At 66.3% G+C, this 922,746-nt stretch carries 749 protein-coding genes, 5 tRNA genes, 3 rRNA genes, 4 other RNA genes, 7 pseudogenes and 3 riboswitches (1 of these 771 running past the window's edge); of the genes and pseudogenes, 347 read left to right on the forward strand and 421 right to left on the reverse strand.

Annotated elements, in window-relative coordinates; all coding sequences use genetic code 11:
- The 8 genes from rph to H7A86_RS16120 form a co-directional block, all read left to right on the forward strand.
- On the forward strand, positions 1 to 592 hold the 3' portion of the coding sequence (gene rph / locus H7A86_RS16085) for a ribonuclease PH (RefSeq protein WP_024938119.1). Its footprint begins 134 nt before the window's first position; 592 of the gene's 726 nt are visible here — the last part of the coding sequence; its start codon lies off the left edge, out of view; it ends in the stop codon at positions 590 to 592.
- Positions 589 to 981, forward strand: a complete 393-nt coding sequence (locus tag H7A86_RS16090) for a VOC family protein (protein WP_119131012.1) — start codon at positions 589 to 591, stop codon at positions 979 to 981. The genes rph and H7A86_RS16090 overlap by 4 nt, the downstream gene beginning before the upstream one ends.
- Positions 978 to 1,577 carry an RdgB/HAM1 family non-canonical purine NTP pyrophosphatase gene (gene rdgB, locus H7A86_RS16095; protein ID WP_180707918.1) on the forward strand — a complete coding sequence of 200 codons (600 nt, stop codon included), beginning with the start codon at positions 978 to 980 and terminating at the stop codon, positions 1,575 to 1,577. The genes H7A86_RS16090 and rdgB overlap by 4 nt, the downstream gene beginning before the upstream one ends.
- Positions 1,578 to 1,593: 16 nt before the next feature.
- Complete coding sequence (gene hemW, locus H7A86_RS16100; protein WP_119131010.1) at positions 1,594 to 2,751, forward strand: radical SAM family heme chaperone HemW; 1,158 nt, start codon at positions 1,594 to 1,596, stop codon at positions 2,749 to 2,751.
- Positions 2,752 to 2,972: 221 nt separating this feature from the next.
- Positions 2,973 to 5,405 (forward strand): DUF1631 domain-containing protein, encoded by a 2,433-nt coding sequence (locus tag H7A86_RS16105; protein WP_119131009.1) that lies wholly within the window; start codon positions 2,973 to 2,975, stop codon positions 5,403 to 5,405.
- Positions 5,402 to 5,749: a PilZ domain-containing protein gene (locus tag H7A86_RS16110; protein ID WP_104584744.1), complete on the forward strand. Its 348-nt coding sequence runs from the start codon at positions 5,402 to 5,404 to the stop codon at positions 5,747 to 5,749. Before H7A86_RS16105 ends, H7A86_RS16110 begins: the two co-directional genes overlap by 4 nt.
- Positions 5,750 to 5,814: 65 nt before the next feature.
- Positions 5,815 to 7,140, forward strand: a complete 1,326-nt coding sequence (gene pepQ / locus H7A86_RS16115) for a Xaa-Pro dipeptidase (protein WP_119131008.1) — start codon at positions 5,815 to 5,817, stop codon at positions 7,138 to 7,140.
- A gap of 28 nt (positions 7,141 to 7,168) precedes the next feature.
- Entirely contained in the window at positions 7,169 to 7,567 is a 399-nt protein-coding gene (locus H7A86_RS16120) for an XVIPCD domain-containing protein (protein ID WP_115677336.1), read from the forward strand.
- A 156-nt stretch (positions 7,568 to 7,723) separates the two neighbouring features.
- Here H7A86_RS16120 and H7A86_RS16125 read toward each other — a convergent pair whose 3' ends face one another.
- Positions 7,724 to 9,094 carry an aminopeptidase P N-terminal domain-containing protein gene (locus tag H7A86_RS16125; RefSeq protein ID WP_119131007.1) on the reverse strand — a complete coding sequence of 457 codons (1,371 nt, stop codon included), beginning with the start codon at positions 9,092 to 9,094 and terminating at the stop codon, positions 7,724 to 7,726.
- Between the two features lie 13 nt (positions 9,095 to 9,107).
- A complete protein-coding gene (locus tag H7A86_RS16130) occupies positions 9,108 to 9,650 on the reverse strand; it encodes a YecA/YgfB family protein (protein ID WP_024938111.1) in 543 nt (180 codons plus the stop codon).
- Positions 9,651 to 9,887: 237 nt separating this feature from the next.
- Here H7A86_RS16130 and H7A86_RS16135 point away from each other — a divergent pair, with 237 nt between their 5' ends.
- The 8 genes from H7A86_RS16135 to H7A86_RS16170 all read left to right on the forward strand — a co-directional run bounded on the left by H7A86_RS16135 (position 9,888) and on the right by H7A86_RS16170 (position 14,293).
- Positions 9,888 to 10,109, forward strand: coding sequence for a TIGR02449 family protein (locus H7A86_RS16135; RefSeq protein ID WP_024938110.1), 222 nt, complete (start codon positions 9,888 to 9,890; stop codon positions 10,107 to 10,109).
- A complete protein-coding gene (locus tag H7A86_RS16140; protein WP_104584736.1) occupies positions 10,106 to 10,405 on the forward strand; it encodes a cell division protein ZapA in 300 nt (99 codons plus the stop codon). The genes H7A86_RS16135 and H7A86_RS16140 overlap by 4 nt, the downstream gene beginning before the upstream one ends.
- A gap of 96 nt (positions 10,406 to 10,501) precedes the next feature.
- A non-coding RNA gene (gene ssrS, locus H7A86_RS16145) (6S RNA) lies at positions 10,502 to 10,686 on the forward strand.
- Between the two features lie 270 nt (positions 10,687 to 10,956).
- Positions 10,957 to 11,547: a 5-formyltetrahydrofolate cyclo-ligase gene (locus tag H7A86_RS16150; RefSeq protein WP_104648849.1), complete on the forward strand. Its 591-nt coding sequence runs from the start codon at positions 10,957 to 10,959 to the stop codon at positions 11,545 to 11,547.
- Positions 11,544 to 12,014, forward strand: coding sequence for an EVE domain-containing protein (locus tag H7A86_RS16155; RefSeq protein ID WP_180707919.1), 471 nt, complete (start codon positions 11,544 to 11,546; stop codon positions 12,012 to 12,014). The genes H7A86_RS16150 and H7A86_RS16155 overlap by 4 nt, the downstream gene beginning before the upstream one ends.
- A 96-nt stretch (positions 12,015 to 12,110) precedes the next feature.
- Entirely contained in the window at positions 12,111 to 12,758 is a 648-nt protein-coding gene (gene rpiA, locus H7A86_RS16160) for a ribose-5-phosphate isomerase RpiA (protein ID WP_104648848.1), read from the forward strand.
- A 163-nt stretch (positions 12,759 to 12,921) separates the two neighbouring features.
- Complete coding sequence (locus H7A86_RS16165; protein ID WP_104584730.1) at positions 12,922 to 13,371, forward strand: DUF192 domain-containing protein; 450 nt, start codon at positions 12,922 to 12,924, stop codon at positions 13,369 to 13,371.
- 40 nt (positions 13,372 to 13,411) lie between these two features.
- Positions 13,412 to 14,293, forward strand: coding sequence for a SirB1 family protein (locus H7A86_RS16170; RefSeq protein ID WP_104584728.1), 882 nt, complete (start codon positions 13,412 to 13,414; stop codon positions 14,291 to 14,293).
- A gap of 98 nt (positions 14,294 to 14,391) precedes the next feature.
- Here H7A86_RS16170 and H7A86_RS16175 read toward each other — a convergent pair whose 3' ends face one another.
- A complete protein-coding gene (locus tag H7A86_RS16175; RefSeq protein WP_047124717.1) occupies positions 14,392 to 14,631 on the reverse strand; it encodes a rubredoxin in 240 nt (79 codons plus the stop codon).
- A gap of 23 nt (positions 14,632 to 14,654) precedes the next feature.
- Here H7A86_RS16175 and thiE point away from each other — a divergent pair, with 23 nt between their 5' ends.
- A complete protein-coding gene (thiE, locus tag H7A86_RS16180) occupies positions 14,655 to 15,278 on the forward strand; it encodes a thiamine phosphate synthase (RefSeq protein WP_119131006.1) in 624 nt (207 codons plus the stop codon).
- A 1,059-nt stretch (positions 15,279 to 16,337) separates the two neighbouring features.
- On the opposite strand, the gene H7A86_RS16185 is transcribed toward thiE, so the two are convergent.
- Positions 16,338 to 19,517: a TonB-dependent receptor domain-containing protein gene (locus tag H7A86_RS16185; RefSeq protein ID WP_180707920.1), complete on the reverse strand. Its 3,180-nt coding sequence runs from the start codon at positions 19,515 to 19,517 to the stop codon at positions 16,338 to 16,340.
- Between the two features lie 307 nt (positions 19,518 to 19,824).
- Between H7A86_RS16185 and hemL the strand changes: the two genes are divergently transcribed.
- Together hemL and H7A86_RS16195 are read left to right on the forward strand one after the other, a co-directional pair.
- Positions 19,825 to 21,114, forward strand: coding sequence for a glutamate-1-semialdehyde 2,1-aminomutase (gene hemL / locus H7A86_RS16190; protein WP_104584063.1), 1,290 nt, complete (start codon positions 19,825 to 19,827; stop codon positions 21,112 to 21,114).
- Positions 21,115 to 21,601: 487 nt separating this feature from the next.
- Entirely contained in the window at positions 21,602 to 24,370 is a 2,769-nt protein-coding gene (locus H7A86_RS16195) for a winged helix-turn-helix domain-containing protein (protein WP_119131004.1), read from the forward strand.
- Between the two features lie 306 nt (positions 24,371 to 24,676).
- Here the strand turns inward: H7A86_RS16195 and azu are convergent, their stop codons facing one another.
- The 6 genes from azu to H7A86_RS16225 form a co-directional block, all read right to left on the reverse strand.
- Positions 24,677 to 25,126, reverse strand: a complete 450-nt coding sequence (azu, locus tag H7A86_RS16200; RefSeq protein WP_119131003.1) for an azurin — start codon at positions 25,124 to 25,126, stop codon at positions 24,677 to 24,679.
- A 91-nt stretch (positions 25,127 to 25,217) separates the two neighbouring features.
- Positions 25,218 to 26,420: a pyridoxal phosphate-dependent aminotransferase gene (locus H7A86_RS16205; RefSeq protein ID WP_119131002.1), complete on the reverse strand. Its 1,203-nt coding sequence runs from the start codon at positions 26,418 to 26,420 to the stop codon at positions 25,218 to 25,220.
- A gap of 30 nt (positions 26,421 to 26,450) precedes the next feature.
- The gene (locus H7A86_RS16210; RefSeq protein ID WP_119131001.1) at positions 26,451 to 26,954 is read right to left on the reverse strand and encodes a RidA family protein; all 504 of its coding nucleotides are present in this window, start codon (positions 26,952 to 26,954) and stop codon (positions 26,451 to 26,453) included.
- 32 nt (positions 26,955 to 26,986) lie between these two features.
- On the reverse strand, positions 26,987 to 27,412 hold the full coding sequence (locus H7A86_RS16215) for a c-type cytochrome (RefSeq protein WP_119131000.1): 426 nt from the start codon (positions 27,410 to 27,412) through the stop codon (positions 26,987 to 26,989).
- The gene (locus H7A86_RS16220) at positions 27,409 to 29,016 is read right to left on the reverse strand and encodes a flavin monoamine oxidase family protein (protein WP_180496753.1); all 1,608 of its coding nucleotides are present in this window, start codon (positions 29,014 to 29,016) and stop codon (positions 27,409 to 27,411) included. Before H7A86_RS16220 ends, H7A86_RS16215 begins: the two co-directional genes overlap by 4 nt.
- Before the next feature lie 87 nt (positions 29,017 to 29,103).
- A complete protein-coding gene (locus H7A86_RS16225; RefSeq protein WP_180708165.1) occupies positions 29,104 to 31,386 on the reverse strand; it encodes a TonB-dependent receptor in 2,283 nt (760 codons plus the stop codon).
- A gap of 297 nt (positions 31,387 to 31,683) precedes the next feature.
- Here H7A86_RS16225 and H7A86_RS16230 point away from each other — a divergent pair, with 297 nt between their 5' ends.
- Positions 31,684 to 32,301 (forward strand): HAD-IA family hydrolase, encoded by a 618-nt coding sequence (locus H7A86_RS16230; RefSeq protein WP_119130998.1) that lies wholly within the window; start codon positions 31,684 to 31,686, stop codon positions 32,299 to 32,301.
- A gap of 507 nt (positions 32,302 to 32,808) precedes the next feature.
- On the opposite strand, the gene H7A86_RS16235 is transcribed toward H7A86_RS16230, so the two are convergent.
- On the reverse strand, positions 32,809 to 34,035 hold the full coding sequence (locus tag H7A86_RS16235) for an acetylornithine transaminase (protein WP_119131477.1): 1,227 nt from the start codon (positions 34,033 to 34,035) through the stop codon (positions 32,809 to 32,811).
- Positions 34,036 to 34,107: 72 nt separating this feature from the next.
- On the opposite strand from H7A86_RS16235, the gene H7A86_RS16240 reads away from it, so the two are divergent.
- Entirely contained in the window at positions 34,108 to 34,980 is an 873-nt protein-coding gene (locus tag H7A86_RS16240; protein ID WP_104584053.1) for an ion transporter, read from the forward strand.
- A gap of 587 nt (positions 34,981 to 35,567) precedes the next feature.
- Here the strand turns inward: H7A86_RS16240 and H7A86_RS16245 are convergent.
- From H7A86_RS16245 to H7A86_RS16260, 4 genes are all read right to left on the reverse strand, one after another.
- Entirely contained in the window at positions 35,568 to 36,509 is a 942-nt protein-coding gene (locus tag H7A86_RS16245) for a YiiG family protein (protein WP_232099115.1), read from the reverse strand.
- Between the two features lie 109 nt (positions 36,510 to 36,618).
- Entirely contained in the window at positions 36,619 to 37,608 is a 990-nt protein-coding gene (locus tag H7A86_RS16250; protein ID WP_119130996.1) for a YiiG family protein, read from the reverse strand.
- A 218-nt stretch (positions 37,609 to 37,826) separates the two neighbouring features.
- Positions 37,827 to 38,642 (reverse strand): SDR family oxidoreductase, encoded by an 816-nt coding sequence (locus H7A86_RS16255; protein WP_119130995.1) that lies wholly within the window; start codon positions 38,640 to 38,642, stop codon positions 37,827 to 37,829.
- A 128-nt stretch (positions 38,643 to 38,770) separates the two neighbouring features.
- Positions 38,771 to 39,430: a serine/threonine-protein kinase gene (locus H7A86_RS16260; RefSeq protein ID WP_119130994.1), complete on the reverse strand. Its 660-nt coding sequence runs from the start codon at positions 39,428 to 39,430 to the stop codon at positions 38,771 to 38,773.
- Between the two features lie 143 nt (positions 39,431 to 39,573).
- Here H7A86_RS16260 and H7A86_RS16265 point away from each other — a divergent pair, with 143 nt between their 5' ends.
- The gene (locus H7A86_RS16265) at positions 39,574 to 41,661 is read left to right on the forward strand and encodes a bifunctional DedA family/phosphatase PAP2 family protein (RefSeq protein ID WP_119130993.1); all 2,088 of its coding nucleotides are present in this window, start codon (positions 39,574 to 39,576) and stop codon (positions 41,659 to 41,661) included.
- Positions 41,662 to 41,887: 226 nt separating this feature from the next.
- Here H7A86_RS16265 and H7A86_RS16270 read toward each other — a convergent pair whose 3' ends face one another.
- The 4 genes from H7A86_RS16270 to H7A86_RS16285 all read right to left on the reverse strand — a co-directional run bounded on the left by H7A86_RS16270 (position 41,888) and on the right by H7A86_RS16285 (position 45,793).
- Positions 41,888 to 42,772 (reverse strand): bestrophin family protein, encoded by an 885-nt coding sequence (locus H7A86_RS16270; RefSeq protein ID WP_119130992.1) that lies wholly within the window; start codon positions 42,770 to 42,772, stop codon positions 41,888 to 41,890.
- Between the two features lie 144 nt (positions 42,773 to 42,916).
- Positions 42,917 to 43,513, reverse strand: coding sequence for an LON peptidase substrate-binding domain-containing protein (locus tag H7A86_RS16275; protein WP_180707921.1), 597 nt, complete (start codon positions 43,511 to 43,513; stop codon positions 42,917 to 42,919).
- Positions 43,510 to 44,880, reverse strand: a complete 1,371-nt coding sequence (mpl, locus tag H7A86_RS16280; RefSeq protein ID WP_180707922.1) for a UDP-N-acetylmuramate:L-alanyl-gamma-D-glutamyl-meso-diaminopimelate ligase — start codon at positions 44,878 to 44,880, stop codon at positions 43,510 to 43,512. Before mpl ends, H7A86_RS16275 begins: the two co-directional genes overlap by 4 nt.
- Positions 44,881 to 45,229: 349 nt before the next feature.
- Positions 45,230 to 45,793 (reverse strand): adenylate kinase, encoded by a 564-nt coding sequence (locus H7A86_RS16285; protein ID WP_104648828.1) that lies wholly within the window; start codon positions 45,791 to 45,793, stop codon positions 45,230 to 45,232.
- A gap of 157 nt (positions 45,794 to 45,950) precedes the next feature.
- Between H7A86_RS16285 and H7A86_RS16290 the strand changes: the two genes are divergently transcribed.
- On the forward strand, positions 45,951 to 47,207 hold the full coding sequence (locus tag H7A86_RS16290) for a 6-phosphofructokinase (protein WP_119130990.1): 1,257 nt from the start codon (positions 45,951 to 45,953) through the stop codon (positions 47,205 to 47,207).
- Positions 47,208 to 47,370: 163 nt separating this feature from the next.
- Here the strand turns inward: H7A86_RS16290 and H7A86_RS16295 are convergent, their stop codons facing one another.
- Together H7A86_RS16295 and H7A86_RS16300 are read right to left on the reverse strand one after the other, a co-directional pair.
- Positions 47,371 to 48,042 carry a hypothetical protein gene (locus tag H7A86_RS16295; protein ID WP_104648826.1) on the reverse strand — a complete coding sequence of 224 codons (672 nt, stop codon included), beginning with the start codon at positions 48,040 to 48,042 and terminating at the stop codon, positions 47,371 to 47,373.
- 444 nt (positions 48,043 to 48,486) lie between these two features.
- Entirely contained in the window at positions 48,487 to 49,008 is a 522-nt protein-coding gene (locus H7A86_RS16300) for a hypothetical protein (protein WP_119130989.1), read from the reverse strand.
- A 249-nt stretch (positions 49,009 to 49,257) separates the two neighbouring features.
- Between H7A86_RS16300 and H7A86_RS16305 the strand changes: the two genes are divergently transcribed.
- The gene (locus H7A86_RS16305) at positions 49,258 to 51,285 is read left to right on the forward strand and encodes a sodium-translocating pyrophosphatase (protein WP_104648824.1); all 2,028 of its coding nucleotides are present in this window, start codon (positions 49,258 to 49,260) and stop codon (positions 51,283 to 51,285) included.
- Positions 51,286 to 51,557: 272 nt separating this feature from the next.
- Here H7A86_RS16305 and H7A86_RS16310 read toward each other — a convergent pair whose 3' ends face one another.
- Complete coding sequence (locus H7A86_RS16310; protein ID WP_104584040.1) at positions 51,558 to 52,046, reverse strand: hypothetical protein; 489 nt, start codon at positions 52,044 to 52,046, stop codon at positions 51,558 to 51,560.
- 198 nt (positions 52,047 to 52,244) lie between these two features.
- On the opposite strand from H7A86_RS16310, the gene ppa reads away from it, so the two are divergent.
- Both ppa and H7A86_RS16320 read left to right on the forward strand, forming a co-directional pair.
- Positions 52,245 to 52,781, forward strand: coding sequence for an inorganic diphosphatase (gene ppa / locus H7A86_RS16315; RefSeq protein ID WP_002804918.1), 537 nt, complete (start codon positions 52,245 to 52,247; stop codon positions 52,779 to 52,781).
- 113 nt (positions 52,782 to 52,894) lie between these two features.
- Positions 52,895 to 54,043 carry an HDOD domain-containing protein gene (locus tag H7A86_RS16320; protein WP_164739760.1) on the forward strand — a complete coding sequence of 383 codons (1,149 nt, stop codon included), beginning with the start codon at positions 52,895 to 52,897 and terminating at the stop codon, positions 54,041 to 54,043.
- Positions 54,044 to 54,599: 556 nt separating this feature from the next.
- Here the strand turns inward: H7A86_RS16320 and H7A86_RS16325 are convergent.
- The 4 genes from H7A86_RS16325 to thiC all read right to left on the reverse strand — a co-directional run bounded on the left by H7A86_RS16325 (position 54,600) and on the right by thiC (position 63,161).
- On the reverse strand, positions 54,600 to 57,476 hold the full coding sequence (locus tag H7A86_RS16325) for a TonB-dependent receptor plug domain-containing protein (protein ID WP_180707923.1): 2,877 nt from the start codon (positions 57,474 to 57,476) through the stop codon (positions 54,600 to 54,602).
- Positions 57,477 to 57,524: 48 nt separating this feature from the next.
- Complete coding sequence (locus H7A86_RS16330) at positions 57,525 to 58,418, reverse strand: helix-turn-helix domain-containing protein (protein ID WP_119130987.1); 894 nt, start codon at positions 58,416 to 58,418, stop codon at positions 57,525 to 57,527.
- 110 nt (positions 58,419 to 58,528) lie between these two features.
- A complete protein-coding gene (locus tag H7A86_RS16335) occupies positions 58,529 to 60,862 on the reverse strand; it encodes a winged helix-turn-helix transcriptional regulator (RefSeq protein ID WP_119130986.1) in 2,334 nt (777 codons plus the stop codon).
- Between the two features lie 421 nt (positions 60,863 to 61,283).
- A complete protein-coding gene (gene thiC / locus H7A86_RS16340; protein WP_119130985.1) occupies positions 61,284 to 63,161 on the reverse strand; it encodes a phosphomethylpyrimidine synthase ThiC in 1,878 nt (625 codons plus the stop codon).
- A 115-nt stretch (positions 63,162 to 63,276) separates the two neighbouring features.
- A riboswitch (TPP riboswitch) is annotated at positions 63,277 to 63,374 on the reverse strand.
- A gap of 668 nt (positions 63,375 to 64,042) precedes the next feature.
- On the opposite strand from thiC, the gene H7A86_RS16345 reads away from it, so the two are divergent.
- Entirely contained in the window at positions 64,043 to 65,983 is a 1,941-nt protein-coding gene (locus H7A86_RS16345; protein ID WP_232099344.1) for a S9 family peptidase, read from the forward strand.
- A gap of 9 nt (positions 65,984 to 65,992) precedes the next feature.
- Here the strand turns inward: H7A86_RS16345 and H7A86_RS16350 are convergent, their stop codons facing one another.
- Positions 65,993 to 67,831, reverse strand: a complete 1,839-nt coding sequence (locus tag H7A86_RS16350; protein ID WP_180707924.1) for a methyl-accepting chemotaxis protein — start codon at positions 67,829 to 67,831, stop codon at positions 65,993 to 65,995.
- An 80-nt stretch (positions 67,832 to 67,911) separates the two neighbouring features.
- Complete coding sequence (gene ggt / locus H7A86_RS16355) at positions 67,912 to 69,621, reverse strand: gamma-glutamyltransferase (RefSeq protein ID WP_119130984.1); 1,710 nt, start codon at positions 69,619 to 69,621, stop codon at positions 67,912 to 67,914.
- Positions 69,622 to 70,265: 644 nt separating this feature from the next.
- Here ggt and ilvC point away from each other — a divergent pair.
- From ilvC to H7A86_RS16380, 5 genes are all read left to right on the forward strand, one after another.
- Entirely contained in the window at positions 70,266 to 71,267 is a 1,002-nt protein-coding gene (gene ilvC / locus H7A86_RS16360) for a ketol-acid reductoisomerase (protein WP_024940100.1), read from the forward strand.
- 42 nt (positions 71,268 to 71,309) lie between these two features.
- Positions 71,310 to 73,031, forward strand: coding sequence for an acetolactate synthase 2 catalytic subunit (gene ilvG / locus H7A86_RS16365; RefSeq protein ID WP_104584031.1), 1,722 nt, complete (start codon positions 71,310 to 71,312; stop codon positions 73,029 to 73,031).
- Positions 73,015 to 73,272, forward strand: a complete 258-nt coding sequence (locus H7A86_RS16370) for an ACT domain-containing protein (protein ID WP_104584030.1) — start codon at positions 73,015 to 73,017, stop codon at positions 73,270 to 73,272. Before ilvG ends, H7A86_RS16370 begins: the two co-directional genes overlap by 17 nt.
- A gap of 123 nt (positions 73,273 to 73,395) precedes the next feature.
- Entirely contained in the window at positions 73,396 to 74,466 is a 1,071-nt protein-coding gene (locus tag H7A86_RS16375; RefSeq protein WP_232099345.1) for a threonine dehydratase, read from the forward strand.
- On the forward strand, positions 74,463 to 76,025 hold the full coding sequence (locus H7A86_RS16380; RefSeq protein WP_104584028.1) for a 2-isopropylmalate synthase: 1,563 nt from the start codon (positions 74,463 to 74,465) through the stop codon (positions 76,023 to 76,025). Before H7A86_RS16375 ends, H7A86_RS16380 begins: the two co-directional genes overlap by 4 nt.
- Positions 76,026 to 77,133: 1,108 nt before the next feature.
- Here H7A86_RS16380 and leuB read toward each other — a convergent pair.
- From leuB to leuC, 3 genes are all read right to left on the reverse strand, one after another.
- On the reverse strand, positions 77,134 to 78,207 hold the full coding sequence (gene leuB, locus H7A86_RS16385; protein ID WP_119130983.1) for a 3-isopropylmalate dehydrogenase: 1,074 nt from the start codon (positions 78,205 to 78,207) through the stop codon (positions 77,134 to 77,136).
- A 75-nt stretch (positions 78,208 to 78,282) separates the two neighbouring features.
- A complete protein-coding gene (gene leuD / locus H7A86_RS16390) occupies positions 78,283 to 78,930 on the reverse strand; it encodes a 3-isopropylmalate dehydratase small subunit (RefSeq protein ID WP_104584025.1) in 648 nt (215 codons plus the stop codon).
- 71 nt (positions 78,931 to 79,001) lie between these two features.
- Positions 79,002 to 80,441: a 3-isopropylmalate dehydratase large subunit gene (leuC, locus tag H7A86_RS16395; RefSeq protein WP_115677369.1), complete on the reverse strand. Its 1,440-nt coding sequence runs from the start codon at positions 80,439 to 80,441 to the stop codon at positions 79,002 to 79,004.
- A 120-nt stretch (positions 80,442 to 80,561) separates the two neighbouring features.
- Here leuC and H7A86_RS16400 point away from each other — a divergent pair, with 120 nt between their 5' ends.
- Positions 80,562 to 81,446, forward strand: a complete 885-nt coding sequence (locus tag H7A86_RS16400) for a LysR family transcriptional regulator (protein ID WP_119130982.1) — start codon at positions 80,562 to 80,564, stop codon at positions 81,444 to 81,446.
- A gap of 36 nt (positions 81,447 to 81,482) precedes the next feature.
- Here the strand turns inward: H7A86_RS16400 and H7A86_RS16405 are convergent, their stop codons facing one another.
- Positions 81,483 to 84,494 (reverse strand): ligand-binding sensor domain-containing diguanylate cyclase, encoded by a 3,012-nt coding sequence (locus tag H7A86_RS16405; protein WP_164740173.1) that lies wholly within the window; start codon positions 84,492 to 84,494, stop codon positions 81,483 to 81,485.
- Between the two features lie 267 nt (positions 84,495 to 84,761).
- On the opposite strand from H7A86_RS16405, the gene H7A86_RS16410 reads away from it, so the two are divergent.
- The 3 genes from H7A86_RS16410 (at position 84,762) to H7A86_RS16420 (ending at position 87,621) form a co-directional block, all read left to right on the forward strand.
- The gene (locus H7A86_RS16410; RefSeq protein WP_104584022.1) at positions 84,762 to 85,415 is read left to right on the forward strand and encodes a TetR/AcrR family transcriptional regulator; all 654 of its coding nucleotides are present in this window, start codon (positions 84,762 to 84,764) and stop codon (positions 85,413 to 85,415) included.
- Between the two features lie 128 nt (positions 85,416 to 85,543).
- A complete protein-coding gene (locus H7A86_RS16415; RefSeq protein WP_104648815.1) occupies positions 85,544 to 86,200 on the forward strand; it encodes a protein-L-isoaspartate O-methyltransferase family protein in 657 nt (218 codons plus the stop codon).
- Positions 86,201 to 86,226: 26 nt separating this feature from the next.
- Positions 86,227 to 87,621, forward strand: a complete 1,395-nt coding sequence (locus tag H7A86_RS16420; protein ID WP_119130981.1) for a TolC family outer membrane protein — start codon at positions 86,227 to 86,229, stop codon at positions 87,619 to 87,621.
- A gap of 266 nt (positions 87,622 to 87,887) precedes the next feature.
- On the opposite strand, the gene waaA is transcribed toward H7A86_RS16420, so the two are convergent.
- A complete protein-coding gene (gene waaA / locus H7A86_RS16425) occupies positions 87,888 to 89,204 on the reverse strand; it encodes a lipid IV(A) 3-deoxy-D-manno-octulosonic acid transferase (RefSeq protein ID WP_119131472.1) in 1,317 nt (438 codons plus the stop codon).
- 76 nt (positions 89,205 to 89,280) lie between these two features.
- On the opposite strand from waaA, the gene H7A86_RS16430 reads away from it, so the two are divergent.
- Positions 89,281 to 90,201 (forward strand): LpxL/LpxP family Kdo(2)-lipid IV(A) lauroyl/palmitoleoyl acyltransferase, encoded by a 921-nt coding sequence (locus tag H7A86_RS16430; protein ID WP_119130980.1) that lies wholly within the window; start codon positions 89,281 to 89,283, stop codon positions 90,199 to 90,201.
- Positions 90,202 to 90,255: 54 nt separating this feature from the next.
- Here H7A86_RS16430 and H7A86_RS16435 read toward each other — a convergent pair whose 3' ends face one another.
- The 3 genes from H7A86_RS16435 to H7A86_RS16445 are packed head-to-tail and all read right to left on the reverse strand — an operon-like array spanning position 90,256 to position 92,891.
- A complete protein-coding gene (locus H7A86_RS16435; protein WP_104648811.1) occupies positions 90,256 to 91,590 on the reverse strand; it encodes an O-antigen ligase family protein in 1,335 nt (444 codons plus the stop codon).
- The gene (locus H7A86_RS16440) at positions 91,571 to 92,683 is read right to left on the reverse strand and encodes a glycosyltransferase (RefSeq protein ID WP_119130979.1); all 1,113 of its coding nucleotides are present in this window, start codon (positions 92,681 to 92,683) and stop codon (positions 91,571 to 91,573) included. Before H7A86_RS16440 ends, H7A86_RS16435 begins: the two co-directional genes overlap by 20 nt.
- A 10-nt stretch (positions 92,684 to 92,693) precedes the next feature.
- Complete coding sequence (locus tag H7A86_RS16445; RefSeq protein WP_006451050.1) at positions 92,694 to 92,891, reverse strand: zinc-finger domain-containing protein; 198 nt, start codon at positions 92,889 to 92,891, stop codon at positions 92,694 to 92,696.
- 314 nt (positions 92,892 to 93,205) lie between these two features.
- Here H7A86_RS16445 and H7A86_RS16450 point away from each other — a divergent pair, with 314 nt between their 5' ends.
- Positions 93,206 to 96,568, forward strand: a complete 3,363-nt coding sequence (locus H7A86_RS16450; protein WP_119130978.1) for a GH92 family glycosyl hydrolase — start codon at positions 93,206 to 93,208, stop codon at positions 96,566 to 96,568.
- Positions 96,569 to 96,890: 322 nt separating this feature from the next.
- Here the strand turns inward: H7A86_RS16450 and H7A86_RS16455 are convergent, their stop codons facing one another.
- Entirely contained in the window at positions 96,891 to 99,200 is a 2,310-nt protein-coding gene (locus H7A86_RS16455; protein WP_119130976.1) for an NADP-dependent malic enzyme, read from the reverse strand.
- A gap of 198 nt (positions 99,201 to 99,398) precedes the next feature.
- Complete coding sequence (locus tag H7A86_RS16460) at positions 99,399 to 100,745, reverse strand: dicarboxylate/amino acid:cation symporter (protein WP_104584014.1); 1,347 nt, start codon at positions 100,743 to 100,745, stop codon at positions 99,399 to 99,401.
- Positions 100,746 to 101,031: 286 nt separating this feature from the next.
- On the opposite strand from H7A86_RS16460, the gene H7A86_RS16465 reads away from it, so the two are divergent.
- The 5 genes from H7A86_RS16465 (at position 101,032) to H7A86_RS16485 (ending at position 110,725) form a co-directional block, all read left to right on the forward strand.
- Positions 101,032 to 102,204: an OprO/OprP family phosphate-selective porin gene (locus tag H7A86_RS16465; protein WP_119130975.1), complete on the forward strand. Its 1,173-nt coding sequence runs from the start codon at positions 101,032 to 101,034 to the stop codon at positions 102,202 to 102,204.
- 217 nt (positions 102,205 to 102,421) lie between these two features.
- Positions 102,422 to 105,067, forward strand: a complete 2,646-nt coding sequence (locus H7A86_RS16470) for a hybrid sensor histidine kinase/response regulator (protein ID WP_119130974.1) — start codon at positions 102,422 to 102,424, stop codon at positions 105,065 to 105,067.
- A gap of 221 nt (positions 105,068 to 105,288) precedes the next feature.
- Positions 105,289 to 106,209, forward strand: a complete 921-nt coding sequence (locus H7A86_RS16475) for a DUF1460 domain-containing protein (RefSeq protein WP_232099116.1) — start codon at positions 105,289 to 105,291, stop codon at positions 106,207 to 106,209.
- Positions 106,210 to 106,552: 343 nt separating this feature from the next.
- The gene (locus H7A86_RS16480; protein ID WP_232099117.1) at positions 106,553 to 108,673 is read left to right on the forward strand and encodes a TonB-dependent receptor; all 2,121 of its coding nucleotides are present in this window, start codon (positions 106,553 to 106,555) and stop codon (positions 108,671 to 108,673) included.
- A gap of 981 nt (positions 108,674 to 109,654) precedes the next feature.
- Complete coding sequence (locus H7A86_RS16485) at positions 109,655 to 110,725, forward strand: aldo/keto reductase (protein WP_119130972.1); 1,071 nt, start codon at positions 109,655 to 109,657, stop codon at positions 110,723 to 110,725.
- A 106-nt stretch (positions 110,726 to 110,831) separates the two neighbouring features.
- Here the strand turns inward: H7A86_RS16485 and H7A86_RS16490 are convergent, their stop codons facing one another.
- From H7A86_RS16490 to H7A86_RS16505, 4 genes are all read right to left on the reverse strand, one after another.
- Positions 110,832 to 111,470 (reverse strand): response regulator, encoded by a 639-nt coding sequence (locus H7A86_RS16490; RefSeq protein WP_024938967.1) that lies wholly within the window; start codon positions 111,468 to 111,470, stop codon positions 110,832 to 110,834.
- A gap of 182 nt (positions 111,471 to 111,652) precedes the next feature.
- The gene (locus tag H7A86_RS16495; protein WP_119130971.1) at positions 111,653 to 112,714 is read right to left on the reverse strand and encodes an ABC transporter substrate-binding protein; all 1,062 of its coding nucleotides are present in this window, start codon (positions 112,712 to 112,714) and stop codon (positions 111,653 to 111,655) included.
- Positions 112,714 to 114,099 carry a sensor histidine kinase gene (locus H7A86_RS16500; RefSeq protein WP_119130970.1) on the reverse strand — a complete coding sequence of 462 codons (1,386 nt, stop codon included), beginning with the start codon at positions 114,097 to 114,099 and terminating at the stop codon, positions 112,714 to 112,716. The genes H7A86_RS16495 and H7A86_RS16500 overlap by 1 nt, the downstream gene beginning before the upstream one ends.
- Positions 114,092 to 114,793 carry a response regulator gene (locus tag H7A86_RS16505; protein ID WP_119127367.1) on the reverse strand — a complete coding sequence of 234 codons (702 nt, stop codon included), beginning with the start codon at positions 114,791 to 114,793 and terminating at the stop codon, positions 114,092 to 114,094. The genes H7A86_RS16500 and H7A86_RS16505 overlap by 8 nt, the downstream gene beginning before the upstream one ends.
- 244 nt (positions 114,794 to 115,037) lie before the next feature.
- Between H7A86_RS16505 and H7A86_RS16510 the strand changes: the two genes are divergently transcribed.
- From H7A86_RS16510 to H7A86_RS16525, 4 genes are all read left to right on the forward strand, one after another.
- On the forward strand, positions 115,038 to 116,231 hold the full coding sequence (locus H7A86_RS16510; protein ID WP_104584006.1) for an OprO/OprP family phosphate-selective porin: 1,194 nt from the start codon (positions 115,038 to 115,040) through the stop codon (positions 116,229 to 116,231).
- Between the two features lie 238 nt (positions 116,232 to 116,469).
- On the forward strand, positions 116,470 to 117,798 hold the full coding sequence (locus H7A86_RS16515) for a CitMHS family transporter (RefSeq protein WP_104584005.1): 1,329 nt from the start codon (positions 116,470 to 116,472) through the stop codon (positions 117,796 to 117,798).
- Positions 117,799 to 117,967: 169 nt separating this feature from the next.
- Positions 117,968 to 118,708, forward strand: a complete 741-nt coding sequence (gene phbB / locus H7A86_RS16520) for an acetoacetyl-CoA reductase (RefSeq protein WP_016904744.1) — start codon at positions 117,968 to 117,970, stop codon at positions 118,706 to 118,708.
- Positions 118,709 to 119,074: 366 nt separating this feature from the next.
- Entirely contained in the window at positions 119,075 to 120,106 is a 1,032-nt protein-coding gene (locus tag H7A86_RS16525; RefSeq protein WP_104648800.1) for a LacI family DNA-binding transcriptional regulator, read from the forward strand.
- Positions 120,107 to 120,264: 158 nt separating this feature from the next.
- On the opposite strand, the gene H7A86_RS16530 is transcribed toward H7A86_RS16525, so the two are convergent.
- Entirely contained in the window at positions 120,265 to 121,584 is a 1,320-nt protein-coding gene (locus H7A86_RS16530; protein WP_119130969.1) for an MFS transporter, read from the reverse strand.
- Positions 121,585 to 121,851: 267 nt separating this feature from the next.
- On the opposite strand from H7A86_RS16530, the gene H7A86_RS16535 reads away from it, so the two are divergent.
- From H7A86_RS16535 to H7A86_RS16545, 3 genes are all read left to right on the forward strand, one after another.
- Positions 121,852 to 124,308, forward strand: a complete 2,457-nt coding sequence (locus H7A86_RS16535; RefSeq protein WP_180707925.1) for a TonB-dependent receptor domain-containing protein — start codon at positions 121,852 to 121,854, stop codon at positions 124,306 to 124,308.
- 34 nt (positions 124,309 to 124,342) lie between these two features.
- A complete protein-coding gene (locus tag H7A86_RS16540) occupies positions 124,343 to 126,262 on the forward strand; it encodes an alpha-amylase family protein (RefSeq protein ID WP_119130967.1) in 1,920 nt (639 codons plus the stop codon).
- Between the two features lie 348 nt (positions 126,263 to 126,610).
- A non-coding RNA gene (locus tag H7A86_RS16545) (sX9 sRNA) lies at positions 126,611 to 126,686 on the forward strand.
- 68 nt (positions 126,687 to 126,754) lie between these two features.
- Here H7A86_RS16545 and H7A86_RS16550 read toward each other — a convergent pair.
- The 3 genes from H7A86_RS16550 to rsgA all read right to left on the reverse strand — a co-directional run bounded on the left by H7A86_RS16550 (position 126,755) and on the right by rsgA (position 130,030).
- Positions 126,755 to 127,435, reverse strand: coding sequence for a type 1 glutamine amidotransferase domain-containing protein (locus H7A86_RS16550; protein ID WP_119130966.1), 681 nt, complete (start codon positions 127,433 to 127,435; stop codon positions 126,755 to 126,757).
- Positions 127,436 to 127,673: 238 nt separating this feature from the next.
- Positions 127,674 to 128,936: a flavohemoglobin expression-modulating QEGLA motif protein gene (locus H7A86_RS16555; protein ID WP_119130965.1), complete on the reverse strand. Its 1,263-nt coding sequence runs from the start codon at positions 128,934 to 128,936 to the stop codon at positions 127,674 to 127,676.
- Positions 128,937 to 128,938: 2 nt separating this feature from the next.
- On the reverse strand, positions 128,939 to 130,030 hold the full coding sequence (rsgA, locus tag H7A86_RS16560; RefSeq protein WP_119130964.1) for a ribosome small subunit-dependent GTPase A: 1,092 nt from the start codon (positions 130,028 to 130,030) through the stop codon (positions 128,939 to 128,941).
- Positions 130,031 to 130,182: 152 nt separating this feature from the next.
- Between rsgA and H7A86_RS16565 the strand changes: the two genes are divergently transcribed.
- Genes H7A86_RS16565 through H7A86_RS16575 form a run of 3 tightly spaced genes read left to right on the forward strand, consistent with a single transcriptional unit; the run spans position 130,183 to position 132,806 of the window.
- A complete protein-coding gene (locus H7A86_RS16565; protein ID WP_119130963.1) occupies positions 130,183 to 131,454 on the forward strand; it encodes a pyridoxal phosphate-dependent aminotransferase in 1,272 nt (423 codons plus the stop codon).
- A 2-nt stretch (positions 131,455 to 131,456) separates the two neighbouring features.
- Positions 131,457 to 132,077, forward strand: a complete 621-nt coding sequence (locus H7A86_RS16570; protein WP_119131470.1) for an SGNH/GDSL hydrolase family protein — start codon at positions 131,457 to 131,459, stop codon at positions 132,075 to 132,077.
- A 57-nt stretch (positions 132,078 to 132,134) separates the two neighbouring features.
- Positions 132,135 to 132,806 carry a methyltransferase gene (locus tag H7A86_RS16575; RefSeq protein ID WP_119130962.1) on the forward strand — a complete coding sequence of 224 codons (672 nt, stop codon included), beginning with the start codon at positions 132,135 to 132,137 and terminating at the stop codon, positions 132,804 to 132,806.
- A gap of 585 nt (positions 132,807 to 133,391) precedes the next feature.
- Here H7A86_RS16575 and H7A86_RS16580 read toward each other — a convergent pair.
- Both H7A86_RS16580 and H7A86_RS16585 read right to left on the reverse strand, forming a co-directional pair.
- Positions 133,392 to 135,587 (reverse strand): TonB-dependent siderophore receptor, encoded by a 2,196-nt coding sequence (locus H7A86_RS16580; protein ID WP_119130961.1) that lies wholly within the window; start codon positions 135,585 to 135,587, stop codon positions 133,392 to 133,394.
- Between the two features lie 286 nt (positions 135,588 to 135,873).
- On the reverse strand, positions 135,874 to 136,665 hold the full coding sequence (locus H7A86_RS16585) for a polysaccharide deacetylase family protein (RefSeq protein WP_180707926.1): 792 nt from the start codon (positions 136,663 to 136,665) through the stop codon (positions 135,874 to 135,876).
- 45 nt (positions 136,666 to 136,710) lie between these two features.
- Between H7A86_RS16585 and grxD the strand changes: the two genes are divergently transcribed.
- The 3 genes from grxD (at position 136,711) to H7A86_RS21150 (ending at position 138,855) form a co-directional block, all read left to right on the forward strand.
- On the forward strand, positions 136,711 to 137,637 hold the full coding sequence (grxD, locus tag H7A86_RS16590; RefSeq protein ID WP_115677945.1) for a Grx4 family monothiol glutaredoxin: 927 nt from the start codon (positions 136,711 to 136,713) through the stop codon (positions 137,635 to 137,637).
- Between the two features lie 220 nt (positions 137,638 to 137,857).
- Entirely contained in the window at positions 137,858 to 138,727 is an 870-nt protein-coding gene (locus tag H7A86_RS16595; RefSeq protein ID WP_119130960.1) for a hypothetical protein, read from the forward strand.
- Complete coding sequence (locus H7A86_RS21150; RefSeq protein ID WP_269472873.1) at positions 138,724 to 138,855, forward strand: hypothetical protein; 132 nt, start codon at positions 138,724 to 138,726, stop codon at positions 138,853 to 138,855. The genes H7A86_RS16595 and H7A86_RS21150 overlap by 4 nt, the downstream gene beginning before the upstream one ends.
- A 167-nt stretch (positions 138,856 to 139,022) precedes the next feature.
- On the opposite strand, the gene H7A86_RS16600 is transcribed toward H7A86_RS21150, so the two are convergent.
- Positions 139,023 to 139,583 (reverse strand): DUF924 family protein, encoded by a 561-nt coding sequence (locus H7A86_RS16600; protein ID WP_119130959.1) that lies wholly within the window; start codon positions 139,581 to 139,583, stop codon positions 139,023 to 139,025.
- 140 nt (positions 139,584 to 139,723) lie between these two features.
- Here H7A86_RS16600 and H7A86_RS16605 point away from each other — a divergent pair, with 140 nt between their 5' ends.
- From H7A86_RS16605 to H7A86_RS16625, 5 genes are all read left to right on the forward strand, one after another.
- Entirely contained in the window at positions 139,724 to 141,124 is a 1,401-nt protein-coding gene (locus H7A86_RS16605) for an amidohydrolase (RefSeq protein WP_104583988.1), read from the forward strand.
- Positions 141,121 to 142,401 (forward strand): amidohydrolase family protein, encoded by a 1,281-nt coding sequence (locus H7A86_RS16610; protein WP_104648787.1) that lies wholly within the window; start codon positions 141,121 to 141,123, stop codon positions 142,399 to 142,401. The genes H7A86_RS16605 and H7A86_RS16610 overlap by 4 nt, the downstream gene beginning before the upstream one ends.
- 140 nt (positions 142,402 to 142,541) lie before the next feature.
- The gene (locus tag H7A86_RS16615) at positions 142,542 to 142,799 is read left to right on the forward strand and encodes a hypothetical protein (protein WP_119130958.1); all 258 of its coding nucleotides are present in this window, start codon (positions 142,542 to 142,544) and stop codon (positions 142,797 to 142,799) included.
- Complete coding sequence (locus H7A86_RS16620; RefSeq protein WP_104583985.1) at positions 142,796 to 143,212, forward strand: ribosomal maturation YjgA family protein; 417 nt, start codon at positions 142,796 to 142,798, stop codon at positions 143,210 to 143,212. The genes H7A86_RS16615 and H7A86_RS16620 overlap by 4 nt, the downstream gene beginning before the upstream one ends.
- Before the next feature lie 144 nt (positions 143,213 to 143,356).
- Positions 143,357 to 143,683 carry a hypothetical protein gene (locus H7A86_RS16625; protein WP_180708166.1) on the forward strand — a complete coding sequence of 109 codons (327 nt, stop codon included), beginning with the start codon at positions 143,357 to 143,359 and terminating at the stop codon, positions 143,681 to 143,683.
- A 516-nt stretch (positions 143,684 to 144,199) separates the two neighbouring features.
- On the opposite strand, the gene H7A86_RS16630 is transcribed toward H7A86_RS16625, so the two are convergent.
- The gene (locus H7A86_RS16630) at positions 144,200 to 145,015 is read right to left on the reverse strand and encodes a GH12 family glycosyl hydrolase domain-containing protein (protein WP_119130957.1); all 816 of its coding nucleotides are present in this window, start codon (positions 145,013 to 145,015) and stop codon (positions 144,200 to 144,202) included.
- A gap of 469 nt (positions 145,016 to 145,484) precedes the next feature.
- On the opposite strand from H7A86_RS16630, the gene H7A86_RS16635 reads away from it, so the two are divergent.
- A complete protein-coding gene (locus H7A86_RS16635; RefSeq protein ID WP_119130956.1) occupies positions 145,485 to 146,429 on the forward strand; it encodes a DegV family protein in 945 nt (314 codons plus the stop codon).
- A gap of 1,078 nt (positions 146,430 to 147,507) precedes the next feature.
- Here H7A86_RS16635 and H7A86_RS16640 read toward each other — a convergent pair.
- From H7A86_RS16640 to H7A86_RS16665, 6 genes are all read right to left on the reverse strand, one after another.
- A complete protein-coding gene (locus H7A86_RS16640; RefSeq protein ID WP_119131834.1) occupies positions 147,508 to 149,088 on the reverse strand; it encodes a CocE/NonD family hydrolase in 1,581 nt (526 codons plus the stop codon).
- Positions 149,089 to 149,424: 336 nt separating this feature from the next.
- Entirely contained in the window at positions 149,425 to 150,399 is a 975-nt protein-coding gene (gene thiL / locus H7A86_RS16645; protein WP_119131832.1) for a thiamine-phosphate kinase, read from the reverse strand.
- Positions 150,400 to 150,510: 111 nt separating this feature from the next.
- Entirely contained in the window at positions 150,511 to 150,999 is a 489-nt protein-coding gene (gene nusB / locus H7A86_RS16650; RefSeq protein ID WP_119131831.1) for a transcription antitermination factor NusB, read from the reverse strand.
- A complete protein-coding gene (gene ribH, locus H7A86_RS16655) occupies positions 150,996 to 151,460 on the reverse strand; it encodes a 6,7-dimethyl-8-ribityllumazine synthase (protein ID WP_039423375.1) in 465 nt (154 codons plus the stop codon). The genes nusB and ribH overlap by 4 nt, the downstream gene beginning before the upstream one ends.
- A 255-nt stretch (positions 151,461 to 151,715) precedes the next feature.
- The gene (gene ribB / locus H7A86_RS16660; protein ID WP_104585536.1) at positions 151,716 to 152,855 is read right to left on the reverse strand and encodes a 3,4-dihydroxy-2-butanone-4-phosphate synthase; all 1,140 of its coding nucleotides are present in this window, start codon (positions 152,853 to 152,855) and stop codon (positions 151,716 to 151,718) included.
- Positions 152,852 to 153,454, reverse strand: coding sequence for a riboflavin synthase (locus H7A86_RS16665; protein ID WP_104585583.1), 603 nt, complete (start codon positions 153,452 to 153,454; stop codon positions 152,852 to 152,854). The genes ribB and H7A86_RS16665 overlap by 4 nt, the downstream gene beginning before the upstream one ends.
- A gap of 162 nt (positions 153,455 to 153,616) precedes the next feature.
- Positions 153,617 to 153,794: riboswitch (FMN riboswitch) on the reverse strand.
- A gap of 218 nt (positions 153,795 to 154,012) precedes the next feature.
- Here H7A86_RS16665 and H7A86_RS16670 point away from each other — a divergent pair.
- The gene (locus tag H7A86_RS16670) at positions 154,013 to 154,636 is read left to right on the forward strand and encodes a hypothetical protein (protein ID WP_119131829.1); all 624 of its coding nucleotides are present in this window, start codon (positions 154,013 to 154,015) and stop codon (positions 154,634 to 154,636) included.
- 95 nt (positions 154,637 to 154,731) lie between these two features.
- On the opposite strand, the gene ribD is transcribed toward H7A86_RS16670, so the two are convergent.
- The 5 genes from ribD to H7A86_RS16695 all read right to left on the reverse strand — a co-directional run bounded on the left by ribD (position 154,732) and on the right by H7A86_RS16695 (position 158,902).
- A complete protein-coding gene (ribD, locus tag H7A86_RS16675) occupies positions 154,732 to 155,796 on the reverse strand; it encodes a bifunctional diaminohydroxyphosphoribosylaminopyrimidine deaminase/5-amino-6-(5-phosphoribosylamino)uracil reductase RibD (protein ID WP_180708167.1) in 1,065 nt (354 codons plus the stop codon).
- Positions 155,797 to 155,816: 20 nt separating this feature from the next.
- Positions 155,817 to 156,302 (reverse strand): GNAT family N-acetyltransferase, encoded by a 486-nt coding sequence (locus H7A86_RS16680; RefSeq protein WP_164739254.1) that lies wholly within the window; start codon positions 156,300 to 156,302, stop codon positions 155,817 to 155,819.
- The gene (gene nrdR / locus H7A86_RS16685; protein ID WP_006453216.1) at positions 156,299 to 156,823 is read right to left on the reverse strand and encodes a transcriptional regulator NrdR; all 525 of its coding nucleotides are present in this window, start codon (positions 156,821 to 156,823) and stop codon (positions 156,299 to 156,301) included. The genes H7A86_RS16680 and nrdR overlap by 4 nt, the downstream gene beginning before the upstream one ends.
- Positions 156,824 to 156,924: 101 nt before the next feature.
- The gene (gene glyA, locus H7A86_RS16690) at positions 156,925 to 158,178 is read right to left on the reverse strand and encodes a serine hydroxymethyltransferase (RefSeq protein WP_104649428.1); all 1,254 of its coding nucleotides are present in this window, start codon (positions 158,176 to 158,178) and stop codon (positions 156,925 to 156,927) included.
- A gap of 199 nt (positions 158,179 to 158,377) precedes the next feature.
- Complete coding sequence (locus H7A86_RS16695) at positions 158,378 to 158,902, reverse strand: RcnB family protein (protein ID WP_104585544.1); 525 nt, start codon at positions 158,900 to 158,902, stop codon at positions 158,378 to 158,380.
- A gap of 226 nt (positions 158,903 to 159,128) precedes the next feature.
- On the opposite strand from H7A86_RS16695, the gene ettA reads away from it, so the two are divergent.
- Positions 159,129 to 160,790, forward strand: a complete 1,662-nt coding sequence (gene ettA / locus H7A86_RS16700; protein WP_016904669.1) for an energy-dependent translational throttle protein EttA — start codon at positions 159,129 to 159,131, stop codon at positions 160,788 to 160,790.
- A gap of 53 nt (positions 160,791 to 160,843) precedes the next feature.
- Here ettA and def (H7A86_RS16705) read toward each other — a convergent pair whose 3' ends face one another.
- Both def (H7A86_RS16705) and arsC read right to left on the reverse strand, forming a co-directional pair.
- Positions 160,844 to 161,359, reverse strand: a complete 516-nt coding sequence (def, locus tag H7A86_RS16705) for a peptide deformylase (RefSeq protein WP_016904668.1) — start codon at positions 161,357 to 161,359, stop codon at positions 160,844 to 160,846.
- A gap of 274 nt (positions 161,360 to 161,633) precedes the next feature.
- The gene (gene arsC, locus H7A86_RS16710) at positions 161,634 to 162,056 is read right to left on the reverse strand and encodes an arsenate reductase (glutaredoxin) (RefSeq protein ID WP_104585587.1); all 423 of its coding nucleotides are present in this window, start codon (positions 162,054 to 162,056) and stop codon (positions 161,634 to 161,636) included.
- Positions 162,057 to 162,696: 640 nt separating this feature from the next.
- Here arsC and H7A86_RS16715 point away from each other — a divergent pair.
- Both H7A86_RS16715 and H7A86_RS16720 read left to right on the forward strand, forming a co-directional pair.
- Positions 162,697 to 163,110 (forward strand): post-PEP-CTERM-1 domain-containing protein, encoded by a 414-nt coding sequence (locus H7A86_RS16715; RefSeq protein ID WP_164739838.1) that lies wholly within the window; start codon positions 162,697 to 162,699, stop codon positions 163,108 to 163,110.
- Positions 163,103 to 164,761: a PA domain-containing protein gene (locus H7A86_RS16720; protein ID WP_104649427.1), complete on the forward strand. Its 1,659-nt coding sequence runs from the start codon at positions 163,103 to 163,105 to the stop codon at positions 164,759 to 164,761. The genes H7A86_RS16715 and H7A86_RS16720 overlap by 8 nt, the downstream gene beginning before the upstream one ends.
- A 239-nt stretch (positions 164,762 to 165,000) precedes the next feature.
- Here H7A86_RS16720 and pncB read toward each other — a convergent pair whose 3' ends face one another.
- The 6 genes from pncB to H7A86_RS16750 all read right to left on the reverse strand — a co-directional run bounded on the left by pncB (position 165,001) and on the right by H7A86_RS16750 (position 172,576).
- Positions 165,001 to 166,197, reverse strand: coding sequence for a nicotinate phosphoribosyltransferase (pncB, locus tag H7A86_RS16725; RefSeq protein ID WP_115677932.1), 1,197 nt, complete (start codon positions 166,195 to 166,197; stop codon positions 165,001 to 165,003).
- Between the two features lie 161 nt (positions 166,198 to 166,358).
- Complete coding sequence (locus H7A86_RS16730; protein WP_119131826.1) at positions 166,359 to 167,327, reverse strand: glycoside hydrolase family 113; 969 nt, start codon at positions 167,325 to 167,327, stop codon at positions 166,359 to 166,361.
- Complete coding sequence (locus tag H7A86_RS16735) at positions 167,309 to 168,604, reverse strand: hypothetical protein (protein ID WP_180708168.1); 1,296 nt, start codon at positions 168,602 to 168,604, stop codon at positions 167,309 to 167,311. The genes H7A86_RS16730 and H7A86_RS16735 overlap by 19 nt, the downstream gene beginning before the upstream one ends.
- Positions 168,605 to 168,653: 49 nt before the next feature.
- A complete protein-coding gene (locus H7A86_RS16740) occupies positions 168,654 to 170,561 on the reverse strand; it encodes a glycosyltransferase family 2 protein (RefSeq protein ID WP_104585558.1) in 1,908 nt (635 codons plus the stop codon).
- Positions 170,562 to 170,574: 13 nt separating this feature from the next.
- The gene (locus H7A86_RS16745) at positions 170,575 to 171,606 is read right to left on the reverse strand and encodes a hypothetical protein (RefSeq protein WP_180707927.1); all 1,032 of its coding nucleotides are present in this window, start codon (positions 171,604 to 171,606) and stop codon (positions 170,575 to 170,577) included.
- 130 nt (positions 171,607 to 171,736) lie between these two features.
- On the reverse strand, positions 171,737 to 172,576 hold the full coding sequence (locus H7A86_RS16750; protein ID WP_104649423.1) for a glycosyltransferase family 2 protein: 840 nt from the start codon (positions 172,574 to 172,576) through the stop codon (positions 171,737 to 171,739).
- A 353-nt stretch (positions 172,577 to 172,929) separates the two neighbouring features.
- On the opposite strand from H7A86_RS16750, the gene H7A86_RS16755 reads away from it, so the two are divergent.
- The 4 genes from H7A86_RS16755 to H7A86_RS16770 all read left to right on the forward strand — a co-directional run bounded on the left by H7A86_RS16755 (position 172,930) and on the right by H7A86_RS16770 (position 177,965).
- Positions 172,930 to 174,090, forward strand: a complete 1,161-nt coding sequence (locus H7A86_RS16755) for a phosphotransferase enzyme family protein (protein ID WP_119131823.1) — start codon at positions 172,930 to 172,932, stop codon at positions 174,088 to 174,090.
- A gap of 32 nt (positions 174,091 to 174,122) precedes the next feature.
- Entirely contained in the window at positions 174,123 to 176,288 is a 2,166-nt protein-coding gene (locus H7A86_RS16760; protein ID WP_119131822.1) for a TonB-dependent receptor, read from the forward strand.
- 267 nt (positions 176,289 to 176,555) lie between these two features.
- Positions 176,556 to 177,131 carry a nicotinamide riboside transporter PnuC gene (gene pnuC, locus H7A86_RS16765; RefSeq protein ID WP_104598297.1) on the forward strand — a complete coding sequence of 192 codons (576 nt, stop codon included), beginning with the start codon at positions 176,556 to 176,558 and terminating at the stop codon, positions 177,129 to 177,131.
- Between the two features lie 105 nt (positions 177,132 to 177,236).
- Entirely contained in the window at positions 177,237 to 177,965 is a 729-nt protein-coding gene (locus H7A86_RS16770; protein WP_119131821.1) for a UTRA domain-containing protein, read from the forward strand.
- 512 nt (positions 177,966 to 178,477) lie between these two features.
- Here H7A86_RS16770 and H7A86_RS16775 read toward each other — a convergent pair.
- The 19 genes from H7A86_RS16775 to xerD all read right to left on the reverse strand — a co-directional run bounded on the left by H7A86_RS16775 (position 178,478) and on the right by xerD (position 212,327).
- A complete protein-coding gene (locus tag H7A86_RS16775; RefSeq protein ID WP_119131820.1) occupies positions 178,478 to 179,317 on the reverse strand; it encodes a glycosyltransferase family 2 protein in 840 nt (279 codons plus the stop codon).
- Positions 179,314 to 181,635 carry a type II secretion system secretin GspD gene (gene gspD / locus H7A86_RS16780; RefSeq protein WP_119131819.1) on the reverse strand — a complete coding sequence of 774 codons (2,322 nt, stop codon included), beginning with the start codon at positions 181,633 to 181,635 and terminating at the stop codon, positions 179,314 to 179,316. The genes H7A86_RS16775 and gspD overlap by 4 nt, the downstream gene beginning before the upstream one ends.
- The gene (xpsN, locus tag H7A86_RS16785; RefSeq protein WP_119131818.1) at positions 181,632 to 182,423 is read right to left on the reverse strand and encodes a type II secretion system protein XpsN; all 792 of its coding nucleotides are present in this window, start codon (positions 182,421 to 182,423) and stop codon (positions 181,632 to 181,634) included. Before xpsN ends, gspD begins: the two co-directional genes overlap by 4 nt.
- Positions 182,413 to 183,066, reverse strand: a complete 654-nt coding sequence (gspM, locus tag H7A86_RS16790; protein WP_119131817.1) for a type II secretion system protein GspM — start codon at positions 183,064 to 183,066, stop codon at positions 182,413 to 182,415. The genes xpsN and gspM overlap by 11 nt, the downstream gene beginning before the upstream one ends.
- Positions 183,050 to 184,171: a PilN domain-containing protein gene (locus H7A86_RS16795; protein ID WP_115677920.1), complete on the reverse strand. Its 1,122-nt coding sequence runs from the start codon at positions 184,169 to 184,171 to the stop codon at positions 183,050 to 183,052. Before H7A86_RS16795 ends, gspM begins: the two co-directional genes overlap by 17 nt.
- The gene (locus H7A86_RS16800; RefSeq protein ID WP_119131816.1) at positions 184,168 to 185,019 is read right to left on the reverse strand and encodes a type II secretion system minor pseudopilin; all 852 of its coding nucleotides are present in this window, start codon (positions 185,017 to 185,019) and stop codon (positions 184,168 to 184,170) included. The genes H7A86_RS16795 and H7A86_RS16800 overlap by 4 nt, the downstream gene beginning before the upstream one ends.
- Positions 185,016 to 185,651 carry a type II secretion system protein J gene (locus H7A86_RS16805; protein WP_104585580.1) on the reverse strand — a complete coding sequence of 212 codons (636 nt, stop codon included), beginning with the start codon at positions 185,649 to 185,651 and terminating at the stop codon, positions 185,016 to 185,018. The genes H7A86_RS16800 and H7A86_RS16805 overlap by 4 nt, the downstream gene beginning before the upstream one ends.
- Entirely contained in the window at positions 185,648 to 186,064 is a 417-nt protein-coding gene (gene xpsI / locus H7A86_RS16810) for a type II secretion system protein XpsI (RefSeq protein WP_115050127.1), read from the reverse strand. The genes H7A86_RS16805 and xpsI overlap by 4 nt, the downstream gene beginning before the upstream one ends.
- On the reverse strand, positions 186,061 to 186,570 hold the full coding sequence (gene xpsH, locus H7A86_RS16815) for a type II secretion system protein XpsH (RefSeq protein WP_119131815.1): 510 nt from the start codon (positions 186,568 to 186,570) through the stop codon (positions 186,061 to 186,063). The genes xpsI and xpsH overlap by 4 nt, the downstream gene beginning before the upstream one ends.
- A gap of 10 nt (positions 186,571 to 186,580) precedes the next feature.
- Entirely contained in the window at positions 186,581 to 187,012 is a 432-nt protein-coding gene (gene gspG, locus H7A86_RS16820; protein ID WP_024939118.1) for a type II secretion system major pseudopilin GspG, read from the reverse strand.
- 123 nt (positions 187,013 to 187,135) lie between these two features.
- Positions 187,136 to 188,353 (reverse strand): type II secretion system protein XpsF, encoded by a 1,218-nt coding sequence (gene xpsF / locus H7A86_RS16825; protein WP_104585582.1) that lies wholly within the window; start codon positions 188,351 to 188,353, stop codon positions 187,136 to 187,138.
- Positions 188,354 to 188,528: 175 nt separating this feature from the next.
- Positions 188,529 to 190,256 (reverse strand): type II secretion system ATPase GspE, encoded by a 1,728-nt coding sequence (gspE, locus tag H7A86_RS16830; protein ID WP_164741093.1) that lies wholly within the window; start codon positions 190,254 to 190,256, stop codon positions 188,529 to 188,531.
- A 129-nt stretch (positions 190,257 to 190,385) separates the two neighbouring features.
- A complete protein-coding gene (locus H7A86_RS16835) occupies positions 190,386 to 192,269 on the reverse strand; it encodes a diffusible signal factor-reguated S8 family serine peptidase (protein WP_119131876.1) in 1,884 nt (627 codons plus the stop codon).
- Between the two features lie 223 nt (positions 192,270 to 192,492).
- Complete coding sequence (locus H7A86_RS16840) at positions 192,493 to 199,053, reverse strand: ESPR-type extended signal peptide-containing protein (protein WP_180707928.1); 6,561 nt, start codon at positions 199,051 to 199,053, stop codon at positions 192,493 to 192,495.
- Between the two features lie 542 nt (positions 199,054 to 199,595).
- Positions 199,596 to 201,353, reverse strand: coding sequence for a S8 family peptidase (locus H7A86_RS16845; protein WP_425509759.1), 1,758 nt, complete (start codon positions 201,351 to 201,353; stop codon positions 199,596 to 199,598).
- Positions 201,354 to 201,566: 213 nt separating this feature from the next.
- Positions 201,567 to 205,532: a YadA-like family protein gene (locus H7A86_RS16850; protein ID WP_119131813.1), complete on the reverse strand. Its 3,966-nt coding sequence runs from the start codon at positions 205,530 to 205,532 to the stop codon at positions 201,567 to 201,569.
- A 431-nt stretch (positions 205,533 to 205,963) separates the two neighbouring features.
- Positions 205,964 to 210,010, reverse strand: a complete 4,047-nt coding sequence (purL, locus tag H7A86_RS16855) for a phosphoribosylformylglycinamidine synthase (protein ID WP_119131812.1) — start codon at positions 210,008 to 210,010, stop codon at positions 205,964 to 205,966.
- A gap of 423 nt (positions 210,011 to 210,433) precedes the next feature.
- Entirely contained in the window at positions 210,434 to 211,237 is an 804-nt protein-coding gene (locus tag H7A86_RS16860) for a DsbC family protein (protein ID WP_104585968.1), read from the reverse strand.
- Positions 211,238 to 211,355: 118 nt separating this feature from the next.
- The gene (gene xerD, locus H7A86_RS16865) at positions 211,356 to 212,327 is read right to left on the reverse strand and encodes a site-specific tyrosine recombinase XerD (RefSeq protein WP_104585982.1); all 972 of its coding nucleotides are present in this window, start codon (positions 212,325 to 212,327) and stop codon (positions 211,356 to 211,358) included.
- Positions 212,328 to 212,514: 187 nt separating this feature from the next.
- Here xerD and H7A86_RS16870 point away from each other — a divergent pair, with 187 nt between their 5' ends.
- The gene (locus H7A86_RS16870; RefSeq protein ID WP_104649405.1) at positions 212,515 to 212,976 is read left to right on the forward strand and encodes an RDD family protein; all 462 of its coding nucleotides are present in this window, start codon (positions 212,515 to 212,517) and stop codon (positions 212,974 to 212,976) included.
- 152 nt (positions 212,977 to 213,128) lie between these two features.
- Here H7A86_RS16870 and lptG read toward each other — a convergent pair whose 3' ends face one another.
- On the reverse strand, positions 213,129 to 214,235 hold the full coding sequence (lptG, locus tag H7A86_RS16875) for an LPS export ABC transporter permease LptG (protein ID WP_119131811.1): 1,107 nt from the start codon (positions 214,233 to 214,235) through the stop codon (positions 213,129 to 213,131).
- A complete protein-coding gene (gene lptF, locus H7A86_RS16880) occupies positions 214,232 to 215,314 on the reverse strand; it encodes an LPS export ABC transporter permease LptF (protein ID WP_104585974.1) in 1,083 nt (360 codons plus the stop codon). The genes lptG and lptF overlap by 4 nt, the downstream gene beginning before the upstream one ends.
- Positions 215,315 to 215,421: 107 nt before the next feature.
- On the opposite strand from lptF, the gene H7A86_RS16885 reads away from it, so the two are divergent.
- The 3 genes from H7A86_RS16885 (at position 215,422) to H7A86_RS16895 (ending at position 220,485) form a co-directional block, all read left to right on the forward strand.
- Positions 215,422 to 216,903, forward strand: coding sequence for a leucyl aminopeptidase (locus H7A86_RS16885; protein ID WP_104649404.1), 1,482 nt, complete (start codon positions 215,422 to 215,424; stop codon positions 216,901 to 216,903).
- A gap of 114 nt (positions 216,904 to 217,017) precedes the next feature.
- Entirely contained in the window at positions 217,018 to 217,443 is a 426-nt protein-coding gene (locus H7A86_RS16890; protein WP_104535058.1) for a DNA polymerase III subunit chi, read from the forward strand.
- Between the two features lie 207 nt (positions 217,444 to 217,650).
- A complete protein-coding gene (locus tag H7A86_RS16895; protein WP_119131810.1) occupies positions 217,651 to 220,485 on the forward strand; it encodes a valine--tRNA ligase in 2,835 nt (944 codons plus the stop codon).
- A 1,519-nt stretch (positions 220,486 to 222,004) separates the two neighbouring features.
- On the opposite strand, the pseudogene H7A86_RS16900 reads toward H7A86_RS16895, so the two are convergent.
- The 5 genes and pseudogenes from H7A86_RS16900 to pssA all read right to left on the reverse strand — a co-directional run.
- Positions 222,005 to 222,223: pseudogene (locus tag H7A86_RS16900) on the reverse strand (pectate lyase family protein); the annotation flags it as partial.
- A gap of 50 nt (positions 222,224 to 222,273) precedes the next feature.
- Entirely contained in the window at positions 222,274 to 223,407 is a 1,134-nt protein-coding gene (locus tag H7A86_RS16905; RefSeq protein ID WP_104583309.1) for a pectate lyase family protein, read from the reverse strand.
- 798 nt (positions 223,408 to 224,205) lie between these two features.
- Entirely contained in the window at positions 224,206 to 224,688 is a 483-nt protein-coding gene (gene rimI / locus H7A86_RS16910; protein WP_164739833.1) for a ribosomal protein S18-alanine N-acetyltransferase, read from the reverse strand.
- Positions 224,685 to 225,140 (reverse strand): alanine acetyltransferase, encoded by a 456-nt coding sequence (locus H7A86_RS16915; RefSeq protein ID WP_119131808.1) that lies wholly within the window; start codon positions 225,138 to 225,140, stop codon positions 224,685 to 224,687. The genes rimI and H7A86_RS16915 overlap by 4 nt, the downstream gene beginning before the upstream one ends.
- A gap of 10 nt (positions 225,141 to 225,150) precedes the next feature.
- Positions 225,151 to 225,924 (reverse strand): CDP-diacylglycerol--serine O-phosphatidyltransferase, encoded by a 774-nt coding sequence (gene pssA, locus H7A86_RS16920; protein ID WP_104583307.1) that lies wholly within the window; start codon positions 225,922 to 225,924, stop codon positions 225,151 to 225,153.
- Positions 225,925 to 226,043: 119 nt separating this feature from the next.
- On the opposite strand from pssA, the gene H7A86_RS16925 reads away from it, so the two are divergent.
- The 3 genes from H7A86_RS16925 to H7A86_RS16935 all read left to right on the forward strand — a co-directional run bounded on the left by H7A86_RS16925 (position 226,044) and on the right by H7A86_RS16935 (position 228,851).
- Positions 226,044 to 226,445, forward strand: coding sequence for a DUF4124 domain-containing protein (locus H7A86_RS16925; protein WP_104583306.1), 402 nt, complete (start codon positions 226,044 to 226,046; stop codon positions 226,443 to 226,445).
- Positions 226,446 to 226,559: 114 nt separating this feature from the next.
- Positions 226,560 to 228,254, forward strand: a complete 1,695-nt coding sequence (locus H7A86_RS16930) for a proline--tRNA ligase (protein ID WP_104583305.1) — start codon at positions 226,560 to 226,562, stop codon at positions 228,252 to 228,254.
- A 144-nt stretch (positions 228,255 to 228,398) separates the two neighbouring features.
- Entirely contained in the window at positions 228,399 to 228,851 is a 453-nt protein-coding gene (locus H7A86_RS16935) for an H-NS histone family protein (RefSeq protein WP_119131806.1), read from the forward strand.
- Positions 228,852 to 228,907: 56 nt separating this feature from the next.
- Here H7A86_RS16935 and H7A86_RS16940 read toward each other — a convergent pair whose 3' ends face one another.
- Positions 228,908 to 230,167 carry a threonine/serine exporter family protein gene (locus H7A86_RS16940; RefSeq protein ID WP_119131805.1) on the reverse strand — a complete coding sequence of 420 codons (1,260 nt, stop codon included), beginning with the start codon at positions 230,165 to 230,167 and terminating at the stop codon, positions 228,908 to 228,910.
- 49 nt (positions 230,168 to 230,216) lie between these two features.
- On the opposite strand from H7A86_RS16940, the gene H7A86_RS16945 reads away from it, so the two are divergent.
- From H7A86_RS16945 to H7A86_RS16960, 4 genes are all read left to right on the forward strand, one after another.
- On the forward strand, positions 230,217 to 231,446 hold the full coding sequence (locus H7A86_RS16945; RefSeq protein WP_180708169.1) for an ABC transporter permease: 1,230 nt from the start codon (positions 230,217 to 230,219) through the stop codon (positions 231,444 to 231,446).
- Between the two features lie 85 nt (positions 231,447 to 231,531).
- Entirely contained in the window at positions 231,532 to 232,374 is an 843-nt protein-coding gene (locus tag H7A86_RS16950; RefSeq protein WP_104649397.1) for an ABC transporter ATP-binding protein, read from the forward strand.
- A gap of 2 nt (positions 232,375 to 232,376) precedes the next feature.
- Positions 232,377 to 233,303: an MlaD family protein gene (locus H7A86_RS16955; protein ID WP_011035876.1), complete on the forward strand. Its 927-nt coding sequence runs from the start codon at positions 232,377 to 232,379 to the stop codon at positions 233,301 to 233,303.
- Positions 233,300 to 233,962 carry an ABC-type transport auxiliary lipoprotein family protein gene (locus H7A86_RS16960; protein WP_104583300.1) on the forward strand — a complete coding sequence of 221 codons (663 nt, stop codon included), beginning with the start codon at positions 233,300 to 233,302 and terminating at the stop codon, positions 233,960 to 233,962. Before H7A86_RS16955 ends, H7A86_RS16960 begins: the two co-directional genes overlap by 4 nt.
- On the opposite strand, the gene H7A86_RS16965 is transcribed toward H7A86_RS16960, so the two are convergent.
- A complete protein-coding gene (locus tag H7A86_RS16965) occupies positions 233,959 to 234,558 on the reverse strand; it encodes an alpha-ketoglutarate-dependent dioxygenase AlkB family protein (protein ID WP_119131804.1) in 600 nt (199 codons plus the stop codon). The genes H7A86_RS16960 and H7A86_RS16965 overlap by 4 nt on opposite strands.
- A gap of 127 nt (positions 234,559 to 234,685) precedes the next feature.
- On the opposite strand from H7A86_RS16965, the gene H7A86_RS16970 reads away from it, so the two are divergent.
- Positions 234,686 to 236,335, forward strand: coding sequence for an electron transfer flavoprotein-ubiquinone oxidoreductase (locus H7A86_RS16970; RefSeq protein WP_119131803.1), 1,650 nt, complete (start codon positions 234,686 to 234,688; stop codon positions 236,333 to 236,335).
- Complete coding sequence (locus H7A86_RS16975; RefSeq protein ID WP_119131802.1) at positions 236,332 to 238,419, forward strand: glycoside hydrolase family 99-like domain-containing protein; 2,088 nt, start codon at positions 236,332 to 236,334, stop codon at positions 238,417 to 238,419. The genes H7A86_RS16970 and H7A86_RS16975 overlap by 4 nt, the downstream gene beginning before the upstream one ends.
- Positions 238,420 to 238,444: 25 nt before the next feature.
- Here the strand turns inward: H7A86_RS16975 and H7A86_RS16980 are convergent, their stop codons facing one another.
- Positions 238,445 to 239,086, reverse strand: coding sequence for a CoA transferase subunit B (locus H7A86_RS16980; RefSeq protein ID WP_119131801.1), 642 nt, complete (start codon positions 239,084 to 239,086; stop codon positions 238,445 to 238,447).
- On the reverse strand, positions 239,086 to 239,817 hold the full coding sequence (locus H7A86_RS16985; RefSeq protein ID WP_104583296.1) for a CoA transferase subunit A: 732 nt from the start codon (positions 239,815 to 239,817) through the stop codon (positions 239,086 to 239,088). The genes H7A86_RS16980 and H7A86_RS16985 overlap by 1 nt, the downstream gene beginning before the upstream one ends.
- A 135-nt stretch (positions 239,818 to 239,952) precedes the next feature.
- Between H7A86_RS16985 and H7A86_RS16990 the strand changes: the two genes are divergently transcribed.
- Together H7A86_RS16990 and H7A86_RS16995 are read left to right on the forward strand one after the other, a co-directional pair.
- Positions 239,953 to 241,299: a phosphohexomutase domain-containing protein gene (locus tag H7A86_RS16990; protein ID WP_119131800.1), complete on the forward strand. Its 1,347-nt coding sequence runs from the start codon at positions 239,953 to 239,955 to the stop codon at positions 241,297 to 241,299.
- A 47-nt stretch (positions 241,300 to 241,346) separates the two neighbouring features.
- On the forward strand, positions 241,347 to 242,750 hold the full coding sequence (locus H7A86_RS16995; RefSeq protein ID WP_119131799.1) for a mannose-1-phosphate guanylyltransferase/mannose-6-phosphate isomerase: 1,404 nt from the start codon (positions 241,347 to 241,349) through the stop codon (positions 242,748 to 242,750).
- 115 nt (positions 242,751 to 242,865) lie between these two features.
- Here H7A86_RS16995 and rfbD read toward each other — a convergent pair whose 3' ends face one another.
- The 4 genes from rfbD to rfbB form a co-directional block, all read right to left on the reverse strand.
- Positions 242,866 to 243,774, reverse strand: coding sequence for a dTDP-4-dehydrorhamnose reductase (gene rfbD, locus H7A86_RS17000; RefSeq protein ID WP_119131798.1), 909 nt, complete (start codon positions 243,772 to 243,774; stop codon positions 242,866 to 242,868).
- Positions 243,771 to 244,328, reverse strand: a complete 558-nt coding sequence (gene rfbC, locus H7A86_RS17005; RefSeq protein ID WP_016903935.1) for a dTDP-4-dehydrorhamnose 3,5-epimerase — start codon at positions 244,326 to 244,328, stop codon at positions 243,771 to 243,773. The genes rfbD and rfbC overlap by 4 nt, the downstream gene beginning before the upstream one ends.
- Positions 244,325 to 245,212, reverse strand: a complete 888-nt coding sequence (gene rfbA / locus H7A86_RS17010) for a glucose-1-phosphate thymidylyltransferase RfbA (protein WP_119131797.1) — start codon at positions 245,210 to 245,212, stop codon at positions 244,325 to 244,327. Before rfbA ends, rfbC begins: the two co-directional genes overlap by 4 nt.
- Before the next feature lie 61 nt (positions 245,213 to 245,273).
- The gene (rfbB, locus tag H7A86_RS17015; protein ID WP_119131796.1) at positions 245,274 to 246,329 is read right to left on the reverse strand and encodes a dTDP-glucose 4,6-dehydratase; all 1,056 of its coding nucleotides are present in this window, start codon (positions 246,327 to 246,329) and stop codon (positions 245,274 to 245,276) included.
- A 230-nt stretch (positions 246,330 to 246,559) separates the two neighbouring features.
- Here rfbB and H7A86_RS17020 point away from each other — a divergent pair, with 230 nt between their 5' ends.
- Complete coding sequence (locus H7A86_RS17020) at positions 246,560 to 247,306, forward strand: electron transfer flavoprotein subunit beta/FixA family protein (RefSeq protein ID WP_119131795.1); 747 nt, start codon at positions 246,560 to 246,562, stop codon at positions 247,304 to 247,306.
- Positions 247,306 to 248,250, forward strand: coding sequence for an electron transfer flavoprotein subunit alpha/FixB family protein (locus H7A86_RS17025; RefSeq protein ID WP_119131794.1), 945 nt, complete (start codon positions 247,306 to 247,308; stop codon positions 248,248 to 248,250). Before H7A86_RS17020 ends, H7A86_RS17025 begins: the two co-directional genes overlap by 1 nt.
- Positions 248,251 to 249,363: 1,113 nt before the next feature.
- Here H7A86_RS17025 and H7A86_RS21090 read toward each other — a convergent pair.
- A complete protein-coding gene (locus H7A86_RS21090) occupies positions 249,364 to 249,564 on the reverse strand; it encodes a hypothetical protein (protein ID WP_232099120.1) in 201 nt (66 codons plus the stop codon).
- A gap of 262 nt (positions 249,565 to 249,826) precedes the next feature.
- On the opposite strand from H7A86_RS21090, the gene H7A86_RS17030 reads away from it, so the two are divergent.
- The 4 genes from H7A86_RS17030 to H7A86_RS17045 all read left to right on the forward strand — a co-directional run bounded on the left by H7A86_RS17030 (position 249,827) and on the right by H7A86_RS17045 (position 255,924).
- On the forward strand, positions 249,827 to 250,990 hold the full coding sequence (locus H7A86_RS17030; protein ID WP_119131793.1) for a trans-sulfuration enzyme family protein: 1,164 nt from the start codon (positions 249,827 to 249,829) through the stop codon (positions 250,988 to 250,990).
- A 62-nt stretch (positions 250,991 to 251,052) separates the two neighbouring features.
- Entirely contained in the window at positions 251,053 to 251,832 is a 780-nt protein-coding gene (locus H7A86_RS17035) for an ABC transporter permease (protein WP_197944233.1), read from the forward strand.
- Between the two features lie 9 nt (positions 251,833 to 251,841).
- Entirely contained in the window at positions 251,842 to 252,597 is a 756-nt protein-coding gene (locus tag H7A86_RS17040) for an ABC transporter ATP-binding protein (RefSeq protein ID WP_119131791.1), read from the forward strand.
- 45 nt (positions 252,598 to 252,642) lie between these two features.
- Positions 252,643 to 255,924 carry a glycosyltransferase gene (locus H7A86_RS17045; RefSeq protein WP_119131790.1) on the forward strand — a complete coding sequence of 1,094 codons (3,282 nt, stop codon included), beginning with the start codon at positions 252,643 to 252,645 and terminating at the stop codon, positions 255,922 to 255,924.
- A 73-nt stretch (positions 255,925 to 255,997) separates the two neighbouring features.
- Here H7A86_RS17045 and H7A86_RS17050 read toward each other — a convergent pair whose 3' ends face one another.
- The 7 genes from H7A86_RS17050 to H7A86_RS17080 all read right to left on the reverse strand — a co-directional run bounded on the left by H7A86_RS17050 (position 255,998) and on the right by H7A86_RS17080 (position 263,650).
- Entirely contained in the window at positions 255,998 to 257,167 is a 1,170-nt protein-coding gene (locus H7A86_RS17050; protein ID WP_119131789.1) for an acyltransferase family protein, read from the reverse strand.
- Between the two features lie 101 nt (positions 257,168 to 257,268).
- Positions 257,269 to 259,065, reverse strand: a complete 1,797-nt coding sequence (locus tag H7A86_RS17055; protein WP_119131788.1) for a DUF2142 domain-containing protein — start codon at positions 259,063 to 259,065, stop codon at positions 257,269 to 257,271.
- On the reverse strand, positions 259,062 to 260,045 hold the full coding sequence (locus H7A86_RS17060; protein WP_119131787.1) for a glycosyltransferase family 2 protein: 984 nt from the start codon (positions 260,043 to 260,045) through the stop codon (positions 259,062 to 259,064). Before H7A86_RS17060 ends, H7A86_RS17055 begins: the two co-directional genes overlap by 4 nt.
- Positions 260,046 to 260,164: 119 nt before the next feature.
- Positions 260,165 to 261,535 carry a pyridoxal-phosphate dependent enzyme gene (locus tag H7A86_RS17065; RefSeq protein ID WP_104583283.1) on the reverse strand — a complete coding sequence of 457 codons (1,371 nt, stop codon included), beginning with the start codon at positions 261,533 to 261,535 and terminating at the stop codon, positions 260,165 to 260,167.
- Positions 261,536 to 261,815: 280 nt separating this feature from the next.
- Positions 261,816 to 262,034: an HP1242/YdcH family protein gene (locus tag H7A86_RS17070; RefSeq protein WP_002814034.1), complete on the reverse strand. Its 219-nt coding sequence runs from the start codon at positions 262,032 to 262,034 to the stop codon at positions 261,816 to 261,818.
- Positions 262,035 to 262,379: 345 nt separating this feature from the next.
- Positions 262,380 to 263,270: a hypothetical protein gene (locus H7A86_RS17075; protein WP_119131786.1), complete on the reverse strand. Its 891-nt coding sequence runs from the start codon at positions 263,268 to 263,270 to the stop codon at positions 262,380 to 262,382.
- On the reverse strand, positions 263,267 to 263,650 hold the full coding sequence (locus H7A86_RS17080) for a DUF4398 domain-containing protein (protein ID WP_039525328.1): 384 nt from the start codon (positions 263,648 to 263,650) through the stop codon (positions 263,267 to 263,269). Before H7A86_RS17080 ends, H7A86_RS17075 begins: the two co-directional genes overlap by 4 nt.
- Before the next feature lie 98 nt (positions 263,651 to 263,748).
- On the opposite strand from H7A86_RS17080, the gene H7A86_RS17085 reads away from it, so the two are divergent.
- Entirely contained in the window at positions 263,749 to 264,882 is a 1,134-nt protein-coding gene (locus H7A86_RS17085; protein WP_104583280.1) for a PilT/PilU family type 4a pilus ATPase, read from the forward strand.
- Positions 264,883 to 265,554: 672 nt separating this feature from the next.
- Here H7A86_RS17085 and maiA read toward each other — a convergent pair.
- Together maiA and H7A86_RS17095 are read right to left on the reverse strand one after the other, a co-directional pair.
- Positions 265,555 to 266,217 (reverse strand): maleylacetoacetate isomerase, encoded by a 663-nt coding sequence (maiA, locus tag H7A86_RS17090; protein WP_119131785.1) that lies wholly within the window; start codon positions 266,215 to 266,217, stop codon positions 265,555 to 265,557.
- A gap of 43 nt (positions 266,218 to 266,260) precedes the next feature.
- Complete coding sequence (locus tag H7A86_RS17095) at positions 266,261 to 267,319, reverse strand: fumarylacetoacetate hydrolase family protein (protein WP_180708170.1); 1,059 nt, start codon at positions 267,317 to 267,319, stop codon at positions 266,261 to 266,263.
- A gap of 309 nt (positions 267,320 to 267,628) precedes the next feature.
- Between H7A86_RS17095 and H7A86_RS17100 the strand changes: the two genes are divergently transcribed.
- Positions 267,629 to 269,017: a DEAD/DEAH box helicase gene (locus H7A86_RS17100; protein WP_104649381.1), complete on the forward strand. Its 1,389-nt coding sequence runs from the start codon at positions 267,629 to 267,631 to the stop codon at positions 269,015 to 269,017.
- A gap of 147 nt (positions 269,018 to 269,164) precedes the next feature.
- Here the strand turns inward: H7A86_RS17100 and H7A86_RS17105 are convergent, their stop codons facing one another.
- Both H7A86_RS17105 and H7A86_RS17110 read right to left on the reverse strand, forming a co-directional pair.
- Entirely contained in the window at positions 269,165 to 271,450 is a 2,286-nt protein-coding gene (locus H7A86_RS17105) for a transferrin receptor-like dimerization domain-containing protein (RefSeq protein ID WP_119131783.1), read from the reverse strand.
- Positions 271,451 to 271,554: 104 nt separating this feature from the next.
- Positions 271,555 to 274,176, reverse strand: a complete 2,622-nt coding sequence (locus H7A86_RS17110; protein WP_119131782.1) for a TonB-dependent receptor plug domain-containing protein — start codon at positions 274,174 to 274,176, stop codon at positions 271,555 to 271,557.
- 287 nt (positions 274,177 to 274,463) lie between these two features.
- Here H7A86_RS17110 and queD point away from each other — a divergent pair, with 287 nt between their 5' ends.
- Together queD and H7A86_RS17120 are read left to right on the forward strand one after the other, a co-directional pair.
- Positions 274,464 to 274,817, forward strand: coding sequence for a 6-carboxytetrahydropterin synthase QueD (gene queD, locus H7A86_RS17115; RefSeq protein WP_039529685.1), 354 nt, complete (start codon positions 274,464 to 274,466; stop codon positions 274,815 to 274,817).
- A gap of 192 nt (positions 274,818 to 275,009) precedes the next feature.
- Positions 275,010 to 275,345: a phasin family protein gene (locus H7A86_RS17120; protein ID WP_119131781.1), complete on the forward strand. Its 336-nt coding sequence runs from the start codon at positions 275,010 to 275,012 to the stop codon at positions 275,343 to 275,345.
- A gap of 301 nt (positions 275,346 to 275,646) precedes the next feature.
- Here H7A86_RS17120 and bioD read toward each other — a convergent pair whose 3' ends face one another.
- Positions 275,647 to 276,321, reverse strand: a complete 675-nt coding sequence (gene bioD / locus H7A86_RS17125) for a dethiobiotin synthase (RefSeq protein WP_119131780.1) — start codon at positions 276,319 to 276,321, stop codon at positions 275,647 to 275,649.
- Positions 276,322 to 276,438: 117 nt separating this feature from the next.
- Between bioD and H7A86_RS17130 the strand changes: the two genes are divergently transcribed.
- Entirely contained in the window at positions 276,439 to 276,921 is a 483-nt protein-coding gene (locus tag H7A86_RS17130; RefSeq protein WP_119131779.1) for a GAF domain-containing protein, read from the forward strand.
- Entirely contained in the window at positions 276,918 to 277,310 is a 393-nt protein-coding gene (locus tag H7A86_RS17135) for a TfoX/Sxy family protein (protein WP_119128309.1), read from the forward strand. Before H7A86_RS17130 ends, H7A86_RS17135 begins: the two co-directional genes overlap by 4 nt.
- Before the next feature lie 115 nt (positions 277,311 to 277,425).
- Here H7A86_RS17135 and H7A86_RS17140 read toward each other — a convergent pair whose 3' ends face one another.
- The 4 genes from H7A86_RS17140 to dinB form a co-directional block, all read right to left on the reverse strand.
- Positions 277,426 to 278,334, reverse strand: a complete 909-nt coding sequence (locus H7A86_RS17140; RefSeq protein WP_119131778.1) for an alpha/beta hydrolase — start codon at positions 278,332 to 278,334, stop codon at positions 277,426 to 277,428.
- 97 nt (positions 278,335 to 278,431) lie between these two features.
- Positions 278,432 to 280,648: a TonB-dependent siderophore receptor gene (locus H7A86_RS17145; protein ID WP_484607055.1), complete on the reverse strand. Its 2,217-nt coding sequence runs from the start codon at positions 280,646 to 280,648 to the stop codon at positions 278,432 to 278,434.
- A gap of 396 nt (positions 280,649 to 281,044) precedes the next feature.
- Entirely contained in the window at positions 281,045 to 281,725 is a 681-nt protein-coding gene (locus H7A86_RS17150) for a phosphoglycolate phosphatase (protein WP_119131875.1), read from the reverse strand.
- 182 nt (positions 281,726 to 281,907) lie between these two features.
- On the reverse strand, positions 281,908 to 282,987 hold the full coding sequence (gene dinB, locus H7A86_RS17155; RefSeq protein WP_104583272.1) for a DNA polymerase IV: 1,080 nt from the start codon (positions 282,985 to 282,987) through the stop codon (positions 281,908 to 281,910).
- Between the two features lie 341 nt (positions 282,988 to 283,328).
- Between dinB and fabA the strand changes: the two genes are divergently transcribed.
- Both fabA and fabB read left to right on the forward strand, forming a co-directional pair.
- Entirely contained in the window at positions 283,329 to 283,844 is a 516-nt protein-coding gene (gene fabA / locus H7A86_RS17160; protein ID WP_104649437.1) for a 3-hydroxyacyl-[acyl-carrier-protein] dehydratase FabA, read from the forward strand.
- Positions 283,844 to 285,052, forward strand: a complete 1,209-nt coding sequence (fabB, locus tag H7A86_RS17165; RefSeq protein WP_104649373.1) for a beta-ketoacyl-ACP synthase I — start codon at positions 283,844 to 283,846, stop codon at positions 285,050 to 285,052. The genes fabA and fabB overlap by 1 nt, the downstream gene beginning before the upstream one ends.
- A 98-nt stretch (positions 285,053 to 285,150) precedes the next feature.
- Here fabB and H7A86_RS17170 read toward each other — a convergent pair whose 3' ends face one another.
- Both H7A86_RS17170 and H7A86_RS17175 read right to left on the reverse strand, forming a co-directional pair.
- A complete protein-coding gene (locus H7A86_RS17170) occupies positions 285,151 to 287,175 on the reverse strand; it encodes a M3 family metallopeptidase (protein WP_119131775.1) in 2,025 nt (674 codons plus the stop codon).
- A gap of 99 nt (positions 287,176 to 287,274) precedes the next feature.
- Positions 287,275 to 288,378 carry a PLP-dependent cysteine synthase family protein gene (locus H7A86_RS17175; protein ID WP_119131774.1) on the reverse strand — a complete coding sequence of 368 codons (1,104 nt, stop codon included), beginning with the start codon at positions 288,376 to 288,378 and terminating at the stop codon, positions 287,275 to 287,277.
- Between the two features lie 132 nt (positions 288,379 to 288,510).
- On the opposite strand from H7A86_RS17175, the gene H7A86_RS17180 reads away from it, so the two are divergent.
- The 4 genes from H7A86_RS17180 to gloA all read left to right on the forward strand — a co-directional run bounded on the left by H7A86_RS17180 (position 288,511) and on the right by gloA (position 292,856).
- Positions 288,511 to 288,912, forward strand: a complete 402-nt coding sequence (locus tag H7A86_RS17180) for a CopL family metal-binding regulatory protein (protein WP_119131773.1) — start codon at positions 288,511 to 288,513, stop codon at positions 288,910 to 288,912.
- Between the two features lie 80 nt (positions 288,913 to 288,992).
- Positions 288,993 to 290,801: a copper resistance system multicopper oxidase gene (locus tag H7A86_RS17185; protein ID WP_180708171.1), complete on the forward strand. Its 1,809-nt coding sequence runs from the start codon at positions 288,993 to 288,995 to the stop codon at positions 290,799 to 290,801.
- Between the two features lie 218 nt (positions 290,802 to 291,019).
- Entirely contained in the window at positions 291,020 to 292,114 is a 1,095-nt protein-coding gene (locus tag H7A86_RS17190; protein WP_232099123.1) for a copper resistance protein B, read from the forward strand.
- Between the two features lie 217 nt (positions 292,115 to 292,331).
- Positions 292,332 to 292,856 (forward strand): lactoylglutathione lyase, encoded by a 525-nt coding sequence (gene gloA, locus H7A86_RS17195; RefSeq protein ID WP_104583264.1) that lies wholly within the window; start codon positions 292,332 to 292,334, stop codon positions 292,854 to 292,856.
- A gap of 482 nt (positions 292,857 to 293,338) precedes the next feature.
- Here gloA and H7A86_RS17200 read toward each other — a convergent pair whose 3' ends face one another.
- Positions 293,339 to 293,812, reverse strand: coding sequence for a hypothetical protein (locus H7A86_RS17200; protein ID WP_104649366.1), 474 nt, complete (start codon positions 293,810 to 293,812; stop codon positions 293,339 to 293,341).
- Positions 293,813 to 294,157: 345 nt separating this feature from the next.
- Positions 294,158 to 295,987, reverse strand: a complete 1,830-nt coding sequence (glmS, locus tag H7A86_RS17205) for a glutamine--fructose-6-phosphate transaminase (isomerizing) (protein ID WP_119131770.1) — start codon at positions 295,985 to 295,987, stop codon at positions 294,158 to 294,160.
- Between the two features lie 213 nt (positions 295,988 to 296,200).
- Here glmS and H7A86_RS17210 point away from each other — a divergent pair, with 213 nt between their 5' ends.
- The 8 genes from H7A86_RS17210 (at position 296,201) to H7A86_RS17245 (ending at position 306,324) form a co-directional block, all read left to right on the forward strand.
- Positions 296,201 to 297,472, forward strand: coding sequence for an efflux RND transporter periplasmic adaptor subunit (locus H7A86_RS17210; protein WP_104583260.1), 1,272 nt, complete (start codon positions 296,201 to 296,203; stop codon positions 297,470 to 297,472).
- A 106-nt stretch (positions 297,473 to 297,578) separates the two neighbouring features.
- On the forward strand, positions 297,579 to 298,298 hold the full coding sequence (locus tag H7A86_RS17215; protein ID WP_104583259.1) for an ABC transporter ATP-binding protein: 720 nt from the start codon (positions 297,579 to 297,581) through the stop codon (positions 298,296 to 298,298).
- A gap of 12 nt (positions 298,299 to 298,310) precedes the next feature.
- Positions 298,311 to 299,612 (forward strand): ABC transporter permease, encoded by a 1,302-nt coding sequence (locus tag H7A86_RS17220; RefSeq protein ID WP_119131769.1) that lies wholly within the window; start codon positions 298,311 to 298,313, stop codon positions 299,610 to 299,612.
- 55 nt (positions 299,613 to 299,667) lie between these two features.
- Complete coding sequence (locus H7A86_RS17225) at positions 299,668 to 300,900, forward strand: ABC transporter permease (RefSeq protein ID WP_104583257.1); 1,233 nt, start codon at positions 299,668 to 299,670, stop codon at positions 300,898 to 300,900.
- Between the two features lie 42 nt (positions 300,901 to 300,942).
- On the forward strand, positions 300,943 to 302,271 hold the full coding sequence (locus H7A86_RS17230; protein ID WP_119131768.1) for an ABC transporter permease: 1,329 nt from the start codon (positions 300,943 to 300,945) through the stop codon (positions 302,269 to 302,271).
- Position 302,272: 1 nt separating this feature from the next.
- Positions 302,273 to 303,508, forward strand: coding sequence for an ABC transporter permease (locus tag H7A86_RS17235; protein ID WP_119131767.1), 1,236 nt, complete (start codon positions 302,273 to 302,275; stop codon positions 303,506 to 303,508).
- Positions 303,509 to 303,616: 108 nt separating this feature from the next.
- Positions 303,617 to 304,960, forward strand: a complete 1,344-nt coding sequence (locus H7A86_RS17240) for a sigma-54-dependent transcriptional regulator (RefSeq protein ID WP_119131766.1) — start codon at positions 303,617 to 303,619, stop codon at positions 304,958 to 304,960.
- Between the two features lie 8 nt (positions 304,961 to 304,968).
- Positions 304,969 to 306,324, forward strand: a complete 1,356-nt coding sequence (locus H7A86_RS17245; protein WP_104649359.1) for a sensor histidine kinase — start codon at positions 304,969 to 304,971, stop codon at positions 306,322 to 306,324.
- A gap of 23 nt (positions 306,325 to 306,347) precedes the next feature.
- On the opposite strand, the gene H7A86_RS17250 is transcribed toward H7A86_RS17245, so the two are convergent.
- Positions 306,348 to 307,256 (reverse strand): NosD domain-containing protein, encoded by a 909-nt coding sequence (locus H7A86_RS17250; protein WP_425509725.1) that lies wholly within the window; start codon positions 307,254 to 307,256, stop codon positions 306,348 to 306,350.
- 175 nt (positions 307,257 to 307,431) lie between these two features.
- Positions 307,432 to 308,796: a bifunctional UDP-N-acetylglucosamine diphosphorylase/glucosamine-1-phosphate N-acetyltransferase GlmU gene (glmU, locus tag H7A86_RS17255; protein ID WP_119131873.1), complete on the reverse strand. Its 1,365-nt coding sequence runs from the start codon at positions 308,794 to 308,796 to the stop codon at positions 307,432 to 307,434.
- A 145-nt stretch (positions 308,797 to 308,941) separates the two neighbouring features.
- Between glmU and H7A86_RS17260 the strand changes: the two genes are divergently transcribed.
- Positions 308,942 to 309,325: a GtrA family protein gene (locus H7A86_RS17260; protein ID WP_119131764.1), complete on the forward strand. Its 384-nt coding sequence runs from the start codon at positions 308,942 to 308,944 to the stop codon at positions 309,323 to 309,325.
- Between the two features lie 132 nt (positions 309,326 to 309,457).
- On the opposite strand, the gene H7A86_RS17265 is transcribed toward H7A86_RS17260, so the two are convergent.
- The 10 genes from H7A86_RS17265 to H7A86_RS17310 all read right to left on the reverse strand — a co-directional run bounded on the left by H7A86_RS17265 (position 309,458) and on the right by H7A86_RS17310 (position 317,619).
- Complete coding sequence (locus H7A86_RS17265) at positions 309,458 to 310,027, reverse strand: chorismate mutase (protein WP_104649357.1); 570 nt, start codon at positions 310,025 to 310,027, stop codon at positions 309,458 to 309,460.
- A 217-nt stretch (positions 310,028 to 310,244) separates the two neighbouring features.
- Positions 310,245 to 310,667 carry a F0F1 ATP synthase subunit epsilon gene (locus H7A86_RS17270; protein WP_104583248.1) on the reverse strand — a complete coding sequence of 141 codons (423 nt, stop codon included), beginning with the start codon at positions 310,665 to 310,667 and terminating at the stop codon, positions 310,245 to 310,247.
- A 167-nt stretch (positions 310,668 to 310,834) separates the two neighbouring features.
- The gene (gene atpD, locus H7A86_RS17275) at positions 310,835 to 312,241 is read right to left on the reverse strand and encodes a F0F1 ATP synthase subunit beta (protein ID WP_104583247.1); all 1,407 of its coding nucleotides are present in this window, start codon (positions 312,239 to 312,241) and stop codon (positions 310,835 to 310,837) included.
- Positions 312,242 to 312,366: 125 nt separating this feature from the next.
- Positions 312,367 to 313,230 (reverse strand): F0F1 ATP synthase subunit gamma, encoded by an 864-nt coding sequence (atpG, locus tag H7A86_RS17280; RefSeq protein WP_065032896.1) that lies wholly within the window; start codon positions 313,228 to 313,230, stop codon positions 312,367 to 312,369.
- Positions 313,231 to 313,342: 112 nt separating this feature from the next.
- A complete protein-coding gene (gene atpA / locus H7A86_RS17285; protein WP_104535126.1) occupies positions 313,343 to 314,890 on the reverse strand; it encodes a F0F1 ATP synthase subunit alpha in 1,548 nt (515 codons plus the stop codon).
- Positions 314,891 to 314,937: 47 nt separating this feature from the next.
- Positions 314,938 to 315,465 (reverse strand): F0F1 ATP synthase subunit delta, encoded by a 528-nt coding sequence (locus H7A86_RS17290; protein WP_104583245.1) that lies wholly within the window; start codon positions 315,463 to 315,465, stop codon positions 314,938 to 314,940.
- Between the two features lie 3 nt (positions 315,466 to 315,468).
- Positions 315,469 to 315,939 (reverse strand): F0F1 ATP synthase subunit B, encoded by a 471-nt coding sequence (locus H7A86_RS17295; RefSeq protein ID WP_016901014.1) that lies wholly within the window; start codon positions 315,937 to 315,939, stop codon positions 315,469 to 315,471.
- Between the two features lie 113 nt (positions 315,940 to 316,052).
- Positions 316,053 to 316,355 carry a F0F1 ATP synthase subunit C gene (gene atpE, locus H7A86_RS17300; RefSeq protein WP_002814105.1) on the reverse strand — a complete coding sequence of 101 codons (303 nt, stop codon included), beginning with the start codon at positions 316,353 to 316,355 and terminating at the stop codon, positions 316,053 to 316,055.
- A 72-nt stretch (positions 316,356 to 316,427) separates the two neighbouring features.
- The gene (gene atpB / locus H7A86_RS17305) at positions 316,428 to 317,228 is read right to left on the reverse strand and encodes a F0F1 ATP synthase subunit A (RefSeq protein ID WP_039421795.1); all 801 of its coding nucleotides are present in this window, start codon (positions 317,226 to 317,228) and stop codon (positions 316,428 to 316,430) included.
- Positions 317,229 to 317,253: 25 nt separating this feature from the next.
- Positions 317,254 to 317,619, reverse strand: coding sequence for a hypothetical protein (locus tag H7A86_RS17310; RefSeq protein ID WP_016901016.1), 366 nt, complete (start codon positions 317,617 to 317,619; stop codon positions 317,254 to 317,256).
- Between the two features lie 529 nt (positions 317,620 to 318,148).
- Here H7A86_RS17310 and H7A86_RS17315 point away from each other — a divergent pair.
- Positions 318,149 to 318,961, forward strand: coding sequence for a hypothetical protein (locus H7A86_RS17315; RefSeq protein WP_042594608.1), 813 nt, complete (start codon positions 318,149 to 318,151; stop codon positions 318,959 to 318,961).
- A 137-nt stretch (positions 318,962 to 319,098) separates the two neighbouring features.
- Here the strand turns inward: H7A86_RS17315 and H7A86_RS17320 are convergent, their stop codons facing one another.
- The 6 genes from H7A86_RS17320 to H7A86_RS17345 all read right to left on the reverse strand — a co-directional run bounded on the left by H7A86_RS17320 (position 319,099) and on the right by H7A86_RS17345 (position 325,374).
- Entirely contained in the window at positions 319,099 to 319,386 is a 288-nt protein-coding gene (locus tag H7A86_RS17320) for a hypothetical protein (RefSeq protein ID WP_119131763.1), read from the reverse strand.
- Between the two features lie 52 nt (positions 319,387 to 319,438).
- Positions 319,439 to 321,274 (reverse strand): dihydrolipoyl dehydrogenase, encoded by a 1,836-nt coding sequence (gene lpdA, locus H7A86_RS17325; RefSeq protein WP_119131762.1) that lies wholly within the window; start codon positions 321,272 to 321,274, stop codon positions 319,439 to 319,441.
- A gap of 16 nt (positions 321,275 to 321,290) precedes the next feature.
- Positions 321,291 to 321,938 (reverse strand): hypothetical protein, encoded by a 648-nt coding sequence (locus H7A86_RS17330; RefSeq protein ID WP_119131761.1) that lies wholly within the window; start codon positions 321,936 to 321,938, stop codon positions 321,291 to 321,293.
- On the reverse strand, positions 321,935 to 323,707 hold the full coding sequence (locus H7A86_RS17335) for a dihydrolipoyllysine-residue acetyltransferase (RefSeq protein WP_119131760.1): 1,773 nt from the start codon (positions 323,705 to 323,707) through the stop codon (positions 321,935 to 321,937). The genes H7A86_RS17330 and H7A86_RS17335 overlap by 4 nt, the downstream gene beginning before the upstream one ends.
- A gap of 128 nt (positions 323,708 to 323,835) precedes the next feature.
- Positions 323,836 to 324,621 (reverse strand): DUF2884 family protein, encoded by a 786-nt coding sequence (locus tag H7A86_RS17340; RefSeq protein WP_119131759.1) that lies wholly within the window; start codon positions 324,619 to 324,621, stop codon positions 323,836 to 323,838.
- A 234-nt stretch (positions 324,622 to 324,855) separates the two neighbouring features.
- A complete protein-coding gene (locus H7A86_RS17345) occupies positions 324,856 to 325,374 on the reverse strand; it encodes a DNA-deoxyinosine glycosylase (RefSeq protein WP_119131758.1) in 519 nt (172 codons plus the stop codon).
- A 184-nt stretch (positions 325,375 to 325,558) separates the two neighbouring features.
- Between H7A86_RS17345 and H7A86_RS17350 the strand changes: the two genes are divergently transcribed.
- Positions 325,559 to 326,230 (forward strand): OmpW/AlkL family protein, encoded by a 672-nt coding sequence (locus H7A86_RS17350; RefSeq protein WP_016901022.1) that lies wholly within the window; start codon positions 325,559 to 325,561, stop codon positions 326,228 to 326,230.
- Between the two features lie 261 nt (positions 326,231 to 326,491).
- Here the strand turns inward: H7A86_RS17350 and H7A86_RS17355 are convergent, their stop codons facing one another.
- From H7A86_RS17355 to H7A86_RS17380, 6 genes are all read right to left on the reverse strand, one after another.
- On the reverse strand, positions 326,492 to 327,049 hold the full coding sequence (locus H7A86_RS17355) for a CcdC protein domain-containing protein (protein ID WP_104583237.1): 558 nt from the start codon (positions 327,047 to 327,049) through the stop codon (positions 326,492 to 326,494).
- A 25-nt stretch (positions 327,050 to 327,074) separates the two neighbouring features.
- Positions 327,075 to 327,151, reverse strand: a non-coding RNA gene (locus tag H7A86_RS17360) — sX9 sRNA.
- A 62-nt stretch (positions 327,152 to 327,213) separates the two neighbouring features.
- Positions 327,214 to 328,017 (reverse strand): MetQ/NlpA family ABC transporter substrate-binding protein, encoded by an 804-nt coding sequence (locus tag H7A86_RS17365; RefSeq protein WP_024940265.1) that lies wholly within the window; start codon positions 328,015 to 328,017, stop codon positions 327,214 to 327,216.
- A gap of 136 nt (positions 328,018 to 328,153) precedes the next feature.
- On the reverse strand, positions 328,154 to 328,849 hold the full coding sequence (locus H7A86_RS17370; protein ID WP_119131757.1) for a methionine ABC transporter permease: 696 nt from the start codon (positions 328,847 to 328,849) through the stop codon (positions 328,154 to 328,156).
- The gene (locus H7A86_RS17375) at positions 328,846 to 329,853 is read right to left on the reverse strand and encodes a methionine ABC transporter ATP-binding protein (protein ID WP_104583235.1); all 1,008 of its coding nucleotides are present in this window, start codon (positions 329,851 to 329,853) and stop codon (positions 328,846 to 328,848) included. The genes H7A86_RS17370 and H7A86_RS17375 overlap by 4 nt, the downstream gene beginning before the upstream one ends.
- A gap of 176 nt (positions 329,854 to 330,029) precedes the next feature.
- Positions 330,030 to 330,926: a DMT family transporter gene (locus H7A86_RS17380; protein ID WP_119131756.1), complete on the reverse strand. Its 897-nt coding sequence runs from the start codon at positions 330,924 to 330,926 to the stop codon at positions 330,030 to 330,032.
- A 106-nt stretch (positions 330,927 to 331,032) separates the two neighbouring features.
- On the opposite strand from H7A86_RS17380, the gene H7A86_RS17385 reads away from it, so the two are divergent.
- The 6 genes from H7A86_RS17385 (at position 331,033) to H7A86_RS17410 (ending at position 336,393) form a co-directional block, all read left to right on the forward strand.
- On the forward strand, positions 331,033 to 331,518 hold the full coding sequence (locus H7A86_RS17385; protein ID WP_016903460.1) for a YajQ family cyclic di-GMP-binding protein: 486 nt from the start codon (positions 331,033 to 331,035) through the stop codon (positions 331,516 to 331,518).
- 133 nt (positions 331,519 to 331,651) lie between these two features.
- Positions 331,652 to 332,116, forward strand: coding sequence for a hypothetical protein (locus H7A86_RS17390; RefSeq protein ID WP_119131755.1), 465 nt, complete (start codon positions 331,652 to 331,654; stop codon positions 332,114 to 332,116).
- A complete protein-coding gene (locus H7A86_RS17395; protein ID WP_119131754.1) occupies positions 332,109 to 333,848 on the forward strand; it encodes an ATP-binding response regulator in 1,740 nt (579 codons plus the stop codon). Before H7A86_RS17390 ends, H7A86_RS17395 begins: the two co-directional genes overlap by 8 nt.
- The gene (locus tag H7A86_RS17400) at positions 333,835 to 334,656 is read left to right on the forward strand and encodes an alpha/beta hydrolase (RefSeq protein WP_119131753.1); all 822 of its coding nucleotides are present in this window, start codon (positions 333,835 to 333,837) and stop codon (positions 334,654 to 334,656) included. Before H7A86_RS17395 ends, H7A86_RS17400 begins: the two co-directional genes overlap by 14 nt.
- Before the next feature lie 154 nt (positions 334,657 to 334,810).
- Positions 334,811 to 335,371: a DUF1415 domain-containing protein gene (locus H7A86_RS17405; protein ID WP_104583230.1), complete on the forward strand. Its 561-nt coding sequence runs from the start codon at positions 334,811 to 334,813 to the stop codon at positions 335,369 to 335,371.
- Positions 335,372 to 335,586: 215 nt separating this feature from the next.
- Positions 335,587 to 336,393 (forward strand): SDR family oxidoreductase, encoded by an 807-nt coding sequence (locus H7A86_RS17410; protein ID WP_119131872.1) that lies wholly within the window; start codon positions 335,587 to 335,589, stop codon positions 336,391 to 336,393.
- 52 nt (positions 336,394 to 336,445) lie between these two features.
- On the opposite strand, the gene H7A86_RS17415 is transcribed toward H7A86_RS17410, so the two are convergent.
- Positions 336,446 to 337,159, reverse strand: a complete 714-nt coding sequence (locus H7A86_RS17415) for a pseudouridine synthase (RefSeq protein ID WP_119131752.1) — start codon at positions 337,157 to 337,159, stop codon at positions 336,446 to 336,448.
- Positions 337,156 to 338,223, reverse strand: a complete 1,068-nt coding sequence (locus H7A86_RS17420) for a class I SAM-dependent methyltransferase (RefSeq protein WP_119131751.1) — start codon at positions 338,221 to 338,223, stop codon at positions 337,156 to 337,158. Before H7A86_RS17420 ends, H7A86_RS17415 begins: the two co-directional genes overlap by 4 nt.
- Before the next feature lie 193 nt (positions 338,224 to 338,416).
- Between H7A86_RS17420 and H7A86_RS17425 the strand changes: the two genes are divergently transcribed.
- Positions 338,417 to 338,677 (forward strand): hypothetical protein, encoded by a 261-nt coding sequence (locus H7A86_RS17425; protein WP_104583227.1) that lies wholly within the window; start codon positions 338,417 to 338,419, stop codon positions 338,675 to 338,677.
- Between the two features lie 87 nt (positions 338,678 to 338,764).
- Here H7A86_RS17425 and H7A86_RS17430 read toward each other — a convergent pair whose 3' ends face one another.
- From H7A86_RS17430 to H7A86_RS17450, 5 genes are all read right to left on the reverse strand, one after another.
- Complete coding sequence (locus H7A86_RS17430) at positions 338,765 to 340,099, reverse strand: PQQ-dependent sugar dehydrogenase (protein ID WP_104649342.1); 1,335 nt, start codon at positions 340,097 to 340,099, stop codon at positions 338,765 to 338,767.
- An 87-nt stretch (positions 340,100 to 340,186) separates the two neighbouring features.
- Complete coding sequence (locus H7A86_RS17435) at positions 340,187 to 340,495, reverse strand: DUF3247 family protein (protein WP_016903450.1); 309 nt, start codon at positions 340,493 to 340,495, stop codon at positions 340,187 to 340,189.
- 127 nt (positions 340,496 to 340,622) lie between these two features.
- On the reverse strand, positions 340,623 to 342,656 hold the full coding sequence (locus H7A86_RS17440) for a hybrid sensor histidine kinase/response regulator (protein ID WP_104583321.1): 2,034 nt from the start codon (positions 342,654 to 342,656) through the stop codon (positions 340,623 to 340,625).
- A gap of 107 nt (positions 342,657 to 342,763) precedes the next feature.
- A complete protein-coding gene (locus H7A86_RS17445) occupies positions 342,764 to 343,054 on the reverse strand; it encodes a hypothetical protein (RefSeq protein ID WP_104583224.1) in 291 nt (96 codons plus the stop codon).
- Positions 343,041 to 343,487 (reverse strand): hypothetical protein, encoded by a 447-nt coding sequence (locus H7A86_RS17450; protein WP_164739102.1) that lies wholly within the window; start codon positions 343,485 to 343,487, stop codon positions 343,041 to 343,043. Before H7A86_RS17450 ends, H7A86_RS17445 begins: the two co-directional genes overlap by 14 nt.
- Before the next feature lie 249 nt (positions 343,488 to 343,736).
- Between H7A86_RS17450 and H7A86_RS17455 the strand changes: the two genes are divergently transcribed.
- Entirely contained in the window at positions 343,737 to 344,312 is a 576-nt protein-coding gene (locus H7A86_RS17455; RefSeq protein ID WP_104649341.1) for a DUF3016 domain-containing protein, read from the forward strand.
- 149 nt (positions 344,313 to 344,461) lie between these two features.
- Here H7A86_RS17455 and alr read toward each other — a convergent pair whose 3' ends face one another.
- Together alr and H7A86_RS17465 are read right to left on the reverse strand one after the other, a co-directional pair.
- Entirely contained in the window at positions 344,462 to 345,562 is a 1,101-nt protein-coding gene (alr, locus tag H7A86_RS17460) for an alanine racemase (protein ID WP_119131750.1), read from the reverse strand.
- A complete protein-coding gene (locus H7A86_RS17465; RefSeq protein ID WP_119131749.1) occupies positions 345,562 to 346,851 on the reverse strand; it encodes a D-amino acid dehydrogenase in 1,290 nt (429 codons plus the stop codon). Before H7A86_RS17465 ends, alr begins: the two co-directional genes overlap by 1 nt.
- A gap of 148 nt (positions 346,852 to 346,999) precedes the next feature.
- Here H7A86_RS17465 and H7A86_RS17470 point away from each other — a divergent pair, with 148 nt between their 5' ends.
- Positions 347,000 to 347,479 (forward strand): Lrp/AsnC ligand binding domain-containing protein, encoded by a 480-nt coding sequence (locus H7A86_RS17470; RefSeq protein ID WP_024940284.1) that lies wholly within the window; start codon positions 347,000 to 347,002, stop codon positions 347,477 to 347,479.
- A 39-nt stretch (positions 347,480 to 347,518) separates the two neighbouring features.
- On the opposite strand, the gene H7A86_RS17475 is transcribed toward H7A86_RS17470, so the two are convergent.
- Positions 347,519 to 347,950, reverse strand: coding sequence for a hypothetical protein (locus tag H7A86_RS17475; RefSeq protein ID WP_104649338.1), 432 nt, complete (start codon positions 347,948 to 347,950; stop codon positions 347,519 to 347,521).
- A gap of 418 nt (positions 347,951 to 348,368) precedes the next feature.
- Here H7A86_RS17475 and msrB point away from each other — a divergent pair, with 418 nt between their 5' ends.
- From msrB to H7A86_RS17500, 5 genes are all read left to right on the forward strand, one after another.
- Positions 348,369 to 348,833 carry a peptide-methionine (R)-S-oxide reductase MsrB gene (msrB, locus tag H7A86_RS17480; RefSeq protein WP_104649337.1) on the forward strand — a complete coding sequence of 155 codons (465 nt, stop codon included), beginning with the start codon at positions 348,369 to 348,371 and terminating at the stop codon, positions 348,831 to 348,833.
- A gap of 413 nt (positions 348,834 to 349,246) precedes the next feature.
- Positions 349,247 to 350,101 carry a flagellar motor stator protein MotA gene (motA, locus tag H7A86_RS17485; protein ID WP_104583217.1) on the forward strand — a complete coding sequence of 285 codons (855 nt, stop codon included), beginning with the start codon at positions 349,247 to 349,249 and terminating at the stop codon, positions 350,099 to 350,101.
- 10 nt (positions 350,102 to 350,111) lie between these two features.
- On the forward strand, positions 350,112 to 351,305 hold the full coding sequence (gene motB, locus H7A86_RS17490; RefSeq protein ID WP_119131747.1) for a flagellar motor protein MotB: 1,194 nt from the start codon (positions 350,112 to 350,114) through the stop codon (positions 351,303 to 351,305).
- Positions 351,306 to 351,684: 379 nt separating this feature from the next.
- A complete protein-coding gene (locus H7A86_RS17495; protein ID WP_115677848.1) occupies positions 351,685 to 352,251 on the forward strand; it encodes a hypothetical protein in 567 nt (188 codons plus the stop codon).
- 10 nt (positions 352,252 to 352,261) lie between these two features.
- The gene (locus H7A86_RS17500; protein WP_104583214.1) at positions 352,262 to 352,546 is read left to right on the forward strand and encodes a DUF4031 domain-containing protein; all 285 of its coding nucleotides are present in this window, start codon (positions 352,262 to 352,264) and stop codon (positions 352,544 to 352,546) included.
- A gap of 680 nt (positions 352,547 to 353,226) precedes the next feature.
- Here H7A86_RS17500 and H7A86_RS17505 read toward each other — a convergent pair.
- Positions 353,227 to 353,778: a DUF6630 family protein gene (locus tag H7A86_RS17505; RefSeq protein ID WP_104583213.1), complete on the reverse strand. Its 552-nt coding sequence runs from the start codon at positions 353,776 to 353,778 to the stop codon at positions 353,227 to 353,229.
- A 166-nt stretch (positions 353,779 to 353,944) separates the two neighbouring features.
- Between H7A86_RS17505 and H7A86_RS17510 the strand changes: the two genes are divergently transcribed.
- Positions 353,945 to 354,211, forward strand: coding sequence for a DUF3297 family protein (locus H7A86_RS17510; protein ID WP_119131745.1), 267 nt, complete (start codon positions 353,945 to 353,947; stop codon positions 354,209 to 354,211).
- A 527-nt stretch (positions 354,212 to 354,738) separates the two neighbouring features.
- Here H7A86_RS17510 and H7A86_RS17515 read toward each other — a convergent pair.
- The 4 genes from H7A86_RS17515 to H7A86_RS17530 all read right to left on the reverse strand — a co-directional run bounded on the left by H7A86_RS17515 (position 354,739) and on the right by H7A86_RS17530 (position 359,261).
- Positions 354,739 to 355,500, reverse strand: a complete 762-nt coding sequence (locus H7A86_RS17515) for an ABC transporter permease (RefSeq protein WP_119131744.1) — start codon at positions 355,498 to 355,500, stop codon at positions 354,739 to 354,741.
- Positions 355,497 to 356,441, reverse strand: a complete 945-nt coding sequence (locus H7A86_RS17520) for an ABC transporter ATP-binding protein (protein WP_119131743.1) — start codon at positions 356,439 to 356,441, stop codon at positions 355,497 to 355,499. The genes H7A86_RS17515 and H7A86_RS17520 overlap by 4 nt, the downstream gene beginning before the upstream one ends.
- 433 nt (positions 356,442 to 356,874) lie before the next feature.
- On the reverse strand, positions 356,875 to 358,512 hold the full coding sequence (locus tag H7A86_RS17525) for a Na+/H+ antiporter (protein WP_104583208.1): 1,638 nt from the start codon (positions 358,510 to 358,512) through the stop codon (positions 356,875 to 356,877).
- 386 nt (positions 358,513 to 358,898) lie between these two features.
- Positions 358,899 to 359,261, reverse strand: coding sequence for a hypothetical protein (locus H7A86_RS17530; RefSeq protein ID WP_180707929.1), 363 nt, complete (start codon positions 359,259 to 359,261; stop codon positions 358,899 to 358,901).
- 282 nt (positions 359,262 to 359,543) lie between these two features.
- Between H7A86_RS17530 and H7A86_RS17535 the strand changes: the two genes are divergently transcribed.
- Positions 359,544 to 360,101, forward strand: a complete 558-nt coding sequence (locus H7A86_RS17535; protein ID WP_164739931.1) for a fasciclin domain-containing protein — start codon at positions 359,544 to 359,546, stop codon at positions 360,099 to 360,101.
- Positions 360,102 to 360,574: 473 nt separating this feature from the next.
- Here H7A86_RS17535 and H7A86_RS17540 read toward each other — a convergent pair whose 3' ends face one another.
- From H7A86_RS17540 to H7A86_RS17555, 4 genes are all read right to left on the reverse strand, one after another.
- Positions 360,575 to 362,002 carry a UdgX family uracil-DNA binding protein gene (locus H7A86_RS17540; RefSeq protein ID WP_119131742.1) on the reverse strand — a complete coding sequence of 476 codons (1,428 nt, stop codon included), beginning with the start codon at positions 362,000 to 362,002 and terminating at the stop codon, positions 360,575 to 360,577.
- 192 nt (positions 362,003 to 362,194) lie between these two features.
- Entirely contained in the window at positions 362,195 to 363,439 is a 1,245-nt protein-coding gene (locus tag H7A86_RS17545; RefSeq protein WP_104650190.1) for a putative DNA modification/repair radical SAM protein, read from the reverse strand.
- Between the two features lie 416 nt (positions 363,440 to 363,855).
- A complete protein-coding gene (locus H7A86_RS17550; protein ID WP_119131741.1) occupies positions 363,856 to 364,653 on the reverse strand; it encodes a dioxygenase family protein in 798 nt (265 codons plus the stop codon).
- A gap of 25 nt (positions 364,654 to 364,678) precedes the next feature.
- A complete protein-coding gene (locus H7A86_RS17555) occupies positions 364,679 to 365,095 on the reverse strand; it encodes a DoxX family protein (protein WP_119128269.1) in 417 nt (138 codons plus the stop codon).
- Between the two features lie 105 nt (positions 365,096 to 365,200).
- Between H7A86_RS17555 and H7A86_RS17560 the strand changes: the two genes are divergently transcribed.
- The 5 genes from H7A86_RS17560 (at position 365,201) to H7A86_RS17580 (ending at position 371,004) form a co-directional block, all read left to right on the forward strand.
- The gene (locus H7A86_RS17560; protein ID WP_119131740.1) at positions 365,201 to 366,097 is read left to right on the forward strand and encodes a LysR family transcriptional regulator; all 897 of its coding nucleotides are present in this window, start codon (positions 365,201 to 365,203) and stop codon (positions 366,095 to 366,097) included.
- A 91-nt stretch (positions 366,098 to 366,188) separates the two neighbouring features.
- Positions 366,189 to 366,758 (forward strand): flavodoxin family protein, encoded by a 570-nt coding sequence (locus H7A86_RS17565; protein ID WP_104583203.1) that lies wholly within the window; start codon positions 366,189 to 366,191, stop codon positions 366,756 to 366,758.
- 217 nt (positions 366,759 to 366,975) lie between these two features.
- A complete protein-coding gene (locus H7A86_RS17570; protein WP_119131871.1) occupies positions 366,976 to 367,971 on the forward strand; it encodes an aldo/keto reductase in 996 nt (331 codons plus the stop codon).
- Positions 367,972 to 368,089: 118 nt separating this feature from the next.
- Positions 368,090 to 368,785 carry a glycosyltransferase gene (locus H7A86_RS17575; protein WP_119131739.1) on the forward strand — a complete coding sequence of 232 codons (696 nt, stop codon included), beginning with the start codon at positions 368,090 to 368,092 and terminating at the stop codon, positions 368,783 to 368,785.
- A 149-nt stretch (positions 368,786 to 368,934) separates the two neighbouring features.
- Positions 368,935 to 371,004: a M13 family metallopeptidase gene (locus H7A86_RS17580; RefSeq protein ID WP_180708172.1), complete on the forward strand. Its 2,070-nt coding sequence runs from the start codon at positions 368,935 to 368,937 to the stop codon at positions 371,002 to 371,004.
- 108 nt (positions 371,005 to 371,112) lie between these two features.
- Here the strand turns inward: H7A86_RS17580 and H7A86_RS17585 are convergent, their stop codons facing one another.
- On the reverse strand, positions 371,113 to 372,039 hold the full coding sequence (locus H7A86_RS17585; RefSeq protein ID WP_104583318.1) for an oxygenase MpaB family protein: 927 nt from the start codon (positions 372,037 to 372,039) through the stop codon (positions 371,113 to 371,115).
- Between the two features lie 454 nt (positions 372,040 to 372,493).
- Between H7A86_RS17585 and H7A86_RS17590 the strand changes: the two are divergent.
- Positions 372,494 to 373,212: pseudogene (locus H7A86_RS17590) on the forward strand (hypothetical protein).
- Between the two features lie 245 nt (positions 373,213 to 373,457).
- On the opposite strand, the gene H7A86_RS17595 reads toward H7A86_RS17590, so the two are convergent.
- The 4 genes from H7A86_RS17595 to H7A86_RS17610 all read right to left on the reverse strand — a co-directional run bounded on the left by H7A86_RS17595 (position 373,458) and on the right by H7A86_RS17610 (position 377,679).
- The gene (locus H7A86_RS17595; RefSeq protein ID WP_104583200.1) at positions 373,458 to 375,053 is read right to left on the reverse strand and encodes an APC family permease; all 1,596 of its coding nucleotides are present in this window, start codon (positions 375,051 to 375,053) and stop codon (positions 373,458 to 373,460) included.
- A gap of 162 nt (positions 375,054 to 375,215) precedes the next feature.
- Positions 375,216 to 375,587, reverse strand: coding sequence for a hypothetical protein (locus tag H7A86_RS17600; RefSeq protein WP_119131737.1), 372 nt, complete (start codon positions 375,585 to 375,587; stop codon positions 375,216 to 375,218).
- A gap of 35 nt (positions 375,588 to 375,622) precedes the next feature.
- Entirely contained in the window at positions 375,623 to 376,399 is a 777-nt protein-coding gene (locus tag H7A86_RS17605; protein ID WP_119131736.1) for a LytR/AlgR family response regulator transcription factor, read from the reverse strand.
- A complete protein-coding gene (locus H7A86_RS17610) occupies positions 376,396 to 377,679 on the reverse strand; it encodes a sensor histidine kinase (RefSeq protein ID WP_119128354.1) in 1,284 nt (427 codons plus the stop codon). The genes H7A86_RS17605 and H7A86_RS17610 overlap by 4 nt, the downstream gene beginning before the upstream one ends.
- 308 nt (positions 377,680 to 377,987) lie before the next feature.
- Between H7A86_RS17610 and H7A86_RS17615 the strand changes: the two genes are divergently transcribed.
- Positions 377,988 to 379,202 (forward strand): FAD-dependent oxidoreductase, encoded by a 1,215-nt coding sequence (locus H7A86_RS17615; protein WP_119131735.1) that lies wholly within the window; start codon positions 377,988 to 377,990, stop codon positions 379,200 to 379,202.
- Between the two features lie 23 nt (positions 379,203 to 379,225).
- On the opposite strand, the gene H7A86_RS17620 is transcribed toward H7A86_RS17615, so the two are convergent.
- Entirely contained in the window at positions 379,226 to 379,420 is a 195-nt protein-coding gene (locus H7A86_RS17620; RefSeq protein WP_119131869.1) for a hypothetical protein, read from the reverse strand.
- 524 nt (positions 379,421 to 379,944) lie between these two features.
- Here H7A86_RS17620 and H7A86_RS17625 point away from each other — a divergent pair.
- Entirely contained in the window at positions 379,945 to 380,451 is a 507-nt protein-coding gene (locus H7A86_RS17625; protein WP_104583195.1) for a YciE/YciF ferroxidase family protein, read from the forward strand.
- Positions 380,452 to 380,585: 134 nt separating this feature from the next.
- Entirely contained in the window at positions 380,586 to 381,485 is a 900-nt protein-coding gene (locus tag H7A86_RS17630; protein WP_104583194.1) for a manganese catalase family protein, read from the forward strand.
- Between the two features lie 242 nt (positions 381,486 to 381,727).
- Here H7A86_RS17630 and H7A86_RS17635 read toward each other — a convergent pair whose 3' ends face one another.
- Positions 381,728 to 382,300 (reverse strand): hypothetical protein, encoded by a 573-nt coding sequence (locus H7A86_RS17635; protein WP_119131734.1) that lies wholly within the window; start codon positions 382,298 to 382,300, stop codon positions 381,728 to 381,730.
- 262 nt (positions 382,301 to 382,562) lie between these two features.
- A complete protein-coding gene (locus H7A86_RS17640; protein WP_180707930.1) occupies positions 382,563 to 386,117 on the reverse strand; it encodes a CheR family methyltransferase in 3,555 nt (1,184 codons plus the stop codon).
- A 205-nt stretch (positions 386,118 to 386,322) separates the two neighbouring features.
- On the opposite strand from H7A86_RS17640, the gene H7A86_RS17645 reads away from it, so the two are divergent.
- Positions 386,323 to 386,706, forward strand: a complete 384-nt coding sequence (locus H7A86_RS17645; RefSeq protein ID WP_104583192.1) for a response regulator — start codon at positions 386,323 to 386,325, stop codon at positions 386,704 to 386,706.
- Here the strand turns inward: H7A86_RS17645 and H7A86_RS17650 are convergent.
- The 3 genes from H7A86_RS17650 to H7A86_RS17660 all read right to left on the reverse strand — a co-directional run bounded on the left by H7A86_RS17650 (position 386,700) and on the right by H7A86_RS17660 (position 388,967).
- Complete coding sequence (locus tag H7A86_RS17650) at positions 386,700 to 386,927, reverse strand: hypothetical protein (protein WP_180707931.1); 228 nt, start codon at positions 386,925 to 386,927, stop codon at positions 386,700 to 386,702. The two genes, H7A86_RS17645 and H7A86_RS17650, sit on opposite strands and share 7 nt — an antisense overlap.
- A complete protein-coding gene (locus tag H7A86_RS17655; protein WP_104583191.1) occupies positions 386,928 to 388,208 on the reverse strand; it encodes a sigma-54-dependent transcriptional regulator in 1,281 nt (426 codons plus the stop codon). It abuts the gene before it with no gap.
- A gap of 573 nt (positions 388,209 to 388,781) precedes the next feature.
- On the reverse strand, positions 388,782 to 388,967 hold the full coding sequence (locus tag H7A86_RS17660; protein ID WP_104535190.1) for a hypothetical protein: 186 nt from the start codon (positions 388,965 to 388,967) through the stop codon (positions 388,782 to 388,784).
- 213 nt (positions 388,968 to 389,180) lie between these two features.
- Here H7A86_RS17660 and H7A86_RS17665 point away from each other — a divergent pair, with 213 nt between their 5' ends.
- The gene (locus H7A86_RS17665; RefSeq protein ID WP_119131733.1) at positions 389,181 to 390,047 is read left to right on the forward strand and encodes a glucose 1-dehydrogenase; all 867 of its coding nucleotides are present in this window, start codon (positions 389,181 to 389,183) and stop codon (positions 390,045 to 390,047) included.
- Between the two features lie 513 nt (positions 390,048 to 390,560).
- Here the strand turns inward: H7A86_RS17665 and H7A86_RS17670 are convergent.
- The gene (locus tag H7A86_RS17670) at positions 390,561 to 391,205 is read right to left on the reverse strand and encodes a DUF4142 domain-containing protein (protein WP_119131731.1); all 645 of its coding nucleotides are present in this window, start codon (positions 391,203 to 391,205) and stop codon (positions 390,561 to 390,563) included.
- Between the two features lie 263 nt (positions 391,206 to 391,468).
- Here H7A86_RS17670 and H7A86_RS17675 point away from each other — a divergent pair, with 263 nt between their 5' ends.
- Entirely contained in the window at positions 391,469 to 392,632 is a 1,164-nt protein-coding gene (locus H7A86_RS17675; RefSeq protein ID WP_104583183.1) for a zinc-dependent alcohol dehydrogenase, read from the forward strand.
- A gap of 85 nt (positions 392,633 to 392,717) precedes the next feature.
- Here the strand turns inward: H7A86_RS17675 and H7A86_RS17680 are convergent, their stop codons facing one another.
- Positions 392,718 to 392,885, reverse strand: a complete 168-nt coding sequence (locus H7A86_RS17680) for a hypothetical protein (RefSeq protein ID WP_164739097.1) — start codon at positions 392,883 to 392,885, stop codon at positions 392,718 to 392,720.
- A 480-nt stretch (positions 392,886 to 393,365) separates the two neighbouring features.
- Between H7A86_RS17680 and H7A86_RS17685 the strand changes: the two genes are divergently transcribed.
- Positions 393,366 to 393,782, forward strand: a complete 417-nt coding sequence (locus H7A86_RS17685) for a YkgJ family cysteine cluster protein (RefSeq protein ID WP_119131866.1) — start codon at positions 393,366 to 393,368, stop codon at positions 393,780 to 393,782.
- A gap of 10 nt (positions 393,783 to 393,792) precedes the next feature.
- On the forward strand, positions 393,793 to 394,011 hold the full coding sequence (locus H7A86_RS17690) for a hypothetical protein (RefSeq protein WP_119131730.1): 219 nt from the start codon (positions 393,793 to 393,795) through the stop codon (positions 394,009 to 394,011).
- A 55-nt stretch (positions 394,012 to 394,066) separates the two neighbouring features.
- On the opposite strand, the gene H7A86_RS17695 is transcribed toward H7A86_RS17690, so the two are convergent.
- Complete coding sequence (locus H7A86_RS17695) at positions 394,067 to 394,279, reverse strand: hypothetical protein (protein WP_104583180.1); 213 nt, start codon at positions 394,277 to 394,279, stop codon at positions 394,067 to 394,069.
- A gap of 346 nt (positions 394,280 to 394,625) precedes the next feature.
- Here H7A86_RS17695 and H7A86_RS17700 point away from each other — a divergent pair, with 346 nt between their 5' ends.
- Genes H7A86_RS17700 through H7A86_RS17715 form a run of 4 tightly spaced genes read left to right on the forward strand, consistent with a single transcriptional unit; the run spans position 394,626 to position 399,376 of the window.
- Positions 394,626 to 395,375 carry a DUF3348 domain-containing protein gene (locus H7A86_RS17700; protein WP_180707932.1) on the forward strand — a complete coding sequence of 250 codons (750 nt, stop codon included), beginning with the start codon at positions 394,626 to 394,628 and terminating at the stop codon, positions 395,373 to 395,375.
- Positions 395,376 to 395,385: 10 nt separating this feature from the next.
- Positions 395,386 to 398,058 (forward strand): DUF802 domain-containing protein, encoded by a 2,673-nt coding sequence (locus H7A86_RS17705; protein WP_180707933.1) that lies wholly within the window; start codon positions 395,386 to 395,388, stop codon positions 398,056 to 398,058.
- Complete coding sequence (locus H7A86_RS17710) at positions 398,055 to 398,729, forward strand: OmpA family protein (protein WP_119131727.1); 675 nt, start codon at positions 398,055 to 398,057, stop codon at positions 398,727 to 398,729. The genes H7A86_RS17705 and H7A86_RS17710 overlap by 4 nt, the downstream gene beginning before the upstream one ends.
- Entirely contained in the window at positions 398,726 to 399,376 is a 651-nt protein-coding gene (locus H7A86_RS17715; protein WP_119131726.1) for a DUF2894 domain-containing protein, read from the forward strand. Before H7A86_RS17710 ends, H7A86_RS17715 begins: the two co-directional genes overlap by 4 nt.
- A gap of 185 nt (positions 399,377 to 399,561) precedes the next feature.
- On the opposite strand, the gene H7A86_RS17720 is transcribed toward H7A86_RS17715, so the two are convergent.
- The 4 genes from H7A86_RS17720 to H7A86_RS17735 form a co-directional block, all read right to left on the reverse strand.
- Positions 399,562 to 401,700 (reverse strand): TonB-dependent siderophore receptor, encoded by a 2,139-nt coding sequence (locus tag H7A86_RS17720; RefSeq protein WP_119131725.1) that lies wholly within the window; start codon positions 401,698 to 401,700, stop codon positions 399,562 to 399,564.
- 83 nt (positions 401,701 to 401,783) lie between these two features.
- Positions 401,784 to 403,052: a DUF3526 domain-containing protein gene (locus tag H7A86_RS17725; RefSeq protein WP_119131724.1), complete on the reverse strand. Its 1,269-nt coding sequence runs from the start codon at positions 403,050 to 403,052 to the stop codon at positions 401,784 to 401,786.
- On the reverse strand, positions 403,052 to 404,488 hold the full coding sequence (locus H7A86_RS17730; protein WP_119131723.1) for an ABC transporter permease: 1,437 nt from the start codon (positions 404,486 to 404,488) through the stop codon (positions 403,052 to 403,054). Before H7A86_RS17730 ends, H7A86_RS17725 begins: the two co-directional genes overlap by 1 nt.
- Positions 404,485 to 405,225 (reverse strand): ABC transporter ATP-binding protein, encoded by a 741-nt coding sequence (locus H7A86_RS17735; RefSeq protein WP_119131722.1) that lies wholly within the window; start codon positions 405,223 to 405,225, stop codon positions 404,485 to 404,487. Before H7A86_RS17735 ends, H7A86_RS17730 begins: the two co-directional genes overlap by 4 nt.
- A gap of 349 nt (positions 405,226 to 405,574) precedes the next feature.
- On the opposite strand from H7A86_RS17735, the gene H7A86_RS17740 reads away from it, so the two are divergent.
- From H7A86_RS17740 to H7A86_RS17760, 5 genes are all read left to right on the forward strand, one after another.
- Entirely contained in the window at positions 405,575 to 407,431 is a 1,857-nt protein-coding gene (locus H7A86_RS17740; protein WP_425509726.1) for a M14 family metallopeptidase, read from the forward strand.
- A gap of 542 nt (positions 407,432 to 407,973) precedes the next feature.
- On the forward strand, positions 407,974 to 409,143 hold the full coding sequence (locus tag H7A86_RS17745; protein WP_104583172.1) for a hypothetical protein: 1,170 nt from the start codon (positions 407,974 to 407,976) through the stop codon (positions 409,141 to 409,143).
- Positions 409,144 to 409,153: 10 nt separating this feature from the next.
- Positions 409,154 to 409,582: a type 2 periplasmic-binding domain-containing protein gene (locus tag H7A86_RS17750; RefSeq protein ID WP_104583171.1), complete on the forward strand. Its 429-nt coding sequence runs from the start codon at positions 409,154 to 409,156 to the stop codon at positions 409,580 to 409,582.
- 26 nt (positions 409,583 to 409,608) lie between these two features.
- Positions 409,609 to 411,711, forward strand: coding sequence for a methyl-accepting chemotaxis protein (locus tag H7A86_RS17755; RefSeq protein ID WP_425509727.1), 2,103 nt, complete (start codon positions 409,609 to 409,611; stop codon positions 411,709 to 411,711).
- Between the two features lie 585 nt (positions 411,712 to 412,296).
- A complete protein-coding gene (locus H7A86_RS17760) occupies positions 412,297 to 413,034 on the forward strand; it encodes a DNA/RNA non-specific endonuclease (RefSeq protein ID WP_104650158.1) in 738 nt (245 codons plus the stop codon).
- Between the two features lie 40 nt (positions 413,035 to 413,074).
- On the opposite strand, the gene H7A86_RS17765 is transcribed toward H7A86_RS17760, so the two are convergent.
- The 4 genes from H7A86_RS17765 to H7A86_RS17780 form a co-directional block, all read right to left on the reverse strand.
- Positions 413,075 to 413,149, reverse strand: a non-coding RNA gene (locus H7A86_RS17765) — sX9 sRNA.
- Positions 413,150 to 413,305: 156 nt separating this feature from the next.
- Positions 413,306 to 413,644: a hypothetical protein gene (locus H7A86_RS17770; RefSeq protein WP_119131720.1), complete on the reverse strand. Its 339-nt coding sequence runs from the start codon at positions 413,642 to 413,644 to the stop codon at positions 413,306 to 413,308.
- A 51-nt stretch (positions 413,645 to 413,695) separates the two neighbouring features.
- Positions 413,696 to 413,929, reverse strand: coding sequence for a DUF1653 domain-containing protein (locus H7A86_RS17775; protein WP_104650156.1), 234 nt, complete (start codon positions 413,927 to 413,929; stop codon positions 413,696 to 413,698).
- Positions 413,930 to 414,052: 123 nt separating this feature from the next.
- A complete protein-coding gene (locus H7A86_RS17780) occupies positions 414,053 to 414,262 on the reverse strand; it encodes a hypothetical protein (protein WP_119128246.1) in 210 nt (69 codons plus the stop codon).
- 178 nt (positions 414,263 to 414,440) lie between these two features.
- Here H7A86_RS17780 and H7A86_RS17785 point away from each other — a divergent pair, with 178 nt between their 5' ends.
- Complete coding sequence (locus tag H7A86_RS17785) at positions 414,441 to 414,686, forward strand: hypothetical protein (RefSeq protein WP_104583165.1); 246 nt, start codon at positions 414,441 to 414,443, stop codon at positions 414,684 to 414,686.
- On the opposite strand, the gene H7A86_RS17790 is transcribed toward H7A86_RS17785, so the two are convergent.
- The 5 genes from H7A86_RS17790 to H7A86_RS17810 form a co-directional block, all read right to left on the reverse strand.
- On the reverse strand, positions 414,639 to 416,117 hold the full coding sequence (locus H7A86_RS17790) for a SulP family inorganic anion transporter (protein ID WP_220453014.1): 1,479 nt from the start codon (positions 416,115 to 416,117) through the stop codon (positions 414,639 to 414,641). The two genes, H7A86_RS17785 and H7A86_RS17790, sit on opposite strands and share 48 nt — an antisense overlap.
- A 416-nt stretch (positions 416,118 to 416,533) precedes the next feature.
- On the reverse strand, positions 416,534 to 418,333 hold the full coding sequence (locus tag H7A86_RS17795; protein WP_119131718.1) for a chloride channel protein: 1,800 nt from the start codon (positions 418,331 to 418,333) through the stop codon (positions 416,534 to 416,536).
- A 167-nt stretch (positions 418,334 to 418,500) separates the two neighbouring features.
- Positions 418,501 to 419,277 (reverse strand): type I methionyl aminopeptidase, encoded by a 777-nt coding sequence (gene map / locus H7A86_RS17800; protein WP_119131717.1) that lies wholly within the window; start codon positions 419,275 to 419,277, stop codon positions 418,501 to 418,503.
- The gene (locus H7A86_RS17805; protein WP_024938505.1) at positions 419,274 to 419,486 is read right to left on the reverse strand and encodes a ParD-like family protein; all 213 of its coding nucleotides are present in this window, start codon (positions 419,484 to 419,486) and stop codon (positions 419,274 to 419,276) included. Before H7A86_RS17805 ends, map begins: the two co-directional genes overlap by 4 nt.
- Before the next feature lie 132 nt (positions 419,487 to 419,618).
- Positions 419,619 to 420,830 carry an MFS transporter gene (locus tag H7A86_RS17810; RefSeq protein ID WP_321186577.1) on the reverse strand — a complete coding sequence of 404 codons (1,212 nt, stop codon included), beginning with the start codon at positions 420,828 to 420,830 and terminating at the stop codon, positions 419,619 to 419,621.
- 219 nt (positions 420,831 to 421,049) lie between these two features.
- Here H7A86_RS17810 and H7A86_RS17815 point away from each other — a divergent pair, with 219 nt between their 5' ends.
- Positions 421,050 to 421,661, forward strand: coding sequence for a TetR/AcrR family transcriptional regulator (locus H7A86_RS17815; protein WP_104583160.1), 612 nt, complete (start codon positions 421,050 to 421,052; stop codon positions 421,659 to 421,661).
- Positions 421,662 to 421,727: 66 nt separating this feature from the next.
- On the opposite strand, the gene H7A86_RS17820 is transcribed toward H7A86_RS17815, so the two are convergent.
- On the reverse strand, positions 421,728 to 422,636 hold the full coding sequence (locus tag H7A86_RS17820; RefSeq protein ID WP_104583159.1) for a LysR family transcriptional regulator: 909 nt from the start codon (positions 422,634 to 422,636) through the stop codon (positions 421,728 to 421,730).
- 110 nt (positions 422,637 to 422,746) lie between these two features.
- Here H7A86_RS17820 and H7A86_RS17825 point away from each other — a divergent pair, with 110 nt between their 5' ends.
- Positions 422,747 to 423,850 carry an alkene reductase gene (locus H7A86_RS17825; RefSeq protein ID WP_119131716.1) on the forward strand — a complete coding sequence of 368 codons (1,104 nt, stop codon included), beginning with the start codon at positions 422,747 to 422,749 and terminating at the stop codon, positions 423,848 to 423,850.
- A 397-nt stretch (positions 423,851 to 424,247) separates the two neighbouring features.
- On the opposite strand, the gene H7A86_RS17830 is transcribed toward H7A86_RS17825, so the two are convergent.
- Positions 424,248 to 424,895: a TetR/AcrR family transcriptional regulator gene (locus H7A86_RS17830; RefSeq protein ID WP_119131715.1), complete on the reverse strand. Its 648-nt coding sequence runs from the start codon at positions 424,893 to 424,895 to the stop codon at positions 424,248 to 424,250.
- Positions 424,896 to 425,044: 149 nt separating this feature from the next.
- Between H7A86_RS17830 and H7A86_RS17835 the strand changes: the two genes are divergently transcribed.
- Positions 425,045 to 425,938 (forward strand): NAD(P)/FAD-dependent oxidoreductase, encoded by an 894-nt coding sequence (locus H7A86_RS17835; protein WP_119131714.1) that lies wholly within the window; start codon positions 425,045 to 425,047, stop codon positions 425,936 to 425,938.
- A 100-nt stretch (positions 425,939 to 426,038) separates the two neighbouring features.
- Here the strand turns inward: H7A86_RS17835 and H7A86_RS17840 are convergent, their stop codons facing one another.
- Together H7A86_RS17840 and H7A86_RS17845 are read right to left on the reverse strand one after the other, a co-directional pair.
- On the reverse strand, positions 426,039 to 426,527 hold the full coding sequence (locus tag H7A86_RS17840; protein ID WP_119131713.1) for a GNAT family N-acetyltransferase: 489 nt from the start codon (positions 426,525 to 426,527) through the stop codon (positions 426,039 to 426,041).
- Positions 426,528 to 426,531: 4 nt separating this feature from the next.
- Positions 426,532 to 426,795: a type II toxin-antitoxin system TacA family antitoxin gene (locus H7A86_RS17845; protein WP_104583154.1), complete on the reverse strand. Its 264-nt coding sequence runs from the start codon at positions 426,793 to 426,795 to the stop codon at positions 426,532 to 426,534.
- Between the two features lie 614 nt (positions 426,796 to 427,409).
- Here H7A86_RS17845 and H7A86_RS17850 point away from each other — a divergent pair.
- The 6 genes from H7A86_RS17850 to H7A86_RS17875 all read left to right on the forward strand — a co-directional run bounded on the left by H7A86_RS17850 (position 427,410) and on the right by H7A86_RS17875 (position 431,241).
- Positions 427,410 to 427,628: a hypothetical protein gene (locus tag H7A86_RS17850; RefSeq protein ID WP_119131863.1), complete on the forward strand. Its 219-nt coding sequence runs from the start codon at positions 427,410 to 427,412 to the stop codon at positions 427,626 to 427,628.
- Positions 427,625 to 427,903: a hypothetical protein gene (locus H7A86_RS17855; RefSeq protein ID WP_164740253.1), complete on the forward strand. Its 279-nt coding sequence runs from the start codon at positions 427,625 to 427,627 to the stop codon at positions 427,901 to 427,903. Before H7A86_RS17850 ends, H7A86_RS17855 begins: the two co-directional genes overlap by 4 nt.
- A gap of 350 nt (positions 427,904 to 428,253) precedes the next feature.
- Positions 428,254 to 428,685 (forward strand): MarR family winged helix-turn-helix transcriptional regulator, encoded by a 432-nt coding sequence (locus H7A86_RS17860; RefSeq protein ID WP_119128236.1) that lies wholly within the window; start codon positions 428,254 to 428,256, stop codon positions 428,683 to 428,685.
- A gap of 42 nt (positions 428,686 to 428,727) precedes the next feature.
- Positions 428,728 to 429,471 (forward strand): NADPH-dependent F420 reductase, encoded by a 744-nt coding sequence (locus tag H7A86_RS17865; protein ID WP_119131712.1) that lies wholly within the window; start codon positions 428,728 to 428,730, stop codon positions 429,469 to 429,471.
- Positions 429,432 to 430,238, forward strand: coding sequence for an NADPH-dependent F420 reductase (locus H7A86_RS17870; protein WP_232099347.1), 807 nt, complete (start codon positions 429,432 to 429,434; stop codon positions 430,236 to 430,238). The genes H7A86_RS17865 and H7A86_RS17870 overlap by 40 nt, the downstream gene beginning before the upstream one ends.
- 16 nt (positions 430,239 to 430,254) lie before the next feature.
- A complete protein-coding gene (locus H7A86_RS17875; protein ID WP_119131861.1) occupies positions 430,255 to 431,241 on the forward strand; it encodes an NADPH:quinone oxidoreductase family protein in 987 nt (328 codons plus the stop codon).
- A gap of 441 nt (positions 431,242 to 431,682) precedes the next feature.
- Here H7A86_RS17875 and H7A86_RS17880 read toward each other — a convergent pair whose 3' ends face one another.
- Positions 431,683 to 432,384, reverse strand: a complete 702-nt coding sequence (locus tag H7A86_RS17880) for an SDR family NAD(P)-dependent oxidoreductase (RefSeq protein ID WP_104650141.1) — start codon at positions 432,382 to 432,384, stop codon at positions 431,683 to 431,685.
- A gap of 238 nt (positions 432,385 to 432,622) precedes the next feature.
- Here H7A86_RS17880 and H7A86_RS17885 point away from each other — a divergent pair.
- A pseudogene (locus H7A86_RS17885) lies at positions 432,623 to 433,323 on the forward strand (BCCT family transporter).
- On the opposite strand, the gene H7A86_RS21200 reads toward H7A86_RS17885, so the two are convergent.
- The 5 genes and pseudogenes from H7A86_RS21200 to dtd form a co-directional block, all read right to left on the reverse strand.
- Positions 433,215 to 433,487, reverse strand: coding sequence for an Arm DNA-binding domain-containing protein (locus H7A86_RS21200; RefSeq protein ID WP_321186575.1), 273 nt, complete (start codon positions 433,485 to 433,487; stop codon positions 433,215 to 433,217). The pseudogene H7A86_RS17885 and the gene H7A86_RS21200 overlap by 109 nt on opposite strands.
- 131 nt (positions 433,488 to 433,618) lie before the next feature.
- Positions 433,619 to 433,694: transfer RNA gene (locus tag H7A86_RS17895), tRNA-Ile, on the reverse strand.
- A 285-nt stretch (positions 433,695 to 433,979) separates the two neighbouring features.
- Positions 433,980 to 434,293: pseudogene (locus H7A86_RS17900) on the reverse strand (hypothetical protein).
- Between the two features lie 185 nt (positions 434,294 to 434,478).
- Positions 434,479 to 436,353, reverse strand: a complete 1,875-nt coding sequence (gene rpoD / locus H7A86_RS17905; RefSeq protein WP_016902493.1) for an RNA polymerase sigma factor RpoD — start codon at positions 436,351 to 436,353, stop codon at positions 434,479 to 434,481.
- A 107-nt stretch (positions 436,354 to 436,460) separates the two neighbouring features.
- Positions 436,461 to 436,901, reverse strand: coding sequence for a D-aminoacyl-tRNA deacylase (dtd, locus tag H7A86_RS17910; RefSeq protein ID WP_119131710.1), 441 nt, complete (start codon positions 436,899 to 436,901; stop codon positions 436,461 to 436,463).
- On the opposite strand from dtd, the gene H7A86_RS17915 reads away from it, so the two are divergent.
- On the forward strand, positions 436,900 to 437,916 hold the full coding sequence (locus tag H7A86_RS17915) for a lauroyl acyltransferase (RefSeq protein ID WP_180707934.1): 1,017 nt from the start codon (positions 436,900 to 436,902) through the stop codon (positions 437,914 to 437,916). The genes dtd and H7A86_RS17915 overlap by 2 nt on opposite strands.
- A gap of 76 nt (positions 437,917 to 437,992) precedes the next feature.
- On the opposite strand, the gene H7A86_RS17920 is transcribed toward H7A86_RS17915, so the two are convergent.
- Positions 437,993 to 438,514: a GNAT family N-acetyltransferase gene (locus tag H7A86_RS17920; RefSeq protein WP_119131708.1), complete on the reverse strand. Its 522-nt coding sequence runs from the start codon at positions 438,512 to 438,514 to the stop codon at positions 437,993 to 437,995.
- A 244-nt stretch (positions 438,515 to 438,758) separates the two neighbouring features.
- Between H7A86_RS17920 and ribA the strand changes: the two genes are divergently transcribed.
- From ribA to H7A86_RS17935, 3 genes are all read left to right on the forward strand, one after another.
- The gene (gene ribA / locus H7A86_RS17925) at positions 438,759 to 439,892 is read left to right on the forward strand and encodes a GTP cyclohydrolase II RibA (RefSeq protein ID WP_119131707.1); all 1,134 of its coding nucleotides are present in this window, start codon (positions 438,759 to 438,761) and stop codon (positions 439,890 to 439,892) included.
- A 139-nt stretch (positions 439,893 to 440,031) separates the two neighbouring features.
- The gene (locus tag H7A86_RS17930; RefSeq protein ID WP_104650080.1) at positions 440,032 to 440,508 is read left to right on the forward strand and encodes a PH domain-containing protein; all 477 of its coding nucleotides are present in this window, start codon (positions 440,032 to 440,034) and stop codon (positions 440,506 to 440,508) included.
- A complete protein-coding gene (locus H7A86_RS17935) occupies positions 440,505 to 442,010 on the forward strand; it encodes a PH domain-containing protein (protein ID WP_119131706.1) in 1,506 nt (501 codons plus the stop codon). The genes H7A86_RS17930 and H7A86_RS17935 overlap by 4 nt, the downstream gene beginning before the upstream one ends.
- A 146-nt stretch (positions 442,011 to 442,156) precedes the next feature.
- On the opposite strand, the gene H7A86_RS17940 is transcribed toward H7A86_RS17935, so the two are convergent.
- On the reverse strand, positions 442,157 to 443,215 hold the full coding sequence (locus tag H7A86_RS17940) for a CDP-glycerol glycerophosphotransferase family protein (protein WP_119131705.1): 1,059 nt from the start codon (positions 443,213 to 443,215) through the stop codon (positions 442,157 to 442,159).
- Between H7A86_RS17940 and H7A86_RS17945 the strand changes: the two genes are divergently transcribed.
- On the forward strand, positions 443,216 to 444,040 hold the full coding sequence (locus H7A86_RS17945; RefSeq protein ID WP_119131704.1) for a glycosyltransferase family 2 protein: 825 nt from the start codon (positions 443,216 to 443,218) through the stop codon (positions 444,038 to 444,040).
- A 120-nt stretch (positions 444,041 to 444,160) separates the two neighbouring features.
- Here the strand turns inward: H7A86_RS17945 and H7A86_RS17950 are convergent, their stop codons facing one another.
- The 5 genes from H7A86_RS17950 to def (H7A86_RS17970) form a co-directional block, all read right to left on the reverse strand.
- Entirely contained in the window at positions 444,161 to 445,438 is a 1,278-nt protein-coding gene (locus tag H7A86_RS17950; protein ID WP_119131703.1) for an O-antigen ligase family protein, read from the reverse strand.
- Positions 445,439 to 445,590: 152 nt separating this feature from the next.
- Positions 445,591 to 447,312 carry an ArnT family glycosyltransferase gene (locus tag H7A86_RS17955; RefSeq protein ID WP_119131702.1) on the reverse strand — a complete coding sequence of 574 codons (1,722 nt, stop codon included), beginning with the start codon at positions 447,310 to 447,312 and terminating at the stop codon, positions 445,591 to 445,593.
- Between the two features lie 47 nt (positions 447,313 to 447,359).
- On the reverse strand, positions 447,360 to 448,670 hold the full coding sequence (gene rsmB / locus H7A86_RS17960; RefSeq protein ID WP_104584072.1) for a 16S rRNA (cytosine(967)-C(5))-methyltransferase RsmB: 1,311 nt from the start codon (positions 448,668 to 448,670) through the stop codon (positions 447,360 to 447,362).
- Positions 448,670 to 449,593 (reverse strand): methionyl-tRNA formyltransferase, encoded by a 924-nt coding sequence (gene fmt / locus H7A86_RS17965; RefSeq protein WP_115050834.1) that lies wholly within the window; start codon positions 449,591 to 449,593, stop codon positions 448,670 to 448,672. The genes rsmB and fmt overlap by 1 nt, the downstream gene beginning before the upstream one ends.
- Before the next feature lie 108 nt (positions 449,594 to 449,701).
- A complete protein-coding gene (def, locus tag H7A86_RS17970) occupies positions 449,702 to 450,214 on the reverse strand; it encodes a peptide deformylase (RefSeq protein ID WP_119128109.1) in 513 nt (170 codons plus the stop codon).
- A 131-nt stretch (positions 450,215 to 450,345) separates the two neighbouring features.
- Between def (H7A86_RS17970) and H7A86_RS17975 the strand changes: the two genes are divergently transcribed.
- The 9 genes from H7A86_RS17975 (at position 450,346) to H7A86_RS18015 (ending at position 460,017) form a co-directional block, all read left to right on the forward strand.
- Entirely contained in the window at positions 450,346 to 451,482 is a 1,137-nt protein-coding gene (locus tag H7A86_RS17975; RefSeq protein ID WP_104584069.1) for a LysM peptidoglycan-binding domain-containing protein, read from the forward strand.
- Positions 451,483 to 451,553: 71 nt separating this feature from the next.
- Positions 451,554 to 452,690: a DNA-processing protein DprA gene (dprA, locus tag H7A86_RS17980; RefSeq protein ID WP_119131701.1), complete on the forward strand. Its 1,137-nt coding sequence runs from the start codon at positions 451,554 to 451,556 to the stop codon at positions 452,688 to 452,690.
- A 43-nt stretch (positions 452,691 to 452,733) separates the two neighbouring features.
- The gene (locus H7A86_RS17985) at positions 452,734 to 453,207 is read left to right on the forward strand and encodes a DUF494 family protein (protein WP_003484452.1); all 474 of its coding nucleotides are present in this window, start codon (positions 452,734 to 452,736) and stop codon (positions 453,205 to 453,207) included.
- Between the two features lie 37 nt (positions 453,208 to 453,244).
- Positions 453,245 to 453,979, forward strand: a complete 735-nt coding sequence (locus H7A86_RS17990) for a pilin (protein WP_119131700.1) — start codon at positions 453,245 to 453,247, stop codon at positions 453,977 to 453,979.
- A 27-nt stretch (positions 453,980 to 454,006) separates the two neighbouring features.
- Positions 454,007 to 455,248: an RDD family protein gene (locus H7A86_RS17995; RefSeq protein WP_119131699.1), complete on the forward strand. Its 1,242-nt coding sequence runs from the start codon at positions 454,007 to 454,009 to the stop codon at positions 455,246 to 455,248.
- Between the two features lie 182 nt (positions 455,249 to 455,430).
- Positions 455,431 to 457,926, forward strand: coding sequence for a DNA topoisomerase I (locus tag H7A86_RS18000; RefSeq protein ID WP_104584082.1), 2,496 nt, complete (start codon positions 455,431 to 455,433; stop codon positions 457,924 to 457,926).
- Positions 457,927 to 457,935: 9 nt separating this feature from the next.
- Positions 457,936 to 458,499, forward strand: coding sequence for an L-threonylcarbamoyladenylate synthase type 1 TsaC (gene tsaC / locus H7A86_RS18005; protein WP_119131698.1), 564 nt, complete (start codon positions 457,936 to 457,938; stop codon positions 458,497 to 458,499).
- An 88-nt stretch (positions 458,500 to 458,587) separates the two neighbouring features.
- Positions 458,588 to 459,352, forward strand: a complete 765-nt coding sequence (locus tag H7A86_RS18010; RefSeq protein WP_119131697.1) for a DUF4124 domain-containing protein — start codon at positions 458,588 to 458,590, stop codon at positions 459,350 to 459,352.
- Positions 459,349 to 460,017 carry a DUF4124 domain-containing protein gene (locus tag H7A86_RS18015; RefSeq protein WP_119128098.1) on the forward strand — a complete coding sequence of 223 codons (669 nt, stop codon included), beginning with the start codon at positions 459,349 to 459,351 and terminating at the stop codon, positions 460,015 to 460,017. Before H7A86_RS18010 ends, H7A86_RS18015 begins: the two co-directional genes overlap by 4 nt.
- Positions 460,018 to 460,290: 273 nt before the next feature.
- Here H7A86_RS18015 and H7A86_RS18020 read toward each other — a convergent pair whose 3' ends face one another.
- Positions 460,291 to 461,067: an SDR family oxidoreductase gene (locus H7A86_RS18020; RefSeq protein WP_104650048.1), complete on the reverse strand. Its 777-nt coding sequence runs from the start codon at positions 461,065 to 461,067 to the stop codon at positions 460,291 to 460,293.
- A 106-nt stretch (positions 461,068 to 461,173) separates the two neighbouring features.
- Here H7A86_RS18020 and H7A86_RS18025 point away from each other — a divergent pair, with 106 nt between their 5' ends.
- The gene (locus H7A86_RS18025) at positions 461,174 to 461,389 is read left to right on the forward strand and encodes a hypothetical protein (protein WP_047127474.1); all 216 of its coding nucleotides are present in this window, start codon (positions 461,174 to 461,176) and stop codon (positions 461,387 to 461,389) included.
- 259 nt (positions 461,390 to 461,648) lie between these two features.
- Here the strand turns inward: H7A86_RS18025 and sppA are convergent, their stop codons facing one another.
- From sppA to H7A86_RS18045, 4 genes are all read right to left on the reverse strand, one after another.
- Complete coding sequence (gene sppA, locus H7A86_RS18030) at positions 461,649 to 463,550, reverse strand: signal peptide peptidase SppA (RefSeq protein WP_104650047.1); 1,902 nt, start codon at positions 463,548 to 463,550, stop codon at positions 461,649 to 461,651.
- 84 nt (positions 463,551 to 463,634) lie between these two features.
- The gene (locus tag H7A86_RS18035; RefSeq protein ID WP_119131696.1) at positions 463,635 to 465,011 is read right to left on the reverse strand and encodes an MATE family efflux transporter; all 1,377 of its coding nucleotides are present in this window, start codon (positions 465,009 to 465,011) and stop codon (positions 463,635 to 463,637) included.
- 388 nt (positions 465,012 to 465,399) lie between these two features.
- Complete coding sequence (locus H7A86_RS18040) at positions 465,400 to 465,990, reverse strand: DUF3106 domain-containing protein (RefSeq protein ID WP_180707935.1); 591 nt, start codon at positions 465,988 to 465,990, stop codon at positions 465,400 to 465,402.
- The gene (locus H7A86_RS18045; RefSeq protein ID WP_119131695.1) at positions 465,977 to 467,020 is read right to left on the reverse strand and encodes a hypothetical protein; all 1,044 of its coding nucleotides are present in this window, start codon (positions 467,018 to 467,020) and stop codon (positions 465,977 to 465,979) included. The genes H7A86_RS18040 and H7A86_RS18045 overlap by 14 nt, the downstream gene beginning before the upstream one ends.
- A gap of 469 nt (positions 467,021 to 467,489) precedes the next feature.
- On the opposite strand from H7A86_RS18045, the gene H7A86_RS18050 reads away from it, so the two are divergent.
- Positions 467,490 to 469,712 carry a primosomal protein N' gene (locus tag H7A86_RS18050; RefSeq protein ID WP_119131694.1) on the forward strand — a complete coding sequence of 741 codons (2,223 nt, stop codon included), beginning with the start codon at positions 467,490 to 467,492 and terminating at the stop codon, positions 469,710 to 469,712.
- A 360-nt stretch (positions 469,713 to 470,072) separates the two neighbouring features.
- On the opposite strand, the gene H7A86_RS18055 is transcribed toward H7A86_RS18050, so the two are convergent.
- The 3 genes from H7A86_RS18055 to H7A86_RS18065 are packed head-to-tail and all read right to left on the reverse strand — an operon-like array spanning position 470,073 to position 472,086.
- A complete protein-coding gene (locus tag H7A86_RS18055; RefSeq protein WP_119131693.1) occupies positions 470,073 to 470,735 on the reverse strand; it encodes a glutathione S-transferase family protein in 663 nt (220 codons plus the stop codon).
- Entirely contained in the window at positions 470,732 to 471,562 is an 831-nt protein-coding gene (locus H7A86_RS18060; RefSeq protein WP_180707936.1) for an NYN domain-containing protein, read from the reverse strand. Before H7A86_RS18060 ends, H7A86_RS18055 begins: the two co-directional genes overlap by 4 nt.
- A complete protein-coding gene (locus H7A86_RS18065) occupies positions 471,559 to 472,086 on the reverse strand; it encodes a hypothetical protein (RefSeq protein ID WP_119128093.1) in 528 nt (175 codons plus the stop codon). The genes H7A86_RS18060 and H7A86_RS18065 overlap by 4 nt, the downstream gene beginning before the upstream one ends.
- 118 nt (positions 472,087 to 472,204) lie before the next feature.
- Here H7A86_RS18065 and H7A86_RS18070 point away from each other — a divergent pair, with 118 nt between their 5' ends.
- Both H7A86_RS18070 and H7A86_RS18075 read left to right on the forward strand, forming a co-directional pair.
- Positions 472,205 to 473,497 (forward strand): NAD(P)/FAD-dependent oxidoreductase, encoded by a 1,293-nt coding sequence (locus H7A86_RS18070; RefSeq protein WP_115677795.1) that lies wholly within the window; start codon positions 472,205 to 472,207, stop codon positions 473,495 to 473,497.
- Between the two features lie 52 nt (positions 473,498 to 473,549).
- Positions 473,550 to 474,164 (forward strand): trimeric intracellular cation channel family protein, encoded by a 615-nt coding sequence (locus H7A86_RS18075; RefSeq protein ID WP_104598890.1) that lies wholly within the window; start codon positions 473,550 to 473,552, stop codon positions 474,162 to 474,164.
- 137 nt (positions 474,165 to 474,301) lie between these two features.
- Here the strand turns inward: H7A86_RS18075 and rpoH are convergent, their stop codons facing one another.
- The 6 genes from rpoH to rhlB all read right to left on the reverse strand — a co-directional run bounded on the left by rpoH (position 474,302) and on the right by rhlB (position 480,386).
- Entirely contained in the window at positions 474,302 to 475,177 is an 876-nt protein-coding gene (gene rpoH, locus H7A86_RS18080; protein ID WP_024938885.1) for an RNA polymerase sigma factor RpoH, read from the reverse strand.
- 199 nt (positions 475,178 to 475,376) lie between these two features.
- The gene (gene ung / locus H7A86_RS18085) at positions 475,377 to 476,102 is read right to left on the reverse strand and encodes a uracil-DNA glycosylase (protein WP_115677953.1); all 726 of its coding nucleotides are present in this window, start codon (positions 476,100 to 476,102) and stop codon (positions 475,377 to 475,379) included.
- A gap of 5 nt (positions 476,103 to 476,107) precedes the next feature.
- Entirely contained in the window at positions 476,108 to 476,950 is an 843-nt protein-coding gene (locus H7A86_RS18090; protein ID WP_164739090.1) for a response regulator, read from the reverse strand.
- Between the two features lie 8 nt (positions 476,951 to 476,958).
- Positions 476,959 to 477,909, reverse strand: coding sequence for a permease-like cell division protein FtsX (ftsX, locus tag H7A86_RS18095; protein WP_104584095.1), 951 nt, complete (start codon positions 477,907 to 477,909; stop codon positions 476,959 to 476,961).
- Positions 477,906 to 478,592: a cell division ATP-binding protein FtsE gene (gene ftsE / locus H7A86_RS18100; RefSeq protein WP_104584147.1), complete on the reverse strand. Its 687-nt coding sequence runs from the start codon at positions 478,590 to 478,592 to the stop codon at positions 477,906 to 477,908. Before ftsE ends, ftsX begins: the two co-directional genes overlap by 4 nt.
- 75 nt (positions 478,593 to 478,667) lie before the next feature.
- Entirely contained in the window at positions 478,668 to 480,386 is a 1,719-nt protein-coding gene (gene rhlB, locus H7A86_RS18105; RefSeq protein ID WP_119131692.1) for an ATP-dependent RNA helicase RhlB, read from the reverse strand.
- Between the two features lie 198 nt (positions 480,387 to 480,584).
- Between rhlB and trxA the strand changes: the two genes are divergently transcribed.
- Together trxA and rho are read left to right on the forward strand one after the other, a co-directional pair.
- Positions 480,585 to 480,926, forward strand: a complete 342-nt coding sequence (trxA, locus tag H7A86_RS18110; RefSeq protein WP_005923050.1) for a thioredoxin TrxA — start codon at positions 480,585 to 480,587, stop codon at positions 480,924 to 480,926.
- A 217-nt stretch (positions 480,927 to 481,143) separates the two neighbouring features.
- The gene (gene rho, locus H7A86_RS18115) at positions 481,144 to 483,054 is read left to right on the forward strand and encodes a transcription termination factor Rho (protein ID WP_180707937.1); all 1,911 of its coding nucleotides are present in this window, start codon (positions 481,144 to 481,146) and stop codon (positions 483,052 to 483,054) included.
- 117 nt (positions 483,055 to 483,171) lie between these two features.
- Here the strand turns inward: rho and aceK are convergent, their stop codons facing one another.
- The 6 genes from aceK to H7A86_RS18145 form a co-directional block, all read right to left on the reverse strand.
- Complete coding sequence (aceK, locus tag H7A86_RS18120; RefSeq protein ID WP_119131691.1) at positions 483,172 to 484,911, reverse strand: bifunctional isocitrate dehydrogenase kinase/phosphatase; 1,740 nt, start codon at positions 484,909 to 484,911, stop codon at positions 483,172 to 483,174.
- 269 nt (positions 484,912 to 485,180) lie between these two features.
- A complete protein-coding gene (locus tag H7A86_RS18125; protein ID WP_119131690.1) occupies positions 485,181 to 487,412 on the reverse strand; it encodes an NADP-dependent isocitrate dehydrogenase in 2,232 nt (743 codons plus the stop codon).
- Between the two features lie 388 nt (positions 487,413 to 487,800).
- The gene (locus tag H7A86_RS18130) at positions 487,801 to 488,358 is read right to left on the reverse strand and encodes a hypothetical protein (protein ID WP_119131689.1); all 558 of its coding nucleotides are present in this window, start codon (positions 488,356 to 488,358) and stop codon (positions 487,801 to 487,803) included.
- 73 nt (positions 488,359 to 488,431) lie between these two features.
- Positions 488,432 to 488,725: a LysM peptidoglycan-binding domain-containing protein gene (locus H7A86_RS18135; protein ID WP_104650036.1), complete on the reverse strand. Its 294-nt coding sequence runs from the start codon at positions 488,723 to 488,725 to the stop codon at positions 488,432 to 488,434.
- 102 nt (positions 488,726 to 488,827) lie between these two features.
- Positions 488,828 to 489,643: an NADPH-dependent 7-cyano-7-deazaguanine reductase QueF gene (gene queF / locus H7A86_RS18140; RefSeq protein WP_119131688.1), complete on the reverse strand. Its 816-nt coding sequence runs from the start codon at positions 489,641 to 489,643 to the stop codon at positions 488,828 to 488,830.
- A gap of 184 nt (positions 489,644 to 489,827) precedes the next feature.
- Entirely contained in the window at positions 489,828 to 491,144 is a 1,317-nt protein-coding gene (locus tag H7A86_RS18145) for a M20 family metallopeptidase (RefSeq protein ID WP_119131687.1), read from the reverse strand.
- 256 nt (positions 491,145 to 491,400) lie between these two features.
- On the opposite strand from H7A86_RS18145, the gene H7A86_RS18150 reads away from it, so the two are divergent.
- From H7A86_RS18150 to H7A86_RS18160, 3 genes are all read left to right on the forward strand, one after another.
- The gene (locus H7A86_RS18150) at positions 491,401 to 492,642 is read left to right on the forward strand and encodes an efflux RND transporter periplasmic adaptor subunit (protein ID WP_119131686.1); all 1,242 of its coding nucleotides are present in this window, start codon (positions 491,401 to 491,403) and stop codon (positions 492,640 to 492,642) included.
- 93 nt (positions 492,643 to 492,735) lie between these two features.
- Positions 492,736 to 495,984, forward strand: coding sequence for an efflux RND transporter permease subunit (locus H7A86_RS18155; protein ID WP_119131685.1), 3,249 nt, complete (start codon positions 492,736 to 492,738; stop codon positions 495,982 to 495,984).
- 133 nt (positions 495,985 to 496,117) lie between these two features.
- Positions 496,118 to 499,258, forward strand: a complete 3,141-nt coding sequence (locus H7A86_RS18160; protein WP_119131684.1) for an efflux RND transporter permease subunit — start codon at positions 496,118 to 496,120, stop codon at positions 499,256 to 499,258.
- Between the two features lie 783 nt (positions 499,259 to 500,041).
- Here the strand turns inward: H7A86_RS18160 and hglS are convergent.
- The 12 genes and pseudogenes from hglS to H7A86_RS18220 all read right to left on the reverse strand — a co-directional run bounded on the left by hglS (position 500,042) and on the right by H7A86_RS18220 (position 509,205).
- Positions 500,042 to 501,409, reverse strand: a complete 1,368-nt coding sequence (gene hglS / locus H7A86_RS18165) for a 2-oxoadipate dioxygenase/decarboxylase HglS (protein WP_119131683.1) — start codon at positions 501,407 to 501,409, stop codon at positions 500,042 to 500,044.
- A gap of 157 nt (positions 501,410 to 501,566) precedes the next feature.
- Positions 501,567 to 502,184, reverse strand: coding sequence for a hypothetical protein (locus H7A86_RS18170; RefSeq protein WP_119131857.1), 618 nt, complete (start codon positions 502,182 to 502,184; stop codon positions 501,567 to 501,569).
- Positions 502,185 to 502,213: 29 nt separating this feature from the next.
- Positions 502,214 to 502,789: a hypothetical protein gene (locus H7A86_RS18175; protein ID WP_119131682.1), complete on the reverse strand. Its 576-nt coding sequence runs from the start codon at positions 502,787 to 502,789 to the stop codon at positions 502,214 to 502,216.
- A 257-nt stretch (positions 502,790 to 503,046) separates the two neighbouring features.
- Complete coding sequence (locus H7A86_RS18180) at positions 503,047 to 503,805, reverse strand: HAD family hydrolase (RefSeq protein ID WP_104584110.1); 759 nt, start codon at positions 503,803 to 503,805, stop codon at positions 503,047 to 503,049.
- A gap of 37 nt (positions 503,806 to 503,842) precedes the next feature.
- Positions 503,843 to 504,250: an EF-hand domain-containing protein gene (locus tag H7A86_RS18185; protein WP_180708173.1), complete on the reverse strand. Its 408-nt coding sequence runs from the start codon at positions 504,248 to 504,250 to the stop codon at positions 503,843 to 503,845.
- 300 nt (positions 504,251 to 504,550) lie between these two features.
- Positions 504,551 to 504,913, reverse strand: coding sequence for an EF-hand domain-containing protein (locus H7A86_RS18190; RefSeq protein ID WP_104584111.1), 363 nt, complete (start codon positions 504,911 to 504,913; stop codon positions 504,551 to 504,553).
- Positions 504,914 to 505,137: 224 nt separating this feature from the next.
- Positions 505,138 to 505,515: a hypothetical protein gene (locus H7A86_RS18195; RefSeq protein ID WP_119131680.1), complete on the reverse strand. Its 378-nt coding sequence runs from the start codon at positions 505,513 to 505,515 to the stop codon at positions 505,138 to 505,140.
- 137 nt (positions 505,516 to 505,652) lie between these two features.
- Positions 505,653 to 505,850: a CPXCG motif-containing cysteine-rich protein gene (locus H7A86_RS18200; RefSeq protein ID WP_104584113.1), complete on the reverse strand. Its 198-nt coding sequence runs from the start codon at positions 505,848 to 505,850 to the stop codon at positions 505,653 to 505,655.
- A gap of 77 nt (positions 505,851 to 505,927) precedes the next feature.
- Complete coding sequence (locus H7A86_RS18205; protein ID WP_425509729.1) at positions 505,928 to 506,578, reverse strand: M15 family metallopeptidase; 651 nt, start codon at positions 506,576 to 506,578, stop codon at positions 505,928 to 505,930.
- Positions 506,579 to 506,911: 333 nt separating this feature from the next.
- Positions 506,912 to 507,238 (reverse strand): annotated as a pseudogene (locus tag H7A86_RS18210) (XVIPCD domain-containing protein); the annotation flags it as partial.
- 145 nt (positions 507,239 to 507,383) lie between these two features.
- Positions 507,384 to 508,292: a hypothetical protein gene (locus tag H7A86_RS18215; RefSeq protein WP_119131679.1), complete on the reverse strand. Its 909-nt coding sequence runs from the start codon at positions 508,290 to 508,292 to the stop codon at positions 507,384 to 507,386.
- 109 nt (positions 508,293 to 508,401) lie between these two features.
- Positions 508,402 to 509,205, reverse strand: coding sequence for an N-acetylmuramoyl-L-alanine amidase (locus H7A86_RS18220; RefSeq protein ID WP_119131855.1), 804 nt, complete (start codon positions 509,203 to 509,205; stop codon positions 508,402 to 508,404).
- Positions 509,206 to 509,516: 311 nt separating this feature from the next.
- Between H7A86_RS18220 and H7A86_RS18225 the strand changes: the two genes are divergently transcribed.
- From H7A86_RS18225 to H7A86_RS18255, 7 genes are all read left to right on the forward strand, one after another.
- Positions 509,517 to 510,929 (forward strand): SH3 domain-containing protein, encoded by a 1,413-nt coding sequence (locus H7A86_RS18225; protein ID WP_147421329.1) that lies wholly within the window; start codon positions 509,517 to 509,519, stop codon positions 510,927 to 510,929.
- Entirely contained in the window at positions 510,926 to 512,023 is a 1,098-nt protein-coding gene (locus tag H7A86_RS18230; RefSeq protein ID WP_119128059.1) for a dipeptide epimerase, read from the forward strand. Before H7A86_RS18225 ends, H7A86_RS18230 begins: the two co-directional genes overlap by 4 nt.
- 400 nt (positions 512,024 to 512,423) lie before the next feature.
- The gene (locus H7A86_RS18235; protein ID WP_119131678.1) at positions 512,424 to 513,200 is read left to right on the forward strand and encodes a L,D-transpeptidase family protein; all 777 of its coding nucleotides are present in this window, start codon (positions 512,424 to 512,426) and stop codon (positions 513,198 to 513,200) included.
- Positions 513,197 to 514,504, forward strand: coding sequence for an APC family permease (locus H7A86_RS18240; RefSeq protein WP_119131677.1), 1,308 nt, complete (start codon positions 513,197 to 513,199; stop codon positions 514,502 to 514,504). The genes H7A86_RS18235 and H7A86_RS18240 overlap by 4 nt, the downstream gene beginning before the upstream one ends.
- A gap of 88 nt (positions 514,505 to 514,592) precedes the next feature.
- A complete protein-coding gene (locus H7A86_RS18245; protein WP_119131676.1) occupies positions 514,593 to 515,090 on the forward strand; it encodes a hypothetical protein in 498 nt (165 codons plus the stop codon).
- Positions 515,091 to 515,277: 187 nt separating this feature from the next.
- Positions 515,278 to 515,610, forward strand: a complete 333-nt coding sequence (locus H7A86_RS18250; protein WP_119131675.1) for a hypothetical protein — start codon at positions 515,278 to 515,280, stop codon at positions 515,608 to 515,610.
- A 346-nt stretch (positions 515,611 to 515,956) separates the two neighbouring features.
- Complete coding sequence (locus tag H7A86_RS18255; protein WP_119131674.1) at positions 515,957 to 517,135, forward strand: PQQ-dependent sugar dehydrogenase; 1,179 nt, start codon at positions 515,957 to 515,959, stop codon at positions 517,133 to 517,135.
- Between the two features lie 280 nt (positions 517,136 to 517,415).
- On the opposite strand, the gene H7A86_RS18260 is transcribed toward H7A86_RS18255, so the two are convergent.
- The 3 genes from H7A86_RS18260 to tsaD form a co-directional block, all read right to left on the reverse strand.
- Positions 517,416 to 519,587 (reverse strand): glycoside hydrolase family 3 N-terminal domain-containing protein, encoded by a 2,172-nt coding sequence (locus H7A86_RS18260; RefSeq protein WP_119131673.1) that lies wholly within the window; start codon positions 519,585 to 519,587, stop codon positions 517,416 to 517,418.
- 231 nt (positions 519,588 to 519,818) lie between these two features.
- Positions 519,819 to 520,175, reverse strand: a complete 357-nt coding sequence (gene folB, locus H7A86_RS18265; RefSeq protein ID WP_119131672.1) for a dihydroneopterin aldolase — start codon at positions 520,173 to 520,175, stop codon at positions 519,819 to 519,821.
- 89 nt (positions 520,176 to 520,264) lie between these two features.
- Positions 520,265 to 521,323 carry a tRNA (adenosine(37)-N6)-threonylcarbamoyltransferase complex transferase subunit TsaD gene (gene tsaD, locus H7A86_RS18270; RefSeq protein WP_119131671.1) on the reverse strand — a complete coding sequence of 353 codons (1,059 nt, stop codon included), beginning with the start codon at positions 521,321 to 521,323 and terminating at the stop codon, positions 520,265 to 520,267.
- 279 nt (positions 521,324 to 521,602) lie between these two features.
- On the opposite strand from tsaD, the gene rpsU reads away from it, so the two are divergent.
- The 6 genes from rpsU to H7A86_RS18300 all read left to right on the forward strand — a co-directional run bounded on the left by rpsU (position 521,603) and on the right by H7A86_RS18300 (position 528,656).
- The gene (rpsU, locus tag H7A86_RS18275; RefSeq protein ID WP_002808376.1) at positions 521,603 to 521,818 is read left to right on the forward strand and encodes a 30S ribosomal protein S21; all 216 of its coding nucleotides are present in this window, start codon (positions 521,603 to 521,605) and stop codon (positions 521,816 to 521,818) included.
- Positions 521,819 to 522,068: 250 nt separating this feature from the next.
- Positions 522,069 to 522,515 carry a GatB/YqeY domain-containing protein gene (locus H7A86_RS18280; protein WP_119128052.1) on the forward strand — a complete coding sequence of 149 codons (447 nt, stop codon included), beginning with the start codon at positions 522,069 to 522,071 and terminating at the stop codon, positions 522,513 to 522,515.
- A 248-nt stretch (positions 522,516 to 522,763) separates the two neighbouring features.
- Positions 522,764 to 523,714, forward strand: coding sequence for a YihY/virulence factor BrkB family protein (locus H7A86_RS18285; RefSeq protein ID WP_119131670.1), 951 nt, complete (start codon positions 522,764 to 522,766; stop codon positions 523,712 to 523,714).
- Between the two features lie 111 nt (positions 523,715 to 523,825).
- Positions 523,826 to 525,574 carry a DNA primase gene (dnaG, locus tag H7A86_RS18290; protein ID WP_104650013.1) on the forward strand — a complete coding sequence of 583 codons (1,749 nt, stop codon included), beginning with the start codon at positions 523,826 to 523,828 and terminating at the stop codon, positions 525,572 to 525,574.
- A 227-nt stretch (positions 525,575 to 525,801) separates the two neighbouring features.
- Complete coding sequence (locus H7A86_RS18295; protein WP_180707938.1) at positions 525,802 to 526,806, forward strand: bile acid:sodium symporter family protein; 1,005 nt, start codon at positions 525,802 to 525,804, stop codon at positions 526,804 to 526,806.
- A 269-nt stretch (positions 526,807 to 527,075) separates the two neighbouring features.
- On the forward strand, positions 527,076 to 528,656 hold the full coding sequence (locus H7A86_RS18300; protein ID WP_119131669.1) for a thioredoxin family protein: 1,581 nt from the start codon (positions 527,076 to 527,078) through the stop codon (positions 528,654 to 528,656).
- A gap of 216 nt (positions 528,657 to 528,872) precedes the next feature.
- On the opposite strand, the gene cyoE is transcribed toward H7A86_RS18300, so the two are convergent.
- From cyoE to H7A86_RS18320, 4 genes are read right to left on the reverse strand one after another with little or no spacing between them, the layout of a single operon-like run.
- On the reverse strand, positions 528,873 to 529,769 hold the full coding sequence (gene cyoE / locus H7A86_RS18305; protein ID WP_104650010.1) for a heme o synthase: 897 nt from the start codon (positions 529,767 to 529,769) through the stop codon (positions 528,873 to 528,875).
- A 2-nt stretch (positions 529,770 to 529,771) separates the two neighbouring features.
- Entirely contained in the window at positions 529,772 to 530,935 is a 1,164-nt protein-coding gene (locus tag H7A86_RS18310) for a COX15/CtaA family protein (protein ID WP_119131668.1), read from the reverse strand.
- Positions 530,936 to 530,945: 10 nt separating this feature from the next.
- Positions 530,946 to 531,521 carry a hypothetical protein gene (locus H7A86_RS18315; RefSeq protein WP_119131667.1) on the reverse strand — a complete coding sequence of 192 codons (576 nt, stop codon included), beginning with the start codon at positions 531,519 to 531,521 and terminating at the stop codon, positions 530,946 to 530,948.
- Positions 531,522 to 531,548: 27 nt separating this feature from the next.
- The gene (locus H7A86_RS18320) at positions 531,549 to 532,274 is read right to left on the reverse strand and encodes an SURF1 family protein (RefSeq protein WP_119131666.1); all 726 of its coding nucleotides are present in this window, start codon (positions 532,272 to 532,274) and stop codon (positions 531,549 to 531,551) included.
- A gap of 60 nt (positions 532,275 to 532,334) precedes the next feature.
- Between H7A86_RS18320 and H7A86_RS18325 the strand changes: the two genes are divergently transcribed.
- A complete protein-coding gene (locus H7A86_RS18325) occupies positions 532,335 to 532,553 on the forward strand; it encodes a twin transmembrane helix small protein (protein WP_006449736.1) in 219 nt (72 codons plus the stop codon).
- A gap of 125 nt (positions 532,554 to 532,678) precedes the next feature.
- Here the strand turns inward: H7A86_RS18325 and H7A86_RS18330 are convergent, their stop codons facing one another.
- The 6 genes from H7A86_RS18330 to H7A86_RS18355 are packed head-to-tail and all read right to left on the reverse strand — an operon-like array spanning position 532,679 to position 537,416.
- On the reverse strand, positions 532,679 to 533,554 hold the full coding sequence (locus tag H7A86_RS18330; RefSeq protein WP_104535425.1) for a cytochrome c oxidase subunit 3: 876 nt from the start codon (positions 533,552 to 533,554) through the stop codon (positions 532,679 to 532,681).
- Between the two features lie 39 nt (positions 533,555 to 533,593).
- Complete coding sequence (locus H7A86_RS18335) at positions 533,594 to 534,190, reverse strand: cytochrome c oxidase assembly protein (RefSeq protein ID WP_104584136.1); 597 nt, start codon at positions 534,188 to 534,190, stop codon at positions 533,594 to 533,596.
- Entirely contained in the window at positions 534,187 to 534,357 is a 171-nt protein-coding gene (locus tag H7A86_RS18340; RefSeq protein WP_104584137.1) for a hypothetical protein, read from the reverse strand. Before H7A86_RS18340 ends, H7A86_RS18335 begins: the two co-directional genes overlap by 4 nt.
- Positions 534,338 to 535,942, reverse strand: coding sequence for a cytochrome c oxidase subunit I (gene ctaD, locus H7A86_RS18345; RefSeq protein ID WP_119131665.1), 1,605 nt, complete (start codon positions 535,940 to 535,942; stop codon positions 534,338 to 534,340). Before ctaD ends, H7A86_RS18340 begins: the two co-directional genes overlap by 20 nt.
- Before the next feature lie 39 nt (positions 535,943 to 535,981).
- Positions 535,982 to 536,923 carry a cytochrome c oxidase subunit II gene (coxB, locus tag H7A86_RS18350; RefSeq protein ID WP_104584138.1) on the reverse strand — a complete coding sequence of 314 codons (942 nt, stop codon included), beginning with the start codon at positions 536,921 to 536,923 and terminating at the stop codon, positions 535,982 to 535,984.
- Positions 536,924 to 536,939: 16 nt separating this feature from the next.
- Positions 536,940 to 537,416 (reverse strand): DUF2244 domain-containing protein, encoded by a 477-nt coding sequence (locus H7A86_RS18355; RefSeq protein ID WP_104584139.1) that lies wholly within the window; start codon positions 537,414 to 537,416, stop codon positions 536,940 to 536,942.
- A 289-nt stretch (positions 537,417 to 537,705) separates the two neighbouring features.
- Between H7A86_RS18355 and putA the strand changes: the two genes are divergently transcribed.
- Positions 537,706 to 540,906 carry a bifunctional proline dehydrogenase/L-glutamate gamma-semialdehyde dehydrogenase PutA gene (gene putA, locus H7A86_RS18360; protein ID WP_119131664.1) on the forward strand — a complete coding sequence of 1,067 codons (3,201 nt, stop codon included), beginning with the start codon at positions 537,706 to 537,708 and terminating at the stop codon, positions 540,904 to 540,906.
- A gap of 886 nt (positions 540,907 to 541,792) precedes the next feature.
- Here putA and rrf read toward each other — a convergent pair.
- The 6 genes from rrf to tyrS all read right to left on the reverse strand — a co-directional run bounded on the left by rrf (position 541,793) and on the right by tyrS (position 548,874).
- Positions 541,793 to 541,907 (reverse strand): 5S ribosomal RNA (rrf, locus tag H7A86_RS18365).
- A gap of 112 nt (positions 541,908 to 542,019) precedes the next feature.
- Positions 542,020 to 544,900: ribosomal RNA gene (locus tag H7A86_RS18370) — 23S ribosomal RNA — on the reverse strand.
- A gap of 227 nt (positions 544,901 to 545,127) precedes the next feature.
- Positions 545,128 to 545,204 (reverse strand) — tRNA-Ile (locus H7A86_RS18375).
- A 19-nt stretch (positions 545,205 to 545,223) separates the two neighbouring features.
- Positions 545,224 to 545,299 (reverse strand) — tRNA-Ala (locus H7A86_RS18380).
- A gap of 94 nt (positions 545,300 to 545,393) precedes the next feature.
- Positions 545,394 to 546,940, reverse strand: a 16S ribosomal RNA gene (locus tag H7A86_RS18385).
- Together the 16S, 23S and 5S rRNA genes with 2 tRNA genes alongside form the textbook arrangement of a ribosomal RNA operon.
- 722 nt (positions 546,941 to 547,662) lie before the next feature.
- On the reverse strand, positions 547,663 to 548,874 hold the full coding sequence (gene tyrS, locus H7A86_RS18390; RefSeq protein WP_104584950.1) for a tyrosine--tRNA ligase: 1,212 nt from the start codon (positions 548,872 to 548,874) through the stop codon (positions 547,663 to 547,665).
- A 170-nt stretch (positions 548,875 to 549,044) separates the two neighbouring features.
- On the opposite strand from tyrS, the gene H7A86_RS18395 reads away from it, so the two are divergent.
- Both H7A86_RS18395 and H7A86_RS18400 read left to right on the forward strand, forming a co-directional pair.
- A complete protein-coding gene (locus H7A86_RS18395; protein ID WP_104649990.1) occupies positions 549,045 to 550,463 on the forward strand; it encodes a M23 family metallopeptidase in 1,419 nt (472 codons plus the stop codon).
- 278 nt (positions 550,464 to 550,741) lie between these two features.
- Positions 550,742 to 551,884, forward strand: a complete 1,143-nt coding sequence (locus tag H7A86_RS18400) for an anhydro-N-acetylmuramic acid kinase (RefSeq protein ID WP_119131663.1) — start codon at positions 550,742 to 550,744, stop codon at positions 551,882 to 551,884.
- Between the two features lie 306 nt (positions 551,885 to 552,190).
- Here the strand turns inward: H7A86_RS18400 and H7A86_RS18405 are convergent, their stop codons facing one another.
- The 3 genes from H7A86_RS18405 to H7A86_RS18415 all read right to left on the reverse strand — a co-directional run bounded on the left by H7A86_RS18405 (position 552,191) and on the right by H7A86_RS18415 (position 554,814).
- A complete protein-coding gene (locus tag H7A86_RS18405) occupies positions 552,191 to 552,418 on the reverse strand; it encodes a hypothetical protein (RefSeq protein WP_104584944.1) in 228 nt (75 codons plus the stop codon).
- 58 nt (positions 552,419 to 552,476) lie between these two features.
- Positions 552,477 to 553,772, reverse strand: coding sequence for an AmpG family muropeptide MFS transporter (locus H7A86_RS18410; RefSeq protein WP_164739889.1), 1,296 nt, complete (start codon positions 553,770 to 553,772; stop codon positions 552,477 to 552,479).
- Positions 553,773 to 554,013: 241 nt separating this feature from the next.
- Complete coding sequence (locus H7A86_RS18415; protein ID WP_119131662.1) at positions 554,014 to 554,814, reverse strand: exodeoxyribonuclease III; 801 nt, start codon at positions 554,812 to 554,814, stop codon at positions 554,014 to 554,016.
- Between the two features lie 121 nt (positions 554,815 to 554,935).
- Between H7A86_RS18415 and pyrE the strand changes: the two genes are divergently transcribed.
- The 10 genes from pyrE (at position 554,936) to H7A86_RS18465 (ending at position 562,446) form a co-directional block, all read left to right on the forward strand.
- Positions 554,936 to 555,595 carry an orotate phosphoribosyltransferase gene (gene pyrE, locus H7A86_RS18420; protein WP_119131661.1) on the forward strand — a complete coding sequence of 220 codons (660 nt, stop codon included), beginning with the start codon at positions 554,936 to 554,938 and terminating at the stop codon, positions 555,593 to 555,595.
- Between the two features lie 43 nt (positions 555,596 to 555,638).
- On the forward strand, positions 555,639 to 556,283 hold the full coding sequence (locus tag H7A86_RS18425) for a hypothetical protein (protein ID WP_180707939.1): 645 nt from the start codon (positions 555,639 to 555,641) through the stop codon (positions 556,281 to 556,283).
- Positions 556,284 to 556,397: 114 nt separating this feature from the next.
- Positions 556,398 to 557,195: a ParA family protein gene (locus tag H7A86_RS18430; protein ID WP_104584936.1), complete on the forward strand. Its 798-nt coding sequence runs from the start codon at positions 556,398 to 556,400 to the stop codon at positions 557,193 to 557,195.
- On the forward strand, positions 557,195 to 558,124 hold the full coding sequence (locus tag H7A86_RS18435; RefSeq protein WP_104649987.1) for a ParB/RepB/Spo0J family partition protein: 930 nt from the start codon (positions 557,195 to 557,197) through the stop codon (positions 558,122 to 558,124). The genes H7A86_RS18430 and H7A86_RS18435 overlap by 1 nt, the downstream gene beginning before the upstream one ends.
- A gap of 34 nt (positions 558,125 to 558,158) precedes the next feature.
- Positions 558,159 to 558,467 carry a helix-hairpin-helix domain-containing protein gene (locus H7A86_RS18440; RefSeq protein WP_119131660.1) on the forward strand — a complete coding sequence of 103 codons (309 nt, stop codon included), beginning with the start codon at positions 558,159 to 558,161 and terminating at the stop codon, positions 558,465 to 558,467.
- A 44-nt stretch (positions 558,468 to 558,511) separates the two neighbouring features.
- On the forward strand, positions 558,512 to 559,237 hold the full coding sequence (locus tag H7A86_RS18445) for a suppressor of fused domain protein (protein WP_119131659.1): 726 nt from the start codon (positions 558,512 to 558,514) through the stop codon (positions 559,235 to 559,237).
- A 46-nt stretch (positions 559,238 to 559,283) separates the two neighbouring features.
- Positions 559,284 to 560,249: an SDR family NAD(P)-dependent oxidoreductase gene (locus H7A86_RS18450; protein ID WP_104584928.1), complete on the forward strand. Its 966-nt coding sequence runs from the start codon at positions 559,284 to 559,286 to the stop codon at positions 560,247 to 560,249.
- Positions 560,250 to 560,585: 336 nt separating this feature from the next.
- Complete coding sequence (locus H7A86_RS18455) at positions 560,586 to 561,308, forward strand: glycosyltransferase family 2 protein (RefSeq protein WP_119131658.1); 723 nt, start codon at positions 560,586 to 560,588, stop codon at positions 561,306 to 561,308.
- Positions 561,308 to 561,649 carry a lipid-A-disaccharide synthase N-terminal domain-containing protein gene (locus H7A86_RS18460; protein ID WP_039816706.1) on the forward strand — a complete coding sequence of 114 codons (342 nt, stop codon included), beginning with the start codon at positions 561,308 to 561,310 and terminating at the stop codon, positions 561,647 to 561,649. The genes H7A86_RS18455 and H7A86_RS18460 overlap by 1 nt, the downstream gene beginning before the upstream one ends.
- Before the next feature lie 275 nt (positions 561,650 to 561,924).
- A complete protein-coding gene (locus H7A86_RS18465; protein ID WP_425509730.1) occupies positions 561,925 to 562,446 on the forward strand; it encodes a hypothetical protein in 522 nt (173 codons plus the stop codon).
- A 300-nt stretch (positions 562,447 to 562,746) separates the two neighbouring features.
- On the opposite strand, the gene H7A86_RS18470 is transcribed toward H7A86_RS18465, so the two are convergent.
- The 3 genes from H7A86_RS18470 to coaBC are packed head-to-tail and all read right to left on the reverse strand — an operon-like array spanning position 562,747 to position 566,844.
- Entirely contained in the window at positions 562,747 to 565,092 is a 2,346-nt protein-coding gene (locus H7A86_RS18470; RefSeq protein WP_180707940.1) for a phosphomannomutase/phosphoglucomutase, read from the reverse strand.
- A 13-nt stretch (positions 565,093 to 565,105) separates the two neighbouring features.
- Positions 565,106 to 565,573, reverse strand: coding sequence for a dUTP diphosphatase (dut, locus tag H7A86_RS18475; RefSeq protein WP_104535010.1), 468 nt, complete (start codon positions 565,571 to 565,573; stop codon positions 565,106 to 565,108).
- The gene (coaBC, locus tag H7A86_RS18480) at positions 565,570 to 566,844 is read right to left on the reverse strand and encodes a bifunctional phosphopantothenoylcysteine decarboxylase/phosphopantothenate--cysteine ligase CoaBC (protein WP_119131656.1); all 1,275 of its coding nucleotides are present in this window, start codon (positions 566,842 to 566,844) and stop codon (positions 565,570 to 565,572) included. The genes dut and coaBC overlap by 4 nt, the downstream gene beginning before the upstream one ends.
- Positions 566,845 to 566,940: 96 nt before the next feature.
- On the opposite strand from coaBC, the gene radC reads away from it, so the two are divergent.
- From radC to H7A86_RS18505, 5 genes are all read left to right on the forward strand, one after another.
- Positions 566,941 to 567,618: a RadC family protein gene (gene radC / locus H7A86_RS18485; RefSeq protein WP_104584918.1), complete on the forward strand. Its 678-nt coding sequence runs from the start codon at positions 566,941 to 566,943 to the stop codon at positions 567,616 to 567,618.
- A gap of 86 nt (positions 567,619 to 567,704) precedes the next feature.
- The gene (gene argS / locus H7A86_RS18490; RefSeq protein ID WP_119131655.1) at positions 567,705 to 569,393 is read left to right on the forward strand and encodes an arginine--tRNA ligase; all 1,689 of its coding nucleotides are present in this window, start codon (positions 567,705 to 567,707) and stop codon (positions 569,391 to 569,393) included.
- Between the two features lie 45 nt (positions 569,394 to 569,438).
- Positions 569,439 to 570,311 carry an SPOR domain-containing protein gene (locus H7A86_RS18495; RefSeq protein ID WP_115677990.1) on the forward strand — a complete coding sequence of 291 codons (873 nt, stop codon included), beginning with the start codon at positions 569,439 to 569,441 and terminating at the stop codon, positions 570,309 to 570,311.
- Between the two features lie 5 nt (positions 570,312 to 570,316).
- Complete coding sequence (locus H7A86_RS18500; RefSeq protein WP_119131654.1) at positions 570,317 to 570,865, forward strand: hypothetical protein; 549 nt, start codon at positions 570,317 to 570,319, stop codon at positions 570,863 to 570,865.
- Between the two features lie 40 nt (positions 570,866 to 570,905).
- Complete coding sequence (locus H7A86_RS18505; RefSeq protein WP_104584909.1) at positions 570,906 to 571,661, forward strand: SDR family NAD(P)-dependent oxidoreductase; 756 nt, start codon at positions 570,906 to 570,908, stop codon at positions 571,659 to 571,661.
- Positions 571,662 to 571,792: 131 nt separating this feature from the next.
- Here H7A86_RS18505 and H7A86_RS18510 read toward each other — a convergent pair whose 3' ends face one another.
- The 5 genes from H7A86_RS18510 to speA form a co-directional block, all read right to left on the reverse strand.
- Positions 571,793 to 572,920, reverse strand: a complete 1,128-nt coding sequence (locus H7A86_RS18510; protein ID WP_119131653.1) for an acyltransferase family protein — start codon at positions 572,918 to 572,920, stop codon at positions 571,793 to 571,795.
- 281 nt (positions 572,921 to 573,201) lie between these two features.
- Positions 573,202 to 574,536, reverse strand: coding sequence for a glycosyltransferase (locus H7A86_RS18515; RefSeq protein ID WP_119131652.1), 1,335 nt, complete (start codon positions 574,534 to 574,536; stop codon positions 573,202 to 573,204).
- Positions 574,529 to 578,512 carry a non-ribosomal peptide synthetase gene (locus tag H7A86_RS18520; RefSeq protein ID WP_119131851.1) on the reverse strand — a complete coding sequence of 1,328 codons (3,984 nt, stop codon included), beginning with the start codon at positions 578,510 to 578,512 and terminating at the stop codon, positions 574,529 to 574,531. The genes H7A86_RS18515 and H7A86_RS18520 overlap by 8 nt, the downstream gene beginning before the upstream one ends.
- A gap of 250 nt (positions 578,513 to 578,762) precedes the next feature.
- On the reverse strand, positions 578,763 to 579,029 hold the full coding sequence (locus H7A86_RS18525; RefSeq protein WP_126943164.1) for a hypothetical protein: 267 nt from the start codon (positions 579,027 to 579,029) through the stop codon (positions 578,763 to 578,765).
- A gap of 375 nt (positions 579,030 to 579,404) precedes the next feature.
- Positions 579,405 to 581,291 (reverse strand): arginine decarboxylase, encoded by a 1,887-nt coding sequence (speA, locus tag H7A86_RS18530; protein WP_119131651.1) that lies wholly within the window; start codon positions 581,289 to 581,291, stop codon positions 579,405 to 579,407.
- A gap of 233 nt (positions 581,292 to 581,524) precedes the next feature.
- On the opposite strand from speA, the gene speE reads away from it, so the two are divergent.
- On the forward strand, positions 581,525 to 582,382 hold the full coding sequence (gene speE / locus H7A86_RS18535) for a polyamine aminopropyltransferase (protein ID WP_024939717.1): 858 nt from the start codon (positions 581,525 to 581,527) through the stop codon (positions 582,380 to 582,382).
- A gap of 166 nt (positions 582,383 to 582,548) precedes the next feature.
- Here speE and H7A86_RS18540 read toward each other — a convergent pair whose 3' ends face one another.
- On the reverse strand, positions 582,549 to 583,160 hold the full coding sequence (locus H7A86_RS18540) for a PH domain-containing protein (protein ID WP_104584958.1): 612 nt from the start codon (positions 583,158 to 583,160) through the stop codon (positions 582,549 to 582,551).
- Positions 583,161 to 583,793: 633 nt separating this feature from the next.
- Between H7A86_RS18540 and H7A86_RS18545 the strand changes: the two genes are divergently transcribed.
- Positions 583,794 to 584,450, forward strand: coding sequence for an RIO1 family regulatory kinase/ATPase domain-containing protein (locus H7A86_RS18545; protein WP_164739214.1), 657 nt, complete (start codon positions 583,794 to 583,796; stop codon positions 584,448 to 584,450).
- 158 nt (positions 584,451 to 584,608) lie between these two features.
- On the opposite strand, the gene H7A86_RS18550 is transcribed toward H7A86_RS18545, so the two are convergent.
- Both H7A86_RS18550 and H7A86_RS18555 read right to left on the reverse strand, forming a co-directional pair.
- Positions 584,609 to 586,588, reverse strand: coding sequence for a glycoside hydrolase family 84 protein (locus tag H7A86_RS18550; protein WP_119131649.1), 1,980 nt, complete (start codon positions 586,586 to 586,588; stop codon positions 584,609 to 584,611).
- Between the two features lie 468 nt (positions 586,589 to 587,056).
- Complete coding sequence (locus H7A86_RS18555) at positions 587,057 to 587,395, reverse strand: P-II family nitrogen regulator (RefSeq protein WP_016904463.1); 339 nt, start codon at positions 587,393 to 587,395, stop codon at positions 587,057 to 587,059.
- Between the two features lie 191 nt (positions 587,396 to 587,586).
- Between H7A86_RS18555 and ubiK the strand changes: the two genes are divergently transcribed.
- From ubiK to H7A86_RS18570, 3 genes are all read left to right on the forward strand, one after another.
- Positions 587,587 to 587,865: a ubiquinone biosynthesis accessory factor UbiK gene (gene ubiK, locus H7A86_RS18560; RefSeq protein ID WP_104584893.1), complete on the forward strand. Its 279-nt coding sequence runs from the start codon at positions 587,587 to 587,589 to the stop codon at positions 587,863 to 587,865.
- A gap of 15 nt (positions 587,866 to 587,880) precedes the next feature.
- Positions 587,881 to 589,401, forward strand: coding sequence for a YifB family Mg chelatase-like AAA ATPase (locus H7A86_RS18565; RefSeq protein ID WP_119131648.1), 1,521 nt, complete (start codon positions 587,881 to 587,883; stop codon positions 589,399 to 589,401).
- Between the two features lie 274 nt (positions 589,402 to 589,675).
- Positions 589,676 to 590,185, forward strand: a complete 510-nt coding sequence (locus H7A86_RS18570; RefSeq protein ID WP_180707941.1) for a lipocalin family protein — start codon at positions 589,676 to 589,678, stop codon at positions 590,183 to 590,185.
- Between the two features lie 630 nt (positions 590,186 to 590,815).
- Here the strand turns inward: H7A86_RS18570 and H7A86_RS18575 are convergent.
- Positions 590,816 to 590,992 carry a hypothetical protein gene (locus H7A86_RS18575; RefSeq protein WP_010374782.1) on the reverse strand — a complete coding sequence of 59 codons (177 nt, stop codon included), beginning with the start codon at positions 590,990 to 590,992 and terminating at the stop codon, positions 590,816 to 590,818.
- A gap of 383 nt (positions 590,993 to 591,375) precedes the next feature.
- Between H7A86_RS18575 and H7A86_RS18580 the strand changes: the two genes are divergently transcribed.
- On the forward strand, positions 591,376 to 592,935 hold the full coding sequence (locus H7A86_RS18580; protein WP_119131646.1) for an EAL domain-containing protein: 1,560 nt from the start codon (positions 591,376 to 591,378) through the stop codon (positions 592,933 to 592,935).
- A 234-nt stretch (positions 592,936 to 593,169) separates the two neighbouring features.
- Here the strand turns inward: H7A86_RS18580 and H7A86_RS18585 are convergent, their stop codons facing one another.
- Together H7A86_RS18585 and H7A86_RS18590 are read right to left on the reverse strand one after the other, a co-directional pair.
- Positions 593,170 to 594,294, reverse strand: coding sequence for a fatty acid desaturase family protein (locus H7A86_RS18585; protein WP_104584885.1), 1,125 nt, complete (start codon positions 594,292 to 594,294; stop codon positions 593,170 to 593,172).
- A 9-nt stretch (positions 594,295 to 594,303) separates the two neighbouring features.
- Positions 594,304 to 595,380 carry a ferredoxin reductase gene (locus H7A86_RS18590; protein WP_119131645.1) on the reverse strand — a complete coding sequence of 359 codons (1,077 nt, stop codon included), beginning with the start codon at positions 595,378 to 595,380 and terminating at the stop codon, positions 594,304 to 594,306.
- A 93-nt stretch (positions 595,381 to 595,473) separates the two neighbouring features.
- Between H7A86_RS18590 and fabR the strand changes: the two genes are divergently transcribed.
- Both fabR and H7A86_RS18600 read left to right on the forward strand, forming a co-directional pair.
- Positions 595,474 to 596,121, forward strand: a complete 648-nt coding sequence (fabR, locus tag H7A86_RS18595; RefSeq protein ID WP_104584881.1) for an HTH-type transcriptional repressor FabR — start codon at positions 595,474 to 595,476, stop codon at positions 596,119 to 596,121.
- A 480-nt stretch (positions 596,122 to 596,601) separates the two neighbouring features.
- Positions 596,602 to 597,414 (forward strand): hypothetical protein, encoded by an 813-nt coding sequence (locus H7A86_RS18600; protein WP_104584879.1) that lies wholly within the window; start codon positions 596,602 to 596,604, stop codon positions 597,412 to 597,414.
- 115 nt (positions 597,415 to 597,529) lie between these two features.
- Here H7A86_RS18600 and H7A86_RS18605 read toward each other — a convergent pair whose 3' ends face one another.
- The 3 genes from H7A86_RS18605 to H7A86_RS18615 form a co-directional block, all read right to left on the reverse strand.
- Positions 597,530 to 598,399 carry an alpha/beta hydrolase family protein gene (locus H7A86_RS18605; RefSeq protein WP_119131644.1) on the reverse strand — a complete coding sequence of 290 codons (870 nt, stop codon included), beginning with the start codon at positions 598,397 to 598,399 and terminating at the stop codon, positions 597,530 to 597,532.
- Positions 598,399 to 599,499: a DUF3182 family protein gene (locus H7A86_RS18610; RefSeq protein ID WP_119131643.1), complete on the reverse strand. Its 1,101-nt coding sequence runs from the start codon at positions 599,497 to 599,499 to the stop codon at positions 598,399 to 598,401. The genes H7A86_RS18605 and H7A86_RS18610 overlap by 1 nt, the downstream gene beginning before the upstream one ends.
- 108 nt (positions 599,500 to 599,607) lie before the next feature.
- The gene (locus tag H7A86_RS18615; RefSeq protein WP_164739817.1) at positions 599,608 to 599,784 is read right to left on the reverse strand and encodes a hypothetical protein; all 177 of its coding nucleotides are present in this window, start codon (positions 599,782 to 599,784) and stop codon (positions 599,608 to 599,610) included.
- 397 nt (positions 599,785 to 600,181) lie between these two features.
- Between H7A86_RS18615 and H7A86_RS18620 the strand changes: the two genes are divergently transcribed.
- From H7A86_RS18620 to H7A86_RS18655, 8 genes are all read left to right on the forward strand, one after another.
- A complete protein-coding gene (locus tag H7A86_RS18620; RefSeq protein WP_104584871.1) occupies positions 600,182 to 600,463 on the forward strand; it encodes a hypothetical protein in 282 nt (93 codons plus the stop codon).
- A gap of 28 nt (positions 600,464 to 600,491) precedes the next feature.
- A complete protein-coding gene (locus H7A86_RS18625) occupies positions 600,492 to 600,758 on the forward strand; it encodes a hypothetical protein (RefSeq protein ID WP_164739212.1) in 267 nt (88 codons plus the stop codon).
- Between the two features lie 94 nt (positions 600,759 to 600,852).
- Entirely contained in the window at positions 600,853 to 601,446 is a 594-nt protein-coding gene (locus H7A86_RS18630; protein ID WP_104584867.1) for a DUF4142 domain-containing protein, read from the forward strand.
- Positions 601,447 to 601,647: 201 nt separating this feature from the next.
- Complete coding sequence (locus H7A86_RS18635) at positions 601,648 to 602,535, forward strand: TIGR01777 family oxidoreductase (RefSeq protein ID WP_119131850.1); 888 nt, start codon at positions 601,648 to 601,650, stop codon at positions 602,533 to 602,535.
- 148 nt (positions 602,536 to 602,683) lie between these two features.
- Positions 602,684 to 603,349 carry a response regulator transcription factor gene (locus tag H7A86_RS18640; RefSeq protein ID WP_104584865.1) on the forward strand — a complete coding sequence of 222 codons (666 nt, stop codon included), beginning with the start codon at positions 602,684 to 602,686 and terminating at the stop codon, positions 603,347 to 603,349.
- The gene (locus H7A86_RS18645) at positions 603,346 to 604,530 is read left to right on the forward strand and encodes an ATP-binding protein (RefSeq protein WP_119131642.1); all 1,185 of its coding nucleotides are present in this window, start codon (positions 603,346 to 603,348) and stop codon (positions 604,528 to 604,530) included. The genes H7A86_RS18640 and H7A86_RS18645 overlap by 4 nt, the downstream gene beginning before the upstream one ends.
- A gap of 120 nt (positions 604,531 to 604,650) precedes the next feature.
- A complete protein-coding gene (locus H7A86_RS18650) occupies positions 604,651 to 604,941 on the forward strand; it encodes a hypothetical protein (RefSeq protein WP_119131641.1) in 291 nt (96 codons plus the stop codon).
- Positions 604,942 to 605,000: 59 nt separating this feature from the next.
- Positions 605,001 to 605,663 carry a DUF3313 domain-containing protein gene (locus H7A86_RS18655; RefSeq protein WP_119131640.1) on the forward strand — a complete coding sequence of 221 codons (663 nt, stop codon included), beginning with the start codon at positions 605,001 to 605,003 and terminating at the stop codon, positions 605,661 to 605,663.
- Between the two features lie 331 nt (positions 605,664 to 605,994).
- Here the strand turns inward: H7A86_RS18655 and H7A86_RS18660 are convergent, their stop codons facing one another.
- Positions 605,995 to 606,813: a histidine biosynthesis protein HisIE gene (locus H7A86_RS18660; RefSeq protein ID WP_119131639.1), complete on the reverse strand. Its 819-nt coding sequence runs from the start codon at positions 606,811 to 606,813 to the stop codon at positions 605,995 to 605,997.
- Positions 606,814 to 607,055: 242 nt separating this feature from the next.
- On the opposite strand from H7A86_RS18660, the gene H7A86_RS18665 reads away from it, so the two are divergent.
- From H7A86_RS18665 to H7A86_RS18705, 9 genes are all read left to right on the forward strand, one after another.
- Positions 607,056 to 608,492: a Do family serine endopeptidase gene (locus H7A86_RS18665; protein WP_119131638.1), complete on the forward strand. Its 1,437-nt coding sequence runs from the start codon at positions 607,056 to 607,058 to the stop codon at positions 608,490 to 608,492.
- Positions 608,493 to 608,608: 116 nt separating this feature from the next.
- A complete protein-coding gene (locus H7A86_RS18670; protein ID WP_006450942.1) occupies positions 608,609 to 608,971 on the forward strand; it encodes a hypothetical protein in 363 nt (120 codons plus the stop codon).
- Between the two features lie 3 nt (positions 608,972 to 608,974).
- Positions 608,975 to 609,463, forward strand: a complete 489-nt coding sequence (locus tag H7A86_RS18675; RefSeq protein WP_104584855.1) for a hypothetical protein — start codon at positions 608,975 to 608,977, stop codon at positions 609,461 to 609,463.
- Complete coding sequence (locus H7A86_RS18680; protein WP_119129794.1) at positions 609,460 to 609,843, forward strand: hypothetical protein; 384 nt, start codon at positions 609,460 to 609,462, stop codon at positions 609,841 to 609,843. Before H7A86_RS18675 ends, H7A86_RS18680 begins: the two co-directional genes overlap by 4 nt.
- Positions 609,844 to 610,030: 187 nt before the next feature.
- A complete protein-coding gene (locus H7A86_RS18685) occupies positions 610,031 to 611,137 on the forward strand; it encodes an AI-2E family transporter (RefSeq protein WP_104584851.1) in 1,107 nt (368 codons plus the stop codon).
- A 115-nt stretch (positions 611,138 to 611,252) separates the two neighbouring features.
- Positions 611,253 to 611,990 (forward strand): HAD family hydrolase, encoded by a 738-nt coding sequence (locus H7A86_RS18690; RefSeq protein WP_104584849.1) that lies wholly within the window; start codon positions 611,253 to 611,255, stop codon positions 611,988 to 611,990.
- 42 nt (positions 611,991 to 612,032) lie between these two features.
- Positions 612,033 to 613,403 (forward strand): leucyl aminopeptidase family protein, encoded by a 1,371-nt coding sequence (locus tag H7A86_RS18695; protein WP_104649957.1) that lies wholly within the window; start codon positions 612,033 to 612,035, stop codon positions 613,401 to 613,403.
- A gap of 591 nt (positions 613,404 to 613,994) precedes the next feature.
- The gene (locus tag H7A86_RS18700; protein WP_119131637.1) at positions 613,995 to 615,089 is read left to right on the forward strand and encodes a catalase family peroxidase; all 1,095 of its coding nucleotides are present in this window, start codon (positions 613,995 to 613,997) and stop codon (positions 615,087 to 615,089) included.
- A complete protein-coding gene (locus H7A86_RS18705) occupies positions 615,086 to 615,628 on the forward strand; it encodes a cytochrome b (RefSeq protein WP_104649955.1) in 543 nt (180 codons plus the stop codon). The genes H7A86_RS18700 and H7A86_RS18705 overlap by 4 nt, the downstream gene beginning before the upstream one ends.
- A 104-nt stretch (positions 615,629 to 615,732) precedes the next feature.
- Here H7A86_RS18705 and H7A86_RS18710 read toward each other — a convergent pair whose 3' ends face one another.
- From H7A86_RS18710 to H7A86_RS18720, 3 genes are all read right to left on the reverse strand, one after another.
- A complete protein-coding gene (locus tag H7A86_RS18710; RefSeq protein WP_119131636.1) occupies positions 615,733 to 616,521 on the reverse strand; it encodes a ThuA domain-containing protein in 789 nt (262 codons plus the stop codon).
- A gap of 172 nt (positions 616,522 to 616,693) precedes the next feature.
- Positions 616,694 to 617,296, reverse strand: a complete 603-nt coding sequence (locus H7A86_RS18715; RefSeq protein ID WP_119131635.1) for a response regulator transcription factor — start codon at positions 617,294 to 617,296, stop codon at positions 616,694 to 616,696.
- Between the two features lie 91 nt (positions 617,297 to 617,387).
- The gene (locus tag H7A86_RS18720) at positions 617,388 to 618,575 is read right to left on the reverse strand and encodes a sensor histidine kinase (protein ID WP_119131634.1); all 1,188 of its coding nucleotides are present in this window, start codon (positions 618,573 to 618,575) and stop codon (positions 617,388 to 617,390) included.
- 431 nt (positions 618,576 to 619,006) lie between these two features.
- Here H7A86_RS18720 and H7A86_RS18725 point away from each other — a divergent pair, with 431 nt between their 5' ends.
- From H7A86_RS18725 to H7A86_RS18745, 5 genes are all read left to right on the forward strand, one after another.
- On the forward strand, positions 619,007 to 620,251 hold the full coding sequence (locus tag H7A86_RS18725; protein WP_180707942.1) for an efflux RND transporter periplasmic adaptor subunit: 1,245 nt from the start codon (positions 619,007 to 619,009) through the stop codon (positions 620,249 to 620,251).
- Positions 620,252 to 620,655: 404 nt separating this feature from the next.
- Complete coding sequence (locus H7A86_RS18730) at positions 620,656 to 621,345, forward strand: ABC transporter ATP-binding protein (RefSeq protein WP_119131633.1); 690 nt, start codon at positions 620,656 to 620,658, stop codon at positions 621,343 to 621,345.
- Positions 621,346 to 621,357: 12 nt separating this feature from the next.
- Positions 621,358 to 622,518: an ABC transporter permease gene (locus H7A86_RS18735; RefSeq protein WP_119131632.1), complete on the forward strand. Its 1,161-nt coding sequence runs from the start codon at positions 621,358 to 621,360 to the stop codon at positions 622,516 to 622,518.
- A 7-nt stretch (positions 622,519 to 622,525) separates the two neighbouring features.
- Positions 622,526 to 623,851, forward strand: a complete 1,326-nt coding sequence (locus H7A86_RS18740; protein ID WP_180707943.1) for an ABC transporter permease — start codon at positions 622,526 to 622,528, stop codon at positions 623,849 to 623,851.
- 185 nt (positions 623,852 to 624,036) lie between these two features.
- Positions 624,037 to 625,152 (forward strand): alpha/beta fold hydrolase, encoded by a 1,116-nt coding sequence (locus H7A86_RS18745; protein WP_119131631.1) that lies wholly within the window; start codon positions 624,037 to 624,039, stop codon positions 625,150 to 625,152.
- Between the two features lie 252 nt (positions 625,153 to 625,404).
- Here the strand turns inward: H7A86_RS18745 and rarD are convergent, their stop codons facing one another.
- Both rarD and yedA read right to left on the reverse strand, forming a co-directional pair.
- On the reverse strand, positions 625,405 to 626,316 hold the full coding sequence (rarD, locus tag H7A86_RS18750) for an EamA family transporter RarD (RefSeq protein ID WP_104584258.1): 912 nt from the start codon (positions 626,314 to 626,316) through the stop codon (positions 625,405 to 625,407).
- Positions 626,313 to 627,209, reverse strand: a complete 897-nt coding sequence (yedA, locus tag H7A86_RS18755) for a drug/metabolite exporter YedA (protein ID WP_119131630.1) — start codon at positions 627,207 to 627,209, stop codon at positions 626,313 to 626,315. The genes rarD and yedA overlap by 4 nt, the downstream gene beginning before the upstream one ends.
- A gap of 85 nt (positions 627,210 to 627,294) precedes the next feature.
- Between yedA and H7A86_RS18760 the strand changes: the two genes are divergently transcribed.
- Positions 627,295 to 627,711 carry a Rap1a/Tai family immunity protein gene (locus H7A86_RS18760; protein WP_104584254.1) on the forward strand — a complete coding sequence of 139 codons (417 nt, stop codon included), beginning with the start codon at positions 627,295 to 627,297 and terminating at the stop codon, positions 627,709 to 627,711.
- A 123-nt stretch (positions 627,712 to 627,834) separates the two neighbouring features.
- Here the strand turns inward: H7A86_RS18760 and H7A86_RS18765 are convergent, their stop codons facing one another.
- From H7A86_RS18765 to rocF, 7 genes are all read right to left on the reverse strand, one after another.
- A complete protein-coding gene (locus tag H7A86_RS18765) occupies positions 627,835 to 629,487 on the reverse strand; it encodes a M28 family metallopeptidase (protein ID WP_425509760.1) in 1,653 nt (550 codons plus the stop codon).
- A 358-nt stretch (positions 629,488 to 629,845) separates the two neighbouring features.
- On the reverse strand, positions 629,846 to 630,790 hold the full coding sequence (locus H7A86_RS18770; RefSeq protein WP_119131628.1) for an MBL fold metallo-hydrolase: 945 nt from the start codon (positions 630,788 to 630,790) through the stop codon (positions 629,846 to 629,848).
- 57 nt (positions 630,791 to 630,847) lie between these two features.
- Positions 630,848 to 632,137 carry a tryptophan--tRNA ligase gene (locus H7A86_RS18775; RefSeq protein WP_119131627.1) on the reverse strand — a complete coding sequence of 430 codons (1,290 nt, stop codon included), beginning with the start codon at positions 632,135 to 632,137 and terminating at the stop codon, positions 630,848 to 630,850.
- A 193-nt stretch (positions 632,138 to 632,330) separates the two neighbouring features.
- Complete coding sequence (locus tag H7A86_RS18780; protein ID WP_016904514.1) at positions 632,331 to 632,540, reverse strand: CsbD family protein; 210 nt, start codon at positions 632,538 to 632,540, stop codon at positions 632,331 to 632,333.
- Positions 632,541 to 632,780: 240 nt separating this feature from the next.
- The gene (locus H7A86_RS18785; RefSeq protein WP_016904515.1) at positions 632,781 to 632,915 is read right to left on the reverse strand and encodes an entericidin A/B family lipoprotein; all 135 of its coding nucleotides are present in this window, start codon (positions 632,913 to 632,915) and stop codon (positions 632,781 to 632,783) included.
- Between the two features lie 78 nt (positions 632,916 to 632,993).
- Positions 632,994 to 633,146 (reverse strand): entericidin A/B family lipoprotein, encoded by a 153-nt coding sequence (locus H7A86_RS18790; RefSeq protein ID WP_006451340.1) that lies wholly within the window; start codon positions 633,144 to 633,146, stop codon positions 632,994 to 632,996.
- A gap of 109 nt (positions 633,147 to 633,255) precedes the next feature.
- Complete coding sequence (rocF, locus tag H7A86_RS18795; protein WP_115678049.1) at positions 633,256 to 634,179, reverse strand: arginase; 924 nt, start codon at positions 634,177 to 634,179, stop codon at positions 633,256 to 633,258.
- 469 nt (positions 634,180 to 634,648) lie between these two features.
- Between rocF and H7A86_RS18800 the strand changes: the two genes are divergently transcribed.
- The 5 genes from H7A86_RS18800 (at position 634,649) to tmk (ending at position 638,293) form a co-directional block, all read left to right on the forward strand.
- Positions 634,649 to 635,101, forward strand: a complete 453-nt coding sequence (locus tag H7A86_RS18800) for a roadblock/LC7 domain-containing protein (RefSeq protein WP_104584246.1) — start codon at positions 634,649 to 634,651, stop codon at positions 635,099 to 635,101.
- Positions 635,102 to 635,164: 63 nt separating this feature from the next.
- Positions 635,165 to 635,524, forward strand: coding sequence for a roadblock/LC7 domain-containing protein (locus tag H7A86_RS18805; protein ID WP_016904518.1), 360 nt, complete (start codon positions 635,165 to 635,167; stop codon positions 635,522 to 635,524).
- 94 nt (positions 635,525 to 635,618) lie between these two features.
- The gene (locus H7A86_RS18810; protein WP_119131626.1) at positions 635,619 to 636,536 is read left to right on the forward strand and encodes a hypothetical protein; all 918 of its coding nucleotides are present in this window, start codon (positions 635,619 to 635,621) and stop codon (positions 636,534 to 636,536) included.
- Positions 636,533 to 637,075: a GTP-binding protein gene (locus H7A86_RS18815; RefSeq protein WP_016904520.1), complete on the forward strand. Its 543-nt coding sequence runs from the start codon at positions 636,533 to 636,535 to the stop codon at positions 637,073 to 637,075. The genes H7A86_RS18810 and H7A86_RS18815 overlap by 4 nt, the downstream gene beginning before the upstream one ends.
- 534 nt (positions 637,076 to 637,609) lie before the next feature.
- Complete coding sequence (gene tmk / locus H7A86_RS18820; protein WP_119131625.1) at positions 637,610 to 638,293, forward strand: dTMP kinase; 684 nt, start codon at positions 637,610 to 637,612, stop codon at positions 638,291 to 638,293.
- 170 nt (positions 638,294 to 638,463) lie between these two features.
- Here tmk and H7A86_RS18825 read toward each other — a convergent pair.
- The 4 genes from H7A86_RS18825 to birA all read right to left on the reverse strand — a co-directional run bounded on the left by H7A86_RS18825 (position 638,464) and on the right by birA (position 641,358).
- Positions 638,464 to 638,539: transfer RNA gene (locus tag H7A86_RS18825), tRNA-Thr, on the reverse strand.
- Positions 638,540 to 638,572: 33 nt separating this feature from the next.
- Entirely contained in the window at positions 638,573 to 639,472 is a 900-nt protein-coding gene (locus H7A86_RS18830) for an SPOR domain-containing protein (RefSeq protein ID WP_119131624.1), read from the reverse strand.
- Between the two features lie 156 nt (positions 639,473 to 639,628).
- Positions 639,629 to 640,357 carry a type III pantothenate kinase gene (locus H7A86_RS18835; RefSeq protein ID WP_119131623.1) on the reverse strand — a complete coding sequence of 243 codons (729 nt, stop codon included), beginning with the start codon at positions 640,355 to 640,357 and terminating at the stop codon, positions 639,629 to 639,631.
- Positions 640,354 to 641,358: a bifunctional biotin--[acetyl-CoA-carboxylase] ligase/biotin operon repressor BirA gene (gene birA, locus H7A86_RS18840; protein ID WP_321186574.1), complete on the reverse strand. Its 1,005-nt coding sequence runs from the start codon at positions 641,356 to 641,358 to the stop codon at positions 640,354 to 640,356. The genes H7A86_RS18835 and birA overlap by 4 nt, the downstream gene beginning before the upstream one ends.
- Positions 641,359 to 641,408: 50 nt before the next feature.
- Between birA and H7A86_RS18845 the strand changes: the two genes are divergently transcribed.
- Together H7A86_RS18845 and H7A86_RS18850 are read left to right on the forward strand one after the other, a co-directional pair.
- Positions 641,409 to 641,723 carry a hypothetical protein gene (locus H7A86_RS18845; protein ID WP_119131621.1) on the forward strand — a complete coding sequence of 105 codons (315 nt, stop codon included), beginning with the start codon at positions 641,409 to 641,411 and terminating at the stop codon, positions 641,721 to 641,723.
- An 8-nt stretch (positions 641,724 to 641,731) separates the two neighbouring features.
- Positions 641,732 to 642,487, forward strand: a complete 756-nt coding sequence (locus H7A86_RS18850; protein ID WP_119131620.1) for a M90 family metallopeptidase — start codon at positions 641,732 to 641,734, stop codon at positions 642,485 to 642,487.
- Positions 642,488 to 642,632: 145 nt separating this feature from the next.
- On the opposite strand, the gene H7A86_RS18855 is transcribed toward H7A86_RS18850, so the two are convergent.
- From H7A86_RS18855 to aroE, 14 genes are all read right to left on the reverse strand, one after another.
- Complete coding sequence (locus H7A86_RS18855; RefSeq protein WP_119131619.1) at positions 642,633 to 643,820, reverse strand: DUF1501 domain-containing protein; 1,188 nt, start codon at positions 643,818 to 643,820, stop codon at positions 642,633 to 642,635.
- An 84-nt stretch (positions 643,821 to 643,904) separates the two neighbouring features.
- Complete coding sequence (locus H7A86_RS18860; RefSeq protein ID WP_425509731.1) at positions 643,905 to 645,494, reverse strand: DUF1800 domain-containing protein; 1,590 nt, start codon at positions 645,492 to 645,494, stop codon at positions 643,905 to 643,907.
- Between the two features lie 123 nt (positions 645,495 to 645,617).
- Positions 645,618 to 646,988: an ATP-binding protein gene (locus H7A86_RS18865; protein ID WP_024939071.1), complete on the reverse strand. Its 1,371-nt coding sequence runs from the start codon at positions 646,986 to 646,988 to the stop codon at positions 645,618 to 645,620.
- Positions 646,989 to 647,062: 74 nt separating this feature from the next.
- On the reverse strand, positions 647,063 to 647,746 hold the full coding sequence (locus tag H7A86_RS18870; RefSeq protein WP_002808458.1) for a response regulator transcription factor: 684 nt from the start codon (positions 647,744 to 647,746) through the stop codon (positions 647,063 to 647,065).
- Positions 647,747 to 647,817: 71 nt separating this feature from the next.
- Positions 647,818 to 648,207 carry a hypothetical protein gene (locus H7A86_RS18875; RefSeq protein WP_180707944.1) on the reverse strand — a complete coding sequence of 130 codons (390 nt, stop codon included), beginning with the start codon at positions 648,205 to 648,207 and terminating at the stop codon, positions 647,818 to 647,820.
- A 250-nt stretch (positions 648,208 to 648,457) separates the two neighbouring features.
- The gene (dusA, locus tag H7A86_RS18880; RefSeq protein ID WP_119131847.1) at positions 648,458 to 649,462 is read right to left on the reverse strand and encodes a tRNA dihydrouridine(20/20a) synthase DusA; all 1,005 of its coding nucleotides are present in this window, start codon (positions 649,460 to 649,462) and stop codon (positions 648,458 to 648,460) included.
- Positions 649,463 to 649,925: 463 nt separating this feature from the next.
- A complete protein-coding gene (locus H7A86_RS18885) occupies positions 649,926 to 650,150 on the reverse strand; it encodes a hypothetical protein (protein ID WP_016902784.1) in 225 nt (74 codons plus the stop codon).
- An 863-nt stretch (positions 650,151 to 651,013) separates the two neighbouring features.
- Entirely contained in the window at positions 651,014 to 651,589 is a 576-nt protein-coding gene (locus H7A86_RS18890) for an ankyrin repeat domain-containing protein (RefSeq protein ID WP_119131617.1), read from the reverse strand.
- 57 nt (positions 651,590 to 651,646) lie between these two features.
- Entirely contained in the window at positions 651,647 to 653,152 is a 1,506-nt protein-coding gene (katB, locus tag H7A86_RS18895; protein WP_180707945.1) for a catalase KatB, read from the reverse strand.
- A 439-nt stretch (positions 653,153 to 653,591) separates the two neighbouring features.
- Positions 653,592 to 654,200 carry a DUF6624 domain-containing protein gene (locus H7A86_RS18900; protein WP_104649929.1) on the reverse strand — a complete coding sequence of 203 codons (609 nt, stop codon included), beginning with the start codon at positions 654,198 to 654,200 and terminating at the stop codon, positions 653,592 to 653,594.
- Positions 654,201 to 654,388: 188 nt separating this feature from the next.
- Positions 654,389 to 656,521, reverse strand: a complete 2,133-nt coding sequence (gene dinG, locus H7A86_RS18905; RefSeq protein ID WP_119129818.1) for an ATP-dependent DNA helicase DinG — start codon at positions 656,519 to 656,521, stop codon at positions 654,389 to 654,391.
- A gap of 250 nt (positions 656,522 to 656,771) precedes the next feature.
- Entirely contained in the window at positions 656,772 to 657,008 is a 237-nt protein-coding gene (locus H7A86_RS18910; RefSeq protein WP_119131615.1) for a hypothetical protein, read from the reverse strand.
- Complete coding sequence (locus tag H7A86_RS18915; RefSeq protein ID WP_180707946.1) at positions 657,005 to 657,379, reverse strand: hypothetical protein; 375 nt, start codon at positions 657,377 to 657,379, stop codon at positions 657,005 to 657,007. Before H7A86_RS18915 ends, H7A86_RS18910 begins: the two co-directional genes overlap by 4 nt.
- A complete protein-coding gene (gene aroE, locus H7A86_RS18920) occupies positions 657,369 to 658,220 on the reverse strand; it encodes a shikimate dehydrogenase (RefSeq protein ID WP_104584212.1) in 852 nt (283 codons plus the stop codon). The genes H7A86_RS18915 and aroE overlap by 11 nt, the downstream gene beginning before the upstream one ends.
- 52 nt (positions 658,221 to 658,272) lie before the next feature.
- Here aroE and H7A86_RS18925 point away from each other — a divergent pair, with 52 nt between their 5' ends.
- Complete coding sequence (locus H7A86_RS18925; RefSeq protein WP_119131613.1) at positions 658,273 to 659,154, forward strand: TolB family protein; 882 nt, start codon at positions 658,273 to 658,275, stop codon at positions 659,152 to 659,154.
- 712 nt (positions 659,155 to 659,866) lie between these two features.
- On the opposite strand, the gene H7A86_RS18930 is transcribed toward H7A86_RS18925, so the two are convergent.
- The 3 genes from H7A86_RS18930 to H7A86_RS18940 form a co-directional block, all read right to left on the reverse strand.
- Entirely contained in the window at positions 659,867 to 662,386 is a 2,520-nt protein-coding gene (locus tag H7A86_RS18930; RefSeq protein ID WP_119131612.1) for a PepSY domain-containing protein, read from the reverse strand.
- Between the two features lie 344 nt (positions 662,387 to 662,730).
- On the reverse strand, positions 662,731 to 663,720 hold the full coding sequence (hemB, locus tag H7A86_RS18935) for a porphobilinogen synthase (protein WP_104584204.1): 990 nt from the start codon (positions 663,718 to 663,720) through the stop codon (positions 662,731 to 662,733).
- A gap of 252 nt (positions 663,721 to 663,972) precedes the next feature.
- A complete protein-coding gene (locus H7A86_RS18940) occupies positions 663,973 to 664,215 on the reverse strand; it encodes a hypothetical protein (protein ID WP_005989387.1) in 243 nt (80 codons plus the stop codon).
- 202 nt (positions 664,216 to 664,417) lie between these two features.
- On the opposite strand from H7A86_RS18940, the gene H7A86_RS18945 reads away from it, so the two are divergent.
- The 7 genes and pseudogenes from H7A86_RS18945 to H7A86_RS18980 form a co-directional block, all read left to right on the forward strand.
- On the forward strand, positions 664,418 to 664,858 hold the full coding sequence (locus tag H7A86_RS18945; RefSeq protein WP_119131611.1) for a hypothetical protein: 441 nt from the start codon (positions 664,418 to 664,420) through the stop codon (positions 664,856 to 664,858).
- Positions 664,859 to 665,054: 196 nt separating this feature from the next.
- Entirely contained in the window at positions 665,055 to 666,008 is a 954-nt protein-coding gene (locus tag H7A86_RS18950; protein ID WP_425509732.1) for a hypothetical protein, read from the forward strand.
- A 50-nt stretch (positions 666,009 to 666,058) separates the two neighbouring features.
- Entirely contained in the window at positions 666,059 to 667,207 is a 1,149-nt protein-coding gene (locus tag H7A86_RS18955; protein ID WP_119131609.1) for a TrbL/VirB6 family protein, read from the forward strand.
- 213 nt (positions 667,208 to 667,420) lie between these two features.
- Entirely contained in the window at positions 667,421 to 667,753 is a 333-nt protein-coding gene (locus tag H7A86_RS21095) for a DUF4189 domain-containing protein (RefSeq protein WP_232099350.1), read from the forward strand.
- Positions 667,754 to 668,002: 249 nt separating this feature from the next.
- Positions 668,003 to 668,518 carry a hypothetical protein gene (locus H7A86_RS18965; RefSeq protein ID WP_146096059.1) on the forward strand — a complete coding sequence of 172 codons (516 nt, stop codon included), beginning with the start codon at positions 668,003 to 668,005 and terminating at the stop codon, positions 668,516 to 668,518.
- A 40-nt stretch (positions 668,519 to 668,558) separates the two neighbouring features.
- Positions 668,559 to 670,034 (forward strand): T6SS phospholipase effector Tle1-like catalytic domain-containing protein, encoded by a 1,476-nt coding sequence (locus tag H7A86_RS21100; RefSeq protein WP_232099131.1) that lies wholly within the window; start codon positions 668,559 to 668,561, stop codon positions 670,032 to 670,034.
- Between the two features lie 130 nt (positions 670,035 to 670,164).
- Positions 670,165 to 670,827: pseudogene (locus tag H7A86_RS18980) on the forward strand (type IV secretion system protein); the annotation flags it as partial.
- 46 nt (positions 670,828 to 670,873) lie between these two features.
- Here the strand turns inward: H7A86_RS18980 and H7A86_RS18985 are convergent.
- From H7A86_RS18985 to H7A86_RS18995, 3 genes are all read right to left on the reverse strand, one after another.
- A complete protein-coding gene (locus H7A86_RS18985) occupies positions 670,874 to 672,664 on the reverse strand; it encodes a DUF885 domain-containing protein (protein WP_180707947.1) in 1,791 nt (596 codons plus the stop codon).
- 330 nt (positions 672,665 to 672,994) lie between these two features.
- Entirely contained in the window at positions 672,995 to 675,223 is a 2,229-nt protein-coding gene (locus H7A86_RS18990) for a S9 family peptidase (protein ID WP_180707948.1), read from the reverse strand.
- A 459-nt stretch (positions 675,224 to 675,682) separates the two neighbouring features.
- Positions 675,683 to 676,372, reverse strand: coding sequence for a glutathione binding-like protein (locus tag H7A86_RS18995; protein ID WP_119131604.1), 690 nt, complete (start codon positions 676,370 to 676,372; stop codon positions 675,683 to 675,685).
- Positions 676,373 to 676,625: 253 nt separating this feature from the next.
- Between H7A86_RS18995 and H7A86_RS19000 the strand changes: the two genes are divergently transcribed.
- The 5 genes from H7A86_RS19000 to H7A86_RS19020 all read left to right on the forward strand — a co-directional run bounded on the left by H7A86_RS19000 (position 676,626) and on the right by H7A86_RS19020 (position 684,230).
- Entirely contained in the window at positions 676,626 to 679,640 is a 3,015-nt protein-coding gene (locus H7A86_RS19000; protein ID WP_119131603.1) for a TonB-dependent receptor, read from the forward strand.
- A 156-nt stretch (positions 679,641 to 679,796) separates the two neighbouring features.
- Entirely contained in the window at positions 679,797 to 680,498 is a 702-nt protein-coding gene (locus tag H7A86_RS19005; protein WP_180707949.1) for a SapC family protein, read from the forward strand.
- Positions 680,488 to 681,501 carry a cupin-like domain-containing protein gene (locus H7A86_RS19010; protein ID WP_119131602.1) on the forward strand — a complete coding sequence of 338 codons (1,014 nt, stop codon included), beginning with the start codon at positions 680,488 to 680,490 and terminating at the stop codon, positions 681,499 to 681,501. Before H7A86_RS19005 ends, H7A86_RS19010 begins: the two co-directional genes overlap by 11 nt.
- Positions 681,502 to 681,513: 12 nt before the next feature.
- Positions 681,514 to 683,076, forward strand: coding sequence for a tryptophan halogenase family protein (locus H7A86_RS19015; protein ID WP_119131601.1), 1,563 nt, complete (start codon positions 681,514 to 681,516; stop codon positions 683,074 to 683,076).
- Positions 683,077 to 683,210: 134 nt separating this feature from the next.
- Positions 683,211 to 684,230, forward strand: coding sequence for an energy transducer TonB (locus H7A86_RS19020; protein WP_119131600.1), 1,020 nt, complete (start codon positions 683,211 to 683,213; stop codon positions 684,228 to 684,230).
- 463 nt (positions 684,231 to 684,693) lie between these two features.
- Here H7A86_RS19020 and H7A86_RS19025 read toward each other — a convergent pair whose 3' ends face one another.
- The 6 genes from H7A86_RS19025 to H7A86_RS19050 all read right to left on the reverse strand — a co-directional run bounded on the left by H7A86_RS19025 (position 684,694) and on the right by H7A86_RS19050 (position 690,107).
- Positions 684,694 to 685,887 carry an ABC transporter permease gene (locus tag H7A86_RS19025; protein ID WP_119131599.1) on the reverse strand — a complete coding sequence of 398 codons (1,194 nt, stop codon included), beginning with the start codon at positions 685,885 to 685,887 and terminating at the stop codon, positions 684,694 to 684,696.
- Positions 685,884 to 686,630 (reverse strand): ABC transporter ATP-binding protein, encoded by a 747-nt coding sequence (locus tag H7A86_RS19030; RefSeq protein WP_119131598.1) that lies wholly within the window; start codon positions 686,628 to 686,630, stop codon positions 685,884 to 685,886. Before H7A86_RS19030 ends, H7A86_RS19025 begins: the two co-directional genes overlap by 4 nt.
- 31 nt (positions 686,631 to 686,661) lie before the next feature.
- Positions 686,662 to 688,260, reverse strand: coding sequence for an alpha/beta hydrolase (locus tag H7A86_RS19035; RefSeq protein WP_180707950.1), 1,599 nt, complete (start codon positions 688,258 to 688,260; stop codon positions 686,662 to 686,664).
- Between the two features lie 59 nt (positions 688,261 to 688,319).
- Complete coding sequence (locus H7A86_RS19040) at positions 688,320 to 688,520, reverse strand: helix-turn-helix transcriptional regulator (RefSeq protein ID WP_016903655.1); 201 nt, start codon at positions 688,518 to 688,520, stop codon at positions 688,320 to 688,322.
- Positions 688,517 to 689,104 carry a hypothetical protein gene (locus H7A86_RS19045; RefSeq protein ID WP_115678035.1) on the reverse strand — a complete coding sequence of 196 codons (588 nt, stop codon included), beginning with the start codon at positions 689,102 to 689,104 and terminating at the stop codon, positions 688,517 to 688,519. Before H7A86_RS19045 ends, H7A86_RS19040 begins: the two co-directional genes overlap by 4 nt.
- Positions 689,105 to 689,564: 460 nt before the next feature.
- Entirely contained in the window at positions 689,565 to 690,107 is a 543-nt protein-coding gene (locus tag H7A86_RS19050) for a hypothetical protein (protein ID WP_119131596.1), read from the reverse strand.
- A 271-nt stretch (positions 690,108 to 690,378) separates the two neighbouring features.
- Here H7A86_RS19050 and H7A86_RS19055 point away from each other — a divergent pair, with 271 nt between their 5' ends.
- The gene (locus H7A86_RS19055) at positions 690,379 to 694,437 is read left to right on the forward strand and encodes a helix-turn-helix domain-containing protein (RefSeq protein ID WP_119131595.1); all 4,059 of its coding nucleotides are present in this window, start codon (positions 690,379 to 690,381) and stop codon (positions 694,435 to 694,437) included.
- A gap of 292 nt (positions 694,438 to 694,729) precedes the next feature.
- Positions 694,730 to 694,822 (forward strand) — tRNA-Ile (locus H7A86_RS19060).
- Positions 694,823 to 695,604: 782 nt separating this feature from the next.
- Here the strand turns inward: H7A86_RS19060 and H7A86_RS19065 are convergent.
- From H7A86_RS19065 to avs3a, 4 genes are all read right to left on the reverse strand, one after another.
- Entirely contained in the window at positions 695,605 to 698,085 is a 2,481-nt protein-coding gene (locus H7A86_RS19065; protein ID WP_119131594.1) for a phospholipase D-like domain-containing protein, read from the reverse strand.
- Entirely contained in the window at positions 698,082 to 699,575 is a 1,494-nt protein-coding gene (locus H7A86_RS19070) for a hypothetical protein (protein WP_119131593.1), read from the reverse strand. The genes H7A86_RS19065 and H7A86_RS19070 overlap by 4 nt, the downstream gene beginning before the upstream one ends.
- 324 nt (positions 699,576 to 699,899) lie before the next feature.
- Positions 699,900 to 700,652 carry an AVAST type 3 anti-phage protein Avs3b gene (gene avs3b / locus H7A86_RS19075; RefSeq protein WP_147421327.1) on the reverse strand — a complete coding sequence of 251 codons (753 nt, stop codon included), beginning with the start codon at positions 700,650 to 700,652 and terminating at the stop codon, positions 699,900 to 699,902.
- Positions 700,534 to 706,806 (reverse strand): AVAST type 3 anti-phage nuclease/ATPase Avs3a, encoded by a 6,273-nt coding sequence (gene avs3a, locus H7A86_RS19080; protein ID WP_119131591.1) that lies wholly within the window; start codon positions 706,804 to 706,806, stop codon positions 700,534 to 700,536. The genes avs3b and avs3a overlap by 119 nt, the downstream gene beginning before the upstream one ends.
- Before the next feature lie 560 nt (positions 706,807 to 707,366).
- Here avs3a and H7A86_RS19085 point away from each other — a divergent pair.
- The 7 genes from H7A86_RS19085 (at position 707,367) to H7A86_RS19115 (ending at position 716,756) form a co-directional block, all read left to right on the forward strand.
- Positions 707,367 to 707,639: a hypothetical protein gene (locus tag H7A86_RS19085; RefSeq protein ID WP_126943003.1), complete on the forward strand. Its 273-nt coding sequence runs from the start codon at positions 707,367 to 707,369 to the stop codon at positions 707,637 to 707,639.
- 209 nt (positions 707,640 to 707,848) lie between these two features.
- Positions 707,849 to 708,709, forward strand: coding sequence for a TnsA endonuclease N-terminal domain-containing protein (locus H7A86_RS19090; protein WP_147421326.1), 861 nt, complete (start codon positions 707,849 to 707,851; stop codon positions 708,707 to 708,709).
- Between the two features lie 56 nt (positions 708,710 to 708,765).
- On the forward strand, positions 708,766 to 710,259 hold the full coding sequence (locus H7A86_RS19095; RefSeq protein ID WP_180707951.1) for a DDE-type integrase/transposase/recombinase: 1,494 nt from the start codon (positions 708,766 to 708,768) through the stop codon (positions 710,257 to 710,259).
- A 77-nt stretch (positions 710,260 to 710,336) separates the two neighbouring features.
- Positions 710,337 to 711,848 (forward strand): hypothetical protein, encoded by a 1,512-nt coding sequence (locus tag H7A86_RS19100; protein WP_147421325.1) that lies wholly within the window; start codon positions 710,337 to 710,339, stop codon positions 711,846 to 711,848.
- Positions 711,849 to 711,997: 149 nt separating this feature from the next.
- Positions 711,998 to 713,170, forward strand: a complete 1,173-nt coding sequence (locus tag H7A86_RS19105; protein WP_119131588.1) for a hypothetical protein — start codon at positions 711,998 to 712,000, stop codon at positions 713,168 to 713,170.
- A 611-nt stretch (positions 713,171 to 713,781) separates the two neighbouring features.
- A complete protein-coding gene (locus H7A86_RS19110) occupies positions 713,782 to 714,468 on the forward strand; it encodes a YozE family protein (protein ID WP_119131587.1) in 687 nt (228 codons plus the stop codon).
- A gap of 722 nt (positions 714,469 to 715,190) precedes the next feature.
- On the forward strand, positions 715,191 to 716,756 hold the full coding sequence (locus tag H7A86_RS19115) for a GH39 family glycosyl hydrolase (protein ID WP_104649915.1): 1,566 nt from the start codon (positions 715,191 to 715,193) through the stop codon (positions 716,754 to 716,756).
- Between the two features lie 141 nt (positions 716,757 to 716,897).
- Here the strand turns inward: H7A86_RS19115 and H7A86_RS19120 are convergent, their stop codons facing one another.
- On the reverse strand, positions 716,898 to 717,170 hold the full coding sequence (locus H7A86_RS19120) for a metal/formaldehyde-sensitive transcriptional repressor (RefSeq protein WP_104584178.1): 273 nt from the start codon (positions 717,168 to 717,170) through the stop codon (positions 716,898 to 716,900).
- 66 nt (positions 717,171 to 717,236) lie between these two features.
- Here H7A86_RS19120 and dmeF point away from each other — a divergent pair, with 66 nt between their 5' ends.
- Positions 717,237 to 718,205, forward strand: a complete 969-nt coding sequence (gene dmeF, locus H7A86_RS19125) for a CDF family Co(II)/Ni(II) efflux transporter DmeF (RefSeq protein ID WP_119131586.1) — start codon at positions 717,237 to 717,239, stop codon at positions 718,203 to 718,205.
- A 79-nt stretch (positions 718,206 to 718,284) separates the two neighbouring features.
- Here the strand turns inward: dmeF and H7A86_RS19130 are convergent, their stop codons facing one another.
- A complete protein-coding gene (locus tag H7A86_RS19130) occupies positions 718,285 to 719,007 on the reverse strand; it encodes a ferredoxin--NADP reductase (protein WP_232099132.1) in 723 nt (240 codons plus the stop codon).
- A gap of 140 nt (positions 719,008 to 719,147) precedes the next feature.
- Here H7A86_RS19130 and H7A86_RS19135 point away from each other — a divergent pair, with 140 nt between their 5' ends.
- From H7A86_RS19135 to H7A86_RS19150, 4 genes are all read left to right on the forward strand, one after another.
- Positions 719,148 to 720,176 (forward strand): ABC transporter ATP-binding protein, encoded by a 1,029-nt coding sequence (locus H7A86_RS19135; protein WP_209271788.1) that lies wholly within the window; start codon positions 719,148 to 719,150, stop codon positions 720,174 to 720,176.
- A complete protein-coding gene (locus H7A86_RS19140; RefSeq protein ID WP_104584169.1) occupies positions 720,173 to 720,976 on the forward strand; it encodes an ABC transporter permease in 804 nt (267 codons plus the stop codon). The genes H7A86_RS19135 and H7A86_RS19140 overlap by 4 nt, the downstream gene beginning before the upstream one ends.
- Positions 720,977 to 720,981: 5 nt before the next feature.
- The gene (gene panE, locus H7A86_RS19145; RefSeq protein WP_180707952.1) at positions 720,982 to 721,926 is read left to right on the forward strand and encodes a 2-dehydropantoate 2-reductase; all 945 of its coding nucleotides are present in this window, start codon (positions 720,982 to 720,984) and stop codon (positions 721,924 to 721,926) included.
- A gap of 625 nt (positions 721,927 to 722,551) precedes the next feature.
- Positions 722,552 to 723,067, forward strand: a complete 516-nt coding sequence (locus tag H7A86_RS19150) for a hypothetical protein (protein ID WP_104584167.1) — start codon at positions 722,552 to 722,554, stop codon at positions 723,065 to 723,067.
- 134 nt (positions 723,068 to 723,201) lie between these two features.
- Here H7A86_RS19150 and H7A86_RS19155 read toward each other — a convergent pair whose 3' ends face one another.
- The 7 genes from H7A86_RS19155 to H7A86_RS19185 all read right to left on the reverse strand — a co-directional run bounded on the left by H7A86_RS19155 (position 723,202) and on the right by H7A86_RS19185 (position 733,514).
- On the reverse strand, positions 723,202 to 723,612 hold the full coding sequence (locus tag H7A86_RS19155; protein ID WP_104650303.1) for an acyl-CoA thioesterase: 411 nt from the start codon (positions 723,610 to 723,612) through the stop codon (positions 723,202 to 723,204).
- A 384-nt stretch (positions 723,613 to 723,996) separates the two neighbouring features.
- Entirely contained in the window at positions 723,997 to 724,323 is a 327-nt protein-coding gene (locus H7A86_RS19160; protein ID WP_104650304.1) for a thioredoxin family protein, read from the reverse strand.
- Complete coding sequence (locus tag H7A86_RS19165; RefSeq protein ID WP_104584160.1) at positions 724,295 to 724,780, reverse strand: flavodoxin; 486 nt, start codon at positions 724,778 to 724,780, stop codon at positions 724,295 to 724,297. The genes H7A86_RS19160 and H7A86_RS19165 overlap by 29 nt, the downstream gene beginning before the upstream one ends.
- A gap of 89 nt (positions 724,781 to 724,869) precedes the next feature.
- Positions 724,870 to 725,913, reverse strand: a complete 1,044-nt coding sequence (locus H7A86_RS19170; RefSeq protein ID WP_024940691.1) for a ribonucleotide-diphosphate reductase subunit beta — start codon at positions 725,911 to 725,913, stop codon at positions 724,870 to 724,872.
- A 195-nt stretch (positions 725,914 to 726,108) separates the two neighbouring features.
- On the reverse strand, positions 726,109 to 728,607 hold the full coding sequence (locus H7A86_RS19175) for a ribonucleoside-diphosphate reductase subunit alpha (RefSeq protein WP_119131583.1): 2,499 nt from the start codon (positions 728,605 to 728,607) through the stop codon (positions 726,109 to 726,111).
- 1,052 nt (positions 728,608 to 729,659) lie between these two features.
- Positions 729,660 to 730,700, reverse strand: coding sequence for a DUF475 domain-containing protein (locus H7A86_RS19180; protein ID WP_104534912.1), 1,041 nt, complete (start codon positions 730,698 to 730,700; stop codon positions 729,660 to 729,662).
- Between the two features lie 105 nt (positions 730,701 to 730,805).
- Positions 730,806 to 733,514: a bifunctional acetate--CoA ligase family protein/GNAT family N-acetyltransferase gene (locus H7A86_RS19185; protein WP_104584156.1), complete on the reverse strand. Its 2,709-nt coding sequence runs from the start codon at positions 733,512 to 733,514 to the stop codon at positions 730,806 to 730,808.
- Positions 733,515 to 733,712: 198 nt separating this feature from the next.
- Between H7A86_RS19185 and H7A86_RS19190 the strand changes: the two genes are divergently transcribed.
- From H7A86_RS19190 to H7A86_RS19200, 3 genes are all read left to right on the forward strand, one after another.
- Positions 733,713 to 734,498: a DUF4198 domain-containing protein gene (locus H7A86_RS19190; protein WP_115678061.1), complete on the forward strand. Its 786-nt coding sequence runs from the start codon at positions 733,713 to 733,715 to the stop codon at positions 734,496 to 734,498.
- A gap of 141 nt (positions 734,499 to 734,639) precedes the next feature.
- Complete coding sequence (locus H7A86_RS19195; protein ID WP_119131582.1) at positions 734,640 to 735,539, forward strand: EF-hand domain-containing protein; 900 nt, start codon at positions 734,640 to 734,642, stop codon at positions 735,537 to 735,539.
- Between the two features lie 140 nt (positions 735,540 to 735,679).
- On the forward strand, positions 735,680 to 738,019 hold the full coding sequence (locus H7A86_RS19200; protein ID WP_119131581.1) for a TonB-dependent hemoglobin/transferrin/lactoferrin family receptor: 2,340 nt from the start codon (positions 735,680 to 735,682) through the stop codon (positions 738,017 to 738,019).
- Between the two features lie 210 nt (positions 738,020 to 738,229).
- Here H7A86_RS19200 and mgtE read toward each other — a convergent pair whose 3' ends face one another.
- On the reverse strand, positions 738,230 to 739,597 hold the full coding sequence (mgtE, locus tag H7A86_RS19205; RefSeq protein ID WP_119131580.1) for a magnesium transporter: 1,368 nt from the start codon (positions 739,595 to 739,597) through the stop codon (positions 738,230 to 738,232).
- Positions 739,598 to 740,096: 499 nt separating this feature from the next.
- Between mgtE and H7A86_RS19210 the strand changes: the two genes are divergently transcribed.
- The gene (locus tag H7A86_RS19210; protein WP_104650313.1) at positions 740,097 to 741,908 is read left to right on the forward strand and encodes a monovalent cation:proton antiporter-2 (CPA2) family protein; all 1,812 of its coding nucleotides are present in this window, start codon (positions 740,097 to 740,099) and stop codon (positions 741,906 to 741,908) included.
- A 322-nt stretch (positions 741,909 to 742,230) separates the two neighbouring features.
- On the opposite strand, the gene zwf is transcribed toward H7A86_RS19210, so the two are convergent.
- The 5 genes from zwf to H7A86_RS19235 form a co-directional block, all read right to left on the reverse strand.
- Positions 742,231 to 744,093, reverse strand: coding sequence for a glucose-6-phosphate dehydrogenase (zwf, locus tag H7A86_RS19215; protein WP_119131579.1), 1,863 nt, complete (start codon positions 744,091 to 744,093; stop codon positions 742,231 to 742,233).
- The gene (locus tag H7A86_RS19220) at positions 744,090 to 745,889 is read right to left on the reverse strand and encodes a glycoside hydrolase family 15 protein (RefSeq protein WP_119131578.1); all 1,800 of its coding nucleotides are present in this window, start codon (positions 745,887 to 745,889) and stop codon (positions 744,090 to 744,092) included. The genes zwf and H7A86_RS19220 overlap by 4 nt, the downstream gene beginning before the upstream one ends.
- Before the next feature lie 63 nt (positions 745,890 to 745,952).
- The gene (locus H7A86_RS19225; RefSeq protein ID WP_119131577.1) at positions 745,953 to 746,282 is read right to left on the reverse strand and encodes a low molecular weight protein tyrosine phosphatase family protein; all 330 of its coding nucleotides are present in this window, start codon (positions 746,280 to 746,282) and stop codon (positions 745,953 to 745,955) included.
- 26 nt (positions 746,283 to 746,308) lie between these two features.
- The gene (locus H7A86_RS19230) at positions 746,309 to 749,629 is read right to left on the reverse strand and encodes an ankyrin repeat domain-containing protein (protein WP_119131576.1); all 3,321 of its coding nucleotides are present in this window, start codon (positions 749,627 to 749,629) and stop codon (positions 746,309 to 746,311) included.
- Positions 749,622 to 749,882 carry a YcgL domain-containing protein gene (locus H7A86_RS19235; RefSeq protein WP_104585241.1) on the reverse strand — a complete coding sequence of 87 codons (261 nt, stop codon included), beginning with the start codon at positions 749,880 to 749,882 and terminating at the stop codon, positions 749,622 to 749,624. The genes H7A86_RS19230 and H7A86_RS19235 overlap by 8 nt, the downstream gene beginning before the upstream one ends.
- Before the next feature lie 217 nt (positions 749,883 to 750,099).
- Here H7A86_RS19235 and H7A86_RS19240 point away from each other — a divergent pair, with 217 nt between their 5' ends.
- The 5 genes from H7A86_RS19240 to H7A86_RS19260 are packed head-to-tail and all read left to right on the forward strand — an operon-like array spanning position 750,100 to position 754,709.
- Positions 750,100 to 751,296: a beta-ketoacyl-[acyl-carrier-protein] synthase family protein gene (locus H7A86_RS19240; protein ID WP_119131843.1), complete on the forward strand. Its 1,197-nt coding sequence runs from the start codon at positions 750,100 to 750,102 to the stop codon at positions 751,294 to 751,296.
- Complete coding sequence (locus tag H7A86_RS19245; RefSeq protein WP_119131575.1) at positions 751,296 to 752,069, forward strand: beta-ketoacyl synthase chain length factor; 774 nt, start codon at positions 751,296 to 751,298, stop codon at positions 752,067 to 752,069. Before H7A86_RS19240 ends, H7A86_RS19245 begins: the two co-directional genes overlap by 1 nt.
- Positions 752,066 to 752,887: a glycosyltransferase family 2 protein gene (locus H7A86_RS19250; RefSeq protein WP_104585211.1), complete on the forward strand. Its 822-nt coding sequence runs from the start codon at positions 752,066 to 752,068 to the stop codon at positions 752,885 to 752,887. The genes H7A86_RS19245 and H7A86_RS19250 overlap by 4 nt, the downstream gene beginning before the upstream one ends.
- On the forward strand, positions 752,884 to 754,506 hold the full coding sequence (locus H7A86_RS19255) for an NAD(P)/FAD-dependent oxidoreductase (RefSeq protein ID WP_119131574.1): 1,623 nt from the start codon (positions 752,884 to 752,886) through the stop codon (positions 754,504 to 754,506). The genes H7A86_RS19250 and H7A86_RS19255 overlap by 4 nt, the downstream gene beginning before the upstream one ends.
- Before the next feature lie 2 nt (positions 754,507 to 754,508).
- Positions 754,509 to 754,709 (forward strand): hypothetical protein, encoded by a 201-nt coding sequence (locus H7A86_RS19260; protein WP_180707953.1) that lies wholly within the window; start codon positions 754,509 to 754,511, stop codon positions 754,707 to 754,709.
- A gap of 168 nt (positions 754,710 to 754,877) precedes the next feature.
- Here the strand turns inward: H7A86_RS19260 and fabG are convergent, their stop codons facing one another.
- The 10 genes from fabG to xanC form a co-directional block, all read right to left on the reverse strand.
- Entirely contained in the window at positions 754,878 to 755,615 is a 738-nt protein-coding gene (fabG, locus tag H7A86_RS19265; RefSeq protein WP_119131572.1) for a 3-oxoacyl-ACP reductase FabG, read from the reverse strand.
- Positions 755,616 to 755,783: 168 nt separating this feature from the next.
- A complete protein-coding gene (locus H7A86_RS19270) occupies positions 755,784 to 756,224 on the reverse strand; it encodes a hotdog family protein (protein ID WP_115678219.1) in 441 nt (146 codons plus the stop codon).
- A complete protein-coding gene (locus H7A86_RS19275; RefSeq protein WP_119131571.1) occupies positions 756,211 to 758,577 on the reverse strand; it encodes an MMPL family transporter in 2,367 nt (788 codons plus the stop codon). Before H7A86_RS19275 ends, H7A86_RS19270 begins: the two co-directional genes overlap by 14 nt.
- Positions 758,567 to 758,791, reverse strand: coding sequence for a hypothetical protein (locus tag H7A86_RS19280; RefSeq protein WP_119131842.1), 225 nt, complete (start codon positions 758,789 to 758,791; stop codon positions 758,567 to 758,569). Before H7A86_RS19280 ends, H7A86_RS19275 begins: the two co-directional genes overlap by 11 nt.
- A gap of 92 nt (positions 758,792 to 758,883) precedes the next feature.
- Positions 758,884 to 759,531, reverse strand: a complete 648-nt coding sequence (locus H7A86_RS19285) for a LolA-related protein (RefSeq protein WP_119131841.1) — start codon at positions 759,529 to 759,531, stop codon at positions 758,884 to 758,886.
- The gene (locus tag H7A86_RS19290) at positions 759,455 to 760,429 is read right to left on the reverse strand and encodes a lysophospholipid acyltransferase family protein (RefSeq protein WP_104585201.1); all 975 of its coding nucleotides are present in this window, start codon (positions 760,427 to 760,429) and stop codon (positions 759,455 to 759,457) included. Before H7A86_RS19290 ends, H7A86_RS19285 begins: the two co-directional genes overlap by 77 nt.
- Positions 760,426 to 760,653, reverse strand: a complete 228-nt coding sequence (locus tag H7A86_RS19295) for an ApeI family dehydratase (RefSeq protein ID WP_232087889.1) — start codon at positions 760,651 to 760,653, stop codon at positions 760,426 to 760,428. Before H7A86_RS19295 ends, H7A86_RS19290 begins: the two co-directional genes overlap by 4 nt.
- 71 nt (positions 760,654 to 760,724) lie before the next feature.
- The gene (locus tag H7A86_RS19300; RefSeq protein ID WP_104585197.1) at positions 760,725 to 761,474 is read right to left on the reverse strand and encodes a lysophospholipid acyltransferase family protein; all 750 of its coding nucleotides are present in this window, start codon (positions 761,472 to 761,474) and stop codon (positions 760,725 to 760,727) included.
- A gap of 52 nt (positions 761,475 to 761,526) precedes the next feature.
- Positions 761,527 to 762,210, reverse strand: a complete 684-nt coding sequence (locus H7A86_RS19305) for a COG4648 family protein (protein ID WP_164740922.1) — start codon at positions 762,208 to 762,210, stop codon at positions 761,527 to 761,529.
- A 37-nt stretch (positions 762,211 to 762,247) separates the two neighbouring features.
- On the reverse strand, positions 762,248 to 762,517 hold the full coding sequence (gene xanC, locus H7A86_RS19310) for a xanthomonadin biosynthesis acyl carrier protein XanC (protein WP_005914783.1): 270 nt from the start codon (positions 762,515 to 762,517) through the stop codon (positions 762,248 to 762,250).
- A gap of 323 nt (positions 762,518 to 762,840) precedes the next feature.
- Between xanC and H7A86_RS19315 the strand changes: the two genes are divergently transcribed.
- Both H7A86_RS19315 and H7A86_RS19320 read left to right on the forward strand, forming a co-directional pair.
- Entirely contained in the window at positions 762,841 to 764,187 is a 1,347-nt protein-coding gene (locus tag H7A86_RS19315; protein ID WP_119129851.1) for an NAD(P)/FAD-dependent oxidoreductase, read from the forward strand.
- Entirely contained in the window at positions 764,184 to 765,191 is a 1,008-nt protein-coding gene (locus H7A86_RS19320; RefSeq protein WP_164740909.1) for a chorismate transformation FkbO/Hyg5 family protein, read from the forward strand. Before H7A86_RS19315 ends, H7A86_RS19320 begins: the two co-directional genes overlap by 4 nt.
- A 71-nt stretch (positions 765,192 to 765,262) precedes the next feature.
- On the opposite strand, the gene H7A86_RS19325 is transcribed toward H7A86_RS19320, so the two are convergent.
- Positions 765,263 to 766,606, reverse strand: a complete 1,344-nt coding sequence (locus tag H7A86_RS19325; RefSeq protein ID WP_180707955.1) for an AMP-binding protein — start codon at positions 766,604 to 766,606, stop codon at positions 765,263 to 765,265.
- Between H7A86_RS19325 and H7A86_RS21105 the strand changes: the two genes are divergently transcribed.
- From H7A86_RS21105 to hemF, 5 genes are all read left to right on the forward strand, one after another.
- Positions 766,605 to 766,919 carry a hypothetical protein gene (locus tag H7A86_RS21105; RefSeq protein ID WP_232099133.1) on the forward strand — a complete coding sequence of 105 codons (315 nt, stop codon included), beginning with the start codon at positions 766,605 to 766,607 and terminating at the stop codon, positions 766,917 to 766,919. The genes H7A86_RS19325 and H7A86_RS21105 overlap by 2 nt on opposite strands.
- Positions 766,920 to 766,963: 44 nt before the next feature.
- Positions 766,964 to 769,324 (forward strand): S9 family peptidase, encoded by a 2,361-nt coding sequence (locus H7A86_RS19330; protein WP_180708176.1) that lies wholly within the window; start codon positions 766,964 to 766,966, stop codon positions 769,322 to 769,324.
- Between the two features lie 306 nt (positions 769,325 to 769,630).
- Positions 769,631 to 770,347 carry a hypothetical protein gene (locus H7A86_RS19335; RefSeq protein ID WP_104585184.1) on the forward strand — a complete coding sequence of 239 codons (717 nt, stop codon included), beginning with the start codon at positions 769,631 to 769,633 and terminating at the stop codon, positions 770,345 to 770,347.
- A complete protein-coding gene (locus H7A86_RS19340) occupies positions 770,344 to 770,916 on the forward strand; it encodes a hypothetical protein (protein ID WP_104585181.1) in 573 nt (190 codons plus the stop codon). The genes H7A86_RS19335 and H7A86_RS19340 overlap by 4 nt, the downstream gene beginning before the upstream one ends.
- A gap of 573 nt (positions 770,917 to 771,489) precedes the next feature.
- Positions 771,490 to 772,389 (forward strand): oxygen-dependent coproporphyrinogen oxidase, encoded by a 900-nt coding sequence (gene hemF, locus H7A86_RS19345; RefSeq protein WP_119131565.1) that lies wholly within the window; start codon positions 771,490 to 771,492, stop codon positions 772,387 to 772,389.
- A gap of 424 nt (positions 772,390 to 772,813) precedes the next feature.
- Here the strand turns inward: hemF and polA are convergent, their stop codons facing one another.
- Entirely contained in the window at positions 772,814 to 775,615 is a 2,802-nt protein-coding gene (gene polA / locus H7A86_RS19350; RefSeq protein ID WP_119131564.1) for a DNA polymerase I, read from the reverse strand.
- A gap of 77 nt (positions 775,616 to 775,692) precedes the next feature.
- Between polA and H7A86_RS19355 the strand changes: the two genes are divergently transcribed.
- The gene (locus H7A86_RS19355; protein ID WP_104585172.1) at positions 775,693 to 775,974 is read left to right on the forward strand and encodes a DUF2782 domain-containing protein; all 282 of its coding nucleotides are present in this window, start codon (positions 775,693 to 775,695) and stop codon (positions 775,972 to 775,974) included.
- 633 nt (positions 775,975 to 776,607) lie between these two features.
- On the opposite strand, the gene H7A86_RS19360 is transcribed toward H7A86_RS19355, so the two are convergent.
- The gene (locus H7A86_RS19360) at positions 776,608 to 779,136 is read right to left on the reverse strand and encodes a serine/threonine-protein kinase (RefSeq protein ID WP_119131563.1); all 2,529 of its coding nucleotides are present in this window, start codon (positions 779,134 to 779,136) and stop codon (positions 776,608 to 776,610) included.
- Positions 779,115 to 779,654: an ECF-type sigma factor EcfK gene (gene ecfK, locus H7A86_RS19365; RefSeq protein ID WP_104650338.1), complete on the reverse strand. Its 540-nt coding sequence runs from the start codon at positions 779,652 to 779,654 to the stop codon at positions 779,115 to 779,117. The genes H7A86_RS19360 and ecfK overlap by 22 nt, the downstream gene beginning before the upstream one ends.
- A gap of 353 nt (positions 779,655 to 780,007) precedes the next feature.
- Here ecfK and tagK point away from each other — a divergent pair, with 353 nt between their 5' ends.
- Positions 780,008 to 780,682 (forward strand): transcriptional regulator TagK, encoded by a 675-nt coding sequence (gene tagK, locus H7A86_RS19370; protein ID WP_119131562.1) that lies wholly within the window; start codon positions 780,008 to 780,010, stop codon positions 780,680 to 780,682.
- A 160-nt stretch (positions 780,683 to 780,842) separates the two neighbouring features.
- Here tagK and H7A86_RS19375 read toward each other — a convergent pair whose 3' ends face one another.
- From H7A86_RS19375 to H7A86_RS19400, 6 genes are all read right to left on the reverse strand, one after another.
- Positions 780,843 to 781,289 (reverse strand): universal stress protein, encoded by a 447-nt coding sequence (locus H7A86_RS19375; protein WP_104585166.1) that lies wholly within the window; start codon positions 781,287 to 781,289, stop codon positions 780,843 to 780,845.
- 109 nt (positions 781,290 to 781,398) lie between these two features.
- A complete protein-coding gene (locus H7A86_RS19380) occupies positions 781,399 to 781,980 on the reverse strand; it encodes a sugar O-acetyltransferase (protein ID WP_119131561.1) in 582 nt (193 codons plus the stop codon).
- Between the two features lie 185 nt (positions 781,981 to 782,165).
- Positions 782,166 to 784,352, reverse strand: coding sequence for a DNA helicase II (gene uvrD, locus H7A86_RS19385; RefSeq protein ID WP_104585164.1), 2,187 nt, complete (start codon positions 784,350 to 784,352; stop codon positions 782,166 to 782,168).
- Between the two features lie 410 nt (positions 784,353 to 784,762).
- Entirely contained in the window at positions 784,763 to 786,154 is a 1,392-nt protein-coding gene (locus tag H7A86_RS19390; protein WP_119131839.1) for an FAD/NAD(P)-binding protein, read from the reverse strand.
- A gap of 275 nt (positions 786,155 to 786,429) precedes the next feature.
- On the reverse strand, positions 786,430 to 787,848 hold the full coding sequence (cls, locus tag H7A86_RS19395; protein ID WP_104650350.1) for a cardiolipin synthase: 1,419 nt from the start codon (positions 787,846 to 787,848) through the stop codon (positions 786,430 to 786,432).
- Positions 787,849 to 787,861: 13 nt separating this feature from the next.
- Positions 787,862 to 789,172 carry a LysR family transcriptional regulator gene (locus H7A86_RS19400; RefSeq protein ID WP_119131560.1) on the reverse strand — a complete coding sequence of 437 codons (1,311 nt, stop codon included), beginning with the start codon at positions 789,170 to 789,172 and terminating at the stop codon, positions 787,862 to 787,864.
- Between the two features lie 101 nt (positions 789,173 to 789,273).
- On the opposite strand from H7A86_RS19400, the gene H7A86_RS19405 reads away from it, so the two are divergent.
- The 3 genes from H7A86_RS19405 to H7A86_RS19415 all read left to right on the forward strand — a co-directional run bounded on the left by H7A86_RS19405 (position 789,274) and on the right by H7A86_RS19415 (position 792,250).
- On the forward strand, positions 789,274 to 789,945 hold the full coding sequence (locus H7A86_RS19405; RefSeq protein WP_104585158.1) for a 4-carboxy-4-hydroxy-2-oxoadipate aldolase/oxaloacetate decarboxylase: 672 nt from the start codon (positions 789,274 to 789,276) through the stop codon (positions 789,943 to 789,945).
- The gene (locus H7A86_RS19410) at positions 789,938 to 790,993 is read left to right on the forward strand and encodes a 4-oxalomesaconate tautomerase (protein WP_119131559.1); all 1,056 of its coding nucleotides are present in this window, start codon (positions 789,938 to 789,940) and stop codon (positions 790,991 to 790,993) included. The genes H7A86_RS19405 and H7A86_RS19410 overlap by 8 nt, the downstream gene beginning before the upstream one ends.
- A gap of 234 nt (positions 790,994 to 791,227) precedes the next feature.
- A complete protein-coding gene (locus tag H7A86_RS19415) occupies positions 791,228 to 792,250 on the forward strand; it encodes an amidohydrolase family protein (protein ID WP_119131558.1) in 1,023 nt (340 codons plus the stop codon).
- Between the two features lie 455 nt (positions 792,251 to 792,705).
- Here the strand turns inward: H7A86_RS19415 and rpmG are convergent, their stop codons facing one another.
- The 9 genes from rpmG to H7A86_RS19465 all read right to left on the reverse strand — a co-directional run bounded on the left by rpmG (position 792,706) and on the right by H7A86_RS19465 (position 803,463).
- Complete coding sequence (rpmG, locus tag H7A86_RS19420; RefSeq protein ID WP_002809462.1) at positions 792,706 to 792,873, reverse strand: 50S ribosomal protein L33; 168 nt, start codon at positions 792,871 to 792,873, stop codon at positions 792,706 to 792,708.
- Positions 792,874 to 792,886: 13 nt separating this feature from the next.
- Positions 792,887 to 793,123 carry a 50S ribosomal protein L28 gene (gene rpmB, locus H7A86_RS19425; protein ID WP_002809459.1) on the reverse strand — a complete coding sequence of 79 codons (237 nt, stop codon included), beginning with the start codon at positions 793,121 to 793,123 and terminating at the stop codon, positions 792,887 to 792,889.
- A 312-nt stretch (positions 793,124 to 793,435) separates the two neighbouring features.
- Complete coding sequence (locus H7A86_RS19430) at positions 793,436 to 796,630, reverse strand: efflux RND transporter permease subunit (RefSeq protein WP_119131838.1); 3,195 nt, start codon at positions 796,628 to 796,630, stop codon at positions 793,436 to 793,438.
- Between the two features lie 314 nt (positions 796,631 to 796,944).
- Positions 796,945 to 798,207 (reverse strand): efflux RND transporter periplasmic adaptor subunit, encoded by a 1,263-nt coding sequence (locus tag H7A86_RS19435; protein WP_119131557.1) that lies wholly within the window; start codon positions 798,205 to 798,207, stop codon positions 796,945 to 796,947.
- A 209-nt stretch (positions 798,208 to 798,416) separates the two neighbouring features.
- Positions 798,417 to 799,688, reverse strand: coding sequence for a TolC family protein (locus H7A86_RS19440; RefSeq protein ID WP_119131556.1), 1,272 nt, complete (start codon positions 799,686 to 799,688; stop codon positions 798,417 to 798,419).
- A 55-nt stretch (positions 799,689 to 799,743) separates the two neighbouring features.
- On the reverse strand, positions 799,744 to 800,127 hold the full coding sequence (locus tag H7A86_RS19445; protein WP_180707956.1) for a hypothetical protein: 384 nt from the start codon (positions 800,125 to 800,127) through the stop codon (positions 799,744 to 799,746).
- Between the two features lie 308 nt (positions 800,128 to 800,435).
- Complete coding sequence (locus H7A86_RS19455; RefSeq protein ID WP_119131555.1) at positions 800,436 to 802,256, reverse strand: DUF885 domain-containing protein; 1,821 nt, start codon at positions 802,254 to 802,256, stop codon at positions 800,436 to 800,438.
- A 132-nt stretch (positions 802,257 to 802,388) separates the two neighbouring features.
- A complete protein-coding gene (gene rsmG / locus H7A86_RS19460; RefSeq protein ID WP_104585644.1) occupies positions 802,389 to 803,030 on the reverse strand; it encodes a 16S rRNA (guanine(527)-N(7))-methyltransferase RsmG in 642 nt (213 codons plus the stop codon).
- A 7-nt stretch (positions 803,031 to 803,037) separates the two neighbouring features.
- The gene (locus H7A86_RS19465) at positions 803,038 to 803,463 is read right to left on the reverse strand and encodes a hypothetical protein (RefSeq protein WP_147421323.1); all 426 of its coding nucleotides are present in this window, start codon (positions 803,461 to 803,463) and stop codon (positions 803,038 to 803,040) included.
- Between H7A86_RS19465 and H7A86_RS19470 the strand changes: the two genes are divergently transcribed.
- Both H7A86_RS19470 and H7A86_RS19475 read left to right on the forward strand, forming a co-directional pair.
- On the forward strand, positions 803,462 to 805,090 hold the full coding sequence (locus H7A86_RS19470) for an alkaline phosphatase D family protein (RefSeq protein ID WP_119131553.1): 1,629 nt from the start codon (positions 803,462 to 803,464) through the stop codon (positions 805,088 to 805,090). The two genes, H7A86_RS19465 and H7A86_RS19470, sit on opposite strands and share 2 nt — an antisense overlap.
- A 264-nt stretch (positions 805,091 to 805,354) precedes the next feature.
- Positions 805,355 to 806,941 carry an alkaline phosphatase D family protein gene (locus H7A86_RS19475; protein ID WP_119131837.1) on the forward strand — a complete coding sequence of 529 codons (1,587 nt, stop codon included), beginning with the start codon at positions 805,355 to 805,357 and terminating at the stop codon, positions 806,939 to 806,941.
- A gap of 111 nt (positions 806,942 to 807,052) precedes the next feature.
- On the opposite strand, the gene H7A86_RS19480 is transcribed toward H7A86_RS19475, so the two are convergent.
- Positions 807,053 to 807,649 (reverse strand): 4'-phosphopantetheinyl transferase family protein, encoded by a 597-nt coding sequence (locus H7A86_RS19480; protein ID WP_119131552.1) that lies wholly within the window; start codon positions 807,647 to 807,649, stop codon positions 807,053 to 807,055.
- Positions 807,650 to 807,775: 126 nt separating this feature from the next.
- Here H7A86_RS19480 and H7A86_RS19485 point away from each other — a divergent pair, with 126 nt between their 5' ends.
- Positions 807,776 to 808,027: a GlsB/YeaQ/YmgE family stress response membrane protein gene (locus tag H7A86_RS19485; protein WP_016901812.1), complete on the forward strand. Its 252-nt coding sequence runs from the start codon at positions 807,776 to 807,778 to the stop codon at positions 808,025 to 808,027.
- A gap of 58 nt (positions 808,028 to 808,085) precedes the next feature.
- Here the strand turns inward: H7A86_RS19485 and H7A86_RS19490 are convergent, their stop codons facing one another.
- The 4 genes from H7A86_RS19490 to H7A86_RS19505 are packed head-to-tail and all read right to left on the reverse strand — an operon-like array spanning position 808,086 to position 813,200.
- Positions 808,086 to 808,523 (reverse strand): GFA family protein, encoded by a 438-nt coding sequence (locus H7A86_RS19490; protein WP_119131551.1) that lies wholly within the window; start codon positions 808,521 to 808,523, stop codon positions 808,086 to 808,088.
- Positions 808,520 to 809,299: an exodeoxyribonuclease III gene (gene xth / locus H7A86_RS19495; RefSeq protein WP_104649893.1), complete on the reverse strand. Its 780-nt coding sequence runs from the start codon at positions 809,297 to 809,299 to the stop codon at positions 808,520 to 808,522. Before xth ends, H7A86_RS19490 begins: the two co-directional genes overlap by 4 nt.
- Positions 809,300 to 809,350: 51 nt before the next feature.
- Complete coding sequence (locus H7A86_RS19500) at positions 809,351 to 810,607, reverse strand: phosphodiester glycosidase family protein (protein WP_119131550.1); 1,257 nt, start codon at positions 810,605 to 810,607, stop codon at positions 809,351 to 809,353.
- Positions 810,597 to 813,200: a TonB-dependent receptor gene (locus tag H7A86_RS19505; protein WP_232099134.1), complete on the reverse strand. Its 2,604-nt coding sequence runs from the start codon at positions 813,198 to 813,200 to the stop codon at positions 810,597 to 810,599. Before H7A86_RS19505 ends, H7A86_RS19500 begins: the two co-directional genes overlap by 11 nt.
- A 159-nt stretch (positions 813,201 to 813,359) precedes the next feature.
- Here H7A86_RS19505 and H7A86_RS19510 point away from each other — a divergent pair, with 159 nt between their 5' ends.
- Entirely contained in the window at positions 813,360 to 814,508 is a 1,149-nt protein-coding gene (locus H7A86_RS19510; protein ID WP_166767142.1) for an ROK family protein, read from the forward strand.
- A 94-nt stretch (positions 814,509 to 814,602) separates the two neighbouring features.
- On the opposite strand, the gene H7A86_RS19515 is transcribed toward H7A86_RS19510, so the two are convergent.
- The 6 genes from H7A86_RS19515 to H7A86_RS19540 form a co-directional block, all read right to left on the reverse strand.
- A complete protein-coding gene (locus H7A86_RS19515) occupies positions 814,603 to 815,394 on the reverse strand; it encodes a hypothetical protein (RefSeq protein WP_119131547.1) in 792 nt (263 codons plus the stop codon).
- Positions 815,391 to 816,188 (reverse strand): peptidylprolyl isomerase, encoded by a 798-nt coding sequence (locus H7A86_RS19520; protein WP_180707958.1) that lies wholly within the window; start codon positions 816,186 to 816,188, stop codon positions 815,391 to 815,393. Before H7A86_RS19520 ends, H7A86_RS19515 begins: the two co-directional genes overlap by 4 nt.
- A gap of 160 nt (positions 816,189 to 816,348) precedes the next feature.
- Positions 816,349 to 817,383, reverse strand: a complete 1,035-nt coding sequence (locus tag H7A86_RS19525; protein ID WP_232087986.1) for a glycerophosphodiester phosphodiesterase family protein — start codon at positions 817,381 to 817,383, stop codon at positions 816,349 to 816,351.
- A 615-nt stretch (positions 817,384 to 817,998) separates the two neighbouring features.
- Positions 817,999 to 819,726 (reverse strand): cation acetate symporter, encoded by a 1,728-nt coding sequence (locus tag H7A86_RS19530; protein WP_104585622.1) that lies wholly within the window; start codon positions 819,724 to 819,726, stop codon positions 817,999 to 818,001.
- A complete protein-coding gene (locus H7A86_RS19535) occupies positions 819,723 to 820,040 on the reverse strand; it encodes a DUF485 domain-containing protein (RefSeq protein ID WP_104585619.1) in 318 nt (105 codons plus the stop codon). Before H7A86_RS19535 ends, H7A86_RS19530 begins: the two co-directional genes overlap by 4 nt.
- A gap of 84 nt (positions 820,041 to 820,124) precedes the next feature.
- On the reverse strand, positions 820,125 to 821,507 hold the full coding sequence (locus tag H7A86_RS19540) for a DcaP family trimeric outer membrane transporter (protein WP_164739709.1): 1,383 nt from the start codon (positions 821,505 to 821,507) through the stop codon (positions 820,125 to 820,127).
- 293 nt (positions 821,508 to 821,800) lie between these two features.
- On the opposite strand from H7A86_RS19540, the gene acs reads away from it, so the two are divergent.
- Positions 821,801 to 823,744, forward strand: a complete 1,944-nt coding sequence (gene acs / locus H7A86_RS19545) for an acetate--CoA ligase (protein ID WP_119131545.1) — start codon at positions 821,801 to 821,803, stop codon at positions 823,742 to 823,744.
- Between the two features lie 285 nt (positions 823,745 to 824,029).
- Positions 824,030 to 824,698, forward strand: a complete 669-nt coding sequence (locus tag H7A86_RS19550) for a response regulator transcription factor (RefSeq protein WP_010374372.1) — start codon at positions 824,030 to 824,032, stop codon at positions 824,696 to 824,698.
- A gap of 89 nt (positions 824,699 to 824,787) precedes the next feature.
- Here the strand turns inward: H7A86_RS19550 and H7A86_RS19555 are convergent, their stop codons facing one another.
- A complete protein-coding gene (locus tag H7A86_RS19555; RefSeq protein WP_232099135.1) occupies positions 824,788 to 825,351 on the reverse strand; it encodes a hypothetical protein in 564 nt (187 codons plus the stop codon).
- Between the two features lie 327 nt (positions 825,352 to 825,678).
- On the opposite strand from H7A86_RS19555, the gene H7A86_RS19560 reads away from it, so the two are divergent.
- Together H7A86_RS19560 and H7A86_RS19565 are read left to right on the forward strand one after the other, a co-directional pair.
- Positions 825,679 to 826,242, forward strand: coding sequence for a peroxiredoxin family protein (locus H7A86_RS19560; protein WP_180708177.1), 564 nt, complete (start codon positions 825,679 to 825,681; stop codon positions 826,240 to 826,242).
- Positions 826,243 to 826,245: 3 nt separating this feature from the next.
- Positions 826,246 to 826,449, forward strand: a complete 204-nt coding sequence (locus H7A86_RS19565) for a hypothetical protein (protein WP_119131543.1) — start codon at positions 826,246 to 826,248, stop codon at positions 826,447 to 826,449.
- A gap of 114 nt (positions 826,450 to 826,563) precedes the next feature.
- On the opposite strand, the gene H7A86_RS19570 is transcribed toward H7A86_RS19565, so the two are convergent.
- Together H7A86_RS19570 and H7A86_RS21110 are read right to left on the reverse strand one after the other, a co-directional pair.
- Complete coding sequence (locus tag H7A86_RS19570) at positions 826,564 to 828,192, reverse strand: family 43 glycosylhydrolase (protein WP_119131542.1); 1,629 nt, start codon at positions 828,190 to 828,192, stop codon at positions 826,564 to 826,566.
- Between the two features lie 71 nt (positions 828,193 to 828,263).
- Positions 828,264 to 828,524 carry a hypothetical protein gene (locus H7A86_RS21110; protein WP_232099353.1) on the reverse strand — a complete coding sequence of 87 codons (261 nt, stop codon included), beginning with the start codon at positions 828,522 to 828,524 and terminating at the stop codon, positions 828,264 to 828,266.
- Here H7A86_RS21110 and H7A86_RS19580 point away from each other — a divergent pair, their 5' ends adjacent.
- The 5 genes from H7A86_RS19580 (at position 828,525) to H7A86_RS19600 (ending at position 833,719) form a co-directional block, all read left to right on the forward strand.
- Complete coding sequence (locus H7A86_RS19580; protein WP_321186578.1) at positions 828,525 to 829,568, forward strand: aldo/keto reductase; 1,044 nt, start codon at positions 828,525 to 828,527, stop codon at positions 829,566 to 829,568.
- Entirely contained in the window at positions 829,565 to 830,437 is an 873-nt protein-coding gene (locus H7A86_RS19585) for an amidohydrolase family protein (RefSeq protein ID WP_119131541.1), read from the forward strand. Before H7A86_RS19580 ends, H7A86_RS19585 begins: the two co-directional genes overlap by 4 nt.
- The gene (locus H7A86_RS19590; RefSeq protein WP_104649882.1) at positions 830,434 to 831,204 is read left to right on the forward strand and encodes an SDR family oxidoreductase; all 771 of its coding nucleotides are present in this window, start codon (positions 830,434 to 830,436) and stop codon (positions 831,202 to 831,204) included. The genes H7A86_RS19585 and H7A86_RS19590 overlap by 4 nt, the downstream gene beginning before the upstream one ends.
- 151 nt (positions 831,205 to 831,355) lie before the next feature.
- The gene (locus H7A86_RS19595) at positions 831,356 to 832,213 is read left to right on the forward strand and encodes a fumarylacetoacetate hydrolase family protein (RefSeq protein ID WP_104649881.1); all 858 of its coding nucleotides are present in this window, start codon (positions 831,356 to 831,358) and stop codon (positions 832,211 to 832,213) included.
- A 183-nt stretch (positions 832,214 to 832,396) separates the two neighbouring features.
- Positions 832,397 to 833,719 (forward strand): L-fuconate dehydratase, encoded by a 1,323-nt coding sequence (locus H7A86_RS19600; RefSeq protein WP_119131540.1) that lies wholly within the window; start codon positions 832,397 to 832,399, stop codon positions 833,717 to 833,719.
- A gap of 945 nt (positions 833,720 to 834,664) precedes the next feature.
- On the opposite strand, the gene H7A86_RS19605 is transcribed toward H7A86_RS19600, so the two are convergent.
- Both H7A86_RS19605 and fucP read right to left on the reverse strand, forming a co-directional pair.
- Positions 834,665 to 835,030, reverse strand: coding sequence for an L-fucose mutarotase (locus H7A86_RS19605; RefSeq protein ID WP_104585593.1), 366 nt, complete (start codon positions 835,028 to 835,030; stop codon positions 834,665 to 834,667).
- A complete protein-coding gene (gene fucP / locus H7A86_RS19610; protein WP_119132459.1) occupies positions 835,027 to 836,331 on the reverse strand; it encodes an L-fucose:H+ symporter permease in 1,305 nt (434 codons plus the stop codon). The genes H7A86_RS19605 and fucP overlap by 4 nt, the downstream gene beginning before the upstream one ends.
- A gap of 180 nt (positions 836,332 to 836,511) precedes the next feature.
- Between fucP and H7A86_RS19615 the strand changes: the two genes are divergently transcribed.
- The 3 genes and pseudogenes from H7A86_RS19615 to H7A86_RS19625 all read left to right on the forward strand — a co-directional run.
- Entirely contained in the window at positions 836,512 to 837,261 is a 750-nt protein-coding gene (locus tag H7A86_RS19615) for an IclR family transcriptional regulator (RefSeq protein ID WP_115051111.1), read from the forward strand.
- A gap of 627 nt (positions 837,262 to 837,888) precedes the next feature.
- Positions 837,889 to 838,051, forward strand: a riboswitch (yybP-ykoY riboswitch).
- A 12-nt stretch (positions 838,052 to 838,063) separates the two neighbouring features.
- Complete coding sequence (locus H7A86_RS19620; RefSeq protein ID WP_115678224.1) at positions 838,064 to 838,648, forward strand: manganese efflux pump MntP; 585 nt, start codon at positions 838,064 to 838,066, stop codon at positions 838,646 to 838,648.
- Positions 838,649 to 838,737: 89 nt separating this feature from the next.
- Positions 838,738 to 838,914: pseudogene (locus H7A86_RS19625) on the forward strand (manganese efflux pump); the annotation flags it as partial.
- Positions 838,915 to 839,096: 182 nt separating this feature from the next.
- Here the strand turns inward: H7A86_RS19625 and H7A86_RS19630 are convergent.
- The 3 genes from H7A86_RS19630 to H7A86_RS19640 form a co-directional block, all read right to left on the reverse strand.
- Positions 839,097 to 842,546, reverse strand: a complete 3,450-nt coding sequence (locus H7A86_RS19630) for a hybrid sensor histidine kinase/response regulator (protein ID WP_119132460.1) — start codon at positions 842,544 to 842,546, stop codon at positions 839,097 to 839,099.
- 562 nt (positions 842,547 to 843,108) lie between these two features.
- Positions 843,109 to 845,463 (reverse strand): GH36-type glycosyl hydrolase domain-containing protein, encoded by a 2,355-nt coding sequence (locus tag H7A86_RS19635; protein ID WP_180708178.1) that lies wholly within the window; start codon positions 845,461 to 845,463, stop codon positions 843,109 to 843,111.
- A 62-nt stretch (positions 845,464 to 845,525) separates the two neighbouring features.
- On the reverse strand, positions 845,526 to 846,908 hold the full coding sequence (locus H7A86_RS19640; protein ID WP_119129889.1) for an MFS transporter: 1,383 nt from the start codon (positions 846,906 to 846,908) through the stop codon (positions 845,526 to 845,528).
- A 158-nt stretch (positions 846,909 to 847,066) separates the two neighbouring features.
- Between H7A86_RS19640 and H7A86_RS19645 the strand changes: the two genes are divergently transcribed.
- A complete protein-coding gene (locus H7A86_RS19645; protein ID WP_115678117.1) occupies positions 847,067 to 847,651 on the forward strand; it encodes a gluconokinase in 585 nt (194 codons plus the stop codon).
- 570 nt (positions 847,652 to 848,221) lie between these two features.
- Positions 848,222 to 849,952, forward strand: coding sequence for an outer membrane protein assembly factor BamB family protein (locus H7A86_RS19650; RefSeq protein WP_180707959.1), 1,731 nt, complete (start codon positions 848,222 to 848,224; stop codon positions 849,950 to 849,952).
- Between the two features lie 190 nt (positions 849,953 to 850,142).
- On the opposite strand, the gene H7A86_RS19655 is transcribed toward H7A86_RS19650, so the two are convergent.
- From H7A86_RS19655 to H7A86_RS19675, 5 genes are all read right to left on the reverse strand, one after another.
- Positions 850,143 to 850,370, reverse strand: a complete 228-nt coding sequence (locus tag H7A86_RS19655; protein WP_119132462.1) for a hypothetical protein — start codon at positions 850,368 to 850,370, stop codon at positions 850,143 to 850,145.
- Positions 850,351 to 850,800: a 3-dehydroquinate dehydratase gene (locus H7A86_RS19660; RefSeq protein ID WP_164739707.1), complete on the reverse strand. Its 450-nt coding sequence runs from the start codon at positions 850,798 to 850,800 to the stop codon at positions 850,351 to 850,353. The genes H7A86_RS19655 and H7A86_RS19660 overlap by 20 nt, the downstream gene beginning before the upstream one ends.
- Before the next feature lie 10 nt (positions 850,801 to 850,810).
- Complete coding sequence (locus H7A86_RS19665; protein ID WP_119129893.1) at positions 850,811 to 851,245, reverse strand: hypothetical protein; 435 nt, start codon at positions 851,243 to 851,245, stop codon at positions 850,811 to 850,813.
- A gap of 290 nt (positions 851,246 to 851,535) precedes the next feature.
- Positions 851,536 to 855,390, reverse strand: coding sequence for a translocation/assembly module TamB domain-containing protein (locus H7A86_RS19670; protein ID WP_119132463.1), 3,855 nt, complete (start codon positions 855,388 to 855,390; stop codon positions 851,536 to 851,538).
- Positions 855,387 to 857,168 carry an autotransporter assembly complex protein TamA gene (locus H7A86_RS19675; RefSeq protein ID WP_119132464.1) on the reverse strand — a complete coding sequence of 594 codons (1,782 nt, stop codon included), beginning with the start codon at positions 857,166 to 857,168 and terminating at the stop codon, positions 855,387 to 855,389. Before H7A86_RS19675 ends, H7A86_RS19670 begins: the two co-directional genes overlap by 4 nt.
- A gap of 236 nt (positions 857,169 to 857,404) precedes the next feature.
- On the opposite strand from H7A86_RS19675, the gene H7A86_RS19680 reads away from it, so the two are divergent.
- Positions 857,405 to 860,095 carry a TonB-dependent receptor domain-containing protein gene (locus tag H7A86_RS19680; RefSeq protein WP_180708179.1) on the forward strand — a complete coding sequence of 897 codons (2,691 nt, stop codon included), beginning with the start codon at positions 857,405 to 857,407 and terminating at the stop codon, positions 860,093 to 860,095.
- A 237-nt stretch (positions 860,096 to 860,332) separates the two neighbouring features.
- Here H7A86_RS19680 and H7A86_RS19685 read toward each other — a convergent pair whose 3' ends face one another.
- The 3 genes from H7A86_RS19685 to glyQ form a co-directional block, all read right to left on the reverse strand.
- Entirely contained in the window at positions 860,333 to 861,922 is a 1,590-nt protein-coding gene (locus tag H7A86_RS19685; protein WP_119132466.1) for a tetratricopeptide repeat-containing sulfotransferase family protein, read from the reverse strand.
- Positions 861,922 to 864,162, reverse strand: a complete 2,241-nt coding sequence (gene glyS / locus H7A86_RS19690) for a glycine--tRNA ligase subunit beta (RefSeq protein WP_119132467.1) — start codon at positions 864,160 to 864,162, stop codon at positions 861,922 to 861,924. The genes H7A86_RS19685 and glyS overlap by 1 nt, the downstream gene beginning before the upstream one ends.
- Before the next feature lie 188 nt (positions 864,163 to 864,350).
- On the reverse strand, positions 864,351 to 865,259 hold the full coding sequence (gene glyQ, locus H7A86_RS19695) for a glycine--tRNA ligase subunit alpha (protein WP_104584364.1): 909 nt from the start codon (positions 865,257 to 865,259) through the stop codon (positions 864,351 to 864,353).
- A gap of 90 nt (positions 865,260 to 865,349) precedes the next feature.
- On the opposite strand from glyQ, the gene H7A86_RS19700 reads away from it, so the two are divergent.
- The 3 genes from H7A86_RS19700 (at position 865,350) to H7A86_RS19710 (ending at position 869,410) form a co-directional block, all read left to right on the forward strand.
- Positions 865,350 to 867,164, forward strand: a complete 1,815-nt coding sequence (locus tag H7A86_RS19700; RefSeq protein WP_119132468.1) for a GspE/PulE family protein — start codon at positions 865,350 to 865,352, stop codon at positions 867,162 to 867,164.
- Positions 867,165 to 867,700: 536 nt separating this feature from the next.
- On the forward strand, positions 867,701 to 868,465 hold the full coding sequence (locus tag H7A86_RS19705) for a glutamine amidotransferase (RefSeq protein WP_119132469.1): 765 nt from the start codon (positions 867,701 to 867,703) through the stop codon (positions 868,463 to 868,465).
- 45 nt (positions 868,466 to 868,510) lie between these two features.
- Positions 868,511 to 869,410, forward strand: coding sequence for a BPSS1780 family membrane protein (locus tag H7A86_RS19710; protein ID WP_104649864.1), 900 nt, complete (start codon positions 868,511 to 868,513; stop codon positions 869,408 to 869,410).
- 123 nt (positions 869,411 to 869,533) lie between these two features.
- Here H7A86_RS19710 and tatC read toward each other — a convergent pair whose 3' ends face one another.
- From tatC to H7A86_RS19730, 4 genes are all read right to left on the reverse strand, one after another.
- Complete coding sequence (tatC, locus tag H7A86_RS19715; RefSeq protein ID WP_104584358.1) at positions 869,534 to 870,271, reverse strand: twin-arginine translocase subunit TatC; 738 nt, start codon at positions 870,269 to 870,271, stop codon at positions 869,534 to 869,536.
- Positions 870,268 to 870,900: a Sec-independent protein translocase protein TatB gene (tatB, locus tag H7A86_RS19720; protein WP_119132470.1), complete on the reverse strand. Its 633-nt coding sequence runs from the start codon at positions 870,898 to 870,900 to the stop codon at positions 870,268 to 870,270. Before tatB ends, tatC begins: the two co-directional genes overlap by 4 nt.
- Before the next feature lie 15 nt (positions 870,901 to 870,915).
- The gene (tatA, locus tag H7A86_RS19725; protein ID WP_104584354.1) at positions 870,916 to 871,143 is read right to left on the reverse strand and encodes a Sec-independent protein translocase subunit TatA; all 228 of its coding nucleotides are present in this window, start codon (positions 871,141 to 871,143) and stop codon (positions 870,916 to 870,918) included.
- 73 nt (positions 871,144 to 871,216) lie between these two features.
- A complete protein-coding gene (locus H7A86_RS19730; RefSeq protein WP_164740925.1) occupies positions 871,217 to 872,119 on the reverse strand; it encodes a lipid-binding SYLF domain-containing protein in 903 nt (300 codons plus the stop codon).
- Positions 872,120 to 872,271: 152 nt separating this feature from the next.
- Between H7A86_RS19730 and hemH the strand changes: the two genes are divergently transcribed.
- Together hemH and H7A86_RS19740 are read left to right on the forward strand one after the other, a co-directional pair.
- The gene (gene hemH / locus H7A86_RS19735) at positions 872,272 to 873,237 is read left to right on the forward strand and encodes a ferrochelatase (protein WP_119132471.1); all 966 of its coding nucleotides are present in this window, start codon (positions 872,272 to 872,274) and stop codon (positions 873,235 to 873,237) included.
- A gap of 2 nt (positions 873,238 to 873,239) precedes the next feature.
- Positions 873,240 to 874,106, forward strand: coding sequence for an alpha/beta fold hydrolase (locus H7A86_RS19740; protein ID WP_164740281.1), 867 nt, complete (start codon positions 873,240 to 873,242; stop codon positions 874,104 to 874,106).
- A 141-nt stretch (positions 874,107 to 874,247) separates the two neighbouring features.
- On the opposite strand, the gene H7A86_RS19745 is transcribed toward H7A86_RS19740, so the two are convergent.
- The 3 genes from H7A86_RS19745 to ttcA form a co-directional block, all read right to left on the reverse strand.
- A complete protein-coding gene (locus H7A86_RS19745; RefSeq protein ID WP_164739706.1) occupies positions 874,248 to 875,033 on the reverse strand; it encodes a YgjP family zinc-dependent metalloprotease in 786 nt (261 codons plus the stop codon).
- Positions 875,034 to 875,658: 625 nt separating this feature from the next.
- Positions 875,659 to 876,564, reverse strand: a complete 906-nt coding sequence (locus tag H7A86_RS19750; protein WP_119132474.1) for a recombination-associated protein RdgC — start codon at positions 876,562 to 876,564, stop codon at positions 875,659 to 875,661.
- 66 nt (positions 876,565 to 876,630) lie between these two features.
- A complete protein-coding gene (gene ttcA / locus H7A86_RS19755; RefSeq protein ID WP_119132475.1) occupies positions 876,631 to 877,551 on the reverse strand; it encodes a tRNA 2-thiocytidine(32) synthetase TtcA in 921 nt (306 codons plus the stop codon).
- Positions 877,552 to 878,029: 478 nt separating this feature from the next.
- Between ttcA and xylA the strand changes: the two genes are divergently transcribed.
- The gene (xylA, locus tag H7A86_RS19760; protein ID WP_180707960.1) at positions 878,030 to 879,367 is read left to right on the forward strand and encodes a xylose isomerase; all 1,338 of its coding nucleotides are present in this window, start codon (positions 878,030 to 878,032) and stop codon (positions 879,365 to 879,367) included.
- 69 nt (positions 879,368 to 879,436) lie between these two features.
- Here xylA and H7A86_RS19765 read toward each other — a convergent pair whose 3' ends face one another.
- Entirely contained in the window at positions 879,437 to 880,510 is a 1,074-nt protein-coding gene (locus tag H7A86_RS19765; RefSeq protein ID WP_161960193.1) for a LacI family DNA-binding transcriptional regulator, read from the reverse strand.
- Between the two features lie 167 nt (positions 880,511 to 880,677).
- Between H7A86_RS19765 and H7A86_RS19770 the strand changes: the two genes are divergently transcribed.
- The 6 genes from H7A86_RS19770 (at position 880,678) to H7A86_RS19795 (ending at position 890,764) form a co-directional block, all read left to right on the forward strand.
- On the forward strand, positions 880,678 to 882,888 hold the full coding sequence (locus H7A86_RS19770; protein ID WP_119132136.1) for an alpha-glucuronidase family glycosyl hydrolase: 2,211 nt from the start codon (positions 880,678 to 880,680) through the stop codon (positions 882,886 to 882,888).
- The gene (locus H7A86_RS19775; protein WP_119132135.1) at positions 882,885 to 884,837 is read left to right on the forward strand and encodes a sialate O-acetylesterase; all 1,953 of its coding nucleotides are present in this window, start codon (positions 882,885 to 882,887) and stop codon (positions 884,835 to 884,837) included. Before H7A86_RS19770 ends, H7A86_RS19775 begins: the two co-directional genes overlap by 4 nt.
- A gap of 11 nt (positions 884,838 to 884,848) precedes the next feature.
- Positions 884,849 to 886,108 (forward strand): D-mannonate dehydratase ManD, encoded by a 1,260-nt coding sequence (gene manD / locus H7A86_RS19780; protein ID WP_119132134.1) that lies wholly within the window; start codon positions 884,849 to 884,851, stop codon positions 886,106 to 886,108.
- 146 nt (positions 886,109 to 886,254) lie between these two features.
- Positions 886,255 to 886,461: a hypothetical protein gene (locus H7A86_RS19785; protein WP_119132133.1), complete on the forward strand. Its 207-nt coding sequence runs from the start codon at positions 886,255 to 886,257 to the stop codon at positions 886,459 to 886,461.
- A gap of 2 nt (positions 886,462 to 886,463) precedes the next feature.
- Positions 886,464 to 889,151: a glycoside hydrolase family 3 protein gene (locus H7A86_RS19790; protein WP_119132132.1), complete on the forward strand. Its 2,688-nt coding sequence runs from the start codon at positions 886,464 to 886,466 to the stop codon at positions 889,149 to 889,151.
- Between the two features lie 149 nt (positions 889,152 to 889,300).
- On the forward strand, positions 889,301 to 890,764 hold the full coding sequence (locus tag H7A86_RS19795; protein ID WP_119132131.1) for a mannitol dehydrogenase family protein: 1,464 nt from the start codon (positions 889,301 to 889,303) through the stop codon (positions 890,762 to 890,764).
- 160 nt (positions 890,765 to 890,924) lie between these two features.
- Here the strand turns inward: H7A86_RS19795 and H7A86_RS19800 are convergent, their stop codons facing one another.
- Positions 890,925 to 891,311, reverse strand: coding sequence for a bleomycin resistance protein (locus H7A86_RS19800; protein ID WP_119132130.1), 387 nt, complete (start codon positions 891,309 to 891,311; stop codon positions 890,925 to 890,927).
- Between the two features lie 463 nt (positions 891,312 to 891,774).
- Between H7A86_RS19800 and H7A86_RS19805 the strand changes: the two genes are divergently transcribed.
- The 4 genes from H7A86_RS19805 to H7A86_RS19820 all read left to right on the forward strand — a co-directional run bounded on the left by H7A86_RS19805 (position 891,775) and on the right by H7A86_RS19820 (position 895,461).
- Complete coding sequence (locus tag H7A86_RS19805; protein ID WP_232099136.1) at positions 891,775 to 892,074, forward strand: SymE family type I addiction module toxin; 300 nt, start codon at positions 891,775 to 891,777, stop codon at positions 892,072 to 892,074.
- Between the two features lie 326 nt (positions 892,075 to 892,400).
- A complete protein-coding gene (locus H7A86_RS19810; RefSeq protein ID WP_119132129.1) occupies positions 892,401 to 892,559 on the forward strand; it encodes a DUF2256 domain-containing protein in 159 nt (52 codons plus the stop codon).
- Between the two features lie 235 nt (positions 892,560 to 892,794).
- Positions 892,795 to 893,799, forward strand: coding sequence for a 2-hydroxyacid dehydrogenase (locus H7A86_RS19815; protein ID WP_119132128.1), 1,005 nt, complete (start codon positions 892,795 to 892,797; stop codon positions 893,797 to 893,799).
- 39 nt (positions 893,800 to 893,838) lie between these two features.
- Positions 893,839 to 895,461: an L-lactate permease gene (locus H7A86_RS19820; protein WP_119132127.1), complete on the forward strand. Its 1,623-nt coding sequence runs from the start codon at positions 893,839 to 893,841 to the stop codon at positions 895,459 to 895,461.
- 67 nt (positions 895,462 to 895,528) lie between these two features.
- Here the strand turns inward: H7A86_RS19820 and H7A86_RS19825 are convergent, their stop codons facing one another.
- Together H7A86_RS19825 and H7A86_RS21295 are read right to left on the reverse strand one after the other, a co-directional pair.
- The gene (locus tag H7A86_RS19825) at positions 895,529 to 895,951 is read right to left on the reverse strand and encodes a hypothetical protein (protein ID WP_115678142.1); all 423 of its coding nucleotides are present in this window, start codon (positions 895,949 to 895,951) and stop codon (positions 895,529 to 895,531) included.
- Positions 895,952 to 896,109: 158 nt separating this feature from the next.
- Positions 896,110 to 897,162 carry a DNA-binding protein gene (locus tag H7A86_RS21295; RefSeq protein WP_232099137.1) on the reverse strand — a complete coding sequence of 351 codons (1,053 nt, stop codon included), beginning with the start codon at positions 897,160 to 897,162 and terminating at the stop codon, positions 896,110 to 896,112.
- Positions 897,163 to 897,413: 251 nt separating this feature from the next.
- Between H7A86_RS21295 and H7A86_RS19835 the strand changes: the two genes are divergently transcribed.
- Positions 897,414 to 898,466 (forward strand): Kelch repeat-containing protein, encoded by a 1,053-nt coding sequence (locus tag H7A86_RS19835; protein ID WP_119132126.1) that lies wholly within the window; start codon positions 897,414 to 897,416, stop codon positions 898,464 to 898,466.
- Positions 898,467 to 898,573: 107 nt separating this feature from the next.
- Entirely contained in the window at positions 898,574 to 899,470 is an 897-nt protein-coding gene (locus H7A86_RS19840; protein ID WP_232099138.1) for a DUF3800 domain-containing protein, read from the forward strand.
- Between the two features lie 204 nt (positions 899,471 to 899,674).
- Here H7A86_RS19840 and H7A86_RS19845 read toward each other — a convergent pair whose 3' ends face one another.
- The 6 genes from H7A86_RS19845 to H7A86_RS19870 form a co-directional block, all read right to left on the reverse strand.
- Positions 899,675 to 900,721 (reverse strand): SMP-30/gluconolactonase/LRE family protein, encoded by a 1,047-nt coding sequence (locus H7A86_RS19845; RefSeq protein ID WP_119132124.1) that lies wholly within the window; start codon positions 900,719 to 900,721, stop codon positions 899,675 to 899,677.
- Between the two features lie 76 nt (positions 900,722 to 900,797).
- A complete protein-coding gene (locus tag H7A86_RS19850) occupies positions 900,798 to 901,982 on the reverse strand; it encodes an endo-1,4-beta-xylanase (RefSeq protein WP_180707961.1) in 1,185 nt (394 codons plus the stop codon).
- Positions 901,983 to 902,221: 239 nt separating this feature from the next.
- Complete coding sequence (galB, locus tag H7A86_RS19855) at positions 902,222 to 904,900, reverse strand: beta-galactosidase GalB (RefSeq protein WP_119132412.1); 2,679 nt, start codon at positions 904,898 to 904,900, stop codon at positions 902,222 to 902,224.
- A gap of 184 nt (positions 904,901 to 905,084) precedes the next feature.
- Entirely contained in the window at positions 905,085 to 906,506 is a 1,422-nt protein-coding gene (gene uxaC / locus H7A86_RS19860) for a glucuronate isomerase (RefSeq protein ID WP_119132123.1), read from the reverse strand.
- Positions 906,507 to 906,557: 51 nt separating this feature from the next.
- Positions 906,558 to 907,550 (reverse strand): endo-1,4-beta-xylanase, encoded by a 993-nt coding sequence (locus H7A86_RS19865; RefSeq protein ID WP_119132122.1) that lies wholly within the window; start codon positions 907,548 to 907,550, stop codon positions 906,558 to 906,560.
- Between the two features lie 10 nt (positions 907,551 to 907,560).
- On the reverse strand, positions 907,561 to 908,886 hold the full coding sequence (locus tag H7A86_RS19870) for an MFS transporter (protein WP_119132121.1): 1,326 nt from the start codon (positions 908,884 to 908,886) through the stop codon (positions 907,561 to 907,563).
- Between the two features lie 466 nt (positions 908,887 to 909,352).
- Here H7A86_RS19870 and H7A86_RS19875 point away from each other — a divergent pair, with 466 nt between their 5' ends.
- From H7A86_RS19875 to H7A86_RS19890, 4 genes are all read left to right on the forward strand, one after another.
- A complete protein-coding gene (locus tag H7A86_RS19875) occupies positions 909,353 to 912,295 on the forward strand; it encodes a TonB-dependent receptor (RefSeq protein WP_180707962.1) in 2,943 nt (980 codons plus the stop codon).
- A 235-nt stretch (positions 912,296 to 912,530) separates the two neighbouring features.
- A complete protein-coding gene (locus H7A86_RS19880) occupies positions 912,531 to 914,018 on the forward strand; it encodes an MFS transporter (RefSeq protein ID WP_127168213.1) in 1,488 nt (495 codons plus the stop codon).
- Between the two features lie 33 nt (positions 914,019 to 914,051).
- Positions 914,052 to 915,086: a glycoside hydrolase family 43 protein gene (locus tag H7A86_RS19885; RefSeq protein WP_180707963.1), complete on the forward strand. Its 1,035-nt coding sequence runs from the start codon at positions 914,052 to 914,054 to the stop codon at positions 915,084 to 915,086.
- A gap of 347 nt (positions 915,087 to 915,433) precedes the next feature.
- Positions 915,434 to 915,967 carry a lipocalin family protein gene (locus H7A86_RS19890; RefSeq protein ID WP_119132120.1) on the forward strand — a complete coding sequence of 178 codons (534 nt, stop codon included), beginning with the start codon at positions 915,434 to 915,436 and terminating at the stop codon, positions 915,965 to 915,967.
- A gap of 86 nt (positions 915,968 to 916,053) precedes the next feature.
- On the opposite strand, the gene H7A86_RS19895 is transcribed toward H7A86_RS19890, so the two are convergent.
- Complete coding sequence (locus tag H7A86_RS19895; RefSeq protein ID WP_119132119.1) at positions 916,054 to 916,407, reverse strand: ribonuclease E inhibitor RraB; 354 nt, start codon at positions 916,405 to 916,407, stop codon at positions 916,054 to 916,056.
- Between the two features lie 736 nt (positions 916,408 to 917,143).
- On the opposite strand from H7A86_RS19895, the gene H7A86_RS19900 reads away from it, so the two are divergent.
- On the forward strand, positions 917,144 to 917,347 hold the full coding sequence (locus H7A86_RS19900; protein ID WP_164738977.1) for a YdcH family protein: 204 nt from the start codon (positions 917,144 to 917,146) through the stop codon (positions 917,345 to 917,347).
- A 405-nt stretch (positions 917,348 to 917,752) separates the two neighbouring features.
- Here H7A86_RS19900 and H7A86_RS19905 read toward each other — a convergent pair whose 3' ends face one another.
- The 3 genes from H7A86_RS19905 to H7A86_RS19915 all read right to left on the reverse strand — a co-directional run bounded on the left by H7A86_RS19905 (position 917,753) and on the right by H7A86_RS19915 (position 922,704).
- Positions 917,753 to 918,733 (reverse strand): zinc-binding dehydrogenase, encoded by a 981-nt coding sequence (locus H7A86_RS19905; protein ID WP_180707964.1) that lies wholly within the window; start codon positions 918,731 to 918,733, stop codon positions 917,753 to 917,755.
- Between the two features lie 324 nt (positions 918,734 to 919,057).
- Positions 919,058 to 921,727: a glycerol-3-phosphate 1-O-acyltransferase PlsB gene (gene plsB / locus H7A86_RS19910; RefSeq protein ID WP_115678152.1), complete on the reverse strand. Its 2,670-nt coding sequence runs from the start codon at positions 921,725 to 921,727 to the stop codon at positions 919,058 to 919,060.
- Complete coding sequence (locus tag H7A86_RS19915) at positions 921,727 to 922,704, reverse strand: hypothetical protein (RefSeq protein ID WP_180707965.1); 978 nt, start codon at positions 922,702 to 922,704, stop codon at positions 921,727 to 921,729. The genes plsB and H7A86_RS19915 overlap by 1 nt, the downstream gene beginning before the upstream one ends.
- Positions 922,705 to 922,746 lie beyond the last annotated feature (42 nt).

Genomic DNA, 922,746 nt, shown 5'->3' on the forward strand with positions numbered 1-922,746 from the left:
CGTGGAAAACCGCGTGCCCGGGTTCCTGCGCGGCAAGGGCGAAGGCTGGGTGACCGCCGAATACGGCATGCTGCCGCGCTCCACCCATACCCGGTCCGATCGCGAAGCCGCGCGCGGCAAGCAGGGCGGGCGCACGCTGGAAATCCAGCGCCTGATCGGCCGCGCACTGCGCGCCTGCGTGGATCGCAATGCCCTGGGCGAACGCACCATCACCCTGGACTGCGACGTGCTGCAGGCCGATGGCGGCACCCGCACCGCCGCGATCACCGGCGCCTACGTGGCGCTGGCCGATGCGGTGAACCTGCTGCTCAAGCGCGGCGACATCAAGAAGCATCCGCTGATCGGCGCCGTGGCCGCGGTGTCGGTGGGCATCTATCGCGGCGAGCCGGTGCTGGATCTGGACTACCCCGAAGACAGCGACTGCGACACCGACATGAATGTGGTGATGAACGACGGCGGCGGCTTCATCGAGCTGCAGGGCACCGCCGAAGGCCACGCCTTCCGCCGCGACGAACTCAACGCGCTGCTCGCCCTCGCCGAACAAGGCATGAGCGAATTGTTCGCCCTGCAACGCGCTGCGCTGGCCGGATGAGCCGACGCATTGCCCTGACCACCTTGCTGGTCGCCGACTACGATGCGGCGATCGCCTGGTACACCGGCGCGCTGGGGTTCCAGGTGCTGCAGGACCGCCCGCTGGACGATGGCAAGCGCTGGGTGGTGATCGGCCCGGGCGGCGCACAGGAGGCCGCGCTGCTGCTCGCGCAGCCGGGCGACGACGCCCAGCGCGCGCGTATCGGCGACCAGACCGGTGGGCGGGTGGATCATTTTCTCTACACCGACGACTTCTGGCGCGACCACGCGGCAATGCAGGCGTTCGGCGTGCAATTCCTGGAAACCCCGCGCGAGGAACCGTACGGCACGGTCGTGGTGTTCCGCGACCTGTACGGTACCAAGTGGGACCTGCTGGAGCCCAAGCAATGAAACACCTGGTCCTGGCCAGCGGCAACGCCGGCAAGCTGGAAGAACTGCGCGCCATGCTCGCCGACCTGCCGCTGCGCATCGTGGCGCAAGGCGAGCTCGGTGTGGAGGACGTGCCGGAAACCGGCCTGACCTTCGTCGAGAACGCCTTGATCAAGGCGCGCCATGCCAGCGCGGTCACCGGCCTGCCCGCCCTGGCCGACGACTCCGGCCTGATCGTCGATGCCCTCGGCGGCGCACCCGGCCTGTACAGCGCGCGCTACGCCGGCAGCCCGACCGATGCACAGGCCAACAACGCCAAGTTGCTCGATGCCCTGCGTGAGGTGCCGGCCGAGCGCCGCAGCGCGCGGTTCTACGCGGTGATCGTGCTGCTGCGTCACCCGGAAGATCCGCAACCGCTGATCGCCGAAGGCAGCTGGGAAGGGGTAATCACTACCGAACCGCGCGGCACGGGCGGCTTCGGCTACAACCCGGTGTTTCTGGACCCGGTGCATGGCCTGACCGCTGCGGAAATGGATGCCGCGTTGAAGAACCGGCTGAGTCACCGTGCGGTGGCATTGGCCACGTTGCAGCACAAGCTGCACGCCCTGTCGCTGTGAACCATGGCCTGATGCAGTGCCCGACCTGATTCCACCGCCGCTGTCGCTGTACGTGCACCTGCCCTGGTGCGTGCGCAAGTGCCCGTACTGCGACTTCAATTCGCATGCGGCCAAGGGCGTGCTGCCATTCGAAGACTATGTGGATGCGTTGATCCGCGACCTGGATGCGGACCTGCCGCTGGTGTGGGGTCGCGTGGTGCATTCGGTGTTCTTCGGCGGCGGCACCCCGAGCCTGTTCCCGCCCGAGGCGATCGACCGCTTCCTGCAGGCCGCCGCCGCGCGGCTGCGCTTTGCGCCGAATCTGGAAATCACCCTGGAAACCAATCCAGGCACCGCCGAGCATGGCCGCTTCGATGGCTATCGCGCCGCCGGGGTGAACCGGCTGAGCTTCGGTGTGCAGACCTTCGACGATGTGGCGCTGCAGCGGCTCGGTCGCATCCACGACAGTGCCCAGGCCGAGCGTGCAATCACGCTGGCGCAGGATGCCGGCTACGACAATTTCAATATCGACCTGATGTACGCGCTGCCCGAGCAGACCCTGGCGCAGGCCGAGCACGATCTCGAGCGCGCGTTCGCGTTGCAGCCCACCCATCTGTCGCATTACCAGCTCACGCTGGAGCCGAACACGGTGTTCTTCGCGCGGCCGCCCAAGGGCATTCCCGACGACGATGCGGCCTGGGATATCCAGGAACATTGCCAGCGCCTGCTGGCCGAGGCCGGCTATGCGCAGTATGAGGTGAGCGCCTACGCCAGGCCCGGGCGGCAGTGCGCGCACAACCTCAATTACTGGCGCTTCGGCGATTATCTGGGCATCGGCGCCGGCGCGCACGGCAAGATCAGCTCCGGTGCCGAACAGCATGTGTTGCGACGCTGGAAGCACAAGCACCCGCAGAGTTACCTGGCCAGCGCCGGCAGCACGGCATCGATTGGCGGCGACGAGATCGTGCCGCGCGAGCGGCTGCCGTTCGAATACATGCTCAACCTGCTGCGCCTGCACGAGGGCTTCGCGCTGCGCGACTTCGAAGTCTCCACCGGCCTTGCCGCGTCGGTCATCGAGCTGCCGGTGGCGCGCGCGATTGCGCAAGGCTGGATGACCGCGCAGGACGGACGCGTGGTGCCGACCGAACTGGGCCGCCGCTTCACCAATGACGTGGTCGAGCTGTTCCTGGCCTAATCGCGGCGATCGCGGCGCGGCACAGCAGCCAGCACGCCGCGCCATGATCGGTAGCGCACGCGGCAGCACTGGCGCGCAGATCCAGCGAGTCGTGCCATGCGCGCCGTCCGCGTCAGAGTGGCGACCGGATCTTGCCAGGCACGTCTCGCAGCCGCGCGGTCGCTGACCGATGGGAAAACATGCTACATAACGCACGCCTCGCACCGAGCCCGCCTTCACGGATGTCCACTCCCGCCTTTTCCCTGCAGCACACGCCCAGCGGTCCGATCGCCGATGCGCCGGTTTCCGTGCGCGGGCGGCACCTGCTTGCCGCGCTGCACGCCCATTGCGTGCAGGCGCTCAGCGGGCCGCTGCGGCTGACCGTCGTGGAGCTGGAACGTGAGCTGCTGCATCAGGCCGAGCATGCACGCAGCAGCCAGATCCAGGCCGAAGCCTATGCACAGATGCGCGGCCTACGCGATCACATCGATCTGTTTCCGCAGGCGTTCCTGCAGCAGCTGGCGCAGGACCTGGCCACGCTGCGCGATCGCCCGTCGCTGACGCCGGCAGCCGACGCATCAGCGCAAGCGCATCCGCAGATGCTCACCCTGGTGGAAGACACCGATATCGACCGCGATATCGTGCTCAGCGAGATTGCCCGCCGCGAGACCTCCCGTCGCGCCGATGCGCTGCAATTGCTGGCGCAGCGATTGGCGGTGATCGGCGCGGTGCCCGAATTCGAACTGGAAGCCGTGCCGCTGGGCCCGTATGCCGTATGCCGCGTGCTGCGCCAGTGCGGCCAAACGCTGGGACTGAGCCTGGATGGGCAGCTGACGCTCTACCGCGTGTTCGAGCGTCAGGTGATCGAGCGTTTGAACGATCTGTACGAGCGTGCCAACGGCGCACTCGCGCAGGAAGGCATCCTGCCGGGACTGATCTATCACCCGTATCTGGTCAAACCCACCCAGGTGCAGACCCGGCGCGCCACGCCTGCATCAGCCACCGCAGCGATGGATGCTGCGGCCACCAGTGGGCGCGCGATGCTGCCGCGCAGCGGGCGACCTGCAACCGGCTGGAGCGGGCAATCCGCACCGACACCATGGCAGAGCGCCTTGCTGGATCCGCCCGCTGTTCCGATGACACTGGCAACGGCCACCTACGGTGAGCAGGCGACACCTGCACTGGGCGATGCAGTGCTGGCGCTGGGCGGCCTGATGGCGTCGGCGCGGCAGTCGCAGGCGGCCGGCGAGGTCGGCGCAGCGGCGACTCAAGACGCTGCACAGCACGGCACAGCGCCTGCGACAGGCGCGCAGGCAACACCTGAGAAAGCATCGTCCCAGCGTGCCTCCACGGCCGTGCCCAAAGCCGCCCTCAGCGACGCACTGGCCAGCCTGCAGGGCGCGCTGGCGGCGCAGGCGGCGGCATCGCCGCAGCCTGCCGGCATCGATGCGGTGCAGCGCCAGGTGCTGGCGTTGCTGCGGGCCCAACACGGCCCCGAGGCTGCGCTGTCGCCGCAGGACACCGACACCTTCGATCTGCTCGGCCTGCTCTACGCGCAGATGCAACGCGAGGTCCGCCCGCAGACCCCGGCGCAGGCCCTGCTCGCCAAATTGCAGGTCCCGGTGGTGCGCGCGGCGTTGGCCGATACGCATTTCTTCGTGCGCGACCAGCACCCGGTGCGCGAATTGCTCAACACCGTGGCCGAGTCCGGCGCGGTCTGGCTGGGCGAGGACGATGTCGACCCGCAGCTGCTGCACAAGCTGGACAGTGCGGTGGACAGGATCGTCACCGACTATCAGGGCGACGAGGCCGTGTTCGCCGCGGCCAACGACGAGATCCAGACGCATCTGCGCACGCTGGCCCGCAAGGCCGAGGTCGCCGAGCGGCGCCATGTGGATGCGGCGCGCGGCAAGGAGCGGCTGGAGTCGGCCAAGCAGCAGGCCGAGGCGCGCATCGAGCAACTGTGCGAGCAGAGCGCCCCGCCGCGCTTCGTGCAGGCGCTGCTGCGTCAGGCCTGGTCGGACGTGCTGACGCTGACGCTGCTGCGCCAGGGCGAGCAGTCGCCCGAATGGGACGAGCGTCAGGCGCTGACCACGCGCATTGCCGAAGTCACCTGCCGCAGCAAGGGGCAACCCGCCGACATCGCGCTCGGCACCGAGATCGACACCGCGCTGCTGCAGGTTGGCTACCACCACGATGAAGCGGCGGCGATCGCGCGGCGCCTGTCCACGCCCGGTGGCGAGGACGAGATGACCTCGCGCACCGAACTCACCGCCAGGCTCAAGACGCGCACGCGGCTGGGTGACCAGGGCGACAGCGCGCCGCGCAGGGATATCGCCACCGCGCGTTCGCCAGCCGAGGAGGCGTGCTACGTGCAGCTGCGCAGCCTGCCGTTCGGCAGCTGGTTCGAATTCGTCATCAACCAGCAGGGCGACCTGCGCCGGCAACGGCTGTCCTGGTATAGCCCGATGACCGACAACGCGTTGTTCGTCAATCAGCGCGGACAGAAGGTCGGCGAGCACTCGCTTGATGGCCTGTCGCGGCTGATGGCTGGTGGCCAGGCACGCCTGCTGGTCGAAGAGAAATCGCGCCTGATCGACCGCGCCTGGCATGCCACCGTGCGCACGCTGCGCAGCCTGGCCGGCCAGTCGCCCGCTGCCGAGGCCACCCGATGATCCAGGACACCCGCCGCGCACCGCGCCGCCAGCCGTCGGACCTGGTACCGGTGACCGACATGCTCAGCGAGGCGCAGATCGGCCGGGTGGGCAATGTCTCGGAAACCGGCATGCTGCTGCTGGCCTCGGTTCCGCTGCAGGACGATGCCCTGTATCAGTTGCGCTTCAGCCTGCCCGAGCGCATCGGCCGCGCCACCGAGATCGACGTCGGCGTGCATCTGTTGTGGACCGAAGCCGCGCACGCACCCGGACAGGCCTGGGCCGGCTTCCGCTTCCTGACCATGTCCGAGCCGCATCGCCAACGCCTGCGCGCCTGGATCGCCGAAGAACACATGCTGGGCTGAAGGACAGCATCACCACGATTACGGCAAAATCGCGCCCTGTCTTTGCATTGCCGATCGAGTCCCGCATGCCCCAGCCGTCCTTGAGCCACCTGTATTCCGACCACCTGCGCACGCTGACCGCGCGCGCCGACGAGGCGCTGCAACGCGGCGGCTTCGACCACCTGGTCGTGCCCAGCGGCAGCCTGCATTACCAGGTGTTCGACGACCGCGATTACCCGTACGCGGTCAATCCGCAGTTCAAGGCCTGGGTGCCGCTGACGCGGGTGCCCGACAGCTGGCTGATCTACACCCCGGGCAAGCGCCCGACGCTGATCTTTTGCCAGCCATTGGACTATTGGCATGTGGTGCCCGACGCCCCCAGTGGCTGGTGGGTCGAACACTGCGACATCCACATCATCCGCACCCCGGACCAGGCAGTGGCGCTGCTGCCCAGGCAGATCGAACGTTGCGCCATCCTGGGCGAGGCGCAGAGCGCGCTCGGTGCCTATGTGCCGAACAATCCGCAGCCGGTACTCGATTACCTGGAGTATCAGCGCGCCTTCAAGACGCCCTACGAACTGGCGTTGCTGCGCATCGCCCAGCAACTGGCGGTACGCGGCCATCGTGCGGCCGAAGCGGCCTTCCGCGCCGGCCAAAGCGAATTCGGCATCCACATGGCCTATTGTGCCGCCGTCGGCCAGGACGCCACCGAGCTGCCGTACGGCAACATCATCGCGCTCAACGAACACGGTGCAGTGCTGCACTACACCGAGCTCGGCCAGCAGCCGCCGCAGCCGCTGCGCAGCTTCCTGATCGATGCCGGCGCGTCGGCCTACGGCTATGCCAGCGACATCACCCGCACCTATGCCGCCGACCCCGGCAGCGAATTCCAGGCGCTGATCGATGCGGTCGATGCCGCGCAGATCCGTATGGGCCAGAACGTGCGCGCCGGGGTGGATTACAAGCAACTGCATGTGGATGCGCACCTGGCTTTGATGGGCATCCTCAAGGACTTCGGCATCCTCACCGTGTCGCCGGAAGCTGCGCTCGCCACCGGCGTCAGCGCCGCGTTCTTCCCGCACGGCCTGGGCCATCTGATCGGCCTGCAGGTGCACGACGTGGCTGGTTTTGCGGCCAGTGACCGCGGCGGGCGCATCGAACGCCCGGACGGCCACCCGTATCTGCGCCTGACCCGCGTGCTGGAACCGGGCATGGTGGTCACCATCGAACCGGGCGTGTACTTCATCGACATGTTGCTGGACGAAGTGAAGAAAAACGGCCACGCCGCCAGCATCGACTGGGCGCGCGTTGCGCAGTTCACACCCTACGGCGGCATCCGCATCGAAGACGAGGTGGTATGCACCGATGGCGCCGCTGAAAACCTGACCCGCCCGGTGTTTGCCGCCCCCTGAGTCATTTTGCACAGCACGGAGCATTGCCATGCACGATCCACGTCAACCCTCGCATCCCGACCACCCGATGTACCAGCAGATCCAGCGCGGCGTGCATGCAATCGATGCGGCACATGGACGCGCACCCGACCAGACCAGTGACCGGCTCAGCGCAGCGCTGCTGCCACTGGCCAAGGAAGGCGGCCTGTCGCGCGTGGACCACGTGCTGATGAGCGAGGCCAACCATCGCGGCGTGCACGGCGGCGAAAACGTCTTCGTGGTGCAGGGCGATCCGGCCAACCCGGCGCATCTGCGCGCGCATATGAAGACCGAGCAGGCATTGCGCACGCCGGAAGAGCAGTCGTTCGCGCGCGCGCAGCAGCTTTCCGCATCGAGCGAGCAGGTCCAGCAGCCCGAGCGCACCCAGACACCGCAGCTCAGTCAATAGCACGGCCTCGCAACAGACGGCCCGGCGCGGCATGCCTGTGCGGCGCCGGGCAGAGCGTGTCTTGAGTAACAACGCCGGCGCAATCGCACGCGCCGGGCAATCGGAACACCATCTGCAGCGCGCGCGTTGCATTGCAGCGCAATGCAACGATCCGCGTCAGGTCCGCTCACCGTCGGCGTTGCCGCGCTCTGCACCCAACGCGTCGCGATCTGCTATCTCCGCTTCGATCTCCTCGGCGCTGCGCGCCAAGGCATCGGTCAGCACCCGATGGCCGTCGGCGGTGATCAGCACATTGTCTTCGGTGCGGATGCCGATGCCGCGCCACCTGGCCTCCACCGTGGTGTCGTCGGCGGAGATATAGAGCCCCGGCTCGATGGTGAACACCATGCCGGGCTCGAGCAGACGCGAGTCGCCAGCCAGCCGGTAGTCACCCACATCGTGCACATCCAGCCCCAGCCAGTGGCCGGTCTTGTGGCGATAGAAGCGTTTGTAATGGCCATCGGCGATGTTGCGCTCCAGCTTGCCCTTGAGCAGGCCCAGCTGCAGCAGCCCTTCGGTCAGGGTCTGCACCGCGGCCAGATGCCCGGCTTCGTAGGCCACGCCGGGGCGCGCCTGTGCAAGTGCGGCAGCCTGCGCCGCGCCGACCAGATCATGCAGCGCGCGTTGCGCGGGGGTGAAACGGCCGTTGACCGGGAAGGTGCGGGTGATATCGGCCGCGTAGCCGCGGTATTCGGCACCGGCATCGATCAGCACCAGCTCGCCATCGCGGCTGCGCGCATTGTTGGCGCGGTAATGCAGCACGCAGGCATTGCTGCCGGTGCCGACGATGCTGCCATACGCCGGCCATGCATCGGCGGCGCGAAACGCGCGCTCCACCTCGGCCTGCAGTTCGTACTCATGCATGCCCGGCCGCGCCATCCGCATGGCGGCGCGATGGGCGCGCACGCTGATGTCGGCAGCGTGTTGCATCAACGCGATCTCGTCGCGCGATTTGAACAGCCGCTGCTCGTGCAGCAGATGCCCGAGCTCGAGGAATTCGTGCGGCGGCTGCGCGCCGTGGCGCACCTGCTCGCGCACGCGCTTGAGCCAGCCGATCAGCTTGAGATCGAAATCCACGTCGCGCCCGAAGTGGTAATAGACGCGGCTGCGCCCCTCCAGCAGGCCCGGCAGGATCTCGTCGACATCGTCGATGGGATACGCATCGTCCATGCCGTAGCGCTCCACCGCGCCTTCCTGGCCCTCGCGCGGGCCATCCCAGGCTTCGCGCTCGGCATCACGCTCGCGGCAGAACAGGATCGCCTCGCCATGCTTGCGGCCCGGCACCAGCACCAGCACCGCCTCCGGCTCGGGAAAGCCGCTCAGGTACCAGAAATCCGAATCCTGCCGGTACGGGTAGTGGGTGTCGTGGCTGCGCACCCGCTCGGGTGCGGCCGGCAGGATCAGGATGGCCTGATCGCCGGCCATCTGCATCAGTTGCTTGCGCCGACGCGCGTACTCGGCCGCGCCGATCCCGGTGAGCTTCTTCATGGCGCAGACGCGGTCAGTTCAACCGTTGGCGGAAGCGCGGCCCCATCACGCAGTCGCCATGCAGCAGCAGCACCGCCACGCGCACGAACTCTTCGATCTCGGCCAGGGCGGTGTCGTCCTCATCGGCGGCATCGAAATCGTCGCTGGACGCCTGCGCCAGCCGCGCCAGGTCCTGCAGCGCCTCCTCGCCCTCTTCGGTCAGTGCCGGGCGCTGCTGCGCCGCCAGGCCGAAGCCGCCCAGAAAGGCGCGACACCAGTCGAACAAGGCATCGGTGCGCGCCGCCAGCGGTGCACCGTCGTCGATCAACAGCAGCTCGAAGGCGAAATCGCGGTCTTCCAGCTGCGCCACCGTGGCCTGACGCATCTGGTCCAGCGCCCCTCCCTGCCTGGGCGCCACCTGCGCGGTGTCGGCCAGGATGCGCGCCAGCCAGTCGCCGCTGTCGGCACCCCCGCCGGAAAGCCACCCGCACAATCCACCATGCAACTCCGCTGCGGAGGAAGCCAGCTCCAGCTGGCGACTTTCGTTTTGCACGGCGGTTACATCGGGCAGATCCATCGGGTCATCCAGGCTGAGAACGGAAGGTACCGGCACGGGCGCCGGCGATGTGACTCCACAGTGTATCAAGGCACCCTGCATCGGCCGCCAGCGGTACGTTCCATGCAGCGTTCCACGCACATGACGCCGGCTGGGGCGAGGCCCGTGGCAGCCCTTGTCGGGATTGGCCCGACGGCAGGTGAGCGGGCGGCAACCGGGCGCTTGACCGGCGCGCGCGCGCGCCCCTATCGTGAGCAGATGGACAACGCCGCTGCCCTCGCCCAGATCCGCGCACTTGCCGCCCGTGTGGAGGCCCTGGTCGAGCGTAGCCAGCGGTTGACTGACGAGAACCGCAGCCTGCGCCATCAGCAGGAACAGCTGATCGGCGAGCGCGCGCAGCTGCTGACCAAGAACGAGCAGGCGCGCTCGCGCGTGGAAGCGATGATCGTCCGCCTGAAATCCCTGGAGCAGCACACGTGAGCACCAACGAGCCGGTCAGCGTGCGCATCCTGGATCGTGAATACACGGTTGGCGTCACTGCCGAGGAACGCGAGAGCCTCACCGCCGCGGCGCGCCTGCTGGATCTGCGCATGCGCGAGATTCGCGGCAGCAATCGCATGGCGGCGGTAGATCGCGTGGCGGTGTTGGCCGCACTCAATCTGGCGCACGAATTGCAACAGCTGCGCGAGCAGCAAGCGCTCTACGACCGTGAATTGGCCAATACGCTGGACAGCTTGAATCGTCGCCTGGACAGCGTCTCCGACACACCGCGTTGAGGTGCGGTTCGCACTGTCGTCGCAAATATGAACTTTCAATTGCGCCGGCCGACGAATGGGCTAGCCATCGCGCAGCAGAGGTCTATACTTCACCTGCGTTCTCTGCTGTAAACGACAGCGTGCAAAACATTCGCCTTGTCCCTTAATTACGACCACGGGGGCGCGACGAAGCCGGGAGTGCAAGTCCGCCTTGTAGCGGGAAGCCCGATGGCCTCACAACGTCCCCACTTGAACCCCGGGTTCAAGGTCGTTTCGCCCGCATCGTTCACGGCGGAGAATGCAAATCTGAAACGGCGCCTTCGGGCGCCGTTTCTTTTTGTGTGCCTGAAACATCCGGCATGTGCACGCAGCGTGGCCACGCCACTGCGGCGATCACTGCGCCCGGACATGATGCGCGCATGCGCGACGCGCAACCCAGCCACCGCTTCACGCGCATGCGCTCAGCGACAGGCCAGAGCCGTGCAGGAGCTGGAAATCCGTCGACACACACGCACTAGGCAGGCGCATCCACGCCATCGACAATACCGGCCCGCCTATCGCTGCGAGACACCATGACCGACGACCGAGACGCCTTGCGCCAGCAGTTGCGCGCGCTGCGCCGCAGCCTGCCGGCGACGCAGCGACTGGCAGCCGCCGATGCGCTGGCCGAGCGCCTGCTGGCGCTGCCGTTTGCGCCGCAGACCGGTGCGGTGGCCGGGTACTGGGCGATGGATGGCGAAATCGCGCTGCACCGTTGGCAACTGAGTCTGCCGGCCGGCGTGCGTTACTGCCTGCCTGTGCTGGACGGGCGCGTGTTGCGCTTTGCGCCGTGGCGGCCGGGCCAGGGCCTGGTCAGCAATCGCTACGGCATCCCCGAGCCGGACGTGGAACGCGCCGACCTGCTGGCAGCCGAGGAGATGGCGCTGGTGGTCACGCCGCTGACCGGTTTCGATGCGCAGTGCCGGCGGCTGGGCATGGGGGGCGGCTGGTATGATCGCAGCTTCGCGTTCCGGCATCGCCAGACGCCGCCGCCCTGGCTGGTCGGCGCCGGCTTCGCCGCGCAGCAGTTGCCCACCTTGCCCACCGAATCCTGGGACGTGGCAGTGGATGCGATCTGCACCGAACACGCCACCTTCCTGAAGGACGACGCCGTTTCCGTATGACTGCCCGCAAGCGCTACTGGTTGATGAAGTCCGAGCCGGACACGTTTTCCATCGATGATCTGGAGCGTGTCGGCACCGAGCCGTGGAACGGCGTGCGCAATTACCAGGCACGCAACTTCATGCGCGACGGCATGCATGTCGGCGACGGAGTGTTCTTCTACCACTCCAACTGCAAGGTGCCGGGCATCGTGGGCATCGCCAAGGTCGCCAGCGACGCGTATCCGGACAACACCCAGTTCGATCCCAAGTCCGACTACCACGACCCCAAGGCCACGCGCGAAGATCCGCGCTGGATGCTGGTGGACGTGGCCTTCGAACGCAAACTCAAGCGCACGATCGCACTGGACGAGATCAAGCAGCAGGCCGATGCGCTGGGTGAAGGCTTCCCGCTGATCGCCCGCGGCAACCGCCTGTCGATCCTGCCGGTGACCGCCGCGCAGTGGAAATTGCTGCTGGCGATGGAATAGCCGGGATTGGGGATTGGGGATTGGCCCATTGCCCGCCCGCGTTGCACCGCTTTGACGAATCCCGAATCCCCAATCACTAATCCCGAGCTCTTACCCATGTCCGAAGCAAAACGCCTGGCCGCCGAAAAAGCGATCGATTACGTGGAAGACGGCATGATCGTCGGCGTCGGTACCGGCTCGACGGTGGCCTACTTCATCGATGCCCTGGGCCGCATCAGCCATCGCATCAAGGGCGCGGTGTCCAGCTCCGAGCAGAGCAGCGCGCAACTCCGGCGCCATGGCATCGAGGTGCTGGACCTCAACCACACCGGCAATCTGTCGCTGTATGTGGATGGCGCCGACGAGTGCGACCCGAACCGCTGCCTGATCAAGGGCGGCGGCGCTGCGTTGACGCGCGAGAAGATCATCGCCGAGGCCAGCGAACGCTTCATCTGCATCGTCGACCCGAGCAAGCAGGTGCCGGTGCTGGGCAAGTTCCCGCTGCCGGTGGAAGTGATTCCGATGGCACGCAGCCTGGTGGCCCGGCAGATCCTGGCGCTCACCGGCGGCCAGCCGGTATGGCGCGATGGCGTGGTCACCGATAACGGCAACGTGGTGCTGGACGTGCACAACCTGCAGATCACCGACCCGGTGGCGCTGGAGCGCAGCGTGAACCAGATCCCCGGCGTGGTCTGCGTGGGCCTGTTCGCGCGGCGCCCGGCCGATGTGGTGATCGTCGGCGGCGAGCCGCCGCGGGTGATCTGAGCGATCGCACACGGGCACGCGCACACGCATTTCCGGCCCGCATTGCGAAGTAATGGCGAGCGGGCCCTGATTGCACGCAATGATCCGCTCAACACGCCACAGCCGCTTGACGCACGCGGCCGCTTGGCAGATGGTGCGGCATCCCCGCCCGCTGGTATGCCGTATGCGCCGTCTTCGCCTCCTCGCCCTTGCGTCCTTGATCCTGCTCGGCGGCTGCGCCAGCAGCGGCGGCAGCTGGGTGGAATTGGCCGGTACCCGCTACCAGGTGGAGCTGGCGCAGAACGATGCCGATCGCGCCAAGGGCCTGATGTTTCGCGATGCGATGGCGGACGATCACGGCATGCTGTTCGTCCACGACCGCCAGGAACCGCTGGCGTACTGGATGAAGAACACCAAGATCGCGCTGGACATCCTGTATTTCGACAATGAGCGCCGGCTGGTCTCGCAGCAGCGCGACGTGCCCCCCTGCTCGGCCGGCGATGCCTGCCCGCCCTACCCCAGCAAGCGCCCGGCACGTTACGTGCTGGAACTCAACGCCGGCCAGGCCGCCAGGATCAACCTGCAGGACGGCGCCACATTGACCCTGAGCCCGGACATCCCAAAGCTCAAGTAAATCTCACACCGCAGGCCCTTGCTGTCAGGAAGTACCGGACTTGAACCACGCGCCAGTTGCCGACACTCTTGGCAGCATGGTCGACATGCTCCCACTTCCCCATTGGACCGCACTCGCCAGCCTGGACGACGACGCCGTGCCGTTGATGTCCACCGCGCTGCTGATCGCGCGCGACGAGTATCCGCAGCTGGACGCCGAGCTGTACGACACGCTGGTGCAAAGCCACGTCGAGCATCTGCGCCGCGAGGTGGAGGCGATCGACCTGTGGCCGCTGAAGATGGCCGCGGTCAATCGTTATCTGTTCGACGAGCTGGGCTATTCGGGCAATCACGACGAGTACTACGACCCGCGCAACAGCTACCTCAACCAGGTCTTCGAGCGCCGCCTGGGCAACCCGATCTCGCTGGCGATGGTGCAGATCGAAGTCGCGCGCCGGCTGGGCATTCCGCTGGCGGGCGTGTCGTTTCCCGGGCATTTCCTGGTGCGTTTGCCGGTGGACGACGGCGTGCTGGTCATGGACCCGTTCAACGGCGGCCGCCCGCTGGGCGTGGACGAGCTGCGCGAGCGTGCGCGCCCACATCTGGGGGGCGAGATTCCCGACGACCGCGCCCTGGCGCAGATCCTCGACCCCGCGCCGCACCGCGCGATCCTGATCCGTATCCTGCGCAATCTGCACGGCGTCTACGCCGATGCCGAGCACTGGGACCGCGCCGCGCGCAGCGCCGACCGCATCCTGAAGCTGGTGCCGGACCAGCCCGAGGCGTTACGCGATCGCGGCATGGCCTATCTGCATCTGGGCCACCGCAACGGCGCACGCCACGATCTGTCGCGCTACCTGCAGCTCAATCCCGGCGCGCAGGATGCGACCAATCTGCATGAGCACCTGGTCGAGCTGAGCAGTCAGCGCGCGCGCGCGCACTGAAACCACAGCTTGCCGCGTCGTCATCAGCGCCCGCCCGAATGGAGGCAGGCGATGTTGTGGCGCGCAAAACGCACCAATCCAGCTGAACGGGCAGCGCCTCAGTCGATCTCGACCATCTCGAAATCGTCCTTGGTCACGCCGCAATCGGGGCAGGTCCAGGTGTCGGGAACGTCCTGCCAGGCGGTGCCCGGGGCGATGCCTTCTTCGGGGATGCCGTCGGCCTCGTGGTAGAGAAACCCGCAGACGACGCACATCCAGGTGCGGTAGGTGGTCGTGGATGTCTCGCTCATCGGATAATCGCGGTCACGCAACGGTGGGACTGCATTGTCCCATCCCACCCACCGCTTCCGGAAGCGCTGCCATGCCCGACCTGCACAACGCCCGCGGCGTCTACCTCATCACACCCGACGAACCCGACACTGCGCGCCTGCTCGCGCGCACCTTGCCGCTGCTGCCCGCTGTCGCCTGGCTGCAGTACCGCAACAAGCAGGCCAGCGCGACGCTGCGACTGGAGCAGGCCAGTGCGCTGCACGAGGCCTGCGCCGCGCACGCCGTGCCGTTGATCATCAACGACGATGCGCAGCTGGCACTGCAGGTGGGCGCGCAGGGCGTGCACCTGGGCGAAGACGATGGCGAGGTGGCGGCCGCGCGTGCGCTGTTGGGCGAACAGGCCATCATCGGAGTGTCGTGCTATGACGAGATCGCGCGTGCGGACGCTGCGGTCGCGGCCGGTGCCAGCTACGTGGCCTTCGGTGCGTTCTTCCCCACCACCACCAAGGTGACGACACGTCGCGCAACGCCTGCGTTGCTACAGCAAGCTGGAGCGCTGGGAGTACCACGGGTGGCGATTGGCGGCATCGCGGCTGCGCAGGTGCCCGCGTTGGTGGCTGCGGGCGCCGAGTTGATTGCGGTGGTCAGCGGCGTCTATGCCGCGCCGGATCCGCTCGCGGCAGTACAGGCCTATCGGGCCGGGTTTGCACGGTAGCGTGGCTTGCAGGTAACAGACAACAGATAACAGAAGTTACCGGCGACACGCGCATGCGAAGACACAAGAAACCGGGATTCGAGTCGAAGCGTCGTTTATCAGATGCAGTCACAAGCCGAGTGCGTCGAGTGCGCGGCGCCCTCACCGCTCGCGGGACACGCCGTGCATCCGTCCCTGGAGGCTCCATGGCGGCATCCATGCCGCCAAGAGTCCCGCAATCGGTGAGGACACCGCACCAGACAGTTGGTCGGCGCTCTTGTGAAAAGCTGTCTCTCGTGCGGTATGCATTAAGACGTGAAGCCGTTGCTCCACGATCCAACGAGGCGCATCCAGCACCGCTCTTACCGTGCACACCGACCATCTCGATTGGTCCTTGCCCGCTCACCGTCGCGGGACCCTGAGCGGCATGGATGCCGCGCCGGAGCCTACATGGACGTACTTGCGGCGCGTCCCGCGATGGTGGGCGGGCAAGGGCCGTGCAGCCAACTCGCAGCGTCGTGTTCGCGGTGCCCTCACCGCTCGCGGGACGCGCCGTGCATCCGTCCCTGGAGGCTGCGTGGCGGCATCCAGGCCGCCAGGAGTCCCGCAATCGGCGAGGACACCGCACCAGGCAATTGGTCGGTGGTCAGGCAAACCCTGGGTGTTGCGAGACCTGCGTTGAGTGAGAAACTCGGAGTGCGCTTGTGGAAAGCCTGCATGCCGCTGGAACTGCGATGCGGGATTTCCTGAGGCAACGTGATACGACCAGCGCACGTCATGCTCCGCTCTTGACCACGCACACCGACCATCTCGACAGGTCCTTGCCCGCCCACCGTCGCGGGACCTTACGCGGCATGGATGCCGCGTAAGAGCCTACACGGACGTACTTGCGGCGTGTCCCGCGACGGTGGGCGGGCAAGGGCCCTGCAGCCAAGCCGCAGATCAACCGCTCTACACCTGCCGCGCGTCGTACGTCAGATGACTGAGCGGCTTGAGCGCCAGCACCCAAACGCCAAAAACAAGGCAGCGACGCGTGCCATCACGCGTCGCTGCCGGCGCTAACCTTATTACCTGCCTCGATCAGAAGTCGTAGCTCAATGTCACCCGGCCCGAGCGCGGCGCCTGATAGGCCACGACCTGGTCCCAGAGCGGATTGGTGGTGTTGTCGGGCAGCTGCGAGAACGGATAGATGTTGGTTGCAGTCTGCTCGTTGGTGATGTTGAACACGTCGAAACGCAGTGCCAGCTTGCCGGCGGCGAATGCCGGCTTGTAGGTCACGCCCATGTCGAGTTGCGCGATCCAGCCCAGCCGCCCCTGCGAGCCGGGAGGCGATGCCACGCCGGTGCCGGTTTCCGGGTTGTAGCAGTAGTGGTAAGGACCGCCGGTGATCGCGCTGCCGCCGTAGCCGGCCGGATCGGTGCCGGTGTAGTTGTCGCCGTAGTAGTTGCCCAGGCAATTGTGCGGCGCGCCCGAGATCAGGCTGAAGTTGGCCGACGCCCCCCATTGCGGAGTGAACTGGTAGAAGCCGAACAACTTGAGCTGATGGCGGTGATCGTTGGATTGATCGCCGTTGAAGTGTTCCATCAGCGCCGCGTGGTCCCAGCTCTGCGTGGTGGAGACCGAGGCCTGGCCCTGATAGCTGCCCAAGGCGCCACCGGTGCGCCACAGGTCCGAACGCACCTGGCCCTCGGTGGTGCCGTAGCTATGCGACCAGACGTAGTTGACCTTGGCGTACCACTTGCCGTCGAACGGACGTTCCAGGTTGAACTCGACTGCCGAGTAGTTGCGCTTGAACTTTGGGAAACCCGCCGCTTCGCGGCTCACCGATACTTCATGGAACTGGCCATCGGTGCCGATCACGCCCCAGGTATTGGTCTGGCCGGGATTGATCAGCGATGCACCGGCAACCTGCGAGAAATCGATGGTCACGCCCTGCGCGGCCGCAGCGGCGATCAATGCGGTATTGGAGACGTCGTAGTTCTGATCGTCGATACCCGCATTGAGGCGCCGATGCGTGCCGCGCACGCCCAGCACCCAGCCGGTCTCCAGCTGCTTGGTGAAACCGAGGATGACTTCGTCCTGGTTCTCGCCCTCGATGTCCTTGACCACTGCAGTGCGCACATCGGCGATGCGGCCGAAGCGCGAGTTGGCCGACACCGCCGACCCCAGCTGCTGCGCCAGAACCGGCGTGCCATCGGCATTGATGCCGCTATAGGTGAAGTAGGTATCGGTCGTGGTGGCCGGGGTGAACAGGCTCACTGCCGACAGCGGCAGGCCAAGGTAGTAGCGACCGACGTTGCCAAACACCTTCAGGCTGGAATCGCCGTTGACGTCCCAGCTGAAGCCCAGGCGCGGCGCCCAGGCGTTATCCACTTCGATGTACGGGTCGCCGAACGGGGTGTAGTTGGTGAATTCGTCCTTGCGCAGGCCGATGCTCAACAACAGGTTGTCGGTGACCTGCCACTTGTCTTCGATGTAGTAGGCACGCTGCTTGGCCTCGTAGGAGTACAGGCTGGTGTTGATGTTGCGCACCACGTAGTAGCCGCTGGACCCATTGACCGGATCGACCAGGCCCGGGCTCGGCGCGCCGATGCCGCCGGCTTCGTTGGCCGACTGGCTAATCAATCCACCATTCTCTAGGCCATAGGGATCGTTCGTCTGACCATATGTCCACGAATACCCGGGACCGCGTAATTGCGAGCCAACGTCGATGCCTTCGGATTTCTGGTTGTCGATACCGAAGTTGAGCGTGTGGTGGCCAATCCGCCACTCAAGGTTCAGACGCTGATTGTCCTTCTTGTAGGCACGGTCAGGCGAAGTGATCGCGGTATTTACCGGCTGCCGTCCTTCTATCGGCGTACCGCCCGTGTAGGCAGGATTTTGCAATGCGGTGCTGTCGATGAACGGGCCATCCTCAGCGTTGTAGTTGTACTGAGTCAGCTCATCAGGTGTTTTCATCTTGCCGTACAGTGCGGTCACGGTGAGGTTGTCGCTGAGGTAGCCGGTGTACTTGCCGGTGAACAGCGTCGGGCCGGTCTTCCAGGTCGCATCGTTGGTGATATAGCTGCCACGCTCACGCGCCAGGTAGTCGTAGCGGTAGATCGACCCGTTGGTCTCCGCCTCGTCGCTGGCGCCGGTCACCTCGATCAGGTGGTTGTCGGTGATGTTCCAATCCACCTTGGCGTACCAGCGTTTCTGCTTGTAGTCGTAATCGGTGAGGCCGCCGGTGCGTCCGTTGTCGGTGTCGCGATTGGTGCCGACGCGTACGCCGTCCGAATCCACCTGCTCGGCAGCCAGGAAGAAGAACAGCTTGTCCTGGATGATCGGCCCGCCGACATAGGCGCTGTAGGTGGTCTGATTGGCTTCGGCCTCGCTGGCCGGCTGGTACAGGCCATTGGCCGCGCGCGCATAGCGGTAGGCGGCGTTGTTGATCGCGCTGCCCTGGCTGTCCGGGCGCCAGTAGATATCGCGCTGATTGGCACGCAGGCCATTGGGTTCCCAGATGACGGCGGCGCCGAACTTCCACTCGTTGGTGCCGCGCTTGCCGATCTGGTTGATCACGCCGCCATTGGCGCGGCCGTACTGCGCGCCATAGCCGCCGGTGAAGATTTCCTGCTGGTCGATGGCGCCGTACGGCAGGGTCAGACCACCCAGGTTGTTGCTGATGGTGGTGGTATTGAACCCATTGAGGTAATAGGCGTTTTCGCTGGCGGCCGAGCCGCCGAAGCTGGGCAGCGAGCCACCGAGCGGGCCATTGTCGAAGCCGCCGCTGTTGACCACCACGCCCGGTGCCAGCAGCGCGATTGCCTCGGCAGTGCGGCCCAGCGGCAGCTGCTGCAGCTGCTCGGCGGTGACCACGGTGCGGGTGTCCACGCTGCTGACGTCGATGGTGGTCAGGCCCGCGGCGGTGACGGTGACGCTGTCCAGGGTCTGCATGCCGCTCCCCGAAGCGGCAGCGAACGAGACGTCGGTGTTGGCGCCGACGGTGATCGCGACGTTTTCGCGGGTTTCCACCACCGCGCCATCGCGCTTGACCGTGACCTTGTAGGTGCCCAGCGGCAGATTGCCGGCGGTGTACCGGCCGCGTGCATCCACCGGCACTTCGCGGCTGAAACCGCTGTTGTTTTCCACCAGCACGCTGGTGCCGCTGCTCTGTCCCACGCTGCCGACGATGCTGCCGCTGGTGGACTGCGCGTGGACGCTCCCCATGGCCACGACCAGTGCCAACGCCAAGGCACGCTTCTGGATACTACGGTTCATGTTTTCTCCCCAAGTCTGGAACTGTCGGCAACGCGACAAAAATGAACGGCGCCAATGGCTACCGGAATCACACTCTCTGAACATCTGCCGCAGCAGACCAATGACCACCGGTCATTTGCTCATGCCAAACCGTCGATACCCTTACGTTCGATCATAGGCAGCCGGATCGCCCTACCCGTGCGCTCCGACGGGTAGGCAGGCATCTGGTGGGTAGGCGGACGGGGGCCGCAAGCCTGACAATGGCGGGTGCGCCGCCCGCAGTCGGGCAGCGCCGCCCCCAATCGGTACCACTCAAGGATCTGCGCGCATGAACCACACCCGCTCCCACGCCCTGTTCGCCCAGGCGCAGACGCTGCTGCCCGGCGGCGTCAACTCACCGGTGCGTGCATTCAAGTCGGTCGGCGGCGAGCCGTTCTTCGTGGCACGCGCCGATGGCCCGTATCTGTATGACGTGGACGACAACCGCTACATCGATTACGTGGGCTCGTGGGGGCCGATGATTGCCGGCCACAATCACCCCGCGGTACGCGAAGCGGTGGAGCGCGCGATCCGCGATGGCCTGTCGTTCGGCGCGCCATGTGCGGCCGAGGTCACCATGGCCGAGACGATCCATCGGCTGGTGCCGTCCTGCGAGATGGTGCGCATGGTCAATTCCGGTACCGAAGCCACGCTGTCGGCGGTGCGCCTGGCCCGCGGCGCCACCGGGCGCAGCCGCATCATCAAGTTCGAGGGCTGTTATCACGGCCATGGCGACTCGTTCCTGGTCAAGGCCGGCAGCGGCATGCTGACCCTGGGCGTACCGACCTCGCCGGGCGTGCCACCCGGCCTGAGCGAGCTGACCGCCACCCTCTCCTTCAACGACTTCGAAGGCGCCACCGCCATGTTCGACGAGATCGGCGCCGACGTGGCCGCGGTGATCATCGAGCCGGTGGTCGGCAACGCCAACTGCATTCCGCCGCAGGCCGGTTACCTGCAGCACCTGCGCACGCTGTGCACGCGGCACGGCGCGCTGCTGATCTTCGACGAGGTGATGACCGGTTTCCGCGTCGCGCTGGGCGGTGCGCAGGCGCACTACGGAGTGACCCCGGACCTGAGCACCTTCGGCAAGATCATCGGCGGCGGCATGCCGGTGGGCGCCTACGGTGGCCGGCGCGACTTGATGGAGCAGATCGCGCCGGCCGGCCCGATCTACCAGGCCGGCACCTTGTCGGGTAACCCGGTGGCGATGGCGGCCGGCCTGGCAATGCTGGAGCTGGTGCAGGAGCCGGGCTTCCACGCCCGCCTGAGCGAGGCCACCAGCGTGTTGTGCGAGGGACTGGAAGATGCCGCGCGCGCCGCCGGCGTTGCCGTCACCACCAACCAGGTCGGCGGCATGTTCGGCTTGTTCTTCACCGACGACATCGTGGAGAGCTACGCGCAAGCCACCGCCTGCGACATCACCACCTTCAACCGTTTCTTCCACGCGATGCTGCAGCGGGGCGTGTATCTGGCGCCGTCGGCGTACGAGGCCGGCTTCATGTCCAGCGCGCACGATGCGGCGGTGATCGATGCCACGCTGGCCGCCGCGCGCGAGGCGTTTGCGGAAGTGGCGCACTGAGGCATCCAGGCGTTGCGTTGCCGGCGACGGGCCCGGCAACGCTGACCTTTGTGGTGCGTTGAAAGTGAGGTGTCATCGCCTGCGTCGCGGTGGCCGCTGGTGACGCTGGCCGCGCAAGACGCCCGGCATCGGTGCGGGCCTGAGACGCCTGTTTAGGCCCGCGCCGACGCTGAACAGGCGCGGCGCCGGCGCTGCAGCCGGTTCCATGACGTCCAGACGGGCCCGGCCGTTCCTAGCGGTGCCGCGTACCCTGCGCCACCGCAGGCTCCATTCAGGCGGCGGCGTAGCGACAGGCTTTGCTTTTGTCTTGTGGCTGTCATACCTTTCTGAAAGGTGTCCATGGACGGGCATGGGTGGGGACCCTCGAAGCAGCCGATGGACGTTGTCGCCGGTCACGGTGACGCCTGTGCATCGCCGCTGTTTCATCACGATCTGCAGCGTGTCGAGCCGGCGCGCTGCCGACGCTTGCCAGGGCCGCCCTCGCCTCATGCTCAAGCCTGTTGCGTTGCTCACGCCGCGCCCCTCACCGCCGCGCGATTCCGCTGTTCCCGATTGGCTGCTCGCCAGCAAGCTGGAGCCGCCGCTGCCGCGTCCCGGAGCGGTGGTGCGCAGCACCTTGCTGGCGGCGCTGGATCAGGCGCAAGCCCGGCCGCTCACCCTGCTGCTGGCACCGCCCGGATTCGGCAAGACCACACTGCTGGCGCAGTGGCATGCGCAGCTGCGCGCGCGCGACCACGCCGTGGCCTGGCTGTCGCTGGACGAAGAGGACACCGATGCCGCGCGCTTCCTTGGCCACCTGGCGTTGGCGCTCCAGCACGCAGGCGCCGATCCGGCACTGTGTGCGGCGGTGCTGCACAACCGCGACCAGGATCCGCGCGAGGCGGTGACGGTGCTGCTCCGCGCGCTACGCACGGCGCCCCGGCGCATCAGCATGATCCTCGACGATTACGACCGGCTCGGCAGCGGCATCGTCGACGAGCTGGTGCTGCGCCTGGTCGAACACGGCGGCGGACGTCTGCACCTGTTGCTGGCGACCCGGCGCGTACCGGCACTGCCGCTGGCGCGGCTGGACCTGCAGGCGCAGCTCAGCCGTCTCGGCAGCGCGCAGCTGGCACTGGATGAACCCGAAGCGCAGGCGTTGCTGGGCCCCCAGGTGCCGGCGCCGGTCGTGGACGAATTGCTGCGCTACACCGAAGGCTGGCCGGTGGCGCTGCATCTGGCGCGCTTGTGGCTGGAAGGCGGCGCGCAGCGTCAACAGGAGGTGGCCGCGCGCTTCTCCGGCCGCAGCGCGCAGATTGCCGCGTATCTGGCCGAGCAGGTGGTCAACGACCTGGATGCCGACACGCGCGACCTGCTGTTGCGGACCAGCCCCCTGGAGCGCGTCAACGCAGCGCTGGCCGATGCGGTGCGTCAGTGCGACGACAGCGGCCGGCTGCTGGCGCGGCTGGAACATTTCCACGGCCTGCTGGTGCCCATGGATGGCGAGCGCGAGTGGTTCCGCTATCACCCCTTGTTTGCCGACTTCCTGCAGCAACTGCTCGATCGCGAACATCCCGGCCAGGCCACGCAACTGCATCAACGGGCCGCACGCTGGTTTGGCGATCATCGGTACCTGGCCGACGCGGTGCGGCACGCATCGCGTGCCGATTGCGGCGACCTGGCCGCCAGCTACATCGCGCGCGCCGGTACCTGGCAACTAGTGCTGACCCACGGCACGCACGCGGTACGCGCACTGCTGCGGCATTTCGAACACCGCACCATCCGCGACACCCCGGCGCTGAATCTCACCCAGGCACATCTGCACGCGAAGCTCGGCGAATTCAGCCATGCGCGCCTGCTGCTGGAACGCTTCCGCGACTTTCCGGCTGCGCTGCGCGAGCCCTTGCAACGCGACTACACGGTGGTGGTGGCGCTGTTGCGCGATCGCCTCGACGAGATCTGCGGCAATCCGCATGGCCTGACCCAGATCGCCGCGCAAGCCTCCGCGCTGGACGAGGACGACCACCTGGGCCGCGGCATGCTGCTGTGCATCTGTGCCACCACCGCCATTGCGCAGGGTGCCTTTGCAACTGCCGAACGCTACGCACTGAACGCACGCGATGCGATGCAGCGCGGCGGCAGCGAACCAGGCGCGGGCCAGGCGCTGCTGGCGCTGGGCCAGAGTTTTTTCTATCGCGGACAGCTCGGTGACGCCGAAGCCTGTTACCGGCAGGCCCTGCACTGGTGCGCCCGCTCCCCGCAGCTGGATCGCGTGCTGGAGGCCGCCGGCCAGTGCCTGCTCGCACAACTGCACTACGAACGCGGCCACCACGACGACGCGGCCGACCTGCTGCATCCGGCACTGGAATTGCTGGAACAGCACGATGGCGGCATGGACGTGCTGGCCGCCGCCTACGACACCGCGCTGGGATTGGAGCGTGTGCGCGACCACAGCGGGCGTAGTGCCTTGGCGCTGCTCGAACACGTCGAGCAGATCGCGCACGGGCGCAAGCTGACGCGCCTGTCGGAACTGGCTGCAGCATGGCGTTTGATGCTGTTGCTGGAGCATCCGGGCAATGCCGCCATCGATGTGCTGATCGCACGCACCGGCGGCGAATCCGGATTGGCGCATACGCTGCGCTCGCCCCACCGCTGGCGCGATCGCGCGGCGATGGGCTTTGCGCTGGCACGCTGGCATCGGCTGGCCGGACGCAGCAGCGCCGCGCTGACCATCCTGGGCCAGATCGAACAGGCCTGCCTGGCCAACGACAACCTGTGCCACCTTGCGCGCACCCGCGCGCGCATCGCCCTGGTGCTGCAGCAACGCGGCGAACTGGTCGCGGCGCTACCGCACCTGTATAGCGCGCTCGACCATGTGGCATTGACGCAAAGCTGGCAGGCGATCGTCGAACTCGGGCTGCCGGCCAAGGCGATGCTGCGCTCGCTGCGTCAGCACGACCCGCATACCGTCGGCGGCACCACCCGCGCACTCACCATCCAGGCCCTGCTCGAACGCCTCAGCGGCGACGAAGACCCGGCCGGCGACATCTTCAGCGAACGCGAGCTGGAAGTGCTCGCGCAACTGGCACGTGGGTATTCCAACAAGCAGATCGCACGCTGTTTGCATCTGTCGGAAAACACGGTCAAGTTCCATTTGAAGAATCTCTATCGCAAGCTGGATGCACGCAGCCGCGAAAGCGCGTTGGCGCAGGCCTTGCAACGCGGGTTGTTGCGCGCAGCCGATCCACCAGGCAATTCGGAAACGGTGCCGGGCTGACCTCCAGCTACGGCGCTAACGCGCGGCAAGACGCCACTTCGGGCGGCCGGAGGCGGTGATGACACCTGCACGCGGCGGCAAGCTGGTCTATCTCGGCATCCAGAAGCGGCCCGGTCACGACAACACATGGAGCCTGCCACAACAGCGCGCCTTCCTTTAAGCGCAGTTCTCCGCGCACCGTCTACGACGGTCGCTGGCGCTGCCGTCCGCTCCGCTCACGATTGCTTGGAGCACGCGGCGTGACCGCGTGCCAGCTCCCTCGCCTATCGCTCCTGCCGCGGCCACGCGCCTGCGGCAGCTGATACCTCATCCAAAACTCAGCGTGCCCTTCATCATCGCCCAGTGGCCGGGGAACGAACAGAAGAAGGTGTAATCGCCGCCCTTGCTCAACTTGCTGGTGGGAAAGCTCACCGTGGTGCTCTCGCCGCCGCCGATGACCTTGGTGTGTGCGATCACGCGCGCGTCGGACTTGGGCAGATAACTGTCGGCGATGGTGGAGCGTACGCCGGCATTGGCCACTGCCTGGAAGTCGGCGGATTTGGTCAGCACCCAGTTGTGGCCCATCACCGTGGCGGCCATCTTGCCGGAGTGCTTGAGCGTCAGGTCCACCTGCGTGCAGTCGGGTGCCAGCCTGATCGCGCTCTGGTCGAACTTCATCTGGTCGTTGCCGGTGATGGTCACCGCGCAGGTGCGCGCCCATGCCGACGGCGCCAGCAGCACCAATCCAATCACGGCAACTGTCGAAAACACTTTCAAAGGAACACTCCTGCAATAAGGGATGCGCGACGCCCAGCGCGCCTGGTCACACCAGCGCATCTGCATGCGCCGATGTTGCCAGAGTAACGCCTCATGCGTAGCGGAAAAAAGCATCCATCGGATCATGCACATCGGCCGTGGCCTCCGGCAGCGGCAGTGGGCCGCGCTTGCCGGCAATCACCTGCACGAAGGCCTGCTTGAAGCGCGCCATCTCCGCATCGGTGCCGACGGTGATCCGCGACCAGGTCGGCCACACCGGCCAGCTGCGTCCGATGAACACGCCATGGGTGGCCATGTCGTCCTTGAAGCCGGCGGCCGGCCGCTTCACGTCGACCATGAAGCAGTTGCTCTCGGAGGTGGTGCAGGCATAGCCCTGCTTGGCGAGAAACGCCATCACGTCCTTGCGTGTGGCCGCGGTGCGTGCGCGCCGCTGCGGCACCAGTGCGGGATCGCGCAGGCTGGCCAGGCCTGCGGCAGCCGCGGTCACCGGCAGGCTGTTGACGCTGTAGAACATCAGCTTGGCCAGCAGGTCCGGGCGTGCGGCCGCGTAGCCCAGGCGGATGCCGGCCATGCCGTAGAGTTTGGAGAAGGTGCGCAGCACCACCACGTCCTCGCCCGCGGCAACCATGTCGACCACGCTGCTGGTGCTCTGCGCAAAGTGGATATAGGCCTCGTCGACCACCAGCACGCTGCCCTTGGGCTTGTGCGCCAGTGCATAGTCCAGGTCCTTGCGCGCGGTGACCGAGCCGGTGGGGTTGTTGGGATTGCAGATGTAGATCACGCCGGGGCTGGCGTCGGCGGCGCACATCGCCTGCACATCGTGCGAGAAGTCCTTGCGCAACGGCACCTTGATCAGTCTTGCGCCGTTGCGGGTAGCGGCACGCCAACCGGATTCGTAGGTGGGATCGGCGGTGACGAGCGCGGCGCTGGGCGAGGTGAACGCCAGCATCGTGTAGTCCAGCGGTTCGGTGGAACCGGCGTAGGCCATCAGGTGGTTGACCGGCAGCTTGAGCTCGGCGGCCAGGGTATCCATCAATTCCATCTGCACATCGCGCAGGTAGCGTCCACCTTGCGGCGCGATCTGCGCGATGGCCTTGACCGCAGCAGCCGACGGGCCATCGGGAAACTCGTTGGAGCCGATCATCACCGGCGACAACGCACCGGCCGCTGTCGGCGCGATCGCGGCGGAGCGTTCGGCGGCACCGGCCAGCAGCGGCAGCGCACTCGCACCGGCGGCGCCGGCAAACAGCGCGGAGTCGCGGAGAAACATGCGACGCGAAAGAGCAGTTTTCATGACAACCTCCAGCAGGACGACAGCACGGATTCAAGGACGAACGGCGACCACTTCGATTTCCACCCGATACAACGGATTGCCGAGCGCGGCGATCTGGAAGGCCGAGCGCGCCGGCAGATTGGGCTGCTCCTTGGTGCCGAAGAACTGGCGGTAACCGTCCATGAAACCGTTGAAATCCATCTTGCCGCCCATGGCCGGATCACCGACCAGAAACACCTGCATCTTCACCACATCGCCCATGCCCAGGCCGAGCGCCGCGAGTTGCTGCTTGATCTGGTTCAACACGCTTACCGTCTGCGCCTTGGTGTCGCCATAGGCGGCGATCGAGTCCTTGGGCGCACTGGCATCCACCACCGCCGGCACCTTGCCACTGACGTAGACGGTGGCCTTGCCGGCGGGAATCTCCACGGCAGCAGCAATGGGGAAATCGCTGTTGGGTATCTTGTGGCGGACCACGTCGGCCGCATGCGCAGCGGCAAGGCCTGCAGACCACAGCAGGGCAGCAGTGAGAACGGTGGTCACTGGACGGAACATGGCAACTCCTTGCATGAGAGAGAAAGGGAGAATCAGTGGCGCAGCAATTTGACGTCGTCGACGGTGACGCGCTCGGCGTGATCGTTGCCGAAGTGCGTGCGCACATAACTCACCACCTCGGCCACCTGGCGGTCGTTGAGCATGGCGCCGAAGCCGGGCATGCCCGCATGGCCGTCGAGCACCATCATGGTGACGTAGGGGCCGGCGGCCAGCTTCGGGTTGCCGGCAAGTGCGGGATATTCGCCCGCGCCCTGCGCACCGCGCCCGCCCGGCATGTGGCAGCCCTGGCAGATCGCCTGGTAGACCTCCTGGCCGGATGCCTTGGCAAAGCCCTGCTGCGGAAACAGCTGGGTGGCATCGGAGCTCTGCGCCCGCGCGTCGTATGTGCCTGGCGGCACCAGCAACGCAGCCATCGCAACGACAAAGCTGGCCGCGGCCAACCGTGATAACAGGCTCATGCGCGACCTCCTCCGGCCAGCACTTTGCGATGCAGACGGCCCACGACGTCGTGCGCGGACAAGATCGCGCCTTCCTGCCAGGCCGGGATATAGGAGACGTGTTCACCGGCCAGCGCCAGGCGCCCGTCGATCTGGCACAGCGGCGTGTAGTGTTCGGCACGCGCCTGCTCGCTCCACATGCCGAAGCAGCCGTGCGTGAACGGCACGCGGTGCCAGCCGACCGAAATGCCGTTCTCGAACTCGCGCGGATACTGCGGATGCAGCTGCGTGCCGTATTCGACCGTCTTGCGCACGCGCTGCTCCGGGGACATCGAGGTGAACTGGTAGGCATCCAGTCCCCACACATACGCACCGAGCAGCACGCCCTTGCCGGGGCTGTGATAGTTGGTGCTGGGATAGCTGATCAAGGTGATCGGCAGATCGGTGTAGCTGATGCCGCCGTAGATGGCTTCGTCCTCTTCCCAGAAGCGGCGCTTGAATTGCAGGCCCACTTTCACCGATGCCGCATACGGCACCTGGCCGATCGCGGTGGTCATCGCGTCACTGGCGGTGACCGGAATGCGGCTGAGCACCGACAACGGAATCGTGCAGATACACCAATCGGCGCTGGCGATGCGTTCTTCGCCGCCGTGCGCGGCGTCCTGCCAGGACACGCGCACACCGTTGCCATCCTGATCGATCCTGGTGACCTTGGCGTTGTAGGTGATGGCATCGCCGAGCCGGGACGCAAATGCCTTGCCGATCTGGTCCATGCCGCCCACCGGCTGGAACATGGTGGTCTGCATTTCGTAGTTGTTGCCGGCCGCCAGCGTGGTCCACAGACGCGAGTGCAGCACGTCCTGCACGCTGAAGGGATCGGAGAACTCCGGCTTGCCCGACAGGCCGCCGCCGGGATACCGCGCGAAACCGCGCCGCTCGCTGCTGTCCTTGCCCTTGACGTAGCCGAACTTGTGGTCGAGCGCGCCCCAGGTACGCAGGGATTCCAGCAGCACTTCCTGGTCTTCGCGGCTCACGGTGGTGTCCAGCGCCTGCTGCTGGGTGCACTTGGCCAGCAACTCGGACACGTGCCCCTTGTAATCGGCATCGATAGCGCGAAAGCGCTGCGGTTTGCCGCCGAAGCCATGCTGGCTGTGCAACAGCGCGTTGTAGTTGACCTGGTTGAATGCCTCCAGGGCCACACCGAATTGCTTGCAGTAACCCAGCACCGCCTTGTGGTGATGCGGAATGCGCCACGGCCCCGGATTGAGGTACAGCCCGTCGTCGAACTGGCAATGTTGCATCGCCCCGCCGAGTTCGGTGTAGCGGTCGCCGCCGCGCAGCGTCCAGTTACGCCCGCCGGGGCGGTCGTTGTATTCCAGCAACTGCACGCGGTACCCCGCCTTGCGCAGTTCGAAGGCCGCCGCCATGCCGGCCAGCCCCGCCCCCAGGATCAGCACCGAGGCGCCCTTCGGGTCGCCATCCAGCTGCAACGGTCCCTTGAAATCGGATTCGGCCGCCATGCCCAGGCTGCTCATCGCCTGATACATCATCGCGCCGCCAGCGGTCATGCCGATGCGCGCCAGCAGTTGCCGCCGTGTCATCGCCCCAGAGTGATTGCCTTGCATCAACGCTTAGTCCTTGCATGTCATGGATCGAGTCCGACGGACACCACCGATGGCGCGGCCGGCAACGCTGCCGGCCACATCACTGCCTCAGAACTTGTAGGCCAGGCTGGCGAACAGCTGGCGCGGTGCGATCAACTGGTACGAACCGGAACTTTCGTTCGGGAACACCGCGCCGATCGCATCGTCCTTGTCGAACAGGTTGTAGACCGACAACTGCAGCCGCCCACCGGCCAGAAACCCGGCATCCTCGCCCTGATAGCCGACACTGCCGTTGACGATGAAGGTGGCATCGACCTGGTCGGTATTGAGCGTGTCGCCGTAGCGCTTGCCGGTGTATTTGGTGTCGAGGTTGGCGAAGAAATGCTCGCCGTCCCAACCGCCGTTGAGGCTGAACATCACCTTGGGCGAGTCCGGCACGTCGTTGCCTTCCACCTGCACCAGGCTGCCGCTGACCGGGCCGAAATAGTTATCCTGGAACTCGGACTTGTTCCAGGTCAGCGATGCCCCCAGCCGCCAGCCCGGTGCCGGCTTCCACATGCCGGACACTTCCGCCCCGTAGGTCTGCACGTCGCCGACGTTGGCGTAGACGGTGGGCGCAACCACCAGCGGGTCCGGGTCGGTCAGCGCGATGATGCGGTTCTCGTAATCGATCTTGTAGGCAGCGATGTAGCCGCTCCACTGGCTGGATTCGGCGCGGATGCCGATATCGATATTGGTGGATTCCTCCGGCGCGATATCCGGATTGAATGCCCCCGAGGTCAGCGCCAGCCGTGGTGCCGAGCTGAAGTTTTCCGCGTAGTTGGCGAACACCTGCACGCCCTCGGCAAGCTGGAAGCTGGCGCCGACCTGGGGCTGGAACCAGTCGCTGTTCTTGATGGTGACGTCGCGGCGCACGCCGACATTGAAATCATCGAGATTGGCGATGCCGTTGTAATCGCGTTTGACATCCAGCCCCTTGGCGCCGAATTCCATGGTGAGCCGGTCATCGAGCAGGCGCAGCGTGTCCTTGATGTAAAGCTGCTTCACCTCGGTGGAGAAGTGATTGTCGTAATAGACCACGATCGGCAGCGAGCCCTTCAGCAGCGCGCCGGTGGCCGGGTCCAGGTTGTACAGCGGGCGCACCTGATCGAAGTCGTAGTTTTCGTACCACGCGCCGACTTCGAGCTTGTTGTGCTCGGTCTCCCATGACACTGCACTGGTTACGCCGTAGCGATCGCCGCCCATGATTTCCTCGCGCCGGGTCATCGCACCGACGCGGATGACATTGCCGTTGGCATCGACGATCTGCGGGTCGTTGATGGCGATATCGGTGCGACCCGGCGTGCCGGCGATGGCGTCGTTGTACAGGCCGGTGGCGGTGCTCGGTGGCGTGCCGCCGACGCCATAACCATGCTTGTTTTCGTAGTAGCCGGTGAAGGTGACACCGATCGCATCGTTGAACAGGAAATCGCCGTGCAGGCTGAGCAGCGAATCGCGGCGGCCGTTCTGCCATTCACTGTAATGCTCGGCATCCACTTCCGGATTGCCGGTGATGCGTTCATGCAGATCCCACGACACCGACCCGTCGGAGTTGTACGACTGCACGTCGTAGTCCTTGCGGTTGTTGTAGATCCAGCCCAGGGTCAGGCTGCCCACGTCCCAGGCCTGGCGGATCTTGGCTTCGAAGTGATCGCTTTTCTGCGTGGCCGGCTCCATGTCCCACACCCCGCCCTGCGTGCGCGAGGCAGACAGATACGCGCTGGGGCCGCCGTCCCACCAGTCCGGCGTATCCAGGCGCATGAAGCTGCGCACCAGATCGTCCGAGCCGATGGTCTGGGTGAGGTTGCCGCTCCAGCTGTCGCCGCCCTTCGGTGGCAGGCTGGTGTAACGGATCGCGCCGCCCAGTGCGTGGTACGAAGGCTGGGTGACATCGCCGGAGCCGGCCGACACGGTGACGTCGAGCAGGTTCTCGCTGGACACGTAACGGGTGATCGGGCCGCCTTCGCGGGTGTCGAAGGTTTCGATCGGGATGCCGTCCAGGGTCACGCCGATCTGGTTGGCGGAAAAGCCGCGGATGGTCATCGAGTCGCCGAACTCGTACAGCCCGAACGGATCGGTGGTCTGGACATTCACGCCCGGCAGGCTCGCCAGCAGCTGCTGCGGTGCCACGCCGGGCACCTGTGCCTGGATGTCGTCGACGGAGATGGAGGCGGTGGTGCGCGTGGAGCCGGTGCCGACCACGCTGACCGCGTCCAGCGTGCGTGCTTCCTGTGCCAGGACCGGCAGGCTGTGGGCGCCAGCCAGCACCAAGGTCATCGAAGCCAGCGTGCGACCACGCGTGGCGGTGGTGAGAATGGCGGCAACCGACGCCGCCAGTTGATCGGTGTTCAAGCGCTTGCGCATGCAATCGACCCCCTGGATGGTGTGACGTGCTGAGTGACCGGGCCCGCTCCCCAAGACCGGCTGACACCGCGGATGCGGCATGCATCGACCATACCCAGCACAGTTCCGCTGCACGCGCCGCGCGGAGGGTAGGGGCGGCGCGGGTGGGTAGGTAGCGACCGGATTCAACGATCTGAATAGGGACTGTCCCCACCCACCTGCCGGCATCCGGACATACCAGGTCTTGCGCACTTGCCATGCCGCGCCGAATCGACAACGCTGCGCAGCCGCATCCCGAGTCCACCCATGCCGCCTGCCGCACCGTCCCTGTTACTGCTCGATTTCGACGGCGTGCTGGCCAGCTATTCGCGGCCGCGTCGTCTGGCTGCGCTTGCCAGTGCGGCGGGATGCACGCCGCAACGTGTGCAACAGGTCTTGTTCGAGCAGGGCCTGGAGCGCGCCTACGATGCCGGCGTGATCGACACGTCGGCCTATCTGGCGCAGCTCGGCGAGGGGCTTGGCTGCGTGATCGATCGCGCCACCTGGATCGATGCGCGCGTGGCGGCATGCCGCGCCGAGCCGGCCGTAGTGGCGCAGGTACTGGCGGTGTCGACAACGACCGCGGTGGCGGTGCTCACCAACAACGGGCCGTTGATGGCGGAAGCGATCGAGCGGATCGTGCCAGCGCTGTTTCCGCTATTGCAGGGCCGCGTGCTGTGCAGCGGCGCCCTCGGCGGCCGCAAGCCGGAGCTGCCGGTATACCAGCGCGCGCTCGCCCGGCTCGATGCGGCCGCGTCACGCACGTTGTTTATCGACGACCTGTTCGTCAACGTGCGCGGCGCACGTGCCGCCGGCCTGCATGCGGACACGGTGCGCGATGCGCGCGGCTTGCGGCGGGTGTTGAAGCGGTATGGGCTGGGGTGAAGGGCCGGGATTGGGGATTGGGGATTGGGGATTGGGGAATCGGGAATCGGGAATCGGGAATCGTTGAGCATCGCGGAACACCGATCACCCTCACGGATTACGCAAGACGCTGCTCGCAGCATTGAACGCGTCGGCGTCCACGATCAGGGACAGCGTTGGCGCCTTGAGTCGGTGTTGGGTTAACGGCGAACGCAGAAGCGAGCCCGTCGGGAGAGGGGTTGGGGTGAGGGTACGGTAGAGCGATAAAACTCAAACCTCCATGCCCCCCGCCGTTATCCAATCGCTGCCGCAAGAGGGCTGCACCGCGCGATACGCAATCCGCATCAGCTACGCACCGCTGTCTTCATGCAGATCCTGCAACAGCCGCGCAGGTACCTGCGGCAACAACGCCACGTGCCCTGACAGGGCCTGGCGCAAATCGGGAAACACAACGACCTGCGCCTCCTCCCCAACCGCGCTCGCCGGCACAGCGCCGGCCGCGATGGCGCGAGGAAGCGCAGAGGTCGATCACTTCTGCGCGGCGTACTCGGCAACGGCCAGGCGCAGGCGCGCCAGGCCATCGGCCAACTCGGCATCGGTCAGATTCAGTGCCGGCACGAAGCGCAGCACATCCGGCCCCGCCTGCAACAGCAACACGCCATGGTTGGCGGCGAAATCCAGGATCGCGCCGGCCTGCCCGGCATGCGCCGGCGCCAGTACCGCGCCCAGCATCAGGCCGCGTCCGCGGATCTGTGCGAACAGGCCGAACTCGGCGTTGAGCGCCTCCAGGCCGGCACGCAGCGCCGCCGACTGACGCTCCACATTCTCGGCGATCTGCGGCGAAGCCAGCTTGCGCAGCGCCACCCGCGCCACCGCCGCGGCCAGCGGATTACCGCCGAAGGTGGTGCCATGCGCGCCGAACTGCATGGTTTCGGCCACCTTGGGGCCGGCCAGCATTGCGCCGATCGGGAAGCCGCCACCCAGCGCCTTGGCCAGCGTCACGATGTCCGGCGTCACCTGCTCCTGCCAATGCGCGAACAGCGTGCCGGTACGGCCCATGCCGCACTGGATCTCGTCCAGCACCAGCAGCGCATCGTGCTGGTCGCACAGCGCGCGCACGCGGCTCAGGAAACCCGGCGCGGCTGGCATCACCCCACCCTCGCCCTGGATCGGCTCGACCATCACCGCGGCCACGTCGCCCGAGGCCATGGCCGCCTCCAGCGCCGCCACGTCGTTGAAGTCCACATAGCGAAACCCGCCGGGCAGCGGCTCGTAGCCTTCCTGGTACTTGGGCTGCGCGGTCGCGGTGACCGCAGCCAGGGTGCGCCCGTGGAAGCTGCCGCGGAAGGTCACGATGACGCGCTTGTCGGCCGCGCGGCCGTGACTGCTGGCCCACTTGCGTACCAGCTTGATCGCCGCCTCGTTGGCCTCGGTCCCCGAGTTGCACAGGAACACCTTGTGCGCGAAGCGCGAAGCGGTCACCAGCTCTTCGGCCAGCTGCAGCGGCGGTGCGCTGAAGAACACGTTGCTGGTGTGCCACAGCTTGCCGGCCTGTTCGGTCAGCGCGGCCATCAGATCCGGATCGTTGTGCCCCAGCCCGTTGACCGCGATGCCGGCGGACAGATCCACATACTCGCGGCCCTGGTCGTCCCACACGCGACTGCCCTGGCCACGCTCCAGCACCACCCGGCGCGGGCGGTACACCGGCAGGTAGTAATGCGCGAGGGACAGGGGCGAATCGGCAGCGGTGCTCATGATGGTGGGTCGCAGAAGCGGAGGGAGAACGCGCATTCTCGCGCATTCGCCGGCCTGCGGCACAATGCGCGGATGCGCCCTTTCTCCGATCCCCAGCTCACTCCCGCCACCGACCACGGCTGGCGCCGGCAATGGTTCGACATCATCTACCGGCACGACACCCGTCCGTCGCGCAATTTCGACCTGATGCTGGTGGTGGCGATCCTCACCAGCGTGATGGTGATCATGATCGACAGCGTGCCGCGCATCCACTCGCATTCGGCGCACTGGCTGGTGCCGCTGGAATGGGCGTTCACGGTCCTGTTCACGGTCGAATACGGGTTGCGCCTGGCGGTGGTGCGGCGCCCGCTGCATTACGCCCTCAGCGTGTGGGGCGTGATCGATCTGCTGTCGATCCTGCCCAGCTATCTGTCGTTCTTCGTGCCAGGTGCCCAGACGCTGCTGGTGGTACGCGTGCTGCGCATCCTGCGCCTGTTCCGCATCCTCAAGCTCACCCGCTACATCGAGGAAAGCGGGCAACTGGTGGACGCGCTCTGGCGCAGCCGGCGCAAGGTGCTGGTGTTCCTGTTCAGCGTGCTCACCATCACCGTGATTGCCGGCGCCACGATGTATGTGATCGAAGGCCCGCAACACGGGTTCACCAGCATCCCGACCAGCATGTACTGGGCCATCGTGACCATGGCCACGGTGGGCTTCGGCGACCTGGTGCCGCAGACCACGCTGGGCCGCTTCGTCACCTCGGCCCTGATCCTGATCGGCTACAGCATCATCGCCGTGCCCACCGGCATCTACACCGCCGAACTGGCCAGCACACTGCGCGAAGGCGGCCACGCCGGCAAGCGCGATACCCGCAACTGCCCGCGGTGCGGGCTGGAAGGCCACGCGCCGGATGCGCGTTATTGCCGGCAATGTGCCGAGCCGCTGCCGGAGAGTTCCAACGGCTGACGCGGTGCTGCGGACTTGACGCGACCCCTGCGGCCACCGAGCAGTGGCCGCAGATAGAGCAGCTGATAGACAGCCTTGTAGATCAGCTGTAGCGCCGATGATCTGCGACTTTGCTGCAGGTCCTTGCCCGCCCACCATCGCGGGACACGCCGCAAGTACGTCCATGTAGGCTTTGGCGCGGCATCCCTGCCGCTCAGGGTCCCGCGACGGTGAGCGGGCAAGGACCGGTCGAGACGATCGGTGTGCGGGTGCAAGCAGAGCATGACGTGCGCGCTTCCATAAGAGCACGCCTAATTAGTAATCCAAGACAAGCCGAGCAATGAGCAGGCTTTCAATGAAGCAACCTTGAAACTTCCAGGTGCAGTGTCCTCGCCGGTTGCGGGACCGTGTGGCGGCATGGATGCCGCCACCGAGCCCCAGGGACGGGTTCACGGCGTGTCCCGCAGGCGGTGAGGGCACCGCGCCCTCGACCATTTTTGCTTGAGACCATCTAACAACGCTGAAGGTCAGGATTTCAGCATCTTTGAGGCTTGCACAATCATCTGTTCGATGCGCTTACGCAATGCGACACAGATGCGTGCGCAGCATCAATGCGACATGCGATTGCTCATGTCGATCAGATCGTTGTAGCTGGCCAGCACGGCCTGGCGCGTGCCGCCCGGGGGGAGTGAGCCACTTTCCAGCAGCATCTGCTCGCTCTTGTTCAATGGTGTCTTGGTGCGGATACGCTCGACCAGCCGTCCCGACTCGCGCGCCAGCTTGTCGGCAGAACGTTCCATGTGGCCCCACATCGCATCGCCCTGGCCGACCTTGGCCTTCTGTGCCTCTTCCAGAATGCCCTGGTAGCGTGCGAGCTGGGATTGCGCTGCAGCAAGATCCGGCGTGTCGCTGTCGAGCACCTGCACCAGCTGCTTGCCTTCGCCGATGATCTTCAGGTGATACCAGGAGGCACTGCGGCCCTCTTCCTTTTCGATCGCATCGATCTGCGCCTGGCGACGCATGTCTTCGTTGCGTTCGAGTGCGGCATTCATGGCTTCGCCGGCCTCGAAGAACGCGTGATAGGCCTGCATCAACGGCGCGTGCAGCGCCTTCATGCCCTTGCCGTCATCGCGCAGATAATCCTCGCGGTCGTAGTAGCGCACCGCTTCGCCGATACGCTCGTTGAGCGTGGTGAAGCGTTCCTGATAGGTCTTGGCCACCGGATCGAGCTGGGGGTTGGCGGGCGTTTGCGCCAGTGCCGCGGTCATCGGCGCCCCGCATTCGTCCACGTGATGCGACAGCACCGTGCCCGGTGCATGGATACCGCTCTCCTTGCCGGTCGGGCCGGCCTCGGGGTCCTGCATCCAGCCGATGTATTGCTGGTAGCTCTCATGGATCGGCTGCTCGACACCGTTGAAGCACGTGATGTAGGCATTGATCTTGTCGGCGCCTTCCACTGCGGCGGCGGGCGCGTCTTTCTGGCAGCCGGCAAGCAGTGCGGCGAACGCGATCGCCGCGGCGAGCGGCGCATAACGAAGTTGATGGGTCATCTTGCGTTCCATTGATAGGTTGAAGAAGGTGGCGCCGCAGCGTGCGGCCGAAAGGCATCCGGCGCAGTCGGTCGCCCGGCACGCGCGCGATGGCTGGAAACAGCAGTGATTACTGACGATTGCTTTGGAACACCAGCGCGTTGTAGGTGTTGAGTAACTTGCGCGGCGAGCCTTCGGGCGCCAGCGAGGGGCTATCCAGCCAGCCCTGCTCCATCTTGCTGTAGGGCGTTTTTTCGACCACGCGCTTCACCCGCGCCTTGGCTTGTCTGCGGAAGGTTTCTGCAGCGGTCTCGAAACTGTTCCAGTCCAGCTTGCCCGGCTCCTGGTCGGCCACCTTGGCGTGCGCTTCATCGGAGAGACGGTTGAAGCCGTCCAGCAGCGCGTTGGCACGCGGCACGTCGAACTGCTCCTCTTCCAGCGTATCGGCGATCTGCTTGGCGTCGAGCATCATCGCCAGCCGGTAGTACTCGCGCGTGCGGCCTTCGCCCTGCTCCAGCGTCTTGAGCTTTTCGCGTTGCGCCGCGTCGTTTTGCAGGTCCAGTTCGGCGCTGAAGGCGGTGCTGGCATCGGCGTAGGTGGACAGTGCCTCCATCAGCTGCGGGTGCAGCTGCTTGCCCTTGGCAAACTGGTCGTCCTCGTAATCCTGGCGGGTGTAGTAATCGGCCACTGCGTGACTGATCGGCTGCAGTGCCTTCAATGCCGCGCGATAGTCGCCTGCTGCCTTGTCCAGCGCCGGCAGCGCTGGCTTCGCCGCAGCGGCCGCGCTGACCGGTGCGTCGCACTGCTGCATGTCGCCATCGTCGATATCGTACGGGCCGGTCATGCCGGACTCGTCACCGGTCGGGCCGGCGAACGGGTCCTGCATCCAGCCGGTGTAGTACTTGGCGCCGGCGTGCACCTTCGCGTTGACGCGGTTGAAGCAGTCGATATAGGCGCCGAGCTTGGCGGTCACGCCTTGCAGGGAATCCAGCTGTCCTCCGGTCGTTTTGGTATCGGCACCGTCGGCACCGGTTGCAGGCTGCTGCGACTTGCCGCCACAGGCGGCCACCAGGGCGGACACGCAGACCGCCAGAACAAGCACACGAAACTTCGGAGACACGCGCGGTACATCCTTGTTGGAAACGTTTTCAGCTACACACGATAGCAAACCCGACTGTGAACTGGGTGTGCTCGCCCCAGGTCCGGCCGCAGCCGGGCCTCAACGGCGCGACTGCTGGCGGGGCGCACCTACGCCTTGAAGCACGGCAGCTGCGCGCGCCGAGGCTCGGTCGCGCTCCGTCTCCCGCCCACGAGCGCGGGCCGCGATGTTGGCCGCGCTTAGTCGAGAAACAGATCCGGCAACAGCGCACGCGACGGGTCGACCGCATAACCACTCAGGTCGGTGATGCCGGCCTGGGCCAGGACGGCGTCGTCGATCAGGAACTGGCCATGGAATCCAGCCGCCTTGCGCGTCAGCACTGCATGCGCCGCGTCGGCCATGATCTCCGGCCGGCGACACGCGGCCGCGTCCACGCCGTCGATCATGTTGATCGCATCGGTGGCGATCACGGTGCGCGGCCACAGCGCATTGATCGCCACGCCTTGCGGGCCGAACTCGGCTGCCAGCCCCAGGGTCACCAGGCTCATGCCCATCTTTGCCAGGGTGTAGCCGGTATGCGCGCCCCACCACGCCGGGTTCAAGGACGGTGGCGGCGCCAGCGTGAGGATGTGCGGATTGGGCGCCTGCAACAGATGCGGCAGGCACGCCTGTGCGCACAGAAAACTGCCGCGTGCGTTGACCTGCTGCATCAGATCGAAGCGCTTCATCGGCGTGTCCAACGCACCACGCAACCAGATCGCACTGGCATTGTTGACCAGGATATCGATACCGCCGAAGGCATCGACCGTGGCGGCCACGGCCGCACGCACCTGGTCGTCGTCGCGGATATCGCATTTGAGTGCCAGCGCCTGCCCACCGGCCGCCGTCACCGCCGCGGCCGCGCTATGGATGGTGCCGGGCAACTTGGGATTGGCCACCGCCGATTTGGCCGCAATCGCCACATTGGCCCCATCCCGCGCCGCCCGCAACGCAATCGCCAAGCCAATCCCGCGCGAGGCACCGGTGATGAAGAGGGTTTTGCCGTTTAAGGTCATGGGAATCGGGAGTCGAGAATGGGGAATCGCAAAAGCTTAGCGCCTTGTACGTCCAGCAGCCGACGCACGATCAGCTGCCGCGATGCGCCCTACCGATTCCCTACTCCCGATTCCCGAGTCCCGGCACTTCAGGGCTTCGGCCCCTGCCCCTCGTTGTCTTCCCAGTGCAGCACGCGGCGGGTCACGAAGCGGTAGACCGGTTTGCCGGTGGCGAACCACAGCTTGCGTACCCAGGAGGTGCGCTTGAGCACGCGGCGTTCCACCGGGGTGATCGCGGCCGGGCAATACATGCGCTTGTGCTTGAGCAGGTGGCGCAGGTCTTCGCGGGCAAGCAGGCGCATCCAGCGCGCACGGGGATTGCCGCGTACCGCCAGCTGGAAATCGATCACCGCCGGGCTGCCGTCGTCCTGCACCAGCCAGTTGGCCTCCTTGGCCAGATCGTTATGCGCCACGCCGCGCCGATGCAACTGCTGCAACAACCTGCGCGCGCAGCGGAAGTAGGCAAGATCGCCACGCGGCGGGCGCCGGTACATCGCATCGCCGGCCAGATAGCTGCGATCCAGATGGCACCCGTCCCAGCGCAACAGCCGCGGCGTGCGTGGCAAGCCATCCAGCTGGCGCAGGGCCAACACTTCGCGCCGCGCCAGCCACCAGGCCACTCCGCGCAACAGCCACGGCGCCACGCTCAGGTCGCGCCGCACGAACAGGCGGTCGGCCTCGCGGATCAACAGGATGCGCCCGAAGGTATCGGACTTCAGCGGCAGATTGGCGGCGGGATCGTCACTCATCCCCCATTGTAGGCGGGGCGCCCGCATCGCCACAGCGCGCGTTGCCCCTGCGGTCTTGCCCGCTCGCAACCTGAGGTGAAGCGGCCGGGCCGATGTGATGACGGCGAAGTCACCTCGTCGCCATGCCCACCTATAATCGTGGGATGAATTCATGGATCGACGCCACGCTGGAGTGGATCGGACACCACCCCACCCTGGCTGGCGTGGCGATCTTTGCCATCGCATTTTCCGATGCGGTGATCGTGCTCGGCGCCATCGTACCGGCGCTGCCGTTGCTGTTCGCCATCGGCGTGCTGATCGGGCTGGGCCAGATCAACGGGCCGTATGCGGTGGCCTGCGCCGCCCTGGGCGCCTTCGCCGGCGATACGCTGAGCTTCTGGGTCGGCCACCGGTGGGGTCACCAGTTGCACACCTACTGGCCGTTCCGCCGTTACCCGCAGTTGCTGGAGCGTGGCGAGCTGCTGTTTCGACGCAATGCCTTCAAGAGCATCCTGATCGCCCGTTACGTGGGCGCGGTGCGGCCGTTCGTGCCGGCCATCGCCGGCATGTCGCACATGCCGTTCAAGCGCTATCTGGTCGCCAGCGGCCTGGCCTGCATCTCGTGGGCGCTGCTGTTCCTGGTGCCCGGCTGGGTGCTGGGCACCGCCTACGACGCGGTGGCCGCGGTGGCCGGCCGCCTGTTCGTGGTGGTCACCTTGCTGGCTGCAGTGATCGGCCTGGCCTGGGCGATGGTGCTGTACTCCTACCGCTGGTCGGCCGGCCATCTGGATGCCCTGCTGGCGCGGCTGCTGGAGTGGTCGCATCGGCATCCGGTCCTGGGCAACTGGTCGGTGAGCGTGTTCGACCCGCGCCGCCGCGAGTCGGTGCCACTGGCGATGATGGCGTTGATGCTGTTGCTGCTGGGCTGGGGCTGGTTCGTGTTGCTGATGGTGGTGCTGGCGCATGGCGAGCCGCTGCGCGTGGACCTGGCCGTGCACGACCTGATGCTGGCACTGCGCAACCCGCTGGCCGACTACCCGATGGTGGCGCTGGCCTCGCTGGGCGACTGGCAGGTGCTGCTGCCGGCGATCGCGGCGGCCATGGGCTACCTGGCCTGGCGGCGCCGCTGGATGGCGGTGACGCACTGGGTGATCGCGCTGGCCTTCGGCCTGGCGTTGACCCAGTTGCTGGGCGCCACCGTGCAGGTGGTGCGCCCGCCGGCGGCCAGCAGCGGTTTCGGGTTTCCGTCGGTGGCGGTCACCATGGCCACGATCGGCTTTGGTTTCTTCGCGCTGCTGATCGCGCGCGAGCTGCCGGGCCGGCGCCGGGTGTGGCCGTATCTGGTCAGTGGCGCGATGGTGTCGCTGATCGGCTTTGCGCGCCTGTACCTGGGCGCACACTGGCTCAGCGACGTGGTCGGCGGCATGCTGTTCGGCATCTTCTGGCTGCTGGTGCTGGGCATCGCCTATCGCCGTCGGGCCACCCGCGCGTTCTGGGTCAAGCCGGTCTCGTGGATCTTCTACGGTGTGTTCCTGACCTGCGCGATCGTATTCGCGCCGCGCAATCTGGACACCAAACTGGCCAAGTTCGAACCGCCGCCGCCGTTGCTGATGGAATTGCCCGCCGATGACTGGTGGAACGGCCAGTGGCGCCTGCTGCCCGCACGCCGCAATGAATTCGACGACGACCAGCGCTGGCCGCTGGACGTGCAGCTAGCCGGCCCGCTGGCACCGCTGCAGCGCCAGCTGGAAGCACGCGGCTGGCGGGTGCAACCGCAGGCCGGCTGGGAACAGGCCCTGCACCTGCTGGATGTCAGCGGCCGCCCGGACGAGGTGCCGATTCTGCCGGCCACGCTGGACACGCAGGTCGAAGCCCTGCTGATGGTGCGTCACGCGGCGCCCGGCCATGTGCATGTGTTGCGCCTGTGGCCGGCGGCCGCGCGCCTGCAGCCCGGCGCCCAACCGCTATGGGTGGGCAGCACCCAGACCCTGCGCTACAGCCGGCACTTCAGCCTGATCGGCCTGTGGTACCCGCTGCGCGGGGTCGACCCGGCACTGAGCGCGTTGCGCCAGGCACTGGACCCCCTGCCGCATCGCCTGGAACAGCGTCGACGCTCGCAGGTGCCCGTGATCCTGATCGACAGCAGGTCGGGAAATGCGTTGCGGCCGGAGGACAAGGACAACGCTGCACCGCAGGCGGAAACCACCGCATCCCACCCGGCGGCATCGGCGTCGTCACACCAGCGCCGTTGATCGATCGGGCTACAGCGGCGATCGGCCAGCGACCGCGCGCGCAGTACTGGAGATAAGAGCTACTTGCAGGGTGTCCCGCGCTGGTAGGCGGGCAGAGGGGCCCTGCAGCCAAGCCGCAGGTCAGCCGCTCTACAACCGACGCATCTGCACCGTTCGATTACCTGAAAGCGTGCGCTTCAGCGCCGTTTGGATGCGCACAAGCCGCATTGGTCGAGGCGCGATGCACTCACCACAACACGCCATCCACCGGCTGCATCGGTTCCGGCGCCTGTTCGCCGATTGCCTGCAACGCGTCGATTTCCACCGTGCGGCACATGCTGTCCAGCGGCAGATCGTGGATGGTATTGGCGAACGGGTCGACCAGTTCGTCGCCGATCTTGAGCACCGCCAGGAACATCAGGCCAGCCACGGTCGACCCCACCGGCGTTGCGTATTGCAGCGTCTCCACCAGGCCGATCGGCAGCAGGACGCAGAACAGCCGCGTAAACAGGTTCGGATAGAACCGGTACTGATACGGTAACGGCGTATTCTTCAGCCGCTCCATGCCGCCCTGCGCGTTGGCGATATCCACCAGGATGCGCTCGACACTGGCTTGTTGAATGCTGTCGATCCAGCCATCGCGACGTGCCTGCTCGACGTTGCGTCCGGTGGCGTCGAGCAGGCCGTTGGCGACATTGGTGCGCGTGATCACCGCGGCCACTTCGTCGGCGTGCAGGCGCGGCTCCAGCGCCATCGCCACCGGGAGCCGCCGTAGCTGGCACCGCAACGCATTGACGTAGGCGATCTGGCGCAACGCAATGCTGCGGCCCAGCGTGGCCGCTTCCGGCGCGGACAGGATGCTGATGCTCAAACGCACCAGATTGCGCGATGCATTGATCATCTGGCCCCACAGCACCCGCCCTTCCCACCAGCGCTGGTAGGTCGAGTTGGCACGAAAGCCCAGGAACAACGCCAGGGCCGAACCGAAGATGGTCAACGGCAATGCAGGCGCGCGGAACGGCAGCACGTAGTAGATGATCGTGATCAACACGTCCCATACGAACAACACCGCCAGGGTCCGCCAGACCTGACTGAACACATCCGCCACACGCGGTTTGACATCGATGATCAAGGCACACTCCGTGGATCGATAACGAGTGACGCCAATGCGCGCATCCACTGCAGGGATGCCATCGGGAGCGCACTCAAGCGTGGCGAGTGTGCCGTTGCAAGGGTGCAAGCGCGGTGATGGGTCACGCGCGCCGTTGTCTTAGTGTCACGGCATCCAGGCGAGCAACTGGTCCAGGCGCCGGTGCGGATCGTCCTGCTGCAACAGCGACAGACGCTGCTGCTCGGTCAATGGCAGCAGTTCGGCCAGCCGCCAGCCGACCCATGCCGCCTGGTCCAGCAGCTCAGGCCCGGCGGAGGCAAATTCGCCACCGACCTGTTCGAGCAGGCGCTCGAGCACGGTTGCCAGCAGGCCATGCTCGGGGCGCAATTCGTCGTCGCTGTCGGGTTCGCACCAGCTCACCTCGCCGACCACCAGCCCGTTGTCACGAATGCGCGAACGCCGTACATGAAAGCGACGCGTGCCGCGCAGGCGCAACACCAGCACGCCGTCGGCGCCGACATCGAAATCCTCGATACGCACTTCGGTGCCGAATGCAGCCGGCGTTGCCGGCACGCCGACCTCGGTGCCATCCAGGATCAGGCACACACCGAAGCTGCTGCCCGTGCGGCCGCTCTCGCGCACCAGATCCAGGTAGCGGCGCTCGAACACGCGCAAGCCCATCGCCGCACCCGGCAACAGCACGCTGTGCAACGGAAACAGCGGCAGGGCGCTGGTGTCGGCGGTGATCGTATGGTCGGTCATCGGGACAATTGCGCCAGAAAGCGACGCGGCGCGCCATCGAAACCGCCATTGGACATGAACACCACATGGTCGCCCGGCTGCGCAATCTCGCCCAGGGTCTGCAGCAGTGCTTCCACGTCATGCGCCACATGCGCATCACCGCGCACCTGCGCGATGATCGGTGCGGCATCCCAGGCCAGTTCGGGCCGATGCAGGAACACCACCGCATCGGCATCGCGCAACGATGGCGCCAACGCCTGCGCATGCGCGCCCGCCCGCATCGAATTGCTGCGCGGCTCCATCGCCACCAGCACGCGCGCCGCGCCGACCTTCGCACGCAGGCCCTGCAAGGTGGTCGCGATCGCGGTGGGGTGATGGGCGAAGTCGTCGTATACGGTGATGTCGCCTGCCTGCCCCAGCAGCTCCAACCGCCGCTTGACGCTCTGAAAGCGCGCCAGCGCCGGCATCACCGTCGCCGGATCCACGCCCACCGCATGCACGGCCGCCAGTGCCGCCAACCCATTGAGCACGTTATGCCGCCCGACCAGCGGCCACTGCACCTGGCCGATCTCCACCCCACGCTGCAGCACCGCGAACGCGCTGCCGTCTGCGGCGATCAAGCGTGCGCTCCAGTCGAGCGCCGCATCGAAACCGAAGCGCTCCACCGGCGTCCAGCAGCCCATCGCCAGCACCTCGGCCAGGCGCGCATCCTCGCCGTTGACGATCAGCCGCCCGCGCGCCGGCACCGTGCGCACCAGATGGTGGAACTGGCGCTGGATCGCGGCCACGTCCGGAAAGATATCGGCGTGGTCGTACTCGAGGTTGTTGAGGATCGCCACCAGCGGCCGGTAGTGCACGAACTTGCTGCGCTTGTCGAAGAAGGCGGTGTCGTATTCGTCGGCTTCCACCACGAACTCGCGCCCCTGGCCCAGCCGGGCCGACACGCCGAAGTCTTCGGCCACGCCACCGATCAGAAAACCCGGTGCGCGCCCGGCGGCGTCCAGCAGATAGCTCAGGATGGTGGTGGTGGTGGTCTTGCCGTGGGTGCCGGCCACCGCCAACGTGTCGCGACCCGGCAACACCTGCTCGGCCAGCCACTGCGCACCGGAGCTATAGCGACGGCCCGCGTCGAGCACCGCTTCCACTGCCGGGTTGCCGCGCGACAAGGCATTGCCGATGACGACATCGCTGGTATCTGCCGAGATATTGGACGGCGCGTAGCCTTGTGCCAGCGCGATGCCAAGGGTTTCCAGCTGGGTGGACATCGGCGGATAGATGGCCTGGTCACTGCCCTCTACCTGCCAGCCAAGTTCGCGCGCAAGGGCGGCGACACCGCCCATGAAGGTCCCGGCAATGCCGAGGATGTGGAGTTTGGTCATGGGCCGCATTGTCGCCGATCGCCGGAGTTGCGGGCCATTCCACGCAACCGCCGACCGTGTTGTCAGGAAACCCCTACCGCATTGTCAGGAATTTCCCGATATGAGAACTGCGTCACATCCATCACTATGCTGAACGCCAGTCGCAGCACCCCTTTGGTCCTACTCCCCAAGAGGCCAAATCCCCAGGGAGCTCATGCTGTGGGGCTCTGAGCAAGCTCATTACTGGCGTTATTCTGCCCCGGTCGTCTTGTACGCCCGGGGTTTTTCTTTTGCGCAATCAATGGGTTGTGACGCCACGCCGGCCGCCGGCGCGCATCTGTGCGGGCCAGGCGTACTGCCCGGCCCACCCCACCCCGGCTCAGCGACCGAGCGCGGTGCCGATACGCTCCAGCACTTCATCCAGCGTGCCCACCCCGTCCACGCGTGCCAGCTTGCCGCGCTGTTCGTAGAAACCGATCACCGGCGCCGTGGAGTCGGTATAGACCTGCAGGCGCTTGCGCACCGACTCGGGATTGTCGTCCTCGCGGCCCTCGGCCTTGGCGCGGCCGGCAATGCGCTCGACCAGCAATTCGCTGGCCACATCCAGCTGCACCACCGCATCCAGCGGCTGACCGATCTTGCCGAGCAGGTCGTCCAGCGCATTGGCCTGCGCCACGTTGCGCGGATAGCCGTCGAGAATGAAGCCCTTGGCGACATCGGCCTGACCAAGCCGCGCCTCCAGCATGCCGAGCAGGATCTCGTCGGAAACCAGATCGCCGCGTGCCATCACTTCCTTGGCCTTCAGGCCCAGCGGTGAGCCGGCGGCCACTTCGGCACGCAGCAGATCGCCGGTGGAAATATGCGGGATCCCAAACTTGTCTTTGAGACGTGTCGCCTGGGTGCCCTTGCCCGAACCGGGCGGTCCCAACAGAACCAATCGCATCAGTGGACTCCACTTTCGAATAAAAACGCGTTGCGGTTGGCGGCGTTAGACTCAGGTCTTCGCCAGCGCTGACCGTATGGTCGTGCAGCTTACCGCATCCGGGGAATGTCCCGGCACTGTCCCCTGCGCCATCGCCCATGTAAGGAGCCCGTCCCCTATGTCCACTGGCAACTTGCTGTACGCCCAATCCGGCGGCGTCACTGCCGTCATCAACGCCACCGCCGCCGGTGTGATCACCGAGGCGCGCGCACGCAAGGTCAAGGTACTGGCCGCACGCAACGGCATCCTGGGCGCCTTGCGCGAGGAGCTGATCGACACCTCGAAGGAGTCCGCCGCCACGATCGCCGCACTGGCGCAGACTCCGGGCGGCGCGTTCGGCTCCTGCCGCTACAAGCTCAAGTCGCTGGAAGAAGACAGTGCCAAATACGAGCGCCTGCTCGAGGTGCTGCGCGCGCACGACGTGCGCTGGTTCCTCTACAACGGCGGCAACGACTCGGCCGACACCGCTTGGAAGGTCTCGCAGCTGGCCAAGGCCTATGGTTACCCGCTGCACTGCATCGGCGTGCCCAAGACCATCGACAACGATCTGGCGGTGACCGACACCTGCCCCGGCTTCGGCTCGGCGGCCAAGTACACCGCGGTGTCGGTCCGCGAGGCCGCACTGGATGTCGCCGCCATGGCCGACACCTCCACCAAGGTCTTCATCTATGAGGCGATGGGCCGCCACGCCGGCTGGCTCGCCGCCGCCGCAGGCCTGGCCGGCCAGGGCCCGGACGATGCACCGCAGGTCATCCTGCTGCCCGAGCGCGCCTACGACCAGGCGGTGTTTCTGGCCAAGGTCAAGCAGGTAGTGGAAAAAGTCGGCTGGTGCGTGGTCGTGGCCAGCGAAGGCATCCAGGACGCGCAGGGCCGTTTCGTCGCCGATGCCGGCGGCGCGACCGACTCGTTCGGCCATGCGCAACTCGGCGGCGTGGCCTCGTTCCTGGCAGCGCAGGTCAAGCAGGAACTCGGCTACAAGGTGCACTGGACGCTGCCCGATTACCTGCAGCGTTCCGCACGCCACCTGGCGTCAAAGACCGACTGGGAACAGGCCCAGGCCGTGGGCAAGGCGGCGGTGCAATACGCCCTCAAGGGCATGAACGCGGTGATCCCGGTGATCGAACGCGTCAGCGACGCACCGTACCGCTGGAAGATCGTGCCGGCCCCGCTGCACAAGGTGGCCAACCACGAAAAGAAGATGCCACCCAGCTTCCTGCGCAAGGACGGCTTCGGCATCACCGAGCGCGCCCGCCGCTATTTCGCCCCGCTGATCAAGGGCGAGGCGCCGCTGGCCTACGGCAGCGACGGCCTGCCGAAGTATGTGACGCTGAAGAATGTGGCGGTGGCGAAGAAATTGCCTGCGTGGGAGGGGTGAGCCACCCAAGTGCAGGCGCCCTCGCTGGCGCGTCTATGCCAGGACACCCACGCTAACCGGCGCTGGGCTATCTGCGGAATCTCCGAATGCACTCTTTAACGAGCCGGCACAGCACGTGCGGATGGACGCCAGGCGCTACTGCCTTGCGCTGAGATAAGAAAGATCACGGCGACATTGCCAGATTGACCCCCAGCGTGATCCATCCACGTGGCGCTACCGCGTGGTCGCGCCCGACAACTAGGTCGACGCTGGACGCCTTTCCCATCAGCCGGCGCATGCCAACTTGTGCGCCCTGCCCGTTGTGATCGTCTCCGGAGGCTTCGGCCAAGAGTGTCCATTTGGGCGTGAGTGCCCGCTCCAGCCCCACTCCCGCAGTGGTGGCATCGGACCCGGCATGCAGCGCGACGAAACCAAGGTTGACGTGAATCCGCGTGGCCGCATCTGCTCCAAGCGACCACGTCAGCGGAACGGTGAGATAGCGCGCGCGTTGCTGCGGTTCTTGCCAAGTACGCTGCAGCCCGACCGCTACTGCCAGCCCCCAGGCATGCTGCTCTGGATCGCGCAGCGTGTGTTTGGCCCCTATATCGAACGCGGTAGATCCATGCCGGACATCGGTCACTCCTAAGGAAAATTCCGTACCCAGGACATTGCAGGCAGGTACCGCCGTGGCCGATGCACCACCTGGCGTTGCACGCCACCAGGCTTCCAGCTGGCATTGGCCACGCGGTGTCACCCCGGCATCGTCGACCACCATGCTCGCCGCCGCGCGCACGGGTACTGGATGCCACAATGCGAAGAAGGCAAGCAGGCTTGGGGAGTATCGCAATACCTTCATAGACGTTCTCAAGACATCAGCGGAGTTGCTGCGCGACTCGGTATCGCGCCGAGCGCAGCGACAAATCGTTGCCAGCGCGTATCGGATGCGGGCAATTGGCGTGCCGGGTCCGGAGTATATGCGTGGCACAAGCCGATGCCGACCACCGGCGCCGCGAACCTGCGGCACGCAGTTGCTTCGCAGTGACGGTGGTCGCTCCCAATGCACGGGGCGGTAACCGTGCGCAACATGCAAGCTGGCGCGACTGTGTTTCTTAAAGCTTGAGCAATGGTTGGATCACTGCTTCGATGTGGATGCCACACAAGCCCGCGGCATCGATAGCAACACCGGCATCGCTCTATTGTCGATGCGCGTCACCCGCATGGCATGCCGCTACGGAGCGTCATGCCACGCGGACCTCTGCACCTCAAACAGCAGCAACGCACCCGCATCATGCCGCACCTGTCACTGACAGGCCTTGCCTTCCATGGTCTGCTGCGCCGCGAACATTGGCACCTGCGCAATCTTGCCGGCGGCAGCCTGTTGCTTCGCATCTTCCAAGTAGATGCGCGACTGGCCTTGGCCATCGAGCTGCGGCTTGGCCTCCACCGGCTTGCGCCAGACGCGCACCACCGCCTGCTGCGCGTGGCAGGCTGCGCTGGGGACGCGGATCACATCGTTGAAGATCCAGCCAGACGCGACGCTGGGCGCGGCCTTGGCGAAATCCACGAAGCGTGCACGCGGCTGGCAGGTGGGACTGCTGCGCACCACCGACAACGTATACGGCTGCGCGGCATTGCCAGTGAACACGCCTTCCAGGCGCGCGCAGGCCTCGGGAATCTGGCGCAGGGTGTGCACGGCGCCGACCGCTTGCGCGGTGCCGGCTGGACGCTGCTTCAATTCCGGCGTCGGTTCGGCAGCGAGCGCTTGGGCGCTGAGCAAGACTGCAGCGATCGTCACGGCATATTTTGCGGCATGGTTCGACATCGTCACTCCTTGGATCGGCTCGATCACGTTGGCCGCAGGCTGTCATGCCGCAACTGAACGACGCGCCAAAGCCGCAGTGGTGGCAGCGGCGCAAGCCGCGGCGCATACTCGCCCGCAATCCGGCCACCTGAACATCGCGACGCGCATTACGGTCCCCATGGCCGTCGAGTCCGTATTCGCCACTCCACTCGCTGCGTGCATCGCCCTTGGTTCGTCCGACCGGACGACATCCATTCTCTGGGAGGGGTCATGCTGGAACACTACGGGTTACTACTTGCGCTGGGCTGTGCAGTCCTGGCAATCGTCTATGGCGGTGTGTCGGCACGCTGGGTGATCGCGCAGCCGAGCGGCAATGCACGCATGCAGGAAATCGCCGCCGCAATCCAGGAAGGCGCACGCGCGTATCTCAACCGGCAATACCTCACCATTTCGATTGCCGGCGGCGTGCTGTTCGTCCTGGTCGGGTTGTTCCTGAGTTGGTACACCGCCGTCGGGTTTGCGATCGGCGCGGTGCTGTCGGGGTTGGCCGGCTATATCGGCATGAACGTGTCGGTCCGTGCCAACGTCCGTACGGCCGAGGCCGCGCGGCATGGCATCGGCCCTGCGATGGATGTGGCGTTCCGTGGCGGTGCCATCACCGGCATGCTGGTGGTCGGCCTGGGACTGCTCGGTGTCGCCGGTTACTACGCGCTGTTGCAAGCGGTGGGACTGCCGCTGGAGCGCAACCTGCATGCACTGGTGGGGCTGGCATTCGGCTCGTCGCTGATTTCGATCTTCGCGCGCCTGGGTGGCGGTATTTTCACCAAGGGTGCGGACGTGGGCGCGGACCTGGTCGGCAAGGTGGAAGCCGGTATCCCCGAGGACGATCCACGCAACCCGGCGGTGATCGCCGACAACGTGGGCGACAATGTCGGCGACTGCGCCGGCATGGCGGCGGATCTGTTTGAAACCTATGCAGTCACCGTGATCGCCACCATGCTGCTGGGCAGCCTGACGCTGGCCGAAACCGGGCCGCAGGCGGTGCTGTACCCGCTGGTGCTGGGTGGTGTCTCCATCATCGCTTCAATCGTGGGCGCCTCGTTCGTCAAGGTCAAAGCAGGCGGCTCGATCATGGGCGCGCTCTACAAGGGCGTGATCGTCTCCGGCGTGCTGGCCGCACTGGCCTACTGGCCGATCACCCAGTCGCTGATGCGCGACAACACGCATGGCGCCACCGCGTTGTATGCGTGCGCCTTGATCGGCCTGGTGCTCACCGGCCTGATCGTCTGGATCACCGAGTACTACACCGGCACCCAGTACAAGCCGGTGCAGCACGTTGCCGCCGCAAGCACCACCGGCCACGGCACCAACATCATTGCCGGGCTTGGCGTCTCGATGAAATCCACTGCGCTGCCGGTCATTGCGGTGTGCGCGGCAATCTGGGGCGCGTTTCATTTTGGCGGCTTGTACGGCATCGCGACCGCAGCGACTGCAATGCTGTCGATGGCCGGCATGATCGTGGCGCTGGATGCGTACGGGCCGATTACCGACAACGCCGGCGGCATCGCCGAAATGGCCGAGTTGCCGCCGGAAGTACGCAACATCACCGATCCGCTGGATGCGGTGGGAAACACCACCAAGGCGGTCACCAAGGGCTATGCGATCGGCTCGGCCGCGCTGGCTGCGCTGGTGCTGTTTGCCGACTACACGCATAACCTGCAGGCGGCCAATCCCGGCCAGGTATTCGCCTTCGACCTGTCCGACCACACCGTGATCATCGGTTTGTTGATCGGCGGCTTGATCCCGTATCTGTTCGGTGCGATGGCGATGGAAGCGGTGGGACGCGCGGCAGGCGCGGTGGTGGAAGAAGTGCGTCGCCAGTTCCGCGAGATCCCCGGGATCATGGCCGGCACCGCCAGGCCCCAGTACGACCGCGCGGTCGACATGCTGACCCGCTCGGCGATCCGCGAAATGATCCTGCCCTCGCTACTGCCGGTGGTGGTGCCGGTGGTGGTCGGGCTGCTGCTGGGGCCGCGGGCACTGGGCGGATTGTTGATCGGCACGATCGTGACCGGCCTGTTCCTGGCGATTTCGATGACCACCGGTGGCGGGGCCTGGGACAACGCCAAAAAGTACATCGAAGACGGCCACTTCGGCGGCAAGGGCAGCGAAGCGCACAAGGCCGCCATCACCGGCGACACGGTAGGCGACCCGTACAAGGACACCGCCGGGCCGGCGATCAATCCGCTGATCAAGATCATCAACATCGTGGCCCTACTGCTGGTACCGCTGCTTTGAGGGCGACGTGCCGCAGGCCGCGGGCTGACCGAAGGTGACGAGGCGTGACCCGGAACGTGCCAACGCACGCCCCGGGTCCCTACGCCACGCCAGGCCCGACGACTGCCTGCGGTGCTTACCTGACCACCGCGGATAAGCCCATTGGCCTGCCGCGTGCGATGCTGGCGTGCTGCATAGCTCGATCGCCCAAGCCGCGCCTGCCCCGCTGCTGCCCGGATGCAGTCACTGCACCAGGCAGCCCGCAGCGCAGCAACCTGCGGTGCGGCATGTACTCAAAGGCAACCGATCAGGCCGTCATAGATCGGCGGCGCGCCACCGGGCAGTGGCTCGAACAGCGGATTGTTCACCGACAGGGTGCGATACATCTCGTCCAGGCGCGTCCCGGCCTTCAGTGGCGCCGTGCAGCGCCAGACCCGGCTGTCCGAGCGCAGGTACCCGCTTTGGGGGTCGACGCTGACCTCGCTGGCGCCGAAGGTCCAGATGCAGCTGCGCACCACCCCGCTCACCCGATGCACCGAGCAGCGGAAGCGCAGCGGCTGGTAGTCGCTGAATTCGCCGCCGCAAAAGGTATCGCCGCAGATCTGGTCGAAGTCGTGCTCCAGGCGCTGTTCCAGATCGACAAAGGCCTCCCAGCCCTCGCCGTTGGCGGGCCAGTCCACCGCGTCGACGAAGACCGGCGGTGACGCAGGCGTCGCCGCACCAGCGAGCTGGGCGGCACCGCAGAGCAGCAGCACAACAAGCAAACGCACAGGCTTGAACATGGCAGTTCCCGAGCAGTGGAGGAGCCTGCAGCGTGCGCCGCGCTGCGTGCCGCGTGGATCGGAGAGCTCCCCGGGATGAATGCGGGCTATGCCGCATATGGCAGTCAGAACATTGCCCATTCAGTGTCGCTGCACCGCAACAGCCGAACGCGTAGAATCGCGCTCCACACACTAGATGACGTCTCGGGAGTTACGCGCATGGGTCTTGAACTGGTCACCTCCGGCAAGAATCTGCCGGAAGAAATCAACGTCGTCATCGAAATTCCAAAGGATTCGGAGCCGGTCAAGTACGAAGTGGACAAGGCCAGCGGCGCGATCTTCGTCGACCGCATCCTGTCCACTCCGATGCGTTACCCCTGCAACTACGGCTATGTGCCCAACACCCTATGTGGCGACGGCGACCCGGCCGACGTGCTGGTGGTGCTGCCGCTGCCGTTGGTGCCCGGCTCGGTGGTGCGTTGCCGTCCGGTCGGCGTGCTGCGCATGAGCGATGAGGCCGGTAGCGACGAGAAGATCCTGGCGGTGCCGATCGAGAAGATCTTCTCCGGCTACGCGCATATCGAGGATATCGACCAGGTGTCCAGCCACTGGATGGAGCGCATCGGTCATTTCTTCGAGCATTACAAGGACTTGGAGAAGGGCAAGTGGGTCAAGCTGGATGGTTGGGGCGGCGCGGCCGAGGCCAAGCGCATCCTGGTGGAGTCGGTGGAACGCTATAATTCCGACGCACCCTGATTCAACGACCGTGATGCAGCCCCGCAGCCGCGGGGCGATCGGGATCACGCTTTTGGCGTGATCCCGGTGACCGCCAGCGGCAGATTGGGTACATTGCCGACAGCGTTTGGCCGGTGTCTGCCACCGGTGACTCTTGGGGAAGTGTCTTGCGTATTCTGTTTGTTGGGGACGAAGCCAGTCTTCCGTCCGAACTGAGCGACTACGTCGCTGATCTGGGTGATCAATGGCAGGTGCAGCAGGTGGCCGATGGTAATTCGGCCATTGAAGCGGCTGCGTTGTCGCCGTTCGATGCGGTCATCGTCGCCCCCGTCTTGCCCGATCTTACTTCCGCCACGCTGCTGGGGCAGATCCGTACACTGCGCCCGGACACCATCCGCATCGCCTTGATCGATGCCCGGGATGGCCAACGCACGCCGCCGGCGCGCATCATTGGCGTGGCGCACCGCTTCCTGCCGATGCCGCTGGCCCCGGAAGTCCTGCTCGAAGCCATCACCAGCCTGGAAGAACTGCGCGATCTGCTCAGCAATCCGCGTCTGCGCGCTGCGATCGGCCGGATCGAAAAACTGCCGTCGCCACCGCACCTGTATCTGAGCCTGATGCATGCCCTGGAAGAGGACGAAGGCACCGATGCGGCCGATATCGCCAAGCTGATCGCTGGCGATCCGGCGATTGCGGCCAAGGTACTGCAGCTGTGCAATTCGGCGTTCTTCTCCGGCGGCCGCAGCATCACCGATCTGCGCACGGCAGTGACCCGCCTGGGCGTGGCCACGCTGCGCGACCTGGTCCTGGCCAGCGAAGTGTTCTCGGTACAGACCCTGACCCCGGCCGAACGCAATGCGATGCAGCGCCGCGCCCTGCTCTCTTCGCGCCTGGCGGCGAAGGTATTGCCGCCGACCAGCGCAGAACTCGGCTCCACCGCCGCGCTGCTGGCCGACATCGGGCTGCTGCTGCCCGGTGTGCGCGACGAGCGCGAACCGGCGCTGGAAGGCGGTGACGATCGCCTGGGCCACACCGAGGCCGGCGCGTACCTGCTCGGCCTGTGGGGCCTGCCGATGCCGATCATCGAAGCGGTGGCCTTCCATCGCCACCCGCAGCGCTCCAGCCTGCGCAGTTTCTGGGTGACCGGCGCGGTGCATGTGGCGACCGCATTGGCCAGCGGCGAAACCGTGGACGAAGAGTACCTGTCCAAGGTCGGCGTGCTCACCCGCCTGCCGGCCTGGCGCGAACAGGCCGATACCTTGCTGGGGCTTGCCGAGGCGTGAGTCAGCAGGTCGCCTAATGTCCCTACTCTCATTCAGGGTGTGAAAGTAGATAGTCAATGAATCGGAGGGGCATTCACGCGACCAGTACTCCTGCCACTACTGCATCAGCGCATATACATGCTCTCTCCGGAGGCTACATACCTAACAGGAAACTCGCGTCCGGCGAGGCCTCGTAAGTGCATCCGCTCGGCAAGCGGCTCGGCTTCATGTAACGATCGCTAGACGGTCTAGCGCGTAATCGATACTGTTCTCAACAAGATGCCTGCTGCCATTTCATCTATTGAAGCACCAGACATCAAGACCCACGCAGTCCTCGCTTGCGACGAGCAATGGGGGCAAATACTGCATAGCAGCGCTTGCCCCTCAAATGGGTGCTAAGGATAGCGGCGCGTCAGGTGGTTTATCCGGCGAGATGTAGGTCAACGACAACTTAGCGTTTCCGCTTCAACTCAATGAGCAGGCTGCCTGTCTCGCAGGCGATAGCCTAGTAGCTTAACCAAAGAAGGCGAACCTTGCGGTCCGCCTTCTTTAATTTTGTCGAACGCAGGCTTCGCTATCAGAAGCGCTGGGTGTAACGCATGTACAGGAACCGACCGATATCGAAGCTACCGTTGTACGAGAAGCTTGAGTTTGGTTGGCTGTACATTACCGGCCCCTCATGATCGAACACGTTGTTGGCACCGACAGCGATCGTGGCGTCCCACGGAGCGTCATAACGCACCTGCAGATCGTGGAAGGTGTTCGAGCCGACGTTGCGGGTGGGCTGCTCTTGCGTGTACGCGGACGTGAAACCAGGCATATCGCACTCGGGGCCACCATTTAGATCGTACGCACATGCTTCTTTGACACCAGAGTAGTAACGCACCATCCAGTTGACGCCGAAGCTGCCGTATGTCCAGCCCAGATTCAAGTTGGAACGTACGCGGAAGTTAGAGCCCCAATCCGCGCTCGCCCAGCCGTTGCGGCGCTCGACCGGGGTCTCTGCTTCGTTGTCACGCTTGTAGTCCTGGTAGTCGACATAGGTTGTCTTCCAATCGACCACTAATTGGCCAAAGGCCATTTCCGGCAGACGATAGCGAACTGCGAAGTCGTAGCCAGCAGTCTCCTGGTAACCACCATTGATCAGCGTCCGCGTCACGTCGACCACCTGGCCGCTATCGGCATCACGCACGAAGCGATCGCAAGCACCTGTTATGTTCTGCACGTAGCACTGATTGAGGATCGAGGTAACTGATTCGGCGGCGATGACGTCATCAATACGGATCTTCCACCAGTCCAGGCTGAGGTCCAGACCCTGCACGTAGCTTGGACTGTAGACCAGGCCGATCGTGTGTGTCTTGGAGGTCTCCGGCAGCAGCGCCGGGTTGGAACCGCTCAGGTATGCATAGTTGGACTGCGACCCGGGACCAGTGGCGTCGACGCCGCCAGACGCTTCTTGGCGGAAGTTTGCGGGCACCACCGCACCACAGCGTGCTGACACACCTGCGTTGCGTGAGGCTGTACCGAACGAGGTGTCGCATGGATCTGTGTAGCTGTCGAAGGTCTGGCTTGTGCCGCCATACAGATCAGCAACTGTCGGCGCACGGAAGCCCGTAGCATAAGTGCCACGCACCAACAGGTCGTCAATCGGCTTCCACTTCAGGCCGAACTTACTGTTAGTCGTATCACCGAAGGTGTTGTAGTCCGAGTAGCGACCGGCCATATCGAGCGACAGTTCCTTGGCAAACGGAACTTCCGACAGAATCGGCACGTTCAATTCGAGGTAGACCTCGTCGAGCTTGTAGCCGCCCTTGGTGGAAGCACCCGCTAGATCGGTGCTTAGACCGGACTGCAGCAGGGCATCGGGGTTGTACTCAGCATCTTCTTCGCGGTGCTCGACGCCCACCGCCATCGCTAGGTCGCCAGCAGGCAGCGTGAACAGCGAGCCACCGATATTGGCGCTGTAGACCTTGGTTGTGGTCAAGGAGGTATCGTGGGTCGGCAGGAACAGGTAAGCCTGGACCGCTGGATCGGCCAACGAACCTGTGCCAGCTTGGCCGTACGGCAGCAGTGGGTTCCACGGAGTGCAGCCAGAAATCGGTGCAACCGCAGTGCCGCAACGTGCGACGCCGCCAGCGTCGACAAACGACGGCCCAACTGCGTTACGCACGTTCGGCAGAAACAGATTGCCGGTGCCAGTCTTGGTGCCCTTGTTACGGTTGTAGACGTAGCTGACGTCCCAATCCCAATAGTTTTCGCCAAATTGGAACGAGCCTTCCAAGCCCGCGCCGAAGCGGAAAGTGTTCAGCTCAGACCGGGTCTGACGCGGCACTTCCCAGGTACGACGCATGAAATCTGCATCACTGCCCAGCGGATTGAACGCGCTGTCAGCCGACAACGGGGTGTCGAATGCGACCGAACGGTACGGATAGCCCGCGATCTGCTGAAGCGCTTCGCGCTCGGTGTACAACACGTTGGCCGTACCGCGAATGTTCTCAGTGAAGTCAAATACTCCATTGGCGAAGATCGAGCGGCGCTCCAAACCGGTCTGCAGGAACATCTGCTGACTCGGATTGGCCAGATCGGCGTTGGTCGACGGGTGATAGTCAGAAAAGTTGGCTGTATTGCCGCCCGGATTCAGGGTAAACATGTTGCCGTCGGCATCGAGGAGGGTACCGCGATCGGAGATGGCACTCCAGCCGTTGGTCAGCGTGTCGGTCGGCGCGGGATGCCACTGACCGTTGGGCGAAGCACTATAGCGACGATCGCGCGCGTACACCGGATCTTCCTTACTGTACTCGGCGCCCAACGTCAGCGAACCACGGTCGGTAGTAGTGCCATAGACGAAGTTGTACTGCTCCTTCTCACCATCACCCTGACCGTACTGGCCAACGTAGGCAGTAGCTTCCAGGCCATCGAAGTTCTTGCGGGTGATGATGTTGATCACACCGGCAATCGCGTCCGAGCCATAAATGGCCGATGCGCCGTCTGTCAGAACTTCGACGCGCTCAACGATGGAGGTCGGAATCGACGCCAAATCAGTGTAACCGCCAGAGCTGACACCCATCCGCTTGCCGTCCAGCAACACGAGTGTGCGCTGCGGCCCAAGGTTACGTAGGTCCACATATTGGCCCCCAACTTCCTCCCCTGAAGACAGCGCGTCGGCGCGACTGATGGCCGGCGAGCCAGTTGCGGACAGGTTTTGAACAATGTCCGCAACATTGGTGAATCCCTGGCGCTCGATGTCAGCGCGCTGCAAAGCGATGACCGGCTGCGCGGTCTCCATGCTGGCCTGACGAATACGCGAGCCAGTGATTTCGATACGGTCAAGCGTTGTGGTGCCCGACTGCTGATTGGCAGGCTGGTCTTGCGCGACGGCAAAAGCCGGCGTCAACGCGATCGCAATACCGGCGGGCAACAGGCCCAGCCGCACTGCGGAGGTGCGAAGGTTCATCAATCTCTCCAGGGTTCGTTAGTGGCGCGTTAAGCGCCCCTGTGCAAATTACGATTGCGTGAACATCGTCGCTTTGCGCGTCACGTTCCGTGGCTTTGCCGAATCTGGCGGATTTGTCGTTTGGTCCCGGTAATGCGATGCGGAGACTCCGAAACGCGCACGAAACGCACGCGCGAAGCTGCAGCAATTGTCGAAGCCGCTTGCGGCCGCAACCTCACCAATCATCATCGAGGTATCGCGCAGCAGATTGGAGGCGCGCTCCAGGCGCAGACGTGCCGACAGGGCCTGCGGGCTTTCCTCGTACAGGCTCTGGAACGTCTTGGACACATACCAGCTGGAGAAGTTGGTCAGCTGCGCCAGCTCGGCGATGCGCACCACGCGGTCACTGTTGCCTTCCAGATACAGCCGGGCGCGTTGCATGCGACCGAACACCTGACGGCGACGGCTGCGCGAACGGCCCGGGCAGCGCTGCTCCTGCGCGATGAAGTCGCGCTGCATCGCGGCCAGATGCAGCAACAGGGGGCGTGCCGACGCACTGCCGCTCTGTGCGGCCGCGTTGCGCCACAAGCGCAGTGCAATCCGCAGATCGCCACGCGACAGCTGGCTGCGCCCCGGATACAACGTGGCGTCGGTCAGTTCGGCCAGGGATTGCAGGCTCTCGCCATCGAGGCTGACGCCGACACAGAGCGCACTGCGGTCGGCCTGCACGGTGGGATGCGATTCCTTGTCGAAGGCGATCCAGTCGCCGGCGCGCAGACGGAAACGCCCTTCCTTGGACTCCACCCAGGCGCGGCCGCGCAACTGCACCCACAGCGTGAAGGTGGCGGCGGCAGTACGGATACTGCCCAGGCGCGAGACGGCCAGACAGGTCGTCGACGTCGGCTCGCTGGTGCCGTCCAGTGAGAGTGCGAGCCCGCGATCTGCGGTGATGACCTGTTGCATGGTGGCAGCCCCCTGTACAAAAGAGGGCGTAGTGTTTTGCCGAATCTGGTGTGAGTCAGGAAGTTCCGACGAAGGTCTGCCGAAATTGCGACGAAGTCTTTCCGAAGAACTTACGAGGCGATTTTTCTCAGCACGATCAACAGGTTGGATACCACACCCAGGGGCGTCGCCAGGCGTTCCGGCAACGGCATGAAGGCGATCGAACTGCCATCTTCTTCCGCCAATGCCACATACAGCGCGCCGCTGCGCTGATCCACGCTGAAGCCGTTGATGGTGGTGTACTTGGCCGCATCCAGGCACCGCCCGGCACCGGCGCGCAGGTCGCTGTCGTGGGTGGCACAGGTGTCGGTGGACGACAGGTAATGCAACTGGCCTCGCGCACCGGGCGCCCAGCTGCGATAACGCCAGCGCGATGGCTGCTGCGGATCGACTTGCTGCAAGGTGTCGGCCGCCAGCGACGGGGCGACCTGCCATAACCCGCCGCCGGTCAGGCGCGTCAGCAATACCTGGCCACTGATGCGATCCAGCCGCAGCTGCGAGACGTCCTGCAGCGACGCCAGCGCGCGCCAGGGAGAGCTGCGTCTGTCGTAGAGCGTGGCAAAGGTGCGCCCGTCATCCGCTGCGGCCAGGACCAGCAACCGGTCGGGATCGGGAAGATGGATCGCCTGCAACGGTCGCGCCTGCGGCACCGGCAGCCGCAGCACCCTGCCCGTGCCTGGGGTCACTTCGAACAAGGCCGCATGCCCTTGCGCATCGCTGCCGCTGACCAGTACGCGTTGCGAATCAGCCGACCAGTCGGCGGCTTGGCGCGCATCCGGCCGCAGGCCTTCGATCAGGCGCACCGAGCCAGGTTTGCCGACATCGCCCCACCACAGGCCGTACGCACCGGAGCGGTTGGAGGCAAAGATCAGCTGGTGCCCGTCCGGCGCGATCATCGGCTGGTCGTCGCGCCCGCTGGAGGGAAACAGCCGGCGGCGGATGTAGCCGCCATTCATGGGGTCGTGAATCACCTGATACACGCCAAATTGCGGTTTACGCTGCACGAACACCAGATGGCCCTGCGCCACATCCGGCGCCTGCGCATCGTCCACACCAAGGTCATGCAGGCTGCGGTCGACCAGATCGAGCCGGTAGAGCCGCGCCTCGCTGTCCACACGACGCCCGAAGATCAGGCCGCTGCCGTCGGGCAACCAGCTCCAGCCGCGGACATCCGCGTTGTCATGGGTCAGCCGTTCGGCGGTTCCGCCGCTTGCCGGAATGCGCCACAGGTCGCCAAGCTGCGGATTGCGCAGAAACACGATCCAGTGGCCGTCCGGCGAATAGCGCGGCGTGTAGTCGAAGTCGCTCGGCTGCGCGCTGTAGCTCAGCGGCTGCCATTGACCGGTTTCCAGATCCAGCCGCCGCATGTGCGGCGCCCCGTGCGCGCCGGTCATGCTGCCGAACAGCAACGCACGGCCGTCTGGCGACCAACTGAAACTCAGCATGTCCGCGCCGTCGCAGCGCGCCACCTCGCGTGCGGCAGCCGGGCCGCTGGCGGCGGCAATCATGACGCGGCAGCCGCCATCGGGCGCCTGCCGTGAGAAGGCGATCTCGCGCCCGTCCGGCGACCAGGCCGGCAGCCGATCGGAGATGCCGGCCGCCGGCGTATCGAGCACGCGCGGATAGGCGTTGTTGGTGGTCTTGACCAGGATCGAGGTGCCTGCGCGATCGCTGGTCAGCGAGGCGTAGGCCACCATCGCCCCATCCGGCGACAGGCTGGGCGTGAGATCGAAACCGCCGCCTGCAGTGATGATCTGATACGGGCGCTTGGGGCTGCCCAGCACTGCCGAGGCCGCAGCGGTATCGCTGGCTGGCGCACGCATCCACAGCGTCCGTGCCGCCAGCCCCAGCACCACCAGCAAGGTCACGCCGGCCACCGCCAGTGCCATCCAGCGGCGCCGCTGCGCGGCCGCCGGTGCGGACCGAACCAACGGCAGCGGCTGCCGGGCTGCCGCGTCACGCTCCAGGGCGGCAGCGGCCGCGATGCCCGCCGTGGGATCGCGATCCTCAAGTGCCGTGCTCGATACCGTTGCCACCGATGGGCCCGCGACGGCATCGGCGGAGCTGTCCGAGCGCTGCTCCCACGCCACCGGCGCCAGCAGGCGATAGCCGGTCTTGGCGATGGTCTCGATATGCTCGAAGCGCTGGCTGCCATTGCTGGCCAACGCCTTGCGCAGTTGCGTGACCGCCTGGGTCACCACGTCGTTGGTCGGCAAGGTGTCGGGCCAGACCTCGGCCAGCAGCTGCTCGCGGCTCACCACCTGGCCCGGCTGCCGCGCCAGCGTCAGCAACACCGCCAGGGATTTCGGTGCCAGACGCGCGGCGCGCCGGGCGCCGGGCGCATGCACTTCGCGCGAGGCAACATCGACCACGCACTGGCCGACACGCAACCGGCCCGATGGCATCGCATTAGCGGGAGGAACACTCATCGGCAAGAACACGCACCGGCATGCAAGGACTACAAGAACGCATCGCGCACTTCGCGCGAAGCGCCAAATTCAGCAAAGGACCACAACCAACTGTGTCATGCATCCATTTGGTGCAAATTTTACTCTATGCCCCGTTGCTTCCTACGACAGGTGGCGACGTCAGGCTCTCTCTCTCTCGCCGACGAATTCAAATAATTACGATGTCCCCTTCGCGCCTCTGGCGCGATTTTTTTATCTGCGATTCAGAAAAATGCGCTGAAATGCTTGCCAGCTGTAACCGCTTGCAGCGCAGTCGCAGCGCGGCACTTGCGCACCACGCTGCGATCTGCCTAAGCCGAAGCTGAATTTTTCTTAAGCGAACTATCGGCCCGCTGCAACGCAACATCGCCGGCACGTGTCAGGTGGCGCGATACACCTGCGCACCCTGCGCCAGGAACTGCGCCGACTTTTCCTCCATTCCCGCCGACAAGGCATGCGCTTCGCCCATACCGTGCTCGGCTGCGTAATCGCGCACGTCCTGGGTGATCTTCATCGAGCAGAAATGCGGCCCGCACATCGAGCAGAAGTGCGCCAGCTTGTGCGCGTCCTTGGGCAGGGTTTCGTCGTGGAACTCCTTGGCCTTTTCCGGATCCAGCCCGAGATGGAACTGGTCATCCCAACGGAATTCGAAACGCGCCTTGCTCAAGGCGTTGTCGCGCACCTGCGCACCGGGATGACCCTTGGCCAGGTCCGCGGCATGCGCGGCGATCTTGTAGGCCATGATGCCGTCGCGTACGTCCTGCCGGTTGGGCAGGCCCAGGTGCTCCTTGGGCGTGACATAGCAAAGCATCGCGGTGCCGAACCAGCCGATCATCGCCGCGCCGATCGCGCTGGTGATGTGGTCGTAGCCGGGCGCGATATCGGTGGTCAGCGGCCCCAGCGTGTAGAACGGCGCCTCGCCGCATTCGCGCAGCTGCTTGTCCATGTTTTCCTTGATCAACTGCATCGGCACATGCCCCGGGCCTTCGATCATGGTCTGCACATCGTGCTTCCAGGCGATCCTGGTCAGCTCGCCCAGCGTTTCCAGCTCGCCGAACTGCGCTGCGTCGTTGGCATCGGCAATGCAGCCCGGGCGTAAGCCATCGCCCAGCGAAAACGCCACGTCATAGGCCTTCATGATCTGGCAGATGTCTTCGAAGTGCGTGTAGAGAAAGTTTTCCTTGTGGTGGGCCAGGCACCACTTGGCCAGGATCGACCCGCCGCGCGAGACGATGCCGGTAACCCGTTTGGCAGTCAGCGGCACATAGCGCAGCAGCACACCGGCATGAATGGTGAAGTAGTCCACGCCCTGCTCGGCCTGCTCGATCAAGGTGTCGCGGAAGATCTCCCAGGTCAGCTCTTCTGCGCGCCCGTCGACCTTTTCCAGCGCCTGATAGATCGGCACCGTGCCGATCGGCACCGGCGAGTTGCGGATGATCCATTCGCGGGTCTCGTGGATGTGCTTGCCGGTGGACAGGTCCATCACCGTGTCGCCGCCCCAGCGGATCGACCACACCAGCTTTTCGACCTCTTCTGCAATACCGGACGACACCGCGCTGTTGCCGATGTTGGCGTTGATCTTGGTCAGGAAATTGCGACCGATGATCATCGGCTCGCTTTCCGGGTGATTGATGTTATTGGGCAGGATCGCGCGGCCGCGGGCGATTTCCTCGCGGACGAATTCCGGCGTGATGCGGTGCTGGATCGCAGCGCCGAAGGCCTCGCCCGGATGCTGCTTGCACAGGATCGCGTCGGTCACCGCCTCCAGGCGCTGGTTTTCGCGGATCGCCACGAACTCCATTTCCGGGGTGATGATGCCGCGCCGCGCGTAATGCATCTGGGTGACATTGGCACCGTCGCGTGCCACGCGCGGCAGGCGCCGCGCAGGAAAACGCACGGCATCCAGGCGCGCATCGTGCTCGCGGCCGCGGCCGAAGCTGGAACTCAGGCCGTCCAGCGCCACGGTGTCGTCGCGCTCGGCAATCCAGCGCGCGCGCAGCGGCGCCAGACCGGCGGCAAGATCGATCGCCGCGCGCGGGTCGGTATATGGCCCGGAGGTGTCATAGACACTGAGCGGTGCATTGTCCTCACCGCCGAACAAGGTGGGGGTGCGGGTCAATGCGATCTCGCGCATCGGCACCTGCAGGTCGGCGCGCGAGCCCTGCACGAAGATCTTGCGGGACCCTGGAATCGGCTGGGTCACAGCCTCGGACAGCGACTGGGCTTGTTGCTGCAAAACGGTAGGCGCGGCATTCATGGCGTTCGTCCTGTGTGCTGGAAAACCAGCACCCACGGCGCTGGCTCTGCGAAGGAGTCGCAGGCGGACGAAGCGGCGGCGCTCAATGGCGATGCGCCCGTGCACGGCACGGACCATCGCATCTAACGAAGCTTCCCTACGCCGGTATCAGCCGGATCAGGTTCGAAGGGACTATCTCAACCGCAGCGCACTGCGGTACCCCCACTTCGGCGGCGATTAAACCACATCGCACCCTGCGCGGCTAAAAAATGTCGCCAGCTGTCGGCACCGCGCTCGACGATGAGATGCACGTTTGGTGCATGCCGCTGCGTGCAGCGGCCGCGCTCGCCTGGCGATGACCAACGCTGCGTTGTCACCTTCGGCAGCGACCGTTGTCCGTGTATGGCAGCGCAGGTCGGCAGCACACGCGCAGCGTCGCTGCGGCACTACAGGAGCGCCCTCGCACTGCAACAGGACGCGCATTCGCGAACAGCGCGTCTGCCAACGCGTTCGATTGGGCCTGGGCCATCCCGGGACGCTGCAGCCACACGTAGACGCCCAGCGCTTCTGATCGCACCCATGAGCCGCCGGTCCGCTGCCTGGACACGCCGGTTGTCACAACGACCACTTTGGGGAAGTCGTTGTCCACGTGCCAGGACTGCCACGTCACCGGCCGCCTGGCACGCAGCAGCGCGGTGGTGCCATGCACGGACATTTCCACGGCACATCACACCGCTAGCCTGCAGTCACCACAACAAGAAACTGCTCTCTCTCCCTGCCGCCGATCTTCGGCGGCTTTTTTTGATCCACTTGCCACAGCTATCGCCGGTTCGTTATCTTTCTGTGAAACAGGGGAATGGATGACGCAGATGCAAGGGATGCACCGGTTTGGCTGGGCAGCGATGCTGCTGATGGGGTTTTTTTCAGGGACTGCGCAGGCCGCGTCCCCGCCGCCTGTAGAGGCCTTCGTCGAATCCGGCCCGATCTCCTCGCCGGCGATGTCGCCCGATGGGAAGCATCTGGCGGTCAGCGCGGACCTGGGCGATGGCAACTACGCGCTGGTGGTCTACCGCATTGCCGGCATGCATTCCACCACGATGCTGCGCCTGCCGCGCTATGAATTGCCGGTGCGCATTGCCTGGGTCAGCGACCGCCGGCTGGTGATCGGCAAGGGGCGCAAACTCGGCTCGCTGGAAGAGCCCATGCCGATGGGCGAGATCATCGCCACCGATCTGGATGGCAGCAATCAGCGCTATGTGTACGGCTACCTGCAAAGCACCCGCAACGCGGGGCTGGAGCGCGGATTCGGCTATATCGAGAGCCTGCCGAGTCGCCGCAACGGGCACTTCTACATGCGACGCCTGTCGCTGGACTCGCGCCACTCGATGCTCTATGACGTCGACGCCAGCACCACTACCCATCGCCTGATGGCAGACGTCGACGTCCCCGATCTGCGCTTCGTGCTCGACCACGATGGTGTGGCGCAATACGCGTACGGCACCGACGACAACGATAACCCGTTGCTGTTCCGCCGATCGGGCAATGGCTGGTCGCCGATGTCCCAGGTCCAGGCCAACTGGCGACCGATCGCATTTGCACGACAGCCGGGCCGCGTCTACGGCTGGTATAACGAGGCCGGTGGCCCTACAGTCCTGGTGGCCAGCGATCCCGACGGCCAGCAGCGCAGCGTGCTCGGGTCGGACCCGTTCTACAGCGTGGACGATCTGCAGTGGGGTCCGGCACCGCAGACGCCATTTGCTGCACGACTTGGACCAGGGCGGCCGACGCTGCGCTATTTCGAGCAGGACACTGCCGAAGCGCAACTGCACCGGAGCCTGAGCCAGACCCTGGCCGGCCAGTACGTGGACTTCGTCAATTTCACCGAGGACGGCAGCGGCCTGCTGCTACGGGCCTATAGCGACCGCGATGCAGGGGCCTGGTACATCTTCGACCGGCCGAGCAACACGCTGAAACTTGTCATCAAGGCACGCAGTGCATTGCCGGCGGCGCAGATGAACGAGCGGCGCATGGTGACGTTTCAGGCCAGCGACGGGTTGATCCTGGACGGCGTGCTCACCGTCCCCGGCACCGCCGCACGCGGTGAACGGCTGCCGATGATCCTGCTGCCGCACGGTGGCCCGCATGCAGATGGCGATGGCTGGGCCTTCGATACCGATGCCCAGTTCCTGGCCAGCCGCGGCTATCTGGTGCTGCAGGTCAATTACCGCGGCGGCCTGGGGCGTGGCAACCGGTTCGAGCGCGCCGGGTATCGCCAATGGGGCGAGCGTATCCAGGACGATCTGGTCGACGGCGTTCGCTGGGCAGTGGGCCAGGGACTCGCGGATCAGACGCGCATCTGCAGCTATGGCGCCAGCTTCGGCGCGTATGCCGCCATGATGGTGCAGGTCAAGGCGCCGGAGTTGTTCCGCTGCGCGGTGGGCGTGGCCGGCATCTACGACCTGCAGATGATGTACAGCAAGGGCGACATCAATCGCAGCGACTACGGGCTGAATTATCTGGAGCGCGCCATTGGCCGTGATACGGCCGAACTGGCGGCGCACTCCCCGGTGATGCTGGCTGATCGCATCAAGGTGCCGGTGCTGCTCGTGCACGGCGAAGAGGACGAGCGAGCTCCCTTCGCACAGGCCAAGAGCCTGCGCGCGGCATTGACGCGCAGCGGCAACGCGCCGCAATGGATGTCCGTTCCCAAGGAGGGACACGGTTTCTACAAGGAGGCCAACCAGATCACGTTCTATCGCACCCTGGAACGTTTTCTTGCCGAGCAGTTGGGTGGCAACACTGCGACGGCGACGTCCAGTGCGGTATCCGCCGTGCCGCAATGACGCGGCGCGCTAGTCCAGCGTATAGCCCACCCGCAAACCGCCCCAGTGCCTGCGGCCGACGTAGATCGGCACCGACAGGTCGAACATGATCTGGCCGGTGTCGCGGCGGTAGACCTGCAGGCGGTACGGGTCGGTGTGCGCGCCCACGCTGCGGCCGACACGGTCGGTGAACTTGCGTTTGGTGCGGTTGCCGACCAGATCGCGCTTGGGATCGCCGGTCAGCGGCTGGGTGAAGCGCAGGTTGTGCGTGGGCACATAGCCGTCGGGATTGGCGCAGATCGCGAACACGATCCAGGGATGCGTATCCAGCAGCGGCTCCTGCAAGGCGGGTAACACCTCGTCGCAAAGCGCATCGAAGTCGGTGCTGAACTTGGCGGGCTCCACGCCGGCAATCGGCGTGTAGGTGCGTGCGAACAGCGCCGCTTCGTCGATCTGGCCGCGTGCGATGGCCTGCGCCAGGGCGGTGCCGATGCGAGCGGCGGCGGCCACGGCGAGTTCCTTGACGCGCGCGTGGCGGGGAACTGCCAGCGGATCGGCCGGCAGACGGAACAGGCCCACGCAGTCGCGCAGCGTCTCGGTACCGCGCTCCAGCGCCTCGCTGCGTTCGGCCACATGCGCGGCATGCTGCAGGTTGCTGCGCCCCAGCGCCACCACGCCATCGACGGCACGTTCGATGCCGCGAATCTCGCCGTCCTGCGCCTGGATCCGCCCGGCCACCGTGGTCATCGCGCTGCTGGCCTGGCCGAGCACGCGGGTGATGCCATCGAGCACCGCTTCGGTGCCGCGCGCCGAGGCCGCGCCCTCGCCCACCGCGGCGCTGGTTTCGGCCAGGATCGCGCGCACGTCGCGCGCTGCCGCTGCGGCCCGTTCGGCCAGGCGGCGGATCTCGGTGGCGACCACCGCAAAGCCGCGCCCGGCATCGCCGGCATGCGCCGCTTCGATGCTGGCGTTGATCGACAGGATATTGGTCTGGAACGCCACCGAGTCGATGACTTCGATGACCTCGCCTGCACGCGCCGCGCGACGTTCCACCTCGTGCATGGCCTGGCCCAGCGCATGTGCGGCAGCGACGCCCTGACGTGCGCTTTCGTCGGCGCTGGCGGCCAGCGCAATCACCTGCGCCAGATCGGCGTTGACGTCCTGCAGGCTCGCAGCAAGGCGCTCCACCGCGGTGCGCGCGCCATCCAGCGCGTCGGTCTGTGCCTGCGACTGACGCACCATCTCGTCGTTTTCGGCCACCAGCGGCGGCACTTCGGCAGCGATCTGCACCGACAACGCCACTGCCTGGCGGATCGCTTCGGCCAGATTGCCGAAGCCGGCCTGCAGCCGGCGCCCCATGTCGGTCTCAGACAGACCGGGCGGCAACAACAGCTCCAGCTCGCAGCCGGCCAGTGCCTGGGCGGTGCGTTCGAGTACGGTGCGGTCTTCATGCTCGGCCTGCAGGCGCGCCACCAATGGCTGCAGCAGCGGCGAGATCGGCACCGGCCGGCTGTCTTCGGCCAGGCGGGTGGCTTCGCGCAGCAGGATCGCGGTTTCCACATGCGGCAGCGACAGCATCCAGCCACCGTGCTCGCGGTCGCGCACATAGCGCACGCGCCGGGCCGGGTCGTCGCCGGGGGCGGCCCATACGCCGTCTTCGCCGGCCAGATCGGCTGCACTCAATCCCCACACCACCGACACCGGCGCGCCCTGCAGCTCGCTGGCGGTCTTGCCCAGGACGTCCAGGCCTGCGCGGTTGCAGGCCACCACGCAGGCCTCGGCCGATAGCCGCAGCAGCGCGACCGGTGCATCAGGGAGCAGCGCCGCCTGCGTTTGCGACGGCGGACCGGGCTGGTGCATCGAGCTCATGGGCGTTCCTAATCCATCACCATCATTAGCGGCGCGTCGCAGCTGCAATTGAGCAGCGCCATGCATCCGCAGGCGCCTGCTCAGTAACCGGCGGCCTGCCCGTCCTTGCGGCTTTCCGAGGCGCCGTAATACACCCCGCTGGCCGGGTCACGCGCGATCGCCTGATATCCGCCATACGGGCCATCGGCAAAGATCACCCGGTGGCCCTTGCGCATCAGCGCGCGAATGGTGTCGTAGGAGAAGCCGGTTTCCAGATTGACCTCGCCGCCATCGCTCATCGCGGTGGCCTGGCCGGTCGGCTCGGTGGAGCCTTCGTGCTGGATGCGCGGCGCGTCACCGGCTTCCTGCAGATTCATGTGGAAGTCCACCAGGTTCATCACGATCTGCACGTGGCCCTGCGGCTGCATCGCCCCGCCCATCACCCCGAAGCTCAGCCACGGCTTGCCGTCCCTGGTGACGAAGGCGGGAATGATGGTCTGGAACGGCCGCTTGCCCGGCGCGTAGCCGTTGGGGTGATCCTTCTTCAGCACGAACATCTCGCCACGGTCCTGCAGGATGAAGCCCAGCCCCGGCGGGGCCATGCCGCTGCCCATGCCGCGGTAATTGGACTGGATCAACGACACCATCATGCCGTCGGCATCGGCCACGGTCATGTAGATCGTGTCGCCCTCTTCCAGCTGCTTGGGCGTGCCCGGCTGCACCTCCTTGAGCGCCTTGTCCATGGAGATCAGCGCGCGACGCTGCGCGGCGTAGTCCTTGGAAATCAGCCTGGCCAGCGGTGCCGGCTGGAACGCCGGGTCGGCATAGAAACGCGCGCGGTCGGCGAAGGCCAGCTTCTTGGCTTCGGTGAACAGGTGCACGTGCTCGGCCGAGCCGTACGGGATCTTGGAGAAGTCGTAGCCCTCCAGGATGTTGAGCATCTGCAGCGCGGCAATGCCCTGGCTGTTGGGCGGCAACTCCCAGACATCAACGCCACGGTAGTTGGTGGACACCGGCTCCACCCACTCGCCGGTGTGGCTGGCCAGATCCTCGTAGCTCAGGTAGCCGCCATTGGCCTTGAAATAGGCGCCGATGGTGCGGGCGATATCGCCTTTGTAGAACGCGTCGCGGCCGCCGTCGGCGATCTGCTGCAAGGTGTTGGCCAGGTTGGGGTTCTTCCACAGCTCGCCCTTGCGCGGGGCATGGCCGTCAATGGTGAACTGCTCCTTGAAGCCGGGGTATTGCGACAGGCGCGGCACCGAGCGGTCCCAGTAATAGGCGATGGTTTCGGCCACCGGATGGCCTTCGCGGGCATAACGGATGGCCGGGGCCAGGTTCTGCGCGATCGGCTTGCGCCCGAAGCGCTCATGCAACGCGAACCAGCCATCCACCGCGCCCGGCACCGACACCGGCAACGGGCCGGTCGGCGGAATGTCCTTCAACCCACGGCGTTGGAACTCGGCCAGGGTCAGCGACTTCGGCGAGCGGCCCGAGCCGTTGTAGCCGTAGAGCTTGCTGGTCCGGGGGTCCCAGACGATGGCGAACAGATCCCCGCCCACGCCGTTGCCGGTCGGCTCCATCAGCCCCAGCGCGGCATTGGCGGCGATCGCCGCATCCACCGCCGAGCCGCCGCCCTTCATCACATCCAGCGCGATCTGGGTGGCCAACGGCTGCGAGGTCGCCGCCATTGCGTGTGGGGCGATGACTTCCGAGCGGGTGGCAAACGGCTGCCCGGTGATCCGGTCGGCAGCACTCAGAGGTGGCGCAAGCAGCGCCAAGGCAGACACCAACAACACAGGTACGCGACGCATGACAGACGATCCCCGAAACACCACATGTGAGTGGTCAACCATACCAGCGGGTCGGGCCACATCGTTCGGCACGCACTGCCTGTCAGCACAAATGCCGCGCATTTAGTGACGCGTAGCGCCTGCCGCTGGCCCGTACCGATCCGGTTTCAACAGCAACCATGCTGCTGCCACGCGGTTTTGCGCGACACAGCGCCCATTGACGCGGCCGTTTCACGCGCAAGGGTTGACACCCCACCAGCAGCGATGGTTATCTCGGTCTCATGCCGCACCGCCACACCACCTCGAACGCCCCAGTGTCCGCGCCCATCGGCGCGTCGGCAGCGTCGCTTCTCGTGCTCGTACTTATTACCTCGCCAACCGGTGCGGGACGGGACTTCGTGTAGGCAACAGACACACAAGGCTTCGATCAGACCCCGCACCGGCAACGGCGCGGGGTTTCGCGTTTCAGGGACCTCCAAAAGTTTCGAATGACATGAACGACATCACTGACATCGCCGCAATGCCCATCACGCGTGCCCACCGGCGCGCTGGTGATTGCGCGTGCATGCGCAGTGCCATCGTCCATCCCCGCTTTGCCTGGCCGGCCAGTGTCTGCACTGCCGGCTGACTTCTTTCCCACTGCCAAACCCCGCAAGGACTACTCCATGAGCAACGACACCCAACCGAAAATCGCGATCATCGGCTACGGCAGCCAGGGCCGCGCGCATGCGCTGAACCTGCGCGATTCCGGCTTCGACGTCACTGTCGGCCTGCGTGCCGGTGGGCCGACCGAATCCAAGGCCCAGGCCGACGGCTTCACCGTGGTGGCGCCGGCCGAGGCGGTGAAGAGTGCCGACCTGGTCGCGATCCTGACCCCGGACATGGTGCAGAAGAAGCTCTACGAAGAGGTCATCGCCCCGAACATGAAACAGGGCGCCTGCCTGCTGTTCGCGCATGGCCTGAACGTGCACTTCGACATGATCACCCCGCGCGCCGACCTGGACGTGGTGCTGGTCGCACCGAAGGGCCCGGGCGCGCTGGTACGTCGCGAGTATGAAATCGGTCGCGGCGTGCCGTGCATCTACGCGGTTTACCAGGACACCAGCGGCAAGGCCGAGCAGTTCGCGCTGACCTATGCCGGCGGCCTAGGCGGGGCGCGTGCCAACATCATCAAGACCACCTTCAAGGAAGAGACCGAGACCGATCTGTTCGGCGAGCAGGCGGTGCTGTGCGGCGGCGCCTCCTCGCTGGTGCAGGCCGGTTTCGAAGTATTGGTGGAAGCCGGTTACCAGCCGGAGATCGCGTATTACGAAGTGCTGCACGAACTGAAGTTGATCGTGGACCTGTTTTACGAAGGCGGCATCACCCGCATGCTGGAATTCGTGTCCGAAACCGCGCAATACGGCGACTATGTCAGCGGCCCGCGCGTGATCGACGCCAGCACCAAGGCGCGCATGAAGGACGTGCTGACCGACATCCAGAACGGCACCTTCACCAAGAACTGGGTGGCCGAATACGAAGCGGGCCTGCCGAACTACACCAAGTTCAAGCAGGCCGATCTGGAGCACCCGATCGAGGAAGTGGGCAAGAAGCTCCGCGCCAAGATGGTGTGGCTCAACGGGCAGCAACAAGCCGCCGCCGCACCCGCGAATCAACAAGCGGCGTAATGCCGCCGCACCCCCACCGCTAACACCGAAGGTCCGCAACGCATGAACACCTCCGCACACAGCACGCCCCGCAACGGCGCGCGCTGGCTGACGCAGGCCCTGGAAGCTGAAGGCGTGGAAACGCTGTTCGGTTATCCGGGCGGCACCATCATGCCGTTCTACGACGCCCTGGTGGATTCCAGGCTCAAGCACATCCTGGTCCGTCACGAACAGGGCGCCGCCCTGGCCGCCAACGGCTACGCCCGTGCCAGCGGCCGGGTTGGCGTGTGCGTGGCCACCTCCGGCCCGGGCGCGTCCAATCTGGTCACCGGCATCGCCGATGCGATGCTCGATTCGGTCCCGATGGTGTGCCTGACCGGCCAGGTCGCCACGCCGCTGCTGGGCACCGATGCGTTCCAGGAACTGGATGTGTTCGGCATGACCATGCCGATCGTCAAGCACAGCTTCCTGGTGCGGCGCGTGGAGGATCTTCCGGGCATGGTGCGCGAAGCGTTCCGCATCGCGCGCGAGGGGCGTCCCGGGCCGGTGCTGATCGACCTGCCCAAGGACGTGCAGATCGCCGATGCATCGCATCTGCCCGATCATGTGCCGGCGGCAGTGCTGCCGCCTCCGGCCCCGGAAGATGCGAAATTGGCCGAAGCGCTGGCGGCCATCGCCAGTGCCGAACGCCCGGTGGTGTACGGCGGTGGCGGGATCGCGCTGGCCGGTGCGGTGGAGGCATTCCGGCGCTTTGTCGAAGCCACCGGCATCCCCACCGCGCTGACCTTGCGCGGCCTGGGCGCGTTGCCGCATGCGCATCCGGACTATCTGGGCATGCTGGGCATGCATGGCACGCGTGCGGCCAACATGGCGATCCAGGAATGCGATCTGCTGGTCGTCGTCGGCGCGCGCTTCGACGACCGTGCCACCGGCAAGCTGAGCGAATTCGCACCCTTCGCACGCGTCATCCACCTGGATGCCGACGCCTATGAAATTTCCAAGCTGCGCACGGCCGACATCGCCGTGCCCGGCGATGTGGCGGCCAGCCTGAAAGCGCTGAGCGCGGCACGCGGCAATTGCCAGGCGTGGCGCACGCGCTGCTTTGCCAACCGCGAGAAATTCGGCGCGCGCTACGACGCGCCCGGTACCGATATCTACGCGCCGGCGTTGCTCAAGCGCCTGAGCGAAGTGGCCCCGGCCGACACCATCATCGCCTGCGACGTGGGCCAGCATCAGATGTGGGTGGCCCAGCATTGCCGCTTCAACGATCCGCGCAACCACCTCACCAGCGGCGCGCTCGGCACGATGGGCTTCGGCCTGCCGGCGGCGATGGGCGCGCAGTTCGCCTGCCCCGACCGCACCGTGGTGCTGGTGTCCGGCGACGGCAGCTTCATGATGAACGTGCAGGAGCTGGTGACGATTGCACGCTGCAAGCTGCCGGTGAAGATCGTGCTGCTGGACAACAGTTCGCTGGGGATGGTGCGGCAGTGGCAGGAACTGTTCTTTGCCGAGCGTTACAGCGAAATCGACCTGTCCGACAACCCGGATTTTGCGGCGTTGGCGCAGGTCTTCGGCATCCCCGCCAAGCGCATCATCGCGCGCGGCGACGTGGACGCGGCGCTGGCCGAGCTGCTGGCACAACCCGGCCCCGGCCTGCTGCACGTGGCCATCGACGCCCGCGCCAACGTGTGGCCACTGGTGCCGCCCAACAACGCCAACAGCACCATGCTGGACAGCAATCCCGCACACGCGGCCAAGGAGACATCGCATGCGTTACCGGCTTGATCTGGTGCTGACGCCGGCCGAAGGCGCACTGGTGCGCGTGCTCGGCATGACCGAGCGACGCGGCTTTCGCCCCTGCGCCATCCAGGGCGCCTGCGCACCGGACGATGCCGGCCGCTGGCATCTGCAACTGGACGTGGACAGCACGCGCCCGCCGGAGACGCTGCGCCTGCAGCTGGAAAAAGTGTACGACTGCGAGTCGGTGGTGATCACCGCGCTGGACTCGGTCGAGGTTGCGGCATGAACGCCCAGACCTCGCGCGACCAGCAAATCGCCATCCGGAGGTATCTTCTTCCGGATCGGCCGTGCGCGTGCCGCAATGCCTGATTCCGGCCGCCCCTCCCCGCAGGAGCCAGACGTAGGCGACGTGGCCGTCAGCGTGGCCGACGTGTTGGCCGCACAGGCACGTCTGCGCAAGTACCTGTCGCCCACGCCGCTGCATTACGCCGAGCGCTTCGGTGTGTGGTTGAAGCTGGAAAACCTGCAGCGCACCGGCTCCTACAAGGTGCGCGGCGCATTGAACGCGTTGCTGGCGGGCCTGGAACGCGGCGACGAGCGCCCGGTGATCTGCGCCTCGGCCGGCAACCATGCGCAGGGTGTGGCGTGGTCGGCATATCGGTTGGGCGTGCAGGCCATCACGGTGATGCCCTACGGCGCGCCGCAGACCAAGATCGCCGGCGTCGCGCACTGGGGTGCCACCGTCCGCCAGCATGGCAACAGCTACGACGAAGCGTTTGCGTTCGCGCGTGAGCTGGCCGAGCAGAACGGCTATCGCTTTCTGTCCGCCTTCGACGACCCGGACGTGATCGCCGGGCAAGGCACGGTCGGCATCGAACTGGCTGCGCATGCCCCTGACGTGGTGATCGTGCCGATTGGCGGCGGCGGGCTGGCCTCCGGGGTGGCGCTGGCGCTCAAATCACAAGGCGTGCGCATCGTCGGCGCGCAGGTGGAGGGCGTCGATTCGATGGCCCGTGCCGTGCGCGGCGACTTCCGCGAAATCACTCCGGTCCCCACGCTGGCCGATGGCGTGAAGGTCAAGATTCCCGGCTTTCTGACCCGCCGCCTGTGCTCGAGCCTGCTTGACGATGTGGTGATCGTGCGCGAGGCCGAATTGCGCGAGACCCTGGTGCGCCTGGCGCTGGAGGAACACGTCATCGCCGAGGGCGCTGGCGCGCTGGCACTGGCTGCCGGTCGTCGCGTTTCAGGCAAACGCAAGTGCGCGGTGGTCTCTGGCGGTAATATCGACGCAACTGTTCTGGCCACACTCTTGTCCGAGGTGCGGCCGCGGCCGCCACGCAAGCCGCGTCGTCGCAATACCGAGCGGCTGCGCAACGAACGCAGCGCCAAGTCACTTCCCGAAACACCCGTCCTTTCCCGCCCATCCGCAGTCGCTTCAACGCCTGTCACCGCCATCGCCGTAGAGGAGTCATCCTGGTGAACACGACCGTATCCAACCAGACCCCGCGTATCCGAATTTTCGACACCACCCTGCGCGACGGCGAGCAATCCCCCGGTTGCAGCATGACGCCCCAGCAAAAGCTGGTGATGGCGCGCGCGCTGGACGAGCTCGGCGTGGACATCATCGAAACCGGTTTCCCGGCCAGTTCGCATTCCGACCGCGAGGCGGTGGCGATGATCGGCCGCGAGTTGCGTCGCCCCACGCTGGCGGTGCTGTCGCGCTGCCTGCAGGCCGATATCGAAACTTCCGCACGTGCACTGGAAGCGGCTGCCAATCCGCGCCTGCATGTCTTCCTGTCCACCAGCCCGCTGCATCGCGAGCACAAGCTGCGCATGAGTCGCGAGCAGGTGCTGGAATCGGTGCACAGGCATGTGACGCTGGCGCGAGGCTATATCGACGATGTCGAGTTCTCCGCCGAGGACGCCACCCGCACCGAAGAGGATTTCCTGGCCGAGGTCGCGCGCGTGGCGATCGCCGCCGGTGCCACCACGATCAATCTGCCGGACACGGTGGGCTTCACCACGCCGGAAGAAATCCGCGGCATGTTCTCGCGCCTGATCGCCAGCGTGGAAGGTGCCGACAGCGTCATCTTCAGTGCGCACTGCCACAACGATCTGGGCCTGGCGGTGGCCAATTCGCTGGCGGCGATCGAAGGCGGTGCACGCCAGGTCGAATGCACCATCAACGGCATCGGCGAGCGCGCCGGCAATTGTGCGCTGGAAGAAATCACCATGGCACTGAAGGTGCGCGGTGCGTTCTACAACATCGATACCGACATCAATACCCCACGCATCGTATCCACCTCGCAGTTGCTGCAGCGCCTGGTCGGCATGCCGGTGCAGCGCAACAAGGCGGTGGTGGGCGGCAATGCGTTCGCGCACGAGTCGGGCATCCACCAGCACGGCATGCTGCGCCATCGCGGCACCTACGAAATCATGCGTCCGGAAGACGTGGGCTGGGAGTCCTCGCAGATGGTGCTGGGCCGCCACAGCGGCCGCGCGGCAGTGGAGCAGCGCCTGCGTGCCTTGGGATATCTGCTGGAGGAAGAAGAGGTCAAACTGGTCTTCGAACAGTTCAAGGCATTGTGCGAAAAGCAGCGCGTGGTCACCGACGCGGACCTGCAGGCATTGATGCAGGACGCCACCGTGCAGGAAGGCTACCGCCTGGCGTCGATGACCATCAGCGATGTCGGCAGCCGTGCCAATGCGCTGGTGGAATTGTCCGATCCGGAAGGCAATCGCGTGGCCGAAACCGCGCAGGGCAATGGTCCGGTGGACGCGCTATTCGGCGCGTTGGCCTCGGCCACCGGTGTGAAGCTGGAGCTGGACAGCTACCAGGTGCACAGCGTGGGCATCGGCGCGGACGCACGTGGCGAAGCCAGCCTGAGCGTGCGCCACGACGGCGTGGAATACGAAGGCACCGGCACCAGCAAGGACATCATCGAAGCCAGCGCACTGGCCTGGCTGGATGTGGCCAACCGCCTGTTGCGTCAGCGCGAGCGCGGCGTGGTTGCCGGCAAGACGGCTGCGGTGGCGTAACACCGCTCATTCGCTGGACGATGCAAACCTGACGGCCGGCAGTGTGATCTGCTGGCCGTTTTGGTGTTTGGTGTTCCAACTTTCTTGCAAGTGCGTCGGGCTGCTGCGGGCGCGTGCACTCGTACCGACACAGAACAACCTCGCACACGAGATCTGCCGGTTTTGTGCGAATGCTTCGGTCTGCTGCGGGCGCTTGCACGTGTACCGGTGTGGGACACGCCGCAAGTACGTCCATGTAGGCTCTGGCGCGGCATCCATGCCGCTCAAGGTCCCACACCGGCACCCGCGCAAGCACCACCGGTTGCTATCGGTTCCGGAATGAAATGCAGAGGGCATGCTGGGCTGGAGTTCCTTCGGACTGGGCTGGAGATCCTTTGGAGCATCCATCCTGGCGCCATGAGAGCAGATAGATGGCGTGCCGATTACATCGGCCACGAAGTCCACAGGCATCAACACGTGCTTGAAGCATTGCTTGCCGATCAGCGGCGGCAATATTGGGAGCGTGGTGTTGCGTCCGGGGGCGGGACCGTGTGGCGGCATGGATGCCGCCACCGAGCCTCCAGGGACGGATTCACGGCGTGTCCCGACACCGGATGCGGCACCGCGCTGCCGACCAGCTCCGCTTACCGATCAATCTTGCGCACGACATCTGGCGTTCCACGCGAACTTAAAAGCATTGCTTGCCGATCAGAGGCGGCAATATTGGGAGCGTGGTGTCGCGTCCGGGGGCGGGACCGTGTGGCGGCATGGATGCCGCCACCGAGCCTCCAGGGACGGATTCACGGCGTGTCCCGACACCGGATGCGGCGCCGCGCCGCCGACCAACTCCGCACACCGACCGGCCTTGTGTACGACATCTGGCGTTCCATGCGAATGCTCCGGTTTGCTGCGGGCGCTTGCACGCGTGCCGGCGTGGGACACGCCGCAAGTACGTCCATGTAGGCGCTGGCGCGGCGTCCATGCCGCTCAAGGTCCCACGCCAGCACGCGCGCAAGCACCACCAGTTGCTGTCGCCAGCTGAGGACAGGGATGCGGCATCGCGCTACCGACCAACACCCGCATGCCGGCCACTCCTGCGCACCACAACACTTCAGGAATGCGGGCGCTGTTACAGCGCGGCCACCACTGCATCGCCCATTGCCACGGTGCCGACCTTGGTCGTGCCTTCCGACCAGATGTCGGCGGTGCGCAGGCCCTGGTCGAGCACCTTGCCGACAGCCTGCTCGATGGTGTCCGCTGCAGCCGATTGCGCGAAGGTGTAGCGCAACATCATTGCCACCGACAGGATGGTGGCCAACGGATTGGCAATCCCCTTTCCTGCGATGTCCGGCGCGGAGCCATGACATGGCTCGTACATGCCCTTGTTGTTGGCATCCAGCGAGGCCGAAGGCAGCATGCCGATCGAGCCGGTGAGCATCGACGCCTGGTCGGACAGGATGTCGCCGAACATGTTGTCGGTCACGATCACATCGAACTGCTTGGGCGCACGCACCAACTGCATCGCCGCGTTGTCCACGTACATGTGCGACAGCGCAATGTCCGGATAGTCCTTGGCCACCTCTTCGACGACCGCGCGCCACAGCTGGCTCGATGCCAGGACGTTGGCCTTGTCGACCGAGCACAGCTTCTTGCCGCGCAGGCGTGCCATCTCGAAGCCGGCCTTGGCGATGCGGCGGATCTCGCTTTCGCTGTAGGGCAGCGTGTCGTAGGCCTGACGCTCGCCATTTTCCAGCGTGCGCGTGCCACGCGGCTGACCGAAATAGATGCCGCCGGTGAGCTCGCGCAGGATCAACAGATCCAGCCCCGACACTACCTCAGGCTTGAGCGTGGAGGCATCGGCCAGCTGCGGATACAGCAGCGCCGGACGCAGGTTGGCGAACAACCCGAGCTGCGAGCGGATCTTGAGCAGGCCGCGCTCCGGGCGCAGCGATGGATCGATGGTGTCCCATTGCGGGCCACCCACCGCACCCAGCAGCACCGCGTCGGCGGCGCGTGCGCGCTCCAGCGTTTCGTCGCCCAGCGGGCTGCCGTACTTGTCGTAGGCCGCACCGCCCAGTTCGTCATATACCAGGCTGACACCCAGCCCATGCTGCGCATCGATGCGCGTCAGCACCTTGACCGCTTCGGCCATGATCTCCGGGCCAATGCCATCGCCGGGGAGAATCAGAATCTGCTTGCTCATGCAATCCTCGTCAGTGAAATCAACACAGCGCAGCACGTACTGACGCAACCGGGTCGTTGGTACGTGCCGGCGGAATTACTGCAGCGCGCCGAACAGCCACGGTTGACGCGCGCGATGCCCTTGCTCGAAGCGGCCGATCGCATCGGCGTCCTGCAGGGTCAGACCGATGTCGTCCAGCCCGTTGAGCAGGCAGTGCTTGCGGAACGCATCGATCTCGAAGCCGTATTCCACGCCATCGGGGCGGCGCACGCGCTGTGCAGCCAGATCCACGGTGAGTCGGTAGCCCTCGGTGGCCAGGCATTGCGCGAACAGGGCGTCCACTTCTGCTTCGGCCAGCACGATCGGCAGCAGGCCGTTCTTGAAACTGTTGTTGAAGAAGATGTCGGCAAAGCTGGGCGCGATCACCGCGCGGAAGCCGTATTCGTCCAGCGCCCACGGCGCGTGTTCGCGCGAGGAACCGCAGCCGAAGTTCTCGCGTGCCAGCAGGACGCTGGCGCCCTGGTAGCGCGGGAAATTGAGTACGAACTCCGGGTTGAGCGGGCGCTGGCTGTTGTCGCGGCCAGGCTCGCCGACGTCCAGGTAGCGCCATTCGTCGAACAGGTTCGGCCCGAAGCCGGTGCGCTTGATCGACTTGAGGAATTGCTTGGGAATGATCTGGTCGGTATCGACATTGGCGCGATCCAGCGGCGCCACCAGTCCGGTGTGTTGGGTGAAAGGGGTCATTGAAAGGCCGGGAATTGGGAGTAGAGAATGGGGAATTGGCAGAGCGGAGACGGGACGGACGTTGCGATTCTCTATTCCCGATTCTCGATTCCCTGCAACGCACGCACATCAACAAAATGCCCGCTGACCGCCGCTGCTGCGGCCATGGCCGGGCTGACCAGGTGGGTGCGGCCACCGGCGCCCTGGCGGCCTTCGAAGTTGCGGTTGGAGGTGGAGGCGCAATGTTCGCCGCTGCCCAACTTGTCCGGGTTCATGGCCAGGCACATCGAGCACCCCGGCTCGCGCCATTCGAACCCGGCGTCCAGGAACACCTTGTCCAGGCCTTCGGCTTCGGCCTGTGCCTTGACCAGGCCCGAGCCCGGGACCACCAGCGCCTGCTTGATGGTGGCAGCGACCTTGCGCCCCCGGGCCACCGCAGCGGCCGCGCGCAGATCCTCGATGCGCGAGTTGGTGCACGAGCCGATGAACACGCGATCCAGGCGGATCTCGGTGATCGGCTGGTTTGCCCGCAAACCCATGTATTTCAGCGCGCGCTCGATCGAGTCGCGCCGGGTCGGATCCTGTTCGGTTGCCGGGTCCGGCACCTGCTGGTCGACCGCCAGCACCATTTCCGGCGAGGTGCCCCAGCTGACCTGCGGCTTGATGTCTTCGGCACGCAGCTCCACCACCGTGTCGAAGTGCGCGTCGGCATCGGAGACCAGCGTGCGCCACAGCGCGACCGCCGCCTCCCAGTCGGCGCCCCTTGGCGCGAACGGGCGGCCCTGCACGTAGGCAATGGTCTTTTCGTCCACCGCGACCATGCCCACGCGCGCACCGGCTTCGATGGACATGTTGCAGATGGTCATGCGCCCTTCCATCGACAGGGCGCGGATCGCGCTGCCGGCAAATTCCAGCGCATGGCCATTGCCGCCGGCGGTGCCGATCCTGCCGATCACCGCCAGCACGATGTCCTTGGCAGTCACCCCGAACGGCAGCGTGCCCTCCACCCGCACCTGCATGTTCTTCATCTTCTTGGCGATCAGGCATTGCGTGGCCAGCACATGCTCGACCTCGGAAGTGCCGATGCCGTGCGCCAGCGCGCCGAACGCGCCATGCGTGGAGGTGTGCGAATCGCCGCAGACCACGGTCATGCCAGGCAGGGTGGCGCCCTGCTCGGGGCCGACCACATGCACGATGCCCTGGCGCGCATCGTTCATCTTGAACTCGAGGATGCCGAAATCGTCGCAGTTCTCGTCCAGCGTCTGCACCTGCAGGCGCGAGACTTCATCGGAGATCGACTCCAGCCCGCCCTGGCGCTCGGCCCGCGTGGTCGGCACGTTGTGATCGGGCGTGGCGATGTTGGCATCGATGCGCCACGGCTTGCGCCCGGCCAGGCGCAGGCCTTCGAACGCCTGCGGCGAGGTCACTTCATGCAGGATGTGGCGATCGATGTAGATCAGCGACGAACCATCGTCGCGGCGCGTGACCTCGTGCAGGTCCCACAGCTTGTCGTACAGCGTCTTGGCAGTCATTGCGGCGATCCGGTTGGCGGATGGTGGGAGTGCCCACCTGGCTGCGTTCGATGCTAGGAGCTTGCCTTGGATAACGCAAATTCATATTGTTTATTCAACAAATGAAATTTGGGAATGGCAATGGACCTGGCAAGCCTCAGCGCCTTCGTGGCGATTGCCGAAAGCGGCAGCTTTTCGGCCGCCGGCGAGGCCCTGCACCTTACCCAGCCGGCGGTGAGCAAACGCATCGCCTTGCTGGAAGGGCAGTTGTCGGCGCGATTGTTCGACCGCCTGGGCCGCCAGGTGGTGCTGACCGAGGCCGGCCAGGCCTTGCTGCCGCGCGCGCAACGCATCCTGGCCGAGCTGCAGGACACCCGCCGCGTGCTGGAGCATCTTGGCGCGGCGGTCGGCGGGCGGCTGAGCCTGGCCACCAGCCATCATGTCGGCCTGCATCGCCTGCCCGCCCTGCTGCGCCGTTTCGCCGCGGAGCATCCTCACGCAGCGCTGGACATCCAGTTCCTGGATTCGGAGCTGGCCTATGCCGCGGTGCTGCGCGGCGAGGTGGAGCTGGCGGTCACCACGCTGGCACCGGACACGAGTGCGCCGCTGCGCGCGCAACCGATCTGGCATGACCGCCTGCAGTTCGTGGTGGCGCCCGATCACCCGCTTGCCGCATTGCGCGCGGTGTCGCTGGAGGATGTGGTGGCGCATCCGGCGGTGCTGCCGGATCCGGGCACGTTCACCCATCGCATCGTCGCCGGTCTGTTCGCCGGGCATGGGCTGGTGCCGAGCCTGCGCATGACCACCAACTATCTGGAGACGATCAAGATGCTGGTGTCGGTCGGCCTTGCGTGGAGCGTATTGCCGGAACGCATGATCGATCACCAGATCGTGGCGCTGCCGCTGGCCGATGTGACGCTGTCGCGCGAGCTGGGCTGCGTGACCCATGGCGGGCGCACCTTGTCGCGCGCCGCGCAGGCGTTTGTCGCCTTGTTGAACGCGCAGGCGGACCAGTTGCAGGAGTAAGCGCGGCAGCGCCATGCCCCTGGCAACGCGACAGGCTTACTGATCCACCAAGCGGTCGCGCCCCAGCCGCTTGGCCTGGTACAGGCGGCGGTCTGCCAGTGCCAGCAGTTCGCGGCGGCTCGGTGCTTCATCGCTCATCGCCATGCCCATGCTGGCGGTGCAGCGCACCGTCGTGCCCTGCGTCTCGATGCCGATCGCCGCCAGCCGCTGGCGCATGCGCTCGAACAGCGCGCGTGCCTGTGCAACGTCCACCCCCACTGCCGCGAGCAGAAACTCTTCGCCACCGTGGCGCGCGGCGAAGCACTGCGCCTGATCCTGCTCGTTGAATGCTTCACCGATCGCGCGCAGCACCGCATCGCCGACCTCATGGCCGTACTCGTCGTTGATGCGCTTGAAATGGTCGATATCCATCAGCACCAAAGCCAATGAAGGGCCACCGGCGCGCGCATCATCGAACCATTGCTGCAGGACGCGCTCGGCCTCGCGCCGATTCGGCAAGGCGGTCAGCACGTCGTGGCTGGCGCGGTATTCGAGCTGGCGCATCAGGGCTTCGCGCTCCTGGCTGGCCTGCTGCAGCGCGAGGTTCTTGTCGCTCAACTCACGGGTGCGTGCGTCGATCACCGTATTGAGTTGGCGCTGACGACGGCGGTAGCTGGCGGTGCGCCACAGATAGAGCCCGTAGATCAGGCTGCCCAGCCCGAGGATGCCCAGGGCGATCACTTCGCCACGCCGCCACCACGGCGGCGCCAGTGCGATCACCAGGCTGGATTCGCCCACCAGCGCGGTCTGCCGCCAGTCCACCGGCAGCGACATCGCCTGGACGCGGAAACGGAAACGGCCCGGCGGCAGATTGGTGTAGACCGCTTCGCTGGCGCTGTCGGCGTCCACCCAGTCCGGGTCGAAGCCTTCCAGCCGGTAGCGGTAGCGCACCTTGTCCGGGCCACGATAATTCAGCCCTGCATAGACAATGGCGATGCGCCGGGTCTCCGCGCCGAAGCGATGCAAGCCATTGAGCGGCTGCACCGTGCCGTCGACCAGCAGCCGCTCGAACACGATCGGCACGCGATGGCCTTGCAGGGTGCCCACGCGCGCCGGATCGATCACGCCCAGGCCCGCAGCGGTAGGAAACAGCAACTGCCCGGACTGGGTCATCCAGCCGGCCGGCGCGCTGCTGCCATTGCCCTGATTGCCGGGCATGCCGTCGCTGCGATCCACCACCTCCACACTCAACTGCTCGCGCGTGCCGGCATCGAGCTGGTCGAAGTCGCTGCGCGCGATGCGGAACACACCGTGGTTGCTCGACAACCAGAAATAACCCCGGCCGTCGTCGATCACCCGGAACACCTTGTCGCGCGGCAGCCCGACCCGGTGGTCGTAGACGCGGAAGGTCTCTCCACTCAGGCGCAGCAGGCCGCGATCGCTGGCGATCCACAGGTCGCCATTGGTATCGCGCAGGAAGTCGAACGCGTTCTGCCCGGGGAAATCCTGCTCGCCCAGCCATGCGCGTGTACTGCCATTTGCCGACAGCGCAGTCATGCCACGATCGGTGCCGATCCACACATTGCCCTGCGTATCGCGATACAGCACCTGCACCGAGCCATCGGGTACGCCGTCGGCGGCGGTGAAGCGGCGTGCCTTGCCATCGCGCCAGCGCACCAGCCCGGCGGTGGTGCCGATCCACAGCGTCTGGCCATCGGGCAACACCGCGCGTACCGACAGCGACGGCAGGCCGTCGGCCGCACCAATGCGTGCCAGCACGCGCCCTTGCGCATCCAGGCGCACCACACCCTGGCTGTACGTGCCGGCCCAGACGCCGCCATCGCCGGCATCGGCCAGGGCCAGCACCGATTGCTCCAGCACGCGGCCGCCCTCGTTCGGCACCACCGACACGCGGCTGATCCGGTCGTTGTGCCAGCGGTCCAGGCCCACCGCGCTGCCCACCCACACGGTGCCGTTGCCGGTCTGCAGCACCGTGCGCACGTAGTCCGAGGCCAGGCCGTCTTCGTGGGTGACGCCATGCGCGGCGCCTTCGGCAATGCGGAACAGGCCGTGCGTGCTGCCGACCCAGATCAGGCCCTCGGCGTCTTCCAGCAACGCCGGGCTGGCGACGCCCGAAATGGCGATCTGTTCATCCGGCGTACCCGCGCCGCCATGCACCACCAGCGTGCCCGACGGCAGGCTCATCCACAGATGTCCGCGCCGATCCAGCAGCAATGCATCCACCCGCTGGCCTTGCCGGAAACGCTGCAGTCCGCCACCGCGGCTCCACCACCACACGCCGTCGTCGCCAGCGACCAGCAGGCCGCCCTGACGATCGCTGGCCAGCCGTCGCACCGGTGCGGCGCGCATGCCATGTGCCTTGCCCCAGGCCTCGGCCACAATGCCATCGCGGGGCAGACGATAGAGCCCGACTTCGGTGCCCACCCATAAATCGCCATCGGCATCGGCCGCCAGCGCGGTGATGCGCGCGCGCGGCAGGCCGGCCTGGCGCCCGACGTCCACCACCCGCCCGTCCGGCTCGATGCGGTACAGCGTCTGCGGCGTGCCCACCCACAATGCGCCATCGGCGCAGCGCAGCAGTGCACTGACTGCCAGGTGCCGCGCCGAAGCATCGCCCAGCTGCTGCCAATGGCCATCCTGGTAGTGGTAGACCCCATCGAAGGCGGTGCCGAACAACATCCCGCCGGCGCTGTCGCGTGTCACCACGAACACGCCCCCCAGCTCGACGCCCGGTGTGTTCTGACGGTCATACACGGTGAAGTCACGGCCATTGAAGCGCGCCACACCTTCCCAGGTGCCCAGCCAGATCAGGCCATCGGCGCCCTGTGCCACCGCATGCACCAGATTGTGCGGCAGGCCGTCGTCCATGCTCCAGCGCGTGACGGTGTGGTACGCGGTATGGGTCGGCGGCTGGGCGCCGGCCGGCCAGACGCCGAACAGCACGCAGGCCAGCAATGCCCATCGCCACAGCAGCCCGGTCCGCCGCACGCATGTGCTGCGGACGCAGCCCGTCTGCGCATGCGCCCCGACCCTGTCCACGCTCCCCATCCCCTCGTTGTGCTGGCCAAAGGGGCTGCCGACGTGCGCCGACAGACCGTTAGCCAATCTATCACCGGGGGTTTTTCAACGCGCTAGGTGGATTCCCCACACCGATGGGATGCACAATGACACCGGGAGGCATTCAGCCGAAACAATTACCGGCCATAACCAAGCTGGTGCGCAGCTAACGCCTGGGCGCGGCCATTCCTGAGCGCTCGCCTGCATTCCACCGGCGGCGAGTATAAATATAGAACCCGATGGTCTAGTATTGGCAGCATGTCCAGCTCGCCCCCCCTCAAGTCCAAGGCCAGGAGCAACGGCCCCGGACGGCCCAAGGATCTTGGGAAACGCGCCGCCATTCTTGGCGCTGCCCGCACCATGTTCATGGAGCAGGGGTATGCCGGGGTCAGCATGGATGGCATCGCCGCCCAGGCGGGCGTGTCCAAGCTCACCGTCTATAGCCATTTTGGCGACAAGGAGAGCCTGTTTTCCGAGGCGATCCGTGCGCAATGCCAGCACATGATGCCGGACGACCTGTTCGACCACGCCCCCGAGGGCGCGCTGCGCGATCAGCTGATCGAAATCGCCGATGCCTTCTTCGCCATGGTCAGCACCGAGTCGGCCATTGCCACCCACCGCATGATGATGGCGCCCGGTACCGGCGACGTGCATGTGCGCGAGATGTTCTGGGATGCCGGCCCCAAGCGAACCCAACGGGCGCTGGCCGATTTCCTATCCGCACGCGTGGCCGATGGGCAGCTGAAGATCGACGATGTGGCACGCGCCGCGTCCCAGTTCTTCTGCCTGCTCAAGGGCGAGCTGTATGCGCTGATGATGTGCGGCCTGCACGGCCAGCCCACCCGCGCGCAGGTGGACGAGCACTTGCAGGCCAGCGTTGATTTCTTCTTGAGGGCGTATGCGCCGCGCTGACCGCCCCCGGCCTTTGGTGGCGATGACTTCCGGCACTGCGTCGTTTGCCGGCGCGCAGCGATGCTAGATGCGCCAGTTGCCCCGTGCACCGGTAAAATGCCTGCCCCACCGCGTTGGATAACCGCACCATGACGATCGATTTCTCCCAGGCCCGCGAAAAGATGGTCGAACAGCAGATCCGGCCGTGGGACGTGCTGGACCTGCGTGTGCTCGACGTGCTGGCGCGCCTGCCGCGCGAGGCCTTCGTGCCCGAGGCCTACAAGACCCTGGCCTATGTCGATGTGGAAATTCCGCTGTCGGCCGGCCACAAGATGATGAAGCCGGTGGTGGAAGGCCGCATGTTGCAGGCACTGGACCTGCAGCCGGGCGAAGACGTGCTGGAAATCGGCACCGGCAGTGGGTTTTCCACCGCCTGCCTGGCCGCGCTGGCCCGCGAAGTGCTGAGCCTGGAGATCGATCCGGCCCTGGCCGCCGCTGCCCGCGCCAATCTGGACAGCAGCGGCCTGGGCAGCAACGTGCGGATCGAAACCGCCGACGTGTTCGGCTGGCAGAGCGAGCGCCGCTTCGATGCCATCTGCGTGACCGGCGCGGTCGATACGCTGCCGACGCAATGGCTGCAATGGCTGCGGCCGAACGGGCGCCTGTTCGTGGTCCGCGGTCACGAACCGGTGATGGAAGCGGTCCTGGTCCGTGGCGACGTCAACGCTCCGCGCATCGAATCGTTGTTCGAAACCGACCTCGCCTATCTCCAGGGCGCCGCACCGACGCCCCGATTCCAATTCTGATTCTGATTCCCAAGGAAGCTTCCCCGATGATCCGCCGATCCCTCGTCCTGGCGCTGGCCGCCGCCCTGTCTCCGATGGCCGCCAACGCCACCGATCTGCTGCAGGTCTACGAAATGGCCCGCAACGGCGATCCGCAGCTGGCAGTGGCCGAGTCCACCCGGCTAGTCAATCGGGAGGGCGAAGTGCAGGCGCGTGCGGCGTTGTTGCCGCAGTTGGACGGCACCGCCGGGTACACCCAGGCACATCGCAAGCTGGATACCATCGACAACCTCGACGAGGGGCGCTCGACCACCAAGCAGCGCCAGTATTCGATCCAGGGCAGCCAGACCATCTTCAACTGGGCGCAGTTCGCCAACCTGCGTGCGCAGCGCGAAGTGGCAAAGGCAGCCGACTTCACATTGGAATCGGCCAACAACGACCTGATCACCCGCACCTCGGCGGCATATTTCCAGGTCCTGGTCGGCATCGAATCGCTGGCGGCGGCAGAGACCAACGAAGCGGCCGCCAAGAAGCAGTTCGATTACGCCGACAAGCGTCTGGAAGTGGGCTTGGCCCCGATCACCGACGTGCATGAAGCGCGCGCCCAGTACGACCAGGCGCGTGCCGACACGATCAATGCGCGCAACACCTTGAAGGATTACTACCAGGCCTTGACCGAACTCACCGGCCAGCCGGTCACGTCCTTGCGCGCACTTCCCGAAGACTTCCGCCCCGAAGTCCCGGCGGCGTACAGCAATGTCGATCAGTTGGTGGCCACTGCCATCGCCGACAACCCGGCGCTGAAGTCGCAGCAGTTGCAGGTCAGCGCGGCCGAGGCGCAGGTCAATGCCGCACGTGCGGGCCATTACCCGACCTTGAACCTCGGCGCCAATGTCGGCCGCAGCAATAGCTGGGGCGGCCAGGCGGCGGCTGACCAGGCCGCGGGCAACTTCACCACGCAGGGTCGCGATATCGACACCGATTCGATCGGCCTTACGCTGTCGATTCCGATCTTTGCCGGCGGTGCCACCCAGTCGGCCGTGCGCCAGGCGTTGTCACGCCGCGATATCCAGCAGGACACCTACGAGCAGCAGAAGCGCGCGCTGGATCGCAACACGCGCAATGCCTACCAGACCGTGGTCGCCGGCATCAGCGAAGTGGAAGCCCGTCGCCTGGCCGTGGTCTCCGCGCAGGCCGCATACGACGCCTCGCAGGTCGGCCTGGAAGTCGGCACGCGCACCGTGCTGGACGTGGTACAGAACCAGCGCACCCTGTTCCAGGCGCAGCTGAACTATGCACAGTCGCGCTACACCTTCCTGCAGAACCGCCTGCTGCTGGGCCAGGCGATCGGCAAGCTCAACATCACCGACCTGCAGGATGTGAACCGGCTGCTGTCGCAGGATGCCGAGTCCAAGCTGCAGGGCAGTGGCTCGCTGCAATAAGAAGATCTCAGCATGATTGAAGAGGCGGGCACAGGCCCGCCTTTTTTGTGCGTGATGCGATGTGAAGCGATCGCATGTCGGCCGATCATCCGCGGCTTGGCTGCGGAGCCGCCTTGCCCGCCCATCATCACGGAACAGGCCGGGAGTCCGTGGCGGCATCCATGCCGCACAAGGCCTTGCGACGCTGGCTGACAAGGATCATCAAGGAGGGTCGGCGTGCCTGCTCCAGGGGCCCTGCACACTGCGACGCAGCCGCAGTGACATCCTCAGGACGCGGCACCCTCGCTCACCACCGGCGGCAGGTGCGGCGCGATCTGCACCAGCGTCCTCGCCACCGTGCCCTTGCCGTTGGCGACCAGTGCCAGCCCTGCCGCGGCCATCGCCTCACGCTGGACAGGGTCGCCGAGCAGGCGCGCCAGATCGTGGTACACGCTGTCGGCATCTTCGCAGATGGTCACCGCCTCGGCCTCGCGCATGCGCCGCGAAATCTCCGAGAAATTGTGCAGATGCGGGCCGGTGACGGCCGGCGTGCCAACTGCCGCGGGCTCGAGCAGGTTGTGCCCGCCGATCGGCTGCAGACTGCCGCCGACGAAGGCGACCTGTGCACAGGCGTAGAAACTCATCAGCTCGCCCAGGGTATCGATGACAAACACCTTGTCGCGCGCCTGCGGCCATTGCTGGCTTTTACGCGTGGACACGGCCCAGCCACGCTCGCGCGCCACGGCCTCGACCTTGGGAAAGCGCTCGGGGTGGCGCGGCGCCCATAACATCAGCAGATCCGGAAACTGCAGCAGCAGGCGCGCATGGATGTCGGCCACGGCCGCTTCCTCGCCTTCGTGCGTGCTGGCGGCAATCCACACCGGCCGCGAGGCCGGCACGTGCGTGTGGAACTGCGTGACCAGGGCCTGCAGCTGCGCAGGCGCGGCGATATCGAATTTGAGATTGCCCAGCGCGATCACCTGGTCGGGCCGCGCACCCAGCGTGACGAAGCGTTCGGCATCGTCGTGCGACTGCGCCGCCACGCAGGTGACGGTGCGCAGCGCGCGGCTGATCAACGGTGCCAGCAGGCGATAGCCACGCAGCGAGCGCGCCGACAGCCGCGCGTTGAGGATGTACACCGGAATCCCGCGGTCGCGGCAGCCGAACAACATGTTCGGCCACAGCTCGGTTTCCAGGATCAACGCCAGGCGCGGGCGGAAATGCTCCAGGAAGCGACCGACGCTGCCGGGCACGTCGTAGGGCAGATACACGTGGTCCACCGCATCGCCCCAGACCGCGCGCACGCGCTCGGAGCCGGTGGGCGTGATGGTGGTGATGACCCAACGGATATCCGGGCGCTGCGCACGCAGGGCGTTGACCAGCGGCGCGGCGGCATTGACTTCGCCCACCGACACCGCATGCACCCACACGCGCGGGCGACCGCAGGCATGCGTGTAGGAGGCATAGCGCTCGTTCCAGCGGTTGAAGTATTCGCGGACGCGAAAACCGCGCCACACCAGGTGGTACACCGTCACCGGCAGCAACAGGTACAACAGCGCCGAGTACAGTCCGCGCAACAGCCATTCGATCGGGTCTTTCCGCATCGGTGCAGGATACGGGAGCGTTGCGGCGTGCGCATGTGCACGCTGCCGCGCGCGCATGATCCCTTAGAATTGCCCCATGTCCGAGCCCGCCAACGTCGCTGTCCGCCCTTCCCTGCGCAACCCCAGGCACTGGCCGATGTACCTGGCCCTTGTCGTCATGGTGATCGCCGGACGCCTGCCCTGGATGCTGCAGCGTGCGCTGGGGCGTGGCGTGGGCTGGATCGCGATGCGCCTGGCCGGCACGCGTCGGCGCGCTGCCGAGGTCAACCTCAAGCTGTGTTTTCCCGAACAGGACGACGCCTGGCGGGCGCGGCTGTTGCGCGACAGTTTCGATGCGCTGGGCGTGGGCCTGTTCGAATTCGCGCGCGCCTGGTGGGGCAGCATCGATGCGATCCGCCCGGGCGTGCAGGTCGAAGGGCTGGAACACCTGCAGCGCCTGCAGGAACAAAAACGCGGCGTGTTGCTGGTGTCCGGCCACTTCATGACGCTGGAGATGTGCGGGCGGCTGCTATGCGATTACGTACCGCTGGCCGGCATGTACCGCAGGCATCGCAACCCGGTGTTCGAGTGGGCGGTCAAGCGCGGGCGGTTGCGCTATGCCACGCACATGTTCGCCAACGAGGATCTGCGCGCCACCATCAAGCACCTCAAGCGCGGCGGTTTCCTGTGGTACGCGCCGGATCAGGACATGCGCGGCAAGGACACCGTGTTCGTGCCGTTCTTCGGGCATCCGGCCTCCACCATCACCGCCACCCATCAGCTGGCGCGGCTGACCGGTTGCGCGGTGGTGCCGTACTTCCACCGGCGCGAAGGGGGACGCTACATTCTCAAGATCGCACCGCCGCTGGCAGACATCCCTTCCGACGATGTGATCGCCGATACCACGCAGGTCAATGCGGCGATCGAGGACATGGTGCGCGAGGCGCCGGACCAGTACCTGTGGATCCATCGGCGCTTCAAACGCCAGCCGGGTGGGCGCAGCGATTTTTATCGTTGATATCGCGTATCTCGATGCAGGCGGCGCGTACAGCCGCAGCACCGCAAAGGATCCTCAGCGCGGCGGCGGCTGATCTGCGTCGTCGTTGAGCAAGGCACCGGCATACAGGCCGGCCAGCATCAGGCTCAGCCCGCCCCAGAAGCTGGAATAGAACGCCAGATGCGTGTTGAGCGGGAACACCGTGGCCACCAGCGCGATCATCGCCGGGCGTGCCTGCTCGCGCGCGGCCAGGCTGGAATAGCGCCACGCGCGCCAGGCCTGCGCCGCACCGGCCAGCCACAGCAGCAACCCGATCACCCCGGTTTCGGCCAGGATTTCCAGCACGATCTGGTGCGCATGGAAGGCCGGCCCATCGCCCCAGGCCGGCGCCTGCGCGGGTGCCGGATTGCAGGCCGGATACGCCTGCCGGAAGCCGCGGGCGCCCACCCCATTGAGTGGATGCGCGTGGATCATGCACAGCGCTGCGCCCCAGATCTGCGCACGCCCGGACAAGGCCTGGTCGACGCCCTGCTGGTCATCGCTGAAGGCCAGCGCGGTGCGCTGGATCCGCTCGCGCGCCTGCGGCGCCACCGCCACCACCCCGGCCGCCAGCAGCGCGCCGACCACCGCCACCGCAAGCAGGCGGCGGCCACCCAGCAACTGCCAGCCGGACAGCAGCACGATCACGCCGTAGGTGATCCACGAGGCCCGCGACCCCGCCAGCACCAGCACCACGCCGACCGCCGCCGCAGCGCCCGCCCAGGCCCAGGCATTGCGCCGCCCCAGTGCCAGCAGCAGGAAGGGCGACAGGCTCGCAAGCGTCTGACCGAACTTGAGGTTGCATGGCCCCAGCACGCCGCTGAGGCGGTCGACCAGGGCCAGCTCCTGCGGCGTGCACAGGCCATGCCCGCTGATCAGCTGCTTGATCTGATCCAGGCCGAAGAACAACGGGCTGCTGCCGAACACGGCCTGCAGCAGCGCATCCAGTGTCCACACCCCGCCGATCACCGCCAGGCCGGTGAAGGTGCGCCGACGCCGCTGCGCATTGGCCACCGCGATCGCGCACAACCACATGAACGGCAGATAGCGCAGATCGGTGGCCGACTTGCGCAGCGCGCGCCCCACGTCCACCGCATCGAACGCCGACAGCATCTGCGGCAACCAGTACGCGAAGAACAGCACGCTGGTCAGCGCCCAGGCCGCACCACTGAGCAGCCGGGTGCCGCCACGGAAGCGCGCATGCAGCAGGCGGTAGGCCGCAAACAGCGCACCCAGCGACAACACCGTCTCGGCCAGCCCGGGTGTGGGCCATAGCGCCACGAACAGGAGCACCCACAGCGGCGCCCAGCGACCGGCATCGGGGGTCAGCGCGGACGCAGGTGGGATGGCCTCAGCGGCGGAGTTCGTCATAGACCTTCAGGGTGGCCGCTTGCATGGCCTGCAACGTATAGGGGAGCACGGCGGGCGGTGTCGGCGCCTGCCGCAGCAACTGCAGCGCCTGGGTGCGCAAGGCATGGGCATCGAAGGCCGGCACAGCGCCGCCGGGTTGCAACTCGGCCAGCAGCTCGCCGACGCCGCCGTGCGCCCAACCCAGCACTGGCCGGCCCACCGACAGGGCCTCCACCACGGTGCGGCCGAAGGCCTCGGGCTTGCGCGACAGCTGCAGCACCAGATCGCTGGCGGCATAGGCCTCGGCGATGCGTGCGGTGGGTTCGGTGAAGGCGACCGCCTCGGCCACGCCCAGTCTGGCGGCCTCGGCTTCCAGCTCGCGCAGATAGGCATCACGGCCAGGCTCGCGCGCGCCTGGCAGCCACAACCAGGCCGGCACGCCGGCAGCGCGCACGTCGGCGAGCAATTGCAGGCCGTCGACGTGCCCTTTCAGGCGCGTGCCGCGCCCGGGCAGCAGCAGCAGTGGTGCATCGGCCGGCAAGTCGGGCAGCACGGTCTGTGCCCAGCTGCGCGCGCGGCGGTCCGGCTGCGGGCGACGCGGAAACTGGGCGATATCGACACCGCGCGGGATCGTGCGCAGGCGCGCGGTGTCGGTCTGCGGATAGTGCGTGCAGACGTACTCGCGCACTGTCTGCGAGACGCAGATCACCCGCTCGCCATAGGTCATCACCGCGCTGTAGCGGCTGGGCGAGTTGAGCCCGTGCACGGTGGTGACGAAGCGCGGCCGGGTGGCCTGCGGCATGCCGCGCAACGCGTACCAGCCCAGCCAGGCCGGCAGGCGCGAACGTGCATGCACGATGTCGGCCCCCAGTTCGGCGAACAGCCGGCGCAGGCCGACCACGTGACGCAAGGTCAGCAGCGACTTGCGCCCGATGTCCAGCGTGAGATGTTCGCCGCCCGCCTCCAGCAGCGGCTGGACCAGGCGGCCGCCGGCCGAGACCACCACCGCGCGGTGGCCGGCGCGCATCAGCGCAGCGGCGATTTCCAGGGTGGAGCGCTCGACGCCGCCGGACTGCAGCGCCGGCAGCAGTTGCACCACGGTCAGGCGGTGCATCCGGCCAGGATCAGTCGGCGAGCACGAACAGCGCGCCGCAATACGGGCACTTGGCTTCGCAGTTGGGCTCGTCTTCGATCGGCAGATACACGCGCGGATGCGAGTTCCACAACGCCATCTGCGGCGTCGGGCAGCTCAGCGGCAGATCGCCGCGATGCACGGTGTAGCGCGATTCGGCATTGGCGGGCGCGGTGGCGGTCTGGCTCATGGCGGCACGATCGTAGAGACAAGGCAGAGCGCGGATTCTAGCAGCCTGCGTGGTGATCGGCCCATTGACCGGCCATACCGGTTCGGGTGGCGATGCTCTCAACAGCCGCCCGGGCGCCGCCAGCGTCGGGGAGCGATGCGGCAGCCCCGGCTGGCCTGGCCTTGCTGGCCCGGCAGCGCCAGGCAGCCACACCCGGACATCGCGCTTATCATCGCCGGACAATGGCGCACCGCCCCGGCGTGCGCGTGCCCGGCTCGCCTGCCTCGGCAGGCCGGACCTGCCCTGCAGCATCGCACCCAAGGAGACATCGCCACGTGACCTCGTCTGTTGTGTTGCTGCATCCGCGTGACCTGTGGTTCCGGCTGGTCGTTGCCCTGGGTGTCGCTGCGCCGTTGTCGGTGAGTGCGGCGACCGGGCAGTCGACCTCGTTCGAAGCCGGCCAGCCGTTGCCGGTGAGCGCGGCGGCGGGCGATGTGCAGATTGCCATCGGCACCGGTCCGGCCGCGCCGTATGCGGCCAAGCCGAACGCCGGCTACAGCGGTGCGCATGCCCTGCGGTACGACAGTCGTGGCGCAGGTGGGCGGCGCACCTTGTTGACCGGCGAGATCCCGATCGGTGCCGATACCACGCTGTCCTGGCTGGTATTGCCCGAGAGCGTGGGTGGCGAGCATGTGGCATCGACCTATGTGTCGCTGGACCTGCTGCTGGACGACGGCACACGCGTGTCGGCCAGTGCTGCGCGGGATCAACATGGCGTCGCGCTCGGTGCCCGGGCGCAAGGCGAGTCGAAGACGCTGTATCCGCAGCAATGGGCGCGCAAGGCGGTGCGGCTGGGTGACGTGGCCGGTCTGCGTGGGCGCCATGTGCGTGCGATCGAGCTGGAAGTTGCACCGCCGGCAGGCGCGCCCGGTGCCGGCTGGATCGACGATATCGCCATTGCCGAGGTACCGCTCACACCGGCAACGCGTCCGTCGGATTGGGTGCTGACCACGCGCGGCACGCAGTCCAATGGCACGTTCTCGCGCGGCAACAATTTCCCGGCAACCGCGGTGCCGCATGGCTTCAACTTCTGGACGCCGGTGACCGATGCGGGCACGCTGACCTGGCTGTATCGCTGGAACGAACACAACGATGCGGACAATCGCCCGCGCCTGCAGGCGTTGTCGCTCAGCCATCAGCCCAGCCCGTGGATGGGCGACCGCCAGACCTTTCAGGTGATGCCGTCGCTGGCGGCCGGCGTGCCGCCAGCCGATCGCCGACAGCGTGCGCTGGCGTTTTCGCATGCCAATGAAACCGCCCGCCCCTATCGCTACGCGGTGCAGCTGGACAACGGGATCCAGGCCGAGATCGCGCCGACCGACCATGCCGCGTTGTTCCGCTTTCGCTTCCCGGCGCAGGGCGATGCCAATCTGGTGTTCGACAATGTGGACGCGCGTGGCGGGCTGCGGCTGGATGCGGCGACACAGACACTCTCCGGCCATACCGATGTGCGTAGCGGGCTGTCGACCGGCGCCACGCGCATGTATGTCCATGCCAGCTTCGATACGCCGTGGGAAACCAGCGGCCTGAGCGACACCGGCCGGCCCACCGGCTGGATCAAGTTCGCTGCCGGCAGCACACGGCAGGTGCAGATGCGCATTGCCACCTCGCTGATCTCGCTCGAGCAGGCCAGGCACAACCTGGCACTGGAAATCGCACCGCAGACAACATTCGAGCAGGTCGCCGCGCGGGCGCAGGACGCCTGGGATGCGTTGCTGGGGCGCCTGGAAGCGCCCGACGCCACCGCCGAGCAGAAGACCACGCTGTACTCCAACCTGTACCGGCTGCACCTGTATCCCAACTCCGGCCATGAGAATGTCGGCAGCGCCAGTGCCCCGGACTGGCGTTATGCCAGCCAGAGCAGCTGGTCGGACGACAACATCGACGGCAGCGCGGTGCGCAGTTTCGCGCCGATCCGCGATGGCCGGGTCTACGTCAACAACGGCTTGTGGGACACCTTCCGCACTGCGTGGCCGGCGTATGCCTTGTTCGCCCCCGACGCTGCCGGCGCGCTGGTGCAAGGCTTTCTGGAGCAGTCGCGCGCGGGCGGCTGGGTGGCGCGCTGGTCGTCGCCCGGCTATGCCGATCTGATGGTCGGCACCAGTTCCGACGTGGCGTTTGCCGATGCCTGGCGCAAGGGCGTGCAGGGCTTCGATCCGGCCGAGGCATACGTTGCCGCGCGCAAGAACGCCACCGTGGTGGCGCCCGACAGGCACGTCGGCCGCAAGGGCATGGCGCGTTCGACCTTTCGCGGTTATGCCGATACCGACACGCACGAAGGCATGTCGTGGTCGATGGAGGGCGCGCTCAACGATTTCGGTATCGCCAACATGGCCGAGGCGCTGGCCGGGCAGGCAAAGACGGCCACGGCGCGGGAGCGTTACACGACCGAGGCACTTTATTTTCGTCAGCGCGCGGCGGGCTATTCGGCGTTGTTCGATCCGGCGATCGGTTTTTTCCAGGGCCGCACACCGGACGGCCACTGGCGTGTGGATGCGGCACGGTACGACCCGCGCGTGTGGGGCCACGATTACACCGAGTCCAGCGGCTGGACGTTTGCGTTCACCGCACCGCACGACGGTGAAGGCCTGGCGGCGTTGTATGGAGGACGCGTGGGCCTGGCAGCGAAACTGGATACGTTCTTTGCCACCCCCGAGACCGCCGAGGCCAGGTTCGCCGGCTCCTACGGCAACACCATTCACGAGATGACCGAAGCGCGCGATGTGCGGATGGGCATGTATGCGCACAGCAACCAGACCGCGCACCATATCCCGTGGATGTATCTGTACGCCGGGCAGCCGTGGAAGACGCAACGCATCACCCGCGAGATCCTGGCACGCCTGTACCTGGGCAGCGAGATCGGCCAGGGCTATCCCGGTGATGAGGACAACGGCGAAATGTCGGCGTGGTATCTGTTCGCGGCACTGGGCCTGTATCCGTTGCGCATGGGCGCGCCGGAATACGTGATCGGCTCACCGCTGTTCAAGCATGCCAGCGTGCGGTTGCCCGATGGCGGGACGCTGACGGTCAACGCGCCGCAGAATTCGCCGCAGAACGTGTACGTGCAATCGCTCAAGGTCAACGGAAAGCCCTGGCGCAAGACCTGGTTGCCGCATGTGGACATCGCCAGGGGGGCGACGCTGGACTTCGTGATGGGGCCTGCGCCCTCGCGCTGGGGCACCGGGCCGAACGATGCGCCACCGTCGCTGACCCCTGCGGGCAAGCACCCTGCCCCGTTACGTGATGTGCTCGGAGACACGGCGCGCATCACGCTGGCCGATGGTGGCGAGGTCGCTGCCCTGCATGACGACGATGCGGGAACCGTCGCTGCAGTTGCATCGACATCGACGCTGACGCTCAGTGGCATGGCGCGCGGCACGCCCACGCTCTACACACTGACCAATGGCAATGCGGCCATTGCGGCCAGTGGCTGGACGCTGGAAGCGCGTGCGGCCGATGGCGCGTGGACGGTGGTCGATCAGCGCCGTGAGGAAGCGTTCGACTGGCCGTTGCAGACGCGGCCGTTTCGTATTGCCACACCTGGTGCGTATACCGAGTATCGGCTGCGATTCAGTGCGCCTGCGAAAGTGCAGCTGGCGGAGATCGAGTTGCTGGGGGCGGAACCTGCGGTGCGTTGAGGCGCCGGTCTCGCAGCGCTGATTGTGCTGCTTTCTGCAGGCAGGCGACTGCAGGCTGCAGGCACCCGCTCACGCAATCGACGGATTCACACGGGTGCTGCCGGAGCGAGGTCCCACCGCGATGTCAGCAGCGCTGGTGAGCCGTACCCTCGCCCCAACCCCCGCTCCGCGCCCCGGCCCGCGCTTGCGGCGCGGGCGCTTCAAGGCACGCGTGCCAGTGGCGCGCAAGCAGTGCCTTGTCGCCCCAGGGGAGAGGGGTTGGGCGCGGTGCGTCTGGTGCCGCTCGCGGATCGGTCTTTGATGTCTTCCCGGTGGGGGGATCTCAACCGCTATTTTTTTCGCTGGCACTCTTCTCGGCATCGCGCTGCCGGCGGATCTGCGCATCCACCGCCGCGATCGCGGTCATGTTCATCACCCGGCGCGAGGTGGCGCTGGTGGTGAGGATGTGCACGGGCTTGGAGATGCCCATCAGGATCGGGCCGATCGCCACGCCGTCGGTGAACACGCGCACCAGGTTGTAGGCGATGTTGGCCGCTTCCAGATTCGGCAGCACGAACAGGTTGGCGCGACCCTTCAAGGTGCTGTTGGGCATGATCTGCTTGCGCAGCGCTTCGTCCCAGGCGGTGTCGCCCTGCATTTCGCCATCGATGTTGAGCTCGGGCTTGCGCTTGAGCAGGGCCTCGCGCACCTGGCGCATCTTCAGCGCATCGCGCGAGTCGTGGCTGCCGAAGTTGGAGTGCGACAGCAGCGCGATGTTGGGTTCGATACCGAACAGCTTGAGGCGGTACGCGGCCTGCAGCGTCGCTTCGACCACCTGCTCCACGGTCGGGTCTTCCTGCACATGCGTGTCCAGGAAGAAGAACACGCCCAGCTGGTTGATCACGCCGGTCATCGCCGAGGTGGAGCTCACCCGCGGTTCCAGCGGAATCACGCTGCGTGCGTAGCCCAGCTTCTTGTGGAAGCGGCCGACCACGCCGGACAGCATTGCATCGGCTTCACCACGCGCCACCATCACCGCGGCGATCAGGGTCGGTCGCGAGCGCATCAGTTCCTTGGCGGCAGTGACGGTCACGCCGCGACGCTCGGTGAGCGCGTGGTAGTACTGCCAGTACTCGTTGAAGCGGGGATCGTCGAGGATGTTGGTGATCTCGAAATCCACCCCGGCGGTCAGGCGCAGGCCCATGCGCTCGATGCGCGCCTCGATCACGTCGGGGCGGCCGATCAGGATCGGGAAGGCCAGGCCTTCGTCGACCACGTTCTGCACCGCGCGCAGCACCACTTCCTCTTCGCCTTCGGCATACACCACGCGCTGCTTGTCGGCGCGCGCACGGTCGTAGACCGGCTTCATCATCAGGCTGGTGCGGTAGACGAACTGGCCGAGCTTGTCGCGGTAGGCCTCCATGTCGGCGATCGGCCGCGTGGCCACGCCCGAATCCATCGCCGCCTGCGCAACGGCGGACGACAGCTCCACCAGCAGGCGCGGGTCCAGCGGACGCGGAATCAGATATTCCGGGCCGAAACTCGGGGTCTCGCCGCCATAGGCCGCGCCCAGGTCGGAGGCCTCGCGCCGTGCCATCGCCGCGATCGCCTTGACGCAGGCGATCTTCATTTCTTCGTTGATGCCGGTGGCGCCCACGTCCAGCGCACCGCGGAACAGGTACGGGAAGCACAGCACGTTGTTGATCTGGTTCGGGTAGTCCGAACGGCCAGTGCCGATGATGCAGTCCGGGCGCACCGCCTTGGCCGCTTCCGGGGTGATTTCCGGGTTGGGATTGGCCAGCGCGAAGATCACCGGCTGGCGCGCCATCGTGGCGACCATTTCCGGCTTGAGGATGCCGGCCGCCGACAGGCCCAGGAAGATGTCCGCGCCCTCGACGATTTCGGCCAGGGTGCGCTTGTCGGTGTCGCGCGCGTAGCGCTGCTTGTCCGGGTCCAGGTCGGTGCGGCCGGTGTGGATCACGCCATCGCGGTCCAGCGCCAGGATGTTCTCCGGCTTCAGGCCCAGCGAGACCAGCATGTTGACGCAGGAGATGCCGGCCGCGCCCATGCCGGTGGTGGCCAGCTTGACCTCTTCGATCTTCTTGCCGGTGACCACCAGTGCGTTGAGCACGGCGGCGCCGACGATGATCGCGGTGCCGTGCTGGTCGTCATGGAACACCGGGATGTTCATGCGCTCGCGCAGCTTGCGCTCGACGATGAAGCACTCCGGCGCCTTGATGTCTTCCAGGTTGATGCCGCCGAAGGTCGGCTCCAGACTGGCGATGATGTCGACCAGCTTGTCCGGGTCGTTCTCGTTGATCTCGATGTCGAACACGTCGATGCCGGCGAACTTCTGGAACAGCACGCCCTTGCCTTCCATCACCGGCTTGGACGCCAGCGGGCCGATGTTGCCCAGGCCCAGCACGGCAGTGCCGTTGCTGATCACCGCCACCAGATTGCCGCGCGCGGTCAGCTCGCTGGCCTGGGTGGGTTCTTCGACGATCGCCTCGCAGGCGAAGGCCACGCCCGGCGAATACGCCAGCGACAGGTCGCGCTGGGTCAGCATCGGCTTGGTCGCGGTGACCTTGATCTTGCCGGCCGGCTGCTGGCGGTGGTAGTCGAGGGCGGCCTGTTTGAAGTCGTCGTTGGACATCGGCGTTGTGGGTCTCGAAGGCGCAGGAGGGCTGAATTCTACCCTCCTGCCTGAACATGGGCCTGTCGCGCAGCTGTCGCGGCGGCAGGAAGATCGCATGCCACAACGCGGCATGCATTGCGGCCAGTGCTGGCTGGATGTGGAAACGGCCCTGCATCCCGCCGGCAGCGCCGACGGAATGCAGGGCCGTAGGAAGCATCAGCGCGCGCTGATCGGGGCGACGACGTCGGTCGAGGCCACCGGTGCCTGCAGCGGCGGCGAGCCGCCATCCAGCACCAGCTTGAGCTGATCGCGGTCCAGCGCATTTTCCCAGCGCGACACCACCACCGTGGCGACCGCGTTGCCGATGAAGTTGGTCAGCGAGCGGCACTCGCTCATGAAGCGGTCCACGCCCAGGATCAGCGCCATGCCGGCCACCGGCACGTCCGGCACCACCGACAGCGTGGCGGCCAGGGTGATGAAGCCGGCGCCGGTCACGCCGGCCGCGCCCTTGGAGCTGAGCATCGCCACCGCCAGCAGGGTGATCTGCTGGCCCAGGGTCAGGTCCACGTTGGTGGCCTGGGCGATGAACAAGGCGGCCAGGGTCATGTAGATGTTGGTGCCATCCAGGTTGAACGAGTAGCCGGTCGGCACCACCAGGCCCACCACCGATTTCTCGCAGCCGGCCTTTTCCATCTTCTCCATCAGCGAGGGCAGCGCCGACTCCGATGAGGAGGTGCCCAGCACCAGCAGCAACTCGGCCTTGAGATAGCGGATCAGCTTGAGCACCGAGAAGCCGCACAGACGGCAGACGATGCCCAGGATCACCAGCACGAAGAACAGCGAGGTCAGGTAAAACGAGCCCACCAGCCAGGCCAGGTTGACCAGCGATTCCACCCCGTACTTGCCGATGGTGAAGGCGATCGCACCGAATGCACCGATCGGCGCGGCCTTCATCAGCATGTGCACCAGGCGGAACACCGGCGCGGTCAGCGCTTCCAGGAAGCTCAGCACCGGCTGGCCACGCTCGCCGACCAGGGCCAGCGCGATCCCGAACAGCACCGCCACGAACAGCACCTGCAGGATGTTGCCATCGACGAACGCGCTGACCAGCGTGGCCGGGATGATGTCCATCAGGAAGCCGACCAGGCTCAGCTCGTGGGACTTCTGCACGTAGGTGTTGACCGCGCTCTGGTCCAGCTCGGCCGGGTTGATGTTCATGCCGGCGCCGGGCTGCACCACGTGCGCCACGATCATGCCCACGATCAACGCCAGCGTGGAGAAGAACAGGAAGTAGGTCATCGACTTGGCGAAGACCCGGCCCACCGTCTTGAGGTGGGTCATACCGGCGATGCCGGTGACGATGGTCAGGAAGATCACCGGGGCGATGATCATCTTCACCAGCTTGATGAAGGCATCGCCCAGCGGCTTGAGGCTTTCGGCGAAGGCCGGCTCGAAGTGGCCCAGCAGGGCACCCAGGACGATCGCCACCACCACCTGGAAATACAGCTGACGGTAAAAGGGGACGGGCGCCGGCAAGGGGCCGGCAGGCTTGCTGATGTGCATGACGCCACTCCGAGGGAACATAGAGGGGGCCTGAGCAGGCACCCGGTGCGGGCATTCTGGCCGTACGTCGCAGCCCGGGCCGATAGCCCATTGGTACTACGCACTGTCGCCGGGCTGAACGTCGCCTTACACTTCAGCGGCGTCGCCACCGGCCGTTAATTCCATTTAACGCAGACACCGATTGTTGTGTCGTTGGCCGTCCGGAACCTGCGCGCTTGCTGAAGCTGTTCAGTGCGACCGCCATGGCAGGACGCCCGGCCCTTTCTCCTTGCCGAAGACCACACCTATGCGCCTCAATCCGCTCGTTCTCGCGTTGGCCATTGCCGCCGCGCCCGCAGCCGCCAATGCGGCCACCTCGCTGGAAAACTGGCCCACCAAGTACACCTTCGGTGATGGCACCGAGCTCGGCCTGACCGGCAACTACGCCTACGACGACAACAACTTCTCCGGCGACGACCGCCTGGAAGACCGCACCGACTTCCGCCGCAAGGAGCTCGGTGCCACCCTCAAGAAGAAGGGCGTCTACGACGCCATGGTGTATTTCGACTTCGAAGCCAAGCTGTGGCTGGACGTGTTCTTCCGCGTCGAGACCAAGGCCGTGTTCGGCCAGGATTACGGTCGCGTGCGGCTGGGCTACATGAAGGTGCCGGTGGGCCTGGAAGCGGTGCAGAGCTCGCGTGCGGGCAGCTTCATGGAACTGGGCCTGCCGGTCCAGGCGGTGTTCCAGGGCCGTCGCACCGGCGTGGAATGGACGCTGGAGCGCCAGCAGTATCTGCTGCAGGCCGGCGCGTACGGCGGCAAGGATCTGCAGGGCGACAACCCGGGCACCACCCAGGCCGTGCATGCCGCCTGGACCCCGTTCAAGGCCGAAGGCAATGTGCTGCACCTGGGCCTGGCCGGCTCGGTGGAGAACCCGCGTGGCTTCAGCGACGGCCGCGGCGTGTCGTTCAGCCCGCGCGTGCGCCTGCGTGCCCGCCCGGAGGCCGGCCTGACCGACGTGCGCCTGATCGACACCGGCACCATTCTCGACGTGGACCACGTGATCCGCGCCGGCGTGGAAGCGGTGTGGATCCACGGCCCGTTCTCGCTGCAGAGCGAAGCGCTGCGCGCCGAGGTGGCACGTAACGACAACCAGCCGCATTACATCGCGCAGGGCCAGTACCTCTATGGCACCTGGACGCTGACCGGCGAGTCGCGCAGCTATGCCGGCGGCGTACCGGGCAACATCAAGCCGGCGCACGACTACGGCGCGGTCGAGCTGACCGCCCGCTACAGCCGCCTGGACCTGGAAGACAACCGCGTCAGCGGCGGCCGCCAGCACGACACCACCATCGGCGCCAACTGGTACCTCACCAGCCACTTCAAGTTCCAGGCCAACTACAGCTGGGTGGATGCCACGCGCAACGGCGTGCATGAAACCCCGCACGTGATGGAGCTGCGCGCGCAGGTGCAGTTCTAAGCGTGATGGCGCACAGCTAACCCGGGCCTGGTCGGCCGCGCGCTGCCTTCGCTTCAACGCGCCAAGGCGGCAACCCACACCAGCGCACGCGCCCCTGCGGCCGCCTCCTTTCGGGGATGCGGCCGCAGGCGTTTGTGGCTGCGGCGGTGTCGGCGCCTGGCGCAGGTCCGGTGCCGTTAGCTGCACGATGCAGCGGCGCACCGCCATACTTGTCGGCATGTACGCCTCGCAACGCCGCCGTCTGCTGCTCACCCTGACCATCGTGCTGGGCGGCATGCTGGTGGCCATGCTGGCGGCCGGGCACTTTGTCGAACAGAACGCCCTGCACGAGGAAAGCGCCACCGTGCGGCGTCAGCTGCGCCTGTACGCGCAGGCCCTGCAGCAACGCGTCGATCGCTATCGCACCCTGCCGCAGATCCTGGCGCTGGACCCGGAACTGCGCGCGGCCGTCTCCGGGCCGTTATCGGCCGCGCAGGTGGAACGGCTCAATCGCAAACTCGAGCGCGCCAACAACGTCACCCAGTCCTCCACGCTGACGCTCATCAACCGCGACGGCCTGGCATTGGCTGCCAGCAACTGGCGCGGGGCGCGCAGCAACGTGGGCGTGGACTACGCCTTCCGCCCGTATTACCAGCAGGCATTGTCCAACGGCAGCGGCAGTTTCTACGGCATCGGCATGACCACCAGCGAGCCGGGTTACTTCCTGTCGCAGGCCATCGTCGACGCCGGCGGCCAGGTGCAGGGCGTGGTGGTGATCAAGATCGCGCTGGCCGCGCTGGAACGCGAGTGGCTGCAGACCCCGGACATCGTGCTGGCCTCCGACGCGCACCAGGTGGTGTTCCTGGCCAGCCGCCCGCAGTGGCGCTACCGCATGCTGGCGCCGCTGAGCCTGCGCGACCGCAGCGAATTGCGCAGCACCCGCCAATACGCCGACCAGGGCCTGCTGCCGCTGCGGCGCCGGCTGATCGAGCAGACCGGCAACGGTGGCGTGCTGGCCGAGGTCAGCGACCCACCGCTCGCCGGCCCGGTGCTGTGGCAGACCCTGGAGGTGCCCGAAAGCGGCTGGCGCCTGCATCTGCTGCACGACACCCGCGCCAGCGCGGCGGCCGGCCGCGCCGCTGCGATCGCCGCTGCCGGTGCATGGTTGGCGCTGGCCTTGCTGTGGTTGTTCGTGCAGCAGCGGCGGCGCCTGTCCGCCCTGCGCCAGCGCAGCCGGCACGAGCTGGAAACGCTGCTGCAACAACATGCCGAAGAGCTGCGCACCGCGCAGGATGGCGTGGTCACCGCCGCGCAACAGGCCAATGCCGGCCTGAGCCGCAGCCTGGAACACCTGCCGCAGGGCGTGGTGGTGATCGACGAGGCGCTCAAGCTGGTGGCGTGGAATTCGCGCTATGTGGAACTGTTCCGCTTCCCGCCGGAACTGCTCAAGATCGGCCGCCCGATTGAAGACCTGTTCCGCTTCAACGCACGCCGCGGCCTGCTCGGACCGGGGCCGATCGAAGCGGCGATCGAGCGCCGCCTGAACCATTTGCGCAGCGGCAAGCCGCATATGCGCGAGAGCGAGAAGGAAGACGGCACGGTGCTGGAAATCCGCGGCAATCCGCTGCCCGATGGCGGATTCGTCACCAGCTATGCCGACATCACCAGCTACAAGAACGCCGCGCGCGAACTGCGCTCGCTGGCCGATGCGCTGGAACACCGCGTGGCCGAACGGACCCGCGACCTGGCCGCGGCCAAGCGCGAGGCCGAGAGCGCCAACCGCTACAAGACCCGCTTCGTCGCCTCGGCCGTGCACGACCTGCTGCAACCGCTCAACGCCGCACGCATGTTCGTCTCGGTGCTGCGTGGGCAGGTGCGCGAGGCAGGCAGCGCGCGCGTGGTCGACAACATCGAGGGCGCGCTCGCCGCGCAGGACGCCATCCTCAACAGCCTGCTGGACATCTCGCGGCTGGAGGCCGGCAGCCTGAAGACCCGGGTGCGCGACTTCGCCATCGCCCCGCTGCTGGAAACCCTGGCCCGCGAGTTCGGCATCCTTGCCGAAGACCGCGGCCTGGTGCTGGACTGGGTGCCCACCTCGGCGGTGGTGTTGAGCGACGAGAACCTGCTGCGGCGCATCCTGCAGAACTTCCTGTCCAACGCCATCCGCTACACGCCGCGTGGGCGCGTGCTGATCGGCTGCCGTCGTCGCGGCGGCTGGCTGCGCATCGAAGTGCATGACCAGGGGCCCGGAATTCCCGAGGCCTTGCAGGACGAGATCTTCGAAGAATTCCGGCGCCTGGACGACGGCGTGGCCAACGACCGCGGCGCCGGTCTGGGCCTGGCGATCGTCGAGCGCATCGGCCGCCTGCTCGGCCACCGCATCAGCCTGCGTTCCACCCTGGGCAGCGGCAGTGTGTTTTCGGTGACCGTGCCGCTGGGCGAGCGCGCCTCCATCGCCAGGCAGTTGCCACCGCCCATCGCCAGCGCTGAAACCGCCAATGACCCGATCCTGCACGGCTGCCGCGTGTGGTGCGTGGACGATGACCCGCGCGTGTGCGAGGCCAGCCGCGCGCTGCTGCAACGCTGGGAATGCCGCGTGGACTTTGCCGGCGGCCCCGACGAGGCATTGGCCGCCGCCAACGCCGACGAGGTGCCGGAGCTGCTGTTGCTGGACGTGCGCATGGGCGAGCACTACGGCCCGATATTGCTGCCGCAATTGGTGGCGCGCTGGCAACGCGAACCGCGCGTCATCCTGGTCACCGCCGAACCCGACCCGGCGCTGCGTGAACATGCGCTCGACCTGGGCTGGGGGTTCCTGGCCAAGCCGGTGCGGCCGCCGGCGCTGCGTGCCCTGATGACGCAGATGCTGTTGCGGCGCGGGTGAGCTGTGCCGTCGCGCAGCATCGACAGGCAACAACGGGCTGCGTTGGGTGTGTCGCGACGCTTCCGGCCTGCTTGCCGCGAAAGGCCGCATGATGGCGCGCCGTGCTGCACGCGTCCCATGCGGCGATTTCCTGGCCCTGCAGGGTCTGGCGAGTTTCGCCGGATCGTTTCAGCGTACCGAAGTGCGTGCTGCCTCAAGCGCGCGTTGGCGATGGCGCTACAGTGCGTGTGTCCATTGCTGCCCACGTCTGCATCGTGCACAGCTCACCTGCCGATGTTTCTCCCCCGGAAACTTGTGGAGCCCTCATGTTCAGGCCTGCCTCCGTGATGTTGACCGCGTTGCTCGCCGCAGGTTGCGCGGCGGAGATGCCCGTGCAGGCGTCCACGCCATCGGCGACCGTGCCGCCCTCCGGCCCGGTGCGCGCTGACATGGACCCGTACACCTTGCAGACCCTGGACCGCGTGCTGCACCAGGCATCCACGCATCGCGGCCTGAGTCCGGGGCATCTGATCAAGCTGCTCTCGGCGGAATTTCTCGGCACGCCGTATCAGGCCAACATGCTGCAGGGCTCGGCCACCGTGCCGGAGCGGCTAATCATCGACTTCAGGGGCCTGGATTGCTTCACCTATCTGGACTATGTCGAAGCGGCGCGCCACGCCCATTCGCAGCAGGATTTCGTCGATCGCGTGGTCCTCACCCGCTACGTCGATGGCGTCATCGGCTTCACCTCGCGCAAGCACTTCTTTTCGGACTGGGTCGCACGTTCCTACCCGCTTGCCGACGACATCACCGCAACGCTCAGCCCCAGGGCCGTGAGTGTGGACAAGACACTCAACCTCAAGGCCGACGGCAGCAACTATCTGCCCGGATTGCCGCTGGTGCAGCGGTCCATCACCTACATCCCCGCCGCCGATGTGGACAGCACGGTGGTCCGGCAGCTGCGCACCGGCGACTATGTGGGCAGGTACTCACCGGCGCCCGGGCTGGATGTCAGCCATGTCGGCATCTTCGTCATGACCGACCGGGGCCCGGTGTTGCGCAATGCCTCATCGCGCCCGGAAAACGGAAAGGTCGTGGACTCGCCGTTCATGGAGTACGTCGCCCGCACGCAGGGCATCGTCGTCTACAGGGCCAGGCCCTGATCCCGGTCGCGATGCGGGCAACCGCCAGTCCGGCGGCAGGCATCGTCTCGATCCGCTCCGCCGGTGCATTGCCGGAGCCACACCATGTCGGTGGGCGTGGGCGCCCATCTCCCACCGCAGCGCGCACTGGGTGAACGTGCGATGCCAACGCAGCGTGCGGATCTGCACGATCGCCGCTGAGCGATCGCGTGGAGGTCGGCGCCACGCGGCACTCGCGCACCCGCCGGTAGCGTGCCCGGCACCCGGGCCACTGCACCTGCTACACTATCGAGAACGATTCCCATTTGACTTTGCCTAGCGGAGCATGCCGCGTGCTCCGTCAGCGCCCTGGAGTTCTTACTCGATGAAGCTTTCCGCCCATGGATCGGCCGGCATGCCGTTCGTTGCCACCCTCTGCCTGTTCGCCTCCGCCACCGCTTCGGCCCAATCGGACGTCACCGACACGCTGGACACCGTGGTGGTGGCCGCTTCGCGCTCCAACATGACCGTGGCCGAGTCGCCGCAGACGGTGCTGATCATCGACAAGGCGCAGATCCAGCAGCAGTTGACGATCTCCAGCAATTCGTCCGATGTGCTCGCCAACCTGATTCCCTCGTACACGCCCAGCCGCGGCAAGATGAACGGCAGCGGCGAAACCCTGCGCGGGCGCACGCCGTTGATCCTGATCGACGGCGTGCCGCAATCCAACCCGATCCGCCCCACCGGGCGCGAAGCGCACACCATCGACTATGCAATGGTCGAGCGCATCGAAGTCATCCAGGGCGCCAATGCCATCAACGGGCTGGGCGCCACCGGCGGCACCATCAACATCATCACCCGGCGCCCGCAGGACGGATCGCTGAATCAGCACATCGACGTGCAGGCCACCGCGCCCACGTCCGAGACGCGTGCGGAAACCACCAGCGGCGAGACGCGTTACCGTGTGGATGGTCGCTCGGACAAGCTCGATTACCTGTTCTCGGCCAGCTACAGCGACCAGGGCCTGTATGTGGATGGACAGGGCCGGCCGATCGGCGCCGACAACACCCAGGGCGACCTGATGACGTCCAAGAGTTACGACGTGCTGGCCAAGCTCGGCTACGCGCTCACCGACACGCAGCGCCTGAGCGTCAGCGTCAACCGCTACCGCATCAAGAACGACAACGACTACATCGGCATCCCCGGCAACCGTGCGCAGGGCCTGCCCACCACCTCGGTGCGCGGCACCCCGCAAGGCACCGCGCCCTGGAACGATGTGCTGACGTCCAGCCTGTCGTACACCCACGACGATCTGGCCGGCATGCAGCTGAGCGCGATGGTGTTCAACCAGGAGTTCGAAGGGCTGTTCGGCGCCGACAACTCGTCCACGTTCCAGGATCCGCGCATCGCACCGGTCGGCAGCTTGTACGACCAATCGCGTTCGGTCGCTTCCAAGTGGGGCAGCAAGATCAGCCTGACCAGGGACGACCTGCTCGACAACCGGCTCAAGCTCACCGGCGGCGTCGACCTGCTGGCCGACACCGGCAAGCAGGATCTCTACGGCACCGGGCGTACCTATGTGCCCGAATCGGACTACCGCAACCTGTCGCTGTTCGTGCAGGGCGAATACAAGCTGCTGCCCGAGCTGACCCTGCATGCCGGCGTGCGCCGCGAAGAAGCCGAGTTGAAGATCGACAGCTACCAGACGCTGTGGCGCTACAACCGCGTCGCTGTCGAAGGCGGCACGCTCGACTTCAACCAGACCCTCTACAACGCCGGCCTGGTCTACACGCCGGTCGAGGGTGTGAGCTTTTTCACCAGCTATTCCGAAGGTTTCGGCATGCCGGACGTGGGCCGCGTGCTGCGCGCGATCAACACGCCGGGCACGCGCGTGGCCAGCCTGAGCACGCTGGAGCCGATCCTGACCAAGAGCGTGGAAGCGGGCACCCGCCTCACGCGTGGCGCCTTCGATGCGGACCTGAGCTACTTCCAGTCCAACTCGGACCTGGGCACGCGCGTGGTGCCGATCAACGGCGCCTTCATGATGAGCCGCGAAAAGACCCGCGTGCAGGGCGTGGACGCCAGCCTGGGCTATCGCCTGGATGCGGCGCATCGCCTGCGCCTGTCCTACGCCTACACCCGTGGCCGCTACGACAGCGACAACGACGGGCAGCTGGACGCACGCCTGGACGGGCTCAACGTGGCGCCCAACCGCGTGATTGCCTCGTGGTCGGCGCAGTGGACGCCGAAGCTCTCCTCGTTCGTGCAGGCGCAGCATGCCTTCAGCCAGTCCTTCGACGAGGCCGACAAGCGCTTCAGCGGCTACACGCTGGTGGATGCGACGTTCAATTACGCGTTGCCGCGTGGCGCAGTGCGCATGGGCGTGTCCAACCTGTTCGACAAGCAGTACATCACCTACTACTCGCGAGCGGCCTTGGTCGAACCGCTGCGCTACTTCGCCGGGCGTGGCCGCACCATCACGCTGGGGTATTCACTGGATTTCTGATGGCGTGGCGTGATTGCCGGCAGCGCGCGACCGATACGCCCGCGCAAGCGTGCTGCTGCGCCTGGATGTCGAGCCGTAGCGCCGCTTAGATGCAGTCAACAGCCACGTTAGTCGAATGCGCGGTGCCCTCAACGGTTGCGGGACACGCCGTGAATCCATCCGTGGAGGCTCGGTGGCGGCATCCATGCCGCCACACGGTCCCGCGACCGGCGAGGACGCCGCACCAGATAGGTTGCTGGCTGCTTTATTGAAAAGCAGACGCACCGACCATCTCGACTGGTCCTTGCCCGCTCACCCTCGCGGGACCCTGAGCGGCATGGATGCCGCGCCAGAGCCTACAGGGACGTACTTGCGGCGTGTCCTGCGATGGTGGGCGGGCAAGGGCCCTGCAGCAAACTCGCAGCGTCGAGGGCGCGGTGCCCTCACCGCTTGCGGGACACGCCGTGAACCCGTCCCTGGGGCTCGGTGGCGTCATCCATGCCGCCACACGGTCCCGCAATCGGCGAGGACATCGCGACAGAAAGTTAGTCGGTTGCTTTGCTTAAAAAACCATGCACACCGACCATCTCGACTGGTCCTTGCCCGCTCACCGTCGCGGGACCTTGAGCGGCATGGATGCCGCGCCAGAGCCTACACGGACGTACTTGCGGCGTGTCCCGCGAGGGTGGGCGGGCAAGGACCCTGCAGCGCAGTCGCGGATATCAGCATCTTGGTCGCTCAATCGCCCCCCAGAAAGGCGCATCTGCGCCCGCTACGTGGGTGTTCGTTGGCGCCCTGCAATCGACGCGGCAGCGCCCCACGCACATCGAATCGAACGCTGTAATGCATGCATGCGGCTGCGGCTGCGGCTACGCGACGATGCTGCGTTGACGATCCGGAGGATCGGGCAAGGATGCCGGATCACCAGGCTCACGCCGACCCGGCGGCCCGCGGCACAGTGCATTGCACGACGCACAACGCCACTATCGGGAGACACACCGCATGAGTCAGACACTGTCGCTGGACCACTATCGCCTGCTTGGCCGCTCCGGGCTGCGCGTCTCGCCGCTGTCGCTGGGCACCATGACCTTCGGCGAAGCCTGGGGCTGGGGCGCGGATGCGGGCGAAGCCAGGCGCATCTTCGATGCCTATGCAGACCGCGGCGGCAATTTCATCGACACCGCGGTCAACTACACCAACGGCGGCGCCGAGCGCATCCTCGGCACGCTGATCAAGGACCGCCGCGAGCGCTTCGTGCTGGCGACCAAGTTCACCATGGCGCGCGATGCGGACAACATCAATTCCGGCGGCAATCATCGCCTCAACCTGATCCGCTCGGTCGAGACCAGCCTGCGCCAGCTCGACACCGACCGCATCGACCTGCTGTATCTGCACGCCTGGGATTTCACCACCTCGCCGGAGGAAGTGATGCGCGGGCTGGAGCATCTGGTGCAGTCGGGCAAGGTGCTCTACCTCGGCATCTGCAATACCCCGGCCTGGCGCGTGGCGCAGTTGCAGACATTGGCCGATCTGCGTGGCTGGTCGCCGCTGGTGGCGCTGCAGATCGAATACAGCCTGGTCGAACGCAGCGTCGAACACGAATTGCTGCCGATGGCACGCGAACTGGGCCTGGGTGTATTGCCCTGGTCGCCGCTGGGCGGCGGCATCCTGACCGGCAAATACAGCCGCGCCGATCTCTCCGACGACAACGCGGCAGAGGTCTCGACCAGCCGCAAGGGCGTGATCGCCTCGACCGGGCATCTCAACGCACGCTCGCTGGAGATCGCCGATGTGGTCGGTGCGATCGCCGAGGAACTGGGCGCCTCGCGCGCGCAGGTTGCGCTGGCCTGGACCTTGCGCAACCCGGCGGTGGTCTCGCCGGTGATGGGCGCGCGTACGCTGCAGCAGGCCGAGGACAACTTCGGCGCGCTGGAGATCGTGTTCAGCGACGACCAGCTGGCGCGGCTGGATCAGGTCAGCGGCCTGTCGCCGATCTTCCCGGAGCGCTTCATCGGCCGGCCGATGGCGCAGCAGCTCATCTATGGCAGGCACACGCTACAGCTGCGCAACTGAGCAAACGGCAGGCGCAGGCGCACAGTCACCACCGTCGTCGCTGCAATGCGCCTGGTCGCTGCAAACCGCGTCGACCGCGATCCGCAGCGCCGCTGGCCGGCAGCGATCAGCCCTCGCCTTCGGGCTCCAGCGCCTTGACCAGCACCGCCGCCTGCGTGCGGCTGTAGCAGTCCAGCTTCTTCAGGATGGCGGTGACGTGCACCTTGACGGTGTTCTCGGCCAGCCCCAGTTCGTGCGCGATCTGCTTGTTGAGCAGGCCATCGGCCAGGCTCAACAGCACGCGGAACTGTTGCGGGGTGAGCTGGGCCAGCTTGGAGGCCAGCTGCGCATCGGCCTCCGAGCGCTCGGCGGTCATCGGCGGGAACCAGGTGCCGCCCTCCAGCACGCTGGCCACCGCAGTGCCGATCGATTCGGCCGGAGTGGATTTGGGAATGAAGCCGGCCGCGCCGAACTGCTGCGCGCGCCGGATCACGCGTGGGTGATCGTTGGAGGAGATCACCACCACCGGGATATCCGGATGCTCGCCCCGCACATGCAACAGCGCCGAGAAGCCGCGCGCGCCCGGCATCGCCAGGTCCAGCAGCACCAGCTCGGCCTGTGGGTGCGAGCGCAGCATCGCGCTCAGCGTGGCGGCGCTGGAAGCCTCCACCACATCGGCCTGCGGCAGGGTCTGCTGCAGCACATGGATCACGGCGGCACGGAACAGCGGGTGGTCGTCGGCGACGAGGATGGTGAGATCGGCCATCCGCCAAGTCTGGCACATGGCCGTGTCGGTTTCCCGCGCCCGGACGTCCACCGCCACCCCGTTGCGCAGGCGTCAGGCCTGCCGGGCAGCCAGCGTGTGCGTTGTGAGCGCCGCTGCCGCGTCCCGCAGACGCAAGGCACGTAGCGCGCGCCGCGCTGGCGCGCAGCCGTGCTCGCGGGTCGTCAGCGCCCGCCCTGGCGCGGCGGCTGCGTGCTGGCGCGCCAGGCGTCCAGAAACTGCCGGCGCTTGAGCTTGTCCAGATACACCAGCAGGCCCGGGCCCAGCGGGATCGGGCGGAACGGCGGCTGCGCCGAGCCGCCACGCCCGCCGGCGGCCGGCAGGATCGGCATCAGCCGCGCCTCGCGCGAGAGCACCTGCTGGCCGCGCGGCGACAGCAGGTAGTCCAGGAACCGGCGCGCCTCCGGCGCATGCGGCGCGGTCCTGGGGATCACCGCCGTACGCAAGGCCACCAGCGTGTAGTCCTGCGGCTGCACGATGCCCAGCGGCGCGCCGGCGTCGATCCGCGTCTGCGCATAGGAGCCCAGCACGTTGTAGGCCAGCAGCAGCTCGCCCCGGCTGACGCGGTCGAGCAAGGTGCCGGTGCGTTCTTCGAGCCTGACCTGGTTGGCCCCCAACGCGGCCAGCAGCGCACCGGCGATGCTGCCGACCTGCCCGTCCTGGGTGGCGAACAGATAGCCCACCCCGCTGCGCTCGACATCATAGGTGCCGACCCGGCCGCGCAGCGGCGCGTCGGGTGCGCGCAACAGGGCCAGCAGCTGCCGGCGTGTGCGCGGCACGCGTGAGGCCGCCAGCTTGCGCGTGTTGTAGACGATCGCCACCGGCTCGTAGCTGATGCCGAATACCTCGTGCCGCCACTGCGCCCACGCCGGCAACGCCTCGGTCTGCGCGGAGCGATGCGCCAATGCATGCCCATCGTTGACCAGCTTGGTCTGCAGATCCATGCTGGCGCTGATCAGCATGTCGGCGGCAGCCGTGGCCTTGCCGGGATGCAGATAGCGCTCGTAGATGTCCCAGGCGATCACGTCCTCGTAGATCACCTGGGTGCCCGGATGCAGGCGCTGGTAGTCCTGGATGACCGCGCCGAACACTTCCAGATCGGTGGAGCCCTGCACGCGCAATTGCGCCTGCACCGGGCCATGCGCGGGAAACACCCGTACATCGCCGGGCGCGGCGCGCGCCATAACCGGCGCCAGCAACGCCACCATCAGCAACAGCACGCGCATCACCGCGTCCCTCCAGGAAAATGCAACGAGGCGATCAGCCCGCCGCCGACGCGGTTGCTCAGATCGATGCGCCCGCCGTGCGCTTCGACCACGCGCTTGACGATGGCCAGCCCCAGCCCCGCGCCGCCGGCCGGTGCCTCCGGCCCGCGGACGAAACGCTCGAACACGCGCTCGGCCTCGGCGGCGGGAATGCCGGGGCCGTGATCGGCGATGGTCAGCACGTGATGGCTGCCGTCGCTGGTGAGCGCCACCTGCAATGGTGCCCCGGCGCCGTACTTGCAGGCGTTGTCGATCAGGTTCTTCAGCGCCTCGCGCAGCAGCAAGGCATCGCCACGCAGCAGCGCCGGCTGCGGGTCGATCGCCAGGTGCACGCGCGGGGCGCCGTCGCCACGCGGCAAGGCCTCGTGCAAGGCCTGGTGCAGCACCTCGGCCAGATCCACGGTGGCAAAGCGCTGCAGGTTGGCGCGATGGATCACGCTGGCGTCGCTGAGCAATTGATTGAGCAGCCGGCTCATGTGGCTGGCATTGCGCTCGATCGCCACCAGGCTGCGTTGCATCTCGCGCGGGTCGTCGTCGTCCATCGCCAGTTGCGCCTGCGCGCGCAAGGCAGCCAGCGGCGTGCGCATCTGGTGCGCGGCTTCGGCCATGAAGGCGCGCAGGGTTTCGTTGCTGGACGACAGCCGCGCCATGAAGCGATTGAGCGCGGTCACCATCAACTGCATCTCCTGCGGTGCCGGCGCGCTCAGCGGCTTCAGGTCGGAGGGCTCGCGCCGCGACAGATCGCGCTCGATGCGCTGCAACGGGCGCAGGGCGCGATACACGCCCAGCCACACCAGGCCCAGGGCGAGCAGCGACAGCACGCCGATCGCCACCAGCGCATTGAGCACCACATCGCGTGCCACCGCATCGCGCGCGCGCCGGGTCTGACCGACCTGCACGCGCACCTCGCCCTGCCCGGAGGCCGATGCCACCCGATGCATCACCACCGCAAAACGCACCGGCTCGCCGCTGTAGTCGGCATCGAACAGCACCGGGCGCTCGTCGCCGGGCGCGCGCGCCGGCAACGGCAGCCTGTCCTCGCCGGTGATGGTGCGGCCTTGCGCATCGAATACGCGGTAGAACACGCGGTCTTCCGGCGCCATGCCGAGCAGGTCCAGCGAGGCGTACGGCAGATCCACCTGCCAGTCGCCGCCGACCAGCGCCACGCTGTCGATGATCGACAGCGCCGAAGACACCAGCAGATGATCGTAAGAGCGGTTGGCGGCGCGCTCACCGTAATCGCGGGCGGCAAAGAACAGCACCACCGCGCCCAGCAACGACAGGCTGCCCAGGTACAGCAGCAGGGTGCGCCGGATCGACGGTGCCACCATCTGCGGCTCAGCCATCGAGGCCGGGCTCCACCGGCGCATGCGGATCGGCTTCCTCGAGTTTGTAGCCGGCCCCGCGCACGGTGACGATGCGCAACGGCGCGCCCGCCAGCTTGCGACGCAGGCGGCCGACATACAGCTCGATCGCATTGGGCCCGGCATCGTCGTCGAAGCCGAACAAGCCGTTGCCGATCTCGTCCTTGCCCACCACCTGGCCCAGGCGTCCGATCAGGATCTCGAACAGGCGGTACTCGCGGTTGGGCAACTCGATCGGCGCCCCGTCCAGCGCTAGCGTGTGCGCGGCGTTGTCGAACACGAACCCGCCGATCTGCACTACTTCGCTGGCCTGCCCGCGATTGCGCCGCAGCAGCACCCGGCAACGCGCCTCGAACTCGCGGAAATCGAACGGCTTGCCCAGGTAATCGTCGGCCCCGACATCCAGCGCCTGCACGCGGTCCTCGATGCCGTCGCGCGCAGTCAGCATCAGCACCGGCGTGGTATCCCCACGCTCGCGCATCCCGGCCAGCACGCGCAATCCATCCAGCTTGGGCAGGCCGATATCCAGCACCACCAGATCGAAGCTCTGATAGCGCAGCACGCTCGCCGCCGCCAGGCCATCGGACTGCCAATCCACCGCATGCCCGCTACGGCGCATGCGCCGCACGATGGCATCGGCGAGATCGGCGTTGTCTTCGACTAGCAGCAGGCGCATGGGGTGGGAATCGGGAATGGGGAATCGGGAATCGGAACAGCAGTTGTCCGCGGCCGGAAGGTAGCAGGCCTCGCAAACAAAAGCTCTTGGGCTTTTGCAATTCCCCATTCTCGATTCCCGATTCCCCCGCCCCCCAACGACAGGTCCATGACAGCTTCGCCGGACTAGGCTGCTGCCAACGCGCCGCAGCGTGCCTGTGCGGTGCATCGCTGAACGTGATTCACACATGTACCTGGGAGGGTCTGTGAGCAACGACACCTTGCGTCTGCGCGTCTTCACCGCCTGTGCTGCGCTATGCCTGGCACCGGCGGCGCAGGCGGCCGAGGGCGACGGTCCGGTCACCGCCGAGGTGGGTGGGCGCGTGCACTGGGACTTCACCATGTTCGACAACGACGAACGCGGCACCCCCGAGCGCAACGACACCCAGTTCCGCCGCGCGTGGCTGGATGTGGCGGGCAAGTTCTACGGCTTCACCTACAAGGCCGAAGCAGAATTTGCCGGCCTGCAATACGAGTCCGGCAGCCGCGGCATCCTGGCGCGCGATGTGTATGTCGCCAAGAAATTTTCCGCCGGTACGCTGACCGTGGGCCAGTTCAAGCAGTACTTCTCGCTGGACGACCGCACCGGCTCCAACTACGGCCCGTTCCTGGAACGCGGATATGCGGCCACCACGCTGGCGCCGATCTACCGCAAGGCGATCTCCTGGCAGGCCAATCGTCCCGATGCAACCTGGTCCACGGCGGCCTACAGCCTGGAAAGTATCGACAACTCCTCCACCAAGGGCGGCGCGCTCGGCACCCGGCTGACCTTCGCACCGGAGATGGGCGAGGCGCGGCTGCGCCACCTGGGCGTGTCGCTGGCGCACGAGCGCTATTCGCATCCGGGCAGCGGCGGTGCGGCGCCCCTGCTGATCCGCCCACGCCCGGAAAACGATCTGGCCAACAACAGCCGCATCACCCTGGCGCGCTTTGCCGATGGCCGCGATACCGATTTCGACAAATGGTCGCTGGAATACGCCGAAGTGCTGGGCCCATGGTCGTGGCAGAGCGAATTCAGCGGTGGCCTGCTCGACGACGGCTCCCAGCATGCCAAGGTGTTGGCCAGCTACGGCCTGGTCAGCTGGTTCGTCACCGGCGAGTCGCGCGGCTACGACCGCAAGACCGGCCGTTTCAGCCGCATCAACACGCCCAACCGTCCCTCCGGCGCGTTCGAGCTGGCCCTGCGTTACGACTACATGCGCGGCGACCAGCACCTGGATGGCCAGCCCGATTTCATCAACGCCAGCACGCAGTCGTGGACGCTGGGCGGCAACTGGTACTTCAAGCCGAACCTGCGCGTGATGCTCAATGTGATCGACAGCCGCAACCGCGACCGCAGGGTCGATGCGGTGGTCGATCACACGCTGGCGGTGACCGGCCGGTTCCAGTACGACTTCTGATGATGTGCATGCGCGTACCGGCATTCACGGCGATTGGCAGCACCGGGCGCGTTGCGCCGCGCAAGCACACCGTTGCCGTCACTGCTGCTCCGGCGCATCGAAAGCCGTGGCCGGTGCGACACACGACGATGCGCTCAGCCGGCGCTAATGCTCCGCATCCACGGCATCGCCGCTGCATGCGCTGCGCAGCGGCGCGCTCCACTCTCCCCCTGTTGTATGCCTCAAAGGATGTGCCCGCATGCTGACCGCGCTCGGTTTCGGAATGGTGATCACCTTCATGTACCTGATCATGAGCAAGCGGCTGTCGCCGCTGGTGGCTCTGATCACGGTGCCGATCGTGTTCGCGCTGCTGGGCGGCTTCGGCACCGGCATCAACGAGATGATGCTCGACGGCATCAAGAAGATCGCGCCCACCGGCGTGATGCTGATGTTCGCCATCCTCTACTTCGGGGTGATGATCGACGCCGGCCTGTTCGATCCGCTGGTTGGCCGCATCCTGCGCCTGGTCAAGGGCGATCCGCTGAAGATCGTGATGGGTACCGCGATCCTGGCGATGCTGATCTCGCTCGACGGCGATGGCTCCACCACCTACATGATCACCGTGTCGGCGATGCTGCCGCTGTACCAGCGCCTGGGCATGAACGCGCTCAACCTCACCTGCGTGACCATCCTGGCCAGCGGCGTGATGAACCTGACCCCGTGGGGCGGCCCCACCGCGCGCGCCGCCACCGCCCTGCATGTGGATCCGGCCGACGTGTTCGTGCCGCTGGTGCCGGCGATGGCGATGGCGATCGCGGGCATCCTCACGCTGGCCTGGTATCTGGGCATGCGCGAACGGCGCCGCTTGGGCGTGGTGCGCCTGCCGGCCGACGGCAACTGGCTGGACACCAGCATCCCGGAAGAAAGCGATGCGCTGCCGCGGGTGGAAGACACCGAGGACATGAAGCGGCCCAAGCTGCTGTGGGTGAACCTGCTGCTGACCCTGGCGCTGATGGCCGCGCTGGTGGTGGGCGTGCTGCCGATGCCGGTGCTGTTCATGATCGGCTTTGCGCTGGCGCTGATGATCAACTACCCCAACCTGGCCGAGCAGCGCCGCCGCCTGGTCAATCACGCCGGCAATGTGCTGTCGGTGGTGTCGCTGATCTTCGCCGCCGGCATCTTCACCGGCATCCTGTCCAACACCGGCATGGTCGAAGCGATGTCGCGCAGCTTCCTGGCAGTGATCCCGGACAGCTGGGGCCCGTATCTGGCGGTGATCACCGCGATCGTCAGCATGCCGTTCACGTTCTTCATGTCCAACGACGCGTTCTACTTCGGCGTGCTGCCGATCCTGTCCGAGGCCGCCGGCCACTACGGCATCACCCCGGTGGAAATGGCCCGCGCCTCGCTGGCCGGGCAACCGGTGCATCTGCTCAGCCCGCTGGTGCCATCGACCTATCTGCTGGTCGGCCTGGCCAAGGTCGACTTCGCCGACCATCAGCGCTTCACGCTGAAGTGGGCAGTGCTGATTTCCCTGCTGATGCTGGCGGGCGGGCTGGTGTTTGGCCTGTTTCCTTTGGCGCGCTGACGCCCGCCGGGAATGGGGAATCGGGAGTGGGGAATCGTAAGGGCGGCGCTGTGCTGTCGTGTCGATTACTGACGTCCACATGGAAAACCAGAGACCGCAAAGGCGGCTCCTGCGCTACCGATTCCCCACTCCCGATTCCCCATTCCCAAACTCCGAAGGAGTTCAAGCAATGACACTTCGCATCGCATACGTCACCAGCGGCATGGGCAGCGTGGGTACCGCGATCTGCCAGAAGCTGGCGCGCAGCGGGCATACCGTGGTCGCCGGTTGCGGGCCCAATTCGCCGCGCAAGACCTCCTGGTTGCGCGAGCAACGCGAGCAGGGCTTCGAGTTCGTCGCCTCCGAGGGCAATGCCGCCGATTGGGATTCCACCGTGGCCGCCTTCGCCAAGGTCAAGGCCGAGGTCGGCGAAATCGATGTGCTGGTCAACAACGCCGGCGGTAGCCGCGACACCTTGTTCCGGCAGATGAGCCGCGACGACTGGAACGTGGTGATCGCCAGCAACCTGCATTCGCTGTTCAACATCACCAAGCAGGTGGTCGACGGCATGACCGCGCGCGGTTGGGGACGCATCGTCAACATCGGCTCGGTCAGTGCGCACAAGGGCCAGATCGGGCAGATCAATTTCGCCACCGCCAAGGCGGCGATGCATGGTTTCAGCCGCGCCCTGGCGCAGGAAGTCGCCTCGCGCGGGGTCACCGTCAACACCATCTCGCCGGGCTATATCGCCAGCGCCTCGATCAGCAGTTTCCCGCCCGACGTGCTCGACCGCCTGGCCACCTCGGTGCCGATCCGCCGGCTCGGCAAGCCTGCCGAAGTCGCCGGGCTGTGCGCCTGGCTCGCCTCCGATGAAGCCGCTTACGTGACCGGCGCCGATTACGCGGTCAACGGTGGCCTGTACATGGGCTGAGAGACGCCACGAAGACGGCAAGCGGTCTTCAGGTGCGTGCTGACAGCGCGCACGCGCCGGCCGGTGAGTGGTACATGCCGGTTCCGAACCCCGACCGCCACCAGGCGGGGCGCACCGTCATTGTCATGGGCGCGCTGAAGCTGCACCGCTCCCAGCATCGCCGCTCTAACATCACTGATCTGCAGCCTCACCACCCAGCAGCCTCACGCTCGTGGTGGCCGCTGTGATGCACGCCGCGCCTGCCCTGCGCTTGCATGCAGGTGCGTGATGGCGCCTGACCCGCACGCGCAAGCGACCGCCACTGCGTCGATCAACCCGCCTCCAGTGCGAACTGATTACACTCGGGTTTTTCCGCACTGCGCTGACATGGCCAAACCTTCAGAACGCGCCACGCCGGGGCCCCGCCCGCAGATGGCCGACATCGCCCGCATGGCGGGGGTGTCCGAATCCACCGTGTCGCGCGCCCTGGCCGGCAGCCCGGTGGTGGCCGAGCGGACGCGTGCCTACATCAAGCAGATTGCCGCCGATGCCGGCTACCAGGTCGATCCGATCGCGCGCAGCCTGCGTGCCAAACGCTCCAACACGGTGAGCGTGGCCGTGCCGATGATGCATGCGCTGGACCAGCCGCTGTCGGATCCCTTCATGATGACGATGCTGGCACTGCTGGCCGAGGAACTGACCGGGCGCGGCTACAGCATGCTGCTGTCCAAGCTGGACCGGCATCAGGACGGATGGGTGGAACAACTCGCACGCGGCAGCCGCTCCGATGGCGTGATCGTGCTGGGGCAAAGCTCCGAGCATGCCGCGCTGGACGAAGCCGCGCGCGATGGCCTGCCGATGGCCGTGTGGGGCAGCCGCATCGATGGGCAGTCGTACATCAGCGTGGGCAGCGACAATTTCCAGGGCGGCGCGCTGGCCACCGACCATCTGATCGCCAGCGGCCGTCGCCGCATTGCCTTCCTGGGCGATGACCAGTTGCCCGAGGTTGCGCCGCGCTTTGCCGGCTATCGCCATGCGCTGCAGCGGCACGGGCTGGAGTTCGATACGCGGCTGCACGCGCGTAGCCACTTCCTCAGCGAAGACGCCTACCGCCTCACCCGCGCCATGCTCAAGAAGACCGATCCGCCGGATGGCCTGTTCGCCGCCTCCGACGTGATCGCGGTCGGTGCGATCCGTGCCCTGGTCGAAGCCGGGCACCGGGTGCCGCAGGACATCTCGCTGGTGGGCTTCGACGATATTCCGCTGGCCGCCTACAGCCAGCCACCGTTGACCACGGTGCGGCAGGACCTGGGGCTGGCCGCGCGCCTGCTGGTGGACCGGCTGCTGGCGCTGATCGGCGGCGAAGCGGTGGAGTCGGTGGAGATGCCGGTGAAGCTGGTGGTGCGTGAGTCGGCTTGAGGCTGGGATTGGGGATTGGGGATTGGGGATTGGGAATCGGGAATCGGGAATCGGGAATCGGGAATCGTAGGAGCGTGTGCCGGCGGCGGGGTGCACGCAGTCGGTTGCTGCTGCCACGCTGCTTTTCTTAGTGCCGCAGTACGGCACTGCCGCGGCGGCTAGGCCGCCACGGCCCTGGGCTTGCGGACGCGTACGCACAGCATCGCCACTGCGGCGGCCAGCATCAGCGCGCCGGCCAGGCGGATCACGTTGCGCGGGTCGCCATGCAACAGCCACGCGTAGTACAGCGGCAGGGTGACGATCTGGATCAGCATCGGCAGCACGATGAACAGGTTGAACAGCCCCATGTACACACCGGTGCGCTCGGGCGGAATGCTGTCGGCCAGCATCAGGTAGGGGTTGCCCATCATGCTGGCCCAGGCCAGGCCGATGCCGATCATCGGCAGCAACATCAGCCAGCGGTCCTGGATGCCGGGCAACACCCACATGCCGACCCCGGCCGCGACCAGGCAGGCCGCATGGGTGTACTTGGGGCCCATGCGGCGCACCACCGGCACCATCGCAAACGCGGCCAGAAACGCGATGAAGTTGTAGAACCCGCCGATCTGCCCATTGACCAGGCCGGCCTCGCGGAAGCCATGCGAGTTGGCGTCGGTGGTGCCGAACAAACTGGTCGACAGCGACAGCACGATGTACTGCCAGTAGCAGAAGATCGCATACCACTGGAACAGCATCACCGGCGCGAGCTGGCGCATGGTGGGCGGCATCGCGCGCAGGGCGCCGTAGATTTCGCGCACGGTGGCGCCCAGCCCGGCACCGGTTTGGCGCATCCGCGCGATCTCTGCCGGCGCGATCGCCGGCTCGCGCACGCTGCGCGCGGTGAGCAGGATCGAGGCCGCAGAGAACCCCGCACCGATCACGAACGCGGCGATGGTGACGTAGGGAATATGGTGCGCATTGGCGGCGTCCTGGTTCATGCCCATCCACACCAGCAACGGCGGGGTCAGATACGCCAGCGTCTGCGCAAGCCCGGTGAACGCGCTTTGGGTCAGATACCCCAGCGGCCGCTGCGGTGGCGCCAGCACATCGCTGACCAAGGCGCGGTATGGCTCCATCGCCACGTTGTTGGCCGCATCCAGGATCCACAGCAGGCATACCGCCATCCACAACGCGGTGCTGAACGGCATCGCCAGCAGGCACAGGCTGCACACCAGCGCGCCCAGCACCATGTACGGCATGCGCCGGCCCCAGCGGGTCACCGAGCGGTCGCTCCACGCACCGACGAACGGTTGCAGCACCAGCCCGGTGATCGGCCCGGCCAGCCACAGGTACGGCAGGCTGGCGTGATCGGCGCCCAGATAGTTGTAGATCGGGCTCATGTTGCTCTGCTGCAGGCCGAAGCTGTATTGCACGCCGAAGAAGCCGGCGTTGAGCGCCAGGATGCGCGCGAAGGAGAACGGAGTGGCGGTCGACGACATGCAAGGCCCTGGGCATCGGTGCGGCTCCCAGTGGCCGCAGCGCACTGTACCCTGCCGCTTCTGCAATCGATTGTAACGCTGCGCCGCAACACGCTTTCGCTTTCAAACACACAAGCTCGCAGGCACCGAAACGATGCTGCAGCGCAAGATTGCAATCGATTGTATTGCAGCGTATTACTGCGCTCGCACTGCAGGCCACACGGCCACTCCCTGGGAGGGGACGATGCAGGCGTCGGCCTACCACCATCCGTGAAAGAGAGAACCGCAATGCCCACCTTGCACACCCTGCGCCTGCATGCCCTGGCCTGCGCGGTCGTTTCCTGCCTGTGCGCGCCCGCCGCGCTGGCGCAGGACGCGGCCACCGCCACACCCGTCACGCCGCCGGCCGCCGACAGCGCCGCGGTCAACCTGGATTCGGTGTTCGTCACCGGCACCTCCACCGCCACCACCAAGCTGAAGTCCAGCGTGTCGGTCAGCACCGTCGGCGCCGAGGCGATCGAACAATCGGCGCCACGCAGCACCGCCGAAATCTTCCGCAACATTCCCGGCATCCGCTCCGAATCCAGCGGTGGTGAGGGCAACGCCAACATCGCCGTGCGTGGCCTGCCGGTTGCCTCCGGCGGCGCCAAGTTCCTGCAGCTGCAGGAAGACGGCCTGCCGGTGATGGAATTCGGCGATATCGCCTTCGGCAACGCGGACATCTTCCTGCGCTCGGATTTCACCCTGGACCGCATCGAAGCCATCCGCGGCGGCTCGGCATCGACGTTCACCAGCAATGCGCCCGGCGGCATCATCAACTTCATCAGCAAGACCGGCGACACCGCAGGTGGCAGCGTCGGCGTGAGCCGCGGCCTGGACTACGACAACACCCGCGTTGACTTCGACTACGGTGCGCCGTTCGCGGAAAACTGGCAGTTCAACATCGGCGGCTTCTTCCGCCAGGGCGATGGCGTGCGCGATGCCGGCTACACCACCGACAAGGGCGGCCAGCTCAAGGCCAACCTGACCCGGCTGTTCGAGAACGGCTACGTGCGTGTCTACGGCAAATACCTCAACGATCGCGCCGCCGGTTATCTGCCGGTGCCGACCTCCGTGCGTGGCCGCGACGGTTCGCCGGACCTGGGCGGTTTCGCCGGTTTCGATCCGGGCAACGACACCTTGTACAGCCGCAATTTCCGCAGCGACGTCGGCCTGGACGGCAACAACCGGCCGCGCCGCACCGACCTGGGCGACGGCATGCATCCGATCTCGCGCACCATCGGCGCCGAGGCCTGGTTCGACCTGGGCAACGGCTGGAACCTGAGCGAGAAGTTCCGCATCGCCGACAACAGCGGCCGCTTCGTCAGCCCGTTCCCGGCCGAGGTTACCAATGCCGCCACGCTCGCCGCCTCCATCGGCGGCGCCGGCGCGCAACTGGTGCAGGCCAGCGGCCCGGACGCCGGCCAGGCCTACACCGGCAACGCGATCCGCACGCATCTGTTCAACGTGGCGATCAACGACCTGGGCAACGTCACCAACGACCTCAGCGTCTCGCGCGAGTTCGGCGGCGACGGCCGCACGCTCAACCTGCGCATGGGCTATTACAGCTCGCGCCAGACCATCGACATGGACTGGACCTGGAACTCCTACGTGCAGAGCCTGGGCCGCGATTCGCGCCTGCTCAACGTGGTCGATGCCGGTGGCGTGTCGCGCTCGCAAAACGGTTTGTACGCGTACGGCACTCCGTTCTGGGGCGATTGCTGCAACACGCGCAGCTACGACGTGCGCTACGACGTCAACGCACCCTATCTCGCGCTCACCTTCGACAGCGGCAAGTTCAGCATCGACGGCAGCCTGCGTTACGACATGGGCGATGCACGCGGCAACTATGCCGGCACCGCGATCGCACAGAACCTGGACGTCAACGGCGACGGCGTGATCCAGCCGGTGGAACAGCGCGTAGCCACGGTCGATACCGCCAACGCGCGGCCGGTGGATTACGACTGGAATTACCTGTCGTATTCGCTGGGCAGCAATTACCTGATCAACGACGACCTGGGCGCGTTCGCGCGCATCAGCCGCGGCGCCCGCGCCAATGCCGACCGCCTGCTGTTCGGGGTGATCCGCGACGATGGCTCGGTCTCCTCCGACGAAGGCGTCAACGTGGTCCGCCAGGCCGAAGCCGGCCTGAAGTGGCGCCGCGACGGGCTGAGCCTGTTCGCCACCGCGTTCTCGGCGCGCACCGAGGAGCAGAACTTCGAAGTCACCAGCCAGCGCTTCTTCAACCGCAGCTACGAGGCGCACGGCGTGGAGCTGGAAGCCAGCTACCGCTACGAGGGCTTCACCGTCAACGGCGGCCTGACCTGGACCGATGCGGAGATTTCCAGGGACCAGATCACCCCGGAAAACACCGGCAACGTGCCGCGTCGCCAGGCCGATGTGGTGTGGCAGCTCACCCCCAGCTACCGCGGCGACGGCTACCAGTTCGGCATCAACCTGATCGGCACCACCGATGCCTACACCCAGGATTCCAATCAGCTGAAGATGCCCGGCTATACGCAGGTGAACCTGTTCGGGGACTACCGCGTGACCGACGCACTCACCGTCGCGCTCAACGTCAACAACCTGTTCAACACCTTCGGCCTGACCGAGGCCGAGGAAGCCAGCATCCCGGCCAACGGCATCATCCGCGCGCGTTCGATTGCCGGCCGCACCACCAGCATCAGCCTACGCTACGACTTCTAAGGACCCCTCGCCGGGTTCGTCCCGGCGCCTGCCAATGAGCACCTCCCCCACCGATCTCACTGCAGTGCGCGCGGCCTTTGCCGCGCCGCTGGACCCGCAGCGTGCGAGCACGCTGTTGCCACGCTTCGACCGGCACGCGCCGCGCCTGCTGGATGCCCTGCACACCCTGTACGGCGCACGCCCCGACACAGCGGCCTGGCTGACGCAGTGGATGGCTGCGTTGGGCAGCCTCGCACAGCAGCGCCCGCAACCGCTGCAACAGCTCGACACCGCGCGCCAGCCCGGCTGGTTCGGCGAGCAGCACATGCTGGGCTACAGCGCCTACGTGGACCGCTTCGCCGGCACGCTGCAAGGGGTGGCCGAACGCGTGCCGTACCTGCAGGAGCTGGGCGTGCGCTATCTGCACCTGCTGCCGTTCCTGCGCGCACGCGCCGGCGATAACGACGGCGGCTTTGCGGTCAGCGATTACGGCCAGGTCGAACCGAGCCTGGGCAGCAACGACGACCTGGTCGCGCTGACCACGCGCCTGCGCGAGGCCGGCATCAGCCTGTGCGCGGATTTCGTGCTCAACCACACCGCCGACGACCACGCATGGGCGCAGGCGGCGCGTGCCGGCGATGCGCGCTATCTCGATTACTACCATCACTTTGCCGACCGCAGCCTGCCCGACCAGTACGAAACCACGCTGGGACAGGTCTTCCCGCACACCGCACCCGGCAACTTCACCTGGGTGGACGCCACCGGCCGGTGGATGTGGACCACGTTCTATCCGTATCAATGGGATCTGAACTGGAGCAACCCGGCGGTGTTCGGCGAGATGGCGCTGGCGATGCTGCAGCTGGCCAATCTGGGTGTGGAAGCCTTCCGTCTGGATTCCACCGCCTACCTGTGGAAGCGCCCCGGCACCGACTGCATGAATCAACCCGAGGCGCATACCCTGCTGGTGGCGCTACGCTCGGTCACCGACATCGTTGCGCCGTCGGTGGTGATGAAGGCCGAAGCCATCGTGCCGATGACGCAATTGCCGCCCTACTTCGGCAGCGGTGCGGACCAGGGCCACGAATGCCACCTGGCCTATCACAGCACGCTGATGGCGGCCGGCTGGTCGGCGCTGGCGCTGCAACGTGGCGACATCCTGCACAACGTCATCGCGCATAGCCCGCCCTTGCCGGCCAACTGCGCGTGGCTGAGCTATGTGCGCTGCCACGACGACATCGGCTGGAACGTGCTGCAACACGAAGCCGCCGGCAACGCCGCGCAGCCGCCATTCGCGCTGCGCGATGTCGCGCGCTTCTATGCCAACCAGATGCCGGGCAGCTATGCGCGTGGTGAGAGCTTCCAGAGCAGTGGCGATGGCGTGCACGGCACCAATGGCATGGCCGCGGCACTGGCCGGCATCCAGGCCGCGCAGGAATCCGGTGACGCGGCGGCGTTGCGCATGGCGGTGGATCGGCTGGTGTTGCTCTATGCCATCGCGCTGGCGATGCCGGGCGTGCCGTTGATCTATATGGGCGACGAACTCGCCTTGCCCAACGATATCGGCTACCGCGACGATCCGCAGCGTCGGCACGAAGGCCGCTGGCTGCATCGCCCGGCAATGGATTGGCAGCGTGCAGCACAGCGCGATGTTGCAGCCAGCGTGAGCGGCACGGTGTATCGCCGGTTGCGTGGATTGATCCGGCAACGTGCCGCGCTTCCCGCACTGGCTGCCACTCAGCCGCTGGGCAGCATTGCGCTGGGCGATGCGCGTCTGTTTGCGTTGACCCGTGGCGATGACTTTGTGGCCGTGCACAACTTCGGCGAGCAGCCGCTGACGGTGGAGCTTGCCGCACTTGGGGGCGACCGGTGGACGATGTTGGCGGATGGCAGCGAGGCGGCTACCGAATCGCTGGGCGATGCCATGCGGCTGGTGCTGCCGGCTTATGCAGTGCGCTGGCTGGAGCGTATTGCTTGAACGATATGGTGCAGGTTCGTAGCGCTCCTGCAGGGCGGACGATCTGCGGCCAGAGCGGACGATCTGTGACCTAGCTGCCCGGCCCTTGCCCGCCCACCATCGCGGGACACGCCGCAAGTACGTCCGTGTAGGCTCTTACGCGGCATCCATGCCGCGTAAGGTCCCGCGACGGTCCGCGGGCAAGAGCCAATCTGGATGGTCGGTGTGCTTGATTACAAACACCGGATTGCGTCGGGCTATCGGATGCCGCTGCATTCGGATGCCGCTGCATTTTGAAGGCGCACGATAAAATCGCTAAAAACTCCTGCGCTCAGCGTTGGAAGGATGCGGCCGCCGCTCGGCACCGGTGTATCCCACGCGTACACGCCGGTTGCTCCGCACCTTCCGCACCCCACCGACGAATGATCGCTACGCTCTGTTCGCCGCTCCAGATCAAACGCCGCACTGTCTTTCCGGTGGCCGTCCTTGCGCCACCATGGGCCAACCGAAGAATCAGCGCTTCGACAACTCGAGCAACGCTTCGGCCGCCTTTTCCGAAGACGCGGGGTTCTGGCCGGTGACCAGCATGCCGTCGGTGACCACGTACACGCCCCAGTCGGCGCCCTTCTCGTAGCGGCCGCCGAGCTCGGTCAGCACGTCTTCGACCAGGAACGGCACGATCTTGGTCAGGCCCACGCCCTCTTCCTCGCCATTGGTGAAGCCGGTGACGCGGCGGCCGTTGACCAGCGGCTTGCCATCGCTGCCCTTGACGCGGCGCAGCGCGCCCGGTGCGTGGCACACCAGGCCATGCGGCTTGTTGGCCACGGCGAACGCTTCGATCAGCGCGATCGAATCCGCGTCTTCGGCCAGATCCCACAACGGACCATGGCCGCCCGGGTAGAACACCGCATCGAAGTCCTCGGCCTTCACGTCTGCCAGGCGATGCGTACTTGCCAGGGCCTTTTGCGCGTCGGCGTCCTGCTTGAAGCGCTTGGTCGCTTCGGTCTGCGCGTCGGGCTCGTCGCTCTTGGGATCCAGCGGCGGTTGGCCGCCCTTGGGCGAGACCAGTGTGATGTCGGCGCCGGCATCCTTGAACACGTAGTACGGCGCGGCGAACTCTTCCAGCCAGAAGCCGGTCTTCTTGCCGGTATCGCCGAGTTGGTCGTGGGACGTGAGCACCATCAGGATCTTCATCGCATTGCCTCGTATCAGGGCCCGTGTCGGGCGAGGCAATCAGTGTCCGGATCAGCCCGTTGCAACGTCGTGTAGAACGCGTCTGCGCGACGCATGCGGTTCAGCGCCACGTGGGGCGGCGATGCAATCAAGGCGGGCGGCTGCGCCGCCCAGCATCCACGAGTGAGGTGCGACTAGCGGCAGCGCGATGCGCGCCTGCACCTGCCCGGCGCCTTTCCGCGAGCTGGCGTAACGACGCTCAGACATTCATCGCCGGCGGCTGCAGCTGATCCATGCGGATGCGGTTGGCGAACAACGAAAACGCCAGCATGCCGGCCAGCCCGCTGACCCGGCTCACCCACGGCGGCAACCAGCGCGGTGCGACCAGCACTCCGCTGTCGAACAAGGGCGCAAGGCGCGCCACATCGCCCAGCGCCATCTTGCCGGCGAACAGGTAGCGGCATAGCTGCAGCTGGTCGCGCTGCAAGGCATGCCGGAAGAACGTATGCACCGCGACCAGCCCGCGCAGGTACACCGTGTCCTTGGTGAAGGCGCCGCCGCCGGAGGTCGGCACGCCGCGGAATACCCGCTGCGCCGAGGAAAAGCTCTCCGCCGCGCTCTGCCCGCCGGCAGTGAAGTAACGGAACACCTCGATGAAATCCGCGCCCGAGCGCGCCATCGCAATCGCCTCGATGCGCAGGCTGATGCGCTTCATGCGTTCGATGTCGATGCTGCCGGTGATCTGCTCGGCAAAGGTGGCCAGGCCTTCCTGCGTGGCGGTGGTGCGCGGCGAGGAAATGCCCAGGCTGGGCAGGTGCAGCTGCGCGCGCCCGTTGAGCGCGGTGAGCGAATGCACCAGCGCCTCGTGATGGAACAGCTGCGCACGGTCGTAATCGCTGAAAGTGGCGCCCGTGCGCAGGCGGATGCGGTGTGCACCTGCGGCCGCCTTGGCCAGCAGATCCGGATCCAGCGTGACAGTGATGACGCGCCCTTCGAAGAACGCGTCCAGATCGTTCTGCAGCTGCATGCGCAAGGCGGTGGCCGACACCGGCACCTGCTCTTCGGGCGCCAGCAGCTCGCGGTCCAGCTCCTGCGCGATCTGGATGAAATGCCGCGCAGCCTCGCGCGTGCTCGGGCCGTTGCCCGGCATCGGGTCGTCGGGCACGCCGAACAGCTGCGCCGAGTAATCGCTGACTGCGGAAGTGCCCAGCGACTCCAGCAGGCCGGCGGCCAGATCCCAGCTGTGGGTCGAATCGATCAGGTAGGCGCCGATCGGATGGTGCGGGTCGGCCGCCCTGGCGATCGCGGACAGTTCGCGCCGGGTGTCGCCAAAGTCCAGCGCCGGGTACTCCACCTGCGGCAGCTCCGGTTGCCCGCGCGCCACGCTCTGCAGGAACGGCTCCTGCAGCGAGCGCGGCCAGCTCGCCAGCGCCAGCAGGCGCACGCCACGCACGGCCTTGACCAGGCGCGCATCCAGCGCCGCGTGGTGGACGATGTCCGGCGGGCCCTTGCGCGATGGCATGCTCAGCGTCGCCCGGTACGATCGACGCTGGCGGGCCGCCGGCCCGATCCCTTGCCCCGGTTGTTCTGCGCCAGGCGTGTGGCGAGCTTTTCGGCCGCCGCGGCCACTTCCACGCGCAGCTTCATGTAGTTGGCCACCCGCTCCGGATCCAGCGTATCGGCCTCGATCGCCGCACGCACCGCACAACCGGGCTCGGCGATATGCGCGCAATCATTGAAACGGCACTGCGCCGCCAGCGCTTCCACATCGGAGAAGCCGCCCTCGGCCAGATCCTCTTCGCCGGTGGGCTTGAGCTCGCGCATGCCGGGCGTGTCGATCAGGCAGGCACCGGACGGCAACGGAATCAAGGCGCGATGGGTGGTGGTATGCCGGCCACGCGAATCGTTCTCGCGCACCGCGTTGGTCTTCATCTTCTGCGCGCCGAGCAAGGTGTTGGTCAGCGTCGACTTGCCCGCGCCCGACGAGCCCACCAGCACCGCGGTGCGGCCATCGCCCAGCCACGGCCGCAGTGCCGCCACGCTCTCGGGATCCTTGGCATTGACCGCGCGCAACGGGATGTTCTGCGCCTCCAGCTCTTCCAGCACCGACAGCGCATCCTCGGCGTACTCGGTCTGGTCGGCCTTGGTCAGCACCACCACCGGCTCGGCACCGCCGCCGCCGACCAGCAGCAGATAGCGTTCGATGCGGCGCGGATTGAAGTCCGCATCCAGCCCGCACACGATGAACACCGTATCGATGTTGGCCGCGATCACCTGCTGGTGGTAATGCTCGCCGGCCGCGCCACGCTTGATCGAGGTGCGCCGCGGCAGCAAGGCCACGATGCGCTTGCCCTCCATCAGCACCCAATCGCCCACCGACGCCCGCTCATGGCTGGGAAACCGCGGCCGCTGCCACTCCGGCAACGACTCGGCCTTGAGGCTGGCCTCCGGCGTATCGGCCACCACATAGCCGGTGCGGTGCTGCTCCACCACCCGCGCCGGCAGCGCCTGCGGATGCGCGGCGAACAGTGCCTGCCAAGTCGGGTCTTCGGCAGGGCCAGGCCAGGGCCAGCCGATGGATTGGAGGGTGGGGTAATCGGGAGGTGCGTTGCTCATGGGGCGATTCTAGCTGGCTGGCCGCAGCGGCTTGTGCAATCGGCCCTGCGCCGGCCCTGAAGCGCCCCTTGACATCGTTGCCGATGCAAGCATGTCCGCCTGTCCTATTTCCGCTACCATGCCAAGCCTCACGCCTACAACCGGCCCGTCGCATGTCCACTGCCCCGCAAAAGCCGCTCGCCATCCGCGAGCGTCTGTCCGAAGTCCGCTACGAAATCCGGGGCGAGCTGGCGCGACGAGCGCGGGAACTGGAGGCGCAGGGCCGCAAGCTGATCAAGCTCAATATCGGTAACCCGGGTGCCTTCGGGTTCCGTGCGCCGGAGCATCTGCAGCGCGCGATCGCCGACGACATGGGCCGCACCGATCCGTACACCCATCAGCAAGGCCTGCCGGAGGCGCGCGAGGCGATTGCCACCGCGTATGCGCGGCGCCAGCACCCGGATGCGCATCCGGACCGCATCTTCGTCGGCAATGGCGTCAGCGAGCTGATCGACCTGTCGCTGCGTGCGCTGCTCAATCCCGGTGACGAAGTGCTGGTGCCCTCGCCCGACTATCCGCTGTGGTCGGCCGCCACCATCCTCAACGATGGCCGGCCGGTGTATTACCGCTGCGCACCGGAAAACGGCTTCCAGCCGGATCCGGTGGAAATCGAGACGCTGGTGTCCTCGCGTACCCGCGCCATCGTGCTGATCAACCCGAACAATCCCAGCGGCGCCAGTTATTCGCGTGAGCTGCTGGAGCGCATCGTGGCCATCGCCAGCAAGCACAACCTGTTGCTGATGGTCGATGAGATCTACGACCAGGTGCTCTACGACGGCGCGGCCTTCGTGCCGGTGGCGCCGCTGGCCGGTGCGCACCCGTGCATCACCTTCAGCGGCCTGAGCAAGGTGCACCGCGCCTGCGGCTGGCGCGTGGGCTGGGCGCTGCTGTCGGGCGAGCAGTCGCGCATCAACGACCTGCGCAACGCGATGGACCTGCTCGGCGCGCTGCGCCTGTGCGCCAACGTGCCGGGCCAGTACGCCATCGACGCGGCCGTCAACGGGCCGGACACCATCTCGGCGCTGTGCGCGCCGGGCGGCCGTCTGTACGAAACCCGCCGTGCGGTGATCGAGGCCTGCGCGGCCAGCGAGCATCTGCAGTTGGTGGCGCCGGCCGGGGCGCTGTACGCATTCCCGGCAGTGGTCGGGCCGGCCGCGCGCAACTTCGACGACCACGAGTTCGCGCTCGACCTGATGAACGAGGAAGGCGTGCTGGTGGTGCCGGGTTCCAGCTTCAACGTGCCCTACCGCCACCACTTCCGCGTCACATTGATGCCGGAGGCGGCGGTGATGCGCGATGTGTTCGCACGCATCGACCGTGCGCTGGCGCGCCGCGCCGAGGCGGTGACCAAGGTGGTGCCGCTCAAGTCGCGCAGCGTGGCGTGACGGTGGTGGCCGGCACGCCGTTGCGCTATCTGGCGCTCGGCGATTCCTACACCATCGGCGAAGGGGTCGCCCCCGGGCAGCGCTGGCCGCTGCAACTGGTGGACGGTTTGCGTGCCTACGGCTGGAACGTGGCGCCGCCGCAGATCATCGCCACCACCGGCTGGACCACCGACGAATTGCAGGCCGGTCTGGATGCCGCTGCGCCGCAGGGGCCGTTCGATCTGGTGAGCCTGCTGATCGGCGTCAACAATCAGTACCGCGGGCGTTCGCTGGACGAGTACCGCAGCCAGTTCGATGCGTTGTTGCTGCGTGCAATCGACTTGGCCGGCGGTATTGCGCCGCGCGTGTTCGTGCTGTCGATTCCGGACTGGGGGCTGACCCCGTTTGCGCATGCGCACGGCGGCGACGCGGCGCTGATCGGTGCCCAGATCGATGCCTTCAACAGCGTGGCCGCAGAACGTTGCGCCGCACGCTCGGTACGCTTTGTCGACATCACCGCCACCAGCCGCGATGACGGCGCTGCTGCCGACATGCTGGTCGACGATGGTCTGCATCCCTCCGGCGCCATGTATGCGCGCTGGACCGTATTGGCACTGCCTGCAGCGCGCGATGCCCTAAGCTAGCCGCGCAACACGCCTCACTGCCAAGGAACGCCATTGCACAGCACCGCCACCCAACCCATGAGCCGCACGCAGGCGCTGGCGATCGCGCGCGCATTTCTGCCGCCGCATCCGCTGGGCAATCGCTACGACTACTACTACACGCAGGCCAAGCTGCGCACCGATCCGCTGTATCCGGGCGTGCTGGCCGAATTGCGCAGCACCACTGCGCCGGTGCTGGATCTGGGCTGCGGGCTGGGCCTGCTCGCGCACGCGTTGCGCGCCGACGGCCAGGTACTGGCGTATCACGGGGTGGATGTGGACGCGTCCAAGATCCGCCGCGCACAACACATCGCGCAGCGCTCGGCACTGGGCACTACGCAGTTCGCCGTGGTCGACCTGAGCGTGGCCTGGCCGCAGCACCGCGGCAGCGTGACCATTCTGGATGTGCTGCAGTATCTGCAGGCCGACATGCAGGCCAGCCTGCTGCGCAGCGTGGCGCAGATGCTGACGCCGGGCGCGAAGCTGGTGATCCGCAGCGCATTGGGCGATGCCAGCAGCCGTGGCCGCACCAGCCGCGTGACCGACGTGCTGGCGCATCTGAGCGGCTGGATGCAGCGCATGCCGCGCAGCTATCCCACCCGCGACAGCCTGCAGGCGCAACTGGATGCCGCCGGTCTACGTGCCACCTTTGCGCCGTTGTACGGCAACACCCCGTTCAACAACTGGCTGATCGTGGCCGAGCCGCGCTGAGGCCGTGCACAACGTGCCTGGCTCGATTCAGAACGGCTGATGAAACGTAACGCGCGTTCGCCGGACGGATGTGGACGGCACGCAGAAACCGGGGTGTACGCGCAGCAGGGCACCGGCCGCGCAGCCGTGTTGACAGCCGCTGTTGACGTCATGCGGATGATCCTGGGCCACGTTGTTCGAGGGCGGTGCACCACCGCCCCAGAGAATCCGCTGGTTCCTTGTTGAAAGCCATGCACACCGACCATCCCGACAGGCCCTTGCCCGCCCACCGTCGCGGGACCTTACGCGGCATGGATGCCGCGTAAGAGCCTACAAGGACGTACTTGCGGCGTGTCCCGCGAGGGTGGGCGGGCAAGGGCCCTGCAGCCAAGCCGCAGAGCAGCCGCTCCACACCTGATCCATCCGCGCCGACCAATCACTTCGGGACAACCAGGTCACCGAGTTGCCGCGCCGTTTGGATGCAGGCAAATGCCTGGTTCGCCGAGTGCGCGGTGCCCTCATCGCTCACGGGACACGCCGTGAACCCGTCCGTGGAGGCTCGGTAGCGGCATGGATACCGTCAAAGCCTGTCATTCAGAACCAAGGTCAGAACTTCCAGGACAGCGTCAGCTCAACATCGCGCGGGTCGCCGTAGATCAACTGGCTCTGGTAGACGATGTTGGCGTAGTAGGTGCGGTCGAACAGGTTGCGCACGTTGAGCTGCGCCGACCATGCCTGGTTGATGTCGTAGCGCGCCATTGCGTTGGCCAGCACCACGCTGCCCTGACTCAGCCGCTGCGTGCTGCCCTGTGGCGCGGACATCAAGTCGTGGATGGCCGACTGCCAGCTCAGGCCACCGCCCACGCGCCACGGGCCGGTCTGCCAGCTGGTGAACAGGGTGGCCTCGCGACGCGGGCTGGTCGGATTGACATCGACGCCGCTGGCATCATTGGCATCGAACTGGGCAAAGCCGAATGCAATCCGCCATTGCGCGGACAGCTGCCCATCGAGCTGGAACTCCACGCCCTGGCTGACCGTGCCCTTCGCCGCGAGGAAGGCCTGAGTGGTGGTGCCCGGCACCAGTTGCCCGGGATCGTTCACCGCCAGGTTGTCCTGCTCGATCCGGAACAACGCCAGTGCCGCATTGAGCTGGCCGCCGAGGTATTCGCCCTTGGCACCAACCTCGTAGCTGTTGCCTTCCAGCGGGGCGAGATAGCGCCCGCCGCGATCGCGATTGTTTTGCGGCTTGAAGATGCCGGTATAGCTGGCATAGAGCGAATGGTGGTCGTCCACATCCAGGATCAGGCCGGCGTACGGCGTGGTGCGGCCACGGCGCTCGTAGGTGTTGGCCGGCACCAGTTGATCGGTGTTCTTCCAGTCGGTGACGCGCGCGCCGACGATGGCGGTAAGCGCGTCGGTCAGGCTGAAACGGCCGGCGGCGTAGGCGGCCACCTGGCGCACATCGCGTTCTTCGCCCTTCACCAGCGGCGTCCATTGCGGCTGCGCCATGCTGCCGGTCCAGGCGTAGACACTTTCGGCCGTCAGTGACTGCGACGGCTCGGGCTCGTTGGACCAGCTGCGCACGTTGCGGTTCATCCAGGTGGCACCGGCGATCAGCTCGTGGTTGCGGCCCCACCAGGTCAGCGGCACGCTGAGGTAGGCATCCAGGCTGTTCTGCGCAGTGAGTGCGGGATAGCGCCCGCCAAAGTTGGTGGCAAGGCCCAGGCCGGTAGCGCGGTCCGGGTAATCGAAGTAGCCGAACAGCACCGACTTCCAATCGGCTTCGAAACGCTGATGCGAGTACTCCACGTGCAGCTGCGCACCGTTGTCGAAGCGATGGCTCAGGCCGGCGAAGGCATTGGTGGTGTCGGCCACGCCGCGCGCCCAGCGCGGCGTGAACGAATCCGAGCGTGCAAAGTCGGTGCGGCTGCCGTCGCTGAAGTACGCCGGCACGCCGCCCCAGGTGGTCCCGCGGCCGTCGTTGCGCTGCTTGTTGACGCCGGCATAGCCGCGGGTGGCGTCGCTGAAATCGGCATCGACGATGCCGTAGAACAGCGACGATTGCTTGCTGTAGTAATCGCGGAACGACTGCTTGTCTTCATAGCTGGCCACCACCCGCCCACGCACGTTGCCGGCGGCGTTCAAGGGCGATTGCAGGTCGAGCGTGCCGCGATAGCGGTCCCAGCGCCCTGCCGACAGATCGACGCGGCCGGTGAGCACGTCGCTGTCGGCATGCTTGCGCACCAGGTCGATCGATGCCGCCGGGTTGCCCGCACCGGAGGTCAGGCCGTTGGCGCCGCGGACGATTTCCACCCGGTCGTAGATCGCCATGTTCTGCTGCACATCGCCGGTGTAGTCGGTGGGAATGCCGTCGATGCGGTAATAGTCCACTTCGAAACCGCGCGCGTTGATGTAGGTGCGCTCGGTGTCCCAGGTCGGCGAGTTGAAGCCGGCGACGGTGTCGGTGACGTCCTGCAGCGATTGCAGGTTGCGGTCGACGATCTGCTGGCGGGTCACCACCACCACCGACTGCGGCGTCTCGCGCAGCGACAGCTCCAGCCTTGTCGAACTGCGCGCGACTTCGGCAGTGTAGGAATCGGTGCCTTCGGTCGCGGCACCGCGATGGGCCTGGATCTGCAGGCGGTCCAGATCGACCGGGTCGCGCGTGCTCGATTGCGCCGCAGCCGCCAATGGCCATGCGCAGGCCAGCGCCAGCGCCAGCAGGGAGGACGCCAGCTGGAGCTGCGGCGAACGGAGATCCGCACGCATGGGCGCGCGCGCAGAGACGATGCGATGGGACATGGGTCAGCCTCAAGAGCGGATATGGCCGTCGATGACGGCTTGAGGCTGGCGTCGGCAGCACCCTCGAAAGGCGCGCACCGTTTGCTGGCTGGGGGGCGCATGGTCGATCCACGTTAAATCGCTGTCAATACGTGCGTGGATCAGCGCCGAGCTTCGACGCCGCTGGCTCCGGGCGGCTCCGCCACTACAGACGATGCGCCATACCGGAGCAGGTCCGGCAGACACGGAAGATGGATCATCCCTGCGTGGGCCCGCGTCATCTCATCGCGACGCGGTCCGCAGGATCTCAGTCCGGACGCCGCCCGGCCAGGCCGCGCGCGTGCATCGCCTCCAGTACGCCGCGCAGGATGGTCAGGTTGTGTCCGTGCGCGGCGCCCTCGTGCAGCAGCACGATGGCGCCGGGGCGCAGGTCGCGCACGATGCGGGCCACGGTGGCATCCGGCTCGCAACGCACCCCGTCGAAACCGCGTGCGCTCCAGGCCACGCGGGTCAGCCCATGCGCCCGCAGCGGCGAGGCGACGAAGGGATTGGTCATGCCCACCACCGAGCGGTACAGCCGTGGCGCCTGCCCGGTGATGGTGGCCAGCACGCGCTGCGCCTGGCCGATTTCCTGCGCCATGCGATGCGGTCCCAGCGCCCAGAACCAGGCCTGCGGATGGGTATGGCTGTGGTTGCCGATGCCGTGCCCGCGACGCACGATCTCGCGCACCAGTTCAGGCCGCTGCTCGGCGCGGGCGCCGACCACGAAGAAGGTGGCCTTGGCATCGAAGGCGTCCAGCAGCTCCAGCATCGCCGGGGTGTCGTCGGAGGGGCCGTCGTCGATGGTCAGCCATACCTGCGGGGCGCGGCCCGGCAGGCGCGCCAGCACCGGCGCGTACAGACGCGCGCGCGGCAGGAACACCGGCACCACGAACGCCGCATGCGACAGCAGCAACGCCGGCACGCCCCAGACCCAGCCCAGATGCCACCACAGCAGCGCCACCGCTGCCTGCGAGAGGGCCAGCAGGCCGACCCAGCGGTAAGGGTGCGAGGGGATGCGATACAGCGTTTGAAGCGTGGTCATGCCGCATGATGCCATGCGGCGTAGAATGCCCGGACTCCACGATCTGACCGAAGTGCTGCCATGTCCCTCGATCCCGCCCTGCGTTCCCGCATCGATACGCTGCTGCAATCCAGCCGCGTGGTGCTCTTCATGAAAGGCCAGCCCGGCATGCCGCAGTGCGGTTTTTCGGCCAAGGCGGTCGGCGTGCTGGACGGCCTGGGCATCGACTATGCCCACGTCAACGTGCTGGCCGACCAGGAGATCCGCGAAGGCATCAAGGCCTACGGCGACTGGCCGACCATTCCGCAGCTGTATGTGGACGGCGAGTTGATCGGCGGCAGCGACATCATCCTGCAGATGGCCGACAGCGGCGAGTTGAGCAGCATGCTCGGCCTGCAGGCGCCAGACCGGACTCCGCCCAGGATCACCATCACCCCGGCCGCGGTCGAGATGCTCAAGGGCGCGCTGGCCGATGCGCCGGATGCCTCGCTGACGCTGGCCATCGATGCCAACTTCCAGCCCAACTTCCAGCTGGCGCCGACCAACCCGAACGCCATCGCTGCCGAGTCCAACGGCCTGCGCGTGCAGTTCGACCTGGCCAGCGCCCGCCGCGCCGACGGCATCACCATCGACTGGGTGGACGACATCCGTGGTCGTGGCCTGGCCATCGACAATCCCAATGCACCCAAGCCGGTGCAGGAGCTGTCGGTGCGCGATGCCGACGACCGCCTGAAGGCCGGTACGCTGACCCTGGTGGACGTGCGCCCGGCCGACGAACGCGCCCTGGCCACGGTTGCCGCGCCGTTCCGCACGCTGGATGCGCACGAGCGCGCCGCCATCGAGCAGTTGCCCAAGGACACCCCGCTGGCGTTCCTGTGCCACCGCGGCGGGCGCAGCCTGCAGGCGGCCGAGCACTTCCGTGGCCTGGGCTTCAGCAACGTCTACAACGTCACCGGCGGCATCGACGCATGGTCGGACGAAGTGGACAACGGCGTGGCCAAGTACTGAGGCCAGACGGCGGATCGCCAGGAGGGCACGGCCGGTGCCCTTCAGCTGCATGCAGTCCGCAGGCACGATGGTCACCGCGCGGCATCCACGCCCGACGACACCCGGCTGAAAATCGCCTGCCAGTTTCTTAAACCGCGTTTGCTACGTTGCATACCCCGAAACGGGCGCTCCACGGAGCGTCCGTTTTTTCATGGATCGCCACCCACAAGGACTTGCTGCAATGCACACCCGCCTGCCCGCTCTCGTAATGGCCGCGCTGTTGCCGCTGGCCGCACAGGCCGCCGAACCGGCGCGCGCGGTCATGCTGGTACAGACCTACGACAGCCAGCCGACCGAAGACCCGCTGGAATACGTTCCGGTGTGGCTGGGTCGCGGCGTCGCGAAGGAGTCCAGCATGCCCAGGTCGCTGCTGAGCCAGCCGCTGCAGGTCTTCGATGCGGGCGTGTCCACCGGCAGCGTGCAGCTTGCGTCGCTGACCATCGATGACAACAGCATGTGCGGCGGCACCGCAAAACTGCGTTTGAAGGGCACCGCAACGCTGTCCAATTCGCCGTTGTTGTCGTCGGTGGATCTCAATCCCGGCAAGCGCTTTGCGACCCGCAACGCCACCGCTGCCGAACAGACCGAGCTGTTGCGCCAGGTCGGGGAGACCGCGCAGCTGCGCAAGAGCGTCACGCCTGCGGCGCTGGCCCAGGCGTTGACGGCATTCACTGCCGATCGTGCACAGGATCTGGCGGCGCTGCGGGTCTTTACCGACGCCGGGCAGCCACAGCGACGTGTGGCCGTGCTGACCTCCAATCACCCGACCAAAACCGGCAACCCGGACAACCCGACCGGCGTCCTCGTGGTGCTCGCAATCTTCGAACACGACGGCAGCCGCTGGCAGTTCCGCAAGGGCAGCGCGGCCAGCGGCTGCGACGATTGCGAAGACCTGCCACTGCGCACGCATCTGCTGCAGTTCGGCGATATCGACGGCAACGGCACGCTCGACTTCGTGCTGTCGGAAAGCGGCTACGAGAGCTATGGCTTCTATCTGCTGCTGGGCGAAGGCACCAACTGGCGTTCGGAAGGCTTGATGGGCGGCTGTTGATCAGCCGCAGCGCGATGGCCGATGCCGGATCGGTATCTGCCATCGCGCTGCATGACCGGCGGGATCCAGAGAAAACGCTGCTCGTCCTCGTGCAAGTCATCCGCGCATCGGCGGCGCCAAGCCATTGATGTCACGGCGTGACTGCACGATGTCGATCGGCGGTCGACATCGTGCGCAGGTGAGTCATTGATCGATCCGCATCGATCACCGCACCCGATCCGCCTTCCCAGACGCACGTGCGCAGTGCGGGAAAGCCGCAGCGGCGTGCAAGCGCGCAGGCCACAACCGCCGTCCCTCAGCCGGCAAATCCACCGTCGTCGAGAAACCGCTGCTCGTCGGCGGTGGTTTCACGTCCCAGCACCACATTGCGATGCGGGAAGCGTCCGAAGCGCTGGATGATCTGCTGGTGCTCCACCGCCCAGCGCGTGGTTTCTGCATCGTCCAGCGCGGTGATCAGCTGCACCGAACGCGCCTGCGCCTGCAGGTCTTCGGCATGCTCGAACGGCAGATAGAAAAACAGCCGCAACTGCGCCGAGACCTGCTGATCGAAGCCGCTGGCGAGCGCCTGCCGCGCGCAGGACAGCGCCAGGCCGTCGGTGGCGTAGGCATGCGCGCTGCCGCGGAACGCGTTGCGCGGGAATTGGTCGAGCAGGATCAGCAAGGCCAATGCATCCTCCGCGCGTTCCATCCAGTGCGCATACTCGCCACGCGCCGCCGCAAAGTGCTGTTCGCTGAAATGCTGGCGGAAGTTGGCATCGAACGCATCGTTGTGGGTGAACCAGCGGGCCGAGCCGGCCAGCTCCCAGAAAGCCAGCACCACATCGGCCTGTTTGTTGCGTTCTGATTTGACGATCATCGACGTTTCCCCTGACGAATACGGCATAGCATGCCCATGCGCATGTGATGAGGCCGCCGCCACCGGCAATGCAGCACTTGGCAAGCACGCCGCCGGCCGCTAGGTTTGCGGCTGACGTTTTCGTTACACCGGGGAAATCCATGCGTTCCATCCTGTTCGCCGCCCTTGGCGCGGCGCTGCTGTGCGGGCCTGCGTCTGCGGCATCGCGTTTCGTGCAAGACCCCTATCCCAGCACCTACCACGCGCTCGCGTCCGGTCCGGTGCTGATCCAGCACGCCACGGTGCTCACCGGCACCGGCCAGCGGCTGGACGACGCCGACGTACTGCTGCGCGACGGCAAGGTGGCCGCGGTCGGGCGCGGGCTGGAGGCGCCGGCCGATGTGCGCCGCATCGACGGCACCGGCAAGTGGGTCACCCCCGGCATCATCGACGTGCACTCGCATCTGGGCGTGTATCCCAGCCCCGGCGTCAGCGCGCATAGCGATGGCAACGAGATGACCGCACCGGTCACCCCGAACGTGTGGGCCGAGCATTCGATCTGGCCGCAGGATCCCGGCTTCGGCACCGCCCTGGCCGGCGGCGTCACCTCGCTGCAGGTCCTGCCGGGCTCGGCCAACCTGATCGGCGGGCGCGGCGTCACCCTCAAGAACGTGGCCTCCACGACCTACCAGGGCATGAAGTTTCCCGGTGCGCCCTGGGGCCTGAAGATGGCCTGCGGCGAGAACCCCAAGCGCGTGTACGGCGAGAAGGGCGGCCCCGCCACCCGCATGGGCAACGTGGCCGGCTACCGCGCCGCCTTCATCGATGCGGCCGAGTACCTGCAGAAGAACGCACCGAAGAAGAAGGCCGAAAAGAAGCGCCACTGGTGGAGCCGCGGCGGCGACAACGACAGCAGCGGCGATGCCGGCGGCAAGCGCGATCTCAAGCTCGATACGCTGGCCGGCGCGATCAACGGCGACATCCGCGTGCATATCCACTGCTACCGCGCCGACGAGATGGCGACCATGCTGGACCTGTCCAAGGAATTCGGCTTCCACATCGCCGCCTTCCACCACGGCGTGGAAGCCTACAAGCTGGCCGACCGGCTGGCGCAGGACAACGTCTGCGGCGCGCTGTGGGCCGACTGGTGGGGCTTCAAGATGGAAGCCTTCGACGGCATCCAGGAAAACATCGCGCTGGTCGACCGCCCGGCCAACAGCTGCGCCATCGTGCATTCGGATTCGGAAGAAGGCATCCAGCGCCTGAACCAGGAAGCGGCCAAGGTGCTCGCCAACGCGCGCCGCAGCGGCATGGAGATCCCGCCCGAACGTGCGATCCGCTGGCTCACCAGCAACGCCGCCAAGGCGCTGGGCATCGAGCAGCAGACCGGCGCACTGGAGCCGGGCAAGATGGGCGATGTGGTGGTGTGGAACGGCAATCCCTTCAGCTCCTACGCGCTGGCCGAACAGGTCTACATCGACGGCGCGCAGGTCTACGACCGCCGTAACCGCGCACTGCAGCCGGTCTCGGACTTCATGCTCGGCCAGGAGGTGGCACGATGAGCCGCGCCAGCCTGGTTCGCCCGCGTCTGCGCGCGATCTCCGCAATGGTCCTGGCAGTGCTGGCATTGCCCGCATTCGGCCAGCAGGTGCTGATCCGTGGCGCCACCGTGCATACCGCCACCGCACAAGGCACGCTGCGCGATACCGATGTGCTGGTGCAGGGCGGGGTGATCCGCGCGATCGGCCGCAACCTGGCCGTGCCCACCGATGGCCGCGTGGTCGAGGCCAGGGGCCGCCCGCTGACGCCGGCCTTGTTCGGCGGCATCACCGAGATCGGCGTCGAGGAAGTCTCCGGCGAAGACAGCACCGTGGACAGCGGCGTCAAACTCAGCGACCAGCCGATGCGCCCGGAATTCGACGTCACCCTGGCCTACAACCCCGACTCGGTACTGGTGCCGGTGGCGCGCGTGGAAGGCATCGGCTTCACTGCATTGGGCGCGACCACCAGCGGTGCCTTCATCGCCGGGCAAGGCGGCGTGGTGCGGCTGGACGGCAGCCCGGACCCGGTCGGCCCGCATGCCTTGTTCATCCGCATCGGTGCGGCGGCATCCGATCTGACCGGCAGCTCGCGTGCCGCGCAATGGATGCTGCTTGACCAACTGGTGGCCGAAGCGCGCGGACGCGTGCCGGCCGATTCGCCGCACGCGCTGCTGACCCCGGTCGGCCGCAGCGTGCTGGCCAAATACCTGGCCGGGCAAGGCCGCATCGTGGTGCAGGTGGAGCGCGCCGCCGACATCCGCCAGCTGCTGCGTTGGGCGCAGCGCGAAAAGGTACGCATCGCCATTGCCGGCGGCACCGAGGCCTGGAAGCTCGCACCGCAACTGGCGCAGGCCAACGTCCCGGTGCTGGTGGACGCGCTGGCGGACCTGCCGTCCACCTTCGACCAGATCGGCGCGACGCTGGAAAACGCCGCACGTCTGCGCGCGGCCGGCGTGGAGGTCAGCTTTGCCCAGAGCGGCGATGCCTCGCACAACGCACGCAAACAGCGCCAGCTGGCCGGCAATGCGGTGGCCAACGGCTTGCCGTGGGAAGCGGGCCTGGCCGGCCTGACCCGGGTGCCGGCAGAGATCTTCGGCGTGGCCGATCGCATCGGCAGCATCGCGGTCGGCAAGCAGGCCGACCTGGTGCTGTGGGAAGGCGACCCGCTGGATGTCGCCCACTATGCCGAGCAGGTCTGGCTGGGCGGTCGCGACATGCCGATGCGTTCACGCCAGACCGAGCTGCGCGACCGTTACATGCAACCGGCCGGCGCGTTGCCGCGCGCCTATCTGAAGTGAGCGCAGGCGGCGCGCGTTTGCGCGCGCCGCCGGGGCGATACCGCCACATTGCGACAGCCGCCGTTGCCGCGCGGGCTGGCACACTGCATGCCCTCTCCGCCGGCAGCGTGCCGGCGGCATCGTCCGCATAAGGATTGCCCATGCGTGTGTGCTGCATCCTGATGTCATCGCTGACGCTGCTGCCATTCGCTGCCCTCGCCCAGTCGGGCCGGGTCGACCGGCAGGACCCGTCGGTTCCCGCCTCGCCCAGCCGCAGCACCGTGCAGGACGTGGGCGCCAGCCTCGCGGTGACCTCCGATGCGGACCGGGAGCAACACCGCAATCCGCCCGGCGACCGCGTGGCGCAGATCACGGCGGTCGATCATGTCGGCCCCGGCAATGCGCTGTTCGCACAATGACACGCATGGCACCGGGCGTGCGCTGGGTCTACCTGCTGATCGCACTCGCCGTGTTTGTCATCGAAGTGGCGATCGGTGCGGGCACACTTGGCGGGCCCTGGGTGCGCGGCAGCCTGGGCGATGTGCTGGCGGTGATCCTGGTGTATTGCGGGTTGCGCGGCGTGCTTGCGTTATCGCCCCGCTGGGCGAGCGTGCTGGCGGTCGCGATCGGGTGCCTGATCGAAGGGCTGCAGGCGATGCACCTGGCCGACCGGCTCGGACTGCGCCCGGGCAGCGCGGCCTACATCGCGCTCGGCAACACCGCCACCGTGCACGATCTGCTGATGTATCTGGTCGGCGGCGGCGTGGCATACATCGGCGATGTGGCGTCATGCCGTGTCGCCGCGTCTTCCCGGCGGCAAATGCCGCATTGATGCACTCCTTCGGGCCTAGCGCATGTTTGTCTTCTCCTCATCGGCACTGATCGACAGCACCGGCGTCCTGTCTGTACAGCGGCAGCAACGGCGTCGCTGCGCCGCCGCTGCGTCACAGTGAGCTCGCTGTTTCAAGGCGGCGGCTTGCGCTCGATCGACCGCGTCGTGTTGCGCCAGGCGCCGGCCAATCTGCAACGCGGCCTGGAAGCGGTCGGCGGGCGGCTGATCCTGACCGCCGATGCGCTGCATTTCCAGCCGCACCCCTACAACATACAGACCCGGTCGCTGACCGTGCACCTGACCCAGATCGCAACTATGCAACCACGCTGGACGCGCCTGTTCGGCCTGCTGCCGGTGGCACCGACATCGCTGGCACTGCAGTTGCATGAGGGTGGCGAGCACCGTTTCGTGCTCGGCAAACGCGAGCAGTGGATGGCGGCCATCGCCTCGGCGCGCGACGCCCTGCGCTGACGCTGCGCCGACAACGGCAGTGCGCTGAACCACAGGAGTGCAGTGCCCGGCTGCCGCATCGCAATGCCCCGGCGTGTTCCCGCGTGCATCCGCATCGCAGACGAAGGTGACCGGCACAGCGTTGCAGCGACACATGTTGTACGCGGTAGATATCAGACGGCGTGGCATTGGCCAGCCGCAGATACAGCGCAGTGCCGTGGCGGCCATTGAGCGCCAGGCGCAGACGCATTGCCGGCCCCGGCGCATCGCTTGCAGCTGCGGATTGCCCTTGCCAATGTCGTTGCAGAAAAACAGAGCGCAGGCGAAATCATGCGGCCCGGTCACCATTGCCTCACCCGGAGCGCGACGCATGCACTGCATGCGCCGCGCACCTTGCCAGCTGGTTGGTTCTCACGCGGCCGGCCTCTTCGATGAAGGCCAGGCCGGCGTACGCGATGCGGGAACCGGCGCGTGGTGTGCTGCACGCCGTGATCAAACCAGCTGCACCCTCAGCCATGCGGCCGACGGGCGCCGTGCTTACTGTGCATCCAGCGTCGCGCTGACCTTGGCCCAGCCGTTGCCGCGCACCACTTCGAAACCGGCTTCGACTGCGTGCAGGTACATGCTGTTGTTGTAGCGCCCATCCTTGGACCGGTTGGTCTGCAACCAGTTGAGGAAGGGCTTGGCGTCCACGTTGAGACTGCCGCTGGTCTTGAGCGTGGCCTGCCCGGCGGTGCCGGTCGGGATGAAGGTGTAGACGTAATAGCCGGCACCGGAGTTGAAGCCCTCCCACAGGTCGAACGTGCGCCCGCCTGCGGTGATCACATTGCTGGCAGTCAGGGTGCCGATCGGCCAGGAGTTGTGGTCGCCCCAGATCATCACTTCCAGCTGCGGGTTGCCCTTGGCGGTATCCCAGCGGAAGAAGATGTCGTAGGCAAAGTCGCCCGCGAGATTGGTGCCGCCCGCGCTGTAGGTGAACTTGAGCGGGATCTTGCTCAATGAGGAAATCTGCCGCGGAAACAGCGTGTCGGTGGTCGGGTTCCAGTCGTAGTGCCAACCACGCACGATCGCCGGGTAGCCGTAGAGGTTGTAGTCGGCGAAGTTGAAGGTGACGGTCAGCTCCGGCGTACTGCCGGTGCCGAACGTGCCCTGGATGATGTTGTTGGGATCATTGAAGTTGTTGACCCACGCGTAGTGGTTGCCAAAGATCTTGTAGGGACCGGCCAGCGCCGCTGGCGCCAGGGCCACCAGACCTACGGCGAGCGCAGCCTTCCACCAGCGCGATGCGCGCCGCCGTGTGGTCGGTGCCTGTGTGATGGTCTGCGTAAGGATGCTGGATTGGCTGTTTTGCATGTCGACTCTCTCCGTGTGGGTTCAGCGCGGCGATGCCGGTGCGGCAGCGTCGAGAAGCCGCCTTGCAGCGGTCGCGTTGGACCCTAGCAGCGGGGTTGTGACGGGAGCTATAGCAATTGCGGCAGGCCTTGCTCGTCATCTGCGATAGCGGGCGCTAGCTGACAGCCGAAGCGTGCGCCGATCCGCAGTTCGCAGTGCAAATGGCAGCGTCACTGCATGTATCGGTCATCTGCATGACGGCGCAGTGCACGCGAATGGTGCAGAGCCACATGAGGCGTGGTCCGTCTTCTGGCCGCCCCGCGGCTGCTTGCTCCAGGCCTGTCGTACGCGTCGAGCTTGCCTGTCGGCAGTCAGGCTTCCACCACGCGGCCCTTGGCGTACAAGCACCGAGCTGTCAGCCCTACTCGCCTCTCCTGTTTTGCGATAGCGTTCGCAAGCACAGATAACGCAACAGCCGGAGGGGGCGACGATGCGCATCGGAATCGTGGTGGACAGTGCCTGCGATTTGCCGCAAGACTTTATTCAACGCAACAGCGTCATCGTGTTGCCGATCAGCGTACGCATCGGCGAAGCGGTGCTGGCCGACCACCGCGATGAGGAAGCGACGCTGAGCTTTCTGCAGGCGCATGTGGCCGAGCGCGGACACGAGGCGGAAACCACCCCATTTTCGGTCAATCAGATTCGCGACCTGTTCCTGCAACGGCTGGTCATCGACTACGACCATGTGTTCTGCCTGACCATCTCCAAGCTGCGCAGCCAGATCTTCGACAACGCGATGCAGGCAAGCTTCGCGATCCTCAACGATTACAAGCCGATCCGGCAGGCCGCCGGCCACACCTCGCCATTCGCGCTGCGCGTGATCGATACCCTCAACCTGTTCGCCGGCCAGGGCATCACGGCAGTGGAAGCGGTGCGCCTGCGCGAACGGGGTCAGGGCGTGGCGGCAATCCGCAGCCGGCTCGAACAACTGGCCGAGCACACCTATGGCTACATGATTCCGCGCGATCTCTACTACCTGCGTGCGCGTGCGCGCAGCAAGGGCGACCGCAGCGTTGGCCTGATCGGTGCCGCGCTCGGCAGCGCGCTGGATATCAAGCCGGTGCTGCGCGCCTACCGCGGCATCACCGAGCCGGTGGCCAAGCTGAAGGGCTTCGAGCCGTCGGCAGAGAAGCTGTTCGGCTTTGCCGTGCGCAGGATCCGCGCGGGCTTGATGACGCCGACCGTGTGCGTGGGCTACGGCGGCGAACTGGCCGAGTTGCACGCGCTTCCCGGTTACGCCGCCTTGCAGAACGCCTGCCAGACACACAACGTGGAACTATTCGAAAGCGTGATGAGCCTGACCGGCATGGTCAACGTCGGCAAGGGCGCACTGGCAGTGGCATTTGCGGCCGAAGCGCATACATTCTCGGCTTGACCGCATGCATTCTTGGCCATGAAAAACATGGTCGACGGTGGCGCCCTCACTGCTCGCGGGATAGGCCATGGACCGACACAAACGCAACCGACAGCCTGAGTCGCGGCATCACTTGTTAGATGCAATCAAAAGCCAAGTTCGTCGAGTGCGCGGTGCCCTCACCGCTTGCGGGACACGCCGTAAACCCGTCCATGGGGGCTCGGTGGCGGCATCCATGCCGCCACACGGTCCCGCAACCGGCGAGGACACCGCACCAGACAGTGGGTCGGCGCTCATCTGAAAGCTGTCTCTCGTGCGGTGTGCATCAGACGTGGAGCCGATGCTTCACGATTGAACAAGGCGCGCCCAGCACTGCTCTTACTTTGCGTATCGACCATCTCGCTGGTCCTTGCCCGCTCACCGTCGCGGGACCCTGAGCGGCATGGATGCCGCGCCGGAGCCTACATGGACGTACTTGCGGCGTGTCCTGCGATGGTGGGCGGGCAAGGACCCTGCAGCAAACTCGCAGCGTCGAAGGCGCGGCGCCCTCACCGCTTGCGGGACACGCCGTAAACCCGTCTATGGGGGCTCGGTGGCGGCATCCATGCCGCCACACGGTCCCGCAACCGGCAAGGACACCGCACCAGACAGTGGGTCGGCGCTCATCTGAAAGCTGCCTGTAATGCGGCGGTGTGCAGATGCATCACGATCGAACAAGGCGCATCCAGTACTGCTCTTAACTTTGCGTACCGACCATCCCGCCTGGTCCTTGCCCGCTCACCGTCGCGGGACCTTACGCGGCATGGATGCCGCGTAAGAGCCTACATGGACGTACTTGCGGCGTGTCCTGCGATGGTGGGCGGGCAAGGGCACTGCAGCCAAGCGCCAGATCGACTGCTCTACCGCTGATCCCTGCAGCCAGGCAACCGCACTGACGCTCTGCAACACTGCCGGCGCCGGAAAGGACACCCCGCCGATCAGGTCGGTCGTGTCCGGGTGGATTGCCGTTACGCATTCAATAAAGGGCGATTGATCCACGCGTACACCTGATCGGGTGTATGCGGCCGACAACTCACCGCGCCATTAGCTCGGCGCAGCGTTACCGCAGCGGCACATTCAATACCGAAGGCGTTGCCACCGGCGAGGTAAACGTCACTGTGCCGCCGCCATCGCTGGCATCGGTATAACGCGCGTCGTGCGTGTCGATCACCAGCACCAGGCGCTGCCCTGCCGGAATCTCCGCAGCAGCCGCTTGCAGCGGCCAATCCAGCGTCACTGCGCGGCCCGGCGTGGCCCCGCGTAGCGAATACGGCGCATGCGTGACCAATTGCGCCACGCCCACTGCATCCATGCGGTACAGATACGCGAACAGGCTCACTTTCGACTGACTGGGCACCACGGTCACGCGCAGCGATGGACTGCCGGCCAGGCGGCGTACCGTGCTTGACGGCGCGCCCACCCACACTGCCGCGCCGATGCGATTGACCAACGGAATCGACGTGGTGACCGGCACGCCGATGCCTTGCAACAGACCGCTGACCAGCACCACGCCCGAGTCGGCCAAGGTCGGCACATCGGTGGCGATGCGCGATTGCCATCCGCTGGCGGTACCGCCGATCAAGCCGCCGGTGGGGCTGAGCAACCCGGCCGGTGCGGATAGCCCCAGGCGCGTGGTGCCCTGCTGCACCGATGCCCAGTCCGGGTACTCCAGCCACTGTCCTGCGCGCGGCGACAGCCGCACCGGCGCTTCTGCATCCACCCCGTTATGCACCTGCTTGAGATGGCGATCGAACCAGCGCGTGGTCGCCGTGTAGACCTCGTTGGGCAGGCCCAGCGCGCCCGGCAGTTCCGCCGTGGCGTGATCGCCCTGGCTGAGCAGCAATTGCTTGGGCCCGCGCAGCTGGTTGAAGAACGCGATGGTCTGATTCGGCGGAAACAGGCCATCGTTGAAGGCATTGCCCAGCAGCACGGCGGTGCCCCGCGCATTGAGCGCAGCCACCTCGCTCGCCGGGCTGCGCGACGCGGCCTGCGGCAGGAACCCCTGCACTGCGCCGTCGTAATCGCCAACGGCAACCCGTGTGCTGATCTGCGCCAGATCCGGACCGGGCCGTCCGGTCAGCGCGCCGGCACCGACCAGGAGTCCAACGCCTTGCTGGCTGACGGTGCGATTGGAATACAGCGACGCTTCCAGATCCGCCCAGCCGCTGAGCGCAGCCACGGCCTTGATGCGCGGATCGCGCCCGGCCGCCAACAGGCTGATGCCCGCCCCGTACGAGATGCCCGATGCACCGATCGCGTTCGGGTTGGCTGGCGTATGCGCCAGCGCCCAGTCGATCACCGCGCTGACGTCTTCCACCGTGTCGGCGCCGGCGATGTCGATCTGCCCGGCCGAATCCCAGAACCCGCGCGAGGTATAGCTGACGACCACGTAGCCATCGCTGGCCAATTGGGTCGCACGGCCGAGGTATTCCAGGTTCGGCAACGACCAGCTGGCCGGCATCACGACCAGCGGAAACGGCCCGCTGCCCTGCCCCTGCGGCACCAGGACCAGCGCGCCCATCGGCGCGCCATCCCAGCCGGGAATGCGTTCATAGGTCTTGCTGAAGGCGCCCGCCATTGCCGACGCCGATGCCACCAGCAACGCCAGTGCGGCGATGCCTCCGATCCAAGGCTTGTTCATGGTTCTCTCCCACGCAAGGCCGGGCCGGGATGGCCCAGCGGCAGCTGCCATGCATCCGTGGTTCGGGGGAGAACGTCGCGAACGTACCAGACGGTACGGTATGGCTCAAGGGTCGGGAATCGGGAATCGGGAATCGGGAATCGGGAATCGGGAATCGGGAATCGGGAATCGGGAATCGGGAATCGGGAGGCGGGAGGCGGGAGGCGGGAGGGTAGGCGCCGCAATCGTGACACGTGCTGAAGTGCAAGCCGGCCGGCGCCATCGTATGGCCGATCCCGACCCGCAGACGTTGGCTGCAATGCAGCAAGCCCGTGCAACGCCTCCCGCGCGAACCGCTCAGCCCACGAAGTGCTGATACCCGCGCTGCGGCGGCTGCCACGGCTTGCCGTCGGCGTCGTGGACCACCACGCCCGGCGTGGCGACGATCCGGCCGATGCGTGTCACCGCGACTGCGGCGAAGTCCATCGCCTGTACCACCGCCTCGCGGTGTTGCACGGCGGCGGTGAAGCACAGCTCGTAGTCGTCGCCGCCGCCGAGTTGCCAGCCGATGCATTGCAGCGCGCTGATCCCGGCGCTGCGCGGCATCGCCGGCAACGCCGTCAGCGCCAGCTGCGCGCCCACGCCGCTGCGTTCGCATAGATGCCCCAGATCGGCCAGCAACCCATCGGAGACATCCACACAGGCATGCGCAAGCCCACGCAGGCGCAGCCCGGCCTGCACGCGCGGCTGCGGGCGCAGCAGGCGGCCGCGCCACTGCTCGTGCACCGGATCGGCCGCCGCGCAGGTCACGTCCAGCTGGCCGGCCTGCCACAGCGACAAGGCCGCGGCCGCCTCGCCCGGCGCGCCGGTCACCCACACATCGTCGCCCACACGCGCCCCATCGCGACGCAACGCCGCACCCGGCGGCAGGCTGCCGATCGCGGTCACCGCACACGACAACGGCCCGCGTGTGGTGTCGCCACCGACCAGTGCGATGTCGTGCGCGTCGGCCAGTGCAAGGAAGCCATCGGCGAACGCATCGACCCAGTCGGCATCGTCGTGCGGCAACGACAGCGACAAGGTGCACCAGCGCGGCTGCGCACCCATCGCGGCCAGATCGGACAGATTGACCGCCAGCGTCTTCCAGCCCAGATCGTCGGCGCGCGTCTCGTGCGGAAAATGCACGCCCGCATTGAGCGTATCGGCGGTGATCGCCAGCTGCTCGCCCGGCGGCGGCTGCAGCAGCGCCGCATCGTCGCCAATGCCCAACGGCACATCCGCACGCGCCGCAATGCGCGCGCGCAAGCGGGCAATTAGATCGAATTCGGGCATGGGGACGGGAAATCGGGAGAAGGGAATCGGGAATCGCAAAAGCGCGTCAGGAGATATCGGAAACGGTGCTCTTACGATTCCCCATTCCCGACTCCCCATTCCCGCGGCGCCTCAGGCGCTGCTGGCGCCGCCGGTGCCCGACTCCACCTTGCGCCACTCCACCGAGGCGCGATCCAGCACGCCGTTGACGTAGGTATGGCCGTGCTCGGAGCCGAAGCGCTTGGCGGTTTCGATCGCTTCGTTGATGACCACGCGGTACGGCACGTCCTGGCGATACAGCAGTTCATAGGCCGCCAGGCGCAGCACCGCACGTTCGATCGCGTCGACCTCTTCCACGCCGCGATCCAGATACGGGGTCAGCGCGGTATCCAGCTCGGCGCGGTTGCTCAGCACGCCTTCGACCAGGTTTTCGAAATAGGCCAGATCGGCCACTTCGTGCGCCTGCTCGTGCGCAAACTGGGAGATCACCTGCTTGGCGAACCCGCCGGAAATCTGCCAGGCATACACCGCCTGCAAGGCGCGCCGGCGCGCGCGCGAACGCAGCACCGGGTCGATGCCGTCGCGACGGACGTGGCGGGCATGTCCACCGGACTTGCTCATGGCAACAACTCCATCAAATTGACCAGTTCCAATGCCGCAAGCGCGCATTCCTCGCCCTTGTTGCCATGGCTGCCGCCGGCACGCGCCTCGGCATCTTCCACCCGCTCGACCGCCAGCACGCCGTTGAGCACCGGCACGCCGGTCTGCAACTGCACGCTCATCAGGCCTTCGGCGCACAGGTCGGCGACGTGTTCGTAATGGCGGGTGTCGCCGCGGATCACGCAGCCCAGCGCGATGATCGCCGCATGCTGGCCGGATTGTCCCAGGCGGTTGGCCGCGATCGGAATTTCCCAGGCGCCCGGCACGCGGACCACGTCGATGGCGTCCTCGCCGATGCCGTTGCCGGCCAGGCTCTGGCGCGCACCGGTGACCAGCGCGTCGGTGATGCGGGCATTCCAGCGGCTGGCGATGATCGCAAAGCGCGCGGTGGTGGGGCGAAGATCGCCTTCGTAGTGGGTCATGCGGGTAGGCAACTCGAGGGGGCGGCAAGTTTAACAGCTGCCGGGGCCTGGCCCGGCCGATGGGTGCCGGCCGGGGCGCCGAAGCAGGCCCGGCCATGTCTGCAGCAGGCGGCGTGCGGGCACGCAGCACCGGCTGGCGCAGCCGCAGGCCGGCGTGGTCGTTGCGCAACCACCGCAGGAACCGCTCGACCGACACGGTTCCAGCGGCGCGTGTGGCAACGACCGGAACGCCGACTCCAGGCCGCCGGCCCTGCGTCAGGGCAGCGCGGCAACCGGCACCGCACGCACGCCTTCGCCGGGATGGCATTCCAGGTACTCCACCACCTCCAGCCCGAACCCGGCCAGGCCCACCTGACGGCGCGGCGTGCCCAGCACGCGCAGCTTGCCCAGGCCCAGCTCGGCCAGGATCTGCGCGCCGGCGCCATTACGCCGCCACTGGCTGACGTCCTTGGCGTTGGTGGCCGCTTCCGGTTGCTGGCGCAGCCTCGCCAGCAGGGATTCGCTGTCGCGCGGCGCCGACAGCACCACCATCACGCCCTGCCCTTCGGCGGCGATCGCACGCAGCGCATCGGTGGCCGCCACGCCGAAGTCATCGCGCTGCCAGTGCAGCAGATCGGCCAGCGGGTTTTCCACCTGCACGCGCACCAGCGTCGGGGTGGCCGGATCGGGCGTGCCGCGCACCAGCGCAAAATGCAGGTCGTGCGCGATGCGGTCGCGGTAGGTCACCAGCGTGAACGGGCCGAATTCGGTGCTGATCTCGCGCGCGTCCACGCGCTCGACGGTGTGCTCGTTGGCCAGGCGGTAGGCGATCAGGTCGGCGATCGAACCCATCTTCAGCCCGTGCTCGCGCGCGAACACTTCCAGCTGCGGGCGCCGCGCCATGCTGCCGTCCGGGTTGAGCACTTCCACCAGCACGCCAGCCGGTTCCAGCCCGGCCAGCATCGGCAGGTCGCTGGCCGCTTCGGTGTGGCCGGCGCGGGTCAGCACGCCACCAGGCTGGGAGATCAGCGGGAAGATATGCCCCGGCTGGCTCAGGTCCTGCGGCCTGGCATCCGGCCGCACCGCGGTGCGTACCGTGTGCGCACGGTCGTAGGCGGAGATGCCGGTGGTCACGCCCTCGGCCGCCTCGATGCTGACGGTGAAGTTGGTCTGGAACTGCGCGGTGTTGTTGCGCACCATCGGCGCCAGGCCCAGCTGCGCGCAGCGCTCGCGGGTCAGCGACAGGCACACCAGCCCGCGCGCGTGGGTCACCATGAAGTTGATGTCCGACGGCTTGACCAGCTCGGCGGCCATGATCAGGTCGCCTTCGTTCTCGCGGTCTTCGTCATCGACGATCACCACCATGCGGCCTGCGCGCAGTTCCTCGATCAGTTCCGGAACGGGTGCGAAATTCATGCCGCACCCCGCGTGCCGAGCAGGCGTTCGACATAGCGCGCCACCAGATCGATCTCCAGATTCACTGCCGCGCCAACCGCCGTCCGCGCAAACGCGGTGTTGGCCACCGTGTGCGGAATCAACGCGACCTCGAAGCCGTCCTCGTCCACCTCGTTGACGGTCAGGCTGACTCCGTCCACGCAGATCGAGCCCTTCTTGGCGACATAGCGCAATACCGACGACGGGGCGGCAAACCGCCAGCGCTGCGCCCGTGCATCGCCATGCACCGACTGCACCTGGCCCAGGCCATCGACATGGCCGCTGACCAGATGCCCGCCGAGGCGGTCGGTGGGGCGCATCGCACGCTCCAGATTCAGCAGCGCGCCTTCCGGCAAGCTGCCCAACGTGGTCAGCGACAGGGTTTCGGTAGAGGCGTCGGCCTGGAAGCTGCCGGCATCGAACGCAATCACGGTCAGGCACACGCCGTTGACCGCGATGCTCTCGCCCAGTTGCACCGCGTCGAATGGCAGGTTGCCGGTGGCGAAGGTGAAACGCACATCGCCGCCTTGCGGCTGGCGCGCTGCCAGATGGCCGACGCCTTCAATGATTCCGGTAAACATCAGCATGCCCCCGTCGTTGACGACAACGGAGCGCACGCAGTGCGGTGGAAGATCGCGACGCAGCGCGACGGGTGAGGCAGGGACATAGTCGTTTCTCGCAGGAGTTGAGCGAAAAACGCCACAAGGCAAACAGGCGCGCGCACAGCCGCGAGGCTGCGCGTTGGCCGTCTTCTTTCATCCGGACTATACCGTCGGCCCCGGCATCGCACCGGATCTGCTGACCTTGCGCAGCGGGGTTTCGCGTGGATCCGCTCAACTCCGATGCGCAAGCGCTCGCGGGCTCGCATGCTTGCGCATGCCTACCGCCGGTGGGGAATCGCACCCCGCCCTGAAGACGTTCGTGAGTACCGGCGAACCGGTGCGCAAAGTCTAACAGGGCCTATCGGCGCGATGGCTGAGCGTCAGCGACGGCTGGCAGGACACTGCGTCATGTGAGGAAATCCCCCATAGCCAGGATTGTGAAGGATCTGTTAATTTACCCGCCGCGACGGGAGACGTCGCTTTTTCCCTCCCGCAACGGGACGGAGACACGGACATCAATTCGGAGAGAGACATCCAATGCGTAACACCCTGATCCTGGCTGCCGTGCTGGCCGCCGCACCGTTTGCCGCATCGGCCGAAGGCCTGAGCTATTCCTACGTCGAAGGCGGCTGGAACCGGACCGAAATCAACGTCAACGACGCGTCCGACGATATCGACGGTGGCTACATCCGCGGTTCCTGGCAGATTGCCCAGCCGGCCTACCTGCTGGCCAGCTACGAACGTGCCACCAAGGATTACAACCTCGGCAGCGGCTTCGTGATCGACGGTACCCTGCAGCAGGCCACGCTGGGGATCGGCTACCGCCAGGAAATGACCGAGCGCGTCGAGTTCACCGCCGACATCAGCGTGCTGCGCACCAAGGTCGAATCCGACCTGCGCCTGCGCGGTCGCTCGATCGACAACGCGTCCGACTCGACCAACCTGGGCTTTGCCAACCTGGGCCTGCGCGGCAAGCCCTCGCCGCGCACCGAAGCCTGGATCAAGGCCGGCTACATCGACGGCAGCGACGTGGACGAAGGCGAGTTCGTCGGCACCCTGGGTGGCCAGGTCAACTTCACCCGCACCTGGGGCCTGGTTGCCGAAGCGCAGTTCGTCGACAACGCCAACCAGTACAAGGTGGGCGTGCGCGCAAGCTTCTGATCGGCGCGTCGCAGATGCACGAAGGCCCCGCATGCGGGGCCTTTTTCATGCGCGCAACCACACGCCCGCGCGGCATCGGGAAAGCGGTGCAGTGCTCATCCGGCAACAACCGGCGCATAACGCAGACGCAGATCCTGCCCCAGCTGGCGCACATCCAGCAGCTGCAACGCAGACCGCTGTGCCATCGTCTCGATGCCTAGCCCGGCCAGCAGCGGCCTGGCGGTATCGCCCAGCAGTACCGGCGCCACGTAGACCAGCAATTCGTCGACCAGCCCGGCTTGCAGCAGCGCACCGCTCACTGTTGCGCCGGCTTCCACATGCACCTCGTTGATGCCGCGCTCGGCAAGCAGGGCCAACACGGCACCCAGCTCGAAACGGCCGGCATGCAACGGCATCGCAATGAACTGCGCATCGTCCAGCGACGGCGCGGCCACATCCTCGCCATGCAGATACAACGTGGGCGCCTCGCCCTGGCGAATGGTGTTGCATGCCAACGTCCGCAACCCGGCGTCGAGCACCACGCGCAGCGGCGGCACGAACGGCGTGTCATCGCCCAGCCGCACCGTCATCGATGGGTCGTCGGCCAGCACCGTACCGGCGCCAGTGAGGATCGCGCCGGCACGCGCACGCCAGCGCTGCACATCCGCGCGCGCATCGGCGCCGGTGATCCACTTGGATTCACCGCTGGCCAGCGCAGTCCGTCCATCCAGGCTGGCGCCGAGCTTGACCCGCAGCCACGGCCGCCCGCGCTCCACCCGTGACAGGAAGCCCCGGTTGAGCGCGCGCGCCTGTGCCTGCAGGACCCCGCTGAGCACCTCGATCCCGGCCTCGCGCAGCAACGCGAACCCACCACCGTTGACCTGCGGAAACGGGTCGGCCATCGCCGCGACCACACGCGCCACTCCGGCATCGATCAAGGCCAGGGCACAGGGCGGCGTGCGTCCGTAGTGCGCACACGGTTCCAGCGTGACGTAGGCGGTGGCGCCCTGCGCCAGCGCGCCGGCCGCGCGCAGCGCGAACACTTCCGCATGCGGGCCGCCGGCACGTTGATGAAAACCTTCGCCCACGCACACGCCATCGCGCACGATCACGCAGCCAACCATCGGATTGGGGCGCGTGGTGTAGGCACCGCGCTCGGCCAGACGCAATGCCTGGGCCATCCAGCGGTGATCGTCGGCTGTCACGCGCACTGCAGCACCGGCGCGATCTGCATCACCACGATCTGCATCGGCCCCAGCAGCAATTCTGCATGCGTATGCCAACCCAGCCGCTGGTAGTACGGCGCCAGTGCTGGCTGGCAATACAGATACAAGGCCGGCACGCCCATGCGCGCGGCGGCCTGCACGCAGTGCGTCACCAGCGCCTCGCCGATGCCCTGCCCGCGCGCCTGCGGCTGCACGTACAGCGACGCCAGCCAGGGCGACCACTGGCGGATACGCGCATCGTCGTTTTCCAGCAGGCTGACCGACCCGAGCCACTGTGCCTGATCGAGCGCAACCCAGGTGGTCGGGATCACGCCGTCGCGGCTGTGGCTGCGCAACTCGCGCAAGGCCTCATCGAAATTCCAGTCCGGCAACAGGCTGCCGAAGGCCTGCAGATGCGCCTGCGCGAGGGCGGGCAACAGCTCCGGCGTGTCGGCCACGCAGGCGATGCGCATTGCGCTCACCGCTTGCCGGGCTTGCCGGCGCGTTCCAGCGCCGCTTCCAGCAGCGGCAGTTGCTCGATGCCGACCGGCAGCTCGCGCTCGAGCTTTTCGATTTCCTCGCGGAAATCGGCCACGTCCTGAAAGCTGCGGTACACCGAGGCAAAGCGTACATAGCCCACATGATCGAGCTTGCGCAGCTCGACCATCACGTACTCGCCCACCCGCAGCGAGCCGACCTCGCGCTCGCCGGACATGCGCAACTGATGCACCACCGCGCGCACCGCCGCTTCGATCTGTTCTTCGGACACCGGGCGCTTTTGCAGCGCGCGGTCGAAACTGGTGCGCAGCTTGCGCGCATCGAAGGCCTCGCGCCCGCCATCACTCTTGACCACCGTCGGCAGCTTGAGTTCGATCGTTTCCAGGGTGCTGAAACGCTCGCCGCACGCCTCGCACTCACGGCGCCGACGAATCGTCGTGCCGTCTTCGGACACGCGCGAATCGATCACGCGGGTGTCGTTGTGCTGGCAAAAGGGGCAGTGCATCAGGCGTCCGGGAATAGGGAGAGGGGAATAGGGAATCGGAACGGCACAGCTATCGCAGCGTTGCTTTTACCATTCTCGTCTCCCTATTCCCCATTCCCATCTCAGCCATACACCGGATACTTCTTGCACTGCGCCGTCACCGCGTCGCGGACCTTGGCCAGCACCGCTTCGTCGCTGGGGGCGTCGAGCACGTCGGCGATCCAGTTGGCCAGGTCGATGCTGTCCTGCTCCTTGTAGCCGCGGGTGGTGATCGCCGGGGTGCCCAGGCGCAGGCCGGAGGTGACGAACGGCGAGCGCGGGTCGTTGGGCACCGAGTTCTTGTTGACGGTGATGTGCGCCTTGCCGAGCGCGGCCTCTGCATCCTTGCCGGAAACATCGCGGCCGATCATGTCCACCAGCATCAGGTGATTCTCGGTGCCGCCGGACACGATCTTGTAGCCGCGCGCGATCAACGTGTTGGCCATCGCCTGCGCGTTCTTGACCACCTGCTGCTGGTAGGTCTTGAAGTCCGGCTCCAGCGCCTCCTTGAACGCCACCGCCTTGGCCGCGATCACGTGCATCAGCGGGCCACCCTGGATGCCGGGGAACACGATCGACTGCAGCTTCTTCTGCAGCTCTTCACTCGCGCCCTTGGCCACGATGATGCCGCCACGCGGGCCGCGCAGGGTCTTGTGGGTGGTCGAGGTGACCACGTGCGCATGCTCCAGCGGGCTCGGATACACACCGGCGGCGACCAGGCCGGCCACGTGCGCCATGTCCACGAACAGATACGCACCGACGCTGTCGGCGATGGCGCGGAAGCGCGCCCAGTCGATCTTCTGCGAATACGCCGAGAAGCCGGCCACGACCATCTTCGGCGTGTGCTCGGTGGCCAGGCGCTGGACCTCGTCGTAATCGATCAGGCCCTGCTCGTTGACACCGTACTGCACCGCGTTGAACAGCTTGCCGGAGACGTTGACCTTGGCGCCGTGGGTCAGGTGACCGCCGTGGGCCAGGCTCATGCCCAGGATGGTGTCGCCCGGCTGCAGCAACGCCAGATACACCGCCTGGTTGGCCTGCGAGCCGCTGTGCGGCTGCACGTTCGCATAGTCGGCGCCGAACACCTGCTTGATGCGCTCGATCGCCAGCTGCTCGGCAATGTCGACGAACTCGCAACCGCCGTAGTAGCGCTTGCCCGGATAGCCTTCGGCGTACTTGTTGGTCAACTGGCTGCCCTGGGCTTCCATCACCAGCGGGCTGCAGTAGTTTTCGCTGGCGATCAGCTCGACGTGATCCTCCTGGCGGCCGGCTTCGGCAGCGATGGCCTGGGCCAGTTCGGGGTCGTAGGTTTCCAGTCGGACGTCGCGCGAGAACATGCAGAGCTCCGGGGCAGCTGTTGCCAGTAGGGGCGCCGATTGTAAGCCCCCGCGTGGACAGGTGACCAATTGCGGCGCCGGCGCGGGCCACGCGGGCCTTGGCGCGCCCGGCCCTTGAACGACGAGGGCGCACCGGAGTGCGCCCTCGTGTAAGGCCCTGCCCGCTTGCCAGGTCAGGCCGGCCAGGCCACTGCTGAACTTAGTTGTTGAGCACCAGGTCGGCAATCACACCGGTTGCAATGGCCACAAGCAGCAGATTGCCGGTGTTGTCGCGCTGCCAACGGTAGCCATACGGCGGGCGGCGCAGGTTATAGCGGTCGTAGTCGTTGATCACGTAGACCGGGCCGTGGTAGCGCTGACCGCGGGCCCAGTACGGGCGCGGCGGCGGACCGGCGCGGTAGTAGTTGGGGCGATCGTAGACATAGACCCGATTGCGGTCGTAGCGACGGTCCTGATAGCGCGCGTCGCGATAGCCCTCGCGGTAGCCGTTGCTGTAGTAACGGCGGTCCTGGCGCCACTCGCGGCGGTCTGCGCGACGGTCATCACGCCATTCGCGGCGGTCATCCCGGCGGTCATTGCGCCAGTCGCCGCGATGATCGCGGTGGCCGTGGTCATGCCCACGGCGGTCGTCGCGGTCCCAATCCCCGGCAAATGCGGCCGGTGCGGCGAAGCCCAGCGCCAAGATGGAGGAAAGCACAACAGTCACGATGCGTTTGCGGTTCATGGGATTGCTCCTGTCTGCGATGTCGCAATTTCATTAAGGCGCCAACCGCCTTAACGCATTCTTGCTGGAATCGATTACGAAAACGCCCATTCAGGTGACAGGTAAGCTGCCGTTTAGCTGCCGCATCGCCGCCGCGAGCCAGGCCGCTTGCCCGTATAATCGGCGCAATCCCTTTTCCGCTGCCTCCGGCCCCGGCCGGTGGGCTGCCTGCGTCCACGGAGCACCCATGTCGCAATACATCTACACCATGAACCGCGTCAGCAAGGTGGTCCCGCCCAAGCGGCAGATCATCAAGGACATCTCGCTGAGCTTTTTCCCGGGCGCCAAGATCGGCCTGCTGGGCCTGAACGGCGCCGGCAAGTCCACGGTGCTGAAGATCATGGCCGGCGTGGATACCGATTTCGAGGGCGAAGCCCGTCCGCAGGCCGGCATCAAGGTCGGCTACCTGGCGCAGGAGCCGCAGCTCAACCCCGAGCACACCGTGCGCGAAGCGGTCGAGGAAGGCGTGGGCGACGTGCTGCAGGCACAGGCCGCGCTGGATGCGGTGTACCTGGCCTATGCCGAAGAAGGCGCCGATTTCGACGCGCTGGCCAAGGAACAGGAACGCCTGGAGGCGATCCTGGCCGCCGGTGACGCGCACACCCTGGAGAACCAGCTGGACGTGGCCGCCGATGCGCTGCGCCTGCCGCCGTGGGACGCCATCGTCGGCAAGCTGTCCGGTGGTGAAAAGCGCCGCGTGGCGCTGTGCCGCCTGCTGCTGCAGAAGCCGGACATGCTGCTGCTGGACGAACCGACCAACCACCTGGACGCCGAGTCGGTGGAGTGGCTGGAACAGTTCCTGGCGCGCTACACCGGCACCGTGGTGGCGGTCACGCATGATCGCTACTTCCTCGACAACGCCGCCGAGTGGATCCTGGAGCTGGACCGCGGCCGCGGCATTCCGTGGAAGGGCAATTACACCGACTGGCTGACCCAGAAGGACGAGCGCCTCAAGCAGGAAGACAACCAGGAAAAGTCACGCCAGAAGGCGATCCAGAAGGAACTGGAATGGTCGCGCCAGAATGCCAAGGGCGGGCGCACCAAGGGCAAGGCGCGTCTGGCCCGCCTGGAAGAGCTGCAGTCGGTGGATTACCAGCGCCGCAACGAAACCAATGAAATCTTCATCCCGCCGGGCGAGCGCCTGGGCAACTCGGTGATGGAGTTCAAGAACGTGTCCAAGAAGTTCGGCGACCGCCTGCTGATCGACAACCTGTCGATGATCGTGCCGCCCGGCGCCATCGTCGGCATCATCGGCCCCAACGGTGCCGGTAAGTCGACCCTGTTCAAGATGATCACCGGCCAGGAAAAACCCGATTCGGGCGAGATCGTGATGGGCCCGACCGTGCAGCTGTCGTACGTGGACCAGAGCCGCGATGCGCTGGAGGGCAACCACAACGTGTTCCAGGAAATCGCAGGCGGCCTGGACATCCTCAACATCAACGGCGTGGAGATCCAGTCGCGCGCCTACATCGGCCGCTTCAACTTCAAGGGCCAGGACCAGCAGAAGATGGTCGGCTCGCTCTCCGGTGGTGAGCGCGGTCGTCTGCACATGGCCAAGACGCTGCTGCAGGGCGGCAACGTGCTGCTGCTCGACGAACCGTCCAACGACCTGGACATCGAAACGCTGCGTGCGCTGGAAGATGCATTGCTGGAGTTCCCGGGCAATACCTTCGTGATCTCGCATGATCGCTGGTTCCTGGATCGCATCGCCACGCACATCCTGTCGTTCGAAGGCGAGTCGCACGTGGAGTTCTTCCAGGGCAACTACCGCGAGTACGAAGAAGACAAGCGCCGCCGCATGGGCGATGACGCCGGTCCCAAGCGTCTGCGCTTCAAGGCGCTCAAGTAAGCACGACAAGGGCGCCGCAAGGCGCCCTTGTCACATGCGATGCCGCGGTGCGATCACAGGTCGTAGGACAGCACGTCCTCGAAACCGAAGGTGGCGAAGTTCTCGATCCGCGAGGGGTACAGGCGGCCGACCAGATGGTCGTATTCGTGCTGCACAACGCGGGCGTGGAAGCCTTCGGCCTCGCGTTCGATCGGGCTGCCGTCCGGCGCGAAGCCGCGGTAGCGAATGACGCGATAGCGCGGAATGACGGCACGCAGGCCGGGAATGGACAGGCATCCCTCCCAGCCGTTTTCCATCTCCTCCGACAGCGGTTCGATCTGTGCATTGGCCAATGCGGTGCGCGGCACTGCCGGCGCCTCGGGATAGCGATCGCTGGCTTCGAAGCCGAACACCATCAACTGCAGATCCACGGCGATCTGCGGTGCGGCCAGGCCGACGCCGCGCGCATCGTCCATGGTCTCGAACATGTCGGCCACCAGCGTGCGCAGCTCGGCGCTGCCCAGGTTGGTCACCGGTGGCGCCACGCGCAGCAGGCGTTTGTCGCCCATGCGGATAATCTCGCGAATCATCTGGCTGCTCCGGGGAAACGTTGTGGCGATTCTAGGACCTGTGCGGTAGGGGCAGGTGAGGTTGGGGAATGGGGAATGGGGAATGGGGAATGGGGATTGGGGATTGGGGATTGGGGATTGGGGATTGGGGATTGGGGATCGGGGATTGGGGATTGGGGATTGGGGATCGGGGATCGGGGATCGGGGATCGGGGATCGGGAGTCGGGAGTCGGGAATGGGAATTAGGGCGACTGCGCTTGATGTGGGATGACTGCGTGTTCCGGGTATCTGTCTATCAGCCCGTTACGCGTTGCCCGGCATCGTCCAGCACGCGTTCGCCGTCTTCCTTGACGAAGCCGTGCGTCGCCGGCGGCAGCAGGTCCAGCACCCGTTCGGAAGGGCGGCACAAGCGCGTCCCCAGCGCGGTTTGCACGAAGGGTCGGTTGATCAGGATCGGATGCATGAGCATGGCACTCAGCAGCGCTGCGTCGTCCAGCGCGGGATCGTCGAGCCCGAGTTCCAGATACGGGGTGCCTTTCTGACGCATGGCCTCCCGGACCGGGATGCCGGCGGCAGCGATCAGGGACTGCAGTGTTTCGCGTGTGGGCGGGTGTTGCAGGTAGTCGACTATCTGCGGCTCGATGCCGGTATGACGGATCAGGGCAAGGGTGTTGCGGGAGGTTCCGCAGTCGGGGTTGTGATAGATGACGGCGTGCATGGAAGCCTGGTGCGCGGGGTTGCTGACACTATAAATCGCTGCGATGGAATGGCATGCGCAACCAGCGCAGCGCGCCGATGCCGATGCCGGCATCAGCATCCGGCATCAGCATCTCGCCAGCAGGCGCCAGTGCACGGCTTGCGCACGTTGGTGCATCCGCGCTGCCTGCACAGGCCCTGCCGCCGGCCTGGGCGGACTACGACCCCTCTCCCCTCGGGAGAGGGGTTGGGGTGAGGGTACAGGCCGAAGCGCAGATAGACCCAACGCTGTACTCAAGCTCCGCCGGGCTTCGCGCCTGCCCTCATCCGCCCCTTCGGGGCACCTTCTCCCAAGGAGGAGAAGGGAGACGTGATCCGGCTACTGGCGGACAAGGACGGCCTCTGGCCCCCCGGTTTGCGTCAAAACCCTGACCAGCCCGCTCGCCAATCGCCGTTGCACTTCCCGGAAATTTCCCTCGACGCAAGTGCGCAGGTGACTGTTTCAGGCGCTCGTTTCGCATTCAGCACCCTACATGTCAAAAGATTGACACACATCACGGATTCATGATTCAGTCATGAACAGACTGAAACGGAAGGATTCCCCCGACGCTGGTGTCTGCACGGCGTCCCTTTTCCCTGCTGGACCCAAGGAAACCCCAACGATGATGAGCTTTCGTAAGCCCGGATGGATGCTGTCCGGTATGTTGTGCGTCGTTTGTCTGCCGGCCATGGCCGTCGCGCAGGAGGCAGCAACTAACAGTTCCAAGGTCGGCATCGACCCCGCCACCGGCAAGCTGCGCCCGCTGACCGACGCCGAGAGCGCGGCGCTGGACCAGCAGGCCGCCTCGGCCGCCCGCAGCAGCGCTGCCCGCACCGCGGTGCCGCAGACCGAATCTGCCGCACGCGCGACCGAGCGACGCCTGCCCAACGGCACCGTGGCGCGCAAGTTGCCGGCCACGCAGATGAGCTCATTGATGGCGACCCGTCAAGCCGATGGCCGCATCGTCATCGAGCACGGCGACGATGCCGCCACCCAACCCGCCCACGCCGAGCACGGAGCGCTGCCGCATGAATAAGCCCTTGTTGCTGCTGTCCCTGGCCGTGGCTGCCGCCATCGCGCCGCTGCACGCCAGCGCCGCCAACGTCACGCTGATCAATGGCGACGCCGGCACCAGCGTCGGCTTGAACGACCCCACCAGCGCTGCGCCCCTGGGCGGCAACCCGGGGCGCTCGGTTGGCGAGCAGCGTCGCATCGCCTACCAGTACGCGATGGACCTGTGGGGCGCGGTGCTGCAGAGCAATGTCGAGATCAAGGTGTATGCCTCGTTCGCACGGCTGACCTGCACCGCCACTGGCGGCACGCTGGGCCAGGCCGGCCCGAACTGGATCGTCAACGACTTCCCCGGTTCCAAGCCCAATACGCTGTATCCGTCCGCGCTGGGCGATGCGATCGCCGGGCAGGACCTGGTCCCCGATCCCAGCGATCCGGCCGACGTGTTTTCGCAATTCAACGGCGACCTGGGCAAGGACGACTGCCTGGCTGGCTCGGGCTGGTACCTGGGCCTGGACGGCAAGACGCCCGAAGGCCAGATCAACTTCCTCAACGTGGTGATGCATGAGATCGGCCACGGCCTGGGTGCGGCCGGCTTCCTCAACAAGACCACCGGCGTGCTCGGCTCGGGCAGCGGCCTGACCGACGTCTACACCGCGCAGGCCTTCGACAACGTGCAGAACAAGCGCTTCGACGATCCGGCCATGACCAACGCGCTGCGTGCCGAAGCGATGCGCACGCCCGGCCGTACGGTCTGGGCCGGCACGCGCGTCAACCGCGAGGCGGCGCTGATCCTGGATCCGCGCACCCTGTTGCAGGTGAGCGCACCGGCCAGCGCGGCCGGCAAGTTCGAGGTGGGCTTTGCCAGCTTCGGGCCGCTGGCCACGGCGGCCAATTTCCCGGCACGCGCAGTGGTGACGGTCAATGACGGCGTGGCTGCCGCGTCGGCCAGCGATGGCTGCGAAACGCCGTTCGTCAATGCGGCCGAGGTGGCCGGCAAGGTGGCGTTGATCGACCGCGGCACCTGCGCGTTCGCGATCAAGGTCAAGAACGCACAGCTCAACGGTGCGGTGGGCGTGATCGTGGCCAATAACGCGTCCGGCGTGCAGACGATGGGCAATGCCGCCCCGCCGATCACCGACATCACCATCCCCGCCATCATGGTCTCGCAGGCCGATGGCGCGCGGCTGAAGGGCAGCGCCGGAGTGGTGGCGGCGTTGTACGAAGACCCCGAGCTGCTGCAGGGCACCGACAGCGCAGGCCGCACGCGGCTGTACGCGCCCAGCGTGGTGGCCGGTGGGTCGACGTTCTCGCACTTCGATACCGACCTGCAGCCCAACGCGTTGATGGAACCGTTCGATACGCCGGAAGTACAGGCGCATCTGAACATCGACCTGACCCCGGCGCTGTTCGCCGATATCGGCTGGACGCTCAATCGCGGGCTGGCCAAGCTGGGCAGCTGCAATACGCTGGTGCCGACGCTGGAGACCGGCGGGCTGATTCCCGGCGCGAACATCTCGGCCGAAAACAGCCTGTGCAAGGCGCAGAACGCCGGCAACCGCCTGGGTTACCTGACCTGCATGGACGAGCACGCGCGCGAGTTGCAGAACCAGGGGGCAATCAGCCGCATTCAACAGGCAGCGGTGTTTGTCTGTGCCACCAAGGTGCGCCCGTAATCCGCAAGATTCACTGCGTGTAATGCGAACGGCGCCGTCAGGCGCCGTTCGTTTATCTGCAATCACCCTATTCAACGCAAGCAGACCGGCTGCCTGCCAACGCAGGCGTCGCGATTTCGCTTCAGCGTCTGCCATTCCCGCACAGAGCTCGCTCCCCGCTGCGATCGAGCGATGCGCCGCAAGGTTGCTGCTGCCTGCTATGAGCGGCAACGATTTCTCGATGCGCCGCTCCACGTCTATCACTGCCGCGCGTGGTCACCGGCGTCCGGTACCGGCGGCAGGCCGAACACATCGCGCAGATAGCGCAGGTAACCGGCGTCCTCGCACATGCTCTTGCCCGGCGAGTCGCTGAGCTTGGCCACCGGCTGCCCGTTGCAGCGGACCATCTTGATCACGATCTGCAGCGGCGTCGGCCCCAGGTCGTTGGTCAGGCTGGTGCCTACGCCGAACGCCAGCCGGCAGCGCGTGTGGAAGTGCGCGTACAGCCGCATCACCTTGTCGATGTTGAGGCCATCACTGAACACCAGCACCTTGGTCGCGGGGTCGATGCGGTGTGCCTGCAGGTGTGCGATGACACGCTCGCCCCATTCGAACGGGTCGCCCGAATCATGGCGCATGCCGTCGAACAGCTTGCAGAAATACAGATCGAAGTCGCGCAGGAACGCGTCCAGCCCCACCACATCGGACAGGGCGATGCCCAGGTCGCCGCGGTACTCGCGCGCCCACGATTCCAGCGCGGCCACCTGCGAGTCGCGCAACCGCGGCCCCAGTGCCTGGAATGCCTGCAGGTATTCGTGCGCCATCGTGCCCAGCGGGGTCAGGCCGTAATGCTTGGCGAAATACACATTGCTGGTGCCGACGAACTGCGCGCCCAGGCCGTCGCGCAGCAACGGCAGCAACTCGCCGTGCCAATGCCGCGAATAGCGCCGCCGGGTGCCGTAATCGGCAATCTTGCAGCCGGCCGGCATGCTGCGCAGGCTGCTCACCTTCTCGCGCAGGCGGCTGCGACCTTCCTCGAAATCCGGCTCGGAGGTATTGCGGAACCACACTTCGTTGATGATCGCCAGCAACGGCACTTCGAACAGGATGGTGTGCAACCACGGGCCGCGGAGGGTCAGCTCGATCTCGCCCGGATGGGTGGTCGATGCCGACAGCTGCAGGTATTTGCGGTCCAGATGGAACAGCGCCAGGAAGTCGGCGAAATCCGGCTTGATGAAGCGCAGGCCGCGCAGATAGGCCACCTCGTCCTCGTGCAGCCGCAGCCGGCACAGCGCGTCGATCTCACCCGAGATCTCGTCGATGAACTGCGCCAGATCCACGCCAGGCGTGCGGCATTTGAAGCGGTACTCGACCTGCGCGGCCGGATGCTGATGCAGCACCGCCTGCATCATGGTGAATTTGTACAGGTCGGTGTCGAGCAGCGAATGGATGATCATGCCGCCGGATTATGCCCGCAGCGGCGGGCGTGCTGCGTGCAAGCCGGTCGATACGCGGGGCGGCGGCGCGCAAGCTGGCGGCAGTGCGCGGGGCCATTACCTTGGCGATACCCCGGCAATGGCGCTGGGCGCTGGCGCTGGACGATGCCCAGCGCCATCGCTCAGCGCGCCAGCACCTGCTGCGCCGGTTTGCCCTGCACGGTGAAGTCGCTGTCGCCCGGCCCGCCGGCCTTGGGATCGGTGTACCAGCACCACAGCGCGATGCCTTCCACGCCGTGCGCCTGCAACACCTTGCGCCACTGCTGCAACACCTGCAGCTGCAGGCGGGTATCGACGGCGGCAGCGCGTTGTTCCGGGCTTTCCCAGGGTGCGGCCAGGCTGCCACGTGCAGACCGCAGGCCCAGCTCCGCCACCCACACCGGCTTGCCCACACGCTGGCCCAGTTGCTGCAGGCGCTGCGCGGCGGCGTTCATCTCGGCCGTGCGGGCGGCAGCCGCTTCGGACAGGCGCGGATACAGGCTGGTGCCCACCGCATCGAACAACGACCAGTAGCGGAAGCTTTCGGCATGCTCCATGCCGTCGGCCACGTACAGCAGCTTGCCGCGGTAGACCTTGCGCACCTCCGCCACCAGGCCGGGCCACTGCGGCGCGTCCTGCAGCTTGCGTAGTTCGGTGCCGATCACCAGTGCTTCGGCGTGCTCGTCTTCGGCCAGCCTGGCCAACGGCAACACCGCGTTCTGATACGCGGCAAACCAGGCTGCCTGGTCGGTGGGCGCGGTGTCACCGGCCCAATGCCCGGGAATCCACACGTGCACCTTGAGCGTGGCCTGCAGGCCGGCGTGGTGGCTCTGCCGCAACGCGGCGCGCATGTCCTCCACGCTGCTGTCGCTGCCCAATACCGGGTCGTTCGACTGCGGGCTGGCCTGCCACACGAACGCCACCAGCAGCGCCTTGCTGGCGCCGGTCTTGGCCAGCGCATCCAGCGACTGCCCCGCCGCCTCGCTTTGCCACGGCGCATTGGCCGAGACCTTGACGTTGGCGCCCATCCACGTCGATGCATCCGCATTGCAGCCGTTGGCCAGCATGCACGCCCCGACCAGCAACGCGGTGCTCAGAACGCGTTTGAACATGTGGCAGATGCCTCGGTGGTGGACGCTGCGGTGCTCCGCGTGCAGTCCATTGCACCAATGGCCGCGGTGTTCTTGCCCGGCTGCACCATCGCCGCAGTGGCAGCCGCAGCGGGCGCACTGGCGCCGGCAGCGCCCTGCATGGTCACGGCATCGCCCACGGCGGTCACCGCGGTGGGCGGCAACTGCGCCGCGTCCGCTGCCGGCGTCGCCGGGCCACTGGTCGGCAACGACACCGGCGCGGTCATCACCACCGCCTCGCCCTGCAGCAGGGATTGCGCATCGGCAGGCGCCGCACGCATCCAGCTGCCCCAGCCCTGCGGCTGTACCCAGGCCGCCCCGATCAGGCCCAGCAACAGCAGGCCGGCGGCCTGGGTGCGCTGATCGGCATGCAGTGCGCGCAGCAGCAACGCGGCCGGCACCCACAGCAGCAGCAAGGCGTCGAACCCGGCCCAGCCGAAGGCGAATGACAACGCCGCCGCACAGAGGACGGTGCCGGCACTGGCCACCACACCGCGCGTGAGCGCGCTGCTGCGGCTGCGGGCCAACAAGGCCAGGACCGGGAAGCAGACTACCGCCGCCACGCCCCAGCGCACCGCCGACGACCAGTCTTGCGCATGCTCGGCCAACGGCAGCGGCAGCGGATGCGCGCCCTGCCCGATGCTGGACAGCGTCGGCCATGGTGCGTTGAACACGGTCAGGTTGACGTAAGCCCACATGCCGACCAGAAACCCGAACGGCAGGTAGCACACCAGGTAGAAGGAGCCCGGCGCCTTGCGCAGCATCTGCGGCGGCATCACCAGCAGCAGCCACGGCGCCACCATCGTCGACAGCGCCAGGGTCTGCAGATCCAGGCACAGCAGGATGCACAACCAGCCGGCGATACGCAGATAGGTGAAGGCCTCCACCGGTGTCTGCAGGCGGCGCAAGGTGCGGCACAGGCCGTAGAACGCCAGCAGGCCCAGCGCCTGGCTTCCGCCTGCGGCGATTGGCAGCAGGAACAGCGGATTGCAGCCCACCAGCACCGTCAGCCCGCTGGCCCAGCCACGTCCGAACACGCCGGCCAGATCGCGCCACAGCAGCGACAGGAACAGCGCGTTGGCGGCGACCGCCAGGAACGGCCAGACCTGGAACGGCAGATTCCAGCTGTCCAGCCCCAGATTGATCGCCCACGCCAACACGCCGGTTGCCGGCAAGCCGGCTGCTGGTGCGATGGCCGGTGCGGCGGAGCCGGCCGACAGCAGCAGCAACGGCTGGCTCAGCAGCGACAGCGCCACCACGGCGACCAGAAACGCCGGCAGCCCGCTGTGCCGGCGTGGAACTGCCGACTCACTCTTCGAGTGCGGCGCGGCGCTCGTTTTCCGAATGCTTGCTGATGCCATGAGTGGTCTTCTCCCAATAGAACGGATTGTGGATCAGCTGCCAGAGGCCCTTGTAGGCGGCGATCGACTGCAGCGCCCAGTACAACGGCACGGTCAGCGCGTAGGGCGCCAGCTTGAAGTAGTCGCGTTTGAACGCGGCCACCAGCGTGATGTAGATGAAGAACGCATTGGCCAACAACAGATTGACCAGCGAAATGGTGGCCAGCCACGGCGGGAAGAACCGTTCGAACGCGCTTGTCCCGGTGACTGCCCAGACCACGTACAGCGCCCACAGCACCGGCACGCCCAACGCGGTGAAGAAGCCGCCACCGATGAAGAACTGAAAGCCCCAAAAGCCCTTGAACCCGGTGCTGCGATACAGATGCACCGGGTCGCGCATGTGCACCAGCCAGGTCTGCATATAGCCCTTGAGCCAGCGCGAACGCTGCCGGATCCAGTTGGGAATGCTGACGTTGGCTTCTTCGAACGTGGTGGAGTTGACCACGTTGACGCGGTAGCCGTTCTGGATCAGCCGCACGCCCAGATCGGCGTCTTCGGTGACGTTGTACGGGTCCCACGCGCGCACCTGGCGCAGCACATCCAGACGGAAATGGTTGGAGGTGCCGCCCAACGGAATCGGGATGCGCAGGTATTCCAGCGCCGGCAGGTAGAAGTCGAACCAGAGCGTGTACTCCAGCGTGAACATCCGCGTCAGCCAGTTTTCGTCGGCGTTGTAGTAGTTCAGGCGCGCCTGGATGCACACCACATCCTTGTCGGCCTTGCGGAATGCCGCCACCACGCGCTTGAGCTGATCCGGCTCGGGCTTGTCTTCGGCGTCGTAGATGGTGAGCAGTTCGCCGCGCGCAAAATGCAGCGCGTAGTTGCAGGCCTTGGGCTTGGTCTTGGGCTGCGACGGCGGCACCCGGATGATTTCGAAGAACGCTTCCAGGCCGAGTTTCTTGGCGGCCTCGATGGTGTCGAAATCGTCCGCTTCCAGTACCAGCTTCACGTCGAGCTTGCTGATCGGGTAATCCAGCTTGCGCAGCGCATTGGCCAGGATCGGCAGGACTTCCGGCTCCTTGTACATCGGCACCAGCACGGTATAGACCGGCAGGTCGTCATCGCGCAGTGCGGCCACTTCGTCCTCGGTGACCTTGATGTCGATGCGGTGGCGCGAGCCGAACCACACCAGCAACAGCTTCAGTCCGAAGGTCGCCAGAAAGCCCAGCGCCACCAGCACGTTGACGGTGATCAGGGCCGGCACCGGGAACAGCACCATCGCGATCACCAGCACCGCGGCAATTGCCCACAGCGTGAGCTTCTGCCCCCGTGTCACCACCTGGCGCGCCGAGTAGGTCGGCGCATGCGATGCGAGCAGGTTCAGCGCGTTGTCGGTGAGCTGTTCGTCGGCGTAGCGCTGCAGGCTCCAGATGATGTCGAACTTGGCGGTGCCGACAAACCGCACGTCTTCGCCATAGTGCGCACGCGCCCAGGCGAACACCGCCGGGTCGGGGTCGGCCACGGCCAGCACCAGCACGCCGTCTTCGCGGCGCCACGGCAGCAGCAGACGCTGCGCATAACTTTCCAGATCGCCGGGGGTGAGCAGTTCCGGATCCGGCGGCTGCTGCACCAGGTCGACGAACTCCAGGCCGAAGTGCGCGGCGACGATGGCGTAGAACCGCTGCGCCGGCACGCCGCGCTGGGCCAGGATCACATCGCCCAGGCGCGAGTTCCAGCGTTGCTGCAATGCCAGCGCCGAGCGCAGTTGTTCGTCGGTGATGACGCCTGCCGTGACCAGCGCGCGGCCCAACAGACCGCGTTCGCGGCCGATGTCCGGTGCCCGTCCCAGCGCGTCCATTTCGCAGGTGACCGTCATTGTCGTGGCGTCCTTAGAACCGCCACCAGGCAGCCACGAATGGCCCACCTGCAGCAGCGGTGTTGCGGCCCATCACTGGCTGCTGATACCCCACCTGCCACTGGCTGCCGCCCGACGCGGTGTACAGCGTGGACAGCTGCAGCTTCGTGAGGTCGTAGTTGGTGCCGGTGGCAACGAAGCCGACGCCCCCAGCAGAGCCTGGGACGTCAAAATTGTTGCGCCCGTTGCCCAGACCCTGGATCACGTTGACTTCGCCAAGCAGCAACCAGCTCGGGGTCAGGCTCAGACCGGTAGACGCGTCCACGCGCAGTTCGTCGGAGGCCGCACTGCCGCGCAGGCGTACTGCACCCCCCAGATCAACGTAGCCGTTGCGCCCGCCCAGCGTGTAACCACGCCCACGGCTGTAACGCAGCTCTAGGCCATAGTCGCCCAGGCCCAGCGCAGGATCGGTATTCGCACTGGGATTGTTCGGATGGTAGGTCTTGCTGCGGCCATAAGCCGGAATGCTGACCAATGCCTGCACCGAGCTGCGCCAGACGTCCTCTGGCGCGCTTGGCAGCGCATAGCGCAAGCCAACTTCCTGATCGGCAAGACCGGTCGTACTGGTGCGGGTCCGGCCATCACCGCCGTAATTGCTGAAACCCACTTCGGTGAAATAGAAATTGCCGATGAAGCTCAGCTTGTCGGTCAGGCCATGCTCGACGTAGACATTCAACTGGTCCTGGCGGCTACGCCCGTTTCCGTCGAATTGTTGGCCGTCGCCAAACGTCGTGCGGTGATGGCTGTCGTCGAACCAGCCGCGGCCATCGCTATGCAGCGCCTTGACGATCACCAGGGTGTCGCCCTGCGGCTGGGTCCAGGCACCGGCCACGGCGGTGCCCGGCACGGCGGCCATCACACAGCTCAGCGCAAGCGCCGATAACGCGGCCGCCGGCACGCGGCGGGTGCTGGACGCAAGAGAAGGAGGCGAGACAACCGGACGGGACTGCAGCGCAGCGGCGCACGGCTGACGTACCCGCAATTGCGGGTCGTTCTGTAAGGACATTTGCACGATTCCTGATGGGGGACCCGGAAGGGACAGGAAGCTAGTGATTGATCACACTTCGAAGCGAAACGTATCACAGTTACGCCCCGTCACCCATCACTGATTTATCACAAATTTAACGCTAGCGAACTCATCTCTTTCGCAACAATTTCGGCACCTGGGCAGCGGCATGGGTCCAGATCGCCAGCCATACGCCAAGCCGGGTGACCGGCCCGCGCCGGCCCGCTTCGAACTTGCGGAAATAGCGCCACAGCCCGCGGTGTTTGTGCCACTCCACGAAGAACGGCCGCGACCGGCTGGACACGCCACGCACGTGCACGACCTGCAGATCGTTGGCCACCGCCACCAGCGCGCCGGCCTGACGCGCCCGCCGGCACAGGTCCAGGTCTTCGGCATGCAGGCGGTAGGCACCGTCCCAGCCGTCGAGCCGGTCGAACAGGCTGCGCTGCATCAGCATCAAGGCGCCGGAGATGGCGTCCACCACCTGCAACGTCGCAGACGGATCGGCCGGCACCGCCAGCTGCGCGGCAGCGCGCGGTGCACGCAGCATCGCGGCAAAATCCGGATCGCGGCGGCGCACTGCCGCATCCGGCTGCCCCTGCTCGTCCACCTGCTCCACGCCCAACAACACTGCCGCATGCCCTGCCGCGCGTGCGCACAGCTGCGCCAATGTGTCGCGCTCGACCATCAGGTCCGGATTGATGAACACCAGCCAGGGCGCCTGCGAGTCGCGCGCGCCCTGGTTGCAGGCCGTCGCAAAGCCGGGGTTGTCCGGGTTGGCGATGAAGTGCAGGCGCGCATCGGCCAGGGCATGCCGCTGCACGACTTCCAGGGTGTCGTCGCTGGAGGCGTTGTCGACCACCCGGATCTCGCTGATGCCCTCGGCCACGCGCAGCCGCGACAGGCACGCATCGATGGTGCTGCTGCTCTGGTAGGTGACGACGACGGCGGCGATCTGGACAGGAGTCATCGGTCCATTATCCGGTGCCGAGGCCGCGCAACGCCATCACGCCGATGCCGGCCCGCACATGACGGCTGGCAGCGCCAGCAGGCATACTGCGCGCCCGGAGCCGCCCGGCGGTCTTCCGCAGGCGCCGCCCACGGCGCACCCCACATTCTTCAGTGTCGAGATGACGGCCAGCGACCTTTCGGTGTTGCGCTGCCTTTTCATTCCCTGCAGTGCAACCGCCTGATGGCGCGCGCGCTGCAACGACGGCCCGGCAGCGCCGTCCGTGTTATCGCCGGTGCGCGCGCCGGGTCCGCTACAACGGCATCGATTGGCTGGTCTATACCACTGGCGTGCGCCGCACCGGAGCTGCGTGCATGAGCACCTCGCATCAGGTGCACGGCATGAGCCTGGAATTGGCACTGCCGGACTGGCCGGTGTTGACCGCCGATGAAATCCATCGCGTGCTGCAGCACGTTTGCGCTGCCGGCGATGGCGCACGGATTCGCTGGCATAGCGCACGCCCGTTTTCCGCTGCCGCCTGCGTGGACACCGCCACCGGCACGCTCATCGTCAAGCGGCATCACCGCAGCGTGCGCAGCATCGCCGACTTGCGCCAAGAACATGGCTTCATGGCGCACCTGCGCTGGGCCGGCGCGCCGGTGGTCGAGGTGCTGCACGATGCCGCCGGCCACACCGCCCTGGCCGATGCGCACTGGGTCTATGAAGTACAGCGCGCAGGCCTCGGCCAGGACCTGTATCGGGACGCCTTGTCGTGGACGCCCTTTACCAGCACCGCGCATGCGTTGGCCGCAGGCGCCGCGCTGGCACGCCTGCATCTGGCAGCGCAGGGATTCGATGCGCCGCCGCGTCGAAGCAGCGTCCTGGTCGCCAACCTGGCGCTGTTCGCGCAGGCTGACCCGCTGCGGGCGGTGGAACAGGCATTGCTGTCGCGCCCCGGCCTGGCCGCCGATTTCCAGGGCCGGCCCTGGCGCCGCGACCTGGCTGACCATTTGCTGCCCTGGCACGCCCGGGCATGGCCGGTATTGTCGGTGCCCGGCGCATTGCCGCCGCTGTGGACGCACGGCGACTGGCATGCCTCCAACCTGCTGTGGCGCACGCACGACGATGGCGACACCGAGGTCGGCGCGGTGTTCGACTTCGGCCTGTGCGACCGCAACTTTGCGATGTTCGACCTGGCCACGGCGATCGAACGCAACCTGATCCCATGGTTGAACCTGGACGCAGGGCAACGTGCGCAGCCGCAGCTGGAGCAACTCGACGCCTTGCTGGACGGCTACAGCCGGCACTGCACGCTGGGCGCGGTGCAGCTGCGGCAGCTGGTCGCCTTGCTGCCGATCGTGCATGCCGACTTCGCCCTGAGCGAGATCGACTACTTCGCCGGCATCACCCGCTCGGCCGACAACGCCGACATCGCCTATCACCGCTACCTGCTCGGTCATGCGGACTGGTTTGCCAGTGCCGATGGCCAGCGTCTGCTCGACCACCTGCACGCGCGCGCGCGCCGGTTGCCATGAGCGCTCCTTCTTCTCCTTTTCGAGTCCTGCGCATGCACCTGCCCGTCTCCCTGCCCCACCGCCGCCCGCTCGCGCTTGCACTCGCGCTGTGCGTGGCCATCCCTGCACTCGCGCAGCAAGACCCCGGCGCCGAGGCGGTGGAACTGGATGCGGTCAACGTGCGTGGCGAACGCGCCGAGGCCAGCACCGCGTTGACCGGCTTCGGCGCCACGCGGCTGCTGGATGCCCCGGCCTCGATCGCGGTGATCGATCGCCAGCAAGTGCTCGACCGCCAGGCACGCGTGCTCAGCGAAGTATTGCGTGCCGATGCCTCCACGGGCGAGGCCTATGCACCGATCGGCTACTACGAAAATTTCGTCGTGCGCGGCTATTCGCTCAACGCCGCCAACAGCTATCGCATCAACGGCCTGAGCGCGGTGGGCGAGCAATCCATCGCGCTGGAAAACAAGCAGCAGGTGCAGCTCCTCAAGGGTCTGGCCGGGCTGCAATCGGGTGTCAACGAACCGGCCGGGTTGATCGACTACCGCACAAAGCGGCCCGAGCACGTGCGTAGCGTGACCCTGGGGACCGACGAACAAGGTTCGCGCTATGTCGCCGCCGACCTGGGCGACTGGTTCGGCGCCGAACGCAGCCTGGGCCTGCGCGTCAATGCCGCACGCGATGACATCGACAGCTATGTCGACCACGCCGACGGCTACCGCAATTTCCTCTCGCTGGCCGGCGACTGGAAGATCACCCCGCAATCGCTGCTGCAGCTGGACGTGGAATACCAGCATCGCCAGCAACGCTCGGTGCCGGGTTATCAACTGCTGGGCGGCACCCAGGTGCCGCGCGCCATCGATGTGCATCGCCTGCTCGGCTACCAGCCGTGGTCGCGGCCGGTGGAGATGGATGCGCTCAACGCGCAGCTGCGTTACGCCTACCAGTTCAACGACGACTGGCGCGCCACTGCCGAAGCGGCGCGCAGCCGCTCGGTGATCAACGATTTCTCCGCGTTCGCCTGGGGCTGTTACGGCGCGGCCAGTTGCGCCGATATCGCCACACCGAACTTTTTCAGCGCGCAAGGCGAGTACGACGTCTACGACTACCGCAACCCCGACGACACCCGCGTGCACGATCAACTGCGCGCCACGCTGGAAGGCCGCGTGCTCACCGGCGCACTGGATCATCACCTGAGCATCGGCGGCGACTGGCTGCGCCGCACCATCGATCGTTTCGGTTCGGTCAACGAATTCGTCGGCAGCGGCAGCATCGACCGCGACCCGGAGGTGTTTGCACAAACCGACGTCGCCCTGGACCCGAAACAGCGCCGCCTGGACAGCCGTCAACGCGCCCTGGTGGTCGCCGACCGGATCGGACTTGGGTCGCAATGGGAGCTGTCGCTGGGCGCGCGCTATGTGCGCCTGGACGAGCGCAGCTTCGATCGCGATGGCGTCCTGGAGCGCCGCACGCGCAAGGACACGCTGCTGCCGCAGGCCGCACTGCTGTTCAAGCCGCAACAGAACGTGTCGCTGTATGCCAGCTACGCCAAGAGCCTGACCGCCGGCGGCACCGCGCCGTGGTTTGCCGACAACGCCGATGAGATCCTGCCGCCGACCAATGCCTACCAGCTGGAAACCGGTGCAAAATTCGATTTCGACGGCCTGCGCCTGGGCGCGGCGCTGTTCGACATCCGCCAGGCCTACCAGTTCACCCAGCCGCAGGCCGATGGAGGCTTGCGCTATGTGCAACAGGGCCGCCTGCACAACCGTGGGCTGGAACTATCGGCCGACGGGGCGGCAACCGAACAGCTGCGCCTGTTCGCCAGCGTCGCCGCCATCCGCGCGCGCGCCGAAGACACCGACATTGCCGACTACGAAGGCCATCAGGCCATCAACGTGCCCAAGCTGCGCGCCAGCCTGCAGGCCGACTACAGCGTGCCCGGCATCGATGGCCTGGCGCTGCTGGCAGGCGTGCAATACAGCGGGCGCAAGTTCGCCGACCGGCTCGGCAACGCCAGCGTGCCGGCCTACACCGTGGCCAACCTGGGCGCGCGCTATGCCACTGCACTGGGCGGGGTCGCCACCACCTGGCGCCTGAACGTGGACAACGTGTTCGACAAGCGCTACTGGCGCGATACGGGCGAATACCAGGGCGATGCGTATCTGTTCCCGGGTGCGCCGCGTACGGCGCGGCTGACGGTGCAGGTGGATTTTTGAGGTCTGCTGCCCCCATCCGCCCTTCGGGCAGCTTCCCCCGCAGGCGGGAGAAGGACGTCGAAGCGAGTCAGCCGTGTTTGTGCGTGTTTGAGGCAATGGCTGAAAACAGCAGGCACCAGTTGAAGGCAGGGACTCAGCGGTGAGAGCGCTATCGCGTTTCCATCGCAAGCAGATTCGGGGCACCGCGCAGCATCCACGTCCGACCGCACCGCTGTTTTGCACGGCTTGCACCTCTCCCACCGCTGTCCACTTTCCATCAGGCATTGCATGTCATTGCTCGAATCCACCGCCGTCGTGATCAACTTGCTGGGCGTGTGGCTGACCGCGCGGCGCATTCGCTGGTGCTGGCCGGTCGGCATCGTGGCGGTGGCGCTGTATGCCTGGCTGTTCTATCAGTGGAAACTGTATTCGGACATGCTGCTGCAGGGCGTCTACGTGCTGACCCAGCTGTACGGATGGTGGCACTGGCAACGCGGTGCCGCTGCAGAAACGCGGATTCGCCCGCTGCCGATGCCGGCTGCGGAACTGTGGCTATCGCTATGCATCGGCGCGGCGTTCGCTGCTGCGCTCGGTGCCTACATGCATCACCGCACCGATGCCACGCTGCCGTGGCTGGATGCGGCGCTGGCCAGTTTCAGCCTGGTCGCCAGCGTGTGGGCCGCGCGCAAACGCATCGCCAACTGGGTGCTCTGGATCGTGCTCGATTGCATTTACGTAGGCGTGTTCCTGAGCAAAGGGCTATACCCCACCGCCCTGCTCTACGCCGGTTTCGTGGGGCTTGCGGTGTATGGATGGCGTAGCTGGAAAGCCCAACAGCAGCAGAACCCGGCAGGCGTTGCCTGAGCCACCTGCGGTTTGCGGGCGCGTTCTTCTTTACCATCGCCGCATGTACCTCTCTCACCCAACTGTCTTGCACAGGCGCTGCAGCCACCACCGGCAGATCGCCGCATGAGCGCACCGCGCCAGCACGCCATCACCGAAATCGTCTCCGCGCAGATCGCCGCCGGCGAATGGGGTCCGGACCAGCGCCTGCCGGTCGAGCGCGCGCTTGCCGAACGCTTTGGCTGCACCCGCATCACCTTGCGTGAGGCCTTGCAGCAACTGGAAGCGCAGGGACGCATCTACCGCGAGAACCGGCGCGGCTGGTTCGTCAGCGCACCGCGCGTGCGCTACGACCCCACCAGCATCGCCGGCTTCATGCAGTACGTGGCGGCGCAGGGGCGTAAACCGCGCACCGAACTGTTGAGTGCCACCCGCCAGGCGGCGGGCGCTGCCTACGCGGCGGCGCTACGGCTGCAGACGCCCTACGAAGAGGTCTTCGTGCTGCAGCGCCGGCGCTGGATCGACCGCCGCGCGGTGCTGCTGGAAACCAACGTGGTGCTGGCTGCCTGGGCACCCGGCCTGCTGGAACACGACCTGGCCGGTTCGCTGTCGAGCGTGTTCAACCGGAAACTCGGTCTGTTCCTGAGCCGCGCGCAATTATCGATGCATCCGGCCGGGCTGGACGCCGCGCAAGCCCTGTTGCTGCAGTCCACCACCGGCACACCGTGCTTCCGGCTGCAGCGGATCAGCTTCGCCGAAGACGGCCGCGCGGTGGAACTGGATATCGAATCCTGGCGCCACGACGCGCTGGAAGTGGTGGTGCGGACCGAGGCGCCGATGCGGTCGGCTTCTTGAGCGGCTAACAAGACGACGTCACGTCAGTCATTGCACTGCGGCCTGGCTGCAGGGCCCTTGCCCGCCCACCATCGCGGGACACGCCGTGAATCCGTCCATGGAGGCTCTTACGCGGCATCCATGCCGCGTAAGGTCCCGCGACGGTGGGCGGGCAAGGACCAGTCGAGATGGTCGGTGTGCATGTTTTCAACAAAGCAACCGACTCACTCTCCGGTGCGGTGTCCTCGCCGATTGCGGGACCGTGTGGCGGCATGGATGCCGCCACCGAGCCCCCAGGGACGGGTTCACGGCGTGTCCCGCGAGCGGTGAGGGCACCGCGCCCTCGACCCCCTCGGCGTTTGACCTGGACTCCCGATAGCATCTACCAGCATACGGCCGACAAGCCACTGCACTCACCGCACGGCAAGCAGTCGTCAGGTTGCATAGGACAGCGCTCAAGAACTGCACTGCACAAGTCCACCGAACACCGGCTGCGCCCGCCTGACGGTGAGCATGCCGCTTTGGCAGCTGTTCTACGCGTCAAATAGCCTGCGTTGTGGATCCGGCGGCGGCAGGTCGGCGAGCAGCTGCGCGAGTTGATCGCGCTGCGCACGTAGCGGGTCGTGCATCAGGAAGTTGGCCAGGCGGGCGTGCCAGGCCGGCCAGCGCGTGGCCAGTGCATCCATGTCGCCATCGGCCGGGCGGCCTTCGTGTGGCGAAGCGACAAAGGCGGTATCGCACAGCACGTTGCGCCATCCCAGCCCCGCCATGCGCAGACTCAGGTCCACCAGTGCCGCATACCAGGAACCGTAGCTGCTGGCATCCAGGCCGCCGGCCTTGCGCCGTGCGCTGCCGCGCAGCAGCACCGCGTGGCCGATCGCCGATGGCAGTTCCGGATGCAGCGGCGACATCGCCGCACACGCAGCGGCGAGCCGCTCCCGCGCCTCGGGCATCGGGTTGAGTTCGCCCAGGCGTGGCCAGGCACAGGCTTCGCCCACATTGCTCCACGGGGTGGCGGTGGCAATCGCCGCATCGCGCGCAAAACAGGTGTCGAGCTGATTCAACCAACCCGGCAGCGGGCAGGCGTCCACGCCCAGCACCACCACGTCGGCATCGCCGCAGGCGCTGAGCATTTCGTCCAGATGCGCGACCTCGCCGAGCATGCGCTGGCGCCGTGTGTGATGCGCCTGCAGATGCGTGCGCGCCAGCCAGTGCGCGATCACCGCGCGGCCACGCGGGCCGGCCTGCGCGTCGTCGGCCAGCCACACCCGCGTGCCAGCGGGCGTGGCGGCATCCAGTGCGCCCAGGCACGCATCCAGGGCCTCGTCGTCGGTGCCGACCGGCACCAGCACGACGGGCAGTGCCGCACTCATTGCGGCTTCTGGCTGGGCTTCAGCGGCTCCATGGCCTTGAACTTCTGGCCGTACTCGTCGGTGAGATTGCGCGCTTCCTGCGGGTTGCGCACGATCGACGGGGTGATCAGCACGATGACTTCGCGGCGGGTATTGCTCTTTCCCTTGGTTCCGAACAACGCACCGACTACAGGAAGCTTGCTCAGGAAGGGCACGCCATCGCTCGTATCCGTGGTTGTGTCATCAATCAGACCGGCCAGCATGATCGTGTCGCCGCTTTGCACAGCAGCTTCTGTTTTGACACGGCGGGTGTTGATGTCGACGTTACAGGCTGCTGCGTTTACCGTTGCGGTCGCCGAAGTACACGCGGCAGGCCGATCACCGGGGCTACTTACTTCTTGGACGATATCCAGAAACACCATCCCGTCCTTGGTCACACGCGGACGCACCTTCAAAATCACGCCCGTATCAATGTATTGCACAGAAGAGAAACTACTGTCGCTACCAAGACCCGTATTGATCGAAGTTGAGTTGATCGCAATTCGCGAACCGACGTTGAGCGTCGCTTCTGCATTATTTCGCACAAACACCGAAGGCGTTTGGAGCAATCGGACATTTGTCACCCGATCTAACGCAGTGATGATGGCAGCCGCATTCTTTCCAAGAAATGTCCATCCCAAACCGTTACTAGTCACGCTTCCGGCAATATCCCCCCAGATGTTCCGACCCGCAGCGTTGGTAAGGCCAGCGCCAACACCAATACCAGTGGCGTTCGTTAATGCAGTCGCTGGATCTCTCGAAGCATTCACCGCGTTTTCGAAGTACCAATTGACGCCGTAGCTGAGGTCGCCCGTCAAATTCACCTCAGCCACCTGCGCCTCGATATGCACCTGCATCGGCATCACGTCGAGCTTTTCGATGACGTCGCGGATGGAGGTCCATGCCTGCGGGGTGGAACGCACCAGCAAGGTATTGGTTTCGGCCACCGCCGACACGCCGACCTTGTCGCCTTCCACCTCCAGCGTCACCGCGCCATTGCCGTTGCTGCGCGGCGACAGCTGCAGGCTGCCGTTGCCCAGTCCACCGCTACTGCTGCCACTGCCGCTGCTGCCACCGAAGCTGCTGCCGGAGGAGCTGCCATCGCTGCTCTCGCCGACGCTGCCGCCGGTCATGCCGGAGCTGCCGCCCATGCTGCTGTCGCGATTGCCCAGCTGCCCACCCAGCACGCTGGTTTCCGCGCCCGGCGCCAGCGAAGCATTGGAATCGCCGTTGTTGCCGCGGCCGCCGAACACTTCCGACAGGCGGTCGGCCAGGTCCTTGGCCTTGATGTACTTCAACTCATACGAGAACAGCCGCACGCCGCCACCGGCGCTGTCGATGCGGTCCAGCCATTGCTGGATCTGGTCCAGGTAGCGCGGTTGCGGGGTGATCACCAGCACCGCGTTGGCGTTCTCCAGCGGCATGAAGCGGAACATGCCGGCGCTGGGCGTCTTGCTCTGTTCGCCGAAGACCTTTTCCAGATCTGCAGAAACCTTTTCGGCCTTGCCGGACTGGATCGGGAACACACCCACCGACATGCCCGACAGCCAGTCCACGTCGAAGATCTGCACGGTGCGCAGGTAGTTTTCCAGCTCGGCGCGGGTGCCGCCCAGCGTGATCACGTTGCGCGAGGGGTCGGTACCGACGATGGCGTTGGGGCGCGCGTACGGCTCCAGCACCTTCTTCATTTCGCTGGCGGAGATGAACTTCAACGGCACCACGCGCACCTCGAAGCCGCGCGCGGCAGACGGCGATGCGGTGCTGGGCGCGACGGTGCCGGCCAGCGCCTGGTCGGCCGGCACGATGTTGTAACGGCCCCCGCTGAACACCATGCGCGCGTTATTCCAGCCCAGCACCATTTCCAGCAGGTTCAAGGCCTGCGCCGGCGAGACCGGATTGGGCGTGGCCAGGGTCACGGTGCCCTGCACGCCGGGGGCGATGACGTAGTTCTGCCCGAGCATGTCGCCCAGGATCGCCTTGACCACCGCCTGCACCGATTCGCCTTCGAAGTTGAAGGTGGCGCTGCCGCTGCTGGCCATGCCCAGCGTCGGTGCCGGCGCGCTCGCCGCGCTCTGGTTGATCATGGTGCCGCTGCCCCGCCGGATCACCGGGGTGGGCTTGGCGCTGGCATTGCCCTCGGCGCGTTGCTCGGCGCTGGTCTGGGTGGCGCCGGCAGCGCCGACTTGCGGGTCCAGGCGCGCGTCGCGGCGCACCTCCGGCGGCGGCGTGGAGGCGCAACCGGCCAGCAGGCCGATCAGCAGGGACACGGGAAACAGGCGCTGCGTCATGCGTTCACTCATTGGGTCTGACCGGGGGTAGAGCCGCTCTGGCGCTGCTGTTGCAGCTGGCGGCGTCGGGCTTCGATACGTTCGCGGATGGCGCGCATCTGATCGTCGGAGGGGCGTGGGGCTTCCTGAGCGCCATCGCTGCGCTGCGGCGGCACCGTCGGCGGTGTCTGCCCGCCGGGCTGCTGTGGCTGCGCGGCGGGCTGGGTCTGCGGCGGTTGCGTCGGCGCAACGGCGGCGGCATCGGGCGAGGGTAACGGCGGGATGGCACCGGCAGCGGCGCGCGCGCCCGCATTGGCGGTGGGTGGCTGCCCGCCCAGGCCGTTGAACACATGCAACTCCAGTGTCTGGGTGCCGCCGGGGCCCTCGATGGTTGCGCTGCGCGGCTGCAGGGCGAGCAGGCGCCAGCCCTTGACCGCCTCGCCGCCCAGTTGCACACGCACCGAATCCTGCGGGTCCAGCGTCAGCGTGGCCATCTTGAAGTTGTCGGTCAGCAGCACGCCGGTCAGGCGCACTGTCGAGGCAGCACCGCTGCCGTCGTTGCCGGACAGGAAGAACGGATGCGGCAGGCGGTCTTCGGCGAAGGCCGGATGCGCGGCGATCTCCGAATATTTTTCGAACGCGCCCAGCCGTTCCGGCGCTGGGGCCGGCAGGGTGGGCAGGCGCTGCACCAGGGCCGGGTCGTCCGGCAGCAACTCCACGCGCTTGCCCAGCCCGGCCACGGCCAGTATGCATACCAGCAGCGCCCAGCCGACCACGGTGGCCAGCAGCCAGGTGCGCAGGCCGATCATGTCAAGGCGCATTGCCGGCCTCCGCAGCGTCGGAGGCGGCGGGCGCCGCGTCGGTGTTCAACGGCGCGGCGCTGGCGCCCGGGCGCAGATAGCCGGCCAGTTCGAAGGCGATATCCAGGCCGTTGCCGCTTTCGTTGGGCGAGAGTTGATAGCGCTGCGCCATCACGTTGAGATTGTCCACGAACAGGCGCGGGGTGCCGTTTTCCAGGCTGTACAGCACCGAGGCCAGCTCCGGCGTGCCACAGCGCAGGCGCACCTGCACCGCAACGCGGGTGAAGCGGTCCTTGCTTTCCGGCTGCAGCGGCGAGCGGTTGCTGATCGCGCAGCTGCGGTTGCCGGGGCTGGCTTCCACCACGGCGCGCTCCAGCCGCTGCACCAGGCCGGCCGAGGCCAGTTCGGCCGAAGTCTCCGGCAAAAAGCCCGGGCGGCTTTCCAGGGTCTGGCGCGCCTGGCGCAGCCGCTTGCTGACTTCCGGCGCCTGCTGCAGCTGCACGCGCACGCGCAGCTCGCGTTCGCGCAGCGCCTGCAGCTCGTCCTGCACGGCGATCATCGGCTGGGTGAACCAGGGGTGCACCAGCACCAGATAGGCCACGCCGATCACCAGCAGCAGCAGGCCCAAAGCGATCCAGCGATCGCGCTTAACGTTGCGTGGCATCGGCCGCCTCCTTGGCATCGGGGCCGGCCAGTTCGGCGGTGATGGTGAAGCGGTCGACGTTGCGACCGGCATCGCTCTGCAGCACGCCGGTCAGCGAGGGCGTGCGCCACAGCGGCGAGCCTTCCAGACGCCGCACCAGCGAAGAGGCTTCGTTGCTCAGACCGATCAACTGCAATTGCCCGCCTTCCACCGAGAATTTTTCCAGATAGGTCCCACCGGGCAGGCGCCGGCTCAGCTCGTCCCAGATTTCCACCGAGGTCGGGCGGGTGGCGCGCTGCTGCTGGAAGAAGTTTGCACCTTCGACCAGATCCAGCAATTGCTGGCGTTCGGCGGCGACCTGGCGCGCACGCGCGGCGTTGGCCTGCACCTTGGCACGCAGGTCGTCGGCGGCCTGGCGGCGGTTGTCCAGCAGCAGCCAGCCGGCCACGGCCAGCAACACCAGTGCGGCGGCCGCGAGCAACAGGTTCCAGCGCTGCATCGGGTCGCTGCGCCGCAGCCGGCGCGCCGGTGGCAGCAGGTTCACACCCAATGGCAGGCCCTGCGCATCGGCGACATCGATGCCGGACAAGGCGCTGGTCCATGCGTCGGGCACGCCGTCGGGGCCATCGATCATGCGTCGCGGCACCACCACCAGTTCGGCATCGAGCTGGCCGTCTTCGCGTACGTCCAGCACGCGCGCATCGAAGTACACCTGGTCGGCGGTGAACGGGGTTTGCCGGTCGATCTCGAAGCGCGCCACGTCCTGCAGGCGCGCGGCTGCCGCAGCAGGCAGGCGCAACGGGCGACGCAAGGCATGCGCAGCCGGCAGCAGCCAATGCCGAGGCAGGCCCTCCAGCGCGGTAGGCAGCAAGGCATTGACCTCCTGCGGCTGCACCGGCCATGGCAGGCTGGCGATGGCCTCGCTGCTGTGGTCGCGCTGACGCAGCAACTGCAACGCCTGCCCATCGGGCTGCAACAACAGCCGCGACGGCGACAGGCCCAACTGCCATTGCCAGCGCTGCGGCAGCCAGGCCAGCAGCGATTGCTGCCACCAACGCCAGAAGCCTCCGGCGCCCGGCATGGCGCGTACGCCGATACGACCCAAGGTATCCCGCCATGCGGTCATTGCACTGCTGCTCCCTCTTCCCAACGCAACACGGTATACGCCGACCCAGGTAATGCGGACGCACTGGTGGAGACGACTGCCCGCAACACGGCCTCGCGTCCCTGACTCAGTCGCGCCCGGCTCTCGATACTATAAGTGTCCGACCCACCGACCGTCGCCTCGCTGCCCGGCAAACCCGGCGGCGCGTCACGCTGGGCCAGCAGCTGCCGCGCATCCAGGCCCATCGCGGTCAGCACCGGGCCGGGCGCAAAGCGCGCCTCGGGATGCGAGCGACCGCTGTACAGAGTGAGGTTGGGCAACAGCTTGCGATACAGCTCGCCATCCATGCCCAGCACCAGGCGCAACTCGCCCAGCGTTTCGAACGGGCCATCCTTGGCACCGTACGGCAACCCGGCATCGGCGTAATCGCGATCTTCCGCGCCACCGCCGGGCTGGCTCAGCGAGTCGCCGTCGCGCCAGTCGACGATGGCGCCGGCAATGCGCGTATCGCGGCCCTGTTCGGCACCGACCGCGCGCACCAGGCCGGCCAGCAGCGCGGGCTCGGCCATGTTCAAGTCCACCTTGCCGCTTTCGTCGGTGATGCGGATCTCCACCGTGGCGTCGTCCATCTGCCAACGATAGCGCCGGCCGTCTGCAAGCCAGCGTGCCTGGGTGTCGGTGCTCTGCAGGCGGGACAATGCGTATTCCAGTCCGGAGCGCGCGTATTCCTGCGCCTGCGCGCCGTTGCGCAGCATGCTGCCCTGCAGCGCTTCCACCCGCGCGGTCAGCGCGAATGCGCCGATCATCGCGGTGAGCAGCGCAATCAGCCATAGCACCAACACCAGCGCGGCACCGCGCATCGCGCTCATTGCCCCGCTCCCGGGTTGCTGGATTGCGGCAGGGCCACCACCAGCGGCGGCCAGGCGGCACCGCCGCTACGGATCTCGATGCGCACCAGCAACGGCAGACGGTCGTGCCATTCCCACTGCGGCAACCACGCGCTGAGGCGGCCGCTCTGCGGATCCATGCCGCGATACCGGAAGCTCACCTGCTGCACGTCGTCGGCAAGTGTTTCCGGCGGCAGCGTGGTGCCCTCCTCGATCGGCTTGCCCGATTGCAGCATGGTCAACGCGATCCGCAGCGTGCGCTGCTCGCCATCGCCGGCCACCGACAGATCATGCAGGTACGGCCCGCCGCGGCCCAGGTAATCCGGCACATCGGCGGCAAACCGCATGCGCTGCGCCTCGCCGATGAACAGCATTGGCTGCTGGCTTTGCGGGTCGATGCCCATCGCGATCGGCAAGGCGGCGGCCAGTCGCCGGCGCAGGAATTCCTCTACCGCACGCACGCGCTCGCTGCGCTGGGCGATCGCCTCGCCGCGCTGGCTCACCGCGCTGGCCGAGCGCAAGGTGGCAAACGCCAATGCCAGCCCGCCCACCAGCAACATCGTCGCCAGCAACACTTCGATCAAGGTGAAGCCGGCACTACGCGGCCGACTCATGGCGCGCTGCCCGGTTGCGCCGCCGCGACCAGCCGCAAGGTGCGCCACTGCAACACCTGGTTGGGTTGCTCGCCCCAGCGCACCACCAGGGTCAGCTGCAGCAGCGTGTGTGCGCCGGGGGACACCGGCGCCTGCGGATTGCGCCGCGGCTCGTCGTACGGGCGCACATCCATCGACCAGCGGAAATGCCCGTCCTCGAACGTGCCTTGCTGCTGCTCGGGCACCAGCGGTTTGTCCATGCCCTGGGCCGCCAGCAACGATTGCGCATGCAAGGTGGCGCGCGTGCTGTCGTCGGCCGCGCGCACCTGACGCGCGGCACCGGACAGCGATCCCAGCAACAGGCTCAACGCCAGCGCCAGCAACGCAAAGGCGACGATCACCTCGATCAGGGTGTAACCGCGCTGGCGCTTCATGGCGCCGGCGTCCGCAACTGCCCGGAACGCACTTCGCCGGTGATCCAGCCCACGTCCACGCGCCAGGTCGCATCCTTGACGCGCAGATCGATGCGCCCGCCGGTGGAGGCGCCATCGGGGAAGAACTGGATGGCGCCCTGATCCTGCCGCGACTGCACCTGCCGCGCGCCGGTGAAACGCACCTCCAGCGACGCCGGCAGATCGCCGTGATGGCCGCCGGGTGCTTCCCAGCGGCGCTGCTGCGGGTCGATCAGAAAGCGCTGCGGCGTGCCGGTGGCGATCGCCTGCGTGCGCGTATAGCGCAGCTGCGAGGCGATCGCCTTGCCGGCGGTGCGCAGGCGCATGCCGTCGATCCCGCCGTTGAGCGCTGCGGCAGCCAGCACACCGGCCATCGCGATCAGGGCGATGACCAGCAGCATCTCCAGCAACGAACTGCCACGCGTGCGTGTGCGACCAGGGCCGACCACTCCATGCGGATGACGCAACGGCTGACACGCAACGCGCATGGCGAGCGGCTTATTGGTACTTGATGTCCGCGTCGTAACTGCTGCCACCGGGGCGGCCGTCCTTGCCCAGGCTGATCAGATCGAACGGCTGGCCATCGCCGGGCGCGCGGTATTCGATGGTGTGGCCCCACGGGTCGTTGAGTTCGGCCGGCTTGGCGTACGGGCCCAGCCAGCCGCTGCTGCCGCCGGGCTGGGTCACCAGGTCATCGAGCTTGCTCGGCAACTTGCCGGTGTCGAGCTGGAAATTCTCGATCTTGCCGGCCAGGGTCTGGATCTGCGACTTGGCCAGATTGGCCTTGCCGCGATCGGCACCACCGAGCACACGGCTGCCGACCAGGGTCAGCACCGCGCCGATCAGGACGATGACGATGATGATTTCCAGCAGGCTCATGCCGGCCTGGCCTGCACGCGATGGGCTACGGGTGATGGAGCGCTTGATCATGAACGATTTCCTTGCACGTCGATGAAAGATGCTGCCGCCAGAAGATGACACAGCGGCCATTGCAATGGTTCCCGCATGGGTGTCGCGCGGTCGCCGGAACGTTGTTGTGAATCCACCGCCACGTTATCCGATGGCATTGGTCAGGTCATACAGCGGTACCAGCACCGAGATGATGACAAGCCCCACCACCGAGGCCAGCACCAGCGTGATCAGCGGCACCAGCGCGGCCAGCGCGCGGTCGATGGCCTGCGCGGTTTCCAGCTCGAAGGTGTCGGCGGTCTTGAGCAGCATCGTGTCCAGCGCGCCCGATTCTTCGCCGACCTGGATCATCTGCAGGGCCAGCCGCGGGAAACGCTTGCCGCGTGCCAGCGCCATCGCCAGGCCATGGCCGTTCTTGACGTCGTCGGCGGCGGCATCGACATCCTCGACCAATGCCAGGTTGGACATCACGTTGCGCGCAATGCCGATCGCCGCCAGCAGCGGCACGCCGTTGCGCAACAAGGTGCCCAGGGTACGCGTCAGCCGTGCGGTTTCCAGGCGCGCGATCAGGCTGCCGACCACTTTCTGCCGCAGCAACCATTCGTCCAGCGCGGCACGGAAGGCGGCATTGCGGCGTTTGCGATCCAGCCACAGCCCAAGCACGCCCGGCACCACGATCAACACCACCCACCAGTCGCGCACCAACAGGCCCACGCTCAACACCGCCTGGGTGAACCACGGCAAGGCCACATCCAGGCTTTCGTACATCTGCGCGAACTGCGGCACCACATAGCCGAGCAGGAACAGCAGCGCGCAGCCGACCACCGCCAGCAGGATCGCCGGATAGATCAACGCGTTGATCACCTTGCCGCGCAGCGCGCGGCTGCGCTCCAGGTAGTCGGCCAGGCGTTGCAGCGTGTCCTGCATGCTGCCGCCGGCTTCGCCGGCGCGCACCATGTTGATGTAGAGCTTGGAAAACAGCCCGTGCTGGCGTTCCAGCGCCGAGGACAGCGGCGCGCCGCCACGCACGGTGTCGCGCACATCGCCGATCACGCGCCGGCTTTTGTCGTCTTCGGGCAGATCCATCAGGATCGACAACGCGCGATCCAACGGCTGGCCGGCACCGATCAGCGTGGACAACTGCTGGGTGAACTGCACCAGCGCGGCGTTGTCGAACGGCTTCTTGCGCAACAGCATGCGCAGCGACGGCGAATCGTTTTCGCCGGTGGCCAGGCGTGTTTCCACCGGCAGGTGGCCCTGCTCCTGCAGGCGCAGGGCCACGTCGGCGTCGCTGGCCGCTTCCATCTGGCCATCGAGCATTTCGCCGTGGGCGTCGAGCGCTTTGTAGCGGTACAGGGGCATCAGGCTGGAAGGCCGGGAGTGGGGAATCGGGAATCGGGAATCGGGCAAAGCACGGTGCTGCGCTGTGCTGGCGCGACTGCGCGCATCTGCGCGTGCGCGCACCGCAGTGCCAGGACGCTGCTTTGGTTATCTTCCGATCCTGAGCATCCGATGCTCGTTGTGGCTCCGTTGACTCTCACGCATCCTCCGTCACGCGCAGCACTTCTTCGATGGTGGTTTCGCCGCGCAAGGCCTTGGACAGGCCGTCTTCGTACATGGTGCGCATGCCGGCCTTGCGGGCCAGTTGCTCGATCTCGCCCATGCCGGCGCGACGCATCACCGCACGCCGCAACTCGTCGTTCATGACCAGGAATTCGACGATGGTGGTGCGGCCGAGGTAACCGGTCGGCGCGGCGGCAGAGGCGCGCGGGCGATACAGGTAGATCTCCCCGTCCGGCTGCAGTCGGCGCAGGTTGAAGCGTTCGATTTCTTCCGGCGATGCCGGATAGCGCTCGGCGTTGGCCAGGTCGAGTTTGCGCACCAGCCGCTGCGCCAGGATGCCGTTGATGGTGGAGGTGAGCAGATAATCCTCCACGCCCATGTCGAGCAGGCGGGTGATGCCGCCGGCCGCATTGTTGGTGTGCAGCGTGGATAGCACCAGATGGCCGGTGAGCGCGGACTGGATCGCGATGCGTGCGGTTTCCAGATCGCGCATTTCACCGATCATGATGATGTCCGGATCCTGGCGCACGATGCTGCGCAGCGCGTTGGCGAAATCCAGCCCGATCTGCGGTTTGGCCTGGATCTGGTTGATGCCTTCGATCTGGTATTCCACCGGGTCTTCGACGGTGATGATCTTCACGTCGGAGGTATTGAGCTGGCTCAATGCGGTGTACAGCGTGGTGGTCTTGCCCGAGCCGGTCGGGCCGGTCACCAGCATGATGCCGTGCGGTTGCTCCAGCACCTTGCGGAACTGCGGCAGAAACTCTTCGGTGAAGCCGAGCTTGTAGAAATCGAACACCACCGTCTCGCGATCGAGCAGACGCATCACCACGCTCTCGCCGTGCGCGGTGGGCACGGTGCTGACACGCAGGTCCAGCTCCTTGCCCTGCACGCGCAACATGATGCGGCCGTCCTGTGGCAGCCGGCGTTCGGCGATGTTGAGCTTGGCCATGATCTTGATGCGGCTGATGACCGCGGCGGTGAGCTTGGCCGGCGGGCTTTCGCCTTCCACCAGCACGCCGTCCACGCGGTAACGCACCTTGAGCCGGCTTTCGAACGGTTCGATATGGATGTCCGAGGCGCGCAGTTCCACCGCATGCTGGATCACCAGGTTCACCAGGCGAATCACCGGCGCCTCGGACGCCAGGTCGCGCAGCGCTTCGATATCGTCGCTGCTGTTGGCATCGCCATCGGCGGTTTCCACGATGGTGCCCATCGCGCTGCGGCCCTGGCCGTACCAGCGCTCGATCAGATCGTCGATTTCCGAGCGCAGGCCAACCTGCAGGAACAGCGCACAGCCGGTGGCAAGCCGCACCGCGTCGATCGCGTAATCGTCGTAGGGATCGGCGATCCACAGCTCCAGCCGGCCATCGCGTTCGCCGACCGGGCACAGATGGAATTGCTTGAGGAAGCGCAGCGACAGCCCCTGCACTTCCGGCAGCATCTCCGGCGGGGTATCGCCGAGCTGGCGGGCGTCCACCAGCGGCAGACCCAGCACATCGGCGCAGGTCTCGGCATGATCGCGTTCGGATACCAGGCCCAGACGGCCGAGCAAGGCCAGCAGGCCCATGCCGGATTCGGTCTGCAACTGGCGCGCGCGCAGCAGATCGGTGTCTTTCAGGCGACGGCGCTCAAGCAGCGCCTCGACGATGCGCGTCTCCGCACTGCGATGCTCAATTGGATCGACGGCAACCGCGTTCACACTCGTCTCCACTGGTCCGGCGCCGACTGTAGCAGTTTGCCGCGATGTTCAACCGCACGCATCTGAATCGTCCTGAAAAACGATGCCCCCGGTGATTGGCCGGGGGCATCGGTCACACTATCTGCCTACTTACTGTCGTGCAACGAGCGTCAGCTTCGCGTAGTCGCCAGCGCCCACCAGCTTGATGTAGTAGGTACCTGCCTTGGGGGCAGTGAAACGCACGGTTTCGCTGTTGCCCGGGCGGGTCGACTTGGCGTCGTAACTGGTCGCGCTGGGTTCGGCTTCATGGCTGACGTACACCGACACATCGCCGGTGCCGCCGTAGGTCATGAAACTGAGCACGGCCCCGGCCTTGGCTTCGAAGCTGTACAGCGTGGCGCTGCCCGCGGTACCACTCAGACCGGTCAGCGGGGCCTTGTTGGTCAAGGCAATGGCGGTCGGCGCGCAGCTTTCGGTAGCCGGATCGCAGGGCTCCACCAGCACCGCTTCCAGCGCGGCCTTGGCATCGACGATGCCGCTGCCGATCGGGGTGCTGGCCGGCGGCGTCACCGGGAAGCGGCGGCTGGTCTGCTTGAGCAGGGCTTCCACTGCGGCCGGAGTCAGCGGGCCATCGCCCAGACCGATCGCCGCGCTCTGCACCAGGGCGACGACACCGGCCACGTGCGGCGATGCCATCGAGGTGCCACCTAGTCCCATATAGGTATAGGTGCCCGAGGTCGGCGTGGTCGCACCGGTATAGCCGGCCTGCCAGATGTAGCCGCCCGGATTGCCGTCCACGCTGCCACCGCCGCCCGGACCGGACAGGTCCACCTTGCTGCCGTAGTTGGAGTAGTAGGTGATGCCGCCGGTAATGCGCGTGGCACCCACGGTGATGGTGTTGTTGCAGCTGGCCGGCGAATGGTTGGCCGCGTCTTCGCCGCTGTTGCCGGCCGCCACCACCACGGTGGTGCCGCGCGAGACGGCGCCGTTGATTGCCAGCTGGGTGGCCGAATCGCACGGCTCGCCGCCGCCCAGGCTCATGTTGATGACCTCGGCCGGGTTGGTGTTGGCGGGCACGCCAGCAACCGTACCGCCGGAGGCCCAGACGATCGCATCGGCGATGTCGGAGGTGTAGCCACCGCAACGGCCGAGCACGCGCACCGGCAGGATGGTCGCCTTCGGCGCCACGCCGGCCATGCCGAGGCCGTTATTGGTCGCTTCGGCCACGGTGCCCGAGACATGGGTGCCGTGCCAGGAGCTTTCCTGTGCCACCGAGCCGTCATAGCAGACGTTGTCGGCCTCTTCCCAGTCGCCGTAATCCAGCGCGCCCGGTACGCGGGCGTCGGTGGGACGACGCGAGACTTCGGCATCGGTAATGAAGTCGTAACCCTGCAGCAGGTTGCCGGCAAAGTCCGGATGGCCCGGCAGGATGCCGGTATCCAGCACCGCCACCACCACGCCGGCGCCCTGCGACAGATCCCATGCGGCCGGCGCATTGATGCCGCCGTTGGGGTTGCTCAGATGCCACTGGTACTGCGCGTACAGCGGGTCATTGGGAACCAGCTGCGGGGCCACGTCGGTGGCGGCGACGCTCTTCTTGATCTCGACCGGGCGCAGCATGCGATCGATCTGCACGTCGGCCACGGACGGGTCGTTCTTGAGCTCGACCACGACCTTGTCCACCTGTGCGGTGGTCAGCGTGCTGGACAGCTTGATCAGGTCCGAGCCGATGCCGAGCTTGCGCACATACGTCGCCTTGGCGGCGGCTGCGCTGCTGCGTGCGCCAGTGCTCGCACCGACACGGCCGACGGCGGCCTGCACCGCGCTCAGCTTGCTGGCGCGATCGGTCGCGGCGGCGGTGTTGTCCTTGTAGCGCACGATCAGGCGGCTACTGAACGCAGCGCCGGCCGATGCTGCCTGGGTCGGTTCCTTGACCAGCAGTTGCGGGGCAGCAGCGAGCGTGCCCGATGCACCGAGCGCCATCATCAAGATGGCGCCGGTCAGCGGGGAGAGACGGAAATTCTTGTCGATCACGGTGAAGTCCTCTTCGTGTTTTTCGTCGATCAGCTGGGAGCGGCTTTCGAAACTGCTGCGCAACTGCGGTGCAGCTCGCTGCGTTTGATCAGCCACTCCTGGTAAGGCCATCACTCCATCGAATCCGTTGGCCGGCCCAGCCACGGTCCTTGCCCGCCCCCTCGGGCCTTGCTCTGGCGCGGCGGCGCACACCGGCGCCGCCGCGTGTCATGCACCCAGCGGGTTACCAGCCGAAGCCGGCACCCACACCGATGGAACTGTCGTCACCACTGAGCGCGCCGCCCACCGTCAGCGTGGCGCGCGGGCTGATCGCACGCTGGTAGCCCACCGACAACGCCGATTCGCCGTTCTGGAAACCGACGCCGGCACCGACGCGGTTCTGCGTGGCGATGCCACCGACGCTGGTGGCCATGTTCAACATCGCCGAGCTCATCGCACCCTGCCGATCCAGGCGACGGTTCTGCCGACGCAGACGGTCCTCGATGTCGCCCTGGTAGGTTTCGAAGCTGTCGGCCATCGCGCTGTAGCGGCTGTCGGTATAGCTGTTGGCCGCGGCGACGCCGTTGTCCAGCTGGCCCTTGTTGACCGCATCGGTGGCACGCGTGCCGGCGGCCACATTGGCCACCTGACGCTCGCCGCCGACGCTGCCCACCGACACCGTGTTGGCACGATCGGCAACCGACCCCTGACCCAGCGCGACCGCACCTTGTGCGCTTGCCCGTGCACCCTGGCCGATCGCCGTACCGGAGGCCGCGCTGACCTGCGCGCCTTCGCCCATGGCCACCGCATTGGTCGCCACCGCAGCGATCTGCGTATTGGCGCCGACCGCGGTGCTGCCGTCGGCATTGACGCGTGCATTGCTGCCGATCGCGGTGTCGTTGGGGCCATGCGCATACGCGCTGCCGCCGATCGCCGTGCCGGTCACGTGGTTGGCCACTGCTGCCGTGCCGACGGCGGTGGACGTTGCGGCCGGGGTGATGCTGCCGACTACCGCTGCGGTCGGCGTGCCCTGCACGCTGGCGCCGGTATCGGCGACAGCGTTGCTCGATGCAGTCACTGCACTGGTGGCAACAGCCGGCACCGCTGCGGTGCGCAGCGACAGCGTGCGTGCCGCAGTGCTGGCCGTTGCAGTACCGCCACGTGCGTCCAGCTCGGTGACCTTGCTGTCCAGCGCGGTCAATGCCGCACCGACGTTGTTGTAGCTGGCACCCTGAATCACGTAGGTCGGCGCGACGAACACGCCTTGCGCACCGATCGCCGCGCCACCGCCGAGGAAGCTGGCAGCGTTGCTCAACGACTGGAACAACTGGCCGCCGTTGACCGCATCGGTGCTGGCACTGGCAATCGCGCCGCTGCCGACATTGACGATGCGACGGGTGGCCGGGCCGCCGCGGCCATCGCCGCTACCGACCGACACCACGTTGGCGTCATAGGTACGCGAGCCCGAGCCCAACGCCACCGAGTCCGCACCGCTGGCACCGGCATTGGCACCCAGCGCCACCGCATTGGCACCGCTCTGGCGCACGAAGGAGTTGTAGCCCAGTGCCACGCCGTTTTCGCCGATGGAATTGGTCTGCCGGCCCATCGCAGTGCTGTTCACGCCACTGGCGCTGCTGTCCACGCCCATGGCGCTGGCGCCGGTGGCAGAGGCGCGGCTGCCGGAGGCGATCGCCACGCTGCGTGCGCCGCTGGCGGTTGCGCCGGCACCTGCGGCGGTGGCGCGATCACCGGTCGCGGTGGCCACCCCTTCGCCGGTGGTCTGCACCATGCCGGTGGTGGTCTGCACATCGGCCGCCAGCGCATCCAGCTGGCCCTTGTTGACCGCATCGGTCGCCGCCTGGCCGTCGCTGACATTGACGATACGACGGGTGGCCGGGCCGCCGCGGCCATTGCCGCTGCCGATCGACACCGTGTCGGCTTCGTCGCTGCGCGAGCCCGAGCCCAGTGCCACCGAATCGGCACCGGTTGCACCGGCATTGGCACCCAGGGCCACACCGTTGACCGCGCTCTGGCGCACAAACGAGTTGTAGCCCACCGACACCGCGTTCTCGCCGATCACGTTGACCTGTCGGCCGACGCCGGTGCTGTTGATGCCGGTCGCCGATGCATCCACGCCGACCACGCTGGCACCGACCGCATCGGCGCGGCTGCCGCCACCCAGGGCCAGCGTGTTGTCGGCAAGTGCCGCCGCGCTCTGACCCAGCGCGGTGGCATTGACGCCGTCGGCATAGGAATTCCAGCCGATCGCGGTGGTGTAGTCGGCCGTGGCCCAGGCACCTGCACCGAATGCGGCAGCGCCGGTTCCGGTGGCACGCGCCGGGATGAAGCCGAAGAACGTGCTGCCGCCCACCGCCACGCTTTCGTCGCCGGTGGCTTCGCTGAACTCGCCCACGGCGACCGCGCTTGCACCGGAGGCCAGCGATGCGGCACCGACCGCGGTGCTGTAATCGCTCGAGGCCACCGCGCCGTAACCCAGCGCCGACGACAGCCGGCCGCTGGATTCGCTGTAGCCACCGAAGGCGGCGCTGCCGACATTGGAGGCGGTGCTGCGGAAACCGGCCGCCGTGGCCTGGTTGTCCGATGCCACTGCCTCGCTGCCGAGCGCGGTGGTATAGGTCGAAACCGCCTGCGCGCCGGCACCGTTTGCGGTGGCGCCGACATCGCTGGCCAGGGCATTGCTGCCGACCGCGCTGCTGTTTTCGCCGGTGGCCTGGGCATTGTTGCCCACCGCCGCCGCGCCGATGCCGCTGGCCAGTGCGCTCACGCCGACCGCCGTTGCGTTATCGACCACCGCCTGCGCGCCTGCGCCCAACGCCGTGGTGCCGGTGCCGGTGGCATTGGCGCCCTCGCCTGCAGCCAGCGCGTTGTCGCCATCCACATAGGCGCCGGCATCGCTGTCGGCGCTGCCGCTGGCCTGGAAGTACTTGCTGGTGGATTGCGCGGTTTCGGCCACGGCGTTGAGCTGGTCCAGATTCACCGCATCGGTGCCCTGCGTACCGGCGGCCACGTTGGTGATCTGACGCTCGTTACCGGCGCTGCCCACCGAGACCGCAAAATCGCGATCGGCCACCGAATCGGCGCCCAGCGCCACGCTGCTTTCGCCGGTGGATTCGGCGAAATTGCCAAGTGCGGTGCTGTTGAGGCCAGGCGCCCATGCAGCGCCGCCGAGCGCGGTGGAGAAGTCGCCGGAGGCTTCGGTCGGCAGCAGGCCGAGCAAGGCGCCACCGACCGACACGCTGTTGTAGCCGCTGGCCACGCTGCCCTGGCCGGCCGCAACGCTGTAGTCGCCGGTTGCGGTGGCATCGCCACCCACGGCCACGGTACTGGAGCCGCTGGCGGTGCTGAAATTGCCCAGCGCGGTGCTGTTGAACCCGGTCGCGCTGGAATAGCCGCCCAGGGCGGTGGAGTAGTTGGAGGTGGCCTCGGCGCCGAAGCCGAACGCCGCCGCGCTGGTGCCATCGGCCACGCTTTCTGCGCCGACCGCGGTGGCCGAATCGCCACTGGCGCTGGCGAAATAGCCCACTGCGGTGGTTTCGCTGCCATCGGCCACGCTCAGCGTGCCGGCGGCCAGCGACCCATCGCCATAGGCGCCTGCCGCCGCACCCAGCGCGGTGCTCTGCGCGCCGGCGGCTTCGCTTTCGCCCCCCACGGCCACGGCGTAATCACCGCTGGCCTGGCTGAAGGCGCCGCTGGCCACACTGCCGTAGCCGCTGGCGGCGGCGTTGTAGCCGGCCGCATTGGCGTACTGCGCGGTGGCGCTGGCACCGCTGCCGATGGCGACCGCGCCGATCGCGGTGGCCTGGCTGCTGGAGCCGAACGCGCTGCTGTAATCGCCATCGGCGGTGGCGTTGGACCCGGCCGCGATGGCGTCCTCGCCCTGCGCATCGGCGGTGCCGGTGCCGGTACCGGTAAACAGGCGCGCAGTGGCTTCGGCGGTCTCGCCGACCGCGTTGAGCTGGTCCAGGTTCACCGCGTCGGTGCCTTCGGTACCGGCGGCGACATTGGTGACCTGGCGCTCGCCACCGACGCTGCCCACCGACACCGTGTTGGCGCGATCGGCAACTGCGCCGGCGCCCAGCGCTACGCTGTTTTGCGCGGACGCAAGCGCGTTGCTACCGATGGCCACGCTCTGCGCGCCATCGGCCTGCGCTTCCCAGCCCAGCGCAGCGCTTTCATCGCCTACCGCGGCAGATTCGCTGCCAAGTGCAATGGCACGCGCGCCCCACCCGTTGGCGAATGCACCCATCGCCACCGAGGCGGTGTCGGCGGCGAAGGCATTGGGGCCCACTGCGGTGCTGTCGTAGCCATAGGCCGAACTTTCGATGCCGATCGCGGTGCTGCCATCGCCCCAGGCGACGCTGGCCCGGCCCAGCGCAGTGGCCGAGCCGCCGTTGGCGATGCTTTCATAGCCGATCGCTGTCGAGTAGCGTCCGTTGGAGATGCTGTTGCCGCCGACGGCGGTGCTGAAATATCCCGATGCATTGCTGTCGCCGCCGAGCGCGGTGGCGTAGTCGTCACCGGCGCTGCTGTTGAAGCCCACCGCCGTGGCATTGGCGATGCTGGCGTTGGCATTGCTGCCGACCGCCGTCGTGCCCAGCGCGGAGGCCTGGCTGCTCGCACCGAGCGCAATGCTGTCGTCGCCCGACGCGTTACTGGCGCCACCCAGCGCAACGGTGCGCTCGCCGAAGGCACTGCTGTTTGCGCCGATCGCAGTGGATGCGCTACCGCCGGCGGCGGCATTGGCGCCGAAAGCGGCGCTGTCATCGCCGAACGCGACGCTTGCACCGCCCACGGCCGTACTGGTGTCGCCGAAGGCCACACTGCCCGCCCCCAGCGCAGTGGAGTCGGCGGCGTTGGCGATGCTCTCGTAACCCAGTGCGGTCGCGCCGCTGGCGGTGGCCTGGCTTGCGCCGCCCACTGCGGTGCTGGACTCGCCCGACGCGCTGCTGGTGGCGCCAAGCGCAGTGGCGTTGTCGGCGACTGCATTGCTGTTGAAACCGAGCGCGCTTGCATTCTCGCCGGTCGCGATGGCGCCGCTGCCGAGCGCGGTGCTGCCCTGCGCGGATGCCTGGCTGGTCGAACCGAATGCAGCGCTGTAGTCACCCGTTGCCGATGCGTTGGAACCGGCCGCAACGCTGTCGATGCCTTCAGCAATCGCGGTGCCATCGCCGGTGGCCACGAACGTGCGCGCGGTGGTGGAAGCAACGTCGGACACGGCGGTGAGCTGGTCGAGATTGACCGCATCGCTGCCTTCGGTACCGGCGGCGACATTGGTGATCTGACGCTCATCGCCGGCCGCGCCAACGGACACGGTGTTGGCGCGCGTGGCAATCGAATTGGCGCCCAACGCAACCGAGTTGGCGCCACGTGCGGTGCTGTAGTAACCCAGCGCCGTGCTCAGCTCGCCGCTGGCCCAGGATTCCGGGCCGACTGCCGTGGCGCCTTCGCCGGGCGCATAGGCGAAGTAACCCACCGCGGTGGCTTCGGTGCCGGAGGCTTCACTGAGCACGCCGACGGCGGTGGTGTAGGTACCCGATGCGATCGCCCCGGCGCCGAGCGCGGTGGACGCTTCGCCGCTGGCCTGGGTCTGTACGAAGAAACCCAGACCCGGAACGTAATCGACCGGACCACCGACTGCGGTGCTGCTGGTGCCGCTGGCGCTGGTCTGCGTGCCCACGGCGGTGGCGTAATCGCCTGCCGCATTGGCAACCGCACCGAACGCGGACGACTGCGCACCGGCCGCATACGCGCCGACGCCGAACGACGAGGCCGCGAAGCCATCGGCATTGGCGCTGGCGCCGACCGCGGTTCCGCCGACGCCGGCACTGGTGGCACCGGTGGTGACCGGCACGCCGCCGTTGGTGACCAACGGCTCGCCATCTTCGTCGACCGCAGCGCCGCCGACGGCCACGCTGCCGGGGCCGTTGGCCTGCGCGTTATGGCCGAATGCCGCGCTGTTCTGCCCGGAGGCGAGCGCATTGGCACCGACCGCGGTGGCATTGTCGGCCACCGCATTGGCACCGGTTCCCAGCGCAGTGGTCGCCGTGCCCGTGGCATTGGCGGCATCGCCGGCAGCCAGCGCGCTGTCGCCATCGACATAGGCGCCGACGCTGTCTTCGCCCGGGGTCGCCTTGAAGAACGTGGCGGTGTCTTCGGCCACGTCGGCCACGTCGCGCAACTGCGCCACGTTGACCGCGTCGGTGGCGTTGACGCCGGCGCTGACGTTGGTGATGCGGCGCGTGGCCGGGCCACCGCGGCCATTGCCGCTGCCGACCGACACCACATCGTCCTCGTGGGTGCGCGAGCCTGCGCCCAGCGCCACCGAGTTGGCACCGGTCACGCCGGCGTTGGCGCCCAGCGCCACGCCGTTTTCGCCGCTCTGGCGCACGAAGCTGTTGTAGCCAATGGCCACTGCGTTCTCGCCGATCGCATTGGTCTGGCGGCCGATCGCGCTGCTGTTGACGCCGCTGGCGCTGCTGTCGGCACCGGTGGCGAGCGCGCCGGTCGCGCTGGCGCGACTCCCGGCGCCGATGGCGGTGGCGTTGGCGGCAGGTGCCGACGCACCGCGACCGACTTCGACCGATTGCGCCACTGCGGAAAGGGGGATGGCGATGCCGGCGCTACCCAGCGCCAGGGCGATCGCGGCAACCAGGCAACGGCTCTGGCGGCGGTCGATGAATGCGGCGGTGCTCACTGCGCCCGGGCTGTCGCCGCTGGCCAACTCCGATGCCACGGCCCACACGCCTAACGATTTGTTCCAGACCTTGCGATAAATCCGATTCATCGACGCCCTGCTCCTGAATGTTGGGACTGGTTTTTTTGACAAACACCCACCGTCGCGAGGCCGTCAGCCACTGCGATCCCCGTGGTGATTGGCGCCATGGGCCAACTGGCGGTGCGCGGAAAGCGGCACCCTGGATAGTCAAAAAGTGAACGCTACCCAACCATAGAACTGGGCGAAGTGTTAACAGCGGTCAAATCGGGCGTCAAGTTTTTGACAGAAAGCGAAGCTGAGCGTGCTTTTCATCACACTTCGGCTTGCGTTTATTAGTTTTTTGATAATTCTTTGGAAAACAGCGATCTAGATCATGTCCCGCGAGACATTTGAAAGCTGAATACGGATGTCTGCAGCAGACAAAAAAGCCCGCTGGCAGGACGCCAGCAGGCTTGGTTGCGCAAAACCGCGCGCGAAACAGGTCAGGAACCGCGCCAGCGCGTCCCGCGCCGACGCTTCAGGCCACGACGCCTCGCAATGCGGCCGCTCTCATCCGCATCATCGCGCCAAGAAACCGGCGGCAGCGCCCTCTGGCGCCACCGCGTGTCGGATCACTGGCGCGCCAACAGGCTCACCCCATCGAAGCTGCTGCCATCGAGCCGGATGAAATAGGTTCCGGCACGCGGTGCGGTGAAGCGCACCGTCTGGCTGGTCCCGCTGCGGCTGGACATGCCGTCGTTGTCGGTTGCGGTCGGCGCGCGGCCCATGGCGACATACAGCGCCGCCTGCCCGCTGCCGCCGAAGCTGACGAAGCTCAGCACCGCACCCGCATTCGCTTCGAAGGCGAAGACGCCGGCATCGCCGGCCACATTGGACAGACCGCGCTCGGGCACGCTGTTGCGCAGCGTCTGCGCGTCCAGCTGGCAGCCCAGGTCGCCGCTGGCGCAACGGCGCAGTGCCCGATCGATGGCCGCGCCGGCATCCACGATGCCGCTACCGGCCGGCGTGCTCAACGGCAACTGCACGGGGAACGCGCGCGCACTGCGCTTGAGCAGGCGTTCCAGTGCCGCGGGTGTCAGCGGCGGCTTGCCGTCGGCGATCAGGGCGCTCTGCACCAGCGCGGCCGTCCCCGCCACATGCGGCGCGGCCATCGAGGTTCCGGCAAAGCCAGGCCCGAGATAGGCGAATTGGCCGGACGTGGGCGTGGTCTTGCCGGTGTAACCGGTCTGCCAGATCCAGCTGCCGATCGGGCCGTCGTACAAGGTGTCGGTTTCCAGATCGCGCGCGCCGCCGCCGGGCGCAGCCAGATCGATCAAGCTGCCGAAATTGCTGTAGTACGCCAACCCGCCGGTCAGGCGGGTGGCCGCCACCGACACCACGTTGGCGCAGTTGGCCGGCACGGCACTGGACACGTCCGCGCCATCATTGCCGGCCGCCACCACCACGGTGGTGCCACGCGACACCGCAGCGTTGATCGCCGCCTGCGTGACCGAATCGCAGGGGCCAACGCCGCCCAGGCTCATGTTGATGATTTCCGCCGGGTTGCGATTGTCCGGCACGCCATCCACATGGCCGCCCGACGCCCACACGATGGCATCGGTGATGTCCGAGGACGAACCGCCGCAATGACCCAGCACGCGTAACGGCAGCACCTTGGCCTTGTAGGCCACACCGGCACCGCCAATGCCGTTGCCGGTGGCTTCGGCAATCGTGCCGGCCACATGCGTGCCGTGCCAGGAACTGTCGCGGGCCGCTGAAAAAATGCCGCATTCGCCGTCCGTTGCTTCCCAATCCCCGTAATCCAGCGCGCCCGGCGCACGCGCGTCGGTGGCGCGTCGCGACCTGTCGGCGTTGGTGATGAAGTCGTAGCCCTGCAGCAGGTTGCCGGCCAGATCCGGGTGCCCCGGCAAGATGCCGGTATCGATCACCGCCACGACCACGCCTTCGCCCTGGGCGGTGGCCCAGGCCGCCGGCGCATCGATGCCGCCAACCGGATCGGTGAGATGCCATTGATTGTCCGCCAGCAGCGGGTCGTCGGGCAGGCTGCCACCGCTGTTCTGCAACGGATACATGCGCGTGTCGATCTGCGCGTACTCCACTGCAGGATCCGCCTGCAGTTCGCGCACCAGGCGGTCGGCGTCACTGCGGCTGAGCTGTGCGGGCAACCTGATCAACTCACTGCCCACCGCCAGCGTACGCACATGCGTCGGCGCGGTTTGCGTGCCGCTGCGCGCGGCCGGCACCAGGCGCACTGCCGCGCGCGATGCCGCCGCGGCGATCGTGGCCACCGACGCAGTGCCGACACTGCGCGCGCTCACCCGGCCACTGCGATAGTTGACGATGATGCTGTCGACCGGGGCGTCGCGCATGGCCTGCTGACGTTGCGCAGTGCGCACGCCGAAATCCGGCGTGGCCGCAGTGGCGATGCCGCTGGCGAGCGACAGTACGGCACTGCAGGCGATGGCGAGCGTTCGGGAACGATGGGTCTGAATCACGATGACGTCCTCTTCAAGATGAAATGCAAAGCAAATGAGTGAGCACGCAGCGGCCATACGCGCGCCGCTGCAACGGCAAGGCCTGCGTTACCAGCCGAAGCCGGCGCCCAGGCCGATCGACCTGTCGTCACCACTGAGCGCGCCGCCCACCGTCAGCGTGGCGCGCGGGCTGATCGCACGCTGGTAGCCCACCGACAACGCCGATTCGCCGTTCTGGAAACCGACGCCGGCACCGACGCGGTTCTGCGTGGCGATGCCACCGACGCTGGTGGCCATGTTCAACATCGCCGAGCTCATCGCACCCTGCCGATCCAGGCGACGGTTCTGCCGACGCAGACGGTCCTCGATGTCGCCCTGGTAGGTTTCGAAGCTGTCGGCCATCGCGCTGTAGCGGCTGTCGGTATAGCTGTTGGCCGCGGCGACGCCGTTGTCCAGCTGGCCCTTGTTGACCGCATCGGTGGCACGCGTGCCGGCGGCCACATTGGCCACCTGACGCTCGCCGCCGACGCTGCCCACCGACACCGTGTTGGCGCGATCGGCCACCGACCCCTGACCCAGGGCCACCGCACCTTGTGCGCTTGCCCGTGCACCCTGGCCGATCGCCGTGCCGGAGGCCGCGCTGACCTCCGCGCCTTCGCCCATGGCCACCGCATTGGTCGCCACCGCGGCAATCTGCGTATTGGCGCCGACCGCGGTGCTGCCATCGGCATTGACGCGTGCGTTGCTGCCAATCGCAGTGTCGTTGGGGCCATGCGCATACGCGCTGCCGCCGATCGCCGTGCCGGTCACGTGGTTGGCCACTGCCGCCGTGCCGACGGCGGTGGACGTTGCGGCCGGGGTGATGCTGCCGACCACCGCTGCGGTCGGCGTGCCCTGCACCGCGTTGCCTGCATCCAGCGCGCTGGCCGTTGCAGCAACCGACGACGCCGAACTTTCTGGCATGCCGTCGGTGGCCAGCGCTGTTGCCTGCAGGCCATCGTCTGTCGCATCCGCCGTGGTGGCGACAGTCGAGGCGTCCGCAACTGGTGAAGGCGCCGCTGCCACACGCGCAGCGCTTGAACGTGCGGCAGTGCCGGAGGTGGCCGCTCCACCTCGCGCATCCAGCTCGCTGACCTTGCTGTCCAGCGCAGTCAGCGCCTCGCCCACATTGCGGTAACTGCTGCCCTGGATCACGTAGGTCGGTGCCACGAACACCCCTTGCGCACCGATCGCCGCGCCACCGCCGAGGAAGCTGGCAGCGTTGCTCAACGACTGGAACAACTGGCCGCCGTTGATCGCATCGGTACTGGCACTGGCAATCGCGCCGCTGCCGACATTGACGATGCGACGCGTGGCCGGGCCGCCGCGGCCATTGCCGTTGCCCACCGACACCACGTTGGCCTCGTAGCTGCGCGAGCCCGCGCCCAGTGCCACCGAATCGGCACCACTGGCACCGGCATCGGCACCGAGTGCGACAGCGTTACTGCCCCCTTGCCGAGTAAAGGCGTTGTAGCCCATCGCCAGACTGTTGTTGCCCAGCGCATTGGATTGCACGCCCAGTGCCATCGCCGCGCTGCCCGCCTCACCGACGAACACGCCGACGCTGGCATTGCGCCCGATCGCGATCGCGTCGGGCGCATCCGCCCTGGCGTTGGTTCCCAGGGCGATATTGTCGCCATGGAGGATCGACGTATTGGCGCCGCTGCCGATCGCAATGCTCCTGCTGGAGGTGGCGCGCGCGTCGTAGCCGATGCTGATCCCCTCAACGCCCTCGGCAGATGCCAGCGCCCCCAGCGCCACCGTGCGCGGCGCGAACGACGCTGCACTATGGCCGATCGCCACCGCATCGGCGTTGGTGTCGTTGGAGAACACATTGGCGTTGTAGCCCAGCGCAACGGCGTAATCGCCGTCGCTTCGCGCGCCGGCGCCGATGGCAACGCCACCGACCCGGAAGGCACCTGCCGACCTGAGTGTGGAGCTGATCAGTGACATTCCGCCAAGCGTCACGCTGCGCTCGCCAGCGGCAACCGCCAGACTGCCCACGGCCACACTGCCCTCGCCAAGACTGGAGGCGTTGAAGCCCACCGCCGTGGTCATGCTCGCGTTGGCCAGCGCACCGAAGCCGAAGGCCGACGCCGCCGCACTGCGGGCGCTCGAAAAGGCGCCCACCGCAGTGGCCACATCATCCTGCGCACGGGCGCTGAATCCGGCCGCCATCGATTGCTCGCCACTGGCCGCGGCCCCCGTGCCGACCGCAGTGGCGAAGCTGCGCTGGGCAATGGCCGCGCTGCCCAGCGCCACCGCGCCGCGCGCCTGGGCCGAGGCACCCTGTTCCTGCGCGCCGACGATCGAGCCCGCCGCATCGAACACCGGCACGGACGCCACGCCGCCCACTGCAACGGCCGAGGCATCGGCCGCGCTGGCGTTGCGGCCGACAGCCACGGTATCGCGCCCCAGCGCCAGGCTGCCCGAGCCCAGCGCATTGGCGCCGTCGCCGATCGCGTTGCTGGCGCTCCCCAAGGCCAGCGCATTGAGTCCGTCGACATGGGCAGCGGCTTCGTCCGTATCGGTCTTGCCAATGGCCAGCGTGCTGTCGAGCCGATTGGTGATCGCACGCACGCTGTCGAGTTGGGCCAAATTGACCGCATCGTTGGCTTCGGTGCCGGCCGCCACGCTGGTGATCTGCCGCACCAAACCCGCCTGCACATCGCCCACCGACACCGTGTTGCTGCGGTACGCGTAGGAATGTGCGCCCAGTGCGACGGCACTGGATGCCGAACGGTTCCAGGCATCGTCGACAAAATCGCCCACGCGCGCGCCATAGCCGATCGCCAGCGCATCGATGCCATTGGTCTGGGAATCTGCACCGATCGCGGTGTTGTTGCCGTTGAACCACGAGGTGGCCGCGCGCGCGCCCAAGGCGATACTGTTTTCCAGGTAGGCCGTGCTGTCGTGACCGATCGCGATGCCGCCATCGCCCATGGTCAATGCAAAACCACCCAGCGATACCGTGCGTGGCGCGAACGAACCGGCGCTGTGGCCGATCGCCACGGAATCGGTATTGCCAGGCCGATTCGGAAAGATGTTGGAATCGTAGCCAATGGCAATCGCATAGTCGGACTGGCTCTGCGCACCTGCGCCGAGCGCGATGCCGCCTGTTCCGGTGGCGGCGGTGATCGAGCCGAAGTTGCTGATGCCACCCACCACCACACTTTGCACCCCGCTGGCCAGTGCGGTATCGCCCACTGCAATACTGCTACTGCCTTCGCTGCGCGCCCGGTAACCGAAGGCGGTGGACGTATCTCCGCTGGCACGCGAACTGTAGCCGCCGGCGGTGGACAGAAAACCACTGGCCGTGGACAGACCGCCCACCGCGGTGGCGCCGTCGTTGCCGGTCTGCGCGCGATACCCCACCGCCGTGCCCTGCACGCCGATGGCGCTGGCGCCGCTGCCCAGGGCGCTGGAAAACGGATCGCCGGCCAGTGCACCACCGCCGATGGCCGTCGCCCCCACCCCGGACGCTTGCGTGGCCTGTTCGCGTTGCCCGATGACAAAACCGAATGCGTCGTAGTCGTAGACCGTTGCCACGCCGCCAATGGCGGTTGCCGATTCCCCGGCGGCCGACACGTTGTGCCCGATCGCGGTGGCGTCGCGCTCCAGCGCCAGGCTTCCGCCACCGAACGCACTGGTGCCATCGCCCAGCGCATTGCTTGCATTGCCCAGTGCCAACGCATCCTGCCCATCCGCAAACCCCGGTGCATCGGTATCGGCCGCAGGCGTTGCGGTCACCTGCGCGCTCGCGGTTGCAGGCACTACGTCGTTGCGGGTCGCCGCATCGGTGTCGCAACGTTGCCGGCCCTCGACCACCGTGCAATGCGCAAGCGCATCGGCATGCGTGGTGGCCTGGGCAGCTGCGGCCACGCCGGCAAGTGCCAGCAGCATCGCTGCCGCCAGCCTGCCGCGCGCGTGCACCGGCGATCGATTCAACCGCTGATTCCCCACATCGCAGGCAAGCCTGCCCGTTCGGCAATGGGCATGCTGCCCACCGCCGGCATCCAAGTACATTGGTTTCATCGACGACTTACTCCCCATTGGTCTGGTGTAAAAACCGACCACCGCGCGATTGCATCGCACGGTCCCCCTGAGGTTTATATAAAATGCACTCGCACTGCGTCTGCGCCGGAGATTACCCGCGCAAAAGAACCCACGAATCGCGACATAAAGTGCTGCAGAAACGCCATGAATCAATGATTCAAAACGTGGTCTGAATCTATTGAAAAACCAAAGATTCAATTGGGATTGACATCACACAAGCAGCATCACCATATACCGCGAGTAAATAACTAGTAGTTTTTATAGTGACGTAAAGCAAACCATGTCCCGGCGTTGATTACTTACTTTCTTGCAGGACCAGAAACGACAACGGCCGTGTGCATCGCTGCACACGGCCGTCCAATGGCACCGTTGGTACGGCGCTTCAGCTCATGCCGTACCGCGCCACATCATCAACCGCACCAGACCCGCGCATTGCGGAACATGCGCAGCCACGGCGAGTCCTCACCCCAGTCGGCCGGGTGCCAGCTCAGGTTTGCCGTGCGCGGGGTGCGCTCCGGATGCGGCATCAGAATGGTGGCGCGACCGTCGGTGCTGGTCAGCCCGGTGATGCCGTCCGGCGAGCCGTTCGGATTGAGCGGGTACTGCGAGGCCACCGCGCCATCGCCATCAATGAAGCGCAGGGCCACACGTGCAGCGGCCTGATCCACCACGGTGTCGAACTCGGCGCGGCCTTCGCCATGCGCCACCGCCACCGGAATCCGCGAGCCGGCCATGCCGCGCAGGAAGATCGACGGCGACTCCACCACTTCCAGCAAGGCGGTGCGCGCTTCGAACTGCTCGCTGCGATTGCGCAGGAACCGCGGCCAATGCTCGGCACCGGGAATGATGTCCTTGAGCTGGCTGAGCATCTGGCAGCCGTTGCACACACCCAGCGCGAAGGTGTCGCTGCGTGCGAAGAACGCGGCGAACGCATCGCGCAAGGCCGACCGTTCCAGGATCGAGGTGGCCCAACCGCGGCCGGCACCCAGCACGTCGCCGTAGCTGAAGCCGCCGCAGGCCGCAAACCCGGAGAACTGCGCCAGATCCACCCGACCTTCGATCAGGTCGCTCATATGCACGTCGAACGCACGGAAACCGGCGCGCTCGAAGTTGTAGGCCATCTCGATCTGCCCGTTGACGCCCTGCTCGCGCAGGATCGCCACCTTGGGCCGCGCACCGGTCGCCACGAAGGGCGCGGCCACGTCTTCGGACGGATCGAACACCAGCTTCGGACGCAATCCCGGCGCCTGGAAGTCGCGCGCCTGCGCGCGCTCTTCGTCGGCGGTTTCCGGGTTGTCGCGCAACTTCTGCATGGCGTGGCTCACCGACCACCAGGCATCGAACAAGGCTTCCCAACGCCACTCGGCCAGCACGCGGCCCTGCCCGCTCACGCGGATGCGCGGCGCGCCGGTGGGACGTGCGATGCGCTGCGCGCATTCGGTCAAGGCATGCCGCTCGACCAGATCGGCGAACGCGGCGCGATCCTCGTTGGCGATCTGCACCACCGCGCCCAGTTCTTCGTTGAACAGGCTGCGGAACGCGTCGTCGCCCCAGGCATCGAGTGTGATATCCAGGCCCTGGCGCGAGGCGAACGCCATTTCGCACAGTGCCGCAAACGCACCGCCATCGCTGCGGTCGTGGTACGCCAGCAACAGGCCGCTCTCACGCGCGGCGCGGATCAGTTCAAAGAAACTGCGCAGGCGCTGCGCATCGTCCAGATCCGGCACCTCGCCGCCGAATGCCGGCAGCGCGGCATCGTCGGCATACACCTGCGCCAGCACCGAGCCACCCAGACGCTGCTTGCCGCCGCCCAACCCGATCAACCACAGCTCGCTCTCTTCGTCGCTACGCAACAGCGGCGTCAATTGCGTGCGCACATCGCCAACGGGTGCGAACGCACTGATGATCAGCGAGACGGGTGAAACGCTCTTGTGCGTTTCGCCGGGAATGGGGAGTAGGGAATCGGGAATGGTGGAAGCGGCGGGCTGCGGCGTTTCGCCATTCCCGATTCCCGATTCCCCATTCCCGACAACCCACTGCGCCTGCATCGACAGCGAGTCCTTGCCCACCGGTACGCTCAGCTCGAGCGCCGGGCACAGCTCCATGCCGATCGCGCGCACCGCGTCGTACAGCAAGGCGTCTTCGCCGGCATGACCGGCCGCGGCCATCCAGTTGGCCGAGAGCTTGATGCTGTCCAGCGTCTGCACCGGGGCGGCGCACAGGTTGGTGATCGCCTCGCCCACCGCCATGCGCGCCGACGCGGCGGCGTTCAACAACGCCAGCGGGGTGCGCTCGCCGATCGACATCGCCTCGCCGGCGAAGGTATCGAAGCCGGCCAGGGTGATCGCACAATCGGCCAGCGGCAGCTGCCACGGGCCGATCATCTGCTCGCGCGCGGTCAGGCCGCCCACGCTGCGGTCGCCGATGGTGACCAGAAAGCTCTTGGACGCCACCGTGGGATGCGCCAGCACGCGCAGGCCGGCCTGCTGCAGATCCAGCGCGGCGGTCTGCAGCACCGGCCATTGCGGCGCCGGCGGATGCACCGCATCGCGATGCATCTTCGGCGCCTTGCCGAAGAGGACATCCATCGGCAAATCAATCGGCAGCGAGGAATCGGGAGTGGGGAATGGGGAATGGTGAGAAGCGGCATCGGCAACCGGCAGTGCGCCGTTACCATTCCCGATTCCCGACTCCCCATTCCCAGCGTCGAGGACGCCATAGCCGACCACCAGCCGCTCCTCGGCCGTGGCCACGCCGACGGCGGCAAACGGGCAGCGCTCGCGCGCGCAGATGGCGGCGAATTCGTCCAGGCGCGCCTGCGGTACGCCCAGCACGTAGCGCTCCTGCGATTCGTTGCACCACAGTTCCAGCGGCGACAGCGAGGGGTCGTCGGTGAGCACGCGGCCCAGGTCGATGATGCCGCCTACGCCCGAATCGTGCAGCAACTCGGGAATGGCGTTGGACAGGCCGCCCGCGCCCACGTCATGGAACCAGCGGATCGGGTTGTCGGTGCCCAGCGCCACGCAGCGGTCGATGACCTCCTGGCAGCGGCGCTCCATCTCAGGGTTCTCGCGCTGCACGCTGGCGAAATCCAGTGCCTCGGCGCTGTCGCCGGCGGCCACCGAACTGGCCGCACCGCCGCCCAGGCCGATCAGCATCGCCGGGCCGCCCAGCACGATCACCGCATCGCCGGGCTGCAGGCGCAGCTTCTCGACCTGGTTGCGATCGATTGCGCCCAGGCCACCGGCCAGCATGATCGGCTTGTCGTAGGCACGGGTCAGGCCCTGCCCTTCGGCAAGCTCGAAGCTGCGGAAATAGCCCAGCAGGTTCGGCCGGCCGAATTCGTTGTTGAACGCGGCGCCGCCGAGCGGGCCGTCGAGCATGATGTCCAGCGCCGGGGCCATGCGCGGGTTCAGCGCGCGCGGCGCCTCCCACGGCTGCGGCAGGGTCGGGATGCGCAGGTGCGAGACCGTGAACCCGGTCAGGCCGGCCTTGGGCTTGCCGCCGCGGCCGGTGGCGCCTTCGTCGCGGATCTCGCCGCCGGCACCGGTGGCGGCGCCGGGGAATGGCGCGATCGCGGTCGGGTGGTTATGCGTTTCCACCTTGATCGCAAACGCCGACGGCAGCACCGCCTCGGCGCGGTACTCGCCGCTGGCCGGATCCGGCCGATAGCGCGCGGCCGGCACGCCTTCCACCACCGCGGCGTTGTCGCTGTAGGCCGACAGGGTGTGCTGCGGGGTCTGCTGGTGGGTGTGCTTGATCATGCGGAACAGCGAGCGTTCCTGCGGCTTGCCGTCGATGGTCCAGCTGGCGTTGAAGATCTTGTGCCGGCAGTGCTCGGAGTTGGCCTGGGCGAACATCATCAGCTCGACATCGGCCGGGTCGCGGCCCAGCTCGGCGAAGCGTTCGCGCAGGTAGTCGATCTCGTCCTGCGCCAGGGCCAGGCCCAGGTCGCGGTTGGCCTGCTCCAGCGCCGCCAGCGGCACGCGCTGCAACTGCCCGCGATCGGGCACGTTGAACAGCGCCTCGGCGGCCGCGGCCGAGCCAAGCAGCGACTGCGTCATCGGGTCGTGCAGCAGCTTGGCCACGGCGGCCTGCATCGCGTCGTCGGCCGGCCAGCCGGCCAGATCGATGCGGGTGCCGCGCTCCACGCGCTGGATCGGCTGCCCGGCCCCGCGCACCAGTTCGGTGGCCTTGCTCGACCATGGCGACAGCGTGCCCAGGCGCGGCACCACGTAACGCGAGGAAGCCTCCTTGGCCCGCGGCGCGGGGGCGGCTTCGGCCTGCAGGATCCGCTGCAAGGTGGCCTGGTCGGGCGCTTGCCCGGCCTCGGCGCGGATGAAATAGACGTGCCAGGCGCCGGTGATGCGCAGCGCGGGAGCGAGGGTTTGCAGGCGGGTTTCGAGCCGAGCGCGGCGGAACGGCGAAAGGGCGGAAGCGCCCTCGAGGACCATCATGTCCGGGGAACCGTGTCAGAAACGGGGCTGCAGATTGTAACGGAGCTGATGCGTCGGCGCCGGACCCGGGATGTGGCGGCCAGCGATCTGTGCGGTGGTGACTCGCCCCGCCCGGCGCGGATTCGGCACGTTCCGGCCAGATGCGGCAGCGGCAGCGGCGGATGGCGATGCCGACCCGGATTCGCGCGCGCACCTGCCCAGGGCCGGATCTGCGCGCGGGGGCGACGTCCGCAGCGCTGGCCGCCACGCCGGTCCATCGCCGCTCTCACCCGACAAACCGTGCTGCCAGCGCAAACCCCGCTGCCAGCCGGTCCTGAAACGCAACAGGCCGGAATGCATGCGCATCCCGGCCTGTTGATCGATCACGCCGACCGTCGCGGCGGCCAGCGTCAGCGCAGCATCACGGCGCTGCTGGCGGCGACGTCAGCGGCTGCCACCGGCGGTGGTGACCGCGCGCTTTTCCAGCGCTTCACGCAACTGCGCCGGCGGCAGGTAGCCACCCAGCTGGGTGCCGTCCGGGGCGAAGATCGCCGGGGTGCCGTTGACGCCCAGACGCTGGCCCAGCGTGTATTCCATCGACACCGGGTTCTTGCAGTCCTTGGCATTGACCGGCTGCCCGGACTTGGCCGCGGTCAGCGCCTGCTTGCGGTCGGCGGCGCACCACACCGCGATCATTTCCTTGTGGTCCTGGCTGCCCAGGCCCATGCGCGGAAACGCCAGGTATTCCACCGCGATGCCCTGCTTGTTGAGCTCGCCGATCTCGCTGTGCAGCTTGCGGCAGTAGCCGCATTCCACGTCGGTGAACACCGTCACGGTGTATTTGGGGTTTGCCGGCGCAAACACGATGCGGTCGGCCTTGGGCACGGTCTCCAGCTGCTTGCGGCGGTAGGCCAGCAGGCCCGGGCTGGCAGCGAACTGCTTGTTCTGGATGTCGAACGGCTGCGCCTGGATCAGGTAACGGCCGTCGTCGCTGACGTACAGCACCTGCCCGCCGACCACCACTTCGCGGAAACCGGGAAACGGCGCTGCGCCGATGTAATCCGGCTTGAAATCCGGATCCAGCGCCTTGAGCGCAACGCTCACACGCTGGTCCACGTTGCCCGCGGCGGCGGGGGCGGCAGCAGCGGCTGGCTTGGCGCCGGCGTTGCTTGCCGCAGGCTGCGAGGATTGCGCGCAGGCGGTAAGGCTGAGTGCGCCCAGCAGCGCGGCGATGGCAAGACGATACATTCACGCATCCAGTGGAATGGGGTGCCTGGATTCTCGCACAGCGCAGATGAAGCCAGACAGCGGCTGAAACGCTTTCTTCTTTCTCTGGACCGGTGCCTCGCCTGGGGCGCACCCGCTATCACCCGCGCGGGTGATGGGCGGCATGCAGCTTCTGCAGGTGCTGACGCGCGACCAGCGTATAGATCTGGGTGGTGGACAGCGAACTGTGCCCGAGCAGCATCTGCAGCGCGCGCAGGTCCGCGCCGTGGTTGAGCAGATGGGTGGCAAAGCTGTGCCGCAGCCCGTGCGGGCTGACCGTGGCGGGGTCGATCCCGGCCACCGCCGCATAGCGTTTGACCAGCGCCCAGAACTGCTGGCGGCTGGGCGGCTGCCGCGCCGCATCGATGAACAACGGCACCTGCCCGTCCACCGCTGCCACCGCCTTGTGGCTGGCCAGCAGCGGGCGCGCCTGGCTCAGATAGCGCTCCAGCCAGTGCTGGGATTCCTCGCCCAACGGCACCAGGCGCTCCTTGCTGCCCTTGCCGGTGACCCGCAGCACGCCCTGGCGCAGGTTGACCCCCACCGCCGGCAGGTTGACCAGTTCGCTGACGCGCAGGCCGGCCGCATACATCAGCTCGAGCATCGCGCGGTCGCGCAGGCCCAGCGGCGTGGCGATATCGGGCGCAGCCAGCAGCGCCTCGATCTGCGTCTCGGTCAGCGCCTTGGGCAGCGAGCGCGGCAGGCGTGGCGGGTCCAGCAATGCGGTGGGGTCGTCGCCGCGCACGCCATCACGCAGACACAGGCCGTAGAACGCACGCAGGGTCGACAGCAGCCGGGCATTGCTGCGCGGCGAATAGCGCGCCTCGGTGCGCCAGCGCAGATAATCGAACAACACCGCCCGATCGACACCCAGCAAGCCGCCGCCGGCACCGTCGCGCCAACGCGCCAGCCCTTCCAGGTCGCGCCGGTAACTGTCCAGAGTCTGCCGCGCCACGCCCTGCTCGGCCCACAACCGGTCCAGAAAGCGTTCGATGGCGGCGGCATCGGCGGCCTGCACCGGCGGCAGGTGTTGCGCCAGTTGGCGGCGTTCGGCAGGACTGCTGGCTGACATCGCAACAGCATAGAGCGTGGCATGCGTTTTGCGGCGCGCCATGTCAGCCAGGAGCGGGATTTGGCAACGCGACTGCCTCGACATGCCACACGCCACGTGGCTCTCAGCTCAACACCCAGGCCCCGCCTGGCACGGGATTGCCGCAGCGCGACGTTGCTCGCTCGCCTGCGCCGGCTATGCTCGCAGCATGACTTCGCCCCCCGCACCGCGCAGCGCGCGCGCACCTGCCCTGGTGGTCTGGCGACTGCTGGCCATGTGCTACGACGCCTGGCCGGTGCTCGCGCTGTGGATGCTGATCTCCGCCGCGTTCACGTTGGGATTTACGCTTGCCGGGCATCCGGCCCGCGAGAACATTGCCCCCTTCAGCGGCTGGCAATGGCTGTTGTGGCTGTGCTGCTGGATCGCGGCCGGGGTCTACGCCACCGTCAGCTGGCGGCGTGGTGGCCAGACCCTGGGCATGCGCCCGTGGCGCTTGTCGCTGGTCGGGCCGCAAGCCTCGTGGCGCGCACTGTGGATCCGCTATGCCGTCGGCACGCTGTCGCTGGCCCTGGCTGGCGCGGGATTCTGGTGGGCCTGGCTGGACCGCGATCGGCTGGCCTGGCACGACCGTGCCAGCGGCACCCGGCTGCAGCGCACGCCCAAGCGCTGAAACGCCCGGGCCGGCAGCTTGCCGACCTCCCCGGCAGGCAGTGCTGGAATGCGGCCGCCATGCAAAGCCCTGGCAGCCACACGCGCAAACCGGTACCACCGTTTAGCGCAGGCAGCGCACGGTTCCGAAGACGCTGAACCGGCGCAGCCGCGTCAGCTACTGCGCCGTCGGAACAACCACATCGACACGCCCAGCATCACCATCGGTGGCAGCGCATAGGCGATGCGGTAATCCAGCTTGAGGGCACCGGCCATGCGGCCGAAGAACAGCTGCAGCAGCCAGAACCCCAGCGCGAACAGGATGCCCAGGAACAGGCGCTTGCCCAGCCCGCCGCTGCGCAGCGAACCGAACGAGAACGGGATCGCCGCCATGCACAGCGCCAGCACGTTGAGCGGGTAGAACCAACGGCTCCAGTACTGATCTTCGTAGTCGCGCGCATCCAGGCCGTTGCGGCGGCGGTATTCGATGCTCTGCTGCAGATCGCGCGCAGACAGGTTGCGCGGCTTGGCCAGCCCGGCCGCCAGCGCTGCCGGGCTGAGCTGCGACTGCCACGCCAGCTCGGGGAAGGTTTCGCGCTGCACCGAGCGTTCCTGGAAGGTATCGCGGCGCACCTGGCGCAGCGTCCAGGTCCCGTTGCGATTCTCGGCCAACGCCGCGTAGGTCAGCTGCGCCAGACGGCCGCCGGCATCGAGGTGATACAGCCGCACATCGTGCAGATCCAATGCGGTGCCGCCGCCGTCGAGCAGCTTCTCTTCGCCGCTCAGCGCATTGAGGAAGGTGTCGCCCTCGCGCGCCCACAGGCCGGAATAGCGCGCCATTGCCATGTCGCTGTTGTAGCGGGCGCTGGTTTTCAGGGTATCGGCCTGGTTCTGTGCCCACGGCCCCACGGTCTCGCCGCTGATCACCATGGTGGCGGTCAGCAGCGCCATGGCCGCCACCACCGAAGCCGACATGCGCTTGCGCGACACGCCGAGTGCGCGCAGCGCGGTGAGTTCGGACGTCGCCGCCAGCTGGCCCAGGCCCATCAAGGCGCCGATCACCGCCGCGGTCGGAAACAAGGTGTAGGCCCGGCGCGGCACCGTGTAGGCCACATACGCGATCGCGTGTCCAAAGGTGTAGGCACCCTGGCCGATGTTCTTGGCCTCGCTGGCAAAGGCATTGACCAGGTCCAGGCCCAGCAGCACCGCCCACGTGAGCAACACGGTGAACAGCACCGCACGCCCGACGTACCAGTCATGCACCCGCGGCATCAGCCTCATGCGCGCACCCTCGGCCGACGCACGCGGCCATCGCGCGCATACGCCCAGATCGCCACCGCCAGCAGCGGCAAGGTCAGCCACCACAGACCGAGCGCAGCCGGGGTCTTGCCATTGGCGATCCACTGGGTGCCGACGATCATCAGATTGGTGCCCACCATGTAAGCCAGGAAGGCCAGCATGATCCGGCCGTAACGCTGTTGCCGCGGCGCGCTGCGCGACAGCGGCAGGGTCAGCAGCGCGAAGGCCAGCGCCAGCAATGGCGGCGCCAGGCGCTCATGCAGCTGCGCGCGCGCCGCCGGGCGCTGGTCCGAGAGCAGCTGCGTGGTCCACATCACTTCCGGATCGTTGGCATCGTGCACCTGGGCCCGGTCGGGCAAGGCCACGTCGTTGCTGGCGAACTTCATCAAACGGTAGTCCAGGGTGTTGCCGGCGGCCGGGCCTTCGATGCGGTAGCCGTCCTCCAGGCGCAGGTAACGGTCGGCCTTGCCTTCGAAGAACATCGCGCCGCGGTCGGCGGTGACCACGTCGATGCGGTCGTCCTTCTGGCGCTGCAGGAACACCTTGCCCAGGCCCTTGCCGTCGGCCGAGATCGTGGTCAGGTAGACCACCCCGCCGCCGGACAGCGGCGTGAACTTGCCCGATTCCAGGCCGGCCATCACGATGCTGCGGTTGGCGTCCTCCAGCATGGTCTCGGCGGTGCGGCTGGCCCAGGGGCCCAGCCACAGCGAGCACAACCCGATCACCACCACGACCGGCACCACCAGCATCAACATCGGCCGCAACATGCGCCGCGGGCCCACGCCGATGGCGGTGATGACCGCCATTTCTGAATCGCGGTACAGCCGCGCCAGTGCCAGTAACAGCCCCAGCATCAGCGCCAGCGGCAGGATGATCGGCAGGTACGCCACGAATTGCAGGCCCACCTGGGACAGCAGCAAGCGAGCAGGGATGCGGCCATCGGCGATATTGCCGAGGATATCCACCAGCACACCGCCCACGCTGACGACCAGCAGCACGATCAAGGTGGCCAGGAAGCTCTGGGTGAAATCGCTAAGCAGGTATCGATCGAGCTTCGGCATGGGGTGGGCTTGTTTTAAACTCTCGGATTCGTTCGCGGCGGCGCCAGCCTAGTCCGGTTGGCGTAAACAGCCCGCGATTGTACGGATTTGCCTACGGAATCTGATCAATGGCCCTGCAATTCACCCTGAACCAAGACGCGCCGGCAAGCGCCGCCGTCGATTGCATCGTGGTTGGCGTGTTCGCCGACAAGACCCTGTCGCCCGCCGCCCAGGCGCTGGACAGTGCCAGCCAGGGCCGTCTGACGGCCCTGGTGGCACGTGGCGACGTGGCTGCCAAGACCGGCAGCACCAGCCTGCTGCACGACCTGCCGGGCGTTGCCGCCCCGCGCGTGCTGGTGGTGGGCCTGGGCGAGGCCGGCAAGTTCGGCGTGGCGCCGTACCTCAAGGCGGTGGGCGATGCGACCCGCGCGCTGAAGACCGGCCCGGTCGGCACCGCCCTGCTCACCCTGACCGAATTGCCGGTCAAGGCGCGCGACAGCGCCTGGAACATCCGCCAGGCGATCATCGTCAGCGACCATGCCGCCTACCGCTACACCGCCACGCTGGGCAAGAAGAAGGTCGACGAGACCGGCCTGACCACGCTGGCGATCGCCGGCGACGACGCCCGTGCCCTGGCCGTGGGCGTGGCCACCGCCGAGGGTGTGGAATTCGCCCGCGAGCTGGGCAACCTGCCGCCGAACTATTGCACCCCGGCCTACCTGGCCGAGACCGCGGCCGCCTTCGCCGGCAAGTTCCCCGGCGCCGAGGCCGAGATCCTGGACGAGACGCAGATGGAGTCGCTGGGCATGGGCTCGCTGCTGTCGGTGGCGCGTGGCTCGGCCAACCGCCCGCGGCTGATCGTGCTGAAGTGGAACGGCGGCGGCGACGCGCGCCCCTATGTGCTGGTCGGCAAGGGCATCACCTTCGACACCGGCGGCGTCAACCTCAAGACGCAGGGCGGCATCGAGGAAATGAAGTACGACATGTGCGGCGGCGCCAACGTCATCGGCACCTTCGTGGCCACCGTCAAGGCCGAGCTGCCGATCAACCTGGTGGTGGTAGTGCCGGCGGTGGAGAACGCCATCGACGGCAATGCCTACCGCCCCTCCGACGTGATCACCAGCATGTCCGGCAAGACCATCGAGGTCGGCAACACCGACGCCGAAGGCCGCCTGATCCTGTGCGATGCGCTGACCTACGCCGAGCGTTTCAACCCCGAAGCCCTGGTGGACGTGGCCACGCTGACCGGCGCCTGCATGGTGGCGCTGGGCCACCAGACCGCCGGCCTGATGAGCAAGCACGACGACCTGGCCAACGAACTGCTGGCCGCCGGCGAGCACGTGTTCGACCGCGCCTGGCGCCTGCCGCTGTGGGACGAGTACCAGGGCCTGCTGGATTCTACCTTCGCCGACGTCTACAACATCGGCGGCCGCTGGGGCGGCGCGATCACCGCCGGCTGCTTCCTGTCGCGCTTCACCGAGAACCAGCGCTGGGCACATCTGGACATCGCCGGCGTCGCCAGCGACGAAGGCAAGCGCGGCATGGCCACCGGACGCCCGGTGGGGCTGTTGACGCAGTGGTTGCTGGACCGCGCCGCAGGTGGGAATTGAGAATCGGGAATAGGGAATCGTGAAATCCCTTTCCTCTCAGTCACCGCCGCGACCTTCGAGGTCGCGGCGATGCCGTGACCATTCCCGATTCCCCTCTCCCGATTCCCTGCCCTGATGCCCCGTGCCGACTTCTACCTGATCGCCAAACCGCGCTTCCTCAACGAACCGCTGCGGCTGGTCTGCGAGCTGGCGCGCAAGGCCAACGACGCCAACCTGCCCACGCTGATCCTGGCGCGCGACGCCGCGCAGGCCGAGGCATTGGACGACCTGCTGTGGGCATTCGACGACGAGGCCTACATCCCGCACCAGATTGCCGGCACCGACGAGGAAGACGAGCTGGCGCCGGTACTGATCGCCTCCCCGGAGTTCGATGCTCCCTCGCGCCCGCTGGTGATCAACCTGCGCGACGATCCCTACCTGGGCGCCTGCGACCGCGTGCTGGAAGTCGTCCCCGCCGACCCGGCGGCCCGCGAACCGCTGCGCGAACGCTGGAAGCAGTACAAGGCCCTGGGCCTGGAACTGACCAAGTACGACATGTGAGAGGGGCGGGGATTGGGGAGTTGGGATTGGGGATTCGTAAAAGCAGATTTTTTGCGTCTCCGAGGACTGCATCCAACGACTAATCCCAAACGGCCGACCTTCGCTCCACGGCACCACCACTGACGTTGATGACTGGATGCCGGCGGTTCTCGCCGGCCCCATGACGCAACCAATCCCGAATCCCGAACAACGAATCCCCGCCCCACTATGACCACCCTCGCCTCCAGCTACGACCCCTCTTCCTTCGAATCGCGCCTGTACGCGCAGTGGGAGGCTGCCGGGTATTTCGTGCCGTCCGGCCAGGGTGAGCCGTATACGGTGCTGCTGCCGCCGCCGAATGTGACCGGTACGCTGCACATGGGCCATGCGTTCCAGCAGACGTTGATGGATGCGTTGGTGCGCTATCACCGCATGCGCGGCTTCGACACGCTGTGGCAGGTGGGCACCGACCATGCCGGCATCGCCACCGAGATGGTGGTGTCGCGCAACCTGGCGCTGGAAGGCAAGGGCGAAACGCGCGACTCGCTGGGGCGCGAGGGCTTCATCGCCAAGGTGTGGGAGTGGAAGGCCGAATCCGGCGACACCATCGAGCGCCAGATGCGCCGCCTGGGCACCTCCAGCGACTGGTCGCGCAGCACCTTCACCATGGACCCGCAGCCGTCGGCCGCGGTCAACGAAGCGTTCGTGCGCTGGTACGAGCAGGGCCTGATCTATCGCGGCCAGCGCCTGGTCAACTGGGACCCGGTGCTGAAGACCGCGATCTCCGACCTGGAGGTGGAAAACGTCGAGGAAGACGGCTTCCTGTGGTCGATCCGCTATCCGCTGGCCGATGGCGTGACCTACGAGCACGTCGAGCACGATGCCGACGGCGCCGAGACGCTGCGCGAGACCCGCGATTACCTGGTGGTCGCCACCACGCGCCCGGAGACCATGCTGGGCGATACCGCGGTGATGGTGCATCCGGAAGACCCACGCTATGCCACGCTGCACGGCGCCCGCATCGTGCTGCCGCTGACCGGCCGGCAAGTGCCGGTGATCACCGACGACTATGTCGACCGCGCCTTCGGCACCGGCGTGGTCAAGGTCACGCCTGCGCATGACTTCAACGATTACCAGGTGGGTGTGCGGCATGAGTTGCCGCTGATCAACCTGTTCACCGTCACCGCCACCATCAACGAGAATGCGCCGGAGCGGTACCGCGGCCTGGATCGTTACGACGCACGCAAGCTGGTGCTGTCCGAACTGGAAGACCTGGGCGTCTTGGTCGAAACCAAGCCGCACAAGCTGCAGGTGCCGCGCGGCGACCGTACCGGCCAGGTGATCGAGCCGTATCTCACCGACCAGTGGTTCGTGAAGATGGACGCGCTGGCCAAGCGCGGCCTGGAGCTGGTCGAAAGCGGCCAGGTCAAGTTCGTCCCGCCGAACTGGATCAACACCTATCGCCACTGGATGGAGAACATCCAGGATTGGTGCATCAGCCGTCAGCTGTGGTGGGGGCATCGCATTCCGGCCTGGTTCGACGAGGCAGGCAAGTGCTATGTCGGCCATGACGAAGCCGAGGTGCGCGCGAAACACGGCCTGGGTGCCGACGTCGCGCTGCACCAGGACAGCGACGTGCTGGAAACCTGGTTCTCCTCGCAACTGTGGCCGTTCTCCACGCTGGGCTGGCCGAACGCGAACGCGATGGCCGAGCGCGGTTTCGCGCGCTATCTGCCGTCGTCGGTGCTGGTCACCGGCTTCGACATCATCTTCTTCTGGGTGGCGCGCATGATCATGGCCACCGACAGCTTCACCGGCCAGGTGCCGTTCCGCGATGTCTATATCACCGGCCTGATCCGCGATGCGCAGGGCCAGAAGATGTCCAAGTCCAAGGGCAACGTGCTCGACCCGCTGGACATCATCGACGGCATCAGCATCGAAGACCTGGTTGCCAAGCGCACCACCGGGCTGATGCAGCCACGCATGGCCGAGAAGATCGAAAAAGCCACGCGCAAGGAGTTTCCGGACGGCATCATCGCCCATGGTGCCGACGCGTTGCGCTTCACCATCGCCGCACTCGCCACGCATGGCCGCGACATCAAATTCGACCTGGGCCGCGCCGAAGGCTACAAGAACTTCTGCAACAAGCTGTGGAACGCCACGCGCTTTGTGCTGATGAATACCGAAGGCGCGCGCTTTGCCGGCGTGCCGCAGCCGCGCACCGAAGCCGAGCAGTGGATTCTGGCGCGCCTGGACAAGGTGACTGCAGAAACCCACGCACACTACGCCAGCTACCGCTTCGATCTGCTGACGCAATCGCTGTACGAGTTCGCCTGGAATGCGTTCTGCGACTGGTTCGTCGAACTGGCCAAGCCCGCGCTCAACGGCCAGGACAGCGAGGCAGCCGCCAGCACGCGCCACACACTGCTGTACGTGCTCGAAGCGCTGCTGCGCCTGCTGCACCCACTTACCCCGTTCGTCACCGAGGAACTGTGGCAGCAGGTTGCACCGCGCCTGGGCATCAGCGCCGCCACGATCTCGTTGCAGGCATTCCCGCAGGCCGGCGATGTCGACACTGCGGGCTACACCAGCGCAGAGGCGGATGTCGAATGGCTGAAGTCGATGGTGTCGGCACTGCGTCGTGTGCGCAGCGAGTTGAACGTACCGCCGTCCAAGCAGGTACGTCTGCTACTGCAGGCCGGCACTGCCGACGATCGCGCCCGTGTCGGCCGCTTCGCCTCGCAGCTGTCGTTCCTGCTCAAGCTCGAAGCGATCGACTGGCTCGACGCCGGCCAGGACACACCTCCGTCGGCCACGGCCATCGTCGGCGAGCTCACCCTGCTGGTGCCGCTGGAAGGCCTGGTCGACATGGATGCCGAACGCACGCGCCTGGACAAGGAAATCAAGCGCGTGGAAGCCGAGATCGGCAAGTGCAATGGCAAGCTGGGCAACGCCACGTTTGTGCAGAACGCACCGGCCGTGGTGGTCGAGCAGGAACGCGCGCGCCTGAACGACTGGACCACGCAGCTGACCGGCCTGCGCGAGCAACGCGCCAAGCTCTAGGACCGCCAATCACTGTTGGCCGAGACGGGGTCAACAGCCTGGTTAGTCGAGGGCGCGGCGCCCTCACCGCGTGCGGGACACGCCGTGAACCCGTCCCTGGGGGCTCGGTGGTGGCATCCATGCCGCCACACAGTCCCGCAACGGACAAGGACACCGCACCAGACAATTGGTCGGCGCTCATCTGAAAAGCTGTCTGTCGTGCGGTGTGCATTAGACGCGGGGCCGATACGTCACGATCGAACAGGACGCATCCAGCACTGCTCTTCCATGCACACCGACCGTCTCGACTGGTCCTTGCCCGCTCACCGTCGCGGGACCTTGAGCGGCATGGATGCCGCGCCAGAGCCTACATGGACGTACTTGCGGCGTGTCCTGCGATGGTGGGCGGGCAAGGGCCCTGCAGCCAACGCGCAGCGTCGAGTGCGCTGTGCCCTCACCAGACAGTTGGTCGGCGCTCATCTGAAAGCTGTCTGTCGCGCGGTGCGCATCAGACGTGGAGGCGATGCTTCACGATCGAACAAGGCGCATCCAGCACCGCTCTTACCATGCACACCGATCATCTCGCTTGGTCCTTGCCCGCTCACCGTCGCGGGACCTTGAGCGGCATGGATGCCGCGCCAGAGCCTACATGGACGTACTTGCGGCGTGTCCTGCGATGGTGGGCGGGCAAGGGCCCTGCAGCCAAGGCGCAGCGTCGAGTGCGCTGTGCCCTCACCAGACAGTTGGTCGGCGCTCATCTGAAAGCTGTCTGTCGCGCGGTGCGCATCAGACGTGGAGGCGATGCTTCACGATCGAACAAGGCGCACCCAGCACTGCTCTACGTTACGTACCGACCATCTCGACTGGTCCTCGCCGGCCCACCGTCGCGGGACCTTGAGCGGCATGGATGCCGCGCCAGAGCCTACATGGACGTACTTGCGGCGTGTCCTGCGATGGTGGGCGGGCAAGGGCCCTGCAGCCAACGCGCAGCGTCGAGTGCGCTGTGCCCTCACCAGACAGTTGGTCGGCGCTCATCTGAAAGCTGTCTGTCGCGCGGTGCGCATCAGACGTGGAGGCGATGCTTCACGATCGAACAAGGCGCACCCAGCACTGCTCTACGTTACGTACCGACCATCTCGACTGGTCCTTGCCGGCCCACCGTCGCGGGACCCTGAGCGGCATGGATGCCGCGCCGGAGCCTACATGGACGTACTTGCGGCGTGTCCCGCGATGGTGGGCCGGCAAGGGCCCTGCAGCAAACTCGCAGCGTCGAGTGCGCGGTGCCCTCACCGCTTGCGGGACACGCCGTGAACCCGTCCCTGCGGGCAAGGGCCCTGCATGGATCCTGCGCCCGGCTGCGCAGAGAACTGAAGACGCGTGATGCTGCGCGCACGCGCCACGGCGTCGAAACAGCGTATGTCGCCGGACAATGAGACATCGATAAGGACATTACGCAAACGCACAACGCCCGCAGTGCTGCGGGCGTTGTAGAAAGACGTGCAACGCTGCACGCATCGTGGCGTTGCGTACCGCAGGGGCCTTACAGCTTGCCCGCCCCGGCCTTTGCCTTGACGTCTGCCGCCACCTTGGTGGCGGCCAGCAGGCTGTAGGTATACGGCGGCTTCCAGCCGATGTTGCTGTTTCATGAGCAATTCAGCGCCTTGCCGTTGATCAGCGAACCCTGGTCACGATACACGCTGCCCTTGTAGTCGCCGGCGATCTTGTCGCAGCTGCTCACACCACCGATGTCGAACGCATTTGCAGTACCCGTCTTGCGGGCACTGCATTTGCGTGGTGCATTGATAAGGCTTACAGCTTTCCGGCGCCGGCCTTCGCCTTGACGTCCGCAGCGACCTTGTCGGCCGACAGCAGGCTATAGGTGTACGGCGGGGTCCAGCCGATGTTGCTGTTCCACGAGCACGTCAGTGCCTTGCCGTTGAGCAGCGAGCCTTGATCGCGATAGACGCTGCCGCCGTAGTCGGCCGCAATCTTGTCGCAGCTGCTCACCCCACTGATGTCGAACACGTTGCGCTCGGAGAAGATCTTCGACTCCTTGCCCACGCCATGCGCATGCGAGAACGGGTAGACCTTATTGCTGGTGCTGCCGACGTGGTAGTTGTTGTACAGATGCACCTGCCCGAAGCGCACCCGCGGTGCGCGTGCGGAGATGTTCTCGAACAAGGTGTTGTGGATGGTCACCTTGAGCTTGCCGCTGTCGGTGCTGGAGGCGCTGTCACTGGAACCGATCAGGTCGTTCTTCTCGTGCGACTTGAACGCCGAGTAGGAAATGGTGACGAAGTTGGCGCCCTTCTTGACGTCCATCGCGCCATCGTGATGCTGCTTGGGACGGCCGTTGGCGGTGCCGTTCTGATCGTCGGTACGACGACCGTCGGTGAAGGTGACATGGTCCACCCACACATTGGTTGCGCCCTCGACCGTCAGGCCGTCGTACTCGGCATTCCAGTTGCCGGCGCTGCCGTCATCCGGGTCCCAGACCGGCTGCGGATCCCACGGATTTTCGATGGTGAGATTGCGGATGATGACGTCGTTGGCCTTGACGTAGAAATAGCCTTCGCGGATCTCCGCATTGCTGGTGATGCCGATCAGCGTGGTCTTGGTGGGGATGTCCAACCGCGCGCGGCTCTTCATATCCGAGGTCGTGGTGTACGGCTTGCCTTCGCTGATATCGATGATGCCGCTGATCTTGATGATGCGCCCGTTGCTGCCCACGCTGGCTTTCAGCGCGCTCTTCAGCTCTGCGGCAGTCTTGACCGTGTAGATATTGGCTGCGGCCGCTTTGGAACCGCCCTTGGTCCCTCCGTTCTGTGTTGCCCAACCAGTGGTTGCAACTTCCAGTGCAGGATCGGCGCAGGCAACGCCAACAACCAGCAACGACCCGACAAACAGCGACGCGGCGGCCGCCGTTGAAAATTTCGGCTTCATCTTGATCTCTCCCTCGGATAGGTTCGATGCGCCGCGCGGCGGCACACCCCTCGTCTAGCAGGCGCGGAACATACTTTTCATCTCTGTAATGTTCAGTCCCGCGACGCCGATACTAGGAGCATCGCAATGGCTTGTATCTAGCCGATGCATCGATGTGCACGCGCAGTCACGCAAACGGTTGCGGGACATCCAGGAGAAGACAAAACGCTGTAATCAAGACACGCAGAGACAGGCATGAGGACACTGCAGCGCAGCATGCTCTGCATCGCAACGCAGACCGACACAGCTCCAGCACGGTGTGCCGCCGCCATCACATGCATGCATGTTTTTTTTCGGCGCGCACGGCAATTGCACTGCGATGCATCGCTATCGCAGTGCGCCTGGCACATGGACACAGTCGATTGGCGCTGCTGGAAACCACGGGTGGCACGTGGCGGCATGATCACCGTCGCGGTTGCAGGTGCGCCCTGCCGGATGGCGCCGCGCAGGCGACACCTCGGGCGATGCAAATGGGAAAAACATTCACCCTGTTGCGATCGATTGCAGCGATGCGCAACAGCTCGGCGCACAGCGGGTGCGTTGCCTGATGACCTGATCGTGGTGCGTCACCACAACGCCGCTTCGGGGCGAAACAGCAAGGCGCCAGCACGGTCGCCTGGCGGCTATGCAGGAGCCGGGGTGGTGTCTCGGGTCGTGACGCGTGCCTCACCGATGCAACCGCGCGACGCGTATCAGGTGCGTCGGGGCAGAACCCGCCGGACGCGGGAGAACGCTTCCATCAGCCTCGGCCGATGAGGCTCAGGAGAACCCTTCGAAGGACAACTCGATTGCCATCACCAGCGCATCTTCGCGGCCGGTATTGGAGGGGTAGTAGCGTGGGCGCCGCCCGATCTCATTGAAGCCCTCGGAGTGATACAGCGCAATCGCCGACGGATTGGACGGGCGTACTTCCAGAAACGCGCGCCGCGCGCCGCGATCGCAGGCACCCTTGATCAGCGCGCGCAACAGCACGCGGCCATGCCCGCGGGATTGCGCCTCCGGTGCGATGCAGACATTGAGCACGTGCGCCTCGTCGGCAGCGATGCTGATCACTCCGTAGCCAATGACCTGCCCGCCCTGCTCCATCACCCAGCCCGGATAGCCGGCCTGCAGGCAGTCGCGAAAGATGCTGCGCGTCCACGGGAACGGATAGGCCCGATGTTCGATGTCCATCACCACATCCAGATCGCTCTCGCGCATGGCGCGCAGCGAGGTGGGCAGCGGCGCGTTCAAGGCGCTCATGCCGGGTTCCGACGCCGCCGCAGCGCGCGCAGTTGCGGCCACAGCGCGCGCTTGGCGGCCGGGTTGCCGCGCAGCTCGGCCAGCGGCCAGGACGCCATCAAGGCTTGCGTATTCGGATCGCCGGGGTTGCAGCCGGAGGCGCGCAGCAACGCCATCTGCAGGCGATCGGGCATGCCGACCCGGCTGCGCCGCGGCGGCGCTGCCGGCGCAGTCGTGGCCGCATCCGGCGCGTGGGCCGGCGCCACCGGTGCGCTGCGGCGGACCGCTGGCGCCGGCATTGGTGGCGTGCGCTCCACGCGCGGCGGTGCGGCCGCCGGCGCGCGCTCCATCGTCTCCTCAGGCACCGCCGCCGCGTCCACGGTGTCGCGATCCAGATACACGGTGTGTCCCAACGCCTGCAGATACGACACCTGCAGATCGGACCACATCGGCTCGGAGGCCAATTGACTCATGGCATCTGGCTCATGGCAGCTCGGGCGTGCGCCGCCAGCGCCGCCACAGCCACATCACCGGCCCGGACAGTGCATACAGCACGCCGATCACCAGCAGCGAACGGGCCAGATCGATCACCAGCAGCGCGATCACCACCGTGGCGATCGCCAGCGCCAGGAACGGCACACGGTCGGCACGCGGACCACGCGCGCCGCCCTTGAAACTCCAGAACCGGATCCGGCTGACCATCAGCAAGGCCGATACCACCGTGACCGCCAGCGCCAGGTAACGCAGCTGCTCGCCATCGAAGCCCAGGCTGTCGTCGGCAAACGCCCAGACGAAGGACATCATCAAGCCGGCGGCCGCCGGGCTGGCCAGGCCGATGAACCAGCGCTTGTCGACCACCCCCACTTGCGTGTTGAAGCGCGCCAGGCGCAGCGCCGCGCAGGCCGCATACAGAAACGCGGCCGACCAGCCGACCCGGCCCATCACGTTGCTGTCGTACTTCAGCGCCGACAGCGACCAGTGATACATCACCAGCGCCGGGGCCATGCCGAAGCTGACCAGATCGGCCAGCGAGTCGTACTGCACGCCGAACTCGCTGCTGGTATTGGTCAGGCGCGCGACCCGGCCGTCCAGCCCGTCCATCACCGCGGCCACGAACACCGCCATGGCGGCCTGGACGAATTGCCCGTTGGCGGCGGCGATGATGGCGTAGAAACCGGAAAACAGCCCGGCGGTGGTGAACAGGTTCGGCAGCAGGTAGATCGTGCGCGAGCGCGGGGGCGGTCTCATCTCATCCATCCGGCAAGTGTAGGGCCTGAGGTCCATCCGGCGGTAGCGCGCCGGCGTCGTGCAGCCTCACTTGCCAGCGCCGGCCGCGGATGCTGCAATCGCCGCGGGAATCATCCAGGGGAAGCCACATGCACCTGTCGTCCGGGCTTTGCGCCCTGTTGATGCTGGTCAGCGCCGCCGCCGGCGCGACCGATCTGTACAAATGGAAGGACGCCAAGGGCGTCACCCACTACACCGAAACCCCGCCACCGTCCGGCCAGCGCTACGAAGCGCGCCGGATCGATGCACGCAGCGGCACCGCCGCCATCGCCGCGCCGGACACCACCACGCCCGAATCGGCCGACTGCCTGACCGCACGCCGCAACCTGGAGCTGCTCAGTGGCAAGGGCGAGGTCACCATGGGCGCCGGCGCCGATGGCAAGCCCGGCACCCCGCTGGACCCGGATGCCCGCGCGGCGCAACGCAACCTCGCCGAGGCGGCCGCCAAGGCCTATTGCAAGCCGGCAGCGAGCGGCACTCCAGCCTCCTGAGCCGGCCCGGGAGCGACCACCTACCGGCCCATGCGTCCGGCCGATCGGCCGGCGCCACTGACCGGCAGGGCGCGAGACTGGCAAACTATGGGCTTTCCGCCCAAGCGAAGCCCGATGCGTCTTTCCCAGTTCCACCTGCACACCACCAAGGAAACCCCGGCCGACGCCGAGTTGGTCAGCCACCGTCTGATGCTGCGCGCGGGCATGATCCGCAAGCTGGCCTCCGGGCTGTACACCTGGTCGCCACTGGGTCTGCGCGTGCTGCGCAAGGTCGAGGCCATCGTGCGCGAGGAAATGAACCGCGCCGGGGCGGTGGAAGTGCTGTTCCCCACCATCCAGCCGCGCGAACTGTGGGATGCCACCGGTCGTTGGGAAAAGTTCGGCGGGCAGTTGCTCAAGATCAAGGATCGCAAGGAGCAGGAGTTCTGCTACAGCCCGACCGCCGAAGAGGCCGCGGCCGAATTCGCGCGCCAGGAAATCAACAGCTACAAGCAGTTGCCGCTGAACTTCTTCCAGATCCAGACCAAGTTCCGCGATGAGATCCGTCCACGCTTCGGCGTGATGCGCGCGCGCGAATTCCTCATGAAGGACGCCTACTCCTTCCATCTCACCGATGCCGACATGGCGCGCGAATACGACAACATGCGCGCAGCCTACACCCGCATCTTCACCCGGCTGGGGCTGGAATTCCGCGCCGTGCAGGCCGACTCCGGCGCGATCGGCGGCGATGCCTCGCAGGAATTCCACGTCATTGCCGCTTCCGGCGAAGACTCGCTGGCATTCTCCACCGGCTCCGATTACGCCGCCAACGTGGAAACCGCCAGCGCCGCCCTGCCCGCCCCGCGCGCCGAGGCTGGCGAGGCGATGCGCCAGGTCGCAACGCCCACCCAGAAGACCTGCGAAGACGTCGCCCGGTTGCTGGGCATCACGCTGCAGCGCACGGTCAAGTCGGTGGCGGTGATGACCGAGGCCGGCTTCGTGCTGGTGCTGGTGCGCGGCGATCACGCCGTCAACGAGATCAAGCTCGGCAAGGTCGCCGGCCTGGCCGGTTACCGCCTGGCCAACGAGACCGAGATCCGCGACCACCTCGGCTGCGAGCCGGGCTTCCTGGGCCCGGTGAACACCGCCCGCCCGGTGCGCGTGGTGGCCGACCGCGATGTCGCGGCGATGGCAGATTTCGTGGTCGGTGCCAACGTGCCCGGCGAACACCTGGCAGGGGTCAACTGGGGCCGCGATCTGCCCGAACCTGACACCGTTGCCGATGTGCGCAACGTCATCGACGGCGAACGCGCGGCCGATGGCGGCGAACTGCGTCTGGCGCGCGGAATCGAGGTGGGCCATGTGTTCCAGCTCGGCGACCAGTATGCGCAGGCACTGCAGGCCACCGTGATCGACGAGAACGGCAAGCCCGCGGTGATGAAGATGGGCTGCTACGGCATCGGCATTTCGCGCATCGTGGCTGCGGCGATCGAGCAGAACCATGACGATGCCGGCATTGTCTGGCCCGCACCGATGGCACCGTGGCAGGTGGCGATCTGCATCATCAACCCCAAGCAGGATGCACAGGTGGTTGCCGCCGCCCAGGCATTGCTGGACGAATTGATCGCTGCGGGGATCGACGCGGTGCTGGACGATCGCGGCCTGCGCCCGGGCGCCATGTTTGCCGATATGGAACTGCTGGGCATTCCGCATCGGGTGGTGGTCTCCGAACGCGGATTGGCCGCCGGCACATTTGAATATCGCGCCCGCACTGCAGAGGCAGCAGAAAACCTGGATAAGGCCGGGTTATTCTCCCGCCTGGGTTGTTGATCAAATCAGCCGAAACTACTTGGATTGGATGAACACAAGGCGCCGAATTATTTCGGCGCATTTGTCACCCGGGTTTTCTGACATTATGATGGCCAGCGCTGCCACGGACCGGCATTCTTTTCTCTCTCATCCTCCGGAGTAGTGATGTCGATCGATCTTAGCGGCCTGTCGGCCAAGCAGTTGGGTGCCCTGATCAAAAACGCGAAGAAGCAGCAGACCGTGGTTGCCAAGCGCGCTCCGATTGCCAAGGTCCGCACGCAACTGACCCGCGCGGCAAAAGCCCAGGGTTATTCCATCGAAGAATTGTTTGGCACCAGCGCCGGCCCGGGTCGTCCTGCTGCCGCTGCCAAGCCGGGCCCGCGCGCCGGCCGCAAGCTGGGCAAGGTTCCGCCCAAGTATCGCAACCCCGCCAATCCCCAGGAAGCCTGGACCGGCCGCGGCAAGCAGCCGCGCTGGCTGGCCGAACTGACCGCCGCCGGCAAGAAAGTCGAAGACTTTCTGATCAGCAAGGTCAGCACCAAGAAGGCTCCGGCCAAGAAGGCCGCCCCGCGCAAGGCCGCCACCAAGCGCGCGCCCAAGAAGTCCAAGGCCGCCTGATTCACCGCAATAAAACCCCCGGCATTGCCGGGGTTTTTATTGCGCGTTTTTATCTGTCATAAATTCTTGCGGGCCGGAATCAACAGATTGCCGAACAGCAATCCGGCCATCAAGGCCATCACGATATTGGTCACCGCCAATAGTGCGGCCTGCCCGACACTGACATCCTGTTGCTGTACCAGGGTCAGAAAGCCACGCAAGCTGACACTGCCCGGAACCAGCATGATGATGCCGGGCAAACGGATCAATGCACCGGGTTTTTGCACCACCCGCCCGAACAGATTACCGGCGGCGGTCAATGCCATCGCCGATGCAAAGACACCGGCCGGACCACCCCAGGCGTGCCCGGCATAACGCGCAATGACATACCCGGACATGGCCGCTGCCATGATCCATAAATAATCACGCCGATTGGCCTTGAACAACACCGCAAATGCATAAGCGGCCACCAGCAGCGAGGCCCATTCCACCCAGCTGGCCTGCGGGCGCAATGCGGCCACCTGCGGATGCAGGCCGACCACCTGGGTCAGCGTCACCGCGATCACCGCACCGACGGTGAGCTTGAGCACCGTGGTCACCGCACCGGCCAGCCGCGCCGTGCCCGAGACCCAGTGCTGGCTGGCCAGCTCGTTGAAGGCATTGGTCAACGACATGCCGGGCAGCAGCACCACCAGCGAGGCGATGATCACCGTATTGAGGTTCAACGGCCCGAGCAGCGACGCCACCACCGCGGCCACGACCCCGGCCAACAGCCCGGCCAGCGCCTCGCCGGCCTCCTTGGTCGCCGGCCGCCTGTCGGTGTACTGGGTCAGCAGGCCGATCGACATGCCGATCGCGCCGGCGGTGGCGATGTCCAGCCAGGGCAGTTTCCACAGCCCTGCCACGCCGGCGGCGGCCAGCCCGAATGCCAGCACCTGCATGGTCTTGCCGCGCCGATCGACCTCGCGGTCCAGCCGCCGCAGCGCGGTGTGGCCCTGCGCGATGCTCATGCGCCCGTTGGCCACGCTGTCGGCCACGTAATCGGCCACGCTGAGCTTGTACAGGTCATTCTCGCCCGGGGCCAGCCGGATCACCCGGGTGATGTCGCTGGAGCCGATGGCCTTGGTCGGATCGCTGAAGCTCAAGATGATCCCGGTGGGATTGGACCAGGGCTCGCAGTCCAGGCCCAGCTTCTGCGACAGTCCGACCACGGCGGCCTCCAGACGCTGCGCGGTGGTGCCGTAGGAATGCAGGCGTCCGGCGATTTCCGAAACAAAGGCGACGCGCTGGGCATAGGTGGCGCTGGCGGACGGTTGGACGACGGTGGCAGCGGACATGCGTGGCGGGTCGGATCGGAGAAACGCCGTCTGGCGAGGCCGCCAGTGTATGTCGCAGCGCCCCTGGCCGGCGTGCCGATCGTCTGTGCCGGGACCACAAGTGCGAAGCGTCCCCATCATTCGCTCACGCCGGGCGCGGTATGCTGGCGCCACGGACAGGCCACCCATGATCAAACCGCAACCTCCCCGCATCGACCAAGACTCGCAGGATCAGACCCAGCTCCGCCTCGCCGGCAGTTGGGTGCTGGCAACCGCCCTGTCCCAGGCAGAACAGCTGCAGGCCGTGCCCGACGGGGTGCGCCGCATCGACGCGCGCGGCATCGGCCAACTGGATTCGGCCGGCGTGCTGCAGTTGCTGCGCTTTGCCGGCCGCATGGGCCTGAAGGAAGATGCGATCGATTTCCGCGATGAGCACCAGGCCCTGGTGTGCACCATCGAGGAACTCAACGACGAACGCCCCAAGCCCAAACGCGACTACGGCTTTGTCGCCGCGCTGGACCGTCTGGGCCGCACCACCCATGGCGTCGGCCAGGGCATCCTGGAACTGAACAGTTTTCTGGGCGAGAACCTGGTCAAGATCGGGCGGCTGATCCACGAGCCGCGCCGCTTCCGCCTGACCGCCACCGTGCACCACATGGAGCAGGTCGGCCTGGATGCGGTGCCGCTGGTGGTGCTGCTGTCGTACCTGGTTGGCGCGGTGATCGCGTTCCTGGGCTCGACCATCCTGCGCGACTTCGGTGCGGAAATTTATGTGGTGGAACTGGTGTCCATCGCCTTCCTGCGCGAGTTCGCGGTGCTGCTGACCGCCATCGTGCTGGCCGGGCGCACTGCCAGCGCCTTCACCGCGCAGATCGGTGCGATGAAATCACGCGAGGAAGTGGACGCGATCCGCACCCTGGGCCTGGACCCGATCGACCTGCTGGTGATCCCACGCCTGCTCGCGCTGATCTTCACCCTGCCGCTGCTGACCTTCATCGCGATGATCGCCGGCCTGGCCGGCGGCGTCACCGTGGGCGCGTTCGACCTGGACATTCCGCCGCAGATGTACCTGGCGCGCATGCACGACACCATCCAGTTGCGGCATTTCCTGGTCGGGCTGTCCAAGGCGCCGCTGTTTGCGCTGGTGATCGGCCTGATCGGCTGCCTGGAAGGCCTGAAGGTCAGCGGCACCGCGCAATCGGTGGGCGAGCGCACCACCTCCTCGGTGGTGCAGACGATTTCCTTGGTCATCATCCTCGACGCGGTCGCCGCGCTGTGGTTCATGAAGATGGGGTGGTGATGGAGCCGGGATTGGACATTCGGGATTCGGGATTCGTGCAAGGCAGAAGCGCAGCTGGCGCCCTGACACCCGGGAGAGCTGTGCTGTGACCCATCCCGAATCCCCACTCCCCAATCCCGGCACAGAGGCCGAGGCCGACGACGACCAGCTGGCGATTTCCGTGCGCGGGCTGACCAACCGTTTCGGCAGCCAGGTCGTGCACGAGGACCTGGATCTGGACGTGCGTCGCGGCGAGATCCTGGGCGTGGTCGGCGGCTCGGGCACCGGCAAGTCGGTGCTGATGCGCAGCATCCTGGGCCTGCGCGAGCCGGATGCCGGCAGCATCCAGGTATTGGGGGCGGATGCGCGCTCGGGCCGCTTCGCCGACCGCCAGCACATCACCCGCAATACCGGCGTGCTGTTCCAGGACGGCGCGCTGTTCTCGTCGATGACCGTCGGCGAAAACGTGCAGGTGCCGCTGAAGGAGCATCACGGCGAGTTTCCGGAGCGCTGGTATTTCGAACTGGCGCTGCTGAAGATCAAGCTGGCCGGCCTGCCGGCCGATGCACTGGACAAACTGCCCTCGCAGCTGTCCGGCGGCATGCGCAAGCGCGCCGGCCTGGCGCGGGCGCTGGCGCTGGATCCGCCGCTGCTGTTCCTGGACGAGCCCACTGCCGGGCTGGACCCGATCGGCGCGGCCGCCTTCGACCGCCTGATCCGCACCTTGCAGCAGGCATTGGGCCTGACCGTGTTCCTGATTACCCATGACCTGGATACGCTGTACGCCATCTGCGACCGCATCGCGGTGCTGGCCGATCACAAGGTGATTGCCAACGCGCCGCTGGCCGAGATCGAACAGGTCGACCACCCCTGGATCCAGGAATACTTCCACGGTCCGCGCGCCCGCGCCGCGCGCGCGGCCAAGACCGACTCCACCGAGACCGCCTGAGCATGGAAACCAAAGCCAATTACGTCCTGATCGGCGCCTTCACCATCGTGGCGGGCCTGGCCCTGCTGCTGTTCGGGCTATGGGCCGCAAAGTATTCCTCCGACCGCACCTGGCAGCAGTACCGGGTGGTGTTCCGCGAGGCGGTGACCGGCCTGTCGGTCGGCAGCCCGGTGCAGTACAACGGCATCGCGGTCGGCTCGATCACCGAGCTGACGCTGGCGCCGAACGACCCGCGCCAGGTGGTCGCGCACGTGCGGGTGAACTCCACCACGCCGATCAAGAGCGATACCCGCGCCAAGCTGGCCATCACCAGCCTGACCGGCCCGTCGATCATCCAGCTCTCCGGCGGCACGCCCGAGGCACCGTCGCTGACCACCATCGACAAGAGCGACGCGCCGATCATCCAGACCACGCCGTCGGCGCTGCAGAACATCACCGATACCGCCAACCGCATCGTCGAGCGCATGGACCAGATGCTCTCGGACAAGAACGTGGCCAGCATCACTGCCACCTTGCAGAACCTGGAAAAGATCAGCGGCGGCATCGCCGATCGCGACGAAGGCATGCAGGCGCTGATCGTCAGCGCGCGCGATGCCGCACGCAATCTGGACACCACCCTGACCACCACCAACGGCACCATCAAGCGGCTGGACCAGAACCTGGTGCAGCAGCTGCCGGGCATCCTGGAGAAGCTCGATGCCACCCTGGTCAAGCTGGATTCGGCTGCCGGCAACGCCGACAACATCCTTGGCGAGAACCGCGCGGCCATCAACAGCTTTGCCAACGACGGGCTGGGCCAGCTCGGGCCCACGCTGACCGAACTGCGCGGCCTGATCCGCGACCTGCGCCGGGTCAGCGACAAACTGGACAACAACCCTGCGCGCTACCTGCTCGGCCGCGACGCACCCAAGGAGTTCGAACCGAAATGACTGCCATGCGCCTGTTGCGTCCCGTGTTGTGCGTCTCCCTGCTGGCGCTGGGCGGCTGCTCGCTGCTGACCGGCGGCGACCAGAAGCCGGCCACCATCTACGCGCCGACCGTGCGGGTGACGCCCAATCCGTCCTGGCCGCAGGTTACCTGGCAACTGGCGGTGGCCAAGCCGAGCGCGGCGCGCATCATCGACAGCCCGCGCATCAACGTGCGCCCGACCCCGAGCGAATTGCAGGTCTACCACGGCGCAGGCTGGGCGCAGCCGGCCACCGATATGCTGGAAGACAGCGTGGTGCGCGCATTCGAGGACTCCGGCAAGATCGCCGCGGTCGCCCGCATCGGCACCGGCATCCGCTCCGACTACAAGCTGGCGATCGACCTGCGCCGCTTCGAGTCCGATTACGCCGGCCAGGCGCTGCCCTCGGCCACCATCGAACTCAATGCCAAGCTGCTGCACGCCGCCGACCAGCGCGTGGTGGCCTCGCGCACCTTCCTGGTGGCACGCCCGTCCAGCGGCACCGACACGGCGGCAGTGGCAGCGGCATTCGAACAGGCGATGACGCAGGTCACCACCGAACTGGTCGGCTGGACCCTGCTCAATGGCCAGCAGGATAGTCAGCGCTTGCCGCGTCCGCTGTCACCGCGACAGCCGGACTAGCGCTTGGGGCCCCGCGCATCAATCTGGCGAAACGTCAGATTGATGCGCTCGCCGACCGGTTTTGCGGTGCGCGGCAACGCATGCTTGTAGTGGCGCTGGGTATCGCCTCCCATCAGCAGCAAATCGCCGTGCCCCAGTTCCAGCGCCTGCTTCAACGCCGCATCGTCGCGATGCCTGAAGGCAAAGCGCCGCGTCGCGCCCAGGCTCAGCGAAGCGATCAACGGCTGCGCGCCCAACTCCGGCTCGTCGTCGCTGTGCCAGCCCATCGCATCGTTGCCGCTGCGGTAACGGTTGGCCAGCACGCTGTTGAATGGCGCCCCGGTCTCGGCCTGCAGGCGCGCGCGTAGAGGCTGCAATGCCTCCAGCCACGGCTGCGGTGCGAACTGCGTGCCCGAGTAGCGGTAACTTGCCTCAGCATCGCCGATCCAACTGCTCAGACGCGGCGAATCCACCGTCCGCCCGAACATGCGGATGCGATGCACCTCCCACTGCACCTGCGTCAGCAGCACCTGCAGCAGCGCATCGGCCTGCGCGCGCGGCAACCAGCCGCGGCACCAGGCGATCTCCGCATGCGGCAAGGCAACCCGAATCTTCATGTTTCAAACGCTAGCACGCTCCGGCTGCGTGGAGGCTGGGCGCCACGGATGAATCGATCCGATTTGCCGCCGTCACATCGAATCCCGGAAAATGCGCGGTAGCCATCGAGCCAACGGGAGCGGAGCAATGTCGGAAGCAGGAGTCGGCGCAAGTGCGCCAGAGACGGTCGAGCGCGACGTGATGGAGTACGACGTCGTCACCGTCGGCGCCGGCCCGGCCGGGCTGGCTTTTGCGATCCGGCTCAAGCAGCTGGATCCGGCCATCAGCGTCTGCGTGATCGAAAAATCCAGCACCATCGGTGCGCATATCCTGTCCGGCGCGGTGATCGAGCCGGGCCCGCTGGATGCCTTGCTGCCGGGCTGGCGCGACAACCCGCCGCCGATCTGCGTGGCCGCCACCGACGACGAGTTCTGGTTCCTCGGCAAGGACAGCGCGCGCAAGTTCCCGGTGGTGCCGCCGGGCATGCGCAACCACGGCAACTTCATCGTCAGCCTGGGCGCAATGTGCGCCTGGCTGGCGCCGCAGGCCGAAGCATTGGGCGTGGAGATCTATCCGGGCTTTGCCGCTGCCGAAACGCTGCACGACGCCAACGACCAGGTCATCGGCGTACGTATCGGCGACATGGGCGTGGCCAAGGATGGGTCGCACAAGCCCGGTTACACCGCCGGCATCGACATCCGTGCCAAGGTCACCGTGCTGGCCGAAGGCGCACGCGGGCACCTCACCAAGCGCCTGCTCAAGCGCTTCGACCTCACCGCCGACGCCGACCCGCAGGGCTACTCGATCGGCATCAAGGAACTGTGGCAGGTACCGGAGGGGCGCGTCAGCCCCGGCAAGATCGTGCATACGCTGGGCTGGCCGGCCGACAACCGCACCTACGGCGGCAGCTTCCTGTATCACCTGGACAACAACCAGATCGCGCTCGGTTATGTGAGCGGGCTGGACTACAGCGACCCGCAATACCAGCCATGGGAAGCCTTCCAGCAATGGAAGAACCACACGCTGATCAAGCCGTTGCTGGAAGGCGGCAGCATCCTCTCGGCCGGCGCGCGTGCCATCGTCACCGGCGGCTGGCAGTCGCTGCCGAAGGTGGAAATGCCCGGCGCCCTGTTGATCGGCGACACTGCCGGCCTGCTCAACGTGCCCAAGATCAAGGGCACCCACCAGGCGATCCGCAGCGGCATGCTGGCGGCCGAGCATCTGGTGCAATCGCAGCTGGCGCCGCAAGGCTTCGACGCCAAGTTGCGCGCCTCCGATGCGATGGCCGAACTCAAGCAGGTGCGCAACATCAAGCCGGGCTTCAAGAAGGGCCTGTGGTTCGGCCTGCTCAACGCCGCCTGGGAAACTGCGCTCAAGGGCGCCTCACCATGGACACTGAAGAACAAGCCCGACTGGTCGGCATTGCACAAGATCGGCGAGTACGAGCAACCCACGCGCCACTACGGCACGCGCGAGCTCGCTCCGCGCGACCGGCTGCAGGCGGTGTACTTCGCTGCCACCGAGCACGACGAAGACCAGCCCGTGCATCTGAAGGTACTCGATACCGACGTGTGCGCTACCCGCTGCGTGCAGGAATACGACAATCCCTGCACCCGCTTCTGCCCGGCCAACGTCTACGAAATGGTCGCAGACGCCGGCAGCCCGTCCGGCAAGCGCCTGCAGATCAACGCCGCCAACTGCGTGCACTGCAAGACCTGTGACATCAAGGACCCGTACGAGATCATCACCTGGGTCACGCCGGAGGGTGGTTCGGGCCCGAACTACCAAAATTTGTGAGCACAGCGGGACGCTCGATACAGTCACGTGCGCGTGCACAACTGTTTGGACTATTACGCGCAGGGTTTCGTGCAATTCCGTTAAGTGATGCAACGCGTGATCGTTGGCGTAGCTGGTTCCTGGAACGACATGCCGACTGGGTACCCGAGCCTGCACGCGGCCGTGCCACCCATTGCACCTCTCGACGCCCGGCAGCACGCAGCGACGAAGCGGCGATCGGGTATGTGCCTTATCGCACGACTGTATTGCCCGAAACGCTTCCCGCGACCCTGGTAGCATTCTATCTGCCGCAATTTCATCCCATCCCGGAGAACGACGCGTGGTGGGGCAAAGGCTTTACCGAATGGCGCAATGTCAGCCGGGCGCTTGCACAGTTTGAAGGCCATCAACAACCACGCCTTCCGGCGGATCTGGGCTTCTATGACCTTCGCACACCACAGGTCATGCGCGAGCAGGCACGTTTGGCACAGGAGTACGGCCTTGGTGCGTTTTGCTTTTACTTCTACTGGTTTGCCGGTAAGACCTTGCTGGAAATGCCGATTGCCCAACGGCACGAAGACACCTCGATCACGTTGCCTTTTTGCCTTTGCTGGGCAAACGAGAAGTGGGCGCGCCGCTGGGATGGCCGTGGCGACGACATTCTGATCGACCAGGCGCACAGCGCCGACGACGACCTTGCCTTTATTGCCCATGTCGCGACATATCTACGCAATCCGACATATCTGCGCGTGGATGGCCGCCCGTTACTATTGGTGTATCGGCCACATTTATTGCCCGATCCCGCACAGACCGCAGCGCGTTGGCGCAAGTGGTGTCGCGATAACGGAGTCGGCGAAATTCACCTGGCCTACGTCCAGGGTTTCGAGCGCCCCGATCCGCGCGACATCGGATTCGATGCCGCAGTCGAATTCCCTCCCAACATGAGTACGCCAGCGTCGGTCACTGCCAGACAGCGGTTGCTGAACCCGGATTTCAACGGCGAGGTACTCGATTGGCGAGAACTTGCGTGCGACATGGAACGGCGACCGCTACGCGAGTACACGCTATATCCGGGCGTCAATCCGGGCTGGGACAACGAACCACGACGCTCGGGAAAAGGACGCATCTACCTGCACGCATCCCCCCGTCGCTATCGGGACTGGCTATCGCGCACCCTGCGACATCGCCTCGCCAATGCGCCGCCGGCTCACCGCATGGTGTTCATCAATGCATGGAACGAGTGGGCCGAAGGTGCGGTACTCGAACCAGATGCGCGCTTGGGACATGCGTGGCTGGAGGCAACACGTCAGGCGTTGACGCGTGCACCCGGGGTTGCAACCGAAGCACGTTTGCCAAGCGCATGCGTGGTCTTGCACGCCTGGTATCTTGATGTACTGAACGAGATGCTCGATGCAATTGTCGAGTGCGGAACTCCACTGCGCATCATCGTCACGACCGACCTCACCAAGGTCCTCGAAGTCAATCAATGCATACAGCAGCGCGGCATCCAGGCCGAGGTGGCAGGCTTTGAAAATCGTGGCCGCGACATCCTGCCTTTCCTGCACGTGGCCAACCGGCTACTCGATGAGGGCGTGCAACTGGTTTTGAAGCTGCACACCAAGAAATCGACCCATCGCGATGACGGAAATGCCTGGCGAAACGAGATGCTCGCTGCATTGCTAATGCCGCAGCGGGTCGATGCGATCGTGGATGCGTTCTCTACCGATCCGCTTGTCGGTCTCATGGCACCTTACGGTCATCTCTTACCGGTAACCGACTTTATCGGCGGCAACGCTGACGCACTGGATTATCTTGCTGTTCGCACAGGCACGGATGCACCGGACGCAACCAGCTTGTTTGCTTCCGGCAGCATGTTCTGGGCACGGCTGGAGGCGCTACGCCCATTGCTGGATGCACATCTTCATCCGAGCGAGTTTGAAAGCGAACAAGGGCAGATCGACGGCACCCTTGCCCATGCAATCGAGCGCTTCGTCGGTCTTGCAGTGACCAGTTCCGGGCATCGCGTCACCACGATCGAACAAACACTGGGCATTTCCAAAACAGCATCATCCAAACTTTATCGGTATGCACGCAAGGCGCCGTGACGGCGCCTTGCGGATTGCAACGCAACTAGTCTCGTGTTTGCACAACGAATGCGACACCGGTTTTGGCGCGCAACTCATCCAGCTCCACTCCCTCGGCCGCCTCCACCAGCACCAACCCGCCATCGGTGACGTCGAATACCGCCAAGTCGGTGATGATGCGATCGACCACGCCGACGCCGGTCAATGGCAGATCGCATTCGGGCAGGATCTTGTGGCTGCCGTCCTTGGCGACGTGTTCCATCAGCACCACCACGCGCTTGACGCCGGCCACCAGGTCCATCGCGCCGCCCATGCCCTTGACCATCTTGCCGGGCACCATCCAGTTGGCCAGGTCGCCGCGGTCGGTGACCTGCATCGCACCGAGAATCGCCAGATCGATGTGCCCGCCGCGAATCATCGCAAATGAGTCGTGGCTGCCGAAATAACTGGCACCGGCACGCGCGGTCACTGTCTGCTTGCCGGCATTGATCAGGTCTGCATCCACCTCGTCCTCGGTGGGAAACGGGCCGATGCCGAGCAGGCCGTTTTCCGATTGCAGCCACACGTCCATGCCATCGGGAATGTGATTGGCCACCAGCGTCGGCAGGCCGATGCCCAGGTTGACGTAGGCGCCATCAGTCAGTTCGCGCGCCGCACGTGCGGCCATCTGGTCCCTGGTCCAGGCCATCAGTGCTGTCCTTCGCGCACGGTGCGCTGTTCGATGCGTTTTTCCGGCGTGGCGTTGAGCACCAGCCGGTCGACATAGATGCCGGGCAGATGCACCTGGTCCGGATCGATCGCGCCCACCTCGACGATCTCCTCGACCTCGGCAACGCAGACGCGACCGGCCATGGCACAGGCCGGGTTGAAGTTGCGCGCGGTCTTGCGGAACACCAGATTGCCGGCCGTGTCCGCACGCCAGGCCTTGACCAGCGCGACATCGGCCTGCAGCGCGGTTTCCATCACGTACTGTTTGCCATCGAATTCGCGGGTTTCCTTGCCCTGGGCCACGATGGTGCCGTAGCCGGTTGCGGTGTAGAACGCGGGGATTCCCGCACCGCCCGCGCGCAGACGCTCGGCCAGCGTGCCTTGCGGGTTGAACTCCAGCTCGAGTTCGCCGGCCAGATACTGCCGCTCGAATTCCTTGTTTTCGCCCACGTAGGACGAAATCATCTTGCGGATCTGCCGGGTGGCCAATAATTGGCCCAGCCCGAATCCATCGACGCCGGCGTTGTTGGAAATCACGGTCAGCCCGCCGACCCCGCTCTCGCGCACCGCTGCAATCAGCGCCTCCGGAATTCCGCACAGGCCAAAGCCGCCGACCGCCAGGGTCTGGCCATCGGCCAGCACCCCATCCAGCGCCGCCCCGGCATCGGCATAGCGTTTGCCGCTTGCCGCACCACGCCCACCATTGCTCATCACCGCCCTCGCCTCGCTGATGTGAAGCGGCCATTCTAGCCGCTGACTGTTCCCTGTCCCCGATCGCAATTCCGCCACACCCAAGACACGGCGCAGCCGCTAAACTCGGGATTTCCCCCACCCCAGGAATTGCCCATGACGCTACCCGCCTTCAAGGCCTACGACATTCGCGGCCGCGTGCCGGATGAACTCAACGAGGACTTGGCGCGCCGCATCGGCGTGGCATTGGCGGCGCAGCTGGAGCAAGGGCCGGTGGTCCTGGGTCACGACGTGCGCCTGGCCAGTCCCGGCCTGCAGGAAGCGCTCTCGGCCGGCCTGCGCGCCAGCGGCCGCGAAGTGATCGACATCGGCCTGTGCGGCACCGAGGAGGTCTATTTCCAGACCGATCACCTCAAGGCGGCCGGCGGCGTGATGGTCACCGCCAGCCATAACCCGATGGACTACAACGGCATGAAGCTGGTCCGCGAGCAGGCGCGGCCGATCAGTTCCGACACCGGCCTGTTCGCGATTCGCGACACCGTCGCTGCTGACACCGCCGCCCCCGGTGAGCCCACCGCAAGCGAGCACAGCCGCACCGACAAGACGGCCTACCTGGAGCACCTGCTCAGCTACGTGGACCGCAGCACGCTCAAGCCGCTCAAGTTGGTGGTCAACGCCGGCAACGGCGGCGCCGGTCTGATCGTCGACCTGCTTGCACCGCAGCTGCCGTTCGAGTTCGTCCGCGTCTTCCACGAACCCGATGGCAACTTCCCCAATGGCATTCCCAACCCGTTGTTGCCGGAAAACCGCGACGCCACGGCCAGGGCGGTCAAGGAACACGGCGCCGATTTCGGTATCGCCTGGGATGGTGACTTCGATCGCTGCTTCTTCTTCGATCACACCGGCCGCTTCATCGAAGGCTATTACCTGGTCGGCCTGCTGGCCCAGGCGATCCTGGCCAAACAGCCGGGTGGCAAGGTCGTGCACGACCCACGCCTGACCTGGAACACCGTCGAGATGGTCGAGGACGCCGGCGGCATTCCGGTGCTGTGCAAGAGCGGCCATGCCTTCATCAAGGAAAAGATGCGCAGCGAAAATGCCGTCTATGGCGGCGAGATGAGCGCGCACCATTATTTCCGCGAGTTCGCCTATGCCGACTCCGGCATGATTCCGTGGCTGTTGATCGCCGAGCTGGTGTCGCAGTCGGGTCGTTCGCTGGCGGATCTGGTCGAAGCGCGCATGCAGAAATTCCCCTGCAGCGGCGAGATCAACTTCAAGGTGGACGATGCCAAGGCGGCGGTTGCCCGCGTGATGGAGCACTACGGCGACCAGTCGCCGGCACTGGACTACACCGACGGCATCAGTGCCGATTTCGGCCAATGGCGCTTCAACCTGCGCAGCTCCAATACCGAGCCGCTGCTGCGTCTGAACGTGGAAACGCGCGGCGACGCCGCACTGCTGGAAACGCGTACGCAGGAAATTTCCAACCTGCTGCGCGGCTGATTCACCCCTCCCCCACCTTTAGACGCACTTTGGAGTTTCCCCCGCCCATGAGCGACGTCCTTCCCATTATCCTGTCCGGCGGTTCCGGCACGCGCCTTTGGCCGTTGTCGCGCGAATCCTATCCCAAGCAGTTCCTGCCGCTGGTCGGCGAGCACAGCATGCTGCAGGCCACCTGGCTGCGTTCCGCCCCGGTGGCGGCACATGCACCCATCGTGGTGGCCAATGAAGAACACCGCTTCATGGCCGCCGAGCAGCTGCAGCAGCTGGGCGTGAAGCCGTCGGCCATCCTGCTCGAGCTAAAGGGTCGTAATACCGCGCCGGCCATCGCCGTTGCTGCACTGGAAGCGACTCGCAACGGCAGCGACCCGCTGCTGCTGGTGTTGCCGTCCGATCACGTGATTCAGGACGAAGCGGCATTCCAGGCCGCGGTCACCTTGGCGGCGACTGCAGCCGAACAAGGCAAGCTGGTCACCTTCGGCATCAAGCCCACCGCGCCCGAAACCGGCTATGGCTATATCAAGGCAAGCGCGGGTACCGGCGTCAGCGCCGTTGAACGCTTCGTCGAAAAGCCCGACCTGGCCACCGCGCAAGGCTATCTGGCCAGCGGCGAGTATTACTGGAACAGCGGCATGTTCCTGTTCCGTGCCTCGCGCTATCTGGAAGAACTGCGCAAGTTCCAGCCTGCCATCGCAGATGCATGCCAGAAGGCGTGGGAAGGCGGCAAGCGCGACCCCGACTTCACCCGTCTGGACAAAGATGCGTTCGCCTCCAGCCCGTCGGATTCGATCGACTATGCGGTGATGGAAAAGACCGCCGATGCGGTGGTGGTGCCGCTGAATGCCGGCTGGAACGATGTCGGCTCGTGGTCGTCGCTGCTGGACGTGTCCAAGCAGGACGCCGACGGCAACGCGCATCATGGCGACGTGATCCAGGTCGACTGCCGCAACACCTACGCCTACGGCTCGCGCTTGATTGCCATGGTCGGCCTGGAAGACGTGGTCGTCGTCGAGACGCCGGATGCCGTGCTGGTCGGTCACCGCGATCGCATCCAGGAGGTCAAGGACGTGGTGGGCCAGATCAAGACGGCTGGCCGTTCCGAGGCCACCTGGCATCGCAAGGTCTATCGCCCGTGGGGTGCTTACGATTCGATCGACATGGGTCACCGTCACCAGGTCAAGCGCATCACCGTCAAGCCCGGTGCCGTGCTCAGCCTGCAGATGCATCACCACCGGGCCGAACACTGGATCGTCGTCAGCGGCACCGCAGAAGTCACGCGTGGCGAAGAGGTGCTTCTGCTCACCGAGAACCAGAGTACCTATATTCCGCTTGGCGTAACCCATCGCCTACGCAATCCGGGCAAGTTGCCGCTGGAACTGATCGAAGTGCAGTCAGGCAGCTATCTGGGCGAAGACGACATAGTGCGTTTCGAAGACACCTACGGGCGTACCTGATCGGTCGCTTGCAGGATTCTGCAACACATACGCAAACAGCCGGGGATTCCCGGCTGTTTGTTTTTGCGGCCTGCATGGATCGGCGGAACTATCGCCACCGCCCGGAGTCGCCGATTTACTGTCTGGCAGCGGCGATTTCGGCAATCACGCGCTGCAGGCCGAGCTGCCAGTCCGGTAACACGATGTCGAAATCGCGCTGCAGTTTGTCGATCGACAGCCGCGAGTACGCCGGCCGCTTTGCGTGCGTCGGGTAGTCGGCGGTCGTGATCGGTACCACGCGCGGTGCGCGCGACAACAGGCCTGCGCTGACAGCTTGCTGGAAGATCGCCTCGGCAAAACCATGCCAGCTGGTCTGCCCTGCAGCCGTGAGGTGCCAGGTACCCGACGTGTCGGGTGTGCGTTGGCGCAGCAACTGCGCAGTGACATCGGCAATCAGGGCAGCGGGTGTCGGTGTTCCGACCTGATCGGCCACCACCCGCAGCTCATCGCGCTCGGCACCGACACGCAGCATGGTGCGCAGGAAATTGGCGCCGTGCGAGGCATACACCCATGCCGTGCGCAGGATCAGATGCTGCGCACCCGAAGCACGGATCGCCTCCTCGCCAGCAAGCTTGGTCTCGCCATACACACCCAGCGGCGAGGTGTGCGCATCCTCCGGATACGGTGCGGTGCCCTGACCGTCGAAGACGTAGTCGGTCGAGTAGTGCACCAGCGGTACGTTGTTGGATGCACACCATGCCGCGATGACGCCGGGCGAGGTCGCATTGGCGCGCAATGCGCCGTCGCGGTCCTGCTCGGCGCGATCCACTGCGGTATAGGCGGCGGCATTGACGACACAGCTCGGGCCGATCCGGTCCAGCAAGGACGTCAGCGTCTGCGGTGCGTCGAAGTCCGCCACCTCGCAGACACTGCCATCAGGCAACTGCCCGCTGCGCGTGGTGGCCTGTACTGCACCATCGGCTGCCAGTGCGCGCAGCAGCTCGGTGCCGACCTGCCCGTTCGCTCCAAAGACCAATGTGGTCACGGGGTAAACACCGGCAAGCGATCGACCGCCACGTCACCCAGGAACGGCGCATCGGCATCCTTGGCAGACAGCAACGGATCGCTGATCGGCCAATCGATCCCGATCGCAGCGTCGTCCCAGCGCACGCCGGCGTCGGCTTCCTTGACATAGACGTCGGTGCACAGGTAACTGAACACTGCACGTTCGGACAACACCGCAAAGCCGTGCGCGAAGCCTTCCGGAATCCAGAACTGCTTCTTGTTCTCCGCGCTCAGCACCACCGCCGCCCATTGACCGAAGTTGGGCGAGCCGTGACGCACATCGACGGCGACGTCATAGACCTCCCCCTCCAGCACGCTGACCAACTTGCCTTGCGGACGCGGCCATTGGTAGTGCAGACCACGCAGCACGCCCTTGGCGGAGGTGGACACGTTGCTCTGCACGAATTGCGTCGGCAAGCCGTGCTGACCGAAGCGTTCGGCATTCCATGTTTCGAAGAAATAGCCGCGCGCATCGCCGAACACTGCCGGCTCGATGACGACGCAACCAGGTAGACGCGTTTCGATCACTTTCAAGGCACTACTCCTCGTACGGCCAATTCGTGCAGATACCTGCCATAGTCATTCTTCAACAACGGCGCCGCCAGGCGCTCCAGCTGCTCCGCATTGATCCAGCCCTGACCAAATGCGATTTCTTCCGGGCAGCACACCTGCAGGCCCTGACGCATCTGGATGGTCTCGATGAAGTTGGCCGCTTCGTGCAATGACTGATGCGTACCGGTATCTAGCCATGCATACCCGCGCCCCAGCGGCTCCAGGTGCAGGTCGCCGGCATCGAGATAGCAGCGATTGAGATCGGTGATCTCCAGCTCGCCGCGCGGCGAGGGCTTCAAGGCAGCCGCGTAGTCGCTGGCCTGGCCGTCGTAGAAATACAAGCCGGTGACCGCGTAGTTGGAACGGGGCTCTGCCGGCTTTTCGGCAATGTCGATGACCTTGCCTTGCTGATCAAATTCGGCAACGCCGTAGCGCTCCGGATCGTTGACCCAGTAACCGAAGACGGTGGCACCCTGCTCGCGCGCATCGGCACGGCGCAAGGTGTCGGTCAGGCCATGCCCATGGAAGATATTGTCGCCCAGCACCAGGCAACTCGGCTTGCCGTCGACGAACTCACGACCGATCAGATAGGCCTGCGCCAGACCGTCAGGGCTGGGCTGCACGGCGTACTGGATATTGACGCCCCACTGGGAACCGTCGCCCAGCAGCGACTGGAACAGCGCCTGCTCGTGCGGCGTGTTGATGATCAGGATGTCGCGGATGCCCGCGAGCATCAGCACGCTCAGCGGGTAGTAGATCATCGGCTTGTCGTACACCGGCAACAGCTGCTTGCTGACGCCTTTGGTGATCGGGTACAGGCGCGTGCCGGAGCCGCCCGCCAGAATGATGCCTTTACGTTGTGTCATCAGGGTGTCCTGTTGAGGCCCGCACACGCAGACATGCGCGGGCGCTTGCTAGGGGGTCGCGTCAGGCTGCGGCGCCGATCCGTTCCAGCCGGTAGCTGCCATCCAGCACGCCCTGGACCCAGGCCTGATTGGTCAGGTACCACGCCACCGTCTGCGCGATGCCCTGCTCGAAGGTATACGCCGGCTCCCAACCCAGCTCGTTCTTCAGCTTGGAGGCATCGATCGCGTAGCGACGGTCGTGCCCGGGGCGATCGGTGACATGGGTGATCTGGCTTGCGCGTGGCTTGCCGTCCGCACGCGGGCGATGCTGATCCAGCAGCGCACAGATCGCCTGCACGACCTCGATGTTCTGGCGCTCGGAGTTGCCGCCCACGTTATAGGTCTCGCCGACCCTGCCCTTGACCAGCACGGTGCGGATCGCCTCGCAGTGGTCGCTGACGAACAACCAGTCACGCACCTGCTTGCCATCGCCGTACACCGGCAACGGCTCGCCGGCCAGCGCCTTGGCGATCACCAGCGGAATGAGCTTTTCCGGGAAATGGTAGGGGCCGTAGTTGTTCGAGCAGTTGGTGGTCAGCACCGGCAGCCCGTAGGTGTGGTGGAACGCGCGCACCAGGTGATCGGAGGCCGCCTTGGATGCCGAATACGGGGAATTGGGTGCATACGGCGTGGTTTCGGTGAACTTGCCGGTCTCGCCCAGCGTGCCATAGACCTCGTCGGTGGACACATGCAGGAACCGAAAGGCCTCGCGGCGCGCGTCCGGCAGCGCTTTCCAGTAATCGCGCACGGCCTCGAGCAAGGCCAGGGTGCCGACCACGTTGGTCTGGATGAACGCGCCGGGGCCTTCGATCGAGCGATCCACATGGCTTTCGGCAGCGAAATTCAGCACCGCATCCGGCTGATGTTCCTGCAGCAGCCGGGTCACCAGCGCGCCGTCGCCGATGTCGCCCTTGACGAAGACATGGTCGGCATTGCCTTCCAGCGACGCCAGCGTGTTCAGGTTCCCCGCATAGGTGAGCGCGTCGAGATTGATCACGCGGACCCCGCGCGCGACTGCCTCAAGAACAAAATTTCCGCCGATAAAGCCGGCCCCGCCGGTTACTAGCCAAGTCGCCACTGTCTACCCCTCCTGGTCGCGCGCGCGCGGCGCCGCATTTTCAAACCACACAGGATATACGGTCCGGGCAATACCGGGCCTAAGCATTGCCCGAACAACTGCGCGAAGCTGTTGCGCCGCAGCATCCATACGCCATCGCATGGTACTGCTTGCCCGGTTAGAATGGCCCCACTCCCGAGCCTGCCGCCGCGGCCGGGCCTTCCCGCAACAGCTGAAGGATCTCGTACACGATGAAAATCCTCGTCGCCTACAAGCGCGTGGTGGACTACAACGTCCGCATTCAGGTCAAGCCCGATGGCTCCGGTGTGGTCACCGACGGCGTCAAGCTCTCGCCGAACCCGTTCGACGAAATCGCCCTGGAAGAGGCGCTGCGCCTGCGCGATGCCGGCATCGCCACCGAGGTGGTGGTCGCCACCCTGGCGCCGGCCGATGCGGCCGCGCATCTGCGCAACGGGCTTGCCATGGGCGCCAACCGCGCCATCCACGTGGTCACCGACGCGGCGATCCAGCCGCTGACCGCCGCGCGCGCCCTGCTCAAGCTGGTCGAAAAGGAACAGCCGGACCTGGTCATCCTGGGCAAGCAGGCGATCGACGACGACGCCAACCAGACCGGTCAGATGCTCGCTACGTTGTGGGGCCGCCCGCAGGCGACCTTCGCCGGCAAGCTGGTGGTCGCCGACGGCAAGGCCACGGTGACCCGCGAAGTCGATGCCGGCCTGGAGACGCTGGAAGTGGACCTGCCGGCAGTGGTCACCACCGATCTGCGCCTGAACGAGCCGCGCTTCATCAAGCTGCCGGACATCATGAAAGCCAAGAGCAAGCCGCTGGAAACGCTGGCCTTTGCCGATCTTGGCATCGCTGCGCACGACAGCCTCAGCACCACCCACTATGCGCCGCCGTCCAAGCGTAGCCGCGGGGTGATGGTCAAGGATGCCGCCGAACTGGTGGCCGCACTCAAGCAGAAGGGGTTGCTGTAATGGCCAAGGTTCTCATCGTTGCCGAACATCTCAACGGCCAGCTCAACGCGGCCACCGCCAAGACCCTGAGCGCCGCGCTGGCCGTGTCGGCCGGGGCCATCGACGTCGTCGTGCTGGCGGCCGACCCAGCCGCGGTTGCGGCGCAGGCCGCGCAGCTGGCGGGTGTTGCCCGCGTACTGACGGTGGCAAACCCCGCCAACGAACATGCCATCGCGCAGGTGCTGGGGCCGCAGATCGCCCAGCTCGCCGGCCAGGGCTACACCCACGTGTTCGGCCCCTCGACCACGTTCGGCAAGGACCTGATGCCGGTGGTGGCCGCGCTGCTGGGCGTCAACCAGGTCTCCGACCTGATGGCGGTCGAAGATGCCTACACCTTCAAGCGCCCGATCTACGCCGGCAATGCGATCATCACGGTGAAGGCACCGGCCGACCAGGTCGTGGTCGCAACCGTGCGCAGCGCCTCCTGGCCGGAAGCCGCAGCCGGTGGCAGCGCAACGATCGAGTCCGTCGCTGCGGATGCCGCGCTGCCGACCCACACCCGCTTCATCGGGCTGGCCGCAGGCAGCTCCGACCGCCCCGACCTGCAGAGCGCCAAGCGCGTGGTCTCCGGCGGCCGCGGCGTCGGCTCGGCCCAGAACTTCCAGCACATCTACAGCCTGGCCGACAAGCTCGGCGCCGCCGTGGGCGCCTCGCGTGCCGCCGTGGACGCCGGCTACGTGCCCAACGAACTGCAGGTCGGCCAGACCGGCAAGATCATCGCCCCCGAGCTGTACGTGGCGATCGGCATCAGCGGGGCGATCCAGCATCTGACCGGCATCAAGGACGCCGGCACGATCGTGGCGATCAACAAGGACCCGGAGTCGCCGATCTTCGAGATTGCCGATATCGGGTTGGTGGGGGATTTGTTCACGCTGTTGCCGGAGCTGGAGGCGGCGCTTGCTTGAAGCCAAAAGCCGCTCTGTGTTACGACGCATGGCAGACGATCGCCATGCACAGTCTTCTTCTATCCCGGCTCATTGATAGATACATGGACGCTCACAGATATATTCAAGGTTGGCAGGGACGCCAGCTGTATCTAGTGGACCGTCTATCTAGTGGACCGTCTATCTAGTGGACCGTCGCAGTATCCAAACCTTGATATCGGAAGGAGGTATTTGCAGGACTGAAATTGCTTCTACGATAATCGTCGCCATGCCTTTGCCCGGCGTGGCCATGTACTGCGATCACAGACAATACGCGCCAACAGTCTGAACCGCCCCGTGAGTTCTCTAGGCTCTGTCCTGAGCAGATCAAAGCAAGCGAGCAAGTTTTCCGCGGAAGCCCGGGAACGTTCGATGAAGATGGTCATGGAGCATTAGTGAGCGTACCACTCACAGTGTGACTCCGGGTTCGGTTTCGGCCGAGGTGGGGCACGGCCGAGACGCTAAGGGGCTTGTGCGGCAGCATGAGCGCGACAGTGCCAAGCGTGAGGAAACGCGCATGCAGCCAGGACGGCTGATGCCCAGTTGTCCTGTAAGCAAGAGAAGACCGAGGAACCGTTGATGGCGCAGAGCAAACGCGGATGTGACGAGAATTTCAAGGTCTACGGTGTGCGCAAGCTTGGTGCAAATCCGACGCGGGCGGTTCAAGGTCGCGCGCTATGACGTAGCGCGCCTCATGAAGCGGCATAAGGGGTGGGGGCATTCTTCGAGGCAAGACCGCCCGGACAACGTTGAGCAACTCGAAGAAGCGGTGTCTGCTCGATCGCGTAAAAGATGCCATTGAAGGTGCTAATCACCGATACGTGACGTCCTCCCGTTGGCGGGGCTTCACTGGCGAGACCATAGATTCGATGGGCTTCTACAGCGCGGCGAGAGCCTCTGTACGACGCGACATGCAGATGATTTCGCCATCACTCAAGTGTTGAAGATGGTTATATCAGCCCTCTCAACCCTTAGTCACTGCCCCCATGAAGCAATCAATACACCTAGCATGAGGACCCCGCCTCCAATCCAAACCTGCGGGCGAATTGGCTCATGCAGGAGCCAATACGCAAATAACGGCACAAGTAGAAAATGTCAACCGTAGAACGGAAATGCTGCGGATAAAGGAACGCGAGACAGCGCAGCCAGCCACAGCAACGTCGCAATGCCATAGGCCGAGAGACAAAAAAGTGTCCAGGAGATCAGGCTGGCAGGCCGGGAAAACGACAATTGACCAGAAGCCTGCTGGAACAGAACTTGGCCGCATGCCAGCACGGCTATTGCGAGTAGGATCATCCCTCCTACGGCAGGGGTCAGAGCGCCTTCCGGCGGGTCATATCTTTATCCTCTTCGCATATCAGGGCACGCGGGCGGGCGCCGAGGGCACTCCTCAGGTCAGGACAAGACGTTGAATAGCAGATGGACGGGTAAGCGCCCCCGCCCCGCCTTAACAAGCCCTGCATACTATCCACTAGCGCGCCGAAAAGCTGAACCAAGCTGACGCGGCGGGGCTGAGCTTGCCCTAGAATGCCCATCCCTTGGTCTAGGTTGTATCCCGATGGCAAAAATCCCGCATCCGCTTGGGCTAGGTACCCGAGCCATTCATGCAGGTCAGACGCCCGATCCCTCGACCGGCGCGATCATGACCCCTATCTACGCCACCTCGACTTACGTGCAGACAAGTCCGGGCGAGCATAAGGGCTACGAGTACTCGCGCACCCAGAATCCGACACGAAGCGCCTACGAGGCGTGCGTTGCTAGTCTGGAAGGGGGCAAGGCCGGCTTCGCTTTCGGTTCCGGACTGGGTGCTGCTTCCACGGTGCTTGAATTGCTGGACACCGGGGACCACGTGATCGCAATGGACGATCTGTATGGAGGAACCTACCGACTGTTCGAGCGGGTTCGCCAACGTTCGGCGGGACTGCAGTTCACCTATGCGGATCTGAATGATCTTGACGCAATCCGGTCCGCGCTCCGCCCCAATACACGAATGATTTGGGCCGAAACGCCCACTAACCCCTTGCTGAAGGTCGTCGATCTTCAGAAGCTTGGGGAGTTCGCTAGAAAGCACGGCCTGCTCTTGGTGGTGGACAATACATTCTGCTCGCCCATGATCCAGCGGCCGCTGGAATACGGCGCTGATCTAGTCCTGCATTCCGCAACAAAATACCTCAACGGTCACTCCGATATGGTCGGGGGTATCGTGGTGGCGGCGAACGACGCACTCGCGGAGCAGATGGCTTTCCTACAGAACTCTATCGGATCGGTTGCCGGACCATTTGATTCGTTTCTCGCACTACGCGGACTCAAGACGCTGCACCTTCGCATGCGAACGCACAACGAAAGTGCGCTTGAGCTAGCTCGATGGCTTGAGCGCGAAAATCGAGTCGAATCCGTTATTTATCCTGGTCTCCAGAGTCATCCGCAGCACGCCCTGGCCAAGCGCCAAATGGACGGCTTTGGCGGCATCATTTCGATGCGGGTGAAGGGCGGCAAGGCGAAGGCGCGTCGGATGCTAGAAAGGTGCGAACTGTTCGCGCTGGCCGAATCGCTGGGCGGGGTGGAGAGCCTGATCGAGCTGCCCGCCGTCATGACCCACGCCTCCATTCCCCCGGCCCAGCGGAAGCGTCTTGGGATCACGGACAACCTGATCCGGCTGTCGGTTGGTGTCGAAGACCTAGCAGATCTCCGCCGCGAGCTCGATGCGGCCCTCGGACGCTGAGCCTCTTATCGCCCGTACTGCCGCGAGGCATCGCGGGTACCTTGAATCCATGAGAACCAATAATGAATGAAGCAATATCCGATCTGAGGCGCAGCCTTCTGTCATGGCGCCTCTGGACGCTGCTCGGTTGGCTTGAAATCCGGCAGCGTTACGCCCGCTCGCGGGTTGGCCCATTTTGGCTGACCATTAGCATGGGTGTGATCATCGCGTCCATCGGCATGGTTTACGGCACCCTGTTTGGACAGAAGCTCAGTGAGTATCTTCCCTACCTTGCGATCAGCCTAGTCATGTGGGGAATGTTCACCAGCACTGTCCAGGAAGGCAGCAATGCATTCATTGCCAATGCGTCCTATATCCGCCAGGTGGCGACACCCAAGTTCATCTACATCCTTCAGGTGCCGTGGCGTAACCTTCTGATCCTCGCCCACAACATTGTCATTGTTGTACTGCTACTGGCGATTTTTGGAGTCAAGCGCTGGGATACCATTCTGCTCGTAATTCCCGGCATCCTGCTGCTGGTCTTGAATGCGACGTGGATGGCGACGTTGTCGGGCATCCTTTCGGCACGCTTCCGCGATTTTCCGCAGATAGTGGCGGCCGTCATGCAGGTAGCGTTCTACGTTACTCCGATCATGTACAAGCCCGAAGCGCTCACGAAGTACTCATTCATCGTCAATTTGAATCCGATGGCTTACCTGCTCAACGCGGTTCGACAGCCGCTGCTGGGGGAAGTTCCATCCGCACGGACATGGACAGTGGCTATCGTCATGGCGATTGCTGGCTGGTTGGTTGCGTTAGTAATGATCAACCGATACCACAAGCGTATCTCGTACTGGGTGTAAGGATTTCTCATGGCATTCATTGAACTCAATCATGTAAGTCTCGACCTGCCTATTTATGAGGTGCATGGACGATCGCTCAAACGCCAGGTAATGCGACTGGGCCGATCCAATGCAGTGGCAGATAGCAATGACGGCGTGATCGTCGTCCGTGCGCTGCAGGACGTCAGTGTTCGTTTGGAGACCGGTGACCGCATCGGTCTCATCGGCCACAACGGCGCAGGCAAATCCACGCTATTGAGGGTCCTGGGCGGCATCTATGCGCCGACGGGTGGCACCGTCAGGCTGGACGGTAAGGTGGTACCCCTGCTCGACATCAGTCTTGGCATGGATGATAACTCTACGGGCTGGCAGAACATCCGCCTTCGCGGGCTGCTGCTGGGCATGACCAAGCAGGAAATCATCGAGAAGCAGAACAGCATCGCCGAGTTCAGCGAGCTTGGCGATTACCTCGACTTGCCCACCCGCACGTATTCGAGTGGCATGCGTGTCCGCTTGGCCTTCGCCATTTCCACTGCAGTAGATGCGCAGATTCTACTGCTGGACGAAGTGATGGGCGTGGGCGATGCTGGTTTCATGCAAAAGGCAAAACAGCGTCTCCAAGACCTGCACGGCCGATCAGACATCGTCGTGTTGGCGATGCATTCCAACGAAGAAATTCGCCGGGTTTGCAATAAGGTAATCTGGATGGACAATGGATCGATCAGAATGTTCGGCGACACTGAATCGGTCGTTTCCGCTTACGAGCAATTTGTCAATTCCCACTGACCGCCTGACAGCAAAGTCTTAACCTCACTTTATTCGGAATCGTTAATGAAGCATCGTGTTGATCCAGCCGTGCCTTCGGCGCTCCAGCAGCCAGCCTCCCCGGAGCACATCGCGGCCTGGCTGCTGAAGTCCTTGCGGCCGGATCACATGGTGGATGCGGGCGACGCCCGCTCGGCATTGTTCACTGCGCTCCGTAGCGAGACTGCCGTCTCTGCCCTGCCTCTCGTCAGGGTAGAGAACCCTGATGAGCTAGGCAATCAGCCTGCCAACGCGCTGATCCTGCTGTCACCGGATCGCATCAGTGACGGTTGGCAGCTCATGGACTGGATCAGGCGCTTGGCCCCACGGGGTGCAGTGGTCCTGGAAGGACCTCCTCCTCGCGATAGCGTGGTGGCCGGTCAAGCCCTGGATGATGGCCTGCACTGGCTTTTCACTTCAGGTGCCGACCTTCTTGTGGGTGCAGGCTTTACTCCGGGGTCAGTCCAGGACGAGACCGCCATCTTGAAGTTGGAAGACGCGCAGTTGCTGCTCACCGAGCAGCGACACAAGCTGGCAGAACTGCAAGCTTCGCTAGGTGCCCAGCACAGCGAACTCGACAACGCAACGCAAGCGCTGGCCAAGGCTGAGCGTAAAGTGGCATCACTTCGCCGCGCGCTGGAAGCATCTGGTCTTGCCACCCAATCTACTTTCGACAATCTGCGCGCAGCACACGGGCAGATTGGCTCGATGCTACATTCCCGATCCTGGCGATTGACCGCGCCACTGCGCGGCGTCCACCTCGTATTGAGAAAAGTGTGGGGGATATTGAGAAACCTCTTCATTTTGGCCAAGGCCACCCTGCGCGTCTCGAAGCAGAATGGACTACGCGAGGCCGGGCGCCGGATAAGCAACCAGCTGAGGCAGCCATCGACGCTGCTCCGTGCCGGTGGCGGCGGAAGTTGGAAGTTGAATCCCGAGTACCCTTTGCCCGCCGCAATCCCAGGCAGCACTTCACAACGAACGCGCGTACTTCTCGTTGCCGAAATGGGCATCGCGCAATGTCTCAAGTATCGTGTGTTGCAAAAGCAGCAGATGATCGAGGGGCTGGGATACGACTGCACCATCGTCAATTGGGTCGACAATGTATGCACCCGCGACCTGCTTGCCACGCACAACGTGGCGGTGTTCTATCGTGTTCCCGGTTATCCAGATCAGATGGAAACCATTGCGCTGGCACGTTCGATGGGGGTGCGCACCTTCTGGGAAGTCGATGACCTCATCTTCGATCTAGAACATTATCTCAACAACAGCAATATCAATGATTTACCACCTGCGGTACGCAAGGGAATTCTGGAAGGCGTACCTCTATACAGGAAGGCGATGCTTGCCTGCGATGGCTGCATCGCATCCACGACCGCAATGGCAGACGCAATGCGTACTGCTGGCGCGGAAGACACTTGGGTCGTTGAGAATGCGCTGGACATCGAGACCTTGCGTGCCGCAGAAGAGATCGCCTCTGCGCCGCCGAGGGGGGATGGACTCCTGCGCATCGTATACGGCTCTGGCTCGAAAGCACACGACTCGGATTTCCGCGTCGCGGCCCCCGCCATCCTTCGAATCTTGCGCAAGCGCTACGACGTTCGCCTGACAATCATCGGTCATCTGAACCTACCTCCTGAGTTCAAGGAGCTTGATGCCCAGATCGAGAGGCTGCCGCCATCTGATTACTCGACGTACATGCGCCGTCTCGCCAAGTGCCAGATCAACATTGCGCCACTTGAACGCACGACGTTCAATGACACGAAGTCGAACATCAAATATCTGGAAGCTGGAATCTTGTCCATCCCCAGCGTGTGCACGCCGACGGTGGAGTATCAGGAGACCATCGAGCATGGCGTGACAGGCATGCTGGCCGGGTCCGAAGCCGAGTGGGAAATGTGCCTGATGGCGCTTGTCGAAAGTCCGGGCCTGCGACGCCAGATCGGCGAAGCCGCGCGTCTGCACGTGGAAGAAGACTACATTCCGCAAGCCGTCGCCGTGCACCGCCTGGAACCCTGGCTTCAGTCCCTCGCAGTCGCACCGCGCCCGCGCCCGCGCCCGCGTATTCTGGGCGTGAACATCTTTTTCGAGCCGCGGAGTTTCGGTGGGGCGACGATCGTCGCTGAGCAAATGGAACGCATCATCAATGCCGATGGGCGGGCTGAGTATGCAACATTCACAACGCTTCCCACCACCGATGTGCATGCGTACAAAGTAGTGCGATACCAGTCCAGTGCCGGCGAAGTGTTTGCCATGGGCCTACCTCACGAGAATGATCCTGCGCTGCAGTTCGACAACCCCTATCCCACGGGTTGCTTCCGCGAAGTTCTACGCGCCTGGCGCCCAGATGTAGTGCACATCCACTCTATCCAGGGCATCGGTATCCAGATCGCTGAGGTCTGCCAGGCCGAAGGCGTGCCATTCGTTGTCACGCTGCATGATGCGTGGTGGATCTGCGCACGGCAGTTCATGGTCAATGACGAGGGTCAGTACTGCTACCAGCGCAAGGTCGACTTGGACGTCTGTAAGACCTGCGTTCCGCATCCTGCGATGAACCCGTACCGCCAGCACCGGTTGCATGAAGTGCTTACTGGAGCGGCGTTGCTGCTGTCGCCCAGTCAGTTCTTCGCAGGGATCTATGCCGACAATGGCTTCGATCCGTCTCGACTGCGCGTCAACAAGAATGGCATCGCCAAGCCGAAGGTGATGCCTAATCGTTCCGCGCCGAGTACCCGGAAGATCAGGTTCGGATTTGTTGGCGGGGAGGGCCCAATCAAGGGAAGCCCGTTGATCAAGAAGGCACTTCAGGGGCTCAGCCACACCAACTACGAGCTTCACGTAGTGGATAATGAGCTGAACCTGGGCCGGCGCTCCATCTTCGAATCCAACTGGAAGGTACCAGGGGTATTCAAGGCTGTCCCAGCCTATACTCAGCAGACTATCGATGATTTCTTTGGCAGCATCGATGTCCTCCTGTTCCCAACACAGTGGAAAGAAAGCTTTGGTCTGTCCGTCAGGGAGGCCCTGATCCGCGATGTATGGGTCATTGCAACGGACGCGGGCGGCGTGATTGAAGACATCGTGGACGGTCAGAACGGTAATATCATCCCTCTCGACGATGACGGCACCGCACTTCAGGCCGTGATCCGCAATCTACTTGAGGCGCCGGACAAGCTCGACGGATACCGCAATCCGCACGCTGACGTGGTCCGCCTATTCGACGAGCAGGCTGATGAATTGACCGACTACTTGTTGGAAGTAGTCGAGCGCCAACCCGTCAACTGGCGTTTGCCAACCGAGATCGCATGAGGGAAAGGCGGCGAATCGAAGTTCGGCGCCCTTATGCTCGTCCATGACAACTTATGCGACCGTCCTCTTTGAGTCAGACGCTAGTGCCCGACCGTTCGGGGGGCGAAGCAGGACCGGGTGAGCGCTGCCACTTCCGAAATGCCGCAAGCGATGCACTACGGATTCGCTCGCTCAGGCCCACTTCGAGATAGCGGTAGGAAACCGCAGATAGGCACAGAGAGAGGGCGCATAGGATCAGCATGAACCAAACATTGTTCATCCATGGCGCCGTCTTCTCCCCCCAAAAAATCTGGTATGCCGGATGAATGACGAATGGATGGACCAGATATAGCGAGAAAGAAACGTTGCCGGCCCAGACCAGGCTGCGCGGCCAATGGATATCCGTCGTCTTGCTGCCTATCGTAAGCGCGAAAAGCAGCAGTGCGTAAGGCAGCGCCCAACCGGTAAAGCCGAACTTCGACGAGATATCGTTCAAGAGAAACCAGATCAGTGCGGTCAGCGACGTCACCGAAAACAGGCCTGCGGCCACCGTAGACAGCTTGAACCGGGACAGATAGATGCGCCCAATGACCACGCCGACAAAAAACTCCCAGAGCATGGGGTTTGTGGCAAAGTTGATCGGGCCGTTGAACCCGTAGTCGACGTATGCATCGAGTGACGGCCTGGCCACGGTCATGGGCAACGCAATCAGAAGCACCACGGCAATTGTACTGAGCGCAACCCAACGTAACCGGCCAAACATCAGGGAGAGGCTGAACAACGCGTAGAAGTAGACCTCGTAGTTGATTGTCCAGCCAACATGCAGCACTGACCCACCAAAGTAAGGAGCACGAGAACCGAAGTTGGTGGGAATCATCAGCGCCGATCGAATGATCTGATTGACGTCAGTCATTATGTCGATGTGTCCAACGTAGCTTCCCAAGAGCAACATCATGGGCACATACAACAGTGTGGCGACGAAATATACCGGAAATACTCGGGCAATTCGCTTGATCAGAAACGTACAGGTGTCGCTAAAGCCCACAATAGCATTGCGGGTCGCGTAAACCATGATGAACCCGGAAATCATGAAGAACAGATCAACGCCGGACGCACCCACCATCGAGAACACGTGCTCGACGCCTGATTCCTTCGACCGGGGCTGATAACCAACTCCGTGATAAAACACCACCAGCAGCGCAGCAACGCCGCGCAAAGCTTGAATTACATCAAGCTTGTCAGCGTTCTTCGGCTGATAGTTCATTGTTGTGCCCCCAGATTGCCAGCAGTTTACCAACGCAATCGATATCGAGGCCAAGCTAAATAGCAGGCTGGGCTGCAACTCCGCGGCTACGCCCCCCTCGGTTATGGCTCCGGACAACCTTGTGCCAACAGCGCCACATGTTTCTGTGTATGCATTAGCACGCAGCTCCGGATGCTGTCCTTGCCATGGCTTTCCCAGATGCTCACTCCCATGCCATCACGAGCAACGACTTCGCCACCCACGTACGGCTTACCTTCTAGCACGAATTCCGCATAGCCGTTATCCACCAAAGGCGCCAGCTCGAATGGGACCACCGTTGTCGTCCCATCGTGGGTCCAGACCCGCAGTTCCGCCTGCCCCTTGTGTCGCGTCATGTAAGTACCAAATCGTATGCCGATCCGATCCAATGGCGCCGGGCTGTCTTGTTGCGCCGGGGAAAAGTGAAGTTGTACGGTCTGGTCGCCGGTCAATGGCGGAGAAGGCTTTAGCTCGAACGCGTCCTGCGCCATTTGAACGGGAACAGTGTAATAGCGCTGCACAAGCAAGGCGGCCGACGAATAGGCCGTCACACATAACATCAATCCAGCCAACATATGACTAGCCTGGAATTGAATGCTGTTGCGCGGGCGATGGTCGGCGGTCAATGCCATTACCAAACACATCAGTGGAATCAATAAATAGCGGCCCTGCACGCCATCCACGGTCGGAGAGGCAGGATCCGTCCACTGAACAAGCAGCGCCAGAAACGTCATGAGAATTGAGCCCGCGCAAATAACGACAAGGGCCGAACGAGGCAGTGCCTGACCACGCCATCCATCGAGGTTGAGAGAAAGCGCAATAACGGCAAACAGCGCGATTGCAGCAAATTTGTAGAACCCCGGAGAAAAAGGAGTATCAAGCCAACCCAGCACACCGATGAATGAAACCGAGTAGAACGACATGCGCCCCATATCGGTCCAAGTAGCATAGAGGATAGAGAAAAGCTCCCCCGGGTGGGACACGAAATGCAAGAGGCGTCCGGCGTGATCCAGTTGCCGCCCTCCCGCCGGGTACACCGTTGTCTTTACAGTGAACAGCGTCCAGGCGACGACAAACACAGCAATGGCAATTGCGATATACAACTGGCGACGCTCCCTGACCATCCACCATGCCATGAACGGCAGCAGCAACATCGGCAACATGTTTGCCCTACAAGCGCACAGCAACAGCACGCCGATAGAAAGCGCGGCCATGGTCCAGTTGGATGCTTCCTGGCGATCCACCGACACTTGCATGAAAGCACATATGCTTAGAAGAGCGACCGACGTCGCCATGGGATCCAGCACCGCCGTTCCAAACAGGAACAGGTTCATGGGAAGCGCAAGCAGCACTAGGATCGCTGCTGAGGGACGGTGTAGCCGGAAAGCGAGCATCAAGAGAATGCCGCACGTCAGCAATTCCAGCAGGCGCGCCAACCGATAAGACTTGCCAACACTGAGGTCCAGCGCTTTTCCCATACCAAGGCCCAGAGCCTGCGGCGCGTACATCAACGGAAAGTAGTACGCCGTACCGACGGCAGTCTGAAACTGGGGCTTGCCTGTCCATTGCAGGTCTCCGGCAGCAAGGAGTTCATCGCTGGAGATCTTGCGAGCCGCCACACCTTTGAGCGGAGTGAATCTTTCCATGTACGCGACCAGGCCGCTGTCCAGATACCCGCCAGACGGCGATCCCTCCATCGACTTCAGTAGTATCTGGCCTTGGCCAAGCATATATGCACGTTTGACATGATCGAACTCGTCCGGCGCCTGGAAAGGCGGCGTTATCGCAGAAAACAGCAAGCTAACCAGCAATGCGGCCACCAGAAACAGCGGCCATACCTGCGGTGCACGTGCTTCAGACTGAGCGACAACCCGCGTCATGCGTGACGCTCCTGGAGGGCAGACCAGCGAAGGCGAGGATGCACCGCAGTCCGCGGTACCGAGGCAATATCCTGGCCGAAGAAGGCAAGCAATAATTGCACTCCGACCAGTACCGGCATCGCCGCCAACATGACCGTACCGCTGGTGGCCGCTTCGCCCGTTCCAAGGCTGGTCAACCAGTGCTGCAGCCCGTAGACGACCCCGAACGAAAACATCACGATCCCCGCAGGCAGCTCCAGCGAAGCCAGCGACATATTGCGAAGGTAATAGTTGTACAGAATCCTCTTACCGAAGTTGCGCAGGTTCTTGAACAAAAACTCTGTAAGCACCTTCGATATCTTCAAGTTGCTCACCTCATCGGCGTACTTGGCATGCATCGGTACGTCAAGCACCACGGCGCGCAGTGTGTTGAGCCGGAAGAGAATGTCGGTTTCAAAGAAATAGCGGCGGCTGATCCGGTCAAGCGGGAGATGGTAGGCCACATCCCGATGGATAGCCGTGTAACCGTTTGTCGGGTCGAAAAGATCCCAATATCCCGATGACAGTTTAGTTAGGAAAGAAAGCCCCGCATTGCCAAACAAACGCAGCTTCGGCATCTGTGCAATCCGTTCGAGGTCGAAGAAGCGATTTCCCTTGGTGTAGTCCGCCTCGCCGGCCAGGATAGGGGCGATAAAACTCGGAATCAGGCCAGGATCCATCTGCCCATCGCCATCCACCTTGACGATGATCTCGACTCCGTCGGCAATGGCGGCTCGATAGCCGGTCATTACCGCTCCCCCTACACCTTGATTCTGCTCGTGCCGAATTACCACCACCCGTTTATCCGTGCAATTACTTTCAACGAAGTCGCCACTGCGATCAGGACAGCAGTCATCTACCACATAAATGCGACTTACTTCCGGTCCCATCTGCGCAATCACGCCGAGAACATGCTGGGTGACTTTGTAACTTGGAATGACGGCGGCAACGGTGGCGGACATGTATGACCTTTACAGACAGCAGAATAGATGAGATAGGATTAGGCGCCATTTTTGACTTGGCGACCGCACAGTCAGCGAGCCATCCTGCCTTGGGCGGCCTGCTGATTCCAGATGCAAAATCACTGCACGCGGCGGCGCAGGTAGTTCAGCAGGTCGATACGGGTGATCAGGCCGAGGAATTGGTTGCCGTCCATGACGATGGCCACCTGGCCGCGGTCGAACACCGGCAGCAGCGCTTCGATCGGCGAGGCGACATCCAGGCGATCGAGCTTGCTGACCATGGCGGTGGAGATCGGGTCGCGGAAGCGCGCCTCGTCACCGTACACATGCAGCAGCACGTCGCTCTCGTCGACGATGCCGACCAGCTCACCGTCATCGATGACCGGCAGCTGCGAGACGTCGTACAGCTTCATGCGCTGGTAGGCGGTGGTCAACAGGTCCTTCGGCCCGACCACCACGGTGTCGCGCTTGTTGTACGGGCGCAGGATCAGGTCGCGCAGGTCGCCGTGCTGCGGACGCTCCAGGAAGCCGTTGTCCAGCATCCAGTAGTCGTTGTACATCTTGGACAGGTACTTGTTGCCGGTATCGCAGACGAACACCAGCACGCGCTTGGGCGTGGTCTGCTCGCGGCAGTACTTCAGCGCGGCGGCCAGCAGGGTGCCGGTGGACGAGCCGCCCAGGATGCCCTCCTTGGCCAGCAGCTCGCGCGCGGTGTGGAAGCTTTCCGCGTCGGTGATCGAATAGGCCTTCTTGACCCGCGAGAAGTCGGAGATATCCGGCAGGAAGTCCTCGCCGATGCCTTCGACCAGCCAGCTGCCGGATTTCTCGCTGACCGTGCCCTCTTCGATGTACTGGGTCAGGATGGAGCCGACCGGGTCGGCCAGTACCAGCTCGGTCTGCGGCGATGCGGTGGCGAACGCGCGCGACAGGCCGGTCATGGTGCCGGAACTGCCGCAGCCGAACACGATCGCGTCCAGCTTGCCGTCCATCTGCGCCAGGATTTCCGGGCCGGTGCCGAATTCGTGCGCGGCCGGGTTGTCCGGGTTGCCGAACTGGTTGATGAAGTAGGCGCCCGGGGTCTCGGCGGCGATCTTGGCGGCCAGGTCCTGGTAGTACTCCGGGTGGCCCTTGGCCACGTCCGACCGGGTCAGCACCACCTGGGCGCCCATGGCCTTGAGGTTGAAGATCTTCTCGCGGCTCATCTTGTCCGGCACCACCAGAATCAGCGTGTAGCCCTTCTGCTGGGCGACCAGTGCCAGACCCAGGCCGGTGTTGCCGGCAGTGCCTTCGACCAGGGTCGCACCAGGGCTGAGGTCGCCGCGCTGTTCGGCCGCTTCGATCATCGACAGGCCGATGCGGTCCTTGATCGATCCGCCGGGGTTGGCCGCCTCCAGCTTGAGGAACAGCTCGCAGACGCCGGTGTCCAGGTGCTGTGCCTTGACGATCGGCGTGTTGCCGATCAGTTCGAGTACGGAGGAATGGATCGCCATCGGAATATCGTCACTGCGTCGCGCGGGGCTTGGCCGCCCATTATCCGACGAACCGCTGGGGAATGCTCATTCAGACTGGAACCGATCGCGCCGGCCGGTGAACGGGCGGGCCCAACGCGCGCTGCCATGACCTGACTGTCCGGCCGCGGGGCGGGCGTTGGCGCCATCTTGCCCGCCGCGTGACCCACGGATTGCGCATAGAAAGACGCGGACGGTGGCAAGCCGACGAGGAGGCCGCCACCGCCCGCGACGGTGAACTTGTTCTAACGGTGGGGAAGGATCAGTGGGTGAGCTGGTCGTACATCCGGGTGAGCTTCTCTTTCGCCTGCAACTTCTCGCGCTTCATCTGGCCCAAGGTCACGTCGTCGATGGGGAGCACCCCGAGTTCGGCATCCATGCATTTCTTGTTCAAGAGCTTGTGGCGTTGGTACAGCTGCTTGAACTCGGGATCGGACTTGACCAATGCGTCGATTTCGGTCTGCGGTTGCCCTTCGAACATGGCGTTACCTCCTTCACTTGAAACACTTAAAACAAGAACGCCCCGGCCGCGGGCGGCACGGGGCGCTGCTTGGGGATGGAAGACTCACGGATCACAATGGCAGGCGCACTGGCGGAACCCACACGCTGCCCGCCGAATTGCGTTGATGCGTGCCCTTGCGTCACTGGCCCGGCCCTCCGTACGTCCAGGCAGCGGAGTGCTGCCCGGGAGTACGACCCTACGCCGGTCGCGGAGGGGGTTCAAGGCCGGAACGGCCGCTTTTGCCGTTCCCTGTGCCAATCAGTGACCGCGGTTCAACCAGGCGTCATGCCCGGGTTAAAAGACCTTAACTTCCAACCACTTGCATCACGGCGAGACAACGACCTCGGCAGCGCGCGTCTTGCTGGCGGCGGCCTTGGTGCCATTGACCTGCAGACGCGCGCTGGCCACGCCGGCAGCCACCAACGCGTCGCGCACCGCTTCGGCCCGCTTCTTGGCCGTGGCCGCATCGCTGTCGTAGCCGACGATGCTGACCCGGCCCTTCTTGCCGATGTTCAGGTATTCGGCCAGCGCCTTGGCCTGCCCTGCGGCATCGCCGGACAGCGCCGCCTTGCCACCAAACGCGCCACTGCCCAGCGAAAACACTTCGCCGCGGCTGTCGAACCTGGCGGATGGCAACTTGGCCCCGGCCACCAGCTCGGCTTCTTCGTGCGCCAGTTGCACGGCCTTTTGCTGGGCCGCATTGAGCTTGGCGGTCTGCTTGCCGGCCACGCTGGTCAGCGCCAGCTCGGCGTCCTGGCGGGCCAGGGTCTCCTGCTCGGCCGCCTGCCGCATGCGCTCGGCCTCCTCGGCCTGGATCTGCGCCTGCACGCGCAGACGCTCGGCCTCCTGGCGCGCACGCGAGGCGTCACGGCGGCTGGCTTCGATCAGCAGGTCGTTGCGGGTGCCCTCCAGCCGATCCAGTTCGCGCCGGGCCAGCGCGGTGCGGGCGGTGAGTTCGGCGATTTCGACCCGGCGGTCGGCCAGGAACACCAGTTCGTCGCGGTCGCGGCGCTTGGCCTCGGCCAGCGCCGCCACGCTTTGCTGCGCCTGCAGCCGCTCGTAGCGGGCCAGGTCGTTGGTCTGCGGGTCGTTCTGCAGCGCGGCCAGGCGCCGGTTGAGCGCATCGGCCTGCGGGTCGTCCTTGGCGGCTATCGCCAGCGGCGGCAGCGTGGCCAGGCTCAGCACACCAAGATAGAGAAGCGGACGCAGTTTCATCGGCCGGCCTCCCCGGTGTTGAGGCTGTTCTGCAGCTGCGCCACTTCCTTGCGGCGCTGTTCCAGCTGGGCGGTGACCACCGCCTCTTCGCTGCGCGCCTTGGCCAGGTCGGCGTCGGCCGCTGCGCGCAAGGCGATCTGCGGCACCTGCTTGCGCTGGCGTTTGTCCAGTTGCGCCTGCTGGGCCTGCATCAGTTCCTGGCGGGCCAGGTTGACCAGGTCGGGGGCGTATTGGTCGGCATCGGCCTGGGTGGCGCGTTGCACGGCCTGTTCGGCGGCGGTGAGCTCCGGTGCCACCTGGGCAGCAGCGGGAGAGGAAAGAACCATGAAACAGGCGATGCCATACAGGGATCGCCGCAAGTATGCGAAGCTAGCCGTCATTAGGGGAGCCGTAGCGAGAAGTCTCGAGCACGGCCATTGTCGGAAGCCTGCGGCGTACTTGCAACGAGACGCTGCTGTTTGTTGGGGAACCATTGCGCATGGATATCGGCTACTTCCTGAAGCTGATGACCGAGAAGAATGCCTCGGACATGTTCTTGACCACCGGCGCGCCGGTGTACATCAAGATCGAAGGCAAGCTCTACCCGCTCGGCAATACGGGGTTGCCGCCGGGAATGGTCAAGAAAATCGCCTACTCGCTGATGGACGAAGGCCAGGTGCCGCAGTTCGAGCGCGAGCTGGAACTCAACATGGCCATCGCCCTGCAAGACGCCGGCCGCTTCCGCGTGAACGTGTTCAAGCAGCGTGGCGAGGTGGGCATGGTGATCCGCGCCATCCGCAGCCGGATTCCCAGCATCGAAGAGCTGAACCTGCCGCAGGTGCTCAAGGACGTCATCATGACCCCGCGCGGGCTGGTGCTGGTGGTCGGCTCGACCGGCTCGGGCAAGTCGACCTCGCTGGCCTCGATGATCGACCACCGCAACAGCACCACCACCGGGCACATCCTCACCATCGAGGACCCGATCGAGTATCTGCACAAGCACAAGATGTCGATCGTGAACCAGCGCGAGGTGGGCCTGGACACGCATGCCTTCCAGAGCGCGTTGAAGAACGCGATGCGCGAGGCGCCGGACGTGATCCTGATCGGCGAGATCCTGGACGCCGAGACCATGGAGGCGGCGATCGCCTTCGCCGAGACTGGCCACCTGTGCCTGGCGACGCTGCACTCCAACAATGCCGACCAGACCATCGAGCGCATCCTCAATTTCTTTCCCGAGAGCGCGCACAAGAACGTGCTGATGAACCTGGCGCTGAATCTGCGCGCCGTGGTATCGCTGCGCCTGGTCAAGGGCGTGGACGGACGCCGCCGGCCGGCGACCGAGGTACTGCTCAACACGCCGATGATCCGCGACCTGCTGCGCCGCGGCCAGGTGCACGAGGTCAAGCAGGCGATGGAAGAATCGCTGGAAGAAGGCATGCAGACCTTCGACCAGTGCCTGTTCCGCATGGTCAAGTCCGGCGAAATCGAGCAGGAGGAAGCGCTGCGCGCGGCCGACTCGCGCGACGGGCTGGCGCTGAAGTTCCGCCTGTCCGAGGGCGGCTCCGGCGAGCACGACCCGTATGCGGACTACGAAACGGCAGCGGCACCGAAGATCAGCCACGGCTTTATCTGATGGATTCGGTAGCGAAACGCGGCATGCGGCAGCACTGATGGATCACGGCTGCCGACGCTGGGTTTTCCGGCGTGCTGGCGCTGCCGCAGGCACCCTCATCCGGCGCTGCGCGCCACCTTCTCCCGCCCGCGGGAGAAGGAGAAAGACGTCGGTAACACCGGAACGTCACCCAAGGGCTCAGGGCGAGCGCCATCGCGGTCGGCGGCACCTTTTCCAGCGCTGCTGCCTTCTCCAGGCACATCACCCGCTCGAAAGCACATCACCTGCCTTCTCTGGAGCGTCACCTGTTCCAAAGCACGTCATCCGCTTCTGCAGAGCGCATCCTGCGTTTCTCCAAGGCCCCCCACTCCGCACTCTCCGAAGCACCTCGACCGGCGTTGCGAGCCTCTCCTCTCATTAATGGCGACACCAGGATCAGCGGTCGTGCAAAGCGGCGAGCCATTCGCCCGGAATGCCTGGCCGGAAGCTGACGCGTCGGCTCCCCTGCATACCCTTCTCCCGCACGGCGGGAGAAGGTGCCCGCAGGGCGGATGAGGGCCCTGATGCGCCAGCGGCGAGCCAGTTCCCGGGAGTAGCTGGCCGGAAACTAGCGCGTCGGTTTCCCGACATGCCCTTCTCCCGCGCGGCGGGAGAAGGTGCCCGCAGGGCGGATGAGGGCTTGATACCCTGCCCTCACGCCACCGCATCCACCTGCATTTCCGGCCGTGCCGCATCGAAGGCCGGCAGCGCCAGGCAGGCCTGCTCGATGCGTTGCAAGGTCGGATACGGCGCCAGATCGACCTCGAAGCGATGCGCGTTGTACAGCTGCGGAATCAACACGCAATCGGCCAGGCCTGGCGTATCGCCATGGCAGAAGCGCCCGGTGTGCGCATCGCGCGCCAGTTGCGTTTCCAGCGCGGCGAACCCGCGCTGCATCCAGTGCCGGGTCCAGTGCTGACGTTGCGCGACGTCCAGCGCGAACGCGCGCTCCAGCAGCTGGGTGACACGCAGATTGTTGAGCGGATGCACATCGCAGGCGATGAGCTGCGCCAGGGCGCGCACGCGGGCGCGCTCGGCCGGCGCAGCCGGCAGCAGGGCCGTGGTGTCCGCGAACGCCTCTTCCAGATATTCCAGGATCGCCAGCGACTGCGCGATCACCACGCCGCCGTGGCGCAGCGTCGGCACCAGTTCCTGCGGGTTGAGCTGCGCATAGGCCGGCGCGTGTTGCTCGCCACCATCGCGCACCAGATGCACCGGATGCGCGAGGTAGACCAGCGCCTTCAGCTGCAGGCCGATGCGCACGCGGTACGCAGCGCTGGAGCGCCAGTACGAGAACAATTCCAGTGGCGCACTCATGCCCGGCCCCGCATGCGCTGTTGTGCGTGCACACGCGCCGATGTCATGGCAGCGGCTGACGTTCGACGCGTTGTTCGATCGCACCGAAGATGCTGGCGCCATCGGCGGCGACCATCTCGATCCGCACCACATCGCCGAAGGACAAGAACGGCGTGCGCGGTGCACCATCGCGCAGGGTTTCCACCACGCGCTGTTCGGCAAAGCACGAGGCGCCCAGCGTGGTGTCCTGATTGGCGATGGTGCCGGAGCCGACGACGGTGCCGGCCGACAGCGGCCGGGTCCTGGCGGCGTGGGCGATCAGCTGGGCGAAGTCGAACTGCATGTCGTTGCCGGCCTCCGGCGCGCCGAACCAGGCGCCATTGACGTGGGTGACCAGCGGCAGGTGCACCTTGTTGTCGCGCCAGGCCTCGTCCAGCTCATCGACGGTGACGAACACCGGCGACAGCGCCGAGCGCGGCTTGGATTGCAGAAAGCCAAAGCCCTTGGCGAGCTCGGCCGGAATCAGGTTGCGCAGCGACACATCGTTGACCAGGCCGACCAGCTGGATATGCGCGGCGGCTTGCTCGGGCGAGGCGCCCATTGGCACATCGTCGGTGATCACCACGATTTCGGCCTCTAGGTCGATGCCGTGGTCTTCGCTGATCACCTTGATCGCATCGCGCGGGCCGTAGAACCCGGCGCTGGTGGCCTGGTACATCAGCGGGTCGGTGTAGAAGCTCTCCGGCACCTCGGCATTGCGCGCGCGGCGCACGCGCTCCACGTGCGGCAGGTAGGCGCTGCCATCGACGAATTCGTAGGCGCGCGGCAACGGTGCGGCCAGCGCCTGCAGGTCCAGATCGAACACGCCATCGGCGCTGCCCTCGTTGAGCGAGGCCGACAAGGCATTCAGGCGCGGCGCGACATTGCTCCAGTCTTCCAGCGCGCGTTGCAGCGTGGGCGCGATGCCGGTGGCGCGGACCGCGGTGCGCAGGTCGCGCGCGACCACGATCAGGCTGCCATCGCGGCCGCCTTCCTTCAGGGAACCTAGCTTCATGACCGTCCAATGCTGTGGCTGATCGGTCGATTGTACGGCCTGCCACAAGGGTGGTTGCACCTGAAACAACTGACCCGTAGCCCAACCGGGGAACTGGCCTTTTGTGCAGCGCGCCAAACGCGCGTACACTGGCCCGGTCTGCATGCGGCCGTCCGTTTCCCTTAGGGACAGCCGGCGAGGCCAGGATCGATCGATCCGCTCGCCCGCCCCACCCGACGCCTTTCGTGGTGCCGACAAACCCATCGTTTCTTGATTGGGTTGTTCCACCATCTCGCAGCGCGGTTCACGGGAACGCTCCGAGCCTGACCTTTTTTGCATCTGCAATGCGTTTGCGCTCCGGGCCTGTCCTGGTGGCGACGCTTTACTTGGAGCTTCCTGATGTCTTTTGAATCCCTGGGCCTGGCGCCCTTCCTGCTGCGCGCGTTGGCCGAGCAGGGCTACGAAACCCCCACTGCGATCCAGCAGCAGGCGATCCCGCTGGTGCTGGCAGGCCATGACCTGCTGGCCGGCGCACAGACCGGTACCGGCAAGACCGCCGCGTTCGGCCTGCCGCTGCTGCAGCACCTGGGCACCAGCCCGCAGCCGGTCAACGGCCCGCGCAAGCCGCGCGCGCTGATCCTGACCCCCACCCGCGAGCTGGCCACCCAGGTGCACGACAGCCTGCGCGGCTACAGCAAGTACCTGCGCATCCCGAGCGCGGTGATCTACGGCGGCGTGGGCATGGGCAACCAGCTGGACACGCTGCGTCGTGGCGTGGACCTGCTGATCGCCTGCCCGGGCCGGCTGATCGACCATATCGAGCGTCGCAGTGTGGACCTGTCCGGCATCGAAGTGCTGATTCTGGACGAAGCCGATCGCATGCTCGACATGGGCTTTTTGCCCTCGATCAAGCGCATCCTGACCAAGCTGCCGCGCCAGGACCGCCAGACCCTGCTGTTCTCGGCCACCTTCGAAGAGAACATCAAGCAGCTGGCGCTGGAGTTCATGCGCAACCCGATGCAGATCCAGGTCACCCCGAGCAATACCGTGGCCGAGAGCATCACCCACCGCGTGCACCCGGTCGACGGCGCGCGCAAGCGCGACCTGCTGCTGCACCTGCTGGCGCAGGACAGCCGCGAGCAGACCCTGGTGTTCGCCCGCACCAAGCATGGCAGCGACAAGCTGGCGCTGTTCCTGGAGAAGTCCGGCATCAAGACCGCGGCGATCCACGGCAACAAGAGCCAGGGCCAGCGCATGCGTGCGCTGAGCGACTTCAAGGCCGGCCGCGTGACCGTGCTGGTGGCCACCGATATCGCCGCGCGCGGCATCGACATCGACCAGCTGCCCAAGGTCATCAACTACGACCTGCCGATGGTGGCCGAGGATTATGTGCACCGCATCGGCCGCACTGGCCGTAACGGCTCCACCGGCGAGGCGATCTCGCTGGTGGCGCAGGACGAAGCCAAGCTGCTGCGCCAGATCGTGCGCATGCTGGGCCGCGATGTGGAAATCCGCGACGTGCCGGGCTACGAGCCGCAGACCCCGATCCGTTGGGGCAATAGCGCGCCGGGTCGTGCCGAGCAGCCGGGTGGCGATCGCGCGCCGCGCAAGAGCCACGCGCGTCGTCCGCATGGCGATGCACCGCGTCAGGCGCATGCGCATGCCGGCCCGAAGAAGCCCGGTGGCCAGCGCAGCAGCGGTCCGCGTCAGGCCGGTGTTGCTGCCGGTGCCGGCGCAGGCCGTCGCGATGGCGGCCGTGGCGGTCAGCGTCCGGGCGGCACGCGCTGAAAATCCCGTGCGCCGGCACGACCGGCGCCCAGGTCTGCGTTGCACTGAAAAAGCCGCCCCTCGGGGCGGCTTTTTTTGTGGGCACGGCGCAGGCGATGCGGTGCGAACAGGACTGCGCGTAGACACCCGACGCAGTCCGTCACGTCCCTAACCCTCGATCAACGCCGTATTGCGATCGATCGCCTCGCGATACCGATCCAGCACCGCGGCGGTCTGCACGATGTAGGCGCTCAGATCCTCCCAGCGCCGGTCTTCCAGCGCTTCGCGGATGCCGGGCAGGGTCTTGACCTCGTAACCGGTGGCCAGGCCAGGGGCGTAGATCAGGTTGCGGTACCACGGCCGGCCCGGCAGACCACCTTCGGCCAGCAGGGTCTGGTCGATGCGCTGCAGCGATGCATTGAGCTTGCCGCGCGCGCGTGCATCCAAAGCGCCGCCGCCCGATGCCAGTGCATCGTCATAGCGCTTGGCGCTGGCCTGCAGGCGGGCAATCGCCTGATCCAGTGCAGCGAAATCGATCTGCGGCACCGTGGCTTTCGGCTCCGGTGCGCGTTGCGGCCGGTTCGGGTTGTCGACAGCCGCATAGGCGCCGGCCTGCAACAACTCGGCCTGGGTGCGTGCGGCAGTGCGGTCGCTGTCGGCCTGCTGCTTGAGTTCCTGCGCATAGCCGGCCACCGCATCGGCGAAGTCGCCGAAGCGCTGCGGCAACACCGGCGCGTTGGCCACGCGCAGCACCGTGCGGCCGACCGTCTGCGACAACAGCGGCAGATAGCTGAAATCCGGATCGATGTAGCGTGCGAAGTAATCGTAGGAGTCGTACAGCGAGTGATAGACACCGCTGCCGCCACCCTGCCCGCCATAGCCCAGATCCAGCGTGGTCAGCCCCAGATGCTGCAGGAACGGGCTGTAGTCGCTGCCCGAGCCCAGCGCCTTGAGCGGCACGTCGCCGCCGGCCGCGACCTGCCTGGCGATGTCCTTCTGCGCCGGCTTGGCGGTGGCCGCCAGCGCATCGATACGGGCGCGGGCGCGTTGCCGTTCGAGCACGCTCACGCCGCTGTCGGGATCGCGCAGGTCCGCCGCCACGCCGTTGACCAGGCGCTGCAGCGCATGGCTGCCACCGGCATTGAGAAAGCCGCGCCCGTTGCCGTCGGTGTTGACGTACAGCACCGCCTTGCGGCGCAGTTCGTCGGCGTGCTGCTCGGCCCATTCGGTGGAGCCGAGCAGGCCGGCCTCCTCGCCATCCCAACTGGCATAGACGAGCGTGCGCTTGGGGCGCTGCCCCTGCCTGGCCAGCTCGCCGATCGCCTTGGCTTCGGCCAGCAAGGCGGTGGTGCCCGAGAGCGGATCGGCCGCACCGAACACCCAGCCGTCGCGGTGATTGCCGCGCACCACCCACTGGTCCGGATACTCGCTGCCACGCAGGGTGGCGATGACGTTGTAGATGGTCTTGCTGCCCCAGTCCGCATCCACCTTGAGATGCACGCGCGCGGTGTCGTCGCCGCCGATGCGGTAGGTGATCGGCAGCGCGCCGCGCCAGTCCTCCGGCGCCACCGGCCCGCCCAGCGCGGCCAGCAAGGGCTGCGCGTCGCCCCAGCTGATCGGCAGGGCCGGGATCTTCAACACGCTGCCGGCCTGGTCGACCCTCAGGCGTTTGGCGCCCTTGCTGGCGCCGACGCCCGGAGTGAGCGGATCGCCGGGATAGATGGCGAAATTGGCGACCGAGCCGCGTTGCACGCTCCACTGATTGCGCGCCGGGCCATCCGGATAGGCCCGATCCTGGAAATACCCGTCGTCGCGCGGATCGGAATAGATGATCGCGCCGATCGCGCCATGCTCCTGCGCCAGCCGCGGCTTGAGCCCGCGCCAGCCCTTGCCGTAGCGGGCGATGACGATCTTGCCGCGCACGTCCACGCCGTTGCGCGCCAGCGCCTCGTAGTCTTCGGCGATGCCGTAATTGACGTAGACCAGGTCGCCGGTGACATCGCCGTTGCCGCCGTAGATCACATACGGCGGCAGCACGTTCTCGGTCTGGGTGGAGGTGCTGTCGCCCGGCAGCGGCGGCTCCTTCAGACGCGCGACATACGGCTTGGGGCCGAGCAATTCCAGCTGCGAGCTCCTGGGCGAGGGCCACAGCACCTGGAAGGTTTCGATGCGCGCATCCCACCCGTAGCCGCGCAGACGGGCTTGCAGATCGCGGGCGTTCTCCAGGTTGTGCGGCGCGCCAACGTGATTGGGCGCCGACGCCCATTGCTTCAACCAGCCACGATAATCGGCGTCCTTCAGGCCGCTATCGAAACGCGCTTCCAGCGCGCGCTGCGCCTGTGCGGCGGCGGTGTCGTAACCCGGCAGCGCAGCGGGTTGGGCCGCAGGTTGGGCGGCGAGGGAAGGTGCGACAAAGGCCAGGGCGAGCAGCCAGGCATGCTGCGAAGACGTCATCGGAGTTCCTTGAAGAGTGTCCGGGGGCGAACGGCGATTGGGTTGAGACAGCACGCTGGAGCACGCACCATCGCACGGGCGTGCATGGGCCGTGCGTGTGCCGATCAGAATCGATAGTCCAGGCCCACGGTGAAGTAGCGCCCACGCAGGTCGTACTGGGTGAAGTCGTAAGGGGCGCGAATGCCCGGGAACGAGGCATCGACCGGCGGCTGCTTGTCGGCCAGGTTCTCGATCTTGGCGTACAGGGTCAGCTTGTCGATGCCGGTGTACCCCAGATACAGATCGAACTGGTTGTAGTCGCCCACGCGCGACTGCACGGCAGTGGCCGCGGCGCTGGCCTTCTGGTCGTAGCCGCCGGTGTAGTACCAGGTCAGTGCGGCGCTGACGGTGCCCAGGTTCCAGTCCAGCGTGGTGGTGGCCTTGTTGCGTGGCAGCGACGGGCCGAGATTGCTGCCGGCGTAATCCTGCAACGGGCCACCGACCACGGTGGGGCGGCGGTAATCGCGCACGTGGGTATAGGCGGTGTTGAGGCCAAAGTTGCCAGCTGCTTCGGTGCGCCAGCGCTGGCGCAGTTCGACATCGATCCCCGAGGTCGTCAGCTCGCTGAGGTTCTGGTAGCGGTTGTACACCGCCACCAGCGTGCCGCGCGCGTCGCGGATGACGTCGGCCGGGTCATTGTTCTGCACGATGGTGGCGTTGTTGCCGGTGCCGACCAGATTCTCCAGCTCGATCTTGTACCAGTCCACGCTCAGGCTGGTGTCCGCCCACGGCGACAGCACCACGCCGAGGTTGTAGCTGCGCGTGCGCTCGGGTTCGAGCGCGGTGTTGCCGACGGTGAAGAAGGTCGGGTTCTGGCGCGAGCCCGGCATGTCCGGATCGAACGGGTCGACCACCGAGCCGTAGGAGATATTCGTGCTGGCCGCATTCTCCGACAGCGAAGGTGCGCGAAATCCGCGCGAGGCGGCCGCGCGCACCAGCACGGCGTCCAGCGGTTGCCAGCGCAGGCTGGCCTTGGGCGAAAACGCCTCGCCGAAATCGCTGTAATGATCGCCGCGCCCGGCCAGTTGCAGTTCCAGCGACTGCAGCAGCGGCAGGTTGACTTCGGCATACAGCGCCGACACCCTGCGCTCGCCATCCACCGCGGCGATTGCGGGGCGGATCTGCAGGCCCTGGTCGATCTGCCAGGGATTGCGCGAGACCAGCTCCTCCTGCCGCCACTCGGCGCCGGCGGCGAATCCGACGCTGCCGGCCGGCAGCTCGAACAGGTTGCCGGACACCTTGGCATCGACGCCGCGCAGCGTCGATTGCGCAGGGCGCAGCGTGCTGAGGTTGATGCCGTCGATCACCGACTGCGGCGTGGCGGACGGGTCGAGCAGGTTGTAGCTGCCGTCGGCCAGCGCCTGCGCCAGGGTGAAGCGATTGGCGAAACCGCCGGAGACGGTCTCATGCTCGGTGCTGCGCGCGGCGAACGCCGCCGCTTCCCAATCCCAGCGCTCGGTCTTGCCGCGCACGCCGCCGAGAAAGCGGTAGGACTGCGAGCGATTGGTTTTGACCGTCTGGCCCAGGTCGAAGAAGGTGTATTCGATCGGCACTGCGGTGCCGTACGGGTTGTACGGGCTGGAGGCCGGCAGCAGATTAGAGACCGGCTCGGCCAGCCCGCTGCTGGCATTCAACGCAAAGCGGCCGCCTTCCAGGGTGAAGTACGGGCTGGAGCCGAAGATCGAAACGCCCTTGACCTCGCTGTAGAGCGCCTCGCCGAAGGCTTCGACGGTGTCGCTGAGGCGGAAGGTGGCGTTGGTGTAGGCCTGATAGCGCTTAGTCGAGGGGATCAGCGTGGTGAACGGGGCCTGGTTGAAGCCGCAGGTATCGCCGGCCAGGCCGTCGATCGGTGCGCTGGCGGTGAGCACCGTCCCGGCGGGGCAGTTGCCTTGCGCATCCAGCATCGGCACCGAGCGGCCACCGACCAGGTAACGCGCGCCCTTGGCCGACCAGCCGTTCCAGCGCCCGCCGGGCAGGTCGGTGTAGATGCCCGAGCGGGTCAGCGCGCGCTGGTCCTGATCCAGCCGGTCGCGGTTGTAGGCGTCGAAACTGAAAAGGATGTTGTAGCCGTCGCTATCCAGGTCGCCGATGCCGCCGATGAACTTGGCACGCTGGGTGTCCATGCCGCCCTGATCGGAGCTGCCGCCGCTCAGGCCCAGCTCGGCACCCTGGAAATCCTGCCGGGTGATGATGTTGACCACGCCGGCCACCGCATCGGAGCCGTATACGGCGGAGGCGCCGTCCTTGAGCACCTCGATGCGTTCCACCGCCACCAGCGGCAGCGCATTGAGGTTGACGAAGGTGTCGCCCAGGCCATTGGCAGGAAAGCCGTAGTTGGCCAGGCGGCGTCCGTTGAGCAGCACCAGCGTGTTCTTCTGCGACAGCCCGCGCAGGCCGATGCCCGCCGAGCCGGAGGCCCACCCGTTGTTGGTGGTTTCGTTGGTGGCGTTGCCGGTGTTGGCCGAGATTGAGCGCAGCGCGTCGGCGACGGTGACCTTGCCGGACTGCTCCAGCTGCTGGCGGTCGATCACCTGCACCGGGTTCGGGCCTTCGCTATCGGTGCGCTTGATATTGGAGCCGGTGACGCTGACGGTGGCCAGGGTCTTGCCCGCGCCAGGTGTCGCGTCATCGGCATGGGCGAGGGGAATCAGCGCGGACAGAACGGCAGCGGACAGCAGATAAGGCATCGGGCGCTTCACGCACGGCCTCCATGAATGGGGGTGTTGCAGTGGGCCACGCGCAATCGATTAACAAAAATTACAGATCTGCATAGAGATATGACGCGCGGTGACACACGCCGCTGGCCGGACGCGGCAGAGCGCGCGTCGGACTTGTGCGGCCGACCGGGTGTGGTGCTCCAGCGCGGTGCGGCATGCGGCCAACCCATGTTGTGGATGCCACGCGGGCGCACCAGTCCGGTGTGTCGCCGCGATCGGAGCAGCCGGCAGGCACCAGCGCACTTACAATGGCGCGCATGGATATCTTCAAAGTCTTTACGCTCGAAGCCGCGCATCGGCTTCCCAATGTGCCGCCCGGCCACAAGTGCGCCCGTCTGCACGGGCATTCGTTCCGGGTCGAGCTGCATGTCAGCGGCGAACCCGGTGCCGAGACCGGCTGGATCATGGATTTCGGCGACATCAAGGCCGCCTTCCAACCGATCTACGACCGCCTGGACCACCATTACCTCAACGACATCGAGGGGCTGGAAAACCCGACCAGCGAGCGGCTGGCGATCTGGATCTGGAACCAGCTCAAGCCGGCGCTGCCGCAGTTGAGCGAGATCGTGGTGCACGAAACCTGCACCTCCGGCTGCCGCTATCGCGGCTGATCACGTAGCGCAGTCTGTGACCCAAGGCCGCCTCCCGGGCGGCCTTGCCATTTGTGGGGCACGGATAATTGATTGATTCCACGCCATTTTCCGGGCGACTTCGGAAATTTTCAGCAAACGTGTTGCATCGCAGCAATATCCGCGTATGCTGCAACGCAACAAACGGTCACGGCTTTCCCCGAGGGGTTCGCAATGTCGGCGCAGTTCGAAAACAGCTTCACCAGTCAGTTCGCCTCTGTCGCAGCACGTGCCAACCAGTTGGCATTGGACACGCTGGAGCAGAACGTCAACGCAACCACCACGTTTTTCGGTGAGTTTGCGCAGGCACGCGACCTGGGTACCTACCAGACGCTCTGGCCAAAAGGCCTGCAACTGGCCCGCGACAACCTGGAACGCCTGGCTTCGGCCAATCAGGAAGTGGTCGGGATGGGGTTGAAGATGTCCAGCGAGCTTGGACAGTTTGCAAAGCAGCAGTTCGACACCGGCAGCGAACAGGCCGGCGCAACAGGCAAGAACCGGCGCAGGTAACGGCCGCCAACATTCAGCGTCTTTGCATGGGTCCCTCCCCCCATGCAATCCGGCCCGACAGATCCCTCCCTCTGTCGGGCTTTTTATTGTTTTCTGTGCGGGCGTCTTCGATCCAGCGCCGGCATGCGGCCGCCGCAGTCAGCGTACCGGAGCCGGGTGCACGGGAACGACGGCGCACCGCCCATTTGCCGGAAGTGCAGGCGCGGCGAGGTGAAGCACGGCCGTGATCTCTGCGACGGCGCGTGCGCGGGCCGATGAAGAACCTGTCCGCAACAGCAGAACATGCAATGACCGCCTCTAACTAGGCTGGCAGCTGCAGCCCTTGCGCCTGGCGGGCGGCGTCGGCACCGGGTGCCCAGCGGATCCGGCCCCAGCACGGCATCGCCAGGCGCTGGTGCAGCATGCCGATGTTCTCCTCGATGCGCTCCATCTGCGGGTCGATCTCGTTGGCGATCCAGCCGATGCAGTCCAGCCCGTCGGCGGCGATCGCCGCAGCGGTCAGGCGCGCGTGATTGATGCAGCCCAGCCGGATGCCGACCACCAGCACCACGGGCAGCGTGAGCGCGCGCACCAGGTCGGCCTGGTCCAGGTCGGCACTCAAGGGCGCGGCCCAGCCGCCGACACCTTCCACCACCACCACCTCGGCCTGCGCGCGCAGTTGCGCGAAGGCCTGGGCGATCGGCTCCAGCGCCAGGGTCACACCGACATCGGCGGCAGCCAGTTCCGGTGCCAGCGGTGCCGGCAAGGCATAGGGATTGAGGGTGGCGTAGTCGGGTTGCGGGGCACTGGCGGCCTGCAGCGCCAGCGCATCCTCGTTGCGCCAGCCCTGCGGCGTGTTCTCGCAACCGCTGGCCACCGGCTTCATGCCCACCGCCGTGCGGCCCTGCGCGCGCAGTGCGTGCAGCAGCGCGGTGCTGGCCATGGTCTTGCCGATGCCGGTGTCGGTGCCGGTGACATACAACGCCGGAAGCTGCATGCGTGTGTTCCTGCGGCCGCGCCGCGGTTGCCCTGGGGGCGCGCAGCATAGCGTGCGGATCCGAACGCGCGGCTGAGTCGCAATGCCGCTGCGGACGGCCGCTGCTAAACTTCGGCCATGTTCGCCACCTCTTCGCTGACCGGCAGCAAGCCGGAACAATACGCCCAGCTCACCGCCCAGGCCCAGGCACTGGTGCACGGCGAGCCGGATCGGATCGCCAATGCCGCCAACCTGGCTGCGCTGATCTTCAATTCGCTGCCGTCGCTCAACTGGGCCGGCTTCTATCTCTACGACGGCCGCGAGCTGGTGGTGGGGCCGTTCCAGGGCTTGCCGGCCTGCGTGCGCATTCCGCTGGACAAGGGCGTGTGCGGCGCGGCCGCCAGCACCCGGCAGAGTCAACGTATTGCCGACGTGGATGCCTTCCCCGGGCATATCGCCTGCGATTCGGCCTCGCGCTCGGAGCTGGTGATCCCGCTGGTCAAGGGCGATGCGCTGATCGGCGTGCTGGATCTGGACAGCCCGGAGCTGGATCGCTTCGACGCCGACGATCAGCGCGGCCTGGAAGCCATTGCGCAGGTCTTTGTCGGCGCGCTGACGTGACCACCGAACGGCTGCGCAACATCGGCCCGAAAAGTGCAGCGTGGCTGCGCCAGGTCGGCCTGCGCACGCAGCAGGATCTGCAGGCGGTAGGCGCGGTGGGCGCATTCGTCAAGGTACGCCGCGCCGGCTTCAAGCCCAGCCTCAACCTGCTGTATTCGCTGGAAGGCGCGTTGACCGACTGCCATTGGCAGGACGTGCCGGAAGCGCGCCGGCATGCCTTGCTTGCCGAATACGAAGCGGCGAGCGCGCTGTTGCCGGTGCGCGGCCGCGCGGTCGCCGGGCCGGTGGAAACCGTGCACTACGCACGTGCCGACAACGACGACACACACGGTGAGATGGGCGAAGCAGACGACGACACTGCGGACCTGGGCCAGACGCACGAGGACTGAGCGCCTGTGCCGGGTGGCCGCCGCATGCGTGCGGCGCCAGCGCTGCGATCGGCGAGAGCGCACCTGTTGATGCCCAGCACGGCGTCGCTTTGATCGCCTGCTTGATGGAGTGTCGTCAACGCGCCGCTGCCTCGCGCAACGTCGGTGCCAGAGATGCGCCCAGCGTCTGGCCATGGCTGAGGCCGGGCAGCGGTCGGTACTCGGCGGTGAGGCCCGGTAACGCCGACAGCAGCGCTACGAGATGCTGTGCGGCCTGTGGATCTGCACGCGGCCGCCCCGGACGATCCGGTCTTGCAGGGTTCGCCGGTGCTCCGCCTTCGCCTGCCAGCAGCGTCAGACGACGCGTGGCTTGCTGTGTGTCTGCCGAGGCGTCCCGGGCTTGCTCGACCACTCGCTGCGCCTGCTGCACGACAAACCCATCGCCCCACCACAGCGACGGATCGACCGCGACGTAGTGCTGGAACAGCTGCGGCTGCGTCAGCACTACCTGCAGCACGAACAGACCGCCATACGAATGGCCCCAGAGCGTCTGCCGCTGACGATCCACCGCCACACGCGCTTCCACCTGCGGGCGAATACGTGTGGCGATCAGCTGCGTGAATGCCGCCGCACCGCCGGTCCTGCGCTGCGGATTCAGCGGATCGGTTTCCACCCGCCCGTCGTCGTAGCGCGCGGGCGTGTAGTCCAGGCTGCGCCCCACCGCATCGATGCGCAATGCGCTGTCGTCGGCGATGAACACCAGCACCGGCGCATCGCCGTGGGTGGACAGGCTGTCGAGCAGGCGCTCATCCAGTTCCATCAATGCCGCATTGCCATCCAGCAGATACACCACCGGATATCCCGCCGCCGGCGGCGCCGCTTTGGGGGTGGCAATGCGCACGCGGTAATGGCGTTGGCCATCGGCCGAATCCAGGCGCACTGCGCTGAAGACATACGAGGCACTGGGGCGATCGGCGACAGTGCTGCCGATCGTGCGGCTCAGGTCCGGCTGTGCGAAAGCCGGCACCGTGCCGACGATCCACATCAGCACGCCGGCACAGGCAAGCCACCAGGAATCATGTCGCGTCACTGCATGTTCTCCTCGTCGTGCGCCCACGTTCGCGCGCGCTGCCGCATTGCTGTCAGAAACCGAAACTCAGGCTCGCCCAATACGCGCGACCGGGCTCGTTGTAGGTGGCTGCACCCGCTGCACCGCCGGTGTTGTTGGTGCCTTCGCGGAACAGACGGGTGTCGAACAGGTTGTCCACACCGACGCCCACGCTGACCTTGCGGGTGATGCGGTAACGCGCACTGACGCCCCACAGATCGTAGGGGTCGCGCGAGTCGGGGGCGATGGCGCCGCCGCTGGTGCTCGATTGCGTGGCCGATTCCTGTTTGCCGTAGAAGGTGCCGGTGAGCAGCAACGACAAGGCCTGGGTCGGTTGCCAATCCAGCGTGGTGTTGACCGTGTATTCCGGGATCACCGACAGCGGCTGATCGGTGGCGGTGTTCTTGTTCTCGATCATGTAGGTGACATTGGTGTTCCACTTCAGCTCGCGGCCCTGCTCACCCAGCAGCGGCAACGTGAGATTGCCTTCCACCCCCTGCACGATCGCTTCCGATGCGTTGGTCCACTGGAACACCTGCCCGCGCCGGTCGACCGTGACCCCGACAGGCACCATCCCGGCGACGATCTTGTCGTCGTAGGCATTGTGGAAGTACGTCAGCGAGGCATGGTGACCGGTCTGCGGCGCCCACTCGACGCCGATTTCCTTGTTGATGCTGGTCTCCGGATCGAGATCGTCGTTGCCCTGGATATAGCAGCCCGAGCCGAGATTGGGGAACAGCACCGGGCAGCCATTGCCGCGCGTGTAATACAGATAATTGGCGTTGGACTGGTACAGGTTGGGTGCCTTGAAGGCGCGCGCGATGCCGCCCTTGAGCAACCAGTCTTCGCTGAGCTTGTACTGCACGTTGAGGCTGGGGCTGAGGTTGTTGCCGAACTGGCTGTGGTGGTCCAGCCGCACACCCGGCGTCAGCGTCAGCCGCTCGCTGGCGTAGATGTTGTCTTCCAGATACACCGCGCTGAGCGTGGCCTCGCTGCGCGGGCTGCGCGTCCCGTTGGGAAGGCCGGGGAAACCACCACCGGCACTCACGGTCTGCGACATCGAATACGCATCGCTGAGGCGGCTCTGGCGGCGCTCGAAGCCCAGCGTCAGCACCTGCTCGGCCCAGGCCTGCAGCGGCATGTTGAACTCGCCGTCGATGTTGAGATTGTCGAGGGTGGCGGTGGAATCGAGCAGGCTGGCGGCAATGGAGCCTTCCGGCCCGCCGGCCAGGCCTTCGTTGAGGCGGGTGTTGTCGGTGCCTTCGTAGGCGGCGGTGAGGCGCGAGGTGCCGAGCGCCCAGGTGCCGCGATGGGTCAGCGAGGCGGTGCGGCGGATCATGGTATTGGTTTCGCTGCCGAACAAGGCGCCCAGGTCGGCACCGGCCAGGCCATCGGCGCTGACCGCACGATCGCCGGCATACAGATTGCCCTGGCGACTGACGCCGGCATCGAGTTCGATCACCTGGCCTTCGACCGGATCCCAGCGCAGCAGGCCGTTGATGTCCTTGTTGCGCACGCCCTCGCGCCCGGCCGGCGGCACCGCGGCGGCACTGCTGGCAAAGCGGCGATTGAGCTCCAGCGAATCCGGATCGGTCTTGTTGAGGTTTCCATACAGGCGGAAGGAGAACGTATCGCTCAGCGGTCCGCTGAGCTGGAAGCCGGCACGCTGGCCGCCGCCTTCGGCACTGTGCTGCGGCACCAGGCCGAATAGGCTCATCGAGCCGGTCAGATCGCCGGTCGGCTTCTTGGTGATGATGTTGACCACGCCGCCGGAGGCACCGGAGCCATAACGTGCCGCCGCCGGGCCGCGCAGCACTTCGATGCGCTCCACCGCTTCGGCCGGTACCCAGTTGGTGTCGCCGCGCGTATTGCGCTCGCCGCTGCGGCCCATGCGCACCGCATCGCGCGATCCCACCGGTTTGCCATCGACCAGAATCAGCGTGTTTTCCGGGCCCATGCCGCGCAGGTCGATCTGGCGATTGTTGCCGTACTGGCCGGAGGCACTGTTGCCGGTGAGGTTGACGCCCGGCATGGTGCGCAGCAACTGCGACAGATCGTTGACCGGCGGACGCCGTTCGATGTCCTCGGCGGTGATGACCGATGACCCCAGGGCCTGGCGGGCGATCTGCGCGGCGGTGACGTGCACGGTATCCAGCGACTGCGGCTCGGCCGCGGCGTCTTCGGCCGATGCGCTGCAAATGCCGCTGCCACAGCCGAGCGCAATGGCCAGCACCAGCTGACGGCGGGACAACACGGGACGACGTGCAGACGCAGACATCCATGACCGGCGTGATGCGGACATTCTCAAACCTCTCGACAGGCGATGGACCTCTGGCGACGGCTTGAGGTGATACGTGGGGAAGCTGCGTGCAGCAGGCGCATGATGTGCTTGCCAGGCGCTGACGCAGTCAAAATTGTCCGCACATTCTACACGGATGCGATTCATTCTCAAATGGAACGAACGCGCTAGCGGAGCGGCATGCGGCACTGGCGGAACCAGAGCAGCGCTTTGTCGCAAGGCGCTGCGCACCACTGCAGACAGGTGCGCATGCCGGCTGACTTACGCTGCCGGTTTCATGCCTGCGACGTTGATCCAGGGCGGCGAGCCGAGTGCGGCATTGCTGCTGCAAGCCATGCTGGACGCTGCCTACACCCGGTGCCGATCCCCTTGCGCGTTCTGCTTCAAGGCAAGCAGCTCGCGCATGTCATCCATGATCGCCACCGCCCCGGCGCCCTGCACATCGAAGCCGCGCAGATAGCCGTAACGCACCATCGCCAGCGGCATCCCCGCAGCGTTTGCCGCCGCCGCATCGGTGGCCGAATCGCCGACCATCAGGCACTGCTGCGGGGTGAGCCGGAACTGGCTGGCCAGGTGCAGCAGCGGCGCCGCATCGGGTTTGCGCTGCGGCAGCGAATCGCCACCGAGCACGCTGCTGAAATGCGCAACGATGCCAAGATGCTCCAGCAGCGGCGCGATGAAGCGCGCGGGCTTGTTGGTGCACAACGCCAGCGTGGCACCGGCCTGGCGCAGGCCAACCAATGCCTCGGCAACACCGGGATAGAGCTGCGGGTCGTGCAGCAGGCTGGCCTGGTAGTGACGCATCATCACCGGCATCTCGGTATCGGCATCGTGCGTGCCGCCGGCTTCGCGCAAGGCGGTGGCGAGCAGCACGTGCACTCCTTCACCGATCCAGCTGCGGATCGTCGCCTCGCTGAACTGCTGCAGCCCGAGTTCCTGCAAGGTGGCATTGAGCGCTTCGGCGATATTGGGTGCGCTGTCCACCAGCGTGCCATCCAGGTCGAAGATCACCAGCGGATACGGAAACATGCGCACAGTCTCGTTGGGGGAGCGGCCTGCAGTGTACGAGCGACGGGATTCAGGGCGCGTCACCGTGGCGCGCCTCAGATGTTCGATGCAGGCGCCGATGCAGGTGCGCAGGCGCGCGTGGCTGCCGTCATCGCTGCACGCTGCACGCCACGCCCGCAGCAACGCGGGTACGGCACGCGCACTCACTGTGCCTGCGGCATCTCGCCGAACAACTCGCCTTGTACCGCGCCCGCTTCTGCGTCGCTGAAACCACTCAAGCCCACACCGACCAGGCGATAGCGTGTGTCGTCGGGCAACTCCACGCGCCGGGTCAGCGCCAGCGCGATCTCCGCCAATGCCTCCAGCGAGGCCGGTGGCTGATCCGGCGTGTAGGAACGGGTCAGGATGCGAAAGTTGGAGGTCTTCAACTTGAGCACCACGGTGCGCCCGATACGCTCGGTGCGGCGCGTGGCCAGCCAGGTCTTCTCGGCCAGGCGCAGGATGTGCGGATCCAGTGCCTCCAATGCGATGTCCTCGCTGAAGGTATCTTCCGAGGACACCGACTGCACCTCCTGATCCGGCTCGACCGGGCGTTCGTCGATGCCGCGCGCGCGCCGGTACAGGCTCTGCCCGAAGCTGCCGAAATGGGCCTGCAGTTCTTCCAGGGGGCGCAGCCGCAGATCGGCCACGGTGACGATGCCCAACGCCGCCAGCTTGCCATCCATCACCTTGCCCACGCCGGGAATGCGGTTGACCGGCAGCGGCAGCAGGAACGCATCCACGCGACTGGGCGCGATGACGAACTGCCCATCGGGCTTGCGCCAGTCCGAGGCGATCTTGGCCAGGAACTTGTTCGGTGCGATGCCGGCCGATGCGGTGAGCCGGGTTTCCTCGCGGATCTGGGTGCGGATCAGCTGCGCGATTTCGGTGGCCAGCTGCATGCCGGTCTTGGCCTGCGTGACGTCCAGATAGGCTTCGTCCAGGGACAGCGGCTCGACCAGGTCGGTGTGGCGATGAAAGATCTCGCGCACCTGCCGCGACACCGCCTTGTAGCGCGCGAAATCCGGCGGCACGAACACCGCATCTGGACACAGGCGCTCGGCACGCAGCGCCGGCATGGCCGAACGAATGCCATAGGTGCGCGCTTCGTACGAGGCCGCGCACACCACCGAGCGCGCACCGCGCCAGGCCACCACCACCGGCTTGCCGCGCAGCGATGGGTCGTCACGTTGCTCCACGGACGCGTAGAACGCATCCATGTCCACGTGCACGATCTTGCGCATCAAGCTGGCATCTCTCCGAAAGCGTACCGGCAATGATAAATCAGCCGCGTCTCACGCCTTGCGCCGGGTCAGGGCGGCAGCCCGGGCACGAACGGACGCAAGCGTCGGCAGGACGCGCAGCTGCGTCTTTTTCCCAGCGTCCCGCCCCGAGTACGCACGCCTGACCGCGCTTGGCCGGAGGCCGTCGCCTGCGCTCGCTAGTGTCGGCACAACGCGCTTGCCGCACTGCGCGCGCGGCTGAAAACAGCACGCATGCGTACGGATAAAACGTTTGATTGAACCGCGCGCCCTCATGCACCCTTGCCCGCCTCGCCTTTCGCTTCTTGCAGGAAACGTTCGTCATGACTCGTCAAAGTGCGTACTCGCGCGACCAGCTGCTGGCCAGCGCGCGCGGGGAATTGTTCGGGCCCGACAGTGCCCGCCTGCCCAACGATCCGATGCTGATGTTCGACCGCATCACCGAGATCAGCGACAGCGGCGGCGCGCACGGCAAGGGCGTGATCCGCGCCGAACTCGACGTGCGCCCGGACCTGTGGTTCTTCGGCTGCCATTTCATCGACGACCCGGTGATGCCCGGCTGCCTGGGCCTGGACGCGATGTGGCAGCTGACCGGCTTCTTCCTCACCTGGATCGGCGCCGCAGGCCGCGGCCGCGCGCTGGGCTGCGGCGAGGTCAAGTTCACCGGCCAGGTGTTGCCCAGCGCCAAACTGGTCAGTTACGAAATCGATGTCAGCCGCGTGATCAACCGCAAGCTGGTGATGGCGCAGAGCGATGCACGCATGTTGGTGGACGGGCGCGAAATCTACACGGCCAACGACCTGCGCGTGGGCATGTTCACCTCAACGGAGAATTTCTGATGCGTCGTGTCGTCGTCACCGGAATGGGCATCACGTCCTGTCTGGGCAATGATCTGGACACCGTTTCCAGCGCCTTGCGCGAGAGCCGCTCGGGCATCACCGCATTGCCCGATCATGCCGAGGCCGGCCTGCGCAGCCAGGTGGGCGGCGCGGTGGCGCTGGATCTGGACAGCCTGATCGACCGCAAGCTCAAACGCTTCATGGGCGATGCCTCGGCCTACGCCTATCTGGCCATGCGCGATGCGATCGCCGATGCCGGACTGGATGCCGAGCAGGTCAGCGACCTGCGCACCGGCCTGATTGCCGGCTCCGGTGGCGGGTCCAGCCAGTGGCAGGTGGAAACCGCCGATCTGCTGCGCAACCGCGGCGTGCGCAAGGTCGGCCCGTACATGGTGCCGCGCACGATGTGCTCGTCGGTCTCGGCCTCGTTGGCAACCGCGTTCAAGATCCGCGGCCTGAGCTATTCGCTGTCGGCCGCCTGCGCGACCTCGGCGCATTGCATTGGTGCGGCGGCCGATCTGATCCGGCATGGCGCGCAGGATGTGATGTTCGCCGGCGGCGGCGAAGAACTGCACTGGACCATGAGCGTGATGTTCGATGCGATGGGCGCGTTGTCCACCGGCTTCAACGACCGCCCGGCGGTGGCCTCGCGCCCCTACGATGCGCAGCGCGATGGCTTCGTCATCGGCAGCGGCGGTGGCATGCTGGTGCTGGAGGACTACGACCACGCCATCGCGCGCGGCGCGCACATCCATGCCGAATTGCTCGGTTATGGCGTGACCTCCGATGGCGCCGACATGGTCGCGCCCAGCGGCGAAGGTGCGGTGCGCTGCATGCACATGGCCATGCACGGCCTGACGCAGCCGATCGACTACCTCAACACCCATGGCACCTCCACGCCACTGGGCGATGTCACCGAACTGGGCGCGGTGCGCGAGGTGTTCGGCGACAACGTGCCGCCCCTGTCCTCGACCAAGGCGCTGTCCGGCCATTCGCTGGGCGCCGCCAGCGTGCACGAGGCGATCTACAGCCTGCTGATGCTGCGTGACGGCTTCATGGCCGGCTCGGCGCATATCGACGAACTCGACCCGCGCGCCGAAGGCTTCCCGATCCTGCGGCAGACCCGTGACGCCACGTTGAATACGGTGATGTCCAACAGCTTCGGCTTCGGCGGCACCAACGCGGCGCTGGTGTTCGGCCGGGTGTAGTGGCACGGCGCAAGGCGCCGCGCGGAACCGGGATTTGGGGGGCGGTGTGCCGAGAGCGCGCGCTTGGCACTCCCCGCTCCCGATCCCCCAATCCCGGCTCAGCCGGCCATGCCGTTATGCCGCAACAGCGCATCGATGCTCGGCGCGCGCCCACGGAAGGCGCGGAAGTTGTCGGCCGCGCTGCGGCTGCCGCCACGCGACAACACTTCATGGCGAAAACGCGCGCCGGTGTCGGCCACCTGCTCGGGCGCTTCCTCGAAGGCAGCGTAGGCATCGGCGCTGAGCACTTCGGCCCACTTGTAGCTGTAGTAACCGGCCGCGTATCCGCCAGCGAAGATGTGGCTGAACTGGTGCGGGAAGCGATTCCATGCCGGCGGGCGGTTGACCGCCACCTCGTCGCGCACGCGCTCGATCAGCTGCAGCACGTTGTCCTGGGTCGGGTCGAAGCTGCTGTGCAGCTGCATGTCGAACAACGCAAATTCCAGCTGGCGCACGGTGAACATGCCGCTCTGGAAATTACGCGCGGCCAGCAGCCGATCGAACAGGTTGCGCGGCAGCGGCTCGCCGGTCTGCACGTGCGCGGTCATCGCCTGCACGCGCTCCCATTCCCAGCAGAAGTTCTCCATGAACTGGCTGGGCAGCTCAACCGCGTCCCATTCCACGCCGTTGATGCCGGCCACGCCCAATTCGCCGATGCGCGTGAGCAACTGATGCAAGCCGTGGCCCATTTCATGGAACAGCGTGGTGACTTCGCCATGCCGGAACGTGGCCGGGGCATCGCCACTGCCGCGGCCGAAGTTGCACACCAGATACACCAGCGGCGTCTGCACGCCATTGGCGGTGTCGCGGCGGTTGCGGCAATCGTCCATCCATGCGCCGCCCCGCTTGCCTTCGCGCGCGTACAGGTCCAGATAGAACTGGCCGACCAGCGCGCCCTGCGCATCTTCCAGGCGATAGAAGCGCACGTCCTCATGCCAGACCGGCGCACGATCGAGCTTGACGGTCAGGCCATACAGGCTGTGGATCACATCGAACAGGCCGGCCAGCACCTTCGGCTCGGTGAAGTACTGCTTCACCTCCTGCTCGGAGAAGCTGTAGCGCGCCTGCTTGAGTTTTTCGCTGGCGTAGGCCAGATCCCAGGCCTGCAGTTCGTCCAGGCCCAGCGCATCGCGTGCGAAGGCTTCGAGTTCGGCGCGATCGCGTTGCGCATACGGCTTGGCGCGCACCGCCAGATCGCGCAGGAAGCCCATCACTTCGTCCGGGCTTTGCGCCATCTTGGTGGCGACCGAATACTCCGCGTAACTGGCAAACCCGAGCAGCTGCGCCAGCTCGGCGCGCAGGGCCAGAATACGATCGATATTGGCGCTGTTGTCCAGCGCCGCATCGCCGAACTCGGAGGCGCGCTCGGCGTTGGCGCGATACAGCCGCGCGCGCAGTTCGCGATTGTCCGCATCGGTCTGCACCGGCAGGTAGCACGGCATCTGCAAGGTGAGCTTCCAGCCCGGCACGCCGTCCTTTTCGGCAGCCGCGCGTGCCGCGGCGACCACTTCGGCGGGCAGGCCGGACAGCTCGCTTTCGTCTTCGCTCACGTACGACCATGCATCGGTGGCATCGAGCACGTTCTGCGAAAACTTGGCGGCCAGCGCGGACAGTTCTTCCTGGACCTGCGCAAACCGGGCCTTGGACGCGTCATCCAGCTCGGCACCGCCGAGGCGGAAATCGCGCAGCGCGTTTTCCAGCACCTTGCGCCGCGCGGCGTCGTAGTGCGCCGCTTCCGGCGCGTCGGCCAGCGCCTTGTACTGCGCGTACAGCGCCAGGTTCTGCGCCAGCGCACTGCCGAAGCGGCTGAGCTTGGGCAGGTTGCTGTTGTAGGCCTCGCGCAGCTCCGGCGTGTTGACCACCGCCTGCAGATGGCCGACCTGGCCCCAGGCGCGCCACAGCCGCTCGGTGGCATCGTCCAGCGGCACCACGAAGCTGTCCCAGCTGACCGGGCTGACCTGCTCGGCCGCTTTCACTGCGGCCTCGGCGTCGGCCAGCAGTTGATCGATCGCCGGGCCCACGTGCTCGGGGCGGATCGCATCGAAGGACGGCAGTCCGGACAGGTCGAGCAGCGGGTTGGTCATGGGGCGCTCCGGCAGTGGACTGGATCAGGAATCAGGATGAGGTGCTGGCAGAGGTTGCGATACGCAACGGTTTTGCCGGCGGCGTGCAGGATATGGCGGTCATTCCAGCGCTGCACAAGGCAGCGCCGGCAAGTCGCCGCCGTTGACGGCGATGGCAATGGCCGCATCGCTGTCGGTGACGTCGATCTCGCGCGCCGCGTACCAGGCCGGGTCGTAGTAGCTGTGCGCGTAGCGCTCGCCGGCATCGCACAGGATGGTGACGATGGAGCCGCTGCGGCCGGCCTGGCGCATGCGCTGGGCGGCCTGCAGCACGCCGACGAAGTTGGTGCCGGTGGAACCACCGACGCGGCGGCCGAGCGTGGCGCTGACATGGCGCATCGCCGCCAGGCTCAGGGCGTCGGGCACCTTGATCATCATGTCCACGCAGCTGGCGATGAAGCTGGACTCCACCCGCGGGCGGCCGATGCCTTCGATGCGCGAGCCGCCGGTGATGGCCAGCTCCTTGGGGCACTGCCCGTCCACCGCGCGGCAATAACCGTCGAAGAACACCGACACTTCCGGGTCGGCGCACAGGATGCGGGTGGCATGGCGCCGATAGCGCACATAGCGGCCCAGCGTGGCGCTGGTACCGCCGGTGCCGGGGCTGCAGACGATCCAGTCGGGAATCGGATGCGGCTCCTCGGCCAGTTGCTTGAAGATCGATTCGGCGATGTTGTTGTTGGCGCGCCAGTCGGTGGCGCGCTCGGCGTAGGTGAACTGGTCCATGAAATGGCCGCCGGTCTCGCGTGCGAGCTGGTGCGAGGCACTGTCCAGATCGTAGGCACGCTCGACCAGGTGGCAGCGGCCGCCCTGGAACTGGATCGCGGCGATCTTTTCCGGCGAGGTCGACGCCGGCATCACCGCGATGAAGGGCACACCCAGCAGCCGCGCGAAATAGGCCTCGGAGATGGCGGTCGAGCCACTGGACGCCTCGATCACCGGCCGCCCCGCACGCAGCCAGCCGTTGGTCAGCGCATACAAAAACAGCGAGCGCGCCAGCCGGTGCTTGAGGCTGCCGGTCGGGTGGCTGGACTCGTCCTTGAAATACAGGTCGATGCCCGGAAAGCCCGGCAGGTCCATCGGAATCAGATGGGTGTCGGCCGAACGGTTGAAATCGGCCTCGATCTTCTGGATGGCGGCGGCCACCCACTGGCGCTGCGACATGGCAGGACTGTGCGGCGAAGGAAGCGCCAATTCTACCGCTGCATGGCGCGCGGCCACGGCGGGCGGGTCATCGGGCGGACAGCTGGGCGCCGGTGCTATGCTGGCCGCACCTGTCCGCCGCCCTGACTGCCCGTGCTGCGTTGCCTGCTCCGCCTGCTGCTGTGCCTGTGCCTGGTTGCCAATACGGCCACCGGCGCCTGGGCGTCGGTGGGCATGGCGCTGCCGGCCATGGCCTCGGCTGGGGCGGGGTCGTCCCCCGCGATGGCGCACGCGTCGATGCCAACCGCGCTGCCGTGCCATGAGGACACGCAGCCACTCGCTGCGGCGCATACCCCGGACCAGGCCAGGCACGCGCACGCGGCCGACTGCTGCAAGCTGGGCAGCTGCGATTGCTTGCAGCACTGCAGCCTCGCCCTGCTGACCCTGCCTGCGGTGCCCGCCGGCCTGCCTGGCCGCCCCACGCTGCCTGCCACCCTGGCCGAGGGACGCGGCAGCCCGGTGCCCGAGCAACCGGTTCGACCTCCCATCGCCTGAGCGCTGACGGCCTTGGCCGTCCTCGGTCCCGCGCGCGTGTTGCGTGGGTTTCCCAGCGATGCATGCGCCCGCCTTCAGTGGTGGGCCGCAGTGGAGATGTCATGTCTTTCGATCCAACTTCTTTCGATCCACCCTCCAATGGGGGCCTGAGCCGACGCCGCTTCGTGCAAGGCCTTGCCCTGGGCGGCATTGCCGCCACTGGCGGGCTGTGGCGCGGCGCTGCACGTGCCGCCCCCCCGGCGACGCCCGAGTTGCGTGGCAGTAGCCAATCGCTGCAGATCGGCCGCATGCCGGTCAACCTCACCGGGCGCACGCGCAGCGCCATCACCGTCAACCAGAGCCTGCCGGCGCCCACGCTGCGCTGGCGCGAGGGCGACACGGTCAGCGTGCGCGTGCGCAATGCGCTGGCCGACCAACCCACCTCGGTGCACTGGCACGGCCTGTTGCTGCCGGCCAACATGGATGGCGTGCCGGGAATGAGTTTCGACGGCATCGCGCCGGGCCAGGAATACGACTACCGCTTCGCGCTGCGCCAGTCCGGCACTTACTGGTATCACAGCCATTCGATGTTTCAGGAGCAGGCTGGCTTGTATGGCGCGATCGTCATCGACCCGCTAACGCCGCCGCCGTATCGGCACGACCGCGAGCATGTGGTGCTGCTCTCGGACTGGACCGACCTGGACCCGGCCGCGCTGTTCCGGCGGCTCAAGCAGATGCCCAGCCACGACAACTACGCGCAGCGCACGGTGGGCGATTTCCTGCGCGATGCGCGCGACGACGGCTTGCGCGCGACACTGGCCGATCACGGCATGTGGGGGCGCATGCGCATGACCCCGACCGACCTTTCCGACGTCAACGCCAACACCTATACCTACCTGCTCAATGGCGTCTCCCCGGCCGGCAACTGGACCGGGGTGTTCAGACCCGGCGAGAAGGTGCTGCTGCGTTTCATCAACGGCTCGTCGATGACCTATTTCGACATCCGCATCCCCGGCCTGCGCATGACCGTGGTGGCCGCCGACGGCCAGTACGTGCATCCGGTCAGCGTGGACGAGCTGCGCATCGCGGCGGCCGAAACCTTCGACGTGCTGGTCGAACCGATCGGCCAGGATGCGTTTACGTTGTTCGCGCAGGACATGGGCCGCACCGGTTTCGCCTGCGGCACGCTGGCGGTGCGGCATGGGTTGCAGGCGCCGATTCCTGCGCTGGACCCGCGCGCGATCTTGACCATGCAGGACATGGGGCACGGCGATGGCATGCACCATGCGGTACCGCCGATGCACGGCGCCGCCGGGATGCAGGCCGCGCATGCGGGGCATTCCATGCACACGCATGACGCTGCCCCGGCGGATGCGCACGACAAGACGCCACGCCACCCTGCCAGCGAAGATGGCAATCCCTTGATCGACATGCACAGCAATGCCACCGCGCCGCGCCTGGACGACCCCGGCGTTGGCCTGCGCGACAACGGCCGCCGGGTGCTGTGCTACGCCGACCTGCACAGCCTGTTCGAGGATCCGGACGGCCGTGAGCCCGGGCGCGAGATCGAACTGCATCTGACCGGGCATATGGAGAAATTCGCCTGGTCGTTCGACGGCATCGCTTTCGCCTCGGCAGAGCCCTTGCGGCTGCAGTACGGCGAGCGGCTGCGCATCGTGCTGGTCAACGACACCATGATGCAGCACCCCATCCACCTGCACGGCATGTGGAGCGATCTGGAAGACGCCGACGGCAACTTCCAGGTGCGCAAGCACACCATCGACATGCCGCCCGGCACGCGCCGCAGCTATCGCGTCCGCGCCGATGCGCTGGGCCGCTGGGCCTACCATTGCCATCTGCTGTACCACATGGAAGCGGGCATGATGCGCGAAGTGCGGGTGGAGGCATGAGCGCACTGCATACGCAACACGTGGCGCTGCTCGCACTACTGCTGAGCGCATCGGCTGCTGCACAGGAGCATCAGCATGCAGCGATGGCGTCATCCGCGCATGCCGATGACGCGCATGCATTGCAGATGGCTGAGCAGGCGACGGCTTCCCAGCCGCAGACGTCCATCGCGACAGAGACATCGCCGTCATCCGCGCAGGTGAGCGCAGATGCAATGCAGATGGATCATGCGCATCTGCACCACGCGCAGCACTCCAGCACCACATCGGCATCGGCATCGACAAACGCTGCTGACGGCACGCCTGCGCAACGCGCGGTACACGCCGACGTTTCGGCAGTGCCGACATCGACGCACCACGCCGGCATGCAGCACGCCGATGTCCAGCATGCCGCACACCAGACCTCTGCCGATCCACATCTGGACCTCACCCTGCAATCACAGGTAGACAGCGACCACGACGCGATGAATCACGCGTCCATGGAGCATGCGTCGATGCAACATGGACAGCCGCAGCACGGGGCGATGGATCACGCCGCGATGGAACACGCGCCGCATCCCCAAGCAACCACGCAAACACCGGCATCACCCACCGCCAGCGCAGTGCCACGCATGCCGATCCCCGAGCCCACGGCCGAGGAAACCGCTGCGGCATTCGCACCCCTGCAGCACCATGCGATGCACGCGCCAGGCATCAATCACTACGTCCTGCTCGATCGGCTGGAAGCCTTCGACACCACGCGTGGCAGTGGCCAGGACTGGGAAGCACGCGCCTGGATCGGTGGCGATATCGACCGGCTCTGGTTGCGCAGCGAAGGCGAGCGGCAGGACGGGCGCACGCAGGCCGCATCGGTGGAGGCGTTCTATGGCCACGCCATCTCGCCATGGTGGGATCTGCTGGTCGGTGCACGCCAGGACCTCGGGGCGGGCGAGCATCGCAGCTGGGCCGCCTTCGGCGTGCAGGGACTGGCACCCTACAAGTTCGAGACCGAAGCCACGCTCTACGTCGGCAGTGGCAGCCGCGCAGCCTTGCGGCTGGAGGGCGAGTACGAGGTGCTGCTCACCAACCGGCTGATCCTGCAACCGCGCGTGGAAGCCAGCATCGCCCTCACCGATGATGACCGGCGCGGCGTCGACAGCGGCCTGGAGCAGGTCGAGGTCGGCCTGCGGCTGCGCTACGAAATCACCCGCCGCTTCGCGCCCTATATCGGCTGGGTGCACAGCCGCAGTTTCGGTGACACCGCCCGCCGCGCTGCGATCGACGATGAGCCTGCACGCGACAGCCGGTTCGTCGCTGGCGTGCGCATCTGGTTCTGAGACAGCCGGTGTGCGCATGGGCCTGGCCATTGGGATTCCAATGCAGGCCCATGCCACGCGCTTGACCAGCGCAAGTCGTGCTGTTGCGCGCGATCGATCGGAGCGCGACGCCAGATCACCGATGCGCACCCTGCAGACATACCGACAACCCCTGCCCCGCTACCATCGGTACCCAGCGCAGCCCGACCTGCCACCACATTCCACCGAGGAGACCACAATGCCCTTGACCGACCTGCAACACGTCCCCGGCGCCAGCGCCGCACCTGCCGACACCGCCGGCTTCGTGTTCAACCACACCATGCTGCGCATCAAGGATGCGCAGCGTTCGCTGGATTTCTACACGCGCGTACTGGGCTTCCGCCTGCTGGATGCGCGCCATTTTGCCGATGCGCAGTTCAGCCTGTACTTCCTGGCCCTGCTGCCCGACGGCACCGCGATCCCCGACGACGATGCCGCGCGTCGGCTGTGGATGGCCGGCATCCCCGGCGTGCTCGAACTCACCCACAACCACGGCACCGAAACCCAGGACGGCCCGGTCTACCACGACGGCAACAGCGACCCACGCGGCTTCGGCCATATCTGCATCTCGGTACCGGACATCCACGCCGCCTGCGCGCGTTTCGACAGCCTCAACGTGCCGTACCAGAAACGCCTGGAAGACGGCCGCATGAAGCACCTGGCCTTCATCAAGGACCCGGACGGCTACTGGGTGGAGATCATTTCCAACACGCCGCTGGCGTAACGCATAACACCGCATGGCAAGGTGCCCGGAGTTCCCGGGCACCGACTATTTCAAGCATTACGCTACCGGCACTTGCCACCAAACGCCGCGCGCGAACAGGCTGCGCCAGCGGAGACCACCGCCCACGCATTGTGTCCGCGCGCCATGCACCCAGATGCGGGTGCCATCGTGCGCCACGACGCCTGTCGGGAGCTTGCCAGCCATCGCGGCGGCGCTCAGCACCGAGGCCGCCACCGCAATAAACGCTTTCATGGATTCCTTCCCCTGGAAACAGCGTCGCATTGCGTGTCCCCCACGCAATGCGACATGGCACTGTCAGATCGCGCGGACAGCGATCAACCGCACAGTGCTTTGGTCCATCAGACAACGGTCCGCAGTCGGCTAGAACGCTCAGTTGCGGGCTGAGTGTGAGCGCATCGTGCGCACTTGGCAGTCGGGGCGGTCCCCACATCTGTCGGGACCGCCCCGGAAGTGACGCTTAGCTACGCATGCAGCAGTCCGCCGTGACTGCGCTGCCACTGGCGCGGCGGGCGCAATGCGGCAAGTGTGCGGACCAGTTCGCGGTAGGTTCCGGCCAACTGTGCAAACAGGCCTGCATCGCTGTAGCGCGTGTCGGCCACTTCGAAATATGCGCCGCGGCCCAGTTCGATGAAGTAGTCGACGCTGAGCCGGCGGCGCTGCGCGATCCCGGGAAACAGGCCTGCAATCAGCAGGCATTGATCTCCGATGTCGCGCAATGCATCCGCCCGCAGACTGCCGGTCTGGTCCTGCGCGTGCAGCCAGGCCAGCGCCTGGGTGCGCGAGACCAGCTGCGCATCGCGCTGCAGGCGCAGCAGCACGAACACCAGATAGTGCTCGCGCGATTCGTCCAGCGGATGTGCGATCCGCTGCCCGGCCTCACGTACCAACGCCTGCCACAACTCGGCCGGCGCGCCCTGTTTGAAAGACTCGTGCATACGTCCTCCTGCGTGATGGGACCCTCGCAGCAAGCGTATGCATAACCTGGGCCATCGCGTTGGCAGCCGGACCGGTCGTCTGCCAATCTTCATCACTTCCGCATCGATCGCGCCCTGAACCCGGTGGCACGACCCGGTGACCCCTCCACCTGTGGGTCATGGCGACGCAAGCCGCCGCACCCGTCACCCGATGCCAGGGCGCAACCAAGGGGAGGCTGGCCAGATGCGGCGGGCAGTCGTCTGCAGGTGCGGTGGAGAACCACCATGCACGTGGGTGGATGCCGTAGCTGGCAGCGACTGCGCTCGCGTTGCACCGAGCGCAGCCCTTCGATCAGCTGTGCCTACCTACTCCACCGTCACCGACTTGGCCAGGTTACGCGGCTTGTCCACATCGGTGCCGCGCGCCAGTGCGGTGTGATACGCCAGCAGCTGCACCGGAATGGTGTGGATCACCGGCGACAGCACGCCGGCGTGGCGCGGGGTACGGATCACGTGCACGCCTTCGGACTCGCTGAAGTGGCTGTCCTGGTCGGCGAACACGAACAGCTCGCCGCCGCGTGCACGCACCTCCTGCATGTTGGACTTGACCTTCTCCAGCAGGCGGTCATTGGGTGCGATCACCACCACCGGCATCGCCGCGTCCACCAGCGCCAGCGGGCCGTGCTTCAACTCGCCGGCCGGATACGCTTCGGCGTGGATATAGGAGATTTCCTTGAGCTTGAGCGCGCCTTCCAGCGCGATCGGGTAATGCAGGCCGCGGCCGAGAAACAGTGCGTTTTCCTTGACCGAGAAACGCTCGGCCCAGGCCATGATCTGCGGCTCCAGATTCAGCGCGTGCTGCACGCTGCCGGGCAGAAAGCGCAGTTGCTCCAAATAGTCCGCCTCTTCGGCTTCGCCGATGCGTCCGTGCAACTTGCCCAGCACCATGGTCAGCTGGAACAGCACCGCCAGCTGGGTGGTGAACGCCTTGGTCGAGGCCACGCCGATCTCGGCACCGGCACGCGTGTAGCAGACCAGTTCGCTGGCGCGCGGGATGGCGCTTTCGGGCACGTTGCAGATCGACAGCGTGTGCAGATGCCCCAGCGATTTGGCGTATTTCAGCGCCTCCATCGTGTCCAGCGTTTCACCGGATTGGGAGATGGTGACGATCAGATGTTTCGGGTTGGCGTAGGCGGCGCGATAGCGGTACTCGCTGGCGATCTCCACGCTGCACGGCAGCCCGGCGATCGCCTCGATCCAGTAGCGCGCGGTCATGCCGGCGTAATAGCTGGTGCCGCAGGCCAGGATCTGCACGCCTTCGATGTCGCGCAACACCGCTTCGGCATTCGGGCCGAACAGGGACGCAGGGAAGCCCTTGGCATCGATCGCCGCTTCGATGGTATCGGCCAGCGCACGCGGCTGCTCGTGGATTTCCTTCTGCATGAAATGGCGGAACGGGCCCAGTTCCAGCGATGCCAGCGACACATCCGACAGATGCAGCGGGCGCTCGACCGGCGCGTCGTTGCCATCGAAGATGCGCACGCCATCGCGGCGCAACTCGGCGGTGTCGCCCTCTTCCAGGAAGATCACCTGGCGGGTGGCCTGCACGATGGCCGAGACATCGGAGGCGACAAAGTTCTCGCCCTCGCCCACACCGATCAGCAACGGGCAACCCATGCGCGCGCAGACAAAGCGCTCCGGCTCGGCCTGGCTCATCACCGCCAGCGCATAGGCACCGGTGAGTTCCTTGACGGTGCGTTGCAGCGCGGTCAACAGGTCGCCTGCACTGCCCAGATGGTGATGGATCAGATGCGCGATGACCTCGGTATCGGTCTGCGACTCGAAGGTGTAGCCGAGTGCGCGCAGCTTCTCGCGCTGCTGCTCGTGGTTTTCGATGATGCCGTTGTGCACCAGTGCCACGCCCGCACTGATGTGCGGGTGCGCATTGGCCTCGGTGACGCCGCCATGGGTGGCCCAGCGGGTGTGGCCGATGCCCAGCGTCGCGCCGAACTGCTCGGCCTGCGCCGCCTGCGCCATCTCCGCCACGCGCCCGGTGCGGCGCACGCGACGTATCTGCGCTCCATCGAGCACGGCGATGCCGGAGGAATCGTAGCCACGGTATTCCAGACGCTTGAGTCCCTCGATCAGGACCGGGACCACATCGCGCCCGGCGATCGCTCCGACAATGCCGCACATAGGACAACCCTTGAGGTACTTGAGGAATAAGCCAGGCATTTTAGCGTGTCCGCTCTTGTCCGCTGCATGACCATGCCCGGACAACCTGTCCGCAGCGGTGTCCGCGGACACTGCGGACACCGCCCGCCAGCCCATAAAGATGATTGCTTTCAATCACTTGAAGATTGGCACACGTCCTGCGTTATCGCAGTGACGCCACCGAGCCAGCCGACCATGATTCGCGATACCTCCGCCCAGGACCAGGTTCTCCGTACACCCGCCGGGCACGCGCCCTGGCGCCGTTGGCTATGGCCCGGCATCGCCGTGGTCGCGGTACTGGCCGGCATTGGCTGGGCGGTCACCGCGTGGAGCGCCGGCAGCCGTTCGTTCGATGCCAGCCGGGTGCGGATCGCCACCGTCAGCCAGGGTGACCTGGTGCGCGACATCGCCGCCGATGGCCGCGTCATCGCCGCCAACAGCCCCGTGCTGTACGCCATCTCGGCCGGCACGGTGACGCTGAGCGTGGTGGCCGGCGACGTGGTCAAGCAGGGCCAGGAGCTGGCGCGCATCGACAGCCCGGAACTGCGCAGCAAGCTGGCCCAGGAGCAGGCCACGCTGGCAGGCCTGGAAGCCGAATCCAGCCGCGCCGGGCTGGACGCCACGCTGGCCCGCGCCAACGCCAGCAAGCTCACCGACCAGGCCAAGATCGACAAGCAGGCTGCCGCGCGCGACCTGGAGCGCTATCAACGCGGCTACGATGGCGGCGCGGTGCCGCAGGTGGAACTGGCCAAGGCGCAAGACACCTTGAAGAAGACCGACATCGACCTGCAGCACGCCGAGCGCGACGCATCGCTGAAGAGCCAGGGGGCAGACCTGGATTCGCGCAACAAGCGCCTGCTCGCCGACCGCCAGCGCGCGGTGGTGGCCGAAGTGCAGCGCCAGGTCGATGCGCTCACGCTGCTGTCGCCGTTCGATGGCCAGGTTGGCCAGGTGCAGGCGGTGCAGCACACCCAGGTCGCGGCAAACGCGCCGATCCTGGGCGTGGTGGATCTGTCCAAGTTCGAAGTCGAGATCAAGGTGCCGGAAAGTTTTGCGCGCGACCTGGCCATCGGCATGCCGGCGCAGCTCACCAGCGGCAGCGGCGAACCGTTCCCCGGCGCCATCTCGGCGGTGTCGCCGGAAGTGGTCAACGGCGAAGTCACCGCACGCATCCGCTTTGCCGACAAGCAGCCGCCGGGCCTGCGCCAGAGCCAGCGCATGAGCGCACGGGTGGTGATGGACACGCGCCGCAACGTGCTCAAGGTCGAGCGCGGCCCGTTCGTCGAACAATCCGGCGGCAGCTACGCCTATGTGATGGATGGCAACACCGCGGTGCGCCGACCGGTGCGCATGGGTGTCAGCAGCCTGGGCGAGGTGCAGGTGCTGTCCGGGCTGCAGGTCGGCGACCGCGTGGTGGTCTCCGGTGCAGACAACTTTGGCGATGCGCCACGCGTCACCGTCCACTAGAAAGCGGCCACTACGCAGTCTTACACACGCCTGACGACCGCGCGCCACGTTGCGGTCGCCACTCTAAATCTCTTCCGCACCTACCTCTCTTGCAAAGGACTCGGCAATGCTCAAGATGCAATCGGTCTCCAAGGTCTTCCGCACCGAACAGGTGGAAACGCATGCACTGCGTTCGCTGGACCTGCATGTGCGCGAAGGCGAATTCGTCGCCGTCACCGGCCCCTCCGGCTCGGGCAAGACCACCTTCCTCAACCTGGCCGGGCTGCTGGAGACCTTCACCAGCGGGCAGTACCTGCTCGACGGCGAGGACGTCAGCCATCTGTCCGACGATGCGCGTTCGCGCCTGCGCAACCGCAAGATCGGTTTCATCTTCCAGGGCTTCAACCTGATTCCCGACCTCAACCTGTTCGACAACGTCGATGTGCCGCTGCGTTATCGCGGCATGGCTGCGGCCGAGCGCAAGCAGCGCATCGAAGAGGCCTTGACCAAGGTCGGCCTGGGCTCGCGCCTGAAGCACTACCCCACCGAACTGTCGGGCGGCCAGCAGCAACGTGCTGCCATCGCCCGCGCACTGGCCGGCAGCCCGCGCCTGCTGCTAGCCGACGAACCTACCGGCAACCTCGACTCGCAGATGGCACGCGGGGTGATGGAACTGCTGGAAGAGATCAACAGCCAGGGCACCACCATCGTGATGGTCACCCACGACCCGGAACTGGCCGCACGCGCGCAGCGCAACGTGCACATCGTCGACGGCCAGGCCACCGATCTGGAACGCAACCCCGCCCTGATGCGCGCGCGCCACAGCGCCCCCACCCTGGCCGAATAAGAGGCACATCCCATGTTCGGCTACTACTTCAATCTGGCGTTACGCAGCTTCCGCCGCAACAAGATACTGACCGCACTGATGGTGCTTGCGATCGCGCTGGGCATCGGCGCCAGCATGACCACCTTGACGGTGTTCTATGTGCTGTCGGGCGATCCGATTCCGCAAAAGAGCGATCGGTTGTTCAGCGCCTTGGTGGACCCATACCCCAAGGCAGGCTACCAGCCGGGAGAAGAGCCTGGCGACCAGGTCACTCGCTTCGATGCCGAAACGCTGCTGCGCGAAAAACGTGCAAAACGGCAAGCGCTGATGACCGGTGGAAGAGTGGCGATCGAGCCCGACAAGAACGGTATGACTGCCTTCAAATCGGAAGTGCGCTTTACGTCGGCAGATTTCTTCCCGATGTTCGAAACGCCTTTCCTGTATGGCCAAGGCTGGTCGGCCGGTAGCGACGCGGGCCACGAACGCGTTGCGGTGATCACCAAGGAACTCAACGACAAACTATTCGACGGCAGCAACAGTGTCGGTCGCGACCTGCGCATGGACAAGAACACCTTTCGTATCGTTGGTGTTCTCAATGACTGGAAAGTCAACCCACGTTTCTATGATGTCACCAACAGCTACGGCTCGAGCGAGCAAGTGTATCTGCCATTCTCCGTCGCAATGGATCTGAAGATGGACCATTACGGCGGTATGAATTGCTACGGTAAAAACGACAACAGCGATCAGACAGCGCTCAACGCATCCTGCACATGGATGCAGTACTGGGTGGAGCTTGACAACCCAGCGCAGGCCGGCGACTACAAAGCCTACCTGGATAACTACTCCGATCAGCAGCGCGCTGCAGGGCGCTTTGAACGTCCGAACAATACCCGCCTGCGCAACGTGATGGAGTGGCTGGACTACAAGGAAGTGGTCCCGAGCGACGTCCGACTGCAGCTGTGGCTGGCGATGGGCTTCCTGCTGGTGTGCCTGCTCAATACCGTAGGGTTGTTACTCGCCAAGTTCCTGCGCCGCAGTGGAGAGATCGGCGTGCGTCGCGCCCTGGGTGCCTCACGCGGCGCCATCTTTGCGCAATGCCTGGTCGAAGCCGGAACCATCGGACTTGCAGGCGGCATGGCAGGGCTTGGGCTGGCATGGTTGGGGTTATGGGTCGTGCGCCAACAACCAGTCGACTACGCCAAGCTTGCGCACCTGGATCCGAAGATGTTGTTGCTCACCTTCGCATTGGCGCTCGTTGCCAGCCTGTTGGCCGGCTTGCTGCCCTCCTGGCGTGCCATCCAGGTTGCGCCCGCGCTACAGCTCAAAGCGTCCTGACCACCAGGCCCGCCGCCCGGCGGCGGGCACGGCCTCTTATCCGAAGGTACCGCCCATGGACATCCGCCCCATCATTTCCACCCTGCGCCGTCACAAGACCGCAGCAGCATTGATCGTGCTCGAGATCGCACTCGCCTGCGCCATCATCTGCAATGCCATGTTCTTGATCGGCAACCGCATCGAGACGCTGCAGCAACCCAGCGGCATCGCCGAATCGGAACTGGTCAGCATCCAATTGGGAGGCATCGGCACCCAGGTCAATGCAGAAGCGCGCACACGCGAAGACCTGGCTGCACTGCGCAGCCTGCCAGGTGTCCGCAGCGCGGTCGTCATCAACCAGATTCCCTTTGTGCATTACTCATGGAACAGCAGCATCTCTCTGACGCGTGAACAAGAGCGCCAGACACTTAGCGCTGCGCAATACATGGCCAGCGAAGGCACCCTCGGCACGCTTGGCCTGCAACTGGTGGCGGGGCGTGATTTCACCGCAAGCGAATTCATCGATATGGCACAGGCCAATAACGACAGGTCCATCGACCAAAAAGGCCTGTCAGTGATCATCACCCAGCGCATGGCCGACAAGCTATTCCCCTCGCAAAATGCATTGGGAAAGACAGTCTATGCAGGCGATACCGCACTCCACATCATCGGCATCGTGCAGACACTGGCACGCCCCACCAACAACAGCGCCGGCGGTGTTGATCAAAGCAATTACTCGATGTTGCTGCCACTGCGCATCGACTACACCGCAGGCCAGTACATTATTCGTGTCACCGACCCAACGCGGCGGGCAGAAGTGCTGCAATCTGCCGTCGCTGCGCTGATGAAATTAGACAATAGCCGGCTGGTCCTGAAACAAGAGACGTACAGCGACATTCGGACGGAATATTTCGAGAATGATCGCGCAATGGTGTGGCTACTTGGCGCGGTCTGTATCGCACTGCTGATCGTCACCGCACTGGGCATCGTCGGCCTGGCCAGCTTCTGGGTGCAGCAACGCACCAAGCAGATCGGCATCCGTCGCGCACTGGGCGCTACACGCGGGCAGATCCTGCGCTACTTCCAGATCGAGAACTTCCTGCTGGCCTCGGTCGGCATCGTGCTCGGCATGTTGCTGGCGTACTCCATCAACATCTGGCTGATGGACCGCTACGAGTTGCCACGCCTGCCGGTGCTGTATCTGCCGATCGGCGCGCTATTGCTCTGGGCGCTGGGCCAGATCGCCGTGTTCTGGCCCGCCCGGCGCGCCGCGCTGGTGCCGCCGGCAGTGGCAACGCGCAGCGCGTGAGGTGACACAGATGCCGATCGAACCCCGCAAAGACGTCCGCTGATGTTGCGTTACTGCCTGCAACTGGCCTGGCGCAGCCTGTTGCGCACCCCGATTGCCAGCACCCTGGTGGTATTGGCAATCGGTCTGGGCGTCGGTGCGAGCATGACCATGCTGACGGTCCTGCATGTCATGTCGCGCGACCCGTTGCCAGGCAGAAGCCAGCTGCTCTACACCCCGCATCTGGATCCGCTGCCCCTGGACCTTCCACGCACGCGGGAATGGGGCGACCCGTCGGACAATCTGACCTGGCCAGATGCGATGGCCCTGCTACGTGCAGGGCCGGCCGTCCATCAAGCGGCAATGGCGAGCGGGCAAGCGCTGATCTGGCCCGCACAGGCCGCCACAGCCCCACTCGACCTCAACGGCCGCTACGCCACTGCAGGGTTCTTTGCGCTGTTCGGCATCCCGCTGCAACGTGGGAGCGGCTGGAGCGGGCAGGACGACCAGAACCACGCGCGCGTGATCGTGTTGAGCCAGCAGCTTGCAAACACCTTGTTCGGTTCACGCGATCCAATCGGCCAGACCGTCGCCGTCGGCGAGCAGCGCATCGGTCTTCGCGTTATTGGCGTCCTTGGCAAATGGAATCCGCAACCGCTCTTCTATGCCGACCCAAGCCGCAAGGGCGCGTTTGGCGACCAGGACGATTTCTTTCTGCCGCTCTCGACCGCGATGGAGCTTGAACTGGACGCCGGCACCAGCATCAGCAGTTGGGAGACGCGCAGCGACAGCGGCGTCAGGCAACTCCACAACCCATCCACCAGCTGGCTGCAGTTCTGGGTGCAACTGGATACCCCGCAACAGGTGGCCGCATACGAGCGTTTTCTCTACGACTATGCTGCGACCCAACACGCCAGCGGGCGCTTTCAGCGGCCACCGCAGACGGCACGACTGTATTCGCTGATGGACTGGCTGAAACACCTGCAGATGGTGCCCAACGACCTGCGCCTGCAGACGCTGCTGGCCTTGGGGTTTCTGTGGATCTGCCTGATCAACGTGATTGCGTTGTTGCTGGCGAAATTCCTGCGCCGCCGTGGCGAGATTGGCGTGCGCCGCGCACTTGGCGCGCGCCGCGGCCACGTGATGTTGCAGTTCGGCACCGAAGCAGCACTGATCGGCGTCGTGGGCGGCCTGCTGGGGACCGCGATCGCCGAAGTGGGGCTCTGGAGCGTGCGCCAGCGGCCCGACGACTATGCCGCGCTGGCGCACCTGGATGCACCCATGCTGCTGACCACCGTGGCGCTTGCCATCGTCGCCGCACTGCTTGCAGGACTGCTGCCGGCCTGGCGGGCCAGCCGCATCAACCCGGCCCTGCAGGTCAAGGACCTCTGAGATGCGCCTGCCACTTCGCCCGATTCTTTCCAGCTTGGGACACCACCGCCTCACCGCCGGGCTGTTGGCCCTGCAGGTGGCGCTGACCTGTGCATTCGTCACCAATGCGGTATTCCTGATCGGCGACCGGATCGACAGACTACGCACGGCGACCGGCTTGCCCGAAGACGAAGTATCGCTGGTCACCGTTCGCGGCCTGCACGCCAAGGCCGATGCGCCAGCGCAATGGCAGGCGGACCTGATCGCGCTGCGCGGCATTCCCGGGGTCACGGCAGCCACCGCAATCGGAGCGACGCTGCCGTTGTCGGGTGGCGCCGACGACAGCGGCATCTGTGCCGATCAACGCGCACTGGAGCGCGCAATCGCACTGCGATCCAGCGGCGCTGCCGGCTGCGTCGACGCCAGCTACTACACCGGCTCGCCCGGCTTCGTGCAGGCCATGGGCGCACGCCTGATCGCCGGCCGCGATTTTCGACCGGATGAGTATTCCGGCGCCACGCCGGGCGCGATCATCGTCACCCGCTCGCTGGCGCAGCAACTCTGGCCAGATCAGCTGGCCGTTGGCAAAACGCTGTACGGATGGGACAGCCAAAGCACCGTCGTCGGCGTGGTGGAGGACCTGCTGCGGCCAAGGCTGCGCAAGCCCGAGCTTGATCATCTGGTGGCCTTGTCGCCGCAACTCCCCAGCGGCAATCAGACGCACTATCTATTGCGCAGCGCGCCGGAGGACCGCGGTCGCGTGCTGGCGCAGGTGGCCGGCGTGCTGGCCGGATCAGGCCCGTTGCGGATGGTCCCGGGCGACAAGCAACGCAGTTTTGCGCAGATACGCGCACGCTATTTCCAACGCGATACGACGATGATCGGCCTGTTGCTCGCGGCGACCACGGGCCTGCTGTTTGTCACCGCCCTGGGCATCGGAGGACTGGCCAGTTTCTGGGTCGAGCAGCGGACGCGACAGATCGGCATCCGTCGCGCCATTGGTGCAACCCGTGGCGATATCCTGCGTTACTTCCAGGCGGAAAACCTGCTGATCGTCGGCAGCGGCAGCGCCCTGGGCATGCTGTTGGCCGTGCTGCTCAACCAATGGCTGATGCTCCGTTACGACGCGGTGCCCCTGCCGCCACTTTACTTACCCGCCGGTGCGGTGACCGTGCTGCTGCTCGGCCAGCTTGCGGTGCTGTGGCCTGCACGACGCGCTGCGGCAGTGGCCCCGGCGATTGCGACACGCAGTGCATGAGGCGCCCGGCCTGCCGGATGCCGGCACGACAATCCTGCCTGCTGCTGCGATGATGCGATCTGTCTACCTCGTCCGTCCGTTCGCCCTCGCACTCCAACAAGGTTCCCGATGCCGCAGATCCTGATCATCGACGACAACACCGCCGTGGCCACTGCGCTGGAGGTGCTGTTCTCGCTGCACGATATCGAAGCGCGGCATGCGCACTCGCCGCAGGCCGGGTTGGCACTGCTGGACGAGCAGGGATTTGATCTGGTGATCCAGGACATGAACTTCACCGCCGACACCACCTCCGGCGAGGAAGGCGAAGCGCTGTTCACCCAGATCCGTCAGCGCCACCCAGATTTGCCGGTGATCCTGCTCACCGCCTGGACCCACCTGGGCAGCGCGGTGGGCCTGGTCAAGGCCGGTGCGGCCGACTACATCGCCAAGCCCTGGGACGACACCAAGCTGCTGACCACGGTCAACAACCTGCTGGAGCTATCCGAAGCGCGCCGCGAGCTGGAACGTCGGCGCGAGCGCGAGCGGCGCGGTCGCGAGCAGCTGACCCAACGTTACGACCTGCGTGGCGCGGTGTTCGCCGACCCCGCCAGCGAACGCGCGATCGCGCTCGCCTGCCAAGTCGCACGCTCGGATCTGCCGGTGCTGATCACCGGCCCCAACGGCAGCGGCAAGGAGAAGATCGCCGAGATCATCCAGGCCAACTCGCCGGCCAAACACGGCCCCTTCATTGCGCTCAATTGCGGCGCATTGCCGGGCGAATTGATCGAAGCCGAGCTGTTCGGCGCCGAAGCCGGCGCGTATACCGGCGCCAACAAGGCGCGCGAAGGCAAGTTCGAAGCCGCCGATGGCGGCACGCTGTTTCTGGACGAAATCGGCAACCTGCCGCTGGCCGGGCAGATGAAGCTGCTGCGCGTGCTGGAAACCGGCCGCTACGAGCGCCTGGGCTCCAACCGCGAACGCCACGCCAAGGTGCGGGTGATCAGCGCCACCAATGCCGACCTGCAGGCCATGATCCGCGATGGCAGCTTCCGCGAAGACCTGTACTACCGCCTCAACACGGTGGAAATCGCGCTGCCCGCCCTGGCCGAACGCCCCGGCGATATCGGCCCGTTGGCCGAGCACTTCCTGGCCGGCGAAAAACCCTTGTCCACGCAGGCACGCGATGCCTTGCAACGGCACGCCTGGCCCGGCAACGTGCGCGAGCTGCGCAACGTGCTGCAACGTGCGTCCCTGCTCGCGCAAGGTGCGCGCATCGAAGCCGGCGATCTGAACCTGCCGCGCGCGGCCGCAGCGCGCCCGGCCGCGCCGACCGCCGGCGAGCCGGATCGCGCCCGGATCGAGCAGGCGCTGGCGCGCGCGCAGGGCGTCATCGCCCAGGCCGCCGCCGAGCTGGGGCTGAGCCGGCAGGCGCTGTACCGGCGCATGGACCGCTACGGCATCAGCCAGGAGTAAGCCTGAGCATGTGGCAGCCACGTTCCTTCACCTTCTCGCTGTTCCTGCGCCTGCTGCCGGTGCTGGTGCTGGCCGCCGCCCTGCCCTGGTTCACCGCGTACTGGCTGGATCGCGGCTGGGAAGTGGCGGTGATCTCCGCCATCGTGCTGCTGGCGACGATGTGGTGGAGCCTACAACGCGCCACTGCACCGATGCGCTCGCTGTTCCGCGCCCTGGCCGGCACCACCAGCAGCTACCGCGATGGCGAATACAACTTCGGCGTCTACTGGCGCGGCAGCGACGAACTGGCGCAACTGGTGCAGGCGCATGCGGAACTGGGCGAGGTGCTGCGCGCGCAGCGGCGCAACCTGGTGCAACGCGAACTGATGCTCGACACCATGTTGCAGAACACCCCGGTGGCGATGCTGCTGGTGGTGGCCGGGGGCGATGGCGTGCGCCGCATCGGTTTCTCCAACAATGCCGCACGCAAGCTGTTGCACGACGGCCGCAAGCTCGAAGGCCAGCACCTGGACGACGTGCTCGCGCGCATGCCCGGCGAACTGCGCGATGCGCTGGCACGCGGCGGCGATTGCCTGTTCGCGGTGCGCGAGGACGGCGATGACGAAGACGACGAGCAGATCTATCACCTGTCACGCCGCAGTTTCCATCTCAATGGACGCGGCCACGAGCTGTTGCTGATCCGCACCTTGACCACCGAATTGCGGCGCCAGGAAGTGCAGACCTGGAAAAAGGTCATCCGCGTGATCAGCCATGAATTGAACAACTCGCTCGCACCGATCGCCTCGCTGGCGCATTCCGGCGCCGAGTTGCTGCGCCGCGAACGCACCGACCGGCTCGGCACGGTGTTCGAAACCATCGAAGAACGCGCCCGTCATCTGGAAGGTTTCATCCGCGGCTACGCGCGGTTTGCCAAGCTGCCGCAGCCGCAATTGCAGACCATCGAATGGGCGCCGTTCCTGGAGCGTTTGCGGCAGCAGATTCCGTTCCAGCTGCAAGGCGCACTGAGCGATGTCTCCAGCCGCATCGATGCCGCGCAGATCGAGCAGGCGCTGCTCAACCTGCTCAAGAACGCGCACGAGGCCTGCAGCGAAGCGCAGCCGCCCAACAGCGATGTCGCCGTCCGCGTCACGCGCGTGCCGCAATGGCTGCGGATCGAAGTGCTCGACCGCGGCAACGGCATGAACGAGGCCGTGCTGCATAACGCACTGATGCCGTTCTATTCGACCAAGCGCAATGGCACCGGGCTCGGGCTTGCGCTCACCCGCGAGATTGCCGAAGCGCACGGCGGGCGCATCTCGCTGCACAACCGCGAACACGGCGGCTTGTGCGTCACCTTGCTGCTGCCGGCGGCGGCGGCCGGCTAGCGCGTTGCAAGCGATCGCAGCGTTCAATCGCCGCGCAGCGTCCCGCGCTCCTGGATCCGTGGCTGTTTCAACGCACCGCAGGCATCGTCGGCACCGCTGGTGCGGGTGGCGGCGATGGCGCCGTAATAGCCAGCCCCCACGGTATTGTCGACGAACTGCCCGCCTTGCGACGGACATTCGCCATCGGGCTTGATCCAGTCCGAAAACGCCGCGTACTTGCCGGCCCGGACAAAACGGTTGGTCGCCACGTAGGTGTTGTCGGAGGCATCGCGGGTACGCACGGCATCGCCGTTGACCTCGGTGAAGGTATTGCCTTCGATGCGGTTGCCGGAGGAGTGGCGCGCCAGGTAGATGGCGTGCACGAAACCCGAGGTCCGGGTGTCGTTTTCGATGGACACGAAACGATTGCGTTCGATGCGGTTGTCGCGCGAGTTCTGCAGGCGGATCGCCGCGAACGAATAGGCGGCCTCGCTGCTGCTGCCATGGATGCCACCGATCCGCTCGAAGGTCATGTTGCGGATGACGTTGCCGCTGTTGCCGTCGGCGCTGCGCTTGCTGCTGCCCAGGTCCATCGCCATCCAGTAATTGCTGACCTTCAACCCGGCGAAGGTCAGCCGGGTGGCGGCATCACCACCGCCCTTCAGCGTGAACCAGGTCGCACCGCCGCGTCCGTCGAACCACGGTGGCGCGGCCGCATCCGGCGCAGCGATGAAGCGAATGGGCGCCCCGTTGGTGAAGGTCCATTGCACCGACTGCCGCAGATACGTGCCTGCGGCAATCACCACGTCCACCGCACCGCCCGGCCGCTGTTCCAGCAGCCGTTGCTGGGCAGCCGCCAGGCTCCGCAACGCGGTCGCTGCGCTGGTGCCCGCCGCCGCATCGTTGCCGTCCGGCGCCAGATACAGCCGGTAGGTCTGCGCATGGGCTGACATGGGCAGCAGTGCCGCCAATGTCAGCAGTAATGTCACCCGCAACGCGCAACGTGACGTTTGCATCGTGCACCTCGTGATCGGTCGTGGCGGGCGTGGCCTGTGCACGGCACCGCTGCACAGCGGCGGCCCGCCCCTTGCAGCGACGTGCAGCCACGCCACACGCCTGGAAAACACGCTATTTCTTGGTCGGGCGTTCCCAACCTTCGATCACCGTCTGCCGCGGGCGCGCCACGCTGAGCTGGCCGGCCGGCGCATCGCGCGTGATCACCGAGCCGGCGCCAATCGTAGCCATGGCGCCGATCTCGATCGGTGCCACCAACGCGCTGTTGGAGCCGACGAAGGCGCCATCGCCGATGGTGGTCTGCGACTTGTTCACCCCATCGTAGTTGCAGGTGATGGTGCCGGCGCCGATGTTGACCTTGCTGCCGATCACCGCATCTCCCAGGTAGGTCAGATGGTTGGCCTTGCTGCCCACGCCCATCGTGACCTTCTTGGTCTCGACGAAGTTGCCGATATGCACGCCATCGGCCAGCACGGTGCCAGGACGCAGCCGCGCGAACGGGCCGATCTGCACCGCTCCTTCGGTCACCACGCCTTGCAGGTCGCAGTGCGCGCGGACCTGCGTGCCGGCGCCCAGCGTCACATCGCGCAAGCGCACGAAGGGGCCGATCACCACGCCATCGCCCAGTGTCACATCGCCTTCCAGGACCACATCGATGTCCAGCTGCACGTCGCTACCTACCGTCACCGAGCCGCGCTGCTCCACGCGCGCCGGGTCGGCCATGCGCACGCCCTGCAGGCAGAGCGCACGCGCCGCACGCAGCTGCCAGGCGCGCTCCAGCTGCGCCAGCTGCCAGGGGTCGTTGGCGCCTTCCACGTCCTGCGCATCGGCCACGTGCACCATGTCGGCCGGAGTGAAATCGGCAGCGGCGCTGGCGAACACGTCGGTGAGATAGAACTCGCCCTGTGCGTTCTCGTTGGACAGACCACCCAGCCAGCGGCGCAGCGCCGTGGACTCGGCAGTGAGGATGCCGGTGTTGATGGTGCGGATGCGGCGCTGCTCGTCATTGGCGTCCTTCTGCTCGACGATCGCGGCGACCTTGCCTTCGGCATCGCGCAGGATGCGGCCGTACCCGGTGGGATTGGGCACATCGGCCACCAGCACCGCCATGCGCCCGGGTGCATGCAGTAACTGCAGCAGGTCCTGGCACTGGATCAGCGGCACATCGCCGTACAGCACCAGCACCGTCGCCGCATCCGGAATCGCATCCATCGCCTGTTGCACCGCATGCCCGGTGCCCAGTTGCTGACGTTGCTCGGCCCAGTGCAGGTCGTCTTGCGCGGCGAACGCCGCCTGCACCTGCTCGCCGCCGTGCCCGTGCACCACGTGGATCGCTACCGGCTGCAGCTGCCGCGCGGTGGCGATCACATGTGCCAGCATCGGCTGGCCCGCCAGCGGCTGCAGCACCTTGGGCAGGGACGAGCGCATGCGCTTGCCCTCGCCCGCAGCCAGGATCACGACGTACAAGGGCAGAGTCATCGAAGCGTTCCAGAACATGGGAGAACCAAATTCTAGTCGCTGTCCCGGCAGTGCGTCGTGTCCTGCCCGCAGCACGCGCGACGATGACACTTTTCAAGCGCCGCTGCGGTTAGCATGGTCACCCTTCCACGATGACCCGGCCCGTATGAGTCTGTTCCGCCAAGGCAGCCAATTCATGATCATTGGTGCCCTGCAGCTGGCGGTGGACTGCGGCATCTTCATCGTTGCCACCGCGGCCGGCATGCCTGCCGTGCCGGCCAATCTGCTCGGGCGGATCACCGGCGCGGTGCTGGGCTTCTGGCTGAATGGCCGCTACACCTTCGCCCAGGACGGCGGTGCACGCCTGGGCTGGCCGCGTTTCCGTCGCTTTGCGCTGATGTGGCTGGCACTGACCCTCATCAGCACCTGGCTGTTGTCGGCGACAGTGGACCTGGTCGGCCTGCGTCAGGCCTGGCTGGCCAAACCGCTGGTGGAAGGTGGCCTGGCGATCGTGTCGTTTTTCCTGGGCCGGCACGTGGTGTATCGCTAGCGAGCGCGCTGACGTCAGCGCAGTCGTCGACAACGGTGCCGGGTTGGACTGACAGAAAACACGATCGGCGTTGCCGTCACCCGCACCGCCGAGGTCTGCGCCGTGCATGGCGCGCCCTGGACACCACGCGTATCAGTGGCAGAAATCGCCCAGGCTGCGGACCAGCGCCGCGCGATGCAGCGCGTCCAGCTGCCATTGCGCCGCATACCGGGCGGCGGCATGCGCCGTATTGGCCGGGCATTGCGGCGCTGCACGCGCCGGCGCGACATCGGCCAGTGCGTCGAGCAGTTCGCCTTGCAGCTGATCCAGACGCGTGCGCAGGCCCGCCAGATCCGGACGCGCCGTGTCCGGCGCGCGCCCACGTTCGCGCCAGTGGTTCAGCAGTGCGTACTGCACCGACTTGTTGGCCTCGATCTGCGCAGCGAAGAAGCGCGCCGCATCGTCGGCATCCAGCCCGTGCGCAGGCGCCTGCTCGCGCACGCTCTGCAGCACCGCCGCCTCGCGGGTCTGGTCCAGCACCGGCTTGCCGCTGTCCCACTTGCTCAGCGCCACCGCATCGCCGATGGCGTTGCGTTGCACGATGCGGTCCAGCAATGGATCCAGGGGCGGCTGGCTGCGTGCCGGCAGCGCACACCCCAGCAACGCCACGGCCAGCAGGCCGCTCAGCGCGTAGCCACGAAAGTCATCGATCGTCCGGGTCATCGGGTGTTCCTCGATATGCAGGTGAGATGCCGCGCCGCCGGCAGCACAGCACAAGCCACGCAGTGTGCCTGCAGTCCCCGAGCCTGCAAGCCACCCCACGCATGCGCAGCGCCAGAAACGAAAACGCCGACACGAGGGTCGGCGTTTTCACTCCACACCTGGGTGTGGCGGTGCAGCAGGTATCGCGGAACGCGCAAACGGGCTCGAGCCCGCGTGCTTAGTGCTTGAGGGTGCGACGCAGCCGTTCCAGTGCCTGCAGCTGCACGGTCGCTTCGGCCAGCCGACGCTGCGCATCGGCTACGTCCACGGTGTCGCCACGGTTGGCCAGCAGACGCTCGGCCTCTTCCTTGACCTTGCGCACGGCGGCTTCGTCGATGTCCTGGGCACGCACCGCGGTGTCGACCAGCACGGTCACCACCTGCGGCTGCACTTCCAGGATGCCGCCGGAAATGGCGAAGTCCAGGTGTTCGCCATTGGCGGTGGTGACCACCACCTTGCCCGGCTTCAGGCGCGTGATCAGCGGCGCGTGCTTGGGCGCGATGCCCAGCTCACCCAGCTCGCCGGTGGCCACGACCAGCGTCGCCTCACCGTGGAAGATTTCCTTCTCGGCGCTGACGATGTCGCAACGGATAGTGCTCATGGTGCCTCACTGTAGTGAGGCGGGAATCGGGAATCGGGAATCGGGATTGGGAAGAGCGGCTGGCTGCACGCTTTCCCTCTTCCTGTCGATTCCGACCTACCGATGACCCGCCTTTACGATTCCCGATTCCCGATTCCCGATTCCAGCCGCATAGCGGCTGGGATCCATCAGGCCTTGGCGCTCATCTTGTTGGCTTTCTCGACGGCTTCTTCGATGCTGCCGACCATGTAGAACGCCTGCTCCGGCAGGTGGTCGTACTCGCCGTCGCAGATCGCCTTGAAGCCGCGGATGGTGTCCTTCAGCGAGACGTACTTGCCCGGCGAGCCGGTGAACACTTCGGCCACGTGGAAGGGCTGGCTGAAGAAGCGCTCGATCTTGCGTGCGCGCGAGACCGACTGCTTGTCTTCTTCGCTCAGCTCGTCCATGCCCAGGATCGCGATGATGTCCTTCAGTTCCTTGTACTTCTGCAAGGTCTGCTGGACGCGCTGGGCGGTGTCGTAATGCTCGTGGCCGATCACCAGCGGGTCCATCTGGCGGCTGGTGGAATCCAGCGGATCCACCGCCGGGTAGATACCCAGCGAGGCGATGTTACGGCTCAGCGTGACGGTGGAATCCAGGTGGGCGAAGGTGGTCGCCGGCGACGGGTCGGTCAGGTCGTCCGCGGGCACGTACACGGCCTGGATCGAGGTGATCGAACCGCTCTTGGTCGAGGTGATGCGCTCCTGCAACACGCCCATTTCCTCGGCCAGGGTCGGCTGGTAACCCACTGCCGACGGCATGCGGCCGAGCAGCGCGGACACTTCGGTACCGGCCAGCGTGTAGCGGTAGATGTTGTCGACGAACAGCAGCACGTCCTTGCCCTTGCCGCTGGCGTCCTTCTCGTCGCGGAAGTACTCGGCCATGGTCAGGCCGGTCAGCGCAACGCGCAGACGGTTGCCCGGCGGCTCGTTCATCTGGCCGTACACCATCGCAACCTTGTCCAGCACGTTGGAGTCTTTCATCTCGTGGTAGAAGTCGTTGCCCTCGCGGGTACGCTCGCCCACGCCGGCGAACACGGACAGACCCGAGTGCGCCTTGGCGATGTTGTTGATCAGTTCCATCATGTTGACGGTCTTGCCGACGCCGGCGCCGCCGAACAGGCCGACCTTGCCGCCCTTGGCGAACGGGCACATCAGGTCGATGACCTTGATGCCGGTTTCCAGCAGCTCGGTGCTGGAGGACTGGTCTTCATACGACGGCGCAGCGCGATGGATTTCCCAATGGTCCGATGCCTGCACGTCGCCGGCTTCGTCGATCGGGCGACCCAGCACGTCCATGATGCGGCCCAGCGTCCCGGCACCGACCGGCACCGAAATCGCACGCTCGGTGTTGGTGGCCAGCAGGTTGCGCTTCAGGCCGTCGGTGGAGCCGAGCGCAATGGTGCGCACGACGCCATCGCCGAGCTGCTGCTGCACTTCCAGGGTGATTTCGGTGCCATCGACCTTCAACGCGTGATAGACCTTCGGCACTTCATTGCGCTGGAATTCGACGTCGACGACCGCGCCGATGATCTGAACGATCTTGCCCTGACTCATTTGGATAACTCCACTAATGTCTGTTCGATTCTGGTGTCGGGAATGGGGAATCGAGAATGGGGAATGGGAAGATCAAGAGCACCGACGGCCTTGCCTATTCCCGTTTTCCGATTCTCCATTCCCGGCTAGACAGCGGCCGCGCCGCTGACGATTTCCGAAATTTCCTGGGTGATCGCCGCCTGGCGCGCCTTGTTGTAGACCAGTTGCAAGGTGCCGATCATCTTGTTGGCGTTGTCGCTGGCGGCCTTCATCGCCACCATGCGCGCGGCATGTTCGGAGGCCACGTTTTCCAGCACGGCCTGGTACACCAGCGACTCGATGTAACGCGTCATCACGTGCTCCAGCACGGTCGCGGCATCGGGTTCGTACAGGTAATCCCAATCGTGGTGGGCCACCTTGTGCTCGGCGGCCGGCAGCGGCAGCAGCTGATCGAAGCTGGCCTTCTGCGTCATCGTGTTCACGAAGCGGTTGTAGACCAGATACACGCGGTCCACCTTGCCCTCGACGAAGGCATCCAGCATCACCTTGATCACGCCGATCAACTGCTCGATCTGCGGGCTGTCACCCAGATGGGTGACACTGCCGACCATGTTGACCTTGATGCGACGGAAGAACGCCGAGGCCTTCTGCCCGATGGTCACCACGTCGATCTCGGCACCTTTGTCCTGCCACGGGCGCACTTCGCCCAGCATCTTGCGGAACAGGTTGTTGTTCAGGCCGCCGGCCAGCCCGCGGTCCGAAGAGATCACGATGTAGCCGACCCGCTTGACCTGCTCACGCTCGACCAGGAACGGATGCTGGTAGTCGGTGCTGGCCTGCGCCAGATGCCCGATCACCTGCTTCATCGCCTGCGCGTACGGACGCGAGGTCTTCATGCGGTCCTGCGCCTTGCGGATCTTGGAGGCCGAGACCATTTCGAGCGCGCGCGTCACCTTGCGGGTGTTCTGCACGCTCTTGATCTTGGTTTTGATTTCGCGTCCGCCTGCCATACTCGCTCGCTTCGCTCGCTTAGTGGGAATGGGGAATCGTGAATCGGGAATTGGCACAGCCAACCCGCTTTGACGATTCCCTATTCTCGATTCCCGATTCCCGCAGCTGGATTTACCAGCTGCCCGTAGTCTTGAACTCTTCGATGCCCTTCTTGAAGGCAGCTTCGATGTCGTTGTCCCAGCCGCCGGTGGCGTTGATCTTGGAGATCAGCTCGCCCTGGGTGTTGGCGAAGTGCGCGTGCAGGCCTTCTTCGAACGCCAGCAGCTTGTTGACCGGCACTTCATCGAGGTAACCCTCGTTGACGGCGTAGATCGACAGCGCCTGGTTGGCGATGGACATCGGCGCGTACTGCTTCTGCTTCATCAGCTCGGTGACGCGCTGACCGCGCTCGAGCTGCTTGCGGGTGGCTTCGTCCAGGTCCGAGGCGAACTGCGCGAACGCCGCCAGCTCGCGGTACTGCGCCAGCGAGATACGGATGCCGCCGGACAGCTTCTTGATGATCTTGGTCTGGGCCGCACCACCGACGCGCGACACCGAGATACCGGCGTTCACGGCCGGACGGATACCGGCGTTGAACAGGTCGGTTTCCAGGAAGATCTGGCCGTCGGTGATCGAGATCACGTTGGTCGGCACGAATGCGGACACGTCGCCGGCCTGCGTTTCGATGATCGGCAGCGCGGTCAGCGAACCGGTCTTGCCGGTCACCGCACCGTTGGTGAACTTCTCCACGTATTCCTCGGACACGCGCGCAGCGCGCTCGAGCAGGCGGGAGTGCAGGTAGAACACGTCGCCCGGATAGGCTTCGCGACCCGGCGGGCGCTTGAGCAGCAGCGAGATCTGGCGGTAGGCCACGGCCTGCTTGGACAGGTCGTCGTACACGATCAGCGCGTCTTCACCGCGGTCCATGAAGTACTCGCCCATGGTGCAGCCGGCATACGGGCTGATGTACTGCATCGCGGCCGACTCGGACGCGGTCGCAGCCACCACCACGGTGTGCGCCAGCGCGCCGTTCTCTTCGAGCTTGCGCACGATGTTGGCAACGGTCGAGGCCTTCTGGCCGATCGCCACGTACACGCACTTGATGCCGGTGCCCTTCTGGTTGATCACCGCATCGATCGCCAGCGCGGTCTTGCCGGTCTGACGGTCGCCGATGACCAGCTCGCGCTGGCCGCGGCCGATCGGGATCATCGCATCGACCGACTTGTAGCCGGTCTGCACCGGCTGGTCGACCGACTTGCGCCAGATCACGCCGGGCGCCACGCGCTCCACCGGTGCGGTCTGGGTGGCGCCCAGCGGGCCCTTGCCGTCGATCGGCTCGCCCAGCGCGTTGACCACGCGACCGAGCAGCTCCGGACCGACCGGCACTTCCAGGATGCGGCCGGTGGTCTTGGCCACGTCGCCTTCGCGCAGGTTTTCGTAATCGCCCAGCACCACGGCGCCGACCGAATCGCGCTCCAGGTTCAATGCGAGCGCGAAGGTGTTGTTCGGCAGTTCGATCATTTCGCCCTGCATCACGTCGGCCAGGCCGAAGATGCGCACGATGCCGTCGGACACGCTGGTCACGGAGCCTTCGTTGCGCGACTCTGCGGACAGCTTGACCGCCTCGATGCGGGTCTTGATCAGGTCGCTGATTTCGGAGGGGTTGAGCGTGGTTGCCATCGTTCAGTCCTAGGTGCCGGCCGCGAGGGCCATGCGTTTATGTGAATTCAGTGGGCGAGCGAGCTTTGCAGACGCGCAAGCTTGCCCTTCAGCGAGCCGTCGATGACCACGTCGCCGGTGTCGATCACCGCGCCGCCGATCAACGAGGCGTCCACCGCGGTGGTGATGTCCACCTCGCGGCCGAAACGCTTCTTCAGCGCAGCAGCGATCGTGTCCAGTTCCGCCTGGCTCATTGCAGCCGCCGAGGTCACCGTCGCCTTGACGACGTGTTCGGCGTCGGCCCGCAGCTGTTCGTACAGTCCTGCCACTTCCGGCAGCAGCGACAGCCGCTGCGCGTCGGCCAGCAGGCCGAGGAAACGCAGATAGTCTTCGCTCGCCTGCGGCGGTGCCAGCAACGTCACTGCCTGATCCTGGCGCAGCGCCGGGTTGAGCAGCAGCGCGGCCACGCGCGGGTCGCCGGCCACCTGCGCCGAAAACGCCAGCGCATCGGACCAGGGCGCGAAGTTGCCGCCCTCACGCGCGATCGCAAACGCGGCGCGGCCGTACGGACGGGCAAGTGTGAGGGCCTGACTCATCGATTAAATCTCCGCCGCCAGCTCGTCGAGCAGCGCCTTGTGGGCGTTGGCATCGATTTCGCGCTTGAGCAGCTTCTCGGCACCGCTGACGGCCAGCACGGACACCTGCTTGCGCAGTTCCTCGCGGGCACGCGTGGCGGACGCGTCGATCTCGGTCTGTGCCAGATCCTTCTGGCGGTTGGCTTCGGCAATTGCCTCGTGCTTGGCCGCTTCGATGATCTGGTTGGCGCGCGCATGGGCCTGATCGATGATCTCGTTGGCCTTGGTGCGTGCGTCCTTCAGTGCTTCGTTGACCTTTTCCTGCGCCTGCGCCAGATCCTTCTGACTGCGATCGGCCGCAGCCAGACCTTCAGCGATCTTTTGCTGACGCTCTTCGATCGCCTGCAGCAGCGGCGGCCAGATCTTGGTCGCGACGATCCAGATCAGACCGGCGAAGGCCAGCGCCTGGGCAAAGATGGTAAGGGTGATATCCATGGGTCGCTCAATCGCTGTTTAGGGGTGAAAGCGCCACCGCGGGGCGACGCTTTCCGACCTTCATCCGCGGGGGCAACCGCACGCGGTTGCCTCCACATCCTGCTACCGCTGGATCAGCCGGCAGCCTGCGACAGACGCTCGATGAACACCTGGGCCAGCGGGTTGGCGAAGGCGAACAGCAGGCCGACAGCGACGCTGATGATGAACGCGGCGTCGATCAGGCCGGCGGTGATGAACATGCGGACCTGCAGCACCGGGATCAGTTCCGGCTGGCGCGCGGCAGATTCCAGGAACTTGCCAGCCATGATGGCCAGACCGAGGCCGGCACCCAGCGCGGCCAGGCCGATCATGATGCCGACGGCGAGGACGGTGGAGCTCTGGACTTGAGCGAGGTTGGTCAGGACGGCGAGGTACATGGTGATCTCCGAACGAAAGTTTCTAAGGGTGATGGATGAATCGGGATGAAGCAGATGAAGGGTGCAGCAAACTCAGTGACTGTCTTCGGCAAGGCTCAGATACACGATCGACAGCATCATGAAAATGAAGGCCTGCAGCGGAATCACCAACAGGTGGAACAGCATCCAGCCGAGGCCGAATACGCCGCCAGCGACCATGCCGGCGATGCCCGCACCGCCCAGCACCCAGATCAGCAGGAAGACGATCTCGCCGCCGAACATGTTGCCGAACAGTCGCATCGCCAGCGAAATCGGCTTGCTCAGCCACTCGACGATGTTCAAGAGCAGGTTGAACGGCATCATCCACTTGCCGAACGGCGCCGTGAGGAATTCCTTGGTCATGCCGCCCACGCCCTTGGAGCGCAGCGAGAACACGATCATCAGGAAGAACACGCTGATCGACATGCCCAGGGTGGCATTGACGTCGGCGGTCGGCACCGGCTTCCAGGCGTGGATACCGGCCCAGCCCAGCGGGATGGCGATGAAATCGGCCGGGATCATCTTGATGAGGTTCATCAACAGGATCCAGAAGAAGATGGTGATCGCGATCGGCGTCACCAGCTTGCTGCTGCCGTGATAGGTGTCCTTGGCCTGGCGGTCGACGAACTCCAGGCAGATCTCGACAAACGCCTGCCACTTGCCAGGCACGCCGGCGGTGGCATTGCGGGTCGCCGTCCAGAACGCCAGGACCATGACCAGGCCCATCAACACCGCCATGACCAGGGTGTCGACGTGGATGGTCCAAAACGTGCCGCCACCCTCGCGAACCGGATAGATCAGGTTCTGCAAGTGATGCTGGATATAGGAGGTAGGTGTTGCTGCCTCGCCCGCCATGTGTCCGGAGCCCTTTAAGTTCGAATCAACGCCTGGCCAGAGCCAGAACCTGAAAAATCAGCCCGATGGCGATACCCGCCAACAAGGCCAGAGGAGGCAGCCGCCACAGGCCGAAGCCGAGCGCCAGCGCCACGAAAACCAACACCCACTTCAACACCATCGCCAGAATCAGCCGGACCATGGCAATGCCGGCTGCCTGAATACCGCCACCTAGCGCGGTACGTGCTGCCACCCAACCGCCCAGCACCGTCGCAAACCCGGTCAGTGCCAGACCGGCAGAGTAACGGGGACCGACCAACAGCAACCCCAGACTGGTTATAGCTACGGCGGCAAGCGGATATACCGCAGCGCGCAGCATCAACCGCCGACCCGCGTCAACGGAGTTCAGCACTACGGTTACCTTACGTGTGAATGAGTGGGAAGCGCAGATGCGCCTCGTCGAGCCGCGAAAGTATAGCAATGGGACAAATTGCGAGACAACCGGCAGAGGTCATCCGTTGCTGCGGCGCACCAGACAGGGGGCGCCGCAGCGGGTGGGAACTTTGCCACAAACTGGCGGTCATAACCGCCGAGGCCTGCACATCCTCGTCGAAAGGTTCCGCCGCAGGTCGCGTATGGGAGCCCCGGGCCACCGGGGCTCCTGCTTTTTTACGCATTTTGTCGCACCCTGCAACCTTCCCATCGGCGGTCCAATCAGCGCAGTCGCCGCGCGACGCCGGTGGTATCGCGTCACCGTTGGCGCCCCACTGCGCAGCGCACGACTAATGTCGGAGCGCCTGCGGCAGCGGACCGTTTTGTCCGATTGCTATCTTGCCCTTCACGCGTATGCGACAGCTCCTTCACTTATGGAAGACGCCGTCTTATCGAAGATGCGCGGCACAGGCCCAACCGCCTGATCATTCCAAGAATCGGAGCTCCCCATGAAACACCTCCTCGCACTGGCCATCCCGTGCGTATTGGCTGCCGCCTATGCCGCGCCGGCGCACGCCGAAGATACCGATGACCGCTTCCAGATCCGTCTGGGCGCGATGAACATCGACAACGACAACACCTTGCGTGGCAACACCGTGGTGGCCGGCAACGAAATCGCGCTGGACCAGGATTTCGATTTCGGTGGCAAGGAGTGGGAGCCGCGCATTGATGGTGTGTTCCGCATGAGCACCCGTCAGCGCTTGATCTTCGACTACTTCAAGTACGACAAGGATCGCCGCGAGACCCTGGGTGAAGACGTCAGCGCCGGCGGCTTCACCGTGCCGAGCGGCAGCTTCATCAAGGGCGAGCTCAAGTACCAGGTGGCGAGCCTGGTGTACGACTACTCCGTGGTCGACACCCCGGAATTCAGCCTGGGCCTGCAGATCGGTGCCGAATACGCCAAGGTCGAGGCGAACGCATACGCCGACCTGGGCGACGTGTTCACCGGCGACGTGCTGGACGAAAGCGAAGACGGCGTGGCGCCGGTGGTCGGTATCCGCTTCACCGCACGGCCGAGCGAGCATTGGCTGTTCAACGTGCAGGGCCAGTACCTCAACACCAGCTGGGGCGACTTCGGCGACTATTCGGGCGACCTGAGCCGTGCCAACGCGATGGCCGAATACCGCTTCACCAAGAACTTCGGCATCTTCGCCGGCTACGACTGGTTCAAGCTCGACGTCGACCAGCGCGGTAGCGACGGCCTGATCGGCCTGAAGCAGGAGTTCAAGGGCCCGGTGGCCGGCGTGACGTTCGCGTTCTGATTCTTCCGGGCCCGGGACCCGGACCCCGAAAAAGCAGCTTCATGCAGAACCCCGCAGCGATGCGGGGTTCTGTCGTTTAACGGATGCGTGGCAAGTAACCGACGCGGCTGCAACCCAGGGCAGCAGCGGACACACGCTCAGGGCGGCTTGGTCGCACCCGCTACCAGCAGATGCTGGTGCGTGGTGCAGTAGCACTCGTCGTGCCAACCGTAGTGCGGATCGGTGCAGATTGCATGCTGCACCGTTGCCGGCAGCGACGCCACGTCGCTGCGCAAGTCGCGCTTCAGCGAGACGAACACCGAGCCCGGATGTGGCCAGTCGGTCCGCCGCGGCGGCTCGGCGATCCGGTTGCCGCTGGCCAGTTCGTGCTGCAGCAGCGCCTGCAGTTCAGGACACAGATCGCCCTGCCCCATCACGACCTCCATGCGTCGACTCACCACCGCGGCGACCGCACCACACGCAGCGGCAAGGCCGTGCTTACTTCTTCTTCGGGATGTACAGGTCGGTGATGGTGCCGTCGTAGACCTCGGCGGCCATGCCGACCGACTCGCTCAGGGTCGGATGCGCATGGATGGTGTGGCCGATGTCTTCGGCTTCGGCGCCCATCTCGATCGCCAACCCGATCTCGGCCAGCAGGTCGCCGGCGTGCACGCCGACGATGGCACCACCGATGATGCGATGGGTGTCTTCGTCGAAGATCAGCTTGGTGAAGCCCTCGGTGCGGCCGATGCCGATCGCACGGCCGCTGGCCGCCCATGGGAACTTGGCCACGCCGACCTTCAGGCCCTTGGCCTTGGCCTCGGTCTCGGTGACGCCGACCCAGGCGATTTCCGGGTTGGTGTAGGCCACCGACGGGATCACCCGCGCCACCCACTCCTTCTTCTCGCCGGCAGCCACTTCGGCGGCCAGCTTGCCTTCGTGGGTGGCCTTGTGCGCCAGCATCGGGTTACCGACGATGTCGCCGATGGCAAAGATATGCGGCACGTTGGTGCGCATCTGCCGATCGACCGGAATGAATCCGCGATCGGTGACGGTAACGCCGGCCTTTTCCGCGCCGATCTTCTTGCCATTGGGCGAGCGGCCCACGGCCACCAGCACGCGGTCGAACGCAGTGGCCTGCAGGCCGGGTTTCTCGCCCTCCACGGCCGCTTCGAACGACACCGTGATGCCGGCGCCGTCGGCGGTGACGTCGGTGGCCTTGGTCTTGAGATGGACCTCAACGCCCTGCTTCTTCAGCCGATCGGCCAGCGGCTTGACCAGGTCCTTGTCGGCACCTGGCATCAGCTGGTCCATGAACTCGACCACAGTGACCTTGCTGCCGAGCGCGCTGTACACCGTGGCCATTTCCAGGCCGATAATGCCGCCGCCGACCACCAGCAGGGTCTTGGGGATGTCGTGCAGTTCCAGCGCGTCGGTGGAATCCATCACGCGCTTGTCGTCCCACGGGAAGTTGGGCAGCTTCACCGCCTGCGAGCCGGCGGCGATGATGCAGTGCTCGAAGCGCAGCAGCTGGGTCTTGCCGTCGTCGCCGACGATCTCCAGCTCGTTGGGCGACACGAACGACGCCACGCCGGTGACGGTACGCACCTTGCGCTGCTTGGCCATGCTGGCCAGGCCGCCGGTGAGCTTGCCGACCACCTTTTCCTTGTACTCACGCAGCTTGTCCAGGGTGATCTGGGGCTGGCCGAAGTCCACGCCAAAGTCGCCGGCATGCGCCACTTCGTCGATCACCGCGGCGGCATGCAGCAGCGCCTTGGACGGGATGCAGCCGACGTTGAGGCAGACCCCGCCCAGGCTGGCGTAGCGCTCGATCAGCACCGTGTCCAGGCCCAGGTCGGCGGCGCGGAACGCGGCGGTGTAGCCGCCGGGGCCGGCGCCGAGCACCACCATCTTGCATTCGATATCGGCCGGCTTGCCGCTGGCCAGTGCCGGCTTGGACGGCGCCGGTTCGGCCGGGGCGCGATGCGACGGCGTCACCGGCGGCTTGCTGCCGGGCGCGGCAGCTGCGGGGGCCGCAGCAGGCGCAGCGGCCTTGGTCTCGGCCTTCGGCGCGGCGGGTGCGGCAGCGGCCTCACCTTCGGTTTCCAGCAGCAAGACCACTGCGCCTTCGGACAGGGTGTCGCCAATCTTGACCTTGAGCTCCTTGACCACGCCGGCGGCCGAGGACGGCACTTCCAGCGTGGCCTTGTCCGACTCCAGCGTCACCAGGCCCTGGTCCTTGACCACGCTGTCGCCGACGGCGACCAGCACTTCGATGACGGGGACATCGCTGTAATCGCCGATGTCGGGAACCTTGATTTCAATGACCGCCATTTGCTTCTCCTGTGGCTCAACCGGCCGTGCCGGCAAGCGTCTGCTGGAGTTCATCCAGCGACGATTCGATTTGGGTCCAGCGCTTGTCGCGCTTGTTTTGTTTGCTTTCGCTGGCTTCGATCAGCAACGCGGCCTGCTGCAGCAGCAGCTCGCCGGCGCCGCAGCTGGGGCGGGTGCCGCTGTAACGCACGCCATCGACCTGGAACGACAGCACCTCGCCCTCGCTTACCGGCGCGCTGCGGCCGACTGGCGCCAGTTGCGTCAGTGCGCCGCTCCAGTGGCTGACCAGGCGTTCTGCCAATGCCGCCGGGATCGGGATCTCCACCGTTTCCGGGGTCTGCTCGGTGCGGAACTGCACGCTGCCGCGGTCGCTCTGGCTGACCCAGCTGTAGACGCGCTCATCGGCGCGGCTATGCCGCAGGGTCCAGTCGGCACCATCCTTGCCCGGCACCAGCGACACCCCGCTTTCCAGGCCGCGGGTAGGCAGCGTCAGCAACGCCAGGCTCGGCCTGGTACCGGCGTCGAGCAGCGTGGTCACCGCGGTGCCGTAGTTGCCCACCGCCGGCGGCCAGCCGCGCCCGAGCGTGCTCTCGCACTGGCGTGCCGCCGCCGATGTCCACGGCAGCACGCCCAGCAGGGCAAGCGTCAGCAGCGCTGCTCTCACAGCAGGACGCGGCGCATGTCGGCCAGCACCTGGCTGAGGTAGGTGGTGAAGCGTGCGGCCAGCGCGCCGTCGATGACGCGGTGGTCGTAGCTCAACGACAACGGCAGCATCAGCTTGGGCGCGAACTCCTTGCCGTTCCACACCGGCTGCATCGCCGACTTGGACACGCCCAGGATCGCCACTTCCGGCGCATTGATGATCGGCGTGAATGCGGTACCACCGATGCCGCCGAGCGAGCTGATCGAGAAGCAGCCGCCGCTCATGTCGGCCGGGCCGAGCTTGCCGTCGCGCGCCTTCTTGGCCAATTCGCCGCTTTCCTGCGCGATCTGCAGCACGCCCTTCTTGTCGACGTCGCGGATCACCGGCACGACCAGGCCGTTCGGCGTATCGGCGGCGAAGCCGATGTTGATGTACTTCTTCAACGTCAGGTTTTCGCCGGCCGCATCCAGCGAGGCATTGAACTCGGGGAACTTCTTCAACGCCGCGGCACTGGCCTTGACCAGGAAGGCGAGCATGGTCAGCTTGATGCCGGCCTTCTCGTTCTCCTTGTTCAGCGCCACGCGCAGCGCTTCCAGGTCGGTGATGTCGGCCGATTCGAACTGGGTGACGTGCGGAATCATCGCCCAGTTACGCGCCAGGTTGGCACCGGAAATCTTCTTGATGCGCGACAGCGGCTGGGTCTCGGTCTCGCCGAACTTGCTGAAGTCCACCTTCGGCCAGGCCAGCAGGTTCAGCCCCGTGCCGCCACCGGCCGGCGTAGCACCGGCTGCGGCAGGCGTGCCGCCGCTGAGAGCGGCCTTGACGAAGCGCTGCACATCCTCACGGGTGATACGGCCGCCCTTTTCGCTGCCCTTGAGCTGGTTCAGGTCCACGCCGAGCTCGCGTGCGAACACGCGCACCACCGGGCTGGCGTAGGCCACCTTGGACGGCAGCACGCTGTCGGCGTCGAAGGTCACCGGCGGGCTGGACGGGCTGCCGGCGGACGGCTGGCCGCCCTGCGCAGGCTGCGCGGCCTCGCTGGAGCGGGCGCCCTGCACCTGTGCGATCTCGCGCTGGGCCAGCTTGTCCGGCACCGCGGACACCGCGACCGGCTCGACCTTGCCGGCGGTTTCGGCGGTGTCGGTGCTGGGCTTGGCCGGGGACTGCGCCGCACCGGCGCCGCCATCGCTGGCAGCGATGATCGCCACCACGTTGCCCTGCGAGAGCGTGTCGCCGACCTTGACCTTGAGTTCCTTGACCACGCCGGCGGCCGAGGACGGCACTTCCATCGTGGCCTTGTCCGATTCCAGCGTGACCAGGCTCTGGTCCTTGGCGACGGTATCGCCGACGGCGACCAGCACCTCGATCACCGGGATGTCGGTGTAGTCGCCGATATCAGGCACGCGGGCCTCGACCAGGCCGCCTTCCGAAGACGCGGCGGGCGCGGCCGGCTCGGCCTTGGCGGCAGGCGCCGGCGCGGCAGCGGCCTTGGCCGGGGCGGCGGGAGCGGCGGCCGGTGCAGGTGCCGCGGCGGTCTCGGTGCCGGCGTCGGCCACTTCGATCAGCGCGACCAGCGCGCCCTGCGACAGCGAATCGCCGACCTTGACCTTGATCTCCTTGACCACGCCGGCCACTGACGAAGGCACTTCCATCGTGGCCTTGTCCGATTCCAGCGTGACCAGGCTCTGGTCCTTGCTGACCGTATCGCCGACCGACACCAGCACCTCGATTACCGGGACATCGCTGTAGTCACCGATATCGGGGACAAGTGCTTCCTTGATTTCGGCCATACGGGGAACTCCGGCAACAGAATGGGGAAACCCCTATTGTGGCCGGCTGCGGCCCGCAGCGCCAACCATTGCCGTGAGAAAAGTCGCGCATCGGGCGGGACGCAGCGTTCGCAGGCGCAGGCGCCGGATCATTTCGACGCGTGGCGATCGACCCGCAACAGTTGCAATGGCTCGCCCGAGGGCAAACGATACGCCAGCGCATTGTCCAGGCCGTCGAGCGCTTCGACCCGTGCGCACAGTTGTTGCGCGCGTGGTCGCAGTGCACGCGCCTGCGGCTCGATCAGGCGCTCGATGCGCGTTTCCACCCCCTCCAGCGACCGCAGCTGCAGATCGTTTCCGGTCAGTGCCGACTGCACCGCGCCGGCGACGACATCGCCGATCAGCTGCGGCAGCAGCTCGGCCACCATCGCGCCGATGTCGTCATCGATATCGATCGAGGTCAGCTGGCTTTTCCCGAAGCTCTGCTTCAGGCGCATGTCGATCTTTTCGCGCACGGCCGCCAGTTGCACGCGCGTGGCCTCGGGGCTGCGGCTGAAGCCGGCCGCCACCTCGCCCAGCGCGGTGACGGCGATATCGGCCGCTTCGCGCCCGACCTCCTGCGCCAACGGCACTACCTCGCGGGTCTGCCGCTCGAACTGGATCAACCGGGCGCGATCGTCCGCGCTCAATGCGACCCAGCGGTCGTCGACGAACAACGCGCCCTGACGCAGCACCAGCCGCTGCGGCGCGCCCGACGTGTCCGACGTGTCCGACGTACCCGGGGTGCGGACCAGAATCACGCTGCGCGGATTGAGCGTGAGGTCGTAGTCGCTGCTGACGTTGCAGTGCAGATCGTCGGCGCTGGCGGCCTGTCCGGCGACCAGCAGGCCCAGCAGCAGGCCCGCTGCCCTCGGTCGTGCGTGCTTGATCGCCATCTGGTCGTTTCCGTTGTGCGTTGAGGGCAGCATGCCTGCGCAGGAGACGCACTTGCCCGTGCCGGAGGCTGGCATGACTTCCGGCCGGTGGCTGCGCCGTCGCCAGCACGGCCGGCACTGCGGTGCTCACACGTGCTGGCTGGACCGGCCGCATGCAGGCAGCTGGCGCCAACGGCGCCCTTCGCCCCACGGATGCCTCGATCGTGGAGTGGCTGGGTGGCGACCCAACCTCTGTTAATCCAGCGCGTCGCGCAGCGGCTGCCAGGCGTCGCACAGCCGTGGCAGCGACCATGCCGCATTGGCCGGGCTGGTGGATGGCAACGCCCACACCGGCACGGCATGCAACGCACCCGGCAGCAGCGGCCGCACATGCCGGCGCCATGCCTGCGCGGCGGCCGCGCCGTTGCAGGCCACTGCGCGCAGCTGCGGCAGCGTGGCCAGCCGCGCCGCCAGCGGGTTGACCACGATGCTGCTGGCAACGATGGCCGTGTCCAGGCTGCCGCGCCGCGCGCATTGGCCGATCACATCCCACAGGCCGATCCCGCAGCCGGCCAGCGCCTGCAGCCGGGCCGGATACGCCAACCCGGCATCGATGCCCAGCAATGCCTGCATCAGCGGCCAGAAACGGTTGCGCGGATGGGCGTAGTACATCGATGCCTGCAACGAGGCGTTGCCGGGCATCGAGCCGAGCACCAGGACACGGCAATCGTTAGGAATGTGCGCTGGAAGGCCCTGCAGGATGTCGGTTTTCATCACAACGGTCGCATCTGCGTGAATGCCTTTTTCAGCTTGCCCATTGCAGCCACGGCCTTCTCCGGAAACTTGCTGAACAAACGAAATTTTAGCGAGCCACGGGTGGGCGTGGATTCAGATTTTCAGGAATAGCTTTGGCGCGGCCCACTCCACGGGCCCAACAAGAATACTGAGGAGACCCCCAATGCGTGCCATTTCCATCCTGAGCCTGGCTGCCGTATCCGCACTTGCGTTTGCCCCGTCTGCATTTGCACAAGACACCACCTACACCGGCGATACCTCCTCGGCTTCCACCAGCGCCGACAGCGCCTCCGGAAAGCATTGGGCAGTGGTCGGCGGTGTTGCGCTGATCAAGCCGAAGAACGATCCGGCCCCGGGCCTCGACGTCGATGGCGGCCCGGCGCCGACGCTGAGCGCCAGCTACTACATCAACGACAACTGGGCCGTTGAACTGTGGGGCGCCGCCGACAAGTTCAACCACCGTGTCAACGCCGATGGCGTGGGCAAGATCGGCACCGTCGAGCAGCAGCCGATCGCCATCAGCGGCCAGTACCACTTCGGCCAGGCCGATAACGTGTTCCGTCCGTTCGTGGGCGTGGGCTACTACGAGTCGAACTTCAGCAACGAGAAGATCGACGCGGCGTCGGCCACCGGCCAGCACGTGGGCCTGGACACCGCCAAGGGTGTCATCGGCACCGTCGGCGTGGACATGAACATCAACTCCACCTGGTTCGCACGTGCCGACGCCCGCTACATGCGTTCGCGTCCGGAACTGCGCGTGGGCGGCCAGGGCACCGGCAGCGAGCTGGAACTGGATCCGTGGACCGTCGGCTTCGGCGTCGGCGCGCGCTTCTAAGCACGCGCAGGCAAGCGACGTTTCAGTCGAACAAAAACGGGCCGCAAGGCCCGTTTTTTTATGCGTGTGGAAAGCGCGGTGCTGCATCGATTGCGAAGCGCTGAATCTCGCACGCGATCTGCGTGGGAACGCTGCGTGCGAGGGATAGCCCGCCCGCGTCCGTGCCCTTCCATACCAGTGCGATTGCGATTGCCGGTGCGGGTAATACCGGTGGTGCCAGTGCCAGTGAAGCACCGCCATTCGCTACGTACGCGCGCCAGCTCACCGCCAGTAGACGCTGCCGCGCAGGCGCGCACTGCGCCAGCGCCACCACAGCAAGGTGGCATAGGCCAGCGCGTAGCCGAGCAAGACGCCGGCCGCGCCCAACAGGCTGGCGTGGCTGAGCCACCCTTCCGTGGGCCAGGCCGCTCCCTGCCAGGTGCTGCGCCACCCCTGCACCATGCCCGCGATCACGCGCACCACCACCAGCGCGGTCAGGGCCAGCACCAGCCACAGGTTGGGCCGGTAGAACAGGCCCTGCTGGGTGCGCTCGAAGCGGGTCAGGCGCAACGCCAGCAAGCCCAGCGCCAGCCCGCAGGCCCAGCCGAAGGCGGCGTGGCTGATCGCGCCCGGCCAGAACGCGGCGGCGATCAGTACGAAGATCACGAACAACACGGTGGACAGGCCGGCCGAGACCAGATTGATCATCAACAGCCAGCCACGCGCCTGCCGCCGCGCGGTACCGACACGAAAGCGCTGCACCAGCGACAACGGCAACAGCACCGCAAGTACCGCCAGGGCGATGATCACGGCCAGCGGAATGGCGAGGAGAAGTGGCATCGGATGCTCGGTGGCGGCAAGGAGTGACCAGCACGACGTAGCGCGCGGCCGTCAGGTGGACGTGGACGGCGCGCTCGGAACCGACGTGTCCGCGTGGTGCATGCCGACGCCGAGCAGCGACCGCGCCCGCCTGGCGGTCAGCGCGGTCGGTTCGTTAGCCGCTCTCAGAACGCCGGCAACACCGCGCCTTTGTACTTCTGCTCGATGAACGCCTTTACTTCCGGGCTGGTCAAGGCCTTGGCCAGCTTCTGCACGCGCGGATCGTCCTTGTTGTCCGGGCGCGAGACCAGGAAGTTTACGTACGGCGAATCCTTGCTCTCGATCGCCAGCGCGTCGCGGGTCGGGTTGAGGCCGGCGTCGAGCGCGTAGTTGGTATTGATCAGCGCCAGGTCGACCTGGTCGAGCACGCGCGGCAGCATCGCCGAGTCGAGTTCGCGGAACTTCAGCTGCTTGGGGTTCTCGACGATGTCGCGCTGGCTGGACAGGGCGTTGCTCGGATCCTTGAGTTTGATCACGCCCGCCTTGTCCAGCAGGATCAGCGCGCGGCTGTTGTTGCTGGGGTCGTTGGGAATCACCACGTCGGCGCCGTTGGGCAGTTCGGCCAATGCCTTGAACCGGCGCGAATACGCGCCGAACGGTTCGATATGCACGCCGACCACGGTCACCAGCTGGCTCTTGCGGTCGCGGTTGTAGGCATCCAGATATGGCTCGGTCTGGAAGTAATTGACGTCGATCTGCTTCTGCACGACCTGGTCGTTGGGCTGCACGTAGTCGTTGAACACGCGCACGTCCAGCTTGACGCCCTGCTTGGCCAGCAGCGGTTCGACCACCTCCAGGATCTCGGCGTGTGGCACCGCGGTGGCGGCCACCGTCAGCGTGTCGCCGCCGCTACTGCCGCCGCTACCGCCACAGGAAGCCAGGGCCAGCGTGGCCGCAGCCAGGAGGGAACGAAACGCGAATGTGCTCATGTAGGGGTCCGTGGGAGGAGGAATGCGGCACTGCCGCAAGAGGTAAACCTAGCAGACCGCGGGTGCAGCGGCGATTCGCAAGCGCGTGTGGCCTGCGCGGCCCTCCGCGCCACGCGGCACCCGGTCGCGGCAGACCTCAGCGCCGGCTGTAGCGTGCCACCAGCCAGTCGCCCAGCATCTGCAGCAGCTGCACCAGCACCAGCAGGGCGATCACGGTGATCAGCGCGACATCCGAATGCGAGCGCAGATAGCCCTCGCGGTACGCGACATCGCCCAGCCCGCCGGAGCCGATCGCACCGCCCATCGCGGTGAAGCCGATCAGCGCGATGGTGGTCACGGTGGCACCGGCGATCAGGCCCGGGCGGGCTTCGGGCAGCAGCACGCGCAGCACCAGCTGGCGGGTGGTGGCGCCCATCGCCTGGCTGGCCTCGATGATCCCGCGGTCCACTTCGCGCAAGGCGGTTTCCACCAGCCGCGCATAGAACGGCGCGGCACCGACCACCAGCGGCAGGATCGCGCCGCGCACGCCCAGCGAGGTGCCCATCAGCGTCAGCGTGAGCGGAATCATCGCAATCATCAGGATGATGAAGGGCACCGAGCGCAGCAGGTTGATCACTGCCGCGAGCGCGCCGTACAGCACCGGGCGGCGGCGCAGCTGCGGGGCGCCGCACAGGAACAGCGCCACCCCCAGCGGCAGGCCGATCAGCAGCGTCAGCGGCAGTGCGCCGGCGAGCATCAGCAGGGTGTCCAGGGTGGCCTGGCCGATGTCGCCCCACTTGCCGGCGTCGAGATTGCGGAAAAACCCGCTGGTGGTCGCGATCGACAGGGTCATGCGCGCAAATCCTCCACATGCACGCCGGCGGCGACGAAGCCGGCGCGTGCCGCGTTATGGTCGCCACCGGTCAGGGCGACGATAAGCTGCCCATACGGGGTGTCCTTGATGCGGTCCACGCGCCCGGACAGGATGTTGTAGTCCACCCCGGTCTCACGGGCGATGCGGCCGAGCACCGGTTCATAGGTGCCGTTGCCCAGGAAGGTCAGCCGCACGATGCTCCCGCCCACCGCAGCGAAGTCGCGATGCAGCTCGGCCTCGTCCACGTGTTCGGCCTCGGACACGAAGCGCCGGGTGGTGGGGTGCTGCGGATGCAGGAACACCTCGGTCACCGGGCCGGTTTCCACCAGCTTGCCGGCATCGAGCACCGCGACGCGGTCGCAGACCCGGCGGATCACGTCCATCTCGTGGGTGATCAGCACGATGGTCAGGCCCAGCTCGCGGTTGATCTGGGCCAGCAGCTGCAGCACCGAGGCGGTGGTCTGCGGGTCCAGCGCGCTGGTGGCCTCGTCGCACAGCAGGATCTGCGGCCGGGTGGCCAGCGCGCGCGCAATGCCCACGCGCTGCTTCTGCCCGCCGGACAGCTGCGCCGGGTACTTGCCGGCGTGCTGCTCCAGCCCGACCCGCGCCAGCAGCTCGGCCACGCGCGCATCGACCTCGGCGCGCGGGGTACCGGCCAGTTCCAGCGGAAACGCCACATTGCCGGCCACGGTGCGCGAGGACAGCAGGTTGAAGTGCTGGAAGATCATCCCGACACGCCGGCGCAGCGCGCGCAGGCCCTGGCTGTCCAGCGCGGTGACGTCCTCCTCGCCGATCAGCAGCCGCCCGCCGCTGGGTTCTTCCAGCCGGTTGATCAGCCGGATCAGCGTCGATTTGCCGGCACCGGAGTGGCCGATGATGCCGAACACCTCGCCGGGGCCGATCCGCAGGTCGAGGGGATGCAGCGCCACGACCTGGCGACCGTCAACGGAATAAGACTTGTGCAGGCGCTGAAACTGGATCACCGCGCGTGGCCGATTGGGGGGCCGTGAAGCCTACCAGTCAATGTTTGCGGACGATATTCCATTAGGTTCTAACCGTGGGGATTCGGGAGTCGGGATTGGGGATTCGTTAGAGCAACGGCAAGGCGCCCTGACTTTTGCGAATCCCGAATCCCCAATCCCCAATCCCGACTCCCGAATCACGGCCTATCCAACGCCGCCGGGCGATCCGCCTGCCGTATCCGCTCCCGCCGCAGCAAATACAGCCCGCTGGCGACGATGATGCCGGCGCCGGTCCAGGTCCAGCCATCGGGCAGGGTCTGCCACAGCAGCCAGTCCCAGCCGATCACCCAGACCAGGCCGGTGTATTCCAGCGGCGCGATCATCGAGGCTTCGCCGCGCAGGAAGGCCTGGGTCAGCGCAATCTGCCCCAGTGCGCCAGCCAGGCCCATGCCGGCGATCAGCCAGGCGTGCTCGCCCCGCAACGGCACCCAGTCGGGAATGGCCAGCAGGCCGGCGCCGACCGCCATGAACAGCAGGAACGACACCACCATCGCCTGCGGGGTGTCGGTGCGGGTCAGCAGACTCACGCTGATGGCGGCGATGGCATAGGCGGTGGCCGCCAGCAGCACCATCAGCCCGGGCAGCGAGATCAGCCCGTCCACGCCCGGGCGCAACACCACGATCACCCCGACCAGGCCAATCCCGATCGCCGTCCAGCGCCGTGGCCCGACCCGCTCGCCCAGCAACGGCACCGACAGCGCCGCCACCAGCAACGGGGCGACGAAATACAGCGTGTAGGCGGTGGACAGCGGCATGCGCTTCAGGCCGTAGACGAAGCAGCCGATCATCACCATGCCCAGTACCCCGCGCAGCAGGTGCAGGCCCCAGCGCACCGGCACGATCGAGCGCGGGCCGGCGGTGGCAAATACCCACACCAGCACGAACGGCAGCGAGGCGGCGCCACGCAGCAAGGTGACCTGCAGCGGCGGGTAATGCGCCGACAGCAGCTTCATTCCCGCGTCCATCAGCGAGAAGCAGGCCACGGCGGCCACCATCCAGGTGATGGCGGGAAGCGGAGAGCGGGTGGTGGGCATGGGCCATTATCGCTGCGCTTGCGCGCAGACTGCCAACCGCGTGTGGACCGGGGCGACGACGCGATGCCCTAGAATGGCGGCTGTTTATAGAGAGCAGGAGCTTTGCATGCCTTCCTTCGACGTGGTGTCCGAAGTCGACAAGCACGAACTGACCAATGCGGTGGACCAGGCCAATCGCGAGCTGGATACACGCTTCGATTTCAAGGGCGTGGAAGCCAGGTTCGAGCTGGAGGACGGCAAGGCGATCAACCAGTCCGCGCCCAGCGACTTCCAGGTCAAGCAGATGACCGACATCCTGCGCGCGCGCCTGCTGGCACGCGGCATCGACGTGCGCTGTCTGGAGTTCGGCGACATGGAGACCAACCTGGCCGGTGCGCGCCAGAAGGTCACCGTCAAGCAGGGCATCGAGCAGAAACAGGCCAAGCAGCTGGTCGCCAAGCTCAAGGAGGCCAAGCTCAAGGTCGAGGCGCAGATCAATGGCGACAAGCTGCGCGTGAGCGGCAAGAAGCGCGACGACCTGCAGGATGCGATGGCGCTACTGAAGAAGGCCGATTTCGAGCTGCCGTTGCAGTTCGACAACTTCCGCGACTGAGCACGCGTTGTGGCTGACACGGCGCCTTGTTGTGCCGCGCTGTGCAGGCGGGCCGCGCGGCGCGGTGTGTCGGCCGCCCGTTACCCGGGCATCGGCCACGCGCGCGCCGGCGCGTTACGGAGCTGATGCAAGCATGCGTGGCCTGCTCTCCAGCCTGTTGCAACGCGCGCACCTGGCCACGGTGCCGCAGGCGCCGCCCGCTGCCGGGACGGCGTGCGCCATGACGCACGCACAGCCGCGCATCGAAACCGGCTCGACGCTGCATACGCTGGCCGGGCTGGACCCGGTGGCGGCTGCGACCTTTGCCGATGCGTTTGCGGCGGAAGTGCAGCGCGCCATCGCCAGCTGCACGCTCGGCCAGGCCGGCACCAGCCGGGCGCAGGCGCTGGAGCAGATCCATTCGCTCAAGAACACGCTCTCGCTGACCGGCTCTGCCGAACTGATGAGCGCCTGCGACCAGTTGCGCGGCGATGTCGACGGCGGCGAACTCGGGTGCGCGCTTGCGCAGCGCTACACCGCCATTGCGACCGCGGCCGGCCTGTTGGTCAAGAATTACCGACGCACCCTCCCCAACGACGACACCGGCCCCGATGCGTAGTGGATCCAACCGTGCAGCGCCCGGCCTGATTCTGGCCGCCCGGCAGCTGCGCAACGACCGGCTCGTGCGGCTGTTCGAATCGTTCCTGGAATATCGCGCCTGCGTCGGCCGGGTGATCGTGCAGACCATCGTGGCCCTATGGTGCTTCGGCTGGCTGTACGGGCCGCAGCCGGTGCTGGTCAGGGATGCGCAGGCAGTCTTCCCCACCGCGGCGATGCTGTGGGGGCTGGCGGTGGTCTGGATGGTGCTGGTGCGACGCAGGCTCATCCCGCCGGGCGAGTGGCTGGATGCGGTCGGGTTTGCGATGAACCTGCTGTTCATCGGCATCCAGACCTATCTGGCCTTCATCCTGCTGATGTCGCTGAATGCCTTCCTGCCCTTCATCACCATCGCCGCGGTGGCGCGCTACGGGCAGAAGGCGACGCTGCCGGTGCTGCTCAGCACCTTCGTGCTGATGCTGTTGACCGCGCCGGCCGGCTACTGGCTCTCGCGCCCTGCGTACTTCGTGTATGCAGTGGCGCTGAGCGTGGTATTGCCGCTGCTGGTGGCGCGCATCGTCAGCGCGATGCAGGAGATCGCCCTGCAGGCGCTGGCCTCGCGCGATGCGCAGAGCCGCTTCATCAGCACCATGAATCACGAACTGCGCACACCGTTGAACGCGGTCATCAACTGCGCGCAGCTGATCGATGGCGACACCTTGTCGGCACAACAACGCGAACTGATGCAGGCGATGACGGTCAATGCGATCGCGCTGCGCCACCGCGTGAACGAAGTGATCGACGTCGCCAGCATCGACGGTGGCCGGCTGCAGCTGCACAGCAAGCCGCTGAGCCTGCGCGATGTGCTGACCACGGTCAAAGCGGTGTGTGCGAGTGCCGCGTCCACCAAGGGCGTGGCGCTGGAACTGCGCAGCGATGCGGCACAGACGCCTGACCTCATCGGCGACGAGGGGCGTATCGAACAGGTCATCACCAACCTGGTCATCAATGCGATCAAGTTCACCCCGGCTGGTGGGTCGGTGGACGTGCTGCTCGCCGCCACGCAGGTGCAGCAGCGCTGGGCGATTTCGGTGACCGTGACCGACACCGGCATCGGCATTGCCGACGATCAGAAGGCCTACATCTTCACCCCCTTCACCCAGCTCAGCACCGGCTTCAACCGCACCGAGGGCGGGGTCGGCCTGGGTTTGTACATTGCGCTGTCGGTGTCCGACGCGATGGGCGGCAGCCTGAGCGTGCGCGACAATCCCGGCGGCGGCAGCGTGTTTCGCTGGACCTTCGCGCTGGCTGCCGCCGCGGCGCACCGCAGCCGACCGCCGGCGCTGCGCGAGGCCCTGCAGCAGCATGCCGCGACGGTGCCGCCGCTGCATTGCCTGGTGTTCGAGGACTTGGACACCAATCGGCTGGTGATCGGCAACCTGCTCACCCGCGCCGGGCATCGGGTGAGCTTTCACAGCGATGGCAGCAACGCGGTGCAGCGCATCCGCGAAGCGGCGCCGGACCTGGTGTTCCTCGACCTGCACATGCCCGGCACCTCGGGCTGGGACGCGCTGCGCGAGGCCCGCGAGGCGATCGCCGCCCTGCCGCCGATCATCGTGCTGACCGCCGACACCCGCACCGATTCGATGCGCGAGGCCACCGCCGCCGGCGTTGCCGGCTATCTGTCCAAGCCGATCAACGCGCACGAGTTGCTGGCCATCCTGGGCGCGCAGGCCCCCCATGCAACCGGCTGACCTGAAACCGGGCAACGGGGCGCGCCAGCACTGGCATGCCGGCGCGCAGACGCGCACACCGCTGGCGCTGCTGTACCTGCACGGGTTCACCGCCAGCCCGGGAGAAGCCGGCGACCTGCCCGAGCAGATCGCCGATGCGCTGGCTGCCAACCTGTACGTGCACCGGTGGCCAGGGCATGGCCGCAGCGCGGCCGATGCGATGCAGGGGCTGACGCCGGCGGTGTTGCAGGCCTCGGCACTGGATGCGCTGGCGCAGGCGCAGCGCATGGGCGCGCGCGTGGCGATCGTCGGCTCGTCCATGGGCGCCACGCTGGGCTTGTGGCTGGCGGCGCAACGTCCCGATGCGGTGGCCGCAGTGATTGCCTGGTCACCGGGTATCCGGCCGGCCGACCCGGCGCTGCTGGATCAGGTCTGCGCCGCGCAAACGCCCTTGACCGACCCACGCCCGCGCACCGCCGCGTCCCTGGCGTTCTGGTCGAGCACCATTCACCCGGACGGCTTCCGCGCGCTGCGCAGCCTGTTCGACGCGGTTGCCGCCGATCCACCCTGGCCACGCGTGCGCTGCCCGGTGTTTCTGGGCTATTACCGCGCTGCCAACGGCGACGAGGATCCAACCGCCTCGGTGCCGGCGATGCTGGCCATGTTCGCCGCGCTCGGCAGCGCGCCGGCACACACCTGCGCGATGGCCTTCGATACCGGCGCGCATGCGATTGGCTCACCGCACAAGACCCCGCACGCCGATACGGTTGCGCAGGCCTCGATTGCATTCTTGCGCGCGCATGTCGGCCTCAATGGCGCACGTCGCTGACGCCGGGTCCGTGTGAGCGCTGCAACTGCCGCGGGTTTTCCCCGCACTCGGCTCGCCGTGTCGGCCACGCCCGCTCGGCGCGGCGCCGCGGCGGCACGGGCGGCCGCGCCGGCAGCGATCGCATACACTGGCCCACCATCACGCCGCCGCCACGATGACGCCCACGCCTGCCACGCTTGATCCGTTGACCGCCACCCGCCAGTGGATCGAGCGCGCGGTGATCGGCTTGAACCTGTGTCCATTCGCCAAGGCGGTCTACGTCAAGGAGCAGGTGCGGCTGGTGCTCAGCGATGCCAGCACGCCCGAGGCGCTGCTCGAACAACTGGCCGAGGAGCTGGTGCTGCTGCGCGACACGCCGGCCGAGCAGATCGACACCACCTTGATCGTGCATCCGGACGTGCTCACCGATTTCCTGGACTACAACGACTTCCTCGACAACGCCGATGCGGCGGTGGACGCGCTGGATCTGGACGGCGTGCTGCAGGTGGCCAGCTTCCATCCGGACTATCAGTTCGCAGGCGCGGCGGTGGATGACGTGGCCAACTTCACTAACCGCTCGCCCTTCCCCACCTTGCACCTGCTGCGCGAAGACAGCGTGGAGCGCGCGGTGGCCGCGTTCCCGGACCCGGACGTGATCGTCGAACGCAATATCCAGACGCTGGAACGCCTGGGCCAGGACGGCTGGGAACGGTTGTTGAGCGCATCGCAGCACTGACCGCCGCAGCGCATGCGGCGGCACCAGCGGTGCCGGACGGCCGCGTCGGAGACACGTAGCGCCGTGCCGGCGCGCCCTAGCTCGGCCCACCGATGACGGCGCGGTAAGGCACCAGAAGGCACCAGCATGCCCGGGCCGCACGCGGGAATCCGTTGCTATGGCCACCACGGCGCCCGCGTTACAGTGCGCGCGACCTCACTGCCATGGTGCGCCCGATGCCGCTGACTCCCGCCGTCTCCGCATGGAATCCCTCCCCGTTGCAGGACCGCGTGGTGGTGATCACCGGTGGTGCCCAAGGCATCGGCCGTGGCATCGCGCAGGCGGTGCTGGGCGCCGGCGGCAGCGTGGTGATCGGCGACCTGGATGCCGATGCCGGCAAGGCCTGCCTGCAGGAGTGGGCGTTGCCGCGGCGCAGTGCCTTCGTGCGCTGCGATGCCGCGCGCGAACCGCAGGCAGCGCGCCTGGTCGCCACCGCGCTCAGGCGCTTCGGGCGACTCGATGGCCTGGTCAACAACGCAGGCGTGGCCGATCCGCATGTGGCGCCCTTGCCGCAACTGGACTGGGACGAGTGGAATCGCAGGCTGGCCAGCCTGCATGGCGCATTCCTGTGCAGCAAGCAGGCCTTGCCCGCCTTGGCGCAGGCCCCGGGCGGCGGTGCGATCGTCAATATCGCCTCCACCCGCGCCTGGCAATCGGAGCCGCATAGCGAAGCCTATGCCGCCGCCAAGGGCGGGCTGGTGGCCTTCACCCACGCCTTGGCGCTGAGCGAAGGCCCGCAGGTGCGCGTCAACAGCATCAGCCCGGGGTGGATCAGCACCGACGCCTGGCGCGCGCCGCAGCGCCGGCGCACACCCAAGTTATCGCGGCGCGACCATGCCCAGCATCCGGCCGGACGCGTCGGCACGCCGGACGACATCGCGCAGCTGGCGGTCTACCTGCTGTCGCCGCAGCTGTCGGGCTTTGTGACCGGGCAGGACTTCATCGTCGATGGCGGCATGTCGCGCAAGATGCAGTACGTCTAGGGAGTGCCGCGCATGCCGGGATCGGCGCATGCGCACTCAACGGCAACGCGGCTCAGGCCTGCGCGCCGCGGCCGAACAACACCGCAAGATCCTCCGCCGCCAACGCGCGCCATTGCCCGGACGGCAGGCCATCCAGCGACAAGCCACCGATGCGGCTGCGGTGCAAGGCCACCACGTGATTGCCGGCGGCGGCGAACATGCGCCGCACCTGGTGATAGCGGCCTTCGTGCAAGGTCAGGCGTGCCTGGCGTGGGCCGAGCACGTCCAGTTCGGCCGGCAGCAGCGGCTTGGTTTCGCCTTCCAGCAGGAGCGTGCCGCTGGCAAACAGCGCCGCTTCGTCGCCGCGCAGGTCCTCGGCCAGGGTGACGTCGTAGACCTTGTCCAGCGCCGACTTGGGCGAAATGATCCGGTGCAGCAGCGCGCCGTCGTCGGTCATCAGCAACAGGCCGCTGGTCTCGCGGTCCAGCCGCCCCACCGGCGCCAGCACCGGTGCGCGCGAGCGGAAGCGCGGCGGCAGCAGTTCGTAGATCAGCCGGCCGGTGTCCTTGGTCGAGCAGGTGTAGCCGCCGGGCTTGTGCAGCAACAGGCTCAGACCCGGTGGCGGATCCAGCGGCTCGCCATCGATGCGGATCGCATCGTGCTCCACCTGGTCGTCGGCATACAGCACCTCGCCAGCGGCATCGGTGACCGCGCCCTGGCGAAACAGCTGGGTCACCTGCTTGCGGCTGCCGTAGCCGAGATTGGCGATGTGCTTGACCAGCTTCATGCGCGCGCTCCGCGGCCGCGGATGGCGGAAATCAGCTTGAACCCATCGCGTTCGGCGGCCACGCGCACCTGCCCGAAGCTTTCGTTGAGCACGTATTCGTAGGGCAGATGCCGGTTGGCGACCAGCAGCAGCTGCCCACCCGGGCGCAGCGCCTGCGCGGCCACGGCGATGAAGCGCTGACCGATATCCGGGCGGTCGGCGCGCGAAGGCGTGTGGAACGGCGGGTTGCTGACGATGAAATCGTACTGCGCCGCCAGGCCGGCGGTGACGTCGCGCCAGTGGTACTGCAGCTGCGCCGGATGCGCGATGGCCTGCAGATTGCGCTGCGCCAGGGTGAGTGCACGCGCCTCGGCCTCGTACAGATCCAGTCCGGTGACCTTGGGGCAACGCGCCAGCACCTCGGCCGACAGATAACCGAAGCCCGCGCCCAGGTCGGCGCCATGCCCGGCCAGCGTGCCCGGCAGATGCTCGACCAGCAGCGCCGAGGCAGGATCGATGCGGTCCCAGGCGAACACACCGGGGCGGCTGACGAAGCGCCCGTCCAGGATCGGGCGCGGCGCATCCAGCGCGGCCCAGCGCGCCTGCAGCGCCGCATCGGTGTCGGCGGGCAGCGGCGGGCTCCAGTAGGTGCGGCAATGGTGCTTGGTCAGGCTGCCGGCCAGGCCGGTGAGCTGACGCAGATCGGCCTCGCCCGAGCGCGCGCCCTCGTTGTTGGACTGGCAGGCCACCACGCGGCCGCCCGGCGCAACCAGCGCTACTGCGCGCGCAAACAAGGCACGCGCTTCCTCGCGTTGCCGCGGCGGCAGTACCAGCACCAGGGCGTAACGGGTGCTGTCGGCCTCGATCTGGCTCTCTTCGCGCACGCTCCAGCCATTGCGCTCCAGCGCCTCGGCGAACGGGCGAAAGCTCTGCTCGCAGGTCAGTGCATCGGCCGCCGCATGCGCGCGCAGCGGAAAGCCGTCACGCGCGCGCAGGAACAGTACCGGGCCGCTGGGCCACGGCAGCACGCCCTGGGCAAAGGGCAAAAACAGGGCTTGAAGCGGGGCATCGAGCGGGCCAGCCATCGGATCATCGGGTCGGGAACAGGCTGCCATTGTAAGGGAGCACTGCCTGTCCCCCCGCCCTGGTGCTGGCTTGAACGGGCGTTCGATTGCGTGACCTGCAGACCGCGGCCCTTCCAATGTCTATACGGACTATTGATGCGCACGCAACATCCGCCCACCTAGGCTGGAATCACACCAATACCGGAGAGACGCGATGCGAGCCCTGTTCGTAGGTGGAGTGGTCGACAACAGTGAAATGGATCTGGATGACACCCCGCCACCGATGCATTACCCCGAAAACACCGGCGCGGGCCGGCCGCGTTATCGCCTGCATCAGGTCGGTGAGCGCGACGATGGCAGCGTGGCGTATGCGGTCTATGGCGCACCGGAGATGGCCGATGAAGACATCAGCCGGATCACCGAGGAGCGCGGCTATGCACGACGTTTCAGCGCGTCGCCCGAATCGCCGCGCTGAGCGCAGCGGTGCAACAGCGCGCGCGATAGCGGAACGCGCATGAAAAAACCGGGCCTGGGCCCGGTTTTTCCAGTTTGACGGCCTGGATCAGCGCGTCTTCGGTGTCACCCGCCAGATCACGTTCCCGACATCGTCGGCCACCAGCAGCGCGCCGGTATTGTCCGGGCTCACGCCCACCGGGCGCCCCTGCGCATTGCCCTCGGCGTCCAGGAAGCCGTCCAGCACGGTGATCGGCGTGCCACTGGGCTTGCCGTCGGCAAACGGCACGAACAACACCTTGTAGCCGCTGGGCGGATCGCGGTTCCACGAGCCGTGCTGGCCGATGAAGGCGCCCTGCCGGAAGCGCTCCGGCAGCAGGCTTCCGCTGGCAAAGCTCAGACCGAGCGAAGCGGTATGCGGGCCCAACGCGTAATCGGGCTTGAGCGCCTTGGCCACCAGCTCGGGGTTTTGCGGCTTGACCCGCTCGTCCACGTGCTGGCCGTAGTAGCTGTACGGCCAGCCATAAAAGCCGCCGTCGCGCACCGACGTAAGGTAGTCGGGCACCAGATCGCTGCCGATCTCGTCGCGCTCGTTGACCACGACCCACAGCGACTTGCTCTGCGGCTCCCAGGCGGTGCCGACTGGATTGCGCAGGCCGCTGGCAAACACGCGGCTGCTGCCGGTGGCCGGGTCGATCTCCAGGATCGCCGCACGGTTGAGTTCGGCCTCCATGCCGTTTTCGGCCACATTGCTGTTGGAGCCGACGCCGACGTACAGCTTGCTGCCGTCGGCACTGGCCAGCAGCGACTTGGTCCAGTGGTGATTCAGCCCACCAGGCAGATTGGCCACGAAGGTCGGCTTGGCGGTGATATGCGTCTCGCCGGGCTTGTACGGGAAGCTCACCAGCGCATCGGCATTGGCCACATAGAAACGATCGCCGACCAGGGCCATGCCGAATGGCGAAAACAGGCCGCTGATGAACTGGGTACGCACTTCGGCCACGCCGTCGCCGTCGGCATCGCGCAGCAAGGTGATGCGGTTGGCGCTGGGCACCACGGCACCGGCCTTGCTCATCATCGCGCCCTGCACCTTCTTGCGAATGCCACCGCCTTCGGCGCTGTCCGGTTTGGGCGGCTCGGCGGTTTCGGCCACCAGCACGTCGCCGTTCGGCAGCACATAGATCCAACGCGGGTGGTCCAGATCACGCGCGAACGCGGCAACCTGCAGGTCGTCGGCGGCGATCGGCTTGGCGTTCTCGGTCCAGCGCTTGACCGGCGCCACCTTGACGGTGGGGATCAGGCGTTTGACCGGCTCGGGCAATTGCGGGTTCGGCCCGGTCCCCTGTTCGATGGCAAGCGTGGCGGTGTCGCCGCAGGCGGCGAGGACGGCGACGGTCAGTAGCGACAGCGGCCAGCGGGCGAGCTTCAACGCGGGAGCATTCATTGCGCGGGCAATCCTGAACAGTTGCGACAATCGGCCATCATGCCGTCACCGCCACGACGAGAAGTAAACACATCGTCAATGCATCGTTCAGGGCGCGGCTTGCGGATCACTGCCCAAGGGCAACGGATGCACGGCCACGATGCGGTCCATCCAGATCCAGTGCGGCTCCTGCGCCGCGTCCAGCTGGTCGATGCGCAGCTGGCCGTTGAGCCCTTCGCGCTGCTGGTCGTCCAGGTAGGTCTGGATGCTCGGGCGCACCGCGACGGTGCCGCTGATCATGCTGCCGTCGTCGAGTTCGACGCGGACGCGCTCCTGGCCACCGAGCAGCGAGACCCAATGTTCGAGCGTGGCGATCTGCACTTGTTCCGAATAGACGTGCGGGGCGTATCTGGACATGGCGTCATCTCCATCGAGGGAGTGCATCACGCTAGGCCACATGCTGTGAAAGAGGCAGCAAACAGCCCCCTTCGGCCGGTTGCGGATCTGTCGCCGCGACGGCGCGACATCAGACCCGCCTTCGGCCTCACTCCACCGATTCGCGCGCGGCGCGCACCGCGGTGACCAGCTGGGCGACGCTGTAGGGCTTGGCCAGATGCTCCTGGAAACCGGAGTCCAGCGCGCGCTTGCGATCGTCGTCGCGTGCCAGTGCGGTCACGGCCACCGCCGGCAGTGCTGCCGCGTCCAGCCCCAGGTTGTCGCGCACGGTGCGGATCAGCCCGTAGCCGTCCATGCCCGGCATGCCGATGTCGGTCAGCATCAGATCGAAGCGTGCGTGGCCGCGATGATCGATCAACGCCAGCGCATCGGTGGCGCTGCCGGCGGTGACCACTTCGGCGCCCTGCTCTTCCAGCAGGCGGCGCAGGTAGTCGAGCATGTCCGGCTGATCTTCCACCGCCAGCAGGCGCAGGCCATTGAGCGCACGCGCTTCGATGATCTGCTCGGACATCAGCCGCCGGCGCAGCTCGCGCCGCGGACGCCTGGCCTGGTCGGGAACATGCTCGGGCAGGCGCACCGTGAACGTGGCGCCCTTGCCGCGCCCGCCGCTGGTGGCGCTGACCTGGCCGCCATGCATTTCCACCAGCTGCTGCACGATCGCCAGGCCCAGGCCCAGGCCGCCGTGCTGGCGCGTGGTGGTGCCGTCGGCCTGGCGGAACCGGCCGAACAGATGCGGCAGGAATTCGGCTGCGATCCCGTCGCCCGAATCGCGCACCGACACCAGCACGTGGCCATCGTCGCGCTCGATGGTGACGTCGATGCGGCCATGCGCCGGAGTGAACTTGATCGCATTGGACAGCAGATTCCACAACACCTGCTGCAGCCGCGTGGCATCGCCCAGCACCAGGCACGGCGTGGACGGGGCATGCACCTCCAGCACCTGGTCCTTGCCCTCGGCCGCCAGCTCTTGGGTGTTCAAGGCTTCGCGCACCTGCTCGGCCAGGTCCAGCGACTCGACCTCCAGCTGCACCTTGCCCAGCAACATGCTGCTGAGATCGAGCATGTCCGAGATCAGGCGTTTCTGCGCGCGGGCGCTGCTGGCGATCACCGACAGGCCCTTGTAGTTGGGATGGCCTTCCTCGACCCGCTGCAGCAACAGCTCGCTCCACCCCAGGATGGTGGTCAGCGGCGTGCGCAGCTCGTGCGACAAGGTGGCCAGGAATTCGTCCTTCAGCCGCGCCATGCTCTCAGCTTCGTTGCGCGCACTGCGCTCGGATTCGAGCAGTTGCTCGCGCGCCAGTTCGATCTCGCGCTGTTCGGTCACGTCCGGGCTGCTGCCGGCCAGGCCGATGAAGCGCCCGTCGGCCGAGTAGCGCGGCGTGGCGGTCATCTCGATCCAGCGCCACTGCCCGTCGTGGCGACGCGCACGCACCAGCGCGTGCAGGCCGCGCTGTTCGTCCAGCGCGGCGGCGAGTTCGAACTGGAAGATCGACAGGTCGTCCGGATGCAGCAACTCGCTCCAGGCCGAGACCGTGCCGCTGGAAATGTCGATGCCGAAGAATTCGCCATACGCGCTGTTGACGAAGCGCACCACGCCCTGCGCGTCCAGCACCCAGACCGGCATCGGCAGGCCGTCGGCCAGCGCGCTGAAGCGGGCCTCGCTCTCGGCCAGCTCGCGCTCCACCCGCTTGCGCTCGGTGATGTCCATGAACAACACCGCCACCCGCGCCTGCTCCGGCTGACCGACCCGGAACGCATCCACCGAGTACCAGCGGCGCAGCGCCTTGGCCTGCATTTCGAAGTGGATGCGGTTGCCGGTGCGGGCGACATGACCGTAGCGGTCGAACCACTCCTGTTCGTGATCGGCCAGCATGCCGCGAATGGACACGTTCACTACGTCAGACAGACCGGTGTAACGCTCGAACGCGTCATTGGTCATGCGGAACACGTAATCGACGGCCTGGTCGCCATCGAACACCATGTCGATGACGCAAAACCCCGCATCCAGGTTATGGAAGATCTCGTGGTACATCCCCGGGTCGAGGAAGGGCTCGGCGGATGCTGCCGGGAGGCCGGTGGCCAGATCGGGGCGGGTGGTCGAGGTGCTCAAATCGGGATCCAGGGGTGATGCCAGGGCGGATGACGGGCAGATGAAAGCACGCACGGTGTCGTCAGCGGGTGCACAGCCAGCCGACCCGGTTCACACGCATCCAGCCGGTTCCCCGGCGATCACCACAACAGCGCCGCGCACAGCGCGATGCATGCCGCCAGCACCACGATCCCGGCGATCATGCCGCGGAACACCCACTCACCTTCGCGGCGCAATTGCTCGTCCATCCAGCGCTGCGCTTCTTCGCGCCAGGCGGTGGAGCGCGCGTACTCTGCGTCGAGCAACAGCAGCCTCACCCGCGACAGGCCGAGCTTGGCGCATTCGCTGCGGCAGCGCTCGCTGAAACCATCTTCGCCGGTGGCGACCTGTGCGCCCAGCGGCAGCTGCAGTTCGAGTTCATGCCTGGACATAACGGGGACGCTCCTGATCAAGCTCGTGTTCCAGCGCCATCCGCGCCAGTTGGGTGTAGTTGGCACGCGGACCCTGGCCCCGGCCGGTGAGCATTCCCTGGTAATCCAGGTCCTGCCACACCCGCCCGGTCCACTCCACGCAATCCTCGGCAATCACCAGCATCAGCGAGTAGCGATACTCCAGCCCGTTGGCGGCGGTGTAGGCGTAGACCGGCGGAAACTGCACCGCCACATCGCCCTGGCGCGCCAATGCGGCCAGGTGCTCGCGCAAGGCCTCGCGCGGCGAGGCCCCCGGTGCCAGGCGCAGCGTGCGCGTTGCCAGATCCAGGTCCACCTCGCTTTGCAGGGCGACGAAGGCGGCCGCCCCAGTGGCGGGGTTGTGGCCGTGCTGCTTCGCCCAGTCGATGAACTGCAGGCGCACGTCCGACGGCATGTGTGCCGGCGCCGAAGAGGCTGATTTTGTGCGGAAAGAGTGGGTGTCCATGCTGGCGATCTTCCCGGCTGCGCCGTGAAGCGCAGGCGCAGGCGCAGTGAACCCGCCGTCATGGTGCCGACGCCGCGGATTAACCGCGTGGCAATGGCCTGCCAGGCCTTGCGCGGCAAGCGTTGCCGGCAAGCAGACGCGCCCCCACACTGCAGAAACGCCCGGTACTTCCACGTACCTTCCGCTTGGAGACTTTCCATGAAACGTTCCAGCCTTTGCGGCGCCAGCCTGTTGCTGGCAGGACTGCTCGCGGCAACCGGCGCGCAGGCACGTGTACGTAACGTCACCGATCCACAGGCGCCGCGCGCGGTGAGCGGCGACGGCAAGGTCGATGTCCGCTGGACCGATCCGGCACAGTTTTCCGAAGTGCGCTTCAGCGGCAACCGCTGGGAAGCACAGCGTGGCGACTGGGTCACCCAGCTGGCGAGCTATTTCCAGCAGAGCGCCGCGCGCAAACTCCCCGACGGCCAGCGTCTGAGCGTGACCATCACCGACATCCGCCGCGCCGGCCAGTACGAACCCTGGCGCGGGCCGCGCATGCAGGACGTGCGCATCGTCAAGGACATCTACCCGCCGCGCCTGAGCTTCAACTACACGCTGACCGGCGCCGATGGCCAGGTGATCGACCAGGGCGAACGCAAGCTGGTGGATTCGGCGTTTCTGATGAGCGGGCCGCGCCTGACCGACAGCGACCCGCTGCGCTTCGAGAAGGCGATGATCGACGACTGGGTGCGCAAGCAGTTCCGCGGCGATCGAAGCACCGCCGGGCTGTGAGCCACGCTAAAGCCCCTCTCCCGACTGAAAAAGGGTTGGGGTGAGGGTATGGGGCGAAGCCCACGTTTCGTTCCAAGTGCCTGTGGCTTCGCACGTCTCCTCATCCTTCCCTTCGGGGCAGCTTCTCCCGATGGGAGAAGGGACACACCTCACCGCGTGATGCCCTCGCCCACTGCAGCCTCGCCCACATACACCCGCGGCACGCGCTTGAGTCCGCACAGCAGCTGATACGCGCTGACATTGCACTGCGTTGCCAGCGGACTGACGCGCGGCGCGTCTCCCCAGAGCTGCACGCTGGCACCGATGTCGGCCTGCGGATGCTCGGTGAGATCCACGGTCAGCATGTCCATCGACACGCGGCCGATCAGCGGGCAGACCTGTCCATCCACCAGCACCGGCGTGCCGTTGGGGGCAAACTGCGGATAGCCGTCGGCATAGCCCATCGCCACCACGCCGACGCGGGTCGGCCTTTCGGCGACGAAACGGGCGCCGTAGCCCACCGGCTCGCCGGCCGGCAGCTCGCGCACCGAGATGATGCGCGAGCGCAGCGTCATCACCGGACGCAGCTGCGCGGTGATGTCGGTGTCCTGCGGGAACGGGTTTGCGCCGTACAGCATCAGCCCCGGACGCGACCAGTCGTTGCGCAGCGCCGGCCAGCCAAGCAGGCCGGGCGAATTGCGCAGGCTGGTTTCCGCAGGCATGCCGCCGGCGGTCAGCGCGAACACCACCGCCTGTTCGTCGGTGCGGCTGCACTCCAGCTCGTCGGCGCGCGCCAGATGGGTCATCAGCACCAGCGAGGCGATCTGCGGCAGCCCGCGCAGACGCAGCCACGCCGCACGGAAATCTTCCGGCGACAGGCCCAGCCGGTGCATGCCGCTGTCCAGCTTCAGCCACACCCGCAACGGACGCGGGCTCTGGAACTCGGCCAGCGCGCGCACCTGCTGCGGCGTGGCCACCACCGTCCACAGATCGTGCTCGGCAATCAGGCGCAGTTCGTCGTGTTCGAAGAACCCTTCCAGCAACAGGATCGGCGCGCGGATGCCGGCCTGGCGCAGCTCCAGCGCTTCTTCGATGCAGGCCACCGCAAAGCCGTCGGCCTCGCCGTCCAGCGCCTGCGCGCAGCGCACTGCGCCGTGGCCGTAGGCATCGGCCTTGAGCACCGCCAGGGCCTTGCTGTTGCCCAGGCGCCTGGCCAGGCGGTAGTTGTGACGCAATGCGTCCAGGTCGATCAACGCTTGCGCAGGACGCACTACGCGGCCTCCTGCTGCGCGCGTGCGCTGCGTGGCGACAGGTAACGGAAGATGTCCAGGCCTTCGCTATCGATGTCGGGCGTGCGGCCCTGCATCAGGTCGGCCAGATAGCGGCCAGATCCACAGGCCATGGTCCAGCCCAGGGTGCCGTGGCCGGTATTGAGGAACAGGTTGGCATATGGCGTGGCGCCGACCACCGGCGTGCCGTCCGGCGTGGCCGGGCGCAGGCCGGTCCAGAACTCGGCCTGGGCCAGATCGCCGGCGCCGGGAAACAGGTCGTTGACCACCATCTCCAGCGTGGCGCGGCGGCGCGGATTCAGCGACAGGTCGAAGCCGGCCACCTCGGCCATGCCGCCGACGCGGATACGGTCGTCGAAACGGGTCAGCGCGATCTTGTAGCTCTCGTCCAGCACCGTGGAGGTCGGCGCGCGCTGTGCGTCCACGATCGGAATGGTCAGCGAGTAGCCCTTGAGCGGATACACCGGCAGATGCAGGCCGAGCGAGAGCAGCAGGTCGGCCGAATAGCTGCCCAACGCCAGCACGTAGCGGTCGGCGGTTTCGATGCGGCCATCGATCTGCACGCCGGTGACGCGCCCGCCTGCGTGCTGCAGATGCTCGATCTGCTGCCCGTAGCGGAACTCCACCCCGGCCTGCGTGGCCAGTTCGGCCAGGCGCTGGGTGAACAGCCGGCAGTCGCCGGTCTGGTCTTCGGGCAGGCGCAAGGCACCGGCCATCTGCGCGCCACCGCCGGCCAGGCCCGGTTCGAACTGCGCGATCTGCGCCGGGGTCAGCAGCTCGTAGGGCACGCCGTACTGGGCCAGCACCTCGATGTCCTGCGCAGCGGCATCCAGTTGCTGCTGGGTGCGGAACAGCTGGGTGGTGCCGAGCTGGCGACCCTCGAACTCGATGCCGGTGCTGCCACGCAATGCGTTCAGGCAATCACGGCTGTAGTCGGACATGCGCACCATGCGCGCCTTGTTCACCGCATAGCGCTCGGCGGTGCAGTTGCGCAGCATCTGGCTGAGCCAGGCAAGTTGTCGCAGGTCGCGGGTGGGCCGGATCGACAACGGTGCATGCTGCTCGAACAGCCACTTCATCGCCTTGCCGGGCACGCCGGGCGCAGCCCATGGCGAGGTGTAGCCGAACGACAGCTGGCCGGCGTTGGCATAGCTGGTCTCCAACGCCGCCGCCGGCTGGCGGTCGACCACGGTGACCTGGCAACCGGCCTGCGCCAGATACCAGGCCGTGGTGGTGCCGATGACGCCGCTACCGAGAATGAGCACCCGCATGTCGTTCTCCTGGAAAGGGTATTCCCCCACAACCAGGCGCCGAGGGGGATAGTTAGACGCAGTATATTGCGAGCAAGGCAGTGCCATTTCTGGAATCAGCGCACCTTGGCAGTGAATCCTCCTGTCAAAACTTGTGGAAGCAGACCCGATGACGACCCGCACCCGCGAGCTGGACAAGATCGACCGCAAGATCCTGCGCATCCTGCAGCAGGAGGGGCGGATTTCCTTTACCGAACTGGGCGAGCGGGTGGGTCTGTCGACCACCCCCTGCACCGAGCGCGTACGCCGGCTGGAGCGCGATGGCGCCATCACCGGTTACTACGCGCGGCTGGACCCGCACTATCTCAAGGCCAGCCTGCTGGTGTTCGTCGAGATCAGCCTGGCCTACAAGTCCGGCGACATCTTCGAGGAGTTCCGCCGCGCCGCGCTCAAGCTGCCCAACGTGCTGGAATGCCATCTGGTGTCGGGCGATTTCGACTACCTGCTCAAGGCGCGCATCAGCGAGATGGCGTCGTATCGCAAGCTGCTCGGCAGTACCTTGCTGACCATGCCGCATGTGCGCGAATCCAAGAGCTACATCGTGATGGAGGAGGTCAAGGAGACCCTGGCGTTGCCGATCGAGGGCTGATGGCTGGGATTCGGGATTCGGGATTCGCGACAGCGTGGGTCAGCGCACCACGCGCATGCCGTCGCCGGCCGGAACCGCGTCGTAGTAGCGCCCGGTCTTGGTATCCAGCACCCGGTTGGCGCCAGCCGGCTGCATGCCCTGCAGCAAGCGGCCATTGCGGTCGTAGACCATCGGCGCGCTGGCCGGCGCAACCTGGCTGCCGGCCGGTGCCACCGGCGTCTGTGCCGGGCCACGGGTCGGAATGGTGGGCGCGGACGGGCGCTGGCCGAGCTGCGAGGGCACCGGAGCCGTGCCCGGCGCAGGCTGCACGGCGCGCGGTGCGGTCAGCGTGGGCTGGGCGGGCGTGGGGCTGGTGATCGGCTGCAGGGTATTGGACGCGCGTGTGCTGGTGGCCGATTGCGCCGTTGCCGCGCCTGCGGCAAGCAACAGACCACACAGCAGCAGGCCGCGCATCGAAGAAGGAATCGCCATGACGGACACCGTGCTTGATCGAGGAGTACCGTCTGGATGGGGGCGCCGATGTACTGCGGCAATGCGGGAGATTGGCTGCGGGATGAACGCGTTCGTGAGGTGATCGCGGCGCGAAAACATCCTTCTCTCAGCGGGAGAAGGTGGCGCGCAGCGCCGGATGAGGGTGCGTGCAACGCCTGGCAATCAGTACTGGGCCATGGCCTCGCCGCCGCACCCTCAGCCCAACCCCCGCTCCGCGCCCCGGCCTGCGCCAGCGGCGCAGGCGCACCAAGGCACGCGCGCCAGTGGCGCGCAAGCTGCGCCGTGGCGCCCCGGCGGGAGAGGGGCTTGGTCACCCGCACGCTTGAACCATGCCGACAACGCCCACATCACGGGTGCAGGCGCGGCACCCCTGCCAGCGCGCGCATGCGAGAGCCCCATGAGCCAGTTCGATCTGACCCCTCCCTCCCCCGCCCAGCGCGACGCCCTGATCGCCGGGCTCAGCGACGAGGAACAGCGCGTGCTGCTGCACCATGGCACCGAAGCGCCGTTCTGCGGGGTGTTCCTGGATAACAAGCTCGACGGCGTCTACACCTGCCGCCTGTGCGGCTTGCCGTTGTTCCGCTCCAGCGCCAAGTTCGAATCCGGCACCGGCTGGCCGAGTTTCTTCGCGCCCTACGACGCCGCCCATGTGCGCGAGATCCGCGACATCAGCTACGGCATGATCCGCACCGAGATCGTCTGCGCGCGCTGCGACAGCCACCTGGGCCACGTCTTCCCCGACGGCCCGCCGCCGACCGGCGAACGCCACTGCCTGAACTCGGTCTCGCTGGGGTTTACCGAAAACGGCCAGGCCCTGCCCAACCCCTTGCAGCGCGAAGGTGCCGAGGCGCAACCGGCCTGAGCCGACGCGTGTCGTCCGGCACGCAGGGATTCCGTGCCGGACGCCGTGGCGCACACCTGCGCCCCGCATGCACACACCGGCAGGCGCTGCCGCATCGCCAACGCATGCGGTACGCGACGAGGCGTTGATCCATTCCGGCCACCCGGTGCGACTCACTTGAGCCGGGTTGCGTCAGGACACGTGTTGCAGAGAGTGCTTGGCATGGGCGGTTGCACCGCGAAACCCCGTGATCCCAGGCTGAAGCGGCCCGCAGGCTACCTGGCGCGTGCAGCGCTGTTGCCGCCAATCTGCTGCGTGACGATCCGCCGCGCCAGTTGATCGTTCAGCTACACCGCACACCTTCACGCCGTGCGCTTCAAGAATCCGCCGCGCAAGCCGAAACAACAGCAACCCTGTTTGCTTCTGGCTGCGCCATGCTCATCATCATCGGCTTCATCGTCGTCATCGTCAGTGTCCTGGGCGGCTATGTGCTGTCGCATGGCAAGCTGGGCGCGCTCTGGCAGCCGTACGAGCTGATGATCATCGGTGGCGCGGCGTTCGGCGCGTTTCTGGTCAGCACGCCCGGCAAGATCGTCAAGGAAACCTTCAGCAGCATCATGGGCGTGTTCAAGGGCCCGCAGTACAAGTCCGACGACTACAAGGACACGCTGAGCCTGATCTACGAACTGCTCAACAAGGCGCGCCGCGACGGCTTCATGGCGCTGGAAGACCACGTCGAAAAACCGCAGGACAGCACCATCTTCGGCAACTACCCCAAGGTGGTTGCCGACCATCACCTGCTGGACTTCATCACCGACTGCCTGCGCCTGATGATCGGCAGCAACATCGAGCCGCACGAGCTGGAGCCGCTACTCGAGCTGGAGCTGGAAAAACATCACCACGAGGCGCTGGCGCCCTCGCATGCGTTGAGCAAGGTGTCCGACGGCCTGCCCGGCTTCGGCATCGTGGCGGCCGTGCTCGGCATCGTGATCACCATGGGCTCGATCGGCGGGCCGATCGAGGAGATCGGCCACCACGTCGGCGCCGCCCTGGTCGGCACCTTCCTGGGCATCCTGCTGGCCTATGGCTTCGTCGCGCCGCTGGCCGCGGCGATGGAAGCGCGCGCCGAGCAGGACGGGCGCATGTACGAGGCGGTCAAGACCGCGCTGCTGGCCTGCCTGCGCGGCTACAACCCGAAGATTGCGCTGGAATTCGCGCGCAAGACACTGCCCTCCAACGTGCGTCCGAGCTTTGCGGATTTCGAAACGCACCTGAAGACGATCAAGTAGGGCCGCGGTCATGGCCGAGGGCAAATCCACCGTCGTCATCCGACGGGTCAAGAAGGTGCAGGGCGGCGGCCATCACGGCGGCGCCTGGAAAGTGGCGTTTGCCGACTTCGTGACCGCGATGATGGCGTTCTTCCTGGTGCTGTGGCTGATGGCCGCCACCACCAAGGAACAGCGCGCGGCGATCTCGGAATACTTCCGCAATCCCAGCCCGCTGTCGGGCAAGTCGCCGGCGCCCTCGCCGGGCATGAACGGCCCCGGCGGCGCCAGCACCTCGATGATCAAGCTCGGCGGCACCGCCGACATGGCCAAGGGGCAGAAGGACGAAATGGGCCGCAAGCGCGACAACGCCGCCGACACCAACCAGGACAGCCGCGCCAAGGACAAGAAGCGCCTGGAAGCGCTGATGCAGGACCTGAAGGAAGCCATCGACAAGAGCCAGGCGCTGGAGCCGTTCAAGGACCAGCTGCTGCTCGACCTCACCCCGGACGGCCTGCGCATCCAGATCGTGGACAAGCAGAACCGGCCGATGTTCGACATGGGCCGCGACCAGCTCAAGCCATACACCGTGGCGATCCTGCGCGAGCTGTCCAGCTTCATCAACCAGGTGCCCAACCACATCAGCATCACCGGCCACACCGACACCACCGCCTACAGCAGCGATGCCGGCTACACCAACTGGGAACTCAGCGCCGACCGCGCCAACGCCGCGCGCCGCGCGCTGGTGGGCGGCGGCATGGACGATGCCAAGGTGACGCGCGTGGTGGGGCTGTCCTCGTCGGTGCTGTTCGACAAGACCAACCCGCAGAACCCGATCAACCGCCGCATCAGCATCGTGGTGATGACCCAGGATGCCGAACAGGCCGCGCTGGCCGGCGCCGGCCAGGGCATTGCGCTGGGCAAGCCCACCCACGATGCCGACACCCATGTGCCGGACCTGAGTGCCGCGGCGACTGCGGCCACCACGGCGGTGGGGACACCGGCCGCGCTGCCTGCGGCAGGGCCCACCGCGGCGGCGGGCGGACCTGCAGCTGCTGAGAGCGCCAAACCGCCCGCGGCAACCACCACGGTCGGCAGCACCGCAACGGCCGCGCCGCGCGTCTCCACGCGCACCCAGCTGGCCTCGGCCACGGCCCTGGCCAAGGCTGCCGAAGCTGCCGTGGCGGCGCCGCGCACTGCCGTCGGCGAAGCGCCCCAGCGGCGCTGACGGCGGCTGAGGGCATCTGGCCTGGGATTGCCTGGCGATTGCCTGGCGGCGGCTAGCGGTTGCTGGCGGCTGTACGGCTGGAGGCGGCAGGTTGTCGTGCAGACCTGACTGAGGTGCATGCCGAATTCCAGCATCCTGCGGCCGGCCGCTCCGGCTGCATTCCGGTCCCGACCAGCAGCGGCGCGCTCGTGCTCGGGCACAGGCGTGGTGCCGGCCGCTGCAGCCTGCCCGAAATACCGGCGTCGGCGCCTTCGACACGCTGGAGGGCCATAGGAGCGTGGACTGGCGCGGCGGGCGTTCACCGGCCCGATGGCGGTACCCGAACCGGGCTGCGCACAAGCGCCTAGAATGGTCGGCCATTCCCAGCGTCGAGAACACCGTGTCCCGCAATTCCAAGGCCAAGCGCGACAAGCGCAAGAAGTCCCAACCCAAGCGCCCGATCGTCCGTCTGGGCCAGGCGCCGCAGATCGCCAACCATGCCGTGCTGCAGGATGCCGACGGCCGCGTGGTCGCGGCGATCGGCTTGCAGAACGACAGCGAATGGCTGCTGTCGATCGGCGGCCAGACCATGGGCAGCGCCGACAATCCGGTGCCGATGCTGGCCATGCTCAAGCACCTGGCCAATCTGCAGGAGAAGGAAGGCAAGACCATCTCGCTGGAATATTCAACCCAGCTGCAGCAGATGATCGACGACCTGGCCGCCGAAGACGGCAAGACCGCCGAGGAATACCTGACCACGCTGGTGTCCGAGTTCGAGAACAGCGACGCCGAGGGCGACGACGGCGAAGCCGAAGACGCAGATGCCGAGGCAAGCGATGCCCAGGCAGATGCTGACGCCGACGCCAGCGACGCAGACGCCGCTGCCGAAACCGCAGGCGACGCGCCGCAGGACGATGCCGACGACGCAAGCGACGGCAGCAAGAAAAAGAAGACCAAGAAGGCCTGAGGGCCTGCCGGTGGCCGTCTACGTCGACGATGCGGTGCATCTGTGGCGCGAGCAGCGCTGGGCGCACCTGCTCGGCGATACGCTGGACGAGCTGCATGCAATGGCGGCGCGGCTGGGCATTCCCCGCCGCGCCTTCCAGAACAAACTCAGCGGCGCGCACTACGACGTGCCCGCACCGCTACGCACCGAAGCCATCGCGCTCGGTGCCATCGCCATCTCCCGTCACACCGATCGCGTCTTGCTCAAGGCCTTGATCGCCAATGCACGTGCGCAGGCACGGGGCGAGGCGCCTTGAGGCGGGGATTGGGGATTGGGGATTGGGATTGGGGGATTCGGGGCTGGGGGGATTCGGGGCTGGGGATTGGGGATTCGCAACGGCGGTCGCGCGCAGGCACGCTCCTACGGGGCAATCGCTGGGCCGTGTAAGCCTCCTGGTAAAGAGGCCTGCAACGTCACGACGGCGGCATCCCCCTCTGCACCATGACGCCACGCCGTTGTAGGAGCGCGCCTAAGCGCGAGGGGCTGTCCCGGTAACGCCTGTCGCGCGCAGGCACGCTCCTACGTGGCAATCGCTGGGCCGTGTAAGCCTCCTGGTAAGGAGGCCTGCAACGTCACGACGGCGGTATCCCCCTCTGCACCATAACGCCACGCCGTTGTAGGAGCGCGCCTGAGCGCGAGGGGCTGTCCCGGTAACGCCTGTCGCGCGCAGGCACGCTCCTACGTGGCCATCGCTGGGCCGTGTAAGCCTCCTGGTAAGGAGGCCTGCAACGTCACGACGGCGGCATCCCCCTCTGCACCATGACGCCACGCCGTTGTAGGAGCGCGCCCGAGCGCGAGGGGCGGTCCCGGTAACGCCTGTCGCGCGCAGGCACGCTCCTACGTGGCAATCACCTGGCCGCGGACAATGCCTGCCAGACCCACGCACCCGGAGACCGCTCTCGCGACTCCCCAATCCCGACTCCCCACTCCCGGCCCTCAGAACGCCTCGTTCCCCAGCCGCACCTCGACCCCCAGCAGCGAGGTCAGCGCCAGCATGGCGTCGTCGTCGCGGCTGAGGGCGATCCAGCCGGCATAGGCGTCGCCACCGGTGTTCCAGTTCCACAGCGAGTAGCCGTGCTCGCGCAGACGATCGTAGGCCACCGCCATCAGGTCCGGCACACTCAGATCGCTGGCAAACTCCTCGTCATCCAGGTCGCCGCCCCAGTCGATGCGCAGGTTCCAGCGCGCGCTGAGTTCGTCGATGGCGGCAATGAACGCGTCGGTGTCCTTCCAGTCCACGAAGAAACCCGAGCGCCAGTCGATCGCATCCTTCAAGGCCCACAACCAGGCATCGTCGCCCTCGTCGTCGTCCAGGTCGGCCTGCGCCTCGCGCCAGGTATCGAACTGACCCAATGCGGTGTCTTCGTCGCCGGGATTGATCAGCACCAGCAGATTCCACACCCGCGCCGGGTGGTCGTCGACATCGTCTTCGTCGCCCTCGGGCTGCAGGCCTTCGTCGTCTTCGTAGTCGGCGCTGTTATCGGGCATGGCGGTCTGGGTTCTCAGGAGAGCAGGCGTGAAGTGTGGAGGCCTGGCGACGCGCACGCAAACCGCCCGGCGCATGCGCACGCAGTGCCGGGGCTGATCTTCGCAGCGCGGGCCCGTATCCTGTGCGGCCGAAGACGGCCATCCCGGCCGCCATGACGCCTTTCCCATGAGCGATACCCCTCCCGATCATCTGGCCATCGATGCACGCAGCCCGTTCCACGATGCCGACGCCCTCAACCGTGGCATCGGCGTGCGCTTCAACGGTGTCGAACGCGACAACGTGGAGGAGTATTCGATCAGCGAAGGCTGGATCAAGGTGCAGGTCGGCAAGGCCCGCGACCGTCGCGGCAACCCGATGACGATGAAGATCAAGGGCGAGGTGGTGGCCTACTTCCTGGACACCAAGGGCGACGCCAAGGCTGCTGCCGAGTAAGCGCGGCTGACCAGACTACTTCACGCTGTTCCATTGCAGAGCTGCCGGGCGGCAAGTTTGCTGCGGGGCCCTTGCCCGCCCACCCTCGCAGGACACGCTGCAAGGACGTTCGTGTAGCAGCGATGACTGGCGCATTCGCAGCTGATCTGCGACTTGGCTGCAGGGTCCTTGCCCGCCCGCCATCGCGGTATATGTCGCAAGTACGTCCATGCAGGCTCTTACGCGGCATCCATGCCGCGTAAGAGCCCGCAACGGTGGGCGGGCAAGGACCAGTCGCGATGGTCGGTGTTCATGGCTTTCAAACAACCAGCAGACTTTCTGGTGCGGTGTCCTCACCGGTTGCGGGACCGTGTGGCGGCATGGATGCCGCCACCGAGCCTACATGGATGGGTTTACGGCGTATCCCGCGAGCGGCGAGGGCACCGCGCACTCGACCCTCCGCGTTTGATCTGGACTTCCGACGCGTTTGACCTGGACGTCCGACGGCATCCACCAGGATGCGGCCGACAACCCACTGCATCCACCCCTCAGGCCTTGAGCCGGTAACCGCTGCGGAAGATTGCCGCCACCACGCCCAGGCACACCAGCAGGAACAGGAAGGTCATGCCGGTGCTCACTGCGATGTGCACGTCGGCCTTGCCGTAGAAACTCCAGCGGAACCCGCTGATCAGGTACACCACCGGATTGAACAAGGTGACCTTCTGCCACAGCGGCGGCAGCATGTTGATCGAGTAGAAACTGCCGCCCAGAAAGGTCAGCGGCGTCACCACCATCAGCGGGATCACCTGCAGTTTCTCGAAGCCGTCGGCCCAGATGCCGATGATGAAACCGAACAGGCTGAAGGTCAGTGCGGTGAGCACCAGAAAGCCCAGCATCCACACCGGGTGCGCGATCTCGTACGGCACGAACAGCCGCGCGGTGAGCAGGATCAGCAAGCCGAGCAACACCGACTTGGTCGCCGCCGCGCCCACATAGCCGATCACGATCTCCCACCAGGCCACCGGCGCTGACAGCACCTCGTAGATGGTGCCGGCCCAGCGCGGCATGTAGATGCCGAACGAGGCATTGGAGATGCTCTCGTTGAGCAGCGACAGCATCACCAGCCCGGGGATGATGAAGGCGCCGTAGCTGATGCCGTCGATGTCGCCCATGCGCGAGCCGATCGCCGCGCCGAACACCACGAAATACAGCGAGGTCGACAACACCGGCGAGGCGATCGACTGGGTCAGCGTGCGGAAGGCGCGCGCCATTTCGAAGCGGTAGATCGCCGCGATCGCATGCCAGTTCATGCGTGCACCTCCACGTTGCGGGCGCCATGCACCAGGTTGACGAAGATCTCCTCCAGCGAGCTCTCGCTGGAATGCAGATCCTTGAAGTCGATGCCCTGCTCGTTGAGCCGGCGCAGCAATGCTCCGATGCCGGTCTGCTCGGCCTGGGTGTCGAAGGTGTAAACCAAGCTGTTGCCGTCGGCCGCCAGTTCCAGCGGCAGATCGCTCAGCGCGGCCGGGATGGCCTGCAGCGGCGCCTGCAGGCTCAGCGTGAGCTGCTTCTTGCCGAGCTTGCGCATCAGCGTGTGCTTGTCTTCCACCAGCACCAGCTCGCCGCGGTTGATCACCCCGACCCGGTCGGCCATGTCTTCGGCTTCCTCGATGTAATGGGTGGTCAGGATCACCGTGGTGCCCTGCTCGCGCAGCCGCCGCACCATCTGCCACATGTCGTGACGCAACTCCACGTCCACGCCGGCGGTAGGCTCGTCCAGGAACAGGATGCGCGGCTCGTGCGCCAGCGCCTTGGCAATCAAGACGCGCCGCTTCATGCCGCCGGACAGCGTGGAGATCTTGTTGTGGCGCTTGTCCCACAGCGAAAGTTCGCGCAGCACCGTTTCCAGATACGCCGCATTGGCCGGCTTGCCGAACAGGCCGCGGCTGAAGCGCACGGTGGCCCACACGGTTTCGAACGCGTCGGTGGCCAGCTCCTGCGGCACCAGGCCGATGCTGGCACGCGCGGCGCGGTAGTCGCGCACGATGTCGTGGCCGTCGGCCAGCACGGTGCCGGTGCTGGGGTTGATCAGCCCGCAGATGATGCTGATCAGCGTGGTCTTGCCGGCGCCGTTGGGGCCGAGCAGCGCGAAGATCTCGCCGCGCTGGATGTCCAGATCCACCTGCTTGAGCGCCTGGAAACCGCCGGCGTAGGTCTTGCTCAATCCCTGGATGGAAACGATGGGAGTCATGGGCTGTGCATGGCAACGATAAGCGCCACAGGTTAGGCCGCGTGCCGTGACGATGGGAGGGGGTCTGGTGGGATGGTGTCTCCCGACCCGTGGTTTGCCTGGTGCCTGGTGCCCGCTGCACACGGATAAGACCGGCAGGGTGCGCATTGCGTCGGCTCAAGGGCTGCGATGCTTGCATCCTTGTGGCGCGCGCGGTGTCGTAGGAGCGCACCTGGGCGCGACGGGGCTGTCCAGAGAACGCCTCTCGCGCCCGGGTGCGCTCCTAGCGCAGCCGTAGTCATCGTCCTGGCCGCTGCGATTTCCGATTCCCGAGCCGGCACGCCTGGACGTGTGTCGGGACAGCCCGGTCGCGCCCTGGTGCGCTCCTACGATGGCCGTGGCCATTGCCCTGGCTTTTGCGATTCCCGATTCCCGAATCCCGATTCCCGCGCGCTCAAGCGCGCTTGCGCGACTCGATCAGATCCAGGTTGCGCACCAGCCGGCGCGACAAGTCATCGGAAATCTCGCGGCGCCTGGCCAGCTTGAACAACTCGTTGCGCTCGGCCACCAGCGCGGCATGGCGGAACTGGCGCAGCGCCTGTTCGTAGGCACCGGCCTCTTCCGGATCGGTCTCGGCCATGTCCACCGCGCCGAGCTTGCGTTGATAGCGCTGGCTGACCTGGTTGGCGGCGGCGTTGTAGCGCTCGGCATGCCGGCTGTCCTCCACCAGGCGCTGGCGCAGTTTTTCCACCGCTTCCAGCGCGGCCTGCGAGGCGGCCTTCACCGCCAGGTCTTCCTTGAGCTGTTCGTCTTCCTCTTCGGGCAGCTCCAGCCCGCGCAGCAGCCGCGGCAAGGCCACGCTGGCCACCAGCAACGACACCAGGATCACCGAGGCGGCCAGGAAGATCGCCAGCTGGCGCGCAGGAAACGGCGAGCCATCTTCCAGCATCAATGGCAGCGTGAGCACGCCGGCCAGGGTGATCGCACCGCGCACGCCGGCCAGCGAGACCGCCACCACGATGCGCCACGGCGGGCTGACATGCTGCTCGCCGCGCCACTGCGCCTTGAAGATGTTCCAGCGCAGCGACAGGAATACCCATACGAAGCGCAGCGCCATCAGGCTGGCGCTGATGGTGGCCACGTACACCGCCAGCCACCACGGATTGAGGTGCCCGGCTTCCTGCACGCTGCGCACCGCCCCGTCCAGGATGCCCGGCAACTGCTCGCCCAGCAGCACGAAGATGATGCCGTTGAAGGTGAACTGCACCGTGTCCCACACCGCCGAGCGCTGCAGCCGCATGTTGCCCGGCGCGTTGCCGGCCATTTCCACGTAGCTCATGGTGACCCCGGCCGCCACTGCGGCCAGGATGCCGGAGGCATGGAAGGCCTCGGCCAGCAGATAGGCCGCGAACGGGGTCAGCAGATTGACCAGGATCGCCGAACCCGGCTCCTCGCCGAAGTGGCGCCAGATCCAGGCCTGGATGCGGCTCAGGCCGAAGGTGGTGGCCACGCCCAGCGCCAGCCCGGCCAAGGCCACCCACAGGAAGGTCAGCGAGGCGGTGGCGATCGAGAAGCTGCCGGTCAGCACCGCGGCCACGGCAAACTGGAAGCACACCAGCCCGGAGGCATCGTTGAGCAGCGACTCGCCTTCCAGGATGTGCATCAGCCGCTTGGGGATCGGCACCTTGGAGGCGATCGAGGACACCGCCACCGGATCGGTCGGCGAGATGATCGCCGCCAGCGCGAAGGCCACCGCCAGCGGCATCGCCGGGATCAGCCAATGGATCAGCAGGCCCGCGCCGACCACGGTGAACACCACCAGCCCCAACGCCAGCTCGAGGATGGCGGCCTTGTCGCGGAACAGGCCTTGTTTGGGAATGCGCCAGCCATCCAGAAACAGCAGCGGCGGCAGGAACAGCAGGAAGAACAGCTCCGGTTCCAGCTCATGCCCGGCATCGAACACACCCGAGACCACCGCGCCAAGCGCAATCTGGACCAACGGCAGGGGCAAGGAGAACGGCAGGATGCGGATCAGATAACCGCTGGCCGCGACCGCCAGCAACATGGCGAGGACGACATCGATCGAATGCATGGAAAACCCGGAAGAAAAAACAGTGCGCGTGCGGCATCGCAGAGTGCAACGCACCACCACGTGCCAACGGAAACATACCGGTTTGCACCCGGCGATGAAACCTCTGTGCCCCCTGACTGGCGCGCCACAGGCTGCGGCAGAGCTGCCATGCGCCCGTGTCGATGCCACGCGGTTGCCCATCCGTATGGCGCTGGCGCCGTTGGATACGCCAGCGGATGGACGCCGGCCCGATGGTGCGGCAGTGCCCTGCCCAGGCCCACGGCCTGACCCGATGGTCGGCCGCTGCAACGCCAGCAACGGCAACACTGCCGGCCACGCACACCGCCTGCGAAAAGCGCAGTTGCTGCGTTAGCCGCCTTGCAGGCAGCTCACCGGCGACAACGCGATCAGGCGTGGCGAACGTGCTCCTTCGCATGCAGCGTCGATTGCCGCGTGGTCTCGACCGCGACGATGGAGGTTGCTTCCTGCAGTATCAGCCTGGAAGCGAGGTGACTCCCCATCACCTCGACCACCCTGGGCTTCTGCCTGAAGGCATACGGCCACTGCGCGCCGACCATCTGCTGGCCCACCGTCCTGCCGCTGGCATCTTCCACGAGCGTGAAGTGCACCGGGTGATTGCCTGCGCCGCCATTGTCGGCATCGTCGGCATCGACCACCTCGATGTGGGCCCGCGAAAACGCGTGCCGTCGATTTTCCGCGTCATGCATCCACGAGCTTTGTGCGTGAGTCGAATTTTCCGCTTCATGCATCTAAGACCTTGTGCGTGATTCGGTGCGCCATGTCGCCCGCGAATGCGGATGCCGGACAGCGACTTTCAACAGCATGATCTGCATCCGCCACCGACAAGGATGGCCGCCGTTGGCGCGAGGCTACATGGCGCAAGTGCGACGTCGCGCGCAGGAGCGTGCCCTGAACGTTGTATCGCGCACCCCAGTGTAAAGACGGCGTGATGCATCCGCGCTGCATCCACCCGCGTATCTGAGCACACGATTGCCAACCGGGCAGTCGCCTACCCAAAGGATCGATGCCTCATGAAGACCTCATTCCAGTCGCTTGCCGTCGCCACTGCCATCGCCCTGACCAGCGCAATGGCACCCGCCTACGCCGCATCGAACCCGACCGTGGGCGGCGCGCCGATGCTGGTGACCAAGGACATTGTCGACAACGCCGTCAACTCCAAGGACCACACCACCCTGGTCGCCGCGGTCAAGGCCGCCGGCCTGGTCGACACGCTGAAAGGCCCGGGCCCGTTCACCGTCTTTGCCCCGACCAATGCCGCATTCGCCGCACTGCCGGCCGGCACGGTGGACACCCTGCTCAAGCCCGAATCCAAGCCCACGCTGACCAAGGTGCTGACCTACCACGTGGTACCGGGCAAGGTCGACGCTGCCTCATTGATCGCCAAGATCAAGGCCGGTGGTGGGAGCGCGACGCTGACCACCGTGCAGGGCGAGGCACTGACCGCCAAGCTCAACGGCAAGAAGGTCACCATCACCGATGCCAAGGGCAACACCGCCAACGTCACCATTGCCGATGTCATGCAGAGCAATGGCGTGATCCATGTGGTCGACAAGGTGTTGATGCCGTAACTGGGTCTTGCTGTGAAGCAGGCGGTTGCATGCACATGCCTCCATCGGCGGAACCGAGCCACGTTCCGCCGGTGGATCGACAACGATTTGCGCAAGCCGGCGCTTTAAGCGTGGAGATGAGGCATGACACGCACTCCGGTAAGCGCGGACGGTGCGCTCGACGCCGGGCGGTCCGGCGGTACATGCCGATTTCGAACACTGGCCGCACCTGCCTGACGGCCATGTAGCAGTCCTTACGGGCCGCTCTTGCTTGACGTGTTTGGCTACGCTGGCGTTGCACTACAACGCCAGCGCATCAGCTGCACGTTACAACGTGCAGACAGTGTTCAATTGCGAATCCGCGCGTGCCTGGAAACAGGGTCCAGGCAGCGCCACCACACCGCGAAGCGGCGGTGAGGACCACTGGCTCGCCAGTGGCCCACTTGGTGTCATCATTCTCCGACACCGTGCGCGTGCACTTGCACGCGCATTTTTTATGTCCGCGCCGCGCTCGGTGCATCCAGCAACTGGCGCAGGTCGGCGACAAATCCGCGGTAGCCGTCCTCGCGTGCGGCCTCCGAGCCCTGCCGCAGTACCCATGAGGGATGCACGGTGGTCAGCACCGGCGTGCCGTCGTCCAGCCGCAGCCACTGGCCACGCTGCTGCATCAGGCGGAAGCTGTTTCCCAGCACCGCCTGTGCGGCAGTCGCGCCCAGGCACACGATCTGTGCCGGACGCAGCTGCGCGCGCTCGGCCTGCAACCAGCCACTGCAGGCCTGCACATGCGAGCGTTCCGGGTTGCGATGCAGACGCCGCTTGCCACGTTGCTCGAAACGGAAATGCTTGACCGCATTGGTCACGTAGACCGTGGTGCGATCGAGACCGATCTCGTCCAGTGCCCTATTGAACAAACGCCCGGCCGGCCCGACGAACGGACGCCCGCTCAGATCCTCTTCGTCGCCGGGCTGCTCGCCGATCACCATCACCGACGCGTCGCTCGGCCCCTCGCCGAACACCGTCTGCGTTGCCGGTTGCCATAATGCGCAGCGCCGGCAATCGCGCGCGGCCACGCGCAACTGCGCCAGGCTTTGCGTGGCCACTTCCGGGATCGGCGTTGGCGCTACCGGCACGCGCCGCCGCACCGGCTCGGGCGCACGCTCGGCCATCTCGCGCACGCGCACGCCGGCCTCGCGGATCAGCTCCGGCAGCAAGCGCGCCTCGGGCAGGTTCTTCCAGTATTTCTGCGGCATTTCCTGCCGCATCATGGTCGGGTTGAGCCGCGCCGGATTGAAGATATGCGCGTAATAGGTGCGCCAGAGCGTCTCCTGCGCATCGTCGGCCGGCACCTGGGTGCGCACGGCACCCTCGCCGAACGTCAATGCCTCGCCATCCCAGCGCACGCTGCGATACGGGGTGAGGATCGCCCAGCGCATGCCGGCGAAGCGGCGCGCGAAAAACGGCCCCACCCGGTCCACGATCCAGTGCTCGGGCTCGAACCACGCCACGAAGTCTTCCTCTTCCACCGGCAACCGCCGAAAGCGGACGAACGCCTTCATCTTGTGGGTGTCGCGCTGCACCGCCTTTTGCCACTGCGTCACCCGATGCACATCGACATCGGTGGCCCGCTCCAGCAGCGCGCGCTCTCCGCTCGCCACCCGCCACAACAAGCGGTACAGCACCGCATGGCGCTGCGGGTCGCGATGACACAGCACTGCCCCCGCCATCTGCAGGAACGCGGCCGACACCCGCGGCGGCGCAACCACGGCCGGCAGATCCAGCAGCCCCTGCCCCATCAACAGGCCGCCCTGCGCTCCGCCATTCCACGCGATGGAGTCCGGCTCCACCTGCGCGCACCACCCCGCCCGCGCCAATGCACGCCATGCGTCAAGGCTCCAGCCCGGCGCAACGTCAGCGTTGAACATCACGGTGGTCGGGATTGGGGATTGAGGGATTGGGGATTGGCAACAGCGTCGTGTTCCTGGGTAGGCACTGGCGCTCGTTGGCGCCTTTGCGCTTGATGCCATCCTTATCCGCCCTTCGGGCGCCTCGGCCGGCAACAGGGGAGAAGCCAGCGGAAGCGGCGGTGCGCCGGATGCTGGCGGAGAGCTGCGATCTCAATCGAACAGACTCGCCTGCCTGGGCGCTGGCGCCAGTTGCGCGCGCAAGCGCACCGGATCGTCCAGGCGCTGGCGCGGATGATGGTCCAGCACACTCACGAACGGCAGCAGCTTCTTCATCGGCACCCGCAACCGCGCCAGATCGCCCACCCGCAGGCGCGCATGCCGGCGCGACAACAGCAGCCGGTCCACGTTGCGGGTGCCCAGGCCTGGCACCCGCAGCAGCATCTCGCGCGGCGCCACGTTCAGGTCCACCGGAAAGCGCTCCGGATTGCGCAGCGCCCAGGCCAGCTTCGGATCCACGTCCAGATCGAGCATGCCGCTGGACTGGGTTGGCGCGATTTCCTCCACGCTGAATTCGTAGAAGCGCAGCAGCCAGTCGGCCTGATACAGCCGGTGCTCGCGCTGCAGCGGCGGCGCCTGCAACGGCAGTTTGGACGAGGCATCCGGGATCGGGCTGAAGGCCGAGTAATACACCCGACGCATCCGGTAATTGCCGTAGAGATTGTGGCTGGTGTCCAGGATGCTGCGGTCGTTGGCATCGTCGGCACCGACGATCATCTGCGTGCTCTGCCCGGCCGGCGCAAAGCGCGGCGGCTTGGCACGGCGCACCTTTTCGGCCTTGCGCTCCAGCTGGTTTTCTTCGATGCGCCAACGCAACTCGCCCATGGCCGAACGGATGCCGCCGACGCTTTTTTCCGGCGCCAGCAGCGTCAATCCCTGCTCGGTCGGCAGTTCCACGTTGATGCTCAGGCGGTCGGCATAGCGGCCGGCGGCAGCCAGCAGGTCGGGCGCGGCATCGGGAATGGTCTTGAGGTGGATGTAGCCGGCGAAGTGATGCACCTCGCGCAGCTGCCGCGCCACTTCCACCAGCTGCTCCATCGTGTAGTCGGAGTTGCGGATGATGCCGCTGGACAGGAACAGGCCTTCGATGTAATTGCGCTTGTAGAAGTCCAGCGTCAGCGTGACCACTTCTTCCGGCGTAAAACGCGCGCGGCGCACGTTGCTGGAGACACGGTTGACGCAATATGCGCAATCGAACACGCAGAAGTTGGTGAGCAGGATCTTCAACAGCGACACGCAGCGGCCGTCGGGTGTGTACGAGTGGCAGATTCCCATGCCCTCGGTGCTGCCGACCCCGCCGGTCCCGAGCGAATTGCGCTTGTTCGCGCCACTGGAGGCGCAGGACGCGTCGTATTTGGCCGCATCGGCCAGCACTGCGAGTTTGTCGAGGATTTTCACGCGAGCAGCATGTCGCGCTGCAGTCTCAGCCTGTGAGACTGCAGCACGCTTGATCGTGAATGCTTCAGAGCGCTGCGCTGCCGATGCTTATCGGCGCCATACCTGGTGGCTGCAGTGCCGGCGCTTGTCGGCGCCATGCCTCACGCCGGGGGCCGCGCTTGCCGGCACCCTGCCTATGGCTGCGGGCCGGTTCGCCGTAAGCCCAAGCCTTATCGCTGCGGGCCTTTGCTCGTTGGCGCCACCGCACCGGGCCGGCTTGCAGCGGCAGCAACAGGCCGCATGCCATCGCGTGCCGGCGGTTGGGCGGTGCCCCGTGGCCGCCGGTCCGGCGCGCTGCCTGCACCGTAGATAATGGCCACGGTGCAGGCGTGCCGCGCTCGCCACGGCTCAGGCGACGACCGGGCCCGCACGCGCGATCAGCATGGATCGCCATCGAACCGGTAGATATCCATCGCCAGAAACCCCGCATCGATGCCGGCATCGATGCGCTGTGCGCCGAGCCGGTCCCCGCCGGCCGCGCCCATCGCCACGTACAGCGGCAACAGGTGCTCGTCGGTGGGATGCGCGCGCGCGGCGTACGGCGCCTGCCGGCGATAGTCCAGCAGCGCGGCGATGTCGTCCTGGACCAGCTTGCGCTCGGTCCATTCGATGAAGGGCCGCACATACGGCGCCTCGCGCTCGGCGCTGTAACCGTGGCGGAAGTCGTGCAGGTTATGGGTGATGCTGCCGGAGCCGACCACCAGCACGCCGTCCTCGCGCAGCGGTGCCAGCGCGCGGCCGACCGCAAACTGGTGCGCCGGCCCCAGCTCGGGCTGGATCGACACCGACACCACCGGAATCCCGGCAGCCGGATACAGCAGGCGCAGCGGCACCCACACGCCATGATCGAAGCCGCGCTGCGGGTCCAGGTGCGGATGCAGGCCGGCCTGCTCCAGCCGGCGCACGATCTGCTGCGCCAGCGCCGGCTCGCCGGGTGCGGGATACTCCAGTTCGTACAGCGGTGCCGGAAAACCGCCGAAGTCATGGATGGTCGGCGGCTGCAGCGCGCCACTGACCAGCGGGCGGCGGCCCAGCCAATGCGCGGACGCCACGACGATCGCGCGCGGCTGCGGCAAGGTCTGCGCAAGCTCGGCCAGGCGCTCGCCGACCTGCCCGGGCTGCAAGGCGGTCATCGGCGATCCGTGCGAGATGTACAGGGAAGGCAAACGGGTCATGGCGCACTCCTCGGAAGAACGATCATCAGCCTCGACGCGCCGGCTTCAGCGCCCACGCGCCCTCGCCAAGCAGCGATTGCACGACCAGCAACACTGCCCACAGCGCCGGGTATTCCCAGCCGCCGCCCGGATTGGAGAAGCCAAAGCCGTTGCCGCCATGCACGCTGATGATGGTGCCCAGCAGCAACGGCACCCCCAGCAGCCCCACCCAGCGTGCGTAGATGCCCAGCAGCAGGGACAGGCCCAGGCCGAGCTCCAGCGCGATGGTGAGGTAGGCCAGCGCGCCCGGCAGGCCGAGCGACTGGAAATAGGCCACGGTGCCGGCCGGGGTGAACACCAGTAACTTGATCAGGCCATGCACCAGAAACAGCGCGCCCAGACTGATGCGCAGCAAGGCCGCGCCATAGGCAGCGGTACGCGGGGAAGCGAGGGAGGTGGACATTGGATGGACTCCAGTGAGGACCTGCACAGCCTATTACCTACAAATTTCTGATAAATAGCTTCACTTCGGATAATTTATTGCACTCAAAGCAACAATCGGATACCGATGGATACCCTCGATGCAATGCGCGTGTTTGCAGCGGTGGCCGAACGCAGCGGCTTCAGCGCCGCCGCCGATGCGCTGGACCGTTCCACCGCCAGCGTGACCCGGCAGGTCGCCGCGCTCGAGCAACGGCTGGGCACGCGCCTGCTCAATCGCACCACCCGGCGGGTCAGCCTGACCAGCGCCGGCACCGCGTACTACCAGCGCTGTCTGCAACTGCTGGCCGACCTGGACGATCTGGAGGCCACGGTCGGCGCGCAGGCGCTGGAGCCGGCCGGCGTGCTGCGCGTCAACGCGCCGGTGAGTTACGGCATCGAGCGCCTGGCCGCGCTGCTGCCGGACTTCTGCGCGCGCTACCCGCAGGTGGAACTGGACCTGTCGCTGTCGGACCGGCTGGTCGACATGGTCGAGGAAGGCTTCGATGTGGCCATCCGCATCACCCGCCAGCCGGCGCCGACCTTGATCGCCCGGCGCCTGGGCACGGTCCGCCTGGTGCCCTGCGCGGCGCCGGCCTACCTGGCCCGTGCCGGCACCCCGATGCATCCGTCCGACCTGGCCGGCCACGACTGCCTGCTGTACCACTACTCGCCCAACGGCGACGAGGTGCGCTTCCATGGGCCCGAGGGCGATAGCGAGGTGCGCCTCCACGGCAACCTGCGTGCCAACAACGGGCATGTGCTGAGCGCGGCGGCGGTGGCCGGCCTGGGCATCGCGATGCAGCCGGACTTCCTGGCCGACGAGCACCTGGCCGCCGGCCGGCTGGTGCGCATCCTTCCGCAGTACGCGCTGGGGGAGATCGGCATCTTTGCCGTCTACACCAGCCGCAGCCACCTGGCCCCGAAGGTGCGCAGCTTCATCGATTACCTGGTCGAGCGCATGGGCGATCCCGGGCGCCGATGAGCCCGGCAACAGTACGTCCCGTCGATGATCATTAACCTGACACGGCATGTGTGGTCACAATCGGCTCCCCCCCCCGACCACAGGACTGCGCATGAGCAAGATCGCCATCATCTATTTCAGCGGCTACGGCCACACCACCAAGCTGGCCGAAGCCGTGCATGCCGGCGCCGCCAGTGTCGGCGAGGCCACGCTGTACCGCATCGACCAGGACGGCAACCTGCCCGACGACGCCTGGGAGGCGATTGGCGCCGCCGACGCCATCATCTACGGCAGCCCCACCTACATGGGCGGGCCGGCGTGGCAGTTCAAGAAGTTTGCCGACGCCAGCTCCAAGCCGTGGTTTGCGCAGGCCTGGAAGGACAAGATCGCAGCCGGCTTCACCAACTCGGCCTCGGTGAACGGCGACAAGTACGCCACCATCCAGTATTTCTGGACGCTGTCGCAGCAGCACGGCCAGGTCTGGGTCGGTACCGGTCTGCTGCCGGCCAACACCAAGGCGCACGGTCCGCAGGACATCAACTGGACCGCCGGCTCGGCAGGCGCGCTGGCGATCTCGCCCTCCGATGCCTCGCCGGAAGAAGCGCCACGCAGCGGCGATCTGGAAACCGCCAAGTTGCTCGGCAAGCGCGTGGCCGAGTTCGCCGGCAAGCTCAAGGGCTGACGCGGCAGCTGGTAGCGTCCGCGTCACGACACCCGTGCATGGCAGTGGGCCCTGGTCTGCTGACATGTGCGGGTTGTTCGGTCGCAGCGCGCGTTCGGTGCGTGATGTCGGGCCCAATGCCGGCCTGCTCGCGCATCGTCGCCCGGGCCACATCGCGCTAACGCACGCCGCTGCATCCTTCTTCCTGCCTTCCTTGCCGCACGGAGTTTTCTCCACCATGCAAACCCGCACGCTTGGCCGTTCCGGCCCCACCGTTTCTGCGCTCGGCCTCGGTTGCATGGGCATGAGCGCGTTCTACGGCAATCGCAGCGACGAGGCCGCCTCGATCGCGGTGATCCACCGCGCCCTCGATCACGGCGTCAGCCTGCTCGACACCGCCGACATGTACGGCCCGCACACCAACGAAATCCTGGTCGGCAAGGCCATCGCCGCGCGCCGGCACGAGGTGTTCCTGGCCACCAAATTCGGCATCAAGCTCGATCCCAACGACCCGTCGGTGCGCGGCATCGATGGCAGCCCGGACTATGTGCAAACGGCCTGCGAAGCCAGCCTGCGCCGCCTGGGCGTGGAGCATATCGACCTGTACTACCAGCACCGCGTGGACCCCAACGTGCCGATCGAAGACACGGTGGGTGCGATGTCGCGCCTGGTCGAACAAGGCAAGGTGCGTTTCCTCGGGCTGTCGGAAGCCGCCGCAGCCACCATCCGGCGCGCGCATGCGGTGCATCCCATCACTGCGGTGCAGACCGAATATTCGCTGTGGTCGCGCGAGCCCGAGGACAATGGCGTCTTCGAAACCGTGCGCGAGCTGGGGATCGGATTCGTTCCGTATTCGCCGCTGGGTCGCGGTTTCCTGACTGGCGCATTCGCCTCTCCCGATGACTTCGACGCCGACGATTACCGTCGCCATTCGCCGCGTTTCCAGGGCGAGAACTTCACCCGCAACCTGCAGCTGGTGGAGCAGGTCAAGGCGATCGCCGCCGACAAGGGCATCACGCCGGGGCAGCTGGCGCTGGCCTGGGTGTTGGCGCAGGGCCAGGACCTGGTGCCGATCCCGGGCACCAAGCGGCTGGCCTACCTGGAAGAAAACCTCGGCGCGCTCGACGTGGCGCTGATGCCGGACGAGCTCGCACGCATCGATGCGATCTTCCCGCTGCAGGCCGCGTCCGGGACGCGTTATCCGGAAGCGATGATGGCCGCGCTCAGCCGCTGAGCGGTACGCGTGGAAGCGCACGCCGCCACAGTGGCCCGGCGATGGCGTGCGCTCACGCCATCGCACCGGCATGGCTCGCACACTGGGCCTCACCGCCATCGGAGTGACGCGTCCTGCCATGCTGTCTTTCGTGATCCCCGCCCATGACGAGGCCGCGCTGATCGGCCAGACGCTGCAGTGCCTGCACGCCTGTGCGCAGACCCTGCAGCTGGACTACGAGGTGATCGTGGTGGCCGATGCCTGCGAGGACGCCACCGCCGCCATCGCGCGTGCGGCCGGTGCGCAGGTGCTGGAGGTGCAATTGCGCCATATCGCCGCCACCCGCAATGCCGGCGCGCAGCAGGCGCAAGGCGATCGCCTGCTGTTTCTGGATGCCGACACGCTGCTGAACCCGCAGGTGGTCGGCGCCGCGCTGGCGGCGCTGGATGCCGGCGCCGTCGGCGGTGGCGCGCAGGTGCATCTGCAGGGCAGGCGCGTGTGGTTCGAGCGCATGGCGCAGGCGATCTTCGGCGGGTTGTTCCGTCTCGGCGGCATCGCACCGGGCTGCTTCCTGTTCTGCACGCGCGCCGCATTCGTCAGCGCCGGCGGCTTCGATACGCGTTACTACGCCGGCGAAGACGTGGCATTGAGCCGCGCGCTGGCGCGCTGCGGGCGGTTCGTGATCCTGCGCCAGACCGTGCACACCTCCGACCGCAAGCTGCGCAGCTTTTCCAAGCGCGAGCACCTGGGCCTGCTGTTGCGCTTCCTGTGGCGTGGGCGAGGCATGCTGCAGACCCGCGATGCCCTGGGCTTCTGGTACCAGCGCCGGCGCTGAACCGCGCGTGTCCGCAGGGCGGCCACGGCGGCGGCGCGCTGCCTTGCGTGGGGACGTGGCGACGGTGGCAATTTACACTGGTATGTCTGTTTTTCGTTTCCGAGTTGCACCGCATGGCTCTTCTGCACCGTCCTGTCCTGATCGCTGCCCTGTCGGCTGCCCTGCTGAGCACCGCCGCGTGCAACCGCGATGGCGCCTCACCGGCAACGACGACGCACGCCAAGGCCACGCCCACCACGCCCAAGCTGGGCGATTTCGGTTTCGATGCGGCGGGCATGGACCGCAGCGTGGCGGCGGGCGACGACTTCTTCAGCTACGCCAGCGGCAACTGGGTCAGGACCACCCAGATCCCGGACGACCGCTCCAGCTTCAACAGCTTCGTCGGCATCGCGATCGAAACCGAGCAGCACAGCCGCGACATCATCGAAGGCGCCGCCGCCAACGACCGCGTCACCGGCGAAGACAAGCAGATCGGCGATTACTACGCCGCCTACATGGATGAAGCAGGGATCGAGACCAAGGGCGTGCGCCCGGTGCAACCGGAACTGGACGCCATCGCGCAGCTGGACGACAAACAGGCGCTGGCGCGCACCCTGGGCGGCCAGCTGCGCGCCGATGTGGATCTGCTCAACTCCACCAACTTTTATACCGACCGGCTGTTCGGCCTGTGGATCTCGCAGGATCTGCATCACCCCGGCCGCTACGTGCCGTATCTGGTGCAGGGCGGCCTGGGCATGCCGGACCGCAGCTTCTATCTGGACGACGGGCGCATGACGCAGATGCGCGAGGCCTACCGCGCGCACATCGTCAAGCTGCTGGAGCTGGCCGGCATCGCCGACGCGCCAGCCAGGGCCGAGCGCATCCTCGCACTGGAAACCGCGATGGCGCGCGTGCACGCCACCGCCGAACAGACCAACAACGTGCAGGCCGGCGCCAATGCCTGGAAACAGGCCGATTTCGCGCGTAATGCGCCCGGCCTGGATTGGGCGCCGTTCTTCGAAGCGGCCGGCCTGAAGGCGCAGCAGGATTTCATCGTCTGGCAGCCCGGTGCGGTGACCGGCCTGTCGGCGCTGGTGCGCTCCGAGCCCCTGCAGACCTGGAAGGATTACCTGAGCTTTCGCGCCCTGGACCGCGCCTCGCCGTACCTGTCCAAGGCCTTCGCCGACGAACGCTTTGCGTTCTACGGCACCACGCTGGAAGGCACGCCGCAACAACGCCAGCGCTGGAAGCGCGGCATCGACGCCACCAACGCAGCCTTGGGCGAAGCGGTGGGCCAGCGCTACGTACAGAAGTACGTCAGTGCCCAGACCAAGACCCGTGCCGAGGAGATGGTCAAGAACATCGTCACCGCCTTCGGCAAGCGCATCGACGCGCTGGCGTGGATGAGTCCGGAAACCAAGCAGCATGCCAAGGCCAAGATTGCCGGGCTGACCGTGGCGGTGGGTTATCCGGAGACCTGGCGCGACTACAGCGGGCTGGACGTGCGCCGCGACGATGCGCTGGGCAATGTGCAGCGCTCGGAGCTGTTCGAGTACCGGCGCAATCTGGCCAAGCTGGGCAAGGCCGTGGATCACCGCGAGTGGTATCTGCTTCCGCAGGAAGTCAACGCACTGAACGTGCCGCTGGAAAACCGCCTGCTGTTTCCGGCGGCGATCCTGCAGCCGCCGTTCTTCGACCCGGCGGCCGACGATGCGGTGAACTACGGCGCCATCGGCGCGGTGATCGGCCACGAGATCAGCCACAGCTTCGACAACATGGGCGCGCAGTTCGACGAACATGGCGAGCTGCACAACTGGTGGACGCCGCAGGACCTGAAAAAATTCGCAGCCGCCGGCGATGCGCTCGCAGCGCAGTTCAGCGCCTACAAGCCGTTCGACGATCTGAACGTCAACGGCAAGCTGACGCTGGGCGAGAACATCGCCGATGTGGCCGGCCTGGCGACCGCCTACGACGCCTATCAGCTGTCGCTGCAGGGCAAGCAGCCGCAGACCATCGACGGGTTCAGCCCGGACCAGCGCTTCTTCCTGGGCTTCGCGCAGGCCTGGCGCGGCAAGTACCGCGACGCGGCGCTACGCAACGCCGTGCTCACCGACGTGCACGCACCCGGACGCTTCCGCGCGCAGACCGTGCGCAACCTCGATGCCTGGTATCCGGCATTCGATGTGCAGCCGGGCCAGCAGTTGTATCTGCCGCCCGAGCAGCGGGTGCGGATCTGGTAGCAGACTCGCTCCTCACCCCTCGGGAGGGGTTGGGGCGAGGGTACGGCTACACGGCGCACCATCCTCCGCATGACGCCATTGCCTTGCACTCCAGGCAGGCACCCGCACTCACCGCTGCCCGGGCCACTCCAGCAACATCGCCTGCGGCAGCTGCATGCGACGGCACGCGCGTGCAGACAGCCCATCGCGTAGCGCAGTACGGAACAGCGGCGACAGGCTGCGCAGCAACCGCGCCGACGCATGCGCCTGTGCGCGCTGGGTGGTGGTGCGGCCGAGCATGTCGCTGGCCCAGCCTGGCAACAGGGCGGTACCGGCACCGAGGAACACGCCGCGCGACAGCCCGGCCGCCGGCACCGGCAACTGGATGCTGGTGAGGATGTCGAGCACCTCGCGCGAGCGCGTGTCCATGCGCAACTGCCCGCGCACGGTGGCGAAATAGGCATCGACCTGCGCCTCGCTGGCGGGTACATCGGCCGCGCCCAGCGCTTCGGCGACACGTCGCGCTTCGTCGTAGTAGCGATCGGCGATGCTTGCCGGCACGTCGCGGCAATAGCGTCGGCAACCCTGCAGAAAACCGTAGGCCTCGGTGACGTGCACCCAGGTCAGCAACTGCGGGTCGTTGGCGTCGTAGGGCACGCCGTCGGCGGTGTGGCCGTGGATATGCGCATGGATGCTGCGCACGCGGGCGATCAACTGCTCGGCCTCGGCGCGCGGGGCATAGGTGGTGCCGGCAACGAAGTTGGTGGTGCGCCGCAGCCGCCCGATCAGGTCGGCGCGGAAGTTGGAATGGTCGTAGACCCCGGCCAGCGCGCGTGGATGCAGCAGTTGCAGCATCAAGGCGCACAATCCGCCGGACAACATGCCGGGAAATTCCGAATGCACCCGCCAGGTGACGCTGTCGGGCCCGAAGATGCCGGGATCGCCGAGGGGCTGGTCGTAGTCGATGGAGCTCTGGCCACGCGGAAACGCGCCCAGCACCCAGCGATGGATCTGTCGGGCGGCAGGGGCAGTGAGGGTACGCAGGACGGCTGACATGCATGCGAGCATACCCAGCCCGCTGCAAGACCGCGTCGTGGCCGTGAGGGGCTGGGATTGGGGATTCGGGATTCGGGATTGGTGAAAGGCGGCTCTGTGTTCGCTGCTCGTCCCCATGCGCATCGACCGTCTCGACGGGCGCTTGCCCGCCTGTCGCCGGACCTTGCGCGGCATGGATGCGTGCGCGGCGCTCACGCGACCTGCACGCCGGAATCGATTGCGCGCCGGTCGCACGCGCCTCGATCACGGATGCACGCACGCAAGCGCGAGTGTGCAGTGCAGCAAGAATGGCCACGCACTGGCGCTGCAGTCGTCCGGCAAACGCTGCGAAGCGCCTGAATACCGCGATTTGTGCGCAGGTGCGCAGGATTGGCCGCTCATCGGATCGCAGCAGGCATTGCCATGCACAGCGAAAGTGCTAGAACTAGGGCCGTCCGAGCGCCGGCCTGCATCACTGCCAGCCATTGCCCGGCCGCTCCAGGGCACCGGCGCTTTGCCGGGTGCAGCAAGTCGTTCGTACCAGCCATCCGTCAGGAGCTTGTCATGATCGCTTTGTTCCAGGGTTTGGGCCTGCTGTTGCAGGACAACGCACTCCATCGACTCCCCTTCGACGAGCAGGTCGCGCACTGGCGCGAGAAAGCCGACGACCAGCTCGACCAGGAGCTCAATCTGCTCAAGGTGGCCAAGAAACAATGGGTGATCGCCTCGATCATCGGCTGGCAGGCGATCTCGCTGGTGTTGCTGGGCGTGATCACCCATCAGCTGTGGCAGAACGACTACCACCTCACCTTCAGCCGCGTGGTGATCATCTTTACCTCGTGGGCCTCGATCCTGTTCGTCATGTGGTACATCGCCGATCTGTTCGATCACAGCGCCGGTTTCGAACGCTGGCTGCGCGCCTTCAACAGCCGCGCGCGGCTCACCCCGGATGCCGACTCGGTCGAGTGCGTGGCCGATGCGCTGGACATGACCCGCCGCTACCCGGAAGTGCTGCGCTACAAGCAGGAGGTCAGTTCCAGGCGCGAATTGCGCCACGAGGACATCGTCAACATGCGCGAGATGGGGCGGCTGCGTCGCTACACCGAATTGCTACGTGATCTGGACCGCTTCGATGGTGCGCCACGGCTGGTGACCAATACCAATACCCATAGCGCAGCGGCGACACTGGCGTAGCGGTCAAGCGATGGATGCAGTGGTTGGCGCAGGGCATCGGCAATGCGGCGCGCCGGGCGAAAACAGGCGGATTGATCGGCCCGATATCTGATCGCTCCAGGGCGTGCGCTGCCAAGGCAGTGCCAGTCGCTGCACTCTCGGCGTGCGTGGCGACCAACAAGAACGGCCGGTGCAGTGCACCGGCCGTCGTTGTTTGCGGCGCCTGGAGACGGCGCCCGGTCGATCCGTTGTCAGCAAGCAGGCGCTTACGCCTGCGCGACGGCCTTCTCCACCGACGGCGTGCGCCAGCCGCTGCGCACACCCCAGAGGTAGAACACCGCGCCGACCACCGCGACCACGGCCAGATCGGTACCGTAGCTGAGGTAGCCATGCCCGCCGAAGTCGCTGCTGCCGGCCCAGGACAGCAACGCGATCGTCGGCAGGTAGCAGATCATCCAGGCCGCGCCCTTGAGGTTGCGTCCAAGATCCGGCCAGCCCTGCTTGGCCTGGTAGTAGCAGTACACCGGCAGCGCCACGACCATCAGCAGGATGATCTCGCCGGTCAGCGGCCAGCGCGCCCAGTACAGCAGCTCGGTGGCCATCACGAAGGCCACGCCGGCCAGCACCGGCAGCGCGGCGATGCGCAGCGGGCGGTGCAGTTCGGGCGCATGACGACGCAGCGCCATCGCGCTGATCGGGCCGGTGAGATAGGAGATGATCGTCGCCACCGAGATCACCGCCGCCAGCGTGCCCCAGCCACGGAAGAAGAACAGGAACACGAACGACACCGCCAGGTTGAAGAACATCGCCATGCGCGGCACGCCCCAGACCGGGTGCAGTTTGCCCAGCACCGACGGCATGGTGCCGTTCTTTTCCATGCCGTAGACCATGCGCGCGGTGGTGGCGGTATAGGTGATGCCGGTGCCGCTGGGGCTGACGAACGCATCGATGTACAGCAGCATTGCCAGCCAATGCAGGTTGACGATGATGGCCAGCTCGGCAAACGGCGAGCGGAAGTCGATGCCGTGCCAGCCGGCCTTGGCCAGCAGGTCCGGCGGCACCGCGCCGATGTAGGCCACCTGCAGGATCACGTAGACCACCGTGGCCAGCGCGATCGAGCCCAGCACCGCGAAGGGGATGCTGCGGCCCGGGTTGCGCGCTTCACCGGCCAGGTTCACCGGGCTCTGGAAGCCGTTGAAGCTGAAGACGATGCCGGCAGTGGCCACCGCGGTAAGCACCGCGGCCAGGTCGATCACATGCGCATCGCCGTGGATGCCGACGCTGAAGTTTTCGCTGTGGAAGCCGCTGGCGATCAGGGCCACGCCGGTCGCCGCCGGCACCACCAGCTTGAACACGGTGATCAGGGTATTGGAACGCGCGAACAGCTTGACGCTCCAGAAATTGAGGAAGAAATACACCAGCACCAGCACCGCCGAGATCAGCAGGCCGGGTACCGACAACTCCCCCGCCCCGCCGGGTGCCTGCACATACAGGCCCTGCGCCCAGGCCCACGGCCAGGACGCCATGTACTGCACCGAGGCCTCGGCCTCGACCGGGATCACCGAGACGATCGCGATCCAGTTGGCCCAGCCGGCGATGAAGCCCACCAGCGAGCCGTGCGAGTAATGGCTGTAGCGCACCATGCCGCCGGACTCGGGGAACATCGCGCCCAGTTCCGCGTAGGACAGCGCGATGGTGGTGATGATCGCCGCGCCCAGGATCCAGGCCCAGATCGCACCGGGGCCGGCCAGGCCGGCGGCGCGCCAGGCGCCGAACAGCCAGCCGGAACCGATGATCGAGCCCAGGCCGGTAAGCATGAGGGCGAAGGGGCCAACGTCGCGGCGTAGCGATTGTTCGGACATGAGAGCCTGACTGTGAGGACGCCGTGAACCGGCAACAAGCCGGCAATGATCGCAGAAGCGGCCGCTGATCGTCAGTGCGTATTCAGGCTTGGGTCCGGTCGCGGCCTGCCTCACGACAGGGATGAAGCGTCGTTGCGCCGGTTCCGGCGTCAGACGCCCGGCTCAGCCATGGCAATCGGCGCCGGGCGCGCTGGTATCCACGCAGGTGCGCGCCTGACGCGGGATGCCGTGCAGTTCGCGCACCTGCCCGGGTGTCAGCGCAAAGCTGTCCAGGGTCCTGCGTGCGCAGGCCGGCGTGCCCGCGGCCTGCCCGGCGGCAGACGCAGCGCAGTGGTCCTCGTAGACCAGGTAATGGCAGCGACCGCTGCTGCTGGCCAGGCAGTGCACATTGAGATCGGTGGCAGTGGCCAGGGTCTTGCTGAACAGCACGTCCTGGCCATTGCTGGTGGCGCGGGTGATGGAGGTGGTGCCGTTGCGGTCGTGGCAACCGGCCAATGCCAGCAGGCAATACACGAGGGAGGCGATCAGGCGCATATCAGCAATCCTTTCAGTCGATGCGATCGGGGGAATTACATGCCGCGGAACAGGCTCATGAAGGGTTGGCTGACGGTGAGCGTTTCGCTGCGCCCGCGCAGCGCCAGCCGGCCCTTGCCGGTGTCCTCGCGCACCACCGAGGCGACCGCCTTCATGTTGACGATGGTGGAGCGGTGGATCTGCTTGAACACCTGCGGGTCCAGCACGTCGAGCAACTCGCGCAGCGGCGTGCGCAGGATCGCCTCGCCGGCGGCAGTCATCACCGTGGTGTATTTCTGATCGGCCTGGAAATACGCCACCTCGTCCAGCGCGATCAGGCGCGTTTCGCGGCCGCTGCTGGCGGTGAGCCAGGCCAGCGGTGGCGCGGCGCTGGCGGCGGCAGGGCGCGCGGACAGGCGCTGCAACAAGGCCTCCAGCAGCTGGCCGTCCGGCTGGCCGGCGGCGGCGCGCTGTTGCACGCGCTGCCAGGTGGCCTGCAGGCGCTCGCGGCTGATCGGCTTGAGCAGGTAGTCCACCGCGCCGTGTTCGAACGCATCGATGGCGTACTGATCGTAGGCGGTGACGAACACCACCTGGGTGCGCGGGCTGACTTCGCGCAGTGCACGCGCCACCTCGATGCCGGTGAGCCCGGGCATGCGGATATCCAGGAACACCACATCGGGCTGCTGCGTGGCGATGGTTTCCAGCGCGCTGGCGCCGTCCTCGCATTCGCCCACGATCTGCGGTTGCGGGCACACCTGCGCCAGCAGGGTCAGCAACGATTGCCGCAGCAGCGCCTCGTCTTCGGCGATCACCGCACGCAGCGCGCTCATGCCTGCACCTGTGTGGCATGAATCTGCGCAGCGGGCACCGGCGGCGGCATGATGGACGCGGGCAGCGGCAAGGTGATGGTGGCGGCCACACCGCTGGGGAAGTTGGACACGATGGCAAAGCTGGCCCTGCCGGCGTAGATCAGCTGCAGACGTTCGCGCAGGTTCTTCAGGCCGATGCCGGTACCTTGCGTGTGCGTGCTGAAGCCCTGGCCATCGTCGGCCACGGTCAGCGTGGCATGGTCGTCGATGCGACGCGCCAGGATCCACACCGTGCCGCCGCCGGGCTTGGGTTCCAGCCCATGCTTGATCGCATTCTCCACCAGGGTCTGCAGCATCATCGAGGGCAGTTGCAGCGCGCGCAGTTCGTACGGCACCTCCACCTGCAGCGCCAGCCGCGTGCCCATGCGGATGCGCAGGATCTCCAGGTAGGCCTGGGTGCGCTCCAGTTCCTCGCCCAGGGTGGAGATGGCCCCGTCGGCGCTGGGCAGCGAGCTGCGCAGGTACTGGATCAGATGGCCGATCATGATGTCGGCGCGCGGCGGGTCGGTGCGCGCCAGTACCTGCGCACTGGCCAGCGTGTTGTAGAGAAAGTGCGGCTCCACCTGGGCATGCAGCAGATTCAGGCGTGCCACGGCCAGCTCCTTTTCCATCACCGACTGCTCGGCCGCGGCCTGTTCGTCGCGGCGCTGCTCGCCGACCCGCCGCACCACCGCGCGGTTGATCGCCTCGGCGTTCTCGTAATTGCTGCCTTCGTCCACCGCAAACAGGTCCACCCAGGCGCCGGCGTCCGGCTCGCACAGCACGGTGACGCTGCTGGTGCCCTGCCCTGGCGTGATCGTCACCAGCACCTGGTTGCGCTTGATCGCAAAACGCGCGAACAGGTTCCAGCGCGAGGGCTGGCGTCCTTCGTAGGGGTCGATGCGGCGCACCTTGGCGCGGATCAGCAGGCTGCCGGGCGCGCACTCGATGTCCTGCACGCGTGGCAGCACGCGCACCGCCTCTTCGACCACGGCGAAGCTGGCCTGCACGTCCAGCGGCACTTCGATCTGGCGCCGCTGGCGGGTCGACAAGGTGTCGTGATCCAGCCGCCCGGCGATCAGGCGCACCCGCCGCACATGGGTGATCGCACTCATCAGGGCCAGGGTCAGCAGCACCACGCAGATCAGCCCGAAGAACGCGCCGGTGGAGCCGAACAGCTGCGCCCACATGATCCCGGCCACCACCAACGCCGCCGCCCAGGCGAACACGATACGTACGATCAGGAAGACGCTGGCAGACACGGGTGGCGACTCGTCGGGTTGGGACGCGGCGAGCATAGCCGGCAAGCGATCGGACGAAAGCCCCGGGCGACGAATGGCCGTCAGCGCGGCCCCAATTGCCCGGATCGCGGTGCGAAACCCGGCCCGGCCGGCGATGGCAGGCGCTGACGCGCGCGGTATGCTCCAGGTCCGCAAGCGGCGGCCACCGGGCGTCGCGCGCGGCGACGCAGCTCCCGGCTTCTACCGATGCTGCGTGGTGCGCGCGGCGCGTGGCCGGTCGCGCAGGCGCCGTGGTCCCGATCATCTCCTCCATACCGCTCAGGAGTCGCATGCACCGTCGTCATTTCCTGCACAGCGCCGGTCTTGCGCTTGCGGCCGCTTCCACCGGAAGCTGGGCCGCGACCGGCAAGGCGGCCGCTGCGCCGTCTTCGCCATTGCCCGCCATGCCACCGGGCGCCCTGCCCGAGCAGTTCGCCGCAGCGCTGCCGCTGGCACCGATCCGTGCGTCCGTCGATCGCATCATTGCGATCAACGGCTGCACCCGCCCGTTCCGTGCGCAGGGGCCGCGGATCGAGGCCGAGCGCATCGGCCGCAAGACGGTGGTGCACAACTATGGACATGGCGGCAGCGGGTGGTCGCTGTCGTGGGGCGCGGCCGAGCACGCGCTGCGGCTGGTGCGCGCGGCCGATGCGGATGTGCGCGAGCTGGCGGTGATCGGCTGCGGTGCGATCGGGCTGACCACCGCGCTGGTGGCGCAACGCGCGGGCCTGCGCGTGCGCATCTATGCGCGCGAGCGCCTGCCGGACGTGCGCTCGTTCTACGCCACCGGCGTGTGGTCGCCGGACTCGCGGGTGTGCACCAGCGAATATGCCAGCGCCGATTTCAGGACCCGCTGGGAAGAGATGGCGCGCATCTCGTTCCGCCGCTACCAGACCCTGCTGGGCCTGCCGGGCGAGCCGATCGAATGGCGCGATGGTTACGCGCTGTCGGATGTGCCGTTCGACCAGCCGAGCGCATCGGCCGAAGCGCACGAACCGGACTACCCGCCGCTGGAGCGCGAACTACTCGACGATCTCGGCCCGCGCTCGCAGCCGGTCGCCCCCGGCAGGCATCCGTTTCCGGTGCCGTTCGTGCGTCGCTACAGCCAGTTGACCTTCAACCTCAGCGCCTATGCGCGGCTGCTGATGGACGACTTTCTGCAGGCCGGCGGCGAGCTGCAGACGCGCAGCTTCGACCACCCGCGCCAGTTCGGCCAGTTGCGCGAGAAGATCCTGGTCAATGCCACCGGCTACGGGGCGCGTGCCTTGCTTGGCGACGACAGCGTCATCCCGGTGCGCGGGCAGACCGCGCGCCTGATTCCGCAACCGGAAGTGACCTACGGGCTGGTGTGGCGCGGCCACAATCTCAACGTGGTGCCACGCCGCGATGGCGTGCTGGTGCAGGCGCAGGGTGCCAACGATTTCAACAACCCCGACCCCACGCCGGATCACGCCGCATCCGCAGCGGCGGTCCGCGAGCTGGCGCGGCTGTTTCCTCAGGCCTGAGTCGCCTTGCCTGCGCGCTGCAGTCAGGACTCGCCGAGCGAGGCCTGCAGCGCGTGGGCCAGTGCGGCATCGCCGCTGACCAGCTCGTCCCAGCGCAAGGTCACGCCGTTGCGGCGGCCTTTTTCGACCAGCTTCAAGCCCTGCGGGTCGATGATCAAGGTGTAGGCCTGCTCGCCGATCTGCAGCTCGCGGCGTAGCGGTTTGTCCAACGGCGTCATGGCAGCCTCCGGGGCAAGGACGAGCCATCGGTTGTAGCGCATCGGTCCGCAACGGCGTGCATCCTCCGCCGTCCATGCTGCACGGTGCCGATACTGGCGCGAATCGCCGGCCTGCCCTCTGCGCAAGGTGCGTGCGTGATGCGGCAGGTAGCGCATTCACCATGCGCGGTGCACGGGCGCAGCTTGAGAAAGTGCCCCTGTCATTTGCAGCGCGGCCCCACCACGCGGCCCCACCACGCGGCGCCATCGCATCGGCGACCGCGTGTGGCCGACGCAGCGTACGGCACAGGTCGCCATCGCATCGGGATCACCGCATCCACCAATTGCGCTAACACGCCGACAGCTAGCGTAGCGACCATGCGAGACAGCGTGCATGTGCACGACCCAACGCTGCATGCCACGCGTCATGGCAGGCAGCGTGCCGTCGAGGCGATGCAACTGCTGGCTCGCGCGCATCGAAGGGCAAGACCCACACCCGGTGCACCGCATTGTTCATCCATCCATTCATCCCCTAGGAGCCGCCCATGGCGATCAAGACAATTGAAGAGCTTTTCGTCCACGAGCTGTCGGACATCTACAGCGCAGAAAAGCAGTTGACCAAATCACTGCCGCGTCTGGCACGAGCGGCAACCGAACCCAAGCTGGTGGAAGCGTTCAAGCTGCATCTGGAAGAAACCCAGGGCCAGATCGAACGCATCGACCAGATCGTCGAACTGCTCGGCATCAAGCTCAAGCGCATCAAGTGTGCCGCGATGGAAGGTCTGGTCGAGGAAAGCCGTGAGGTGATCGATGAGATCGAGGAAGGTCCGGTACGCGATGCGGCACTGATTGGCGGCGCGCAGAAGGTGGAGCATTACGAGATCGCCTCGTACGGCACCATTGCAGCGATCGCAAAGCAGCTGGGCTACACCGATGCGGTCACCTTGCTGCTGTCCACGCTGGAAGAAGAAAAAGCCACCGATGAAAAGCTGACCCTGCTTGCCGAGCAAGGCGGCAATCAGAAGGCATCCAAGCCCAGCAAGGCGGCCTGATGCACTGCGCAGGCGGCGCTGCCGCCTGCGTTTGCCTGCATCCCGCAGGCAACCCCCACCCGTAGCCAGCCTCAGGTTTCTGCGCGCATGCCGCGTTGCAGTTGTCGCCGGGCGCCAGCCAGGAAACACGACCCATGTTCATGCATAACAAGCGTTTGATGTACACCGTTCGCGTCGCCGAACCCAATCCGGATCTGGCCACGTTGATGCTTGAGCAGTTCGGCGGACCACAGGGCGAGCTTGCCGCGGCGATGCGGTACTTCACCCAGGCACTGGGCGAAAACGATCCGGGCCGCAAGGACCTGTTGTTCGATATCGCCACCGAAGAACTGAGCCACCTGGAAATCATCGGTTCGATCATCGCCATGCTCAACAAGGGCCCGAAGGCCGTGTTGTCCGAGGGCATGGAAGAGGCCATGGAGATGCGCTCCATGACCCAGAACAGCACCAGCCACACCCAGCAGATCCTGTACGGCGGCGGCCCGGCGCTGGTCAATTCCAGCGGCGTGCCGTGGACCTCGGCTTATGTCGATTCGATCGGCTGCCCGACCTCGGACATGCGCTCCAACATCGCTGCCGAAGCCCGCGCCAAGCTGGTCTACGAGCGCCTGATCACCGTCACCGATGATCCGGGTATCGTCGATGCGCTGCGCTTTTTGATGACGCGCGAAGTGGCGCATCAGAAATCCTTCGAGAAGGCGCTGTACGCGATCGAACCGAACTTCCCGCCGGGCAAGCTGCCGGGCGACCCGCGCTTCACCGACGTCTACTACAACATGTCGCAGGGCGAAGGCGATACGGTCGGCCCCTGGAATGCCGGCGAGCAGTGGGACGTGGTGGAAGACCGTGAGCTGCAGTCCGCGGTGGACGGCGGCGATGGCTCGGCCACGGTCACGCTGGATGCAACGCAGACCGAAGCACTGGATGCGATGTCGCTGCGCCTGCTGTCCAACCCGGAACTGGATCGGGTGACCGGTGCAGACCTGGGCGCAGGCCCGGGGGCCGGCTCCACCACTGGCGACATCCAGCGCTGATCGTCCTCGACAGCGATTGCTGAGATTAGCCCGGGTCGTTCGCGACCCGGGCTTTTTAATGCGCGACGTACTTTCCGTTGACGGTCCTGCAGGTGGCTGTTGCCGTACCTGGGCACATCATCTGCCACGACCACGCACTGCAGCTGGCGCGCTAAGCGACGCCGACCCGTGTGCAACGCATTACCGAACGACAAAAAAAGAGGCCCACCGGGCCTCTCGTTGTCACTGCCTGCCCCCACGCCTCACACCGGCGCGGCCTGTCGGGCCTGCGCATCGGTGGCCCACTCGGGCCGCACGTCCGCCGCGGTGGTGCAACGCTCCAGCCGCCAGGGCAGGAGGTGACGCATCGCCTCCTCGCCACTGCGCTGCAGCCACTGCGTGGCATCGCCGTCGACGCATAAGGGACGCTGTGTCGGCAGGCTGGCCGAGGACGCGACCAGCAGTGAGAACCCCATCTGCAGGCGGCCGCCGATATCCATGACATTGCGCAGGCCTGCGGCGTACAGCGCCCCCCCGTCCTGGCTCAACCAGGTTGCCGAGGTGGCGCCATCTGCCGATGCGGTGCAGACGAATCCGCACAGCGGGATCAGGCAGCGCTGGGTTTCCCAGATGGCGAGGTCGACCCGCCCCAGCCACTCCGGCTCCTGCGTATTGATCGAGCGCTGCTGTCCCGGCGCACGTCGACCGAAGGTTGCACGCTCCTCGCGTCTGCCGCCACGGTCGGCAACCAGAATGTCGGCATCGGCACCGACACCGATCTCGACCCAGGCATTGCTCGCAACGCGGCCTGACAACTGAAAGATGCGCGTAATCATGTTGACTCCACTGTGCAGCTTGATGACAGCAGCAGCTACGCACAATACGCGCCAAGTTTTTCGATCCCGCACACAGGCGTCCTGCAACGGTCTTGGATGACGGCAGCGGCAGCGGCGGCGCTGCGAGGTGCGAATTGGTCGCAAACATCTGCACGCACGCGCAGGATTTTCCGTGCGGGCGCGTGGATGTGCACTGCATTCGCACATCGGCACCGTAGCGCCTGCCAGCGTGCGCAGAGACTGCACGCACGCGTGCGCTCGGCTATGGATCGTGCAGCGAGGTCAGCGGCAACTGGATCTCGCATTCCAGGCGTGTATCGCTGAGCTCGTAACGCGTCTGCGCGCCATGGCTGTACGGCAGGGCTTTTTCGATCAGGCGGCGGCCGAATCCGCTTGCCTGGTCGCGATCGTTGCGTCGTTGCTGGCTGGCGCCTTCTTCGGTCCACAACAACACCAGGCGCGTCGAGGCGTCGTCGTTGGTCACCACTTCCCAGCGCACCGACAAGGTGCCGGTCGCTACCGCCAATGCGCCATGCTTGAGTGCATTGGTCGCGAGCTCGTGCAGTGCCAGCGCCAGCGTCTGCACGGTGGACTTGCGCAATGCCACCTCCGGGCCGTCCACCACGATGCGCCGTTGGTCGGGCTCGGCACCGAGCGCATCCAGCTCCATGCGCAGCAATGCGCCAATGGTGGTGGGCGCGTTGTCCGACTGCGACAACAGCCCTTGCACGCGCGACAACGCCGAGAGCCGGTCGTCGAACCTGCCGGCGAATTCCGGCATGCTGTGGCTGGTCTGTACGGTCTGCTTGGCGACCGACTGCACCACGGTGATCAGGTTGCGGGTGCGATGCTGCAATTCGCTGACCAGCACGCGCTGCTCATCCTGCAGGCGGCGCAGGTTGTCCGATTCGGTCGAGGTTCCCAGCCACTCCAGCACCTGGCCACGTTCGTCCAGCACTGGCGCGCTGCGCGTATGGAACCAGCGGTAGCGGTGCTCGGCTGCATTGAACAGGCGGTGCTCCACGTCCAGCCCGCCGGTGCGCGCACTGTCGTGCCAGGCATTCAAGGTCAGCTCGCGCTCGTCCGGATGCACTGCCTGCAACCAGCCCAGCTCCAGGCTCTGCCCATCGTGTTGCCCGGTATAGCTGGACCATTGCGGGCTGGACCAGGTCCAGCGGCCGCCATCGCGCGAACGCCACACCAGTTGTGGAATCCCCTCCATCAAGGTACGCAGGCGCTGCTCGCTGCTGCGCAACGCGCGCTCGGCGCGCGTCAGCGGGGTGACATCCATGAAGGTCAACACCGCGCCGCCGATGAAGTTGTTGACCGTGCGGTATGGCAGCACCCGCACCATGTAGCGGGCACGCGTGGCGGGGTTTTCCACTTCGCGATCCAGCACCGCCAGCGTGCGGATCACCCGACGCACATCGTCCTGCAGTTCGTCGTAGGCCACGTGCAGCTTGATGTTGCTGATCGGCCGGTGGATATCGCTTTCCACCAACGGCAGGATGTCGGTCACCGCGGGGGTGAAGTTGGTGACGCGCAGCTCGTTGTCCAGGAACACGGTCGCGATCTGGGTGCTTTCCAGCAGGTTCTTCAGGTCGCTGTTGGCATGCGCCAGTTCCTGCACGCGGTGGGCCAGCTCGCCGTTGACCGTGGTGACTTCCTCGTTGACCGACTGCAGCTCTTCCTTGGAGGTTTCCAGTTCTTCGTTGGCGCTCTGCAGTTCTTCGTTGAGCGACTGGTACTCCTCGTTGGAGGACTTGAGCTCTTCGTTGGTGCTCTCCAGCTCCTCGATCATCGACTGCAGCCGCTCGCGGGTCATGCGCAGCTCGTTCTCCAGCGCCTGCACATGTGCGTTGTCGGACACGGTGTCTTTCGGCGGCGCCAGCTCGGCCAGCTCACGCGCTTCCACTTCCTGGAACAGCACCACGTAGCCGCGCGGCACCTCCGAATCCGAGGTCGGCTCCACGAACAGGTCCACCGCCAGGGTCGCCGCATCCTCGTGCATCTGGATGCCCTTGGCCTGCACCGGCGTCATGTCCGCTTCGGCACGGCTGAGCGCGCTGCGCAACTCCAGCCGCAGGTCGCGGTGAACGAGGTTGAGCAGGTTGAGGCTGGGCGCGCCGCCGCCGGGACGGATGAAGCGTCCGGCCTGCGAGGAGAAATGCAGCACATCGAAATGCTCGTCCAGCACCGCATAGGCCGGCGCGTAGCGGTCGGCGATGCGCTCGCCGGCAAGCACCAGTGCATTGCTGACGCTGCGCTGCTGGCGGCTTGCTGCCGGCGCGTGGCCGTCCAGTCCGGGGGCAGACGACGGGAAGGGGGCATGCATGCGGCTGTCGGCATCGATCTTCTGGAACACGCGGAAGCTGCGCTCCACCGGTGCGAACAACTTGGCATGCCGCGAGACGTTTTCGGCATTGCCCAGGAACAGGTAGCCGCCCGGCTTGAGCGCAAAGTGAAACACCGGGATCACCCGGTTCTGCAGCTCGGCATCCAGGTAGATCAGCAGGTTGCGGCACGACACCAGATCCAGCCGCGAGAACGGCGGGTCCTTGACGATGCTGTGCTGCGAGAACACGCACAACTCGCGCAGCTGCTTGCTCACCACGTAGGTGTCGCCTTCCTTGACGAACCAGCGTTGCAGGCGCTCCGGCCCCACATCGGCGACGATGCTGGACGAATAACGCCCCACCCGCGCAATGGCCAATGCCCGCCCGTCGATGTCGCTGGCGAAGATCTGGATGCGTGGCGCCACGTCCAGCGTCTGCGCATGCTCGCGCAACAGCATCGCCAGCGAATACGCCTCTTCGCCGGTGGAACAGCCCAGCACCCACACACGCAGGTGGTCGCCCGGCTGCTTGCCCTGGAACAGGCGCGGAATCACTTGCTGCTCCAGGAACTCGAACTCGCGGCGGTCGCGGAAGAACTGGGTCACGCCGATCAGCAGATCGTTGAACAACAACAGCGGTTCGTCGAAGCGGCTGCGCAGCTGCTCCAGATACTGCTCCAGCGTGTCCGCCTGCACCACCTGCATGCGGCGCTGCACGCGGCGCAGGAACGTGGCGCGCTTGTACCCATGGAAATCGTGGCCGGTGGCATTGCGCAGGATGCTGGCGACCTGGCTGAGCTGATCGTTCTCGCTGCCGTTGCGCACGCCCACCGGTGCCGGATGACCGAAGCGATGGTGGCGCTGCATGTGTGCGGCGATGCGTGCGGCCACCCGCGGCAGCGGCAGGATGTCGTCGCTGATGGCGGCCGGGTTGCCGGCATTGCGCAGATCCATGCCGTGCAAGGACGGGTCGTCCACCGCCAGCGCCAGGCCGCCACACTCCTTGATGGCCGCGGTGCCGAGGGTGCCGTCGCCATCGAAGCGCCCCATGATCACGCCGATCACGTTGCCGTCCTGGTCATGCGCCATCGAGACGAAGAAGCTGTCGATCAGGCCGTGATCGCTGGCGTCCTCCAGCGGGCGCAGCCGCAGCCGGCCTTCTTCCAGGGTCACCAGCGTCTGGCTGGGCGGCAGGTAGATGCGTCCGGGATGCAGCGCATCGCCATCTTCAGGTGCCAGCAGCAGACTGGATTGCGGGCCGAGCAACTCGCGCAGGCGCGACTCGTCGAGCAGGTGGCGATCGCGCAGCAACAGCATGATGACCAGATTGGGCGCGCCGGCCACTGCGTCGAGCAGTTCGGCCAGGCGCGTGGCGTCCAGGCCATCGGCACCGACACCGAGAATGAACAACGGCGGTGGCGTCACGGCATCGGGCGCAGTGGCCGCTGCGGTGTCGTCGCAGGAGGTGTCGTCGTCTGTCATTGCAGCCATCGCATCAACGGCGCCGGGTGTCAGGCGCAATCGTCAATGATGGCGTAAACCTGCCTCTACCGCTACGCGGCATCTGAGCGGTACAGGCACTGCACGCAATGGGTCTGGAAGCGCCTGCTTACGCGCGGCCTTAACCGACACGGCGCGCACTATGGCGTGCGCGTCGCCGGACCGCGCCACCGCGCGAGGAATTCCCATGCTGGACAATCCACTCAACGGACTTCGCATCCTCGTGGTCGAGGATGATTACCTGCTGGCCGAATCACTCAACGACCTGTTGGTGGAGGCCGGCGTCTGCGTGCTCGGACCGGTGGGCAATGTGCCCGAGGCGCTGTCGCTGGTGACCTCCGGGCAGACCATCGACGGCGCATTGCTCGACGTCAATGTGCGTGGCCAACCGGTGTTTCCGGTGGCCGATGCGCTGCTGCAGCGCGGGGTACCGTTTTCGTTCTGCTCCGGCTACGACCGCTACACGCTACCGCCGCGGTTTGCGCACCTGTCGTACTGCATGAAGCCCTACAACCCGCGAACGATCACCGCGCTGCTCAGCAGCCAGACCCAACCGGCCGAGCATTACTGATCGGTGCCGTCGGTAGGCACCACACCGTCCTGGCGCAGGGCGCGCTCTTCCTCGCCGAGCTGGTTGAGCAACTCCACCGCCGACTGATGGGTGGCACGCAAGGTCTCCATGGGCTTGGAGGTCTCGCTGCGTAATGCATACAACGCAAAGCCCATCACGTTGAGGCGGTTGCGCAGCTGATGCAGCAGCTCGCGCCGCCGTCCATGCGATGCGTCGCTCACTTACGCGTCCTTGTCGCTGAGCCGGTTGTGCAGCGTGCGCACGCTGATCCCCAATTCGCGCGCCGCCGCCTTCTTGTTGAAGCGCGTGCGCGCCAGTGCCGCCTCGATCATGGCGTCCTCGGCCTGGCGCATGGTCCACCCCGCCGGAATCAGCAAGCCGTCTTCGTCGGCCTGCGGCACGGTCTGCACCACATCCGGCGCGCTCAACAGGTCGCCGTCCGAGCGCAGGTACAGGTAGCGGATGAACGAGCGCAACTCGCGCACGTTCCCCGGCCAGGTGTGGTAGGCCAGATAACGCAGCAACGATTTGGTCGGCAGCTTGCGGGTGCCGTACTTGACGTTGAGCTCGTCTATCACGCGCAGGCCCAGCAGACGCGCATCGCCGCGACGCTCGCGCAGCGGCGGCACCTGGATCGGGTATTCGTTGAGCCGGTAGAACAGATCCTCGCGCAGCACGCCGTGCTCGCGTTGCACATGCTGGTGCGTCGCCGCGACGACCCGCGCGTCCAGCGGAATTTCCTCGCTGCCGCCCACACGCATGAAGCTGCGCGACTCGATCGCGCGCAGCAGGTAGACCTGCAGCCGGGTCGGCATCTCGCCGATCTCATCCAGGAACAGCGTGCCATCGGCGGCCTGCTCCAGGAACCCGGCATGCCGACGATCGGCACCGGTGAAGCTGCCACGCTCGTGGCCGAACAGCTGGCTGGCCAGCAGTTCCTCGGGAATGGCGCCGCAGTTGACCGGCACGAAGCGACCACGCCGGCCGGAGACCCGATGGATGGCGCGTGCGACCAGGTCCTTGCCGGTGCCGGTTTCGCCGGTCACCAGCACATTCAGATCGGTCGGCGCCACGCGCACGATGTCCTTGCGCAACAGCACGATGCTGTCGCTGTTGCCGATGATGCCCAGGTTGCCCTGCTGCGCCTCACGCAGGCCGCCGAGCACGCGTTCCAGCCGTTCGGGCGCGAACGGTTTGGTGAGGAACTCGCTGACGCCGAACTGCTGCGCGCGGCCCTGGGTTTCGTAGGCGTAATCGCCCGAGACCACCACGATCTGCGGCGTGTGATCCGGGTCGAGCCGTTCGATGAGATCGAAACCGCTGCCGTCGGGCAGGCCAACATCCACCACCAACAGGTCGGGAAAGTTGCTGTCCAGCCAACGGCTGGCTTCGCCAAGGGTGTGGATGCCCTTGGCACGGAAGCCGCTATCGGTGGCTAGCTCAACCACCTGATCGCAGAACTCCACGTCGTCGTCGATGATGGCGCAGGAAAGACGGTCCATGAGCGCTTCTGTCCGCAATGACTAATACATGTTCAGTTGAGAATTGTGACGGCGGCGCGAAAAACGCGCCTGCACGCCACCACGAAAATCGCACATCGCTGTCACGGCCGTCCGGCCACCTGGCGCTCGCTTCCCCAGAGTCGAGCTCGCCGTAGAAGTTTGCCCGAAGTACGCAGGGCAGCGCGGGATTACGCCAGTGCCAAGCGTCACGGTTGGGGTCGGTCGACGCGTCGAATGCGTCGAAACGCCAAATAGCGCAAGCTTTGATGGGGATGGGAGCGCGGCCTGCGCACGGACGCGGTTGGACCGAGCTGCTGGATCAGCTCGCTTGCGCCGTGATGTGGCGGCGAAGCGGTTGAGGGGCGATGAGGCGAGCCAAGACGCTGGTTGCAGCGTCGCGCAACCGTGGCTTCAGGGCCAATGGATGCAAGCCGTGATCGCGAGGTGTGACCGCTAGCCTACGCGGCAGGCGTAGAGACGGTGTGCATGGATCCGCCACGCCAGCGCCATGACGCGGCGCGCGTTTGCGTGCGCCGGCATGACGGACGCCGCAATTGCAGCATTGCGCGTGACTCAGCGCTTTTCTGAGCCGTCCGGGCGTTCGTAATCGTGTTCAGGGTCGGCCTTGTTCACATCGCGGTCTTCATCGGGCATGTCGTGGACCTTCCACTCCACATCCTCGTTGCGCTGTTCCTGCGGCGTAAACGGCTTTTTCTGATCATCGTCCGGACCCCACGGCTTCTTCGGTTCACTGCCCATCGTCGTTCTCCTGCGTTGTGGTCATGAGCCCACGCTAGGCCGGTGCGCATTGCAGAGCAGTGAACAAAGCTGCGCGGTGGCGTGAAGCAAGCGGTGCGCGCCCAAGCGGCGGCGGCACCACACACGCCGCCGACATCGCCTAGCCCGTGCGTTTACGTTTGCGTGCGCACACTGCTGCATCACAGTGATGCGTCATCTCGCCAGGAGACATCAATGCCCGTACCCAACTACCCCCGCCCGCCGTTCAAACCGCAGCAACAGGGTTTCCCCGGGCGTACCGAAAAGATGGACCCGCGCCCGGACCATGGCGAAGACAGTTATGTCGGCCACGGGCAGCTCACCGGCAAACGTGCGTTGATCACCGGCGGAGACAGCGGCATCGGCGCGGCCGTGGCGATCGCGTATGCACGCGAGGGGGCCGACGTGGCAATCGCCTATCTTCCCGATGAGCAGGAAGACGCCGCCAAAATCGGCGCATTGATCGAGAAGGCCGGCGTCAAGGCGTTGCTGGTGGGCTGCGATATCAGCGACCCCGCCCAGGCCGCTGCGTTGATCGACAAGGTCAACAGCACCTTCGGCGGCCTGGACATCCTGGTCAACAACGCCGGCTACCAGCAGTATTTCGAAACGTTTGAGGACATCACGCTGGAGGAGTGGCGCAAGACCTTCGACACCAACGTGCATGCCGTGTTCCATCTGGTGCAGTTGTCGGTGCCGCTGATGACCGACGGTGGCTCCATCATCAACACCGCCTCGGTGCAATCCAAGAAACCGACGCCGAACATCCTGCCGTATGCCGCCACCAAGGGGGCATTGGCCAACCTGACCATTGGCCTGGCCGGCGTACTGGCCGACAAGCACATCCGCGTCAATGCGGTATTGCCGGGTCCGATCTGGACGCCGTTCATTCCCGCAGGCATGGATGAGGAGTCGGTGGAAAACTTCGGCGGCCAGACACCGATGGGCCGCCCCGGGCAGCCGGTCGAGCTGGCATCGGCGTACGTGATGCTGGCAGCCGATACCGCCAGCTACACCTCGGGCACCTTGCTCACCATTGCCGGCGGCGCCGTCACGCTGTAACCCGCCCCACGTTGCACCGCATAGTCAAGCCCGCCTCGCTTCCTTGCCCAGGCGGGCTCTTTGTTCGATCAATAAAAGTCTGTTCACTCGCAGCACCGGCCATATCGGTGTCGACTTGGTACGGTGTGGCCAGCAAGTGTGCACTGTCGATGACGTGAGCGACTCCTCCGAGCGCATGCTCGACCATTGCAGCGCCTGATGGATTGCGCCCGGACGTTCGTTGTCGCAGGACGGTCGCCTAGTCGAGATGGCAGTCCCCCGCAGCTGCGTGAACACGGTGGCGTGTTCGATGGCCTGTGGCAACGCCAGGCCGCGGGATTCGAGCAGGCGGCTCCTGACGCGTAATGCCGATGGTGTTGCGACAAGGTCGCCCGGCAACGGCTGAACCTGCGGCCTGCGGCGTACATGCGCGATGCGCGCCGCGCTTGCCCACAACGGCAACAGGCAGCCGAAGCTGCCTGTTGTCCGTGTTCACCGCATACGCTGCGGTGCGCGATCAGCGATCGCGGTGGATCAATGCGCCTGGTTCGCCTTGGCCCGCAGCGACTTGGCATGTTCCAGATGCTGGGCGATGGTCTCGCGTGCACGCTGCAATTCCTTGCCCAGATCACTCGATCCCGGCTCGCTGGCCAGCTGTGCGTCCAGCAACGTCAACGCCTGCTCGTGGCTGGTCACGCTGGCCTGCAGGTACTGCGTTTCGAACTCCTTGCCGTCCAGGCCTTCCAGGCGCTTGCGGGTACCATCGGCGCGGCTGGACGCCGCCTGCGCCAGCGTGCCGCTGCGATCGGGCGCAAAACGGCTGAGGTCGGTCAACGCTGCGCTGTGTGCCTCGTCCATCTTGCGGGCGAACTGCAGCGTCTCGCCTTCAAGGCCCTTGACGACCGCCAGCTGCGCAAGCGTGCGCTCCTGCTCGTTGAACACCACCAACGCACCCAGTGCCTGCTTGCGATCGCTGGACAGCGTGGTGGCTGCACGCAGCGGGTCACCATGCGGCGGTGTGCTGCCGGCCTTGGCCGGCGCACTGAGCGACTGCTGCTGAACGTCGCGGTCGTTGTTCGTCGGGCTGGCCGTTTCACCGGTGTCGCCCTGGCGACGCTGCCATGCCTTGTACGCCACGTAGCCCACCGCGCCGGCGGTCAGCATCTTGAAAATTCCCATCGTTGTCTCCTTGATTGATCGCGCCAGGCGCGGTCGTTGATTGTCGGGGTCGCATGGTCGCTGCAGGCATGAGCTGCCGGCGATCCAGCGTGGCAGTCGAGAGTGCGAGTGCGCGGGTTATCCAGACGTGACACGCGCATCAACGCCGCGTCGCCAATCGGGCGCGTCCACACCGTGCGCACGTGCCGTGCTGATGGACTTAACGGCGCGCCGCCAACACTGCACGGCGTTGCCGCATACCGACGGCCTTACGGGAGATCTCCATGCTTGCCCTCAACTACCACGGCTCACGCGATGTGCGGGTCGAAACCGTGCCGGATCCGACCCTTGTCGAACGCGACGATCTCATCCTGCGCGTCACCGCTACCGCCATCTGCGGTTCGGACCTGCATCTGTACCGCGGCAAGATTCCGGATCTGCGGCACGGCGATATTCTCGGCCATGAGTTCATGGGCATCGTCGAAGACGTCGGCCCCGATGTCACCGCGGTCAAACCGGGCGACCGTGTGGTGATTCCATTCGTGGTGGCCTGCGGACGCTGCTTCCACTGCATGCTGCAGGAATTCTCCGCCTGCGAAACCACCAATACCGGCAAGGGCGCTGCACTCAACCACAAGGACATGCGCCCACCGGCGGCGCTGTTCGGCTTCAGCCATCTGTATGGCGGCCTGTCCGGTGGGCAGGCCGAGTACGTGCGCGTGCCCAAGGCCAATGTCGGGCCGTTGGTGGTGCCCGATGCATTGCACGACGAACAGGTGCTGTTCCTGTCCGACATCCTGCCGACCGGCTACCAGGCCGTCATCGATGCCGGGGTCAAGCAGGGCTCGACGGTGGCGATCTTCGGCGCCGGCCCGGTGGGCCTGATGGCCGCGGCATGCTGCCGCATGCTGGGCGCCGAGCGCATCTTCATGGTGGACCGGCATGCGTACCGGCTGGACTTCGCGTCCAAGGCCTACGGCATCATCCCGATCAACTTCGACGAGGTCGATGACCCGGCCGATGTAATCGTGTCGCAGACCGATGGCCGCGGCGTGGACGCCAGCATCGAGGCAGTGGGATTCGAGGCCGAAGGCAGCGCGATCGAAACCGCGCTGACCAACCTGAAGCTGGAAGGCAGCAGCGGCGTGGCGATTCGTCAGTGCATTGCCGCAACGCGCCGCTGCGGTGTGGTCAGCGTGCCGGGCGTGTATGCCGGCTTCATCCATGCCTTCATGTTCGGCGATGCCTTCGACAAGGGCCTGAGCTTCAAGATGGGCCAGACCCATGTGCAGAAGCATATGCCGTACCTGCTGGAATGCATCGGCAATGGCGACCTCAAGCCCAGCGCGATCATCTCGCACCGCATGCCGCTGGCCGACGCCGCGCGAGGCTACGAGCTGTTCGACAAGAAGCAGGACGATTGCCGCAAGGTGGTGTTGACGCCGTAACCGTCAACAGCGCTGCAAACGCTGCAATGCAAACGGCGCGGTCGATGACCGCGCCGTTTGCATTGCTCGTCGATGTGCGGCCTGGTCAGTCCAGCGGCTTGGCCGGCACGAACGGCGATACCGGGTCGCTGGCCGGAAAGGTTTCTTCCAGCGCATCGTCCTGCAAGGCGTCCTGTTTTTCCTTCTCGCTGCGTTGGTCGTCGTGATCGCCAGCCGAATCGGGCGCAGCTGCGTGGTTGTGGTCGGTGGTCATGGGTTCTCCTGTCGCGTGGATGCGGACCATCCAACGCTACGGTGGTCCGGCGACGGCACAGGTGAAAAACGTCTTCGCATCGGCACGACAAAGGCAACCGTTTAGGGATGCATCCGGCCACGCGGCGCGCTGCGGGCGCTGTTGGACGCTGGCAGCCGATGATCGCTGTGGATCCGGCAATCCAGGCCGTGATGCAGCGGAGCAACAAGGCATGCGTGGATGGATGCGCCCTGTGCGTCATGTCTGTCTGCGCATTGCACCGTTCGACATCGCCATCATGATCGGCATGGCGCGCGTTTATCTCCTTACCTGCCTGCCTTCTGTCGATGCCAACGTCGCAGCGTCGATGACGCACGCATACGACCGCACCATTGAGTGCCTCGACCGATGCCTCCGCGCGCGGCACCCGCACCGCAGGCCCACACGCAATGCACGCATCGCAGTGCCGACGACGCGGCCATCCAGGGCACTGCGGCAGCGATGCCCGTCTGCCGCATCCAAGGCAGGGGCCGGTTCACATCCCGGCACGCCCAGGGTGTATGGTGCAAGGGCGGCCGGACTCCGGTGTCGCCTTCACTCTATCTGGCCTTTTCCATCAAGAATCTCTGCGAACGCTGCGATGCCGTCTGTTGCCGGCTCACCGTCATGGTCGATCCATCCGACCGCATCCCCAACCACCTGACCAGCGTGACGCCGCAAGGCTGGCACGTGATGGCGCGTGACGAGGAAGGCTGGTGCGTGGCCATCGACGCGGCGCGCATGTGTTGTTCGATCTACGAGACGCGGCCGGCGATCTGCCGGCGTTTCGTCATGTCCGGGCCGTATTGCCGCGACGTGCGTGCCACCTACGACGACCAACGCCGGCGGGGCATTCCCTTGACGCTCTACAACGCATGAGGATTTCGCCATGAACAACTCCCGCCGTCAGTCGATGACCGTGAGCAATCAGCCAGGCAAGCCACGGTTGTCCGAGCAGCGTCTGGCCGCCGATCTGGAGGCGTTCCAGCAATCCGGCGGCGCGATCGAGCGGCTGGGCGATACCCCGCTGCGTCGCGACAAGAAGCGTGGCGAGCCCGAGGCCACGCCTGCGGTCGCGGTCAAACCGGCAGCTGCCGACGCCAAGTAAGCGTGCGCGGCGCCTGCCGGTACAGCCGGCCCGCCGCACCCCGCAGCCTTGGGTTCTATAGCAGCTGCGCGCGATCGATCGCGCCAAGCCCTTGCGCCAGCGAGGCCATTTCATTGGCCAGGTTGATCATGTTGCCGCCGGCCTGTGCTGCGATGGCCATGATGCGCTGATAGGCATCCCAGAAGTCCGGTCCACGGCCATAGGCATCGTGGAACCCTTGCAGCTCCAGGACCAGCAGATCGGACACTTGCATGTCGGAGTGGTCCATTGCGTTCCCTCGTTGGGGGTTTCCCGGCCCGCAGCTTATACCCGTTCACCTGGCAAAACCGGCGCGATCAGACCGCCGGGGATTGAAACCTGAATTGGTTAGAGAGGGTGACCGGGGTGACATCATTGCGCAATTTCCGCCGCTGCCGCGCTGGTTGCGCCTGGCACCGTGGCGCCCCACGGCGCCAGGCAGCCGCCGGCACCTGCCGCGGAGAGGAGCCGGCTCAGCCAGCACCAGCACGGCTGAATGCCGCCAGCCCTGCCCGCAGCCACAGGCGCCCCGGCCCTGGCGCGGGCGCCGAACCACGCACATTCCCGTGTAAAATGCGCGGTCTTTGACCGGACCAATGGCGAAAGCTGCTCCACGGGCGCCCTTGTCGGGCCCGGCGTTCATTCGCCTGCTCGCTCGCCTCACCGATGCCCACGTTGCCCAGTCCAACCATGCGCTCGCCGACCGGCTCAGCCAATGGATCGACTGGACGCGCGCGGTCGCCGTGTCCAAGGCGCTGGATGGCAAGCTGCCCGAGATCGAAGCGCTGCCCGAGACGCGCCGGCTCGACGTCGAGGCTTGCGCACGCGTGCGCACCGGGCTGGCGACCAGCAGCGTGGTCGACCTGGATGCCGTGGTCGCGCGCGTACGCCGCGATGCGCGCAGCGCCGCCGCTGCCGGCAGCGACACAGCGGCAGCCTTGCCTGCGCCCGACTATGCCCCGTTCCGCCAGCACTACCTGGCCATGCAACGCGCAATGCGCACCGCCACCGGCGACCTGCGTGGCCGCCTGCGCGACATGCTGGCCCTTGAGTCCGGGCAGATGGCGCGGCTGGCCGAGGTGGATGCGGTGATGGAGCTGACCTTGAGCCCGCGCGAGCAGACCCTGTTGAACCATGTGCCGACCCTGCTCGGTGCGCATTTCGAGCGTCTGCGCGATGCCGCGCAGGCGCCAACCCCGGCAGCCGACGGCGACGCCGCGCCACGCGCGGTCTCCGACGGCTGGCTGGATGTGTTTCGCAAAGACATGCAGAGCGTGTTGCTCGCCGAACTGGATGTCCGTTTTCACCCGATCGAAGGCCTGCTTGCAGCGCTTCGTACCCGCTAACTGGGACCTCATGTTCAGAACTCTCGTTCACCTGTGTGTGTTTGTCGTCGGCCTGTTGGCGGTTTGCTGGGTCGGCATCGGTTATCTGGGCTCCAACCCGCTGGGCGCCTGTGTCGCAGCGGTGATCGGCGCCTGCTATGTGGCCGGCGCGCTGGAGCTGTATCGCTATCGCCAGGCCAGCGCCACGCTGGACGATGCCGTTGCCGCGTTGACCACCGCACCAACGGCATTGAGCGAGTGGCTGGAGCGCCTGCATCCGAGCCTGCGCAATGCGGTGCGCCTGCGCATCAAGGGCGAGCGCGTGGCGTTGCCGGCACCGGTGCTGACACCGTACCTGGTCGGCCTGCTGGTGTTGCTGGGCATGCTCGGCACCCTGCTCGGCATGATGGCCACGCTCAAGGGCACCGGTTTTGCATTGCAGAGCGCCACCGACCTGCAGGCCATCCGCGGCTCGCTGGCCGCACCGGTGGAAGGCCTGGCGTTTGCGTTCGGCACCTCGATCGCCGGCGTGGCGACCTCCGCAATGCTGGGGCTGTTGTCGGCGCTGTGCCGGCGCGAACGGCTGCAGGCGGTGCAGCGGCTGGATCTGAAGATCGCCTCCGAGCTGCATCCGCACTCGGACGCGCACCAGCGTGGCGAAGTGTTCAAGTTGCAGCAGCAGCAAAGCGCGCTGATGCCGGCGCTGATCGATCGCCTGCAGACGCTGATGGGCAGCATCGAGCAGCAGAGCATCGCCGCCGATGAGCGCCTGGCCGCGCAGCAGGCCGAATTCCACGCCAGGAGCGAGGCGACCTATGCGCGCCTGGCCACGGCGATGGAGCACGCGTTGCAGGCCGGCGTGGCAGAAAGCGCACGCGCGGTGGGCGCGGCCCTGCAGCCGGCGATGGAAGCGACCATGACCAGCATCGCGCGCGACACCGCCGCGTTGCATGAGCGCCTCACCCACGCCGTGCAGCAGCAACTGGACGGCATCACCAGCGGCTTCCAGCACAGCGCCAGTGCCGCGGCCGCGCACTGGACCACCGCGCTTGCCACGCAGGAACGCGCGCAGCAAGCGCTCGACACGCAGCTGCAGACCACGCTGGAGCAGCTCGCACAACAGGCCACTGCGGTGCAGGACGGCGTCGGCAGCGCCGTGCAGCAGCAACTGCACGCACTCAACGACGGCTTCCAGCACAGTGCGCAGACGGCCGCCGACCACTGGCAGGCCGCATTGGCCGCGCAGGAACGTGCCCAACACGCACTGACCGAGCAGCTGCAGGCCACGTTGGCGCAGATCGATCAGCGCAGCATCGCGGTGCAGGACGGCGTGAGCCACGCGGTGCAGCAGCAGTTGCACGCCCTCAATGACGGCTTTGACCGCAGCACCGCCGCCGCTGCCGACCACTGGGCAGCGGTGCTCGCCGAGCAGCAGCGCGCAGGTGCCGCGTTGAGCGCGCAGTTGCACGCCACGCTCGACCAGCTCGCGCAGCAGACCACCGCGCTGCAGGACGGCGTGCACCAGGCCGTGCAGCAACAACTCGATGGCCTGAGCAATGGCTTCGAAAACAGCACCGCGGCTGCTGCCGCCACCTGGACTGCGGCAGTGGCCGAGCAGCAGCGCGCAAATCAGGTGCTGACGCAGGAATTGCAGGGCACGCTGAGCCAGTTCGCCAGCACCTTCGACGCACGCTCCAGCGCCCTGGTCGATGCGGTGTCCAGGCGCATGGATCAGTCCAGCAGCGAGACGGCCAGTGCCTGGAACGATGCGCTGGCGCAGCAACGCGACGCCAGCGCCGCCCTGGCGAGCCAGCACCAGGGCGCGCTGGCGGCCGCCACCGCCAGCTTCGACACGCATGCCGCCGCCCTGGTCGGCACGCTGCAGCAATCGCATACCGACCTGCAGGCCGCGCTGGAAGCGCGCGATTCCCAGCGCCTGGCGCTGTGGAGCGAGCGCTTCACCGCGATGAGCGCGGAGCTGACCACGCAGTGGGAACGCACCGGCGAACGCGTCACCCAGCAACAGCAGGCGATCTGCGACACCCTGGCCAGCACTGCCAGCGAGTTGTCCACGCAGGCGCAGGCACAGGCCAGCGCCACCATCAGCGAGGTGGCGCGCCTGATGCAGATCGCTTCCGAAGCGCCCAAGGCCGCCGCCGATGTGGTGGCCGAACTGCGCCAGAACCTGTCCGAAAGCATGGTGCGCGACACCGCCATGCTGGAAGAACGCAGCAAGCTGCTCGCCACCCTGGACACCTTGCTCAACGCGGTCAATCACGCCTCCACCGAACAACGCGCAGCGGTGGATGCGCTGGTCACCACCTCGGCGGACCTGTTGCAGCGCGTGGGCACACAGCTCACCGAACAGATCGGCAGCGAAACCGGCAAGCTCGGCGCGGTGGCCGCGCATGTCAGCGGTAGCGCGGTGGAAGTGGCCAGCCTGGGCGAAGCCTTCGGCGTGGCGGTGCAGCTGTTCAGCGGTTCCACCAGCGAGCTCAACGCGCGCCTGCAGCACGTCGCCAGCGCCCTGGACGCCTCGCTCGCCCGCAGCGACGACCAACTGGCGTACTACGTGGCGCAGGCGCGCGAAGTGGTAGACCTCAGCATGCTGTCGCAGAAGCAGATCATCGAAGAACTGCGCCAGCTCGACCGCGGTCGCGGCGACGCCGGCGAGGCCGCTGGCGACGAGGCCAGCGCGGCATGAGCGACGAGATCGACATCGACGGCGAATCGGGCACACCGATCTGGGCCGCCTTCGGCGACCTGATGTCGGTGCTGCTGGGGGCGTTCGTGCTGATCCTGGTCGGGGTGATCGGCGTGCAGCTGCAGCTGTCCAGCCGCCTGGACGAAGAGGTCAGGCAGCGCCAGGCCGAAGCGCAGCGCCGCAAGACGCTGGAGCAGGCACTGGCGGCGCCACTGGCCGCCGGCCGCGTGACCCTGGTCGACGGACGCATCGGCATCCGCGGCAATGTGCTGTTCGCCTTCAATTCCGATCAGTTGCAGCCGGAAGGCCGCGAGGTGCTGAAGACACTGGCCGCGCCGTTGACCGAGTATCTGGCGGCGCGCGAGGAGATCCTGATGGTCAGCGGCTTCACCGACGACCGCCCGGTGCTGGGCGGCAACCGTCGCTACGCCGACAACTGGGAACTCTCCGCGCAACGCGCGCTCACCGTGACGCGTGCATTGATCGCCGAAGGCGTGCCGGCCGCGTCGGTGTTCGCCGCGGCCTTCGGCTCGCAGCAGCCGGTGGATTCCAATGCCGACGAGACACGCCGCGCCAGGAACCGCCGCGTGGAGATCGCGCCAATCGCGCGCCCTTCCACGTCGCGTGCCTCTTCTGCCGCCAAACCCACAGCGGCCGCAGGCACGCGATGAGCACGCAGGCGACATCCGCGCACGCGCGCCTGCAGCGCTGGCGCAGCCAGGGTGCCGACCAGCTGGATCCGGTGCGGTTCCACCTGATGGAGACGCTGGCCGCGCGGGCCGGCACCCAGACCGAGGCAGTGCGCCAGGTGCTGGAAGAAAAGCTGGGCAGGCTGGTCGATGCGTATGCGGCAACGGTGAAGCAGGCGGCGCGTCGTCCTGTGGCCGGCGATCCCGCGCAGCCACTGCAACGCAGCGCGCTGGGCGCACTGGCCAAGCAGATGGCAGGCCATGCCGCGTTGATGGAAGTGGACAGCAGAAAGACCGCCACGGCCGACGCCACACCGTTTCCCGAGCTGCCGGCGCTGGAGGATTTCCGTCGCACCTGGACCACGGTGCGCACCGCCAGCCAGGTGCGGCAGTCGCTGCAGGACGCCCCCAAGGACGCCGGCCCGCTCAATTCCAGCGTGCTGGTGCACCGCTGCATCAGCCTGATGCGCGAGTGCTCACCGGGCTATCTGCAGCACTTCCTCGGCTATGTCGATGCGCTGTCGTGGCTGGAACAGCTGCACAACGGTGGCGCGTTGGCCAGCGAGGACACCGCAGCCGTGGCGCCCGGCAAGAAGCGCAGCAAGCGTCCGTCCACCCGGCGCAGCTAGGGCGAGCAATCACGCACGCTGCGCTGCACGCGCACGCCGCTGGCGGACGCCAGCCTGGCGCGCACGCACGGTGCGGTGGCAGCCAGTCCGACGGCCTGCCGTCGTTCGCGCCCACCTGGCTCCTGCGTGGTCCATCGACCACGCAGGAGCGTCGATCATCGCTCAGCGTGGCATCGCACCGCTGCTCAGAACCGCAGCCGCACACCCACCGTCCAGCTGCGCGGCGCGCCGGGATACACCCACTGCTCGCTGTAGGAGAACGCGGCGTAGCGGCGGTCGGTGAGGTTCTCGACCTTGGCATACAGGCGCAGGCGCTCGCTCAGGTCGTAATGGCCGACCAGGCGCCACACGGTGTATGCAGGCAGCACGAAGTCGGTATTGCTATCCACCGAGCCCAGCCGCTCACCGGTATGCGATACGCCCACGCCCACCGCCGCACTGCGCTTGCCGGTCAACGGCTGCTCATAGTTGAGGAAGGCATTGCCGCTGAAGCGCGGCACGTTCGGAAAGCGGCGCCCCTCGGCCAGGCCGGTGCCGGCGGCGGCTGCGCTGCTGCGCGTGACCTGCGAGTCGGTATAGGCCAGGCCGACCGAGGCGGCCAGACGCGGGGTCAGCCGCCCGAGTAGATCCAGCTCCACGCCCTGGCTGCGCATCTCGCCCACCGGCAGCGAAAAACTGGTGTCGGCCGGATCCAGGCTCAGCACGTTCTTCTTGTCGATGCGGAACGCGGCCAGCGTCGCTTCCAGGCCATCGCCGGGCTGCACGTATTTCAGGCCGGTTTCCAGCGAGCGGCTTTTCTCCGGCGCAAAACTCTGCCCGTCCGCCCCCACGCCGCTGTTGGGACGAAAGCCTGCCGCGGCGCTCGCATACAGCGACAGCGCCGCGTCGACGTGGAAGATCACGCCGGCACGCGGGCTGACCACACCGTCGGAGGCGCGCTGCGTGGCGCCGCGCAAGTGGTTGTCGAGATCCTGCTGGTAGTGGTCGTAGCGCAGGCCGAGCAAGGCCTTCCAGCGCGCGCCCAGATCGAGCTGGTCCTGCGCATACACGCCCCACACCTGCTGGCGTTCTTCGGTGTCGGTGATCGTGGCCAGCCGCCCCGGCTGCGCAACGCCGTACTGCGGCGCAAGCACGTCGATGCTGTACGGCGTGGCCGCGGAGCGTGCGCGCTGCTGGAAGCGGCTGTCGTCGAAGCGATTGCCATCCACGCCGAACAACACATTGTGGGTGACGCCACCCATCTGCAAGCTGCCAAGCAGTTCGGCACGCGCGGCGATGTCGCGGCCCTGGTAATCGCGGTAGCGGCGCTCGCGGCGCAGCGTGCGCTCGTCGGCCTGCAGCGTCCACGGTTCGGTGGAAAACCCGCGCATGCCGCTGTCGCGATAGGTCGCCCCGCCCTGCAGCGACCAGGTCTGGTTCACGCCATGCACCACGAACACCTGATGCCCGGTGGAATGCAGGTCGATATCGCCATCGCGCGGCTCACCCAGGAAACGCCCGGCCGGCAGCCGATTGGCATCGCCATCGATGGCGGTGACCCCGCGATCGAACGGCGCATGGATGCGCACGAATTCCAGCTCGTAGGACACCGTGGTATCGGGCGTCGGCATCCACAGCAGCGAGGGCGCCAGCAGCGTGTTGTCGCTGTCGACGGTGTCGCGGAAGCTGTGCTGATCCTTGTGCATGACATTCAGCCGATAGGCCAGGTTCTCGCCCAGCGGGCCGGTGCTGTCGAGCGCAGTGCGATAGCTGTCAAAGCGCCCCGCCGACAGGTCCACGCTGTGCTGCGGCTGGAACAGGGGCTTCTTGGTGACGATGTTGACCGCCCCGCCCGGCTCGCCGCGCCCGTACAACGCCGAGGCCGGGCCCTTGATCACCTCGATGCTTTGCGTGTTGGCGCCATCGCGCAGGCCGTTGTAGCCGCGGCTGGCGTTGAAGCCGTTGACCATGTAGTCCGAGCTGAAATTGGGGTCGCCGGTGAAGCCGCGCATCGAGTAGCTGTCCCACAACCCGCCCAGGTTGTTGGCCTTGGTGATGCCGCTGGCCAGCTCCAGCGCGCCGGCCAGATCGGTGACCCCGGCGTCCTCGAGCAGGGTCTGGTCCAGCACGCGCGCACTGATCGGCAGATCGCGCAGCGGCGCATCGGTCTTGGTGGCGCCGGTCACGCTCAAGGCGCGGTACGGCGTGTACTGGCTGCGCACCTGCACCGTATCCAGATCGCGCGCCTGCGGCTCGGCGGCCGCGGCTAGGGGGCTGACGCCTGCGCAGCTCAGTGCACCGAGCAAGGGCAGCGTGTTGGACAGACGGCGGCGCGGCGTGGACATCGGGCAGGACTCCTGAAGCACCCGGGCACGCTGGGCCCGGGTCGCACGTGAGACAACGAAGGTTGAGGGGTGAAATGCAGCCGCTATGACGCGGGATCGGCACTTGCATCGAAACCTGGCGCGCGCCCGAAGTCCTCGCGCGTAAAGGGCCGGTCGCGAAACAGATAGCCGTAATAGAACGTCCGCAGCGCACGGTGATAGGTGCGGATGCGATCCTGATACGCCAGTTGCGCACGCAGGTCGGTGGCTGCCAGGCGCGTCAATGCAGCCTGCAACGCCACCGGTGGCAACACACTGGCCACGCGCTGCGCCAGCGCTTCGCGGCGCTGCAGGCCCTGGCGATACGCCGCAACCTGCGGCGCCACCTGCTGATCGCCGTTTTCGTGGAAGGCGAAATACCACTTGTAGTGGAACGCCCCGGTCAGCGGCGCCGAATCGGCCCACTGCGGGTTCTGCGCGTAGAAGGCCCGCATGGTGTCCTGGCGTGGAATATCCCAGGCATGGTTGACCGCCTCGCGCTGCAGCCGCGCGATCTCGCTGCCTTGATTGACCGGCACCGCCTGGTTGATCGCCACATGCGCCAACGCCGGCGCCACCAGCGCCAGCACCACCCAGCAGGTCGCCAGCGCGGTGGCATGCGCGGCCGGGCGCCAATGGATGCGACCCACCAGCACCGACAGCAGCACCCAGAACAGCAGATAGGCGCAGGTCAGTGCCAGCACCGCGAGTTGTTGCAGCAGCGGCACCGCATTGACACTTGCCGCGATCACAAACGGCACGCTCAGACACACCAGCACCGCAGCGGCACGCACCGCAACGCGCCGCACCAGTAACGCCGTGCCCGCACCCGGCAATGCGGCGAGCATGTGCGAACGCCCGGCCTCGCGTTCGCCCGAACGCAGATCGAACAGCAGCGCGATCACGAACAACGGCAACAGGAACACCAGCACGAAGGCGTAGTCGAAGCGCCCGGCCAGTGCCAGCTCCGGGTTGTAGCTGTCGCCATCGTGGATCTGCGCTTCCAGGCCCAGCGCGCGCACACGCAGGATGTACGGCGAGACATCGCGCATGCCCACCGCGGCAAATGCCAGTGGCGTGGGCAGGTCCCAGGTCGGGTGGAAGCTGTAGTAGGCCGCGCTGCCCGCGTCGTTGGAGCGCGCCACATAATCCTGCACCGCCGCGATATCTTCCTGTTGCAGCGCCGCGATGCGCGCAATATTGGCGCGCTGCGCGGCGATGACATGCTGGCCGGAGAGCAGGCTGCACACGGTCAGCACCGCCAGCAACAGCAAGCCGGCCAGCACGGCGCGTGCGCGCAGCAACAGCAGCAGTTCGTATTTCCACAGCAGCATCAGCGCGCCACTCCCACACGCCGGCCCGCGGCGACCAGCAGGCACAGCGCAGCCAGCAGCCAGGCAGCGACCAGGCCGAGCGCGGCGCCGGCGGCCCGCAGCACCTCTGTCGTGGCCGGCGGCTGGAATGCGAACACCGGAATCTGCTGCCAATGCGCGGAGGAGATGCGCTTGCGTTGGTCGGCGCCGGCATCCTGCGCGGTGTCGTCGGCCATGCTCACCGCATCGGCCTGCAGCTGGTTGAGCTGCTGCACCAGCGTGTAGCGGTAACGCTCGGCCTGGGCGAGAAACCGCTCGTGCGCATGCAGGTCGGTTTCCGCCAGCGTCATCGACAACGCGCGCACCGCAACCGTGGGGCTCAGCAAGGCGAACGTGCGCACCAGCAGATTCTGTTGCTGCTGGATGGCCGAATCACGCGCGGCATAGCGCTCGAACAGGCTCGCGGTGAGCCGCTCGCCTTCCAGCGCCAGCAGGCCCTTGTAGTTCACCGGCAGCTCTTCCACCCGCTGCACGCCATAGCGCGCCAGCGTCTGCTGCTTGAACTGCGCAAAGTGCGGATCATCCGGGTTGTGGCTGTCGCCGAGGGTGCGCAGGTCGCGCTGGATCGCCACATCGGTTTCCAGCCGCGTCGGCAGGCGATATGCCGCACTGGCCACATCCGGTGCCAGGCGCGGCACCAGCAGGGCCAGCCACACCCACACCGCCAGCGACACCAGCAGCGCATCACGGCCGCGCCGGCACAGCATCGACACCGAGAGCACCAGCGCGCACCACACCAGCAGATACACCGCATACGCCAGTACCAGCAGTGCGACCCGCAGCGCCTGGCCCGGCAACGACGCAACCGGCACCAGCCCGACCAGGGCCGGCAATAAACAGGCCGCCGCCACCGCGGCAAGCGCCAGATATTTGCCGCCGAACAATTGCCGGCGCGTGGCACCCTGCAACAACAGCGCACGCAAGGCGCCGGTCTCCTGCTCGCGCGCCACCGCGCCATAGCCCAGGAACACCAGCAGCAGCGGCGCCAGCACCTGCAGCACGAACGCAGGCGTCAGTTGTCCGAAGCGCACCAGCAACGAACTCTGGCGCACATCGCCGAAGTTGGCGGTGTTCTGGCGATGGCCTTCCAGGAACATGCTGTTGCCGGTGAACGCGTCCACGCCGGCATCGAACGCAGCCAATGCAGGCAGCGGGCGATAGATGAAATGGCCGTAATGCACCACCCGATGCGGGTGGCGGTCCGGCTGCGCCTCGAAGGCCTGCTGCGCGGCCAGTTGCTGGCGCGCGCGGAACGCGGCCACCTCGCGCTGATGATGCGCAGCGGTCAATGCCGCCACCAGCGTGAGCAGCATCAGCAGCACCACACCGATGGCGGCGGAACGGTTGCGCGCCATGTAACGCAGTTCTTCGCGCGCGACCAACAGCACCGCACTCATGCAGCCTGATCCTGCTTGCGCGTAAAGCGCGCATGCAAGGTGCGCACGTCGAAGCCGCTGTCGCCGGCACCGATGTCCCCGGCGATGCGCCCGTGTTCCAGGAATCCGATCCGGTCGGCCACCTCCACTGCGCCGAGCAGGTCGTGGGTGACCATCAGCACCGCGCCGCCACGCTCGCGCACGCTGCCGACCAGCCGGTTGAAGTCGGCGATGGCGCGCGGGTCCAGGCCGGAGGTGGGTTCGTCCAGCAGCAGCACCGGCACCCGGCGCAGCGTGGCCACCGCGATCGCCACCTTCTGGCGCATGCCCTTGGAAAACCCCGCCAGCCGCTGGCGCCAGGCCTCGTCCTGCAGACCGGCAGCGGCCAGCGCCTGGCCGATCTCGGCCTGGCTGCGGCGCTGGCCGGCCAGCGCCAGCAGGTAGTCGGCATTTTCCAGCGCGCTCAGGTGCTCGTAGAGCGCAACGTTTTCCGGCAGATAGGCCAGCCGCGCACGCGCGGCGCCGGGGTCGGCGACCGGGTCGATGCCATCGATGCGCAGGCTGCCGGCGCTGGGTTTGACGAAACCGAGCAGGCTGGAAAGCGTGGAGGACTTGCCGGCGCCATTGCCGCCCAGCAAGGCGTAGACGCTGCCGGAGGCGACCTGCAGATCCAGCCCCTGCAGCACGGCGCGGCCACGATAGGCCACATGGAGATTGCTGATCGAGATCGCGGGAGCGGCGTGGGGACTGGAAAGCATGGCAAGGCAGCAGTTCAACGAAATGATACGTTATCACATTGCGATTAAGGCCTGGAATGCGCCGTCATCGCGAGACGACAGCTGCCCGATGCCGCCGCGACCGTCAAAGCAAGCGTCGCCGGTCAAATGTTACTGTATTACGTAACAACCCCCCGGTGCCTGCTGGTGTTCGGCAGTCCCTGCGATGCGCGGCTGCACCTGGAGAGACCCACCACCCAGGCGCACGCAGGCGGCTGGAACCGCGATGCGGCACGGCGTTCTTCAAGCGCCGCCGCCGTGCCGGCGCAGCCATCAGGATCAGCACGCCTTGCCACGTCTTCCCCCTCAATCGAGATCCCGTACGTCCCACATGACTTCCGATACGCGCCCCTTTGCTCCGCACGCTTGGTCCCTTCCCGCACGCGCCCGCGACAACACCATGGCCGAGACCACGACCACGGCCGGCGGCGCCACGCGTGCCGCTGCCGGCCTGCTCGCCGCAACCCTGTTCACCGCCGCGCAGGTGGGTGCGCAGTCCATCGACACCAGCGCGCCACTCCCGCCGGTGCGCGCCTGGCATGGGGCCAGCGAGGCGTTGATCGCCACGCCGGACGATCCGTGGAGCACGCCGGCGGAGCGCAGCGATTTCGCCAGCACGCCCAGTTACGACGAAACGCGCGCCTGGCTGGAACGCCTGGTCGCCGCCTCGCCGCTGCTGTCGTTGGAGGTCCTCGGCAAGAGCAGCGAGGGCCGCGACCTGCTGCTGGTACGCGCGCACAAGGGCGCCCCCGGCAAGCCGGTGGTGCTGGCGCAGGCCGGCATCCACGCCGGCGAGATCGATGGCAAGGATGCCGGCCTGATGTTGCTGCGCGATATCGCCCAACGCGGCAAGGACACCTTGCTCGACCAGGTGGATCTGGTGTTCGTGCCCATCCTCAATCCCGATGGCCACGAGCAACGCGGCCCGCTGATCGGCGCGGCCTTGCGCGGCCCGCAACAGATGGGCTGGAACACCACCACGCGCGGCATCAATCTCAACCGCGACTACCTCAACCTGGAAGCGCCGGAAACACGCGCGATGGTCGCGCTGCTGCACACCCTCGACCCGGCGCTGTACATCGACCTGCATGTCAGCGGCGGGCTGGATCATCAGTACGACATCACCTTCACCTTTGCCGGCTGGGGCACCTACGCACGCTCGCGTGCCACCGCCGACTGGCTGCAACAACGCTTTACGCCGGCGGTGAACACCGCGCTGCGCAGCCAGGGCCATGCACCTGCGATCTATCCCAGCCTCATCGACGAAGACGCGCCGCGCTCGGGCCTGCGTTACTCGCCGGAAGGGCCGCGCTATTCCACCGGGTATGGCGACTTCGCCGGCATCCCCACCGTGCTGGTGGAGAACCACCGCCTGAAGTCGTACCGGCAGCGCGTGCTGGGCGACTATGTGCTGCTGGAGGCAGCACTGCGCGTGGTTGGCCGCGATGCAAGAAAGATCGATGCGGCCAAGCGTGCCGATCGCGCCGCCCGCCCGCAGGAGCTGATGGTCGCCTGGGAACGCCTGCCACAGCCGATCGCCCAGGTGCCGTTCCAGGGCGTGACCTACACCCGCGCGTTCTCGCCGGTGTCCGGCCGGCAGGAACTGCGCTGGGAAGGCCGCGACGAAACCTGGACCATGCCGGTGATCGGCTATCGCCAGACCCAGGCCGTAGGCTATCCGCTGGCCTGGTGGATCCCGCCCGGCAACGACGATGTGGTCGCACTGCTGCAGGCGCATGGCATCGCCTACGAACGCCTGCAACAGCCGCGCCAGCTCAGGGTGCAGCAGATCCGCGTGGTGAAACAGGGCCACGCCCAGATACCGCAGCCAGACGAAGCCGACGAAACCTTCGCCGCCGGCAGCGTCCGCGTGCCCGCCGATCAACCGATGCGCATGCTGGCGGCCGCGTTGCTGGAACCGGCCAGCAGCGACTCGCTGCTGGCCAGCGGACGCTTTCGCAATGCCGGCAGCCCCGATAGCGGCCTGTACGGCACCGAGCTGGTGGATTTCACCGAGCGCGTGCTGCACAACGACGCCGCCCTGCGCGCCGCGTTCGAACGCAAGCTCGCAGACGATGCCGCCTTCCGCGCCGATGGCGATGCGCGGCTGCAATGGATCTATGCGCGCTCGCCGTACGCGGCGATCACCGGGTGGCGTTATCCGGTGCGGCGTCAGCTGGTGGAATGAAAATGTCGCATGCCGGTTGCAGACGGGGCGGCAGTAACCGTTTCCAGTCGCGCGTCAGCCGTTATCTGGCGACGCGTGCATGTAGCCGAACAGACTTTCGAAAGCGGCAACGCACCCGCGCCAGGTAACTAGCGCGTTTGCCCGAAGTAACTCAACAACGCCACGCCTGGCCTGCCAGTGCGTGGCGTTTGTTTTTTGCACACGCACGCGCTCCGAAGGTGGCAAATGCCGGTTTCTTCCGCCTAAAACGCACTGTGGCTGGTGTCACTCACTGGGTTCCACCGACGCGGACGATTATGTCCGTAGATAGTCACGTCTGCTGTTTTAAACGCGCCAATCAATTGCCTCGATAGAGCAAAACTATCGCCCGCTTTTTTGCGCGCGTTGGATTCTTAACCGGCCAATCCCGATTGTAAAAATCCTGCTAAAGCAACGCTGCAGACGGCCGCTACCGCATTCCAGGGCGTCACGGCGCCCATCTCCGTTTTTGCCCGCGCGCCATCGATGGTGCTGCGTCCATCACCCACCCAGCCGAGATTTCAATGAAATTGACCGTCAAGCTTCTCAGTGGCGCCATCGCCCTGGCATCGTCGACCTGCGCCTACGCGCAGCAGGACGCGATGTTTTCCTTCAGCGGCTTCGGCACGCTGGGTGTGGTGCATTCGACCGAGGACCAGGCAGACTTCACGCCCGACATCCAGACCGTGGAAGGTGCCGGTGCCAGTCACTCCACCTCGGCACGCCCGGACTCGCGCATTGCCGGCCAGGTCAACGCCAACTTCACCGAGAAGTTCACCGGCGTGCTGCAGGTGACCAGCGAATACGCCGAGCGTGCCGATTACACGCCGAAGGTCACCCTGGCCCACGTGAAGTATCAGTTCGGCCCGCAGTTCGCCGCGCGCCTGGGGCGCATCACCGCGCCGCTGTACATGCTGTCCGAATACCAGCGCGTCGGCTACGCCACGCCGTGGGTGCGTCCGCCGTACGAGGTCTACAACTATCTGCTGCCGATGGACGGCGTGGAAGGCGTCTACACCATCAACGCCGGGCAGAGCGTGGTCAGCGTGCAGGGCTTCTATGGCCGCATCGACTCCAAGAAGGCCGACGTGGACGCGCTGCGCGGTCTGGCCATCGGCCTGGAATCGGGCGCATCCACCTTCCGTGCCGGCTACATCGTCGGCACCAGTACCTTCGACACACCGTCGCTGGATCGCCTGTTCTCGGCCTATCAGCGCATCAATCCCGCGCTGGCCGATCGCCTGACCACCTATGGCGTGGACGGCAGCTTTGCCAGCGTGGGTTACGCCTACGATCCGGGCAACTGGTTCCTGCGCAGCGAAGTGATCCGCGCCGATTACTCGCCTTCGCTCAACGGCAAGACCACCTCCGGCTATCTCAGTGTCGGCGGGCGTTTCGGCACGCTGACGCCATCGATCACCTATGCCAACGTCGATCGCAAGGGCCCGAGCATCGCGCCCGGCCAGGATCCGGTCGGCGTGATGACGCGCGCACTGGCGCAGGCCGAGAGCGGCCGTCACAGCTTCACCGCCGCGCTGCGTTGGGATGCGCGTGAGAGCGTTGCGTTCAAGCTGCAGGCCAGCCACATCAACAACAACGCGGGTTCGTTCGGATCGTTGAACAACATCCAGCCGGGCTTCCGTCCGGGCGGCAGCTACAACCTGCTGTCGGCCTCCGTCGACTTCGTGTTCTAAGAGATCCCCCATGACCATTTCCAAGTGTTTTGCAGTCTCGCTGCTTGCCGCGTTGTCGCTGACCGCGTTCTGCGCCAATGCCGATGTCGTGGTGGTGATGGCGGCCAAGGGCGGCCCGGACAGCCTCAGCGCCGCGCAGGTGTCGCAGATCTTCCTGGCCAAATCCAGCAGCCTGCCCGGTGGTGGCGCAGCGGTGCCGATCGACCAGGAAGAAGGCGTGGCCACCCGCGATGAGTTCTACAAGAAAGTCGCTTCGCGCGATTCGGCGCAGCTGAAGTCGTACTGGTCGCAGCTGATGTTCACCGGCAAGGCGCAGCGTCCCAAGCGTGTCAGCGGCGACGACGCGGTCAAGAAGGCCGTCGCCGCCACGCCGGGCGCCATCGGCTACATCAGTGCAAGCGCAGTCGACCCCAGCGTCAAGGTCGTCCTGAAGCCGTGACCCGCCCCCTGCTCGAGACTCACGTCATGAGACGCATCCTGTCGCTACCGTTGTTCTGGAAAATCCTGATGCCGGCCGCGGTGGCGATCCTTTGCCTATCGAGCTATGTGGCCTTCAGTACGCTGGTGTTCCACCGCAACAACGATCGCCTGGAAGCGGTACGCGACGTGCATTTTCCGTTGCTCGACGCCATGACACGCAACGTGGCTGCGCTGGACAAGCTCATCAACGGGCTCAACGGCGCCGCTGCCGCCGGCGATGCCGACATGTTGGCGGCCACCAAGCCGGTGGCCGAAGAGATCCACGCTTCCTACGTGAAACTGCAGAAGGCCGATCCGGCCAATGCCAGGGAGCTTGCCCGGCTGGGCAAGCAGTTCGACGACTACTACGGCCTGGCCCAGGGCGTGGCCGCCGCGTTCGTGGAGCAGCGCGAACCCGACGCGGCGCAGATGAGCGCCATGGCGCCGGCACTGGAGACCTATCGCACCACCCTGACCGCCATGCAGAAGCGCGCCGATGCACGCTTCCGCGGCACCGTGCAGGAAGCGGTGGACAGCTCGGTGGCGGCAAGCATCGGCGGGCTGGTGCTGGGTGTGGTCGGTGCGGTGCTGTGCATCGCCTTCGGCTGGATCGTGGCACGTGCCATCACCCAACCACTGAACCGTGCGGTGGGCATTGCGCATGCGGTGTCCTCGGGCAAGCTGGACAACAGCATCTCGATCGACCGCAACGACGAGGTCGGCCAGCTGCTGCAGGCGATGGACAGCATGCAGCGCCAGTTGCGTCGGGTGATCCAGGCGCAGACCGAGATGGGCGACAGGCACGAGGCCGGCATGGTCAGTCACCGCATCGCCGAGCACGAATTCCCCGGCGAATTCGGCAGCATGGTGCGTGCCAGCAATGCGCTGGTGTCCAGCCATATCGCGGTGACGATGCAGATCGTTGCATTGACCGAACGCTATGCCGCCGGCGACCTGTCGCAGCAGCTGGAGCCGTTGCCGGGCGAGAAGGCGGTGATCAGTCAATCGATCAACGATGTGCGGGCCAGCCTGCTGTCGATCAACGGCGAGATCAAGCGGCTGGCATCGGCGGCGGCGGCGGGCGACTTCAGCGCACGTGGCGACGAGACCGCGTTCGAGCATGACTTCCGCCAGATCGTGGTGGACCTCAATCACCTGATGGGCAGCTCGGACAAGAGCCTGGGTGCGGTGTCGCAGGTGTTGCAGGCGATTGCGAGCGGCGACCTGACCACGCGCATGCACGGCGACTTTGCCGGCGTGTTTGCGCGCATGCGCGACGATGCCAACACCACGGTGGACCGCCTGACCGACATCGTCGGGCGTATCCAGCACTCCTCGTCCGAGATCGATACCGCTGCCGGCGAAATCGCCGCCGGCAATCAGGACCTGTCGCGGCGTACCGAACAGCAGGCAGCCAGTCTGGAAGAGACCGCCGCCTCGATGGAGGAACTCACCTCCACCGTCAGGCAGAACGCCGAACATGCGCTGCAGGCCAACGAACTGGCACGCAGTGCGGCCAGTGTGGCTTCGAAGGGCGGCGAGGTGGTCAGCCAGGTGGTCGGCACCATGTCGGGCATCGAAACCTCATCGAAGAAGATCGCCGAGATCATCTCCGTCATCGATGGCATCGCGTTCCAGACCAATATCCTGGCCCTGAACGCGGCGGTGGAAGCCGCACGTGCCGGCGAACAGGGCCGCGGCTTTGCAGTGGTGGCCTCGGAGGTGCGCACGCTCGCGCAGCGTTCGTCCGCTGCGGCCAAGGAGATCAAGGAGCTGATCGACGCCTCGGTGGGCAAGGTGGCCGAAGGCTCGGTGCTGGTGCACAAGGCCGGTACCACCATGACCGAGATCGTCGCCAGCGTGAATCGGGTCACCGACATCATGGGCCAGATCACCGCCGCATCCAGCGAACAGTCGGCCGGCATCGAACAGGTCAACCAGACGGTGATCCAGATGGACGAAACCACCCAGCAGAATGCAGCACTGGTGGAAGAAGCCATGGCCGCGGCACGGGCGATGGAAAAGCAGTCCAGCACCCTGACCCAGCTGGTCTCGCTGTTCCAGCTGGAGCCTGCCAGCGCGCAGCAGCTGGAACGAGACGCCGCATAGGCGATCGACCGGATCCTCCCGCGATGTCCCCGACGCCCCTCTTCTGCACGGACTGCAGAAGGGGGGTTCCTGTAATCCCAGGCGGCAGACACGGCGGTGATCCGGCGTCGTTTCACGTAGCGCCACGCGCATGGCGCGCCGAGGACGATCGATGCGGTGTCCCGACGTCGCTCCCGGCGTGCTCCCCCTGCCAGCCAGCGCTGGCTTACCCCGACCTGGACATGCGGGGTTGTCCGACACCTGCGACCGCGCTTTGCCGATGGCCCAACGGCGCGCCATCGCAAAAGTCCGGTCCGGAAGGCGCGTCTGCGCACTCCACGCATGCCCCGGTGCTGATCGCCTGCCGGGCCATATGCCGAACAATGCGCAAAACAGATCACAGTTCTGCGGAAAAAAGTGGCGCGACCGCACAGTCCTCACGGCTACGTCACCACCAAGCAACATTTGCATGCGATAGCTGTCGCGCTCGCTGAACACCGAGCCAACTGTCCCCCATCCAGCGCGCGTTCCGCTGAGCGTCGATCTGCCCCCCGGCAGCCGGCGGTGGCCTCGTGCGTCCGATCGATTTCCAGGAGATTCACACCCATGCGCTTCCGGACTTTCTTCGCCGTCCTGCTCTTCACCGCTGCCAGTGCCAGCGCAAACGCCCAGGTCGTCACCCTCAACAAGGGGGGCTATACCTTGCGCTACGACTGCACCAACCACACCGCGTTGCGCTATGAGTATGTCCTGCAGGCCGATACGGGTTCGGCGGCGCGTCCGTCCAGCTTCAATCTGGATACCGAACTGCCCAGCGGCTGCGCCGGCCAGACCTCCACGGCCTCCTACGCCAGCGTGCGCACCGGCTACGATCGCGGCCACCTGGTGACCTCCAACCACATGGACTACAACGCGACCTACATCCGTCGCGCCAACCTCATGTCCAACATCGTGCCGCAGGTGGCCAGCTTCAATCAGGGCATCTGGGTGCGCGCGGAAAACGTGGCCGAGTGTTACCGCGACATCGCCAGCGTGCAGGTCTACGGCGGAGTGATCTACAGCGACACCACCAACGATTACTTCCTGAGCAGCCACGGCATCCGCACCCCGGATTTCTTCTGGAAGACGATCATTACCGCCAACCCCGGTGGCGGCACCCGCGCGATCAGCTGGCTGATTCCCAACAGCGCCAACCTCGGTTCGCTGGACAGCTACATCGTCAGCATCGACGAACTGGAAGACCTCTACGGCGCCAGCACCATCGGCATCACCGCACCGGCCGACGTCAAGGCCATGCTGCCCGCCACCACCTGGCCGCAGCCGAGCAATTGCGACCTGGGCTGAGCGCGGGCTGCGCGCGTCTCTCGCCGCGTCGATCAACAGCGGCTGACGCCATGTTGCGAGCAGTCGTCAGGTGGGTGCGGACGGCGCCCGGAACCGGAGTGTCCGCATGGCCCTTGCCGATGCCGGGCACCGGCCGTGCCCGCCTGGCGCTGAGCGCAGCAGCCTGGCCAGCCGCGCTCCATAGGGGGCGTGTGATCCAGCAGACAAGGCCCGGGATTCCCGGGCCTTGTCGTTGCAGGCAGCGCCACGCATGGCCCGCCGCAACGCGCACTCAGGCTTCGGGCGCGACAAGCGCGGCAAACCAGTCCGCGTAGGGCGTGTTCTTGACCAGATGCCGATTGAAGTCCTTTGCGCCATCGCTCCACCACACCGGGCCGCGCTCTCCCAGCGCCGTCTTGGCACGGTCCACGGCCGCACGCGCTGCAGCCAGCCGCCCGGCATCGTCATCGCGCCTGGCCGCCTTGACCGCGCGCCGCGCATCCATCAACGCGCCGACCAACCCGGCACGCACGTCTTCGCGCAGGTGCGGGTTGGCGGTACGCCAGAGCCGGCCACGTACGATCAGATACCGGCCATCGGGCGTGGTGACGGGCGCAGCGGCGGCCGTCATTGCCAACGCACTCGCAAACAACCCTGTAGCGTCGGGCAGGCCAAGCCGCGCCTACTCGACCCGCGCAAAGCGGGGACGCGCAACGCCGTCCACCTCGACCTGCGCGACGAACATCGCATACGGCCGCACCCACAGACCGACGTCGCTGTCCAACGGGCGGTAGAGCACCAGCGGGGCCAGCGTCTCGCTGCAGCGCACGACGCCGAGCACGTCATAACGGCCGCCCTTGAAGTGGCGGTACTGGCCCAACGCGATGCTGGGTAATGGCGACAGAGAGGTGTCCATGGATGTCACAGGGTGGGCAGCCCCCAAGTCTAGGCAGCCCGGCCCGCGACAGCCAGCACATGCCGCGCAACCGGCGGCATGCGGGTGTCACCGATGCACGGCGCGGACAACGCCGCGATGTGCTTACTGGTCGTCGTCCTCTTCGTCCTCTTCGTCTTCGTCGCCCAGGTCGCTATCGTCCTCCACCGGGTCCTCGATGCCATCGTCGTCATCGATCTCGCTGTCCTGCGCAGGCCCTTCCTGGATTGGCGCAGTGTCCCTGCCCGGCGCCTTGACGCCATTGGGCGGGGTCGGATCGTCCACGCCGCGATTGCCGTTTTCGTCGTTGCTCATGGTCAGCTCCAGCGGTGAAAGACCGCACGGCCACCCTCCTCCCGCCGATGTGACGTGCACGTGTGTCCTGCACGATCGCAGTGCAGCCCATGCCGGCCACGCCTGAGCCGAGCGGGCGCCACCGCATCCGGCCGGTGCCTGTGGCCGTACTGATGAAAACGCCCACGGAGTCACCCGCATGCCGAGCTTGATCCGCAACCTGGAAAACCTGCTCGCCGCCTGGAAAGCCGAGGCCAGCACCTTCGATGCCTGCGACATGCCGGCCTCCGCGCTGGCCTTCCGCGACTGCCACCGTCGCCTGTCCGCGTTGCTGGACGAACATGCGCGCCATACGGCCGGGCCAGTGGTCGAGCGGGCCGCGCACGAGCAGCAGAACTCAGTGCCCCAGCTGCAGGCGCGCGCCATCGCGCCGATGGGTTCCTAGGGTGTCGATCAGCGTGTCGCTGGCCTGATTGACGCCGATCACCTCGACCTCGGCACCGTGCGCGCGCAGCTTGAGCACCACCCGATCCAGCGCCGCCACCGCGCTGATGTCCCAGAAGTGCGCGTGGCTCAGATCGATCAGCACCTTGGGCGGCGTGCCCGGGAAATCGAAGCTGGCCACGAACTGCCCGGCCGATGCAAAGAACACCTGGCCGCGCACCGCATACACGCGCACTCCGTCGTCACGCTCGCTGGCCTGCACCTGCAACATGCGCCCGACCTTGCGCGCAAAGAACAGCGCCGACAGCAGCACCCCGGCCAGCACGCCGCGGGCCAGATCGTGCGTCCATACCGTGACCACGACGGTGCCCAGCATCACCACCGACGAACTCCCCGGGTGCGTGCGCAGATCGCGTAGCGAACCCCAGCTGAAGGTGCCGATGCTGACCATGATCATCACCGCCACCAATGCCGCCATCGGGATCTGGCGCACCCAGGGCGCGCCATACACCACCATCAGCAGCAAGACGACACCGGCCACCAGGCACGACAGGCGCCCACGTCCGCCCGAGCGCACATTGATCACCGATTGCCCGATCATCGCGCAGCCGGCCATGCCACCGGAGCACCCGGCCAGCAGGTTCGCCAGCCCCTGCCCTGCGCATTCGCGGTTGCGCTGCGACGGGGTATCGGTGAGGTCTTCGACAATCTGCGCGGTCATCAACGACTCCAGCAGGCCCACCACGGCCAGCGTCGTCGACACCGGCAGCAGGATGCGCACGCTGTCCCAGGTCAGCGGCACGTCCGGCAGCAGGAACACCGGCAGGCTGTCGGGCAGACGGCCCATGTCGCCCACGTTGCGGATGTCGATGTGCCAATACGCGCACACCGCCGTCAGCACCACGATGGCGACCAGCGGCGAGGGAATCGCCGTGGTGAAGCGCGGCAGCAGATAGATGATGGCCAGGCCCGCCGCACACACCGCATGCACCGGCCATGGCATGCCGACCAGCTCCGGCAGCTGCGCCAGGAAGATCAGGATCGCCAACGCATTGACGAAGCCGGTGATCACCGAGCGCGAGACAAAGCGCATCAATGCACCCAGGCGCAATGCCGCCGCGATCAGCTGCAGCACGCCGGCCAGCACGGTGGCCGCCAGCAGATACTGCAGCCCGTGTTCCCTGACCAGGTCCACCATCAACAACGCCATTGCGCCGGTGGCGGCAGAAATCATCCCGGGCCGGCCCCCGGCGATGGAAGTCACCACTGCAATGCAGAACGCCGCGTAGAGCCCGACCTTGGGGTCGACACCGGCAATGATCGAAAACGCGATGGCTTCGGGAATCAGCGCAAGCGCGACCACGATGCCGGCGAGCACATCGCCACGCACGTTGCCGAGCCATTGCTGGCGCAACGAGAAAACTCTGGACATTGAAACGCCTCCGCGCACCGGCAAACACACGGCGCGCCTACATGAACGTCAAACACCTGGACCTTCGCAGCAACTGCGAGCGCGTGATGCCTTAGGTCAGGGTGGTGTCATGTGTCGGAGGAAATCGCGCTGGACGAAGCTTCATGCTAACGCGCTGATGTCGGTGAGCACAACCGATGGCGCGCTGCTGCACATGCACATCGAGCAGTCGAAGCCGGGCAACGCTGCCGATGCCGGAGCACCACCAACGCACAGGCCGCTGGAAGATGCGTGCTGGTATCGCATGGTGCCGCTGGCGCGGGGCAAGCTGCATGCGTCGCGGGCGCAGGGTATTGCCGGAGACGCCGGCTACATTCGGTGGATGTGCCGGACCAGCACGCGCCCTGTCGCTTCAGCCGCTGCCGGCAGCACGTGGCTCAGTCATCGCCGAGCACACGCTCGCCCATCAGTTCGCGCTCGCGCTTTTCCAGTTCCTCGGCATAGCGCTTGCGCACGAAGCTTTCCGACAACACGCCCAGCACCTTGCGTTGGGCATCGATCACCGCCAGCTCATCGGCCTGCGTGGCGTCGAAGACCTTCATCACCGCCACGATGTCGGTGTCTGCCAGCAATGCCGCATCGCGGTGGCTGGCGTAGTCGCTCACCGGCGCATCGGCCTGCACATTGTCCGCATACAGCACCGCCAGCGGCACCACCCCGGCGTAATGGCCGGCGGCGTCTTCCAGCACCACGCGCTGCGTGGACCCCAACGGAAACCGCCGGCGAAACTCGCTGACCGTGGTGTCGTGCGCGGTGTGGTTGGCGTCCTTGCGCATCATCTTGCCGGCCGACAGATTGCGCACCCAGCCCACGTCGCGTGCACTGCGGATGTTTTCGCCACGCAGATGCAGGCGCCAGGTGGAGAACGAATAGCCAAACACCTGGCGCACCACCGTATTGGCCACCAGCACCGCAACCATCACCGCGCTCGCCAGCACAAAGTCGTGCGTGCCTTCCAGGATCAGCATGGCCATCGTCATCGGCGCACCGACAATGGCTGCCGCCAACGCGGCCATGCCCACCAACGAGGCGCTGGTGATATCCACCGCCGCGGCGCCGACCAGCAGGTTCAGGAACACCGCAAACAGGCTGCCCACCAGCGAGCCCATGAACAGCGAAGCGAAGAACAGGCCGCCACGGAAGCCGAAACCCAGCGAGATGCCCGACGCGATGCATTTGAGCACCAGCACACCGGCCAGTACCTGCAGGGTGCTGCTGCTGGTCAGGTCCAGGTGCAGGGCGCCATGTCCCGACGACAGCACCTGCGGCGAATACATCGCCAGCGGAATCAGCAGCAACCCGCCCACCACCGGGCGGCCCCAGATCGGCAGCGCGATCCGCCCCACGGCGCGTTCGATACCGGCCACCAGCCGCATCACCGCGATGCCGATCAACGCGCAGGTCAGCCCCAGCGCGATGTAGATCGCATAATCGCGCGGCTGCAATTGATAGGCGACCGCCGCCGGCAACGAATACGGCGCGGCACCGAGCGCGTTGGCCATGAACGCGCCGGCCAAGGCCGCTGCGGCCACCGGCGCAAGCGCCGAGGGCGTGTAGGCGCCGATCACGATCTCGAATGCGTAGAACGCACCGGCCAGCGGCGCCCCGAACGCACCGGCGATCGCGCCTGCCGCGCCGGCACCGACCAGCGTGCGCATGTCGGCCCGGCGTACCCGCAGGACACGGCCCAGCTGCGAACCGGCGCCTGCGCCCATCTGCGTGTAGGTCGCCTCCAGCCCCACCGATGCGCCGAAACCGTTGGACAGCAGCGTCTGCACCGCAACGATCAGGTTGTCGCGCATCGACATGCGCCCGCCGTGCAGGGCATTGGCTTCCACCGCATCCACCAGCGGCCGCTTGCGCCGCCGCGCCAGCAAGGCCACCAGGCCCACCAGCAGGCCGCCCAACGGCAACACCAGCAACTGGGTGGCGGTGATCGATTCGGCGGTACTGAGCCGCTCGCCCGGTGCAAGCGCGTACAGCCAGGCCTGCAGCGCATGCGCCATGCCAGCCTGCACCACCATCAGTGCCGCCGCGATCAGCCCCACCACGGCTGCCAGCCCAATGAACCACAGATCGTTGGCGCGCAACTGCCGGCGCAACCACTCCAGCGGCCGTCGCCAGGATGCTGCCGCCGGGTGCACGGCGTGCGTGGGGTTATGAGGAAGTGGCTGCATGGAAGACCAGCGCTCCGCCGGATCAGGGTGCCGGCGCACGGGAGACGTCAGCGATGCGGCCTAGTGTGCAGCAACCTGGCTGACCTGCCGCAGTCTGGCCGCGGCAGTGCAAGCAACGAACACAGCGGCGGCAGCGGGCGCCGGCCACACGCCGGGGGACGGCGCGCTCACCCCAGCGCACACAGCGGCTTTTCCCCGGGGCGCAAGGTCAGCACACGCACACCGGTACGCGTCACCGCCACGGTGTGCTCGAACTGCGCCGACAACTTGCCGTCGCGCGTATGCACCGGCCATTGATCCGGCTCGGCGCGGATCGCCGCCCTGCCCTGATTGATCATCGGCTCAATGGTGAACACCATGCCTTCCTGCAGCTGCATCCCCGTGCCGGCATGCCCGTAGTGCAGGATCTGCGGCTCTTCATGCATCTGCCGGCCGATGCCATGCCCGCAATATTCCTTCACCACGCTATAGCCCTGCTCGCGCGCATGCCGCGCAATCGCATGACCGATGTCGCCCAGCCGCGCGCCCGGACGCACCGCGGCAATCCCCTTCCACGTCGCCTGATAGGTGGCCTGCACCAGCCGCCGCGCCGGATACGCCACCTCGCCCACCAGATACGTCGTGCTGGAGTCGGCGATATAGCCGTCCTTTTCCAGCGTGATATCCAGATTGACGATCTGCCCGTTGCGCAGCACGTCCGCAGCCGATGGCACGCCGTGGCACACCACATCATCGATGGAGGCGTTGAGCACGAAGGGAAAGTCGTACTGCCCTTTGCTGGCCGGCCGCGCGCCCAGCTCGTCGACAATCATCCGCTCGACGAAGTCGTTGAGTTCCAGCGTGCTGCGGCCTGCCAGCGGCAGCTGATCCAGCGCATGGAACACCTGCGCCAGCAACGCACCGGCGTTGGCCATCAACGCAATCTCCGCCGGCTGCTTGATCATGTCCGCGCCGGTTTCAGGGATTGCGGACGCACGCCCGCCGCGCGCAGTTCCTGCGCCACGATGTCCTGGAACGAGGATTCCGGATGCATCTCGCACAGCATCCCGACCTTGATCCAGAAAGTGGCCTGCGCGTTGATCGACCGGCTGGTCACCGTGCACGCGCGGCGCAGCTGATCGTGCAGTTCGTCATCGATATTGACGATGCCCATGCAAGCTCCTATGTCATCAATATACGGATTGTATATGAAACGTATAAACACCTGCAATGCCGGCAGTTGCCTGCGGCTGCGCTCGCTGGGTGCCAGGCGAACGCAGCCGGGAAGACATCAGGCAGGGCAACGCTAGTGACCGGCAACAGGCGAGCGTGCGCCCACCGCAAAGCCGTGCTGTCGGGCACGCCATGCAATCAGCAGCCCGATTGCCAGCAGCAAGGCCATGGCAACCGGAAAGGTCTGCGCGCCCCATTGGTCCAGCAGCACGCCGCCCACCACGCCACCGCCGGCGATGACGCTGTTCCAGGCCACCACATTGAGCGACAGCGCCACATCGGCGCCTTCGCCTGCGCTGTCGGCAAGTGCCGTCTGCAGCAGGGTCGCCGCGCCGCCGAAGGTCAGCCCCCATATCGCCACACATACGTAGACCACAGGCTGCACGTCCTGCAGGAATGCCAGCACCACCGAGATCGCGAGGAACGTTGCCAACGACACCAACACCGTGCCACGCAGGTGCTGCTCCACCAGCCTTGCCGCCACGCCGATGCCAGCCAGTGCCGCAACGCCGAAGATCAGCAGCAACACGTCCACGCGATGTCCCAGCCCGGCGTGTGCGGCGAACGGCGCCACATAGGTGTACAGGATGTTGTGGGCCAGCATCCACGCCATCACCGTGGCGAGCACGGGACGCACGCCCGGCGTGCCAAGCACCTTGCGCAGCGGCACCCGCTGCGCTGCCGACTGGCCCGGGTAATCGGGCACCTTCAGCAGCACCCACACGATCAGGATCAGCGTCAATCCGGACATCGCCGCAAACGCACTCCGCCAGCCCAGCAGGCCTCCCATCCAGGTGCCCAGCGGCACGCCGAGGGAGAGCGCAACCGGCGTGCCCACCATCGCAATCGCCATGGCCCTGCCCTGCTGGTCCGGCTGCACCATGCGCCGCGCATAACCGGCAAGCAGGCTCCACGCCAGGCCTGCCGCTGCGCCGGCAAAGAAGCGCGCCGCCAGGGTCAGGCTGTAGTTGCTCGACAGTGCGGTGACCGAGTTGAACAACAGGAAGCCGACGATGGTGAGCAGCAGCACGTTACGCCGCCGCCACTGCTGGGTCGCGATGGTCAGCGGGATGGCAGCCATCACCGAACCCAGCGCGTACGCGGTCACCGTCTGCCCGGCCAGTGCCGGGCTGATGCCAAGGCCCGCGGACAGTTGCGGCAACAACCCTGCCGGCAGGGTTTCGGTCACGATGCAGATGAAACCGGTCATGGCCAGCGCCAACAGGGCGGCGATTGGTAATGGCGGCGGGATCGCACCGGCGGTGGATGCAGTTGGAGAGGTCACACGCTGTCCTTCGTTGGGGAGGGAGATTTCTGCGAGGCTCGCTATATCTATAGCGATCGATACACATCTAGACCAAAAAAAACAGGTCGTCGTCTTGGGACCTGCCGGCCGGCAACACCACGCCATAATCTGTATCGTTCGATATATATATCCGCGCGGCGACCGCGTTGTCAACGATATCTGTATCGACTAGTCTTGATGTAGAGATCAGAGGGCGTCATGGCGCAAATGGGAAGGCCGCGCAGCTTTGACCGCGACGCCGCGGTCGAGCAGGCGCTTCACCTGTTCTGGGAACAGGGCTACGAATCCACCTCGCTGAGCCAGCTCAAGGCCGCGATTGGCGGCGGCATCACCGCGCCCAGCTTCTATGCCGCATTCGGCTCGAAGGAAGCGCTCTTCAGGGAATGCATGGACCGCTACCTGGCGACCTACGCAAAGGTGACCCACTGCTTGTGGGACACCACGCTCGGCCCGAAACAGGCGGTGGAACTCGCGCTGCGCCGCTCGGCCAAGATGCAGTGCGAGCGCGGCCACCCGAAAGGCTGCATGGTCACGCTGGGAGTGATGAGCGCGCCGTCGCCGGAGTTCTCGGCACTGTGCGCACCGCTGACGCGCTCGCGCGCCCGCACCCGCGCCGGCATCCGCGCCTGCGTGGACCGCGCCATCGCCAGCGGAGACCTCGGGCCGGCCGCCGACGCCGCCGCACTGACCTGCGTGTTCGACAGCTTCCTGCTCGGGCTCTCCACGCTCGCCCGGGATGGCATGAGCTTCAAGGCGATGGATGCCGCCATCACCCAGCTCATGGGGTTCTGGGACGCCCAGGCCGGCTAGGCAGGCCGCGCTTCAACCCGTGCGCCGCAGCGGCCAGGAACGGCAGCGCGCATTGCGCTGACTTTCTCAGTCGAAGGTGCCGATCGCAGCAAGCCGCACCAACTCGTCCACCACGTAGCGCACCTTCGGGCGCAAGTGGCGCGTGCGCGGCCAGAGCGCGTAGATTTCGATGCAATAGCCCGTGCACTCTTCCAGGACGAGACGCAAGCTGCCCGACTGGATGTGCGGGCGTACCAGCGAGATCGGCATCTGGCAGATGCCCAGACCTCCGATCGCAGCGTCGATGACAGCGTCCCCGTCATTCAACTGGTGCGTTCCTTCAGGCACGAAATCGCGGTCGGCCACCTTGCCGCCAAACCGCCAGCCGACGGGCTGGCCATTGCGGAAGCCCACGACGCTGCGATGCGCCTGCAGGTCCTTGATCGTGCGAGGAGTGCCGTGCGCGGCGAGATACGCGGGCGATGCGCATAACACCAGGCGCTGGCGTCCCAGCTTGCGTGCCACCAGGCCACCGGAACTTTCGAGTCCGCCAAACCGGATCGTCAGGTCGATGCCTTCCTGGGCCGGGTCGATCAGATGGTCGTTGAAGGAGAGCGTGTAATGGAGGTCGGGATGCGCTGCGCCGATGCGGAGCAGGATCGGCAACATGACGTGGCGGCCGAAAGACGACGGCATGTCCACCCGCAGCCGGCCGGTGGGCAATGACGACTGCGAGGCCAGGCCGGCTTCTGCACTGGCGATCTCTTCCAACGCAGCAGCGCATGCGGCGAAATAGGATTCGCCGTCGGCGGTGAGCGCGATGCGGCGCGTGGTGCGATGGAACAGGCGCACGCGCAGCCGCGCCTCCAGGCGGGCGATCGCCTTGCCCACCGCCGAGCGCGAGATCCCCAGCGACGCGGCCGCCTCGGTGAACGTGCTGGAACGGGCCGCGGTGACGAAGGTGACCAGCCCATTGAGTGTCTCGACAGGAATCATCCGACCTCCGTTGGGGAATCGATGTCCCCAATTGCGGGACTCCTGGCACCTTTATGTGCATCGAAGTCAACCTTACCTTCTTTAGCCCTCCCCACCAAATACCTCCCCGCATGACATCAACGATTTTCCAACCCTTCGATCTCGGCGACACCCGGCTGAGCAACCGCATCGTGATGGCACCGATGACCCGCGCCCGCAATCCGGAATACGTTGCGAACGCATTGACGGCGACGTATTACGGCCAACGCGCGAGCGCAGGCCTGATTGTCAGCGAGGGCACGCCTGTCTCGCAGCAAGGCCAGGGCTATATCGACGTGCCCGGCATCTGGTCGCAGGAGCAGGTTGCCGGCTGGAAGGTGGTGACCGATGCAGTGCATGCACGGCAGGGCAAGATCTTCGCCCAGCTGTGGCATGTGGGCCGCATGTCGCATACCTCGCTACAGCCCAATGGCGCCGATCCGGTGAGCGCGAGCACGCGCCCGGTTGCATCCAGCTCCAAGAGCTTTGCATTCATCTACCGCGAGGACGGAACGCGCGGGACGGCTGAGCCCAGCCCGGCGCGTGCGCTCGAGACCGAAGAAGTGCCGGGCATCGTCAGGGATTTCGAACAGGCGGCCCAACGTGCGATCGATGCAGGCTTTGACGGCATCGAGATCCACGCGGCCAATGGCTACCTCTTCGAGCAGTTCCTCAACCCGATCACCAATGACCGTGTCGACGCCTACGGTGGCTCGCTGCAGAACAGGGCGCGGCTCATTCTCGAGACCGTGGATGCGGTGGCAGCGCGCATCGGCTCGCGCAAGGTGGGAATCCGCCTTGCACCGAACAATCGCCAATTCGACATGCCCGCATACGCGGAGAGCGAGGCCAGCTACCTGTACCTGGCCGAAGAACTGGCCAGGCGTGGGCTTGCGTATGTGCATCTGAACGACAACCACGCAAACGGTTCTCCCGACATGAGCGAAACGTTCCTCGCAGCGTTCAAGCGCAGCTACGGCGGCACCGTGATCCTTGCGGGCAAATTGACCCTGGAATGGGCCACTCGGTTGATCGACCAGGGGGTGATCGACCTGGCCGCGTTCGGCCAGCCCTTCATTGCAAACCCGGACCTCGTCGCCCGCCTGCAGACAGGTGTCCCGCTCGCCACTCCGGATCGCGACACCTACTACGGCGGCGGTGCAGAGGGTTACATCGACTATCCGGCCGCAACCTGATCGCAACCTGACAAGACGCATCCACCGCGTCGATGCACCGCCGGCAGCTGCCGCTGCGCCCTGCGAATTCGCCTCCATGGGACATCGCAGCGCGCAGCGGCATGCTCCTGCGCGGGGCTGCAGCGCGCATGGAGGTGGACGCGAGTGACGCATCGTCCCTTGCGCTGGCGGCATGCGTGATTGCCGGCGGCGCGCCATCGACCTGCAATAGCGCGCGCACAAACGCTGGGCAACGGGCGCCGAATGCCAGGTGGCGCGCGACACTGGCAACGACGACCACCAAGACCATGCGCTGCAGACGGCAAGACCGCCCAGGCGCAGCTAATTGCGCGGCGATTTCCCGGCCAAGCTCAAATCAAACGCCTGCAGATCGCTGAGCCGGCTGCAGAGCACCACGCTATCCAGGCGCGTGGCGCCTGCCACCATGGGCGGCGACGAACATTTCGACAGCCGACCGGCAGTAGGACTCGATTTCATGGCTGTCTTCTGCTTTCCGCGCATCGAAGCGCGCGATGATCAGCAAGTCGGCTCCCTTGAAAAGCGCCGCAAACAAGCGTGCGGACCCGAGAGGATCGGGCACGTCCAGCAGTGCCCGCTCATGCAACTGACGTAACAACGCCTCGATTTGGGCAATGACATACGCGGGGCCGCCCTCGTAGTGGAGCCTGCTCAAGGAATTCTGGTTCGTCTTGTCGGCCATGACCATGGCTTCAACGCTGCGGACATCCGGGCTCAACAGGGTGCGAAGCAGCGATGATCCAACGGCCATCAGTTGATCTTCAGCCGAGCCGTCGACGCTTTCAGAAAACATCTGCGGCGCAAATTGGTGGCACCGGTCTGCGATGGCCGCGCTGAACAACGCCTCCTTGCTCTCGAAGTGCCGGTAGATGCTGAGCTTGGAGATCTTCGCCCGCTGGGCGACCTTGTCCAATGTGGTCGCCTGGAAGCCCAGTTCCACAAAAAGCGCATAGGCAGCGTCGATGATCGTTTGACCAAGCGCCGCATTGGTTGGCCGGCCGCGCCGGCTTTGGCTGTTCTGGGCCACTCGAATTTGAGTCCTTGACAGTATCCTAATTCTTTATTTAGGATACTAACCAGTATCAAAAATGGCAACCCGCAGGCGGGCGCGTTTCCAGCTCCAGGCGTTTCGCCAGGCCGGCGGCCTCTTTCATTGACAGCTCGGAACCTATTCCTATGGATGACGTCATCATCATCGGCGGCAGCTTTGCAGGTCTCGCCGCCGCCCTGCAGCTTGGCCGTGCCCGCCGTAAGGTCACTGTCCTGGACACCGGCCGGCCGCGTAACCGCTTTGCCGGACACTCGCACGGCGTGCTCGGCCACGATCACAAGCCACCGCTGGACATCCTGATCGAGGCCCGGCAGCAACTGACGCGCTACCCAACGATCAGGCTGATCGATGCGCGGGCCGAGCGGGTGTCAGGCGTTATCGACGATTTCTGCGTGCTCACCGACGATCACGAAAGCCTGAAGGCGCGTCGCCTGATCCTGAGCTATGGCGTTGTCGACCAGATGCCTGCGGTGCCGGGCTATGCCGAAAGCTGGGGGACATCCATCGTGCCCTGCCCTTACTGCGATGGCTTCGAAGTCGCCTCGCAACATTGGGGCCTGGTCTGGTCCGGCCCGCAGTCGATGCACCAGGTCCGGCTGTTCCACGATTGGACTGACAGGCTGACGGTCTTTGCCGATGGCCACGCCATCGCACCCGAGCTACGGGCCGATCTGGCAAGCCGCAACGTGCCTGTGGCCGATGGCCGGATGACCGGGATTGCCCGTCTCGGGGACCACGGCGCCACCATCAGCATCGATGACGGCTCCGACGTTGCGGTCGATATCCTGTTTGCGCATCCGCGCACCACGCCATCGGCAAGCCTGCACGAATCGCTGGGCCTGGCCACGGTCAACACGCCAACCGGCATCGCGCTCAAGGTCGACGAGCGCCGCGAAACCAGCATGCCCGGCATCTACGCCGCAGGCGACCTCGCCAATCCCGGAATGGCCTCGGTCACCACCGCATCATGGCAGGGCGCCACGGCGGGTATCGCCGCCCAGCAATCGATGCTGGTTTGAGACAGACCGACGAATGTCGAGCACATCACCTTCGATCTGCCACATCGCGGCGTCCACGCATTGCAGCGGCCGAGGGTATCAACAACGACGTTGGGCCCGACTACGACGTCCCCAACGGCAGATACAGTGTCAGCGCACTCTCTGCAGCCTCACGGAATCCGTAGCTCTTGTAGAACCCGGCTGCCTTCGTATGCAAGGCATCCACCAGCAGCACTCGCACGCCCAACTGCTCCCGCAGACTCAAGCAACGAGCGATCGCATGTGCCAGCAGGTAATCCCCATGCCCTTTACCCTGCTCTGCTGATGAAACCGCCAAGCGTCCCATCCGGATCGCGGGCACCGGGTAGTTGGGCAGGCGCTTGCGATCCTGCTCCTGTAACGCTGTCAGCAAGAGCTGGGCCGCTGACAAGGTGTAGTAGCCCAGAATGTTGCCAGCAACCTCATCATCCACCAGGACATGGGTCGTGCTGATGCCATCGCGGTGATGCTGCACCGCCTGCCGCCGCAGATACGCATCCAGTGTCGACTCCCCGCAGCTGAAACCGTTGCGGTCGTGCCGCTTTGGCTGGAGTTGCTCAACGATTGGCACGCACTTAGCCCTGCGCGACGCGGGCGAGCGCCTTCCTCAACTTGGCATTGGGCTGGAAGGGTGCGTCCAAGGCTTTCAGGAATCGCTTGGATTCCTCCGCCGACAACGTCACTGTCAACTCGGCGGCCATGACGCTCTCCGCCTCGCGCATGACCGCATCACGCACAAAAGCCGAAAGTGGCACGCCACGCAGATCGGCGGCACGGGAAATCCTCGCCTTGTCGGCCGGGTTCAATCGCAGGTCGAGACGGGCAGCGGCGTTGGTCATTGCAAGCTCCTATTTGTACGGCATATTACCGTACAGGCCGCCCGTGTCAAATGACCAGCCCCGCCCCAGGCGGGCGTCGTGGTGGACCTTCAACGACCTTGGTGGCTTGGACAAGACAGCAGACAGGCGGTGCGCGTGACAACCGCTAGCGAGCAGACGGGCGCTTTGGCCAGTGCCTGGCATCAGAGGTTGGACGACATGGTTGCCTGCCTTGACCTGCAACGCGTGTGCTCGCTCACCGGCTACAGCGCCCAGCCCGAAAGAGCGTCAGGCACGCCTACGTAGTGCCGGAGTTTCTCGAAATGAGCTCTGCCAACTCCAATGCTTTCTCGTTGACACGCGCCATGAGCTGGAGCGAGGATGCTTGCGTCGCCGCATATTCGGCGACCGGGATTGGCGTCCCGGAACCTGAGGCGCACCAGCGCCCATCGATCGATGCTTGGCGCTTTTTTTATCGCTCGCATCGTCGCGGGCGCATGCCGGCCAGCTTTATGGCGGGCGGTGCGCGGGGGTCGCAAGGCCCACCGGTCCTCAGGCCGGCACGCCAACCGCGTACCGTCCGTCACCCGGATTGGCGTCGGGGTGACGGATTTCCAAAACCTGAGGAAATCCACATGTCCTACGACACCCAAGAAACACCCGCGTCTGTGGCGCGTCAGATTGCCCAGCATGTCGGCCTGATCGCCAATACCTTCGAATGCAGCCATACCGCGTGGCTGAGCCGGTTGGCACGCCCCGCAGATACAGGCAAGGCCGTCCACGCCCTCACGTTTGCAGACTGCGAAGCAGCGCTCGCTGCAGTCGACGCCTTGCATGCGCAGGTGCGGCGATGAGCACGCGCAAACAGTTCCGCGTCTGCACAGGCGTCACCCTCAGCTTCGAAATGATGCAGGGCTATGTGCTGGCCATGCTGCATGCCCACGCGCAACCCGGTCTGCCGCCGGTCCTGATCGCCTGCGAAGCCACCGGCTTTGATGACGTGTTGCCAGGCGGCGATGCGCAGAGCGTGGTGCTGGGCCGGTTGCATGTCTGCATGCATGAAGACCCGGCAGTTGATGTCCTCACGTGGCTGCGCAGGCAAGCGCACCGCAACGGAGCGGCACGATGAATACCGCGCACGCGATTGCTTATCCAGAAGACGCCGACTCCGCGATCAGCGAAGAAGAACACGACGTTCCCCGATAGTTTCCGAGCCACAAAAAAGGCACTTGGGCGCGCGTCCAAGTGCCTGCTTTCTAGTGGTGGTCCACCAGGATTCGAACCTGGAACCAAAGGATTATGAGGCAGCACAAGTGAGCTTATTTGACAGTCACTTGGCTACGCTAATTTCCGGGCTGTACCTCTTGAGGTTGTTGATGAGGTTGGTTGGCACGTCAATTTTGAGCGTCGAGCTCAATAGCCAAGTTGCAATTAAATCGTGTACCGTTATATGGTGCACCAAATAAATGCAGGACAACTATGGCACGGAAACAGCAGGGCGTAGGTGAGCAGCTCTCGTTCGCGCTCTATGGCGCGGCTGGCCGAGTGACGCGGCTGCATAAGCCCCTATTGGAACCACTGGGCCTGACCTTCCCCCAGTACCTGGTCATCCTGAACCTGCTAGACGGTGCCCCACAGACCGTAGGCGAATTGGGGTCCCGCCTTGGAATGGATCCAGGCACGCTCACCCCGCTGCTGAAGCGCCTGCAGGTCGCTGGCATGGTGACCCGCACACGTGACCTGGACGACGAACGTCGGGTGCTGGTCGACCTTACTGACGCCAGCCGAGCGATCGAACGTGAGATCCGTGCGGTTAACGGCCAGATTAAAGCAGCCTGTCAGTTGACGGAGGCGCAGATCCAGTCGCTGTGCAAAACCCTCGAAGGGCTGGCCCACCCAGCGCCGGAATGATCGGCATCTAAGGATGCCGCCAATGAGGATAAGAAAAACCATATGAAAATAGGAATTCTGGGCGCGGGCAGTATCGGTACGACGCTCGCGCGGAAGCTGGCCGCGGCTGGACACTTCGTGAAAGTTGCCAATTCGCGTGGCCCTGAGACAGTTGATCTGCATGCATTGGCAACTGGAGCGCAGGCGGCCACCGCCGAGGCAGCTGCGAACGGTGTCGAAGTTCTGATCCTGTCGATGCCACACGCCGGCTTTGCCGAGGCAAAACTCCTCGTTACACCGCTCCCCGCGCAGACGTCGGTGATCGATACATCGAACTACTTCCCCCAACGGGATCGGGTCAATCCTGCGATTGAGTCTGGCGCCGTCGAGAGCCAGTGGGTCCAGGACTTCTTCGGCCGGCCCATTGTCAAAGCATGGAACGCCGTCGCTGCGGCGCCTTTTGCCGAGTGCGGCCGACCACAGGGACATCCCGGACGCATCGCCATCCCTGTCGCCGCCGACCGTGCCCGTGACCGGCAAGTGGCGATGGCACTGGTAAACGATACCGGCTTCGATGGCTTCGACGCAGGCGTGCTTGAGCACTCCTGGCGACAGCAGCCCGGCTCGCCAGCGTATTGCACCCATCTCACCTACCCAGAAATCGGTGCTGCACTCGCTGCGGCCGAGCGCGACCGGCTTCCCAAACGTCGCGACTTGTCGGTCGCGATATTTGCAGAGCGGTTCGGTCACGGGGTCAATCCAGACGCCTGCACGATCACCAGGATCAGTCGCGCACTACAGATGTAACGCCAACAAGAGGTTCTATTGCCATGAAGATAGGAATACTTGGAACCGGGTTCATGGGTCGAGTCCTAGCCCGGAAACTCGCCGCAGCGGGGCATGACGTCAAGGTCGCAAATTCCCGCGGCCCTGGCAGCATCGCTGAAGAAATTCTTGAGACGGGCGCACATGCCGCAACAGCAGAAGAAGCGCTCCAGGATGTGGACGTGGTCATCCTGGCCATGCCCCATCCCGGCTTCGAGAAGATCAGGCACTTGGTAGCGGGCCTGCCCGAGCAGACAACGGTCATTGATATTTCCAACTACTTCCCCGGACGGGACCCCGTCAATCCTGAACTTGATGGTGACAAGGCAGAAAGCGAATGGGTACGTGACTACTTCGGCAGGCCCATCGCCAAGGCGTGGAACTCCATTGGAATGCTGTCTTTCGAAATCAACGGGCGCGGCAAGGGTGAGCAGGGGCGCATTGCCCTTCCCGTCTCGGCAGACCGGCCACAGGATCAGGAAATTGCCTTGCGCTTGGTGGAAGACACCGGATTTGATGGCTTCTACGCTGGATGTCTCGCCGATTCTTGGCGCCAGCAACCCGGCTCGCCGGTGTACATCACCGACCTGACTTTCGATGAGATGGGGCCTGCACTAGCGTCTGCAGAGCGGGACCGCCTGCCCAAGCGCCGTGACCTGTCGGCGCAGGTGTTTGCCGAGCGCGTGGGCGAGCGCGCATCCCCCGACGCAGAAACGGTGGTCAAAATCGCGCGTGCACTGTTCGTTTAATAATTTGGAGATGCATATGAAGGCGTGGCAGGCGAGCTCCTTCGGAAAACCCAGCGATGTGCTGGAGCTGGTTGACGTTGACATAGCCAGCCCTGGGCCCGGAGAGGCCCTGCTCAAGGTACTGGCGACGAACATCGGTCTGCCAGACCGCATGATGCTGGAAGGGCGTTACTTCTTGACTCCGCAGCCACCGGTGACGCCAGGCCAGGAAGTGGTGGGGATCGTGGAGGTGGCCGGGCCTGGATACCCCTTCCCCGTCGGCACGCGTGTGATCGGCGGCGCCAATTTCATGAGTGGTTCGGGTGGATTGGCCGAGTACTGCATCTCGCCGAGTGATGGAGCGGTACCTGCAGCCGATGACATGCCGGACGAGCAGGCCGCGGCGTTTCTCGGCACGTTTCACGTAGCCTATGTAGGACTAGTCAATCGCGCTCGCGCAGGCGTCGGCGAGACTCTGTTGGTGCTGGGCGGAAGTGGTGGCACAGGTTCGACAGCAATCCAGCTTGGCAAAGCGCTGGGCCTCAGGGTGATTGCGACCGTCAGAAGCGCTGATAAAGCCGCATTCTGCACCCGACAAGGAGCTGACCACGTGATCGTGACCGGTACGGAGTCACTGAGCGAACAAGTACGCAAGATCACCAACGGCAAAGGCGCCGACATCGTGTACGACACGGTTGGCAATCCACTGGCGGAACCGGCGCTCGAGGCAATAGCCATCGGTGGGCGATACGTCCTGGTTGGTTTTGCAGGCGGGGCAGATTTCCCGAGGATCGAGCCGCTCAAGATCCTAACGCTAGGCATCTCCGTCACCGGTGCACTGCACAGCGTGCGTACCCCCGAAGAACAAGAAGATGCCGTCACTGTCCTCGGTAAGTTTTTCTCGGAGGGAAAAATCTCGATGCCCATCGACCAAGTCGTGGCCTTCGCTGATGTGCCTCAGGCCCTGGAGCACCTCGGGGGTGGGGTGAGTGGCAAGCTGATCGCACGAGTCGGCGTGAACTGACTCCGACACAGCACGCTGAGGGGGGAGTAACGGGAGCGGCCCGCCCCCGCCCGACATTGACGACGCTGAAGTGGCGCACAGTGAAAAGTTATCCAATCTGCGAAGCGTCAGTGTGTACCCGCAGGGCTTACCGCATCAGCCGTAACAACAACTCCCGGCATGGCGCCGAACAGATCCTGCAGCCCGTTGCCCGACCGTTATCGCGCAGGTGGCCCGGCTGGAAGTAGCGTGGTTGGCATCGCCCTGCCCGCCAAATGGCATATTTTCTGAAGTCCATCGAGGACAGGTAAATCAGTCAACCACCCAGGCACAACCCTCTCTTCTATAGCCGATTATGTAGTTTATAAAAGATATTGAAATTGATTCCAGATACCGCTGCCTGAAGCTCCAGTCAGCGGCTATGACGGTGGTTCACGCCGATGTAGGAGCTAAGGTTTCCCTTTACGCAAGCAAACTGCCACCGTTGACTGAAATGGTTTGCCCAGTGATCCATCCGGCACGCGGCGAGAGCAGCCATTCGACACACGCGGTGATGTCATCGGGCTTGCCGACACGGCCCACCAATGTCTGCTTCGCTATCCCTTCCACCATTTTGGCGCTGTCGCCAAAGCCGCCAGCTTCGAAGAACTCGGTATCACCGACAAAGCCTGGAGCGATAGCATTGGCCGTGATGCGTTGCTTGCCCACACGCCGTGCAAGGTCGCGGGTGTAGCCGTGCAGCGCAGCCTTAGCGGTTGCATAAGGTCCGCCCTGCCCGTCCAGGCCCGCCATTGAGCCGATGAGAACGATGCGGCCATCCGCTTCCATCCGTGGAAGCACCGCCTCGATCAGCAGCACGGCACTGAACAGGTTTTTACCTAAGGCATCGGACCACGCCCCTTCGATGGCCCCGACCGAACCGCCTGGCTGCTTGAATTCTCCCTGACCGCCTGCCGTAGCGACGATCGCATGCAATGCCTGATCGCCAATCGTTTCAACCACTGACTCGACATCGCTGACGACCGACAAGTCGCCAGTTGCGATCGACACCAATGCGGGATCTGCACTGAGCGAGGCAGTCTCCCTCAGGGAATGCTCACGTCTCCCAATCGCCAGGACGGGCCGGCCAGCTGCAACCAGCGACAGCGTGATGTCTCGGCCCATGCCACTTCCGGCTCCGGTAACTATCGTGAGGGCCACAGTGTTTTCCTTTTTGCGTTGAGGGGAGGCTTTCGGTCATTCGCATCACGGCAGGGTAGCCCTGACCGCAATCTAATGGCGGGCTTGCAATCGTAGGGGCGCATTTGTTCGGATTCTGTCAGTCGAGGGTCGAGAGCCGAGGTCGGTCACCGCCGTCCGCCAGCGCATCCTGCCGCAGGTGTTCATCCCGACCGCGACGATCGTGATCGCCCTGCTTGCACTAGCTGCCTTTGCGCCAGCAGTCGCTACCCGCTGGTTCACTGCGGCCAAGACCTGGGCCGCCAACGATGCCGGCTGGTTCACCATCCTGGCTGTCGCCGCATTCCTGGTAGTCGTGATCGGGGTTGCGGTGAGCGGTTATGGCCGCATCAAGCTGGGGCCGGACCACCGTCCACCGGATTGCAACTATGGCTTTTGGTTTGCAATGCTGTTCGCTGCAGGCATGGGCATCGGGCTGATGTTCTTCGGCGTCGCCGAATCCATCACGCATTACGCACTCCGCCGGTCGGCGTGCCGGAATCGGCGGCGGCGGCGCGCCAGGCGATGCGCTTCACTTTCTTCCAGTGGGGCATCCATGCCTGGGCGATCTATGCTGTCGTCGCACTTTCCCTGGCCTACTTCGCGTATCGGCACAACCTGCCGCTGCGCCTGCGATCTGCGCTCTACCCGCTGATTGGAGATCGCATCCACGGCCCGCTCAGACACGCAGTGGATACGTCCGCCGCGCTAGGGACTATCTTCGGCCTGGCCACCTCGCTCGGCCTGGGGGTCATGCAGATCAACGCCGGCCTGAACTATCTTTTCGGCCTGGAGGTCAGCACGCGCTCCGCGCGCGCCGGCATCAATGACATGGCTGGGTATTCGCCGATGGCCACAATGCTTGGCTTGCCGGCATACCGATAGCGGTAGCGCCAAGCCTCCGAGGCCGTGGGACGAACCTCTATGCAGAGGCCGTTCGAGCCCGCCACCCGAAAGGCGGCCACTTTAGGTTTGAGCGCGCGAAGCTTGGCATCCGTGAGCAGGGGAGTCAGATATTTGTGAGTCGGAGTAACCGGTTGCCGCTCCACGACTCACAGCCCGACTCACTATGTCGCCGGATGCAACTGGATACCACTGGACGTCAAAAGACCCAAGACAGCTATTTTCGAGTAGTTTCCCGCGAGCCTTGGACTAACTCGGACGTCACTGGACTGCTTTTTGGTGGGCCCACCAGGATTCGAACCTGGAACCAAAGGATTATGAGTCCTCTGCTCTAACCGTTGAGCTATAGGCCCGGCAGGGTGGGTGGCGAGATGCGGGGCATGTCGGACCGTCCAGCTGAGGCGAAAGTTTACCTGTCCGCGCGCGTCGCTGTCTGCTGACATCCGGCGTCGATGAGGACAAGCGCCGGCACCCACCTGCGCTTGCCCGCACAAAAAAGCCCGGCGCAAGCCGGGCTCTTGAATCTGGACGCGGTCAGGGTGCGCTGCGCACCATTGGCGGTGCAAGATCCGGTAGCTACAGGCACCCAGCAATCAGCACCTCAGCACTTCCGAATCCCCACTCCCCAATCTCAGCCTCTAAGCCACCTCAAGCTGCGCATCGACCAACTGCCGGCCCGCACGGAATCCCTGCGCGATGGCTTCCTGGTAGGTCTCCCAGCCCGCTTCCCGGCCACTGATGCGTGGCTGGCGTTTGCCGCCCAATGCATACACGTCGACCCACAGCGTCCACCTGGCGCCAGGGGACGCCTGCTCGGCGCGTACGCGAATCTCGTGCTCGCGGTATGTGGTGGTTTCAAACCGGCTTTGCCTGCTCATACGACGGCCTCGTTCCATTCGTCCATCAACTTAGAAGCCACGGCTAGAACGTCACGTGAGCCTGGAACAAACATCGGCTTCATGTTGCGCCGCTGTCTGGCTTCGTCGCCGAGGCGTGAACGTCAGCTGCGCCATCCCCGACGCATCTTGGTTCGGCAAACGTCCACCCAACAAGCATAGCCTGCGATACGCCCCACAACGCAACAGCCCCGCAAATGCGGGGCTGTTGTGTGATCACTGCACCGGTACGACGACTGGATCAGTCGATGTCCAGGAACGAGCGCAGCTGCTCCGAACGGCTCGGGTGACGCAGCTTGCGCAACGCCTTGGCCTCTATCTGACGAATCCGCTCGCGGGTGACGTCGAACTGCTTGCCGACTTCTTCCAACGTGTGATCGGTATTCATGTCGATACCGAAGCGCATCCGCAGCACCTTGGCCTCGCGCGGGGTCAGGCCTGCCAGCACGTCCCGCACCGTCTCGGAGAGATTGATGTTGGTGGTGTTGTCGATCGGGGACTCCACGTTGGTGTCCTCGATGAAGTCGCCCAGATGCGAATCCTCGTCGTCGCCGATCGGGGTTTCCATCGAGATCGGCTCCTTGGCGATCTTCATCACCTTGCGGATCTTGTCCTCGGGCATGTCCATTTCCTTGGCCAGCTCCTCCGGCGTGGCCTCGCGGCCGAACTGCTGGAGCATCTGGCGGGAAATGCGGTTCAACTTGTTGATCGTTTCGATCATGTGCACCGGAATACGGATGGTGCGCGCCTGATCGGCGATCGAACGGGTGATGGCCTGACGGATCCACCACGTTGCATACGTCGAGAACTTGTAACCGCGACGGTATTCGAACTTGTCCACGGCCTTCATCAGGCCGATGTTGCCTTCCTGGATCAGGTCGAGGAACTGCAGGCCGCGGTTGGTGTACTTCTTGGCAATGGAGATGACCAGACGCAGGTTGGCCTCGACCATTTCCTTCTTGGCCTTGCGTGCCTTGGCTTCGCCATAGGCCATTGCACGGCTGATCTCCTTGATCTCGCCCAGGGTCAGGTAGTTGGCCTTCTCCATCTCGATCGAGCCCTGCTGCTCGGAGACGATCTGGTCCTTGACGTCGCGCAGCGCCGACGACCACTTCTGCTTGCGCTTGAGTGCGTCTTCCACCCATTCCAGGTTGGTCTGGTTGCCTTCCCAGGAACGAATGAAATCCTTGCGCGGCATGCGTGCCACGGTGGTGGCCAGGTGCAGCACCTTGCGCTCGTGGTCCTTGATGCCGTTGACCACGCCACGCAGCTGGGTGACCAGCGCATCGGTCAGCGGCAGCGGCAGCTTGAGCGTGGTGAAGATGGCGGCCATGTCCTCGCGCGCCTTGACCACCAGCTTGTGCTCGGCGCCGTTCTTGGCATAGATCTTCTTGAACTTGGCGTATTCGTTGGCCAGGTTCTCCATGCGCGTGGCCACTTCCACCGGGTCCGGACCGGTCGGGCCGGCCTCTTCCTCGGCAGCGTCGTCATCGCCGTCTTCGTCGTCGTCTTCATCGACCGCGTCTTCGTCCACGGCGACGGGGCCGGCGGCGGCCAGCGCGGCAGCGGCGGCGTCGGCTTCTTCGATCAGGTCGTTGAAGCCGACCACGATCTCGGCCAGACGCTTCTTGCCTTCCTTGTGCGCTTCGTAATCGGCCAGCAGCATTTCGGTCGACAGCGGGAACACGCCCAGTGCTGCCTGGACCTGGCTCAGGCCTTCTTCGATACGCTTGGCAATGGCAATTTCGCCTTCGCGGGTCAGCAGCTCGACCGTGCCCATTTCGCGCATGTACATGCGCACCGGGTCGGTGGTGCGGCCACCTTCGGTGTCGAGCGCGGTCAGCGCGGCGGCAGCTTCTTCGGCTGCGGTGTCGTCAACCTCGCGGTTGCCGGTGTTGCCATCGTTGAGCAACAGGGTTTCAGCATCGGGTGCAACTTCATGGACATCGATGCCCATGCCGTTGATCATGCTGATGATGTCTTCGATCTGCTCCGGGTCGACCAGGTCGTCGGGCAGGTGGTCATTGACTTCGGCGTAGGTCAGATAGCCCTGTTCCAGGCCCTTGCTGATCAGTAGCTTGATGTCGGATTGCTGGGCAGGACGTTCGTTGGCCATGAGTGCTCGCGCCACCGGCTTTGAGATTGGAAAGAGAACCTAGCATTATACCAGCGTGAAGCCCGGTCTGCCGGATTCAAGACAGGACCGCTGGTGGACGTGGGTTTCTAGGGTCTGAGAAGGAAAGTCACCGGGCCATCGTTGACCAGGTCGACAACCATATGGGCACCGAAGCGCCCGGTTTCCACCCCGCCGCGATGTTTTTGCCGGCAGATCGCCACCAATTGATTGAACGCCCGTTCAGCCTCCACAGGCGGCGCCGCCGTGCTGAAGCCGGGGCGATTGCCGGAACGGGTGTCCGCGGCCAGGGTGAACTGGCTGACCAGCAGCAGGCCGCCGCCGGTGTCGGCGAGTGAGTGGTTCATCTTGCCGGTGTCGTCGGCGAACACGCGGTAGCCGAGCAGGCGCTCGGCCAGGCGCCGGATCTGCGCGTCGCTGTCGCCGGGCTCGACCCCGACCAGCGCCAGCAGCCCGGGACCGATCTGCCCGACGGTCTGCGTATCGACCGTGACTGCGGCGCGGGTGACACGTTGGATCAGCGCAAGCATGGGCACTCTCAGGCAGCAAACCGTGCCGCGCAGCATGCCCAGCGCCGCCCGTGCTGTCACGCGCGGGCCTTGGCCGGCCGCGCTGTTTAGAATTGCGCAGATGAAACCCGATGTCCGTGCCCGCCTGCTCTACGCCACCGCCTCCACCGTGGGCCGCCTGCCGTGGCCGCTGCTCAAACGTGTGGCCGACGCGCTGGCCTGGAGCTGGCGCAAGCTCAATGCGCGCGAGGCCCGCGTGACACGCCGCAACCTGGAGCTGGCGTACCCGGAACTGGATGCCGGCCAGCGCGCGCAGCTGCATGCGCAGGTGCTGCGGTCGACCGCGCGGCAGACGCTGGAAGTGCTGCGTACCTGGACCCGCCCGCCGGCCGAGAACCTGGCGCGGCTGCAGCGCAATGGCCAGGAACTCTACGACGCGGCGCTGGCCTCCGGGCGCGGCGTCATCGTGGCCGCGCCGCACTTCGGCAACTGGGAGCTGCTCAACCAGTGGCTGTCCGAACGCGGGCCGATCGCCATCGTCTACCGCCCGCCGGAATCGGACACGGTGGACGGCTTCCTGCAACTGGCCCGTGGCGGCGACAACGTGCGCCAGGTGCGTGCCGAAGGCCCGGCAGTGCGGCAGTTGTTCAAGGTGCTCAAGGACGGCGGTGCGGTCGGCATCCTTCCCGACCAGCAGCCGAAAATGGGCGATGGCGTGTTTGCGCCGTTCTTCGGCATCCCCGCCCTGACCATGACCCTGGTCAACCGGCTTGCCGAGCGCACCGGCGCGATCGTGCTGTATGGCTGGTGCGAACGCGCCGGCGGTGACCTGCAGTTCGCGCTGCATGTGCAGCCGGCCGACCCGGCAGTGGCCGACGCCGACCCGGTGCGCGCCGCCAGCGCGCTCAACGCAGGCATCGAACAGATCGCCCGGCGCGACCCGGCGCAGTACCAATGGACCTACAAGCGCTACACGCTACGCCCGCCGGGCAGCGGCGAGGCCAATCCATATGCGACCGAGCGGCATCCGCACTGACCGCGGCGGACTGCAGACAGATCCGCTTGCGCAAAGTGCCGCCGCCGTTGCGGCGTTGGCAACCACCGCCACAGGCTCAATCGTCGTGCGGATCGGCCGGGGTGGCCAGGATGCGCTGATAGAACGCCAGGTCCAGCCAACGGCCGAACTTGAAACCGGCCTCGCGCACGGTGCCGGCGTGGGTGAAGCCGAATTGTTCGTGCAAGGCGATGCTGGCCTGATTGCTGGCATCGATACCGCCGACCAGCACATGCACGCCGCGCTGTTCTGCCGCCGCGATCACACCCTGCAACAGCAGGCGTCCCAGGCCCTTGCCGCGATGGTCGCGGTGCACATAGACCGAATGCTCGACGCTGTACTTGAACGCCGGCCAGGCGCGGAAGGTGCCGTAGCTGGCAAAGCCCATCAGGCTGCCGTCGGCCGCTTCCACCCCGATCACCGGAAAGCCGCCTGCACGCTTGGTGGCAAACCAGCCGACCATGCTTTCCGGCGGCCGCGGCCTGTAGTCGTACAACGCGGTGGAGGTGGCGATGGCGTCGTTGAAGATGTCCAGGATGGCGCTGGCGTGGCGGTCTTCGCTGCAGTCGATAAGAGACATGGGATCCGATACGGGCAGGGGGTCTTGGGATTAAAAGGCATTGCCCGGCGATGAACAACGCGGCCGGCATGCAACCAATCCACGCCTGCCGTGCAACTCAAACGGCGGGCGCTGGATGCAGCGTTCCACCCGGCCGTGGCGACTGGCGATTGCGAACCACGCGACAATGGCTGCATGCGGCAGGCAGTGGCCGCCGCAGCGTCCGCCTTGAAGCGGGCGTGGCAATCCCCATCTGGAGTCGTGCATGAGCAGCCCCGTCCCCTCCTCCAGCGCACAGGCCTTCGGTGATCCGGCGGCGATCCGCTGCGAGCGCGCCGCCTCCGAGCTGCGCGCCGGCCGCCCGGTGCTGCTGACCGCGGCCAACGGGCAGGCACGCGCGGTACTGGCATTGGACAGCAGCACCGCGCAGTCGTATGCGGCCTTCGCACGTGCGGCGCAGCGGCGGCACTATCTGTTCGTCACCCCGACCCGTGCCCAGGTGCTGGGCCTGAACGCCCCGCAGGGCGCACGCGTGGCGCTGGCCGAGCACGACTACGACCAGCTCGCGGCCCTGGCCTACCTGCGCGACACCCCGGTCCCGACGCAGTGGACCGCGGGCGATACGCTGGACGCAGGCGCGGTGGAGATCGCGCGGCTGGGACTGCTGCTGCCGGCGATGCTGGCGGTGGAGCTGCACGACGCGGATGACCAGGCCGCCTTCGCCGGCTGCCAGTCGCTGGCACTGGACGATCTGGCCAGCGGTTGCGCCACATCCGCCGCTGCCGGCTACGAGTTGGTCACCCGCACGCCGGTGCCGTTGCGCGGGCTGGGGATGAGCGAGTTCGTGGTGTTCCGCGGTGGGGTGGCGCAGCGCGACCAGGTGGCGATCGTGGTCGGCCAGCCCGACCTGTCGGCCGCAGTGCCGGTGCGCGTGCATTCTTCCTGCCTGACCGGCGATCTGTTCGGCTCGCTCAAATGCGATTGCGGCGACCAGCTGCGGCACGGCCTGGCCAAGCTGAAGGACCTCGGCGGCGGCGTGCTACTGTATTTGGACCAGGAAGGCCGCGGCACCGGCATTGCCGCCAAGATGCGCGCGTACGGCTACCAGCATGCCGGCCTGGACACCATCGACGCCGACGCGCAACTGGGCTTCGGCCCGGACGAGCGCCGCTACGGCAGTGCGGTGGCGATGCTGCGCGGCCTGGGCATCGGCCGGATCCGGCTGCTGACCAACAATCCCGCCAAGGCCGAGCGCCTGCGCGCGGCCGGTATCGCGGTCGAAGACCGCATCCCGGTGACCGGCGACATCACTGCGGAAAACGAACAGTACCTGCGCACCAAGGCCGCGCGCGCCGGGCATGCGCTGGATGTGGACGCGCTGATCCTGGCCGCGCAGTAAGCGCCGCCTGCACCGGATGCGCCCGCCCTCGGCGCCCGGCTATGCTTGCGCACCGCTTCTGCAGGCCAGCCTTGTGCACGACGCTCCACCGCCGCACCCCGAGGTCATCGTCACCGCCGCGCCGGCAGAGGGTCCGGCCGTGGACCACACGCAGTGGCAACCGCTACCGCAGCGCGGGGCCTATGTGGCCGGCGTCAACGGCGCACTGGGCGGCGGATGTGCCGGGCTGATCGCGGCCGGCGTGACCGCCACGGGGTTGCACGCCTGGCATCACTGGCCGCTGGTGCTGGGCCTGACCGCGGTTGCCGCGCTGCTGGGCGCGTGGTTCGCGGTCAAGCGGCATCGGCTCACCCACTGGAAACTCGACCACCACGGGCTGGCGCTGCAACGTGGTCATCTCTGGCAGAGCGACACGCGCATTCCGATTTCGCGCGTGCAGCACGTGGACCTGCGCCGCGGCCCGATCGAACGCGCCACCGGGCTGACCACGCTGGTGGTGCATACCGCCGGCAGCCGGCTCAACGCGGTGGCGTTGTCCGGCCTGGATCAGGGCGATGCCGAACGCCTGCGCGACCGCCTCGCCCGCCAGCTCGATCACGACGACGACGCGCTGTGAGTGCCATCGAACATCCCGGCCAGGACGAGCAGCGCCTGCATCCGTTGTCGTGGGTGTTCGTGCTGTTGCAGCAGATCCGCCAGTTCCTGATTCCGCTGGCGGCGTTGATCCTGTTCGGCAGCCGCGATGGCAGCCGCGACTCGGCCGACCACATCGCCACCGGCGTGGTGATGGCGGTGCTGGTGGCGATCTCGGTGCTGCGCTATTTCACCTACCGCTACCGCATCGGCACCGATGGCGTGGCGATCCGCAGCGGGCTGCTGGAACGCAGCCGGCGCGATATCCCGTTCGCGCGCATCCACAACGTGGTGGTGCATCAATCGCTGCTGCACCGGCTGGCCGGGGTGGCCGAAGTGCGGCTGGAATCGGCCGGTGGCCACAAGCCCGAAGCGGAAATGCGCGTGCTGCGGCTGGACCAGGCGCTGGCGCTGGAAGACCTGATCCGTCGCCGCACACATGATGCCGACGCCACGACGCCGCAGCCCGCGGCCGACAGCAACAGCTTGCTGCGCCTGCCGTTGGGCGAAGTGATCCGGCTGGGGCTGATCTCCAACCGCGGCATGGTGGTGGTGGCTGCCAGCTTCGGCGTGATCTACCAGATGATCCCGCGCCGCACGGTGTCCAACTTCGTCGAGCACAACGGCGAGCTGGCGTACCGCTATGTCAGCCAGGTCCATCCGGGGACGGCCGTCGCCGCGACCCTGGTGGTGCTCGGCACCCTGGCCGTGCTGATCGCGATGCGCGCGTTGTCGGTGGCCCTGGCGGTGGCGCAGTACCACGGTTTCCACCTCAGCCAATCCGAGCGCCGCCTGACCGTGGAGCGCGGCCTGCTGACGCGCATCCGCAGCAGTGTGGCGCTGCGGCGCATCCAGTCGTGGACGTTGTACGAAAGCCGCCTGCATCGCCTGTTCGGCCGTCGCCAGTTGCGGGTGGAGACCGCAGTGGCCGGCAGCGCCGACCGCGAAGGCAGCGCGTTGAAGGAGCTGGCGCCGATTGCCGACCCGCAACGCTGCGATGCCTTGTTGCAGCGCCTGCTGCCGGGGATTGCCTGGCCGCCTGCGCAGTGGCAGGCGATCGCCACGCATTGCTGGTGGCGATTGAGCCTGCCCACGCTGTTGGTGCTGCTGCCGCTGGTGGGCGGCCTGGCCTGGCAATTCGGCAACCAGGCGGCGTGGTTGCTGCTGTGGTTGCCGTGGAGTGCGTTCAAGGCGCATCGCCAGGTGCACCGCATGGGCTATGCGGTGGATGCGCGGTTTGTCGCCGTGCGCGGCGGCTGGTGGAAACGCTGGTGGCGGCTGGCCGAGCTGGACAAGCTGCAGGCGCTGCAACTGCAACGCTCGCCGCTGGATCGCCTGTCCGGCACCGCAACGCTGTGGCTGGACACCGCCGGCGCCAGCCCGACCGGCCCGGGGTTACGCCTGCGCTTTGTGCCGTTGGCGCAGGCGCAGGCGCTGCAGGCCCGGTTGGGTGCCGCGTTGACGCGGCGCAAGTTGCGTTGGTGAGTTGGGAATCGGGATTCGGGATTCGGGATTCGGGATTCGGGATTCGGGAATCGGGATTCGGGAATCGGGATTCGGGATTGGGGGTTGGGGATTGGTTGAAGACTGCTGATAGGCAGCCACTTGGAGCCACTGATCAAACCCCGGTTTCAGCGCCGGGACGGGCCCCAGTATCCGAGTTCGCGGCGGATCTGCAGGCCGCGCCACACTGCGCCCAGCGGCTTGCGCCGCAGTGGACCGAGCTTGCCCGCGATGAAGTCCTCGGTCGCTGCAATCACCCGCTCCGACGATTGCCCGTCGCGGTACGGATGGATCGCATCGGCATACCTGGCCAGCGCACTGCGCAGCGCCGCATCCGGCGCCAACGCGCGCGCCAGCTGCTGCGGTAATTGCCCGGGCTGCTGGAAGTCCAGCATATGCGGCTGCGGCACGCGGTTGCGGAAGGTCACCACCGGTTTGTGCTGCACCACGAACTCGGACACGATCGATGAGGTATCCGACACCAGCACATCGGCCGCACGCTGCGCGGCCATGACCTGTTCGGGTTCGACAAAGCATGCATGCGGCCCGGCCAGCGCGCGATAGCGATCGAACAGCTCCGGCGCGCACTTCGGGTGCAGGGTCAGCAGCCAGTAATGCGCACCGCGCGCGATATCGGCGGCGATCTGCTCGTAGAGCGCGGGCGCGGCGCTCAGGCGCTCGGTAAACGTGGAGCCGAACAGGATCACCGGCCGCCCGTTGGCGGGCGCGCGCAGTGCCGCGCTGCGTCCGCCATCGTCGCGAAACACCGGGTCGAGCTTGGGCCAGCCGGTTTCGACCACCGCGAAATGCCCTTCGCGCGCGGCGAGTGCGCGAAACGGCGCCGTGGTGGCCGGGCCCTGCGTGCAATACAGATCGAACAGTCCACGCACGCGGAAGTGCCCACGGTTGTCTTCGCGTTTCTGCACGTTGAAACCATGGAACAGCTGCACCTTGGCACCGGCAATGAACGGCGGCACCCAGTTGGCCGCGCTGAACACCGCCTGCGGGCGCAATTCCAGCGCCTCGCGCAGGCCGACCTGGCGCACATCCGGCAACACCAGCCCGCGCGCACCACCCTCGAACCAGGCAGACACGGCGTGCCCGCGGGCCTGTAATGCCTGCGCCAATGGCGCCAGAATAGGCAACGCGTAACGCTCCGTTGCGAACAGCAGGTATTGAGCCATCACATGTCCTCTTCGACCGCACCCGACGAACGGCCGCGCATCAGCGCCTGCATTATCGCGTTCAACGAGGCCGATCGCCTACGCGACTGCCTGCGCTCGCTGGCGTTCTGCGACGAGATCGTGGTGGTGGACTCCGGCTCCACCGATGCCACCGTGACGCTGGCCACCGCACATGGCGCACGCGTCCTGCAACGTACCTTCGATGGCTATCGCAGCCAGAAGGCGTTCTGCGTGGCGCAGGCCAGCCATGACTGGGTGTTGTGCCTGGATGCCGACGAACGCGTCAGCGATGGCTTGCGGGCATCGATCATTGCCGCGCGCGATGGCGGTTTTGCCGGTGCGGCCGGCTATCGCTTCGCACGGCTGTCGGATTATTTCGGCCGGTTCCTGCGCCATGGCAATGCGTATCCGGATCGGGTGCTGCGCCTGTTCGATCGACGCCGCGGCGGCTGGCGCGGCAAGCGCGAGATCCACGAAGCGGCCAGTGTCGACGGGGCGGTCATGACCCTGGCGGGCGACCTGATCCACTACCCCTACCGCTCGCTGGCGCAGCAACTGGCCAAGACCCAGCGCTACGCGCAGATGATGGCCGAGCACGACTACGCGAGCGGCAAGCGTGCGACCTGGAGCAAGCTGGTGCTGGCACCGGCCTGGCGCTTCTGGCGCGGCTACCTGCTGCGTGGCGGGTTTCGCGATGGCTGGCACGGCTTGATCTACGCCTATGTCCGCGCCAACTACGTGCGCCAGAAGACCATCATGTTATGGCTGCTGCAGCACAACCAACCGGTGCAGGATCCGCCGCGCGTGGACGATCGCCGCGACGGCTGAACGCAGCGACCCGCATGCGACCGCCGCGACGGCTGCGCCCGCCGCCAGGTCGGCGCTCCGAGCCAACAGTCACCTATCCGATGATGGGGCCGAGCCCACCACCCACCGCAAGGCCGCTCGCTAGGCCTTGTCGGCCGCTCGCACCGAGTATGCCTGCGCCTGGCGCGCCGCCAGGCCGACCAGCACACCGACCATCGCCGTGTAGAAGCTGGCCGACACCTGGTGCGCAAACATCGACTGGGTCAGTCCGCACAGGGCATAGCTCACCACGATCATCACACCGGCCGCTGCCGGCCCGCGGAACTGGCGCTGGCCGCTGCGTCGATGCAGCCGCACGAAGATCCACAACGGCACGCCGTAGACCGCAAACAACAACAACAGGCCCGGTACTCCCTGGGTGGCGCCCCACTCGGCCAGATCGTTGTGCGCATGGCCCAGATGACAGCGCAGCAGCCAGGTGTCGCCGGCGCACACCGGCAGCTCGCGCATCGCATCGTCGAAGCGCCCGACGCCGATGCCGGTCAGCGGATGCGCGCGCAAGGTATCCCAGGCCACGTGCAGCCGCTCGATACGGGCACCGGCAGACGAGTCGCTGTCGCCGACCTCGTAGCGCCGCAGGTCGCTCTGCAACTCGCCCAGGCGCATCTGCTCGGTCAAGGCCGGCACGCTGAGCACCACGCCCACCGCCAGCACCGCACCGCCGACGAAGGTCAGCAAGCGCAGGCGTGCGCTCTGCCAGGGCGCGCCCCAGATCAGCACGCCCAGGGTCACCAGCAACGACAACCACACCCCGCGACTGCCGCTGAGCACGATCACCACCACCGTGGCGATGGCCGCGCCCACCAGCCAGCGCACATGGCCGACCGGACGGCAGAACACTGCCACCACCAGCAGCATCAGCGCGATATCGGCAAACACGATCGCATTGGTCCAGCCTTCGGCGCGGGGGGCCCCGTTCATCACCTGCAGCATGGCGATCACCATTGCCGCGAACACGCCGGCCAACGCGCCGCGCCAGAGCCAGATCTGGCGCGGCTGCAGTGCGTACGCCCACACCGCCGCCCAGGGCAGCACCAGAAAGCGCGAGCGGTTGTCGACATCGCGCAGCCCGTGTTCGAACAGCACGATCGACAGCAGCGACATCGCGATCACCGCCGCCGTCAGCCAGCCCAGCGCGCGCACCGACCAGCTGCGCGCGACGATGCCCGCGCGCAGGCTGCGCCAGCCCACCAGCGAGCCAAGCAGCAGGCACAGCCCGAAGGGCAGCAAGCCACTCGGCATGTTGACCACCAGCGCGGTCAACGCAAAGACACCCAGTTCGGCAATGCCCACACCTGCCGGTGATGCAATGGGGGCCGAGGAGGAAAGTGCAGCGGGCTGGGTGGGCAAGGAATTCATTCAGACATCGGTGGCGAATGGGGGTGAATCGGGCGGCACGCGTCAGCAACGCCGGCCAAGCTAACGATGTCCCGCATGAATCCATGCTAGACGACGGCCGGCGGCGGCGTTGACGCGCCGCCGATCGTGGCCGGAACCTGTGCTGCGCCGGCTCATTCGGTGTCCAGGTTGCCCTGCTCCTGCGCTTCCACTGCCCGCTGCTCGGCACTTGCCACGCAGCTGCCGTGCACGGCATCGGCCGGTACCAGCCACCAGCGACGGCGGTTGGCCACGCCCACCATCTGGCTGCGGCTGCGGTCCACGCAGGCCAGCAGCGCGGTCTCCTGCGCCATCAGCCAGCGTTGCTCCGGGTCTTGTGCCTGCCAGGCCACCGCACGCTGCAGTTGCTGCTCCCACGGCACCTTGAAGCCGAAGGTCTGCGCGGGGCGGTCGGCCATCAGCAGGTTCTGCTCCTTCCAGGCCACCAGCCCGAGCTGCGCATCCGGGCCGATCCGGCGCCCGGCCTCGCGCATCACCGCGCCCGCCGAACTGGAATCGTTGAAGATCGGATAGCAGACCAACCCGAACGCCACCCACCACGCGCCCAGCAGCGATGCGGCGGCAAGCGCGGAACGGCGCACCCGCAGCAGCAACAGGCTGGCCATGCCCCACAGGCCCACCGCCAGCAGCAGCCAGCCGAGCGGGTCGGTGGCCTCGCTGCCGACTCCGCGGCTGTCCATGATCTTCTGCTCGAACCCCGGGTGCCCGATCAGCATCGCCGCACCGCCGGCAACGAAGGCCACCGTCAGCAGCACCACGAATCCGAACAGCAGCCGCTGCACCCCGGCACGGCGCAGCAGGCCTGCCGCCAGCGGCGCCAGGGCCAGGCAGAACATCGGCAGCGCCGGCAGGATGTACACATCGCGCTTGCCGCTGGGAATGGTGAAGAACACCAGCACCAGCAGCCACCAGGCCAGCGGCAACAGATAGCGCGCATCGCGTCGCTTGAGCCGGCGCCACCAGGCCGGGATCGCCCAGGGCAGCAACAGGATGGTCGGCAGCCACATCGTGGCCATGCCCTTGAAGTGGTACCAGACCGGCTGCGCGTGATCCCAGGAATTGGCATAACGCTTGGCGGTCTGGCGCAGCAGGATGTCGTTGAGATAGACGCGGTACTCGGGCTGGCCGGCAGTCAGCGCGGTCACCATCATCGGCACGAACCACAACAGGATCGCGATGAAGAAGAACAGCGGCCCCAGCCAGAAACGCCGATCGCGCACATGCACGCGCACGCCCGGCCAGCCGCGCGCCGCCGCAATGCCGGCCGGGATCAGCATCAGCAGGGCGATGATGCCGACCCCCTTGGTGATCACACCTAGCCCGGCGGCGAACCAGCCCAGCGTCCACCAGCGCCAGGCCGGCCCCAGCAGCAGATGGCGCAGCAGTCCGTAATTGGCCAGGGTGATCCAGAACACCACCAGCGGATCGATCTGCGCCTTCTTGGCCTGGAAGGTGAAGTGCAGCGTGAACAGCAGCATCCAGGCCGCATAGGCCCCCACGCGCCGCGTCCATAGCCGCCGCCCGAGGTCGTACACGCAGGCCAGCGTGCCCAGCGCCGCCAGCAGCGACGGCAACAGGAACGCCACCCGCCAGTTGCCCAGCAGCATGCAGAACAGCGCCTGCAGCCACATCAGCATCGGCGGCTTGTCCGAGTACAGCTCGTTGCCGCGATGCGGGAACAGCCAGTCGCCGCTCATCACCATCTGCTTGGCGACCAGCGCAAACCGCGGCTCGTCCGACGGCCAGGGGTCGCGCAGTCCCAGGCCGGCGCCGATCACCAGCACAGCCGTGATGGCCAGCAGCCAGAAATCCTTGGAAGCACGAGTCTTGAGCATGACGGATGGCGTGGGTGCGGAGGTGGAGCGCCGGGTTCGGCGCGCGGTCAGGACGCTTTTAGCAAAAGCGCGTAGAAAAAACCGTCGCAGTGCCGCTCGCCGGGGAAACGCTGCCGTCCGGCACCGGCCGCATGCCCGAATTGCGCACCCAGCGGCTGCGCCCGTGCGTCGGCAGTGCGTTGCAGGAAGGCATCCACCTGCGCCTGGTTCTCGCGCGCAAGCAGGGAACAGGTGGTGTAGAGCAGCTGCCCACCCGGTCGCAGCGTGCGCCAGCTGGCATCGAGCAGACGCGCCTGCAATGCGCACAAGGCGTCGATATCGTCGGCACGGCGATGCAGCAGCACGTCCGGCTGACGGCGCACCACGCCGGTGGCCGAACACGGCGCATCCAGCAGCACCGCATCGAACGGCTGGCCGTCCCACCATGCGTCGGTCTCGGCCGCATCGGCCGCGTGCAGGGTCACCTGCGCGCCCGGCACGGTGCGCTGCAGGGTCTGCTGCACCCGCTCCAGCCGGCGCGCATCCACATCCAGCGCGGTGAGCTGCAGGCCGCGATGGCGCTCCAGCAGATGCGCGGCCTTGCCACCGGGCGCGGCGCAGGCATCGAGCACACGCGCAGACGGCGCCAGCACCAGCGCATCGGCCACCTGCTGCGCGGAGCCGTCCTGCACCGAGACATCGCCCTCGGCAAAGCCCGGCAACTGGCTCACCGGCACCGCGCCGTGCAGACGCACCGCATCCGGCAACACCGCGTCCGTTTCGGCGGCGATGCCCAGCGCGGCCAGGCCTGCGACATAGCCGGCCGGGTCGATCCGCGAGCGCTGCACGCGCAGCCACATCGGCGCCATCTGCGCGCTTGCCTCGAAAATGGTCTCGGCCTGGTCGCCCCAATCGGCGCGCAGTTGCTTGCGCAGCCAGGACGGCCAGCCCGCATCGGCGGACACCGCCGGAAACCCCTCGCGCTGGGCGCGCCGCAGGATCGCGTTGACCATGCCGGCCTGACGCGGCCGGCCCAACGCGCGGCACGCGTCCACGGTGGCCGACAAGGCCGCATGCGCGGGCAGCTGCAGCACGTCGAGCTGGGCGAAGCCGGCCATCAGCAGCGCCTTCAGTTCGGCATCGCGCGGCGGCAACGGGCGTTCCAGCCACTGCCGCAATGCCACGTCATAGGCCGGGCGGCGGCGCAGCACCGCAAAGCAGATCGCCTCCACCAGCGCGCGGTCGCGTGGATCATCAAGACCGGGCAGGGTCGCGGCCAGTTCGGCCTTGAGCGAGCGGCCCTGGTCGAACACGGCCGTCAGCACCCGTGCCGCGGCCAGACGCGAGCCCACGCCCGCCATTGCGGTCTCTGCCGGCATCAGCGCAGCGCCGGCAGGTCGCGGCGTGCGTTGAGGTAGTCGGCAGCGGTGATCGCCTTGCCGCCCTCGCGCTGCAGCACGCGCACCCGCAGCGCGCCCTGCCCGCAGGCGATGTCGATGCCTTGCTTGCTGGCGGCGAGCAGGGTGCCCGGCGCCTGCTGATGCGCCAGCTCCAGCGCCACCGCGCCATGCAGGCGCACGCGCTCGCCGGCCAGCAACGCCTCGGCCACCGGCCATGGATTGAACGCGCGCACGCGCCGCGCCAGTTCCTGCGCCGGCTGCGCCCAGTCCAGCCGCGCCTGCGCCTTGTCCAGCTTGTGCGCGTAGGTCACGCCCTCGGCCGGCTGCGGTTGCGCCACCGGACGGATGCCGGCACGCAGCAGGCCCAGGCCATCGGACAGCACCTGCGCGCCCAGCGCGGCCAGGCGGTCGTGCAGCTGCCCGCCGGTTTCCTGCTCGCCGATTGCGATGCGCTGCGACAGCAGCACCGGGCCGGTATCCAGCCCGGCTTCCATCTGCATCAGGCAGACGCCGGTTTCGGTATCGCCGGCCTCGATCGCGCGCTGGATCGGCGCGGCGCCACGCCAGCGCGGCAGCAACGAGGCATGTACGTTCCAGCAGCCGTGGGTCGGCGCGGCCAGCACCGCCTTGGGCAGGATCAGGCCGTAGGCCACCACCACCATCAGGTCGGCATTGAGCGCGCGCAGCGTGGCCAGTGCCTCGGGCGAACGTAATGTCTGCGGCTGCAACACCGGAATGCCGCGCGCGATCGCCTCCAGCTTGACCGGCGAGGGCGTCAACCCACGGCCACGGCCGGCAGGCCGATCCGGCTGGGTATAGACCGCCACCACTTCATGCCGCTGCGCGGCGGCGCGCAACGAGGCGACGGCAAAATCCGGCGTACCGGCAAATACGATTCTCATAGGGCGGGGGTTCGGGAGTGGGGATTGGGGAGTCGCAACGGCGGATTCGGCAATCGGTGAGAGAACCGGCTTTGCGAATCCCGACTCCCAAGTCCCAAATCCCGGCCGTCAGGCCACGTGTTTACGCTGCTTGGCCAGCTTCTTGCGCACCATCTCGCGCTTGAGCGGCGACAGGTAATCGACGAACAGCTTGCCGTCCAGATGGTCCATCTCGTGCTGGATGCACACCGCCAGCAGGCCATCGGTGCTCAGTTCCTGCGCCTTGCCCTGGCGGTCGAGATAGCGCACGGTGATCGCATCGGCGCGGGCGACATCGGCATAGATGCCCGGTACCGACAGGCAGCCTTCCTGATACACCTGCTCGCCCTGCCTGCTCACGATTTCCGGGTTGACGAACACCTGCGGGAGATTCTTCTCCTCGCTGACGTCGATCACCATGAAACGCTTGTGCACGTCCACCTGACTGGCGGCCAGGCCGATGCCGGGCGCCTCGTACATGGTCTGGAACATGTCGTCGAGCAGGGCCTGGAATGCCGGGCTGGTGAGCTCGGCAGCATCGACCGGCACGGCCTTGGTGCGCAGCCGCGGGTCGGGGAATTCGAGGATAGGGAGCAAAGCCATGGGATTACCCGTCTGGGAACACCGGCGCTGCGCCGGCAAGACGCTGTCATTCTAGCGCAATGCTTGCGTGACGCCCCGGTTTCTGGACTATAGTGCGCGGACCTGTTGGGGAATCAGGCAAGAAGGCACTCATGTTGAACCGACTTCGTACGGTCGTCGCTGCGGCGATGCTGACCGTCGCGACCTACGCTGCCGCGCAAGCGGTGGGCGAACATCCAGACACCTACGTGGTCCGCAAGGGCGATACCCTGTGGGACATTGCTGGACGTTTCCTGCAGAAGCCGTGGTTGTGGCCGGAAATCTGGCAGGCCAACCCGCAGATCCAGAATCCGCACCTGATCTACCCCGGCGACGTGATCAGCCTGGCCTACCTGGATCGCGTCGCCAAGGGCACCGTCCAGCCCGGCCCGCGCCAGGAAGCGCCGATCAACGCGATTCCGCTGGCGGAGGTCGAGCCGTTCCTGAAGAACCTGCGCGTCACCGACGACTTCGACCAGCTGCCGTACGTGGTGGGCCTGGAAGGCGGCCGCGCGCGCGCCACCACCGGCCAGGTGGCCTATGTGGTCGGCCTGGACGATGCACAGCCGGGCCAGCGCTTTGCGGTGGTGCGCCCGACCGTGAAGTTCAGCCTGCCCAAGCACAACGAAGACCTCGATGCGGCCGGCAACATCACCGCGGGCGCCGGCAACATCTGGAAGAACTACATCGCGCCGAGCACGCGCCGCGAATTCCTGGGCTACGAACTGGCACAGGTCAACGTCGGCACCATCACGCGCAGCGCGGCGGGCGGCAATTCCAAGGCGGCCACCCTGCTGCTGCAGGACAGCGGCCGCGAAGTGCGCGCCGGCGATCGCATCGTTGCCGTCGAAGCGCAGCCGTACGACCTGCAGTTCATCCCGCATCCGCCGTCGGAACAGGCGCTGCAGACCGAATTGCGGGTGCTGGCCATCTCCGATGCCTTCATCGTCGGCGGTACCCGCGATGTGATCGCCATCTCCGGCGGCGCCCGCGAAGGCATCAACAACGGCACGGTGTTCTCGATCTGGCGCAAGGGCCGCACGGTCAGCGACCGCGTCAAGCATTCGCGCTTCTCGCGGACCGACGACGACTTCAGCGGCCCGGCCGGCTCCACCGTCGGCCTGCCCGACGAATACGCCTCGCACGCGATGGTGTTCCGCACCTTCGACAAGGTCAGCTATGCGCTGGTGATGGAAAGCGTCAAGCCAACCGGCCTGGGCTACTTCGTAAAGCATCCCGACGCGCAGTAAGCGACAATTCCGATGCGGTAATGCGACGGCGCCCGAGGGCGCCGTCGTCGTTTGCGGTCCAGGCTTGAGGCATGGCTCTCACCACTCCCGACCTGCGCGCATTCCTGACCCTGCTCATGGCGGGTGGCCGCAGCCCGCCGCGCAGCGCACTGCTGCGCTGTTTTGGCAGCCCGGCAGAGATACTGGTCGCCGGGCACGAGGCCTGGCGTGCCGCCGGCTGCGACGATCTGCAGGCGGCTCGCCTGCAGGCGCCCGATGCGCGCGTCCTGGACGCAGCCCTGCACTGGTGCGAGCAGCCCGGCCATCACCTGATCGGCCTGAACGACCCCGACTACCCCGCCCTGCTGCGCCACATCGTCAACCCGCCACTGGCCCTGTTCGTGGACGGCGATCCGAACGCGCTCTGGCACCCGGGCGTGGCCGTGGTCGGCAGCCGCTCCGCCACCGCCGGCGGCCGCGACCACACCCGCGCATTCGCCTCCAGCCTGGCCGGCGCCGGCCTGGCCATCGTCAGCGGCATGGCCGCCGGCGTGGATGCAATCGCGCACGAGGCCGCGCTTGCCCGCAGCGACGCCATCACCGTGGCGGTGGTGGGCACCGGCACGGATGTGGCCTATCCCGCGTATCACCAGTGCCTGCGCGATCGCATCGCCGCGCGTGGTGCGGTGGTCAGCGAGTACCTGCCCGGCACCGGGGCGGTCGCGGGACACTTCCCGGCCCGCAACCGGATCATCGCCGGGCTGGCCCTGGGCACCCTGGTGGTGGAAGCAGCCATGCGCTCGGGTGCGCTGATCACCGCGCGACTGGCGGCGGAGGCCGGGCGCGAGGTGTTCGCCCTGCCCGGCTCGCTGCACAATCCGCTCGCGCGCGGCTGCCATCACCTGATCCGGCAGGGCGCCACCCTGGCGCAGGAGCCGGCCCAGATCATCGACGGCCTGCGCCTGCTGTCGGGCGAGCTGGCAGACGCCTTGCGCCAGCGCCTGGCCGCCCCCACTGATCAGGCCAGGACACCACCGCAGGCCGGCACGGCGCGCTCGGATCCGGACTACCAGCGCTTGTGGCAGGCGCTGGGCCACGACCCAACCCCTATGGATTCCCTGGTCGAACGCACCGGATTGACGGCCGCCGCGCTGTCCTCCATGCTGCTCATCATGGAACTGGAGGGAGACGTGGTCGCCGAGCACGGTCGCTATACCCGCAATCCCTAGTTTCTTCACCTCCACAGCGTCGCGCGACGCAGGCCGAGGGGCAATGAAAGAGAGCATTCTTGATGTACTGCTGTACCTGTTCGAACATTATTTCAGCGAAGATGCGGACCTGGTCCGCGACCGTGACTCGCTTCAGAATGGCCTGATCCAGGCCGGTTTCAGTCCCGCAGAAATCAGCAAAGCCTTCGACTGGCTGGACGCGCTCTCCGAGCAGCGGCCCAGTGTCGCGCGCCCGCATGTCGATGGACCTGTACGCATCTATCACGGCCCGGAGCTGGACAAGCTCGATGTGGACTGCCGTGGATTTCTGCTGTTCCTGGAACAACACCGCATCCTGGATGCCGACCAGCGCGAGCTGGTGCTGGACCGCGCCATGGCGCTGGATCAGGACGAACTTGACCTGGACGACCTCAAATGGGTGGTCTTGATGGTGCTGTTCAACCAGCCGGGCGCCGAGGCGGCCTATGCCTGGATGGAAACGCAGATGTTCCTGGACGAGCCTGAACCCGTACACTGAAGCGGATGCCGCAACGGAAGCGTGCGAGGGGACGGCAATGAGCAGTTGGTATTACGCCGAGGGCAACCGCCATCGGCGTGGCCCGGTGGCCGGCGAGGCCTTGCTGGCGCTGTATCGCGATCACGCGATCGCACTGGACACCCTGGTCTGGCGCGCAGGATTTGCCCGATGGGTGCCGCTGTCAGCGTGCGCCGACGAGCTCGGGCCCCCGATTTCCACTGCCATGCGCACCGCAGTGCTGCCGCCGCCGCTGCCGCCGGTTCCGCCTGCAGCTGTTCACGCCGCAGCCGCCAGTTCGCCCCCGTCGTCAGCGCAACGCCTGCCCGGCAACGGGCCCGGTTGGCCGCTGGCGCTGGTGCTGAGCGCGGTGGTGGGCCTGTTCGTGCTGGTGGCGGTGATCGGCATCCTGGCTGCGATCGCGCTGCCGGCGTATCAGGACTACACCGCGCGTAGCAAGGTCGCCCGGGCGATCACGGCGCTGGCGCCCTTGAAGCCGCAGATCGCCGGGTTTCTCGCCCAGCAAGGCCGTTGCCCGGTCAATGGCGATGCCGGCTTCCTCGCGCCAGAGCGATATGCAAACGAGGTGCTGACCAGCGTGCAGATCGGCCGTTTCGACACCACCGAATGCGGCGTCGAGGCGCTGCTGCATGCGCCGACAATGACCAGGATCGACGGCAAGGCGCTGTGGCTGGATTTCGACGCGGATGCCGGCACCTGGCAGTGCAGCTCCGAGATCGACGACGACCAACTGCCGCCGGGCTGCCGCGGCTAGTCAATCGCTTTACCCAAGGGGACTTCAATGACGCAGTGGTACTACGCCGACGCACAATGCGAGCGCCAGGGGCCGGTGGACACGGATACGCTTCGCGCGCGCCTGTCCGACGGCCTGATCGATGCATCCAGCCTGGTCTGGCGCGAAGGCTTGCCGCAGTGGGTGACACTTGGCGAGGTCGCGGCCGAGCTGGACGTCGCCACCGCGGTGCCGATGCCTCCCGCGCCGACCGCCGATGCGGACCTGGACGTTCCGCGCAGCGTGCCGCAGGCGACGGTTGACCCGGCCAGCGGCGCGGCGGGCGGTACGCCTACTGCAGCCGCGTCATTTGCCGCCCGCACTGCAGGCGCTGCGCCTGGGCAGGCCGAACCCGGCCTTGCCGATCAGCATGCGGTGGCCGATCACCAGCAGCTTCCGGCGCGCGAGCACGCTGCACCGGCAGATGCTGCACCGGTCGATCCAGTGGCGTGGGCCACCACGCCGGCAGACGCGGCCACAACTCCAGCGGCCCCGGACCCGATCCTGACCACCACCGCTAACGCGCCTACGCCGGCCTCTGCCTCGTCGCATCCATCCGCCGGCGTACCGGTTCCGGATGCCTGGGGCTCTGCCGCCGCGCCTGCAGCCACCGTTGCCTTGCATGAGGCCCCGGTTGTCTACGCCGGACTGTGGCGGCGCGTGGCCGCCAGCATCCTGGACAGCCTGATCACCAGCTTTGCGGTGTACCTGATCGTGATTCCGTTGGTGTTCGTCGTGGCGCTGGCGACCACCCGGGGCGATTCCGGCTCGGCGCTGGACGACGGCAGCGCACTCGGCACCGCCATCCTGGTGCTGTCCTATGGCATCGGCCTGGCGATCCCGACGCTGTATTTCGCCTGGATGCAGTCCAGCCGGCATCAGGCCAGCCTGGGCAAGCTCGCCTGCGGCATCAAGCTGGTGCGTGCCGACAGCAACGGCGGCCGGGTCGGTTTTTGGCGCAACGTGCTGCGCTATCTGGCCTACATGCTGATCAGCGTGCTCACCCTGGGCATCGGCGCGATCGTGGCGGCGTTCATGGCCGGCATGACCGCGCGCAAGCAGGCCCCGCACGACAAGGTCTGCGACACCCTGGTGGTGGACCGCTGGGCCTTCACCGATCACCCGGAGCGGCAATCTAGGGGTCTGGATACGGTCACCATCGTGGTCCTGGCCATTTATGCGGTGCTGCTGGTGTTCTCGGTCGTGGCGCTGGCCTTCCTGCTGACCGCCATCGGAATGAGCCAGAACTAGCAGTTCGCGGCACTGGCCGCTTGACACGGCGGCGTCCGCCGTGATCTTTCTAATAAGAGAACTGAACGCCCGGGCTCGTTTCCCGGGCGTTGACGTGTGGGAAACAGGCGATCTGCTTCCCTCCACCGGCCAATTAGGCCACGCTACCCGCCCCCCGGGCCCTGCCCAAAGAATTCGCCACCATGCCCAAGCACCTGCTCATCGTCGAATCGCCTGCCAAGGCCAAGACGATCAATAAATACCTCGGCAAGGACTTCACCGTCCTGGCCTCGTATGGGCACGTGCGCGATCTCGTCCCCAAGGAGGGCGCGGTCGATCCGGACAATGGCTTTGCGATGCGCTACGACCTGATCGAGAAGAACGAGAAGCATGTCGAAGCCATTGCGCGCGCCGCCAAGAGCGCCGACGACATCTATCTGGCCACCGACCCGGACCGCGAGGGCGAGGCGATCAGCTGGCACATCGCCGAGATCCTGAAAGAGCGCGGGCTGCTCAAGGACAAGACGATGCAGCGGGTGGTGTTCACCGAAATCACCCCGCGCGCGATCAAGGAAGCCATGCTCAAGCCGCGCGCGATCGCGGCCGATCTGGTCGATGCGCAGCAGGCCCGCCGCGCGCTCGACTATCTGGTCGGCTTCAACCTGTCGCCGGTGCTGTGGCGCAAGGTGCAGCGCGGGCTGTCGGCCGGCCGCGTGCAGTCGCCGGCGCTGCGCATGATCGTGGAGCGCGAGGAAGAGATCGAAGCCTTCATCGCACGCGAATACTGGTCCATCGATGCGCATTGCCGGCATCCGTCGCAGCCGTTCAATGCGCGCCTGATCAAGCTGGACGGGCAGAAGTTCGAGCAGTTCACCGTCACCGACGGCGATACCGCCGAAGCGGCGCGGCTGCGCATCCAGCAGGCCGCCCAAGGCGTGCTGCATGTCACCGATGTGGCCAGCAAGGAGCGCAAGCGCCGCCCTGCCCCGCCATTCACCACCTCCACGCTGCAACAGGAAGCCTCGCGCAAGCTCGGCTTCACCACCCGCAAGACCATGCAGGTGGCGCAGAAACTGTATGAAGGCGTGGCGCTGGGCGACGAAGGCTCGGTCGGTCTGATCAGCTATATGCGTACCGACTCGGTGAACCTGTCGCAGGACGCGCTGGCGGAAATCCGCGATGTGATCGCGCGCGATTTCGGCACCGCCTCGTTGCCGGACCAGCCCAACGCCTACACCACCAAATCCAAGAACGCGCAGGAAGCGCATGAGGCGGTGCGTCCGACCTCGGCGCTGCGCACCCCGGCGCAGGTGGCGCGCTTCCTGTCCGACGACGAGCGTCGCCTGTACGAGTTGATCTGGCGCCGCGCAGTGGCCTGCCAGATGATCCCGGCCACGCTCAACACCGTCAGCGTCGATCTGTCGGCCGGCAGCGAGCACGTGTTCCGCGCCAGCGGCACCACCGTGGTGGTGGCGGGCTTCCTGGCGGTCTACGAAGAAGGCAAGGACACCAAGAGCAGCGAGGACGAGGACGAAGGCCGCAAGCTGCCGCTGATGAAGGCCGGCGACAACATCCCGCTGGACCGCATCGTCACCGACCAGCACTTCACCCAGCCGCCGCCGCGCTTCACCGAAGCGGCGCTGGTCAAGGCGCTGGAGGAATACGGCATCGGCCGGCCGTCGACCTACGCCTCAATCATCCAGACCCTGCAGTTCCGCAAGTACGTGGAAATGGAAGGCCGCAGCTTCCGTCCCACCGACGTGGGCCGCGCCGTCTCCAAGTTCCTGTCCGGGCATTTCACCCGCTACGTGGATTACGACTTCACCGCCAAGCTCGAAGACGACCTGGATGCGGTCTCGCGCGGCGAGGAAGAGTGGATCCCGTTGATGGAGAAGTTCTGGGGCCCGTTCAAGGAACTGGTCGAGGACAAGAAGGATTCGCTGGACAAGACCGACGCCGGCAGCGTGCGCGTGCTGGGCACCGACCCGGTCAGCGGCAAGGAAGTCAGCGCACGCATCGGCCGGTTCGGCCCGATGGTGCAGATCGGCACCGTCGAAGACGAGGAGAAGCCCACCTTCGCCTCGCTGCGGCCGGGCCAGAGCATCTATTCGATTTCCATCGAGGACGCGCTGGAACTGTTCAAGATGCCGCGCGCGCTGGGCCAGGACAAGGACCAGGACGTCAGCGTCGGCATCGGCCGCTTCGGTCCGTTCGCACGCCGCGGCAGCGTCTATGCCTCGCTGAAGAAGGAAGACGACCCGTACACCATCGACCTGGCGCGCGCGGTGTTCCTGATCGAGGAGAAGGAAGAGATCGCGCGCAACCGCGTGATCAAGGACTTCGAAGGCAGCGACATCCAGGTGCTCAATGGCCGCTTCGGCCCGTACATCAGCGATGGCAAGCTCAATGGCAAGATCCCCAAGGATCGCGAGCCGGCCACGCTGACGTTCGAAGAAGTGCAGCAGTTGCTGGCCGATACCGGCAAGCCGGTGCGCAAGGGCTTCGGCGCCAAGAAGGCCACGCTCAAGAAGAACGCGGTGAAGGATTCGGCCAAGGAGGCCAAGGACGCCGCCAAGAAGACCGCGGTCAAGAAAACCGCCACCAAGACGGCGGCGAAGAAGGCGCCGGCCAAGAAGGCCGCTGCCAAGAAGGCCACCAAGCGCGTGGTCAAGAAGACCGTGAGCAAGGCCGCAGGCTAAGGGCGCCGCATGCAGCACATGCTCAGCCTGGACAGCGCCGTCGCCACCCTGACCCAGGGCGGCGTGATCGCCTATCCCACCGAAGCGGTGTGGGGACTGGGCTGCGACCCGCGCCAGCAGGCTGCGGTGCTGCGGCTGCTGGAGATCAAGCGTCGTCCGGTCGACAAGGGCGTGATCGTGGTCGCTGCCAGCGTGGATGTGCTGCACCCGTGGGTGGATATGGACGCGCTGGCGCCGGCCCGCAGGCAGGAGGTGCTGGCCAGCTGGCCGGGGCCGCATACCTGGATCCTGCCGATCACCGCCCAGGCGCCACGCTGGGTGACCGGCACGCACGACGGGCTGGCGGTGCGCATCAGCGCGCATCCGGTGGTCGCCGCGCTCTGTGCGGCCTGGGGCGGCCCGTTGGTCTCCACCAGCGCCAACCTGGCCGGCGAACCACCCGCGCGCAGCCGCCAGGCGCTGGACCCGGCCCTGCTGGCCAGCATCGACGGGGTGATGGATGGCGAGGTGGGCGCGTTGGCGCAACCGACCCGGATCCGCGATGCCCGCAGCGGACATATCCTGCGCGACTGAGCAGTGACCACGCGCCGCCTGTCGGCGCGCCTGCCTGCACACCGCCCCCCCCTTTGCCCATAGCCCGGCAGACGCGCACACTGCGGCCATGCGTACCGTCCTGACCCTTCTGTTGCTGGCCACCACGCTGCCTGCGTCGGCGGCCAGCACCGCCAGCAAACCGGATCCGAATGTGCGGATCTACCGCTGCGTCAGCAGCACCGGCACCGTCGCCCTGCAGGATGCGCCGTGCAGCAGCGGGCGCCAGCAGGTAATGGACCTGCAGCGCCCGCAGGATCCACCGCCGCGACCGCAGCGCGCCGACGCCGCCCCGGCCGCCGTCGCCACGCAGCCGCCGCGCGAGGTGCGCATCATCACCGTGCAGCCGCCGCAGCCGATGTACGAGTGCACCACCGAAGAGGGCGAGCGCTATACCAGCGACAGCCCGGAAGGCAATCCGCGCTGGGTGCCGACCTGGGGCCCGGCCTATGTGGGCAATGGCATTGGCCCGCCGGTCAGCGGCGGCGGCATCCAGCGTCCGCCGATCTCGGTCAGCCCACGCCCGGCGGGCGCGGTGCAGGGAAGCTCCGGACGGGGGGGAAGCCTGCGCGGCAGCGCAAGCTTCGGAGGCGGCTACCACGGCGGTTACAACGGCGGCGGCCACGGCGGCACGGTGATCGTGCCCTACGGCAACGTGCAGATCCGCGACGAATGCCATGCCCTGCCCGAACAGGAAGTCTGCGCGCGCCTGGCCGACCGTCGCTGGGAACTGATCCGCCGCTACAACAACGCCCTGCAGAGCGAACGCCAGGATCTGAGCCGCGAGCAGCGCGGCATCGACGCGCGCCTGCAGCGCGACTGCGGCGGCGCATGAGGCGCTGGCTGTGGGTGGCACTGCTGGCGAGCGCCGAGTTGGCCAACGCACAGGAAGTGGCGATCTACCGTTGCACCGATCCGGCCGGCGCGCTCACCGTGCAGAACATGCCATGCCCGAAAGGCATGCAGCAGCAGAAGAAGCTGATGACGGTACCGGCCGCAGTGCCGTTCACGCAGGGTGGATCGGGCGCAGCAGCGCCGGCGCGTACAGCGCCCGCTGCGCAGCCGCAGGCCACCCCCAAGACCGAGGCCCCTGCCTCCGCCCCGGCTGCGACGCCAGCACCGGTGGCAGCGACGCCACCTGCCGCGCCCTCGACATCCACGCTGCCACCGCCGCCCCTGTTCGAATGCACCGCGCACGACAACGGGCGCTATTTCACCGAAGACCGCGAGCCGGCCACGCGCTGCCTGCCGATGCAGACCACCAACCTGGCCGGCGGGCCGGCGACCGGCGGCGGCAGCGCCTGCGAGGTGGTCACCGATCGCTGCGCACCGGTGCCGGACCAGCGCCTGTGCGAGGCCTGGCGCCAGCGTGCCGAGCAGGCCGAATCCACCTGGCGTTTCTCCGACGAGGCACAATCGGCCGAGCGCAAGCAGCGCTACGTGCAGATGCGCCGGGTGCTGGACGAAAGCCGCTGCGCGCATCCATCCGCCACGCCGTGATGCCGGCAGCGGCGCTCCGGCGCAGGTCAGTCGGTGTACCGGCACCGCGCTGACCGGGCTGATTCTTCAAGCCACCGACAACCGTCACCATCACCAGTTGGCAGGCGCGGTGCATTGCGCCGCGGCACAACCGGGCCTCGCTGTCGCCTGCCTAGCGTGCAGGCGCGGCTGGCAAAAACCTAGAGGAGTGGCGCGCCGACGGGCCGGCGCATGTCTGCGCATCTTCCGATGCCATGCATGGGCACTGTCCGCGTGACCATGCATGCAGACGTGTCAGAACCCGTAGCGCAGGAAGCCGCCATCCACTGCGATGCATTCGCCGGTGATGTAGCTGGCTGCCGGCAGGCAGAGGAAGCCGACGGCGGCGGCCACTTCTTCCGGTTCGCCGATGCGGCGCATCGGGGTGCGTTCGATGACCTGCTCGTAGTAATCCGGGTCCGACAACGGCCCGGAGGTGCGACGGGTGCGGATGTACCACGGTGCCACCGCGTTGACGCGGATGCCGTCCTCGGCCCATTCCACCGCCAGGTTGCGGGTCATCTGCTGCAACGCGGCCTTGGTCATGCCGTACGGCGCGCCGCTGCGCACATGGGTGATGCCGGAGACGCTGCCGACATTGACGATCGCCGATGCTGCGTGGCGGGTCAGCAACGGGTGCGCATAACGCGACAACTCGAACGCGGCGAACACGTTGGTTTCGAAGATGCCGCGCCATTGGTCCTCGGTGTAATCGATCGCCGCGCGGGTGATGTTGCCGCCGGCATTGTTGATCAGCAGATGCAGGCCATCGGCGTGGTCTTCCACCCAGTCCAGAATCGCGCGACGCTCTTCATCGTCGGCCACATCGGCGGCCAGCCCGTGCAGCTCGCGCTCGGGAAATTCCTCGGCCAATTCGTCGCGTGCCTGCGCCAGGGCATCGGCATCGCGCGCCACCATCAGCAGATCCGCGCCGAAGCCCAGCAATTCGCGCGCGATGGCAAAGCCAATGCCGGCGCTGGCACCGGTGATGAGCGCGGTCTGTCCATCCAGCCGCCAACGATGGGTTGTCACGTGGGTGATCCTCTTTCAAGACGCAGGAAACGGCCGCCGCAGCGCAGTTGACGCGCAACGATGGCCCCGGCGTTAGGATACCGCCACCCCGAGCGAGGTCACGACGATGAAACGGCATTGGATTCTTGCCACCAGCCTGATGCTGCTGCTGGGCGCGTGTCAGCGACCGCAACCTGCGCCCACCGAGCAGAAGCCCGAGCCACAGGCCACTGCCCTGCGCGACCACATCCAGCAGCCGTTGAACAAGGCACATGCGGTGCAGGCAGCAAGCGACCAGGCCGCAGACGATCAACGCAAGGCGATCGACGCGGCCACGCAGTAACCGAAGCCTGCTGCCTGACATGCGCGCGTTTGTGTCCAGGCAGCAATGCACGTGCGCGCAGGCGATTGCGCGCCAGGCGAGCAGTGCACCTGTGCGCACGGCCAACACGCATAAGTTCGCTCGACCGTGGCGCCATGCGTTCTGCCATCTGTCTTTTGCGTCGTTGGCGCGCCCGCATCGCGGCGTCGCCTGAGCGCTGACACGACAACGCCGGCACGTGGCCGGCGTTGTCGATCCCTCACGCTGGCATCGTGCCGCGTCAGAACCCGCAGAAGCAGTACGCCAGCGACTTGACCGGGGTGCCGCCCGCCTTGCTGTCGTGCACGGCGTCTTCGACGAAGCGCAGCTGCGTGTCCACTTCCGGCAGCGAGCGCGCCAGCAATGCACGTGCCATGCCCGAATCGCCCAGCATCCAGGCACCCATGCGGCTGCCGGCAAATCCGCTCATGAACTGCGAGAACGGCGTGGCCGGCTTTTCCACGTAGCGCACGCGGAACTTGCCGCGGCTCAGCTTGGCGCGGTTGGCCGCATCGGCCACCGCTTCGGACATGCCGCCGAACGCGTCCACCAGACCATGCTGCCTGGCCTGCGCACCGCTCCACACACGGCCGCGTGCGACCTTGTCGATGGCGTCCACCGACTGGTGGCGCGCCTGCGCCACCTTGCCGGTGAAGTCGGCGTAGCCCTTGTTGATCACCGCCTGGATCACCTGGCCGGCAGCCGGGTCCAGCGGACGGGTGATGTCGAAGGCGCCGGCAAACCGCGTGGTGCCCACGCCATCGGTGTGCACGCCGATCTTGTCCAGCGCGCGGGTCAGGTTGGGCACCATGCCGAAGATGCCGATCGAGCCGCTGATGGTCGACGGGTCGGCATAGATGCGATCGGCATTCATGCTGATCCAGTAGCCGCCCGAGGCGGCCAGATCGCCCATCGACACCACCACCGGCTTGCCGGACTGCTTGAGCGCGACCACCTCGCGGCGAATCTGCTCGGAGGCAAACACCTCGCCGCCGGGCGAATCCACGCGTAGCACCACCGCCTTGACCTCGTCGTCGTCGCGCGCCTGGCGCAGCAACGCGGCGGTGGACTCGCCACCGATGCGGCCGGCCGGCTGCTCGCCGCCGCTGATCTCGCCGGCGGCCACCACCACGGCCACCTGCGGGCGGCTGTCCATCGCCGAACGCTGCGCCTGCAGCTGGCTCAGATAGTCGTTGAAGCCGATGTTGCGGAAGCCGCTGTCGGCATCGCTGTCGGCCACGCCGCGCTTGGTCAGCAGCGCATCGACTTCCTCGCGGGTCTTGAGCCCGTCGACCAGCTTCTGCTGCAGCGCGAACTTGGCCAGGTCGCCACCGGCGGCGGTCACGCCCTCGGGCAGGGTGTCGATGCCGGCGCTCAGCTGCGCCGGGCTGAGCTTGCGTGCGGTGCCGACATCGGCCAGGTAGCGCTGCCAGACGTCGTTCATCCAGAACAGGTCCGCTTCCTTGGCGTCGGCCGACGCGGCATCGAGGATGTACGGCTCGGCGGCGGACTTGTACTCGCCCACACGGAACAGATGCACGTCCACGCCGAGCTTGTCCTGCAGGCCTTCGCGGAAGTACTGCCGGTAGCGGCCAAGTCCTTCCAGCAGCACGCTGCCCATCGGGTCGAGATAGACCTCGTTGGCCTGCGCGGCCAGCAGGTACTGGCCCTGGCTCATGCTCTCGCTGAAGGCGACGATCTGCTTGCCGGAGGTGCGCAGCTTCTGCAGCGCCGCGGCCACTTCGCGCTGTGAGGCGAAACCGGCCGGCTGGAACTTGTCCAGGTTCAACACCACCCGCTCGATCTTGCGGTCCTTGCCGGCCGCCTCGATCACCCGCACCAGATCGCGCAGCTGCACTTCCTCGGCGCTCTTGTCGCCGACCGCCTTGGCCAGCGAGCGGCTCACCGGATCGGCACTGAACTGCTCGACCAGCGTGCCCTCGGGGTTGATCACCAGGGTGGTGCGCTCGGCCAGCGGCTTGGTGCCGTCGCCCCGCGCGATCGCCACCACGAACAGCAGCAGCATCAGGAACAGAAAACCGAAGAACACCAGGTTGAAGATCAGGCGCCGGGTGAAATTCATCACATCCCAAAGGCCGACGAAGAAACTGGCGATGGGACTGCGACGCACGGGGTGGTTCATGGAAAACTCCGTCGAAAGACGCTGCATGCAATTCAATGGTGTCCAGCATACCGGCTGCGTGGCGCGCGCGGCATGCGCTGGAAGTCAGGGGGTCGTGCCGGCAGTCAGTCGCCGGCTGGTGTGCCGGAAGCGCAAGCCCATCAGGACCGACGCCACGGTCAGGCCCAGGATCAGGCCGATCCACATGCCTTGCGGGCCCCAGCCCAGCCCCAGGCCGAGCCCGGCGCCGATCGGCATGCCGACACCCCAGTACGAGAACATCGCCAGGAACATCGGCACGCGGGTGTCCTTGAGCCCGCGCAGCGCGCCGCTGGACAGCACCTGGATGCCATCGGGAAACTGGAACGTGGCGGCAAACAGCAGCAGCACCGAGGCCAGCGCCGCCACCGCCACGTCATCGGTATAGACGCTCACGATGGCATCGTGGCCCAGCAACAGCACGCTGGCCGACAAGGCCTGGGTGCCCAGCACGATGGCGTAGCCGGCCCAGGCCGCGCGCCGCATGCCGAGCGGATCGCCGCGCCCGACCGCATGCCCGACCCGCACGGTGGTGGCCTCGGCCACGCCCATCGGAATCATGAAACACAGCTGCGCGACGTTGATCGCAATCTGGTGCGCGGCCGCTTCGGTGGAGCCGAGCCGGCCGATCAACAGGGCGGTGACGATGAACAGGCCGCCCTCCATCAGCACGGTGATGCCGATCGGCAGACCGGTGCGCAACAGGTCGCCAATCGCGCGCCAGCGCGGCCCCTCGAGATGGGCGAACAACTGCAGATGCGCAAAGCGACGCGAGCGCCACAGATACAGCGCAAACACGCTGGCCTGCACCCACATGGTGATCGCCGAGGCCATGCCCAGGCCTTGCGCACCATGCTCGGCGAAGCCGAATCTGCCATAGGTCAATGCATAGCCCAGCGGCGCCAGCACCAGCAGGCCGCCAAAGCCCAGCAGCATGGTCGGCAGGGTCCAGTGCATGCCCTCGCTGAGGTAGCGCATGCAGAAGTAGAACGTCAGCGCCGGCCCGCCCCAGCGCACCGCGTGCAGGAAGTCGGTTGCGCCCGGCACGATGTCCGGCGCAATCCCGAAGGTGGGCAGCAGCGGCGGCACCGCGCTCAGGAACGCGAACATCACCGCACCCAGTCCCAGCGACAGCCACAGGGCCTGGCGGAACAGCGGGCCGATCTCGTGCTCGCGGCCGGCACCGCGCAGCTGCGAGACCGAGGCGGTCAACGAGATCAGCGTGCCGATCGGCACCAGCATCGGCAGCCACAGCAGCGAGGTGCCGATGGTGACCGCCGCCAGCGTGGCGGTGCCGTGGTGGCCGGCGATGACGTTGTCGACAAACCCGATCAGGCCGGTGGAGACGTGGCCGAGCACCAGCGGCAATGCGAGCAGGCCGGTGGTGCGCACTTCCGCGGCGAAGCGCGGCGCCGCGGAAGTGGGTGCAGAAGAGACAGACATGAAAACCGATCGCTGCGCGGACTACGGCCGTGCCGGGAGGCGCTGGCACCGGGTCGCGTGGGGCCGCTATCTTACCCGGACTTCCGGGATGGGCAGTTGGGTCGCCGGAATGACCACGCCAGGCCGGGAACACGCGGGGCGGCAGATGCGCCGCGTCAGGCGGCCGTGATGGCTGGTCCCCGGGCCCGGATGCCCAGGGAACGAGCGGAGTCGATGTCCTGCGGCGTGACGATCGCCCCCTGGGCCACTGCACTGCCGAAGACGGCAGCCCTGCATGCCCTCCACGCCGTGTCCGCCTCGGTGCGCGGCATCGAGGATGGACACCGGGCACGCGTGGAGACGATGCCAGCGCGGGGCTGGTGCACCGGCGCCGTCCCGCCGCTGCCGCTTAGCGCGCCAGCTGGCGCTTCAACCAGGCGCTGCGCGTTGCCGGTGCCTGCGCAAGCAGGGCGTCGCGCAGGGCATCGCGCTCCTGCGGCGGCGTGCGTTGTGCCAGCACCGCCAACTGCTCCAGCTGCCCGGCATCCAGGCTGCGCAGCGCCGCCAGCAACGTGTCGCGCTGCGCTGGCGGCACATAGCCGATCAAGGGCTGCAATTGCGGATAGAACGCGCCCAGCTGCGAACCCAGGCGCCAGCCATCGCGATGCAGGCGATCCATCGCGGTGAACTGCGTGCGCAGCGCGCGCTGCTGGTCGTCGGGCAAGCCATGCAGACGCTCGCGTGCCTGCCGCACTACTACCCGGTCGGTGGCGGTGAGTCCCTTCCAGGCCGCATAGCGGGCGCGCAACTCGGACCGCTGCGCAGGCGTCAATGCGTCCCAGCGCGCGCGTTGCTGCGCGGCGCTCGGGGTTGCGGGCGTGGAGGCCGCGGGCGCCGGCGCGCGCGCGCTGCCTTCTTCCAACGGCGCCGGCAGGGTTTGCGCCACGGCCATGCCGACCGCGGCCAACGCCAGCAGGCCGCACCACTTAATTGTCGGCATCGACGGTCTCCAGGGCGGCGGCGGCAGGCTGGGCGGTGGCGGCAGTGGCATGCGCGCCGGATTCGTCGGCCGGCACCGGATGCCCGGCCGCGTACCAGGCGTAGAAATCGGCCGAACGCGCCAGTTCCAGGTCCGGGTCGGCCAGCATCGCCTGGTCGCGCGGATCCAGGCCGGGGTTTGCCACCGCGTCCGGCAGGTCGGCGCCGGGAAGGTCTTCCACCAGCACCGGCGCGGCATCGGTGACGTGCAGCACGCCGGCCGGGGCCTGCGAGACCGGCTCGGGCGGCAGCGCCGGCCGGCGATGCGTCCACCACCAGCCCAGCGCCGCGAGCAGCAGCGCCAATGCCAGCACAGCCAGCACGATGCCGGCGTGGCGGCGGTCGATCCGTGGCCAATGCCACTGGCGGGCAGGCCGGGCGCGCGGAGCGGCCGGGCGCCGCGCCTCGGCAGCGGCAGCCACGGGCGCGGCCGCGGCAGGCTGCAACGGCATGCCGGCCAGGGCCGACTCGCGCAGCTGTGCCAGCCGGCTCACCTGGGCCGGGCCGAGGTCGCGCAACTCCTGCTGCGCCGCCTCGGCCAGCACCCGCCAGGCCTGCGCGTCCGGGTTGCCGGCCGCATCGCGCGGGCAGGCGCGGGCCAGGGACTGCCGATAGGCCCCCACCTCGATGCCTTGCACCTCGCTGGCGGGTTCTTCTTCCAGCCCGGCCACGATACGCAGCAGGAGCGCCAGGCGGTCGGTGGTCTGCATCCGCCCCAGTGCGGTGAACGGAGGCAACCAGGTCCCCGGCATGGGCTCGCGTCGCAGCGGCGGGGCGGTTGCCAGCAGGCTCCAGAAGCGCATCGGCCAGCCGGCCATCGGGCGACCCGCCGCCTGGCTGCTGAACGCCCGCAACGCAGCCGCCAAGGCCCGCTCGGCCGCCGCGCCATCGCCACATTGCAGTTGTGCGAGCACCAGACCCCGGCGTTCGACACCGCGCAAAAACGCTGACAACGCGGCAGGGGTGACAGGGGCGTCGGGGACTACGGTCATGAGAACTCCAGCATCGGCCGGCATGATACCGACGCAATCGGCCCCCGCCGATGGCTTGACAGATCGACCCGGCTACGCTGCGCTCCGGTGCCGCCGACCGCCGTCATCGACGCGGGTTGTGCACAGCGGCAGACATGCCGATACGCAGGCGTCTGTCAACTGTTGATTTTTCTTTGTTGCATTCGTGTTTCACGCCTAAGTGATTGATCCTGATAGCTTTAAGCCGATTGGCTAAAAAATGTCCAACAGGTTGCAGAGGCTAGTGAATCCGCCTTCACAGCGTGGAGCACGAGACTAATTCACAGGCTTATCCACAGGCAGTGTGGATAAACCCGTTTCCTTAACCCTCACATAGGTTTACGTCGGATTTATCACTTCGGTCACACAAACACGTCGTAAGCCCGCGCACCGATCCGGCGGCATCGGCAGGCCCGTGCCGAGTACTGGACAGGGTCGGTAGACTGGCCGGATGTCCTCGACCGTCGCCACCCTGCGCGTCGCCCTGCCGGTGCCGCTGCCCCAACTGTTCGACTATCTGCCCCCGGCCGAGGCCCCACTGACCGACCCGGCGCGGGTCGGCTGCCGGGTGCGGGTGCCGTTCGGGCCACGCGAGCTGGTCGGGGTGGTGGTGGAGATCGGGCAGTTGGCCTCCGCCGAGGGGCTGCGCGCGGCGCTGGCATGGTGCGACGACGCCCCGCTGCTGGTCGACGAGCTGGCCCGTTCACTGCAATGGCTGGCGCGCTATACCCATGCACCGCTGGGCGAGGCCCAGGCCAGCGCCCTGCCCGGCCCGCTGCGCCGCGGCGAGCCGCTGGCCGAGACCCATGCCTGGGCCTGGCAACTGACCGAGGCCGGACGCACCGGCGCCGCCAGCCTGCGCGCCGGCAGCCGCCCCGCCTTGCTGGCCGCCCTGCTGCTGCCCGGTGCGCTGGGCGAAGAACAGCTGGACCCGTTGCTGCCGCAATGGCGCGAGGCCGCACGCAGCCTGGCCAAACGCGACTATGCCGCGCGCGTGGCGGTGCCGGCCGACAGCATCCCGCCCCGCCCCGGCAGCGGCCCGCAGCTCAACGACGAACAACAGGCCGCCGCCGACGCCATCCGTGCGCAGCGCGGATTTGCCACCTATTTGCTCGACGGCGTCACCGGCAGCGGCAAGACCGAGGTCTACCTGCAGGCAATCGCCGACTGCCTGGCGGCCGGTCGCCAGGCGCTGGTGCTGGTGCCGGAGATTGGCCTGACCCCGCAGACGCTGGGCCGCTTCCGCGCCCGCCTGGGCGTGCCGGTGCACGCGCTGCATTCGGGGCTGTCCGATGGCGAGCGCGCGCGGGTGTGGGCGGCAGCCTGGCGCGGCGAAGCCAAGCTGATCGTCGGCACGCGCTCGGCGGTGTTCACCCCGCTGCCCAATGCCGGGCTGATCGTGATCGACGAAGAACACGACGGCAGCTACAAGCAGCAGGACGGCATCCGCTATCACGCCCGCGACTTCGCGCTGGTGCGCGGCAAGGCGCTGGATGTGCCGGTGGTCCTGGGCAGCGCCACGCCGTCGCTGGAAAGCCTGCACAACGCCTATTCCGGCCGCTACCAGCATCTGCGCCTGTCGCGCCGGGCCGGCGAGGCGCGTCCGCCACGCGTGCGCGTGCTCGACGTGCGCAAGCGCCCGCTCAAGGACGGCCTGTCGCCGGAAGTGCTGGCCGGCATTGGCGCCACCCTGGCGCGCGGCGAGCAGGTGCTGGTGTTCAAGAACCGCCGCGGCTATGCGCCGGTGCTGCTATGCCACGACTGCGGCTGGACCGCCGCCTGCCAACGCTGCAGCACGCCGCTGCACCAGACCCCGATGACCGTGCACGCCGGCGGTCGGCGCCTGCAATGCCACCACTGCGGCGCGCGCCAGCCCGCACCGCTGGCCTGCCCGGCCTGCGGCAGTCTGGCGCTGCAGCCGCAAGGCATCGGCACCGAGCGGCTGGAAGAACGCCTGACCGAGGCGTTCCCGGACTTTCCGGTGGTGCGCATCGACCGCAGCACCACCCAGCGCCGCGACGCGCTGGAAACCCAGCTGGCGCGCCTGGGCAGCGCCGCCGGCATCCTGGTCGGCACCCAGATCCTGGCCAAGGGCCACGACCTGCCACGGCTGACCATGGTGGTGGTGGTCGGCATCGACGAAGGCCTGTTCTCGGCCGACTTCCGTGCCGCCGAGAAACTCTCCCAGCAGCTGATCCAGGTGGCCGGACGCGCCGGACGCGCCGACCGTCCCGGCGAGGTCTGGCTGCAAACCCACCACCCCGAACATCCCTTGCTGCAGACCCTGGTCAACGGCGGCTACCACGCCTTTGCCGATGCCGAACTGCAGCAGCGCCAGGCTGCGGGATTTCCGCCATTCGCGCATCTGGCGCTGTTCCGCGCCGAAGCCAAGGATGTGGCAGCGGCCAACCAGTTCCTGCTGGCGGTGCGTGGCCTGACCACGGCGGATACCACCACGCAGTCGCCCGCGTTTGCCGCAGTGGAATGCTACGGCCCGATGCCGGCACCGATGCCGCGCCGCGCCGGTTTCCAGCGCACCCAGTTGCTATTGTCCGCGCAACAGCGTTCGGCGCTGCATCGTCTGCTGGACGCGCAGCTGCCGGCGATCCATGCGCTACCGCAGGCGCGGCGCGTGCGCTGGTCGCTGGATGTGGATCCGATCGATCTGTACTAGTGCCGGCGTATCGCGCACCGCGCTGCCACCAGACTCACGTTCTAGCCAATGCGCCCACGCTCCGTAGGAGCGCACCCGGGTGCGATGTGGCGTTACCGGCAATGCCGTCGCGCCCAGGTGCGCTCCTACACACAACGCGAGGCCAGCAAGCCGCGCGGTGGGATCGTGCGTTGTAGGAGCGCACCCGGGCGCGACGCGGCGTTACCGGCAATGCCGTCGCGCCCGGGTGCGCTCCTACAGGCAACGTGAGCTGCCGGAACGCGCAGTGCACGAGGCCGACTGCCTTGCAGCAGCGTGTGAGGTCGGCGGCACGCGTGCTGCCTGCCATGCACCGCGCTGGCTTGCGCGCAGGCCCGACACTCAGGTCAGCGCGGTCATCACGCCACGCTGGTAGGCAGGCCGCGCGCGCAAGCGCTGATACCACGCCTGCAGATGCGGCAGCGCGGGGCGCTCGATCGGCATTTCGAACCAGGCGTAGATGAAGCTGCCGAGCGGGATATCGCCCATCGCAAATTGCGCGCCGGACAGATACGGCTGCTGCGCCAGGGCTGCATCGGCGCGTGCCAGCAGTTCGCCCGAGCGCGTCAGCGCCGCGGCGATGCGCGCAGGATCACGCTCGGCCTCCGGTGTGCGCAGCACGCCCCAGAACAAGTCGCGAAACACGCCGGCAAACGTCGAGGTGGTCCAGTCCATCCAGCGATCGCCCAGCGCGCGTTCGGCCGGCGCCTGCGGATACAGGGCCGGCGCATATTGCGCGGCCAGGTAACGCACGATCGCGTTGGACTCCCACAGCACCAATTCGCCATCCTGCAGCGTCGGCACCAGGCCGTTGGGATTCAACGCGCGATAGGCGGGCGTGTCGTTATGACCAAACGCACCGCCGACTTCGATCGAGGTATACGACAGCCCGGCTTCTTCGGCGCACCACAGCACCTTGCGCACATTGCTGGAATTACGCCGCCCCCATAGCGTGATCGGGCCGTTCCCTGCAGCCGATGGCGTTGCAGCCTCAGCCATGGTCATTTCCCCGCTGCCGGCTTGGGCGTGGTGCGCGCCGGGCGCTTTGTGGAAGTCGCCTGCGTGGCGAGAGCGGCCGCTGGCTGCGCTGTTTTCGCCCGCCCGCCCTTGGGCGCATCGCGCACCCACAGGGCCTGCTCGTCCTGCTTGATGTCGAACAGGCCGATCGCGCGCACCAGGTCGCTGAGTTTGCGATAGCCGTAGTTGCGTGGGTCGAACGAGGCCTGGTTGGCCACCTGCTTGCCCACCGCACCCAGATGCGCCCAGCCATCGTCTTCGCAGGCACTGTCGATCGCATTGCGCAGCATCTGCACCAGCCGGGTGTCGCCGCGCAGCGCGGTGGCGTCCTTGCGGCCGGCGGCGGTGTCGCTGGCCGCTGCCGCCTGCTCGCCCAGCGCTTCGACATAGGTGAACTTGGAACAGGCATTGACGAACGGCGCCGGGGTTTTCTTTTCGCCGAAGCCATACACCTTCATGCCATCGGTGAGCAGCCGCATCACCAGCGGAGTGAAGTCCGCATCGCTGGAGACGATCGCAAAACCATCCAGGTTGCGCGCAGACAACAGGTCCATCGCATCGATCACCATCGCCATGTCCGAGGCGTTCTTGCCCGAGCTGTAGGCAAATTGCTGGATCGGCCGGATCGCATATTCGTGCAGCGCCGCTTCCCAGTTCTTCAGGTGCGGGCTCTTCCAGTTGCCGTAGGCGCGGCGCACGTTGGCCACGCCATAGCGCGCCACTTCGGCCAGCACCACGTCGATCTTGCCGGCCGGCGCGTTGTCGGCATCGATCAGCAGGGCGATGCGTTTGTCGGGATTGTCGATCATGGTCATTCCTCGAAGGTGTCGGCAGAGTCGGTGTCGCTGGCGGTGTCGCTTGCGTCGTCCGTTTCGGTGGCGTCGGCATCGGCCGATGGCAGCGTGTATTGGCTGCCATCGTGCATGGTCAGCACGCCATCGCTCAGGATCTCGCGCTCGGCCCCGCCGCTGACCCAGGTGGCATGCACGCGGCCGCGGCCGCGATCGCCTTCCACGGTGAACACGAAATCGTCGGCGCCCGGCGCCAGACCGGTGCGCACCAGATCCACCCGCATCGTGTGGATCCGGCCGATCTGTTCCTGCACCACCGCATCGTCCTGCAGTGCGGCGCGTGCCTGATCGGCGAACAGCGACCAGCCGAAGACGATCAGCCAGCCCAGCGCGCCCAGCACCACCATGCCGAACAGCACCACGCAGGCCCCCAGCCCGATCAGCCCGATCGTGACGCCACTGACCTGCTTTCCGGGCGTCCGCGCGGCAGCCGCTGCCATCGCGGGCGAAGAAGGTGGTGGTGGCAACGGTGGGGGTAATGCCGGCATGCGGTCACCAGGTCGATGAGATGCGACATGATGCCGCAGGCGAGACGCCTTCAGGCGTCATGTTCATTGCCGATGCGGCATGCTGATGCGCCCGCGTCGCATTCCATCAGACCTGACGATGACTACTTCCCCCTCCCAAGCTCCGCTGCACCTGGTGGTGGTCGGTGGCGGTTTTGCCGGCTTATGGGCCACCCGCGCGCTCGACGATCCCGGCATCCGCATTACGCTGATCGACCGCCAGAACCACCATTTGTTCCAGCCGCTGTTGTATCAGGTCGCCACCGCCGGCCTGTCGGCACCGGATATTGCCGCGCCGCTGCGCCACATCCTGCGCGAACAGCGCAACGTCGAGGTGCTGCTCGGCGACGTTGCCGAAATCGCACCGGCCCGCCGCGAAGTGGTGCTCGCCGATGGCAACGCGCTCGGCTACGACATGCTGCTGCTGGCCACCGGCGCCACCCATGCCTACTTCGGCAACGATCAATGGGCCGAGCACGCGCCCGGCCTGAAGACGCTGTACGACGCGCTGGTGTTGCGGCGCAAGTTGCTGCTCGCCTTCGAGCGTGCCGAAGCCGAATCCGACCCGGCCGCACGCGCGGCCTGGCTGAGTTTTGCCGTGGTCGGCGGCGGCCCGACCGGTGTCGAGCTGGCCGGCACGCTGGCCGAAATCGCCCGCCACACGCTCAAGAACGAGTTCCGCCATATCGACCCGCAGCAGGCGCGCGTGCGCCTGGTCGAAGCCGGCCCACGCGTGCTGCCCTCGTTCCCGGACGATCTCACCGCCAAGGCGCGCAAGCAGCTCGAGCGCCTGGGGGTGGAAGTGCACACCGGGACGCCGGTCACGCATATCGATGCGCTGGGCTACCAGTTGGGCGACACCTTCGTGCCTGCACGCACGGTGGTGTGGGCCGCCGGCGTGGCCGCATCGCCGCTGGCGCGCACGCTCGGCGTGCCGCTGGACCGCGCCGGCCGCGTGCTGGTGCAGCCGGACCTGAGCGTGCCCGGCCACCCGGAGATCTTTGTCGGCGGCGACCTGGCCGCGGTCCAGCAGGACGGCCGCCCGGTGCCGGGCGTGGCACCGGCGGCAAAGCAGATGGGCAAGCACATCGCCAAGGCGATCCGCGCCCGCCATCGCGGCCAGCCTGCACCGGCCTTCCGCTATCAGGACTACGGCAACCTGGCCACGATCGGCCGCATGGCCGCCATCGTGCATGTCGGCAAGCTCAAGCTCTCCGGCATCGTGGCCTGGTGGTTCTGGCTGGCCGCGCACGTGTACTTCCTGATCGGCTTCCGCAACCGCTTCGTGGTGCTGGTGAACTGGGCGATGGCGTACTGGAGCTACCAGCGTGCCGCGCGCATCATTTTCGGCGGCGCCACCGACGACCCGCCGCCCAGCAGCAAGGACGGATGACAGCGCCACGGGCCGTACGCGATGCTGTGCGGCCTGATGCGACGGTCTGATCGTGGCCACTCTCCTGTTCCTGCTGGATCTGCTCGGTACCTTCGTGTTCGCCCTCAGCGGCGCCACCGTGGCGGTGCGCAATCGCCTGGATCTGTTCGGCGTGCTGGTGCTGTCGTGCGCGGCGGCGGTGTCCGGCGGCATCGTGCGCGATGTGCTGATCGGCGCCACCCCGCCAGCGGCGCTGGTGCATCCGCAGTACCTGCTGGTCGCCTGCCTGGCCGGCGTGGCTGGTTTCTACTGGCATGCGGCGGTGGAGCGGCTGCGCAACCCGGTGCAGCTGTTCGACGCGGCCGGGCTGGCGCTGTTTGCGGTCTACGGCACCAGCAAGGCGCTCGACTACCAGCTCAGCCCGCTCAGCGCGACCTTGCTGGGCATGCTCAGCGGCATCGGCGGCGGCATCGCCCGCGATCTGCTGGTGGCGCGTACGCCGGTGGTGCTGCAAGCCGAGCTGTACGCCGTCGCCGCGCTGGCCGGCGGCGGCCTGGTCGCGATCGGGCACGTGCTCGCGGTGCCACAGGCCTGGTCGCTGGCGACCGGCGCGCTGGTCTGTTTCGGGCTGCGTTTCATGGCCATCCGCTACGGCTGGCACCTGCCGGTGGCGCGCCTGCCGGAATAGCGCGGGCGGCCGCAGTGCGTGGTCGATCAGCAGTGGATAGCCCAGCGTCTTCGCACGCGACGTATCGCCAGCACCACACATGCAAACGGCCCGGAAGACCGGGCCGTTTGTGCAACACCTGGGGCATGATCGAAGGATCAGGCCACGAACAGTGCCTTCATCTTCTTCAGCGCGTTCGCCTCGATCTGGCGGATACGCTCGGCCGACACGCCGTACTCGTCGGCCAGCTCCTGCAGCGTCACCTTGGAGTCGGAATCCAGCCAGCGACGCTTGACGATGTCGCGCGAGCGCGTGTCCAGACCGGCCATGCCTTCGCGCAGCAACTGCAGCTGATTGTCTTCGCTGTCGTGACGCTCATAGGCCTGCGACGGATCTTCGTCGTTGGCCACCAGGTAGCTCACCGGCGACGGCGGGCCGTGATCGTCGTCTTCGTCAGACGAGGCATCGAAGCCGATATCGCGACCGGACAGACGCGACTCCATCTCCATCACTTCGCGCTCGGAGACGTTCAGGTCCTTGGCAACGGCCGTCACTTCCGAGGCATTGAGCCAGCCCAGGCGGGTCTTGGACTTACGCAGGTTAAAGAACAGCTTGCGCTGCGCCTTGGTCGTGGCGACCTTGACGATGCGCCAATTCTTCAGGATGAACTCGTGCATCTCGGCACGGATCCAATGCACCGCGAAGCTGACCAGGCGCACGCCCATTTCCGGGTCGAAGCGCTTGACCGCCTTCATCAGGCCGATATTGCCTTCCTGGATCAGGTCGCCCAGCGGCAGGCCGTAGCCGTTGTAGCCGCGGGCGACGTGCACCACGAAGCGCAGGTGGGAATGGACCAGTTCGCGCGCGGCATCCAGATCCAGCTCGTCACGGAAGCGACGGGCGAGATTCTGTTCCTCATCGACCGACAGCACCGGGATCTGGTGCACGGCACCGATGTAGGCGTCCAGCGAACCGAGCGCACTGGGAATCGGGAGATTGTTTGCCACAAGGGCAGTCGAGGTAATCTGGTTCATAGGGCACCATCTTAGCAGTCGAACTATTGGACTGCCGGGTACAGGAAGAGTTCCCAGCGTTCCATTTATAGGACGTTCGGGCTTTTGGCATCGCCGTCGTTCTACGGCGCAGTTTCCGAATTCTGGCTCCTACGCTACCACCGCCGCCCTGCGCAGACCGTGACAACCACGTCGCGAAATGCAACGGCGCCAGCGCCGTTCAGCCGCTGGCCGAAGTGGTGTCCAGCGTGTTGCGCGGCGGCAGCGACCAGTCGATCGGGCCCAGACCGCGGCGCTGCAGGTGTTCGTTGGTCTTGGAAAAGTGCTGGCAGCCCAGAAAGCCGCGATGCGCCGACAACGGTGACGGATGCGGGGCCTTGAACACGCGATGGCGCGCCTGGTCGATGACCTTGCCCTTGGACTGCGCGTAGCTGCCCCAGAGCAGGAACACCAGGCCTTCGCGCTCGCGGTTGAGGGTCTCCACGACATGGTCGGTAAAGCCTTCCCAGCCCTTGTTCTGGTGCGCGCCGGCCCGGCCCTGCTCCACCGTCAGCACCGCATTGAGCAGCAGCACGCCCTGGCGCGCCCACGGCATCAGATAGCCATGGTCCGGCCGCGCAATCCCCAGGTCGTCCTGGATCTCCTTGTAGATGTTGAGCAGCGACGGCGGCACCGGCACGCCGGGCAGCACCGAAAAACACAGCCCATGCGCCTGGCCTTCGCCGTGATACGGGTCCTGGCCCAGGATCACCACCTTGACCTGCTCGAACGGGGTGGCGTCGAAGGCGGCAAAGATCTGCGGACCCGGCGGGAACACCCGCGCCCCGGCCGCCTTGCGCTGGCGCAGGAATGCAGACAGCGCCTGCATCTCCGGGCGCAGCAGCCAATCGCCCACCCGCGCCTTCCATGACGGTTCCAGCTGGATACGCGCTTCCACTTCAGCCACGTCGGTCATAGCGTGACGGCCTGGTCCTCGAGCCGTGCCAGGCGCAGCTGGAACAGCACCTTGGTCACCAGCAGACGTTCTTCGATGGGTTTTTGCACCAGATCGTTGGCGCCGGCGCGCAGCAGTTCGGACTGGTTGCGCGGATTGGTGTCGCCGGTCATCACCAGCACCGGCAGGCGGCGCTTGCCGTAGGCGAAATCGATGCGGATGCGCTCGACCACGTCACGGCCGTTGAGCTCGCCCTTCAGGGTGACGTCGGTCAGCACCACGTCGATGCGGCGCTCGGTGCGGCCCAGCGATTCGGCGGTCAGCAGCGCAAAGGCGTCCTCGGCGGTGAGTACGTGGATGACCTTCAGGCTCTGCCGCTCGAGCATGCGCTTGGTTGCCTCGGCCACCACACGGCTGTCCTCGATGTACAGCACGGTCGCGCCGACCACCGGCTCGGGCTGCACATAGCCGCGGATGAAGGTCGCCAGGGCTTCGTGGCCCAGCGCCTTGTCGAAGTAGTCGGTGACGTACTCGGTGAAGCGACGCTCCACCAGATGCTGCTGCGCGTCGCCGGAGACCACGATCACCGGCACATAGGCCTGCCCGGCCGCCTCGCGCACGCTGCGCGCCAGCGTCAGGCCGTCACCGTCGGGCAGCGACAGCGAGGTGGTGACCAGATCCACCGCACCGGCTTCCAGCGCCTGGCGCGCTTCGGCGATGCTGGAGCAGCCGATCACCTGCACGTTGGGCAGGTCGCGCTGCAGCACATCGGCGATCAGCTTGCGCACCAGCTTGGAGCCATCCACCACCATCACGCGCGGCGCGTCGCTGATCAGATGCTTGAGATCTGGTGGATGCATGGCAGGCCTCAGGTCTCGGTGGGACGGGTCTGGCGAAGGAAGTGGCCGGTCACCAGCCAGGCGCCCAGCCAGCCCAGGACCAGGGTGCCGACCAGCACCATCGCAGAATGCAGCAGATCCAGCCCGTGCAGGGTAAAGGAGCTGCCGTAACTGTCGGCCAGGCTCGCCAACGGCGCGCGCAGCGCCAGCCCGGAGGCGGCGATCAGTGCCAGCGCCACGGCGCCGGCACCGAGCCCGTACCAGGCACCCAGATACAGGAACGGGCGCCGGATGAAGCCATCGCTGGCGCCCAACAATTGCAGCACGCCGATTTCCTCGCGCCGCGACTGGATATCCAGCCGCACCGTGTTGCCGACCACCAGCACCGCCCCAATCCCCAGCAGTGCCGACAGCACCTGCACCAGCCGCTCGCCGAAATGCAGCCAGCCATCCAGGCGCTTGCGCCACAGCGCGTCGTGCTGCACCTGGTCGGCCTGCGGCAAGGCCTGCAGTGCGCCGGCCAGTTGCGCATCGTCGGCCGTCTCGGTGGGCGTGACGATCAACAGCGTGGGCAGCGGGTTGTCGCCGAGTGCGTCGATCGCCTCGTCGAGCTTGGCGCTCTCGCGCAGCTCGGCCAGCCCCTGCGCCGGCGTGCGCAACGTGACCTGGGCAACGTCCGGGCGGCCACGCAGTTCACCGGCCAGCGCCTGCGCGGCCTCGGCACCGATCTCGACCTTCAGGAACAGATTGATCTCGCGCGACTGCTGCACGCTGCCGGCCAGCAACTTGACGTTGTCCAGCGCGATCGACAACCCCAGCGGCAAGGCCAGCGCCAGCGCCATCACCACGATGGTCAGCAAGGTGGCCCAGGGCTTGCGCATGGCCCGCCCCAGGCTGAAGGCGATGCTGTGCAGATGGTGGTCGATCCACACGCCGAACCGCGAGGGGGCGACGGCTTCGGTATTGGCGGGCTTGCTCATTCGGCCAGATCCTGCGGCGAGATGTCGTCGACCAGCCGGCCGTGGTCCAGGATCAGCACGCGCTTGCGCATCTGCTTGAGCAGGGCCAGGTCGTGACTGACCACCAGCACGCTGGTACCGCGTGCCGGCAGCTCGGCGAACAACTGCATGATTTCGGCAGCCAGTGCCGGGTCGAGATTGCCGGTGGGCTCATCGGCCACCAACAGGCGCGGCTCGCCGACGATGGCGCGGGCAATGCCCACGCGTTGCTGCTCGCCGGCCGACAACTGCGACGGCAGCGCCTTCTCGCGATGGGCCAGCCCGATCCGCTCCAATGCCGAACGCACGCGCTTGCCGATCTCGGCACGGCGGGTGCCGCGCAGGATCAACGGCAAGGCCACGTTCTCGGCGATGCTGCGGTCGTTGAGCAGGCGATGGTCCTGGTAGACCGCACCCACCTGACGACGATGCAGCGGAATCTGCCGGCCGCGCACCTTGAGCAGGTTGCGCTCGCCCAGCAGCACCGTGCCCTGGCTGGGCCGCTCGCTGAGATGGATCAATTTGAGCAGGGTACTTTTGCCGGCGCCGGAGTGGCCGGTCACGAACAGCATCTCGCCATCGGCCACTTCGAAGCTGACATCGGTCAGCGCCTGGTGGCCACCGGCGTAGTGCTTGCTGACGTTGTCGAAACGCAGAACGGTCATCCAGCGATTATGCCGGAGCGCCAGCGCTTGCGTCGCATCGCCGGAGCCCGGCGATGCGATTGGCACTGCGTGCGATCAGCTGCCCGACACCAGCGAACGCAGGCGACGACCGATACGGCTCAGCAGCGACGGGCTGCCGGACGGCTTGGCCGCGCTGCGCACCGGCTTGGCGACCACCTGGGTGGGCTTGCGCGGTGCGGCGGGTGCGGCAACCGGTGTGGAGGCCACTGCCGGCTCGACCCCTTCGACCGGGCGGCCATTGCGGCGGCGGCGACGCTTGCGCGGTGCGCGCTCGGCATCGGCCACGATGGTGGACGGTGCCTCGACCGACGCGGCGGCAACCACCGGCGTTTCGCCCGGCGCGGCCGCTGCCGGGGCTTCGCCCTCCACCCGCGGCTTGCGACGCGGACGCGGCTTGCCATCGGCACTGCCGCCGTCGCGACGACCGCCGCCACTGCCGCTGCGCGATGCGCCGCCCGGGCCGCTGCGACCACCGCCGCGACGCTGCTCTTCGGCGGCCCGCTGCTCGCGCGCCTCGCGGAAGATCGTACCCACGCTGTCGCCAGCGTCGTCATCGGCCTCCTCGCCTTCCACCGGCGCGCGCGGGGTGCGCGGCAGCGGCGTCAGCAGCTCGGCGGTCACCGGCTCGACCGGGATCTTCTGCTCGATATAGGCCTCGATGTCCGGCAGGCTCATCGCATAGCGCTCGCAGGCGAAGCTGATCGCATCGCCTTCTTCGCCCAGCCGCGCGGTGCGGCCGATGCGGTGCACGTAATCTTCCGCATCGAACGGCAGATCGTAGTTGTAGACGTACTTGACGCCGTCGATGTGCAGGCCGCGCGCGGCCACGTCGGTGGCGACCAGGATCTCGAGCTGGCCCTTCTGGAAGCGGTTGAGCAGCGACTCGCGCTTCTTCTGCGGCACATCGCCCGACAGCACGCCGACCCGGTAGCCATGCCGCTCCAGCGTGCGCGCCACGCGCTCGACGAACGCCTTGGTATTGACGAACACCATGGTGCGCGCGCCTTCGCTACGCGACAGCAAGCCCAGCAGCAAGGTCTGCTTTTCTTCGTCGGACGGGAAATAGATGCGCTGGCGCACCCGTGCGGCGGTGATGGTCTCGGTTTCGACCACCAGCTTTTCCGGCTCGTTCATGTGCTCGTAGGCGAGCTCGAGCACGCGATGGCTGAGCGTGGCCGAGAACAGCAGGGTCTGCCGGCTGCCGCGCTCGGGCATGCGCCGCAGCAGGAAGCGGATGTCCTTGATGAAGCCCAGGTCGAACATGCGGTCGGCTTCGTCCAGCACGCAGATCTCGCAGGCGTGCAGCGAGACCACCTTGTGCTGCTTGACGTAGTCGATCAGCCGGCCCGGGGTGGCGATGATCACGTCCACACCCTGCTGCAGCAGCTCGCGCTGCTTGTCGTAGTCCACCCCGCCGTAGACCAGTGCAAAGCGCAGGCCCAGGTCGGCGCCGAACTTGACCGCATCCTTGTGGATCTGGATCGCCAGCTCGCGGGTGGGCGCCAGGATCAGCGCGCGCGGGTCTTCCGGCTTGCGGTCGGCCAGCGCCGGGCGGATCAGCAGGCGGTTCATCACTGCCACCAGGAACGCCAGGGTCTTGCCGGTGCCGGTCTGGGCCTGGCCGGCGACATCGCCGCCCGGCAGCGCGACCGGCAGGGTCAGCGCCTGGATCGGGGTACAGCGGGTGAACCCGGCGCTCTCCAGCCCGGTGATCAGCGCCGGATGCAGGTCGAACGTGGAAAAAGTCAAATCGGTCAGCGGTTTGTCGCTCATTATTCCGTCTTCGTGAGGCGCCCTGGGCAGCCCGGGCGCGGCTTGCATCGATGCCGACAGCGTCGCAAACTGCGGCTGTTGTGGCGGACAGCGCGGCTTCAGGACTGACACTTGATTCAGTCGCGCAATGCCCCAGTTTAACGCAATGTAGCGGCCTGCCCGTTCGGGCGGGCCGTTTTGGTTTCCAGGAGACCCAACGTGAGCGACAAGGTTCAACATGTCGGCGATGCCGACTTCGATACAGCTGTACTGCAATCCGGCGAACCGGTACTGGTGGATTTCTGGGCCGAGTGGTGCGGACCCTGCAAGATGATCGCCCCGGTGCTGGACGATCTGGCCGATACATACCAGGGCAGACTGAAGGTTGCCAAGGTCAATGTGGATCAGAACCGCGCCCTGGCCATCAAGTACCACGTGCGCTCGATCCCGATGCTGTTGCTGTTCAAGGACGGGCAGGTGCAGGCCACCCAGATCGGTGCGGTTGGCAAGGGCCAGCTGACCCAGATGATCGACAAGACCCTGGGCGGCGCGGCCGCCTGAGCGAGTGGGCGTCCAGCGATGGGCGCCCCGTGATGCGCCAGCAGTTAAATCCTGCTGAGGCAGGCGCTTGCGCGGTTGCGCGCAGCGGTGATAGTGTCAGTTGATCCGGAGCACGTTCGTGCGCCGACGTACCCCTCTAGAAACCTCTTCTAGACTCCCATCACCTAAAGTTCGCCCCCCAGCCGGGCGCTCGCACTCTTAGCGAGGAATCACGCACTTGTCCGATCATCCTTCCTCCGATACCGGGAGCAGCGTCGACGCTCCTGTCGAGAAGCGCGTGCGCAAGCCGCGCGTGAGCAAGACCGCCGCTGCCACCGACGATGGTGGCGCGCAGCAGCCCAACCTGCCCTTGCCCGCCAGCCCCGCACCCGAGACCCCACGTGCCCCGCAGGCACCGTCGCACGCTGCCGACCCGGCACCGGCGCAGACGTCCAGCGATGGCGCCTCCTACGCCGGTAACCCCCCCAGCGCCAGCCAGGGCAACCAGGGCAACCAGGGCAACCAGGGCAACGACAACACCCATGGCGACTCCCGCGAGGGTGGCCAGACGCAGCAGCAGCGCTTCAATCAGGCGCAGCAGCAGCAGAACCAGAATCAGGCGCAACACCGGGGCCAGGGCCAGAACCAGGGTCAGCCCCAGGCGCAAAGTCAGGGCCAGGACCAGGGTCAGAATGGCGGCCAGAACCCGCAAGGCCAGGGCCAGGGCCAGAACCAGCAGGGCAACCGCCGTGACCGCTTCCGCAACCGCCGTGACCGTGGGCGCGACCGCTTCGGCAACGAAGGTGGCGGCGGCATGCCGTCGTCGGATGGCAGCAACGAGCCGTTCGTCGCGCGCCCGCACCCGGCCGTGCCGGAAGGGTTCCCGGTCTATTCGCTGAGCGATCTCAAGCGGATGCCGGCGCAGAAGCTGCTGGATATCGCCGATCAGCTCAACATCCAGGAAGGCGTGGCGCGCGCGCGCAAGCAGGACGTGATCTTCGCCCTGCTGAAGGTGCTGACCCGCCACGGCGAAGGCGTTGCCGCCGATGGCGTGCTGGAAATCCTGCCCGACGGCTTCGGCTTCCTGCGTGCCGCAGAAGCCAGCTACCTGGCCGGCCCGGACGACACCTATATCTCGCCCAGCCAGATCCGCCGCTTCAACCTGCGGACCGGCGATCACCTGTCCGGCCGCATCCGCTTCCCGAAGGACGGCGAACGCTATTTCGCGCTGTCGATCGTCGACACCATCAATGGCGAGCCGCTGGAAGCCAGCAAGAACAAGGTGCTGTTCGAGAACCTGACCCCGCTGTTTCCACGCCGGCGCTTCCGGCTGGAGCGTGGCGATGGGTCCACCGAGGACATCACCGGCCGCATCCTGGATCTGATGGCGCCGCAGGGCAAGGGCCAGCGCGCGCTGATCGTCTCCCCGCCCAAGGCCGGCAAGACGATGATGATGCAGCAGGTGGCCACGGCCATCACCAGCAATCATCCCGAAGTGCACATGATCGTGCTGCTGATCGACGAGCGCCCGGAAGAAGTGACCGAAATGCAGCGCACCGTGCGCGGCGAGGTCATCTCCTCCACCTTCGACGAACCGGCCGCGCGCCACGTGCAGGTCGCCGAGATGGTGATCGAGCGCGCCAAGCGCCTGGTCGAGCACAAGAAGGATGTGGTGATCCTGCTCGACTCGATCACCCGCCTGGCACGCGCCTACAACAACGTGGTGCCCAGCTCCGGCAAGGTGCTCACCGGTGGTGTGGACGCCAATGCGCTGCACCGTCCCAAGCGCTTCTTTGGTGCGGCCCGTAACGTCGAAGAAGGCGGCTCGCTGACCATCATCGCCACGGCGCTGGTGGAAACCGGCAGCAAGATGGACGAGGTGATCTACGAAGAGTTCAAGGGCACCGGCAACAGCGAAGTGCACCTGAACCGTCGCATCACCGAAAAGCGCGTGTACCCGGCGATCGACATCAACCGCTCGGGCACGCGTCGCGAAGATCTGCTGATCGAGCCGGAGCTGCTGCAGAAGATCTGGATCCTGCGCAAGCTGCTGCACCCGATGGACGAAATCGCGGCAATGGAATTCCTGCTGGACAAGATGAAGACCACCAAGTCCAACGACGAGTTCTTCAGTTCGATGAAGCGCTGATCCGGTCGGCATTCTTGATACAAAAAAGCCCCGCATTGCGGGGCTTTTTTGTGGGCGCGGGGTTTGTACGGGCGGTCACTTCGCATGGCCCATGCCATGCAGGTCGACATCGGGCGGCTACGCCAGACGACGCGAGTCCGCGTAAGGCGGCGTGTCCGGATAATCATCCTCGCGCAGCCGGGTTTGCAGGTCCCGCCACCACTGCGGGTCGAACAGCTCCGGATGCAGGTGCTTGACCGCTTCCAGCTGCGAGGGTGGCAGGCCCATGAACAGCGCGAAGCGCTCGGGGAACACGTCGCGCGGGCCGACATGGAACCAGGGCTCGGCGGCCATCTGTTCTTCGTAGGTGGTGGGCGTGGGCCAGTCGCGGAAGGTGCATTCGGTGATCAGGCACAGCTCGTCGTAGTCGTAGAACACCGCGCGCTGATGGCGGGTGATGCCGAAGTTCTTCAGCAGCATGTCGCCGGGAAATATATTGTTGCGCGCCATGTCCTTGATCGCCTGGCCGTAGTCCAGCGCGGCCGCATGCGCGGCCTCGGGCAGCTGTTCGCGCAGGTAGAGATTGAGCGGGCGCAGGCGGCGCTGCACGTAGCACAGCGCGATCAGCACGTCCTGGCCATCTTCGCTCAGACTCGTCGCGCAGCTGGTCTGCAGCTCGTCCAGCAACGCCGGCGAGAAACGTGATTTGGGAAACCGCAGGAAACGATACGGCTGCGCGTCCAGCAAGCGACCGATGCGATCGAGCTGGAACACCAGCTCGTACTTGCCCTCCACCTGCGCGCGACTCATGGTCTTGGGATAGGCGAAGCGGTCGCGAATCAGCTTGAACACCAGCGGATAGCTGGGCAGCGTAAACACCACCATGACCATGCCGGGCGTGCCATCAGCATGCACCAGCTGCTCGGACGGATGTGCCTGGAAATGGCTGAAAAACGTGCGATAGCGTTCGGTCTTGCCCTGCTTGGCGCGCCCGAGCATCGTGTACAGCTCGTCGACCGGCTTGTGGGTGAGCAGGCTGCGCAAGAACACCACCGCATCGCCGACGGTGGACAGATTGGCCTGGAAGTAACTGCGCGAGTTGCTGAACAGTTGCGCGACATCGCTGCGTCGGGTCAGCACCGCTTCGGCGCGCAAGCCGGCGTCGTCGTTGACCAGGGCGATGACGCAGGGCGAGAAGCGATGTTCGCCGAACACCCGGCCCACCAGGTAGGCGCGGCGCTCGCGATAGAACACCGTCTCCAGCAGTTCCACGCTGCGCACCGGGTGCTCGCCCCAGTGCGCGAGATCGTCGAGCAGGCGCACCGCGATCGCCGCCGCGCAGCGGGTGCGATGCGCATACGGCACGTCGAAGGAATAATCGCCAAGCACGCGCACCAGCATGTCGGTCAGCCGGCCGGGCGAGACCGCGTAGGTATGCCGCGCCACCGGCACGGTGATCGCATCGGTCGGCTCGATATCTAGCGCGATGAATTCGATCTCGGCATCCACGCCGTGGGTGCCGAAGTAACGCCGGGTCAGGGTGTTGTAGAAGGTCTTGTACAACTCCTGATCGATCAGCCCGCGCAGCAGCGCGGCGTAATGCACGCGCGCGCGCATCCACAGCGCGCGATCATGCGCCTGCCCCAGCAGTACCGCGCGCAGGCGCAGCATGCATTCGCTGATGTACTGGTCGTACAGCGCGATCCGCGCCACCGCGTCATCGCGCGCGCCGCTCCAGTCGCGCGTTTCGAAGCGCTGTTTGGCGCGTGCGGTGATCTCGGCAAACCGGGCGTGGTAGTCCTCGAAGGCGTCGTACACGGCATGGGCGATCGCCAGCGCACGGCGCTCGGACTGCGGCGGTAACGGGAGCTGGCTCATGACCGCAGTGTACCCAGCGCATGTTGCGGCGTGCAGCCGAGAGCAAGGATCAATCGAACAGGCGCACAGTCGGCCAAATGCCCAGGCCGCTCGCAACGAGGCGCAGGCCCCCTCGCAGGCAAGGCATTGCCAGGTCGTGAGACCTGGCACGCAACGACCGCGTTCTCGCGGTTGCACGCACACGCCGGAAACGACAAGGCCCGCCTCTCATCGAGGCGGGCCCTGCCTGTCGCATCGCTGCACACACCGCCGACAGGCGGTGCGCCGGATCAGGCCTTCAGCGTGGCCAACACGTCGTTGAAGGTCTTGCTCGGGCGCATCGCCTCGCTGACCTTGGCCAGGTCCGGGTGGTAGTAGCCGCCGATCTCGACCGGCTTGCCCTGGGCGCCGTTGAGCTCGGCCACGATGGTGGCTTCGTTCTCGGTCAGCGCCTTGGCCAGCGGTGCGAACTTGGCCTGCAGGGCGGTGTCCTCGGTCTGCGCAGCCAGGGCCTGCGCCCAGTACATCGCCAGATAGAAGTGGCTGCCGCGGTTGTCCAGTTCACCGACCTTGCGCGCCGGCGACTTGTTGTTGTCCAGGAACTGGCCGTTGGCCACGTCCAGCGCCTTGGCCAGCACCGTGGCCGACGGGTTGTCGTAACGGTTGCCCAGATGCTCCAGCGAGGCGGCCAGGGCCAGGAATTCGCCCAGCGAATCCCAGCGCAGGCTGTTCTGTTCGACGAACTGCTGCACGTGCTTGGGCGCCGAGCCACCGGCACCGGTCTCGAACAGGCCGCCACCGGCCATCAGCGGCACGATCGACAGCATCTTGGCGCTGGTGCCCAGCTCCAGGATCGGGAACAGGTCGGTGAGGTAATCGCGCAGCACGTTGCCGGTGACCGAGATGGTGTCCTGGCCCTTGCGGATGCGCTCCAGCGAGAAGGTGGTCGCTTCCACCGGCGGCAGGATGCGGATATCCAGGCCGTTGGTGTCGTGATCCTTCAGATAGGTTTCAACCTTGGCGATGACCTGCGCATCGTGCGCGCGGGCCTTGTCCAGCCAGAACACCGCAGGCGTCTCGCTCAGGCGCGCACGTTCGACGGCCAGCTTGACCCAGTCCTGGATCGGCGCGTCCTTGACCTGGCACATGCGCCACAGGTCGCCGGCTTCCACCGCATGTTCGAAGACAGTAGCGCCGGTGTCGTCGGTGACCTTGACGGTGCCGGCGGCGGCAAGCTGGAAGGTCTTGTCGTGCGAGCCGTATTCCTCGGCCTTCTGCGCCATCAGGCCGACGTTGGGCACCGAGCCCATGGTGGACGGATCGAATGCGCCATGCGCCCTGCAGTCATCGATCACCGCCTGGTAGACATCGGCGTAGCAGCGATCCGGGATCACCGCCTTGGTGTCCTGCAGCTTGCCTTCGGCATTCCACATCTGACCGGAGTCGCGAATCATTGCCGGCATGGATGCATCGACGATCACGTCGCTGGGCACATGCAGGTTGGTGATGCCCTTGTCGGAGTTGACCATCGCCAGGGCCGGACGCTGCGCGTATTCGGCCTGGATATCGGCCTTGATCTGCGCCTGCTGCGCTTCCGGCAGCGTGGCGATACGGGCATACAGGTCGCCGATGCCGTTATTGGGATCGAAGCCGACCGACGCAAGCGCATCGGCATGCTTGCTCAGCGTGTCCTTGTAGAACTCGCCGACCACCACGCCGAACAGCACCGGGTCGGAGACCTTCATCATGGTCGCTTTCAGATGCACCGAGAACAGCACATCCTTGGCCTTGGCATCGGCAATCTGCGCGTCGATGAAGCTGGCCAGCGCGCGCTTGCTCAAGACGGCGGCATCGACGATTTCACCGGCCTTGACCGCGACTTTTTCCTTCAACACGCTGCTGCTGCCGTCCTTACCGACGAACGCGATCTTCAACGCGCCGGCAGCGGCCACGGTGGTGGATTGCTCGCTGCCGAAGAAGTCGCCCTCGTCCATGTGCGCCACGTGCGACTTCGAATCGCTGCTCCACTTGCCCATGCGGTGCGGATGCTTGCGTGCGTAGTTCTTCACCGACAGCGGCGCGCGGCGATCGGAGTTGCCCTCGCGCAGCACTGGATTGACCGCGCTGCCCTTGACCTTGTCGTAGCGCGCCTTGATGTCCTTTTCGGCATCGTCCTTGGGCGTGTCCGGATACGCCGGCAGCGCATAGCCCTGGCCCTGCAGTTCGGCGATGGCGGCCTTGAGCTGCGGCACCGAGGCGCTGATGTTGGGCAGCTTGATGATGTTGGCTTCCGGCGTGGTGGCCAGCGCGCCAAGCTCACCGAGGTCGTCGGCGATCTTCTGCGCGTCGGTCAGGTGTTCGGGAAACAGCGACAGGATGCGGCCAGCCAGCGAGATATCGCGGGTTTCGACCACGATGCCGGCGGTATCGGTGTAGGCATCGATGATCGGCAGCAGCGACTGCGTGGCCAGATACGGTGCTTCGTCGGTGAGCGTGTAGATGATCTTCGGTGTCTTCGACATAAGGTGCGAGGGCTCGTGTGGTCGGAAGGAGCGCCATGTTCACGGCACCGGCATTGGCGTGCGCGACGCAGGTCGCTGATGGCACGCCGATCGGCCTGCGCGTGGAACGCGGCAATGGATTAGCATGGCATTGTCGCGTCTGAGCCGCGCCCGGGTAAAGCGACCACAGGCGGATGCTCCGTCCCGCCACCCGGCCAATGCAATGGATGCAGCTGTAACGAACAGGCCATCCATGCAAAAGGGCGCGACCTTGCGATCGCGCCCTGCTGCGTCATGTAGCGAGTCAAGCATGCTGCGCGCCATCTCCCGCCTCATCAAACAGCCGCAAGAATTGCCTTGCGGGCCGTCGGCTGCCAGCGATGTGCCAGATGCCCGCCTGTCGGCGCGCTTACTTCACCGTAATGGTCTGCGGCGTACCGGCCGGCTTGCCATCCACCATCGCCTGCACGGTATAGGTGCCGGCCGGCCAGCCATCGGGCTTGCTGAAGCTCAGGTTGGTGGTCTCGGCTCCGCTGGTATTGAGCGTGGCGGTCTGTTCGCCGGCAACCTGGCCGTCCTGGTAGGTCATCTTGGCCGACACCGGCACGTTGCTGGCGCTGCCATCGGTCTTGATCGACACGATGATGGTGCTCTTGGCCCCGATGCTGGCCGACGGTGTCACGCTCTTGTCGGCAGCGGCCTCGGTACCGACCACCACGCTGGACACCGCAACTGCCGATCCAGCCGTGGCGGCGCTGTCGGTGCTGGCGGCGCCGGTCGCCGTGCTCTGGCCGGCCTGGTCACTTGCCGGCGGTGTTGCGGCCGGGCCCGGCATCGCTTCAGTGGCGGCGCCGGAAGTCGGATCCTTGGACACGCTGTCGTCGTCGGCCTTCTTGCTGCAACCCGACAAGGCAAGCACGCCGACCAGCGCGATGGCGAGGGTGCTGGAAACGGATTTGGTACGCATGGATCAATCTCCGGAAGATCAAGCTAAAAGTGGGTTTCGAAAAGTGGATTCGAGAAGTGGGTGTGCGGTGCGCCTAGGCCTTCGGCGGCAACTGCAGGACCTGGCCAGGAAAGATCTTGTCCGGATCCTTGAGCGTTTCGCGGTTGGCCTCGAAAATACGCGGCCACAGGTTGCCGTCGCCGTAATGGCGCTTGGCAATGCTGGACAGACTGTCGCCCGCCTGCACGGTGACCGATTCGCCAACCAGCTGCGCGGTGCTCTGCACGCTGGTGCGGACGTTGGAAAAATCCGCCGTAGGCGCAACCTCCGCGGTGCTGTCGACCGAGGAGGTCACGTTGGAGAAATCTGCTTTCTTGTCGACATTCATTGCCGCAATCCCTTTGCATCACGATGCCTGAAGGGTGCGCGGTGCGCTGTTAAGCGTGGATCGCGCCACCGTGAAGCTGGCGCGATCCTGCAATGGCGGCGATTACTGGCGCAGGTCGCGGAAGATCGACAGCGGTGTCGGCACGCTGGGTGAGCTGCGCAAGGGGTTGATGTCCAGCCCGCCACGACGGGTGTAACGCGCTTCGACCACCAGCCACTCGGGCGCGCAGCGGAGCAGCACGTCATGGAAGATCCGCTCCACGCATTGCTCATGAAACTCGGCGTGGTCGCGGAAACTCACCAGATAGCGCAGCAGGCCTTCGCGGTCGATCGGCGCGCCGCGGTAGCGCAGCGTGACGCTGGCCCAATCCGGTTGACCGGTGACCGGGCAATTGGATTTGAGCAGGGCCGAGGTCAGCACTTCTTCGGCGACCGGTTGCGCGTGCGCCGACAGATACGCGGCATTGGGCGGGCCATAGTCGTCGATGCTGACGTCCAGCGCGTCGATCGATTCGCCCTCGCCGACCGCATCGATCGGCGGCAGACCGAATTCCACCGCCACGTCGGCACCGGCGCGCGTGGACAGGTCGGTGGCGATGCGCGTGCGCACCGCTTCGGCGCTATTGAAGCGGGTGGCGTTGAGCGAATTGAGATACAGCTTGAGCGACTTGGATTCGATCAATGACGGCGAATCGCAGGGCACGTGCAAGGTGGCAGTGGCCACGCACGGCTTGCCCTGCGCATCGAGCCAGCTCAGTTCATAGGCATGCCAGCGGTCACGCCCGATGAAGGGCAAGGCCCCGCGCAGGCCGATCGCCTCGCGCCCGGCCGCGCGCGGAATCGGAAACAGCAGCGACGGATCGTAGCCGCTGGGGTAGGCAACCTCACGGCCGAGGGTGGAATCTTCTGGGGTATTCATCGTGCCATTTTAGGCCGGGCGGGCTGGCCGTGAGGTATATGGCAGACGCGGGAGCGCGCTGGCGACAGCAGCAGGCCGCTCCGAGCAGCCCGCCGCCCAATGGATCGCCACCGGTCAACGGGAACCGTGCAACTGCACACGATTCCCGATTCCCGATTCCCGATTCCCGATTCCCACTCCCGATTCAGCCCGCCTGCCCCTGATGCAGGTAATCCAGCGACACCTGCAACAGTGCCCGCAAGCCCACATCCAGCGACGATTCGTCGAGCAGGAACTGCGGCGAATGGTTGCTGGGCGCGGTGGCCGGGTCGATGCCCTTGGCGGTGGAGCCGACGAAGAAGAACATCGACGGCACCTGCTGGGCGTAGAACGAGAAGTCTTCGGCGCCCATCTGCAACGGCGGCTCGTAGACATTGCCGGCGCCGACCACGGCCTGCAGGCTGGGCAGCATCTTCGCAGTCAGCGCCGGGTCGTTGACGGTGGCCGGATTGCCGGGCTGGTCCGGTACCTGCGCCTGGACGGTGGCGCCGTGGGCGGCGGCGGTGTGCTCGGCTACCGTCTTGAGATCGGCGAAGATCTGCTGGCGCATGCCTTCGTCGAAGGTGCGGATGGTGCCGACCATGTCCACGTCGTCGGGGATGATGTTGTAGCGGATGCCGCCCTTGATCGCGCCAAAGCTCAGCACCGCCGGCTGCTTGGACAGGTTGGCGCGGCGGCTGACCACGGTCTGCGCAGCGCCGATCATGTCGGCACTGGCCACGATCGGGTCGATGCCGTTCCACGGCGCCGAGCCATGCGTCTGGCGGCCGATCATCTTGATCGCGAAGCGGTCCGAGGCCGCCATCAGCGGGCCACTGCGCACGGCGATCTTGCCAGCCTGCACGCTGGAGAACACATGCAGGCCGAACACCGCCTGTGGCTTGAAGTCGGCAAACAGGCCTTCCTTGAGCATCAGCGACGCGCCACCCTCCTCGTTGCCCGGCGCGCCTTCCTCGGAGGGCTGGAAGATCAGCATCACGTCGCCCGGCAGCTGCTCGCGCATGCCCACCAGCGCCTCGGCCACCCCGAGCAGGATCGCGGTGTGGGCGTCGTGGCCGCAGGCGTGCATCACCCCGACCTGCTCGCCGCGGTACTCGGCGGTGGCCTTGGAGGCGAACGGCAGGCCGGTCTGCTCCTTGACCGGCAAGGCATCCATGTCGGCGCGCAAGGCGATCTTCGGACCCGGCTTGCCGCCCTTGATGATGGCCACCACGCCGTGATGGGCGATGCCGGTGCGCGGCTTGAGGCCGAGCTTGCGCAGCTGCGCGGCCACGGTGGCGGCGGTGCGCTCCTCGCGGTTGGACAGTTCCGGGTGCTGATGGAAGTCGCGGCGCCACTGCACCAGCTTGGTCTGCAACGGCGCGGCGGCGGCCTGCACCTCGGGCCGGGGCGCAGCCTGGGCGGCGGCCAGGGTGGGCAGGGCCAGCAGCAAGGCGCTGGTCAGCAGGCGGGAGTGGCGCATCGGCAATCCTCTGAAGATGGTTGCTTAATGTAGTGCAGGCGCGTGCCCGGCGGGCGGCAGTGGGGCTCGATTCAGTCCTGCGGTCAACCGCATCGGCCCTGGCGCGTTGCCGCTGCACTGCATCCGTGAACGCTGCGGTCGTTTCGCCCGGCGAGCCGTTACTTCAGTAACGCTCAATTGCCTGACCGCAACGATATGCTGCGCACAGCCGCCCCACGGTCGCACCAGCGCCCGGCCCGCCATCAGGAGTTGTCGCATGTCGCGTTTTTGGAAGATCACACTGCTGGTCGTAGCGGTGCTCGTCGTGGTGTTCGTCGCCATGCGGATGTTCGGCGGGGGCAACCACGGCAAGCGGGCGGACGCGCCGGACGGCAATGGCACCGAGAACAGCGGCCCGGTGCCGGTCACGGTCGTGGCCGCCACCACCCAGGATGTGCCGGTCTACGCCAGCGCGCTGGGCACGGTGACCGCGCTCAATACGGTCACGGTCAGCCCGCAGGTCGGCGGCCAGCTGATGAGCCTCAACTTCAAGGAAGGCCAGGAAGTGAAGAAGGGCGAGCTGCTGGCGCAGATCGACCCGCGCACCCTGCAGGCCAGCTACGACCAGGCACTGGCGGCCAAGCGCCAGAACCAGGCGCTGCTGGCGACCTCGCGGGTGAACTACCAGCGCTCCAACGACCCGGCCTACAAGCAGTACGTCTCGCGCACAGACCTGGATACTCAGCGTAACCAGGTGGCGCAGTACGAGGCGGCGGTGGCGGCCAACGATGCGCAGATGCGCTCGGCGCAGGTGCAATTGCAGTTCACCCGCGTGACCGCGCCGATCGACGGGATTGCCGGCATCCGCGGCGTGGACGTGGGCAATATCGTCAGCGCCAGCTCCACCATCGTCACCCTGACCCAGATCCGCCCGATCTACGTGTCCTTCAACCTGCCCGAGCGCGAGTTGCAGGCGGTGCGCAGCGGCCAGGCGGCTGCCCCGCTGGACGTGGCGGCGCTGGATCGCGGCGATGCGCACGTGATCAGCGGCGACGGCAAGCTGGAGGTGATCGACAACCGCATCGCCGCCGACAGCGGCACCTTCGGTGCGCGTGCGATCTTCGCCAACACCGACAACGCGTTGTGGCCGGGCCAGTTCGTCAACGTGCGCCTGCAGCTGCGCACCATCTCCGGCGGCACCGTGGTGCCGACCCAGGCCGTGCAGCGCGGCCCGGACGGCGATTACGTCTACGTGGTCGGCAGCGACAACACCGCGCAGATGCGCACCGTGGTGCAGGGCGTGGAAGTGGACGACAGCCATGTGCAGGTCACCAGGGGGCTCAAGCCGGGCGAGCGGGTAGTCACCGAAGGCCAGTTCCGGCTCAAGCCGGGCAGCAAGGTCAGCGCGCTCAAGCCTGGCGAAACCCCGCCGGAGCCGACCGAGGCCGAACTCAAGGCCGCGCAGGACAAGAGCCGTGGCGGCGCCGGTGGCCGACGCGGCGGCGGCGGTCCGCGCTAACTCGCGCGCACCGGCGACGGGACTTCCGTCACCGGTGCGCATCGGCGCCATGCGCGCCGGCATCGATTGACGTCTTCAGCAAGGACACCCCCCGTGGGCTTTTCGACCATCTTCATCCGCCGTCCCATCGCCACCTCGTTGTTGATGGCGGGCATCCTGCTGCTGGGCATCCTGGGCTACCGGCAATTGCCGGTCTCGGCGCTGCCGGAAATCGATGCACCCAGCCTGGTGGTCACCACCCAGTATCCCGGCGCCAACGCGACCACCATGGCCTCGCTGGTGACCACGCCGCTGGAGCGCCAGTTCGGGCAGATCTCCGGGCTGCAGATGATGACCTCCGATTCGTCGGCAGGCCTGTCCACGATCATCCTGCAGTTCTCGATGGACCGCGACATCGACATCGCCGCGCAGGATGTGCAGGCGGCGATCCGTCAGGCCACCCTGCCCTCGTCATTGCCGTATCAACCGGTCTACAACCGGGTCAATCCGGCCGACGCGGCGATCCTGACCCTCAAGCTCACCTCCGACTCGCTGCCGCTGCGCGAGGTCAACCGCTATGCCGATGCGATCCTGGCCCAGCGCCTGTCGCAGGTGCCGGGCGTGGGGCTGGTGTCGATCGCCGGCAACGTGCGCCCGGCGGTGCGCATCCAGGTCAATCCGGCGCAGCTGTCGAACATGGGCCTGACCATGGAGTCGCTGCGCAGCGCGCTGACCCAGACCAATGTCAGCGCGCCGAAGGGGTCGCTCAACGGCAAGACCCAGTCCTACAGCATCGGCACCAACGACCAGCTCACCGACGCGGCGCAATACCGCGAAACCATCATCAGCTACAGCAACGGCCGCCCGGTGCGGCTGGCCGATGTGGCCAACGTGGTCGACGGCGTGGAGAACGACCAGCTCGCCGCCTGGGCCGACGGCAAGCCGGCGGTGCTGCTGGAAATCCGGCGCCAGCCCGGCGCCAACATCGTGCAGACGGTGGAGCAGATCCGCGGCATCCTGCCGCAGCTGCAGTCGGTGCTGCCGGCCGACGTCCACCTGGAGGTGTTCTCCGACCGCACCGAAACCATCCGCGCCTCGGTGCACGAGGTGAAGTTCACCCTGGTGCTGACCATCGCGCTGGTGGTGGGGGTGATCTTCGTGTTCCTGCGCCGGCTGTGGGCCACCATCATTCCCTCGGTGGCGGTGCCGCTGTCGCTGGCCGGCACCTTCGGGGTGATGGCGTTTGCCGGCATGTCGCTGGACAACCTGTCGCTGATGGCGCTGGTGGTGGCAACCGGTTTCGTGGTCGACGATGCGATCGTGATGATCGAGAACATCGTGCGCTACATCGAACAGGGCAAGAGCGGGCGGGAAGCGGCCGAAGAAGGCGCCAGGCAGATCGGCTTCACCGTGCTGTCGCTGACCGTGTCGCTGGTGGCGGTGTTCCTGCCGCTGCTGCTGATGCCGGGCGTGACCGGGCGCCTGTTCCATGAGTTTGCGTGGGTGCTGTCGATTGCGGTGGTGATCTCGATGCTGGTGTCGCTGACGCTGACGCCGATGATGTGCGCCTACCTGCTCAAGCCCGACGCCCTGCCCGAAGGCGAGGACGCGCACGAACGCGCCGCCGCCGCCGGCAAGACCAACCTGTGGACGCGCACCGTGGGCGCCTACGAACGCAGCCTGGACTGGGTGCTGGCGCACCAGCCGCTGACCCTGGCGGTGGCGATCGGCGCAGTGGCGCTGACCGTGGTGCTGTACGTGGCGATCCCCAAGGGCCTGCTGCCCGAGCAGGACACCGGCCTGATCACCGGCGTGGTGCAGGCCGACCAGAACGTGGCGTTCCCGCAGATGGAGCAGCGCACCCAGGCGGTGGCCGCGGCGCTGCAGAAGGACCCGGCGGTGACCGGCGTGGCCGCCTTCATCGGTGCCGGCACCATGAACCCCACCATCAACCAGGGACAGCTGGCGATCGTGCTGAAGACGCGCGGCGACCGCGAGGGCCTGGACGAGGTGCTGCCGCGCCTGCAGAAGGCGGTGGCCGGCATTCCGGGCGTGGCGCTGTTCCTCAAGCCGGTGCAGGACGTCACCCTGGACACCCGCGTGGCCGCCACCGAATACCAGTATTCGATATCGGACGTGGACAGCAGCGAGCTGGCCACCTGGGCCGGGCGCATGACCGAGGCGATGCGCAAGCTGCCCGAGCTGGCCGACGTGGACAACAACCTGGCCAATCAGGGCCGTGCGCTGGAACTGAGCATCGACCGCGACAAGGCCAGCATGCTCGGCGTGCCGATGCAGACCATCGACGACACGCTGTACGACGCCTTCGGCCAACGCCAGATCTCCACAATCTTCACCGAGCTCAATCAGTACCGGGTGGTGCTGGAAGTGGCGCCGGAATTCCGCAGCAGCACCGCATTGATGAACCAGCTGGCGGTGGCCAGCAACGGCAGCGGCGCGCTGACCGGCACCAATGCGACCAGCTTCGGCCAGCTGACCTCGTCCAATTCGTCCACCGCCACCGGCGTGGGCGCGCAGAACACCGGCATCGTGGTCGGTGCCGGCAGCATCATTCCGCTGGCCGCACTGGCCGAGGCCAAGGTCACCAACACGCCGCTGGTGGTCAGCCACCAGCAGCAGCTGCCGGCGGTCACCATCTCGTTCAATCTGGCACCGGGGCATTCGTTGTCGCAGGCAGTGGCGGCGATCGAGCAGGCGCGCCAGGACCTGAAGATCCCGACCCAGGTGCACGCGCAGTTCGTCGGCAAGGCGGCCGAATTCACCGGCAGCCAGACCGATATCGTCTGGCTGCTGCTGGCCTCGATCGTGGTGATCTACATCGTGCTGGGCGTGCTGTACGAGAGCTACATCCATCCGCTGACGATCATCTCCACGCTGCCGCCGGCCGGCGTCGGCGCGCTGCTGGCACTGATGCTGTGCGGGTTGAGCCTGTCGGTGGACGGCATCGTCGGCATCGTGCTGCTGATCGGCATCGTCAAGAAGAACGCGATCATGATGATCGACTTCGCCATCGACGCCCGCCGCGAAGGCGCCAACGCGCACGAGGCGATCCGCCGCGCCTGCCTGCTGCGCTTCCGCCCGATCATGATGACCACCGCCGCGGCGATGCTGGGCGCGCTGCCGCTGGCCCTGGGCACCGGCATCGGCTCGGAACTGCGCCGTCCGCTCGGCATCGCCATCGTCGGTGGCCTGCTGCTGTCGCAGCTGGTGACGCTGTACACCACGCCGGTGATCTATCTGTACATGGAACGTGCCGGCGAGCGGCTGCGCGACTGGCGCGCGCGCCGTGCCGCACGTCATGGCGATGCAACTGCGGCTCCAAGCCCGGAGCGCCCGGCATGAGGACCGGTAGCGGTATCGCTGACCGATCCGCTGGCCCGCGGCATCGCCCGCGTGACAGTCGCTTTGGTTTCGGCCTTGGTTCTGGCCTTTCCCAATTCCCGATTCCCGAATCCCGACTCCCGGCACCACAGCCATGAACATCTCCGCGCCCTTCATCAAGCGCCCGATCGGCACCGCGCTGCTGGCGATCGGTCTGTTCGTGATCGGATTGATGTGCTACCTGCGGCTGGGCGTGGCGGCGTTGCCGAACATCCAGATCCCGGTGATCTTCGTGCACGCCACGCAGTCCGGCGCCGATGCCAGCACCATGGCCTCCACCGTCACCGCGCCACTGGAACGCCACCTGGGCCAGCTGCCCGGCATCGACCGCATGCGCTCCTCCAGTTCGGAGAGCAGCAGCCTGGTGGTGCTGGTGTTCCAGAGCAATCGCAACATCGATTCGGCCGCGCAGGACGTGCAGACCGCGATCAACTCCTCGCAGTCGGACCTGCCGTCCGGGCTCGGCACGCCGATCTATTCGAAAGCCAATCCGAACGACGACCCGGTCATCGCCATCGCGCTGACCTCGGACACGCAATCGGCCGATGAGCTCTACAACGTTGCCGACTCGCTGCTGGCGCAACGGCTGCGCCAGATCACCGGCATCAGTTCGGTCGACATCGCAGGCGCCTCCACGCCGGCGGTCCGCGTGGACGTGGACCTGCGTGCGCTCAACGCGCTGGGCCTGACCCCGGACGACCTGCGCAACGCGGTGCGCGCGGCCAACGTCACTTCGCCGACCGGGTTTTTGTCCGACGGCAACACCACCATGGCGATCGTGGCCAACGATTCGGTGTCCAAGGCCGCCGACTTCGCGCAGCTGGCAATCTCCACACAGTCCAATGGGCGCATCGTGCGGCTGGGCGACGTGGCCACCGTCTACGACGGCCAGCAGGATGCCTACCAGGCGGCCTGGTTCGACGGCAAGCCGGCGGTGGTGATGTATGCCTTCACCCGCGCCGGCGCCAACATCGTCGAAACCGTGGACCAGGTAAAGGCGCAGATTCCCGAGCTGCGCGCCTACCTGCAGCCCGGCACCACGCTGACGCCCTACTTCGACCGAACCCCGACCATCCGCGCCTCGCTGCACGAGGTGCAGGCCACGCTGATGATCAGCCTGGTGATGGTGATCCTGACCATGGCACTGTTCCTGCGCCGCCTGGCCCCGACGCTGATCGCGGCGGTCACCGTGCCGCTGTCGCTGGCCGGCTCGGCACTGGTGATGTACGTACTGGGCTTCACCTTGAACAACCTCAGCCTGCTGGCGCTGGTGATCGCCATTGGCTTTGTGGTCGACGATGCGATCGTGGTGATCGAAAACATCATGCGGCATCTGGACGAAGGCATGCCGCGTCTGGATGCCGCACTGGCCGGTGCGCGCGAGATCGGCTTCACCATCGTGTCGATCACTGCCTCGCTGGTGGCGGTGTTCATTCCGATGCTGTTTGCCAGTGGCATGATCGGCGCGTTCTTCCGCGAGTTCACCGTGACCCTGGTGGCGGCGATCGTGGTGTCGATGCTGGTGTCGCTGACCTTGACGCCGGCGTTGTGCAGCCGCTTTCTGTCCGCGCACACCGAACCGGAAAAACCTAGCCGTTTCGGCGCCTGGCTGGACCGCATGCACGAGCGCATGCTCGCGGTGTACACGGTGGCGCTGGATTTCTCGCTGCGGCACGCCTTGCTGCTGTCGCTGACGCCGCTGCTGCTGATCGCCGCCACCGTCTTCCTCGGCGGTGCGGTCAAGAAGGGCTCGTTCCCGGCGCAGGACACCGGCCTGATCTGGGGCCGCGCCAATTCCAGCGCGACGGTGTCGTTTGCCGACATGGTCAGCCGCCAGCGCCGCATCACCGACATGTTGATGGCCGACCCGGCGGTGAAGACCGTCGGTGCACGGCTGGGTTCCGGTCGCCAGGGTTCCAGTGCGTCTTTCAACATCGAATTGAAGAAACGCGACGAAGGCCGCCGCGAGACCACCGCGCAAGTGGTCGCGCGCCTGAGCGCCAAGGCCGACCGTTACCCGGATCTGGATCTGCGTCTGCGCGCGATCCAGGACCTGCCCAGCGACGGCGGTGGCGGCACCAGCCAGGGCGCGCAGTACCGTGTCTCGCTGCAGGGCAACGACCTGGCCCAGCTGCAGGAATGGTTGCCCAAACTGCAGGCCGCGTTAAAGAAGAATCCGCGCCTGCGCGATGTCGGCACCGACGTGGATACCTCGGGCCTGCGCCAGAACATCGTGATCGACCGGGCCAAGGCCGCGCGCCTGGGCATTTCGGTCGGTGCCATCGATGGCGCGCTGTATGGCGCGTTCGGTCAGCGCTCCATTTCCACCATCTATTCGGATCTCAACCAGTACAGCGTGGTGGTCAACGCACTGCCCTCGCAGACGGCAACGCCCAAGGCGCTGGATCAGGTGTTCGTGCCCAACCGCGCCGGCCTGATGGTGCCGATCACCTCCGTCGCCACCCAGGTGCCCGGGCTGGCGCCGCCGCAGATCGTCCACGAAAACCAGTACACCACGATGGATCTGAGCTACAACCTCGCACCGGGCGTGAGCACCGGCGAGGCGGACCTGATCATCAAGTCCACCGTGGAGGGCTTGCGCATGCCCGACGGCATCCGCCTCAGCGGCGACGACAGCTTCAACGTGCAGCTCAGCCCCAACTCGATGGGCGTGTTGCTGCTGGCCGCGGTGCTCACCGTCTACATCGTGCTGGGCATGCTGTACGAGAGCCTGATCCACCCGGTGACCATCCTGTCCACGCTGCCGGCCGCCGGCGTCGGCGCGCTGCTGGCGTTGTTCCTCACCAACACGGAGTTGTCGGTGATCTCGATGATCGCGTTGGTGCTGCTGATCGGCATCGTCAAGAAGAACGCGATCATGATGATCGACTTCGCGCTGGTGGCGCAGCGCGTGCACGGCATGGATGCGCGCGCGGCTGCGCGCGAAGCCTCGATCGTGCGCTTCCGCCCGATCATGATGACCACGATGGTGGCGATCCTGGCCGCAGTCCCGCTGGCGGTGGGCCTGGGCGAAGGCTCGGAGCTGCGCCGCCCGCTGGGCATCGCGATGATCGGCGGGCTGATCTTCTCGCAGGGCCTGACCCTGCTCAGCACCCCGGCGCTGTACGTGATCTTCTCCTGCCTGAGCGAACGCTGGAAGGCGCGTCGCGCACGCGCGCGTGCACGTCGGGCCGAGCGCGCGGCACCACGGCGCCCGGCAACCTCGGCGCACTGAGCCTGCTCAAAAGACCGCACCCCGCCAGACGCGTGCGGTCTTTGTTTGGGTAACAGATCGGGCTGTTTTTTTACTAAGCTCACCGCCATATGGATGGCGCAGGCTTTCTGGTTCCCATCGGTACACGACCACGTTGGCAGGTGCGATGCCCTCGCCGCTTGCGGGACCGTGTGGCGGCATGGATGCCGCCACCGCGCCTACATGGACGTACTTGCGGCGTGTCCCGCAAGTGCTGAGGACACCTCGCCCTCGACGTGCTCGGCGTTGACTGAACTCAAACGATGCTAAGAGCCGAATTTTTGGATGTCTTGGTGTGATTGGGCAGTACTGATGGATCAGTCCTAGAGTGGCTGATCTGTGGATTGGCTGCGGGGCCCTTGCCCGCCCACCATCGCAGGACACGCCGCAAGTACATCCCTGTAGGCTCTTACGCGGCATCCATGCCGCGTAAGGTCCCGCGACGGTGGGCGGGCAAGGACCCATTGAGATGGTCGGTGCGCATGGTGCAAGCAATGCATGACGCGCATTGTTCGGTAACGGCGCGCCCACTCAGCCTCCCAAGACGGGCAGAGCAGACGCGAGGTTTCAACACGTCAACGGCAACCGTCTCAGCGTTCCCAGAGCAGGCGTGGCGATGGCTTTTTTTGACCCGACAACCGACCGACTTCCTTGTGCGGTGCCCTCGACTCACCGAGCTTTTGACCAATGCACCGCGCGATCACGCCACGCGCAACAGGGCCGGCAGATCGCAGGCCTGCACACGCACGCGCCGCGGCGGGACCGCTACACCAGCAACGCCTGCAGCGACGCCCGTTCCAGCTGTGCGTACAACGCGCACTCATCGTGTACCTGCGCGCCCAGCGCCTGTTCGAAGCTGCGCTTGCTCGAATGGGCGGCGTAGGCGCGTTGCTCGGCGCCGCCGAGATTGGACTGGAAGATGCCGGCCGCACTCACCGGCAGGAAGTCTTCATAGATGATCGGATCGGCGCTGAGCAGACCGAGCGCAATCGCGGTTTCTGCCGGCAGTGCCGCCACTTGCGCAGGGTCGGCACGTCCGGCCTCGGTCAGCGCGTAGCGGAAATAGCCCAGGCCTTCCTGACGCAGCACGGCTTCGTCGTCGGGAAACGCCACGAACGCGGTCTGCAGGCGCGTGGCGTAATCGGTGCCGGTGCTGCCCGCGCCATCGCTGTCGCGGGCCTGCGCCAAGAGCGCGTCGTACAGCGCGCGGCCCTTGGGGGTCAGTGCGAGTCCGCGCTGTTCGATCTCGCCGAAGCGTGCGGTATGCGTGCCGTGCTCGGCCTGCCCACTGTCGCCGACAAAGCGCACCGGCTCCTCCAGTGCCTTGAAGCTGGTCTGGCGCAGCAGGATCGGCACACGCCGACGCGGCGGCCCCTCGATCACCGCCTTGGCATCGATACCGGCGCGCTGCATCTGCGCCTGCGCCGCATCGATATCCAGCGTGCGCGGCGTCAGGTGATTGATATGCGGGCCGTGGAAACTCACCACGTCGGCGATCAGCTTGTGCGCCTGGCTCAACGCGCGGTAGGTCGGCAGCGAGACCGTGGCATCGCCATGCCAGCGGAAGGTTTCCAGCGCTTCGGCCACGAACTGCTGCGCCTGCGCCGCTTCCAGTCCACCATGACGCTCATGCTGTTCGATCAGCTCCAGCGTAGCGGCAGTGAAGATCTGCCGCTGCTCCAGGATTTGCGCCGCCTGCGCACGCAGTGCCGCGTCTTCGATCAATTCCAGCCGCAGCAACGAGGTGAACACGCGGAATGGATTGGCCGACAGCGCCGCCTCGGCGATCGGGCGGAACGCGGTGGAATGCACCGGCACGCCCGCTACCGACAAGTCGTAATACCCCACCGGATGCATGCCCATCACCGCAAACAGCCGCCGCAGCGTGGCCAGTTCCTGCGCCGTGCCGACCCGGATGGCGCCATGCCGTTCCAGATCCAGGCGTGCACGCTCGTCATTGCGCTGCAGGCGCGCGGCCAAGGCCGGATCGGCGCTCAGGGTGTCGGCGTTGACCTGCGCCACCAGCGCCATCAGGTCGCCGTACAACGGCACCTCGGCGCGATACATGTCCGACATCGCCTGCGCGAACAGGCTGCGGATGTGATCGGGGGAGACAAACACGGTATCGCGCATGGGCTGGTCTTGGCAGTGCCGGCCAACGCCGGCGTTGCCGCATTCTCGCCGACCGCACCCCGCGGCGACCAGCTGCACGGCAGCATCACGCCCGCGCGTTGCCGCGCAGACAGCCAGCCGTAGCATGCCCGACTCCGGCGAGGCGCCTTGCGCCGCGTTACAACCCCGCCTGCGCTGCGGCGTCGGCCGCCTCGCTGGCCTCGCGCGCAGCCTCCAGCCGCTGCGCATGATCGCCGAGCTGGCGACGTAGGATTGCGTCGAGGGTGATCGGCCGTTCCCAGCGGTCGTAGCTGGCGACGATGGCATGCCGCAGCGCGCGCAGATGCGCGTTATCCGGTGCCACCGACAGCCGCGTGATCACACCCTCCCAGCCGTCATGATGGTCGCGCGTGTAGGCGCGCACGCTTTCGCGGCACGACAGCTGCACCGTGTGCGCCCACGCGCAGGCGAAGTAGATGTCGCCGGCATGCCAGCCATGCACCTGCAACAGCGCCTGCACATAGCCGCGCGGGGTCTCGGTATAGCGGGCAACCTCATCGATGAAACTGTCGGGATAGCGCTGCGCATAGCTGCCCATATCGGCAAGATGCTGGTCCACCCACGCATCGCCGGTGCCGGGCGTTACCGCCGGCGCGGCCTCCTGCGCCGGGATGCCGGCAGCCGGCGCCGGCACGCCCTGTGCCATTGCCAGCGCCGGAGCCAGAAGGGCAGCCAGCAGTGGCAGCGATCGCAACCGAGGTGAGCGTAAGACAGGCATGCCCCGATGATGCCGCATGCACGCGCCGGTGTCAGGCCACACGCGTGTCAGCGCAGATCGTAAAAGCCGATGGAATGCACCTCGCGGCAGCCGCTCAGGTCGCAGGAGCCCACGTAACCGGGACCGATGTAACGCTGGCGCGCATCGCGGTTGTGCGGGCTGCTGTACGGGTCCGGCCCGTACAGGCCGTTGCCGTAGTAGATCTGCCCATACGGACGGTTGCGCGATGCACCAAACCGTAGCTCACGGCCATAGCCATAACCGCTATAGGCACCGCCGTATCGGGCGTCGGAATATCGATCGGCCGAAAACGCAGAAGCGCGATCGCCCGCAGTCGGGCGGGACTGCAATGTCGCGATGCTCTGGCCGTGCGCATCCACATAGCCTTGCTCTCGGTCGAAGCGGACGGTGCGGAAATACACGGTCTCCCCACCCACCTTGCGCGTGCGAAGACGCACATAGTCGCCCGCATCGTCGTAGTACGGCTGCCCGTCGCGAAAGATCACCTCGCTCGGGTTGATGATTTCTTCTTCCAGCTCGGCCGCCGCAAGCGGCGTGGCGCCCACAAGTAGCCCCAGCGCAACGGCCAGCACTGCATGATGGATGACGGACAACATGTTCATGGGCAATCCCTCCAAGGTCGGCCACGCACGCCTGGTGGCCGGAACGTCCTGTTGGCGGGCACTGCGATACGCCCGCATGTTGATTCATAGCATCTGCAAACCGGCGCCTCGGTCACGCCCGCCCCTGTCTCCTGCAGCCGACGTAGAAAATCCAGCCATTATCACGGCGGTGCGATGACCTAAGGCGAGTCGATACGGAGCAGGCATCCCAAGCGGCCGCGGCCGCTCCCCATACCCGCAGACGCGTGCCGCGGTGCTCAGCTTAGCGCGTGCTGCCTGGCCAGTGCATCCAGGCCGTGCACCGCCGCCGGCCAGCCGGCGGCGTCGGGCACTTCGCGCATGCGCGGTTCGTCGGCGGCCACCCCGTGCTCCTGCTCGTGCGCCCAGGTCACCGCGTACGGGGTGTAGATCCCCCAGCCGCCGATGGCCAGCACCGGCTCCACGTCCGAGCGCAGGGAATTGCCGATCATCACAAAGCGCTGCGCCGGCAGGTCGAACTCGCCCAGCACGCGCGCATAGGTGTGGGGATCCTTTTCGGACACCACCTCCACGCGCGGAAACAGATCGGCCAGACCGGACTGCTCGATCTTCTGCTCCTGATGGAACAGGTCGCCCTTGGTGATCAGCACCACCGCATAGTCGGCGGCAATCGCGCTCACCGCCTCGCGCACGCCGGCAATCACCTCCACCGGGTGCTGCAGCGTGGCCCGGCCGATTTCGACGATGCGCTGGATGTCGCGTGCATCAATGCGCGCCTGTGTCAGTTCGATCGCTGTCTCGATCATCGACAGCGTCATGCCCTTGGCGCCGTAGCCGAACACCTTGAGATTGCGCCGTTCCACCGCCAGCAGATGCTGCTGCATGCGGCTGTCGCCCAGATCCAGATACGCGGCCAGGATCGCTTCGAAATCCGCCTCGGCAGTGCGGTAATAGTCCTCGCTTTTCCAGAGGGTATCGTCGCCGTCGAAGCCGACCAGTTGGATCGCCTGGCCGTCGCGCTGTGCAAGAGAGCTCATCGCGACAGTTTAGCAGCGCACTGGAGCGCTGCTGCGATCAATCCCCTGCGGCATCACCCGGGCCGGGCTGGTAGCTGGCAAATTCGTCGCGCGACAGGCGCCCATCGCCATTGCTGTCGAAGCCTGCAAAATTCTCGCGCAGGACGGGGTCGGCGCCGGCTTCGGCCGGGGTCAATGCACCATCGGCATCGCTGTCCAGGCTGCGGAAGGTGCGTGGCGCCAGCGTGCCGGCTTGTGGCACCAGCGCGGCCTCTGCCCCACCCTTGGCAGCCGATGGCGCCGCAGCGTCGGCCGGTAGCAAGGGCGTGGTGGCAGGCGACGGTGGGTCGATCGGCAACGGCGCCATTACCGGTGCTGCCGGTCCTGCGCTGGAAGACCCCGCACGCGGCGGGCTGGCGGGCAGCAACTCTGGCGGCGCCGCCAGGGCCCACAATGGGTTCGACAGGCCGATTAACACGGCAATGCGCGGCAGCATGGGCATGTGCCAAGGAGACGGGCCGGCGAATGTAGCGCGGCGCACGTAAAGAAAACGGGAGCGACCCTGGCAGATCGCTCCCGCGTGTCCATCCTGTTACCTGGTCATGCTGTTATTTGCTCAAGTACATGCTCGAGCCGGGCATCTGACAGCAATGCTGCGGATCGAACCATTGATCAAACAACTGCGACTGCGGAAGCTGCCTCCTGATATCGAAAGAACCGTCAGCAAACGAACTCACTGCGTTGCGTACTCCTCCCTCAGTTGCCCTCAATTGCCTTGCGACCCGCTTGCCGCGGCGCCGCCCTGCTGCTTGACGACAAACGCCTTGTATTCATCCGGGGTCAGTTTGCCGTTCTTGTCCGAATCGGCGTCATTGAAGATCTGCGCGAGCCCGGCGTTGACCTGGGCCTCTTGCGTGCTGATGGCGCCGTCGCTGTCGGTGTCGACACTCGCCCAGGTCTGGCCGCCGCCGGATTGCGCAGGCTGCGCTGCAGTGGTGGCAGAACTTCCCGATTGGGCCGACGTCGCGGCGGCATCCTGCTGCGTACTCTGCGCCATGGCCGGCAGCGCCAGGGCGGCGGCAAGAGCGGCGGTGGCGGCGAGCAGCGAGGTGCGGTTGCGATTCTTCATTGGGTGGTCTCCTTGGCTTGGGAATGCGCGGTGTCGCCGCACATGGCCCCACCTTACCCAGCCCGAATGAACGTAAAACCCGCCGCAATTTTCTGCAAAACATCCTCTTAACCACCCGCCGAATGTTTGCGTCTAGCCGTCTGTTAGACATCGGTGAGCCAAACAGAAGCACCGCATTCAATGCATGGAAATATGCGAACCACGCCGCATTTCAGTGCGTGGTTTTACGCGGTCGGCGCCTCGTCGTCCCAGCTGCCGGAGCTGAACAGTTTCCAACCCACCACGACGCCCGCGATCGCCCCGGCCACTTCCAGCACCACGCGCGATCCCAATTCATTCGGATCGTGGATCCTGGCCAGTGCCAGACGCGCGTAGAGCGGCGACTCCAGCCGCACGATGCTGGTATAGACAAGATTCCAGATGTCATAACCGCCGCCGATGGCGACCGCGAGCAGACAGGCGATGCCCAGCGTGTGCCCGTGGCTGAAGTGCAGACGCCGGCCAAGGTGCTCGACCGCTGCGAAGACCAGCACGCCCAGCACCAACGCGATCAGGCCAGCCTCCAGTGAACCGAGCAGACCGAAGTGCAGGGGCAGATTCATCGTGACGATCCAGGCAGCAGGCGCATCAGTCTAGCGGTTGCGGGGGATGGATCCCGGCCAGAGCCGCAGGCGCGAGCGGTGATGCGAACGAGGCTGGGCCGGGTGATCCAGCTGCCCGATCCCGCGACACGCCGTGCTCACGCATCGTCCTGCCCGCGCGCACGCACCTGCGCTTCGCCTTCTTCGTCCCATTGCACGCTGACCGAGATCGGCTTGCAGCACACCTGGCAATCTTCGATGTAATGCTGGTCGCCGCCGGTCAGATCCAGCGTCAGGGTGATCCACTCCCCGCAATACGGGCAGGCGATATCGACAAAGCGTTCCGGGTCGGACATGGCAATTCCTTGCAGCGGCTTGGAGTGATGGACAACAGGGATAGTGCGGTGCCGCGTCACCGCCTGCGGCGCGTCATTCAGTTGACCGGCACATCGAACGCGGTCTCCGGCATCGGCTCGGGGCGGAACGTGAAGTGCCACCACTCCATCGGATAATTGGCAAATCCCTCCGCCGCCATTGCATGCAACAGCTGCTGGCGGTGGGCACGCTGTGCCGGGCTGATGTCGCGCGCATCGGTATGCGCACGCGCATCGAAGAAATCGAACTCGGTGCCCATCTCCACCGGCTGGCATGGGCCGTGCCGGCAGTCCAGCAGCCCCAGGTCCAGCGTTGCGCCGCGGCTATGCCCGGAGGTCTCGGCGATGTAGTCCCCCAGCAGCGCGCGTTTGTCCACGCGCGGGTAGTGCTGCGCCTTGGTCGACTGGTCCTGCAAATCCGCCGCCCAGGCCACGAATGCCTGCACCGCCCGCACCGGCCGGTAGCAATCGAACACCTGCAGTCGATAGCCCTGGGGCTTGAGCGACCGCGCCACCCGCGCCAGGGCCTCCGCGGCCGGACGCAGCAAATAGCAGGTGGGCGCCAGATACCCCGGCACCACGCGCCCGGTGAAGTTGTTGCTGCCCGCATAACGCATGTCCACCACGATTTCCGGCGCGAGGTCCTGCACATTGACCAGACCGGCTTGTGCGGCGGTCGTTGCCGGCGAGAGGATGGGAGCCGCTTGCACGTTGGGGACTGCGCAGAGAAGAAGCAGCGCGGGCACCTGCCATCTGATGCGTTGCAGGGTGCATGCGAGGTGGTGCGATATGAGGTGTACGGGGGATCGTGCTTGCGTCATGCGCCAAGCATAAGCCACGACAGGCAAGGTGCCTGCACGGAAGCGCTCGAACAAGCAAAGCGTATGGGTCGCTTTACGAACAACGGCTCGGGACCGACATACAGGATTGCTGCACCAGCCATCAGCACGTCCACACGAGATTCAACCTCCTGCGTGATCGCCAGTCCGGTCGAATGCCGGGCTGGCGATCGCTATCTCACGGGCTCGCAACCTGACTAGTACCTAGCGCGCAGGACCCGACTGTGTCTGGGTGGTCTGCGCGCGCTGCTGATCCTCCTGACTCTGCCGCTGCGTCTCCGCTGTGAGCTGTTGCTGGCTCTGCTCCAGCGGCACCAATGCGGCCTGCTGCTTGTCCACATAGGCACGATTCACATCGAGCGGGTTGTTGGGATTGCGCTCCACCGCGATCAATCCCTTGCCATTGGTGCTAGGCACCAACTCCTCGATACGCGACATCCCACTGACCTTGGCTTCGAATGCGATTTGGCCAGCGGCACGCTGCATTTCGTCACGACTATTGAAGCCGCCGTTCGGCCCGTGCTTCTGAAGATGGTCGATGGCCTGCTGACCAAAGGATCTACTGGACGTTGCGCTTCGACAGCGGCGGGAGCGGGCCCGCGCCCGAAACCAGCCGGCTCTGCCGGCCAGTCCGCGTCCCGTGCCGGCCCCGCAACAGACCGGCACGCGGGAAGGCTCAGCGATCCAGCGGCGGCGAGTACTGATGCTTGGCGGCGTCGTAGGTATAGGTGACCACGTCGGCGGGGCCGAGGCTGCGGGCCTCGCCTGGGCCGGCGATGGCAGTGCCACTCATGGCCACACGCAGGCTTGGCATCGATCCACCGCCGGGTTCGAAGTTCAGCGTGCCGGTGCTGGACGCGCACTTCATGTTGCCCTCATCGTCGCAGGCCGCGCTGTTGTCTTCGCCGGTGGCCACGGTGCCCAGGTACACCCAGCCCTTGTAGTCACCCATGTCGTTCTTGTTCGGATCGAAGGAAAACATGGCGAAACCGGAGCTACTGATGCCGTCGGCGAAGCGCGTGGTCGGCAGCGCCAGCAGCAAGTGGCCATCCTTGGTCTCGGTGCGCTGCGGCTTGCGCTTCTGGTCCAGCGTGTCGGCCTTTTCATTGCCGCCGAAATCGCCAGCCCACTGCTGCGCGTGGAACAGCACCCATGCGAGTTTGCCACCCGCATCGTCGAGCACATAGGTCGCCTGGCTGATACTGACGCCGACGGCAGGGTCCGGATAGTTCTCTTCCTCGGATTTGCCGTACTTGCCCGGACCCGCGTTGGCGAAGCCGGTGTAGTACTGCTTGCCGCCAAGGTCGAAGCGGTAGCCGTACCAGAAGCTGGCCAAGGCGCCGTTGTCGATGGTGTAGGACTCCGATCCATCGCCCTTCATGCCATAGATATCGGCGAGCACATGCCCGGGCGCCGGCACCTCGGCATCAACCGTTGCAGGACTCGCCGCCGCCGGTGGCGCGGCAGCAGGAGCACTCTGCGAGGGCGGTGCCTGCACGTCTCCGGGCGCTGCGTCGGGTGTCTTGGTGCAACCGCCGACCATCAGGATCGTGGCTGCCCACAGGGCGGTCTTTCCTAGCCTCATCGCACGACGTCCTTCAGGAGTTCGGGCGAGCGGATGCTACCAAGAATACGGCCGGAATCCAGTGCACGCAGCGCTCGTGCGGGTGACGCAACACGATGACTCGTGATGGCTACGGCGCATCCGGTTCGATGGGCACCGACGTAGGTTGCAATTGCCGCAGCGCTGGCCCGGTCAACGCATGCAGGATGCGCGCATCCTCGGCATCCAGCATGCGGGCATCGCTGCTGCGGTAGTGATGATGAAACGCCTGCAGGGTGGCGGCGGGATCGTCGAGGCTGTAGCCGAGCAAGGCGAGCGCCTGCCAGGGATCGAAACCTGCCGGCGCGGCAGGGGCATCGGCGGCAGGCCAGCGGCCGAAGCCGGCGTCGGCCAGGCGTTTCCACGGAAACAACGGGCCGGGGTCGTTCTTGCGGGTCGGGGCCACGTCTTCGTGGCCGACGATCTGGGTGCGCGGGATGCGCAGGCGGGTGCACAGGTCGTCCAGCAGCACCAGCAGGCTGTCGATCTGGGCGGGCGCGAACGGCTCGCTGCCGTCGTTGTCCAGCTCGATGCCGATCGAGGCGGAGTTGATGTCGGTGATGGTGCCCCAGCGCCCGGCACCGCCGTGCCAGGCGCGCTGGTCGTCGCTGACCAGTTGATAGCGTGTGCCATCTTCGCCAATCAGATAGTGCGCACTGACCCGACCGCCGCTATTGCGCCCGCGCAGCGTGCCCAGGCTCTGCGGCACCGACTGCTGGTCGGTGAAGTGCAGCACGATCAGGATCGGCCGCCGTGCGTCGTAATTGGGCGAAGGCACCCACCGGGCCAGCGGGTTGCGCTGCGGCGTGTGCGCACATGCGCCCAATGACAGCACCACCAGACATAGCGCGGCGCGTAGCCAGGGCGATGGCGACAGCGTGGGAGCAGATGACATCGGATTCTCCTGGCGAAACGGCAAGGGCTTGCGCTGCACCAGCACCCTGATGGGCCGCGCATGCGATGCACCCATTATCTGCTGTGCGGGGCGATGGCGTGCAGGACGCGGCTGCGGCCGGTGGCAGGCAGACTGCACGTGCGCAGAGACCGACAGACGTTACGGCACCGCTGCGCCATGCGACACGCACCGGGGATACTTGCGCATGCGTACACTACAAGCCGGCGTGGTCGGCGCAGGTCCGCGCGCCTGCGGTCGTGATTCCCTGTAAAAATCCTTGCCAGTCGCTGCACCCCTCAAGAGTCTTCTTCATGCCATTGTCGCGCTGCCTGCTGACGTTGTTGCTGCTGGTCATCGGCCTGCCCTGCGGTGCCGCTGCGGCAAACCCTGCCCCCCCAACGCCGCACACCGCGCCATTTGCGGCCAGCGATGCGCAGTTGGCGGCCGACTACTGGATCCAGCGCAGTCGCAACGCGCAAACGCTGCGCATGACGGCCGCGCAGATTGCCGGCCTCAATGCGCGCTTGCTGCGCGACGATGGCTCCATGCACGACCTGTCGCAGCTGGCCGAGGTGCTGCCGGCGGCCGAGGTGCGCGCGCGCATCGAAGCACGGTCGGCCACACCGACGCGTGCGCTCTACGACAGCGATGGGCGCAGCATCGATGCCTTGCGCCTTGCGACGCTACGCCAGGCCCTGGCACTGGATGCATTGCCCGCACAGGTCGTGCCACGGTTTGCCCTGGTGGTGCAGCGCGCGGCACTGCGCACCTTCCCCACCGCGCAGCGCGTGTTCAGCACCACCGACGACCACGATATCGACCGCTTCCAGGAATCGGCGCTCTACCCCGGCACGCCGGTGGCGGTGCTGCATACCAGCGCCGACGGTGCATGGCACTTCGTGCTGGCGGCCAACTATGCGGCCTGGATTGCTGCCGACCGGATTGCCCTGGGCACGCGTCGCGAGGTGCTGGACTACGCACGCCGCCGCCCGCAGCTGCTGGTCACCGGCGCACGCGTGCAGAGCGCCTACACCCCGGACGTGCCGGCCGTTTCCGCACTGACGCTGGACATGGGCACCAGCGTGCCGCTGCTCGGCGACTGGCCGCCGCAACAGCCGGTCAACGGGCAGCTTCCGCAGGCTGCCTACGTCGTGCAGTTGCCGCTGCGCAATGGTGATGGTCGCCTGCAGCTGGTGCCGGCGCTGATTCCGCGCGGCGCCGACGTGCGCCTTGGCCCGCTGCCGGCCACGCCTGCGGCATTGCTGCAGCAGGCGTTCAAGTTCCTCGGCGAACGCTATGGCTGGGGCAACGATTACGATGCGCGCGACTGCAGTGGGTTCGTGCTGGATGTGTATCGCAGCCTGGGCATCGCATTGCCACGCAATACCGGCGACCAGGCACGCAGTCCGGCACTGCTCGGCGTTCCGTTCCAGACGCAGGCGCCACTGCCGCAGCGCCTGCAGCAACTTGCACGGCTGCAGGTCGGCGATCTGATCTATATCCCCGGTCATGTGATGCTGGTGATCGGACACGAGCACGGTGCACCATGGGTGATCCATGACGTGGCCGGTGCCCATTACCGCGACGCGGCCGGCAGCGTGCAGCGCGCGCGCTTGAACGGTGTGTCGGTGACCCCGCTGCTGCCCCTGCTCGCCAGCGACGGCACGCCGTTCGTCGATCACATCACCCGCATCCAACGCATCGCACCGATTGGCTCCCCATGAAGATCACCGGCTTTCGCCTCGGCATGCTGCGCGTGCCATTGAAGACCCCGTTCAAGACAGCGGTCCGCACCGTGCAGGCGATCGAGGACGTGGTGGTGCTGCTGCAGACCGATAGCGGCCATATCGGCTATGGCGCCGCGCCGGCCACCGCGCCGATCACCGGCGATACGCACGGCGCCATCATCGCCGCCATCAGCCATTGCATCGGCCCGGCGTTGATCGGCCAGGACGTGGCCGATCTCAACCGGCTATGCGTGCTGGTGCAACACGCGCTGGAGCGCAACACCAGCGCCAAGGCGGCGGTGGAGATCGCGCTCTACGACCTGTGGGCGCAGGGCTTCGGCACCCCGCTCTACCAGGCGCTTGGCGGCGGCACGCCGCGCATCACCACCGACATCACCATCAGCGTCGATACCATCGAGGTGATGGTGGCGCAGGCGCACTCGGCGCTCGCACGCGGCTATCGGTCGCTGAAGATCAAGGTCGGCAAGGACAGCGACTCGGACGTCGAACGGATCATGGCGATGCATGCCGCTGTCGCTGGTCGCGCATCGCTGCGCCTGGATGCCAACCAGGGCTGGACGCCCAAACAGGCGGTGCGCACCATGCGCACGCTGGAACACGCCGGCGTCGTGATGGAACTGGTGGAACAGCCGGTCAGGGCCGCGGACATCGACGGGCTGGCGTTTGTCAGCGCACGGATCGACACGCCGGTGATGGCCGACGAAAGCGTGTTCTCGCCGGTCCAGGTGATCGACCTCATCCAGCGCCGCGCCGCCGATATCGTCAACATCAAGCTGATGAAGACCGGCGGGCTATCCAATGCGATCCGCATTGCCGATATCGCGGCCGTATACGGCGTGCCGTGCATGATCGGCTGCATGATCGAATCCAGCATCAGCGTGGCCGCGGCAGTGCATCTGGCCGTGGCCAAGGCCGACAGCATCACCCTGGCGGATCTGGATGCGCCTGCACTCGGGCAGTTCGATCCCACCGAGGGCGGCGTGCATTTCGACGATGCCCGGATCCATATCGACGACTCGCCAGGCCTGGGCATCCGCCGCATCCGCGGGCTGGAGCTATTGCCGGGCTAACGCGCCATTGGAAATTTCCAAGCCGCGTCGGTCGGTCTGTCGAGCGCGCGGCGCCTTCGCCGCCCGCTCGACACGCCGTGAATCCGTCCGTGGAGGCTCGGTGGCGTCATCCATGTCGCCACACGGTCCCGCAAACGGCGAGGGCACCGCACCAGAGAGTTCGTCGGTTGCCCTACTGAAACCATGCATACCCGCACTCTTCAATGGTCTCAGCCGCTCCAAGGCCCGCCAAGCACGCACACGAACATCGCGCACGCATGCACTACACAGCTGCGTTGCTGGGTACAGTAGCGATAAGGTGTTGGTCAGCAATGCAGTGTCGAGGCACCGCACTGTCGCCGCCAACAGCCGATCGACTCAACGCAGCTCACCCTGCCAGACCCATTCCCCCGGAGCCTGCATGCGCCTTGCCACCGTGTTTCGATCCGTTGCGCTGCTGGCGCTGGCAAGCTGCAGCAGCCTTGCCGTCGCTGCCGGCCCAATCGACGCCTTGAATCAGGCGCGCGCACTGGTCGTGGTGACCACGCCGGATTGGGACAGCACCCAGGCACGCCTGCAGACATTCGCCCGTGTGGACGGTCACTGGCAACCGGCCGCACCGGGCTTTACGGTCGCGCTCGGGCGCCACGGCAGCGCCTGGGGCGATGGCCTGCATCCAAAGCAGACGCAAGGCCCGCAGAAGCGCGAAGGCGACGGCCGCAGCCCGGCCGGTGTGTTCGCGATCGGCCCGGCCTTCGGTTACGCCCAACAGATCGACAGCGCCATGCCGTACCAGGCGATGCGCGCCACCCACTACTGCATGGATGTGCCGAGCTCGCCGCTGTACAACCGTATCGTCGACGCCGCGCAGGTCGGGGAGGCCGCAGTGGCCGGGTCGAGCGAACCCATGCGCCTGGACCTGCAACATCCCGGCGATGCGCGCTACAGCGAGGGCTTTGTGATCGCGCACAATCCCGATGCGGTGCCCGGGCACGGCAGCTGCATCTTCGCGCATCTGTGGCGCACGCCGGGCCAGTTCACCGCCGGCTGCACTGCGATGGCGCCGGCCGATATGCAACGCCTGCTGGCCTGGTTGAAGCCCGACGACACACCGCTGTTCGTGCTGTTGCCGCGTGCCGAATACGCACGCCTGCAGGCCCAGTGGCAGTTGCCCGAGTTGAGGGAGGTGGGCCGATGAGCAGCGCGGCTCCCGCACCCGACCCCACTGGCCTGGTCCGCGTGGTCAGCCGCTGGCAGATCGTCGGCTTGTCCATCAACGATGTCATCGGCAGCGGCATCTATCTGCTGCCGGCGGCCACCGCTGCGCTGCTCGGGCCGATGAGCCTGTGGGCAGTGATGCTGGCCGGTCTGGCAGTGGCACTGCTGGTGTTGTGCTACGCGCAGGCGGCGAGCTATTTCGACACCCCGGGCGGCAGTTATCTGTACACGCGCGAGGCGTTCGGCCCGTTTGTCGGCTTTCAGATCGGCTGGATGATCTGGCTCACCCGCATCAGTTCGGCAGCGGCATTGAGCAATGGCCTGGCCGACGCGGTCGCGCGGTTCTGGCCGACCGTGGCAACCGATCACTGGGCACGCCTGCTGGTGGTCGTCGGTTCTTTGGGTATGCTCACCGCCATCAACGTGATCGGGGTGAAATCGGCTGCGCGTACCGGCATTGCGCTGGTGATCGGCAAGCTGGTGCCGTTGCTGCTGTTCGTGGCAATCGGCGTGTTCTACGTGGACTGGTCGTGGGCCTTTGCCGGGACCACACCGGACCTGCGCGACCTGGGCAATCTCGGCGAAGCCGCCTTGCTGCTGCTGTTCGCCTATGCCGGGTTCGAAAACATCCCTGCGGCCGCTGGCGAGTACCGCAACCCGCGTCGCGATGTGCCATTTGCGCTGATCACCATGATCGTCACCGTCACCTTGATCTATGCGGCGGTCCAGGTCGTGGCACAGGGCACGCTGCCCAATCTCGCCGCCTCGCCCACGCCCTTGGCCGATGCCGCAAGCCGTTTCGGCGGCGAAGCGCTGGCACTGATCCTCACCGTCGGCGCCACCATTTCCATCCTCGGCACCACCAGCAACACGGTCATGCTCGGGCCGCGTTTTCTGTTTGCGCTGGCGCAAGACGGCTACGGCCCGGCATTTCTGGCACGTGTGCATCCACGCTTCCACACCCCGGCAGCGGCGGTGCTGACCCAGGGCGTGCTGTCGCTGGCGCTGGCGGTGTCGGGCTCGTTCACGCAGCTGGCATTGCTGTCGATGGTCACCCGGCTGTTTGCCTATATCGGCACGGCCGCGGCAGTGATCGTGCTGGCGCGTCGCTACCGGCAACGCACCGACACCTTGCGCCTGCCCGGCGGGCCGGCCATTCCCATCGCCGCGCTGCTGCTGTCGCTGGGCCTGCTCGCCAGCGCCAGCTGGCAGAACCTGGCGGCCGCCGGTGTGGCGCTGCTGGTGGGCTGGGTGATCTACCTGTTCCCGCGCAAGCCTGCATAACCACTTTCGCAGGACGCTCGCGCAACGCTCACGTACGACTAACCGCGCACGTCCAACGCTGCAGCCCTGACCTGCATGGGAGCTTGCGATGAAACTGCGCCGTGTCTACAGCACGCCCGATATCGAGAGTGCGCAACGCGTCATGCAGGCCGCACGCAGCGCCGGCATCGACAACGATGGGCTGTCGTTGATTGCCCGTTCGGATATCGAACTCGAAGGCATTCCCGACGAGCGCAAGGATGCCAAGACGGATTTTCTCCCCGCCGCAGCGCGCGGCGCCGCGACCGGTGGCGCTGCGGGCCTGGTGGCCGGGCTGGTCGCGATCGCCGTGCCTCCGATCGGGCTCACCATTGCCGGGGCAGGTGTCATGGCGCTGGCAGGGGCTCTGGTCGGCACCTGGTCATCTGCGTTGATCGGCGCCACCGTGCCCGACCCGGTACGCCGCCAATTCGAGGACGAAATCCAGGCAGGGCGCGTGCTGGTGATCATCGATGCCGACGAGCCATCGCTGCAGCACGCAGAGGCCAGCCTGAATGCCGCCGGCGCCACGCCGCTGCCATATGAGGCCGCATCGGCTGCGACGTGATGCGTGCGCATGCACTGGCAGCCTCGCATGCGTCGCGTCCGGCATCGACGACGCGGCGCGCCACACAGCGCGGCCGGCAAGCGGTTGCCAAACGCCGACATGTCTTGATGCCCTCCTCACCCGCCATGGCAACGGATTTAACACCCGCCCGCCTAGGTTAGGGCGTACATTCACCACGGAGACGAGCATGAACGTGCCGTATCAGATTCCAGGCCGTGCGCCGGACGAAGACCGCAGCCAGAACGTATCCAACTACTGGCGCGAGCGCTTCACCGAAGAATCGTATTACACCGAAGGGGACCGCTACGAGGATTACGAGAGCGCCTACCTTGCCGGACACGAGGCGCGTATCCGCGAAAACGCGCGCGCCTACGACCAGGTGGAAGCGGAGTTGCACCGCGATTGGGAAGCCAACCGCGGCACCAATGGCCTGAGTTGGAGCAAGGCGCGTCACGCAGTCAAGCGCGCCTGGGAAAATGCGGCAGACTTCGTCGCCGGCGACAACAAGTCCAGGCCCTGAACACAACAACGCCACCGTCGAGGTGGCGTTGTTGTATCACCAGCTCGCGCAGCAGTGGCGACGGATGTGTATTCACTGTTGGCAACACGATGCATCACGCATCGTCGGCCTCACCACATCGGGCGTATCCTTTCGCACGCGATCGCACCGGACGGGCTGCCCTAGTGCGATGCAGCCACCGAAACTCGCTTCATGGTGAAACAACGATTCGGGATAAGCGCGTTCCGCAGAGAGTGATCTACGACAAGGGCGGCCCCGACGGCGTCGTGTAAGGTGTTGAAAACCCAACGCAGGACACGTTGCGGGAGGGCTGCAACGTCACTGCGCCCATCCCCTGGAGGACCTCATGTCTGTCCGACGTCTGCTTGCCCTGGCCTGCTTGGCCAGCTTGTTCACCACCACCGCCGCATGTGCTGCGCCTGCCGTCGCGCCGGCTGCCGCCATTCCCAAGGCGCAGTGGCCGTTCCAGGCCACCACCGTTGCCGATTTTGACGAGCCCTGGGCGATGACCTTCCTGCCGGACGGCAGCCTGCTGGTCAGCGAAAAACGCGGTGCGCTGATGCGGCTGGACCTCAAGACCAAACGCAAGAGCGCCATTACCGGCATTCCGGCGGTGGCCTACGGCGGCCAGGGCGGCTTCGGCGATGTACTGGCGCATCCGCGCTTTGCCAAGAATGGCCTGGTCTATGTCAGCTACGCCGAACCCGGGCAGGGCGATACGCGCGGCGCTGCGGTGGCAAGGGCCAAGCTCACGCTGGATGGCACCGGCGGCGGCACGCTGTCGGATTTGAAGGTGATCTGGCGCCAGGATCCCAAGGTCACCGGCAACGGTCACTTCGGGCATCGGCTGGCCTTCGGCCCGGATGGCAAGCTGTGGATCAGCTCCAGCGAGCGCCAGAAGTTCACCCCGGCCCAGGACATGCAGGCCAATCTCGGCAAGCTGATCCGTCTCAATGATGACGGCAGCGTGCCGGCCGACAACCCGTTCACTGCACAGGGCGGCGTTGCCGCGCAGGTGTGGTCGCTGGGTCACCGCAATATTCTCGGCCTGGCCTTCGACGGCAAGGGGCGCCTGTGGGAACACGAAATGGGTCCGCTTGGCGGCGATGAGCTGAACCTGATCCAGCGCGGCGCCAACTACGGTTACCCGGTCGTCTCCAACGGCGACAACTACGACGGCACCCCGATCCCGGACCACAATACCCGCCCGGAATTTGCCGCGCCCAAGATCAGCTGGACTCCGGTGATCTCGCCGGCCGGCTTTGTGATCTACAGCGGCAGGCAGTTTCCTGCATGGCGCGGCAACGGCTTCATCGGCGGCTTGTCGTCGATGGCGCTGGTGCAGGTGTCCCTTGGCGATCAGCCGCGTGAGCTGGCCCGCTACGACATGGGCGCGCGCATTCGTGAAGTGGAACAGGGTCCGGACGGCGCGCTGTGGTTGCTGGAAGACGAAGCCAGCGGCAGCACCGGGCGCCTGCTCAAGCTGACGCCCAAGAGCAAGGCGGCGGTCGAGAACGACGCGTAATTGCGCGGAAATGCGTCCAGGGGATCGTGCCACCGCCACACGTCAACCGCGTGCTGGCGGTGGCCACGATTTTCGCGGCCGGCCACGTTCGAGCCGGTACGGTGCATGTCGCGGCGCACGCAGAATCCACGCACCCGTGGCAACACCGATCGGTCACGCGCCTGCGTCACCCGTGACCCGATGACGGCGCGCCCTTAGGCCACGTCCGTCATCGTTTATCTGGTGCAATAGCCGCACGCGCTGCTTACTACGCAAGCGCGCGCACCACGCCCGGGTGTGCTCAGGCGTCCAGCAACTCGAACGTCACTGCCTCGCCACTCTTGGCCGATGCGCACACCCATACATCGAACACCCCCGGCTCGGCACCAAACACGTTCCTGTGATTGGTGAAGGCCAGCGCATCGCGCGCCAGGGTGAAGGTCACGTCCGCGCTTTCGCCGGGCTGCAACAACACCTTGCGGAAGCCCTTGAGTTCCCGCACCGGGCGCACCCGGCTGGCCACCCGATCGTGCACATACAGCTGCACCACTTCCTCGCCGGCCACGCGGCCGGTGTTGGTGACGCGCGTGGTGATGGTCAGCGTCTGGTCCCAGCCAAGCTGCGCGCTGCTCAATTGCGGCTGCGCATAGGCAAAGGTGGTGTAGCTCAGGCCATGGCCAAACGGATACAGCGGCTCGTTGGGCATCTCGCGCCAGCGCGCCTTGTACTCGGACAGCGTCGGCAGTTCCGGGCGACCGGTGCGCAGATGGTTGTAGAAATACGGCTGTTGCCCGGTCACCTGCGGAAAGCTGATCGGCAGACGCGCGGACGGGTTGTAGTCGCCGAACAACACATCGGCCACGCCGGTACCGGTCTGCGTGCCCAGGTACCAGGTCACTGCAATCGCATCGGCATCGCGCACTGCACCGCTCAGGGCCAGCGCGCGGCCATTGCGCAGCAACACCACCATCGGCGTGCCGGTGGCGGCGATGGCTTCGGCCAATGCCTGCTGCGCCGGCGGCAACACGATCTCGGTGCGCGACTGCGCCTCGCCACTGAACCGCTGCGGCTCGCCCAGCGCCAGCACCACCACGTCGGCGGCCTGCGCCGCATCGATGGCGGCGGAAATACCGCCCGGCAGCGCCTCTTCCAGGCCGCAGCCCGGCACCACCGTCAAATGCTCGCTGCCGACCACCGCACGCACGCCCTGCTCCAGGGTCACATAGCGGTCCTTGTCGCCGAACAGCGTCCAGCAACCCTCGATATTCTCGCGGTCCTGCACGAACGGCCCGATCAGCGCGATGCGCTGGCCGCTTTTCTTCAGCGGCAACAGGTCGCCGTCGTTCTTCAGCAACACGATCGAACGCCGCGCCGCATCGCGCGACAGCGCATCGTGTGCGGGCAGATGCGTGGTATCGGCTTCGCGTGCCGGATCCAGCGAACGGTACGGGTTGTCGAACAGCCCGATCGCTTCCTTCAGCTGCAGCATGCGGCGGACGCTGGCATCCAGCGTGGCCATCGGCACCTCGCCACTTTCCACCAGCGACGGCAGGTGCGCGGCATAGAAACCGCTCTGCATGCTCAGATCCAGGCCGGCCAGGAACGCCTTCTTGGTCGCATCGCGCTCATCGGCCGCATAGCCGTGCGCAATCAGTTCCATGTCGGCGGTGTAATCGGAAATCACCACGCCGGGGAACTGCCATTCACCGCGCAGGATCTCGGTCAGCAATTCGTGGTTGGCGCTGGCCGGCACGCCGTTGATGTCGTTGAACGAGGACATCACGGTCAATGCGCCGGCATCGAAGGCGGCCTTGAACGGCGGCAGGTGCACATCGCGCAGGGTCTGCGGTGCGATGTCCACGGTGTTGTATTCCATGCCCGCCGCCACCGCACCGTAGGCGGCGAAGTGCTTGGGCGTGGCCAGCAGGCAGTCGTCAGCCTTCAGATCGCTGCCCTGGAAGCCGCGCACGCGGGCGGCGGCAAACGCCGCGCCCAGCACCACGTCTTCGCCGGCGCCTTCCGCGCCACGGCCCCAGCGCTGGTCGCGCGCGATGTCCACGGCCGGTGCGTAGGTCCAGTGCAGGCCGGCGGCGGTCGCTTCGATCGCGGTGGCGCGCGCGGTGCGCTTGGCCAGTTCGGGTTCGAAGCTGGCCGCTTCGCCCAGCGGAATCGGGAACACCGTGCGCATGCCGTGGATCACATCCGCCGCCAGGATCACCGGGATGCCCAGGCGGCTTTCTTCCACCGCCACCTTCTGGATCTGTGCGCCCAGCGCAGCGCCGACGCCGTTGAACAGCGAGCCGACCCGACCCGCGCGCACCTGCTGCAGCACCTCGTCGGCGTTGAGCACGTTGGCTTCGGGATTCACGTCCGGTGCGAACGGCCGCACCATGTCGGCGAACACACCCAACTGTCCGACCTTCTCTTCGACGGTCATCTGGGCAATCAGGGTTTCGATACGATCAGCAGCCATGAGATCCTTGAGAAAACGTTTACATGGCCGTCAATTCTAGCCTGACGCGACCGCGAGGGGGCAAGTGTCAGGATTTGGAATGCGGGATCCGGGATTTGCAGGGGCCGGTTGAACCACGCGTTGGCGCGGTGGATCGGTCGCGTGGTGGTGGACCGCTGGTCCGGTGCCGAGTGGATCGCCGGGGCTCGGCAATGACTCGAAGGCGCCGCCCGATGCAGCACTCGGTGGCCGTCAGCGGGCCCGCTTGCGCTCGATGATCACCCCCACCGCCTGCGCGCCGCGCACCGCACCGGGCTTGCTCAGCTTCAACCGCAGCCAGTGCACGCCGAATTCGTCCAGCACGATCGCCGCGCAGCGCTCGGCCAGGGTTTCGACCAGCCCGAAGTCCGATGCCTGCACGAATTCGATCAGCCGCTTGCTTACCGCCTTGTAGTTCAAGGTATCGGCGATATCGTCGCTGGCGGCCGGAATGCGGTTGTCGAAGCCCATTTCCAGATCGAACCGCAGCGTCTGGCGGATGCGCCGCTCCCAGTCGTAGATGCCGATCAGCGCATCGATTTCCAGGCCTTCGATAAAAACTTTGTCCATAGGTGGGGAATCGGGAATGGGGATTAGGGAATGGTGAGAAGCACAAGCAACAACAAGGCAGCGCGAACGGAATCGAAATAGCGCTCTTACTATTCCCGATTCCCGATTCCCGATTCCCCCGCCGCCAGCGGCGGCAAGCCAGCCATATCCCAACGCGGCGTCACATGCACCGCCGCGTCGGCGCGCTCGCCGGCCTCCAGCCGCAGCGCGCCGGCGAAGGCGATCATCGCGCCGTTATCGGTGCACAGGGCCGGCCGCGGGAAGCACACCCGGCCACCGCGCCGCTGCGCCGCCTCCTGCAGGCGTGCACGCAGGCGCTTGTTGGCGCCGACGCCACCGGCCACCACCAGGGTGTTGCAATCGGCCGCATCCAGCGCGCGCAGGCATTTGATTGCCAGCGTCTCCACCACCGCATCCTCGAACCCGCGTGCGATATCCGCCCGCGTGGTGTCGGACTGGTCGCTGCCGCGCCAGGCCAGCAGCACCTGGGTCTTGAGCCCGCTGAAACTGAAATCCAGCCCGGGCCGGTCGGTCATCGGCCGGGCGAATTTGTAGCGCCCCGGGGTGCCGGTTTCGGCCAGGGCGGCCAGCTGCGGGCCACCCGGATACGGCAGGCCCATCATCTTGGCAGTCTTGTCGAAGGCCTCGCCGGCCGCATCGTCCAGCGTCTCGCCAAGCACGGCGTACTCGCCCAGCGCCTTCACCGACACCAACTGGGTGTGCCCGCCGGAGACCAGCAGCGCCACGAACGGCGGCTGCGGCGGGTCGTCTTCCATCAGCGGCGCCAGCAGATGGCCTTCCATGTGATGCACGCCGATCGCCGGCACGTCCAGCGCCCAGGCCAGCGATCGCGCCACGCCGGCACCGACAAGGAGTGCGCCGACCAGGCCCGGGCCGGCGGTATAGGCCACCCCATCGAGTTCATCGATCCCCAGTCCGGCCTCGTCCAGGGTCTGGCGGATCAGCGGCAGCAGCTTGCGCACATGGTCGCGACTGGCCAGCTCCGGCACCACCCCGCCGTATTCGGCATGCAGCGCGATCTGGCTGTAGACCGCATGGGCGCGCAGCGCCGGCACCCCGGACAGCGCGGTGTCGTAGACCGCCACACCGGTCTCATCGCATGATGATTCGATCCCAAGAACTTTCACGGCAACTCGGCAGGCAGGCACATGCGGCCTATTTTCGCAGCTTTTGCCCTGCGCAGATCGGCCAGGGGCGATCTGCTGCGCAGCCGGGCGATCGCCACCGATCCCGCGCCAGCGCAGGGTTTAGCAGGCCTGCACGCGCACATGCTGCCGGGGGCTTGCAGGCCGCCTGCAAGTCGTTATAATGCGCGGCTCGCCGGGGCAACCCGGAAATTCCGTCACGCGAGTCCGCTCGCACCCGCCCGGGGCTCCCGGACGGAAATCCCATTATCTGGAGAACCCATGCCCAGCGTTAAAGTCCGCGAGAACGAGCCCTTCGAATTTGCGCTCCGCCGTTTCAAGCGCACCTGCGAAAAGGCCGGCGTGCTGGCCGAAACCCGCAAGCGCGAGTTCTACGAAAAGCCGACCCAGGAGCGCAAGCGCAAGGCTGCCGCTGCTGTGAAGCGTCAGTTGCGTCGTTCCTCGCGCGACGTCACCAAGCGCCAGCGCTTGTACTGATCGAACGCGGTTCCCTGCCGAGGGGCATGCGCTGAAGGCGCGGCCCACCGGGTGGAACCCAAGAGCCGGCACGCGCAAGCGTCGCCGGCTTTTTGTATTGGTCCGATGCCAGGCGAGCGCTTCGCAACTGTCAAGGCGACCGGCAGTGCCCGCGGTCGTCCGCGCCGCTCAGGCCCCACTTCCTGCCGATGCACTGCGCCCGTCATGGCGCATCGGCACATCTGTCACACGCACTCCCAGGAGTTACACCATGCCCCTCAAGCAGCAACTCACCGATGACATGAAAGCCGCCATGAAATCCGGCGACAAGCACAGCCTGGGCGTGATCCGGCTGATCAATGCCGCGATCAAGCAGAAGGAAGTGGATGAGCGCATCGAGATGGACGATGCCGCCGTGATCGCGGTGCTCGACAAGATGGTCAAGCAGCGCAAGGACTCGGTCACCCAGTACGAAGCCGCCGCACGCGACGACCTAGCGCAGATCGAGCGCGAGGAGATCGTGGTGATCGAGCGCTACCTGCCGGCCAAGATGGGCGAAGCCGAGATCGTCGCTGCCATCCAGGCAGCCATCGCGCAGACCGGTGCCAGCAGCCCGGCCGATATCGGCAAGCTGATGGGCGCGCTCAAGCCCAAGCTGGCCGGTCAGGCCGACATGGGCCTGGTCTCCACGCTGGTCAAGCAGCATCTGGCAGGCTGAGTCTTCGCCTGCGCAGCGCCCTGTGCCCGATGGCCAGGGCGCTGCAACCAGCCGTCTGCGTGCGGCTAGTTGCAGCGCCGTTTCAACGGCGGCACACGCGCAACATCCAGCGCCCGCTTTCACCCGATCTTTGAACACGCCCTGTTAGAACACCTTCGCCAGCACAGGCCCGGGTGAAGCATTCCGCATGCCGGCTTCGCCTCACGACGCCTGCGCACACAACGGTATGCCCAAGGATTCCCACGCCGGTGACGAAGCTCTCAACCGAACACCTGCAAAAGCACCTGAGCCGCCTGCAGCGCAGCCTGCCGATGGCACTGCTCAATCGCTTTCTCGAGATCGACGTGATGACGCAGGCCGCGTCGCTGTCGTTCTACGCCTTGCTGTCGCTGGCACCGTTGCTGGTGCTGCTGCTGTGGCTGACCGCCTCGCTGTATCCGCCTGCACAGGAAGCGCTGGTGCAGCAGATCGCGCAACTGGCTGGCGGCAGCGCGGCGGAAGTGGCCGATACGGTGATCCGTAACGCCACCGATCAACCCGGCGTGGGTTCGCTGGCCGGACTGTGGAGCACGCTGCTGCTGTTCATCGGTGCCACGGCGGTGTTCGCGCAGTTGCAGAACGCCCTGAACCTGATCTTCCGCACCGACAAGCAGCGCCTGGAAGGGCTGATGGCGTGGCTGAAGAAGCGCGTGTTCTCCTTCGGCGTGATCCTGGCACTGGGCTTTTTGTTGATCGTGTCGATGATTGCCACCACCGCGTTGCAGGTCGTGTTCGCACGCTTGCCGTCGGTGCTGCCGGCGATCGGCTACATCACCACCCTGGCGCTGTATTCGCTCGCCTTCGCCTTCCTGTACCGCTATCTGCCCGACCGCACCGTCAACTGGCGGCAGGCCTTTGTCGGCGGCGTGATCACTGCGCTGCTGTTCGCGCTGGGTCGCTACGGCATCGGCCTGTACATCGCCAGGGCCGCCCCTGGCAGCGCATACGGATCGATGGGCACCCTGGTGATCCTGCTGGTGTGGATGTACTACGCCTCGGTGGTGTTCTTTGTCGGCGCCCTGCTGACCGCGGTGATCGACGAGCGCGTGCGCTCGCATCGCAAGCTGCGCGAGGCCGGCGTGGATACGGACAACCTGCCGCCGGTCGCTGCCGACCCAGGCGCCACGCCGCAGCCGCCGGCTGCCCCGACGCGCGGTTGATGGCGCCTGCAAAGCCTGCTGCCGCGTATACGCAGGCAGCGGGCTTCGCTTCGCTGAGGTCCGTCGCTCACTGACACCGGCGGGCGCCGGCGGCTGGGATATCCTAGCGGGATGGCCCGCATCCCCGACGCGTTCATCGACGAACTGCTTGCCCGCACCGACATCGTCGAGGTGGTGGGCGGCCGGGTGCCGCTCAAGCGTCAGGGCAAGGAATATTCGGCGCGCTGCCCGTTCCACGACGAGCGCTCGGCCTCGTTCACGGTCTCGCCGACCAAGCAGTTCTATCACTGCTTCGGCTGCGGCGCGCACGGCACCGCGATCAGCTTTCTGATGAATTACGACCGCCTCGAATTCCTCGACGCGGTCGACGAGCTGGCCAAGCGCGCCGGCATGGACATCCCGCGCGAGACCCAGCAACGCAGCCCGCAGCAGCAGGACGACAGCCGCGAGCTGTATTCGGCACTGGAAGCGGCGACCAAGTTCTTCCAGCGCCAGCTCGAGGGCAGCGAACGCGCGCGCGACTATCTGGACGGCCGCGGCGTGGATGCCGACAACCGCGCGCGCTTCCAGATCGGTTACGCCCCCGATGGCTACAGCGCGTTGAAGGACACGCTGGGCACCGATGCGCGCCGCATGAGCGTGCTCGAACGCGCCGGGCTGTTTTCCAAGAACGATCGCGGCCATGTCTACGACAAGTTCCGCGACCGGGTGATGTTCCCGATCTTCGACCGCCGCGGCCGCGTGATCGCCTTCGGCGGCCGCATCATGGGCGCGCCGGCAGATGGCCGCGACCCGGGGCCGAAGTACCTCAATTCGCCGGAAACCGCGCTGTTCCACAAGGGCCGCGAGTTGTACGGCCTGTGGCAGGTGCGCCAGGCCAATCAGAAGATCGAGCGGCTGATCGTGGTGGAAGGCTATATGGACGTGGTCTCGCTGTTCCAGTTCGGCGTCACCCAGGCGGTGGCCACGCTGGGCACCGCGACCACGCCAGAACATGCCGAGTTGTTGTTCCGCAACGCGCCGGATGTGTATTTCTGCTTCGACGGCGACAACGCCGGCCGCAAGGCGGGCTGGCGTGCACTGGAATCGGTGCTGCCGCGCATGAAGGACGGCCGCCAGGCGTTCTTCCTGTTCCTGCCCGACGGCGAGGACCCGGACACCATCGTGCGCAAGGAAGGCGCGCAGGCCTTCGACCAGCGATTGAAACAGGCCACGCCGCTGTCGCAATTCTTCTTCGACGAGATGTCGCGCGAGATCAATCTGCACACGCTCGATGGCAAGGCGCGTCTGGCCGAGCGCGCCAAGCCGATGCTGGCACAGATTCCCGAAGGTGCGTTCGGCGATCTGATGAAGCAGGAGCTGTCGCGCCTGACCGGCGTGGGCGCCACCAGCGCGACACAGGCGTCCGCACCGCAAGGACGGCCACCTGCACGCATGGGCGCGCCCACGCAAAAACGCAGCCTGGTACGCGCCTCGATCGCGATCCTGCTGCAGCGGCCGTCGCTGGCGATGAGCCTGGAGGGCGACCACGATTTTTCCGGCCTGCGCCTGCCCGGCATCGACCTGTTGATGGAACTGCTGGCGCTGGTGCGGCAACGCCCGGAAATCAGCACCGGCGCGCTGCTGGAGCACTTCGCCGAACGCGAAGAACTGGTGGCCCTGCAGAAACTGGCCGCCCAGGCACTGCCCGGCGACGAACACAGCTGGGCGATGGAGCTGCATGACGTGGTCGCGCAACTGGACAAGCAATTGCTGCGGCAGCGCCTGGACGAACTGCAGGACAAGCAGCGCGCGCAGGGCCTGGACGACACCGACAAGTACGAGCTGCGCGAATTGTTCAAGGCGCTCGCCGCGTTGTAGCGCGTGGGGGCAATCGGAGCAGACCACCTGTTGCCGACGTAGCCGGTCAGCCATGCAGGCACGCGCTCATGGCCGCCTGAACAAGATCCTGGCCATCGGGCCGAGCGCCGCGCTGACTGCTTCACTCCTGTCCCGGGTGTCGGCCGATGCCGGCGCGACCGACTCGCAGGCGGCACACGGGCCTCTACAATGGCACTCTGCAGACAGCTCCCCCCTCAATACGCACGATGATCAAACACTGGCTGGCGCGGCTGCGCATCGATCCATTCACCCTCGCGCTGCTGTGCACGGTCACGCTCGCCTCGTTCCTGCCGGTCTCGGGCACCGCCGCCGCGATCATGGACGATGTCACCGACGTGGCGATTGCTGCGCTGTTCTTCCTGCACGGCGCGCGCCTGTCGCGCGAGGCGGTCAAGGCCGGCGCGCTGCATTGGCGCCTGCATCTGCTGATCCTGGCCTGCACCTTCGTGCTGTTCCCACTGCTCGGGCTGTTGTTCAAACCGCTCGCGCATCTTGCACTGACACCGGAGCTGTATATCGGCGTGCTGTTCCTGTGCGCGCTGCCGTCCACGGTGCAATCGTCGATCGCCTTCACCTCGATGGCGCGCGGCAACGTGCCGGCAGCTGTCTGCGCCGCCTCGCTTTCCAGCCTGCTGGGGGTGTTCTTCACACCGTTGCTGATGGGCGCCCTGGTCGGCAGTCAGGGCGCGATGGCGCACCCGGCTGAGGCGATCGGCAAGATCCTGCTGCAGTTGCTGGTGCCGTTTCTGGCTGGCCATTTCATGCGCCCGTGGATCGGCGGCTGGGTCGAACGGCATCGCGCGGTGCTGCGTTATACCGACCAGAGCACCATCCTGCTGGTGGTCTACACCGCCTTCAGCGCATCGGTGAACGAAGGCCTGTGGCAGAAGACGCCGTTGCCGGCCTTGCTCGCGGTGCTCGGTGCGGCCGCGCTGTTGCTGGCGGTGGCGATGCTCTCGATCACCTTCATCGCGCGGCGCCTGCGCTTCAACCGCGCCGACGAGATCGCGATCGTCTTCTGCGGTTCGAAGAAGAGCCTGGCCACCGGCGTGCCGATGGCCAAGGTGATGTTTGCCGGCGGTGGCCTGGGCGCGATCGTGTTGCCGATCATGCTGTATCACCAGCTGCAGCTGATTGTCTGCGCCTTCGTGGCCGCGCGTTATGCACGCACCGCACCGGGCGAGACGCCGGCCGATGCCGGCGGGCATTGAACCTGACGGCCACGGCACGACGGTGGCCTGATCGGTGACACCCGGCGCCTCCCGCGCTGCGTGTCCTGCCCCAAAGGGCTGTTTGCCACCGGCGGGTTGCCTGCGCCGGGTTCGCCAGGCCGCTACGCCCGGCGCGACACCGGTTCGCGCTGCGTGTCGTTGCGGGTTGTAAGCAGATATACAACGGTCATGACGCACTCCGCCGCTGGCACGGTGCCGCTCGCTAGAGTGTTCGATCCACCTGCCTGCCACGCCCATCGGTGATTGCCATGACGCTGCCGTTCCGACGCCCTGCCCCGCCCCTGATTGCGCTGCTGGCGGTACTGGCCACGCTCACCGCCTGCAACAAGCCCGCCACGCCGGCCGCCCCCGCGCAGACCGGGGCAGCGACCACACCGGCGCCCGCGTCCAGCATTGCCTGGCGCGAGGGCGATGTCGACGATGCCTTCGCCGAGGCCAGGGAAAGCGGCAAGCCGATCCTGTTGTACTGGGGTGCGGCCTGGTGCCCGCCCTGCAATCGCCTGAAAGCCACCTTGTTCAAGGACCCTACCTTCATCGCCCGCACCCAGCAATTCGTGGCGGTGCATCTGGATGGCGATTCGGAGGGCGCGCAGGCCTGGGGCGAGCGCTTCGGCATCAAGGGCTATCCGACCATCATCGTGCTGCGTCCGGATCGCAGCGAGATCACCCGCCTGGCCGGCAATGCCGACAACGCGCGTCTGGCCGATGTCTTGCGCGTGGCCGCCAAGAGCACCAGCACCGTCAGGCAAGTGCTCGACACCGCATTGCAGCGCCCGCAGCAACTCAGCGCGGACGACTGGGCCGTGCTCGGCAACTACGCCTGGGGCACCGACGACCGGCTGGTCAAGCCGGAGCAGGCCGTCGATGTGCTCACGCGCCTGTCCAGGTCGGCGCCGCAACCGGCCCTGCAACGCAGCTTCGCCCTGGCAGCGATTACTGCAGCCAAGCACCCACCGGCCGCCAGCGCGGCGTCGCGCAGCTTGCTGGAAGCGGTGCTGGCCGACCCGGCAGAGGTGCGTGCCAATCTCGGCACGCTGAGCTACATGCCCGCACGGCTGGTCGCCGCTGCCAGCAGCGATGCCGGCGAGCGCACCACCTTGTCCAACGCGCTGAATCTGGCGCTGGACAAGATCTATGCCGACCCCGCATTGCCGATCGCCGACCGGCTCGGCACCGCGTACGCACGGATCCAGCTGGCCCGCCTGGCGCAAGGTCAGCCCACCGAGACCGAGGCCAAGGGCGCGCAACCGCCGCTGCCCAAGACCGTGGTCGACACCGTGCAGCAACGCGTGCAATGGGCCACCGACACCGCCAGGACCGATGAGGAACGCCAGTCCACCGTCAGCACCGCCGCAGCGTTGCTCGGCGAGGTGGGCGACCGCAGCGGCGCCGAACAGTTGCTGCTGGCCGAGTTGACGCGCAGCAAGACGCCTTACTACTACATGCCCGAACTGGCCGACCTGGCCGAACAACGCGGCGATAAGAAGACCGCGCTGTCCTGGCTCAGGAAGGCGTACGAAAGCGCGCAAGGGCCGGCCACCCGCGTGCAGTGGGGCGTGATGTACGTGGATGGGCTGATCCGGCTCAGCCCGGACGACACCGCCGGCATCGAAGCCGCTGCCACGCAGGTGATCGGCGAACTGGCCGGGCAACCCGATGGCTACCGCCAACGTACCCGGCAGCGCTTTGCCACGCTGGGCGCTGCCTTGAAGACCTGGAGCAAGCAGCATCACCAGGACGGCAATGCGGTGCTGGCGCGCCTGCAGCAGAAGATGCAGAGCAGCTGCGGCAGCAAGAACACCGGCGAATGTGCCAGCTGGTTGGGCTGAGCCGGCATGGCGGCGCAGCCATCCGCACCGCGAGTGTGGCCACGCTGACACCATCGCAGCGGCGGTTTGGCGTTGGCCGCCGGATGCCCGACCACGCGCGCACCCGGCGGCTATGAGCGAGATGGGCCGGTTGCAGCCGCCGGCCAGCTCACTCCGCCAACAGCCTGGCAGGTCTACCGATGGCTGTTGGCGGTGGCGGGCTTCACTGCGCTGCCGCTAGCGCACCCACGGCAACAGCAGGTGATCCGCCATCAGGAACGCGAACAGCGCCATCAGATACACGATGGAGTAGCCGAACATCTTCATCGAGAACAGCTCGTCCGGCGGGTCGAGCATGCGCCAGGCGTACCAGAGGAACACCACGTTGAGCACCACCGCGCCGCCCAGGTAGAACAGCCCGCTCATGCCCACCGCCACCGGCAACAGGGTTACGATCGCCAGCAGCACCGTGTACACCAGGATCTGCTTGCGCGTATGCGGCACACCGTGGGTGACCGGCAGCATCGGGATCGCCGCCTTGGCGTAATCGGCACGCCGGAAGATCGCCAGCGCCCAGAAATGCGGCGGCGTCCAGATGAAGATGATCAGCACCAGCAGCGAGGCATTGATCCAGTCGGCGCTGGTCGGCAAGCCGGTCACTGCGGCCCAGCCCAGCATCGGCGGCGTGGCGCCTGCCAGGCCCCCGATCACGATGTTCTGCGAGGTCGCCCGCTTCAGGTACACGGTGTAGATCACCGCGTAACCGATCAGCGACGCAAACGTCAGCACCGCGGTGATCACATTCACCCAGACCACCAGGATGGTCATGGAGATCACGATCAGCACGCTGGCAAACAGCAGCACCTGCCACGGCCGCACCTTGCCCACCACCAGCGGCCGCCATGAGGTGCGTGCCATCTGCGCGTCGATCTTGGCATCCAGCAACTGGTTGATCGCCGCCGCAGCCGATGCCGCCAGCCAGATGCCCAGAAAGCCCAATGCACCGGTGCGCACCTGCAGCCACGTCGGGACATCCGGGATGGCCAGGAACATGCCCACCAGCGCGGTGAACACGATCAGTGCCACCACCTTGGGTTTGGTCAGATCCCAGTAGTCGCGTGCGCTGACGGCCATGCTCACTCCGGCGCGCGCAGCCGCGCCAGCAGCGAGACCAGCACGAACAGGAGCGCAACTGCGCCGCCGTTATGCAGCACCGACACTTCCAGCGGCAGGGCCAACTTGACGTTGAGCATGCCCAGCGTCACCTGCACCGCCACCAGCACCGCCAGCGCACCGGCCCACACGCGCATGCCCGGCGAGCGCGACAGACGCCAGGCCAGCCACCACAGATACAGCGCCGTCGCAATGGCCCACAGCCGGTGCGCCATCTGGATGGCGATACGCGCTGCGCCATCGAGCACACCGCCTTCGTAATCCACCCCGATCCCGCGCCAGAGCGTGAAGCCTTCGCGGAAGTCGTGCGGCGGCCACCACTGGCTGACGCAGCGCGGGAAATTGTCGGCCGACCAGCTGCCACCGCCACAGGCCAGCGCCGCGTAATTGGCACTGACCCAGCCGCCAAGCGCGATCTGCAGGCCCAGCACCGCCACGCCCGCGCGCAACAGCCAGGTGAGCCGCGAGGCATCGGCCAGCGTGATCGGCAAGTGGGTCGCGCGCCAGGCCATCCATACCAGCAGCGAGAACATCAGCATGCCGCCGAGCAGATGGCCCATCACCACGATGGGCTTGAGCAGCAACGTCACCGTCCACATGCCCAGCAGCGCCTGGAAGATCACCACTGCCAGGGTCAGTACCGCCGCACGCGCCAGATCGATATTGCTCCAGCGCAGCGCCGCCAGCAGCAGGATGGCCTCGCCCGCGATCGCCACGCCGAACGCCAGCGTGTGCCAGCTGGACATGTACAGCGGAATGGACAACGCCACCAGCACCGCGGCAGCGACCACCTGGGCGATGCCCATGCGGCGGCGGCGCACCGCCAGCAACGACAGCACCAGCACCTCCACCCCGAGCGCGCCGGCCAGGAAGCGGTGCACCTGCTCGCGCCAGGCCTTGTGCGATTCCAGCGGCCGGATCTTGCTGGCCACATGCGTGTTGGCTTCGTCGCTGGTCTGTGGCCAGGTGACGCGGCCGTAGCAGGTGGGCCAGTCCGGGCAGCTCATGCCGGCATCGGACAGCCGCACGAACGACCCGAACAGGATCGTGCTCGCAGTGAACAGCGCAGCCAGCCAGGCCATGCGATGGAAGTGGCGGAACAATGCCGGTGGCGCAAACAGATTCATCGAAACGGGCTCACATCAGTTTCAGCAGCTTGACCAGATCGGCACGCAGGCCGGCCGGGTCGAACCCCGGGGCATAGCGCAGGATCACGAAGCCGTTGGGGTCGATCACATACACCGGCACGCCGGCGGCATCGTCGGCACGCGGCAGGCCCTGCCGCAGCCGCGCGTCGTCGCGCAGCACACGCAGGGCCGGCATCGGCGGCAACCCGGCCGGCGGAGTGCCGATCCACAACACCTCCACCTTGTCGGCGCGATGCCCGAGCAGTTGCCACACCTTGTCCAGTTCGGCCGCCAGCGTCACGCATTGCTGCGTGCAACTGGCCGGCGGTGCGAGCGCAATCCGCCACACGCGTTCGGCAGGCGTCCAGGCATACAACTGCCCGTCCGCGCGCACCGGCACCAACCCGCGCAGGTCGGCGGGCGGCTTGAGCAATTCGCCGTGATTGCGCATCGATGCCGGCTGCCATCCGGAGAAGCGCAGCACGCCGGCCAGCAACATCGAGCCGAAGAACAGCACCGCCAGGGCAATCAGCATCCTGCGGCCGCGTTTGACCGAATGCGGCGTGGCCGATGTGGAGGAGGTCATGCCGGCGATTTTCTCATGCCGCAGGCGTCAGTGCCCGCGTCGACGGCGGCGACGCGCACGCCACGTCAGCAGCGTCGCGGTGACCAGCACGGCTGCGGCCAGACCGAACCATTGCACCGCATAACCCAAGTGCCGCGCGGGCGGAAGCGTATTCGGCAGCATCTCCAGGTCGCGTGCGTAACCGACCGGCAGGGCCGGATCCAGGCGTAGGACCTGCGACGAAATGTCGCGCCTGCCAAGCGCGCTGCGCAGGGCGGTGGTCTCCAGACGCGTAGCCAGCCAGGTCTGCGGCGCATCGGCAGCCGACAACGCCGGCCCCATCGCAAGCCCGGCCGAGGGCGGCGCACCCAGCAACCCCTGCAGCGTATGGGTCCCTTGCAGCGGCGTGGTCCTCGGCAATTGCCGATTGGCCGGCAACGGCAGCCAGCCCAGATCGACCAGCAGCGTGACGGGGCTGCCCTGCGGCGCGGCAAGCTGATAGATCCGCACGCCGGCGCGCCCGGCATGCAGCTGATTGTCCAGCAGCACCTGCTGCGGCAGAAACCGCACCTGCCCGCTCACCCAGGCCAGCGCATGCGGCGTGGCCAGGGCCTGCACCAGGGTCAACGGCGTCTGCCGCACCTGCGCCGCGCGTTCCAGCAACGCCTGTTTGTCGTGCATGCGCTGCAGCTGCCACTGTCCAAGCGCCACAAAACCCGCGCTGACCAGCACGGCCAGGCACCATCCCAGCACCGCCGTGTGCTTGCGCATCATGACAAGCGACGCAAAAAGGCGTGCAATGCCGCTACCACGCCGACGACCACCGGGGCTGTTGTGAACGATTCGCTCAAGACGTTGCTGATTGTCGCCTTCCTGATCGTGATCCTGTGGAACCTGGGCGCAGGCCTGTACTACCTGCTCACCGACCGTGGCGAAACCAAGCGTACCGTCAACGCACTGACCTGGCGCATCGGCCTCTCAGTCGCACTGATCGCCGTGGTGATCCTGGGCATCTATACCGGCTGGATCAAGCCGCATGGGCTCGGCCGCTGACGCGGCTGGGAATGGGGAATGGGGAATGGGGAATGGGGAATCGTAAAAGCAAGAAAGGGGCTCGCTCTTGCGATTCCCGATTCCCCATTCCCGATTCCCGATTCCCGATTCCCCATTCCCGATTCTCAAAGTACATACACGAACAGGAATAGCGCCAGCCACACCACGTCGACGAAGTGCCAGTACCAGGCGGCCGCTTCGAAGGCGAAGTGGTTGTCGCGGGTGAAGTGCCCACGCGCGACACGCAGCCACATCACCGCCAGCATGATCGTGCCCAGCAGCACGTGCATGCCGTGGAAGCCGGTGAGCATGAAGAAGGTCGAGCCGTAGATGCCCGATCCCAGCGTCAGATTGAGCTCGGTGTAGGCGTGGATGTATTCCTCCGCCTGCAGGAACAGGAACACGCAGCCCAGCAGCACGGTCAACCCCAGCCACAGCAATAGCGCGCCGCGACGACCGCCCTTGAGTGCGTGGTGGGCAATGGTCAGGGTCACGCCGGAGCTGAGCAGGATCAGCGTATTGATCAGCGGCAGGCCCCAGGCCGGAATGGTCTGGAATTGCCCACCGATCGTGCCGGGGCCATTGGTTGGCCACGCAGCGGAGTAGCCGTTCCACAACAGTTCGTTGGTCATGACGCCATCGCCTTCGCCGCCCAGCCAGGGCAGCGTCAGCACGCGCGTGTAGAACAGCGCACCGAAGAAGGCGCCGAAGAACATCACCTCGGAAAAGATGAACCACACCATCCCCATGCGGAAGGAGCCGTCCACCTGGCGGTTGTAGTGCCCGGCATTGGATTCGCGGATGACATCGCCAAACCACATGAACAAGGTCGCCAGCAGCATCGCCATGCCGACGAAGAACGTCCAGCGTCCCCATGCCGCATCGTTGAGCCAGCTGGCCACGCCGATCATCATCACGAACATCGCAATCGACCCGACAAAGGGCCACTTGCTCTGGCTCGGGACGAAATACGCATCGGCGTTGGGACTGTGGTCGGCCATGGCGTTGCTTCCGTGTCGGTGCTGCGTGTGGATGAGGGATTACGGCGCGGCGCGCGGCGCGCTGGATGCGCCACCGCCCTGCAGCTCCGAGGTCAGGGTGTCGTTGCGATAGAACGTGTAGGACAGGGTGATCGTGGTGACTTCCGGCGGCAGCGCAGGGTCGACGATGAAACGCAGCGGCATGTCGCGCGTTTCGCCGGCCTGCAAGGTCTGCGCGGTAAAACAGAAACACTCGGTCTTGTTGAAGTATCCGGACGCGCGCGCCGGCGCGACCGATGGCACCGCACTGCCGACCACCGCACGCGCGCTGTCGTTGCGCGCAAAATACAGCGCCTCGTTGAGTTCGCCCGGCACCACATCCATCGTCATCTGCTCGGGATGGAAGGTCCACGGCAGCTTGGAATTGACCCCGGCATCGAACTCCACCCGCACCGTGCGTTTGCCAGGCCCTGCAATCGCCGCGCCATTGGCACGCGTGCTGCCCGGTGCGCGCTCCATGCGGATGCCGAAGACTTTTTCGCACGCGATGCGATACAGCGGCACCAGCGAAAAGGTCAGCACGAACACGCCCAGCACCACGCCCAGCAGCTTGAACAAGCCGGCCGTCGGTGCAGGTGCGGGCGCCCGCGCGTTCACCGCCCGATGACTCCCGACGCGATGAAACCCGCGTAGATCAGCAGCGCGATGATGCCGACGGTGATCGCCGTGCGGCGCACCGCGCGACGCTGTTGCGCCTGCCGTTCGGCAGCCGAGAGCAGGCGCGCCACCGCTGCCGGCGCCGACTCAGTGACCGATGTCTTCATGCGCAAGATCTCCAGGCTTGATCACCGGTGGTACGGTGAAGGTATGCGCCGGTGCCGGCGACGGCACCGTCCACTCCAGTCCCCTGGCGCCTTCCCAGGCCCGTGCGTCGGCCTTGGCGCCACTGCGCAGCGAGGCGAACAGGATGCCGGCCATCAGGAACGGCGTGGCGAACATGCCGAACGCGCCGATCGAGCTGATCAGGTTCCAGTCGGCGAACACCACGTTGTAGTCGGGAATTCGCCGCGGCATGCCGGCCAGGCCAAGGAAATGCTGCGGGAAGAACAGCAGGTTGACGAACACCATCGTCCACCAGAAATGAAACTTGGCCCAGGTTTCGTTGTACATCCGCCCGGTCCATTTCGGCCACCAGTAGTAGACCGCCGCGATCAACGCGAACACCGCTCCGGTGACCAGCACGTAATGGAAATGCGCGACCACAAAATACGTGTCGTGGTACTGGAAATCCGCCGGCACGATCGCCAGCATCAGGCCGGAGAATCCACCGATGCTGAAAAGGATCACGAAGGCCACTGCCCACAGCATCGGCGATTCGAACGTCAACGAGCCCTTCCACATCGTGCTGACCCAGTTGAACACCTTCACCCCGGTCGGGATGGAGATCAGCATCGTGGCGAACATGAAGTAGATTTCGCCACCGAGCGGCATGCCCACGGTGAACATGTGGTGCGCCCACACGATGAAGCTCAGGAACGCGATCGCCGCGATCGCATACACCATCGCCTGATACCCGAACAGCGGCTTGCGGCTGAAGGTCGGGATGATCTCGCTGACAACGCCGAACGCCGGCAGGATCATGATGTAGACCTCTGGGTGCCCGAAGAACCAGAAGATGTGCTGGTACATCACCGGGTCGCCGCCGCCGGCCGCGTTGAAGAAGCTGGTGCCGAAGAACTTGTCGGTCAGCAGCATGGTCACTGCACCGGCCAGCACCGGCATCACCGCGATGAGCAGGAAGGCGGTGATCAGCCAGGCCCAGCAGAAGATCGGCATCTTCAACAGATCGATGCCGGGCGCGCGCATGTTGAGCACGGTGGCGATGATGTTGATCGCGCCCATGATCGAACTGACGCCGGCCACGTGAATTGCAAACACGCTGAAGGCCACGTTGTAGCCGCCCTGCAGCGACAGCGGCGGATACAGCGTCCAGCCACCGGCCGGCGCACCGCCGGGCAGGAACAACGTCAGCAGCAGCAGGGTGAAGGCCACCGGCAGCAACCAGAACGACCAGTTGTTCATGCGCGGCAACGCCATGTCCGGCGCGCCGATCTGCAGCGGAATCATCCAGTTGGCCAGGCCGACGAAGGCCGGCATCACGCCGCCGAAGATCATCACCAGTGCATGCACGGTGGTCATCTGGTTGAAGAATTCGGGTTTGACGAACTGCAGCCCGGGCTGCATCAGTTCGGCGCGGATCACCACGCTCATCGCCGCGCCGATGATGAACATCACGAAGGAAAACAGCAGGTACAGCGTGCCGATGTCCTTGTGATTGGTCGAGAAAAACCAGCGCTCGACGAAACCGGGCTGGTGGTGTCCGTGGTGATCGACTGCGGTATGCGCCATGACGGAACGACCTCTACGAAGCGATGCGGTTGCGGGCGATTAAAGAGCGGCAGTCGGCGCGGCGGCCGGAGCAGGCGCAGCCTCGCCGGCAGGCGTTGCTGCAGGGGTGGACGCCGGCGCAGGTGCGGGGGCGCCCGGTGCAGCAGGCGATGCATTGGCACTGCGACGCGCGGCCAGCCAGCGCTGGAATTCGGCCTTGGGCAGCGCCTCCACCACGATCGGCATGAAGCCATGGTCCTTGCCGCACAACTCGGCGCACTGGCCCCGATACACGCCGGGCTGCTCGATGTTGGTCCATGCCTCGTTGACGATGCCGGGAATGGCGTCCTGCTTCCAGCCCAGGGCCGGCACCCACCACGCATGGATCACGTCGTCGGCGGTGATCACGAAACGGATCTTGGTCCCGACCGGCAGCACCAGGCGGTTGTCCACATCCAGCAGGTAATGCGGTTGCGAGGCAGCGGTCGGACGCTCGCCACTCTGGCGGATGCGGTCGGACTCGCGCGCCAGCCGGCTGGTGAACTCCACGCCCTGGCCCAGATACTCGTATTTCCACATCCACTGGTAGCCGGTGACCTTGACGGTCATTTCCGACTCGCGGGTGTCGTACATCGCGATCAGCTTGGCCGTTGCCGGCCAGGCCATCGCAATCAGCACCAGCACCGGAATCACCGTCCACAACACCTCGGCCGTGGTGTTGTGACTGAACTGCGCAGCCACCGCGCCCTTGGACTTGCGGAACTTGAAGATCGCATAGCCCATGGCACCGAACACCAGCGCGCCGATCACCACGCAGACCCACAGCGCCACCATGTGCGCCTCGTAGGCCATGCGTGCGGTCTGGGTGACCCCGCGGCCCATGTTGAGCTGCCATTCCTTCGGGTCGGCCGATTGCGCCCAGGCAGCCGGTGCGCCCAGCAGCGCCGCCATCGCCAAAGCCATCTTCGAATACGTCGCCTTCCAGCTGCTGCGTTGCGTCATTGCCTAGACCCTTACGTCATCGGTGACGGCCATTGGCGGCCGCGAGCAAGCGTTTCAGCGTAGTTGCCAGTTCCACACGTTCGGCCGGCCCGAGAAAACTTCCGATCTCGATCTGCTTGCCGCTGCTGACCAGCACCACCCTGTCGTCGCGTTCCATGCATAGCCGCACCCAATGCGGATGTGCCTGAAACGCTGGTGGCGCATGCCCGGACGCGAACACCTCGACGACGGTGTCTCCCACCCGGATCGCTTCTTCGCGCTCGCCACTTCGCCACAACTGCCGCAGCGCCAGCGCCACCACACCACTGTGCAACAGGGCGAACACCGGCGCGAATGCATTGCCGGTCCACCACCCCAGGCCCGCAAATACCCACATCGTTCCCGCCAATACTGCGAACAACTGCACGAACTGCCTGGCCGACAATGCCCGCGGAGGCCGCAACCGCAACTGCGTCCCGACCCCTTCGGACATCAACGGCAGTACTTCGATCATTGGCAACACGCAGCGCACTGCGGGAATGGCCCGATGGTAGACCCGCACGAACGCAGGCGGCAAGCGTTTCCGGCAATCGTCGAATTGCTGCAGTGCAGCTAAAAACACGCGTAAATCAATCACTTCCCGATGCCGGCAGCGATCCTCGTGCCCGTGGCCGGCAACGATCGAGCCCGCTTGGGCCTGCGCTGGCCACGTGCACAAAACGGCGGAAAAGCTGCCGCTTCCACACAAGTGTGCGGAGCCCGCGGCTCTCTAGAATGAGCACGGATTCCCAGGCGCCCTACGCATGAACGCTCAGCTCGACCCGCTTGCCTCTCCCTCAGTTGCGCGCCCGCTGTTGGCGCCCGAGCTGCCTGCCGCACCCGGCGCATTGCGTGCGGCGATCACGGCCGCATGGCTCAAGGACGAAACCGAGCACGTACGCGAACTGCTCGACCAGGCGCGGCTGCCCGCCGCCGAGCAGGCCAAGGTGCAGGCGCTTGCCGCCGACCTGGTCACCCGCGTCCGCGCACGTGCGCAGGACCAGGGCGCGATCGAGGCCTTCATGCGCCAGTACGACCTGGGCAGCGAAGAAGGCGTATTGCTGATGTGCGTGGCCGAGGCGCTGTTGCGCATTCCCGACCAGGACACCGCAGACAAGCTGATCCGCGACAAGCTCGGCGATGCGGACTGGAAGAAGCACGTCGGCGGCAGCGACTCGGTGCTGGTCAACGCATCGACCTGGGGCCTGATGCTCACCGGCAAGCTGGTGCAGCTCAACGACCTCACCCGCGCCGACGTGCCGGGCGCGTTCAAGCGCCTGATCGGCCGCGTCGGCGAGCCGGTGATTCGCCTGGCCGTGCGCCAGGCGATGAAGATCATGGGCCACCAGTTCGTCATGGGCCGCACCATCGGTGAAGCCCTCTCGCGCTCGCGCAAGGGCGACAACGCCGATTACCGCTATTCGTTCGACATGCTCGGCGAAGGCGCATTGACCATGAAGGATGCGCAGCGCTACTTGCAGGCATACCGCGATGCCATCCACGCGATCGGCCGCAGCGGCAGTTTCGTCGGCACCGATGTATTCGCAGCGCCCAGCATCTCGATCAAATTGTCCGCACTGTATCCGCGCTACGAACATGCCAAGCGTGCGCGCGTGATGGCCGAGCTGGTCCCGGGTGTGCTCGAGCTGGCGCAACTGGCCAAGTCCTACGGCATCGGCTACACCGTCGATGCCGAAGAAGCCGACCGCCTGGAACTGTCGCTGGACATCATCGAGGCCACGTTCTCCGACCCGTCGCTGGATGGATGGGAGGGCTATGGCCTGGCAGTGCAGGCCTACCAGAAGCGCACGCCGTACACGATCGATTTCCTGGCCGACCTGGCACGCCGCGTCGGCCGTCGGATTCCGGTGCGTCTGGTCAAGGGCGCGTACTGGGACGCGGAGATCAAGCGCGCACAGATCGAAGGTCACCCCGGCTATCCGGTATTTACCCGCAAGCAGAATACCGACGTGTCGTACCTGGCCTGCGCACGTCGCATGTTCGCGCACAGCGATGCGCTGTACCCGATGTTCGCCACGCACAACGCGCAGACCATCGCGGCGGTCCGCGCGATCTCCGGCGGCAAGGTGTACGAACACCAGAAACTGCACGGCATGGGCGATGACCTGTATGCCGAAGTGATTCCGGCCCATCGCCTGGGGCTGCCCTGCCGCGTGTACGCACCGGTCGGCTCGCACGAGGATCTGCTGCCGTACCTGGTGCGACGCCTGCTCGAAAACGGCGCCAATTCCAGCTTCGTCAATCGCATCACCGACGAGGACGTCGCCATCGAAGAGCTGATCCGTGATCCGGTCGAAGCAGTGTCCTCGTTCGGCTCCATCCCGCATCCCAAGATTCCGCTGCCGACCGATCTGCTGCGCAGCCAGAACCAACACAGGAAAAATTCCATGGGCGCCAATCTCGCCAACGACAACGATCTGCGGCAGCTGGCCGAGCAACTCAATGCCGCCATCAAGCCGTGGAAGGCCCGCCCGCTGGTGCCTGGCGCGGTGATCAGCACGCCCAGCCAGGCCGTGCTCAACCCGGCAGACCGCCGCGACACGGTCGGCCAGTGGCAGCCAGCCGATCCGGCCACCGTACAGACGGCGTTGGCGACCGCGGCTGCCGCGCAGCCAGCCTGGAACCGCACGCCTGCCGCCAGCCGCGCCACCATCCTGGAGCATGCGGCCGACCTGCTCGAAGCGCGCATGCCCGAGTTCATGGCCATCTGCGTCAAGGAGGCCGGCAAGACCCTGCCCGACGCCGTGGCCGAGGTGCGCGAGGCGGTCGACTTCCTGCGTTATTACGCCGGCCAGGCACGCGCCCAGTTCGGTGCGCCCGAACGCCTGCCCGGACCGACCGGTGAATCCAACGAACTGCAGCTGCATGGCCGCGGCGTATTCGTCTGCATCAGTCCCTGGAACTTCCCGCTCGCCATCTTCCTCGGCCAGGTCGCCGCCGCATTGGCCGCCGGCAACAGCGTCATCGCCAAGCCCGCAGAGCAGACCAACCTGATCGGCTACGCCGCAGTGAAGCTACTGCATGAAGCGGGCATCCCCGAGGCGGTCGTGCAGTTCCTGCCGGGCGACGGCGCCACCGTCGGCGCGGCGCTGACCAATGACCCGCGCGTGGCGGGCGTTGCCTTCACCGGCTCCACCGAGACCGCACGCGTCATCAACCGCACCCTGGCTGCGCGCGATGCCGCAATCGGTGTGCTGATTGCCGAAACCGGTGGCCAGAACGCCTTCATCGCCGACTCGTCCTCGTTGCCGGAAGCCGTCGTCAAGGACGCGATCTCCAGCGCCTTCATGTCCGCCGGCCAACGCTGCTCCGCGGCCCGCGTGCTGTTCGTGCAGGACGACATCGCCGACAAGGTCATGACCATGCTGGCCGGCGCCATGGGGGAATTGAAGATCGGCGATCCTGCGCTCCTGTCCACCGACGTTGGTCCCGTCATCGATGCAGATGCACTCAAGATCCTCGACGATCATGCCGCGCGCATGGATCGCGAAGCCCGCCTGATCGGCTCCACCACCCTGGATCCGGCCGCCGCTAACGGCAGCTTTTTCGCCCCACGTGCGTACGAGCTGACCTCGCTGGCGCAGCTGCAGCGCGAGGTTTTCGGACCTGTGCTGCACGTCATTCGTTGGAAGGCCGACCAGCTCGACGCCGTCATCGACCAGATCAACGCCACTGGCTATGGCCTGACCCTGGGCGTGCATTCGCGCATCGACGAGACCATCGATCGCATCACCGCACGCGTTGCGGTGGGCAATGTCTACGTCAACCGTAACCAGATCGGCGCGGTCGTCGGCGTACAACCCTTCGGCGGCCAGGGCCTGTCGGGCACCGGCCCGAAAGCCGGGGGTCCACATTACCTGCTGCGCTTCGCTACCGAGAAGGTCGTCACCGTCAACACGACCGCCGCAGGCGGCAATGCCTCCCTGCTGACCTTGGGCGACTGATCCTCGTCTCGATGCAGACGTCATAGTGCAGTCGATTGGACCAAAAAAACCCCGCTCACGCGGGGTTTTTGTTGGCTTGTGCCCTGCCAATGCCTTATGCGACGGCGATAAGTGATCTGGCCAAGCACACACACGTATCGGATGCAGTCTCGGTGAGCAGCATAGCGGCCAAGAATAGGCCAGTCGCCAAGTCACCGAGTCACCGAGTCACCGAGTCACTTCGATCTTGATGAATTGCATGGCCCTGATAGTCCCCAGGGCTCCTGATATTCCCCAGGGCTCCTGATATTCCCCAGGGCTCCTGATGATCGCAGGGGTCTGGCGCCTGTGGAGTGCAACCAGCCCCCCTATTTGCCGGCGCTGGCCGGCGACCGGTGCTCCTTAAGCCGATCTGTAAGCGGGAAGCCAGCACCACCACAGGTACTTTTAGGTACTTTTAGGTACTTTTAGGTACTTTCAGGTGCTTTCACTGGCAACGCACTGACTGGTCCGTTCTTTGACCATCTACTAATCGATCGATAAATAGATGCCTTTGCAATCATCAGGGCAAGGTAGGTGCCGCTGCAGTACCAGGAAGTCGGTCCTCAGCGCCGAGCGCGTGTCCTGGTATCGGTGCCCTGCTCCGAGTGCGCCTTGCCGGTCCGGGTTCTGCGGTGACATTCAGACCTTTCGGCCTTGCTAGCGCGTCCTGCTTCAGCACAAGCGTCAAGCGCGTGTTCTGGCATCGGTATCGCGCTCAGCCTGAGCATTGAGCCTGCGGATGCGGATGCGGATGCGGATCCGCTGGTCAGCGTGCGTCCTTGCGCAGTGTTTTTGGCGGTTGCATTGCGGATTTTGGACAAAAAGAAACCCCCAGTCCTGTTGGACTGAGGGTTTCGGGTAAAGCCCCTGGCGATGACCTACTCTCGCATGGCTTGAGCCACACTACCATCGGCGCAGCTGCGTTTCACTTCCGAGTTCGGGATGGGATCGGGTGGTTCCACAGCGCTAATTTCACCAGGGAGACGGTTGGAGCAGCGCTTCACAGCGCTCGTCTCGCATAGGTAACTTGTGACGTAGCTTGCGTTTGGTGATCTACCAACGTTCGTTGGGACCAAGGCAACTTGAGGTTATATGGTCAAGCCGCACGGATCATTAGTATCAGTTAGCTCAATACATTGCTGTACTTACACACCTGACCTATCAACCACATAGTCTATATGGTTCCTTTAGGGGGCTTGTGCCCCGGGAAGTCTCATCTTGAGGCGCGCTTCCCGCTTAGATGCTTTCAGCGGTTATCGCTTCCGAACATAGCTACCCGGCAATGCCACTGGCGTGACAACCGGAACACCAGAGGTTCGTCCACTCCGGTCCTCTCGTACTAGGAGCAGCCCCTCTCAAACTTCCAACGCCCATGGCAGATAGGGACCGAACTGTCTCACGACGTTCTGAACCCAGCTCGCGTACCACTTTAAATGGCGAACAGCCATACCCTTGGGACCGACTACAGCCCCAGGATGTGATGAGCCGACATCGAGGTGCCAAACACCGCCGTCGATATGAACTCTTGGGCGGTATCAGCCTGTTATCCCCGGAGTACCTTTTATCCGTTGAGCGATGGCCCTTCCATACAGAACCACCGGATCACTAAGACCTACTTTCGTACCTGCTTGATCCGTCGATCTTGCAGTCAAGCACGCTTATGCCTTTGCACACAGTGCGCGATGTCCGACCGCGCTGAGCGTACCTTCGTGCTCCTCCGTTACTCTTTAGGAGGAGACCGCCCCAGTCAAACTACCCACCATACACGGTCCCTGATCCGGATAACGGATCTAGGTTAGAACGTCAAGCACGACAGGGTGGTATTTCAAGGATGGCTCCACTGCAGCTAGCGCCACAGTTTCATAGCCTCCCACCTATCCTACACAGACGAACTCAACGTTCAGTGTAAAGCTATAGTAAAGGTTCACGGGGTCTTTCCGTCTTGCCACGGGAACGCTGCATCTTCACAGCGATTTCAATTTCACTGAGTCTCGGGTGGAGACAGCGCCGCTGTCGTTACGCCATTCGTGCAGGTCGGAACTTACCCGACAAGGAATTTCGCTACCTTAGGACCGTTATAGTTACGGCCGCCGTTTACTGGGGCTTCGATCAAGAGCTTCGCCTTGCGGCTGACCCCATCAATTAACCTTCCAGCACCGGGCAGGCGTCACACCCTATACGTCCACTTTCGTGTTTGCAGAGTGCTGTGTTTTTGATAAACAGTCGCAGCGGCCTGGTTTCTGCGACCCTCTTCAGCTATAGCTCGCATGAGCCACCAAAAAGGGTGCACCTTCTCCCGAAGTTACGGTGCCATGTTGCCTAGTTCCTTCACCCGAGTTCTCTCAAGCGCCTGAGAATTCTCATCCTACCCACCTGTGTCGGTTTACGGTACGGTCTTCGTGAGCTGAAGCTTAGGAGCTTTTCCTGGAAGCGTGGTATCAGTGACTTTGCCATAAAGGCTCGTCTCGGTGCTCGGTCTTAAAGGATCCCGGATTTGCCAAAGATCCAAACCTACCGCCTTTCCCCGGGACAACCAACGCCCGGTACACCTAACCTTCTCCGTCCCTCCATCGCACTCACGCGAGGTGCAGGAATATTAACCTGCTTCCCATCGACTACGGCTTTCGCCCTCGCCTTAGGGACCGACTAACCCTGCGTCGATTAACGTTGCGCAAGGAAACCTTGGGCTTTCGGCGTGCGGGCTTTTCACCCGCATTATCGTTACTCATGTCAGCATTCGCACTTCCGATACCTCCAGCAGACTTCTCAATCCACCTTCGCAGGCTTACGGAACGCTCCTCTACCGCGCATAAAACAAGTTTTATGCACCCCAAGCTTCGGTTCACTGCTTAGCCCCGTTAAATCTTCCGCGCAGACCGACTCGACCAGTGAGCTATTACGCTTTCTTTAAAGGGTGGCTGCTTCTAAGCCAACCTCCTGGCTGTCTATGCCTTTCCACATCGTTTTCCACTTAGCAGTGAATTTGGGACCTTAGCTGTGGGTCTGGGTTGTTTCCCTTTTCACGACGGACGTTAGCACCCGCCGTGTGTCTCCCGGATAGTACGTACTGGTATTCGGAGTTTGCAATGGTTTGGTAAGTCGCGATGACCCCCTAGCCATAACAGTGCTCTACCCCCAGTAGTATTCGTCCGAGGCGCTACCTAAATAGCTTTCGAGGAGAACCAGCTATCTCCGGGTTCGATTAGCTTTTCACTCCTAATCACAGCTCATCCCCGTCTTTTGCAACAGACGTGGGTTCGGGCCTCCAGTACCTGTTACGGCACCTTCACCCTGGCCATGACTAGATCACCCGGTTTCGGGTCTACTGCCCGCGACTATGCGCCCTTATCAGACTCGGTTTCCCTTCGCCTCCCCTATACGGTTAAGCTTGCCACGAACAGTAAGTCGCTGACCCATTATACAAAAGGTACGCAGTCACTCTTGCGAGCTCCTACTGCTTGTACGCACACGGTTTCAGGATCTATTTCACTCCCCTCTCCGGGGTTCTTTTCGCCTTTCCCTCACGGTACTGGTTCACTATCGGTCGGTCAGGAGTATTTAGCCTTGGAGGATGGTCCCCCCATATTCAGACAGGGTTTCACGTGCCCCGCCCTACTCGTCTTCACTGGAGTGGCCCTTTTAAATACAGGGCTATCACCTTCTATGGCCAATCTTTCCAGATTGTTTTTCTAAAGCCATTCCAGCTTAAGGGCTGCTCCCCGTTCGCTCGTCACTACTTAGGGAATCTCGGTTGATTTCTTTTCCTCCGGTTACTTAGATATTTCAGTTCACCGGGTTCGCTTCCAGCAGCTATGAATTCACTGCAGGATACTGCCGAAGCAGTGGGTTTCCCCATTCGGACATTGCCGGATCAAAGCTTGTTGCCAGCTCCCCGACACTTTTCGCAGGCTACCACGTCCTTCATCGCCTCTGACCGCCTAGGCATCCACCGTGTGCGCTTATTCGCTTGACCATATAACCCCAAGTTGCCTCGGGGTCACATGCCGTGTTGTGTGGGGTACAAAGCCACCAACGCGAACATACGACTCAATTATTTAGGGACTCGAAGTCCCCGCCTTAGCCTCAACGACACGTTTAGATAGATATCTCAAACGCTCGCTACGTCACAAGTTATAAAAGAACATGTATCAGCCTCAACGCTGATCCATATAAATTCTTAAGTGTGCACTACATTCAGAGTGGTGGGTCTGGGTAGACTCGAACTACCGACCTCACCCTTATCAGGGGTGCGCTCTAACCACCTGAGCTACAGACCCGAAGTCTTTTCACTCAATATGGTGGAGCCTGTCGGGATCGAACCGACGACCCCCTGCTTGCAAAGCAGGTGCTCTCCCAGCTGAGCTAAGGCCCCAAAAGGGACTTCGCATACCGACCTGTGCCGGTATGAATCTCTGAATGCAGGTAATTTGTGAGGACGCCCGACAGGAACAATGACGTCATGCTCAAAAGGAGGTGATCCAGCCGCACCTTCCGATACGGCTACCTTGTTACGACTTCACCCCAGTCATCGGCCACACCGTGGCAAGCGCCCTCCCGAAGGTTAAGCTACCTGCTTCTGGTGCAACAAACTCCCATGGTGTGACGGGCGGTGTGTACAAGGCCCGGGAACGTATTCACCGCAGCAATGCTGATCTGCGATTACTAGCGATTCCGACTTCATGGAGTCGAGTTGCAGACTCCAATCCGGACTGAGATAGGGTTTCTGGGATTGGCTTACCCTCGCGGGTTTGCAGCCCTCTGTCCCTACCATTGTAGTACGTGTGTAGCCCTGGTCGTAAGGGCCATGATGACTTGACGTCATCCCCACCTTCCTCCGGTTTGTCACCGGCGGTCTCCTTAGAGTTCCCACCATTACGTGCTGGCAACTAAGGACAAGGGTTGCGCTCGTTGCGGGACTTAACCCAACATCTCACGACACGAGCTGACGACAGCCATGCAGCACCTGTCTCACGGTTCCCGAAGGCACCAATCCATCTCTGGAAAGTTCCGTGGATGTCAAGACCAGGTAAGGTTCTTCGCGTTGCATCGAATTAAACCACATACTCCACCGCTTGTGCGGGCCCCCGTCAATTCCTTTGAGTTTCAGTCTTGCGACCGTACTCCCCAGGCGGCGAACTTAACGCGTTAGCTTCGATACTGCGTGCCAAATTGCACCCAACATCCAGTTCGCATCGTTTAGGGCGTGGACTACCAGGGTATCTAATCCTGTTTGCTCCCCACGCTTTCGTGCCTCAGTGTCAGTGTTGGTCCAGGTAGCCGCCTTCGCCACGGATGTTCCTCCCGATCTCTACGCATTTCACTGCTACACCGGGAATTCCGCTACCCTCTACCACACTCTAGTGACCCAGTATCCACTGCAATTCCCAGGTTGAGCCCAGGGCTTTCACAACAGACTTAAACCACCACCTACGCACGCTTTACGCCCAGTAATTCCGAGTAACGCTTGCACCCTTCGTATTACCGCGGCTGCTGGCACGAAGTTAGCCGGTGCTTATTCTTTGGGTACCGTCAGAACAATCGGGTATTAACCGACTGCTTTTCTTTCCCAACAAAAGGGCTTTACAACCCGAAGGCCTTCTTCACCCACGCGGCATGGCTGGATCAGGCTTGCGCCCATTGTCCAATATTCCCCACTGCTGCCTCCCGTAGGAGTCTGGACCGTGTCTCAGTTCCAGTGTGGCTGATCATCCTCTCAGACCAGCTACGGATCGTCGCCTTGGTGGGCCTTTACCCCGCCAACTAGCTAATCCGACATCGGCTCATTCAATCGCGCGAAGCCCGAAGGTCCTCCGCTTTCACCCGTAGGTCGTATGCGGTATTAGCGTAAGTTTCCCTACGTTATCCCCCACGAAAGAGTAGATTCCGATGTATTCCTCACCCGTCCGCCACTCGCCACCCATAAGAGCAAGCTCTTACTGTGCTGCCGTTCGACTTGCATGTGTTAGGCCTGCCGCCAGCGTTCACTCTGAGCCAGGATCAAACTCTTCACTTAAAATTACATGTCCGAAGACAAATACTTTAGCTGCAGAAGTTCAACCACTGACAACTTATCGCTTGCAAAGCAATTAATATGTTGCTTTTTGATTAAACGTCTGCAAGATGGACAATCATCCTTCCTGCAGGCGTCCGCACAAATTACCTGCGCACACTGTCAAAGAACATTGGGAAGTGGCCTCAGCGCCGTTCCCGTCAGCTTCGTCGTTTCCGTCGAAGCGAGCCGCCCATTATAGCGGGCTTTTTCTTTCCGTCAACACCTCATTTCGAGGCGGTTGACGCTGCTTCGTTTCGACCCGAAGGTTTTCTGCGAAGCGAGCCGGCCATATTAGCAGGCTTTTCATCTTCGTCAACCCCTCGTGAAGAGGAGGTTGCCGCCGCTGCACCTCAATCTGCCGAAGCATCTTTCCGTGTAGCGAGCCGCCCATCATAGCCGGCTTTTTCGTTTCGTCAACACCTTAAATCAAGGCATTTTCGAACCCTTCCGCTCTGGTTCCGCATTTGCGGGGCCGTTGCGTCGGGGGAGGCGAACTATAGGCCCAACCGGGACGTTTGGGAAGGGGTTTGTGAAAAATTTTTCACGATCCCGCTGCCATCTGTAGCAGTAAGTCCTTCGTCGTTGCTGCAGCAAGCCGCTGATCCTGCGTCATCCGTCTGATGCCTCTTATATAGATGTCATCCCGGCGCCGACATCGCTGCCATGCAGCAACCCTCGCCAGCTCAGGCGCTGACCAGCGCAACGCGGGCGAAATTACGCTTCCCCACCTGGATGACACCCTCGAAGCCCGGCCCAAACTGACGTGCCGGATCTTCGACCACTTCACCATCGATCTTGACCGCACGTTCCTTGAGCTTACGCGTGGCCTCCGAATTGCTGGGCGTCAGGCCGGCGGCGGTGAGCAGACTTGCGATCCGCAGACCTTCGGCCGGCACGGCCACCTCCTGCAGCGGCAACAGGCTGGTGTCGCCCTGCCCCGTCACCACGGCGTGCCAGCCGGCGATGGCCTGCTCTGCAGTGGCGGCATCGTGGAAGCGCGCGGTGAGTTCGCGCGCCAGACGCAACTTGACCTCGCGCGGGTGCAGGTCACCGGAGGCGACCTGTTCTTTCAGGCGCGCGGCCTCGGCAACACCGATGTCGAAAGACAGCAGATCGATCCAGCGCCAGGTCAGTTCGTCGCCGATCTTCATGGTCTTGGTGACGATGTCGATGGCCGGCTCGTTGATGCCGATGTAGTTGCCCAGCGACTTGGACATCTTGGCCACCCCGTCCAGGCCTTCCAGCAGCGGCATGGTCAGCACGACCTGCGGGGCCTGGCCGTAGTGCTCCTGCAGGCCGCGCCCCATCAGCAGGTTGAACTTCTGGTCGGTCCCGCCCAGTTCGACGTCCGCCTTCAAGGCGACCGAGTCGTAGCCCTGGACCAGCGGATACAGGAACTCGTGGATGGCGATCGGTTGCTGGCCATTGAAGCGCTTGGCGAAATCGTCGCGCTCGAGCATGCGCGCCACGGTGTGCTGCGCGGACAGCTTGATCATGTCCGCCGCGCTCATCTGGCCGAACCACTCGGAGTTGAAGCGCACCTCGGTGCGTTCGCGGTCCAGGATCTTGAAGACCTGCTCCTCATAGGTATGCGCGTTGGCCAGCACATCGTCGCGGCTCAGCGGCTTGCGGGTGACGTTCTTGCCGCTCGGGTCACCGATCATTCCGGTGAAGTCGCCGATCAGGAAGATGACCTGATGTCCGAGCTGCTGGAACTGCCGCATCTTGTTGAGCAGCACGGTGTGGCCCAGATGCAGATCCGGCGCGGTGGGATCGAACCCGGCCTTGACCCGCAACGGCACGCCGGATTTCAGGCGCGCTTCGAGCTGATCGAGCTTGAGGATCTCTTCGGCGCCCCGGCCGATGAGTGCGAGGGATTCTTCGATAGTGGCCAACCACAGACTCCAGCGGCGTTTGCCGTCAAAAACGTGAACGATGTTAAACGCGGGTTAATTCCACGCCAAATGAAAATGTTGAACAGGCTCAATGGTTTGACGCGCTGTTACAGGCTGTCTATGGTACCGGCGATTGGGCCCGCACTTCGAGCCAGCGAGGAATTTGAACGATGCAGAACTCAGAGCAGGGCCGTGCACGCAAGCGGCGCTTTCACGAACGCCTCCACGTCCTCCACGACACTGCCCTGCATCGCAAGCTCAAGGCGCATCTTCCGGCGGCATTCAACGACCAATGGACGCGCCGGCACTGGATCCACGCCAGCCTGTTCGCGACCATCGGTGCGCTGGTGGCCACGATCGTGCCGGGCTTTTCCAATGCCATCGATGCGCCGCTGTCCAGCCATTCCACGCTGGCCCTGCCGTTGCCGCCGTTGGTGCCGGCCCGCAAGCAGCTGGCACCGAGCACCGATTGGGAAATCCTGCAGGTCAAATCGGGGCAGACGCTGAGCACCTTGTTCGGCGAATTGGGAATCCCGACGGCGGTGATGTACCAGGTGCTGGCGCATCCGGGCACCAAGGAGGCGCTGACCAAGCTGCGTCCGGGCGCCGAGATCGCCTTCGACATGCCGACGCCGGGCGAGCTGCGCGCATTGCGCTTCGACCGCGACGACAGCCACCGCGTGGAGCTGCGCCTGCTGGGCGACAGCGTGCGCGAGAACGTCACCGAGCGCGCCACGACCACGCGCACGGTGGTGGCAAGCGGGGAAATCAGCAGCTCGCTGTACGCCTCGGCCGGCAAGTCGGGGCTGTCGCCGGCGGCGGTGGCGATCATGACCGACGAGATCTTCAAGTACGACATCGACTTCGACAAGGATCTGCAGCCGGGCGATCGCTTCAGCGTGGTGATGGACGAGACCTGGCGCGAGGGCGAGCGCATCAACACCGGCGACATCCTGGCGGCGACCTTCACCACCGGCGGCAAGACCTACACCGGTTTCCGCTTCGAGCGTGCCGGCAAGCCGGCCGAGTATTTCGACATCAACGGCCGGCCATTGAAGAAGAGCTTCATCCGCATGCCGGTGGCCTATAGCCGCATCAGCTCGACCTTTGGCGCGCGCAAGCATCCGGTGCTGGGCACGATGCGCATGCACAAGGGCGTGGACTACGCGGCAGCATCGGGCACGCCGATCATGGCCGCTGGCGATGCACGGGTGGTGTTCGTCGGCACCCAGCGCGGCTACGGTAATGTGGTGATCCTGGACCACGGCAGGAACTTCAGCACGCTGTACGGGCACATGTCGCGCTTCGGCAAGATCAAGGCCGGCCAGCGCATCAACCAGGGCACGGTGATCGGCTATGTCGGCATGACCGGCCTGGCGACCGGCCCGCATCTGCATTACGAATTCCGCGTCGCCGGGCAGCAGCGCAACCCGATGTCGGTGACGATGCCGCCGCCGGAGCCGTTGCAGGGCGCCGAGCTGGCCGCCTTCCGCGCGCAGACGGCGCCGGCACTGGCGCGTATCGAAGGCATGGAGAAGTTGATCTACGCCGACGCCGGCAAGCCCGCCAAGGGCAAGCCGCGCGGTTGAGTGGGCGCGGCTGGTTTCTCGGCCGCCGCGCTGGCAACCGCCGATCGCACGACTGCGCCTCCGTTCGGGGGCTCTGGCTCACGCGACGCCGCAGCCGGCATCGGGTTGCTGCCAGCACCAAGTGGACCCCATGGTGCCGACGCGACAGTCGGCACTACATTTAGAGTGCTTGGCTGGCGAGCGCATCGCCCCTGCTTCCACCGCGATGCGCGCAAGGCCGGTTGACTCTCCCATCCCGGCTGCACAAGCTGCACGACCACCGTGCAACTGGCCCTGGCATGTCTGCTCCGGAACATCTTGAATCCCCGCTCTATCTGGGCCTGATGTCGGGCACCAGCGCCGACGGCATCGATGCGGCGCTGGTGCGCTTCACCGACGAGGGCCATCGCCGCTGCGAACTGGTCGCAGGCACCACGGTGGCCTGGGAGCCACAGCTGCGCGAAACGCTGGTGACGTTGGGCCAGGGCGCCGAGGTCATCGCCATCGATGCGCTTGGACACCTGGATGCGCAGGTGGGGCTGGCGTTTGCGGCCGCGGCCAATCAGCTGATCCGCGACAGCGGCATTGCGCGTGGGCGCATTCGCGCGATCGGCTCGCACGGGCAGACCATTCGACATCGCCCCAAGGCCGATCCGGCCTTCACCTGGCAGATCGGCGATGCGAGCCGGATTGCCGAGCACACCGGCATCACCACGGTGGCCGATTTCCGCCGGCGCGATGTGGCTGCCGGCGGCCAGGGCGCACCGCTGATGCCGGCCTTCCATCTGGCCATGCTGGGCGCCGCCGACGAGGACCGTGCGGTGCTGAACCTGGGCGGCATCGGTAACCTGACCTTGATCCCGCGCAGTGGCGCGGTGCTGGGCTTTGATACCGGCCCGGCCAATGCGTTGCTGGACAGCTGGTGCCAGCAGCATCGCGGCACGCCGTTCGATGCCGACGGTGCGTTTGCCGCCAGCGGGCGCGTCGATACGGCGCTGCTGCAGGCGCTGTTGGCCGACCCGTGGTTTGCGCTCGCACCGCCCAAGAGTACCGGACGCGAGCAGTTCCACCTGGACTGGGCGATGCAGGCGATGCGGTCGCCGGGCAACGCGGCGCCGTCCGCGGCCGATATACAGGCGACCCTGCTCGAACTCACCGCCGCCAGCGTCGCCGACGCGTTGCTGCGGCTGCAGCCCGATACCCGCCGGGTGCTGGTGTGCGGTGGTGGGGTGCGCAATCCGGTGTTGATGGCGCGCCTGGCGGCGCGACTGCCGGGCGTGGTGGTGGAATCCAGCGCGCGCCATGGGCTGGATCCTGATTATCTGGAGGCAATGGGGTTTGCGTGGTTGGCCGCGGAGTTGCTCGCAGGCCGCGCGGCCAATCTGCCGTCGGTGACCGGAGCGGCGGGGCCGCGGTTGCTGGGGGCGATCCATCCGGCGTGAGTGGCCTGGATCGGCGCGCGCTGGATGCCACTACCGCGCTTCCTGATGGTGCCCCGCCCCGAATTCTGCGACGCGACCAGCGCTCAATTAATGAGGGGTAGCGGTGACATGTTCGCTGAAGCTAGCTTGCTGATGATGCCCGCCTCGTCTGCAACCGACTAGCACGCAATTGAGCAGAGGCTGGCGGGGACGTGCGCAGTTGAGCCGGCGAATGCACAGTAATCTCGGCTCTTCTCGGCAGCATGCAAGGGCTTCTGACCGAGCCATCCGCATTCGCATACCGTGCTCGCCTGGCCGTTTGCAGCGCTAGGGAGTATTCCCCGCCGGCAGCGCCTTGAGCGCGGCGATCGCCTCGGCCAGCACATCGACTTCCGGATGCTGCAGGCCGCCGCTGACGTCGTACTCGCTGGCGAACAGGCCCTGTTCGAGCAGATGCATCACCGTCTGGTGCTGGGTCCAGCCGCGTGCGACGGAGATGCGACGGATCCTGTCCACCAGCAATGGATCGATGTCACGCAGTACCAGATCGGTCATGCCCTTCCTCGTGCGATGCAGTGCCGCGTCGGCATCATCGGCAACCTTGGCGGACGTTTCAATCCGGGCGCCCGTCGCGGGCATCCAGCCGCGGCCACAGCCAGGCCAGCAGGGCCAGCGTGGGAACCACGGTGAGGGCGCTGAGGATGAAGAAGGTGCTGTAGGAGGTGGCCTCGACCAGGAATCCGGATACACCGCCGGCGAACTTGCCCGGCAAATTGGCCAGCGACACCAGCAAGGCGTACTGGGTGGCGGTGAAGTTGCGATTGGTCAGCGATGACATGAAGGCCACCAGCACGGTACCGGCGAACCCCTGGAACAGATTGTCGGCACTGAGTGCGGCATAGAACGCCCACAATTTGCCGGGGTTCTGCGCCATCAGCAAAAATGCCAGGTTGGACAGCGCCACGCCCAGGGCGGCGACCAGCAGCATGCGCCGGAAGCCGAACGCAGCCACCGCCGCACCGCCGGCAAACGCGCCGACGATGCCCATCCACACACCGAACAGCTTGGACACCGTGGCGATGTCGGCCTTGGTGTAGCCCGAATCCAGATAGAACGGCCCGGCCATCACGCCGATCACCTGGTCCGGGAACTTGAACAGGCCGACAAATGCCAGCAGGACGATACCCAGCGCCAGCCCGTTGCCGGAAAAGAAACTGGAAATGGGCTGCCAGAATGCGCCGGCCACGTCGATGCGGCGCACCACCGTGAGCTGCGGCCGGTCCGGCTCGCGGCATACCAGGGTGGTGATGATCGGCAGCAGCATCAGCGCCGACATGGCCAGGTACGCCGAGGTCCAGTTGAGGTATTCGGCCAGGTACAGCGCGCCGGCGCCACCGAGGATCAGGCCGATCCGGTAGCCCAGGGTGTAGGTCGCCGCCAGGGCGGCCTGCGCCGTGTCCGGGGCGATTTCGATGCGATAGGCATCCACCACCGAATCCTGCGTGGCGCCCCAGAACGAGGCGAACAGCACCCAGGCGACCAAGCCGGTGACACTCATGTCCGGGCGCGAAAACGCCAGTGCGAACAGGCCGGCGGTGACGCCGAGTTGCGAGACCAGCAGCCAGGAACGCCGGCGCCCCAACCACGCGGTGAGCGGAAACGCATAGCGGTCGAGCAGCGGCGCCCACAGGAACTTGAGCAGGTAGAAGAAGCTGGCCAGGCTGATCAGGCCGATGCTGCCCAGATCCAGCCCGACATCGCGCAGCCGGGTGGACAGGGTCTGCGAGGCGATCAGCAGGAACGGCAGGCCACTGCCGAAACCCAGCAGGGCCATGGTCGCCGCCGATGGGGTGGCGAAGGCCTGCCGGATGCCGCGCAGTCCTTTGTAGTTGGGGGCAGGCGTGGTCATGCGTATGGCCGCTGGGAATGGGGGCTGATCGATGCCGGGCAGGCAGTATCACTGGCCGTTGCGCGGAGCGACCTGCCGGAAACGCATGATTGGCTCCCGGAAGGATCCACAGCCATCAAGCTGCGGCCAGGCACGGCCTGCACGCCCTCGACATGCATCTCCACGACGCGGCCGGAAACACAACACGGTGAGGCTTGGCCAACCGTCCCGGTGCGCGTCACTGCCAGCTGCGCACCCTTCCTCACTCCGCGTAATCCACGACATACGGCGCGTGGTCGGAAAAGCGCTGCTCGCGGTAGATGGAGCAGGCCTTGACCTTGTCGCGCAGGCCGGGAGTGACCAGTTGGTAGTCGATGCGCCAACCGACGTTGTTGCTGCGTGCCGCACCGCGGTTGCTCCACCAGGTGTAGTCCTGGCCCTGGGGATGCAGCACGCGGTAGGTATCGACCCAGCCGCGGCCGCCGGCGGCATTGGCGTCTTCCAGCGCATCGGCGCACAGGCCGTTGAGCCAGTCGCGCTCGGGCGGCAGGCAGCCGGAATTCTTCTGGTTGGACTTCCAGTTCTTGATGTCCAGCGCCGAGCGCACGATGTTCCAGTCGCCGCACAGCACGTACTGCCGGCCGCTGGCCAGCCATTCATCCAGGATCGGCCGCAGCCATTCCATCACCTGGAACTTATAGCCCTGGCGCAACTCGCCGGAGGAGCCGGAGGGGATATAGAAGGACACCACGCTGAGGTTGCCAAAGCGCGCCTCGATGTAGCGGCCCTCTTCGTCGAACTCGGGCCAGCCCAGCGCGGTGCGCACTTCATCGGGTTCGTGCCTGCTGTAGATGGCCACGCCGCTGTAGCCCTTCTTGGTGCTGGCGTCGCGGAACCAGGCCTTGTAGCCGGTGGGCAGGAATTTGGCACCGGCCAGCTGATGCTCCTGGGCCTTGGTCTCCTGCACGCACAGCACGTCGGCGTCCTGCTCGGCGAACCACTCGAAGAAACCCTTGGTGACGGCCGAGCGCAGGCCGTTGGCGTTGAAACTGATGATGCGCATAAGGGCCGGGAATGGGGAGTTGGGAATGGGGAATCGTAAAGCCTACCCCAGGCGCATGCGGAAGGCTGCCGGCGCACGATGCGTTTACCATTCTCGATTCCCTATTCCCCATTCCCGTCCAATGACCGACCACCGCACCCGTTTCCTGCAGCTGGCCCTGGGCGCCGATGCCCTGCGCTTTGGCGAGTTCACGCTCAAGTCCGGGCGGCTCAGCCCGTATTTCTTCAATGCCGGGCGCTTCGATTCGGGCGCCAAGACTGCGCAGCTGGCGCAGTGCTATGCCGATGCGATCGATGCGGCCGGGGTGGACTTCGACCTGCTGTTCGGCCCGGCCTACAAGGGCATCCCGCTGGCGACCGCGCTGGCCTGCGCCTACGCCGGGCGCGGGCGCGACCTGCCGCTGGCGTTCAACCGCAAGGAAGCCAAGGACCATGGCGAGGGCGGCAGCCTGATCGGTGCGCCGCTTCAGGGGCGCAAGGTACTGATCGTCGACGACGTGATCACCGCCGGCACCGCGATCCGCGAGGCGCTGGGCATCATCCGTGGCGCTGGCGGCGTTCCGTCCGGGATCGTGGTGGCGCTGGACCGGCAGGAGATCGCCTCCGAGCAGGATCGCCGCTCGGCCGCGCAGGCGGTGGCGGCCGAGGCCGGCATCCCGGTGATCGCGGTGGCCAACCTGGGCGACCTGCTTGCTTTTGCGGCAGGAAACGCCGACCTTGTGGGCTTCCGGGAACCGCTGCTGGCCTATCGTGGCCGTTACGGCACCGACACCACAGGCTGACGGCAGGCGACAGGGGGCTGCGATGATGCCAAGACACACCCGTTTGGCGTTATTCGCCGCCGTTGCGGTGGCCGTGGCCGCCGCACCTGCCATCGCGCAGGACAAGCCGGCCGCGAAGACGTTGTATTGCTGGAACCAGAACGGCGCCCGGGTGTGCAGCGATACGCTGCCGCCGGAAGCGGTGAACCAGGCGCGCGACGAGTTCAACGCCAGGAGCGGCCTGCGCAGCGCCGAGGTGCAGCGCGCCATGAGCAGCGACGAGCGGGCCGCCGCCGCTGCCAGCGAGCAGCAACGCCAGGCCGATCTGGCCGCCGAGCAGATGCGCCAGCGCACCGACCAGGCGATGCTGATGTCCTACCAGAGCGAGGACGACCTGCGCCGGGTGTTCAACGAGCGCATCGCCATCGTCGACAACAACATCCACACCGCGCGCTTCAATGTGACCAGCCTGCGCGAAGGGCTGGCCAGCATGCTGCGCAGCGCCGGCGACCGCGAACTGGCCGGCCAGGCGGTGGCCGACAAGCTGGCCGCCGACATCCAGCAACGCCATCGCGAGCTGCTGGCGCAGCTGCGTCTGCAGACCAGCTTCGAGCAGCAACGGGTGGCGCTGGACGGCGAGATCGCCGACATCCTGCAGCGCTACCGGGCGATGAAGGAACCGCCGGCCGCCACTGCGCCTGCCGGCTGACCGGCCCGCCGTCATTGCCACCCGTGCGGCGCACTGCGGCAGGCGGCATTTCCCGATCCGACGCCCTGCCCGCATAATGGCCGGTCTTACTCCCTGCCCACGAGGCTCTCCCGCATGGCCCGGATCATCGCCATTGCCAACCAGAAAGGCGGCGTCGGCAAGACCACGACCGCGGTCAATCTGGCGGCCGGCCTGGCGCGCGCGCCCAAGCGTGTGTTGCTGGTGGATCTGGACTCGCAGGGCAACGCCACCATGGGCAGCGGCATCGACAAGCGCGATGTGGCCGCCTCGACGTGCGACCTGTTGCTGGGCGAAAACACCGCCGCCGAGATCCGGGTCACCGCGCCGGAAGGCTTCGACCTGCTGCCGGGCAACATCGACCTGACCGCTGCCGAGATCCAGCTGATGGATCAGGGCGAGCGCGAACAGCGGCTCAAGCGCGCACTGGCACCGATCCGCGACGAGTACGACTTCATCCTGATCGACTGCCCGCCGGCGTTGTCGCTGCTGACGCTCAATGCCTTGACCGCGGCCGACTCGATCATCGTGCCGATGCAGTGCGAGTACTACGCACTGGAAGGACTGACCGCGCTGCTGGAAACCATCGAGGCCTTGCGCGCCAACCTCAATCCGGCGCTGGAAATCGAAGGTGTGCTGCGCACGATGTTCGACATCCGCAACAACCTGGCCAACGCGGTGTCGGCCGAGCTGACCGAGCATTTCGGCGACAAGGTGTTCCGCACCATCGTGCCGCGCAACGTGCGCCTGGCCGAGGCGCCCAGCCATGGCCAGAGCATCGTCGGTTACGACCGCACCTCGCGCGGTGGCGTGGCCTACCTGGGGCTGGCCAGCGAAATCCTGCGCCGCCAGAACGACCGCAACAAGGCCTACCGGCCCGTGGAGACCGTCTGATGAACAAGCCGATCCCCGCAAAGAAGCGTGGCCTGGGCCGTGGCCTGGAAGCGCTGTTGGGACCGAAGGGCGCGGCCGCCGCGGCGGCGCCGAGCGCGGCCAGCGAGGAAGCGCTGCAGCCGGGCGACAGCCTGCGCCAGTTGCCGGTCAGCCAGCTGCAGCCGGGCAAGTACCAGCCGCGCAAGGAGATGGACGAGGTCAAGCTGGCCGAGCTGGCGGAGTCGATCAAGGCGCAGGGGGTGATCCAGCCGATCGTGGCGCGCGAGCTGGCGCCGGGGCAGTTCGAGATCGTGGCCGGCGAACGCCGCTGGCGCGCCTCGCAGCTGGCCGGGCTGAGCGAGGTGCCGGTGGTGGTGCGCGAGCTGGACGACCGCACCGTCATCGCGATGGCGCTGATCGAGAACATCCAGCGCGAAGACCTCAACCCGCTGGAAGAAGCGCAGGCGCTGCAGCGCTTGATCGACGAATTTTCGCTGACCCACGCCGAGGCCGCCGGCGCGGTGGGCCGCTCGCGTGCGTCGGTGTCCAACCTGCTGCGGCTGCTGGAATTGCCGGTGGCCATCCGCGTGCTGCTGGAAACCCGCCGTCTGGAAATGGGCCATGCGCGTGCGCTGCTCACCCTGGCGCCGGAGCTGGCCAGCAAGCTGGCGCAGGAAGCGGCCGACCAGGGCTGGTCGGTGCGTGAGGTCGAACACCGTGCGCAGCAGTTCGCCGCCGGCAAGGTGCCCGGCGCGTTGCGCAAGGGCAAGCCGGCCGCTGCCGCGCCGCAGGCCGATATCGCCTCGCTGGAGACCGAACTGTCCGAATCGCTGGGCACCAAGGTGGTGTTCAACCACGGCCGCGGCGGCAAGGGCAAGCTGGTGATCCACTACACCGACCTGGACACGCTGGACGGCGTGCTCGAACGCCTGCGCGTGCAGCGCAGCTGAGTTCTCTGCGGACCCACCAGGAGCAGTCCCGGCAATGAATCCCGTCAAGGTCGATCGCAAGCACCTGTTGCATCTGACCGACCTGCCGAACGTGGGGCCGGCCTGCGAAAAGGATCTGCAGCGGATCGGCATCCGCGTTGCCGCGCAATTGCGCGGTCGCGATGCCTACGACATGTATGCGCAGCTGTGCCTGTGTACCGGCGTGCTGCACGACCCCTGCGTGATCGACGTGTTCCTGTCGATCACGCGCTTCATGCAGGGCGAGGCGCCGCTGCCGTGGTGGGCGTTCAGCGCCGAACGCAAGGCAACGCTGGCCAGCCAGGCACCGCTCCGGCTGGGGTGAGTGCGCGCACGCGGTCAGGCGCTGCCATCAACAGGAGCAATCCCATGAGCACTGAACACGACCAGATCAGCCCGGGCGGCAGCACGATGATGCTGCACGCGCAGGAAAAGCAGTTCGCTCCCGCACACGGCGGTGACTGCATCGAGCGGATCAGCGCACATATCGAGCGGCATCTGGGACCGATCTCGGGCGTTCTGCACGAGATCATCTCCGATGCCGTGCATCTGGACGTGCATGTGGTGCCCGCCACCGAGGACGTCCCCTACCTGCGGCTGGTGACCTCGGGCATGAGCGACCTGCCGATGACCCTGCCCGAAGAGGTGGAAGCGCCGCAGTACATGGAGCTGATGCTGAGCCTGCCCGCCGATTGGCCGCTGGACCAGCGCGACTTCGAAGACCCGCGCCACTACTGGCCGATCCGCCTGCTCAAGACCCTGGCCCGGCTGCCGCACACGTTCGAGACCTGGCTGGGCTTCGGCCATACCATCCCCAATGGCCATCCGGCCGAACCCTACGCACCCGGCGTGCGCTTCGATGGCGCCATCGTGCTGCCGCCGGTGAGCACGCCCGAGGAATTTGCGCGCCTGGTCATCGATGCCGACAAGACCATCGTGTTCATGACGGTGGTGCCGCTGTACCCGGAGGAGATGGCGCTGAAACTGAAGGACGGCAGCGACGCGTTGCTGGATCGCTTCGATGCCAGGGGGATTAGGGACATCATTGCGCTTGATCGCGTCAACGTCGCCAAAAAGCGCTTCGGGCTGTTCTGAGCCCGCTTGCCGCTCGCCTGCCTTCGACATCTTCAGGACCATTGCAATGACCATTCTCGTCACCGGCGCCGCCGGTTTCATCGGGGCCTACACCTGCCGCGCGCTGGCTGCGCGCGGTGAGTCGGTGGTGGGCCTGGACAACTACAACAGCTATTACGACCCGCAGCTCAAGCGCGACCGGGTGGCGGCGTTGTGCCCGGGCATGGACATCCGCACGCTGGACCTGACCGACCGCGACGGCCTGGCCGCGTTGTTCGAGCAGGTCCGGCCCACGCGCGTGGTGCATCTGGCCGCGCAGGCCGGGGTGCGTTACTCGCTGGAAAACCCGTCCGCCTACGTCGACAGCAACTTGGTCGGCTTCGTCAACATGCTCGAGCTGTGCCGGCACCGCGGCGTGCAGCACCTGGTGTATGCGTCGAGCAGTTCGGTCTACGGCGATTCGGCCACCCCGCCGTTTTCCGAGGACCAGCGCGTGGACCAGCCGCGCTCGCTGTATGCGGCGACCAAGGCCGCCAACGAGCTGATGGGCTATACCTATGCGCAGCTGTACGGCCTGCGCGCGACCGGGCTGCGGTTTTTCACCGTGTACGGGCCATGGGGACGGCCGGACATGGCGCCGTTGATCTTCAGCCGCGCGGTGCTGGCGGGGCGGCCGATCGAGGTGTTCAACCACGGCAGGATGCAGCGCGATTTCACCTTCGTCGACGACATCGTGGCCGGCGTGCTGGGCGCGCTGGACACGCCCAGCAGCGAGCCGGTGCCGCACCGGGTGTTCAACCTGGGCAACCACACCCCGGTGGAACTGGAATACTTCATCGACGTGATCGCCCAGGCCGCCGGCCGGCCGGCCGAGAAGGTCTACCGGCCGATGCAGCCGGGCGACATGATCCGCACCATGGCCGATACGCAGCGCGCGCAGGCCGCCTTCGGCTTCGAGCCGGCCACCCCGGTCGAGCGCGGCTTGCCACAGGTGGTGGAGTGGTGCCGCCATTATTTCGGCGAGCGCGCCTAGCCGGCACCTGCCACCGCGGCGCAGCCGGAATGATGGTGGTAGCGGTCAGGCGGCCAGGCGATAGCACATCGCCGCGAGTCCGCCCGTAGCGAGGCGCGCATCTGCAGGACGGCGCGCCGGACGTTGAGCATTCGCGCCCCACCCTGCACCATCCGGACGCGGCGCGCGGCGCCTTGCCGGCCACACAGCCGGCGCTTTGGGGCATGCATACACGCTACAGTCCGCTTTGCGCGCGCTCCACCGCACACAACGCGCGCGTGCTTCATGCCTGACTCAGACAGTCAGGGCACAATGCGCGATCTTTTCGCTCAGCCTTCATCTGGCCACCACGAATCCATGAGCCACCCTCAGCTTTCCGTTGTCGTCCCGGTGTTCAACGAGCGCGATAACGTCGCCGCGCTGGTCGGTGAGATCGTCGCCGCCTTGCGCGGGCTGGTGGCGTTCGAGATCGTCTATGTCGACGACCACTCGCGCGATGACACGCTGGCGGTGCTGCAAGGCCTGAAGACCACCACGCCGGAACTGCGGGTGCTGCATCATGTGACCCAGAGCGGCCAGAGCACAGCGGTGCGCAATGGCGTCAAGGCCGCCCGTGCGAGCTGGATCGCCACGCTCGATGGCGACGGCCAGAACGATCCGGCCGACATTCCCAAGCTGCTGACCGCGCGCGCCAGCGCCGATGCGCGGGTGAAGCTGTTCGCCGGCTGGCGGGTCAACCGCCAGGATTCGGGGTCCAAGCGCTGGGCCAGCAAGTGGGCCAACGCGATCCGCTCGCGCATGCTGCACGACAACACGCCCGATACCGGCTGCGGCATCAAGCTGTTCGAGCGCGAGGCGTTCCTGGACCTGCCCTACTTCGATCATATGCACCGCTATCTGCCGGCATTGATGCAGCGCGCCGGCTGGCGCACGGTGAGCGTGCCGGTGCACCACCGCCATCGCACCGCCGGCGTGTCCAAGTACAACAATCTCAATCGCGCGCTGGTCGGCATCCGCGACCTGCGCGGCGTGGCCTGGCTGATCACCCGCAGCAGGCGCACCGTGGTGCAGGAGCGCTGATGGAACTGCATTGGCTGGACCAGCCACTGACCTGGCTGTACTGGACCGGGCTGCATGTCACCGGCTGGAAGCTGATCGGCTATGTGGGCGCACTGATGTTCGGCGGCCGCTGGCTGGTGCAGTTTGTCGCTTCCAAGCGCGCCGGCAAGCCGGTGATCCCGCGCATGTTCTGGTACATGAGCGTGGTCGGCAGCCTGATGACGCTGAGCTACTTCGTGTTCTCGGCCAAGCAGGATTCGGTGGGCGTGCTGCAGAACCTGTTCCCGGCGTTCACCGCGTTCTACAGCCTGTATCTGGATGTGAAGCATCGCGGGTGGAAGCGCGACCGGGCGGTGCATTGAGCGGGGAATCGGGATTGGGGAATCGCGGTTCGCGGGTGCTGTGACCGGTTGCTGGTGATTGGTGCGCCAGGTCTCCAGGCTTTTGAGGTGGTGCCGGTGGCGCAACTGAGCTGGTGCAGCAGGCTGCATCGGCTCTGCCTTGTGGTGGGTAACGCCAGGCGTGCGATATCCGACAGTCAATGGGTTTCTTCGTACACCGCGATGCGCTGGTGACCGACCGGAGATGAGGCGCGCCGCCGATGCCGCGGCTGTTTGCTCATCGGCATGCTGTGCGCATGTCCAGTGCGCTTCTCCATCGTTCCTTGTCCGGGTCGGCGCAGATTGCGGCGCACTGGCATTTGCGGCTGCACACGCATCAGCAGGTGCCGTTGTTTGCCGACTGGCGCTGCGCGCGGGCCGCGGCGGCGAGCCTGGCGGCGGCCGGTCACTGGCAGGGCGCGCAGTTGCTGTGCTGGGTGCTGCTGCCCGATTGCTGGTGTGCGCTGCTGCAGGCACCGGGCAAGGCTGCGCTGCTGCACATGGCTGCCGTTGCGCGGCAGGTCGCCGCCGGGGCGGTCAATCGCGCACGTGGCCGCGGTGGGACGGTGTGGCAGCCGCAGATGCAGGCGTCGGCGCTTGCCCCGCATGACGACCATCGACAGTTCGCGCGCGCGCTGGTGGCGTTGCCGTTACGCGCAGGGCTGGCCGCGCAGATCGGCGGGTATCCGTACTGGGATACGGTCTGGCTGCTGCACGACCACGCTGCGCACGGCGTCGGGACTGCAGGTCCACGCATGCCGGGTCCGGGAGACAGGTGACCGTGATCGCGCGCGTCGGTCCGGCGCGAGCCAGACAGACTGTTGCGTGTCTTCGCCGGTCAGCATTGCGGGATCTGTGCGAGCGACGTCCGCCCGATCAACGTTGACGTCGAGCGCCGTCTGTTCGGGCGACGTCTGACGTCGGTCGCCTACGTCGGTCAAGGCGGGCTGCACGCTGCGGTGATCGCCGACATCTGCCAGCGCCGAGCACGGTGTGATCGGCCACTGCGGCGGGTTGCGGCGCCGCGACCCGCCCTGCCGGCATGCCGGCAAGGCAGGCGCCCCTGACGCACCGGTCGGTCAAAAGTCCAGTGGATGGTCCGGCAGCAGGGCCTGCAACTGGCTGCGGAACAGCCCGCGAATCCGCTCCAATGCGGCTTCGGTGTCGGCCTCGAACCGCAGCACCAGGATCGGCGTGGTGTTGGAGGCACGCACCAGGCCCCAGCCGTCGGCGAAGTCCGCGCGCAGTCCGTCGATCGTCGACAGCCGCGCCGATTCGAACGGCGATTCCTCGCCAGCCTGGGCGCGCTCGACGAAACGCGCGACCAGTGCATGCGCATCACCGTCCACCGGCACCTTGATTTCCGGCGTGGACACGCTTTCGGGCAAGGCCTCCAGCACCTCCGACGGGGTCTGCTCACGCTGGGCCAGGATTTCCAGCAGGCGTGCGGCCGCATAGATGCCGTCGTCGAAGCCGTACCAGCGCTCCTTGAAGAAGAAGTGCCCGCTCATCTCGCCGGCCAGTTCGGCGTCGGTCTCGCGCATCTTGGCCTTGATCAGCGAGTGCCCGGTCTTCCACATCAGCGGGCTGCCGCCATTGCGCAGCACGTGGTCGGACAGCTTTCCGGTGCACTTGACGTCGTAGATCACCAACGCACCGGGATTGCGCTGCAGCACGTCGGCGGCGAACAGCATCAGCAGACGGTCCGGGAACACCATGGTGCCTTGCTTGGTGACCACGCCCAGACGATCGGCGTCGCCATCGAAGGCCACGCCGATATCGGCATCGAAGCGCTGCACCATCTTCACCAGATCGTCGAGGTTGTGCGGCTCGCTCGGGTCGGGGTGATGGTTGGGGAAGGTGCCGTCGATCTCGCAGTACAACGGGATGACCTCGGCACCGATGGCTTCCAGCAGGCGCGGCGCGATCTCACCGGCCACGCCGTTGCCGGCATCCACCACGACCTTGATCGGGCGGTCCAGCTGCACGTCGTCGGCGATGCGCTGGATGTAGGCGTCGCTGATGTCGCGCTGTTCCAGCTCGCCAGGCGTTGCCGCGGTGTGCAGGCGGCCGTCGTTGATGCGCTGGTGCAGGTCGGCGATCGCCGCCCCGGACAGGGTCTGGCCACCGATGACGATCTTGAAGCCGTTGTAGTCGGGCGGATTGTGGCTGCCGGTGACCGCCACGCAGCTGCCGGCGCGCAGTTCATAGGCGCCGAAATACACCACCGGGGTGGGCGCCAGACCGACATCGATCACCTTGCAGCCGGCGCGACGCAGGCCGTCGATCAGGCCATTGGCGAGCTCCGGGCCCGACAGCCGCCCATCGCGGCCGACCACCACCTCGCGCAGGCCCTGCGCCTGCATCACGCTGCCGATGGCCTGGCCGATCAACGCGGCGACGCCCGGATTGAGGTCCTTGCCGACCACGCCGCGGATGTCGTAAGCGCGGAAGATTTCGGTGGCGACCTGCACGGCCGGCACCAGCGCCGGCGGCGCGGGCGGCGCATCTGCGTCCAGCGCGCGCGCCTCGCTGGCGAGGCTGGCGTCGTGCTGCAGGCTCTGGCTGAAGGTGGGTTCGTCGGCGCTCGGCTCGCTGGCCACGCGGCGACGCGGCAAGGCGACGCGGCCACGGCTGGCCAGCACCAACAGCACGGCGATGGCGAGCAGCAGCACGGCCACGATCGCGCAGCCGACGGTGCCCAGACCCAGCGGGCCCTCATCGCGTTGCGGCACCGCGGCGGCCACGCGCAGGCCGCTGTCACCCAATGGCCTGGCCAGGGTCTCGGCGGCATCGGCCAGCGCCACATCGCCTTGCTGGGCGACGTTGTAGCTGCCCTGGCGCAAGGCCAGATAGGCGCTGCCGGGCACTGCGATCGCATCCAGCGGGCCGGTCAGACGCAACAACGGCAGGCGCGCGTACGCCACCGCCGGCTGCGTGCCCAGCGTGACCGCCGCTGCCACACCCAGACGGACCTGCTTGGCGTCGCGCACCACGTGCACCTGGGCACGTTTGGCCACCAGCGCCGACTCGAGCAGGCTCAGCCGCGCGTAACCGAAGTCCTTGGGATTGTCGTAGGCGGCGGTCAGGTCGCCAGCCAGGACCTGCACGTCCTCGGCGCCCTTGAAGCGCTCGCGGATGGTCGAGGCCGCCGCCAGCGCGTCACCGTTGGCCAACGCGGCGATGACCTGCGGCTGCTTGAGCAGGGCATCGAGCTGGCTGGCCTGCTGCGCCATGGCCTGGCTGACGTCCTGCACGGCGCGGTCGCGCGCCTGTTCCAGGTCCTGCGCAACCGCATCCTTGCGCCATTGCGTGTAGCTGCTCCAGCCGAACCAGGCAGCCAGCAGCAACAACACTCCCCCCAACACCGGACCACGCGTACGCACGCTGGACATTGACTGCCTGCGCTCGCTCGTCTTGCTCATGTGACGTCCCCCGTCAGCGCACGCCGGTGTGGCCGAATCCACCCGCTCCCCGCGCGCTGTCGACGAAAGTATCCACCACTTGCAAGCCCACGCGCACGATCGGCAGGATCACCAGCTGTGCGATGCGGTCACCCGGCTCGATGGTGAAGGCGGCGCGACCGCGATTCCAGGTGCTGATCAGCAACGGCCCCTGGTAATCGGCATCGATCAGCCCGGTGCCGTTGCCGAGCACGATGCCGTGGCGATGGCCCAGGCCCGAGCGCGGCAGGATCACCGCACACAGCTGCGGGTCGGCCAGATGGATCGCGATGCCGCTGGGAATCAGCGCCGCATCGCCGGGCTCCAGCGTCATCGGCGCTTCCAGCGCGGCGCGCAGGTCCATGCCTGCGCTGGCGTCGGTGGCATAGGCCGGCAGCGGCCACAGGTCGCCGAAGCGCGGGTCGAGCAGCTTCACCTGCAAGGACTGGGTCGGGGTGCTCATGCCTGCAATCTCTCCGCGATCAGGGCCAACAGCTGGTCGGCCAGTTCGGTCTTGCTGCTGCTGGGGAAGGCGCGCTCGCCGCCCTGCCAGTAGGCGGTGGCGGCGTTGTTGTCGCTTTCGAAGCCGCCGCCCTCGATCCCCACCTGGTTGGCGATGATCAGGTCCAGCCGCTTGGCGGCCAGCTTGCCACGCGCGTAATGCTCCACGTCGTGCGTCTCGGCGGCAAAACCCACCACCAGCTTCAGCGCGCCGGTCTGCGCGGCGACCTCGGCCAGGATGTCCGGGGTGCGCACCAGTTCCAGGGTCAGCGTCTCGCCGGTCTTCTTGATCTTCTGCGCGACCACCCGCTTGGGGGTGTAGTCGGCCACCGCGGCGGCGCCGATGTAGATGTCGGCCGGGAACGCGCCCAGCACCGCATCGCGCATCTGCGCAGCCGAGCGCACGTCGATCCGCCGCACGCCGGCCGGGGTGGCCTGGTGCACCGGGCCGCTGACCAGCACCACCTCGGCCCCCTGGCCGGCGGCGGCGGCGGCCAGGGCATAGCCCATCTTGCCGCTGCTGCGATTGCCCACGTAACGCACCGGATCCAGGTCCTCGAAGGTGGGGCCGGCGCTGATCACGATGCGCAGGCCGTCCAGCTGCGCGCTGCTGGGCACGAATGCCGGCGCAACCGCACTGCTGGAGGCCACCGGCGCGGCGCTGCCGGCACCGGCACCGCCGGCCAGGGCGGCAATGATCGCCGCCGGCTCGGCCAGCCGTCCGGGTCCGGATTCGCCTTCGGCCAGCGGGCCGTCATCGGGACCGACCACGCGCACGCCGCGTGCGGACAGGGTCGCCACATTCGCCTGCGTGGCCGCGTGCAGCCACATGCGGTGGTTCATCGCCGGGGCCACGGTCAGCGGCGCGGTGGTGGCCAGGCACAGCGTGGTGACCAGATCATCGGCCAGGCCATGCGCCAGCCGCGCCAGCAGGTCGGCGGTGGCCGGGGCGACGATCACCTGATCGGCCCAGCGCGCCAGTTCGATATGTCCCATCGCCTGCTCGGCAGCGCTGTCCCACAACGTGGTGCGGGTGGGCTGCCCGGACAGCGCCTGGAAGCTGAGCGGGGTGACGAATTGTTGCGCGCCGCTGGTCATGGCGACCTGTACAAGTGCGCCGGCGTCGCGCAGGCGACGGACCAGTTCGAGCGATTTGTAAGCGGCAATGCCTCCGCCGACGCACAGCAGCAAGCGCTGTCCGTCCAGGGGGCGGGCCTGAGTGGAGCCGATCACGTCGGAGTCGTCCTACGGTTACAAGGACAACTAGATTAGCCGATGCCCCCGTCCGGCCTGATAGGCGTGAGCGATGAGCACCGGCAATCTCGCCATATGCACATTCACGACTGGCCCACCCACGAACGCCCGCGCGAGAAACTTCTGGCGCGCGGGGCGACTGCCCTGTCCGATGCCGAGCTGCTGGCGATCTTTGTCGGCTCCGGCCTGCGCGGCCAGGACGCCGTCCAGACCGGGCGCAACCTGCTGCTGCGTCACGGCCCGCTGCGCGTGCTGCTGGACCACACGGCGCCCGCGCTGGCGCGGCTGCCCGGCCTGGGTCCGGCTTCGGCCTGCAAACTCAGCGCGGGGCTGGAACTGGCACACCGCCACCTGCTGAGCGCGCTGGAACGCGGCGATGCGCTCAGCGACCCGCCCAGCGCCGGCCGCTACTTTTCGCAACGGCTGCGTCCGCGCCCCTATGAGGTGTTCGCGGTGCTGTACCTGGACACCCGCCATCACGCCATCGCCTTCGAGGAAGTGTTCACCGGCACCATCGACGGGGCCGACATCCATCCGCGCGAGGTGGTGCGGCGGGCGCTACTGCACAATGCCGCGGCGGTGATCGTCGGGCACAACCACCCGTCCGGCAATCCGGAACCGTCCGAGGCCGACCGCGCGGTCACCCGGCGTCTGCTGGGCGCATTGGAGCTGGTGGATATCCGCCTGCTGGACCACTTCGTGATCGGCGACGGCCGGCCCGTATCGCTGGCCGAGCGCGGCTGGCTGGGATGACAGCGCGACGCTGACCTGAACCATCGGCCCGACCCCGGGACGCGCGGTCGGGTAAAATCGCTGGTTTCGTTCCAAGCAGATCCCACGTGAAAGCCCAACTCCGCGCACTTATCGGCCAAGGCATCGAAGCCTTGCGCGCCAACGGCACCCTGCCTGCCGACACCCTGCCGCCGGATTTTGTGGTCGAGCGACCCAAGACGCGCGAGCACGGCGACTTCGCCACCAATGCTGCGATGCTGCTGGCCAAGCCGGCGCGCAGCAATCCGCGCGCACTGGCCCAGGCGCTGGTCGCCGCATTGCCGGCCAGCGACGACGTGGCCAAGGTCGAGATCGCCGGGCCGGGCTTCATCAATTTCCATCTCGCCCCCACCGCCTACCAGCGCGAAGTGGCGCATGTGCTCAAGCAGGGCCACGACTACGGGCGTGGGCTGGCCGGCAACGGCCGCTCGGTGGGCGTGGAATACGTCTCGGCCAACCCGACCGGCCCGCTGCATGTCGGCCATGGCCGCGCGGCGGCGATCGGCGACAGCCTGGCGCGCGTGCTCGATGCCAACGGCTGGAACGTCAAGCGCGAGTTCTACTACAACGATGCCGGCGTGCAGATCGAGAACCTGGCCTTGTCGGTGCAGGCGCGCGCGCAAGGGCTCACCCCCGACAGCGACGGCTGGCCGGAGAATGGCTACCGCGGCGACTACATCGCCGATGTGGCCAATGCCTACTTGGCCGGCGACACCGTCGACCTGGAAGGCCATCTGGTCACCGGCGGCAAGGACCCGGCCGACTTCGACGCGATCCGCCGTTTCGCCGTGGCCTACCTGCGCAACGAGCAGAACCACGACCTGGCCGCGTTCCGCGTCGATTTCGATATCTATTTCCTTGAAAGCTCGCTGTACAAGGACGGCAAGGTCGAAGAGGCCGTGCAGAAGCTGATCGCCTCCGGCCATACCTACGAGGAAGGCGGCGCGTTGTGGTTGAAGTCCACCGACTTCGGCGACGACAAGGACCGGGTGATGCGCAAGTCCGACGGCACCTACACCTACTTCGTGCCGGACGTGGCCTACCACCTGACCAAGTGGCAGCGCGGCTACGAGCGCGCGATCACCGAACTGGGCGCGGATCACCACGGCTCGCTGACGCGCGTGCGCGCCGGCCTGCAGGCGCTGGAACTGGGCATCCCGCAGGGCTGGCCGGAGTACGTGCTGCACCAGATGGTCACGGTGATGCGCGGCGGCGAGGAAGTGAAACTGTCCAAGCGTGCCGGCAGCTACGTCACCCTGCGCGACCTGATCGAGGAAACCAGCGCCGATGCGGTGCGCTGGTTCCTGATCGCGCGCAAGCCCGACTCGCAGCTCACCTTCGACATCGACCTGGCCCGCCAGCAGAGCAACGACAACCCGGTGTTCTACGTGCAGTACGCGCATGCGCGCGTGTGCAGCGTGCTGCGGCAGGCGCAGGAAAAAGGCTACAAGTACGAGCACGCGCATGGACTGGCCGAGCTGGCGCGCCTGGACGACGAGCACTCGCTCAACGTCATGGTCGAGCTGTCGCGCTATGCGGAGGTGGTGGAAATCGCCGGCCAGGCGCTGGAGCCGTACCAGATCGCGCAATACCTGCGTGAATTGGCGCACGCCTTCCACACGTGGTATCACAACACCAAACTGCTGGTGGACGATGCCGCAGAGCGCGACGCCAAACTCACCCTCGCCGTCGCCACGCAACAGGTGCTCGCCAACGGCCTGGAACTGCTTGGCGTCAGCGCCCCAGAAAAGATGTAAGTCGGGCCGCATGGCCCGTAACGACGTGATTCGGAGAAGTGGTAGATGGCAGCACGACGCGGTAAGAGTCAGGCGCGACGCAACACCAGCAATGGCACTCCCGGTTGGGTGTGGTTGGTGGCAGGCGCTGCGATTGCGGCAGTGATCTTTCTGGCCGCGCCCAACCTGTTCAAGAAGGACGGCGACGGCTTCCTGCGCGTGGGCCCGCGGGCGAACCCCGACGCCCAGCCCGAGCCGGTGGCCGATGCCGACGTGGATACGCCGGCCGAGCTCCCCAAGCCCGCGCAACCGCCCAAACCGCAAGCCAAGCCGGGCGATGCGCAAACCCAGTACGACTTCTACACCTTGCTGCCCGGCAAGGAAGTGCAGATGTCCGATGCCGAACTGGCGGCCAGTGCGCGCGCCGAGGAAGCCGCACGTGCGCGTGCGGCCCTGGAAGGCAAGCCGGTCGCGCCTGCCCCGGGTGCGAGCGTGGCCGCCGCCACGCCGGCCACCAGCGTGCCGGTGCCGTTGAACGAAACGGCGGCCAGCGCGCCGAAGCCGTTGGCGGAGACCGCCCCGGCACGTCCGGCCGCCACGCCGGCGCCGGCCAGCACAGCCGCGCTCGCCACGCCGGCAGCAACGGCTGCGCCGAAGCCGGCAGCGGCAGCTGCCACCGCGGCAACCCCCGCTGCAGTGACAGACAACACCCGCTACATCCTGCAGGCCGGCTCGTTCGGCGCCTCCGGCGACGCCGAATCGACCAAGGCCAAGCTGGCGATGATGGGCCTGGCCGCACGCGTGGAATCGGCCGATATCAGCGGCAAAACCGTTTACCGCGTGCGCATGGGGCCATATGGCAGCGCCGGCGAACTGGCCGAAGCCAAGCAGAAGCTGACCGGCAGCGGCTTGCCCGCCATTGCGATCAAGGCGCAGTAGCCGCAGTGCTGCAGCGCGCCGCCGGCCTGTGGTTGTGGTGGGGACTGATCGGCGCGGCGCACGCCACCGAGCAGATTCCAGACCGTATCCGGATCGACGGGCAGGACGCGGCGCTGCTAGCCGAACCCCTGTCGCCGGTGCTGGACGACCAGGCTACCTGGCAACGTTTCGTGCCGCATGCGCGGCAGGCGCTGGGCAGTTGCAGTGCGAACTGGCGCGGTTACCGGGCCGATTGGCGCGTGGAAAACGCGCAGCTGCTGCTGGATCGCGTCGTCATCGGCGCCTGTGCCACCGCACCGACGGCATTGCCCCTGGATGTGCTGTTTCCCGGACGAACCGCCCCGGTCGACGCGGACTGGATCGATGGCGAGCTGGTGATTGCTTTGCCAACCGCTGCGAGCGCCGCCGACACCGCACCCACCGCCGCAGAGGCGCCGTACCTGCTCCTGCAGGTGCAACACGGCCGTGTCTTGGCGCGCGAACCGCTCAGTGAGGCCAGCCTGCGCGCGCGGCGCGCCCAGGCCAGCGCGCCCGGCCCTGCCACTGCCCCCTGATCCCTTGCCTGATCCCCCTCGTTTGCAGGAGTTATCCCCCATGTCCAAGACTGTCCTGATCACCGGTGCCACCTCCGGATTCGGCAGCGCTGCCGTGCGCCGGTTTGCCGCCGACGGCTGGAAGATCATCGCCACCGGCCGCCGCGCCGAGCGCCTGGATGCCCTGGCGGCCGACCTGCCCGCCGGCCAGGTGCATACCGCCGCGTTCGACATGCGCGATGCGCAGGCCTTGTCGGCAGCGATCGATGCAGTGCCGGCGGAGTTTGCCGACATCGATGTGCTGGTCAACAACGCCGGGCTGGCGCTGGGCACCGCGCCCGCGCAGCAGGCCGACCTGACGCAGTGGCAGCAGATGATCGACACCAATGTCACCGCGCTGGTCACCCTCACCCACCGCCTGCTGCCGGCGTTGATCGCACGCCGTGGCGCCATCATCAACATCGCCTCGGTCGCGGCGACCTACCCCTATACCGGCGGCAACGTCTACGGCGGTACCAAGGCGTTCGTGCAGCAGTTTTCGCTGGGCCTGCGCGCGGACCTGCACGGCACCGGCGTGCGCGTGACCTCGATCGAACCGGGCATGGCCGAAACCGAATTCACCCTGGTGCGCACCGGCGGCAACCAGGCCGCCTCGGACACGCTGTACCGCGGCGCCACGCCGATGACTGCCGAGGACATCGCCGAGCAGATCTTCTACGTCGCCAGCCTGCCGGCGCACCTGAACATCAATCGGCTGGAAATCATGCCGGTCACGCAGTCGTTCGCCGGTTTCCAGGTGGCGCGCGACGCGCAGTGACGATGGCCTGCAGCGCCGATGCATCTACCGGGTCGCGATCCGATGCTGTGTCGGCCGGCGCGTGAGCACCGCGCGCCGCATCGAGGCAGCACGACAACGCCGCGCATTGCGCGGCGTTTTGCGCTGCGCGGTCAGCCGCGATCAGCAGCAGCCAGCGGCCGCACGCCTGGCCGCAGCACCCTGTCGCGCAGCTGCAGGAACGGGCGCTCCACCACGTAGTGCAACAGCGCACCGCCCAGCACTGCCACCAGGCCATACACCGCAAACGCCAGCACGCCACGCCCCTCCAGCGCCGGGCCGAACCAGCCCTGGGTGAGATGGAACACGGCCTTGTGGGTCAGATACAGGCTGTAGGAAATGGCCGCCAGCCACGCCGCACCAGGCACGCGCACGCCGCCAAGCACACCGCGGGTGGCGGTGCCGGCGAGCACCAGCAAGGCCAGTCCCAGCGACAGCACCGGCCAACCCAGCGCATTGCCGACCAGACCGGTGCGCTCGCGAAACAGCCACATCGCCAGCGCCAGGATCGCCACGCCTGCAAGCAAAAATGCATTGCCGTGTTGCTGCAGCCGTTGCCACAGCGCGGGGCGAACGACCTTGAGCACCGCCAGCACGACACCGGCCAGCAGACCGTCCAGACGGTTCCAGGTCGGGTAATAGAGGTCTTCGATGAACCAGTTGCGCTGCAGGCCGGCGCCGGCGCTGTCCAGGGCGGTGTTGTGCCACCAGATGCCGGCGCGCAACGCGATGCCTGCCACCACCACCAGCACGCAGAGCACGACGAACCGCGCGGCCGAGGGCCGCCGCATCAACAGCGTCGCCAGCAACGGAAACACCAGATAGAAATGTTCTTCCACGCAGAGCGACCAGGCGTGCGAGAACGCGGCATCACGGCCATAGTCGACCAGCAGGTTCAGGGTGAAGCTGACGAACATCCACCACGGCGCCAACCCGGGCGCCTCGCGGAACTGCGGCCACGCCATGTAGATCGCCAGCACCACCAAGAACGCCGGCAGGATGCGGAACGCGCGGCGCAGGTAGAAATCCCTGAAGTCCAGGCGTTGCCCGCGTGCCAGCGGCCTCAGCACCTGCGTGCCGATCAGGAAGCCGCTCAGCACGAAGAACAGGTCCACGCCCATCCAGCCGTAGCGCGACAACCACGCCCAGTCCGGCCCCAGACCGCCGACCACGAAGGAATGGAACAGCATCACCCAGACGATGGCGATGCCACGCAGCAGATCGAGAGCGGGATAGCGCATGCGGGCGATGCAGGGCCGAGGGAGCCCGATTGTGCCGCATCCCGCCGCTGCGGCGATGCCGGCACCGGCGTTGGCCGCGCTCGCCGGCTCGTGCCGGCAACGCAGACGCGTTCTCGACGTCTGTCAGCAGTGCAGGCATGCTGCCGTCGACCAGCTAGCGGCGACAGCAACACGCCCTGCACTCCACCGGTGTCGCACCCGGAGACCTTCCGTACAGCCACCAGCCGCATTGCCGCCGCCAAACCGCTGTCGATGCTGTGGCTTCCCCACGGCGTCATCCATCACGCGACAGCCTGCTGCTCGACGCGCGCTCCCTGCGCCAGCGTCACCGTCGGTTCCAGCAATCCCCATGCTTCCAGTTGGTCCACTGCCCGGCCGATTCCGTCCTCCTCGCGGATGCGCTGGCCCAGCGCGCGTGCCGCCGCGCGCATGCCCGGCGCGCTGGCCTTGCCGATGGCATCGGCCAGGGTCTCCGGCTGCAATCCGGCCCGTGCGAGCGCCGGCGGTGCGACGCCGCGCTGGGCCAGGCAATGCGCCCAGAACGGCTGGTCGTAGCCGAACGGCAGCACCACCGACGGAATCCCCGCAGCCAGCGCCGCACCGGTGGTGCCGGCACCGCCGTGATGCACCGCAACCGACACCCGTGGAAACAGCCAATCGTGCGGGGCCTGTTCCAGCTGGAAGAAACGCCCGGCATCGTCGGACGCATCTTCCCCGGCCGCCAGGCCGCCCCAGCCGCTGGCCAGCAGCGCGCGCTGACCGGTCAGACGCACCGCCGCCTTGACGGTGGCGGTGAGCTGCGCCGCATCGCTGCTGATCATGCTGCCGAAACCGATGTACAGCGGCGGCGGGCCCGCCTGCAAAAATGCCTCCAGCGCGGCCGGCGGCTGCCACTGCGGCTGCGGCAACTGCCAGAAACCGCTGACCTGGGCCCGATCCGGCCAGTCCGGCGGACGTGGGCACAGATGCTCGCTGTAGCCATACACCACACGCTGCGCACTGCGATCGGGACCGCTCCACGGATACGCCGGCAACCCCAATGCCGGGCGCACGATGCCGTTGAGCGCCGGGCGCATCAGCTGCCAGCCTGCAAAGCGCACCGCATGATGCAGCGCCACACTCACCAGCCCGGGCAGACGCACGGTGGGCATCACCATCAACGGCACGTGGCGCGAGGCGGTCAGCGGCTGCAATTGCGTGAGCACCACCGGCAGCCCGTAGGCCTGGCCCAGGCTGTGCGCCAGCAGGCTCGCGCTGCCGACGCCGAGAATCAGGCCGGCATCGGCACAGGCCGCGCGGCCCTGCGCGGCCCAGTCGCGTGCCCACTCCAGCAGCTGGGCGCGCAAGGTGCCCCAGATGCCGCGCCAGCCACCGCGCATCTCGGCGACATCCGGATGGCCCTGCAACAGCTTCTGGTGGTCGCCGCTGAGCGGGAAGAACTCCAGCCCGTTGGCACGGATCAGCGATTCAAAGTTGGCGCTGGTCAGCATCCGCACCGGGTAACCGCGCTCCTGCAAGCCACGCCCCAGCGCGATGATCGGGCGCACATCGCCATGCGTGCCCAGGGTGGCGATCAGCACCGGGCGGCGTCCCGCGTTGAAGGAAGACTCAGGCATATTCGGCCACCCCGTCGCTGGCGGTGGCGATGCGGCCATCACGTTGTACGGCTTTCGCAGTGGCCGCGTGCAGCAATGCACTGAGCGTGGCCGAATGCGTGGGCGACAGCATCGAATGGTGGTCGCTGTCGAGCGCATGCAGGTGCAGGTTGCGCACGTACGGGCGCCAGGCCTGCGGCCGGTAATCCACCCACACCGTATCGTCGCCGCCGGAGCTCATGCGCACGCTGGCTTCGACGAACACCACATCCTGGTCCAGCGGCTTGGGGCGATGGCGCCGCGCCAGCTGCAGGTGGTGCTGGGTCATGCCGCCCATGTCGTCCAGCAATGTGGGACGTTGTTCGAGCAGCTGGCGCACCGCGGGCAGATCGTTCAACCCGTAGTGATCGCACAGCAGGCTGGCCAGTTCGGCCACCGTGGTCGGCATCGGCTGGCCATGGGCCAGATGCAGGCCCAGCGCATGCACCGATGCACGCACGTTTTCCGATTCCGGCAGCGACGCGGCCTGCTCCAGGTGCGGGTAGCTGTCGAGCATCGCCAGCAGTTCGACTTCTTCGCCCAGCGCATGCAGTTCGGCGGTGATGGCATGGGCGATCAAGCCGCCCAGCGACCAGCCAATCAACCGGTACGGCCCCTGCGGCTGCACCTTGCGCAGCCGCGCCAGATAGTCGCGTGCAATCGCCTCGATGCTTTCCGGGCGATGCTGCGGGTCGCTCAAGCCCGGCGACTGCAGGGCATATACCGGCCACTGCGGATCGAGCTGGCCGAGCAAGGTGAGATACGACCAGCCCAGACCGACCACCGGGTGGATGCAGAACAGCGGCGTCGTGCCCGGGGTGCCGGCACGCAGCGGCAACAGCACGCCGAGCGGGTCGTTCGGGGTCTGCACGTTGCGCTTGATCACCTCGGCCAGGCCGGCGATGGTCGGTGCATGGAACAGGCTGCCCAACGGCAGTTCGACACCGAACGCCTGCGGGAAGCGTGCGGCCATTTCCGCCGCGCGCAGCGAGTCGCCGCCGAGCTCGAAGAAGTTGTCTTCCACACCCACCGCCTCGATCCCCAGCACGTCCTGCAGCATCGCCGCGAGCTGGTGTTCGAGCGCATCGCGCGGCGCCACATGCGCGCGCTGCGGCAGCGCACCCGGCGACGGCAAGGCGCGGCGATCCAGCTTGCCATTGGGTGTCAGCGGCAATGCCTGCAACGGCATCCACAAGGTGGGAATCATCGACGCCGGCAGGCGCTGCTGCAGATGCGCACGCAGCAGCTCGGGCGATGGCGTTGCGCCCTGCTTGCCCACCACATACGCCAGCAACTGCAGCGCATCGTGGTCGCCATCGCGATGACCGACCACCACCGCCTGCGCCACCTGCGAATGCAGCAGCAAGGCGTTTTCGATCTCGGCCGGCTCCACGCGATGGCCGCGGATCTTCAGTTGCGCGTCGGCGCGGCCGATGAATTCCAGCATGCCGTCGCGGCGCTGACGCACGCGGTCGCCGGTGCGGTACATGTTGCTGCCGTCGTTGGCGAACGGGTCGCGCACGAACCGCTCGCTGGTCAGCTGGCGCTTGCCGCGATAGCCCTTGGCCACGCCCGCACCGCCGATGTACAACTCGCCGATCGCGCCGGTCGGCAGCGGTTGCCGCTGCGCATCGAGCACATAGACACGCGTATTGAGCAGCGGCCGGCCGATCGGCGGAGCGGCGGCGTCGGTCAGCTGCAACGGCATGATGGTCGACCAGATCGTGGTTTCGGTCGGCCCGTACAACTGGGTCAGGCGCCCGACCCGGCTCAGCAGCTGGGTCGCCAGTTCCGGCACCAGGGCTTCACCACCGACCAGGGCGTGGATACGGTCCAGCGCCAGGTCCTGGTTGGCCAGCAGGATGCGCCACAGCGATGGGGTCGCCTGCACCACGCTGATCTGCGCGTGCGCGATCAGCCGCGACAGGCTGCGTGGATCGTGGGTGATGCCGGCCGGTGCGATGACCACGCGCGCGCCCACCAGCAACGGCAGATACAGCTCCAGCCCGGCGATATCGAAGGTGATGGTGGTGACTGCCAGCACGCGGTCGCGTGGGCGCAATGCCAGCTCATGCTCCATCGCATGCAGGAAATTGAACAGATTGCGATGGCTGATTTCCACGCCCTTGGGCGCGCCGGTCGAGCCGGAGGTGTACAGCAGGTAGGCAGTCCCGTCCGGCGTGGCCAGCGGCGCGATCGCCGCCGGCAACACCGCCGGGCGCGGATCCAGCCAGACCATGCCACCGAGCAGATAGCGCTCGCACAGCGCCGGCTCGCAGACCAGCGCGATGGCGCCGGAATCGTTGAGCATCTGCCGGTTGCGCGCGGCCGGGCTTTCCGGGTCCAGCGGCAGATACGCCGCCCCGCTCCACATCACCGCCAGCAGGGCCACCAGCAAGTGCTCGCTGCGCGGCAACGCGATGGCGACCACATCGCCGGGGCGGACGCCATCGGCCACCCATTGCGCGGCGATGCGCGAGGCCAGTTCGCACAGCGTGGCGTAATCCAGGGTGCGGTTGTCGTATTCCACTACCACCGCTGCCGGCATCAGCTCGGCGCGCTGCAGCATGCCGTGCAGCAACGTGGCAGGTTCCGGCAACGCCGCGGCGGTGGCGTTCCAGGTGTGCAACAGGCGGTGGCGTTCCGCATCGCCCAGCATATCGATCTGGCCCAGCGCGCACTCCGGGTCGGCCAATACCGCATCGGCCAGCTGGGTCAGGCGGCGGCAATGGTCGGCCAGTTCGTCGCTGTCGTACAACGCCGGATTGGCATCCAGATCGAAGCGCAACGCGGCACCGTCGCCGCGCTCGTAGCAGAAGATGGTCAGATCATCGGCCGGGCCGTTGGAGAGGTTATGCGGCATCGCATGGGCCTGGCCAAAGCGCAGTGCGTAGTCGAAGGCTTCGATGTTCACCGCCAGGCGTGCGAACTTCTGGTCGATCCCGAACATGCCCAGATCGCGGCGCACATCCTCGAAGCGGTATTGCTGGTGGCGCAGCGCATGCCTGACCACCGAGGACACCTGCGCGAACAGGGCATGCACCGGCTGCTGCGGATCCATTTTCAGGCGCAGCGAAATCACATTGGCCACCAGGCCTGCGGTCTGCCGGTAACGCGCATTGATGCGGCCGGTCACCGGCATGGCCAGCACCAGATCCTCGGTGCCGGTGCAGCGGTAGTAATACGCGGCGATCAGCGAAATCAGCATCTGCGGCAGGCTGGCGCCATGGTCCTTGCCCAGCGCACGCAGCCGCGCCACCTGCTGCGGCGAGAACTGCCCGGTGCCACGCAACAGCCCGGTCGACAGCTGGCTGCCCGGACGTGCCAGGGTTGCCGGCGGTGGCAGATCGGCCAGCTGCTGCATCCAGTAGCTGCGGTCGCGCTGAAAGCGATCGGAGTCGCGATACTGCTGCTCGAGTTCGATCAGCGACAACGCGCTGCCGTATTGCGCAGGCGCCGGCTCGATGTTTTCTGCGTAGGCGTTATACAGCACCGCCATGCGCTGCATCATGATCGAGGCGCAATAGCCATCCATCACCAGATGACTGACGCATTGCACCCACATGTGGTGATCCTCGCCCAGGCGGAATACTGCGCAATGCCATAACGGCCCGTTCTGCAGGTCTTCCGGCTTGCGGATTTCTTCATCGACCCAGTGCTCGGCCGCAGTGCGCGGGGACGGATCTTCGCTGACGTCGAAGTACGGAATCGCGGCGGTGTAGTCGGGCAGGACCACCTGGTGCGGCACGCCATCGTGCTCGACGATGCAGAGCCGCAGCGTGTCGAATTCGCGCGTCAGCTGCATGCTGGCGCGGATCAGCAGCTGCGGATCGAGCGGACCAACCATTTCCAGGGCTTCGGACAACATCAAGGTGTTGTCGGTGTGCAACTTGTTGGCGACCCACAGGCCGCGTTGCGCTTTGGTCAGGGGAAACACGGGAGAGGCGTCAGCGTGCATGGCGTGCATCCTTCTTGTATGGCGCGCAGTCGCCCGGTGCGCCATGCCCGCAACGCGGTCACTGGGACGCCGGATCAGCACATGGCCTTGAAAACGTGAGGTAAGAGACACCGACGACCGCCGGCGCAGGCCGGCGATACACGATGGAAACGCACAATGGGAACGCACCACGAAGCGACGTGCAGCGTCGAGACAACGACGTGCACCGGCTTTCTTTAAAGCACTTGTTTCCCGACAAGTTAAACAAACACTAACAATTAGCCAACGCGATAAACCGTGCAAAAATCACGAAATCCGCGTCGCCTGCAAAAATCATGTGCTGAAATGTGATTTCAATTAGTGTTCCAGATGCGTACGTCCACAGATGGCGTTTCCCACACGCCGCGCGCTGCGGACCAGACTGCCATGCATCACCCGGCAACGTGGCCAAGGCGTTCTTTGCCGGGAATTTTGCCCTGTTTCGCAACATGCCCGGAACCGCGCGCACCAAGACCACTGCATGCAACGGCATTGACATCAGTGCACTGCGGGCACAACCACTGCGCAGGGCACCGCACTTTTTTGAATGCCGATTGCAACCGCAGCGTCACGCGAGGGTTATCTGACTGTCATTGCCACGCCGCGTCGGCCACGCATGCACAGCCGTGGGATGCGTGGCCAGCTCCTGGCTAGAGCAGAGGCCGTGGGGTCTCGCAGGCAGTCAATGGGCGGTACGTCGCCGGCATCGCCAAGGCGCGCAGAAACCACGGCGTCCGGCGATGGCGCCGGTTCAACACCTGAGGCACGTCACATGCCGGCCGCATCGCTGTGCTGCGGCCCACCTCTCCCATGCGTTGCGCGCGGAGTGACAACAAAACGGCGCGCCACGGCATCGGCCGCAGCGCGCAGTGCATCAGCCCAACGGTTCGTCGGACAGATAGGTGTAACCGGTCAACCCTGCTTCCAGTGCATCGCTCAGTTCCTGCGCGCGCTCGGGCGATAGCTGCGCGGCGGCAATGCGCTCGGCATAGGTCGCACGCAGCGTGTCCAGCTGATACCCCACGTAGTCCAGCATCACATCGGTGGTATCGCCACGGCGCTGCTGCGCGATGCGATAGCCGTCGCCATCCACGGCCACTTCCACCGCATCGGTATCGCCGAACAGGTTATGGATGTCGCCGAGGATTTCCTGGTAGGCACCGACCAGGAAAAAGCCGATGCGATAGCTCTCGCCTGCATTCAACGTGTGCAGCGGCATCGAGCTGTCCAGGCTTTCGTTCTCGACGTAGGTCTTGACCATGCCGTCGGAATCGCAGGTCATGTCGGCAATGATGCCGCGCCGCTGCGGCGCTTCGTTCAGGCGCTCGATCGGCACGATCGGAAACACCTGATCGATCGCCCACACATCCGGGATCGACTCGAACACGCTGAAGTTGACGAAGTACTTGTCCACCAGCCGCTCGTTGAGTTCGTCCAGCACCGGGCGATGGCTCTTTTCGTCGAAGCTCAGGCGTGCACGCACGCCGTGCGCGATCGCATAGAACAAGTCGTCGATACGCGCGCGGTGGGTCAGGTCGATCTGGCCCAGTGCATACGCACTCAAGCCTTCGGCGTGGAAATGCTGCGCCTCCTGGAACAGTTCCACCGCCGGGCGCACATCGAGCTCGTCGTGGATCTCGCGCAGGTGGCGGATCGCCGTCGGTTCGTCGTCGTGCGCGTCGGGCACGCGGCCTTCCGGCGCCTGCTCCACTTCGGACACGTTGGCGATCAGCACCGCGTGGTGGGCGGTCATGGCGCGGCCGCATTCGGTGACGATGCGCGGCGGGGCCAGGCCGTGCTCTTCGCAGGCGCTGGCCAACGGCTGCACGATGTTGCTGGCGTAGGAATGCAGGCCGTAGTTGATCGAGCAATAGCTGCGCGAGCGCGTGCCTTCGTAGTCGATACCCAGACCACCGCCGACGTCCACGTGGCTGATCCTGGCGCCCAGGCGCGACAACTCCACGAAGTAGCGCGTGGCCTCGCGCATTCCGTTGGCGATGTCGCGCACGTTGGAGATCTGCGAGCCCATGTGGAAATGCAGCAGGTTCAGGCTGTCGGCGTACTCGGTGTCGCGCAGCGTCTTCCACAGGTCCAGCACCTGACGCGGCGACAGCCCGAACTTGGCCTTGTCGCCGCCGCTGTTCTGCCACTTGCCCGCGCCCAGCGAGGCCAGGCGCATGCGCACGCCCAGGCCCGGCTTGACGTCCAGCGCGCGCGCCTCTTCCAGCACCAGCTTCAGCTCGGAGGGCTTTTCGATGACGATGAAGGTCTGCAGGCCGAGCTTGCGGCCGATCAGCGCCAGGCGGATGTATTCGCGGTCCTTGTAGCCGTTGCAGACGATCAGCCCGCCCGGACGCGACAGCGCCAGCACCGCCATCAGCTCCGGCTTGCTGCCCGCTTCCAGGCCGAAGCCGTCACCGTGGTGGCTGGCCAGGGTGCCGGCCACGCCGCGATGCTGGTTGACCTTGATCGGGTACACCGCGGTGTAGCCGCCGGCGTAATCCCATTCGGACTGCGCCTGCGCGAACGCCGCCTGCAGCTTGCCCAGGCGCTGGCCCAGGATGTCGGGGAAACGCACCAGCAGCGGCAGCTTGGCGCCGGCCGCGCGCGCGGCGTCCACCACCTCGGGCAACGACACCGACGGACCGTCGCTGGTCGGCGTGACCACTACATGTCCGGCATCGTTCACGTCGAAATACCCGTCGGCCCAATGCGGGATCGAATAGGTCTTGCGGGCTTGGTCGAGGGACCAATCGCTCATTTCGCTGACTCGGCTGGGGCAAAAAGGGCGTGAAGTGTAACGCCTGGCACGCGCAGGGTCCGTTACAATCCGCGCCGACTTCACGCCCTGCTCCTGGTCGGAGCGGGGTTGGCAGGGGGTCGGGACGGCCGCCAGCAGCTTGCTTGCACGCGGCGGCGCCCACCCCTCATCCGGCGCTTCGCGCCACCTTCTCCCGGCGGGAGAAGCAACAGCCCCCATCTTTAGGACTTTGCATGAGCGCCAACGACAACTGGTACATCGAACACTTCCAGCCGACCGGCTCGGCCATCGGCTTCCGCATCAGCGGCAAGCTGGACGAGGTGCAGTCCCCGTTCCAGAAGATCGAGATCTACCAGACAACCGACTGGGGCAAGCTGATGCTGATCGACGGCGCGGTGATGCTGACCAGCCGCGACAATTTCTTCTACCACGAGATGATCAGCCACCCGGCGCTGTTCACCCACGCCGCGCCCAAGCGCGTGGTGATCATCGGCGGCGGCGACTGCGGCACGCTGCGCGAGGTGCTCAAGCACCCGGGCGTGGAAAGCGCCACCCAGTGCGATATCGACGAGCAGGTCACCCGCATGTCGGAGAAGTATTTCCCCGAGCTGTGCGACTCCAACCACGACGCGCGCGCCGAGCTGTTGTTCGACGACGGCGTGGCCTACATGGCCAACTGCCCGGCCGGCAGCGTGGACATCGTGATCGTCGACTCCACCGATCCGGTCGGCCCGGCCGAAGGCCTGTTCAACAAGGCCTTCTACGAGAGCTGCTTCAAGGCACTGAAGGACGACGGCATCCTGGTGCAGCAGTCCGAATCGCCGCTGGCGCTGCTGGAGCTGATCAAGGAAATGCGCACCGAAATGGGCAAGGCCGGCTTCCAGTCGTTCAAGACGCTGCCGTTCCCGCAGCCGTGCTACCCCACCGGCTGGTGGAGCGTGACCATGGCCAGCAAGCAGGCCAACGCCGATTTCGCCTTCCGCCAGGACGCCGCGCAGGCCAAGGGCTTCGAGACGCTGTACTACACCGCGCACCTGCATACCGGCGTGCTGGTCGCACCGCCGTTCGTGGCCAAGGCGCTGGGCGAGTAAGCGTAACTGGCAGCCCGTCGCGCTGCCGGCAGGTACGCGCGGCGCAGCAGGAACCACGGTAGGCGTGGTTCCTGCCGGTTCCGGGCCGCGGCCGCGCCCGCCTGGCGATCGGCGCAGTCGTTTGTCGGTCCTGGCCGTGGCCACGGCCAGGTACCGTGCCGAGCGCCTACAACCGCGCCAGCACCTCGGTTTTCTTGGCGTCGAACTCCTCCTGGGTGACCAGCCCCGCATCCAGCAACTGCCTGAGCTTGCTCAGCACCTGTATCGGATCGTCCGCGGCGGCTGCCGTGCTCGGCGATGCAGACGGCATGCCGCCCTGCGCGCCGGGTGCATGCACCACCACGCCACCGGCCGAGGCGCGCAACTTGTCGAACTCCAGTTGCTGGCGCTTTTCGTAGGCCGATTCTTCCACCTGCTGCGCATAGGCGTAGACCCGCCGGGCCTGTTTCTTGGGCAGGCTGTCGATGGACAGGTAGCCGCCCTGCGTGGTGCGGCACATGATCGTCGCTCCCAGCATCTGCTCGCTCATGTGCACGTCGAGCACCTCGCGCCAGGGGACATCGCGAAACGTCATCCCGAACAGCGTGGGGTGCACCACGATGAATCTGCGAGTGGTCAGCACCACCGCGGCCGGCGACAGGTTCACCACCATTTTCTTCTGCACCGCGATGTACTCGACCTGCTCGTCCCGCGTCAGCAACTCGTTCACCTTGGGCAGGATCTTGCCCACGGCCACCGGGTCCTGCTCGTCGGCCAGGAATTGCGTAAAGACCTCCATACCTTCCTCGTCGTGATCGCCTGCGCCGCAGCGTGTCCTGTATGACACCACATCCATGCCTTCGTGGTGCCGATCAGAAATCCGGCCAGCAATGCACGGCGCCGGATCGCTGAGTGCTTCAGACAACCCCAACCGCAACAAGGCGGATGTCGCCATCGCCTTGCTGTGGGCACCACGCTGGTTTTATCGCCGGCGCGAAAACGGACTCCGGCGCCGAAGCTCAACACCTCGGTACGATTGATCGTGATGTCTTCGTCGTCGTACTCGTCGGCATGCAGGTCGTTCGTGTGGGGCGCGCTCACACTGACATGCTGGCCGATAGCCACACCGCAGCCCGCACCCAGAGCGGCCACCGACGTTGGAGCCCGCCATGCCGACGGCCACGGCACGCCCTGCGGGCCAAGTCGCCTGCTGCATGCAGCGCGCGCCCGGATATAGCGACAGGATGAGTCACAGATGACGCGGCAAGCTGTTGATTCTTCAGACCGTTCCACTCCCGGAACATTTCATTTGTTAAACAAATGTAATTACCATACTTCCAAGTTCTAAAATTCACCGGACCGATCCCTCGCGATCATCGTGAACCTGCCAGACGCGTGATTCCTCCGCGCCGACAAGGTCCGGAGACTTGCCATGCATTACCAGCCGCTGGACACCTCCAGCCTGCAAATCGTCACGCCGGTGTTGCTCAAGCAGGGCACCCGGCTGCTCGAGCCCAACGTCTATCGCACGCATCTGGATGGACAGCTGGCGGTGGTCAAGGACTACAGCCGCTACCGCCGCACGCTGCTGGCGCCGGTCGCGCGGCTGATGGTGCGCCACGAGGCAAAGATGCTGGCCCGCCTGCACGGTTGGCGGCATGCGCCGGCCCTGCTCGGCACGTTGGGTGGTCTGGCGCTGGGCATGGAGTTCATCCCCGGCGACACTCTCAGTGCCAGTGCGGTGGTCGGCCAGGAAGTCTTTCAACAATTGCAGCAGGCACTGCGTCGCCTGCATGCGTTCGGCATCACCCATAACGATCTGCACGGCACCAACGTGGTGGTCAGTGCCGGGGTGCCGGTGTTGATCGATTTCACCTCGGCCTGGCGCTTCCCGCGCTGGTTGCGGCGCGGCACGCTGGCACGCCAGCTGCAGCGCAGCGACGTGGCCAATTTCCAGAAGATGCGCCAGCGCCTGGCCGGGATCGCACCGACCGCCGACGAGGCCGCACGCAGCGCCGAACCGCGCTGGGTGGGCACCCTTCGCGGCGGCTGGAAGCGGCTCTATCGCCGCCTCAAGCGCGGCGCGTAAACAGCTCGGAGCCGCTTGGCGAGCATCCGTCAGAGAGGTGCTGACGGCGCGGGGAACCGGCGTGTACGAGTGGTCCACGCCGCACCTGGCAGCGGCTGCACCCGCCTGCCGGTGAGCACAGTCGCTGTGTCAGCGGCTCTCAGCCGCCAACAGCACCATCAGTGCTCCACCGCCGCCGACCCGGCGGGTGCCTTGTAGGCGATCAGGCGCGGCGCGTCGGCGATGAAGCGGTCCAGCACGCCATCGGCAATCTTGACCGGGCCCCCGAAGCGCGTGGCGCCGGGAATCGAGACGATTGCTGCGGCTTCGGCGGCGATCCGCTTGGCATCGGCAAACGCAACGGACGCCTGCGCGTCACCACGATTGGCGGCATCCAGCCCGGCCGCGGTCTGCTGCAGCGCGCGGCCCCAGCCGTCCATCGCCTCCAGCCAGGGACGCGACTGTTCCGCAAAGCCCTTGTCGGCCACGCCCGTACGGATGATCTGCGGCGCAGCCGCGAACGCGCCCGCCGTGCGCGCCAGTTCGGCGATGGCCTGGCTGCGCGCCGCCGCATCGCCGAGCGCAATCGTCTCGCGTACATGGTCGAGCACGGCCTTCAGGCGCGGCGCCTGTTCCTGCCACGGCTGGCTGCCGAAGGTCGGCGCCAGATGCTGGGTATCGAAGAAGGTCAGCAGCGCGGCGGTCACCTGCGCGTCGCCACCGGCCAGGTCGCGCGCGGCCGCGTGCCAGGTGCGCTGGGCGTCGTAGCCGGTGTCGTTCCATGCGAACGCGGTCAGCCCCATCACCGCGACCCGGCTGGGCACTTCCTGATTCATCGGGTTGGAGACGATGCCGGACAACTCCGCCGACAGGCCGGCTTCGCGCCGCGCATACGGCGCCATCAGCAGGCGCCCGGCCGAGGTTTCGAAATCGTTGACCGGGTAGTTGTCCCAGAGCAGCGTCTTGCGGCCGAATGCCTTGGTGGCCGCGCGTGCATCGGGAATGGAAATGGCCGGCGGCACCACGTCGGTGCCGGTCCACTGCACCACGATCTTCGGGTCCAGGTGCTTGCGCAGCGCTTCCTTGTACGGGCTTTCCTTGGCGTCGTAATACTCGGTCGGCACCATGATCAGTTCCGAAGACGCATCGTGGCGGGCCACCAGGTCGGCCTGCACCAGATTGAGCAGATACGACTGCGCGATGCCGGCCGCCTGCGCGCCGGACGCGCCGAAGGTGGTCTTGTCGCGCTCGCAGTTCCACTTGGTGTATTCGATATCGTCCAGCGCCACGTAGAAGCTACGCACGCCCAGCGCGCGGAAGGCATCGAACTTGCGCAGCAGCGCCTTGGCATCGGCCGGATCGGAGAAGCACACCGTCGGCCCCGGCGAGATCGCATAGACGAAGTCGACGTGATTGCGCTTGGCGGTGGCCGCCAGCGTGCCGAGCGCCTTCAGCGTCGCGGCCGGATACGCCTCGCGCCAGCGGTCGCGCGCATACGGGTCGTCCTTGGGGCTGTAGATGAAGGTATTGGCCTTGCTGCGGGCGAGAAATTCGATGTGCTTGCTGCGGTCGGCCATCGACCATGGCGCGCCGTAGAAGCCTTCGATGGTGCCGCGGATCGGCATCGCCGGATGATCCTGGATCGCCAGGGCCGCAATGGCCGGGCGCTCGACCAGCTGGCGCAGCGTCTGCGCCGCATGGAACAGGCCATCGTTATCGTGGCCGGCCAGCGTGATCAGGCTGCCGGTGCCGAGCGCCACGCTGGCCAGCGTATAGCCCTCCGTGTGGGTGTCCTGCACCGCCTTGCTGCGGGTCAGTGCATCGCGCACCACTGCCGCCTCACCGATGCCGAGCACGATATGCGGGCGGTCGAGCGTGGCCGGCAGACGCGCCGCGGTGGCGATCTTTGTGACGCCGGCCGTGCCGAGGATGCGGCGCACCAACGCGACCGCCTCCGGATCTGCGCCCGGTGCCACCACCAGCACCACCGACCGACCCAGCGTGACCGTGCCGCCGTCCAGCGTGATCGCGACCGGCGTGGGGAAGATCGCCGGCTGGGTGACCGGCTGCGCCAGTGCGGGGACTGCCGCCGCTGCCAGGCCTGCTGCCAGCCACAGCGAGAGCGGGCGCAAGCCCGACGTTCCAGCGCGTCGCTTCATCCCCGAACTCCGGTATTGAAATGGTATTAGGCCCTAGAGTAGGCAAGTCCTCGCGTGGCGACAAGCGGGCGCGGCCTTTTGGCATCCTGGCTCGATTTGGGAGCGGCAAGCAGTGTGAAGCGCCTCAGGCGGATGCCGAGGCTGGCCTGGGGTGCCGGATCCGGTCTTCGGTATTGAAATGGTATGAGAACGCTGGCTGGCAGCTTATAGCAGCCTAGCTCGAGGAGCGCCCGCGCGACTGCGTCGAGGGCACCCCGGCTCAGCATTGCGTGCCCACCTCAGCCGTCGACGGCCGCGTGCCACCCTGGAGGACGCAGTGACCGGCGATGCACTGCGCACGCCATGGCACTGCGTCGCGGCACTCAGCCGATCGTCGGTCGCCGACTGGCGCGGTGTGGTGTTCCGGCGAGCGGGCGGTTGCCCAGGCTCCAGGCGCACCGTCGCCGACGTCGCTGCCCGCCGGCGCGCTTACAGCGCGTCGCTATCCAGCTCGCCGGTGCGGATCCGCACCACGCTGCCCAGGTCGTAGACGAACACCTTGCCGTCGCCGATCTTGCCGGTCCCGGCCGCGGTCACGATGGCCTCGACCACGCGCTCGGCCTGGTCGTCGGTCACCGCCACTTCGATCTTCACCTTGGGCAGGAAATCGACCACGTACTCGGCGCCGCGATACAGCTCGGTGTGCCCCTTCTGGCGCCCGAACCCCTTGACCTCGGTCACCGTGATGCCCGCCACCCCGCAGCCGGCGAGCGCTTCGCGCACATCGTCGAGCTTGAACGGTTTGACGATGGCCATGATCATTTTCATCGGTGCAGTACCAAGGGCATGACGGGGCGCGCAGCATACCGTGGACGGCCATAACACTCACCCCATGGCGTACCGCCGTCACCGCGGCCGACAGCCGAATGGGACTATCCTTACCGCCTGCCGACTGCCTTGCCGATGTTCCGCGTGTCCCGGCCTGCACTAGGCTTCCTACGGACCTGCGGAGAACACCCATGATCGATTTCAACCAGCTCGACGACCTCGCCCGCCGCCTCAGCGACCTGGTGCCGCCGGGCCTGCGCCAATCGCGCGAAGAACTGCAAGGCACCTTCAAGGGCGCACTGCAGGCCGGCCTGGGCAAGCTGGACCTGGTCACCCGCGAAGAGTTCGACGTGCAGCGCGCGGTGCTGCTGCGCACGCGCGAGAAACTCGACGCGCTGGAACAGGCCGTGGCCGCGCTGGAAGCCCGCGCGCCCGCGACGCCGCCCGCGGCGCCACCCAGCGCTCCCTGACCAGGGCCTTCCACCATGAGTCTGGCGCTGGTGCACAGCCGTGCCCGCGTGGGGGTGCATGCACCTGAGGTTCGGGTGGAGGTGCATCTCTCCGGCGGGCTTCCCTCCACCCAGATCGTGGGCCTGCCCGAGGCTGCGGTACGCGAATCGCGCGAACGCGTGCGTGCGGCGCTGCTGTGCGCGCAGTTCGAATTTCCCGCCCGGCGCATCACCATCAACCTGGCCCCGGCCGACTTGCCGAAGGAAGGCGGCCGCTTCGACCTGCCGATCGCCCTCGGCATCCTGGCCGCCAGCGGCCAGATCGATCGCCAAACCCTGGCCGATTACGAATTTCTCGGCGAGCTCGCGCTGACCGGCGAATTACGTGGCGTCGATGGCGTACTGCCGGCCGCCCTGGCTGCCGCGCAGGCCGGCAGACGGCTGATCGTGCCGCTGGCCAACGGCGCCGAAGCGGCCATCGCCGGGCACGTCGAAGCCTTCACCGCGCGCACGCTGCTGGAAGTCTGCGCCGCGCTCAACGGCAGCCAACGGGCACCGGCCGCCGAGGTGGCGGTGCCGGCGCTCGGCGCGCGTGCCCTGCCCGACATGGCCGATGTGCGCGGCCAGCAGCATGCGCGTCGCGCGCTGGAGATCGCCGCCGCCGGTGGCCATCATCTGCTGCTGGTCGGCAGCCCCGGCTGCGGCAAGACCCTGCTCGCCTCGCGCCTGCCCGGCCTGTTGCCCGAATCCAGCGAAGCCGAGGCACTGGAAACCGCTGCCATCACCTCGGTCAGCGGCCGCGGGCTGGATCTTGCGCGCTGGCGGCAGCGGCCTTACCGGGCCCCGCACCACACCGCCAGCGCGGTCGCGTTGGTCGGTGGTGGCACCCATCCGCGTCCCGGCGAGATCTCGCTGGCCCACCACGGCGTGCTGTTTCTGGACGAGCTCCCGGAGTGGCAGCGGCAGACGCTGGAAGTGTTGCGCGAGCCCCTGGAATCGGGGCTGGTGACGATTTCGCGCGCAGCGCGCAGCGTGGATTTCCCGGCGCGGTTCCAGCTGGTTGCTGCCATGAACCCGTGTCCGTGCGGATGGGCCGGCGACGGCAGCGGGCGGTGCCGCTGCAGCAGCGACAGCATCCGCCGCTACCGCAGCCGCATCTCCGGTCCGTTGCTGGACCGGATCGATCTGCATGTCGACGTGCCGCGACTGCCACCGCATGCCTTGCGCAGCGGCAATCCCGGCGAAGACAGCGCCAGCGTGCGTACACGCGTGGTCGCCGCACGCGAACGGCAACTCGCGCGTGCCGGCACACCCAACGCACAACTGGATCAGGCACAGACCGATCATCATTGCCACCTGCAGGGCGACGATCAGGTGCTGCTGGAACGCGCCATCGAACACCTGCAGCTCTCCGCGCGCTCGATGCATCGCATCCTGCGCGTGGCTCGCACCATCGCCGATCTCGACGACAGTGCAGCCATTGCCACCCGGCATCTGACCGAGGCCATCGGCTACCGCAAACTGGATCGTGCGGTGGAGACGGCGAGCGCGGCGTAGTGCGCCGACCCGGGTGCGTCGAGGCGACCGCACGCCCGCGCACCCCCCATTCCACGCCGTTGTTTAGGACGCTAAGCACTCCAGCAGCGCAGGACGGTCGACCGCTTCATCGCACCGTCGCTCGCTGCCTGTGCGCCTGCAATGAGCGTGCGCGCGCCCTTCTCTGGTGGCACGGCATTGGCCCCATACGTCCACCCGCTCTCTCCGGCGTCGCAACATCCATTTCATGGCAATGCACGTACAACGTCCGCCACACCACTGCGCAGAGGCCGCCATGAGCCGACATCCCGACCTAGTCACCGTCCCGTCCCTGGATCTGAATCGCTATCTGGGCACCTGGTACGAGATCGCACGGCTACCGATTCGCTTCGAGGATGCCGATTGCACCGATGTATCGGCGCACTACTCGCTGCAGGACGATGGCACGGTGCGGGTGCAGAACCGCTGCCTGACCGCCGAAGGCGAGCTGGAAGAGGCAGTCGGCGAGGCGCGCGCCATCGACGACAGCAACGCGCGGCTGGAAGTCACCTTCCTGCCCGAAGGCCTGCGCTGGATTCCGTTCACCAAAGGCGATTACTGGGTGATGCGCATCGATGCGGACTACACCGCCGCGCTGGTCGGCGGTCCCGACCGCAAATATCTGTGGCTGCTGGCAAGGCTGCCGCAGCTGGACGAAAACATCACCCAGGCCTATCTGGCGCGTGCGCGCGAGCAGGGCTTCGACCTGGCCCCGTTGATCCACACCCCGCATACCGGGCGACTGACCGAGCAGCCACTTCCCTGAGTGCTGCGCACAGCTGCCATCGCAGTCTGCCCGGTGGCCAGAACGCGCGTCCTCGGCCAGCGAATGCTGGTCCGCAGGGGATTGGGTCGCACCGATAGATCGACTGCGGAGCTGGATCAAGAGCAGCTGATCTGCGGCCTGGTTGCAGGGCCCTTGCCTACCCACCCTCGCGCCTGCCCACCCTCGCGGGACACGCCGTGACTCCGTTCCCGGAGGCTCTTCTGCGGCATCCATGCCGCAGAAGGTACCGCGGCGGTAGGCGAACAAGGACCACTCAGGATGGTCGCTGTGCATGGTGCAAGCAGGGCGGGGCTTGGGGTGTCAGGAGCACGGTGTGTGCGGCCGGCGTTCCATCACAAGCCGGGCAGCGGACAACCCCTCAACACGCAACCTACAAACGTCTCGTCTGCTCACCGCACGCCGACTGACAGGCTGCCAGGAACGCGGCCGACCGATTTACCGGTGCGGTAGCCCGGCCGGTTACGGAGCCCCTGGCGGCATGGGTGCCGCCAAGGACCCCTAAGGATGGACGACCTGTCCTGCAAGCAGTGAGGGCACGCGCCCTCGGACCTATCCGCGCCTCCGACGCTCCGGCATTGAACGACTGCGCAGACCGGACTGCAGCCCGACTCAACCGTTGAGCGTGCCCAGATCCTTGGCCGCAGCCTGCGCGCCTTCCAGGCTGTCGAAGGCAACACCGGTGTCGCCGACCACGTACTTGGTCAGCTCGCCATCGCGGGTGGTTTCCTGCATCTTGAAGATCGGCACTGCATCGGTGCCGCCGACGCGTTCTTTCTGCGTTGTCATTGTGATTCCTCCAGGGAGAGTGCCTTGCACGGAGCCGGATGGCGCCGCGGCTCCCACGCGGGAGCACAGACGACCCGACCCTAGCGCGCCGTCTGGTGCAGGCGCGTGAATCCATTGACGAGGCCGATTGCCACGGCGCCAGGCACCATCATTTGCAGAAAATCACATCCGCTTCGCCCCGCGGACGCGCGCAACCCACGCGTCTGTCGTACATTCGCGACGTGCAGCCTCATCAGTCCACCGTCACTCTCTCCACCGTCTTGCCGCGGCATGCCCGCGTGCGGCGCAACTACGCCGCGCCGTTCGTGGGGCGATGCATGTCAGCGCTGCCCTGCGCGGGCTGTCGTGCGTGAGCACGCCTCCCCGCAGATGTGGGTGGTGAGGTGAAGCGTCAACGCATCATCAGTGTGACCGTGTTGCTGGTGCTGCTGTGCGCAACGCTTCCGATCAGCCTGTCCTACTACCTGGCATGGCGGCTGGCGCTGGACCGCGAGGAAGGCAAGCTCGCGCAACTCGCGGCATTGTCGATCCGGCGCACCGAAACCGCCTTTGACGAGGCACATGGTGCGCTCTTGAGCATGGGCGCATCGCCGCTGCAGCCGTGTTCCCAACCGCATCTGGCGCAGATGCGCGCGCTGGTGCTGGCCAGTCATTACATCGTCGAACTGGGCTACCTCCAGCAGGGCCGGCTGCGCTGCACCTCGTGGGGCCCATCGCCGGAGGTCGTGGCGCACACCGCTGCCGACTTCGTGGTCAAGCGCGGCATCGCAGTCACCACGCGGCTGCGCCCGCTGGCCAATCCGCACCACCCGCTGATGGCCTTGCAGTTGCGGGACTACAACGTGCTGATCAATCCGACCACGCTGACCGACATCAATCTGCCGCCCGGCCTGCAATTGGCGATTGGCACGCCGGACGGCCAGATACTGAGCAGCACCGGCACCGCCGCCGAGCAGCTGCTGATCGCGCTGCCGACCGCTGCATCCGGCACCGGGACGGACGCCCAGGCATTGTCCGGCCGCGACCGCCGCGGCGACTGGGCCGCGGTCGTCACCGAGCCGGTGGCGTATCTGCGCGGGCCGCTGGCGGCTGCACGGCTGCAGGTGGTACCGGTCGGCATCGCGCTGGCGCTGCTGTTGGTCAGCCTGGTGATCTGGGTCTCGCGGCGGCGGTTGTCGCCGCTGGCGCGGCTGGAAATCGCCGTGCAGCGCAACGAGTTCGTGGTGCACTACCAGCCGATCATCGCGCTCGACACCGGCGCCTGCGTCGGTGCCGAGGCGCTGGTGCGCTGGCAGCAACCCGATGGCGTGTTGATCCCGCCCGATGCCTTCATCCCGCTGGCCGAAGAGAGCGGCTTGATCCTGCCGATCACCGATCTGGTGGTAGCCGAAGTCATCCGCGACCTCGGCCCGACCCTGGCGACCGACCCTTCCCTGCACGTGGCCATCAATGTCTCCGCCGACGACATCAAGAGCGGCCGCGTGCAGACCGTGCTGGCCCGGGCGCTGCATGGCACCAACGTGGACAGCGGACAGTTGTGGGTGGAGGCGACCGAACGCAGCCTGATGGACATCGAAGCGGCGCGCACCACCATCACCCACCTGCGCGGTGCCGGCCACACGGTGTCGATCGACGACTTCGGCACCGGTTATTCGAGCCTGCAGTACCTGCAAGGCTTGCCGCTGGATGCGCTGAAGATCGACAAGTCTTTCGTGGACACCATCGGCACCCACTCGGCCACCAGCGCGGTGACCTCGCACATCATCGACATGGCCAAGACGCTGCAGCTGCGCACCATCGCCGAAGGCGTGGAACGGCAGGAGCAGCTGGACTATCTGCGCGCGCACGGCGTGGACCTGGCGCAGGGCTGGCTGTTCTCGCGCGCGCTGCCGGCCACCGGCTTCATCGCCTACCACGCGCTGATGCGCGGCGGCGCGCACTGACCAGCGCCGCTACGGCGTCAACACCGACGTGGAGCCGTGACGGCGAGTCGTCGACCACCGGGCATGGCGATCCAGGCATGGCAATCAGCAGGATGCACGCACGGCCTGCTCGATTCGCGGCCAAGACGGTTCGCCTGTGCCGGTTGCACGCCGACCAGGCGCACGCTCGTGTGGCCGCCAGGCCGGACTGACTGGCCCGACAAGAAAAAGGGCCGCCAGTGGCGGCCCTTTCGATCAGGCGCCTTGCAGGGCGCCTTCGCGTTGGCGACGTACCGGCCTGGGCCGGCTCGGGAACGCATGCCGCACGATCCGCCACATCACCTGGCCGAACTGACGCGGCAGCGAGCCGGTGTTGTAGTGCTGGCCGTAGCGCGCACAGATCTGCTTCACCTCGACCGCAATCTGCGCGTAACGGTTGGCCGGCAGGTCCGGGTAGAAGTGGTGCTCGATCTGGTGGCTCAGATTGCCCGACAGCACGTTCATCAGCTTGCCGCCGGTGAGGTTCGAAGACCCCCGCAGCTGACGCAGGTACCAGTGACCGCGCGACTCGTTGCGGATCGACTCCTTCGGGAACACTTCCGCATCGGCGGTGAAGTGACCGCAGAAGATGATCACGAAGGTCCAGATGCTGCGCAGCACGTTGGCGGCCAGGTTGCCCAGCAGCACGGTCAGGAAGAACGGGCCGGCCAGCGCCGGGAACACGATGTAGTCCTTGAGCATCTGGCGGCCGATCTTGCGGCCGACCGGCAGGAACGAGGCGCGCAACTCGGCCGCCTTCATCTTGCCGGCGAACCAGCGGCCCAGGCGCAGGTCCTGGATCGCCACGCCCCATTCGAACAGCAACGCGAACACCACCGCAATGAACGGCTGCAGCAGGTAGAACGGGCGCCAGCGCTGCTCGGGGAAGATGCGCAGCAGCCCGTAGCCGATGTCGTCGTCCATGCCGCGCACATTGGTGTAGGTGTGGTGCTTGAAGTTGTGCGTCTTGCGCCAGTTGTCGCCGGTGGCAACGATGTCCCACTCGTAGGTGTTGCCGTTGAGTTGCGGGTCGCCCATCCAGTCGTACTGGCCGTGCATGACGTTGTGGCCCAGCTCCATGTTCTCCAGGATCTTGGACAGCGTCAGCAGCACCACACCGGCGATCCACGCCGGAATCAGCACGCTGTGCACGAACGCGCCCAGGAACAGCAGCGCGCGTCCGGCCACGCCGGTCCAGCGCACCGCGGCCACGATGCGGCGGATGTAACGCGCATCGGCGGCACCGACCTGGGCCTGCACGCGGGCGCGGATGGCATCGAGCTCGTCGCCGAAGGACTGCAGTTCGGCAGCGGACAGGGCGCGGTTGTGGACTCGGCTCATGAGGGTTCCTTACAGATCCAGGATCAGGTCAGTGCTCGGGGCACTGATGCACAGGCGGACCTGTGCGGTGGGTTCGTTGCTGCGCTCGCCGGTCAACAGGTGACGCGTGGTGCCGGCCTGGCGCGCGCAGGCGCAGCTGTTGCAGATGCCCATGCGGCAACCGTGCTTCGGCCGCAGGCCTTGCGCTTCCAGCCCCTCCAGCAGCGACTGGCCGCGCGGCAGGGTCAGCGTACGGCCGCTGCGTGACAGCTGGACCTGCACCTCACCGGCTTCGCCGTCGTCCAGCACCGGCACGCTGAAGGCTTCGGCCTGGAACGCGGCCACGCGGCCCTGCAGGCGCGCGCGCGCTGCCTGCACGAAGCCGCCCGGGCCGCAGACCATGACGTGGCGGCTGGAAAGATCGGCGACCTGCTCCAGCGAGTAGCCATCGATGCGCGCAGCCGGCGTGGCGCCTTCGCGGGTGGTCAGCAGGCGCACGCGCAGGCGCGGATGTGCGGCGGCCATCGCCTCGAATTCCTCGACGAAGCAGGCTTCGTCGCGCTGGCGCACCCAGTACAGCAGGTCCACGTCCATCGGCATGCCGGCCTGCGCGGCGGCCTGCAGCAGCGCGCGCATCGGGGTGATGCCCGAGCCGGCCGCCAGCAGCAACAGCGGCGTCGGGGCGGCCGGCAGCAGCATGTCGCCGAAGGCCGGATCCAGCGACACCACCGTCCCGATCGGCGCATCGCCGGCCAGGTAGCGGCTGACCAGCCCGCCCTCGATCGCCTTGACGGTGATCGCCAGGCGGCCATCGGCCAGCACGGTCGGGCTGTAGCTGCGCAGCAGGCGGCGGCCGTCGATCTCCACGCCCAGGCTCACGTGCTGGCCGGCCTGCAGCCCCTGCCAGTGGCCGTTGGGCCGCAGCACCAGGGTCACCGCGTCGCGGCTGGCCGGCGTGCGCGCGACCAGGCGGGCCATTGGCCGTTCCAGGGTCCACAAAGGGTTGAGCCGGGTTGCCCAGAAATCGAACAACTGCGGCGACACCAGCCGGCGCGCCAGGCGCGTCGGCAACGGGGACTTGGACTTGGGGTCGGATGCCAGGTTCATGGATTGCACTATACGCATGCATGCACAGCCGTGTATACAGTTGTATATCGATCAGAGGAGCTATGATTCAGGCCCACGCCCGGCTACCGCCTCATGACCTCCATCGCCCTGCCTTCCAACGACGCGCCGCCGTCACGCAAGCCGGCGATTTCACGTGAGGATCTGATCGCCGCGGCACTGTCGCTGATCGGACCACACCGCAGCCTGTCCACGCTGAGCCTGCGCGAAGTGGCCCGCGAAGCCGGCATCGCGCCCAACAGCTTCTATCGCCAGTTCCGCGACATGGACGAACTGGCAGTGGCCCTGATCGATCTGGCCGGGCGTTCGTTGCGCACCATCATCGGCCAGGCCCGTCAGCGCGCCACCTCCACCGACCGCAGCGTCATCCGGGTGTCGGTCGAAGCCTTCATGGAACAGCTGCGCGCCGACGACAAGTTGCTGCACGTGCTGCTGCGCGAAGGTGCGGTGGGCTCGGATGCGTTCAAGCAGGCGGTGGAGCGTGAGCTCAGCTATTTCGAAGACGAGTTGCGGGTGGACCTGATCCGCCTGGCCGCCGCCGACAACGCCAAGCTGCATGCGCCGGCGCTGGTGTCCAAGGCGATCACCCGGCTGGTGTTTGCGATGGGTGCGGTGGCGATGGACTCGCCGCCGGAAAAAGACCCCGAACTGATCGAGCAGATCTCGCAGATGCTGCGCATGATACTCACCGGTGCACGCACCTTGGGCACGCACGGCGGGTGAGCGTGGCTTGACGCTGGAAAGCCACCGGTCTGTCTCGCGTTGACCGGTGACGCATGCTCGCTTCGATCGATACGCCTGGCTGGTTGCCTACGCATCAAGTCGCACGCATGCGCTGTCGGTGCGTCAATGACCTGCGCGCAATAAGGTGGCGCAGTCCGCGTGCATAGCCACGCCAGGTGCGTGCAAGCGCCTGTGCATGGAGATCGGCACATGCCGCGTTTTGCGCAGACAACCGAACATGGCGAGCGCTGAAACATCGGCAGTGCCTGTTTGTCTTCAAAGGCATCCAAACGCCTGCTAGGCGATACGGTCGTACGTCTATCTTCTACCGACCAGCCTCATCCATGGCGGCGAATGCACAGTTCAGTCTTGTCGCGGTGGTGCTCACATCCAAGCACATGCGTTTCACTCCTGGCTGGCCAAGGTGGGCCACGTTCGCGATCTGCTCGACAGACGCACCTACAGGCACACGGAGACGACATGAGCAACCACGACACCCCTCTCGACAAGCAGGAACGCAAGGCCGAAGCGCAGGATCTGAACCGTGATCCGATCTCCGGTACACCCGGTTCGCATCCGGTCGGTGTGGGTGTGGGCGGCATCGCAGGCGGCGCTGCTGCCGGTGCGCTGGCCGGCACCGTGTTCGGTCCGCTGGGCACGCTGATCGGCGCTGCGGTTGGCGTGGTGGCCGGCGCCGCAGCCGGCAAGGGCGTGGCCGAGCGCCTGGACCCCACGGTGGAAACCGAATACTGGCGTCAGGAACACCAGAACCGTCCTTACTACAAGGAAGGCACTGACTACGACCGCGATTACGCCACCGTCTACGGCTTTGGTCTGCAGGCGCGCGAAACACGTCCGACCAGCACCTGGGAAGAAACCGAGGCCACGCTGGCTGGTGAATGGCCGCGCAATCGCGGCGAATCGCGCCTGGAATGGGAAGAGGCACGCCTTGCCGCGCGCGATGCCTGGGAGCGTGCCGATCGCACGCATAGCGTCTATCGCGAGGGCGACACGCATTACCAAGGCCGTTTCGACAGCGCGAGCTATCGCGACGCCGAATATTCCTACGACGATTATCGCCCTGCCTATCGTTACGGCATGCAGGCACGTCAGCAATATGTCGGCCGCCAGTGGGACGACCATCTGGAACGCGATCTGGGCGATGGCTGGGACCGTTTCAAGTCCAACTCGCGCCTGAGCTGGGAAAAGGCCAAGCATGCCGTGCGCGAAGCCTTCGATTCGGAGAATCACGATCAGGCTGCACGTCGCAATCCGACCGACCCGCGCGTCTGAGGTGTCGCGGCCTGGCACCAGGCCACGCTGATGTGTGAAAAAGAGCGGGCCCGATGGGCCCGTTCTTCGTTATCGAAAGCATCAACGGGGACGCTGACCTCGTTGCGTGGACGACTCAGCTGGAGCTGTTTTCCACGGCACGGATGTCGCCACGAAATTCGCGCGCGCCCTGCCCGGGCGATGACACTGCATCGCCCTGTTGCTGCTTGAGCATCTGCTTGCGTGCGGCCACCACTTCCTTGGCCAGGGCGATGCGCCGGCCGACCACCATTTCGGTCAGCCAGTCGATCAGGGTCCGCGTGTATTCCTGCTGGTGTTCCTTGATGCTCAATGCGTGATCGGCACCGGCAATCACCCGCGCGCTCAGCGAGCGCGCATTGACAAAGGCATTGGCATAATTGCGCAACACCGGATGCGGCACGATCACGTCGTGCTGCGCCTCCACCAGCAGCACATCGCCCTTGTAGTCGGCACAGGCCGCCAAGGCGATATTGTCGTCCGGGGTCAGCACGCGCTGCCGGTAATCCATCAATTCCGGATCGGCGTTGAGGCTGACCTTGGGGCGATCCCAATGCTCGTCCTTGTACAGCGCAGGCGAGCGTAACGCCAGCCATTCCACCGGGCGTTCGCGCGTCAGCAAGGCGGACAGGTAGCCACCGTAGCTGAGCCCGACCACGGCGATCGATTGCGGGTCGACATACGGCAGGCCGGCAAGCTGATCGTAGGCCGCCTTGATGTCGTCCAGGTTCTGCGCGCGTGTCACGCTCTGGCGCATGGACGCATAGCCTTCGTGGCCACGCAGGTCGAAGGTCATGCAGATGCAGCCAAGGCCGACCGCTTCGCGCGCGCGCACCAGGCTGTGATGCTGGCTACCGCCCCAGCCATGCACGAACAGCACGGCGGGAATGCCGGTGGGCGTGAGCAAGGTGCCACTGAGTTCGTCCTGGTCGACCGGGATCTGGATGCTGGAAAGTTTGGCTTCCATTACGTGGTGGATACCCTCCTGTATTTGAAGCGCGGACCCGGCCCGGGGCGTTCGGCGCGGTAGTAGATCTGCGCATCTGCGGGCGGTTCGCCCTGATAGATCTCGTGCGTGGATGCATGCACCCAGCGCAGGTTGGCATCGTCCTGAAAGCTGCCAATCGCGGCGAGCTCGGCCGGTGTGGCGCCGCCGACGCGCCAGGATTGCTCCAGCACGCCGCAGACCGCACCGTTCCTTCCATCGTCGCCGCTGACCACATCGTAGTTGCGCCGCGAGATGTGCAACCCAGGATAGGCAGCAGTGATGAATCGATCGTATCTGCAGGCTTGCGCGACCACACGCTGTTGCAGGGGCGGTAGCGCCGTCACGGCCAGCGCTTCGAGCGATCCGCGATACACATGCAGCGATGAGCCGCCATAGACGTCCTCGCCCTGCGCATTGCGCACGCTGCATTGGGTGCCGTAATAGGCGATCTGGACGCCGGCAACGCATAGCTCGCCCACGCTATGTGTCACCGGCTGCAGGATATTGCGCTCCAGGACCGCACCATGCGTGCCCAGATAGTCCTCCGGCAAGCTGTCCAGCACCTGCGTCAGTTGCGCTGCATCGGCAATACGCCACTGGCCGTTGCCGCCCACGCCGGTCGGCAGCTTGAGTCGCACACCGCCATCCGGCAGCAGGGCCTGCAGCGCACGCAGGGCATCGGTGCGCGAAAACACCGTATAGCCCGCCAACGTGGCCGGAATCAGCGCGGTGGCCAGTGCCTGGTTCCATCCTGGGACGCTGGCTGCCTGCTCGGCAATCAGCGGGTGGCCGATCACCTTGGTTGCCAGGAAGGCATGCGGCACGATGCCGCCCAGCAAGTCGGCAGCGTCATCGATGCCGAGTCCATGCGCCTGTTCCGACGTCAGAGTTTCATCGGGCACATGAAACACGGTCTCGGCAACCATGGGTCCGGAGGCGGCACGATGCCCTGCGCCGCGCACGTCCAGCAGCCGTGCAATTTCGCGACAGACCCACGCATGCGTGGCACGCTCATGACCATCCTCAGGCACCGGCCGAGTGACATGCCCCACGACCTGGCAATACTGCTTGTGCGCCATCACGTCTCCCCTGGCAGCGTCGAACCGCGTGCCGTTGCTGGCTTTTCAAGCAGTTGAAACCCGCGCAGTCGGTGATGCAGCGCTACGCCGGCGCCGGAAGAACCCGGCTTACTTCAAGGTCAGATAGAACGCAAACACGATCACAAGGACGACGATCAAGCTGATGGCGACACGTCCCCCACGCAACTCCACCAAGGCATGCCACCACACACGTGCTTCCGAGGTGCCGCTGGCGGCTTGCGGCTTACGACTGCTTTCGCTGTCCTGCATCCTGAGTACTCTCATCTCCATCATGTCATCCCACATCCTAAGCATCAGACGTTACACAAGTGTGGAACGATTCAGAATCTTCCGTAAATTGCGGCATTGCGCGCATGTTTGTCCCGACATCATCGCAACGATCGCCCGATACACGTGGCAATGGGAACTCGCCGAACGTAGACCTTACGAAAGGATGCAATCGATTGCTGACGGGTGCTCACCGCTGCGCTATGACTTAAATTGCCGATGCACGCTGCAGACGACACGACCTGCATGCGCAGCATGTCACGGCGCAAACGAAGCTGACCAGTTAAGCACGCGCTGCTGCGATTCGGCCAATAGTCGGGTTCGATGATCATCCGTTGACACAGCCACGGTTACCCTGCGTGTCAAGTTTGTTTAACCCGGACCACGCGAAGTCATGAGCAGAGACCCATCCGTCATCGATGTACAGGCCGAAATCGCGCATTGGCAGGCGCGTCACGCGCAGGGCAACCTGGGCGCAGGCAAGTTCAGCGAATTGTCCCCGGTGGTGAAAATGGCCTGCGATATCTATCTGCAGGCACCGCGTTCGAGCGATCAGGAACGTCTGCGCCTGTTTCGCGACCGCCTGGAGCATCACTTCATTTCATCCAGCACGCAGTCCAATTACGAGCAGTTGGCGACCGATTGCTGGCAGCGGTTAGGCAACCGCAATAGTTGAGCAAGACCGTTCCTCATTGGAGAGCATCATGAAAACCCCGTATCAAGTGCAGCAGGAGCTGGAGCGATTGGAGCGGTTGGTTCCGCACATCGTCAGCGACCAGGGCGACCGCGCGGAGGACATCCTAGGCTTCCATGTCGCCAGCTTGCTGGGCAGTGCCCCGGCCAGCGAACACGCGTTGATTCGCGAACGCACCGCACGCATGGCGCGCGTGTGCCGCACCGCGCAGGATACGGTGCGCACGCCGGCCAGATCGTTGGGCCTTGGCGCAGTCGCCCAACCGCAGCTGGCCTGATCGGCAGGCACCGATCCACGCATCACCGGAGCCGCGTAGCGGCTCCTTTGCATTTCACCGTCGGCAGTGTTGGCCGCCTCTTCCCAGGACCTCCATGAAATCCCTTCTTGTCGCGACATCGCTCCTCGCCATGCTGTCCCTTACCGCCTGCGACCGCCCCGGCGGCGATGCGTCGCGGACTGCGCCGGCAGTGTCACCCGAACCGACTGCTGCACCGGTCTCCGGGACTGGTGCCACCGAACTGGCCAAGGGCGACGCCGCCGTGCTCGGCGTGTTGGTGGCGCTGGATGAAAACGAGATCGCGCTGGCCAAGCAGGCCATTGCCCAGGATCTGGGCGGTGCGACCGATACGTTCGCCAAGCAGCTGCTGCACGACCACGAAGCCAACCTGGAAAAGAGCAAGGCGCTGGGTGCCACCGACAGCCCCCGTGCCGATGCCATGCGCGCCAAGGGCAAGGCGGCAGTGGACGCACTGGCAAAGACCGCGACCCTGCCCGATGGCAAAGACGCCTACCGCAATGCCTTCATGCGCACGATGGTCAGCGACCACGGCGACACCATCAAGATCATCGATGCCGAACTGCTGCCCGCCGCCGAAAGCGCGCCGGTCAAGCAGCACCTGGAAGAAAGCCGGCGCGTGGTGTCGGCGCACTTCGAGCGGGCCCACGCGGTGTCCTCCTCGCGCTGAGCCTGGCGCACCGTCTGCAAGCATCCAACGCGCCGGCCTGTCCGGCGCGTTGGCGTTTGGGCCTTGCCGATCGAGCGCGCTGTCCGCCCGGCCGCCGTCCTGGCGCCACGCGGCGACCGCCACGCATGCGGCAGCGACTTCACCCTGCAGCAGGCAGCGCTGGCCTATCGTGCCGCATCGATTCGGCGCAGGAGTGTCCCCATGCAGTTGCTCATCACCGGCGGCACCGGCTTCATCGGCCAGGCCTTGTGTCCGGCACTCCTGCAGGCCGGGCACCAGGTCAGCGTGCTGACCCGCGACCCGCGCCGCGCCGGGCGCAGCCTGCCCGGCATGACCGCGGTGGACACGCTGGACGGGGTGCGGGCCGATGCGGTCATCAACTTGGCGGGCGAACCGCTGGCTGCCGGTCGCTGGACTGACGCGCGCAAGCAGCGCTTCCGGGCTTCGCGCCTGGGCATCACCGGCCAGCTGCATGCCTGGATCGCGCAGCAGCCGGCCGAACAGCGCCCGTCGGTACTGATTTCCGGCTCGGCGGTGGGCTATTACGGCGAGCGTGGTGACAGCGTCCTGACCGAGGCAGACCCTGCCGGCGACGATTTCTCCGCGCAGCTGTGCCGCGACTGGGAAGCCGAGGCGGCCAGCATCGCCGCACTCGGCCCGCGCGTGAGCTGGGTGCGCACCGGCATCGTGCTCGACCGCGACGGCGGCGCCCTGGCCCGCATGCTGCCGGCGTTCCGTTTCGGTGGCGGCGGCCCGTTCGGCGATGGCAGGCACTGGATGAGCTGGATCCACCGTGCCGACATGGTGGCCTTGCTGCTGTGGTTGCTGGACCACGGCCAGGGCGGCGCCTACAACGCCACCGCACCAACCCCGGTCACCAATGCCGAATTCGCGCGCACCCTGGCCCACGTGCTGCATCGCCCGGCGCTGCTGGCGTTGCCGGCCGGCCTGCTGCGACTGGGCTTTGGCGAGATGGCCGAGCTGCTGCTGATCAGTCAGCGCGTGCTGCCACAACGCGCCCTGGAGGCCGGCTTCCGCTTCCGCTATGCGCGCCTGGACGAGGCGTTGCGCGCCATCCTGCAGCACTGACCCGCGCGTTGCCCGGGCGGGGCCTTGCGCGCAGGGCGGGCCGCCGGCCGCCCTGCGACGGCCGTTGGCCATGCACTAATATTTGCCTAACGACCATCCCCGACAGTGCTGCCGATCTCGGACTGGCCCCGGGCCCGGCGGAACACCTATGCACCTGCTCCTTGTCGAAGACGACACCATGCTGGCCAACGCGATCTGCGATGGCGTGCGCCAGCAGTCCTGGACCATCGACCACGTCGGCAGCGCCAACGCCGCCAAGACCGTGCTGGTGGACCACCGCTACACCGCGGTGCTGCTGGATATCGGCCTGCCGGGCGAATCCGGGCTGACGGTGATCCGCTTCATGCGCGGCCATTACGACGCCACGCCGGTGATCGCACTGACCGCACGCGGGCAGCTCACCGACCGCATCCGCGGCCTGGATGCCGGCGCCGACGACTACCTGGTCAAGCCGTTCCAGTTCGACGAGCTGATGGCGCGGCTGCGTGCGATCACCCGGCGCAGCCAGGGCCGGGTGGTGCCGCTGCTCACGCAGGGCGATGTCTGCGTGGACCCGAGCAGCCGCAAGGTCACCCGCGACGGCAAGTGGGTGGCGCTGAGCGCGCACGAATACCGCCTGCTGCTGGCGCTGATGGAACGCGCCGGGCGCGTGGTCACCAGGGATCAACTGGAAGAAGGCGTCTACGGCGGCCCGTGCGAAGGCGGCAGCAACATGATTGCGGTGTACGTGCACCAGCTGCGCCGCAAGCTGGGCGATGCGCTGATCTCCACGGTGTATGGCCAGGGCTACATGGTCGGCAAGGCACCGGAATGAAATCGCTGCAGGCGCGCATGCTGGCGGCGCTGGCCGCAATCGTGTTGTTGAGCTGGTGCACCTCCCTGTGGATCCTGGTCGCCCTGGTCACCCAGGGCCATCACAGCGTGTTCGAGCAGGAACTCAACATCTTCGGCGACCAGCTGATCGGCGCCCTGCCCGACGCGCTGGAGCACCGCTTCGATACGCAAGCCGAGCCGCAGGCTGCGCTCGACGCGCACGCGTCGAGCGGCAATGTGTCCTCGCGCATGAGTTTCAAGCAGACCTTGATTGCGATGGTGCTCAACACCGTGCAACTGGGCGTGCTGGGCCTGCTCGTGTGGTGGGCGGTACGCACCGCGCTCGCGCCGCTGCGCGCCATTTCCAGCGCCATTGCGCAGCGCACCGGGCTGGACACCGAACCGGTGCCGCTGGCGCAGGTGCCGGAGGAGATTCGCCCGCTGATCGGCTCCTTCAACTCCCTGCTGGCCCGCGTGGAAAAGACCGTGCAGGCCGAGCGCGATTTCGTGGCCGATGCGGCGCACGAACTGCGCACGCCGCTGTCTGCGCTGCATGCCTATGCCGAGGTCGCGCTGCGTGCGCCCACGCTGGAGGCCAAGGACGCGGCGCTGCAGCAGCTGCTGGAAACCGCACGGCGCAGCAATCGGCTGGCTGCGCAATTGCTGGATCTGGCGCGGCTGGATGCATGCATCAGTTCGGCGGCGTACCGGCAGGTGGACATGGGCGAGTTGATCTCGCATGTGCTGGACGAATTCAGCGTGCAGGCCGACGCCCGCCACATCACTCTGCAGGTGGAGGCATCGCCGTGCCTGCTGCGTTGCGACGTGGATGCGGTGGGCATCCTGATCCGCAATCTGGTCGACAACGCCATCCGCTATGGGTGCCTCCATGGCACGGTGGAAGTGAGTTGCGGCTATTGCCTGCGCGCCGATGCGCTGCATCCGTTCGTGCAGGTCAGCGATGACGGCCCGGGCGTGCCGGAAAGCGCCCAGGCGTCCATCTTCGAACGCTTCTACCGGGTTGCCGGCAGCCAGGTGCAAGGCAGCGGGATCGGGCTGTCGCTGGTGGCCGGTATCGCGCGCCTGCACGCGGCCACCATCGAAACCTGCGAAGGCCACCAGGGCCGCGGCCTGTGCGTGCGCGTGGTGTTCGCCGGCGAAGGCGTGCGCCGCACTGGCTGAACGCAGGCGGCGCGCGGCGATCGCCTATCGACTATCGCCTGTCGTTATCGCCCAAGCCAATAAGTTTCCAACACCCACTGCCTACAGTGCACTCACCGCATGCATCCAGGATGCCTGGTGATGGTCAACTCGATCCGTTCCACCCCGCTCGTCCCCGCCGCCGTCGCGCTGCTGGCACCGCACGCGGCCGCCAACGACAGCGTCATCCCTGCCGCCGTCACCAACGCGGCACTACGCAAATTCCGCTGTGGCCGCACAGGCACGCGCAATCGCGACATCTGGCGCGCACTGCCGGATATCCGTAGCGCGCGCCAGGCACGCCGGCTGCAGCGCTGGGCCAACGGCGGTGTGTTGTTCACTGCCGCCGCAGTGGTGTTTGCGCTGGCGGTGGCCAGTTATCTGATGCATTGAGCGCGCGGCCCCGCTCGCGCGTGCTCGTCCCTATCTGCTTCCTCTCCAGGTATTTGCCCATGTCGTCGCATTCCCTTGTCCGTTGCTGCGCGCTGCTGGTTGTCGGCGTGACGCTGATCGGTTGTGCCAGTACGCGCCCGATGCCGTACAGCCAGTTGCCATCTTCAAGCTATCTGCGCCCGCACGTTGGCAGCCGCGGTGACCGCATGCCGTACGCCTACCAGGGCGCGGTGGATTGGACACGCTACCGCGCCGCACTGATCGAGCCGGTCAGCATCTATCGCGGTCCCGACGCGCAATTCGAAGACGTGCCCGAGCAGGACAGACGCATGCTCGCCGATTACATGCAGCAGGAGTTCGGCAATGCGATCGGGCAGCGTTGGCAACGCGCGACAGTGGCCGATCGAGACACCTTGCGCGTGCGCATCAGCCTGACCGGTGCCAAACCCAGCAAGCGGGTGCTGGGCACCTTCATGAAGGTGGATCTGGGCGGCGGTTCCTATAACGCGGTGCAGGCCGCACGCGGCAAGGAAGGCGCGTTTTCCGGCTCGGTCAGCTACGCGGTGGAAATCTTCGACGCGCAGAGCAACCGCCTGCTCGCCGCCTACGTCGAAAAACAGTACCCGAGCGCAATGAACATCAAGGCCAGCCTGGGCGCCTACGACGCTGCGAAGGCGGGTATCCGCAAGGGCGCCGAGCAGTTGGTCAAGGGAATGGATTAGCTGGGATTCGGGATTCGGGATTCGGGATTCGGGATTGGAATCGGGAATCGAGAATCGAGAATCGGATTATCGGAAGCGATGGCTTCTAGTTTCCTTCTCCCACCGGGAGAAGGTGCCCCGCAGGGGCGGATGAGGGTACGGACCAGAGGCCCAATCCAGCCCAGATGTCAGATTCGATTACCTGCCCGATCACAGGAGCACAGCAAGACCGCGGTCGCCGGGTCACCGATCAACCCACGAAAAGGCCGGCGCCGTACGGACAGCGCCGGCCTTTGTCAGTTTGCACGGCCCACGTGTTGTCAGCGGGCCATGCCCTCTTGGCGCTGCAGCCTCAGCGCGTGACCCGCTTGGCCGCCTTCTTGCCGACGGCCTTGCGGGCGGCGGTGGTCTTGGCCACGGCGCGCGTGGCCGGCGTCTTGGTGACCTTGGCGGCCTTCTTCAAGGTGGTCTTGGTCACCGCCTTCTTGAGCGGCACCTTCTTCACTGCAGCCTGCTTGGTGGCGGTCTGCCTGGCCACCGGCGCCTTCTTGGCGGCGGGCTTGACGATGGTCTTGGCGACCGGCTTCTTGACCGGGGCCGACTTGGCCACCGCCTTCTTCGCTGCCGCGCGCGCACCCACCGTGGCCACCGCGCTCTTGCGCGCTGCGCTCTTGGCAGCGGTCTTGGCACTCAATGCTGCCGCTTCGGCCTTGGCATTGGCCTTGGCGGTTTCCAGCTTCTGCCTGGCGCTGGCCTTGGTGTTGGCCAGTTTCTTCTTGGCGGCATTGGTGGTGCTGCTCAGCTTCTGCTTGGCCGCATCGGTGGTGGCGGTAAGCTTCTGCTTGGCGGCGTCCCTGGTGGCGGTCAACTTGTCCTTTGCGGCCTCTTTGCTCGACACCAGCGAGCGCTTGGTCTTGGCCACGCGGCGCTTGACCGCCGTTGCTGCATCGCCGGCCTTGTCGACAACGCGCTGTTCGACCTTGACCACGGCCTTGCGGGCCTTGGCGACGCGGGTCTTGACCTGCGCCACTGCCGTGCCGGCCGCGTCCTGCACGCTGGCCACCGCGTCGCTGGTGGTGCTGGCGATGGTCTCGCCCAGTTCGGTGGCCGTGCTCTTGACGCTCTCGACAGCGTCGGACAGGGTTGCCGTCACACCATTGCCGTTGTTCATAGACCCTCCTTAAGGGCGTCAGTGCGGAAAACGCGGGCGATGCGCAGCGGCATGCGTATGCTGAACAGGCATCGGATCAAGCGGACGCTACGCCGGGCTCAAGCGGCTGTCAACGCAGCGCCCGCAAGGGATCTGCAGCGCTTTCACCAGGCGTTAAATTGCCCGCTGGCACTCTCGTTCAGCTTGATTTACGCAGCCAGACGCCCTATTCCTCTTCCACCGCGTAACCCGGACTTCGTTGCATGCGCCCGCTGCCTACCTTGCTGACACTTTCCCTGGCCGCTGCCTTCGGCGGTTTTGCCGCCACCGGCATCAATGCCTGGATGGACAACCGCGCCGAAGCCACACCGGCTGGCACTGCGGCCTTTACCTTGCCCGCGGCCGCCGCGTTGCCGGCCGCCGTGGCCGGGCAACCGGTGCCGTCGCTGGCGCCGATGCTGCAACAGGCGATGCCGGCGGTGGTGAGTGTCAACACCAAGCAGGTGGTGCGCGTGCGCAACCCGTTCTTCAACGACCCGATCCTGCGGCGGCTGTTCCCGGAGATTCCGCAGGACCGCATCAACGAATCGCTCGGCTCGGGCGTGATCATCGATGCGCAGAAGGGCTACGTGCTGACCAATCACCACGTCATCGAAAATGCCGACGACGTGCAGGTCACGCTCGGCGACGGGCGCACGGTCAAGGCCGATTTCATCGGCTCCGATGCCGATACCGATATCGCGTTGATCCGCATCAAGGCCGACAAGCTCACCGACATCAAGCTGGCCGACAGCAACGCGCTGCGCGTGGGCGACTTCGTGGTGGCGATCGGCAACCCGTTCGGCTTCACCCAGACGGTCACCTCCGGCATCGTCTCGGCAGTGGGCCGCAGCGGGATTCGCGGGCTGGGCTACCAGAACTTCATCCAGACCGATGCCTCGATCAATCCAGGCAATTCCGGCGGCGCGCTGGTCAACCTGCAGGGCCAGTTGGTGGGCATCAACACCGCCAGCTTCAACCCGCAGGGCAGCATGGCCGGCAACATCGGCCTGGGCCTGGCGATCCCCTCCAACCTGGCGCGCAATGTGGTCGAGCAACTGGTGACCAAGGGCGTGGTCGTGCGCGGCACGCTCGGGCTGGAAACCCAGAACCTCACCCAGCAGATGCTGCAGGGCCTGGGTGTGGATTCGTTGCGCGGCGCCCTGGTGACGCGCGTGTTGCCAGGGTCCGCCGCGGCGGCCGCAGGCGTGCAGCCGGGCGATGTGGTGGTGGCGGCCAACGACCAGCGCGTGGACAGCGCAGAGGCATTGCACAACTATGAAGGCCTGCAGGCGGTCGGTAGCGCGGTAAGGCTGGAGATTCGCCGCGATGGCAAACTGCTCACGCTCACCGCGACACTGAAGGAGCAGGACCGCGCAGTCACCGGCGACATGCTCGACCCACGCCTGGGCGGCGCCACCTTCGTCGATCTCCCAGAATCGCTGCGCCAGTCCGGCATCACCGGCGTCATGGTCAGCGAGGTCAAACGCGGCGGTCGTGCCGCAGCCAATGGTCTGGTCACCGGCGATGTGATCGTGGCCAGCAGCGTGGGCGAGTTTGCCGATCTGGCCAGCTGGCGCGCCAATTTCCAACGCAAGCCGCAGCAACTGGTGGTGCGCATCCTGCGTGGCAATGCGCAGTACGACGCGTTGATGCGTTGACGTGGCGTGCACTGCCCTCGACCTGCACTAACACCTCCTACACCGCAGCGATGCTATTGCTGCACCACGCCCGCATGCTGTTCGCGGCTGCCATCAATGACCGAAGGAGATATCGCATGAGCCCCACCAATACCGACCAGCTGAAAGAAAACCTGAGCGAAGCCAGCACCCATCTTAAGTCTGCCGCCAGCGCCGCAGGCGAAGCCGTCAAAGGCGCCACCAGTGCTGCCGGCGACGAACTCAAGCTTGGTCGTGCCAACGTCAAGGCAGAGCTCTCCGATACCGCACTGGCCGGTATGGCGGCTGCCGAGTTCGGCGGCGCCGCTGCCAAGGAGCAGCTCGACGTGCTGGTCAGCAAGGGCAACGACCTGCTGGAAAGCGCGACCGATCTGATCCGCGAGCGGCCGCTGGCTGCGTTTGGTGTGGCGTTTGCGACCGGCTGGATCATTGCCAAGCTGGCACGTAGCAACGACAACTAAGTCGTGAGCGATCAGGCCTCCACAGCTGCCGCCTCCGACGCGCCCAACGCGCGGCCGGAAACGCCAGGACTGGACGAAAGCGTACGTGCGGTCGGCGCAGCCGGCCGTGCGACGCTGGGCTCGGCCAAGGACACCAGCCGGGCATTGCGCCGGCTGGTGTCGGCCGATTTACAACTTGCACGCAGTGCCTTTGGGCGCGGACTGGCCTGGGCATGCGTTGCCGTGGTCTTCGGCGCCTCGTCGTGGCTGTTGCTGGCGGGTGCGATCATCGCCCTGCTGCAACGCGCGGGGCTGTCGTGGTTCCAGGCGATGTTTTTCACCGCGTTGGCCAGCCTGTTGGTCACCGGCATCGCGGCGTGGCGCGTGTTCTTCTACTTCGACCACACCGGCTTGAATGCAACACGCCGTCAGCTGGTCAAGCTGGGCATCTTCGATGACAGCAGCGACGACGACGATGCCCATGCATCGGCTGCCACTGGAGCACGTACATGAAGTTTGGCACCTTGCGTCAGCGCGTCGATCGCGCGGAATTCCTGGTGGAAGGGCGCGCACAGGAAACGCGCCTGCATTGGGGAGAACTGCGTGACACCTGGCGTGCCGGATGGTCCCCGTTGCGGATCATGGTGGTCGGGTTCGGCCTGGGTTTTGTCACCGGCCGTAACGAACCGCAAGCGGCGCTGGGCAGTATCGCCAGCAAGCTGGGCGGTATCCCGAAAATCCTGCAGATGATCAGCACGATCTCTGCGCTGTTCACTGCACATCGTGCGCAGGAAGCCTCCGAGCAGGCAGAACGTGCCGCCGACAATGCCGAAGAGGTCGCTGCCGATCCACCGGTGACGGTGGTGCAGGCACCGGTCGATCGCGCCGCATAATGACGACGGTCCCGGGCCATCGCCCGGGATCACGCTGCGCAAGGTGTGCCACCCGGTACACGGCAGAGCCCGCCACTGACATCATCAGGGCCTGACATCCTGCGCACACCCTCTGTGCGCGATGTTGACGCGTTCGGCTGATAATGGCGCACCGCTGGCAGCACGCCAGTCTGCTGCCAGGGCGCGCATGACTCTTCCCGTTGATTCAATGGATGCTGCCGTTGCGGCAGATTCGCTTCCGCCGCCACCGGCACCGCGCCCGCGCGCACCGGTCTCGTTGGTGGTGCTGGCCACGCTGGCGGTCGGTTACACCCTGTGGGCGGCCCAGACGATCATCCTGCCGGTGATGCTGGCGGCGTTTTTTGCCTTGATCGGCAATCCCATCCTGCGCGGTCTGCGCAAGCTGTATATCCCGCGCTTTCTCGGCGCCTTGATGGTGTTGTGCCTGGGCCTGGCCGCAACCGTGGCGCTGGCTGCGCAACTGGCCGGGCCGGCAGCCGAGTGGGTGCAGCAGGCGCCCCGACAGATGCGCCAGATTGCGCGCGACGTGCGCGATTTCACCAAGCCGATGATGCAGGCCAACCAGGCCGCGGAAAACTTTGCGCGCGCCGCGGGCGGCGACGGCCAGCGCAGCGTGCAGATCGTGCGCACGCAGATGGACGACCCCTACAAGGCGCTGGTGCGCACGCCGAAACTGGCCGCCTCGGTGCTGGCGGTGGTGCTGCTGACGTTCTTCTTCATGGTCTACGGCGAAAGCCTGCAACGGCATGCGATTGCGTTGCTGCCCAATCGCCAGCAGCAACGCTTCACCACCGAAATCATGCTGGACATCGAGCGCGAGGTCTCGCGCTACGTGCTCACCATCAGCGTGATCAATACGCTGGTCGGGCTGGTCTTTGCCGGCATTCTCTATGTGCTCAAGATTCCGCTGCCCGAAGCGCTGTTGTGGGGCACGGTGGTGGCGCTGCTCAACTTCGCACCGTACGTGGGTCCGTTGATCGGCGTGATGCTGATGCTGCTGATGGGCTTTGTGGAATTCCGCACCACCTTGTCGGCAATGCTGCCGGCGATCCTGTATCTGGCGCTGCACACCATCGAGGGCCAGGTGGTCACTCCGATCGTGCTCGGCCGCCGCATGGCGATCTCGCCGCTGATGCTGATCCTGGCGCTGATGCTGTTCGGCTGGCTGTGGGGCATGATCGGCCTGCTGCTGGCGGTGCCGCTGCTGGTCTGCATCAAGATGGTGCTGAGCCGGGTGGAGGGAATGCAGCGCTGGGCCAGGCTGCTTGAGTAGCCGGGATTCGGGATTCGGGAATCGGGAATCGCAAGAGCAGTGAAGCAGCCCGCCAAAGCGTTGCTCTACCCATTCTCGATTCCCGACTCCCCATTCCCGGCATTACAATCTCGCGATGAGTTTCCCAATCAGCGCCATCACTCTCGACCTCGACGACACGTTGTGGCCCTTTGCGCCGATCGGGGCGCGGATCGACCAGGTGTTGTACGACTGGATGCGCGAGCACAGTCCGGTCACCGCCGAGCGGTTTCCGGTGGAGGCGATGCGCGAACTGCGCGAGCGCAGCTTTGCCGACAACCCGCACCTGCATCACGATCTCAGCGCGCTGCGGCGGCTGACGCTGGAAATGGCACTGCGCGAAAGCGGCGGCGATCTGGCCTTGCTGGAGCCTGCGTATGAGGTCTTCTACGCCGCGCGCAACCAAGTGGAGTGCTACCCGGATGCGCTGGACGCGCTGGCACGCATCGCCGCGCACGTGCCGGTGGCGGCGCTCAGCAACGGCAATGCCGATCTGCAGCGCATCGGGCTGATGCATCACTTCGCGTTTCAGCTGGGCTCGCGCGAGCACGGCAGCGCAAAACCCGACCCGAGCATCTTCCTGGCCGCCTGCGCGCGCCTGGAGGTGCCGCCGGCACAGGTGCTGCATGTGGGCGACCATGTGCGCATGGACGTGCTTGGCGCGCTGGATGCCGGCCTGCGCGCCTGCTGGATCAATCGCGACCGAGCACAGTGGTCACACCCGACCCAGCAGCCGGATCTGGAGTTCGATTCCATGACCGGGCTGGCCGATTGGCTGGACGCGCAGCAACCGCATCCAGGCACCGCACACGCTGGCATCCGCCTTCCCGCCTGAGCCACTTCTGCTCGGCGCATGGCGCCGCCTCCGAGGATTTCCATGTCGCAGCTCACCGGTTTCATCGATCCCAACGCCGCAGCCCTGCCGCTGCATGTGCTCGACCGCGAAGGCTTTGCAGGTTGGTGCGCCGAGCAACCTACGCGCGTGCTGGCGTGGGCGCAGGCGCAGCGTTTCGATGCGGCGCCGGGCAGCGTGCTGTTGCTGCCGGGGGAACACGGGCTGGCCGGCGCGGTGCTCGGGATCGGCGACCGCGCCGATGCCTACGCCTATGCGCACGCGCCGATGGCGCTGCCGCCGGCCAGCCGCTGGACGCTGGCCAGCGCGCTGAGCGAGAGCGAGCAGGCGCTGCTGCACCTGGGCTGGGGCCTGGGCGCGTACCGCTTCTCGCGCTACCGCAAGGTGCCGCGCGCACCGGCCGAACTGGCCGCCACACCGGCGCCGCACACGCGCGCCTTGATCCAGGCCTGCCTCCGCGTGCGCGACTGGGTCAATACCCCGACCGAAGACATGGGCCCGCAGCATCTGGAAGAGGCCGCGCGTGCAGTGGCACAACCGCACGGTGCGCAAGTCGAGGCCATCGTCGGTGAGGCATTGCTGGCGCAGAACTTCCCCACCATCCACGCGGTCGGGCGTGCCTCGCACCGGGCCCCGCGGCTGATCACGCTGCAATGGGGCGACGCGGCGCATCCGCATCTGGTGCTGGTCGGCAAGGGCGTGTGCTTCGACACCGGCGGGCTGGACCTGAAACCGGCCGATGGCATGCGCAACATGAAAAAGGATATGGGCGGGGCGGCGCATGCCTTGGCGCTGGCCGGCCTGGTGATGGCGCAGCAGCTGCCGGTGCGGCTGACCCTGTTGATCGCCGCGGTGGAAAACGCCGTCGGCCCGGATGCGTTCCGCCCGGGCGAAGTCATCACCACCCGCGCCGGTGTCACGGTGGAAGTGGACAACACCGATGCCGAAGGCCGCCTGGTGCTGTGCGATGCGCTGAGCTATGCCACCGAGCAGCGCCCCGATCTGATCCTGGATTTCGCAACGCTCACTGGCGCCGCACGCATCGCCCTAGGGCCGGACCTGCCCGCGCTGTTCGCCAACGACGATGCGCTGGCGCAGGCCTGGTTGAACGCCGGCGAGCAGACCCGTGACCCGGTCTGGCGCATGCCGCTATGGCGCCCGTACCTGCGTTACCTCAACAGCCATGTCGCCGACATGGCCAACGCCGGCTCGCGCATGGCTGGCGCGGTCACCGCCGCGCTGTACCTGGAGCGCTTTGTCGCACCGGGCCAGCCGTGGGCGCATCTGGACGTCTACGCCTGGAACGACAGCGACCGCCCCGGCCGCCCGGCTGGCGGCGAGGCACTGGCGTTGCGCTCGGCTTACGCGATGCTCGAGCAGCGTTACGGCGGCTGAGGCCGGCTGACAGCACGGCTTCAACAAACTCGCCGTCGTCGACGCGTGAAGTGATGTCGACGATGGCAGCGACGTTGATCGGATTAAAGTGCGTGATCAGCCTGCGCCGCATTCACGGCTCGCAGCCATGCACACCGACCATCCCGACTGGTCCTTGCCCGCCCACCGTCGCGGGACCTTACGCGGCATGGATGGCCGCGTAAGAGCTTACATGGACATACTTGCAGCGTGCCCCGCGAGGGTGGGCGGCAAGGGGCCTGCAGCAAACCCGCAGATCATCCGCTCCACAACCGATGCATCCACTCCGTTTGATTACCTCCAAAGGGGAGCGAGCGCTCGAGCTTCAGCGGCGTTTGACTATCCCCAAGCCGAGCGGGTCGATGGCGTAGTGCCTTGAGCACGCTGCGCCATTGCCCGTCATCTGGATCATTCATCGACCGCTTTGGTCGCGGCATCACACACCAGACGCACTGGAGCGTGGACTATGCGCCCACGGGTCGTGCCGGTGCCGCAGGTTGGGCGGGGTGGCGATCACGGCGCCACACGCCTCACCGCATCGACTCTTTGCCGCATTGCCCACCGGAGCCAGCCATGAACTTGCCACCTCCCGCTCCACCCCCGCAGCGCGCACGTCTTGTGGCGCCATTGCTCGGTATCGCCGCAATTGCCGGCGGTATCGCGGTGGCGTTCGCCTGGACCGCCGGCTGGATCGGTGGCGACCGGCTCACTGCCGCGCGCATGACCGACACCATCGAAGCCAGCGGGCCGCCGCATCCGGGCTTTCGCCGCGCGCACACCAAGGGCGTATGTGTGAGCGGGGAGTTCAAGGCCAGCGGCAAGGCCACCTGGCTGTCATCGGCACGCATCTTCAGCCAGGCCAGCACGCCGGTGCTCGGGCGCATGTCGATCGGCGGCGGCGACCCGCATGGCGCCGACGGCGCGGCGCGCGTACGCAGCATGGCATTGCTGCTGCGCAGCGACGACGGGCAGGAATGGCGCACCGCGATGAACAGTTTTCCGTTCTTCGTGGTGGCCACGCCGGCCGGTTTTCAGGCGTTGAACGTGGCCTCCAGGCCGGACCCGGCCACCGGCAAGCCCGACCCAGCCAAACTGGCCGCGTTCGGCAAGCAGTATCCGGAAGCGGCCAAGTTCCAGCAGTGGGCCAAGACCGCGCCGTGGTCCAACAGCTGGGCCAACACCCAATACAACGGGGTGAATGCGTTCCGCGCGATTGCGGCCGATGGACGCGAGCGCTACATCCGCTGGTCGATGCGTCCGCATACGCCGTTCAAGGAGCTCAGCGCCGAGCAGCGCGCGCAGGCCGATGGCGATTTTCTCGCCACCGACCTGGACACGCGCCTGGCGCAGGGTCCGCTGCGCTGGGACATGGTGCTGACCGTGGCCGAGCCTGGAGATGCGGTGGACGATCCCTCGCAGCCATGGCCGGAAAGCCGCAAGCAGATCGTGGCCGGCACGGTGTCGATCGATCATGCCGAACCGCAGGCCACCGGCCCGTGCCGCGATCTGAATTACGACCCGCTGATCCTGCCCAAGGGCATCGCCGGATCGAACGACCCGATCCTGGCGGCGCGCTCGTCGGTGTATTCGCAATCGTTCAACCGGCGCGAGCATGAGATCGCCAATGGCACAGGCAACGCTGCCACCGGCCAGGGAGCGCACCGATGAGCAGCCATCCCCACTTCAATTTGCCCGCGCGCATCCTGCACTGGTTGATGGCCGCGATGATCCTGACCATGCTGTTTGTCGGCGTGGGCATGGTGGCGTCGGTGACGCAGCGGCCGTGGTTGATCGACCTGCATCGCCCCCTGGGCATTGCGATCCTGGTTCTTGCGGTGCTGCGCCTGATCAACCGCCTGCGTCACCGCCCGCCGCCGCTGCCGGCCGACCTGCCGGCCTGGCAGAAGGCCGCCGCGATCGCCTCGCACTGGCTGCTGTATGCGTTGATGCTGGGGATGCCGTTGATCGGCTGGGCGATGCTGTCGGCCGGTGCGTATCCGATCGTGCTGTGGCCGGGTGCGAACCTGCCGCCGATCGCACCGCACGATCCGGCGCTGTACGCCTGGCTGCGCAGCGCGCATGGCTGGTTGGCGTATCTGTTGTTCGCCACCGTGCTGGGGCATCTGAGCGCGGCGCTGTTCCATGCCTGGGTACGCCGGGATGGCGTGTTTTCCAGCATGGCGCGTGGGGAACGGTCTGCGCGTTGACGGATTGGATGGGTGGGTGTTGGAAGACGTGTTGCGCTGAGTGATTTCACTGCGCGGACGTACCCTCACCCCAACCCGTCTCCCGACGGGAGAGGGGCCAGGATCTAACGCTGGCGCTTTGTCTTGGCCGCTGGCGCGGGTGCCTGAATGCCCTTGCCGGTCGCGGCCCAGTAGATCCCGCCATACAGATGCTCCAGATAACGCGGGTCGTTGTAGGCCTCGGCCAGATGGCCGAGCGCGGTGGCGAACACGCGGCCGCCTTCGAACTGGTGGTACCAGGCCACCGGGTGCCGGGTGCCCATGCCCTTGGCAACCTGGCCCGGCCAGATCAGCGTGGGGTCGTAGCTGCTCTCGTCCACCGTCAGCAGCGTGACCAGGTCATCGCTGTACGGCGGATCGTATTCGTACCACTCGTCGGTCCACACCCAGCGCCTGGGCAGGCCGGCGGTGGCCGGGAAGTTGGGGTCCACCACGTCGACCATCGCGGTCTGCATGTACGGATGGGTGCGGAACGAGCGGCCGATCAGATGGTCGTACCACGCCCAGTCGCCACGCTTGATCGCAAACGCCTTGTGCACCGCCACCACGCCGCCGCCGTTGCGCACGTATTTCTGGAAGTTCGCACGTTGCGCCGGATCCAGATCGGTGGCCGGCGTGTTGAGCAGCACGATGGCCGCGTATTGCGATAGATCGCCGTCGAAGGCCTTGGCATTCCACGTCCAGACCAACTCGACATAATGCTTGCGCGCCATCGCTTCGAATTGCGGTTTGGCCACCGGGATGTAGTCGTGGTGATACTGGTTGGGAATTGCCGCCACCAGGATCTTAAACTGCTCGGCGGACGCATTGAATGCGCAGACCAGCAGCAGACCCAACAGCCACAGAGGTTTCATGCCGTTCGCTCGGAAATCGTTCTGGCCCGGCAGTGTACCTGCGCCTGTACGGCATGCTTTGCGCATGATCTGGAATAGCTGTCCACTGCGCCGGTGACCGATTGATGCGTGGCATGGCCAATGCCATCCAGCGCTGCGCCCGCTGACAGCGCAACGCGTCTGCCTCACCGGTTCACAGCCAGCCTTTCTGCCGGGCCAGCCGATACGCCTCGATGCGATTGGCCACGCCCAGCTTGCCGATGCATTCGGACAGATAGTTGCGCACCGTACCGTGCGACAACTGCAGCTGCTGCGCGATCTCGCTGGCCGAGCGCCCTTCGCCGGCCAGCCGCAACACGGTGCGCTCGCGTTCGCTCAAGGGGTCGGCTTCCACCCAGGCGTCCAGGGCCAGTTGCGGGTCGATCACCCGGCCGCCGCGCTGCACCTGACGCAGTGCGCTGACCAGTTGTTCGGCCGGCGCGTCCTTGAGCAGATAGGCAGCCACACCGGCATCCAGCGCGCGGCGCAGAAATCCCGGGCGGGCGAAGGTGGTGACGATCATCACCCGCACCGGCAGTGCCTGGCGCTGGATACGCTGGGCCAGTTCCAGGCCGGTCAGGCCGGGCATTTCGATATCGGTGATCAGCACCTCCGGCTGCAGGCGTTGCAGGTCGCGCCAGGCACTTTCGCCGTCGCCTGCGCTGCCGACCACCTCGATATCGTCTTCCAGCCCAAGCAAGGCGACCAATGCGCCACGCAGCAGCGCCTGGTCTTCGGCCAACAACACCCGGATCATCGCGCGCGCTCGTATGCAGACAACGGTGGCGCACGATAGCAGCGGTGGCGCCTGCCGTGCATGGGTCGATATGCAGTGGACGTGCGTGCGATCAGCGCGACGGTGTCACCAGCGGGACCGGCACCGGCGGCTGCGCCGGCACCGGTGTGGGCTGCGGCAACGGCACGCTGGCGCGCAGGCGCATGCCGCGCGGCAGCGCTTCCACCTCCAGCGCACCGCCCAGGCCGCGCAGGCGTGCGCGCATGCCGTCCAGGCCATTGCCGGGCACGATCACCCCGCCGCGCCCGTCGTCGCTGATGTCCAGCACTGCCTGGTCGCCGTGCGCGCGCAAGCTCACGCGCACGTGTCTGGCCCGCGCATGCCGTTGCACGTTGGTGGCCGCCTCGCGCACCACCAGCGCCAGTGCGGTTTCGTGTTCAGGCGGCAATGCCAGCGTCTGCAGGTCGTGTTCCAGCACGATGCCGTCCATGTCCAGCAACACCCGCGCCGACGCCAGTTCGGCCACCAGCCCGGCCGCGCGAATGCCGGTGACCGCGCGCCGCACCTGCGCCAAGGCATCGCGCGAAATCTGCGCCACCGCATCGATCTCGCTGCGCGCTCCTTGCGGATCGCGCTCGATCAGACGCGCGGCCAGATCGGACTTGAGCGCCACCAGCGACAAGGTGTGGCCGAGCAGATCGTGCAGATCGCGGCCGATCCGTTCACGCTCGGCGGTGGCCGCCAGCCGGCGCACTTCGTCCTGCGACAGGCGCAGCAATGCGTCCTTGCGTTCGTTGATGCTGTACACCGCACCGACCCCGGCCATGCCCAGCACCGACACCGGCAACCACACCAGCGATTGCAGGCGCATTCCCAGCCAGTGCGCCCAACCCAGGTAGAGCACGTTCATCACCACCAGCATCGCGAAGTGCCGCCACATGGCATGCCGTGTGGACGGGCGCAGGCTCAGGCAGGCGAAGACGAAATAGCTGATCCCCGCCGGATACACCGGCAGCAATGCGGCACTGAGCGCACCCATCGCCCAGGCGTAGCGATACAGGGTGCCGCGCGGCGCCAGCAACATCCGCGCGTACAACAGCAGAAACACCGGATACGACAGCACGGTGCACAGCAGCCAGGTGCTGTCGTAGCCACGTGGCGAAAACACCGGCACCACGAACACCCAGCTCGACCACAGCAGATGCACGGCATCCATCCACGGCGACTGGCCCTGCGCCAGCCGTGCGGTAACCTGCGACGTGGCGGCGGGGCGAAGCCAGGCGGGCAGCGACAAGCGCATCGGGATGGGTCCGTGTGAGTGATCGGATTCTGCCACTGCCGGGCCCGGCCGGGCGCCCGATGCGGCAGCTCGCTGCGAACCGGCACGCTCATGCATCTGCGCCGCGCCCGCTCGTGGTGATCCTGCACAGCACCGACCCGGGCAATCGCGCAGGCCGACAACAGCAATGAACGCAATGCATGGCCGATCCGGCAGTATGAGGATGCTGCAGCCTCGCGCATGCTGCAAAGCCCGGCCAGTTGCCGCTGTCATGGACGGCAGGTGACAGCTGTCACTGGTGGAGGTGCCGCGACGGTCGCATGCTGCGCAGCACCTTGCAGCCGCGTCGATCACGCTACCGCTCGTCGCCCCCCTGCATTGGTGACTTCCGGCAGCTTGCGGCGCCGCCCGCGTCCGGTCACATTTCGCGCAGCATCCCGTCCCGGTTATCGATGAATACTTCTGCCGATCTGCTCAAGCAACTGCGCATCGACCGCCAGCGTCCTGCCGCCCCTGAACCTGCACGGCGCGGTGGCTGGATCATCGCCGCGGTGGTCATCGTGATCCTGTTGGCGACCGCGGCGTGGTGGTTCACCAGACGCCCAGTGATGAAGGTGCAGACCGCACCGGTGGTGGCGATCAGCGCCGGCAGCAGCAGCGCCTCGGTGCTGGACGCATCCGGCTACGTGGTGGCGCGGCGCATGGCCACGGTGTCGGCGCAGGTCACCGGCAAGGTGCGCGAGGTGATGATCGAGGAAGGCATGCGCGTCGAACAGGGCCAGGTGATGGCGACGCTGGACCCGCTGGACGCCGATGCACAGCGCACGCTGTCGGCATCGCAACTGTCGGCCGCACGCAGCCAGGTCGACAACATGCAGGCGCAGCTGGCGGTGGCCAATGCCGATGCGACGCGGCTGCAATCGCTGGTCGGCGCGCAACTGGTGTCGCGCTCGCAATACGAGCAGGCCACTGCACAACGCGATGCCTTGCGCGCACAGCTGCAGAGTGCGCAACGCAACGTGCGCGTGGCATCGGACCAGCTGGCGATCTCGGCGATCCGCTCGGACTTCAACGTGGTGCGTGCGCCGTTTGCCGGCGTGGTCACCGCCAAGGCCGCCCAGCCCGGCGAAATCGTCTCGCCGCTGTCGGCCGGCGGCGGCTTCACCCGCACCGGCATCGGCACCATCGTGGATATGGAATCGCTGGAGATCGAAGTGGAAGTGGGCGAGTCCTACATCGGCCGCGTGCAGCCGAAGATGCCGGTGGAAGCGGTGCTCAACGCCTACCCGGACTGGAAGATTCCCGGCGAGGTGATCGCCATCATTCCCACCGCCGATCGCGGCAAGGCCACGGTGAAGGTGCGCGTGGCGTTCAAGCTCAAGGACCCGCGCATCGTGCCGGAGATGGGCGTGCGGGTGAGCTTTCTGGAGCGGGCCAACACGCAGGAGGCCAGCAAGCCGCAGGGCGTGCGCGTGCCGAGTGCGGCGCTGGTCGAACGCGACACGCGCACGGTCGCGTTCGTGCTTGGCGAGCGCAACACCGTCAGCGCAAGGACGGTCACTCCCGGCATGGTGATGGGCCAGGACCGCCAGGTGGTATCGGGCTTGAGTGCAGGCGACAGCGTGGTGCTGGATCCGCCGCAAGGCCTGAAAGACGGTGACACAGTGGCCGAAGCCGAGGCGGACGCTGCCGAGTAACTGCGCCGGTAACCGAAGTCACCAGCTGGGCAGCGACGCCGCTCCGGGGAGCGCGGCGCCCACGGTGGCGGCAATGGCTGATGCGGTCGTGGCACCTGGATGGCGCTGCGATCGCGCAAGGAAATGCAACCACATAGCAACGATCACAGCGGCGTTGGTGATCCACAGCCAGCGGCGTCATCGATCAGTACAGACCTAGCCGCCTGGCTTGTCGCCGCCATGCGTCGTCGCGCATGTCACCCAGCAGTTGCGTCTGTCGTCATCCAGCCTCGTACCGTCTGCCGCGTCACCATCACCGTCACCGCATTGCCGTGTTGCCGCGTTGCCGTGTTGCCGCTTCATGCAATCGCGGTCGCCATGCCGCATCGCGCTTGCCTCTTTCCATTGCACCGCCAGGAGTCGCCATGACCGCTCTCGTCAGCTTGCGCAACATCACCAAGACCTACCAACGCGGCCCCGAGCAGGTGCAGGTGCTGCACGGCATCGACCTGGACATCGCCAACGGCGACTTCGTCGCGTTGATGGGTCCGTCCGGCTCGGGCAAGACCACCTTGCTCAACCTGATCGGCGGGCTGGACAACCCCAGCGGTGGCGAGATCGAGATCCAGGGTGAGCGCATCGACCGCATGAGCGGCGGCCAGCTCGCGACCTGGCGCAGCCACCATGTCGGCTTCGTGTTCCAGTTCTACAACCTGATGCCGATGCTTACCGCACAAAAGAATGTGGAACTGCCGTTGCTGCTCACCGCGCTCACCGCCGCGCAGCGCAAGCGCAATGCGGAAATCGCGCTGACCCTGGTCGGCCTGCAGGAACGCCGCACCCACAAGCCCAGCGAACTGTCCGGCGGCCAGCAGCAACGCGTGGCGATTGCGCGCGCAATCGTGTCCGATCCCACCTTCCTGATCTGCGACGAACCCACCGGCGACCTGGATCGCCACAACGCCGAGGAGATCCTGCGCCTGCTGCAGGAACTCAATCGCGAACACGGCAAGACCATCGTGATGGTGACCCACGACCCCAAGGCCGCCGAGTACGCCACCCATACCATCCACCTGGACAAGGGCGAGCTGGCCGACGCGCCGCTTGCGCTCTGACGGAGTGATGCCATGAAGTATCTCTCGCTGGTGTGGGCGCAGTTGTTCCGCAGCAAGACGCGCACCTTGTTGACCTTGCTGTCGGTGGTGGCGGCATTCCTGCTGTTCGGCATGCTCGACTCGGTGCGCGTGGCCTTCACCGCCGGCGGCAGTGTCAGCGGCGTGAACCGCCTGGTGGTGGCCTCGCGCCTGTCGATCACCCAGTCGCTGCCGATCAGCCTGGAGCCGCAGATCCGCAGCGTGCCGGGCGTGCGCGATGTGACCTCGGCGATGTGGTTCGGCGGGATCTACCGCGACCCGAAGAACTTCTTCCCGAACTTTTCGGTGGCGCCGAATTTCTTCGATGTCTACAGCGAGTACGAGCTGCCCAGGGAGCAACTGAAGGCATTCCAGACCACGCGTACCGGCGCCATCGTCGGCGAGACCCTGGCCAAGGCCAATGGCTGGAAGATCGGCGACACCATTCCGCTGCAGGCCACCATCTTTCCGCGTGGCGGCAGCAACGACTGGCCGCTGCAACTGGTCGGCATCTTCCGCATGAAAGACCGCGCGGTGGCGGCCAACCAGGAGCGCCAGTTGATGATGAACTGGAAGTACTTCGACGAGTCCAACGACTACATCAAGAGCAAGGTCAGCTGGTACACGGTGACGCTGGCCAACGCCGACCAGGCCTCGCGCGTGGCGCAGGCCATCGATGCGTTGTCGGCCAACTCCGATCACGAAACCAAGTCACAGACCGAGTCGGCGTTCCAGCAGGCCTTCATCAAGCAGTTCGCCGATATCGGCCTGATCGTCACCTCGATCATGGCCGCGGTGTTCTTCACCTTGCTGCTGCTGACCGGCAACACCATGGCGCAGGCGGTGCGCGAGCGCATTCCGGAACTGGCCACGCTCAAGACGCTGGGCTTTCAGGACCGCACGGTGTTGAGTCTGGTGATGGTCGAATCGGTGCTGTTGATCGGGCTGGGCGGGCTGATCGGCATGGGCCTGGCAGCGCTGGTGATCCCGCTGGTGGCCGCGCGCAGCGGCGGGGTGATGCCGGTGCAGAGCGTGCCGCTGCAGACCTGGTTGGTCGGGCTGGGCCTGATGGCCTGCATCGGCATCGTGGTGGGTGCGCTGCCGGCGCGACGCGCGCAGCGCTTGAAGATCGTCGATGCCCTCGCCGGCCGCTGACAGGAGCATGCAGATGCAAGCCAAATGGAAGAACCGTCTCGTCAATCTGCTGTCGGTCGTGGCGTTGGCCGTCGGGCTGGGTGTGTGGATCGCATTGCCCTGGATCGGCGTGCTGGTCATCGCAGCGTTGCTGACGGCGTGGCTGCTCGCCACACGCAGCGGCCGGCTGTCACTGGCCGCCGCCCGTATCGGCATCGCCACGCTGCCGCAACGCTGGGGTGCCAGCTCGGTGATCGTGGTCGGCATCGCCGGTGTGGTCGGCGTGCTGGTGGCGATGCTGGCGATGGGCCAGGGCTTCCAGGCCACGCTCAACAGCACCGGCGACGACACCACCGCCATTGTGTTGCGCGGCGGCTCCCAGGCCGAGACCAACTCGGTGATCACGCGCGAGCTGGTGCCGCTGATCAGCAGCCTGCCCGGCATCGCCGCCGATGCCAGGGGCCGCCCGCTGCTGTCGCCGGAGCTCTCGCAAGTGGTCAACATCGCCTCCAAGTCCGATGGCACCGACGTCAACGCGCAGGTGCGTGGCGTGGGCGAACAGGCCTGGGCGGTGCACGCCAAGGTCAGGCTGGTGCAGGGCCGGCGCTTCACCACCGGCCTGCGCGAGATCGTGGTCGGCAAGGGCGCGTTGAGTCAGTTCCGTGGCTTGGAGCTGGGCAGGACGCTCACCCTCGGCAGCCAGCAATGGACCGTGGTCGGTGTGTTCGCCTCCGGCGATGCGCACGATTCGGAGCTATGGACCGACGCGCAGACGCTGGCCACCACCTACAACCGCAGCGCCTATCAGTCGATCAGCGTACGCACCACCGGCAAGGCCGGTTTCAGCCAGTTCAAGACCGCCATGGCGGCCGACCCGCGGCTCAAACTGGATGTGGAAACCACCCGCGCCTACTACGGCAAACAGGGCGGCGGCTTGAACAGGTTGATCAGCGTGCTGGGCACGGTGATCGGCGCGATCATGGCGGTGGGCGCGGTGTTCGGCGCGCTCAACACCATGTATGCGGCAGTGGCCACGCGGGCGCGCGAGATCGCCACGATGCGCGCGATCGGCTTTCGCGGCACGCCGGTGATCATGGCGCTGATGCTGGAGACCATGCTGTTGGCACTGCTGGGCGGCCTGCTCGGTGGCCTGATCGCCTGGGCCATCTTCAATGGCTACAGCGTGTCCACGCTGGGCAGCAACTTCAGCCAGATCGTGTTCCAGTTCAAGGTCTCGCCGGAGCTGTTGTGGAGCGGGCTGAAATGGGCGCTGGGCATTGGCCTGGTCGGCGGGCTGTTTCCGGCCTTGCGTGCAGCGCGCTTGCCGATCACGACGGCCTTGCGTGAGGTGTAGCGCGGGCCTTGGCCCGCGCGGGAATCGGGAATCGGGAATCGGGATTCGTGACAGCCAAAGCGGAGCAAGTGCGCTGCTGCGGCTGAACCTAGTGCAGGCTGTCATCGTTTTGTCACTGCAGTGCGGTAGATGCGCGGGCGGGCAGGCCGTAGGCTGCTCGGCCGTTGCATCCATCGATCGTGCCCATGACGCGCCTGATTCTGCTGGCCTGCGCCTGCCTGTGGCTGGCCGGCTGTTCTTCGTCCTCCACCTCGCTCAGCGAACGCCTGGTTGCGCCAGGTGGCACTTCGCCGTTGCTGGATGCCGAGCGCATTGCCGCCACCATCGCCACGGTGCCCAACCGCAGCGGGCATGTGGTCACGCGCGACCAGGTGCCGATCTTCTGGCGCGCGATCGACCCCGGCCAGTACGCCATGCACTACCGCTATCTCGGCCAGCGCCACGATCCGGCGCATGCGCTGGATGTGGATTTCAGTTTCAAGGTGCCCACCGCCCCCCCGCCGACGCCGCGCGGCACCGTGGTGCTGTTGCATGGCTGGATGATGGATGGCGATTCGCTGCTGCCGTGGTCACTGGAACTGGCCCAGGCCGGCTACCGGGTGATCACCATCGACCTGCGCAACCACGGCCATTCCGGCGGCGGTCCGTCCGGCTACGGCACGCGCGAATCCGACGACGTCATCGATGTGCTCGATGCGCTGCAGCCGCGCGGCGAGATCCGCGGCCCGCTGTACCTGTTCGGCATTTCCTACGGCGCCGCCACCGCGCTGTTCACCGCCGACAAGCTCGGGCCGCGCGTGACCGGCGTGGTGGCAATGGAATCCTTCGCCAACGCCGGGCGCGGCATTCGCGACATGGTGCCGCACCTGCTCGCCAGCCAACCGAACGGCTGGCGTGGGCAGGCGGTGGCCGCGTATGCGCGCTGGCGCTATGCCGACCAGGATCTCGACGCGGTGATCGCCGCCGCCGACCGCCAGCTGCAGCTGGATCTGGACCACGTCGATGTCGCGCACGCCCTGGCCGACACCCGCAGCTGCGTGCTGCTGGTGCATGGCGATGCCGATCAGCACATCCCGGTGGCGCATGGACGTGCGCTGGCGCTGGCCAGCCCGCGCGCGCACTACGTCGAGCTGCCCGGCGAAACCCATCTGAGCCTGCCGCTACGACTGGATCTGCTGGGCGGGCCGATCGACCAGTGGCTGGCGCAGACGCAGCAGGATCCGAATCACTGCCCTGCCCCGCAGGCACTGCCGACCTCCACGCTCGCGGTGGCGACACCGGCATCGGCGCCGCGCGGCTGAGGGCGGCCGACAAGAACCTCGCGCGGTCGGCAGGCCGGAGCGGACCGCACGCTCTCAGCCTGCGTATACGAAGGACATGCCGATTGCGGGCAGCGACCACGCCCGCATGGCACCGAGCGTAGTGCTCTGCTGGTCGCCCTGCATCCAGACGGGAAGTGGCCGGCGGCAGGCTGCACGGAGCGCGCAACCGCACTGCTGCCCGCCACGCGACGCCGTCGCTGCGCGCTCACCCCGAGCGCGCACCACCGATGCTCACGGCACCGCCACAGCCGGCCGCCGCGACCGCCACACGCTATCGCCGACGAACAGCAGCAGTCCGACCCAGATCGCGGCAAATCCAATCGCGCGCCCCTGATCGAACGGCTCGTGGAAGAACCACACGCCCAGCAGCAACTGCAGGCTCGGCGCGATGTACTGCAGGATGCCCACCAACGACAGCGGAATCCGCCGCACGCCATACGCAAACCCGATCAGCGGCACCGCGGTCAACACGCCGCCGAAGATCAGCAACAGATCGGTGCGCAGGTCCCAGCCGCTCAGGAAGGCACCGCCGTGGCCCTGCTCGCCCCAGCCCGCCAGCAGCAGTGCCGGCACGAACAGATACACGCTTTCCACGCCCAGCCCGGCCACCGGATCCACCGCCACCAGCTTGCGCAGCAGGCCGTAGGCACCGAACGAGAGCGCCAGCCCCAGCGCGATCCACGGCGGTGCACCGGCATCCAGGGTCAACCACAGCACGCCCACCGCCGCGCACACCACCGCCACCCATTGAATGCGCTGCAGGCGTTCCTTCAGCACCAGCACGCCCAGCAACACGCTCAGCAGCGGATTGATGAAATAGCCCAGGCTGGCCTCGATAACATGCCCGGCGTTGATCGCCCAGATGTACAGGCCCCAGTTGAACGCGATCGCCACGCTGCTGCCGGCCAGCATCCACAGCGCGCGCGGCTGCGTGGCGACAGCGCGCCACCAGCGCAGGCCCGAGGTGGCCAGCAGCCACACCACCACCAGCAACGCACTCCAGACGATGCGGTGCGCGATGATCTGCAGCGACGGCACCGCCTTGAGCAGATGCCAGTACAGCGGCACCAGGCCCCAGATCACGAAGGTCGATGCGGTGATCAGCAGTCCGCGGCGTGCCTCGATCGGCGAAACCACCGTCATCGCCGCGCCTTTGCCAGCGTCACCACCAGCACGCCGGACAGGATCACCGCCATCGCGCCGATGTCGTGCGCGCTGAAACGCTCATGCCCCAGCCAGGCGCCCAATGCCACCGCAATCACCGGGTTGACGTAGGCGTAGCTGCCGGCCAACGCCGGGCGCACGTGATGCAGCAGCCACACGTAGGCGGTGAACGCCACGATCGAGCCGAACACGCACAGGTAGGCCACGGCCAGCAGCCCCTGCGGGGTCGGCAGGCGCTGTGGGCGTTCGCCAATCAGCAGACCGGTGCCGACCAGCAACACGCCGCCGCACAGCATCTGCCCGGCGGCGGTCATGAACGGCGACGGCAGGTCGCGTCCGCGCGACCACACCGAGCCGAATGCCCAGCCGATCGGCGCAATCAGCAATAACACCAGCCCGCCCGGCGTGGCAGTCAGGCTGCTGCCGGCATTGAGCCAGACCACGCCCAGAAAGCCGACCACGATGCCCAGCCATTCGCCACGGCTGGCGTGCTGCCCGCGCAAGGCGCCGAACAAGGCCATCCACAGCGGCACCGACGCCACCGCGGTGGCAGCCAGGCCGGACGAGACGCTGCGCTCGGCCAGTACCACCATGCCGTTGCCCAGCAACAGCAGGGCCGCGCCCATCATCGCCACGTTCCTCCACTGCGCACGCGTCGGCGCGGCCACACCACGCCAGCGCAACACCGCATACAACACCGTGCCGGCCACGATGAAACGCGTCCCGGACACCATGGTCAGCGGCAGCGCGCCGCCTTCCAGCGCAAAACGGATCGCCAGATAGGTCGAGCCCCAGACCACATAGACCAGCAACAAAGCGACAACGACCAGGCCGCTGCGCGCAGGCACAGCAGCATCGTGTGAAGAGGACATTCGGAGATTGCCAAGTGCAGCAGAAGCTTCAATTCTAGATCACCTGCCCACGCCAACGGCTACGCCCTCAGGCGCCTGCCGCGTTATGGTGCGCAGTGATCCCCGGCTCGGAGTGCCCATGCAGCGTCACGTCACCTGGTTGACCTTTGCCGCCCTGACCGTGCTATCGGCCAGTGCGTCGGCGCGCGTCCCCGAACCCTGGGAACCCAGCGGGCGCAAACTGCTCGAGGCCGGGCTGGACGGTTCGTTGGCGCCGGAAATCGCGCCCGAACAAACCGAACTCAAGGTCATGCTCTCGGCAAACCGCGCCGGCGCCTACCTGCTCGGCGTCGCCAGCAGCAGCTACCGCACGCACTGGTGCATGCCGGCCGGCAAAAGCGGCCCGCCGGATCTGCAGGCGATCATCGCCGATATCGGCGCGCTGCCGGATGCGCGCCTGGACGAGGCCGCACCCGCATTGATCGTACAGGCGCTGGCCAAGCGCTATCCGTGCCGCAAGTAGCGGGCGGTCGCCAGAAGCAAGCTCGACACACCACCATGCAATGGCCGGATGTGGTGCACATGCGCCGCGCGAATCGCTCGCCGCGCCGGCTTGGACGCACCAAGCGTTTGAACACCGCTGGCCTTACTTGCGCGCGGCATCGCTGCTGGCGCGGATCGCCTTGAACTCCGAACCGTCCTGCCAGCTCGGCCACTGCCGGCCGTTGGCCAGCGCCACGCCCACGTCGTAGACCAGGGTGGTGTCGGCCGCGTGGCCGCTGGCGTCCCATTGCGGGGTCCAGCGGTCGCAGGGCTGGTGATAGCACTCGGCAAAATACTTGTCGCGCAGTGCCTTGCCGGCCGCCACGCCGCCTTCGAGCATGTCCAGACCGGGCCCTGCGGTGATCGCCGGCACGCCCATGCGCGCAAAGGCGAAATGGTCGGCGCGGTAGAAGAAGCCCGCTTCCAGATTCGGGTCCGGCGAATAGCTGCGGCCGCGCGCCTTGGCAGCGGTTTCCAGATCGCCTTCCAGCGACACCCGTCCGCGTCCCCACGAGGCGATATCGCGGGTGGCGCCATCGGGGCTGAACATTTCCATGTTGAGCACCGCCACGGTCTTGTCCAACGGCGCCAGCGGATGGGCGGCATAGTAATTGGCGCCGAGCAGGCCCTTCTCTTCCGCCGTCAACGCGATGAAGTACAGCGTGCGCTGCGGCTTGGGGCCGGCGGCAAACACGCGTGCCAGCTCCAGCACGCTGGCCACGCCGGTGGCGTTGTCCACCGCGCCACGCCGCACCGTGTCGCCGCCGGCATCGGCCTTGCCCATGCCGAACGCATCCCAGTGCGCGGAGAAGATCACCGTCTCGTCCGGATGCTGGCTGCCGGTGAGCTTGGCCACCACGTTGTGCGTGACCACGCGCTCGCGCTTGAGCTTGAAGTCCACCGACAGCGTCGCATCGCCCAACGCCATCGGTGCGAAATCGCGCTGCTGCGCACGCTGCTTGGCCTGCGCAAAATCCAGCCCGGCGCGCTGGAACAGCGACGCCGCCAATGCCTGCTGCATCCAGCCACGTACCGGTACGTGCTGCGCCTTTGCATCGGCATCGCTGCGTTCGATATCGAACAACGGCGACAGGCCCGAACTCTGCACCGTCGCCCAGCCGTACGCGGCCGGTGCGGTCTCGTGCACGATCAGCACGCCGGCGGCACCGCGACGCGCGGCCTCTTCGTACTTGTAGGTCCAGCGGCCGTAGTAGGTCACCGCCTTGCCATCGAAGGCGCCCGGCTGGCTGGATTCAAAGTCGGCATCGTTGATCAGCACCACCGCGATCTTGCCGCGCAGGTCCACGCCCTTGTAGTCGTCCCACTGCCGCTCCGGCGCGCTGATGCCGTAGCCCACGAACACCAGCGGTGCATTCTTCAAGCGCACCGCGGCCTGCGGACGCAGGCTCTGCAAGGTCACGTCGCTGCCATTGACCAGCGCCTGGGTCTTGCCGCCGACACGCAGGCTGGCGCGCACCGGGCCGTCCACCTGCGCGCGTACTAAGGGCACCGCCTGGGTCCAGCCGCCCTGCTCGCCACCCGGCTGCAGGCCGCCGGCCTTGAACTGCTCGACCAGGTAATCGACCGTGCGCTGCTCGCCGGCACTGGCCGGCGCACGGCCCTCGAACTCATCCGATGCCAGCAGGCGCACATGCCGCGACAGCGCTTCGGCATCGATGCCGCCACCGGGCAGATCGTTGGCGGCCTGCGCCACGCCTCCCACGAACAGGCAGGCGGACAACAACAGGATGCGCATCGGATTCACGGCGTGGCCTTGCAACAGATAGATGACACACAGTTTACAAGCGCGCGCCCGCCACGGGACAGCAGACACGCCTTGCATACGCAACCTGCAACCTCTCGCCTGCCACCGCAGGCCAGGCAACACATTCTCAAGAAAGCAACCTGCAAACGGTCTGGTGCGGTGTCCTCGCCGGTTGCGGGCTCGTGGCGACATGGATGCCGCCACCGAGCCTCCACGGACGGGGTCACGGCGTGTCCCGCAAGCGGCGAGGGCGCCGCACGCTCGACTGACTCGGCCTTTGACTGCAGCCACGCGAGGCTACGGCTCGCGACAGCGTTCGCCTGGTGAGGCGTTACCCGCTCCAGGCGCGCTAATTCGTACGCGTCGCGCGGTCCAGCCAGCAGGCCAGGCCCTGCGCATTGAGTTCGATATCGGTACCCAGCAACTGCGCCACGCGCGCATCGTCCAGGCGGCAGCCATGCAGGCGGGCGCGCTGCAGATACAGGTCGGTCAGCGCCTCCACCATGCAGCGATGGCGATCGGCGCGCTGCGCGCACGCCAGCGCGATGGCGGTCATCGCATGGATCTGCTCGACCAGCGCCTGCGCCAGCGGTGCCGGCGATTCGACCCGGCCGTAATGGGTGAGATACATCGCCTGCGGCGCGGCCTCCATCAGCCGCGCGATCGACTGCAGCATCGCCTCCGGCTCGAACTGCACCGGCGAGGAGGTCGGCAGGATGAAGGCGCCTTGCGCGCTGTCGAGCTGGCGATACGATAGGCCGAAGGTGTCGCCAGTGAACCAGCTGCGGCTGCACGCATCCCATACGCACAGATGATGCCGCGCGTGGCCGGGCGTCTCGATGGTGCGCAGCGCGCGCTCGCCCAGCATCACGGTCTGTCCGTCGGCCGCTTCCACCACGCGCTCGGCCGGTACCGGCACGATCGCGCCGTAGCTGCGCGCCATTTCCGCCTCGCCGTACACCGCCGTGGCACCGGCAATCAGCCGGGTCGGATCGATCATGTGCGGCGCGCCGCGCGGATGCACCAGTACCCGCGCATTGGGCAGGTGCTGCAGCAAGGCACCCGCACCGCCGGCGTGATCCAGATGCACATGGGTCAGGATCAGCCAGTCCACCTGCGCAGGCGTCAGCCCGGCCGACTGCAACGCGGCCAGCATCTGCGGCACCGACAGCGAAGTGCCGCAATCGACGAAGGCACCCCGATGCGCCTCGACAATCAGGTACGCCGCATCGAACTGCACACCGCCAAAGCCGGTGTCGATGGTCTGAATGCTGGAATCGGCAATCGCTGTCATTGCTCCTCCACGGCTATGCGAGAGGCCCCAGTCTAGCCATGGGTTCCACGCATGTCGTTACGCCTCGCGCAACACGCGCATCGCCGCCAGGATCACGTCCGCCTCCACCTGCGCATGCACGCCCGGCAATTGCAGGTCGCTGCCCTGCTCGGCCTGTTTCAGCCGCGCAATCAGCTGGCCCGCATCGCGTGGCGAGGCGAAGCCATCGCTGTGCAGCAGCAACGCGCCGGCGCCATCGGTCAACTTGAAATAGAACTGCCCATCGCTCTCGCGGTACTGCTTGAACACCGGCGGTGCGCTCTTCTCGCCCACCGCCGGCGCGGCCGTATCGCCCTGGCTGGACAGGTCGCGCAGGCCCACCGCAGCACGCAGCTCGGCCAGGAACGGCGTGGCGTAGCGTGCGCGCAGACGTGCGCCACCGGCGCGCAGAATCGCCTCGATCTTGCCTGGCTCGGCCATCAACGCGTCATAGCGCGTGCGCAGCGGTGCGATCTCCTGATCGATCCGCTCGAACAGCTGCTGCTTGGCATCGCCCCAGCCGATGCCATCGGCAAAGGCCTGCGCAAAGGCGGCCGTTTCCTGCGGCGTGGCAAAGGCCTGGTACAACTGGAACAACGCCGACCCCTGCGTGTCCTTGGCCTGGCCCGGTGCGCGCGAATCGGTGAGGATGGAGAACACCAGCTTGCGCAGTTCCTCGCGCGGGGCGAACAGCGGAATCGTGTTGCCGTAGCTCTTGCTCATCTTGCGGCCATCCAGACCCGGCAAGGTCGAGACCTGCTCATCGATCACCGCCTCGGGCAGGGTGAAGAAGTCGCGGCCATACACGTGATTGAAGCGCTGGGCGAAATCGCGCGCCATCTCGATATGCTGGATCTGGTCGCGTCCCACCGGCACCTTGTGCGCGTTGAAGATCAGGATGTCTGCGGCCATCAGCACCGGATACATGAACAAGCCGGCGGTCACGCCCGCGTCCTCGTCCTCGCCATCGGCGCGATTCTTGTCCACCGCCGCCTTGTAGGCATGCGCACGGTTGAGGATGCCCTTGCCGGCCACGCAGGTCAGCAACCACAGCAACTCGGTGGTTTCCGGCACATCGGACTGGCGATAGAACCACACCGTTTCCGGGTCCAGGCCGCAGGCCAGCCAGCTGGCGGCGATCTCCAGCGTGGAGCGTTGCGTCCGCGCCGGGTCCTGCGCCTTGATCAGGCTGTGCAGGTCGGCCAGGAAGTAGAAGCTCTCCGCATCGGCCGCCGCACTGGCCTGGATGGCCGGGCGGATCGCACCGACGTAATTGCCCAGATGCGGGGTGCCGGAGGTGGTGATGCCGGTAAGGACGCGAGTGGTCATCTGCGTAAGGCCAGGGAGTCAGCACGCAAGTTTAGCGTTTCCGCGCCCCTGGCATGGACGCAACCGCGTTGGATGCCTGCTGCCGCCTGCGCCGGCGGCAGACGCGCAACGGGCCGCATCAAGCGGCCCGTCGTGTGCAATGCGCCGTCACCACTGTCTCATCGCGGTGGCTGGACGCAGTGAAGCGACACCGTCAGGTGTCGTCGCGCAGCGACTTTTCGAAGGCGCGCACCTCGGTCTGGGCGCGGTCGCGGTCCCAGCCGTAGCGCTCCTGGAGCTTGCCCTGCAGATATTCGGCATTGCCCTCGGCAACCTTGAAATCGTCGTCGGTGAGGTCGCCCCACTTGGCCTGCGCCTTGCCCTTGAGCTGGGTCCACTTGCCGGAAATGATGTCAGTGTTCATTGCGTCGACTCCGCTGATGCGGCCGCGATTGACCGTATGCGCAGCTTGTCCCTGGCCCCGTTCGCCGCGGATCAAAAGCCGTCAAACGCGCACTCACCGCACTGAACGGTTGCCTGCGCTTGCGGCGCACCTTGTTCGCATCGGCTGTGCCCTCACACCTCATCGCAGCCCTGCGTACACAAAACGTCATGACAAAAAAAACGGGCCTTGCGGCCCGTTCTTTCTGCATGCAGCGCTCGATTACTTGCGCGCAGCGTCTTCCACCTTCTCGCCGGCGCCCTGCACGTCCTTGCCGGCACCTGCGACGGTGTTGCAACCCGACAGCATACCGACCGACAACACCGACAGCACCAGCAGCACAATTGCACGCTTCATAACAGACTCCTTCGTGGGTAAAGCGGCGGCTTGCCGCAGATCAATCAAATCAAACAACGATCAAACAGAACTCAAGGATCAGCACTTACCGTCACTGCAATTGTCGGCCTTCTTCTCGACCTTCTCGCCCGCGCCCTGCATGTCCTTGCCGGCGCCAGCCATGGTGTTGCAGCCAGTCATCACGCCGGCCGAAAACAGGCCCAGTACCATCAGTGTCAGCAGTCGCTTCATCGGTCTTCCTCAGTTCTGCGTTCGGTGCAGACGCACCATCTCTGGCGACAAATCTGACTGCGCGGCCGTGGATTTGATGTGAACGTGGCGTGCTGCGTTCAGCGATCGATCAATCTCGCATCAGTGTCGACTTGCCGAACAGGCTCTCGACCAGATCCACCGCCAGCTCCGCCGTGGCATTGCGGTTGTCCAGCACCGGGTTGAGCTCGACGATGTCCAGCGACCCCATGCGCCCGGTATCGGCGATCATCTCCATCACCAGCTGCGCCTCGCGGTAGTTGGGTCCCCCCGGCACGGTGGTGCCCACGCCTGGCGCGATGCTCGGGTCCAGGAAATCCACATCGAAGCTCACATGCAGATGGGTGTCCTCGCTCATGCCCTGCAGGGCGGTCTCCATGGTGCGCTTCATGCCGGCCTCGTCGATGTAGCGCATGTCGTAGACATCGATGCGGTGCTGCTTGATCAGGCGCTTCTCCTCCGGGTCCACCGAACGGATGCCGATCTGCCGCACCTGCTCGGGCAGCAGCGCCGGCGCACTGCCGCCCAGGTGGGTCAACGCCTGCGGACCCAGCCCGCACAGGCAGGCCACCGGCATGCCGTGCACATTGCCCGACGGCGTCACCTCGCTGGTATTGAAGTCCGAGTGCGCATCCAGCCACAGCACCCGCAACGGGCGTTGCTGCTCGCGGCAGTACCTGGCCACGGCGGTGATCGAACCGATGCCCAGGCAGTGGTCGCCACCAAGCATGATCGGCATGCGCCCGGCGCGCAGCTGCGCATAGCTGGCCTCCATCAGCGCCTGGTTCCAGGCCACCACTTCGTCCAGGTGCCGGTAGCCGGCCTGCGGGGCCTGCCAGGGATTGCGGGGGCCATCCAGATTGCCCAGATCGCGCACCTCCACGCCGCGGCCGATCAAGGCCTCCTGCAACCCGGCGATGCGCAGCGCCTCCGGCCCCATCCGCGCACCACGGTGGCCGGCACCGATGTCGGTAGGAACGCCAATCAGGGAAACCGGCACGTACTGCGTTGCCATGCATTGCTCCAGCATCGAGAAAGCGCTGCAGTCTAGTCGCCGGCCCGCGCGCTGACGCGCGGCAGCGCAGCACGACGCACGCCGTGCGTCCCATCACGCAATCGCATCTGCCACTGCAGCAATCGAAAGTGCGGCCGATAGTGCGTAGCGGGCAGTCGTCGAACCGGCTCGGGCAGCAGGCGCAACACCGCCGCGTCGGCGTGATGCAGCCCGGCGAACCAGCGCCATCGGCCGCGTCCGCTTGGGGCGGCAACGGCGTCCCGACGGCCGCTTCAGGTGACGTGGTTGGGCAGTTTGTGGCGTATTCGCGCTTTGCCGAATGTGCTTGCCTGACCGCACAGTTAAGACATTGAGGGTGCTATGACGATGACAAAACGTGCCGATGCTACTGTTCGCCCGCCAGCGCGGGACCCGGTGTCATCGACAGGGTCCTTCATCGCGCAGCGCGTTTCGTACAGGGGAGGATTTCATGCCGCATAACGCCGTCAACCAGGTCGTCAAGGCTGCCGTGGGCGAGATCGCGCGGGCGTCGCATCACTACGATCTGCAGCGCATCGGGCGCGAGTTCGCGCAGACCATCGAGCGCGAGCGGGGCATCCGCCTGTTGATGCTGTCCACCGCCGACGGGCGTGCCATCGCCGAACACTCCAGCCTGGATGTGGACGGTCGCCGTCTGGCGGCCATGGCCAATTCGTTCCTGACCCTGGGCGAGACGCTGGCGCGCGAATCCAGCCTGAGCGAAGCCGACTACGCCACCATCAGTACGCGTGGCGGGCAGCTGGTGCTGATCCGCATTCGCGCCGACAAACCATTGACGCTCACTGCGGTGGGCGGCAGCGACATCAATGCCGCGGCGCTGTTGTTCAACGCGCGCGACTGCGCCGGCCGTCTGGCTGCGGCGCTGGCGCAGCCGGCGAACTGAGCGTTTGGCATCGTTCGTGCTTGTGCCAATGCACCCATTTCTCATCGCTCGTAAGGACGACCCGTGTCAAAACTCAATCTGGAACACCTGCATTCGATCGCCGGCTTCGTCGGCGCCGCCCTGGTCGATAGCGACAGCGGCATGGCGCTGGGCATGACCGGCGGCACCGATCTCAACCTGGAACTTGCCGCGGCCGGCAATACCGAAGTGGTGCGTGCCAAGCGCCGTATCGCCGAGCAGCTCGGTCTGAACGACACCATCGAAGACATCCTGATCACCCTGGCGCGTCAGTACCACCTGCTGCGTCCGCTGGAGAGCAACGGCACCTTGTTCCTGTACGTCGTGCTGGATCGCGCCAAGGCCAATCTGGCCATGGCCCGCCACGAGCTCAAGGCGTTCGAGAAGACCCTGGACTTCGGTTGATGCCACACCGGCGGCGCGCACGCGTCGCCTGCCCGGCCTGCCGGCTTGTCCCGGCAGGCACCGCACTTTCAAAGCGCCGACGCGGCGCCCTGTCATGACCACACCCATTCACGCCATGCGGGTCGCCACGGCCGGCCTGGACCTGCTGCACACCACGCGCCTGAAACTGGCGTGCTCGTTGTTGCTGGCCGAGCGCATCGACGTGCAGCTGGGGCAATGGCCGCAACATACCGCCGAGGTGGTGGTGCTGGGGCTGGAAAGCGCCGACGGCCTGGCCGCCTGGCAGGCCTTGCAGGGGCAACCCGTGCGTGTGCTGGTGGTGTCGCGGACACCGGTGGGCGGCGCATGGCTCAAGCACGGCGCCACCGTGCGCGAACTCAACGAGCAGATGCGCCTATTGCTGTCGTCCTCCGATCATGCGCAGGTCGCCGAGCCGGCCTTGCTGGTCCGCCATTGCCGCGGCGAATTCGGCACCGCTGCGGTGCTGCTGCGCAACGGACATTTGCAGGTGCGCGTGGACCCGGCCGACAGCTGCGTGCAGCTTCCCGCCGGCATCGCCTTGACCGAGCTGCTGGCGGCCCTGGATCGCCCCGGCTGGCAGGTTGCGCCGGACACCGCCGGTAGCGCGCTGAGCCAACGTATTTCCTTCGAGGCGCTGTATTTCGCCCTGCCCGAGCACCTGCGCCCCGCACTGCCGGCGGTAGAACCCAGCCATGCGCTGCGGTTGCGGCAATGGCCGGAGCTGAGTGCCGAGACCAGTTCGCCAGCGCAGCTGCTTGCCATTGCCCACCTGCATGCGCGCCCGTGGCGCCCGCAGGCGCTGGCCAATGCTTGCAAGCTGCCGCTGCAAACGGTGGAATGCCTGTTCGCCGCTGCACTCGCCAGCGGCCTTGCCCAGACTGCGGAGATTCCCGTGCCTGCAACGCAGCCCCGTCCGGACAGCAGCAACTCCCGGTTTTTCTCCTGGGTCGCACGTCGCTTTGGCCTCTCTCTCTTTCAGGCGCAGTCATGAGTCTTCCGGCCAACAAACTGGTGTTCGTTGGCGGCATGGGCGCCGGCAAGACCACCGCCGTGCGCGCCATCTCCGACGTGGAGCCGGTCAGCACCGAGATGCCGCTCAGCCAGGATGCCTACGGCGACAAGACCTACACCACGGTCGCACTGGACTACAGCTCGATCGAACTGGAAGACGGCGAGTTGCTGCACGTCTACGGCGTGCCCGGGCAGAAGTACCTGGATTTCATGTGGCCGCTGGTGTGCGACGGCGCGTTGGGCGTGATCGTGCTGGTCAGCGCGCGTGATCCGCAGATGCGCGATGCCACCGTGGCCTTGCTGCGCGAGTTTTCGCAGATCGCACCTGCGGCAAGCCTGGCGGTGGGCATCACCATGACCGACGAAATGCAGGACTTTTTGCTGCCGCCGTTCCGCGACGCATTGGTGGCCGAAGGCTTCCGCATCCCGGTCATGCGCGTGGATGCGCGCTCGGCCACCCAGATCACGTTCCTGGTGAAGTCGCTGCTGTCCTATCGTTACACCTCGGCAACCAGCTGACCGGCCACGCGCCTGGTGCATGCCGAGGTGGGCGGCGCAAAGACAAGACGAGGCGCGAGACAAAACAAGGAATCCGGTCACGACGGTGCCTGAGGGGCGTCACGCGGGGGATGCCGCCTCTAGGGTGGCGGCGACGCGTCCATCTTCCTTGATGCCAGGCACGCGACGCGAACGTCATACCTTCGAGCGCGCTGCCTGACTTGTTCAGTATGGCGCACGGTCGGAAACCAGGGCATCGGGACATTCCCGACATCGCGCAGGACATACCGGCGATACGGCATGGGCAATAGCGCTGGCGGCCGGTCGCCAGCCACGCACGCAACCGGCGGTTGCAAGGCACGCCCGGCGACGCGTTGGACACACCAGTCGTCCCGCCGTTTCACGCACGCAGCGATGTGCGGCATCAACGCCCTTCGGTGGACGCAGCAGATAGACGCAGCAGATACCTGACCCACCGGGATCGGCGATTGCAGGCCGAGGTCGATGCCGCTGCGCAAGTGCTGATCCAGCACCATGATCGGATAAAGTAGCGCGATGACACTCGAACTGAAGCCCGGCGGTCTGCTGATCGCGATCGAAGGCATCGACGGCGCCGGCAAGACCACCCTCGCCCGCAGCCTGGCCACCACGCTGGAAGCGGCCGGCGCGCGCGTGGTGCTGAGCAAGGAGCCGACCAACGGCCCCTGGGGCACCCAGCTGCGCCAGTCCGCCGCCACCGGCCGCCTGCGCGCGGACGAAGAAGCCGAGTTGCTGATCCGCGACCGCCACGAGCACGTGGACACCCTGATCGCACCGGCGCTGGCACGCGGCGACATCGTGATCCTGGACCGGTATTTCCCCTCGATGGTCGCCTACCAGGGCGCTGCCGGCCTGCCGCTGGACGATCTGCTGGAACGCAACGCCTTCGCGCCGCGCCCGGACGTGCTGCTGCTGCTCGACCTGCCCCCGCCCACCGGGCTGGCGCGTATCCGCGCCCGCGGCGATGCGCCCAATCACTTCGAGACCCAGGACAACCTGGAACGCTGCCGCAGCATCTTTGCGCAGCTGCAGCTGCCGGGGAAGCACGTCGTGGACGCCAGTGCCGATGCGGACAGCGTGCTCCGCCAGGCCCACGCCATCGTCGTCGCCGCACTGGCCGACCGCCTGCGCAGCGAGGCCGCCGACGCTGACGCCGACAAGGCCGCGCTGGAGCTGCTGTCGGCCGGTCGCCCGGCCTGAGGTGCTGCGCGAACCACGCGCAGGCAACCGCAACCGCACAGTGATTGGCGGGCTGCGTGCAGGGATCTGTTCTCGACCGGTCGAACCCGGGAAGATGCGCTCCGGGGCGCTGACGGGCAGCCAGCACCGAGCTACATGCACAGATTGCGGGAGAGCACGAAGGACCTTCGTGGTGCCGGCACCCGGATTCGAACTGGGGACCTACCGCTTACAAGGCGGTTGCTCTACCAACTGAGCTATGCCGGCAAAGGCCAAGCGCGTTGCGCGCCGGTGCGCATTCTAGCGCAGCGTGGCGCAATCTAGCGACCGCTGACGCGTTGCGCCGGAGGTGCCCTGTAATGTGCCGATCGCGGCCGTGCTGCGCACATCGATCCACCAGCGCGATTGCCCGTTGCCGCTGGGCAGCAGCTGCGCCGGAAATCCCGCGCCGACCAGGCTGGCCTGACGTCGCTCGGCACGTTCGCGACTCTGGTACTGGCCCAGCGCGATGCTGGTGTCCTCACCCTGGGCAATCACGTAATAGTCGCCAATGCCGGCCGCAGCAATACGTTTGACCAATGCCTGCGCCGCCGCACGGTCGCCGACATTGGGCAGCATCACCCGGAACGTACTGACCCCGGCGTCCTTGTCCTCGCGCACGCGGGTGCGCGTGGCCTGACCACGCAGGCGTGCCAGCGCGGCATCGGCATCGGCGCGCGCCGCATACGGCCCCAGGCTGGCACAGCGTTCCTGCGCAGCGGCCGGAGCGGGCACCGCCGGCGAAGCGTTGATCGGCGCTGCCGCGGCACGCTCGGCCGGCGACGGAGCGGGCTTGGCCGGTGCTGGCGATGGCGCCTGTGCCGCTGACTGCGACGTGGCGGCCACCTTCGCCGCTGCCGCAGCTGTCGAGGAAGCCGCTGCCGCTGGTGCGGTCGTCAATGTCTCAGGCGATGCCGGTGCCGGTGCCGGCGCATCCGATGGTGCGGTCGGCGCAGCGCCCGACGCTGCCGCTGCGGTGCCTGCCTCGCCTGACACCGCAGCCGCCGCGGCTGTCGCCGTGCTCGGCAGTACTTCCAGGCGCGCCACACCTGCCGGCTGCGGCGGTGCAGCCACGGCTGCCGGTGCCGGCTGCAACGCCCACCACAACGCCACACCGGCATTGAGGACGATCAGAACAACGATGAGTGCGCGCACATACATGCCAAGGATTCTAAGCGGGGGCGGTCACAACGCACGAGTGCTCGTCGACCCGCCGCCAAGGGCAGGGCTCGTGGGCGCAGTGCACCGGCGCGGCCGGCCGGTTCCGTCTGCCGGCCGCACCCGCTGCGAGGCCGTGCGATCGCGCGGCTCGCGCGTTCAAGCTGCCGACGCAGCCCTGGCCCAGGTCGCCAGCCCGTCCAGCACCAGCGCCGCGCGGAAGCTGGCATCGGGCAACAGCGGCAGCAACGGCGGCGCACCGCCCCCGTGCACCAGCAGCCGCACCGGCACGCCCAGGCTGCGTTGGGCGTGCTGCAGGCTGCGTTCGATCAGCGCCACCGCGGCGCCATCGCAGCCGGAGGTCAATGCGTCGTCGGTGTCGTCGGCCAGCTCGACATAGGCCCCGCCGCTGGCCGGCAACTGCACTGCGCGCGCATGCAGCGCTTCGCGCATCGTAGTCGGCGAGGCAGCGATCCGCCCGCCGTGGTGCTGTCCGTCGGCGCCCAGTACATCGATGGTCAGCGCGGTGCCCACGCCGGCCACCAGCACCGGTGCGTCGCCGCGTGCGCCCAGCAGCGCGAGGAAGCGGTCCACCCCGAAACGGCCCGGGTCTGCGTAGGCGATGCGGATGCCGGCGCATTCGGCCACGGTCCGCACGATGCGCACCTGTTCGAAGCGCTCGCGCAGGCAGCCCAGCATGCGCTGCGTCAATGCCGGCGCGGCCACGCTGGCCACGTGCGCAATGCGCCCGGTGGGCAATGCGGCCAATGCGGCCGCATCCATCGCCTCGGCACCGTGCGGCCAGGCCTGCACATCGCCTGCGAGGTCGCCCTGCAGCGGTGCGTACTTGAACCGCGAATTCCCCAGGTCGAACAGCCACTCGCTCATGCAGGTCTCACGCTCACTTCTCCGGAGTGGAACAGCCGCACCGTCTCGCCCAGTTGCACCCGCAACGCGCCGTCGGCTGCCAGGCCAAGCGCAACACCGTGATGCCGGGTGCCGGCCTCTTCGACCTGCACCGCGCGGCCGCGCAAGACGTCCAGGGCCGCATAGCGGCCCAGGAACGGCGCCAGCCCCTGCGCTTCGAACAGCGCCAGCGCCGGCAGCAGCGCCGACACCACCGCCGCAACCACGGTCGCGCGCGACACCGCGCGGCCGGCCAGCGTATCCAGATCCACCCATGGTTGGTCGATCGCAACGGCGGCGGCGGCCGGCATATGCACGTTCAAACCCAGCCCGATCACTGCGCGCGCGTTGCCGGCCATTTCGCCGCCGCCTTCGATCAGCAGGCCGCCCAGCTTGCGCTCGCGCGCCAGCAGATCGTTGGGCCACTTCAGCCCGACATCGGCAAAGCCGCAATCACGCAAGGCCTCGGCCACCGCCACGCCCACGGCCAGGCTGAGCCCGGCCAACTGCCCCAGCCCACCGCTGAACCGGCGCGAGGCCGAGAGATAGATGTGTGCGCCCAGCGGCGAAGTCCATTGGCGTCCGCGCCGGCCGCGGCCGCCGGTCTGCCGCTCGGCCAGCAGCACCGCCACGCCCTGCTCCGGCGCCGGACGCGCCAGCAAGCTGGTATTGGTGGATTCCAGCGTCCAGGCGACCTCCAGCGCAGCCAGGCCTGCCAGCGCATCGGCCGACAGCGCTGCACGAATGCGCGCCTCGTCCAGCAGGTCCAGCGGTGCCGCCAGGCGGTAGCCGTCCCCGGCCCGCCCTTCGATCTCGACCCCGGCCGCGCGCAGATGCTGGATCCGCTTCCATACCGCCGCACGGGTCAGCCCGGCGTCGCGCGCCAACGCATCGCCGGATAGCCGGCCGCTCGCAAGTTTGGCCAGCAAGGCGCGGTCATCCACGGCAAGGTTCCCAAATCGATCCGTGAAAGTATGCGCCAAGCGCTCCCACCCGCCCAGCCTGGCTTGCGTGAGGGAGTGAAAAGCACGTTATGATCGGCCACTCACGCCGCTTGCCCTGGATGTGGACGATGCGCCGAATCACGGTTTGCCTGCTGTTGTTGTTGGCTCCGCTTGCCGCACTGGCATCGGACCCGCTGACCGATAGCGATCATGAGAGCTGCGTCAGCAGCAACTCGGCGGCACGCGGCAGGACCCCCAACGGCGACCCGGCAGCCCCGGCACGCGCTCCGGCGCACAAGCCCGCGCCAGCCACCGGCGGCGGCGGCAGCGACGGCGACGGACTGTTCCCCCGCATGCGCACGATGCCGCGCTGGCATAGCTTCCTGCCGGGCATGTTCCGCTGATCCAGTGGTTGTTGCGCCGGCTGCGCCGGCCACCGCTCGATATTCCCGATGCGTTGTGGGTTGCGGCCAGCCACCGCTGCGCCTGGGTCGCTGCGCTCGACCTGCCCCGCCAGCAACGTCTGCGTGCATTGGCCGCGCAGTTCCTGCAGCAAAAGACCATTTCACCGCTCGGCGGGCTGCAGCTGCAGCCGCACGATCGCGTCTTGCTGGCTGCCAGCTGCTGCCTGCCGCTGCTGAACATCGGCGCGGCCGGCTGGCGTGGCTGGTCGCAACTGATCGTCTACCCGGACGCGTTCCGCGTGCAGCGCACGCATGTGGATGCGGCCGGGGTGATGCACGCCTGGGACGACACCCTGATCGGCGAGGCCTGGGAACAAGGCCCGCTGATCGTCAGCTGGGCCGACGTGCAGGCCGACCTGGACGACCCGCAGGCCGGCTTCAACGTGATCGTGCATGAGATGGCGCACAAGCTCGATGCACTCGATGGCGCCCTCGACGGCACCCCGCCGCTGCCGCGCGATGCGCAGCGCGCCTGGGCACGCGATTTTCAGCAGGCCTTCGACGCCTTCTGCCAACGCGTCGATGCTGGCGAAGACACCGAGATCGACCCGTATGCCGCCGAAGCACCGGACGAATTCTTTGCGGTGGTGAGCGAATATCACTTCTCCGCACCGCAGCTGCTGGCGCGCGTCATGCCGGATGTCGCTGCGCAGCTGACGCGGTTTTACGGGCCTTCCCCGTTTGCATCTTCAGCGCAGCGCTGAGGGTGTGACATCGCAGCAGGCATCGGGATGGCCTGATGCAATGCTGTCGCGCGTGTCGGGCGCTGGTGTTACCCACCGCGCCATGCGCGATGCCGCACGGGTCCGCACGCAGACCGATCGCCCGCATCAACGCACTCCCATGCAGTCACACCAACCCAAGATCGCGCGGCCTGGCCCCGGGAAACACCCGGTCCAGCTGCGCAGGCGACAATCCCCACAACCGACTCAATACACCGCCGAACAGGCTGCGGTAATTGGTGAGCACCGGATAATCGCGGTTCTGCAGCAGCTGTGCCTGCGCAACGGCGACCTGCTCGCCCGCGATCCGGCCGCCACGCACGCTGCCGCCCAGTACCCAGTACGTGGTGCCATGCCCATGATCGGTGCCCTTGCTGCCGTTCTCGCGGAAGGTGCGGCCGAACTCGGACAGCACCACCACCACGGTGTCCTTCCATGCCGGCCCCAGGGCCTGGGCATACGCCGCCAGTCCTTCGCCCAGATTGCGCAGATTGTTGGCCAGACCGCCCTCGATACTGCCCTGGTTGGCGTGCGTGTCCCAACCGCCGACATCGACAAATCCCAGCCGATAACGCTCGCGCATCAGGCTCGCCATGCGCCGGGTTTCGTCGGCGAAGCTGCGCGCGCTGGCGGCGCCGCGACCGGCCTGCTCCATCTCTTCGCGCAGCTGCGCGGTGACCTGCTGACGCAGCGCCAGACCTTCGCGCGCGGCCGCTGCCAGCGGCGTTGCGTCGTACATCTGCGACAGGATCTGCGCCTGTCGCGCATCCACACCGCCCTTGCCGATGCCCCGCAACGACACGTTGGGCAGGTCGCCGCCGCCCTGGAAGGTCAGCGGCAGCGAATCGGTGAAGGCAATCGCCGGCACTCCGCTGAGCACGCCCGACAGGCGCGCCATGAAGCCGGAACGATAATCGCGGCGCTGCGTGCCGGCCTGCCCGGATTCGATGTCGTCCTGGGTTTCGAAGTGACTGCGCGACAGATCGTCGGTGCCGGCAAACGGCACGAACGCCAGCTGCTGGCGTTGCCATAGCGGCAGCAGCGCATCGCGCATCACCGGGTTGAGCCCCCATTGCGTATCCAGCGCAATGGCACTGTCCGGATTGGCCGCATCCGGCCGCGCAATCGCCAGGGTCGGACGCGCCTGATAATAGAAATCGCTGACATGTGGCACCAGCAGGTTGTTGCTGTCATAGCCGCCACGCAGGAACACCACCAGCATGCGTGCACTGTCGCGTGGTGCAGCAAACAGGCGACCGCTCCAGGGCAGGCTGGCGGCCGCTGCGGAGGCGAGCAGAAATCGACGTCGTTGCATGGCGCACTCCCGTGGCGGTGATCGCTGGTCGGTTGTTGATCAGCGGGTATTGCATCGGCGGCCGTTGAATCGGCGCCCCTCGAATCAGCGATAGTTGAAGTCCGGCGATGACAGCAGGAATCCGTTCCATTCCGCAGGCGAACGCGCCTGGTCCAGCGCCTCACGCGTGCTGCTGGAAAGCGACGGCGCAACCCAGCGATACGATGGGCGCGTATCGATCCGCGTCAGCGCCGGAAGTGGCGTGTCGTTATCGCCATCGAAGCGAAACAATTGCCTGGGTCCGCCACCCAACGCACGCGCCACCTCGAAGCGGCGTGCCAGCTGCCCGGAGCTGGTCCACGCCTGCGATTGCAGCGACCAGCCATCGGGAGTGATGCGCCCGAACACCGGCTCGCCGAGTTGCTGCACCCAGCTCGCCATCGGCGCGGCATTGACCACCGGCTGGCCCTCGTACGCCAGCCGCATCGCCGAGACCACGAACCGATTCGGATCCTTGAACTTGCGCGGTTGCGCCTGCGCAAACTCCGCTGAATCCAGCAGGGTCTGCATGACCTTGGCGATATCGCCATCGCTGCGCTGAAAGGTGTTTGCCATGCGCTCGACCAACGCGGCCGGTGGCGTGTCGCTGACAAAGTACTCGGCCAGGCGCTGCGAAATGAAATGGGCGCATGCCGGCTGCCGCACCAGCAACTGCACCGCACGCGCGATCTCATCCAGGCCGCCGGCGGCGATGCGCTGGCCCAGCAAGGTCTTGTCGCCAGGTTGATGACGCGCAGGATTGAATTCGAACAGCCCCTTGCGCACCACCTGCGGCTGCCCCGGCGCGGTAGCGGCCAGCGGCGGAGCGCCCTCGGCCTTGACCGGCACCAGGCCGGCACCGGTAAGGATCAGCGCCAGCTGCTGCACATCCTGCTGGCTGTAGCCGCCATGCACGCCCAGCGTGTGCAGCTCCATCAGTTCGCGTGCGTAATTTTCGTTGACCTTGCCCTTGGCGTTCTTGGCGTTGTCCAGATACTCCAGCATCGCCGGGCTTTCCAGCGTGGCCATCACCAGGTCGGCGAACTTGCCGGTGGCGTGTGGGCGGATCGCGTTTTCCATGTAATCGGCCGCCATCCATTTCACGCGCCCCTTGTCGGCGTACACGCTGAAATGATTGAGCCAGAACCACACCAGCTGCTCATGCACCTGCTCCGGCGCATACACCGCACGCAGCAGCTGCGCCTGACGCGCCTGGGTCAGCATCTGCCCGCCACGCGCCTGCCACGCCTTGCGCAATGCCGTCTTTTCATCGCCATCGGGCATGCCTTGCAGGCGGATCTTGTCGGCCTCGTACTGCGTCAGCAAGGCCAGCAAGGGCGTGTGCAATGCATCGAATTGCTGCAGTTGGGCACGGATCGGCGCTGGCAGTGCCGCATCGTCGCCGGCCTGCAATAGCAGCCTGCCGTAGCGTTTGGGCCCGAGCCGCTGCAGTTGCGCTGCGCTATCGGCATCCACACCGTAGGTGGCACGCTGCAGCCAGCGTGTCTGGGTCGGCGTCAGTGCTGGATTGGCAGCACTGCACGACATGGCGAAGACGCAACCCGCGAGAAGCCACGCCAGCTGCCATCGGTGGTGGCGGCGCGTGCCCACCGGATGTGCGCTCAGCCAGTGCATCTGTGCATTGCGCTCGAACATGCGGCTCTCCATCGCAGCGGCCTGCAACCAGCCCAGTATGGTCGCGCCAACGCGCGGGGCGTTAAACGGTTGTCGGAGCGCGCTGCGACGTTGACCACCGGTTCATTCCGCCACCCGTGCCGGTCACAGCCCCGGCGGCAGGGTCACGTCGAAGCGGGCACCGCCCAGTTCCTGCGAGCGCACCACCTGCAGTTCGCCGCGGTAGGCCTTGATCAGGTCCTGCACGATCGACATGCCGATGCCGTGGCCTTGCACGCGCTCGTCGCCGCGCACGCCACGCTGCAGGATCTTGGCCACGTCTTCCGGCGCGATGCCGGGGCCATCGTCTTCCACCGACAGGATCAAACCGGCGCGACGGCTGCCGGTGGTGGGACCGGGCTGGGCGGTCAGCAGCACGCGGCTGCGCGCCCACTTGAAGCCGTTTTCCAGCAGGTTGCCCAGCAATTCCTGCAGGTCGCCCGGCTCCCCATGAAAGCGCGCGTCGGGCGAAATATCGAACTCGCACAACACGCCCTTGACCGAATAGACCTTCTCCAGCCCGCGTACGATTTCTTCGGCGGTCGACTCGATCGGCAGCGGTGCGGCAAACAGCTTGTGGCCGCTGGAGGCCGCGCGTGCGAGCTGGTAGGACACCAGGTCGTTCATGCGGCGCAGCTGCACGTCCATTTCCTCGTGCAGATCGCGCTCGGACTGCCCGCTATCGAGCTGGGTGCGCAACACCGCGATCGGCGTCTTGAGGCTGTGTGCCAGATCGGCGAGCGTATTGCGCTGGCGGTCCAGATTGTCGCGCTCGCTCTCGATGAAGGCGTTGATGCTTTCGGTCAGCGGCTCCAGCTCGCGCGGATGCTGCTCGCTCATGCGCTGGATCTCGCCGCGCTGCACCTTGGTCAACTCGTTGATGACCCGCCGCAGCGGACGCAGGCTCCATTGCAGGATGAAGGCCTGCAGCACCAGCAGCACCACGCCGGCACTGCCGAGATAGAACCACACCGCGCCACGGAACACGCGCAGCTGCGCACCCATCGAGCGCGCATCTTCCATCACGTAGATGGTGTACGGAATCTCCCCGCCGTGTTCGCGCTCGACGTAGCTCACACCCAGGCCGTAGCGGTACAACTGGCCCACGCTGCCGTCGATCTGGGTCATCTCCAGCGGGCCAATGAATTCTTCCTGGCGCGGCTCGAGCATGCGCCCGTGCGGAATATTCGGGCCCTCGGCCGACATCGAGGTCCAGCTTTCATCCGGGCGTACGACTTCCACGTACAGCCCGCCGCCGGGCACATCGAAACGCGGGTCTGGCGGCTGCCCGCCGATATACAGCGAGCCGTCGCGGACGAAATCGATATTGGCCGCGTACGCAGAGGCGTAGTTCTTCAGCCGCTCGCGCAGGTTTTTCTCGGCGGTATCGGCAAACGCCACGTCCAGCGCATACCCCGCCAGGGCCAGGAAGGCCACCAGACTGAGGCTGGCAGCCAGCAGCTGGCGGGCCTGCAGGGAGCGCGGCCGCCAGCGTCTATACCATTTGGAGCGGCCCGGCACCTGATCTTCCTGCTTGCCGACGCGCGGACTCAGCCTTCGGTACGCGGAATGGCGAAACGGTAGCCGCGACCGCGTACGGTCTCGATCGGCTTGAGCTCACCATCGGGATCGAGCTTCTTGCGCAGGCGGCCGATGAACACTTCCAGCACGTTCGAATCGCGATCGAAATCCTGCTGGTAGATGTGCTCGGTCAGATCGGCCTTGGAGACCAGTTCGCCGGCATGCATCATCAGGTACTCGAGCACCTTGTACTCGTAGCTGGTCAGGTCCACGTTGGCGCCATTGACGCTGACCGTCTGCGCTGCCAGATCCAGGGCAACCGGGCCGCATTCCAGGGTCGGCTTGCTCCAGCCTGCGGCGCGCCGCAGCAGCGCATTGACGCGCGCCAGCAACTCTTCCACATGGAACGGCTTGACCAGGTAATCGTCGGCGCCCTGCTTGAGGCCTTCGACCTTGTCCTGCCAGCTCGAACGCGCGGTCAGGATCAGCACCGGGAATTTCTTGCCCTCGTCGCGCAGCGCCTTGATCAACTCCATCCCGGACATCTTGGGCAGGCCAAGGTCGATGATGCCGACATCGAACGGGACTTCGCGGCCCATGTACAGGCCTTCTTCGCCGTCTTGTGCAGCGTCGACAGCAAAGCCTTCACGCTTCAGGCGCGCGGCAAGGGTCTCGCGCAGCGGAGCTTCGTCTTCGACCAAAAGGATACGCATGCACTCTCCCTAGTTACGTTGTCGGCCAATGGCCGGGGAATTTATAAGACTGAACGCAGAACTATCTACGTTTAGTGGTTATCGTCGCGTGGTGGCGCATCCGGCTGAGCCTGGCTGCGCGGCGGCGTGGCCTGCATCTGCTCCGACTCGTACACGGTATGCACGCGGCCATCCTTCATGTACTTGATCCGGTTGAGATTGCCCCCGTCGAACGGAACGCGCTCCGCACTGAGGATCTGTCCACCGGTGGACCGCTGCACCTGCCGGATGGTGTCCGAGAGCGTGCGTCCATTGCCGCGCGCAGACGGCGGCAACGCCTCGCGCCCCGCATGCGACATCGGATACGCCTGTCCCCATGCCAACGGCGCTGCCATGGCAACCCCAAGGGCAACCAGGACGACATAGCGGGCGCGGCAGGACGGCTGGGTCACAATGAATCCTAGCGGGTTGTTCAGGAACATTCAAAATTCGTGAAGACGGCCACCGGGCACCGCATGGTCGAACCCGAGAATAGACCCAAATTCTTGATTTTTCGGGGTGAATCCCATCTGAACTTTTTAGCTTTGTGTTAACGCTGTTCAGTGAAATGAATCCATCCGGCCGCCGTAGGGCAGTTCAGCGCCGGATTTCGCAGGCGCGCTTGACCGGCGGCATCCCGCTACATGCCAGACATCCGTATGCCGGTTCAGCTAATGCAAGCTGCAAGCCAGTTCAGGCCACCACGCGCCAGCCCTGGGTGTCGGTGCGCTGCAAGGCCTGCTCGACCAGATCCCAACCGGCACCCGGCCGGTGTGCGCCCTCGCTCAGGACCTGCCGGAACGCGCGTCCGCCCGGCTGGCCATGGAACAGCCCCAGCACGTGCCGGGTCATATGCTTCAGCGCCAGGCCGCGTTCCAGCTGCGACTCGACGTAGGGCCGCAAGGCGCGCAGCAACGCATCGCGCGGCTGCTCCGCACGCTGGTTCAAGGCCGCATCCAGGCGATGCAGCACGTAGGGGTCGTGGTAGGCGGCGCGACCGAGCATGACGCCGTCGGCCTGGTGTAGATGCTCCATCGCGGACTCCACCGTCGCAATGCCGCCATTGAGGACCACCGGCAACGCGGGGCGCTCTTGCCTGAGGCGATACGCCCAGTCGTAACGCAGCGGCGGCACTTCGCGGTTTTCCTTGGGCGACAGGCCCTTGAGCCACGCGTTGCGGGCATGCACCACCACCATGGCCGCGCCGGCTGCGACCACCTGGTCGACGAAGCTGGCGAACACGGCGTAGTCGTCGTCATCGTCGACGCCGAGGCGGCATTTGACCGTGACGGGCAACGTGGTCGCCGCACACATGGCGGCGACACAGTCGGCAACCAGCGCCGGCTCGCGCATCAGGCAGGCACCGAAGCGCCCGGCCTGCACGCGATCGGACGGGCAGCCGCAATTGAGGTTGATCTCGTCGTAGCCCCACGCCTGCGCGATCGCGGCGGCCTGCGCAAGCAGCGCCGGCTCGCTGCCGCCCAATTGCAGCGCCAGCGGGTGTTCGACCGGATCGAAGCCGATCAGCCGCGCGCGATCGCCATGGATCACTGCATTGGCGTGCACCATCTCGGTATACAGCCGCGCCGAGGGTGCCAGCAGGCGATGGAAGACCCGGCAATGGCGGTCGGTCCAGTCCATCATCGGAGCGACGGACAGGCGCAGGGAGGCGGCGTAGCGATCGGCGGAAGCGGTCATCGACATGTGGCCGCAGCAGGCGGCCATCGGAATGCGGAGCAGGATCAACAGCTTACACGGGCGTGGATGAATCTGCCGCAGCGCGGCGCGGCATCCCGCACGACTTACCTACCGGAGTTCCCTGCAGGATCATCCGCTCACTGCACTGTGTGATTGCCCCATCTCGGCTGGCCGAATCCACGCAGGACGCACGTTTTATGACGTGCTGGCAGCGCGCTTCGGTGGACGACATCGGGCGGCTTTGTGCCATCGGGAGGAGCGAACAACATCGCGCCGGCGCTGTTCTCGTTCCCGTCGCTTGCCCGGTGCAAGCGTCATCAGGCGGCTCAGGCGGCATCGCTGCCGGATGCGCGGTGTCTGGCGGCGTTCGCCTGGACAGGGCGAACGCAGTGCATCATCGGTGACGCGCGAAGCTCATTGGTCCGGTGCAGCGTAGTTTCCTGCGCCTGGACCGAATCTGCAGTTACGGGTTGCGGAAGCCCACACGCTCTTCGGCACTCAGCGGCTTGCCGAGGGCATGGTACGAAGCGACCAGGGTGATCAGGGCAGTGCCCAGCACGGTGTAGAAGCTCCACGACGTGGCCAGCACGTGTACCTGACCGAACACCAGGGCGACCACGGCAGTGGCGGTGCACAGCACCATGGCCAGCAGGGACATCAGGAAAGGGATGGAGGGATCGAGCTTCATGGTCCGGGGGTTCCAGTGTGCGATAGCGGAAGCATCGGCGTTCGCAGCGCTTTCTTGAACTGTTTTTTGCGGTTTTCCCGAACAAATTTCAGGCAAGTCAGCGCGCACTCAGACTTCTGTCAAACCCTTGGCGCACAAGCATTTCCACGTCAGGAGACTCCTGACGCAGTGGCGTAAAAATCACCACTTCCGCCAGAGATCCAACGCGCCTGCGGCAGAAAACCGGCGGAGGCGGTGGCTGCACTTTTCGGCGGGTCGTGGAGGCAAATTGACCAGGTCGGCGAGCCACTAGCCGATCCGGGAGCGACGATTCGCTGCGCTCGGTGCACGATGGCTGACCTCCGAACCTGGCGGGGGCGATGGTTGCGCCTCTCGGCAGGTGATGCAGGCAGATTGAGTAAGTCGACGCGCGGCCAGCAGGCCTCAGAGCGAGGATGCGGTGCGCTCGGTGCGCAACGGCTGACCCCCGAACCACGTCGGTGGTTATAGCCGAGCGGGCGTCGCCGGTACGCACCGGTAGATGGAGTGCTGCAGCGAGGCCGCCGAGGCTCCGTGTATCGAGGTGCAGGACTCAGGCGATGCCGATCAGCGGCTCATCCGACGGCCACCGGGACGGAGCTGCCGTCGCAACCACCGACAGCGCTTCGAAGACGGCCGAGCGCTAGGCGTGCAATCCGCTCGGCTGCGGCCTGCAGGCGACTGGCCTGTGCACCAGGTGCAGTGCGGTACGGCACGCTGCAGCAAGCATCGCCGTTGGCTCATGCCGGCATCGGCCGCATGGCGCCTGTGCAAGCTTGCTGACGCCTGGCACCACGCACGCTTGGCATCACGCACGCCTGCCCGGCCACGCATGACAGGCGCGCTCAGCGCGCCGGGGTCGTCGCAAACTCGCCGCGTTGCAGCCTGGTCACATCGTTGCCCTGCCCGTCCTTGAGGCTGAGGTCCGCGCCCTTGGCGGCCAAGTCCTTGAGCACGTCGGTCCGCTGGAACAGCGCTGCGTACATCGCCGCGGTCTGCCCGGCATTGTTGCGCTGGTCGGGAGCACAGTCGGCCTGCATCAGGCGCTTGGCGATGCCCAGCTCGCCCTTGAAGATCGCGCCCATCAGCGCGGTGTTGCCGCGCTTGTCCTGCGCGCAGGGGTCGGCGCCGGCGCTGAGCAACTGCTCCACCGCCGGGCGCTGGCCGTGATAGGCCGCCAGGATCAGGGCGGTATAGCCCTTCTCGTCGCGGGTGTTGAGGTCGTAGTGCGAGCGGATGAACTCGGCGAGCATGTCCTGCCGCCCTTCGCGTGCCGCGTCGAAGAAGTACTCGCGCAGCTGCAGCTTGATCTGCGCCGGGTCGGGGGCGGCAGTCGTGGCGCTGGTGGAGGCAGCTGTGGGCGAGGCGGCGTTGGCAGCCGCAGACAGGGTGCCGAGCATCAGAAACAGCAGGGTGCGCATATGGCTCTCCCGATAGCGAAACGGCACCGCGGCACAGGCCGCGATGCCGTGGGCGGATCAGTCCTGCAGGCTGGAGGCCAGCTGCTTGACCCGGGCCAGGTCGCCCTTGGCGACACGGGTCACGCCGGTGCCGTACTCGGGGTCGGCCTTGTACAGGAACGACAGCAGGATGTGCTTGCTCTCGGTATCGGTGGTGGCCAGCGACTCGCCGAAACTCTGCACCAGATCGGCGCGATCCTTCTTGCTGTAGGACCGATACAACTCACCGGCCTGCTTGAAGTTCTGCTCGCGGGTGATCTTGGCCTGCTGGGTGGTACCCGACAGCGGCAGTTCGCTATAGCGCGCAGCAGTGTCCTGCGGACGCGGTTCCAGGCGGCTCGGCTCGTAGTTCACGCCACTGGTGGTGTGGCCGTGATTGGCCTCGCCATCCTGGTTGCCGTTGTTGACCGCCACACGCGGACGATTCACCGGCAGGCTCAAACCATTGGTGCCGACGCGATACAGCTGGGTATCGGCGTAGGAGAAGATACGGCCCTGCAGCAGACGATCTTCGGACGGCTCGATGCCCGGCACCAGGTTGGCCGGCGCCATCGCGACCTGCTCGGTTTCCTGGAAGAAGTTGTCGACGTTCTTGTTCAACACCATCTGGCCGACCTTCTGCTCCGGCACGTCCGGCCAGATCTTGGTGGCATCCAGTGGATCGAAATCGAACTTGGCCAGGTCTTCCGGCTTGAGCACCTGCACGTACAGGTCCCACTTCGGGTAGTCGCCCTTCTTGATCGCACCGACCAGGTCGTTGGTCAGGTGGCTGTAGTCCTTGGCCTGAACGGCGGCAACCTGCTTGGGATCGAGGTTCTTGATGCCCTGCAGCGTCTTCCAGTGGAACTTGACGTAGTGCACTTCACCCTGGGCATTGACCAGCTTGTAGGCATGCACACCGTTGCCATCCATGAAGCGATAGCCGGCCGGGGTGCCTTCGTTGGAATACAGCAGCGTCAGCGTGCGGGTGCTTTCGGGCACGTGCGAGAAGAAATCGAAACGGCGCGAGTCGTCGTCCAGGTTGGTGCGCGGGTCCGGCTTGAAGGCATGGACCATGTCGGGGAACTTGATCGCATCGCGGATGAAGAAGGTGGGGAAGTTGTTGCCGACCAGATCCCAGTTGCCTTCGCTGGTGTAGAACTTGGTGGCGAAGCCGTGCGGGTCGCGCAAGGTCTCCGGCGAGTGATTGCCGTGCACCACCGAGGAGAAGCGCACGAACACCGGGGTCTTTTCGCCGGCACTGAATACCTTGGCCTTGGTCAGGCTGGACAGATCGGCGGTAGCGGTGAACTCGCCTTTGACGCCGGTGCCGCGTGCATGCACCACGCGCTCGGGGATGCGCTCGCGATCGAAGCGCTGCAGCTTCTGGATCAGCTGCACATCCTGCAGCAGGGTCGGGCCATTGGCGCCGGCGGTCTGCGAGTTCTGGTTGTCACCGACCTTGGCGCCATTGTCGCGGGTCAGAACGGATTGGGCGAAGACCGGCGGGGCGATCAGCGTGGGGGCTAGCAGGGCTAGCACCATGAGGGATCCAGGGCGCATGGCGTCAGCTCGTTTGAGGGAGCTGAATCATGGCCAGCGGACCGAAGCGTGAGAAGTCGTTAGTTATGATCGCTGCGATAGGCGAACATGATGATGACTACAGAGCGTGATATGCATCGCGTAACAAAGCGGCGGTACGTTGAAGATCATGCCGCTTATGCCGCGGATGCGGTGACCAGGCCTGATTCACAGCGACGCACGCAGTGCGTTGGTGGCTGTAAGAATACTGCAGTGCAGAAGATCGGCAGGCTCACGAACCAGCAACAGCATGCGGTGAAAATACGCACAGGGCCGGGTGTCATCGCTAGCGAAAACCAAGGCACCCGTACATCGCGACGTCTTTTTGACCCAGGCATGCACGCGCCCCATGCGTTGACAAGCAGCGCAACCATCGCATCGCACTTGGCGATCTCCGCAAGGTTCAAAGACCGCCAGAACCGCCCTGTTCGTCAGGCAAACCGACCTCTGCCCGTCTGCGTGCCAGCTGCGCCGGATCCTCCAGCTCGAACAGGCTGCCGTCCGCCTTGCGCTGGGTACCGTAGCGCTGCGGCTTGCCCGACATGATCAGATTACGATCCACGAACAATGCCATGTCCGCGGTGCTGTAAGACCCGCGCGCCACTGCAACCTCGATGCTCTTCAGGAAGCCATCGCGAAATGTGCGGTCAGTGGAGTGCTGCGCGACCAGGAAACCAGCATGCGCCCCGTCTTCGCCAACCGACGCGACATCGGGGAAGCCGAATTTCTCGATCAATGCAGACAGCGCAGCCTGGTTTTCCCGTTGCGACGCAACCAGACGCATTGCCATGTCTTTCGCTGCGCCTTGGTTGGCCTGTAGCTGTTGCGCCGTGAAAGCACCACGAATCTGCTCGCGGATCTTCTGATCTGCATCGGCCAGTGCCAGCAGCTGTTCGCGGTAAGAGGCGTTCATGCCTGGACCACCTTGCTGCAAATTGCGATCGACTCCGGCAATCGCCCATCCCGCAGTCGTCAGCTGCCATAGCAGTACACCGAGCATCACTGTCTTCATCCGCAATCCTCCCGGATCTGAAAAGGTCACGACATCGCGTCGATAAAGCACGGCAGGGAAAGATACCGCTGCCATCGACATGCCACGCGCATTGACGGGCACGGTCATGCACCGCAAACGCGTGACAGCGGCACTCTGCGAGACGGACGGTTCATCCTCCGTGCAGGACTGGCGCAGGCTTGGCGCCGCTAGCCGATCACCCGCTTGAACGGCGGCAGCGCGTCGATGATGCGTTTGCCATAGCGGCGCGTGAGCAGGCGCGAGTCGAGGATGATCACGCGGCCGTGGTCGCTGGAACTGCGGATCAAGCGGCCTGCAAACTGCGTGAGCGTGCGCAGCGCGTGCGGGATGGCGATCAGGTTGAAGGCGTTATGGCCGCGGCTTTCCAGCCATTCGCTCAAGGTCGAGGTCTGCGGGTCGGTCGGCACCGCAAACGGCACCTGGGTGATGACCACGGTGGTGCAGGCATCGCCGGGCAGGTCCAGGCCTTCGCCGAAGGAGTTCAGGCCAAACAGCACCGAGCCCTCGCCGGCGGCGATGCGGCGCATGTGCTCGGTGATCAGTTGCGACTTGTTGCCCTCGCCCTGCACCAGTACGCGGTTGCGCTGCGCCAGCGGCATCAGGTCGGCGACCTTTTCCATCTTCCAGCGCGAGGTGAACAGCACGATGCTGCCCTTGGACGTCCAGTCGAGTTCGCGCACCAGGTAACGCGCGACTTCCTTCGGGTGGCCTTCGCGGTCGTCGGGGGTGACCGGGAAATTGGGCACGATCAACTCGGCCTGGTTGGGCAGGTCGAACGGTGAGGCCAACGAGGCCATCTCGGCGTGATCGGGCAGGCCGTTGTCGATGGCAAACGATTGGAAATCGCCGCCACCGGTCAAGGTGGCCGAGGTCATCACCACCGAATCCACTTCGTTCCAGATCATCGTGCGCAGCACCTGCGCGGCCGACACCGGCGAGCAATGGCAGATCAGATCGCCGTCGCGCGAGAGGGTGATCCAGCGCGCCATCGGCGGCTGGCCTTCCTTGTCCTCGCGCCGCCAGCCGCTCCACAGATTGTGTTGCTGCTCGGCCATCTCCAGGGCCAGGCCGAGGCTGCGCTGCAGGCGTTCGCGCGCCGCATCGTCCTGCTTGCCCTTGGCGATCGCGCTGTGCGCGGCATGCACCCAGTTGAACAACGCGCGGGTTTCTTCGCCGAGTTCTTCGATGGCCGGGCCCCACTGCGGCGGCAGCTTGCCATTGGCCGCACGCCACAGGGGATCGCGCTCGCCGGGCTCGGGCTTCCACACGCGTTCGACCTCGGCATGGAAGGCCTTGAGCAGCTTGGACACGCGCGCGGCCACCTCGATCGCCTCGTTGGGCAGCAGGTTGCCGAGCTTGTCCTTGTCCACGGCGCGGTAGGCGGCGGCGATGAGGATCTGCAACCGGCCGGTGCGCTTGGCCATCTCGTCCAATGGCAGGTTGGCCGCGCCCTGGTCGATCGCCACGCCGGCGATGTGGTGGCCTTCGTCGAGCACCAGCAGCATGTCGGCGGGCGGGGCGATCAATGGCTGGCCATTCTCGGCATCGCCCAGCGACAGCGACGACAGCAGCAGTGCATGGTTGGTGACCACGATCTGCGCTTCGCGCACGTCGGTGCGCGCCTTCAGCACCGGGCATTGCGCGGCGTAGCTGCAGCGGCGGCCGGCACAGCCGGAGGCCGGCGTGGTGATGCGCAGCCGCAGCGGTACCGAGACCTGTTCGGGCGCATCGTCCAGATCGCCGTTCCAGCTGCGCTCGGCGTAGGCCTTGGCCAGGCGCTTGGCCAGATCCGCGTCGGCCGGGCTGAGCGGGCGGTCGTAGAGCACCTGCTCGTCGTCGAACATGCCTTCCTGGCTGGTTTCGCCCTGCAGCTCGGCGGCGTTGCGCGTGCACAGGTAGCGGGTGCGGCCCTTGGCCAGCGCAACCGTGGCTTCCAGGCCGGTGGCCTTGAGGAAGGCCGGGATGTCGCGCTCCACCAGCTGCGATTGCAGCGCCACGGTGCCGGTGCTGATGACCAGCTTTTTCTTGGTGGCCAGCGCGATCGGCACGCCGGCGGTGAGATAGCCCAGGCTCTTGCCGACGCCGGTAGGCGCCTCGGCAATGCCGATGCCACCGGAGGTGGCCAGCGCGCGCGAGACCAAGCCGATCATCTGGCTCTGCGCCCGCCGGGTGGCGAAGCCGGGCGTGTTGGCCTGCAGCTTGGCGTAAGCCTCGCGGATGCCGGCCTTGATCGGGTCGGTCAGAACACGCTGGGTGGGAACGGGCGCCGACGGCGCGGCCGGTGGGGCAACTTCATTCATCGGGCTATTTTCGCACGGACCGGCGCAGCGCCTGCGACCGGCACGGCGCTCGGCTGAACGTGTTTGCTGGCGCAGGGCGCCGCCGCCACCCTGTTCCCGGGTGCGCACGCTGCACGGCCACCGCATGCCTCGGATCCGATCAGCGCCGGCAGGCACTGGCCACAAGTCCTGACCCGAAGGGTCGCGCAATGGATGCCGACCGAACCACCCTGCGCCACCTGCAACGAGCAGGCAGCGTCGCCTCATGTCGTCAGCGGCCTTGCGGCCGCCGCGGCCATGCATGGCGCGCCCAGACCAGTCCGATGACCACCATCGCGACGCCCATCAGCAACATGCCGGCGCCCACGCCAGTGGGCCCGAAGCGTTCATACAGCAGGCCGCCGCGATTGACCGCGGCCAGCGCCTGCGGATGCAGCAGCGTCCACCCACCCTGCCCGGCGCTGACCAGCCCGACCACCACCAGCGCGATGGCTTTGAGCGGAATCATGGGCGCGGGCCGGTGGTGGGCGGCATCCGTTGCAGGCTGCCTGCCAGCGTCCACACCAGCACGCCGATGCCCACGCCTTGCACCGCCACCAGCACGAAGTGGGCGATGCTGACCACCATGCTGATCTGACGCACATTGCCTTGCTGCAGCAGCAGCATCGGAATCGCCTGGAAGGCAACCTCGGCAAACAGGCAGCCCAGCAGCAGCCAGAGCGCGGCCAGCCCGGCACGCCGCAACGGGCTTTGCGAGGCACGCCACAGCAGAACCAGCCCGAGCAGCAGCGCGATCAGCATCGGCACGCGCGACAGCAGGCTGGTGACCAGGGTCAGCAGGATATCGGTGGCGGTGACGCTGCCCACCTCAGTCGGCACTGACCAGGAGGGCCTCGCGCGCGCGCAGCGCGGCGTACACCGGGTCGGTGTCCGGGCGCACGCCATGCCACAGCGCGAAACTCTCGGCGGCCTGCTCCACCAGCATGCCCAGGCCATCGACGGCGTAGCGGCATTGCGCCGCACGTGCCCAGGCCAGGAAGGCGATGGCGGTGGCGCCGTAATTGAGATCGACCGCTGCGGTGAGGCTGTTGACCAGACCCAGCGGCATGGCGAACGCACCGGCGTCGCGATCACGCCCGGCTGCGGTGGCATTGACGATCAGTTCGAAGTCGCCCAGGTCGCGCAGGTCTTCGATGTAGCGCGAGACCACCCGCCCCGGTTCGCCAAGCGCATCGCACAAGGCATCGGCGCGCTCGGGCGAGCGGTTCACCACCACCATTTCGGTGATGCCCGCTTCCAGCAGCGCCGGCGCCACGCCGCGCGCGGCACCGCCGGCGCCCAGCAGCAGCACACGGCGACCGCGCAGATCCAGCCCGTGCCGGTCGGTGAGATCGCGCACCAGGCCGGCGCCATCGGTGTTGTCGCCCTCCCAGCGGCCGTCGTTGCGCACCAGCGTATTGACCGCACCGGCCAGACGCGCGCGCTCGCTCAGGCTGGCCGACAACGCACAGGCAGCCTCCTTCAACGGCAGGGTCACGTTTGCACCCTTGCCGCCTTCGTCGGCGAAGCGCTCCAGCGCGGCAGCGAATGCTTCCGGCGCTGCGTCGATGGCGGTGTAGTCCAGCGCGATGCCGGTCTGCTTCCCGAAGTCGGCATGGATGGCCGGCGACAGCGAATGGGCGACGGGGTGACCGAACACGGCATAACGGGATACGGGCATGAAACGCTCTCTGGTTGACTAGACTGTGCGCGACTTGAGACAGGAACACCGCATGCAACTTCGATGGACGCTGCTCGCGCTGGCGGCAAGTTTACTCTGCGTCCCGGCCGCTTCGGGGCTTGCCGAATTCGGCATCGAAGGCATGGGTGTGGTCTCCACGCCGGCCAACGAGGCGCGCGCCACGCTGAGTCCGGACGGGCAACGCATCGTCTGGGCCAGCGACCGCGCCGGCGGTACCGGCGGCTGGGATCTGTGGCAGGCCCGGTTGAGCGGCGGGCGTTGGCAGAACGCCGAAGTGCTGCCGATCAACACCGCGCAGGACGAGACCTCCCCGCTGTTCAGTGCCGATGGCCGCTGGCTGCTATTTGCCTCCAGCCGGCCCGGCGGTACCGGCGGCGCAGACCTGTATCGCGCGCCGGTGGATGCGCAGGGCCGGATCGGCGCGGTGCAATCGCTGGGTGCGCCGATCAACAGCCGCGGCAACGAGCGTTCCCCGACGCTGTCGCTGGACGGCACGCGTCTGGTGTTCGCCAGCGACGGCCACGGCGGCGCCGGCGGCATGGACCTGTTCGTGGCGCGCTGGGACGGGCAGGCCTTTGCGGCGCCGGTGCCGTTGAGCGACATCAACAGCGCTGCCGACGAGCTGGATGCGGCCTGGCTCGGCGATGGACGGGGGCTGGTATGGGCACGCGGTCAACGGGACGGCCCCAGCCAGTTGGTGCTGGCGACCTGCAACAACGGCCATTACACCGTGGGCCATGCGCTGCCGCTGTCGTTCAACGGGCCGCAGGAACGCACCTTCGGTGCGGTAATGGACGCGGCCAAGCCGGGCGAGTTGCTGGTGACCGGCAGCGCGCGCGCACCGCGTGCGGGGCAGCTGGACATCTACCGGATGAAGGCACCGGCGGCGGAGGGAGATACGAGCTGCCGTTGAGGTGGCTGGATGTGCAGATTCAGGCAAGGAGCGGCCAGCCAGACTATGTCGCGTCGGTCTATGGCGAAGTGCTGATCCGGGCCCTTGGTGCAGGGCGGCTGATCAGCGATAGAACGTCTCGCCCGGTGCGTTTTCACTGCCCGCCTGTTGATCTGAGACCTGGCTGCAGGGCAGCTGAGCTGCTCGGCTGCTGAGCTGCGGCTTTGCCGAGGGGCCCTTGCCCGCCCACCATCGCGGGACACGCCGTGAATCCATCCATGGAGGCTCTTACGCGGCATCCATGCCGCGTAAGGTCCCGCGACGGCGGACGGGCAAGGACCAGTCGAGATGGTCGGTGCGCATGGAAGAGCAGTGCTGGATGCGCCTTGTTCGATCATGAAGCATCGGCTCCATGTCTATGCACGCCGCACGACAGACAACCTTTGAGATGAGCGCCGACCAACTCGCTGGTGCGGTGTCCTCGCCGGTTCCGGAACCGTGTGGCGGCGTGGATGCCGCCACCGAGCCCCGAGGGACGGGTTTACGGCGTGTCCCGCAAGTGGTGAGGGCACCGCGCACTCGATTAGCCAGGCTTTTGACCGCATCCAACAGAAGCGGCCGATTAACTCTCCGGATGCACTGCGATTCCTCCACGCCGTTCGCACCTGATTGACGCGCGCTCGCTATGGTTTGTCAGCATTCCAACGCCGCAATGCAGCGGTCATGACCTCGCTCAATAGACATCGCGCCGGTAACGCCCCGCCGCGGTCAGCGACTCCAGTCGCGTCTCGCCCAGCAGTTCGCGCAGCGCGGCATCGACCTCACGCGCCATGCTGTCCAGGCTGCCGCAGACATGGATCACCGCACCGCGGTCGATCCAGTGGCGCAAGGTGTCGCCGGCTTCGCGCAAGTGATGCTGCACGTAGCGCTTGTGCGCCTGGTCGCGCGAGAACACCTGATCGAGTTGCTGCAGGTGACCACGCGCCTGCCAGGCCTGCAGTTCGTCGGCGAACAGAGCATCGTGTGCGGCCTGCCGTTCGCCGAACAGCAGCCAGTGCCCGTGCACACCGGCCAGCTCGGCCTCGCGCAGCAGGGCGCGCAAGCCGGCGATACCGGTGCCGTTGCCGATCAACACCATCGGCGCCTGTTCGACGCGATGGAAACCGGGATTGGTGCGCAGCCGCGCGCGTATCTGCATCCCGATGGGTGCGTGGCAGATCAGCCAGCCCGAGCCCAGGCCGGGGCTGCCGTCGGCGGCTGTGGTCAGGCGCACCACCGCGCTCGCCACGCCGTCGGCCGGCACGCTGGCCAGCGAGTAGTCGCGGGTCGGCAGCCAGGCGCAGGCATCCAGCCAGGTCTGTGGATCCGGATGCGGCGTTGGCGGGCGCGTGGGCGGCTCCGGCAGCACGCGCTCGGCAACGGCCTGCTGCAGCGGCAGCAGCTGCGCATCCACATGCACCAGCGCGTCGGGCGGCAGCCCCCAGGCGGCCAGGCACGCGCGGACGTGGGTGTAGGCATGCGCCGGCTGCACTTCGAGAATGTCGCCGGCCTGCCACTGCGTGCCGGATGGTGGCAGCAGATCGATCTGCCAGATCGGGGCGCCCTCGCTGCCCGGGTTCAGATGCGTGCGCGTCGACAACGTCCAGTGCAGCAGGGTCGGGCGCGCCAGCGGCACGGCCGCCACCGGCGCGCCGGCAATCTGCGCCAATTGCGCATGCCATTGCGCCAGGGCCTGCGGATCGGTGTTGTCCATCTCCACAGCCGGAAACAGCGGCTGCGCGCCCTGCGCCTGCAGCCACTGCTCGATGCGCCGCGAAAACCCGCAGAACTGCGCGTACTGGCGGTCGCCCAGGGCCAGCACGGCATAGGTCAGCTGCGACAGCGTCATGCGCTGGCGCAACAGCTCGCGCTCGAAGCTGCGCGCGGTATCGGGCGGCTCGCCATCGCCAAAGGTGCTGACCACGAACAAGGCATGCCGGGTGCCCTGCAGATGCTGCGCGCCGAGCTGTGCCAGCGAGCGCACCTGCACCGGCAGACCGGCGGCCTGCAGATGCCCGGCCGCCTGCCAGGCCAGCCGTTCGGCAAACCCGCTCTGGCTGGCGAACCCGATCAACCAGGGCTCGGCTTGCGAGGCCGCCGGCGCACCGTGCAGGACCTCGCGCGCGGCACGCAGCGCGCGCTTCTTGCGGCGGCGATCCAGATACAGCATCCAGCCGGTCACGAAAAACACCGACATGCCGACACTGGCCAGCATCACCACAATGCGGCCCGGCAGCCCGAAGAAACTGCCCGAATGCAGCGGGAACATGCTGACCAGCAGCTGTTGGCCACGCGGCAGCAGCGCATAGTCCTGGCGACGCAGCAACGCACCGCTGCCTGGCTCGATTTCCAGATTGTCGTAGGCGCGGTCGTGGTCGGGATGGTCGGGCAGGAAGCGCACGCTCAGCGGTTGACCCGCACGCGGCGGGATGCGCAGGTCCAATGCCGTGCTGTGCGTGGCCGGGATGGCATCCAGGGTGCGCTGCACGGCCGCGAAATTCACCGTGGCCGGGCGATGATCGCGCCCGTCGCCACGCATCGCCGGCTCGGTGCCGAGCAAGGCCACCATGCCGTCGCGGTACCACGGGTAGGACCAGGTCAGCCCGGTCAGCGCCACCAGCAGATATACCAGCAGGCACCAGGTGCCGAACACCGCGTGCAGGCTCCACAGAAAACTGCGCCCCTGCCGTCGCCATTCCACCGCCCACCAGGTACGCAGGCTCCACCAGCGTCGCGGCCAACGCAGATACAGGCCGGAGGCGCAGAAGAACAACAGGATCAGGGTACTTGCACCGGTCACTGCCTGGCCGCGCTTGCCGGCGGCCAGGTGGCGATGCAGATCCTCGATGAAGGCAAACGCGCCGCTCAACCGCGGAGCGGCGACCTTGTCGCCGGTATACGGGTCGAAATACACCCGGCCGCCCCCCTTGCCGGCCAGGCGTGCGGTGGACGGACGCTTGCCGGTCGGATCGATCAGCATGCGCGTGACTGCCTGCCGTTGATCCAGGTCGAGCCGACGCAGCAGCACATCCACCGGCAATGGCCGCTCGCCTGCCGCATGCCGCTGCGCCAGCTGTGCGATCGCCGGGTTGGCCAACCGCACGATCTCGTTCTCGAAGGTCATCAACGCGCCGGTCAGCCCCATTACCGACAGCACCAGCCCGGCCGTGATGCCGAGCAGCCAGTGCAGTTGGAACAGGACGGTCTTGAGCACGCGCGAACTGCCTGAAACAGTGGGGTCCGCTATTGTAGATGAGAATCGTTATCGCAGTTTGGCTGCGGATTTTCGGGATTCACGCCACTGACGCAATGCGATGCGGCATGGGGATCACCCGATCATTGCCGCATTGCCGGTATCTGCCGGTCCTCTGCAATCAGCGTGGCAAGGCTGGCTGCACAGCACGATCCTCGCTCATCCAGGCGCCTGCTGCGCTCTGCACGAAGCCCAGGCCGCGGAAGAACGCGGCCTGCGGAGTCAGTGCGTCTGACTCGCATCAAGCCAGACCTGCAAGCAGCGATTCCTTGCCTGCACGCCGTCACGCCACCGCATCACCGCACTCAGCCTTCCCGCAACCAACGCGCCACCTGGGGGGCGAAGTAGGTCAGCACGCCATCGGCGCCGGCGCGCTTGAATGCCATCAGCGCTTCCAGCACGCAACGACGTTCGTCCAGCCAGCCATTGGCGGCCGCCGCCTTGAGCATCGCGTACTCGCCGCTGACCTGATAGGCGAAGGTGGGCACGCGGAATTCCTGCTTCACCCGCCGCACCACATCCAGATACGGCATGCCCGGCTTGACCATCACCATGTCGGCGCCCTCTTCCAGGTCCAGCGCGATCTCGCGCATCGCCTCGTCGCTGTTGGCCGGATCCATCTGATAGGTGGTCTTGTCGGCCTTGCCGAGATTGCCGGCGCTGCCGACCGCATCGCGGAACGGACCGTAGAACGCCGAGGCGTACTTGGCCGAGTAGGCCATGATGCGCACGTTGAGATGGTCCTGCGCATCCAGCGCGCGGCGGATCGCACCGATGCGGCCATCCATCATGTCCGAGGGCGAGATGATGTCCACACCCGCTTCGGCATGCGACAGCGATTGCCTGACCAGCGCCTCGACGGTGATCTCGTTGAGCACATAGCCCTTGGCATCGATGAGGCCGTCCTGGCCGTGCGTGGTGTACGGGTCCAGCGCCACGTCGGTCATGATGCCGAGTTCGGGAAAGCGCGCCTTGAGCGCACGTACCGCACGCTGTGCCAGGCCGTCCGGATTCCAGGCCTCGGCCGCGTCCAGGCTCTTGCCGGCCGGGTCGATCACCGGGAACAGGTCGATCACCGGGATACCCAGTTCCAGGGCCGCTTCGGCTTCGCGCAGCAAGTCGTCCAGCGACAGACGCTCCACGCCCGGCATCGAGGCGATCGGCGCGCGGCCGGACAATTCATGCACGAACACCGGCCAGATCAGGTCGTCGGTGGTGAGCGTGTTTTCGCGCATCAGGCGCCGCGAAAACGCATCGTGGCGCATGCGGCGGGGACGGTAATGGGGATGGGCCATCGTGGGCTCCTGTCGGCAGCCGGCAAGTTTACGCCCGCCATCCGCCGCCAGACGCGCTGCGACGCAGTGTCGCAGCGCTGCAACGGACAGGAGCGCGCCGCGATTCATGCCAGCGTGATTCGCCGGGGCACGGTCGGCTCACCCCATAGGGAACGCGTTCGGATGGCGACAGTGCCACGCGGCGACCTTCTTCATCGCCAACCGGGGCAAGGCCCTTCCGGCTTGCGCGACCTGCTTGGGCGCCGCCGCGCGCTAGATCACGCCGCCGCCCAGGCTCAGGCGGATCACCCCGACCACGATCACCAGGCCGTTGAGCAGCAGACCGGTCTTGGCACGCCCGCGATTGCCGGCCGAGGTGAACAGCAGCGCGATCGCGGCAATCAGCGCGCCCACCGCCGCAAACGGGATCAGGAACCAGTTGCCCCAGCCCAGCAACGGGATGAAGGCCAGCACCATCCACAGCAGCGCCACGATGCCCCACAGCAGGCTGATCAATCCCACGTATCACCTCGACATCTTGAAGAATGGCCTCAGCTTAGCCCCGCGGCCGCCAAGACGCCGTGGGCAGGTGGTCACCCTGACCAATGGCGGCTTGGCGGCAGCCTCACGTGGGCACGGCTAGGGTGCGGCGAAGTCCGGCGCGATTCAGTCCGGGCGCCGGATCATCGTCATCACTGTCGTCAACAGGGGCCGCATCATGAACAAGCATGTCGTCATCGCCGCTGCGCTCGCCATGCTCCTGGCCGGTTGCGCCAGCAGTTCCAGGGTGATGCTGGGCCAGGCGCGCGCACCGATCGACCCGGCGCAGGTGCAGGTGTACTCCAATGCACCGGTCGGCTCGGTGGAGATCGCCCAGCTCGAATCCACCAGCGCCGCCGGCTTCGGCACCCAGGGCCAGACCGATGCGGCCGTGCAGCGCCTCAAGCGTGAGGCGGCCAAGCTCGGCGCCAATGGCGTGGTCATCGTCGGCGTGGGCTCGGAACGCTCCGGCGGCGGCCTGTCGGTGGGCGGCGGCAGCTACGGCGGCCGCGTCGGCGGCGGCCTGGGCATCGGCATCCCGACCACCCAGAAGCGCGCGGCCGGCATGGCGATCTGGGTGCCGGCGGGGGCAAGGGATACATCGACGAAGGAACCCTGAGAGGCGCTTCAAGACAGCAATAGGCCAGAGCTTCCCTGCGATGACGAACGATTAGCACGCACGTCTCCCAAGAGTGCTCCCCCTGGAAGTCTGAAGGCATTCATCATACAACCAAGCATAAAAAGTATGGAAATTCGCCATGCTTTGTGGCACCTTACGGCAGACCTGCGTTTAACCGCACACAAGGAAGATGGCCGTGGCAGGCACTCAAACGAACAATTTCAGCGCTGACAGTAGCGCCAGCGCGGGCGCCTATGGCTGTATCGGCAACGTTGCGCCCGCTCCCAGGCAAGCCGCCAACAGGACGCGTTGGCGCTTTCGCCTGTCTTTTCCGTATCAAGCCAATTCAGTGAGACTTGCCATGACTGACCGTGTCCGTCGTTCACGCGCGCCATTTTCACGCCTTGCAGCAGGCCTACTCCTCTCGGTGGGGCTTTGCGCTGGTCAAGCAAATGCACAGGTGATTACCCATGACCCGGTGACGCTGGAAAGCATGATTGCTGAATACGGAAAGGACTTCGATCGTTGGAAGGAAACGTTGACGCAATACCAGAAGGAATATTCACACTACCAGCAACAGTTGATCAAGCTGCAGAGCCTGAATCTGACCGGCTCAACGATGCAGGATAACTTTACCGAGCGTGACCTCAACTACGGGATGGAGAATGCCTGCCCCGGGGCTGGAGGCAGTGACATGGTCTCGATAGTGGGCAACGCAATCAAGTCCTCGATGCCCAACATATCACTCGATATGCAGGGTGATTTGGTCACGCAACAACTCAAGGTCTGCCAGTTGCTGGTGATGACCGACAATGCGCGTTACAACGAATCGGTACGCATGCTCAAGCGGTTGGTCCAGCGCAACCAGGACTTCCAGAACAGGGTGGAACGGCAGCGGAGAACGGTAGGCACCAGCCAGGGCGCCCTCGCAGCCAACGATAATGAAGTAGCGCGCTTCATGACGCAGAACTCCATGGATCTTGATTATTGGCAGGCCAGGGTCAAGGCGTACGACTCTTATGAAGTAGCACTCAAGAACGATCAGAAGCGGTTGGCCAAGCGCGCACTCAACGGCGATAAGGGCCCGAATAAAATATTGGGCCAGCTCGTTCAGGCTGTTGCACTAAAGACGGCACTGTCGGTCGACTAAACACGTGTCGGGAATCACGGCGCGCAATATCAGCATTAACGGGAAGAATCATGGACAGCGTTTTCCAGGGGGCGATGAGCTGGTTGCGGCCAATGGCCGATACAGGCATCGGCGATTACGTCTTTTTCAAACTGATCAACGATTACCTGAATCACGAGATCGACCATTTCGGCATGCAATTGCTGAAGAATGCGATGGATTGGGTCAATATCGCAGCCCTGGTGTTGGCCACGCTCTGGGTGATGGTTGTGGGTTACCGCCTGGCCACCGGGCAGTCGCGCGAGTCGGCCATGGCTGTGATGGGCAAGGCGACCAAGATCGTCTTCATCGTGATGATCGCCACCAGTCTGGGCGCCAACGGCGCCCCGCTGCACAAGACGCTCACCCAGAACCTGGACAAGGAGCTGCATCAGCTGTTCACTGATGAAGAAGACACCACGTCGGCCGATGCGATCGACCAGAACCTGGCGCTGACCCAGCTCGCCTTGGCGGCGGTGGATGTGGTGCGCATCGACCCGGACGACCCGGAGTCGCTTGAGCAAAAGCGCAGCGCCATGCTGATGGCAGGCATTGGCGCGTCCAGCCCGGCCATGGCGGCCGGTGCGATGTTGCTGCTGTTCAAGTTCACCATGGCCTTCTTGATCGGCGTCGGGCCGATCTTCGTTCTGGCGCTTATGTTCGATGCCACCAAGGACCTGTTCAAGAAATGGCTGTTCTACGTCATCGGCACGCTGTTCTCGATGTCCATGCTCTCGGTGGTCTCGGCTATCGTGCTCAAGCTCTCTTACAAGGTGGCTGCAGCACTGTGGGCCGCAAAAGGCATCAACAGCCTGATGGGTAATGACGTGGAAGGCCTGAGCTCGCAAGCCATGCAGCAGGGCGGCATTGGCCTGCTGCTGACCACTGTCATCATCACCATGCCTACTGTCGCGGCTGCATTGTGGCAGGGCAGCATGGGTAGCTTCATGGCGTTCTCGGCGTTTGATCGGGCAGGCTCAAGCCCAGGGCCGCAAGGACAGGCGCCGGGGTCTTATATGCCGCGGCAGAGTGGCAATAATACGTCGGCACCAAATGATTCAGGAGCATTGCCTTCTACCCCCAGCAATTTGCGGGTCACTGGGGGAGAGCCGCAAGCAGCACAGCCAGCAACTCCGGGTTCCAGAGGCATCGCATCTCAAAATAACAATCAAGTCATCTGAATTTAGGTTGGGGCAGGCATGAAATTCCATTGGTCTTTAATGTTTCTTTTAGTTCTCACTCCAAATTTTGCACGCGCGGAGGGTGGCTGCCCCCCGGGCCAGTATCCCATTGGCGGACAAGGAGCAGTTGCATGCGCACCAATGCCCCAGAACAATTCGCAGCCACAGGCTCGTCCCTTAGGAAAATGGATTAAAACCTGGGGCGCAATTGCAATGGGATCTATCGATTCAGTTGTCAATTACGGAGTTTCCACAGGTAAATTTTCAAAGAGTGAAGCACAGAATGAGGCAATGGCTAAATGCGCTTCACACGGCGAGCAAGACTGCACAGTTACGCTCACATATTTCAATCAATGCGCCGCAATATCGACACCAGAAGTAGACGGAAAACAGGCGGGGGGGGGAGTGGTACAATTCGCAGGAAGCGCCACGATTGCGGAGGCATCAGCCCGCGCATCCTCACTGTGTAGAAATTCTAATAAACCACCTGCTCAGTGCACCATCATTTATAGCAATTGCACTGAACAGGTATTCCAGAAATTTTAAGGAAAAGCTTCCGGTCAGCAGGTGCTGCATTCTCTTCTCAAAATTCTGAAGAATCGGTTTAAATTTATGCCTCATGCATGTGTTAGATAATTTGGATATGAATGTCGACAGTTGGGATGTCATCTCTGCTACTGCACGCTATTGCCGGCATTCTTTTGAGATTTGCAGGACTCTGATCTTATGATTCGGAATCTAAACGTAGCAACACTAATATGCTCAGCCCTAATTTTCCTCACAGGGTGCAACCCAATGAATACTGCTTACGCGAAACCGGATAATACCGTAGCAGATTGGCCCTTAAAGTTTGTACGCCATAGTTTTGGTGCAGCCTGCTACTCAACCTACGGATGCAAGGTCCGCTATAACAATTTCCTGTTCATCGATGACCCGGACGACAAGCTCGAAGTGTCTTCGGCCTCGCTGGGCGCCAAGTATCCTTCCAACCTCGGTGGCGGCTATCTTGGCGTGAAGAACTTTCCGCCACCCATTGAAATCTCCTGGCGTTCAAAAGATGGTCAAGCGCATGAGGCCAAGGTCGATCTGGAAGAAATTTTTCACGACCGCCTGATTCGTCATAACGTCAAACGCGAAGATATCCCGGAGGGTATTTCAATTGGTGATCCGGAAATCGTATTGGAGGTGAATGATCGTACGGTGAATGTTTACATGCGTGCCTTCATCCCTACAAAAACCCCTCAGATCCCAGGAAATCCTCGCAGTAGCTTTAGAGATGACTTAGTCATAGCTTGGACGAGATCGTACTAGCGCTCGCTGTTTTTTGTCATTGTAATCATGGAGATGTTTCATGGAGAAGAAACCCCTTCCGGATGGCGTGACCACTTATCCAGCCGATGCAAAGGATATTGCTAGCTACGGCGATGCGAGCAAAGCGCTCTCGACCCAGACAATACCTATCATGGTGGACTCTGCGCAGCCACATTCCCGTTTATTTGTTGCCGCCTTCGATGGTACTGGCAATAATTTGTACAAAGATGCGCCTGAGCATCGCACCAATGTCGCTGAAGCCTACCTGCAGATTGATGCTGCACGGAGGAAAGAGGGACTTGAAAATATCGGCGCCGGATATGTCGAAGGTGTCGGCACCCAAGGTGGGCTAGGCGGTACACGCGATCTCATGCAGGGCTACACCTATGAGGCACGCCTTGAAGAGATGTACGTAAAATTTGCGGAGCAATCAGCGAAGTGGATTCGAGAGGACCCCGGGGCAAAGATCAGTGTCGCTCCGATAGGTTTCAGCCGTGGCGCTGAGCAAGCAGCCGGCTTCGCACGCCTGGTCCACGAGCGTGGCATCCAAGATCCGGAAGGTCTGGTGATCAAGCGTGGGGCTAATGGCCTGATCGAGCATATCGAATTCACCAAGCCGCCGCTGGTTGCCCCAGGACAAGTTGCCCAGGCTGTCGGCCTATTCGATCCTGTCGGCACTGGCGTTCCGCGCGATCATGACCGGCGCTTGCCGCCGTCAGTAATTTCCGGCTTCCAGATTACTGCCGAGGACGAGCGCCGCAATCTGTTCCAGTCCACGGCTATTATGGATGCCGGCCGCACAGAAGACGGCCGCTTCCTCAACGTCACCGTAGGTGGCGCGCATAGCGACATCGGTGGCAGTTATAGCCAAAATGGCCTCGCCATCCGCAGCGGCAACATCATGGTGGATTATCTCAACGGCTTAAGTGCTCAGCCTTTTTTAGATAAACGTGCCGTTCCGAGCGCGCCAGAAATGAATGTCGTCCACCGCTCTGAGGAGCATCAGTTTATCTACAGCACTTCGCTGTACGATAAGACCGGCGCGCGCGGCGTGCAAACAGCCCTGGCGCCACCTGCACTCTGTCGCATCGACTGCCTGGATGCACAACCGGTCGATAAGGCATTGGCGGAGAAGTTCACATTCAAGCCAGTTGCAATTGGAGCGGTGCCAGCTGAGACAGCTGCATCCAAAACGCCACAATTAGCAGTGCCCAACGACCAGCTTTACCAAGCCATCCACAGCAAACTTCCTGCAGGCACATCCGAGGCCATCGCGATGCATGCAACGGTGGAGGCAAAGCGCGAAGGCATCGTGCGGGCCGATCAGCTGCAGAGCGTGACGTTACAGCAAGGCAATGTCTGGATCGTTGGTCAGACGCCAGGTTTTCGGGTCAAAGTGGACCTGTCTGCCCCGATGCCTCCCTTGGACGAAAGCATTCGCCAGTCGCAAGCGCTTGATGAGCAGCGCATGCGTCCTACGCCTGACCGTACGCCCTCACCCGCCCACAGCATGTAAGGCATACTGACCGTTCGACGAATGGAAGGATCCTCTCGTGAGTGTTGCCGCTTGGTCACATAAAAATATTCATCACCACAGCTTGATCGTCGGTTACCGCCTGGCCACCGGCCAGTCGCGCGAGTCGGCCATGGCTGTGATGGGCAAGGCGACCAAGATCGTCTTCATCGTGATGATCGCCACCAGTCTGGGCACCAACGGCGCCCCGCTGCACAAGACGCTCACCCAGAAGCTGGACAAGGAGCTGCATCAGCTGTTCACTGATGAAGAAGACACCACGTCGGCCGATGCGATCGACCAGAATCTGGCGCTGACCCAGCTCGCCTCGGCGGCGGTGGATGTGGTGCGCATCGACCCGGACGACCCGGAGTCGCTTGAGCAAAAGCGCAGCGCCATGCTGATGGCAGGCATTGGCGCGTCCAGCCCGGCCATGGCGGCCGGTGCGATGTTGCTGCTGTTCAAGTTCACCATGGCCTTCCTGATCGGCGGCGGGCCGATCTTCGTCCTGGCGCTCATGTTCGATGCCACCAAGGACCTGTTCAAGAAATGGCTGTTCTACGTCATCGGCACGCTGTTCTCGATGTCCATGCTCTCGGTGGTCTCGGCTATCGTGCTCAAGCTCTCCTACAAGGTGGCCGCCGCGCTGTGGGCCGCAAAAGGCATCAACAGCCTGATGGGTAATGACGTGGAAGGCCTGAGCTCGCAAGCCATGCAGCAGGGCGGCATTGGCCTGCTGCTGCCGACTGTCATCATCACTACCCTCATTCCGGGGCTGCGGCATGCTTCCATTTGGTTGAATGCCGCAGCCACCGTGGCGAACGTTACCCGTAGGCCATGATTTAGCGCTTGCCCTGCTGCGCAGGGATGAACTGCGTCTCCACCGCCTTGGCCAGCTGGTCCGGCGGCAGCAGGCCCTGGTCGAGCAGGAAGTTGTTGAAGGCCAGGCGGTTGAACTTCTTGCCCAGGACCAGCTCGGTGCGCATGCGCAGTTCCAGGATGCGGGTGTAACCGTAGAAGTAGCTGCCGGCCTGGCCGGGGGCGCGGACGGTGTAGCGGTCCAGTTCCTGGCGGGTCATCGCCGGCGAGAGGCCGACATCGTCTTCGAGCACCTGGCGTGCGCGTTCGCGGTCGATCAGGCCGAGGTTGAGCATCGGGTCGAGCATGGCGCGGGCGGCGCGCAGCAGGCGGAACTGCAGGGCGATCAGCTGGCCGTCGAGCGGTTCGTACGGGACCATTTCGGCTTCGGCATACAGCGCCCAGCCTTCGACGTTCACCGAGTTGAACGCGAACAGGCTGCGCGCCAGCGACACGCCACGTTCGACCATGGCGGTGAACTGCAGCTCATGGCCGGGGCGGCCTTCGTGTGCGCTGAGCGTCCAGGCGGCCGAGCCGAAGTTGAAGTCGTCGTACTGCTCCTTCTTGGCGCCGTCGGCAGTCGGGTTGCCCAGCGGCAGCACGAACTGGCCCTGCTGGCCGGTATTGCCGATCAGCGGGGCCGGCAGGAAGTGCGGTGCCGGTTGCGCAGCGCTTTCGGCCGCGCTGCCCAGGCGCATCTGCATCGGACGGTTGGGCACATCGACGATGTGCTGCTGACGGATGATCGGGTCGATCTGGTCGATCACGCCGCGGTAGTGGGTTTCCAGCTGGTCGTCGGCGATCTTGTTGCCCTTGAGCGCACGGATCACCTGCACGTAATCGCTGCCCTGCACCCCCTTGGCCTTGGCCACCAGCGGCGCCAGCTGACGCATCGCCGAGCGGGTTTCCATGAATTCCAGCTGCGCGCGCTGGATCAGCTGCTGCGGAGCGATGTCGATGCCGACCTGCTTGAGCTGGAAGGCATACAGCGGTTCGGGCAGGCGGGTGTCCTTGCGCGCTTTCGGCAGCACCGTGGTGCGGGTCCAGGTGGCGTACTCCTTCAACTGGGTGGACATCGCCTTGAGCGCTTCGTCGGCGCCGGCGATCTTGTACTTGGCGAACAACTCGCCGATGCCGGCGACGTAGGTGTCCACGTTGGCCAGCGCCTGCTCCACTTCGCGCTCGGTCGGCTGCAGCAGGGCCTTGTTGCCAAGCTGTTCCTCGTAGCGCTGGCGGGCCAGCGTGGTGGTCGGCGTCGTGCCCGGCACCAGGCCCACGTAACGCTTGAGGCGATCCAGCGCCTTGGCGCGGCGCTCGGGCACGGTCTGGTCGGACAGCAATCCATTGAGGCCGCTGAAGACCAGCTGCGGCGCGTCGCTCCACGGCAGCAGGTAGCGCTCGTTGAGCTGGCTGCCTTCGATGTTCTGTTCGGCCGCCGCAATCATGATCTGCAGGTCCTGGCGCACGTTGACGTCGCGCTCGGTCGCCAGCTTGGCCTGCAACGCGGTGCGCGCCTTGCTCATTGCATCGCGGTAGCGCGCGGCGTTGTTCGGCCCCAGGTCGATGACCTGGTCGTCGTAGCCGGGCACGCCGAAGAAGCTAGCGTATTCGGGCTGGAACGGCGCCTGCGCGTTCAGCAGGATCTGCGCGTCGCCGTTGCTGGTCTGCACCCAGGCCGGCGTGGCAGGCTGGGCCTGCCCGGGCTGAGCGGTCTGTGCCTGCAATGGCAGCGAAGCACCGAGCGCCAGCGCAACGGCGAGAACAAGTGGTTTCATGGGGTGGATCCGCAAGTTGAGTAGCGCGACCCTACCCATCCGCAGCGGCTGCGGCAATGCGCCTTAGGTCATGGTCGCAGGAGTGCGGCGGCGCTTGCGGACCCGTTACCAGACTGCAGACGTTGGCGATTGCAGCTTGCCAGGCGCTGCAGCCGGAACCGGTGGGAGCGATGACATGACAACGTCCTTGCAGGCCAAGTGTTGGGGCACGACTGCAGATGACCTCGGCGGTGAGCAACACCACGGCGCGGCCAACATCGCCGCGGGGCCGCGGCGGCGGCCGCTGTACCACTGCAGTGGCCGCGTCCCCTGCAGCCGGCCGCCGGCCGCTCAGGGCATCAGGCAGCGCTGGATGAAGGCCTCCGCGGTCTTGTAGCGATGCAAGGCGGTGCTGCCGGACAACCCATGCTTGGCACCGGGATAGGTCATCAATTCGAAGGCGGTGCCGCGCGCCTGCAACGCGCTCATCAGCGCGGTGGAGTTGGTGAACAGCACGTTGTCGTCGGCCATGCCGTGGATCAGCAGCAGCCTGGCGCGCAGGCCGTCCAGATGGGTGGCGATGCGCGCGTCGCGGTAACCGTCGGCGTTGCTGGCCGGCAGGTCCATGTAACGCTCGGTGTAGTGGGTGTCGTACAGCCCCCAATCGGTGACCGGCGCGCCGGCCACGCCACAGGCGTAGGCCTCACTGTGCCTGGCCAGCAGCATCAGCGTCATGTAGCCGCCGTTGGACCAACCCTGCACGCCGATGCGGGCCGGATCGACCCAGCGCTGCGCCTTGAGCCAGGCCACACCCTGCAGCTGATCGTCCACTTCGACTGTGCCCTGCCTGCCGTACAGCGCACCACCGAAGGCGCGGCCACGCCGCGGCGTGCCGCGGTTGTCCAGCGAGAACACCACATAGCCGCGCTGGGCGAGGTACTGGTCGAACAGCGCATCGCCACGGCTCGGCCAGGCATCGAGCACGGTCTGCGCGGCAGGGCCGCCATATACGTACACCATCACCGGATAGCGCCTGGCCGGGTCGAAGTTGTCCGGCTTGATCAGGCGATACTGCAGCGGCGTGGTGCCGTCGGCAGCGGTGAGCGTGCCGAATTCCACCGGGCGCTGCGCGTCGCGGTATCTGGCGTAAGGGTGCTGCGGATCGGCCAGGTCGTTCTTCAGCAGCGTGGCGATTTTTTCGCCATTGGCGCGGAACAGCTCGATCTGCGGCGGCGTGGTGGTGTTGGACCAGCTATCGACATACACGCTGGCATTGCCGGCGAAACTGGCCGCGTGCGTGCCGCGGGGCATCGAACGTTTTTCGATCGCACCGCCGGCCAGCGGCACCGCATAGATGTGGGTCTGGGTCGGCGATTCCTTGCTGGCGGAAAAATACACCGTGCCGGCGTGCTCGTCGACGGCGAGCAACGCATCGACCACCCAGTCGCCGGAGGTCAGCGGGGTGAGCGTGCGCCCGTCTTCCGATGCCACATACAGATGTGCGTAGCCGCTGCGCTCGGAGTTCCAGACAAAACGGCCGTCCTTGAGAAAGCGCAGATCGTTGTGGAGCGGCACCCAGGTCGGCGAGGTCTCGGTGACCAGCACGCGCTGCCTGCCGCTGGCCAGCGTGGTTTCGATCAACGCAAGGGTTTTCTGGTCGCGCGACTGGCGCTGGAAGGTCAGCCGCTGCGCATCGCGCCAGTCCACCCGCGCCAGGTAGATGTCCGGGTTCTTGCCCAGGTCGATCCACTGTGGCTTGGCTGCAGCACGCGGGGCGATCACGCCGAGCTGCACGGCCACATTGGGCTGGCCTGCCTGCGGATAGCGCTGGTCGATCACCTCGGTGTGGTCGGCGTAGACCTCCGGGCGCTTCTGGATCGGCACAGCCGATTCGTCGATGCGCGCGAAGGCAATCGCCGAATCGTCCGGCGCCCACCAGTAGCCGGTGTGGCGATCCATTTCCTCGTCGGCGACGAACTCGGCCACGCCATTGCCGATGGTCTCGCTGCCGTCGCGGGTCAGTTGCAGCTGTTTGCCGCTGGCCAGGTCGATCACCCACAGGTTGCGCGCGCGCACGAAACTGACGAAGCCGCCCTTGGGCGAGAGCTTGGCATCGGTGGCGAAGCCTTCGCCATGGGTGAGCTGGCGCACTGCGGCGCTGCCGGTCTTGCGCAGGTCGTACAGATACAGCTCGCCGCCGAGCGGAAACAGCAACGCGTGCGCGTCCGGCGCCCATTGGTAATCGACGATGCCGGCGAAGGCAGCGATGCGTTGGCGCTCACGGCGGGCCTTTTCCACATCGCTGAGCGTCTCGGTGCCAGGCAACACGAGCTTGGAGTCAACCAGCAGGCGGGTCTGGCCGCTGGCGATGTCGTACTCCCACAGATCCAGTTGATTGCGGTCGCTGTCCTTGCCGCGCAGGAAGCTCACGCGCGAGCCGTCGGGGGCGACCTTGGGTTTCATCAGCGTCGGGCCGGACAACGGCAACGGGCCGGTGATGGCATCGAGGGTGAGTTTTTCGGCGTGAGCGGTGGGGAGCGTGCTGAGCATGAGGGCAAGGGCGGCGAACAGGGCGCGCATCGAAGATCCTGTCTTGAGATAGCACACAGGATGCGGGCGCGTGGGGTGTTTGAGAAGCGCGGCGATGGCGCGTGTGCGCGATGACGGACTGTGCATGGTTGCGCGCATGTGCGGCAGCGTGGTTCTGGAGTCGTCCTCGCCCTGCCTTGCGCGGCAAAGGTGCGATGGCCCGATGGTCGCAGTTGGCGCGCTGCGGAGGGTGCATGCGTATTTCGTGCTGCGCAGGTTCCGGGGGGGCGGTGGGTCTGGCTCCACTTGCGTACCCTCACCCCCAACCCCTCTCCCGGGGGGGAGAGGGGCTCAAGGCACCGGGTGTGTCGCACGCAGTTGATGCACGCGCATGCCGCTGCTAACTCCTGATGCTGCTTGCCGTTGCTGCCTACTGTTATTGCTGCGCAGTTGCACCAGTCGCCGCTATCGCCGCATGGGCTGTTACGCAGCCGCGCCTGCCGCTTTGCTTCAGCGCTTGCCGAACAGGTGCTTGCGTTCTTCCTCGCCCAGTGGCTTGCCGGCGTTGGGGTTGACCTGTTCTTTGAGCGCATAGGCGCGCTGGGTGGCCGGACGCGCGGAGATGGCGTCGTGCCAGCGCTTGAGATGCGGGAAGTCGGCGTAATCGGGGCGGATGTCGGCGTAGACCTCGATCCACGGATAGCTGGCCATGTCGGCGATGCCGTACTCGGGGCCGGCCAGGAACGCGGAGGCGGCCAGGCGCTTGTCGAGCACGCCATGCAGGCGATGTACTTCGGTGTTGTAGCGCTCGATCGCGTAGGGAATCTTTTCCGGCGCATAGACGTTGAAGTGGCCCATCTGGCCGCTCATCGGCCCCAGCCCGCCCATCTGCCAGAACAACCATTCCAGCGCGGCGATGCGGCCACGCGCATCGCGCGGCAGGAAGCGGCTGGTCTTCTCGGCCAGGTACAGCAGGATGGCGCCGGATTCGAACACGCTCTGCGCGGGACCGCCGTCGGCCGGTGCGTGGTCGACGATCGCCGGCATCTTGTTGTTGGGCGAAATCTGCAGGAAGGCCGGCTCGAACTGCTCGCCCTTGCCGATGTTGACCGGCTTGAGCGTGTAGTCCAGCCCGGCTTCTTCCAGGAACAAGGTGACCTTGTGGCCATTGGGGGTGGGCCAGTAGTACAGGTCGATCATCGTGCGCTCCAGTTCGGCAGGGGGGTGGCACGCAGCCGCGCGCCTCGACGACCGATGGTACGGCCAAGCCCGCGACCTGCGCGTGCGCTCGCCGTGGTGCTGACTGGAACGATGTGTGACGCGATTGGCTCGCGACCGATGCTGCAGTGCAAATTGACTTGGTTAAGGCTGCGCTCACAAATGCACGACTGTTTCATCGACCTTCGCCTGTCCCGCCTGGGGCCGGCTTATCTTCACTTGGGGAAGAATCATTGTGAGAGAGCCACGCACCCTGCCGCGCACGCGGCGTCTGACGTCTGCCCTGCTGTTTGCCTTGTCGACGCCGCTGGCCGCGCAGACCGCACCGCCGCCGCAGTCCGCGTCCACCGTTCCGGGCGCAAGCCAGGCCGATCCGGCCACGCTCGATGCGGTGCAGGTCACCGGTATCCGCGGCAGCCTCACCTCGTCGATGAACGTCAAGCGCGATGCGCAGGGCATCGTCGACGGCATCGTGGCCGAGGACATCGGCAAGTTCCCCGATACCAATCTGGCCGAGTCGCTGCAACGCATCAGCGGCGTGTCGATCGACCGCTCGCTGGGCGAAGGCTCGCGCGTCACCGTGCGCGGCGTCGGCCCGGACTTCAACCTGGTGCTGCTGAACGGCCGGCAGATGCCGGGCGCCAGCATCGAGGAGTCCAACGCCTCCAACTCGCGTGCGTTCGACTTCGCCAACCTGGCGTCGGAGTCGATCTCCGGCATCGAGGTGTTCAAGACCAGCCGCGCCAGCACGCCCACCGGCGGCATCGGTGCGACCATCAACATCAAGACCAGCCGGCCGCTGGACAACCCCGGCCTGCATGCCAACGTCGGCCTCAAGGGCGTGCACGACAGTTCCAACGAGAACCTGCCCGGACGCCTGCAGGGCGATTCGCTGACACCGGAAATCTCCGGCATCTTCAGCAACACCTCGGCCGACGGGCGCTTTGGCGTGTCGCTGAGCGGCAGCTACCAGGAACGCGACTTCGGCTATAGCCAGGTCGGCGTGCCCAACGGCTGGCGCTCGTTCCGTGGCGATTCCACCGCCTACGGCACCATCCCGCAGCCAGGTACGTCCGGCTCGGAGAACATCGTCAACCGCCCCGGTCCGAATGACATCTATTCGGTGCCGCAGAATCTCAACTACCGCGTGGTCGGCGTGGAACGCCAGCGCACCAACGGCCAGTTGACGCTGCAGTACAAGCCGCTGGACAACATCACCACCACGCTGGATTACACCTATTCGGAAAACAAGATCCAGCAGCAGCGCAACGAGATGTCGGTTTGGTTCAACTATGGGCCGTCGGCCAGCGCCTGGACCAACGGCCCGGTGGCAGGACCGGTGAGCTATTCGGAAATCGTCAATCCGGCCACCAGCGACCTGGCCACCGCCGGCTCCAATGCGGCCACGCGCAACCAGAACAAGTCGCTGGGCTTCAACGTGGATTGGGCGGTCAATGATCAGTTCAAGCTCAACTTCGACATCCACCGCTCCACCGCCGAAGCCGGTGCGGACAGCCCGTTCGGTTCCAGCAATTCGCTGGGCGTGTCCGGCTTTTACCGCGGCACCTCGGTGGTGGATTTCAGCAAGGATTTCCCGGTGCTGCAGCAGCAGTTGGGCTTCGGCCTGACCGGGCTGGATCCGTCACGCACGCTGGTCACCGGCTCGGCGTTCCGCAACAGCTACATGAAGTCGGAGATCGACCAGGCGCAGGTCAACGGCGACTTCACCTTCGAAAACTATTCGCAGTTGAAGTTCGGCATCGGCAGCACCGAGGTCAAGAACCGCTCGGCATTTTCCAACGTGCAGCGCGACACCTGGGGCGGTGCCGGCACCGCGGCCGATTATCCGGACGATCTGTGGATTCCAAGCTCGTTCGCGCAGTATTTCGATGCGATCGATGGCAGCGGCAATCCGGCGCAGTTCAATCAACTGTTCCTGTTCGACTTCGAACGCGCCCGCCAGGCCGCCGCGCAGGTGGCCGGCGACGACGCGCTGTACCGCACCTCGCCGGTGTTCACCACCGACCGCCGCGTGACCGAAAAATCCAAGAACGCCTACCTGCAGTGGAACAACAGCTGGGACGATCTGCGCGTGCCGATCAGCCTGGCCGCCGGTGTGCGCTACGAAGAAACCAAGGTGGACGCACAGGCGCTGGTGCCGGTGGCGGTGGGCATCGACTGGGTCGCCAACAACGAGTTGCCGATCCGCCTGGCCGACTCGGCATTTGCCAGCGGCAGCGGCAAGTACGAGTACTGGCTGCCCAGCCTGGACCTGAGCTTCAAGCTCACCGAGGATCTGGTGCTGCGCGGCAGCTACGGCGAAACCATCGGCCGGCCCGGCTGGGGCGATATCCAGGGCGGGCAGACGCTCAACCAGATCGCGCGCCTGGAAGGCGGCACCGGCCAGGAAGGCAATCCCGGCCTCAAGCCGCTGCTCTCGCACAACATCGACCTGTCGCTGGAGTGGTACTACAGCGATGCCAGCTACGCCTCGGTGGGCTTCTTCCGCAAGAACATCGACAACTACATCGGCGTGACCACGCGCAACGATGCCTCGCTGGGCCTGAACACGCCGGTGGGCGGTGCGTACTGGAACGAAGCGCTGGGCAACGGCTGCGCCTCGGCGGACCTGACCTGCATCCGCAACTACATCTTCCGCAACCGCGGCGGTGCGCCGGGTGTGGTGCGCGGGAGGGACGATTCCAATGGCAATGCCACCGGTGTGATCAGCGGGCAGCCGGGCGATCCGGTGGCCAACTTCGCCATCACCGCGCCGGCCAACCAGCGCTCGGCCTCGCTGGACGGCTGGGAATTCAACCTGCAGCACATGTTCGGCGACAGCGGCTTCGGCGTGTCGGCCAACTACACCATGGTCGACTCCGGCCTGACCTACGACAACTACGTGATCGGCGAGCAGTTCGCGCTGGAAGGGCTGAGCGATTCGGCCAACGTGGTCGGCTTCTACGACAGGGACAAGTGGCAGGTGCGTGCGGCCTACAACTGGCGCGACGAGTTCCTGGCCGCACGCTTCGACGGCAGCGGCCAGCCCAACCCGGTCTACACCGAAGCCTACGGCCAGCTGGACCTGAGCATCGGCTACCAGTGGACCGAGAACCTGTCGCTGAGCCTGGAGGCGATCAACCTCACCGACGAGGTGCAGCGCCAGCACGGCCGTCACCCGAACCAGATCATCTACGCCACCCAGACCGGCCCGCGCTACATGCTGGGCGTGCGCTACAAGTTCTGGTGATCTGAGTGAGGTACCGAGCGTCCCGGCAGCGCGCCTGCCGGGACGCCCGCACCGCCTTTCCGCACGCTGGCCGCAGTTGCTGCATCCGGCACTTGCCACGCGGAGGGGAACTGTCCAAGCATGGGCCACGCGCCCCGCGTGATCTGCCTGCCCCCCATGACCAATGCCGTGTTGTTGAACAACCTCGATCACCGCGATCTGCGCGTGATCACCGCGCACGGCGCCGCCTACGGCGACGACGTGATGTCGGCTGCGACCTTTCCGCAGGAGTTCCGCCAACTGCAGGCGCAGTACCCGATCGTGTTCCATCGCAGCGGCGAGCGCAGTTTTCAGCCGCTGGCGTTGCTGGGCCTGCGCCTGGGCGAGAACCTGTTCCTGGACGGTGCGCGTTGGGATGCGCCGTACGTGCCGCTGGCGATCCAGCGGCAACCGTTTCTGATCGGCGAGCAGGCGGACGGGCCGATGGTGCACGTGGACCTGGACAGCCCGCGCATCAGCCGCAGCGAAGGCGAGGTGCTGTTTCGCGAACATGGCGGTACCACCGAATTTCTCGACCACATCAGCCAGGTATTGCGCACCTTGCACGATGGCCTGACCGCCAGCGAGGCGTTCGTCGCACGCTTGCTGGGCTACGACCTGCTCGAACCGTTCGTGTTCGAGGCCACGCTGCAGAACGGCCTGGAATGCCGTCTGACCGGGCTCTACGCCGTGCACGAAGAACGCCTGCGCGCGCTCGACGATGCCGCACTGCTCGATCTGCACCGGCATGGCGATCTGGAACCGCTGTACATGGCGGTGGCCTCGATCGCGCAGTTCCGCCACCTGCTCGACCGCCTGCAGCGCCGCCATGCTGGCTGAGCCGCGCGCCATCGAAGAGCGACACGGGCTGGACCCGCAGCAGCTGGATCCGGCCATGCTGCGCTCCACCACGCCGCTGGTCTTGCGCGGGCTGGTGCGCGACTGGCCGCTGGCGCAGGCCGGCGCGAGCTCTGCGCAGGTGGCGGCCGCCTACCTGCGCGGTTTCGATCGCGGCGAGGCGGTGGTGGCGCAGGTCGGCCCGCCGGAGATCGATGGGCGCTTCTTCTACAACGCGGACATGAGTGGCTTCAATTTCCGCCCTGAACGGGTGCCATTGAACGTGGTGCTGGAGACCTTGCTGCGCGATCTGCACAACCCACAGCCACCGGCGATCTATGTCGGCTCCACCACGCTGGACACCTACCTGCCCGGCCTGCGCGCGCACAACCCGATCGCGCTGCCGCAGGCGCAGCCGCTGGCCAGCATCTGGATCGGCAACCGCACCCGCATCGCCGCCCACCAGGACCTGCCCGACAACCTGGCCTGCGTGGTCGCCGGGCGGCGCCGCTTCACGCTGTTTCCGCCGCAGCAACTGGCCAACCTGTATATCGGCCCGCTCGATCTCACCCCGGCCGGGCAGCCGGTCAGCCTGGTCGACATCGCCGCGCCAGACCTGCAGCGCTTTCCACGCTATGCGCAGGCGCTGGAACACGCGCTGGTGGCCGAGCTGGAACCGGGCGATGCATTGTTCATTCCCAGCATGTGGTGGCATCACGTCGAAGCGCTGACGCCGTTCAACGTGCTGGTGAATTTCTGGTGGCGGCAGAGCCCGGCCTACATGGATTCGCCGATGAATGCGCTGATGCTGGCGCTGCTCACCATGCGCGACCTGCCAGCGGAGCAACGCGCCATCTGGCAGGACGTGTTCGACCATTACGTATTCGCTGCCGACGCGGACACCGCCGCACACATGCCCGAGTCTGCGCGCGGTGTGCTGGCGCCGATGGACGAGGTCCGTGCCCGCAGCCTGCGCGCGCGCTTGCTGCAACGCCTGAATCGCTGAGGATCTGATGCCATGACCGACACCACGCCTGCGGATCCACAACAGCGCCCGGTGCGCCGCGTCGTCATCGCCGGTGGCGGCACCGCCGGCTGGATGGCCGCCGCCGCGTTATCCAAGGTGCTGGGCCGGCACCTGCAGATCACCCTGGTGGAATCGGACGAGATCGGCACGGTGGGCGTGGGCGAAGCCACCATTCCCAGCCTGGTCACCTTCCATCGCCTGCTGGAGATCGACGAGGCCGCGTTCATGGCCGCCACCCAGGCCACCATCAAGCTCGGCATCGGCTTCGAGCACTGGCGCGATGTCGACCGGCACTACATCCATTCCTTCGGCCATACCGGCACCGATCACTGGAGTGCCGGCTTCCAGCATTTCTGGTTGAAGGGCCGGCAGCGTGGCGTGGCACGCGACTTCGGCGACTATTGCCTGGAGCTGCGCGCCGCGCAGGAGGGCCGCTTCGCCCACCTGCCCAACGGCGGCATGAATTACGCCTATCACCTGGATGCCGGCCTGTACGCGCGCTTTCTGCGCCGCTTCAGCGAAGGCTTCGGCGTGCAGCGCATCGAAGGCCGCATCGGCAGCGTGGAGACCGATGCGCACAGCGGCTATCTCACCGCGCTGACGCTGGACAACGGCATGCGGGTGGAAGGCGATCTGTTCCTGGATTGCACCGGCTTTGCCGGCCTGCTGATCGGCAAGACGCTGGGCGTGGGCACGGACGACTGGTCGCAGTGGCTGTTTGCCGACAGCGCGCTGGCGGTGCAGACCGAATCGGTCGGCGCGCCGGTGGCCTACACCCGCTCGCGTGCCGATCAGGCGGGCTGGATGTGGCGTATCCCGCTGCAGCACCGGGTCGGCAACGGCATCGTGTATTCCAGCCGCTACATGGACCAGGACAGCGCCGCGCAGGTGCTGCAGCGCAATCTCAGCGGCCGCGCACTGAGCCAGCCGCGGGCACTGCGCTTCACGCCCAATCAGCGGCATCGGGTGTGGGAAAAGAACTGCGTGGCGCTGGGGCTGGCCAGTGGCTTTCTGGAGCCGCTGGAATCGACCAATATCCATCTGATCCAGCGCGGCATCATCCGGTTGATGCAGACCTTTCCGCAGGTCATCAACGATGTCGATATCGCCGAATACAACCGCCAGGCCGCCGCCGAAATCACCCATATCCGCGATTTCGTGATCCTGCATTACCACGCCACCGACCGCCGCGACACGCCGTTCTGGCGCGATTGCGCGGCGATGGACATCCCCGACACGCTGCGCCATCGGGTGGAGTTGTTCCGCCAGAGCGGGCGGGTGTTCCACCAGGCCAACGAGCTGTTTGCGGAAAATTCCTGGGTGCAGGTGATGCTGGGCCAGGGCATCACGCCGAAGCAGCATCACCCGGTGGCCGACCTGATGGGCGATGCCGAGCTCCGTCATTTCCTGGAGACCATCCGCACGCGTGTCGATGCTGCCTTGGTGCGGCTGCCGGCGCATGCGGACTTCCTGCGGCGCTATTGCCCGGCACCGCTGCCGGAGCCGGCAACGCGGCTGCCGACCGACACGGCGCTGGTCACCGGGACGCGATGAATTTCGCGCCCGGCAGGCGCCCCCCTTGGCTTAGACCGCCCCGGCAATGCTAGATTGCCGCTTTGCCAGCCATTGCGGGAACAATGGCCGGCGCTCGCCGCAGCATCTTTTTGCAATCGGGGTAAGGGGGACGCATGTTGGATCTGACACAGGGCCGTATGGCACGCCGGATCGCGCCGGTCATTTTGTTGGTCGGCCTGGCCGCCTGCTCCAGGCAGGACGACAAGGCCGCCACCACCGCGCCTGCCACCGGCGCCACGCCTGCGGCACCAGCCGCCGCGCCAACGCCGGCCACGGCGGTGTCGCCGCAGGTGCAATCGATGGCTGCCGACCAGTTGCGCGCCTCGGCCACCAAGGCCTTGCAGGACAACCGCATGTACGCCCCGGCCGGCGACAACGCGGTGGAGTACTACCTGGCCCTGCGTGAGAAGCAGCCGCAGGACGCCACCGTCAACAGCGCGCTGACCGACCTGCTGCCGTACACGCTGATCGCCGCCGAACAGGGCATCAGCCGCGAAGAATTCCCCGAGGCGCAGCGCTTGATCGCGCTGATCGAAAAGGTGGACCCGAAGGCACCGGCACTGCCGCGCCTGAAGAGTGGCCTGGACACCGGCATGAAGACCGCCGCCAGCCGCTCCGAGCAGGATGCCGAGCAGGCCAGGAAGCTGGTCGAGGACAAGGCCAAGCAGGCGGCCGAGCAGAAGCGTCTGGCTGAGCAGCAGACCCGCGAGGCGGCCGCTGCGCAGCAGATCGCCGCGCAACAGGAAGCCGCCCGCCAGCAGAGCGCCGAGGCCGAACGCCAGGCCGCCGCGCGCCGTCAGGCCGAGACTCCGGCGCCCGCGCCGACCCCGGCGGCCCCGCGCCCGGCACCGGCAACTGCCGCAGCTGCACCGGCCGCGCAGTCGCTGCGCCCGATCAGCACCCCGGCACCGCGTTACCCACCGGAAGCACTGCGCGCCGGCACCTCCGGCGAAGTGCTGGTGGAACTCACCGTCGGCACCGACGGCTCGATCACCGCCTCGCGCGTGCTGCGCGCCACCCCGCCGCGCGTGTTCGACCGCGAAGCGCTCAATGCGGTCAAGCGCTGGCGTTTCGAACCGGTGGCTGCACCGGTGACCACGCGGCGCACGCTGTCGTTCAACCCGGGGGGGTGAGTGGGGCGTTGGGCGATCGGATGGTTCTGCATGCAGCTGAGTGAGTGCGTCCGTTGATTGCTTGGTCGTTGATTCCTTGATTGCTTGGTCGTTGATTGGTTGATTGTTGGCTCATGGCTCATGGCTCATGGCTCATGGCTGCCGATGATCGATGCACTGCACTCCCGGCAAATGTCAGGCGCCAAACAAAAAGCCCGCAGCGATGCGGGCGTTTTGTTTCCTGGTGCTACGTACCCTCATCCGCCCTTCGGGCACCTTCTCCCGAGGGGGAGAAGGAACTGCTAGCCCCTCTCGGGAGAGGGGTTGGGGTGCGGGCGACAGAGTCGACGTCACGCACTGCGCAGACAACAACACCGTTCAATCAATCAACGTCAACATCGACATGCGTCACTGCGCATTCGTACCGGCAATTTGCACCGTCCTCCGGCGCTGTGCGCCACCGTCTCCCGGCAGGAGAAGGGCATCAGCCGGAAATCGCCAGCCGTTCCTGGTGATAGCGCCTTACCGCCGCGTACCACAGCAGCGCGGCCAGGCCAAAGCCCGCCAGCAGGTACATCGCCCAGGTCTGGGCGTCGATCTGCTCGTGGCGGATCACCTTGAGCAGCATCTGGTTCTGCGCCAGAAACGGCACCGCGAAATGCCACAACTGCGTCTTCAACGGATACGCCATCAGCGCATAGCCCGGCAGCATCGGCAGCAGCAACAGCCAGGTCATATGCGCCTGCGCTTCCTTCATGCTCTTGGCGGCGGCGGCCAGATAGGTCAGCAGCGAGGTGCCGATAAACAGCATCGGCACCAGGATGAACAGCATCTGCAGCATCGGCACGACGCCGACATTGAGCTGGCGGCCCAGGTTCGACGTGGACAGCTGCGCACTCACCTTGAAGGCCAGCAAGGTCAGCAGCAACGACAGCATGCCGATCACGCAGGCGGCGGCGATCTTGCCGCTGACGATCGCACTGCGCGGCGCCGGCGTGGCCAAGAGGGGTTCCAGCGACTGGCGTTCGCGCTCGCCGGCGGTGGCATCCAGGATCAGCGAGGCGCCGCCCAGGAACGAGGTGATCACCAGCAGCACCGGCAGCAGCATCGCCATCATCTGCCCGCGTTTGGCTTCGGCGGTGGCCAGATCCTGCGCGGCGATTTCCAGCGGCCTGCCCACCTGCGCATCGATGCCGCGCGCCAGCAGGCGCAGTGCACCGACCTGCTGGCTATAGCTGCCGAGCGCGGCCTGCAGGCGCAGGCTCGGCACGTCGGCCTCGCGCCGCGTGCTGTCCTTGATGACCTCCACCAATGCCGGGCGCCCGGCGCGCCAGTCGTCGGCGTAGCTGGCGCTGATGCGCAGTGCCACATCCACATCCTGGTTGCGGATTGCGGCGGTCAGATCAGCCGGCGCATCGACCGCGTTGAGCCCCTGCGCGGCCAGAAAGCGCACCAGATTGGGCGCGTTCTCGCGGCCGAGCATGGGGATCTCCAACGGCTTGTCGATCTGGGTACGCACGCGGCTTTCGCTCAGTGCCCCCATGCCCAGGATCAGGATCGGATACAGCAATGGCGACAGCAGCAAGGCCAGTGCCAGCGTGCGGCGATCGCGACCGATGTCGCGCAGTTCCTTGCGCAGCACCGTCCACAGCGTGGACAACAACGATGTGGTGCTCATGCATGCAGCCCCTCGTCCGAGCCGATCGCCTTGACGAAGGCGTCTTCCAGATTGTCTTCCCCGGTGGCGGCGCGCAGTTCGTCGGCGCTGCCGCAGGCCACCACCGTGCCCTTGGCAACGATGACGATGCGGTCGCACAGCGCCGCCACCTCCTGCATGATGTGGCTGGAAAAGATCACGCAGCGGCCCTCGGCCCGCAGTTGCTGCAGAAAGCCGCGCATGGCGCGCGTGGTCATCACGTCCAGCCCGTTGGTGGGCTCGTCGAGGATGACGTTGCGCGGGTCGTGCACCAGCGCGCGTGCAATCGCGGTCTTGGTGCGCTGGCCCTGGCTGAACCCTTCGGTCTGGCGATCGAGAATGTCGTCCATGTCCAGCGCCGCCGACAGCAGGCGCGTGCGCTCGGCGATGCGCGTGCGCGACATCCCGTGCAGCTCACCGAAGTAGGCGATGTTCTCGCGCGCGGTCAGCCGCTTGTAGACGCCGCGCGCATCCGGCAACACGCCCAGCGCGCGGCGCACCGTCACCGGGTCGCGGGCGGCATCCACACCGTCCACCATGACGCTGCCCTGGTCGGGCGACATCAGCGTGTAGAGCATGCGCAAGGTGGTGGTCTTGCCGGCGCCGTTGGGACCGAGCAGGCCGGTGATCTGGCCGTCGGCAGCACTGAAACTGACCCCATCGACTGCCTTCACCGGCCCGGTCTTGGTCTTGAACGATTTGTGCAGGTTGTCGACGACAATCATGCGTGCGCCTCCGTGGCGTGGTCGGTGCGGCTCATGGTTCCCATCCGTTGAACGAGGTAAACGCGGGCACGTTGTTGAGACTGGCCACGCACTGCGCATCCAGTGCCTTGGCATTGGCGGTCTGCAGGAACTGGCCCAGCACCTTGGGCATGCAGCCGAGGCGAAAGACGCCATGGCCCTGCCCCGGCGCCACCAGGTGGCGGCCATTGGGCAGGCCCTGCAGTACACGTTCGGCATAGCGCGGCGGCGTCACCGGATCCAGCTCGCCCGACAGCAACAACACCGGCAGGTTGGACTTGAACGGCGCGGCATCGGCAGCCGGGGCCGGCTTGGTCGGCCAGGCCGTGCAGGGCGCGAAGAACATCTGCGCCACGTCCGCCCCTAGCAAGGTCCCGTCCTTGGCGGCTGGCGGGGTATAGCGTCCGGCGTCCTCGCTGCACAGCACCGACCACTGCATCGGGCGATTCATCTGGTCGGACATGTCCGATGCGCTCATCTGCGCCAAGGCCATCAACGAGGCGTAACGGCCCGCCGCCGCCTCGTCCAGCACCAGCGGCAGCAACGAGGCGGTTTCCGGCGCATACGAAAACCCGAATGCCAGGCCGACCACGGTATCGGCCGTCACTTGCTCGTGGTGCAGTTCACCGGTGCGCGGATCGCGGTAATCCACTGCAACCGGCGCCTGGCGCAGACGCTCCACCACCTGCCGCAGCTGCGTGCGCGTGTCCACCGGAAAGCGCTTGGCGCAGGCGGGTTCCTTGCGACATTGGCTGGCCTGCAACGCGATCGCATCTTCGAACGTCCGCGCAAATTCGCCGCCGATCACCAGATCGTTTGGCGCAACGCCATCGATCACCAGGGTGCGTGTGTGTTGCGGATAGCGCGCCGCATAGTGCTGTGCCACTCGGGTACCGTAGGAGCCGCCAATCAGGTTGAGCGTCTGCACGCCCAGTGCGGCGCGCACCGCATCCAGATCGCCAATGGCCTCGCTGGTGGTGAAATAGCGCGGATCGGCATCGTTGCGTAGCCCCTGTGCACACTGGCGCGCGTAATCGGTCAGTTGCTCGGCGGTGGCGGCACTGCTGTTTTCCAGCATGAGCGGCTTGCCGGCGGCATCGCGGCACTCCAGCGGATGCGAGCCGCCGGTCCCGCGCTGGTCGACCAGGAAGATGTCGCGCTGCTTGCGGACTTCATGCAGACCCATGTCCACGATCGCGGCGACCTGCGTGGCCGATTGCCCCGGCCCACCGGCGATGAAGAACACCGGGTCCGGCGTGCTGCCCGCGCCGGCATCGCTTTCCAGCCAGGCGATCTTCAGGTCGATGCTGCGCCCTGTCGGCGCGGCCGGGTTTTCCGGCACCCGCAGGCTGGCGCACTGTGCTTCGATATTGCCGGCCGCGCTGCCTGAACTCAGCGTGCACGGTGCAAAGTGCAATGCGCCGTAGCGATTGCCGGCGGCGGTGCCGGTCTGCGCCGTTGCAGCACGCGGCCGCACGCTGCCGGGCGCGGCCGGCACAGCCTTGGTCGCGCCAGCTGCGTTTTCAGCCGGCTGGTCCGCCCGCTGACATCCGCTCGCCAGCAGCGCGAGCAGCAGTGCTGTCACCAGTGTGGGTTGCTTGACCATGTTCACCATCTCTCCTGATATCCCTGTCCCCTGACACCGCAGCCGGTCGGGTGTGACCGCCGCGACTACTGCCCGTCCTCGTAAAGAAAGACGTGCTCGATCGATTCCCCGAACAAGCGCGCGATGCGAAACGCCAATGGCAGGCTGGGATCGTACTTGCCGGTCTCCAGTGCATTGATGGTCTGCCGCGACACACCCAACCGCTCGCCCAGCTCGCCTTGCGACCAGCCACTGGCCTCGCGCAGTTCGCGCACGCGACTATTCATTGAAACCGTCGTGCGTTGATGCTTTTGGTGACGCCGTAGATGGCGCACAACATCGGAAACACCCACAACATCGCCACCGTCGCGGGAATGTCGATCAGCCTGGCGGCCTGCAGAAAGCCGCCGGTCATGTACGCGCTGCTGAGCAGGCCGGCGGCAATGGCGATGGACTCCAGCTCGATGCGTCGCTGCATCTCATCCGAGTCACGCACGTAGCGCGCCACCGCGCGGATCACCAGGGCGACCAGCACCGCCGGCAACAAGGCGATCAGCACGCGCGCCCAGCCCGGACCCACGCGGGCAAGCACCTGGTTCCAGAACAGCATCACCACCACATACATCCCCATCGGCACGCCGAACTCGCGGTGATAGCGTCGCGCCAGGACCGGCCGCGTGCTGTCGCGCAGGCTGCCACGCGACAGCCAGAGCAGCAGCGACAGCAACAGGCACGACACGCCCCCGCCCACGCACAGCCCGGCAAGGTAGGCGCCCAGCGGCAGCAGCCGCCAATGCCCGAGCACCCCCACGGCAAGCAGGCCCGCACCCAGGCAGAGCGCCATCAGCGCGTTGCGATTGCAGCCGGTCATGCGCCGTGCCGCGCAAGTGTCGATGCAGGCAGTGGCAGGCCAGCGCTGCGGATTCCGACTCCGCCGCGCAGCAAGGGCTGCGCCGACCATGCAGGTCTGCATTGCAGTTGCCGATGCCGCTGACGCATTCCCTTCGCCTGTCAAGTCAACTTGACAGGCAAGATGCGCCTGCCATGGCCGGCTGTCAAGCACCCTTTACATGGTCGATCGTGTGCGCCTTTCCCCCGCTGCGGCGCGACGATCGCGGGTGTGGGAATACCCAAAAGGCGCTAGTTCGGTACCCATAAGACGCTAGCGCGGCACCCATAAACGGCTAGTAGCGCCAGTTCGGACTCGACAGAGGGCTCGTACCTACCGAGACGTCTATTTGGATGGGCTTTAGGCATCGGCTAGTCGCGCACTAGCAAATTAGAGCTCCCTGCCATCCGTTTGGCGGATCACTCTTGCGCTTCGCACCGCTTTACGCACGCAGGACGGCGCAATGCTCCACGTCAACTACTTCTTCGAACTCGAGAAACGAGGAAGGTTTGGATGCCCGCGCTTCGGCGGCCGCCAATTCGCGACTTTTCTCATCCCAAGAATGCTTGACTCGCCAGCTCTTCGTGGGGCGGTAGAAGTTGTCTTGTCCTACCTCAATGAAGCCCGAGGAGAGCAGATAGGAGCGCAGTCGCGGGTTGTGTACACATTCCACCAAAATCGCATCCCAAGGCACAGCGTGGTCAGCCAGATCTATGAAGTCTTTGAACCAGCCCTTTCCGCGTAGCTCCGGCACGAGAAAGACACTAGCAAGGTCTAAAGTCGTCACATTCCTCCCAATAAGAGGTAATGACCAGCATGTTGATCGACGGATGTACAGCTTACAGACCCGCGTTGTGAGATCGATGCAGCGAGCAATTTTTCTGTGATCCACGAGTTGTGCCCAGGTGAAGAACTGCAGCTCTACCGACGGCAAACGACGAATCGCAATTTCGTTCTCCCAAGCATCATCCGAGATATTGATCATTGCATCCTAGTAGCGTCTTTGATTCGTTGATGAGCTCAAGCTCTGTAAGAAGAGCATCTCAACGTAAACGTTCCTGGAGTCCATCGACAGTTGAAGCCGTCGAACTGTCGCCCCAGTATCATTCAATGGCCAATGCTTACCAAGGCCTGGATAAAAAGCGGGCCAGACACCAGATGCCTGACTCCTGTCTGACGGCTTCAGTGAGAGTTTTGGCAATTCAATCCCTGCGCCGAGGGAAGCGGGACGCACAAGTTAAGGAGCAGCAGTAGCAATGCCGAAAGCTAGCCTGCAGATCAATCTTACCCTCCGACACGTGCGGTCTGCCCGCGCGCTTTTAGCTTGGTCACAAAAGGATCTAGCAAAGTGCTCAGGCGTCACTACCTCAACAGTTGAGGATTTCGAGCGAGGGCAGTGCACGCTTGCACTGGAAGATGTACAGGCTATTCGTGGCGCCCTTGAAGGCGCCGGCATCCGTTTCCTGCCCACTGGTGCGGTGACCGGCCCTGATGTTCCCGCAATCGCGTTTCTCCATCACTCAGGAACACCGGTTCGCTGGGTAAACGCCGACGACCTGTCCGAGTGGGCGAACCGGATAGATGCAGCTCATAGCCTGCCCGAACTCCTCGCTCATTTGATCCGTGGTAGCCATAGTTCAAAGATCCGGCTTCGCTTTCCCTCCGATAGTGGTGTGCGGCACTCCGGATGGGATGGTCAGACCTCCACGACCGAGGCAAGCGACTACGTCCCGCGCGGGAACACAGGATGGGAGATCGGCAGTCAGCGCAGCAATATCACCCGAAAGGCTAGCGAGGATTTTCTTAAAAGAACCGGGGATCCCGCGCCGCTCGATCCAGCCAAGGCAACCTATGTGTTCGTCACGCCTAGGCATTGGCCGAGGAAGGACCAATGGGCCAAAGCCAAACAAGCAAAGGGCATCTGGAAAGAGGTGCGTGCCTACGACGCCAACGATCTGGTGCACTGGATCGAGCAGACACCCGCGGCCGGATTGTGGCTGGCAACTCGCCTCGGGAAGCGTCCCATCGGCACGCGGCGGGTCGAAGATGTTTGGGATGAGTGGTCCCTCGCCACACAGTGGCCGCTGACGGAAGAGCTCGTGCTGAGCGACCGTGACGAGGACGCGGTGGAAGTGTTGCAGTGGCTTCGCAACGAACCGACCGTCCTCTCGCTGCAGGCGACCACCACGGATGAGGTTATCGCTTTTTTCCATGCGACCTTGGGCATGCTTCCAGAGTACGTGGCGAGCGTCTACCGCGCCCGCAGCCTGGTGGCGACCACCGCCGCCGGCGCCCGGGCGCTTCTGAACGCGCCGGGGCCACTGATCCTGCTACTCTCCGAAGCCGAGCCCGGACTCGCAAGGAGCTTGGTCGAGCACGGACACTACGTGCTGCAGGCTTACGACGATAGGCCTGTTTCCCGCGGCGAGATTCGGCAGTTGGAACGACTTTCGCGGGAAGGGATCGCATGCGCCTTGCTCAATACTGGCATAGCGGAAGCCAGGGCCCATGGCCTCGCCCGCGACAGTGCACGCAATCTTGCCATCCTGCGTCGACTTATTCCCAGCGCGCCGGGCCGCGCACCAAGTTGGGCTCAGGAGCCAGCGTCACGGGCATTGCTGGCAGGGCTGCTGGCCGGAGGATGGGACGAAGATTCCGAAGCCGATAAGGCGCGCGTTTCCGAGCTTGCCGGCCTGCCATACGAACACGTGACCGCCGCGCTTGCACACTGCGTGGGCGATCTCGACAAACCGCTGAGGAAGATCGGCTCGACCTGGCGCATGGCGTCTCCGCCGGATGCTTGGTTCCTGCTGGCGCCCAACCTCACGAGCGCAGACATCAGTCACTTTGAGGCCGCAGCGCATTCCGTGCTGGGTTCCACGGATCCGCGTTTCGATATGGATCCTGGCGAGCGCTGGATGGCCGCGATCAAAGGCGTCCACCCGGACTATTCTGGGCTGATGCGCCACGGCATCGGCGAGGTGCTGATCCTCCTCGCGCTGTGGGGCGACCGGGCGCACACGGTGCCCGATGCGACGAACCGCGTCGACGCCATAGTCCGCAAGCTGCTTTTGAACGCAGATCGACAACGCTGGTGGTCGCTTTCTGGCGAGTTCCGGCTGTTGGCCGAAGCTGCACCAAAAGCTTTTCTGGACGGAATTGAAGACAGCCTGGATCAGGCCGACCCGCCGATCCGAGCGCTGTTTGGTAGCGATGGCGACGACCTTTTTGATAGCGAACATCTTTCCGATCTGCTTTGGGCGCTGGAATCCCTGGCCTGGTCGCCGGACCTCATGCAGCGCGTGACCTACGTGCTGGCGCGGCTCGATGTCATCGACAATCCGCCGGGGCGGCACTCCAATCGGCCGGCCAACAGCCTCCGCGCAATCCACTTGCTGTGGAACCCGCAGACCTTCGCAGCGTTGGACCCACGGCTTGGCGCGCTTGACTTCATCCGCAGACGCGAACCCGATGCAGCATGGAAGCTCATGCTGCGCATCCTGCCCAGCGGACAAGACAGCCTGAGCCCGTCCCCGCTGCCGCGTTGGCGCGACTATTCAGTCGATCAGGTCGAAGTCGTCACCTACGGGCTCATCCGGCGCGGCGCAGCCGCCATCTCCGAACGCCTGCTCGCCGAAGCCGGGTCCAGCGGGAAGCGGTGGACGGAGCTGCTCGAACATCTCACCCACCTCGCTCCCAACGTCCAGACTGGCCTTAGCGCACTGGAGCGTGCCGAGCCATCGATCACTGACGCTACTGATCGGCAAAAACTTTGGAAAGCCCTGCGACACTTGCTGCATCACCATCGCTCCTTTCCCGATGCCCAATGGTCGATGCCGGTCAGCCTGCTCGACCAACTTGAGAAAATCTACGACCGGTTCGCACCCATCGATTCGCTGGAGAGCGTCGCATGGTTGTTCGGATCAGGCGTGGAGCTACCCAACCCGTCGCAGCGCGGTTGGCAGGCAGCGCAGCGGGAAGTGGACGCTACTCGCGTCGACGTGGCGCAGTCGCTGTATGCAGAGCGCGGCGCCGCGAGTGTCCTTGCATTGGCGCAAACTGTGGAGGCTTCAGGACTACTCGGAAAAGCATTGTATGAGGGCGGCCTGCGAGGAAGTGATCTCGATGCCTTAGTGGAGACCGCAGTGCGAAGCGATCACCTGCGAGAAAGGGCCCTCGCCCACGGATTGATCGCGGAGGCATTCCGCGACCTCAAAGAAGCATGGGGAGAAGCCCTACTTGCCAGAGCGAAGGCCCACGCCTGGGGAGATGTCGCGCTGCTGACGATCCTGAGGGCATTCCCGAGCGAACGATGGACATGGGACCGGGTGGCAGAAACGGGAGAGGCAATCGAGGGCAACTACTGGCGTAACTTGCCAGTGTTCTGGATTGAAGAGAGCGCAGACCAGATCCAGTTCGTGATCCGAAAGTTCATGTCCGTCGGCCGCCCACGTCATGTGTTGCCGCTGGCCCAAAGTGGTGGAAAATCCGCACAGTCTTCTGAACTGTTGATCGAACTATTGCAGGAGGCGGCTAAGCAGCCAATCACCAGCGACGAGGGCGGCAATGAAGCGACGATGTTCCAGCACTATGTCGCTGAGATCTTCCGGATCTTAGATGAGCGAAGCGAAGTTGATGAGGGTGTGCTTGCCCCGCTCGAATGGACCTATCTGTCTGTGCTTAACCATTCTCACAGGCCGGCCAAGGCGCTGCTGAAAGTGCTGTCGGAGCAGCCGGCGCTGTTCGTGCAGATGTTGAAGGCGATCTCCAAGCCGGCCGAAGGCAGCAGAGTCTATGAGCCGGAGCCGGATGATCCTGAGCATGCAGGGACTATGGCAAGGCAGGCACGCAAACTTCTTGATCTATGGAACCGTGTGCCTGGAACAGATGAGCACAATAAGATCGACAGAGTGGCGCTTGAGCAATGGGTCACAGAAGCCAAATCGCTCTCGGAGTTAGTTGGCCGGGGCGAAATCGCAGACAAGAGAATCGGGATGATGTTGTCGGCCTCGCCGATGGGAGCCGACGGGCACTGGCCTGCCGAAGCCGTAAGGGACGCCCTCGATCTTTTCCGCAGTCGACCCATGATCGATAGTTTCTGGATCGGCAAGCGTAACCGCCGCGGCATGACAAGCCGAAGCCCGCGTGATGGTGGCGAGTTAGAGCGTAAGGAGGCGGCGAAGTATGCCAACTGGGCAAAGGCCATTTCCTTGGACCATCCGTACACAGCAAGGGCACTGAACATGCTGGCTGATAGCTACGAAGAAGAAGCAAAGCGACATGATGAAAGTGCCGGGCGCCTAGATTGGGAGTAATGGGAGTGGCCATTCGCACGAGAAAAATTACGCGGACGCTATGTCGCCTAAATGTGGGCGACCTTAGTCACGCAAGATCCGATGTGCGGTGGCCTTTGTGGACAGGCGGCTCATGCAGGTGAGCTGCAAAGAGGACTGTCAGCACGCCAGCACACGCCAGAGGCCTTCCCGGCTAGCGGCTCGCAAGCCGATACCCCACATCACCTAATGAGCGCGTGGTATGCTCAGGTCGTGAGTGCCCATAGTCGCCAAGAGCCAGGTTTCCGAATACAGGCGTGATCCCAAGGATCACGCCCCTGTAGCTCAATTGGTAGAGCAGCGGATTTATATCCCGTCAGCGCCAGATAAGCGGCAAATGCCGGTTCAAGTCCGGCCAGGGGCACCACTTAGTCCGCCGTCGAAGGTGACGCACTGACACGCGCTTGCCTTTACCCCTTGGAGGCTCACTAGGCAGCTTAGGTAATACGGCAATATGCGTTAGTCGATACCTAAACGCTCCGATTGGGCATGTCTCTATAAGCCGCATGCCATGTTCAAAGTCGGCACTGACGCTGTGCGGCCTATGCCCCCTCCGATCTGAGCAGCGGTCGGTTTAAAGTCCTGAGCTATTTGGCCCTAAGTTCGGCCCTATCCGTTATAGGCACTAACGGCACGTTATCCAAGCCATCGGCTATCCACTCAGCCCAACACACGGAGTGAGCAATCGGATGGTCCGCGAAGCAAAGTCGGAGGTAAGGCGCGAGGAACTTTCTCTGAGGGCATGCTTGATCTTAGTTCCTCTCTCCAAGGTGATGGCCCACAGCGAAGCTTGGTGGTCAGTGCGTTACCAAGCGCTCAGGCGCTCATGGTCGACTCCTTGTTTGATAAGAGAAGTGTTGTGCTTGCTCGGGTGGATGATTCAAATATCTACACTTAATCCAATCAATATCAATCCAGGAAAGCCGGACTTCATGGATTCCAAGTAAGGCCCGTTGCGAGAGATCGTACTGAGGTCCTCGTTGTTCGACTTCGAACGCGCGGATGATCTAGAGAGCTTTATGGAGCTTTTATCCGAACTGCCCACAGTCTTTAACGGAGCGGGCGATCTCGGGCTGGGCTTTCCCTATTAGTACCGATCTACCCCGGAGTAGATCTCCTTAACGGCTTCCAAGCATAAGCAGTCCCGTTTTAGGGAGATGGCTTTTGATTCTCTAGTTTCAGTTGTAACTTTTCCGTAGCCGCTTGATGCAAAGAGAGCATCTCCTCTAGGGAGAAGCCAAGTGGAAACGTTGAAGTCATCTTTCTAAGGACAGTGGCCACCGTCCCCTCCTGAAGTTCAACCTGCGTCAGGCCGCTCCTCTCGTAGATTCGGTCCGATAGCTCCGAAAGCCGTACATCCATTCCGTGCATCCCGCCTCTGGCTTCGACAGCGATGCGGCAGGCTAAGATCGCCCAGATGCAGGTGACAACCCCCTCCACTAGCTCAACAGCCGGACCATCCGCGCCTCGCACTACGCGAAGCTCCCCAATCAAGTCGCCTTCCTTGTTAAAGAACGTCGACAGGAGGCGACCGATCAAGAGCGCCCAGGATTGCTCGCCATCGGCTGGAAGTACCTGCCACTCCGTACCATGGCCCTTTAGCCTGTCCGAGCCGATAGGATAGGCCGCGCCAAGCATCATCAGTAGCACGGCCCTTAGCCGAAACATGTCTTGAAGCACCAGCGGCGACTTCTTCGCTTTTTGCCGCATTTGGTCGCAGAACTTTGCCGAGAACGCCACAATCTCATCCCTTGCCGCGAGGCGTGCAGCAAAGGCACCGCGGATCTTGTCCTTCTCAAGCTGCTGCCGGCGATCCTCGGAGAAGTCACCGGCGTACAGCTGAACTTGTGTTGGCGAATAGTCGTCGTCCTGGTCAACCTGGGCCTCGTCCTGCAGCTCAAGGGCCGCACGGACGTCGGCTGCATCGTCCAACTGTGCATGCTCCACTGGACCAGCTTCGAGACCAATAAGACGGTTCAAATACCTTCGGACGAGATCGAAGTCACTTCCCGCGAACGCTTGATGGAACTCCGTTTTGTGGTCTGGTCCAGACTTGCGGTTTGCGGTGAACTCCTCATAACTCAGCGTCCTGGAAGAGAGAGTAGGAGCGCGTAGTCTGGCGGCAGGCTTCTTCTTTCCCGCCTTGATCTGGTCGGGCTCAGATTCCAGCTCAGCCGTCTCGGCCTGAGCGATCAAATCGATGAACTCCAGAATCCACGGACCGATCCGTTCGTTTCCCCTCAGGCGGCTGCTTTCCTCATCAAATCGTCGAGACCTGGGCTCCCTGGTCTCCTGTCGAAGGACATCTGCCAGAACGATGATGGACGCGACCGATGTGTTATCGCCTACGCGCGCTCGCGCAAAGTAGGGCATCTCCGTCAGAGGGGGCATGGTGTACCTGCGGGCTGCATCGACCCAGGCGGTGTGCTTGTTCAGTTCAACTGGAAGCGCGGTGCCATTTTGGTCCAACAGGTCCAAGCGTGAATCGGGGTGACTGTAGGCAGTGGACGGCCACCACAGCAAATGCGTGCCCTTGATCTCAAATCGGCCGGGGTTTCGCGCCATCGCAGCATTCCGAGGCACGTCCGGCCGCACATGCCACCTCGGTAAGTCACTCCCGCCAAGTGCCCGCCCTTTGACCAACGAAGCAGTCAGCCCTAACTCGCTAAGCGCAGCTCCTACTTTCATTCGGCGATAGAGGCAGGCCTCCTCATTTCGCCAAGGAAAAAGACGGGCGCCACCCAATCCAGCCGTTGTGCAATTGGCGCTGCCATACAAAACGTGGTCGGCCTGCTTTGTCTGTGCAATGTAAACCTTGCCGTGAACAAATCGGCTCTGCTCTCCGGTAAGCGAGTACAGCCGAATCGAGTCTGAGTCCTTCAGGGCTTGAGCCGGGAATGAAGGCGCGGGGCCGCCGACTAGCACGCATACCTCATCGGCACCGATAGCCTTCTGCAGGGTTCGAAGCGTCCTAAGGTCCTCGTCCCAGTAAGGACTGATGACAATGAGCTTTTTCACGTTGTCCCCTGCAATATAGCGGGAGAATCGCGTACTAGTCGTCTGCTTGGATTGGCTATCAAGGAACGCCGCGGCATCGCCATTGGATAGCGATACCAAGCCGTCGGCGGGCTGAATATCCATCAGCCACGCAGTCTGCTTGCGTATTCTTGCGACTTGATTGGCGATGGCTTCCTGCTCCAAATCTAAGAAGCTCTGAGCGTACCTCCAGGCTGATGCCAATAGTTGAGACTCTCCGATCATTCCAGACGAAGCGGCCACCTGACCAATGACCTCTTTGTTGCCCCCTAGGCCTGGCGCGGTGAGGTTGGCCGACGAAACGAACAGCCGGCCAACTTTGACACCCAGCTGCAGGATCAGCTTTGGGTGGAACACGCCCTCAGCCTTGGCCCCTGTAACCGTGTACCGGCGCCCAGCATGTAGCGGAAACTCAGAGGTACTCGCCATCGCATAGGCAAGCATGCCTGCGTCCGCGATGACAAGATTATTATTACAGCCCACTGAGCGGAGGCGATTTAGTAGTACGTTCTCAAAAGCAGCGAAATCGATGGCGAAGCTTGTCATTACGCAGGAGTGATAGCCACGTTGGGAGAACTGCTCGAATAGCTTCATTGCCCCCCCAGCAGACGACCGACACGTGTCGCGGATGCATTCTCTCCAAGAAGGCCTAAGTCCTCAAGGAAGGTGATGGCATTGACCAACCGTGGACCGGTCCAGACGGGGCCATCGTCGCCACGCTTCCGGATCAATCCATCATCAGTCTCGAAGAGAAACGTATAGTCCCCATGGAATCTAAGCTTTCGCATTGCCACCCAAAGATGCCTTCGCAAGACTCGATCGAGGAACATTTGCCTGATCATCTCACTAAGAGTGAGGCTGCTGTTTTCTTCCAAGAAATTGAGTTCGGTCATAAGCGAACGGAAACCGCTTTGGTTCAGTCCGGAGAGCTCGGTTGCAATCTCAGCTTTGTATGGCGTCATTCTTCTCTGCAGGACCGCCAGAACGCGAACTGCCGCGGCACACTGTTGGCCAGTGCTCATATCGTGCTTGCTAGCGCTCATCCACGAATGTCGAGTCAGATTCCACTCTGAGCCTGGATGATGCGGGTCTGATGCATCTGGCGATAGCTCTTGCAGAGCAACGAAGGTACTCCAATCCTTCGCTTCCGGGAGCTGGGCCGACGTCGTAGAGACGGCACGCTCAATCAGTTCACCTTGCGAGCACCCTGAGGGGTACTCTTCCAAATGAGTCAGAAGACCCATTAGCAGAGTCTCCATCGCAATATGCGCGATATCGTTAGCCTGATACACCGCCCACCGGAGCCTGTGGTCCTCAAGGCCACTGGGCAGAAGCCAAGGCGCCCCCGCTGGCAGGTAACCTGAGTACATGCTCCACCGCAGTTCGTCCGACCGCGGTGAACTGCCGACCCCGTCAGCCCAACGAAGAATGAGCTTCAGGGTGTTGCCCCGCATCTCATCGCGATTCGCGGGGGCGCTGTTTCCACCGAAGAGAATAGCCTCGTAGCAGTCCTGTTCATCGCCTCGGGTAATGCAGGATGGAGCCAGGGGGGCCATCTGCTCAAGCTCCTTGAGCGTTGTCCACCCGCGAGTGATTGTTCTGAGGAAAAGCTCACCGAGTTCACCCGCAGAACGGGCAAAAGCCTGCGCGAGTGCGCGCCCCAGTCCCACAGCGGTGGTTGCGATGTAGTGGTGCGTGTGCCTTTCCATTAGACCCATCTCTATAAGCTGGCTCTGATAGGCCTGCCCAAAGACGCCCCATGCATTCTGCAGGTAGTGCGTGTCGCTTCCAGGCTCCGTGTCGTCTTGGAAGTTCAGCCTGCCTTGCTCTGCAACTGCCAAGCGCCTTTGGGCCCAGTCTGCCCCGCCGACTCCGCGCTCTCCGCCTTTGACGTGAGAGATAAGCGCGTACAGCGCCTCGGCACGCCTGATCCGCCGCTGCCAAGTGGTTAGATTGGTGTCACCAAGATCCCGCGAGTAGCGGTCGGCCAACCAGAGATACAGACCATAATAGCGAATGCGCAGCGTGACGTTGCTAATGCCAGGCAGTAGTCGTTGATAAATGATAACGCTGGAATTCTGCATCCCCAGCGGATCGATTCCCCGCTTCTTTGATAACTGCGTCCATACCGGAACAGCGTTCCTGCTCAACTTGGTAATCCTTGTCGTATAAGGCCGGCAATGGGGAGTGGCCCAGATCCATACCGCCAAGGCTGCTTTAGCGGCTACGGATTTGCAAGCCAGCTTCCTGGATTGAAGTGCACCTACTGCTGGCGATTGGGCAGGTTTGCGGCACGTCCGCTTCGGCCAATAGCGGCCGTTGTCGTTGTCATTGTCAGCTTTGGATAGTTCGAGATAGGCGCCAACGACCCAAATGGGGCGGTGTTCGCACGGTAGCTAGACGTTGGGCTACTCACGCTCCTCGACGAGCACGTGACTAACGCTTTTAGCAGCCGCCAACGACTCCACAAGGCTCGTCTTGAGTGCTTGAGTCGCAACAGCAAAGTGTTCGAGCTGCGCGATGCGCTTCTCCAATTGCTCGATACGATAATTTTCGAGCTCTGCCTCCTCCCGTCCTGCCCTCACGATCCTAATACGAAGTTCGGTGAGAGGGTCTTCTTCGTCCAGGTGTTGGGCCAGCTCCAACCACTCGGCGCTGTCTCGCCCCGCCGCATGCGCGGCTTGTGTAAGGACATAGTGGATGAGGTTGCGAGCCGCACCATCTATCCCTAAGGCGGTCGTCAGAAGCTCCTCGACTTCACTGTCCCCGTTAGTCGCACGTGCATCAAGGGCGCGCCAGAGATCGTTGCGATAATGCGGTCCACCCTCCGGATGCAGGGAGTCGATGACCTCGATCACCCGGTCAATGGACTCGAAAGCCGATAGCTTTGCGGTGAAAGCCCTTGCCTGTGCCCACAGCTCCAGGATAGCGCGCGCACACAGCTGCTGAACCTCATCACGCTCGGGCAGATCGGCGTGCTCAGCGCGTACCATCAGCTCAGCCGTGTAATGCGCCATCCATCGCGCGAGCGTGTCGGTCGATTCAGCGAGCTTTAGTTCGACGACGAGCTTTTCGCCGAGGGCGAACGTCGCGGCCGACAATGTAGGGTGCTCTCGCTTTTTCGATAGTAATGATGCTCGTCGAGCGTTCTTCTTCAACATCTTCACTCCTGCTTTCGTAGTTGAAGGGGACCACTTGGCGATGGCAGGTGACTTCAAGGATCAACGTTTGCTCCTGCCGACCCAGGATCTTCTGCAGGAACTGTGTGTCGACCAGGAGGCGTCCCCCACTTGGAGTGCGCCCACGCTCATCGTCGGCGCTTTCTCTCCACCGCTCGACCCAGGCCACGCACGTACCGTCATCTTGGTGCCACTTACCAGAGGCTTCGTTCAGGAAAATTCCGAGTTCAGCCGCCACGGGCCCGGCGAGATCCGGAAAGCGTCGGGCCAATCCGCCGGTCCACGGATCATCTGAATCAGCGCCGGACTCGGCGCCTGACTCCGTCACCCACCCTTCCAAAACGAAGTCGCCGTGATGGATCTCATGAGTGTCCTGGAATTCGGGCAGTGCGTAGTCGTAAGGGTTCCGGGTCGTCGCCAAGGCCCGGGACAGTGCGCCAGCGCGGGCCCGCGACGCGAATGCGCTGACCACGCGGAGGGTTTCGCTGTTGCGCCCCTCGTACTGCGTCCACCGGCCTGCAACAACCACCGCCCCGACTTGGGCCATGAGACGCGAAAGCGCGTAATTCTTTGCCGGAGGGGCGGGCCACGCGCCCTTTTTGTGTGCTGGGAACTCGATGGCATCCGCCGGAGGCATCTGCCTGCGGTCCGCCAGCCAGTCGCCCTTCGCATCGAGCGAAGCCTTGTCCTCTAGCCAATGGGAAAATGATCCCCATGAACTTTCAGGGTCCTCATGGAGCGGATGTGTCTTCAGTAGCTGTCCTGCAGTCTCCATCAGGGCGTGATAGGAAAGATAAAACGAAAGGTTGTCCTGTTCGCCCAGTTCGCTTTCGCGGCGCCTAGAGTGTTCCTTGAATTGGCCGCACAGAGCGCGCGCATCCCGATCGTAGTGGCCGTTTTCCTGGAGCCCCCAGTCCTCGCGAATGACCCGGCATGCCTCGACCTCGATCTCTCTGGGGCTTATGGCAAAGCACCGTGCCAACGACTCCATCCAGCTGCTCGAGAAGTCGTAGCCGAAGGTGAACTCGCATACGACGTCCGAACGGGGCGGACTGCGGTGTGACCGGGTGTGATAGGCGGAAAACTGGGTCGGAAGCGTGGACGCATTGATCCGAACTAACGCATCTCGGGCCACAGGAGTCACAGGAACGTGGCCCCTATCGGCTAACGCCAACAGGGCGCGAGCTGCTATGCCGCGCCACATAACATGACGATTCTGCCGCAATGCGAAAGACTCAAGCCAAGCGGCATGGCGCGAGACAACATCCCCGCTTTCGCGCGAAGCGCGGTCGAGAGCGGTCAGCAACCACTGGATCGCATGCATTCGATAGAAGTGGAAGCTTGCGTCTGTAAACGCTGACGCATCGCCGCCTGTCGAGAGCTCGAGGATATCCGCGAGGAGCGCATCGCGACCCAAGAAGCATAGCGCCCGGACCGCGTGCGCCGCCTGCCACCGGCGCCCCGATTCAACTGCCCCGAGAGCGGCCCAGATATAGCCTGCGATGCTCTGGCGACAGCCCCCGGTAGGCGCCAAGCGTGGGCTCCACGGCCCATCACCTTGCTCGCAGCCGAGTGTCTCCTCAAGATGCTCAAGGCCATAGCTCAGCGCGGATCGCGCTTCAACAGGATTCAAGAATTGAGCAAGGACAGCGACGAGCTGGAAAAAATCGCGCGACGTAGTCGGCAGGCTTGTCTCGGCGATCGCCTCCAGCGCACACCGCAACAGCTCTTGGCGCGAAACCCCTGTCTTCTCAAAAACAAGCTCGTAGGACAAGGATTGGTAATGACGGTTGACCTCGAGCGAAGTGGCATGGTCGCGGGCCATGCGCCGAACGAACGACGCCAATGCCTGTCGCGACGCAAGTCCATCCATCCAAGTTGCAGGGATCTGTTCGAGAAGCCCACGGACGGCATAGGGACTCCAATCGTCAACCGCCTCGAGGCTCTCGACGAACGCGCGTTCCCTGCCCACCTGCACGCGACCTATGGCTTCGCCGATCCATTCCTCGCGCCATCGCCCGAAACGGCGCTCAGGCATTCGCGCTTGGCTTTCGAGGAGGCCCGACGCGCTGGCGAGATCGATACCTGCAAATACTGCGTCCCAGTCCGGACTGGACTCGCGCCCGCTCGTCACAGATGACTGGTATGAGTCAGGATCCGATTCAGACCGTTCGGCGCGCTCTTCCAGTTCGCGAAAAGGCTGGGCATTCAGACCCCGTGCCTGGACCACATTGGCTACCTCTTTTAGAAACCGTCTGGAACTCGTTGAGAAGCGCAGGAATCGGTAGAACTGCGCTAGCAGCTTGTCTTTCTCAGGGCGGCTTCCGGCCGCATCGAGCGCGGCCGTGACCAGGCCCGGCCAATCCCAGTAGCCTTCGAAACAGACGAGGGCTGCCGCATCCCGACCATCCAGGTCACCACGCTTGCACAGGACGTCGACGAGCTGAGGGAAAAACCGCTCTGGCTCGCCGAATCTACGATCGCGCCACCGGCTCATGATTGCCGGCGCTGTGCTCGGCGACAGCGTGGCGATCGCCTCGATTGTGTGCTCCCAATCGAAGTGCTTGTCGCGATCGACGTACGATCGTGTTAGCTCGGCCGCACGGGCGAATCGATACGCTAGGCGCGGGTCATCGGCCCTATCTGCGGCGCAGACATCGCTCAGATACAAGAGGGCATGCCATCGCTCCAAGTTCTCCTGCCCGATCTTGCTGGCGACACGAACGGCCTCATTGAAATACTGCAGGGCCTCATCCTCTCTGGCCCCCAGCACGGCACGCGCTAGGAGGACGAAGCTGTCGGCCATGGATTCAGCGAGCTCCGAGTCCTCTCCGATCCTACCCCGAGCCTTGTGGGCAAAGGAAAGGACGATATGTGCGGGGCCGCCCGTCAATGCCGCCCGGCGTGCGAGGTCTGCCAGGATCGGAATGAAAAGTGGAATCCGTAGGCCCTCCTGCCATTGTAATAGGCGTGCCCAGAGCGTCTCATCTCCTCCAAGCAAAACAATGCATTCGGACCATAGCCGAGCGACCTCGTCCGCCGTTGCTGACCAGTCCTGGTAGATGTCGCGTCGATGGCGGGTCCATTGCTCCAGCGCCGCCAATAATGCGGTCTCAAATTCGCCTTTCAACATTGCGCCGGAACGGACCTTCACGCTCAGTTCGTGCCACGGCAATAACACCTTGAGGTTCTCAAATCCCCGGCCGCTGAAGCGATTATCGCTCGTCGGTTTTTTGCGCGACTTGCGCTTTGCGCCATAGATGAATTCGAGCGTCAGCGGCTTACCCAAAAGCGCTGCCAGCAACGCATACGTTCGCAGGAATGCAAGCCGATCGTCGTGGAGATTTTCCGATTCGAGAGTGCGAGACGCGCCTTTAGGCAAGTACCGACGCAAGAGGCCGGCGAGTGCACGCTTTGACGCCAAACGGTAGTGCCGCGCGGTATCGATAATCGACGCAACCGTACCAAGTCGCGTGCTCTCGCCTAGCCAGTCGCCCGGCGCATCGAGCTTGACTCGTGAATGCAAGAGTAGGCGCACAGTGCGTGCAGCGGCGGCTTTCGGCACATGCCGCTCGACTGTCCTGAGTTCGTCGGTTATCGCGAGAACCAGCCCGATATCATTGCCGGCTGCCAGAGCTAGGGCATCGGCATCCGCCCATCGCGCTCCGTCGACCAGGCGCTTTACGAGCAACCGCCCCACGCGATAAGAGAGCTCGCGCGGCTGCCATCGCCGCAACTGGGCGGCGCACTGGGTAGGGCCATGGACATTCAGCTCCGCCCATTCCAGCTCAAGGATATCGTTGTCCTTGACCGAGGTTCGGTGATGACTCTCCTTCCGGTTCCGCAGCCAATGGCCGAGCCAGTCATAAGCAAAGCGCAGCTGGGCACGTGCTTCACCCTCCAGGCCTTTTTGTCCTGAAAGTAGCGCTGCCTCATAGGCATGCTCAGAGCCAGTCCAGCTACCGCCGACAATCTGACGCCTGGATACCTGCTCCAGGAGTTGGTCCCGGTCCAGAAACCGCGATGCAAGATCCACATTTCCGCTCAGAAGCGTCTGTTGTCGGGCATCGGCCGCCACCCTCCCACCGGCCTTCAATGCAAGCTTGACGGCATCGGCGTAACGGCGCGCTCGAAGCGCGGCGAGTGTCGCAAACTCCAGCCGCTGCAACTCGACGTCACGCCGGGCGATCTCGTCCTTCTCAGGCAGTGCGTCGTCGTCCAGTGCGAGTCGAACCAGCTCATCGAAGCGATCCGTGCTCAACATCAACGCGGGAAGCGCCGACGCGGCATAGCGGCTTTCCCGCGCGAGCGGCTTCAGGCGGCGGACGAATGCCTCGAGTTCCTCGTGGCCCGGTTTGAAGTGCTCTTGGAACCATGTCTCCGTCGGCTCGTCCCTGAACTGGACGGAGTCGTCACGAAGCAACAGCGGGCGGCCGAGGTCATGGACGAAACTCCGGACCAACCCCTCGTCAACGCCCGCTGTTAACGCGATAATTCCGACGGGCACGAACGGACGCAGCGTAGCGAGCGCCGCGCAGATACGGTCGATCTGAAGCCGTTCGACCGCTGCTGCGACATGCCGGACCTGCCCTACGGCATGCTCCAGTAGGTCGCCAATGGTGTCGTCGACCGTGCGAGGCGATGGGCCTAAGCTGCGCAGGACCGTCGCCAAAGACGCTGCCGAGTCCAGGTCTAGCGCTGTGCGCTGCACGCGTGGATTGCGCGATGTCAGGCGATGGAATTCCCGAACGTCCACCTCTCGCACGTCCGGAAAACGGGTCCTGAGAAAATCCCCAGTCTCCTTCTCGGTAAACCCATCGAGCACAAAGCGGACCACGTCTGGTGGCGGCTGGAGCTTATCGACCCGATGAGGGCGCGAGGTGAGCACCAGCCGAACATTATCGGGAAAGGACTCTGTGAGCAGCAGACGCGGGAAGCTGGGCGGATGGTGGAACTCTTCGGCTGCCATCTCCGCATTGTCCGCCGCGTCTAAAATCAGAACGAGGTACGCATCAGTGGCCTGACTCCGCAAAGCGGCGCTGGCTTGGGCGACCCGCGCCAGAAACGCATGCACATAAGCAGCGTCGTCCGCTTTAGGTGTGGGGATCAGAGGGTGGCACAGGCCCTTAACAGCCATTTCGTTGGCTAGCTGGACCAATCCGTCCTTCGCGCGGTGTCTCAGGCCGGTGGCGCTTCGGTACCCGCCATTGCCGAAGCAGTCATAGACGAAGGCGATGCCTGGTAGCGCGTCCCCGATCTGGGTGGCGACGACGGATTTGCCATAGCCGCCGTCGGCCGACACGATCATCGATGTCGGCGACTCAATAATCGCCTTGACCAGATCCGACATCTGGGCGCGAGGCACGACGACCGGAGGCGACTCGATGACGTTCGTCGCCGGAAACAGGTCATCTAGGCGGACGCCGATGGTGTCCAAGACATCCTCACGGCGGATCTCGTGATTGGACTTGAATTCAGACGTGGCCTTGCGTGCGACAAGCTCGCGTAGCGCGATCGCAGCATCCTTGTCGTTATCCGGGAGGTAGGCCCGTAGATCACGGTTGAGTAACGCACGCTGCTCGAGAAATCCCTCGACGCGCGTGATAGGCAGGAACAGGGAGGCAAACGCCTGGAGGTCAGCAGACGGCAACCCGGTCACACGGCAGATATAGTGGGCGTCGCGCCCCTGAGTGCCCTGCCTCAGCTCCGCTAGCGCTTGATACACACGAGGTGAGAGTGGGCGGTTGGTTTCGAACTCGAAAGTAAACCGCGCACAGACCTGTTTGATACCGAATTGTACGACCAACGCAGTAAAGCGGTCAGCGAAGTCCTTGAGCGTCTTTCGCAGGCCGCTCGCTGTCCACTCCTTGTCGGCGTGAAGTGTCGAATGCTTGAGCTGGCGATAGCGTACGAGCCGTGCCGTGGGCAGACTGTCACTGCCGTAGTAGAGGGCGAGGTCGATGGACTCGATGCCCGCGTTGACGGAGTCCTGCTTTGAAATGCCTTCAACAGACACGACCTTGAGGTCGGAGGAGGCTTCGAGAAGCTCCAGGCAAAGGCGGGACGCGCGTGAGTAATGAAACTGGTCGCCGTCTCGGCTGGGGCCAACATCAAAAATATCAGTCTGCCGTGACATCAACTCGTATGTCCCACGTCACAATGACGATCCGCGCCAAAATCTAGTGCGCACGCAGAGGCAGTCCAACCGATCAGGCGGACGTGCGTTGGCCCCATAGCTAGCACGCCTCAGTTTTACCCGAAGGTGCACTCCCCCCGCCTATGTTTGGGGCCGCACCGTCAGAATTTACTTGATCAGCATCCTAATCCTCCGCGCACCGGGGTGTCCACGTTCGGTCAACAGGAGAGTATCACCGCTTCCAAGGCCTTCATTTATGTTCGCAGATGCAAGAAGCGCTCTTACAGATAGCCGTGATTGACGCCGGGGGGCATGTGCACGACAGAGATGCGGCACATCTCGCCTGAGATGCCGCACTTCGTTGGCATGTCTTTACTAGCAGAAATTGGCGGTAGAGCAGGTTGTATCTTCCTCTTTTACCAACCCTTCGACCACCACAATCTCATGCAGGAAATGCCGCCCTGTTTCCAAGTATTTGTGGCGAAATCAATAGCTTAGTTGACTTCCCAATCTCTGGGGCTTCATAGTCGCTTGAAAGATGCTTATGGGCATAAACCGGCATGCGTAGACCGTCTTCGGCCGATATCGAAGCGAAATTGCTCGAGGAATATGGGGTTCTGCTCAACTCAGCAGATGCAGCCCAGGTACTTCGCTATCCAAGCGCCAATGCCCTAACCAAGGCGCGCCGAAAAGGCACCCTAAAACTGCCCATGATGCGAATCGCCAATCGCCGCGGCTGGTGGACAACGCCGCAGGAACTTGCTCACTACCTTACTGCCTTGTCTGCTGGAAATCGCCCACATCGTGAGGAGGCGGCGCAGGAGCAAAGCTGATTAATTCTCAAGAAATTCGAGAGCTGAGGTACATGAGCCACACCCAACATGAGAGGTGAAATCAGATGAACTAGGCCAATTACGTGCGCGTACCACACAACTCCGGGCCCTGAAGGCAGACAGGCCCCAGTTCTCGCCAAAGAACTGAGGCCCAAAACGCAGTGAAGCTTACCCTGCTTGACTGCAAGACTGCATGAGGCGACCGCCCCATGTCAACACGCTTTGATCGCGTGGCGGGCGGCGTTTGCCCGGATCCCCTCAAACCAGATATCTCCCCTTTTATGGGGAGGTATTGGCTTCAGGACGATCCAATGCCAGCACCCAATCCGATCTCAAGCAATACACGCTGGGCAGATCTACCACGCTGCCCCAACAACGGTGTCCCCGGCTACCAGCTGTACATCGAACCCCCGGCTGTCGCGCAGATACGTGTCCGTCGCCTCGTGCATCGAGGCGCTCCGCGCCCGGTGTATAAGTTTTGGTCCATCAAGCTCAACCGCATCGTGCAATGCGAATCCCTACTAGAGGTCGAAGTAGGGCAACTTCTCGATGCTTCGCCTGGCGTTACCTACTTCGGTGAACAGCCTGTTGTTATCCACTATTTCGAATACGGACAATGGCAGCGGCATATCCCGGACTTCTGCATGCAAATGCAACGGTCCCGGGAGTTCATTGAGGTTAAATATACGCATACGGTTGACCAAGAGACCGAGCGTCGTACAAATACGCTAACACATCAGCTTGCACGCCACGGCTGGGGCTATCGGTTGCTCACCGAGTCCGAGGTCCACCGCGGACCTTGGTTGTCGAATGCGCAGGTACTACTACGCAGGGGACGCGAAGCAGTCAACACGCTTTGGTCGTTGCATGCGTATGAGCAGGTACGCCAACGGTGTCGCAATTTTCTTGGCGATTTCGGATGGACTAAGACTGAAAGCCAGGACGCAGTCTGGATAGCGAATGAGCTGATCCGAGGAACCCTTCTAGTCGATCGATCGAGCCCCCTCACCGCGCTAACCCCGGTAACGCTTCCAAGCCACGACCGGATGGGGAGAGCGCTCCCATGGTGAGTGGCTTTTTTCAGGTTGGTCAGCGATTCTTCCAAGAGGGCCAAGAGTATCGATTCATGCGCAAGGTAGAGCCTGCTCTGTGGACCTTCGAGAATATCTCCACTGGAAGCTGGCAAGAAAAAACGGTAGATCAGCTACTTTCATATTGGACAGAAGGTAAGCTCCACGTCGCCGGAATTTCTAATGACGGTGCTGCAACGGCCCGCGCGAGTGCGTATCAGGACGCAGCGATAGAGGCTTTTCGTCAATCCTATCCGTCGATCCTGTGGCAGCGAGCGCAAGCAAAACTTCTCTACGTGCGTCGCCTTCAACGCACTCCTCTTACAGAAGCAATTGCGAGGCCGCTGATAGAGGAAATCCATAATGACAAGAGGTTGTGGAAGCAAGGTCAGATCTTTCGTGGTCCTCCCCACTTCACGACCGTGGCGAAGTGGCGAAGAAGATACTTTGATGCAGGTGAAGACATTCGTGCCCTGTGTGATCGGTTCCATGAAAAGGGAAACGAGAAGTCTCGCTTCGGAAATGAGGTCGACGCTCTAGCCGACGACGTGCTCGATACAACGTATCTGCAACCAGAGCGCCCCTCAATCGCGAGCTGCTTAGAGATCTTGCGCGGACGCATCGCACGTCTTAATCAAATGCGATTGCCAAGTGAACGTCTGGCCAGACCTGGCTTCGCTTATCTCAAACACAAGATAGGCCGGCTGAATCCCTACGACGTCTGTGCAGCACGCTACGGAAAGCGACACGCTGAGATTAAATTCCGCTCTGCCGGCATGGGGCCGCGGGCAGGTGCTCCTCTGAAGCGGGCTGACATCGATCACTGCCGAATGGACGTGATGGTTGTCGATGACAACACCGGACTCCCGCTCGGGAGGCCGTGGCTAACCCTGGTGCTCGATGAGGCGACCCGTTATATCTTGGGTTTCAATATTGGCTTCGTAGAACCCAGCGTCGTCAGCGTCAGCCGGGCAGTGCGCTGTGCCCTCATGCCAAAGGCTCAGCTATTAGCTGATTGCCCTGATCTGACGAACGGCTGGGACGCTTGGGGTGTCATTGAAATCCTTGTCGCAGACAATGGGCTGGAGTTCCACGCTGGCACCCTTGACAATGCAATCGGTCGCTTCGGCATGGTTCTGCAGTTCTGCCCGCGTCGCAAGCCTTGGTTCAAAGGCAAAATCGAGCGGTTCTTCGGTACGCTCAACGTAGGCCTTATCAACTGGCTACCCGGGAAGACATTCTCGAACGTGGTTGACAAGTGCGATTATGACTCGGCTAAGCACGCGATAGTTGGCTTGTCTGCGCTGAAGCGCATCGTGCTGACTTGGATCGTCGACATCTATCATCAAAAAAAACACCGTGGGATCGGCATGAGCCCCGCAGGCGCGTGGCGTGAGCAAATCTCAGGACTCGACCGCTGGTTGCCGCCTTCATCGCTAGCTGTCGAGAGCGCCTTCAGTCGTAGCGATACCCGGCGACTAACCCACGTAGGAATTGAGTATTCCTTACCAAGCAGGGACACCATGACCAGGTCTGCCCGCCCGCTCTAGCACGTTTAGTCCAGGCCATAGAAGCCTCGCTCTATCGAAGGATTGATGTACGACCGTATCCGGCACAGATGCAACACTTGGCACATCTAACCCCGTATGCGCTTAGCCGCTTGATTGTCGTGTTATCGGAACAGTACACGCCGACAGGATCCGTATTACTTGAAGGTCGCAAGAGGGGCCGGAACGTCACGGCTGATCAGCTTGAAAAGGTGGCTGAACTATTGGACGACTGGCCTCGCGGCTTTCAACGATTTCTGGCCCTGCGGTATGGGAAGGAGGCGCTGGAAGACAAGGATGGTGCGGGATTTCGACAAGCATTCCATTGGGCGCTCAACACGTTATCCACCGCAGAGGCGTCCGCTGGCCCCATAGAATTCGGATTTTTAAGGGATCAGCTCTATCGCTTCGGTGAAAATTACCTTTCTCGCGAGCAACTTGTCAGAGGAGACCGTGTTCGTCGTCCGATCGCGACTTCTTGGGGCGCCCTCTTAGACGTCGCACTTGAGGCTAATGCCGATCCAAGGGCATTGGTCAAAGGAATGCGAGAAGACGACGCACTTTCTGTGCAGACAGACTACAGGCGGCTAAATCGCAATCTCATCGTTGATCCGCGGTGGCTTGAGAAATACAAGATTTCGCAATATGCCCCTATTCATGAACGAGATGCCGCCGACACGATAGGCATCTCTGCGTCACTGCTGAGTGCATTTCGAAAAGGTGGCATCTACGAATCCCACTTCTATGCGCGGAGCATCGGCGGATACTCTGAAGAGGACGTTGGTAGATTTGCCAAGATCCTGTCCGATCTCACAGCTCAGTACTCAATAGATGCGACGCCCGGCGGCATTACCTTAGACGGAATCAGTTTCAGAACTACCAAGAGCCTAGAGCTACGTACAGAGCTTATGGTCAAGCTTCAAATCCAGCATCCCGACGTTTGGAGCCGACAAAGGACGACGGTCGATGACCATGGCGAGGTGGAGGTGTGGGTTTATGGCCATAACCCGGCCATCGTGGGGAGGGCTTCAGTAGAGAACGATCCAAGACTACTGGTCCGCTATCCAAGCGGTGACATCGTGACTGCTCAATCAGCATCAGATATGGCGGCACTACTCATAGAAGATGGCTTCAAACAGCACGATGTCGCATTGGCACGACCTGGGGGCGACATCACCTCACCAGATCAGCACACGTCCCAAGCTTTTCTACGCGTCTGGGACGAAGAGTGGAAGCGTCTGGCGGCATTACAGGAACGCATTTCATCCGGATTTCCGGATTGGTTCGATGCGCGCAAGGTCTCGCGCTTGCTCCGCCTAGATGATCCAAGAAATATCACAAAGCTGGAAGCGCAGGGCAAGTTACTGGGTATCCTGCTCCCCGTCTGGGGCCAGCGCATATATCCAACGTTTCAGTTCGATGCTACAACTCTCAAGCCGCAGATTGCCGAGCTGCTATCGTATCTTCCTCGCGATCCCAACGGTTGGGCGCAGGCTATCTGGCTAATCTCGAGTAACAAGCAGCTTGGGGGATCAGCGCCGATCGATATGGCAGAAGATTTAGCCGCCCTCGTTCAGGCCACAAGCCCCTAAGCAATTGATGTGGGAATGATACCAATGGTTGCGTTTGGCGATCTATACTAGGCACGCAATGACCTGTTTATCGCGTCTAGTCCGTGGTCACTAGGAAGCGGGCGTCCGGAGGAGGCATGCTATTCCGCAAAGACTTATAGGGAGATTCCGTGGCTCACACATTTGGCGACATCGCCTGCATTAAAGCTCAACGCCTCCCGGATGATCTTCCTGCACTCACGCTTGAGAGAATGCGGGAAAACCAGGCAAAAGGCGTTGACACACAGCTGATTCCTGACACCAATGTCGTCATCGACATGATCGATGCTGTTGGACGAGACGACCCACTGCGCACACAGAGGGCGCGCGATCGGCTTGGACCCTTAATTGAATTTCTGCGCGAATGCAGCAAACAGGGATTGACCTACTACTTCAGTCCAAAGTTCGGTTTGGATGAAATGAAGAGAGGAGAAACAACAGAGGGAATCTCATTGCTGGACACGTTCGGCCGTCAATTTGGCCTGAACTGGGGCGATGCCCATCCAGAACATCCGATACCAGACGAGGTGGGTACCGTCGACGCGAACCGCAGCTTTTGTAAGCTAGGCATTGATCATCAGCTGCTCTTGTCCCTTCCCTTTGGTGCGCTACTACTTGCACTTGTGGTAGGCCGAGACCTTGCGTCCGCTACGCCACTGGCCAAGTTTCGACACTTCGTGCGCCTCTATCGCCGCATGATAGACATCGTCTCGATCCGGGAGATCACCATCGCCAGATTCATATTTGCTCCACCTGCCGCAGAGGTTAGCCCGATCAAAGCTGTTCAGGACAATATCGTCAGGAACTTCGCCCGCGATAGACGACGCGACGTGCATTGGCCCCAAACTTATGAGCAACTTGACCGAACCGCTCTGAACGGAGCATTCGACTTGCATCTGTTAAATGTGGCGATCACCAGCGATCACATCAGCGTTGATGAGCAGCCTTTGGATACTTGGATCCTCAGTGCTGACTCCAAGCTGGCTGCGCTGACCGATGCATTACACCACTCTTCCATGGGAACCGATGAGTCCGGCAAGTACTTCGTCACGCAGGATTATTGCGACTATGGCGACTACTGGCGCCAAACTCATCAGGATATGCAGAACGTGATTCAGCGCTTCCGTGCAGATCTAGAGCATTCCTTCATACACCAGCGCGCACGCGCATTTGGTGTGCTTGCACTGGCGGAGCAGGGCCTACGAGGTGATCGGCCAGTACAAGGTGTTCAACTTCGTCACGCAACATCACCGCGTAACGGCGAGGACCGACTTGGCGTGTTGGTGCAGCCACAGTTGGTTTGATGCAAGACTGCGGGAGTGTTTTAGCTAGCTGCGAGAACTGCTTGCCGATCTTGCTGAAGCACGTACTGAGGAGTTTCGCCATGGTGAGGAACCACTACCCACACTAGCCGGTGATTTGCTCTCGGCATGCAAGTAGAGTCACGCCCGCGCCTGATCCCTCAACAGCTCATCGAGACTAGCAATAGGCGGCCGTTGGGTTGGACTACCAAGTTGGGAAGCGGTGTGGCGTCTGGTTTTTACACCGTAGTTAGTGCAGCTATGGACTAACTACGGTGACGGAGTTTCCCCGGAACTATGGTGTCCACCAAGCCAGCTCTGGCGAGCCATGTTCAGAACTACAGTAGGGCTGCGATCGCTTCATTGGTAGACCATCCTATAAGCCACATACGCGCCTAAGTCTAAGTAAGTGCCACTTGGTCGCCGATGGACCCTTGGCCCAGGTTGGTGAACCGGTGTAAGCTGCCATCGGCCCATGCGCGGGCCCGCCCGTCCACAAGGCGAAGTCGAATCGACAGCGCGTGGCTTACACAAGACCCGCCTTGACCTCCAGAGGTCGCCGCTGGCTTGGTGTGTGGACGCATCGACCTTGCGGCGACCGCTGAGATTGAGTCATGGTCAATAGTCTTTTGCCGGCACAGATCATCCGCATCAAGCGTCAAGCCAAGAAGTTTGCCCGCGAGAATTCCCTAACGCACGCCGAGGCCCTTGACCGGGCGGCAGCAGAGCATGGGTTCGCCAACTGGTCGTTACTGGCAAAGGCACGCGGTGCACCTGGCGGTCAACCAAAGGTGACCGCTGAAGCACCGGTAGGGCGGGCAGCTACCCGTTACTACCTGCATGGCGACCAGGATGAGGAGGATCCATCCACCTATTACTGCGCACGATGCGATTCGTTCCGCCCTCCTGATCATTTCGAGAATGCCGCTCTGCATCGAGGGCAGTCCCATGAGATGCGGTACCTTGAATCGATTGAGCGCTGGAGCGAGCGCGGCGCGGTGTGGCGAAGCCGGTACCGCCGACCAGAAGGCGCCACCAATATGCTGGCGGCAAAGGCCGTGTCCCTCAACGCGGCCTACCAGCAATCCCGATCTGCGTTCCATCGCTGGCTACTGGCCCAGGTAGATCGTGATGACATGGTGTCGGATCTGGCAGTGGATGTTCGCGCTGACAAATCATTCCCCGTCAGCGCGAGCAGTCGGCAAGAGATTGAGAACTACTTGGCCAGGCACGGCAACCACGTGCTGGAAGCATTGGAGCGCGCCTGGCTGGAATTCTCGTCAGCACACGGCAAACGATGAACTCCCGAACTGCAGAGGTCGACCGGCGGTGGCGCTGGCGCAACGGCAATATCGGCTAGTTGTGCACAGACTATGCGCTCCGACGACACGACACCGACCACTGCACAAAGCGTTACAGATCAGACGCATAGCTGTGTGCTGCTACAACTATGCGTTGCATGGACACCACAGTCAGTGCATTGGGGTCCCCAAAATGTCCGCACTGTGGTGTCCAGGGGTCCCCACGATGCTGTTCGCCCCACGTGCGGGCACAATTTTAGGCGGCGGCAGCTTCCAATAGCGTCAGATTCTTTTCGGCATGTGTCAAATCACCCAGGGCGACACGGCCCCGCTAGGAGCTGTGTCCTGGCAAGCGGACCTGGACCCTTAGCGTAGGTGGAGGCGCGGCACGCAGACGACTTGAAGACCGAAGGTAGAAGCGTAAATGGGCGCATCTTCGCTAACACCACCTGATCGACCCAAGTCACTGATAATGCTGAAATTATGTTACCTCCTTGGTCGAGCTAGCGCCTTATGGGTACCCGGCTACACGAAACTAGGGCCTTATGCCCTTCGTTTGCTAGCGGGACATGGCACCGAGCTAGGTCAAAGCCTTGAACTACGGGGCTGACCACTAGGTCCTATTGGTCTAACCCACAGAAGCAGACGCAAGCAGCTGCGGCGTGCAGCGCGGGACCCGAGCTGGGTTACGCTCCCCCGATCGAACCTCGGCGGGAGCGCCAATGCGTCTGAAGATCTTGTTGGCAATTGCACTGGGCGGCTGCATGGCGGCCTCTGCCATGGCGCAGGCGCCAGCGCCGCGCACCATCCAGGTGGATCTGGGCAGCGCCGGCGGGCCGGTCGACCGGTTCTACGATCTGTCGATCGGCTCGGACTTTCCCGGCACCTTGATCCGCAGCGACAGCCAGGCGCAGCTGGTGCCAGCGGTGCAGGAGCTGGGGTTTCGCTACATCCGCTTCCACGACGTGTTCCATGACGTGCTCGGCACCGTCAAGGAAGTGGACGGCAAACTGGTGTACGACTGGACCAAGCTGGACCAGCTCTACGACGCGCTGCTGGCCAAGCGCATCCGCCCGTTCGTCGAGTTGGGCTTTACGCCCGGCGCGATGAAGACCTCCGAGCAGACGCTGTTCTACTGGAAGGGCAACACCTCGCATCCGGACCCGGCCAAGTGGACCCAGCTGATCGATGCATACGTGCGCCACATCCGGGCGCGCTATGGCGCCGAGGAAGTACGCCAGTGGTACTTCGAAGTGTGGAACGAGCCCAATCTCAAGGATTTCTGGGAAAACGCCGACCAACAGGCCTACTTCGAGCTGTATGCGAACACCGCACGCACGATCAAGGCAATCGATCCGCAGCTGCGCGTCGGCGGCCCGTCCACCGCCGGTGCGGACTGGGTACCGGAACTGCTGGCCTATGTTGCCAAGAACAAACTGCCGATCGACTTCGTCACCACGCATACCTATGGCGTGGACGGCGGCTTTCTCGATGAAGACGGCAAGCAGGACGTCAAGCTGTCGGCATCGCCGGACGCCATCGTCGGCGATGTGCGCCGGGTGCGCACGCAGATCCAGGCTTCGCCATTTCCGGATCTGCCGCTGTATTTCACCGAGTGGAGCAGCAGCTACACGCCGCGCGATTTCGTCCACGACAGCTACATCAGCGCGCCCTATATCCTGACCAAGCTCAAGCAGGTGCAAGGCCTGGTGCAGGGCATGAGCTACTGGACCTACACCGATCTGTTCGAAGAACCCGGCCCGCCGCCCACGCCCTTCCACGGCGGCTTCGGGTTGATGAATCGCGAGGGCATCCGCAAGCCGGCCTGGTTCGCCTACAAGTACCTGCACGCGCTCAAGGGCCGCGACATTCCGCTGGGCGATGCGCATGCGTTTGCGGCGGTGGATGGCCAGCGCATCGCGGCAGTGGCCTGGGATTGGCAGCAGCCGGTGCAGGCGGTGAGCAATACCCCGTTCTATACCAAACAGGTGCCCAGCACCGACAGCGCAGCGCTGGTGTTCCGGCTGGCGCAGGTGCCGGCCGGCAACTACCGGCTGCAGGTGCGCAAGACCGGCTACCGGCGCAACGACCCGCTGTCGCTGTACATCGACATGGGCATGCCCAAGGACCTGGCGCCGCGGCAGCTGGCGCAGCTGCAGCAGGCCACGCGCGATACGCCCGAACAGGACCGCCGCGTGCGTGTCGGTGCCGATGGCGTGGTGGAGATCCGCGTGCCGATGCGCAGCAACGACGTGGTGCTGATGACCTTGGAGCCTTCGGCGCGCTGAGTGCACGGCAAGCTCTTGCCCCCGTGCACGCGGGCGAGGGCGGACGGCGCGCAGGAACCGCCGTGCGCGCATGGCACGTGCCGGGTCCTGGCGCCGGCCGCATCCGCCTGGCGGCGAACGCGGTGCTTCCGATGGCCGCGCTTACTTCAGATATGTCCTGAGAATGGCGGCGATGTCGTCGACCGCCAGCTCGCGCTCGCTCAGCGCGTCGGGCGCGGCGACGTGATGCTTCAAGTGCTCGCTGAGCAACTCCACCATCAAGCCCTGCGCAGCGCCACGAAACGCCGCCACCTGCGTCAATAACGCCGTGCAGTCCACGTCCTGCGCCAGGGCCTTCTCCAGCCCCTCCACTTGTCCACGGATCCTGCGCACGCGGGCGAGCAGCTTGGATTTGTCCTGATTCAGATGCGCCATTGCCATATACCCCCTGGGGGTACCTGAGATACCATAGGGGGGTATCGTAGCCAGGACCCCCTCCCGATGTCGATCATGCATGCCGCGCCGCACTGCGCGCAGTCGCACACCTTCGCCAGCGCCAACCCGCTGGCCGAGCGCAGCACCCGCAAGGCGGTCATCCTGACCGTGGTGATGATGGTGGCGGAGATCGTCGGCGGCTGGACGCTCAACTCCATGGCCCTGCTCGCCGATGGCTGGCATATGAGCTCGCACGCGCTGGCGCTGGGCCTGGCGCTGTTCGCCTACCGCTTCGCGCGGCGCAATGCAGGCGACCTGCGCTTCAGCTTCGGCACCTGGAAGGTCGAAGTGCTCGGCGGCTACACCAGCGCAATGCTGCTGCTGGGCGTGGCCGGCCTGATGGCGTTCCAGTCGGTGGAACGGCTGTTTTCGCCCAGGCCCATCCAGTACCAGGAAGCCACCGTCATCGCCGTCATCGGCCTGCTGGTGAACCTGATCTGCGCCTGGTGGTTGCGCGACTCGCATGGCCACCATCACGGGCACGACCACGCGCATGACGGTCATGGTCATGGTCATCACCACGATGGGCATGCCGATCTCAATCTGCGCGCCGCGTATCTGCACGTGGTGGCCGATGCCGCGACCTCGGTCCTGGCCATCGTCGCGCTGCTCGCCGGAATGTACTGGGGCGTGAGGTGGCTGGATCCGATCATGGGCATCGTCGGCGCGGTGCTGGTCACCGTGTGGGCATGGGGCCTGCTGCGCAGTACCGGCCGGGTGCTGCTGGATGCGGAGATGGATGCGCCGGTGGTGGCAGAAGTGAAGCAGGTCATCGCCGGGCTGCCGCATGCCATCGCCATCGGCGACCTGCATGTCTGGCGTGTGGGCAGCGATCGTTATGCCTGCGTGGTCAGCCTGGTCACTGCGGCCGACATCGATGCGGACCTGGTGCGCGCCGCCCTGCAGATCCACGAAGAACTGGTGCACATCACCGTCGAGTTGCGTCGCCCGCGGGCGGCGCTGGCGGCGGCCTAGCGGCCCGGCAGCGCCAGCTGTGGGCGGGCCTTGCCATCGCCGGGGCAACCAGGCCTGCGCCGGCCTCGCGCGGGAAGCCTCAGGTCTTTGCCGGTGCCGGGCTGACGTATTTCTCGCGGCGGATCTGCGCGTTCGGCAGGCCGGCTGCCTTCAGGGCGTCGATGCAGCTGTCCACCATGTCCGGGTTGCCGCACAGGTAGGCGATATCGCCCTGCGCATCGGGCGCGCATTCGGCCAGCTGCTGCTGCACGTACCCGTGCCGCACATCGGCATGCGGCTGTTCCGGCAGCTCGCGCGAAAAACACGGCATATAGCGGAACTGCGGGTGCGCATCGGCAAACGCGCGGAAGTCGTCGCCGTACAGCAGCTCGGCCGGCGTACGCGCGCCCTGCAGCAGCAGCACCTGCACGCCGCGGGTGGCGATCGCCTCGGCCAGCAGCGGCAGCATCGAGCGGTACGGGGTGACGCCGGTGCCGGTGGCAATCAGCACATAGCGCCGGTTGTGGTCGCCCGGCGGCACGCAGAAACGTCCATAGGGACCGCTGGCCTGCAACTGGTCGCCGATCTGCAGGCCTTCGAACAGCGCGGTGGCCGAGCCGCCGGGCACGAAGCTCACCGCGATATCCACCGCCTCGCCCGGTCCGAACGCATGGTCGTGGATGGTCGCCAGCGAATAGCTGCGCTTGGTCGGCGTGCCGTCGGCGGCAGTGAAATGGATCTGGATGAACTGCCCGGGCTGGAAATCCAGCGGCTGCCCGTCGTCACGCAGGAACTGGCAGTGGGCCACGGTGGGCGCGATCATGCGCCGGTCGACAAGCTTGAGGGGGAATTGAACGGGCACGAACGTATTTAGGACAGTCTGTGATCGGGGCTTGCCCCCGCGGGCTTCTATAATAACGGCCTGTAACTCGCTGCGCCGTCACGCTGACGCGAAGGAACATCTTGAATTCCCCATCTCCGACCACCGCACCCGCGCTGCGTGTGTGCGATCTGCGCAAGACCTACGACAACGGCACCCAGGCGCTCAAGGGCGTGTCGCTGGACGTGGCGCCAGGCGACTTCTTCGCCCTGCTCGGCCCCAACGGCGCCGGCAAATCCACCCTGATCGGCATCATCAGCTCGCTGGTGAACCTGTCCGCCGGCCAGGTGGAAGTGTTCGGCACCGACCTGGTCGGCCAGCGCAGCGATGCGATGCGCCTGATCGGCCTGGTCCCGCAGGAGGTCAACTTCAACCTGTTCGAAAAACCCTTCGACATCCTGGTCAACTACGCCGGTTTCTACGGCATGCCGCGCGCCGAGGCCGAGCGTCTGGCCGAAGCGGAGCTGCGCCGCTCGCACCTGTGGGAAAAGGCCCAGGTGATGAGCCGCACGCTGTCCGGCGGCATGAAGCGACGGCTGATGATCGCCCGGGCCATGATGACCCAGCCGCGCCTGCTGATCCTGGACGAGCCCACCGCCGGCGTGGACATCGAGATCCGCCGCGACATGTGGCGCGTGCTCAAGGAGATCAACGCCGCCGGCACCACCATCATCCTGACCACGCACTACCTGGAAGAAGCCGAGCACCTGTGCCGCAACCTGGCCATCATCAACCACGGCCAGATCGTCACCCAGGGCCCGATGCGCGAGCTGCTGGCCAAGCTCGACGTGGAGGGCTTCCTGTTCGATATCGACGGCGACCTGCCGGCCGAACTGCCGGTGATCGAAGGCACCACGCTCACCGCCATCGACGGCCACACGCTGGACCTGGACATGCCGCGCGCGATGGACCTCAACCGCGTGTTCGCCACGCTCGGCAGCGCCGGCATCCGGGTGCGTTCGATGCGCACCAAGAGCAATCGGCTGGAAGAGCTGTTCGTGCGCCTGACCGGCGACGCCCCGGCACCGGCCGATGCCGCCGCCACCGCATCCACGCCTGTCGTGCCCCACGGCACGCCGCCAGCGCAGCCGCGCAGCGGAGGCCAGCCATGAACGAGATCCACACCGTGACCGAACCCACCAACGCGCGCCGCAACTGGATTGCGCTGGGCACCATCGTGCGCCGCGAAGTGCAGCGCATCCTGCGCATCTGGGGCCAGACCCTGGTGCCGCCGGCCATCACCATGACGCTGTACTTCTTGATCTTCGGCGGGCTGATCGGCTCGCGCGTGGGCGACATGGGCGGCTACACGTACATGCAGTTCATCGTGCCGGGCCTGGTGATGATGAGCGTGATCCAGAACAGCTACGGCAACATCTCCTCCAGCTTCTTCGGCGCCAAGTTCGGCCGGCATGTAGAAGAGCTGCTGGTCAGCCCGATGCCCAACTGGGTGATCCTGTGGGGCTACGTCTCCGGCGCGGTGCTGCGTGGGGTCATGGTCGGCGCATTGGTGCTGATCATCGCGATGTTCTTCACCCCGGTGCGCATCCCGCATCCGCTGGTGACCCTGACCACCGTGTTGCTGGGCGCGACCATCTTTTCGCTGGCCGGCTTCGTCAATGCGGTGTACGCCAAGAAGTTCGACGACGTGGCGATCGTGCCGACCTTCATCCTGACCCCGCTGACCTATCTGGGCGGCGTGTTCTATTCGGTGAAGCTGCTGCCGCCCTGGGCCGAAGCGGCCACCCACGCCAACCCGATCTTCTACATGGTCAACGCGTTCCGCTATGGCCTGCTCGGCAGCTCGGACGTGCCGATCTGGGTCGCCTACGCACTGATGCTGGGCTTTGTCGCGGTGCTCAGCGCGCTGGCGCTGTGGCTGCTGCGCCGTGGCGTGGGTTTGCGGAGCTGATGACGATGGCGATGCGTATCTTGATCCTCGGCGCCGGCGGCACCGGTGGCTATTTCGGCGGGCGTCTGGCGCAGGCCGGGGTCGATGTCACTTTCCTGGTGCGCGATGCGCGCGCGGCACAGCTGCAGGCCGACGGCCTGCGCATTCGCAGTCCGCTGGGCGATGCGGAGCTCCCGGTGGCGCATGTCACCGCGCAGGATCTGCCGGCGCTGGTGGCGCAGCGGCCGTTCGACCTGGTGATCCTCAGCTGCAAGGCCTACGACCTGGACAGCGCGATCGAGGCGATTGCGCCGGCGGTGGGCGAGCACACCACGGTGCTGCCGATCCTCAACGGCCTGCGCCATTACGCCGCGCTGGACGAGCGTTTCGGTGCGGCACGCGTGCTGGGCGGGTTGTGCTTCATCAGCGCCACCAAGGGCGCGCAGGGCGAGATCCTGCACCTGGGCAAGCCGGCGGCGATGACCTTCGGCGAGCGCGATGGCAGCGCGGAGTCGACGCGCGTGCAGGCACTTGCGGCAGCCTGCACGCAGGCCGGCATCGATCATGTGGCCAGCGCGCAGATCGCGCAGGAGCAGTGGATCAAGTACAGCTTCCTCACCGCGCTGGCCGCTGCCACCTGCCTGATGCGTGCGCCGGTCGGGGCGATCGTCGCCACCGACGACGGCCGCGCGTTGATCAACGGCGTGTACAACGAATGCCTGTGGGCCGCCGATGCGGCCGGCCAGCCGATTCCGGAAAGCGCCCGCGCCAAGGCGCTGCAGACCTTGTTGCAGGTGGATTCGCCATTAAAGGCCTCGATGTTGCGCGACCTGGAAGCCGGCCAGGAAGTAGAGGCGGCGCAGATCGTCGGCGACATGCTCAGGCGCGTGCGCGAAACCGGACGCAACGCACCACTGCTGATGGCCGCCAACGTGCATCTGCAGGCGTATCAGGTGTTGCGGCATAGCTGATGGGCATGGTGGGCGGGCGTACGCGTCGCCCCCATCCGCCCTTCGGGCACCTTCCCCCGCAAGCGGGAGAAGGCAGTGGCAGCCCCGCTGCATGACTGGACGAGCGGCCTGCGTCGTCCCTACGCCGCTTAGCCGCGGCAAATCCTTCTCCCGCCCGCGGGAAAAGGTGGCGCGAAGCGCCGGATGAGGGCGCGCCGGTCGGTGCAGCTTCACACCGCCACAGCGACCTCCTCGCCACCCCGCCGCCTGCCCCCGCAGATCCTTCTCTTGCCTGCGGGAGAAGGTGGCGCAAAGCGCCGGATGAGGGCGCGCCGGGTCGGTGCAGCTTCACACCGCCACAGCAGCCTCCTCGTCACCCCGCCGTTTGCTCCCCGCAAATCCTTCTCCCGCCTGCGGGAGAAGGTGGCGCAAAGCGCCGGATGAGGGCGCGCCGGTCGGTGCAGCCCTCGCACTACCACAGCGACCTCCTCACCACCCCGCCGCTTGCTCCCCGCAGATCCTTCTCCCACCTGCGGGAGAAGGTGGCGCAAAGCGCCGGATGAGGGCATGCTCGGTCGGCGCAGCCTTCGCACCACCACCACGCCACGCACACGATGCTCTGCAGCCTTCCCTCGCCGTCGTCATCATGAAGCTGCTCAGCCATTTGTTCCGTGCCGGTCACTTCGTGATCCTGGCGTTCTTCGTGCTGTGCGCGGCGGGCCTGGTGACGATGGCCGGGCTGGAGTTGTGGCATGGCTTCACTCCCGGCGGCGACATGGTGGTGCGCGACCGCTTCAACGTGGTGCTGGAAGCCGTCGGTCTGCTCACGGTGGCATTGGTGACGCTGGAGCTGGGCCAGACGATCTTCGAGGAAGAGATCCTGCGCGACGTCAAGGTCAGCGGGCCGACACGCGTGCGCCGTTATCTGTCGCGCTTTTTCGTGGTGATCGTGATCGCACTGGCGATCGAAACCCTGGTGTCGATCTTCGAGCTGATGCACGCCGATCCGGCCAAGCTGCCATATGCCGCGGCGGTTGGCTCGTGTGCGGCATTGCTGCTGATTGCCTGGGGCGTGTTCGTCAAGCTCAATCGCAGCGCCGAAGAGCTGGAACCCGAGGCGATGGCAGAAACCAAGCGCGAAGACCGCGAGGTCGAGGAATAGGCAAGCGCAGGCGGCTGCCGGTTACGCAGCCGAAGCTTGCGGTCAGCGCATGTGCACCCGGTGCGCCCTGCCATGCGCGCATGACAGGTGCCTGGCCGGCTGCATCGGCGGCAAGAACAGCGCTGGTTGCAGCCTCAGCCTTTGTCCGTCATCGGGAGTGCCGGCACCGAGGTCGGCTTGCCGTCATCGCCAAGCGCGATCATCACGAAGTGGCCGCGGGTGCACAGCTCGCGGACGCCGCTGAGCAGGTCCTCGGCGATCAGTTCCACTTCCACCTTGATCGAACTGCGCCCCACCGACACCACCCGCGCGATGGTTTCCACCATCTGGCCCTGGCGGATCGGCAGCTTGAAATCCACCTGGTCCGAGCGCGCGGTCACCACCGCACGCCGCGCATAGCGCGATGCGGCCAGGAATGCGGCTTTGTCCATCCACGCCAGCGCCTGCCCGCCGAACAGCGTGCCCATATGGTTGGTGTGGTTGGGGAACACGATCTCGGCCATGCGGGCTTCGATCGGTGGCGGGGTCTGCAAGCTGTCTGACATGAGGGGTTCCAGTGGAGAGGCGCTGCGTGCCAAGGCGATTGCAGCAGCCTGACACAGACAGGATAGGCGGTCAGCCGCAGCGGCGTACGCCGGAACGCAGCGCAGCCGCCACGGCGATCCAGCGTGCCGACGCGGGCGCTTGCGCATTGCCGCTGCGGGAGCGTCGCCGACGGCCGGCATCCTGCGTGACTATCGCATGTACTGCCGCGTGCACGATGAGGCCATCGGGACGGCGGTCGCGGCCGGGACCGCTCCTACGAGGGCATCGCGTTCGCATCGGCAATCGCCTGGCGAGACGGTGGTGTGCAGCACTCTTCTCGATGACACGCAGCCGCGGGGAACATGCAACCGTAGGCGCGCAGGCGCTTGCGCCGCCCCGGTGGCTCAGAGGCTGGTCTTGACCGCGGTTTCCACCTGCGCCGGTGACTGGAAGCCGGGCAGGCGTGCCACCTCGCTGCCATCGCGGTACAGCGCCAGGGTCGGGGTCTGGCGCAGGCCCAGGCCGCGGAAGAACTCCTCGCCCACCACTTCCAGCTTGACCTTCAACAAGGCCACGCCCTCGGCGGCATCGCTGTTGGCGAACTTGTCCAGCGACATGTCGAGCATGCGGCAGCCGGGGCAGTTGTCCTTGTAGAAATCCACCAGCGCGCGCGGATGCGCGGCCAGGGTGGCGGTGTAGTGCTCAGGCGACGTGACGGTAATGGTGTGCATCGTGGGGATCGTGTTGGCATTGGGCCAGGACCTCGTCGGTCCAGGCGGCGATGGCCTGCGCGTCGCGCACGCCGTGGGGCATCTGTTCGATGGTCAAACGCGGAAACGGGCTGGCGAAGAACTGTGCGATGCGATGCACTGCACCGCAAAAATAGTCCTCGCCCCACTGCGTTTCGCCGGTGCCGAACACCGCCACCCGCGGCGGCTTGCCCAGCGTTTCGACCAATTCGACGATGAAACGTTTCATCTCTGCCGGCGTGCGGCCACCGTTGTCGGTCCAGCTACCGAGCACAAACAGCTCGTACTGCCCGGGCGCATGCGGCACCTGCTCCAGCCGCTGCACGTCGGTCTCCAGCCAGGTCACCGTGTGCCCGGCCGCTTCGCAGCGCAGCGCGACACTGCGCGCGACATCGCGCGTGTTGCCGCTCAACGAGGCCAGTGCGAGCAGGATGTTCATGGGGCAGGAATTCGGGAATGGAGAATGGGGAATCGGAAGAGCGCGGTATTGCCTGCTTTTGCCATTCCCGATTCCCTATTCCCGATTACTCACAGATCGTCGAAGCCGTTATCCGAGTTGGTCTTCTTGTACGAGGCGTTGCGCATCTCGAAGAAGTCGGTCTTGGTTTCGGTGAAGTTGTCGGCGTAGGCCTTGATCCACGGCATCACGTTGTCGTTGGCGCCTTCGTACAGCTTCTCGATGCCGAGCATGCCGGCCATCTTGTTGGCGCGGTACTTCACGTAACGGATCATCTCGTCCACGTCGATGCCGTCGATGCCGTCCAGCACTTCGGCGGTCCACTGGGTTTCCAGGTCGATCGCGTGCTCGAAGGCCTTGTGCACGTAATCGGTGAGCTGGTCGCCCTGCAGCGCCTGGTTCTCGCCGATGATGGCGCGAATCAGCTCGCTGATGAACTTGGAATGGGCCAGCTCATCGCGGTTGATGAAGCTGATGATCTTGCCGGTGCCGGTCATGCGGTTCTGGCGGACCAGATTGTAGAAGTACGCAAAGCCGGAATAGAAGTTGATGCCTTCCAGGATCGAGGACTGGATCAGCGCGCGGATCAGCGTTTCGGCCGTCTTGTCGCGCATGAAGTCTTCGTAGGCGCCCATGATCGGCGCATTGCGCTTGATGATGGTCGGATGCGTGCGCGCGATCTCGAACACGCGGTTCTGGTCGGCCAGGCCGGTGATCGAGGCCAGCACGTAGCTGTAGCTCTCGTTATGGATCACTTCCTGCTGGCCGATGATGGCGGCATTGGCATGCGCGGCCGGGTCGGTGATGTATTCGGCGACGTTGTAGATGAAGCGCGTCTGCGGCGAATCCAGCGTGGCCAGCAGGCCGATGATCGAGTCGTAGGCATTCTTCTCGCGCGCCGACAGCTCGTTGTACTGGCGCGCGTCGCCCTTCATGTCCACCTCGTCGGGGATCCAGAAGTTGGTCGACAGCTCCTTGTACGCCCGATAGAAGGACGGGTACGGGATGTCGTTCCAGTTGAGGATGCCGGAGGTTTCGCCATTGATGATGGCGGTGGAGCGGTTGGGGTGACGCGGCTCCAGGATCTTGATGCGCTCAAGCGGTGTTGCGGACATGGGTCTCTACTCGTGTTTCAGGCGTCGCGCGCGTGTGCAGCGGGGACGACGGCAGCAATCATTCTGGAAGAAAGCCCCCTGCGTGACGGGGGCGCGCCGAAGGCGCGGGGTGTGGGAGCTGGTGAAGCAGGGTCCACGGTTCGCAACGCGAACCGTGGAAGCGAAGCGCAAATGCGCTTCGCTACCGCATGCGCTTTAGCTCGAACACCACTCGCACTCGCTGATGTCGATGTCGTTGGAACGCACGTAGTACGTGGTCTTCAGGCCTTCGCGCCAGGCGGTCATGTGCAGGTCCAGCAAGGTGCTGGCACGGATGGTGCTTGGCACGTAGAAGTTGAAGCTGATCGACTGGTCGACGTGGCGCTGGCGACGCGCGTTCTGGCGCACGCTGGCGAACTGGTCGACCTTGTAGGCGCCCTTTTCGTAGTACGGCCAGGTTTCCAGCGAGAGGCCCGGAGCGGCGACCGGACGGCGGAAGTCCTTCTTTTCTTCGTAGTAGAACGCGCTGTAGATCGGGTCGATCGAGGCGGTGGAACCGGCGATCTGCGCGGTGCTCATGTTCGGCGCAACCGCCAGCATCCAGGCATTGCGCACGCCATTGACGGCCACCTGCGCGGCCAGCTCCAGCCACTGCGGGCTGTTGTAGTCGCGCGCACGGAAGTACTCGCCGGTGTGCCAGTCGCTGCCGCGGAACACGCTGTAGGTGCCCTTTTCCTTGGCCAGCTCCATGCTCGCCTGGACGGTCAGGTAGTTGATGCGCTCGTACAGCTCGTCGCTGTAGTCCTCGGCTTCCTTGGCATTCCAGTGGATGGACTTCTGCGCCAGCAGATGGTGCCAGCCGAAGGTGCCCAGGCCGATGGCGCGGTACTTCTGGTTGGTGATGGTGGCCTGCGGCACGGGCAGCTGATTCAGGTCGATCACGTTGTCGAGCATGCGCACCTGGATCGGGATCAACCGCTCCAGCACGTCGGCGCCCAGCAGGTCGGCCTGGTCTGCCTGCACGGTGATCGCGCGGCCCAGGTTGATCGAGGACAGGTTGCACACGACGAAGTCACCGGCCTTCTTGGTGGTGACGATCTGATTGCCGCTGATGATCTCCTGCATCATCCGCGTCGGGCTCATGTTCTGCAGGATCTCGGTGCACAGGTTGGACGAATAGACCATGCCCTCGTGCTTGTTCGGGTTCTTGCGATTGACTTCGTCGCGGTAGAACATGAACGGGTTGCCGGTTTCCAGCTGGCTGACCATGATCCGCTTGAAGATCTCGATCGCCTTGACCGTCTTGCGGGTGATGCGCTCGTCGGCAACCACTTCCTCGTACTTGCGACGGAAGCTGCTGTTGGCGTCGCCCTTCTTCTCGTCGTAGAAGTCCTGCAGGTACCAGCCCTTGATCCGCTTCACTTCGTGCGGATCGAACAGATACCAGTCGCCGCGACGCTCGACCGCTTCCATGAACAGGTCGGGGATGCACACCGAGGTGAACACGTCATGCGCGCGCAGGCGCTGGTCGCCGTTGTTCAGGCGCAGATCCAGGAACGCCTCGATGTCGCGGTGGAAGATGTCCAGATAGACCGCGATGGCGCCCTTGCGCTGGCCCAGCTGATCCACCGACACGGCGGTGTTGTTGAGCTGCTTGATCCACGGCACCACGCCGCCGGAGGAATTGGACACGCCGCGGATCGCCGAACCGGACGAACGCACATAGCCCAGGTACGCGCCCACGCCGCCGCCGTGCTTGGACACGCGCGCCACGTCGGTGTTGGAGTCGTAGATGCCCTGCAGGCTGTCGTCGACGGTGTCGATGAAGCAGCTCGACAGCTGGCCGCCGACCTTGCCGGCATTGGCCAGGGTCGGGGTGGCCACGGTCATGTACAGGTTGGACAGCGCCCAGTAGGCCTCGCCGACCAGCTGCATGCGGCGCTCGCGGCTGCCCTTGCCGTTGCCGATCTCGTCCTGCATCAGGTACAGCGCGATGGTCAGCCAACGCTCCTGCGGCAGCTCGAACACGCCGCGCGAGTTGTCGGTGGCCAGGTAGCGCGTGGCCAGCAGGTACAGGCCGTTGTAGGCGAACAGCTTGTCGCGCTCGGGCTCGATCATCTTGCCGGCTTCGATCAGTTCGTCCTTGGAGTAGCGGCGCAGGATGTCGTTGGAATAGACATTGCGGTCGGCCAGGCTCTCCTGCAGGCCGACGAACGAGCCGTACTTCTGGCTGGCGTCGTAGAAACGGTTGCGGCTGGCGCGCTTGTACAGCCGGCGCAGGTACAGGCGCGCGGCAAAGTGCTCCCACTCCGGGGTGGTCAGATCGACGCGGGCCTCGGCCTCGCGGATCAGGTGGTCGACCAGGTCGTCAGCGTTGACGCTGTCCTTGCGGTCGACGAAGCCGAACACCGAGCGCTTGTAGTCGGCCACGTCCAGCTGCGGGAATTCGGCATGGATCTGGTCGATGGCGCGCTCCAGGCGCTCCGGCTCGAACGGGATCCGGCGGTTGCCGGCTTCCTTGGTGATCCAGGTGGCGACGGCTTGTTCTTCGATGGTCTGTGCGTGCATTGCAATGGCTTGGCGGGGAGGCGGCACGATATCCGACGGGTCGGTCAATTCCGGCGCGCCGCAACCGGGCACGCTGACACCGGCGGGAACGCTGGTGGGTGTTGCGGTACCGGCGGCGATCGCGGCAAGGGTGTCGTTGGTGGTCATGCGTCCTCCATGCGTAGGCACACGAACCCGGCTGGGGGACGGGTTGCGGCCGGATCCGGACTCCCTGGACAGCGATGGCGGTGCGCGACGACCAGCACGCAAGACCCACGGTCTGCGGCGGCATCGCCTTCACCAGCCATCTCCTTACCGGAGATTCCACGGCCGCCACCGCGCGGTGTGCTGTCGCGCAGTGGTCGGTGGCGAAACAACAGCGGCGCAACGAGACCACGCCGCCTGCTCCAGGCGAGGCCCGGATGGCTGTGATCGTTCATCGCTGCCGCCGCGGAGAGGCGTCTGATTGGCAACCTGCTGCAAATCATGCTCTCACTGGTCCGGACGCCTTGGGGCGACCAACCACCGACTCCCCCAAGATAGTGGGGTCACCCGGAGGGGTCAACACCAAATGTGGGAAATTCCCGAAAACCCTTACAGCACAAAGCACTGTCTGACGAACGGTCGGCAAGAGGCTGGGAACCCGTCCAATTGGACTGCGCAGTCAAGGCCCAAACCGGCATTTCCATCGACCAGTTGGGTCCGGTTGGGTTGGCTGCGACATACATTCGACGCTGAAGCCGGTCAGCTGGCCGAGACCGCCTCAAGCGGCACCGCACGCCTGGGGCGCCTGCCCGGACACCGGCACTGGGAGGAACTCGCCGCTGCCGACGTTGGGTCGAGGGTGCGGCGCCCTCACCGCTCGCGGGACACGCCGTGAACCCGTCCATGGGGGCTCGGCGGCGGCATCCATGCCGCCACACGGTCCCGCAATCGGCGAGGACACCGCACAAGACAGTTGCCGGCTGCTTTGTTGAAAACCATGCGCGCCGGCCAACTCAACTGGCCCTTGCCCGCCCACCGTCGCGGGACCTTACGCGGCATGGATGCCGCGTAAGAGCCTACAAGGACGTACTTGCGGCGTGTCCCGCGATGGTGGGCGGGCAAGGGCCCTGCAGCCAAGCCACAGAACTAGCGACGCCCGCCCGATGGCCATGAAGACGCTGTCAGCCGCTCTCACAGTGAACAGCATTACGCCCTGAGCGCGGCCATGAGCGAGATCAGATCTCGGTCGGGCCGATGTGGTGGCGCTTGCGGTAGCGGATCGAGGACCACACCGAAGCGGCGATGAAGGCCACGCCGATCAGGCCGGTCAGCACCTCCGGTACGTGGTACACGGTGCCGACCAGCATGATGATCGCCAGCACGCCGATGGCGTAATGGGCGCCGTGCTCCAGGAACACGAACTCGTCCAGGGTGCCCTTGTGCACCAGGTAGACCGTCATCGAGCGCACGAACATCGCGCCGATCGCCAGGCCCAGCATGATGATGACCACATCGCGGGTGATCGCGAACGCGCCGATCACCCCGTCGAACGAGAACGAGGCGTCCAGTACTTCCAGGTACAGGAAGGCGGCAATGCCAGAGCGCTTGGCCGGGCCCATGCCGTCCTCGCCCTCTTCGGCCTCGAACAGCGCGTCCACGCTGCCGACCAGCAGGTACAGCAGGATGCCGCCCAGGCCGGCGAACAGCACGCTCTGGAAGATGGCGTCAGGCAGGAACAGCTTGGTGCCCAGCAAGACCGACACTGCCACGATCACCGACATCGCATCGGCCTTGCCCAGCTTGCCGACCAGCCGCTCCACCGGGCCGAGCCAGTGCAGCTTGCGCTCCTGGTCGAACAGGAAGTTCAGGAACACCAGCAGCAGGAACATGCCGCCGAAGGCGGCGATGGACGGGTAGTTGTCGGTCAGCACCTGGCTGTAGCGGTCCGGCTCCTTCAGCGCCATCTGCATCACCGGCACCAGGCCCATGCCGGTGGCCACCGACACGATCACGATCGGGAACACCAGGCGCATGCCGAACACCGCGATCAGGATGCCGACGGTGAGGAACAGCTTCTGCCAGAACGCGTTCATGTGTTTGAGCACGCCGGCGTTGACCACCGCGTTGTCGAACGACAACGACACCTCCAGCACGCTCAGCACCAGGCATAGCCACAGGGCCTGCCAGATGCCCATCGCGGAGGTATGACCCCACCAGGCAGCCAGGCCCAGGCAGATCGCTGTGACCAAGAACGACATTCTGAAATCGCGAAACATTGACACTCCCAGGCGGGCCAAGACGACAGCCGGAGCAACGGGCCGGGGCGAGGCCCGGCAGATCCGGCATGCGGTGAGGAGGGGGGACCGCGGCGTGACCCAAGGTCAGGCCGGGCGTGGCTCGCCCATTATAGGGAGTGTCACCGCCATCAGGGTTGCATCGTCCGGATCCGGGCGGACCCCGAAGCCCAGGCTCTGGCACATCGCCAGCATGGTGCGGTTCTCGCGCAGCACCTGGCCTTCGATCTGCTTCAGGCCCAGCCAGCGCGCGTACTCGATCATGATGCGCATCAGCTGCCAGCCGATGCCGTGGCCCTTGAGGTCGGAGCGGATCAGGATGCCGTACTCGCCACGCTCGTAGTCGGCGTCGGCATGCAGCCGCACCGCGCCGAGCATGTCGCCGGTCTTGGGGTCGATAGCCACCAGCGCGATCGAGCGCGCGTAATCGAGCTGGGTCAGCCGGGCGATGAACTCGTGGCTGAAATGCTTGACCGACTGGAAGAAGCGCAGCCGCAGGTCTTCGTCGGTGACCCGCGCGAAGAACGCGCGGAACAATGCGTCGTCCTCCGGGCGCACCGGGCGTACCAGCGCATGCGTGCCATCGCCCAGCCCGATCTGGCGCTCCCACTCCTTCGGATACGGGAAGATCGCAAAGCGCGGATGACCGCGGCCCTTGTGCAGCTTGCGCGCCGGCGCCACCGCCACGCGCGCGTCCAGCGCGATCACGCCATCGCGGTCGGCCAGCAACGGGTTGATGTCCAGCTCGGTGATTTCCGGGATGTCGGCGGCCAGCTGCGCCAGCTTGACCAGCACCAGCGCCACCGCGCGCTCGTCGGCCGCCGGCACGTCGCGGTAGGCCTTGAGGATGCGCGAGACCCGCGTGCGCCCGATCAGCTCGTGGGCCAGGCGCAGGTCCAGCGGCGGCAACGCCAGCTCGCGGTCGTTGATCACTTCCACCGCGGTGCCGCCACGGCCGAACACGATGGCCGGGCCGAACACCGGGTCGTCGGCGATGCCGGCGATCAGTTCACGCGCCTTCGGCCGCAGCACGGTGGGTTGCACGATCACCCCCTCGATCACTGCATCCGGCAGCGCAGCGCGCGCCCGCGCCAGGATGCCGGCCGCCGCCTCGCGCACCGCCGCCACGCTGGACAGGTTCAGGCGCACGCCATCCACATCGGACTTGTGCGCGATGTCGCTGGACAGCACCTTCAAGGTCACCGTGCGGCCGACGGCCAACAGCGGGTCGGCCAGCAAGGCGGCCTCGTTGGCGGTGGCGGCCACCTGCAGCGGCACGATCGGGATGCCGTAGGCGGCCAGCAGGCGGTTGGTGGCGACCGGGTCCAGCCAGCGCCGGCCGGCCGCCAGGGCGTCGTCGACCACGGTGCGGGCAATGGCCGCATCCACCACGAAATCTTCCGGCAGGCTGGGCGGGGTCTCCATCAACGCCGCCTGCGCCTCGCGATAGCGCACCAGGTGGGTGAAGCCGCGCACCGCGTCCGATTCGGTCGCATAGGTGGGCACGCGCGCGGCGTTGAGCGCGGCAATCGCCGCATCGTCCTGGCCCAGCCACACCGCGAACACCGGCTTTTCGCGCTGGTAGCGGTTGCGTTGGTCCAGCGCGCGGGTCAGCGCCTTGGCCGCATCGGCCGAGGAGGTGAACGCGGTCGGCACGTTGACCACCAGCAGCGCGTCGTTCTCCGGGTCGTCCAGCAAGGCTTCGATCGCCGCGGCATACCGCGGCCCGTCGGCATCGACGATGATGTCCACCGGGTTGCTGCGCGACCAGCCTTGCGGCAACGACTGATCCAGCCGCTCCAGCGTCTTGGCCGACAGCTCGGCCAGGGTGCCGCCGCGCAGCACCAGCTGGTCCACCGCCAGCTGCCCCACCCCGCCGCCATTGCTGAGGATGGCCAGCCGCCGGCCGGGAAAACTGCCGAGCCGGCCCAGCGTCTCGGCGGCGGCAAACAATTCGTCCAGCGCGCCCACCCGCAACAGGCCGGCACGCGCGAACGCGGCGCCATACACCGCATCCGAGCCGGCCAGCGCCTGCGCATGCGTATCGGCATTGGGATTGATGCGGAACTGGCGCCCCGACTTGACCACCACCACCGGCTTGGCGCGCGCGGCGGCGCGGGCGGCCGACATGAACTTGCGCGCATCGCCGATGCGTTCGACGTACAGCAGGATCGCGCGGGTGCGGTAGTCGGTGGCGAAGTAGTCGAGCAGGTCGCCGAAATCCACATCCAGCGTGTCGCCCAGCGACACCACCGCCGAGAACCCCACCGAGCGCGCCACGCCCCATTCCACCAGCGCGGCGGCAATCGCGCTGGATTCGGAGATCAATGCCAGGTCGCCGGCCTGCGGGCAATGGGCGGCGATGCTGGCATTGAGCCGCGCATGCGGGGCGATCACGCCCAGGCAGTGCGGGCCGAGGATGCGCATGCCCTTGGCGCGCGCGGCCGCTTCCATCCGCGCGGCCGGCGAGCCGGGGCCGCTGCCCAGCCCGGCGGTGAGGATGATCGCCGCAGCCACCCCGCGCCGCGCGGCGATGGAGACGATGCGCGGCACGATGCGCGCCGGCGCGGTGATCACCACCAGGTCCGGCACCCACGGCAGATCGGTCAGTCGCGCCACCGTGCGCACGCCGTCGATCTCGGTATAGCGCGGGCTCACCCAGCCGATCTGCCCGGGAAACCCGGCCGCGCGCAGATTGCGCACCACCGCCCGCCCGGCCGAGCGATCGCGCGGGCTGCCGCCGACCACCGCCACGGTGGTGGGACGAAAGACCTGCTGCAGGTGGTAGGTACTCATGGCGAAGAGACGGCGGGGAAAGCGGACACGGTACACGTCGGCCCGAGCGCACGTCATCGATCCCGCGCTGGAGAAGCGCGACGCAGCGCCTGTTATTGTTGTGAACGATTCGCATTTTCGTTAATATCGTGTGGTCAGCCAGCTTCCTGCGCCGCCCCGCGCCCTGCCGCCAGCGACCCACTCGGAACAGGGCCCCCCATGAAACTGCTGACCTTGTCGGCGCTGCTGCTCGCTGCCTCCGCCTCTGCGCACACCCCTTACCTGGCACCCAACACCTTCACGCCCCAACCGGGCCAGACGGTGACCCTGGACGCGGCCTTCGCCGAGACCTTCTTCGTCCCGGAGGCGGCCTTCGACCAGAGCCACTTCCGCATCACCGGGCCCGACGGCCGCGATGTCGCGCCGGCCCGGGTGCAGGCGCTCGACACCCGCACCGTGGTCGAACACACCCTGGGCAAGCAGCCCGGCACCTACCGGGTCAGCACCGGCCTGCGCGTGGGCGCGCAATTCCGCACCTGGGAGCTGGATGGCAAACGGCAGACCGTGCGCGATCCGAACGTACCCATGCCCAAGGGCGCCACGCTGCTCGCCAGCTTCCAGTCGCGCACCCTGGCCGACACCTATCTGAGCATCGGCAAGCCCGATCGCACCGCGCTGGCGCCGCGCAACCGTGGTCTGGAACTGGTGCCGGTCTCCCATCCCAACGACCTGTATGTCGGCGAGCGCTTCGTCTTTACGGTGCAGTACGACGGCGTGCCGCTGGCCGGGCAGACCGTGGACATCAGCGAGGCGGTCTGGACTTCCGACCGCAGCCCGACGCTGGTCAGCCTGACCACCGACGCGGCCGGCCGCGCCACGATGAAGCTTGACCGCGCCGGCACCTGGCTGGCGCTGTCCCGCCACCGCACCCCGGCCCCGGCCGACGCCCCGGTGCGCGAGTACAGCAACAGCACCACGCTCACCTTCCAGGTGCTGGAGCCGTAGCGCCGCGCAACCGCTGCGGCGGTTGCATTGCCCCACTGGCCCGACTTCACCGGCGCGGTGTCTCCGCCCGGCGTACCGACACGCCTGCAGGCCCAGCCAGCGCCACGGCCCGCCACCGTTTTCCCCCTCAAGAGGCAATCCATGAACACTGGCTCCCTGGCCGGCGCGTGCCTGTGCGCGCTGCTGCTTCCCGCAACCGCACTCGCCCAGTCCGGGCCGCGCCCGCTGCTCGGCGGTCACGGCAACAACGTGCAGGCCTTCATCACCCAGCATGACGACGACCGCGACGGCCGCATCACCGCCGCCGACTTCGCCGCCTTTCGCCGCGCCCGCTTCGACGCCACCGACCGCAACCACGACGGCAGCGTCGACGAGGACGAATACGTGGCCGAATTCCGCCAGCGTCGCCAGCAGGCGCTGGAGCAGGAACGCAGCGCGCAGGCCGCGCACGGCAGGCAGCGCTTTGCCGCACTCGATGCCGATGGCGACGGGCAGGTGGCGCGCGCCGAATTCGACGCCGCCGGTGCGCAGGACTGGGCGCGCGGCCAGGCGGCGCTGACGGCGGCGGCCAAGGCGCCCCCTGGCGACAGGACACAGGCCTTCGATCGCGACGGCGGCCGCCCCGGCATGCCCGACAGCCAGGCGGCCGAGGGCTTCCTGGCGCTGTACGACGAGAACGGCGACGGCAAGGTGGGCCGCAAGGAATACGCCGGCCTGCGCGCGGCGCAGTTCGCCAGCGCCGACGGCGACCGCAACGCGGCGCTGTCGCCGGACGAGTACCGGGTGGAGTTCGAAGACCGCCTCAACCGTCGCCTCACCGCGCTCGAGCAGGCCGACGACCGCCAGGTGCATGTGCGTTTCAAGGTGCTCGACACCGACAAGGACCAGCGCATGACCTTCGCCGAATATCAGGCGTCGGGGCTGCGCACCTTCGCCCGCGTCGACCGCAACCACGATGGCGTGGTCGATGCCAGCGACGGCGCGCTGCCGCCGCCGGCGCCGGCGACCGCGCCGGCCACCACGCCGGCCCGGGCCGACTGACCTGCCGCGCGGGCCCTGGCGCCCGTGCCCCCTGGCCCGCCGCTGGCGGGCCCACCCAGCTACGCGACTGCGGTTCTGCCGCTTGCAGCCAGGTCCGCGCCGTCCGGCGCTCCTTCCTCTTCCTGACTGTGGACTCCACGATGACCTCGACACCGACCCTGCTGGCCCTGGCGATCGCCACCGGCCTGGCCTTTCCGCTGCATGCCGAACAGGCACCGGCCGACGCCACCACCTTCGACCCGGTCGAAGTGAAGGCCGCGCGCGACAAGCGCGCCTCCGGCAACCAGAACGTCACCACCCTCGACACCGCACAGCTGCAGCAGGAACAGGCCGAGAGCATGGAGGACCTGGTGCGCTACATCCCCGGCGTGAGCATCGCCGACATGGGCCGCTTCGGCGAGAACGGCTTCAACATCCGCGGCCTGGAAGGCGACCGGGTGGCGATGACCATCGACGGCCTGTCGATGGCCGAGGGCGTGGAGACCGCGCGCGACTACGAGTTCTTCCGCGCCGGCCGCGGCGGCGTGGACGTCGATTCGCTCAAGCGGGTGGACATCGTCAAGGGCGCCGATTCCATCAGTGCCGGCAGCGGCGCGCTCGGTGGTGCGGTGGTATTCACCACCAAGGATCCCTACGACTACCTCAAGGCCCAGGGCAACGACAGCCATGTCGGCCTGAAGACCGGCTACACCGGCCACAACGACCAATGGCTGGGCAACCTCACCGTCGCCAACCGCAGCGGCATCGTCGAATCGATGCTGAGCTACACCCGCCGCGAGGGCCACGAGTCCGAGGGCTGGTATTCCAGCACCGGGATCGACACCGGCAGCGCGCGGCGCACGCCCGACCCGATCGACAACGAAAGCGACAACGTGCTGGCCAAACTCGACGTGGTGCCGAACGCACAGCACCGCTTCGGCGTGGTGTACGAGCGCAACCGCGCGCAGAACCGGGTCGACAATCTCAGCCGCGTCAGCGCGCCCAGCTACGCCGAACGCGTTGGCGACGACAGCAACGACCGTGACCGCTACGGCCTGCGCTACCTCTGGAATGCCGACAACGCCCTGTTCGACACCCTGCAGGCGCAGCTGGACCGCCAGCAGACCGACAGCCGTGGCACCACCCGCATCCTGACCCAGAGCGGCAGCTCGAGCACGCCGGCCACCGCCGCCACCACGCGCTGCACGGTGGCGCTGCCGTGTCGCCGGGCCGAAGACCGCGACACCGAGCAGACCCTGGACCGCATCGCGGTCGACTTCGACAAGCAGCTGCATGGCAACGGCTGGTCGCAGGCGCTGCTGTACGGGGCGGCCTGGCAGCGCCGCAGCATCGACTACAGCGCGATCGACTACCGCTGGAACAATGCCGGCACGCTGGACACCGCCACCATCGACCCGGCGCAGGTGCCCAAGACCGATGCCGACAGCTGGAACGTGTACCTGCGCGATCGCATCGGCCTGCTCGACGACCGCCTGCAGCTGACCCTGGGTGCGCGCTACGACCATTATCGCTACGCGCCGACGCTGTCGCCCACCTTCGTCGACAGCACCGGCACGGTGCGCGAGGTGACGTTCTCCTCGCCCACCTGGCAGGCCGGCATCAGCTATGCCTTCACCCCGCAGCAGACGCTGTGGTTCCAGGCCGGGCGCGGCTTCCGTGCCCCGACCACGGCCGAGATGTATGCCCCGACCAGCATCACCGCGCTGACCCGGGTGGACACCGGCACCACCGTCAACGTCCCCACCGTGGCCGCCAATCCGGCACTGGAGGCCGAGCGCAGCCTCAACCTGGAACTGGGCTGGCGCTGGGAGAGCGACTGGGCGCGCGTGGGCCTGTCGGTGTTCCGCGACCGCTACGACGACTTCATCCAGAGCGAGACCGTCACCACCGATGCCGGCACGCTCTACCAGACCTGTACCCGCGGCGTGTGCACCACGCGCAACGGCTACGCCTACACCACGCTGCGCAATGTCGGCCAGGTCGAGGTCAAGGGCGTGGAACTGGATGCGCAGTTCAGGCTCGGCGATGCCTGGCTGCTGCGCGCGGCATGGACCCACAACCAGGGCGAGCTGGAGGACGGCCGCCCGCTGGACAGCATCAATCCGGATCGCGGCGTGCTCGGCCTGACCTGGCAGGGCCTGGACGAGCGCCTGCGTGTCACCGCCAACATCACCCATGCGCTGGCCAAGAAAGCCAAGGACGTCAACGTCGAGAACGACATCTTCGGCGCTGCGGCCGAGCCATTCCTCAGCGATGCCTACAGCGTAGTCGACCTGTTCGGCAGCTACCGTTTCAACGCGCACGTACGCGTCAATCTCGGCGTCTACAACCTGTTCGACGAGCGTTACTACCAGTGGGCGCGCATCCGCAATGTCACCCGCGGCGATTTCTATCTGTACGGCTATGCCACCGATGATGGCATCGGCCGCTACAGCGAACCGGGCCGCAACCTGCGCGCCACGCTGTATGTGACCTTCTGAGGCGCGATCGCCGCTGCGCATCGCTGCACGGTGGGCCGTGCAGCGATGCAGGCTGGACCACCGGTCCGGCCTGGTCCGGCACCGGCCGCGGAGTGCCGAGTGCCGAGACGCAGCGTCAACGACCGGGCGAGGTGCCGCGTTGCGTACGGCTTCTCGACCGGAGCATGGCGGGGCGCAGTTGTTCGCGCGCCCCGCGCACTGCCCGCGGCGCTACAACAGGGTGCCGCTGAGGATCGCGGCGGCAATGCTGAAATAGATCACCAGGCCGGTGACGTCCACCAGCGTGGCCACGAACGGCGCCGAGGCGCTGGCCGGGTCGAAGCCGAGCCGTTGCAGCACGAACGGCAGCATCGAGCCGGACAGCGAGCCGAAGGTGACGATGCCGATCAGCGCCGCACCGATGGTCAGCGCCACCATCTGCCAGTGCGGGCCGTAGTCGTACAGGCCGGCGGTCTGCCAGAGGGTGATGCGCACGATCGCCAGGACGCCCAGGATGGCGCCCAGGGTGAGCCCGGTGGGCAGTTCGCGCAGGGCCACCTTCCACCAGTCGCCCAGGCGCAGTTCGCGCAGTGCCAGCGAGCGGATCAGCAGCGAGGTGGCCTGCGAGCCGGAGTTGCCGCCCGAGCTCATGATCAACGGAATGAACAGGGTCAGCACCACCGCCTTGGACAGCTCGTCCTCGAAGTGCTGCATCGCGCTGGCGGTAAGCATTTCGCCCAGGAACAGCACGCTCAGCCAACCGGCGCGCTTCTTGATCATCTGGCCGAAGCCGATCTGCATGTAGGGCTTGTCCAGCGCCTCCATGCCACCGAACTTGTGCACGTCCTCGGTGGATTCGGCGATCAGCGCGTCCAGCACATCGTCCACGGTGACGATGCCCAGCACATGGCCATGCGCATCCACCACCGGGATCGCCAGCAGGTCGTGGCGGCGGATCAGCCGGGCGACTTCTTCCTGGTCCAGCGCCGGATCCACCGTGACCGGCGGGTTGACCTGTGCCACCTCCAGGATCGGCGCATCCGGCGCGCCGGTGATCAGCCGGCGCATGGTGACCACCTGGGTCAGCACGCGGGTGTGCGGGTCGAGCAGGTAGATCGCATAGACCGTCTCGCGGCTGCGCTCCACCTCGCGGATGTGCTGCAGGGTGCGGCCCACGGTCCAGTCGGCCGGCACCGCCACGAACTCGGTGGTCATCAGCGCGCCGGCGGTATTGGGCGGGTAGCGCATCAAGGCCTGGATCGACAGCCGCGCCTCGGCACTGAGCAGCCACAGCAACCCCTGGCGCTGCTCGGCATCCAGGCCATGGAAGATGTCGGTGGCGCGGTCGTCGGCCATCTGCCCGAGCAGGGAGGCGGCCTGCTCGGCCGGCAGTTGCGCGACCAGGGCGCTGGCGTCGTGCAGCTCGGGTTGTTCGAGCACCTTCACCGCACGCGGCGGCGGCAGCGCGGCCAGCACATGGGCGGCATCGTCGCGGTCGAGGGTGTTGAGGTATTCCACCGCATCGGCCGTATTGAAGTCGGCCATGGGTGCGATCAAGGCATCGACGCCTTGGGCAAGGCGCAGGGTTTCGTTGTACATGGGGTTCGCCTGGTGACGACCGTCGTCGATGACAGCCGGCGAACCTGACGCCTCAGGCGCGCGCCAACTGGGTCATCGACCCGGGTCTAGGGTGACTGTCGCTGGACATGAGAGAGGGCTCCGAGAGTGCGTACCGACCGGTGATCCGGGCGGCGGCGCGGCGCAGTCTGCGCGCCTGGGCTGGCGTGGTCAATGCCCTGCGTGGGCGGCGCTCAGCGCGCGTCCAGCCGCCGGTGCACGGCATGGCTTGAAAGGCGCGATCGGGCCGCCGGGCAGCGGACGCCGCACGCACGCCCTGTGGCAGATCCACAGTGGCGAGCAGCCAGCGGGCCGCCGCCGGAACAGGGCGCGTGCGTCGTGCCCTAGGCTGCCCCGGCGTTCGATGGCGATGCCGGCGCCCGCTGGCGGCGATCGCCTGCCGTGTTGCAGGCAGGACACGCTGATCCGGGCAGACAGGCCGCCGCGGGCGGCATAATGCACCTCTCAACGGAGAGTGCGCATGCATAGCGGTGGTCTGGAACTGGCTCTGGTGCTGATGCTGGCCGCCATCGTGGCGGTGCCGGTGTTCAAGCGCTTCGGCCTGGGCGCGGTGCTGGCCTACCTGGTCGCCGGTGTGGTGCTCGGCCCCGACGGCGTAGGCGTGGTGCAGGATGCCGAGCGCATCAGCGGCGCGGCCGAGATCGGCGTGGTGATGCTGTTGTTCGTGATCGGCCTGGAACTGTCGCCGGCACGTTTGAAGGTGATGCGGCATTCGGTGTTCGGTGCCGGCGCCACCCAGGTGGTGGTGACCACGCTGATCCTGGGCGGCCTGCTGATGCTCGGCAACCTGGGCTGGAAAAGCGCGTTGATCGTCGGCGTGGCGCTGGCGTTGTCGTCCACCGCGGTGGGGCTGCAGCTGCTGGCCGAACGCAAAGCGCTCAATAGCGACTACGGGCGCCTGGCATTTGCCATCCTGCTGTTCCAGGACCTGATCGCCATTCCGCTGCTGGCGGCGATTCCGCTGCTGGGCGGCAGCAAGAACGCCACCCTGGAATGGCAGGACGTGGCCAAGGCGGTGGCGGCGCTGGCGCTGGTGATCCTGTGCGGGCGCTTCGTGCTGCGCTATCTGTTCAACATGGTGGCACGCACGCGCATGCCGGAAGTGTTCACCGCCAGCGCCTTGCTGGTGGTGCTGGGCACCGCCTGGATCATGCAGGAAGCCGGATTGAGCGCCAGCCTGGGCGCGTTTCTGGCAGGCGTGCTGCTGGCCGATTCGGAATTCCGCCACGAGCTCGAATCGCAGATCGAGCCGTTCGAAGGTTTGCTGCTGGGACTGTTTTTCATCTCGGTCGGCATGGGCATCGACCTGAACCGGGTGGTCGCCGAGCCGTGGCTGATCGCCAGCGGCGTGGCGATCCTGCTGGTGGTGAAGTTCTCGCTGCTGGTCGGGATCGGCAGCGTGGCCAGACTGCCGCTGCGCAGCAGCCTGATGCTGGGCAGCGTGTTGTGGCTGGGCGGCGAATTCGCCTTTGTGGTGTTCAACGAGGCCGATCGCGTCGGCTTGCTGGAGCGCGCCAACCACGACCGGCTGGTGGCCATTGTCGGTGTCTCGATGGCGTTGACGCCGCTGTTGCTGCTCGGCATGCAGCGCATCCTCAACGGGCCGCTGCGGCTGCACGCGCCCACGTCCGATCGCCCGTTCGACGCCATCGATGCGCAAACGCCCAAGGTCCTGGTCGCCGGCATGGGCCGCTTCGGCCAGGTCGTGGCGCGCCTGCTCACCGCGCGGCATGTGCCGTTCGTGGCGCTGGAACACAATCCGGACACCGTGGAGGACTTGCGCCGCTTCGGCAGCCAGTTGTACTACGGCGACCCCACCCGCCCGGAACTGCTGCGCGCCGCCGGTGCCGACCGCATCAAGGTGTTCGTGATCGCGGTGGACGACCCGGAAACCAACATCAAGGCGGTGCGGCTGATCCGCCGCCTGTACCCGCAGGCCACGGTGCTGGCACGTGCACGCAATCGCCAGCATGCCTGGAAGCTGATGGACCTGGGCGCCGAACCGTTCCGCGAGGTATTCGCCTCCAGCCTGGAACTGAGCGAACGCGTGCTGACCTCGCTCGGGCTGGGCGAGGCGGTGGCCAAGGAGCACGTCAAACGGTTCCGCCAGCACGACGAAGAGTTGTTGCATCGCCAGCATCTGGTCTATGACGACGAAGCCAAGGTGATCCAGACCTCGCGCGATGCACGCGCGGACCTGATGCATCTGTTCGAAGCCGACGTCAAGGCCGATGTGGACGGCGAGCCCGCACCCACCACGCTTGATCGCTGAGCCCTTCGTAGGAGCGTGCCCGCGCGCGACGGGGCTTTACCGATAACGCCTCGTCGCGCGCGGGCACGCTCCTACGCGGATGTGGTGCATCTTTCGTCAGCGTTAGCTGCGCAGTCGATGCTTGAAGACGACCTGCACGCGAGCATTCGATCGCGTCCAAGTCCTAAGCCGATGCGGATGGCGAACCTGCACCAACCACCCACAATCGCTGCCCTGTTCGTAAGAGCGTGCCTGCGCGCGACCCGGGCGTTACCGATAAAGCCCGTCGCGCGCGGGCACGCTCCTACGTGGAGCTGCGGCGGCTGTATGCCGCTCGCATCCCTCAGCGGCGTGGCGTGCGCGCCGCAGTCTTGCTGGTCGACTTCTTCGCTGCGCGCTTGCCTGCCCCGGTCTTGCCGGCGGTCTTTGCGACCTTGCCGGTTGCGCGTTTGCTCACGGCTTTCTTTGCCGCGTTGCCCGGCGACGTAGCCGCATCCTGCGATGATCTTGCTGCGGCCGCAGATGCGCGGTTGGCTGGCGCCTTGGTGACCTTTTCGGCTGCCGCCTTGGTGATCTTCCTGGCCGATGCCTTGGCAACCTTCTTGACCGTCTTCCCGGTGGCTTTCTTGACCGGCGTGGTGGCGCTGCCACGTGCGTCCGGTGCGCGGCGCGGCGGTGGCTTGCGGCCCGGGGTGAGCGCGCGCCAGGCGTGTCCACCATTCATGGCCAGCAAGGCATCGGCGGCCGAGGGGCCGGCGCTGCCGGCGGCGTAATTGGGGAAGTCGCTGGGCGGTTGTTTCCAGGCATCCAGGATCGGTTGCACGATGCGCCAGGCCCCTTCCACCATGGCCGCGTCCTGGAACAGGCCGGCCTCGCCGTTCATGCAGTCCTGCAGCAGGCGCTCGTAGCCCACCGTGTATTCCTTGGGGAACCAGTCGCGGTAGCGGAAGTCCATGCGCACCGGTGCCAGGCTGACCTGCGCGCCGGGGCGCTTGACGTCGAACTGCAGCGAGATGCCTTCGTCGGGCTGGATGTGCAGCACCAGCCAGTCGGGGCCGTAGCCGCCCACTTCGGTGCTGCGGAACGGCGCCAGCGGCGCCGGCTTGAAGCGGATCGCGATCTCGGTGGTGCGCTCACGCAGGCGCTTGCCGGTGCGCAGGTAGAACGGCACGCCGGCCCAGCGCCAGGTGTCGACCTGCAGCTTCATCGCCACATAGGTTTCGGTTTCCGAATCGTCCGGCACCGTGTCTTCTTCGCGATACCCCGGCACGGCGCTGCGGTTGACTGCGCCGGAGGCGTACTGGCCGCGCACCACGTCTTCGGGCTTGATCGGGCGCACTGCTTCGATCACTTCGGCGCGGCGGCGATGCATCGCCTCGGTGGTGAACGCGGCCGGCGGCTCCATCGCAATCATCGCCAGCAACTGGAACAGGTGATTGGGCACCATGTCGCGCAGGCAGCCGGTGGGATCGTAGAAGCGTCCGCGCCCCTCCACCCCGATGGTTTCGGCGGCGGTGATCTGCACATGATCGATGCGGTCGCGGTTCCATACCGGCTCGAACAGGCCATTGGCGAAACGGAACGCCAGGATGTTCTGCACGGTTTCCTTGCCGAGGAAGTGGTCGATGCGGAACACCTGATCCTCGTGCAGCACCTTGGCGACGGTGGCATTGAGCGCGACGGCGCTGGGCAGATCATGGCCGAAGGGTTTTTCCACGATCACCCGACGCCAGCCTTCGCCCTCGCGTTGCCTGACCAGCCCGGCTTCGCCCAGGTTGAGCAATACCGGCTCGAAGAAGCGCGCGGCGGTGGCCAGATAAAACAGCACGTTGCCCTGGGTGCCGTAGCGCTTGTGCAGTTTCTCCAGCGCGCCACCCAGGGTTTGATAGGCGCCCAGGTCGGTGAAATCGCCGCGCAGATAATGCATGCGCTCGCGCAGCCACTCCCAGGTGTCGGTGTCGAATTCGTCGGTCTGGAATTCGGCATCGCGGCTGCTGAGCAGCTCGGTCATCGACTGGCCCATCATCGTGCGCCACGAGCGCTCGCTGATATCGCCATGATCCATGCCGACGATGGCGAACTGCTCGCCCAGCGCGCCGGAGCGCCGCAGGTTGTACAGCGCCGGCATCACCAGGCGCTTGGTCAGGTCACCGCGTGCACCAAACACCACGATGATGCACGGCGGGGTTGTGGCTTGTTCGTTCATGGATGTGTTTCCTTTTCGCCCATGCGTCCGTGCAGGCGCAATGCCGCATTGACCAGAGCCACGTGGGAATACCCTTGCGGGAAGTTGCCAAGCATGCGTTTGCTGCGCGGGTCGTACTCTTCGGCAAGCAGGCCCACGTCATTGCACAGCCCGAGCAGACGTTCGAGCAGCATGCGTGCCTGCTCGGTGCGCCCGAGCAATGCATAGTTTTCCACCAGCCAGAAGCTGCAGGCAAGAAAGGTGCCCTCGCCGGCCGGCAGCCCGTCGGCGCTGTCGTCGGCGCGATAGCGTTCGACCAATCCATCGATGGTCAGGTCGCGTGCGATCGCATCGGCAGTGGCGGCGATGCGCGGATCCTCGGCCGGCAGGAACCCGACGATCGGAATCAGCAACAGCGACGCGTCCAGACGGTCGGAACCGTAGCTCTGCACGAAATGCCCGTCCGGGTGCACGCCCTTCTCCAGCACTTCTGCGCGGATTTCCTCGGCGATACGGCCCCAGTGCGCGCGCTTGGCCGCATCGGCATTGGTGATGCCATCGCGCGCGCCGCAATCGAAGGCCAGCCAGGCCATGACCTTGGAATGCACGAAATGACGGCGCTCGTCGCGGATTTCCCAGATGCCTTCGTCGGGCAGGCGCCACAGCGTTTCCAGCGTCTCCAGCACTTTTTCCAGCAACGATGCCGACGAGCCGTCGGCGTCGGACAGCGGTGCCACGCCCTTTTCGCGCGCGTAGTGGAACGCGCCGATCAACTCGCCGTAGACGTCGAGCTGGAACTGATCCACCGCCCCGTTGCCGATACGCACCGGGCTGGAGTTTTCATGGCCGGGCAGCCAGTGCGCTTCCCATTCCTGCAGCCGGCGCTCGCCGGCGATGCCGTAGAGCGCCTGCAACTGGTCCGGCGACCCGGCGATGGCACGCTGTACCCAATCGCGGAAGGCCTCTGCTTCGTCGCGATACCCGGCCTGCAGCAGGGCGATCAGCGTGAACACCGAATCGCGCAGCCAGCAGTAGCGGTAATCCCAGTTGCGGGTGCCGCCCAGATGCTCGGGCAACGAGGCCGTCGGCGCAGCGACGATGCCGCCAGTGGGCAGATAGCTGAGCCCTTTCAACACCACCAGCGAGCGACGCACCTGCTCGGTCCAGGGGCCAACATCGGTACAGCGACGTGCCCAGCCATGCCAGAACGCGGCCGTGCGTTGCAGCGCCTGTTCCGGATCGATCGCCGTCGGCGTGGGCTGATGCGACAGGCCATGGCTGAGCAGGAACCAGGTGCTCTGGCCCTGACGCAGCGTGAAGTCGGCTTCGGTGCCCATGTCCTCGCCATGCAGCGCCTGCGGCGAGCGCAGGGCGAGCTGGTCGGGCCCGGCGATGGCACGGATGCCGCCATCGATACGCGTCACCCAGGGCACGGTGCGGCCGTAGTTGAAGCGGAAGGTCAGGCGCATGTGCATCGGCACCTCGCCCTGCACGCAACGCACGATCCGCACCAGGTGCTGGTGGCCGTCGCCTTCCTCGCTGGCGACCATGAAGTCGACCAGTTCCACCGTGCCGGTGTCGGTGTGCATGCGCGTGCACAACACCAGGCTGTCGTCTTCATAGGTACGTTCACTGCGAAAGTCGCCGGCCGGCGACAACGCCCATTGCCCGTGCTGCTCATCGCCCAGCAGGGATGCGAAAAACGCGTCGGAATCGAAACGTGGCAGACACAGCCAGTCGATGGTGCCACGGTGGTCGACCAGGGCCGCGCTGTGGCAATTACCCAGCATGGCATGGTCCTCGATACGCACGCTCATCGTAGAGGCGCTTCCTTCGTGCGAGTGAAGGCCCAGTCTTGCACGCGCAGTGTCGGGATCAGGTTACGAGAACGCCGGCAGACGCAGCAATGTTGGCACCGTGTGTTCCAGGCGACGGATCAGTGCCGGGTCCATGTAGGCGTAGTCGTCGGGAATCTGCAGACAGGCCACCCGGCAATGGCGCAGATGCGCGGCAAAGCGTTTGCGCAACAGCTGCAGATGGCGACGCTCCATCACCAGCACCAGCTGCGCCTCGTGCAACAGCTCCGGGGTGAGCTGCACGTCCGCATCGGCGGCCAGCCCGGCCGACTGCGTCTGCACGCCCGGCCAGTCGGCGAACACGCGCTCGGCGGTGGGGCTGCGCAGCCGGTTGCGGCTGCACACGAACAGCACCCGCAGCGGTGCCCCGCCGCGCTGGCTCAGCGGCCTTCGCGCAGGAAGCGCGCCATCGAGGACACACCCGGCAAGGCGGGCTCGAACTGGCCGGCCACATCGATGAAGCCGCGCATGATCGCGATCTCGCGCGGGGTGCGGTTGAGCGCGTCGCGGCGGTCGGCATCGGCGCCGGCCCGCAGCAGGCGCTGCACCAGCAGCGGCAAACCGTGCAGTGCGGCCAGGTGCAGCGGGCCGAAACCGCGCTGATCGGCCACGTCCAGCGAGACGTCTTCATCGAGCAGGCGTTCGACGCCGGCCAGCACCACCTGCTCGTCGCAGGCGGTGCCGGGTTCGGCGCGCGCGCCCAGCAACAGCAGCAGGGGGCTGACCCGGCCACCGGCCAGATACTCCGGGTCGGCGCCGGCCAGCAGCAAGGTATCCAGCAGTGCCAGCAGGCGGCTCTTGTCGCGCGCGGTGAAGCCGTACAGCGCGGCGCAATGCAGCGGCGCCAGGCCCTGATCGTCGTTGGCGTGCACGTCGGCCGCCGCGGTGAGCAGGCGCGCCACGATATCCGGCAGGCCCAGCGCACAGGCCAGCATCAGCACGGTGACGCCGCCGGGCAGGCGGTGCTCGATCTGCGCGCCGGCCTGCAGCAACGCGGCCACGATCTCGGTCTGGCGCATGCTCACCGCCGCCGACAACGGCGTGGCGCCGCTATTGGCTGCGCGTTGCGGATCGGCGCCGCGACCGAGCAGATGCGCCACCACGCCGAGATGGCCGCCACCGGCCGCACGCAGCAGCGCGGTGCAGCCCTGCGCATCGACGGCGTCGACCGGCAGGCCGAGATCGATCAGGCGACGCACCGCATCGGTGTCGCCGACCATCGCGGCCGCCGGTACATCCGCCTCGCGCAGGCTGCGGTGCGGCAGCGACCAGATGCGCCAGTCCAGCCAGTCGGCCAGGTCGCGGCGGCCGATCGACAGCGCCACGCCCAATGGGGTCTGCCCGTCGGCAGCGCGCGCTTCCGGCGAGGCGCCCTGCTTGACCAGCAATTTCAGCGATGCCTCGCGGCCCAGCGCGGTGGCCAGGTGCAGCGCGGTCATGCCGTGGCTGTCGCGCGCCTCGCGGTCCACACCGTGTTCCAGCAACCACTGCTGCAGGCGCAGCCAGCCCAGCCGCACCGCCAGCGACAACGGCGGATCGCCGGCCGCCGACGCGGCGAACGGGTCGGCGCCGCGTTCGAGCAATTCCAGCGCGAACTGTTCCAGCCCGCGCGATGCCGCATCGTGCTGCACGCAGGCGCTGAGCAGCCGTGTCAGCCCGCCCGCACCGGCGGGCGAGACGCCATGGCGCAGCAGCGCCTGCAGTGCCGGCACCGCCTCCACGCCCCGCGAGAGCAGTGCAAACATCGGCACGTCGCCGCAGGCATCGCGCACTTCGGCATCGGCCCCATGGCGCAGCAGCCAGTCCACCGCATCGGCGTTCAAGGCCAGATGCGCATCGTGCAGCAGGCTGCCAAGTTCTTCCGGGCCGCACAGGCGGGCCAGCGCGACCAGGCCGTCGCGTTGACCGAACTGCAGGCCTTCGCGCAACAGCACCAGGGGCGGCCGGTCGGGCAGCAGCGCCACGCCGGGGGTCTCGCCGTGCGCATCGCTGACCGCCGCCGGCAACGGATAGGCGGGGTCGAGCAATTGCACGATCGCCCAGCGCCCGGCTTCGGCGGCCACATCCACCGCGCGCCGGCCGTGCGCATCAGCGCTGTCGGCCGGCACCTGCAGGTCGAGCAGGCGCCGGATCAGGGCTGGCGACACGTTGTCGGCGGCGCAGGCCAGCATCACCGCGTTGCGGCCCTCGCCATCGACGGCCAGCACATCGGCCTTGCGTGCGACCAGGCGTTCGAGCACGCCGCTCCGTGCCTGCCGCGCCGCATCCAGCCACGGCGTGCGACCGAGCAGGTCGCGCGCTTCCAGATTGGCACCGGCTGCGAGCAGTGCCTCGACGATGTCGCCGTGCCCGGCCAGTGCGGCTTCGTGCAGGGCGCTGCGGCGTTGGCGATCGCGCGCATCCACGCGCGCCTTGTGCTTGAGCAGCAGTTGCACGCCGGCCGGGTCGTCCTCCTCGGTGCCGGCCGCTGCCAGCAGCACCGGCGCGCCGCCGTCCGGTTCGGAGTGGGCGCCGCGTTCCAGCAGGAACTTGGCCAGCCGCCAGTTGCCGACCTGGCAGGCCATCGCCAGCGGCGAGTGACCTTCGTGGTTGAGCGCATCGAGCTCGGCGGCGGCATCGCGCAGCAGCGCGGCCACGCCCGGGTCGGAACTGCGCACCGCGTGATGCAGCGGCGTATTGCCGTCGTTGTCGCTGGCGCGCGGGTCCGCGCCGTTGGCCAGCAGCGTCATCACCGCGTCCGGGCGACCGTGCCAGCTGTCGCGCGTGGCGGCCAGCAACGGCGTCATGCCGCGATGCGGCTGGTTGACGTCGACACGGCGCACGATCAGCTCGCGCAGCAGGCGCAGGTCCGGCAGCACCGCGGCCAGCGCAGGCAGGCTGCGTTGGTCGCGCCACTCCGGCAGCGGCATCGCCTGCGGGTCGGCGCCGGCATCGAGCAACTGCAGCGCGCGGTCCACGCGTCCGCTGCGCGCTGCCTCGAACAGCTCGGGCACCAGTTGATGCTGGGCCACCGGCTCCAGCGGACGCGGCTCGGCCGCCGCTTCGGAAAAGAAATCGGCCGCCTGCAAGGCCGCCGGGGCGTCGCTGCGTCCCGGCGCGGCGGTGCGCTGCAACAGCAGATGGGCGGCCGGCAGCAGCACGCTGGCGGCGATCGCCAGACTCCAGCGCAAGCTGCTCGACAGCCAGCCCGGCCAGGCCAGCGCCACCACCAGCGTGCACATCGCCAGCACCAGGGCAGCGGCGAGCAGGCCGCGCCAGGCGTGCAACTCCTGCGTCGCCAGCGCATGCCAGCGCGGGGCCAGGGCGCCGCCATCGCGCTCGACCTCGCCCCACAGCGGCCAGGTCCGCCACAGCCCGAGCAGCGCAGCGCTGACCGCCACACTCAGGGCCAACGCGGCAGCCAGGCTGCCGCTGTCGCGCAGGGCGGTCAGCGGCCAGCTGATCAGGGCGGCCAGCGCCAGCAGGCCCACGCCCCAGACCGTCAGCAGCGGCGGCAGGGCCTGCGCAACCGCGCGCGGCGGACTGGGCAATGCGCGGGTACCGCGCGCCCACGACACCGCCAGCGCGAACGCCGGCTGTGCCAGCCACAGCGCCACCGCGGCAACGCCGCCGCCGATGCCGCCCAGCAACGACAACGCCACGCCGGCCGCCCCGGCCAGCGCTGCGGCCCGCACGCGTGCGGCCCGTGCGGCCTCAGTCATAGTCGCACTCGCCCGCCAGCACCACCGTCTTGGGCAGCTGCAGATAGAAGCCATGCTTGCCGAGTGCGTCGCGCACCGTGGCCACGTCGGCCTGCGCCAGGCGGCGCTCGGGCGTCAACGCCACCTCCAGCACGAACGCGAACGGCGCCAGCTGCGCGTGCACGGCGGCGGGAAGACCGGAGAAGTCGTCGCGCGTGGCGAGATAGACGAAGGTGTCCTGCTTGCGTTGGCTTTTATAGACGTAGGCGTGCATGCGCGCGTGGTCGCGCTCGATCGGCAAGTATGTCGCAGGATTGTGTCCCAATTGCGCCGATGGCGAAAGCGCGGCAGCACGCGAAAAGTCCTGCCCCGTCAGCGACATGACCGGCACGTTCAGTTGCGCCATCGACGGGAGGCAGACCCGCCATCGATATACTGAGCCCACTTTTTGCCAGCAGACCACCGTGAGCCAAGCGCAGCATCCGTCCCAGATGGCCCCGGTCGCCGTCACCGCCTTTACCTCCACCACCGCGCTCGGCGCCGGGCTCGATGCCCAGGCTGCCGCCCTGACCGCTCGCCGCAGCGGCATGCGTCGCAACGATTTCGGCCCGCAGCCGCTGCCCTGCTGGATCGGCCGCGTGGAGGGCGTGGAAGACGTCGTCCTGCCGCCCCCCCTGCAAGGCTGGGACTGCCGCAACAACCGCCTGGCCTGGCTGGCCCTGCAGCAGGACGGCATGGCCGAGGCCGTGCAGGCTGCCGCGCAGCGCTACGGCGCCGAGCGCGTGGCGGTGATCATCGGCACCTCCACCTCCAGCATCGGTGCCAGCGAGGAGGCCTATACGCGCCTGGTCGAAGACGCCGACGGCGCGCGCTTCCCCGACGATCTGGATCGCCCGATCGTGCATACCCCGCACTCGCTGGGCGACTTCGTGCAGCACGCCACCGGCCTGCGCGGCCCCAGCGTGACCGTGGCCACCGCCTGTTCGTCCAGCGCCAAGGTGTTCGCCCAGGCCGCGCGCCTGATCGATGCCGGGGTGGTGGATGCCGCCCTGGTCGGCGGCGTGGATACCTTGTGCGGCAGCGTGCTGTTCGGCTTCAACTCGCTGCAGGTGGTGGCGCCGGAGCTGTGCCAGCCGTTCGATGCGCGCCGGGTCGGCCTGAGCCTGGGCGAGGCCGGCGGCTTTGCCCTGCTCGAACGCACCGCCGCCGCGCCGCACGCCACGCTGTGGCTGTACGGCTATGGCGAATCCAGCGATGCGCACCATATGTCCGCCCCGCATCCGCAGGGCCTGGGCGCGCAGCTGGCGATGCGCGATGCGCTCGATCGCGCCGGCCTGGACGCCTATGCGGTGGGCTATCTGAACCTGCACGGCACCGCCACCCCGGCCAATGACAGCGTGGAGGCGACCGCGGTGGCGGCGATCTTCCCCGCCACCCTGCACGCCAGTTCGACCAAGGCCTGGACCGGCCACACCCTGGGCGCGGCCGGCATCGTCGAATCGGTGATCGCGCTGCTGGCGCTGCGCGACGGCGTGCTGCCGGGCACGCTCAACAGCGCCGTGCCCGACCCGGCCTGCGGCCCGCAGATCCGTTTCGACAATGCCCATTCCAAGATCGATTACGCCATGAACAACTCCTTCGGCTTTGGCGGCAACAACTGTTCGCTGCTGTTCGGGCGGGCCCGCTGATGCTGGCTGCCACCATCGAGGGAATCGGCTTCTGGACCCAGGGCCTGCCGAGCTGGGAGGCTGCTGCGGCCTTCGTCCGTGACGGCACGCTGCAGGACACCGGGGCACGCCCGGCGCCGCAGCTGCTGGCCGCCAATGAGCGCCGCCGCGCACCGGACACGGTGGCGGTCTCGCTGGACGCGGCGCTGGCCGCCTGTCACGCCGCCGGCCGCGCGCCGGCCAGCCTGCCGTCGATCTTTACCTCCACCTATGGCGATCTGGCCATCTCCGACTACATGTGCACCACGCTGGCCAGCGACCCGTTGGCGATCTCGCCGACCAAGTTCCACAACTCGGTGCACAACGCCGCGGCCGGCTACTGGACCATCGGCGCCGGGGCGATGACCCCGGCCACGGCGATCAGCGCCAGCCTGGGCAGCTTCGCGCAGGGCCTGCTGGAGGCGTTGGTTCAACGCGCCGCCGGCATGGACGCGGTGCTGCTGGCCGGCTACGACGCCCGCTCGGTCGGGCCGCTGGGCCGGGTCGCACCCAGCCAGGGGCTGCTCGGCGGCGCGCTGGTGCTGGGCGCCCCCGGCCAGGCCGGCAAGCCGCAGCTGCGGGCGTGGCTGGACGACGGCACACCGACACCGGGCGAGGGCCCGTTGTCGCGGCAGGTCGCCGGCAATGCGATGGCGCCGATGCTGCCGTTGTTCGACCTGCTCGCCGCTGGCGGCGAGCGCGTGGCGCTGTACGCCGGCCCGGGCCGGGTGTTGCAGCTGGAGGTCCAGCAGTGAGCCGGCAGCCGCTGACCCGCGAGGACACCGCGATCCTGGTGCCGGCCCTGAACGAGTCGCTGCGCATCCGCGAAGTGGTCAACGATGCGCTGACCTATTGCTCGAACGTGATCGTGATCGACGACGGCTCCGATGACGGCACCGCCGACTGCATCGCCGACCTGCCGATCACCCTGATCCGGCATCCGCAGCGCAAGGGCAAGGGCGCCGCGTTGCGCAGCGGATTTGCGCAGGCGCAGCGGATGGGCATGCGCGCCGTGATGACCATGGACGGCGACGGCCAGCACAAGGCGGCCGATTTCCCGCGCCTGTTGGCCGCGGCCAACCGCCACCCCGGCTGTGTCATCGTCGGCGCACGCATGCGCAAGCGCGCCACCCAGCCCACCATCCGCCGCATCGGCAACGATTTCGGCGACTGGGGCATCGCCTGGGCCTGCGGCTTCCAGCTGGTCGACAGCCAGAGCGGCCAGCGGCTGTATCCGGCCTCGGTATTCACCCTGCCCGACGTGCCCGGCGAAGGCTTCGTGTTCGAAGCGCAGCTGCTGATTTCCGCCGCACGCCAGGCCGGCGCGCGCGTGGTCGCGGTGCCGATCGAAACCCGCTACGCCGGCACCTCGCCGGGCACCTTCCGCAAGAGCCATTTCCGGCTGGTGCGCGACCTGTGGGAGATCACCTCGCACGTGGTCGTGCAGGCCTGGAGCTACGGGCATATCTGGCGCGAGTACCGCCGCGTGCGCGCCAACCCGGTGCTGATCGACGACGCCGACGGCGAATTTGCTACTGTGCCTGCGGTGACAACCAACAAGCCATCCCCATGAATGCACAGCGTGCCGATGTCGTTATCACCGGTGGTGGCCTGGCCGGCCTGAGCCTGGCGCTGCAGCTGCGCCAGCGCGACCCCGAACTGGCGATCACCGTGCTGGAGCGCCGTGCGCATCCGGTGCGCGAGGCCGCGTTCAAGGTCGGCGAATCCACGGTGGAAATCGGCGCGCATTATTTTGCCGACGTGCTGGGCCTGCGCGAGCACCTGGAGACCGAGCAGATCCGCAAGTTCGGTTTCCGCTTCTTCTTTTCCGACAGGCGCCAGGACATCGACCGCTGCACCGAGCTGGGCGTCAGCCAGATCCTGCCGACGCCGTCGTGGCAGATCGACCGCGGCCGCTTCGAGAATTTTCTCGGCGAGCGCGCCCGCGCGCAGGGCATCACGTTTGTCGACGGCTGCAGCGTCAAGGGCGTGGACTTGGCCGATGACGATGCCGACCACGCCGTGCGCTACGAGCGCGCAGGCGAGGCCGGCACGCTGCGCGCACGCTGGGTGGTGGATGCCAGCGGCCGCGCCGGCCTGCTCAAGCGCAAGCTCGGCCTGGCGCAGGACAACGCGCACGACGCCAATGCAGTGTGGTGGCGCGTGGAAGGCCTGATCGACCCCAATGGCTGGTCGCAGGACAGCAGCTGGCTGCAGCGCTGCACGCCGCCGGATCGCTGGCGCTCGACCAACCACATGTGCGGGCCGGGCTACTGGTTCTGGTTGATTCCGCTCTCCTCCGGCGCGCATTCGCTGGGCATCGTCTGCGATGCGGCCATGCATCCGCTGGACACGATGAACACCCACGACAAGGCGATGACCTGGCTGCGCACGCATCAGCCGCAGGTCGCCGCCACGCTCGACAAGGCCGACTACCGGCTGCAGGACTTCCTGTTCCTGCGCAACTTCTCCTATGGCTGCACGCAGGTGTTCTCGCCGCAGCGCTGGGCGCTGACCGGCGAAGCGGGGTTGTTCCTGGACCCGTTCTATTCGCCCGGCAGCGACTTCATCGCAATTTCCAATACCTACATCTGCGAACTGATCGGCCGCGACCGCGCCGGCAGATCGCTCAGCCCGTATGTCGAGCTGTATCAGCAGCTGTATTTCTCGTTCTACGAAAACACCCTGACCCTGTATCAGGATCAGTACGCCCTGTTCGGCGATGCGCAGGTGATGCCGGTCAAGGTGATCTGGGATTACACCTACTATTGGTCGCTGCTGGCGCCGCTGTTCTGCAGCGGACGGATCGCCGACCTCAGCCTGCTCTCGCGCATGAAGGCGGATTTTTTCTACGCGCGCGACATGAATCTGGCGATGCAGCGTGTGCTGCACGACTGGGGCCAGCACAACACCGCACAAGGCCTGGCCAGCAACGATGGGCGCCTGCTCGATCAATACCTGATCGGCTGGTTCAACGAACTCAACGGCGCCTTGCACGACACCCTCGACGACGATGCCTTTGCCGCACGCATCCACCGCAATGTCGCGCAGATGGCGGTGCTGGCGCGAGAGATCCTGCACAAGGCGCGTCAACGCCATGCCGGACTGCCGGACCATGGATTGGACGCCTTGACCGCCAACGCCGTCGGCGAACCCATCCTCACCGCCGCCTGGTACGCCGACGCAGCGTAAGCTTGAAGACCGTGCCGGCGACGGCGCGTTTTTTCTGGATCCGCGCCAGCTTGATTCAAATGCCGGATCGGAAGACGCCGATCAAACCGCAACGCATCGAACGGCCGCGCGAGGTGCATTGCTTGCACAGGCACACCACCCATCTCGCCCGGTCCTTGCCCGCCCACCGTCGCGGGCTCTTACGCGGCATGGATGCCGCGTAAGAGCCTCCATGGACGGATTCACGGCGTGTCCCGCGATGGTGGGCGGGCAAGGGCCTGCAGCAAACTCGCAGCGGCGAGGACACCGCACCTGCCAACCTGGTCGTGCGCTGATGGGAACCACACTAGCGCGCCTACCTGGGGGAGGCATCGTCGTTCTATCAGCGGCTCTCAGCCCATTCCACCATTGATGCCGATGACCTGGCCGTTGATATAGCCAGCTGACTCCGAACACAGGAACGCAACCAATGCAGCCACTTCGTCGGGCTTGCCGACGCGGCCGGCCGGCACCAGTTGCTTGACCACCTCCGGCGCGAAGCTTTCGCCGACCATCTCGCTTTCGATCACGCCCGGCGCGACCACGTTGACGGCAATGCCGCGGCTGGCCATCTCGCGTGACAGCGATTTGCTGGCGCCGTGCAAGGCGGCCTTGGCCGCGGCGTAGTTGGTCTGCCCGCGATTTCCCAGCACTGCCGCCACCGACGACACGCTGACGATACGGCCCCAGCGCGTACGCGCCATCGGCAGCAGCAACGGCTGGGTGACGTTGAAGAACCCGTGCAACGACACGTCGATGACCCGATGCCACTGTTCGGCGTTCATGCCGGCCATCGGCGCATCGTCGTGGATGCCGGCATTGTTGACCACGATCTGGATCGGGCCGACCTCCAGCAGTCTTGCCAGCGCCGCTGCACTGGCCTGCGCATCGGCCACATCGAACGCCACCGCCTCGGCACTGCCGCCGTCGGCCACGATCGCTGCGACCACCTCGTCGGCGCGGGCGAGATTGCGATTGGCGTGCACGATCACATGGCGACCCTGCGCCGCCAGGTGACGGCTGATCGCACCACCGAGATCGCCGCTGCCGCCGGTGACCAGCGCGCGGCGCTGTGGAATGGATGTGCTCATGGACGCCTCGATGGAAGCCGCAGAAATGACGGCGGGAAGAGCCTCATCCTAACGACTGGCAGCAAGTGCAGGAATAGATCGCCCGCATTGATCGCCCACATTCGGCAGGAGCGTGCTTGGGCGCGATGAGGCTTCAACGGCAACGCTTCATCGCGCGCAAGCGCGCTCCTACGGGGCCCGCCCGGCGACCAGCATCACCGTGGCGCGGCCTTCGGCGAGCAACTGCCCCTGGTGGGTCAGGCGAAAACTGTATTGCTGGCTGTCGTCGGCCTGCATCAATACCACTGCTTCGCATTCGATCGCAGCAGGAAGGTCGTCCAGATAGGCCAGATGCAACTCCACGCCTCGCAGGGCGACCAGCATGCCCAGGCGCGCTGGCTGGCTGGGATCATGCCCCAGCAAGCCGCCATGCACCGCCATCGCCTGCGCACCGTATTCGCACAGGTGCAGCGCGCGCAGGCGGCCATCGGCGCGCAACGGATGCGTGTCGCTGCGATGCGCGTGACTGCGCAGCACGATGCGCTGTGCATCCCAGTCGACCACCTCTTCCCACAGGCACATGCTGCCCTGGTGCGGAATCAAGGCGGCAATCGCGTCACGTCCCTGCATGTGCACCTCCACTTCTTGCGCGCTCCAGCGCCGGCTCGCGCGACACCAGCAAGGCCAGGATGAAGTTGAACAACACCCCCAACGCCACCGTGCTGCCGATCGCCCGCAACACCGGGATGCTGGAGGCAGCCAACAACGCGAACACCAGCAAGGTCATCAGGCTGCACACGATCAAGGCATGCAAGGTGCGCAGCTGGTCGGCGTGATCGTCGCCTGCATGGTCGAAGAACAATGCGTAATCCAGGCCCAGGCCTGCCGCCAGGATCAGCGCGATCAGGTGGAACAGGTTGAGCTCCACCCCCATCCCGCGCAGGATCGCCAGGATCAGCACCGTGGTCAGCGCCATCGGCAGCAACACGCGCACGATCCGGCGCGGGCTGCGCAACGCGATTGCCACCGTCACCGCCAGCAGCAGCGCAGCCAGCCCCAGCGCGCCGAGCACACGCCCACGATAGGCGGCAACCAGCGATTCGGAGGCATCCTTGAGATCCAGCAATTGCGCGCCGCTGCCTTGCACGGCGGCAGCCACCACCGACGGATCGCGCAGGCCGGTCAACGACACCAGCGCGGTGCTGCGATCGCCGCGCCCCAGCAGCAGCCCGCCGACCGAGGTCGCCAGCGGCGAACCGGCCAGGTCCTTCGGCAACAGCGGGGCGGCACGCTTGGCAGCGTCCAGGTCCTGCAGGAATGGCGCGAACGCATCGCTGCGAAACGGCGTGGCCGCCACCGCACTGTCGGTCAATGCGCGCGCTTGCGCAGCATCCGGCAACGCGGCCTGACGCGCACGCTGGGTCTTGATGCTGGGCAGATAGCGTGCAGCCATGTCGTAACCGGTCAGCGCGCCGTCGCGCACCAGCGCATCCAGGCGCGGGCGCAACTGCTCGCTGGCCTGCAGCGCTGCCTCGTCGCTGGCGGCAGGCAATGCGAGCACGTAGCGCACGTCGGGGGCGCCCAGTTCCTGGCGCAGCTGCGTGTCCTGCGCCAACGCCTTGGGCGGCACCGGGGTCAGCTTCGACAGATCGTTCTGCCAGAACTGACCTGGCGCGAACGCGATCACCGCGATGCCGATCAGCGCAATCACCGCCAGACTGATGCGCGGCCGTGGCAGCCGCGCGATGCCACGCCACAGCGCGGCGAGGATGCGCGAATCGGCGTAGTCGCGCGGCGCCGGGTCGATCAACGCCGGCAACAGCCACCGGGTGGTGATCGCGGCGGTCGCCAGCCCGGCGATGGTGAACACCGCCAGCTGCCGCAAGCCGTCCACACCGGAAAACAGGAAGGTCACATAGGCAATGCAGGTCGACACCACGCCGGTGGCCAGCGTCGGCCATAGATGGCGCGCGTTGTCGCGCGGATCCAGGCCGGGACGCTGATGGCTGAACAGGTGGATCGGGTAATCCTGCACCACGCCGATCAGGGTGAAGCCGAATGCCACGGTGATGCCGTGCACGCCCTCGAACAACACGGCCACCGCGCCCAGACCGGCCAGGCCGGCACTGGCCAACGGCAGCACGCCGAGCACCGGGATCTTCCAGCTGCGGTAGGCGACCAGCAGCAACAGCACCAGCCCCACCGTATCCAGCGTACCGATCCATTGCGCCTCGCCCTGCGTGCGCGCGGTGATTTCCACCGCAAAGGCGCCGGGGCCGGTCAGGACGAGCTGCGTCGAGGTGCCCTGGCTGACCTTGGCAAACGCCGTCCGCACCGCGTCGTAGGCCAGCTGCTGGCCGGTGGGATCGAAGCCGGCTGCGCGCGTCTGCGCGATCAGCAAGGCCGAGGTGCCGGCACGGTCGAACCACACCGCGTTGCGCGTCTGCGGCGCCGCGGCCGGCTGCAGGGTTTCGGCCAGATGCAGTACTTCCAGCGTCGGGTCGCGCGGCAACAACGGCTCCACCATCGCAGCGGCAGGTGAGCCCAGATCCTGCACGCGCGACTGCAACGCCGCCTGCAGGGTGCGCGCGTCCAGCGGCGCGGCGTCGAAGCTGTCGCTGAGCAGATAGCGATACGGCAGCAGGCGCTCGGGGATCGCATCCAGGCCCGCAGTGCCGCCATTGCCAACCAGCTCGAACAGTTGCGGCTGTGCAGCCAGGGCCTGCTGCAGTGCCTGCGACTGCGCGGCCAGCGTGGCCGGGTCGCTGTTGGACAGCGCCATCAGCAACAGGCGCGAGCCGGGGCCTTCGCCCAGTTCCTCGATCAGCAGTTTCTGCGCCGGCGTGCGCGGGGCGGGCATGAACTTGCGCAGGTCGCCGGTGACCTTGAGCGTCTCGCTCAACCAGAACCCGGCCACCGCCAGCAAGGCCAGCCACAGCAGCGCCAGGCCGATGCGGCGGTTGGCATTCAACTCAAATGCCATGTATCAGCTCCAGCTGCGTGGCCGAACGTGCACCGGGCGCACGCGCGGCATCGGGCAGCAACAGTGCTTTCAGTGTGCTGAGGGCGGGCATGAACTTGCGCAGGTCGCCGGTGACCTTGAGCGTCTCGCTCAACCAGAACCCGGTCACCGCCAGCAAGGCCAGCCACAGCAGCGCCAGGCCGATGCGGCGGTTTGCGGTCAACTCAAACGCCATGCGCAAGCCTCCAGTGCCAGCGGAACGTGCACCGGCCGCACGCGCGGCATCGGGCTGTGCGGGCGCCTTGCTGGCGCCGCAGGCGCGCTGCGTCACGCGCCCGACCCGTGGCACAGCGTGGTCAGCGCCGCCGCATCGGTCACGCGTGCAGCCTCGCGCGCGGCACCGGCCAGCAGCGTGCGCTGCACCTCGCCCTTGGCCGGCAGGCTTTCGATGCAGCGCAACTCGTCATTGCGCCCGTACAGCCGCAACTCGCGTACCTGCCTGGCGACAGCGGCGTCCTTGGGCTGCAGGGTCAATGCCCAGGATTGCAGCTGGCCCTGCCCGCTGATGCGGTAGTGCTGCTCCAGCAGCGCGCGGTCGCCGGCCAGCAATGCGCCGAAGCCGGACTTCAATCCGGCCAGCTCGGGCACGCGGCTGAGCGCAAAACGCCGCGGCGCCTTGCCTTCGCGTTCCAGCACGCCTTGGTCGCCTTGCAACGTGGTGGTCTCGCGATACGGTGCGCTGACCTCGCGCACCAGCGTCTGTGCGTCCGGACGCCGGTAGTAGCCCTGCACGCGCAGCGGCGTCTTCAGCAGGGCCGAGCCACGCAGTTCGACGAACTCGGTGCTGACCGGTACGGGGCGAGCCAGGCGCTGCAGCACCTGGCCCACGTCCAGCGTCTCAGGCGGTGCGGCGCATAGCGGTGCGGCGCTGAACAGCAGTATCAGCATCCACGGCAGGGTGCGGCACATCGGCATGGTGGGTGTTCCAGAAATCGTAAAAGTTGAACCAGTTGTACGGCGCGTAGCGGGTGTAATGTTCCAGCCTGGCCGCGTAATCGCGCATGAGTACCGCCAGCACCGGCGCACGCTGGCGGCGTGGCACGTCCAGGCCTTCGCTGAAGGTCTCGAACGCCAGCTCGTAATGATTGCCGCCGCGATACAGGCCGAACGCCAGCACCACCGGCACCTTGAGCGCTGCGGCGATCAGCCACGGCGAGGTCGGGAACATCGCGTTGCGGCCGAGGAACATCGCCGGCAATGCCGGGTCGCCCTCGCGCGGGCGGTCGATCAGCAGCGCGACCAGCGCGCCGGCATCGGTGGCGTCCTTGATCGCCATGACGATCGAGGTCGCGTCCATGCCGGCATCGATGATGTTGGCCGCCAGCTGCGGATTCAGCGCGCCCAGCAGCTCGGTCATGGCGCGGTTGTGCGCCTTGTCCAGCACCACCTTGACCTGCACGTCCGGCCGCTCGGTGGCCAGCACGCGCAGCGCATCGAAGCTGCCCAGGTGCGAGCCGAAGATCAGCACGCCGCGGCCGCGGTCCATCTGCGTATGCAGCTGATCCAGCCCGGTGATGTCGACCCGGAAGCGCTGCATCTGCCCGCACAGCATGTACACGCGGTCCAGAATCGTCGAGGCAAAGGTGTGGATATGCCGCGCCACGTCGCGCAGCGTGGCCGGGCGATCCAGCACGTGGGTCAGATAGGCACGCGAGGCGCTGCGCTCGGGCGCACGCACCAGCAGGAAGTACAGCGTGATCGGGTACAGCAGCGCGCGTCCCACCGCGCGCCCGGCGTGCTGGGCGATGCCGCGGATCAGCCACAGCGCGAAACGTCCGCCGCCTTCGGGACGTTGCTTCCACTGGCTGCTCATTGCGCCGCCTCCGCCACCAGTTCGCCGCTGACCAGCAGCTCGTCGGCGCGCTGCACGCGAAAGCGCCAGCGCGGGCCAACGCCGTCCAGCGTGATCGATGCCACCTGCCCCGGCAGCAACGGCCGCACGAACTTCACCTGCGGCAGGCGCGCCGCCGCGCGTGGGCCATGGGCGGCTTCCACTGCCTGCAGTACATGGTCGAGCACGACCACGCCAGGCACCACGGGACGCCCCGGAAAGTGCCCGGGCAGGCAGGGATGATCATGCGGCACGACAAAATCCATAAGCGGGCAACTCAAATCCTGGGTTGAAGCATTGCAGCCACGGCGTCATGTGCCTGCTCGGTCAATTGCTGGCGATCCGGCGCATCCGGCCCGGTCACCGGGATCGGATCGCCGATACGCACACGGATGATGCCCGGGCGCACCCTGAACACACCCTCCACCGGCAGCACCTTGCCGCAGCCATCCAGCGCCACCGGCACCACCGGCACGCCAGCATCGATAGCGGCCTGCAACAGCCCGGCCTTGAACGGCAACAATGCGCCGCTGCGGCTGCGGGTACCTTCGGGAAACAGACACAACTGTTTGCCCTCGCGCAGTAGCGCCGCTGCCTGCCGGCGCACCATCGCCCCAGCACGCCGGCTGTCGCGGTCCAGGAACAGCATGCCGGTGGCCCGCGCATACCAGTTCACGAACGGCACCTTGAGCATCTCGTCCTTGAGCAGGAACCGCAGCGGCACCGGCAAGGCGTAGAACAACGCGCAGATATCGATGACCGACTGGTGGTTGCTGACGAACAGATAATTCCTGGACCAGTCCACGCGCTCGCGGCCTTCCACGATCACCTTGGCGCCGGCGCCGCGAAACAGCACCGGCGACCACATCCAGGCGCCCATGCGCAGCAGGCGGTCGGCATCGCGCGTGATCGCCAGCAGCACCAGGGCATAGACGATTCCGCCAGCGGTAAACGTCAGCGTGAAGGCCAGTTGCAGCAGATTGAACACGGCCCACGCCAGGCGCGACGGCATCCTTGCCAACGGCATTTTTGTCTTGTCCCCGAAAATGTGCACGTACGTCGCTGCCCTGGCCACGCACTCAGCGCAGCAGATCGCGCCAGAATTCCGGCCCGAGCCGCGCCATCTGGCGCAAGAAGTCTGGCAGATTACGATAGGGGCGCTGTGGAAACCAGCGGCCGCGCAAGAGATATTCGCCCACGAAGAATCCGCCAACCACCCCGTACGCCAGCAGATTGGCGAACAACGACGCGCGCGCGTCGCTGATCGGCAGCGGCGAGGCGTGGCCCAGTTGCGCCAGCACGCCACTGGGTTCGGCGCACAGGCCCAGCACCAGGTTGACCAGGGTCAGCGCGCACAGCAGCAACGCCCAGGCCAGGGTGAGGCGGCGCGTGTAGCGGTATTGCTCCGGGGTGATCGGCATGCCGGCCTGGCGATACAGCCCTTCGACAATGCGGCTGATCAGCGGCGTGCGCCCGCGGCGCAGGCTGCGCCCGAAGAACCAGGCGATCCAGCCGGTGAACACCACCGGCGGCGCGGCCAGCACCAGCATCGCGTACGGCGAGTGCCACAACGCGCTCAGGCCCAGCAAGGTCAGCACGGCCAGCGCCCAGGCCCAGGCGCGGCGCGCGACCATCGGCTCGATCAGCACCATCAGCACCAGCAAGGCCCCGGCGATGACCGCCAGGTCCGGGCGATGGCTGGCGTTGGCCCAATGCGCCAGCGGCGAATACGCCACCGCCAGCAGCACGCCCAGCCCCAGCACCCACGGGGGCGCATCGGCAGGCGCTGCAGTTGGCAGGTCAGACGGTCTTGTTGGCTTGGACATGCGCCGACAATGCGCGCAGCGACGCGAAGATGCGACGGTTCTCGTCATTGTCCGAGCGCAGCTGGAAGCCGTAGCGCTTGCTGATCGCCAGCGCCAGTTCCAGCGCGTCGATCGAATCCAGCCCCAGCCCGGTATTGAACAACGGCGCCTCCGGATCGATGTCGGCGGGCTGGACGTCTTCCAGGTTCAGGCTTTCGACCAGGAGTTCGGCCAGTTCACGTTCGGCAGCGGTTTGCGAGGACATCCAGAGAGCTTCCAGGTGAGGGTCGGGCGACAGGATCAGAGCGAGGGACTTCAGCACAACCACCACAGCGTCACAGACAACCGTCAGGTCGGCGTGGGCGATTGCGCAACACAGTGTACGTTGCCGTGCCGGCCGATTCCGAGCACTCGCCGCGGCTGCCTTGCGGCCGCATTGTCGATGGCGTCGATCGTTCTGCAACAGCGATTCGGCGGCCGGCATACCTGTCCGGGCCGCCGGTCAGGCTATCATGACTGCATGACGCTCGCCCGCTGCAGGTTCGTTCCAGGATGACTTCCACTGCTGTTCGCCCCACCCCGACCGCCATGCCGGCAGCCGGGCCGGCTCCCGGGCCCGAGTGCCCGGATGTCCTGATCATCGGCGGCGGGCCGGCGGGCTGTACGGCGGCGATCGTGCTGGCCCAGCAGGGCTGGCAGGTGACCTTGCTGGAGAAGGCGCAGCATCCGCGCTTCCATATCGGCGAGTCGCTGCTGCCGATGAACGTGCCGATTCTCGAACGCCTGGGCGTGCTGGAGGACGTGCGCGACATCGGCGTGCTCAAGCGCGGGGCGGACTTTCCCAACGACAGCGGCGGCTACAACACCTTCCGTTTTTCGCATGCGCTCGATGCCAAGGCCGATTTCGCCTTCCAGGTGCCACGTGCGCAGTTCGACCAGGTGCTGTTCGAGCGCGCGCGGGCAGTGGGCGTGGATGCGCGCGATCAGGTCAAGGTCGAAGCGGTGGAGTTCGACGGGCAGCAGCCGGTGCTGCAGGCGCAAGGCGTGGCCGGGGTGCAGCGGTTCCGCCCGCGCTATCTGCTCGATGCCAGCGGCCGCGACACCTTCCTGGGCACCCGCTTCAAGCTCAAACGCGCCAATGCCAAACATCAGTCGGCCGCGTTGTTCAGCCACTTCCGCGGCGTGGCGCGCCGGCCGGGCGAGGATGCCGGCAACATCAGCATCTACCGCCACGCACATGGCTGGATGTGGCTGATTCCGTTGCCGGACGACATCATGAGCGTGGGCGCGGTCTGCTACCCGGAATACATGAAGACCCGCAAGGGCGACAGCGAGGGCTTTTTCATGCGCACGCTCGCGCTCAATGCCGAGCTCAACGCGCGCATGCTCGGCGCCGAACGCGTGGCCCCGGTGCATGCCACCGGCAACTACGCTTACGAATGCACGCGCATGTCCGGCCCGCGCTGGTTGATGCTGGGCGATGCCTACACCTTCGTCGACCCGATGTTTTCGTCGGGCGTGTTTCTGGCCATGCACAGCGCCGAACGCGGTGCGGCGATGGTGGACCAGGCCCTGCGCATGCCGCAGCACGAGGCGAAACTGCAGCGCGCCTTGCAGCGCGAACTCAGGCGCGGCGTGGACGAGTTCAAGTGGTTCATCTACCGCTTCACCTCGCCGACCATGCGCGCCCTGTTCGCGCAACCGCAGAACACCTGGCGGATCGAAGAAGCGGTGGTGGCGATGCTGGCCGGCGACGTGTTCGACAGCCCCAGGGTGCGGCTGCGCCTGCGCGCGTTCCGCGCCATCTATGCCTTGACCACCTTGTCGATGATGCCGCGCGCCTGGCAGTCCTGGCGCCAACGCCGACGTCAGGCCACGCTCGGCTTCGACGGCGAGACCTTGCAACGCGACACGCAACGACGGGACACCCGATGACCGCTTCCCAGGCCCAGACCACGCACAGCGTGCGCCATCCCCGTCTGCAGGTCGACTATGTCGAGCAGACCGACCCGTCCGCACTGCTGGCCGACCCGCAGGTGCTGGCCGTGTTCGGCTTCGGCACCGCGGCGCCACGCCTGGACGACCCGCGCTACCTGCGCGTGCCGCTGCAGCCGTATCAGGCCGAGATGCTGGAGGTGTGGCGCAGCGATGCAGCCGTGCACAGCGGCCGCGATGGCAACATCGCCTGGGCCAGTGACGGCCGCCTGCAGTTCGGCGTGATCGAAATCGACGAGCAGGATGTCGATATCGAAACCGCCGCCGCCAAGGCCTATGCGGAAATCACCGCCTTCGTCACCGGCAGCCAGACGCCGCGCCTGCTGCGTATCTGGAACTATCTGGACGCCATCACCCTGGGCAGTGGCGACCGCGAACGCTACCGGCAGTTCTGCGTGGGCCGTGCGCGCGGCCTGGGCGCCTTCGACACTGCGCAGCTGCCGGCCGCCACCGCGGTGGGCCGCTGCGATGCCGAGCGCATCATCCAGATCTACTGGCTGGCCGCCGCCGATGCCGGTACCCCGCTGGAGAATCCGCGCCAGGTCAGCGCTTACAACTACCCGCGCCAGTACGGCCCGCAGCCGCCGAGTTTCGCGCGCGCCATGCTGCCGCCGGCCGGCAGCGACATGCCGCTGCTGCTGTCGGGCACCGCCGCCGTGGTCGGGCATGCCTCGATGCACACCGGCCAGCTGCTGGCGCAGCTGGAAGAAACCTTCGCCAACTTCGACGCCCTGCTCGGCGCCGCACGCCAGCACGCCCCCGCCCTGCCCACGCAGTTCGGCGCCGGCACCCGCCTGAAGGTCTACGTGCGCGAGCAGGACGACCTGCCCAAGGTCGCCCAGGCACTGGACGCCCGCTTCGGCGATGCGGTGCCGCGCCTGCTGCTGCACGCGGTGATCTGCCGCGACGAGCTGGCGGTGGAGATCGACGGGGTGCATGGGTGAGCGATTGCGGGCGTCAATACTGATACCCGCTGCAGCCACGCAGCAGCAATGCTCCGTGGCGAGACCTGCAATCAGCTGTTGAGCAAACCCAGCACCACATCGCGTGGCAGCTTGCCGGTTTCGTTGCGTGGCAGTGCGGCGAGTTTGCGCAGGCGGCGCGGGAGGAACACCGGGTCGACGCTGACGCGCAGGGCGTCGAGGATCTGCGCCTCGTCCAGGGTCGGGGCGACCACCAGTGCGGCGATGCGCCCGACCGCCTGGCCGGGGTCGGGTGCGAGTTGCACGATGACGCCATCGATCACGCCGGGGATGGCCAGCAGGCGACGGGTGAGATCGGCCAGCGAGGCGCGTTTGCCGGCGATTTCCAGCAGATCGGCCTGCCGGCCGCGCACCTGGAAACGGCCGTCGGCGGCCACGTCCATCATGTCGGCCAGCAGCACCGGCGTGGCCAGATGCGGCGCGTGCACCAAGGTGCCTGCCGCCTGCGTTTCCAGGCGGACACCGGGCAGCGGTGTCCATGCCGCTTCCAGCGCGGTGCGGCGCACGGCGAACACGCAGGTTTCGGTCGAACCGAACATCTCGCGCACCTCGCCGCCAAAGCGCGCCTCGGCGGCAGCGGCCACGTCCTGCGCCAACGGCGCGGTGGCCGAGACGATGCCGACCAGCGGCGGCAACGCCACGCCCGATTCCACCAGCGCGCGCAGATGCACCGGCGTGGTCACCAGCACGCGCGGGGCGGGAACATCGGCCAGCGCGCGCGCCACATCGTCCGGGAAGAACGGGCGGCCCGCATGCACCGCGAGCGCAGTCACCATCGGCAGCAGGACCGACAATTCCATGCCGTACATGTGCTGCGGCGGCACCGTGGCGACCACGTGCGGCACCGCGTCGGTGTGCGCCCACAGGCTTTCCAGCGCAACCAGGTCCTGGCGCGTGCTGGTCAGGAAGCTGCCCCAGGTCTTGGGGTTGGGTTGCGGGCTGCCGGTGCTGCCGGAGGTAAAGCCGATGGCCACCAGGGCATCGTCGGCCAGTTGCGGGATCGGGCCCGGGGCCTGCGGCAACTCGGCCGGCAACTGCCAGTAGCGCGGCGGCGCCAGCTCCAGCGCCAGATCGCCTAGGCAGTACGCATCAGCATGCCGCGCCTGCACCTCGCCGACCACGGCCGGTGCGCGCGAGGACGGCAGCAGTGACACCTGGCCGCGCAGCGCGCAGGCATAGAACGCGACCATGAAGCGATAGCGGTCCTCGCACAGGTTCACCACGTGGCGACCGTCCGGCAGCTGCTGCGCCAGGCCGTGCACGTGCGCGATGAAGGTGGCCAGGTCGACCAACTGCCCCGCGCGCCAGGCCAGCGGCCGGCCGGGCGCGCCGACGGCCATCGGGTGGGAAACGGCAGGAACAGGCAGGCTGGACATGGGAACCGACAATCGCAAAAGCGCGCTAGCTTGGCCGCCACCTGCGCTGCTGGCAAGTCGGGAGGTTTCCAGCTACGCGGCGGCGGTGACGGTTCGAACCTGGGCAAAGGCGTACATGACCCAGGCTCCACGTCGCTGCTGGCGCGGCGCGCGGCGTGGAGTGCATCGCGCCGATGCGCTGGCGTCGGCCGACATGCGCGCACCGCAGCTGGTCGCGTCCGCCAGCGGCGAATGCCTTGCCTCGTCGATGACGCACGCACCGCCCCACGTCCATGACCTGTGGCCCAAGCCTCCGATGGAAGCGAGCTGCTAGGCTTGTCCGCTCCTTGTTGCGTCCAGTCGTTACCGATGCCCAGATTGTTGCCGCTGTCCTTGTTGTTGCTGGCTGTCACCGCGCACGCGCAGTCCGCCACACCGCTCACCATCGAACAGGTGATGGCCGATCCGGACTGGATCGGGCCGTCGGTGGATCAGGCCTGGTGGCAGTGGGACGGCAAGCAGGTGCAATACCTGCTCAAGCGCGATGGCTCACCGGTGCGCGACACCTACCGCCAGGGCGCCGGCGGCGGCACTGCCGAACGCGTGGCCGACAACGCCCGTGCCGGCCTGGATGCGGATAACCCGAGCTACGATGCGACCCGTCAGCGCATGCTGTTTGCGCGCAATGGCGACATCTTCCTGCGCGACCTGCGCTCCGGCGCGCTGACCCAGCTGACCCGCAGCAACGAGGTCGAATCGCGGCCGCAGTTCGCCAGCGATGGCGGTGCGATCTGGCGCGCGGGCAACAACTGGTACCACTGGCGCGCCGACGCCGGCACCGCGCAGGTTGCGGTGGTCAAGGCCGAGCGCGATCCCAACGCTGCGCCCAAGGCCGACGTGTTGCGCGAGCAGCAGCTGGCCACGCTGGCCACGCTGCGTCGCGATCGTGAGCAGCGCGATGCCTTACGCGCGCAGGAAGACGCCTGGCGCCGCGCCGATGCCACCCGTGCGGCGGCACCGGTGTATCTGGGCGATGAGGTGGAGATCGTCGACAGCGCGTTGTCGCCGGACGGCCGCCATCTGCTGGTGGTCACCCAGGCCAAGGGCGCCGAAGAGGGCCAGGCCGGCAAGATGCCCAAGTACGTGACCGAATCCGGTTACGAGGAATTCCAGGAAGTGCGCACCCGCGTCGGTCGCAATGCACCGGTGGCGCATGCGCTGTGGCTGGTGGATGTCAGCGCCGGCACCGCCAGAGCGCTGTCGTTCGACACGCTGCCGGGCATTGCCACCGACCCGCTGGCCGCGCTGCGCAAGGCCGCCAGGAAAGATCCGCTCAAGGGCAACCGCGCCGTGCGTGTGGAAAGCGATGGCGACGGCAGCGGGCCGGCGGTGCATTGGAGCGATGACGGGCGCAATGTGGCGGTGGAGATTCGCACGGTGGACAACAAGGACCGCTGGATCGCCAGCGTGGATCTGGCCAATGCCACCTTGCAGCCGCGGCATCGCCTGAGCGACAGCGCCTGGATCAACTGGGACTTCAACGATTTCGGCTGGCTGCCCGACAACCGCACGCTGTGGCTGCTGTCGGAAGAATCCGGCTATTCGCAGCTGTACACCGTGGAAGGCAACGGCAAGCCGCGCCAGCGCACGCGCGGCAAGTGGGAAGTGTCGATGCCGGTACCCAGCGCCGACGGCAGCAGCATGTTCTTTCTGTGCAATCAGACATGGCCGGGCGACTACGAGGTGTGCAAGCTGGATCTGCGCAGCGACCAGCTCACCGAAGTCACTGCGTTGAATGGGGTGGAAGGCTTCCGTCTGTCGCCGAACGGGCAGCAATTGCTGGTGCGCTATTCCGGCAGCTACCTGCCACCGCAGCTGGCGGTGGTGCCGGCCGCAGGCGGCCAGGCCACGCTGCTGACCGACACCCGCACCCCCGCCTTCAAGGCGCAGCCGTGGATCGCACCGCAGTACGTGCAGGTGCCGTCCCGGCATGGCGCCGGCACGGTCTGGGGCAAGTACTACGGGCCGCAGAACCCCGCGCCCGGCAAGCAGTATCCGATCGTGATGTTCGTGCATGGCGCCGGCTACCTGCAGAACGTCTCGCAGCGCTACACGCCGTATTTCCGCGAGCAGATGTTCCATAACCTGCTGGTGCAGCAGGGCTACATCGTGCTGGACCTGGACTACCGCGCCTCTGAGGGCTACGGCCGCGACTGGCGCACCGCGATCTACCGCAACATGGGCCATCCGGAGCTGGAAGACTACCTGGACGGGCTGGAGTGGCTGGTGACGCAGAAGCAGGGCGACCGCGCGCGTGCCGGCATCTACGGCGGCTCGTACGGCGGCTTCATGACCTACATGGCGCTGTTCCGCAGCCCCGGCACGTTCAAGGCCGGCGCGGCGCTGCGTCCAGTGGGCGACTGGATGCAGTACAACCACGAGTACACCTCCAACATCCTCAACACGCCCGAGCTCGACCCCGACGCGTACAAGACCTCATCGCCGATCAATTACGCCGACGGGTTGCGCGACCATCTGCTGATCGCGCACGGCATGATCGACGACAACGTGTTCTTCAAGGACTCGGTCGACATGACCCAGAAGTTGATGGAGCTGCACAAGGACAACTGGCAGGTGGCACCGTATCCGCTGGAACGCCACAGCTTTACCCGCGCCGATTCGTGGCTGGACGAATACAAGCGCATCCTCAAGCTGTTCAATGAGCAGGTGAAGCCGTAAGCCATGGCGCTGCGACCGGGCGATGGGTGGTACATCGTCCGGCCGATGGCATGTCGCAGCGGCAGCATCCGCATCCTGCAGCAAGCTGCAGGCCAGCCACGTCGCACGCGTGATGCGCCACTGCGTTACGCATGCCACGCCACACCATGTCGGTACTCACCTCCACGTACGCAACTAGCTCTAAGCTTGGCGCAGGATCGGCAGATCGCTGGCGCATTGCGCTCCCCTCTGCCGGCCCGCCGCCCGACCGGAGCGCCGCCGGCACCGCAGCGGTTTCCGATTCGCGGCGCGCAGAAGGTAATCGCGATGGGCCTGTGGGACCGTTTGTTTGGACGCAAGACCCCGGTGGCCACGACGCCCCGAACCGAACCCACCGCAGCGCCGGCGGCTGCAGCCGATGACACCGCGACCGACGTCGAGATCGACCCGGCACTGCAGCCCGCACTGACCCTGTTCCAGCGCGGCGATCAGCTGGGCGCCTACAACGCTGCGCAGGCGCAGCTGCACCTGGGTGCCGACGCGCAACGCCTGTGCGCACTGGCGCTGAGTGCGCTGGACCGCTATCACGAAGCGTATCCGCACTGGCTGGCGCTGTACGAGCTCGAACCCACCGCACACAACGCACTGCAGTTGGCGACCACCTCGGTGATGTGCAACGAGATCGATCGTGGCGAGCAGTGGTTGCTGACCTTCGATGATTTGAACGCGCAGGAGCGTTCCACCTCGCCGGCCACCGCACGCACCAGTTTCCTCACCGCGCTGACCCGCGCCGGTCACGGCGCACACGCGTTGCCGCATCTGGAGTGGTTGCGCGAGGCCTACGCCGGAATGTCGATCACCGACAGCCACTTCCTCTACGTGCGCGGGCTGCCCTTCCTCGACGCCTTCCTGGAGCGCAGCACACCGTTGTTGCGCCAGTGCCTGCCGGCCGACGCGCTGCCGGGCTGGTACGCGCAACTGCAGCCAGCGCTGGATCCTCCGGGCCAGGCTGCCGTGGCCACCCATATCGCATCGCTGCAATGAGCACGCCGGCACCAGCCTCCCGACCACGCGGCGGCTTCGTCACGCCGCTGGCGTGGGTGTCCTTGTTGCTGGGCGTCGTCAGTGCGATGTCCAACCTATTGCAGATCGTGATGATCGCGCTGATGCCCGACGCGGCGACGCTGGGCCTGCCCGAAGGGATCACCCTGCCCGCCTCGTTGCAGTGGCTGATCGATCATGCCGTGTCATTGTCGGTCGTAGGCGTGGTGCTGTCGGTCGCCTTCGCATGGTTGAGCTGGGCCTTGCTGCAGCGACGCGAGTGGGCGCGGGTCGGGTTCGTAGCGGTGTTGCTGGTGACCGGGCTGCTCAATGTCGGCGGCCTGGCGTTGATCGGGCCGGTGTTCGAGGGCGTGCAGGCGATGCTGCCGGCCGACGTCCTGCACAGCCCCGAGTGGCCGGAGCTGCAGGCACGCCTGCAGGCAACACGCCAGGCGGCGCTGCTGCTGACGGGCCTGGGCGTGCTGGCGATCGGCTGTCTCCACGCAGCGCTGGCATGGCGGTTGTGCACGCCTGCGGTGCGCGCCGAATTTACGGCCTCGCGCAAGGCATGATCGCTGGTTGAAGTTGGCCTGCGTCCCCAGCCATGCACACCGACCATCCCCGATGGTCCGTGCACGCCGCAGCGGGACCTTGGCCCGACCCACCGCCACCCCCGCTTCTGCTCTTTCCATGTACACCGACCATCCCGACTGGTCCTTGCCCGCCCGCCGCCGCGGGACCTTGGCCCGACCGCCACCCCCGCTTCTGCTCTTTCCATGTACACCGGCCATCTCGACAGGTCCTTGCCCACCTACCGTCGCGGGACCTTACGCGGCATGGAGGCCGCGTAAGAGCCTACATGGACGTACTTGCGGCGTGTCCTGCGATGGTAGGCGGGCAAGGGCCCTGCAGCAAACCAGCAGATCAACGCCCTGCTTCTACTTTTGCTTTTGCTTTTGCTTCTGCCTCGCCCACACCGCCCAATCCCAACCGAAAACGCCAGGCGTGAAGCCTGGTGTGAGACGACGCAGCAAAGCCTGGCTGCTCATGCGCCCAATCCCCACACGACGCAGCGCCTCGCCCTGCGACAAACGGGCGCGTTTGCCCGACTGCAAGAAGCGCGACGCAGCGCTTAGAATCGTGGCATGAACGAATTCGACCGTGTACGCGATTATTTGACCGGCCTGCAGGATCGTATCTGCGCTGCCGTGGAAGCCATCGATGGCAGCGCGTGTTTTGCCGAAGACCTATGGCAACGCGAGGAAGGCGGTGGCGGACGCACCCGCATCCTGCGCAATGGCGCGGTGTTCGAGCAGGCCGGCATCGGGTTTTCCGATGTGTCCGGCTCGCGCCTGCCGCCGTCAGCCAGTGCGCATCGGCCCGAGCTGGCCGGGGCGACGTGGCGCGCCTGTGGCGTGTCGCTGGTGTTCCATCCGCACAATCCGCATGTCCCCACCACCCACGCCAACGTGCGCTACTTCCGCGCCGAGCGCGATGGCGAAGTGGTGGCGGCCTGGTTCGGTGGCGGCTTCGACCTGACCCCGTTCTATCCGGTCGACGAGGACGTGCTGCACTGGCACCGCACCGCGCAGGCGCTGTGCGCGCCGTTCGGCGAGGAACGCTATGCCGCGCACAAGCGCTGGTGCGACGAGTACTTCTTCCTGCGTCACCGCAACGAGACCCGTGGCGTGGGCGGGCTGTTCTTCGACGACCTGGGTCAGGATTTCGAACGCGACTTCGCCTACCAGCGCGCGGTCGGCGACGGCTTCCTGGAGGCCTACCTGCCGATCGTCACGCGCCGCAAGGACACGCCCTACGGCGAACGCGAACGCGAGTTCCAGCTCTACCGCCGTGGCCGCTACGTGGAGTTCAACCTGGTCTACGACCGCGGCACGCTGTTCGGCCTGCAAAGTGGCGGGCGTGCCGAAAGCATCCTGATGAGCCTGCCGCCACAGGTGCGCTGGGAATATGGCTTCACGCCTGAACCGGGTAGCGCCGAGGCGCGGCTGATGGACTATCTGGTACCGCGCGACTGGCTGGGCTGAATCCAGATAAAGAACACGGTACTGATGAAACGCTGTGTTGATTAATTGAAGTAATTCAGCCCATTTAAATTTGTGATTACCAACGGTACCGGTGAATGCGCAATGCGCTGAACCGGTTATGTTGCGTAGCAAAATAATTCGACGCCGAAAATAAAAAGCCCCGCAGACCAGGGGGAGGTCGGCGGGGCCAGGGAACGGAAACTTGGGGAGTAGTTTCCGTTCCGAGATCTGCTCCAGGGGATGGGAGAGATCTGACGACAGGCGTTGCGCCCGTCGAGGGATATAACACCATTTTCTACATTGATGGATCGTGAAGATACCTGTTAAAAAAATGTAGAATTTAGCGGTTATTCATTCCATCGGCGCAGGTCCGATACGCATTATGTCTGGTCTGCGCGTTCAGCATATCGGCGCCACTCCTGCATCAATGCGCCTCATCCCAGTTGTCGCCAACCCCCGAGTCAACCACGAGCGGCACGCGTAATTCAGCAGCAGCCGACATACGCGCGGTCACTTCGCTCAGCAGCGTGTCGACGAAATCGGTCTCGGCTTCGAACACCAGTTCGTCGTGCACCTGCAGGATCATTAGCGCGCGCTGCGCGTGCTCGGCGATCCACCCGTCCACGCTGACCATGGCGCGCTTGATGATGTCGGCGGCGGTGCCCTGCATCGGCGCATTGATGGCGGCGCGCTCGGCGCCGGCACGCTGGCCCTGGCTGCCGGCGTTGATGAAATCCAGATACAACCGGCGGCCGAACACCGTCTCCACGTAGCCCTTGTCGCGCGCCTGCTGGCGGGTGGTCTCCATGAAGTCGCGTACGCCCGGGTAACGGCTGAAGTACAGCGCGATGTAGTCCTGCGCCTCGCCACGGCCGATGCCGAGCTGGCGGGCCAGGCCGAAGGCGCTCATGCCGTACATCAGGCCGAAGTTGATCGCCTTGGCGGCGCGGCGCTCGTCGCCGCTGACGGTGTCGATGGTGCGGCCGAACACCTCGGCGGCGGTGGCGCGGTGCACGTCGGCACCGGACTCGAACGCGCCCACCAGGCCGGGGTCGCCGGACAGGTGCGCCATGATGCGCAGCTCGATCTGCGAATAATCGCAGGCGATCAGCTTGCGCCCGGCCGGGGCGACAAAGGCGCGGCGGATGCGGCGGCCGTCCTCGGTGCGGATCGGGATGTTCTGCAGGTTCGGATCGGACGAGGACAGCCGCCCGGTGGCCGCACCGGCCTGGTGGTAGCTGGTGTGCACGCGCCCGGACTGCGGGTGGATCATCTCCGGCAGCTTGTCGGTGTAGGTGCTGCGCAGCTTGGTCAGGCCGCGGTATTCCAGGATCACCCGTGGCAGCTCGTGCTGGTCGGCGATGGCCTCCAGCGCCTCTTCGTTGGTCGAGGGCTGGCCCTTGGGCGTCTTGACCACCGCGGGGAGCTTGAGCTCGTCGAACAGCAGCGCCTGCAGCTGCTTGGGCGAATCCAGGTTGAAGCTGCGCCCGGCCAGCTCGGTGGCTTTCTGCTGGGCGGCGAGCATGCGCTTGGACAGGTCCGCGCTCTGGCGGCGCAGTTCGGCCGCGTCCACGCACACGCCGTTGGCCTCGATGCGTGCAAGAACCTCCACCAGCGGCATCTCGATGTCGCGGTAGACCTGCTCCAGGCCGGGTTCTGCGGCCAGCTTGGGGCCGAGCACCTGGTGCAGGCGCAGGGTGATGTCGGCGTCTTCGGCGGCGTAGCGGGTGGCGTCCTCCAGACTGATCTGGGCGAACGGGATCTGCTTGGCGCCCTTGCCGCAAACGTCCTCGTACTTGACCGTGTCATAGCCCAGGTAGCGCTTGGCCAGGCTGTCCATGTCGTGGCGGGCGCTGCCGGAATTGAGCACGAAGCTTTCCAGCAGGGTGTCGTCGCTATAGCCGGCCAGGGCGATGCCGTGGCGGCGCATCACATGCAGGTCGTACTTGCCGTGCTGGCCGAGCTTGCGTACCGCAGGGTCGGTGAGCAGCGGCGCCAGCTGCGCCAGCGCCTGGGCGCGGTCGAGCTGGGCCGGGGCGCCGGGAAAGTTGTGGCCGAACGGCAGATACGCCGCCTGGCCGGGCTCGGCGGCCACGCTCAGGCCGATCAGGTCGGCCTGCAGCGGATCCAGGCTGTCGGTTTCGGTATCGAAGGCGAACTGGCCGGCGGCGCGCAGGCGCGCGATCCAGCCGTCGAGCTGTTCCTGGGTCAGGATGGTCTCGTACTGGCCGGGTGCCGACAGTGCCGGGTCCACCTCCACCGGGGCGCTGACCGGGCCGGACACGAAGCCGGTGCCGCGGGCGCGGCCGGGTTCGGTGCGGGCGCTGGCGGCGGCGGCGCCGAGCGCCATCGGCTCGGTCGGCAGGCCGGCCTGGGCAGCGGCGCCGCCGAGTTCGCGCAGCGCCTGGGTGAAGCCGTAGCGGGCGTACAGCACCGCCAGCGTCTCGGCGTTGGGCTCGCGCAGGTCCAGCGCGCGCGGGCCACTGGCCAGCGTCACGTCGGTCTTGATGGTGACCAGCTCACGGTTGAGCGGCAGCCGCGGCAATGCGGCGCGCAGGTTCTCGCCGATCTTGCCCTTGATCCTGTCGGCGTTGGCGATCACGCCATCGAGCGACTCGTATTCGGCCAGCCATTTGGCGGCGGTCTTGGGGCCGCACTTCTCCACGCCGGGCACGTTGTCGACGGTGTCGCCCATCAGCGCCAGCAGGTCGACGATCTGGTCGGGGCGCACGCCGAACTTGGCGATCACCGCCGCGTCCGAATCCATGCGGCTGCCGCTCATGGTGTTGACCAGCTCGATGCCCGGGCGGACCAGCTGGGCGAAGTCCTTGTCGCCGGTGGAGATGGTCACGCTCAGGCCATCGGCGGCGGCCTGCAGGGCCAGCGTGCCGATCACATCGTCGGCTTCCACGCCATCGATGCGCAGGATGTCGATGCCCAGCGCATGCACGATGTCGCACATCGGCTGCACCTGCGCGCGCAGGTCGTCGGGCATCGACGGACGATTGGCCTTGTAGTCGGCATACAAGTCATCACGGAAGGTCTTGCCCGGTGCATCCACCACGAACGCGACATAGGCCGGGCGCTCCTTCAGGGTGGCGCGCAGCATGTTGACCACGCCGAACAAGGCGCCGGTGGGCTCGCCCTGGGCGTTGGTCAGCGGCGGAAGCGCGTGGAACGCGCGGTACAGGTAACTGGACCCGTCGATCAGGACTAATCTGCTCATGCGCCAATTCTACGCTGCACGCCCACGCTACACCTTGCCAGCGCATACTGGCCGGCGACCTAGAACGGATGACGACAATGATCAGAGCGAGTCTTTTGCTGCTGCCGTTACTGCTGCTCGGCGGCTGCGCCACCAGCGGTGCGGTCGGCGATGTGCCGGCCGGCGCGGATGTGACCAGCAAGACCATGGGCAACGGCGACAAGGTCGACGAGTACCGCGTCAACGGCCAGCTGGAAATGGTGCGGGTGACGCCTGCACGCGGGGCGCCCTACTTCCTGTACGACCGCGATCACGACGGGCATACCGATGCCGAGAGGGACAAGGTCAACAAGGTGTATTGGAAGCTGTATAGCTGGTGATTCGGGATTCGGGATTCGGGATTCGGGATCGAATCGGGAATCGGGAATCGGGAATCGGGAATCGTAGGCTGTCGGTCCATTGGCTCTTCAGTCGTTGGTCCCGGAAACGGCACCTTGCGGCGTTGCGGCGGCGAATTGGTGCGCGGGGTCGGTGCGGGCCAGGCTGAGGGCGGGTGCCGCTGGTGGACAGATCCGCAAACGCCGCGCTGTGGCCGGCCGGGCGCTGCCCAACGACGGCAACGGCGGAGGCCGGCACGGTGAGCCGGAGCCGTGGCTGGATCGAGCAGCCGGCAGCGGCACTGGTGGCGTTGACGGAGGCCGGCGGCGTGCCGGCCGCGGTGACGGTCCGGATGCCGGCTGATGCGATGGGCACGCCGGCCACGCTGCCAGACGGGGGCCGAGGTGCATCGCATCGCCAGGCCGACGATGCGCGTCGCGGGCAGGCCGCCGATCAGCATGGTAGTGCCCTGGGGCTCAGGCCCGCCCCCCGACACGCCGACACGCGGTGCCTCGCCGGCGATCATCGGGCACGCGTCCAGGCCTGTCAGGCGCGCGACATGCAGGGCCACGCTTCAACCTTTGCAGTGGCAGCCACGCTCGGCCGGTGGCACCCGGCCAACCCGGCACGGGCTCTCAGCGTTGCGCAACCGCGGCCGTGTTCGGTGCGCTGGCAGTGGCAGGAGGCGCACTGGCCGGGGTGACCTGCGCCAAGGTCAGGCGTGCGGCACGCAATGGCTCCTCGGCATCACCGTAGATGCCGGTCAGGATCTGCAAGGCCTGCTGTGCGTGAGCGCGCGCGGCAGCCCGCTGGCCGAGCCTGCGCTCGGCCTCGGACATGCCGCGCAGGATCTCGGCGGTCTGTGGATGCGCCCGGCCCAACACACGCAGGGACGAGGCCAGCGATGCGCGTTGCTCGGCCAATGCGGCATCCACCTGCCCGGCATCCAGCAGCCAGAGGGCATGGTTGCTGCGGTAGGTGATGGTGGCTTGCGCATCGTCGCCGAACACGGTGCGCGCACGCTCCATCGCGGCGCGGTAATGCGGGCCGGCCTCGGCCAGCTTGCCCTGCTGACGCAATGCATGGGCCAGGTTGCCTTCCACCATCAAGGTATCGGCGGCGTTATCGCCATAGAGCTTGCCGGTGACGCGCAGCAGCGCGGCCAGTTCGGTTTCGGCTGCGGCAAAATCGCGCTGCATCAGCAGGAACATGGCCAGGCTGTTGCGCATCGGCACGACCAGCGGGTGGTCGGGACCATGTGCGGCAACCCGCTCGCGCAGCAGGCTGCGCTGCAATGCAATCGCCGGGGTCAGTTGCCCGACGTCGGCCAGAATGCCGGCATAGACATTGCCCGCGTCGATGCGTTGGTCGGCAGTGGTGGACGTGTTGGCCACGGCAGCGACATAGGCATGCCGGCCCTCCATCAGTGCATCGCGCATGCGGCCCTGGCCGCGCAGCGTCCACGCCAGCCACGCACGCATCTCATTGCCCAGCGCCTGTTGCCTCGCGTTGCCGTGCGCTGCCTGCGCCATGCCCTGGCGTAGCGCCTGTTCGGCCTCGCCCGCCTTGCCGGCGCCAGTCAGCGCCTGGCCGAGCATCGACGCTGCCTGCAATGCCTGCAGGCTGGCAGCGCCCTTGCTGCGCTGCGCCAGTGCATGCGCAGTCCGCAGATGCGCCGCCGCCTGCGGATAGTCGGCAAGCGCGATCAGCGTGCGGCCCAGCGTCAGCTCCACCTGGAGACGCGCGTCAGGCTGGTCGGCCAGCTCGCGCGCGGCACGCTGCGACGCCTGCTGCAGCACGCGCAGCATCAGCGTCTTGTCCAGACCCTGCGCGATGCCCGGATCCACGCTGGACAATACCGAACTCATGAAATCGCCGGTGACCTGCGCGCGTTGCGCATCGCGCGCAGCATGTTGCAGCGACCACAACGTTGCGCCCAGGCCGGCAATCAGCGCAGTGGACGCCAGGGCGGCAGCCAACACGCCACTGCGGTGGCGCTGGGCAAACTTGCGCACGCGCAACCAATGGCCGGCCTGCAGGGCGCGTGGCGGATACCCGTCGAGCCAGCGATGCAGGTCGTCCATCAAGGCCGACACCGACGCATAGCGTGCAACAGGCTCCGGCGCCAACGCGCACAACACGATCGCATCCAGGCCATCGCGTAGTTGCTGCTGCAGTCGCGGATGCGTGGTCGCGCGTGCCGCGCAGATCCGCGCACGCGCGTCGGCCGGTACCGCCGCCACGCGTTGCGATGGTGGCTGCGGCAACCCATCGCGCCCGGCCACCGGCGCCAGCCCGCAGCTCAACTCATAGAACATCGCGCCCAGTGCATAGATGTCGCTACGTGCGTCCATGTCCTGCGCGCCGCGCGCCTGTTCCGGACTCATGTAGCCGGGCGTGCCGCGCCCCTGCGCGAAGCGCATGGCCGGGTTGGCCGCATCGATCGCGATACCGAAGTCGATCACGCCCGGCATCGGCCGCCCGTCGATGTCGCTGACCAAGACGTTGCCGGGCTTGAGGTCGCGATGGATCACGCCTTTCTGGTGCGCATGCTGCACCGCTTCGCTGACCCGCAGCATCAGCTGCACACGCGCCTGCAGCGACAGCAGATGCGCATCGCACCACCAGGTGATCGGCTCGCCGCGCAGGTATTCCATCACCAGGTACGGGCGGCCGTGCGCGTCGGTGCCCACGTCGTGGATCTGCGCGATCGCCGGGTGCACCATCTGCGCCAGCAAGCGACATTCAAACTCGAACAACGCGCGCCCCTGCACATCCAGCGCGTCGGCGGCGACCAGCTTGATCGCCACCTCGCGCTCGTACGCACCGTCGGCACGATGGCCCAGGTATACCTGGCCCATGCCACCGGCACCGATCAGACGGTCGATCGCCCATGCACCGAAGCGGGTACCGGCCGGTAGTTCCGGCAATGGCGCGCGCAACGCCGCCACGGCCTGTTTCAACGGTGCGCGGACGCGTAGCGTGGCCTGCGATTCCACTGCCAGCATCGCCAGCAATGTATCGCGCAGCACCACGTCCTCGCCGGCCTGCGCGCGCGCGAACGCCTGGCGCGCGTCCACCGGCAGCTGGCAGGCCTGATGGAACAAGGCTTCCAATCGCTGCCAGGAGGTGGCGGCACTGTTCATAGCTGCGCCGCCAGCCACACCCGCGCAAAGCGCAGATCGCGCTCCAGCGTCGGCACCGATACCTCCAGTTGCGCGGCCGCCTCGGCCACGCTGAAACCCACCAGTTCGGTCAGCGCGAATGCCTTGGCCTTGCGCTCATCCACGCGCGCCAGCTTGTCGAAGGCATCGGCAACCATCAGCAATGCCTCCGGCCGCGGCGCGCCATCGGACAGGCTGATCGTCAACGTTACCGCCTGCCCGAGCCGCTTGGCGCTGGCCTGCCGCCGCGCCAGATCCACCAATAGATGGCGCATCTGCAGCGCGGCGACCGAATAGAAATGCGCGCGCGACTGAAACCCCTGCTGGCCCTGCTCCAGCCGCATCCACGCCTCATGTACCAGCTCGGTCGCCTGCAAGCCCGCGCGTGCATCGCGCCGCAGCGCCCGCAACGCGGTCTCGCGCAGCGCCGTGTACACCTGCCGCGCCAATGCATCGCCCGCGCCGGGTTCGTCGCGCTGCCAGGCCTGCAACAACTCGGTGATCGGCAGCTCGGACATCGGGCCATCTCGCCTGCGTGAGAACCCAGTATCCCGCATTGGCGATCGGGCGGGCGTTTCAAAACCAAACGGTTTAGCTCGCTCGATCAGCCGGGGCTTGGTACCCAAGCATCCCGCGCAACGGTCTGCCTGCCATGCTGCATTTTCTTCAGCCAGCGCCGTTCCCGACCCTGACCTCGATGCGATGCCGTTGCGATTGGCTTTGCGTTGGCCGCCACCCAAGGCACAGGCAGCGTCCATGCAGCTTTCCAGCGCCGCGGTGCATCGAGGAAGGGGCCGGCCGATTGGCCTGGATTGGCGCCGATCACACCGACGCGTGACGCAGCGCCGGGTTCACGAAACGCGGTGATGGCCTGGCGCCGCTTTTCTCGGTTGGTCAGATGACAGGCCCCGGGGAGCGGGCCGCAGGCAGCACCCGCATGAGCAACACCGGCTATGACAACGCCATCGTCCCGCAGGCCTCCGCATCGGTGGAGGCGCACGCGCCGCTGATGAGCGAGCTGCTGGCCTATATCGAGCAGCACATCGGCGAAGCCGAGCTCGGTACCGAGTCCCTGCAGCAGGCGTTCGCGGTGTCGCGTGCGTCGTTGTACCGGCTGTTCCAGTCGCGCGGCGGGGTGGCCCGCCATATCCGCGAGCGGCGCCTGTGCACCGCGCACCGCTATCTGCAGGCCTACCCGGAGTGCAGCCTGACCTGGTTGCTGTATGAAGTGGGCTTTGCATCAGAGCGCCAGTTCCAACGCTGTTTCCAGCAGCGTTTCGGCATGCCGCCGGTGCAGTGGCGCCGCCAGTGCCGTGCCGCGCAGCCGACGCATGCGCCACGCCGCGGGCACGCCATGCCGCTATGGCGCTTCATGCGCGAGCTGAGCCCGCAGCCGCTCCGGGAAGACGCGCCGGTGCGTACCGGCATGCCGCCGATGCGCTCCGCGGCCTTGCTGGATCGCGACCTGCTGCATCCCGAGGCGCTACGGCGTCTTGCACACGCCACACGCCTTGCTGCAGCTCGGCCGGAGCCGATGGAACGCTGATTCAATCGGCGTAGGAGCGGTGCCTGCGCGCGATGGGTGTGGCCGGTAACGCTTCGTCGCGCTCGGGCGCGCTCCTACGAAAAGACGTGCCGCCAAGAGGATGTGCGATTTGAGCGCGCGATGCGCTGCAGGTGGTCCTGCGCAGCAAGACGTCCGGCAGTCAGCGGATCACCAGCACCGGAATCGAACTGTGCGTGAGCACTTCCACCGTCTGGCTGCCGAGCAGCACGCGGCGCATGCCGCGGCGGCCGTGCGAGGTCATGATGATCAGATCGCTGTTGCACTCCTTGGCGGTCTGCACGATGCCTTCGGCGGCGAAGCGGTCCAGCACGTGGCGCGAGGTGGCCTTGATATTGGCCGCGGCTGCCAGCTCCAGCGCCGGGCGCAGGATCTTCTCTGCGGCAGCTTCGCGTTCCTTGCGGTACTCCGGACTTGCCTCGTAGCCCACGCTCCAGCCCATCGCGTCGTACATGCCCATCGCCCACGGCTCGGACACGGTGACGATGTCCACCTTGGCACCGGTGGCCTTGGCCAACTCCAGGCCTTGGAACAACCCGCGATGCGACAACTCGGACGCATCGATGGCGATCAGGATACGTTTGTACATGGTGACCTCCTTGGATGACCGGCCTGGCTGCCGGTGGAATCAGCCTGACAGTCCGCTGCGGCACACGCCTTGATCCGCATCAATGCCGCCACGCGGGTTGCTGCAATATTCAATCGGTTGGCGCCGCATCGGCAGCGTCGCGGCGTGCGCGTATACGCGCCGGATTGCCCAGCGCGGTCGCGCCGGCCGGCACATCGCGGGTGACCACTGCGCCGGCGCCGATCACCGCATCATCGCCGATGCACACGCCCGGCAGGATGATCGCACCGCCACCGATCCATACGTTGCGCCCGATGCGGATCGGTCGCCCGAACTCCAGCCCGCTGGCGCGTCCTGCCGCGTCGCGCGGATGGTCGGCGGCATAGAACTGCACCGCCGGGCCCACCTGCGTGCCCTCGCCGATGCTGACCTCGCAGACATCCAGGATCACGCAGTTGAAGTTGAGGAACACGCCGGCGCCCAGGCGGATGTTGTAGCCGTAGTCGCAATGAAACGGCGGGCGGATCACCGCGCCTGCACCCACCTCGGCCAAGCGCTCGACCAGCAGCGCGTGCCGGTGGGCAGACGGCTGCGCGGCGCTGGCGTTGTAGCGCGCCATCCAGTCGGCCGCGGCCGTCTGGTCGGCCTGCAGTTGGTCATCGGCAGCGTTGTAGAGCTCGCCTGCCAGCATCTTGTGTTTTTCGGTGCGCATCGGGCCGTGGGTCTGCCTGCGTTCGATTCGAACGCAAGGGTGTCACGGATGCCGCAGTGAATGCATCGGGCGATGCACCAATGCTGCCGGCAGTGCCTTCATGCCGATGACACCGTCCGGCCGGATCGGGACGCGGCCGCCGCCTAACGAGCACACCCCGGCAATGCAGCGATTGCACGCCCCGCCTACACCACCGTCAGATTCGCGTAGGCCATCACCAGCCACTTGGCGCCGACGTCGTCGAACTGCACCTGCACGCGTGCATGCCCGCCGGCGCCTTCATAGTCCACGACCACGCCGCCGCCGAACTTGGGGTGTTGGACATTGGCACCGAGCTTGATCGGTGCGGCTTCGACCACGCCGTGTACCGGCCCGCCGCGCGTCGCGCCCAGCGAGGCGGTGCGTGAGACCTGCACTTTCGGGCGTACCTCGTGCAGCAACTCGCGCGGGATTTCGCGCAGGAAGCGCGAGGGCACGTTGTAGTTGTCCTGGCCGTGGATGCGCCGCGATTCGGCGTAGCACAGCACCAGCTTCTGCCGCGCGCGGGTGATGCCCACATAGGCCAGGCGCCGCTCTTCTTCCAGCCGGCCGCTTTCTTCCAGCGAGCGTGCGCTGGGGAACAGGCCATCTTCCAGGCCGACCAGGAACACGATGGGGAATTCCAGGCCCTTGGCCGAATGCAGCGTCATCAGCTGCACGCCTTCTTCGCCGGCCTGCGCCTGGCCTTCGCCGGCCTCCAGCGAGGCATAGGCCAGGAAGGCCACCAGCTCGGTCATGCCCTGGCTGTCTTCATCGTCCGGGCGGGTGAAGCGCGAGGCAACCGACACCAGTTCGTCCAGGTTCTCGGTGCGCGATTCCGAATCCAGCCCGCTGCGGCTTTCCTTGGCCCAATGCTCGCGCAGGCCCGAGCGCATCAGCACATGGTCGATACGTTCGGCCAGTTCCATGTCGCCGGTTTCGGCATGCAGCTGGCCGACCAGGCTCAGGAACGTGGCCAGCGCATTGCGGGCGCGCGCGGCCAGGGTGTTTTCCTGCGTGCACAACATCGCCGCTTCCCACAGCGACAACGCATTGGCGCGTGCCAGGCGGCGCACTTCATCCAGCGTGCGATCGCCGATGCCGCGCGTGGGCGTGTTGACCGCGCGCTCGAACGCGGCATCGTCGCTGCGGTTGGTGAGCAGGCGCAGGTACGCCAACGCATCCTTGATTTCGGCGCGCTCGAAAAAGCGCATGCCGCCGTACACGCGGTACGGCAGCTGCTCGGAAATCAGCGCTTCTTCCAGCGCGCGCGACTGCGCGTTGCTGCGATACAGCACCGCCACTTCGCCGTAGCTGCCGCCGTCGCGCACCCACTGCCGCGCGCGCTCGACCACATAGCGCGCCTCGTCGACCTCGTTGTAGGCCGCGTACAGGTCGATCGGATCGCCGTCACCGGAGTCGGTCCACAGCTGCTTGCCGATGCGGTCCGGGTTGTGCGCGATCACCGCATTGGCCGCGCCCAGGATATTGGCGCTGGAACGGTAGTTCTGCTCCAGCCGCACGGTCTGCGCGCCGGGAAAATCCTTCAGGAAGCGCTGGACGTTCTCGACCTTGGCACCACGCCAGCCGTAAATGGCCTGGTCGTCGTCGCCGACCACGAACACATGCCCGGTCTCGCCGGCCAGCACGCGCACGAAGGCATACTGGATGGCGTTGGTGTCCTGGAACTCATCGACCAGGATCTCGCGGAAGCGCGCACGGTAATGCGCCAGCAAGGCCGGGGTGTCGCGCAGCAGTTCATGCGCGCGCAGCAGCAACTCGGCAAAGTCCAGCAGGCCGGAGCGGTCGCAACGCTCCTGGTAGGCGGCGTAGACCTGCCGGCGCACCTCGGTCCAGTCGTCGTTGGGCTCGGGCTGGATATGCTGCGGACGGCGGCCTTCGTCCTTCTGCTCGTTGATCCACCAGCTCATCTGCTTGGGCGGATACTTGCCCTCGTCCAGCTCCAGCGCCTGCACCACGCGCTTGACCAGCCGCAGCTGGTCGTCGCTGTCCATGACCTGGAAGCCTTCCGGCAGTCGCGCATCCTGCCAGTGCAGGCGCAGCAACCGATGCGCCAGCCCATGGAAGGTGCCGATCCACATCCCGCGGCTGCCGTTGCGCAGCTGCAGGTCGGTGCGGTGGCGCATTTCGCCGGCGGCCTTGTTGGTGAAGGTCACCGCGAAGATGCCGTGGTTGGGCACGCCCTGGACTTCGTTGAGCCAGGCGATGCGATGGATCAGCACGCGCGTCTTGCCGGAGCCGGCGCCGGCCAGCACCAGGTAATGCCCCGGCGGCGCGGAAACGGCCTCGCGCTGGGCGGGGTTTAAATGATCGAGCAAATGAGAGACATCCACCGCCGCATTTTACCGGTTGTGGCGTCGCTGCGGCTGAGATTGCGATGAAGCGGTTGGGAATGCGGCGCTGCGCCCTGCCCTCATCCGCCCTGCGGGGCATCTTCTCCCACCGGGAGAAGGACGTAAGGCCCCTCTCCCGGTGGGGCGAAGAGGCGCCGCTTGCATGCCATTGGCGCGCGTGTCCTGGATCGCCCGCGTCGCAAGACGTGGGCCGCGCCCGAACCCGAACCCGGGCCCGGGCGCGGAGCGGGGGTCGGGGTGAGGGTACGAGGCGAAGCAGTCGGGGCATCACGTCCGAAGGCGCGTGGCGACGCGTTTGTCACTGCAGGCACTGGTAGATGTCTGAGGCGCCCTCATCCGGCGCTACGCGCCACCTTCTCCCGGCGGGAGAAGGGAGCGACGCCGATCAATCACCGCCCAAGCAGTCCCAACACATCCCGCGCAATCGCCGCTGCCTGCTCACGCAGCTCCGGTACCGCCAGGCTCTCCCACAACGAACCGATCCGCAGGCTGCCGATCACCCGCAGCCGCGGATTGGCGCGCCCATCGGCATCGATCAGGCAGCCATCGGCATCGGTATCCACCCCGATCCCATGCGGCCCGGCGACTGCAATGCCCTGCCCCAGCAGTTGCTGCAGCAGCGGGTTGCGCATCGCCTGCACGCGCATTTCCACGCCGGTGGCGTTGACCAGCGTCTGCACATCCAGCTGCAGCGCATGCCCGGCACTGGCGCCGGCACTGAGCCGCACGCAGGCACCGGCCTGGTACGCCACCTCCAGCCGCGCGCGATGCAGCTGCAATTGCCCGCGCGCGCGCATCGCCTGCAACTGCGCATGCACCGGCGCGGCGATGCGGTGGCGATGCACATCCCAATAGCGCACCACATGGCGCAGGAAGCGGCGTTGGTCGGCGATCGACAGCGTTTGCCACAAGGCCTGGCTCAGCGGGCGCAGACGCTCCATCACGCTCTGCCAGGGCAGGCCTTGCGCCATCGCAACCCGCGCATGCTGCCGCACGCTGCGCATGCGCGCACGCAGCGGCAGCGCCAGCAACGGCTGCGGATCGAAGTCCGCCGCAACGCAGTGCACCTGTGGCAACGGCAGCAGCCCATGCCGCGATACCACGTGTACCGCACCGCGATGCGCCTGCGCGGCCAGCGTTACCACCGTGTCGGCCATGCTCAGTCCCGAGCCGACGATGCACACCGCCGCCTCCTGCGGCAACGCGGCGACCGCCTCGGTATCCCAGGCTTCCACCCGCTGCGCTGCCGACAGGCCGGTGGCCCCGCGCAGTGGCAACGGCCGCAACGCGTTGCCTACCGCCAGCACCACGCTGGTGGCCTGCAGGGTCTGTCCATCGTCGAGCTGCAACAGCGCGCCATCGGCATCGCATTGCAATGTCTGTACGCGGGCGCCGTGCACGGTGAGCGTCGCCGGGCCCTGCGCACGCGCAGCCTGCAGGCGATTGCGCAGGTAAGGCGCGTAGTGCCGACGCCCGACGAAGTGCTGCGGCAGCTGCGCGTCCTCCAGCTCCGGGCAGCAGCTGTGCGCATGCAGGTAATCGACGAAATCCTGCGGCGCCTCCACCAACGCACTCATCCGCGCGGCGGGCACGTTGAGCAGATGTTCCGGCCGCGTGGTGGAGTAGGCCACGCCCTCGCCGAGCACCGCGTGCGGCTCGATCAGCACGATCTGCAGCGGCGCCACGGCCTGACGCAGCAGCTGCAGCGCCACCAGCACACCGGATGCGCCACCGCCAACGATGGCGATCACTGCATCTCCGGGATCACGCAGTTCATTCATCCGGCAATTGTAGGCGATGCGTCGCGTCGCACCGATGACAATGGCCATGCCCGCCGCAATGGCCGGGGTAGCGCAACGCCGCGCAGGCATGCCGGTCGCCTGACGCGCCCACCCGCCAGAGCGATCGCCCGACGCGTCCGTTCGAGCGCGGGCACGCCCGCACCCGGTAAGGCCTTGCTGGCCCACGCCTGCACCCAGCATGACACCTGCCATCGCAGGCACCACCCACGCTCCAACGGGCACTGCGCCGCGTGAACCAGGCACACACGCAAGGTCTACATCAACGCATCGGCCAGGCGTGCGATGCCCTCGCGGCTGCGGCGCCAGGCTGGGCGCGTGCGCCACTGCTCCAGGTCCAGCTGGCGGGCGTTGGCCAGGTAATCCTGCTCGATCGCACGCAACCGCTGCACCACGCCCCGGTCGTAGCAGAGCATGCCGATCTCGGCATTGAGCGCGAACGAGCGGATGTCCAGGTTGATCGAGCCGACCAGTGCGATGTCCTCATCCATGCTCAGGTGCTTGGCATGCAGGAAGTGCGGGCGGTACAGCGCGATCTTGACCCCGCAGCGCAGCAGCTCCTCGAAATACGCCTCCTGCGCCCAGGCCGCCAGGACCTGGTTGTTGCTCTCCGACAGGATCAGCTGCACATCCACGCCGGACACCGCAGCGATGCGCAAGGCGCTGAGCAAGGCTTCGTCGGGAACGAAGTACGGCGTCACCAGCACCACCTTGCGGCGCGCCAGATGGATCACCGCGTTGATCGCATCGCGTGCATTCTCGAACGGATACGCCGGCCCGCTGGGCAGCAACTGCGTGGCGATGTTGGCCTCGCAGACCGGTGCGTCCGGCCACACGTCCAGGCGCTGCCCGGTTTCGGTGAACCAGTCGCTGGCGAATACCGCTTCCAGATGATTGACCACCGGCCCGCGCACGCGCGCCACCAGCTCGCGATTGGGCACGCCATCGATGAAGCCGGCCTCGGCCAGATTCTGCGAGCCGACGAAACCCACCTGGTTGTCGATCACCGCAATCTTGCGGTGGTTGCGCAGATCCATGCGCCCGCTGCGGCGCCAGCGCAGGCCGCCGGGCAATACCGCCAGCACGTCCACGCCAGCATCCTGCAGCCGCTTGCGGTAATGGCGCAGACCGCGCTTGGCGCCCACCGCATCCAGCAGCACGCGGCAACGCACGCCGCGCGCACTGGCGCGTTGCAGCGCAGCGACCACCGCATCGCCCACCGCATCGTCGAACATCAGGTAATACAGCAGGTGCACGCGCTTTTGCGCCGTGTCGATCGCCGTGACCAGGGCCTGCAGCGATTGCGCGTAGTCGTCCAGCAACTCCACCGCATTGCCCAGCGTGGGCATGAAATCGCCCTGGCGTTCGATCAGCGGCACCACCTCGGCGCTGCTGGTATCCGCCTGCGGGGTCCAGCGCAAGGCGTGCAGGGGCAGTTGCTGCTCGCGGATCACCTGCGAGGCGGTGGCCTGGCGTTCCACCCGCACCCGCGAGAGCCACGGATGCCCGAACAGCAGATACAGCGGCAGGCCGACCACCGGCACGAAGCCGATCAGCAGCAACCAGCTACGCGCTGCACCGGGCGTGGTGCGGGCCGGAATCCACAACAGCGCGGCCAGGCGAATCACCCAGTCCAGCGCCAGCAGCCAGGTCCCTTGCAACCAGTCAGGCAGCATCAGCAATCCGTTCTCAAGAAGGTTCCGATTCTGACCGCCCGGTGTGTGAACGCAACGGGGCGGGCGCGTCGATCGGCACGCAATAGCGAAACGGCCCGCCCTGTGCATCGGCCGGCTGCACGCGCTCGGCGCAGACCTGCCGCAGCGTCTGCACGAATGCCGACTGCGCGCGGGTGGGATGCCAGTCGCTGCGAAACGTCATGCCGATCTGGCGGCGCAGTTGCGGCCCGGCGCGGCCGATCTCGCACAGCAACCCGGCGCGGCGCTCGAACAGGAACTGGTCGCGCGACATCAGCGTGAGCCAGTCGCCTTCCAGCAGCAGCCCGCGGATGGTCAGTTCCGCGCCGCACTCGATGCGCAGTGCCGGTGGCTCGATCTGCTGATCGCGAAACATGCGCTCCCAGCGCGCGCGCACCGGTGTGCCGGTGGTGGCGATCACCCAGGGATAGTCCAGCAGCTGCGCAAACGCATAGGCGCGCCCGGCCAGCGGGTGCCCGCTGCGCGCCACGATCACCGGCTCGTCGTCGAACAATGGCTCCTGCAGCACATCGCGCAGCGGCAGCGGCTCGCGCAGCGCACCGATCAGCAGATCCAGCCCGCCCTCGCGCAGATGCGCCAGCAATTCGGCATACGGGCCTTCGACCACGTTGACGCTGGCACCGGGATGCGCGCGCGCAAACCGCGCCAGGACCTGCGGCAGCAGGATCGCCCGCGCCAACGGCATCACCCCCAGCGCGATCCGGCCGGCATGCTGCGAGCGCAACCCGGCAACGTCGTCCAGACCGGCGCGCAATTCGGCCAGCGCCAGGCGCACCTGCCGCAACAGCCGCGTGGCCACCGGCGTGGCTTGCACGGTCTTGCCGCGACGCACCGTCAGCGGCACCTCGACCACATCGGCCAGCGACTGCACCGCGCGGTAGATCGCCGGCTGCGACACCCCGGCGCGCGCCGCCGCCAGCGAATAACTCCCTGCCAGGTCCACCGCGACCAGCGCCTGCAGCTGCCCCAGCGAAACCCGTCGCTCCAGGCCGGGGCGCGCCGGCAGCCGCAGCGCCCGCCGTGCCACCCGGATGCCGCGCCCCAGTTGCGCCAACGCCCGCTCGATGCGCGGCACCAGCAGCTGGGTGGCCTCGGTGGCGACCATGCCGCCCGGATGCCGCTCGAACAGGCGCGCGCCGAGCTGCTGTTCCAGCCGCGCCACCGCCTGCGTCAATGCCGGCTGCGACAGGTTCACCTGCGGCGCGGCCGCGCTGATGCTGCCCAGCCGATGCACCACGGCCAGGGCGTACAGATGGCGAAGGTTCGGCTCGGGAGTCGGCGGCATGCTCTAACTATAAGCAAAACCAATATGCATACCTCAAATGAATCTTGAGCCAGCAGGCGATCGCCGCACAGACTCGGCGCACTCCTAACGAGGATGGATGGATGAGCCAGGTCGTCACCCGGATCGCGCGCACCCCGCTGGCCATCGTCGACGGGCTTGCGCAGGCCGGCGTGGCCACCGTGCACGAGGCGCAGGGGCGCAGCGGCCTGCTGCATCATCGGCTGCGCCCGATCTACACCGGCTGCCGCATCGCCGGCACCGCCGTCACCGTGTCGATCCCGCCCGGCGACAACTGGATGATGCATGTGGCCATCGAGCAGCTGCAGCCCGGCGACGTGCTGGTGGTCGCGCCAACCAGCGCCTGTTGCGACGGCTACTTCGGCGATCTGCTGGCCACCTCGGCACAGGCGCGTGGCTGCCGCGGGCTGGTCATCGATGCCGGGGTCCGCGATGTACGCGACCTCACGGCGATGCAGTTTCCCGCCTGGAGCCGCGCGATCTGCGCGCAGGGCACCATCAAGGAGACGCTGGGTTCGGTCAACGTGCCGCTGGTCTGCGCCGACGCGCTGGTGCAACCGGGCGATGTGGTGGTGGCCGACGACGATGGCGTCTGCGTGGTGCCACGCGCCACCGCTGCCGCGGTGCTGGCCGAAGCGCAGGCGCGCGAAGCGCGCGAACTGCTCAAACGCGAGCGCCTGGCACGCGGCGAACTGGGCCTGGACATCTACGCCATGCGCGAACGCCTGGCGGCCAAGGGCCTGCGTTATGTCTGAGCAGGTACGCGCGATGTGGATGCGCGGCGGCACCTCCAAGGGCGGCTTTTTCCTGGCCGACGAGCTGCCGAGCGAGCGCGCCGCGCGCGATGCCTTCCTGCTGCGCGCCTATGGCTCGCCGGATGTCCGCCAGATCGACGGCATGGGCGGCGCCGACCCGCTGACCTCCAAGGTGGCGGTGGTGTCGCGCTCGGCGCGCGCCGATGCCGACGTGGAGTATCTGTTCCTGCAGGTGTCGGTGGAACAGGCACAGGTCAGCGACGCGCAGAACTGCGGCAACATGCTGGCCGGGGTTGCGCCGTTCGCACTGGAACGCGGCCTGTTGCCGGCACGCGATGGCGAGACCGAGGTGCGCATCTTCATGCGCAACACCGGCACGCTGGCCACCGCCAGCGTGCAGACGCCCGGCGGCCAGGTGCGCTACGACGGCGACGCCCGCATCGACGGCGTGCCCGGCACCGCTGCGCCGATTGCACTGGCCTTTGCCGGGATCGCCGGCTCCTCGTGTGGCGCCTTGCTGCCCACCGGCAACCGTGTCGATCTCCTGGATGGCGTGGAGGCCACGCTGATCGACAACGGCATGCCCTGCGTGGTGCTGCGCGCCAGCGATCTCGGCATCAGCGGTTACGAAGACCGCAGCACGCTCGATGCCGACGCTGCGCTGAAAAGCCGCCTGCAATCGCTTCGTCTACAGGCCGGCCCGTTGATGCGGCTGGGCGATGTCGCCGAGGCCACCGTGCCGAAGATGATGCTGGTCGCCGCCCCGCGCCACGGCGGCGCGATCAGCGTACGCTCGTTCATTCCACACCGCTGCCATGCCTCGATCGGCGTCCTCGGCGCCGTCACCGTGGCCACCGCCTGCCTGCTGCCCGGTTCGCCCGCACATGCGCTGGCGCAGCTGCCCGGCGGCACCACGCAGCAGCTGGAGGTCGAACATCCCAGCGGTGCGAGCAGCTGCGTCATCACCGTAGACGCGCACGGCGAGGTGGTGCGTGCCGCGGTGCTGCGCACCGCACGCAAACTGTTCGATGGGCAGCTGTATGGCTGAGCGGATGGATGCGCCAGCGGGCTGGATCGATGGCCATCGCCAATGCCACGCCCGCTCCCTGCGCCTGCCTTGCAGCGTGGCCGGCACCACCTGCGGCAACGACCTGCGGCTGAGCATCCATGCGCGGGCCGCAACCTACGTAGGCACCTGCAGGTTCCGCGCGCCGTGTGGGTCAGCCTCCCGCGCACGTGGTCGTTTGCTCCCTGATCCCGCTGCCCCGAGAAGACCCCTGCCATGATCATCGACTGCCACGGCCACTACACCACCGCGCCCACGGCGCACGATGCCTTCCGCAAGGCGCAGATCGCGCAGTACGACGACCCGAGCCTGCCCGCGCCGGTGTATCCGTCCATCTCCGACGACGCATTGCGCGAAAGCATCGAACAGCACCAGCTGCGCCTGTTGCGCGAGCGCGGTGCCGACATGACGATTTTCTCGCCACGCGCCAGCACCATGGCGCACCACATCGGCGACGCAGCGGTCAGCCAGGTGTGGACGCGCCACTGCAACGACCTGATCGCGCGGGTGGTGCAGCTGTATCCGCACACCTTCATCGGCGTGTGCCAGCTGCCGCAGTCGCCGGGCGTGCCGATCGCCCAATCGATCGCCGAGCTGGAACGTTGCGTCACCGAGCTTGGGTTTGTCGGCTGCAACCTCAATCCCGACCCGTCCGGCGGCCACTGGAACGGCATGCCATTGACCCATCGCGCCTGGTATCCGTTCTTCGAGAAAATGGTCGAGCTCGACGTGCCGGCGATGGTGCATGTGTCGGGCAGCTGCAATGCCAACTTCCACGCCACCGGTGCGCATTATCTCAACGCCGATACCACCGCGTTCATGCAGTTTCTCGAAGGCGATCTGTTCGCCGATTTCCCGGACCTGCGCTTCATCATCCCGCACGGTGGCGGCGCGGTGCCGTATCACTGGGGCCGCTTCCGCGGCCTGGCCGACATGCTCGGCAAGCCGCCGTTGTCCACGCATGTGATGCGCAATGTGTTCTTCGATACCTGCGTGTATCACCAGCCCGGCATCGACCTGCTGTTCGAGGTCATCGACATCGACAACATCCTGTTCGGCTCGGAGATGGTGGGCGCGGTGCGCGGCATCGACCCGCAGACCGGCCAGTATTTCGACGACACCAAGCGCTATATCGATGCCTTGGCGATGTCCGACGCCAACAGGCGCAAGGTGTTCGAAGGCAATGCGCGGCGGGTGTATCCGCGGCTGGATGCGCAGTTGCGCGCGCGCGGGCTGTAACGGTGTTCCCTTCTCCCATCGGGAAAAAAAAGGTGCCCACAGGGGCGGATGAGGGGCGCCTCGGAGAGCAGTCACCGCCTGCGACGTCAAACGCGTCGCCACGCGCCGTCAGAAGTAAAACACCGACTGCTTCGCCTCGAACTGCAAACTACTAACGGTGCGTGCAATCGGAAAAACGACGTCTCGCTCCCTTCTCCCATCGGGAGAAGGTGCCCCGCAGGGGCGGATGAGGGTAGTGCAAAGCCTCTGGTACTCAAACCACTGCGAGTGGCTTCGCCACGTCGTACCCTCACCCCAACCCCTCTCCCGGAGGGAGAGGGGTATGCACGCTGGATAAGGGACGTGTAATCGGAAAAATCATCGATACCCGTCAAGAACACCGCGATCGATTTCCACAAACGCAAACACCCGCCTTGCGGCGGGTGTTTGCTGGATGCAGATCGGTAATCGGTGGATTACTTGATCTTGCCTTCCTTGTACATCACGTGCTTACGCACGACCGGGTCGTATTTCATCATTTCCATCTTCCCCGGAGTGTTCTTCTTGTTCTTGTCCGTGGTGTAGAAGTGGCCGGTAGCGGCCGAGGAAATCATACGAATCTTGTCACGCTTGCCTTTTGCCATGACTGCTTACTCCTCAGACCTTTTCGCCGCGCGCACGCAGCTCTTTCAGAACGGCATCAATCCCGTTCTTGTCGATGGTGCGCAATGCATGCGCGGAGACACGGAGCTTCACCCAACGGTTCTCGCTGGCGACCCAGAAGCGGCGCTCATGCAGGTTGGGCAGGAAGCGACGACGGGTTCTGTTGTTTGCGTGGGAGACGTTGTTACCCGTCTGCACACGCTTGCCGGACACTTGGCATACGCGGGACATTACGCACCTCGATAAATGAATTGCCACCCATAGCCTGGGGAGCGGCGGCCCCGACAGCATCAGCTGCCACGCAACGTTGGGAATCAAGAACTTACGCTGGGAACAAGCCGGCAACCCCATCGCGCTGGGTGCCGCCATCCGGAGCGATCCGGGCACAGCGAGCCGCGCATTATGCACGGCAATTCCTTGTGCCGCAAGCACTTAGCCTGTACCACCGTTGTTTGCCGCCTGGCGCCCCTTGCCTATCCACCGCTGACTGAGGCTGCGGCCATCGGATCCCGACAGACGCGCCTGCCGGGATCGTGTCACGTCTCAACCAACCGCCTTCGATGCAAGCCGCCCCGGCCGCTCGCGGTGCAGCCAGCGATACAGCACCGGCAGCACCAGCAAGGTCAGCAGCGTGGACGAGACGATGCCGCCGATCACCACCGTGGCCAGCGGGCGCTGCACCTCGGCCCCGGCGCCGACGTTGAAGGCCATCGGCACGAAGCCCAGCGCGGCCACCAGCGCGGTCATCAGCACCGGGCGCAGACGGCTCAGCGCGCCTTCGCGCAGTGCCTGCTCCAGCGACAGGCCCTCGGCCCGCAGGCTGCGCACGAAGGCGATCATCACCAGGCCGTTGAGCACCGCCACCCCCGACAGCGCGATGAAGCCGACGCCGGCGGAGATCGACAAGGCCAGGCCGCGCAGCGCCAAGGCCACCACACCGCCGGTCAGCGCCAGCGGCACGCCGCTGAACACCACCAGCGCATCGCGCAGCGAGCCGAACGACCAGTACAGCAGCGCGAAGATCAGCAGCAAGGTCCCCGGCACCACCCAGGCCAGGCGCTGGCCGGCGGAGATCAGTTGCTCGAAGGTACCGCCGTAGCCGATCCAGTAGCCGGTGGGCAGCACCACCTCGGCCCGCACGCGCTGCTGCACCTCGGCGACGAATCCGCCCAGGTCGCGGTCGCGCACGTTGGCGGTGATCACGATGCGGCGCTTGCCGTCCTCGCGATTGATCTGGTTGGGCCCGAGCACGGTGTCGACCCTGGCGACCTCGCGCAGCGGCACCGTGGTCGGCTCGCCACTGCGCCAACCGGCCGCGCGACTGGACTCGTCGGCATCGGCGCGCTCGCCATCGCCGCGCAGCGGGATCGGCAGATCGGCCAACGCCGTCGGGTCCTGCCGCAGCCCTTCCGGAAGCCGCACCACGATGTCGAAACGGCGGTCGCCTTCGAACAGCTGCCCGGCCGCCTGCCCACCCACCGCCGCCGCCACCGTGTCCTGCACCACGCCGGGATTGAGCCCGTACCCGGCCAGCGCGGCGCGATCGGGCACCACTGCCAGCATCGGCAGGCCGGTGGCCTGCTCCAGGCTCACGTCGGCCGCACCCGGCACCGTGCTGGCGACTTCCTGTACGCGTTGCCCCAGGGTGACCAGCGTGTCCAGGTCATCGCCGTAGACCTTGATCGCCACGTCCGCACGCACGCCGGAAATCAGCTCGTTCATGCGCATCTGGATCGGCTGGGTGAACTCGTAGTTGTTGCCGGGCAGCTGCTTCACCGCCTGCTCGATCTCGGCCACCAGTTGCGCCTTGGGCTTGCGCGGATCCGGCCATCGTTCGCGCGGATGCATGATCAGGAACGTATCGGCCACCGACGGCGGCATCGGATCGGTGGCCACTTCGGCGGTGCCGAGCTTGCCGAACACATGCGCCACTTCCGGAAACTGCTTGATGCGTTTTTCCAGCGTGGATTGCATGGTGATGGCCTGTTCCAGGCTGGTGCCGGGAATGCGCAGGGCATGCAGCGCGATATCGCCCTCGTCCAGGTTCGGGATGAACTCGCTGCCCAGGCGCGTGGCCAGGACCGCGCACAGCGCCACCGCCGCCAACGCACCGAGACCGACCCAACGGCCGTGACGCAGCGCGCGATCCAGCAACGGTGCATACACGCCGCGCGCCCAGCGCATCGCGCGGTTTTCGTGCTCGGCCACCTTGCCGCCGAGCAACAAGGCGATCGCCGCCGGCACGAAGGTCAGCGACAGCAACATTGCACCGCTCAGCGCCAGCACCACGGTGATCGCCATCGGGTGGAACATCTTGCCTTCGATACCGGTCAGCGCGAACACCGGCAGGTACACCGCGGTGATGATGCCCAGACCGAACAGGCTGGGACGGATCACCTCGGCAGTGGCCTCGGCGGTCAGTTCGAAACGCTCATCGCGCTCGAGCACCCGCCCCAGGCGCAGCTGCGCCTGGCCGAAGCGGCGCAGGCAGTTCTCCACGATGATCACCGCGCCATCGACGATCAAGCCGAAATCCAGCGCGCCCAGGCTCATCAGGTTGCCGGACACGCCACCGCGCACCATGCCGGTGAGGGTGAACAACATCGCCAGCGGAATCACCGCCGCGGTGATCAGGGCCGCGCGCACGTTGCCCAGCAGCAGGAACAGCACCACGATCACCAGCAACGCGCCTTCGACCAGGTTCTTGGCGACGGTGACGATGGTGCGGTCCACCAGTGCGGTGCGATCGTAGACCGGCACCGCCTGCACGCCGGCCGGCAGACTGGCATTGGCCACTTCCAGCCGCTGCGCTGCGGCCTGCGCCACGGTGCGGCTATTGGCACCGACCAGCATAAATACTGTACCGAGCACCACTTCGCTGCCGTCCTGGGTGGCCGCACCGGTACGCAACTCGCGGCCCTCGCCGACCTGCGCCACATCGCGCACCCGGATCGGCACACCCTCGCGTCGATCCAGCACGATCGCGCCGATCTGCGCGATGTCATCCACCTGCCCCGGCACCCGCACCAGGAACTGCTGGCCGTTGCGTTCGATATAGCCGGCGCCGATATTGCGATTGTTCGCGTCCACCGCGCGCGCCACATCGTCCAGCGTAAAGCCCAGTGCGACCAGGCGTGCCGGATCCGGAGTGATATGGATCTGCCGCGCATAGCCGCCGATGGTGTTGACCTCGGTCACGCCGGGTACGTTGCGCAACTGCGGGCGCACCACCCAATCCTGCAGGGTGCGCAGATCGGTGGCCGTCCACGCACTGCCATCGGGTTTGCGCGCATTCGGCTTGGCTTCGACCGTGTACATGAAGATCTCGCCCAGGCCGGTGGCGATCGGCCCCAGCTGCGGCTCCAGGTCGGCCGGCAGTTGCGACTTGACCTGCTGCAGCCGCTCGGCCACCTGCTGCCGCGCAAAGTACAGATCGGTGCCATCGGCAAACACGGCGGTGACCTGCGACAAGCCGTAGCGCGACAACGAGCGCGTGGACTCCAGCCCCGGCAATCCTGCCAGCACCGTCTCCAGCGGGAACGTCACCCGCTGCTCCGACTCCAACGGCGAATATCCCGGCGCGGCCGTATTGACCTGCACCTGCACATTGGTGATGTCCGGCGTGGCATCGATCGGCAGGCGCGAAAAACTCCACGCCCCGATCGCAATCAACACCCCCGTCAACGCCAGCATCAACCAGCGCTGCGCGATCGCGAACCGGATGATGTCAGTGAGCATGGCGCGCACCTCCGCGCACACTCGGCGCAACGGCGTGCGCAGCCACGCCGATCAGTGCATGCGTACGCACGCACGGCGCCTGTGCAATCGCAGCGGGTGGCCGGCGGCCGGCGGCACTGCATCCAGGATCCCGACCTCCGCCAATCTCGCGATCGCTCCCGGCCTCTGCCGCGCAGACTGTGACGCTGTTGCTGGTGTGATCGCCCGCTGCGCGACCGCGTCGATGCCGTAGAATGCGTGTCGCTGAAGCATGGAAGCGCTGTTCGCACGCCCATGCGTGCGGCCGAGGAAGAAGCAAGCCGTAAACGCAGCGATCAATGATCATGCGAGGCCCCCGACTTTTCAATGTCGGCCTTGACCAGATAGCTCTGCTCCACCACCACCGCATCCCCCAACGCCAGACCCGACACCACCTGCACCTGCTGCGCATCGCGCGCGCCCAGTGTCACCGGCCGCACCTCGTACACATCCCCCACCCGCACGAACACCACCTCCCAGTCGCGAAACTGCTGCAAGGCCCCGACCGGCACCACCATCGCCGCTGGCTGCTGCGCCACCGTCACCCGCGCCTTCACTGCAGAGCCCGGCCGCCATAAGCCGTCGCTGTTGCGCAGCACCGCGCGCGCCACCGTGCTCTGACTGGCCGTGGCCGTGCCTGGCAACACGCGCTCCAGCGTGGTCTGCGCCACCACGCCATCGCTGATGCGCGTCACCGTCACCGGTGCGCCGGCAGTGATGTGCCCGGCATCGGCGCCGAAGATGTGCAGATCCACCCACAGGCTCGACAGGTCGGCGATTTCGAACAGCGCCTGGCCTTCGCCCGCGTTGCTGCCCAGGCTGGCATTGCGGGCGAGTACGGTGCCGCTGATCGGTGCGCTGACCGGATACGTGGTCAGGCTCAGATTGCTCTCCACCGTGGCCAGGACCTGGCCGGCGCGCACCTGGTCGCCGACGTTGACGCGCAGGCTGCGCACCGGCCCGGGAAAGCGCGCGGTGGCCTGCACCTGCGCACCTTCTGCCGGCGTCAGCAGGCCCTGCACCTCGTGCTGGTCGGCGATGCTGCCGGGACCGACCGGCGCGACCCGGATGCCGGCGTCCTGCGCGATCTTCGCCGCGATGGTGGTGCGGCCTTCATAGCTGGGATAGGCCCAGCGACGCGGCCTGCCCTGCACGGTGGCGCGCACTTCCACGTCGAACGAATGCGGCTCGCCGACCGTGCTGTCGGCCAGCAGGCTGCCGTCGTCGCGCGCGCGCAATCGATGCACTTCGTGGACGCCGCCGAGCCGGGTCAAGCGCACTTCGACAGTGCCGGCGCCGGGCGGCAAGGGCTTGCCGTCGCGGTACAGCCAGGCGTGATAGGTCGGCGGCGTGCCGTCTTCGGCAATCGCCAGCTCCACGCTGTCACCGTCCTGGCGCAGCAGGCGCCCGCCGTGCGCGCCTTTTTCGGCGTCTTCGCCATGTGCGTCGGCCTCGCCCTCGGCACCGGGCGTTGCGTGGTCATGCGATTCTTCGCCGTTGCGGCCGCAGCCGCCCAGCAGCAGCGCCAGCAACAGCGGCGCGATCAGAAAACGTGTCATCGAAGAACATCCTGGTGGGCGCCGACGCGCTGCGTCGGGCGAACGAACGAAGAAGGGGTACGCCGGACGCTCTGGCTGCGCGGTGGGCGCGGGCATCACCTGGCGACTGCTGGCTGCCGGCGCGATTGCGAACGTCGATACCGATCCCGGCGCAGCAGATCCCGGCGCACACGGGCAGGCAGGGCGAAAGCGCACAGCGGACGTCGCGCTCATGGCCGCACCTGCGCAGCGTTGTCGACCACGAACGGCTGCCCGGTCAGGCGCTGGATCTCGATCAATGCGGTCTGCGCTTCCAATGCGGCAGCCAGTTGCTGCTGGCGTGCATCGCTGCGCTGTGCCTGCAGCTGCGCCCAGTCCAGATAACTGGTGGCGCCGGCGCGGTAGGCGCGCTCGGCCGCGGCATCGGCACGCGCGAGTGCGGGCAGCACATCGCTGCGCATCCGCGCCACTTCCAGCTGCGCGGCGCGGTAGCGGCCATGCGCGTCGGCCAGGGTGGCGTGGAGCACCAGCGCCTGCGATTGGCGTTCGATCTCCAGCAACGACAGCTCCGCCTCGGCGGCGCGGATCTCCGGTTGTGCGCGCGCGGCGCTGCCCAGGGCCAGCGAAACGCTGCCGAGCACTGCGGTGGCGTCGTTGGCCTGGAGCCGGCGCACGCCCACCTGCCAGTCCAGGTCCGGACGCGCCTGGCTGCGTGCCAGCCGCACCCGCGCCTCGCGCACGCGCTGCTCGCCGTTCAAGCGCGCCAGTTCGGGAGTGGCATCGAGCAGCTGCGCCAGCACCTCGAAGTCGGGAATCGCCGGCAGCTGCAATGGGTCGCCGGTGACATCGCCGAAGTCAGGCGTGCGCTGGCCCCATAGCACCGCCAGCTGGCGGCGTGCGGCCAGCAGCTCCTGCTGCGCGCGATCGCGCTCCAGTTCCGCGCGCGCCTGCAGGGCCTGGGCGGTCAGCAGCACCGATTCGGGCGAGGCGCCGGCCTGCAGCCGCTGGCGCGCGGCACTGACGGTGCGCTGCCGCTGCGCCAGCGTTTCCAGCGCAACTGCCTGCCGCTGCGCGGCCATGCCGATGGCCAGATAGCGCCGCGCCACTTCGGCCAGCACATCCAGGCGCGCCAGCGCGCGTTGCGGGGCCAGTGCGTCGATGCGTGCCTGGGCCAGGGTGCGGCGTGCGTCCAGCTTGCCGCCGCGTTCCAGCACGCCAGCCAGGGTGACGGTGAGTTCGGCCTGGTCCAGCGCGCGGGTCGGGCCGGTGCCGAACACGTTTTCCAGTTCGGCGCCGATGCGCAACGGCGGACGCAGCGCGTCGCGCTCGGCGTCGGCGGTGAGGACCGCGCGCTGACCATCGGCCAGGCGCAGGTCGGGGTGCTGCCGGGCGACGCGCGCGATGGCGTCGTCCAGGGTCAGCACGGGTTTGGGCGGTGCGTCCTGCGCCATGGCGCACGGCACGACCGCGAAGACGGCCAGTGCCGTCAGTCGCAACCACATGAGGGTGTCTCCGGAATCGGGATCGATGGACAGGCCGGCAGCCGCCGGCGATGCATCAGGCCGCGATCGGGGGACGCAATCCGGTCTCGCTCAGGTGCGAGCGGTAGTACGCGACCACGGCCACGGGTTGGGCCTGCGCGTGCGTGGACAGCGGCAGCCAGGCCAGCGCCGGCAATACCGCCGGATTCTGGCCGTGGCAGTAGCCGCTATGCATCAGGGCGTGCATCAGGCCGGCCCCGTCGCGCTCGCCGGCATCGCCTTCGTCGGCGCCGTCATGGCCATGCGGCGCGGTGTCTTCCAGGTGCATCTGGTCGTGCGCCAGTGCATGCACATCGCCCAGCGCGCAAGCCACCGGTGCCACCAGCACGCCCATGACCAGCACCGCCAACGCCATCAGGCGCAGCAAGGGGTGCAACAGGCGGGCGCGGCGAAGCAGCATGGGCGCAGCGTATCGGGGCCGGGGCAGTTACACAATCGCATGGGCGGCCGGGCACGCGCCGGCACGGCAGCGCGGTAGGAGCGGACCTGGCCGCGACGCCGTCGGGGTCGGGGTCGGGGTCGGGGTCGGGGTCGGGGTCGGGGTCGGACCAATGGCATCACGCCGGGATGCCGGCTGCACGCACACAGCGTGTGGATGGCCGGTCGCCGGCAGCGGTCACCTGGATGTTCCAGGCCGCGGCGGTGCCAGGGTCGGGCCGGGCGTCGCGGCCGGGTCCGCTCCTACGTGGAGCGGACCGTTGTGCCGGATCAGGGGGCGGCGGCGTTTGGCCTGGCGGCGGCCGGGCGTGACTTGCTCTCGGCGATGAAGGCGCGCACCTGCTGTTCCAGCACCGGCAAGGTCACCGACCCCTGCTTCAGCACCGCGTCGTGGAAGGCCTTGATGTCGAAGCGGTCGCCCAGTTCTTTCTCAGCCTCGGCACGCAGCTTGACGATGGTGATCTCGCCCAGCTTGTAGCTCAGCGCCTGGCCGGGCCAGGAGATGTAGCGGTCCACCTCGGTGGTGACCTCGTGCTCGCTCAGCGCAGTGCGGTCGCGCAGGTAGGCCAGCGCCTGCTCGCGGCTCCAGCCGTCGTGGTGCACGCCGGTGTCGATCACCAGCCGGCAGGCGCGCCACATCTCGTAGGTGAGCCGGCCGAATTCCTCGTACGGGGTCTCGTAGATGCCCATTTCCTGGCCGAGCTTCTCGGTGTACAGCGCCCAGCCTTCGCCATAGGCGGAGATGTAGTTTTCGCGACGGAACGCCGGCTGGTCGCCCTGCTCCAGCGCCAGTGAGCCCTGCAGCGAATGCCCCGGCGAGGATTCGTGCAGGGTCAGCGCCGGCAGGTTGTACAACGGCCGCGACGGCAGGTTGTAGGTGTTGACCCAGTAGGTGGTGGCACCACCGCGGCCGGCGGTCCAGAACGGGGCGATATCGTCCGGCACCGGCTTGATGGTGAAGCGCCCGCGCGGCAGCGTGCCGATGAACCTGCCGACCTGCCCGTCCACGCGCTTGGAGATCCACGCGGCGCGATCGAGCAGCTCCTGCGGGGTCTTGGCGTAGAACTGCGGGTCGGTGCGCAGGAAGCTCAGGAACTGCGCAAAGCTGCCCTTGAAACCGACCTGCCGGATGATCGCGTCCATCTGCGCCTGGATGCGTGCCACCTCATCCAGGCCGATCTGGTGGATCTGCTCCGGGGTCAGTTCCAGCGTGGTGTATTCGCGGATCTGCTGGCGATAGAACGCCTTGCCGTCGGGCAGCGCTTCGGCCGCCAGCGTGGTGCGCGCCTTGGGCATGTACTCGTTGCGGAAAAAGCCCAGCAGCTTGGCGTAGGCCGGCAGTACCGCCGTGCTGAGCGCGGCCTTGGCCTGCTCGCGCAACTGCGCCTGTTCGGCGGCGGGGATCTGCGCCGGCAGCTGCTTGAACGGGGCGTAGAAGCTGGATGCGGTGGGATCCTTGACATCGGCCACGGTGGCGATGGAAACGTCGCGGCCATCCAGCACCGCGCGCGGCACGCTGAACCCGCGCGCCAGGCCGGCGCGCATGTTGGCGGTCTGCTGGTCGAAGTAGCGCGGCACATCGTTCAGGCGCGCGATATAGGCGCGGTACTCGGCGGCAGTCTTCATCGGCCGCTGCGCCATGAAGCCCAGGTTGGACCAGAACGAGCTGTCCGAGTTGAACGGCATCTCGTACAGGCGCAGGCGCACTTCGGCGGCGAGGTTTTCCACCTGCGGGCGGTAGATGGCGTAGTTGACCTGGTTGCTGGGCGAGAGCTGTTTCGGGTCGATGCCGTCGAGCTGCTTGAGCACGTCGTCCCATACCTCCAGGCGCGCCTGCTGCGCGGCCGGGCCGACATCGGGCAGATGGGTGTTGTCGCCGGTGGTGTCGCTGTCTTCGTCGGCCTGGCCGGTCTCGGCCTGGCGCCAGCGCCACTCTTTTTCGTAGATGGCGCGGAAGCGCGCATCGGCGGGGCGCTCGGTGGTCAGCGTGGCGGGCGCCACTGGTGCCGGTGCGGCGGCCTGCGCCGAGGTGGCGGCGAAGCTTGCGCCCAGCAGGGCGAGCGAAAGTGCGGCGGCGAGAGGAGATGTCACGTGCGGGCGGCCTACGTTCGGATCGAACGTTCGATCATGGCAGCCCGGGCGGCAGCTGCCATGGGCCGGAAGTCCCAGCGCGGGGAGTGGGGAGTGGGGAGTGAATGCACGCGGCCGGACGGGCCGGCCGTTTCAGCCTGCCTTGCGCACCACCACCAGATGCCGCTCGCCCTCCAGGCCGGGCACCTGCAGCGGATGCACCTCGGCCAGCGTCCAGCCGGGGGGCAGCGCGGCGATCTCGTCGTGCGGGTAGATGCCCTTCATCGCCAGCAGGCTACCGCCCGGGCGCAGCAGGTGACCGCCGACCTCAATGATGCCGGCCAGCGTATCCAGTGCCCGCGCGGTGAGGTGGTCGTAGGCGGCCGGTTCGTCCAGCGCTTCGGCGCGCGACTCGGCCACGCGTGCGTTGCCCAGCGCCAGCTGGCGCAGCGCCTCGCGCATGAAGCGCGCCTTCTTGCCGTTGCTTTCCACCAGGGTCACCTGCAGCTGCGGGCGGGTGATCGCCAGCGGGATGCCGGGCAGGCCGGGGCCGGTGCCCAGGTCGGCCAAGGTGCCGCTGGCGATGTAGGGCTGCATGGCCAGCGAATCGAGCAGATGGCGGGTGACCATCTCGCGCGGGTCGCGCACGGCGGTGAGGTTGTAGGTCTTGTTCCAACGCACCAGCAGCGTCAGATAGCGCAACAACGGCGCGGCAAAGTCCGCATCCAGGGATTGGGCCTGCAGGCCATGCGCCAGTGCGGCGGCTACATCGGGGGCAAGTGCGGCATCGTTCATGCCGCGATTATCGCAGCTGGCCGGCGTGCAGGTGCACGCGTACCGCGCATGGTGGCGATGCGCGGCGCGTGGGCAGGAAGCTGGCGTACTTGAACCTGCCCAGCACACATGTCCAGGTCTGGCGATGCCGCAGGGCCTGCAGCCACGCCAGCGGCGGCTGCACCGGCGCATGCGCATCGCTGTGGGCAGGATCAACCACCGCGGTGGCGCACCCCGTGTCCGTCATCTGCTGTCTGCTGTCTGCCGTCTGCCGTCTGCCGTCCGCCATCCGCCATCCGCCATCCGCCATCCGCCATCGGTCGATGGTCGATGGTCGATGGTCGATATGGGGCGCACGAGCCTGCGCCGGCAGCCACGGCAGTGCCGCTGCCATCGAACGGACATCCGCCCGTCGCACCATGGTCGCGTCCGCCTGATTGCGTGTTGTGTCCATGTCCTTGATCGCCCCATCCTCCGCATCGCCCCTGCCCGGCCCCGGCGACGCCCCTGCCGCCGTGGATCACGGCCGCCGCCGTCTTCTTATCGCTGGCGCCGGGCTGGCGGCCGCCGGACTGCTCAGCCCGTTCGCACGTGCCGGCGGCAGCCCGGACCCGTTCACCCTGGGCGTGGCCGCCGGCGACCCTTTGGCCGACGGCTTTGTCATCTGGACCCGGCTGGCGCCACGCCCGCTGGAGCCGGATGGACGCGGTGGATTGAGCGCCCCGGTGCAGGTGCGCTGGCAGGTGGCCAGCGACCCGGGCATGCGCCGCATCGTGCGCCAGGGGCAGACCGTCGCCAGCCCGGAATGGGGCCACGCGGTGCATGTGGAGCTGGCCGGCCTGGCCGCCGATCGCCCGTACTGGTACTGCTTCCAGGCGCTGGGCGCGCGTAGCCCCGTCGGCAGCGCGCGCACCTTGCCGGCGCCGCACCAGTTGCCGGATGCGGCGCGACTGGGCTTTGTGTCGTGTTCGCACTGGGAGCAGGGCTATTTCAGCGCCTACCGCCACCTGGCCGCCGAACAGCCGGACCTGGTGTTCTTCCTCGGCGATTACATCTACGAATACAGCAACCGCGGCGAGGCGGCGAAGAAGATCGTGCGCCCGCACGGCAGCGGCGAGTGCCTGGATCTGGCCGGCTACCGCAACCGCTACGCGCTGTACCGCACCGACCCCGACCTGCAGGCGCTGCACGCCGGCAGCGCCTGCGTGGCGACCTGGGACGACCACGAGGTGCAGAACGATTACGCCAATCGCTGGTCGCAGGACCCTTCGATTGCGGTCGACAGCTTCCTGGCCCGGCGCGCGGCCGCCTACCGTGCCTTTTACGAACACTTCCCGCTGCGCGCAGCCAGCCGCCCGCATGGCGCCAACATGCGCATCTACCGGGCGCTGGACTACGGCCAGCTGGCGCGCTTCTACGTGCTCGACGGGCGCCAGTACCGCAGCGAACAACCCTGCCCGCAGGCCAACGGCTGGCGCGGCGGCCACGTGGTGGACGCCAACTGCCGCGAACGCACCGACCCACGCCGCAGCATGCTCGGCTGGGAACAGGAGCGCTGGCTGCATGGCGCCTTCGCACGATCGCCGGCGCGCTGGAACGTGATCGCGCAGGATCTGCTGGTGGCACCGCTGAACCAGCATGGCCGCGACGGCGTGTTCGGCCACTGGACCGATGGCTGGGACGGCTACCCGGCCACGCGCACCCGCATGCTCGACGCAATCGCCACCACGCGGCTGCGCAATCCGGTGTTCTGGGGCGGCGACATCCACTCGTACTGGGTGAACGACCTGAAGAAAGATCCGGCCGACCCGGACTCGGCGACGCTGGCCACCGAATTCGTCGGCACCTCGATCACCTCCGACGGCCAGAGCAACGCCGAACTGCACGCCACCATGGCGCTCAATCCGCATGTGCACTACGCCGAAGGCGAAACCCGCGGCTATGTCTCGGTGACGCTGACCCCGGGGCGGATGGAAACCCGCCTGCAAGGCATCTCCGACCGCCGCGACCGCGATGCAACGGTCTCGACGTTGAAACGCTTCGTGGTCGAAGACGGCAAGGCCGGCGCAGTGGAGGCATGAGCCTGCGGTGTGCTGCGGAGCATGGCAACGGCATGCGCCACCCATCCGCCACGGCATCCCTGCGCCGAGCTTCCACGACAGCGGCAGCACGCGTGAACCGCCATTCCGCGCTCTTGTCACGCACCCCATCACCTGCGTGCTGCGCAACGAGGTGACGGCCTCCATCGCCGCCTGGCCTGCTGCGTCATGCAGCGCCATGGACACGCCCCGGTAAGACAGCGGCGCTATATCTGGATGCCCGCTGCCAGACGCATCGAGGATGCCATGCCCACCGCCGATCCCGCCCGCCGCCGCGTGTTGCAAGGTTTGGGTGCCGGTTTGTTGCTGCCGGCCACTGCCGCTTGGTCCACGCGCAGTCTGGCTGCGCCGTCCGGGCGGCCGCTGATCACCGATGGAGTGCAGAGCGGCGATGTCGTGGATGGCCGGGCCATGCTGTGGAGCCGCTGCGACCGGCCGGCGCGGCTGCGGGTGGAATGGGATACGCGCCCGAGCCTGCGGCAGGCGCGTCGTGTGGATGGGCCGGTGGCCTTGCCGGCGCACGATTTCACTGCGCGGGTGGATCTGGGCGCGTTGCCGCGCGGTCAGGACATCTTCTACCGGGTGCGTTTCGAAGATGCCGACAACGGCACCTTGAGCGCGCCGGTGCATGGCCATCTGCGCAGTGCGCCGCAGGCACATGGCGATGTGCGCTTTGTCTGGAGCGGCGACACCGTCGGCCAGGGCTTCGGCATCAATCCAGACATCGGCGGCATGCGCATCTACAGCGCGATGCGCGAGCGCAACCCGGACTTCTTCCTGCACAGCGGCGACACCATCTATGCCGACGGCCCCGTCCCGGCCGAGCTGGTCGTCGAAGAAGGCAGGCGCTGGCGCAACCTCACCACCGCGGCCAAGAGCAAGGTGGCCGAAACGCTGGGCGAATTCCGCGGCAATTACCGCTACAACCTGCTCGATGAGCATGTGCGCCGCTTCAATGCCGAGGTCGCACAACTCTGGCAGTGGGACGATCACGAAACCACCAACAACTGGTCGCCCGGCAAGCAGCTGGACGCGCGCTATCAGGTGCGCGATATCCGTATGCTGGCCGGTCGTGCGCGCCAGGCATTCCTGGAATACGCCCCGATGCGCGGCGTGCGTGCCGATGGCGACGGTCGCATCTACCGCAAGATCAGTTACGGCCCGCTGCTGGATGTGTTCGTGCTGGACATGCGCAGCTATCGCGGCGCCAACAGCGACAACCTGCAACCGCAGCCGGGCGCGGACGCGGCATTTCTCGGTACGCAGCAACTGGCCTGGCTGCAGCGCGAACTGGCCGGTTCACACGCGCAATGGAAGGTGATCGCCGCCGACATGCCGATCGGCCTGCAGGTCCCCGATGGGCAGGACGCAGCGGGCCGCGCGCGCTGGGAGGCGGTCGCCAACGGCGATCCGGGCGTGCCGCGTGGGCGCGAACAGGAGATCGCCACGCTGCTGCGTTTCATCAGCACAGCGCGCATTCGCAACACGCTGTGGCTGACCGCCGATGTGCATTATTGCGCGGCGCATTACTACCACCCGGACCGCGCGGCGTTCCAGCAGTTCGAGCCGTTCTGGGAATTCGTGGCCGGCCCGCTCAATGCCGGCAGCTTCGGCCCCAATGCACTCGATGCCACGTTCGGGCCGACAGTGATCTTCCAGAAAGCCCCGCCGGCGCCGAACCTGTCGCCGCTGGCAGGATTTCAATTCTTTGGCGAAGTGGAGATCGATGCACGCACCGGCGTGCTGACGGTGACCTTGCGCGATCTGGACGGGGTGGCGCAGTTCCGTCAGCCGATCCTGCCGCATGCCGCGGCGCGGCCGGAACCTGCCTGAGACAGTGGTCGGGCCGCCACGGCACAGATCCACGGCCTGCACGTGCTGCAGCCCGATCAAGACAACGCGCTGGCGCTGCGGTGCAGAGATGCAGTGCGTTGATCGCCGCGCCTAGTCGGCCGGCGATGGATGGAACGCCAGTGCGGCGCGGCAGTCGGGTGCGGCCCACCACTCGTGCAGCCGCCAGTGTGCGGCCTGGCCCAGCGCCGGGTCGCACCATTGCAACTGCAATGCGCCGTCGGGTGCCACCGCGTAGGCGAGCCGATGCAGGCCGAACGACAGACCATGCCCGTACGCCTTGAGCAGCGCTTCCTTGGCACACCACAGGCGGAAAAACAGCGCCTGCTGCGCGTCCGGCTCCAGCCCGGCCAGCAGTGCGATCTCGTCGGCATGGAAGAATCGCTGCGCGATCTCCAGCAGCCGCGGGCGCGCGCGGATGCGTTCCAGGTCCACGCCCAGCCGCACGCGGTTGCCCAGGCCGACCAACAGATAATCGCCACTATGGCTCCAGCCGGCGTCCCAGTCGGGCAAGGCCGGTTGCAGCGACGGGCGCCCGCGCGCGTCACGCAGCAGCGGTACCCGGGCAGGTTCCAACGCCAGCGCCTGGCCCAGCAACTCGCGCGCCTGGGGCTCGCCGCGCTCGCCATGCCGATGCGGACGCAGCCACAGTTGCACCGGTCCGATGTGCCAGCTCGCGTACGCTGTCACGCTGCATGCACCAAGCACAACGCTCGCATCGGCGTGTGATCGCGCTCGACAGTCACTTCACGCCTGTCTGCGTTGAATGGCGTCCATGCACTACTTCCGGTGCAATCGAATGAGGAGTTCGGCAACATGGGCATCATCATCTGGTTGATCGTCGGCGGCATCGTGGGTTGGCTGGCCAGCATCATCATGCGTCGCGATGCGCAGCAAGGCATCATCCTCAATATCGTGGTCGGCATCGTCGGCGCGCTGATTGCCGGTTTCCTGTTCGGTGGCGGCATCAATCAGGCCATCACCCTGTGGACCTTCGTGTGGTCGCTGGTGGGTGCGGTAATCCTGCTGGCAATCGTCAACCTGTTTACACGTGGCCGCGTGCGTTAAACGACGTACACGCAACGCTGCAGAACCCAACGCCCGGGCTTGCCCGGGCGTTGCCGTTTCAGCCATCGACCGCAACCCGATCGGCCGGATGGTACACCCCGTCTTCCACCGGCACAGTGATGTTCAGCGCATACGGATTGACGCCTTCCAGGCAACCGACGTTATAGCCGTATTCATTGGGGTTGGAGCGCCGCCGGTGATGCGTATAGATCCCGCACACGCCGCAGAAATAATGCGCCGCGGTATGCGTGTTGAACTGATACAGCCGCAGCACGTCTTCGCCCTGCAACACATGCAGGCCATCGAGCGTGACCGAGGCGACGATGGCGCCGCGGCGGCGGCACATCGAACAATCGCAACGGCGCGGATCGAGCAGCCCGTGCGGCAGGTCCAGATCGATCTGCACCGCGCCGCAGTGACAGCTCAGCCGGTGCACCGCCCCGAGCGTGACCTCGCCAACCTTGTGCGTGCTACGCCGCAGATGCCGCTCGCTCATGCGCTGGCCTCGGCAAGCCGCACCCAGGCCGGCGCGTGGTCGCTGGGGCGCTCCCAGGTGCGTGGTTCGCGATCGATGCCCGCTTCCACCGCGCGGGCGCGCAACGCATCCGACACCAGGGTCAGGTCGATGCGCAGCCCCAGGTTGCGGCGGTAGGCGGCCTGGCGGTAATCCCACCAGCTGAAATGGCCGGCATCGTCGTGATGCTGGCGAAACGCATCGTGCAGGCCCAGCGCCAGCAGCTTGTTGAGGGCGCCGCGCTCGGCGGTGGAGGTGAGGATGTGGTTGTCGCTCCACACTTCCGGCGCGTAGACGTCGCGCGCATCCGGGGCGATGTTGAAGTCGCCCAGCACCACCAGCTGCCGGTGGCGTTGCAGTTCCTGCGCGATCCAGTCGTGCACCGCCTCAAGCCAGCGCAGTTTGTAGGCGTACTTGTCGGTGCCCACGTCCTGGCCGTTGACCACATACAGATTGATGATGCGCACGCCATCGACGGTGGCGGCGATCACACGCTGCTGCACGTCATCGAAGCCGGGGATGCCCATCTGCACCTCCAGCGCCGGCGAGCGCGACAGGATCGCCACGCCGTTGTAGGTCTTCTGCCCGCAGAACACGCTGCGGTAGCCCAGCGCGGCCAGGGCCGCATCCGGGAATTTGTGGTCTTCCAGCTTGGTTTCCTGGATGCCCACGACGTCCGGCGCGAAGTCCGCCAGCCACTGTTGCAGGTGCGGCAGGCGCACGTTGAGCGAGTTGACGTTCCAGGAGGCAATCTTCATGGCGCGGACCGTGATTCAAACCGCCAATGGTACCGCGCCGCCCGCGTGCGCTCAGGGCCGTGGCGCGATGCGTACCCCGAGCTGGTTGGCGACCGGGCGTTCGCGCCCCGGGATGCCGGTGTGGATGGGGCGATTGAGTGCGCGCACGCGCCCATCCACCCGCGCGGCCAGAATGCTGGAGCCGCCGCCGTCCAGGTTGATGGCGGACGTGGCGCCAAGCTGCTGCAGCACCGTGGTCAGCGCGTCCAGGGTGATGCCGGCGCTATAGCCCGGCTGGCGGCCGTCGGCGACCACCATCCACAGCGTCCTGCGCGCGCGATCCAGTCCCAGCGCGCTGCGCGGCTCGGGGCCGTCGTAGTACTGGGCGCGGCTGGCCTCGCGCCGCTGGCGCTTGCCGTCGCGCAGCAGCAGTGGGCCGGCCCCCACCCCCAGGCGGGTGCCCGGCGGGCAGCTGCCATGCACGATGCTGACCGCATTGCGCGCGCTCACGCACAACGCCGCATTGACGCGTGCATCGCTGGTGGCGGCGGCCGAATCCAGATGCCCCGCGTCGATCGCCAGGCCTTCGGCAGTGACGCCCTGCCCTGCCGCCGGCACGAACGCCTTGTCGAACAACTGCCCGCCCTCGAACGGCAGGAAGTAATCGGCATTGATCGCCAGCGCCAGGCCGTGGTCGCGCACGAACGCGGTGGTCGGCTTGGCCAGGAACTCGCCGCCCCCGCTGCGCTCGCCAGGGGTGCCCACCAGTTGCAGCCCGGGGGTGGCAAGATCGATCTCGGCGATATGCAGCATCACCGGTTGCGGTGCGCGCATGGCCTGCCGCCAGTAGCGCACGCCCGGCGCCAGCGTGATCGGCGCGCCAGGCGCCGGCACCGGCTGCACCAGCGGTTCGATGCTGACGCGTTCGCGTGCATGGGCGTGATCCAAGGCGGCCAGCACCGCGTCGATGCGTGCAGGTGGCGTGCGCAGCAGCAGCCGTTGGGTGGGCGCGGCTTGCAACACCTGCGCCAGGCCGGCGCAGCGCGCGCCGCGGCAGGCACTGGCATCGATGCCGACGCGTGCCGGGCCATCGGCATCGTCTGGTACCTGCAAGGCGATGCGATTGTGTTCGGCCGGTTTGCAGCGGCTCGCCGCCGCCAGCACATCGTCCGGCCATTGGCCCCAGCAGTCGCCGCTGACGAGGGTCTCCATTGGCACGAAGGGCGTGGCTGCCGATGGAGTTGCGGCATCGTCGGCACTGGCGCTGCCAGCCAGTGTTGCCAGCACTGCCAGCAATGGCGCCGATGCGCCGCGGCGATCAGAACGCATAGTCCACTCCCAGGTAATAGGCGCGGCCGTTGTCGAGCTGCTCGCGCATCAGTTGTCGGTCGGCACCGATCACCCGCGTCAGTCGCGCGTTGGTGAGATTGCGGCCCTGCACGGTCAGGCGCAGTTGCTTGCTGAAGTTCCAGGCCAGCTGCGCGTCGTAACTGGTGATCGGGTCGTAATAGCGGTCGTTGACGCGGTTGTCGGTGGCGGCCGAAAGCAGCTGCTGGCCGGTGTAGTTGGCGCTGACGCGCGCACTGAACCGGCCGATGTCGTACAGCAGCGAGGCATTGGCGCTGCGCCTGGGCGATTCCATCAGGCCGGGCAGCGCGCGGCGCGTGCCATCGGCCATCTGCACATCGGCGGTACGCGGGTCGAGCAGGGTCGCGTTGAACATCGCGCCCAGGTTGGACCAGGCGCCGGGCAGGAAATCGAAGCGTGTGTCGATGGCGGTCAATTCGATGCCCTGCACCTGCGCATCGCCGGTATTGATCGCCTGGGTGGTGGTGACCTGATAGCTGCCGACCAGGCCGCCGGGGTCGCGCTGGGTGTCGGTGCTGGTCAGGCGCACGATTTCATCGCCGATGCGCTTGTGGAACAGTGCCAGCGACAGCTGTGAATCGCGGTCCGGGTACCATTCCAGCGACAGGTCCAGGTTGTCGGCGCGACGGGGGCTTAGCAGTGGGTTGGCGATGCTGCGAGTGATGGTCAAGCCGGTGGCATCGACCACCGGGCTGCTGTTCTGGCCGATGTCGGCATAGGTGGGCAGACCGATGGTGCGGCTGCCGGCCACGCGCAGTTTCACTGCCGGGGTGATGTCCCAGGCCAGGTTCGCCGAAGGCAGCAGGAAGCGGCGGTCGCTGTCGGCCGATTGCTGCACGTAGTTGCTGGTGCTGTTCAAGGGCTGCGGCACCGCGCTACGTACGGCGCGCTGCAGGTATTCGTTGCGCAGGCCGACCGTGGCCAGCGTGCGCTCGCCATGCCAGGTGCCCATGACATAGGCGGCGCCACTGCGCTCGTCGATGCCGAAATCGCTGATCGCGCTGTTGCGGGCATTGGTGCTGGCCGGCACGTAGGCGCCTGGCGAGGCGGCAGCGAACGCGGCGACCCTGGCTGGGTCGATCAACAACAGGCAGCCCACTTCGGCGTAGGGGCAGATGCGCGCATCGTCGGTGCCGATCGTCGCCAGGCTCACGCGGCCGGCCGGATTGCGGCGGGCTTCATCCAGGTTGTAGCGCTGCTGCAGGTCGCGGTACTGCAGGCCGCCACGAAAGCCCCAGCCGCGCGCATCGGCATCGGCGTTCTGGCTGTAGTCCAGCTTGAACGTCGTCGTGTCGGTGCTGCTCTTTTCCACGCGGGTCAAGAAATACTGCTGGGTGTAGCTGGCCGCATTGCCGTAGTACCCCGGGTCGACCGGGGCGATGCGCGGGCGCGTGTCGTCGCCGAGCGCATACGCAAAGCCCAGCCGCGGGGAAGCGGCGGCGCTGAACACGTCCTCGCGGGTGTCCTGCCGGTACTTGCCGGTGGCGCGGTTGAGCAATGCGTCTACATGCCCTTCCGGATTGAGCCGGAAGCTGCCGCCCAGTTGCGCGTAGCGCAGCGTGCGGGTCTGGTCGAAATGGTTGGCATCCACCTGCGCGCTGCCCTGCGCGTAGCGGCCGTTGCCGGCGTCGGTGATCGTGGCATTGCCGACGCGGTTGATCCACTGCGAGCGACGCTGCTCGTCGTTGCCGTGCTCGAAGGTGCCGGCGCTGAAGGCCAGCCTCACGTCCTGGCCGTCGTCGTATTCCAGCTTGCCGAACACGCTGCGACGCTGGCGCAGGTTGTCGTAGCTGAGCGGGCGGAAGCGGTCCGGTGCGATCGCCAGGCCGTCCGGATCCAGACCGGGCGTGAGGGTCTGTCGCACACCGTTGGCGTAATAGCTGTAGCTGTCGATGGCGGTATTCAACGACGCCGAATCGCGCCGGAAGTAGTCGGCAGACAGCACCACGCCGAAGCGCTGGTCCGGCCCGAAGGTGTCGCTGAAACTGCCCTGCACCTGGCCCGATGGGGTGCTGCCCTGCAGCTGCCGGCGGTTTTCCCAATCGGCCAGGTTGGCGCGCACGGTGGCAAAGCGGCCGTCGTGATCGAAGGCGCTGCGCGTGCGCAGCGCGGCGATGCCGCCGATGGCATTGCTGTCCATGTCGGCGTTGAAGCTCTTGTAGATGTCCACCTGCTGCGCCAGCGAGGCGGGGATCACATCCAGCGATTGCACGCGCCGGCTGGTTTCGGTGGACGGCAGCGCCACCCCGTCGATCAGCACGTTGTTGTAGTCGGGGTTGAAGCCGCGCAGGCTCATGAACTGCGCCTCGCCGCGGCCGTTGTTGACCACCATCGACACGCCCGGCACCCGCTGCAGGGCCTCGCCCAGGCCGAAGTCCGGAATCGAGCCGATATCGTCGGCGGCCACGCCGTCGGACACCACGGCGGCCTCGCGCTTGGCGCCGATCGCCTGGCGGATCGACAGGTGCTGGCCGGAGACCTGCACCGCGTCCAGCTGCACCGGGGTGGTGTCGCTGGCCGGCGCGGCGGCATGGGCGCCCAGGCTGGCGTTCATGCACAGGGCCAGCAGGCCGAGGCGGGGACATGGGCGGGTACGCAAACGTGACATGGGATGACCGCGGATGGCAGAGGCCGCCAATTTAATAACTTACTGTGAATTAATTATTTCAGCCGAAGCGGGTAGACTGGCGCGTCCCCCGTGCCACCGCTCGCCATGCCGTCCACCGCTGCTGTCGCATTGCCGCCGCATTCGCCGCATTTCCCCGTCCTGAGCCGCAATGAGCGCGACATGCTCGACCGCCTGCGCCTGGCCGGCGTGCTCACCCGCGCCGACCTCAGCCGCGGCACCGGGCTGACCGTGCAGACCGCGGTGCGCCTGATCGAAGGCCTGCAGGCGCGCGGCATGGTCCACATGGGCAGCGGCGTGGCACGTGCCGGGCGCGGCAAGCCGGGGGTGGCGGTGTCGTTGAATCCGGCGCACGGCCACACCCTGGGCGTGTCCATCGCCACCGATGCGCTGACCCTGGCGCTGGTGGATTTCACCGGCCAGGTGCTGGCGGTCAGCGAGCTGCCGCTGGACGCACGCAGTGCGGATGCGGTGTTGCTGCAGCTGCAGGCCGGCGATGCGGCGCTGCTGGCAGGCCTGGAGCACGCGGCGGGGCCGCGGTTGGGCATCGGGCTGGCGATGAGCGGGTTTTTCACCGGGGAGGACGGGCGCATCAATCCGCCCGAACCGCTGCGTGCGCTTGGCGAGTTCGCGTTGGCGCCCTGGCTGGCGCAGGCCTGCGCGCAGCCGGTGTGGATGGACAACGACGGCAGCGTGGCCGCCGCCGGCGAAGCGATGCTGGGCGTGGGCCGTCGCCACCGCGATTTTGCCTATCTCTATCTCAGCTACGGGTTCGGTGGTGGCCTGGTCATCGATGGCCAGGTCATGCGCGGTGCGCGCGGCAATGCCGGTGAATTCGCCGGCATGCTGCCGGCGCAGAAGCTCGAACGCGCCACGCTGGAATTGCTGCGCGAACTGCTGGCCGCCGACGGCGTGGTGTTTGCCGATGTACGCAGCCTGCTGGCCGCCTACGACCCGCGCTGGCCGGCGATCGAACGCTGGATCGCGCGCAGTGCGCCGGGGGTGTCGTTGATCGTCTCGGCGATCACTGCGGTGTGCGACCCGGCAGCGATCGTGTTCGGCGGCCGCCTGCCGGCCGACCTGGCCCGGCGCCTGATCGCCGCCGTGCAGATCGACAACCTGCCGCGCCGCGGCCAGGCCAGGCCGATGCCCGTGCTGCTGCCGGCCGAGGCACCGGCCGACGCCTGCGCGATCGGGGCAGCCACGCTGCCGCTGAAGGCGCGCTACTTCCGTTAGTGCGCGCGCCGGCAGCGACGCCGCCTGCCGTGCACGCCATGCGTCTTCGCCCTGCCGCTGGCGCTACGGCAGCCTGCCCGGCGCGGAGGCTGCGTCAGCGCGCGCAGCAGCTGGCATGCAGCTCCCGTGCAAGCATCACCACCTGCTGCTCGGTGGCGGCATCCATCTCCTCGAACATCTCCTCGCCGCGCAGCGGGGCGGCAGGCGGCAGCGGATGTCCGAACGGCTGCTGGGCCACCAGTCGCCAGGCATCGCCGTACAGCGGCTCGGCGCTCGCCAGCAGCGGCGAGGACACGAACTGATCCAGCACCGGCATCGCCGCCCGGTTGCCCTGCATCGCCATCGTCTCCAGGTCGGCCAGCACCTGCTCGGCCTCGGCACGATCGGACCGGGAGAGCGGTTGCGGGCTGCCGTCTTCGGCGATGGCGGGTTGGCGCTCCAGCAGCAGGCCGGCGCGTCGACGCAGCAATTCCAGCTGCGCGTCGGTATTGCCGCCGGCGGCAGCCTGACGCAGCAGTTGGTCCACCTGCGCGTACTCGCCTTCGCCCACGTGCTGGCACGCCTTCAGCCGGGCAGCATGGTCGCGTGCGCGTTGCGACACCGCCGCGCGCGCGCCAGGCTCCGCCGGGTCCGCATCGCCAACGGACGGCGCCGGCGGCGCTTCGGCAAGCATGGCGCAGCGGCGATAGGCCTGCGCGCGCGCATACGACGCCGCGGCAAGCGCGCCCGGCGCGGCAGCGGCGCTGCTGCGCCCCGTTCCTGCAGCGCTGGCCTGCAGCGTCGCTTCGGCCTGGAAGTCCTGCCGCGCTCCGGTACCACAGGCTGACAGGGCCAGCGCCTGCGGCACGAGGAGCAGCCATCGGAACGGCGCGCCGCTCCCGCTCATTGCCGGATCCGCGGTGCATCCGCCTCGGCGCTGCGCTGGCCCTGCTCCGAGGACGCCAGACCCGCCGCTTGCGCAGAGCGGTCCCGCACCAGCTGGGCGATGGCGCGATCGCGCAGTTCTTCGCGCAGCTGGGCTTCGATCATCCCGCCCACGGTGTCGAGGGTGGCGGTGTGCTTTTCCTCCAGGCGGATCAGGTGATACCCGCCGGGGCCGCGCACGGGGCCGGACACTTCGCCCACCGCCAGCGCACGCACCGGCGCCGCGAAAGGGGTGTCCAGGTACAGGCCGAACATCGACGACAACTGTCCCCCGTCGGCGGCAGTGGCACCATCGTCGGATTCCTCGGCGGCCAGTCGGGCGAAATCGCCTCCACGCGCGATACGACGGCGCAGCATCTGCGCACGCTCCAGGGCCTGCGCCTGACTCAATGGATGACTGCGCCGCGGCGCCGACTCCGGCTGTTCGGCGATGAAGACATGGCTGAGCCGGAATTCGTCGAAGTCGCCCGGCCGTTCGGCGAAACGCCGTGCGATAGCGGCCTGCGACACCGTCACGCTCTGCAACAGGTGGTCGCGCTCGGCCTGCGCAAGCACGGTGTCGGCAGCCTCGCGCAGCAGGGCCGCGGTTTGCGGATCATCGGCAAGGCCTTGGCGCCTTGCGTGTTCGGCCAGGACCGCGCGCTCGATGGACGCAGCGGCGCTGTCCGCATTGTCGCGGCGTGCCTGTTGCGCTGGCGCAGCCTCTTTGCCCGCATCTGCGTCTGCCGGCGACGCAATGGCAGCCTGCGTGATCATGCAGGCAGCGAGCAGCAGCAAGACGCAGCGCCTCGCGCGTGCAGGACCCACAGAAACGTTGAATGACCTGGACATGACATCTCCCTCCGAAACAGCGGCGATTGACGCTTGCCAGCCATCCGGTGCGGCAACCTCGGCCGCACCGGATGCCGTCAAGGCGTTACGGGGCGTAATGCGAAATGCGCCGCCCGTTGATCTTCAGCGTGCGCATGGTCGACTTCGGGTCGTCGGTGGTAATCAGCCCGAACCGCTGCGACATCAGGAAACCGATGTCGCCGCGGTGGTCTGCGGTATCGGATTTGCCCTGGTACGAGGAATACAGTTGCGACAATCGGTAGCAGCACGAACCGTTGTTGCTGATGAACTCGCCGGCACCCGGGCCATCGGGAATGGCCTGGAAGATGGCAATGCGCTTGCCCTCGGCACGCGCTGCGTTCTTCTGGCCCTGCAACAGGCCATCGTCCTGCTTGACGTTGATTTCCAGCGTGTGGGCATAGCGCTGCCATTCGACGCGACTGGCCGGCACATCGATCTTCGCCAGCATGTTGGTGGTGTAGACCGGGATGGCATGCACATACCGGGAGTTGCCGACAAAGGCGGCCGGGTGCGGGAACAACGTGGCGTTGACCTTCATCGCCACGACCTGCTCGGGATGATCGGGAAACGCCTTCAGGGCAGCGGTGTGTACCGCGCGCACGCCATCGGCCGACTTGACGTCGAAGATCAGCGGCAGCTGCATGTTGTTGCGCTTCCAGTACGCAAACAACTCGTCCAGGCTGTACATCTCCCACCCGGTGACGGTGCCACGGTCCGGCGTGAGCAGGTGCAGTCGCTTGATGTTGGCCAACGACAGGCTGCTGACCAGCGGGTTGGCGCCCTGGTTGGTTCTCGGGTTGTACTTGGCACCCCCGACGACGGTATACACGTCGGTGGTGCGCCCAAGATTGAAGTCGTGGCTCAGCACCGGCATGCCGTCCTGGGTCACCTTGACGTCCAGCTCGACGCCGTCCATGCACTGCACGTCGGCATTGAGCACGGCGCGGCTGGAGTTTTCCGGAATCGCTGGATCGCCCGAGTATTTGCCCCACAGGCCGCGGTGGGCCAGCACCAGGGTATCGGCGGTGAACTTGTCGTTGAGGATCTCCGCCATCTTGTTGGCGGTATTGCCACAGGATGCCGCAGCAAGTTGCGGCATGGCCGCCAGCACGGCCAGCGCGCCGAGCAGGCGGCAGGCACGGGCCAGGGGATGTGGAACGAGGGTGGTCGGCATGGTCTCTGTGTCCCGGTTCGTAGGTGCAGCAAGGGCAAGGGATGGACGAGAGCCGACAGGTCGACGCAATCGGCGGACTCGCTTGCAGCGCACTCGCCAGCCGGTCGATACCGGGGGTGAGGCCAAGCCGTGCGTGATCAGCGTTCGGCTTGTGCGCCAATTTAGTCACCCTAGATGACTTAATTTCTTCGCTGGTGTTGCGGTTGTTCGCGATCGCGCAGGCATTGCGTGCAAAACGAAGCGGACGATGCGATCGCATCGATGCCACGCGAGGACGCAGCGCTGTCGTGCATGCGCGCGCAGCGCGTCGGACGCCAGCGCACCGAGGTCTGATGGGGCGTTGCGCACGGGTCGTCACGATGCTGGATCGCTGCCGGCACCGGCGCGGTGCGCGCGGTCGACCGATAACCCCCCCAGCCCTTCGCGTCAGAAGACGATCGTAGGGACGTGGCAACACAGGCGCTGCCCGCTGCCAGCCTTGGCCAAAACGCAAAACGCCGGCACTAGGCCGGCGTTCTGCGACTGCTCAGTGACTGTACGTCAGTGGCCCGACGCGCCGCTGGCACCCAGGCCGGTTTCGGCACGGATCTGCTGCGCCTTGAACGCGGCGCGTTCGTTGGCGGCCTGCGGGCTGTGATCCAGGATCGAGAACAGCCAGATGCCGACAAAGCCAATGGTCATCGAGAACAGCGCCGGCGAGGTGTACGGGAACGGCGCCGAGCCGGCTGCATTGCCCAGCGTGTCCACCCACACCGACGGCGACAGCACCGTCAGCACCAGCGAGGAGATCAGGCCCAAAAAGCCACCGACCACCGCACCGCGGGTGGTGCAGTTCTTCCACAACAACGACAGGATCAGCACCGGGAAGTTGGCCGAGGCGGCGATGGCGAATGCCAGCGACACCATGAAGGCCACGTTCTGCTTCTCGAACACGATGCCCAGCAACACCGCGATCACGCCCAGCACCAGGGTGGTGGCGCGCGAGACCTTCAGCTCCGAACCCGGCGCCGGGTTGCCCTTCTTGATCACCGTGGCATACAGGTCATGCGACACCGCCGAGGCACCGGACAGGGTCAGGCCTGCGACCACCGCCAGGATGGTGGCGAAGGCCACCGCCGAGATGAAGCCCATGAACACGTTGCCGCCGACTGCGTTGCCGACCAGCACCGCCGCCATGTTGGCCGCGCCCTTGCCGCCGTGGATGGTGCCGGTGGTGACATCGGCGAACTGCGGGTTGGTCAGCACCAGCGCGATCGCACCGAAGCCGATGATGAAGATCAGGATGTAGAAGTAGCCGATCCAGGTGGTGGCCCACAGCACCGACTTGCGCGCCTGCTTGGCATCGGGAACGGTGAAGAAGCGCATCAGGATATGCGGCAGGCCGGCGGTGCCGAACATCAGCGCCATGCCGAAGGAGATCGCCGAGATCGGGTCCTTCACGAAACCGCCCGGCCCCATGATCGACAGGCCCGCCTTGGCCGCGTCCTCGGGCGATGCACCGCCGTTGGCCGCGATCGCCGTCTTCACCCGCACGCCCTCGGCAAACAGCGCCTCGAAGCTGAAGTTGAAGTGCCACATGATCGCCACGGCCATGAAGGTCACGCCGGTCAGCAGCAGCACCGCCTTGATGATCTGCACCCAGGTGGTGGCGGTCATGCCGCCGAACAGCACGTAGACCATCATCAGCACGCCGACCAGGGTCACCGCCACCCAGTAGTCCAGCCCGAACAGCAGCTTGATCAACGCGCCGGCGCCGACCATCTGTGCGATCAGGTAGAACAGCACCACCACCAGCGTGCCCGACGCGGCAAAGCTGCGGATGGCAGTCGGCGCGAAGCGATAGCCGGCCACGTCGGCGAAGGTGTACTTGCCGAGGTTGCGCAGCCGTTCGGCCATCAGGAAGGTCAGGATCGGCCAGCCGACCAGAAAGCCGATCGCATAGATCAGGCCGTCGTAGCCATTGGCCATCACCGCGGCGGTGATGCCCAGGAACGAGGCCGCCGACATGAAGTCGCCGGCGATCGCCAGGCCGTTCTGGAAGCCGGTGATGCCGCCGCCGGCGGTGTAGAAGTCCGAGGCCGACTTGGTCTTGGCCGCCGCCCACTTGGTGATCCACAAGGTGCCCAGCACGAAGAAGGCGAACATGCCGATCGCCACCCAGTTGGTGGGTTGCTTGTCGACCTGGCCCATGTCGCCGCCGGCGGCCAGCGCGATGCCGGCCGGCAGCAGCCCGGCCAGGATCAGGAGAAGACGCGAATACTTGCTCATTTGCGGGCGTCCTCGAGGATCTGCGCGGTCAGCTGGTCGTAGGTGTTGTTGGCGCGGCGCACGTAGATGGCGGTGATGGCGATGGTGAACACCATCACCCCGATCGCGATCGGGATGCCGATCGAGGTCACGCCTTCACCCATCGGCTTGGCGAGGAATTCCTTGTCGAAGGCGATCAGGCCGATGTAGCCGTAATAGGCCAGCAACATCAGCACGGTGAGGGTCCAGCCCAGCGTGTTGCGCTGGCGCTTGAGTGCGTGGTACTTCGGATTGGCATCGATCTTGGCGATCAGTGCGTCATTCGAGACGGTCATTGTCTGTCTCCTGGTAGAGCGCTGGTAAAACGACGGTGGCCTTGCCCGTTCCACCGCAGTGGAGCGGGCCGCCAGTGGCAAAAACTAGAAGCTGTACTTGGTGGTGAATTGCAGGCGCGAAATGTCGCCGCTGTCGCCGTTCTCGGCTTCGCGGCGGCCGTACATCAGCTCCGCACCCACATCGACCTTGGGCAGCGGCGAATAGAACACGTTGGCGCGGATGCTCTGCTGCGACTTGCTCGCGAGCGCGCCGGTGTTGGCGATGTCGTGGTCGTAGTTCACGCGCGAATACATGATGGTGCTGCGCAGCTTGGCGTTGTAGTCGTGGCGCCAGGCCACCCAGCCGGCGATCGTGCTGACGGTCTGGATGTTGCCGTCGATGTCGATCTCCACGTCCGAGCCGTTGCCCAGGCCCAGGTAGCGCCCCAGGCCTTCGCCGTAGCTGAGCTGGTAACGCAGATCGTTGTTGGCGTTGATGATCCAGCGGCCGCCGCCGGCGATCGCGCCGCCGAAGTCGGTGTCGTTGGTGAGCGCGCTACGCGTGCGGTACTGGCGCGCGATCGCCGACAGGCCGAACGTGCCCCAGGTGCCCTTCCAGTTGTAGCGCGCGGTCAGGTCCGGCATCGCGCCATGGTCGGAGGCCAGGATGGTGTTGCCGCCCTGGTAGGGCGTGGTCAGTGTCTCGGGATTTTCCGCCGACACGCTGAAGGCGCCGCGGGTGTAGCGGATCTGGGTCTGGCGGCTGAACAGCGCGCCGTCGGTCGGCCCGACGATGTCGGCCGCCTCGGGCAGGATCGTGGAATCGATGAAGTTGGACCAGGTCTGGCCGGCCAGCCAGTTGTTCCAGCTCACGTAGGCGTGGCGCAGGGTGCCGCCGTATAGATTGTTGACCTGGTTGGCCAGCGCGTTGCCGAAGAAATCCAGCTCGATGAAGCCGGTGATCTTGTCGCCGTTTTCGGTGACCGTGTCCACGCCCAGGTTGAAGCGCGAGAACTTGGCGTGGAAGTCGGTGTCGGTGCTCGAGGCCTGGCCACCGACCGGCGTCTGGGTCGGGATGTACAGGTAGCGCCCCACCGCGCCTTCGGGCAATGCGCCGTCGGAGGTGCGGGTGGTCATGAAGTCGGCCTTGATGAAACCACCGTAGCGGAACGTCGTCCCCGCAGCTGCATTGGGTGTGATGCTGGTCAGCTGGATCGGCCGCTTGCCGGCCGGCACCGCCGGCGCGGCAGGTGCCTGCGCCTGTGCGGCACGCACCTCGGTCACCTGGGTCTGCGTCTGCGTGATCTGGCCCTGCTGCTGTTGTTGCGCAGACACCAGCAGCTGGACCTGACGCTCGAGCTCGGCGATGCGCGCTTCCAGCGCCTTTTCCTTGGCGGTCTGCGCGAACGCCACGCCTGGCAGGATGGTGGCCACCAACAAGGCAGCCGCCAGCGGATGGCGCACTAACGGTGCAGTACGGTGTGTCATGGACCCCTCTCCCCGATATGGCCTCGCGCTTGATGGCGATGCTGTGCGGAGCGTGAGGCAGTCCGCGCTTTGCAGCCTATTCGCCTTTGGTCGTAGCTGCAGCGCAGCATTCCACAAGGTGACCGATCGTCGCACCAGGGCCGGCAACGGATTGCGGATCACCGGCTGCGGCAGTAAGACCAAGGTCTAAGGCCCGGTTGAACGCCGGGACAGAATGGATACGGCACACTGATTGTCTACCGAGGGCAGCCGCAACGTCCTCTTCCGACAAGTTCATCGCAAGTGAGGGTGCCATGGCTGAGGTTTATCCCGTCGATCCCGCGTTCGCCGCCAATGCGCGCATTACGCGCGAGCAGTACGCAACGCTGTATCGCGAATCGATCGAACACCCCGAGCAATTCTGGGGCAAGGCCGCACAGCGGCTGGAATGGTTCAAGCAACCCACCCAGGTGAAGGACGTCAGCTACGCGCTGGAGGATTTCCACATCCGCTGGTTCGGCGATGGCGAGCTCAATGCCAGCGTCAACTGCCTGGACCGCCAGCTGGCCACGCGCGGCGACAAGACCGCGCTGTTGTTCGAGCCCGACAGCCCGGATGCGCAGTCCTATCCGGTCACCTATCGCGAGCTGTACGAGCGCGTCTGCAAGCTCGGCAATGCGCTGCGTAACCTGGGCGTCAAGAAGGGCGACCGGGTCACCATCTACCTGCCGATGATCGTCGATGCCGCCGTGGCCATGCTCGCCTGTGCGCGCATCGGTGCGGTGCATTCGGTGGTGTTCGGCGGGTTTGCGGCCAATTCGATCGCCGACCGCGTGATCGATTGCCAGAGCAAGCTGATCATCACCGCCGACGAAGGCCTGCGCGGTGGCAAGAAGATTCCGCTCAAGGCCAACGTCGATGCAGCGCTGAAACTGCCCGGCACCAACACCGTGGAAACGGTGCTCGTCGTGCGTCACACCGGTGGTGCGGTCGAGATGCAGGCACCGCGCGATCGCTGGTTCCACGATGTGGTCGACGGCCAGCCGGCTGCGTGCGAGCCCGAGCGCATGAACGCGGAAGATCCGTTGTTCATCCTCTACACCTCCGGGTCCACCGGCAAGCCCAAGGGCGTGCTGCACACCACCGCCGGCTACCTGCTGTTTGCCAGCTACACGCACGAAGTGGTGTTCGACCTGCGCGAGGACGACATCTACTGGTGCACCGCCGACGTGGGCTGGGTCACCGGCCACAGCTACATCGTCTACGGCCCGCTCGCCAACGGCGCCACCGCGGTGATGTTCGAAGGCGTGCCGAACTATCCGACCGTGTCGCGCTTCTGGGAAGTGATCGACAAGCACAAGGTCAGCATCTTCTACACCGCGCCCACCGCGATCCGCGCGCTGATGCGCGATGGCGAGGAGCCGGTCAAGAAGACCTCGCGCAAGAGCCTGCGCCTGCTCGGCAGCGTCGGCGAGCCGATCAATCCGGAAGCCTGGCGCTGGTACTACGAGGTGGTCGGCGACAGCCGCTGCCCGATCGTGGACACCTGGTGGCAGACCGAAACCGGCGGCATCCTGATCTCGCCGCTGGCCGGCGCGGTCGATCTCAAGCCCGGCTCGGCCACCCTGCCGTTCTTCGGCGTGCAGCCGGCACTGGTGGATGCCGAAGGCAAGGTCCTGGAAGGCGCCACCGAAGGCAACCTGGTGCTGCTGGATTCGTGGCCGGGCCAGATGCGCTCGGTGTACGGCGACCACCAGCGCTTCATCGACACCTACTTCCGCACCTATCCGGGCAGCTACTTCACCGGCGACGGCTGCCGCCGCGATGCCGATGGCTATTACTGGATCACCGGCCGCGTGGACGACGTGATCAACGTGTCCGGCCACCGCATCGGCACCGCCGAAGTGGAAAGCGCGCTGGTCTCGCACCCGAAGGTCGCCGAAGCGGCGGTGGTCGGCTTCCCGCATGACGTCAAGGGCCAGGGCATCTATGCCTACGTGACCTTGATCGCCGGCGAAATCCCGAGCGAGGAACTGCACAAGGAACTGGTGACCTGGGTGCGCAAGGAAATCGGCCCGATCGCCTCGCCCGATCACCTGCAGTGGGCACCGGGCCTGCCCAAGACCCGCTCGGGCAAGATCATGCGCCGCATCCTGCGCAAGATCGCCGAAAACGCCCCCGACCAACTCGGCGACACCTCGACCCTGGCCGACCCGTCGGTGGTGGATTCGTTGGTCAATGAGCGGTTGGCGCGCTGAGAGGCGGGGATTGGGCATTCGGGATTGGGGATTGGTGGATGAGGGGCGCGGATTGGGGATTGGAGAGCGGGGATTCGCAGAAGCGGGTTCCCACTCCTTCGCCATTCCCCTCCTCGATCCAGCATCGAGCGGCAATCGGGAAGCGGATGGCGTGCTCAGACCGGCTGTTGCGAACTCCGGTGCACGAATTCCGGCATCCCTGCGTCCACGAATCCCGACTCCCCAGTCCCGACATCCCATGCCTTTGCGAATCCCGAATCCCCAATCCCCAATCCCGGCCCCTCAATGACCACCCTGCTGATCGCCGACGACCACCCCCTGTTCCGTGAGGCCTTGCGCGGGGCTGTGCAGCGCGTGATGCCGGGCGTGCAGTTGTTCGAGGCCGACACGGTGGATGCGCTGTACACCCTGGCCGATGCGCAACCGGATGCCGACCTGTTGTTGATGGATCTCAACATGCCGGGTGCGCAGGGATTCAGCGCGTTGGTGCACATGCGCTCGCTGCATCCGCAGCTGCCGGTGGTGGTGGTGTCGGCGCGCGAGGAGCCGACGGTGATGCGGCGTGCGATCGACCATGGTGCGTTCGGGTTCATTCCCAAATCCGCCGATTCGGACACCATCGGCCGCGCCCTGGCCACGGTGCTCGATGGCGAGCGCTGGATCCCGGCAGAGGCGCAGAACCTGCCGCCGACCGACAGCGAAGAACGCGAAGTGGGCCAGCGCCTGCGCGATCTCACCCCGCAACAGTTCCGCGTGCTGCAGATGCTCGGCGCCGGGCGCCTCAACAAGCAGATCGCCTACGATCTGGGCGTGTCCGAGGCCACCATCAAGGCGCATGTCACCGCGATCCTGCGCAAGCTCGGCGTCACCAACCGTACCCAGGCGGTGCTGATGGCCGGCAAACTCGCCATCGATGCCGACGGCATCGTGCTGCCGCCGCCCGAAGACGACTGAGCACGCTGCAGCGACCGGCTGCGCGCACCGTCAGCGCAGACCGATCGCCGTCGCAGGAAACGCTGCCGGTGGCAGCTCCGGTACGCTCGTCAGCGCAAGGGCTGGCCGGTGCAGACCTTCGATGCGCGTTGCGGCGAGGGCGTGTGCCACACCGCGTTGCCGTTTTCGTCCTCGCCTTCATAGATCGCATAGCGCCCATCGTCCTGACGATGCATGGTCGGGCTGAAGGTGAGGAAATCGGTGCGGCCGTCCGGGCCAATGAACTGCATATCGCCTCCACAGGCGATATTGGAATTGGTTTCCGGCCCCAGCGCAGCGCAGGTGACCTGCGAGGTCTTCGCACGCACCACGCGCGTCACGCGCGGCCGGACCAGCCCGCGATCGGCGGCGTCGCAGAAATAATCGGCAAGCACCGTGCGCATCTCCTGCTGCGACGGCATCCAGGACGGACAGCTGCTGTACGCATCGGCCGTGCAGCTTGAGACAACCGCGGCAGGCGCGTTGCGATCGGGCGCAGCAGCGAGGCTGTCTTGCAGCGGCAGCAACAGGCAGGCGGCGACCGCCAGCAGGGGAAGATAGGAAGGCATCGAAACGTGCGGCCTGGCGTGTATGGGGCACGCGACTGTACGCCATGGGCAATCGATGCCGTGCATGTCCACGCTGCGGCATGGCATGCGTGTGGCATGTCGTGCGCCTGCCGCGCATGGTCCGGTCGCGATTACGGCGGCGATGGATGCATCGCGCCGGTGCGGCGCGGTGGCATCGCTCCACCTGCAGCGTCGCCGTTGCGCAATCGCTCCGTGCCGACTGCCGCGGCACTGGCAAGCCCAAGCGCCGGGGCGTGACCGCGTCCACAGCCCCGCACCGCGCGACATCGCAGTTGTCGATATCACCATTGACCATCAGCTCATGCCTGGGCAAGGCTCGGGCTTGATGACGCTACTGGAGCTGGCATGGCGCGACGTTTTCCCTGGCTCTGGATCGGGCTGCTGGTTGCCTGTGCATTAATCGCGGTGCTTGCATGGCAGAACAAGCAGCTGCGTGCGCAGCAGCAGATGTTGCAGACCCGCATCAGCGCGCCGTATGACGGCATGTACGTGCCGCGCATCGCGGTCACCGATACCCAGGGCCAACGCCATCTGCTCGGCGTGCCGCAGGGACAGGCGCAGGTGCTGTTCTTCTTCACCACCACCTGCCCGTATTGCCAGCGCTCGGCACCCACCGTGCTGCGTGCGGCAAGGCAATTGCAGGCCAATCTGCCCGGCCGTCCGCAGTTGCTCGGCGTATGCCAGTGCGATGCGGCGCAGGCTGCGCGCTATGCGCATGTGCATGGCTTCGATTTTCCGGTGGTCACGTTGACCGATCGTCGCGCACTGATGCTGTTTCGCGCGCGCAACGTGCCACTGCTGATGGCCATCGATGGGCAGGGGCGCGTGCGCCATTCCCGTCTTGGCGTCTTCGATACCACGGAGCAGGTGCAGGACCTGGTCGCCGCGTTGCGCCGCACGGATGCGCCAGCGGCTTTGGCAACGGTGAAGGAGTAATGCATGAAGAAGCGTTGGGGTACTTTGCGGACGACGTTGATGGCGGCCACGTTCCTGGCCAGTACCGGTTTCGGTGCGTTCCAGGTCATGGCGGTGGATAACGCACAGCCGAAAACCGAATCGTGTAGTGCGTGGGCCTGCAAAGCCGAGTGTCCGGAGTTTGGCGGCGACCTGGGCCAAGGCAACGTCTGCTACTGCTGCGGCTAGGAGCGGCGAGCAAAACGCCTGTGCAGCTACGTTTTGTTAGCCACGCCAGGTCTGACGGCGGGGTCCCCCCGGACCCCGCCGTTTAGCCGCATCGCTGGATGCTGCAGACCGCGCTCAGCGCAGCGCGCGGTAACTGAAATCACGCAACACCACTGCGCCTTGCTGCGCAGCGTAGATGCCGAGCTTCAGGCTCAGGAAGCCGCCGAACACGTTGTGGTGAAAGCCGGACATTTCCATGCGCGTGGGGTGGCGAATCCACTGCCGGCCATCGTCGAAGCAATAGTCGAAGGTCACCACATGCGCATCGTTGCTCAGACGCAGGCGGATACGTCGGTGTGTATTGGGCGCGCGTGCCCACACCAGTTCTTCGGAGTATTCGTAGGTCTTGATGGTATCGGGCGTAACGCCGATGCCGACGAAGGCCTTGTGGTTGTAGAACAGCAACAGGCCGCCCTCGGCATTGCCGGTGAGCTCCAGCGTGACCTCGGCGACGTAGCCGCGATCGGGCACGCCACAGGTCAACGGCGAGCTGTCGGCCGGCGAGCTGCCGGAGCAAGCCAGCGTCAGCGACCGATTCGCCCGTTGCACCCGCGCCTGCTCGCCGGGCCTTGGCGCATGCAGGCTCCATTGGGTGCCGAACCTGTCGCTGGAAAAATCGTCCGATAAGGCGAAACCGCTGGGCGCCGCATTGCCCGTGGCGTGTCCACGTGCAGGCGTGCGCAACGGCTTGGACAGATCGCCACCGGTGGCACGGAACCAGCCATCGGCGGTCCATTCGATCGGCTCCAGCAGCGTCTGCCGGCCCAGCGTGCGGAAGCCGTTCTCGTAGCCGTGATAGACCATCCACCAGTCACCGCGCGGGCCTTCCACCAGCGTGGCATGCCCGCGCGACCACCATGGCTCCTGTTCGGATTGCGTGCGCACCAGCGGGTTGCGCGGGCAGTGCTCCCACGGCCCATGCACCGAGCGCGAACGCGCGGCGATGACCATGTGCCCGGTCACCGGCCCGGCAGTGCCGCCGACCGCGGTGACCAGGTACAGCCAGCCGTTGTGCCAGGTCAGCTTGGGGCCTTCGGGGGCGAAGTTCTCCACGATCCAGTCGTCGGGATAGCGCCACGGCGCGTATGCCGGCTCCACCTGCCCGTCGGTGGCCAGTCCGTCGTCGCGCAGGCGCACCTTGCGGATGCCGTTGACGAACAGATAGCGCTTGCCGTCCTCGCCCAGCACATGGCCGGGATCGATGCAGCCGGCGATCTGCAGATCGATCGGGTCGCTCCAGGGTCCGCGGATGTCGTCGGCCCAGATCACGAAGATCGACCAGCCCTTGTCGTCGGGATTAGCCGGGATGTAGATGAAATAGCGGCCAGCGTGCTTGCACAGGTCCAGCGCCCAGATCGTGCCCAGCTGCTTGCGCAGCGCCGGGCCGAGCGGTGTCCAGTTGACCAGGTCGGTGGAATGCCACAGCACGATGCCCGGATAGGAAAGGAACGACGAAAACGTCATGTAGTAGTCGTCGCCATCCTTGAGGATGGTGGGATCCGGATGATCGCCGGCCACGATGGGATTGAGGTAGCTGCCGTTGCCCAGGTCTGCCTTGCGCTGGCCTTCGATGCCGCGCGCCCACCGCGGGGTGCCGGTGCAGGCCGCGTTTGCATCGCCTGCCAGTGCGCTCGGCGACAACGGCGCGACGATGGCGCCTGCGGCGAGCACCTTGAACAGGTCGCGGCGGGTGGTGGTTGGCATGGGTGGGCTTTCGTGCGGTCGGGCTGGTATCTAGCCCCAGGCCTCGGACCGAGGCAACCGCATAGACGGCGTTATAGGAAGCGCTCATGACAGCTGCGGATTTCGACATAGATCGGCGACCACCACATGCCGGGCCGGCCAGCAGGCAAAGATGCCGGGAAACCCACGGCAGCGCTGCGCAACGCCCGTGCTGAACCGCCACCACCTGCGATGCTGCACTGCAGCGTGATCTGTTTACTCATGATTGCGATATTCATATGCGAACAGACCGGCATCGGCCGGCTGGTGGATGTCGCGATGCCCAGCTCCTGCTTCCCATATTCGGTGTGCACCTGCCCCGCGACCGCCCTGCGCGCGGAGTGTGCGGCGTGAGCGTTGCACGGCAGCGTCTGGGCGGCACCGATGTGCAGCTGTCGGCACTGGGGTTTGGCGCCGCGCCGATCGGCAATCTGTATACCGAGGTCGATGACGGCCAGGCGCTGGCCGCGGTGGCGGCTGCGTACCAGGCCGGCATCCGGCACTTCGACACCGCGCCGTACTACGGCTACGGGCTGAGCGAGACGCGCCTGGGCCGTGGTTTGGCCGGCGTGCCGCGCAGCGCCTACACGCTGTCGACCAAGGTCGGCCGCTGCATCCACGACGACGCGCAGGCCACCGCCGGGCGCGACGGCTTTGCCGTGGCGGGCCGGCGCGCCGAGTTCGACTACAGCGCCGACGGCGTGCGGCGCGCGTTTGCCTCCAGCCTGGAGCGCCTGGGCACCGACTACATCGACGTGCTGCTGCTGCACGACATCGGTGCGCTGACCCACGGCGACAACCACGCCAACGTGCTGCGCCAGGCCTTGGAGGAGGCCTTGCCGGCGATGGCGGAGCTGAAGGCGGCCGGTGCCTGCGGGGCGATCGGGCTGGGGGTCAACGAGCAGGAGGTGGCGCTGGAGGTGCTGCCACGCTTTCCGCTCGACTGCGTGATGCTGGCCGGCCGCTACACGCTGCTGGAGCAGCACGGCGCCCGCGCGCTGCTCGAGCAGGCGCAGCAGCGCAACGTGGCGATCCTGTCGGCCGGCCCGTACAGCTCCGGCCTGCTCAGCGACGCACATGGCCCCGGCGCGACCTACAACTACGCCCCGGTCGACACCGCCACCCTGCAACATGCGCAGCGCCTGTATGCAGCCTGCGCGGCGTTCGGGGTGGATATCGGCGCGGCCGCGTTGCAGTTCCCGCTGGCGCATCCGGCGGTGACCACGGTGGTGGCCGGCATGCGGACGGTGGCCGAGGTGCACTCGGCCGCCACGCGCCTGCAGGCGGCGATTCCGCCTGCGCTGTGGCAGCGCCTGCGCGATGACGGCCTGCTCGACGCGGACCTGCCCACGCCATGAGCCGCATCGACGCGCATCTGCATTTCTGGCAGCTGGCCCGTGGCGATTACCACTGGCTGACGCCCGAACTGGCGCCGCTGTATCGCGACTTCGGCCCCGCCGATATCGGCCAGGCGCTGGACGCTGCCGATATCGATGGCGTGGTGGTGGTGCAGGCCGCCGCGACCGAGGCCGAAACGCACTACCTGTTCGAGCTGGCGCGCGCCGATGCGCGCATCGCCGGCGTGGTGGGCTGGGTCGATTTCGCCGCGCCCGATGCCGCCGCGCGCATCGATGCGCTGGTGCAGGCCGGCGACGGTGTGCTCAAGGGCCTGCGCCCGATGGTGCAGGACATCGCCGATGCGCAGTGGCTGGCCAGTCCCGCGCTGGATGCCGCCTTCGACGCCCTGCTCGCGCACGACCTGGCCTTCGACGCCCTGATCCGCAGCGTGCATGTGCCGGCACTGCAGGCGCGCCTGAAGCGCCATTCGCAGTTGCGCGTGGTCGTCGATCACGGCGGCAAGCCGCAGATCGCCGCGGGCGAATTCGTCGCCTGGGCGGCCGGCATGGCCGCGCTGGCGCAGCATCCCAACGTGCACTGCAAGCTCTCCGGCCTGCTCACCGAAGCAGCGCGCGGCGCCGGCGTGGAGGCGCTGGAGCCGTATGTCGCGCATCTGTTCGCACGCTTCGGCCCGCAGCGCATGCTGTGGGGCAGCGACTGGCCGGTGCTGACCCAGCGCGCCGAGTATGCGCAGTGGCTTGAGATCGCACAGCACCTGGTCGCCACACACGCCGACGGCCATGCCAAAGCGGTGTTCGGCGACAACGCACGCACGTTCTATCGTCTGCCACGGCCGGCGGCCCCCACCCACGGAACCTCTTCGGTATGACTGTCTCGATCCCTGCAACTCCCAACGACCGCCTGCATGGCAAGCGCTGCCTGATCACCGCCGCCGGCGCCGGCATCGGCCGCGAAAGCGCGCTGGCCTGCGCGCGTGCCGGTGCGCAGGTGATCGCCACCGATATCGACGCCGCGGCCTTGCAGGCGCTGGCAGCCGAATCCGATGCCATCACCACCCAGCTGCTGGATGTCACCGATGCATCGGCGGTTGCCGACCTGGTCGCCGCGCACGGCCCGTTCGATGTGTTGTTCAACTGCGCCGGCTTCGTGCACCAGGGCAGCATCCTCGATTGCGACGAGCCGGCCTGGCGCCGCTCGTTCTCGATCAACGTCGATGCGATGTACTACACCTGCAAGGCGGTGCTGCCGGGCATGCTCGAGCGCGGCCGCGGCAGCATCATCAACATGTCCTCGGTGGCCTCCAGCATCAAGGGCGTGCCGAACCGCTTCGTCTACGGCGTCACCAAGGCGGCCGTGATCGGCCTGAGCAAGGCCATTGCCGCCGATTACGTGGCCCAGGGCGTGCGCTGCAACGCGATCTGCCCCGGCACCATCAAGACGCCGTCGCTGGGCCAGCGCGTCAAGGCGCTGGGCGGCGACGAACAGGCCGTGTGGAAGAGCTTCACCGACCGCCAGCCGATGGGCCGCCTGGGCGACCCGCGCGAAATCGCGCAGCTGGTGGTGTACCTGGCCTCGGACGAATCGTCGTTCACCACCGGCCAGACCCATATCATCGATGGCGGCTGGTCGAACTGAGTACGACGATGGATCGCGGCGCCGCGCACCACTGCCAGATGCGATGCGTCCCGCTCGTCCGCCTCGGTTTGCGCCCACCGTCCTTACCCACCCGATGCACGCGCGCCAGCGTCGCTGGCCGCTCCATTCCTCACCTGCAAAGGAAGACTGCATGAAACTCGTACGCGTTGGCGCCCCCGGCCAGGAACGTCCCGGCCTGATCGATGACCAAGGCCGCATCCGCGATCTGAGCGGCGTGATCGACGATGTGGCCGGCGAGCACATCACCAATGCCGGCCTGGACAAACTGCGTGCGCTGGATGTGGCCACGCTGCCGCTGATCGAAGGCGAGCTGCGCTATGGCGCCGCCGTGGGCCAGATCGGCAAGTTCATCTGCGTGGGCTTGAACTACGCCGACCACGCCGCCGAATCGGGCATGGACGTGCCCAAGATGCCGATCCTGTTCATGAAGGCCACCACCGCGGTGACCGGGCCGAACGACACCGTGATCATCCCGCGCGGCTCGGTCAAGAGCGATTGGGAAGTGGAACTGGGCGTGGTGATCGGCGATGTGGCGCGCGATGTCACGGTGGACGAGGCGCTGAACCATGTCGCCGGCTACGCGGTGATCAACGACCTGTCCGAGCGCGAATTCCAGCTCGAACACGGCGGCCAGTGGGTCAAGGGCAAGAGCGCCGACACCTTCGGCCCGATCGGCCCGTGGCTGGTCACCCGCGATGAAATCGCCGACCCGCAGAACCTGTCGATGTGGCTGGACGTCAACGGCCACCGCTACCAGAACGGCAGCACCCGCACGATGGTGTTCGGCGTGGCCGAACTGGTCAGCCACATCAGCCGCTACATGACGCTGATGCCGGGCGATGTGATCAGCACCGGCACCCCCCCGGGCGTGGGCCTGGGCCAGAAGCCGCCGGTGTACCTGAAGCCGGGCGACGTGATGGAGCTGGAGATCGAAGGGCTGGGTCGCCAGCGCCAGCCGGTGGTGGCGCATCCGCGCGATGCGGCTTGAGGCCTCTTTCCTCAGCACCTTTTTCCGCATTGGAAAGAGATAGCGGTCAAGGCAAGTCGTAATACATCCGGCACGATGCAGCCCGAAGCCCCTCTCCCGATGGGAGAGAGGCTCTGGCGTCCTGCTCCGTTTCCGTCTGACTCCGCGCGTTTCTAATTTTCGCTTCCATCGCCCAGGACCTCCATGCGCACCATCATCGCCCTCGACACCCACGATGTCCGCTTCCCCACCTCGCGCGAGCTCGATGGGTCGGATGCGATGAATCCGGATCCGGATTACTCGGCCGCCTACGTCGTGCTGCGCACCGATGCGCCGGATGACCTGGCCGGCTACGGCCTGGTGTTCACCATCGGCCGCGGCAACGATGTGCAGACCGCCGCGGTGGCCGCACTGGCCGAGCACGTGGTCGGCCTGTCGGTGGACGAGGTCATCGCCGATCTGGGTGCGTTCGCGCGCCGGCTCACCAACGACTCGCAGCTGCGCTGGCTGGGCCCGGAAAAGGGCGTGATGCACATGGCGATCGGCGCGGTGATCAACGCCGCCTGGGATCTGGCCGCGCGCGCGGCGAAAAAACCGCTGTGGCGCTACATCGCCGAACTCACGCCCGAGCAGCTGGTCGACACCATCGACTTGCGCTACCTCACCGACGCGCTCACCCGCGACGAAGCGCTGGCGATCCTGCGCGCGGCGCAACCGCAGCGCGCGCAACGCATCGCCACGCTGATCGAACAGGGCTATCCGGCCTACACCACCTCGCCCGGCTGGCTCGGCTACTCGGACGAGAAGCTGGTGCGCTTGGCCAAGGAAGCGGTGGCCGACGGCTTCCGCACCATCAAGCTCAAGGTCGGCGCCAATGTGCAGGACGACATCCGCCGCTGCCGCCTGGCGCGCGAGGCGATCGGCCCGGACATCGCGATGGCGGTGGACGCCAACCAGCGCTGGGACGTGGGCCCGGCGATCGACTGGATGCGCCAGCTGGCCGAATTCGACATCGCCTGGATCGAGGAACCCACCAGTCCGGACGATGTGCTCGGCCACGCCGCGATCCGCCAGGGCATCACGCCGGTACCGGTGTCCACCGGCGAGCACACCCAGAACCGGGTGGTGTTCAAGCAGCTATTGCAGGCCGGCGCGGTGGACCTGATCCAGATCGACGCCGCGCGCGTGGGCGGGGTCAACGAAAACCTCGCCATCCTGCTGCTGGCCGCCAAGTTCAATATCCGCGTGTTCCCGCACGCCGGCGGCGTCGGCCTGTGCGAACTGGTGCAACACCTGGCCATGGCCGACTTCGTCGCCATCACCGGCAAGATGGAAGACCGCGCGATCGAATTCGTCGACCACCTGCACCAGCATTTCCTCGACCCGGTGCGCATCCGGCACGGCCGCTACCTGGCCCCGGAGGCGGCGGGTTTCTCGGCGGAAATGCATGCGTCCTCGATCGCGGAGTTCAGCTATCCGGAAGGACGTTTCTGGGTCGAAGATCTGGCCGGCAACGCCAAGGACTGAGCACGCAACCCCTCATCCGCCCTGCGGGCACCTTCTCCCGCCTGCGGGAGAAAGAAGCAGTTGTCCGGCCGGGACTGCGATGCGGCCGGAACGGCTCCGCCATCCAAGTGAATGTTTCCGGGTCGTAGATCTGGCCGGCAACGGCGAGGACTGAGCGCGCAGCCCCTCATCCGCCCTGCGGGCACCTTCTCCCGCACCCGGGAGAAGGAAGCAGTTATCCGGCCGGGACTGCGATGCGGCCGGAACGGCTCCGCCATCCAGGTGAACGTTTCCGGGTCGTAGATCTGGCCGGCAACGGCGAGGACTGAGCGCGCAACCCCTCATCCGCCCTGCGGGCACCTTCTCCCGCGCGCGGGAGAAGGAAGCAGTTGTCCGGCCGGGACTGCGATGCGACCGGAACGGCTCCGCCATCCAGGTGAATGTTTCCGGGTCGTAGATCTGGCCGGCAACGGCGAGGACTGAGCGCGCAGCCCCTCATCCGCCCTGCGGGCACCTTCTCCCGCCTGCGGGAGAAGGAAGCAGTTGGCCGGCCGGGACTGCGATGCGGCCGGAACGGCTCCGCCATCCAGGTGAATGTTTCCGGGTCGAAGATCTGGCCGGCAACGGCGAGGACTGAGCGCGCAGCCCCTCATCCGCCCTGCGGGCACCTTCTCCCTCCTGCGGGAGAAGGAAGCAGTTGGCCGGCCGGGACTGCGATGCGGCCGGAACGGCTCCGCCATCCAGGTGAACGTTTCCGGGTCGTAGATCTGGTAGGCGTCTGCGCCATGTCCCCACCGTCGGGCGTCTGCAGCATGCTGCCGGTCAGCCGTTCGCCAGGCCGAAGACGCAGACCCACAAGCGCCCCACCCGGTATTGCCAGGCCGGCCGGACCGCAGCCCCGCCAAGCGACTGCTCCCTTCTCCCGCAAGCGGGAGAAGGTGCCCGAAGGGCGGATGAGGGGCACGGCTAGCGCTGCGCGTCGATCGCCGCACTCAACGCAAAGATCCGCCCCGCCTCGCGCCACTTCTCCCCAGGCGCGCTGCCCGGCAGCGGTTTCTGGAACCGCCACATCAGGTCTTCCCAGGCCTGGATCCGCGGATCGGCCGCATCCCGCGCGGCCTTGGCCGCCGGATCGTAGGTGTCGCCGACCTCCATCAGCATCACCAGGCGGTCGCCGCTGCGGAAGATCTCCAGCTCCAGGATGCCGGCCTGCTGCAACGAGGCCACCACTTCCGGCCAGACCTCGCTGGGCCGATGCCAACGCTCGTACTCGGCGATCAACTGCGCATCGTCGTGCAGATCCAGCACGTAGCACAGCCGCCGCGTGCTCATGCGCCTGCCCCAGCAATCACCGGCGCCGCGCGCCGTGCGCGCAACGCGAACAGCAGGATCACCGCAAAGCACCCACCCGGCACCACCATCGCCCAGTGGATACCGGCCAGGTCCGACACCGCGCCCATCACCGCGGTGAGCAGCGCACCACCGATGATCGACATCACCAGCAAGGACGAGCCCAGCTTGCGCGCATCGTCATGCATGCCGTCCAGGCCCAACGCAAAGATGGTCGGAAACATCACCGACATGAACACGCTTGCGGCCACCAGCGCGTACAGGCCGGTCCAACCGGGGAAGGCAATCGCCACCGCACACAAGACCAGGTTGATCGTGGCAAAGCTCGCCAGCAGCCTGGCCGGCGCCAGATAGCGCAACAGCGCGGTGCCGATGAAGCGGCCGGCCATGAACAGCACCAGCGAGATGGTCAGATACGTCGCGGCGCTTTTTTCCGGCGTGCCCGGCACCGCATCCTGCAGGTAACGGATCAGATAACTCCAGATGCCAACCTGCGCGCCCACGTAGAAGAACTGCGCCACCACCGAAAACACGAACAGCCGGTTGCGCAGCAATTCGCTAAAGCGTGCGCGCCTGGGCGCAGCCTCGCCCGGGCCGGCATCGCCGGTGGGAAAGCGCACCAGCGCAATCAGGATCGCCCACACCACCACCACTGCGCCGATCACCAGGTACGGCGTCTGCACCGCCGCCGATTCGGTGGCGAAGAACGCCGCGCGCGCGGCCGGCGTCATCGCCGCCAGCTCGGCCGGGGTGTGCTCCACGCCGGAGAAGATGAAGTGCTGGCCGACCAGCACGCCGGTGATCGAGCCCAACGGGTTGAACGCCTGCGCCAGGTTCAACCGCCGCGCCGCGCCTTCTGCCGGGCCGAGCACGGTCACCAGCGGGTTGGCGGTGGTTTCCAGGAACGCCAGGCCGCTGGCGATCACGAACAAGGCCAGCAGGAACAGCCAGTAGGTATGCACCTGCGCGGCCGGATAGAACAGGAACGCGCCGCATGCATACAGCAGCAGGCCCACCACCACGGCCGCCTTGTAGCTGTAGCGGCGCATGAACATCGCCGCCGGCATCGCGAATACGAAATAGCCCAGGTAGAACGCGCTCTGCACCAGGCCTGCCTGCAGGTCGGTCAGCTCGAAGGCCTTCTTGAACTGCTTGATCAGGATGTCGTTGAGGTTGTTGGCCATGCCCCACAAAAAGAACAGGCTGACGATCAACAACAGGGGAACCATGGCGGTACGCGCCAGGTTGCCGCGCGGTGACGCGGCAATGTCACTGTGATGCATGCGACCGATCCCCTCCCAAGGCTGTGGCGCTTGCGTTGCTGTGCGGCGAGCGTACTGCGCAGGCCAGCACCATGCAAATATAAAAACTTTGTTTATATTTGCACGCGAGGGCCGACCCTCACCGCTGCCCGCGATGCCTGTACCCTGGCGCGCCGCAGCCTTGCCTGGAGCCGCAGACGGATGAGCACCGAACCCGCCAAGTACCGCGCCCCCGCCCTGGACAAGGGCCTGGACATCCTCGAACTGCTCGCCCGCCAGGCCCAGCCGATGAGCATGGGCGCGATCTCGCAAGGCATCGGCCGCTCGCGCGGGGAGATCTTCCGCATGCTGCAGGTGCTGGAGGAGCGCGGTTATCTCACCCGCGACGGCGAGGGCGACTATGTGCTGACCAATCGGCTGTTCATGCTCGGCATGCAGCAGCCGCAGGTGCAGAGCATCAGCGAAGCGGCGTTGCCGGTGATGCGGCGGCTGGCCGATGCGATCTGTCAGCCCTGCCACCTGGTGGCACCGTCCGGCGACCAGATCGTGGTGATCGCGCAGATGGACGTGCCCAGCGATCTGGGCCTGGTGGTGCGCCCGGGCCATCGCCGCCCGCTGACCCATTCCAGTTCCGGGCTGGTGCTGTTCGCGTTCCAGCAGCCGGAGGTGCAGGCGCGCTGGCTGGACATGCTCGACGCCAGCGAGGTGCCGTTCGAACGTGCGCAGTTCCTGGCGGCCGCCGCGCAGGCGCGCAACGACGGCTATGCCATGCAGCCCAGCGAAGCGGTGGTGGGCGTGGTCGACCTGACCGCACCGATCCTGCAACGCGGCAGCGCGACCTATACGCTGACCGTTCCGTTCATCGCACGCCGCCCGGAGCTGGTCGGCCCGCACGCGGCGCTGCAGGCCTTGTGCGCGGCGACGGCGGAGATCTCCGCAGCGTTGCTGTAGCCGTGGCCCGGGCCGGGCGTTTGTTTGCGTCGGTGCTGGTGGTTCCCCGCTGCGCGCTGCCGGCGGTTGGCTCTGGCGTCTACCCGCTGCGCGGCTGAGCCTGTGCGTGTAGCGCTGGGTGATTTTTCCGGAGTGCTGCGGCTGCGATGGCAGCCTGGCCATCGCACTTCATCCGACCGGTGTCGCCTGCACCCGCTGCGGCGTCGCAGGCCGCGCACATCGCGGTGTTCCGGAAAGCGGCGCATCGCTGCATGTTGCTGATCGCTGCATGCCTGTATCGGCGTCCTGAAAGACAGCGGCAAGCCGGCGCCGGCGCATGCACGCACGCACGTCCAGCCACGGAGTTCCATATCGCACTGCTTGCAGCACATCCCACATCAGCGGCTTTTCCCCAACGTTTTTCGCTGCCTGCTTCATCGGCGTGGAGACCGTTCGTCATCATAGCCAAGGCAATCGGGCACCACATCCGACCGGTGGGTGGACCTGCCGTCCGGGCCCTGGCGCCTGGAAACAAGGCAAAAACCCGCGTAAATCCCGGGTCGCAATAGCCACGGCTATAAAGATCAGACCGACCTTCGCGTGCAGTGCAGGCGCACCGAACGCGGCCATGCGTTGCTACACTGCGCGCCCCCTTGGGGAGTAGCCTGCTTTCGTCCATCGAAAGCGCCTGCATCAACATACTCGGCCATTGCGCCGTGGTGCAGGCAACCAATCGTGGTTTGGCGAGACCAGCGGCATGCGCGCACAACAACGGTTGGCGCGGGCGCATGTCGTTGCGATCGTGCCCAACCCGAGAATGTCGATGTCCCCTTTTTCCATTGTTTTGATCGGTTTTGCGATGTCCACCGATGCGTTTGCCGCAGCGATCGGCAAGGGCGCGGCCATGCGCAAGCCGCAGTGGCGCGATGCGCTACGCGCCGGTCTGATCTTCGGCAGCATCGAGGCGATCACCCCGGTGATCGGCTGGCTGCTGGGGCGCGCCGCGTCCAGCCACCTGCGTGCGTTCGATCACTGGATTGCCTTCGTGCTGCTCGGCGGCCTGGGCCTGCACATGATTGTGGCCGGCCTGCGCAACGAAGCCGACGAGATCGAAGATGCAGCTGCCGACACGCCAAAACGGCACGGCCTGCTCGCCCTGGCCACCACGGGTTTTGCCACCAGCATCGATGCGATGGCGGTCGGCGTGAGCCTGGCGTTTCTGGACGTGCATATCGGCGTGGTGGCGGTGGTGGTCGGGCTGTGCACCTTCAGCATGGTCACCGCAGGCGTCATGCTGGGCCGCGTGCTCGGCAACCTGATCGGCAAGCGCGCCGAGATCCTCGGTGGCGTGATCCTGGTGATCGTCGGCAGCGTCATCCTCTACGAACACCTCAGCGGTGCCGCGTAGCACGCAGCGGTCTGCCGTAGGAGCGCACCTGGGCGCGACGAGGCGTTATCGATAAAGCCCCTCGCGCCCAGGTGCGCTCCTACGATGCAGGGCAGTGCGCTCCGTGCATGACCACCGCAGGCGTCAAGCTGGGCCGCGTATTAGACCGCGTGCTGGGCCGCGCGCTCGGCAACCTGATCGGCAAGCGCGCCGAGATCCTCGGCGGCGTGATCCTGGTGATCGTCGGCAGCGTCATCCTCTACGAACACCTCAGCGGCGCCGCATAGCACGCAGCGGTCTGCCGTAGGAGCGCACCTGGGCGCGACGAGGCGTTATCGATAAAGCCCCTCGCGCCCGGGTGCGCTCCTACGATGCAGGGCATGCGCTCCGTGCGCGGTCGGCATCGTGGGATGTTTACTCGATGCCGCCTGCATCGCCGCATGTCGCGGTGATGGCAGGGATGCACCCGTCAGCGCGTTTTCGCATCGTGATGCGCACTCAGGAACGCGCGTAACGAGGCCGGCTTCACCGGTTTGGTCAGCAGGCGATAGCCACGTTCGCGCGCGAGCTGCTTGAGTTCATCGCGGCCATCGGCGGTGAGCAGCGCGCCGGCAATCGGTGCAGGGGCGGCGGCCTGCAGCGCATCCAGCGTGTCCAGGCCATCGAGCCGGTCGTGCAGGTGGTAATCCACCAGCATCAGGTCCGGTTGCTCGCGCGCGCGTTCCAGCGCCTGATCCACCGTGCTGGCGGTGATCACCTCCACCTGCCAGCGACCGAGCAAGGCGCGCATGCCGTCGAGGATTTCGCGGTCGTTGTCCACGCACAGCACGCGCAGGCCCGCCAGCGAATCGCCGCTGGGCAGCGCGCGCGCCACCGCCACCGGCAGCACCGGTGGCAGCGGCACTGCCGCCACGCGCGGCAGCAGGATCGAGAACATGCTGCCGCGGCCGACCTGGCTGCGCGCGCTCAGGTCGTGGTCGAGCAGGCGCGAGATGCGCTGGCAGATCGACAGGCCCAGCCCCAGGCCCTGCTCGCCCCAGTCGAACGGCTGCTGATAGCGGCGGAACTCTTCGAAGATCTGCCGCATGTGGTGCTCGGGAATGCCCGGGCCGGTATCCCACACCTGCAGTTCCACCTGGTCGCCGCGGCCGCGCATGCCCAGCACGATGCGGCCCTGGCGCGTGTAGCGCAGCGCATTGGCCAGGAAGTTCTGCATCACCCGGCGCAGCAGACGGCGGTCGCTGCGCACCCACAGCGGGCGGCTGTGCACCTGCAGCTGCAGGCCGCGGCTGGACGCCACCGGCGCGTATTGCGCGGCCAGTTCATGCATCAGCGCGCTGGCATCGAAGTCCTCGACCGTGGGCCGCAGGCCGCCGGCATCCAGCCGCGAGACGTCGAGCAGGCCATCGAGCAACTCCTCGGCCGCGCGCAGCGAGGCATCCACGCGCTCGGCCAGATGGCGTTGCTCCTCGTTGTTCTGGTGGCTCTCGCGCAAGGCCGAAGCAAACAGCCGCGCGGCATTGAGCGGCTGCAACACGTCGTGGCTGATGGCAGCCAGAAAGCGCGTCTTGGATTGCTGTGCCAGCTCGGCCTCGCGCGAGCGATCGGCCACGCGCTGTTCCAGGTTCTCGTTGGCGTCCAGCAGCGCACGTTCGGCACGTTTGTAGTCGGTGATGTCGTTGTAGCTGGTGACATAGCCGCCGCCGGGCAGCGCCTGGCCACGCATCTCGATCACCTTGCCGTCGCTGCGGGTGCGCTCGAACACATGCGGCGAGCCGGCGCGCATATGGCGGATACGGCGATCGATCTGGTCTTCGATATCGCCCTCGCCCAGCTCGCCGCGCTCGGCGTTGTAGCGGATCAGGTCGGCCACCGGGCGGCCGACATACAGCATGCCGTCCGGATAGCCGAACAGCTGCTGGTAGCGGCGATTCCACGCGGTCAGGCGCATGTCCGGGTCGACCACGCTGACCGCGGCGCTGATGTTTTCCAGCGTGGTGGACAGGATCTCGCGGTTGAAGCGCAGCTCCTGGCCGGCTTCGTCCAGCACCGCCACCACCTCGCCCAGGTCCATGCCCGAACCGCGCAACAGGCTGGTCAGCACCAGGCGTGCGGAGGCCGCGCCGATCGAGGCGGCCAGCAGGCGCTCGGTGAACTGTACCCAGGCGCGATCGGCCACCACGGTGGGCTGCAGCTCGCGCTCCAGCAGCACCGCCTGGTCGACGAAGGCGCGATGCGCATGCCGCTCGCCCACCACGCGCTCGGCCAGGGCCTGCAGGTCGGCCACGCGCACATGCCCGGGCCAGTCGCCGGCCACCGCCGGGCGCTGCGCGTACGGGTCCAGGAATGGCGCGGCGCGCAGGCGCTCGTCCACCCCGGGGCGCCAGCGTGCGGAAACCAGCATCATCGCGCCGACATTGATCAGCAGCGACCAGAACGTGCCATGCGCCAGCGGGTCCCAGCCATGCATGCCGAACAGCTGCTGCGGCTGCAACCAGGCGATGCCGAACGGCCCGTCCACCAGCCAGTCCGGCTGCAGCCAGCCCGCGCGCGTGGCGGCCGGCAGCAGCAGCGTGTAGATCCAGGTCATGAAGCCCAGCACCATGCCGGTCTCCACGCCCTTGCGGCTGGCGCCGCGCCAGTACAGCCCACCGATCACCCCCGGCGCGAACTGTGCCACTGCCGCAAAGGCCATCAGGCCGTAGGCGGCCAAGGTGGTGTCGTTGGCCACGCTGCGGTGGTAGCCGTAGGCGATCAGCGCCAGCAGCAGGATGGCGACGCGGCGGATCCACAACACCCGCGAGGCCACCGCCGCGCGCGCATCGGCGCTGCCACGGCGGCGCAGCAGCACCGGCATCACCAGGTCGTTGCTGACCATCGTGGCCAACGCGATGCTGGCCACGATCACCATGCCGGTGGCGGCGGAAAACCCGCCCACATACGCCACCAGCGCCAGCACGGTGTTGCCCTGGCTCAGCGGCAGCGCCAGCACCACCGCATCGTCGACCACCGTGCTGCCCTTGCCGAACAAGGCCACGCCGGCCGATGCGATCGGCACCACCATCGCCGAGATGATCACCAGGTAGGCGCCGAACAACCAGCGCGCGCGCCGGATGTCGCCGACGTCGCTGCATTCCACCACCGCCACATGGAACTGGCGCGGCAGGCAGATCACCGCCAGGAAGCTCAGCAAGGTCTGCGAAATGAAGCCCACCGACGGGGTGTGCTCGAACAAGGTGCGCGCCGAGTCGGCGATGGGCACCTGGTGATCGCTCAGCCACACCCAGGCGAACAGGCCCACCGCGACGATGGCGATCAACTTGATCACCGACTCCAGCGCGATCGCCAGCATCATGCCGCGGTGGTGTTCGGTGGCATCGACCTGGCGGGTGCCGAACAAGGTCGCGAACAAGGCCATCAACAGCGCCACGTACAGCGCCGGGTCGGCAAAGATGCCGCGCCCGGCACTGCTATGCCCGGTCAGCACCTCCAGGCTCATCGCCACTGCCTTGTACTGCAGGGCCAGATACGGAACGATGCCGACCAGCGCGATCACCGCCACCAGCGCCGCCAGCCGCCGCGAACGGCCATAGCGCGACGAAATGAAATCGGCGATGGAAACGGTGTTCTCGGCGCGTGCGATCAGCGCCAGCCGCTCGATGATGCGCCAGCCGAACAGCAGCAACAGCAGCGGGCCCAAGTAGATCGGCAGATAGCCGATGCCGTTGCGCACCGCCGAGCCGACCGCGCCGTAGAAGGTCCACGACGAGCAGTACACCGCCAGCGCCAGGCTGTAGACCGCTGGCCGCAGCCACGGCCGCTCCGGGTACAGCGGACGACGGTCACCCCACCACGCCACGCCGAACAGCAGCGCGGCATAGCCGACGGAAACCAGCAGCAGGATCCAGCTTGAGACCAAGGGGCGTTCCTAGGCGGCGCGAGGCGAGCCTGGGAGTTTACGCAGTGGGGAATCGGGATTGGGGGTTGGGGGTTCGTGCCGGACTGGTTGGCGGAGCGTGAAGCGTCAGAGGCCCCTCATCCGCCCTTCGGGCACCTTCTCCCGCATGCGGGAGAAGGGACTGCGGTTGCGGCGTGCGCCGTACACTTGCCTGAGGAGTGGTGTTGGTGTGGCGATGCATGCGTTTCGTGCTGCCGGGCAGCCGGCCCTTTGAATCAGCCTGTGGCAAGAGGCATTGGGCTAAGGGTCAAGCGCCCCCCATCCGCCCTTCGGGCACCTTCTCCCGCAGACGGGAGAAGGGAGCGCGGTTGCGGTGTGCGCCATGCGCTCGCCTGTCGCATCTCCGGCCCACCCACTCAGGCAGCCGGCAGGGACGTCTGCCGCATGGCGGTACGAGGATGTGCACGGTCGGGCGACGATGCGCCGTTGTCGCGATCAGGCGATGATGCAGCGGCCACCCGGTGGTGGCCCGCCCCCCTCTCCCGCCTGCGGGAGAGGGTGCCCGAAGGGCGGGTGAGGGCCGTCAGCCCGGCAGGCGCACCTGCACCCGATACGTACGGCCGGCGACGATGCCGTGCACACGCTGGTCCGGGCAAGCGGCTCCATCCACGTCAACGTCTACCTGCGTGCGTCCCGGCTCCCGTGTCAGCGTCACCTCGAACTGCGCGCCGCGGAACTGGCGCGTCACCTGCGCGTGCGGCCAGTGCGTGGGCAGCTGCGGGCGGATCGCCAATGCATCGCCCTCGCCGACCAGGCCGAACAGGCCTTCGAGCACGCAGCGATACACCCAGGCCACCGTGCCGGTGTTGAACAGCTGGCTGGACCGCCCGGCCGTGCGTGGATATTGATGCCAGGCGCCGCGATAGTAATTGGGCAACGACACCGGCAGATGGCCGCGCTGCAGCACGTCCTGGCGGGTGGGGCCGGGCAGCATTGCGCGCAGGATCTCCCAGGCGCGGTCGGCTTCGCCAATCTGGTACAGGCTGTACAGGTAGAACGCCACCGCATGGTTGTAGACCGCGCCATTTTCCGCGGCGCCCGGCCACTTCTGCGTCAACCGGCCCACGTCGTCGCGCATATGCGTGTACGCCGGGGCCAGCATCACCGGCCCGTACGGCGTATGCAGCTGTTCGCGCACCGCCTCCAGCAAGGCGTCGCGCTGCGCGGCATCGGCGGTGCCGGCCAGCAGCGCAAAGCTCTGCGGATTGAGATAGATGCGTCCTTCCACATCGTCGGCGATGCCGAAGCGCACGCCGTCGTCGGTGATGCCGCGCGCATACCAGTTGCCGTCCCACAATTCCCGATTGGCATCGGCATTGACCGTCTGCACGGCCTGCGCAAACGTTTCTGCCTGCGCGCTTCGCCCATGCGCTGCACAGATGCCCGACCACAGCCGCAGTGCATACGCGGTGGCCACGGTGAGCCAGCCGGACACGCCCTTGCCGCGCCAGCCGACCATGTTCATCGGGTCGTTCCAGTCACCCTGGGCGATGAAACTCAGGCCGCGGGCGTCGCGTGCGTCCAGCAACCATTGCATGGCCGCATCCAGGCGCTCGGCCACGCTCAGCGCCTGCCCGTCCTGCGTGCGGACCACCGCGTCGAGCACGCTGGCATCGCCGGTTTCGGCCAGATAGGCGCTCAGGAAGATCGGCAACCACACGCAGTGATCGGTATGCGGCACCTGGTTGATGTATTTCAGCTCGGCGCCTTCCACCAGCAGGATGCCGTCCGGCATCGCACCGCTGGGTTCCTGCTGCGAGAGCGCGTGCAGCAACGCCGCGCGTGCGGTGGCCGGCTGCAGGTAGGCCATGCCCATGTGGTCCTGCAGATAGTTGCGCGTCTGCGGATCGGTGGTCAGGCGATTGACGTCGCCGTGATAGAACACCTGCCGCGGCAACCAATGATTGACCAGGTTGTCCAGGGCCGGATCGGGCGTGGCGATCTGCGCGCAACCCCGCCCGCCCTGCAGATACTGCGCGTAGTCGCGCGCGGCGGCAGCAAAGCCGGCTTCGGACAGATAACGCGCACGCAGCGCGGCGATCTCCGCATCGTCCTTGGCCGGCCCGAACGCGAAGCGGTACACGCTTGCCGCATCGACGTCCAGCGTCAGCCGATACTGCAACGCGGCGGCCGGGTTCTCGTAGTGCGCATCGCTATTGCCCAGCTGCTCGGCCTGGATGGCCGAGGGCGCATGCAGGCCACCCTCGCCTTCGAAGGCCGTCTGCTGCGCGTCCCAGGCCACCGGCGGCTGCTCGTGCAGCAGGAAGGTGCAGTCCTTGAAGTCACGCTGGCGGAAATAATCCTGCACCTTCTGATACGGCGTCACGCTACGGCAGACGATGCCGCCCAGCGCCGGCTCGTAGGCGCCGCCCTGATGCATCCACGACATGTAGCCGATGGGGAAATACGGATACAGGCTGAGCCGGCGTGTGCGGCCGGACAGGTTATGCACGCGGCACTCCCACAGCTCCACCGCATCGTCGGTGGGCAACGCCACGCACAGCTCCACCACGATGCCGTCATGGCGCACCCGCCAGCGCACATCGTGCTTGCCGGCGGAAAACGCAAACTGCTCCGGCGGCGCGCGCACCGGTTCGTGCGGCACCGAATACAACGCGCCGCTGTCTTCGTCCTTGAGATAGAAGAAGCGCCCGGGATGATGCGCGTAGTAGGGCTGCTCGGGCATCATGAAGTTGCGCGCCTCCAGCAGTGGCGCATGGGCATACTTGGCCGGCTCCGGCTGCATGAACTGCCCGGTGGCGTAACCACGGCAGGTGAGCTGCAGCATCATGCGGCGGTTCCACAGGAATGCGCCCGCGTTCGGCATCGCGGTGGGGCTGTAGAGCGCATACCGCGTGCCGTCGGCGCTGGGCGCCAGCAACGCGGACAGATCGTCGTTGGACGTGGTGCTGGAATCAGCCTGGGAAAGTGCGGACACGGTCAGCGGTGCTCCTGTTCGTCGCGCTTGCGCGCGGCCAGTTCGTGTTGGATGCGGCGCAACAGGCCGTCATCGAGTGGATAGAAACGCATGGTCCAGGCCGCCAGCAGCGCCACCGCGCCCGGGATCACCGTCAGCAGCAGCACGATGCCGGTCAACGACCCGGCCGACTGTGCGCTGTTGGCCACATAGCCCATGCCCGCCAGCACCCAGGCGATGCCGGCCGACGCCAGCGCGCCACCGAGCTTTTGCGAGAAGGTCGCGGCGGCAAAGGTCATCGCGGTGGCGCGCCGGCCGGTGCGCCACTCGGTGTAGTCGGCGCTGTCGGCATACATCGAAAAGGCCAGCGGCGACTTCGGCCCCAGCGCCAGCCCGATCAACATGTTCAACGCGAAGATCGCCCACACCGCATCGGCAGGAATGAAAAACATCAGGCAGCTCAACACGCCCACCATCGCCATCAGCGCGGTCATCAACTGGCGCTTGTCCCAATGCCGTGTCAGCAGCGGCGTGATCGCCGCACCCACCGCCAAGGACACCGAATAGCCGCCCAGGAACAGCCCGGTCAGCTCCGGCCGCTGCACGTAGTACTTGAGGTAATACACGCCCGCACCGCCGCGCATGACAATGGTGATCATGATGATCAACGACAGCACGAACAGCACGCACCAGGGTTTGTTCTGCAGCAGGTCGGCGATGTCCCGGCGGACCGGCGTGCGCTGTTGCGGCGGTGGCTGCACGCGCTCGCGCGTGGTCAGCGCCACGGTCACGAACAGCGCCACCGCCACCGCGCCGTACAGCATCATCGTACGCTGCCAGCCCAGCGCATCGTTGCCGGCACCGAGCCACGCCACCAGGTCCAGGGTGCAGTAATTGACCAGCGTGGTGCCGGCGAACGCGGCGATGAAGCGCAGGCTGATCAAGCTGGTGCGCTGGCTGCTGTCGGCGGTGATCACGCCCGACAATGCCGAGTACGGAATGCTCACCACGGTGTAGGCCAGCATCATCACCAGGAAGCTGATCGTGGCCCACCACATGCGCCCGTTCTGGTCCAGCGCAGGCGTGGTGTAGGCCAGCACACCGGTCACCGCCATCGGCACCGCGCCCCACAGCAGGTACGGGCGGAACTTGCCCCAGCGGCTGCGCGTGCGATCGGCCAATGCCCCCATCGCCGGATCGGCGATCGCATCGGCGATCTTGGTCAACAGGATCATCGTGCCCACGGCCGCTGCCGGCAGATGCATGGTGTCGGTGTAGAAGATCAGCAAGAACGCGGAGATGTTAGCCCAGTACAGATTCAGGCCCAGATCGCCGGCGCCGTAGCCCAGCTTTTCGCGCCAGCGCAGGCGCGCCGATGCAGGAGACGGTGCAGGCGATGACGGCATCGGCAGACCTTGGAGTGCGTTGAACCCGGCCGAGCGCGCCGTTACGCTGGGCGGCCCGCTCACCTGGCGAGGAGCGCCGACGCTACACCACGCATCGGCTGCCGCCAACGTGAAATCCGGCAAAATGCCGAATCGCTCCGGAGATATAACCTGACGTGATGGACACCGCAGCCCCCGCTACACCCGCGTCCGCTTCGCCCCTGGCCATCGTGGTGATGGGCGTTTCCGGCAGCGGCAAGACCACCATCGCGCAGGCCCTGGCAGCGCATTACGGCTACCGTTTTCTGGACGCCGACGATTACCACAGCGTGGCCGCACGCGCGCAGATGGCCGCAGGCCAACCGCTCACCGATGCGATGCGCCTGCCGTGGGTGGAGTTGCTGGCGGCCACCTTGCGCGACTGCGTCCAGGCCGGCGAGTCGGTGGTGCTCGCGTTCTCGGGCTTGCGCGGCACGCATCGTCAATTGCTGCGCCGCAGCGGCATTCCGCTGCGCTTCGTGTTCCTGCACGCGGCCCCGCACGTGATCGCCGCACGCCTGAGCGCGCGCGCCGGCCATTTCATGCCGGCCAGCCTGCTCGACAGCCAGTTGCAGACACTGGAATTGCCGCTGGACGAAGCCGACGTGGTATCGGTGGATGTGGACGCCACGGTGGCGGAGGTGGTGCAGGATGCCATCGCGCAGTTGGCGCTGATCGCGCCCAATGCGGCGCACAGCGTCGCGCCCTCGCCTCAAAGCGCCTGACGTAAAAGATAACGCAGCCCTGCATGGCTGTTTTCTTCTCGCTCCGGGAGAAGCTGCCCCGAAGGGGCGGGCGAGGGTAGGTGCGAAGCCACGCAATCCAGTCTCTCGTGTGGCATCGCCCCGTACCCTCACCCCAACCCCCGCTCCGCGCCCCGGCCGGCGTTTGCGACGCGGGCGCTCCAAGGCACGCGCGCCAGTGGCGCGCAAACAGTGCCTTCTCGCCCCCTGGGGAGAGGGGCGCTGTTCAACACCGTGACCAACCTGACAAGGTGGCGCAAAATTTCCTGGTTACTTTTTGCAGACCATTGATTTGCAGGCAATACGCCGGTCTCGCGGCCAATCATTTTTCCTATTGCGTCTGGTGCAGATAGTGATGAATCATCAGTATTTGTGCGAATACCGAACAGGCTGAACGCAATTTTTGCGAGCTGGTCGTACCAGATGCGACCGGACCCGACCGTTGAATGAATGCAGCGACATGCGTGTGTTGCATGGTCTCGCCGATCGGCCATCTTCACTCGGCAGATCCGGGGGGATCCAGCGCTTCCTTCCATCTATGGACATGCCGTGATGACACATTCAATTCGCCGCTTGCGATTTCGCAGTTTGACGCTCGTTCCCTGCCTGCTTGCCAGCGCAGTGGCTTTCGCCCAGCCCGGCCCCGCAACCGCACAACAGCCGGTGTCGTCCCTGGATACCCAGGCCTTCGCAGGCTCCAGCCAGATCTGGCGCAGCTTCGGCAAAGACCTTCCGTTCGCCAGCCCCACCAGCTGGACCACCGCCGGCGGCGGCTACTTGAACCAGCGCTTCGCGCCGGGCGAGTGGAAGATCAACCGCACCACCGTCAAGGGCCTCGTCCCGGCGTGGACCCTGACCACTACCGGCGACATCTCGGCCACGCCGAGCGTGGAAGGTGGCACGTTGTACGTGCCCGACTGGGGCGGCACGCTGTATAGCGTCGACACCCAGACCGGCAAGCCGAACTGGCAGGCCAAGCTGTCCGAATACACCGGCAATGCCAACTCGGTGACGCGCAACACTCCGGCCATCAGCGCCAACAGCATCATCGTCGGCGACCAGGCCGCCGGTACCGTGCTGGCCATCGACAAGAAGACCGGCAAGCTGCTGTGGAAGACCACCGCCGAAGCCAACCCGCAGGCGCGCATCACCTCCTCGCCGGTGATCTACGGCAACCGCATTTACGTGGGCATTTCCTCCGGCGACTGGGGCAACCTGGATTCGACCCACACCTTCAGTTTCCGCGGCAGCGTGGTGGCACTGGATCTGAGTACCGGCAAAAAGGTGTGGCAGTTCTACAACGTGCCCGAGGGGTATACCGGCGCATCGGTGTGGGGCCAGGTGGCGATCGACCCGATCAGCCGCCGCCTGTATTTCGGCACCGGCAACAACTACAACATTCCCGCCAGCGTGGGTAACTGCGTCTCCAACGCGCGCTCCTACCGCGGCAGCGAACTCACCGTGCAGGACGAACTGGCGTGCATGGCCCCGGACAACTACGTCGACTCGGTGGTCTCGTTGAATCTGGACACCGGCAAGCTGGTCTGGGCCGACCGTGCTCAAGGCTACGACGCCTGGAACCTGTCGTGCATCGTGGCGCCCACCAATGGCCTGTGCCCGAACACCCAGGCAACCAACCTGACCGGTCCTGATTACGACTTCGGCGGTGCCGGCGTGCAGCTGTTCACCGTATGGCGCGACGGCAAGGCGCAGCAACTGGTCGGCGCAGGGCAGAAGAGCGGCATCTACTGGGCCTTCGACGCCAAGACCGGTGCCAAGGTGTGGTCGACCCAGGTCGGCCCCGGCGGCACCACCGGCGGCGTCGAGTGGGGCACTGCGTTCGACCCGTACAAGTCGCAGGTCTACGTGGCCATCAACAACAGCACCAACGCCACCTATACGCTGGGACCGGCGAACACCCAGAGCCACAATGGCGGCTCGTGGGCCGCGCTGGATGCAGCCACCGGCAGGATCAAGTGGCAGGTCAAGGTGCCCGGCATCAACCGCGTGAATCCGACCGTGCCGGCCGGTGGCCAGGGCTCGCTGACGGTGTCACCGAACCTGCTCTACGCCGGGTCGATGGCCGGCAACATGGTTGCCCTTGATGCCGACACCGGCGCCACGCTGTGGAACCACGACGCCACCGGCTCGGTGCTCGCCTCGCCGGCCATCGTGGACGGCGCGCTGTACTGGGGCGCCGGCTACGGCCGCTTCAACTTCGGCACGGCGGCGACGGCCAACCAGCTGACCAAGTTCGTGCCGGATACCGCGGCAGCGAAGTAGGCAGCATCCTCGGCGAACGGCAATCACGCGTTCAGTCGCGCCACGACACCGCCGCCTTCGGGCGGCGGTGTTTTTTGCGATCGGGATTGGGCGATTTGTGGCTGCAAGCGCTGCGCGGGAGAAGCGACAAGGCAATGCCGCACCTCCCGCAGCGACGCGATGCGTCCACGCGCTAACCTGAGGTTCGCAGCTACAGGCGCGTGACCTGGCACAGGCGGATCTGCCCGGCTTCCAGCCCGTGCGCCTCGGCCGCACGACGGCGCAACGCAGCGACCAGCCCGGCCGCATCCAGCATGCCATCGGCGGGCACGTCCACGCTGTGGGCCAGTTGCCCCCACAGCACCGGCCGACCATCGCAATAGCCTTCGTAGTCGGCGAAGTAATGCAACTTGCGCAGCTCAGGTACCGACGTGGACATCGCCCTGGATCTCCGTGCAGCCCAGATGTTCCAACGCAATCTCCAGCCCCAGCAGATAGCTCTGCGCGCAGTAGCCGCGCACCGTCGCGATACGTTGGCCGAAACCCTCCGGCAGGCAACGCTCCGGTCGGTCCACGCTATCGTCGTGGGCCTCCACGAACGGATACGGCAACGCCCCCAGCACACGGTGCAGGCGCGCACTGTCCACGCAGCTGCCCGGATCGATCAACGCGATTTCCATCCGCGCCTGCCCGGCCACGCGCAAGGCATCCAGCAGCTCCTGCTCCGACCCGCAGGCACGCAGCGCCACGGTCTTGCCCGCATCGCCCGCGCACGCCACCAGTTGGCGGATCACCGCCCGCGGCAACGGCTGCGGCCCACGCACCAGCGGCAACGATGCCTCCGGACCACGCACGATCATGATCGACATGGCGGCCTCCTCAGGCAGCGGCGCGCAACGGCGCGCACAGGGATGGCAGGCAGCGCGCGGCAATCCCCAACGACATCGCATAGGCGCGCGGCGCGTCGTGCGGCGTGATCACCACCGCCAGCGGCGCATGCTGCGGATGCAGCCACGGCTCCAGCTCCTGGTCGGCATCGGTATGCAGCTCGATGTAGGGCGTGTGCAGCGCATCCAGTGCCGCACGCAATGCCGTCGCATGCACCTGCGCACGCGCGGACGGCGCCAGATCACCCGAATCCAGCAGCACCAGCTCCACCTCGGCGTCGCCACCGGCGGCCTGCAAGCCGGCGATCAGGCCATCGACATCGGCGCACGCCAGCGTGCGCAACGCACGGCCGGCACACTCGGGCAGCTGCAGCGGCGCCAGCTGCGCCGGATCGGCCTGCGGACCTTGCAAAATCAGGATACACATCGTGTTGGACTCAACGCACCACAGTGCGGGAGTGCCAAGGTAGGCCTGCCGGGCATAAAGGGGCTATTTGCGCGCTGGTGCGCCGGCATAAAAAGTGCGTAATGCCTGCGCAATGCCGGTGTGCCGCGCCCGGCGACGCGACAGAAGAGGTTGTAGATAAAACTGCAGCGCTCAACCTGGCGATGCCTCACGCAATGCGAACATCCCTCGATATCCGCATTGCGCCAAGCCCAGACCTGACACATGCGGCGCCACGCGCACCACGTGATGCACTGGTGCGCGATTGGCTGTTATTTCTCCCGCCGCCAGTTCACCGAGCCCTTGGTCTCCACCGTGCTGGATTCGGCTTCGATATCGAAGCCGCGGCTGAGCAGGTATTTCAGTGTCAGCACCGAGCCGCTGCCGACCATGGACACGCCGTAGCCGACATAGAGTTTGGGCGAGAGGTACTTGCCGAAGCCCACCACCGAGCCGACGGTGCTGGATTCGCTCACCCCCGCCTCGTCCAGGCCCAGCTTGGCGCCGATCTGCGAGGCGATCAGGCTGCTGCCGGCCGACAGCGCGGCCGAGGCGGCGCTGACCTGCTGGGTTTCGTCGCTACTGGCGGTGGACAGGCCACGGCCGAGCACCAGGTAGGACAGTGCTTCGGATTGCGACATCGCCGGCTCCGACCACACATCGGCACGCGGCGATTCGGCGCGGCCACTGACGTCGATGCCGGCGGTGACATCGCCGACCTTGCGCTCGGCACGCAGGCTCACGCGCGGGTCGGAAACGATGTTGTTGTTCCAGGTCAGCTGGCCGCGGCTGATGGTCAGATCCTGGCCATAGGCCTTGTAGCGGCCGCGCACGTCCAGCCCGCCGTTGGCGGTCATCTCGCGGCCCGGGCGCGCGCGGATCTGCATCTGCCCGCTCAGTCCACCCTTCAGGCCGAAGCCGCTCATGTTGACCTTGTCGCCCAGCACGATGGCCAGGTCCATATCCAGTGGCGAGGCCGGCGCTTCTTCCGGATCCACCGGGTCCAGCACCACCACGTCCTCGGACACCGAGGTGCCGCGATCCAGGCGTTCCAGGTCGATATCGGCTTCGGGCACGGTGACCTTGCCGCGCAGTTGCATGGTGTTGTCGGTGATGCCGAACTGCATGTCCGGGTTGGCGATGATGCGCAACTCGCTGGTGTTGTAGGCCAGCACGTTCTGGCCGCGGATATTGAGCAGCAACGGCGTGCTGGTGCCGAACCACGACAGCCCGCCATCGATGTTGAGCGTGCCTTCGCCGGACTTGGCCGATGCGGTGATCTTGGCCGAGCCATCCGGCAGTGCGTCGAAGCGTCCCTTGCCCTCGCTCAGGGTCAGGCCCATCGACGGATATTCGGCCGTGAAGTTGCTCAAGGTGGCATCGCCGCCCAGCAGCGGTTTGTCACGGGTGCCGCGCAGGCTCACATGGCCTTCGACCAGGCCCTTGGGCTGCACCACATCGGCCACCACCAGCTCCAGCCAGTACAGTCGCGACATATTGAGATACAGCTCGCCGTTGAGCGGCGCGTACGCATCCCAGCCGGTGTTGAACTTGGCATCGACAAAGCCGGCGCCCTGGAAGCCGATACCGAGCTTGGCCTGGATCTGCTGCGGGGTGAAATCGGCCTGCACGCTGAACTGGTCGTAGCGCAGCAACTCGCCGCGGTTGGGATTGCCGGCCACCGCCGCGTAGCGGGTTTCGCCCAGGCGGATGCCGCCTTCGGGCGAGGCGATGCGGAACGAGCCTTCCCAGGCATTGCCGCGCGGCTTGAAGCTGCCATCGAGCGCCAGCTCGCCGCGCAGATAGATCTGCCGCCCCTCCTGCTTGGGCAGCCACGGCTGCACCAGCGACAGCGGCAGTGCATCGCCGTGCACCACCATGCCCTCGCGCGGCCAGTTGGCGCTGGCGCACAGCGCGCCACCGGTGGCTGCGCCCAGGCAGGTGTCTGACAGCGTAAACGCGGCGCCATCGGTGCTGAACTGCGCCGGCTGGCGCAACGCCCAGGCGTCGCCCTTGGCCGGTGCGATCCGCAGCGTGGCGACCTGGCCCTGCCAGCGCTCGCCATTGCGATGGACATCGCCCTGCAGCGCGAGGTTGGCCATGCTGTTGGCGATCTCGGCATCCAGGCGCAGCGCTTCCACCGCACCGCGTGCCTGCACGCGCACGCTGTCCAGCACCACGCCGGCTTCGATCGCGGTGCCCTGCAAGGCCAGCTGCCCGTCGCTGCCGCGCCATGGCAAACGCCCGCGCAAGCTGATGCTCTGCGCGCTGTAGTCGTTCCAGCGCAGGCCACTGCCGGCGATGTCTGCGGTGATGTCCGGGGCATCGCGCTTGCCGCTGACCTGCAGCTGCCCGCGCACCGTGCCGGTGGCGCCGGGCAGGACATCGTCCAGCTGCAGCGGCTGCAGTTGCGCGGCAATATCGAGCTGGTCGCCGACCTTGCCCTTGGCGTTGATGCGGCTATTGCCCAGCGACAGCTGCAATTCGCCTTCGCCCTGTTCGCCACGCAAGGCGAACTTGCCGTTGGCCGACAGCGCGCGCTGACGCAGCTGGCCGGTCAGGGTCGGGATATCCGCCGTGGCTTCGAAGCCCGGCGATACACCGCCGGCCGGCGCCGGCAACTGGCGGCCCTTGGAGGCCACCTTGCCGGAGAGATTGCCGTTCCAGCCCGGCGCAAAATAGCCCGGGTCGAACTTGGCCAGCTGGGCGGTGACATCCCATTCCAGCTCCGGGGTCCAGCCCACTTCGCCGGTGAGATCCAGCGAGCCGCCCGGGGTCTTGGCCTGCACCTGCTTGAGCTGGGCGCGCTGATCGTTGCCGCGGCTGTCGAACACCAGCGCGGCCTGCTGCCCGTCGCGCTCCAGCGTGGCGCGGCCGATCGCCGCCCATGCCTTCAGGGTGCCGGCCACGCCCAGACGCGCATCGACCAACTCCACCGGCACCACCGGCGCATCGGGGGTGGCCGGGTCCGGCGTCGGGGTGAAGCGCAGGCCGCTGGCATTGACCGCGAAGCGGAAGCTCGGATTCTGCGTATCGCGGAAATCGGCAGTGCCACGCAACTGCGCGCGGCCTTCGAAGGCATCGATCACCAACGGCTCGACGGTGATCACCTGGTCCAGCAGGCTGATATGCGAGGGCTGCAAGCTGGCGCTCAACTCGCCCTGCTTGACGCTGCCTTGCAGGTCGGCGTTGCCGCCCTTGCCGGAGGCCTGCAGGTTCAGCGCGATCGGTGTGGCCGGGGCGGCGTACTGCCCGTTGGTGGCCGGCATCAGCAGCGAGGTATCCAGCGCCTCGGTGACGGCCTTGAAGGTCCAGGTCGGATCATCGCGCCCGGTGAACACCAGGCTGGCCTGCAGTGGTGCCGGCGCGCGGCCGGCGATGGCCACTTCCATCTTGTCCAGATCACCGCGTGCCACCAGCCCCAGGCTGGCCGGGGTGCGCCCACGTGCGGCCGGCAGCACCGCGGTGGCGGTGAGGTCGGCGCGGTAATCGTCGTTGGGCACGTAGTCGCCGTGCAGGCGGAAGTTGCCCATGTCGGTATCGACCACCAGATTGCGCGTGCGCAGTTCGCCGGTGGCCACTTCCAGCCCGCCCTGCACCTTGTGCAGGACGATCATCGGCTGCTGCAGCTGGGTGATGCGCAGGTTCTCCACGTCGATCTTGTCGGCCTGGATCGCCAGCGGCACGTTGATCTGCGGCAGCGACTCGGGCCAGCTCGGCAGCGTGAACGGCTCATCGCTCTTACCCAGATTCAAGGTGGCATTGCTGACCTGCACGGCATCCAGCTGCAGCTTGCGCCCGAGCAATGGGCGCAGGTCCGGTTCCAGATACACGCGCTCGGCGGTGAAGTGGATGTCCTGATACCGGAAATCGACATCGCGCAAGGTCAGCGGGCCGGCCACCGGGCCTTCGACCTTGCCGTAGGTGAAGCTGGCACCGACCGGCAGGCGCGCGGTGACCTGGGCGAGCAATACATCGCGCCCGGCCACGGTCTGCAGCAGCCAGTACACCGCGATCAGGGCCAGCAACACCAGCCCCAGCAAGGTCAGCCCGGAGCCGACCCAGAACCGGCGGCGGCGGTAGAAACGCGCGCGGCGCGGTGCGGGGGGCGGCGTCGGTGTGCTCACAGGTTGGCCCCGATATCGATATAGAGCTGGAACTGCGAGTCGGGATCGTTCAAGCCATGCGCGATGTCCACGCGCACCGGGCCCACCGGCGAGCGCCAGCGCAGACCGAAGCCGATGCCGGTGTGCCAGTCGGGCGTGTCGTCGAACGCGCTGCCGCTATCGACGAACACCGCGCCGCCCCAGGGGCCGCCCTTGAGGTAATGCTCGTATTCGGCGCTGGCGGTGACCACATTCTTGGCACCGAGCGCGAATTCGTCCGGCTTGGGCGTGCGCGGGCCGACTTCGCGGAAGGCATAGCCGCGGATGCTGTTGGCGCCACCGGCAAAGAAGCGCAGGCTCGGCGGCATCGCCACCAGATCGCTGGTCCAGGTGGTGCCGCCTTCGCCGCGCAGGATCACCCGGCCATTGTCGCCGGCGCCCAGGAACCAGCGCAGCTGGCCATAGAGCTGGCCGAAATTGGTGTCCGAGCCGGCGCCTTCGGCACCGCCGCGGATGAAGGCCTGCCCGGACACGCCGCTGCGCGGGAACAGGCGGTCGTCGACATTGACGTAGTTCACTTGCAACTGCGGATAGATCAGCGTGGAGGTTTCATACACCGCGCCTTCGAAGTCGTCACCGCTGCTGAAACGCCAGCGCTCGCGCAAGGCATTGATCGAAGCGATCGCACTCCAGCGCTCGTTGATCTGGCCGCTGCGGCTGCCGGTGAGTTTGACGTTGCGCAGGTCGATGTATTCGGTCTGCTCGTCATAGAGCCGCGCCGAGGCGGTGTACCAGCCATCCAGCCAGCGGAACGCCGGTACGCGGTAGCTGGTGGTCAGGCTCTTGCGGTTCTGCGCGTAATCCAGCTGCGTGTCCATCTTGTGGCCGCGCGAATTGACATAACGCCGCTCCACCCCGCCACGCACACCGGCACCGCTCTCGCTGCCGTAGCTCAAGCCGGAGGTGTAGACGGTGCGCTTGGCGCGGGTGAGCTTCACATCCACCGGCACCCGGCCTTGGTCGTCGGCTTCTTCCGGCTTGGGCTGGATATAGATGGTGCTGAAGTAATCGAGCTTGGTCAGCGACTCGCGCAGGCGATCCAGCTTGCCTTCGTGGTAGTAGCTGCCCTCGTCCCAATACACCAACGGCTCGAACAGGCCGGGGCGGAAGTAGTCGTAGTCGAAGCGCACCTTGCCCATGTCGTAGCGGCGGCCGCTATCCCAGTTCAGATCGATATCGGCAGCGCGCTCGGCGCGCGTCACCGCGACGCGGCGCTGGGTGAAGTCGGCATCGAAGTAGCCACGCTCGGCCAGCCGACGGGTGATGCGCACCTTGCTCGCTTCGTATTGCGGGTGGCTGAAGACCTGGCCTTCGCGCGGTTCGAACTGCTTGAGATCCTGGCCCAGGTAACGGTCCTGCTCGGCCCAGCCGGTGATGGAGATATGCGACTGCCGCACGCGCACCGGCTCGCCGCGCTCCACGGTGATCACCACCGTCACCTTGTCGCCGCTGCGCGGCGCGGCCAGATCGATGGTCGGCGAGTAATAGCCGAACGGTTCCAGCGCCTCGCGCGTCTGCCGTTCGGCCTGCGCCAGCAGGTACTCCAGTCGCGACTCTCCCTGCTCCTTGCCCACGGCCTCATACAGAGACAGGGAGACCTCGATGTTCTCGATCATCTCGGCGTCGGCGTCGTCGTCCAGGCCCTTGATTTCGATCTTGTCGATGGTGGCCCGGGCAACCGCTTGCAGCGGAACGAGCAGAGTGCACAGCAGGGAGAGAGCAAACGCGACTTTAAGCATCTACAAAGGATACCTAGCCTAGGCGTGAAGGGACAAAAAATCTAAACAATCTCGACTATCCGCAGGCGCAGGGGCTGGTTAGAGTCGAACTGTTGTTAACGTTTCGTTGACAGCGATGCCGCGCGGCCTCCCCGGTCGTCGCGCCCTGTTCCATGCCTTTGGAGAGAGAGGTTTCCATGAAGCGCCATTTGTTGGTCAACGCCGTATGCGCCGCCCTGGCCATGCCATCGCTTGCGATGGCCCAGAACCAGGACGCAGTGACTGAATTGAACAAGGTCACCGTGACAGGCTCGTTGATTCCACGATCGCAGGTCGAAACAGCCACCCCGGTGTTCTCCATCACCGCCCAGGACATCCAGCGCCGCGGCTTCAAGGATGTCTACGATGTGCTGCGCTCGCAGCCGATGGCCACCGGCTCGGTGCAGGACGGCCAGTTCAGTGGCGGCTTCACCGCCGGCGCCAAATCGCTGAGCCTGCTCGGCCTGGATCCGGGCTTCACCCTGGTGCTGATCGACGGCCGGCCGATGGCCGATTACCCGCTGCTCTACAACGGCCAGAGCAACTTCGTCGACCTGGCCAGCGTGCCGGTGGGTATGGTCGAACGCATCGACGTGGCGCCCGGCAACCAGTCCTCGATCTACGGCTCCAGCGCCATTGCCGGCGTGGTCAACATCATCCTGAAAAAGCACGTCGAGGGCGTGCAGATGAATTACCGCATGGGTACCTACGACGGTGGCGGCGGCAACAACCAGCGCTTCCAGCTTACCGGCGGCACTACCCTCGGCAAGGCCGATATCGTCTGGGGCCTGCAGCTCAACAACCAGGATCCGATCTACGGCTACCAGCGGCGCGATTTCGATTCCACCTCCGACAATCCGGATCCCACCCTGCGCTACGGCTCGCGCATCGCGCTGCACAACACGCCAACCACCTACATCGACCCCGGCGCCGCCAACTGCGATGCACTCGGCCCGCTGTTCAACGGCACGGTGCAATACGACAACCGCGCCAATCGCGGCAATTTCTGCAGCAGCCGCACCGAGCCAGGGTATGCCAGCATCCTCAACAAGGAACGCAGCGCCAGCGGCTACGCCAACCTGACCTACGCCTTCAACGACAACACCCAGGGCTACGCGACGCTGCTGCTCAATCGCACCAAGGTGAAGGTCAACAGCGGCTCACGCTTCTGGCAGACCTCGTCCGATACCGGCGGCTTGTTCTACAACCAGGACAGCCAGCAACTGGAAGGCTACCAGCGCATCTTCGCGCCTGAAGAGACCGGCAACCTGAACTTCAACAACAATCGCCAGACCGCCGACTCCTACAACATCGCCGCCGGCATCAAGGGCGGGCTGGGCGCCAGCAACTGGACCTACGATGCGTACTACGCACGCGCCGAATACCGCATCGACAGCCGCCAGCAATGGCCGTTGGCCGATCGCATCGAGGATTTCTTCCGCGAGCAGTTCCTGGGGCCCCAGCAAGGCGAGTACTACGGCTACCCGATCTATTCGCCCAACGACGCCAACTTCTATCGCGCATTGACGCCGGCGCAATACCGCAGCTTCAACGACGAGATCCGCACCAAGTCCAGGACCTGGACCCAGAACGTCAACCTGCAGCTCACCAACACCGAGTTGTTCAACCTGCCGGCCGGTGCCGTCGGCGTGGCCGGCGTGCTGCAGGCGGGCAACCAGTACTGGGAAAACCCGACCGATCAACGCGTGATCGCCGGTGACTTCTACCAGCTGACCGGCACCCAGGGCAGCGGCAAGCGCGAGAACTGGGCGGCGGCATTCGAGATGCGCCTGCCGATCCTCTCGACGTTGACGGCCAACCTGTCCGGACGCTTCGACGACTACAAGAACCAGGGCGGCGGTGGCGATTCCAAGTTCACCTACAAGGCTGCGCTGGAATTCCGCCCGATCGATTCGCTGCTGTTCCGCGGCAACTATGCCACCGCCTTCAAGGCACCGGACATGGCGTTTTCCTTCGCTGGCGACAGCGGCTTCTTCCAGGGCGTCAACGATTACTACCGGTGCGCACTCGAAGAACCCAACGTGCCGATCGCCGACTGCACCTATGGCGGTACCAGTATCCAGGGCCGTCGGTCGGGCAATGCGGACCTGAAGTCGATCACCGCCAAATCCTGGGGCGCCGGCGTGGTGTGGTCGCCGAGCGCACGCTTCAGCGTCAATGCCGATTACTACAACATCAAGATCGATGACAAGGTCAGCGACCTGAGCACCGACAACCTGTTGCAGACCGAATCGGCCTGCCGCCTCGGCAGCCTGGATATCAGCTCGCCCACCTGCGTGGATGCACTGTCGCGCATCGATCGCACCGCCGCCGATGCACCGGTACCCAATCGCCTGAGCGACATCCGCATCAACCCGGTCAATATCTCCAACGAGGAAATCTCCGGCGTTCTCAGCAAGGCGACGTACAACCTGGCGACCGAATCCTGGGGCCTGTTCGTCTTCGACGCGCAATACAACCTCACGCTCAAGCACGAAAGCCAGCAGTTCCCGCAGGATCCGGTACGCGACCTGCTCAGCGAACCGTTCTTCTCCTCCGAGTTCCGCAGCATCGTCAATGCCTCGGTGACCTGGCAGAAAGACGCCTGGACCACCACGTTGTTCGGTCAACGCAATGGCCGCACGCCCAACTTCGTGGCGCAACAAAGCACCGATGGGTATGCGGTGGAAGGCGCCCGCAAGGTCGGTGCGTGGACCACGCTCAATGCCACGCTCGACTATGCGCTCAACGACGACATCTCGCTGACCGCAACGGTCAACAATCTGGCCGACACCCGCCCGCCACGCGACCGCACCTACACCAGCTACCCGTACTACAACATCTTCAACTACACCGGCTACGGCCGCTCCTACATGCTGGAGCTGAACTGGCGTTTCGGCGCACACTGACTGATCCGAGGCGGTAGCGTCCAGCGGCAGCCATGGGGCTGCCGCTGGCGTTTTTTGGCCAAGGCTTAGGGCAGGCGTTTTTGAATCGAGCGCTCGGGGAGCGCCGCGACTGCGATTGAGCGAGTCTGGAGCGGCTGGAAAAGGTGTGTAGCCCAAGCTGGCGACACGCAGGCACTTCGGCTGCGGGCATGCTGCACGCACCGATGCAGCAGCCTCGCGTCGTCGTGCTGGCCGTTGTCAGCGTGCGTCGGCCTGGATCAGGCCGGCATGCAACAAATCCAGCCGCAGCGGCTCCAGCTGCGTGGCGTAGCGCCGCCACTCGTCCACGTTGCGCCCATGCACACCTTCGCGCACCTGCACGCTGCTCAGCGTGGCCGATGCCGCTGCATTGCGGGTGATATCGATCTGACCGGGCTCGATCTCCAGCCCGCAGCGCGCCATCAGCTGCTCAAGGATCGTGGATGGATCACGCACCATCTGCGCATAGTCCACATCGATCACCCGGCCCGGCAATGCCGCGCGCCACTGCGCCATCAACCCGTGATACGCCTGATAGTGACGCGCCAGCGTGTGCAGGTCGTAGCTGTAGGCGTAGGAGTCGCCGAACAACGCGCGGTAATTGGAGAAACACACCGCCATCGGCTCGCGCACCAGATGCACGATCACTGCACCTGGCAAGGCACGTGCGATCGGACCGATCGCCACCGCGTTGGCCGGTAGCTTGTCGATATACCAACGCGCAGATCCGGCGCGCCATTGCGTCTGTTCCAGGTAACGCGCGCCGACCTGCGCATAGTCCAGCGTCGGCAGCGCCTGCAGCACACGCGCATCCAGCAGGCTGCGGCCGGCCTGGTCGGCGCCCCAACGCAATTGATGGCCAACGTCGCTCAACTCGCCAGCCGACACGATCTGGGAATGATTGCCCAGCATCCGCTCCAGCACCGTGGTGCCCGAGCGCGGCAAGCCGAGCACGAAGATCGGCTGCGGGCCGTGCGCGGCCGGGGCTTGCTGCCCAGCGAACACGCCTTGCTGGGCCAGTGCTCCCAGCTGCGTATAGAGCGCAGCTTCTGCATCGGTATCGTGGCGCAGGCGCGCATGCATCACCGCATTGCCATGCTGCAGCGCGTCCCAGGCAGCCCCGGTCTGGCCGAGGTCTTCCAGTTCCTTGTACAGCGCGAACGCCAGGCCGGCGCGATCTTCGCTGTCGGGCTTGGCACGCTGCAGTTGCTCACGCAGTTGCTCGACATGGTTGCTGCTGGTGGTCTGACGGCGAAGGCGCGCACGCGTCAACGCCGCGCGGCCATAGCCGGGCTTTTGCGCCAGCGCATGCTCCAGCGCCTGCGCCGCTTCATCGAGGCGACCATTGAACTGCAGCTGCACCGCAAGAAAGAAACGGAAATCCGCGCCATCGAATCCGCAGGCCTGCGCGCGCCGCATCATCGCCAGCGCGTCGCCATGTTCGCCCAGCGATTGATGCACATGCGCGAGCAAGGCCAGGGTCGGGCCATCGTTGCACTGCATCACCGACGGATGCCGCAGCAAGGCATGCAGTACGCGATGCTCGCCGACACGCAGCAAGGCTTGCGCCACGCGGCAACGCATCGCCACGTCGTCACCCAGATCGCCTGCGGCCAGCCGCAACTGCGCCACCGCCTCGCGCATCCTGCCGTTGGCCAGCACGGTGCCGGCCAGCAGCACGCGGGCCGACACGTGCGTGGGCTCCACCTCCAGCAATGCCTGCAGCGCAGACGCGGCCACCCCCAGCTCGCGACGTGCCAACGCGGCCTGCGCGGTCTGCCAGTGCACCGCGCCGGCGGACGCGGCCATCAGCTGGACAGATGCTCGATGGCGGCGACGCTGCCGAGGCGGTCGCCGAGCTTCTTCAGCAGGGCCAGGCGGTTGGCGCGCAGTTGCGGGTCTTCGGCGTTGACCATGACGCCGTCGAAGAAGGCGTCGACCTGCGGGCGCAGGCGCGCCAGGCGCGCAAGCACGGCGACGTAGTCGTGGCGGTGCAGTGCATCACCGGTGTCGCCGATGGCCGCTTCCACCGCTTCGGCCAGGGCTTCTTCGGCCGGCTCGCGCAGCAGGCTGGTGTCGATATCGCCGGGAATCTCGCCCTCGACCTTGCGCAGGATGTTGCGGATGCGCTTGTTGGCCGCGGCCAGGGCTTCGGCTTCGGGCAGCGTGGCGAAGATGCCGATCGCCTCGATGCGGCGGTCGAAGTCGTAGAGGGAGCCGTGGGTCGCGCCCGGGTGCGCTCCTACGCTGGCCGATGCAGGAGCGCCCTCGGGCGCGACAGAGAACAGTGCGGCGACCGCATTGAAGTGGGTGGCAGCAACGCCCTTGTCTGCGTAGTAACCACGTAGGCGGTCGAGGACGAAGTCGAAAATCTCTGCATCTTGACCAGCCTGCGCCAACGCGGTGTGTGCTTCCTTTTCAACAGATGGCGGCAAAGCGGAACCGGCATCTTTTGCCTTGGCGATCGCAGTTTCTGTCTTGAGCAATTGCCTGGCACTTGCCTGGACATTGATCTGATTTCTAGCCTCTACAAGCAGCTTTTTTAGATCCAGCTCAAACCCACTCTCGATCACCGTCCGCGCCAGCCCCAAGGCGTTGCGCCGCAGCGCAAACGGATCCTTGTTGCCGGTCGGTTTCAAACCAGCCGCAAAGCCACCGGCCAGGGTATCCAGCCGTTCGGCAATCGCCAGCACCTTGCCCAGTGGCGACAATGCGATGTCGTCGCCGGCAAAACGCGGCTGGTAGGCCTCGTCGATCGCCAGCGCAATCTCGCCGGGCTCGCCGGCGGCCTTGGCGTAATGGCGCCCGGCAATGCCCTGCAGCTCCGGGAATTCGTTGACCATGCGCGACTGCAGGTCGTTCTTGGCCAGCTCCGCGGCGCGGCGCGCCTGCACCGGATCGGCACCGACCTGCGGCGCGATCGCCTCGGCCAGCGCCGCCACGCGCGCGACCTTGTCGGCCACCGTGCCCAGCTTGGCCTGGTAGGTCACGCTGGCCAGACCGGCACCCATCGCCTCCAGCCCCTGCTTGAGGTCTTCGTCGAAGAAGAACTTGGCATCGGCAAACCGTGGACGGATCACCCGCTCGTAGCCCCTGGCGACTTCGGCCACGTCCTTGGAGACGATATTGGCGATGCCGATGAACTGCTCGGTCAACTTGCCGCCGTCGTCCAGCACCGGGAAGAATTTCTGGTTGACCTCCATGGTTTCGATCAGCGCTTCCTGCGGCACCGCCAGGAAGTCGCGCTCGAAACTGCACAGCACTGCCGACGGCCATTCGACCAGGTTGACCACCTGTTCCAGGTTGTCGTCGCTGATGCGCGCGCTGCCGCCGGCCTGCCTGGCGGCAGCTTCGGCTTCCTCGACGATGCGTGCGCGGCGTGCGTCGGCATCCACCAGCACATGCGCCGCGCGCAAGGCCTCGATGTAGTCGCCCGGTGCCGCCAATGACACGGCGCCGTCATGCATGAAGCGGTGCCCGCGGGTGAGGCGATCGCCACGCACGCCCAGCAGCTCGGCCGGAATCACCGCATCGCCGAACAGCAGCACCAGCCACTGCACCGGCCGCGCGAAGGCGTACTCGTGCGCGCCCCAGCGCATCGGCTTGGGGATCGGCATCGCGGCGATCGCCTCGCGCAGGATGTCGGGCAGCAGGTCGGCGGTGCGCGCGCCCGGCGTCACCGCGCGGTGCACGAAGCGCTCGCCCTTGGCATCGCTGGTGCGCTCCAGCGCGGTCCAGTCGATGCCGGCCTTGGCGGCGAAACCGGCCAGCGCCTTGGTCGGCTTGCCCTCGGCATCCAGCGCGATGTTGAGATACGGGCCCAGCACTTCGGAGCGCTGCTCGGGCTGCTCGGTGGCCACGCCCGGCAGCAGCACCGCCAGGCGGCGCGGCGTGGACAGCGGCTTGGCATCGCCACGGGTGACCGCGACGCCGCGCTTTTCCAGACCGGCCAGCACGCCATCGAAGAAGGCCTGCGCCAGACCCGGCAGCGCCTTGACCGGCAGCTCTTCGGTGCCCAGTTCGATCAGCAGGGGAAGTTGTTCGCTCATGTCAGGTGAACCTTGGCTTATGTCCCTTCTGCCATCAACGGACGAAGGTGACTGGAGAATGTCCTTCTCCCGCTAGCGGGAGAAGGTGGCGCGCCGCGCCGGATGAGGGTCGTGCCGAGGCGGCGGAGACGTACTGCCCCATCCGCCCTGCGGGCACCTTCCCCCGCTGGCGGGGGAAGGACGCAGCATCAGCGCTTGACTCCGGGAAAGCCCAGCTTCTCGCGTTGTGCGTAATACGCCTGCGCCACGCCCTGCGCCAGCGCGCGCACGCGCAGGATGTAGCGCTGGCGTTCGGTCACGCTGATCGCGCGGCGCGCATCCAGCAGGTTGAACGCGTGGCTGGCCTTGGTGACCTGCTCGTACGCCGGCAACGGCAGGCCGACCTCGACCAGGTGCTTGGCCTCGGCCTCGCAGGCGTCGAACCGATGGAACAGCTCAGCCACATTGGCATGCTCGAAGTTGTAGGCGCTCTGCTCCACCTCGTTCTGGTGGTACACATCGCCATAGCTCACCGGCGTGCCATCCGGGCCGTAGGTCCACACCAGGTCGTAGACGTTGTCGCAGCTCTGCAGGTACATGCACAGCCGTTCCAGCCCGTAGGTGATCTCGCCCAGTACCGGCTTGCACTCCAGTCCGCCGGCCTGCTGGAAGTAGGTGAACTGGGTCACCTCCATGCCGTTGAGCCAGACTTCCCAGCCCAGGCCCCAGGCGCCCAGCGTGGGCGATTCCCAGTTGTCCTCGACAAAGCGCAGGTCGTGCACCAGCGGGTCGATGCCCAAGGCCTTGAGCGAGCCCAGGTACAGGTCCTGGATATTGTCCGGGTTGGGCTTCATCGCCACCTGGTACTGGTAGTAGCGCTGCAGGCGGTTGGGATTTTCGCCGTAGCGGCCGTCGGTGGGGCGGCGCGAGGGCTGCACGTAGGCCGCATTCCACGGCTCCGGTCCCAGCGCGCGCAGGAAGGTGGCCGGATGGAACGTGCCTGCGCCCACTTCCAGGTCCAGCGGCTGGATCAGCACGCAGCCTTGCTCGGCCCAGTACTGGTTGAGGGTCTGGATCAGGCCCTGGAAAGTGATTGGAACGCGCCGGGAATCGGACATGCAGCAAAGGCCGTGCGGAAGGGGTGCGCTAGTATACCGGCCGACCCGCAGCGCTTTGCCGCGGAGCACCGCTGCAGGGGAACCTCGAGCATGGAACAGCGGCGTACGGCCGATACTGAAAGCGCAGCGGCACTGTTGCCGCGCGGCCGCCTGATGTTCGACCCGGTGGCCGCCGCCCTGCTTGCAGACGGCATGGTGGTGCCGAACGAACATGAGCGCGTGCAGTTCTCCGCCGCCGGCGTGCGCAATGCCAGCGAGGTGCATCCGCTGGTGCTGCTGGCCAACCTCAAGCTGCATGCCGCGCAGCCGCCGGCCGGCGAACTCGGGCTGGAACGGCTGACCGAATGGCTGGCCACCCGCACCGGCCTGCGCTATCTGCGCATCGACCCGACCCGCATCGATGTGGCCGCGGTCACCGGCGTGGTCTCGCATGCCTACGCACGCCGCCACCGCATCCTGCCGCTGGCGCTGGATGCCGAGCGCGTGCTGATCGCCACCAGCGAGCCGCTGGCGCTGGACTGGCTGGCCGACGTGCAGCACCTGAGCCGGCGCCGCATCGAACTGGCGCTGATCAACCCGCTGGACCTGCACCGCTACACGATGGAGTTCTTCGGCGTGACCCAGTCGGTGCGCGGCGCGCGCGGCGATGTGCGCAGCGCCGAACCGGGTGCCGGCCTGCCCAGTTTCGAGCAGCTGGTGGAACTGGGCCGCGCCGGCGACGTCAATGCCGACGACCACCACATCGTGCATATCGTCGACTGGCTGCTGCAGTACGCCTACGAACAGCGGGCAAGCGACATCCATCTGGAGCCGCGTCGCGAGGCCGGGCGCATGCGTTTCCGTATCGACGGGGTGCTGCACAAGGTGCTGGAAGTGCCGCCGTCGGTGATGACCGCGGTGGTCAGCCGCATCAAGGTGCTCGGCCGCATGGACCTGGCCGAACGCCGCCGCCCGCAGGACGGCCGCATCAAGACCCGGTCGCCGGGTGGGCGCGAGGTGGAAATGCGCCTGTCCACGATGCCCACCGCCTTCGGCGAGAAGTGCGTGATGCGCATCTTCGACCCGGATTCGGCGTTCAAGAGCATCGAGCAGCTCGGCTTCAGCCCGGAAGAAGCCGCCGGCTGGAGCGCGCTGGTCGAGCGCCCGCATGGCATCGTGCTGGTCACCGGCCCGACCGGCTCGGGCAAGACCACCACGCTGTATTCCACGCTCAAGCGCCTGGCCACGCCGGACGTGAACGTGTGCAGCGTGGAAGACCCGATCGAAATGATCGCGCCGGAATTCAACCAGATGCAGGTCCAGCAGAACATCGACCTGGATTTCGCCAGCGGCGTGCGCACGCTGCTGCGCCAGGACCCGGACATCATCATGATCGGCGAGATCCGCGACCTGGAGACTGCCCAGATGGCGGTGCAGGCTTCGCTCACCGGGCATCTGGTGCTATCGACGCTGCACACCAACGACGCCGCCTCGGCGATCACCCGCCTGCTGGACCTGGGCGTGCCGCATTACCTGGTGGCGTCCACGCTCAACGGCGTGCTGGCGCAGCGGCTGGTGCGCACCTTGTGCGTGCACTGCAAGCGCCCGCATACGCTCAGCGACGATGAGTGGGCGGCGATCCGCGAGCCGGGCGAAGCGCTGCCGCAGGTGCTGAACGTGCACGCGCCGGTCGGCTGCCTGGAATGCCGCCGCACCGGCTACCTGGGCCGTGTCGGCCTGTACGAGTTGCTGCCGGTGAGCCCGCGTTTGCGCAGCCTGATCCGCGCCGACACCGACCTGGCCAGCTTCAGCCACGCCGCCCGCGGCGAAGGCCTGCGCACGCTGCGCCGCACCGGCCTGGAAAAGGTCGCCGCCGGGCTGACCACGGTGGAAGAGGTGTTGTCGGTCCTGCCGCCACGGGACTAGGCGGATCGCCTGGGACTTGCACGGTTATCGGCCCAGGCGACCCTCACCCCAACCCCCGCTCCGGGCCCCGGCCCGCGTTTGCGACGCGGGCGCTCCAAGGCACGCGCGCCAGTGGCGCGCAAGCCATGCCCTCTCGCCCCGGCGGGAGAGGCGCTCGCTCCGTTCTCCCACCTTCTCCCTTCTCCCACCGGGAGAAGGTGCCCGAAGGGCGGATGAGGTACGTCGGCACGCACATGCCGCCATTGGCAGGGGCTTCGCCTCACCATTGACCAGGTACACGGCACGGCCGAGTACAACCAGATCAGCGACGCACGATCACCACGGCAACCGAATCGGCAACCGACGTGGCACAAACCATCTCAGCCATCACTGCTCTTACATCCACACAGCGCAAGTAGCCAGCTCCCCGCCCCCCAGCCATCAGCACATAGCCATCCGGCATAACCTTAGCTGCATGTATTGGCACGCCACTTGAAAAAAACCGGCGGGAGCTGCCTACAATCGGGCACATCAGTCGCTGCTGGATGCTCGTCCGCATGTCCGCCTTGCCGTTCCTGATCATCGAAACCGGGCATCCCGTGCCGGAGATGAAGCGATACGGCCGCTTTCGGCACTGGATCCGCGTTGCGGCCGGGCTGGCCGAACACGAAACCGTCGCCATCGATGTCGCCAACGGCGGCCGCCTGCCCGACCGCGCCGGCTTTGCCGGCACCATCGTCAGTGGCTCGGCCGCCTATGTCACCGACCGCGCCGACTGGAGCGAACGCAGTGCCGCCTGGCTGCGCGATGCCGCCCACCAGGGCATGCCGCTGCTGGGCATCTGCTACGGGCACCAGCTGCTGGCGCACGCGCTGGGCGGCGAGGTCGACTACAACCCGGCCGGGCGCGAGTCCGGCACGATCGCGCTGGAACTGCACCCGCCAGCCGAGCAGGACCCTTTGTTTGCAGGCCTGCCGGCGCATTTCCCGGCGCACGCCACGCACATGCAGACCGTGGTGCGCGCCCCGGACGGGGCCATCGTGCTGGCGCATTCGCGGCAGGACCGTTGCCATGCCTTCCGCTGGGGCCAGGCCACCTGGGGCGTGCAGTTCCACCCCGAGTTCGCCACCCACCACATGCGCGGCTACGTGCAGGCGCGCGCCGAGTGCATCGCCCGCCACGGCCACTGCGCCCGCACGGTCGCCCGGGAGGTCACCGCCGCGCCGATCGCGCGCAAGCTGCTGCGCCGGTTCGTGCATCACGCACGCGGCCTGCAAACAGTGACCACTCATCCCGCCGCACACACGCAAAAGCAGCGATAATCGCGCCACGCCGGATGGTCCGGTGCGTATCGATCCGGAATGGGAATGAGCGAAATCCGCAAGGTGCCGGCGTCTGCCGGCGCAGAATGGCTGTTGACCGGTTTCTCGCTGTTGAAGCGGGCGCCGCTGGCGCTTGGCTCGCTGGGGGTGATCTGGAGCGTGGCCGCCACCCTGGTGGTGTCGCTGTCGGTGCTGGTGCCGCTGCTGGGCCCGGCCCTGCAGTTCCTGCTGGTGCTGGCCGGCCCGCTGTTCATGGGCGGCCTGCTGTGGGCGATCCGCGAGGTCGACGAAGGCCGCATCGCCAAGCCGTCGCATCTGCTGCACGGCCTGCAGGACGGCCGCGCGCCGCACCTGCTGGTGTCGCTGCTGCCGCAGCTGATCGCCGGCCTGCTGCTGGGCGTGCTGCTGCTGGCGATGATCGGCGCCAGCGGGCTGCAGCAGCTGTCCGAGGTGATGATCAAGATCAACCAGATCAGCCAGTCCGGCGCGCAGCCGGATCCGGTGCAGATCGAGCAGCTGGCCGCCAGCCTGCCGGCCGGCCGCATCCTGCTGTGGCTGCTGCTGACCATCGCCACCTTCGCGGCGATGACCCTGGCACTGTTCGTGATGCCGCCGCAGGTGATGTTCGACCGCAGCACCGGCGGCCACGCGCTACGCGAGAGCCTGCGCGCCAGCCTGCACAACCTGCCGGCGATGCTGGTGTTCTTCGTGCTGGCCTTCATCGCCATCTTCGCGATCTATTTCGCGGTGATGATCGTGGCGCTGATCGTCGGCCTGGTCGCCGGCCAGACCGTGGCGATGTGGCTGGCCCAGCTGCTGCTGATGGCGGTGCTGATGCCGGTGTTCGCCGGCTCGGTGTACGCCGCCTGGAAGCAGATGTTCACGCACCAAGGCGCTTCTGCCCAGCCGACGACGCCCTCACGACCGGATGTGTTTGCGGCCTGAGCCCTCGCCCCGTAGGAGCGCACCTGGGCGCGACGAAGCGTTCGCCAGGAAGCCCCAGTCGCGCCCGGGTGCGCTCCTACGTGGGTGATTGGCGTCTGGGGCGATGCTGGCCCCGTCCGCGAACTAGGCGCTCTTCGGCCCCACCGCGCGCGAGGCGATGATGCCCAGCTCGTAGAGCAGGCACATCGGGATGGCCAGCATCAGCTGCGAGACCACGTCCGGCGGGGTGAGCACGGCGGCCAGGATGAAGATGCCGACGATGGCATAGCCGCGGCCTTCGCTCAGCTGCTTGGGGCTGACCCAGCCCAGCAGCACCAGGATCACCAGCGCCACCGGCAGCTCGAAGCTGGCACCGAAGGCGAAGAAGATCGCCAGCACGAAATCCAGGTAGGAATTGGCGTCCGGGGTAATGGCGATCACGTCCGGCTTGAACGTGGTCAGGAAGTGGAACACCGCCGGCAGCACCAGGAAATACGCGAACGCGCAGCCGATGTAGAACAGCGCCACCGCCGAGGCCAGCAACGGGAATGCGAGTTTCTTCTCGCGCTGGTACAGGCCCGGCGCCACGAAGGCCCAGGCCTGATACAGCAGCCACGGCACGCTGAAGAACACCGCCACGAAGAAGGTCAGCTTGAGCGGGGCGAAGAACGCGCCGGCCGGGTTCATCGCGATCATCGTCTGCCCCAGCGGCAGCTGCGAAATCAGCGGCGCGGCCAGCCACGAGTAGATTGCGCGGGAAAACGGCAACAGCGCCAGCAGCACCACGCCCAGGCCGATCAGGGCGCGCACCAGGCGTGCGCGCAGCTCGACCAGATGCTCGATCAGACTGCTTTCGGCCTGTGCGTCGTCGAACAGGCTCACGGCCGCTTCTCCTGGAGCTTGCCCGGCTCGGTCGGCTCGATCAGCGCCTCTGGCATGCCCGGCTCCATTGGCGAGGCAACCGGCGTCTGCGCGCTGGCATTGCCCAGGTGCGCTGCATGCGGCGCCGGCACCACCGGGTCATGGGGGGCCGGCACCAATGTCTGATGGGGCGCCGGCGCCATGGGCCGTGCCTGGGCGATGACCGGTGCGGCGGCCGCATGTTCAGGCGCATCGGCGGGGCCCGCTGCCGGCGCGGCATTGGCCCCAGCCGACAGGTCCGCATGCGCCAGCTCCAGCGGCGTCGCCACCGGTGTCGTGGTGCTGCGGATATCGATATCGCGCCCGACCTCGTCGTGCAGCGCGCGGGCGCCCTGCTCCAGATGTTGCTGCTTGTTGCGCAACTGGTCCTCGGCCTCGCGCAGCGAGGCCTGCACGTCCTGCAGGCTGCGCTTGAGCTCTTCGGCCTCCAGCTCGCGTTCCAGTTCCTGCTTGACCGAGTCCCATTGCATGCGCGCGCGGCGCACCCACAATCCGGCGAACCGGGCCGCCTTGGGCAGGCGCTCGGGACCGAGCACCACCAGGGCGACGATCGCAATCAGCGTCAGTTCGCCAACACCTATGTCAAACACCGACGCCGCTCCGGATCAACGCGCGTCGCGATCGCGCTCGGCCTGCGCCTCACGTGCCTGCTCGGCCGTGCGGCTGTCGTCGCCGAGCTTGCCGGCCGGCTTGTCCTCGTCGTGCATGCCTTTCTTGAATTCCTTGACCGCGCTGCCGAGATCCTTGGCACCGCTGGTGAGCCGCTTGGTACCGAACACCAGCAACACGATCACCAGCACGATCAGCCAGTGCCAAATGCTGAAACCGCCCATGATCTGCTCGCTTGCTGAAGAAGAAGGAAGGCGCAGGATACCCCAGCGCACCGCGCAGGGGGATGACAGCGCGTCAGCGGTTGCCGTCCAGCGATTCGGTGCGGATTTCGCCATCGGACACCGGCTGGAAACCCTGCTGCGGCGGTGGCGTGGTGCTGGGCTGCATCGGCACGGTGCTGGCCTCGTTGACCGCAGGCGGCGGTGTGGTGGCCGCCTGTGCCGGTGGCGGCGTTGCCGGGCGCGGCGCGCTGGCGCCGTCGTCGGCGCTGCCATCGGTACCGCGATTGGCGCGTGCGGTGTAGGTCGCCTCTTCCAGGCGGTCGCGGAAGGCGATTACGTCGGTGGAGGCACGCTCGTTGGTACGGCCTTCGAAGATCATCCGCGGGGTGGCGCCGCCACCGTAGGCGTTGAGGTCGGCGGCATCGTCGATCTGCAGCACCGCACCGTCTAGCGCCACGCCGGCGAACAGGCCACGGGCGCGCGACCACGACCAGATTTCGGCCTTGAGCTGGCCATCGGTGGCGGCGGCGGCATTGCGGCCGACCGGGCCGGCGGCCACGCCGGCATCGGCACCGAGGGTGAACTTGCCGTTGACGATGTTGTCCAGGCTGCGGTCGTTGCGGAACACCAGCACCACGTCGGAGGACTGCACGCCGGCCTGGAAGCCGATGCTGCCGCCGGTGAGCTTGACGAAGACCGGCTGCGACCAGCTGCCGTCGGCATTCTTCATCGACATCAGGCCATGGCCGCGCCGGCCGCCGATCACCAACCCGGCCTTGAGCGTATCGGGGATGACCACGATGGCGCGCGCCTCGTCGAGCAGCTTGTCCGGGATGGCCTGCTCGGGAATCTTCATGATCTCGTTGAGCACCCGCACCGCGTTACGCGCGCGCTGGTCCTCTTCCGGGCCGGCAACGGCATGGCCGGCGGCGAAGGTCAGCGACAACAACAGGGCCAGGCGCGACAGACGAGGCATGACAAGCTCCAGGGGACGATCCGTCAAAGATAGCAATGGCGCGACGTTAGTGGTGGCGCAATGAATCGGTGGTGAGCGCAAGCGGGTACCAGAGGCGGTCAATGGAGGCGATCGATGCGCTGTCCTCGGCAGCACTGCCGCGCTCTGCCAGAATGGCGCGCATGAACACCACCCCCGATACCGCCCTGCTGGTCGTCAATCTCGGCACCCCCGAGTCGCCCACCGCCCCGGCCGTGCGCCGCTACCTGGCCGAGTTCCTCAGCGACCGCCGCGTGGTCGCAATCCCGCCGCTGTTCTGGAAGCCGCTGCTGTACGGGGTGATCCTGCCCATCCGCGGGCCCAAGTCGGCCGAGAAATACGCCAAGGTCTGGCTGCCGGACGGCTCGCCGCTGGCGGTGTACACGCGCCGGCTGGCCGAAGGCCTGAAGCAGGTCATGCCGGACTGGCACGTGGAATGGGCCATGCGCTACGGCGCCCCGGCGCTGCGCAAGACGCTGGACGGCCTGCGTGCGCGCGGCATCCGGCGCATCGTGGTGCTGCCGCTGTATCCGCAGTATTCGACCACGACGACCGCATCGATCCAGGACGTGATCGACGCCTGGCGCCGGGGCGCGCCGGAGGTCGCGGTGGAGGTGATCCAGGAGTATTGCGAAGATGCCGGCTGGGTCGCGGCGATCGCCGATTCGATCCGTGCGCACTGGCAGGCGCACGGGCGCAGCGAGAAACTGATGTTCTCCTTCCACGGCCTGCCGCAGCGCGTGGCCAATGCCGGCGATCCGTATCCGCAGCAATGCGAGCGCAGCGCGCAGGCCATCGTCGCTGCGCTGGGCCTGGGCGCGGACGAATGGCAGATGGGCTACCAGTCGCGCTTCGGCTCGGAGCGTTGGCTGCAGCCCTACGCCGAACCGACCTTGTGGAAACTGGCCGAAGGCGGCGTGCGCAGCTTCGACCTGGTCTGCCCGGGTTTTGCCACCGATTGCCTGGAAACCCTGGAGGAAGTGGCGCTGGGCTTTGCCGAAACGCTGGCCGAACGCGGCGCCACCCTGAGTTACATCCCCTGCCTCAATGCCAGCCCGGCACATGCGCAGGCACTGGCCGCCGTGGCGCGGCGCGCGTGAGGTTGGAGCCGTTTGCGTGCGACCTGGCGATCGGCCGGGTCACCGGACTGCGCAACCCGGACCGTGGCCCGCGCCGGGTGCTGGCCCTGCATGGGTGGCTGGACAACGCCGCCAGCTTCCTGCCGCTGAGCGCGCACCTGCATGCACAGGACCTGGACCTGGTCCTGCTCGATCTGCCCGGCCACGGCCATAGCGCGTGGTTGCCGGTCGGTGCCGAGTACACGCTCAGCAGCGCGATCGGCATTCTGCTGCAGGTGGCCGATGCGCTGGGCTGGGAGCGCTTCTGCGTGCTCGGCCACTCGCTGGGCGGCGGTGTCGCCAGCCTGCTGGCCGCCGCGGCGCCGGAACGCGTGGAGGCGCTGATCGCGATCGAGGCGCTGGGTGCACTGGCCGAGCCGGTGGAAGGCACCGCCACCCGCCTGCGCGATGCGATTGCCTCGGCACGCACCTTGTCACAGCGGCCGCTGCGCGTGTTTCCGTCGATGGAGATGCCGGTGCGCGCACGCATGATGGCCAACCAGCTCACCGAACCGGCCGCACGGCTGCTGGTGGAGCGCGGCGTGTGCGCGGTCGAAGGCGGCTACAGCTGGTGCAGCGACCCGCGCCTGACCCTGCCCACGGCCATCCGCATGACCGAAGCGCAGATCGACGTGCTGCTGGCCTCCATCGCCTGCCCGGTCCAGGCAATCTTCGCCACGCCGGCGCAGGTGTACTTCCCCGCTGCCTTGCGCGATCACCGCGTGGCGCTGATGCGCGATGCGCGCCTGCAGTTGTTGCCCGGCACCCACCATGTGCATATGGAAGCACCGGACGCGGTGGCGGCGGTGATCAACGGATTCCTGGCGTCGCTGCCGCCGCCGCACGCGTGATGCGCGGAATGCGTGCTGCGTCCTGCGCGATGCCACGGCGCTGACGCTCGTGCTTATTGCCCGGCATGCGACAGCAGACCTCAGTGCCGGCAGCACCGGCAGGTAGCGTCAGCGGCGGAAACTGCATCGCGACGACCTGCCTTACTCCACCTGCAACAACCGCCGCAGCTGCGCCTTGAGCTGGCGCCCGTGTTCGTGGAAATAGCTGCGCTCGTCGCGCCAGGCGGGAAAGCGCTGCTCCACCTCGGCCCAGAACGCAGGCGAGTGATTGGCCTGCAGCAGGTGGCAGAGCTCGTGCACCAGCACGTATTCGAACGCGGACGGGCGGCCGAGCACCAGCGCCAGATCCAGCGCCATCGAGCCATCCGGTGCCAGCGAACCCCACTGCGAGGACATCACCTTCAGCCGCACCCGCGCCGGCGCGCGCGGCAGGCCGGGCAGATAGCTCGGCAACCAGCGTCCGACATCGGCGCGCGCCTGTGCTTCGTAGAATTCCTTCAACGTGCGGCGCAGGCCTGCATCGCCTAGACGCGTAGGCACATGGAACTGCGCGCCGTCGTCGGTGACCTCGATACGTGCGTAGCGCCCGTCGTGCCAGCTCAGCGGCAACAAGGCGCCGCGTAACGGCAGCAACCCCGGCACGCCACGCGCCAGCGCCGGAAACGCATCGACCTGCTGATAACGCGACAGCTGCGTGCCCAACCAGTCCAGGTGCGCCAGCAGAAAGCGCTCGCCCGACACCAGGCTTGCGCGCAGCGGCAGGGTCAACCGCGCACCGCGTTCGTCGACGCTGAGCTTGATGCGCCGCGCACGCGGGTCGCGCACGCGCAGGACCGCGATTTCGCGCCCGTCCAGTTGCACGCGCACGCAGTCGCGTTCGACAACCTGCGGGGCGGGCGCGATCAGACGGCGGACGGGCTTGAACATGGGCACAGGATAGCGCTGCGATGTGTCAGGTGGTGAGATGGCGCGATTGATACATGCGATGTGACGGCGTGTCCTGCGAGCGGTGAGGGCGCCGCGCCATCGACGCTGCGCGTTGGCTGCAGGGCCCTTGCCCGCCCACCATCGCGGGACACGCCGTGAATCCATCCATGGAGGCGCTTACGCGGCATCCATGCCGCGTAAGGTCCCGCGACAGTGAGCGGGCAAGGACCTATCGAGATGGTCGGTGTGCATCGTTGAAAGCAGAAGATGAGGTGCGATGGTCGAGCCACTGTGCCTCGACCGGCTTCCCACCACTCGTCTCACCGCAGACCGAGCAGCAGACAAGCGTTTTGACGCGCAATCTGCAAACGTCGCGTCTGCCCACCGCAAGCCGAGCGCCACGCTTTCAAGAAAGCAGCCGACCAACTGTCTGGTGCGGTGTCCTCGCCGGTTGCGGGACCGTGTGGCGGCATGGATGCCGCCACCGAGCCCCCAGGGAAGGGTTCACGGCGTGTCCCGCAAGCGGTGAGGACACCGCGCCCGCGACGCTGCAAGCTGTTGTTTTAGACCTCGGATGATTCAAGCCCTGCATCGTGGCTCGACAACACCGTAGTTCGAAACCTGATTATTCGGCCTTGCTCAGCTTCAGCGCGGTTTCCAGCAGCAGGAACAGGCGCCGGATTTCAGCGCTCATCAGTGCGAAGCGCGCGTCGAGTTCGGCGCGCGCGCCGTCGTCTTCGCTGTGTTCGAGCTGGTCCAGTGCGCCATCGAGGAACTTGAGCTTGCGGATCACCAGATCGTCGCCGAGCACGAACGACAGATTGTCGTCCAGCACCAGCGCCAGCTTGGTCACCTGCTTGCCGGCTTCCAGGTGCTTGTCGATCTCGTCGCCGCGCAGTTCCTGGTGCTGGCACTTGACCACTGCGCCACCTTCGATCGGGTCCTTCATCTCGCATTCTTCGCCCAGGCTCAGGCCTTCGGGCAGGGGTTCGCCGGCGATCCAGCCGGTGAGGATGGCGCGCGGTGCGACTTCGGCGTTCAACGGCAGTGCCGGGAAGCTGCCGAGCGCGCCGCGGATCTCGCTCATCACGTTCTCGCCGCTCTTGCGGCTGGAGCTGTTGACCGCGATGTAGCCGTGCTGCAGGTCCAGGATGGCATCGGTCCGCGAGCTCTTGACGAAGGCGCGCGGCAACAGCTCATGGATCAGGTCGTCCTTCAGGCGCTTGCGCGCCTTGCCGCCGGGGCGACGGCCTTCCTTCTCCTCGATCTCGGCAACCTTGCGCTCGAGCAGGTCGTTGACCACCGCGCCGGGCAGGATCTTGTCCTCGCCACCGACGGTGAGCCAGAGGAAGTCTTCCAGGCGATGCGAGAGCACGTCCTGCTCGTCGCGGCCGAACGGGGAAATGAAACCGCGCGAGCTCATTTCCAGCGGGCCGACCGGCTTGAGCTGCACCTGCGGCAGCAGCGTGTCGATCTCGGAGAAATCCAGCGTGGTCGGGAAACGGAACAGGGTGAGATTACGAAAGAACATGCGTCAGACCGAAAAGGAGGAAGAAACGGGGAGGGTGGAAAGACTGCCGGCGCCGCGATGGCCGCGTCAGTCGCTGTCGTGTGCGCTGTCGCCGGCAGCGAGCCAGGCGCTGGAATCGGGATCAGGATCGGGCGGTGCTGCATCGCCATTGCGGCCCAGCGCCAGGAAATCGAACAGGGTGCGGTCGGCCAGTTGCTCGGGCCGCACATCGCCCAGCGCGCGGGCGATCTGCTCGACCCGCCCGGGCTGCTCGCGGTCCCATTGCTGCAGCATGCGGCCGACCTGCTGGCGCTGCAGGTTTTCCTGGCTGCCGCACAGGTTGCACGGAATGATCGGGAACTGGCGCGCCTGCGCATAGGCGGCGATGTCGGCTTCGCGCACATAGGCCAGCGGGCGGATCACCACGTGCTGGCCGTCGTCGCTGCGCAGCTTGGGCGCCATCGCCGCGAGCCGGGCGTGGTGGAACAGGTTCATGAAGAACGTGGCGACGATGTCGTCGCGATGATGGCCGAGCGCGATCTTGGTCACGCCGTGCGCCTGCGCATAGGCATACAGCGCGCCGCGCCGCAGCCGCGAGCACAGCGAACACATGGTCTTGCCGGCCGGGATCACCCGGCTGACCACCGAATAGGTGTCCTGCTCGACGATGGCGAACGGCACGTCCAGTCCGCGCAGGTAGGTGGGCAGGACGTGGGCGGGAAAGTCGGGCTGCTTCTGGTCCAGATTGACCGCCACCAGGGTGAACGGCACCGGCGCCTTGCGCTGCAGCTGCAGCAGCATGTCCAGCAAGGTGTAGCTGTCCTTGCCGCCGGACAGGCAGACCATGACCTTGTCGCCGGGGGCGATCATGCCGAAGTCGGCAATCGCCTGGCCCACCTGGCGCTGCAGGCGCTTGCCCAGGCGCAGCTGCTCACGCTGCAGCCGCTGGCGCGGGTCGCGCGGCGCGGGGTCGGCCAGGGGTTGCGGCAGCGGCAGGACAGCGGTCATAAGCCGGCCATTGTAGCTGCCCGGCGCGCGGCGGGCCGGCGCCGGGCGTGCGCGGCTGAACGGGCGGTCAGACGCTTGCGGGCGGGGCGTTCGGCGTGCGTCTGGTGGTGCTGCGGCGTCAGCGGGCCCAACGCGGCTGCGGCTGCCCGCAGGTCGTCGGGGCGGCGCACATCTCGCAGCGCAGCAAGCCTTTCGGCGCCGGGCTGGGTAAAGTCGGGCAGACCGCTTCACTCGGGATCGGCATGGCATCTCCAGCTTCGCTCCACCGCGCGGCTTTTTTCGGTCGCAGCTGTGGTAGCGCTAACATTTTGTGCGACGTGGGTCAGGCCCTGCCCCCGTATGTGTCCCCGGCGCTGATCGAGCGTGCGCGCTGCTGGCGCGGTGGCGGTGCGCATGCACGATCGCCGCGCTGCGTGACTGGCCCCTGGTTTGCAACGCCCTTCCTTCTTCCCTCGCCTCTTTGCAGGAGTTCCACCCCATGAGCAACACCGTCCACATCGGCGCCAAAGAATATTTCCCCGGTATCGGCAAGATCGGCTTCGAAGGCCGCGACTCGGACAACCCGCTGGCCTTCAAGGTCTACGACGCCAACAAGCAGGTCGGCGACAAGACCATGGCCGAGCATCTGCGCTTTGCCGTGGCCTACTGGCACAGCTTCTGCGGCAATGGCGCCGATCCGTTCGGCCCGGGCACGCGCGCGTATCCGTGGGATATCGGCAACACCGCGTTGGACCGTGCCGAAGCCAAGGCCGATGCCGCGTTTGAATTCTTCACCAAGCTTGGCGTGCCGTATTACTGCTTCCACGACATCGACCTGTCGCCGGATGCCGACGACATCGGCGAGTACGAGCGCAACCTCAAACACATGGTCGGCATCGCCAAGCAGCGCCAGGCCGACACCGGCGTCAAGCTGCTGTGGGGCACCGCCAACCTGTTCTCGCACCCGCGCTACATGAACGGCGCATCGACCAACCCGGACTTCAATGTGGTGGCGCGTGCGGCGGTGCAGGTCAAGGCCGCGATCGATGCCACCGTCGAGCTGGGTGGCGAGAACTACGTGTTCTGGGGCGGCCGCGAGGGCTACGCCTGCCTGCACAACACCCAGATGAAGCGCGAGCAGGACAACATGGCGCGCTTTCTGACCCTGGCACGCGACTACGGCCGTGCGATCGGCTTCCAAGGCAACTTCCTGATCGAGCCCAAGCCGATGGAGCCGATGAAGCACCAGTACGACTTCGACAGCGCCACGGTGATCGGCTTCCTGCGCCAGCACGGCCTGGACCAGGATTTCAAGCTCAATATCGAAGCCAACCACGCCACGCTGTCGGGCCATAGCTTCGAGCACGACCTGCAGGTGGCAGCCGATGCCGGCCTGCTCGGCAGCATCGATGCCAACCGCGGCAACCCGCAGAACGGCTGGGATACCGACCAATTCCCGACCGACCTGTACGACACCGTCGGGGCGATGCTGGTGGTGCTGCGCCAGGGCGGGCTGGCACCGGGCGGGCTGAATTTCGATGCCAAGGTGCGCCGCGAGTCGTCCGATCCGCAGGACCTGTTCCTGGCGCACATCGGCGGCATGGACGCGTTCGCCCGCGGGCTGGAAGTGGCCAATGCGCTGCTGACGTCCTCGCCGCTGGAGCAGTGGCGCGCCGAGCGTTACGCCAGCTTCGACAGCGGTGCCGGCGCGGAGTTTGCCAACGGCAGCAGCACGCTGGTGGATCTGGCCCAGTACGCGGCCGGCAACGCGCCCAAACAACTCAGCGGCCGCCAGGAAGCCTACGAGAACCTGATCAACCAGTATCTGACGCGTTGATGCCGTGCCGGTGACCGCCTGCACGCGCAGGCGATCACCGGCGGCCTGCGCGCAGACCCGCGTGCAGCGTCAGGGCTGTTCCGCTGCATCCGGCGCCGCCGGTGCGGCCACCGAATCCCGCTTGACCAGCAGGTGCGCGACCACATGATCGACCATCTTCGCCGTGCGCTCCTTGGCGCGTATCGTCTTCAACAGGATGTCCAGCGCGGCGTCGGCCATGGCGGCGATGGGCTGCTGCACGGTGGTGAGTTCGGGCCAGACCGCGGTGGCGGCGGAGGTGTCGTCGAAGCCGACCACCGACAGATCGCGCGGCACATCCAGCCCGCGCCGATGCGCGACCGAGATTGCAGCGGCGGCCATATCGTCGTTGCTGGCGAAGATGGCGCTGGGGCGACGCTTGCGCGCCAGCAGCTTTTCGGCGGCGACCAGGCCGGATTTGTAGGTGTAGTCGCCCGGCTGCACCAGATGCCGATCCAGCCGCAGGCCGGCATCGGCCAGCGCCGCCTGAAAGCCTTCGAAGCGACGCGTGCTGGCGGACAGATTGGGGTGCCCGGCGATGTAGCCGATACGCGTGTGGCCCTGGGCGATCAGATGCTCGGTGATTTCCTTGGCGGCGGCGAATTCGTCGATACGCACGCAGGCCACATCCGGGCTGAAATGGTTGGAGGCGATCGCCACCACCGGCACCTTGGCGCGGACCAGTTCCAAGACCGCGGCCTTGGATTCGCACAGCGGTGGCGGCAGGATCACCCCGGCCACGCCCTTGGCGAGCTTGCGCGCGGCACGGCGTTCGGCGTCGGCATCCAGGTCGTCCCAGCAATCGATCACCAGCTGGATCGGCGTGCGCGAGGCAACCCGCAACACGCCCAGCAGCAGCTCACGCAGGTAGGCGCCGCTGGGGTCGCTGTAGATCAACGCAATGCGCGTGCTCTGCGCGGCGGCCAGGGCACTGGCCGCCAGGTTGGGCGTGTAGCCCAGCTTGTCGACCGCGCGCAGCACGCGTGCGCGGGTGGCATCGCGCACGCTGCCGTTGTTGTTGACCACGCGCGAGACCGTCATCGGCGAGACCTTCGCCAGCGCCGCCACCTCGTCGATGGTGGTCGCGCGGCTGGTGCGGCGGACCGATTTCCTGACCTTCTCCAAGCGTGGCCTCTTCAAGTGGGTGGCGAACCTGCACGATGCACACAAACCGTTGCGATAACGCAAGCGCTCACTGCGTGCACGACGATGCGACGCATGGTACCGGGAAGCAGGCAGAGCGGCGATACGCCGCCGTGTACGTGTACGTGGATGTCGATGGAGCATGCCGCATGAGCGCGCATGCAATGCGGCGCTGCGTCGCGTATTGCAGTGCGTTGGCGCAGCCGTGGTTGCTGGCGGTGACGCTGCTGGGTGGATTGGTGCTGGTCAGTGCCGGGGCGCGCGCCGAAGATGGCTACGACTTATGGTTGCGCTACCACCCATTGGCCAACGCGGCGCAGGTGCGCGGCAGCGCAAGCGAGTTGATCGTCGCTGGCGACTCGCCCACGTTGCAGGCCGCACGTGAGGAATTGCAGCGTGGACTGTCGGGCCTGCTTGGTGCCGCGCCGCCGTCGTCCGCCAATGTCACGCGCGATGGTGCGATCGTGCTGGGTGCGGCCGCTGCGCCACAAATCGCAGCATTGAACCTGCAGACCACCGGCCTGGGCCGCGACGGCTATCTGATCCGCAGTGTCCGCGTGGACGGGCATCGCGCCACCGCCATCGTCGGCGGCAGTGATGTGGGTGCGCTGTACGGGGCATTCCACTTGCTGCGCCTGCTGCAGACCGGTCAATCGCTGGCCGCGCTGGACCTGCACGAGTCGCCGCGGCTGCAGCTGCGCCTGCTCAATCACTGGGACAACCTGGACGGGGTGGTCGAGCGTGGCTATGCCGGTGCGTCCCTGTGGAACTGGCAGACCCTGCCCGGGTATCTGGATCCGCGCTACACCGACTATGCGCGCGCCAATGCATCGCTGGGCATCAACGGCAGCGTGCTCAACAACGTCAATGCCAAGGCCTGGAGCCTGACGCCGCAGTATCTGGACAAGGCGGCGGCACTGGCCAGCGTGTTTCGCCCTTACGGCATTCGCGTGTTTCTCAGCGCGCGCTTCAGCGCGCCGATCGAGATCGGTGGCCTGACGACCGCCGACCCGCTGGATCCGCAGGTACAGCGGTGGTGGCGCGACACCGCCGACGCCATCTACGCGCGCATTCCGGATTTTGGCGGTTTTCTGGTCAAGGCCAATTCCGAAGGCCAGCCCGGCCCGCAGGACTACGGGCGCAGTCATGCCGATGGCGCCAATCTGCTGGCCGATACGCTGGCACCGCATGGCGGGGTGGTGATGTGGCGCGCGTTCGTCTATTCGCACGAGCAGCCGGACGATCGCGCCAAGCAGGCCTACAGCGAGTTCCTGCCGCTGGATGGCCGGTTCCGCGACAACGTGATCGTGCAGGTCAAAAATGGTGCCATCGACTTCCAGCCGCGCGAGCCATTCCATCCGCTGTTCGGCGCGATGCGCAAGACGCCGTTGATGCCGGAGTTCCAGATCACCAAGGAGTACCTGGGCTTTTCCACCCACCTGGCCTACCTGGGCACGCTGTTTGCCGAAACCCTGCAGGCCGACACCTACGCGCGCGGCAAGGGCTCGACGGTTGCCAGAACCGTGGACGGCACGCTCTTCAACGATGCGAAACGCACGCGGCTGACCGGTATCGCCGGGGTGGCCAACATCGGGGCGGACCGCAACTGGAGTGGCTCGATCTTCGACCAGGCCAACTGGTACGCCTACGGGCGGCTGGCGTGGAATCCGCAGGCGTCGCCGCAGGCCATCGCGCAGGACTGGGTGCGCACGACCTTCTCCAACGATGCTGACGTGGTGATGCCCGTGGTCGACATGCTGCTGCGCTCGCGCGAGGCGGTGGTGGACTACATGACCCCGCTCGGCCTGCATCACCTGATGGGGCGTGGCCATCACTACGGCCCGGCGCCGTGGGATGCGGGCAGCGAGCGCCCGGACTGGGACCCGGTCTACTACCACCGCGCCGACCGTCACGGCATCGGCTTTGATCGCAGTGCCGGCGGCAGCAATGCGGTGGCGCAATACGCCAAGCCGGTGGCGCGCGTGTTCGGCGATGTGCAGCGCGTGCCGGAGCGTTACCTGCTGTGGTTCCACCATGTGCCCTGGGAGCACCGCATGGCCTCCGGGCGGCCGCTGTGGGACGAGCTGGTGTGGCACTACGACCACGGCGTGGACGAGGTGCGTGCGATGCGCGCGACCTGGCAGGGCCTGGCCGGCAGGATCGATGCACCGCGTTACCAGCAGGTGGCAGGTTTCCTGGCGATCCAGCAGGACGAAGCGCAGTGGTGGCGCGATGCCAGCATCGCCTACTTCCAGAGCGTGTCCGGGCGGCCGTTGCCTGCCGGCACGGCGCCGCCGGCGCATCCGCTGGCGTATTACGAGGCATTGAAATTTCCGTATGCGCCGGGGAATCCGAAATGAGCGTGCGTACGCTGCTGGCCATCATGGCAGCGCTGCTGCCGCCCCTGGCGCAGGCGGCCGATGCGCCGCTGCTGCATGCGCTGTTTCAGGAGCATGTGGTGCTGCAGCGCGATGCGCCGATCCGGGTGTGGGGCGATGCGGCCCCGGGCGCGCGCGTGCGCGTGCAACTGGATGCGCAGCAGGTGCAGGCGCGCGCAGACCGGCAGGGCCATTGGGAAGCGCGCCTGCCTGCGCACGCCGCCGGCGGCCCGTACACCTTGAGCGCACGCACCGGCACGGGCGTGACGCAGCAGGTCAACGACGTGCTGATCGGCGATGTGTGGCTGTGCTCGGGCCAATCGAATATGGAATTGCCGGTGCATCGCACGCTGGATTCCCGCAGCGAGATCGCCGATGCCGACAACCCGCGCATCCGCATGTTCAAGGTGCCGGCGCAGTCCAGCCCGACACCGCAGCGCGGCTTCGGTGGCGCTGCCGCGTGGCAGCTCACCACGCCGGAGACGGTGAAGGAGTTTTCTGCCGCCTGCTATTACTTCGCACGTGAGTTGCAGAAGACCGTCGATGTGCCGATGGGCCTGATCAATGCTTCCTGGGGCGGCTCGCAACTGCAGGCCTGGATCGGCGAGACAGCCTTGCGCGCCGCCGGCGACGATGGCCCGGCACTGGATGTGCTGGCGCGATACGCCGTCGACCCGGTGGATGCGGCGCCGCGTTGGGCCGCGCTTTGGGAAGCCTGGTGGCAGGCGCACGGCCAGGGCGAGCCCTGGCAACCGGACGCGCCCGGCGCCTGGCAAACCGCACCGGCGGCATTGGGCGCGTGGGACGACTGGGGCGTGCCGCAGCTGGTCGGCTTCAACGGCATGGTCTGGTACCGCACCAGCGTGGAGCTGACGCAGGCGCAGGCCGCGCAGGACGCCAGCCTGCTGCTCGGGCCGGTGGACGAGCTGGACCAGACCTGGGTCAACGGGCGCGGCGTGGGCAGCAGCTACGGTGCCGATCAGCCGCGCCGCTACCGCTTGCCGCGCGGGCGCCTGCACGCCGGGCGCAACAGCATCGTGCTCAATGTGCTCAACACCTATCGGCGTGGCGGGTTGCTGGGCGATGCGCAATCGCGTGCGCTGCAGTTCGCCGATGGCAGCACGCTGCCGCTGGATGCACCCTGGCAGTACCGCATCGTGCCGCCGCAGCTGGGCTCGCCACCGCGCGCGCCATGGTCGTCGGCGGCCGGGCTGACCACCTTGTACAACGGCATGATCGCCCCGCTCGGCCAGCTCGGCCTGCGTGGCGTGCTGTGGTACCAGGGCGAATCCAACGCCGGCGATGCCGCGCATTACCCGGCCTTGCTCACCGCATGGCAGCGCGACTGGCGGCAGCGCTTCGGTGCGCAATTGCCGCTGCTGATCGTGCAGCTGGCCAACTATGGCGCGCCGCCCACCCAGCCGGTGGAAAGCGGCTGGGCGCAGCTGCGCGAGGCACAGCGCCGCTTCGTCGCCGACGATGCGCATGCGGGCCTGGCGGTGACGATCGACATCGGCGACCGCTACGACATCCATCCGGCCAACAAGCAGGAACTGGGCCGGCGCCTGGCGCGCGCGGCGCGGCAGGTGGTGTATGGGCAGGCGCTTGCGCCCTCCGGCCCGGTACCGCGCAGCGCGCAACGCGCAGGCGACGGCGTGCGCATCGCCTTCGATGCCGTGGACACCACGTTGCTGAGTTATGGCAACGATGCACCGATCGGTTTCGAGGTCTGTGCCGCCGCCCCCGGCACCTGTCGTTATGCCGTCGCCGCCGTGCACGACCACGCCATCGCTCTGCGCATTCCTCCCGGCCTGGACCCCACGCGCGTGCGCTACTGCTGGGCCGACAGCCCGGTCTGCACGCTGTACGACCGCAGCGGCCTGCCGGCCGGCCCGTTCGAACTTCCCATCACTGCCGCCACTTCTCCCTGAGCGAGACCACGATGTCACAGACTCCCGACTCCCCTGCTCCGCTGCAAGGCTCGGCCCGCGATCGCGAGATCGTCGAGGCGCGCGTCATCGTCACCTGCCCCGGGCGCAACTTCGTCACCTTGAAGATCCGCACCCGCTCGGGCATCACCGGGCTGGGCGATGCCACGCTCAACGGCCGTGAGCTGGCGGTGGCGGCGTACCTGCAGGAACACCTGGTGCCGAACCTGATCGGCCGCGATGCCGGCCGCATCGAGGACATCTGGCAGTTCTTCTATCGCGGCGCGTACTGGCGGCGCGGCCCGGTGACGATGAGCGCTATCGCCGCGGTGGACGTGGCGCTGTGGGACATCCTGGGCAAGATGGCCGGCCTGCCGTTGTATCAGCTGCTGGGCGGGCGCTCGCGCGAGGGCGCGCTGGTGTACGGCCATGCCAATGGCCGCGACATCGCCGAAACCAGCGATGAGGTGGGCCGCTTTCGCGAGCGGGGTTTCATCGCGATCCGCGCGCAGTGCGGCGTGCCCGGCATCAAGAAGACCTATGGCATTTCCAGCGGCGGCAAGCCGTACGAACCGGCCGAAAGCGAACTGCCCACCGAAACGGTGTGGTCCACGCCGCGCTATCTGGGTGTGGTGCCGAAGTTGTTCGAGCAGCTGCGCGCCGACCACGGCGATGAGATCGAGTTGCTGCACGATGCGCATCACCGGCTCACACCGATCGAAGCCGCGCGCCTGGGCCGCGACCTGGAGCCGTACCGGCTGTTCTGGCTGGAAGATGCCACGCCGGCGGAAAACCAGCGCGCGTTCGAAGTGATCCGCCAGCACACGGTGACGCCGCTGGCGGTGGGCGAGGTGTTCAACTCGCTCTGGGATTGCAAGCACCTGATCGAGCAGCAGTTGATCGACTACATCCGCACCACCATCGTCCACGCCGGCGGCATCACCCACGTGCGCCGGCTGGCCGACTTCGCCGCGCTGCATCAGGTGCGCACCGGCTTCCACGGCGCCACCGATCTGTCGCCGGTGTGCATGGGCGCGGCCCTGCACTTCGACACCTGGGTGCCCAACTTCGGCATCCAGGAATACATGTTCCATTCCGACGAGGCCAATGCGGTGTTCCCGCACGATTACGTGTTCCGCGATGGACGCCTGCATTGCGGCGAAACACCCGGGCATGGTGTGGACATCGACGAAGCCCTGGCGGCGAAGTACCCGTACGTGCCCAAGCAATTGCCGGTGGCGCGGCTGGAAGACGGCGCGATGTGGGACTGGTGATGCGGGCCGTCATGGGCGCCTGTGCGACGCGCGCAGACGCGGCAGATGCAGGCGCTGTGCAGCGGCCAGGCGAGCCTGGCGGCTGTGCGAAACCCGCATCTGCCAGGCCGACACTGCGGCTTCTGCGCGCCGCCCGCACTTATCTGATGCCGACGCGCGACGCGTTGTTGGTTGCTGTCATCGCCATCCCCGCGCCCGCGACGGCACAAGCGCAGGCCGCTGTCGCCTTCGACTGGCTCCACTCTCGCAACGACGATGCAGGCATGCTCAGCACCGCACAGGCCGGCGGTTTCGTCGGCAGCATGATCGGGCCGTTTGCCCAGCTGGAACCGCACCGCACCCAGGAGGACTGACCATGCATTCCCACCCCGCCCACCTCGCCACCGCCCCACAGCGCGCACTCGCACGCGGCTTACTGCTGGCGATGGCGCTTGCCGCCACCGGCACGCAGGCCGCAACGCCGCCGCCATACCTGGACACCCAGCGCCCGTTCGACGCGCGCGCGGCCGACCTGGTGGCGCGCATGACGCTGGAGGAAAAGGCCGCGCAGATGCAGAACGCCGCCCCGGCGATCCCGCGCCTGCAGGTGCCCGAATACGATTGGTGGAACGAGGCGCTGCACGGCGTTGCGCGTGCCGGCGGCGCCACCGTGTTTCCGCAGGCGATCGGCCTGGCGGCCACCTTCGACACCCCGTTGATGGCCGAGGTGGCCACCGCCATCGGCGACGAGGCGCGCGCCAAGCACCACGCGTTCCTGGCGCGCGGCGAGCACAAGCGTTACCAGGGACTCACCTTCTGGTCGCCCAACATCAACATCTTCCGCGATCCGCGCTGGGGCCGTGGTCAGGAAACCTACGGCGAAGATCCGTTTTTGACCGCGCGCATGGGCGTGACCTTCGTGCAGGGCCTGCAGGCGCAGCAGGGCCCGTACCGCAAGCTCGATGCCACTGCCAAGCACTTCGCGGTGCACAGCGGCCCGGAGGCGGACCGCCATCACTTCGACGTGCATCCCAGCGAACGCGATCTGTATGAGACCTACCTGCCCGCCTTCCAGGCCCTGGTGCAGGAAGGCAAGGTCGCCGCGGTGATGGGCGCCTACAACCGCGTCAACGGCGAATCCGCCTCGGCCAGCACGCGGCTGGAAGGCATCCTGCGCCGCGACTGGGGCTTCGATGGCTATATCGTCAGCGACTGCGCCGCCATCCGCGATATCTGGCAGAACCACAAGATCGTGCCCACGCCCGAGGCCGCCGCCGCGCTCGGCGTCAAGCACGGCACCGACCTGGATTGCGGCGACACCTACGCCGCGTTGCCGGCGGCGGTGCGGGCGGGCCTGATCGACGAAGCCAGCATCGACACCGCGCTCAAGCGGCTGATGACCACGCGCATGCGGCTGGGCATGTTCGACCCGCCGGCCAAGGTGCCGTGGGCGCAGATTCCGCCCTCGGCCAATCAATCGCCGCAGCACGATGCACTGGCGCGCCGCACCGCGCGCGAATCGCTGGTGTTGCTGAAGAACGATGGCCTGCTGCCGCTCAAACCCACGCTCAAGCGCATCGCCGTGATCGGGCCCACCGCCGACGACCCGATGTCGCTGCTGGGCAATTACTACGGCACCCCGGCTGCGCCGGTCACCATCCTGCAGGGCATCCGCGAGGCCGCGCCGCAGGCGCAGGTGGTCTACGCACGCGGCAGCGACCTGGTGGAAGGGCGCGAAGACCCCAACGCCGCCGCACCGATCGACACGCGCTATCTGCGCCCGTCGCCAGATGCCAAACAGAACGGCCTCACCGGCGAGTACTTCCGTGGACGTGCGTTGGCCGGCCAGCCGGTGCTGACCCGCATCGACCCGCGCATCGCCTTCCGCTGGGACCGCAATGCACCTACCGATGATGCAGTGGGCCGCGGTGAACTGCAGGCCGAGCGTGCGCTGGCCAAGGACGACTTCAGCGTCCGTTGGCATGGCCAGCTGCTGCCGCCGGTGTCGGGCAGCTACGAGCTGCAGATTGCCGCCGACGATGGCGTGCGCCTGTATCTGGACGGCAAGCTGCTGATCGATCAATGGAGCCAGGCCCCGCGCATGCGCGGCGGCAATGCCAGCGTTGCGCTGGAAGGCGGCAAGGCCTACGACCTGCGTGTGGAGTACTTCGAGGCCACCCGCGATGCCGGCGTGCGCCTGGCCTGGCGCATGCCCGGCGCCAAACCGCCGCTGCAGGAGGCCGTGGACGCCGCACGCAATGCCGAGGTGGTGGTGTTCGTCGGCGGGCTCACCGGCGATGTCGAAGGCGAGGAGATGGACGTCAACTATCCCGGCTTTGCCGGCGGCGACCGCACCGACACCCGCCTGCCCAAACCGCAGCGCGAGTTGCTGCAGGCGCTGCAAGCCACCGGCACGCCAGTGGTGGCGGTGCTGACCACCGGCTCGGCACTGGCAATCGACTGGGCGCAGCAGCATGTGCCTGCCATCCTGCTGGCCTGGTACCCCGGCCAACGCGGCGGCAGCGCGGTGGGCGATGTGCTGTTCGGCCAGGCCAGTCCCAGCGGCCGTTTGCCGATCACCTTCTACCGCGAAGACGAGCGCCTGCCCGCCTTCGACGATTACGCCATGCGCGGCCGCACCTATCGCTACTTCGCCGGCAAGCCGCTGTATCCGTTCGGCCATGGGCTGACGTACACGCAGTTCGCCTATTCGGACCTGCAGCTGGATCGCAACACCGTGGCCGCCGATGGCTCACTCACGGCCACGGTCATGCTGAAGAACACCGGCCAACGCGCCGGCGATGAAGTGGTGCAGCTGTACCTGCATCCGCTCACGCCGCAACGCGAACGCGCCGACAAGGAACTACGCGGCTTTCAACGCGTCACCCTGCAGCCGGGCGAACAACGCCAGCTGCGCTTCACCATCAAGGCGCAGGACGCCCTGCGCATCTACGACGACCAGCGCAAGGCCTACGCGGTGGATCCAGGCGCTTACGAGCTGCAGATCGGCGCCTCCAGCGCCGATATCCGCAGCAGGCAACGCTTCACCGTCACCGACAAGTAGCGCCTTGCAAAGCCCCTCGCTCTGCGGACGTGGGCAAAGAAACCCTCCGGCCGCGATTGCCCTAAGCCCCTCTCCCCTCGGCAGAGGGGTTGGGGTGAGGGTACGGCGCAGGCGACTCCACCACACATCCCTAATGCGCAGACACCACGATGCAAGTCCCACGTCTTTCGTTCGACACCCTTGCCACCCTGCCGCCAGTAGTTTTAACGCCCGCTTATGGCACAGCTGCAACCACCATCGGCATCGTCCACCTAGGCGCAGGCGCCTTCCACCGCGCCCACCAGGCCGTCTACATCGATGACCTGCTCGCAGACGATCCCAGCTGGGCCATCTGCGCCGTCTCCCTGCACAGCCCAGGCGTGCGCGACGTGCTGCGCCCACAGGACGGCCTGTACACCCTCGCCCTGCTCGACGAGCACCCGCAACTGCGCATCATCGGCGCCATCCGCGAGGTGCTGTGCGCCGCCGACGAACAGGCCGCCGTGCTCGCGCGCCTGGCCGATCCCGCCGTGCGGCTGGTCACCCTCACCATCACCGAAAAAGGCTACTGCCTGGCTGGCGACACGCTCGACCTTGCGCACCCCGACATCGCGCACGACATCGCCCACCCCGGCACACCGCGCAGCGCCATCGGCTATCTCGTCGCCGGCCTGCACCAGCGCAGGCAGCAGGGTATTGCGCCGTTCACCGTGCTCAGCTGCGACAACCTGCCCGACAATGGCAGCCTGCTGCGCCGCGCGGTGCTGCGGCTCGCCCAGCAACACGATCCAGCGCTTGCGGCGTGGATCGACCAGCACGCAACGTTCCCACGGTCGATGGTCGACAGCATCACCCCCGCCACCGACGACGCACTGCGCGCGCAAGTACAAGCGCAGACCGGCCTGCACGACGCCTGGCCGATCCAGCGCGAGCGCTACAGCCAGTGGGTGATCGAAGACCGCTTCTGCAACAGCCGCCCCGCGTTCGAGCGGGCGGGCGTGATCCTCAGCGACGACATCGCCGGCTATGCACGCGCCAAGCTGCGCCTGATCAACGGCCCGCACTCCGCACTCGCCTATCTCGGCAGCCTGCTCGAATTGGAAACCGTCGCCGATGCCATGCGCCACACGCAACTGGCCGCCTTCGTCGAAACCCTGATGCGCGAACACATCGCTCCCACCCTGCAGCCCATGCCGGGCTTCGACGCGCAGCAGTACATCGACGCCATCCTGGCCCGCTTCCGCAACCCCGCCATCCGCCACTTGCTCGCCCAGATCGCCTGGGACGGCTCGCAGAAGATCCCGGTACGCCTGCTCGGCGTCATCGGCGACGCGCTGGCTGCCGGGCGGCGGATCGACCGGCTCTGCATTCCGGTAGCGGCCTGGTTGCAGTTCGTGCGCAGGCAGGCGGCAAACGGCGTGGCCTTGGTCGATCCGCTGAGCGACGTGCTAAGCGACATCGCCCGCTCGACCACCGGCGATGCCGCCCATGACATCGCGGCATTCCTCACCGTGGATACGGTATTCGCGTCGCTTTCCGGCGATGCGCGTTTTGTGCAGGCGCTGCACGCTGCCTACGCTGCGCTGGGCAATGCAACACCAGCAGAGATACAGCGGGCCATTGACTTGGGGTGATGCATCGCACTGCATCGCCCGATGACATCGCATGCAAAGGTCCGATGTCTGCAGCGTGCGATTGGCGGGCAGCAATGCGCAGAATACCGCCCATCGAGCTACCCTATCCGCGGCCTGTTGCGGATAGGCAGGCACGCAGATGCAGCGGGCGATTGAATGCCTACTTACCGATCACCTGCCCAATCCTGAGCAGGTTGCCATTCTCGTCGACAAGCGCAAATTCCCGCATTCCCCAGGGCTTGTCGCTGACAGGATCGAGCCGGGGGATGCCGTGCAGCGGAAGCTCCGCCGCATGCATGGCGGCGTAGACCGCATCGACATCGCCAACCCGGATGTAGCACCCCGCATAGCAGGCAGCAGGATCCAGGTCCGGATGCGCGAAGAAATGCAGTTCCACCTCGCCACGGGTCAGGATCGCGTAGCCTGCATCGTGCGGATGCGCATCGCCGACAAAGCCCAGCCGCCGGTAGAAGGCGACGGTGCGCTCGATGGAGCGAGCCGGTAGCAGCGGAATCGTACGGTCTGGCGCCTGGGCACTGGAAGTCATCGCTTTCTCGTAGTGGGAGAACGAAGTCGCCGTTGGACGCAACGATACGCCATATCCGACAGATCGGTTGAGCGCCGTGCCGTCCTGTCTTGACTCGCTTCATTGGCGAGTAGCAAGATCTCGTTGCTGCGGCACATTCCGCAGCCGGGTTTAGCAGCCTGTAATCACAAGGCGCACCAGCGCCCATTGCACGATGTCGGCGCTTTTCTTTTGCCCGATGTGTCGCGTGGGCAGGCGTGCTCGCTTTACGGCGGGCGGTGCGCGGAGACCGCAAGGTCTGCCGGTTCCTTGTGACCGGTCTGCTAACCGCGCATCGTTCGCCACCCTTGTTTAGCAGCGAGGTGGCGGACTTCCTATCACACAAGGAGTTCGATATGACCCATCCCACGTAACCGCCCATGCACGCCCTGCATCGCCGGCCAAGCGCTCTGTTGTCGCACGTACCGGATCAAGGCAGAGCTCGGTGTCCGCCGTGACCGACATGGAGTCGGCGGCAGATCCATCGCCAGCGCCCACCCCGCCCTTGCGCAAGCCCGGCTTCCGTATTCCCGAGCGGGTCACCATGAGCTGCCAGCACTACGACGTGCGGCGGGCCGAGGATGTCGTCGGCTGCGCGGTGCCCAAGCTGCGGCTGTCCGGACGTTGGCTGGAACACTGCGGTTTCGCGGTTGGCGATGCGCTGCAGGTCACGGTGGGACGCGGCGTGCTGTTGATCAGCCGCATGGCACCCGCGCTGGCTGCGGTGAAACCACGCCGAAAGTGACCCGTATGGGCCAAGGGCCCTGATGCGGTGCTTGCGGCACCTGCTCCCCTGTATGGGAGCAGGTGCGCTTGTTGCCCTCGTCCGGATTGGAGAGAGGAGCCTGCCCGATCCTGCTTGCGTTGGAGACAGAAGGCTGCCTGTGCCGTCCGCACGCGAGAGCAACGTGTCTGTTTCGATACGGGGCAGCGAAGCAAGGCCGCGTTGCACGTGGGTCGCCAGCGGCACGGAGCGTGTTGCCTGCACCGGCATCTGCAGGGCACCGCGCGACATGACATGCTTGGCCTCATCAACGCCGCCACCCACCTCCGGTTAGGCTCACGCGCCGCATGGCCATGCGCAAGAAACACGAGTTGCCTGAGAAACCCTGCATGCACTGCGGGCGGCCGTTTCGTTGGCGCAAGAAGTGGGAGCGCGTGTGGGACCAGGTGAAGTACTGTTCCGACCGTTGCCGTGGCGAAAGCAAGCGGACGCGTCCGCCTCTGTGACCTGCACGATGTGCGCATTGCCGGTCACCGCCACGCGCGCCCACCAGCGCCAGACCGTCGCACACGGGCGCACTCGCGTAGTGTGGGTGCGCGCTGTGCAGTAACGAACCCCGGCGCCGGTTCGATGTCCGCATCGCCACTGGAGCTGGTCGTGGTCGCGGCGATTGGCAAAAACGCGGTGGAAGAGGCCCGGTTGGGTGAGCTACCGTATTCCCGCACCTATGGAGTTTTCCGCATGAAAATGGCTGTCTTCAGCACGCGCCCTTACGACAAGCGCTTTCTCGACGAAGCAAAACTGCGCCTGGGCGCGGAATGTGCAGCCGAGTTCGTTTACTTCGAGGCAACGCTGGATCTGCAGACGGCCGCACTGGCGCAGGGGTGCCAGGTGGTGTGCGTGTTCGTCAACGACCAGCTCGATGCGCATGTGCTGCAGGCGCTACACGCCGGCGGTGTGCGCGCGGTGCTGCTGCGCTGCGCCGGTTTCAACAATGTGGACCTTGCCGCGGCCACCGCACTTGGCCTGTTCGTGGCACGCGTGCCGGCCTACTCGCCCGAAGCGGTGGCCGAGCACACCCTGGCGCTGGTCATGACGCTCAACCGGCAGACGCACCGCGCCTACAACCGCGTGCGCGAGGGCAACTTCATGCTCAACGGCCTGCTCGGCCGCACCTTGCACGGCAAGACGGTGGGCCTGGTCGGGCTGGGCAAGATCGGGCTGGCGACTGCACGTATTTTCAACGGGATGGGCTGCGAGGTGCTGGGCTTCGACCCCTATCCCACACCCGGCTTCGCTGCGATCGGGCAGCGGGTGGAACTGGAGACGCTGCTTGCACGTGCAGACATCGTCTCGCTGCACTGCCCGCTGACACCGGCCACGCAGCACCTGATCGACGATGCGGCGCTGGCGTCGATGAAGCCGGGGGCGATGCTGGTCAACACCTCGCGCGGTGGACTGGTGGATACCGATGCGGTGATCCGCGCGCTCAAGTCCCGCCAGCTCGGCCATCTGGCCATCGATGTCTACGAGCAGGAAAGCGCCTTGTTCTTTCAGGACCGCTCGGGCGAGATCATCGACGACGAGGCGTTCCAGCGCCTGATGACCTTCCCCAATGTCTTGGTCACCGGGCACCAGGGATTCTTCACCGCCGAGGCGCTGCAGGAGATCTCCGAAATCACCCTGCGCAACCTCGCTGATTTCGCTGCGGGCTCCCCGTGCGCCAATCTTGTTCCGACACCGTAAGCGTCCCCTTTCCCGTTCACCACCCGCGCAGGTCCAACCATGTGGCAACAACTCTACGACCCGCTCGGTAACGCCAACCTCTCGGCATTGCTGGCCGCCTTGCCGGTGCTGTTCTTCTTGCTGGCGCTGACGCTGCTGCGGCTCAAGGGGCTGACCGCCGCGTCGCTGGCGGTGCTGGTCTCGGTGGCGGTGTCGTCGCTGGTGTTCGGCATGCCGATGGCCAGCATCGTGGGCGCCGCGCTGTTGGGCGTTGCCAACGGCATCTTCCCGATCGGCTTTATCGTGCTGATGGCGGTGTGGCTGTACAAGCTGGCAATCCGCAGCGGCAAGTTCGAGGTGATCCGCAGCAGCATCGCCACGGTGTCCGAAGACCAGCGCATCCAGGTGTTGCTGATCGCGTTCTGCTTTGGCGGATTTCTGGAAGGTGCGGCCGGGTTTGGCGTGCCGATCGCCATCTGCGCGGCGTTGCTGGTGGAGTTGGGCTTCCGTCCGCTCAAGGCGGCAATGCTGTGCCTGCTGGCCAATGGCGCGGCGGGTGCCTACGGGGCGATCGGCATCCCGGTGCTGGTGGGCGCGCAGCAGGGCGGCGTGCGCCTGGACGAGATGTCGCTGATGCTGATCGCGCTGGTGCAGGTCTGCGCACTGCTGGTGCCGGCGGGGCTGGTGGCGATGCTCGATGGCTGGCGTGGCGTGCGCGAGACCTGGCCGGTGCTGCTGTTTGTCGGCGTGGTGTTCAGCGGCGTGCAGACGGTGACCTTGTCCCTGCTGGGTCCGGAACTGGTGGACATTGTCGGCCCGCTGGCCGGCATGGGGGGGCTGGCCCTGTTCATGCGGTTCTGGCGGCCCAAGCGCATCTACCGCGAAGCACAGGCGCCGCCGTGCTCCACCCAGCGCTGGACGCTTGCCCAGGTGCTGCGTGCGTGGTCGCCGTTCTACATCCTGACCGGCGCGATCCTGGTATGGAGCCTGCCTGCGTTCAAGGCACTGTTTGCCGCGGACGGCGCGCTTGCCGCCACGGTATTGCATCTGCCCATCGGCCTGCTCGATCAGCGCGTGCAGGAAGTGCCGCCACTGGTGGCCAGCGTGCGCACGCTGCCTGCGGTGTGGAATGTCGGTTGGCTCAACGCGTCCGGCACGGCGATCCTGATCGCCGCGGTGCTCACGGTGCTGCTGTCGCCGCGCCTGACCCTGCGCTCGGCAACCGGCGAATTGGCCCAATCGGCGAGGGAGATGTGGAGACCGCTGGCCACCGTGTCGCTGGTGATGGCGGTGGCCTATGTCACCAACTATTCCGGCGCATCGTCGAGCATTGGTCTGGCACTGGCGCAGGCCGGTGGCGTGTTTCCGCTGCTGTCGCCGGTCATCGGCTGGATGGGGGTGTTCATCACCGGCTCGGTGGTCAACAGCAATACGCTGTTTGCGCATCTGCAGGCGGTGACGGCGGCACAGATCGGCGTGCCGGCCGCATTGCTGGTGGCGGCCAATACCGCCGGCGGCGTGATGGCCAAGCTGGTCTCGCCGCAGTCGATCGCCATTGCCGCCGCTGCGGTCAAGCTGGTGGGGCAGGAGTCGGCAATCATGCGGACCACCCTGGCCGCCAGCCTGGGATTGCTGGCGTATGTCTGTCTTTGCACGTGGCTGCTGTCGATGCTGCTGCACTGATGCCGGTGGCGGCGTGCGGGCCGGACGAATATCCGCATTGCCCAGGCGTCTTCGGCCTGCTTGCGGATCACTTCGCCTGCCGCACCTGCACGGCACCAGCGGTGCCGAACAGGCGCATCAGCACCACGACGAGCAGCGCAACAAAGCTCAACTCCCACACATAGAACGCGATACCCACGTGGTCGATCATGACCTGGTGGCCGGCCTCGTTCTTGTCGAACCGGGTTGCGCGAAAGGTATCCAGCCCGATCAGGCACGCCGCTACCAACAGCGCCGCCGCCACCTTGTCCACCTTGAAGAGGTAACACAGCCACGCCAGGAAGAACAACGGATTGCTCATCCAGGCCACGCACTGGCCGTCGACCACCTGCATCCAGCCAAGCAGCAGGATGACGAAGCCACCCAGGTGATCATTGCCGCCATGCAATGCGGGCAGGCATAGCGCAACGCCGTACAGCAGGGCCGATAACACGGGTAGAAAAATCTTCACGAGCGTCCTTGTCCAGGATGAGGCGAGTGTGCGTGTGCTCTTCCGGAGCTCCGGATCGCATCTGCACGGGCGAGCTTGTCCACTATAGACACTGCGCGCGCATCTTTCACCGGCGCTCCGGGCCAGCCAGGGGCGGCCATCCCCACACCCGGTTGCGGCTAATGCGTGCCGGTTCTCTTCGCAGCGCCCGCTCCGCCTGCCCGCGTGGCAGCGCTGCCCTTACGTGCCACGGCCATGTTGTCGACCAGGTTGGGATAGGGCCGGCCCGCTGCCTTGGCGCGCTGTCTGGCTTGCGTCTTCTGCGCTGGAGAAAGCGAACCTGAGCGCGAAGCACGCTTCGGATTCGGCTTGTTCCATGGCGCTGAAGCCTTGCCCTCGCCTTTCTTCGCAGTGCTGCGCGTGGAGGCGCTCTTGCTGGCCGCAGGTCGGCGTGCGGCGGTCTTTTTTCTCGCAGTCTTCTTTGCAGGTCTTTTCTTCGCCGTCGCTTTCTTGACTGCGGTCTTCCTTGCTGCGGTCTTCTTTACAGCCGCCTTCTTGGCTGCCGTCGTGCCGGTGGCCTTGCGGGCACCGGTCGACGACCTGGACGTTGATGTCGCCGCGCTACCGGCCACTGCTTTGCCGGCTGCGCCTTTTTTCGCCGAAGGTTTCTTCGCGGAGGCCGTTGCGGTTGTGTTCCTTGCGGCCTTCTTTGCGGCGGTCTTCCTTGCGGTGCGTTTTGCTGCGGTCTTCCCGGCGGTGCGTGTCTTCGTACCACTGGCGCCAGTGGCGGCCGTGTTGCTGGTGCCTGTGCCCTTTCCTGCTTTGGTCTTCGCGCTGGCTGCATCCTGCAGACGCTGGTACAGCCGCGCTGCCCAGCGCTGGCCGGCGTCGCCGCCCCAGAGCAGCCAGGCGATGTAGCCTGCAGATGGAGCACTGCGATCGGCCCAGCCCTTGGCGTTCTTGTCCACGCTGTGACGCGCGAAATACGCATGCATGCGCCGGATGGTCTGCGTGGACAGCGACGTCTGTGCCGACAGGTCGCGTGCACGCGCAACGCCGATCGCGGTGCCGCCACGCCCGTGCTGCTCGCGCAAGCGCAGTCCGCGTGCCGCTGCATTGGCAACGTTCCTGGGTGGCAGTGTCGAAATCGCCTGCTTTGCTGGTGTGCGTGCCACGGGTTGCTCCTGTCGCATCGAGTTGCCGTAGTGTTCGCATGCGCCGTGCTGCTGCATGTGAAGAGGCTGGCAGCCGGGCCTGCACACGCCACACGCCGGTGGAGGTGACTCGGCGATACGCAGGCACGCCACGCGGCGCGCGGTTGCGCGGTCGCCAAGGCGAGCTCTCGCTCAGCACGCACCGGCAAGCGACATCCGCCGCGCCAGGCGCAGCCGCAGCCGCAGCCGCAGATCAGCCTGCTTGGGAAGCTGGATCGCCGTGCATGTGTCGCTACACTGGCCTGCCACGGCTATCGCAAGAGTGCTGCATGCGCCTGTTGAAGACCTCGTTCCACGCGGGCCTGCTCGCTGCCGCAATCGGCATGCTCCCCGCGCTTGCGCAGGCTGCCGACGCAGCGGCGCCGGCAGCCACGTCGGCGCAATCGACACAGTCGCCCCAATGGCAGGTGCTGAGCACACGCAATCAACCGCATGCGCGCCATGAGAACAGCATGGTGGCCATTGGCGATCGCCTGTATCTGGTCGGCGGACGCGATCAGCGCCCGCTGGAGATCTTCGACACCCGCACGCGCCGCTGGTCGCAGGGCAGTGCGCCGCCGCTGATGGTGAGCCACGCGCAGGCGGTGGTGTCGTCGGGCAAGCTGTACGTCGTGGGCGGGTTCACCGGCGACTATCCCGAGGAAGCGTCGCTGAGCAATCTGCTGATCTACGATCCGCGCACCGACCACTGGCAGGTGGGGCCGGAGATTCCCAAGCATCGCCGCCGCGGCGCGGCAGGCGCGGTGGAGCACGACGGCGTGCTGTACCTGGTCGGCGGCAACACGCGCGGCCATATGAGCGGCTATGTGCCATGGCTGGATGCGTTCGACACCAGAACGCAGCAATGGACGCAGCTGGCCGACGCACCGCGTGCCCGCGATCATTTCCATGCAGTGGTGCTCGACGGAAAACTGTATGCCGCCGGTGGCCGCAGGTCGGCGCACGAAAGCGGCAATACCCTGGCGCAAACGATTCCCGACGTCGATGTGTATGACATCCAGCGCGGCACCTGGTCGGTAGCACCGGCTGCGCTGCCGACGCAGCGCGCAGGCACTGCGGCCATCGCACGCAATGGCCGCCTGCTGGTCATCGGTGGCGAGAGCATGCGGCAGGTCAAGGCGCACGACGAGGTGGAAGCCTACGACCCAGCCGCGTCCACCTGGACGACGCTGGCAGCATTGCCGCAAGGGCGGCATGGCACCCAGGTTGCCGCCGTCGGCGACGATCTGTACATCGTTGCGGGCAGCGGCAACCGTGGCGGCGGGCCGGAGCTGGATGATGTGTTGCTACTGCATGAAGGCAACACACCTAAGCCACGCTGACTCCTGCGCACGGCATGCTGCGAGAGATCTGGTTGAAGATTGTGTGTTTGAAGATGAGGATCTAATCTGCTTCACCGTTCTTCAATCTGCAACGCCAGGGAGTGGTTATGCCGAAGCGTGGATCAAATAAAACGCCGTCAACAATGCCCGGTGTTGCCGGGCAATTCTCGTTTCCCTTGGTACATGCGCAAGGCGAGCCGGAGACATCGCCAATGCTGGCGGCTTCCGACCCCCGTTACAGCAAATACATCGTATATGTCGATGAAAGCGGCGACCATGGCCTGACATCGGTGGATCCCAACTATCCCGTGTTTGTGCTGGCCTTCTGTGTCTTCCACAAAGGCCACTATGCGCAATGGGTAGTTCCCGCCATCGAATCGTTCAAGTTCAGGCATTTCGGGCATGACGTGGTGATTCTTCACGAGCATGACATCCGCAAGGAAAAGGGACATTTCCGCTTCAACAATCGATTGGAGAAGACGATTTTTCTGGAAGGGCTGACGGGAATCATCGAGTCGCATAACTTCATCCTGATCAGCTGTGTCATCGACAAGACACGGCTGAAGGAAAAGCCCCAGCCTGCAGACAATCCCTATCACTTGGCGCTCGCATTCTGCCTGGAAACACTTTTCGAACTAATACAAGAAAAGAAGCAGGACGATGTTACAACGCACGTGGTGGTCGAATGCCGTGGCAAGAAGGAAGACCGCGATCTGGAGCTGGAATTCAGGCGGATCTGCGACGACGCAAACCGCTGGGGCCGGCAACTTCCCTTCACCATCGTCTTTGCGGACAAAAAGGCCAACTCATCTGGCTTGCAACTGGCTGACCTCGTTGCGCGGCCCATCGGGCTATCGGTACTTCGTCCAGGTCATCCCAATCGGGCATTCGACGTGCTGCAGCGAAAATTCTTCTGCAAGCAAGGCCGGCGTCAATTGGGTGTCGACTATGAAGGCTGGGGCCTGAAAATCTTCCCGCCGCCAGAAAGCGAAAAGCCCCGGTGATCTCACCGAGGCTATGACGCCGACCGGGAACCCCCAGTCCACTTAAGATGCGAGTCTAGAGTTCTGGACCGAAGAATTCAAGGTTGCCTGCTACAAAACCGGGTCAGTCAGGACATCGCATCCATAAGCTGTTGTGACGGCTGAAAGCAGAACGGCTTGCACACGGCGATGGATAAAGCTCCATCGTGGCCAGGGCCGCTTTTACTAAAGCGGCGATTGCGCAAACTGCAACCCAAGCGCCTTGACGCGCACCCGCGTCAGCATCGCGTGCGAGGTCATGTAGAGGGTGTGGCCGTCGTCGCCGAAGGCGCAATTGGAGATGGCCTCGCCGGTTTCGATGCGGCCCAGCCTGCGGCCGTCGGGGGCGAACACGATGACGCCGCCGGGGCCGGTGGCGAACAGGTGGCCGTCGGCGGAGACCGCCATGCCGTCGGGCAGGCCGGGCGCGTCCTTGGCCACCAGATCGGAGGCGTCGGCGAACACGCGCTTGCCGGTCACCGCACCGTTGGCGTCGAGCGCGTAGGCCATCCAGATCGGGCGCTGCGGATCGGAGTTGGCCACATACAAGGTGCGCTCGTCGGGCGACAGGGCGATGCCGTTGGGAAGGCTGAGGCCGTCGTCCAGCAGGTGCACGCTGCCGTCGGTGTCCAGGCGGTAGATGCCGTTGAAGCGCAGTTCCTTGACCGGCGAGTCGTTCATGCCCTTCAGGCCATACGGCGGGTCGGTGAAGAACACCACGCCATCGCTGCGGCGGACCAGATCGTTGGGGCTGTTGAAGCGGTGGCCTTCGAACTGCGTTGCCAGCGGTGTCTTCTTGCGCGTGACCGGGTCGAGCCTGGCGACGATGCGCGTGCCGGAATCGGCTAGCAACACAGTGCCATCGGGTTCGGCATACAACCCATTGGCGCCGGCCTCGCGTAGCGTGGCCTGCTCGGGGCCGCTGTAACCGGACGGCGACAGCAGGACCGACAGGCCCGCCTCCTCGGACCAACGATAAAGCGTGTTTTCCGGCACATCGGTGAACAACAGATAGCCGCCATTGCGCACCCAGGCCGGGCCCTCGGACCAGGTGAAGCCTTCGGTGAGCTTCTCGATGCGCGCGTCGGCCGCAACCACCTTACCGAAGCGCTGGTCGAAGGTTTCCAGGTGCCCGATCGCCGTGAAGCGCGGCGGCGGGGCTTCCTTTTTCGTGCAGGCAGCGACAATGGCCAGCAGCGGAACGGCCAACAGCAGATAGGGCGGTAAGCGCATCGGTCAGTCCAGTAACGAAGTCGGGCCATGATGCCACCATGCGTGTGCAGGTCTGCTGCGCACGCTGGCGACCATGCTAGCGCTCGCCAGCGTGCGCCGGCACCGCCAATATCGCATCCACTGCCGGCTTGGGCTGGTGATTGCGATCAAACAGCAGCGGATAATTGGTACGCCCCGGCACGGGGTAGTCGTTCTTCCATGACATGCCGTCGGTGACGCCCCAGACACTGACGCGGGCGAGCTTGTCGCGCTTGCGCCAGAACAGCGCGAACAATTCGGCATAGCGATCACGCAGTTGCGCCTGCACCTGCGCTGGCAGGCCATCGCGATACGGGTCGAGAAAGCGCTTGAATTCCGGCAGCTGGAACTGCTTGTGTGCAAGGCCGGTGCCGATGACCTGGCCTTCCCTGGTGAGCGGCAACACGTCGATGTCCAGCTCGGTGATCATGACCTTGATGCCGAGCGCGGCGTAGGCATCGATGGCGTCTTCGATGTCGCGCAGGCTGGGGTAGTTGAGCCCCCAGTGTCCCTGCATGCCGACGCCGTCGATACGGATGCCGGCCTGCTGCAGCATCCTGACCATGCGCACGATCCCGTCGCGCTTGCTCGGCCGCCAGGCGTTGAAATCGTTGTAGTAGAGCTGCGCATCCGGTGCATAGCGCTGGGCAAAGGCGAAGGCGTTACGCACCACGGTGTCACCGTCGCCGACCCGCTGCACCCAGTTGGTATCGCGGTAACTGCCGTCTTCGTCGATGATCTCGTTGACCACGTCCCAGGCCTGCACCTTGCCGACATAGCGCCCTGCCACGCGCTCGATGTGCGCGCGCATGCGCTCCAGCTGCGCGTCGGCGGTGTTGGGCTTGCCCTGTGCATCGACGAAGAACCAGTCCGGCGTCTGGTTGTGCCAGACCAGCGTATGGCCGATCACGAACAGGTCGTGGCTGCGGCCGTAGGCGACGAAGGCATCGGCGGCGCTGAAGTCGAACACGCCCGGACGTGGCGCAACCACCTCGGCCTTCATCACGTTTTCGGCGGTGACGGCATTGAAGTGGCAGGCGACCAGCGCGGAAGAGGCGGCATCCTTGCCGGAGACGATGTCGGCATTGACGGCGGTGCCGATCAGGAAGCCGTCGGCGTAGGCGCGCCGGAGCGACGTGCTGCGGGTGTCGCAGGCAGCGGAGGCTGGCAGTGCAGTGACGGCGCTGATGACGGCGAACGCAATGCTCAGGCAGGTTGATGCGCGCGTACTGTTTTCTTGCATGACAGGCTTCCTGATCGGATGCGTTTTCTGTTCTCTTCGCGGCTGACCGTGACTGGCAATGCGCGCCAATGCGGGATCGCAGCTTATGCGTTGCCAGGTGCGTTTGAATCCAGCAACCACGCTAGCGAACGCGGGAGCACGTTTGCGTCCATCGCATCTGTTGCGTGCAGGCACCGCATCGCCATCCGCACGCGACAGCTCACCTGCACGTGCCACACACTTGCCGAGCAGCAGACCCATCACTCCACCACCACCTGCGCACTGGCCGCCTGCACGCTGTCGGACTCGACATGGACGGTGATCGTGCCCCGCACGCCGGCCTTGCCGCGCACGATCGCCAGACACAGGCCGTTGAAGGCGTTGCGCTGCGGCGCGGCGAACGACTCCAGGTTGGTGGGGTCGCCATTGTCGGTGGCGACGAGCTCGCCCGGGCCCTCGATGCGGAAACGCAGGCGGTCGCCTGCGGTCGGCGCAGGACGTCCGGCGCGATCGAACAGGCGCACGGTGACAAAGCTCAGGTCCTGCCCGTCGCCACGGATGCGGCTGCGGTCGGGCATCACCTGCATGCGCGCGGCGCTGCCGGCGGTCTGCACGCGGTCGCTGGCCCAGGGTTTGCCCTGCCTGTACGCCTGCACGCGCAGCTCGCCGGGCTGGTAGACCACACCGTCCCAGCGCAGCCGGTACTGCAGCGGGCCCTTGCGCTTGCGCCCCTGCGAGACGCCGTTGACGAACAGCTCGGCCTCGTCGCCGGAGGTGAACACATGCACCGGCGTGACCTGGCCCTCGCGGCCGGGCCAGGTCCAGTGCGGCAGCAGATGCGCCATCGGCAGGTCGGGGCGCCAGCGTGACTGATACAGCCAGTAGCGGTCCTTGGGAAAACCGGCCAGATCGAAGATGCCGGAGTAGGAACTGCGCGAACTGTAGTACGGCGTGGGCTCGCCCAGATAATCGAAACCGGTCCAGACGAATTCGCCGGCAACATACCGATGCTGGTCCTGGGCCGCGAACACCTTGTCGGCGCTGGAGCCGAAGTCCACCGCATGCAGTTCGTAGGCGCTGACCTGGTGCGCGACCGAATCGCCGCCGCGCCCATCGCGCACCGGCGCGCTGGTGTCCGGCGTCACCGGAAACAGATACACGCCGCGGCTGCTCAAGGCCGAGGCGGTCTCGCTGCTGAGGATGGCCTTGTGCGGAAACGTCGCATGGAACGCCGGGTATTGCGGTTGCTTGCGGATACGCTCGGTGCCGGCGAATTCCGGCGCGTCGCGGATGCCTTCGCCCTGGTAATTGAGGCTGATGACATCCAGTGCAGCGGGCAGTGGCATCTCGGGCGAGGCGTAGTTCATCGCCACCGTGGCCGGGCGCGAGGGGTCTTCCTCATGCACGATGGCGTGCAGTGTGCGTGCGATCGCCGCGCCCTGCTCGCCGGTGTATTGCTCGCCGACCTCGTTGCCAACGCTCCACAGCATCACCGAGGGATGATTGCGGTCGCGCCGCAGCATCGCGCGCAGGTCCGGCTCGTGCCATTGCGGGAACACCAGGTGGAAATCCAGCGGGGTCTTCTTCATCTGCCAACTGTCGAACACCTCGTCCACCACCAGCAGGCCCATGCGGTCGGTCAGCTCCAGCAGCTCCGGCGCGGGCGGGTTATGGCTCATGCGGATGGCGTTGGCGCCCATCTGCTGCAGCAGCTGCAGTTGCCGCTCGGCGGCGCGCACATTGAACGCCGCACCCAGCGCGCCGAGGTCGTGATGATTGTTGACGCCGCGAATCGGCACCTGTTCGCCGTTGACCAGCAGGCCCTTGTCGGCATCGAACACGATGCTGCGGATGCCGAACGGCGTTTCGTAGCGATCCACCACGCGCCCGTCCTGGCGGACCTCGGTCACTGCGACATAGCGATGTGGGCGCTGGGTGGGCGGCGGGCCCCAGAGACGTGGATGGTCGATCTGCGTGCTGCCCTGCACGCGTGTGCTCCCACCCGCGGGAACCGCAACCCGCATGGCGGCAATGCGCGCGACCGGCTCGCCACTGCGCGTACCGCGTGCAGCGTCGAGCACATAGATCGCGGTGCTCACCTGCGCCTGCACCGCACTGCGGGCGGCATTGTCCAGCGTGACTGCCAGCTGCACCTGCGCCCTGTCTGCCGACACCTGCGGCGTGGTCAGCTGCGTGCCCCAGTGCGCCACATGCAGCGGCGCAGCTTTGGTCAGCCACACATTGCGATACAGCCCGCCGCCCGGATACCAACGCGCCGAGTCGGGCGGGTTGTCCAGGCGGATCGCCAGCTGGTTGCGCGCACCAAACACCACGTAGGGGCTCAGGTCCACGCGCCAGGAGCTGTAGCCATACGGCCAGCCGCCGACCAGCTTGCCGTTGAGCCAGACCGTGGCATAGGCCATCGCGCCATCGAGATCCAGAAACAGCGCGCGTCCGCGATCGCTGGCCGGAATGTCCAGCGTCTTGCGGTACCAGCCCACGCCCCAGCTCGGCAGGCGCCCCATGCCGCCGTACGGGCCATCGGCCAGGAACGGCCCGGCGATGGCCCAATCGTGCGGCAGATCCACGCGCTCCCAGCCGCTGTCGTCGAACTGCGGCTGCACGAAGGCCACGCTGCTGCCCGGATGCCCGGGCGGGCGGACGTGGCGGTTTGCCGGGTCTGCAATCAACGCATTGGCCGTGGGCAGGATCCACGGCTTGAGCACGCGTGTTGCGGCGGCATCGAGGTGCTGCGCCTGCTCGGGCCGGGCATCGGCCACCTTGCCGTCTTCGCTGCGTAGCACCTGCGGGCGGACGTCGTAGTCCAGGAGTTGGCGATTGCCGGGAGGATCGCCGCGGTGGAAGCGCCATTGCGCGTTGAGCGAGACCCGCTCACGTGGCAGTTCGGTAGGCACCGGTGGTGCTGCCAGCGCGGGCATGACGATGAAGATGCAGAGCATCGCCAGACGTGCAACACCTGCGCAGCGCCTCAAATCGTGCATCACCGGTGCCTGCCTGCCGGCACGCGTCATGGCGCGGCACTCTTCTGCCGTCTATACACGCACGGCATGTTCGCCCTTCGTGCACACGTGTGGGCATCGCTGCCTGCTGCCTCGCCCACCTTCACAGGTGGTAGGCCCGCTTGGGCAAGCGATACGCCAGATCGATCGCCACCTCGACCGCTTCATCCTCATCCAGGCGATGCTCGGCAACCAGCCTGGCGAGAAACGCGCTGTCCACGCGCCGCGCCACATCGTGGCGTGCCGGAATCGACAGGAAGGCGCGGGTGTCGTCGTTGAAACCCACGGTGTTGTAGAAGCCGGCACTGGCGAGGGTCTGCTCGCGGAAGCGCCACATGCCCTCCGGCGCGTCATGGAACCACCAGGCCGGGCCCAGCAACAGCGACGGGTAATGCCCGGCCAGGGGCGCCAGCTCGCGGCTGTAGCTGGTCTCGTCCAGGGTAAACACGATCAGGTGCAGGCGCGGGTCGTTCCCGAACCGGTCCAGCAAGGGCTTGAGCGCATGCACGTAGTCGGTGCGCATCGGAATATCGGCGCCCTTGTCGCGCCCGAAGGTCTGGAACAGCTGCCGGTTGTGATTGCGGAAGCAGCCCGGATGCAGCTGCATCACCAGGCCATCGTCCAGGCTCATCGCCGCCATCTCGGTCAGCACCTGCGCGCGGAACAGCTCGGCCTGCGCCGGCGTGGCCGCACCGCGCACCACGGTGTCGAACAGGCGCTGCGCCTCGGCCGGCGACAGATCGGCGGTGGCCGCGCTGGGGTGGCCATGGTCGGTGGAGGTTGCGCCGTGTGCGGCAAAGAACGCGCGGCGCTGCCGATGCGCACGCAGATAGCCCTGCCAGCTCAGCACGTCCTCGCCGGTGAGCGCGCCAAACTGCTGCAGTGCGCCGGCAAACTGTTCGTGTTCGGGGTCGACCACCGGGTCCGGGCGATACGCGGTGAGCACGCGTCCCTTCCAACCGCTGGCGCGAATGGCCGCGTGGTGCTGCAGCGTGTCCAGCGGCGATTCGGTGGTGGCAATCACCTCGATGTTGAAACGCTCGAACAAGGCCCGCGGGCGAAACGCCGCTGTCTGCAAGGCGGCGGTGATGTGGTCGTAGTAATGATCGGCGGTGCCGGCATCCAGCCGGATGCGCAAATCGAACACGTCATGGAAGACATGGTTGAGCCACAACGCTGACGGCGTACCGCGCAGCAACGTGTAGTGCTCGGCGAACACGCGCCACGCCGCGCGCGGGTCCACCGCCGCGCGCGACCCGTCCGCCCGCGGGATGCCCAATGCGTCCAACGCGATGCCCTGGCTGTAGAGCATGCGGAACACATAATGGTCCGGCACCAGCAGCAACTCGGTGGCATTGGCGAATGGCGCATCGGTGGCGAACCATGCCGGGTCGGTATGGCCGTGCGGGCTGATGATCGGCAGCGCGGCGACCTGCGCATACAGGCGCCGTGCGATCGCGCGCGTGCCAGGGTCGGCGGGCAGCAGGCGGTCGTCGTGCAGGGTCAGGGGAGAAGGCGTGGACATGGCATCAATGCACCAAAAGAGACTGAGAACGAAATCCAGCGACTGCACGCTTCATGGCGCGCGCGTGCCGGGATGGCTGGCAACGTAATCGCGCAGCCAGGTCAGCGCAGGCCGTTCGGTGCCATCGGCACGGATCAGGTACGCCGCCTCCTTGTCGCGCCACAGGCCGGGGCGGAACCCCCACAGCGTGATGCCGCGCACCGCCGGGTGCTCCCAGAACACCGGGAAGACGCGCTGGTAGTCGGCCAGCTGCTGCGCATCGCTGGGCCCGTCCAGATCGAACTCGGTGATGTAGATCGGCAGGCCGGTCGCGGCCAATGTATCCAGATTGGCACGATGCACCGACATCGCCACGTTCGGGGTGGTTTCGAAGGCGTGCTCCTGCACGCCGATCGCATCGACCAGCTGCTCGCGCTGCAGCAGCTGCACGATCTGCAGGTACTTCTGCGTGGCCTGGGTGCTGTTGGTGATGCTGTAGTCGTTGATCATCAGCCGCGCACGCGGGAAGTGCTGGCGCGCCAGCCGGAACGACTGCAGCACCCATTCCCAGCCGCTGGCGCCGTTGCCGCCGAGTGCCTGCAGATAATTGCCGCCGCCGGTGTCGTCCTTGCTGGGCGGGTCGTTGAGCGGTTCGTTGACCACTTCCAGCAGGTCGATGTCCGGATACCGCTGCGCAACCGCAGCAAACCACTGCGCGATCTCGCGGCGTTGCTCGGCCGGCGGCAACGACTTGATCCACTCCGGCTGCTGGTTGCCCCACACCATCACATGCATCTGGAACGGCATGCCGTTGGCCTTGGCCAGTTCGTAGGCGGTATCCAGCCCGCTCCAGTCCATCTGGTCGCGCACCGCTTCCACGCTGCCCCACTTGCCGCTGTTTTCCGGGGTGAGCTTGTTCCAGTACTGCGCGAATCCTGGCGCCTGTTGCGGGCTGTAGGCGCTGCCCAGGAACTTGGGCGCGCCGGCGGCCAGCGGTGCGGCCTGCGCCAGGCTTGCGATGTTCGCTGCCAACAACACGCCGGCTGCCAGTGTGCGTAAGTGCATGATGCTCCCCTCAGGACGATGCGGTGGCGGCCGGTGAGGCCGCTGCCGGCAGCTGCGCCGGCTCCAGGCGTGGTACCAGCGCGTGCACCACCGCCAGCGCCAGCAGGTAGGCCGAGCCTGCCATCAGGAACACCGGCACATAACTGCCGGTGGCCTGCAGCAGGAACCCGATGAAGGTGGCGATCAGCATGCCACCGACCGCACCGGCAAAGCCGCCGATGCCGACCACCGTGGCCACCGCATGCCGCGGAAACATGTCCGAGGGCAGCGTGAACAGGTTGGCCGACCAGCCCTGGTGCGCGGCGGTGGCCAGGCCGATCAGGCCGACCGCCAGCCACAGATTGTCGGCACGTGCAGCGAACACGATCGGCACCACCGAGACGGCGCAGATCAGCATGGCGGTCTTGCGCGCGCGGTTGACGCTCCAGCCGCGCGCGATGAAGCGCCCGGCGACCCAGCCACCGGCGATGCTGCCGATGTCGGCCAGCACGAAGATCACGATCAACGGCGCGCCCAGTTGCAGCAGGCTCAAACCGTATTCGGCATGCAGGAACTTGGGCAGCCAGAACAGGAAGAACCACCAGATCGGGTCGGTGATGAACTTGCCCAGCACGAACGCCCAGGCCTGCCGGTGCCGCAGCACCTGCAGCCACGACAGCCGCCGCTGCACCGGCTCGTGCGCATCGCTGCGGATATGCGCCAGCTCTGCCGCCGACAGGCCGGGCTGCTGCTCCGGCGGGTGATAACTGAGCCACCACACCAGCAGCCAGGTGGCGCTGAGCACGCCGGTGAACAGGAAGGCCGCCTGCCAGCCCCAGGCGGTGGCGATCAGCGGTACCAGCAACGGCGCGACGATGGCACCGATGTTGGAGCCGGAATTGAAGATGCCGGTGGCCAGGGCGCGCTCGCGACGCGGAAACCACTCGGCCACCGTCTTCAACGCGGCGGGGAAGTTGCCGGACTCGCCCAGCCCCAGGAAGAAGCGCGCGATCGCAAAGCCCACCACGCTGGTGGCCAGCGCATGCCCCATCGCCGCCAGGCTCCAGATGCCGATCGCCAGCGCGTAGCCGACGCGCGTGCCGAAGCGGTCGATCACCGCACCGCTGCACAACAGGCCCAGCGCGTAGGCGGCCTGGAAGGCGGTGACGATATAGCCGTACTGGATCTCGTTCCAGCCGATCTGCGTCTGCAGAAACGGCGCCAGCACGCCCAGCACCTGGCGGTCGACATAGTTGATGGTGGTGGCGGCAAGCAGCAGTGCGCACACGCGCCACCGCATGCGGCCCAGGCGCGCCAGCGTGCCGGCGGGCGCTGCGGCGTGCGGCAACTGGCTCATGTGCCCGCGCGCCGCAGCGCCGCTGCGCGCAGCATGCGCGGGGCAATCGCGCAGCGACCACTGCTAGGCACTGCCGCATGCCCGGGGTAGCCCGGCCTCTGGCTGCCGCGTTCTTCGGTTCGATTCATCGGCCACTGCACCTGCACGAAGGTAGCCTTGCGCCACGGGTGATAGCGCTACCATTACCACGCCATCGGGCAAAAACCATCGCGCAGTGCAGCACGCCAGCGCGTGGTGCGCAGCCGGTACGGTTTCGATCAGCGCCGCGATTGTCCGCCGCCGCGATACCTCGCCGCCTATGCTGCCCTGCAGCGTGATGTTCTGAATTTGGTAGCGCTACCATCCGGCGTCACTGATCGCCCGTTCTTCCCCACCGCACCATCGCCGCGCCGCGCATCGGCAGCGGCACTCCCTGCGCAGGGGCGATGCGTGGGACATCTGCTCACCTGTTAGGGAAGGGATTACGGTGAAGAACAGCTACGCACGAACCGCGTTGTCCTGCGCGTTGGGGTCCATCCTGCTGGGCATGGCCAGCACTGCCGCCTGGGCGCAGTCCAGCGATGCCAGCAGCGCCGCGCCCGCCGCACAACCGCCACCGGCCACCGCTGCCGGCGGCGATGCGGTGACCCAGCTCGACACCGTCACCGTGTCCGGCTACCGACGCAGCATCCAGTTCTCCACCGATGCCAAGCGCGACTCGGTGGGTTTTGCCGACACCGTGTTTGCCGAGGACATCGGCAAGTTCCCGGACATGAATATCGCCGAGTCGCTCAACCGCATCCCCGGCGTGCAGCTCTCGCGCGACGTCAATGGCGAGGGCTTGAACATCGCCATCCGCGGCCTGGGCACCAGCTTCACCAAGACCACGCTCAACGGCGCCAGCATCGCCACCGCCTCGATCGGCCTGAACGCGCAGAACCAGAACCGCGAGGTCGATCTGAACCTGTTTCCCACCGAATTCTTCACCCAGCTCACCGTGAGCAAGACGCCCACCGCGAGCATGCTCGAAGGTGGCGTGTCCGGTGTGGTGGACATGCGCAGCGCGCGCCCGTTCGATCGCCCCGGGGTGCACTTCACCTACCAGGCCCAGGCCGACTGGAACAGCACCAGCGAAAAGACCACCCCGCGCGGCGCCTTCATGGGCAGCTGGACCAACGAGGCAGGCACCTTCGGCGCACTGTTCGGCGTGGCCTCGGTGCGCAGCAAGCTGGGCGTGCGTGGCTTCGAAAGCGTGGGCTGGACCAACCCCGGCCTCACCTACACCCAGTGCGGCCTCACCCCGCCTGCGGGCACGCCGGCCACCAATCAGCCGGCCGCGTGCAACGTCAATGGTGGCGGCAACTGGCGCATCCCCGACCGCGTGCCGGCCACCGCCGGCAGCGGCCTGACCACCGGCGAGACCATCGATGCGGCCTGGCTGCTGGCGCGCAACCCCGGCCTGAGCATCGACCAGATCAGCGACGCGCTGATTCCGCGGCTGGGCCGCAGCGTGTACATGAATGGCGACCGCGACCGCGATGCCTCGGTGATGTCGCTGGAATGGCGCCCCTCCGACAGCATGCATTTCTACCTGGATACGCTGTATTCGGAAGCCAAGCGCACCACCGAGCGCATCAGCATGAATCTGATCGGCCGCAACGGCAACATGATCCCGCTGGGCATGCAGCTGGACCAGAACAACGTGGTCACCAGCGCCACCTTCGCCAATGCGCAGTACTTCCTGGAAGCGCGCCCGTACCGCGAGGAAGTCAAGTTCTGGAGCGTCAACCCGGGTGCGGAACTGTTGTTCGGCGCGGACCAGGACATCAAGCTCAACGTGCAGGCCAATGCCACGCGCAGCTGGCTCGATCGCGAATCGCCCAGCATCCTGGTCACCTCGCCGTTCACCACCGTCGACTACCGCAATGAGGGCGGCGACCGCCCGTCGATCAGCAGCCCGCTCGATCTCAACGACCCGAACCTGGGCTGGGGCTGGAACGGTGGCCGGGTCAATATCCAGAACGAAAAACGCGTGACCGAAACACGTGGCGGGCGCGCCGACCTGCAGTTCGGCGAAGACAAGCGCAACGTCAAGATCGGCGCCGCCTACGACCAGGCCGAGCGCACCATTCGCGGTTTCGACAACAGCATCGCCTGGGAGCAGGTGGTCTGCCGCGGCGGCGGCGGCACCATCTGCAACGGTGGCCCCGGCTCGGCAATTCCGAATGCGGCCCTGGCCGGCTATCTGCGCCCCGGCCCGGACGGCTTCATCACCGCCGATTTCAACCGCTTCCTCGGCGACACCAACTACTACGCGCTACGCGATTCCGCCCCGGAAACCAACTCCGCCAACACCGGCGCCTCGGCCGGCGGCATCCGCGAAAAGAACTGGGGTTTCTACATCGAAACCAACGCCGAAACCGAGGTGTGGAACCGCACGCTGCGCTTCAACGCCGGCGTGCGCTACGTGACCACCGACCAGACCATCACCGGCCCGGTCACCATCAACGGCATCCGCCGCATCCAGGTGCTGGATTCGGACTACAAGGAAACCCTGCCCTCGTTCAACGCCGCCTGGGACGTGGCCGACAACGTGGTGCTGCGCCTGTCCAGCTCGCGCACGCTCACCCGGCCCGACCCCAGCGCGATGCTGCCCAACACCAACTTCAGCGACCCCTCCGCGCAGACCGCTACCCAGGGCAATCCGAACCTGGCGCCGTACCTGTCCACCAACGTGGATTTCGGCGGCGAGTGGTACACCGGCGGCGAAGGCTATGTGGGCCTGACGCTGTTCAACAAGCGCATCAGCGGCTTCACCGTCAACGGCGTGCGGCGCATTCCCTTCAACGACCTGGGGGTGCCGTACGAGAGCCTGCTGCCGATCCAGCAGGCCGGCCTGGACCAGCGCGGCGGCCCGACTGCGGCCACCGTGGATGTGCAGACCCAGGTCAACGCCGACGGCGTGCTCAACATTCGCGGCACCGAGGCAATCTGGGTGCAGCCGCTGGACAAGCTGGTCGACGGCCTGGGCTTCAGCGTGAACTACACCCACGTCACCCAATCCTCCGAAGGCGAAGGCATTCCGGCAGTGGCGGTCGGCGTCGCGCCCAACCTGTGGAACGGCACCGTGTACTGGGAAAAGGACGCCGCCTCGGTGCGCCTGTCCTACACCTGGAACGACGACATGGTGATCTCCGGCGCCAACCAGAACGGCATTCCGTATGCGCGCCTCAACGCCGATGCGCGTGGCCAGCTGGACCTGTCGGCCAGCTACGCACTGGACTGGCTGCCGTCCAAGCCGCAGCTCACCCTCAACGTCACCAACCTCACCGACGAACCGTTGCGCACCACCTACGCCTGGCCCAACGCCACCTACGATCTGTACGAGCCCGGCCGCACGGTCATGCTCGGCATCCGCGGCACGTTCTGAGCGTGGTCATCGACACGACCGCACAGAGGCCAGGCGGGTGTGGCCGACCCGTGGAGCGCGCGTGGCCTTGTTGCATGGCCCGCGCACCGCATGCCGCTGCCGCTCCCCTGGCGCGCGCGGTTTTGCCGGACACTTCAGGCGCCATGCCTGCCGGCGCGATCCGGACCGATCGCGGTCGGCGGCATGGCGCGCGCCGCGGCGTTTCCCGCAGCACTTCTCGAGCCCGCCCCGCCTCATGAACGATCCGTCACAACAGCTCTCCCTGCGCGAAAAGATCGGCTACAGCCTGGGCGACCTGGCCGCCAACCTGATCTTCCAGACGCTGGTCACCTTCCTGGCGTTCTTCTACACCGATGTGTTCCGCATTCCGGCGGGCGTGGCCGCCACGCTGATCTTCGTGGTGGGCATGCTTGGCGCGTTCGTGTTCACGCCCATCATCGGCATCCTGGCCGACCGCACCCGCACGCGCTGGGGCAAGTTCCGCCCGTGGATCCTGTGGACGGCAGTGCCGTTCGGTGCGTTGTCGCTGGCCGCATTCAACACGCCCGCCCTCGGCGAGCAGGGCAAGATCGCCTACGCCTTCGCCACCTACACGTTGCTGATGCTGGTGTACGTGGCCAACAACCTGCCCTATTCGGCATTGAGCGGCGTGCTCACCGGCAGCATGGAGCAGCGCAACAGCCTGTCGGCGTATCGCTTCCTGGCGGTGACCTTCGCGCAGTTCATCATCCAGGTGTTGCTGCTGCCGCTGGTGCTGATCCTGGGCAATGGCGACAAGGCGCAGGGCTTTCGCAACACCATGGCGCTGTTCGCCGCCGTCGGTACGCTGTGCTTCCTGATCACCTTCTTCACCACCCGCGAGCGCGTGCTGCCGATCAGCGAACAACGCAGCAGCGTGCGCCAGGACCTGGGCGATCTGGTCCGCAACAAGCCCTGGCTGGTGATGCTGGCGCTGACCATCCTGGTCTTCATCAATCTCGCCATGAAGGGCGGGATGTACATCTACTACTTCAAGTACTACCTCGACGCCGGCGCGCTGGCGCAGTTCCTCGACAATGCCGGCTTCAACCGCTTCATCGCTGCAATCAATAGCGTCCTCACCGGCGCCGGCATGAGCGCACTGCAATGGCCGCAGGACGCACCGACCTCGGCCTTCAGCGTGTTCAGCGCCGGCGGCATCCTGGCGATGATCGTGGGCATCGGCTTCTCCAAACGCCTGGCCGACCGCTACGGCAAGCGCAATGTGTTCGGCGGCGCGCTGCTGGTTTCCACGCTGTTTTTGCTGGCGTTCTATGTGTATCCGCCGGCGGCGATCGGCTGGGTGTTCGCCTCCTATGTGCTGCATGGCTTCTTCTACGGCATCACCATCCCGCTGCTGTGGGCAATGATCGCCGACGTGGCCGATTACTCGGAGTGGAAGAACCACCGCCGCGCCACCGCGATCATTTTCTCGGCGATGTTGTGCGGGCTGAAGATCGGCCTGAGCGTCGGCGGCGCCCTGGTCGCCGGCATCCTGGCCTTCTATGGCTACGACGCCGCCCTGCCGCTGCAAGGCGCTGCGGTGACGAGCGGCATTCGCCTGGCCATCAGCGTGTATGCGTCCATCCCGTTCCTGCTCGGCACCGCGTTGCTGGCGCTGTACGAGATCGACAAGACGCTGGAAACCCGCATCGAACACGAGCTGGGCCTGCGCCGTCAGGCCGCACCACTCGCTTCCCCCTGACTCCCTCCTCCCACCTCATGCACAGGTACGCGCATGTCCGATGAACTGCACACCGCTGCACTGCAGGCGCTGGCGCGCACCGCCATTTCCGCACCGCTGGTCACCCACCTCTACACCGCCGACCCGTCCGCACACGTGTTCGACGGCGCGCTGTACATCTACCCCTCGCACGACATCGATGCCGGCGTTGCCTTCAGCGACGACGGCTCGCACTTCGACATGGCCGACTACCACGTGCTGCGCATGGCGCATCCGCACGCGCCGGTGGAAGACCTGGGGCAGGTGCTGCACGTGCGCGACGTGCCCTGGGCACAGCGCCAGATGTGGGCACCGGATGCCGCGCAGCGCGACGGCAAGACCTACCTGTATTTCCCTGCAAAGCGTGCCGACGGCATCTTCCAGATCGGCGTGGCGGTCGGCGATGGCCCGCAAGGCCCGTTCGTCGCCGAGCCCGAACCCATCGACGGCACCTACTCGATCGACCCGGCCGTCCTGGCCGACGACGACGGCGCGCATTACCTGTACTTCGGCGGCATCTGGGGCGGCCAGCTGCAGCACTACCGCGACAATGTCTACGCGCCGACCCATCAGGAACCTGACGACGCTGCGCCTGCGCTCGGCCTGCGCGTCGCCCGCCTGCGCGAGGACATGACGCAATTGGCAGAGCCCACCCGCGAGATCGTCATCCTCGACGAACACGGCGCCCCGCTCCGCGCCGGCGACCACGCCCGCCGCTTCTTCGAAGGCCCCTGGGTGCATCGCCATGCGGGCCGCTATTACCTGTCCTACTCTACCGGCGACACCCACCTGATCTGCTACGCCACCAGCGACTCCCCGTACGGGCCATTCGTCTACCAGGGCGTGCTGCTCGCACCGGTGATCGGCTGGACCACGCATCACTCCATCTGTGCGTTCGAAGGCCAGTGGTATCTGTTCTATCACGACGCTGTCTTGTCGGGCGGGCAAACGCATCTGCGCAGCATCAAGATGGCGCCGTTGCAGCATGATGCCGACGGAAGGATTGCGACGATTTATCCATATGGCGAAGACGCGGTGTCACCCTGGTGAATGTCGTTGCGCTCCTGCTTCCCGGAACGTCCACCAGCGCGTCATGGCTCCACCGCCGGCACTGAACGACACGTCCTGTCACCGCGATGCTTTCAAAGCACGTCGTGATCCTCGTCGCGGCTGATCTTCGACCCGGCGCTCACCACTCCGTGATCGCGCGTTTCCTGGCGTGCGCGAGGCGTCTGCCTGGCGCTTCAACGCCGCCATGACATGTCGAGCGTTACGGTCGTCCCGCTGGCACACCACGCCAGCGTGCACTCGGTCCGGAACTGCATCGCATGGGGTTGCATCCGGACGTACAGCAACGCCGTAGGTCTATCTACGGGTTCTTTCTGGTGGAGGTTGCCATGCGAGGTGGTTCGATGCTGTTGTTGCTGACGCTAGCGGTCTACGGGAGTGCAAGTGGGAGCGAGTCGCGTTCCGCCCTGCCGCGCGCAGACAGCGTGGACGTGCCGCGCTTCATGGGCGACTGGTACGTCATCGCGCATATTCCCACCCGGCCCGAGCGCAAGGCCTACGATGCGGTGGAGCGCTATGCGCTGCGCCCGGACGGCCGCATCCAGACCACGTTTACCTACCGCAAGGGAAGTTTCGAGGCACCGCTCAAGTCCATGCATCCGATCGGCCGGGTGGCGAAGGAGGGCAATGGCGCGCTGTGGAGCATGCAATTCTTCTGGCCGTTCAAGGCCGAGTATGTGATCGCCTGGCGCGATGCGGAGTACACGCAGACCATCGTGGCACGCAGCAAGCGCGATTACGTCTGGTATATGGCGCGCACGCCGCAGGTCTCCGAGGCCGACTATCAGCAGGCCGTCCAACGTATCGCCGCCATGGGCTACGACGTGTCGCAGCTGCGCCGCGTCCCGCAGTCGCAGCGCTGACGCAGTAAGGCACCGCTGCGGTAAAAAAACTGCGCCGCGCTCAGCGACGCAGTGACCGCATCGCAGGCGCTTACGCGCCGCGCGCGTCAGACGTCCTTGTCATCCACGGAAAATTCCCACCCGTCATTCAAGCCACCCAAGGGCTTGGCTTCGGCTGCCAGCTCTTCCTCGAACGCCGAAATCGCCTTGTACGTTGGGATCATGGTCGGATACACCGTCACGTCCATCGGAAACGCCGTGTTGTCCGGGTAGTGGCAGCAACGCACCTTCTGCTCGAAGCGCAGCAGCGTCACCGAGAACTCCAGTGCCGACTCCTTCGTGGGAAAGACCACGGAGAACGCAATCTCGCGTGGCCTGGATAGATCCACGCCTTGCTGGGCGATGTGCCAGAGAGTGTCGCCGTTGTCGTCGTTGGGATACAGGTCCGGATGTCGTTGCATGGGGATTTGGATTTTTTTGCGGCCAATTGGCCGAGGAGGAATTCTAGCGCCTGGCTCTTACCAGGTATTCATATGTGACGTAGCAATGGCGCGCCGCCAGCGGCACTGAAGAGCAGGTACTCAGGCAGAGCAGGAAGCTCGCTGAGCAGCGCGGTTATCGCAGGTAGGGCGGAGGCCGCAAGACCCGTCGTCTGGCCGCCGGCTTCAGCACCCGAATCCAATCAGACGCGCGACTGGAGTCGCGTGGTGACCATGCAACCGCATGCAGGGTGGGCGCCATCCAGAGCAACCGACTGAGCATCAATGCTGATCACAGGTCACTTCAGACAATGGTGAAAACTCCATTGTGGTTGGGGCATGTCCTCCGGTTGCCACTGCTTGTGAGGTCTCTGACCACGCTCCACATCGTGGGCGTGACATCATCCTGCCTTGTTACAAGACCTTTCATCAGCTTGTGGACGATAGGCGCACCGCTGCCTTATCCACAAGGTCGAAATTGTCAGACATTGCGTTGTCGGCAGCGCTGGCCAGGTTGGCGGCGGTGAGCAGGCTCAGGGCCGGCAAGGAAGACCGCAGGCGCATCGTAAGACTCCTTTCTCGACGGCCGTGGCCGCGCGGCAATGAGGGGATCGGGTGCGCCGCCCGCTTCCCCGGCGGCGCGCCGGCGTTGTCGCAGCCTCAAGCTGCCTGGCAAGCAGGTGACGCGACCGGGCCGCGGTTGTGTATGCTCGGAGCCGTGGAAACCCTCTCACCCGCCGAGATCGCCGAGCAGATCGCCGAGTTGCGACGCGCCCACCGCGCGTTGGACGAGGAGATCCAGCGCGTGCCCGCGAACCTGGAGGACGAGCTGCAGATGAAGCGCTTGAAGAAGCGCAAGCTGCATCTCAAGGACTGCATCACGCGGCTGGAGATGGAGCTGGTGCCTGACGAGCCGGCGTGAGGCCATGCCTGCAGTTGGGTTCGCTTGTCGACACCGGCGCGTTGATCGCGGCGTCTGCCCGCTCTTGGGGCCAATTCCCCTGCGTAGGAGCGCACCTGGGCGCGATGAGGCGTCCCCCGGAAGGCCCGTCGCGCTCAGGCGTGCTTCTACGGTGCCTGTAAGCAGATTGGCTGGCGGGGCTGCGAATGCGCGACATGTGATTCGCGATGGGGGACGCGGCGTGTCATGGCTGGTGGAGCAAGTGTGGCCTTGGCGGGGCGTTGCGCGCACGTAACCGCCTGACTGCGAGTCCGCAGACGTTGACCAACTGTCGCTGCGTTTCCCGCATGCGCCCTTGAGGCACCTCCCCCGCCAGCGGGGGAAGGAAGCGCCAGGGCGAGACAATCAGACTCCTGCGTGCAGCGCTCAGCCGGCGCGCAGCAGGATCTTGCCGCGGCGGCCCGGCTCGGCGCTGGCCGCGGCGGCCTTGGCGGCGTCTTCCAGGTCGAACACCGCTTCCACCGGCAGGGCCAGGCTGCCATCGACGGCGGCCTTGAGCAGTTCGCCGATCATGCGGCGCTTGTCCTCGGGCTTGGTGGCGGCCATGACCTTGCTGCCCCAGAAGCCGCGCACGCTGGCCTGCTTGAAGATCACATCGCCGGTGGAAATCTGCAACGGCTCGCCGGTCATCGAGCCGAACGAGACCAGCTCGCCGCCTTCGGCCAGCAGCCCCATCAGCTCGCCGGCCGCGCTGCCGGCGACCGAGTCGATCGCGCGCACGATGGGTGCGTCGCCGGCCAGCGCGCGCGCGGTGTCCTGCCAGCCTTCCTGCGCGGTGGAGACTGCATTGCCAATGCCCAGCGCTTTCAACTCGTCCACGCCGGCATCGCGGCGCACCAGGTTGATCACGTTGATGCCGCGTACGGCGGCGAGCATGGCCACGGTCTTGCCGACCGCGCCGTTGGCGGTGTTCTGCACGATCCAGTCGCCTTTTTCGACCTGCAGGAATTCGATCAGCATCAAGGCGCTCAGCGGCATGGCGATCAGCTGGCAGCCGCGGTCGTCGTCGAGCGCGTCGGGCAGCGGCACCACGCCAGAGGCATCGGCGAGGAAGTACTCCGCCCAGCTTTCATGCACGCCAGCGGCGACCACGCGCTGGCCGATCTGCAGGCCGTCGACACCGTCGCCGAGTGCGTCGATCACGCCGGCCGCTTCGCTGCCGCCGATGGCGGGCAGCTCGGGCTTGTAGCCGTAATTGCCGCGCACCGTCCACAGGTCGTGGTTGTGGATCGGCGAGCGACGCATGGCGATGCGCACCTGGCCCTTGCCGGGTTGCGGGGTGGGCCGCTGGCCGAGTTCGAGCACCTTGGCAGGGTCGCCGAATTGGGTGTGGATGGCTGCGCGCATGGAGATCTCCTGCCGGGCACGCCAGTGGTCCAACGCACCCGATCGTGATGAAAGGTGGCGCGATGCTATCGGCACGGCCGCAAGCGGAGGATGAAACGGGCGGAACTGTTGTGTGAAGTTGCTGGCGTTGGTGGAGGACGTCAGAAGTGACTCTGGTCTGCTGCAGCGCCGGGGGGTTGCGTGCGGACTGGCCCTCATCCGCCCTTCGGGCACCTTCTCCCGGAGGGAGAAGAGAGCGTCGTGCGCACCTGCGCTTCCTTGCTGGTGCGCTGCCGTTGCCCGCATCACCTACCGCAGGGAGACGCTGGCGTCTGTAGCGCCGCCTTACTCGGCCGGCGGCAACACCACATCCGGCTTGACCGCTTCGGGGCTGACCCGCTCGATGGTGTGGCGCAGTTCGCGGCCGAGAATGAACTTGGCGTCCTTGGCCCAGGCATCCAGGCGCTCGTCGAACAGCAGCTTGCTGTTCTCGTCCGGCCATACCAGGCGCAACTCGCGCAGTTTCTGGATGAAGCTGCGGAACAGGGTCTTGTCGAAGAACTCCGGGGCGGCCGGGGCGTACAACAGGCTCAGGCGTTGCGCGGCCTGCTGGCACAGGCTTTCCAGTTCGCCGGCGCCGAGCACGCCGGGGCCGTTCTTCACCAGCACCGAGATGGCGATGTAATAGCGCTCGAAGGCCTGCTGCAGCGAATGGCCGATCGCCCGCAGGCGGAACACTTCATCGGTCTGCCCGGTGTTGCGCGCCAGGATGCCGCCATCGTCGTCGGTGACGTTGAGCAGCAGGCCCTCGCGCACGAACATGTCGATGGTCTGCTCGATGCGCTCGGCAAAGCGGTCCTCGCTCCACGGCAAGAACAGTTCGGCCTGCAGGAACGGGTACACCGTGCGGCCCAGGCGGATCAGGCCGGCGCGGCTCATGCGGCGGTTGTTCTGGAAGCAGCAGGCCACCCACGAGGACGCGGTGAACAGGTGCAGCACGTTGTTGCGGAAGTAGCTCAGCAACACCGCGGTGTCGCCGCTGACGCTCAGCACATCGCCCAGCGGATGCGACACGCGCGTGAGCACGTTGATCTCTTCGGCGTGGGTGATGATGCGCGCCGGGGTGTGCGGGGTGACGGTAACGCGGTCCGAGTACGGCATTTCCGCCAGCAGCTTCTTGCACAACTCGATCTGCGCGATCAGGTCGGCCTCGCCCATCGCATGCTTGGGCGTGGACAGCAGCGCCAGCGCCAGCAGGTTGATCGGATTGACGTCGGCGGCGCAGTTGATGCGGGTCTGGATCTGGGTGGACAGCGTGTCCACCGCCGGTGCCAGCCAGGTGGGTTTTTCGTCGTCGGGCAGCGGTTGGCCGTCCCAATCGGGCGCGTGCCTGGCCAGCACGTCGTTGAGCGCGATCGGCTCGCCGAAGTTCACCACCACCTGGCCGTAGTTCTGCTTGAGCACCTTGGGGATGGACCACAGCAGGCCCCAGATGGATTCCTTCTCCTTGGGCCGGCCGGTGAGCTCGTCCAGGTAGCTGTTGCCTTCCATCAGCTTTTCGTAGCCGATGTAGACCGGCTGGAACAGCACCGGCTTGCGCGGCTGGCGCAGGTAGGCGCGCAGCGTCATCGCGATCATGCCGCCCTTGGGCTGCAGCAGGCGCCCGGTGCGCGAGCGCCCGCCTTCGACGAAGTATTCGATCGAATAACCGCCGGCCACCAGCTGGGCGACGTACTCGCTGAGCACCGCCGAATACAGCGCATTGCCCTTGATCGAGCGGCGGATGAAGAACGCGCCGCCCTTGCGCAGCAGCGTGCCGACCACCGGCAGGTTGAGGTTGATGCCGGCCACAATGTGCGGCGGCACGATGCCGCGTTCGTACAGCAGGTAGCTCAGCAGCAGGTAATCCATGTGGCTGCGGTGGCTGGGCACATAGACCACCTCGTGCCCGGGCGCGGCCTGCTTGAGCTTGTCCAGGTGATGCACCAGCACACCGGCATAGATGCGGTTCCACACATGAGTGAGCAGGAAGCTGGCCGAGCGCACCACCGGGCTGGAATAGTCGGCGGCGATCTCCCAGGCGTAGGCATGCGCCTTGCGCCAGGCATCGACCGGCTTGGAGTTGTCGCGCTTGGCCTGGGTGGCGATGGCTTCGCGTACCGAATCGGCGGCCAGCACCTGGTCCACCAGCAGGCGGCGGGTGGACAGGTCCGGCCCGATCACCGCCTCGCGGATGCGCCGGAAGTGGGTGCGCAACACGCGCTGCAGCTTGCGCAGGGTGCGCTCGGGCGGCAGGCCCTCGGCCATGGTCTGGCGCAGCGAGATCGGCGGGGCAAAGCGCACGATGGTGGTGCGGCCGTTGAGCAGCACTGCCAGCAGGCGCCGGAAGCGGCCGACCAGCGCCCAGTTTTCCGAGAACAGCACCGCAAACCAGCCGCTCTGCTTGTCCGGCGCGCGGCCGACGAAGATCGACACCGGCACCAGGTGCACGTCCAGGTCGGCACGCACGCGATGCGCCTGCAGCAGCTTGGCCAGCGAATCGGAATGGGTCTTGCCGCCGCGCTGCTCGGGGATCAGCGAGTTGCTGCTGCTGCGCCGCGACAGCGCCAGGTAGGCGCGCTTGCGCTGCAGCGGATCGCCCGGCAGCGGCACCAGCGGCGAGGGCAGCCCCGCTTCGCGGCAGGCCTTGTCCAGGATCAGCGCGCTGGACAGGCCGTAGTCCTCCAGCACATAGACCACTGGCGTGCCGTCGTCGTAGCGGCTGGGTTGGTCCGGTTCGATGGTCAGGCTCAGCCAGGGGTCGGCGAGCCGGCCGAGCAGGCGCGCCCACCACGGGCGCTTGGCGTTGCGGGCGGCGGCGACGGCGGGTGCGATCGACGGCGCAACCTCCGGCGGAACCGGTGTGGCGGTCGGCAATGCGGCGGCCGTGGCGCCGAGATCGGCGGCGGCAGCGCTGGGCGGGGCGGGCTGGCCGTCCGGGAACGGCAGGGGATTCTGGTCTGGCATCACGGTCATTATCGCCCAGCCGGGCGCTGCCCGGTGGCGGCGGGCGTGGCGGGCGCGGCCGCCGGGGTGTCAGGCGTTGCCGCGGCATCGGGTACGGGCGCGGCCGGCGGCGCGGCGTCCAGCAGCGCCTGGACCTCGTCCTGGGTCTGCTGCTGGTACCAGTGGCCGTCGCGCTTGATCAGGGCGATGCTCAGGTCGATGTCGTGCGCGGCCAGCGGATAGCGCAGCCGCACCTGGGCGCGGTCGCCGTCCTGGCTGATCAGGCCGGTGCGCAGCGCATCCAGGCTGCTGTCCAGCGACAGCCCGTAACGCTCCAGCACCTGCTTGGCCGCGGCCCAGAACGGCCCGAGCCGGCGCAGGCTCTCTTCCATCCCCAGCCGCTGCAGATCGGCGTCCGAGCCGATGCCGGTGGCACGGGCGGCAGTCACCAGGTCGGTGATGCTGGCCTTGGCGCGCGCGCGATCGGCCAGCGGCGCGGTGGCGGCCCAGGCGCTCAGGGCATCGACCAGCTGCACGTAGTGGGCGCGCTGCTCGGGCTGGTAGTCGCTGCGGCTGCGCAGGTATTGCACGCCGAACTGGCCCAGCGACTGCGCGGCCTGGCGGATGCCCTGCGCCTGGCCGGCCAGCTGCGCATCGAAGGCCTGCTGCAGCTGGCGCTCGGCGCCGGGCGCGGACAAAGTCCCGAGCAGGCTGCCGACCTCGTTGGGCAACGGCAGCTCGGTCAGCGGCCAACGGCTGGCCCCGCTGCGCCAGGCCGCTTCCAGCCGGGTGTATTGCGCAGGGGTGACCCGGATCCGCGCATAGGCGACCAGGTCGTTGCGCCGCAATGGCAGGGTCATCGACTGCATCGCCGCAGCCGGCTCGGCGCTGGCGCCCGGCAATGCGGCGGTCTTGTCCGTACGCTGGCAGCTGCTGACGCACAGCGCTACCAGCAGCACCCACGCGATGGACTGGAACCGGCCGGCGCGGACGGTGGATGGCGACATGCGCACGCTGTTCCCCCTGATCGATCGGCGCATCTTGCTGGC

The organism is Xanthomonas euroxanthea (assembly GCF_903989455.1).
GTDB lineage: Bacteria > Pseudomonadota > Gammaproteobacteria > Xanthomonadales > Xanthomonadaceae > Xanthomonas > Xanthomonas euroxanthea.

Coding starts and splice junctions, on each gene's coding strand:
- H7A86_RS16090 (WP_119131012.1), top strand. CDS start 589: ATGAGCCGACGCATTGCCCTGACCACCTTGCTGGTCGCCGACTACGAT.
- rdgB (WP_180707918.1), top strand. CDS start 978: ATGAAACACCTGGTCCTGGCCAGCGGCAACGCCGGCAAGCTGGAAGAA.
- H7A86_RS16105 (WP_119131009.1), top strand. CDS start 2,973: ATGTCCACTCCCGCCTTTTCCCTGCAGCACACGCCCAGCGGTCCGATC.
- H7A86_RS16110 (WP_104584744.1), top strand. CDS start 5,402: ATGATCCAGGACACCCGCCGCGCACCGCGCCGCCAGCCGTCGGACCTG.
- pepQ (WP_119131008.1), top strand. CDS start 5,815: ATGCCCCAGCCGTCCTTGAGCCACCTGTATTCCGACCACCTGCGCACG.
- H7A86_RS16120 (WP_115677336.1), top strand. CDS start 7,169: ATGCACGATCCACGTCAACCCTCGCATCCCGACCACCCGATGTACCAG.
- H7A86_RS16125 (WP_119131007.1), bottom strand. CDS start 9,094: ATGAAGAAGCTCACCGGGATCGGCGCGGCCGAGTACGCGCGTCGGCGC.
- H7A86_RS16130 (WP_024938111.1), bottom strand. CDS start 9,650: ATGGATCTGCCCGATGTAACCGCCGTGCAAAACGAAAGTCGCCAGCTG.
- H7A86_RS16135 (WP_024938110.1), top strand. CDS start 9,888: ATGGACAACGCCGCTGCCCTCGCCCAGATCCGCGCACTTGCCGCCCGT.
- H7A86_RS16150 (WP_104648849.1), top strand. CDS start 10,957: ATGACCGACGACCGAGACGCCTTGCGCCAGCAGTTGCGCGCGCTGCGC.
- H7A86_RS16155 (WP_180707919.1), top strand. CDS start 11,544: ATGACTGCCCGCAAGCGCTACTGGTTGATGAAGTCCGAGCCGGACACG.
- rpiA (WP_104648848.1), top strand. CDS start 12,111: ATGTCCGAAGCAAAACGCCTGGCCGCCGAAAAAGCGATCGATTACGTG.
- H7A86_RS16165 (WP_104584730.1), top strand. CDS start 12,922: ATGCGCCGTCTTCGCCTCCTCGCCCTTGCGTCCTTGATCCTGCTCGGC.
- thiE (WP_119131006.1), top strand. CDS start 14,655: ATGCCCGACCTGCACAACGCCCGCGGCGTCTACCTCATCACACCCGAC.
- H7A86_RS16185 (WP_180707920.1), bottom strand. CDS start 19,517: ATGAACCGTAGTATCCAGAAGCGTGCCTTGGCGTTGGCACTGGTCGTG.
- hemL (WP_104584063.1), top strand. CDS start 19,825: ATGAACCACACCCGCTCCCACGCCCTGTTCGCCCAGGCGCAGACGCTG.
- H7A86_RS16195 (WP_119131004.1), top strand. CDS start 21,602: ATGCTCAAGCCTGTTGCGTTGCTCACGCCGCGCCCCTCACCGCCGCGC.
- H7A86_RS16205 (WP_119131002.1), bottom strand. CDS start 26,420: ATGAAAACTGCTCTTTCGCGTCGCATGTTTCTCCGCGACTCCGCGCTG.
- H7A86_RS16210 (WP_119131001.1), bottom strand. CDS start 26,954: ATGTTCCGTCCAGTGACCACCGTTCTCACTGCTGCCCTGCTGTGGTCT.
- H7A86_RS16215 (WP_119131000.1), bottom strand. CDS start 27,412: ATGAGCCTGTTATCACGGTTGGCCGCGGCCAGCTTTGTCGTTGCGATG.
- H7A86_RS16220 (WP_180496753.1), bottom strand. CDS start 29,016: ATGCAAGGCAATCACTCTGGGGCGATGACACGGCGGCAACTGCTGGCG.
- H7A86_RS16230 (WP_119130998.1), top strand. CDS start 31,684: ATGCCGCCTGCCGCACCGTCCCTGTTACTGCTCGATTTCGACGGCGTG.
- H7A86_RS16235 (WP_119131477.1), bottom strand. CDS start 34,035: ATGAGCACCGCTGCCGATTCGCCCCTGTCCCTCGCGCATTACTACCTG.
- H7A86_RS16240 (WP_104584053.1), top strand. CDS start 34,108: ATGCGCCCTTTCTCCGATCCCCAGCTCACTCCCGCCACCGACCACGGC.
- H7A86_RS16245 (WP_232099115.1), bottom strand. CDS start 36,509: ATGACCCATCAACTTCGTTATGCGCCGCTCGCCGCGGCGATCGCGTTC.
- H7A86_RS16255 (WP_119130995.1), bottom strand. CDS start 38,642: ATGACCTTAAACGGCAAAACCCTCTTCATCACCGGTGCCTCGCGCGGG.
- H7A86_RS16260 (WP_119130994.1), bottom strand. CDS start 39,430: ATGAGTGACGATCCCGCCGCCAATCTGCCGCTGAAGTCCGATACCTTC.
- H7A86_RS16265 (WP_119130993.1), top strand. CDS start 39,574: ATGAATTCATGGATCGACGCCACGCTGGAGTGGATCGGACACCACCCC.
- H7A86_RS16275 (WP_180707921.1), bottom strand. CDS start 43,513: ATGACCGACCATACGATCACCGCCGACACCAGCGCCCTGCCGCTGTTT.
- mpl (WP_180707922.1), bottom strand. CDS start 44,880: ATGCGGCCCATGACCAAACTCCACATCCTCGGCATTGCCGGGACCTTC.
- H7A86_RS16285 (WP_104648828.1), bottom strand. CDS start 45,793: ATGCGATTGGTTCTGTTGGGACCGCCCGGTTCGGGCAAGGGCACCCAG.
- H7A86_RS16290 (WP_119130990.1), top strand. CDS start 45,951: ATGTCCACTGGCAACTTGCTGTACGCCCAATCCGGCGGCGTCACTGCC.
- H7A86_RS16295 (WP_104648826.1), bottom strand. CDS start 48,042: ATGAAGGTATTGCGATACTCCCCAAGCCTGCTTGCCTTCTTCGCATTG.
- H7A86_RS16300 (WP_119130989.1), bottom strand. CDS start 49,008: ATGTCGAACCATGCCGCAAAATATGCCGTGACGATCGCTGCAGTCTTG.
- H7A86_RS16305 (WP_104648824.1), top strand. CDS start 49,258: ATGCTGGAACACTACGGGTTACTACTTGCGCTGGGCTGTGCAGTCCTG.
- H7A86_RS16310 (WP_104584040.1), bottom strand. CDS start 52,046: ATGTTCAAGCCTGTGCGTTTGCTTGTTGTGCTGCTGCTCTGCGGTGCC.
- ppa (WP_002804918.1), top strand. CDS start 52,245: ATGGGTCTTGAACTGGTCACCTCCGGCAAGAATCTGCCGGAAGAAATC.
- H7A86_RS16325 (WP_180707923.1), bottom strand. CDS start 57,476: ATGAACCTTCGCACCTCCGCAGTGCGGCTGGGCCTGTTGCCCGCCGGT.
- H7A86_RS16330 (WP_119130987.1), bottom strand. CDS start 58,418: ATGCAACAGGTCATCACCGCAGATCGCGGGCTCGCACTCTCACTGGAC.
- H7A86_RS16335 (WP_119130986.1), bottom strand. CDS start 60,862: ATGCCATCGGGCCGGTTGCGTGTCGGCCAGTGCGTGGTCGATGTTGCC.
- thiC (WP_119130985.1), bottom strand. CDS start 63,161: ATGAATGCCGCGCCTACCGTTTTGCAGCAACAAGCCCAGTCGCTGTCC.
- H7A86_RS16345 (WP_232099344.1), top strand. CDS start 64,043: ATGCTGCTGATGGGGTTTTTTTCAGGGACTGCGCAGGCCGCGTCCCCG.
- H7A86_RS16350 (WP_180707924.1), bottom strand. CDS start 67,831: ATGAGCTCGATGCACCAGCCCGGTCCGCCGTCGCAAACGCAGGCGGCG.
- ggt (WP_119130984.1), bottom strand. CDS start 69,621: ATGCGTCGCGTACCTGTGTTGTTGGTGTCTGCCTTGGCGCTGCTTGCG.
- ilvC (WP_024940100.1), top strand. CDS start 70,266: ATGAGCAACGACACCCAACCGAAAATCGCGATCATCGGCTACGGCAGC.
- ilvG (WP_104584031.1), top strand. CDS start 71,310: ATGAACACCTCCGCACACAGCACGCCCCGCAACGGCGCGCGCTGGCTG.
- H7A86_RS16370 (WP_104584030.1), top strand. CDS start 73,015: ATGCGTTACCGGCTTGATCTGGTGCTGACGCCGGCCGAAGGCGCACTG.
- leuB (WP_119130983.1), bottom strand. CDS start 78,207: ATGAGCAAGCAGATTCTGATTCTCCCCGGCGATGGCATTGGCCCGGAG.
- leuD (WP_104584025.1), bottom strand. CDS start 78,930: ATGACCCCTTTCACCCAACACACCGGACTGGTGGCGCCGCTGGATCGC.
- leuC (WP_115677369.1), bottom strand. CDS start 80,441: ATGACTGCCAAGACGCTGTACGACAAGCTGTGGGACCTGCACGAGGTC.
- H7A86_RS16400 (WP_119130982.1), top strand. CDS start 80,562: ATGGACCTGGCAAGCCTCAGCGCCTTCGTGGCGATTGCCGAAAGCGGC.
- H7A86_RS16405 (WP_164740173.1), bottom strand. CDS start 84,494: ATGGGGAGCGTGGACAGGGTCGGGGCGCATGCGCAGACGGGCTGCGTC.
- H7A86_RS16410 (WP_104584022.1), top strand. CDS start 84,762: ATGTCCAGCTCGCCCCCCCTCAAGTCCAAGGCCAGGAGCAACGGCCCC.
- H7A86_RS16415 (WP_104648815.1), top strand. CDS start 85,544: ATGACGATCGATTTCTCCCAGGCCCGCGAAAAGATGGTCGAACAGCAG.
- H7A86_RS16420 (WP_119130981.1), top strand. CDS start 86,227: ATGATCCGCCGATCCCTCGTCCTGGCGCTGGCCGCCGCCCTGTCTCCG.
- waaA (WP_119131472.1), bottom strand. CDS start 89,204: ATGCGGAAAGACCCGATCGAATGGCTGTTGCGCGGACTGTACTCGGCG.
- H7A86_RS16430 (WP_119130980.1), top strand. CDS start 89,281: ATGTCCGAGCCCGCCAACGTCGCTGTCCGCCCTTCCCTGCGCAACCCC.
- H7A86_RS16435 (WP_104648811.1), bottom strand. CDS start 91,590: ATGACGAACTCCGCCGCTGAGGCCATCCCACCTGCGTCCGCGCTGACC.
- H7A86_RS16440 (WP_119130979.1), bottom strand. CDS start 92,683: ATGCACCGCCTGACCGTGGTGCAACTGCTGCCGGCGCTGCAGTCCGGC.
- H7A86_RS16445 (WP_006451050.1), bottom strand. CDS start 92,891: ATGAGCCAGACCGCCACCGCGCCCGCCAATGCCGAATCGCGCTACACC.
- H7A86_RS16455 (WP_119130976.1), bottom strand. CDS start 99,200: ATGTCCAACGACGACTTCAAACAGGCCGCCCTCGACTACCACCGCCAG.
- H7A86_RS16460 (WP_104584014.1), bottom strand. CDS start 100,745: ATGCACATCAGCAAGCCTGCCGGCCCCTTGCCGGCGCCCGTCCCCTTT.
- H7A86_RS16465 (WP_119130975.1), top strand. CDS start 101,032: ATGCGCCTCAATCCGCTCGTTCTCGCGTTGGCCATTGCCGCCGCGCCC.
- H7A86_RS16470 (WP_119130974.1), top strand. CDS start 102,422: ATGTACGCCTCGCAACGCCGCCGTCTGCTGCTCACCCTGACCATCGTG.
- H7A86_RS16480 (WP_232099117.1), top strand. CDS start 106,553: ATGAAGCTTTCCGCCCATGGATCGGCCGGCATGCCGTTCGTTGCCACC.
- H7A86_RS16485 (WP_119130972.1), top strand. CDS start 109,655: ATGAGTCAGACACTGTCGCTGGACCACTATCGCCTGCTTGGCCGCTCC.
- H7A86_RS16490 (WP_024938967.1), bottom strand. CDS start 111,470: ATGGCCGATCTCACCATCCTCGTCGCCGACGACCACCCGCTGTTCCGT.
- H7A86_RS16495 (WP_119130971.1), bottom strand. CDS start 112,714: ATGCGCGTGCTGTTGCTGATGGTGGCGTTGCTGGCGCCGGTTATGGCG.
- H7A86_RS16500 (WP_119130970.1), bottom strand. CDS start 114,099: ATGGCTGAGCCGCAGATGGTGGCACCGTCGATCCGGCGCACCCTGCTG.
- H7A86_RS16505 (WP_119127367.1), bottom strand. CDS start 114,793: ATGCGCCTGCTGCTAGTCGAAGACAACGCCGATCTCGCCGATGCCATC.
- H7A86_RS16515 (WP_104584005.1), top strand. CDS start 116,470: ATGCTGACCGCGCTCGGTTTCGGAATGGTGATCACCTTCATGTACCTG.
- phbB (WP_016904744.1), top strand. CDS start 117,968: ATGACACTTCGCATCGCATACGTCACCAGCGGCATGGGCAGCGTGGGT.
- H7A86_RS16525 (WP_104648800.1), top strand. CDS start 119,075: ATGGCCAAACCTTCAGAACGCGCCACGCCGGGGCCCCGCCCGCAGATG.
- H7A86_RS16530 (WP_119130969.1), bottom strand. CDS start 121,584: ATGTCGTCGACCGCCACTCCGTTCTCCTTCGCGCGCATCCTGGCGCTC.
- H7A86_RS16535 (WP_180707925.1), top strand. CDS start 121,852: ATGCCCACCTTGCACACCCTGCGCCTGCATGCCCTGGCCTGCGCGGTC.
- H7A86_RS16540 (WP_119130967.1), top strand. CDS start 124,343: ATGAGCACCTCCCCCACCGATCTCACTGCAGTGCGCGCGGCCTTTGCC.
- H7A86_RS16550 (WP_119130966.1), bottom strand. CDS start 127,435: ATGAAGATCCTGATGGTGCTCACGTCCCACGACCAACTCGGCGATACC.
- H7A86_RS16555 (WP_119130965.1), bottom strand. CDS start 128,936: ATGCCATCGCGCAAGGGCCCGCCGGACATCGTCCACCACGCGGCGCTG.
- rsgA (WP_119130964.1), bottom strand. CDS start 130,030: ATGAGCAACGCACCTCCCGATTACCCCACCCTCCAATCCATCGGCTGG.
- H7A86_RS16565 (WP_119130963.1), top strand. CDS start 130,183: ATGTCCACTGCCCCGCAAAAGCCGCTCGCCATCCGCGAGCGTCTGTCC.
- H7A86_RS16575 (WP_119130962.1), top strand. CDS start 132,135: ATGAGCCGCACGCAGGCGCTGGCGATCGCGCGCGCATTTCTGCCGCCG.
- H7A86_RS16580 (WP_119130961.1), bottom strand. CDS start 135,587: ATGTCCCATCGCATCGTCTCTGCGCGCGCGCCCATGCGTGCGGATCTC.
- H7A86_RS16585 (WP_180707926.1), bottom strand. CDS start 136,665: ATGGCATCATGCGGCATGACCACGCTTCAAACGCTGTATCGCATCCCC.
- grxD (WP_115677945.1), top strand. CDS start 136,711: ATGTCCCTCGATCCCGCCCTGCGTTCCCGCATCGATACGCTGCTGCAA.
- H7A86_RS16595 (WP_119130960.1), top strand. CDS start 137,858: ATGCACACCCGCCTGCCCGCTCTCGTAATGGCCGCGCTGTTGCCGCTG.
- H7A86_RS16600 (WP_119130959.1), bottom strand. CDS start 139,583: ATGATCGTCAAATCAGAACGCAACAAACAGGCCGATGTGGTGCTGGCT.
- H7A86_RS16605 (WP_104583988.1), top strand. CDS start 139,724: ATGCGTTCCATCCTGTTCGCCGCCCTTGGCGCGGCGCTGCTGTGCGGG.
- H7A86_RS16610 (WP_104648787.1), top strand. CDS start 141,121: ATGAGCCGCGCCAGCCTGGTTCGCCCGCGTCTGCGCGCGATCTCCGCA.
- H7A86_RS16615 (WP_119130958.1), top strand. CDS start 142,542: ATGCGTGTGTGCTGCATCCTGATGTCATCGCTGACGCTGCTGCCATTC.
- H7A86_RS16620 (WP_104583985.1), top strand. CDS start 142,796: ATGACACGCATGGCACCGGGCGTGCGCTGGGTCTACCTGCTGATCGCA.
- H7A86_RS16630 (WP_119130957.1), bottom strand. CDS start 145,015: ATGCAAAACAGCCAATCCAGCATCCTTACGCAGACCATCACACAGGCA.
- H7A86_RS16635 (WP_119130956.1), top strand. CDS start 145,485: ATGCGCATCGGAATCGTGGTGGACAGTGCCTGCGATTTGCCGCAAGAC.
- H7A86_RS16640 (WP_119131834.1), bottom strand. CDS start 149,088: ATGAACAAGCCTTGGATCGGAGGCATCGCCGCACTGGCGTTGCTGGTG.
- thiL (WP_119131832.1), bottom strand. CDS start 150,399: ATGCCCGAATTCGATCTAATTGCCCGCTTGCGCGCGCGCATTGCGGCG.
- nusB (WP_119131831.1), bottom strand. CDS start 150,999: ATGAGCAAGTCCGGTGGACATGCCCGCCACGTCCGTCGCGACGGCATC.
- ribH (WP_039423375.1), bottom strand. CDS start 151,460: ATGACCCACTACGAAGGCGATCTTCGCCCCACCACCGCGCGCTTTGCG.
- ribB (WP_104585536.1), bottom strand. CDS start 152,855: ATGAATTTCGCACCCGTTCCGGAACTGATCGAGGAACTGCGCGCAGGC.
- H7A86_RS16665 (WP_104585583.1), bottom strand. CDS start 153,454: ATGTTTACCGGAATCATTGAAGGCGTCGGCCATCTGGCAGCGCGCCAG.
- H7A86_RS16670 (WP_119131829.1), top strand. CDS start 154,013: ATGCGTAACACCCTGATCCTGGCTGCCGTGCTGGCCGCCGCACCGTTT.
- ribD (WP_180708167.1), bottom strand. CDS start 155,796: ATGGCCCAGGCATTGCGTCTGGCCGAGCGCGGTGCCTACACCACGCGC.
- nrdR (WP_006453216.1), bottom strand. CDS start 156,823: ATGCACTGCCCCTTTTGCCAGCACAACGACACCCGCGTGATCGATTCG.
- glyA (WP_104649428.1), bottom strand. CDS start 158,178: ATGTTCTCGCGCGACGTCCGACTGGAAACCTACGACCCCGAACTGGCC.
- H7A86_RS16695 (WP_104585544.1), bottom strand. CDS start 158,902: ATGAACCGCAAACGCATCGTGACTGTTGTGCTTTCCTCCATCTTGGCG.
- ettA (WP_016904669.1), top strand. CDS start 159,129: ATGTCGCAATACATCTACACCATGAACCGCGTCAGCAAGGTGGTCCCG.
- def (WP_016904668.1), bottom strand. CDS start 161,359: ATGATTCGCGAGATTATCCGCATGGGCGACAAACGCCTGCTGCGCGTG.
- arsC (WP_104585587.1), bottom strand. CDS start 162,056: ATGCACGCCGTCATCTATCACAACCCCGACTGCGGAACCTCCCGCAAC.
- H7A86_RS16715 (WP_164739838.1), top strand. CDS start 162,697: ATGATGAGCTTTCGTAAGCCCGGATGGATGCTGTCCGGTATGTTGTGC.
- H7A86_RS16720 (WP_104649427.1), top strand. CDS start 163,103: ATGAATAAGCCCTTGTTGCTGCTGTCCCTGGCCGTGGCTGCCGCCATC.
- pncB (WP_115677932.1), bottom strand. CDS start 166,197: ATGATCATCCATTCGCTGCTCGACACCGACCTGTACAAATTCACCATG.
- H7A86_RS16730 (WP_119131826.1), bottom strand. CDS start 167,327: ATGTTCAAACGCGTTCTGAGCACCGCGTTGCTGGTCGGGGCGTGCATG.
- H7A86_RS16740 (WP_104585558.1), bottom strand. CDS start 170,561: ATGACGGTCACCTGCGAAATGGACGCGCTGGGACGGGCACCGGACATC.
- H7A86_RS16745 (WP_180707927.1), bottom strand. CDS start 171,606: ATGTCCTTACAGAACGACCCGCAATTGCGGGTACGTCAGCCGTGCGCC.
- H7A86_RS16750 (WP_104649423.1), bottom strand. CDS start 172,576: ATGACTCCTGTCCAGATCGCCGCCGTCGTCGTCACCTACCAGAGCAGC.
- H7A86_RS16755 (WP_119131823.1), top strand. CDS start 172,930: ATGAGCACCTCGCATCAGGTGCACGGCATGAGCCTGGAATTGGCACTG.
- H7A86_RS16760 (WP_119131822.1), top strand. CDS start 174,123: ATGCACCTGCCCGTCTCCCTGCCCCACCGCCGCCCGCTCGCGCTTGCA.
- pnuC (WP_104598297.1), top strand. CDS start 176,556: ATGTCATTGCTCGAATCCACCGCCGTCGTGATCAACTTGCTGGGCGTG.
- H7A86_RS16770 (WP_119131821.1), top strand. CDS start 177,237: ATGAGCGCACCGCGCCAGCACGCCATCACCGAAATCGTCTCCGCGCAG.
- H7A86_RS16775 (WP_119131820.1), bottom strand. CDS start 179,317: ATGAGTGCGGCACTGCCCGTCGTGCTGGTGCCGGTCGGCACCGACGAC.
- gspD (WP_119131819.1), bottom strand. CDS start 181,635: ATGAGTGAACGCATGACGCAGCGCCTGTTTCCCGTGTCCCTGCTGATC.
- xpsN (WP_119131818.1), bottom strand. CDS start 182,423: ATGCGCCTTGACATGATCGGCCTGCGCACCTGGCTGCTGGCCACCGTG.
- gspM (WP_119131817.1), bottom strand. CDS start 183,066: ATGCCACGCAACGTTAAGCGCGATCGCTGGATCGCTTTGGGCCTGCTG.
- H7A86_RS16795 (WP_115677920.1), bottom strand. CDS start 184,171: ATGACCGCATGGCGGGATACCTTGGGTCGTATCGGCGTACGCGCCATG.
- H7A86_RS16800 (WP_119131816.1), bottom strand. CDS start 185,019: ATGAGCGCGATGCGCGGTGCCGCGCTGGTGTTGGTGCTATGGCTGATT.
- H7A86_RS16805 (WP_104585580.1), bottom strand. CDS start 185,651: ATGAGTCGGCCGCGTAGTGCCGGCTTCACCTTGATCGAAGTGTTGCTG.
- xpsI (WP_115050127.1), bottom strand. CDS start 186,064: ATGAAGCGCCAGCGCGGTTACACCCTGATCGAGGTGATCGTCGCCTTT.
- xpsH (WP_119131815.1), bottom strand. CDS start 186,570: ATGCGCGTTGCGTGTCAGCCGTTGCGTCATCCGCATGGAGTGGTCGGC.
- gspG (WP_024939118.1), bottom strand. CDS start 187,012: ATGATCAAGCGCTCCATCACCCGTAGCCCATCGCGTGCAGGCCAGGCC.
- xpsF (WP_104585582.1), bottom strand. CDS start 188,353: ATGCCCCTGTACCGCTACAAAGCGCTCGACGCCCACGGCGAAATGCTC.
- H7A86_RS16840 (WP_180707928.1), bottom strand. CDS start 199,053: ATGAATCGGATTTATCGCAAGGTCTGGAACAAATCGTTAGGCGTGTGG.
- H7A86_RS16845 (WP_425509759.1), bottom strand. CDS start 201,353: ATGCGCGACGCCCCGGTCGACAGCATCATCGTCAACTATCGCAGTGGC.
- H7A86_RS16850 (WP_119131813.1), bottom strand. CDS start 205,532: ATGAAACCAATGTACTTGGATGCCGGCGGTGGGCAGCATGCCCATTGC.
- purL (WP_119131812.1), bottom strand. CDS start 210,010: ATGATGGTCCTCGAGGGCGCTTCCGCCCTTTCGCCGTTCCGCCGCGCT.
- H7A86_RS16860 (WP_104585968.1), bottom strand. CDS start 211,237: ATGTATCGTCTTGCCATCGCCGCGCTGCTGGGCGCACTCAGCCTTACC.
- xerD (WP_104585982.1), bottom strand. CDS start 212,327: ATGTCAGCCAGCAGTCCTGCCGAACGCCGCCAACTGGCGCAACACCTG.
- H7A86_RS16870 (WP_104649405.1), top strand. CDS start 212,515: ATGACTTCGCCCCCCGCACCGCGCAGCGCGCGCGCACCTGCCCTGGTG.
- lptG (WP_119131811.1), bottom strand. CDS start 214,235: ATGAGGCTGATGCCGCGGGTGCATGACTGGTACGTCGGGCGTGCGGTG.
- lptF (WP_104585974.1), bottom strand. CDS start 215,314: ATGCCGAAGCTCGATCGATACCTGCTTAGCGATTTCACCCAGAGCTTC.
- H7A86_RS16885 (WP_104649404.1), top strand. CDS start 215,422: ATGGCCCTGCAATTCACCCTGAACCAAGACGCGCCGGCAAGCGCCGCC.
- H7A86_RS16890 (WP_104535058.1), top strand. CDS start 217,018: ATGCCCCGTGCCGACTTCTACCTGATCGCCAAACCGCGCTTCCTCAAC.
- H7A86_RS16895 (WP_119131810.1), top strand. CDS start 217,651: ATGACCACCCTCGCCTCCAGCTACGACCCCTCTTCCTTCGAATCGCGC.
- H7A86_RS16905 (WP_104583309.1), bottom strand. CDS start 223,407: ATGAAGCCGAAATTTTCAACGGCGGCCGCCGCGTCGCTGTTTGTCGGG.
- rimI (WP_164739833.1), bottom strand. CDS start 224,688: ATGAGCGCCTTGAACGCGCCGCTGCCCACCTCGCTGCGCGCCATGCGC.
- H7A86_RS16915 (WP_119131808.1), bottom strand. CDS start 225,140: ATGAGTCAATTGGCCTCCGAGCCGATGTGGTCCGATCTGCAGGTGTCG.
- pssA (WP_104583307.1), bottom strand. CDS start 225,924: ATGGATGAGATGAGACCGCCCCCGCGCTCGCGCACGATCTACCTGCTG.
- H7A86_RS16925 (WP_104583306.1), top strand. CDS start 226,044: ATGCACCTGTCGTCCGGGCTTTGCGCCCTGTTGATGCTGGTCAGCGCC.
- H7A86_RS16930 (WP_104583305.1), top strand. CDS start 226,560: ATGCGTCTTTCCCAGTTCCACCTGCACACCACCAAGGAAACCCCGGCC.
- H7A86_RS16935 (WP_119131806.1), top strand. CDS start 228,399: ATGTCGATCGATCTTAGCGGCCTGTCGGCCAAGCAGTTGGGTGCCCTG.
- H7A86_RS16940 (WP_119131805.1), bottom strand. CDS start 230,167: ATGTCCGCTGCCACCGTCGTCCAACCGTCCGCCAGCGCCACCTATGCC.
- H7A86_RS16945 (WP_180708169.1), top strand. CDS start 230,217: ATGTCGCAGCGCCCCTGGCCGGCGTGCCGATCGTCTGTGCCGGGACCA.
- H7A86_RS16955 (WP_011035876.1), top strand. CDS start 232,377: ATGGAAACCAAAGCCAATTACGTCCTGATCGGCGCCTTCACCATCGTG.
- H7A86_RS16960 (WP_104583300.1), top strand. CDS start 233,300: ATGACTGCCATGCGCCTGTTGCGTCCCGTGTTGTGCGTCTCCCTGCTG.
- H7A86_RS16965 (WP_119131804.1), bottom strand. CDS start 234,558: ATGAAGATTCGGGTTGCCTTGCCGCATGCGGAGATCGCCTGGTGCCGC.
- H7A86_RS16970 (WP_119131803.1), top strand. CDS start 234,686: ATGTCGGAAGCAGGAGTCGGCGCAAGTGCGCCAGAGACGGTCGAGCGC.
- H7A86_RS16980 (WP_119131801.1), bottom strand. CDS start 239,086: ATGGCCTGGACCAGGGACCAGATGGCCGCACGTGCGGCGCGCGAACTG.
- H7A86_RS16985 (WP_104583296.1), bottom strand. CDS start 239,817: ATGAGCAATGGTGGGCGTGGTGCGGCAAGCGGCAAACGCTATGCCGAT.
- H7A86_RS16990 (WP_119131800.1), top strand. CDS start 239,953: ATGACGCTACCCGCCTTCAAGGCCTACGACATTCGCGGCCGCGTGCCG.
- H7A86_RS16995 (WP_119131799.1), top strand. CDS start 241,347: ATGAGCGACGTCCTTCCCATTATCCTGTCCGGCGGTTCCGGCACGCGC.
- rfbA (WP_119131797.1), bottom strand. CDS start 245,212: ATGACACAACGTAAAGGCATCATTCTGGCGGGCGGCTCCGGCACGCGC.
- H7A86_RS17020 (WP_119131795.1), top strand. CDS start 246,560: ATGAAAATCCTCGTCGCCTACAAGCGCGTGGTGGACTACAACGTCCGC.
- H7A86_RS17025 (WP_119131794.1), top strand. CDS start 247,306: ATGGCCAAGGTTCTCATCGTTGCCGAACATCTCAACGGCCAGCTCAAC.
- H7A86_RS21090 (WP_232099120.1), bottom strand. CDS start 249,564: ATGATCCTACTCGCAATAGCCGTGCTGGCATGCGGCCAAGTTCTGTTC.
- H7A86_RS17030 (WP_119131793.1), top strand. CDS start 249,827: ATGGCAAAAATCCCGCATCCGCTTGGGCTAGGTACCCGAGCCATTCAT.
- H7A86_RS17035 (WP_197944233.1), top strand. CDS start 251,053: ATGAATGAAGCAATATCCGATCTGAGGCGCAGCCTTCTGTCATGGCGC.
- H7A86_RS17040 (WP_119131791.1), top strand. CDS start 251,842: ATGGCATTCATTGAACTCAATCATGTAAGTCTCGACCTGCCTATTTAT.
- H7A86_RS17045 (WP_119131790.1), top strand. CDS start 252,643: ATGAAGCATCGTGTTGATCCAGCCGTGCCTTCGGCGCTCCAGCAGCCA.
- H7A86_RS17050 (WP_119131789.1), bottom strand. CDS start 257,167: ATGAACTATCAGCCGAAGAACGCTGACAAGCTTGATGTAATTCAAGCT.
- H7A86_RS17055 (WP_119131788.1), bottom strand. CDS start 259,065: ATGACGCGGGTTGTCGCTCAGTCTGAAGCACGTGCACCGCAGGTATGG.
- H7A86_RS17060 (WP_119131787.1), bottom strand. CDS start 260,045: ATGTCCGCCACCGTTGCCGCCGTCATTCCAAGTTACAAAGTCACCCAG.
- H7A86_RS17065 (WP_104583283.1), bottom strand. CDS start 261,535: ATGGCGATCCATTCCTCCGTACTCGAACTGATCGGCAACACGCCGATC.
- H7A86_RS17070 (WP_002814034.1), bottom strand. CDS start 262,034: ATGTTCGAAGGGCAACCGCAGACCGAAATCGACGCATTGGTCAAGTCC.
- H7A86_RS17075 (WP_119131786.1), bottom strand. CDS start 263,270: ATGAAACTGCGTCCGCTTCTCTATCTTGGTGTGCTGAGCCTGGCCACG.
- H7A86_RS17080 (WP_039525328.1), bottom strand. CDS start 263,650: ATGACGGCTAGCTTCGCATACTTGCGGCGATCCCTGTATGGCATCGCC.
- H7A86_RS17085 (WP_104583280.1), top strand. CDS start 263,749: ATGGATATCGGCTACTTCCTGAAGCTGATGACCGAGAAGAATGCCTCG.
- maiA (WP_119131785.1), bottom strand. CDS start 266,217: ATGAGTGCGCCACTGGAATTGTTCTCGTACTGGCGCTCCAGCGCTGCG.
- H7A86_RS17100 (WP_104649381.1), top strand. CDS start 267,629: ATGTCTTTTGAATCCCTGGGCCTGGCGCCCTTCCTGCTGCGCGCGTTG.
- H7A86_RS17105 (WP_119131783.1), bottom strand. CDS start 271,450: ATGACGTCTTCGCAGCATGCCTGGCTGCTCGCCCTGGCCTTTGTCGCA.
- H7A86_RS17110 (WP_119131782.1), bottom strand. CDS start 274,176: ATGCCTTATCTGCTGTCCGCTGCCGTTCTGTCCGCGCTGATTCCCCTC.
- queD (WP_039529685.1), top strand. CDS start 274,464: ATGGATATCTTCAAAGTCTTTACGCTCGAAGCCGCGCATCGGCTTCCC.
- H7A86_RS17120 (WP_119131781.1), top strand. CDS start 275,010: ATGTCGGCGCAGTTCGAAAACAGCTTCACCAGTCAGTTCGCCTCTGTC.
- bioD (WP_119131780.1), bottom strand. CDS start 276,321: ATGCAGCTTCCGGCGTTGTATGTCACCGGCACCGACACCGGCATCGGC.
- H7A86_RS17130 (WP_119131779.1), top strand. CDS start 276,439: ATGTTCGCCACCTCTTCGCTGACCGGCAGCAAGCCGGAACAATACGCC.
- H7A86_RS17140 (WP_119131778.1), bottom strand. CDS start 278,334: ATGTGGATCGTCGGCACGGTGCCGGCTTTCGCACAGCCGGACCTGAGC.
- H7A86_RS17150 (WP_119131875.1), bottom strand. CDS start 281,725: ATGTTTCCGTATCCGCTGGTGATCTTCGACCTGGATGGCACGCTGGTG.
- dinB (WP_104583272.1), bottom strand. CDS start 282,987: ATGCGCAAGATCGTGCACGTGGACATGGATGCGTTCTACGCGTCCGTG.
- fabA (WP_104649437.1), top strand. CDS start 283,329: ATGACTCGTCAAAGTGCGTACTCGCGCGACCAGCTGCTGGCCAGCGCG.
- fabB (WP_104649373.1), top strand. CDS start 283,844: ATGCGTCGTGTCGTCGTCACCGGAATGGGCATCACGTCCTGTCTGGGC.
- H7A86_RS17170 (WP_119131775.1), bottom strand. CDS start 287,175: ATGACCAACCCGCTGCTCGACCTGTCCGGACTGCCGTCCTTCGATGCG.
- H7A86_RS17175 (WP_119131774.1), bottom strand. CDS start 288,378: ATGTCGCAGCGCCAGTGGGTGGCCGCCGCCATCCAGAAGATCGAGGCC.
- H7A86_RS17190 (WP_232099123.1), top strand. CDS start 291,020: ATGGATCATGCGCATCTGCACCACGCGCAGCACTCCAGCACCACATCG.
- gloA (WP_104583264.1), top strand. CDS start 292,332: ATGCCCTTGACCGACCTGCAACACGTCCCCGGCGCCAGCGCCGCACCT.
- H7A86_RS17200 (WP_104649366.1), bottom strand. CDS start 293,812: ATGCACGAGTCTTTCAAACAGGGCGCGCCGGCCGAGTTGTGGCAGGCG.
- glmS (WP_119131770.1), bottom strand. CDS start 295,987: ATGTGCGGCATTGTCGGAGCGATCGCCGGGCGCGATGTGGTCCCGGTC.
- H7A86_RS17210 (WP_104583260.1), top strand. CDS start 296,201: ATGATTCGCGATACCTCCGCCCAGGACCAGGTTCTCCGTACACCCGCC.
- H7A86_RS17215 (WP_104583259.1), top strand. CDS start 297,579: ATGCTCAAGATGCAATCGGTCTCCAAGGTCTTCCGCACCGAACAGGTG.
- H7A86_RS17220 (WP_119131769.1), top strand. CDS start 298,311: ATGTTCGGCTACTACTTCAATCTGGCGTTACGCAGCTTCCGCCGCAAC.
- H7A86_RS17225 (WP_104583257.1), top strand. CDS start 299,668: ATGGACATCCGCCCCATCATTTCCACCCTGCGCCGTCACAAGACCGCA.
- H7A86_RS17230 (WP_119131768.1), top strand. CDS start 300,943: ATGTTGCGTTACTGCCTGCAACTGGCCTGGCGCAGCCTGTTGCGCACC.
- H7A86_RS17235 (WP_119131767.1), top strand. CDS start 302,273: ATGCGCCTGCCACTTCGCCCGATTCTTTCCAGCTTGGGACACCACCGC.
- H7A86_RS17240 (WP_119131766.1), top strand. CDS start 303,617: ATGCCGCAGATCCTGATCATCGACGACAACACCGCCGTGGCCACTGCG.
- H7A86_RS17245 (WP_104649359.1), top strand. CDS start 304,969: ATGTGGCAGCCACGTTCCTTCACCTTCTCGCTGTTCCTGCGCCTGCTG.
- H7A86_RS17250 (WP_425509725.1), bottom strand. CDS start 307,256: ATGTCAGCCCATGCGCAGACCTACCGGCTGTATCTGGCGCCGGACGGC.
- glmU (WP_119131873.1), bottom strand. CDS start 308,796: ATGACTCTGCCCTTGTACGTCGTGATCCTGGCTGCGGGCGAGGGCAAG.
- H7A86_RS17260 (WP_119131764.1), top strand. CDS start 308,942: ATGAGTCTGTTCCGCCAAGGCAGCCAATTCATGATCATTGGTGCCCTG.
- H7A86_RS17265 (WP_104649357.1), bottom strand. CDS start 310,027: ATGACCCGGACGATCGATGACTTTCGTGGCTACGCGCTGAGCGGCCTG.
- H7A86_RS17270 (WP_104583248.1), bottom strand. CDS start 310,667: ATGAGCACTATCCGTTGCGACATCGTCAGCGCCGAGAAGGAAATCTTC.
- atpD (WP_104583247.1), bottom strand. CDS start 312,241: ATGAGTCAGGGCAAGATCGTTCAGATCATCGGCGCGGTCGTCGACGTC.
- atpG (WP_065032896.1), bottom strand. CDS start 313,230: ATGGCAGGCGGACGCGAAATCAAAACCAAGATCAAGAGCGTGCAGAAC.
- atpA (WP_104535126.1), bottom strand. CDS start 314,890: ATGGCAACCACGCTCAACCCCTCCGAAATCAGCGACCTGATCAAGACC.
- H7A86_RS17290 (WP_104583245.1), bottom strand. CDS start 315,465: ATGAGTCAGGCCCTCACACTTGCCCGTCCGTACGGCCGCGCCGCGTTT.
- H7A86_RS17295 (WP_016901014.1), bottom strand. CDS start 315,939: ATGGATATCACCCTTACCATCTTTGCCCAGGCGCTGGCCTTCGCCGGT.
- atpE (WP_002814105.1), bottom strand. CDS start 316,355: ATGTACCTCGCCGTCCTGACCAACCTCGCTCAAGTCCAGAGCTCCACC.
- atpB (WP_039421795.1), bottom strand. CDS start 317,228: ATGGCGGGCGAGGCAGCAACACCTACCTCCTATATCCAGCATCACTTG.
- H7A86_RS17315 (WP_042594608.1), top strand. CDS start 318,149: ATGAAACACCTCCTCGCACTGGCCATCCCGTGCGTATTGGCTGCCGCC.
- H7A86_RS17320 (WP_119131763.1), bottom strand. CDS start 319,386: ATGGAGGTCGTGATGGGGCAGGGCGATCTGTGTCCTGAACTGCAGGCG.
- lpdA (WP_119131762.1), bottom strand. CDS start 321,274: ATGGCGGTCATTGAAATCAAGGTTCCCGACATCGGCGATTACAGCGAT.
- H7A86_RS17335 (WP_119131760.1), bottom strand. CDS start 323,707: ATGGCCGAAATCAAGGAAGCACTTGTCCCCGATATCGGTGACTACAGC.
- H7A86_RS17340 (WP_119131759.1), bottom strand. CDS start 324,621: ATGGCGATCAAGCACGCACGACCGAGGGCAGCGGGCCTGCTGCTGGGC.
- H7A86_RS17345 (WP_119131758.1), bottom strand. CDS start 325,374: ATGAAAACCGACATCCTGCAGGGCCTTCCAGCGCACATTCCTAACGAT.
- H7A86_RS17350 (WP_016901022.1), top strand. CDS start 325,559: ATGCGTGCCATTTCCATCCTGAGCCTGGCTGCCGTATCCGCACTTGCG.
- H7A86_RS17355 (WP_104583237.1), bottom strand. CDS start 327,049: ATGCCACTTCTCCTCGCCATTCCGCTGGCCGTGATCATCGCCCTGGCG.
- H7A86_RS17365 (WP_024940265.1), bottom strand. CDS start 328,017: ATGAGCACATTCGCGTTTCGTTCCCTCCTGGCTGCGGCCACGCTGGCC.
- H7A86_RS17370 (WP_119131757.1), bottom strand. CDS start 328,849: ATGACCCTGTCGATCGCGACCACCAGCGGGTTTTTCCGCAATCTCGAC.
- H7A86_RS17380 (WP_119131756.1), bottom strand. CDS start 330,926: ATGCCCACCACCCGCTCTCCGCTTCCCGCCATCACCTGGATGGTGGCC.
- H7A86_RS17385 (WP_016903460.1), top strand. CDS start 331,033: ATGCCTTCCTTCGACGTGGTGTCCGAAGTCGACAAGCACGAACTGACC.
- H7A86_RS17390 (WP_119131755.1), top strand. CDS start 331,652: ATGCGTGGCCTGCTCTCCAGCCTGTTGCAACGCGCGCACCTGGCCACG.
- H7A86_RS17395 (WP_119131754.1), top strand. CDS start 332,109: ATGCGTAGTGGATCCAACCGTGCAGCGCCCGGCCTGATTCTGGCCGCC.
- H7A86_RS17400 (WP_119131753.1), top strand. CDS start 333,835: ATGCAACCGGCTGACCTGAAACCGGGCAACGGGGCGCGCCAGCACTGG.
- H7A86_RS17405 (WP_104583230.1), top strand. CDS start 334,811: ATGACGCCCACGCCTGCCACGCTTGATCCGTTGACCGCCACCCGCCAG.
- H7A86_RS17410 (WP_119131872.1), top strand. CDS start 335,587: ATGCCGCTGACTCCCGCCGTCTCCGCATGGAATCCCTCCCCGTTGCAG.
- H7A86_RS17415 (WP_119131752.1), bottom strand. CDS start 337,159: ATGAAGCTGGTCAAGCACATCGCCAATCTCGGCTACGGCAGCCGCAAG.
- H7A86_RS17420 (WP_119131751.1), bottom strand. CDS start 338,223: ATGGCTGGCCCGCTCGATGCCCCGCTTCAAGCCCTGTTTTTGCCCTTT.
- H7A86_RS17425 (WP_104583227.1), top strand. CDS start 338,417: ATGCGAGCCCTGTTCGTAGGTGGAGTGGTCGACAACAGTGAAATGGAT.
- H7A86_RS17430 (WP_104649342.1), bottom strand. CDS start 340,099: ATGAATGCTCCCGCGTTGAAGCTCGCCCGCTGGCCGCTGTCGCTACTG.
- H7A86_RS17435 (WP_016903450.1), bottom strand. CDS start 340,495: ATGTCCAGATACGCCCCGCACGTCTATTCGGAACAAGTGCAGATCGCC.
- H7A86_RS17445 (WP_104583224.1), bottom strand. CDS start 343,054: ATGTCCAGGCATGAACTCGAACTGCAGCTGCCGCTGGGCGCACAGGTC.
- H7A86_RS17450 (WP_164739102.1), bottom strand. CDS start 343,487: ATGCCGTCGGACGTGCGCCTGCAGTTCATCGACTGGGCGAAGCAGCAC.
- H7A86_RS17455 (WP_104649341.1), top strand. CDS start 343,737: ATGAAACGTTCCAGCCTTTGCGGCGCCAGCCTGTTGCTGGCAGGACTG.
- H7A86_RS17465 (WP_119131749.1), bottom strand. CDS start 346,851: ATGCGGGTGCTCATTCTCGGTAGCGGCGTCATCGGCACCACCACGGCC.
- H7A86_RS17470 (WP_024940284.1), top strand. CDS start 347,000: ATGACGACCCGCACCCGCGAGCTGGACAAGATCGACCGCAAGATCCTG.
- H7A86_RS17475 (WP_104649338.1), bottom strand. CDS start 347,950: ATGGCGATTCCTTCTTCGATGCGCGGCCTGCTGCTGTGTGGTCTGTTG.
- msrB (WP_104649337.1), top strand. CDS start 348,369: ATGAGCCAGTTCGATCTGACCCCTCCCTCCCCCGCCCAGCGCGACGCC.
- motA (WP_104583217.1), top strand. CDS start 349,247: ATGCTCATCATCATCGGCTTCATCGTCGTCATCGTCAGTGTCCTGGGC.
- motB (WP_119131747.1), top strand. CDS start 350,112: ATGGCCGAGGGCAAATCCACCGTCGTCATCCGACGGGTCAAGAAGGTG.
- H7A86_RS17505 (WP_104583213.1), bottom strand. CDS start 353,778: ATGCCCGATAACAGCGCCGACTACGAAGACGACGAAGGCCTGCAGCCC.
- H7A86_RS17510 (WP_119131745.1), top strand. CDS start 353,945: ATGAGCGATACCCCTCCCGATCATCTGGCCATCGATGCACGCAGCCCG.
- H7A86_RS17515 (WP_119131744.1), bottom strand. CDS start 355,500: ATGAACTGGCATGCGATCGCGGCGATCTACCGCTTCGAAATGGCGCGC.
- H7A86_RS17520 (WP_119131743.1), bottom strand. CDS start 356,441: ATGACTCCCATCGTTTCCATCCAGGGATTGAGCAAGACCTACGCCGGC.
- H7A86_RS17525 (WP_104583208.1), bottom strand. CDS start 358,512: ATGCATTCGATCGATGTCGTCCTCGCCATGTTGCTGGCGGTCGCGGCC.
- H7A86_RS17530 (WP_180707929.1), bottom strand. CDS start 359,261: ATGCATGAAGCGGAAAATTCGACTCACGCACAAAGCTCGTGGATGCAT.
- H7A86_RS17535 (WP_164739931.1), top strand. CDS start 359,544: ATGAAGACCTCATTCCAGTCGCTTGCCGTCGCCACTGCCATCGCCCTG.
- H7A86_RS17540 (WP_119131742.1), bottom strand. CDS start 362,002: ATGTTCAACGCTGACGTTGCGCCGGGCTGGAGCCTTGACGCATGGCGT.
- H7A86_RS17550 (WP_119131741.1), bottom strand. CDS start 364,653: ATGACCCGTTTGCCTTCCCTGTACATCTCGCACGGATCGCCGATGACC.
- H7A86_RS17555 (WP_119128269.1), bottom strand. CDS start 365,095: ATGTCCACCTCCCTCGCTTCCCCGCGTACCGCTGCCTATGGCGCGGCC.
- H7A86_RS17560 (WP_119131740.1), top strand. CDS start 365,201: ATGGATACCCTCGATGCAATGCGCGTGTTTGCAGCGGTGGCCGAACGC.
- H7A86_RS17565 (WP_104583203.1), top strand. CDS start 366,189: ATGAGCAAGATCGCCATCATCTATTTCAGCGGCTACGGCCACACCACC.
- H7A86_RS17570 (WP_119131871.1), top strand. CDS start 366,976: ATGCAAACCCGCACGCTTGGCCGTTCCGGCCCCACCGTTTCTGCGCTC.
- H7A86_RS17575 (WP_119131739.1), top strand. CDS start 368,090: ATGCTGTCTTTCGTGATCCCCGCCCATGACGAGGCCGCGCTGATCGGC.
- H7A86_RS17585 (WP_104583318.1), bottom strand. CDS start 372,039: ATGTCAGCCGTCCTGCGTACCCTCACTGCCCCTGCCGCCCGACAGATC.
- H7A86_RS17595 (WP_104583200.1), bottom strand. CDS start 375,053: ATGTCCGAACAATCGCTACGCCGCGACGTTGGCCCCTTCGCCCTCATG.
- H7A86_RS17600 (WP_119131737.1), bottom strand. CDS start 375,587: ATGCGCCTGATCGCCTCCCTCGTGTATTGCCTGCTGGCATTGGCCGGT.
- H7A86_RS17605 (WP_119131736.1), bottom strand. CDS start 376,399: ATGAGCGCGCTGCGTGCGGTGATCGCCGAAGACGAGGCGCTGCTGCGG.
- H7A86_RS17615 (WP_119131735.1), top strand. CDS start 377,988: ATGCACCGTCGTCATTTCCTGCACAGCGCCGGTCTTGCGCTTGCGGCC.
- H7A86_RS17620 (WP_119131869.1), bottom strand. CDS start 379,420: ATGACGCCGTTGGACAAACCGCTACGCCGCGAGCTGCAGATCGGCGAG.
- H7A86_RS17625 (WP_104583195.1), top strand. CDS start 379,945: ATGGCGATCAAGACAATTGAAGAGCTTTTCGTCCACGAGCTGTCGGAC.
- H7A86_RS17630 (WP_104583194.1), top strand. CDS start 380,586: ATGTTCATGCATAACAAGCGTTTGATGTACACCGTTCGCGTCGCCGAA.
- H7A86_RS17635 (WP_119131734.1), bottom strand. CDS start 382,300: ATGATTACGCGCATCTTTCAGTTGTCAGGCCGCGTTGCGAGCAATGCC.
- H7A86_RS17640 (WP_180707930.1), bottom strand. CDS start 386,117: ATGACAGACGACGACACCTCCTGCGACGACACCGCAGCGGCCACTGCG.
- H7A86_RS17645 (WP_104583192.1), top strand. CDS start 386,323: ATGCTGGACAATCCACTCAACGGACTTCGCATCCTCGTGGTCGAGGAT.
- H7A86_RS17655 (WP_104583191.1), bottom strand. CDS start 388,208: ATGGACCGTCTTTCCTGCGCCATCATCGACGACGACGTGGAGTTCTGC.
- H7A86_RS17660 (WP_104535190.1), bottom strand. CDS start 388,967: ATGGGCAGTGAACCGAAGAAGCCGTGGGGTCCGGACGATGATCAGAAA.
- H7A86_RS17665 (WP_119131733.1), top strand. CDS start 389,181: ATGCCCGTACCCAACTACCCCCGCCCGCCGTTCAAACCGCAGCAACAG.
- H7A86_RS17670 (WP_119131731.1), bottom strand. CDS start 391,205: ATGGGAATTTTCAAGATGCTGACCGCCGGCGCGGTGGGCTACGTGGCG.
- H7A86_RS17675 (WP_104583183.1), top strand. CDS start 391,469: ATGCTTGCCCTCAACTACCACGGCTCACGCGATGTGCGGGTCGAAACC.
- H7A86_RS17680 (WP_164739097.1), bottom strand. CDS start 392,885: ATGACCACCGACCACAACCACGCAGCTGCGCCCGATTCGGCTGGCGAT.
- H7A86_RS17685 (WP_119131866.1), top strand. CDS start 393,366: ATGCCCGTCTGCCGCATCCAAGGCAGGGGCCGGTTCACATCCCGGCAC.
- H7A86_RS17690 (WP_119131730.1), top strand. CDS start 393,793: ATGAACAACTCCCGCCGTCAGTCGATGACCGTGAGCAATCAGCCAGGC.
- H7A86_RS17695 (WP_104583180.1), bottom strand. CDS start 394,279: ATGGACCACTCCGACATGCAAGTGTCCGATCTGCTGGTCCTGGAGCTG.
- H7A86_RS17700 (WP_180707932.1), top strand. CDS start 394,626: ATGGCGAAAGCTGCTCCACGGGCGCCCTTGTCGGGCCCGGCGTTCATT.
- H7A86_RS17705 (WP_180707933.1), top strand. CDS start 395,386: ATGTTCAGAACTCTCGTTCACCTGTGTGTGTTTGTCGTCGGCCTGTTG.
- H7A86_RS17710 (WP_119131727.1), top strand. CDS start 398,055: ATGAGCGACGAGATCGACATCGACGGCGAATCGGGCACACCGATCTGG.
- H7A86_RS17715 (WP_119131726.1), top strand. CDS start 398,726: ATGAGCACGCAGGCGACATCCGCGCACGCGCGCCTGCAGCGCTGGCGC.
- H7A86_RS17720 (WP_119131725.1), bottom strand. CDS start 401,700: ATGTCCACGCCGCGCCGCCGTCTGTCCAACACGCTGCCCTTGCTCGGT.
- H7A86_RS17725 (WP_119131724.1), bottom strand. CDS start 403,052: ATGCTGCTGTGGAAATACGAACTGCTGCTGTTGCTGCGCGCACGCGCC.
- H7A86_RS17730 (WP_119131723.1), bottom strand. CDS start 404,488: ATGAGTGCGGTGCTGTTGGTCGCGCGCGAAGAACTGCGTTACATGGCG.
- H7A86_RS17735 (WP_119131722.1), bottom strand. CDS start 405,225: ATGCTTTCCAGTCCCCACGCCGCTCCCGCGATCTCGATCAGCAATCTC.
- H7A86_RS17740 (WP_425509726.1), top strand. CDS start 405,575: ATGACTTCCGATACGCGCCCCTTTGCTCCGCACGCTTGGTCCCTTCCC.
- H7A86_RS17745 (WP_104583172.1), top strand. CDS start 407,974: ATGAAATTGACCGTCAAGCTTCTCAGTGGCGCCATCGCCCTGGCATCG.
- H7A86_RS17750 (WP_104583171.1), top strand. CDS start 409,154: ATGACCATTTCCAAGTGTTTTGCAGTCTCGCTGCTTGCCGCGTTGTCG.
- H7A86_RS17755 (WP_425509727.1), top strand. CDS start 409,609: ATGAGACGCATCCTGTCGCTACCGTTGTTCTGGAAAATCCTGATGCCG.
- H7A86_RS17760 (WP_104650158.1), top strand. CDS start 412,297: ATGCGCTTCCGGACTTTCTTCGCCGTCCTGCTCTTCACCGCTGCCAGT.
- H7A86_RS17770 (WP_119131720.1), bottom strand. CDS start 413,644: ATGACGGCCGCCGCTGCGCCCGTCACCACGCCCGATGGCCGGTATCTG.
- H7A86_RS17775 (WP_104650156.1), bottom strand. CDS start 413,929: ATGGACACCTCTCTGTCGCCATTACCCAGCATCGCGTTGGGCCAGTAC.
- H7A86_RS17780 (WP_119128246.1), bottom strand. CDS start 414,262: ATGAGCAACGACGAAAACGGCAATCGCGGCGTGGACGATCCGACCCCG.
- H7A86_RS17785 (WP_104583165.1), top strand. CDS start 414,441: ATGCCGAGCTTGATCCGCAACCTGGAAAACCTGCTCGCCGCCTGGAAA.
- H7A86_RS17790 (WP_220453014.1), bottom strand. CDS start 416,117: ATGTCCAGAGTTTTCTCGTTGCGCCAGCAATGGCTCGGCAACGTGCGT.
- H7A86_RS17795 (WP_119131718.1), bottom strand. CDS start 418,333: ATGCAGCCACTTCCTCATAACCCCACGCACGCCGTGCACCCGGCGGCA.
- map (WP_119131717.1), bottom strand. CDS start 419,277: ATGATCAAGCAGCCGGCGGAGATTGCGTTGATGGCCAACGCCGGTGCG.
- H7A86_RS17805 (WP_024938505.1), bottom strand. CDS start 419,486: ATGGGCATCGTCAATATCGATGACGAACTGCACGATCAGCTGCGCCGC.
- H7A86_RS17815 (WP_104583160.1), top strand. CDS start 421,050: ATGGCGCAAATGGGAAGGCCGCGCAGCTTTGACCGCGACGCCGCGGTC.
- H7A86_RS17820 (WP_104583159.1), bottom strand. CDS start 422,636: ATGATTCCTGTCGAGACACTCAATGGGCTGGTCACCTTCGTCACCGCG.
- H7A86_RS17825 (WP_119131716.1), top strand. CDS start 422,747: ATGACATCAACGATTTTCCAACCCTTCGATCTCGGCGACACCCGGCTG.
- H7A86_RS17835 (WP_119131714.1), top strand. CDS start 425,045: ATGGATGACGTCATCATCATCGGCGGCAGCTTTGCAGGTCTCGCCGCC.
- H7A86_RS17845 (WP_104583154.1), bottom strand. CDS start 426,795: ATGACCAACGCCGCTGCCCGTCTCGACCTGCGATTGAACCCGGCCGAC.
- H7A86_RS17850 (WP_119131863.1), top strand. CDS start 427,410: ATGTCCTACGACACCCAAGAAACACCCGCGTCTGTGGCGCGTCAGATT.
- H7A86_RS17855 (WP_164740253.1), top strand. CDS start 427,625: ATGAGCACGCGCAAACAGTTCCGCGTCTGCACAGGCGTCACCCTCAGC.
- H7A86_RS17860 (WP_119128236.1), top strand. CDS start 428,254: ATGGCACGGAAACAGCAGGGCGTAGGTGAGCAGCTCTCGTTCGCGCTC.
- H7A86_RS17865 (WP_119131712.1), top strand. CDS start 428,728: ATGAAAATAGGAATTCTGGGCGCGGGCAGTATCGGTACGACGCTCGCG.
- H7A86_RS17875 (WP_119131861.1), top strand. CDS start 430,255: ATGAAGGCGTGGCAGGCGAGCTCCTTCGGAAAACCCAGCGATGTGCTG.
- H7A86_RS17880 (WP_104650141.1), bottom strand. CDS start 432,384: ATGGGCCGAGACATCACGCTGTCGCTGGTTGCAGCTGGCCGGCCCGTC.
- rpoD (WP_016902493.1), bottom strand. CDS start 436,353: ATGGCCAACGAACGTCCTGCCCAGCAATCCGACATCAAGCTACTGATC.
- H7A86_RS17915 (WP_180707934.1), top strand. CDS start 436,900: ATGGGCACTCTCAGGCAGCAAACCGTGCCGCGCAGCATGCCCAGCGCC.
- dtd (WP_119131710.1), bottom strand. CDS start 436,901: ATGCTTGCGCTGATCCAACGTGTCACCCGCGCCGCAGTCACGGTCGAT.
- H7A86_RS17920 (WP_119131708.1), bottom strand. CDS start 438,514: ATGTCTCTTATCGACTGCAGCGAAGACCGCCACGCCAGCGCCATCCTG.
- ribA (WP_119131707.1), top strand. CDS start 438,759: ATGAGCAGCCCCGTCCCCTCCTCCAGCGCACAGGCCTTCGGTGATCCG.
- H7A86_RS17945 (WP_119131704.1), top strand. CDS start 443,216: ATGTCCTCTTCGACCGCACCCGACGAACGGCCGCGCATCAGCGCCTGC.
- H7A86_RS17950 (WP_119131703.1), bottom strand. CDS start 445,438: ATGAATTCCTTGCCCACCCAGCCCGCTGCACTTTCCTCCTCGGCCCCC.
- H7A86_RS17955 (WP_119131702.1), bottom strand. CDS start 447,312: ATGCTCAAGACTCGTGCTTCCAAGGATTTCTGGCTGCTGGCCATCACG.
- rsmB (WP_104584072.1), bottom strand. CDS start 448,670: ATGCCGGCAGAGACCGCAATGGCGGGCGTGGGCTCGCGTCTGGCCGCG.
- fmt (WP_115050834.1), bottom strand. CDS start 449,593: ATGAGAATCGTATTTGCCGGTACGCCGGATTTTGCCGTCGCCTCGTTG.
- def (WP_119128109.1), bottom strand. CDS start 450,214: ATGGCTTTGCTCCCTATCCTCGAATTCCCCGACCCGCGGCTGCGCACC.
- H7A86_RS17975 (WP_104584069.1), top strand. CDS start 450,346: ATGTTGAACCGACTTCGTACGGTCGTCGCTGCGGCGATGCTGACCGTC.
- dprA (WP_119131701.1), top strand. CDS start 451,554: ATGGCTCTCACCACTCCCGACCTGCGCGCATTCCTGACCCTGCTCATG.
- H7A86_RS17985 (WP_003484452.1), top strand. CDS start 452,734: ATGAAAGAGAGCATTCTTGATGTACTGCTGTACCTGTTCGAACATTAT.
- H7A86_RS17990 (WP_119131700.1), top strand. CDS start 453,245: ATGAGCAGTTGGTATTACGCCGAGGGCAACCGCCATCGGCGTGGCCCG.
- H7A86_RS17995 (WP_119131699.1), top strand. CDS start 454,007: ATGACGCAGTGGTACTACGCCGACGCACAATGCGAGCGCCAGGGGCCG.
- H7A86_RS18000 (WP_104584082.1), top strand. CDS start 455,431: ATGCCCAAGCACCTGCTCATCGTCGAATCGCCTGCCAAGGCCAAGACG.
- tsaC (WP_119131698.1), top strand. CDS start 457,936: ATGCAGCACATGCTCAGCCTGGACAGCGCCGTCGCCACCCTGACCCAG.
- H7A86_RS18010 (WP_119131697.1), top strand. CDS start 458,588: ATGCGTACCGTCCTGACCCTTCTGTTGCTGGCCACCACGCTGCCTGCG.
- H7A86_RS18015 (WP_119128098.1), top strand. CDS start 459,349: ATGAGGCGCTGGCTGTGGGTGGCACTGCTGGCGAGCGCCGAGTTGGCC.
- H7A86_RS18025 (WP_047127474.1), top strand. CDS start 461,174: ATGAAACGGCATTGGATTCTTGCCACCAGCCTGATGCTGCTGCTGGGC.
- sppA (WP_104650047.1), bottom strand. CDS start 463,550: ATGAACCACCCCGTGCGTCGCAGTCCCATCGCCAGTTTCTTCGTCGGC.
- H7A86_RS18035 (WP_119131696.1), bottom strand. CDS start 465,011: ATGTCTGTCTCTTCTGCACCCACTTCCGCGGCGCCGCGCTTCGCCGCG.
- H7A86_RS18040 (WP_180707935.1), bottom strand. CDS start 465,990: ATGCCGACAATTAAGTGGTGCGGCCTGCTGGCGTTGGCCGCGGTCGGC.
- H7A86_RS18045 (WP_119131695.1), bottom strand. CDS start 467,020: ATGACCGTAGTCCCCGACGCCCCTGTCACCCCTGCCGCGTTGTCAGCG.
- H7A86_RS18050 (WP_119131694.1), top strand. CDS start 467,490: ATGTCCTCGACCGTCGCCACCCTGCGCGTCGCCCTGCCGGTGCCGCTG.
- H7A86_RS18055 (WP_119131693.1), bottom strand. CDS start 470,735: ATGACCATGGCTGAGGCTGCAACGCCATCGGCTGCAGGGAACGGCCCG.
- H7A86_RS18060 (WP_180707936.1), bottom strand. CDS start 471,562: ATGACCATGATCGACAATCCCGACAAACGCATCGCCCTGCTGATCGAT.
- H7A86_RS18065 (WP_119128093.1), bottom strand. CDS start 472,086: ATGCCGGCATTACCCCCACCGTTGCCACCACCACCTTCTTCGCCCGCG.
- H7A86_RS18070 (WP_115677795.1), top strand. CDS start 472,205: ATGACTACTTCCCCCTCCCAAGCTCCGCTGCACCTGGTGGTGGTCGGT.
- rpoH (WP_024938885.1), bottom strand. CDS start 475,177: ATGAACCAGATTACCTCGACTGCCCTTGTGGCAAACAATCTCCCGATT.
- H7A86_RS18090 (WP_164739090.1), bottom strand. CDS start 476,950: ATGCATCCACCAGATCTCAAGCATCTGATCAGCGACGCGCCGCGCGTG.
- ftsX (WP_104584095.1), bottom strand. CDS start 477,909: ATGAGCAAGCCCGCCAATACCGAAGCCGTCGCCCCCTCGCGGTTCGGC.
- ftsE (WP_104584147.1), bottom strand. CDS start 478,592: ATGACCGTTCTGCGTTTCGACAACGTCAGCAAGCACTACGCCGGTGGC.
- rhlB (WP_119131692.1), bottom strand. CDS start 480,386: ATGAGCGACAAACCGCTGACCGATTTGACTTTTTCCACGTTCGACCTG.
- aceK (WP_119131691.1), bottom strand. CDS start 484,911: ATGAGCCAGCTCCCGTTACCGCCGCAGTCCGAGCGCCGTGCGCTGGCG.
- H7A86_RS18125 (WP_119131690.1), bottom strand. CDS start 487,412: ATGTCGAAGACACCGAAGATCATCTACACGCTCACCGACGAAGCACCG.
- H7A86_RS18130 (WP_119131689.1), bottom strand. CDS start 488,358: ATGCGTACCAAATCCGTTTCCAGCACCCTCGCCATCGCGCTGGTCGGC.
- H7A86_RS18135 (WP_104650036.1), bottom strand. CDS start 488,725: ATGAATGTCGACAAGAAAGCAGATTTCTCCAACGTGACCTCCTCGGTC.
- queF (WP_119131688.1), bottom strand. CDS start 489,643: ATGAATACCCCAGAAGATTCCACCCTCGGCCGTGAGGTTGCCTACCCC.
- H7A86_RS18145 (WP_119131687.1), bottom strand. CDS start 491,144: ATGCGCCACTCCCGCCTGCTGACCAGCGCCTTGCTGCTGGCCCTGCCC.
- H7A86_RS18150 (WP_119131686.1), top strand. CDS start 491,401: ATGTCGCGTTTTTGGAAGATCACACTGCTGGTCGTAGCGGTGCTCGTC.
- H7A86_RS18160 (WP_119131684.1), top strand. CDS start 496,118: ATGAACATCTCCGCGCCCTTCATCAAGCGCCCGATCGGCACCGCGCTG.
- hglS (WP_119131683.1), bottom strand. CDS start 501,409: ATGCGCGATACCGTGTTTGTCTCCCCCGATCACATCCGCAGCCTGTTC.
- H7A86_RS18170 (WP_119131857.1), bottom strand. CDS start 502,184: ATGCGGCATCATCGGGGCATGCCTGTCTTACGCTCACCTCGGTTGCGA.
- H7A86_RS18175 (WP_119131682.1), bottom strand. CDS start 502,789: ATGAACATGTTGTCCGTCATCCATCATGCAGTGCTGGCCGTTGCGCTG.
- H7A86_RS18180 (WP_104584110.1), bottom strand. CDS start 503,805: ATGAGCTCTCTTGCACAGCGCGACGGCCAGGCGATCCAACTGGTCGGC.
- H7A86_RS18190 (WP_104584111.1), bottom strand. CDS start 504,913: ATGAAGAATCGCAACCGCACCTCGCTGCTCGCCGCCACCGCCGCTCTT.
- H7A86_RS18195 (WP_119131680.1), bottom strand. CDS start 505,515: ATGAATCTGCCCCTGCACTTCGGTCTGCTCGGTTCACTGGAGGCTGGC.
- H7A86_RS18200 (WP_104584113.1), bottom strand. CDS start 505,850: ATGTCCGACCCGGAACGCTTTGTCGATATCGCCTGCCCGTATTGCGGG.
- H7A86_RS18215 (WP_119131679.1), bottom strand. CDS start 508,292: ATGAGGCTAGGAAAGACCGCCCTGTGGGCAGCCACGATCCTGATGGTC.
- H7A86_RS18220 (WP_119131855.1), bottom strand. CDS start 509,205: ATGTCATCTGCTCCCACGCTGTCGCCATCGCCCTGGCTACGCGCCGCG.
- H7A86_RS18225 (WP_147421329.1), top strand. CDS start 509,517: ATGCCATTGTCGCGCTGCCTGCTGACGTTGTTGCTGCTGGTCATCGGC.
- H7A86_RS18230 (WP_119128059.1), top strand. CDS start 510,926: ATGAAGATCACCGGCTTTCGCCTCGGCATGCTGCGCGTGCCATTGAAG.
- H7A86_RS18235 (WP_119131678.1), top strand. CDS start 512,424: ATGCGCCTTGCCACCGTGTTTCGATCCGTTGCGCTGCTGGCGCTGGCA.
- H7A86_RS18240 (WP_119131677.1), top strand. CDS start 513,197: ATGAGCAGCGCGGCTCCCGCACCCGACCCCACTGGCCTGGTCCGCGTG.
- H7A86_RS18245 (WP_119131676.1), top strand. CDS start 514,593: ATGAAACTGCGCCGTGTCTACAGCACGCCCGATATCGAGAGTGCGCAA.
- H7A86_RS18250 (WP_119131675.1), top strand. CDS start 515,278: ATGAACGTGCCGTATCAGATTCCAGGCCGTGCGCCGGACGAAGACCGC.
- H7A86_RS18255 (WP_119131674.1), top strand. CDS start 515,957: ATGTCTGTCCGACGTCTGCTTGCCCTGGCCTGCTTGGCCAGCTTGTTC.
- H7A86_RS18260 (WP_119131673.1), bottom strand. CDS start 519,587: ATGGCTGCTGATCGTATCGAAACCCTGATTGCCCAGATGACCGTCGAA.
- folB (WP_119131672.1), bottom strand. CDS start 520,175: ATGGACAAAGTTTTTATCGAAGGCCTGGAAATCGATGCGCTGATCGGC.
- rpsU (WP_002808376.1), top strand. CDS start 521,603: ATGCCCAGCGTTAAAGTCCGCGAGAACGAGCCCTTCGAATTTGCGCTC.
- H7A86_RS18280 (WP_119128052.1), top strand. CDS start 522,069: ATGCCCCTCAAGCAGCAACTCACCGATGACATGAAAGCCGCCATGAAA.
- dnaG (WP_104650013.1), top strand. CDS start 523,826: ATGGCCCGCATCCCCGACGCGTTCATCGACGAACTGCTTGCCCGCACC.
- H7A86_RS18295 (WP_180707938.1), top strand. CDS start 525,802: ATGATCAAACACTGGCTGGCGCGGCTGCGCATCGATCCATTCACCCTC.
- H7A86_RS18300 (WP_119131669.1), top strand. CDS start 527,076: ATGACGCTGCCGTTCCGACGCCCTGCCCCGCCCCTGATTGCGCTGCTG.
- cyoE (WP_104650010.1), bottom strand. CDS start 529,769: ATGGCCGTCAGCGCACGCGACTACTGGGATCTGACCAAACCCAAGGTG.
- H7A86_RS18310 (WP_119131668.1), bottom strand. CDS start 530,935: ATGAATCTGTTTGCGCCACCGGCATTGTTCCGCCACTTCCATCGCATG.
- H7A86_RS18315 (WP_119131667.1), bottom strand. CDS start 531,521: ATGACCTCCTCCACATCGGCCACGCCGCATTCGGTCAAACGCGGCCGC.
- H7A86_RS18320 (WP_119131666.1), bottom strand. CDS start 532,274: ATGATGCGCAAGCACACGGCGGTGCTGGGATGGTGCCTGGCCGTGCTG.
- H7A86_RS18330 (WP_104535425.1), bottom strand. CDS start 533,554: ATGGCCGACCACAGTCCCAACGCCGATGCGTATTTCGTCCCGAGCCAG.
- H7A86_RS18340 (WP_104584137.1), bottom strand. CDS start 534,357: ATGAAGACATCGGTCACTGAGTCGGCGCCGGCAGCGGTGGCGCGCCTG.
- ctaD (WP_119131665.1), bottom strand. CDS start 535,942: ATGGCGCATACCGCAGTCGATCACCACGGACACCACCAGCCCGGTTTC.
- coxB (WP_104584138.1), bottom strand. CDS start 536,923: ATGACGCAACGCAGCAGCTGGAAGGCGACGTATTCGAAGATGGCTTTG.
- H7A86_RS18355 (WP_104584139.1), bottom strand. CDS start 537,416: ATGATCGAAGTACTGCCGTTGATGTCCGAAGGGGTCGGGACGCAGTTG.
- putA (WP_119131664.1), top strand. CDS start 537,706: ATGAACGCTCAGCTCGACCCGCTTGCCTCTCCCTCAGTTGCGCGCCCG.
- H7A86_RS18395 (WP_104649990.1), top strand. CDS start 549,045: ATGCAGAACTCAGAGCAGGGCCGTGCACGCAAGCGGCGCTTTCACGAA.
- H7A86_RS18400 (WP_119131663.1), top strand. CDS start 550,742: ATGTCTGCTCCGGAACATCTTGAATCCCCGCTCTATCTGGGCCTGATG.
- H7A86_RS18405 (WP_104584944.1), bottom strand. CDS start 552,418: ATGACCGATCTGGTACTGCGTGACATCGATCCATTGCTGGTGGACAGG.
- H7A86_RS18410 (WP_164739889.1), bottom strand. CDS start 553,772: ATGACCACGCCTGCCCCCAACTACAAAGGACTGCGCGGCATCCGGCAG.
- H7A86_RS18415 (WP_119131662.1), bottom strand. CDS start 554,814: ATGCGCATCATCAGTTTCAACGCCAACGGCCTGCGCTCGGCCGTCACC.
- pyrE (WP_119131661.1), top strand. CDS start 554,936: ATGACCGACCACCGCACCCGTTTCCTGCAGCTGGCCCTGGGCGCCGAT.
- H7A86_RS18430 (WP_104584936.1), top strand. CDS start 556,398: ATGGCCCGGATCATCGCCATTGCCAACCAGAAAGGCGGCGTCGGCAAG.
- H7A86_RS18435 (WP_104649987.1), top strand. CDS start 557,195: ATGAACAAGCCGATCCCCGCAAAGAAGCGTGGCCTGGGCCGTGGCCTG.
- H7A86_RS18440 (WP_119131660.1), top strand. CDS start 558,159: ATGAATCCCGTCAAGGTCGATCGCAAGCACCTGTTGCATCTGACCGAC.
- H7A86_RS18445 (WP_119131659.1), top strand. CDS start 558,512: ATGAGCACTGAACACGACCAGATCAGCCCGGGCGGCAGCACGATGATG.
- H7A86_RS18450 (WP_104584928.1), top strand. CDS start 559,284: ATGACCATTCTCGTCACCGGCGCCGCCGGTTTCATCGGGGCCTACACC.
- H7A86_RS18455 (WP_119131658.1), top strand. CDS start 560,586: ATGAGCCACCCTCAGCTTTCCGTTGTCGTCCCGGTGTTCAACGAGCGC.
- H7A86_RS18460 (WP_039816706.1), top strand. CDS start 561,308: ATGGAACTGCATTGGCTGGACCAGCCACTGACCTGGCTGTACTGGACC.
- H7A86_RS18465 (WP_425509730.1), top strand. CDS start 561,925: ATGTCCAGTGCGCTTCTCCATCGTTCCTTGTCCGGGTCGGCGCAGATT.
- H7A86_RS18470 (WP_180707940.1), bottom strand. CDS start 565,092: ATGAGCAAGACGAGCGAGCGCAGGCAGTCAATGTCCAGCGTGCGTACG.
- dut (WP_104535010.1), bottom strand. CDS start 565,573: ATGAGCACCCCGACCCAGTCCTTGCAGGTGAAGCTGCTCGACCCGCGC.
- radC (WP_104584918.1), top strand. CDS start 566,941: ATGCACATTCACGACTGGCCCACCCACGAACGCCCGCGCGAGAAACTT.
- H7A86_RS18495 (WP_115677990.1), top strand. CDS start 569,439: ATGGCAGCACGACGCGGTAAGAGTCAGGCGCGACGCAACACCAGCAAT.
- H7A86_RS18505 (WP_104584909.1), top strand. CDS start 570,906: ATGTCCAAGACTGTCCTGATCACCGGTGCCACCTCCGGATTCGGCAGC.
- H7A86_RS18510 (WP_119131653.1), bottom strand. CDS start 572,920: ATGCGCTATCCCGCTCTCGATCTGCTGCGTGGCATCGCCATCGTCTGG.
- H7A86_RS18515 (WP_119131652.1), bottom strand. CDS start 574,536: ATGCCTGAGTCTTCCTTCAACGCGGGACGCCGCCCGGTGCTGATCGCC.
- H7A86_RS18520 (WP_119131851.1), bottom strand. CDS start 578,512: ATGCACGCTGACGCCTCTCCCGTGTTTCCCCTGACCAAAGCGCAACGC.
- H7A86_RS18525 (WP_126943164.1), bottom strand. CDS start 579,029: ATGTCAATGCCGTTGCATGCAGTGGTCTTGGTGCGCGCGGTTCCGGGC.
- speA (WP_119131651.1), bottom strand. CDS start 581,291: ATGAGCGATTGGTCCCTCGACCAAGCCCGCAAGACCTATTCGATCCCG.
- speE (WP_024939717.1), top strand. CDS start 581,525: ATGAGCGCCAACGACAACTGGTACATCGAACACTTCCAGCCGACCGGC.
- H7A86_RS18540 (WP_104584958.1), bottom strand. CDS start 583,160: ATGGAGGTCTTTACGCAATTCCTGGCCGACGAGCAGGACCCGGTGGCC.
- H7A86_RS18545 (WP_164739214.1), top strand. CDS start 583,794: ATGCATTACCAGCCGCTGGACACCTCCAGCCTGCAAATCGTCACGCCG.
- H7A86_RS18550 (WP_119131649.1), bottom strand. CDS start 586,588: ATGAAGCGACGCGCTGGAACGTCGGGCTTGCGCCCGCTCTCGCTGTGG.
- H7A86_RS18555 (WP_016904463.1), bottom strand. CDS start 587,395: ATGAAAATGATCATGGCCATCGTCAAACCGTTCAAGCTCGACGATGTG.
- ubiK (WP_104584893.1), top strand. CDS start 587,587: ATGATCGATTTCAACCAGCTCGACGACCTCGCCCGCCGCCTCAGCGAC.
- H7A86_RS18565 (WP_119131648.1), top strand. CDS start 587,881: ATGAGTCTGGCGCTGGTGCACAGCCGTGCCCGCGTGGGGGTGCATGCA.
- H7A86_RS18570 (WP_180707941.1), top strand. CDS start 589,676: ATGAGCCGACATCCCGACCTAGTCACCGTCCCGTCCCTGGATCTGAAT.
- H7A86_RS18575 (WP_010374782.1), bottom strand. CDS start 590,992: ATGACAACGCAGAAAGAACGCGTCGGCGGCACCGATGCAGTGCCGATC.
- H7A86_RS18585 (WP_104584885.1), bottom strand. CDS start 594,294: ATGAGCCGAGTCCACAACCGCGCCCTGTCCGCTGCCGAACTGCAGTCC.
- H7A86_RS18590 (WP_119131645.1), bottom strand. CDS start 595,380: ATGAACCTGGCATCCGACCCCAAGTCCAAGTCCCCGTTGCCGACGCGC.
- fabR (WP_104584881.1), top strand. CDS start 595,474: ATGACCTCCATCGCCCTGCCTTCCAACGACGCGCCGCCGTCACGCAAG.
- H7A86_RS18600 (WP_104584879.1), top strand. CDS start 596,602: ATGAGCAACCACGACACCCCTCTCGACAAGCAGGAACGCAAGGCCGAA.
- H7A86_RS18605 (WP_119131644.1), bottom strand. CDS start 598,399: ATGGAAGCCAAACTTTCCAGCATCCAGATCCCGGTCGACCAGGACGAA.
- H7A86_RS18610 (WP_119131643.1), bottom strand. CDS start 599,499: ATGGCGCACAAGCAGTATTGCCAGGTCGTGGGGCATGTCACTCGGCCG.
- H7A86_RS18615 (WP_164739817.1), bottom strand. CDS start 599,784: ATGAGAGTACTCAGGATGCAGGACAGCGAAAGCAGTCGTAAGCCGCAA.
- H7A86_RS18620 (WP_104584871.1), top strand. CDS start 600,182: ATGAGCAGAGACCCATCCGTCATCGATGTACAGGCCGAAATCGCGCAT.
- H7A86_RS18625 (WP_164739212.1), top strand. CDS start 600,492: ATGAAAACCCCGTATCAAGTGCAGCAGGAGCTGGAGCGATTGGAGCGG.
- H7A86_RS18630 (WP_104584867.1), top strand. CDS start 600,853: ATGAAATCCCTTCTTGTCGCGACATCGCTCCTCGCCATGCTGTCCCTT.
- H7A86_RS18635 (WP_119131850.1), top strand. CDS start 601,648: ATGCAGTTGCTCATCACCGGCGGCACCGGCTTCATCGGCCAGGCCTTG.
- H7A86_RS18640 (WP_104584865.1), top strand. CDS start 602,684: ATGCACCTGCTCCTTGTCGAAGACGACACCATGCTGGCCAACGCGATC.
- H7A86_RS18645 (WP_119131642.1), top strand. CDS start 603,346: ATGAAATCGCTGCAGGCGCGCATGCTGGCGGCGCTGGCCGCAATCGTG.
- H7A86_RS18650 (WP_119131641.1), top strand. CDS start 604,651: ATGGTCAACTCGATCCGTTCCACCCCGCTCGTCCCCGCCGCCGTCGCG.
- H7A86_RS18655 (WP_119131640.1), top strand. CDS start 605,001: ATGTCGTCGCATTCCCTTGTCCGTTGCTGCGCGCTGCTGGTTGTCGGC.
- H7A86_RS18660 (WP_119131639.1), bottom strand. CDS start 606,813: ATGAACAACGGCAATGGTGTGACGGCAACCCTGTCCGACGCTGTCGAG.
- H7A86_RS18665 (WP_119131638.1), top strand. CDS start 607,056: ATGCGCCCGCTGCCTACCTTGCTGACACTTTCCCTGGCCGCTGCCTTC.
- H7A86_RS18670 (WP_006450942.1), top strand. CDS start 608,609: ATGAGCCCCACCAATACCGACCAGCTGAAAGAAAACCTGAGCGAAGCC.
- H7A86_RS18680 (WP_119129794.1), top strand. CDS start 609,460: ATGAAGTTTGGCACCTTGCGTCAGCGCGTCGATCGCGCGGAATTCCTG.
- H7A86_RS18685 (WP_104584851.1), top strand. CDS start 610,031: ATGACTCTTCCCGTTGATTCAATGGATGCTGCCGTTGCGGCAGATTCG.
- H7A86_RS18690 (WP_104584849.1), top strand. CDS start 611,253: ATGAGTTTCCCAATCAGCGCCATCACTCTCGACCTCGACGACACGTTG.
- H7A86_RS18695 (WP_104649957.1), top strand. CDS start 612,033: ATGTCGCAGCTCACCGGTTTCATCGATCCCAACGCCGCAGCCCTGCCG.
- H7A86_RS18700 (WP_119131637.1), top strand. CDS start 613,995: ATGAACTTGCCACCTCCCGCTCCACCCCCGCAGCGCGCACGTCTTGTG.
- H7A86_RS18705 (WP_104649955.1), top strand. CDS start 615,086: ATGAGCAGCCATCCCCACTTCAATTTGCCCGCGCGCATCCTGCACTGG.
- H7A86_RS18710 (WP_119131636.1), bottom strand. CDS start 616,521: ATGAAACCTCTGTGGCTGTTGGGTCTGCTGCTGGTCTGCGCATTCAAT.
- H7A86_RS18715 (WP_119131635.1), bottom strand. CDS start 617,296: ATGATCCGGGTGTTGTTGGCCGAAGACCAGGCGCTGCTGCGTGGCGCA.
- H7A86_RS18720 (WP_119131634.1), bottom strand. CDS start 618,575: ATGCGCTTGTCGCTGCCCGCCTGGCTTCGCCCCGCCGCCACGTCGCAG.
- H7A86_RS18725 (WP_180707942.1), top strand. CDS start 619,007: ATGAATACTTCTGCCGATCTGCTCAAGCAACTGCGCATCGACCGCCAG.
- H7A86_RS18730 (WP_119131633.1), top strand. CDS start 620,656: ATGACCGCTCTCGTCAGCTTGCGCAACATCACCAAGACCTACCAACGC.
- H7A86_RS18735 (WP_119131632.1), top strand. CDS start 621,358: ATGAAGTATCTCTCGCTGGTGTGGGCGCAGTTGTTCCGCAGCAAGACG.
- H7A86_RS18740 (WP_180707943.1), top strand. CDS start 622,526: ATGCAGATGCAAGCCAAATGGAAGAACCGTCTCGTCAATCTGCTGTCG.
- H7A86_RS18745 (WP_119131631.1), top strand. CDS start 624,037: ATGACGCGCCTGATTCTGCTGGCCTGCGCCTGCCTGTGGCTGGCCGGC.
- rarD (WP_104584258.1), bottom strand. CDS start 626,316: ATGACGGTGGTTTCGCCGATCGAGGCACGCCGCGGACTGCTGATCACC.
- yedA (WP_119131630.1), bottom strand. CDS start 627,209: ATGTCCTCTTCACACGATGCTGCTGTGCCTGCGCGCAGCGGCCTGGTC.
- H7A86_RS18760 (WP_104584254.1), top strand. CDS start 627,295: ATGGTGCGCAGTGATCCCCGGCTCGGAGTGCCCATGCAGCGTCACGTC.
- H7A86_RS18765 (WP_425509760.1), bottom strand. CDS start 629,487: ATGCGCATCCTGTTGTTGTCCGCCTGCCTGTTCGTGGGAGGCGTGGCG.
- H7A86_RS18770 (WP_119131628.1), bottom strand. CDS start 630,790: ATGACAGCGATTGCCGATTCCAGCATTCAGACCATCGACACCGGCTTT.
- H7A86_RS18775 (WP_119131627.1), bottom strand. CDS start 632,137: ATGACCACTCGCGTCCTTACCGGCATCACCACCTCCGGCACCCCGCAT.
- H7A86_RS18780 (WP_016904514.1), bottom strand. CDS start 632,540: ATGAACACTGACATCATTTCCGGCAAGTGGACCCAGCTCAAGGGCAAG.
- H7A86_RS18785 (WP_016904515.1), bottom strand. CDS start 632,915: ATGAAGCGTGCAATTGTGCTGCTGGTGCTGTCGGTGTTGTCGGTCGGT.
- H7A86_RS18790 (WP_006451340.1), bottom strand. CDS start 633,146: ATGAAGCGACTGCTGACACTGATGGTACTGGGCCTGTTTTCGGCCGGC.
- rocF (WP_115678049.1), bottom strand. CDS start 634,179: ATGGCAACGCAGTACGTGCCGGTTTCCCTGATTGGCGTTCCTACCGAC.
- H7A86_RS18800 (WP_104584246.1), top strand. CDS start 634,649: ATGCCGCATAACGCCGTCAACCAGGTCGTCAAGGCTGCCGTGGGCGAG.
- H7A86_RS18810 (WP_119131626.1), top strand. CDS start 635,619: ATGACCACACCCATTCACGCCATGCGGGTCGCCACGGCCGGCCTGGAC.
- H7A86_RS18815 (WP_016904520.1), top strand. CDS start 636,533: ATGAGTCTTCCGGCCAACAAACTGGTGTTCGTTGGCGGCATGGGCGCC.
- tmk (WP_119131625.1), top strand. CDS start 637,610: ATGACACTCGAACTGAAGCCCGGCGGTCTGCTGATCGCGATCGAAGGC.
- H7A86_RS18830 (WP_119131624.1), bottom strand. CDS start 639,472: ATGTATGTGCGCGCACTCATCGTTGTTCTGATCGTCCTCAATGCCGGT.
- H7A86_RS18835 (WP_119131623.1), bottom strand. CDS start 640,357: ATGAGCGAGTGGCTGTTCGACCTGGGGAATTCGCGGTTCAAGTACGCA.
- H7A86_RS18845 (WP_119131621.1), top strand. CDS start 641,409: ATGATCGGCCACTCACGCCGCTTGCCCTGGATGTGGACGATGCGCCGA.
- H7A86_RS18855 (WP_119131619.1), bottom strand. CDS start 643,820: ATGCAACGACGTCGATTTCTGCTCGCCTCCGCAGCGGCCGCCAGCCTG.
- H7A86_RS18860 (WP_425509731.1), bottom strand. CDS start 645,494: ATGTTCGAGCGCAATGCACAGATGCACTGGCTGAGCGCACATCCGGTG.
- H7A86_RS18870 (WP_002808458.1), bottom strand. CDS start 647,746: ATGCGTATCCTTTTGGTCGAAGACGAAGCTCCGCTGCGCGAGACCCTT.
- H7A86_RS18875 (WP_180707944.1), bottom strand. CDS start 648,207: ATGTTCCTGAACAACCCGCTAGGATTCATTGTGACCCAGCCGTCCTGC.
- dusA (WP_119131847.1), bottom strand. CDS start 649,462: ATGACCGCTTCCGCCGATCGCTACGCCGCCTCCCTGCGCCTGTCCGTC.
- H7A86_RS18885 (WP_016902784.1), bottom strand. CDS start 650,150: ATGAAGCTCGATCCCTCCATCCCTTTCCTGATGTCCCTGCTGGCCATG.
- H7A86_RS18890 (WP_119131617.1), bottom strand. CDS start 651,589: ATGCGCACCCTGCTGTTTCTGATGCTCGGCACCCTGTCTGCGGCTGCC.
- katB (WP_180707945.1), bottom strand. CDS start 653,152: ATGGTGCTAGCCCTGCTAGCCCCCACGCTGATCGCCCCGCCGGTCTTC.
- H7A86_RS18900 (WP_104649929.1), bottom strand. CDS start 654,200: ATGAAGACAGTGATGCTCGGTGTACTGCTATGGCAGCTGACGACTGCG.
- dinG (WP_119129818.1), bottom strand. CDS start 656,521: ATGAATGAAGTTGCCCCACCGGCCGCGCCGTCGGCGCCCGTTCCCACC.
- H7A86_RS18910 (WP_119131615.1), bottom strand. CDS start 657,008: ATGATTCCGCTCAAAGCCATCGCGCTGGTGGTGGTCGGGCTGGTCAGC.
- aroE (WP_104584212.1), bottom strand. CDS start 658,220: ATGCCCGTATCCCGTTATGCCGTGTTCGGTCACCCCGTCGCCCATTCG.
- H7A86_RS18925 (WP_119131613.1), top strand. CDS start 658,273: ATGCAACTTCGATGGACGCTGCTCGCGCTGGCGGCAAGTTTACTCTGC.
- hemB (WP_104584204.1), bottom strand. CDS start 663,720: ATGGCCCATCCCCATTACCGTCCCCGCCGCATGCGCCACGATGCGTTT.
- H7A86_RS18945 (WP_119131611.1), top strand. CDS start 664,418: ATGAACAAGCATGTCGTCATCGCCGCTGCGCTCGCCATGCTCCTGGCC.
- H7A86_RS18955 (WP_119131609.1), top strand. CDS start 666,059: ATGGACAGCGTTTTCCAGGGGGCGATGAGCTGGTTGCGGCCAATGGCC.
- H7A86_RS21095 (WP_232099350.1), top strand. CDS start 667,421: ATGGGATCTATCGATTCAGTTGTCAATTACGGAGTTTCCACAGGTAAA.
- H7A86_RS18965 (WP_146096059.1), top strand. CDS start 668,003: ATGAATACTGCTTACGCGAAACCGGATAATACCGTAGCAGATTGGCCC.
- H7A86_RS21100 (WP_232099131.1), top strand. CDS start 668,559: ATGGAGAAGAAACCCCTTCCGGATGGCGTGACCACTTATCCAGCCGAT.
- H7A86_RS18985 (WP_180707947.1), bottom strand. CDS start 672,664: ATGAAACCACTTGTTCTCGCCGTTGCGCTGGCGCTCGGTGCTTCGCTG.
- H7A86_RS18990 (WP_180707948.1), bottom strand. CDS start 675,223: ATGCGCGCCCTGTTCGCCGCCCTTGCCCTCATGCTCAGCACGCTCCCC.
- H7A86_RS18995 (WP_119131604.1), bottom strand. CDS start 676,372: ATGATCGACCTGTACTACTGGCCCACCCCCAATGGCCACAAGGTCACC.
- H7A86_RS19005 (WP_180707949.1), top strand. CDS start 679,797: ATGACCAATGCCGTGTTGTTGAACAACCTCGATCACCGCGATCTGCGC.
- H7A86_RS19010 (WP_119131602.1), top strand. CDS start 680,488: ATGCTGGCTGAGCCGCGCGCCATCGAAGAGCGACACGGGCTGGACCCG.
- H7A86_RS19015 (WP_119131601.1), top strand. CDS start 681,514: ATGACCGACACCACGCCTGCGGATCCACAACAGCGCCCGGTGCGCCGC.
- H7A86_RS19020 (WP_119131600.1), top strand. CDS start 683,211: ATGTTGGATCTGACACAGGGCCGTATGGCACGCCGGATCGCGCCGGTC.
- H7A86_RS19025 (WP_119131599.1), bottom strand. CDS start 685,887: ATGAGCACCACATCGTTGTTGTCCACGCTGTGGACGGTGCTGCGCAAG.
- H7A86_RS19030 (WP_119131598.1), bottom strand. CDS start 686,630: ATGATTGTCGTCGACAACCTGCACAAATCGTTCAAGACCAAGACCGGG.
- H7A86_RS19040 (WP_016903655.1), bottom strand. CDS start 688,520: ATGAATAGTCGCGTGCGCGAACTGCGCGAGGCCAGTGGCTGGTCGCAA.
- H7A86_RS19045 (WP_115678035.1), bottom strand. CDS start 689,104: ATGACCGGCTGCAATCGCAACGCGCTGATGGCGCTCTGCCTGGGTGCG.
- H7A86_RS19050 (WP_119131596.1), bottom strand. CDS start 690,107: ATGATCAATATCTCGGATGATGCTTGGGAGAACGAAATTGCGATTCGT.
- H7A86_RS19055 (WP_119131595.1), top strand. CDS start 690,379: ATGCCGAAAGCTAGCCTGCAGATCAATCTTACCCTCCGACACGTGCGG.
- H7A86_RS19065 (WP_119131594.1), bottom strand. CDS start 698,085: ATGAAGCTATTCGAGCAGTTCTCCCAACGTGGCTATCACTCCTGCGTA.
- H7A86_RS19070 (WP_119131593.1), bottom strand. CDS start 699,575: ATGCAGAATTCCAGCGTTATCATTTATCAACGACTACTGCCTGGCATT.
- avs3b (WP_147421327.1), bottom strand. CDS start 700,652: ATGTTGAAGAAGAACGCTCGACGAGCATCATTACTATCGAAAAAGCGA.
- avs3a (WP_119131591.1), bottom strand. CDS start 706,806: ATGTCACGGCAGACTGATATTTTTGATGTTGGCCCCAGCCGAGACGGC.
- H7A86_RS19085 (WP_126943003.1), top strand. CDS start 707,367: ATGCGTAGACCGTCTTCGGCCGATATCGAAGCGAAATTGCTCGAGGAA.
- H7A86_RS19090 (WP_147421326.1), top strand. CDS start 707,849: ATGTCAACACGCTTTGATCGCGTGGCGGGCGGCGTTTGCCCGGATCCC.
- H7A86_RS19095 (WP_180707951.1), top strand. CDS start 708,766: ATGCGCAAGGTAGAGCCTGCTCTGTGGACCTTCGAGAATATCTCCACT.
- H7A86_RS19110 (WP_119131587.1), top strand. CDS start 713,782: ATGGTCAATAGTCTTTTGCCGGCACAGATCATCCGCATCAAGCGTCAA.
- H7A86_RS19115 (WP_104649915.1), top strand. CDS start 715,191: ATGCGTCTGAAGATCTTGTTGGCAATTGCACTGGGCGGCTGCATGGCG.
- H7A86_RS19120 (WP_104584178.1), bottom strand. CDS start 717,170: ATGGCGCATCTGAATCAGGACAAATCCAAGCTGCTCGCCCGCGTGCGC.
- dmeF (WP_119131586.1), top strand. CDS start 717,237: ATGTCGATCATGCATGCCGCGCCGCACTGCGCGCAGTCGCACACCTTC.
- H7A86_RS19130 (WP_232099132.1), bottom strand. CDS start 719,007: ATGATCGCGCCCACCGTGGCCCACTGCCAGTTCCTGCGTGACGACGGG.
- H7A86_RS19140 (WP_104584169.1), top strand. CDS start 720,173: ATGAACGAGATCCACACCGTGACCGAACCCACCAACGCGCGCCGCAAC.
- panE (WP_180707952.1), top strand. CDS start 720,982: ATGGCGATGCGTATCTTGATCCTCGGCGCCGGCGGCACCGGTGGCTAT.
- H7A86_RS19150 (WP_104584167.1), top strand. CDS start 722,552: ATGAAGCTGCTCAGCCATTTGTTCCGTGCCGGTCACTTCGTGATCCTG.
- H7A86_RS19155 (WP_104650303.1), bottom strand. CDS start 723,612: ATGTCAGACAGCTTGCAGACCCCGCCACCGATCGAAGCCCGCATGGCC.
- H7A86_RS19160 (WP_104650304.1), bottom strand. CDS start 724,323: ATGCACACCATTACCGTCACGTCGCCTGAGCACTACACCGCCACCCTG.
- H7A86_RS19165 (WP_104584160.1), bottom strand. CDS start 724,780: ATGAACATCCTGCTCGCACTGGCCTCGTTGAGCGGCAACACGCGCGAT.
- H7A86_RS19170 (WP_024940691.1), bottom strand. CDS start 725,913: ATGTCCGCAACACCGCTTGAGCGCATCAAGATCCTGGAGCCGCGTCAC.
- H7A86_RS19175 (WP_119131583.1), bottom strand. CDS start 728,607: ATGACCACCAACGACACCCTTGCCGCGATCGCCGCCGGTACCGCAACA.
- H7A86_RS19180 (WP_104534912.1), bottom strand. CDS start 730,700: ATGTTTCGCGATTTCAGAATGTCGTTCTTGGTCACAGCGATCTGCCTG.
- H7A86_RS19185 (WP_104584156.1), bottom strand. CDS start 733,514: ATGAGTACCTACCACCTGCAGCAGGTCTTTCGTCCCACCACCGTGGCG.
- H7A86_RS19190 (WP_115678061.1), top strand. CDS start 733,713: ATGAAACTGCTGACCTTGTCGGCGCTGCTGCTCGCTGCCTCCGCCTCT.
- H7A86_RS19195 (WP_119131582.1), top strand. CDS start 734,640: ATGAACACTGGCTCCCTGGCCGGCGCGTGCCTGTGCGCGCTGCTGCTT.
- H7A86_RS19200 (WP_119131581.1), top strand. CDS start 735,680: ATGACCTCGACACCGACCCTGCTGGCCCTGGCGATCGCCACCGGCCTG.
- mgtE (WP_119131580.1), bottom strand. CDS start 739,597: ATGTACAACGAAACCCTGCGCCTTGCCCAAGGCGTCGATGCCTTGATC.
- H7A86_RS19210 (WP_104650313.1), top strand. CDS start 740,097: ATGCATAGCGGTGGTCTGGAACTGGCTCTGGTGCTGATGCTGGCCGCC.
- zwf (WP_119131579.1), bottom strand. CDS start 744,093: ATGAACGAACAAGCCACAACCCCGCCGTGCATCATCGTGGTGTTTGGT.
- H7A86_RS19220 (WP_119131578.1), bottom strand. CDS start 745,889: ATGAGCGTGCGTATCGAGGACCATGCCATGCTGGGTAATTGCCACAGC.
- H7A86_RS19230 (WP_119131576.1), bottom strand. CDS start 749,629: ATGACTGAGGCCGCACGGGCCGCACGCGTGCGGGCCGCAGCGCTGGCC.
- H7A86_RS19235 (WP_104585241.1), bottom strand. CDS start 749,882: ATGCACGCCTACGTCTATAAAAGCCAACGCAAGCAGGACACCTTCGTC.
- H7A86_RS19240 (WP_119131843.1), top strand. CDS start 750,100: ATGGCCCCGGTCGCCGTCACCGCCTTTACCTCCACCACCGCGCTCGGC.
- H7A86_RS19245 (WP_119131575.1), top strand. CDS start 751,296: ATGCTGGCTGCCACCATCGAGGGAATCGGCTTCTGGACCCAGGGCCTG.
- H7A86_RS19255 (WP_119131574.1), top strand. CDS start 752,884: ATGAATGCACAGCGTGCCGATGTCGTTATCACCGGTGGTGGCCTGGCC.
- fabG (WP_119131572.1), bottom strand. CDS start 755,615: ATGAGCACATCCATTCCACAGCGCCGCGCGCTGGTCACCGGCGGCAGC.
- H7A86_RS19270 (WP_115678219.1), bottom strand. CDS start 756,224: ATGCAGGGACGTGACGCGATTGCCGCCTTGATTCCGCACCAGGGCAGC.
- H7A86_RS19275 (WP_119131571.1), bottom strand. CDS start 758,577: ATGGCATTTGAGTTGAATGCCAACCGCCGCATCGGCCTGGCGCTGCTG.
- H7A86_RS19280 (WP_119131842.1), bottom strand. CDS start 758,791: ATGGCGTTTGAGTTGACCGCAAACCGCCGCATCGGCCTGGCGCTGCTG.
- H7A86_RS19285 (WP_119131841.1), bottom strand. CDS start 759,531: ATGCCGATGTGCCGCACCCTGCCGTGGATGCTGATACTGCTGTTCAGC.
- H7A86_RS19290 (WP_104585201.1), bottom strand. CDS start 760,429: ATGAGCAGCCAGTGGAAGCAACGTCCCGAAGGCGGCGGACGTTTCGCG.
- H7A86_RS19300 (WP_104585197.1), bottom strand. CDS start 761,474: ATGCCGTTGGCAAGGATGCCGTCGCGCCTGGCGTGGGCCGTGTTCAAT.
- xanC (WP_005914783.1), bottom strand. CDS start 762,517: ATGTCCTCGCAAACCGCTGCCGAACGTGAACTGGCCGAACTCCTGGTC.
- H7A86_RS19315 (WP_119129851.1), top strand. CDS start 762,841: ATGCCGGCAGCCGGGCCGGCTCCCGGGCCCGAGTGCCCGGATGTCCTG.
- H7A86_RS19320 (WP_164740909.1), top strand. CDS start 764,184: ATGACCGCTTCCCAGGCCCAGACCACGCACAGCGTGCGCCATCCCCGT.
- H7A86_RS21105 (WP_232099133.1), top strand. CDS start 766,605: ATGGGAACCGACAATCGCAAAAGCGCGCTAGCTTGGCCGCCACCTGCG.
- H7A86_RS19325 (WP_180707955.1), bottom strand. CDS start 766,606: ATGTCCAGCCTGCCTGTTCCTGCCGTTTCCCACCCGATGGCCGTCGGC.
- H7A86_RS19335 (WP_104585184.1), top strand. CDS start 769,631: ATGGGCCTGTGGGACCGTTTGTTTGGACGCAAGACCCCGGTGGCCACG.
- H7A86_RS19340 (WP_104585181.1), top strand. CDS start 770,344: ATGAGCACGCCGGCACCAGCCTCCCGACCACGCGGCGGCTTCGTCACG.
- hemF (WP_119131565.1), top strand. CDS start 771,490: ATGAACGAATTCGACCGTGTACGCGATTATTTGACCGGCCTGCAGGAT.
- polA (WP_119131564.1), bottom strand. CDS start 775,615: ATGAGCAGATTAGTCCTGATCGACGGGTCCAGTTACCTGTACCGCGCG.
- H7A86_RS19355 (WP_104585172.1), top strand. CDS start 775,693: ATGATCAGAGCGAGTCTTTTGCTGCTGCCGTTACTGCTGCTCGGCGGC.
- ecfK (WP_104650338.1), bottom strand. CDS start 779,654: ATGTCCGAGCTGCCGATCACCGAGTTGTTGCAGGCCTGGCAGCGCGAC.
- H7A86_RS19375 (WP_104585166.1), bottom strand. CDS start 781,289: ATGTACAAACGTATCCTGATCGCCATCGATGCGTCCGAGTTGTCGCAT.
- H7A86_RS19380 (WP_119131561.1), bottom strand. CDS start 781,980: ATGCGCACCGAAAAACACAAGATGCTGGCAGGCGAGCTCTACAACGCT.
- H7A86_RS19390 (WP_119131839.1), bottom strand. CDS start 786,154: ATGAATGAACTGCGTGATCCCGGAGATGCAGTGATCGCCATCGTTGGC.
- cls (WP_104650350.1), bottom strand. CDS start 787,848: ATGCTGCCTGACTGGTTGCAAGGGACCTGGCTGCTGGCGCTGGACTGG.
- H7A86_RS19400 (WP_119131560.1), bottom strand. CDS start 789,172: ATGCCGCCGACTCCCGAGCCGAACCTTCGCCATCTGTACGCCCTGGCC.
- H7A86_RS19405 (WP_104585158.1), top strand. CDS start 789,274: ATGAGCCAGGTCGTCACCCGGATCGCGCGCACCCCGCTGGCCATCGTC.
- H7A86_RS19410 (WP_119131559.1), top strand. CDS start 789,938: ATGTCTGAGCAGGTACGCGCGATGTGGATGCGCGGCGGCACCTCCAAG.
- H7A86_RS19415 (WP_119131558.1), top strand. CDS start 791,228: ATGATCATCGACTGCCACGGCCACTACACCACCGCGCCCACGGCGCAC.
- rpmG (WP_002809462.1), bottom strand. CDS start 792,873: ATGGCAAAAGGCAAGCGTGACAAGATTCGTATGATTTCCTCGGCCGCT.
- rpmB (WP_002809459.1), bottom strand. CDS start 793,123: ATGTCCCGCGTATGCCAAGTGTCCGGCAAGCGTGTGCAGACGGGTAAC.
- H7A86_RS19430 (WP_119131838.1), bottom strand. CDS start 796,630: ATGCTCACTGACATCATCCGGTTCGCGATCGCGCAGCGCTGGTTGATG.
- H7A86_RS19435 (WP_119131557.1), bottom strand. CDS start 798,207: ATGACACGTTTTCTGATCGCGCCGCTGTTGCTGGCGCTGCTGCTGGGC.
- H7A86_RS19440 (WP_119131556.1), bottom strand. CDS start 799,688: ATGTGGTTGCGACTGACGGCACTGGCCGTCTTCGCGGTCGTGCCGTGC.
- H7A86_RS19445 (WP_180707956.1), bottom strand. CDS start 800,127: ATGCTGCTTCGCCGCGCCCGCCTGTTGCACCCCTTGCTGCGCCTGATG.
- rsmG (WP_104585644.1), bottom strand. CDS start 803,030: ATGAACGATGCCGCACTTGCCCCCGATGTAGCCGCCGCACTGGCGCAT.
- H7A86_RS19470 (WP_119131553.1), top strand. CDS start 803,462: ATGTCCTTGATCGCCCCATCCTCCGCATCGCCCCTGCCCGGCCCCGGC.
- H7A86_RS19465 (WP_147421323.1), bottom strand. CDS start 803,463: ATGGACACAACACGCAATCAGGCGGACGCGACCATGGTGCGACGGGCG.
- H7A86_RS19475 (WP_119131837.1), top strand. CDS start 805,355: ATGCCCACCGCCGATCCCGCCCGCCGCCGCGTGTTGCAAGGTTTGGGT.
- H7A86_RS19485 (WP_016901812.1), top strand. CDS start 807,776: ATGGGCATCATCATCTGGTTGATCGTCGGCGGCATCGTGGGTTGGCTG.
- H7A86_RS19490 (WP_119131551.1), bottom strand. CDS start 808,523: ATGAGCGAGCGGCATCTGCGGCGTAGCACGCACAAGGTTGGCGAGGTC.
- xth (WP_104649893.1), bottom strand. CDS start 809,299: ATGAAGATTGCCTCCTGGAACGTCAACTCGCTCAACGTGCGCCTGCCG.
- H7A86_RS19500 (WP_119131550.1), bottom strand. CDS start 810,607: ATGCGTTCTGATCGCCGCGGCGCATCGGCGCCATTGCTGGCAGTGCTG.
- H7A86_RS19505 (WP_232099134.1), bottom strand. CDS start 813,200: ATGAACGCCAGCCTGGGCGCCCATGCCGCCGCGCCGGCCAGCGACACC.
- H7A86_RS19510 (WP_166767142.1), top strand. CDS start 813,360: ATGCCGTCCACCGCTGCTGTCGCATTGCCGCCGCATTCGCCGCATTTC.
- H7A86_RS19515 (WP_119131547.1), bottom strand. CDS start 815,394: ATGAGCGGGAGCGGCGCGCCGTTCCGATGGCTGCTCCTCGTGCCGCAG.
- H7A86_RS19520 (WP_180707958.1), bottom strand. CDS start 816,188: ATGATCACGCAGGCTGCCATTGCGTCGCCGGCAGACGCAGATGCGGGC.
- H7A86_RS19525 (WP_232087986.1), bottom strand. CDS start 817,383: ATGCCGCAACTTGCTGCGGCATCCTGTGGCAATACCGCCAACAAGATG.
- H7A86_RS19530 (WP_104585622.1), bottom strand. CDS start 819,726: ATGAGCAAGTATTCGCGTCTTCTCCTGATCCTGGCCGGGCTGCTGCCG.
- H7A86_RS19535 (WP_104585619.1), bottom strand. CDS start 820,040: ATGACCGTCTCGAATGACGCACTGATCGCCAAGATCGATGCCAATCCG.
- H7A86_RS19540 (WP_164739709.1), bottom strand. CDS start 821,507: ATGACACACCGTACTGCACCGTTAGTGCGCCATCCGCTGGCGGCTGCC.
- acs (WP_119131545.1), top strand. CDS start 821,801: ATGGCTGAGGTTTATCCCGTCGATCCCGCGTTCGCCGCCAATGCGCGC.
- H7A86_RS19550 (WP_010374372.1), top strand. CDS start 824,030: ATGACCACCCTGCTGATCGCCGACGACCACCCCCTGTTCCGTGAGGCC.
- H7A86_RS19555 (WP_232099135.1), bottom strand. CDS start 825,351: ATGCACGGCATCGATTGCCCATGGCGTACAGTCGCGTGCCCCATACAC.
- H7A86_RS19565 (WP_119131543.1), top strand. CDS start 826,246: ATGAAGAAGCGTTGGGGTACTTTGCGGACGACGTTGATGGCGGCCACG.
- H7A86_RS19570 (WP_119131542.1), bottom strand. CDS start 828,192: ATGCCAACCACCACCCGCCGCGACCTGTTCAAGGTGCTCGCCGCAGGC.
- H7A86_RS19585 (WP_119131541.1), top strand. CDS start 829,565: ATGAGCCGCATCGACGCGCATCTGCATTTCTGGCAGCTGGCCCGTGGC.
- H7A86_RS19590 (WP_104649882.1), top strand. CDS start 830,434: ATGACTGTCTCGATCCCTGCAACTCCCAACGACCGCCTGCATGGCAAG.
- H7A86_RS19595 (WP_104649881.1), top strand. CDS start 831,356: ATGAAACTCGTACGCGTTGGCGCCCCCGGCCAGGAACGTCCCGGCCTG.
- H7A86_RS19600 (WP_119131540.1), top strand. CDS start 832,397: ATGCGCACCATCATCGCCCTCGACACCCACGATGTCCGCTTCCCCACC.
- H7A86_RS19605 (WP_104585593.1), bottom strand. CDS start 835,030: ATGAGCACGCGGCGGCTGTGCTACGTGCTGGATCTGCACGACGATGCG.
- fucP (WP_119132459.1), bottom strand. CDS start 836,331: ATGCATCACAGTGACATTGCCGCGTCACCGCGCGGCAACCTGGCGCGT.
- H7A86_RS19615 (WP_115051111.1), top strand. CDS start 836,512: ATGAGCACCGAACCCGCCAAGTACCGCGCCCCCGCCCTGGACAAGGGC.
- H7A86_RS19620 (WP_115678224.1), top strand. CDS start 838,064: ATGTCCCCTTTTTCCATTGTTTTGATCGGTTTTGCGATGTCCACCGAT.
- H7A86_RS19640 (WP_119129889.1), bottom strand. CDS start 846,908: ATGCCGTCATCGCCTGCACCGTCTCCTGCATCGGCGCGCCTGCGCTGG.
- H7A86_RS19645 (WP_115678117.1), top strand. CDS start 847,067: ATGGACACCGCAGCCCCCGCTACACCCGCGTCCGCTTCGCCCCTGGCC.
- H7A86_RS19650 (WP_180707959.1), top strand. CDS start 848,222: ATGACACATTCAATTCGCCGCTTGCGATTTCGCAGTTTGACGCTCGTT.
- H7A86_RS19655 (WP_119132462.1), bottom strand. CDS start 850,370: ATGTCCACGTCGGTACCTGAGCTGCGCAAGTTGCATTACTTCGCCGAC.
- H7A86_RS19660 (WP_164739707.1), bottom strand. CDS start 850,800: ATGTCGATCATGATCGTGCGTGGTCCGGAGGCATCGTTGCCGCTGGTG.
- H7A86_RS19665 (WP_119129893.1), bottom strand. CDS start 851,245: ATGTGTATCCTGATTTTGCAAGGTCCGCAGGCCGATCCGGCGCAGCTG.
- H7A86_RS19675 (WP_119132464.1), bottom strand. CDS start 857,168: ATGCTTAAAGTCGCGTTTGCTCTCTCCCTGCTGTGCACTCTGCTCGTT.
- H7A86_RS19680 (WP_180708179.1), top strand. CDS start 857,405: ATGGCCCAGAACCAGGACGCAGTGACTGAATTGAACAAGGTCACCGTG.
- H7A86_RS19685 (WP_119132466.1), bottom strand. CDS start 861,922: ATGGCCGCGTCCGCCGGCGCGGTGCACTGGCAGACCGCGCAGGCCGCG.
- glyS (WP_119132467.1), bottom strand. CDS start 864,162: ATGAGCGAACAACTTCCCCTGCTGATCGAACTGGGCACCGAAGAGCTG.
- glyQ (WP_104584364.1), bottom strand. CDS start 865,259: ATGTCCGATTCCCGGCGCGTTCCAATCACTTTCCAGGGCCTGATCCAG.
- H7A86_RS19700 (WP_119132468.1), top strand. CDS start 865,350: ATGGAACAGCGGCGTACGGCCGATACTGAAAGCGCAGCGGCACTGTTG.
- H7A86_RS19705 (WP_119132469.1), top strand. CDS start 867,701: ATGTCCGCCTTGCCGTTCCTGATCATCGAAACCGGGCATCCCGTGCCG.
- H7A86_RS19710 (WP_104649864.1), top strand. CDS start 868,511: ATGAGCGAAATCCGCAAGGTGCCGGCGTCTGCCGGCGCAGAATGGCTG.
- tatA (WP_104584354.1), bottom strand. CDS start 871,143: ATGGGCGGTTTCAGCATTTGGCACTGGCTGATCGTGCTGGTGATCGTG.
- H7A86_RS19730 (WP_164740925.1), bottom strand. CDS start 872,119: ATGCCTCGTCTGTCGCGCCTGGCCCTGTTGTTGTCGCTGACCTTCGCC.
- hemH (WP_119132471.1), top strand. CDS start 872,272: ATGGCGCGCATGAACACCACCCCCGATACCGCCCTGCTGGTCGTCAAT.
- H7A86_RS19745 (WP_164739706.1), bottom strand. CDS start 875,033: ATGTTCAAGCCCGTCCGCCGTCTGATCGCGCCCGCCCCGCAGGTTGTC.
- H7A86_RS19750 (WP_119132474.1), bottom strand. CDS start 876,564: ATGTTCTTTCGTAATCTCACCCTGTTCCGTTTCCCGACCACGCTGGAT.
- ttcA (WP_119132475.1), bottom strand. CDS start 877,551: ATGACCGCTGTCCTGCCGCTGCCGCAACCCCTGGCCGACCCCGCGCCG.
- xylA (WP_180707960.1), top strand. CDS start 878,030: ATGAGCAACACCGTCCACATCGGCGCCAAAGAATATTTCCCCGGTATC.
- H7A86_RS19770 (WP_119132136.1), top strand. CDS start 880,678: ATGAGCGCGCATGCAATGCGGCGCTGCGTCGCGTATTGCAGTGCGTTG.
- H7A86_RS19775 (WP_119132135.1), top strand. CDS start 882,885: ATGAGCGTGCGTACGCTGCTGGCCATCATGGCAGCGCTGCTGCCGCCC.
- manD (WP_119132134.1), top strand. CDS start 884,849: ATGTCACAGACTCCCGACTCCCCTGCTCCGCTGCAAGGCTCGGCCCGC.
- H7A86_RS19785 (WP_119132133.1), top strand. CDS start 886,255: ATGCCGACGCGCGACGCGTTGTTGGTTGCTGTCATCGCCATCCCCGCG.
- H7A86_RS19790 (WP_119132132.1), top strand. CDS start 886,464: ATGCATTCCCACCCCGCCCACCTCGCCACCGCCCCACAGCGCGCACTC.
- H7A86_RS19795 (WP_119132131.1), top strand. CDS start 889,301: ATGCAAGTCCCACGTCTTTCGTTCGACACCCTTGCCACCCTGCCGCCA.
- H7A86_RS19800 (WP_119132130.1), bottom strand. CDS start 891,311: ATGACTTCCAGTGCCCAGGCGCCAGACCGTACGATTCCGCTGCTACCG.
- H7A86_RS19810 (WP_119132129.1), top strand. CDS start 892,401: ATGGCCATGCGCAAGAAACACGAGTTGCCTGAGAAACCCTGCATGCAC.
- H7A86_RS19815 (WP_119132128.1), top strand. CDS start 892,795: ATGAAAATGGCTGTCTTCAGCACGCGCCCTTACGACAAGCGCTTTCTC.
- H7A86_RS19820 (WP_119132127.1), top strand. CDS start 893,839: ATGTGGCAACAACTCTACGACCCGCTCGGTAACGCCAACCTCTCGGCA.
- H7A86_RS21295 (WP_232099137.1), bottom strand. CDS start 897,162: ATGCAGCAGCACGGCGCATGCGAACACTACGGCAACTCGATGCGACAG.
- H7A86_RS19835 (WP_119132126.1), top strand. CDS start 897,414: ATGCGCCTGTTGAAGACCTCGTTCCACGCGGGCCTGCTCGCTGCCGCA.
- H7A86_RS19840 (WP_232099138.1), top strand. CDS start 898,574: ATGCCGAAGCGTGGATCAAATAAAACGCCGTCAACAATGCCCGGTGTT.
- H7A86_RS19845 (WP_119132124.1), bottom strand. CDS start 900,721: ATGCGCTTACCGCCCTATCTGCTGTTGGCCGTTCCGCTGCTGGCCATT.
- H7A86_RS19850 (WP_180707961.1), bottom strand. CDS start 901,982: ATGCAAGAAAACAGTACGCGCGCATCAACCTGCCTGAGCATTGCGTTC.
- galB (WP_119132412.1), bottom strand. CDS start 904,900: ATGCCCGCGCTGGCAGCACCACCGGTGCCTACCGAACTGCCACGTGAG.
- uxaC (WP_119132123.1), bottom strand. CDS start 906,506: ATGTCCACGCCTTCTCCCCTGACCCTGCACGACGACCGCCTGCTGCCC.
- H7A86_RS19865 (WP_119132122.1), bottom strand. CDS start 907,550: ATGCACTTACGCACACTGGCAGCCGGCGTGTTGTTGGCAGCGAACATC.
- H7A86_RS19870 (WP_119132121.1), bottom strand. CDS start 908,886: ATGAGCCAGTTGCCGCACGCCGCAGCGCCCGCCGGCACGCTGGCGCGC.
- H7A86_RS19880 (WP_127168213.1), top strand. CDS start 912,531: ATGAACGATCCGTCACAACAGCTCTCCCTGCGCGAAAAGATCGGCTAC.
- H7A86_RS19885 (WP_180707963.1), top strand. CDS start 914,052: ATGTCCGATGAACTGCACACCGCTGCACTGCAGGCGCTGGCGCGCACC.
- H7A86_RS19890 (WP_119132120.1), top strand. CDS start 915,434: ATGCGAGGTGGTTCGATGCTGTTGTTGCTGACGCTAGCGGTCTACGGG.
- H7A86_RS19895 (WP_119132119.1), bottom strand. CDS start 916,407: ATGCAACGACATCCGGACCTGTATCCCAACGACGACAACGGCGACACT.
- H7A86_RS19905 (WP_180707964.1), bottom strand. CDS start 918,733: ATGCGCGCAGCCATCCACACCCAATTCGGCGACCCTGCCAAGGTGCTC.
- plsB (WP_115678152.1), bottom strand. CDS start 921,727: ATGACCGTGATGCCAGACCAGAATCCCCTGCCGTTCCCGGACGGCCAG.
- H7A86_RS19915 (WP_180707965.1), bottom strand. CDS start 922,704: ATGTCGCCATCCACCGTCCGCGCCGGCCGGTTCCAGTCCATCGCGTGG.